General features: G+C 70.7%; 781 protein-coding genes, 9 tRNA genes, 3 rRNA genes, 30 pseudogenes and 4 riboswitches (2 of these 827 cut by a window edge). Of the genes and pseudogenes, 497 read left to right on the top strand and 326 right to left on the bottom strand.

The genetic code is table 11. The annotated features are described in order from the left end of the window. The 9 genes from ACQEV2_RS08815 to ACQEV2_RS08775 all read left to right on the top strand — a co-directional run. Nucleotides 1–894, top strand: partial view of a ParA family protein gene (locus tag ACQEV2_RS08815; protein WP_398827522.1) — the 3' portion only. 243 nt of this gene lie to the left of the window's left edge; the window shows 894 of its 1137 coding nt (coding positions 244–1137); the start codon falls outside the window, past its left edge; it ends in the stop codon at nucleotides 892–894. Next, nucleotides 879–1514, top strand: a complete 636-nt coding sequence (locus ACQEV2_RS08810; protein WP_433038324.1) for a hypothetical protein — start codon at nucleotides 879–881, stop codon at nucleotides 1512–1514. Before ACQEV2_RS08815 ends, ACQEV2_RS08810 begins: the two co-directional genes overlap by 16 nt. A gap of 18 nt (nucleotides 1515–1532) precedes the next feature. After that, nucleotides 1533–2672, top strand: a complete 1140-nt coding sequence (locus ACQEV2_RS08805; RefSeq protein WP_433038322.1) for a segregation and condensation protein A — start codon at nucleotides 1533–1535, stop codon at nucleotides 2670–2672. Continuing rightward, a complete protein-coding gene (gene scpB / locus ACQEV2_RS08800; RefSeq protein WP_433038320.1) occupies nucleotides 2669–3352 on the top strand; it encodes an SMC-Scp complex subunit ScpB in 684 nt (227 codons plus the stop codon). Before ACQEV2_RS08805 ends, scpB begins: the two co-directional genes overlap by 4 nt. Beyond that, on the top strand, nucleotides 3352–4440 hold the full coding sequence (locus tag ACQEV2_RS08795) for a pseudouridine synthase (protein WP_433038318.1): 1089 nt from the start codon (nucleotides 3352–3354) through the stop codon (nucleotides 4438–4440). The genes scpB and ACQEV2_RS08795 overlap by 1 nt, the downstream gene beginning before the upstream one ends. A gap of 177 nt (nucleotides 4441–4617) precedes the next feature. Beyond that, nucleotides 4618–5157 carry a TIGR03086 family metal-binding protein gene (locus tag ACQEV2_RS08790; RefSeq protein ID WP_433038316.1) on the top strand — a complete coding sequence of 180 codons (540 nt, stop codon included), beginning with the start codon at nucleotides 4618–4620 and terminating at the stop codon, nucleotides 5155–5157. Between the two features lie 69 nt (nucleotides 5158–5226). Further along, nucleotides 5227–5943, top strand: coding sequence for an NUDIX hydrolase (locus ACQEV2_RS08785; RefSeq protein ID WP_433038314.1), 717 nt, complete (start codon nucleotides 5227–5229; stop codon nucleotides 5941–5943). After that, entirely contained in the window at nucleotides 5940–6962 is a 1023-nt protein-coding gene (locus ACQEV2_RS08780; protein ID WP_433038312.1) for an ADP-ribosylglycohydrolase family protein, read from the top strand. Before ACQEV2_RS08785 ends, ACQEV2_RS08780 begins: the two co-directional genes overlap by 4 nt. Before the next feature lie 3 nt (nucleotides 6963–6965). Further along, nucleotides 6966–7715, top strand: coding sequence for a nucleotidyltransferase domain-containing protein (locus tag ACQEV2_RS08775; protein WP_433038310.1), 750 nt, complete (start codon nucleotides 6966–6968; stop codon nucleotides 7713–7715). On the opposite strand, the gene ACQEV2_RS08770 is transcribed toward ACQEV2_RS08775, so the two are convergent. The 4 genes and pseudogenes from ACQEV2_RS08770 to ACQEV2_RS08755 all read right to left on the bottom strand — a co-directional run bounded on the left by ACQEV2_RS08770 (nucleotide 7641) and on the right by ACQEV2_RS08755 (nucleotide 10064). Further along, a complete protein-coding gene (locus ACQEV2_RS08770; protein ID WP_433038308.1) occupies nucleotides 7641–8384 on the bottom strand; it encodes a nucleotidyltransferase domain-containing protein in 744 nt (247 codons plus the stop codon). The genes ACQEV2_RS08775 and ACQEV2_RS08770 overlap by 75 nt on opposite strands. Before the next feature lie 22 nt (nucleotides 8385–8406). Then, nucleotides 8407–8817, bottom strand: coding sequence for a Rieske (2Fe-2S) protein (locus ACQEV2_RS08765; RefSeq protein ID WP_433038306.1), 411 nt, complete (start codon nucleotides 8815–8817; stop codon nucleotides 8407–8409). Next, a complete protein-coding gene (locus ACQEV2_RS08760) occupies nucleotides 8814–9398 on the bottom strand; it encodes a DUF6529 family protein (protein WP_433038304.1) in 585 nt (194 codons plus the stop codon). The genes ACQEV2_RS08765 and ACQEV2_RS08760 overlap by 4 nt, the downstream gene beginning before the upstream one ends. A gap of 55 nt (nucleotides 9399–9453) precedes the next feature. Beyond that, nucleotides 9454–10064 (bottom strand): annotated as a pseudogene (locus tag ACQEV2_RS08755) (hypothetical protein). Between ACQEV2_RS08755 and ACQEV2_RS08750 the strand changes: the two are divergent. From ACQEV2_RS08750 to der, 6 genes are all read left to right on the top strand, one after another. Then, entirely contained in the window at nucleotides 10006–10212 is a 207-nt protein-coding gene (locus tag ACQEV2_RS08750; RefSeq protein WP_433055231.1) for a hypothetical protein, read from the top strand. The pseudogene ACQEV2_RS08755 and the gene ACQEV2_RS08750 sit on opposite strands and share 59 nt — an antisense overlap. 258 nt (nucleotides 10213–10470) lie before the next feature. Beyond that, on the top strand, nucleotides 10471–10839 hold the full coding sequence (gene aroH / locus ACQEV2_RS08745) for a chorismate mutase (RefSeq protein WP_433038302.1): 369 nt from the start codon (nucleotides 10471–10473) through the stop codon (nucleotides 10837–10839). Then, on the top strand, nucleotides 10836–11921 hold the full coding sequence (locus tag ACQEV2_RS08740) for a prephenate dehydrogenase (RefSeq protein WP_433038300.1): 1086 nt from the start codon (nucleotides 10836–10838) through the stop codon (nucleotides 11919–11921). The genes aroH and ACQEV2_RS08740 overlap by 4 nt, the downstream gene beginning before the upstream one ends. A 142-nt stretch (nucleotides 11922–12063) precedes the next feature. Beyond that, nucleotides 12064–12750, top strand: a complete 687-nt coding sequence (gene cmk, locus ACQEV2_RS08735) for a (d)CMP kinase (RefSeq protein WP_433038298.1) — start codon at nucleotides 12064–12066, stop codon at nucleotides 12748–12750. Further along, complete coding sequence (locus ACQEV2_RS08730; RefSeq protein WP_433038296.1) at nucleotides 12708–13400, top strand: lysophospholipid acyltransferase family protein; 693 nt, start codon at nucleotides 12708–12710, stop codon at nucleotides 13398–13400. Before cmk ends, ACQEV2_RS08730 begins: the two co-directional genes overlap by 43 nt. Nucleotides 13401–13477: 77 nt before the next feature. Continuing rightward, complete coding sequence (gene der, locus ACQEV2_RS08725) at nucleotides 13478–14956, top strand: ribosome biogenesis GTPase Der (protein ID WP_433038294.1); 1479 nt, start codon at nucleotides 13478–13480, stop codon at nucleotides 14954–14956. Between the two features lie 48 nt (nucleotides 14957–15004). On the opposite strand, the gene ACQEV2_RS08720 is transcribed toward der, so the two are convergent. Beyond that, nucleotides 15005–15355, bottom strand: a complete 351-nt coding sequence (locus tag ACQEV2_RS08720; protein ID WP_433038292.1) for a hypothetical protein — start codon at nucleotides 15353–15355, stop codon at nucleotides 15005–15007. Nucleotides 15356–15518: 163 nt separating this feature from the next. Beyond that, on the bottom strand, nucleotides 15519–16301 hold the full coding sequence (locus ACQEV2_RS08715) for a hypothetical protein (RefSeq protein WP_433038290.1): 783 nt from the start codon (nucleotides 16299–16301) through the stop codon (nucleotides 15519–15521). A gap of 543 nt (nucleotides 16302–16844) precedes the next feature. Here ACQEV2_RS08715 and ACQEV2_RS08710 point away from each other — a divergent pair. Together ACQEV2_RS08710 and ACQEV2_RS08705 are read left to right on the top strand one after the other, a co-directional pair. After that, nucleotides 16845–17507 (top strand): transglycosylase family protein, encoded by a 663-nt coding sequence (locus ACQEV2_RS08710; protein WP_433038288.1) that lies wholly within the window; start codon nucleotides 16845–16847, stop codon nucleotides 17505–17507. Nucleotides 17508–17623: 116 nt separating this feature from the next. Next, nucleotides 17624–18235, top strand: coding sequence for a transglycosylase family protein (locus ACQEV2_RS08705; RefSeq protein WP_433038286.1), 612 nt, complete (start codon nucleotides 17624–17626; stop codon nucleotides 18233–18235). Here ACQEV2_RS08705 and ACQEV2_RS08700 read toward each other — a convergent pair. The 3 genes from ACQEV2_RS08700 to ACQEV2_RS08690 are packed head-to-tail and all read right to left on the bottom strand — an operon-like array spanning nucleotide 18168 to nucleotide 22402. Beyond that, a complete protein-coding gene (locus ACQEV2_RS08700) occupies nucleotides 18168–18845 on the bottom strand; it encodes an ABC transporter ATP-binding protein (RefSeq protein WP_433038284.1) in 678 nt (225 codons plus the stop codon). The two genes, ACQEV2_RS08705 and ACQEV2_RS08700, sit on opposite strands and share 68 nt — an antisense overlap. Beyond that, nucleotides 18842–21913 carry an ABC transporter permease subunit gene (locus ACQEV2_RS08695; RefSeq protein WP_433038282.1) on the bottom strand — a complete coding sequence of 1024 codons (3072 nt, stop codon included), beginning with the start codon at nucleotides 21911–21913 and terminating at the stop codon, nucleotides 18842–18844. The genes ACQEV2_RS08700 and ACQEV2_RS08695 overlap by 4 nt, the downstream gene beginning before the upstream one ends. 12 nt (nucleotides 21914–21925) lie before the next feature. Continuing rightward, nucleotides 21926–22402 carry a hypothetical protein gene (locus tag ACQEV2_RS08690; protein WP_433038280.1) on the bottom strand — a complete coding sequence of 159 codons (477 nt, stop codon included), beginning with the start codon at nucleotides 22400–22402 and terminating at the stop codon, nucleotides 21926–21928. Between the two features lie 167 nt (nucleotides 22403–22569). Here ACQEV2_RS08690 and ACQEV2_RS08685 point away from each other — a divergent pair, with 167 nt between their 5' ends. From ACQEV2_RS08685 to ACQEV2_RS08670, 4 genes are all read left to right on the top strand, one after another. After that, nucleotides 22570–23142 carry a hypothetical protein gene (locus ACQEV2_RS08685; RefSeq protein ID WP_433038278.1) on the top strand — a complete coding sequence of 191 codons (573 nt, stop codon included), beginning with the start codon at nucleotides 22570–22572 and terminating at the stop codon, nucleotides 23140–23142. Then, the gene (locus ACQEV2_RS08680) at nucleotides 23117–24412 is read left to right on the top strand and encodes an ABC transporter substrate-binding protein (protein WP_433038276.1); all 1296 of its coding nucleotides are present in this window, start codon (nucleotides 23117–23119) and stop codon (nucleotides 24410–24412) included. Before ACQEV2_RS08685 ends, ACQEV2_RS08680 begins: the two co-directional genes overlap by 26 nt. A 70-nt stretch (nucleotides 24413–24482) precedes the next feature. Next, nucleotides 24483–24944, top strand: a complete 462-nt coding sequence (locus ACQEV2_RS08675; RefSeq protein ID WP_433038274.1) for a hypothetical protein — start codon at nucleotides 24483–24485, stop codon at nucleotides 24942–24944. A gap of 20 nt (nucleotides 24945–24964) precedes the next feature. Further along, nucleotides 24965–26005 carry a helix-turn-helix transcriptional regulator gene (locus ACQEV2_RS08670; protein ID WP_433038272.1) on the top strand — a complete coding sequence of 347 codons (1041 nt, stop codon included), beginning with the start codon at nucleotides 24965–24967 and terminating at the stop codon, nucleotides 26003–26005. Here ACQEV2_RS08670 and ctaD read toward each other — a convergent pair. Beyond that, nucleotides 26004–27542 (bottom strand): annotated as a pseudogene (gene ctaD / locus ACQEV2_RS08665) (aa3-type cytochrome oxidase subunit I); the annotation flags it as partial. The gene ACQEV2_RS08670 and the pseudogene ctaD overlap by 2 nt on opposite strands. A 499-nt stretch (nucleotides 27543–28041) precedes the next feature. Between ctaD and ACQEV2_RS08660 the strand changes: the two are divergent. Beyond that, entirely contained in the window at nucleotides 28042–28257 is a 216-nt protein-coding gene (locus tag ACQEV2_RS08660) for an I78 family peptidase inhibitor (RefSeq protein ID WP_433038270.1), read from the top strand. A 90-nt stretch (nucleotides 28258–28347) separates the two neighbouring features. On the opposite strand, the gene ACQEV2_RS08655 is transcribed toward ACQEV2_RS08660, so the two are convergent. Both ACQEV2_RS08655 and ACQEV2_RS08650 read right to left on the bottom strand, forming a co-directional pair. Beyond that, on the bottom strand, nucleotides 28348–29370 hold the full coding sequence (locus ACQEV2_RS08655; protein ID WP_433038268.1) for a phosphatase PAP2 family protein: 1023 nt from the start codon (nucleotides 29368–29370) through the stop codon (nucleotides 28348–28350). Nucleotides 29371–29609: 239 nt separating this feature from the next. Then, nucleotides 29610–30767 carry a mannosyltransferase family protein gene (locus ACQEV2_RS08650; RefSeq protein WP_433038266.1) on the bottom strand — a complete coding sequence of 386 codons (1158 nt, stop codon included), beginning with the start codon at nucleotides 30765–30767 and terminating at the stop codon, nucleotides 29610–29612. Nucleotides 30768–31028: 261 nt separating this feature from the next. On the opposite strand from ACQEV2_RS08650, the gene ACQEV2_RS08645 reads away from it, so the two are divergent. Both ACQEV2_RS08645 and ACQEV2_RS08640 read left to right on the top strand, forming a co-directional pair. Further along, nucleotides 31029–32636 (top strand): MFS transporter, encoded by a 1608-nt coding sequence (locus tag ACQEV2_RS08645; protein ID WP_433038264.1) that lies wholly within the window; start codon nucleotides 31029–31031, stop codon nucleotides 32634–32636. Nucleotides 32637–32771: 135 nt separating this feature from the next. Continuing rightward, the gene (locus tag ACQEV2_RS08640) at nucleotides 32772–33962 is read left to right on the top strand and encodes an acyl-CoA dehydrogenase family protein (RefSeq protein WP_433038262.1); all 1191 of its coding nucleotides are present in this window, start codon (nucleotides 32772–32774) and stop codon (nucleotides 33960–33962) included. A gap of 38 nt (nucleotides 33963–34000) precedes the next feature. Here ACQEV2_RS08640 and ACQEV2_RS08635 read toward each other — a convergent pair whose 3' ends face one another. Then, the gene (locus ACQEV2_RS08635) at nucleotides 34001–34438 is read right to left on the bottom strand and encodes a cell division protein SepF (protein ID WP_433038260.1); all 438 of its coding nucleotides are present in this window, start codon (nucleotides 34436–34438) and stop codon (nucleotides 34001–34003) included. Between the two features lie 334 nt (nucleotides 34439–34772). Between ACQEV2_RS08635 and ACQEV2_RS08630 the strand changes: the two genes are divergently transcribed. The 3 genes from ACQEV2_RS08630 (at nucleotide 34773) to ACQEV2_RS08620 (ending at nucleotide 37998) form a co-directional block, all read left to right on the top strand. After that, nucleotides 34773–36026, top strand: coding sequence for a DUF5685 family protein (locus ACQEV2_RS08630; protein ID WP_433038258.1), 1254 nt, complete (start codon nucleotides 34773–34775; stop codon nucleotides 36024–36026). A 266-nt stretch (nucleotides 36027–36292) separates the two neighbouring features. Then, nucleotides 36293–37198 (top strand): S1 family peptidase, encoded by a 906-nt coding sequence (locus ACQEV2_RS08625; protein WP_433038256.1) that lies wholly within the window; start codon nucleotides 36293–36295, stop codon nucleotides 37196–37198. A gap of 74 nt (nucleotides 37199–37272) precedes the next feature. Further along, a complete protein-coding gene (locus ACQEV2_RS08620; RefSeq protein WP_433038254.1) occupies nucleotides 37273–37998 on the top strand; it encodes a hypothetical protein in 726 nt (241 codons plus the stop codon). A 39-nt stretch (nucleotides 37999–38037) separates the two neighbouring features. Here ACQEV2_RS08620 and ACQEV2_RS08615 read toward each other — a convergent pair whose 3' ends face one another. Further along, nucleotides 38038–38904 carry an alpha/beta fold hydrolase gene (locus tag ACQEV2_RS08615; RefSeq protein ID WP_433038252.1) on the bottom strand — a complete coding sequence of 289 codons (867 nt, stop codon included), beginning with the start codon at nucleotides 38902–38904 and terminating at the stop codon, nucleotides 38038–38040. A 108-nt stretch (nucleotides 38905–39012) separates the two neighbouring features. On the opposite strand from ACQEV2_RS08615, the gene ACQEV2_RS08610 reads away from it, so the two are divergent. Together ACQEV2_RS08610 and ACQEV2_RS08605 are read left to right on the top strand one after the other, a co-directional pair. Beyond that, nucleotides 39013–39858 (top strand): slipin family protein, encoded by an 846-nt coding sequence (locus tag ACQEV2_RS08610; protein ID WP_433038250.1) that lies wholly within the window; start codon nucleotides 39013–39015, stop codon nucleotides 39856–39858. A 276-nt stretch (nucleotides 39859–40134) separates the two neighbouring features. Next, the gene (locus ACQEV2_RS08605; RefSeq protein ID WP_433038248.1) at nucleotides 40135–41217 is read left to right on the top strand and encodes a S1 family peptidase; all 1083 of its coding nucleotides are present in this window, start codon (nucleotides 40135–40137) and stop codon (nucleotides 41215–41217) included. A gap of 303 nt (nucleotides 41218–41520) precedes the next feature. Here ACQEV2_RS08605 and ACQEV2_RS08600 read toward each other — a convergent pair whose 3' ends face one another. Then, on the bottom strand, nucleotides 41521–42564 hold the full coding sequence (locus ACQEV2_RS08600; RefSeq protein WP_433038246.1) for a DUF3533 domain-containing protein: 1044 nt from the start codon (nucleotides 42562–42564) through the stop codon (nucleotides 41521–41523). Between the two features lie 180 nt (nucleotides 42565–42744). Between ACQEV2_RS08600 and ACQEV2_RS08595 the strand changes: the two are divergent. Beyond that, nucleotides 42745–46214 (top strand): annotated as a pseudogene (locus tag ACQEV2_RS08595) (DNA polymerase III subunit alpha). Then, nucleotides 46211–47215 (top strand): DNA polymerase Y family protein, encoded by a 1005-nt coding sequence (locus ACQEV2_RS08590; RefSeq protein WP_433038244.1) that lies wholly within the window; start codon nucleotides 46211–46213, stop codon nucleotides 47213–47215. Before ACQEV2_RS08595 ends, ACQEV2_RS08590 begins: the two are co-directional and overlap by 4 nt. Here the strand turns inward: ACQEV2_RS08590 and ACQEV2_RS08585 are convergent. Continuing rightward, nucleotides 47193–47558 carry a cupin domain-containing protein gene (locus ACQEV2_RS08585; RefSeq protein ID WP_433038242.1) on the bottom strand — a complete coding sequence of 122 codons (366 nt, stop codon included), beginning with the start codon at nucleotides 47556–47558 and terminating at the stop codon, nucleotides 47193–47195. The two genes, ACQEV2_RS08590 and ACQEV2_RS08585, sit on opposite strands and share 23 nt — an antisense overlap. 221 nt (nucleotides 47559–47779) lie before the next feature. Here ACQEV2_RS08585 and ACQEV2_RS08580 point away from each other — a divergent pair. Together ACQEV2_RS08580 and ACQEV2_RS08575 are read left to right on the top strand one after the other, a co-directional pair. Next, nucleotides 47780–48026: pseudogene (locus ACQEV2_RS08580) on the top strand (MarR family winged helix-turn-helix transcriptional regulator); the annotation flags it as partial. 174 nt (nucleotides 48027–48200) lie between these two features. Further along, entirely contained in the window at nucleotides 48201–49070 is an 870-nt protein-coding gene (locus ACQEV2_RS08575; RefSeq protein ID WP_433038240.1) for an esterase/lipase family protein, read from the top strand. 72 nt (nucleotides 49071–49142) lie between these two features. On the opposite strand, the gene ACQEV2_RS08570 is transcribed toward ACQEV2_RS08575, so the two are convergent. Then, nucleotides 49143–50150, bottom strand: coding sequence for a lytic polysaccharide monooxygenase (locus ACQEV2_RS08570; RefSeq protein WP_433038238.1), 1008 nt, complete (start codon nucleotides 50148–50150; stop codon nucleotides 49143–49145). A gap of 139 nt (nucleotides 50151–50289) precedes the next feature. Between ACQEV2_RS08570 and ACQEV2_RS08565 the strand changes: the two genes are divergently transcribed. After that, complete coding sequence (locus tag ACQEV2_RS08565; protein ID WP_433038236.1) at nucleotides 50290–50739, top strand: GNAT family N-acetyltransferase; 450 nt, start codon at nucleotides 50290–50292, stop codon at nucleotides 50737–50739. Nucleotides 50740–50803: 64 nt separating this feature from the next. Here ACQEV2_RS08565 and ACQEV2_RS08560 read toward each other — a convergent pair whose 3' ends face one another. Further along, a complete protein-coding gene (locus ACQEV2_RS08560; protein WP_433038234.1) occupies nucleotides 50804–50941 on the bottom strand; it encodes a hypothetical protein in 138 nt (45 codons plus the stop codon). Nucleotides 50942–51080: 139 nt separating this feature from the next. Between ACQEV2_RS08560 and ACQEV2_RS08555 the strand changes: the two genes are divergently transcribed. Further along, a complete protein-coding gene (locus ACQEV2_RS08555; protein ID WP_433038232.1) occupies nucleotides 51081–51695 on the top strand; it encodes a class I SAM-dependent methyltransferase in 615 nt (204 codons plus the stop codon). Nucleotides 51696–51716: 21 nt separating this feature from the next. Here ACQEV2_RS08555 and ACQEV2_RS08550 read toward each other — a convergent pair whose 3' ends face one another. Continuing rightward, on the bottom strand, nucleotides 51717–52220 hold the full coding sequence (locus ACQEV2_RS08550; protein WP_433038230.1) for a DUF402 domain-containing protein: 504 nt from the start codon (nucleotides 52218–52220) through the stop codon (nucleotides 51717–51719). Beyond that, complete coding sequence (locus ACQEV2_RS08545) at nucleotides 52201–53130, bottom strand: N-acetyltransferase family protein (RefSeq protein WP_433038228.1); 930 nt, start codon at nucleotides 53128–53130, stop codon at nucleotides 52201–52203. The genes ACQEV2_RS08550 and ACQEV2_RS08545 overlap by 20 nt, the downstream gene beginning before the upstream one ends. Before the next feature lie 70 nt (nucleotides 53131–53200). Between ACQEV2_RS08545 and ACQEV2_RS08540 the strand changes: the two genes are divergently transcribed. Next, entirely contained in the window at nucleotides 53201–53569 is a 369-nt protein-coding gene (locus ACQEV2_RS08540) for a GntR family transcriptional regulator (RefSeq protein ID WP_433038226.1), read from the top strand. Here ACQEV2_RS08540 and ACQEV2_RS08535 read toward each other — a convergent pair whose 3' ends face one another. Both ACQEV2_RS08535 and ACQEV2_RS08530 read right to left on the bottom strand, forming a co-directional pair. Further along, nucleotides 53570–54340, bottom strand: coding sequence for a DUF72 domain-containing protein (locus tag ACQEV2_RS08535; protein WP_433038224.1), 771 nt, complete (start codon nucleotides 54338–54340; stop codon nucleotides 53570–53572). Nucleotides 54341–54363: 23 nt separating this feature from the next. Continuing rightward, complete coding sequence (locus ACQEV2_RS08530; RefSeq protein ID WP_433038222.1) at nucleotides 54364–55458, bottom strand: DUF5925 domain-containing protein; 1095 nt, start codon at nucleotides 55456–55458, stop codon at nucleotides 54364–54366. A gap of 187 nt (nucleotides 55459–55645) precedes the next feature. Here ACQEV2_RS08530 and ACQEV2_RS08525 point away from each other — a divergent pair, with 187 nt between their 5' ends. Further along, nucleotides 55646–57067: a GH39 family glycosyl hydrolase gene (locus ACQEV2_RS08525; protein ID WP_433038220.1), complete on the top strand. Its 1422-nt coding sequence runs from the start codon at nucleotides 55646–55648 to the stop codon at nucleotides 57065–57067. A gap of 33 nt (nucleotides 57068–57100) precedes the next feature. On the opposite strand, the gene ACQEV2_RS08520 is transcribed toward ACQEV2_RS08525, so the two are convergent. The 7 genes from ACQEV2_RS08520 to ACQEV2_RS08490 all read right to left on the bottom strand — a co-directional run bounded on the left by ACQEV2_RS08520 (nucleotide 57101) and on the right by ACQEV2_RS08490 (nucleotide 66920). Continuing rightward, on the bottom strand, nucleotides 57101–60955 hold the full coding sequence (locus ACQEV2_RS08520) for a lipopolysaccharide biosynthesis protein (protein WP_433038218.1): 3855 nt from the start codon (nucleotides 60953–60955) through the stop codon (nucleotides 57101–57103). Continuing rightward, nucleotides 60948–61748: a polysaccharide deacetylase family protein gene (locus tag ACQEV2_RS08515; protein ID WP_433038216.1), complete on the bottom strand. Its 801-nt coding sequence runs from the start codon at nucleotides 61746–61748 to the stop codon at nucleotides 60948–60950. The genes ACQEV2_RS08520 and ACQEV2_RS08515 overlap by 8 nt, the downstream gene beginning before the upstream one ends. Continuing rightward, nucleotides 61745–62767, bottom strand: a complete 1023-nt coding sequence (locus ACQEV2_RS08510) for a glycosyltransferase family 2 protein (protein ID WP_433038214.1) — start codon at nucleotides 62765–62767, stop codon at nucleotides 61745–61747. The genes ACQEV2_RS08515 and ACQEV2_RS08510 overlap by 4 nt, the downstream gene beginning before the upstream one ends. Then, nucleotides 62764–63627 (bottom strand): glycosyltransferase family 2 protein, encoded by an 864-nt coding sequence (locus ACQEV2_RS08505; RefSeq protein WP_433038212.1) that lies wholly within the window; start codon nucleotides 63625–63627, stop codon nucleotides 62764–62766. Before ACQEV2_RS08505 ends, ACQEV2_RS08510 begins: the two co-directional genes overlap by 4 nt. A gap of 374 nt (nucleotides 63628–64001) precedes the next feature. Continuing rightward, nucleotides 64002–65099 (bottom strand): GNAT family N-acetyltransferase, encoded by a 1098-nt coding sequence (locus ACQEV2_RS08500; RefSeq protein WP_433038210.1) that lies wholly within the window; start codon nucleotides 65097–65099, stop codon nucleotides 64002–64004. Nucleotide 65100: 1 nt separating this feature from the next. Further along, complete coding sequence (locus ACQEV2_RS08495) at nucleotides 65101–65421, bottom strand: hypothetical protein (protein ID WP_433038208.1); 321 nt, start codon at nucleotides 65419–65421, stop codon at nucleotides 65101–65103. 293 nt (nucleotides 65422–65714) lie between these two features. Further along, on the bottom strand, nucleotides 65715–66920 hold the full coding sequence (locus ACQEV2_RS08490) for a S8 family peptidase (protein ID WP_433038206.1): 1206 nt from the start codon (nucleotides 66918–66920) through the stop codon (nucleotides 65715–65717). A gap of 318 nt (nucleotides 66921–67238) precedes the next feature. Between ACQEV2_RS08490 and ACQEV2_RS08485 the strand changes: the two genes are divergently transcribed. Then, on the top strand, nucleotides 67239–68048 hold the full coding sequence (locus ACQEV2_RS08485; RefSeq protein WP_433038204.1) for an SGNH/GDSL hydrolase family protein: 810 nt from the start codon (nucleotides 67239–67241) through the stop codon (nucleotides 68046–68048). Nucleotides 68049–68069: 21 nt separating this feature from the next. On the opposite strand, the gene ACQEV2_RS08480 is transcribed toward ACQEV2_RS08485, so the two are convergent. The 4 genes from ACQEV2_RS08480 to ACQEV2_RS08465 all read right to left on the bottom strand — a co-directional run bounded on the left by ACQEV2_RS08480 (nucleotide 68070) and on the right by ACQEV2_RS08465 (nucleotide 74809). After that, the gene (locus ACQEV2_RS08480) at nucleotides 68070–69686 is read right to left on the bottom strand and encodes a serine/threonine-protein kinase (RefSeq protein ID WP_433038202.1); all 1617 of its coding nucleotides are present in this window, start codon (nucleotides 69684–69686) and stop codon (nucleotides 68070–68072) included. A gap of 45 nt (nucleotides 69687–69731) precedes the next feature. Then, nucleotides 69732–71492 carry a nickel transporter gene (locus ACQEV2_RS08475; RefSeq protein ID WP_433038200.1) on the bottom strand — a complete coding sequence of 587 codons (1761 nt, stop codon included), beginning with the start codon at nucleotides 71490–71492 and terminating at the stop codon, nucleotides 69732–69734. After that, nucleotides 71489–73168 carry a tetratricopeptide repeat protein gene (locus ACQEV2_RS08470; protein WP_433038198.1) on the bottom strand — a complete coding sequence of 560 codons (1680 nt, stop codon included), beginning with the start codon at nucleotides 73166–73168 and terminating at the stop codon, nucleotides 71489–71491. The genes ACQEV2_RS08475 and ACQEV2_RS08470 overlap by 4 nt, the downstream gene beginning before the upstream one ends. A gap of 105 nt (nucleotides 73169–73273) precedes the next feature. Then, nucleotides 73274–74809, bottom strand: a complete 1536-nt coding sequence (locus tag ACQEV2_RS08465; protein WP_433038196.1) for a DUF4331 domain-containing protein — start codon at nucleotides 74807–74809, stop codon at nucleotides 73274–73276. Between the two features lie 231 nt (nucleotides 74810–75040). On the opposite strand from ACQEV2_RS08465, the gene ACQEV2_RS08460 reads away from it, so the two are divergent. The 3 genes from ACQEV2_RS08460 to ACQEV2_RS08450 all read left to right on the top strand — a co-directional run bounded on the left by ACQEV2_RS08460 (nucleotide 75041) and on the right by ACQEV2_RS08450 (nucleotide 76797). Next, on the top strand, nucleotides 75041–75583 hold the full coding sequence (locus ACQEV2_RS08460) for a sigma-70 family RNA polymerase sigma factor (RefSeq protein WP_433054279.1): 543 nt from the start codon (nucleotides 75041–75043) through the stop codon (nucleotides 75581–75583). After that, nucleotides 75580–76401 carry an anti-sigma factor gene (locus ACQEV2_RS08455; RefSeq protein ID WP_433038194.1) on the top strand — a complete coding sequence of 274 codons (822 nt, stop codon included), beginning with the start codon at nucleotides 75580–75582 and terminating at the stop codon, nucleotides 76399–76401. Before ACQEV2_RS08460 ends, ACQEV2_RS08455 begins: the two co-directional genes overlap by 4 nt. 126 nt (nucleotides 76402–76527) lie before the next feature. Further along, a complete protein-coding gene (locus ACQEV2_RS08450) occupies nucleotides 76528–76797 on the top strand; it encodes a hypothetical protein (protein ID WP_398827387.1) in 270 nt (89 codons plus the stop codon). A gap of 168 nt (nucleotides 76798–76965) precedes the next feature. On the opposite strand, the pseudogene ACQEV2_RS08445 reads toward ACQEV2_RS08450, so the two are convergent. Then, a pseudogene (locus ACQEV2_RS08445) lies at nucleotides 76966–77716 on the bottom strand (ABC transporter permease). Further along, the gene (locus tag ACQEV2_RS08440) at nucleotides 77713–78651 is read right to left on the bottom strand and encodes an ATP-binding cassette domain-containing protein (protein ID WP_433038191.1); all 939 of its coding nucleotides are present in this window, start codon (nucleotides 78649–78651) and stop codon (nucleotides 77713–77715) included. Before ACQEV2_RS08440 ends, ACQEV2_RS08445 begins: the two are co-directional and overlap by 4 nt. Before the next feature lie 63 nt (nucleotides 78652–78714). Between ACQEV2_RS08440 and ACQEV2_RS08435 the strand changes: the two genes are divergently transcribed. Continuing rightward, complete coding sequence (locus tag ACQEV2_RS08435) at nucleotides 78715–79431, top strand: TetR/AcrR family transcriptional regulator C-terminal domain-containing protein (RefSeq protein ID WP_433038189.1); 717 nt, start codon at nucleotides 78715–78717, stop codon at nucleotides 79429–79431. A 29-nt stretch (nucleotides 79432–79460) separates the two neighbouring features. Here ACQEV2_RS08435 and ACQEV2_RS08430 read toward each other — a convergent pair whose 3' ends face one another. From ACQEV2_RS08430 to hmgA, 3 genes are read right to left on the bottom strand one after another with little or no spacing between them, the layout of a single operon-like run. Next, nucleotides 79461–80603 carry a type ISP restriction/modification enzyme gene (locus ACQEV2_RS08430; RefSeq protein ID WP_433038187.1) on the bottom strand — a complete coding sequence of 381 codons (1143 nt, stop codon included), beginning with the start codon at nucleotides 80601–80603 and terminating at the stop codon, nucleotides 79461–79463. 26 nt (nucleotides 80604–80629) lie between these two features. Beyond that, a complete protein-coding gene (locus tag ACQEV2_RS08425) occupies nucleotides 80630–81379 on the bottom strand; it encodes a GntR family transcriptional regulator (protein WP_433038185.1) in 750 nt (249 codons plus the stop codon). A 28-nt stretch (nucleotides 81380–81407) separates the two neighbouring features. Continuing rightward, entirely contained in the window at nucleotides 81408–82760 is a 1353-nt protein-coding gene (hmgA, locus tag ACQEV2_RS08420) for a homogentisate 1,2-dioxygenase (protein WP_433038183.1), read from the bottom strand. 150 nt (nucleotides 82761–82910) lie between these two features. On the opposite strand from hmgA, the gene ACQEV2_RS08415 reads away from it, so the two are divergent. The 11 genes from ACQEV2_RS08415 (at nucleotide 82911) to ACQEV2_RS08365 (ending at nucleotide 96456) form a co-directional block, all read left to right on the top strand. Beyond that, entirely contained in the window at nucleotides 82911–83537 is a 627-nt protein-coding gene (locus tag ACQEV2_RS08415; RefSeq protein WP_433038181.1) for a hypothetical protein, read from the top strand. After that, a complete protein-coding gene (locus ACQEV2_RS08410) occupies nucleotides 83534–84148 on the top strand; it encodes a TetR family transcriptional regulator (RefSeq protein WP_433038179.1) in 615 nt (204 codons plus the stop codon). Before ACQEV2_RS08415 ends, ACQEV2_RS08410 begins: the two co-directional genes overlap by 4 nt. Nucleotides 84149–84286: 138 nt before the next feature. Then, entirely contained in the window at nucleotides 84287–86524 is a 2238-nt protein-coding gene (locus tag ACQEV2_RS08405) for a molybdopterin oxidoreductase family protein (RefSeq protein WP_433038177.1), read from the top strand. Between the two features lie 140 nt (nucleotides 86525–86664). After that, nucleotides 86665–88107, top strand: a complete 1443-nt coding sequence (locus tag ACQEV2_RS08400; RefSeq protein WP_433038175.1) for a CitMHS family transporter — start codon at nucleotides 86665–86667, stop codon at nucleotides 88105–88107. A gap of 21 nt (nucleotides 88108–88128) precedes the next feature. Beyond that, nucleotides 88129–89364 carry an MFS transporter gene (locus ACQEV2_RS08395; protein WP_433038173.1) on the top strand — a complete coding sequence of 412 codons (1236 nt, stop codon included), beginning with the start codon at nucleotides 88129–88131 and terminating at the stop codon, nucleotides 89362–89364. 100 nt (nucleotides 89365–89464) lie between these two features. Then, nucleotides 89465–90118: a hypothetical protein gene (locus ACQEV2_RS08390; protein WP_433038171.1), complete on the top strand. Its 654-nt coding sequence runs from the start codon at nucleotides 89465–89467 to the stop codon at nucleotides 90116–90118. Beyond that, nucleotides 90105–90773, top strand: coding sequence for a class F sortase (locus ACQEV2_RS08385; protein ID WP_433038169.1), 669 nt, complete (start codon nucleotides 90105–90107; stop codon nucleotides 90771–90773). The genes ACQEV2_RS08390 and ACQEV2_RS08385 overlap by 14 nt, the downstream gene beginning before the upstream one ends. Before the next feature lie 124 nt (nucleotides 90774–90897). Next, nucleotides 90898–92256, top strand: coding sequence for an ABC transporter ATP-binding protein (locus ACQEV2_RS08380; RefSeq protein ID WP_433038167.1), 1359 nt, complete (start codon nucleotides 90898–90900; stop codon nucleotides 92254–92256). Nucleotides 92257–92476: 220 nt separating this feature from the next. Next, complete coding sequence (locus ACQEV2_RS08375) at nucleotides 92477–93865, top strand: aldehyde dehydrogenase family protein (protein ID WP_433038165.1); 1389 nt, start codon at nucleotides 92477–92479, stop codon at nucleotides 93863–93865. A gap of 58 nt (nucleotides 93866–93923) precedes the next feature. Next, nucleotides 93924–95006, top strand: coding sequence for a Zn-dependent alcohol dehydrogenase (locus tag ACQEV2_RS08370; protein WP_433038163.1), 1083 nt, complete (start codon nucleotides 93924–93926; stop codon nucleotides 95004–95006). Nucleotides 95007–95130: 124 nt separating this feature from the next. After that, nucleotides 95131–96456, top strand: a complete 1326-nt coding sequence (locus tag ACQEV2_RS08365) for an MFS transporter (protein ID WP_433038161.1) — start codon at nucleotides 95131–95133, stop codon at nucleotides 96454–96456. Here ACQEV2_RS08365 and ACQEV2_RS08360 read toward each other — a convergent pair. The 3 genes from ACQEV2_RS08360 to ACQEV2_RS08350 form a co-directional block, all read right to left on the bottom strand. Continuing rightward, on the bottom strand, nucleotides 96448–97389 hold the full coding sequence (locus ACQEV2_RS08360) for a DMT family transporter (RefSeq protein WP_433038159.1): 942 nt from the start codon (nucleotides 97387–97389) through the stop codon (nucleotides 96448–96450). The genes ACQEV2_RS08365 and ACQEV2_RS08360 overlap by 9 nt on opposite strands. Before the next feature lie 178 nt (nucleotides 97390–97567). Further along, nucleotides 97568–98278, bottom strand: coding sequence for an ArsR/SmtB family transcription factor (locus tag ACQEV2_RS08355; RefSeq protein ID WP_433038157.1), 711 nt, complete (start codon nucleotides 98276–98278; stop codon nucleotides 97568–97570). A gap of 47 nt (nucleotides 98279–98325) precedes the next feature. After that, nucleotides 98326–98967: a TetR/AcrR family transcriptional regulator gene (locus ACQEV2_RS08350; RefSeq protein ID WP_433038155.1), complete on the bottom strand. Its 642-nt coding sequence runs from the start codon at nucleotides 98965–98967 to the stop codon at nucleotides 98326–98328. 104 nt (nucleotides 98968–99071) lie between these two features. Between ACQEV2_RS08350 and ACQEV2_RS08345 the strand changes: the two genes are divergently transcribed. The 3 genes from ACQEV2_RS08345 (at nucleotide 99072) to ACQEV2_RS08335 (ending at nucleotide 101309) form a co-directional block, all read left to right on the top strand. Next, nucleotides 99072–100223, top strand: a complete 1152-nt coding sequence (locus ACQEV2_RS08345) for an acyl-CoA dehydrogenase family protein (protein ID WP_433038152.1) — start codon at nucleotides 99072–99074, stop codon at nucleotides 100221–100223. 67 nt (nucleotides 100224–100290) lie between these two features. Continuing rightward, complete coding sequence (locus tag ACQEV2_RS08340; RefSeq protein ID WP_433038150.1) at nucleotides 100291–100578, top strand: YiaA/YiaB family inner membrane protein; 288 nt, start codon at nucleotides 100291–100293, stop codon at nucleotides 100576–100578. A 107-nt stretch (nucleotides 100579–100685) separates the two neighbouring features. After that, complete coding sequence (locus ACQEV2_RS08335) at nucleotides 100686–101309, top strand: TetR/AcrR family transcriptional regulator (RefSeq protein WP_433038148.1); 624 nt, start codon at nucleotides 100686–100688, stop codon at nucleotides 101307–101309. A gap of 29 nt (nucleotides 101310–101338) precedes the next feature. Here ACQEV2_RS08335 and ACQEV2_RS08330 read toward each other — a convergent pair whose 3' ends face one another. Beyond that, on the bottom strand, nucleotides 101339–101800 hold the full coding sequence (locus tag ACQEV2_RS08330) for a MaoC family dehydratase (RefSeq protein ID WP_433038146.1): 462 nt from the start codon (nucleotides 101798–101800) through the stop codon (nucleotides 101339–101341). A 115-nt stretch (nucleotides 101801–101915) separates the two neighbouring features. Between ACQEV2_RS08330 and soxR the strand changes: the two genes are divergently transcribed. Beyond that, nucleotides 101916–102452: a redox-sensitive transcriptional activator SoxR gene (gene soxR / locus ACQEV2_RS08325; RefSeq protein ID WP_433038144.1), complete on the top strand. Its 537-nt coding sequence runs from the start codon at nucleotides 101916–101918 to the stop codon at nucleotides 102450–102452. Nucleotides 102453–102728: 276 nt separating this feature from the next. Here the strand turns inward: soxR and ACQEV2_RS08320 are convergent, their stop codons facing one another. Continuing rightward, the gene (locus tag ACQEV2_RS08320) at nucleotides 102729–103796 is read right to left on the bottom strand and encodes an RNA ligase (ATP) (RefSeq protein ID WP_433038142.1); all 1068 of its coding nucleotides are present in this window, start codon (nucleotides 103794–103796) and stop codon (nucleotides 102729–102731) included. A 151-nt stretch (nucleotides 103797–103947) separates the two neighbouring features. Between ACQEV2_RS08320 and ACQEV2_RS08315 the strand changes: the two genes are divergently transcribed. Beyond that, complete coding sequence (locus ACQEV2_RS08315) at nucleotides 103948–104682, top strand: hypothetical protein (RefSeq protein WP_433038140.1); 735 nt, start codon at nucleotides 103948–103950, stop codon at nucleotides 104680–104682. Here the strand turns inward: ACQEV2_RS08315 and ACQEV2_RS08310 are convergent. Both ACQEV2_RS08310 and ACQEV2_RS08305 read right to left on the bottom strand, forming a co-directional pair. Next, nucleotides 104628–105365 carry a 3-keto-5-aminohexanoate cleavage protein gene (locus ACQEV2_RS08310; protein ID WP_433038138.1) on the bottom strand — a complete coding sequence of 246 codons (738 nt, stop codon included), beginning with the start codon at nucleotides 105363–105365 and terminating at the stop codon, nucleotides 104628–104630. The genes ACQEV2_RS08315 and ACQEV2_RS08310 overlap by 55 nt on opposite strands. Before the next feature lie 118 nt (nucleotides 105366–105483). Further along, a complete protein-coding gene (locus ACQEV2_RS08305) occupies nucleotides 105484–106089 on the bottom strand; it encodes a hypothetical protein (protein WP_433038136.1) in 606 nt (201 codons plus the stop codon). Between the two features lie 231 nt (nucleotides 106090–106320). On the opposite strand from ACQEV2_RS08305, the gene ACQEV2_RS08300 reads away from it, so the two are divergent. Beyond that, complete coding sequence (locus ACQEV2_RS08300; RefSeq protein ID WP_433038134.1) at nucleotides 106321–109119, top strand: penicillin acylase family protein; 2799 nt, start codon at nucleotides 106321–106323, stop codon at nucleotides 109117–109119. 18 nt (nucleotides 109120–109137) lie between these two features. Here the strand turns inward: ACQEV2_RS08300 and ACQEV2_RS08295 are convergent, their stop codons facing one another. Together ACQEV2_RS08295 and ACQEV2_RS08290 are read right to left on the bottom strand one after the other, a co-directional pair. Further along, nucleotides 109138–110466 (bottom strand): serine-threonine protein kinase, encoded by a 1329-nt coding sequence (locus ACQEV2_RS08295; RefSeq protein ID WP_433038132.1) that lies wholly within the window; start codon nucleotides 110464–110466, stop codon nucleotides 109138–109140. 107 nt (nucleotides 110467–110573) lie between these two features. Then, nucleotides 110574–111806 carry an exo-beta-N-acetylmuramidase NamZ family protein gene (locus ACQEV2_RS08290; RefSeq protein WP_433038130.1) on the bottom strand — a complete coding sequence of 411 codons (1233 nt, stop codon included), beginning with the start codon at nucleotides 111804–111806 and terminating at the stop codon, nucleotides 110574–110576. Nucleotides 111807–111968: 162 nt separating this feature from the next. Between ACQEV2_RS08290 and ACQEV2_RS08285 the strand changes: the two genes are divergently transcribed. The 3 genes from ACQEV2_RS08285 to ACQEV2_RS08275 are packed head-to-tail and all read left to right on the top strand — an operon-like array spanning nucleotide 111969 to nucleotide 115051. Further along, nucleotides 111969–112742 carry an SDR family oxidoreductase gene (locus ACQEV2_RS08285; protein WP_433038128.1) on the top strand — a complete coding sequence of 258 codons (774 nt, stop codon included), beginning with the start codon at nucleotides 111969–111971 and terminating at the stop codon, nucleotides 112740–112742. Beyond that, on the top strand, nucleotides 112739–114403 hold the full coding sequence (locus tag ACQEV2_RS08280; RefSeq protein WP_433038126.1) for a class I adenylate-forming enzyme family protein: 1665 nt from the start codon (nucleotides 112739–112741) through the stop codon (nucleotides 114401–114403). Before ACQEV2_RS08285 ends, ACQEV2_RS08280 begins: the two co-directional genes overlap by 4 nt. A gap of 54 nt (nucleotides 114404–114457) precedes the next feature. Then, nucleotides 114458–115051: a TetR/AcrR family transcriptional regulator gene (locus ACQEV2_RS08275; RefSeq protein WP_433038124.1), complete on the top strand. Its 594-nt coding sequence runs from the start codon at nucleotides 114458–114460 to the stop codon at nucleotides 115049–115051. Between the two features lie 82 nt (nucleotides 115052–115133). On the opposite strand, the gene ACQEV2_RS08270 is transcribed toward ACQEV2_RS08275, so the two are convergent. From ACQEV2_RS08270 to ACQEV2_RS08260, 3 genes are all read right to left on the bottom strand, one after another. After that, nucleotides 115134–116348 carry an acyl-CoA dehydrogenase gene (locus tag ACQEV2_RS08270; protein ID WP_433038122.1) on the bottom strand — a complete coding sequence of 405 codons (1215 nt, stop codon included), beginning with the start codon at nucleotides 116346–116348 and terminating at the stop codon, nucleotides 115134–115136. 6 nt (nucleotides 116349–116354) lie between these two features. After that, nucleotides 116355–117389: a phosphotransferase family protein gene (locus ACQEV2_RS08265; protein WP_433038120.1), complete on the bottom strand. Its 1035-nt coding sequence runs from the start codon at nucleotides 117387–117389 to the stop codon at nucleotides 116355–116357. Nucleotides 117390–117574: 185 nt separating this feature from the next. After that, entirely contained in the window at nucleotides 117575–117871 is a 297-nt protein-coding gene (locus ACQEV2_RS08260; protein ID WP_433038118.1) for a hypothetical protein, read from the bottom strand. A 111-nt stretch (nucleotides 117872–117982) separates the two neighbouring features. Between ACQEV2_RS08260 and ACQEV2_RS08255 the strand changes: the two genes are divergently transcribed. Further along, nucleotides 117983–118960, top strand: coding sequence for an NADP-dependent oxidoreductase (locus tag ACQEV2_RS08255; RefSeq protein WP_433038116.1), 978 nt, complete (start codon nucleotides 117983–117985; stop codon nucleotides 118958–118960). Between the two features lie 176 nt (nucleotides 118961–119136). Here the strand turns inward: ACQEV2_RS08255 and ACQEV2_RS08250 are convergent, their stop codons facing one another. The 4 genes from ACQEV2_RS08250 to ACQEV2_RS08235 all read right to left on the bottom strand — a co-directional run bounded on the left by ACQEV2_RS08250 (nucleotide 119137) and on the right by ACQEV2_RS08235 (nucleotide 121556). Further along, on the bottom strand, nucleotides 119137–119502 hold the full coding sequence (locus ACQEV2_RS08250) for a DUF202 domain-containing protein (RefSeq protein ID WP_433038114.1): 366 nt from the start codon (nucleotides 119500–119502) through the stop codon (nucleotides 119137–119139). After that, the gene (locus ACQEV2_RS08245) at nucleotides 119499–119891 is read right to left on the bottom strand and encodes a YidH family protein (protein ID WP_433038112.1); all 393 of its coding nucleotides are present in this window, start codon (nucleotides 119889–119891) and stop codon (nucleotides 119499–119501) included. The genes ACQEV2_RS08250 and ACQEV2_RS08245 overlap by 4 nt, the downstream gene beginning before the upstream one ends. 10 nt (nucleotides 119892–119901) lie before the next feature. Further along, a complete protein-coding gene (locus ACQEV2_RS08240; protein ID WP_433038110.1) occupies nucleotides 119902–120447 on the bottom strand; it encodes an NUDIX hydrolase in 546 nt (181 codons plus the stop codon). A 212-nt stretch (nucleotides 120448–120659) separates the two neighbouring features. After that, entirely contained in the window at nucleotides 120660–121556 is an 897-nt protein-coding gene (locus ACQEV2_RS08235; protein WP_433038108.1) for a DMT family transporter, read from the bottom strand. Between the two features lie 303 nt (nucleotides 121557–121859). Between ACQEV2_RS08235 and ACQEV2_RS08230 the strand changes: the two genes are divergently transcribed. The 4 genes from ACQEV2_RS08230 (at nucleotide 121860) to ACQEV2_RS08215 (ending at nucleotide 125933) form a co-directional block, all read left to right on the top strand. Then, nucleotides 121860–122810, top strand: a complete 951-nt coding sequence (locus tag ACQEV2_RS08230; RefSeq protein WP_433054276.1) for a hypothetical protein — start codon at nucleotides 121860–121862, stop codon at nucleotides 122808–122810. A 77-nt stretch (nucleotides 122811–122887) separates the two neighbouring features. Beyond that, complete coding sequence (locus ACQEV2_RS08225) at nucleotides 122888–124435, top strand: APC family permease (protein WP_433038106.1); 1548 nt, start codon at nucleotides 122888–122890, stop codon at nucleotides 124433–124435. Between the two features lie 144 nt (nucleotides 124436–124579). Then, nucleotides 124580–125326, top strand: a complete 747-nt coding sequence (locus ACQEV2_RS08220; RefSeq protein WP_433038104.1) for a molybdopterin-dependent oxidoreductase — start codon at nucleotides 124580–124582, stop codon at nucleotides 125324–125326. After that, nucleotides 125310–125933, top strand: a complete 624-nt coding sequence (locus tag ACQEV2_RS08215; protein ID WP_433038102.1) for a cytochrome b/b6 domain-containing protein — start codon at nucleotides 125310–125312, stop codon at nucleotides 125931–125933. The genes ACQEV2_RS08220 and ACQEV2_RS08215 overlap by 17 nt, the downstream gene beginning before the upstream one ends. Here ACQEV2_RS08215 and ACQEV2_RS08210 read toward each other — a convergent pair. The 5 genes from ACQEV2_RS08210 to ACQEV2_RS08190 form a co-directional block, all read right to left on the bottom strand. Continuing rightward, the gene (locus ACQEV2_RS08210) at nucleotides 125844–127049 is read right to left on the bottom strand and encodes a hypothetical protein (protein WP_433038100.1); all 1206 of its coding nucleotides are present in this window, start codon (nucleotides 127047–127049) and stop codon (nucleotides 125844–125846) included. The two genes, ACQEV2_RS08215 and ACQEV2_RS08210, sit on opposite strands and share 90 nt — an antisense overlap. A gap of 137 nt (nucleotides 127050–127186) precedes the next feature. Further along, on the bottom strand, nucleotides 127187–128212 hold the full coding sequence (locus tag ACQEV2_RS08205; protein ID WP_433038098.1) for an L-idonate 5-dehydrogenase: 1026 nt from the start codon (nucleotides 128210–128212) through the stop codon (nucleotides 127187–127189). 14 nt (nucleotides 128213–128226) lie between these two features. Beyond that, entirely contained in the window at nucleotides 128227–128991 is a 765-nt protein-coding gene (locus ACQEV2_RS08200) for an SDR family oxidoreductase (protein WP_433038096.1), read from the bottom strand. A gap of 19 nt (nucleotides 128992–129010) precedes the next feature. Next, nucleotides 129011–130423 carry a GntP family permease gene (locus ACQEV2_RS08195; RefSeq protein WP_433038094.1) on the bottom strand — a complete coding sequence of 471 codons (1413 nt, stop codon included), beginning with the start codon at nucleotides 130421–130423 and terminating at the stop codon, nucleotides 129011–129013. 94 nt (nucleotides 130424–130517) lie between these two features. Then, entirely contained in the window at nucleotides 130518–131036 is a 519-nt protein-coding gene (locus ACQEV2_RS08190) for a gluconokinase (RefSeq protein WP_433038092.1), read from the bottom strand. A 137-nt stretch (nucleotides 131037–131173) separates the two neighbouring features. Here ACQEV2_RS08190 and ACQEV2_RS08185 point away from each other — a divergent pair, with 137 nt between their 5' ends. Next, nucleotides 131174–131875: a FadR/GntR family transcriptional regulator gene (locus tag ACQEV2_RS08185; protein WP_433038090.1), complete on the top strand. Its 702-nt coding sequence runs from the start codon at nucleotides 131174–131176 to the stop codon at nucleotides 131873–131875. After that, entirely contained in the window at nucleotides 131872–132231 is a 360-nt protein-coding gene (locus tag ACQEV2_RS08180) for a hypothetical protein (RefSeq protein WP_433038088.1), read from the top strand. The genes ACQEV2_RS08185 and ACQEV2_RS08180 overlap by 4 nt, the downstream gene beginning before the upstream one ends. A gap of 16 nt (nucleotides 132232–132247) precedes the next feature. Here ACQEV2_RS08180 and ACQEV2_RS08175 read toward each other — a convergent pair whose 3' ends face one another. The 4 genes from ACQEV2_RS08175 to ACQEV2_RS08160 form a co-directional block, all read right to left on the bottom strand. Then, nucleotides 132248–132622: a YchJ family protein gene (locus ACQEV2_RS08175; RefSeq protein ID WP_433038086.1), complete on the bottom strand. Its 375-nt coding sequence runs from the start codon at nucleotides 132620–132622 to the stop codon at nucleotides 132248–132250. Nucleotides 132623–132635: 13 nt separating this feature from the next. Beyond that, nucleotides 132636–133979, bottom strand: coding sequence for a M1 family metallopeptidase (locus ACQEV2_RS08170; protein ID WP_433038084.1), 1344 nt, complete (start codon nucleotides 133977–133979; stop codon nucleotides 132636–132638). A gap of 78 nt (nucleotides 133980–134057) precedes the next feature. Then, nucleotides 134058–137924 carry a Pls/PosA family non-ribosomal peptide synthetase gene (locus tag ACQEV2_RS08165; RefSeq protein ID WP_433038082.1) on the bottom strand — a complete coding sequence of 1289 codons (3867 nt, stop codon included), beginning with the start codon at nucleotides 137922–137924 and terminating at the stop codon, nucleotides 134058–134060. Between the two features lie 270 nt (nucleotides 137925–138194). Next, nucleotides 138195–138280 (bottom strand) — tRNA-Leu (locus ACQEV2_RS08160). A gap of 188 nt (nucleotides 138281–138468) precedes the next feature. On the opposite strand from ACQEV2_RS08160, the gene ACQEV2_RS08155 reads away from it, so the two are divergent. From ACQEV2_RS08155 to ACQEV2_RS08145, 3 genes are all read left to right on the top strand, one after another. Next, entirely contained in the window at nucleotides 138469–139794 is a 1326-nt protein-coding gene (locus ACQEV2_RS08155; RefSeq protein ID WP_433038080.1) for a M20/M25/M40 family metallo-hydrolase, read from the top strand. A 157-nt stretch (nucleotides 139795–139951) separates the two neighbouring features. Then, nucleotides 139952–140185: a chaplin ChpH gene (gene chpH / locus ACQEV2_RS08150; protein WP_433038078.1), complete on the top strand. Its 234-nt coding sequence runs from the start codon at nucleotides 139952–139954 to the stop codon at nucleotides 140183–140185. A gap of 171 nt (nucleotides 140186–140356) precedes the next feature. Next, on the top strand, nucleotides 140357–141172 hold the full coding sequence (locus tag ACQEV2_RS08145) for a chaplin family protein (protein ID WP_433038076.1): 816 nt from the start codon (nucleotides 140357–140359) through the stop codon (nucleotides 141170–141172). Nucleotides 141173–141334: 162 nt separating this feature from the next. Here ACQEV2_RS08145 and ACQEV2_RS08140 read toward each other — a convergent pair whose 3' ends face one another. Further along, nucleotides 141335–141523, bottom strand: a complete 189-nt coding sequence (locus ACQEV2_RS08140) for a DUF5703 family protein (protein ID WP_005485166.1) — start codon at nucleotides 141521–141523, stop codon at nucleotides 141335–141337. 47 nt (nucleotides 141524–141570) lie between these two features. Between ACQEV2_RS08140 and ACQEV2_RS08135 the strand changes: the two genes are divergently transcribed. Then, nucleotides 141571–142275 (top strand): hypothetical protein, encoded by a 705-nt coding sequence (locus ACQEV2_RS08135; RefSeq protein WP_433038072.1) that lies wholly within the window; start codon nucleotides 141571–141573, stop codon nucleotides 142273–142275. Nucleotides 142276–142472: 197 nt separating this feature from the next. Here ACQEV2_RS08135 and ACQEV2_RS08130 read toward each other — a convergent pair whose 3' ends face one another. Then, a complete protein-coding gene (locus tag ACQEV2_RS08130; protein WP_433038070.1) occupies nucleotides 142473–144959 on the bottom strand; it encodes a helix-hairpin-helix domain-containing protein in 2487 nt (828 codons plus the stop codon). After that, nucleotides 144956–145939 carry an aldo/keto reductase gene (locus ACQEV2_RS08125; protein WP_433038068.1) on the bottom strand — a complete coding sequence of 328 codons (984 nt, stop codon included), beginning with the start codon at nucleotides 145937–145939 and terminating at the stop codon, nucleotides 144956–144958. Before ACQEV2_RS08125 ends, ACQEV2_RS08130 begins: the two co-directional genes overlap by 4 nt. A gap of 186 nt (nucleotides 145940–146125) precedes the next feature. Between ACQEV2_RS08125 and ACQEV2_RS08120 the strand changes: the two genes are divergently transcribed. Then, nucleotides 146126–147181, top strand: a complete 1056-nt coding sequence (locus ACQEV2_RS08120) for an LLM class F420-dependent oxidoreductase (RefSeq protein ID WP_433038066.1) — start codon at nucleotides 146126–146128, stop codon at nucleotides 147179–147181. 232 nt (nucleotides 147182–147413) lie between these two features. After that, nucleotides 147414–148202, top strand: coding sequence for a ferritin-like domain-containing protein (locus ACQEV2_RS08115; protein ID WP_433038064.1), 789 nt, complete (start codon nucleotides 147414–147416; stop codon nucleotides 148200–148202). A 25-nt stretch (nucleotides 148203–148227) separates the two neighbouring features. On the opposite strand, the gene corA is transcribed toward ACQEV2_RS08115, so the two are convergent. Beyond that, nucleotides 148228–149226, bottom strand: coding sequence for a magnesium/cobalt transporter CorA (corA, locus tag ACQEV2_RS08110; RefSeq protein ID WP_433038062.1), 999 nt, complete (start codon nucleotides 149224–149226; stop codon nucleotides 148228–148230). Nucleotides 149227–149288: 62 nt separating this feature from the next. Here corA and ACQEV2_RS08105 point away from each other — a divergent pair, with 62 nt between their 5' ends. The 4 genes from ACQEV2_RS08105 (at nucleotide 149289) to mshC (ending at nucleotide 152789) form a co-directional block, all read left to right on the top strand. After that, nucleotides 149289–149975: a histidine phosphatase family protein gene (locus ACQEV2_RS08105; protein WP_433038060.1), complete on the top strand. Its 687-nt coding sequence runs from the start codon at nucleotides 149289–149291 to the stop codon at nucleotides 149973–149975. Nucleotides 149976–150074: 99 nt separating this feature from the next. Then, a complete protein-coding gene (locus ACQEV2_RS08100) occupies nucleotides 150075–150665 on the top strand; it encodes a DUF3090 domain-containing protein (RefSeq protein ID WP_433038058.1) in 591 nt (196 codons plus the stop codon). Continuing rightward, entirely contained in the window at nucleotides 150629–151447 is an 819-nt protein-coding gene (locus ACQEV2_RS08095; RefSeq protein WP_433038056.1) for an SCO1664 family protein, read from the top strand. Before ACQEV2_RS08100 ends, ACQEV2_RS08095 begins: the two co-directional genes overlap by 37 nt. Before the next feature lie 112 nt (nucleotides 151448–151559). Continuing rightward, nucleotides 151560–152789 (top strand): cysteine--1-D-myo-inosityl 2-amino-2-deoxy-alpha-D-glucopyranoside ligase, encoded by a 1230-nt coding sequence (gene mshC, locus ACQEV2_RS08090; RefSeq protein ID WP_433038054.1) that lies wholly within the window; start codon nucleotides 151560–151562, stop codon nucleotides 152787–152789. 69 nt (nucleotides 152790–152858) lie between these two features. On the opposite strand, the gene ACQEV2_RS08085 is transcribed toward mshC, so the two are convergent. Both ACQEV2_RS08085 and ACQEV2_RS08080 read right to left on the bottom strand, forming a co-directional pair. Next, a complete protein-coding gene (locus ACQEV2_RS08085; protein WP_433038052.1) occupies nucleotides 152859–153461 on the bottom strand; it encodes a hypothetical protein in 603 nt (200 codons plus the stop codon). 35 nt (nucleotides 153462–153496) lie between these two features. Continuing rightward, nucleotides 153497–155218 (bottom strand): S8 family peptidase, encoded by a 1722-nt coding sequence (locus ACQEV2_RS08080; protein WP_433038050.1) that lies wholly within the window; start codon nucleotides 155216–155218, stop codon nucleotides 153497–153499. A 325-nt stretch (nucleotides 155219–155543) separates the two neighbouring features. Here ACQEV2_RS08080 and ACQEV2_RS08075 point away from each other — a divergent pair, with 325 nt between their 5' ends. Then, nucleotides 155544–156527, top strand: a complete 984-nt coding sequence (locus ACQEV2_RS08075; RefSeq protein ID WP_433038048.1) for an SMP-30/gluconolactonase/LRE family protein — start codon at nucleotides 155544–155546, stop codon at nucleotides 156525–156527. Nucleotides 156528–156626: 99 nt separating this feature from the next. Here ACQEV2_RS08075 and ACQEV2_RS08070 read toward each other — a convergent pair whose 3' ends face one another. Next, nucleotides 156627–157556, bottom strand: coding sequence for a PAC2 family protein (locus ACQEV2_RS08070; protein WP_433038046.1), 930 nt, complete (start codon nucleotides 157554–157556; stop codon nucleotides 156627–156629). A 294-nt stretch (nucleotides 157557–157850) separates the two neighbouring features. On the opposite strand from ACQEV2_RS08070, the gene ACQEV2_RS08065 reads away from it, so the two are divergent. Beyond that, nucleotides 157851–158255: a hypothetical protein gene (locus ACQEV2_RS08065; protein ID WP_433038044.1), complete on the top strand. Its 405-nt coding sequence runs from the start codon at nucleotides 157851–157853 to the stop codon at nucleotides 158253–158255. Continuing rightward, the gene (locus tag ACQEV2_RS08060) at nucleotides 158255–158872 is read left to right on the top strand and encodes a hypothetical protein (protein WP_433038042.1); all 618 of its coding nucleotides are present in this window, start codon (nucleotides 158255–158257) and stop codon (nucleotides 158870–158872) included. The genes ACQEV2_RS08065 and ACQEV2_RS08060 overlap by 1 nt, the downstream gene beginning before the upstream one ends. Nucleotides 158873–158896: 24 nt before the next feature. Here ACQEV2_RS08060 and ACQEV2_RS08055 read toward each other — a convergent pair whose 3' ends face one another. Next, nucleotides 158897–159568: a FadR/GntR family transcriptional regulator gene (locus tag ACQEV2_RS08055; RefSeq protein WP_433038040.1), complete on the bottom strand. Its 672-nt coding sequence runs from the start codon at nucleotides 159566–159568 to the stop codon at nucleotides 158897–158899. Nucleotides 159569–159910: 342 nt separating this feature from the next. On the opposite strand from ACQEV2_RS08055, the pseudogene ACQEV2_RS08050 reads away from it, so the two are divergent. After that, nucleotides 159911–160070 (top strand): annotated as a pseudogene (locus ACQEV2_RS08050) (S-methyl-5-thioribose-1-phosphate isomerase); the annotation flags it as partial. Between the two features lie 234 nt (nucleotides 160071–160304). Here ACQEV2_RS08050 and ACQEV2_RS08045 read toward each other — a convergent pair. From ACQEV2_RS08045 to ACQEV2_RS08030, 4 genes are all read right to left on the bottom strand, one after another. Beyond that, on the bottom strand, nucleotides 160305–161921 hold the full coding sequence (locus ACQEV2_RS08045; protein WP_433038038.1) for an FAD-dependent oxidoreductase: 1617 nt from the start codon (nucleotides 161919–161921) through the stop codon (nucleotides 160305–160307). A gap of 56 nt (nucleotides 161922–161977) precedes the next feature. Further along, nucleotides 161978–163519 carry a glycerol kinase GlpK gene (gene glpK, locus ACQEV2_RS08040; protein WP_433038036.1) on the bottom strand — a complete coding sequence of 514 codons (1542 nt, stop codon included), beginning with the start codon at nucleotides 163517–163519 and terminating at the stop codon, nucleotides 161978–161980. Between the two features lie 98 nt (nucleotides 163520–163617). Further along, the gene (locus ACQEV2_RS08035; RefSeq protein WP_433038034.1) at nucleotides 163618–164412 is read right to left on the bottom strand and encodes an MIP/aquaporin family protein; all 795 of its coding nucleotides are present in this window, start codon (nucleotides 164410–164412) and stop codon (nucleotides 163618–163620) included. Nucleotides 164413–164787: 375 nt separating this feature from the next. After that, nucleotides 164788–165552, bottom strand: coding sequence for an IclR family transcriptional regulator (locus ACQEV2_RS08030; protein ID WP_433038032.1), 765 nt, complete (start codon nucleotides 165550–165552; stop codon nucleotides 164788–164790). Nucleotides 165553–165848: 296 nt separating this feature from the next. Between ACQEV2_RS08030 and metH the strand changes: the two genes are divergently transcribed. The 4 genes from metH (at nucleotide 165849) to ACQEV2_RS08010 (ending at nucleotide 173937) form a co-directional block, all read left to right on the top strand. Next, nucleotides 165849–169370 (top strand): methionine synthase, encoded by a 3522-nt coding sequence (gene metH, locus ACQEV2_RS08025; RefSeq protein WP_433038030.1) that lies wholly within the window; start codon nucleotides 165849–165851, stop codon nucleotides 169368–169370. Nucleotides 169371–169530: 160 nt separating this feature from the next. Continuing rightward, a complete protein-coding gene (locus ACQEV2_RS08020; RefSeq protein WP_433038028.1) occupies nucleotides 169531–170226 on the top strand; it encodes an HAD family hydrolase in 696 nt (231 codons plus the stop codon). Nucleotides 170227–170650: 424 nt separating this feature from the next. After that, nucleotides 170651–172255: an ABC transporter substrate-binding protein gene (locus ACQEV2_RS08015; protein ID WP_433038026.1), complete on the top strand. Its 1605-nt coding sequence runs from the start codon at nucleotides 170651–170653 to the stop codon at nucleotides 172253–172255. A gap of 101 nt (nucleotides 172256–172356) precedes the next feature. Beyond that, nucleotides 172357–173937, top strand: a complete 1581-nt coding sequence (locus ACQEV2_RS08010; RefSeq protein WP_433038024.1) for an ABC transporter substrate-binding protein — start codon at nucleotides 172357–172359, stop codon at nucleotides 173935–173937. 87 nt (nucleotides 173938–174024) lie between these two features. Here the strand turns inward: ACQEV2_RS08010 and ACQEV2_RS08005 are convergent, their stop codons facing one another. Continuing rightward, nucleotides 174025–174696 carry a response regulator gene (locus ACQEV2_RS08005; RefSeq protein WP_058926326.1) on the bottom strand — a complete coding sequence of 224 codons (672 nt, stop codon included), beginning with the start codon at nucleotides 174694–174696 and terminating at the stop codon, nucleotides 174025–174027. 14 nt (nucleotides 174697–174710) lie between these two features. Beyond that, a complete protein-coding gene (locus tag ACQEV2_RS08000) occupies nucleotides 174711–175754 on the bottom strand; it encodes a RecB family exonuclease (protein WP_433038021.1) in 1044 nt (347 codons plus the stop codon). 175 nt (nucleotides 175755–175929) lie between these two features. Here ACQEV2_RS08000 and ACQEV2_RS07995 point away from each other — a divergent pair, with 175 nt between their 5' ends. The 3 genes from ACQEV2_RS07995 (at nucleotide 175930) to ACQEV2_RS07985 (ending at nucleotide 179548) form a co-directional block, all read left to right on the top strand. Further along, a complete protein-coding gene (locus tag ACQEV2_RS07995) occupies nucleotides 175930–177714 on the top strand; it encodes a site-2 protease family protein (RefSeq protein ID WP_433038019.1) in 1785 nt (594 codons plus the stop codon). Between the two features lie 89 nt (nucleotides 177715–177803). Beyond that, nucleotides 177804–178706, top strand: a complete 903-nt coding sequence (locus ACQEV2_RS07990; protein WP_433038017.1) for a tRNA (adenine-N1)-methyltransferase — start codon at nucleotides 177804–177806, stop codon at nucleotides 178704–178706. A 263-nt stretch (nucleotides 178707–178969) separates the two neighbouring features. Beyond that, on the top strand, nucleotides 178970–179548 hold the full coding sequence (locus ACQEV2_RS07985) for a hypothetical protein (protein ID WP_433038015.1): 579 nt from the start codon (nucleotides 178970–178972) through the stop codon (nucleotides 179546–179548). Between the two features lie 58 nt (nucleotides 179549–179606). Here ACQEV2_RS07985 and ACQEV2_RS07980 read toward each other — a convergent pair whose 3' ends face one another. Beyond that, entirely contained in the window at nucleotides 179607–179912 is a 306-nt protein-coding gene (locus tag ACQEV2_RS07980) for a ferredoxin (protein ID WP_433038013.1), read from the bottom strand. A gap of 245 nt (nucleotides 179913–180157) precedes the next feature. Between ACQEV2_RS07980 and arc the strand changes: the two genes are divergently transcribed. The 6 genes from arc (at nucleotide 180158) to prcA (ending at nucleotide 186353) form a co-directional block, all read left to right on the top strand. Then, nucleotides 180158–181924, top strand: coding sequence for a proteasome ATPase (gene arc, locus ACQEV2_RS07975; protein WP_433038011.1), 1767 nt, complete (start codon nucleotides 180158–180160; stop codon nucleotides 181922–181924). 245 nt (nucleotides 181925–182169) lie between these two features. Then, nucleotides 182170–183681, top strand: coding sequence for a depupylase/deamidase Dop (gene dop / locus ACQEV2_RS07970; RefSeq protein WP_433038009.1), 1512 nt, complete (start codon nucleotides 182170–182172; stop codon nucleotides 183679–183681). A 199-nt stretch (nucleotides 183682–183880) separates the two neighbouring features. Continuing rightward, nucleotides 183881–184099: a ubiquitin-like protein Pup gene (locus ACQEV2_RS07965; RefSeq protein ID WP_031486664.1), complete on the top strand. Its 219-nt coding sequence runs from the start codon at nucleotides 183881–183883 to the stop codon at nucleotides 184097–184099. A 33-nt stretch (nucleotides 184100–184132) separates the two neighbouring features. After that, nucleotides 184133–184726 (top strand): endonuclease VII domain-containing protein, encoded by a 594-nt coding sequence (locus ACQEV2_RS07960; protein ID WP_433038007.1) that lies wholly within the window; start codon nucleotides 184133–184135, stop codon nucleotides 184724–184726. Next, entirely contained in the window at nucleotides 184678–185523 is an 846-nt protein-coding gene (gene prcB / locus ACQEV2_RS07955) for a proteasome subunit beta (protein ID WP_433038005.1), read from the top strand. The genes ACQEV2_RS07960 and prcB overlap by 49 nt, the downstream gene beginning before the upstream one ends. A gap of 59 nt (nucleotides 185524–185582) precedes the next feature. Then, nucleotides 185583–186353 (top strand): proteasome subunit alpha, encoded by a 771-nt coding sequence (gene prcA, locus ACQEV2_RS07950; RefSeq protein ID WP_433038003.1) that lies wholly within the window; start codon nucleotides 185583–185585, stop codon nucleotides 186351–186353. Between the two features lie 76 nt (nucleotides 186354–186429). Here the strand turns inward: prcA and ACQEV2_RS07945 are convergent, their stop codons facing one another. Further along, a complete protein-coding gene (locus ACQEV2_RS07945) occupies nucleotides 186430–187446 on the bottom strand; it encodes a LacI family DNA-binding transcriptional regulator (protein WP_433038001.1) in 1017 nt (338 codons plus the stop codon). A gap of 163 nt (nucleotides 187447–187609) precedes the next feature. On the opposite strand from ACQEV2_RS07945, the gene ACQEV2_RS07940 reads away from it, so the two are divergent. The 6 genes and pseudogenes from ACQEV2_RS07940 (at nucleotide 187610) to ACQEV2_RS07915 (ending at nucleotide 193897) form a co-directional block, all read left to right on the top strand. After that, nucleotides 187610–188869, top strand: a complete 1260-nt coding sequence (locus ACQEV2_RS07940; protein WP_433037999.1) for an MFS transporter — start codon at nucleotides 187610–187612, stop codon at nucleotides 188867–188869. Between the two features lie 9 nt (nucleotides 188870–188878). After that, nucleotides 188879–190240 carry a Pup--protein ligase gene (pafA, locus tag ACQEV2_RS07935; RefSeq protein WP_433037997.1) on the top strand — a complete coding sequence of 454 codons (1362 nt, stop codon included), beginning with the start codon at nucleotides 188879–188881 and terminating at the stop codon, nucleotides 190238–190240. A gap of 112 nt (nucleotides 190241–190352) precedes the next feature. After that, a pseudogene (locus ACQEV2_RS07930) lies at nucleotides 190353–191296 on the top strand (FKBP-type peptidyl-prolyl cis-trans isomerase). A gap of 61 nt (nucleotides 191297–191357) precedes the next feature. Next, nucleotides 191358–191729, top strand: coding sequence for an FKBP-type peptidyl-prolyl cis-trans isomerase (locus ACQEV2_RS07925; protein ID WP_031486671.1), 372 nt, complete (start codon nucleotides 191358–191360; stop codon nucleotides 191727–191729). Nucleotides 191730–191895: 166 nt separating this feature from the next. Further along, complete coding sequence (locus tag ACQEV2_RS07920; protein ID WP_433037994.1) at nucleotides 191896–192849, top strand: helix-turn-helix transcriptional regulator; 954 nt, start codon at nucleotides 191896–191898, stop codon at nucleotides 192847–192849. Nucleotides 192850–192868: 19 nt separating this feature from the next. Then, complete coding sequence (locus ACQEV2_RS07915) at nucleotides 192869–193897, top strand: helix-turn-helix transcriptional regulator (protein WP_433037992.1); 1029 nt, start codon at nucleotides 192869–192871, stop codon at nucleotides 193895–193897. On the opposite strand, the gene ACQEV2_RS07910 is transcribed toward ACQEV2_RS07915, so the two are convergent. Beyond that, nucleotides 193882–194043 carry a hypothetical protein gene (locus ACQEV2_RS07910; protein ID WP_433055229.1) on the bottom strand — a complete coding sequence of 54 codons (162 nt, stop codon included), beginning with the start codon at nucleotides 194041–194043 and terminating at the stop codon, nucleotides 193882–193884. The genes ACQEV2_RS07915 and ACQEV2_RS07910 overlap by 16 nt on opposite strands. Between ACQEV2_RS07910 and ACQEV2_RS07905 the strand changes: the two genes are divergently transcribed. From ACQEV2_RS07905 to ACQEV2_RS07885, 5 genes are all read left to right on the top strand, one after another. Continuing rightward, the gene (locus tag ACQEV2_RS07905) at nucleotides 193988–194248 is read left to right on the top strand and encodes a hypothetical protein (RefSeq protein ID WP_433054273.1); all 261 of its coding nucleotides are present in this window, start codon (nucleotides 193988–193990) and stop codon (nucleotides 194246–194248) included. The two genes, ACQEV2_RS07910 and ACQEV2_RS07905, sit on opposite strands and share 56 nt — an antisense overlap. A gap of 19 nt (nucleotides 194249–194267) precedes the next feature. Beyond that, nucleotides 194268–194462 (top strand): hypothetical protein, encoded by a 195-nt coding sequence (locus ACQEV2_RS07900; RefSeq protein ID WP_433037990.1) that lies wholly within the window; start codon nucleotides 194268–194270, stop codon nucleotides 194460–194462. A gap of 257 nt (nucleotides 194463–194719) precedes the next feature. Next, complete coding sequence (gene tatA / locus ACQEV2_RS07895; RefSeq protein WP_433037988.1) at nucleotides 194720–195004, top strand: Sec-independent protein translocase subunit TatA; 285 nt, start codon at nucleotides 194720–194722, stop codon at nucleotides 195002–195004. Between the two features lie 47 nt (nucleotides 195005–195051). Then, nucleotides 195052–195978, top strand: a complete 927-nt coding sequence (gene tatC / locus ACQEV2_RS07890) for a twin-arginine translocase subunit TatC (protein WP_433037986.1) — start codon at nucleotides 195052–195054, stop codon at nucleotides 195976–195978. A gap of 114 nt (nucleotides 195979–196092) precedes the next feature. After that, the gene (locus ACQEV2_RS07885) at nucleotides 196093–198945 is read left to right on the top strand and encodes a DEAD/DEAH box helicase (RefSeq protein WP_433037984.1); all 2853 of its coding nucleotides are present in this window, start codon (nucleotides 196093–196095) and stop codon (nucleotides 198943–198945) included. Between the two features lie 69 nt (nucleotides 198946–199014). Here ACQEV2_RS07885 and helR read toward each other — a convergent pair whose 3' ends face one another. From helR to ACQEV2_RS07855, 6 genes are all read right to left on the bottom strand, one after another. Continuing rightward, nucleotides 199015–201201 carry an RNA polymerase recycling motor ATPase HelR gene (gene helR / locus ACQEV2_RS07880; protein ID WP_433037982.1) on the bottom strand — a complete coding sequence of 729 codons (2187 nt, stop codon included), beginning with the start codon at nucleotides 201199–201201 and terminating at the stop codon, nucleotides 199015–199017. A gap of 86 nt (nucleotides 201202–201287) precedes the next feature. Beyond that, a complete protein-coding gene (locus ACQEV2_RS07875; protein ID WP_433054270.1) occupies nucleotides 201288–202475 on the bottom strand; it encodes a glycosyltransferase in 1188 nt (395 codons plus the stop codon). Between the two features lie 221 nt (nucleotides 202476–202696). Beyond that, nucleotides 202697–204373 (bottom strand): allophanate hydrolase, encoded by a 1677-nt coding sequence (gene atzF / locus ACQEV2_RS07870; protein WP_433037980.1) that lies wholly within the window; start codon nucleotides 204371–204373, stop codon nucleotides 202697–202699. A gap of 19 nt (nucleotides 204374–204392) precedes the next feature. Further along, entirely contained in the window at nucleotides 204393–207917 is a 3525-nt protein-coding gene (locus tag ACQEV2_RS07865) for a 5-oxoprolinase/urea amidolyase family protein (protein ID WP_433037978.1), read from the bottom strand. Then, nucleotides 207914–208531: an urea amidolyase associated protein UAAP2 gene (locus tag ACQEV2_RS07860; protein ID WP_433037976.1), complete on the bottom strand. Its 618-nt coding sequence runs from the start codon at nucleotides 208529–208531 to the stop codon at nucleotides 207914–207916. The genes ACQEV2_RS07865 and ACQEV2_RS07860 overlap by 4 nt, the downstream gene beginning before the upstream one ends. Before the next feature lie 86 nt (nucleotides 208532–208617). Then, nucleotides 208618–209442, bottom strand: a complete 825-nt coding sequence (locus ACQEV2_RS07855; RefSeq protein ID WP_433037974.1) for an urea amidolyase associated protein UAAP1 — start codon at nucleotides 209440–209442, stop codon at nucleotides 208618–208620. Nucleotides 209443–210021: 579 nt separating this feature from the next. Between ACQEV2_RS07855 and ACQEV2_RS07850 the strand changes: the two genes are divergently transcribed. The 6 genes from ACQEV2_RS07850 (at nucleotide 210022) to ACQEV2_RS07825 (ending at nucleotide 215707) form a co-directional block, all read left to right on the top strand. After that, nucleotides 210022–210657 carry a TetR/AcrR family transcriptional regulator gene (locus ACQEV2_RS07850; protein ID WP_433037972.1) on the top strand — a complete coding sequence of 212 codons (636 nt, stop codon included), beginning with the start codon at nucleotides 210022–210024 and terminating at the stop codon, nucleotides 210655–210657. A gap of 414 nt (nucleotides 210658–211071) precedes the next feature. Continuing rightward, the gene (locus ACQEV2_RS07845; protein WP_433037970.1) at nucleotides 211072–212664 is read left to right on the top strand and encodes a sensor histidine kinase; all 1593 of its coding nucleotides are present in this window, start codon (nucleotides 211072–211074) and stop codon (nucleotides 212662–212664) included. Continuing rightward, complete coding sequence (locus tag ACQEV2_RS07840; protein ID WP_433037968.1) at nucleotides 212661–213068, top strand: roadblock/LC7 domain-containing protein; 408 nt, start codon at nucleotides 212661–212663, stop codon at nucleotides 213066–213068. The genes ACQEV2_RS07845 and ACQEV2_RS07840 overlap by 4 nt, the downstream gene beginning before the upstream one ends. After that, a complete protein-coding gene (locus ACQEV2_RS07835) occupies nucleotides 213065–213466 on the top strand; it encodes a DUF742 domain-containing protein (protein WP_433037966.1) in 402 nt (133 codons plus the stop codon). Before ACQEV2_RS07840 ends, ACQEV2_RS07835 begins: the two co-directional genes overlap by 4 nt. Beyond that, nucleotides 213447–214067 (top strand): GTP-binding protein, encoded by a 621-nt coding sequence (locus ACQEV2_RS07830; protein WP_433037964.1) that lies wholly within the window; start codon nucleotides 213447–213449, stop codon nucleotides 214065–214067. The genes ACQEV2_RS07835 and ACQEV2_RS07830 overlap by 20 nt, the downstream gene beginning before the upstream one ends. A gap of 161 nt (nucleotides 214068–214228) precedes the next feature. Then, nucleotides 214229–215707, top strand: a complete 1479-nt coding sequence (locus ACQEV2_RS07825; protein WP_433037962.1) for a cytochrome P450 — start codon at nucleotides 214229–214231, stop codon at nucleotides 215705–215707. A gap of 18 nt (nucleotides 215708–215725) precedes the next feature. Here the strand turns inward: ACQEV2_RS07825 and ACQEV2_RS07820 are convergent, their stop codons facing one another. Then, nucleotides 215726–216667, bottom strand: a complete 942-nt coding sequence (locus ACQEV2_RS07820; RefSeq protein ID WP_433037960.1) for an RluA family pseudouridine synthase — start codon at nucleotides 216665–216667, stop codon at nucleotides 215726–215728. Between the two features lie 367 nt (nucleotides 216668–217034). Here ACQEV2_RS07820 and ACQEV2_RS07815 point away from each other — a divergent pair, with 367 nt between their 5' ends. The 4 genes from ACQEV2_RS07815 to ACQEV2_RS07800 all read left to right on the top strand — a co-directional run bounded on the left by ACQEV2_RS07815 (nucleotide 217035) and on the right by ACQEV2_RS07800 (nucleotide 222642). Then, complete coding sequence (locus tag ACQEV2_RS07815; protein ID WP_433037958.1) at nucleotides 217035–217778, top strand: 1-deoxy-D-xylulose-5-phosphate synthase N-terminal domain-containing protein; 744 nt, start codon at nucleotides 217035–217037, stop codon at nucleotides 217776–217778. A gap of 580 nt (nucleotides 217779–218358) precedes the next feature. Beyond that, nucleotides 218359–220128 carry a hypothetical protein gene (locus ACQEV2_RS07810; RefSeq protein WP_433037956.1) on the top strand — a complete coding sequence of 590 codons (1770 nt, stop codon included), beginning with the start codon at nucleotides 218359–218361 and terminating at the stop codon, nucleotides 220126–220128. 111 nt (nucleotides 220129–220239) lie between these two features. Beyond that, the gene (locus ACQEV2_RS07805; protein WP_433037954.1) at nucleotides 220240–221619 is read left to right on the top strand and encodes a cytochrome P450; all 1380 of its coding nucleotides are present in this window, start codon (nucleotides 220240–220242) and stop codon (nucleotides 221617–221619) included. Nucleotides 221620–222450: 831 nt separating this feature from the next. Next, on the top strand, nucleotides 222451–222642 hold the full coding sequence (locus ACQEV2_RS07800) for a hypothetical protein (RefSeq protein WP_433037952.1): 192 nt from the start codon (nucleotides 222451–222453) through the stop codon (nucleotides 222640–222642). 765 nt (nucleotides 222643–223407) lie between these two features. On the opposite strand, the gene ACQEV2_RS07795 is transcribed toward ACQEV2_RS07800, so the two are convergent. Beyond that, nucleotides 223408–223674 carry a hypothetical protein gene (locus ACQEV2_RS07795; RefSeq protein WP_433037950.1) on the bottom strand — a complete coding sequence of 89 codons (267 nt, stop codon included), beginning with the start codon at nucleotides 223672–223674 and terminating at the stop codon, nucleotides 223408–223410. A 266-nt stretch (nucleotides 223675–223940) separates the two neighbouring features. On the opposite strand from ACQEV2_RS07795, the pseudogene ACQEV2_RS07790 reads away from it, so the two are divergent. Beyond that, nucleotides 223941–224161, top strand: a pseudogene (locus ACQEV2_RS07790) (XRE family transcriptional regulator); the annotation flags it as partial. A gap of 134 nt (nucleotides 224162–224295) precedes the next feature. Here the strand turns inward: ACQEV2_RS07790 and ACQEV2_RS07785 are convergent. Further along, nucleotides 224296–225855: an amino acid permease gene (locus ACQEV2_RS07785; RefSeq protein WP_433037948.1), complete on the bottom strand. Its 1560-nt coding sequence runs from the start codon at nucleotides 225853–225855 to the stop codon at nucleotides 224296–224298. Nucleotides 225856–226088: 233 nt separating this feature from the next. Here ACQEV2_RS07785 and ACQEV2_RS07780 point away from each other — a divergent pair, with 233 nt between their 5' ends. The 3 genes from ACQEV2_RS07780 (at nucleotide 226089) to ACQEV2_RS07770 (ending at nucleotide 228700) form a co-directional block, all read left to right on the top strand. Continuing rightward, a complete protein-coding gene (locus ACQEV2_RS07780; RefSeq protein WP_433037946.1) occupies nucleotides 226089–226712 on the top strand; it encodes a PadR family transcriptional regulator in 624 nt (207 codons plus the stop codon). A gap of 165 nt (nucleotides 226713–226877) precedes the next feature. Then, nucleotides 226878–227927 (top strand): ATP-binding cassette domain-containing protein, encoded by a 1050-nt coding sequence (locus ACQEV2_RS07775; protein WP_433037944.1) that lies wholly within the window; start codon nucleotides 226878–226880, stop codon nucleotides 227925–227927. Then, nucleotides 227924–228700, top strand: a complete 777-nt coding sequence (locus ACQEV2_RS07770; RefSeq protein ID WP_433037942.1) for an ABC transporter permease — start codon at nucleotides 227924–227926, stop codon at nucleotides 228698–228700. The genes ACQEV2_RS07775 and ACQEV2_RS07770 overlap by 4 nt, the downstream gene beginning before the upstream one ends. 129 nt (nucleotides 228701–228829) lie before the next feature. On the opposite strand, the gene ACQEV2_RS07765 is transcribed toward ACQEV2_RS07770, so the two are convergent. Together ACQEV2_RS07765 and ACQEV2_RS07760 are read right to left on the bottom strand one after the other, a co-directional pair. Then, on the bottom strand, nucleotides 228830–229675 hold the full coding sequence (locus ACQEV2_RS07765) for a siderophore-interacting protein (RefSeq protein ID WP_433037940.1): 846 nt from the start codon (nucleotides 229673–229675) through the stop codon (nucleotides 228830–228832). A gap of 150 nt (nucleotides 229676–229825) precedes the next feature. Next, nucleotides 229826–230755 carry a 5'-3' exonuclease gene (locus ACQEV2_RS07760; protein ID WP_433054267.1) on the bottom strand — a complete coding sequence of 310 codons (930 nt, stop codon included), beginning with the start codon at nucleotides 230753–230755 and terminating at the stop codon, nucleotides 229826–229828. 285 nt (nucleotides 230756–231040) lie between these two features. Here ACQEV2_RS07760 and ACQEV2_RS07755 point away from each other — a divergent pair, with 285 nt between their 5' ends. From ACQEV2_RS07755 to ACQEV2_RS07740, 4 genes are all read left to right on the top strand, one after another. Then, a complete protein-coding gene (locus ACQEV2_RS07755) occupies nucleotides 231041–232117 on the top strand; it encodes a quaternary amine ABC transporter ATP-binding protein (RefSeq protein ID WP_433037938.1) in 1077 nt (358 codons plus the stop codon). After that, a complete protein-coding gene (locus ACQEV2_RS07750; RefSeq protein ID WP_433037936.1) occupies nucleotides 232110–233936 on the top strand; it encodes an ABC transporter permease/substrate binding protein in 1827 nt (608 codons plus the stop codon). Before ACQEV2_RS07755 ends, ACQEV2_RS07750 begins: the two co-directional genes overlap by 8 nt. 528 nt (nucleotides 233937–234464) lie before the next feature. Continuing rightward, nucleotides 234465–235034 carry a helix-turn-helix domain-containing protein gene (locus ACQEV2_RS07745; RefSeq protein ID WP_433037934.1) on the top strand — a complete coding sequence of 190 codons (570 nt, stop codon included), beginning with the start codon at nucleotides 234465–234467 and terminating at the stop codon, nucleotides 235032–235034. Next, nucleotides 235034–235753 (top strand): helical backbone metal receptor, encoded by a 720-nt coding sequence (locus tag ACQEV2_RS07740; RefSeq protein ID WP_433037932.1) that lies wholly within the window; start codon nucleotides 235034–235036, stop codon nucleotides 235751–235753. The genes ACQEV2_RS07745 and ACQEV2_RS07740 overlap by 1 nt, the downstream gene beginning before the upstream one ends. On the opposite strand, the gene ACQEV2_RS07735 is transcribed toward ACQEV2_RS07740, so the two are convergent. Then, nucleotides 235665–236819: a TDT family transporter gene (locus ACQEV2_RS07735; protein ID WP_433037930.1), complete on the bottom strand. Its 1155-nt coding sequence runs from the start codon at nucleotides 236817–236819 to the stop codon at nucleotides 235665–235667. The genes ACQEV2_RS07740 and ACQEV2_RS07735 overlap by 89 nt on opposite strands. Nucleotides 236820–236889: 70 nt before the next feature. Between ACQEV2_RS07735 and ACQEV2_RS07730 the strand changes: the two genes are divergently transcribed. Further along, a complete protein-coding gene (locus ACQEV2_RS07730) occupies nucleotides 236890–237813 on the top strand; it encodes a LysR family transcriptional regulator (RefSeq protein WP_433037928.1) in 924 nt (307 codons plus the stop codon). 13 nt (nucleotides 237814–237826) lie between these two features. Here the strand turns inward: ACQEV2_RS07730 and ACQEV2_RS07725 are convergent. The 3 genes and pseudogenes from ACQEV2_RS07725 to ACQEV2_RS07715 all read right to left on the bottom strand — a co-directional run bounded on the left by ACQEV2_RS07725 (nucleotide 237827) and on the right by ACQEV2_RS07715 (nucleotide 240897). Next, nucleotides 237827–238512, bottom strand: a pseudogene (locus tag ACQEV2_RS07725) (gamma-glutamyl-gamma-aminobutyrate hydrolase family protein). A gap of 24 nt (nucleotides 238513–238536) precedes the next feature. Beyond that, nucleotides 238537–239979, bottom strand: a complete 1443-nt coding sequence (gene eat / locus ACQEV2_RS07720) for an ethanolamine permease (RefSeq protein ID WP_433037926.1) — start codon at nucleotides 239977–239979, stop codon at nucleotides 238537–238539. A gap of 171 nt (nucleotides 239980–240150) precedes the next feature. Next, nucleotides 240151–240897, bottom strand: a complete 747-nt coding sequence (locus ACQEV2_RS07715) for a FadR/GntR family transcriptional regulator (RefSeq protein ID WP_433037924.1) — start codon at nucleotides 240895–240897, stop codon at nucleotides 240151–240153. 85 nt (nucleotides 240898–240982) lie between these two features. On the opposite strand from ACQEV2_RS07715, the gene ACQEV2_RS07710 reads away from it, so the two are divergent. From ACQEV2_RS07710 to ACQEV2_RS07700, 3 genes are read left to right on the top strand one after another with little or no spacing between them, the layout of a single operon-like run. Further along, the gene (locus ACQEV2_RS07710; RefSeq protein ID WP_433037922.1) at nucleotides 240983–242347 is read left to right on the top strand and encodes a glutamine synthetase family protein; all 1365 of its coding nucleotides are present in this window, start codon (nucleotides 240983–240985) and stop codon (nucleotides 242345–242347) included. 8 nt (nucleotides 242348–242355) lie between these two features. Then, nucleotides 242356–243729, top strand: a complete 1374-nt coding sequence (locus ACQEV2_RS07705; RefSeq protein WP_433037920.1) for an aldehyde dehydrogenase family protein — start codon at nucleotides 242356–242358, stop codon at nucleotides 243727–243729. Beyond that, entirely contained in the window at nucleotides 243726–244535 is an 810-nt protein-coding gene (locus tag ACQEV2_RS07700) for a 3-oxoacyl-ACP reductase (protein ID WP_433037918.1), read from the top strand. The genes ACQEV2_RS07705 and ACQEV2_RS07700 overlap by 4 nt, the downstream gene beginning before the upstream one ends. A gap of 11 nt (nucleotides 244536–244546) precedes the next feature. Here the strand turns inward: ACQEV2_RS07700 and ACQEV2_RS07695 are convergent, their stop codons facing one another. Next, complete coding sequence (locus tag ACQEV2_RS07695; protein WP_433037916.1) at nucleotides 244547–245749, bottom strand: amino acid deaminase/aldolase; 1203 nt, start codon at nucleotides 245747–245749, stop codon at nucleotides 244547–244549. A gap of 861 nt (nucleotides 245750–246610) precedes the next feature. Between ACQEV2_RS07695 and ACQEV2_RS07690 the strand changes: the two genes are divergently transcribed. Both ACQEV2_RS07690 and mycP read left to right on the top strand, forming a co-directional pair. Next, entirely contained in the window at nucleotides 246611–248095 is a 1485-nt protein-coding gene (locus ACQEV2_RS07690) for a hypothetical protein (RefSeq protein ID WP_433037914.1), read from the top strand. Between the two features lie 208 nt (nucleotides 248096–248303). After that, entirely contained in the window at nucleotides 248304–249467 is a 1164-nt protein-coding gene (mycP, locus tag ACQEV2_RS07685) for a type VII secretion-associated serine protease mycosin (protein WP_433037912.1), read from the top strand. A gap of 53 nt (nucleotides 249468–249520) precedes the next feature. Here mycP and ACQEV2_RS07680 read toward each other — a convergent pair whose 3' ends face one another. Both ACQEV2_RS07680 and ACQEV2_RS07675 read right to left on the bottom strand, forming a co-directional pair. Then, on the bottom strand, nucleotides 249521–250117 hold the full coding sequence (locus ACQEV2_RS07680; protein WP_433037910.1) for an HD domain-containing protein: 597 nt from the start codon (nucleotides 250115–250117) through the stop codon (nucleotides 249521–249523). Nucleotides 250118–250126: 9 nt separating this feature from the next. After that, complete coding sequence (locus ACQEV2_RS07675; protein ID WP_433037908.1) at nucleotides 250127–251215, bottom strand: serine hydrolase; 1089 nt, start codon at nucleotides 251213–251215, stop codon at nucleotides 250127–250129. Between the two features lie 150 nt (nucleotides 251216–251365). On the opposite strand from ACQEV2_RS07675, the gene ACQEV2_RS07670 reads away from it, so the two are divergent. Further along, nucleotides 251366–252097: an SseB family protein gene (locus ACQEV2_RS07670; RefSeq protein ID WP_433037906.1), complete on the top strand. Its 732-nt coding sequence runs from the start codon at nucleotides 251366–251368 to the stop codon at nucleotides 252095–252097. 1 nt (nucleotide 252098) lies between these two features. On the opposite strand, the gene ACQEV2_RS07665 is transcribed toward ACQEV2_RS07670, so the two are convergent. Next, nucleotides 252099–252464 carry a DUF1844 domain-containing protein gene (locus tag ACQEV2_RS07665; RefSeq protein WP_433037904.1) on the bottom strand — a complete coding sequence of 122 codons (366 nt, stop codon included), beginning with the start codon at nucleotides 252462–252464 and terminating at the stop codon, nucleotides 252099–252101. Between the two features lie 349 nt (nucleotides 252465–252813). On the opposite strand from ACQEV2_RS07665, the pseudogene infC reads away from it, so the two are divergent. From infC to ACQEV2_RS07615, 10 genes and pseudogenes are all read left to right on the top strand, one after another. Continuing rightward, nucleotides 252814–253492, top strand: a pseudogene (gene infC / locus ACQEV2_RS07660) (translation initiation factor IF-3). Nucleotides 253493–253603: 111 nt separating this feature from the next. Then, nucleotides 253604–253798 (top strand): 50S ribosomal protein L35, encoded by a 195-nt coding sequence (gene rpmI, locus ACQEV2_RS07655; protein ID WP_004933563.1) that lies wholly within the window; start codon nucleotides 253604–253606, stop codon nucleotides 253796–253798. A 101-nt stretch (nucleotides 253799–253899) separates the two neighbouring features. Further along, nucleotides 253900–254283, top strand: a complete 384-nt coding sequence (gene rplT / locus ACQEV2_RS07650) for a 50S ribosomal protein L20 (RefSeq protein ID WP_006141703.1) — start codon at nucleotides 253900–253902, stop codon at nucleotides 254281–254283. A 155-nt stretch (nucleotides 254284–254438) separates the two neighbouring features. Further along, the gene (locus ACQEV2_RS07645; protein ID WP_433037900.1) at nucleotides 254439–255287 is read left to right on the top strand and encodes a TrmH family RNA methyltransferase; all 849 of its coding nucleotides are present in this window, start codon (nucleotides 254439–254441) and stop codon (nucleotides 255285–255287) included. 53 nt (nucleotides 255288–255340) lie between these two features. Next, a complete protein-coding gene (locus tag ACQEV2_RS07640) occupies nucleotides 255341–256480 on the top strand; it encodes an ATP-binding protein (protein ID WP_433037898.1) in 1140 nt (379 codons plus the stop codon). A gap of 146 nt (nucleotides 256481–256626) precedes the next feature. Next, nucleotides 256627–257748 (top strand): phenylalanine--tRNA ligase subunit alpha, encoded by a 1122-nt coding sequence (gene pheS, locus ACQEV2_RS07635; protein WP_433037896.1) that lies wholly within the window; start codon nucleotides 256627–256629, stop codon nucleotides 257746–257748. Further along, nucleotides 257748–260261: a phenylalanine--tRNA ligase subunit beta gene (pheT, locus tag ACQEV2_RS07630; RefSeq protein WP_433037894.1), complete on the top strand. Its 2514-nt coding sequence runs from the start codon at nucleotides 257748–257750 to the stop codon at nucleotides 260259–260261. The genes pheS and pheT overlap by 1 nt, the downstream gene beginning before the upstream one ends. A 241-nt stretch (nucleotides 260262–260502) precedes the next feature. Next, nucleotides 260503–261579, top strand: a complete 1077-nt coding sequence (locus tag ACQEV2_RS07625) for a PP2C family protein-serine/threonine phosphatase (RefSeq protein ID WP_433037892.1) — start codon at nucleotides 260503–260505, stop codon at nucleotides 261577–261579. 285 nt (nucleotides 261580–261864) lie between these two features. After that, a complete protein-coding gene (locus ACQEV2_RS07620) occupies nucleotides 261865–263205 on the top strand; it encodes a transcriptional regulator (RefSeq protein WP_433037890.1) in 1341 nt (446 codons plus the stop codon). A gap of 85 nt (nucleotides 263206–263290) precedes the next feature. Further along, a complete protein-coding gene (locus ACQEV2_RS07615; RefSeq protein ID WP_433037888.1) occupies nucleotides 263291–263821 on the top strand; it encodes an NUDIX hydrolase in 531 nt (176 codons plus the stop codon). Between the two features lie 16 nt (nucleotides 263822–263837). Here ACQEV2_RS07615 and ACQEV2_RS07610 read toward each other — a convergent pair whose 3' ends face one another. Together ACQEV2_RS07610 and ACQEV2_RS07605 are read right to left on the bottom strand one after the other, a co-directional pair. Further along, nucleotides 263838–264095 carry a hypothetical protein gene (locus ACQEV2_RS07610; protein WP_433037886.1) on the bottom strand — a complete coding sequence of 86 codons (258 nt, stop codon included), beginning with the start codon at nucleotides 264093–264095 and terminating at the stop codon, nucleotides 263838–263840. Nucleotides 264096–264288: 193 nt separating this feature from the next. Next, complete coding sequence (locus ACQEV2_RS07605; protein ID WP_433037885.1) at nucleotides 264289–265161, bottom strand: 3-hydroxybutyryl-CoA dehydrogenase; 873 nt, start codon at nucleotides 265159–265161, stop codon at nucleotides 264289–264291. A 199-nt stretch (nucleotides 265162–265360) separates the two neighbouring features. Here ACQEV2_RS07605 and ACQEV2_RS07600 point away from each other — a divergent pair, with 199 nt between their 5' ends. Further along, nucleotides 265361–266623: a glycoside hydrolase family 10 protein gene (locus ACQEV2_RS07600; RefSeq protein WP_433037884.1), complete on the top strand. Its 1263-nt coding sequence runs from the start codon at nucleotides 265361–265363 to the stop codon at nucleotides 266621–266623. Between the two features lie 12 nt (nucleotides 266624–266635). Here the strand turns inward: ACQEV2_RS07600 and ACQEV2_RS07595 are convergent, their stop codons facing one another. After that, a complete protein-coding gene (locus ACQEV2_RS07595) occupies nucleotides 266636–266839 on the bottom strand; it encodes a DUF1918 domain-containing protein (protein WP_433037882.1) in 204 nt (67 codons plus the stop codon). Nucleotides 266840–266933: 94 nt separating this feature from the next. Then, nucleotides 266934–267923 carry a DMT family transporter gene (locus ACQEV2_RS07590; RefSeq protein ID WP_433037881.1) on the bottom strand — a complete coding sequence of 330 codons (990 nt, stop codon included), beginning with the start codon at nucleotides 267921–267923 and terminating at the stop codon, nucleotides 266934–266936. Between ACQEV2_RS07590 and ACQEV2_RS07585 the strand changes: the two genes are divergently transcribed. Continuing rightward, the gene (locus ACQEV2_RS07585; protein ID WP_433037879.1) at nucleotides 267922–269364 is read left to right on the top strand and encodes a PLP-dependent aminotransferase family protein; all 1443 of its coding nucleotides are present in this window, start codon (nucleotides 267922–267924) and stop codon (nucleotides 269362–269364) included. The two genes, ACQEV2_RS07590 and ACQEV2_RS07585, sit on opposite strands and share 2 nt — an antisense overlap. 7 nt (nucleotides 269365–269371) lie before the next feature. On the opposite strand, the gene ACQEV2_RS07580 is transcribed toward ACQEV2_RS07585, so the two are convergent. Beyond that, nucleotides 269372–269992: a DUF6461 domain-containing protein gene (locus ACQEV2_RS07580; protein ID WP_433037877.1), complete on the bottom strand. Its 621-nt coding sequence runs from the start codon at nucleotides 269990–269992 to the stop codon at nucleotides 269372–269374. An 89-nt stretch (nucleotides 269993–270081) separates the two neighbouring features. Between ACQEV2_RS07580 and ACQEV2_RS07575 the strand changes: the two genes are divergently transcribed. Both ACQEV2_RS07575 and ACQEV2_RS07570 read left to right on the top strand, forming a co-directional pair. Beyond that, a complete protein-coding gene (locus ACQEV2_RS07575; RefSeq protein WP_433037875.1) occupies nucleotides 270082–270516 on the top strand; it encodes a GNAT family N-acetyltransferase in 435 nt (144 codons plus the stop codon). A gap of 157 nt (nucleotides 270517–270673) precedes the next feature. Then, complete coding sequence (locus ACQEV2_RS07570) at nucleotides 270674–271267, top strand: histidine phosphatase family protein (RefSeq protein ID WP_433037873.1); 594 nt, start codon at nucleotides 270674–270676, stop codon at nucleotides 271265–271267. On the opposite strand, the gene ACQEV2_RS07565 is transcribed toward ACQEV2_RS07570, so the two are convergent. Then, nucleotides 271249–271692 carry a DUF6314 family protein gene (locus tag ACQEV2_RS07565; protein WP_433037871.1) on the bottom strand — a complete coding sequence of 148 codons (444 nt, stop codon included), beginning with the start codon at nucleotides 271690–271692 and terminating at the stop codon, nucleotides 271249–271251. The two genes, ACQEV2_RS07570 and ACQEV2_RS07565, sit on opposite strands and share 19 nt — an antisense overlap. Nucleotides 271693–271819: 127 nt before the next feature. On the opposite strand from ACQEV2_RS07565, the gene ACQEV2_RS07560 reads away from it, so the two are divergent. After that, complete coding sequence (locus tag ACQEV2_RS07560; RefSeq protein ID WP_433037869.1) at nucleotides 271820–274303, top strand: alpha-L-arabinofuranosidase C-terminal domain-containing protein; 2484 nt, start codon at nucleotides 271820–271822, stop codon at nucleotides 274301–274303. Nucleotides 274304–274312: 9 nt separating this feature from the next. On the opposite strand, the gene ACQEV2_RS07555 is transcribed toward ACQEV2_RS07560, so the two are convergent. After that, complete coding sequence (locus ACQEV2_RS07555; RefSeq protein ID WP_433037867.1) at nucleotides 274313–274996, bottom strand: DUF6215 domain-containing protein; 684 nt, start codon at nucleotides 274994–274996, stop codon at nucleotides 274313–274315. Nucleotides 274997–275169: 173 nt separating this feature from the next. On the opposite strand from ACQEV2_RS07555, the gene argC reads away from it, so the two are divergent. The 5 genes from argC (at nucleotide 275170) to ACQEV2_RS07530 (ending at nucleotide 280220) form a co-directional block, all read left to right on the top strand. Then, nucleotides 275170–276198 carry an N-acetyl-gamma-glutamyl-phosphate reductase gene (gene argC, locus ACQEV2_RS07550; RefSeq protein WP_433037865.1) on the top strand — a complete coding sequence of 343 codons (1029 nt, stop codon included), beginning with the start codon at nucleotides 275170–275172 and terminating at the stop codon, nucleotides 276196–276198. After that, nucleotides 276195–277346 (top strand): bifunctional glutamate N-acetyltransferase/amino-acid acetyltransferase ArgJ, encoded by a 1152-nt coding sequence (argJ, locus tag ACQEV2_RS07545; RefSeq protein WP_433037863.1) that lies wholly within the window; start codon nucleotides 276195–276197, stop codon nucleotides 277344–277346. Before argC ends, argJ begins: the two co-directional genes overlap by 4 nt. Nucleotides 277347–277509: 163 nt before the next feature. After that, entirely contained in the window at nucleotides 277510–278445 is a 936-nt protein-coding gene (argB, locus tag ACQEV2_RS07540) for an acetylglutamate kinase (protein WP_433037861.1), read from the top strand. Further along, on the top strand, nucleotides 278442–279638 hold the full coding sequence (locus ACQEV2_RS07535; RefSeq protein WP_433037859.1) for an acetylornithine transaminase: 1197 nt from the start codon (nucleotides 278442–278444) through the stop codon (nucleotides 279636–279638). The genes argB and ACQEV2_RS07535 overlap by 4 nt, the downstream gene beginning before the upstream one ends. Before the next feature lie 18 nt (nucleotides 279639–279656). Beyond that, on the top strand, nucleotides 279657–280220 hold the full coding sequence (locus ACQEV2_RS07530) for an arginine repressor (protein ID WP_433037857.1): 564 nt from the start codon (nucleotides 279657–279659) through the stop codon (nucleotides 280218–280220). A 102-nt stretch (nucleotides 280221–280322) separates the two neighbouring features. Here the strand turns inward: ACQEV2_RS07530 and ACQEV2_RS07525 are convergent, their stop codons facing one another. The 6 genes and pseudogenes from ACQEV2_RS07525 to ACQEV2_RS07500 all read right to left on the bottom strand — a co-directional run bounded on the left by ACQEV2_RS07525 (nucleotide 280323) and on the right by ACQEV2_RS07500 (nucleotide 285712). Continuing rightward, nucleotides 280323–281063, bottom strand: a complete 741-nt coding sequence (locus ACQEV2_RS07525; RefSeq protein WP_433037855.1) for an FAD:protein FMN transferase — start codon at nucleotides 281061–281063, stop codon at nucleotides 280323–280325. A gap of 55 nt (nucleotides 281064–281118) precedes the next feature. Continuing rightward, entirely contained in the window at nucleotides 281119–281916 is a 798-nt protein-coding gene (locus ACQEV2_RS07520; RefSeq protein WP_433037853.1) for an FMN-binding protein, read from the bottom strand. Nucleotides 281917–281964: 48 nt separating this feature from the next. After that, nucleotides 281965–283347, bottom strand: a complete 1383-nt coding sequence (locus ACQEV2_RS07515; protein WP_433037851.1) for a ferredoxin reductase family protein — start codon at nucleotides 283345–283347, stop codon at nucleotides 281965–281967. Between the two features lie 98 nt (nucleotides 283348–283445). After that, nucleotides 283446–284146: pseudogene (locus ACQEV2_RS07510) on the bottom strand (L,D-transpeptidase family protein). A gap of 3 nt (nucleotides 284147–284149) precedes the next feature. Beyond that, nucleotides 284150–284737, bottom strand: coding sequence for a pyridoxamine 5'-phosphate oxidase family protein (locus tag ACQEV2_RS07505; RefSeq protein WP_433037849.1), 588 nt, complete (start codon nucleotides 284735–284737; stop codon nucleotides 284150–284152). 129 nt (nucleotides 284738–284866) lie between these two features. Continuing rightward, nucleotides 284867–285712: a hypothetical protein gene (locus ACQEV2_RS07500; protein ID WP_433037847.1), complete on the bottom strand. Its 846-nt coding sequence runs from the start codon at nucleotides 285710–285712 to the stop codon at nucleotides 284867–284869. A 261-nt stretch (nucleotides 285713–285973) separates the two neighbouring features. Here ACQEV2_RS07500 and argH point away from each other — a divergent pair, with 261 nt between their 5' ends. The 5 genes from argH to ACQEV2_RS07475 all read left to right on the top strand — a co-directional run bounded on the left by argH (nucleotide 285974) and on the right by ACQEV2_RS07475 (nucleotide 291712). Further along, a complete protein-coding gene (argH, locus tag ACQEV2_RS07495; protein WP_433037845.1) occupies nucleotides 285974–287404 on the top strand; it encodes an argininosuccinate lyase in 1431 nt (476 codons plus the stop codon). Between the two features lie 191 nt (nucleotides 287405–287595). Continuing rightward, nucleotides 287596–288423, top strand: coding sequence for an alpha/beta fold hydrolase (locus ACQEV2_RS07490; protein WP_433037843.1), 828 nt, complete (start codon nucleotides 287596–287598; stop codon nucleotides 288421–288423). 87 nt (nucleotides 288424–288510) lie between these two features. Beyond that, nucleotides 288511–289482: an aldo/keto reductase gene (locus ACQEV2_RS07485; protein ID WP_433037841.1), complete on the top strand. Its 972-nt coding sequence runs from the start codon at nucleotides 288511–288513 to the stop codon at nucleotides 289480–289482. 89 nt (nucleotides 289483–289571) lie between these two features. Beyond that, entirely contained in the window at nucleotides 289572–290138 is a 567-nt protein-coding gene (locus tag ACQEV2_RS07480) for a TetR/AcrR family transcriptional regulator (RefSeq protein WP_433037839.1), read from the top strand. After that, complete coding sequence (locus ACQEV2_RS07475; protein WP_433037837.1) at nucleotides 290135–291712, top strand: MFS transporter; 1578 nt, start codon at nucleotides 290135–290137, stop codon at nucleotides 291710–291712. The genes ACQEV2_RS07480 and ACQEV2_RS07475 overlap by 4 nt, the downstream gene beginning before the upstream one ends. Before the next feature lie 14 nt (nucleotides 291713–291726). On the opposite strand, the gene ACQEV2_RS07470 is transcribed toward ACQEV2_RS07475, so the two are convergent. Next, complete coding sequence (locus ACQEV2_RS07470; RefSeq protein ID WP_031486755.1) at nucleotides 291727–292401, bottom strand: lysophospholipid acyltransferase family protein; 675 nt, start codon at nucleotides 292399–292401, stop codon at nucleotides 291727–291729. Between the two features lie 378 nt (nucleotides 292402–292779). Between ACQEV2_RS07470 and ACQEV2_RS07465 the strand changes: the two genes are divergently transcribed. The 3 genes from ACQEV2_RS07465 (at nucleotide 292780) to ACQEV2_RS07455 (ending at nucleotide 295067) form a co-directional block, all read left to right on the top strand. After that, nucleotides 292780–293943, top strand: a complete 1164-nt coding sequence (locus ACQEV2_RS07465; protein ID WP_433037834.1) for a glycerophosphodiester phosphodiesterase — start codon at nucleotides 292780–292782, stop codon at nucleotides 293941–293943. A 74-nt stretch (nucleotides 293944–294017) separates the two neighbouring features. Further along, nucleotides 294018–294524 carry a sigma-70 family RNA polymerase sigma factor gene (locus ACQEV2_RS07460; RefSeq protein ID WP_433037832.1) on the top strand — a complete coding sequence of 169 codons (507 nt, stop codon included), beginning with the start codon at nucleotides 294018–294020 and terminating at the stop codon, nucleotides 294522–294524. 45 nt (nucleotides 294525–294569) lie between these two features. After that, a complete protein-coding gene (locus ACQEV2_RS07455) occupies nucleotides 294570–295067 on the top strand; it encodes a GNAT family N-acetyltransferase (RefSeq protein WP_433037830.1) in 498 nt (165 codons plus the stop codon). Here ACQEV2_RS07455 and ACQEV2_RS07450 read toward each other — a convergent pair. Continuing rightward, nucleotides 295057–295500 carry a hypothetical protein gene (locus tag ACQEV2_RS07450; RefSeq protein WP_433037828.1) on the bottom strand — a complete coding sequence of 148 codons (444 nt, stop codon included), beginning with the start codon at nucleotides 295498–295500 and terminating at the stop codon, nucleotides 295057–295059. The genes ACQEV2_RS07455 and ACQEV2_RS07450 overlap by 11 nt on opposite strands. Next, nucleotides 295481–295840 carry a hypothetical protein gene (locus ACQEV2_RS07445; protein WP_433037826.1) on the bottom strand — a complete coding sequence of 120 codons (360 nt, stop codon included), beginning with the start codon at nucleotides 295838–295840 and terminating at the stop codon, nucleotides 295481–295483. The genes ACQEV2_RS07450 and ACQEV2_RS07445 overlap by 20 nt, the downstream gene beginning before the upstream one ends. Nucleotides 295841–295909: 69 nt before the next feature. Here ACQEV2_RS07445 and ACQEV2_RS07440 point away from each other — a divergent pair, with 69 nt between their 5' ends. From ACQEV2_RS07440 to cbiE, 6 genes are all read left to right on the top strand, one after another. After that, nucleotides 295910–296557, top strand: a complete 648-nt coding sequence (locus ACQEV2_RS07440; RefSeq protein ID WP_433037824.1) for an HAD-IA family hydrolase — start codon at nucleotides 295910–295912, stop codon at nucleotides 296555–296557. Nucleotides 296558–296951: 394 nt separating this feature from the next. Then, a complete protein-coding gene (locus ACQEV2_RS07435) occupies nucleotides 296952–297989 on the top strand; it encodes a methionine ABC transporter ATP-binding protein (protein ID WP_433037822.1) in 1038 nt (345 codons plus the stop codon). Nucleotides 297990–298009: 20 nt separating this feature from the next. Then, a complete protein-coding gene (locus ACQEV2_RS07430) occupies nucleotides 298010–298720 on the top strand; it encodes a methionine ABC transporter permease (protein WP_433054264.1) in 711 nt (236 codons plus the stop codon). Nucleotides 298721–298794: 74 nt separating this feature from the next. After that, nucleotides 298795–299628 (top strand): MetQ/NlpA family ABC transporter substrate-binding protein, encoded by an 834-nt coding sequence (locus ACQEV2_RS07425; protein ID WP_433037820.1) that lies wholly within the window; start codon nucleotides 298795–298797, stop codon nucleotides 299626–299628. 175 nt (nucleotides 299629–299803) lie between these two features. After that, nucleotides 299804–300436 carry a GNAT family N-acetyltransferase gene (locus ACQEV2_RS07420; protein WP_433037818.1) on the top strand — a complete coding sequence of 211 codons (633 nt, stop codon included), beginning with the start codon at nucleotides 299804–299806 and terminating at the stop codon, nucleotides 300434–300436. Nucleotides 300437–300551: 115 nt separating this feature from the next. Continuing rightward, nucleotides 300552–301772 carry a precorrin-6y C5,15-methyltransferase (decarboxylating) subunit CbiE gene (gene cbiE, locus ACQEV2_RS07415; protein WP_433037816.1) on the top strand — a complete coding sequence of 407 codons (1221 nt, stop codon included), beginning with the start codon at nucleotides 300552–300554 and terminating at the stop codon, nucleotides 301770–301772. Nucleotides 301773–302117: 345 nt separating this feature from the next. Here cbiE and ACQEV2_RS07410 read toward each other — a convergent pair whose 3' ends face one another. Next, complete coding sequence (locus ACQEV2_RS07410; RefSeq protein WP_433037814.1) at nucleotides 302118–304178, bottom strand: hypothetical protein; 2061 nt, start codon at nucleotides 304176–304178, stop codon at nucleotides 302118–302120. On the opposite strand from ACQEV2_RS07410, the gene cobT reads away from it, so the two are divergent. From cobT to ACQEV2_RS07390, 4 genes are all read left to right on the top strand, one after another. Next, nucleotides 304098–306734: a nicotinate-nucleotide--dimethylbenzimidazole phosphoribosyltransferase gene (gene cobT, locus ACQEV2_RS07405; protein ID WP_433037812.1), complete on the top strand. Its 2637-nt coding sequence runs from the start codon at nucleotides 304098–304100 to the stop codon at nucleotides 306732–306734. The genes ACQEV2_RS07410 and cobT overlap by 81 nt on opposite strands. 259 nt (nucleotides 306735–306993) lie before the next feature. After that, a complete protein-coding gene (gene cobA / locus ACQEV2_RS07400) occupies nucleotides 306994–308226 on the top strand; it encodes a uroporphyrinogen-III C-methyltransferase (RefSeq protein WP_433037810.1) in 1233 nt (410 codons plus the stop codon). 64 nt (nucleotides 308227–308290) lie between these two features. After that, nucleotides 308291–309109: a TrmH family RNA methyltransferase gene (locus ACQEV2_RS07395; protein ID WP_433037808.1), complete on the top strand. Its 819-nt coding sequence runs from the start codon at nucleotides 308291–308293 to the stop codon at nucleotides 309107–309109. An 11-nt stretch (nucleotides 309110–309120) separates the two neighbouring features. After that, nucleotides 309121–309513, top strand: a complete 393-nt coding sequence (locus ACQEV2_RS07390) for an NUDIX domain-containing protein (protein ID WP_433037806.1) — start codon at nucleotides 309121–309123, stop codon at nucleotides 309511–309513. Between the two features lie 41 nt (nucleotides 309514–309554). Here the strand turns inward: ACQEV2_RS07390 and ACQEV2_RS07385 are convergent, their stop codons facing one another. Beyond that, on the bottom strand, nucleotides 309555–310976 hold the full coding sequence (locus tag ACQEV2_RS07385) for a protein kinase domain-containing protein (protein WP_433054261.1): 1422 nt from the start codon (nucleotides 310974–310976) through the stop codon (nucleotides 309555–309557). 196 nt (nucleotides 310977–311172) lie between these two features. Here ACQEV2_RS07385 and ACQEV2_RS07380 point away from each other — a divergent pair, with 196 nt between their 5' ends. From ACQEV2_RS07380 to ACQEV2_RS07365, 4 genes are all read left to right on the top strand, one after another. Next, on the top strand, nucleotides 311173–311418 hold the full coding sequence (locus tag ACQEV2_RS07380; RefSeq protein WP_433037804.1) for a hypothetical protein: 246 nt from the start codon (nucleotides 311173–311175) through the stop codon (nucleotides 311416–311418). Between the two features lie 240 nt (nucleotides 311419–311658). Continuing rightward, complete coding sequence (locus tag ACQEV2_RS07375; protein ID WP_433037802.1) at nucleotides 311659–311856, top strand: hypothetical protein; 198 nt, start codon at nucleotides 311659–311661, stop codon at nucleotides 311854–311856. A gap of 537 nt (nucleotides 311857–312393) precedes the next feature. Continuing rightward, nucleotides 312394–313341, top strand: coding sequence for a phosphotransferase family protein (locus tag ACQEV2_RS07370; RefSeq protein WP_433037800.1), 948 nt, complete (start codon nucleotides 312394–312396; stop codon nucleotides 313339–313341). A gap of 80 nt (nucleotides 313342–313421) precedes the next feature. After that, entirely contained in the window at nucleotides 313422–313712 is a 291-nt protein-coding gene (locus ACQEV2_RS07365; protein ID WP_433037798.1) for a zf-TFIIB domain-containing protein, read from the top strand. A gap of 53 nt (nucleotides 313713–313765) precedes the next feature. Here ACQEV2_RS07365 and ACQEV2_RS07360 read toward each other — a convergent pair. The 5 genes from ACQEV2_RS07360 to ACQEV2_RS07340 form a co-directional block, all read right to left on the bottom strand. Beyond that, nucleotides 313766–313837: transfer RNA gene (locus tag ACQEV2_RS07360), tRNA-Val, on the bottom strand. A gap of 48 nt (nucleotides 313838–313885) precedes the next feature. Then, nucleotides 313886–313957 (bottom strand) — tRNA-Val (locus ACQEV2_RS07355). Between the two features lie 19 nt (nucleotides 313958–313976). Next, nucleotides 313977–314048: transfer RNA gene (locus ACQEV2_RS07350), tRNA-Val, on the bottom strand. Between the two features lies 1 nt (nucleotide 314049). After that, a tRNA-Cys gene (locus tag ACQEV2_RS07345) sits at nucleotides 314050–314123 on the bottom strand. A gap of 38 nt (nucleotides 314124–314161) precedes the next feature. Beyond that, nucleotides 314162–314234: transfer RNA gene (locus ACQEV2_RS07340), tRNA-Gly, on the bottom strand. 178 nt (nucleotides 314235–314412) lie between these two features. Between ACQEV2_RS07340 and ACQEV2_RS07335 the strand changes: the two genes are divergently transcribed. The 3 genes from ACQEV2_RS07335 to ACQEV2_RS07325 are packed head-to-tail and all read left to right on the top strand — an operon-like array spanning nucleotide 314413 to nucleotide 317150. Beyond that, entirely contained in the window at nucleotides 314413–315456 is a 1044-nt protein-coding gene (locus tag ACQEV2_RS07335; protein WP_433037796.1) for a chorismate-binding protein, read from the top strand. Continuing rightward, nucleotides 315453–316274, top strand: a complete 822-nt coding sequence (locus tag ACQEV2_RS07330; RefSeq protein WP_433037794.1) for an aminotransferase class IV — start codon at nucleotides 315453–315455, stop codon at nucleotides 316272–316274. The genes ACQEV2_RS07335 and ACQEV2_RS07330 overlap by 4 nt, the downstream gene beginning before the upstream one ends. 51 nt (nucleotides 316275–316325) lie before the next feature. Next, complete coding sequence (locus ACQEV2_RS07325; RefSeq protein ID WP_433037792.1) at nucleotides 316326–317150, top strand: N-acetyltransferase family protein; 825 nt, start codon at nucleotides 316326–316328, stop codon at nucleotides 317148–317150. A 7-nt stretch (nucleotides 317151–317157) separates the two neighbouring features. Here ACQEV2_RS07325 and ACQEV2_RS07320 read toward each other — a convergent pair whose 3' ends face one another. Continuing rightward, complete coding sequence (locus ACQEV2_RS07320; protein WP_433037790.1) at nucleotides 317158–317685, bottom strand: DsbA family protein; 528 nt, start codon at nucleotides 317683–317685, stop codon at nucleotides 317158–317160. Nucleotides 317686–318020: 335 nt separating this feature from the next. On the opposite strand from ACQEV2_RS07320, the gene ACQEV2_RS07315 reads away from it, so the two are divergent. Further along, nucleotides 318021–318464, top strand: coding sequence for a hypothetical protein (locus ACQEV2_RS07315; protein ID WP_433037788.1), 444 nt, complete (start codon nucleotides 318021–318023; stop codon nucleotides 318462–318464). Between the two features lie 154 nt (nucleotides 318465–318618). Further along, complete coding sequence (locus ACQEV2_RS07310) at nucleotides 318619–318771, top strand: hypothetical protein (protein WP_004002639.1); 153 nt, start codon at nucleotides 318619–318621, stop codon at nucleotides 318769–318771. 79 nt (nucleotides 318772–318850) lie between these two features. On the opposite strand, the gene ACQEV2_RS07305 is transcribed toward ACQEV2_RS07310, so the two are convergent. Both ACQEV2_RS07305 and ACQEV2_RS07300 read right to left on the bottom strand, forming a co-directional pair. Further along, nucleotides 318851–319411 carry a CGNR zinc finger domain-containing protein gene (locus ACQEV2_RS07305; RefSeq protein WP_433037786.1) on the bottom strand — a complete coding sequence of 187 codons (561 nt, stop codon included), beginning with the start codon at nucleotides 319409–319411 and terminating at the stop codon, nucleotides 318851–318853. Nucleotides 319412–319703: 292 nt separating this feature from the next. Then, nucleotides 319704–320117, bottom strand: coding sequence for an SsgA family sporulation/cell division regulator (locus ACQEV2_RS07300; RefSeq protein WP_004002642.1), 414 nt, complete (start codon nucleotides 320115–320117; stop codon nucleotides 319704–319706). Between the two features lie 191 nt (nucleotides 320118–320308). Here ACQEV2_RS07300 and ACQEV2_RS07295 point away from each other — a divergent pair, with 191 nt between their 5' ends. From ACQEV2_RS07295 to ACQEV2_RS07265, 7 genes are all read left to right on the top strand, one after another. Further along, a complete protein-coding gene (locus tag ACQEV2_RS07295) occupies nucleotides 320309–320767 on the top strand; it encodes a TIGR02611 family protein (protein ID WP_433037784.1) in 459 nt (152 codons plus the stop codon). A gap of 88 nt (nucleotides 320768–320855) precedes the next feature. Then, nucleotides 320856–320927, top strand: a tRNA-Val gene (locus ACQEV2_RS07290). A 415-nt stretch (nucleotides 320928–321342) separates the two neighbouring features. Beyond that, on the top strand, nucleotides 321343–322632 hold the full coding sequence (locus tag ACQEV2_RS07285; RefSeq protein ID WP_433037782.1) for an extracellular solute-binding protein: 1290 nt from the start codon (nucleotides 321343–321345) through the stop codon (nucleotides 322630–322632). A gap of 14 nt (nucleotides 322633–322646) precedes the next feature. Continuing rightward, on the top strand, nucleotides 322647–323603 hold the full coding sequence (locus ACQEV2_RS07280) for a carbohydrate ABC transporter permease (protein WP_433037780.1): 957 nt from the start codon (nucleotides 322647–322649) through the stop codon (nucleotides 323601–323603). Further along, on the top strand, nucleotides 323600–324472 hold the full coding sequence (locus tag ACQEV2_RS07275) for a carbohydrate ABC transporter permease (protein ID WP_433037778.1): 873 nt from the start codon (nucleotides 323600–323602) through the stop codon (nucleotides 324470–324472). The genes ACQEV2_RS07280 and ACQEV2_RS07275 overlap by 4 nt, the downstream gene beginning before the upstream one ends. A 19-nt stretch (nucleotides 324473–324491) precedes the next feature. Next, nucleotides 324492–325094 carry a hypothetical protein gene (locus tag ACQEV2_RS07270; RefSeq protein WP_433037776.1) on the top strand — a complete coding sequence of 201 codons (603 nt, stop codon included), beginning with the start codon at nucleotides 324492–324494 and terminating at the stop codon, nucleotides 325092–325094. Between the two features lie 104 nt (nucleotides 325095–325198). Then, nucleotides 325199–327934 carry a Tat pathway signal sequence domain protein gene (locus ACQEV2_RS07265; RefSeq protein WP_433037774.1) on the top strand — a complete coding sequence of 912 codons (2736 nt, stop codon included), beginning with the start codon at nucleotides 325199–325201 and terminating at the stop codon, nucleotides 327932–327934. A 72-nt stretch (nucleotides 327935–328006) separates the two neighbouring features. Here ACQEV2_RS07265 and ACQEV2_RS07260 read toward each other — a convergent pair whose 3' ends face one another. Next, a complete protein-coding gene (locus ACQEV2_RS07260; RefSeq protein ID WP_433037772.1) occupies nucleotides 328007–330547 on the bottom strand; it encodes an SCO7613 C-terminal domain-containing membrane protein in 2541 nt (846 codons plus the stop codon). A gap of 100 nt (nucleotides 330548–330647) precedes the next feature. Between ACQEV2_RS07260 and ACQEV2_RS07255 the strand changes: the two genes are divergently transcribed. Together ACQEV2_RS07255 and ACQEV2_RS07250 are read left to right on the top strand one after the other, a co-directional pair. Then, complete coding sequence (locus ACQEV2_RS07255) at nucleotides 330648–331106, top strand: SRPBCC family protein (RefSeq protein ID WP_433037770.1); 459 nt, start codon at nucleotides 330648–330650, stop codon at nucleotides 331104–331106. Nucleotides 331107–331145: 39 nt separating this feature from the next. Then, nucleotides 331146–331217 (top strand) — tRNA-Val (locus ACQEV2_RS07250). 45 nt (nucleotides 331218–331262) lie between these two features. Here ACQEV2_RS07250 and ACQEV2_RS07245 read toward each other — a convergent pair. Next, complete coding sequence (locus tag ACQEV2_RS07245; RefSeq protein WP_433037768.1) at nucleotides 331263–331988, bottom strand: exonuclease domain-containing protein; 726 nt, start codon at nucleotides 331986–331988, stop codon at nucleotides 331263–331265. 167 nt (nucleotides 331989–332155) lie between these two features. Between ACQEV2_RS07245 and ACQEV2_RS07240 the strand changes: the two genes are divergently transcribed. The 3 genes from ACQEV2_RS07240 (at nucleotide 332156) to thrS (ending at nucleotide 336411) form a co-directional block, all read left to right on the top strand. Then, nucleotides 332156–332722: a DUF4365 domain-containing protein gene (locus ACQEV2_RS07240; RefSeq protein WP_433037766.1), complete on the top strand. Its 567-nt coding sequence runs from the start codon at nucleotides 332156–332158 to the stop codon at nucleotides 332720–332722. Further along, nucleotides 332719–333948 carry a hypothetical protein gene (locus ACQEV2_RS07235; RefSeq protein WP_433037764.1) on the top strand — a complete coding sequence of 410 codons (1230 nt, stop codon included), beginning with the start codon at nucleotides 332719–332721 and terminating at the stop codon, nucleotides 333946–333948. The genes ACQEV2_RS07240 and ACQEV2_RS07235 overlap by 4 nt, the downstream gene beginning before the upstream one ends. Before the next feature lie 486 nt (nucleotides 333949–334434). Then, a complete protein-coding gene (gene thrS / locus ACQEV2_RS07230) occupies nucleotides 334435–336411 on the top strand; it encodes a threonine--tRNA ligase (protein WP_433037762.1) in 1977 nt (658 codons plus the stop codon). 37 nt (nucleotides 336412–336448) lie between these two features. Here the strand turns inward: thrS and ACQEV2_RS07225 are convergent, their stop codons facing one another. Then, nucleotides 336449–336688 (bottom strand): hypothetical protein, encoded by a 240-nt coding sequence (locus ACQEV2_RS07225; protein ID WP_433037760.1) that lies wholly within the window; start codon nucleotides 336686–336688, stop codon nucleotides 336449–336451. Between ACQEV2_RS07225 and ACQEV2_RS07220 the strand changes: the two genes are divergently transcribed. After that, a complete protein-coding gene (locus ACQEV2_RS07220) occupies nucleotides 336687–337235 on the top strand; it encodes an HIT family protein (RefSeq protein WP_062722603.1) in 549 nt (182 codons plus the stop codon). The two genes, ACQEV2_RS07225 and ACQEV2_RS07220, sit on opposite strands and share 2 nt — an antisense overlap. Before the next feature lie 136 nt (nucleotides 337236–337371). Here the strand turns inward: ACQEV2_RS07220 and ACQEV2_RS07215 are convergent, their stop codons facing one another. Further along, on the bottom strand, nucleotides 337372–339033 hold the full coding sequence (locus ACQEV2_RS07215; protein WP_433037758.1) for a hypothetical protein: 1662 nt from the start codon (nucleotides 339031–339033) through the stop codon (nucleotides 337372–337374). Between the two features lie 204 nt (nucleotides 339034–339237). After that, on the bottom strand, nucleotides 339238–341436 hold the full coding sequence (locus ACQEV2_RS07210; protein WP_433037756.1) for an elongation factor G-like protein EF-G2: 2199 nt from the start codon (nucleotides 341434–341436) through the stop codon (nucleotides 339238–339240). A gap of 218 nt (nucleotides 341437–341654) precedes the next feature. On the opposite strand from ACQEV2_RS07210, the gene pgsA reads away from it, so the two are divergent. The 15 genes from pgsA (at nucleotide 341655) to relA (ending at nucleotide 357591) form a co-directional block, all read left to right on the top strand. Further along, nucleotides 341655–342404, top strand: a complete 750-nt coding sequence (pgsA, locus tag ACQEV2_RS07205) for a phosphatidylinositol phosphate synthase (protein WP_433054258.1) — start codon at nucleotides 341655–341657, stop codon at nucleotides 342402–342404. After that, complete coding sequence (locus tag ACQEV2_RS07200) at nucleotides 342401–343327, top strand: phosphatidylinositol mannoside acyltransferase (RefSeq protein WP_433037754.1); 927 nt, start codon at nucleotides 342401–342403, stop codon at nucleotides 343325–343327. Before pgsA ends, ACQEV2_RS07200 begins: the two co-directional genes overlap by 4 nt. Next, nucleotides 343324–344550, top strand: coding sequence for a glycosyltransferase family 4 protein (locus tag ACQEV2_RS07195; protein WP_433037752.1), 1227 nt, complete (start codon nucleotides 343324–343326; stop codon nucleotides 344548–344550). Before ACQEV2_RS07200 ends, ACQEV2_RS07195 begins: the two co-directional genes overlap by 4 nt. Before the next feature lie 218 nt (nucleotides 344551–344768). After that, entirely contained in the window at nucleotides 344769–345311 is a 543-nt protein-coding gene (locus ACQEV2_RS07190) for a hypothetical protein (RefSeq protein WP_433037750.1), read from the top strand. A 126-nt stretch (nucleotides 345312–345437) separates the two neighbouring features. Then, nucleotides 345438–346343 (top strand): pyridoxal 5'-phosphate synthase lyase subunit PdxS, encoded by a 906-nt coding sequence (gene pdxS / locus ACQEV2_RS07185; RefSeq protein WP_062154397.1) that lies wholly within the window; start codon nucleotides 345438–345440, stop codon nucleotides 346341–346343. Nucleotides 346344–346367: 24 nt separating this feature from the next. After that, nucleotides 346368–346976: a pyridoxal 5'-phosphate synthase glutaminase subunit PdxT gene (pdxT, locus tag ACQEV2_RS07180; RefSeq protein ID WP_433037747.1), complete on the top strand. Its 609-nt coding sequence runs from the start codon at nucleotides 346368–346370 to the stop codon at nucleotides 346974–346976. Between the two features lie 48 nt (nucleotides 346977–347024). After that, nucleotides 347025–347777, top strand: a complete 753-nt coding sequence (locus tag ACQEV2_RS07175) for a YebC/PmpR family DNA-binding transcriptional regulator (RefSeq protein ID WP_433037745.1) — start codon at nucleotides 347025–347027, stop codon at nucleotides 347775–347777. Nucleotides 347778–347923: 146 nt separating this feature from the next. Further along, the gene (ruvC, locus tag ACQEV2_RS07170) at nucleotides 347924–348466 is read left to right on the top strand and encodes a crossover junction endodeoxyribonuclease RuvC (RefSeq protein WP_433037744.1); all 543 of its coding nucleotides are present in this window, start codon (nucleotides 347924–347926) and stop codon (nucleotides 348464–348466) included. After that, nucleotides 348463–349068 (top strand): Holliday junction branch migration protein RuvA, encoded by a 606-nt coding sequence (gene ruvA, locus ACQEV2_RS07165; protein ID WP_433037742.1) that lies wholly within the window; start codon nucleotides 348463–348465, stop codon nucleotides 349066–349068. The genes ruvC and ruvA overlap by 4 nt, the downstream gene beginning before the upstream one ends. A gap of 134 nt (nucleotides 349069–349202) precedes the next feature. Further along, nucleotides 349203–350273 (top strand): Holliday junction branch migration DNA helicase RuvB, encoded by a 1071-nt coding sequence (gene ruvB, locus ACQEV2_RS07160; protein ID WP_433037740.1) that lies wholly within the window; start codon nucleotides 349203–349205, stop codon nucleotides 350271–350273. Between the two features lie 189 nt (nucleotides 350274–350462). Next, nucleotides 350463–350963 (top strand): preprotein translocase subunit YajC, encoded by a 501-nt coding sequence (gene yajC, locus ACQEV2_RS07155; protein WP_433037738.1) that lies wholly within the window; start codon nucleotides 350463–350465, stop codon nucleotides 350961–350963. Nucleotides 350964–351096: 133 nt separating this feature from the next. Beyond that, nucleotides 351097–352842, top strand: a complete 1746-nt coding sequence (gene secD / locus ACQEV2_RS07150; RefSeq protein ID WP_433037736.1) for a protein translocase subunit SecD — start codon at nucleotides 351097–351099, stop codon at nucleotides 352840–352842. 2 nt (nucleotides 352843–352844) lie between these two features. Continuing rightward, nucleotides 352845–353960, top strand: coding sequence for a protein translocase subunit SecF (gene secF / locus ACQEV2_RS07145; protein WP_433037734.1), 1116 nt, complete (start codon nucleotides 352845–352847; stop codon nucleotides 353958–353960). After that, complete coding sequence (locus ACQEV2_RS07140; RefSeq protein WP_433037732.1) at nucleotides 353957–354505, top strand: adenine phosphoribosyltransferase; 549 nt, start codon at nucleotides 353957–353959, stop codon at nucleotides 354503–354505. Before secF ends, ACQEV2_RS07140 begins: the two co-directional genes overlap by 4 nt. Nucleotides 354506–355053: 548 nt before the next feature. Next, nucleotides 355054–357591, top strand: a complete 2538-nt coding sequence (gene relA / locus ACQEV2_RS07135) for a GTP pyrophosphokinase (protein WP_433037730.1) — start codon at nucleotides 355054–355056, stop codon at nucleotides 357589–357591. A gap of 81 nt (nucleotides 357592–357672) precedes the next feature. On the opposite strand, the gene ACQEV2_RS07130 is transcribed toward relA, so the two are convergent. Further along, nucleotides 357673–358902, bottom strand: a complete 1230-nt coding sequence (locus tag ACQEV2_RS07130) for a DUF349 domain-containing protein (RefSeq protein ID WP_433037728.1) — start codon at nucleotides 358900–358902, stop codon at nucleotides 357673–357675. A gap of 135 nt (nucleotides 358903–359037) precedes the next feature. Further along, nucleotides 359038–359865 (bottom strand): peptidylprolyl isomerase, encoded by an 828-nt coding sequence (locus ACQEV2_RS07125; RefSeq protein WP_433037726.1) that lies wholly within the window; start codon nucleotides 359863–359865, stop codon nucleotides 359038–359040. A gap of 180 nt (nucleotides 359866–360045) precedes the next feature. Here ACQEV2_RS07125 and ACQEV2_RS07120 point away from each other — a divergent pair. The 10 genes and pseudogenes from ACQEV2_RS07120 to mltG (ACQEV2_RS07075) all read left to right on the top strand — a co-directional run bounded on the left by ACQEV2_RS07120 (nucleotide 360046) and on the right by mltG (ACQEV2_RS07075) (nucleotide 371241). Next, nucleotides 360046–360752, top strand: a pseudogene (locus tag ACQEV2_RS07120) (MBL fold metallo-hydrolase). Nucleotides 360753–360763: 11 nt separating this feature from the next. Then, nucleotides 360764–362025: pseudogene (hisS, locus tag ACQEV2_RS07115) on the top strand (histidine--tRNA ligase). 187 nt (nucleotides 362026–362212) lie between these two features. Then, nucleotides 362213–362869: a vitamin K epoxide reductase family protein gene (locus ACQEV2_RS07110; RefSeq protein WP_433037724.1), complete on the top strand. Its 657-nt coding sequence runs from the start codon at nucleotides 362213–362215 to the stop codon at nucleotides 362867–362869. 48 nt (nucleotides 362870–362917) lie between these two features. Further along, on the top strand, nucleotides 362918–364273 hold the full coding sequence (locus tag ACQEV2_RS07105) for a replication-associated recombination protein A (RefSeq protein ID WP_433037722.1): 1356 nt from the start codon (nucleotides 362918–362920) through the stop codon (nucleotides 364271–364273). Nucleotides 364274–364577: 304 nt separating this feature from the next. After that, on the top strand, nucleotides 364578–365192 hold the full coding sequence (rpsD, locus tag ACQEV2_RS07100) for a 30S ribosomal protein S4 (RefSeq protein ID WP_433037720.1): 615 nt from the start codon (nucleotides 364578–364580) through the stop codon (nucleotides 365190–365192). A 213-nt stretch (nucleotides 365193–365405) separates the two neighbouring features. Then, nucleotides 365406–365852, top strand: coding sequence for a DUF948 domain-containing protein (locus ACQEV2_RS07095; protein ID WP_433054255.1), 447 nt, complete (start codon nucleotides 365406–365408; stop codon nucleotides 365850–365852). A gap of 8 nt (nucleotides 365853–365860) precedes the next feature. Further along, entirely contained in the window at nucleotides 365861–366214 is a 354-nt protein-coding gene (locus tag ACQEV2_RS07090) for a hypothetical protein (protein WP_433037718.1), read from the top strand. After that, on the top strand, nucleotides 366214–368886 hold the full coding sequence (alaS, locus tag ACQEV2_RS07085) for an alanine--tRNA ligase (protein ID WP_433037716.1): 2673 nt from the start codon (nucleotides 366214–366216) through the stop codon (nucleotides 368884–368886). Before ACQEV2_RS07090 ends, alaS begins: the two co-directional genes overlap by 1 nt. A gap of 35 nt (nucleotides 368887–368921) precedes the next feature. Next, nucleotides 368922–369386 (top strand): Holliday junction resolvase RuvX, encoded by a 465-nt coding sequence (gene ruvX, locus ACQEV2_RS07080; protein ID WP_126399301.1) that lies wholly within the window; start codon nucleotides 368922–368924, stop codon nucleotides 369384–369386. Between the two features lie 124 nt (nucleotides 369387–369510). After that, a complete protein-coding gene (gene mltG / locus ACQEV2_RS07075) occupies nucleotides 369511–371241 on the top strand; it encodes an endolytic transglycosylase MltG (protein WP_433037714.1) in 1731 nt (576 codons plus the stop codon). A gap of 90 nt (nucleotides 371242–371331) precedes the next feature. Here the strand turns inward: mltG (ACQEV2_RS07075) and ACQEV2_RS07070 are convergent, their stop codons facing one another. Continuing rightward, complete coding sequence (locus ACQEV2_RS07070; RefSeq protein WP_433037712.1) at nucleotides 371332–371736, bottom strand: hypothetical protein; 405 nt, start codon at nucleotides 371734–371736, stop codon at nucleotides 371332–371334. A gap of 139 nt (nucleotides 371737–371875) precedes the next feature. Here ACQEV2_RS07070 and ACQEV2_RS07065 point away from each other — a divergent pair, with 139 nt between their 5' ends. The 9 genes from ACQEV2_RS07065 (at nucleotide 371876) to nusB (ending at nucleotide 379577) form a co-directional block, all read left to right on the top strand. Continuing rightward, nucleotides 371876–372724, top strand: coding sequence for a shikimate dehydrogenase (locus ACQEV2_RS07065; RefSeq protein ID WP_433037710.1), 849 nt, complete (start codon nucleotides 371876–371878; stop codon nucleotides 372722–372724). A 73-nt stretch (nucleotides 372725–372797) separates the two neighbouring features. Beyond that, nucleotides 372798–373196 (top strand): hypothetical protein, encoded by a 399-nt coding sequence (locus tag ACQEV2_RS07060; protein WP_433037708.1) that lies wholly within the window; start codon nucleotides 372798–372800, stop codon nucleotides 373194–373196. A gap of 184 nt (nucleotides 373197–373380) precedes the next feature. Further along, the gene (gene aroC / locus ACQEV2_RS07055; protein ID WP_433037706.1) at nucleotides 373381–374565 is read left to right on the top strand and encodes a chorismate synthase; all 1185 of its coding nucleotides are present in this window, start codon (nucleotides 373381–373383) and stop codon (nucleotides 374563–374565) included. Next, the gene (locus ACQEV2_RS07050) at nucleotides 374562–375080 is read left to right on the top strand and encodes a shikimate kinase (protein WP_433037704.1); all 519 of its coding nucleotides are present in this window, start codon (nucleotides 374562–374564) and stop codon (nucleotides 375078–375080) included. Before aroC ends, ACQEV2_RS07050 begins: the two co-directional genes overlap by 4 nt. Next, on the top strand, nucleotides 375077–376168 hold the full coding sequence (aroB, locus tag ACQEV2_RS07045) for a 3-dehydroquinate synthase (protein WP_433037702.1): 1092 nt from the start codon (nucleotides 375077–375079) through the stop codon (nucleotides 376166–376168). The genes ACQEV2_RS07050 and aroB overlap by 4 nt, the downstream gene beginning before the upstream one ends. Before the next feature lie 168 nt (nucleotides 376169–376336). Continuing rightward, nucleotides 376337–377224 carry a Pro-rich N-terminal domain-containing protein gene (locus ACQEV2_RS07040; protein WP_433037700.1) on the top strand — a complete coding sequence of 296 codons (888 nt, stop codon included), beginning with the start codon at nucleotides 376337–376339 and terminating at the stop codon, nucleotides 377222–377224. 191 nt (nucleotides 377225–377415) lie between these two features. Then, the gene (locus ACQEV2_RS07035; RefSeq protein ID WP_433037698.1) at nucleotides 377416–378522 is read left to right on the top strand and encodes a M24 family metallopeptidase; all 1107 of its coding nucleotides are present in this window, start codon (nucleotides 377416–377418) and stop codon (nucleotides 378520–378522) included. A 51-nt stretch (nucleotides 378523–378573) separates the two neighbouring features. After that, on the top strand, nucleotides 378574–379140 hold the full coding sequence (gene efp / locus ACQEV2_RS07030; RefSeq protein WP_381026932.1) for an elongation factor P: 567 nt from the start codon (nucleotides 378574–378576) through the stop codon (nucleotides 379138–379140). Nucleotides 379141–379142: 2 nt separating this feature from the next. Further along, entirely contained in the window at nucleotides 379143–379577 is a 435-nt protein-coding gene (gene nusB, locus ACQEV2_RS07025; RefSeq protein WP_433037696.1) for a transcription antitermination factor NusB, read from the top strand. 176 nt (nucleotides 379578–379753) lie between these two features. On the opposite strand, the gene bldD is transcribed toward nusB, so the two are convergent. Further along, nucleotides 379754–380257, bottom strand: a complete 504-nt coding sequence (gene bldD, locus ACQEV2_RS07020; protein WP_004002691.1) for a transcriptional regulator BldD — start codon at nucleotides 380255–380257, stop codon at nucleotides 379754–379756. A 252-nt stretch (nucleotides 380258–380509) separates the two neighbouring features. On the opposite strand from bldD, the gene pyrR reads away from it, so the two are divergent. The 14 genes from pyrR (at nucleotide 380510) to ACQEV2_RS06950 (ending at nucleotide 397268) form a co-directional block, all read left to right on the top strand. Then, nucleotides 380510–381079 carry a bifunctional pyr operon transcriptional regulator/uracil phosphoribosyltransferase PyrR gene (gene pyrR, locus ACQEV2_RS07015; protein ID WP_433037694.1) on the top strand — a complete coding sequence of 190 codons (570 nt, stop codon included), beginning with the start codon at nucleotides 380510–380512 and terminating at the stop codon, nucleotides 381077–381079. Between the two features lie 152 nt (nucleotides 381080–381231). Then, nucleotides 381232–382209: an aspartate carbamoyltransferase catalytic subunit gene (locus ACQEV2_RS07010; protein WP_433037692.1), complete on the top strand. Its 978-nt coding sequence runs from the start codon at nucleotides 381232–381234 to the stop codon at nucleotides 382207–382209. Nucleotides 382210–382214: 5 nt separating this feature from the next. Then, complete coding sequence (locus ACQEV2_RS07005) at nucleotides 382215–383501, top strand: dihydroorotase (protein WP_433037690.1); 1287 nt, start codon at nucleotides 382215–382217, stop codon at nucleotides 383499–383501. Further along, complete coding sequence (locus tag ACQEV2_RS07000; protein ID WP_433037688.1) at nucleotides 383498–384091, top strand: hypothetical protein; 594 nt, start codon at nucleotides 383498–383500, stop codon at nucleotides 384089–384091. Before ACQEV2_RS07005 ends, ACQEV2_RS07000 begins: the two co-directional genes overlap by 4 nt. Continuing rightward, nucleotides 384088–385245, top strand: a complete 1158-nt coding sequence (gene carA / locus ACQEV2_RS06995; RefSeq protein WP_433037686.1) for a glutamine-hydrolyzing carbamoyl-phosphate synthase small subunit — start codon at nucleotides 384088–384090, stop codon at nucleotides 385243–385245. The genes ACQEV2_RS07000 and carA overlap by 4 nt, the downstream gene beginning before the upstream one ends. After that, nucleotides 385238–388546 carry a carbamoyl-phosphate synthase large subunit gene (gene carB, locus ACQEV2_RS06990; RefSeq protein ID WP_433037684.1) on the top strand — a complete coding sequence of 1103 codons (3309 nt, stop codon included), beginning with the start codon at nucleotides 385238–385240 and terminating at the stop codon, nucleotides 388544–388546. Before carA ends, carB begins: the two co-directional genes overlap by 8 nt. Before the next feature lie 105 nt (nucleotides 388547–388651). Further along, the gene (locus ACQEV2_RS06985) at nucleotides 388652–389767 is read left to right on the top strand and encodes a quinone-dependent dihydroorotate dehydrogenase (protein WP_433037682.1); all 1116 of its coding nucleotides are present in this window, start codon (nucleotides 388652–388654) and stop codon (nucleotides 389765–389767) included. Next, nucleotides 389764–390609, top strand: coding sequence for an orotidine-5'-phosphate decarboxylase (gene pyrF / locus ACQEV2_RS06980; RefSeq protein ID WP_433037680.1), 846 nt, complete (start codon nucleotides 389764–389766; stop codon nucleotides 390607–390609). The genes ACQEV2_RS06985 and pyrF overlap by 4 nt, the downstream gene beginning before the upstream one ends. 289 nt (nucleotides 390610–390898) lie before the next feature. Further along, the gene (locus tag ACQEV2_RS06975; protein ID WP_003977346.1) at nucleotides 390899–391222 is read left to right on the top strand and encodes an integration host factor; all 324 of its coding nucleotides are present in this window, start codon (nucleotides 390899–390901) and stop codon (nucleotides 391220–391222) included. 59 nt (nucleotides 391223–391281) lie between these two features. Beyond that, the gene (gene gmk, locus ACQEV2_RS06970; RefSeq protein ID WP_433037678.1) at nucleotides 391282–391839 is read left to right on the top strand and encodes a guanylate kinase; all 558 of its coding nucleotides are present in this window, start codon (nucleotides 391282–391284) and stop codon (nucleotides 391837–391839) included. 80 nt (nucleotides 391840–391919) lie between these two features. Further along, nucleotides 391920–392192 (top strand): DNA-directed RNA polymerase subunit omega, encoded by a 273-nt coding sequence (gene rpoZ / locus ACQEV2_RS06965; RefSeq protein WP_003988945.1) that lies wholly within the window; start codon nucleotides 391920–391922, stop codon nucleotides 392190–392192. 105 nt (nucleotides 392193–392297) lie between these two features. Further along, nucleotides 392298–393500, top strand: a complete 1203-nt coding sequence (coaBC, locus tag ACQEV2_RS06960) for a bifunctional phosphopantothenoylcysteine decarboxylase/phosphopantothenate--cysteine ligase CoaBC (RefSeq protein WP_433037676.1) — start codon at nucleotides 392298–392300, stop codon at nucleotides 393498–393500. A 239-nt stretch (nucleotides 393501–393739) separates the two neighbouring features. Beyond that, nucleotides 393740–394948 (top strand): methionine adenosyltransferase, encoded by a 1209-nt coding sequence (gene metK / locus ACQEV2_RS06955; protein WP_433037674.1) that lies wholly within the window; start codon nucleotides 393740–393742, stop codon nucleotides 394946–394948. A gap of 142 nt (nucleotides 394949–395090) precedes the next feature. After that, nucleotides 395091–397268 carry a primosomal protein N' gene (locus tag ACQEV2_RS06950; RefSeq protein WP_433037672.1) on the top strand — a complete coding sequence of 726 codons (2178 nt, stop codon included), beginning with the start codon at nucleotides 395091–395093 and terminating at the stop codon, nucleotides 397266–397268. Between the two features lie 186 nt (nucleotides 397269–397454). On the opposite strand, the gene ACQEV2_RS06945 is transcribed toward ACQEV2_RS06950, so the two are convergent. Then, a complete protein-coding gene (locus ACQEV2_RS06945) occupies nucleotides 397455–397997 on the bottom strand; it encodes a hypothetical protein (protein ID WP_433037670.1) in 543 nt (180 codons plus the stop codon). A gap of 414 nt (nucleotides 397998–398411) precedes the next feature. On the opposite strand from ACQEV2_RS06945, the gene fmt reads away from it, so the two are divergent. Together fmt and ACQEV2_RS06935 are read left to right on the top strand one after the other, a co-directional pair. Beyond that, nucleotides 398412–399344 carry a methionyl-tRNA formyltransferase gene (gene fmt, locus ACQEV2_RS06940; protein WP_433037668.1) on the top strand — a complete coding sequence of 311 codons (933 nt, stop codon included), beginning with the start codon at nucleotides 398412–398414 and terminating at the stop codon, nucleotides 399342–399344. Between the two features lie 173 nt (nucleotides 399345–399517). Next, nucleotides 399518–400936 (top strand): RsmB/NOP family class I SAM-dependent RNA methyltransferase, encoded by a 1419-nt coding sequence (locus ACQEV2_RS06935; RefSeq protein ID WP_433037666.1) that lies wholly within the window; start codon nucleotides 399518–399520, stop codon nucleotides 400934–400936. A 285-nt stretch (nucleotides 400937–401221) separates the two neighbouring features. On the opposite strand, the gene ACQEV2_RS06930 is transcribed toward ACQEV2_RS06935, so the two are convergent. Beyond that, complete coding sequence (locus ACQEV2_RS06930) at nucleotides 401222–403387, bottom strand: MMPL family transporter (RefSeq protein ID WP_433037664.1); 2166 nt, start codon at nucleotides 403385–403387, stop codon at nucleotides 401222–401224. 146 nt (nucleotides 403388–403533) lie between these two features. Here ACQEV2_RS06930 and rpe point away from each other — a divergent pair, with 146 nt between their 5' ends. From rpe to ACQEV2_RS06910, 4 genes are all read left to right on the top strand, one after another. Beyond that, a complete protein-coding gene (gene rpe / locus ACQEV2_RS06925; RefSeq protein ID WP_433037662.1) occupies nucleotides 403534–404220 on the top strand; it encodes a ribulose-phosphate 3-epimerase in 687 nt (228 codons plus the stop codon). Nucleotides 404221–404298: 78 nt separating this feature from the next. Continuing rightward, entirely contained in the window at nucleotides 404299–405342 is a 1044-nt protein-coding gene (locus ACQEV2_RS06920; RefSeq protein WP_433037660.1) for a sugar-binding transcriptional regulator, read from the top strand. A 91-nt stretch (nucleotides 405343–405433) separates the two neighbouring features. Beyond that, complete coding sequence (locus ACQEV2_RS06915; RefSeq protein WP_433037658.1) at nucleotides 405434–405751, top strand: barstar family protein; 318 nt, start codon at nucleotides 405434–405436, stop codon at nucleotides 405749–405751. 387 nt (nucleotides 405752–406138) lie between these two features. Next, nucleotides 406139–407629 carry a BTAD domain-containing putative transcriptional regulator gene (locus ACQEV2_RS06910; protein WP_433037656.1) on the top strand — a complete coding sequence of 497 codons (1491 nt, stop codon included), beginning with the start codon at nucleotides 406139–406141 and terminating at the stop codon, nucleotides 407627–407629. A 133-nt stretch (nucleotides 407630–407762) separates the two neighbouring features. Here the strand turns inward: ACQEV2_RS06910 and ACQEV2_RS06905 are convergent, their stop codons facing one another. Continuing rightward, nucleotides 407763–408266: a GNAT family N-acetyltransferase gene (locus ACQEV2_RS06905; RefSeq protein ID WP_433037654.1), complete on the bottom strand. Its 504-nt coding sequence runs from the start codon at nucleotides 408264–408266 to the stop codon at nucleotides 407763–407765. A gap of 333 nt (nucleotides 408267–408599) precedes the next feature. Between ACQEV2_RS06905 and ACQEV2_RS06900 the strand changes: the two genes are divergently transcribed. The 3 genes from ACQEV2_RS06900 to ACQEV2_RS06890 all read left to right on the top strand — a co-directional run bounded on the left by ACQEV2_RS06900 (nucleotide 408600) and on the right by ACQEV2_RS06890 (nucleotide 412483). Next, nucleotides 408600–410042, top strand: coding sequence for a GuaB1 family IMP dehydrogenase-related protein (locus tag ACQEV2_RS06900; RefSeq protein ID WP_433037652.1), 1443 nt, complete (start codon nucleotides 408600–408602; stop codon nucleotides 410040–410042). A 508-nt stretch (nucleotides 410043–410550) separates the two neighbouring features. Then, nucleotides 410551–412020, top strand: a complete 1470-nt coding sequence (locus ACQEV2_RS06895; protein WP_433037650.1) for an amino acid permease — start codon at nucleotides 410551–410553, stop codon at nucleotides 412018–412020. Between the two features lie 10 nt (nucleotides 412021–412030). Beyond that, complete coding sequence (locus ACQEV2_RS06890; RefSeq protein WP_433037648.1) at nucleotides 412031–412483, top strand: Lrp/AsnC family transcriptional regulator; 453 nt, start codon at nucleotides 412031–412033, stop codon at nucleotides 412481–412483. 94 nt (nucleotides 412484–412577) lie between these two features. Here ACQEV2_RS06890 and ACQEV2_RS06885 read toward each other — a convergent pair whose 3' ends face one another. Beyond that, nucleotides 412578–413039: a hypothetical protein gene (locus tag ACQEV2_RS06885; RefSeq protein ID WP_433037646.1), complete on the bottom strand. Its 462-nt coding sequence runs from the start codon at nucleotides 413037–413039 to the stop codon at nucleotides 412578–412580. Nucleotides 413040–413339: 300 nt separating this feature from the next. On the opposite strand from ACQEV2_RS06885, the gene ACQEV2_RS06880 reads away from it, so the two are divergent. Then, nucleotides 413340–414545, top strand: a complete 1206-nt coding sequence (locus ACQEV2_RS06880; protein ID WP_433037644.1) for an MFS transporter — start codon at nucleotides 413340–413342, stop codon at nucleotides 414543–414545. On the opposite strand, the gene ACQEV2_RS06875 is transcribed toward ACQEV2_RS06880, so the two are convergent. Further along, nucleotides 414514–415056, bottom strand: coding sequence for a Repetin (locus ACQEV2_RS06875; protein WP_433037642.1), 543 nt, complete (start codon nucleotides 415054–415056; stop codon nucleotides 414514–414516). The genes ACQEV2_RS06880 and ACQEV2_RS06875 overlap by 32 nt on opposite strands. A 299-nt stretch (nucleotides 415057–415355) precedes the next feature. On the opposite strand from ACQEV2_RS06875, the gene ACQEV2_RS06870 reads away from it, so the two are divergent. Both ACQEV2_RS06870 and ACQEV2_RS06865 read left to right on the top strand, forming a co-directional pair. Further along, nucleotides 415356–416144 (top strand): carbon-nitrogen hydrolase family protein, encoded by a 789-nt coding sequence (locus ACQEV2_RS06870; RefSeq protein WP_433037640.1) that lies wholly within the window; start codon nucleotides 415356–415358, stop codon nucleotides 416142–416144. Between the two features lie 56 nt (nucleotides 416145–416200). Beyond that, nucleotides 416201–417901: a flavin monoamine oxidase family protein gene (locus ACQEV2_RS06865; protein WP_433037638.1), complete on the top strand. Its 1701-nt coding sequence runs from the start codon at nucleotides 416201–416203 to the stop codon at nucleotides 417899–417901. 48 nt (nucleotides 417902–417949) lie between these two features. Here the strand turns inward: ACQEV2_RS06865 and ACQEV2_RS06860 are convergent, their stop codons facing one another. Further along, nucleotides 417950–418879, bottom strand: a complete 930-nt coding sequence (locus ACQEV2_RS06860) for an LLM class F420-dependent oxidoreductase (RefSeq protein ID WP_433037636.1) — start codon at nucleotides 418877–418879, stop codon at nucleotides 417950–417952. A gap of 78 nt (nucleotides 418880–418957) precedes the next feature. Further along, nucleotides 418958–419644 (bottom strand): DUF5995 family protein, encoded by a 687-nt coding sequence (locus tag ACQEV2_RS06855; RefSeq protein ID WP_433037634.1) that lies wholly within the window; start codon nucleotides 419642–419644, stop codon nucleotides 418958–418960. Between the two features lie 190 nt (nucleotides 419645–419834). Between ACQEV2_RS06855 and ACQEV2_RS06850 the strand changes: the two genes are divergently transcribed. After that, nucleotides 419835–420962, top strand: a complete 1128-nt coding sequence (locus ACQEV2_RS06850; RefSeq protein WP_433054252.1) for a glycoside hydrolase family 6 protein — start codon at nucleotides 419835–419837, stop codon at nucleotides 420960–420962. On the opposite strand, the gene ACQEV2_RS06845 is transcribed toward ACQEV2_RS06850, so the two are convergent. After that, nucleotides 420944–422350, bottom strand: a complete 1407-nt coding sequence (locus ACQEV2_RS06845; RefSeq protein WP_433037632.1) for a uracil-xanthine permease family protein — start codon at nucleotides 422348–422350, stop codon at nucleotides 420944–420946. The two genes, ACQEV2_RS06850 and ACQEV2_RS06845, sit on opposite strands and share 19 nt — an antisense overlap. A 166-nt stretch (nucleotides 422351–422516) precedes the next feature. Between ACQEV2_RS06845 and ACQEV2_RS06840 the strand changes: the two genes are divergently transcribed. Continuing rightward, nucleotides 422517–422975 (top strand): acyl-CoA thioesterase, encoded by a 459-nt coding sequence (locus ACQEV2_RS06840; RefSeq protein ID WP_433037630.1) that lies wholly within the window; start codon nucleotides 422517–422519, stop codon nucleotides 422973–422975. Here ACQEV2_RS06840 and ACQEV2_RS06835 read toward each other — a convergent pair. Further along, nucleotides 422935–424146 carry an MFS transporter gene (locus ACQEV2_RS06835; RefSeq protein WP_433037628.1) on the bottom strand — a complete coding sequence of 404 codons (1212 nt, stop codon included), beginning with the start codon at nucleotides 424144–424146 and terminating at the stop codon, nucleotides 422935–422937. The genes ACQEV2_RS06840 and ACQEV2_RS06835 overlap by 41 nt on opposite strands. Before the next feature lie 121 nt (nucleotides 424147–424267). On the opposite strand from ACQEV2_RS06835, the gene ACQEV2_RS06830 reads away from it, so the two are divergent. Further along, nucleotides 424268–425587, top strand: coding sequence for an ROK family transcriptional regulator (locus tag ACQEV2_RS06830; RefSeq protein WP_433037626.1), 1320 nt, complete (start codon nucleotides 424268–424270; stop codon nucleotides 425585–425587). Nucleotides 425588–425889: 302 nt separating this feature from the next. On the opposite strand, the gene ACQEV2_RS06825 is transcribed toward ACQEV2_RS06830, so the two are convergent. Together ACQEV2_RS06825 and ACQEV2_RS06820 are read right to left on the bottom strand one after the other, a co-directional pair. Further along, entirely contained in the window at nucleotides 425890–426645 is a 756-nt protein-coding gene (locus ACQEV2_RS06825; protein WP_433037624.1) for an SDR family oxidoreductase, read from the bottom strand. A 103-nt stretch (nucleotides 426646–426748) separates the two neighbouring features. Then, nucleotides 426749–427636: an RNA polymerase sigma-70 factor gene (locus ACQEV2_RS06820; protein ID WP_433037622.1), complete on the bottom strand. Its 888-nt coding sequence runs from the start codon at nucleotides 427634–427636 to the stop codon at nucleotides 426749–426751. Between the two features lie 274 nt (nucleotides 427637–427910). Continuing rightward, a riboswitch (FMN riboswitch) is annotated at nucleotides 427911–428041 on the top strand. A gap of 146 nt (nucleotides 428042–428187) precedes the next feature. Here ACQEV2_RS06820 and ACQEV2_RS06815 point away from each other — a divergent pair. From ACQEV2_RS06815 to ACQEV2_RS06775, 9 genes are all read left to right on the top strand, one after another. Further along, complete coding sequence (locus ACQEV2_RS06815) at nucleotides 428188–428805, top strand: riboflavin synthase (RefSeq protein ID WP_433037620.1); 618 nt, start codon at nucleotides 428188–428190, stop codon at nucleotides 428803–428805. After that, nucleotides 428802–429443, top strand: coding sequence for a nicotinamide mononucleotide transporter family protein (locus ACQEV2_RS06810; protein WP_433037618.1), 642 nt, complete (start codon nucleotides 428802–428804; stop codon nucleotides 429441–429443). The genes ACQEV2_RS06815 and ACQEV2_RS06810 overlap by 4 nt, the downstream gene beginning before the upstream one ends. Continuing rightward, nucleotides 429440–430804, top strand: coding sequence for a bifunctional 3,4-dihydroxy-2-butanone-4-phosphate synthase/GTP cyclohydrolase II (locus ACQEV2_RS06805; RefSeq protein WP_433037616.1), 1365 nt, complete (start codon nucleotides 429440–429442; stop codon nucleotides 430802–430804). The genes ACQEV2_RS06810 and ACQEV2_RS06805 overlap by 4 nt, the downstream gene beginning before the upstream one ends. 26 nt (nucleotides 430805–430830) lie before the next feature. Continuing rightward, complete coding sequence (gene ribH / locus ACQEV2_RS06800) at nucleotides 430831–431316, top strand: 6,7-dimethyl-8-ribityllumazine synthase (protein ID WP_030946752.1); 486 nt, start codon at nucleotides 430831–430833, stop codon at nucleotides 431314–431316. A 34-nt stretch (nucleotides 431317–431350) separates the two neighbouring features. After that, entirely contained in the window at nucleotides 431351–431623 is a 273-nt protein-coding gene (locus tag ACQEV2_RS06795) for a phosphoribosyl-ATP diphosphatase (protein ID WP_007491392.1), read from the top strand. A gap of 59 nt (nucleotides 431624–431682) precedes the next feature. Then, complete coding sequence (gene hisG, locus ACQEV2_RS06790; protein ID WP_433037613.1) at nucleotides 431683–432534, top strand: ATP phosphoribosyltransferase; 852 nt, start codon at nucleotides 431683–431685, stop codon at nucleotides 432532–432534. 18 nt (nucleotides 432535–432552) lie between these two features. Continuing rightward, nucleotides 432553–433011: a PH domain-containing protein gene (locus ACQEV2_RS06785; RefSeq protein ID WP_433037611.1), complete on the top strand. Its 459-nt coding sequence runs from the start codon at nucleotides 432553–432555 to the stop codon at nucleotides 433009–433011. A gap of 200 nt (nucleotides 433012–433211) precedes the next feature. Next, a complete protein-coding gene (locus ACQEV2_RS06780; protein WP_433037609.1) occupies nucleotides 433212–434537 on the top strand; it encodes a hemolysin family protein in 1326 nt (441 codons plus the stop codon). Next, the gene (locus ACQEV2_RS06775; protein ID WP_433037607.1) at nucleotides 434534–435622 is read left to right on the top strand and encodes a hemolysin family protein; all 1089 of its coding nucleotides are present in this window, start codon (nucleotides 434534–434536) and stop codon (nucleotides 435620–435622) included. Before ACQEV2_RS06780 ends, ACQEV2_RS06775 begins: the two co-directional genes overlap by 4 nt. Before the next feature lie 25 nt (nucleotides 435623–435647). On the opposite strand, the gene ACQEV2_RS06770 is transcribed toward ACQEV2_RS06775, so the two are convergent. Together ACQEV2_RS06770 and ACQEV2_RS06765 are read right to left on the bottom strand one after the other, a co-directional pair. Then, a complete protein-coding gene (locus tag ACQEV2_RS06770; RefSeq protein ID WP_433037605.1) occupies nucleotides 435648–437513 on the bottom strand; it encodes an AAA family ATPase in 1866 nt (621 codons plus the stop codon). A 430-nt stretch (nucleotides 437514–437943) separates the two neighbouring features. After that, the gene (locus ACQEV2_RS06765; protein WP_433054249.1) at nucleotides 437944–438564 is read right to left on the bottom strand and encodes a uridine kinase family protein; all 621 of its coding nucleotides are present in this window, start codon (nucleotides 438562–438564) and stop codon (nucleotides 437944–437946) included. Between the two features lie 255 nt (nucleotides 438565–438819). Here ACQEV2_RS06765 and ACQEV2_RS06760 point away from each other — a divergent pair, with 255 nt between their 5' ends. The 5 genes from ACQEV2_RS06760 (at nucleotide 438820) to ACQEV2_RS06740 (ending at nucleotide 443966) form a co-directional block, all read left to right on the top strand. Then, entirely contained in the window at nucleotides 438820–439773 is a 954-nt protein-coding gene (locus ACQEV2_RS06760; protein WP_433037603.1) for a hypothetical protein, read from the top strand. A 36-nt stretch (nucleotides 439774–439809) separates the two neighbouring features. Next, nucleotides 439810–441351 (top strand): amino acid permease, encoded by a 1542-nt coding sequence (locus tag ACQEV2_RS06755; RefSeq protein ID WP_433037601.1) that lies wholly within the window; start codon nucleotides 439810–439812, stop codon nucleotides 441349–441351. Nucleotides 441352–441593: 242 nt separating this feature from the next. Then, complete coding sequence (locus ACQEV2_RS06750) at nucleotides 441594–442958, top strand: peptidase C39 family protein (RefSeq protein WP_433037599.1); 1365 nt, start codon at nucleotides 441594–441596, stop codon at nucleotides 442956–442958. A gap of 46 nt (nucleotides 442959–443004) precedes the next feature. Beyond that, nucleotides 443005–443148 carry an SCO1431 family membrane protein gene (locus ACQEV2_RS06745; RefSeq protein ID WP_433037597.1) on the top strand — a complete coding sequence of 48 codons (144 nt, stop codon included), beginning with the start codon at nucleotides 443005–443007 and terminating at the stop codon, nucleotides 443146–443148. A gap of 146 nt (nucleotides 443149–443294) precedes the next feature. After that, a complete protein-coding gene (locus ACQEV2_RS06740; protein WP_433037594.1) occupies nucleotides 443295–443966 on the top strand; it encodes a TetR/AcrR family transcriptional regulator in 672 nt (223 codons plus the stop codon). 55 nt (nucleotides 443967–444021) lie between these two features. Here the strand turns inward: ACQEV2_RS06740 and ACQEV2_RS06735 are convergent, their stop codons facing one another. After that, nucleotides 444022–445260 carry a glycoside hydrolase family 18 protein gene (locus ACQEV2_RS06735; RefSeq protein ID WP_433037591.1) on the bottom strand — a complete coding sequence of 413 codons (1239 nt, stop codon included), beginning with the start codon at nucleotides 445258–445260 and terminating at the stop codon, nucleotides 444022–444024. A 348-nt stretch (nucleotides 445261–445608) separates the two neighbouring features. On the opposite strand from ACQEV2_RS06735, the gene ACQEV2_RS06730 reads away from it, so the two are divergent. From ACQEV2_RS06730 to ACQEV2_RS06720, 3 genes are all read left to right on the top strand, one after another. Next, nucleotides 445609–446781, top strand: coding sequence for an acyl-CoA dehydrogenase family protein (locus tag ACQEV2_RS06730; protein ID WP_433037588.1), 1173 nt, complete (start codon nucleotides 445609–445611; stop codon nucleotides 446779–446781). Between the two features lie 413 nt (nucleotides 446782–447194). Next, nucleotides 447195–448241, top strand: a complete 1047-nt coding sequence (locus ACQEV2_RS06725) for a hypothetical protein (RefSeq protein WP_433054246.1) — start codon at nucleotides 447195–447197, stop codon at nucleotides 448239–448241. A gap of 42 nt (nucleotides 448242–448283) precedes the next feature. After that, nucleotides 448284–449378, top strand: coding sequence for a phosphotransferase family protein (locus tag ACQEV2_RS06720; RefSeq protein ID WP_433037586.1), 1095 nt, complete (start codon nucleotides 448284–448286; stop codon nucleotides 449376–449378). A 25-nt stretch (nucleotides 449379–449403) separates the two neighbouring features. Here the strand turns inward: ACQEV2_RS06720 and ACQEV2_RS06715 are convergent, their stop codons facing one another. After that, on the bottom strand, nucleotides 449404–449838 hold the full coding sequence (locus ACQEV2_RS06715) for a hypothetical protein (protein ID WP_433037583.1): 435 nt from the start codon (nucleotides 449836–449838) through the stop codon (nucleotides 449404–449406). 268 nt (nucleotides 449839–450106) lie between these two features. Here ACQEV2_RS06715 and ACQEV2_RS06710 point away from each other — a divergent pair, with 268 nt between their 5' ends. The 4 genes from ACQEV2_RS06710 (at nucleotide 450107) to fxsA (ending at nucleotide 454402) form a co-directional block, all read left to right on the top strand. After that, nucleotides 450107–450547 (top strand): Lrp/AsnC family transcriptional regulator, encoded by a 441-nt coding sequence (locus ACQEV2_RS06710; RefSeq protein ID WP_086703418.1) that lies wholly within the window; start codon nucleotides 450107–450109, stop codon nucleotides 450545–450547. Nucleotides 450548–450725: 178 nt separating this feature from the next. Next, nucleotides 450726–452339 (top strand): amidohydrolase, encoded by a 1614-nt coding sequence (locus tag ACQEV2_RS06705; RefSeq protein WP_433037581.1) that lies wholly within the window; start codon nucleotides 450726–450728, stop codon nucleotides 452337–452339. Between the two features lie 585 nt (nucleotides 452340–452924). Continuing rightward, complete coding sequence (locus ACQEV2_RS06700; RefSeq protein WP_433037578.1) at nucleotides 452925–453743, top strand: polyprenol monophosphomannose synthase; 819 nt, start codon at nucleotides 452925–452927, stop codon at nucleotides 453741–453743. Between the two features lie 104 nt (nucleotides 453744–453847). Beyond that, nucleotides 453848–454402, top strand: a complete 555-nt coding sequence (gene fxsA / locus ACQEV2_RS06695; protein ID WP_433037576.1) for an FxsA family membrane protein — start codon at nucleotides 453848–453850, stop codon at nucleotides 454400–454402. A gap of 164 nt (nucleotides 454403–454566) precedes the next feature. On the opposite strand, the gene ACQEV2_RS06690 is transcribed toward fxsA, so the two are convergent. The 4 genes from ACQEV2_RS06690 to ACQEV2_RS06675 form a co-directional block, all read right to left on the bottom strand. Beyond that, entirely contained in the window at nucleotides 454567–454941 is a 375-nt protein-coding gene (locus ACQEV2_RS06690; RefSeq protein ID WP_003977404.1) for an RNA polymerase-binding protein RbpA, read from the bottom strand. A gap of 278 nt (nucleotides 454942–455219) precedes the next feature. Beyond that, complete coding sequence (locus ACQEV2_RS06685) at nucleotides 455220–456593, bottom strand: MFS transporter (RefSeq protein ID WP_433037574.1); 1374 nt, start codon at nucleotides 456591–456593, stop codon at nucleotides 455220–455222. Between the two features lie 55 nt (nucleotides 456594–456648). Continuing rightward, nucleotides 456649–457419 (bottom strand): glycerophosphodiester phosphodiesterase, encoded by a 771-nt coding sequence (locus ACQEV2_RS06680; protein ID WP_433037571.1) that lies wholly within the window; start codon nucleotides 457417–457419, stop codon nucleotides 456649–456651. Beyond that, nucleotides 457416–458132, bottom strand: a complete 717-nt coding sequence (locus tag ACQEV2_RS06675; RefSeq protein WP_433037569.1) for a YczE/YyaS/YitT family protein — start codon at nucleotides 458130–458132, stop codon at nucleotides 457416–457418. Before ACQEV2_RS06675 ends, ACQEV2_RS06680 begins: the two co-directional genes overlap by 4 nt. A gap of 64 nt (nucleotides 458133–458196) precedes the next feature. Between ACQEV2_RS06675 and ACQEV2_RS06670 the strand changes: the two genes are divergently transcribed. Continuing rightward, nucleotides 458197–459696 (top strand): PLP-dependent aminotransferase family protein, encoded by a 1500-nt coding sequence (locus ACQEV2_RS06670; RefSeq protein WP_433037566.1) that lies wholly within the window; start codon nucleotides 458197–458199, stop codon nucleotides 459694–459696. Nucleotides 459697–459811: 115 nt separating this feature from the next. Here the strand turns inward: ACQEV2_RS06670 and ACQEV2_RS06665 are convergent, their stop codons facing one another. Further along, the gene (locus ACQEV2_RS06665) at nucleotides 459812–461446 is read right to left on the bottom strand and encodes an ATP-binding protein (protein WP_433037563.1); all 1635 of its coding nucleotides are present in this window, start codon (nucleotides 461444–461446) and stop codon (nucleotides 459812–459814) included. A gap of 41 nt (nucleotides 461447–461487) precedes the next feature. Next, a complete protein-coding gene (locus tag ACQEV2_RS06660; RefSeq protein WP_004002760.1) occupies nucleotides 461488–461682 on the bottom strand; it encodes a hypothetical protein in 195 nt (64 codons plus the stop codon). A gap of 319 nt (nucleotides 461683–462001) precedes the next feature. Here ACQEV2_RS06660 and ACQEV2_RS06655 point away from each other — a divergent pair, with 319 nt between their 5' ends. From ACQEV2_RS06655 to ACQEV2_RS06635, 5 genes and pseudogenes are all read left to right on the top strand, one after another. Then, nucleotides 462002–462394, top strand: coding sequence for an ankyrin repeat domain-containing protein (locus ACQEV2_RS06655; protein ID WP_433037559.1), 393 nt, complete (start codon nucleotides 462002–462004; stop codon nucleotides 462392–462394). 301 nt (nucleotides 462395–462695) lie between these two features. Continuing rightward, the gene (locus ACQEV2_RS06650) at nucleotides 462696–464114 is read left to right on the top strand and encodes a HEAT repeat domain-containing protein (protein ID WP_433037556.1); all 1419 of its coding nucleotides are present in this window, start codon (nucleotides 462696–462698) and stop codon (nucleotides 464112–464114) included. Nucleotides 464115–464455: 341 nt separating this feature from the next. After that, nucleotides 464456–465586, top strand: a complete 1131-nt coding sequence (locus tag ACQEV2_RS06645) for a glycosyltransferase family 4 protein (protein WP_433037554.1) — start codon at nucleotides 464456–464458, stop codon at nucleotides 465584–465586. Further along, the gene (locus ACQEV2_RS06640) at nucleotides 465583–466743 is read left to right on the top strand and encodes a glycosyltransferase (RefSeq protein WP_433037551.1); all 1161 of its coding nucleotides are present in this window, start codon (nucleotides 465583–465585) and stop codon (nucleotides 466741–466743) included. The genes ACQEV2_RS06645 and ACQEV2_RS06640 overlap by 4 nt, the downstream gene beginning before the upstream one ends. Continuing rightward, nucleotides 466740–467579 (top strand): annotated as a pseudogene (locus tag ACQEV2_RS06635) (SGNH/GDSL hydrolase family protein); the annotation flags it as partial. The gene ACQEV2_RS06640 and the pseudogene ACQEV2_RS06635, both read left to right, overlap by 4 nt. Before the next feature lie 291 nt (nucleotides 467580–467870). On the opposite strand, the gene ACQEV2_RS06630 reads toward ACQEV2_RS06635, so the two are convergent. From ACQEV2_RS06630 to ACQEV2_RS06610, 5 genes are all read right to left on the bottom strand, one after another. Next, entirely contained in the window at nucleotides 467871–468740 is an 870-nt protein-coding gene (locus tag ACQEV2_RS06630) for a biotin-dependent carboxyltransferase family protein (protein ID WP_433037549.1), read from the bottom strand. After that, nucleotides 468737–469354 (bottom strand): 5-oxoprolinase subunit B family protein, encoded by a 618-nt coding sequence (locus ACQEV2_RS06625; RefSeq protein ID WP_433037546.1) that lies wholly within the window; start codon nucleotides 469352–469354, stop codon nucleotides 468737–468739. Before ACQEV2_RS06625 ends, ACQEV2_RS06630 begins: the two co-directional genes overlap by 4 nt. After that, the gene (locus tag ACQEV2_RS06620; RefSeq protein ID WP_433037545.1) at nucleotides 469351–470109 is read right to left on the bottom strand and encodes a LamB/YcsF family protein; all 759 of its coding nucleotides are present in this window, start codon (nucleotides 470107–470109) and stop codon (nucleotides 469351–469353) included. The genes ACQEV2_RS06625 and ACQEV2_RS06620 overlap by 4 nt, the downstream gene beginning before the upstream one ends. 81 nt (nucleotides 470110–470190) lie before the next feature. Next, a complete protein-coding gene (locus tag ACQEV2_RS06615) occupies nucleotides 470191–471015 on the bottom strand; it encodes a putative hydro-lyase (protein ID WP_433054243.1) in 825 nt (274 codons plus the stop codon). A 56-nt stretch (nucleotides 471016–471071) separates the two neighbouring features. Further along, entirely contained in the window at nucleotides 471072–472370 is a 1299-nt protein-coding gene (locus tag ACQEV2_RS06610; RefSeq protein WP_433037542.1) for an MFS transporter, read from the bottom strand. Nucleotides 472371–472503: 133 nt separating this feature from the next. Here ACQEV2_RS06610 and ACQEV2_RS06605 point away from each other — a divergent pair, with 133 nt between their 5' ends. From ACQEV2_RS06605 to ACQEV2_RS06590, 4 genes are all read left to right on the top strand, one after another. After that, nucleotides 472504–473199, top strand: coding sequence for a GntR family transcriptional regulator (locus ACQEV2_RS06605; RefSeq protein WP_433037540.1), 696 nt, complete (start codon nucleotides 472504–472506; stop codon nucleotides 473197–473199). A 155-nt stretch (nucleotides 473200–473354) separates the two neighbouring features. After that, the gene (locus ACQEV2_RS06600; RefSeq protein WP_433037537.1) at nucleotides 473355–474881 is read left to right on the top strand and encodes a hypothetical protein; all 1527 of its coding nucleotides are present in this window, start codon (nucleotides 473355–473357) and stop codon (nucleotides 474879–474881) included. A 31-nt stretch (nucleotides 474882–474912) separates the two neighbouring features. Beyond that, on the top strand, nucleotides 474913–475794 hold the full coding sequence (locus tag ACQEV2_RS06595; RefSeq protein WP_433037534.1) for a hypothetical protein: 882 nt from the start codon (nucleotides 474913–474915) through the stop codon (nucleotides 475792–475794). A 63-nt stretch (nucleotides 475795–475857) separates the two neighbouring features. Beyond that, the gene (locus ACQEV2_RS06590) at nucleotides 475858–480534 is read left to right on the top strand and encodes a hypothetical protein (RefSeq protein WP_433037532.1); all 4677 of its coding nucleotides are present in this window, start codon (nucleotides 475858–475860) and stop codon (nucleotides 480532–480534) included. 47 nt (nucleotides 480535–480581) lie between these two features. On the opposite strand, the gene ACQEV2_RS06585 is transcribed toward ACQEV2_RS06590, so the two are convergent. After that, nucleotides 480582–481229 (bottom strand): hypothetical protein, encoded by a 648-nt coding sequence (locus ACQEV2_RS06585; RefSeq protein WP_433037529.1) that lies wholly within the window; start codon nucleotides 481227–481229, stop codon nucleotides 480582–480584. Between the two features lie 421 nt (nucleotides 481230–481650). On the opposite strand from ACQEV2_RS06585, the gene ACQEV2_RS06580 reads away from it, so the two are divergent. The 5 genes from ACQEV2_RS06580 to ACQEV2_RS06560 are packed head-to-tail and all read left to right on the top strand — an operon-like array spanning nucleotide 481651 to nucleotide 489600. Further along, entirely contained in the window at nucleotides 481651–484500 is a 2850-nt protein-coding gene (locus ACQEV2_RS06580; RefSeq protein ID WP_433037527.1) for a nitrate- and nitrite sensing domain-containing protein, read from the top strand. Then, a complete protein-coding gene (locus ACQEV2_RS06575) occupies nucleotides 484497–484934 on the top strand; it encodes a roadblock/LC7 domain-containing protein (protein ID WP_433037525.1) in 438 nt (145 codons plus the stop codon). Before ACQEV2_RS06580 ends, ACQEV2_RS06575 begins: the two co-directional genes overlap by 4 nt. Before the next feature lie 9 nt (nucleotides 484935–484943). Beyond that, nucleotides 484944–485339 (top strand): DUF742 domain-containing protein, encoded by a 396-nt coding sequence (locus ACQEV2_RS06570; RefSeq protein ID WP_433037523.1) that lies wholly within the window; start codon nucleotides 484944–484946, stop codon nucleotides 485337–485339. Nucleotides 485340–485363: 24 nt separating this feature from the next. Continuing rightward, nucleotides 485364–489014 (top strand): hydantoinase B/oxoprolinase family protein, encoded by a 3651-nt coding sequence (locus ACQEV2_RS06565; protein ID WP_433037521.1) that lies wholly within the window; start codon nucleotides 485364–485366, stop codon nucleotides 489012–489014. Further along, entirely contained in the window at nucleotides 488995–489600 is a 606-nt protein-coding gene (locus ACQEV2_RS06560) for a GTP-binding protein (protein ID WP_433037519.1), read from the top strand. The genes ACQEV2_RS06565 and ACQEV2_RS06560 overlap by 20 nt, the downstream gene beginning before the upstream one ends. 73 nt (nucleotides 489601–489673) lie before the next feature. Here the strand turns inward: ACQEV2_RS06560 and glpK (ACQEV2_RS06555) are convergent, their stop codons facing one another. The 5 genes from glpK (ACQEV2_RS06555) to ACQEV2_RS06535 all read right to left on the bottom strand — a co-directional run bounded on the left by glpK (ACQEV2_RS06555) (nucleotide 489674) and on the right by ACQEV2_RS06535 (nucleotide 495847). Further along, nucleotides 489674–491185, bottom strand: coding sequence for a glycerol kinase GlpK (gene glpK, locus ACQEV2_RS06555; RefSeq protein WP_433037517.1), 1512 nt, complete (start codon nucleotides 491183–491185; stop codon nucleotides 489674–489676). A gap of 22 nt (nucleotides 491186–491207) precedes the next feature. Beyond that, entirely contained in the window at nucleotides 491208–491933 is a 726-nt protein-coding gene (locus tag ACQEV2_RS06550; RefSeq protein WP_433037515.1) for an MIP/aquaporin family protein, read from the bottom strand. Between the two features lie 482 nt (nucleotides 491934–492415). After that, nucleotides 492416–494068, bottom strand: coding sequence for an EAL domain-containing protein (locus tag ACQEV2_RS06545; protein WP_433037513.1), 1653 nt, complete (start codon nucleotides 494066–494068; stop codon nucleotides 492416–492418). A 166-nt stretch (nucleotides 494069–494234) separates the two neighbouring features. Continuing rightward, nucleotides 494235–495425 carry a lipid-transfer protein gene (locus ACQEV2_RS06540; protein WP_433037511.1) on the bottom strand — a complete coding sequence of 397 codons (1191 nt, stop codon included), beginning with the start codon at nucleotides 495423–495425 and terminating at the stop codon, nucleotides 494235–494237. Beyond that, nucleotides 495422–495847 (bottom strand): Zn-ribbon domain-containing OB-fold protein, encoded by a 426-nt coding sequence (locus tag ACQEV2_RS06535; RefSeq protein ID WP_433054240.1) that lies wholly within the window; start codon nucleotides 495845–495847, stop codon nucleotides 495422–495424. The genes ACQEV2_RS06540 and ACQEV2_RS06535 overlap by 4 nt, the downstream gene beginning before the upstream one ends. 155 nt (nucleotides 495848–496002) lie before the next feature. Here ACQEV2_RS06535 and ACQEV2_RS06530 point away from each other — a divergent pair, with 155 nt between their 5' ends. Together ACQEV2_RS06530 and ACQEV2_RS06525 are read left to right on the top strand one after the other, a co-directional pair. After that, the gene (locus ACQEV2_RS06530; RefSeq protein WP_433037509.1) at nucleotides 496003–496809 is read left to right on the top strand and encodes a M15 family metallopeptidase; all 807 of its coding nucleotides are present in this window, start codon (nucleotides 496003–496005) and stop codon (nucleotides 496807–496809) included. A 50-nt stretch (nucleotides 496810–496859) separates the two neighbouring features. After that, on the top strand, nucleotides 496860–497396 hold the full coding sequence (locus ACQEV2_RS06525; RefSeq protein ID WP_433037507.1) for an NUDIX domain-containing protein: 537 nt from the start codon (nucleotides 496860–496862) through the stop codon (nucleotides 497394–497396). Between the two features lie 2 nt (nucleotides 497397–497398). Here ACQEV2_RS06525 and ACQEV2_RS06520 read toward each other — a convergent pair whose 3' ends face one another. Further along, nucleotides 497399–499765 (bottom strand): glycoside hydrolase family 31 protein, encoded by a 2367-nt coding sequence (locus ACQEV2_RS06520; protein WP_433037505.1) that lies wholly within the window; start codon nucleotides 499763–499765, stop codon nucleotides 497399–497401. A gap of 213 nt (nucleotides 499766–499978) precedes the next feature. On the opposite strand from ACQEV2_RS06520, the gene ACQEV2_RS06515 reads away from it, so the two are divergent. Together ACQEV2_RS06515 and ACQEV2_RS06510 are read left to right on the top strand one after the other, a co-directional pair. Further along, nucleotides 499979–501943 (top strand): acetoacetate--CoA ligase, encoded by a 1965-nt coding sequence (locus tag ACQEV2_RS06515; protein ID WP_433037503.1) that lies wholly within the window; start codon nucleotides 499979–499981, stop codon nucleotides 501941–501943. Nucleotides 501944–502125: 182 nt separating this feature from the next. Beyond that, a complete protein-coding gene (locus ACQEV2_RS06510) occupies nucleotides 502126–503019 on the top strand; it encodes a hypothetical protein (protein WP_433037501.1) in 894 nt (297 codons plus the stop codon). Between the two features lie 68 nt (nucleotides 503020–503087). Here the strand turns inward: ACQEV2_RS06510 and ptsP are convergent, their stop codons facing one another. Together ptsP and ACQEV2_RS06500 are read right to left on the bottom strand one after the other, a co-directional pair. Further along, complete coding sequence (gene ptsP, locus ACQEV2_RS06505) at nucleotides 503088–504758, bottom strand: phosphoenolpyruvate--protein phosphotransferase (protein WP_433037499.1); 1671 nt, start codon at nucleotides 504756–504758, stop codon at nucleotides 503088–503090. 82 nt (nucleotides 504759–504840) lie between these two features. Further along, nucleotides 504841–505289 (bottom strand): annotated as a pseudogene (locus ACQEV2_RS06500) (PTS sugar transporter subunit IIA). A 548-nt stretch (nucleotides 505290–505837) separates the two neighbouring features. On the opposite strand from ACQEV2_RS06500, the gene ACQEV2_RS06495 reads away from it, so the two are divergent. From ACQEV2_RS06495 to ACQEV2_RS06435, 13 genes are all read left to right on the top strand, one after another. After that, a 16S ribosomal RNA gene (locus ACQEV2_RS06495) occupies nucleotides 505838–507364 on the top strand. A gap of 304 nt (nucleotides 507365–507668) precedes the next feature. Beyond that, nucleotides 507669–510789, top strand: a 23S ribosomal RNA gene (locus ACQEV2_RS06490). Between the two features lie 69 nt (nucleotides 510790–510858). After that, a 5S ribosomal RNA gene (gene rrf / locus ACQEV2_RS06485) occupies nucleotides 510859–510974 on the top strand. Together the 16S, 23S and 5S rRNA genes form the textbook arrangement of a ribosomal RNA operon. A 109-nt stretch (nucleotides 510975–511083) precedes the next feature. Beyond that, nucleotides 511084–511716: a CDP-alcohol phosphatidyltransferase family protein gene (locus tag ACQEV2_RS06480; protein WP_433037497.1), complete on the top strand. Its 633-nt coding sequence runs from the start codon at nucleotides 511084–511086 to the stop codon at nucleotides 511714–511716. A 91-nt stretch (nucleotides 511717–511807) separates the two neighbouring features. Next, nucleotides 511808–514303: a sugar phosphate nucleotidyltransferase gene (locus ACQEV2_RS06475; protein ID WP_433037495.1), complete on the top strand. Its 2496-nt coding sequence runs from the start codon at nucleotides 511808–511810 to the stop codon at nucleotides 514301–514303. Nucleotides 514304–514401: 98 nt separating this feature from the next. After that, complete coding sequence (locus ACQEV2_RS06470) at nucleotides 514402–515313, top strand: DUF881 domain-containing protein (protein WP_433037493.1); 912 nt, start codon at nucleotides 514402–514404, stop codon at nucleotides 515311–515313. Then, the gene (locus ACQEV2_RS06465; protein ID WP_003988855.1) at nucleotides 515310–515642 is read left to right on the top strand and encodes a small basic family protein; all 333 of its coding nucleotides are present in this window, start codon (nucleotides 515310–515312) and stop codon (nucleotides 515640–515642) included. Before ACQEV2_RS06470 ends, ACQEV2_RS06465 begins: the two co-directional genes overlap by 4 nt. Nucleotides 515643–515647: 5 nt before the next feature. After that, nucleotides 515648–516490 (top strand): DUF881 domain-containing protein, encoded by an 843-nt coding sequence (locus ACQEV2_RS06460; protein WP_433037490.1) that lies wholly within the window; start codon nucleotides 515648–515650, stop codon nucleotides 516488–516490. Between the two features lie 430 nt (nucleotides 516491–516920). Continuing rightward, nucleotides 516921–517454, top strand: a complete 534-nt coding sequence (locus ACQEV2_RS06455; protein ID WP_433037487.1) for an FHA domain-containing protein — start codon at nucleotides 516921–516923, stop codon at nucleotides 517452–517454. 41 nt (nucleotides 517455–517495) lie between these two features. Beyond that, nucleotides 517496–518233, top strand: a complete 738-nt coding sequence (gene ftsR, locus ACQEV2_RS06450) for a transcriptional regulator FtsR (RefSeq protein ID WP_433037485.1) — start codon at nucleotides 517496–517498, stop codon at nucleotides 518231–518233. An 85-nt stretch (nucleotides 518234–518318) separates the two neighbouring features. Continuing rightward, nucleotides 518319–518792, top strand: coding sequence for a bifunctional nuclease family protein (locus tag ACQEV2_RS06445; protein ID WP_004002801.1), 474 nt, complete (start codon nucleotides 518319–518321; stop codon nucleotides 518790–518792). Between the two features lie 263 nt (nucleotides 518793–519055). Beyond that, the gene (locus tag ACQEV2_RS06440) at nucleotides 519056–519712 is read left to right on the top strand and encodes a MerR family transcriptional regulator (protein WP_433037482.1); all 657 of its coding nucleotides are present in this window, start codon (nucleotides 519056–519058) and stop codon (nucleotides 519710–519712) included. A gap of 119 nt (nucleotides 519713–519831) precedes the next feature. Beyond that, complete coding sequence (locus ACQEV2_RS06435) at nucleotides 519832–521298, top strand: DNA polymerase IV (protein WP_433037480.1); 1467 nt, start codon at nucleotides 519832–519834, stop codon at nucleotides 521296–521298. A gap of 615 nt (nucleotides 521299–521913) precedes the next feature. On the opposite strand, the gene ACQEV2_RS06430 is transcribed toward ACQEV2_RS06435, so the two are convergent. After that, nucleotides 521914–522321 carry a PRC-barrel domain-containing protein gene (locus ACQEV2_RS06430; protein WP_433037477.1) on the bottom strand — a complete coding sequence of 136 codons (408 nt, stop codon included), beginning with the start codon at nucleotides 522319–522321 and terminating at the stop codon, nucleotides 521914–521916. A gap of 114 nt (nucleotides 522322–522435) precedes the next feature. After that, a riboswitch (glycine riboswitch) is annotated at nucleotides 522436–522531 on the top strand. A 178-nt stretch (nucleotides 522532–522709) separates the two neighbouring features. Between ACQEV2_RS06430 and gcvP the strand changes: the two genes are divergently transcribed. Beyond that, entirely contained in the window at nucleotides 522710–525595 is a 2886-nt protein-coding gene (gcvP, locus tag ACQEV2_RS06425; RefSeq protein ID WP_433037475.1) for an aminomethyl-transferring glycine dehydrogenase, read from the top strand. 175 nt (nucleotides 525596–525770) lie between these two features. Here gcvP and ACQEV2_RS06420 read toward each other — a convergent pair whose 3' ends face one another. The 4 genes and pseudogenes from ACQEV2_RS06420 to ACQEV2_RS06405 all read right to left on the bottom strand — a co-directional run. Further along, nucleotides 525771–526190, bottom strand: a complete 420-nt coding sequence (locus tag ACQEV2_RS06420) for a TOBE domain-containing protein (RefSeq protein ID WP_433037472.1) — start codon at nucleotides 526188–526190, stop codon at nucleotides 525771–525773. Between the two features lie 104 nt (nucleotides 526191–526294). Continuing rightward, nucleotides 526295–526690 carry a TOBE domain-containing protein gene (locus tag ACQEV2_RS06415; protein ID WP_433037470.1) on the bottom strand — a complete coding sequence of 132 codons (396 nt, stop codon included), beginning with the start codon at nucleotides 526688–526690 and terminating at the stop codon, nucleotides 526295–526297. Between the two features lie 431 nt (nucleotides 526691–527121). Beyond that, on the bottom strand, nucleotides 527122–527643 hold the full coding sequence (locus tag ACQEV2_RS06410) for a hypothetical protein (RefSeq protein WP_433037467.1): 522 nt from the start codon (nucleotides 527641–527643) through the stop codon (nucleotides 527122–527124). Between the two features lie 102 nt (nucleotides 527644–527745). Next, nucleotides 527746–528036 (bottom strand): annotated as a pseudogene (locus tag ACQEV2_RS06405) (amino acid transporter); the annotation flags it as partial. An 828-nt stretch (nucleotides 528037–528864) separates the two neighbouring features. On the opposite strand from ACQEV2_RS06405, the gene ACQEV2_RS06400 reads away from it, so the two are divergent. The 5 genes from ACQEV2_RS06400 (at nucleotide 528865) to ACQEV2_RS06380 (ending at nucleotide 533672) form a co-directional block, all read left to right on the top strand. Next, a complete protein-coding gene (locus ACQEV2_RS06400; protein WP_433037464.1) occupies nucleotides 528865–529104 on the top strand; it encodes an SAV_915 family protein in 240 nt (79 codons plus the stop codon). A 329-nt stretch (nucleotides 529105–529433) separates the two neighbouring features. Continuing rightward, nucleotides 529434–530729, top strand: coding sequence for an extracellular solute-binding protein (locus ACQEV2_RS06395; protein ID WP_433054237.1), 1296 nt, complete (start codon nucleotides 529434–529436; stop codon nucleotides 530727–530729). A gap of 6 nt (nucleotides 530730–530735) precedes the next feature. Next, complete coding sequence (locus ACQEV2_RS06390) at nucleotides 530736–531740, top strand: carbohydrate ABC transporter permease (protein WP_433037461.1); 1005 nt, start codon at nucleotides 530736–530738, stop codon at nucleotides 531738–531740. A 62-nt stretch (nucleotides 531741–531802) separates the two neighbouring features. Further along, a complete protein-coding gene (locus tag ACQEV2_RS06385; RefSeq protein WP_433054234.1) occupies nucleotides 531803–532567 on the top strand; it encodes a carbohydrate ABC transporter permease in 765 nt (254 codons plus the stop codon). Nucleotides 532568–532622: 55 nt separating this feature from the next. After that, nucleotides 532623–533672 carry an endo-1,4-beta-xylanase gene (locus tag ACQEV2_RS06380; protein ID WP_433037459.1) on the top strand — a complete coding sequence of 350 codons (1050 nt, stop codon included), beginning with the start codon at nucleotides 532623–532625 and terminating at the stop codon, nucleotides 533670–533672. Between the two features lie 212 nt (nucleotides 533673–533884). Here the strand turns inward: ACQEV2_RS06380 and ACQEV2_RS06375 are convergent, their stop codons facing one another. After that, nucleotides 533885–534091, bottom strand: coding sequence for a DUF5999 family protein (locus ACQEV2_RS06375; protein WP_433037456.1), 207 nt, complete (start codon nucleotides 534089–534091; stop codon nucleotides 533885–533887). 521 nt (nucleotides 534092–534612) lie between these two features. Then, nucleotides 534613–535224 (bottom strand): hypothetical protein, encoded by a 612-nt coding sequence (locus tag ACQEV2_RS06370; protein ID WP_433037454.1) that lies wholly within the window; start codon nucleotides 535222–535224, stop codon nucleotides 534613–534615. Nucleotides 535225–535784: 560 nt separating this feature from the next. Here ACQEV2_RS06370 and ACQEV2_RS06365 point away from each other — a divergent pair. Together ACQEV2_RS06365 and ACQEV2_RS06360 are read left to right on the top strand one after the other, a co-directional pair. Beyond that, nucleotides 535785–537302, top strand: coding sequence for a glutamate--cysteine ligase (locus ACQEV2_RS06365; RefSeq protein WP_433037451.1), 1518 nt, complete (start codon nucleotides 535785–535787; stop codon nucleotides 537300–537302). A gap of 318 nt (nucleotides 537303–537620) precedes the next feature. Further along, nucleotides 537621–538421 (top strand): CPBP family intramembrane glutamic endopeptidase, encoded by an 801-nt coding sequence (locus ACQEV2_RS06360; RefSeq protein ID WP_433054231.1) that lies wholly within the window; start codon nucleotides 537621–537623, stop codon nucleotides 538419–538421. Nucleotides 538422–538504: 83 nt separating this feature from the next. Here ACQEV2_RS06360 and ACQEV2_RS06355 read toward each other — a convergent pair whose 3' ends face one another. Both ACQEV2_RS06355 and ACQEV2_RS06350 read right to left on the bottom strand, forming a co-directional pair. Then, the gene (locus ACQEV2_RS06355) at nucleotides 538505–539314 is read right to left on the bottom strand and encodes a PhzF family phenazine biosynthesis protein (protein WP_433037450.1); all 810 of its coding nucleotides are present in this window, start codon (nucleotides 539312–539314) and stop codon (nucleotides 538505–538507) included. Between the two features lie 265 nt (nucleotides 539315–539579). Further along, nucleotides 539580–539738: pseudogene (locus ACQEV2_RS06350) on the bottom strand (HAD hydrolase-like protein); the annotation flags it as partial. Nucleotides 539739–539845: 107 nt separating this feature from the next. On the opposite strand from ACQEV2_RS06350, the gene ACQEV2_RS06345 reads away from it, so the two are divergent. Continuing rightward, a complete protein-coding gene (locus tag ACQEV2_RS06345) occupies nucleotides 539846–540460 on the top strand; it encodes a PadR family transcriptional regulator (protein ID WP_433037447.1) in 615 nt (204 codons plus the stop codon). A gap of 185 nt (nucleotides 540461–540645) precedes the next feature. Here the strand turns inward: ACQEV2_RS06345 and ACQEV2_RS06340 are convergent, their stop codons facing one another. Both ACQEV2_RS06340 and ACQEV2_RS06335 read right to left on the bottom strand, forming a co-directional pair. After that, nucleotides 540646–541077, bottom strand: coding sequence for a type II toxin-antitoxin system Rv0910 family toxin (locus ACQEV2_RS06340; protein ID WP_433037444.1), 432 nt, complete (start codon nucleotides 541075–541077; stop codon nucleotides 540646–540648). Nucleotides 541078–541244: 167 nt separating this feature from the next. Continuing rightward, complete coding sequence (locus tag ACQEV2_RS06335; RefSeq protein WP_398824626.1) at nucleotides 541245–541433, bottom strand: hypothetical protein; 189 nt, start codon at nucleotides 541431–541433, stop codon at nucleotides 541245–541247. Between the two features lie 197 nt (nucleotides 541434–541630). Between ACQEV2_RS06335 and ACQEV2_RS06330 the strand changes: the two genes are divergently transcribed. The 3 genes from ACQEV2_RS06330 to ACQEV2_RS06320 all read left to right on the top strand — a co-directional run bounded on the left by ACQEV2_RS06330 (nucleotide 541631) and on the right by ACQEV2_RS06320 (nucleotide 544679). Then, entirely contained in the window at nucleotides 541631–542188 is a 558-nt protein-coding gene (locus ACQEV2_RS06330) for a Clp protease N-terminal domain-containing protein (protein ID WP_433037442.1), read from the top strand. Nucleotides 542189–542520: 332 nt separating this feature from the next. Continuing rightward, nucleotides 542521–543525 (top strand): EamA family transporter, encoded by a 1005-nt coding sequence (locus ACQEV2_RS06325; RefSeq protein ID WP_433037439.1) that lies wholly within the window; start codon nucleotides 542521–542523, stop codon nucleotides 543523–543525. Nucleotides 543526–543734: 209 nt separating this feature from the next. Beyond that, nucleotides 543735–544679, top strand: a complete 945-nt coding sequence (locus tag ACQEV2_RS06320) for a DMT family transporter (protein ID WP_433037436.1) — start codon at nucleotides 543735–543737, stop codon at nucleotides 544677–544679. A 43-nt stretch (nucleotides 544680–544722) separates the two neighbouring features. On the opposite strand, the gene ACQEV2_RS06315 is transcribed toward ACQEV2_RS06320, so the two are convergent. Next, nucleotides 544723–545355, bottom strand: coding sequence for an FMN-binding negative transcriptional regulator (locus ACQEV2_RS06315; protein WP_433037434.1), 633 nt, complete (start codon nucleotides 545353–545355; stop codon nucleotides 544723–544725). Beyond that, the gene (locus ACQEV2_RS06310; protein WP_433037431.1) at nucleotides 545355–546041 is read right to left on the bottom strand and encodes a pyridoxamine 5'-phosphate oxidase family protein; all 687 of its coding nucleotides are present in this window, start codon (nucleotides 546039–546041) and stop codon (nucleotides 545355–545357) included. The genes ACQEV2_RS06315 and ACQEV2_RS06310 overlap by 1 nt, the downstream gene beginning before the upstream one ends. Before the next feature lie 47 nt (nucleotides 546042–546088). On the opposite strand from ACQEV2_RS06310, the gene ACQEV2_RS06305 reads away from it, so the two are divergent. Further along, a complete protein-coding gene (locus ACQEV2_RS06305; protein WP_433037428.1) occupies nucleotides 546089–547420 on the top strand; it encodes an aminotransferase class I/II-fold pyridoxal phosphate-dependent enzyme in 1332 nt (443 codons plus the stop codon). 96 nt (nucleotides 547421–547516) lie between these two features. On the opposite strand, the gene ACQEV2_RS06300 is transcribed toward ACQEV2_RS06305, so the two are convergent. Continuing rightward, on the bottom strand, nucleotides 547517–548452 hold the full coding sequence (locus tag ACQEV2_RS06300) for a DMT family transporter (RefSeq protein WP_433037426.1): 936 nt from the start codon (nucleotides 548450–548452) through the stop codon (nucleotides 547517–547519). A gap of 74 nt (nucleotides 548453–548526) precedes the next feature. On the opposite strand from ACQEV2_RS06300, the gene ACQEV2_RS06295 reads away from it, so the two are divergent. Continuing rightward, nucleotides 548527–549429, top strand: coding sequence for a LysR family transcriptional regulator (locus ACQEV2_RS06295; RefSeq protein ID WP_433037424.1), 903 nt, complete (start codon nucleotides 548527–548529; stop codon nucleotides 549427–549429). 21 nt (nucleotides 549430–549450) lie between these two features. Here the strand turns inward: ACQEV2_RS06295 and ACQEV2_RS06290 are convergent, their stop codons facing one another. Then, nucleotides 549451–549918, bottom strand: a complete 468-nt coding sequence (locus tag ACQEV2_RS06290) for a pyridoxamine 5'-phosphate oxidase family protein (protein WP_433037422.1) — start codon at nucleotides 549916–549918, stop codon at nucleotides 549451–549453. Between the two features lie 182 nt (nucleotides 549919–550100). Here ACQEV2_RS06290 and ACQEV2_RS06285 point away from each other — a divergent pair, with 182 nt between their 5' ends. Continuing rightward, entirely contained in the window at nucleotides 550101–550751 is a 651-nt protein-coding gene (locus ACQEV2_RS06285; RefSeq protein WP_433037419.1) for a cysteine hydrolase, read from the top strand. On the opposite strand, the gene ACQEV2_RS06280 is transcribed toward ACQEV2_RS06285, so the two are convergent. After that, nucleotides 550738–551214 (bottom strand): Rieske (2Fe-2S) protein, encoded by a 477-nt coding sequence (locus ACQEV2_RS06280; protein WP_433037417.1) that lies wholly within the window; start codon nucleotides 551212–551214, stop codon nucleotides 550738–550740. The two genes, ACQEV2_RS06285 and ACQEV2_RS06280, sit on opposite strands and share 14 nt — an antisense overlap. Nucleotides 551215–551435: 221 nt before the next feature. Between ACQEV2_RS06280 and ACQEV2_RS06275 the strand changes: the two genes are divergently transcribed. From ACQEV2_RS06275 to ung, 6 genes are all read left to right on the top strand, one after another. Then, entirely contained in the window at nucleotides 551436–552200 is a 765-nt protein-coding gene (locus ACQEV2_RS06275) for a HipA family kinase (protein WP_433037414.1), read from the top strand. Next, nucleotides 552197–552646 carry a DUF3037 domain-containing protein gene (locus tag ACQEV2_RS06270; RefSeq protein WP_433037411.1) on the top strand — a complete coding sequence of 150 codons (450 nt, stop codon included), beginning with the start codon at nucleotides 552197–552199 and terminating at the stop codon, nucleotides 552644–552646. The genes ACQEV2_RS06275 and ACQEV2_RS06270 overlap by 4 nt, the downstream gene beginning before the upstream one ends. Nucleotides 552647–552760: 114 nt before the next feature. Beyond that, nucleotides 552761–553522 carry a 3-oxoacyl-ACP reductase FabG gene (gene fabG / locus ACQEV2_RS06265; RefSeq protein WP_433037409.1) on the top strand — a complete coding sequence of 254 codons (762 nt, stop codon included), beginning with the start codon at nucleotides 552761–552763 and terminating at the stop codon, nucleotides 553520–553522. 19 nt (nucleotides 553523–553541) lie between these two features. Next, nucleotides 553542–554303, top strand: a complete 762-nt coding sequence (locus ACQEV2_RS06260) for an SDR family oxidoreductase (protein WP_433037407.1) — start codon at nucleotides 553542–553544, stop codon at nucleotides 554301–554303. A gap of 207 nt (nucleotides 554304–554510) precedes the next feature. Next, nucleotides 554511–556091, top strand: a complete 1581-nt coding sequence (locus ACQEV2_RS06255) for an ABC transporter substrate-binding protein (protein WP_433037405.1) — start codon at nucleotides 554511–554513, stop codon at nucleotides 556089–556091. Between the two features lie 178 nt (nucleotides 556092–556269). After that, nucleotides 556270–556953, top strand: coding sequence for a uracil-DNA glycosylase (ung, locus tag ACQEV2_RS06250; protein WP_433037402.1), 684 nt, complete (start codon nucleotides 556270–556272; stop codon nucleotides 556951–556953). Nucleotides 556954–557051: 98 nt separating this feature from the next. Here ung and ACQEV2_RS06245 read toward each other — a convergent pair whose 3' ends face one another. Next, nucleotides 557052–558038 (bottom strand): helix-turn-helix domain-containing protein, encoded by a 987-nt coding sequence (locus tag ACQEV2_RS06245; RefSeq protein ID WP_433037400.1) that lies wholly within the window; start codon nucleotides 558036–558038, stop codon nucleotides 557052–557054. A gap of 133 nt (nucleotides 558039–558171) precedes the next feature. After that, nucleotides 558172–561975, bottom strand: coding sequence for a S8 family serine peptidase (locus tag ACQEV2_RS06240; RefSeq protein WP_433037397.1), 3804 nt, complete (start codon nucleotides 561973–561975; stop codon nucleotides 558172–558174). Between the two features lie 592 nt (nucleotides 561976–562567). Here ACQEV2_RS06240 and ACQEV2_RS06235 point away from each other — a divergent pair. The 6 genes from ACQEV2_RS06235 (at nucleotide 562568) to ACQEV2_RS06210 (ending at nucleotide 569969) form a co-directional block, all read left to right on the top strand. Beyond that, a complete protein-coding gene (locus ACQEV2_RS06235; protein ID WP_433037395.1) occupies nucleotides 562568–563170 on the top strand; it encodes a TetR/AcrR family transcriptional regulator in 603 nt (200 codons plus the stop codon). Nucleotides 563171–563349: 179 nt separating this feature from the next. Beyond that, a complete protein-coding gene (locus ACQEV2_RS06230) occupies nucleotides 563350–564273 on the top strand; it encodes a TauD/TfdA dioxygenase family protein (protein WP_433037392.1) in 924 nt (307 codons plus the stop codon). Nucleotides 564274–564363: 90 nt separating this feature from the next. Next, complete coding sequence (locus ACQEV2_RS06225) at nucleotides 564364–565689, top strand: MFS transporter (RefSeq protein ID WP_433037389.1); 1326 nt, start codon at nucleotides 564364–564366, stop codon at nucleotides 565687–565689. Between the two features lie 289 nt (nucleotides 565690–565978). Next, entirely contained in the window at nucleotides 565979–567715 is a 1737-nt protein-coding gene (locus tag ACQEV2_RS06220) for an aldehyde dehydrogenase family protein (protein WP_433037386.1), read from the top strand. 19 nt (nucleotides 567716–567734) lie between these two features. Further along, nucleotides 567735–569351: a long-chain-fatty-acid--CoA ligase gene (locus ACQEV2_RS06215; RefSeq protein ID WP_433037383.1), complete on the top strand. Its 1617-nt coding sequence runs from the start codon at nucleotides 567735–567737 to the stop codon at nucleotides 569349–569351. 162 nt (nucleotides 569352–569513) lie between these two features. Beyond that, on the top strand, nucleotides 569514–569969 hold the full coding sequence (locus tag ACQEV2_RS06210) for a hypothetical protein (protein ID WP_433037380.1): 456 nt from the start codon (nucleotides 569514–569516) through the stop codon (nucleotides 569967–569969). 135 nt (nucleotides 569970–570104) lie between these two features. Here the strand turns inward: ACQEV2_RS06210 and ACQEV2_RS06205 are convergent, their stop codons facing one another. From ACQEV2_RS06205 to ACQEV2_RS06195, 3 genes are all read right to left on the bottom strand, one after another. Next, nucleotides 570105–570605 carry a hypothetical protein gene (locus ACQEV2_RS06205; RefSeq protein ID WP_433037378.1) on the bottom strand — a complete coding sequence of 167 codons (501 nt, stop codon included), beginning with the start codon at nucleotides 570603–570605 and terminating at the stop codon, nucleotides 570105–570107. Between the two features lie 111 nt (nucleotides 570606–570716). Then, the gene (locus ACQEV2_RS06200) at nucleotides 570717–571235 is read right to left on the bottom strand and encodes a DinB family protein (RefSeq protein ID WP_433037375.1); all 519 of its coding nucleotides are present in this window, start codon (nucleotides 571233–571235) and stop codon (nucleotides 570717–570719) included. 56 nt (nucleotides 571236–571291) lie between these two features. After that, nucleotides 571292–571882, bottom strand: coding sequence for a TetR/AcrR family transcriptional regulator (locus ACQEV2_RS06195; protein WP_433037372.1), 591 nt, complete (start codon nucleotides 571880–571882; stop codon nucleotides 571292–571294). Nucleotides 571883–572010: 128 nt separating this feature from the next. Between ACQEV2_RS06195 and ACQEV2_RS06190 the strand changes: the two genes are divergently transcribed. Together ACQEV2_RS06190 and ACQEV2_RS06185 are read left to right on the top strand one after the other, a co-directional pair. Beyond that, nucleotides 572011–573294, top strand: a complete 1284-nt coding sequence (locus ACQEV2_RS06190; RefSeq protein ID WP_433037369.1) for an FAD-dependent monooxygenase — start codon at nucleotides 572011–572013, stop codon at nucleotides 573292–573294. Beyond that, nucleotides 573266–574171 (top strand): Gfo/Idh/MocA family protein, encoded by a 906-nt coding sequence (locus ACQEV2_RS06185; RefSeq protein ID WP_433037367.1) that lies wholly within the window; start codon nucleotides 573266–573268, stop codon nucleotides 574169–574171. Before ACQEV2_RS06190 ends, ACQEV2_RS06185 begins: the two co-directional genes overlap by 29 nt. Here ACQEV2_RS06185 and lnt read toward each other — a convergent pair. Together lnt and ACQEV2_RS06175 are read right to left on the bottom strand one after the other, a co-directional pair. Next, a complete protein-coding gene (gene lnt / locus ACQEV2_RS06180; RefSeq protein WP_433037364.1) occupies nucleotides 574095–575675 on the bottom strand; it encodes an apolipoprotein N-acyltransferase in 1581 nt (526 codons plus the stop codon). The two genes, ACQEV2_RS06185 and lnt, sit on opposite strands and share 77 nt — an antisense overlap. Before the next feature lie 95 nt (nucleotides 575676–575770). Next, nucleotides 575771–576256, bottom strand: a complete 486-nt coding sequence (locus ACQEV2_RS06175; protein ID WP_433037361.1) for a nuclear transport factor 2 family protein — start codon at nucleotides 576254–576256, stop codon at nucleotides 575771–575773. Nucleotides 576257–576316: 60 nt separating this feature from the next. On the opposite strand from ACQEV2_RS06175, the gene ACQEV2_RS06170 reads away from it, so the two are divergent. Next, nucleotides 576317–576970 carry a DUF4291 domain-containing protein gene (locus ACQEV2_RS06170; RefSeq protein WP_433037359.1) on the top strand — a complete coding sequence of 218 codons (654 nt, stop codon included), beginning with the start codon at nucleotides 576317–576319 and terminating at the stop codon, nucleotides 576968–576970. A 63-nt stretch (nucleotides 576971–577033) separates the two neighbouring features. Here the strand turns inward: ACQEV2_RS06170 and ACQEV2_RS06165 are convergent, their stop codons facing one another. The 3 genes from ACQEV2_RS06165 to ACQEV2_RS06155 form a co-directional block, all read right to left on the bottom strand. After that, nucleotides 577034–577213: a hypothetical protein gene (locus ACQEV2_RS06165; RefSeq protein WP_078504336.1), complete on the bottom strand. Its 180-nt coding sequence runs from the start codon at nucleotides 577211–577213 to the stop codon at nucleotides 577034–577036. Between the two features lie 134 nt (nucleotides 577214–577347). Then, nucleotides 577348–577866: a DUF1877 family protein gene (locus ACQEV2_RS06160; protein WP_433037356.1), complete on the bottom strand. Its 519-nt coding sequence runs from the start codon at nucleotides 577864–577866 to the stop codon at nucleotides 577348–577350. A gap of 16 nt (nucleotides 577867–577882) precedes the next feature. After that, nucleotides 577883–578758, bottom strand: a complete 876-nt coding sequence (locus ACQEV2_RS06155; RefSeq protein WP_433037353.1) for an undecaprenyl-diphosphate phosphatase — start codon at nucleotides 578756–578758, stop codon at nucleotides 577883–577885. 290 nt (nucleotides 578759–579048) lie between these two features. Here ACQEV2_RS06155 and ACQEV2_RS06150 point away from each other — a divergent pair, with 290 nt between their 5' ends. Then, nucleotides 579049–580278 (top strand): Gfo/Idh/MocA family protein, encoded by a 1230-nt coding sequence (locus ACQEV2_RS06150; protein ID WP_433037351.1) that lies wholly within the window; start codon nucleotides 579049–579051, stop codon nucleotides 580276–580278. Next, on the top strand, nucleotides 580275–581201 hold the full coding sequence (locus ACQEV2_RS06145; protein ID WP_433037349.1) for a PmoA family protein: 927 nt from the start codon (nucleotides 580275–580277) through the stop codon (nucleotides 581199–581201). Before ACQEV2_RS06150 ends, ACQEV2_RS06145 begins: the two co-directional genes overlap by 4 nt. Before the next feature lie 123 nt (nucleotides 581202–581324). On the opposite strand, the gene ACQEV2_RS06140 is transcribed toward ACQEV2_RS06145, so the two are convergent. After that, nucleotides 581325–581795, bottom strand: coding sequence for a winged helix-turn-helix transcriptional regulator (locus ACQEV2_RS06140; protein WP_433037346.1), 471 nt, complete (start codon nucleotides 581793–581795; stop codon nucleotides 581325–581327). Nucleotides 581796–581958: 163 nt separating this feature from the next. Here ACQEV2_RS06140 and ACQEV2_RS06135 point away from each other — a divergent pair, with 163 nt between their 5' ends. Next, entirely contained in the window at nucleotides 581959–583128 is a 1170-nt protein-coding gene (locus ACQEV2_RS06135; protein ID WP_433037344.1) for a thiolase family protein, read from the top strand. Nucleotides 583129–583153: 25 nt separating this feature from the next. On the opposite strand, the gene ACQEV2_RS06130 is transcribed toward ACQEV2_RS06135, so the two are convergent. Continuing rightward, nucleotides 583154–583927, bottom strand: coding sequence for a TVP38/TMEM64 family protein (locus ACQEV2_RS06130; RefSeq protein ID WP_433037342.1), 774 nt, complete (start codon nucleotides 583925–583927; stop codon nucleotides 583154–583156). 49 nt (nucleotides 583928–583976) lie between these two features. On the opposite strand from ACQEV2_RS06130, the gene ACQEV2_RS06125 reads away from it, so the two are divergent. From ACQEV2_RS06125 to ACQEV2_RS06110, 4 genes are all read left to right on the top strand, one after another. Beyond that, nucleotides 583977–584699, top strand: a complete 723-nt coding sequence (locus ACQEV2_RS06125) for a DNA alkylation repair protein (protein ID WP_433037340.1) — start codon at nucleotides 583977–583979, stop codon at nucleotides 584697–584699. Nucleotides 584700–584966: 267 nt separating this feature from the next. Further along, complete coding sequence (gene tuf / locus ACQEV2_RS06120) at nucleotides 584967–586136, top strand: elongation factor Tu (protein WP_433037337.1); 1170 nt, start codon at nucleotides 584967–584969, stop codon at nucleotides 586134–586136. Between the two features lie 117 nt (nucleotides 586137–586253). Beyond that, entirely contained in the window at nucleotides 586254–587099 is an 846-nt protein-coding gene (locus tag ACQEV2_RS06115) for a spermidine synthase (RefSeq protein WP_433037335.1), read from the top strand. A gap of 317 nt (nucleotides 587100–587416) precedes the next feature. Next, nucleotides 587417–587854: a DUF4442 domain-containing protein gene (locus tag ACQEV2_RS06110; protein ID WP_433054228.1), complete on the top strand. Its 438-nt coding sequence runs from the start codon at nucleotides 587417–587419 to the stop codon at nucleotides 587852–587854. Nucleotides 587855–587940: 86 nt separating this feature from the next. Here ACQEV2_RS06110 and ACQEV2_RS06105 read toward each other — a convergent pair. Next, nucleotides 587941–588648: pseudogene (locus ACQEV2_RS06105) on the bottom strand (UTP--glucose-1-phosphate uridylyltransferase). Nucleotides 588649–589010: 362 nt separating this feature from the next. Between ACQEV2_RS06105 and ACQEV2_RS06100 the strand changes: the two are divergent. From ACQEV2_RS06100 to ACQEV2_RS06090, 3 genes are all read left to right on the top strand, one after another. Next, nucleotides 589011–590843: a ricin-type beta-trefoil lectin domain protein gene (locus ACQEV2_RS06100; protein WP_433037332.1), complete on the top strand. Its 1833-nt coding sequence runs from the start codon at nucleotides 589011–589013 to the stop codon at nucleotides 590841–590843. Nucleotides 590844–591072: 229 nt separating this feature from the next. Continuing rightward, nucleotides 591073–592617 (top strand): carboxylesterase/lipase family protein, encoded by a 1545-nt coding sequence (locus ACQEV2_RS06095; RefSeq protein WP_433037330.1) that lies wholly within the window; start codon nucleotides 591073–591075, stop codon nucleotides 592615–592617. 72 nt (nucleotides 592618–592689) lie between these two features. Beyond that, complete coding sequence (locus tag ACQEV2_RS06090; RefSeq protein ID WP_433037327.1) at nucleotides 592690–593340, top strand: DedA family protein; 651 nt, start codon at nucleotides 592690–592692, stop codon at nucleotides 593338–593340. 86 nt (nucleotides 593341–593426) lie between these two features. On the opposite strand, the gene ACQEV2_RS06085 is transcribed toward ACQEV2_RS06090, so the two are convergent. Then, a complete protein-coding gene (locus tag ACQEV2_RS06085; RefSeq protein ID WP_433037324.1) occupies nucleotides 593427–593954 on the bottom strand; it encodes a gamma carbonic anhydrase family protein in 528 nt (175 codons plus the stop codon). A 109-nt stretch (nucleotides 593955–594063) separates the two neighbouring features. Here ACQEV2_RS06085 and ACQEV2_RS06080 point away from each other — a divergent pair, with 109 nt between their 5' ends. After that, nucleotides 594064–594861, top strand: a complete 798-nt coding sequence (locus tag ACQEV2_RS06080) for an acyltransferase (RefSeq protein ID WP_433037321.1) — start codon at nucleotides 594064–594066, stop codon at nucleotides 594859–594861. 1 nt (nucleotide 594862) lies between these two features. On the opposite strand, the gene ACQEV2_RS06075 is transcribed toward ACQEV2_RS06080, so the two are convergent. Next, a complete protein-coding gene (locus tag ACQEV2_RS06075; RefSeq protein ID WP_433037318.1) occupies nucleotides 594863–595720 on the bottom strand; it encodes an EamA family transporter in 858 nt (285 codons plus the stop codon). A 106-nt stretch (nucleotides 595721–595826) separates the two neighbouring features. Here ACQEV2_RS06075 and ACQEV2_RS06070 point away from each other — a divergent pair, with 106 nt between their 5' ends. Next, a complete protein-coding gene (locus ACQEV2_RS06070) occupies nucleotides 595827–596399 on the top strand; it encodes a helix-turn-helix domain-containing protein (protein WP_433037315.1) in 573 nt (190 codons plus the stop codon). 43 nt (nucleotides 596400–596442) lie between these two features. Beyond that, nucleotides 596443–597003 (top strand): YbaK/EbsC family protein, encoded by a 561-nt coding sequence (locus ACQEV2_RS06065; protein WP_433037312.1) that lies wholly within the window; start codon nucleotides 596443–596445, stop codon nucleotides 597001–597003. A gap of 3 nt (nucleotides 597004–597006) precedes the next feature. Here ACQEV2_RS06065 and ACQEV2_RS06060 read toward each other — a convergent pair whose 3' ends face one another. Further along, nucleotides 597007–598089 carry a cation diffusion facilitator family transporter gene (locus tag ACQEV2_RS06060; protein WP_433037310.1) on the bottom strand — a complete coding sequence of 361 codons (1083 nt, stop codon included), beginning with the start codon at nucleotides 598087–598089 and terminating at the stop codon, nucleotides 597007–597009. A gap of 61 nt (nucleotides 598090–598150) precedes the next feature. Between ACQEV2_RS06060 and ACQEV2_RS06055 the strand changes: the two genes are divergently transcribed. Further along, complete coding sequence (locus ACQEV2_RS06055) at nucleotides 598151–598510, top strand: ArsR/SmtB family transcription factor (protein ID WP_302002526.1); 360 nt, start codon at nucleotides 598151–598153, stop codon at nucleotides 598508–598510. Nucleotides 598511–598553: 43 nt separating this feature from the next. Here the strand turns inward: ACQEV2_RS06055 and ACQEV2_RS06050 are convergent, their stop codons facing one another. The 3 genes from ACQEV2_RS06050 to ACQEV2_RS06040 form a co-directional block, all read right to left on the bottom strand. Beyond that, complete coding sequence (locus ACQEV2_RS06050) at nucleotides 598554–599777, bottom strand: 4-hydroxybenzoate 3-monooxygenase (protein WP_433037306.1); 1224 nt, start codon at nucleotides 599775–599777, stop codon at nucleotides 598554–598556. 87 nt (nucleotides 599778–599864) lie between these two features. After that, complete coding sequence (locus ACQEV2_RS06045) at nucleotides 599865–600272, bottom strand: CoA-binding protein (RefSeq protein WP_433037304.1); 408 nt, start codon at nucleotides 600270–600272, stop codon at nucleotides 599865–599867. 148 nt (nucleotides 600273–600420) lie between these two features. Further along, nucleotides 600421–604083: a LamG-like jellyroll fold domain-containing protein gene (locus ACQEV2_RS06040; protein ID WP_433037301.1), complete on the bottom strand. Its 3663-nt coding sequence runs from the start codon at nucleotides 604081–604083 to the stop codon at nucleotides 600421–600423. A gap of 370 nt (nucleotides 604084–604453) precedes the next feature. On the opposite strand from ACQEV2_RS06040, the gene ACQEV2_RS06035 reads away from it, so the two are divergent. The 12 genes from ACQEV2_RS06035 to ACQEV2_RS05980 all read left to right on the top strand — a co-directional run bounded on the left by ACQEV2_RS06035 (nucleotide 604454) and on the right by ACQEV2_RS05980 (nucleotide 619888). Further along, the gene (locus ACQEV2_RS06035; RefSeq protein WP_433037298.1) at nucleotides 604454–605467 is read left to right on the top strand and encodes a LacI family DNA-binding transcriptional regulator; all 1014 of its coding nucleotides are present in this window, start codon (nucleotides 604454–604456) and stop codon (nucleotides 605465–605467) included. A 165-nt stretch (nucleotides 605468–605632) separates the two neighbouring features. Beyond that, the gene (locus ACQEV2_RS06030) at nucleotides 605633–606880 is read left to right on the top strand and encodes a sugar ABC transporter substrate-binding protein (protein ID WP_433037295.1); all 1248 of its coding nucleotides are present in this window, start codon (nucleotides 605633–605635) and stop codon (nucleotides 606878–606880) included. Beyond that, on the top strand, nucleotides 606877–607836 hold the full coding sequence (locus tag ACQEV2_RS06025; RefSeq protein WP_433037292.1) for a carbohydrate ABC transporter permease: 960 nt from the start codon (nucleotides 606877–606879) through the stop codon (nucleotides 607834–607836). The genes ACQEV2_RS06030 and ACQEV2_RS06025 overlap by 4 nt, the downstream gene beginning before the upstream one ends. Next, nucleotides 607833–608648, top strand: coding sequence for a carbohydrate ABC transporter permease (locus ACQEV2_RS06020; protein WP_433037289.1), 816 nt, complete (start codon nucleotides 607833–607835; stop codon nucleotides 608646–608648). The genes ACQEV2_RS06025 and ACQEV2_RS06020 overlap by 4 nt, the downstream gene beginning before the upstream one ends. Nucleotides 608649–608699: 51 nt before the next feature. Next, entirely contained in the window at nucleotides 608700–610442 is a 1743-nt protein-coding gene (locus ACQEV2_RS06015; protein WP_433037287.1) for an amylo-alpha-1,6-glucosidase, read from the top strand. Nucleotides 610443–610567: 125 nt separating this feature from the next. Then, nucleotides 610568–612871: an FdhF/YdeP family oxidoreductase gene (locus ACQEV2_RS06010; RefSeq protein ID WP_433037283.1), complete on the top strand. Its 2304-nt coding sequence runs from the start codon at nucleotides 610568–610570 to the stop codon at nucleotides 612869–612871. Nucleotides 612872–613129: 258 nt separating this feature from the next. Next, nucleotides 613130–614908: a BCCT family transporter gene (locus tag ACQEV2_RS06005; protein WP_433037281.1), complete on the top strand. Its 1779-nt coding sequence runs from the start codon at nucleotides 613130–613132 to the stop codon at nucleotides 614906–614908. A 230-nt stretch (nucleotides 614909–615138) separates the two neighbouring features. Next, on the top strand, nucleotides 615139–616224 hold the full coding sequence (locus ACQEV2_RS06000) for an S-(hydroxymethyl)mycothiol dehydrogenase (protein ID WP_433037278.1): 1086 nt from the start codon (nucleotides 615139–615141) through the stop codon (nucleotides 616222–616224). After that, nucleotides 616224–616853, top strand: coding sequence for an MBL fold metallo-hydrolase (locus tag ACQEV2_RS05995; protein WP_433037275.1), 630 nt, complete (start codon nucleotides 616224–616226; stop codon nucleotides 616851–616853). The genes ACQEV2_RS06000 and ACQEV2_RS05995 overlap by 1 nt, the downstream gene beginning before the upstream one ends. A 217-nt stretch (nucleotides 616854–617070) precedes the next feature. Continuing rightward, the gene (locus tag ACQEV2_RS05990; protein ID WP_433037272.1) at nucleotides 617071–617433 is read left to right on the top strand and encodes a bifunctional 3-phenylpropionate/cinnamic acid dioxygenase ferredoxin subunit; all 363 of its coding nucleotides are present in this window, start codon (nucleotides 617071–617073) and stop codon (nucleotides 617431–617433) included. Continuing rightward, nucleotides 617430–618593, top strand: a complete 1164-nt coding sequence (locus ACQEV2_RS05985; protein ID WP_433037270.1) for an NAD(P)/FAD-dependent oxidoreductase — start codon at nucleotides 617430–617432, stop codon at nucleotides 618591–618593. Before ACQEV2_RS05990 ends, ACQEV2_RS05985 begins: the two co-directional genes overlap by 4 nt. Nucleotides 618594–618757: 164 nt before the next feature. Then, a complete protein-coding gene (locus ACQEV2_RS05980) occupies nucleotides 618758–619888 on the top strand; it encodes an aromatic ring-hydroxylating oxygenase subunit alpha (protein ID WP_433037268.1) in 1131 nt (376 codons plus the stop codon). Nucleotide 619889: 1 nt separating this feature from the next. On the opposite strand, the gene ACQEV2_RS05975 is transcribed toward ACQEV2_RS05980, so the two are convergent. Next, nucleotides 619890–620636 carry an IclR family transcriptional regulator gene (locus ACQEV2_RS05975; protein WP_433054225.1) on the bottom strand — a complete coding sequence of 249 codons (747 nt, stop codon included), beginning with the start codon at nucleotides 620634–620636 and terminating at the stop codon, nucleotides 619890–619892. A gap of 201 nt (nucleotides 620637–620837) precedes the next feature. On the opposite strand from ACQEV2_RS05975, the gene betA reads away from it, so the two are divergent. The 3 genes from betA to ACQEV2_RS05960 are packed head-to-tail and all read left to right on the top strand — an operon-like array spanning nucleotide 620838 to nucleotide 624203. After that, nucleotides 620838–622508, top strand: coding sequence for a choline dehydrogenase (gene betA, locus ACQEV2_RS05970; protein ID WP_433037266.1), 1671 nt, complete (start codon nucleotides 620838–620840; stop codon nucleotides 622506–622508). 3 nt (nucleotides 622509–622511) lie between these two features. Continuing rightward, entirely contained in the window at nucleotides 622512–623348 is an 837-nt protein-coding gene (locus ACQEV2_RS05965) for a 5,10-methylenetetrahydrofolate reductase (protein WP_433037263.1), read from the top strand. A 12-nt stretch (nucleotides 623349–623360) separates the two neighbouring features. After that, entirely contained in the window at nucleotides 623361–624203 is an 843-nt protein-coding gene (locus tag ACQEV2_RS05960; RefSeq protein ID WP_433037261.1) for an alpha/beta fold hydrolase, read from the top strand. A gap of 113 nt (nucleotides 624204–624316) precedes the next feature. On the opposite strand, the gene purU is transcribed toward ACQEV2_RS05960, so the two are convergent. Continuing rightward, nucleotides 624317–625189 (bottom strand): formyltetrahydrofolate deformylase, encoded by an 873-nt coding sequence (gene purU / locus ACQEV2_RS05955; protein WP_433037259.1) that lies wholly within the window; start codon nucleotides 625187–625189, stop codon nucleotides 624317–624319. 218 nt (nucleotides 625190–625407) lie between these two features. On the opposite strand from purU, the gene ACQEV2_RS05950 reads away from it, so the two are divergent. From ACQEV2_RS05950 to ACQEV2_RS05910, 9 genes and pseudogenes are all read left to right on the top strand, one after another. Next, entirely contained in the window at nucleotides 625408–626877 is a 1470-nt protein-coding gene (locus ACQEV2_RS05950) for an aldehyde dehydrogenase family protein (protein WP_433037257.1), read from the top strand. A gap of 20 nt (nucleotides 626878–626897) precedes the next feature. Continuing rightward, nucleotides 626898–627983 (top strand): quaternary amine ABC transporter ATP-binding protein, encoded by a 1086-nt coding sequence (locus tag ACQEV2_RS05945; RefSeq protein ID WP_433037255.1) that lies wholly within the window; start codon nucleotides 626898–626900, stop codon nucleotides 627981–627983. Beyond that, entirely contained in the window at nucleotides 627983–629983 is a 2001-nt protein-coding gene (locus ACQEV2_RS05940; RefSeq protein WP_433037253.1) for an ABC transporter permease, read from the top strand. The genes ACQEV2_RS05945 and ACQEV2_RS05940 overlap by 1 nt, the downstream gene beginning before the upstream one ends. 13 nt (nucleotides 629984–629996) lie before the next feature. Continuing rightward, the gene (locus ACQEV2_RS05935; RefSeq protein ID WP_433037252.1) at nucleotides 629997–630983 is read left to right on the top strand and encodes an ABC transporter substrate-binding protein; all 987 of its coding nucleotides are present in this window, start codon (nucleotides 629997–629999) and stop codon (nucleotides 630981–630983) included. A gap of 193 nt (nucleotides 630984–631176) precedes the next feature. After that, nucleotides 631177–633615, top strand: a complete 2439-nt coding sequence (locus tag ACQEV2_RS05930; RefSeq protein WP_433037250.1) for a GcvT family protein — start codon at nucleotides 631177–631179, stop codon at nucleotides 633613–633615. A 36-nt stretch (nucleotides 633616–633651) separates the two neighbouring features. Further along, complete coding sequence (locus tag ACQEV2_RS05925) at nucleotides 633652–634512, top strand: bifunctional methylenetetrahydrofolate dehydrogenase/methenyltetrahydrofolate cyclohydrolase (RefSeq protein WP_433037248.1); 861 nt, start codon at nucleotides 633652–633654, stop codon at nucleotides 634510–634512. 70 nt (nucleotides 634513–634582) lie between these two features. Continuing rightward, on the top strand, nucleotides 634583–635815 hold the full coding sequence (locus ACQEV2_RS05920) for a sarcosine oxidase subunit beta family protein (RefSeq protein WP_433037246.1): 1233 nt from the start codon (nucleotides 634583–634585) through the stop codon (nucleotides 635813–635815). A gap of 26 nt (nucleotides 635816–635841) precedes the next feature. Beyond that, nucleotides 635842–639087, top strand: a complete 3246-nt coding sequence (locus ACQEV2_RS05915; protein ID WP_433037244.1) for a sarcosine oxidase subunit alpha family protein — start codon at nucleotides 635842–635844, stop codon at nucleotides 639085–639087. After that, a pseudogene (locus ACQEV2_RS05910) lies at nucleotides 639080–639681 on the top strand (sarcosine oxidase subunit gamma). Before ACQEV2_RS05915 ends, ACQEV2_RS05910 begins: the two are co-directional and overlap by 8 nt. 148 nt (nucleotides 639682–639829) lie before the next feature. Here the strand turns inward: ACQEV2_RS05910 and ACQEV2_RS05905 are convergent. Continuing rightward, the gene (locus tag ACQEV2_RS05905; protein ID WP_433037242.1) at nucleotides 639830–640627 is read right to left on the bottom strand and encodes an IclR family transcriptional regulator; all 798 of its coding nucleotides are present in this window, start codon (nucleotides 640625–640627) and stop codon (nucleotides 639830–639832) included. 553 nt (nucleotides 640628–641180) lie between these two features. Between ACQEV2_RS05905 and ACQEV2_RS05900 the strand changes: the two are divergent. From ACQEV2_RS05900 to ACQEV2_RS05840, 13 genes and pseudogenes are all read left to right on the top strand, one after another. Next, a pseudogene (locus ACQEV2_RS05900) lies at nucleotides 641181–642265 on the top strand (S-(hydroxymethyl)mycothiol dehydrogenase). Between the two features lie 133 nt (nucleotides 642266–642398). Beyond that, nucleotides 642399–643532 (top strand): aromatic ring-hydroxylating oxygenase subunit alpha, encoded by a 1134-nt coding sequence (locus ACQEV2_RS05895; RefSeq protein WP_433037240.1) that lies wholly within the window; start codon nucleotides 642399–642401, stop codon nucleotides 643530–643532. A 273-nt stretch (nucleotides 643533–643805) separates the two neighbouring features. After that, on the top strand, nucleotides 643806–644987 hold the full coding sequence (locus ACQEV2_RS05890) for an NAD(P)/FAD-dependent oxidoreductase (RefSeq protein WP_433037238.1): 1182 nt from the start codon (nucleotides 643806–643808) through the stop codon (nucleotides 644985–644987). After that, nucleotides 644984–645418, top strand: coding sequence for a glycine cleavage system protein GcvH (gene gcvH / locus ACQEV2_RS05885; protein ID WP_433037236.1), 435 nt, complete (start codon nucleotides 644984–644986; stop codon nucleotides 645416–645418). The genes ACQEV2_RS05890 and gcvH overlap by 4 nt, the downstream gene beginning before the upstream one ends. Continuing rightward, on the top strand, nucleotides 645415–646692 hold the full coding sequence (glyA, locus tag ACQEV2_RS05880; RefSeq protein ID WP_433037234.1) for a serine hydroxymethyltransferase: 1278 nt from the start codon (nucleotides 645415–645417) through the stop codon (nucleotides 646690–646692). The genes gcvH and glyA overlap by 4 nt, the downstream gene beginning before the upstream one ends. Before the next feature lie 66 nt (nucleotides 646693–646758). Then, nucleotides 646759–648141 (top strand): L-serine ammonia-lyase, encoded by a 1383-nt coding sequence (locus tag ACQEV2_RS05875; protein WP_433037232.1) that lies wholly within the window; start codon nucleotides 646759–646761, stop codon nucleotides 648139–648141. Between the two features lie 19 nt (nucleotides 648142–648160). Next, complete coding sequence (fdhD, locus tag ACQEV2_RS05870; RefSeq protein WP_433037230.1) at nucleotides 648161–649018, top strand: formate dehydrogenase accessory sulfurtransferase FdhD; 858 nt, start codon at nucleotides 648161–648163, stop codon at nucleotides 649016–649018. After that, on the top strand, nucleotides 649015–650400 hold the full coding sequence (mshA, locus tag ACQEV2_RS05865) for a D-inositol-3-phosphate glycosyltransferase (protein WP_433037228.1): 1386 nt from the start codon (nucleotides 649015–649017) through the stop codon (nucleotides 650398–650400). Before fdhD ends, mshA begins: the two co-directional genes overlap by 4 nt. 186 nt (nucleotides 650401–650586) lie before the next feature. Next, nucleotides 650587–651345 (top strand): hypothetical protein, encoded by a 759-nt coding sequence (locus ACQEV2_RS05860; RefSeq protein ID WP_433037226.1) that lies wholly within the window; start codon nucleotides 650587–650589, stop codon nucleotides 651343–651345. Beyond that, nucleotides 651342–651884 carry a SixA phosphatase family protein gene (locus ACQEV2_RS05855; RefSeq protein WP_433037224.1) on the top strand — a complete coding sequence of 181 codons (543 nt, stop codon included), beginning with the start codon at nucleotides 651342–651344 and terminating at the stop codon, nucleotides 651882–651884. Before ACQEV2_RS05860 ends, ACQEV2_RS05855 begins: the two co-directional genes overlap by 4 nt. 47 nt (nucleotides 651885–651931) lie before the next feature. Beyond that, nucleotides 651932–652558 carry a YigZ family protein gene (locus ACQEV2_RS05850; protein ID WP_433037222.1) on the top strand — a complete coding sequence of 209 codons (627 nt, stop codon included), beginning with the start codon at nucleotides 651932–651934 and terminating at the stop codon, nucleotides 652556–652558. A gap of 144 nt (nucleotides 652559–652702) precedes the next feature. Further along, a complete protein-coding gene (locus ACQEV2_RS05845) occupies nucleotides 652703–653866 on the top strand; it encodes an exonuclease SbcCD subunit D (protein ID WP_433037220.1) in 1164 nt (387 codons plus the stop codon). Beyond that, nucleotides 653863–656940 (top strand): AAA family ATPase, encoded by a 3078-nt coding sequence (locus ACQEV2_RS05840; RefSeq protein WP_433037218.1) that lies wholly within the window; start codon nucleotides 653863–653865, stop codon nucleotides 656938–656940. The genes ACQEV2_RS05845 and ACQEV2_RS05840 overlap by 4 nt, the downstream gene beginning before the upstream one ends. A gap of 277 nt (nucleotides 656941–657217) precedes the next feature. Here the strand turns inward: ACQEV2_RS05840 and ACQEV2_RS05835 are convergent, their stop codons facing one another. Together ACQEV2_RS05835 and ACQEV2_RS05830 are read right to left on the bottom strand one after the other, a co-directional pair. Further along, nucleotides 657218–657874 (bottom strand): contact-dependent growth inhibition system immunity protein, encoded by a 657-nt coding sequence (locus ACQEV2_RS05835; RefSeq protein WP_433037216.1) that lies wholly within the window; start codon nucleotides 657872–657874, stop codon nucleotides 657218–657220. A 21-nt stretch (nucleotides 657875–657895) separates the two neighbouring features. Further along, on the bottom strand, nucleotides 657896–660013 hold the full coding sequence (locus ACQEV2_RS05830) for an RNase A-like domain-containing protein (protein ID WP_433054222.1): 2118 nt from the start codon (nucleotides 660011–660013) through the stop codon (nucleotides 657896–657898). Nucleotides 660014–661350: 1337 nt separating this feature from the next. On the opposite strand from ACQEV2_RS05830, the gene ACQEV2_RS05825 reads away from it, so the two are divergent. Continuing rightward, entirely contained in the window at nucleotides 661351–664020 is a 2670-nt protein-coding gene (locus tag ACQEV2_RS05825) for an NACHT domain-containing protein (RefSeq protein ID WP_433037214.1), read from the top strand. Between the two features lie 740 nt (nucleotides 664021–664760). Here the strand turns inward: ACQEV2_RS05825 and ACQEV2_RS05820 are convergent. From ACQEV2_RS05820 to ACQEV2_RS05810, 3 genes are all read right to left on the bottom strand, one after another. Further along, nucleotides 664761–665705 (bottom strand): hypothetical protein, encoded by a 945-nt coding sequence (locus tag ACQEV2_RS05820; protein WP_433037212.1) that lies wholly within the window; start codon nucleotides 665703–665705, stop codon nucleotides 664761–664763. 22 nt (nucleotides 665706–665727) lie between these two features. Next, nucleotides 665728–666120, bottom strand: coding sequence for a hypothetical protein (locus ACQEV2_RS05815; RefSeq protein ID WP_433037210.1), 393 nt, complete (start codon nucleotides 666118–666120; stop codon nucleotides 665728–665730). 467 nt (nucleotides 666121–666587) lie between these two features. Next, nucleotides 666588–667034: an Lrp/AsnC family transcriptional regulator gene (locus ACQEV2_RS05810; protein ID WP_398824373.1), complete on the bottom strand. Its 447-nt coding sequence runs from the start codon at nucleotides 667032–667034 to the stop codon at nucleotides 666588–666590. Nucleotides 667035–667128: 94 nt separating this feature from the next. On the opposite strand from ACQEV2_RS05810, the gene ACQEV2_RS05805 reads away from it, so the two are divergent. Continuing rightward, the gene (locus ACQEV2_RS05805) at nucleotides 667129–667644 is read left to right on the top strand and encodes a rhodanese-like domain-containing protein (protein ID WP_433037208.1); all 516 of its coding nucleotides are present in this window, start codon (nucleotides 667129–667131) and stop codon (nucleotides 667642–667644) included. Nucleotides 667645–667701: 57 nt separating this feature from the next. Next, a complete protein-coding gene (locus tag ACQEV2_RS05800; RefSeq protein WP_433037206.1) occupies nucleotides 667702–668217 on the top strand; it encodes an immunity 21 family protein in 516 nt (171 codons plus the stop codon). Between the two features lie 62 nt (nucleotides 668218–668279). Here ACQEV2_RS05800 and ACQEV2_RS05795 read toward each other — a convergent pair whose 3' ends face one another. After that, nucleotides 668280–668417, bottom strand: a complete 138-nt coding sequence (locus ACQEV2_RS05795) for a hypothetical protein (protein WP_433055226.1) — start codon at nucleotides 668415–668417, stop codon at nucleotides 668280–668282. Nucleotides 668418–668519: 102 nt separating this feature from the next. Here ACQEV2_RS05795 and ACQEV2_RS05790 point away from each other — a divergent pair, with 102 nt between their 5' ends. Continuing rightward, on the top strand, nucleotides 668520–669353 hold the full coding sequence (locus tag ACQEV2_RS05790) for an SDR family oxidoreductase (protein ID WP_433037204.1): 834 nt from the start codon (nucleotides 668520–668522) through the stop codon (nucleotides 669351–669353). 47 nt (nucleotides 669354–669400) lie between these two features. On the opposite strand, the gene ACQEV2_RS05785 is transcribed toward ACQEV2_RS05790, so the two are convergent. After that, nucleotides 669401–671089 carry a DUF885 domain-containing protein gene (locus tag ACQEV2_RS05785; RefSeq protein WP_433037202.1) on the bottom strand — a complete coding sequence of 563 codons (1689 nt, stop codon included), beginning with the start codon at nucleotides 671087–671089 and terminating at the stop codon, nucleotides 669401–669403. Nucleotides 671090–671122: 33 nt separating this feature from the next. Next, nucleotides 671123–671614: an Lrp/AsnC family transcriptional regulator gene (locus tag ACQEV2_RS05780; RefSeq protein ID WP_433037200.1), complete on the bottom strand. Its 492-nt coding sequence runs from the start codon at nucleotides 671612–671614 to the stop codon at nucleotides 671123–671125. Nucleotides 671615–671673: 59 nt separating this feature from the next. On the opposite strand from ACQEV2_RS05780, the gene ACQEV2_RS05775 reads away from it, so the two are divergent. After that, entirely contained in the window at nucleotides 671674–672969 is a 1296-nt protein-coding gene (locus ACQEV2_RS05775; protein WP_433037198.1) for a trans-sulfuration enzyme family protein, read from the top strand. Here the strand turns inward: ACQEV2_RS05775 and ACQEV2_RS05770 are convergent. From ACQEV2_RS05770 to ACQEV2_RS05750, 5 genes and pseudogenes are all read right to left on the bottom strand, one after another. Further along, on the bottom strand, nucleotides 672917–674359 hold the full coding sequence (locus tag ACQEV2_RS05770) for a GNAT family N-acetyltransferase (protein WP_433037196.1): 1443 nt from the start codon (nucleotides 674357–674359) through the stop codon (nucleotides 672917–672919). The genes ACQEV2_RS05775 and ACQEV2_RS05770 overlap by 53 nt on opposite strands. 104 nt (nucleotides 674360–674463) lie before the next feature. After that, nucleotides 674464–677105: pseudogene (locus ACQEV2_RS05765) on the bottom strand (DUF6493 family protein). Beyond that, nucleotides 677102–678508 (bottom strand): SWIM zinc finger family protein, encoded by a 1407-nt coding sequence (locus tag ACQEV2_RS05760; RefSeq protein WP_433037194.1) that lies wholly within the window; start codon nucleotides 678506–678508, stop codon nucleotides 677102–677104. Before ACQEV2_RS05760 ends, ACQEV2_RS05765 begins: the two are co-directional and overlap by 4 nt. A gap of 153 nt (nucleotides 678509–678661) precedes the next feature. Next, nucleotides 678662–680236 carry an alkaline phosphatase D family protein gene (locus ACQEV2_RS05755; protein WP_433037192.1) on the bottom strand — a complete coding sequence of 525 codons (1575 nt, stop codon included), beginning with the start codon at nucleotides 680234–680236 and terminating at the stop codon, nucleotides 678662–678664. Nucleotides 680237–680471: 235 nt separating this feature from the next. After that, nucleotides 680472–681974, bottom strand: coding sequence for a PLP-dependent aminotransferase family protein (locus tag ACQEV2_RS05750; RefSeq protein WP_433037190.1), 1503 nt, complete (start codon nucleotides 681972–681974; stop codon nucleotides 680472–680474). A gap of 47 nt (nucleotides 681975–682021) precedes the next feature. Here ACQEV2_RS05750 and ACQEV2_RS05745 point away from each other — a divergent pair. After that, nucleotides 682022–682810 (top strand): annotated as a pseudogene (locus ACQEV2_RS05745) (EamA family transporter); the annotation flags it as partial. Nucleotides 682811–682903: 93 nt separating this feature from the next. Here the strand turns inward: ACQEV2_RS05745 and ACQEV2_RS05740 are convergent. Continuing rightward, complete coding sequence (locus ACQEV2_RS05740; RefSeq protein WP_433037188.1) at nucleotides 682904–683734, bottom strand: alpha/beta fold hydrolase; 831 nt, start codon at nucleotides 683732–683734, stop codon at nucleotides 682904–682906. Nucleotides 683735–683941: 207 nt separating this feature from the next. On the opposite strand from ACQEV2_RS05740, the gene ACQEV2_RS05735 reads away from it, so the two are divergent. After that, nucleotides 683942–684826 carry an RNA polymerase sigma-70 factor gene (locus tag ACQEV2_RS05735; protein ID WP_433037186.1) on the top strand — a complete coding sequence of 295 codons (885 nt, stop codon included), beginning with the start codon at nucleotides 683942–683944 and terminating at the stop codon, nucleotides 684824–684826. Nucleotides 684827–684995: 169 nt separating this feature from the next. Beyond that, complete coding sequence (locus tag ACQEV2_RS05730) at nucleotides 684996–685757, top strand: GntR family transcriptional regulator (protein ID WP_433037184.1); 762 nt, start codon at nucleotides 684996–684998, stop codon at nucleotides 685755–685757. Nucleotides 685758–686025: 268 nt separating this feature from the next. Here ACQEV2_RS05730 and ACQEV2_RS05725 read toward each other — a convergent pair whose 3' ends face one another. The 3 genes from ACQEV2_RS05725 to ACQEV2_RS05715 all read right to left on the bottom strand — a co-directional run bounded on the left by ACQEV2_RS05725 (nucleotide 686026) and on the right by ACQEV2_RS05715 (nucleotide 689152). After that, nucleotides 686026–687183 carry an ROK family protein gene (locus ACQEV2_RS05725; protein ID WP_433037182.1) on the bottom strand — a complete coding sequence of 386 codons (1158 nt, stop codon included), beginning with the start codon at nucleotides 687181–687183 and terminating at the stop codon, nucleotides 686026–686028. 122 nt (nucleotides 687184–687305) lie between these two features. Continuing rightward, complete coding sequence (locus tag ACQEV2_RS05720; protein ID WP_433037180.1) at nucleotides 687306–687971, bottom strand: response regulator transcription factor; 666 nt, start codon at nucleotides 687969–687971, stop codon at nucleotides 687306–687308. 14 nt (nucleotides 687972–687985) lie between these two features. Next, nucleotides 687986–689152 carry a sensor histidine kinase gene (locus ACQEV2_RS05715; protein ID WP_433037178.1) on the bottom strand — a complete coding sequence of 389 codons (1167 nt, stop codon included), beginning with the start codon at nucleotides 689150–689152 and terminating at the stop codon, nucleotides 687986–687988. 109 nt (nucleotides 689153–689261) lie between these two features. Between ACQEV2_RS05715 and ACQEV2_RS05710 the strand changes: the two genes are divergently transcribed. From ACQEV2_RS05710 to ACQEV2_RS05700, 3 genes are read left to right on the top strand one after another with little or no spacing between them, the layout of a single operon-like run. Next, nucleotides 689262–690182, top strand: coding sequence for an ATP-binding cassette domain-containing protein (locus tag ACQEV2_RS05710; protein ID WP_433037176.1), 921 nt, complete (start codon nucleotides 689262–689264; stop codon nucleotides 690180–690182). Nucleotides 690183–690185: 3 nt separating this feature from the next. Continuing rightward, entirely contained in the window at nucleotides 690186–690911 is a 726-nt protein-coding gene (locus ACQEV2_RS05705; RefSeq protein WP_433037174.1) for an ABC transporter permease, read from the top strand. A 41-nt stretch (nucleotides 690912–690952) separates the two neighbouring features. Beyond that, the gene (locus ACQEV2_RS05700; RefSeq protein ID WP_433037172.1) at nucleotides 690953–691381 is read left to right on the top strand and encodes a hypothetical protein; all 429 of its coding nucleotides are present in this window, start codon (nucleotides 690953–690955) and stop codon (nucleotides 691379–691381) included. Nucleotides 691382–691385: 4 nt separating this feature from the next. Here the strand turns inward: ACQEV2_RS05700 and mug are convergent, their stop codons facing one another. Both mug and purB read right to left on the bottom strand, forming a co-directional pair. Then, a complete protein-coding gene (mug, locus tag ACQEV2_RS05695) occupies nucleotides 691386–691931 on the bottom strand; it encodes a G/U mismatch-specific DNA glycosylase (RefSeq protein ID WP_433054219.1) in 546 nt (181 codons plus the stop codon). Further along, complete coding sequence (gene purB, locus ACQEV2_RS05690) at nucleotides 691928–693370, bottom strand: adenylosuccinate lyase (protein WP_433037170.1); 1443 nt, start codon at nucleotides 693368–693370, stop codon at nucleotides 691928–691930. Before purB ends, mug begins: the two co-directional genes overlap by 4 nt. Nucleotides 693371–693862: 492 nt before the next feature. Here purB and ACQEV2_RS05685 point away from each other — a divergent pair, with 492 nt between their 5' ends. Then, the gene (locus ACQEV2_RS05685) at nucleotides 693863–694492 is read left to right on the top strand and encodes a hypothetical protein (RefSeq protein WP_433037168.1); all 630 of its coding nucleotides are present in this window, start codon (nucleotides 693863–693865) and stop codon (nucleotides 694490–694492) included. Between the two features lie 71 nt (nucleotides 694493–694563). Here the strand turns inward: ACQEV2_RS05685 and ACQEV2_RS05680 are convergent, their stop codons facing one another. The 7 genes from ACQEV2_RS05680 to ACQEV2_RS05650 form a co-directional block, all read right to left on the bottom strand. Continuing rightward, complete coding sequence (locus tag ACQEV2_RS05680) at nucleotides 694564–695346, bottom strand: SGNH/GDSL hydrolase family protein (protein WP_433037166.1); 783 nt, start codon at nucleotides 695344–695346, stop codon at nucleotides 694564–694566. 469 nt (nucleotides 695347–695815) lie between these two features. Continuing rightward, nucleotides 695816–696829 (bottom strand): hemolysin family protein, encoded by a 1014-nt coding sequence (locus tag ACQEV2_RS05675; protein WP_433037164.1) that lies wholly within the window; start codon nucleotides 696827–696829, stop codon nucleotides 695816–695818. Then, entirely contained in the window at nucleotides 696826–698166 is a 1341-nt protein-coding gene (locus ACQEV2_RS05670; protein ID WP_433037162.1) for a hemolysin family protein, read from the bottom strand. Before ACQEV2_RS05670 ends, ACQEV2_RS05675 begins: the two co-directional genes overlap by 4 nt. Nucleotides 698167–698310: 144 nt before the next feature. After that, complete coding sequence (locus ACQEV2_RS05665) at nucleotides 698311–698736, bottom strand: GNAT family N-acetyltransferase (protein WP_433037160.1); 426 nt, start codon at nucleotides 698734–698736, stop codon at nucleotides 698311–698313. Between the two features lie 56 nt (nucleotides 698737–698792). Next, nucleotides 698793–699698: an LLM class F420-dependent oxidoreductase gene (locus tag ACQEV2_RS05660; protein ID WP_433037158.1), complete on the bottom strand. Its 906-nt coding sequence runs from the start codon at nucleotides 699696–699698 to the stop codon at nucleotides 698793–698795. A 46-nt stretch (nucleotides 699699–699744) separates the two neighbouring features. Further along, nucleotides 699745–702318 (bottom strand): ABC transporter permease, encoded by a 2574-nt coding sequence (locus ACQEV2_RS05655; protein ID WP_433037156.1) that lies wholly within the window; start codon nucleotides 702316–702318, stop codon nucleotides 699745–699747. Nucleotides 702319–702322: 4 nt separating this feature from the next. Beyond that, nucleotides 702323–703192 (bottom strand): ABC transporter ATP-binding protein, encoded by an 870-nt coding sequence (locus tag ACQEV2_RS05650; RefSeq protein WP_433037154.1) that lies wholly within the window; start codon nucleotides 703190–703192, stop codon nucleotides 702323–702325. Between the two features lie 215 nt (nucleotides 703193–703407). Here ACQEV2_RS05650 and ACQEV2_RS05645 point away from each other — a divergent pair, with 215 nt between their 5' ends. Together ACQEV2_RS05645 and ACQEV2_RS05640 are read left to right on the top strand one after the other, a co-directional pair. Continuing rightward, complete coding sequence (locus ACQEV2_RS05645) at nucleotides 703408–703647, top strand: toxin-antitoxin system HicB family antitoxin (protein ID WP_433037152.1); 240 nt, start codon at nucleotides 703408–703410, stop codon at nucleotides 703645–703647. A 4-nt stretch (nucleotides 703648–703651) separates the two neighbouring features. Continuing rightward, a complete protein-coding gene (locus ACQEV2_RS05640) occupies nucleotides 703652–704026 on the top strand; it encodes a fic family toxin-antitoxin system, toxin component (protein ID WP_433037150.1) in 375 nt (124 codons plus the stop codon). On the opposite strand, the gene ACQEV2_RS05635 is transcribed toward ACQEV2_RS05640, so the two are convergent. Continuing rightward, on the bottom strand, nucleotides 704027–704713 hold the full coding sequence (locus ACQEV2_RS05635; RefSeq protein ID WP_433037148.1) for a class I SAM-dependent methyltransferase: 687 nt from the start codon (nucleotides 704711–704713) through the stop codon (nucleotides 704027–704029). Nucleotides 704714–704808: 95 nt separating this feature from the next. Next, on the bottom strand, nucleotides 704809–705495 hold the full coding sequence (locus tag ACQEV2_RS05630; RefSeq protein ID WP_433037145.1) for an esterase/lipase family protein: 687 nt from the start codon (nucleotides 705493–705495) through the stop codon (nucleotides 704809–704811). 114 nt (nucleotides 705496–705609) lie between these two features. On the opposite strand from ACQEV2_RS05630, the gene ACQEV2_RS05625 reads away from it, so the two are divergent. Continuing rightward, entirely contained in the window at nucleotides 705610–707895 is a 2286-nt protein-coding gene (locus tag ACQEV2_RS05625; protein WP_433037143.1) for a LuxR C-terminal-related transcriptional regulator, read from the top strand. Here the strand turns inward: ACQEV2_RS05625 and ACQEV2_RS05620 are convergent. The 4 genes from ACQEV2_RS05620 to bioB are packed head-to-tail and all read right to left on the bottom strand — an operon-like array spanning nucleotide 707892 to nucleotide 711697. After that, nucleotides 707892–708413 (bottom strand): hypothetical protein, encoded by a 522-nt coding sequence (locus ACQEV2_RS05620; RefSeq protein ID WP_433037142.1) that lies wholly within the window; start codon nucleotides 708411–708413, stop codon nucleotides 707892–707894. The two genes, ACQEV2_RS05625 and ACQEV2_RS05620, sit on opposite strands and share 4 nt — an antisense overlap. Before the next feature lie 57 nt (nucleotides 708414–708470). Then, nucleotides 708471–709187, bottom strand: a complete 717-nt coding sequence (bioD, locus tag ACQEV2_RS05615; protein ID WP_433037140.1) for a dethiobiotin synthase — start codon at nucleotides 709185–709187, stop codon at nucleotides 708471–708473. 1 nt (nucleotide 709188) lies between these two features. Then, complete coding sequence (locus ACQEV2_RS05610) at nucleotides 709189–710469, bottom strand: adenosylmethionine--8-amino-7-oxononanoate transaminase (RefSeq protein WP_433037138.1); 1281 nt, start codon at nucleotides 710467–710469, stop codon at nucleotides 709189–709191. Between the two features lie 10 nt (nucleotides 710470–710479). Then, on the bottom strand, nucleotides 710480–711697 hold the full coding sequence (bioB, locus tag ACQEV2_RS05605; RefSeq protein ID WP_433037136.1) for a biotin synthase BioB: 1218 nt from the start codon (nucleotides 711695–711697) through the stop codon (nucleotides 710480–710482). Nucleotides 711698–711844: 147 nt separating this feature from the next. Between bioB and ACQEV2_RS05600 the strand changes: the two genes are divergently transcribed. Beyond that, the gene (locus tag ACQEV2_RS05600; protein WP_433037134.1) at nucleotides 711845–712972 is read left to right on the top strand and encodes an 8-amino-7-oxononanoate synthase; all 1128 of its coding nucleotides are present in this window, start codon (nucleotides 711845–711847) and stop codon (nucleotides 712970–712972) included. 64 nt (nucleotides 712973–713036) lie between these two features. Here the strand turns inward: ACQEV2_RS05600 and ACQEV2_RS05595 are convergent, their stop codons facing one another. Together ACQEV2_RS05595 and ACQEV2_RS05590 are read right to left on the bottom strand one after the other, a co-directional pair. Then, nucleotides 713037–713264 (bottom strand): DUF397 domain-containing protein, encoded by a 228-nt coding sequence (locus ACQEV2_RS05595; RefSeq protein WP_433037132.1) that lies wholly within the window; start codon nucleotides 713262–713264, stop codon nucleotides 713037–713039. Nucleotides 713265–713273: 9 nt separating this feature from the next. Continuing rightward, nucleotides 713274–714143, bottom strand: coding sequence for a helix-turn-helix domain-containing protein (locus tag ACQEV2_RS05590; RefSeq protein WP_433037130.1), 870 nt, complete (start codon nucleotides 714141–714143; stop codon nucleotides 713274–713276). Between the two features lie 214 nt (nucleotides 714144–714357). On the opposite strand from ACQEV2_RS05590, the gene ACQEV2_RS05585 reads away from it, so the two are divergent. Continuing rightward, a complete protein-coding gene (locus tag ACQEV2_RS05585) occupies nucleotides 714358–714816 on the top strand; it encodes an ATP-binding protein (protein WP_433037128.1) in 459 nt (152 codons plus the stop codon). A gap of 125 nt (nucleotides 714817–714941) precedes the next feature. Here ACQEV2_RS05585 and ACQEV2_RS05580 read toward each other — a convergent pair whose 3' ends face one another. Further along, on the bottom strand, nucleotides 714942–715856 hold the full coding sequence (locus ACQEV2_RS05580; protein ID WP_433037126.1) for a LysR family transcriptional regulator: 915 nt from the start codon (nucleotides 715854–715856) through the stop codon (nucleotides 714942–714944). 90 nt (nucleotides 715857–715946) lie between these two features. On the opposite strand from ACQEV2_RS05580, the gene ACQEV2_RS05575 reads away from it, so the two are divergent. Beyond that, the gene (locus ACQEV2_RS05575; RefSeq protein ID WP_433037124.1) at nucleotides 715947–716561 is read left to right on the top strand and encodes a LysE family translocator; all 615 of its coding nucleotides are present in this window, start codon (nucleotides 715947–715949) and stop codon (nucleotides 716559–716561) included. Nucleotides 716562–716614: 53 nt separating this feature from the next. Here ACQEV2_RS05575 and ACQEV2_RS05570 read toward each other — a convergent pair whose 3' ends face one another. From ACQEV2_RS05570 to ACQEV2_RS05560, 3 genes are all read right to left on the bottom strand, one after another. Further along, nucleotides 716615–717088 carry a C40 family peptidase gene (locus ACQEV2_RS05570; protein WP_433037122.1) on the bottom strand — a complete coding sequence of 158 codons (474 nt, stop codon included), beginning with the start codon at nucleotides 717086–717088 and terminating at the stop codon, nucleotides 716615–716617. Between the two features lie 3 nt (nucleotides 717089–717091). Beyond that, nucleotides 717092–717277, bottom strand: a riboswitch (cyclic di-AMP (ydaO/yuaA leader). 366 nt (nucleotides 717278–717643) lie between these two features. Continuing rightward, complete coding sequence (locus ACQEV2_RS05565; RefSeq protein WP_433037120.1) at nucleotides 717644–717952, bottom strand: hypothetical protein; 309 nt, start codon at nucleotides 717950–717952, stop codon at nucleotides 717644–717646. A 7-nt stretch (nucleotides 717953–717959) separates the two neighbouring features. After that, nucleotides 717960–718595, bottom strand: coding sequence for an ATP-dependent Clp protease proteolytic subunit (locus ACQEV2_RS05560; RefSeq protein ID WP_433037118.1), 636 nt, complete (start codon nucleotides 718593–718595; stop codon nucleotides 717960–717962). Nucleotides 718596–718664: 69 nt separating this feature from the next. Here ACQEV2_RS05560 and ACQEV2_RS05555 point away from each other — a divergent pair, with 69 nt between their 5' ends. After that, on the top strand, nucleotides 718665–718943 hold the full coding sequence (locus ACQEV2_RS05555) for a type II toxin-antitoxin system Phd/YefM family antitoxin (RefSeq protein WP_433037116.1): 279 nt from the start codon (nucleotides 718665–718667) through the stop codon (nucleotides 718941–718943). Nucleotides 718944–719041: 98 nt separating this feature from the next. Here ACQEV2_RS05555 and ACQEV2_RS05550 read toward each other — a convergent pair whose 3' ends face one another. Next, on the bottom strand, nucleotides 719042–720025 hold the full coding sequence (locus ACQEV2_RS05550; RefSeq protein WP_433037114.1) for an ABC transporter permease: 984 nt from the start codon (nucleotides 720023–720025) through the stop codon (nucleotides 719042–719044). 121 nt (nucleotides 720026–720146) lie between these two features. Between ACQEV2_RS05550 and ACQEV2_RS05545 the strand changes: the two genes are divergently transcribed. From ACQEV2_RS05545 to ACQEV2_RS05515, 7 genes are all read left to right on the top strand, one after another. Continuing rightward, nucleotides 720147–720776 carry a TetR/AcrR family transcriptional regulator gene (locus ACQEV2_RS05545; RefSeq protein ID WP_433037112.1) on the top strand — a complete coding sequence of 210 codons (630 nt, stop codon included), beginning with the start codon at nucleotides 720147–720149 and terminating at the stop codon, nucleotides 720774–720776. Between the two features lie 132 nt (nucleotides 720777–720908). After that, a complete protein-coding gene (locus ACQEV2_RS05540; protein WP_037890687.1) occupies nucleotides 720909–721211 on the top strand; it encodes an urease subunit gamma in 303 nt (100 codons plus the stop codon). A gap of 9 nt (nucleotides 721212–721220) precedes the next feature. Continuing rightward, a complete protein-coding gene (locus tag ACQEV2_RS05535) occupies nucleotides 721221–721532 on the top strand; it encodes an urease subunit beta (RefSeq protein ID WP_398824273.1) in 312 nt (103 codons plus the stop codon). Continuing rightward, nucleotides 721525–723246 carry an urease subunit alpha gene (locus tag ACQEV2_RS05530; protein WP_433037110.1) on the top strand — a complete coding sequence of 574 codons (1722 nt, stop codon included), beginning with the start codon at nucleotides 721525–721527 and terminating at the stop codon, nucleotides 723244–723246. The genes ACQEV2_RS05535 and ACQEV2_RS05530 overlap by 8 nt, the downstream gene beginning before the upstream one ends. A 56-nt stretch (nucleotides 723247–723302) precedes the next feature. Continuing rightward, nucleotides 723303–723977, top strand: coding sequence for an urease accessory protein UreF (locus tag ACQEV2_RS05525; RefSeq protein ID WP_433037108.1), 675 nt, complete (start codon nucleotides 723303–723305; stop codon nucleotides 723975–723977). 195 nt (nucleotides 723978–724172) lie between these two features. Further along, nucleotides 724173–724850: an urease accessory protein UreG gene (ureG, locus tag ACQEV2_RS05520; protein WP_433037106.1), complete on the top strand. Its 678-nt coding sequence runs from the start codon at nucleotides 724173–724175 to the stop codon at nucleotides 724848–724850. Next, entirely contained in the window at nucleotides 724847–725611 is a 765-nt protein-coding gene (locus tag ACQEV2_RS05515; protein WP_433054217.1) for an urease accessory protein UreD, read from the top strand. The genes ureG and ACQEV2_RS05515 overlap by 4 nt, the downstream gene beginning before the upstream one ends. 37 nt (nucleotides 725612–725648) lie before the next feature. Here ACQEV2_RS05515 and ACQEV2_RS05510 read toward each other — a convergent pair whose 3' ends face one another. From ACQEV2_RS05510 to ACQEV2_RS05485, 6 genes are all read right to left on the bottom strand, one after another. Further along, complete coding sequence (locus ACQEV2_RS05510; protein ID WP_433037104.1) at nucleotides 725649–726374, bottom strand: lysophospholipid acyltransferase family protein; 726 nt, start codon at nucleotides 726372–726374, stop codon at nucleotides 725649–725651. 321 nt (nucleotides 726375–726695) lie between these two features. Next, a complete protein-coding gene (locus ACQEV2_RS05505; protein ID WP_433037102.1) occupies nucleotides 726696–727934 on the bottom strand; it encodes a PP2C family protein-serine/threonine phosphatase in 1239 nt (412 codons plus the stop codon). Nucleotides 727935–728022: 88 nt separating this feature from the next. Beyond that, nucleotides 728023–730482, bottom strand: coding sequence for a SpoIIE family protein phosphatase (locus ACQEV2_RS05500; RefSeq protein ID WP_433037100.1), 2460 nt, complete (start codon nucleotides 730480–730482; stop codon nucleotides 728023–728025). A gap of 188 nt (nucleotides 730483–730670) precedes the next feature. Then, nucleotides 730671–731888: an ornithine--oxo-acid transaminase gene (gene rocD / locus ACQEV2_RS05495; RefSeq protein WP_433037098.1), complete on the bottom strand. Its 1218-nt coding sequence runs from the start codon at nucleotides 731886–731888 to the stop codon at nucleotides 730671–730673. Further along, nucleotides 731888–732697, bottom strand: coding sequence for a dimethylargininase (ddaH, locus tag ACQEV2_RS05490; RefSeq protein ID WP_433037096.1), 810 nt, complete (start codon nucleotides 732695–732697; stop codon nucleotides 731888–731890). Before ddaH ends, rocD begins: the two co-directional genes overlap by 1 nt. Nucleotides 732698–732852: 155 nt before the next feature. Beyond that, entirely contained in the window at nucleotides 732853–733338 is a 486-nt protein-coding gene (locus tag ACQEV2_RS05485) for an Lrp/AsnC family transcriptional regulator (RefSeq protein WP_433037094.1), read from the bottom strand. 78 nt (nucleotides 733339–733416) lie between these two features. On the opposite strand from ACQEV2_RS05485, the gene ACQEV2_RS05480 reads away from it, so the two are divergent. From ACQEV2_RS05480 to ACQEV2_RS05465, 4 genes are read left to right on the top strand one after another with little or no spacing between them, the layout of a single operon-like run. Then, nucleotides 733417–734169, top strand: a complete 753-nt coding sequence (locus ACQEV2_RS05480; protein WP_398824251.1) for a LytR/AlgR family response regulator transcription factor — start codon at nucleotides 733417–733419, stop codon at nucleotides 734167–734169. A gap of 2 nt (nucleotides 734170–734171) precedes the next feature. Further along, complete coding sequence (locus ACQEV2_RS05475) at nucleotides 734172–734531, top strand: hypothetical protein (RefSeq protein ID WP_433037092.1); 360 nt, start codon at nucleotides 734172–734174, stop codon at nucleotides 734529–734531. 48 nt (nucleotides 734532–734579) lie between these two features. After that, entirely contained in the window at nucleotides 734580–736292 is a 1713-nt protein-coding gene (locus ACQEV2_RS05470; RefSeq protein WP_433037090.1) for a cation acetate symporter, read from the top strand. A 58-nt stretch (nucleotides 736293–736350) separates the two neighbouring features. Continuing rightward, nucleotides 736351–737556: a sensor histidine kinase gene (locus ACQEV2_RS05465; RefSeq protein ID WP_433037088.1), complete on the top strand. Its 1206-nt coding sequence runs from the start codon at nucleotides 736351–736353 to the stop codon at nucleotides 737554–737556. 3 nt (nucleotides 737557–737559) lie between these two features. On the opposite strand, the gene ACQEV2_RS05460 is transcribed toward ACQEV2_RS05465, so the two are convergent. From ACQEV2_RS05460 to ACQEV2_RS05430, 7 genes are all read right to left on the bottom strand, one after another. After that, entirely contained in the window at nucleotides 737560–737736 is a 177-nt protein-coding gene (locus tag ACQEV2_RS05460) for a hypothetical protein (protein WP_433037086.1), read from the bottom strand. 13 nt (nucleotides 737737–737749) lie between these two features. Next, on the bottom strand, nucleotides 737750–739681 hold the full coding sequence (locus ACQEV2_RS05455) for a protein kinase domain-containing protein (RefSeq protein ID WP_433037084.1): 1932 nt from the start codon (nucleotides 739679–739681) through the stop codon (nucleotides 737750–737752). Continuing rightward, nucleotides 739618–741135, bottom strand: coding sequence for a DUF6777 domain-containing protein (locus tag ACQEV2_RS05450; protein WP_433037082.1), 1518 nt, complete (start codon nucleotides 741133–741135; stop codon nucleotides 739618–739620). The genes ACQEV2_RS05455 and ACQEV2_RS05450 overlap by 64 nt, the downstream gene beginning before the upstream one ends. Before the next feature lie 67 nt (nucleotides 741136–741202). After that, complete coding sequence (locus ACQEV2_RS05445) at nucleotides 741203–742153, bottom strand: cytochrome c oxidase assembly protein (RefSeq protein WP_433037080.1); 951 nt, start codon at nucleotides 742151–742153, stop codon at nucleotides 741203–741205. 178 nt (nucleotides 742154–742331) lie between these two features. Beyond that, complete coding sequence (locus ACQEV2_RS05440) at nucleotides 742332–743357, bottom strand: 6-phosphofructokinase (RefSeq protein ID WP_433037078.1); 1026 nt, start codon at nucleotides 743355–743357, stop codon at nucleotides 742332–742334. A 189-nt stretch (nucleotides 743358–743546) separates the two neighbouring features. Beyond that, on the bottom strand, nucleotides 743547–744275 hold the full coding sequence (locus ACQEV2_RS05435; RefSeq protein ID WP_433037076.1) for a type 1 glutamine amidotransferase: 729 nt from the start codon (nucleotides 744273–744275) through the stop codon (nucleotides 743547–743549). A gap of 60 nt (nucleotides 744276–744335) precedes the next feature. After that, nucleotides 744336–745574, bottom strand: coding sequence for a MurT ligase domain-containing protein (locus tag ACQEV2_RS05430; RefSeq protein WP_433037074.1), 1239 nt, complete (start codon nucleotides 745572–745574; stop codon nucleotides 744336–744338). Nucleotides 745575–745685: 111 nt separating this feature from the next. Here ACQEV2_RS05430 and def point away from each other — a divergent pair, with 111 nt between their 5' ends. Continuing rightward, nucleotides 745686–746225, top strand: a complete 540-nt coding sequence (gene def, locus ACQEV2_RS05425; protein ID WP_433037072.1) for a peptide deformylase — start codon at nucleotides 745686–745688, stop codon at nucleotides 746223–746225. Nucleotides 746226–746283: 58 nt separating this feature from the next. Here the strand turns inward: def and ACQEV2_RS05420 are convergent, their stop codons facing one another. After that, complete coding sequence (locus tag ACQEV2_RS05420; RefSeq protein ID WP_433037070.1) at nucleotides 746284–746928, bottom strand: TetR family transcriptional regulator; 645 nt, start codon at nucleotides 746926–746928, stop codon at nucleotides 746284–746286. Nucleotides 746929–747113: 185 nt separating this feature from the next. Between ACQEV2_RS05420 and ACQEV2_RS05415 the strand changes: the two genes are divergently transcribed. Next, a complete protein-coding gene (locus tag ACQEV2_RS05415) occupies nucleotides 747114–748340 on the top strand; it encodes an acyl-CoA dehydrogenase family protein (protein WP_433037068.1) in 1227 nt (408 codons plus the stop codon). A gap of 84 nt (nucleotides 748341–748424) precedes the next feature. Here the strand turns inward: ACQEV2_RS05415 and ACQEV2_RS05410 are convergent, their stop codons facing one another. The 5 genes and pseudogenes from ACQEV2_RS05410 to ACQEV2_RS05390 form a co-directional block, all read right to left on the bottom strand. Then, on the bottom strand, nucleotides 748425–748661 hold the full coding sequence (locus tag ACQEV2_RS05410; RefSeq protein WP_030041549.1) for a DUF6213 family protein: 237 nt from the start codon (nucleotides 748659–748661) through the stop codon (nucleotides 748425–748427). Nucleotides 748662–748686: 25 nt separating this feature from the next. Beyond that, a pseudogene (locus ACQEV2_RS05405) lies at nucleotides 748687–750080 on the bottom strand (NADP-dependent succinic semialdehyde dehydrogenase). A gap of 76 nt (nucleotides 750081–750156) precedes the next feature. Further along, nucleotides 750157–750633: an NUDIX domain-containing protein gene (locus tag ACQEV2_RS05400; protein WP_433037066.1), complete on the bottom strand. Its 477-nt coding sequence runs from the start codon at nucleotides 750631–750633 to the stop codon at nucleotides 750157–750159. Continuing rightward, the gene (locus tag ACQEV2_RS05395) at nucleotides 750630–752168 is read right to left on the bottom strand and encodes an ATP-dependent DNA ligase (protein ID WP_433037064.1); all 1539 of its coding nucleotides are present in this window, start codon (nucleotides 752166–752168) and stop codon (nucleotides 750630–750632) included. Before ACQEV2_RS05395 ends, ACQEV2_RS05400 begins: the two co-directional genes overlap by 4 nt. A gap of 51 nt (nucleotides 752169–752219) precedes the next feature. Then, nucleotides 752220–753161, bottom strand: a complete 942-nt coding sequence (locus ACQEV2_RS05390) for an NAD(P)/FAD-dependent oxidoreductase (RefSeq protein ID WP_433037062.1) — start codon at nucleotides 753159–753161, stop codon at nucleotides 752220–752222. Nucleotides 753162–753238: 77 nt separating this feature from the next. On the opposite strand from ACQEV2_RS05390, the gene ACQEV2_RS05385 reads away from it, so the two are divergent. From ACQEV2_RS05385 to ACQEV2_RS05360, 6 genes are all read left to right on the top strand, one after another. After that, nucleotides 753239–753811, top strand: a complete 573-nt coding sequence (locus ACQEV2_RS05385) for a helix-turn-helix domain-containing protein (protein WP_433037060.1) — start codon at nucleotides 753239–753241, stop codon at nucleotides 753809–753811. 160 nt (nucleotides 753812–753971) lie between these two features. Next, the gene (locus ACQEV2_RS05380; protein ID WP_433037058.1) at nucleotides 753972–754949 is read left to right on the top strand and encodes an NADPH:quinone oxidoreductase family protein; all 978 of its coding nucleotides are present in this window, start codon (nucleotides 753972–753974) and stop codon (nucleotides 754947–754949) included. Next, nucleotides 754946–756127, top strand: coding sequence for an acyl-CoA dehydrogenase family protein (locus ACQEV2_RS05375; protein ID WP_433037056.1), 1182 nt, complete (start codon nucleotides 754946–754948; stop codon nucleotides 756125–756127). The genes ACQEV2_RS05380 and ACQEV2_RS05375 overlap by 4 nt, the downstream gene beginning before the upstream one ends. Continuing rightward, nucleotides 756124–757200 carry an acyl-CoA dehydrogenase family protein gene (locus ACQEV2_RS05370; protein WP_433037055.1) on the top strand — a complete coding sequence of 359 codons (1077 nt, stop codon included), beginning with the start codon at nucleotides 756124–756126 and terminating at the stop codon, nucleotides 757198–757200. Before ACQEV2_RS05375 ends, ACQEV2_RS05370 begins: the two co-directional genes overlap by 4 nt. A 193-nt stretch (nucleotides 757201–757393) precedes the next feature. Further along, entirely contained in the window at nucleotides 757394–758257 is an 864-nt protein-coding gene (locus ACQEV2_RS05365; RefSeq protein ID WP_433037054.1) for a phosphatidylinositol-specific phospholipase C/glycerophosphodiester phosphodiesterase family protein, read from the top strand. A gap of 110 nt (nucleotides 758258–758367) precedes the next feature. Further along, nucleotides 758368–758562 (top strand): hypothetical protein, encoded by a 195-nt coding sequence (locus ACQEV2_RS05360; protein WP_217213809.1) that lies wholly within the window; start codon nucleotides 758368–758370, stop codon nucleotides 758560–758562. Between the two features lie 3 nt (nucleotides 758563–758565). On the opposite strand, the gene ACQEV2_RS05355 is transcribed toward ACQEV2_RS05360, so the two are convergent. Together ACQEV2_RS05355 and ACQEV2_RS05350 are read right to left on the bottom strand one after the other, a co-directional pair. Beyond that, nucleotides 758566–759804 carry a phosphodiester glycosidase family protein gene (locus ACQEV2_RS05355; RefSeq protein ID WP_433037052.1) on the bottom strand — a complete coding sequence of 413 codons (1239 nt, stop codon included), beginning with the start codon at nucleotides 759802–759804 and terminating at the stop codon, nucleotides 758566–758568. Between the two features lie 76 nt (nucleotides 759805–759880). After that, nucleotides 759881–760240, bottom strand: coding sequence for a DUF779 domain-containing protein (locus ACQEV2_RS05350; RefSeq protein ID WP_433037050.1), 360 nt, complete (start codon nucleotides 760238–760240; stop codon nucleotides 759881–759883). Between the two features lie 77 nt (nucleotides 760241–760317). Here ACQEV2_RS05350 and ACQEV2_RS05345 point away from each other — a divergent pair, with 77 nt between their 5' ends. Further along, nucleotides 760318–763464: an ATP-binding protein gene (locus ACQEV2_RS05345; protein WP_433037048.1), complete on the top strand. Its 3147-nt coding sequence runs from the start codon at nucleotides 760318–760320 to the stop codon at nucleotides 763462–763464. Here ACQEV2_RS05345 and ACQEV2_RS05340 read toward each other — a convergent pair. From ACQEV2_RS05340 to ACQEV2_RS05325, 4 genes are all read right to left on the bottom strand, one after another. Next, nucleotides 763454–764674, bottom strand: a complete 1221-nt coding sequence (locus ACQEV2_RS05340) for a cytochrome P450 (protein WP_433037046.1) — start codon at nucleotides 764672–764674, stop codon at nucleotides 763454–763456. The two genes, ACQEV2_RS05345 and ACQEV2_RS05340, sit on opposite strands and share 11 nt — an antisense overlap. Before the next feature lie 38 nt (nucleotides 764675–764712). Next, the gene (locus ACQEV2_RS05335; protein WP_433037044.1) at nucleotides 764713–765510 is read right to left on the bottom strand and encodes an ABC transporter permease; all 798 of its coding nucleotides are present in this window, start codon (nucleotides 765508–765510) and stop codon (nucleotides 764713–764715) included. Further along, nucleotides 765507–766481, bottom strand: coding sequence for an ATP-binding cassette domain-containing protein (locus ACQEV2_RS05330; protein WP_433037042.1), 975 nt, complete (start codon nucleotides 766479–766481; stop codon nucleotides 765507–765509). Before ACQEV2_RS05330 ends, ACQEV2_RS05335 begins: the two co-directional genes overlap by 4 nt. Before the next feature lie 155 nt (nucleotides 766482–766636). After that, complete coding sequence (locus ACQEV2_RS05325) at nucleotides 766637–771613, bottom strand: family 43 glycosylhydrolase (protein WP_433037040.1); 4977 nt, start codon at nucleotides 771611–771613, stop codon at nucleotides 766637–766639. Between the two features lie 305 nt (nucleotides 771614–771918). Between ACQEV2_RS05325 and ACQEV2_RS05320 the strand changes: the two genes are divergently transcribed. Beyond that, nucleotides 771919–772896: an ABC transporter substrate-binding protein gene (locus tag ACQEV2_RS05320; protein WP_433037038.1), complete on the top strand. Its 978-nt coding sequence runs from the start codon at nucleotides 771919–771921 to the stop codon at nucleotides 772894–772896. Between the two features lie 60 nt (nucleotides 772897–772956). Here the strand turns inward: ACQEV2_RS05320 and ACQEV2_RS05315 are convergent, their stop codons facing one another. Together ACQEV2_RS05315 and ACQEV2_RS05310 are read right to left on the bottom strand one after the other, a co-directional pair. Further along, complete coding sequence (locus tag ACQEV2_RS05315; protein ID WP_433037036.1) at nucleotides 772957–773589, bottom strand: DedA family protein; 633 nt, start codon at nucleotides 773587–773589, stop codon at nucleotides 772957–772959. A gap of 254 nt (nucleotides 773590–773843) precedes the next feature. Beyond that, complete coding sequence (locus tag ACQEV2_RS05310) at nucleotides 773844–774221, bottom strand: hypothetical protein (RefSeq protein WP_433037034.1); 378 nt, start codon at nucleotides 774219–774221, stop codon at nucleotides 773844–773846. Between the two features lie 302 nt (nucleotides 774222–774523). On the opposite strand from ACQEV2_RS05310, the gene ACQEV2_RS05305 reads away from it, so the two are divergent. Continuing rightward, entirely contained in the window at nucleotides 774524–775363 is an 840-nt protein-coding gene (locus tag ACQEV2_RS05305) for an endonuclease/exonuclease/phosphatase family protein (RefSeq protein WP_433054215.1), read from the top strand. Here the strand turns inward: ACQEV2_RS05305 and exaC are convergent. From exaC to xylB, 6 genes are all read right to left on the bottom strand, one after another. Then, nucleotides 775360–776883: an acetaldehyde dehydrogenase ExaC gene (exaC, locus tag ACQEV2_RS05300; RefSeq protein ID WP_433037032.1), complete on the bottom strand. Its 1524-nt coding sequence runs from the start codon at nucleotides 776881–776883 to the stop codon at nucleotides 775360–775362. The genes ACQEV2_RS05305 and exaC overlap by 4 nt on opposite strands. Nucleotides 776884–777108: 225 nt before the next feature. Continuing rightward, nucleotides 777109–778422, bottom strand: coding sequence for a GAF domain-containing protein (locus tag ACQEV2_RS05295; protein WP_433037030.1), 1314 nt, complete (start codon nucleotides 778420–778422; stop codon nucleotides 777109–777111). An 83-nt stretch (nucleotides 778423–778505) separates the two neighbouring features. Next, complete coding sequence (locus tag ACQEV2_RS05290; RefSeq protein ID WP_433037028.1) at nucleotides 778506–779105, bottom strand: N-acetylmuramoyl-L-alanine amidase; 600 nt, start codon at nucleotides 779103–779105, stop codon at nucleotides 778506–778508. Nucleotides 779106–779179: 74 nt separating this feature from the next. Continuing rightward, nucleotides 779180–780190: an acetamidase/formamidase family protein gene (locus ACQEV2_RS05285; protein WP_433037026.1), complete on the bottom strand. Its 1011-nt coding sequence runs from the start codon at nucleotides 780188–780190 to the stop codon at nucleotides 779180–779182. A gap of 257 nt (nucleotides 780191–780447) precedes the next feature. Beyond that, complete coding sequence (locus ACQEV2_RS05280) at nucleotides 780448–781656, bottom strand: ROK family protein (RefSeq protein WP_433037024.1); 1209 nt, start codon at nucleotides 781654–781656, stop codon at nucleotides 780448–780450. 15 nt (nucleotides 781657–781671) lie between these two features. Then, nucleotides 781672–783117, bottom strand: coding sequence for a xylulokinase (gene xylB / locus ACQEV2_RS05275; protein WP_433037022.1), 1446 nt, complete (start codon nucleotides 783115–783117; stop codon nucleotides 781672–781674). Nucleotides 783118–783311: 194 nt separating this feature from the next. Between xylB and xylA the strand changes: the two genes are divergently transcribed. Further along, nucleotides 783312–784478: a xylose isomerase gene (xylA, locus tag ACQEV2_RS05270; RefSeq protein ID WP_433037020.1), complete on the top strand. Its 1167-nt coding sequence runs from the start codon at nucleotides 783312–783314 to the stop codon at nucleotides 784476–784478. 464 nt (nucleotides 784479–784942) lie between these two features. Then, nucleotides 784943–785194, top strand: coding sequence for a hypothetical protein (locus ACQEV2_RS05265; RefSeq protein WP_433054212.1), 252 nt, complete (start codon nucleotides 784943–784945; stop codon nucleotides 785192–785194). A gap of 140 nt (nucleotides 785195–785334) precedes the next feature. On the opposite strand, the gene ACQEV2_RS05260 is transcribed toward ACQEV2_RS05265, so the two are convergent. From ACQEV2_RS05260 to ACQEV2_RS05250, 3 genes are all read right to left on the bottom strand, one after another. Beyond that, the gene (locus ACQEV2_RS05260; RefSeq protein WP_433037018.1) at nucleotides 785335–786684 is read right to left on the bottom strand and encodes an esterase-like activity of phytase family protein; all 1350 of its coding nucleotides are present in this window, start codon (nucleotides 786682–786684) and stop codon (nucleotides 785335–785337) included. A 229-nt stretch (nucleotides 786685–786913) separates the two neighbouring features. Continuing rightward, on the bottom strand, nucleotides 786914–788221 hold the full coding sequence (locus ACQEV2_RS05255) for an SWF or SNF family helicase (protein ID WP_433037016.1): 1308 nt from the start codon (nucleotides 788219–788221) through the stop codon (nucleotides 786914–786916). Continuing rightward, nucleotides 788218–791070 carry an SNF2-related protein gene (locus ACQEV2_RS05250; RefSeq protein WP_433037014.1) on the bottom strand — a complete coding sequence of 951 codons (2853 nt, stop codon included), beginning with the start codon at nucleotides 791068–791070 and terminating at the stop codon, nucleotides 788218–788220. Before ACQEV2_RS05250 ends, ACQEV2_RS05255 begins: the two co-directional genes overlap by 4 nt. Before the next feature lie 245 nt (nucleotides 791071–791315). Here ACQEV2_RS05250 and ACQEV2_RS05245 point away from each other — a divergent pair, with 245 nt between their 5' ends. Continuing rightward, nucleotides 791316–791504, top strand: a complete 189-nt coding sequence (locus tag ACQEV2_RS05245) for a hypothetical protein (protein WP_433037012.1) — start codon at nucleotides 791316–791318, stop codon at nucleotides 791502–791504. A gap of 3 nt (nucleotides 791505–791507) precedes the next feature. Here ACQEV2_RS05245 and ACQEV2_RS05240 read toward each other — a convergent pair whose 3' ends face one another. The 4 genes from ACQEV2_RS05240 to ACQEV2_RS05225 form a co-directional block, all read right to left on the bottom strand. After that, the gene (locus ACQEV2_RS05240; RefSeq protein ID WP_433037010.1) at nucleotides 791508–792902 is read right to left on the bottom strand and encodes a tannase/feruloyl esterase family alpha/beta hydrolase; all 1395 of its coding nucleotides are present in this window, start codon (nucleotides 792900–792902) and stop codon (nucleotides 791508–791510) included. A 291-nt stretch (nucleotides 792903–793193) separates the two neighbouring features. After that, complete coding sequence (locus ACQEV2_RS05235; RefSeq protein WP_433037008.1) at nucleotides 793194–794057, bottom strand: hypothetical protein; 864 nt, start codon at nucleotides 794055–794057, stop codon at nucleotides 793194–793196. Nucleotides 794058–794200: 143 nt separating this feature from the next. Next, nucleotides 794201–794497: a hypothetical protein gene (locus ACQEV2_RS05230; RefSeq protein ID WP_433037006.1), complete on the bottom strand. Its 297-nt coding sequence runs from the start codon at nucleotides 794495–794497 to the stop codon at nucleotides 794201–794203. A 180-nt stretch (nucleotides 794498–794677) separates the two neighbouring features. Beyond that, complete coding sequence (locus ACQEV2_RS05225; protein WP_433037004.1) at nucleotides 794678–795202, bottom strand: PadR family transcriptional regulator; 525 nt, start codon at nucleotides 795200–795202, stop codon at nucleotides 794678–794680. Nucleotides 795203–795317: 115 nt separating this feature from the next. On the opposite strand from ACQEV2_RS05225, the gene ACQEV2_RS05220 reads away from it, so the two are divergent. After that, nucleotides 795318–796073, top strand: a complete 756-nt coding sequence (locus ACQEV2_RS05220; protein ID WP_433037002.1) for an alpha/beta fold hydrolase — start codon at nucleotides 795318–795320, stop codon at nucleotides 796071–796073. A 4-nt stretch (nucleotides 796074–796077) separates the two neighbouring features. On the opposite strand, the gene ACQEV2_RS05215 is transcribed toward ACQEV2_RS05220, so the two are convergent. After that, entirely contained in the window at nucleotides 796078–796677 is a 600-nt protein-coding gene (locus tag ACQEV2_RS05215; protein WP_433037000.1) for a class I SAM-dependent methyltransferase, read from the bottom strand. A 152-nt stretch (nucleotides 796678–796829) separates the two neighbouring features. Between ACQEV2_RS05215 and ACQEV2_RS05210 the strand changes: the two genes are divergently transcribed. The 5 genes from ACQEV2_RS05210 (at nucleotide 796830) to ACQEV2_RS05190 (ending at nucleotide 801856) form a co-directional block, all read left to right on the top strand. After that, nucleotides 796830–797603: an MHYT domain-containing protein gene (locus tag ACQEV2_RS05210; protein WP_433036998.1), complete on the top strand. Its 774-nt coding sequence runs from the start codon at nucleotides 796830–796832 to the stop codon at nucleotides 797601–797603. 66 nt (nucleotides 797604–797669) lie between these two features. Next, complete coding sequence (locus ACQEV2_RS05205) at nucleotides 797670–800225, top strand: sensor histidine kinase (RefSeq protein WP_433036996.1); 2556 nt, start codon at nucleotides 797670–797672, stop codon at nucleotides 800223–800225. Continuing rightward, nucleotides 800222–800695 carry a roadblock/LC7 domain-containing protein gene (locus tag ACQEV2_RS05200; RefSeq protein ID WP_433036994.1) on the top strand — a complete coding sequence of 158 codons (474 nt, stop codon included), beginning with the start codon at nucleotides 800222–800224 and terminating at the stop codon, nucleotides 800693–800695. The genes ACQEV2_RS05205 and ACQEV2_RS05200 overlap by 4 nt, the downstream gene beginning before the upstream one ends. Before the next feature lie 22 nt (nucleotides 800696–800717). Then, nucleotides 800718–801131, top strand: coding sequence for a DUF742 domain-containing protein (locus tag ACQEV2_RS05195; protein WP_433036992.1), 414 nt, complete (start codon nucleotides 800718–800720; stop codon nucleotides 801129–801131). A 119-nt stretch (nucleotides 801132–801250) separates the two neighbouring features. Further along, the gene (locus ACQEV2_RS05190) at nucleotides 801251–801856 is read left to right on the top strand and encodes a GTP-binding protein (RefSeq protein ID WP_433036990.1); all 606 of its coding nucleotides are present in this window, start codon (nucleotides 801251–801253) and stop codon (nucleotides 801854–801856) included. A 50-nt stretch (nucleotides 801857–801906) separates the two neighbouring features. Here the strand turns inward: ACQEV2_RS05190 and ACQEV2_RS05185 are convergent, their stop codons facing one another. After that, nucleotides 801907–802335 carry a PPOX class F420-dependent oxidoreductase gene (locus ACQEV2_RS05185; RefSeq protein ID WP_433036988.1) on the bottom strand — a complete coding sequence of 143 codons (429 nt, stop codon included), beginning with the start codon at nucleotides 802333–802335 and terminating at the stop codon, nucleotides 801907–801909. A 97-nt stretch (nucleotides 802336–802432) separates the two neighbouring features. On the opposite strand from ACQEV2_RS05185, the gene ACQEV2_RS05180 reads away from it, so the two are divergent. Both ACQEV2_RS05180 and ACQEV2_RS05175 read left to right on the top strand, forming a co-directional pair. Then, a complete protein-coding gene (locus ACQEV2_RS05180; protein ID WP_433036986.1) occupies nucleotides 802433–802846 on the top strand; it encodes a roadblock/LC7 domain-containing protein in 414 nt (137 codons plus the stop codon). A gap of 126 nt (nucleotides 802847–802972) precedes the next feature. Next, a complete protein-coding gene (locus ACQEV2_RS05175) occupies nucleotides 802973–803884 on the top strand; it encodes a DUF6397 family protein (protein ID WP_433036984.1) in 912 nt (303 codons plus the stop codon). A gap of 9 nt (nucleotides 803885–803893) precedes the next feature. Here ACQEV2_RS05175 and ACQEV2_RS05170 read toward each other — a convergent pair whose 3' ends face one another. Both ACQEV2_RS05170 and ACQEV2_RS05165 read right to left on the bottom strand, forming a co-directional pair. After that, the gene (locus ACQEV2_RS05170; protein ID WP_433036982.1) at nucleotides 803894–804763 is read right to left on the bottom strand and encodes an acyl-CoA thioesterase; all 870 of its coding nucleotides are present in this window, start codon (nucleotides 804761–804763) and stop codon (nucleotides 803894–803896) included. Nucleotides 804764–804782: 19 nt separating this feature from the next. Further along, nucleotides 804783–807296 (bottom strand): DUF3516 domain-containing protein, encoded by a 2514-nt coding sequence (locus tag ACQEV2_RS05165; RefSeq protein ID WP_433036980.1) that lies wholly within the window; start codon nucleotides 807294–807296, stop codon nucleotides 804783–804785. A gap of 145 nt (nucleotides 807297–807441) precedes the next feature. Here ACQEV2_RS05165 and ACQEV2_RS05160 point away from each other — a divergent pair, with 145 nt between their 5' ends. After that, nucleotides 807442–808236 carry a metal-dependent hydrolase gene (locus tag ACQEV2_RS05160; RefSeq protein WP_433036978.1) on the top strand — a complete coding sequence of 265 codons (795 nt, stop codon included), beginning with the start codon at nucleotides 807442–807444 and terminating at the stop codon, nucleotides 808234–808236. Between the two features lie 131 nt (nucleotides 808237–808367). On the opposite strand, the gene ACQEV2_RS05155 is transcribed toward ACQEV2_RS05160, so the two are convergent. From ACQEV2_RS05155 to ACQEV2_RS05135, 5 genes are all read right to left on the bottom strand, one after another. Continuing rightward, entirely contained in the window at nucleotides 808368–808847 is a 480-nt protein-coding gene (locus tag ACQEV2_RS05155; protein ID WP_433036975.1) for a carboxymuconolactone decarboxylase family protein, read from the bottom strand. A gap of 124 nt (nucleotides 808848–808971) precedes the next feature. After that, the gene (locus tag ACQEV2_RS05150; RefSeq protein WP_433036973.1) at nucleotides 808972–809232 is read right to left on the bottom strand and encodes a type B 50S ribosomal protein L31; all 261 of its coding nucleotides are present in this window, start codon (nucleotides 809230–809232) and stop codon (nucleotides 808972–808974) included. Between the two features lie 62 nt (nucleotides 809233–809294). Further along, on the bottom strand, nucleotides 809295–809762 hold the full coding sequence (locus ACQEV2_RS05145) for a DUF5709 domain-containing protein (RefSeq protein WP_433036971.1): 468 nt from the start codon (nucleotides 809760–809762) through the stop codon (nucleotides 809295–809297). A 501-nt stretch (nucleotides 809763–810263) separates the two neighbouring features. Further along, a complete protein-coding gene (locus ACQEV2_RS05140) occupies nucleotides 810264–812051 on the bottom strand; it encodes an ABC transporter ATP-binding protein (RefSeq protein WP_433036969.1) in 1788 nt (595 codons plus the stop codon). Continuing rightward, nucleotides 812048–813916: an ABC transporter ATP-binding protein gene (locus tag ACQEV2_RS05135; protein ID WP_433036967.1), complete on the bottom strand. Its 1869-nt coding sequence runs from the start codon at nucleotides 813914–813916 to the stop codon at nucleotides 812048–812050. Before ACQEV2_RS05135 ends, ACQEV2_RS05140 begins: the two co-directional genes overlap by 4 nt. Before the next feature lie 226 nt (nucleotides 813917–814142). Here ACQEV2_RS05135 and ACQEV2_RS05130 point away from each other — a divergent pair, with 226 nt between their 5' ends. The 3 genes from ACQEV2_RS05130 (at nucleotide 814143) to ACQEV2_RS05120 (ending at nucleotide 818166) form a co-directional block, all read left to right on the top strand. Next, entirely contained in the window at nucleotides 814143–814895 is a 753-nt protein-coding gene (locus ACQEV2_RS05130) for a L,D-transpeptidase family protein (protein WP_433036965.1), read from the top strand. A 57-nt stretch (nucleotides 814896–814952) separates the two neighbouring features. Next, nucleotides 814953–816608 (top strand): peptide-N4-asparagine amidase, encoded by a 1656-nt coding sequence (locus tag ACQEV2_RS05125; RefSeq protein ID WP_433036963.1) that lies wholly within the window; start codon nucleotides 814953–814955, stop codon nucleotides 816606–816608. Between the two features lie 175 nt (nucleotides 816609–816783). Then, nucleotides 816784–818166, top strand: coding sequence for a cation:dicarboxylate symporter family transporter (locus ACQEV2_RS05120; protein ID WP_433036961.1), 1383 nt, complete (start codon nucleotides 816784–816786; stop codon nucleotides 818164–818166). A gap of 74 nt (nucleotides 818167–818240) precedes the next feature. Here ACQEV2_RS05120 and ACQEV2_RS05115 read toward each other — a convergent pair whose 3' ends face one another. Continuing rightward, the gene (locus ACQEV2_RS05115) at nucleotides 818241–818690 is read right to left on the bottom strand and encodes a MarR family winged helix-turn-helix transcriptional regulator (RefSeq protein ID WP_433036959.1); all 450 of its coding nucleotides are present in this window, start codon (nucleotides 818688–818690) and stop codon (nucleotides 818241–818243) included. Between the two features lie 94 nt (nucleotides 818691–818784). On the opposite strand from ACQEV2_RS05115, the gene ACQEV2_RS05110 reads away from it, so the two are divergent. Next, nucleotides 818785–820587, top strand: a complete 1803-nt coding sequence (locus ACQEV2_RS05110) for an ABC transporter ATP-binding protein (RefSeq protein WP_433036957.1) — start codon at nucleotides 818785–818787, stop codon at nucleotides 820585–820587. 43 nt (nucleotides 820588–820630) lie between these two features. Then, nucleotides 820631–821479, top strand: coding sequence for an endolytic transglycosylase MltG (mltG, locus tag ACQEV2_RS05105; RefSeq protein WP_433036955.1), 849 nt, complete (start codon nucleotides 820631–820633; stop codon nucleotides 821477–821479). Nucleotides 821480–821522: 43 nt separating this feature from the next. On the opposite strand, the gene ACQEV2_RS05100 is transcribed toward mltG (ACQEV2_RS05105), so the two are convergent. The 5 genes and pseudogenes from ACQEV2_RS05100 to ACQEV2_RS05080 form a co-directional block, all read right to left on the bottom strand. After that, a complete protein-coding gene (locus ACQEV2_RS05100; RefSeq protein ID WP_433036953.1) occupies nucleotides 821523–822608 on the bottom strand; it encodes an NAD(P)-binding domain-containing protein in 1086 nt (361 codons plus the stop codon). Between the two features lie 37 nt (nucleotides 822609–822645). Then, nucleotides 822646–823671: pseudogene (locus tag ACQEV2_RS05095) on the bottom strand (ABC transporter substrate-binding protein). A 62-nt stretch (nucleotides 823672–823733) separates the two neighbouring features. Continuing rightward, entirely contained in the window at nucleotides 823734–824507 is a 774-nt protein-coding gene (locus ACQEV2_RS05090) for an ABC transporter ATP-binding protein (RefSeq protein ID WP_433036951.1), read from the bottom strand. Next, complete coding sequence (locus ACQEV2_RS05085) at nucleotides 824480–825373, bottom strand: ABC transporter permease (protein ID WP_433036949.1); 894 nt, start codon at nucleotides 825371–825373, stop codon at nucleotides 824480–824482. Before ACQEV2_RS05085 ends, ACQEV2_RS05090 begins: the two co-directional genes overlap by 28 nt. Before the next feature lie 136 nt (nucleotides 825374–825509). Beyond that, nucleotides 825510–825593: a putative leader peptide gene (locus ACQEV2_RS05080; RefSeq protein ID WP_313884353.1), complete on the bottom strand. Its 84-nt coding sequence runs from the start codon at nucleotides 825591–825593 to the stop codon at nucleotides 825510–825512. Between the two features lie 135 nt (nucleotides 825594–825728). Between ACQEV2_RS05080 and ACQEV2_RS05075 the strand changes: the two genes are divergently transcribed. Both ACQEV2_RS05075 and ACQEV2_RS05070 read left to right on the top strand, forming a co-directional pair. After that, nucleotides 825729–826151, top strand: coding sequence for a secondary thiamine-phosphate synthase enzyme YjbQ (locus ACQEV2_RS05075; protein WP_433036947.1), 423 nt, complete (start codon nucleotides 825729–825731; stop codon nucleotides 826149–826151). Between the two features lie 165 nt (nucleotides 826152–826316). Further along, nucleotides 826317–826387 (top strand) — tRNA-Ile (locus ACQEV2_RS05070). Nucleotides 826388–827055: 668 nt separating this feature from the next. Here ACQEV2_RS05070 and ACQEV2_RS05065 read toward each other — a convergent pair. Continuing rightward, nucleotides 827056–827443: pseudogene (locus ACQEV2_RS05065) on the bottom strand (GOLPH3/VPS74 family protein); the annotation flags it as partial. Between the two features lie 601 nt (nucleotides 827444–828044). Here ACQEV2_RS05065 and ACQEV2_RS05060 point away from each other — a divergent pair. Beyond that, a complete protein-coding gene (locus tag ACQEV2_RS05060; RefSeq protein WP_433036945.1) occupies nucleotides 828045–828692 on the top strand; it encodes an RraA family protein in 648 nt (215 codons plus the stop codon). A gap of 224 nt (nucleotides 828693–828916) precedes the next feature. On the opposite strand, the gene ACQEV2_RS05055 is transcribed toward ACQEV2_RS05060, so the two are convergent. The 7 genes and pseudogenes from ACQEV2_RS05055 to ACQEV2_RS05025 form a co-directional block, all read right to left on the bottom strand. Next, the gene (locus ACQEV2_RS05055) at nucleotides 828917–829198 is read right to left on the bottom strand and encodes a DUF6510 family protein (RefSeq protein WP_433036943.1); all 282 of its coding nucleotides are present in this window, start codon (nucleotides 829196–829198) and stop codon (nucleotides 828917–828919) included. Between the two features lies 1 nt (nucleotide 829199). Then, nucleotides 829200–829964, bottom strand: a complete 765-nt coding sequence (locus tag ACQEV2_RS05050) for a ferredoxin reductase (protein WP_433036941.1) — start codon at nucleotides 829962–829964, stop codon at nucleotides 829200–829202. Continuing rightward, nucleotides 829934–830533 (bottom strand): sulfite oxidase-like oxidoreductase, encoded by a 600-nt coding sequence (locus ACQEV2_RS05045; protein ID WP_433036939.1) that lies wholly within the window; start codon nucleotides 830531–830533, stop codon nucleotides 829934–829936. The genes ACQEV2_RS05050 and ACQEV2_RS05045 overlap by 31 nt, the downstream gene beginning before the upstream one ends. Nucleotides 830534–831708: 1175 nt before the next feature. Then, on the bottom strand, nucleotides 831709–832395 hold the full coding sequence (locus tag ACQEV2_RS05040) for an MFS transporter (RefSeq protein WP_433036937.1): 687 nt from the start codon (nucleotides 832393–832395) through the stop codon (nucleotides 831709–831711). 20 nt (nucleotides 832396–832415) lie between these two features. Further along, the gene (locus ACQEV2_RS05035) at nucleotides 832416–832844 is read right to left on the bottom strand and encodes an MFS transporter (protein WP_433036935.1); all 429 of its coding nucleotides are present in this window, start codon (nucleotides 832842–832844) and stop codon (nucleotides 832416–832418) included. Between the two features lie 247 nt (nucleotides 832845–833091). Further along, nucleotides 833092–834482 (bottom strand): annotated as a pseudogene (locus tag ACQEV2_RS05030) (amidohydrolase family protein). 201 nt (nucleotides 834483–834683) lie between these two features. Beyond that, nucleotides 834684–835433, bottom strand: a complete 750-nt coding sequence (locus ACQEV2_RS05025) for an Atu4866 domain-containing protein (protein ID WP_433036933.1) — start codon at nucleotides 835431–835433, stop codon at nucleotides 834684–834686. Between the two features lie 331 nt (nucleotides 835434–835764). Between ACQEV2_RS05025 and ACQEV2_RS05020 the strand changes: the two are divergent. Continuing rightward, nucleotides 835765–835941 (top strand): annotated as a pseudogene (locus tag ACQEV2_RS05020) (Atu4866 domain-containing protein); the annotation flags it as partial. 279 nt (nucleotides 835942–836220) lie between these two features. Here the strand turns inward: ACQEV2_RS05020 and ACQEV2_RS05015 are convergent. From ACQEV2_RS05015 to ACQEV2_RS04995, 5 genes and pseudogenes are all read right to left on the bottom strand, one after another. Then, entirely contained in the window at nucleotides 836221–837096 is an 876-nt protein-coding gene (locus ACQEV2_RS05015; protein WP_433036931.1) for a helix-turn-helix transcriptional regulator, read from the bottom strand. Between the two features lie 186 nt (nucleotides 837097–837282). After that, on the bottom strand, nucleotides 837283–838026 hold the full coding sequence (locus ACQEV2_RS05010) for a transcriptional regulator (RefSeq protein ID WP_433036929.1): 744 nt from the start codon (nucleotides 838024–838026) through the stop codon (nucleotides 837283–837285). 209 nt (nucleotides 838027–838235) lie between these two features. After that, a pseudogene (locus ACQEV2_RS05005) lies at nucleotides 838236–838399 on the bottom strand (PIN domain nuclease); the annotation flags it as partial. 75 nt (nucleotides 838400–838474) lie between these two features. After that, the gene (locus ACQEV2_RS05000; RefSeq protein ID WP_433036928.1) at nucleotides 838475–841051 is read right to left on the bottom strand and encodes a SpoIIE family protein phosphatase; all 2577 of its coding nucleotides are present in this window, start codon (nucleotides 841049–841051) and stop codon (nucleotides 838475–838477) included. A 368-nt stretch (nucleotides 841052–841419) separates the two neighbouring features. After that, nucleotides 841420–842028, bottom strand: coding sequence for a hypothetical protein (locus ACQEV2_RS04995; RefSeq protein ID WP_433036926.1), 609 nt, complete (start codon nucleotides 842026–842028; stop codon nucleotides 841420–841422). Nucleotides 842029–842657: 629 nt separating this feature from the next. Here ACQEV2_RS04995 and ACQEV2_RS04990 point away from each other — a divergent pair. Then, the gene (locus tag ACQEV2_RS04990) at nucleotides 842658–843059 is read left to right on the top strand and encodes a hypothetical protein (RefSeq protein WP_433036924.1); all 402 of its coding nucleotides are present in this window, start codon (nucleotides 842658–842660) and stop codon (nucleotides 843057–843059) included. Here the strand turns inward: ACQEV2_RS04990 and ACQEV2_RS04985 are convergent. Beyond that, complete coding sequence (locus tag ACQEV2_RS04985; protein ID WP_433036922.1) at nucleotides 843028–843516, bottom strand: bifunctional DNA primase/polymerase; 489 nt, start codon at nucleotides 843514–843516, stop codon at nucleotides 843028–843030. The genes ACQEV2_RS04990 and ACQEV2_RS04985 overlap by 32 nt on opposite strands. Before the next feature lie 264 nt (nucleotides 843517–843780). Between ACQEV2_RS04985 and ACQEV2_RS04980 the strand changes: the two genes are divergently transcribed. The 14 genes from ACQEV2_RS04980 to ACQEV2_RS04915 all read left to right on the top strand — a co-directional run bounded on the left by ACQEV2_RS04980 (nucleotide 843781) and on the right by ACQEV2_RS04915 (nucleotide 857787). Further along, nucleotides 843781–844383 (top strand): DUF998 domain-containing protein, encoded by a 603-nt coding sequence (locus ACQEV2_RS04980; protein ID WP_433036920.1) that lies wholly within the window; start codon nucleotides 843781–843783, stop codon nucleotides 844381–844383. A 55-nt stretch (nucleotides 844384–844438) separates the two neighbouring features. Further along, a complete protein-coding gene (locus ACQEV2_RS04975; RefSeq protein WP_433036918.1) occupies nucleotides 844439–845176 on the top strand; it encodes a DUF1775 domain-containing protein in 738 nt (245 codons plus the stop codon). Between the two features lie 115 nt (nucleotides 845177–845291). After that, nucleotides 845292–845495 carry a hypothetical protein gene (locus ACQEV2_RS04970; RefSeq protein ID WP_433036916.1) on the top strand — a complete coding sequence of 68 codons (204 nt, stop codon included), beginning with the start codon at nucleotides 845292–845294 and terminating at the stop codon, nucleotides 845493–845495. Further along, the gene (locus ACQEV2_RS04965; RefSeq protein WP_433036914.1) at nucleotides 845495–847807 is read left to right on the top strand and encodes a heavy metal translocating P-type ATPase; all 2313 of its coding nucleotides are present in this window, start codon (nucleotides 845495–845497) and stop codon (nucleotides 847805–847807) included. The genes ACQEV2_RS04970 and ACQEV2_RS04965 overlap by 1 nt, the downstream gene beginning before the upstream one ends. Next, nucleotides 847804–848343, top strand: a complete 540-nt coding sequence (locus tag ACQEV2_RS04960) for a copper chaperone PCu(A)C (RefSeq protein ID WP_433036912.1) — start codon at nucleotides 847804–847806, stop codon at nucleotides 848341–848343. The genes ACQEV2_RS04965 and ACQEV2_RS04960 overlap by 4 nt, the downstream gene beginning before the upstream one ends. A gap of 158 nt (nucleotides 848344–848501) precedes the next feature. Further along, nucleotides 848502–849218, top strand: a complete 717-nt coding sequence (locus ACQEV2_RS04955) for a hypothetical protein (protein WP_433036910.1) — start codon at nucleotides 848502–848504, stop codon at nucleotides 849216–849218. Between the two features lie 265 nt (nucleotides 849219–849483). Further along, nucleotides 849484–850173: a sigma-70 family RNA polymerase sigma factor gene (locus ACQEV2_RS04950; RefSeq protein ID WP_433036908.1), complete on the top strand. Its 690-nt coding sequence runs from the start codon at nucleotides 849484–849486 to the stop codon at nucleotides 850171–850173. Nucleotides 850174–850287: 114 nt separating this feature from the next. Continuing rightward, on the top strand, nucleotides 850288–851352 hold the full coding sequence (locus ACQEV2_RS04945) for an ABC transporter substrate-binding protein (RefSeq protein ID WP_433036906.1): 1065 nt from the start codon (nucleotides 850288–850290) through the stop codon (nucleotides 851350–851352). 2 nt (nucleotides 851353–851354) lie between these two features. After that, entirely contained in the window at nucleotides 851355–852425 is a 1071-nt protein-coding gene (locus tag ACQEV2_RS04940) for a FecCD family ABC transporter permease (protein ID WP_433036904.1), read from the top strand. After that, complete coding sequence (locus ACQEV2_RS04935; protein WP_433036902.1) at nucleotides 852422–853246, top strand: ABC transporter ATP-binding protein; 825 nt, start codon at nucleotides 852422–852424, stop codon at nucleotides 853244–853246. The genes ACQEV2_RS04940 and ACQEV2_RS04935 overlap by 4 nt, the downstream gene beginning before the upstream one ends. Before the next feature lie 57 nt (nucleotides 853247–853303). Next, nucleotides 853304–853516, top strand: coding sequence for a hypothetical protein (locus ACQEV2_RS04930; protein WP_433054208.1), 213 nt, complete (start codon nucleotides 853304–853306; stop codon nucleotides 853514–853516). 25 nt (nucleotides 853517–853541) lie between these two features. Next, nucleotides 853542–855368, top strand: coding sequence for an asparagine synthase (glutamine-hydrolyzing) (gene asnB, locus ACQEV2_RS04925; protein ID WP_433036900.1), 1827 nt, complete (start codon nucleotides 853542–853544; stop codon nucleotides 855366–855368). Between the two features lie 11 nt (nucleotides 855369–855379). Next, the gene (locus ACQEV2_RS04920) at nucleotides 855380–856642 is read left to right on the top strand and encodes a cytochrome P450 family protein (protein ID WP_433036898.1); all 1263 of its coding nucleotides are present in this window, start codon (nucleotides 855380–855382) and stop codon (nucleotides 856640–856642) included. 173 nt (nucleotides 856643–856815) lie between these two features. Beyond that, on the top strand, nucleotides 856816–857787 hold the full coding sequence (locus ACQEV2_RS04915) for an L-tyrosine/L-tryptophan isonitrile synthase family protein (RefSeq protein WP_433036896.1): 972 nt from the start codon (nucleotides 856816–856818) through the stop codon (nucleotides 857785–857787). Here ACQEV2_RS04915 and ACQEV2_RS04910 read toward each other — a convergent pair. The 3 genes from ACQEV2_RS04910 to ACQEV2_RS04900 are packed head-to-tail and all read right to left on the bottom strand — an operon-like array spanning nucleotide 857757 to nucleotide 860552. Next, nucleotides 857757–858761 (bottom strand): ABC transporter substrate-binding protein, encoded by a 1005-nt coding sequence (locus ACQEV2_RS04910; protein ID WP_433036894.1) that lies wholly within the window; start codon nucleotides 858759–858761, stop codon nucleotides 857757–857759. The genes ACQEV2_RS04915 and ACQEV2_RS04910 overlap by 31 nt on opposite strands. Beyond that, nucleotides 858746–859528, bottom strand: a complete 783-nt coding sequence (locus tag ACQEV2_RS04905) for an ABC transporter ATP-binding protein (RefSeq protein ID WP_433036892.1) — start codon at nucleotides 859526–859528, stop codon at nucleotides 858746–858748. The genes ACQEV2_RS04910 and ACQEV2_RS04905 overlap by 16 nt, the downstream gene beginning before the upstream one ends. Nucleotide 859529: 1 nt before the next feature. Next, on the bottom strand, nucleotides 859530–860552 hold the full coding sequence (locus tag ACQEV2_RS04900) for a FecCD family ABC transporter permease (RefSeq protein WP_433054205.1): 1023 nt from the start codon (nucleotides 860550–860552) through the stop codon (nucleotides 859530–859532). A gap of 414 nt (nucleotides 860553–860966) precedes the next feature. Between ACQEV2_RS04900 and ACQEV2_RS04895 the strand changes: the two genes are divergently transcribed. From ACQEV2_RS04895 to tgmB, 5 genes are all read left to right on the top strand, one after another. Then, nucleotides 860967–862427, top strand: a complete 1461-nt coding sequence (locus ACQEV2_RS04895) for a cytochrome P450 (RefSeq protein ID WP_433036890.1) — start codon at nucleotides 860967–860969, stop codon at nucleotides 862425–862427. Nucleotides 862428–862721: 294 nt separating this feature from the next. Next, nucleotides 862722–864203 carry an MFS transporter gene (locus ACQEV2_RS04890; RefSeq protein ID WP_433054202.1) on the top strand — a complete coding sequence of 494 codons (1482 nt, stop codon included), beginning with the start codon at nucleotides 862722–862724 and terminating at the stop codon, nucleotides 864201–864203. 54 nt (nucleotides 864204–864257) lie between these two features. Beyond that, nucleotides 864258–865451, top strand: coding sequence for an esterase-like activity of phytase family protein (locus tag ACQEV2_RS04885; RefSeq protein WP_433036888.1), 1194 nt, complete (start codon nucleotides 864258–864260; stop codon nucleotides 865449–865451). 317 nt (nucleotides 865452–865768) lie between these two features. Further along, nucleotides 865769–865960: a putative ATP-grasp-modified RiPP gene (gene tgmA, locus ACQEV2_RS04880; protein WP_433036886.1), complete on the top strand. Its 192-nt coding sequence runs from the start codon at nucleotides 865769–865771 to the stop codon at nucleotides 865958–865960. Nucleotides 865961–865974: 14 nt separating this feature from the next. After that, nucleotides 865975–866928 (top strand): ATP-grasp ribosomal peptide maturase, encoded by a 954-nt coding sequence (gene tgmB / locus ACQEV2_RS04875; protein ID WP_433036884.1) that lies wholly within the window; start codon nucleotides 865975–865977, stop codon nucleotides 866926–866928. Nucleotides 866929–867014: 86 nt separating this feature from the next. On the opposite strand, the gene ACQEV2_RS04870 is transcribed toward tgmB, so the two are convergent. From ACQEV2_RS04870 to ACQEV2_RS04855, 4 genes and pseudogenes are all read right to left on the bottom strand, one after another. Then, nucleotides 867015–867884, bottom strand: a complete 870-nt coding sequence (locus tag ACQEV2_RS04870) for a sugar phosphate isomerase/epimerase family protein (protein ID WP_433036882.1) — start codon at nucleotides 867882–867884, stop codon at nucleotides 867015–867017. Beyond that, entirely contained in the window at nucleotides 867881–868897 is a 1017-nt protein-coding gene (locus ACQEV2_RS04865) for a Gfo/Idh/MocA family oxidoreductase (protein ID WP_433036880.1), read from the bottom strand. The genes ACQEV2_RS04870 and ACQEV2_RS04865 overlap by 4 nt, the downstream gene beginning before the upstream one ends. 31 nt (nucleotides 868898–868928) lie before the next feature. Continuing rightward, on the bottom strand, nucleotides 868929–870353 hold the full coding sequence (locus ACQEV2_RS04860) for a sugar porter family MFS transporter (protein ID WP_433036878.1): 1425 nt from the start codon (nucleotides 870351–870353) through the stop codon (nucleotides 868929–868931). An 11-nt stretch (nucleotides 870354–870364) separates the two neighbouring features. Further along, nucleotides 870365–871325: pseudogene (locus ACQEV2_RS04855) on the bottom strand (TIM barrel protein). 203 nt (nucleotides 871326–871528) lie between these two features. Here ACQEV2_RS04855 and ACQEV2_RS04850 point away from each other — a divergent pair. Continuing rightward, nucleotides 871529–872533 carry a LacI family DNA-binding transcriptional regulator gene (locus ACQEV2_RS04850; RefSeq protein WP_433054199.1) on the top strand — a complete coding sequence of 335 codons (1005 nt, stop codon included), beginning with the start codon at nucleotides 871529–871531 and terminating at the stop codon, nucleotides 872531–872533. 114 nt (nucleotides 872534–872647) lie between these two features. Here the strand turns inward: ACQEV2_RS04850 and ACQEV2_RS04845 are convergent. The 4 genes and pseudogenes from ACQEV2_RS04845 to ACQEV2_RS04830 form a co-directional block, all read right to left on the bottom strand. Next, nucleotides 872648–873648: pseudogene (locus tag ACQEV2_RS04845) on the bottom strand (substrate-binding domain-containing protein). Nucleotides 873649–873933: 285 nt separating this feature from the next. After that, nucleotides 873934–875610, bottom strand: a complete 1677-nt coding sequence (locus ACQEV2_RS04840; RefSeq protein WP_433036876.1) for a C40 family peptidase — start codon at nucleotides 875608–875610, stop codon at nucleotides 873934–873936. Between the two features lie 8 nt (nucleotides 875611–875618). Then, a riboswitch (cyclic di-AMP (ydaO/yuaA leader) is annotated at nucleotides 875619–875790 on the bottom strand. A 141-nt stretch (nucleotides 875791–875931) separates the two neighbouring features. Further along, complete coding sequence (locus ACQEV2_RS04835; protein ID WP_433036874.1) at nucleotides 875932–876990, bottom strand: NAD-dependent epimerase/dehydratase family protein; 1059 nt, start codon at nucleotides 876988–876990, stop codon at nucleotides 875932–875934. A gap of 153 nt (nucleotides 876991–877143) precedes the next feature. Beyond that, nucleotides 877144–881148, bottom strand: coding sequence for a choice-of-anchor D domain-containing protein (locus ACQEV2_RS04830; RefSeq protein WP_433036872.1), 4005 nt, complete (start codon nucleotides 881146–881148; stop codon nucleotides 877144–877146). Between the two features lie 623 nt (nucleotides 881149–881771). Between ACQEV2_RS04830 and ACQEV2_RS04825 the strand changes: the two genes are divergently transcribed. The 25 genes from ACQEV2_RS04825 to paaD all read left to right on the top strand — a co-directional run. Continuing rightward, nucleotides 881772–883637, top strand: a complete 1866-nt coding sequence (locus ACQEV2_RS04825) for a phage tail sheath subtilisin-like domain-containing protein (RefSeq protein ID WP_433036871.1) — start codon at nucleotides 881772–881774, stop codon at nucleotides 883635–883637. Between the two features lie 33 nt (nucleotides 883638–883670). After that, nucleotides 883671–884195, top strand: coding sequence for a phage tail protein (locus tag ACQEV2_RS04820; protein WP_004003113.1), 525 nt, complete (start codon nucleotides 883671–883673; stop codon nucleotides 884193–884195). 26 nt (nucleotides 884196–884221) lie between these two features. Further along, nucleotides 884222–885001 (top strand): hypothetical protein, encoded by a 780-nt coding sequence (locus ACQEV2_RS04815; protein WP_433036868.1) that lies wholly within the window; start codon nucleotides 884222–884224, stop codon nucleotides 884999–885001. Next, nucleotides 884994–885740, top strand: a complete 747-nt coding sequence (locus ACQEV2_RS04810) for a hypothetical protein (RefSeq protein ID WP_433036866.1) — start codon at nucleotides 884994–884996, stop codon at nucleotides 885738–885740. The genes ACQEV2_RS04815 and ACQEV2_RS04810 overlap by 8 nt, the downstream gene beginning before the upstream one ends. A gap of 33 nt (nucleotides 885741–885773) precedes the next feature. Then, the gene (locus ACQEV2_RS04805; RefSeq protein WP_433036864.1) at nucleotides 885774–886694 is read left to right on the top strand and encodes a DUF4255 domain-containing protein; all 921 of its coding nucleotides are present in this window, start codon (nucleotides 885774–885776) and stop codon (nucleotides 886692–886694) included. 33 nt (nucleotides 886695–886727) lie between these two features. After that, nucleotides 886728–888746, top strand: coding sequence for an ATP-binding protein (locus ACQEV2_RS04800; protein ID WP_433036862.1), 2019 nt, complete (start codon nucleotides 886728–886730; stop codon nucleotides 888744–888746). Then, on the top strand, nucleotides 888737–889057 hold the full coding sequence (locus ACQEV2_RS04795) for a hypothetical protein (protein ID WP_433036860.1): 321 nt from the start codon (nucleotides 888737–888739) through the stop codon (nucleotides 889055–889057). The genes ACQEV2_RS04800 and ACQEV2_RS04795 overlap by 10 nt, the downstream gene beginning before the upstream one ends. Then, a complete protein-coding gene (locus tag ACQEV2_RS04790; protein ID WP_433036858.1) occupies nucleotides 889054–890445 on the top strand; it encodes an eCIS core domain-containing protein in 1392 nt (463 codons plus the stop codon). Before ACQEV2_RS04795 ends, ACQEV2_RS04790 begins: the two co-directional genes overlap by 4 nt. Further along, nucleotides 890424–895841: an eCIS core domain-containing protein gene (locus ACQEV2_RS04785; RefSeq protein WP_433036856.1), complete on the top strand. Its 5418-nt coding sequence runs from the start codon at nucleotides 890424–890426 to the stop codon at nucleotides 895839–895841. Before ACQEV2_RS04790 ends, ACQEV2_RS04785 begins: the two co-directional genes overlap by 22 nt. 34 nt (nucleotides 895842–895875) lie before the next feature. Further along, nucleotides 895876–896583 (top strand): hypothetical protein, encoded by a 708-nt coding sequence (locus ACQEV2_RS04780; RefSeq protein WP_433036854.1) that lies wholly within the window; start codon nucleotides 895876–895878, stop codon nucleotides 896581–896583. Beyond that, complete coding sequence (locus ACQEV2_RS04775) at nucleotides 896580–897281, top strand: hypothetical protein (protein ID WP_433036852.1); 702 nt, start codon at nucleotides 896580–896582, stop codon at nucleotides 897279–897281. Before ACQEV2_RS04780 ends, ACQEV2_RS04775 begins: the two co-directional genes overlap by 4 nt. Nucleotides 897282–897291: 10 nt before the next feature. Next, entirely contained in the window at nucleotides 897292–897675 is a 384-nt protein-coding gene (locus ACQEV2_RS04770; RefSeq protein WP_433036851.1) for a hypothetical protein, read from the top strand. Further along, nucleotides 897668–898807 (top strand): hypothetical protein, encoded by a 1140-nt coding sequence (locus tag ACQEV2_RS04765; protein WP_398823867.1) that lies wholly within the window; start codon nucleotides 897668–897670, stop codon nucleotides 898805–898807. The genes ACQEV2_RS04770 and ACQEV2_RS04765 overlap by 8 nt, the downstream gene beginning before the upstream one ends. A 60-nt stretch (nucleotides 898808–898867) precedes the next feature. After that, on the top strand, nucleotides 898868–899404 hold the full coding sequence (locus tag ACQEV2_RS04760; protein ID WP_398823864.1) for a phage baseplate assembly protein V: 537 nt from the start codon (nucleotides 898868–898870) through the stop codon (nucleotides 899402–899404). A gap of 22 nt (nucleotides 899405–899426) precedes the next feature. Further along, nucleotides 899427–899762 carry a hypothetical protein gene (locus tag ACQEV2_RS04755; protein ID WP_433036848.1) on the top strand — a complete coding sequence of 112 codons (336 nt, stop codon included), beginning with the start codon at nucleotides 899427–899429 and terminating at the stop codon, nucleotides 899760–899762. Further along, nucleotides 899759–900151, top strand: coding sequence for a GPW/gp25 family protein (locus tag ACQEV2_RS04750; protein WP_433036846.1), 393 nt, complete (start codon nucleotides 899759–899761; stop codon nucleotides 900149–900151). Before ACQEV2_RS04755 ends, ACQEV2_RS04750 begins: the two co-directional genes overlap by 4 nt. Beyond that, complete coding sequence (locus ACQEV2_RS04745; protein WP_433036844.1) at nucleotides 900148–903267, top strand: putative baseplate assembly protein; 3120 nt, start codon at nucleotides 900148–900150, stop codon at nucleotides 903265–903267. Before ACQEV2_RS04750 ends, ACQEV2_RS04745 begins: the two co-directional genes overlap by 4 nt. Further along, nucleotides 903264–907094 carry a putative baseplate assembly protein gene (locus tag ACQEV2_RS04740; RefSeq protein ID WP_433036842.1) on the top strand — a complete coding sequence of 1277 codons (3831 nt, stop codon included), beginning with the start codon at nucleotides 903264–903266 and terminating at the stop codon, nucleotides 907092–907094. Before ACQEV2_RS04745 ends, ACQEV2_RS04740 begins: the two co-directional genes overlap by 4 nt. Continuing rightward, nucleotides 907094–909289, top strand: coding sequence for a hypothetical protein (locus tag ACQEV2_RS04735; protein ID WP_433036835.1), 2196 nt, complete (start codon nucleotides 907094–907096; stop codon nucleotides 909287–909289). Before ACQEV2_RS04740 ends, ACQEV2_RS04735 begins: the two co-directional genes overlap by 1 nt. Nucleotides 909290–909367: 78 nt before the next feature. Then, nucleotides 909368–910924 (top strand): DUF6519 domain-containing protein, encoded by a 1557-nt coding sequence (locus tag ACQEV2_RS04730; protein WP_433036833.1) that lies wholly within the window; start codon nucleotides 909368–909370, stop codon nucleotides 910922–910924. Then, nucleotides 910924–911814, top strand: a complete 891-nt coding sequence (locus ACQEV2_RS04725; protein WP_433036831.1) for a peptidoglycan-binding protein — start codon at nucleotides 910924–910926, stop codon at nucleotides 911812–911814. The genes ACQEV2_RS04730 and ACQEV2_RS04725 overlap by 1 nt, the downstream gene beginning before the upstream one ends. 145 nt (nucleotides 911815–911959) lie before the next feature. Continuing rightward, nucleotides 911960–912937, top strand: a complete 978-nt coding sequence (gene paaA, locus ACQEV2_RS04720; protein WP_433036829.1) for a 1,2-phenylacetyl-CoA epoxidase subunit PaaA — start codon at nucleotides 911960–911962, stop codon at nucleotides 912935–912937. Continuing rightward, entirely contained in the window at nucleotides 912934–913236 is a 303-nt protein-coding gene (paaB, locus tag ACQEV2_RS04715; RefSeq protein ID WP_433036827.1) for a 1,2-phenylacetyl-CoA epoxidase subunit PaaB, read from the top strand. The genes paaA and paaB overlap by 4 nt, the downstream gene beginning before the upstream one ends. Nucleotides 913237–913246: 10 nt before the next feature. Then, nucleotides 913247–914074, top strand: a complete 828-nt coding sequence (paaC, locus tag ACQEV2_RS04710; RefSeq protein WP_433036825.1) for a 1,2-phenylacetyl-CoA epoxidase subunit PaaC — start codon at nucleotides 913247–913249, stop codon at nucleotides 914072–914074. A gap of 2 nt (nucleotides 914075–914076) precedes the next feature. After that, a protein-coding gene (paaD, locus tag ACQEV2_RS04705) for a 1,2-phenylacetyl-CoA epoxidase subunit PaaD (protein WP_433036823.1) crosses the window boundary here: on the top strand, nucleotides 914077–914319 show its beginning. Its footprint extends 270 nt past the window's final position; the window shows 243 of its 513 coding nt (coding positions 1–243); the start codon lies at nucleotides 914077–914079; the stop codon falls past the right edge of the window.

Below are 914319 nucleotides of genomic sequence, written 5' to 3'. Positions count from 1 at the left end.
GACCCCGAGTACGCGGCCACGCTCGCGCCCGACGCTGCCCGCCAGCGCCGCGAGCGCATCGGCCCGACCGGGCGCCCGCTGCCGTACTTCCCGATCCCGGGTCCGCTGACCGACCACGGTCCCGCGAAGATCATCGCGATGTGCAACCAGAAGGGCGGCGTCGGCAAGACGACGTCGACCATCAACCTGGGTGCCGCGCTCGCGGAGTACGGACGCCGGGTCCTCCTCGTCGACTTCGACCCGCAGGGCGCGCTGTCGGTCGGCCTCGGCGTGAATCCGATGGAGCTCGACCTCACGGTCTACAACCTGCTCATGGAGCGGGGCATGTCGGCCGACGAGGTGCTCCTGAAGACGGCGGTCCCCAACATGGACCTCCTCCCGAGCAACATCGACCTGTCGGCCGCCGAGGTCCAGCTGGTGAGCGAGGTCGCGCGCGAGTCCACGCTGCAGCGCGCCCTGAAGCCGCTGCTGCCCGACTACGACTTCATCGTGATCGACTGTCAGCCCTCGCTCGGCCTGCTCACGGTGAACGCGCTGACGGCCGCGCACAAGGTGATCGTGCCTCTGGAGTGCGAGTTCTTCGCGCTTCGTGGTGTGGCGCTGCTGACCGAGACCATCGAGAAGGTCCAGGAGCGGCTCAACCCGGAGCTGGAGCTCGACGGGATCCTCGCGACGATGTACGACTCGCGCACCGTGCACAGCCGTGAGGTGCTCGCGCGTGTCGTCGAGGCGTTCGACGACCACGTCTACCACACGGTCATCGGGCGCACGGTCCGCTTCCCGGAGACCACGGTCGCCGGTGAGCCGATCACCACGTACGCCTCCAACTCCGTCGGCGCCGCCGCCTACCGCCAGCTCGCCAGGGAGGTGCTCGCCCGGTGTCACGCCGAGTGAGTCTGCCGGGGGCCGACGAACTGTTCCGTACGACAGGGGGAATGGCGCTCCAGCCGTCCACTCCCCGGCGCCCGGCCAACGGCGAGGCCCGGGTGCCGGCTCCCGCGGGGGAGAGCGACGCCGTGGCCGCTGAGGACGCGCCGCAGTCGGTGCCCGCGCAGGGCGGTGACGGTGACGGCGCTGAGCACGTGGCCGCCGACGCGGAGTCCGTCGACGCCGGTGAGTCGCGCAGCCGGGCCGCGGCCGCGGAGCGTTCCGCGCGGCGTCAGGGGGCGCAGGAAGGTTCTGCCGCGGGTGCCTCCGGCGGTGCCGCCGCGTCCGGTTCCGCTGGTTCTGCCTCTGCCTCTGCCTCTGCCGCTTCTGCTGCCGCGCCGCGTAAGCGGGGGCGGGCCGCGGCGCGTCGGCCCAGTGGGCGTGAGCGGCACGACGAGAAGATCACCGTGTACGTCTCCGCCGAGGAGCTCATGGATCTGGAGCATGCGCGTCTGGTGCTCCGTGGTGAGCACGGGCTGGCCGTCGACCGTGGGCGGATCGTCCGCGAGGCGGTGGCCGTGGTCCTCGCCGATCTGGAGACCCGTGGGGACGCCAGCATCCTCGTACGACGGCTTCGCGGGCGGTAGCGGTAGCCTGCGGGGGCTATGACCTCGAACGACGTTCCCGCCCGCGGTGCCGGTTCCTCCGGTGGCCGTCGGCGTGCGCTGGGGCGGGGGCCGGGAGCAGCGCCGGTGTCCGTACCGGCTCCGGTTCCCGTACCGGATGCGGTTCCCGCGGAGCCGGAACCCCAGGTTCCCGAGGTCGTGGTCCCGGAGCAGGAGCAGGAGCAGGAGCAGGAGCAGGAGCAGGAGCAGGAGCAGGAGCCTCAGGCCGTTGCCCCGGAGCCTGCACCAGAGCCGGTACCCCAGGCCTCCACTGCAGAGCCCGCCGCCGAGTCGCCCGACCGGCAGGACGAGACCGAGCCCGGCGACGACGGCGTCTTCAAGGTTCGGCTGTCCAACTTCGAGGGCCCCTTCGATCTGCTCCTCCAGTTGATCTCCAAGCACAAGCTCGACGTCACCGAGGTCGCGCTGTCCAAGGTGACCGACGAGTTCATGGCGCACATCCGGGCGATGGGGGCGGACTGGGATCTCGACGAGACGACCGAGTTTCTCGTGGTGGCGGCCACCCTGCTCGATCTGAAGGCGGCCCGGCTGCTGCCCTCCGCCGAGGTCGAGGACGAGGCCGACCTCGCGCTGCTGGAGGCGCGGGACCTGCTGTTCGCGCGGCTGCTGCAGTACCGGGCGTACAAGCAGATCGCCGACATCTTCAGCCGGCGGCTCGATGACGAGGCCCGGCGTTACCCCCGTACCGTCGGGCTCGAACCGCACCATGCCGAGCTGTTGCCCGAGGTCGTCATCAGTATCGGGGCGGAAGGATTCGCCAGGCTCGCGGTGAAGGCGATGCAGCCCAAGCCCAAGCCGCAGGTGTACGTCGACCACATCCACGCGCCGCTCGTGAGCGTGCAGGAGCAGGCCGGGATCGTCGTCGCGCGGCTCAGGGAGCTCGGCGAGGCCAGCTTCCGGGCCCTCGTCGAGGACACCGACGACACCCTCACCGTCGTAGCGCGATTCCTGGCGTTGCTGGAGCTGTACCGCGAGAAGGCCGTGGCCCTGGACCAGGAGACCGCGCTCGGGGAACTCGTCGTGCGGTGGACCGGCGGGGACGGCGAAGAGGCGCCCCTGGTGACCGACGAGTTCGACCGGCCGCCCGAGCCGCCGAAGCAGGAGGAGAAGAAGGCGTGAGTGAGGAGACCACCGAGCTTCCGGTCGGGCTGCGTACCGTCGCCGACCTCGACCTCAAGCCCGCCCTGGAGGCGATGCTCATGGTCGTGGACGAGCCCGCGACCGAGGAGCACCTCGCGAAGATCCTGGAGCGGCCCAGGCGGCAGATCGCCGACGCCCTCCGGGAGCTGGCCGACGAGTACGCCGTGCAGGGGCGAGGCTTCGAGCTGCGGTTCGTCGCGGGCGGCTGGCGCTTTTACACCCGCCCCGAGTACGCGGCCGCCGTCGAGCGGCTGGTGCTGGACGGGCAGACGGCCCGGCTGACGCAGGCCGCCCTGGAGACGCTCGCCGTGGTCGCGTACCGGCAGCCGGTCAGCCGCAGCCGCGTCTCGGCCGTGCGCGGAGTGAACTGCGACGGTGTCATGCGCACCCTCCTGCAGCGCGGTCTGGTCGAGGAGGCGGGCACGGAACCCGAAACAGGTGCGATCCTGTACAGGACGACGAACTACTTCCTGGAGCGGATGGGCCTGCGCGGTCTGGACGAGCTCCCGGAGCTCGCGCCCTTCCTCCCGGAGGCGGAGGCGATCGAGGCCGAGACCCAGGAGGGGGTGCCGTCGTTCGACCCGGACGCTCCCGATGACGGTCCGGGCGCCCCGGCACACCGGGGCACCGACGACGCAGACGACCAGACGGAACTTTGATGCGAAGCAGCGGCAGCGGCAAGAGTGGTGGGCGCGGTAACTACCGCGGTGCCGGCAACAACAGGGACCAGAAGCAGGGCGGTCAGGGCGGCCAGGGCGGCCGTCCGCGCAAGCCCCGTCCCGAGGAGCGCCGCTACGACGTGGGCCCTGGGGCGACCAAGGACGGGCCGAAGTCCGGGCGCGGCGCCTCCGCGCGCGGCGGTGCCAAGGGCGGCCCCAAGCAGGGCCAGCAGCGCGGCACCGGTCGGGGCCGTTCGGCCCCGGCGACGTCCCGCGAGTACGACGCCCGCGCCGAGGAGCGCAACCGCGAGCGGTACGCCGGCAAGAAGGACGTCAAGCTGCCCAAGACCTTCCCCGGCGCCGAGCAGGAGGGCGAGCGGCTGCAGAAGGTGCTCGCGCGCGCGGGCTACGGCTCCCGGCGCGCCTGCGAGGAGCTGATCGACGAGGCCCGGGTCGAGGTCAACGGCGAGATCGTCACCGAGCAGGGCCTGCGGGTCGACCCCGAGAAGGACGAGATCAAGGTGGACGGCCTGACGGTCGCCACGCAGTCGTACCAGTTCTTCTCGCTCAACAAGCCCGCCGGTGTCGTCTCGACGATGGAGGACCCCGAGGGCCGCCAGTGCCTCGGCGACTACGTCACCAACCGCGAGACCCGGCTCTTCCACGTCGGCCGGCTGGACACCGAGACCGAGGGCGTCATCCTGCTCACCAACCACGGCGAGCTGGCCCACCGCCTCACCCACCCCAAGTACGGCGTCAAGAAGACCTACCTCGCGGCCATCGTCGGCCCGATCCCGCGCGACCTGGGCAAGCGTCTGAAGGACGGCATCCAGCTGGAGGACGGCTACGCGCGCGCGGACCACTTCCGGGTCGTCGAGCAGACCGGCAAGAACTACCTGGTCGAGGTCACGCTGCACGAGGGCCGCAAGCACATCGTCCGGCGCATGCTGGCGGAGGCCGGCTTCCCCGTCGAGAAGCTGGTGCGCACCGCCTTCGGGCCGATCACCCTCGGCGACCAGAAGTCGGGCTGGCTGCGGCGGCTGTCGAACACCGAGGTCGGCATGCTGATGAAGGAAGTCGATCTGTAGGTCGCTGTACGTCGCTTGCCGTGTCGGCCGGTTCTGGATTCGTCCGGGACCGGCCGATTCGTTTTCGCCGCTCCGCCGGTCTGTATCCGTGACGGAAGGAGCGGGGATGAACACGACCGTCCAGGAGGCGCCTCAGAAGGCGCCTGAGGGGCCGCTGAGGGCCTTGCGGGGCCTGTCATGAGCTCGGGTGAGCTGCTGGAGCGTTCGCTCGCCTACGCGCTGGGGAGCGTCGCCGAGGTGGAGAGGGGGAGTCTCGGACGCCGGACGCCATGCGCCCAGTGGGATCTGGGGCAGTTGCTCGGGCATCTCGACGACTCACTGGACGCGCTCTACGAGGGGCTGACGGGCGGGCGGATCGGGCCGTTCCCGGGTGCCGACCGGGCCTGCGGCTTCCGTACGCGCGCGTGCGCCGTGCTCGGCGCCTGGGCGGCCGGGCCCACCGGGCGAGTGCTGATCGGCGAACGGCCGCTGGACGTGCGGGTGATGGGCGCTGTCGGTGCCGTCGAGATCGCCGTGCACGGCTGGGACGTCGCCCAGGCCTGCGGTCGGCCGAGGCCCATCCCGGGGTCGCTCGCGGCCGAGCTGCTGAGCGTCGCCCGCTGCGTGGTCACCGAGGAGGACCGGGGCGTGCGGTTCGGGCCGCCGGTCGAGGTGACGCCACGCGCGCGTGCCGACGTCCGGCTGCCGGCCTTCCTGGGGCGGCGGGGCGGCGCATGAGGTGACAGGGGTTGCGGTGACCTGCCCCTCTCTTTATAGTCGTACTGACTATTAAGGGGGTGGGTTCGCATGGAGTACGACAAGTACGCCCACGAGCCTTTCGCCGTCACCGCCGACCTCGCCGTCCTCACCATCCGCGAGGGCGCCCTCCACGTCCTGCTCGTCGAGCGCGGGCAGGAGCCGTACCAGGGGGACTGGGCACTGCCAGGCGGCTTCGTGCAGCCGGACGAGTCGGCCGAGACGGCGGCCCGGCGCGAACTCGCCGAGGAGACCGGCCTGTCGGACGTCTCCGGGCTGCATCTGGAGCAGCTGCGGACCTACAGCGAGCCCGACCGTGACCCCCGGATGCGGGTCGTGACGGTCGCCTTCACCGCGCTGCTGCCCCGCCCGCCCGAACCGCACGGCGGCAGCGACGCGGCGCAGGCGCGCTGGGTGCCGTACGACAAGGCGGGGCCGCTCGCCTTCGACCACGACCGCATCCTGGCCGACGCCCATGAACGCGTCGGCGCCAAGCTCGAGTACTCGAGCCTCGCCACTGCCTTCTGCCCGCCCGAGTTCACGCTCGGCGAGCTGCAGCACGTCTACGAGGTGGTGTGGGGCACCGCCCTCGACCGGCCCAACTTCCGCCGCAAGGTGCTCGCCACGCCGGGCTTCGTCGAACCCGTCCCCGGCGCCGCCCGGCTCACCGGCGGCCGCGGCAAACCGGCCGCGCTGTACCGCGCCGGCACCGCCACCACCCTCCACCCGCCGCTGCTCCGGCCGACCCCGGAAGGACGCCCCGCATGACCACGACCACCGTCCGCAAACGCGCCGCCACCGGGTCTTTGACCGGCCTCGCCCTCGGGGACGCGCTCGGCTTCCCGACCGAGTTCAACGACGTGCCGTCGATCCTGGCCAAGTGCGGGCCGTGGCGCGAGATGGAGCTGCCGACACCGGCGATCGTCTCGGACGACACGCAGATGACGCTGGCGTTGGGCAAGGGGCTGCGGACGGCCATGGACCGGGGGCTGCTCGGGCCCAGGCGGTTGGAGCGGCCGGTGCGGGAGGAGTTCGTCGACTGGTATCAGTCGCCGGAGAACAACCGCGCGCCGGGCCGAACCTGCCTCGTCGCCTGCAATCTGCTGAAGGACGAGCAGAGGCCCTGGCAGGACGCCAGCCAGATCGGCTCCAAGGGCTGCGGTGCCAACATGCGCGTGGCTCCGCTCGGGCTCGTCCCCGGTCTGAGCGACGAACAGCGCGCGGGCGCCGCCCAGTTGCAGTCCGCCCTCACCCACGGGCATCCGACGGCACTCGCCGCCTCCGACCTGACCGCCCACGCCGTACGCCTGCTCGCGCAGGGCGCCGAGCCGACCGGCCTGGTCGGCCTGCTGCGGTCGTACGCCTACGACAACCGCACCCGCTACCACGACCGATGGCTCGGCGAGCTGTGGACCCGCAGTCAGGACCCCTCGGCCGAGCACTTCATCGCGCGCGGCTGGGACGAGTGCCTGGCGGTCCTGGACCGCCTTCAGGAGGCGGTGCGCAGTGCTTCGCCCGAGACCGACCCGTGTCTCGCCACCGGCCAGGGCTGGATCGCTGAAGAGGCCCTGGCCACCGGGCTGTTGTGCTTCCTGTGGTTCGTCGACGAGCCGCTGACGGCCCTGCGGCGGGCCGCCTGCACCTCCGGCGACTCGGACTCGATCGCCTGCCTGACCGGAGCGTTCGCGGGCGCCTGGCTGGGGGCCGACGCCTGGCCGACCGAGTGGGCGGACCGGATCGAGTACCGGGGCGACCTGCTGACCCTCGGAGCGCTCTGGGACGCTTGACGGATGATCGACGCCCTCGCCCTCGACCTCACGCCCGTCGTCGCCGAACAGCCCGACCCGGTGCTGTTCGCGACCGTCTCCGGCGCCCACCTGTACGGCTTCCCGTCGCGCGACTCGGACGTGGACCTGCGGGGCGTGCACCTGCTGCCGGCCGCCGATCTCGTCGGGCTCCGGGAGCCGGACGAGACGCGGTCGCGCATGTGGATCCGGGACGGCGTCGAGATGGACCTGGTCACGCACGACCTGCGCAAGTTCGTACGGCTGATGCTGCGGCGCAACGGCTATGTGCTGGAGCAGCTGCTGTCGCCGCTCGTCGTGCACACCACCGACGCCCACCGGGAGCTGGCCGAGCTCGCGCCCGGCGTCCTCACCAGCCACCACGCCCATCACTACCGCGGGTTCGCCAACACCCAGTGGCGGCTGTTCGAGAAGACCGGGGAACTCAAGCCACTGCTCTACACCTTCCGGGTGCTGCTCACCGGCGTCCATCTGATGCGCAGCGGTGAAGTGCAGCCGCATCTACCGAGGCTGATCGGGGAGGTCGACGCACCCGCCTATCTGCCGGAGCTGATCGCGGCGAAGGCGGAGCAGGAGCACGGGGCCGCCGATGTCGACCACGCGCGCGTGGCGGCCGACATCGAGCAGCTGCACGGTGTGCTGGACGAGGCGCAGACGGCCTCAGCGCTGCCCGACGCCCCGAGCGCCTACGACGCCCTGCACGCCTTCGTCGTACGGACGCGGCTGGAGGGCTGAGGCGCGGCGGACGCGGGTCAGGAAATCCTCCACGCGGCGGCGGTCCGGCTCCGGCGGGAGCGGGCTGTGGTGGCAGGACTCCCCAGCCTCCCTCGCCAGGCGGGTCATCCAGGACTCGACCTCCGGCCAGGGGACCTCGCCGCGCTTGACCGCGAGCAGTGGCTCGCGCTGGTCGCCCACGTCGATCGTGAGCCGGCCGGTGCGGAGCAGGTCGCGGGCGCTGATCAGGAGGCGGAGCAGGTGCATCGCGTGCTTCCAGCGCGGGGCACCGTGTGCGCGGACGTCCGCCTCCAGCTTCTTGCGCTGGCCCAGCGCGTAGCGGGTGAACGTCTCGTACGCCTGGCGGGACAGGAACGCCTCGCGCAGGGCGAGGAGTTCGCGGCCCGTGGCGTCGGCGTACTCCACGAGCGGGGAGTGCAGGCACTCCAGGATGTTCGGGTTGGCGCGCAGGGCCAGTTCGCAGAAGCGCTCGAGTTCCCAGCTGAACTGCTCCTCCTGAGGGCCTTCGATATGCGTCGGCGGCTTGTCGAAGCGCCAGAAGAGGGCCGTGGGGGCGAGGAACACGCCCCGGCGGTCGGTGTCGCTGCCGTCCGTCGCCAGACCGAAGGCGCGCGAGCCCATCACACAGGCGTAGATCGTGTGGTCGCGTACCAGGGTCTCGGGGTGCATGCCCCGGAGCGTACGCGGGGGATCACACCAGGCGGATCGAATTTCCCTCCACGGTGATCTTCTTCTCGGGCAGCGGCCTCGTCGCCGGAGGGTTGGCCACCGAGCCGTCCGTGATGTCGAACTTGCTGCCGTGGCAGGGGCAGTTGATAGTGCCGCCCGAGACACTGCCGACCGTGCACTGCTGATGCGTGCAGATGGCGGAGAAGGCCTTGAACTCGCCCGCCTTCGGCTGGGTCACCACCACCTCCTCGTCCTTGAGGATCGTGCCGCCGCCCACCGGGACGTCGGCCGTAGTGGTCAGCTCCTGGCCGGGGGAGGCGTTGGAGGACGATTCGCCCTTGTCGTCGTACTCGCCGCAGCCCGCGACGAGCGCCGCCGCGCCCGTCGCACCGGTGGCGATGAGGATCGTGCGCCGCGTCGGACGGTTGCTCATGTCGTCACTCCGAAAGTGCGGAAGAACCAGAGGGCGGAGGTCAGCCAGATGATCGTGAGGGCGGTGAAGACCAGCCCGCCGACGATCGGCAGCAGCCAGCCGGGAAGGCGCTCCGAGCGGAGCAGCAGCATCTTTGCACTGAAAGCGCCGAAGAAGAAGCAACCCAGGAGGGAGTGCAAGAAAACGCGCATTTCGTATGTCTGGTAGCCCAGTGCGTACAGGCAATGCACCGCCACGGGGACGGACACCAGGAACGCCACCCGGCCCGACCAGCGGTGCAGGGCGGACGACCAGGCCGGCCCCGGCAGCTTGCCGTACACCATGAACGCGGAGACCAACTGGACCAGCGCGAAGAAGATCGCCGCCGTCGCCAGCCACGACTTGACCGCGCCGGTGCTGCTGAACCCGGCGAGGTTGAAGGCCGTCCCCGCCGGGTCGTGGACCTTGCCGTACGCCCCGAGGGCCACCGCGACCGCGCCGGCGACCAGCGCCGGGACCAGATAGCGGGCCGCGTGCGGGCGGCGGTGGCGGGACTGCGGGGACGGGAAGTCCTGGGTGACGGCGTTCGGGTCGACGGTCATGATCGACTCCCGTGAGGAGGGGAGGGGAGGGGGAGCGAGGACGGAGCGGGGTGGATCAGGGGGCGGCTGGGCGGGCCGTGAGCTGCTGTCCGTCGACCGCCACCGCACCCGTCTCCGGGTCGATCCGCGGGGCGGGCGAGGGCCGGCCGTCACGGGTGAGGACGCCGACCTGCCGGCCGCCCGGCAGCACGATCCAGCCGCCGTCGACCCGGGCGCCGCGCACGGTAGTGGTGGCCCGGTACAGGCCCGACGGCTTCTTCGTCCTGTCGGCGGTGAAGGCGTAGTGGCCGCCGTCGATGTCGACCGTGCCCCGGATCCGCGTGCCGTCCTCGAGGGTGCCCTTCAGGGCGGAACCGTCCTTGCCGGTGAGGCGCATGGTCCCGTCGTCGTTCACCTCGCCCTTGAGCCAGGACTCCTTGTCACGGCCGTCGCAGAAGTACGCGATCGCCCTGCCGTCGCGCAGGTTGACGGCTACGGCGGAGGAGTCGTCGGCGGTGCGGCCCGCGTAGCCGGCGTCGGGGACGGGTTTCCTGGTCGGTGAGGGGGACGGTGACGGGGCCGTCTTCGTGGGCGTCGGTGGCGCCGTCGCCGAGGGCGACGCTGTGCGGTGTCCGCGGACGAGGAGGAGGTGTTCTTCGTCCCCGTCGTCGCGTTGAGCGACAGCATGAACACGCCGACCAACAGTCCCGCGAGAAGGGTGAGCAAGGGTCCGGGACGCTTCATAGAGGCCTCCCCCGAGGCGAGCTTCCTGCCCATGAGAGCGGACCCGCGCAGCGCCGTCCAGGGGCGCGTGGATGCGTTCGCGGTCCGGTAGCGGAATCGGGATACCCGGGTGACAGTGGCTGAGTCCGGGCCGGTCCCCTCCCGTGCCCGGTCGTAAGTCGGTGACCGGCGACCAGCTCCAGCGGGCGAGGTGCCCTCGCAATCCGACCTGGAGGCGCTGATCGGGCAGCAGTCGCCGTGAGCGGGCCCGCAGCCGTCTCAGCGGGCGGGCGGCATACGTCTGGCGTGCGCGGGCTGACTAGGCTGGCAGGTCGAAGAGCCGATCCGTACAGCAGCGAGGAGCCGAGCAGTGGCGGTACGAGCGGTCCGGGGGGCCGTCCAACTGGAGCGGGACGACGCCGGCCACATGGACGAGCGGGTCGGGGCCCTGCTCACCGCGATCCTGGAGCGGAACGGCCTGAGCTCGGACGACCTGATCAGCATCTGGTTCACGGCCACGCCTGATCTGCACAGCGACTTCCCGGCGGCCGCCGCCCGCAAGCTCGGTCCCGGCCTCGCCGACGTACCGCTGATCTGCGCCCAGGAACTGGACATCGAGGGCGCCATGCCGCGGGTCGTCCGCGTGCTCGCGCACATCGAGTCCGAAAAGCCCCGCGCCGACATCGCGCACGTCTACCTCGGCGCCGCGGCCGCTCTGCGCAAGGACATCGCCCAGTGAGGACCGCACTCGTCATCGGCACCGGCCTCATCGGTACGTCCGCCGCGCTCGCCCTGTCCCAGCGCGGGGTCGTCGTCCACCTCGCCGACCACGACCCCGAGCAGGCCCGTACGGCGGCCGCGCTCGGCGCCGGCACGGACGAGGCGCCCGAGGGCCCCGTGGACCTCGCCATCGTCGCCGCCCCGCCCGCGCACGTGGCCGGGGTCCTCGCCGATGCCATGCGCCGGGGCGTGGCGCGCGGCTACCTCGACGTGGCCAGCGTCAAGGGCGGGCCGCGGCGGGAGCTGGAGGCACTGGGGCTGGATCTGTCCGCGTACATCGGTTCGCATCCCATGTCGGGGCGGGAGAAGTCCGGGCCGCTGGCCGCGTCCGGTGACCTCTTCGAGGGCCGGCCCTGGGTGCTGACGCCGACCCGGGACACCGACACCGAGGTGCTGAACCTCGCCCTGGAGCTGGTCTCGCACTGCCGTGCGGTGCCGGTGGTCATGGACGCCGACGCCCACGACCGTGCGGTTGCGCTGGTGTCCCACATGCCCCACCTGGTGTCCAGCATGGTCGCCGCGCGGCTGGAGAACGCCGAGGAGGCGGCCGTACGGCTGTGCGGGCAGGGCATTCGGGACGTGACCCGGATCGCCGCGTCCGATCCCCGGATGTGGCTCGACATCCTCGCCGCGAATCCCGGGCCCGTGGCCGACCTGCTCACGGATGTCGCCGCCGACCTGGAGGAGACGGTGCGGGCGCTGCGGGCGCTGCAGTCGTCCGACGAGGCGAAGCGGCTGGAGGGGACGTCCGGGATCGAGGACGTGCTGCGGCGTGGGAACGCCGGGCAGGTCCGCGTGCCGGGCAAGCACGGGGCGGCTCCTCGGGTGTACGAGGTCGTGGCCGTGCTGATCAATGACCAGCCGGGGCAGCTCGCGCGGATCTTCGCGGATGCGGAGCGGGCAGGGGTCAACATCGAGGACGTGCGGATCGAGCATGCGACGGGACAGCAGGCCGGTCTGGTCCAGCTGATGGTGGAGCCCAAGGCGGTGCCGGTGTTGTCCGCGGCGTTGCGGGAGCGGGGCTGGGCCATCCGTCAGTAGGGGGCGGCGTTGTCGTTGCCGTCTTCCGGGGGCCCGCGGCCGAGGTGCGCGGCCGGACGAGTGACGCGTACCCAGTAACCTTGTGCGGGGTGCGTTCGCGCCCCGCCACTCTCGCCGAACCGCACCAGGAAGGTGTCCCCCCGTGGAAAACGGTGCCGCCAAGCCCGTGATTGTCGCCATCGACGGCCCCTCCGGCACGGGCAAGTCGAGCACGTCGAAGGCCGTCGCCGCGCAGCTCGGGCTGAGTTACCTCGACACCGGCGCCCAGTACCGGGCGATCACCTGGTGGATGGTGACCAACGGCATCGACATCGAGGACCCGTCCGCGATCGCCGCCGTGGCCGGCAAGCCCGAGATCGTCTCCGGCACCGACCCGGGCAACCCGACGATCACCGTCGACGGTGTCGACGTGTCCGGTCCGATCCGCACCCAGGAGGTCACCTCCAAGGTCAGCGCGGTGAGCGCCGTGCCGGAGGTGCGCGCGCGGATCACGGAGCTGCAGCGCTCGCTCGCGACCTCCGCGGAGATCGGGATCGTCGTCGAGGGACGTGACATCGGGACGACCGTGCTGCCGGACGCCGACCTGAAGATCTTCCTCACCGCCTCCCCGGAGGCCCGCGCCGCCCGCCGCAGCGGCGAGCTGAAGGGCGCCGACGTCCACGCGACCCGCGAGGCGCTGATCAAGCGCGACGCGGCCGACTCCAGCCGTAAGACCTCGCCGCTCGCCAAGGCGGACGACGCGGTCGAGGTGGACACCACCGAGCTCACGCTGTCGCAGGTCATCGAGTGCGTCGTCACGCTCGTCGAGGAGAAGCGAGCCGGGAAGTGAGCGTTGCGTCCGTGCCCTCCGAGCGGGGCGCCGAGGTCGGGCGGCGCATCGGCGTCGGCCTGATGTACGGGCTGTGGCGGCCCCGGGTCCTGGGCTCCTGGAAGATGCCCGCGACCGGGCCGGTGATCCTCGCGGTCAACCACAGCCACAACATCGACGGGCCGATGGTGATGGGCGTGTCGCCCCGCCCCGTGCACTTCCTGATCAAGAAGGAGGCGTTCATCGGGCCGCTGGATCCGTTCCTGACCGGGATCGGCCAGCTGAAGGTGGACCGGCACTCCGCCGACCGGACAGCCATCACCCAGGCGCTCGACGTCCTGTCCCACGGCGGTGTCCTCGGCATCTTCCCCGAGGGCACCCGCGGCGAGGGCGACTTCGCCTCGCTGCGCGCCGGGCTCGCCTACTTCGCGGTACGCAGCGGGGCGCCGATCGTCCCGGTCGCGGTGCTGGGAAGTTCCGAGAAGCGGGGACGGTTGATAAAGGGACTGCCGCCGCTGCGCCACCGCGTCGACGTCGTCTACGGCGACCCCTTCGAGGCGGGCGACGGCAGCGGGCGGCGCACCCGCAGGGCGCTGGACGAGGCGACCGAACGCATCCAGAAGCAGCTCACCGCGCACCTGGAAAACGCCAGGCGACTGACCGGTCGCTAGGCGACACTGAGTAGTGGATCAGCTGGGAGACAGCCGGGCGGTCCACCGATCACCACGATGAACGAGGTACGGACTTCATGAACGACCACATCCACTCCGAGGGCTCGCTCGAAGAGCACGACCACGGAGAGCTTGGCGACGCCGAGTACGCGGAGTTCATGGAGCTCGCCGCGGAAGAGGGCTTCGACCTCGAGGACGTCGAGGGTGCCATCGAGGCCGCCGGGCACGGGCCGTTGCCCGTCCTCGCCGTCGTCGGGCGGCCGAACGTCGGCAAGTCGACGCTCGTCAACCGGATCATCGGCCGCCGTGAGGCCGTCGTCGAGGACAAGCCCGGCGTCACCCGGGACCGGGTGACCTACGAGGCCGAGTGGGCCGGGCGCCGCTTCAAGGTCGTCGACACCGGCGGCTGGGAGCAGGACGTCTTCGGCATCGACGCCTCCGTGGCCGCGCAGGCCGAGTTCGCCATCGAGGCCGCCGACGCCGTCGTGTTCGTCGTCGACGCCAAGGTGGGTGCCACCGACACCGACGAGGCCGTCGTACGACTGCTGCGCAAGGCCGGCAAGCCCGTGGTGCTGTGCGCCAACAAGGTCGACGGTCCCAGTGGCGAGGCGGACGCCGCGTACCTGTGGTCCCTCGGCCTCGGCGAGCCGCACCCCGTCTCGGCCCTGCACGGCCGTGGCACGGGCGACATGCTGGACGCCGTTCTCGAGGCGCTGCCCGAGGCCCCGCGCGAGTCCTTCGGCGGGGGCGGCATCGGCGGCCCGCGTCGTATCGCCCTGATCGGCCGCCCGAACGTCGGCAAGTCCTCCCTTCTGAACAAGGTGGCCGGCGAGGAGCGCGTCGTCGTCAACGAGCTGGCCGGCACCACCCGTGACCCGGTCGACGAGCTCATCGAACTGGGCGGCGTGACCTGGAAGTTCGTCGACACGGCCGGTATCCGCAAGCGCGTCCACCTCCAGCAGGGCGCCGACTACTACGCCTCGCTGCGCACCGCGGCCGCGGTGGAGAAGGCCGAGGTCGCCGTCGTCCTGATCGACGCCTCCGAGTCGATCTCCGTCCAGGACCAGCGCATCATCACCATGGCCGTCGAGGCGGGCCGCGCGATGGTCATCGCCTACAACAAGTGGGACAACCTCGACGAGGAGCGCCGCTACTACCTGGAGCGGGAGATCGAGACCGAGCTGAACCAGGTGTCGTGGGCGCCGCGCGTCAACGTTTCGGCGCGCACCGGCCGGCACATGGAGAAGCTGGTCCCGGCGATCGAGACCGCCCTCGCGGGCTGGGAGACCCGGGTTCCGACCGGCCGCCTGAACGCCTTCCTCGGCGAACTGGTCGCCGCCCACCCCCACCCGATCCGCGGCGGCAAGCAGCCCCGCATCCTCTTCGGCACCCAGGCCGGCACCAAGCCCCCGCGCTTCGTGCTCTTCGCCTCGGGCTTCATCGAGGCGGGCTACCGTCGCTTCATCGAGCGCCGGCTGCGCGAGGAGTTCGGCTTCGAGGGGACGCCGATCCATATCTCGGTGCGGGTGCGCGAGAAGCGCGGCAAGAAGAAGTAGCGGACACGGCGGAAGGGCGGCCCGGTCAAGGGCCGCCCTTCCGCGTGCTCAGCCTCTGCGCGCCGGCGGCAGCGCGGCCGGGACGTGGTGCATCCCCGACCCCTGCGGGCCGATGTGCCCGACACGCTGCCACTGCGGCTGCTGACCGCTGCCGTGCCGGGCGCTGTGGGCCCCCGCGCTGTAGGCGGTGTACGAGCTGCTGAACGACCCCGGGCGATGGGCGCCGTACGAGCCCGTGCTCCGCGGAATGTTCCCGAACGCGGTGAACCCCAGATCCTCCTCGCCGCTGCGGTCACCCGGCAGCGAGCGGAAGGACTTGACGTACTCGGCGTAGAGCGCGTCGTAGATCGGCGTGGCCGATGGGCCGCCCTGATGGCGGGGAACGTCGTATGCATGCACGTATGTCCAAACGACCCCGCGCTCGAAGAGATGCGGCCGCTGTGAAGGATCGCCTGCTCATTGGGGGCGCGGGCAACGCCCCAGCGGCGCGGGGAACTGCGCGACCGGCCACAGACGGCCCGCAGCCGCCGTACTACGTGTGGCCCCCTTTGAGCGGACGCACTCACGTCCCCGCAAGCGGCAGCGCCGCCGCAACCAACTTCCCGTTCGCCGCCGCCTTGTCCAGAGCCTCCCGCAGCAGATCCTCCCGAGGCTGACGCCCGATGGAACCCACCGGCGCCGCGAACATCAGCACCTGCTGATGCTTGTTCGCGGCGGCTCGCCACCCGTCGGTCACCTGCAGAGGCTGATGCGCCTGCCACCACGCGACCGGCTGCCCCCCATTCGGGCCCGGCTGCAGAACCGCATGCAGCTGACCCATGGCGAGCAGCACGGACCACCCGTGCAGCACCGGCGGCACCTCGGCCAGCTCCGTCGCCGGCATGAACCCCTGCTCGATGAGAAGCGGCAGGAAGTCGTCGCCGGCACCGACCGCCCCGGGCCGCACGATGGGTCCCGTCGGCTCGACGACGAGGGCGGGGTGCAACTCCCCGGCGATCAGCACCAGTCCGCTGGTCACGCCGAGCACGGCCTGCTCCGGCACGATCTTGTCCGGCTCCAGATCGACCGTGTCGCCGGTGATGGACTTCACCGCGCCCCGCAACTGCTCCTCGGTGACCTGGACGACCTGCGAGGGCAGGCAGGTGGCGTGGGCGAAGGCGAGGACGGCGGTCTCGTCCCCGATGAACAGGACGGTGCTGGTGCGCTCCTGTTCGGAGTCGCCCGGGGTGCGGCACGACGTGCAGTCGTAACTGCCGGGGGCGTTCTCTCCGGCGAGCAGCCGGTCGGCTTCTTCGTCGCCGATCTCGGCACGTACCTCGTCGCTGACGTCGAGCATGCGCGGCACGGGTGGCTCCCTCGGGATGTGATGCGTGGCGGGGCCGGGTGGCTCCCGGCCCGTGAACCGGGCGGGTCCCGGGCTCATGAAGGAGACAACGGACGATCTGTGGCGGGAGTCACGCACCACACCGAACGGAATCGAACCATCCACCGCGCACGGTCACCTCGAGTGCGGATTCGCCTACTCACCGTCAAGTCCTTGGAAATCCAAGGAAGTTGGTTGCGTGAGGTGAGTCACAGATCGGCGGGCTGCCTGGTCGACAAATCCTGAAATCAGCGAATGAAGTGGGTGGCCGGAAATCGCTGATACCGGAGGTAACGGCGAACTGGCCTGGAATGACAAGGAGTTGGTTGATACCGCCCTTCAGCCTCCCTACATTCCTCGGCCGTGTGCAACGAGCACCGCTCGGGTACGTCCGCCGCACTACACCAGTCAGCCAGCAAGCAGCACCAGCCTCAGGCGGACGGGGCGAGCGCGACTCACGCGCCCCATGGCGCGGGGAGTGGCGTACCGCCTTGGGGAACCCCGGGTCCTTCGAGAGGGAACTACATGTCCGAATGTGCCGATACCACTCACGACAACGCTCGTAAGACGCAGAAGGCTCCGAACGGGAGCCGGACTCGTACGACGGCGGTCCTCGCCGGGGCGGCACTGCTCGCTCCGCTCGGGCTGCTGGCCGCAACCGGCAACGCCGCAGCGGCGGACAGCGGAGTGTGGGACCGCATCGCCCAGTGCGAGAGCGGCGGCAACTGGCACATCAACACCGGCAACGGCTACTACGGCGGACTGCAGTTCGCCGCCTCCACCTGGCGCGCGTACGGCGGTACGGCCTACGCCCCGACGGCGGACCAGGCCACCAAGGCCCAGCAGATCGCCGTGGCCACCAAGGTCCAGCGGGCCCAGGGGTGGGGCGCGTGGCCGACCTGTTCGGCCCGGGCCGGAGCGTACGGGAGCGCACCCGCGGCTCCCGCCGCCGGCTCGTCGGCCTCCACCAGGGCAGCCCCGACGACTCCGTCGCAGACGCCGGAACGTTCGTCGGGCCACACGAACCGCGGCTCGTCCCGCGGGGACTACACCGTCCGTGAGGGCGACACGCTGAGCGGTATCGCCGCCCGGCACGGGACCACCTGGCAGCGGGTCTACGCCGCCAACAAGGCCGCCATCGGCGGTGATCCCCACCTGATCGTGCCCGGGCAGCGCCTCGAACTCTGAGCGTCGCTCCCCTGCCGGGGCACGGGGCCCCACCCGGTCCGCCGACCGGGTGGGGCCCCCGGGTCCCTCGGACGCGCCGCGGCGGTTGACCGCAACAAGCTGCCTAGCGTGCTCATATGAAATGCACACCGCTCACGATCGTTCTCGCCGGCTCGCTGCTCACCGCCGTTGCTCCGGCCACGGCGCACGCAGCGCACGCCCCGCACGCAACGCGCGCCGTGCAGGTGGCGCCACCACCACCGGAACTCGGACCGCCCCCCAAACGTGTGTCGTTCGGCTGTGCCGGGGACCAGTGGCCCTGGGGCTGCGTCGCCCAGTGTGAGAGCGGCGGCAATTGGCACATCAACACCGGCAACGGCCACTACGGAGGGCTGCAGTTCTCGCAGCGCACATGGGAGGGCTTCGGCGGGGGGAAGTACGCCCCGCGCGCGGATCTCGCCACCCGTCAGGAGCAGATCACGATCGCCAAGAAGGTGGTGGCCGTGCAGGGGTGGGGGGCGTGGCCGCACTGCTCCAGGAGGTACGGGCTCAAGGGCCGGGCGTACTTCGGTCTCAAGAACCGTGCGTACCAAGGCATCGAGAGCCGGGCGGACATCGAGAGCCGGGCGGGCATGGAGAAGCCCAGCATCGCGGATCGGCTGACCTCGAGCACATCGCTGCTCATCCGGAAGGGCTCGACCAGGTTCGGTGCGCTGCACGGCGCTCCCATTCGCCCGCCTCGCCGCTGAACACGACCGCCCCGCGCCGCAGTTCGTGGACGAGTGCCGCCCGGCCGTGCAGCACGGGCGGCAGTCGTTGTTCGGCGATGACCACGCATGCGTCGAGTTCGCTCAGCAGTTCGTACGTACGGGTGGCGACCGTCGGCGACATGCCCTGCGCGGGTTCGTCGACGAGCAGCACGCGCGCGCGTGCCAGCAGGGCGCGGGAGAGGGCGAGCATGCGCTGCTCGCCGCCGGAGAGGGTGCCGGCGCGGCGTGCGAGGAGGGGCTCGAGCGCGGGGTAGGCGTGGAGGGCGACGTCGTACGAGGCAGCCGCGAGTTCGAGGTTCTCGCGGACGGTGAGGGAGCCGAACACGGCTTGCCGTTCGGGGACCAGGCACAGTCCGCGGCGGGCCCTCTCATGGGCGGGCACGCGGGTCATGTCGATGCCGTCCCACACCACCGTGCCGCCGGACAGGGGCACGGTTCCGGCCAGCGCGCGCAGGGCTGTCGTACGGCCGGCCCCGTTCCGTCCCAGCAGAACGGTCAGGCCGGGGCCGGGGGCGGCGAGGGTCACGCCGTGCAGGGCCTCCAGGGGGCCGTAGCGCACGCGCGCGTGGCGCAGGGAGATGGCGGTCATGCGGGGGTCTCCCGGGGGCCTGCGGCGTCCAGTACGCGGTCGGATGGGCCGGAGGCGACGATGCGGCCCGCCGTCATGACGTGCACGGTGTCGGCGAGGTCGGCGACCAGGTCGAGGTCGTGCTCGACGACGAGCAGGGCGGTGCCGTCGGCGGCGAGGGCCTTCAGGATCCGGGCCAGTGCGGTGACCTCGGCGTTGTCGAGGCCTGCGGCGGGCTCGTCGAGCAGTAGGACGCGCGGGCTGCCGGCGAGGGCGCGGGCCAGCTCCACGCGCCTGAGTGTGCCGGTGGGCAGGTCGGCGGCGGGGCGGGAGCGCAGAGGGCCGTCCAGGGCGACGAGTCTGAGGGCTCGTTCCACGGCTGCGGGGTCTCGGACGCGTCCTTGCTCGGCGCCTACGCGGACGTTCTCGGCCACGGTCAAGGAGGGGAAGACGGCCAGTTGCTGGAAGGTGCGGGCGATGCCGAGGCGGGTGCGGGCGTGGGCGGGCAGACGGGTGATGTCGCGGGTGCCGAGGAGGACCTGGCCGTGGGTGGGGCGGTGGGTGCCGGCCAGGCAGTGGAACAGGGTGCTCTTTCCGGCGCCGTTGGGGCCGATGATTGCGGTGACCTGGCCGGGGGCGACGGTGAGGGTGACGTCGTCGAGGGCGGTGAAGCCGTCGTAGCGGGCCTGGAGGTGGTGGGTCGTCAGTGCCGGTGGGTGGGGGTGCCCGCGGCCTGCGGCCGCGTCTGGTTTCCCACCCGCACCACCCGTGCGACTTTCGCCGTCGGGTGCGGGTGGCCCCTGTGGGGGCTCAGCGCCATCGGCGGCTGCGGCGCTTCGGGCGCTTACGGGGTGGGCACCGGCTTCGCCAACCTTGCCTGCGGCGCGACCGGCCGCGCCCGCGTCGCCACCGCCCACGCTGCCCCCGCCCTTGCCCGCGCTGTCACGGTCTGCGCTGCCACCGCACGCGCCGCACTCGCCCGCACTGCCACCACCCGCGCTACCCCGGCCTGTGCCGCTCCGGCCCGCACCGCCCCCGCCCACACCGCCCGCATCGGTCTCTTCCCCTCGCCGTTCCCCGCCCTCCGCCGCGCCCTCCGCCCGTCGGCTCGCCACCGGGCGGTCCCGCCGCAGTGATGGGTCTCTGGCCCCGTGCTGCTCCTCCCGGCGCGTCGGGCCCGCGACGCCCGACGCGGTGAGGCCCGCCAAGGGCGGCTGGGGGGCTGGGCCTCGCTCCGCCGGGCGCAGGAGCGTCCGCACCCTCACCCCCAGCGCCGTCAGCGTCGCCCTACGCCGCAGCCGGAGCCTCTCCGCCGCCGCCCGCAGCGCCTCGTACGGCCCCCCGGGGAAGCGGCCCACCAGGACCGCCAGTACGCCGATGAGGGCCGCCGCCACCCCGCCCCGGGCGCCCGCGTCGAGGCCGACCAGGAGGGCGGCGGCTGCCAGGGCGCCCAGGGTGCTGTCGGCGCCGAGGACGACCACCGCGGCGAACCAGAGGAGGCCGCGGACGGGGTCGTAGGCGGCGGGGTCGAAGGCTCTGAGGCTCATGCCGAGCAGGCCTCCGCCCAGGGCCGCCAGGGCGGCGCCCGAGACGAAGGCCAGGAGCTTCAGGGAGGGCACCTGGACGCCCGCCGCCGACGCCCCCGACTCGTGGTCCCGCATCGCCGCCAGGGCCCGGCCGGTGCGGCCCCGGCGCAGCAGCCAGGTCGTCAGAAGGGCGGCTGCCAGGAGGGCCAGTTCCAGGACGTAGTACGCGCGGTCGCCCTCGAAGCCCGCCGGGCGGCCCAGGGACAGGCCCGAGATCGCGTACGGCTGGGCGAACACGAAGCGGCTCACCCCGACGCCGACCGCGAAGGTGGCCAGGGCGAGGGCCAGGCCTCGGCGGCTGATCGCCGGCCAGCCGGTGAGCAGACCCAGGGGGGCGACCAGGACGACCGCCAGCGCGAGGGCGGCGAGCTCCGGCAGGCGCGGCAGGCCCGGGAAGCGGCCCGCTGCCAGCAGAGCCGTGAAGAGGGCGCCCAGGCCCGCGTACGCAGCCTGCCCGAGCGATATCTGGCCGCCGCGGCCCGTGACGACGACCAGCGAGAGCAGCACCACGGCCAGCGCCGGCACCTGCACCGACGTATGCAGGTCCGAGCCCGCGAAGCCCAGGGGGAGCAGGAACAGCACCGTCGCCACGATCCAGGCCCCCGGAGGCGTCGGCACGCGCGCGGTGGCCGTGCGGGGGAGAGCGTCACGCGTACCTACGCTCGGAAGGGCCAGGGCCGCGATCAGCAGGGCCACGACGAAGAGGTTCGTGCCGACCGCTTGCAGGAGGGGAGCGCCCCAGCCCGACGGGTGCAGTCGGGTGAGCTGGCTCTGCGCCACCCCGATGGCCAGCGCCGCCACCACGGCGACCGGCAGGCTCCGCATGCGCGCGGCCACCGCGACCGCGACCACCTCCATGACCAGCAGCGGAAGACCGTACGGGTCCAGCCGGACGTACGGTGCCAGCAGCACGCCCGTCAGGCCCGCCGTGAACGAGCCGAACGCCCAGCCCGCCGCCGCCACCCGGTCCGCGTCGATGCCGCCCAGGACGGCCAGCTCACGGTCGTCCACCACGGCACGCAGTTCGCGGCCGAAGCGCGTCCAGCGGATGACCGCCCCGACGCCGGCCGCCAGCAGCAGGGCCACCGCCAGCTGCCCCCACGGATCCGCCGACACCAGCTCCGGCGCGTCGTCCCGCGCCCCCTGGCCCCACAGCAGCGCCGCCCCGCCCACCAACAGCACGAACACCCCGATGGACGCGACCAGGGTCTGCGCCGGGTCGCTGCCCAGGACCGACAGCGGCCGGAAGACGAACCGTTCCAGCACCATCCCGATGGCGGGTGCGAGGACCAGCAGCGTCACCGTCGCACCCGCCCACAGCGGCCAGCCCCACTCCACCACGCACTGCCGCAGCACATACGCGCACACCATCGCGATCGCCCCGTGAGCGAAGTTCAGCACGCCGGTCGCGCGGTACGTCACGATCAGACCGATCCCGGTGAGCGCGGCGGCGCTGCCGACCGACAGACCGGCCAAGGTGAGGTCGTACGTCAGCGAGGACATCAGTCGTCCGCTTCAGTCATCCGCTTCGACGGGCTCACAGATCGGGCACGGGCCCAGTTCGCCGCTCCTCACCAGCTTCGCATCGACGGGGACGGCCTCCACCTTCCCCGCGACCAGCGGACAGTCCGCGCGGTGCCAGAGGGTGCCGCCGGGCATCATCAGCAGGTCCCCGCTGACCGCGAGCGGCGCCGTGGCCGGCTGCCCCGACTCCTCGGCGTCGGCGGGCTCGGCGGCCACCAGAAGGCCGTACAGCTCCTCCACACGCGCGGCGGCGAGCGTGCCCCGGCCGTGGGTCAGCAGCACCGACCCGGCGATGATCAGCGCGGCGCCGGGAACCGTGCAGGACGCGAGATACGGCAGCTGCCGCTCGGCGAACCGCTCGCCGGAGATCCCGTACCAGCCGATGACGCACAGCACAGCGCCGGCCGCGAGCGCGGCCCAGCCGGCCCAGAGGACGGGGTGCACGGTCCGCAGTCGGGCTGTCCGCATCGCTGGCTCCCACACGTCGGTCTGTGCGCACGCACATCGGGTCATGCACACCGGTTCGGTGCATGTGCCTGTCCATGTCAGCCAATGGCTTGCACTATGCCTCCTGCAAGCTGACCCTGAAAGCACCGGGCGCACACGGCCCGGATCGACACCCGGTGGTGAGCCAGATGGTTCTCGGGAGCGACCTCAGGCGGAGCAACGCACACAGGGCGCGCGGCCCACGGGCGGCGGGACGGGGGACCGCGCTGGCGGCCGCCCTGCTTCTCTTCCTCGCCCCGGCCCTCGCGGCCTGCAGCGACGACGAGGGAGGCGGCGGCAACGAGACACCGCCGACACCGACCGTCGAGCAGACGGAGACGTCACCGGCCGCGACGGCGCCCGCGGACGCGGGGGCGGCCGAGACGGAGATCAAGCAGAACTGGGCGAAGTTCTTCGATCCGAAGACGTCCCTCAAGGACAAGCAGACCGTCCTGGAGAACGGCGACCGGATGGCGCCGGTCCTGCAGGCGTTCAGCGGTGACGAGCGTGGCGGGCAGGTCCAGGCGAAGGTCTCCAAGGTCGAGTTCACCTCGCCGACCGAGGCGAACGTCACGTACGACCTGACGCTGAAGGGCGCGACCGCCCTGCCGAACGCCGCCGGAACCGCGGTGGAACAGGACGGCACCTGGAAGGTGTCCGCCAAGACCCTGTGCGCGCTGGTCCAGATGAGCGGCAATGGGTCGCCGATCCCGGGGTGCTGAGGCGGCGATCGCCGTGATGGTGCTGGCTCTGAGTACGGCGTGCGGCAGCCGGCTGCCGGAGAGCGACTTCGAGCACCGCGACCGGAGCACTCCCTCGGCGCCCGCCGGTGACCGCACGCCCGTCCGCGTCGGCGTCATCACCAGTGCCACCAGCCCCGTCGGCGGCAACGCCTTCACCGGCCCCCGCGACGGCGCCAAGGCCTTCTTCGAGCGCCTCAACGCGCGCGGGGGCATCGACGGCCGCCCGGTCGAGGTGCGCGAGTGCGACGACGGCGGCAGCGGCGTCGGCAACAACGAGTGCGTGCACGAACTGATCGACGAGGACGGGGTCGTCGCCCTGGTCGCCACCACCGCCTTGGACTACGCGGGCGCCGAGCGCGTCTCACGCGCACGCGTGCCCGACATCGGCGGCCAGCCCATCGGGGCCGCCTACGACACCTATCCGCATCTGTACGGCATCTACGGCAGCCTCGCGCCCCGCGACGGCACGACCGGCTGGGACGGCAGGCAGTACGGCGGCACGGAGGTCTACCGCTACTTCAAGCGCGAGCACGGCGCCCGTACGGCCGCCGTCGTCTCGTACAACCAGCCTGCTTCGGCCGCCTACGCCCGGCTCGTCGAGCGGGGGCTCAAGGCCGAGGGCTACGAGGTGGTCACCGAGCAGGTCGACTTCGCGCTGCCCAACTTCCGCGCGGTGGCGGCCGATCTGAAGGAGCAGGGCGCCGACCTCGTCTTCGACGCCATCGACACCCACGGCAACGCCCGGCTGTGCAAGGCGATGGACGACGTGGGCGCCGAGGTCACCGCCAAGGTCACGAACGTACAGAACTGGACGTCCACCGTCGCCGAGGACTACAGGGACTCCCCGCGCTGCCGCAACGCCCTGTGGGCGACCGGATCGTCCCGCAACTTCGAGGACACGGAGCAGGACGCCGTACGGGAGTTCCGGGACGCCACGAAGGGCCTCAAGACGCACTCCCAGTGGCAGCTGGAGGGCTGGGCGGCGGCGATGTGGTTCACGGACGCGGCGAGGGCGTGCGCCGACGAGGGCGTCACGCGCGCGTGCGTCGACGACTTCATGAACCGCAGTCAGGGATACACCGCAGACGGTCTGCTGATCCCGGTCAGGTTCGAGCGGCTGGCCGAGCCGCCCAAGAGCCGCCGGACCTGTCTGTCGGTGGCCCGCTGGGAGGACGGCAAGGGCTGGGTCTCCCAAGGAGACATGAACTCCACGTGCTTCGAGGTCCCGCAGCTGTCGTATCGGCCGTGAGGGGCAAACCAAAAGGCCGCATCGCCGGTCCAACTGACGGAGCAGAACGCCGAGGGAGGAACCGCACCGCATGACGACGCCCCTGTCGCACACCGCACCACTGCGCGCCGACTGCATCGCGGATTCGGCCGGCGGGCTGACCTTCGACGTCAGCGCGACCGGGTCGAGCGAGCCCGCCCACCTCGTCCTGCGCCACCGCGAGGGCCAGGAGGAGGTCACCCTGCCCCTGACCCCGGCCACGAAGGGCCACCTGCGCGCCGCCCTGCCCAGCAGCGTCGCCCTGCCGGAGGGCCACTGGGACGCGTACGCGCGCGTGACGGAGGGAGAACCGCACCGTTTGGCACCGGGCGCCATGAAGGTGCACTCCCATGCTTCCCGGGTCCCGTACGAGACGCGACAAGGCAACCTGAGCGTCGAATGCCGTAGCGGGACAACGCCCTTCAGGGCGACGCGCTTAGGGGCGCGGGGAACTGCGCGATCAACCCCGACGAACCCGCACTCGCCCGCGATACCCGCATCCCCGAGCTATTAGGCGACTGGCAAACTCGGACCATGCTGGACACCTCCGCCAGACTCCTGCGGTTGCTCTCCCTCCTCCAGGCCCACCGCGAATGGTCCGGCGCCGCACTCGCCGAACGCCTGGGCGTGACCCCGCGCACGGTCCGCCGAGACGTCGACCGCCTGCGCGAGCTGGGCTACCCGGTCAACGCCACCCCCGGCACCGGCGGCGGCTACCGACTCGGCGCCGGCGCGGAGCTCCCCCCACTGCTCCTGGACGACGACGAGGCAGTCGCCGTGGCCGTAGGCCTCCGCACGGCCGCGGGCCACGGCATCGAGGGCATCGGCGAGACCTCCGTACGGGCCCTCGCCAAGCTGGAGCAGGTCCTGCCGAACCGGCTGCGCCGCCGCGTCGGCGCCCTGAACGCCTTCACCGTGCCGATGCTGCGCGGCCCCCAGCCCTCCGCCGTCGACCCGGCTGTCCTGACCGAGCTGGCCAACCTCTGCCGGGACGCGGAGCGGCTCCGCTTCGAGTACCGCGACCACGAGGGCGCCCCCACCCGCCGCAGCGTCGAACCGCACCGCCTGGTGTGCAGCGAGCGCCGCTGGTACCTGGTCGCCTGGGACCTGGACCGCGAGGACTGGCGTACGTTCCGCGTCGACCGCATCACGCCCAAGCCGCCGCACGGCCCGCGCTTCACGCCGCGCACCCCGCCCGCCGAGGACCTCGCCGCGTACGTCTCCCAGGGCGTCTCCACGCGCGCGTACGCCTCGCACGCCGTCATCCGGCTGCTGGTGCCCCTGGAGGAGGCGGCCGGGAGCATCTCGCCCTCAGCCGGGCAGCTGGAGGCGGAGGGGCCCGGCAGCTGCATCCTGCGCACCGGAGCCGGAAGCATCGACGTGATGGTGATCCATGTGATGCTGATGGGCTTCGAGTTCGAGGTCGTGGAGCCGGACGAGCTCGTCGAGGCGATCAGGACGGCTCACGGCCGGCTTGCTCGCTCTTTGGCTCGGGCTGCGGAGCCTCCAGCGCGTGCTCGGGGTGGTGCAGGTCGAACGCCGGGGACTCGGAGCGGATCCGCGGCAGCGTCATGAAGTTGTGCCGTGGGGGCGGGCAGGAGGTCGCCCACTCCAGAGAGCGGCCGTAGCCCCAGGGGTCGTCGACCTCGACCTTCTTGCCGTACTTGGCGGTCTTCCAGACGTTGTAGAGGAACGGCAGCGTCGACAGGCCCAGCAGGAACGCGCCGATCGTGGAGACCGTGTTCAGCGCCGTGAAGCCGTCGGCGGCGAGATAGTCGGCGTACCGGCGCGGCATGCCCTCCGCGCCCAGCCAGTGCTGCACCAGGAACGTGGTGTGGAAGCCGGTGAACAGCGTCCAGAACTGGATCTTGCCGAGCCGCTCGTCGAGCATCTTCCCGGTGAACTTCGGCCACCAGAAGTAGAAGCCGGCGAAGATCGCGAAGACGACCGTGCCGAAGACGACGTAGTGGAAGTGCGCGACCACGAAGTACGTGTCCGTGACGTGGAAGTCCATCGGCGGTGACGCCAGGATCACCCCGGTCAGCCCGCCGAACAGGAACGTCACCAGGAAGCCCACCGACCACAGCATCGGCGTCTCGAACGACAGCGAGCCCTTGATCATGGTGCCGGTCCAGTTGAAGAACTTCACGCCCGTCGGCACCGCGATCAGGAAGCTCATGAACGAGAAGAACGGCAGCAGCACCGCGCCCGTCGCGAACATGTGGTGCGCCCACACCACCACCGACAGACCGGTGATCGCCATCGTCGCCGCGACCAGCGTCAGATAGCCGAACATCGGCTTGCGGGAGAAGACCGGGATGATCTCGGTGATGATGCCGAAGAACGGCAGCGCGATGATGTAGACCTCGGGATGACCGAAGAACCAGAACAGGTGCTGCCACAGCAGCGCCCCGCCGTTGGCCGCGTCGAAGATGTGCGAGCCGAACCTCCGGTCCGCCTCCAGACACAGCAGCGCCGCCGCGAGCACCGGGAACGCCATCAGGATCAGGATCGACGTGAACAGCGTGTTCCAGACGAAGATCGGCATCCGGAACATCGTCATGCCGGGCGCGCGCATTCCGATGATCGTGGTGATGAAGTTGACCGCGCCGAGGATCGTGCCGAAGCCCGCCAGCGCCAGGCCCATGATCCACAGGTCGGGGCCGATGCCGGGGGAGCGCTCCAGGCTGTTGAGCGGTGCGTAGGCGAACCAGCCGAAGGAGGCCGGCCCGTTCGGCACGATCAGCGACCCCATGACGATCAGGCCGCCGAAGAGGAACAGCCAGTACGAGAACATGTTGAGCCGGGGGAAGGCCACGTCAGGGGCGCCGATCTGCAGTGGCATCAGCTCGTTGGCGAAGCCCGCGAAGGTCGGGGTCGCGAACAGCAGCAGCATGATCGTGCCGTGCATGGTGAACATCTGGTTGAACTGCTCGTTGGTCAGCAGCTGCAGCCCCGGCCGGGCGAGTTCGGCCCGCATCAGCAGTGCCATGACACCGCCGGCCAGGAAGAACACGAACGACGTGATCAGGTAGAGATGCCCGATCTTCTTGTGGTCGGTGGTGGTCAGCCAGTCGACGATCACACGGCCGCCGGGCTCTTTGATCCCCATGGGCCGTGCCGTCGCGGTCTGCGTCCCCATCGCTCGCTCGCCCCTTCGCTCGTCGCGCCCCGGGCCCGCTGAAGCCCGCGCCGCACGCACCGACGCGAGCTCACGCCATGATGCTCGCGTCGGCAGCGCTCCGACAGGGGGCGTACGGAGGTTCTGTGTCGGGCCCATGTATTTCCTGTGCGGAACCGGCTCCCGCGTTCCGTGCGCCCGCTGCGGCAGCAGCCGATGATGCGCGGAGGGAAAAGGAGTCCGGGGGCAGTTCTCCGGGCACTTTTCCGCCGGTCTATTGGCCTGGTCGGCGCGACACGCGGGAATTACGATCGAATGCCTGCAGAAGGCCTATGGAACCGCTCGTCCGTGTGACGAAGTGAGGCCGAAACTCGTGTCGTGGTTCTGTGACAAAAGCGTGACGCGAGAGGGATGTGTGACCTGGGTGGCCGCTACAAAGGTTCCCGGTCCGCTCTGGCCGGATCGTTCGCACAGGGCCTAGCGTGGCGACATGGCACCCATTCCCGAACCCCCTGCCGAACCCCAGGACAGCCCGGACACCTATGTCGGACTCGCCGCCGACCGGGCCGAGCGGCTCGCCCGTGATCGGGGGTGGTCGACGGTGCGTTCGCTGCCGCCCGGGGCGATCATCACCATGGAGTACCGCAGCGGCCGCCTGAACTTCGAGGTCGAGGACGGCCAGGTGAGGCGGGCCTGGAAAGGCTGACAACGGGTGAAGGCCCCGGTTCCCGCCGAGGAACCGGGGCCTTCGCCGTACGGAGGTGGTGTGCGTACCGAACCCCGCTGTCCGGGCAGGTCAGCCGCCTGTGAGCGGGCGGGCCGCCGGGGCCGTGCCGCGGGTGATGCGGTCCGTGTGCGGCGGACGTCGGCTGCCGGCCGGGGTGACCGGCGTGCGCTCCGCGCGGGCCGTGTGCGGGCCGGGTGCCAGATAGACGGGCGCCCGGGGCGCACGCGACGCGGGGGCCGCCTCGCGGGCGGCGACGTCCTCGTCGGCCGCCGTGGGGCGCGGCTTGAGCCGCACCGGGACCTCGACCGGGGTGGTCGGCGCAAAGGCGCCGGCCCGGCGCTCGCGCCAGCTGTCGCGCAGGTCGAAAATCCGGGTCTCGGCGCGGGCGATCAGCGGCTCGAACCACGGCAGGGCGAGCAGGATCAGCAGGCCGGCGGCCCAGCCGAGCAGCACGTCGCTCAACCAGTGCGTACCGAGGTAGACGGTGGACAGTCCCACGCCCAGTGAGGTCACCGCCGACAGGGCCGACAGCCAGCGGCGCGCTCTCGGGGTGGAGGCCAGATAGGCCAGGATTCCCCAGGTCACCACGGCGTTGGCGGTGTGGCCGCTGGGAAATATATCGCCGCCCAGCCACATCTCGTTCGAGCCGATGCTGGTCGCGTAGTGCGGTCCGAGGCGGCCCATGCCGATCTTGGCGGCACCGACGGTGATGTTCAGCAGGAGCAGCGAGACGCCGAGTGCGAGCAGCGGCCGCAGCGTGTGCTGCCGCCAGGAGCGCCAGCCCAGCCAGGCCGCGACCATCACGGCGGTCGGGCCGCGCTGGCCGAGCACCACGTAGTAGTCGACGAAGGCGTGGATCTCCGACCACTGCTGGTACGGCCGGAAGAACATGACCTGCCAGTCGAGGCGGACCAGCCACGAGGTGATGACGACGGCCCACACGATCGCCCCGTAGAAGGCCAGGGTCGCCGCGAGCAGCACGACCCTGTGCCGACTCATCTTCGGCACATCGATGTGGGCCGGTCGTTCCGGCTCACGGTCCAGCCTGGCGAACACCCGGTCCAGACGGGTGAGCTTCGGTTTGGTACGCACCCAATCGACGTTACAGCGAGTGAGCTCAGATCCCGGTCGATTCCACCGCTTTGTGATGACGATGTGATGTGGGATTCCTCTCAAAGGGCGGGCTATTTGCGGCGACTTCACAATCGGTGGCAGCCGCGCCCGGCAATTCCTTTGATCATTCCAGCGCATGGTTTTATGCGCTTTATAAATTCGTTCACCGAAAGCTGGTTCTGAATTCTCCCGGCGCTCATCGGATGTACGTCAGCCGGTCACGGGGGACCGGAGCCGTTCAGCCAGAACGCCCCGTAGAGCGCCGACGCCCCCGCGACGAGCGCCAGCACCGCGGCCGACCTGCGCGTGCGCAGCCGGGCCAGGGCAACGGCGAGCGGGAGCAGCAGCGGAAAGGCGGGCAGCAGCAGGCGCGGTTTCGAGCCGAAGTAGCTCGACGCGCACAGGGCGAGCGCCGTGACGACCCCCGCGTACACCAGCAGCGCGAGCGGCTGGCCCTGCCGGACACAGACCAGGTACAGCCACACCACGAGACCGACCCCGGCGATCAGCGCGAGGCCCGCGAGCGCCGACGGAAACGACGTGAACTTGTCGGCGACGAAACGGGCGAAGGCGTAACCGCCGTCGAAGCCGTTGCGCCAGCCGGCCTGGACGTCGAGATAGCCGAGCGGGCCCTTGCCGGTGCGATGGCCGACCCACAGCACATAACCGGCGGCGCCCAGGGGCGCCAGCAGCATGCCGAGGGCGCGCCGGGGGTCACGCGCGCGGTCGGCGGGCGCCGCCCTTCGATCCCGCACGAACGAGGCGATCCCGGCCGCCCACACCGCCGCGACGACGGCGAGACCGACCGGACGGGTCAGACCGGCCAGCAGGGCCAGGGTGCCCGCCGTCAGCCAGCGCCCGGTCAGGACCGCGTACAGCGACCAGGCCGCGAGCGCCGTGAACAGCGACTCGCTGTACGCCATCGACTGCACGACCGCGACCGGCAGCACCGCCCACAGCAGCGCGGCGCAGACCCCCGCCCGGCGGCCGTACACATGGTCGGCGACCGCGAAGATCCCCCAGGCCGCGGCGAGCGAGGCGAGCAGGGAGACCAGGAACCCCGCGTCGGCGTACGACAGAGGGGTCACCGCCGCGACCAGCCGCTCCAGCCAGGGCAGCAGTGGGAAGAAGGCGAGGTTGGAGTGCACGTCGCCGTTCGGCAGGCGCACCTCGTAGCCGTAACCCAGCTCGGCGACCCTCCTGTACCAGAGCGAGTCCCAGCGGGCGGTCAGCAGCGTGTACGCGCTTTTGCCGGAGGCCGCGCTCCACAGGGCCAGCGCGAGCAGCCCCAGGGCACGTACGGCCGCATACCCGAGGAGGGCCGGGGCCGCCCGGTTCAGGGCCGAAGGGGCCACGCGCGTAGAAAGGTCGGTCACGGGCCCGATTATCGACCTGGCGGGGAACCGGGTGGGCACGCTCGGGTGTGCTGCCCAGGGGGAGGGGAGTGGCGTACGCCACACCTGTTCCGCTGGGAGTGTGAGAGGTCCGCCACTCGGCACCGGCGCGGACTCGCGTACCCTGACGATTCACTCGCTTCGTTGCGCGGGCCGGAGACCACCGCTCCTCTCCGGCCGAGTCACGGGGAGTCCCCACCCCGTGAGCCCGCCGGGGCGAGGGAACATCTGGGAGGTACGTACATGTCCGGTCCGACCACGGCTGCCGCTGCGCTGCGCCGTCGGGCGGCCGGGGCCGGTGCCAACCGCTGGGTCGTCCTGGTCGTCCTGTGCGTCAGCCTGCTCCTCGTCGCCGTCGACGCGACCGTCCTGCACGTGGCGGTGCCCGCAGTCACCGAGGACCTCAGGCCCGGCGCGATAGAACTGCTCTGGATCGTCGACATCTACCCGCTGGTCTGCGCCTCGCTGCTGATCCTCTTCGGCACGCTCGGGGACCGCGTGGGCCGCAGACGGGTCCTGCTGCTCGGCTACGGCCTCTTCGGCCTCGCCTCCGGCCTCGCGGCCCTCGCGCACGACCCGCAGGTGCTGATCCTGGCCCGCGCCCTGCTCGGCGTCGGCGGCGCGATGATCATGCCCGCGACGCTGTCGATCCTGCGCCAGGTCTTCCCGGACCGACGCGAGCGCGCCCTCGCGATCGGTATCTGGAGCGCGGTGGCCGCGGTGGGCGCGGCGGTCGGGCCGCTGCTCGGCGGCTTCCTCCTGGAGCACTTCTGGTGGGGCTCGGTCTTCCTCGTCAACATCCCGCTGATGCTGGTCAGCCTCCCGGTGGGTCGCCTGCTGCTGCCCGAGTCCAAGGGCGACGGCCGTGGCCCCTGGGACGTGGTCGGCGCGCTGCTGGCGGCGGGCGGACTGTTCGGCGTCGTGCTGGGCGTGAAGCGGCTCGGCGGCGGGGAGCCGCTGGCCAGCCTGTTCACCCTGGTGCCGCTGGTGGTCGGCGCGGCCCTGCTGGTGCTCTTCGTACGACGGCAGCGGCGCCGGGCGCATCCGCTGGTGGACCTCAGGATGTTCGCGCGGCCGGCGTTCAGTACGTCCGTCGGGTGCATCGTCCTGGCGATGCTCGCCCTGGTGGGGCTCGAACTGATCGCGGCGCAGTATCTGCAGCTGGTGCTGGGACTGTCGCCGCTGGAGACCGGGCTACGGCTGCTGCCGCTGACCTTCGCCGCGATGGCGGCGGGGCTGGCGGGCGCGCGGCTGCTGCGGCGGTTCGGGCCGCGTCGGATGGTGTGCGCCGGGTTCTGTCTGACGGCCGTCGCGGTGCTGTTGCTGACGGCGATGGGCGGCGAGGACAACCCCGGGCTGCTGCTGTTCGGGTTCGTGCTGCTGGGCTTCGGACTGGAGACGACGCTCTTCGGGGCGTACGAGTCGATGCTGAGCGAGGCTCCGCAGGAACAGGCCGGCGGGGCGGCGGCGATCGGGGAGACGTCGTACCAGCTGGGCGCCGGGATCGGGATCGCGTTGCTGGGCAGCGTGATGAACGCGGCGTACGCGCCCGGGCTGGCGAGTGTGTCGGGGGTTCCGGCGTCGGCCTCCGCGGCGGCTTCGCACTCGTTGGGGGAGGCCTACGAGGTTGCCGCGCAGCTGGGCGGGTCGGCGGGGGTGGCCCTGCAGCGGGCGGCTCGGGACTGTTTTGTGCACGGGTTGCATGTGACGTTGCTGGTGAGCGCGGGGTTGTTGCTGCTGGGCGCGGTGATGGCGCTGCGGTTGCCGCGGGTCATGCAGTGTGAGGCGCCTGCCGTGGAGGCGGAGATTCCTGCGCCTCGGGAAGTCGTGGAGTCCCGCGTCTCCGCTTGACCAGGGGGCTTGTTCGCCGTCGGCGGCTTGCGGTCCGTGGGAGTTCTACTGGACGTGCGGGACACTGCGTCGTAGCGTCTGCCCCAGAGTCGTAACTAGCGCTGCTAGTTTTAGTCGTTGCCGGAGGGTGGTCCCATGTCCGCGTCCTCGAAGTTGCCCCCGTTCGACCCCGCCGACCCCCTCGGCATCGACGACCTCCTGGAGCCCGAGGACCTGGCGATCCGGGGCACCGTGCGGGAGTGGGCGGCGGATCGGGTCGTGCCGTATGTCGCCGAGTGGTACGAGAAGGGCGAGCTGCCGGGGATCCGTGAGCTCGCCCGCGAGCTGGGGGAGATCGGCGCCCTCGGGATGTCCCTCGACGGCTACGGGTGCGCCGGTGCCTCCGCTGTGCAGTACGGGCTCGCCTGTCTGGAGCTCGAGGCCGCCGACTCCGGGATCCGGTCCCTGGTCTCTGTGCAGGGGTCCCTCGCCATGTACGCCATTCACCGGTTCGGGAGCGAGGAGCAGAAGCAGCAGTGGCTGCCTCGTATGGCTTCCGGCGAGGTCATCGGGTGCTTCGGGCTGACCGAGCCCGATCACGGGTCCGACCCGGGCTCCATGCGGACGTATGCCAAGCGGGACGGCTCGGACTGGGTGCTCAACGGGCGGAAGATGTGGATCACCAACGGGTCCGTCGCCGGGGTCGCCGTGGTGTGGGCGCAGACGGAGGAGGGGATTCGCGGATTCGTCGTGCCGGCCGACAGTGCCGGGTTCTCCGCCCCGGAGATCAAGCACAAGCTGTCGCTGCGCGCCTCCGTCACCAGCGAGCTCGTCCTCGACGACGTACGGCTGCCCTCCGATGCCGTGCTGCCCGAGGTGGTCGGGCTCAAGGGGCCGCTCAGCTGTCTGTCGCACGCGCGGTACGGGATCGTGTGGGGTGCGATGGGGGCGGCGCGGTCCTGTTTCGAGGCCGCGCTCGACTACGCGAAGTCACGGGAGCAGTTCGGCCGGCCGATCGGGGGCTTCCAGCTCACCCAGGCCAAACTCGCCGACATGGCGCTGGAACTGCACAAGGGGATTCTGCTCGCCCACCACCTGGGGCGGCGCATGGACGCCGGCCGCCTGCGTCCCGAGCAGGTCAGCTTCGGCAAGCTCAACAACGTCCGCGAGGCCATCGACATCTGCCGTACGGCCCGGACGATTCTGGGTGCCAACGGGATCTCGCTCGAATATCCCGTGATGCGGCACGCCACCAACCTTGAATCGGTGCTCACCTATGAGGGCACCGTCGAGATGCACCAGCTCGTGCTGGGCAAGGCGCTCACCGGACTCGACGCGTTCCGGTAGACCCCGCGCGGGAGGCAGGGCCGGTGAGCGGCCCTGCCTCAGCTCTGGTTGTAGAAGCCGTCCGAGCGGTGAGCCGCCGGCTCCCCGCTGATGATCTCCGTGTCCGCCGGGGTCAGCAGGAACACGCGGTTGGACACGCGGTCGATCGAGCCGCGCAGCCCGAAGATGAGCCCTGCCGCGAAGTCGACGACGCGCTTGGCGTCGGCGGGCTCCATGGCCGTGAGGTTCATGATGACCGGGACCCCGTCCCGGAACAGCTCACCGATGGCGCGGGCGTCCCGGAAGCTGTCCGGGGTGACCGTGCCGATACGGCGGCCCTTCTCCTCTGCGACATCCGTGGCCACCTTGACCCGCGGGTCGGTGACCCAGGCATCCCCGGGCTCGGTCCCTTCGGAGTAGTCGTCGTCGTAGTAACGCTCGTCATCGTTGTCGTCAACGAGGCCCAGCCAGGCACTCGCCTTGCGCACCGATCCCATGGACGCCTCCTCTCACAGCGGTCTTTCTTCCCTTCCGCATCCCTATGGTCATCCATGATGCGGACGTCGTGCCAAGTGGATAGACGCCGCGCGGGGGGTTTGTGACGGTACTGGTGCACAGCGGATCCGTCGAGAGCCCGTGTCCCCCAAGGGGCATGCCACGTACGGCTGCTGACTGTGAGTGAAATATGATTCTTCGCGGCGTATGGGTGAGGCCGGGTGCGTACGGGTGAACGAGTCCGCCCTCGCGATCGGTACTCCGGTCGGTACGATGCGGCAGCTCAGCGTCGCAGGAAGCGGCGCGGGAATGCCGTAAGAACCTCGGGGGAGCGTCGTGTTCGGAATAGTCAGGCCCTGTCGTCATCGGCTCGGGGAAAAGCTCGCCGGCCAATGGATGGCGCATTTGTGCGGGTTGTGCCTCTCGTTGCGCGGGGACCACGGTCAGCTCGCGCGGATCGTGACGAACTACGACGGGCTCCTCATCTCCGTTCTGACGGAGGCTCAGGCCGAGCAGAACAGTGGACTGCGGCGTACGGCGGGACCGTGCCCGTTGCGCGGAATGCGCACCGCTTCCGTCGCGCAGGGTGAGGGTGCGCGGCTCGCCGCCGCCGTCTCGCTGGTGCTCGCCTCCGCAAAGGTGCGGGACCATGTGGCCGACGGGGACGGGCTGCTGGCCCGCAAGCCGGTGGCCCTTGCTGCGCGCCGGGTGGCCGCGGGCTGGGGCGCGGCGGGTGCCCGCACCGGCTCGGCCGTCGGGTTCGACACGGCCGTACTCGTCGACGCGGTGGACCGGCAGATCGGCGTCGAGGCGCTGGCCGGGCCCGGGACGCCGATCCTCGCCGTCACCGAACCGACCGAGACGGCGACCGCAGCCGCCTTCGCACACACCGCGATCCTGGCCGGACGGCCGCACAACGCCGAGCCGCTCGCCGAGGCCGGGCGCCTCTTCGGACGGCTGGCGCATCTCCTGGACGCCGTGGAGGACCAGGCCGCTGACGCCGCGTCGGGTGGGTGGAACCCGCTGACGGCCACGGGAACCTCGCTCGCCGAGGCGCGGCGGCTCGCCGACGACGCCGTGCACGGCGTGCGGTTGGCGTTGCGTGAGGTCGAGTTCACGGATGCCACACTCGCGCACCTGCTGCTGGTGCACGAGCTGCGGCGCTCGGTGGACCGGGCGTTCGGCACCGTGCCCACCTGCGCGTCCCACCAGCCCGGGCCCTATGGGCAGCCGCCGCAGCAGGGGCAGGGGGTGGGGCCGTACGGGATGCCGCAGAATCCGTATGGCGGCGGGAGTCCGTATGCCGGTGGGAACCCGTACGCGGGTGGTGGGGGAGCGCCCGGCGGTGGTGGCGGTGGCGGTGGCGGTGGTGACTTCGGGGGGTTCGGCGGTGGACCGGCCCCGCAGCCGCCGAAGGGGCGGCGTGGGTTCTGGGCCGGCTGTGGGATGTTCTGGCTGCTGTGCTGCACCTGCAAGCTGTGCTGTGCGAAGGAGTACGAGGGCCCGTGGTCCCGCAAGAAGCGCGAGGGCTGCTGCCGGGACTGCGACTGCAACGGCTGCGACTGCTGCTGCCCCTGCGACGGTTGCTAGGACTGTCCGGAGAGGCGACTTCCGGACAGCCCCGGTACGTGGGCGGCGATGGCTGACGGGGGGCAAAGGCGGCCAACTTTCATGGATCGTTCAAAGCTTGACGGCCGAAAGGCGCCCTTGCGGCTACCCGACGTTCGGCCGAATACTCCCCCTCAGCGCTTGTCAGGAGCACGGCGTGTTCGGAATCCGGACACACGGCCCGCTGACTGCGCCTCACGGGCCCCGACCCCACGCGGGCCCCCGACTTCCCTTGGAGGGAACGAAAAGTGAGGATCAAGCGCACCACCCCCCGCAGCGGCATTACGAGACGGACCCGGCTGATCGCCGTTTCCTCCGGACTCGTGGCCGCAGCCGCGATCGCGATCCCCAACGCGAACGCCGCGGACACGCCCACCACCTTCAGCGCCGCCCAGCTCAAGAGCGCCAGCGGCTCGGTGCTGAAGGCCGACATCCCGGGCACCGCCTGGGCGGTCGACAGCAAGACCAACCGCGTCATGGTGACCGTCGACAGCACGGTCTCCCAGGCGGAGATAGCGAAGATCAAGCAGCAGGCCGGGGACAACGCCGACGCGCTCACCATCAAGCGCACCCCCGGCAAGTTCAGCAAGTTCATCCAGGGCGGCGACGCCATCTATGCGAGTAGCTGGCGCTGCTCGCTCGGCTTCAACGTCCAGGACAGCAGCGGCAACCAGTACTTCCTCACCGCCGGCCACTGCACCGACGGCGCGGGCACCTGGTACTCCAACTCCGGCCGCACCCAGGTCATCGGCTCGACCGCCGGCTCCAGCTTCCCGGGCAACGACTACGGCATCGTGCGGTACTCCGGGTCCGTCAGCCGGCCCGGCACCGCGAACGGCGTGGACATCACCCGCGCGGCCACGCCGAGCGTGGGCACCACCGTCATCCGCGACGGCTCCACGACCGGCACGCACAGCGGCCGTGTCACCGCCCTCAACGCGACCGTCAACTACGGCGGCGGCGACGTCGTCGGCGGTCTGATCCAGACCACCGTCTGCGCCGAGCCCGGCGACTCCGGCGGTTCGCTGTACGGCAGCAACGGCACCGCGTACGGTCTCACCTCCGGCGGCAGCGGCAACTGCACCTCCGGTGGCACGACCTTCTTCCAGCCGGTCACGGAGGCCCTCAGCGCCTACGGTGTCAGCGTCTACTGACGTCCGCCTCGGACATCGGCACCTGATGGCCTGATCCGCAACCGGCAGCACGCAAGCCCCCGCACGCAACCGCCGTGCGGGGGCTCGCTACTGTCTACGCCGTCACGGGGGAGGGAGCGGAGTTGGAGTTCGACGACCGGCAACGGCGGGTCCGGCGCAGCCCCTTGCTGTTCGTGGCGCCGCTCGTGCTGCTCATCGTGCTGACGCTGGTGCTGCTGTGGGAGATCGTGCGGTCGAACGTGACCGGCACGGCGAGCCAGGAGTGGCCCTGGCGGCTGCGCTTGATGGACATGAATCCCCTGGGCAGCCTGCTGGCGGTCGCGCTCGCCGCCGTGTTCGGCCGGGCCCAGTACGGGCGGACGGTGCGGCCCGCGCTGGGCTGGAGCTCCAGCTGGACGGTCGGCGACCTCGGTCCGGACGAGTCGGCCTGGACCGTGGAGATACTGAACGGCGGCTCGCAGCACGCCGTTGTGGAGCGCGTGGACTACTGCTTCGTCCCGCGTGGCGGGGAGCCCACCGAGTGGACCGACCACGCCGGGCTGCGGGAGGTGCTCGCCGAGCGAGGGCTGGTCCAGGGCAAGAACTACTACCTCCGGCTGACCGGTGCGGGGTTCCCCCTGGGCAGCGGGGGGATGCGGGCGGGGGCCTACGGCCGGCGGTTCGTCGACGAGATCGACCAACTGCGCATGCGGCTGCGGGTCACCGACGCCGTGGGCGACAGCCATGAGCGGATCATGGACCTGATGCGAGGCGCCCGGCTGGACTGGCCCGGCAGCCGTCCGGGGCGCTCCGCTCGGTGAGGCGGCCGCGAGTCGGCACCGAGGGCGGGCCCGCCCTGGTCAGGGCGCAGGGTGCGGCGGCGTCGCGCAGAGCCAGTCGAGTACGGCGGGTACGGCATCCAGCGCCCCGAAGTGGCCCGTGTCCGGCTCCAGGACGGGACGGGCGCGGGGGATGCGGGCCGCGAGCCACTTGAAGTGGCCCACCGGCGAGAACGTGTCCAGGGCGCCGTGCCACAGCAGGACCGGCCGGGTGACGGCGGCCGGGTCGAAGCCCCAGTCGCTGAGCAGAGCGAGGTTGTCGTCGAGCCAGCCGTACGCCGAAGTGCGCAGCGCCTCACGGTAGTTGCGCAGCAGCATCTCGCCGACGGCCGGGGCGGAGACGATCCGCCGGTCGGCATCGGTGAGCCCGTCGCGGATGGACACCAGCAGCTGTGCGGGGTCCCTGCGGATGGCGGCGGCGCGGGTGGCGAGCCGCTCGGCGAAACCGAGCGGGTCGGTGAGCGCCCGGGTGTACTCCTCGACGTTGGACTCGGCCATCCCGTCGAACCAGCTCAGCCCCTGCGCGTCCGGCGGTGCGGGGGACACGAGCACCGCCGCCCGCCGTACCCGCGCCGGCAGCAGCGCGGCGCAGGCCAGCGCGTGCGGGGCGCCGCCCGAGCGGCCGAGGACGGCGAACCGGTCGAGCCCCAGGGCGTCCGCCAGCTCCGCCACGTCGCGGGCGGCGTCGGCCACCCTGCGGCCCGGCAGACGGTCCGAACCTCCGTATCCGGGGCGGTCGTAGGCGATGAACCGTATCCCCGGGTGCGCGGCCATGACGTCCTCCGGCACCACGCCGAGCCGGCAGCCGGGGGTGCCGTGCAGCAGTACCACCGGCGTGCCGTCCGGGTCGCCGCGCTCCTCGACCCTCAGCCATCGCCCGTCTTGCATCCGTACGCCGCCGACCACCTGTGTCCTCCGTCTCCCCAACGCGAACATCCCGGAGTTACCGTCGAAGTACACACCTGGTGCGCCTCATTCGGACCCTGGGGGGTCGTCATGGTCGGGGAGCTGGTGGCGGTGGGAGTGACGCTCGCGTCCGCCGGAGCGGTGTATGTGGCGGCGGCAGCGCGGGTCGTCAAGCAGTACGAGCGGGGGGTGGTCTTCCGGCTCGGGAAGCTTCGCTCCCAGGTGCGCGGGCCCGGGTTCACCATGATCGTTCCGGGCGTCGACAAGATGCGCAAGGTCAACATGCAGATCGTGACGATGCCCGTGCCCGCACAGGAGGGCATCACCCGGGACAACGTCACCGTGCGGGTCGACGCCGTCGTCTACTTCAAGGTGACCTCCCCGGCCGACGCGGTCGTACGGGTGGAGGACTACCGGTTCGCGGTCTCGCAGATGGCGCAGACGTCGCTGCGGTCCATCATCGGCAAGAGCGAGCTGGACGATCTGCTGTCCAACCGCGAAAAGCTCAACCAAGGGCTGGAGTTGATGATCGACAGCCCGGCTGTCGAGTGGGGCGTGACGATCGACCGGGTGGAGATCAAGGATGTGTCGCTGCCCGAGACCATGAAACGGTCCATGGCGCGGCAGGCGGAGGCCGATCGGGAGCGGCGAGCGCGGCTGATCAACGCCGACGCGGAACTTCAAGCCTCGAAGAAGCTGGCGGAGGCGGCTCATCAGATGGCCGACGCCCCTGCGGCTCTGCAGCTTCGGTTGCTGCAGACGGTGATGGCGGTCGCGGCTGAGAAGAACTCCACGCTGGTGCTGCCGATTCCGGTGGAATTGTTGCGGTTTTTGGAGAAGGGGGCGCAGGTCACGGCCCCCGGGCAGGGTGAACCCCCGCCCCTTGAGGTCCGCTTGGATTCGGATCCCGGAGGGTCGAATTCAAGACAGGAGTAGACCTCACGCGCTGCTTATGGTTCGCTCGCTTGCGGTGTTTGCTGTGCGAAGGGAGCGGGTGTGACTGTGCACGGTCAAGAGGGCGGGGGAGCGCAACCCTGTTCTACGCGCGTCCTGAAGTCGACCTTGTGCGCTCCCTGCGGGCACCGGAATAGTGAACGTTGTTCAACCGGCCCGGACGCGGCTTTTGTTGTGCGCCGCCTTCGTTGCCGTACGCCTTCCGGTTCGTGAGGTCCCCACAACCTCTCGGGCCGACCCCCCACAGGAGGACGTGAGTTGAAGCACCGACGCATACCCAAGCGGCGTGCAGCCGTGGCAGGTGCGGGTATCGCCGCACTGGTGGCCGCGGGAGTGACTTTCCAGACTGCGAACGCGAGTGAGACGCCTGAGGCATCCGCGCCGAAGACCCTGTCGGTCGGCGCGGCCGGAAAGCTCGCCTCGACGCTCGCGGAGGACCTCGGCGCCGATGCCGCGGGTACCTACTACGACGCGCAGACCAAGAACCTTGTTGTGAACGTCCTCGACGAGGCCGCCGCCGACGCCGTCGAGGCGGCCGGGGCCAAGGCGCGGGTCGTCGCGAACTCGCTCGCCGAGCTGAAGAGCGCGCGGACGACGCTCAAGCAGGACGCGACCATTCCGGGCACCTCCTGGGTGACGGACCCGACGACCAACAAGATCGTCGTGACCGCCGACCGTACGGTGTCCGATGCCGAGTGGGCCAAGCTCGGCAAGGTGGTCGACGGGCTGGGCGCCACGGCCGAACTCCAGCGGACGAAGGGGGAGTTCAAGCCCTTCATCGCGGGTGGTGATGCGATCACCGGTGGCAGTGGGCGCTGCTCGCTCGGCTTCAACGTCGTCAAGGGCGGCGAGCCGTTCTTCCTGACCGCCGGGCATTGCACCGAGGGTATCTCGACCTGGTCGGACTCCAGCGGCAAGGAGATCGGCAGCAACGAGACGTCCAGCTTCCCGGACAACGACTACGGGCTGGTCAAGTACACCGCTGAGGTCGACCACCCGAGCGAGGTCAACCTCTACAACGGCTCCACGCAGAAGATCACGGGGGCGGCCGAGGCCACCGTCGGCATGGCGGTCACTCGCAGTGGGTCGACCACGAAGGTGCACGACGGCAAGGTGACCGGGCTGGACGCCACCGTGAACTACGGCAACGGTGACATCGTCAACGGGCTGATCCAGACCGACGTCTGCGCCGAGCCGGGTGACAGTGGTGGGTCGCTGTTCTCCGGGGACAAGGCGATCGGGCTGACCTCCGGGGGTAGCGGTGACTGCACCTCCGGTGGGGAGACGTTCTTCCAGCCGGTGACCGAGGCGCTGTCGGCGACGGGGACCGAGATCGGCTGACGCCTTTCGTCGCTCGGTTCGTTCGTGAAGTCCCGCCCCTGTGTTGTTTGGGGGGCGGGACTTTGCGTGTTTGGTGCGGGTTGTGGCGCGTATGCCTGCGGCGGCCTGTGTTGCTTTGTGGGGGTTCGCGTAGCGCCTGCGGTGGGTTGGGGGTCGGGGCCGTGCCGGGGGGTGTCCGTCCTCGGTCGGGCGGTTGCCGTTCCTCAGAAGGGTGCCCTGTGTTGACGCCCGCCGCTGCGGGCGGACACCCCCCGGCACGTCCCCTTCCCGCCCTACGCGACTGCGGGTGCGTATCTCCGTGCGTTACGGCGTCTTGGGGCGGGCGCCTGTTCGCAGCCGGGCCGCCAGGAGTGTGATCGCGGTGCCCGCTGCCGCCCAGGCCGAGAGGACCAGGAGTGCGGCGGTCATGTCGTTGCCCTTGAAGTAGGCGATCGAGCGTGTTGCCCAGGTGCCTGCGCCCGGTGGCAGGGCTGGGCCGAGGTCTCTCCAGAACGGGGGGAGCAGTGGGGGTGGGAGGGCGCCGCCCGCGCTGGGGTTGCCCAGGATGACGATGATCAGGATGACCAGGCCGATGCCGGCCATGCCGAAGGTGGCCTGGAAGGCCAGGGTGGCCGCGCCCACCGCGAAGATGATCAGGGCGCCGAGGCCCCAGAGGGCGGCGATGCTGCCGGGCAGGGCGTCGAGGATCGGGCCGACGATCAGGGCGCCGCCGAGGCCGCCGATGATGGCGACCAGGGCCATGGCGATGAGGCGGATCGCCGAGCGTCTCGGGGTGGGGCGGCCGGCGCCCGAGCTGATCGTCATGATCGAGGCGCAGAGGTAGCCGCCCACGCACCAGCCCACGGTCACGTAGAAGGACGAGAGGCCGTTGGCGTCACGGCGGGCGGCCGGGGCCGCGTCGATGGTGCGGAGTGTGCGGGCCTCGGATTTTTCGAGGGTGGTGACGAGGGTCTCCAGGGTGGTGGCCAGCACCCTTCCGCCTCCGGTGGCCACCAGGAGGGTGTCGGTGGTGGCTGTCGGGTTGATCAGCAGGGCGCCGTCGATGTCGCGGTTCAGGATCTGCTTGCGGGCCGTTGCCTCGTCGGTCACGGCGCGGGGGTCGAGGGGGTCGCCGGGCAGGTTCTGCAGTCGGGTCACTGCTTGCTGGGCGGCTGCTCGGGGGGCTACGACGCCGAAGGGGACGTCCTTGGGTTTCGGGTCGTGCAGTGCTCCCACGTAGGAGGCGATGAAGAGCAGGGCCAGGGCCACCGTGCCGGTCACGAGCAGCGTGGCTCGTGGAGTGACGGCGTCCTTCACCTCGGCCAGGAAGGGGTTGCGTGGAGTGTCGGCGCCGGTGGTCTGCGTCATGCCCCCACGGTCCGGGTTGCGGCGTGTTTGTGCAGGTGGGAGGCGGCTGAACGGATGTCGTACGAGTGTTCGAGAAAGGGGCCGGACATGGTCTATGGTGGGGGTGGGAGAGTTGGGAACTGATGTTCGAGGATCGGTGTTCGAGAGCCGGTCCCGGGCTCATGAGTGCGGGAGGTGCGTGTGCCGGGGTTCACGCATCTGCACACCGCCTCCGGGTTCTCCTTGAGGTATGGGGCCTCGCATCCGGAGCGGCTGGCCGAGCGTGCCTCCGAGCAGGGCATGGATGCCCTGGCGCTCACCGATCGCGACACGCTCGGGGGTGCGGTCCGGTTTGCCAAGGCCTGTGCGGCGGCGGGGGTGCGGCCGTTGTTCGGCGTCGAGCTGGCCGTGGAGGAGTACGAGCTGTCGGGGTCGGGGGACTCTGTGCGGCGTCGTCGCGTGCCGGTGCGGGGTGGCGCCTTTGTCGATGAGTCGACGCCTCGGGTCACCTTTCTTGCTCGGGATGGGGCTCAGGGGTGGGCCGATCTGTGCCGAATCGTTTCGGCTGCGCATGCCGGGGAGGGGCCGCCGATGCTGCCCCGGGGGGACAACCGGGGGACGGGCTGATCGTCCTGCTCGGTCCCGGGTCCGATGTCGGGCGTGCGCTTGCCGCCGGGCGTCCCGATCGGGCGGCCAGGCTGCTCGGGCCCTGGCGGGAGATCTACGGCGACTCCCTGCGGCTGGAGGCCGTCTGGCACGGGCGCAAGGGCACCGGCCCGGGCTCGCTGCGGCTGGCCGCCCGTACCGTCGGATTCGCCGCCGAACAGCGTGTGCGGCCCGTGCTGAGCAATGCCGTCCGGTATGCGGAGCCCGGTCTGGGGCCGGTCGCCGATGTGCTGGACGCCGCGCGTCGGCTCGTGCCCATCGACTCCATCAAGGACCTGGACTCCGGTGAGGCCTGGCTCAAGGATGCGGAGGAGATGGGGCGGGTCGCCGAGCGGGTCGTCGAGGCCGCGGGTTTCCGGCGCGACACCGCGTACCGGCTGCTGGAGCAGACCGGGGCGGTGGCTGCCGAGTGTCTCGTCGATCCCGAGGACGACCTCGGTATCGGCAGCGTCCACTTCCCCGAGCCGTACCTCGTCGGTGCCGGACAGCGCACCGCCCAGCGGGCGCTCGCCTCGCGGGCCGTGGCGGGCATGGTGCTGCGCGGCTATGACGGGCGGCGGGCGTACTGGGAGCGGATGCATCAGGAGCTGGACATCATCGCCCACCACGGGTTCGCCTCGTACTTCCTGACGGTTGCTCAGGTGGTGGACGACGTGCGGAAGATGGGGATCCGGGTGGCCGCGCGGGGCTCCGGGGCGGGGTCGCTCGTCAATCATCTGCTCGGCATCGCGCACGCCGATCCCGTGGAGCACGGGCTGTTGATGGAGCGCTTCCTGTCCAAGCGGCGGCTGGTTCTGCCCGACATCGACATCGATGTGGAGTCCGCGCGGCGGCTCGAGGTCTATCGCGCGATCATCGACCGGTTCGGGACCGAGCGGGTCGCGACCGTCTCGATGCCGGAGACCTATCGGGTGCGGCATGCGATCCGGGACGTGGGTGCGGCCTTGTCCATGGACCCCGCCGACATCGACCGTATCGCCAAGTCCTTCCCGCACATCCGGGCGCGGGACGCCCGTGCGGCACTGGACGAGCTGCCCGAGCTCAGGCAGCTGGCGGGGGAGCGGGAGAAGTACGGCAAGCTGTGGGAGCTGGCCGAGGCGCTCGATGCCCTTCCGCGGGGCATCGCCATGCATCCGTGCGGGGTGCTCCTCTCCGATGCCTCCCTGCTCTCCCGTACGCCGGTCATGCCGACCAGCGGCGAGGGCTTCCCCATGTCGCAGTTCGACAAGGACGACGTCGAGGACCTCGGGCTGCTCAAGCTCGACGTGCTGGGCGTGCGGATGCAGTCGGCGATGGCGCACGCGGTCGCGGAGGTGGAGCGGGTCACGGGGGAGCGGATCGATCTGGACGCGCTCGACTTCGAGCGGGGGGACGGCGATCCGGCGACGTATCAGCTCATTCGTTCGACGGAGACGCTCGGGTGCTTCCAGATCGAGTCGCCCGGGCAGCGGGACCTGGTAGGGCGGCTTCAGCCGGCGACCTTCCATGACCTCGTCGTCGACATCTCGCTCTTCCGGCCCGGGCCGGTCGCCGCCGACATGGTGCGGCCGTTCATCGAGGCGCGGCACGGGCGGGCGCCGGTGCGCTATCCGCACAAGGACCTGGAGGAGCCGCTGCGGGAGACGTACGGGGTCGTCGTCTTCCACGAGCAGATCATCGACATCGTGCACATCATGACCGGCTGCGGTCGGGACGAGGCCGACCGGGTGCGGCGCGGGCTGTCGGATCCCGAGTCGCAGGGGCGGATCCGGGTGTGGTTCGCACAGCATGCGGCGGCCAAGGGGTATGACGCGGAGACCATCCGGCGGACCTGGGAGATCGTCGAGGCCTTCGGGTCGTACGGCTTCTGCAAGGCGCACGCGGTCGCCTTCGCCGTGCCGACCTATCAGTCGGCCTGGCTGAAGGCCCATCATCCGGCCGCCTTCTATGCCGGGTTGCTCACGCACGATCCCGGGATGTATCCGAAGCGGCTGCTGCTGGCGGACGCGCGGCGGCGTGGGGTGCCGATCCTGCCGTTGGACGTGAATGTGTCGGGGGTCGCACACCGGATCGAACTGGTGTCTGAATCTGGGCGGTCCGGGGGGACTTGGGGGCTGCGGCTCGCCCTCTCCGACGTGCACGGCATCAGTGAGGCCGAGGCGGCGCGGATCGCGGAGGGGCAGCCGTATGCCTCGCTCCTCGACTTCTGGGAGCGGGGCCGGCCCAGTCGTCCGCTCGCGGGGCGGCTCGCGCAGGTCGGCGCGCTCGACGCCTTCGGGGGCAACCGGCGTGATCTGCAACTGCACCTGACCGAACTGCACCGGGGCGCCCGGGGCGGCGGCGGGGGACAGCTTCCGCTGGCGGGCGGGCGGAAGACGGCCGCGGCCGGGCTGCCCGACCTCAGCTCGGCGGAGCGGCTCAGTGCCGAGCTGGGTGTGCTGTCCATGGATGCCTCACGCAATCTGATGGACGACCACCGGGCGTTCCTCGACGAGTTGGGCGTCGTCTCGGCGCGGCGGCTGCGGGAGGCGCGGCACGGCGAGGCCGTGCTGGTCGCCGGGGCCAAGGCGGCCACCCAGACGCCCCCGATCCGGTCCGGCAAGCGGGTCATCTTCAGCACGCTGGACGACGGGACGGGCCTGGTCGACCTCGCCTTCTTCGACGACTCGCACGACGCGTGCGCCCACACCGTCTTCCACTCCTGGCTGCTGCTCGTGCGTGGCGTGGTGCAACGGCGCGGGCCGCGCAGCCTGAGCGTGGTGGGTTCCGCCGCCTGGAATCTCGCCGAGCTGATCGAGCTGCGTGCCGAGGGCGGGCTGGACGAGGTGGCGGCGCGGCTGGCGGAGCCGGTACCGGTGCCGGGGGCGACGGGGGCCACAGGGGACGGCGGAGATCCGGCGCGCGGCCGGCGAATCCAAATGCCGACCGGATACGAACTGAACCCGTGGGCCGATCTGCGACCGGCGGGTCAAGAGCCTTCACAGATACGGAAGTTGTGGCACCAGAGTCCGGGGAGTGCGGGATGACCATCCTCTGCGTACGTTTCCAGCTGCCGCCGACGGACGAGGCGGCCCTGCCGGGGCTGCTCGGACTGCTGGAGGACTTCACGCCGGTCGTTCAGGCGCTGCCACCCGACGGGGCGCTGGCCGATCTGCGGGGCGCCGAGCGGTACTTCGGGCGGAACGCGGTCGAGCTGGCGTCGGTGATCCGGGTGCGCGCCCTCGCCCATCACGGGGTCGACTGCGTGATCGGCGCCGGTCCGGGGCCGATGCTGGCCCGCGTCGCCCTGCGGGACGCCCGGCCGGGGGTGACCTGTGCCGTCCCCGAGGAGCCGGACGCCATCGCGGAGTTCCTCGCCGAGAAGCCCGTCGCCGCGCTGCCCGGCGTCGGTGCCGCGACCGCCCGCACCCTGGGCGAGTACGGCCTCGACACCCTCGGCCTGGTCGCCGCCGCCCCCTTGTCCACGCTCCAGCGCCTGGTCGGCGCGAAGGCGGGCCGTGAGCTGCACGAGAAGGCGGGCGGAATCGACCGGGGCCGGGTGATGCCGAACGCCGTGTCGCGCTCGCTCGCCACCGAACGGCCCTTCACCCGCGACGAACTGGACCCCGACCGGCACCACCGCGCCCTGCTCTCCGCCGCCGAGGAACTGGGCGCCCGGCTGCGCGCCCTGGACAAGGTCTGCCGCACCCTGACCCTCACCGTCCGTTACGCCGACCGCTCCTCGACCACCCGCAGCCGTGCGCTGAAGGAGCCGACGGCCCACTCGCCGGCGCTCACCAGGGCGGCGTACGGCCTGTACGACGCCCTCGGCCTCCAGCGCGCCCGCGTCCGCGCCCTCGCCCTGCGTGCGGAGGGCCTCGACCCCGCCGAGCAGGCCTCCTACCAGCTCACCTTCGACCCGCTCGACGAGAAGGCCCGCCGCCTCGAGGAGGTCGCGGACCGCGCGCGAGCGAAGTTCGGGCCGCATGCGGTGATGCCGGGGTCGCTCGCTCGCCGTTTAGGGCTCAGTTGGCCCACGGCGGCGTGATGCGGGTGCCGTCGGCCAGCTCCGCCGTCAGGCCGATGGACGTGGTGACCCAGGTGATCGCCGTCCGGTCGGTCGGGTTCTCGACGGTCAGGGTCGCGCCGGGGTTGATGATCAGGGTGTCGCCGGGCGTGATCCGGTCGGTGCGGTCGTCGAGGGTGATCAGCAGTTCGCCGTCGAGGAGGTGGAGGATCTCCTCCCGGTTGACGGTGTGTGCGGGGGCCTTGGTCCCGGCCGGGATCTCGCCGCGCCAGGCGCAGAGTTCTTTGCTGCCGGTGCGGGGCGTGGCGTACGAGACGAAGCGTGCGCCGGGCCGCTCCGCTTGGGCTGCACGGGTAGGGGGCACGTTGTTCAACTGGCAGTCGATCCACGTGGTCGGGGGTCCAGGCCGACCGTGGGTGCCCCGGAAACAATGCGTTCCGGTGAGCCTGGGTGCCGCAGCGGGGGCGGTCGTCGGGCACCGCCGGAACGCGCTGTCTTGGTGTAGCGCCGCTGCGGCGGGAAGGGGGAGGGCGACCTCGTCCTGAACCCCGGGACGTCAACTCGGCTGAGCCGCGCAGCGCGGTCGCCGCCAGTCAGCTCGTGGACGAGCTCGTGCGCAAGGGGTACGTCGAGCGACGGCCGCATCCGCAGGATGCGCGTGCTCGGCTGGTCGTGCTGACCGAGCGCGGGTGGGCCTGTACGCGGGCCGCGGAAGAGGCGGCCGCGGACGTCGTGCGCGAATGGAGCGGTCTGGTGGGTGAGGCTGAAGTCCGCGCTGTATCGCCAGTTGCTGCGTCTCGCGCCCAGCGGCCCCCTGCGTCCTTCCTGGTGACGGCTTATCAGGAGACGTTCATCCGCCATTGACTATCACTGGAAGTTTTTACTGACGCGTAACTTCACACGTCTACTACTCGCCCGTAACTTGACGAGTGAACAGCATCCTCGTGATCCGGATCACAGGGCGTAAGGCAGTCGCACCTCCCTTGAGCCGCAAGGAGATCACCCGATGCTGCCCTGGAAACGAGTGCTCAGACCCCTGGCCGCGCTGCTGCTGACCACCGCGGTCGCCGTCGTCCCCGCCACCACCGCCCAGGCGGCCGAAGCGGCGGCGACCTCGAACAGTGGCTGGAACGACTACTCCTGCAAGCCGTCCGCCGCCCACCCCCGCCCCGTCGTCCTCGTGCACGGCACCTTCGCGAACTCCGTCGACAACTGGCTCGGACTCGCGCCCTACCTGAAGAACCGGGGCTACTGCGTCTTCTCCCTCGACTACGGCCAACTGCCGGGCGTGCCGTTCTTCCACGCCCTCGGCCCCATCGACAAGTCGGCGGAGCAACTGTCCGCCTACGTCGACAAGGTCCTCGCCGCGACCGGCGCCGCCGAGGCCGACCTCGTCGGTCACTCGCAGGGCGGCATGATGCCCCGCTACTACCTCAAGTTCCTCGGCGGTGCCGTGAAGGTGAACGCCCTCGTCGGCATCGCGCCCAACAACCACGGCACCACCCTGGCGGGGCTCACCAACCTGCTCCCGTACTTCTCGGGCGCCGAGGACCTGCTCACCACCGCCACGCCCGCCCTCGCCCAGCAGGTCGTCGGCTCCGACTTCATGACCAGGCTCAACGCGGGCGGCGACACCGTTCCCGGCGTCCGCTACACGGTCATCGCCACCAAGTACGACGAGGTGGTCACGCCGTATCGAAGCCAGTTCCTGAGCGGGCCCGGCGTGACGAACGTCCTGGTCCAGGACCTGTGCTCGGTCGACCTGTCCGAGCACGCCTTCGTGGGCCTGACCGACCGGATCGCCTTCCACGAGGTGGCCAACGCGCTCGACCCGGCCCACGCCACCCCCACCACCTGCGCCTCCGCGATCAGTTGAGCAGGTGAGCGCGGAACGCACCGCCGGGGCCTGACCGACCTGAGCCGCCGGTCAGGCCCCGGAGCTCTTGGCTCAGCGACCGTGACGAGCGCCGCCGGCCGCCCGTCGGCGCACCGACGCGAACAGGACCGCCGAACCGAGTGCCAGGGTGGCCGCGCCGCCCATCGCCAGATACGCCGTGCTGCTGTCGCCGCCGGTCTCGGCGAGGTTCTCGCCCGCGCCGGCCGCCTTCGGCCGGTTGGCCGGGGTGGAGGACTGCGCCTCCTCGGCCGCCGCGGCCGGGTCCGCCGACGTACTGGCGTCCTGGTCGCCGTGGCCGTGGTGCTCGATGGTCGACTTGTCGGCACCGTCCTCGATCTGCTCCTCGGAGGGCGCGGAGGCGCTCGGGGCCGGCGCGCCGCCGCCGCCGCTGCTGTCATCGGCGCTGCTGTCATCGGCGGTGCCGCCGCCGAAGGCGACGTCCGAGCAGGAGTAGAAGGCCTCCGGGCTGTCCGAGCGCTGCCAGACCGCGTACAGCAGCTGCTTGCCGGAGCGCTCGGGCAGGGTGCCGGAGAACGTGTAGAAGCCGCCCGAGGCCGCCGGGTCGGTGGCCGTCGCCACCGGGTTCGCCAGGTCCAGGTCGTCCCAGGCCAGCGGCTTTGTGGGGTCGTAACCCTGCTTGGTGAGATAGATCTTGAAGGTGCCCTTGTGCGGGGCGGTCACGCGGTACTTGAAGGTGTACGACCCGCTGCTCACGCTCGTCGCCGGCCAGTCGGCGCGGGCCAGGTCGAGGCCCTTGAACTCGTCGCTGTTCGCGCTGCACAGCTTGCCGTCCGGGATCAGCTCCTGGTGGCGGCCGGCCGCGTCGCCGATGCGGATGCCGTTCCAGTCGTAGAGGGCCTGCGTACCGCCCGCCGCGACAGCCGCCTTGCACGCGTCGGACTTCGGGCTCTCCGGGCCCTCCGCGTAGCACTGCGAGACCCGGCTGACCGGGTCGCCCATCGCACCGTGCGCCGCGGCGGGGGCGGTGGCGAGGGCGGTCAGGGCGAGCGGGGTCAGGCCGAGGGCGGCGACGGTGGCGGCCTTGCGGCGTGCGGGCATGGGGGATCTCCTCGGAACCGGAACGGGTGTGCCGGATCCAAGAAACCGTGAAATCGCCTGTCGCAGGGGGTTCGCGGCGATCTTTAGGGTCGCCTTAAGGGAGTGCTCAGACTGAGATCAGGTAGGTAGCGTGCACGCCATGACGAGCGAGGAGATCCGGCCCGCCACGGCCGCCGACGTCCCGGCCGTGAAGGACGTGACCGACGCGGCCTACACGCACTACATCGAGCGCATCGGGGTGGTCCCCGTGCCCATGGAGGCGGACCACGCGGCGAACGTCGCCGCGGGCAAGGTGTTCGTGACGGGCGATCCCGTGATCGGGCTCGTCGTGCTCGAGACGCACGAGGACCATCTGTTCCTCGACAGCATCGCCGTCCACCCCGACGCGCACGGCAAGGGCGTGGGGCGGCGGCTGCTGCACTTCGTGGACGCACGCGCTCGTGCGCTCGGCCTGCCCGAGGTCAGGCTCTACACGAACGCGCTGATGTGGGAGAACCAGAAGATCTACCCGAAGTACGGCTACGAGATCATCGAACGTCGGGTGGACGGGCCGTACGACCGCATCCACTACCGCAAGCGGCTGACCTGACGCGTTCCCGTATGACGTTTGTCCTTTTGCTTGCGTTTCCGTTTGATGCGGCCGGCAGCACGTCTCAGCCGTCCGGCCACCAGGTTTGCGCGATGTCCTTGCGGACCTCGGGTCGTCCCGAGGGGCGCTCGTCGGCCTCCTCAAGGACCCGGCGGGCGTCCGTCTTCCTCTTCAGGGGCTTCTGCACGGTCACACGGCGCATGGCTGCCTCCTTCAGGGGCCACCGAGTTCCTCGTTCTCAAGGAGGTAGACCCTTTCGGGGAGAGTTCCTCATCGCCGCTGGTCCTGTCAGTGGCGGCTGTCACCATTCGACTGTCAGTGGCGGGTGTCACTCTTGGCCCATGACGAACGGTGAAGACGCCCTCACAGGGACGGACATGGACTGGGACGCGGCAGCCGCCTCCTTCGACGACGAGCCGGACCACGGTCTGCGTGACCCCGAGGTGCGCCGAGCCTGGGCCTCCCGGCTGCGGTCCTGGCTCCCCGGGCGCGCGTCCGACGTCCTCGACCTCGGCTGCGGCACCGGCAGCCTGTCGCTCCTCGCGGCCGAGCAGGGACACCGGGTCACGGGCGTGGACCGGTCCCCGGCGATGGTCGACCTCGCCCGCGCCAAGCTCGCCGGGCGTGACGCGGCGTTCCTGGTCGGTGACGCGGCGGCGCCGCCGGTGGGGGAGGAGCGGTTCGACGTCGTACTCGTACGGCATGTCCTGTGGGCCTTGCCCGACCCCGCGCGCGTGCTGCGGCACTGGGTGGGGCTGCTGCGGCCCGGGGGACGGCTGGTGCTGGTCGAGGGCGTGTGGGGGACGGTCACCCCCGTCGGCATACCGGCGGACCGGCTCACCGGCCTGCTCGCCCCGCTCGCCGAGCACGTGCGCGTGGAGCACCTGTCGGACGACGAGCTGCTGTGGGGGAAGGCCGTGGCCGACGAGCGGTATGCCGTGGTGGCGACCGTCTAGGTCAGCAAGGATCCAGGCCCGCTAGACCAGCAAGGACTCCAGGCCGCCCTCGACGGTGGCGAACGCCTCCAGCTCGTCCAGGGCCGCCACCGCCGCGGCCGCGGCCTCGGGGTCCGTCTCCGCCAGGCCGCTCTCGGCGAACTCGTCCTCGTCGAGGCGGCGTACGTCCGTGCCGTCGGCGGATCGCCACAGGTCCAGGTCGAGGTCCTCGACGATCAGCTCGGTGCCGGACAGCGTGGCCGGGCGGGTGACATCGCAGTACCAGCCCTTGAGGGCGCCCGCGGCGTCGCGGACCTCCTTGACGGCGTACCAGCGGTCGCGCCAGTAGTACTCGGTGAAGACATCGCCCGGCTCGAAGCGGACGAAGCCGAAGTCGCGGACGCCGTCGCCGGACCAGGGGGCTCGGACGGCGATGCGGGTGCCGTCGTCCTGGAGCAGTTCGGCGGCATAACGGATCTTCGTCCGGCTTCCCTTGACGAGGACCACGTCCAACAGGGATGCCTGATCAGCCGAGTTCGCGGACATACCGCACCTCCGTCGCGCAGATCTCATAGCCGAGCCACTTGTTGATCGCGAGCATGGGGCCGTTGCCGGTGTCGTTGCCCGTGAACGCCTCCGTGCAGCCGGTGGCGCGGGCGCGGTGCAGCGAGTCGTTCTTGACGAGCTTGGCCAGGCCACGGCCGCGGTGGGCGCGGGCGGTACCGGTCATCGCCGTCGAGTAGCGGCCCTCGCCGTCGGTGTACGCCACGGTGAAGGCGGCTGGGCGGCCGTCGACCACCGCCACCGTGGTCAGCTCGTGGTTCAGCAGCGGGTGTTTCCAGGTCTCCTCGATCCAGGCCTCGTAGTCCGTGAACTCGGTGGTGACATCACTGGGTTCGTCCAGGACCGTCTCCGCGTCCAGCTCGAAAAGCGGGCGTGGATCGTCGGTGAAGTCGGCGGCCGTGCGCAGTTCGACGCCCGGTGGGACGTCCGGCAGCGGCGGGAGGGCGCCGTTCGCCAGGCCCAGCCGGAGGAAGTGGCCGGAGCGGCCCCTCGTGTATCCGCGCCGCTCGGCGAAGGCGCGGTTGGCGGGCTCGTCGAGGGCCCAGGCGAGCAGCTTGGTCGCGCCCTGTGCCGCCAGGTACTCCTCGCCGGCCTTCACCAGGAGCCGGCCGGCGCCGCGGTGGGTCCGGTCCGGGCGCACATAGACGTTCAGGCAGCCCTGGCCCGCATCCGGGCTGTCATGCACCAGGTGGACCTGCGCGGTGCCGATCACCTCCCCGTCCTCCTCCGCGATCAGCGGACGATAGCGGGCGTCGGGGTGCAGGTGGGTCGCGGTGTGCCGGACCGAGTCCGAGGTGAACAGGATGTATGGCAGGGCCAGGCGGCGGACCCGGGCGAAGCCCTCGGTGTCGGCCGGGACGTCGGGGCGGAGCTCGCGCACGATCACTGTCATGAAGAGGCACCGTACGTGGGGAGATGCCGGGGTGCCTCTCATTTTCCGGCGGCTGCGGGACAATCGGCATGTGAGCCTGAAGATCCACATCGATGACAGTGCGGCGCCGTACGAGCAGGTGCGGGCGCAGATCTCCGAGCAGGCGCGGTCGGGGGTGCTGCCGGTGGGGTACCGGCTGCCGACCGTGCGGGGGCTGGCGGAGTCGCTGGGGCTGGCGGCGAACACGGTCGCCAAGGCGTACCGGGCGCTGGAGAGTGACGGGGTGATCGAGACGCGGGGGCGCAACGGCACGTTCGTGGCTGCCGCCGGCTCGGCCGCGGAGCGTCAGCTGGCGTCGGCCGCGCAGGAGTACGTGGAGCGGGCCCGGCGGCTGGGGCTCACGGAGGCCGAGGCGTTGGCGGCTGTGCGGGATGCCCTGCGGGCGGCTTACGGGGAGTAGTCAGCGGCGTGCGGCGAGCTCCGGCGTGCGGGTTACCGTGCGGCCCGCTCGGGTGGCTGCCCTTGCGAAGACCACCGCGTCCTCCACCGCCGCCCCGCCGGGGTCGTTGTTGAAGTACGCGTACATGTCCTCGGTGTCGGACCAGGTGGTCGCGATGCGGTCGACCCAGGTCTCCAGGGAGCGTCGGCCGTAGCGGGGCCAGGGGTGGGCGCGGCCCTCGTGGAAGCGGACGTACCCCCAGTCGGTGGTGCGCCACAGGGGCGTCACCGGGCGGGCCTGGACGTCGGCCCAGCACAGGGCGGCTGCGCGGGACTCCAGGATCTCGCGGGTCTCGGATGCCCACCAGGACGCGTGGCGGGGCTCGACCGCGACCCTCGTCCCGGACGGGAAGCAGGCCAGGCAGGCATCGAGGAGCTCGGGGTCGGCGCGCAGAGTCGGCGGGAGTTGGAGGAGTACCGGCCCCAAGCGGTCACCCAGGCCCGCCGCGTGGGACATCAGACGGTGGACCGGCTCCTCGGGGTCCTTGAGGCGCTTGATGTGGGTGAGGTAGCGGCTGGCCTTCACCGCGACCACGAAGTCCCCCGGCACCCGGTCGTGCCAGGCCTCGAAGTTCTCCCGCGTCGGCAGCCGGTAGAACGCGTTGTTGAGCTCCACCGTGGCGAAGTGGCCCGTGTACTCCTCCAGCCACAGTCGCATGGGCACATCCGTGGGGTAGAGGGCACCCCGCCAGTCCCTGTACTGCCATCCCGACGTCCCGACGAGCAGGGTCATACCCCCATGAAAGCACTGGAGGGCTACAGATACAGCCCCGCGTCCGCCCCGTCCCGCGGCTCCGGCAGTGACGTCGGGGACGTGCCCCGCTTCAACGCGTACAGCTCCGCCAGGGTCGCCCCCTCCCGGCCGACCCCCTCGTCACTGCCCAGCCAGTTCACCGCCTCCCGGCGCGTCAGCGGCCCCACCTCGATACGGGCCAGACAGCGGCCGGGCCGGACGACGGCGGGGTGGAGGCGCTCCAGGTCCTCGTTGGTGGTGACGCCGACCAGGACGTTGCGGCCCTGGCCCAGCAGGCCGTCCGTCAGGTTCAGCAACCGCGACAACGCCTGGCCCGCCGTGTGCTTGGCCTCGCCGCGGATCAGCTCGTCGCAGTCCTCCAGGAGCAGCAGCCGCCAGCGGCCCTTGCCGGACGCGTCGTCCTCGCCGATCGCGATGTCCATCAGATAGCCGACGTCGGAGAAGAGGCGCTCAGGGTCCAGTACGCAGTCCACCTGGCACCAGTCCCGCCAGGAGCGGGCCAGCGTCCGCAGCGCCGACGTCTTGCCGGTGCCCGGCGGGCCGTGCAGCAGGAGCAGGCGGCCCGCGATGTCCTCCGGGGTTGTCTTCATCAGGCGGTCCATCGCGTCCGCGACCGGCGCCGTGTAGTTGGCCCGCACCTCGTCCCAGGTGCCCGCCGAGATCTGCCGGGTCGTGCGGTGCGGGCCGCGCCTGGGGGAGACGTACCAGAAGCCCATGGTCACGTTCTCCGGCTGCGGCTCCGGCTCGTCCGCCGCGCCGTCCGTCGCCTCGTCCAGCACCCGCGCCGCCAGTTCCTCGCTGGTCGCCGTCACCGTGACGTCGGCGCCCCGGTTCCAGCGGGAGATCAGCAGGGTCCAGCCGTCGCCCTCCGCCAGTGTGGCGCTGCGGTCGTCGTCGCGGGCGGCGCGCAGCACGCGGGCGCCCGGCGGCAGGAGCGTCGCTCCGGACCGTACGCGGTCGATGTTCACCGCGTGCGAGTACGGCTGCTCGCCCGTCGCGAAGCGGCCGAGGAACAGCGCGTCGACGACGTCGGACGGCGAGTCGCTGTCGTCGACGTTGAGCCGGATCGGCAGAGCGTCGTGTGGGTTCGCAGACATGCGGCCATGATCCGGCACGCGGCGCCCCCGTGCACCCGGTTTCCGTGCTACGTCCCGCCAACGGTTCATGTCGGCGCCGTGCCCGATGCGTCCGCGGTATGCCTGCTGTACCCCGTCCGTCCTGTTACAGGACCGTGTAGTGCAAAACCTGCCCGAGCGACTGTCACCCCCGTTACCGTTGTCCTTGATGGGACGTCATGGGTGGAATTCGGGGGCACGGCGGTGGCGGCTCACCGCGCTGCTCGGCGTGGGCGCGACGGCTCTGGCCCTGGTCGTGACCCTCCTCACCACGCTTCCGGGCAACGGCGTGAACACCGACGGCACCTCACGCGACGGCGACAAGGTCCACGGCACCCCGACCGCCACGCCGGACGCGACGAATCCGGAGGTCGGCTGGGGGTTCACCCACACCCAGCACAGCGCCGACGAGGGCCACTCGGCCGCCGTCGAGCGCGTCGAGGGACGGCTCGCGGACGCCGGGGGACTGCCGCAGATCCAGCACATCATGGGCTGGGGCGCGAACAACCCCGAGCCGGCCGAGGGGCGTTACGACTTCGAGGACATGGACCGGCGCATCGACTTCATCCGCGCCTCCGGCAGCACCCCGGTCGTCACCCTGTGCTGCGCCCCCGACTGGATGAAGGGCGGCAAGGCCGGCGTCGACAACACCGACTGGAGCCAGGCCGCCCTGGAGACGGCGCCCGAGCCCGAGCATTTCGACGACTTCGCCGCGCTAGCCGTGACCGTCGCCAAGCGCTATCCGGACGTACGGCACTTCATCGTGTGGAACGAGTTCAAGGGCTTCTGGAACGACGCCGAGGCCCGCTGGGACTACGAGGGCTACACCAAGCTCTACAACCTCGTCCGCAAGGCGTTGAAGAAGGTCAACCCGGACATCATGGTCGGCGGGCCCTACCTCGTGATGGACAGTGTCGACCCGCGCGCCCACGAGGCGTCGAAGGATCTCACCGGCCCCTGGGGCGCCCTGGACCAGCGCACCGTCGACGCCTTCGAGTACTGGAACCGGCACAAGACCGGCGCCGACTTCGTCGTCGTGGACGGCTCCAGCTACACCCGGGACGACGAGCTCCTGCCCGACGAGTTCACGGCCACCGACAAGTTCACGGCCGTCAGCCAGTGGGTACGGCGGCAGACCGACGACCTGCCCCTGTGGTGGGCCGAGTACTACGTCGAGCCCGCCGACGGCAACGACGAACGCAAGGGCTGGTCCGAGCCCCGCCGTGTCGCCGTCCAGGCCGCCGGCCTGATCGCGTTGGCCAAGGGCGGGGCCACCTCCGGCTTCTACTGGAACCCGGAGAAGGAGAAGGGCACCGAGTGCGCCGGCTGTCTGTGGACACCGACCGACACCGCCGGCGGCGGGGAGAAGCTGCCCATGTACGACCTGGTCTCCCGGTTCGGCAAGGAGTTCGGGCCGGGGACCGAGTACGAGAAGGTGTCCGTCGCCGCCGCCGACGTGCCCGACGTCCGGGTCCTGGCCACGGACGAGGTCGCGCTGGTCGTGAACACCCTCGACCGGCAGACCAGCGCGAAGATCGACGGCAAGAAGGTCGAGCTGCAGGCGTACGAGGTCAAGTGGCTCGAGCGCTGAGCCACTTGACCGCGACGCGATCGCTGCGATCGTCTACTTGATCGTCAGGAACCGCTGCACCAGCGAAGCCAGCAGCACCGCCAGCAGCGGCAGCGAGAACCAGAAGCTGCTCTGCAGCCACCGCAGCTGCCGCACGCTCGGCCGCACCGCCACCCGTACGACCTCACGGGCCATCAGCAGCCCGATCAGCGCGACCGCCGCGAGCCCGCCGACCACCGACCACGGCGTCCAGGTCACCTGCGGCCCGACCGGCCCGGGATCGGCCTTCGGGACCTCGCCCGTGGGCTGCTTCTTCAGCGCGTACATCGTCGCGTCGGCGTTGGCGAAGACCTTCTTCAGCTCCTGCCGTTGGTCCAGGTTCTGGATCAGGCGTGTCTCCCAGGTAGCCGAATAGCCCACGTCCAGCCGGAGATAGGTGACCTGACCACGGTTGATCATCAGATACGAGTTCGGCCCCGCGTCCTTGAGCGCCTTCACCAGGCCCGACACCAGCACCGGGTCGACCGGCGCCTGCGTCGGCACGTACTCGACCTTCTCCATGTCCCGCGAGCCCCACGGCATCGCCGGTGTCACGTCGTTGACGGGATCGCTGCTCAGCCACAGCAGCCGCAGGCTCGGATCGTCATGGGCGTACACGTACTCCATGGCGGCGACCTCGCCGGGCCGCACCCGCTCGAACGGCTCGTTGCCCCAACGCGCCACCAGGAAGCCGCCCATGAGCGCCAGGCCCGCCATCAGCGCGGCCAGCGGGGCGAGGCTCACCCGGTCCTTGTCCCGCTCCTTGGCGGTGACGCCGGTGCGCGGGAAGAGGGCGAGTCCGGTGAGCAGGGCCGCGCCGGGCAGGGCGAACATGAAGACCCGCAGGGCCATCTCACCGCCGTACGACTGCATGCCGAAGCCCAGGAACGGCACGAAGGTGAGGACGAGCAGCGAGCGCTCCCGGTAGTGGTGGAAGCGCCGGCGCCACCAGCCCCAGCAGGCCATCGCCATCACACTGCCGGCGAGCAGCACGCGCGTGTACAGCACCAGCTTGTGAGTGGAGCTGCCGCCCTCGATACGGCCGGAGACGGAGGACGACACATTGCTGCCGACGCCGCCGACACCGCCGAAGAGCTCGTCGAAGTGCCCGGACCAGTACGGCTCGGCCATGAAGCCGATCCACACGGTCACCATGACGCCGAACAGGATGGGCAGGCCGCGCAGTTCCGACTTGCCGATCAGGACGAGTGCCGTCAGCACGCCCAGCATCACGAACGGCGTGAGCTGGTGGGCCGGGACGCTCGCCGCGAACAGACCGGTCACCACCATCAGCAGGACCGCCCGCTGCCGCCGTTCGGCCGGCTCGACCTCCAGCTCGCCGGGCCGCCACTTCGTCCAGATCACGCGCGGGGCGCGGAACCAGACCAGCAGGATCGCCGCGAAGACGAGGTACAGCAGATAGGTGAAGCCCTGCGGTGAGAAGTAGTCCTGGCCCACCCAGCCGCTGAGCACGAAGACCCAGATGCCGGTCCACTTGGCCCGCCAGCTGGCCCGCATGGAGCGCACGAGCAGGAACATCGGGACCAGGTACAGGAGTTGCATGGCCAGCGGCCACCAGCGGATGACCTCGGTGAGATCGGTGACTCCGCAGGCCTTCGCCACGAACGCGGCCGCCGCGAAGAAGCCCGGCCAGCTCCAGCGCGCGTCCAGGTCGGGCACGGCCGACCCGGTGCGGTCGATGTAGTCGAGGAAGCCGAGGTGCTGCCAGGCCGTGGCGAACCGTGGCTCGGTCTCGATCAGCGCGGGCAGGGAGTGCAGGGAGACGACCGTGGCGAGCAGGGTGACCAGCAGCAGCGCCCTGTGCTCACGGCCCAGCCACAGCAGCGAGGCGAACACCACCGCCAGCAGCGCGGCCCCGACCAGCGTCGGCAGCGGCAGCACCGAGATCAGCCCGAGCCCGCCCATCCCGTCCAGGTCGGCCTCGCCGAGCCGCAGCGAGGGCACCCAGTACAGCAGCAGCGCGGCGATCAGCAGACAGCCGAGGACTACCCCGAGGCGGGTGGGCTGGAGCCGCTCGCGCCAGGTCGGCGCGGGCGCGTCGGGCTGTCGTACGGGCTCGTCGGGCATGGGCGGCTCTCCCCGTACGACGGCCTCCTGCCGTACGACGGCCTCCTCCCGTACGGCAGCCTCCTCGCGCTCTTCCGGTACGGCCTCCTCGCCCCTGCCCGCGTCGAAGTCCTCCTCGAACGGCGCGTCCACCTCGGCGGGCCCCAGCGAGGCGTCCGAGCCGGGCTCGCGCTTCTCGACCGGCAGCCCGAGATCCGCTGTGCGCGCCCAGGTAGGCCGGTGTTCGGGACGTACCGGTGGCGTGCCCGTGGGCGGTGTGCCCGGGCCCGGGCGGACGTCGGGCCGGCGTTCCAGGTGGTCGAAGTCGACGTGGATGCCGAGGGCGAGGGTGTCGGTGTCGAGCGCCCAGCCGGGCATGCGCCCCCGCGCTCCCTCGGGCGCCTCGCGCGCTCCCAGGTCGGCGAGGTCACCGTCGGGGGCCGCGTCCTCGGGCACCTCGGCCGATGTCGCCCGTGCGGTCCGGTACAGCTTGGGCGCGGCGATCGCGACGATCACCGCGAGGGACGCGATCTCGGCGACGCCGGCACCGGTCAGGCCCATGCGGGGCAGCAGCACCAGGGTGAGACCGAGCACCAGGGCGCACAGCAGGCCCTGCAGCCAGGCCAGTCCGGCGGTGCGGCTCTGTGCGCGCAGGACCGCGAAGTACGTCTCCATCACGACCCGCAGCAGCGCGCCGACGGCGAACCAGCGCAGCAGCGGGGTCGCCGCGTCCGCGTATCCCTGGCCGAAGACGCCCAGGATCCAGGGCGCCCCGAAGAACAGGACCGCGCAGACCGGCACCATGATCCGCGCCATGCGCTTCAGCGCGGCCCGGGTGTTGGCGGCCAGCCGTCCCGGCGCGTGCGAGCCCTCGACGGTGAGGGAGGCGCCCATGTTGATGGCGAGCAGATTGACGGTGCCGCCGATCGTCGCCGTGATGTAGAAGTACGCGTTGTCCTCGGCGGAGACCTGCGCGGCCACGATCACCGGGATGAGATAGACCACGGCGAGCGAGAACAGCGAGCCGGTGTAGTCGCCTGCCAGGAACTTCCCGATCTCCTTCAGGGACGGCGGGCGTGCGTGGTCCTCGGTCGCCTCCTCATGGCGCGGCACCAGGCGCCGGAACACCAGCCAGCCCAGCGGCAGCACCGACACCGCGATGGCCGCGACCCACGACACGAAGACACCGGCGGTGGGGATCGCCACCGCGAAGGCCACCAGCAGACCCAGCTTCACCGCGGAGAACACGGTGTTGCCGACCGGCACCCACACGGCGCTGCGCAGCCCGGTCAGCACGCCGTCCTGCAGCGTGAGCAGGTTCCAGGCGATGACGGCCACGACGAAGAAGAGCCCGCCCGCCGCCCCGTTCAGGAACCGGTACGACGGCCCCCACAGGTCCAGCGTCAGCAGGAAGACGCCCGCGGCCAGCGCCACGACCAGGCAACTGCCCGCGTACGTCCGGAAGATCAGGCGGCCGCTCGCACGTCCCGCCACCGGAATGAACCGGGCCAGCGCCCCCGTCAGCGTCACCGCCGTCAGGCCCGCCAGGAACTTCATCGCGGCGATCGCGGCGGAGCCCTGGCCGACCGCGGACTCGGAGTAGTAGCGGGCCGCGGCCAGCCAGAAACCGAGCCCCAGCACGGCGGAGATACCCGTGTTGATCATCAGGGCGTAGGCGTTGCGGAACAGCTGACTGCCCCCGGAGGACCTGCCCAGGCCGGGCAGGCGAAGCCGGCGCCCCGACCGCTCGGGCGCCTGGGTGTCGGGCGAGGCGGGCTCGGTCGTGGTCGTCGTGTCAGACACGGGAACGGATGGCCTTCCGGCGGACCTGTCGTGCTCTGCGGACCAGGGCGTACCCCTTGGTGAGGGCGCGGTCCCCGGCGAAGGTGCGGGCGATCGCACGGCCCTCGACCAGCCGCTGGAACTCCTCGATGCCGGTGCCGCGGCGCACGGTCAGGCGGGTGAGGGCGTACGGCCCCTGCCGGCGCCGCGCGAGGCCGTTGTTGACGGCGAGCGCCTGGGCGTACCCCGTCTCGCGCACAGCCTCGCGCACCCGGCGGCTGGAGTAGCCGTACGGGTAGGCGAACGAGGCCGGGACGGTGCCGAGCTGGTCCGAGATGATCTCCTTGCACAGGATCAGCTCGGAGCGCAGCCTGTCGTCCGGGAGCTGGTCGAGCTGCGGATGCGTGTGGCTGTGGCCGCCGATCTCGACGTCCGCCTCCGCGAGGTCGCGGACCTGGTCCCAGTCGAGCATGGAGTCCAGGCCGCCGCCCATGTCGTGCGGGCCCTTCAGCCAGCCCGTGGAGACGAACACCGTGGCCGGGAAGCCGTGCTTGGCCAGCACGGGCAGGGCGTGCCGGTGCACGCCCTCGTAGCCGTCGTCGAACGTGATCAGCACCGGCCGCTCGGGCAGCGGTTTGCCGGAGCGCCAGCGCGCCGCGAGATCGGCCGTGCGGACCGGAGTCAGGCCCAGATCGCCGATCAGCGCCATCTGCTCGGCGAACGCCTCCGGCGCCACCGACAGGGTGCGGGTGGCGTCGTTCGGCGAGGTGGAGACGGCGTGGTACATGAGAATCGGCACGCGCGTGTCGGTCATCTGCTTTCCCCCTTGATGCCCGCTTCCCCCTCGATTCCCGCTTCCCCCTCGATTCCCGCCACCGAGTACGCAGCGCCGCCCCGGCGCGCCCGGACACTCCCCACCACGTACCCACCGGCCGCCGTCAGCACCCCCGCGACGATCGCGCCCGCCCGCCCCGCACCGCCCGGCCGGGCCAGCAGGGCGTCCCGCAGCCCGCGCGCCACCCCGGCCGGCAGGACCCGGGTGGTGTACCGGCGTTCGGACTCAAGTCCCTTGTCGGCGCCGACACTTCGGGCCACCAGCGCCTTGGACAGCCCTTCGGCGTACGTCCGCGTGCGGAAGTACCCGAAGTGCTCGCGCGCCTCGGGTACCCGGTGGTGGATCACCGCACGGTCGTCGATGAGCAGCACCGCGTCGGGCCGGGCCCGCGTCAGCCGGATGCACAGTTCCGTCTCCTCGCAGCCCAGCGGCAGCCGGTCGCCGTCCCGTCCGATGCCGCTGGCGAAGCCGCCCGCGAAGTCGAACGCCGTACGCCGGAAGGAGGCGTTGCCGCCGAGGACGTTGCGCACCTTAACCCGGCCGCGCGGCAGGCCGCGGTAACTGCAGCCGACGACCCAGTCGAACTCCTCCGGGAACCACGCCGGCCGGCGCCCCGACGCCCAGATCGGCTCCGTGCGCCCGCCGACGGCCATGACGCGCGGGTCGGCGTACCCCGCGGCGAAGTGCCGCAGCCAGTCCCGCTCGGCCACGGCGTCGTCGTCGAGGAACGCGATCACCTCGCCGTACGAGGCGGCGATACCGGTGTTGCGGCCGGCGGACAGACCGCGGGGGCCCGCGTTGGCGAGCACCCGCACATCGGTCGCTTCCTTGTACTCCTTGGTCAGCCGGTCCAGGAGGGCCTCGTTGTGGTCGACGACCAGCAGCGTCTCCAGGGCCGGGTACGCCTGCGCCCGCACCGAGGAGACCGCCGCGAGGATGTCCTCCCAGCGGTCCTCGGTGTACACGCAGATCACGACGGAGATGTCGGGACCGCTCAAGACGCCTCTCCCCGGACCGAGTGACTCGAGCGACCCGAGTGAACCGGGCGAACCGAGTCGAGCGTCGGGGAGTGCGCCGCGGCGCTGCGGCGGCGCAGGGCGCGCCGGTTGGAGCGCTCCTTGAGGATCACCTTGAGCACCCTCAGCCCGTCCCGCACGGCCCGCAGATTGCTGGTGCCGTGGATGCGGAGGTACTCGTGGCTGGGTATCTCCTGCACCTTCAGCCCCGCCTTGACCACCCGGATGTTCATCAGGGTCTCCACCTCGAAGCCGGTGCAGTCGAGGTCGATCTTGTCCAGGCAGTGCCGCCAGAACGCGTTGTATCCATAGCAGAGATCGGTGTAGCGGGCGCCGAACTTGCGGTTGACGGCCGTGCACAGCGCCCAGTTGCCCAGCTTGCGGATGAAGGTCATGTCGTCGGTGCCGCCGCCGTTGGCGAAGCGGGACCCCTTGGCGAAGTCCGCGCCCGAGACCAGGGCGGAGACATACGACAGGATCTCGTTGCCGTCGGCCGAGCCGTCCGCGTCGACCATCACGATGATGTCGCCGGTGGCCGCCTCGAACCCGGTGATCAGGGCATCCCCCTTGCCCTTGCCGCGCTGCCGCACGACCTTCACGTCCGGCCACAGTTCACGGGCCACTTCGACGGTGTCGTCGGTGGAGTTGCCGTCCACCAGGACCACTTCGTGTATCCAGTCCGGCAGTGTCTTGAAGACGTACGGCAGATTCTCCGCCTCGTTCATGGCCGGGATCACCACGCTCACCGGCGGCGCGATGGCCAGGTGCGAGGAGACGGGCCGGTACTTGCCGGCCGGTGACGGATCGTGATCCGCGACCGCCGGGCGCAGTGCAGAACTCATGAGTCTGGTCCCTCTCGTCCGGTGGACCGCCCGCCCCTGGGCGGCCCGGTTATGTGTCCGGTTCGAAAGGGGGGTTCTTCTCACTCACGGCACGGAGGAACGGATCTCCGTACGCGTGTGGTGAGCTGGCATGTCTGGCCGGCCACCCGAAGATCGGCAGCCGGTCGCGCGGCACGACTCGGTCGCAAGTGCGGACACCTTCACCGAGCACCCCCCTACCGCGCCCCGCTCCGTGACCGCCGCGGTCCTTGAGCCCTCCCCTAGAGCCGCTTGCTGACAGTCCGATGCGGGTGAGATGTACGACGGTATTGATGATTGCGCCTGTATGGCAAGAGCTGGAACGAGCCCTCACGTTTTTGTTGGTTTGACCGGAGTTATCGCTCTCCCGAGCGGATCTTCCCCATCCGCTTGAGGAGCCGGTCCGCCGGTTCGAACAGTTCCGGCCGTGACTGCACCGTGTTGCGCAGCGCCCGGACCGGGGCACGGCGTGCCCGGTGCCCGAACGCGACCGGGTGACGCCGGGTCACCCACCCCTCCGACACCGTCAGCTCGCGTGTCTTCAGGGAGTCCTTGTACTCCTTCTGGCCCCGCCCGAGATCCAGATAGGCGATGCCGTCGGCGGCGGCCGCCTCGGCCATGCGCAGATGCAGCACCAGCCCGGGCGAGTACTTCGAGAACGCCGGGTCGTACGCCGGGAACCAGCACGCCAGCACCCGCTCGGTGCGCAGCCCGAAGTGCGCGGCGATCGGCTTGTCGTTCGCGTACAGCACCGAGAGGACGCCCGCGAACGGCTCGGAGCGGGTGTGGAACAGCTGCTCCACGAGCGCGGTGATCCACTCGTGCGCGAACCGGTCGCTGCGCCCGGTCCTGCGGTACTGCGCGGACTTCCAGTCCATCAGCGTGCGCAGGGCGGCGGGATCACGCTCGTCGTGCACATACCGCACACCGTCGTGGTCCCGGCCCAGCTTGCGCTCCTTGGCGAGCGTCGTCCGCGTGAACTTCGGTGACCGCTCGCGCAGTTGGGCCAGATACGCCTCGTACCCCTGGTCGACGTCCATGACCGGGGACGGATACGTGCCGGTCGCCTCCGTCGCGAACGCCGTCTGGCCCTCCACCAGGTGGTCGAACTCCCAGACGGCGAGCCCGCACGCCTTCAGCAGCTCCCGGGCGTCCCAGGTGAACCCGGGCCGGTGCACCAGGCCCTGGGCGTCCGAGACACCCAGGCCGACGGCCCGGCCGACACCGGCCGCCGTCCGCTGGAACGGGAAGAACGCCGCGGGCTCCCCGCCTTCCCGTACGACCGCGATCCGCGCCCCGCGCCGGCAGCGGCCGACCGCGAGGGCGAACTCGGGCGAGAGGAACGGGTTGCCCAGCTCGGGCGAACCCTGCAGATGGGCCTTGGACTGCATCGATGTCCACGCCGCCCGGTCGGCGGAGCTGAGCTCGCCCGGGCGGTACACGCTGATGTCCACGTCAGTCAGTCCGCCTTTGCGTCGTACGGCCGCGCAGCCGCCGTACCAGGACCAGCAGGAGAATGAGGGCGCTGATCGCGGTCACCGCCACGATCCCGCCGCGTACCGACCACCGGTGCACGGCCAGCATGCCCTGGGTCACCAGCATGTTGACGACGACCGCGCCCGCAACCGCGGCGACGGCACGGCCGAAGAGATCCAGCCCGCGCAGCGCGGCGGCGATCGCCGCGGCCGGCGCCGCGAGCAGGAAGAACAGAGTGAAGGGGCCGCGCAGCGGCGAGCCCGAGTCGACGAGCGCGAGGACTGCGCCGATTCCCCCCACAGCCGTCGCGGCACCCGCGAGCAGCGGTGTCAGGTCCCTCCCCGGCCCTGGTCGCGCCCGCTCGGTGTCCTCAGCCTCGGCTCTGGATGAAGCTGTCTTGATACGTAAGGTCTGCATTGGCGACTTTGCCCCCCGAAGCGCCGGATGCCGGGCTTCAATGTGGCTCAGTTCCGCGCCGGCCGTCAAGATGCGCATGGACTCTTGACATTTGCTGGTGTCCGGCTTCGCGCAAGTGTTCCCCGAAGGCCGGTGGGGCCTCCGGGGAACGGTTGTTCAGGTGGTGCGGGAGCGTCTTACGACACGAGCTTCAGCAGCCGGTTCGGCGAGCCGCTGCCGGGGCTGGTGACCACGTTCGTGGTGGCCCCGGCGGTCAGGGCCGAGGCGACCTGGGCCGGGGTGGACGAGGTGTGGCCCGCCAGGTAGACCGCGGCCGCGCCCGCGACGTGCGGTGTCGCCATCGACGTACCGGAGATGGTGTTCGTCGCGGTGTCGCTGGTGTACCAGCCCGCCGTGATGGAGGAGCCGGGCGCGAAGATGTCCAGCACCGAGCCGTAGTTCGAGTAGCTGGCCCGGGCGTCGGTGCTGGTGGTGGCGCCGACGGTGATCGCCTCGGTGACCCGGGCCGGGGAGTACGAGGAGGCGTTGGCGCTGCTGTTGCCGGCCGCGATCGCGTAGGTCACGCCGCTGGCGATGGAGTTGCGGACGGCCGTGTCCAGAGCGGTGGAAGCCCCGCCGCCGAGCGACATGTTGGCGACCGAGGGACCGGAGTGGTTGTTGGTCACCCAGTCGATGCCCGCGACCACGCCCGCGGTGGTGCCCGAGCCGCTGTTGTCCAGCACCCGGACCGCCACGATCTTCGCGCTCTTGGCGACACCGTAGGTCGAACCCGCGATCGTCGTGGCCACATGGGTGCCGTGGCCGTTGCCGTCGGAGGCGGTGGTGTCGCCGTCGACGGCGTCGTAGCCGTAGGAGGCACGGCCGCTGATCTGCTGGTGCGTGATGCGGACGCCGGTGTCGATGACGTACACCGTCACGCCGCTGCCCGCGCTGTCCGGGTAGGTGTAGGTGCCGGACAGCGGAAGCGAGGTCTGGTCGATGCGGTCCAGGCCCCACGGGGCGCTGGACTGCGTGGCGTCCATCCGGACCCGCTGGTTCTGCTCGACCGAGGCCACCGCCGGGTCGGCCGCGAGTCTCCTGGCCTCGGCCGCGGAGAGGGTGGCGGTGTAGCCGTTGAGCGCCTTGGTGAACGTCTTCTTCACCGTGCCGCCGTACTCCTCGACGAGGTCCTTGCCGGCGGCCGAGGAGGCCTTGAGGCCCGCGCTCTTCCTGAGCGTGACGATGTAGCTGTCCTTGACCGCCGTGGGGGAGTCGGCGGCCAGGACCGTGCCCTCGGCCGGGGCGGCCTGGGCGGGGAGGGAGGTGAGTCCGCCCACGAGGGCGGCGGTCGCCAGGCCGGTTATCGCGGCGAACCGGAGCTTCCTGCTACGCAGTTGTGCCATTACGAGGGAGTCCTCCTCTTGGCGGCGCGCGCCCGGGTGGGGCGCGAGCCTGTGGGGGGTGCGCGCGTGATCGCGGGCACGACCTCGGAACGTCGCGTTCCCGTTCCGAAGCCGAGGTAAAGGATCTGTGCTCCCGGCGTGACCGACAAGGGAGTTGATGACCTGTCAACAACTCTGTCATGAACACGCAATCGAACCCACAGTGAACCGACAGGGTGAGGGTGGTGATGAGCTGAAAAGTCTTGGCATGGACACTTCCGGTCAACACGCGTAGTTGGTACGACGGTTATTGCAGTGATCCTGCTATAGGGAGGTTCCATGAGACGTTCCCGATTTTCCGTATACGTCGCCTCACTCCTCCTCGCCGTCGGCACCGCCCTCACCGGGGCCGCCACCGCACAGGCCTCCGACACCGCCGCCACCGGCGGCTATGTGGCCCTCGGCGACTCGTACTCCTCCGGCCTCGGGGCGGGCAGCTACGACGCCTCCAGCGGCGACTGCTCGCGCAGCACCAAGGCGTACCCGTACCTGTGGGCCGCCGCGAACTCACCCTCGTCGTTCCACTTCACCGCCTGCGCGGGCGCCCGTACGAGTGATGTCACGGCCAGTCAGCTCGGCCCGCTCAACTCCTCCACCGCCCTCGTGTCCATCACGATCGGCGGCAACGACGCGGGATTCTCCGACATCATGACGACCTGTGTGCTGCAGTCCGACAGCGCCTGCGTCTCCCGGATCAACACCGCGAAGGCGTACGTCGACTCGACCCTGCCCGGCAGGCTCGACACCGTGTACTCCGCCATCCGCACCAAGGCCCCGTCCGCCCATGTGGTCGTGCTCGGCTACCCCCGCTTCTACAAGCTGGGCGTGACCGGGTGCCTCGGCCTGTCCGAGACCAAGCGCAGGGCGCTCAACGACGCGGCCGACTACATCGACGCCGCGATCGAGAAGCGCGCCGTGGACCACGGCTTCACCTTCGGTGACGTACGGCCCACCTTCACCGGACACGAGCTCTGCTCCGGCAGCTCGTGGATGCACTCCGTCAACTGGCTCAACATCCCGGAGTCGTACCACCCGACGGCCGCGGGCCAGTCGGGCGGTTACCTGCCGGTGCTGAACAGCGCGGCCTGAACCCCCGCGCAGCCGGCTCTCCTACGAGCTCGGCGACTCGCTGGGCGTTGGCGAGACCCCGCCCGTCGGGGTCTCCGTCACACAGGTCACCGAGAACGGCACCGAGTTGGACTTGGTCTCCACCGGATCGCGGACCTCGACGCTGATCTCGTTCTCGAACGTCCCGCTCTCGTCGTACGTCGTCACGAACGCCCTGTCCTGCTTGGTCCGCCCGCCGCCCTCCGGGAACGACAGGGTCTTCCAGCCGGAATCGATGACCTCGCCGTCCTTGGACACCCAGCGATAGTCGACCTCCGCCGGCAGCCGCCCCACCGTGAACGTCGCCGTGAAGGCGGGCGCCTGGCTCTGCGGCGGCGGACAGGCCCCGGAGTACTCCGTGTTCGCGCCCGCCAGGGTGACCCGCACGGACTGCGGCGCTGGAGCGGTCGTACGGCTGCTGCTCGGGCTCGGCGTCGGGCTGGTGGCCTCGCCGGTCTCCTCGTCGCTCGGCGTGGGTGACGTCTCCACGCCCGTCTGGCTGGTGGTGTCCCCGGAGCCCGCTTCCCGGCCGTTGTCCCCGCGGTTGAGCAGGGCGTACGTGAGCCCCGCCACGGCCAGTGCGACGGCGGCGACGCCCGCGACCAGGGCGACGGCCGCGCGGCGGTTGCGGTCGGGACGGACGGGAGCCGTGGTCGAGGCGGGGGCGCCGGTGACGGGCCGGGTCGGCGCGGGCGGGGGGACCGGGGCCGTCGGGGCGGTCTGCGACGGCGACGGGAACGCCGCGACGGTCGGGGTGTACGGGCCCGCCCGCACGGCGTCCGCGCGAGGCGTGCCTCCCGCGCCGATGATCCGCAGGTCCTGCTCGGCCCGGTCGGCCGGCAGCCGCTCGGCCGGGTCCTTGCGCAGCAGCCCCTCGATGACGGGGGTGAGCGGACCGGCCCGGTGCGGCGGGGGCAGCTCCTCGTCGACGATCGCGCGCAGGGTGCTCAGCGGGGTGTCCTGGCGGAACGGGGAGTTGCCCTCCACGGCCGCGTAGAGGAGCACGCCGAGGGACCACAGGTCGGACTCCGGGCCGGGTGTGCGGCCCAGCGCCCGCTCCGGGGCCAGGAACTCCGGCGAGCCGATCACCTCGCCGGTCATCGTCAGCGCGGAGCTGCCCTCGACCATGGCGATGCCGAAGTCCGTCAGGACGACCCGGCCGTCGTTCGACATCAGCACGTTGGCCGGCTTCACGTCCCGGTGCAGCACCCCGGCCTCGTGCGCGGCGCGCAGCGCGGCCAGCACTTCGGCGCCGATGTGCGCGGCGCGCTGCGGACTCAGCGGGCCCTCGGCGTCCAGCAGCTCGGCCAGCGAGATGCCGCGCACCAGCTCCATGACGATCCAGGGCCGGCCGTCCTGCGTGGCCACGTCGTACACCGTGACGACATTGCGGTTGGCGACCCGCGCCGCCGCCCACGCCTCGCGCTCCAGCCGGGCGTACATCCGCTCGACCTCCGGCAGTGGCAGCCCGTGCGGGGCGCGCACCTCCTTGACGGCGACCTCGCGGTGCAGCAGCTCGTCGCGGGCCCGCCACACGGTGCCCATTCCGCCCTCGCCGAGCGGGGACAGGAGGCGGTAGCGGCCCGCGATCAGACGTTCACTGCCCGATTCTTCGGACACGGGCGTCCCCCATTCGCATCCGTGCGCGTTCTCCCCAAAAGTAGCTCAGCCGAGTGCGGATGCCGCCCCCTGGAGAACCAATCCGGCCCCGATCAGGACGACGAGCACCGCGGATGCCAGTGGCGTCGTCCTGCGGACGAAGACCGTCACCGGGTGGGCCGTCCAGCGCGGACGCCGGTCAAGCACCCGGGTTACACCTGTACCCAGCCGCACCACGGCGAACCCGGCCGCGGTGAGCGTGAGGGCGAGCCCGACGCCGTACGCCACGACGAGCAGCAGCCCGAACCACGCCTTGCCGAGCGCCGCAGCGCCGACGAGCACGACGACCGCGGAGGGGCTGGGCACGAGGCCACCGGCGAAGCCGAGGAGGATCGTGCCGCGGAGAGTGGGGGCGGTGGCGTGGGTGTGGGTGAAGCCGCCGTGGGTGTGGGTGAGCGGGCCGTGGGTGTGACCGTGTGCCTGACTGTGGTCGTGGTCGTGCTGGTGGCCGCGGTCGTGGTCGTGGCTGTGGTCGTGGCCGTGGTGGTCTGCGGGCGCGTGTGCATGGACATGGCCCGGTGCGGCCGCGGGGGACTCCGTCGCGGTGCGGGTGTGCGCTGCGACCAGGGCCGGTTGGCGCTCGTGGGGGTGGTCGCTCTCGTGGGTGTGTTCGTGCGTGGGGGTGTGGTCGTCGTGCTCGTGAGAGTGCGGGTGGTCGTGCCCGTGCGAGTGTTCGGGCCCGTGCCCATGCCCATGCCCATGCCCATGCCCGTGCCCCTGCGAGTGGCCGTGCCCGCGGATGTGCCAGGCCCGGCGTACGAGCGTCACGCCCGCCGCGATCACCAGGGCGCCGCTCGCGATGCCCAGCCAGGTGATCACCGACGGCGCCGCCGCCGAGCCGGCCGTGACCAGGAGGCCCAGGGCGACCACGCCCAGGGTGTGGGTGACCGTCACCGAGGCGGCCAGGGGCATGACGTCCTTGAGGCGTGCCTGGCCGCCGCGAGCCGTCGCGACCGCGGCCATGATGGTCTTGCCGTGGCCCGGGGCCAGCGCGTGCATCGCGCCGAGGAAGACCGCGACGACCAGGGCGAGGGCGGCGAAGCCGAGGGTGAGGTCGTGGCGGGCGACCAGGCCGTCCAGGGCGCGTGTCCAGCGGTCGGCACCGCGCGGCAGCACGGAGGAGGCGGGGGCGTCCTGCTCCGCCTCGGCGAGGGCCGGTCCGCCGGGACGCACGCGCAGGGACGCGGTCTTGGTGTCGGCCGGGGAGGAGAGCAACTCCTCGGGATACTCGGTCAGTTCGCGGGAGACCGACTCCTTGGGCACGTCCGAGGCGGTGAGTGTCATACGGTCCCCGCGTGCCGTGATCTCCCGCCAGCCGGGGCCGGCTTCCGCGCCCGCGCCGCGGAAGCCGAGGGCGACCGTGGCGTCCTCGGGGAGCGGTGCCGTCAGCCGGCACTCCACGCGGAGGGTGTCCAGCCCCGCCTGACCGGGCCGCACGCGCGCGTGGCTGCTGTTCAGCGTCAGTTCGACCGTACGGCCGTCCACGGTGACCTCGCTGCCCTGCGCGGCCTTCGCGCAGCGCTGCCGGGCCCACTCCGTCATGCCCGCCTTCTCGATGTCCGGCTTCGCCTGCGTCGCCGGGATCTCGGCGAGGTCCTCGACATGGTGGACGCGCAGTTCGCCGGGGGCGGCGACGAGGCCGTCGTAGCGGTTGACGGTGAAGTTGCCGAGGGGGTGCGCGCTCGCGGAAGAGGAGGGGAGCAGTGCGAGCGCGCAGGCCGCCGTGAGGACGGCGGCGGACGAGGCGAACAGTCGACGGAGGGTCACTTGGCCGCCTCCAGGTCCTTGAGTGCCGTACGGGCTTCCCGGGCACCCAGCGGGGAGAAGCCGGGGTTCAGCTTCAGCGCGGCCTGCAGATGCTCGCGGGCGTCCTCGGCGTGGCCCGTGGCGCGCTCGATGATCCCGCGGTGGTAGAGGAACGCCGCGTTGCGGTAGCCGGTCGCCGTGGCCCTGCGGGCGTAGGGCAGGGCTTCCTCGTCCTCGCCGTTGGCGTGCAGCGCCCAGGCGAGCGCGTCCGCGGTGTGCACGGTGTGCCGGCGGTTCCACTCGGCGCGGGCGGCGCGCAGGGCGGAGGCCTTGTCGCCGTGGTCCGCGGCCGCGAGGGCGGTGTCGAGGTCGGCGTTGACGCCGTTGGCGCGGGCGAGGGCCGTCCAGGCGTCGACGAGCGCGTACTGGTCGTCGGCCCTGGCCCGGTCGCCGGCCGCCTCGTACAGCTCGCCGAGTTCGACGAGCGGGCCGGGCAGCGGGTAACGGGCGACGACGTCCGCCAGGCCCTTCGTCGCGGCGTCCTGTTCTCCGCTCGCGGCCTGTGCGCGGGCGCGGCCTTCGAGGGCGGGGACGTAGTTCTCGTCGGCGGCGAGAGCGCGGGCGTAGTGGGTGAGGGCCGACTCGTAGTCGCCCTGGTTCCAGGCGAGTTGGCCGAGCTGGGTGGCGACGTAGGCGATGTCGCCGGGCGTCACTGCGGAGGAGAGCGCCTGGTTCAGTACGCGTTGGGCGGTGCGTACGTCGCCGCGCAGCTCGCGTACGTACGCGTACCGCGTGAAGACCGGGATGCCGGGGCGGCGGTCGTCGGCGGTGTCGGCGGCCTTGCCGGCGTCGGCGTAGCGGCCGAGTTCGACGAGGGCGTCGATGCGGGTGCACAGGGCGCGTTCGCTGTAGGGGTTCACCTTCAGCGCCTGGTCGGCGTACTTCAGGGCGTCCTCGAAGTCGTGCCGGGCGGCGGCGAGGGCGGCGCGGCCGGCGAGGGCCTGGTCGTTGTCGGCCTTGAGTGCGAGCGATCGCTTGAAGGCCTGGTCGGCCTGGGGGTAGCGGGAGGGGTCGCCCTTGGTGCGGGCCTGCTCGACGTAGGCGAGGCCGAGGGTGGACCAGCCGGTGAAGTCCCTTGGCTGGGTGCGGAGATGGGACTGGAGGGAGATGATGCCCTCGTCCAGGTCGCCGCTTGCGAGGAGGCCGGGGGACACGGCGGCGGAGGCGGGGGCGACGTTTGCCGGGGCGTTGTCGTGTACGGCACCGATCGCTATGGATCCGGCGGTGAGCGCTACGGCCAGCAGGGCGGCGCAGCCGGCGAGGTGGAGCGCGCGGCGGCGTCCTGCCGCGGCGGTGCGTCGTACGGCGGCGATGCGCTGGTGGGCGGTTTCCTCGCCCCCGCCGCCCCTACCCGTCCCGTCCTCCAGGGGCTCAGCCCCTTCGTCCCCGCTGGGGGCTGCCGCCCCCAGACCCCCGATTCGGCCCCGAAGGGGCCTCGTCCTCAAACGCCGGACGGGCTGATCGATGCGGACCGGCGTCGAGTGGTCGTGCCCGGCCCCCGACGCCCGCCGCCTCGCGGCCCTCACCCGGCGCACGGCGGCAACGCGGTCATCGGTCCCCGCGGCAGCGGCATCCGCACCGGTGGCTGTGCTGTTCTCCTCGTTCTCCGGTGCGTTGTCGTTCGTATGCGGGGCCATGCCCTCTCCTCGATCGGCTTTCCGGCAACGGTGTTGTCACGTGCGGCGGCGCGGCCCGCGCCGTGGGGGATGAGTACTTCGCGGGCCGCGCCAGTAGGTGGGGGCCTAGTACGCCCGGTCCCGCATCCGGCGCCACCAGGCCAGGGCCGCGCCGATCAGCAGGACACCGATCGCCCCTGCGCCTGCCGAGCCGGCGATCAGGGTCGTGTTGTCGGTGCCGCCGGAGGCGCCGGCCGGCTGGAGGGCGTCGCCGAGCTGGCTGCGGACGTCGGTCTCACCGTTCGTGCCCTTGGCGAGCGGGCCGCGGGAACCCTCGGTCGGCAGGGCGACGTACGGGAAGGCCTTCTCGAAGTCCTTGTCGTTCTTGTCGACCGCGTCGCCCAAGTCGTTCTTGGCGCCGAGGAGTTCACCCTCGACGACCTGGAGCGAGGCGTCGATCACGTCGTCGGTGAGGCGACGGCCGTTCGGGAAGCCCGCGTTGTCGCCGTCGAGGACGCCGAGCCGCTTGGGTTCGGCGGCCGGCTTGATCGAGGTGTTCAGGCGCAGCATCTCCGACGGAGTCACGTGCGGCGGCTGGTTGAGGTCCTTCACGCCCTTGAGGAAGACGTCGACCAGGTCGTTGCGCGGCTCCTTGGGCGCCGGGATCTTGTAGATCGCCTCGATGAGCTTCGGCAGCTCGGGGTTGGTGACGTTCTTCAGGAACTGGGCGTCGTCCCAGGGCGCGGACGCGTTGAACTTGTCCTTGTCCTTGAGCGGGTTGACGACCTCGTTGATCAGCGGGTTGCCCAGGCGCGAGACCTGCTCGAAGTAACCCTTGGCGTTCTTGCGCTGGGTCGTCGACCAGATGCCGACGACCGGCTGGTCCGCCGACTCGGCGATCATGTGCGTCGGGACCTGCAGGGCGATGGAGTTGACGTTGTAGCCCTTGAGCGTGTCGTTGCCGACCTCGGAGAGGTTCCCGCCGTAGAGCAGGTCGAAGACCCTCAGGTCGAGGAAGAACGGGTCGTCGGCCTGTCCGGCGAACGACGTGGTACCGCCGTGGAGTTCGTGGACGGCCTGGTCGCGCAGCTTGGCGTAGTCCGGCATCGACGCCTTGCCGACGTTCGAGGGTGCCACCGGGACGTCGTTGGCGATCTTCGTCTTCGACACCAGGTGCTGCTTCTTGAGCTTGATCAGCTCGACGTCGTACGTCTGCGTGATGTTCAGGTCGGGGTCGTCCAGACTCTCGACCGGGCCCGTGTTGTACAGGAACGTCTTCTTGTTCTTGATGTGCGTGTCGAACGTGAAGCGGTAGAGCAACTCGCCCTGCGCGTCACCGTTGTTGTCGATGTGGATGTCGTACTGCGCGTCCTCGGCGAACGTGAAGAAGTTCGGTCCGCCGGCCGGCTCCTCGAACGGGATCCAGTTCGCGATGATCGTCGTCGTGTCCGGCTTGTCCGGGCTGACGAACGCGTACACGTCCGTGTTGTCGTACTGCGGCGTCCCCGAGATCAGCGGGGCCTCCCGGTGGCTGGAGGCGGAGGCCGCCCCCGGTGCCAGCGCGGCGACGCCGGCGGCTGCGAGCCCCCCGGCGGCCAGCGCACCACATACGAGGGTCGCGAGGCCCTTGCGTCCCGCACCGCTCCTGGAAATAGGTGTCATGCCGTCCGTCCTCAGTGCCAACTTGCCTGACGAACCCGATTCGGAGCCGTCGCCAGGGTGGATTGGTCGAATCCCAAGCGTTCTTACGGCGGAACTGAAAAGTTGTTTCATCCGAGGCCCGACCCGCGTTTTCGGCGCGCTGATCCGTAACCCCATCCGGAGGTGGGTTCGTTGCGAATGCCTCGTGGGACGAGACGGCCGCGCTGCGGTCTGACCGGAGGGGGAGACGAGTTGGAGGCGGACGAGCTGCTGGTGCTCGTGGCGGGCGGTGACCAGAAGGCGTTCGAGGAGCTGTACGGGCTGGTCTCCGGACCGGTGTACGGGCTGGTGCGACGCGTGGTGCGCGACCCCGCGCAGTCCGAGGAGGTGACCCAGGAAGTGCTGCTCGAACTGTGGCGGTCCGCCACGAGGTTCGACCCCGGCCGGGGCAGCGCCCTGTCCTGGGTCCTCACCCTCGCCCATCGCCGCGCCGTCGACCGGGTGCGCAGCGCCCGCGCGGCCGGCGAGCGTGAGCAGCGCGAGGCGCTCCGCGCGAACCACCCGGCCTTCGACCACGTCGCCGAGGAGGTCGAGGCGGGGCTCGAGCGTGAGTGGGTGCGCCGCTGCCTGGACCGCCTCACCGCGCTGCAGCGCCAGTCCGTCACCCTCGCCTACTACGAGGGCTACACCTACCGTGAAGTGGCCGAGCGGCTCTCCCTGCCGCTGGGCACGGTCAAGACCCGTATGCGCGACGGACTCACCCAGCTGCGCAAGTGCCTGGGAGGTGTGGCGTGAGCTTCGTCGACCGTCTGCTGCGGCGCGAGGACCTGCACTCCCTCGCCGCTCCCTATGCCCTCGACGCCCTGGAACCCGCCGAGCGGCTCCGCTTCGAGAAGCATCTGAAGACCTGCGACAGCTGTGCCGTCGAGGTGCGGGTCCTGTCCGAGGACGCCGTCCGCCTCGCCTGGTCGACGGCCGCCCCGGCGCCGGCCGCGATGCGCGACCGGGTCCTGGCCGCCGTACGGACGACTCCGCAGGAGCCCGCCGGGCGGGAGGCGGCACGCGCGCGTGCGACCCAGCTGCCGCCGCATGTGTGGGGAACGCAACCACCGCCGTCGCGCACCCGTGCGCGCAGGACGCGCCCCTTGCTCGTGCCGTTCGCCACCGCCACGGCCGCCGCGGCCCTCGTCGTCGCCTCCCTCTTCGCCGTCCAGGCCGACCGGACGCAGGATCAGCTGGACGCCCAGCGCGCCCAGGCAAGTGAGATCGCTAACGTTCTCGCCGCACCCGACGCCCGGGCGACCGCCGGCGAGGACGCCCGGGGCCGCACCATCGGAGTGGTCGCTTCCGTATCGGAGGGGCGCGCCGTCGTCACTCTGAGCGGATACGACGAGCTGCCGAGCGGCCGAGTGCACCAGCTCTGGCTGATGCGCCCCGACGTACAACCGCGCTCCCTCGGGCTTTTCGACGGCGACACGCCCTTGGTCGCATCCGATCTCGACAAGTCGGCGACGTCACTGGCTGTGACCGTCGAGCCGGACGGAGGCTCACCGCAACCCACCAGCCAGCCGGTTGTCCAACTCGCCCTGAAATCGGTTGGATTCGGAGAGTAATCACGGACGAGTCGTCAACACCCTTACGGGGAAGGTGAATCCTGTGACCGCGATACACGAGTGCCCCACCGGGGCGATAGGGTTAACCTGCCCGGGCCGGGTGGACTCGTACGGGTGGGGAGTGACATGGATCAGATAACAGTGCGCAGCAGGGCCAGGGTCCCTGCGATCACCTGCGGGAGCAGCGCGACCAGTTCGCGCCTCGACCGCCATCTCTCGGTACTGGCGGGCCCCGCCGTACCGCAGACGGAGGCGGCCGAAGCGACCTCGCTGATGCGTGAACTGACCACTCGTGACACCACGCACGAGCGCAGCGACCGCGGTGCCCGCGTTCGCCGCGTCTCGCTCTTCGCCCCACTGCGTCGGCTCCGCCGTTCGCTGTTCGGCGGGCGCTGACTCCTACCGGCGTTCCTCGAACGACTTGCAGTCCCGCGCCCGGCAGGTCACACCGTCTCCGGCGCCGTACCGCGTCGCCGCCGCCGTCATCCCCACGGCACGCGGCGCCGCCGCGGAGCGCTACCCGGGCGCGGGCACGTCCCTCCAACTCCCCTCAGTCTTCCGGCTTCACCGCTCGCCGCGCGCATACCGGCGTACGGCGAGCGGTGCGAACACCGCCAGCAGTACCGCGCACCACGCCAGCGACCCGGCGACCGGATGCGCGACCGGCCAGGCGGCCTCGTCCGGCACGGGTGCGTTGCCGAAGAGGTCCCGCAGAGCCGTGGTGACCGCGCTGATCGGATTCCACTCGGCGAGCGTGCGCAGCCAGCCCGGCAGACGGTCGGTCGGAATGTACGCGTTGGACAGCAGCGGCAGCATGAACGTCGCCCCGCCCAGCTGACCGGCGGCTTCCTCGTTGCGTGTGAGCAGCCCGAGGAAGAAGCAACAGGCCCAAGGCGCCCGCCGCTTCGAGCGCGGACCCCTCCATCCGCCAGCCCACCGCGAGCCCCACCAGCAGGAACGGCACCGTCCCGGCGGCCGTCACCACCAGGTCGGCGGCCGCCTGTCCCAGCGGTACGGCGGCCCGGCTCATCGGCAGCGTCCGGAAGCGGTCCATCACGCCCCGGTGTGTGTCCTGGGCGGCCTGGAACATGCCGGTCATGATCCCGTTCGCGGCGGTCGCCACCAGCAGCCCGGGAACGAGGAAGGAGCGGTACTCCTCGCCGGGCATCGCCAGCGCGCTGCCGAAGACGTAGCCGAAGAACAGCAGCATGGTGACCGGCATGGTCTGGGTCAGGATCAGCAGCCCCGGGTTGTTCCGGACCCGCCGAAGCTGCCGGCCCAGCATCGCCCCGCCGTCGTACGTCAGCGCGTTCATGCCGCACGCTCCTCGGTGAGTCGCAGGAACACATCGTCGAGAGACGGTGGTTCGAGGCGCACGTCGAGCAACGGCACGCCCGCCGCGTCGAGTTCGCGCACCAGGTGGGGCAGGGTGAGCGTCAGGTCGCGGGTGACCGCGCCCACGGCGTGCCGCTCGTGGTCGAACGACGGCTCGGCGCCGGTGAGTTGATCGAGCACGGCCGCCGCCTTCACCATGACGTCGGCATCGGTGACGACGACCTCGACGTGTGCGCCGATCAGCGCCTTGAACTGGCTGGGCGAACCCGTGTGCGCGACCCGCCCCCGGTCCACCAGGGCGATGCTGTCGGCGAGTTGGTCGGCCTCCTCCAGGTACTGCGTGGTCAGCAGCACGGTCGTGCCGTCGGCGGTCAGCTCCCTTACGGCGTCCCAGATCCGGTTGCGGCTGGCGGGGTCGAGGCCTGTCGTGGGCTCGTCCAGGAACAGCACGTCGGGGCGGCGGACGAGACTCGCCGCGAGGTCGAGGCGGCGCCGCATCCCGCCCGAGTACGTGGACGCCGGCCGGTCGGCCGCCTCGGTCAGTCCGAAGCGCTCCAGCAGCTCGGCGGCCCGCTCGGCCGGCCCGCGGACCCGGTGCAGCCGGGCGAACAGCCGGAGGTTCTCGCGGCCGGTGAGGTCACCGTCGACCGAGGCGTACTGCCCGGTGACACCGATCCGGCGCCGGACGGCCGCCGGCTCCCGGAGCAGGTCGTGCCCGGCGATCCGGGCCGAACCGGCGTCCGGACGCAGCAGCGTCGTCAGCAGGCGTACGGCCGTGGTCTTGCCCGCGCCATTGGGCCCCAGGAGGCCGCAGACGGTGCCCTGCGTGACGGCCAGATCCAGTCCACGCAGGGCGTGGACCTCGCTGAACCGCTTCTCCAGACCTTCACTAAGTACAGCGTACGTAGAAGTCATGGGTCGACCATAGCGCACTACGTACGCTGTACGTAACTAGGATGGTGGCCGAGGTGATGATCGATGGCGGGCAAGGCGGCCGAACCCCAAGTGATCTGGGCGCGTCCCGAGCGGACCGGGCGTGGTCCCAGGCCCGCGTTCACGCGCGCGGACATCGCGGCCGCGGCGGTCCGCATCGCCGACGCCGGTGGGCTGGATGCCGTCTCCATGCGGCATGTCGCGGCCGAGCTGGGCTGCGGGACGATGTCGCTGTACAACTACGTCCCCCGCAAGGAGGACCTGTACGAGCTGATGATCGACGCGGTGGGCGCCGAGCACGAGATCCGGGAGCCCTCGGGGGACTGGCGCGCCGACATGATCCGCAACGCGCTGGAGACCCGCGCCATCATGCACCGGCACACCTGGGTGCCGCGGCTGATGTCGGGGGTGTACGGCTTCAGCCCCAACACCCTGCGCTACCTGGAGCACTGCCTGGCCTGTCTCGAACCGCTCGACGTTCCGTACGGCGTGAAGATGGAGCTGGTGGCGCTGCTCAACGGCGTCGTGACGACGTACACCGCGAACGAGATCGCCACCGCCGAGCGCACCCGCTCCATGCCCTGGTCCGAGGAGGAGGAGAACGCGGTCCGCATCGCCTACCTCGGCAGCCAGGTCGCCACCGGCGCCTATCCGCGCCTTGCCGCGGCCTTCATGGAGGACAGCGGGCCGATCGATCTGGAGGCGGTATTCAGGCGGGCGCTGGAACGGGTGCTGGACGCCTTCGACCCCGATCGGCGATAGAGCCTGTCGTTACGCCAGGCTCTGGGCCGTCAGATCAGCGTGAGTTGCCCTTCAGGCCCCTCTTCGTGCCCGTCCAGGACCGATGCCGGACGGCGGGCCGGCTCCGGGACCGGCAGGACTCCGGCCTTGCGGAGGTCGGTTGCCGTGATGGTGTACCTCAACTCCTGGTCGAATGGCTTGAGTTCAGACAGCAAGGCCAGGACCGTGATCAGCTCCAGCAGTTCCGAGGTCCACGCCTGCGGCCAGGTCGCCGGGCGGATCGCCGCGAGGGTGCCCGGCTCGGGCTCCGTGACACGGGCTGCGAACCACTGCTGAAGGACCCTCACGCCGGCCACCTCGAAGTCCCAGGCCTCCGGTGGGACCGGCGAGATGCGGCCCTCGTCCAGCAGCAGGGCCTCCTCGTCGCGGTCGTACTCGAGGGTGAGCGGACGGGAGGGGAGCGGCGCGCGGACGTACGGGCGGCGGCCGCCGGGCAGCTTCGGCCGGTCGCCGTTGCGGCGCATCAGCCACAGGGCGCGGTGGCCCGACTCCACGCCGCGGGACCAGAGTTCCGGGTCACCTGTGAGGGGGACGGTGAGGTCCGGGCGTACGGCCGCCAGCGTCCAGGCGAGGACGTCCAGCGGCTCGACCGGTGCGTCCAGCCGGTCCCGGAGGTGCTCCAGCAGGCCCGGCGCCAGGTTGGGTTCCATGCCTCCCGGGCGGCGGTACAGCGGGCGGATGCGGCCCGGGCGGACCAGCGGGAGCAGGGAGGTCGCCAGCAGGGGGGACTCAGGCGTCTCCAGGACGAAGACCTGGTGCTCGTCCGCCACCCGCCACAGCTCGGGGCGGGCCGCGTCGATCAGGCGGTGGTCCGGGATCAGCCACTGTTCGTCGAACGGGGCGTACAGGACGCGTACCGGCTCGGGGCAGGGGCCCGAGGCGCGGGCCAGCTTCTCCGTGCCGGTCGACTGGCCGGGCAGCTGTCCGACCGCCGAGTGCAGCGTGCGGGAGCGCGTCGGCTCCAGCAGGGCCTCCCGGTCCGGGCCCTCGGCCTTCACGAAGGCGTCCCAGCGGGCCTTCAGGGACGCCCCGTCGGGGCCCGTCGGCCACCCCCGGCCGAGCCGCGGCGGTGCGACGGACCACGGCATGAGGTCCGCCAGCAGCGGAGCGTCGTCGTGCGTCACGCTGGGCATCGTACGACCTGCATACGACATGCGGGTCAGGTGGCGTCGAGCGTCACCGTGAAGGAGAAGCGGTCGCCCCGGTAGTGAATGACCGCCGCATCCAGCACCCGGCCGTCCGTGTCGTACGTGACGCCCGTGTAGTGCAGGATCGGGCTCAGCAGCGGGACTTGGAGCAGCCGTGCCGTCTCCGGGTCCGCCAGGCGCGCCTCCACCGTGTCCGTGATGCGGCTGATGTCCGCCCCGACGACATCCCGCAGCACCTTGGTCATCGGCCAGCGCACCAGGTCGTCCAGGTCGATACGGGCGGCCAGTTCGGGGCGGACGTAGTTGCGGGCGTGGTTGGTCGGCTCGCCGGTCTTCTCGTCGCTGCGCAGGCGGTGGTACGTCGCCACCTCCTCGACGTCCGGGAAGTACTCGGCGAGTTCGGCCGGGACCGGCGCCTTGCCGTGGTCCAGCAGCTCGGCCGCCATGCCGGACTGCTGGGCCACGATCGCGTCCACCGAGCCGAGCAGCCGCACGGGGGCGCCCCGGCGGGCGTCCGGCTCGATGAACGTGCCGCGTCTGCGGTGGCGCGTGATCAGGCCCTCGTCCTCCAGCTCCTTCAGCGCCTGCCGCATGGTCAGCACGCTCACGCCGTAGTGCCCGGCCAGCTGCTCCTCGGTGGGCAGGCGCAGCGGGTCCCGCGGCCGCCGGCCCAGTATCGAGGCGCGCAGCGACTGCGAGACCTGGTACCAGAGCGGCAGCTTGCGGTTCAGGACGATCGAGTCCGGGGCGAAGGAGGTCACAGGGCCATCCGTACCGGTAGTGAATTGATCAGTGCAAGGGGCGGAAGTTCCGCTCCAGGCCCTGCCAGACGTCGTCGTAGCCCTGTTGCAGGTGTTCGGCGCGGGCCGCGTGCGGTGTCAGCGTCACCGGCCAGCGCGTCTCGAACATGAACGCCAGGCCGTCGTCGATCTTCTGGGGCTTCAGCTCCGCGGCGCTCGCCTTGTCGAACGTCTCCCGGTCCGGGCCGTGCGCCGACATCATGTTGTGCAGCGAGCCGCCGCCCGGCACGAAGCCTTCCGCCTTGGCGTCGTAGGCGCCCTCGATGAGGCCCATGTACTCGCTCATCACGTTCCGGTGGAAGTACGGCGGCCGGAAGGTGTCCTCGCCCACCAGCCACCGTGGCGCGAAGACCACGAAGTCGACGCCTGCCAGGCCCGGGGTGTCCGACGGGGACGTCAGCACCGTGAAGATCGACGGGTCGGGGTGGTCGTAGGAGATGGTGCCGATCACATTGAAACGGCGCAGATCATAGATGTACGGCACATGGTTGCCGTGCCAGGCGACCACGTCGAGGGGGGAGTGGTCGTATGTGGCCGTCCAGAGGTTGCCGCAGAACTTGTTCACCACCTCCACCGGGCCCTCGACGTCCTCGTACGCGGCGACCGGCGCCATGAAGTCCCGGGCGTTCGCGAGGCCGTTGGCGCCGATGGGGCCCAGGTCGGGGAGGTGGAAGGGGGCGCCATAGTTCTCGCACACATAGCCCCGAGCAGAGTCATCCAGTAGCTCCACACGGAAGCGCACCCCACGAGGAATCAGCGCCACATGTGCCGGCTCCACATGCAGCAGCCCGAACTCCGTGTGCAGCAGCAGTCCGCCGCGCTCCGGCACGATCAGCAGCTCTCCGTCCGCGTCGCTGAAGACGCGGTCCATCGAGGCGTTGGCGTGGTAGAGGTGCACGGCCATCCCGGTGCGCTGGGTGGCGTCGCCGTTGCCGCCCAGGGTCCACAGGCCGGCGAGGAAGTCGGTCCCGGGTGCGGGCTCGGGCAGGGGGTTCCAGCGCAGGCGGTTCGGGTCCGGCACGGACTCCGTGAAGGGGGCCGTGCGGATCGCGCCGTTGCCCGTGCGCGTGAACGCCGGGTGGGCGGCCGACGGGCGGATGCGGTACAGCCACGAGCGGCGGTTGTGGGCCCGTGGCTCGGTGAACGCCGTACCGCTCAGCTGCTCCGCGTACAGGCCCAGCGGGGCGCGCTGGGGTGAGTTGCGGCCCTCGGGGAGGGCGCCGGGCACCGCCTCCGAGCTGTGCTCGTTGCCGAATCCGGAGAGGTAGGTCAGCCCTTCCGCAGTCTTCCGCGCTCTCCCACGCTCGAACGCGCTCGCGCGGGAGGTACCCCCATCACTCATGATCGCTCCCTCGATAATCTGATTCCTATGCTTCACCGTAGGATTGCGGTTGCCCGGGCGCAAGAGATCGGCCGGACCTCCTCTGGAGGGACGACGAGAACCAGACTTCAGGGGGATCCGGCTGTCGGACCGGTGTTCTAGTCTCCCGGCATGTCGTGGACGCGGAGCCTGCTCGCCGCGCTCGCGGTCTGTGTCCTGCTGCTGACCGGAACCGTGGGCTGCGGTTCCGGTGGTGCGCGGGAACAGGGGGAGAACGGGGTGTCGCCCTCCCCGGTGGGCAAGGTCCTCGACGACACCGACGACGAGGGGCGGCACTACCGCGAGGTGGACGAGGACGACGCCCCCGAGGTCGGCATCGAGGTGCAGCCGGACCCGGACGGCGACGGCAGCTGGGACGTACGGCTGACCCTGCGCGACTTCCGCTTCTCGCCCCCCGGTGCCAAGGCGCGGGCGCTGGCAGGCCGCGGGCTCGCGCACCTCTTCGTGGACGGCCGCCTCGTCACCAGGCTCCGCACCCCCGAGTGCCGCCTCGCTTCCGGTCTCGTCCCGCGCGGCACGCACCAGGTCACCGTCCGGCTGTATGCCGACGACGGCACGGTGTGGGCGGTGGACGGGGAACCCGTCGAGAGCACGGCCGCCATCACGGCATCGGAGGCGGAGACGGCCGCGACGCCGACGGCGACGTCGAAACCGTCCACCGCAGCACTGAGCGTGCAGGGCACCGGCTTCCGTACAGGGGGTCAAGGTTCACCGGACCGAGCCGGAAAGGCATCATGAAGACCGTGCCCCATCCCGCATCGCTCCGCCGGGCGCCCGTGCAGCGGCGCAGCGCCGAACGGCTCACCAGGATTCTCGACGCGTGCGCCGACCTCCTCGACGAGGTCGGCTACGACGACCTGAGCACCCGGGCCGTGGCCCAGCGTGCCGGCGTCCCCATAGGCTCGGTCTACCGCTTCTTCGGCAACAAGCGCCAGATGGCCGACGCCCTCGCCCAGCGCAACCTCGAGCGCTACACCGCCCGTATCGCCGAGCGCCTCAAGGGAGCCGAGGACGGAGGCTGGCGCGTGGCCATGGATGCCGTCCTCGACGAGTACCTCGCCATGAAGCGCACCGCGCCCGGCTTCTCCCTCGTCGACTTCGGCAACCAGATCCCCGTCGGCACCCGCGCCGAACCCAACCACCGCGTCGCCGACCGCCTCACCGAGCTGCTCTCCGGCTACCTCGACCGCGAGCCGGACGAAGACCTGCGCCGCGTCTTCCTCATCGCCGTCGAGACCGCCGACACCCTGGTCCACCTCGCCTTCCGGATGGCGCCGGAGGGGGACGAGCGGATCATCGAGGAGGCCCGGGAGATGCTGCGGGCGTATCTGGCGCGCGTTCTCGACTGACGGACTCGACTGGCGGACTCGACTGGCGGCTCGCAAATTTCCGACCTCTTCCCCGGCTGGGACTCCCCACCGTGCATACCGGTCGGTATGCTCGGCCTGAGTCCGTGCGTCAACGCCGCCGCCACCCCGGGAGGACCCGTGTCCCGCACCGCACTGCGCATCTGCCCCCTGTGCGAGGCCACCTGCGGCCTGACCCTCACCATCGAGGGGACCCAGGTCACCGGCGCCCGCGGCGACCGCGACGACGTGTTCAGCAAGGGGTTCATCTGCCCCAAGGGCGCCTCCTTCGGCGCCGTCGACGGCGACCCCGACCGGCTGCGCACGCCGCTCGTCCGCAAGGACGGCGAGCTGCGCGAGGCCACCTGGGAGGAGGCCTTCGACGCGGTCGCCGCCGGTATCCGCCCCGTCGTCGAGCGGTACGGGCCGAACGCGGTCGGCATCGTGCTCGGCAACCCCAACGTGCACACCATGGCCGGCGCCCTCTACCCGCCGGTCCTGCTCGCCGGCCTCGGCACCCGCAGCATCTTCACCGCGTCCACGGTCGACCAGATGCCCAAGCACGTCTCCAGCGGACTGCTCTACGGCGACGCCAACGCGATCCCCGTACCGGACCTCGACCACACGGACCACCTGCTGCTGATCGGCGCCAACCCGCTGGAGTCCAACGGCAGCCTCTGCACGGCGCCCGACTTCCCGGGCAAGCTGAAGGCGCTGAAGGCCCGCGGCGGCACCCTCACCGTCATCGACCCGCGCCGCACCCGCACCGCCAAGCTCGCCGACCGGCACCTCGCGATCCGCCCCGGCACCGACGCGCTGCTGCTCGCGGCGATGGCGTACGTCCTGTTCGAGGAAGACCTCGTGGACACGGGCGAGCTGACCCAGCACCTCCAGGGACTCACCGAACTCCCGGACGCCGTACGGGACTTCACCCCCGAAGCCGTTGCCGCCGCCTGTGACATCGACGCCGGCACCATCCGCACCCTCGCCCGCGAGCTCGCCGCCGCGCCGACCGCCGCCGTGTACGCCCGCATCGGCAGCTGCACCGTCCCGCACGGCACCCTCGCCAGCTGGCTGGTCGACGTACTGAACATGCTGACCGGTAATCTCGACCGCCCCGGCGGTGCCCTCTTCCCGCAGGCCGCCACCGACAAGACGCCGCGCCCCGCCGGCCCCGGCCACGGCTTCGCGCTGGGGCGCTGGCACTCCCGGGTCAGCCGGCACCCCGAGGCCAAGGGCGAGCTGCCGATCTCCGCGCTCGCCGAGGAGATCGACACCGCGACCGAGGAGGGCGAGCCGGTCCGGGCCGTCATCGCCGTCGCCGCCAACCCCGTGCTGTCGGTGCCCGACGGCGACCGGCTCGACAAGGCGCTCGGCTCGCTCGACTTCATGGTCAGCGTCGACCCGTACCTCAACGAGACCTCGCGCCACGCCCACGTCGTGCTGCCCCCGCCCCCGCCCTCGCAGAGCCCGCACCACGACTTCGCCTTCAACACCCTCGCCGTACGCAACCAGGTCCGCTACAGCCGACCCGCCGTCCCGCTGGAGCCCGGCCGCATGGCCGAGACCGAGATCCTGGCCCGGCTCGTCCTGGCGGCCACCGGCATGCACGGCGCGGACCCGGCCGCCGTCGACGCGATGGTCGTCGACCAGACCCTCGGCAAGGCGGTCAAGGAGCCGCACTCCCCGGTGCACGGCCGCGACCCGAAGGAACTCGCCGCACAGCTCACCGGTGACAGCGGGCCCGAGCGGCGGCTCGACATGATGCTGCGCCTCGGCCCGTACGGCGACGGCTTCGGCGTACGACCGGACGGACTGACCCTTCAGAAGCTGCTCGCGCATCCGCACGGCATCGACCTCGGCCCGCTCACGCCCCGGCTGCCGCAGCCGCTGAAGACGGCCAGCGGCAAGGTCGAGCTGCTGCCGCCGCCGATCGCGGACGATCTTCCGCGCCTGAGGCAGGCCCTGCACGAGCGTCCCGACGGGATCGTCCTCGTGGGCCGCCGGCATCTGCGCTCCAACAACAGCTGGATGCACAACGTGCCCGCCCTCACCGGCGGGACCAACCGCTGCACCCTGCACATCCACCCGGAGGACGCCGAACGGCTCGGCGTGCGGGACGGGGCGCCCGTGCGGGTCAAGGGCGCCGGGGGAGAGGTCACCGCCCCCGCGGAGGTCACCGACAGCGTGCGTCCGGGCGTCGTCAGCCTGCCGCACGGCTGGGGCCACGACCGGCCCGGCACCCGGCTGAGCCACGCCTCCGTCACCCCCGGCGTCAACGTCAACCAGCTCCTCGACGGCAGCCTGCTCGACCCGCTGTCGGGCAACGCGGTCCTCAACGGCGTACCCGTAGAACTGGCCATCGCGTCGGCCCCGTGAGCAGCGCAAAGCTGTGACCAGCAGTTTTGCGCTTATTGCTCGCACGTCAACGTCTTGTTAACGCTGCTTGAAGGGACCTAACGTCATCGCACCCCCGGCCCTCGTTGGGATGTTCAAGGGCGAACGTTAGGTATCCACTCATGCTGACCATTCTTGGCTTCGCCATGATCGCGACCTTCCTGGTCCTGATCATGATGAAGAAGATGTCGCCGATCGCGGCGCTCGTGCTGATCCCCGCACTCTTCTGTGTGTTCGTCGGAAAGGGAGCAAAGCTCGGCGACTACGTCATCGAGGGAGTGGGCAACCTCGCGCCCACCGCCGCGATGCTCATGTTCGCCATCGTCTACTTCGGCCTCATGATCGACGTCGGCCTGTTCGACCCGATCGTTCGCGGGATCCTGAAGTTCTGCAAGGCGGACCCGCTGCGCATCGTCATCGGCACGGCGGTCCTCGCCGCGATCGTGTCGCTCGACGGTGACGGCTCGACGACCTTCATGATCACCGTCTCGGCGATGTACCCGCTGTACAAGCGCCTGAAGATGAGCCTCGTGGTGATGACCGGCGTCGCCGCCACCGCCAACGGCGTGATGAACACCCTGCCGTGGGGCGGGCCGACCGCCCGTGCCGCCACCGCGCTCAAGCTCGACGCCGGTGACATCTTCGTGCCGATGATCCCGGCGCTCGCCGTCGGGCTGCTCTTCGTCTTCGTCCTCTCGTACTTCCTCGGTCTGCGGGAGCGCAAGCGCCTCGGCGTGCTGAGCCTGGACGAGGTCCTGGAGCGGGAGAAGATCGTCAAGGACGAGAAGGAGCAGGAGACCGAGACGGTGCTCGTCGGCGCCGGTGCCTCCGGGGGCTCCGACAAGGTGCGCCTGAACAAGACCACGGGTGGTGCCGGCTCCGGCACCGACGCGGACTCCTCGGACGACGACGGCGACGTCCGCCTCCAGGGCCTCGACCCCAACCGCCCCACCCTGCGCCCCAAGCTGTACTGGTTCAACGCGCTGCTCACGGTGGCCCTGCTCACCGCGATGATCATGGAGTGGCTGCCGATCCCGGTGCTCTTCATCCTCGGCGCCGCGCTCGCCCTGACCGTCAACTTCCCGCACATCCCCGACCAGAAGGCCCGCCTCGCGGCCCACGCCGACAACGTCCTGAACGTCTCCGGCATGGTCTTCGCCGCCGCCGTCTTCACCGGCGTCCTGCAGGGCACGGGCATGGTCGACTCCATGGCCAAGTGGATCGTCGACAGCATCCCGGGCGGCATGGGCCCGCACATGGCGCTCGTCACCGGCTTCCTGAGCCTGCCGCTGACGTACTTCATGTCGAACGACGGCTTCTACTTCGGCGTCCTGCCGGTCCTCGCGGAGGCCGGCGCCGCGCACGGCGTCTCGCCGCTGGAGATCGCCCGCGCCTCGCTGGTCGGCCAGCCGCTGCACATGTCGAGCCCGCTCGTGCCGGCCGTCTACGTCCTGGTGGGCATGGCGAAGGTCGAGTTCGGCGACCACACCAGGTTCGTGGTCAAGTGGGCCGCCCTCACATCCCTGGTGGTCCTCGGGGCAGGGATTCTGTTCGGCATCATCTGACCCTTGAGGGAGGTCACTCTCATGAGGCCCGGTGGGAACCGAGGCTGGCTGCTCCGCCTCGTCATCGCCTTCAGCTTCGCGCAGGGGGCGGTGTCGATGGCCCGGCCCGCCGTGTCCTACCGGGCCCTCGCGCTGGGGGCGGACGAGCGGGCGGTCGGCGTGATCGCGGGTGTGTACGCCCTGCTCCCGCTCTTCGTCGCCGTCCCGCTGGGCCGCCGCACCGACCACGGCCGGTGCGCTCCCCTCCTGCCGGTCGGAGTCGTGCTGATCTCCGGCGGCTGTGCGATGAGCGGCCTGGCGGACTCCCTGTGGGCGATGGCCGTCTGGAGCGGCGTGATGGGCCTCGGCCACCTCTGCTTCGTCATCGGCGCCCAGTCGCTCGTCGCCCGCCAGTCCGCCCCGCACGAACAGGACCGCAACTTCGGTCACTTCACCATCGGAGCCTCCCTCGGCCAGTTGATCGGCCCGATCGCCGCGGGCGCGCTGATCGGCGGCCGGGACATGGCGGGCACCAGCGCCCTCGCCCTGGTGGTGGCGGGCGCGGGCGGCGCGGTCGCGCTCACCTCGCTGTGGCGCATAGAGAGCCGTACGACGGCCAAGTCCCGTGGGGAACAAGGCGAGCGCGTCCCCGTACGGCACATCCTGCGGGCCCGCGGTGTGCCCGCCGGCATCCTCATCAGCCTCGCCGTGCTGTCCGCGACCGACATCCTCACCGCCTACCTCCCGGTGGTCGGCGAGCACCGGGGCATCGCGCCGTCCGTGATCGGCCTCCTGCTGAGTCTGCGCGCGGCGGCCACCATCGCGTGCCGCCTGGTCCTGACGCCCCTGCTGCGACTGCTCGGCCGCACCCTGCTGCTGACCGTGACGTGCCTTCTGGCGGCCCTGCTGTGCGCCGGGATCGCGCTGCCGGTGCCGGTGTGGGCGCTGGCCCTGATGCTGGCGGTGCTGGGGTTCTGCCTCGGTGTCGGCCAGCCGCTGTCCATGACGACCGTCGTCCAGGCGGCCCCCGAGGGCGCCCGCTCCACCGCCCTAGCCCTGCGGCTGACCGGCAACCGTCTCGGCCAGGTCGCCGCGCCGGCGTCGGCGGGTCTGGTCGCGGGCCTCGCGGGGGTGGCGGCGCCGTTCTTGATGCTGGGGGCGTTGCTGCTGCTGTCGGCGGGCATCGCCGTGCGGACGCCGAAGCGGCCGGAGGGGCCCGGACCGGCCGCGCGGGAGCGGCCGAAGCGCTCGCGATTCCGCCGGACGAGCGAACTTTGACGACGCGCCGGGCCTCGCTACGGCGAGTCGCTGTGCGCATGACTGAGAGTCAGGCGAAGGAGCGATTTGTATGAAAATCGTCTGAATCAGAGGAGCGCGCATGCCGACCCTGACACCCTCACGTACGTTCCGCGCCCGTGCGGGCGCCACAGTCGTCCTCACGGCCCTCGCCGCGGCGGGCGCGTCGTGGGTGGCGGCGCCGACCGCGTCGGCCCAGGCGAACGGCGACATCAGGATCCACAGCGAGGGCATGCCCTACGGCACTCCGGATGACGAAGCGGTGGTCTGCAGGTTCTACCTCGACGCCGTCAACTTCGACACTCTCCCCTCGGTCGAGTACACCATCACGCCGCAGCCCCCGCTGCCCAGCGCCGCCACCGTCACCGGCACCATCCAGCTGGCAGGGGGTGCCGGTCACACCGATTTGCTGGGGCTGGCGGACGGGCAGTACATGATCACCTGGACCGTGGACGTCACCAACACCAAGAGAAAGCTCTTCCGCGTCAAGTGCGGCGACAAGCGCGAGGGCAGGCACGGTCCGGACGGGCGCATCGAGGACCACGGGCACAACGACGAGGGATGGGGACGCGGCGACCACGGTCCGCGGGGAGGCGTGCACGCGGGCGGCGGCGGTCTCATCGACACCGCGGCCGCCTACGCACCGGTCGCGGGCGCGGCGGTGGTGGGCCTGACAGCCGTCGGCGGCGCCGTGTACGTCCGGAGGAACCGCCGGCAGCCCGATGGTGCCGCGTAGGCGCAGACGCAGGCCCTGGTACCGGACCCGCGCCTACCGCCTCACCAGGACGGCGGTGCTCACGGTCGTCCTGGTGACGGTGGTGGTCCGGTGCGAGGGACACGGCGATGCGATCGCACCGGCCGGACCCGACGGCCCGGACACCGTGGCCGCCGGCCGGGCCCACTCCGCCGAGCCCACACCCCCGCCCCGCCCCCTGCCGCGATCCCGGCCGACGTCGGTCCGCATCAAGTCGCTGGGCATCGACGCCCCGATCATCGGCATCGGGCTCACCAGGGAGGGGGAGCTGGAGACCCCGCCGGTCGACGACCCGAAGATCATCGGCTGGTACCGGGGCGGCCCCACGCCCGGAGAGCCGGGCGTCGCGATCGCCGTCGGCCACCGCGACACCAGGATCGGCCCCGCCGTTTTCGCCGGGCTCGCCTCGGTGAAGCGCGGCAAGCAGATCGAGGCACGGCGCGCGGACGGCCGTACCGCCGTCTACACCGTGGACCGGGTGAAGGTCTTCGACAAGGCGAACTTCCCCGACAAGGAGGTCTACGGTCCCACCCGGCGCCCGGAACTGCGCGTGATCACCTGCGGCGGCCTCTTCGACCGGCGGACGGGATACACCAGCAACGTGGTCGTCTTCGCCCACCTGACCGCGACAAAGTGACCGATGTCTTCCCCACCACGGGTACATTCCGTTAACTTCCGTGACGCACAGGCCCCGTACGACCCGCACGGGGTCTTCGACACACGGAGCAGCGGCGCTCCGGAGGCCCCCGGGGGCAGCAGCCATGACACGCGCCATCTCCCTGCACGACGTGAGCAAGTCCTACACGCGAGGCGTTCGCGTCGTGAACCGGCTCTCGCTGGACATCGAACCCGGCGAGTTCCTCGTCCTCCTCGGGCCCTCCGGCTGCGGCAAGTCCACGGTGCTCAGAATGATCGCCGGCCTGGAGGAGATCGACGAGGGCGAACTGCTGCTGGACGGGGAGCACGCCAACGACCTGCTGCCCGCCGCACGGCACATGGCCATGGTCTTCCAGAACTTCGCCCTCTACCCGAGCATGACCAGCCGCGACAACATCGGCTTCCCGCTGCGCATCGAGTCGCCCGGCGCGGACCCGGCCCCACGGGTGGACGCCACCGCCCGCATGCTCGGCATCGAGGACCTCCTCGACCGCTTCCCCGCCCAGCTGTCCGGCGGCGAACGCCAGCGCGTCGCCATGGGCCGGGCCATCGCCCGCCACCCCACCGCGTTCCTGATGGACGAGCCGCTGTCCAACCTCGACGCCAAGCTCCGCAACCACCTGCGCGCCGAAATCTCCGGGCTCACCCGGAAGTTGGGCGTCACCACGGTGTACGTCACCCACGACCAGGCCGAGGCGATGTCGCTCGGCGACCGGGTGGCCGTCCTGCGCGGCGGCGTCCTCCAGCAGGTCGGCACCCCGCGCTCGGTGTACGCGCTGCCCCGCAACGTCTTCGTCGCCGCCTTCATCGGCACCCCCCGCATCAACCTCCTGCGCGGCGTCGTCCGCGCCCCGCTCGACGGCGCGATGACCATCAGCCTCGGCAAGCAGTACCTCCGCCTGCCCGAACCCCTGTCCCTGGACCACCAGTTGCTGCGCGTACAGCAGGGCCGCGAGGTCATCGTGGGCCTGCGCTCGGAGGCGGTCCGCATCGCCGAGCGCTCCGCCGCCCGTCCCGGCGAGGTGCACATCACGGGTCTGGTCGAGCATGTGGAGTTCCAGGGGCACGAGATCCTCGTCCACTTCAACGCCGGCTCCCGCCCGGCCCTCGTGCCCGATCTGGAGGCCCCGCGCCCCGTCGCCCGGGCCCGGCGCCGCCGCCGTGACCCCGGGACGGTGCTGCACCGGCTCCGCAGCCGCGCGGGCGCCCTGCGTGCCGGGCCGGTCGTGACGCTGGAACATCCGGCCGACACCACACCCGACCCCGCCCCGCCCGAGGGCCGCCTCCCCGGCGACCTCATCGTCCGCACCACGCCCGACCTCGAACTCCGGCACGGCATGCAGGTCCCGCTCCTCGTCGACCTCGCCCACCTGTTCGTCTTCGACCAGCACGGCGAGCGTATTTGCCCGGCCCCGGCGAGGCTGCCGGACCTGGACGACGGCGCTCCGCTGGGAGGTCTGTGAGGGGGTGCCGCGACGGGTCGTGTTTCGGGTGCGGCGCCGTTGTGGTTGGTCGCGCCCGCGCGGCGGAGCCGCGTATCGACACCGCCCCCGCGCCTCTATAGGGCGCTGCCCAGCCGTACGTGCTTCTGGTCTCATGGGTGGCGTCTGGCGCGCAAAAACTAACGCCGCTAGTTTGTGAACCGGACGACGACAGCCGGACGCCCGCCCGGGAGGCAGCACCATGAAGGCACACGACGGCATGTACATCGACGGCGCTTGGCGCCCCGCCGCCGGCCAGGATGTGATCGAGGTGGTGAATCCGGCCGACGGACGGGTGATCGCCGAGGTCCCGGCCGGCACCGCCCTCGACATCGACACGGCCGTACGGGCCGCCCGCGCCGCCCTGCCGGGATGGGCCGCGACCCCGCCCGCCGAGCGGGCCGCTCGCCTGGCCGCCCTCCGGGACGCCCTGGAGGCCCGCAAGGACGAGATCGCCGAGACGGTCACCGCCGAACTCGGCTCGCCGCTGAAGTTCTCGCAGGCGGTCCACGCGGGCGTGCCCATCGCGGTCGCGGGCTCGTACGCCGAGCTGGCCGCGACGTACGCCTTCGAGGAGAAGGTCGGCAACTCGACCGTGTACCACGAGCCCATCGGCGTGGTCGGCGCCATCACGCCCTGGAACTACCCGCTCCACCAGATCGTCGCCAAGGTCGCCCCGGCGTTGGCCGCCGGCTGCACGGTCGTCCTGAAGCCGGCCGAGGACACCCCGCTCGTGGCCCAGCTCTTCGCCGGGGCGGTGCACGAAGCGGGCGTCCCGGCAGGCGTGTTCAACCTGGTCACCGGCCTCGGCCCGGTCGCCGGCCAGGCGCTCGCCGAGCATCCGGGCGTGGACCTGATCTCCTTCACCGGTTCCACGGCGGTCGGCCGCCGGATCGGCGCGGTGGCCGGCGCGGCCATCAAGAAGGTCGCCCTGGAGCTCGGCGGCAAGTCCGCCAACGTCATCCTGCCGAGCGCCGACCTGGCCAAGGCGGTCAACGTCGGCGTCGCCAACGTCATGTCCAACTCCGGGCAGACGTGCAGCGCCTGGACGCGGATGCTGGTGCCCCGGGACCAGTACGACGAGGCCGTGGAGCTGGCCGGGGCCGCCGCCGCGAAGTACGGCGAGCGCATCGGCCCGGTGGTGAGCGCCAGGCAGCAGGAACGGGTGCGCGGCTACATCGAGAAGGGCGTGGCCGAGGGGGCGCGACTCGTCGCGGGCGGCCCGGAAGCGCCGCGCGAGCAGGGCTACTTCGTCAGTCCGACCGTCTTCGCCGACGTGACGCCCGAGATGACCATCGCCCAGGAGGAGATCTTCGGCCCGGTCCTGGTGATGCTGCGGTACGAGGACGAAGAGGACGCCCTGCGGATCGCCAACGGCACGGTCTACGGCCTCGCGGGCGCCGTCTGGGCGGGGGACGAGGCCGAGGCGGTGGCCTTCGCCCGACGTATGGACACCGGGCAGGTCGACATCAACGGCGGCCGCTTCAACCCGCTCGCCCCCTTCGGCGGTTACAAGCAGTCGGGCGTCGGACGCGAACTCGGCGCGCACGGCCTGACCGAGTACCTCCAGACCAAGTCCCTCCAGTTCTGAGGCCCGTTCAGGGTTTCCCCGGTCCCCAGGTCCCCAGGTTCCAAGGGAGTCGCTCCTCATGGCCGTCCGTGCCGCTGTCCTGCCCGCCGTCGGTGCCCCGCTGGAGGTCACCGAGATCGACCTGCCCGACCCCGGCCCCGGCCAGGTCTGCGTCCGCCTCGCCGCCGCCGGCGTCTGCCACTCCGACCTGTCCCTGTCCAACGGCACCATGCGCGTCCCGGTCCCCGCGGTGCTGGGCCACGAGGGCGCGGGCACGGTGGTGGCCGTGGGGGAGGGCGTCACGCATGTCGCGCCGGGCGACGGCGTGGTCCTCAACTGGGCGCCGTCCTGCGGGAGTTGTCACGCCTGCGGCCTCGGCGAGGTCTGGCTGTGCGCCAACGCGCTGAACGGCGCCGCCGACGTGTACGCCCGTACCGTGGCAGGCGCCGACCTCCACCCCGGCCTGAACGTCGCCGCCTTCGCCGAGGAGACGGTCGTCCCGTCGGGCTGCCTGCTGCCGCTCCCGGACGGCGTCCCGCTCACCGACGCCGCTCTGCTGGGCTGCGCCGTCCTCACCGGTTACGGCGCCGTGCACCACTCCGCGCGGGTGCAGCCGGGGGAGACGGTCGCCGTGTTCGGCGTCGGCGGCGTGGGGCTGGCCGCCCTCCAGGCGGCCCGGATCGCGGGCGCGGCGAAGATCGTCGCGGTCGACGTCTCCCCGGAGAAGGAGGAGCTGGCCCGTGCGGCGGGAGCCACCGACTACGTGATCGCGTCCGAGAACACCGCCCGCGAGATCCGGGGCCGCACGGACAGGCAGGGCGTGGACGTGGCCGTTGAGTGCGTGGGCCGCGCGACCACGATCCGCACGGCCTGGGACTCCACCCGCCGCGGCGGCCGCACCACGGTCGTCGGCATCGGCGGCAAGGACCAGCAGGTCACCTTCAACGCCCTGGAGATCTTCCACTGGGGCCGGACCCTCTCCGGCTGCGTCTACGGCAACTCCGACCCGGCGCGGGATCTGCCGGTACTGGCCGAGCACGTGCGGGCGGGGCGTCTGGACCTGGGCGCGCTGGTGACGGAGCGGATCGGCCTGGAGGGGATTCCGGCGGCGTTCGAGAACATGCTGGCGGGCAAGGGCGGCAGGGCGCTGGTGGTGTTCTGAGGCCCGTGGTTGCCCGGAGTGCTCAGGTGCTCCGGGCAACCTTCGCGCACACCCGTTGACCGCATACCGTCCAGTCAGTATGTTCCCGGGAACGTCCCCACAGCACCCACCGGAGTGTGCACGCATGGACACGTCCCCTTCCGCTCCCCCCGCTCCCAGCTCGACTGCGACGCCCTCGGTCAACCGCCGCCGGGTCGCCACCGCCGCAGCCCTCGCCTCGGCCGTCGAGTGGTACGACTACTTCGTCTTCGGCATCGCCGCCGCCCTGGTCCTCGGCGACCTGTACTTCCCGGCCGGCAGCCCCACCGCCGGAGTCCTCGCCTCCTTCGCCACCTTCGCCGTCGGCTTCCTGGCCCGCCCGCTCGGCGGCATCGTCGCCGGGCAGCTCGGCGACAAGCGCGGCCGCAAGCCGATGCTCGTCCTCGCGCTCACCCTCATGGGCCTCGCCACCACCGGCATCGGCCTGCTCCCGACGTACGACACGATCGGCGTCGCCGCCCCGATCCTGCTGGTCGCCTTCCGCGTGATGCAGGGCATCGCCGTCGGCGCCCAGTGGGGCGGCGCGATGCTGATGGCCACCGAGTACGCCCCCGAGGGCAAGCGCGGCATCTACGGCAGCTTCGTCCAGCTCGGCGTCCCCATCGGCGTGGTGACCGCCAACACGGTCTTCCTGCTGGCCGGGGCGTCCATGTCCGACTCCGCGTTCGCGGCCTGGGGCTGGCGCGTGCCGTTCCTGGTCGGCCTGCTCGTCCTCGTGCTCGCCTGGTACATCCACACGCGCGTCGAGGAGACCCCCGAGTTCCGGGAGGCGGAGAAGAAGCTGGCGGAGCAGGAGAAGGCCGAGCAGTCCTCTCCGCTGCGCACGATCCTGAAGAGCCACCTCGGCACGGTGCTCCTCGCCGGCGGCTCCTTCGCCGTGAACACCGCGACCTTCTACATCATCATCACCGGCGTGCTCGACTACACGACCCGCGAACTCGGCATGAAGAAGAGCGCCGTCCTCATGGTCTCGCTCTGCATCAGCCTCACCCAGCTGGTGCTGATCCCGGCCGCCGCCGCGCTCTCCGACAAGATCGGCCGCATCCGCATCTACGCCATCGGCGCGGCCGGCATCGCCCTGTGGGCCGTCCCGCTGTTCCTGCTGATCGACACCGGCTCGCTGCTGTGGCTGGCGGTCGGCACGTTCGTCGCCAGTTGCTTCCTCAGCATCATGTACGGCCCCCAGGCGGCCCTGTTCGCCGAGCTGTTCACGCCGGAGATGCGCTACACGGGTGCCTCCCTCGGCTACCAGATCGCGGCCGTGCTCGGCGGCGGCCTCGCCCCGTTCGTCATGGTGCTGCTGCTGGAGGCCACCGGCACCTCGATGGCGGTGTCCGGCTACATCATCGGCCTCTCGGTGATCGCCCTGCTGTCCATCAAGGTCCTTGCGGACAGGGCGCGCTCACGCTGATTCCCGGGCCTGCTCGGGTCGTGGCGAGGCCGCCACGACCCGAGCGGACCGCGCCCGGGACCGCGACACGGCGACCCCCGCCAGACACAGCGCCCCGCCCGCCAGCGTGAGCAGCCCCGGCACCTCGCCCAGCGCCAGCCACGACATCAGCACGACCAGCGCGGGCACCGCGTAAGTGGTCGCGCCCATGCGGCTCGCGGTCGTACGGGCCAGGGCGTACGCCCACGTCGTGAAGGCGAGGGCCAGCGAGAAGACGCCCAGGTAGACCATGTTGAGCGTGGCGGAGAGGGGCGCTTCGGCCGCGTCATTGATCAGCTGCCCGGTGAAGGGCAGGCACAGGACCGCGCCGACCAGGCACCCGTACGTCGTCACCTGGAGCGCGCTCGCATGGCCGAGCGCCGGCTTCTGCGCCACGACCCCGCCCGCGTAACCGACCGCGGCGAGCAGGCACAGCACCACCCCGAGCACCGAGGAACCGCCCCCGCCCGACATCGACAGCCCCACGGTCACCGCACCGGCGAACGACACCGCCATCCCGGCCAGCAGCCGCGGCGGCATCGGGTCCCCGAGCAGCCGGGCACCCAGCAGCGCGATGAGGATGGGTCCGATGTTCACGACGAGAGCCGCCGTACCGGCGTCGACCTGCTGCTCGCCCCAGTTCAGGACGACGCTGTAGAAGCCGAACCACAGCAGCCCCGATATCGCGATCCCGGGCCAGGCCGCCCGCGGGGGCAGCCCCTCCCGCCGGACGAGGCAGATGCCGCCCAGCACCAGGGCGCCGACGAGCAGTCTCCCCAGCGCGAGCGCGCCGGGCGAGTACTCGGAGCCCGCGCTGCGGATCGAGACGAAGGCGGAGGCCCAGAGAACGACGGTGACGGTGGCGGCAGCGGTGGCGACCAGCTCGGTGCGGCGGGCGGGGGAGGCGTTCATCATGCTCCAGAGGCTAGGAGGGGAGTGGGGCCGAGGGCTCGCGGATTTCGGACCGGGTATTGCAGCGCCCTAAGGGGCGCGGGGCTGTGTCGATCTGCGGCTCCGCCGCGTGGGCGCGACCAGCCCCCACGCACCCGCACCCGGCACACACCAACAGGCCCCGCCCCCTTGGCCGCAGCGCTCACCGCAGTGCCCCGTGCTCGATGCCGAGCAGCTCCCGAAGTGCCCGCTCCCCCGACGCGGTCACCTTCACCGCTCGCTCCGAACCGATCCGCACGCACCACCCGGCCTCCAGCGCATGGCCGCACAGGGCCGCACCTGCGACCCCCGCCAGATGCGGTCGGCGTTCGGTCCAGTCGAGGCACGCGCGGGCGAGCGGGCGGCGGCCCGTGCGGTCGAGACGGATTCCGGCGGAGTCGAACCAGCCGAGACCGGCGTCGGTGAGTGCGCACCCGGTGTCCTGACGCAACAGCCCGCGCGCGGTCAGAGCATCCGTGATCGCGATGCCCAGCCGCCCCGCGAGATGGTCGTAGCAGGTGCGCCCCCGCGCCATGGCGGACCCGGCGCTGGACTCCCGCAGGTTCCGCGGCCGTACCGCCACATCCGGCGACACCTGCGCGGCCAGGTCCTCCACCAGCTGGGCGACCCGCGTGTCGGCCAGCCGTACGTACCGGTGCCGGCCCTGCCGCTCCTCGGCCAGCAGCCCGCCCGCGACCAGCTTGCTCAGATGCTCGCTGAGCGTCGACGCGGCGACCCCGGCGTGCCGTGCCAGCTCACCGGCGGTCCAGGCCCGTCCGCCGAGCAGCGCCAGCAGACAGGCGGCCCGGGTCTCGTCGGCTATCAGGCCAGCGAGCCGGGCCAGCCGGGGCGCCTGAGGATCCCTGGTGGTCATGGCTCCCAGCATGCGGCACGGACACTTCGGCGTACGCCGAAATATGGCTAGCCGGCTCGCCCGACCTGGTCGTACTGCCGGGCCAGCCCGTCCAGCAGCGCTGTGAGGCCCGTCTCGAAGGCCCGCTCGTCGATCTTCTCCTGCTGTTCGGCGAGGAGGTGCGCCTGTCCGAGGTGGGGATAGTCGGCGGGGTCGTAGGCGCTCGCGTCGTCCACGAAGCCCCCGGCGAACGAGCCGAGCGCCGAGCCCATGATGAAGTACCGCATCAGCGCGCCGATGGACGTGGCCTGCGCCGGCGGCCACCCGGCCTCGACCATCGCGCCGTAGACGGCGTCCGCGAGCCGCAGCGCGGCCGGGCGGCGGCCGGGGCCGCGGGCCAGGACGGGAACGATGTTGGGGTGGTCGCGCAGGGCGGCCCGGTAGGAGACGGCCCAGTCGTGCAGCGCGGTCCGCCAGTCCCGGCCGTCCTCGAACATCGACAGATCGACCTGGGCGCTCACCGAGTCGGCGACCGCCTCCAGGATCTCGTCCTTCGTGCGGAAGTGGTTGTAGAGGGAGGGCCCGCTCACGCCCAGCTCGGCGGCGAGCCGGCGCGTGGAGACGGCCGACAGGCCCTCCGCGTCCACGAGTTCACGTGCCGTCTCGACGATCCGGTCGTAGCTGAGGAGGGGCTTGCGCGGTCGGGCCATGGCGCACATAGTAGGGCTGCCAGCTGGAAACTAGCAGTGCTAATTTAAATGTACGGCTTTCAATGTACGGCCGTCGACGTTCGTTCTCTGTGGGGTGACTCGGCATGAACCTGGAGCTCAGCGAGGAGCAGACCGCCGTCCGGCAGCTCGCCCGGGACTTCGTGGACCGCGAGATCGCCCCGCATGTCGTCGCATGGGACCGGGCCGAGGAAGTGGACCGTTCCATCGTCAAGAAGCTCGGCGAGGTCGGCTTCCTGGGGCTGACGATCGACGAGGAGTACGGCGGCTCGGGCGGCGACCATCTGGCGTACTGCCTGGTCACGGAGGAGCTGGGGCGCGGGGACTCGTCCGTGCGCGGCATCGTCTCCGTCTCCCTCGGCCTGGTCGCCAAGACCGTCGCCGTCTGGGGGAGCGAGGAGCAGAGGCGCCGCTGGCTGCCGGGGCTCACCTCCGGCGAGTACGTCGGCTGCTTCGGCCTCACCGAACCGGGCACCGGCTCCGACGCGGGCAACCTCGCCACCCGGGCGGTCCGGGACGGCGACGACTATGTCATCAACGGCACGAAGATGTTCATCACGAACGGCACCTGGGCCGACGTCGTCCTGCTCTTCGCCCGCTCCACGGACGAGCCCGGCCACAAGGGCGTCTCGGCCTTCCTGGTCCCCCCCGACACCCCCGGTCTGACCCGCCGCACCATCCACGGCAAGCTCGGCCTGCGCGGCCAGGCCACCGCCGAGCTGGTGCTTCAGGACGTGCGGGTGCCCGCGACGGCCCTGCTCGGGGAGGAGGGCAAGGGCTTCTCGGTCGCGATGTCGGCCCTGGCGAAGGGCCGGATGTCGGTGGCCGCGGGCTGCGTGGGCATAGCGCAGGCCGCGCTGGACGCGGCCGTCCGCTACGCGGGGGAGCGCGAGCAGTTCGGCAAGTCCATCGCCCATCACCAGCTGGTCCAGGAGCTGATCAGCGACATCGCCGTCGACGTGGACGCGGCCCGGCTGCTGACCTGGCGGGTCGCCGACCTGATCGACCGCGGGCTGCCTTTCGCCGTCGAGTCCTCCAAGGCCAAGCTCTTCGCCTCCGAGGCCGCCGTCCGCGCCGCCAACAACGCCCTCCAGGTCTTCGGCGGTTACGGCTACATCGACGAGTACCCGGCGGGCAAGCTGCTGCGCGACGCCCGCGTGATGACCCTCTACGAGGGCACGAGCCAGATCCAGAAGCTGGTCATCGGGCGGGCGCTGACCGGGGTTTCGGCGTTCTGAGTTCTGAGTACCTGGCTGAGTACTTCAGCGGATGTGTCCGGCGCCACAACGGCCGACCCTGTTGCCCATGAGTGACACACCGGTCAAGCGGCAGAGTACGGCGGCGTTCTACGGGCAGGCCGTGGCCTCCTTCGCGGTCGCCATGGCCGCCACGGGCGTCGGTATCTACCAGCTGAACGCCGACGCCTGGGTGCGCGGCTTCCTGGCGATCGCGGTTCTGTACCTGGTGACCTCGGCGTTCACCCTCGCGAAGGTGATCCGGGACCGGCAGGAGGCCGGGCAGATCGTGAGCCGGGTGGACCAGGCGCGACTGGAGAAACTCCTCGCTGAGCACGACCCCTTCGAGAAGATCTGAGGCCGAAAAGCTCCGGCCCTTCGAAAAGCTCCGAACGGCCGCGCTAAGCGCCCGCTCACCTTCAGCGGTATGGTGGTTCCTCTGTCAGCGAGAGGGGCGAATCAGCGATGAGTACGGCGGAGGAGACGGCCGGCGGCGAGACGTCGGCGTGGGGTGAGGTCACGCCCGACGCGGCCCGGCGGCTGCTGATCGCCGCTGTGGAGGCCTTCGCCGAGCGCGGCTACCACGCCACCACGACCCGTGACATCGCGGGCCGCGCCGGCATGAGCCCGGCCGCGCTCTACATCCACTACAAGACCAAGGAAGAGCTGCTCCACCGCATCAGCAGGATCGGCCACGAAAAGGCGCTCGAGATCCTGCAGAGGGCGGCGCGCCGCGAGGGTACGGCGGCCGAGCGGCTCGCCGACGCCGTCAGCTCCTTCGTCCGCTGGCACGCCGGGGGGCGCACCACCGCGCGGGTCGTGCAGTACGAACTGGACTCGCTCGGCCCGGACGCCCGCGCCGAGATCCTCGCGCTGCGCCGGCAGTGCGACGCCGAGGTGCGCGGGATCATCGAGGACGGTGTGGCGGCCGGGGAATTCGACGTACTGGACGTGAAGGGCACGACCCTCGCCGTCCTCTCGCTCTGCATCGACGTGGCCCGCTGGTTCAGTGTCGACGGTCCCTGGACGCCCGACGAGGTCGGCGCGCTGTACGCCGACCTCGTGCTGCGGATGGTTGGGGTCAAGTAGCCGCCGGGGCCCTCAGGCTGAGCAGCGGGTCAGACGTAGAAGCGGGCCACCGACTCGGCCACGCAGACCGGCTTGTCCCCGCCGTCGCGCTCCACGGTGTAGGCGACGGTCAGCTGGGCGCCGCCCTGCACGTCCTCGACGTTGCTGATCTTCCCGGTTGCGCGCAACCGCGAGCCGACCGGCACGGGGGAGGGGAAGCGGACCTTGTTGGTGCCGTAGTTGACGCCCATCTTCACGCCCTCGACCTTGATCAGCTGGGGTCCGAAGAGGGGCAGCAGCGACAGGGTCAGGTACCCATGCGCGATGGTCGTCCCGAAGGGCCCGGCGGCCGCCTTCTCCGGGTCGACGTGGATCCACTGATGGTCGCCGGTGGCCTCGGCGAACAGGTCGATCCGCTTCTGGTCGATCTCCAGCCAGTCGGTGTACCCCAGCTGCTCGCCCACCGCCGCCTTCAGGTCGTCGACGGACGTGAAGATCCTCGGCTCTGCCATGTTCCCGGCCTCTCGCGTCGCGGTCCCGCAATGTCTAAGCGACTGCTTAGCATGGTCGGACGCGAGGCCTATGTCAACGGAACGGGCGTACGACGCGGTCGGTAGGCTCGGAGGAGTGCCCCAGATCCCCGAGAAGATCCACGAGCTGACCGTCGGCCAACTGTCGGCGCGCAGCGGCGCCGCCGTCTCCGCCCTGCACTTCTACGAGTCCAAGGGTCTGATCAGCAGCCGCCGCACCTCCGGCAACCAGCGCCGCTACACCCGTGACACCCTCCGCCGGGTCGCCTTCGTCCGGGCCGCCCAACGCGTCGGCATCCCGCTGGCCACGATCCGCGATGCCCTCGCCGAACTTCCCGAGGAACGCACCCCCACCCACGAGGACTGGGCGCGTCTGTCGGAGGCCTGGCGCTCGGAACTCGACGAACGCATCAAGCAACTCAACCGCCTCCGCGACCACTTGACCGACTGCATCGGCTGCGGCTGCCTGTCCCTGGACACGTGTGTCCTCTCCAACCCGGACGACGTGTTCGGTGAACGGCTTACGGGGTCGCGGCTGATGGTGGAGCAAGGGGGAGGGCGAGGGAAGGCGAACCTGGGGAGGAGCGGGACGCGGGAGCGGGGGCAGGAGCAGGAAACCGAGGAGTGCTGCTAGTGCGCTGCGCTGGCTTGGGCCGGGTTGGTCGCCTAGGAGCTCGGGGCCTCGGGTTCGGTGGCGGCTGCGGGTCGTGCGTGGCTGGTCGCGCAGTTCCCCGCGCCCCTTGAGGGCGTTTCAGCGCCGCCGGCTGGTCAGCTGAGCCACCCAGCTTGCGGGCAGTCGTGCCGCTGGCGCGGGACGGGTGGGCGCGGGCGGCACCCGGCCGGCGCCGGCGAGCGTCCCAACCCCCGCGCCGGCCCCCACACAGCGCACCCACCGACCCGCGGCCCCGAGTCACTCGTACTCGGTCCCGCCCTTTCGTGTCAGATACGCCGGACTGACCGCCTTCGCGATCGCCCGTCCACCGGTCACCGCGCTGTACCGCTCACCGGCCGGCCGTATCACCACACCCTCCCGCAGATGCAGCTCCCGACCCGAGACGGTCTCCCGCCCGGTGGCGACCTCCAGCACCCGCTCGATGTCGTACGGCCCCTCGAACAGCCGTGGCGCCAAAGGCAGTTCCCCTCGCAGCACCTCCGCCGCGTCCAGCCACTCGACACGACCGTCGATGTCCGCGGACACGTCGAACACGGCGTACCCCAGCGTGTCCCGCCGTCCGTCCGCCCCGTACGTCAGGTCCTGCACCCCCGCCCCGAACACCTCACCGAAGATCCCGACACGCCGAGCCCCCAACCTCTCGGCCACCCGAGCCGCAACCTCGGCGACGCCATGCCCCCGAACAGCCCGCCAGTACAGATTGCGCGGGTCCTCCTTCAGCGCCAGCGACTTCGCGCCGAAGCCCTTGGAGGAGACGTACACCCGCTCCTCATCGGCGACATACGTCAGCAGGCAGGCCGACCCGTGCAGCTTCTCGGTCAGCACCACCGGCTCACCCGGCGCGAAGATGTCCGGGTACCGCTGGATGTTCTCGATGTCGACCCAGGGCAGCAGATCCGGCGCCGACTCCACGTCGCCGGACATCGTCGGCGGGATGGGCGGCACCCACTTGGTGATCCCGAGCACCTCGGCGAAGTCGGTGCCCTCCGCCGCCGCCCGCGCCAGATCGACGCCGGCCAGCGCCGTCGGCCGGCACACGATCCCCTGCGACAGCTCACCCCTCAGCCGCACCGCCTTGACCCGGTCGGCCTTGCTCCCCGCCAGCCGTCCGGTCAGCCCCAGCTCCTCGATCAGCTCGACCGGCAGCACGGACTGCTCGGGGATGTACACGGCGGCCTCGCCGGTGCGGTACGCGCCCTTGGCGACGACGGCCCGGTACAGACCCACCTGGGCCAGCTCCAGCGCATCGGCGTTCGGATGCTCGTGGACGGTCAGCACTTCGGCGGTGACGCGCAGCGTCGACATCGGGGACTCCTCGGTCTTCCTCAGGTGTGTTTCATCGCCCCCAACTGTCCGGACGGGAAAGTGCTGGAGCGACCGGATTAGCGGCTGGTATCGTCGCGATCTTCGGCCGGCGGCACGCCGCCGCGCACGGAGTCCTGACGGGACCAGCCCCATGTCCTCAGCCGCTCTTGACGCAGCCCTCGCCGACATCGACACCGTCTTCAGCGGTTTCACCAGCCCCACCGAGACCGGCTGCAGCTACTGCCACGCACCCGAGGAGACCGCGTATCTGCGCACGCCGGACGCGCCGATGCCCGTGGACGTGGTGCAGTACCACCTCTTCGAGGTGCCCGACCACTTCGACGACCACGCGGCCGTGATGCGGCGCCTGCTGCCGCAGGGCGCACGGGCGATGACCGACGGTTCCCTGGGCTCGATCGGGACGCTGGCCCATGGGCTGTCCCGGGTGGACTGGCGCGCGTGGCCCGCCGAGCAGGCCGCCGCGATCGAGGAGTTCCTGCACGCGTGGTGGCAGGACGCCCTCGCGACGCCCGAGCCGCCGTACGGCATCGACGACATCTTCGACACCTGCGTCACGATCGCCAGGTCGGTGACCCCCTTTCTGGAGGGGTGGGTCCCCGGCCCGGTCGCCGACGCACACCTCGCCCACTGCGCCGACGTCTGGCTCTACGACCTGCAGGCCGACTCCTCACCCTTTTCCTGGTGGTACGACGACACCGTGGACGCCGGCGTCACGGACCTGCGCGCCTGGCTCTGCGGCACCGGCGCCCAACGCCTCCACGCCGCGGGCGAGTACGACCTCGCGACCCGCGCCGAACTCCTCGCCCTTCCTCACGACGAGCGCTGGGCCCACCCGTACTGGACCAGCCCCTCCGCCACCAACTGAGCGTTCGACACGGCCCGTTCCCCGTCCGGCAGGACCAGCGTGTCCTCCAGGCCGATGCGCGTCGCCAGCCCCAGCCGCCCCGCCAGCCGCAGCACCGGCCACGCGCCCCCGTCCTCGCCGTGCAGCAGCACCGGGCGGCCGAACGCGGGCCCGAGGTCGGCCAGCAGCGCACGCGCGGACTCCTCGGCCGTCTCCGCCGACGCGTCCGTCACCTCCGCGAGCACGCGCAGCACCCTCGGACCCAGCGGCGAGGCGGCGAACCGCGCCGCCCCGTCCGTGGCCGACCAGATGCCCGCTTCCACACCCACGCCGAGCTCGACCAACGCCGCCGCCACCTCCTCGGCCCCCGGCTCATGCCAGTTGACCGAGGCGTGATCGGGGAGTGACGGCAGCCCGGCCCAGCTCCGTATGCGCTCCACTCGCGCTCCCGGATCCGGTTCCGCCCAGACACCCGTGGTCACCCCGACCGGCACCGGCACCCGGGCCCGTATCGCCTCGAGCACCGGCGCGAGCACGCGCGGCGACAGACTGTCCTGTCCGCAGGGAGTCTTGGGGTGGACATGGATGTCCGTGGCACCAGCGGCGACCGCAGCCGCGGCGGACTCGGCCATGGCCTCCGGCGAGACAGGCACCACCGCACCGTCGCCCGCCCCTCGGGGCCCGTTCAGACACACCTGGATCATGTCTCGATGCTGCCAGCCACCACTGACAACGGCAGACGGGATGACAACGGCAGACGGGAAGACGCCGATCCATGCGTCGGCAAGGGGGGTGCGGCATCCCCGGCGCACCCCCGTCGTACTAGGCGGACACGAGCAGTCGCCGTTCACGCCGCGACGCCGCGAGCGCTTCAGGCGTGAGAACCGGACGCGGCACCACGATTCCGCAGCCCGTGCAGACCGGACCCGAGGACGGTTCATGGGCCAGGTCGTACTTCCAGATCAGCCGCTCCCCGCCGCACACCGGGCACTCCGAGCCCGGTTCGCGCTCCAGCGCGGAGATCAGCCGGCGCAGCACCTCGGCCAGCGGTTCATGCGGGTGGACCCGGGGGTCGTCGCACCAGGCGACACCGAAGCCGCCCCAGGTCAGCCGGTGCCAGTCGTCCACACTGCCCGGCCTGCGCAGTCCGTCGTGCTTCTCCTTCTTGCGTCGCTCGGCGAACTCGACCTCATAGGCCAGCCAGACCGAACGCGCCTCTTCCAACTCGTCCAACGCGGCCACGAGCCGCGCCGGATCGGGGGACCGGTCCTCCGGACCGAATCCCGCCCGGGAGCACAAGTGGTCCCAGGTCGCCCTGTGCCCGTAAGGAGCGAACCGCTCAAGGCACTTACGCAGCGAGTAGCGCCGCAGCGCGAGATCGCACCGCGGGTCGCGCACCTGTCTCGCCAGACTCCGGAAACCGGCCATCGCCCTGCACCTCCGTCACACCTGCACCTGTACTTCGGTCACTTCGGCGTCGCCGCACGGACTTCGCGCGACGTTGACGAATAGACGTATCGACAAGCGATTCGGCTCCATCCGATTTCCGATGACCTCCATCGCGGGTCTTGGTGACTCCAAAAAGTGACGCATGTTCATCTTCAATCCCGGGGATACCGCCGGTAACATCCGGCACCACCCTCGTCGGTAGGAGCGGCCATGCCACGGCGAATCCCCCTCAACGCCCTTGACAGTCTGAGAACTCCCGGCAGATTCCACGGGTTCCTGAAGACCGCATCCGTATGCGCTCTGATTGCCGGTCTTTTGTCGCCATTTTCCCAAGCGGTGGCCGCGCCCGCGGCAGCAGCGGCCGAGGCCACGGCCGCCAACGACCACTGCGGGAACCAGTGTTCCGACATCCTGCCGCCGGGTCAGAACGGCAACGCCACACTCGCCCAGATCCTGCTCAACCAGGCCTTCGGCAGCATGCCCGAGCACGCCTCGGACCAGCTGGGCCCCTATGCCAACCTGGCCAAGGGCTACTCCGGTCTCACCAACGCGACGATCAACAACTTCTTCAACGACGCCTCGTTCGGCGTTCCGTCCGATCAAGTCGCCTCCACCGTGAAACCCGCCGGCCGCAGCGACGTGACGATCGTCCGGGACAAGAAGACCGGTGTGCCGCACATCACCGGTACCACCAGATACGGCACGGAGTTCGGCGCCGGCTATGCGGCCGCCCAGGACCGGCTGTGGCTGATGGACGTCTTCCGGCACGTCGGACGCGGTCGGCTGACGTCGTTCGCCGGTGGCGCGCCCTCCAACCAGGGTCTGGAGCAGCAGTTCTGGCGCAACGCGCCGTACACGGAAGCCGATCTTCAGGCGCAGATCGACAACGCAGTCGCCACCAACGGCGAACGCGGACAGCTTGCTCTCGCCGACGCCAAGGCCTACCTCGACGGCATCAACGCCTACATAGACGCCTCCGACAGCGGCCGCTACTTCCCCGGCGAGTACGTCCTGACCGGCCACAAGGACTCCGTCACCAACGCCGGCACCATCGAGCACTTCAAGATCACCGACCTGGTAGCGCTGGGCTCCGTCATCGGCGCCCTGTTCGGCTCAGGAGGCGGCGGCGAGGTCAACAACGCGATCTCGCTGCTGGCCGCCCAGGAGAAGTACGGCGTGGCCGAGGGCACCAAGCTCTGGGAGTCGTTCCGCGAGCGCAACGACCCCGAGGCGGTCGTCACCGTCCACGACAAGAGCTTCCCGTACGCGACCAAGCCCGCCGACCCGCAGGGCGAGGCCCTGCCCGACGCCGGCTCGGTGGCCGAGGAACAGCTCGTGTACGACCGTACGGGCAGCGCGTCCGGCTCCGCCGCGACCGGCGCCTCCACCACGGCCGCCGAGACGGCCATGACCTCGGCCAAGCGGGGCATGTCCAACGCCCTGGTGGTGAGCGGCGAGCACACCGCCAGCGGCCACCCGGTCGCCGTCTTCGGCCCGCAGACGGGCTACTTCGCACCGCAGCTCCTCCTGCTCCAGGAGATCCAGGGCCCGGGCATCAGCGCCCGCGGCGCCTCCTTCGCCGGCCTGAGCATGTACGTCGAGCTCGGCCGCGGCCAGGACTACTCGTGGAGCGCCACCACCTCCGGCCAGGACATCATCGACACCTACGCCGTCGAGCTGTGCCAGGACGACCACCACTACCTGTACCGCGGCACCTGCACGGCCATGGAGAAGGTCGAGCAGAAGAACGCCTGGAAGCCGACGACCGCCGACAGCACCCCTGAGGGCTCGTACACGATGCGGGTCTGGCGCACGAAGTACGGTCCCGTGACGCACCGCGCGACCGTCGGCGGCAAGAAGGTCGCCTACACCACCCTGCGCTCGTCCTACCTGCACGAGGCCGACTCCATCATCGGCTTCCAGATGCTGAACGACCCGGACTACGTCAAGGGCCCGGAGGACTTCCAGAAGGCGGTCCAGCACATCAACTACACCTTCAACTGGTTCTACGCCGACTCCGAGCACACCGCCTACTACAACAGCGGCGACAACCCGGTCCGGGCGACCGGCGTGGACGCGGAGTTCCCGGTGTGGGCGCAGCCGGCGTACGAGTGGCGCGGCTGGGACCCGGCGACGAACACCGCGCAGTACACCCCGCCGTCGGCCCACCCCAACTCCGTCGACCAGGACTACTACATCTCCTGGAACAACAAGCAGGCCAAGGACTACACGACCGCGCCCTGGGGCAACGGCTCGGTCCACCGCGGCAACCTCCTGGAGAACCGGGTGAAGAAGCTGGTCGCTGCGGGCGGCGTGACCCGGGCCTCGCTGGTGAAGGCCATGGCGGATGCGGGGCTGGCCGACCTGCGGGCGGAGGACGTTCTGCCGGACCTGCTGAAGGTCGTCAACAGCTCGGCGGTCACCGACTCCGCGGCCAAGGCGGCTGTCGACAAGCTGCAGGCGTGGGTGGCGGCGGGCGCCAAACGCACGGAGACCTCCGCCGGTTCGAAGACGTACGCCAACGCCGACGCGATCCGCATCCTCGACGCGTGGTGGCCGCTGCTGGTGAAGGCGGAGTTCGAACCGGGCCTCGGCAGCGAGCTGTACGCCGCGATGGCGAACAACCTGCCCATCGACGAGTCCCCGTCGGCGGCGCACGGCCCGACCGGTTCGCATGCCGGGAGCTCCTTCCAGTACGGCTGGTGGAGCTATGTCGACAAGGACATCCGGGCGGTGCTCGGTGAGTCGGTGCAGGGCCCGCTCGACCGGAAGTACTGCGGCGCGGGCAGCCTCAGCGCCTGCCGGGACACCCTGATCAGCACCTTGAAGGAGGCGGCCGGCAAGACCGCGGCCCAGGTGTACCCGGGGGACGACCAGTGCTCGGCGGGCGACCAGTGGTGCGCCGACTCGATCGTCCAGCGCACCCTGGGCGGCATCAAGCACGGCAAGATCAGCTGGCAGAACCGCCCGACGTATCAGCAGGTCGTGGAGTTCACGTCACATCGGTGACGGACCAGCGGCGGCGGGTCACTTGATGCGTCCCGCCGCCAGCACCACCTGTGCCAGCTCCCGGTGCAGGATGTCGCTGTGTGCCCCCGCCGGCGGCCCGCCGCGCCGTACGACAGCCGCCGCGTCGATGTTCACGCAGCCCGATATCGGCAGGGGCGCCTCCAGCGCGTCGGCCAGCTTCAGTGACCGCGTCCCCGGAACCGCCTGCACCCCGTCGTGCCCCATCGCACCCCACTTGGCACCCAGCATCCGGCCGATGTCCAGGGCCGCGACCCCGCGCGCGTCCCCCGCCATGCGGGAGGCCAGCGGATACATCGTGGACAGCGCCGAGTCGTGCCGCGAGTAGCAGCACACCAGCGGTCCGTCGATACGGTTGTGCTGGCCCTCCAGCACACCGCCCGCACGGGCGTCGTGCGGCAGCCGCGAGGCGAACGCGTAGTGCGAGAAGGCGCCTTGGAGCAGCGTCACGGACTTCACCGCGCGCACGCCCTTCGGCAGTCCCCGCAACGCGAACGACACCAGCCGCGCACCGAAGCTGTGCCCGACCAGATGCACCCGCACCTCGGGCGCCCGCGCGGCCAGCTGCCCGATCACCCGGCCCAGCCCGCGCTCACCGACCGTGCCCGCGCGCCGCTTCATGGCGTAGTACGTCGCCTGCCGCAGCAGCTCGTGCGCGCCTTCCCACGGGTTCGGCAACGAGAACGAGGCCGCGCCGTCCGGCGCTCCCTCGGGTGCCTCCAGATGCGTCAGCGCCTGCGCGAACTCCTCGCACAGGGCAGCCGTCGGCACCGAGAACATGTCCGGCGAGTTCTGCGGCACCCCCTCCGCCAGCGTGTCCGCCGCGAACAGCATCTGCGGCCCCGGCGGTACGACGTCCACCAGCAGCCGTACCAGCCGCCCGAACTCCTCCAACTCGGCCTCCTCGCGCGGCTGCTGGTCCAGCATGCGCGCGATCTGGTCGATCACGGTGGCCCGCCCCGGGAACGTCTCCAGCAGCGCGTGCCGCGTGTCCTTGTCCAGCACCGGCCGACGCGGCATCTCGGCCGCCACGGCCCGCGGAAAGTCCGGAATCGGCTCGTCCGAGAACCGCATCGACGGCCAGACCACGCCCACGTACCCGATCTTCGCCGCCGGAGCGAGCTGCGGGACCGGCGCGAAGAAGCGGTCGTAGAGCCGGGTGGCGCCCGAGCGGTCGCTGTTCCAGCCGTGCGCGAAGACGATCAGGTCACGGACGTGGTGCTGTGTCACTCCGGCCAGCAGCCGGTCCCGTTTCCCGGCGTCCGGATCGCCGTCCGCGTCGAAGGTCAGCTCCCAGTAAGGAGTCACGCTCACTGCCGGATCCGCCATGACAGGCCCCCTCGTCCCCCGAAGTGGTGCGACACGGGCGCATCGTCCTGCTAACGGGCGTGATTGGCCATACGTCGTCACTCATCCGGGGTGGAGATTCGCGGCGGTCATTTGTACAGCAGGTACCCCCTGCGCATCCGCCGGAACGCCGCCAACTCCTGCTGCCAGCCCGCCACCACCTCGTCGGCGCTCGCGCCCGCGTCGATCATCGTGCGTACCCGGGTGGAGCCGGTGAGCTTGTCGATCCAGTTGTCGGAGCGCCAACCGAAGCCGCTCCAGACCTGCTTGGCGGTCACCAGCAGGGCGATCCCGGTGCGGACGGGGTCGTACGCGGCCCGGTCGTGCACATGGATCTGCACGCCGCCGATGGTCTTGCCCTGGAACTTGGAGAACGTGGGCGCGAAGTAGGCCTCCCTGAAGTGCACGCCGGGGAGGTGGAGTTCGTTGACGGCCGCCGCCCAGCGTCCGTCGATGCCTTCCGCGCCGAGCAGTTCGAAGGGGCGGGTGGTGCCGCGTCCCTCCGAGAGGTTCGTGCCCTCGAAGAGACAGGTGCCCGAGTACACGAGGGCGGTGTCCGGCGTCGGCATGTTCGGGCTCGGCGGCACCCAGGGCAGGCCGGAGGCGTCGTAGAAGTCGGACCGCCGCCAGCCCGTCATCCGCACGGTCTCCAGCGGCACCGGGGTGGTGAGGAACTCCCCGTTGAAGAGGTGGGCCAGTTCCGCGACCGTCATTCCGTGCGCCTGCGAGATCGGTTGCCGGCCGACGAAGGTCGCGAACTCCTTGTGCAGGACGGGGCCTTGCGCCGCTCGGCCGGTCACCGGGTTCGGGCGGTCCAGTACGACGAAGCGCTTGCCCGCCAGCTGGGCCGCCTCCATGCAGTCGTAGAGGGTCCAGATGTAGGTGTAGAAGCGTGCGCCCACGTCCTGGATGTCGAAGACGATCGTGTCGACGCCGGAGGCGGTGAAGATGTCGGCGAGGGGGCGGCCGCTCTTGAGGTACGTGTCGTAGACCGGGAGCCCGGTCGCCGGGTCGTCGTAGCGGCCCTCGGAGCCGCCTGCCTGGGCGGTGCCTCTGAAGCCGTGTTCGGGGCCGAAGACGGCGATGAGGTTCACGCGGTCGTCTGCGTACATGACGTCGACGATGTGGCGGACGTCGCGGGTCACGCCGGTGGGGTTGGTGACGATTCCGACGCGCCGGCCGTCGAGGAGCGCGTAGCCTTCGGCGGAGAGTCGCTCGAAGCCGGTTTGCCTGCGGCGCTGGGCGGCATAGGCCGGTGGTGCCGCTGACACGGATGCTGCTGCCGTTGTCGCTGCGAGGAAGGCTCGTCTGGATAGGCGCATGGGGGGCACGGTATTGCTCCCGCAGGTCGGGGGGAAGGTGCCGGTAAATCGTGGCTTGTCGCGCAGTTCCCCGCGCCCCTGGGGTTGGCCGCAGTCACTCTTCCCAGTCACATACCGACCGGTTAGTCTGGCCTTGCAGTGGAGCCGCGTCGAAGGAGACCCATGGTGGAAGCCTTGCAGGATGCCGGAGTGGTCGTCACCGGAGCGGGAGGCGGGATAGGCGCAGCCCTTGCGCGTCGGTTCGCCACTGAAGGGGCCCGCGTCGTCGTCAATGATCTGGACGCCGACAAAGCGAAGGTCGTCGCCGACGAGATCGGCGGGATCGCAGTCCCCGGTGACGCATCCGCCATTGTCGGCGACGCCCGGGACGCCCTCGGCGGCACCGTCGACGTCTACTGCGCCAACGCCGGTGTCGCCTTCGGCGGGCCGGACGCGGCCGATCTCGCCGACGAGAGGGCGTGGGCGCTGTCCTGGGACGTCAACGTCATGGCGCACGTGCGTGCCGCCAACGACCTGCTCCCGGACTGGCTGGAGCGTGGCAGCGGGAGGTTCGTCTCCACCGTCTCCGCCGCCGGACTGCTCACCATGATCGGCGCCGCGCCCTACGCCGTCACCAAGCACGGCGCCTATGCCTTCGCCGAGTATCTGTCGCTGACGTACCGGCACCGAGGGATCAAGGTGCACGCCATCTGCCCGCAGGGCGTGCGCACCGACATGCTGGACGCCACCGGCAGTGCGGGCGACCTCGTGCTGAAGCCCACCGCCATCGCGCCGGAGGACGTGGCGGACGCCCTGTTCAAGGGCATGGAGGAGGACCGCTTCCTGATCCTGCCGCATCCCGAGGTCGACGGTTACTACCAGGCGCGGGCCGCCGATCCGGACCGCTGGCTGGCCAATATGAACCACCTCCAGCAGAAGTGGGAGGAGGCCCGATGACCGACTCCCGGTACGCCGCCAAGCCCTGGCTGGCCCTGCTCAGCGACGCCCAGCGCGCCCCCATCGAGCCCGAGGACTCCCTCGTGCACGCCCTGCGCCGGGCCGCCGCCGAGGCGCCGGAGCGCAGCTTCCTCGCCTACTTCGACGGCCGCCTGAGCTACCGCGAGGCCGACGAGCTCAGTGACTCCGTCGCCGGGCACCTCGCCGCCCGTGGTCTCGAGCGCGGCGACCGGGTGGCGATCCTGCTGCAGAACTCCCCGCACTTCGTGCTTGCCCTGCTCGGCGCCTGGAAGGCCGGGGCGATCGTCGTGCCCGTCAACCCGATGTACAAGTCGGGGGAGGTCGCGCACGTCCTTCGGGACGGTGACGTGGCCGCGCTGATCTGCTCCGACCGGGCCTGGGAGTCGTATCTGCGCGAGACGGCGGCCGACTCGCCGGTGCGGATCGTGCTCACGGGTTGCGAGTTGGATTTCCAGACGCGCAACGACGCGCGCGTGCTGTCCTTCGAGCGGCTGCCGCAGGCCGATGACGCCGACGACCTGACGGCCGTCGCCCGTGCCGGGCACAAGGCGCCCGAAGGGCGCGACCCGGAGCCCTCCGGCATCGCCCTGATCAGCTACACCTCGGGCACCAGCGGCACGCCCAAGGGCGCCACCAACACGCACGGCAACATCATGTACAACGCCGAGCGGCAGCGGACCGGACTGGAGCTGCCCGACCCGCCCGTCTACTTCGCGCTGGCGCCCCTGTTCCACATCACCGGGATGGTCTGCCAGCTGGGTGCCTGTCTCGACAGCGCGGGGACGCTCGTGCTGGCGTACCGCTTCGAGGCCGGGGTCGTGCTCGACGCCTTCGCCGAGCACGGGCCGCACTACACCGTCGGCCCGTCGACCGCCTTCATGGCGCTGGCCGCGCACCCGGGCGTCACCCGCGACCACTTCGCCTCCTTCCGGATGATCTCCTCCGGCGGCGCGCCGCTGCCGCCCGCGCTGGTGGAGAAGTTCCGGGCCGGCTTCGGGCCGTACATCCGCAACGGCTACGGCCTCACCGAGTGCACCGCCCCCTGCGCCTCCGTCCCGCCCGGCCTGGAGGCCCCCGTCGACCCGGTCTCCGGGACGCTTGCCGTGGGTCTGCCCGGTCCCGAGACGGTCGTACGGATCGTCGACGACCAGGGCGCGGAGGTGCCGTTCGGCGAGCAGGGCGAGATCGTCGTACGGGGGCCGCAGGTCATCCCGGGCTACTGGCGGCGCCCCGACGCCACCGCCGAGACGTTCCCCGACGGTGAACTGCGCACCGGTGACATCGGCTTCATGGACGAGCAGGGCTGGTTGTACGTCGTCGACCGCAAGAAGGACATGATCAACGCGTCCGGCTTCAAGGTGTGGCCGCGCGAGGTCGAGGACGTGCTCTACACGCACCCGGCGGTGCGCGAGGCGGCCGTCGTCGGGGTGCCCGACGGGTATCGCGGGGAGACCGTCAAGGCGTACATCAGCCTCCGTCCGGGTGCGGAAACGGACCCCGAGGCACTCGCCGCGTACTGCAGGGAGAGACTGGCCGCCTACAAATATCCGCGGCAGGTGGAGATCCTGCCCGACTTGCCCAAGACGGCAAGTGGGAAGATCCTCCGTCGGGAACTTCGTTCCCGTACGAACGACGGCTAGACGAACGACTGCCGGACAGCAAGCAGACATCTCGGAAGGGCAGGTGGCGGCACAGTGGCCAGGACGACGGACGGAGACGGTACGCCCGTCCCGCAGCGGCTGCTCGCCGCCGCCACCCGGCTCTTCGCCGAGCAGGGCTACGACCGCACCTCGGTGCAGGAGATCGTCGAGGCGGCCGGCGTCACCAAGGGGGCGCTCTACCACTACTTCGGCTCCAAGGACGACCTCCTGCACGAGGTGTACGCGCGCGTGCTGCGCCTGCAGCAGGAGCGGCTGGACGCCTTCGCGCAGGCCGACGAGCCGGTCGAGAAGCGCCTGCGGGCCGCCGCGGCGGACGTCGTGGTGACGACCATCGACAACCTCGACGACGCGATGATCTTCTGGCGGTCCATGCACCACCTGAGCCCGGAGAAGAACAAGCAGGTGCGCGCCGAGCGTCGGCGCTACCACGAACGCTTCCGTGCGCTCATCGAGGAGGGCCAGGAGGCGGGCGTCTTCTCCAAGGCGACCCCGGCCGACCTGGTGGTTGACTACCACTTCGGTTCCGTCCACCATCTGTCGACCTGGTACCGCCCGGACGGCCCGATGGGCCCCCAGGAGGTCGCCGACCACCTGGCCGACCTGTTGCTGCGAGCGCTGCGTCCCTGAAGGCGCGCGCGGGCGTGTGTCACGCGTAAGGGCATGCGTAAGGGGCGGCCGCCATGGACGGCCGCCCCTCGTACGTCCTGCGCTACAGGTACTTCTTCAGCTCCCGCCGCGCCAGCGACCGCTGATGCACCTCGTCCGGCCCGTCGGCGATCATCAGCGTCCGCGCCGCCGCGTACAGCTCGGCCAGCGGGAAGTCCTGGCTGACGCCGCCCGCGCCGTGCAGCTGGATCGCCCGGTCGATGATGTCGACGACGGCGCGCGGAGTGGCGATCTTGATGGACTGGATCTCCGTGTGGGCGCCCTTGTTGCCGACGGTGTCCATCAGCCAGGCCGTCTTCAGCACCAGCAGCCGCAGCTGCTCGACGGTCACGCGCGCGTCGGCGATCCAGTTGTGCACCACGCCCTGCTGGGCCAGCGCCTTGCCGAAGGCGGTGCGGGACACGGCCCGCTTGCACATCAGCTCGATCGCCCGCTCGGCCATCCCGATCAGCCGCATGCAGTGGTGGATACGGCCCGGACCGAGGCGGGCCTGGGCGATCGCGAAACCGCCGCCCTCCTCGCCGATCAGGTGGGAGACCGGCACGCGCGCGTGGTCGAAGATCACCTCGGCGTGGCCGCCGTGGTAGTGGTCCTCGTAGCCGAAGACCTGCATCGCGCGCTCGACCGTGACGCCCGGGGTGTCGCGGGGGACGAGGACCATGGACTGCTGGCGGCGGATGTCCTCACCGTCCGGGTCCGTCTTGCCCATCACGATGAAGATCTTGCAGTCCGGGTTCATCGCCCCGGAGATGTACCACTTGCGGCCGGTGATGACGTACTCGTCGCCGTCCCGTTCGATGTGCGTGGTGATGTTGGTGGCGTCGGAGGAGGCCACCTCAGGCTCGGTCATCGCGAACGCCGAGCGGATCTCACCGGCCAGCAGCGGCTCCAGCCACTGCTTCTTCTGCTGCTCGTCACCGAACTGCGCCAGCACCTCCATGTTCCCGGTGTCGGGCGCCGCGCAGTTCAGCGCGGTGGGGGCCAGCTGCGGGGAACGGCCGGTGATCTCGGCGAGGGGCGCGTACTGGAGGTTGGTGAGCCCGGCGCCGTACTCGGCGTCCGGCAGGAAGAGGTTCCACAGGCCCTGCCTGCGTGCCTCCGCCTTCAGCTCCTCGACCACGGCCGGGGTGTCCCAGGGCGAGGCCAGCGCGGCCCGCTGCTCCTCCGCGACCGCCTCGGCCGGATAGACGTACTCGTCCATGAAGGCCAGCAGCTTGGCGCGCAGCTCTTCGGTGCGTGCGTCGAACGCGAAGTCCATGTCCCGTCAGCCTTCCTGGGTGCCGTCTCGAAGGGTGGTCAGGCCGTGCTCGATGAAGACCGGGACCAGGTCGCCGATGAGGTCGAAGCCGCGGCCGACCGTCTGGCCCAGCGTGTAGCGGTAGTGGATGCCCTCCAGGATCACGGCGAGCTTGAACCAGGCGAACGCCGTGTACCAGGAGACGGACGAGACGTCCCGTCCCGAGCGGGCCGCGTACCGCTCGATCAGCTCGGCCGGATCCGGGTGCCCGGGTGCCTCGGCCGTGGTGGAGACGGGGGAGTTCGGCATCCCCAGCGGCTTGCTGTACATCACCAGCAGGCCCAGGTCGGTGAGCGGGTCACCGAGCGTGGACATCTCCCAGTCGAGGATCGCCTTGATCCGGTCGTCCTGACCTATGAGCACGTTGTCGAGCCGGTAGTCGCCGTGGACGACCGCGGGGGCCGGGGAGGTGGGCAGCCGCCGTCCGAGCGTCGCGTGCAGCTCGTCGATGCCGGCCAGTTCGCGGTTGCGGGAGGCGTCCAGCTGCTTGCCCCAGCGGCGCAGCTGCCGGTCCAGGAAGCCCTCGGGGCGGCCGAAGTCCTCCAGCCCCACCGACGCCGGCTCCACCGCGTGCAGCTCGACGAGCGTGTCCACCAGGGACAGCACCGCGCCCCGGGTGCGCTCCGGGCCGAGCGGGGCCAGCTGGTCGGCGGTGCGGTACGGGGTGCCCTCGACGAACTCCATGACGTAGAACGGCGCCCCGAGCACCTCCTCGTCCTCGCAGAGCAGCACCGGCCGCGGCACCGGCACGTTCGTCGGGTGCAGGGCGTCGATGACCCGGTGCTCGCGCTTCATGTCGTGCGCGGTGGCGAGGACGTGGCCGAGCGGGGGCCGCCGTACGACCCACTTCGAGGTGCCGTCGGAGACGAAGTAGGTGAGGTTGGACCGTCCGCCCTCGATCAGCCGGCCGGTCAGCGGACCGTGCACCAGGCCGGGCCGCTCCCGCTCGAGCAGGCCGCGCAGCCGGTCGAGATCGAGTCCGGGCGGATGGTCGGGGCTCATATATCGCTCCTCAAGCAGGTGAACGGACCTGACTCATGATGCCGACCAGTCGGTATGTAGTCCAGTGGGGGAGACGAACGTGATCGGGGCCACGATAAGCCGACAGCTCCCCGCGTGGAGCGTCGGGGAGCTGTCGGGGACGGGTTCCGGCCGGTACGCCGACCGGGCGGGGCCTCGTAGGGGGCTCAGTGGTCGTCCCAGTGGCCTTCGTGGGCGGCGTGGCGGTGGCCGTCGTGGAGGTAGTCGACGTGGTCCCCGTGCAGGACGCTCTCGTGCCCGCAGTCGGCGCCGTGCTGATGGGCGTGGCCCTCGTGCGGGGCGTGCCCGTCCGCCTCGCACTCGTCCCAGTGTCCGCCGTGCTCGCGGTGGAGGTGACCGTCGTGCGCGTAGTCGGTGTGGTCGCCGTGCGGCACCGGGGTGTGACCGCAGTCGGGGCCGTGGGTGTGCGTGTGGGAGGGGTGTTCCACGTGCAGGGTGGTCATGGTGCTCACCTTCGAAGGTGTGGGTCGTGACGTCGACAGGCTGCCACGCGAACGGCGCATATCGGCTCATTCGGCTTGCGTGGCGCCCTGCCACGCCAGAGGGTCGGAGCCATGAAGGGCATCAGCTATTCAAGCTATGGCGGCCCCGAGGTGCTCGCATACGGGGACGTGCGCGACCCGCGGGTCGGCCCCGACTCGGTGCTGGTCAAGGTGCGGGCGGCGGCGGTCAACCCGGTCGACTGGAAGTGCCGTGAGGGCTACATGGACCGGATGCTGGAGCCGGTCTTCCCGGTGGTCCCCGGCTGGGACGTCTCCGGGGTCGTGGTCCAACCCGGTGTGTCCGTCACGGAGTTCGGCGTCGGCGACGAGGTCATCGGCTACGTACGCGAGGACCTCCTCTCCCACGGCACTTTCGCCGAGTACGTCGCGGCCCCCGTCCGCACCCTCGCGCGCAAGCCCCGCAACCTCACCTGGGAGGAGGCGGCCGGCCTGCCGCTGGTGGGGCTGACCGCCTATCAGGTGCTGTTGAAGGTGCTCCAGGTCAAGCCGGACGAGACCGTCCTCGTGCACGCCGCGGCCGGCGGCGTGGGCTCGATCGCCGTCCAGCTCGCCCGCCATCTGGGCGCCCGCGTCATCGGCACGGCGAGCGCGCACAACCACGACTACGTCCGCGGCCTCGGAGGCGAGCCCGTCGAGTACGGCGACGGCCTGACCGAGCGCGTGCGCGGACTGGCGCCCGAAGGCGTAGACGCGGCGTTCGACACGGTCGGCGGCGAGGCGCTGAAGGTCTCGACCAATCTCCTCGCCCCCGAGGGCCGTCTGGTGTCGATCGCCGACCCGGACGTCTTCGACTACGGCGGCCGCTACTACTTCGTCCGCCCCGACGCGGAGGACCTGCTCCGGCTGTCGGAGCTGGCGGAGGAGGGCGTGGTGTCCGTGCATGTATCGGAGACGTTCCCGCTGGAACGTGCGGCGGACGCCCACCGGCTCAACCAGGAGGGCCGCACCCGGGGCAAGATCGTGGTGACGGTGGACTGGGAGACGGAGGAGGCGGTGGCGCCCGAGGGGCTGTGGCAGGGGGCGGAGTAGCGCCGAACGGGGGCGCCGCCGCTGACGAGGGCCGGCTCCCAGGGATCCGTCGGCGAGTTGGCTCCCAGGGGGCCGTCGGCTAGGGCGGTCGTCGGGAATCTGCCGGTGAGGGCCGTAGTCAGGTACCTGGCGGTGAGGGCCGTACTCGTGTACCTGCCGGTGAGGGCCCACCGTCCTCAGAAGACGAGGGCGGCTGCGCACACCGCCAGGGCCACGGTGAACAGGACCGTGGCCGTCGCGTGCCGGGGAGCGAGGGCCGCGGGCTCCGTCGACGTGGCGAGGACGCGGATACGGTGGTGGGCCAGAGCCAGGAAGCCCAGCCACAGCCCGCAGCACAGGGCGCAGACGACCGTCCCGGCGACCGAGATCCCGCCGTGCAGTGCGGTCTTCATGGCGAGTACGGCGGCCACGGTGCCGGACAGTGTCGTACGGCGCCACGCCAGGCGCGTCCGCTCGGGCTGCAGTCCCGGATCCCGCTCCGGCTCCGGGGCCTCCCCCAGTCTCGAACATGCTCGACCGGGGGGACCCCCATCGACGCTCATCCCTCCCACCCGACGAGCACGACGACGACCATCGCCACGGCCACGACGGCGACCACGAGGCTCAGCATCGCCGGGAACCGCGACACGGGCAGATCCTCGCCCCGGCGCATCGCCCGCTCGCAGCGTACCCAGTGATTGACCGCGCGCAGCGAGCACAGCACGCCCGCCGCGAGCAACGCGAGCGCCAGCCCGACGCGCCAGCCCCAGCGCAGGTCCGGCAGGAACTGGTCCACCGCGAAGCCGCCGCCGATGAGCGCGAGCGCGGTACGCAGCCAGGCCAGGAAGGTGCGCTCGTTCGCCAGCGAGAACCGGTAGTCGGGGGTGCCGCCCTCCTGCCGGATCTGCCGCGGTTCGAACCACAGTCGGACGTTTCGTGCGAACTCGATCACATGAACGACCCTATCCGGGCCGTCGCCGGGGGGCGTTGTCAGTGCCCGCCGCCCGGTAGGTCCTGAGCCGCTCGTACGCCGCGAGTCCGTCCGGCACCCACGCCCACTCCGGCAGTCGTCGCTCGACCTCGGCCTCGGGGAGGAAGTCGTGCCAGGCGACCTCCTCCACCTGGGGGCTCACGGGCAGCTCGCAGCGCACCTCGTACACCGCCGACCACCAGGTCTGTCCGGCGCCGTCGTCGTACAGGAACTTGAAGAGGTACGACGGGCGGGGCAGGCCGCTCACGCCGAGTTCCTCCTCGGCCTCGCGCAGAGCGGCGTCGTCGTACGACTCACCCGCGCCGACCACGCCGCCGACGAACATGTCGTACCGCGAGGGGAACACCAGCTTGGTGGGTGTGCGGCGGTGCACGAAGAGGCGGCCCTGTGCGTCCCGGGCCTCGATGAAGACACAGCGGTGGCGCAGCCCCTTGGCGTAGGCCTCGCCGCGCGGGGACTGTCCGATGATCCGGTCCTGTTCGTCGACGATGTCGAGGATCTCGTCAGCAGAGCTCATGGGGCCATCCAAGCAGGTGGCTCCCGCCGGGTGGTGTCACCGTCCGGACCGGGCCGCTCGACACGCCGCGGGTCGTTCCCGGCCGTGGCTTGGGCAGGTGAAGGGTGGAAACCGCGGGGCGATCGGAATGCGCCGGGAGGTCCAGCGAAGCGGCAAGGGCACCCGGCCCCGTACGGACTTCCGCCCGCCTCAGCCGGTCCCCGCAACCACCGTCACCCGGCGGCCTGCAGCACCGTCGCCCGCTCCGGCTCCTTCGTCCCGCACGGCATCGCCGGATGCATCCCGAGCAGGATGATGCCCACCACGATCCCGGCGAGCCCGGCCGCCTCCCACGCCAGCGCGCCCGCGTCGGTGCGGAGGCGGTCGCCGAGGAAGCCCACGCCGCAGACGATGCCGGCCAGTGGCTGGGCCGCGGTCAGGGCGGGCAGGGACATGCGCAGCGACGCTGTCTCGAAGGCGCTCTGGACCAGGACCAGCCCGGTGAGGCCGAGCGCCACCACCGCGTACGGCTGCCAGCCGGTCAGCACCTCCGCGAGGCCGCCCTCGGCGAAACGCTCGCCCGTCACCCGGGTCAGCGCGTCCTGCACGCCGTACAGCAGACCGGCGGCCGTCGCCAGCAGCGCCGGACCCGAGCTGAGCCGTGAGCGCTTTGCGTACGCCGTGAGCAGCAGGGCCACTCCGATCATGACGCCGATGATCAGCCAGTGCCGCAGCGGGTCGTCGGTCGCCGTTCCGCCGCGTGGCTGTCCGGCGACGATGAACGCCGTGACGCCGCCCGCGAGCAGCGCGAGGCCCGTCCAGCCCTGGCGGCCCAGCGGCTGCTTGGTCTGGCGGCGGGAGAGCAGGAGCGCGAACAGCAGGTTCGTCGCCAGCAGCGGTTCCACCAGGGAGATCTCACCCTGCCCCAGCGCCATCGCGCCCAGCGCCATGCCCGCCACCATGAGCCCGATGCCGCCCAGCCAGCGCGGCACCTTCATCAGGTCGAGGAGGATGCGGGGCGAGAGAAAGTCGTTCAGCGGGGCCCGCCGGGCCGCGTTCTGCTGCAACACGAAGCCGAAGCCCAGGCAGCACGCAGCGGTGACGGCGAGTATCAGGATCTGAAGCGACACGCTGCGTACCTCGATCATCCTGCCGGGGACGGTGTGCGTAGGGGCCGACTGTAGCGGCCCTTGACCCGGCATGGGCGTCCCGCAATCGTGCGATGCCCGCGCCGACGACGCCATGACGTGCGCCACACGCTTGGATCAATTCCGACATCGCGGGCATGTTGAAAGCCTCAACTGCCTCACCGGTAACGGAAGTTGACGCGTGTAACGCGGCGGCGACCCTTGACGTGAACCGTTGGCTGCGGGTTTGCTGTGCGTGATCATTCGATGACAGTCCACATCCTTCCCCCGACAGAACCCACAACGGTGCCCCCACCTCCGCCCCCCTTCGGCCGCAGTCGCAAGCGTGCGGCGCACGCCTTCGACGCGGCCCTCGACGACGCCGAGCTCGCCGCGGCCCGCACCGCGCTCGCCCAGGGCAGGTGGCAGTCGGTCCGCTCGCTGCTCGCCCGGACCGGCGACGACTGGGACCGCCGAGGGCACCGCGTCACCGTCCTCGCCCGGGAGCCGTACTGCGCCCCCTGGGCCCGCGACTGGCTGCTCGCCGAACCCGACTCCGCCGACGCCGCCGTCCTGCTCGCCCTCGCACAGGTGCAGCGCGCCCTGCGCGGCAAGGAGAAACCGGTCCGCGCCCGCGAGTCCTGCCACAGCGCCGCCGCGCTCGCACCCGCCGACCCCACCCCCTGGCTCGGGCTGCTCATGCTGGAGTGCGCCCTCGGTGCCGAGGAGGAGGTGCGGCGCCTCTTCGCCGAGGTCCGGGCCCGGTACGCCGACCATCACCACGCCCACCATCTGATGGTCGCCAGGCTCGCCGAGCGCCACCCGGGTGCCGGCCCCGACCCGCTCCACGAGGTCTACGACTTCGCCAACCAGGCCGCCGAGCACGCCCCCGCCGACTCCCCGCTCGCCATCCTCCCGGTCATCGCCCATGCCGAGCGCTACCGCGTCCTCGCAGGCGCCGGACACGAGCCCCGCGACGCGGCCGCCTCCGGGCACTGGACCGGCCGCCGGGCCCGGCAGGTGATGCGGGCCGCCTTCGACTGGTGGCTGGAGTGGGAGCAGGAAGGCCACCCGCGCCGCCTGATCGACCTCAACTTCCTCGCCCACGCCAAGGTCTGCGAGGGCCGGGGCGCCGAGGCCGCCGCCCTGTTCCACCGCATCGGCGAGCACGCAACGCCGTCCCCGTGGTCGTACCCGGACCGCGACCCGTACCCCGCCTTCCGCGCCGCACGCGACACCGCGCTCGGCATGGCGTAACGACACCGACCCGACGCAACAACACCGACCCGACCCGCCCCCCCCCGCACCCCCAAACCCCGAAGGACGGTCACGCGATGACGACGGGCAGTTCCAGCACCAGCAGAGCCACCGCGGACGGTGGCGGCATCAGTACGTTCAAGGGGCAGGACCGTGCCCTGCGCGCCGACCGGCTGGGCACGACGGGCCTGCTGCTGTCCGTGCTCGCCGCCACGGCACCCCTGATGGTGGTCGCGGGTGTCATGCCCACGACCTTCGGGGTGATGGGCGTCGTCGGACAGCCGCTGCTCTTCGTGATCCTCGGCCTCGTGCTGGCGCTCTTCAGCGTCGGGTACGCCGAGATGAGCCGCCACGTCCACAACGCCGGCGCCTTCTACGCGTACATCTCCCGCGGCCTGGGTGGCACGGCCGGCGCCGGCGCCGCGATGGTCGCGCTCGTCGCCTACAACGCCCTCCAGGTCGGCATCTACGGCATCTTCGGCTTCGAGGTCTCCGGACTTTTCGCCACCTACCTCGAAACCGAGGTCGCCTGGTGGATACCGGCGCTCCTGGCCGTGCTCCTCGTCGGCGCGCTCGGCTGGCTGAAGATCGACCTCAACGCGCGCGTGCTCGGCGTTCTGCTGATCATCGAGGTCGCCCTGGTCGTCATCTTCGACGTCGCCGCGCTCGGCGATCCCGGCAAGGAGGGGCTCTCGCTGCACGCCTTCAACCCGGACACCCTCACCGGCGCGGGCATCGGCACCGCCCTGTGCTTCTGCGTCGCCGCCTTCCTCGGCTTCGAGCAGGCCCCCGTCTACGCCGAGGAGACCAGCCGCCCGCACGTCCTCGTGCCTCGCGTGATGTTCCTTGCCATCGGCGGCATCGCGGTGTTCTACACGATCAGCTGCTGGGCGTACACCGTCGCCACCGGGCCCTCGGCGATCGTCGGCACCGCTCAGGAGCAGAGCGCCGGGCTGCTGTTCTTCCTCACCGAGGACCTGCTCGGGACCGGCTTCACCGACGTCCTGCACGTGCTGTTCGTGACCGGCATGTTCGCGGCGATGCTGAGCTTCCACAACGTCGTCGCCCGCTACGCCTTCGCCATGGGCCGCGAGGGCCTGCTGCCCGCCGCCTTCGGCCGCACCAGCGGCGCGAGCGGCGCGCCCGGTACGGGTTCGCTGCTGCAGACCGGGGTCTCGCTCGTGGTCGTCGCCGTCTTCGCGCTCACCGACGACAAGCCGACCGGAGACCCGACCGCACCGGTCCTGCACCTGTTCACCTGGATGGGCAGCCTGGGCGCGCTGGGCGTCGCGGCTCTGATGGCCGCCGCCTCGGTCTCCGTCATCGTCTTCTTCGTCCGCCGCGGGGCGGTCGCCGCCCAGTTCTGGCGGCTGGCCGCCTCGGGGCTCGCCGTCCTCGCGCTGCTCTTCATCGTCGTCTACACCGTCAAGGACTTCGACGTGCTGATCGGGGCGGGCCCCGGCTCGTCCCTGAGCTGGGCCCTGCCCGCCGTCATCGCCGTCGCCCTGGCCGCCGGCCTGGCCCAGGGCCTGCTCCTGCGCTCCCGCGCCCCCGAGCGGCACGCCCGCATCGGGCTCGGCAACGAGGCGTTCCAGCTGGAGAAGGCGGCCACCGAGACGCCGTAGCGGAGGACCACTCCTGAGCGTCCCGTAAGAAGAGGTCCGTAAGAAGAGGCCCGCAAGAGGAGTCCCGTAAAAAGTGCTTACGGAACCCTGACGAGCACCCGCGATTCCTGGTCCCGCCCGGGTCGCGGGTGTTCGAATGGACTGGTGAACCCCGAACAGCCCGAAGCCTCCGCAGCGGAGGGCGAGGAGAAGGGCAAACCCATCGGCCGCCGCGTCTTCCTCGGCACCCTCGGCCTGGGCGCCCTCGGCGTGGTCACCGCGCCCACCCTGCAGCGTGGCCTGGAGTCCTTCCTCGCGAGCGCGTCCGACAAGGACCCCACCGGCCTGACCGACCTGCTGCCCAACGGCGGCGGATTCCGCTACTACTCGGTCGCCTCGTCCGTTCCCCGCAAGAACGCCACCACCTACCGCCTCACGGTCGACGGCCTCGTCGACCAGCCCCGGAGCTACACCCTGGCCGACCTGCGCGCCCTCCCGCAGACCCGGCTCGTGCGCGACGTGCAGTGCGTCACCGGCTGGCGGGTGCCCGACACACCGTTCGAGGGGGTACGCCTGTCCCGGCTCCTCGACGCCGCGGGAGTGCGCAAGGAAGCCGGGGCGGTGCGCTTCACCTGCTTCGACGGCACGTACACCGAGAGCCTCACCCTCGACCAGGCCCGCCGCTCCGACGTCCTCGTCGCCCTGCGCATGCAGGACAAGGACCTGGGCCACGCCCACGGCGGCCCGGTACGCCTCTATGTGGCGCCGATGTACTTCTACAAGTCCGCCAAGTGGCTCTCCGGCATCACCGTCACCGAGGACGTGAAGCCCGGCTACTGGGAGGAACGGGGCTACGACGTCGACGCCTGGGTCGGCCGCTCGAACGGACGCGACGATGAGCCTACGAGTTGACGCACCCGGCCGGGCCACGAGCGTGCGGCGCTTCAGCCGCGCCGAGCGCTGGGTGCACCGTACGACGGCCGCGCTGATGGGCGTGTGCGTGGTGACGGCCGCCTGCCTCTACATCCCGCAGCTCGCCGAACTCGTCGGCCGCCGCGAGCTGGTGGTCCGGATCCATGAGTGGGCCGGCCTCGCCCTGCCCGTGCCCGTCCTGGCCGGACTCGCCTCCCGCGCCTTCCGCGCCGACCTGGGTTTCCTCAACCGCTTCGGCCGGCCCGACCGCGTGTGGCTGCGCGCCGCGTTGCGCCGTGACAAGCGGGCCGCGTCCCGTCCGGCTGGCAAGTTCAACGCCGGACAGAAGATCTATGCGGCCTGGATCGCCGGGGCGACGCTGGTGATGCTCGGCACGGGGCTGTTGATGTGGTTCACCCACCTCACACCCCTGGTGTGGCGCACCAGCGCGACGTTCGTCCACGACTGGCTGGCCCTGACCATCGGCATCGTCCTCGCCGGGCACATCGGCATGGCACTAGGCGATCCGGAGGCCCGCAGGGGCATGCGGACCGGCAGGGTGAGCCGGGAGTGGGCCGAGCGGGAGCATCCCCTGTGGCGGCCCTGAGGCAGTGAGGGGCGGGGGCGATGCGGTCGGGAACTCCGCCGGATCGGCAGGGGACATCACCACCGCACCGAGCGGCGACACCGGACCGGCAGGCGTCTCAGCCCCCATGTCCGGCTCCGGGACCACCTCGGGAGCGGCGACCTTGAAGGCCGCCGGCAGGCGCACCTCCGTCCCGGCATACCGGACCGTCACCTCGACGGAGCCCGGCTCCAGCACCGGCACGACGACGGACAGCACCAGCCGATCGCCCGACTCGGACCTCAGCACGGGAGCCCCGGGCACCTGCTGCCCACCGACGCTCACGCCCACGTCCGGCAGCAGCTCGGCATGGTCGACGTACGTGTCCGCCAGCTCGATCCCGATCACCTCGCCGGGCCGCGCCTCGCGGTCGCTGCCCGCGTCGACCCCGGCGATCCGAAATCCGCAGGCTGCGGGCGTGCCGCTGGACGAGGGCTTCAGCCGGACGGTGGCAGCGGGATGCCGACGGTGGAAGTCGAGGAGACCGCCCAGCACGGTGTACGCGGCACGGCCCTTGCAGGTGTCGGCCTTGTCCGCCAGGGCGGCATGGTCCCGCGCCGCCTGCTCCCAGCTGCCGCCCTCGCCCTGCACGGCGAGGCAGGTCGTGGCCAGCCCGCGCAGCAGCGTCCACTCGGCGTCGGCCGACGTCCGGGGAACCACGTTCAGGGCGGTCCGGCACTCGGCGGGGGCGCGGAGCAGGTCGTACACGCTCGCCGGATCAGGGGTGCCGTCGGTGTTCGGCGAGTCGGGGCCGGGCGGGAGCCAGGTGGGGACTTCGAGGAGCTTCTGACTCATGGAGGGACTGGGGGAGGGGCTCGGAGTCTCGCTCGCCGCGCTGCTCCGGGGCCGGCTGGGCGTGGCCGTGGGCACGGGCACGGTCGCGTGCCCGTCGGGCTTCGGCCGTACCGGAGGAGCGGAGTTCGGCGAGCCGGTCTGCGGCTTCCGAGGCCCGGTCGAAGGCCCGGCGGTGACGATCGTGCCCCCGCCGCCCCTGCCGTCCGCCGTGCCGCCCCCGTCAGTGGTGAAGGCCGCGGCGGCCACCGCCACCGCCCCTACGACCAGCAGCCCCGAGATACGCATCCCGAGGGAAACCGCCATGACGCCCCCCGAAGTTCCCGCCCCCGAACACGGTGGCAGCCACCAGGGGTCACCTCATCATCGGGCCGAAAGTGCCCCTGCGGAAGCCGCTTCATGTGAACGTCGGTGTGAGTTGGGGCGCCGAGCAGCGCGGAAGTTCAGCCTCCGAAGTCCAGCAGCACCTTGCAGGAAGTGCTCCGGTCCGCGGCCAGCGCGAACGCCGACCCGGCCTCCCGCACCGGCACCACCGCGCTGACCAGCCCGTCGAACGACGGCTCGGCGGCGAGCAGTTCCAGCGCGTCGTCGAACTCCGCGTCGAACCGGAACGCCCCCCGCAGCTCGATCTCCCGGCTGACGACGAGGTTCCCCGCGAACGGACTCCGCCCCGGCGGCAGCATCCCGAGCTGCACCACTACACCCCCGCGCCGCACGAGCCGCAGACAGGTGTCCAGCCCCGCCGCCACCCCCGACGCCTCGATCGCCACGTCCACCTCGGAAGGCCACCCGGCATCGTCCGGATCGTCGGCCCGTACGAGGACGTCGGCGCCGGCGACGCGCGCGTACCGCAGGGCCGCGGGCAGCAGGTCCGTCACCGTCACGCGACTCGCACCGGCCGCCTTCGCCGCCGCGACCACCAGGCACCCGATGGGCCCGGCACCGGTGACGAGGACGTGCCTCCCGGCCACGTCCCCGGCCCGCCGCACGGCGTGCAGCGCGACGGACAGCGGCTCGGCGAGGGCCGCCCGCCGCAGCGGCAGCCCGGCGGGGAGCGGCCTCAACTGTGCTGCCGGTCCGGTCACTCGGGTCGCGAACCCGCCCTGAACGTGCGGGAATCGTGCCGCGCTGCCCAGATAGCGGGTGTCCCGGCAGACGTTCCGCCGCCCGTCCACGCACTCCGGGCACACCCCGCACGGAGTGGCCGGGTGCACCGCGACAGCCGTACCCGGAGCCGGGCCTGATGCTCCGGCACCGTACGAGACCACCGTCCCGACCACCTCGTGCCCGAGCACCATCGGCTCCTCGATGCGGAAGTCGCCGACTCCGCCGTGCCGCCAGTAGTGCAGGTCGGATCCGCAGACCCCGCCGTACCGAACGGCGACGAGGGCCTGCCCGGGGCCGGGCTCCGGCGACGGCAGCTCCTCGACCCGCAGGTCACCCTCACCATGGATCACACAACCGAGCATCCCCGAAGCCTCCTTCACAGCACGCTCGTCATGCCGCCGTCGACGTACAGGACCTGTCCGCTGACGAAGTCCGCGGCCGGAGAGGCGAGGAACAGCACCCCGCCCACCAGGTCCTCGGTACGCCCCCAGCGCCCGGCCGGGGTGCGCCGCCGTACCCAGGCACTGAACTCCTCGTCCGCGACGAGGGGTTGGGTGAGCTCGGTCTCGATGTAGCCGGGGCCGAGGCCGTTGACCTGGACGCCGTACCGCCCCCAGTCCGCGCACATGCCCTTGGTGAGCATCTTCAGCGCGCCCTTGGTGGCGGCGTAGGGCGCGATGCCGGGGCGGACGACCTCGCTCTGCAGCGAGCAGATGTTGATGATCTTTCCGTGGCCGCGTTCCGTCATGTGCCGGGCCGCTTCGCGGCCGACCAGGAACGCGCTGGTGAGGTTGATGTCCAGGATCCGGTGCCAGTCGGAGTCCGTGAACTCGAGCAAAGGCGCGCGCAGTTGTATGCCCGCGTTGTTGACCAGGATGTCGAGCGGGCCCACCCGCTCCTCGACCTCCGCGATGCCGGCGGCCACCGACGGACCGTCGGTCACGTCGAACACGGCCGTGTGGACCCGGTCCCCGGGCAGTTCGGCGGCAGCCTTGGTGAGGCGTTCGCCGTCCCGCCCGTTGAGGACCACGGTGCAGCCGGCCTCCGCCAGGCCGCGGGCGAGGGCGAGGCCGATGCCGCGGCTGGAGCCGGTGACCAGGGCCGTGCGGCCGCTGATGTCGAAGAGGGAGTGAGCCGTCATCGTCGTACTCCTCGTATCCCTAGATGATCAGCGAGAGCAGGAGGACCACACCGCCCGCGACCACCGAGATGATCGTCTCCATGACGGACCAGGTCTTGATGGTCTGGCCCACGTTCAGGCCGAAGTACTCCTTGACCAGCCAGAATCCGGCGTCGTTGACATGGCTGAAGAAGAGCGAGCCGGCTCCGATGGCGAGGACCAGCAGGGCCGCGTGCGTCGTCGACATGTCGGCGGCCAGCGGTGCCACGAGCCCGGCGGCCGAGACCGTAGCCACCGTCGCCGACCCCGTCGCCAGCCGGATCGCCACCGCGATCAGCCAGGCCAGCAGCAGCGCCGGGATCGACCAGTCCTCGGAGATGTCCAGGACCATCTGACCCACGCCGGTGTCGATCAGCGTCTGCTTGAAGCCGCCGCCCGCGCCGACGATGAGCAGGATGCCCGCGATGGGCGCGAGGCCCTTCTCGACGAGCGGCGACACCCGCTCCTTGCCGAACCCGGCGGGCCGCAGCAGGGTGAAGATGCCCAGGAGCACGGCGGCGAGGAGCGCGATCATCGGGGAGCCGATGACGTCGAAGACGCGCTGGACGGTGTTGGCCGGGTCGTCGATGACGATGTCGACCAGCGCCTTGGAGAGCATCAGGACGACGGGGAGGAGGATCGTGATCAGCGTGGGCCCGAAGCCGGGGAGCTTGCGCTTCCCCAATTCATCGGCTTCTTCGGACGCGCGCTGCGGAATCATGCGGTCCGGGGCCGGGACGTCCACCCAGCGGGCCGCGTACCGCGAGAACAGCGGGCCGGCGATGATCACCGTCGGTATGGCGACGAGGACGCCGAGCGCCAGCGTGACGCCCAGGTCGGCGCCGACCGCGTCGATCGCGACCAGCGGGCCGGGGTGCGGCGGGACCAGGCCGTGCATCACGGACAGGCCGGCGAGGGCGGGGATGCCGATGCGCATCAGCGAGTAGTTGCCGCGCTTGGCGACCATCAGCACGACCGGGATCAGCAGGACGACGCCGACCTCGAAGAACAACGGCAGACCGATCACGGAGGCGATCAGCACCATCGCCCACGGCATCGAACGGCCGCCTGCCTTGGCGAGGATCGTGTCGACGATCTGGTCGGCGCCGCCGGAGTCGGCCAGCATCTTGCCGAGGATCGCGCCGAGCGCGATCAGCACGCCCACGCCGGCGACCGTGGTGCCGAGGCCGGTGGTGAAGCTGGCGATGGCCTTGTCGAGCGGCGCCCCGGCGATCGCGCCGAGCACGAGCGTTCCGAGGGTCAGGGACAGGAACGCGTGGAGCTTGAACTTGGTGATGAGCAGGACGATGACGGCGATGCCCGCCAGGACGGCGATGCCCAGCTGAGCGTGGCCGGCCGAGGTGATGGGCTCGACGGTGTCCGCTGCCAGCATCTCGACGCTGAGTCTGGTCACGGGGGTTCCCTTGCAGGTACGGGGGTTGGGGAAGGGGGTACTGCCGTGGGGGGTGCGGTGGTGCGGTGGGGGTGTTGCGGTGTTGCGGGGGGTGTTACCGGGCTGAGCCGGGAAGGTCGCCCAGCGCCTTGGCGGCCCGCTCGGTGATCTCCTCCGGGCTGCCGGCGACATCCACGGCGACTCCTGCCTCGTCGGGCTGGAGCGGCTGGAGCGTGGCGAACTGTGAATCCAGCAGCGCGGTCGGCATGAAGTGCCCCTGCCGTTGCGTCATCCGGTCCTCGATGAGGGCCCGGTCACCCGTGAGGTGCACGAACACGACGCCGGGCGCGGCGGCCCGCAGCCGGTCGCGGTACGACCGCTTCAGCGCCGAGCAGCTGACCACCCCGCCGAGCCGGGCCCGCCCGTGCGCCCAGGAGCCGATGGCGTCGAGCCACGGCCACCTGTCCGCGTCGTCGAGCGGGGTGCCGGCCGACATCTTGGCGATGTTGGCCGGCGGGTGGAAGTCGTCGCCCTCGGCGTACGGGACGCCGAGCCGGGCGGCGAGCAGGGGACCGATGGTGGTCTTGCCGGTGCCCGCGACGCCCATGACCACGACGACATGGGGGGTACTCATCGCTGCCTCACTGTCTGCTGTCTTCGTCGACACGTGATGTCGACGCCACTGAAACCTATTAGGTACGACGAATTCAAGGCCCTGTGATGAATAAGTCTGACTTTTGGTTCCCGTGATCTGGCCCGTACGCTGAGTGCATGAGCACACCGGGCCGGGGGCTGCACGGCCATGTACTGGAAACCCTCGGCCCCGCGATCACCGCGGGCGAGTACCCGCCGGGCAGTGTCCTGCGCACGGACGAGCTGGCCCAGCGCTTCGACGTGTCACGCTCGGTGATGCGGGAGGCGGTCCGCGTCCTGGAGTCCATGCACCTGGTCGAGTCCCGCCGCCGCGTGGGCGTCACGGTGCGCCCCAAGTCCGAGTGGAACGTCTACGACCCCCAGGTCATCCGCTGGCGCCTCGCCGGCGCCGACCGCCCGCAGCAACTGCGCTCGCTCACGGTCCTGCGCTCGGCGATCGAGCCAGTGGCGGCGGGCCTGGCCGCGAAGCACGCCACCGCCGACCAGTGCGCCGAACTCACCGAGTGCGCCCTCGGCATGGTCGCCCACTCACGCGGCCACCAACTGGAGGGCTACCTCGTCCACGACGTCGCCTTCCACCGGGTGATCCTCAACGCCTCCGGCAACGAGATGTTCGCCCGCCTGGGCGACGTCGTCGCCGAGGTCCTCGCGGGCCGCACCCACCACGAGGTCATGTTCGAGGACCCCGACCCGGCCGCCGTGACGCTGCACGTCCAGGTCGCGGAGGCGGTCCGCGCGGGCGACGCGGGCCGCGCGGAACACCTGACCCGCGAGATCACGGTCGGCGCCCTCCAGGAACTGGACATCCTGGCGCCATGACAGAAGCGGGCCGACGCCTGGGCCTCGACCGGATCATGAAGCCGCTGAAGGTGAACATGCCCGACGCCGGGGATCTCGGCTTCGAGGCCATCAGGCGGCTGGGCAACCCGGTGCCGATGCTGGTGCAGAACAGCGGCGAAAGGCCGTTGCAGCTGTGGCTGGAGCCCTTCGGCCAGGACTACTGGCTCGAGCCCGGGGAGGCCGTGTACGTCACCTCGTACGGCACGTGGAACGACCACCCGTTCGAGACGGTCCACGAGCCCGACTGCCTGACCATCTGGGCGACATCCTTCTTCGCCACGGTCTCCGACCGCGACGGCAACGAGTTCCCGCCGGGACGCAGGACCCCCGCCTAGACCGCAGGGCAGCCCCTCAGTCCAGGAACTCCCCGTCGACGTACACCCACGCCCCACCGACCCGCTCGAACCGGCTCCGCTCATGCAGCGACCCGCCCCGGAACGAGGCCCGGAACGTCACGGTCCCGGTGGTATGGAACGCCGACCCGTCCGTCGTTCCCAGGATCTCCAGTCCGGTCCACCGCATCCCCGGATCGAGATCCAGCCGTGCGGGCCGTGTCCGCGGATGCCAGGTCCGCAGCAGGTACGCCACATCGCCCTTGACGAACGCGCTGTACCGCGACCGCATGAGCGCCTCGGCGGTGGGCGCGGCGGCGGTGCCGGAGTGGTAGCGGCCGCAGCACTTGTCGTAGGGCTCGAACAGCCCGCACGGGCAGGAACGCGTGGTCATGCCGGTCATTCTCCTAGACGGCCGCCCGCGTCTCGGCCCCGGGCAGCGGCGGCAAGGCCGCCCCGTACACCCACGCCTCGAACAGCTCCTCCACCGGCTCGGTCGCGAAGCGGGCCACGTGTGAGGTGAAGGCCTGGGTCGTCACCGTGCCGTTCCGGTGCAGTTGCCCCCACGCGCGCAGCATGCGGAAGAAGGCGATGTCGCCCATCGCGCAGCGCACCGCGTGCAGGACGAGGCCCCCGCGTTCGTACAACCGGTCGTCGAACATCGACTTCCGGCCCGGATCCGCCAGCCGCAGATCCTGCGGCAGTGACGACAGCAACCGGTGTGCGGCGGCGGCGAGTTGCTGGGCCGTACGGCCGCCCGAACGCTCCGACCACAGCCACTCCGCGTACTTGGCGAACCCCTCGTTCAGCCAGATGTGCCGCCAGTCCGCGATGGACACGCTGTTGCCGAACCACTGGTGCGCCAGCTCGTGCGCGACCAGCCGCTCTGAACCCCGCGCACCGTCCACGTGGTTGGCGCCGAACAGCGACAACCCCTGTGCCTCGACGGGAACGTCGAGCTCCTCCTCGGTCACCACGACCGCGTACTCGTCGAACGGGTACGGCCCGAACAGCTCCTGGAACAGGTCCATCATCTGCGGCTGGCGCGCGAAGTCCCGGGAGAACTCCGGCAGCAGATGCGCCGGGATGTGCCCGTGCTGCGGTACGCCGCCCAGGCCGGGGTCGCCCAGCAGCACCGTCTGGTACTTGCCGATCGACAGCCCGACCAGATAGCTGGACGTCGGCGCGGCCTGTTCGTACACCCAGGTGGTCGTGGACGCCTTCGTCGTCCGGGTCAGCAGGCGCCCGCCCGCCACCACCGCGTACGCCGACGGCGTGGTGACCGAGATCTGGTACGAGGCCTTGTCGGCGGGCCGGTCGTTGCACGGGTACCACGACGGCGCCCCGATCGGCTGGCTCGCCACCAGCGCCCCGTCCTCCAGCTCCTCCCAACCGAGCCCGCCCCAGGGACTGTTCACCGGCTTGGGGTTGCCCGACCAGTGCACCTCGACCGTGAAGGCCGCCCCGGCACGGACCGGCTTGGCCGGGCGGACGCGCAGCTTGCCGCCGCGGTGGGTGTAGTGCGGTTGCCGTCCGTCGACCCGGACCCGCCCGATCTTGAAGTCGGCCAGGTTCAGCACGAACTCCGTCAGCGGCGCCCGTCCCGCTATGGCGTTGATCCGGGCCGACCCCGACAGCCGGTTCGGTCCCGGGCGGTAGTCCAGCGCGAGCTCATACCGGTGCACCCGGTACCGGGGGTCGCCGTGCTCCGGGAAGTACGGGTCCGCGCCCGCCGTCTGCTGAACTGCCACTGCTGTCTGTGCTCCCTGCGCCGTACTGCTGCCACTGAAGTGCCGGCCCATGGCTCTCCGGCCCCGAGTGGGCCGCGCTCAGGGACGCCATGCCTCGATCGGATTGCCGAGCCAACGGGTGTCGTCGGGGACCGACTCCGCCGCCATGACCAGCGACGCGGGACCCAGCGTCGTACGGGCCCCGATCGCGCTGCCGGGCAGGACGATCCCGCCAGGACCCAGCGTCGCGCCCTCACGGAGGACCACAGTATCCGTCCGCAAGATCCGGTCGTGGAAGAGGTGCGTCTGGAGCACACAACCCCGGTTCACCGTGGACGCGTCCTCCAACGTCACCAGATCCGTCTCCGGCAGCCAGTAGCTCTCCACCCACACGCCCTTGCCGATCCGCGCGCCCAGCCCCCGCAGCCACGCCGTCATCACCGGCGTACCCGGCACCGAGCCCGCCAGCCACGGCACGGCGAGCACCTCGACGAAGGTGTCGGCCAGCTCGTTGCGCCACACGAAGGCGGACCAGAGCGGATGCTCACCGCTGTGATGCCGCCCCACCAGCAGCCACTTCGCCACGATCGACACGACACCGGCCACGGCCCCCGCCCCGAGCAGCACCAGCCCGGACAGCAGCGGCGCCCACACCCCCAGCGCACACAGCGCCGCCACCGTCAGCACCGCCAGCCCCGCCGAGCAGAACACCGGCACGATCCGGCACAGCTCCACCAGACCGCGCGCCCACAGCAAGCGCGAAGGCGGCTCGTACGTCCTGCTCTGGTCGCCGTCGGCCGCGGCGCGCGGCAGCCTGACCGGCGGCAGCCCCAGATACGACGTCCCCTTCTTGGCCTTCTTCGGTGTCGCCGACAGCACGCCGACCAGCCCGCCGTCCGGCACGGTCCGCCCCGGCGCCGTCATTCCCGAGTTACCGAGAAAAGCCCGCCGCCCGATCTCCGCCCGCCCGATCCGCATCCAGCCCCCGCCGAGCTCGTACGGCGCGGTCAGCGTGTCGTCGGCCAGGAACGCGCCCTCGCCGACCGTGGTCAGACTGGGCAGCGCCAGCACGGTCGACACCTCGGCACCCTTGCCGATCCGCATCCCGAGCAGCCGCAGCCAGACCGGCGTGACCAGCCCGGCGTACAGCGGGAACAGCGTCTCCCGCGAGCGGTCCATCAACTGCGTGACCGTCCAGGCCTGCCAGCCGACCCGGCCGTGCGTCGGATACGTCCCCTCGCGCAGCCCCAGGCTCAGCAGCCGTACGGCTATCAGGAGCAGCAGCGCGTACGTCACCCCGTAGGCGAGCGTCGCCGGTACGAGGGCCAGTGCGGCGCCCGTCAGGGGCGCGTCCGGCGTGAAGAACACCTGAGCCACGAGGAAGGCGGCCAGCCCTGCCAGCACGGGAAGCGCGGTCAGCGTGAAGCCGGTGACGCCGTACATCACACCCCAGTACGTGCCCCGCCGCGGCCGCTCCTTGGGCCAGTTGCGCTTGGCCTTGCCCAGCTTGACCGCGGGCGCTCCCGCCCACCGCTGACCGGTGGGGATCTGCCCCGTGACCGCCGAGCCCGGCGCCACCTCGGCCCGCTTGCCCACCCGGGCACCCGGGAAGAGCACGCTGCGCGTGCCGACGACGGCATGCGCGCCCACCTTCACCGCGCCGATCTCCAGCCGGTCCCCGTCCAGCCAGTACCCGGACAGGTCCACCTCGGACTCGACGGCCGCGCCCCGCCCCAGCTTGAGCAGCCCGGTGACCGGCGGCAGCGAGTGCAGGTCCACGTCCGGCCCCACCTTGACGCCCAACGCCCGCGCGTACCGCTCCAGCCACGCCCCGGTCAGCGAGGTCGCCCCACTGAACTCGGCGAGCCGCTCGGCGGTCCACAGCCTCAGATGCACGCCGCCACCCCGCGGATACCGGCCGGGCTTCACGCCCCTGAGCAGCAGCCGCGCGCCACCGGCGGCCAGCGCGAGCCGCCCCGGCGGACTGAACAGGGCGACGGCACCGACCGCGACGAGCCACCAAGGGGCCGTCGGCAGCCACCCGTAGGCGGGCAGCAGATTCCCGAGCGCGGCCAGCGCGACGGTCCAGCGCAGCCCGAGCAGGGTGAACAGTGGGACCAGAAGCAGGAGTTGGATCGCCTGAGCGCGCCGTGGCACGGGCGCGACGACCCGCTCCGCCCCATCCCCCTGCGCGGACTCCTCCAGCCGCCGGGCCAGCTTGCGCAGCACCGGCTGCTGGTAGATGTCCAGCACGGCCGCGCTCGGGTAGCGGGTCCGCAGCCGCGTCGTCAGCTGCGCGGCGGCCAGACTGCTGCCGCCGATCGCGAAGAACTCGTCGGAGGCACTGGTGACGGGGATGCCGAGCACCTCGGTCCACTGCTCGGCGAGCCAGGCCTCGGTGCCGTACAACTGCTCGGCGGGACCGCCCGCTTCGAGGCCCTCCAGGGGCCAGGGCAGCGCGTTCCGGTCGACCTTGCCGGAGGTCCGCGTGGGCAGCTCCTCGACCGGCGCGAGCAACGGCACCAGTGCGGCGGGCAGTTCGGCGCGCAGCTTCTCGACTGCGGCCGCCTGATGCCACCCGTCCTGGGTGACGACGTACCCGACGAGCAGCTGGTTGCCGCTGCGGGCGGTCCGCACGGCGGCGGCCGCACCGGCGACCCCGGGCAGCGCCTGCAGCGCGGCGTCCACCTCACCGAGCTCGATCCGCCGCCCGCCGAGCTTGATCTGCTCGTCGGCCCGCCCGAGGAAGATCAGCCCCTCGGGCTCCGCCTTGACGAGGTCACCACTGCGATACGCGCGGTCCCACCCCAAAGACTCCAGCGGTGCGTACTTCTCCGCGTCCTTCTCGGCATCCAGATACCGGGCCAGCCCGATCCCGCCGATCACCAACTGCCCGCTGCCGCCCATCGGCACCGGCTCCCCGGCCTCGTCGACGACCGCCAGTTCCCAGCCGTTCAGCGGCAGCCCGATCCGGATCGGCTCCGCACCGCTCATCAGCGAGGCGCAGGCCACCACGGTCGCCTCGGTCGGCCCGTACGTGTTCCAGACCTCGCGCCCCTCGGTCACCAGCCGCTGCGCCAGCTCGGGCGGGCAGGCCTCACCGCCGAAGATCAGCAGCCGTACGTCGCCCAGCGCCTCGGGCTCCCACAGCGCGGCCAGCGTGGGAACCGTGGACACCACGGTGATCTCCTGCTCGACCAGCCAGGGCCCCAGATCGGCCCCGCTCCTGACCTGCGCACGCGGCACCGGCACCAGACAGGCGCCGTACCGCCACGCCAGCCACATCTCCTCGCAGGACGCGTCGAACGCGACCGACAGCCCTGCCATGACCCGGTCCCCGGGCCCGATCGGCTCGTCGGTGAGGAACAGCGCCGCCTCGGCGTCCACGAACGCGGCGGCGCTGCGGTGAGAGACGGCGACGCCCTTCGGCTTCCCGGTGGAGCCGGAGGTGAAGATGATCCACGCGTCGTGCTCGACGCCGGGCCGGGCGGCGGGAACCTCGGAGACGCCATGCACGGCGATCTCGTGCCCGGCCCCGATGACGGCCCGGACATCAGCCTCCCCGAACACCAACTCGGCCCGCTCGTCCGGGTCCTCGGCGTCGACCGGCACATAAGCGGCGCCGGCCGCGAGCACGGCGAGAATCGCGACGTAGAGCTCATTGGTCCCGGACGGCACCCGCACCCCGACCCGATCCCCGAGCCCGACCCCCGCCCCGGCCAGCCCGCACCGCAGGCGCTCGACCTCGACGGCGAGTTCACGGTAGGTCAGGCACGTCGTGCCGTCGTCCAGGGCCGGCTCCTCCGGATGCGACCGCACGGACGCCTCGAAGACATCGACGAGCGTGCGCGGCGAGGCCGCCTGGCCCCCGGAAAAACGTGCCGTGTCCCCGAACTGCTGGTGGATCTCCGCCCCGAGCTCTTCGTCGAGCAGGCCGAGAGCGTCGCTCTCCTGAATGGCTGCCATCCGGTCCTCGCGTCTCGATCCCGGAAGCCTCCGGGGCGCTGGCGGGCCCGCAGGTCTGCCTGGGGTTGTCCGGCTCCAGCTCCGTAACAAGCCGGAAATTTTAGTACGAAGCTAGGTTCGGCCCCTTCGATACGCCACTCGGAGCACCCGATCGGGGTGGCGCGGGGCGGGGGAGGCAGGCGCTGACCTGGTGATCTTCGGCGGAACGAGACTTGCCCCACACAACGGCCGAGGGCCGCGACCTCATGGTCACGGCCCTCGCCATTTCGTGTGTCCGAGGGGGACTTGAACCCCCACGCCCGATAAAGGGCACTAGCACCTCAAGCTAGCGCGTCTGCCATTCCGCCACCCGGACAAGGTGTCTGTCGTGCGGGGTTTCCCTCGCGGCGACGAAGGAAACATTACCAGGCTTCGTGGGGTGCCCCGATCACCCCCCGTCGTGGCGTGAACGGCGTGTGACGGGGCGCCGCCGGTCTTGGGCGGGGCCGGGTGGAGGGGGAGGATGAGGGGGACCACCAGCAGGGACAGCGCGGGAGGAAGCAGCGTGAGCGACACGGACACGGCCAGGGGCGTCACCGGCGAGGACGAGGTCGTGGACCTCTGCCGCGAGCTGATCCAGATCGACACCAGCAACTACGGCGACCACTCGGGGCCCGGTGAGCGCAAGGCGGCCGAGTACGTCGCGGAGAAGCTCGCCGAGGTGGGGCTCGAGCCGAAGATCTTCGAGTCGCACCCGGGGCGCGCCTCCACCGTGGCCCGCATCGAGGGCGAGGACCCTTCCCGGCCGGCGCTGCTCATCCACGGGCACACCGACGTCGTACCGGCGAACGCCGACGACTGGACCCACCACCCCTTCTCCGGCGAGGTCACGGACGGGTGCGTGTGGGGGCGTGGAGCCGTCGACATGAAGGACATGGACGCGATGACCCTGGCGGTCGTCCGCGACCGGCTGCGCAGCGGGCGCAGGCCGCCGCGGGACATCGTCCTCGCGTTCCTCGCGGACGAGGAGGCCGGTGGCAAGTACGGCGCCCGGTTCCTCGTCGACAAGCACCCGGACCTCTTCGAGGGCGTCACCGAGGCGATCAGCGAGGTGGGCGGGTTCTCGTTCACCGTGAACGAGCAGCGCAGGCTCTATCTGATCCAGACGGCCGAGAAGGGCATGCACTGGATGAAGCTGACCGTGGCCGGCACGGCGGGCCACGGGTCGATGATCCACCGGGACAACGCGATCACCGAGCTGTCGGAGGCCGTCGCGCGGCTCGGGCGGCACCAGTTCCCCGTGCGGGTCACCAAGACGACCCGCGCCTTCCTCGACGAACTCGGTGACGCCCTCGGTGTCGAGCTCGACGCGGAGGACATGGAGGCGACGCTCGCCAAGCTCGGCGGTATCGCCAAGCTCATCGGCGCGACCTTGAGGAACACGGCCAACCCGACGCAGCTGGGCGCCGGCTACAAGGTGAACGTCATCCCCGGCGAGGCCACCGCGCACGTCGACGGGCGCTTCCTGCCCGGGCACGAGGAGGAGTTCCTAGCCGACCTCGACCGGATCCTCGGCCCGAAGGTGCGGCGCGAGGACGTGCACTCCGACAAGGCCCTGGAGACCTCCTTCGACGGCTCGCTGGTCGAGGCGATGCAGTCGGCGCTGCTCGCCGAGGACCCGACCGCCAAGGCGATCCCCTACATGCTCTCCGGCGGCACCGACGCCAAGTCCTTCGACGACCTCGGCATCCGCGGCTTCGGCTTCGCACCGCTGAAGCTGCCGCCGGAGCTGGACTTCGCGGGCATGTTCCACGGCGTCGACGAGCGGGTACCGGTGGACGGGCTGAAATTCGGGGTGCGGGTGCTGGACCGGTTCATCGATGCGTCCTGAATTGGGCCACTGAAACGACACTTCAGTAATCGTCCAGACGTGCTGGACGTGACCGGGGAGGGTGAACGCGCTCATAAGGTCGTAGCCCTATTAGTTCCTCCTCGTTACAGGTGATGCGATCAGCTACTTGTGATCGCATTGCCAACAAGGAGGAATAATGATCAAGAAGGTCGTCGCCGCTGCGGCTGCCACTGGTGGCCTGGTTCTCGCGGGCGCGGGCCTCGCCGTTGCCGACGCCGGTGCCCAGGGTGCCGCGGTGCACTCCCCGGGCATCGCGTCCGGCAATGTCATTCAGGCCCCGGTTCACGTCCCCGTGAACGTCTGCGGCAACACGATCTCGGTGATCGGGCTGCTGAACCCCGCCTTCGGCAACACCTGCATCAACAAGTGACGTTGTGCCTCGCCCCGTGAAAGGGGCTGAGCCCGTCGGCCCCGGAGCGCGTGCCATGCGCTCCGGGGCCGACCGGCCTTTTTCGGAACGCCGGAACGTCCTGACATCGACAATCCGGCGTCATTCCGGCGTCGTCTTTTCGGAACAAGGTCGAAGGCAGGTAAATCAGCAATGCGACAGGTCACCCGCAAGGGCCTGATGACCGTGGCGGCCGCCACCGGCGTCCTCGCCGCCGCGAGCGGCGCCGCCCACGCGACCGGCTCGGGGGCGAGCGGCTCCAGCTCGAACTCGCCCGGCGTGCTGTCGGGCAACACGGTGCAGGCGCCGGTGCACGCGCCGGTCAACGTCTGCGGCAACACGGTCAACGTCGTCGGGGTGCTCAACCCGGCGATCGGCAACAGCTGCGCCAACCAGGGCGGCGGCGCGTCGGCCGGCCACGACGACGCCGGCGGTGGCGGTGCGTCGGCCGGCGGGCACGCCAGTGACTCGCCCGGCGTCGGCTCCGGCAACCACGTGCAGGCGCCGATCCACGTGCCGGTCAACGTGTGCGGCAACAGCGTCGACATCATCGGCATCGGCAACTCCACCGAGGGCAACGACTGCGCCAACAACGGCGGCGGGGCCCACACCCCGCCGGGCGGCGGCCACGAGAACCCGCCCGGGTCGCCGGAGCAGCCGGGCAACCCCGGTAACCCCGGGCAGCCGGGCAACCCAGGGAACCCGGAGAACCCCGGAAGCCCGCAGAACCCGGACGAGCCGGGCCACCCCGGCACCCCGAGCACGCCGCCCGGCACGGGCGACGTGACGCCGGGCGGCGGCTCCTCGCACGGGAACCAGTCGGGCGCGCACTTCGTCACCCAGCCCGAGGGCGACGCACAGCTCGCCCAGACCGGCAGTGACCTGCCGATGGGCCTCGTCCTCCCGGTCGGCGCGGGGGCGCTGCTCGCGGGCGCGGTGCTCTACCGCAAGGCACGGGCGGCGCAGTAGGGCGTCGGAGCAGGGCGTAGCCATCCGGTACGAGGCGTAGCCATCCGGTACGAACGGAGCGGGCCCCACTGCTGCGGGGCCCGCTCCGTGTGGTGCTTCCTACCTCTGCTGTCCCCGACTCGTCCTGCTGTGCTCGTCTCGCTGTCTTCCTGTCGCCTCAGCTCACCACGTGGCCCGCACCTGGCGGATGATCCTGCGGCGCAGCCGCACCCGGCGGCTCCCGTCGCGCAGCAGGCTCAGGCGGTCCAACTCCCAGTGTCCGTACTCGGCATGGTCCGTCAGCAGGCGTGTGGCGTCCTTGCGGGAGACCCCGCGCGGTACGTACACGTCGACAAATTCGTATTCCGGCATCGCATCTATTGTGCGGGCTGGGGCCCCGTACGGATAGCGTCTGCACTATGTCTGATGCTGTGCAGCCCACCGCTGCCGAGGTACGCGCCGCCGCCGAGGCGGTCAAGACCGCGCTCGACCGCCACCTGGCCGCGGTCGAACGCCGGTCGGGTGAGGACGACCCGGCCGTCTACGAGGCGTTCAACCAGCTGGCCGCGGCCGCCGAGACCTACGACGAGCTGCTCTACGACCGCTACGACGAGGTCACCCCCTTCGAGATCCCCGGTGCGGAGGACGCCCTGCCGCCGTACACGGGCCCCGAGGAACCGAACGCGCTGAGCGTGCTGATCCGCCGCGACTACGCCGTGGTGGAGCCACAGCGGCTGCTGGCGCAGGCCGAGCGGATCGAGGCGGCGGACGACGAGGGCGCGGAGGCCGCCGGCACCGTGCACGGGGCGCTGGGCGTGCTGTTCGGCGAGTTCGAGCCGGACGAGATCGCCTCCCGGCACAAGGAGTTCGGCCTGGAGGAGGGCGACTCCACGCTCTGGGTGACCGCCGCGGACGAGTCGGCCGAGCCGGGGGAGTGGCTGGAGATGCCCTTCGAGGGGATCGATCCGCAGCGGGTGGTCTGCCGGTTCGACGTGAGTGCGGTGTTCGACGACGAGATCGGTGAAGTCGGTGACGAGACCGACGACGTTGACGATCTTGAGGACGACCTCGATACCGAGTTGGACGAGGACGAGGATCTGGAGCCGCTGGACGTGGACCGGTAGCGCGGGGCGCGTCGCGCCGGCGCGGTTGGTTTCGACGGCGGCGGTCACGGTGTTCGTCCGTGACCGTCGCCGTCGTGGTGTGTGCGGTCTCGCCGTGGTGTCTTCGGTGAATGCGCGGCTGCGGGTCGTGTGTGGTTGACGCGCAGTTCCCCGCGCCCCTTTGGGTTGGCTGATCCGCGCTTCTCGGAGCGGATCGGTCAGTCCAGCGACGGCACCTGGGGGCTGAGCAGGACCGGGAGGCGGGTCGTGCGTGGCTTCGCCGGGATCTCGGCGACGGCGCGGGGGAGGGCCTGTTCCGCGCCATGGACCACGGAGAGGTGGCGGTCGGCGCGGCTGAAGGCCGTGTAGACCCACGGGCGGCTGAGGGCCTGGGCCGCGTCGCCCGGCAGAACCACGACGGCCGCCGGCCATCGGCAGCCCACCGCCTGGTGTGCGGTCAGGGCCCAGCCGTGCCGTACGGACTGCTCCACCCGTTCCTTCGGTACGACGACGGCCTCGCCCGCGCAGGACAGGTGCAGTCCCTCGGCGTCGGCCTTCACCACATGGCCCGGCACCGTACGGCCCGGTGCGGGGGAGTAGGCGATGCGGTCACCGGGGTCGAAGCCGCCGAAACGGCCCGGTCCCGGGTTGAGCCGCTCCTTGAGCGCGGCGTTGAGGGCGCGCGTGCCGGCCGCGCCGCCGTGGCCCGGCGTGATCACCTGGGTCTCCTCGGCCGGGACGCCGATCGCGCGCGGCACCGAGTCCGCGACCAGCTGCACGGTACGGTGCACGGCCTCGCCCGCGTCCCGCACGGGCACGATCACGACCTCCTTGCCGGGCGCCTCGACCTGGTTCAGCTCGCCGATGCCGATGCCGGACACCAGCTCGCCCAGCGGGCCGGGGTCCGGCCGCCGTGAGGCGATCTGCGGACAGATCCGTGCCGCCAGCAGATCGGCGAACACCCGCCCGGGGCCCGCCGACCACAGCACCGCCGGATCCCCGGCCAGCACCAGCCGGGCCCCGTCCGGCAGCGACTCCGTGAGCAGCGCCGCCGTCTCGACGTCCAACTGCGGCGCGTCGAGCAGGACGAGCAGATCGAGATCCAGCGCCCCGTCCACGTCCCGGCCGGGCCCTTCGGCACCGGAGAGCAGACCGGCCACGGTGACGACACCGGGCAGTCCGGTCGGGGCGCCGGGATCGGCCGCGGAGGCCGAGGGAGCGGACTCCGCCGGGGCGGCGGCGTAGGACGTGGGTCCGGCGGGGGCGCGGTTGCCCGGGCCGGTGCCGGTGGGCGTGGAGGCATGCGGCGCGGTCTCCGGCGGTGTGTCGCCGTATGACGCGGCTCTGCTGAGCGTGCGGCCGTCCGGCTCCGTCCCCGTCGACGCCGTCCCGCCAGGCCGGTCGCCGCCGCTCAGCAGCGCCGAGAAGCGGTCCCGGCCGAGCGGGCTGTGCGTGGCGGCCCAGGCCCGCAGTCCGAGGCGCTGCGCCGCGTGCAGCAGTGCCGCCGGTTCCGTGAGGGACGCCTCTCCGCCGGTGTGGAGGACCAGGCCGTGTGCCGAGACCGCGCGGATCAGGTCGGCGGCGGGGCCCGCCGCGGCCGCGGCCCGCTCCCACTCCTCGGCCGAACCGTCCTGCTTCGGCACCGAGTTGATCAGGCGGGCCAGTCCGTCGGCGAGGCTCTCCTCCGCGAGGGCGTACTGCTCCAGGCCGACGAGGACACGGACCGGCCGCTCCTCGTCCTCCGCCGCCTCGTCGTCCCGCCGGGCCGGGGCACCGGGTTCGTCCAGGGCGTCCTGGAAGGCCAGGGCCTCGCCCTCGGCCAGGGTGTTCTGTACGGCCGTATCGGCGTCCGGCACACCCCGTTGAGCCAGCGCCGCGGTGAGCGTCGGCAGTTCCAGGGCCGTGTGCCCGGCCAGCGCCGCCTGCTCCAGGAGCCAGACGGTGACCGCCCGGCCGCGCCGTTCGTCGTCCGGTCCGCACTCCGCGCCGAGCAGCGCCCGCGCGAACCCGTCGGCCTGCTCCGGCCGTACGCCACCGACGCGCAGCAACTGCCAGGGGTCCGCCCGCAGCCGGTCGCCCGCGCCCTCGCCGAGCACCGCGGCGACCTGCGGGGCGAGAGCCTCCGGGGCACCGCCGTCGGCCAGTACGCGCCGCACCACTTCGAGGGTCTCCGGCGCGGGGGCCGCAGGCGTCTCGGCCGCCACAGGCTGCGGCCGGCGTACCGGCTCCGGGGCGGGGCGCCGTGGCGGCTCCGGCTCCCTGAAGACGTTGGCCACCGGCTTGGCGCCGCTCTCCACGGCACGTACGGCAGCGAGCAGATCAGCAGCCTTCCCGCTGAGCTTGGCCCCGCTCTCCACGGGCGCCTTCTTCTCCGCCTTCCGCCGCTCGATCCGCTCCCGCTCGATCCGCTGGGCGGCAATCTCGGCCTCGGCCTCCGACAACTGCGCCGCGGCATCGCCGTCGCTGCCGCCGGACTCGGCCGCAGGGACCACAGCCCCGCCGTCCCCGCCCTCGCCGCCGGACGCCGAAGCCGCAGCTTCCTCACCGCTGCCCTCGGTCCCTCCGGCTACCAAATCCGTACCGTCGCCGGATTCCTGCCCCCCAGAGGCAGTTGCACCCCCGGCCCCCGGCGCCCCGCCCTCCGTCGCGGCCCCCGGCGGCACCGGCTCGGTGTTCTCCGTGGTCTCGGGCGGCTCCGTGCTCACAGCGTGCTCCAGTCGTGATCGGGATAGCGGTGCACGGGCGCCGACACATCGTCGAGCGCCCGGCAGATCTCGTCAGGAAGACTAAGGGCCTCCACTGACAATGCCGCCGTGAGCTGCTGTGAGTTGCGCGCGCCTATGACGGGCGCCGCTACGCCGGGCCGGTCGCGGACCCAGGCGAGGGCGACCTGGAGCGGGGTCACGGCCAGCCCGTCGGCCGCCGTCTGCACCGCGTCCACGATGCGGGTCGCCGTGTCGTCGAGGTACGGCGCGACGAAGGGGGCGAGGTGCTCGGAGGCACCCCGTGAGTCCGGCGGCGTCGCGTTGCGGTACTTGCCGGTGAGCACACCCCGGCCGAGCGGGGACGAGGGCAGCAGTCCGATGCCCAGATCGAGCGCGGCCGGCAGCACCTCGCGCTCCACGCCGCGCTGGAGCAGTGAGTACTCCAGCTGCGTGCTCGCCAGCCGGGTCCGCATACCGGGGGCCGCGAGCTGCCACGTCGCCGCCTTGGCGAGTTGCCAGCCGCAGAAGTTGGAGACGCCGGCGTAGCGGGCGCGTCCGCTGCTGACCGCCAGGTCGAGGGCCTGGAGGGTCTCCTCCAGCGGTGTGTACGGGTCGTAGGCGTGGACGTGCCAGACGTCGACGTAGTCCGTGCCGAGCCGGGCCAGCGAGGCGTCCAGCGCGGAGAGCAGATGGCCGCGCGAGCCGTCGAAGCGGCGGTCCGGGTCGGGAACGCTGCCCGCCTTCGTCGAGATCACCAGGTCCCGGCGCGGGACCAGCCCTTCTATGAGCCGGCCGAGCAGGTACTCGGCCTCTCCGTCGCCGTACACGTCGGCCGTGTCGACGAGGGTGCCGCCCGCCTCCCAGAACGTCTTCAGGAGGTCCGCGGCGTCGTGCTCGTCGGTGTCCCTGCCCCAGGTGAGGGTGCCGAGCCCGATCCTGGACACGCGCAGGCCGGTGCGGCCGAGATGCCTCTGCTCCATGAACGCCGAGATTACTGGCCAGAACCTGCCATGTGGGGGCCTGTGGATGACCAGTTTCCAGGACGGTGACCGGGGATGCCGCGGGCCGGGTGGGCGACGCCCGCCACACCGGCCTCCCGGTGGCACGTCCCCCGCGCTATGGTCGGGCCCACAAGGGACGTTACTGATCGGTAAGGGGAATCCGCCATGCAGCTCGGGATCAACCTCGGCTACTGGGGTGCCGGAATGGACGCGGACAATCTCGCCGTCGCCCAGGAGGCCGACCGGCTGGGATACGCCGTGTGCTGGGCCGCCGAAGCGTACGGCTCGGACGCGGCCACCGTGCTCTCCTGGGTCGCCGCCCAGACCGAGCGCATCGACGTCGGCTCCGCCATCTTCCAGATCCCGGCCCGCCAGCCGGCGATGACCGCGATGACGGCCGCGACCCTCGACTCGCTCTCCGGCGGCCGCTTCCGCCTCGGCCTCGGCGTCTCCGGGCCGCAGGTCTCCGAGGGCTGGTACGGCGTCAAGTTCGACAAGCCGCTGGCACGCACGCGTGAGTACGTCGAGATCGTACGGAAGGCGATGACGCGTGAGCGCCTGACGTACGACGGTCAGCACTGGACGCTGCCCCTGCCCGGCGGCCCCGGCAAGCCGATCAAGCTGACCGTGCACCCGCAGCGCGAGCACATCCCGCTGTACATCGCTGCCATCGGCCCCAAGAACCTCGAACAGACCGGTGAGATCGCCGACGGCGCCCTCGTGATCTTCCCCTCCGCCGCGCACCTCGAGGAGACCACGATCCGCCACCTGCGCGCGGGGCGCGAGAAGGCCGGTAAGACCCTCGACGGGTTCGACGTCTGCCCGACGCTCCCGCTGGCCGTCGGCGAGGACAAGGACGTGACCACGCTCGCCGACACCTTCCGTCCCTACACCGCGCTGTACGTGGGCGGCATGGGCAGCGCCAAGCAGAACTTCTACAACCAGCTCGCGCAGCGGATGGGGTTCGAGGCCGCGGCCGCCGAGGTCCAGGAGAAGTACCTGTCCGGCGACAAGCAGGGCGCCGCCGCCGCGATCCCGCACGAGCTGATCGACCAGACGACGCTGCTCGGTTCCGTGGACCGCATCGCGGACCGGATGAAGGAGTACGCGGCGGCCGGAGTCACCACCCTCAGCCTCGCCCCCGCCGGCTTCACCCTCGACGAGCGGATCGCTTCGCTCCGAGCCGGCACCGAGGCCCTGGAGCGCGCCGGACTGGCGTGACACGGGGCGAAGTGCGCCAGAGCGGGGATTTTCTACGGCCGTGGTGGGGGCTCGGGGGTCTTCCCCGCCACGGCCGTCAAGCAGAACAACGCGCGCGTGGCCGTGCGGTTACGCCTCCGTCGTGACCCCGGTGGTCATTCTTTCGGCGGAGTTGTGCGACACAACTGTTGCAGCACCTCTCTCACCGCATTTGACTCGTTCTTTGCGGAATCCTGCAGAGAGGTGCCCAACGATGCTTTCGGCCAAGAGTCTGTTCCAGGAGATCCTCGACAACGACGAGTCCTTCCGCCTGTTCTGCTCCATTGCGGCCAGCGGCGAGTCGCAGGGCGGCTGGGAGAACGCCCGCATCGCCGCGCTCGTCCCGGAGAGCGAACGCTCTCTCGCGCCCAAGATCACCCGGCACGGCGCGGACGAGGACAAGCACGGGCGGATCTTCAACGCCCTGCTGAAGAAGCGGGGCCTCGAACCGGTCCCTGTCCCGCCCGAGACCGACTACACGATGCTGCTGGAGCAGCACGGCATCGGCCTGGCCCACGACAAGCTCAAGAGCGACGAACCCCTCACCGTCCAGGACATCGTCACCTACCTGTCGCACAGCCGCGTCACCGAACAGCGCGCCTCCGAGCAGATGGAGCTGCTGCGCAAACACTTCGCCGACCACCCCGACATCGGCCGCGCGGTCAAGCAGATCTCCAACGACGAGGACAACCACCTCGCTTACTGTCACGAGGAACTCCTGCGCTTCGCGGCCCAGGGGCACGGCCGGGCCATCCAGCGGACACTGCGCGAGTGCGCGCTCGCCGAGATCCGGATCTACCGGGACGTCAGCCTCGCGGTCATGGACCACATGGGCCGCATCCTCGGCTGGCCGCGGCCCAAGGCGGCGCTGCTCGCCGCCGGCATCCACGCCGTGTACGCCTGGGAGCGGTTCGCGGGCTGGCGGCGCATGGTCTCCCTGAAGATGCCGGAACGGCGCGACGCCCTCGGCGGACCCGCCACGTCGGCGCCCGAGTTCGCCTGACCCACATCCAGCCCCGGCTCCTGACCTACATCCAGCCCCGGCTCTTGAACAGCCGGTACAGCAGCACCTCGACGGCGGCCATGCCCGCGATCAGCGCCGGATACGACCAGGCCCAGGTCAGCTCCGGCATGTGCTCGAAGTTCATCCCGTAGATCCCCGCGATCATCGTGGGGATCGCGGCCATGGCCGCCCACGCGGAGATCTTCCGCACGTCGTCGTTCTGCCGGACGCTCATCTGCGCCAGATGCGCCGCGAGGACGTCGGAGACCAGCCGGTCCAGGCCCTCCACCGCCTCGTTCACGCGCGTGAGGTGGTCGCTCACGTCGCGGAAGAAGGGCTGCGCCTCCTCGTGCACGAACGGCACGCCCGCACCGAACAGTCCCGTGCCCGCGAGCCGGGACAGCGGCTGCGCCAGCGGGCCGGTGGCCCTGCGGAACTCGAGGATCTGCCGCTTGAAGGCGTAGATGCGGGACGCCGTGTGCCGGGAGCTGCCGCCGACCGGCGAGAACACCTCCGCCTCCAGCTCCTCCAGGTCGGTGCCCAACTCGTCGGCCACGTCCACATAGTGGTCGACCACGGCGTCGGCGATCGTGTACAGCACCGCCGTCGGACCGTGCCGGAGCATCTCCGGCTCGTGCTCCAGACGGCGCCGTACCGTCCCGAGCGGCGCCTCCTCGCCGTGCCGGACGGTCACCACGAACGAGTCGCCGATGAAGACCATGACCTCGCCGGAGGAGACGATGTCGCTCTTCGGCTCGTACCCGACCGGCTTGAGGACCATGAACAGCGAGTCGTCGTACACCTCCAGCTTGGGCCGCTGGTGCGCCTTGAGGGCGTCCTCCACGGCCAGCGGGTGCAGTCCGAACTCCTCGGTGACCTTGTCGAACTCCGTCTCCGTGGGCTCGTACAGGCCGATCCAGACGAACGCGTCGTCCTGCAGACGGCACAGATCCAGGGCGTCGGAGAGGTCCTCCGGCCCTTCCGTCCGGCGCCCGTCCCGGTAGATGGCGCAGTCGACGATCACGGAGCGTATTCTCCCGCCGTCCGCCCGCGGACGCACCCCCTGGTGCGCCTACGCTGGGCGGCATGCCCACGCTGATCCTGGTCCGGCACGGACGTTCCACCGCCAACACCGAGGGAGTGCTCGCCGGCTGGACGCCCGGCGTCGCCCTCGACGAGCGCGGGGCCGCGCAGGCCGCCGCACTGCCCGGCCGGCTCGCCGAGCTGCCGATCTCCGAGGTCGTCACGAGCCCCCTGCAGCGCTGCCAGGAGACGATCCGGCCGCTCCTCGACGCCCGGCCCGGACTCACCGCACACACTGACGAGCGGATTGGGGAGTGCCACTACGGCGACTGGTCCGGCCGCAAGCTCGCCGAACTCAAGGACGAGCCGCTGATGGAGGTCGTGCAGGCGCACCCCTCGGCGGCCGCGTTCCCCGGCGGCGAGTCGATGCGCGCGATGCAGACCCGGGCCGCCGAGGCCGTACGCGAGTGGAACGCGCGCGTGGAGCGCGATCACGGCGCAGACGCCGTGTATCTGATGTGCTCGCACGGCGACATCATCAAGTCCCTCGTCGCGGACGCACTCGGTCTTCATCTCGACCTCTTCCAGAGGATTTCCGTAGAACCGTGTTCCATCACCGCGATCCGTTACACCCGCCTGAGGCCGTTCCTCGTACGCCTCGGGGACACCGGTGATTTCGCGTCCCTCGCCCCGCGCGAGGAACCGCCGGCCACGGACGCGACGGTCGGAGGCGGCGCGGGCGCACCGTGATCGTCCGGCGCAGTAGGGTGAAGCGGTCGAAGCAGCGCCGTACTCACGATTTCGCCGTACTCAGATTCGCCGTACTCACGATTCCCATGGAGACAGGACGTGTCCCGTCAGGTGTTCCTCTACGACCCCCCGGACCGCTTCGTGGCCGGTACGGTCGGGCTGCCCGGACGCCGTACGTTCTTCCTCCAGGCCACCGCAGGCTCCCGGGTGACCAGCGTGGCCCTGGAGAAGACCCAGGTCGCCGCCCTCGCCGAGCGTATGGACGAACTGCTCGACGAGGTCGTACGGCGTAGTGGCGGCAGCGCCGCCGTCCCCGCCATGGCGCCCTCCGAGATCGCCGACACCGCCCCGCTGGAGACCCCCATCGAGGAGGAGTTCCGCGTCGGCACCATGGCCCTCGCCTGGGACGGCGAGGAGCAGCGCATGATCGTCGAGGCGCAGGCCCTCGTGGAGCTCGACGCCGACTCCGAGGAGGACCTCGCCGAGGCCGAGGAGCGACTGCTCCAGGACGAGGAGAACGGACCCCCGATGCTGCGGGTCCGGCTCACCGGCGCGCAGGCGAGGGCCTTCGCCAAGCGCGCCCTGGAAGTCGTCAACGCCGGGCGGCCGCCGTGCCCGCTGTGCAGCCTCCCGCTCGACCCGGAAGGACATGTATGTCCGCGCCAGAACGGATACCGCCGCGGAGCGTGACCTCGGTGGACCTGCTCGCCGAGGGCGAGCTGACCGTGCGCGGCCGCATCCGTGAGGCGTCGAACGCCGCTCTGTTCTGCACGGTCGCGTACGAGGGCCAGGAGGCGACCTGCGTCTACAAGCCGGTCGCCGGTGAGCGGCCGCTGTGGGACTTTCCCGACGGGACGCTCGCGCAGCGCGAGGTCGCCGCGTACGAGGTCTCCGAGGCGACCGGCTGGGGGCTCGTACCGCCCACCGTGCTGCGGAACGGGCCCTACGGCGAGGGCATGGTCCAGCTGTGGATCGACGTGACGCCCGAGGACGAGCTCCTCGCCCTCGTCGACGGCCAGGAGCCCGAGCCCGGCTGGAAGGCGATCGGCTTCGCCGAGGTCGGCGAGGGCAGGACCGCGCTGCTGGTGCACGCCGACGACGAGCGGCTGCGGCGGCTCGCCGTCCTGGACGCGGTGATCAACAACGCCGACCGCAAGGGCGGGCATCTGCTGCCCACCGAGGGCGGCCGGCTGTACGGCATCGACCACGGGGTCACCTTCAACGTCGAGAACAAACTGAGGACGCTGCTGTGGGGCTGGGCGGGGGAGCCCCTCACCGCCGAGGCCGTCGAGGTGCTCGGCACACTGGAGGAAGGGCTGAAGCAGGGCGGTGAGCTGGCCGTACGGCTGGCCGGGCTGATCACCGCCGCCGAAGTGGAGGCCACGCGCGCGCGTGTCGAGGCGCTGCTGGCCTCCGGCAAGCATCCGGAACCGAGCGGGGAGTGGCCGGCGATTCCCTGGCCGCCCGTCTAGCAGAGCCGTCCAGCCCGGAAGCACAATGGCCGGTATCGCACAAGAAGGCCTTACCGGCCATCCGGCCTGGTCCGGTTCGTATCCGGAACATCCGTCCGGTTAGGCTCATGACATGTATGCCTGGCCCGCTTCTGAGGTCCCCGCCCTGCCTGGTCAGGGCCGCGACCTGAGGATCCACGACACCGCGACCGGCGGTCTGGTCACCCTCGACCCCGGTCCCGTCGCCCGTATCTACGTCTGCGGCATCACGCCGTACGACGCGACCCACCTGGGTCACGCGGCGACCTACAACGCGTTCGACCTGGTTCAGCGCGTGTGGCTCGACACCAAGCGGCAGGTTCACTACGTCCAGAACGTCACCGACGTCGACGATCCGCTCCTGGAGCGGGCCGAGCGGGACAGCATCGACTGGGTCGCCCTGGCCGAGAAGGAGACCGCGCTCTTCCGCGAGGACATGACCGCCCTGCGCATGCTGCCCCCGCAGCACTACATCGGCGCGGTGGAGGCGATACCCGGGATCGTGCCGCTCGTCGAGCGGCTGCGGGACGCCGGCGCCGCGTACGAGCTCGAAGGGGACATCTACTTCTCCGTCGAGTCCGACCCGAACTTCGGCAAGGTCTCGAACCTCGACGCCGCCGCCATGCGGCTGCTGTCCGCGGAGCGCGGCGGCGACCCCGACCGGCCGGGCAAGAAGAACCCGCTCGACCCGATGCTGTGGATGGCCGCCCGCCCCGGCGAGCCCAGCTGGGACGGCGCCTCGCTCGGGCGCGGCCGGCCCGGCTGGCACATCGAGTGCGTCGCCATCGCCCTCGACCACCTCGGCATGACCTTCGACGTCCAGGGCGGCGGCTCCGACCTCGCCTTCCCGCACCACGAGATGGGCGCCTCGCACGCCCAGGTGCTGACCGGCGAGTTCCCCATGGCCAAGGCCTACGTCCACGCCGGCATGGTCGCCCTGCACGGCGAGAAGATGTCCAAGTCCAAGGGGAACCTGGTCTTCGTGTCGCAGCTGCGGCGCGAGGGCGTCGACCCGGCCGCCATCCGGCTCGCCCTCCTCGCCCACCACTACCGGGCCGACTGGGAGTGGACCGACCAGGTGCTCGAGGACGCCGTCGCCCGCCTCGGCCGCTGGCGCGCCGCGGTGTCCCGGCCGGACGGGCCGTCCGCCGAGGCGCTCGTCGAGGAGATCCGCGACGCCCTCGCGAACGACCTCGACGCCCCGGCCGCGCTCGCCGCGGTCGACCGCTGGGTGGCCGTACAGGAGGAGACGGGCGGTACGGACACGGGCGCCCCCGGTGTCGTGTCGCGGGCCGTGGACGCCCTGCTGGGTGTCGCCCTGTAGCGACCGGAGCATGTGAGAGGGGCGCTTCCTCCCCGCGGGTGGAAGCGCCCCTTTTGGTTCAGGTGCCGGTCAGATCCGCTGGATCCGTACGCTGCGCAGGACGCTCGGCGACTGGGTGTCCCAGATGCCGATCACCTGGTGGCCGAACGCGAAGGCCTGCTGGATCTGCTGGTGGATCTGCGGGTTCGGGTTGTTGAGAACCCGGAACTGGTTGTTGATGCGCAGGAAGATCTGGTGCGGCTGCCCCTGGAGCGGGTGGACGACGTCGACGAAGCCGTTCGCCACACCGGAGGCGAGGGCCTGGGCCTGCACGTGCTGGACGACCTGCTGAACCGCCGCCAGCGTGACCTGCTGGAGCTGCTGCTGCATCTGCTGCTCGGCCTGCTGCGCCTGCTGGTCCTGCTGGTCCTGCTGCTGGGTGCCGAAGGGCTGGCCCAGCTGCTGCAGCAACTGCTGGAACGGCTGCTGCTGGCCGAGCTGCTGAAGCTGCTCCAGCGAGCCGCTCATGCCCATGCCGTACGGCTGCTGCTGGCCGGGGCCCTGCTGCTGGCCGGGGCCCTGCTGGCCGTAGCCCTGCTGCTGACCGAACGGCTGCTGCTGGTACGGCGACGTGCTGGGGTACTGCTGGCCTTGCTGTTGTCCCATGTGACTCATCTGCGGGGTGGTGCTCATGCGGGTGTCACCTTCCCTGGATGTGATGGGCTGCGTCAGCCGGTGATCACCAGGCCGACGATCTCGTTGTCCGAGAACCACACTCGGACATCGGGCCGTCCCCCCGCGAAGGCGGTATGGACCGCCTGGCGGATCTCGGGGGACGGATGATTGAGGTTGCGCCACTCGCCGGCCACGAACAGCCGCAGCCGGGGCGGAAGTTCACGCGGATACGGCAGCAGCTCGTCCCAGTAGCGCTCGGCCTTGCCCGAGCCGACCGCCTGCGGCACCAGATACGTGACCGCCGCCTTGATGTCGGGCCGGTTGCCGATCCGCTGGGAGGCGGGCCGGCCCGCCGCGTCCTGCTGCGGGGAACCCGTCGCCCGTAGCACCGTGCGGGCGCGTTCCGGAGACATCGGCTCCTGGCCCGTCGCCTTGAGGATGCCCTGCAGCGCGGCCAGCGCGCCGACCACGATCGGGGAGGCGGACGACGTCCCCGAGAACGTGTCGGTGTACCAGGTGATCTCCTCCGGTCCGCCCTGAAGGTCGCCGGGCCGGTCCCAGAAGCCGCCGGTCGTCGTCACCTCGCGTCCCCAGCCCTGCGCGTCCACCCGGGCGCCGTAGTTGGAGAACGCGAGCCGTGAGCGGTCCGGACCGTGGTCGCGGCCGTGCGTGCCGGGCGGCGGGGCGCCCGCGCCGACCAGGATCGCGCCGGAGGACGGGTTGGACGGGTTGAACGGGTTGCGCCACCGCTCGGGGAATTCGTCGGGGCGGCGCTCGTAGACGGCGTCGTCGAGCGACTCGGCGCCATTGCCCGCTGCCGCCACCACGAGGATTCCCTTGGCGGTGGCGTGACGGACGGCGGCGAGGTCGTCCGGCCACCACTCGAGCGGGATGTAGCCGCGCTGGTCGTCGCGCTCGGCGTACTCGAACCGGGGCCCCGGGCGGTGCAGTTCGATCAGCACGATGTCGCCGGGGCTCAGCCGGTCGGCCGCCGCGTGGATCGCGGCCGCCGTGCCGATGCCCTGGAAGGACGCCGCCGCCGTCACCGTCTCCGGCACGATGCCGGTGACGCCGTACTCGTTGCGGTCGCCGCCGATCACCCCGATCACGGCGGTGCCGTGGTTGCGCCAGGCGAGGTCGGCCACCGGGGTGCCGACGACGACACCGGCCAGCTTGGCGGCCAGGTCCTCGTGCCCCAGTTGCCAGGAGCCCTCGACGTCGATCACGGTCACGCCCTGGCCGGTGCCGCCGGGCCGCTGCCAGGCCCAGTACGCGTCGACGCCCTCGGGCGCGGGCCGCAGATAGCCCTGCCGGCCGCTGTAGTCGGGCGTGACCGGCGCGCCCTCCTTCAGGCGCCCGTCCTCACCGATCGGCCCGATCGAGGCCGGCACCGCGCCCGGCTTCACATACGCGGTGTCGATCCCCGGCAGCGCGGCGATACGGGCCCGCAGTTGCTCGGCGCGGCTCTCCCCGCCGCGCACCCGGTAGAACAGCGCGAGGTCGGGCACGTCCTGGGCGACCGTGGCCTGCTGGAGTCGCTCCTCGCTGCCGAACAGCGGCTCCAGCGCGAGCTGTTCGTCACTGAGGAACATGTTGAGCGCCGACACATCGGCACCCGCCACCGACCGGACGCCCTCGGCCTGGGCCCGCAGCCGGGCCTCGGGACGGGCGACGACGATCAGTTCCTGCTCGGGTCCTCGATAGGTGAATCCCGCTCCGTCGGGCCCCGGACCGGACGCTCCCGGACCCTGCGCCGGCTGTGCCTGCTCGCTCATCGTCTGCCGCTCCCTTCGGTCCTGCGGGTACCAAGTGCGGGTGGTGCGGCGCGCCTTCGGTGGACCAACCAAGCACGCCCGGACCGGTCCGTCCAGACTTATTTCGCCAACTCGGTTTGAAACAAGTTGAATTGGGCAACGTGTGCATTCCGGCCTGAAAGAGATGTCACGCCACAATCGGGCCAGATGCTGTCCAGGCGCTGTCGAGAGGCTGTCTCCTGCTGCGGGGGCGGTTGGCGTGTGGTGGGGTGGACGAGTCAGTTGACCGTTGGACCAGCCGTCGGCCGGATCTGCCGGCCTGGTCCTGTCCGCGGAAGGACGCACCGTGGCCCCCGAACACCGCTCCTTCGCACCTCGCCTCACCCGCCGCAGACTCCTCACGGCCGGCGCCGCCACCGCGGGTGCCGTACTCGTCGGAGCCGCCGGCACCTCTGCCGCGACGGCCGCAGGGACGGAAAAGACCCGGCCCGCCGTGATCCGCCTCCCGAACGGCTTCCGCCCGGAGGGCATCACCATCGGCGGCGGACCGTACGCCTACCTCGGCTCGCTCGGCGACGGCTCGATCTACCGCGCCGACCTGCGCACCGGCGAGGGCGGCATCATCTCCGCCGGACCCGGCACACCCTCGGTCGGCCTCAAACTCGACCACCGGGGACGCCTGTTCGTCGCCGGACGCGGCCAGGGCGCCCGCGTCGTGGACGCCCGCACCGGCGAGATTCTCGCCTCGTACGTCCTCACCACGGCGACCCCGACCTTCGCCAACGACGTGTTCCTGACCCCGCGCACGGCCTGGTTCACCGACTCCTACCAGCCCGCGCTGTACGCCCTGCCCCTCGGCCGCCACGGCGAACTGCCGGACGCACAGGACGTCGTACGGATCACGCTGAGCGGCGACTGGAGCCAGGTCCCCGGCGAGGTCGTCAACGCCAACGGCATCACCCGCACCCCCGACGGCTCGGCCCTCCTCGTCGTGCAGTCCGGGGTCGGCGGCCTGCACCGCGTGCACCCGCGCACCGGCGTCACCCAGCGCGTCGACCTCGGCGATGCGGCCCCGCTCACCAACGGCGACGGCCTGCTGCTGATCGGCCGGACGCTGTACGTCGTCCAGAACCGGCAGAACGCGATCGACGTGTTCCGGCTCGCCGCCGACGGCCGCAGCGGCGTCTTCCGGCGCCGTATCACCGACCCGCTCTTCGACGTGCCGACCACGGTGGCCGCGTACCGGGGCCGGCTCTACCTGCCCAACGCGCGCTTCACCACGACGCCGACACCGGAGACCACGTACGACGTGATCTCGGTGCCCGCATGACGAACACGGCAGGCCCGGCGTCGACGCGAGGGTGACGCAGGGGACGGCGGAGGGCGGTGCGCAGCACAGCGCACCGCCCTCCGCCCGGCTCCGAGAGCCTCAGTCCTCCGACGAGTCCTCGTCGTCGTCCTTGCCGCCCGGCTTCGGGGGCATCGGCGGACGCGTACGGTCCTCGGCCGACGGCCCGCCGCCGTCGCGCCGGCGCAGATACCGCTCGAACTCGCGGGCGATCGCCTCGCCCGACGCCTCCGGCAGCTCCGCGGTGTCCCGGGCCTCCTCCAGCGTCTGCACGTACTCCGCGACTTCGCTGTCCTCGGCGGCCAGCTGATCCACGCCGACCTGCCAGGCGCGCGCGTCCTCGGGCAGCTCGCCCAGCGGGATACGCACGTCGATCAGGTCCTCGAGCCGGTTGAGCAGGGCCAGCGTCGCCTTCGGGTTGGGCGGCTGCGACACGTAGTGCGGTACGGCGGCCCACAGCGACACCGCCGGCACGCCCGCGTGCGTGCACGCCTCCTGCAGGACGCCGACGATGCCCGTCGGCCCCTCGTACTTGGTCTCCTCGAGATCCATCCTGCGGGCCAGGTCCGTGTCGGACGTGGTCCCGCTGATCGGGACCGGACGCGTGTGCGGGGTGTCGCCGAGCAGGGCGCCCAGGATGACCACCAGCTCCACGCCGAGTTCGTGCGCGAAGCCGAGGAGCTCGTTGCAGAACGAGCGCCACCGCATGGACGGTTCGATACCTCGGACGAGTACGAGATCACGCGGCTTCTCGCCGCCGACACGGACGACCGACAACCTTGTCGTCGGCCAAGTGATCTTCCTTACTCCGTCGTCCATCCACACCGTGGGGCGGTTCACCTGGAAGTCGTAGTAGTCCTCGGCGTCCAGCGCCGCGAACACCTCGCCCTTCCACTCCCTGTCCAGATGCGCGACCGCGGTGGAGGCGGCGTCGCCGGCATCGTTCCAGCCCTCGAACGCGGCCACCATGACCGGGTCGATCAGCTCGGGAACCCCCTCGAGCTCGATCACCCAGTGCCTCCTTCCGACGTGCCCTCGCTTGACCACCCAACCTTACGGCGTGCGGCGGGGGCGCCCGCAGCCCCCTTGCACGGGGGAGTGAACGATCACTGCCCCGTTCGCCACCCCGAAACACCCCGGTAGAGCTCCGATGTCCGACGAATGCCCACGCGTCGGGGCAGGTCGGGCGCTATCACCCTCTCGTGTGGAGGTCCGCGGATCGGCCGCCGGGCGCCGTGCCGGTGCGGAACTGTTCGTCGGGTGAGCGGAGTTGCCCCCAGGTCACGTGTGCGGCGGGTCGGGATCGTGTATCTGACGCTCCTCGGCGTGGGGATCCTGGGGGCGCTGCTGGTCGCCCCACGGGTCGAGGACCCGGCGGCCGTGGTGGCCGCGCTGCCGCCGACCCTGGCGGGTGCGTATCTGGCCTGGAGTGCCTTGGGTGTGCTGGCCCTGGTCGGTGTCATCGTCTCCGGGTTCGCCTTCGGATGCCGGCCGAGTTTCCTGCGGCCGGCCGACTGGGACGGACGGGTCGTCCTGACGGGAGTCACCGCCGCGGCCTTGTATGTGCCGGCCTTCCACAACGCTGCGGAACCGTCTGCGCCCTCTTCTACGGGGTGGTGGCCGGCGCCATCCGTGCGGACGGCATGGTCCCCGACCCCGCCCGCCCGGTCGCCCGGCTCCGATGGCGCTGGAGTCATCGGGGAGTCCTGATGGGGCTGTCGGGCGGGATGCTGCTGGGCAGCGGCATCCTCGCCGAGGGGCTGCTCGCGGACGTACTCTCGGGCGGCTCGCGGCGGGAGTACATCGCGCCGGCCGACCCGTTCGAAGCGCTCTGGGCCGCCGAGCAGGTGGCCGCGGTGGTCGCGGTGGCCTGCCTGCTCGTGCACGGCCTGCGGATGGTCCCCGTCGACCTCGGCACCTCGGTGGACGGCCGGGCCCTCCTGAGCAACGACCGGCGTGCCCTCGGCACCTGCGTACTCACCGCGGTGGTACTCGGCGCCGCGATGATCGGCGTTCAAGGCTCACTCGCCAAGCTCTGGGGTTCGACCCGCGCCTGGGGCGGGGACGCCGCCGGCGACTTCCTCTGGCTCTACGTCGTGGGACTGATCCCGGCACTGCTGACCGGGCTGGCACTGGGTATCCGGCAGGCCGCCTGGAGCGAGTACGCCGTCGCCTGCTGCTACCTGGCCCTGCGCGCCAAGCTGCCCCTCGACCTCATGGCTTTCCTCGCCGACGCCCACGACCGCGGCGTTCTGCGCCGCACCGGTGTCGTCTACCAGTTCCGTCACATCGAGCTGCAGCACAGACTGGCCGACTCCGAGCCGTAGGTCACGACCCACACCGGCCATAGGTCACAACGTCGACCGCAACCACTGCTCCACGCTCGCGATGTGCACCGTCGCCCACGACCGCGCCGCCTCCGCGTCCCGGTCCCGCAGGGCCGCCAGGATCGCCCGGTGCTCGTGCAGGGTCCGGCTGACCGCGTCCTCCTGGGTCAGGCCCCGCCAGATACGCGCCCGCGTCGTCGGTCCCGAGAGCCCGTCGAGGAGCGAGCACAGCACGGAGTTCCCGGAGCTCTGCACGATGCCCCGGTGGAACTCCAGGTCGCTGGCGACGAGCTCCTCCACCGACGGATCGTTGCCCAGCTTGTCCAACTGGTTCGCCAGCGCGTCCAGTTGCTGCTCGCTGATCCGTGCCGCGGCCATCGCCGTGGCGGCCGGTTCCAGGATGCGGCGCACGGCGAGGAACTCCAGCACCGTGTCGTCGCGGTGGAAGTCGACGACGAAGCTCAGCGCCTCCAGCAGCAACTGCGGGTCGAGGCTCGTGACGTAGGTGCCGTCGCCTTGCCGTACGTCCAGGATCCGGATCAGCGACAGGGCCCGCACCGCCTCCCGCAGGGAGTTGCGGGACAGCCCCAGCTCGGCGGCCAGTTCGCTCTCCTTGGGGAGCCGGTCGCCGGGGCGCAGCGCGCCGGAGACGATCATGCCCTTGATCTTCTCGATCGCCTCGTCGGTGACTGCCATGACCGGCCTCCCTGCCGTTCAGAGATCGGATGTCTCAGGCCACATTATGGGGGCTGTTCACAGGGGTGCCGCCAGATCGGCGATCACCGCCTTCTCGTCGAGCCCCGGGCGCACTCAGAGCCGCACGACTGTCTCGGGCTGTGGTTCGCCGAGCTCAGGTACGGTGCCCGGCACCCAAAGGAACGCAGGAGCGCCCCCGTCACGTCCCAGGAACTGCGTGCCGTCCACTGGACCGGATCCAGCCTCGCGCTGATCGGCCAGACCGTGGTCGACGCGATCCGGCGGCTCGTCGTGCGCGGCGCACCCGCGATCGGCGCGGCGGGAGCCTACGGCGTCGCCCTCGCGCTCCTGCTGGAGTGGGCCGGCGTACGAACGGCTCCGGCCGGGTCACGCGGTCACAACACGGCGTTCGACGTCACCCCGAAGGCGCCTGGTGACGGGGCTCGTCACCGAGCGCGGCGTGCTTGAGGTGTCCGCGGGCGAGCTGCCGGGGGAGCGGGTCGCTGACCTGGGCGCATGTGCCGTACGGCGCCGGGAACGTCGCCGGCCGACCGGCACTGGCAATCGCGCACACGAAAGGGGCGGCTCCAATCGGCGAGGAGCCGCCCCTTCCGGTAGTGGCCGGCCCCGGTGCGGAAGGGGCCGCCCTCGTGCGGTCCGGCCCGGTCAGGGGAGTGGCCGAACCTGGCGCCGCGAGAGGCTCATCCGGCGAAAACCTCCCTCGGCGCCTGCGAGGTCACTTCTTGTCGAGCAGGTCCTGGACCTTCGCCCGGACGTCGTCCGTGGCCAGACCCCGGATCGTCAGCGTCGTACGGCGACGCAGCACGTCGTCCTGCGTCTCGGCCCACTCGTTGTCACGGGCGTAGACGACCTGGGCCCAGATCTCCGGGGCGTCCGGGTGGACCCGCTCGCCCAGCTCCGGGTTCTCGTTGGCGAGGCGGGCGATGTCGAAGGCGAGGGAGCCGTAGTGCGTGGCCAGGTGCTTCGCCGTGTCCGCCGCCATGCGCGGGCCCGGCGCCGGGCGGTCGGTCAGCAGGCGGTGGGCGACCGCACGCGGGTTGGCGATACCCGGCAGCGGCAGCTTCTTCGGCAGCGAGGCGATCGGCTCGAAGTCGTCGCCCAGCGGGGCGCCCGGCAGCGCCTCCAGCTTCTTCATGATCGTGCGGCCGATGTGCCGGAAGGTGGTCCACTTGCCGCCAGCGACGGACAGCATGCCGCCCTTGCCCTCGGTCACGACCGTCTCGCGCTTGGCCTTGGCCGTGTCACCGGGGCCGCCCGGCAGCACCCGCAGACCCGCGAAGGCATACGTGATGAGGTCACGGCTGAGCTGCTGGTCCCGGATCGAGAACGCGGCCTCGTCCAGGATCTGGGCTATGTCCTTGTCGTTGACCGCGACATCCGCCGGGTCGCCCTCGAACTCCTCGTCCGTGGTGCCCAGCAGAAGCATGTCCTCCCAGGGCAGCGCGAAGGTGATGCGGTACTTGTCGATCGGGGTCGCGAGCGCCGCCTTCCAGGGCGAGGTCCGCTTCAGGACCAGATGCGCGCCCTTCGACAGACGGATCGACGGGGCGGCGTCCGGGTCCTCCATCTTGCGCAGGTGGTCGACCCAGGGTCCGGTCGCATTGAGCACGAGGCGGGCGTTCACGCCGAACTCGTCACCGGACAGGCGGTCCTTGAGGTCGGCGCCGGTCACCCGGCCCTTGGTGAAGCGCAGGCCGGTGACCTCGGCGTGGTTGAGCACGACCGCGCCGGACTCGACGGCCGCGCGGACCGTCATCAGCGCCATGCGCGCGTCGTTCATCTGGTCGTCGCCGTACACGGCCACGGCCTTGAGGTTCTCGGTGCGCAGCTCGGGCACGTCCTGCGCGGCCTTCGAGGGGCTGAGCAGGTGGCCGACGCCGTCACCGAACGCGGACAGTGCGGAGTAGGCGAAGACGCCCGCTCCGAGCTTCGCAGCGCCGTGCGGCCCGCCCTTGTACACGGGGAGGTAGAACGTGAGCGGGTTCGCCAGGTGGGGGGCCACCTGGCGGGAGACCGCACGGCGCTCGAAGTGGTTCTCCGCCACCAGCTTCACCGCGCCGGTCTGCAGATAGCGCAGACCGCCGTGGAGCAGCTTGGAGGAGGCGGAGGAGGTGGCGCCGGCGAAGTCGCCGGCGTCGACCAGAGCCACCCTGAGGCCGGACTGCGCGGCGTGCCAGGCGGTGGAGATGCCCAGGATGCCGCCGCCGATCACGAGAAGGTCGTACGACGCCTTGGCGAGCTGCTCCCGGGTCTCGGCGCGGCTCGGGTTGGAGCCGGAGGCCGGGCGCGTCCCCAGGGCAGGCACGGACTGCAGGGTGGACTGACTGGTCATTTCGGGTTCTTACTCCTCATCAGAGCTCGCGTCGGAGAGCTTGCGGTCGGCTCTCGTCAGCTCTCGTCGTCCTCGAGCCAGCCCATGGTCCGCTCGACGGCCTTGAGCCAGTTCTTGTACTCACGGTCGCGGGTCTCCGCGTCCATGCGGGGGGTCCACTCGGCGGCCCGGCGCCAGTTGGCACGCAGGTCGTCGGTGCTGTTCCAGAAGCCGACGGCGAGACCGGCGGCGTAGGCGGCGCCGAGGCAGGTGGTCTCGGCGACCATCGGGCGCACCACCGGTGCGTCCAGGACGTCCGAGAGGGTCTGCATCAGCAGGTTGTTGGCGGTCATGCCGCCGTCGACCTTGAGGGTCACCAGCTCGACCCCGGAGTCCTTGACCATGGCGTCGGCGATCTCCCGGGTCTGCCAGGCGGTGGCCTCCAGGACGGCACGCGCGAGGTGCGCCTTGGTGACGTACCGGGTCAGGCCGGCGATCACACCGCGGGCGTCGGAGCGCCAGTGCGGGGCGAACAGGCCGGAGAAGGCCGGCACGAAGTAGGCACCGCCGTTGTCCTCGACCGACAGCGCGAGCGTCTCGATCTCGGCGGCCGTGGAGATCAGGCCCATCTGGTCGCGCATCCACTGCACCAGCGAGCCGGTGACGGCGATCGAGCCCTCCAGGGCGTAGACCGTGTCCTGGTCGCCGATCTTGTAGCCGACGGTGGTGAGCAGACCGGCGTACGAGTTGATGATCTTGTCGCCGGTGTTCATCACCATGAAGGTGCCGGTGCCGTACGTCGACTTGGTCTCGCCCTCGGAGAAACAGGTCTGGCCGAACAGGGCCGCCTGCTGGTCACCGAGCGCGGAGGCGACCGGGATGCCGCCGAGCAGGTCGCCCAGCTTGCCGCCGGTGATCTCGCCGTAGACCTCGGCGGAGGAGCGGATCTCGGGGAGGATCTGCATCGGCACGCCGATGGACTCGCAGATCTTCTCGTCCCACTCCGTGTTGTGGAGGTTCATCAGCATGGTGCGGGAGGCGTTGGTGACGTCGGTGACGTGCTTGCCGCCGTCGACACCACCGGTCAGGTTCCAGATGACCCAGGTGTCCATGGTGCCGAAGAGGATGTCGCCGGCCTCGGCGCGCTCCTTGAGGCCCTCGACGTTGTCCAGCAGCCAGCGGGCCTTGGGACCGGCGAAGTAGGAGGCGAGGGGAAGGCCGGTCTCGCGGCGGAAGCGGTCCTGGCCGACATTGCGGCCGAGCTCCTTGCAGAGCGCGTCGGTACGGGTGTCCTGCCAGACGATGGCGTTGTGGACGGGCTCACCGGTGTTCTTGTCCCACAGCACGGTGGTCTCGCGCTGGTTGGTGATGCCGATGGCCTTGATGTCGTCGCGGGTGATGCCGGCCTTCTCGATGGCTCCGGCGACGACCTCCTGGACGTTGGTCCAGATCTCGGTGGCGTTGTGCTCGACCCAGCCCGGCTTCGGGAAGATCTGCTCGTGCTCCTTCTGGTCGACGGAGACGATACGTCCGTCGCGGTCGAAGACGATGCAGCGGGAGGAAGTCGTGCCCTGGTCGATGGCTGCGATGAAGGGGCCGGCGGTGTGCGCGTCGGTCACTGTGAGCTCCTGGAAAGTTCCGTGGTTATGGGGCTTTACGTACGGCGTGCGCTGAGAGTTTCGGTGCTTCTCACTCGAACGGGTGAAGCTCGGTTCTCTTAGGCGAATGCCACGTTGTAGATGCCTGCAGCGATCGCCGCGCCGATCAGCGGACCGACCACCGGAATCCAGGCGTAGCCCCAGTCGGAGCCGCCCTTGTTGGGCAGGGGCAGCAGGGCGTGCACGATGCGCGGGCCGAGGTCACGCGCCGGGTTGATCGCGTAGCCGGTCGGGCCGCCGAGGGACAGGCCGATCGAGACCACGACGAGCGCGACGATCAGCGCGCCGATCGGGCCGAGGCCGTCGCCGTTGTTGTTGAGGCCCTGCGTGAGGATGGCGAGCACCAGCACGACGGTGCCGATGATCTCCGTGAGCAGGTTCTGCACCACGTTCCGGATCTCGGGACCGGTGGAGAAGATGCCCAGCACGGGGCCGGCGCCCTTCTCCTGGGCCTCGACGGCCTTGGCCGCGGTGGCCTGCGCGCCCGGACCGCCGACGATCTCCTTGTCGGTGAGGTGGGCGTGGAACTGGCCGTAGTAGGCGACCCAGACCAGGGCCGCACCGATCGCGGCGCCGAGGAACTGTCCGGCGATGTACGTCGGAACGTTGCTCCAGTCGTTGTCCTTGATCGCGAGCGCGACCGTCACGGCCGGGTTCAGGTGGGCGCCGGACAGCGGCGCCGACGTGTAGACCGCCGTGAGCACTGCGAAGCCCCACCCGAAGGTGATGGCGAGCCAGCCGGCGTTACGGGCCTTGGAGGCCTTCAGCGTGACGGCCGCGCAAACGCCGCCGCCGAGCAGGATGAGTATGGCGGTACCGATGGTCTCGCCGATGAAGATGTCGGAGCTGGACACCCGCGACTCCTTTGTCCTTCGTCCAGGGGAAGCCGAACCCCGGGTCCCACCGGTGGTTCGCGTGCCCTCGGGGTGAGAGCGATGGCGGCCCTTGGCGTTGTCACACTCTAGCGCGTATTGCCGGTAGGTGTTCGACAATGCCGACCGATGGACGGGAGTCTTGCCCCGGCGTAAGGCGCCCGTCAAGAGGCCTGTTATCGAATGCTCGATCGTTATGGGTTGTGTTGATTTATCGACACGGGTCGGCTGGCGCGTACTGCCGCGTAGGGAACACGTTCTGTATCGCCGCGGCGTTTTATACGGCTATGTCAGGACACGGAGAAGTCCGGAACGCCGTATGGCGTCCCGGAATGTCACTGTTCCGGCGCGCGGGCCTCAGAAGCGCCCGGCGCCCAGATCCCGCGACACCGCGCGGGCACAGTCCCGCACCGCCGCGATGAGCTCGGGCTGCAGTTCACCGTCCCGGCACAGCCGCTCCACGGCGCCGGTGATGCCGACCGCACCGACCGGCATACGTCGCCGGTCGTGGATGGGGGCGGCGAGGGAGGCCACGCCCTCCCAGGTCTCCTCGACGTCGGCCGCGTAGCCACGCGCGCGTGTCACGTCGAGGATGCGCTCGAAGCCGTCCAGCTCGCACACGGTCCGGTCCGTGAAGGCCTTGCGGTCGGCCTCGATCGCCTCGCTGTGCGCGACCGGGTCGTACGCCGACAGGACCTTGCCCAGGGCCGTGGAGTGCAGCGGCTGCATGGCTCCTATTTCCAGCACTTGCCGGCTGTCGTCGGGCCGGAAGACGTGGTGGACGATCAGCACGCCCTGCTGGTGCAGGACACCCAGATAGACGCTCTCCCCGCTGGAACGGGCGAGGTCGTCCGTCCACACCAGGGCGCGCGCCCGCAGCTCGTGCACATCCAGGTAGGTCGTGCCGAGGCGCAGCAGCTCGGCGCCCAGCTGGTAGCGGCCCGAGGCGTCGTCCTGCTCGACGAAGCCCTCCTGCTGGAGGGTGCGCAGAATGCCGTGCGCGGTGCCTTTGGCGAGGCCCAGGGACGAGGCGATGTCCGACAGGCCGAGGCGTCGCTCGCCACCCGCGAGGAGCCGCAGCATCGCGGCCGCCCGTTCGAGCGACTGGATGTTCCGTGCCATCGCCGTACTGCCTCCGTCCCCTTCGACCGTCGACCCCGCGACGTCGCTGCCGCCGTTCGGCAATGTCGAACACTACTAGTCGATGCCGACCTCCCGCTAATGGTCCGTCGGTATCCGTCCGCTTCTGTTGTGTCACCCGTATACGGCAAGCGACCTGCCCGTCATCCCGTCCCGTCCCGTGGACGCCCTGACCATCCGGCGGCGGTCCCGGCTACCCTGGCGGCGTGCGCCCCCGTGTGGAAGGTTTCACGGAAGGGCGCAAAGCCGACAGCCGTCGCACTCCAGGGAGCCCCTTCATGGCCTCGTTGCCGCCGACCCCTTCCGCCGACAGCCGGACCCGTGTGTCCGCCCTCCGTGAGGCGCTCGCCACCCGTGTGGTGGTGGCCGACGGAGCGATGGGCACGATGTTGCAGGCTCAGGAGCCCACCCTCGACGACTTCCAGCAGCTCGAGGGCTGCAACGAAATCCTGAACCTGACCCGCCCGGACATCGTCCGCTCGGTGCACGAGGCGTACTTCGACGCGGGCGTGGACTGCGTCGAGACGAACACGTTCGGCGCGAACTACGCGGCGATGGCCGAGTACGACATCCCCGAGCGGGTCTTCGAGCTGTCGGAGGCGGGCGCCCGGATCGCTCGCGAGACGGCGGACGCGTTCGGCGCCCGCGATGGCCGTCAGCGCTGGGTCCTGGGCTCCATCGGCCCCGGCACCAAGCTGCCCACGCTCGGCCACATCGGCTACACCACCATCCGCGACGCCTTCCAGCAGAACGCCGAGGGCCTGATCGCGGGCGGCGCGGACGCGCTGATCGTGGAGACCACCCAGGACCTGCTCCAGACCAAGGCCGCCGTGATCGGCGCCCAGCGCGCCCGCGAGATCTCCGGCCTGGACGTCCCGATCATCGTCTCCGTCACCGTCGAGACGACCGGCACGATGCTGCTCGGTTCGGAGATCGGCGCCGCGCTGACCGCGCTGGAGCCGCTGGGCATCGACATGATCGGCATGAACTGCGCCACGGGCCCCGCCGAGATGAGCGAGCACCTCCGCTATCTCTCCCGGCACTCCCGTATCCCGCTGTCGTGCATGCCGAACGCGGGCCTGCCGGTCCTCGGCAAGGACGGCGCCACCTACCCGCTCACCCCGCCAGAGCTGGCCGACGCCCACGAGACCTTCGTACGGGACTACGGCCTGTCGCTGGTGGGCGGCTGTTGCGGTACGACGCCGGAGCATCTGCGCCAGTTGGTCGAGCGGGTCCGCGGCGTCACTCCGACCGAGCGGGAGCCGCGTCCGGAGCCGGGGGCGGCTTCCCTCTATCAGACGGTGCCGTTCCGGCAGGACACCTCCTACCTGGCCATCGGTGAGCGCACCAACGCCAACGGCTCGAAGAAGTTCCGTGAGGCGATGCTGGAGGGCCGCTGGGACGACTGTGTGGAGATGGCGCGCGAGCAGATCCGCGAGGGCGCGCACATGCTCGATCTGTGTGTGGACTACGTCGGCCGTGACGGGGTGGCCGACATGGAGGAACTGGCGGGCCGTTTCGCCACCGCCTCCACGCTGCCGATCGTGCTGGACTCCACCGAGGTCGACGTGATCCGGGCCGGTCTGGAGAAGCTCGGCGGGCGGGCGGTGATCAACTCGGTCAACTACGAGGACGGCGACGGTCCGGAGTCCCGCTTCGCGCGCGTCACCGAGCTCGCCCGGGAGCACGGCGCGGCGCTGATCGCGCTGACCATCGACGAGGAGGGCCAGGCCCGCACCCCGGAGAAGAAGGTGGAGATCGCCGAACGGCTGATCGCCGACCTCACCGGGAACTGGGGGATCCACGAGTGCGACATCCTCATCGACACCCTGACCTTCACCATCTGCACCGGCCAGGAGGAGTCCCGCAAGGACGGCATCGCCACCATCGAGGCGATCCGCGAACTCAAGCGCCGCCACCCGCAGGTGCAGACCACGCTGGGCCTGTCGAACATTTCCTTCGGTCTCAACCCGGCCGCCCGCATCCTGCTCAACTCCGTCTTCCTGGACGAGTGTGTCAAGGCGGGCCTGGACTCGGCGATCGTGCACGCCTCGAAGATCCTGCCGATCGCCCGGTTCAGCGAGGAGGAGGTGCAGACGGCCCTGGATCTGATCTACGACCGTCGTGCCGAGGGCTACGACCCGCTGCAGAAGCTCATGCAGCTCTTCGAAGGGGCCACCGCGAAGTCGCTGAAGGCGGGCAAGGCCGAGGAACTGGCCGCGCTGCCGCTGGAGGAGCGCTTGAAGCGGCGCATCATCGACGGTGAGCGCAACGGCCTGGAGGCCGATCTGGATGCGGCCCTGCAGGACCGGCCGGCCCTGGACATCGTCAATGAGACGCTGCTGGACGGCATGAAGGTGGTCGGTGAGCTGTTCGGCTCCGGTCAGATGCAGTTGCCGTTCGTGCTGCAGTCGGCGGAGGTGATGAAGGCCGCTGTCGCCTATCTCGAGCCGCACATGGAGAAGTCGGACTCTGAGGGCAAGGGCACCATCGTGCTGGCCACGGTGCGCGGTGATGTGCACGACATCGGCAAGAACCTGGTGGACATCATCTTGTCCAACAACGGCTACACGGTGGTGAATCTGGGCATCAAGCAGCCGGTCTCGGCGATCCTGGAGGCGGCCGAGGAGCACCGGGCGGATGTGATCGGTATGTCCGGGCTGCTGGTGAAGTCCACGGTGATCATGAAGGAGAACCTGGAGGAGCTCAACCAGCGCGGCCTGGCCGCGGATTACCCGGTCATTCTGGGCGGCGCCGCCCTCACCCGCGCCTACGTCGAGCAGGACCTGCACGAGATCTACCAGGGCGAAGTCCGCTACGCCCGCGACGCGTTCGAGGGCCTGCGCCTGATGGACGCCCTCATCGGCGTCAAGCGCGGCGTGCCCGGCGCCAAGCTCCCCGAGCTCAAGCAGCGCCGGGTCAGGACCACCGCCGCCGCCGCGGCCGTGGTGGAGGAGCGCCCCGAGGAAGGCCACGTCCGCTCCGACGTCGCCACCGACAACCCCCTCCCCACACCGCCGTTCTGGGGCACCCGCGTCGTCAAGGGCATCCAGCTCAAGGAGTACGCCTCCTGGCTCGACGAGGGCGCCCTCTTCAAGGGCCAGTGGGGCCTGAAGGAGGCCCGCACCGGAGACGGACCGTCGTACCAGGAACTCGTCGAGACCGAGGGCCGCCCCCGGCTGCGCGGTCTGCTCGACAAGCTCCAGACGGAGAACCTCCTCGAAGCGGCCGTGGTCTACGGCTACTTCCCGTGCGTCTCCAAGGACGACGACCTGATCCTCCTGGACGAGCACGGCAACGAAAGCACCCGCTTCACCTTCCCGCGCCAGCGCCGCGGCCGGCGCCTGTGCCTCGCGGACTTCTTCCGCCCGCAGGAGTCGGGTGAGACGGACGTCGTGGGCCTCCAAGTGGTCACCGTGGGCTCGCGGATCGGCGAGGAGACGGCTCGGCTGTTCGAGTCGAACTCCTACCGTGACTACCTCGAACTGCACGGCCTGTCCGTGCAACTGGCCGAGGCGCTCGCCGAGTACTGGCACGCGCGCGTGCGTTCCGAGCTGGGCTTCGCCGGTGAGGATCCGGCCGACATCGAGGACATGTTCGCGCTCAAGTACCGGGGCGCCCGCTTCTCCCTCGGCTACGGCGCCTGCCCGAACCTGGAGGACCGGTCGAAGATCGCCGGTCTGCTCCAGCCGGAGCGCATCGGCGTCCACCTGTCGGAGGAGTTCCAGCTGCACCCCGAGCAGTCCACGGACGCGATCGTCATCCACCACCCGGAGGCGAAGTACTTCAACGCACGATGAGGCGACCCCCGGAGGGTTCACGGGGGTGTAACCGGTGTGCCCCGACGCACACCGGTCAAACAAGGCGCTTCATCGCCGCACGTCGTACACTGGACGGTCCACCGCAGGCCGGTTCCCTCCGTGGGAACCGGCCTGATCGTCCCTTCAAGGAGGTACGTGGATGACCAGCACGGTCCCCGCGCCAGTAACGCGTACGGCCGATGGCTCGGCCCTGCAGGCAGTACTCCTCGACATGGACGGAACCCTGGTGGACACGGAGGGCTTCTGGTGGGACGTCGAGGTCGAGATCTTCGCCGGCCTCGGTCACACGCTCGACGACACCTGGCGCCATGTCGTGGTCGGCGGCCCCATGAGCCGCAGCGCGGGGTTCCTGATCGAGGCGACGGGCGCCGACATCACGCTCGCCGAGCTCACGGTGCTGCTGAACCAGGGCTTCGAGGACCGTATCGACCGCGCCCTGCCGCTGATGCCGGGAGCCGCCCGGCTGCTGGCCGAGCTGGCCGAGTACGAGATCCCGACGGCCCTGGTCTCCGCCTCGCACCGGCGCATCATCGACCGTGTCCTCACCTCCCTCGGCCCCCAGCACTTCGCGTTGACCGTCGCCGGTGACGAGGTGCCGCGCACCAAGCCGTACCCGGACCCGTACCTGTTCGCCGCCGCCGGACTCGGCGTCGACCCCGCCCGATGTGCGGTCGTCGAGGACACCGCGACCGGCGTCGCCGCGGCCGAGGCCGCCGGGTGCCATGTGGTGGCCGTGCCGTCGGTGGCACCCATCACCCCGGCCGCCCGGCGCACCGTGGTGACGTCGTTGGAAGAGGTCGATCTGGCATTTCTGCGCGGGCTGATGGTGGCGTGACAACGGAAATGCGCCTGCCCTTCACGCAGCGTGCAACATCGTTAAGCGCGGAAATTGCACAAGGAAATTCGAACCTGCCGCCTGGCTGAATTACAGCGCCCCCCAAGACTGTTCAGTTTGTGACGTTCAACACTTCGGCAGGGGTCGACAGTCCTGCCGAGTCGTGCCCCTCGCCTTCTGTAGAGCGCTTTCAGCGTGCCCTTGTGTCCCGATTGATGGAAGGGTGCACGAATCCTTCCGCTGTCAGGTTTTCGTTGTGTCCGCACCCGGTTCCGCTCCGTGAGGGAGCCTCAACTCCAGTGGCCGCGAACCCTCCTGCGCGCGCGGACTAACCTCGTCGCGAGAACATCGCACTTACCCCGTGATCCGCCGCGCCACCCCTGCATGCCGGGTACACGGAGTCGACAGCTGGAGAAACCCGAGCATGAACCGTAAGACTTTGGTGCTGCCGGCCGTCATCGGCCTGCTCGCGCCGGTTCTCGCCGCCTGCGGCGGAACCGACAGCGGCAGCGACAACGGCGACGCGATCGTCGTCGGCACCACGGACGTGTTCACTGCCTCGAAGGACGCTCCCGCACCGCTCGACCCGGCCTACGCCTACGACGTCGGCACCTGGAACGTCCTGCGCCAGACCGTGCAGACCCTGATGATCCAGCCGCGCGGCGAGGGCGAGCCGGTGCCCGAGGCTGCCCAGAGCTGCGCCTTCACCGACAGCGGCAACGAACGCTACGCCTGCACCCTGCGCGAGGGCCTGAAGTTCGCGAACGGCGACCCCGTCACCGCGGCCGACGTGAAGTACTCCATCGACCGCGCCCGCGCCCTCAAGGCCGACAGCGGCGTCTTCGCGCTGCTCTCCACCATCGACACCGTCGAGACCCAGGGCGACCGCGAGGTCATCTTCCACCTCAAGACCGCCGACGCCACCTTCCCGTTCAAGCTGTCCACCCCGGTCGCCGGCATCGTCGACCCGGACGCCTACGCCAAGGGCAAGCTGCGCGACGGCTTCGAGGTCGACGGCTCCGGCCCGTACACCCTCAAGGCCGAGGTGAAGAACGACCAGCTGGTCTCCGCCGTGTTCACCAAGAACCCCGAATACAAGGGGAGCCTGACGGTGAACAACGACAAGGTCGAGCTGCGCAACTTCACGGACGCCGACGAGATGGGCACCGCCCTCGCCAAGGGCGACATCGACCTGATGACCCGCACCATGTCGCCGGAACAGATCCAGAAGCTGTCGGCCGACTCCGACGACTCCATCGACCTCGTCGACATGTCCGGCCTGGAAATCCGCTACCTGGCCTTCAACACCGACGCCCCGGCCGTCCGCAGCAAGGCCGTCCGCCAGGCCATGGCCCAGGTCATCGACCGCGGCGAACTCGTCTCCAAGGTCTACGGCTCCCAGGCCGAACCGCTGTACTCGCTGGTCCCCGCCAGCATCACCGGCCATTCCAACGCGTTCTTCAACAAGTACGGCGAACCGAGCATCGGCAAGGCCAAGTCGATGCTCAACAAGGCGGGCATCACCACCCCGGTGAAGCTGACGCTGCACTACACCACCGACCACTACGGCGCGGCCACCAAGAAGGAGTTCGAGCTGCTGAAGAAGCAGCTCAACGACAGCGGCCTGTTCGACGTCGACATCCAGGGCACCCCCTGGGCCACGTTCCGCCCCGCCGAGCAGAAGGGCGAGTACGACGTCTACGGCATGGGCTGGTTCCCGGACTTCCCGGACGCCGACAACTACCTCGCGCCGTTCCTCGACAAGGACAACTTCCTCGGCTCGCCGTACGCCAACAGCACGATCCGCAACACCCTCATCCCGGAGTCCCGCCGCGCCGCCGACCGCCTGTCCGCCGCCGGCAGCCTGACCGACATCCAGGACATCGTCGCCAGTGACGTACCGGTGCTGCCGCTGTGGCAGGGCAAGCAGTACGTCGCAGCGGGCGACGACGTCACGGGTACGGCCTATGTGCTCAACTCCTCCTCGACCCTTCAGCTGTGGGAGCTCGGCCGTGGCGTGAGCGGCTGACGTCTCTCCGGACCCGGCGCCCACGACCAGGACGCCGGGTCCAGGCCCGGGATCCTGGACGAGGCCCGGGCTCCTCACAACCGACGACAAGGCACTCGTAAGTGAATATGCGCAACCAGTGGCCGGTCCTGCCCGTCGTGGCAGGGCTGGCCTCCGGCCTGCTGACCGGCTGCGGAACGGAGACGGGTGGTTCCGGGGGAACCGGCACCTCGGTGGTCATGGGGATGTCCGACGACGTCCTGGCCACCGATCCCGCCTCCGGCTACGACCCCGGATCCTGGCTGTTGTTCAACAACGTCTTCCAGTCGCTGCTCAGCTTCCCCAAGGGCGCCACCGAACCGCAGCCCGAGGCCGCCGAGCAGTGCGCCTTTTCCGACACCCAGGCCACGGTCTACAAATGCACCCTCAGAGACGGCCTGAAGTTCAGCAACGGTGACGAGCTCACCTCGTCCGACGTCAAGTTCTCCTTCGACCGCATGCTGAAGATCAACGATCCCGACGGCCCCGCGGTCATGTTCCCCACGCTCGAGAAGGTGGAGACCCCGGACGCCAAGACGGTCGTCTTCCGGCTCAACACCCCCGACGCCACCTTCCCGAGCAAGATAGCCTCCGGCGCCGGCTCCATCGTCGACGAGGACCAGTACGACGCGGACGGCCTGCGCAAGGACGGCGAGGCCGTCGGCTCCGGCCCGTACAAGCTGGACTCGTTCGGCGACGACGAGGCCGTCTTCTCCGTCAACGAGAACTACAAGGGCACCGCCAAGGTGAAGAACGACGGCGTGACGCTGAAGTTCTTCCACGGCGACCAGGACTCCCTCAAGAAGGCCCTGCTCGACAACCAGGTCGACATCGCCTACCGCGGCCTCACCGCGGGCGGCATCGCCGACGTCGAGCAGTCCGGCGACGACTCCGGTGTCGAGGTCGTCGAGGGCAGCAGCGCCGAGGTCCAGCACCTGGTCTTCAACATGGACGACCCGGTCGCCGGAAAGCTCGGCGTCCGCAAGGCCATGGCCTACCTGATCGACCGTGACGCCCTCATCAAGGACGTCTACCAGGGCACGGCGACCCCGCTGTACTCGATCATCCCGGCCGGTATCGGCGGCCACAACACGGCCTTCTTCGACACCTACGGAGCCCGCCCCTCCAAGGCGAAGGCCGCCGCCGCGCTGCGGGACGAGGGCATCACCGGCAAGGTCAAGCTGACCCTGTGGTCCACACCCTCGCGCTACGGCCCCGCCACGGACCAGGAGCTCAAGGCGATCGCCGGACAGCTCAACGACAGCGGCCTGTTCGACGCCGACGTGCAGTCCGTCGCGTTCGACCAGTACGAGAAGGACATCGCCGACGGCAAGTACGGCGTGTACGTGAAGGGCTGGATCCCGGACTACCCGGACGCCGACAACTTCACGGCCCCCTTCTTCGGCAAGGGCAACGTGCTCGGCAACAACTACGACAACAGCTCGATCACCGGCACGCTCATCCCGCGCACCGCCGCCGAGAGCGACCGCTCCGCGACGGACGACGAGTTCGGCCGGCTCCAGGACATCGTGGCCAAGGAGCTCCCCGTCCTCCCGGTCTGGCAGGCCAAGCAGTACGCGGTCGTCCACGACAACGTCTACGGCCTGGAGTACTGCCTCGACGCCTCCACCGTCTTCCGCTTCTGGGAGCTCAGCAAGGGCTGACGGACCGTCGTACCCGCTGGCACATACGCGCAGGGCGCCCCTTCTCGGGAAGGAGCGCCCTCTTCGTCGTACCGCAGGCTCCTGCTCCTACTGCGCGCCGGGGCGCACCAGCCCGCTCTCGTACGCGTACACCGCGGCCTGCACCCGGTCCCGCAACCCCAGCTTGGTCAGAACGTGACCCACGTGCGTCTTCACGGTCGTCTCGCTCACGAACAGATCCGCGGCGATCTCCGCGTTGGACAAGCCCCGCGCCACCAGCTTCAGCACCTCCACCTCACGCTCGGTCAGCGTGTGCAGGGTGTCCGGAACCGGCTCGTCACCGGAGGGCAGATGCGTGGCGTACTTGTCGAGCAACCGGCGCGTGATGCTCGGCGCGAGCATCGCCTCACCAGCGGCCACCACACGGATCGCCTGCACCAGCTCATTGGCCGGGGCATCCTTCAGCAGGAAGCCGCTCGCTCCCGCCCTCAGCGCCTCCACCACGTACTCGTCGAGATCGAACGTGGTCAGCACCAGCACCTTCGCCGGGCCGTCCCGCCCCGGCCCGGTGATCTGCCGCGTCGCCTCGACACCGTCCATCCGGGGCATACGGATGTCCATCAGAACCACGTCGGGCTGCAGGGCCCGCACCTGGTCGAGAGCCTGGAGGCCGTCACCGGCCTCGCCGACGACCGCGAGGTCCTGCTCTGCCTCCAGGATCATCCGGAAGCCGGTACGCAGCAGCGGCTGGTCGTCGACCAGTAGGACGCGGATGGCCACGTAAGTCTCCTTCGCTAGTCCGGCCCCATTCTGCCCTGCGGGCCGCCACCGGACTCGGCCACCCTCACCGGCAAGGGATACGGCGGGGGAGTGCCGCCGAATTCCGGGCAGTGGGCCTGGTGGTCGCACCAGCCGCACAGCTTGGTCGGCCTGGGGCGCCACTCGCCCGTCTCCGTCGCCAGCCGGATCGCGTCCCACAGCGCGTGCAGCTTCCGCTCGACCCGCTCCAGGTCCGCGAGGACGGGGTCGTACGTCAGCACATCCCCGCTGCCGAGGTAGACGAGCTGGAGCCGGCGCGGGATCACCTTCTTCAGCCGCCACACGACGAGCGCGTAGAACTTCATCTGGAACAGCGCCCCCTCGGCGTACTCGGGCCGGGGCGCCTTGCCGGTCTTGTAGTCGACGATCCGCACCTCACCCGTCGCCGCCACGTCCACCCGGTCGATGATGCCGCGCAGCCTGAGCCCCGAGTCCAGCTCGGCCTCGACGAACAGCTCGCGCTCGGCAGGCTCCAGCCGGGTCGGATCCTCCAGTCCGAACCACCGCTCGACGAGCTGCTCCGCCTCCCCGAGCCACGTCGCCAGCCGCTCGCCCTCGGGATCGTCCGCGAACAGCTCCACGACCTCCGGCCTGCTCTCCCGCAGCCGCTCCCACTGGCCGGGGATCAGGGACTTGGCGCGCGGAGGGGTCCGCTCGGCGGCCGGCGCGTCGAAGAGCCGCTCCAGCACCGCATGCACCAGCGTGCCCTTGGTCGCCGCCGCGCTCGGCTTCTCGGGCAGCCGGTCGATCACCCGGAACCGGTAGAGCAGCGGGCACTGCATGAAGTCACTGGCACGGGAGGGCGACAGCGAGGCCGGCGCTATGGCCGCAAAGGCGGCGCCGTCGGCCGCGGGGGCCGCGCCCGCACCGCCGTCGGCCGCGGGGTCCGAGCCTGTACCGCCCTCGACCGTCGCCACCGTACTGTCCGCCCCCACCGGGGCCGCGTCCGCCGCCGGCCCCGTCACCGGCGCGACTTCACTGCCGCAGTCCGCCGCGGCACCCTCCGTGCTCGTCTCCATGACCACAGACCTTACGGCCCGCCACTGACAGTGACCCAGCCGCGGCCGTCACGGCTGCGACGGCAGGGGAAACAGAGGGGGTGCCGGGGAGAAACGCGTCACCATGGCCGCATACCATCGACCCGAGACCCTTCCGCCCGGCAGGAGCGGAAGACGCTTCGAACGAGGGGACACCGTGGACGAGAGCGGCAGCGGGCAGCCGCGGTCCGGCAACGAGGAATCGGCCGAGCGCCACGCACCACCTGCGACCCCGGCCACCGGCCCCACACGCCCCGGCGCACCCCGGCACGCCACGGGCACCGACGAGCCCCCGACGCCTCCCGCCGACGAACCGACCATGGTTGTACGGCGGTTGGACCTTCCCCACGACGACACCACCGCGGATGCGGCGGAGAAGCCCGGGGAAGAAGGGCGCGCGGCGAGCGAGCAGCAAGCGAACGCGGAAAACGCGGCGGGGGAGGAAGCGAACGGAGAGCGGCCCCGGCGCTCCGATGCCGACGGCCGGGAGGCCGCGACGGCGGATGCGCCGGTCCATGACGTCGACGGCCACGCAACCGGGCAGGGGGACGCTCCCCGGCGCGCTGCCGACGGCCGTACGACGGCGTCTCCCGCGCCCGACGCCGACCACCCCGCACCGACGACCCCGAGCGCCTCGCACAACGCCGACGGACCTGCCGAACCCCACCCGCCGACGCCGCATGCCGCCCCGCAGCACACCGGCGACCCCACCCACACCCACGACCACACCGTCGAGACCCACCGCACCCTCGCGCACGCCGGAGCCAAGGGGCAGCCGCCCCGGCCCCCCGCGCCGCGCGGCGGGCTGCTCATGGGACGCCCCTTCGGAGTCCCCGTCTACGTGGCCCCCAGCTGGTTCCTCGTCGCCGCCCTCATCACCTGGGTGTTCGGCGGGCAGCTCGACCGCGTGCTGCCCGAACTCGGCGCAGCCCGCTACCTCGTCTCCCTCTTCTTCGCCGTCGCCTTCTACGCCTCCGTCCTCGTCCACGAGCTCGCCCACACCGTCGCCGCACTCCGCTTCAAGCTGCCCGTCCGCCGCATCCAGCTGCAGTTCTTCGGCGGCGTCTCCGAGATCGAGAAGGAGGCCGAGACACCCGGACGCGAGTTCTGGCTCGCCTTCGTCGGGCCGCTGCTCTCCCTCGTCCTCGCCGGCGTCTTCTACGCCGCCCTGCAGACCGTCGAACCCGGCACCGTCCCCGGCGTCCTGCTGGCCGGCCTGATGATCTCCAACCTCATCGTCGCCGCCTTCAACCTGCTGCCCGGCCTGCCCCTGGACGGCGGCCGCATGCTCCGCGCCGTCGTCTGGAAGATCACCGGCAAGCCGATGAACGGCACCATCGCCGCCGCCTGGGTCGGCCGCGCCCTCGCCGTCTCCGTCCTCGTCGGACTCCCCTGGCTCACCCAGTCCGGCGCCCTCGGCTCCGACGCCGTCGACAACGTCGGCATGGACACCGTCATGGACGCCCTGCTCGCCGCCATCCTCGCCGCGATCATCTGGACCGGCGCCGGCAACAGCCTGCGCATGGCCCGCCTGCGCGAACACCTCCCCGAACTGCGCGCCCGCACCCTCACCCGCCGCGCCGTCCCCGTCGAGACCGACACCCCCCTCTCCGAAGCCCTGCGCCGCGCCAACGCCGCCGGCGCCCGCGCCCTGGTCGTCGTCGACGCCGACGGCAACCCCCTCTCCCTCGTCCGCGAGGCCGCCATCGTCGGCGTACCCGAACACCGCCGTCCCTGGGTGGCCGTCAGCGGTCTCGCCCAGGACCTGACGGACGGCATGCGCGTCTCGGCGGAGCTGGCGGGGGAGGAGCTGCTGGACGCCCTGCGGGCGACCCCGGCCACCGAGTACCTCGTCGTCGAGGAGACCGGCGAGATCTACGGCGTCCTGTCGGCGGCGGACGTGGAGCGCGCCTTCGTCAAGGCCATGGCCCGCCCCAGCTGAGACACCGCTCTCCTAAAGCGGTTCTCCTGAAGCGGTGCTCGGCACTACGCGTGGTCGGTGGCCCCCGCAAACCCCGGTAGGCTGTTCACATGTCCGAACCGACCGGTGCCGCCCGCAGGCGCGGGCCCTTCAAGGTCGGGGACCAGGTTCAGCTGACCGACCCCAAGGGCCGCCACTACACGTTCACGCTCGAAGCCGGGAAGAACTTCCACACCCACAAGGGTTCCTTCCCGCACGACGAACTGATCGGCGCTCCCGAGGGCAGCGTTGTCCGCACCACCGGGAACGTCGCCTACCTCGCGCTGCGCCCCCTGCTCCCCGACTACGTCCTGTCCATGCCCCGCGGGGCAGCCGTCGTCTACCCGAAGGACGCGGGGCAGATCCTCGCCTTCGCCGACATCTTCCCCGGCGCGCGCGTCGTGGAGGCCGGCGTCGGCTCCGGCTCGCTCAGCAGCTTCCTGCTGCGCGCCATCGGCGACCAGGGCATGCTGCACTCCTACGAGCGCCGCGAGGACTTCGCCGAGATCGCCAAGCAGAACGTGGAGCGCTACTTCGGCGGCCCCCACCCCGCCTGGCAGCTCACCGTCGGCGACCTCCAGGACAACCTGAGCGACACCGACGTCGACCGCGTCATCCTCGACATGCTGGCCCCGTGGGAGTGCCTGGAAGCCGTCTCCAAGGCGCTCGTCCCCGGCGGCATCGTCTGCTGCTACGTCGCCACCACCACCCAGCTCGCCCGGACCGTCGAGTCCATCCGCGAGATCGGCTGCTTCAACGAGCCGACCGCCTGGGAGACGATGATCCGCAACTGGCACATCGAGGGCCTGGCCGTCCGCCCGGACCACCGGATGATCGGCCACACAGGCTTCCTCCTCACCGCCCGCCGCCTCGCCGACGGCGTCGAGCCGCCCATGCGCCGCCGCCGCCCCGCCAAGGGCGCCTACGGCGAGGACTACGAAGGCCCCAACGCCGACGGAGGCACCGGCCGCTGAGGCGGCCCCGTGCCCCATCCAACGTACAAGCGCTGTGGTCGAGTTCCCGGAACAGCTCCGGGAACTCGACCACAGCGCCTTTCTGTTGTCTGTTGACGCGAGGCATACAAGCGACACCCCCGAGCCCCGCACGCCCCCCTCCGCACCCCCAACCGCCAGACATCCGGCACCGGAACTCCACACCCCGCCGTTCCCCCGCACTGTGACGTATGGCACGATGCTGGCCACCCCCACCGGCACAGCCCTCGCAGGAGACGCTCCTAGTGCAGCAATCCGCCGTCCCGGAACTGGCACACACCCACACCCGCCCGATCCACTGGCTCGCCACCGCGACAGCGGTCGCCGGAGTCGTGGCCCTCTCCTCGGTCCTGCAGCCCAACTCGGCGACAGCGGCCCAGACAGCCGGCCCCGAGGCGGAGAAAGCGCATGCGGCCACCGCACCGCCCGACCCCTCGGGCGTCGACTTCCCGCTCGAATGCGGCCCGGTGAAGGCGATCGTGGTCAAGAAGGCCACCGGAGACCTGGACGGCGACGGAACCCCCGAGACCGTGGCCGTCGTCCACTGCGACTCCCCGATGGGGACCCCGCCCGACGGCGTCTACGTCCTCAACCGCGCCACCGAGACGGCCGCGCCCCGCATCGTCGCGACCCTCGTCAACCCCAAGGACGGCATCACCGTCAGTGACATCGCCGTACGCGACGGAGCCGTCGTCGCCGACCTGCTCGGCTACTCGACGCAGGACGTACCGCGCTGCTGCCCCGACGTGAAGAAGAGCGCGAAGTGGCAGTGGAAGAACGGCGCGTTCGTCCGCTCGACACCCGCCGGCGCCCGCAGCGTCTGATCCACGCCACCGGCACATGTGAGAAATCAGACAGTCGTAACAGCCCGTATGCGCAAGGTCACTCGGCGTCGGGCCCGTACACCTCGACCTTGTCCGAAACGCGACGCACATGGATGCACTCGCCCGGACACTCCTTCGCCGAGTCCACCACATCCGTGAGAAGCGGCAGCGGTACGGGCGTTGTGGCCCCCTTGGCCTGCAAAAGCTCGTCCTGCGCGCCCTTCACATAAGCCAGCCCGTCGATGTCCAGCTCGAACACCTCGGGCGCGTACTGGGCACAGATCCCGTCACCGGTGCAGAGATCCTGGTCGATCCAGACCTCCAGCGCCCCGTCCTCGACCCCGGCCGCCTGCTCCACGCTCATCTCTCCTGCCGTTTCCTACGCCGAGCCGTACGGGAATCCGGCCAGCTCTGACGGGTGTTGAACGCTTCGAGCCTACCTGTGGCGGCTTTCCAATCATGTTCGGTGGGTATTCCCCTGGCGTGAGGGAGAGCGCAAGGGTGAAGATCGGACACACCCCGACAGTCTTTGTGATCTAGGGGTTTCAATCGACACCCACCCAGGTAGGGTCTGGAAGCGTCCAGCTCCCCTTGGAGGAGGTGAGGACCGTGGCAGCCCACGACGACGACATGAACCGCGGCATCCGCCCGGGACGGGGGTCCGACGACCCGGCCGGGCAGATCGCCTACCTTGAGCAGGAGATCGCCGTCCTGCGACGCAAGCTCGCCGACTCTCCGCGACACACGAGGATTCTCGAAGAGCGGATCGTCGAGCTGCAGACCAACCTGGCCGGCGTGTCCGCCCAGAACGAGCGACTCGCGAACACGCTCCGTGAGGCCCGAGACCAGATCGTGGCCCTCAAGGAAGAAGTCGACCGGCTCGCACAGCCACCGGCCGGCTTCGGTGTCTTCCTGCAAGCCAACGAGGACGGCACCGCCGACATCTTCACCGGAGGACGCAAACTCCGCGTGAACGTCAGCCCCAGCGTCGACCTCGACGAGCTCCGGCGCGGCCAGGAACTGATGCTCAACGAAGCGCTCAACGTGGTCGAGGCCATGGAGTTCGAGCGCGTCGGGGACATCGTCACCCTCAAGGAGATCCTCGAGGACGGCGAGCGCGCCCTGGTGCTCGGGCACACCGACGAGGAACGGGTGGTACGGCTCGCCGAGCCGCTGCTGGACGTCACCATCCGTCCCGGCGACGCCCTTCTGCTCGAACCCCGCTCCGGCTATGTCTACGAGGTCGTTCCCAAGAGCGAGGTCGAAGAGCTCGTCCTCGAAGAAGTACCGGACATCGGCTACGAACAGATCGGCGGCCTGGGCAACCAGATCGAAATGATCCGCGACGCCGTCGAGCTCCCGTACCTCTACCCCGACCTGTTCAAGGAGCACGAACTGCGGCCGCCCAAGGGCGTCCTGCTGTACGGGCCCCCCGGATGCGGCAAGACCCTCATCGCCAAGGCCGTGGCCAACTCACTGGCCAAGAAGGTCGCCGAGGTGACCGGCCAGGCCGCCGGCAAGAGCTTCTTCCTCAACATCAAGGGCCCCGAGCTCCTGAACAAGTACGTCGGCGAAACCGAGCGGCAGATCCGCCTCGTCTTCCAGCGCGCTCGGGAGAAGGCCAGCGAGGGCACACCCGTCATCGTCTTCTTCGACGAGATGGAATCCCTCTTCCGCACCCGAGGCTCCGGCGTCAGCTCGGACGTGGAGAACACCATCGTCCCCCAGCTGCTCGCCGAGATCGACGGCGTGGAAGGCCTGCAGAACGTGGTCGTGATCGGCGCCTCCAACCGCGAGGACATGATCGACCCCGCCATCCTGCGCCCCGGCCGCCTCGACGTGAAGATCAAGATCGAGCGCCCGGACGCCGAAGCCGCCAAGGACATCTTCGGCAAGTACCTCACCGAGCGCCTCCCGCTCCACCCCGAGGACGTCGGCGAGCACAGCGGCGACAAGTCGATGACGGTCCAGAGCATGATCCAGACCGCCGTCGAGCAGATGTACGCCGAATCCGAGGAAAACCGCTTCCTGGAAGTCACCTACGCCAACGGCGACAAGGAAGTCCTCTACTTCAAGGACTTCAACTCCGGCGCCATGATCGAAAACATCGTGGGCCGCGCCAAGAAGATGGCCATCAAGGACTTCCTCGAACACAACCAGAAGGGCCTCCGCGTCTCCCACCTCCTCCAGGCCTGCGTGGACGAGTTCAAGGAGAACGAGGACCTGCCCAACACCACCAACCCGGACGACTGGGCCCGGATCTCCGGAAAGAAGGGCGAACGGATCGTCTACATCCGCACCCTCATCACCGGAAAGCAGGGCGCGGACACCGGACGCTCCATCGACACGGTGGCCAACACCGGTCAGTACCTGTAAAAGACAGGGCGGCTGCGGGTGCCCTCAACGGGTACCCGCAGCCCACTGTTTTTCCGGCCACGACCGGACCACAAGGCATGCAAGGCAATGACGCAAATGATCTCCCCACCAGCGCAAAGGCGTTCTAGGCTCTTCCGTACCGCCGAGTCGCGCAGTGCGGGGACGGGCACCGCACACGCAACCGAGCGCCAGCGGTATCTGTGCGGCGCCCATGACCGAGGGTGCCGCCGGGCAAGGAGGGCCGCATGACCGTACGGCGAGTAATGGGCATCGAGACGGAGTACGGGATCTCCGTCCCCGGCCACCCCAATGCCAATGCCATGCTCACCTCATCCCAGATCGTCAACGCCTACGCCGCGGCGATGCACCGGGCCCGCCGGGCCCGCTGGGACTTCGAGGAGGAGAACCCGCTGCGGGACGCGCGAGGCTTCGACCTCGCCCGCGAGGCCGCCGACGCCAGCCAGCTCACCGACGAGGACATCGGCCTGGCCAACGTCATCCTCACCAACGGCGCACGACTCTACGTCGACCACGCCCACCCCGAATACAGCGCGCCCGAGGTCACCAACCCCCGCGACGCCGTCCTCTGGGACAAGGCCGGCGAGCGGATCATGGCGGAAGCCGCCGAACGGGCCGCCCAGCTGCCCGGCGCCCAGCCCATCCACCTCTACAAGAACAACACCGACAACAAGGGCGCCTCCTACGGCACGCACGAGAACTACCTGATGAAGCGGGAAACCCCCTTCTCGGACATCGTGCGCCACCTCACGCCCTTCTTCGTCTCCCGCCAGGTCGTCACCGGAGCCGGCCGCGTCGGCATCGGCCAGGACGGCCACGAACACGGCTTCCAGCTCAGCCAGCGGGCGGACTACTTCGAGGTCGAGGTAGGCCTCGAGACGACTCTCAAGCGCCCCATCATCAACACCCGCGACGAGCCGCACGCGGACGCGGAGAAATACCGCCGCCTGCACGTGATCATCGGTGACGCGAACCTGTCGGAGATCTCGACATACCTGAAGCTGGGCACCACCGCCCTCGTCCTGTCGATGATCGAGGACAGCTTCATCGCGGTGGACCTCGCGGTCGACCAGCCGGTTCGTACGTTGCACCAGGTGTCGCACGACCCGTCCCTGAAGCGGCTGATCACGCTGCGTAGTGGCCGCACGCTGACCGCCGTGCAGCTCCAGATGGAGTACTACGAGCTGTCGCGCAAGTACGTGGAGGAGCGCTTCGGCGCGGACGCGGACGAACAGACCAAGGACGTCCTCTCCCGCTGGGAAGACACCCTGAACCGCCTGGAACGGGACCCGATGAGCCTGGCCGGCGAACTGGACTGGGTCGCCAAGCGCGAGCTCATGGAGGGCTACCGGCGCCGCGACAACCTCGACTGGGACGCCGCCAAGCTCCACCTCCTCGATCTCCAGTACGCCGACGTACGCCCCGAGAAGGGCCTCTACAACCGTCTGGCGGCCCGAGGGCGCATGAAGCGACTTCTGGACGAAGAATCGGTGGAACGGGCGAAGGCGAAGCCGCCGGAGGACACGCGCGCGTACTTCCGCGGACGCTGCCTGGAGCAGTACGCCGACGACGTCGCCGCCGCCTCCTGGGACTCGGTGATCTTCGACCTGCCCGGGCGCGACTCCCTCCAGCGCGTTCCAACCCTCGAACCGCTTCGCGGAACGCGAAATCACGTCAAGGAGCTCCTGGACCGCTGCCGCACCGCGGAAGACCTGGTCAGGGTCCTGTCAGGCGGCTGAGGGGTACCCGGGCGCTGCCAGCCGGACCTCGGCTGAGCAGGGTGGAAAACCCGGCGTCCGGGAATCATCGAGGTGGCCCCCGTACGTTGGAGAAACTGCGGGGCCGATGTCAGACCCGGCTTGTAGGGTCTGATCATCACCGATCGGCAGGAAAGCCGACCTGTCGACCATGTCGGGCGAACTGAGCGGGGTGAGGGATATGGCAACCAAGGACACCGGCGGCGGACAGCAGAAGGCCACGCGTTCCACTGAGGAGGTCGAGGAGCAGGCTGCGGAAGCGCAGGCTTCTGAGGACCTCAAGGAGCGGCACGAGAAGCTGAGCGATGACGTCGACTCGGTTCTGGACGAGATTGACGATGTCCTCGAGGAGAATGCCGAGGACTTCGTTCGTAGTTTCGTTCAGAAGGGTGGCGAGTAGCCTTCGAATCAAAGGCGTCGGGGGCTCATCGAGGTGGAGAGCGAAGAGGGCGTGAAGCGCTGCTCGCGGTGCAAGGAAGTCAAGCCGCGAGCAGCCTTCGCTAGCAACAAGGCGGCCCGTGACGGGTTCCAGGCCTACTGTCGAGAGTGCTGGGCGGCATATCACCAAGCGCGCCAGCTGGCCAGAGGAAAGAACGTGCGGCCCCGCGTGGAGACGCCCGAGGGCCACAGGTTCTGTCGGAGCTGTGGTGAGGTCAAGCCGCATAGTGAGTGGCATCGCAATGCAACAGCTAGCGACGGCCTCTCAACCAGTTGCAAAGACGGCGGGGCAGTCAAGGGGCGCGCGCGTCATCTGAAGCGCCACTATGGCCTCACCGAAGCCGAGCGTGACGAGATGGTCGCCTCTCAAATGGGGCTCTGTGTGATCTGTCTGAAGGCTCCGGCCGTACATGTGGATCACTGCCACAAGACGGGTAAGGTCCGTGGCGTACTGTGCTTCAACTGCAATTCGGCCATCGGCAAGTTGGGAGACTATCCCGACGCCGTCCGCCGGGCCGCCGCTTACTTGGAAGGAATCGCGTGGAAGCCAACACTCGTAGCACCGGGCGTCTACCAGCTGCCTTCCTGACGCCTGGGTCGTCCTCCTTCATGGACTTTCTCTCCGAGCACCAGCCCGAGCTGCTGCCCGGCAACCGCCAACTCCCGCCCATGCAGGGCGTGATCGAGGCGCCGCACGGCACGACCATCGTGGCTGCGACGTTCCCGGGGGGCGTCGTGCTGGCCGGTGACCGGCGGGCCACGATGGGTAACGTGATCGCCCAGCGCGACATCGAGAAGGTCTTCCCGGCGGACGAGTACTCGGCCGTCGGTATCGCCGGTACGGCCGGTCTGGCCGTCGAGATGGTCAAGCTGTTCCAGCTGGAGCTGGAGCACTTCGAGAAGGTCGAGGGTGCTCAGCTGTCGCTGGAGGGCAAGGCGAACCGGCTGTCGACCATGATCCGGTCCAATCTGGGGATGGCCATGCAGGGGCTGGCTGTCGTGCCGCTCTTCGCCGGGTATGACGTCGACCGGGAGAAGGGGCGGATCTTCTCCTACGACGTGACCGGCGGTCGTTCCGAGGAGACCGGCTTCGCGGCCACGGGCTCCGGTTCGATCTTCGCGCGCGGCGCCATGAAGAAGCTTTTCCGTGCTGACCTGAGCGAGGCCGAGGCCACGACGCTCGTGGTGCAGGCCCTGTATGACGCGGCTGACGACGACTCGGCGACCGGTGGTCCCGATGTCGCCCGCCGGATCTACCCGATCGTCACCGTGATCACCGAGGACGGTTTCCGCCGGCTCAGCGATGACGAGTCCTCCGAGATCGCGCGTTCCGTCCTGGAGCGGCGTCTGGAGCAGCCCGACGGCCCGCGGGCCGCGCTGCTGTAGCGGCGGTTCGGTCTTATCAAGGTGATCCTGTGACTTCGACAGAAAGGGACGGATAACCGGTGTCGACGCCGTTCTATGTCTCACCTCAGCAGGCCATGGCCGACCGGGCGGAGTACGCCCGCAAGGGCATCGCCCGTGGCCGCAGCCTGGTCGTGCTGCAGTACGCCGATGGCATCGTCTTCGTCGGCGAGAACCCGTCCCGTGCGCTGCACAAGTTCAGCGAGATCTATGACCGGATCGGTTTCGCGGCCGCCGGTAAGTACAACGAGTACGAGAACCTGCGGATCGGCGGTGTGCGGTATGCCGACCTGCGGGGTTACACATACGACCGTGATGATGTGACCGCCCGGGGCCTCGCCAACGTCTATGCCCAGACGCTGGGCACGATCTTCTCTTCCGCGGCCGAGAAGCCGTATGAGGTGGAGCTGGTCGTCGCCGAGGTCGGTGAGACGCCCGAGGGTGACCAGATCTACCGGCTGCCGCATGACGGTTCGATCGTGGACGAGCACGGTTCGGTCGCGGTCGGGGGTAATGCGGAGCTGATCAGTAATTACCTGGACCAGCGTCACCAGGACGGCATGAGTCTCGCGGAGGCGCTCAAGCTGGCCGTGCAGGCACTGTCCCGCGAGTCGAACGGCACGCAGCGGGAGATCCCGGCGGAGCGCCTGGAGGTCGCGGTGCTGGACCGTACGCGTCCGCAGTCGCGCAAGTTCAAGCGCATCGTCGGCCGTCAGCTGGCCCGGCTGCTGGAGGCCGGTGGCGCGACCACGGAGGCTGAGAGCGCCGACAATGCGGAGAATTCCGAGGAGTCTGGCAGCTCCGAGGAGTAGTCCTGTCACACCTCACCCGCCCGTACTGTGCCCCGGCCGATCCCCAGGCCGGGGCACAGGGCGTTCCGGGGGTCGTTCAGGGGGCGCTGGGCGGCGCTGTGGAGGCCCGTACGACTAGTTCGACCGGGATGTCGCCCTCCTCGGGTTCGCGGCCTTCCAGGACTGCCAGGAGGGCCTGCATGCCGCGTTCTCCGAAGAGCTCGGCGTCGAGGCGGACGGTGGTGAGTTCGGGGTCGATGGCGGTGGCGAGGGCGAGGTCGTCCAGGCCGGTGACGGAGATGTCGTCGGGGATGCGCAGGCCGAGGCGGCGTGCGGCTTTGTAGGCGCCGGCGGCGAGTTTGTCGTCGTCGCAGACGATGGCTGTGGGGCGGGGGCCTTTGGCGGAGAGGGCGGTCAGGGTGGCGGCGAGGGCGCCGTCGATGGAGATGGGGGCGCGGACGGTGAGCAGGGATGTGCCGGGTACCTCGCCGATTCGTGTGTCGAGCTCGCGGGCGCGTACGTCGAAGGTCCAGGACGCCACGTCGGCCGCGAGGTGGAGGAAGCGGCGGTGGCCGAGGCTCAGCAGATGCTCGGCGACTTGCCGGACACCGTCGGTGATGTCCAGGTTGACGGTCGCGGCGCCGAGGCTGCCTTTCGGGTCGCTGTCGAGCATGACGAGGGGGAGCTGGTCGCCGCGGATGGCGGTGAGGGCGTCGGCGGCCATGGAGGAGGCGATGACGCCGTCGAGGGCTGCTTGGGCGGAGGCGAAGGGGTCGCGGGCGGGGCCGATGCCTTCGGGGGAGGGGTAGAGGACGACGCCGAACCCGTGCTGGGCGGCGATGCGGGCGGCGCCGGTGTAGACGCCGGCGAAGAATTCGGTGGTCAGGGCCGGGACGACGAGGAGGACCGTGCGCGTGCGGCCGAGGCGGAGGTTGCGGGCGGCGAGGTTGGGCCGGTAGCCGAGTTCGCGGGCGGCTTCCCGTACGCGTTCGGCGGTGGCTTCGGAGACTCGGCCGCGCCATTTGTCGCCGAGGACGAGGGAGACCGCGGCCTGGGAGACGCCTGCGGCTTGGGCGACGTCCCGGCTGGTGGGGCGGGTGCTGTGGTGTGCCACCGTCCGCCTGCTCCTCTTCGTCTGGTTTTGTCTGGTCGTTCGCCTTGGGGCGCGCGCCGCGCCTTCCGGCTCACGTCCGCTTGTCTGGACTCGTGAACAGCGCACATGGTACGTATGACGGCGGACGTTATACGTAAAACTTCAGCGGAGGGCGGCGCGGCCGATGACCGGCGCATACGTGGAGATCCTCAGGGCGAGGCATGCCGCCCGGCTGCTCGTCGGCACGCTCGTGGGCCGGCTGCCGAACGCTGTCGCCTCGCTGGCGATCGTGCTGTTCGTGCGCGCGGAGGGCGGTTCCTACAGCCTGGCGGGGGCCCTGGCGGCCGTGTACGGGGTCGCCAACGCGGTGGGCCAGCCGGTGCTGGGGCGGCTGGTGGATCTGTACGGTCAGCCGCGGGTGCAGCTGCCCGCCGCGGTCGCGTCGGCCCTCGCGATGGGTGTGTTCGCCTTCGTGGGGACCGGCCCCCTTGCGCTCGCCTATGCGGCCGTGGCGGCCTCCGGCCTGTTCACGCCGCCGCTGGAGGGCGGTCTGCGGGCGCTGTGGTCGTCCGTCCTGCGCCGGGAGGACCAGGTGCACACGGCGTATGCCATGGACGCGGTGGCGCAGGAGGTGATGTTCACCGTCGGACCGTTGCTGCTGACGCTGTGTACGTCGCTGTGGTCAGCGCAGGTGGCGCTGTTGGTCCTGAATGTCGTGGGGGTGCTGGGCGCGCTCTCGGTGGTCGTGTCGGCGCCCTCGCGCGCGTGGCGTTCGGCGCCGCGTGAGGCGCACTGGCTGGGGGCGCTGCGTTCGGCGGGGCTGCTGGCGCTGCTGGGCGCGTTCCTGTTCGTCGGTGTGGCGATGGGGTCGATCGCGGTCGCGGCGGTGTCGTACGCGGATGACAACGGCGGGGATGCGGTGTACGGCTGGCTGATGGCGGGCCTGGGGCTGGGTGCGCTGGTGGGTGGCGCGGTGTACGGGGCGCGGCAGTGGGGCGGGGAGCCGGCGCGGCGACTGCGTGTGCTGGTGGCGCTTCTGGCGGTGTGTTATCTGCCGCTGATGCTGATGCCGGGTGTGGTCGCCATGACGTTGCTGAGTGTGCTGGCGGGGGTGTTCCTTGCGCCGTGCATCGCCTGTGCGTTCGTGTTGGTGGACCGGCATGCGCCGCGTGGGACGGTCACCGAGGCGTTCTCGTGGCTTGTGACGACGTTCACTGTGGGTGCGTCGGTGGGAACGGGTCTGGCGGGGCCGGTCGTCGAGGCGGGTGGGGCCGTGTGGGGGTTTGCCGTGCCGGGTGCCGCGGGAGCCGTGTCGTTGCTGGTCCTGCTGGGCACGGGGCGGGTCCTCGCAGCTCCCGCCAGGGGTGCGGTCGTTGCGGCTTCACCGGAAAATGATCCAAACCGTGCTGTCGAACCCCGTTTCAGCTCAGGGGATCGGGCGTAATGTTCAGTCATGGACCGCCGCATTTTCGGGCTGGAGAACGAGTACGGCGTCACGTGCACGTTCAGGGGACAGCGCCGCCTGTCGCCTGACGAGGTGGCGCGGTACCTCTTCCGCCGTGTCGTGTCATGGGGCCGCAGCAGCAATGTCTTTCTGCGAAACGGCGCCCGCCTCTATCTCGACGTGGGCTCACATCCGGAATACGCGACACCGGAATGTGACAACGTGACCGAACTGGTCACCCACGACAAAGCAGGCGAGCGCATTCTCGAAGGACTCCTGGTGGACGCCGAACGACGCCTGCACGAGGAAGGAATCGCGGGCGACGTCTACCTCTTCAAGAACAACACCGACTCGGCGGGCAACTCCTACGGCTGCCACGAGAACTATCTGGTGGCGCGGCACGGGGAGTTCTCCCGGCTCGCGGACATCCTCATCCCGTTCCTTGTCACGCGCCAGCTGCTGTGCGGTGCGGGCAAGGTCCTGCAGACCCCGCGCGGCGCCGTGTACTGCGTCAGCCAGCGGGCGGAGCACATCTGGGAGGGCGTCTCCTCGGCGACGACCCGTTCCCGGCCGATCATCAACACGCGCGACGAGCCGCACGCGGACGCGGAGCGCTACCGCCGCCTCCACGTCATCGTGGGCGACTCGAACATGTCCGAGACGACGATGCTGCTGAAGGTCGGCGCGACCGACCTGGTGCTCCGCATGATCGAGGCGGGCACGGTGATGCGGGACCTGACCCTGGAGAACCCGATCCGGGCGATCCGCGAGGTCAGCCACGACATCACGGGCCGGCGCAAGGTGCGCCTGGCCAGCGGCCGGGAGGCCTCGGCGCTGGAGGTGCAGCGCGAGTACTACGAGAAGGCGGTGGACTTCTGCGAGCGCCGTGGCATCCGCACCGGCACGGTCGAGCAGGTCCTGGAGCTGTGGGGTCGCGCGCTGGACGCGATCGAGGCCGAGGACCTCGACCGTATCGGCACCGAGATCGACTGGGTGATGAAGTACAAGCTCATCGAGCGGTACCGGGCCAAGCACAACATGACCATGTCGCATCCGCGGGTCGCGCAGATAGACCTCGCCTACCACGACATCCACCGCCGTCGTGGCCTGTACTACCTGCTGGAGAAGAAGGGTCAAGCCACGCGTATCTGCAACGACTTGAAGATCTTCGAAGGCAAGTCCGTTCCGCCGCAGACCACTCGGGCCCGGCTGCGCGGCGACTTCATCCGCAGGGCCCAGGAACAGCGCCGGGACTTCACCGTCGACTGGGTCCATCTCAAGCTCAACGACCAGGCTCAGCGCACCGTGTTGTGCAAGGACCCGTTCCGTTCGGTGGACGACCGCGTGGAGAAGCTGATCGCGGGAATGTGACCCCGGCGCATTGAGGAAAACGGGCCACGGGCCCCGTACGTTCTCGTACGGGGCCCTTCGCACGCCCTAGAGTGGCGGGCGACCACAGTGCCGTCTGAGATCTGAGGAACACGTGCGCCGAATTGCCGGCCTTCTCGTCGTGCCGCTGCTGCTGCTCTCCGCGGCGGCCTGCGGCAGCGACGACGACAAGGGCTCCGACTCCAGCTCCACCAAGAACGGAGTGCCCGCGATCACCAAGGGTGCCGAGTTCGGGCAGAAGCCGACTTTGGCCAAGGGGGAGGGCGATCCGCCCAAGGAGCTGAAGGTCGAGGTCATCAAGGAGGGGGACGGCGCGACGCTCAAGAAGGGCGACGCCGCCGAGGTGAACTACCTCGGCCAGGAGTACGACGAGTCGAAGCCGTTCGACAACAGCTTCGACCGCGGCCAGCCGTTCTCGCTCACCATCGGTGCGGGCGGCGTCATCAAGGGCTGGGATCAGGGCCTTGAGGGCCAGAAGGTCGGCAGCCGGGTCGAGCTGGTGATCCCCCGGACCTGGGGTACGGGGCGCAGGGGCAGGGTGACATCAAGGCCAACGCCACGCTGGTGTTCGTCGTGGACATCGTGAAGGGTACGACCATCCCCGCGTCGGCGAAGGGCACGGAGGTCGCGCAGGACAACATCGACCTGCCGAAGGTCGGCACGAACACCGACGGCAAGGCGCCGGAGGTGACGATGCCGAAGGACAGCGACCCGCCGAAGAAGCTCGTCTCCAACTATGTGCTGGAGAGCGACGGCGCCGTCGTGAAGGGCACGGACACCGTGGTCGTGAACTATGTCGCCCTGCTGTGGGAGGGCGGCAAGAAGTTCGACAGCACGTACGAGGCGGGGAAGACCGCGACGTTTCCGCTGGACCAGCTGGCGATCAAGGGTCTGAAGAACGGTCTCGTGGGCAAGAAGGCCGGGAGCCGGGTGCTGCTCGTCCTGCCGCCCGACCAGGCCTTCGGTGCCCAGGAGCAGCAGGGTGTCCCGAAGAACTCCACGCTGGTCTTCGCCGTCGACATCCTGGCCGTGATGTAAGACTGGGCAGGTTGCCCATCAGTCATCGCGCATGACGCACGTACCCATAGGAGTCACTGCAGTGAGCATCGACAAGCCCGAGATCGACTTCCCGGGCGGCGAGCCCCCGGCGGACCTCGAGATCAAGGACATCTGGGAGGGCGACGGCGCGGTGGCGCAGGCGGGCCAGACCGTCACCGTCCACTACGTGGGTGTCGCTTTCAGCACGGGTGAGGAGTTCGACGCCAGCTGGAACCGCGGTACGCCGTTCCGTTTCCCGCTGGGTGCCGGCCGTGTCATCAAGGGCTGGGACCAGGGCGTGCAGGGCATGAAGGTCGGCGGCCGCCGCCAGCTGACCATCCCGGCCCACCTCGCCTACGGCAACCAGAGCCCGACCCCGGCGATCAAGCCCGGCGAGACGCTGATCTTCGTGGTCGACCTGCTCGGCGTCTGACCGTCGCGTCGGATCGGCTCAGGACGTCGCGACTGATCGGCGTACGACCGGACCCGACTACCTGGGGCCCATGCCTGTCCGGGCATGGGCCCTCGGCTTTTGCCACGCCACTTTGGGGCGGTACGGTCATCGTCCGTAAGCACCATAGGGAAGGCGAAGGGCGTCGATGGCCATTGCCAAGGCCGAGCGGCTCATGAACCTGGCGCTGTGTCTGCTCGGGACGCGGCGGCCGCTGAGCAAGCGCGAGCTGCGTGAGTCCATCGAGGCCTACCTGGAAGCCGGCTCGGACGACTCCTTCAACCGGATGTTCGAGCGGGACAAGGACGATCTGCGCGAGCTCGGCCTGGTCATCGAGACCGTCGAGAACCTCGACGGCGAGGTCGGCTATCTCGCCCGCCGCGACAGCAACCGCCTCCCGCCCATCACGCTGGACGCCGAGGAGGCCGCCGCCCTGGGCCTGGCCGCCAAGGTGTGGCAGCAGGCCCGGCTCGCGGGCGCGGCCAGCGGCGCCCTGCAGAAGCTGCGGGCGGCCGGACTGCCGGAGGACGTCGACCCGTACGAGGCGCACAGCGCCCTGGAGCCCCGTATCCCGGTGCACGAGGCGGCGTTCGAGCCGCTGATGCTGGCGTGCCGTGACCGCCGCCCGGTGGTCTTCGACTACCGCAAGGCCACCGCCGCCCGCCCCGAAACCCGGCATGTCGAGCCGTGGGCCCTGGAGTGCTGGCGCGGCCACTGGTATCTGGCGGGCTGGGACCGGGACCGTGGCGCCGAGCGGGTCTTCCGGCTGTCCCGGATCACCGGCAAGGTGCGCTCGCGCGGCACCCGCTTCACGGCCCCGGTCCCCGATGTCGTCACCGTCCGGGAGACCGTCGCCGGCTGGGCCGGGGAGACGGCCGACCGGTCGGCGCTGATCCGGCTGCGTACGGGCGCCGGGTACCCCCTTCGGGCGAAGGCCACCTCGGTCAGGGAACTCGGGGACGGCTGGGACGAGTTGGAGATTCCGTACGGCCACGGGCTGGATGCCTGGCTGGTGGAGTTCGGGCCGGACGTGGTGGTCCTGGAGCCCGCGGAGCTGCGGGCCGACGTGGTGGACCGGCTGCGTGCCGTGGCCAAGGGCTGAGGGGGAGCGGAGCGACACAGTGGCAGGTAAACCGGTCAGGCCCGTCAACGCCATCGACCAGACCCGGCGGATGCTCTCCCTGGTGACGTATCTGAAGGAGCGCCCCGGAGCCCGGGTCGAGGATGTCGCGCGCGCTTTCGGCATCACCGAGGACGAGCTGGTCTCGGACCTGGATGTGCTGCCCATGTGCGGCACCAGCTTCCGAGGCGGCGACCTTCTCGACATCGACACCGACGGGGAGCGCATCTGGTGGCACAACCCCGCCGCCCTCGGTGAGGAAACCGCCGAGCCGCTGCGGCTGGCCGCCGACGAGGCGACCGCGCTGCTGGTGGCCGCCCGGGCCGTGGCCACGCTGCCCGGGCTGCGCGAGGGCGACCGGCAGGCCCTGCTGCGGGCGACCGCCAAGGTGGAGGCCGCGGCGGGGGAGGCGGCCGGCGCCAGTTCCCGGCTGTCGGTGACCTTCGAGTCCGAGGGCGGCGTCTTCGCGGACGTCGACCGTGCGATCTCCGAGCGGCGCCGCCTGTGGATCCGCTACTACTCGCCGGCCCGCGACGAGGTCACCGAACGCGAGATCGACCCGATCCGCCTGGTCAGCGTCGGCCACACCTACGTCGAGGCCTGGTGCCGCCGCTCCGAGGCGCGCCGCACCTTCCGGCTGGACCGGGTCGCCGAGATCAAGATCCTGGACGAGCCGTCGGCGCCGCCCGAGATCGAGCTGCGGGACCTGTCGGAAGGGCTCGTGCAGCCCGCCGCGGAGGACCCGGAGGTCGTCGTCGAGGTCGGCCCGGGCGGGCGCTGGGTCGCCGAGTACTACCCGCACGACAGCGCGGATGAGCTTGCGGACGGCGGGCTGCGTATCACCCTTCGCACCCCCGACCCGGCGTCGCTGCGCCGCCTGGCGCTGCGGCTCGGCCGCGACGGCCGCATCGTGTCCCCGCCCGAGCTGGCGGCCAGCGCCCGGCAGGCGGCCCGCGAGGCGCTGGCGGCGTACGACGGGATAGAGGCGCAGGACGCTCACGAGGCGCATCCGGTTCACGACGGACAGTAGGACAGGCAGTTCGGCCAGGGCAGTTGGACCAGCAGGACGACAGGCGGGAGCAGGGCTTTGAGCGAGTCGGCGACGTCCGGTGCGGTGGGAATGACGGTGGCGTCCGCGTTCGCCGGGATGAGAAGCGTGGCTCCGGTGATGTTCAAGGCCGGCTGCCCGGACTGCCGGGGCCGGTTCGAACTCGCCGCGAGCGCCCTGCGTCTCGCCATCGGCGCGACCAGCCGTACGACCTTCTACTCCTTCACCTGCCCCGAGTGCGGCGCATCCGTCCGCAAGCCGGCGGGGGAGCGGATCGTCGAGCTGCTGACGGGCGGCGGGGTCAGCACCCTGCGGCTGCACTCCACCCTCTAGGACGGTCTAGGCTCGCGTCATGTTCTGGCCGATGTTCGCGGTAGCTGTGGGTTTTGTGGGTCTCGCCGTCCTCGGCGTGCTCGCCGTGCGGGTCTTCCTGGAGGCACAGCGCCTCGGCCGGCAGGTCTCGGACTCGGCGCGGCGCATCAGCAGGGCAGCCGAGGATCTGGAGCGGGCGACGGTGAGCGCGGCCCGGGCTGTGGACTCGCTCTAGGGCGCTCAAGGATTCGGTGTGAGTCCTGCGTCGCGTACGTTTTGGGCCACTTCGCCCTGTCAACTTGCCGCTCCTGCCAGGTACGCTGCGAACTGCGGCCCCGAGAGCGAGGCGCGGGCCCGCGGACTGGGAGTATGCACAGGGATTGTCCTGCGTTCACCCCTGAGCGTTACGATCCCTGGCAGCACGGTGGTCGGACGAATGTCCGACCTGCCGGGTATTCGGACCATGTCGCCTCGGTGAAGAAGGTAAAAGCTATGGGTAGGCTCGGCCCCACCGAGATCATCCTGATCCTCGTCGTCATCATCCTGCTGTTCGGTGCCAAGAAGCTCCCGGACATGGCCCGCTCCCTCGGCAAGTCGGCGCGCATCCTCAAGAGCGAGGCCAAGGCGATGAAGGACGACGACAAGTCCGCTGCCCCTGCCGACCCGCCGAACAACAGCGACCAGCAGCCCCCGGCTCAGCGCATCATCCAGGCCGCCCCGGGCGACGTGACCAGCTCGCGCCCGGTCAACGAGCCGACGGACACGAGCAAGCGCTGACGCAGGGCCGGTGACCTCCGGCCCGCCGCACGAGATGGGAACGTGGGTTGCTGAAGTCTGCCCGCAAGAAGGAGAAGGATCCCGAGGGGCGGATGCCTCTCGGGGAGCACCTTCGTGAGCTCCGCAACCGGCTCGCGAAGGGCATGCTGGCGATCACGGTCGTCACCATCGTGGCCGCCTTCTACAACCAGGCACTGATGGAGTTCCTGTCCGATCCCGTGCCTCGCTGCACCAAGGGGCTGGGCGAGACCACGGGCGGTGCCTGCGCGGTCGTCGCGTACACCGACCTCCTTTCTCCCTTCACCACCACGGTGAAGGTCAGCCTCATGGCGGGCATCGTCCTCTCGAGCCCGATCTGGCTGTACCAGCTGTGGGCGTTCGTGGCGCCGGGACTGCACAAGCACGAGCGGAAGTACACGTACGCCTTCGTGGCGGCCGCGGTTCCGCTGTTCCTGGGCGGCGCCTGGCTCGCCTACACGATCATGCCGATCAGCATGAAGGTCCTGCTGGGCATCACGCCCGACGGGTCGGCGAACATCCTGCCGATGGACAAGATCCTCGACTTCAGCGTCCGGATGGTCCTGGTCTTCGGCGCGGCCTTCGAGCTCCCCCTGCTCCTGGTCATGCTGAACATGACCGGCGTGGTGACGGGGCGCCGGATGCTCGGCTGGTGGCGTGCCGTCGTGATGGGCGTCTTCATCTTCGGCGCCGTCGCGACCCCCACCACCGACCCCGTCGGCATGATGGCTCTGGCCGGGCCGATCGTGGTCCTGTACTTCTTCGCGGTCGGCTTCTCCCTGCTGAACGACCGCCGCCGCCGCAACAACCCCGACGCGGACCTGGACGACGACGAGGCCTCCGACCTCGACCTGACCCCCGAGGACATCGGCGAGGTCGAGACCGTCTCCGCGAGCCGGGCGCTGCCCGAGCAGGCGAGCCGCGAGCGGGTCAACGGCTACGACGACGTGACCTGACAGCGGCGGTTGCCGGAACTGTGCGGCCGGGCGCCTACGGGGCGTACCCGGCCGCTTCCGTCTCGCGGCCGTGAGCTGCGGGGATCCCGGGCCTGCGGAGGGCAGATCCGGATAATGATCGTCCTGTTGTCAGTGGGGCCCGGTACGCTCGAAAGCACGATGACAGAGGACCTCTCTCCGGCCGAGCGGTATGCGGCAGCGCGCAAGCGCGCTGTCGAGCAGGCCACCGCGCTCGCCTCCTTCCGCGAGATGTACGACTTCGGCCTCGACCCCTTCCAGATCGAGGCCTGCCAGGCGCTCGAGGCGGGAAAGGGCGTGCTGGTGGCCGCGCCCACCGGCTCCGGCAAGACGATCGTCGGCGAGTTCGCCGTCCACCTCGCCCTGATGCAGGGCAGGAAGTGCTTCTACACGACGCCCATCAAGGCGTTGTCGAACCAGAAGTACTCCGACCTGTGCCGCCGTTACGGGGACGGCATGGTCGGACTCCTCACCGGCGACAACAGCATCAACCCCGACGCCGCCGTGGTCGTGATGACCACCGAGGTGCTGCGGAACATGCTGTACGCGGGGTCGCAGACGCTCCTCGGCCTCGGCTACGTGGTCATGGACGAGGTGCACTACCTCTCCGACCGCTTCCGCGGGGCCGTATGGGAAGAGGTGATCATTCACCTTCCCGAGTCGGTCACGCTGGTGTCACTCTCGGCGACCGTGTCGAACGCCGAGGAGTTCGGCGACTGGCTCGACACCGTCCGCGGCGACACCGAGGTGATCGTCTCCGAGCACCGGCCCGTACCGCTGTTCCAGCATGTGCTCGCCGGGCGCCGGATGTACGACCTGTTCGAGGAGGGCGAGGGCCACAAGAAGGCCGTCAACCCCGACCTCACGCGGCTGGCCCGCATGGAGGCGACCCGGCCGTCGTACCAGGACCGCAGACGCGGCCGCGCCATGCGCGAGGCCGACCGGGAGCGGGAGCGCAGACAGCGCTCCCGCGTGTGGACGCCCGGGCGTCCCGAAGTCATCGAACGGCTCGACGCCGAAGGGCTGCTGCCCGCCATCACCTTCATCTTCAGCCGCGCCGCCTGCGAGGCCGCCGTCCAGCAGTGTCTGTACGCGGGCCTGCGGCTGAACGACGAGGAGGCGCGGGAAAAGGTGCGGGCCCTCGTCGAGGAGCGCACCGCCTCCATCCCGACCGAGGATCTCCATGTCCTCGGCTACTACGAGTGGTTGGAAGGCCTGGAGCGCGGCATAGCCGCCCACCACGCGGGCATGCTGCCGACCTTCAAGGAGGTCGTCGAGGAGCTGTTCGTCCGTGGCCTGGTGAAGGCCGTGTTCGCCACGGAGACGCTGGCGCTGGGCATCAACATGCCCGCCCGGTCCGTGGTGTTGGAGAAGCTCGTCAAGTGGAACGGCGAGCAGCACGCCGACATCACGCCGGGTGAGTACACGCAGCTGACCGGACGCGCGGGGCGGCGCGGCATCGACGTCGAGGGCCATGCGGTGGTGCTGTGGCAGCGCGGGATGAGCCCCGAGCACCTGGCCGGGCTCGCGGGCACGCGTACCTATCCGCTGCGGTCCAGCTTCAAGCCGTCGTACAACATGGCGGTCAACCTCGTCGAGCAGTTCGGCCGGCATCGCTCGCGCGAACTCCTCGAGACGTCGTTCGCGCAGTTCCAAGCTGACAAGTCGGTCGTCGGGATCTCCCGTCAGGTGCAGCGCAACGAGGAGGGACTCGCCGGTTACAAGGAGTCCATGACCTGCCACCTCGGCGACTTCGAGGAGTACGCGCGACTGCGCCGCGAACTCAAGGACCGCGAGAACGAGTTGGCCCGGCAGGGCGCGGCACAGCGGCGCGCGGAGGCCGCGGTCGCGCTGGAGAAGCTCAAGCCGGGCGACGTCATCCACGTGCCGACGGGCAAGTACGCCGGTCTCGCGCTGGTGCTGGACCCGGGGCTGCCGGCCGGACGGTCCAACGGCCACCGCGGCTTCGAGCACCACGACGGCCCGCGCCCGCTGGTCCTGACCGCCGAGCGGCAGGTCAAGCGGCTGGCGTCCATCGACTTCCCGGTGCCCGTCGAGGCATTGGAGCGGATGCGGATCCCGAAGTCCTTCAACCCGCGCTCCCCGCAGTCCCGCCGGGACCTCGCCTCCGCACTGCGCACCAAGGCCGGGCACATTCCGCCCGAGCGGCACCGCAAGCGGCGCTCCCAGGCGGCCGACGACCGCGAGATCGAACGGCTGCGCAAGGCGCTCCGCGCGCACCCCTGCCACGGGTGCAACGACCGTGAGGACCACGCCCGTTGGGCCGAGCGCTACCACCGGCTGCTGCGGGACACCTCGCAGCTGGAGCGCCGTATCGAGGGTCGTACGAACACGATCGCTCGTACGTTTGACCGCATTGTGGCGCTGCTGACCGAGCTGGACTATCTGCGCGCCGACGAGGTGACCGAGCACGGCAAGCGGCTGGCCCGCTTGTACGGCGAGCTGGATCTGCTGGCGAGTGAATGCCTCCGGGAGCGGGTCTGGGAGGGGCTCGGACCTGCTGAACTGGCCGCCTGCGTCTCTGCGTTGGTGTACGAGGCGCGGGTCGGCGACGACGCCATGGCGCCGAAGCTGCCGTCGGGCAAGGCCAAGGCCGCGCTGGGCGAGATGGTGCGGATCTGGGGGCGGCTGGACGCCCTGGAGGAGGAGTTCCGGATCACGCAGACCGAGGGGGTCGGGCAGCGTGAGCCGGATCTCGGGTTTGCCTGGGCTGCCTATATGTGGGCCAGCGGTAAGGGGCTCGACGAGGTACTGCGTGAGGCGGAGATGCCGGCGGGGGACTTCGTGCGGTGGTGCAAGCAGGTGATCGATGTGCTGGGGCAGATCGCTGCGGCTTCTCCTGCGGAGGGCTCGACCGTGGCGAAGAATGCGCGTAAGGCTGTGGACGGGTTGCTGCGGGGGGTTGTCGCCTACTCGTCGGTGGGGTGATTGTTCGCGGGCGGGTGCGGGTGAGTTGTGGCTGGTCGCGCAGTTCCCCGCGCCCCTAGGGGCATCCAGTCATCGGAGGATGATCAGTTGCTGGGTTGCTCGCGTCATCGCCACATAGCGGTCTACCGCTCCCTCGATGCCCTCGCCGAACCTCTCCGGGTCGATGAGGACCACCAGGTCGAACTCCAGTCCCTTCGACAGCTCCGGAGACAGTGACCTGACTCGGGGCGTCGGTGGACGGAACGTGGGGTCGCCGATGACGCAGGCGATGCCCTCGGCGTGCTCGGCGAGCCACGCATCGAGGATCGAGTCCAGCTCCGACACGGATCCGTGGACCACCGCGACCCCGCCGGTGCGAATGGACGTCGGGACGTTGGCGTCCGGCAGTGCCGCCCGGATGACCGGCTCCGCTTCCGTCATGATCTCTTCAGGCGTGCGGTAGTTGATGGTCAGGGAGGCCAGGCTGATGCGGTCGAGGCCGATCCGCTTCAGGCGTTCCTGCCAGGACTCCGTGAAGCCGTGCCTGGCCTGGGCGCGGTCGCCGACGATCGTGAAGCTCCGGGATGGGCAACGCAGCAGCAGCATCTGCCACTCGGCGTCGGTGAGTTCCTGGGCCTCGTCCACGACGATGTGCGCGAAGGGGCCGGCGAGGAGGTCGGGGTCGGCGGTGGTCAGTTCGGAGTCGTCGGTCAGGCTGACCTGGGCGTCCTGGCCCCGCAACATCCTCACCAGGCCTTCCCCGTCGTCACCGTCGGCGCCGGAGTCGGATGCGGCCGCGATCAGGTTGTCGACGACCTGCTCCATGCGCTCACGCTGGGCGGCGAGGATCCTCTCGTGCCGGCGCTTTCGCCGGGCCACCTCGGGATCGCCCAGCCGCTGCCGTGCCGCGTCCAGGAGCGGCAGGTCGGACACCGTCCAGGCCTGAGGGTCCGCCCGCTGGAGCTTCTGAACGTCGTCGCGGCCGAGCCAGGGCGCGCACATCCGCAGATACGCCGGTACCGACCACAGGTCACCGACGAGGTCGGCTGCTTCGAGCAGCGGCCAGGCGCGGTCGAAGGCCGTGAGCAGGTCCCTGTTCTGCCTCAGCGACCTGCGCAGCAGGTCGGGCGAGACGTCGCCGTCCTGCGCCGAGGTCTCGTCGTCGTGCTTGTCGACCAGGATCGTGAGCAGCTCCTCCCAGACCTGGTCGCGCGCCTCGTTGTGCGGCGTACCGGGCTCCGCCGCTTCGAACGCCGCGGCCCAGTCGTCGGCGTTCAGCCGGACGGCGGACCAGTGGGTCGTGACCGTCATCCCCTCCGTGGGCGGCTCCTCGTAGAACCTGACGGCCTTCTCGATCGCCTTCACCAGGTCCGCGGACGACTTCAGACGGGCCACTTCCGGGTCGGCCTCTGTCCCTGCCGAGGCTCCCTCGGCGACGAGGTCCCGCAGGATGCAGGTCTGCACGCCCTCCTCGCCCAGGCTGGGCAGGACGTCGGAGACGTAGGCCAGGTACGGCCGGTGCGGGCCGACGAAGAGCACGCCGCCCCGACGGTGACCGAGGCGCGGGTCGGAGTGGAGGAGGTAGGCGGAGCGGTGCAGGGCGACGACCGTCTTCCCCGTGCCCGGGCCGCCGTCGACGACGAGCGCGCCGCGGGATCCCGCGCGGATGATGGCGTCCTGGTCGGCCTGGATGGTGCCGAGCACGTCCCGCATCCGGGACGAACGGTCGCTGCCCAGGCTGGCGATGAAGGCGGACTGGTCGTCGAGTGCGGCGTGCCGTTCGAGCCCGTCCGAGGTGAACACCTCGTCCCAGTAGTCGCTGATCCGGCCGCTGGTCCAGCGGTACCTGCGGCGGCTCGCCAGACCCATCGGGTTGGCATGGGTGGCTCCGAAGAACGGCTCGGCCGCCGGGGAGCGCCAGTCGACCAGCAGCCGACGGCCCTCGCTGTCGGTGAGGCCGAGCCGTCCGACGTACAGGGGCTCGGGGTCGTCGGCGCTGACCATGTGGCCGAGGCACAGGTCCAGGCCGAAGCGGCGCAGAGTGCGCAGGCGAGCGGTGAGCCGGTGGATCTCCGCGTCCCGGTCCATGGCGTGCCGGCCCAGGCCGCCGGGCGCTTTGCGGGCGGCGTCGAGACTGTCGGAAACCTCGGCGATCGACTGCGCCAGGCACTCCGCGAGGGCCGCGAAGTGCCGCTCGTCGGCGGCGATCAGCTCCGGGTCGGCCTTGGCGGAGAGGCGGTAGGGAAGGTCGAACGCGCTGGTGGTCAGGGGGTTCACAGCGATGGGCTCCGATCTGCGGTCGCTTGCGACAGTTGCGCGCGGGGTCTTGTGTCCTGGGCCTTGGCCTTGACGGCCCGCGAGGCTCATGCGGACACCGGCGGCGCTTCTTGGCCGATCGCGTCGAACAGCAGCCGCGCGGCCACCGCCGCCCCGTCGGTGCGGATCGTGCGGGCCACGGCGGTGGCCCGGGCGCGGGTCTCGGGGGCCAGGGCTGTCGCCAGCGCGGCCGAGAGGGACTCGAAGGCCGGAGTCGGACCGTCGTGGGCCGCGCCGATGCCCATCTCGGCGACCCGGCCGGCCCAGTACGGCTGGTCCGCCAGCTGCGGTACGACCACCTGGGGTGCGCCGGCCCGGGTGGCCGTCGTGGTCGTACCCGCGCCGCCGTGGTGCACGACCGCGGCCACCCGGCCGAACAGGGCCTGGTGATTGACGTCGCCGACGGCGAAGCAGTCGCCCCGGTCGTCGATCAGGGACAGGTCGGCCCAGCCGCGCCCGACGAGTACGCGGTGGCCCTGGGCGCGGGCCGCCTCGATGGCCACCTGGGCGGCGTCCTCCGATCCGTGCAGGGGCATGCTGCCGAAGCCGACGTACACCGGTGGTTCGCCCGCATCCAGGAACGCCACCAGCCCGTCCGGGAGCGGGCGTTCGTCCGGCAGGAACCACGCGCCGGTCTGTACGACGTCGAGGTCCGGCGTCTCCTGCCACGGGTCCAGGGCCGGGTCCGTCGCCAGCCACGGCCGGTCGCCGATGACGTAGTCACGGACGTTGTCCACCGGGGGCAGGCCGATCGACGCCCGGTTGGTGTTGAGCGCCTCACCGAACAGGGCGTTGACGTTCTGGGCGTCCAGGTCCCACAGCGCCCGGTTGTCGGTCACCTCGGGCGGGAGCGGGCGGCCCGGATACGCCAGCGGCGGGCGGTCCGCAGACGGCAGGGTGAGCTGCTGGAAGGTCACGGACACGGAGGGGATGCCCAGCTGCTCGGCCACCGACAGCGCGCCGGCCGCGGCCGAGATCATGCCGGTCGCCACCAGCACATCGCATCCCTCGGCCGCCGGGGTGACCACGTCCAGCTGACTGGCGATCACCGCGGCCGCGCGCTGGGGCAGGGACGACGGCACCGGTCCCGCCTTCGTCAGCGCGCGCGCCGAGGGGCCGAAGGGCACCAGCTCCACGCCGACACCGGCCAGCAGCTTCGCGAACTCCTCGTCCGCCGGCGCACACACCCGTACCTCCGCGCCGAGCTCCCGCAACCGCGCCGCGAGCCCCGCCATCGGCTGGACGTCCCCGCGCGATCCGTACGTCGACAACAGCACACGCACTTTGTGACTCCCCGTTTCCGCAGGTACTGGCCTTAGGCCGGAGATTCTGCGGCACGACGGGGGCCTTGCCGCAAGCCCCCCAGTGCGCTATAAGTTGAGAGTGGCAAGGAGTGGGTGACCTCCTTGCCTTCGTTATTTCTCGGGCCCCGAGGTCTGTTTCCCGAGCTCCCAGGTCAGGAGCGACCGCTCCGAAGGTACGCCCGCCAGCCCCCGTACGGCGTGATGTCCTCGGCTTCCGTGAGGGCTCCCGGCTCGCACAGGAACCCGGGGACATGGCTGCCGTCCGCCAGTTCCACGCGCCCCAGGGCCATCGGGCGGGGCAGCTCGGCGAGGAGCCGGCCGAGCCCCTCGGCCGGGAGCCGCCACACCTCGGCCTCGATCGCGGCACCTCCCGCATTGGCGCCGACGTGGACCAGGCCCGGCTTGGGCGGCGTCGTGGACAGGGCATGCAGGCGATAGACGGGCGCCGTGGCGGTCGTACGGTCGAACCGGGCGCCCAGAGCCAGGAGTTGGGGGTTCAGGGGCTGGTCGGAGAGGTGGGCGCCGACCACGGCGAGGCGGACCTCCGGGCGGAGCAGACCGGCGATCCGGGCCAGCCGTTCGTCCGTGAAGGCGGGGCCGATCAGCATCACGCCGAACGGCAGGCCGTTCACTTCACCGGCCGGGACGGAGACCGCGGCCAGGTCGAAGAGGTTCGTGGAGTTGGTGAAGCGGCCCAGGCGGGCGTTGGTGCCGAGAGGGTCGACGGCCACCTCGGCGAGGGTCGGGTGGCCGGGCGTGGTGGGGAGCAACAGGGCGTCGGCGTCCGCCAGTTCGGCTTCGGCGCGAGCGCGCAGGGCCGCGAGCCGGTCCTGGTCGGCGAAGAGCCTGTGCGCGGGGATGTCGCGGGCGCGGGTGATGATGCCGGCGACCGTGGGGTCGAGGGTGTCGTCGCCCGCCGCCCTCGCCTTGTCGACAAAGCTCCCCACGGCGGTGTAGCGCTCGGCGACGAAGGCCCCCTCGTACAGCATGGCGGCGGCTTCGGTGAAGGGGGTGAGGTCGACGGTGCGGAGGTCGGCGCCGGCGGCGGCGAGTTGCCGTACGGCTGTCTCGTAGGCCTCGGCCCAGGCTTCGTCCAGCTCGCCGAGCTGCCGCAGGGGCGGGACCGCGATGCGCCACGGTCCCGGGGCCCGCTGGGGGAGCGGGGGCAGGGCGCGGCCGGGCGGGGACGCCATGAAGGACAGTGCCTGTTCGGCCTCCGGCAGGGTCCGCGCGAACACCGTCACGCAGTCGATCGACGCGCAGGCCGGGACGACGCCCGCCGTCGGGACGAGGCCCCGGGTGGGCTTGAGGCCGACGATGCCGTTGAAGGCGGCCGGGACCCGGCCCGAGCCCGCGGTGTCCGTGCCGAGCGCGAAGTCGACGATGCCGAGCGCCACCGCGACGGCCGAGCCGGAACTGGAGCCGCCGCTGATCCTCGCCGGGTCGTGGGCATTGCGGACGGCGCCGTAGGGGGAGCGGGTGCCGACGAGGCCGGTGGCGAACTGGTCGAGGTTCGTGGTGCCGAGGACGAGCGCGCCGGCGGCACGGAGACGGGCGACCACGGGTGCGTCGGCCTCGGGCTCGTAGGCGTACGAAGGACACCCGGCGGTCGTGGGCATGCCCTGGACGTCGATGTTGCCCTTGGCGGCGAAGAGGCGGCCCGCGAGCGGGAGTTGCTCTCCCGCGGCCACGCGTTCGTCGATGATCCGGGCCTCGTCCTCGACCGCCGTCCGCGGGCGCAGATCGATCCAGATCTCGGGGCGGTCCACGGCCTCGATCCGGGCGTAGGCGGCGCGGACACGGGACAGAGCGCTCGCAGTGCTCGGCATGTCTTGTTCTCCTCGCGATTCAGCTCGCGGCGGGCGCGAGGACGACCAGCGCCGTCCCCGCCTCCACCTGATCCCCGGGCCTGGCCAGGACCTCCACGACCACGCCGGCCATCGGCGCGGGCACCCTGGACTCCATCTTCATCGCCTCCAGGGCGAGCAGCGGCTGTCCGGCCGTCACCTCGTCACCCGGCCGGACGTTCACCTGCCAGACGGACGCCGTGAACTCGGCCTCGACCAGCCGACCGCCGGCCGGGACGGTCACCTCGACCGCGGGCGCGGCCGGCGCCGCCGCCTCGTCCGCCCGCGCGAACTCGCCGGCCGCCTTCCACGCGTCCCGCTCCGCGGCGAAGGCGGCCCGCTGCCGGGCCCGGAACTCCGCGATCGACTCGGCGTTGCCGTCGAGGAAGGCCCGGTACCCGGCGAGCGAGAACGTGCCCTCCTCGATGCGCGGCACGAACCGCCCGGACGTGATGTCCGCCCGCAGCTCCAGCAGCTCCTCGGCGCCCACCGGATACCAGCGGATCCGGTCGAAGAACCGCAACAGCCAGGGCGACCCCGGTTCGAACGCCCCGCGCTGCTGCCACGCCGACCACACCTGGGTCGTACGGCCCACGAACTGATAGCCGCCGGGCCCCTCCATGCCGTAGATGCACAGGTAGGCCCCGCCGATGCCGACCGAGTTCTCCGCGGTCCAGGTGCGCGCCGGGTTGTACTTGGTGGTCACCAGACGGTGCCGCGGATCCAGCGGGGTCGCCACCGGGGCGCCCAGGTACACGTCGCCCAGCCCCAGGACCAGGTACTCCGCGTCGAACACCGTGCGGTACACGTCCTCGACCGACTCCAGGCCGTTGACGCGGCGGATGAACTCGATGTTCCACGGGCACCAGGGGGCGTCGTCGCGCACGCCCGCCATATAGCGGGCGATGGCCTCGCGGGTGGCCGGGTCGTCCCAGGACAGGGGGAGGTGGACGGTGCGGGACGGGACGACGAGCTCGTCGGTGGGCGGCAGGGAGGCGATCATCTCCCGTACGGAGGCCAGGAGTTCGGGCTGCGTCAGTCGGCTGGGGTCCGTCTGGATCTGGAGGGAGCGGATGCCAGGGGTCAGGTCGGTGATCCCGTCCGGGCCGCCCTCGGCCACCGCCTCCATCAGCGCGTGGACCCGCATGCGCAGGGCCAGGTCGAGCTGCATGGGGCCGAACTCGACCAGCAGGTTGTCGTCGCCGCTGCGGCGGTACGTCACATCGCCGTCCCGGGCCAGCACGCCGCCGTCGACGATCTCGGGGCGTTCCCGACCCGTCACGTCCACCGGCACGAACCGCACCCTGTCGCCCGGCCGCAGCTGCCCCAGCTTCCAGCGCTCCCCGCTGATCACGGTCGCCGGGCACACGAACCCGCCCAGCGACGGGCCGTCCGGGCCGAGCAGCACCGGCATGTCGCCGGTGTAGTCGACGGCGCCCACGGAGTACGGCGTGTCGTGGATGTTGGACGGATGCAGGCCCGCCTCACCGCCGTCGGCGCGCGCCCAGCGCGGCCTCGGACCGACGAGCCGTACGCCGGTCCGCGCCGAGTTGAAGTGGACCTTCCAGTCGGCGGCGTAGAAGTCGCGGATGTCGTCCTCGGTGAAGAACTCGGGGGCGGCGTGCGGTCCTTCGACGGCTGCTATGTGCCATACGGCCCCGAAGTCCGGGCGGTCCTTCGACGGCACCGGTGATCCCTGGACGACTGCCCCGCCGTGCAGCACGTCGCCCGTTCGCAGCGCGCGTCCGCCGTGCCCGCCGAACCGGCCGAGCGTGAAGGTGCTCGCGCTGCCCAGGAAGGCGGGGACGTCGAGACCGCCACCCGCGACGAGGACGTACGTCCGCAGGCCGTGCCCGGCCGGCGCGCCGACCTCCAGGGCGCCCCCCGCCGGCACCGTCACCGGCTCCCACTGCGCCACCGGAGTGCCGTCGACGGTCACCGGGGCCGGGGCGCCCGTCACGCACACGGTGGTGGGGTGCGTGAACCTCAACGCCGGTCCCTGGAGCGTGCATTCGAGCCCCGGTGCGCCCTCGTGGTTGCCGAGCGCCCGGTTGCCGAGCCGGAAGGACAGGTCGTCCATCGGGCCGGACGGGGGAACCCCGACCTGCCAGTAGCCGGTGCGGCCAGGCCAGTCCTGCACGGTGGTGAGGGTGCCGCCGGAGACGACCTCGATGCGGGGCGTCGGGTCGGTCACGGTCGCGAGGGTCGACGTCGAGTGGGCGGCCTCGCGGAAGCGGCGGTCGGCGAGCGCCGCTCGCACCAGGCCGAGGTTCGTCTCGATGCCGTCGACGCGGGTGCGGGCCAGCGCCTCGTCCAGCCGCTCCAGCGCGTGCGCGCGGTCGGGGCCGTACGCGATGATCTTCGCGAGCATCGGGTCGTACGACGTCGTCACCTCGGTGCCCGTCTCGACCCAGCCGTCGACCCGCACCCCGCTCGGGAACTCCACCCTCGTCAGCAGGCCCGCGCTGGGCCGGTGGTCGCGCGAAGGGTCCTCGGCGTACAGGCGGGCCTCGACGGCGTGGCCGCGCGGTGCGCCCGGGTCACGGACGACGTCCCGATCGCCGCGGGCCAGGCGCAGCATCCAGGCGACCAGGTCGACGCCGTAGATCTCCTCGGTGACCGGGTGCTCGACCTGGAGGCGGGTGTTGACCTCCAGGAAGTACGCCTCCTCGCGGGCTGCGTCGTACACGAACTCGACGGTTCCGGCGGAGCGGTAGCCGACGGAGGCGCACAAGTCACGAGCGGACGTGGCGAGTTGCTCGCGCACATGGGCGGGGAGTCCTGGCGCCGGGGCCTCCTCCACGACCTTCTGGTGGCGTCGCTGGAGCGTGCAGTCCCGGTCGCCGAAGGTGACGACCTCGCCCTCACCGTCGCCGAAGACCTGGACCTCGACATGGCGGGCCCGCTCGACCAGCCGCTCCAGGAACACACCTGACGAGGACGCTGCGGAGAAGGAGGCGGCGGCGATACGCCGCACCCGCTCCCAGGCCTCGGTCAGTTCGTCGGCGGATCGACATACCGACATACCGATGCCGCCTCCGCCGCCGGTCGCCTTGAGCATCACGGGGTAGCCGATGACCTGGGCCTCTTCGAGTGCCTCGGCGAGCGAACCCAGCAGCCCGGTTCCCGGCGCCAGCGGTACGCCCGCCGCCTCGGCCGCCGCCCGGGCCGTGTGCTTGGCGCCGAACAGCTCCAGTTGCCCGGGCGTGGGGCCCACGAACACGATCCCGGCGTCCTCGCAACGGCGGGCGAACGCCGCATCCTCTGACAGGAAGCCGTAGCCGGGGTGGATCGCCCCCGCTCCCGCGTCCTTGGCGGCCTTCAGCACCAGGTCGGCATCGAGATACGACTCCTTCGCGGGCGCCGGGCCGAGCCGCACCGCCCGGTCGGCGAGGCGGACGTGGGGCGCGGCGCGGTCGGCGTCGGAGTACACCGCGACCGTCCTCAGGCCGAGTTCGCGGGCCGTACGGATGATCCGGACCGCTATCTCTCCGCGGTTGGCGACCAGCAGCGTGTCGAAGGTCATTCAGTGGCCCCGATCGTCATCCGGACGGCCGTCGGATCGAAACCGTTGCAAGGGTTGTTGATCTGGGGGCAGTTGGAGACCAGGACGAGGACGTCCCGCTCGGCGCGCAGGGTCAGGGACAGCCCCGGTGCCGAGATGCCGTCGACGATGCCGAGGGTGCCGTCCTTCTCGACCGGCACGTTCATGTACCAGTTGATGTTGGAGACGAGGTCGCGCTTGCCGAGGCCGTACTTGGCGCCCTCGGCGAGGAAGTTGTCCACGCAGGCGTGCTGGGACCAGGTGTGGTGGCCGTACCGCAGGGTGTTGGACTCCTTGGAGCAGGCGCCGCCGACGGTGTCGTGCCGGCCGACGTCGTCGGCGACGACGGTCATCAGCGGGGTGTGCTCGTTGGACATCAGCACGCATCCCGTGGTGAGGAAGATGCCCCCCTGCGCGTGGATCGTGTCGGGCGCGCTGTAACGGACCGACGTGTCGTGGGCGTCGTACACGAGGAAGTCGACGGCCTGGTTGCCGTGCAGGTCGGTGATGGTCAGCGTCTCGCCGGAGCGGACGACGGACGACCAGGGGGCGCGGGCGGGGACGACGGTTGTGGTCGGGTGCTCGGTCGTGCGCATGCTCGTGCCTGTGCCTGTGCCTGTGCCTGTGCCCATGCTCGTGCTCGTACTCGTGCCTGTGCCCGTGTCCCTACTCGTGCTCGCGCTCATGCGATCCCCCTCGCGGCAAGGAATTCGGCGGTGTTGAGGAAGGCGCGGCGGCCCTCGGGCGTGGCGTCCCAGAGGGGGTCGCCGGGGCCGGTCGGTGCCGCGCGCCAGGCGAGCACCTCCAGCGGGGTGCTGACGTACTCGGGGCGGGGATCGGCCGGATGCGGCGCGTTGGCGATCAGCACGGTCACGTCCTGCTCGGCGCGCAGGGTCACACTGGCGCCGGGCCCGGCCGAGCCGGTGAAGTCGAGGGTGCCGTCCTCGCGCACCTCGACGCCCTGGAAGAAGGACAGCGACGGGGGCAGGTCCCGGGGCTCCAGGCCGTTCTTCGCGGCCGCCAGCTTGAACAGTTCGCGGCCGGCGGGGGAGGGGGACTGCGGGGTGCCGTCGCCGTAGCGCTGGGTGTTCCGTACGAGGGTGGAGGTGCCGCACAGCGCGTCGTGCCGGCCGGAGGTGTCGGCGACGACGGAGGCGAGGACGCGGCCCTGGTCGGACAGGAGCAGGCGGCCCTCGCCGAGGTAGGCGTTCCACTGCACCTTCACCGTGTCGGCGACGTTCAGCCGTTCCCAGGGCCGGTCGGCCACGTACAGCAGCAGATGCGCGCAGGCGTCGCCGCGCAGATCGGTCAGCCGCAGCTCCGTGCCGCGGGCCAGCACCCTGTGCGTGTAGTTGCCGCCCGCCACCGTCTCGGCCCACACCAGATGCCCCGCCTCGCGGGGCGGCGCCGGCCAGTCCCGGGCCGGTACGACGGGCATCGCCTCGGCCTGGCTTCCCTCCTGGGCGCGGGCGTGGTCACGGGCTCCGTAAGTGGTCTCTGTCGCCATGCGCGGACCTCCGGTCGGGTGTGGGCCTCCGGGTGCATTTCTGTCGCCCGACAGAAATTAGGGGTGAGGTGGGTCGGGGGGATTGCCGGGGTGTTGCCGGGCGGTTACTGCGGGTTGTGGGGAGGGGGTGTGCGGGGTCGGGTCGCTGGGGCGGACGGGGCGTGCGGGGCGGATCGCTCGCGGGTGACTGCTCGGCGGCTTGAACTCCTGCGTGACAGTGCTGCTCGGCGGGCGTGAACTCCCGCGCGACTGTGCCGTTCCGTGGGTCTGGGCTCCCGTGCGCAGTGCCGCCGCGCGGGCTTGGGCTCCTGCGTGGCTGTGCCGTTCCGTCGGCCTGGGCTCCCGCGCGACAGTGTCCGTTCCGCACATCCCGCCCCCTGGTCAACGCCCCCCAGCCGGCCGCCCCGGGCTGGCCACCTCGCTGCCGGCGCCCGGCGCCCGGCGCCCCGGCGCGCGCCCGCAGCCCGGCCGACTCCCGCCACCATCACGCAACCGGCAGCGCCCGGCAAGGCGTCCGACCCTGGTCGTCGAAGCACTCGACGAGATCGTCATACGCCCCGATGTGCGAGGATCGAACCCATGGGTACGTCAGGTGAGCCGGGAAGTCGGCGGGTCGGCAGGCCGCGGGTCGCCCAGCGGCCGGACAGCGGACTGGAGCCGCGCGCCGAACTCCTCGCGGCCGCCGCCGAGTTGTTCACCACCCGGGGCTACGCCGCCACCACCACCCGCGCCGTCGCCGAACGCGCGGGCATGCGGCAGGCGTCGATGTACCACTACGTCTCCGGCAAAGAGGAACTCCTCGCCGAACTCCTGGAGTCCACGGTCACGCCCTCGCTGGCGTACGCCCGTCAACTCCTGGCCGACGACGCGACCCCGGCCGAGAGGCGGCTGTGGGAACTGTGCCGCGCGGACGTGGAGCTGTTGTGCGGCGGCCCGCACAACCTCGGCGGGCTGTACCTGCTGCCCGAGGTGCGCGCCGAGCGCTTCGCCGGCTTCCATGCCGTGCGCGCCGAACTCAAGGACGCCTACCGCCAGTTGATCGCCGCCACGGCCGCGGGCGGCACACTCGCCAAGAGCGAGCTGGATCTGCGTACGGATCTGGTCTTCGGTCTGATCGAGGGTGTCATCCTCGTCCACCGCTCCGATCGGGAGCGCCCGGTGTCGGTGTTCGCCGAGGCCACGGCGGACGCGGCGCTGCGTATCGCGGGGGTCTGAGCAGCAGGTCGCGGGGCCTGAGCAGTCGGTCGCGGGGGTCTGAGCAGCAGGCCGGGCGGCGATCTGGACAACCGGCGGAAGGAGCTCTGAGCTTCTGCCGGGACCCGCCGGAATCCGATCTTTCACCCGTCACGGTGAGTGTCTTCCGCACACCTGTACGCCGTGACCCACCGTGTGCGATTGCAAGCTGAGCGTATAAATGGAGCCGAGCGTACTCCTGCTGCAGACCCCATTTCAGGTGCTTGCTGAATATGACACAGCGATGATCCGGTCGGACTAAGCTCGCCCGCAGCGCACCGAGTTGAGGCGTATTCGTGCGCTTGTTCCCAAACATGCAGAAGATACCGACATACCCATGACGTACCCCGCTGCAAGCTCCCCCTACACCCACCCGATTCGTTTCAGAGGGCCCACATGGTGAGCGTTCAATCCCCACCCCGACGCCGTGAACTCCCGTACGCGCGCGTGCTGTTGCTGCCCGCCATAGTGATGGCCGCGGCGACCGGAGCCGCCGTCGCCCTGGTGGCGGAACCGGCCCGGACGGCCGTCGGCGTGTGCGGTGCCGTGGCCCTGCTGCTGGTGCTGGCATCAGCGGCCGAAGCGGCGCGCCGCGGCCGAGCCCTGCGGGACCTGCGGGCCGAGCACGCCCGTCACACCGCGTATCTGGAACGGCGTATCGCCGCCCACGACGAGGAGATGGCCCGCCTCGCCACGGAGATCACGCCCGCCGCGATCCACCGGCTGCGCTGCGGCGCTTCACCCTATGAGGTGATGCGCGACCTCGCCGAGATCGACCCGTCGTACGCCCATCTCTCCCCGGCGCAGCTCGCGTTGGTGCAGCAGATGGTCGACATCGTCGACCACGAGGAAGCCCTGCGCGACTCCGCCCAGCGCTCCTTCGTCGACATCGCCCGCCGCGTCCAGGCGATCGTCCACCAACAGGCCGTGGAACTCCGGGAGATGGAGGAGGACCACGGCCGCAACCCCGAGGTCTTCGACGACCTGCTGCGTATCGACCACGGCACCATGCTGATCGGCCGCCTCGCCGACTCCATCTCCGTGCTCGGCGGCGGCCGCCCCGGCCGCCAGTGGCCGGAACCCGTCCCGCTGTACAGCGTGCTGCGCGGTGCCATGTCCCGGATCCTGGAGTACCGGCGCATCAGCCTGGACTCCATCGCCAAGGTCAACATCGCCGGCATCTCCGTCGAGCCGATCATCCACGCCGCGGCCGAACTCCTCGACAACGCCACGCGCTACTCGCCGCCGCAGACCAAGGTGCACGTCACCGCCACCGAGGTGCAGACCGGTGTCGCGATCGAGATCGAGGACGCGGGTGTCAGCCTCAGCGAGGAGGCCCGCGCCCGGGTCGAGGGCATGCTCGAGCGCGCCAAGCAGGGCACCGACCTCCAGGACCTCGGCGAGTCCCCGCGCCTCGGCCTGGCCGTCGTCGGCCGCCTGTGCACGGCCTACAACATGCAGGTCTCACTGCGGTCCTCCGCGTACGGCGGCGTCCGCGCCGTCCTCGTGGTGCCGCGCGACATGATGACCACCGACCCCGCGCCCGGACTCGCCCACGGCATCGGCGCCGGGGCGGCGCCCAAGGCCGACCACCCCGAGGTGCTCGAAGGCCCCAAACGCGCCCCCAAGAAGCGGCGCCCCACCAGCCCCAAGATCCCTGCCGCGGTCTCCATGGACGACGACGTCCCCGTCGTCACCGAATGGACTGCCAACGGCCTGCCTCAGCGCCGTAGCCGGGTCAAGACCCCACTCAGCAAGCGGATCGCCGAGCAGGCGGCCATCGAGCAGGCCGAACGGGAAGGCCGGCCGACCATCTGGTCGACGCGCAAGCCCGAGCCCGAGCCGGAGCCGGCGGAGGACGAGCCCGCCCCGGGGGCCTGGGTCGAGGCGTTCTGGGAGGGACTCAAGGGCAAGCCAGACCCGCTCACACTCAAACCGCGAACCCAACCGGCCCGCCCCGAGGCCGACGACGAGGGGGACCTCAAGTGATCCAGCAGCGCGCCAACTTCGACTGGATGCTCAAGGAGCTTCACGACGGCGTACCGGGCATCCAGATGATCGTGGTGCTCTCCGCCGACGGACTGCGCATCGCCCGCTACGGAGGCGACCCGGACACCGCCGACCGCGTCGCCGCGGCCTGTGCCGGCCTGCAGAGCCTGGCGAGCGCCGTCGCCTCGGAGATCCCCAACAGCGACGGCACGATGAAGATGGTCCTCATCGAGATCAAGGGCGGCTACTTCTATCTGATGGCCGCCGGCGCCAACGCCTATCTCGCCGTGCTCTCCGACACGTTCGCCGAACCCGGCCGGATGAGCAACCGCATGTCCGACCTCGTCGCCCGCATCGGCGCCCATCTGACCAGTCCGCCCCGGCGCAACGGGCAGACCGTATGACTCCTCCGCAACGCCAGCGGCGACTACCCAAGGAACAACCGCCTCCACCGCTGCCCAAGCCCGGCAACGAGAAGAAGAACCCGGAACGGCTCTTCGTGGTCGGCCCGGACGGCGGCGAGCGCGACGGCGACCTCGACCTCGTCACCTTAATCGTGGCGCGCGCCGACCCCCCGCCTTCCGCCACGCCGGAACAGTCGGCGCTGCTCCGGCTCTGTACCACCCCTCTGTCCGTGGCCGAGCTCTCGGCCTATCTGAACCTGCCGTTCAGCATGGTGACGGTTCTGCTCACCGACATGCTGACGTCCGGACTGGTGACGGCGCGCGCCCCGATCGTGCGTCAGACCGTCGCCGACCGTTCAATTCTCGAAGCGGTGATGCATGGACTTCAAAGGCTCTGACATGCTCCCCGGTCCCCGGACCGAGGACCAGCTGCCGCACACGGCCGAGGCCGCGGTCAAGATCGTGATCGTGGGCGGCTTCGGCGTCGGCAAGACGACCATGGTCGGCTCGGTCAGCGAGATCAGGCCGCTGACCACCGAAGAGACCATGACGCAGGCCGGCATCGGGGTCGACGACAACTACGGCTCGGACACCAAGACCGCCACCACGGTCGCGATGGACTTCGGCCGTATCAGCATCACCGAGCAGCTGGTGCTGTACCTCTTCGGCACCCCTGGCCAGGAACGCTTCTGGTTTCTGTGGAACGGGCTGTTCGAAGGCGCGCTGGGCGCGGTCGTGCTGGTCGACACCCGCCGCCTCGAGGTCAGCTTCGACGTCATAGGGCGACTGGAGGAGTGCGGCGTGCCCTTCGTGGTGGCCGTCAACACCTTCCCGGATGCACCCCGTTACGCCGTGTCCGAACTCCGTACGGCACTCGATCTGCCCGAGGAGATTCCCATCATGGAGTGCGACGTACGGCGGCGGGCTTCCAGCCGGGACGTGCTGATGACCCTGATGCACTTCTTGCATCGCCTGGCTACGGCTAAAGCGCCCGCGTGAGCCAGGTACCGGCCGAGCGGTACGGCCGACCCACTCCGTCCCCCGGGCTGTACGGCCCGCTCACGTCCCATCCCCCGTTCCCGGCTTCGTTGTATCGCCCGAACCGGGGGATCCCATCACCTTTTGCACACCGGAACCACTTCAGCTTCGGAGCGACCATCGTGACGCCTGAATCTCTCTCCCCGACCGGTATGGACGAGTCCACGGTCACCCCGCCCCCCGGTTGTCCCGCGCGCGGCATCGGCCCCGGTGGGCTGCGCCGGTTGTACGGCCCCGAAGCGGAGGACCTGGGAGCCGTGTACGAGAAGCTCCGTGCCGAGCACGGCTCCGTGGCCCCCGCGCTGCTGCACGACGATGTGCCGATCTGGGTCGTGCTTGGTCACAGCGAGAACATGCACATGGTGCGCACGCCTTCGCAGTACTCCCGTGACACCCGGTTGTGGACCTCGATGCAGGACGGCACCGTCAAGCCCGATCACCCGCTCATGCCGCACCTCGCCTGGCAGCCCATCTGCTGCCACGCCGAAGGCGACGAGCATCTGCGGCTGCGAGGCGCGGTCACCGGCGCCATGTCGACCATCGACCACCGGGGCATCCGCCGCTACATCAACCGCGCGACGCAGGACCTCGTCAACAAGTTCTGTGAGGAGGGCAGGGCCGACCTGGTCAGCCAGTTCGCAGAGCGCCTGCCGGCGATGGTGATGTGCGAGATCCTCGGCATGCCCGAGGAGTACAACGACCGGATGGTGCAGGCCGCCCGCGACCTGCCCAAGGGCACCGAGACCGCCATCGCCAGCAACGCGTACATCATGGACGTCCTGATGCGTCTCACCGCTCGCCGCCGGGCCGAACCCAAGGACGACTTCACCAGCCACCTGATCAACCACCCGGCGCGCCTCAATGACGAGGAGGTCGGCCAGCACCTGCGCGTCGTCCTGATCGTGTCGTACGAGGCCACCGCCAACCTCCTCGCCAACGTGCTGCGGGTGGTGCTCACCGACCCGCGGTTCCGCGCCCGGCTCAGCGGCGGCGAGATGACGGTGCCCCAGGCGGTTGAGCAGTCTCTGTGGGACGAGCCGCCGTTCAGCACCATCCTGGGCTACTTCGCCAAGCAGGAGACCGAGCTGGGCGGCCAGCGCATCCGCAAGGGCGACGGCCTCATTCTGGGCATCGCGCCGGGCAACGTCGACCCGCGCGTCCGTCCCGACCTCAAGGCCAACATGAAGGGCAACCGCTCTCACCTCGCCTTCAGCGGTGGTCCCCACGAGTGCCCGGGCCAGGACATCGGCCGCGCCATCGCCGACGTCGGCGTCGACGCGCTGCTGACCCGTCTTCCCGACGTCGAGCTCGCCTGCGAGGAGCACGAGTTGCGTTGGCGGGGGTCCATCTCGAACCGGCACCTGGTGGAACTGCCGGTGAAGTTCGCGCCCCAGCCCCAGCAGGACGTCATGGCGCGACCGGCGCACCCGGTGGCGACACAGCGTCCCAACGACTGGCAGTTCACGCCACAGTTGCAGACAGCGGCTCCGGAGCCTGCCGCTCCGGCCACCGCTCCGGCCACCGCTCCGACGCCGACGCCCGAACCGGCCGGCCGACCAGGGGTGTTCCGGCGCCTCCTGCGCTGGTGGCGCGGTGACTGAGCCGACCGGGCACTGGGGCTACCCGGCCCACTCGTCGTACGACGACCAGGCCCGCAGCACACGCGGGCTGACGAACCGGTGCTCGGATCCCGTGATCGGATCGGTGAACTCCATTGCGCGCGCCAAAAGTTGGAGCGGGCGCCGGAAGTCACCGGCCGCCACGGGGCCGGTCACCACCGGATAGAGGGGATCGCCGAGGATCGGCACCCCCAAAGCGCTCATGTGCACTCTCAGTTGGTGCGTCTGCCCGGTACGTGGTGTCAACCGGTACCGGGCACGCCCGTTCCAGTGCCCCAGCAACTCGACCCGGCTGACGGCGTTGGGCTCGCCCTCGACCTCGCTGGCCGCCACCACCCCGCGCTTCTTGACGATCCGGCTGCGTACGGTGCGTGGCAGTTCCAGTGCGGGGTCGTACGGGGCCACCGCCTCGTACTCCTTCGCAATACGCCTGTCGCGAAACAGCGTCTGGTACGCGCCGCGCTCCTCCGGTCGCACGGTGAAAAGCACCAGCCCGGCCGTCAGGCGGTCCAGCCGGTGCGCCGCGCTCAACGTCGGGACGCCCAGCTCCCGCCGTAGCCGTGCCAGGGCCGTTTCGGCGACATGGCTGCCTCGCGGGGTGGTCGCCAGGAAATGTGGCTTGTCGGCAACCACCACGTGCTCGTCCCGGTAGAGGACGTCGACCGGGAACGGCACCCGTTCCTCGTCGGGCAGCTCTCGGTGGAACCACAAGAACATTCCCGGCACGTACGCCATGTCCCGGGGCACCGGACGCCCGGCGGCGTTCACGATCTGTCCCGCGTCCAGCATCCCGTCGATCACCTCGGCCCCAGCTGCCAGCCGGGCCACGAGATGGTCCCGCACTGTCGCCCACGCGTCCCCGGCCGGCAACCGCACTCGCACCGGATCCACCCCGTCGCGTTGCGGCAGCGGAGAGGGTGGGGGCGGAGTACGGCGTCTCATCACCATCGAGTCTACGAGGGTGGAACTGACAGGGAGGAGACGAGGCAGTACTCCCGGAGTGAGGCGGTCAGGAGCTCCGTCCGGAAAGGCTGGATCTTAAGGCGTTGTCAGACAACGAGGGGGGAGAACCCGTGCGCGCGGCGGCCGACAGCATGAACCCGCCCTGCCGACCATGCGGTGGCATAACGCCGCGGCGATCGGCGTAGCCCACGCGGAGGGCTGCCCCTGATGCCCCGGCCGTCAGAGCATGGGCGCAGTGTCGTTTCGGTCGGGGAGTGCAGAGGCGCGAGGTGCTGAGCTGCGCGCGTCCCGCGGGAGTATGTAGTGCGGTCTTCTCCGGGGGCGCACTTCGTAAATCAGTGTGTAGATGCATGCGCCTCCCTCCATGAGCTTGTGGCTGGCACAGTTGCAGAGCTCGTCCAGGTCATACAAGCGGCCTTGGAGTGGCGTGCTTGTCCTGTGGGCCGGGCGCGTGGGGGTGATGTCTGTGTACCAGAGATCGGCTGTGGGACAGGCGTTGTCAGCGTGGTGTGATCCAGCGGCGGTGAAGACCCTGTCTGCGGAGCGGCTCGTCGAACTGGCGGCCGGGAATCGCGAGTTTCGGCTGGGCATGGTCAGTGCCCTGCACATGCATCTTGGCCGGCACCTGGGCGTGGTCGAAACGACTCTCGCCCTGCACCAGGTCATCGACTGGACCAAGTATGCCCTTATCTTCGACTGGCGTAGGCGCACGACCTGGTGGCGAACTGCAACGCCTCGACCGCGCCGTCCCGCGCGGACGGGCTGGCCAAGGTCCGCCAGGTCTCCGGCGATCAGGATTGGGCGGAGGTCGCGGTCATCGGCCGCCTTGAGCACGGGCGTGCGTTCCCGACCCATGTGGCTACGCGTGCCCACACGGACTCGTCGGCTGGCTGATCGCCATGAGCGACGGCTGCCGCGGCCGCTTCCTGGGACGACCTCTTACGTGACTGTCGGCGGCATGGGAAGCGCGCTCCCATCCTCGCAGTCAGCGACGGGGTGCTCAGCTTCCAGAAGGCCAAGTCTTCCCCGAAACCCGGCATCAAAGCTGCTGGATTCACAAGGTTGCCAACATCCTCGACGCCCTTCCTGAGTCCGTTCTTTCCGGGGCGAGAAGGCGCCTCAGGGGATCTACGACGTCGAAGATCGTGATCACGCGGGCGCACGTGGTCTTGGAGAAGACGTACGGTGCGAAATGACCAAAAGATCTGCGACGATGTCGACGAACCGCTGGCCCTAGATCACTTCCCGCCCTGCACCGATCTGCGCACCAAGAGCACTATCGGGTCGATCTTCGCCACGGTCTGCCCGTGCACGAAGGTGACCAAAGCGCCAGCAGGGCGGCCGTCGTGCCCGCACCCTACCGCGTCGAACGCCTGAGACTTACACAGCCTGAACTCGCCTTTCCCTGACGTGACTTGACTGCGCATCCGGCGGCTGGGCCGGCAACTGGCCCACCGCTTTGGCCGAGACTCACCCCTACACAGCGGAGCGACCTCGGACTTACCGTCAACGCAGGTACATAGTTCAGCCCTTGACCAGCAAGGGTAATCCGGCTTTCGGAAACCGCTCTGAGGGTTCTCCTGGAGATGATGGTGAATACCGCACATGACCTGTGGGATGCGAGGGCCGCAGGCCTTGTAACCTCTGAAGCTGACGCTCTGCTGTCCAGCGTGCACACGGTCGTCAACGATGACCGCTCGGCTGGGGACGGAGCGGCAACCTATCTGGTTCGCAAGCCCGAGTACCGGCCGTACATTGACACGAAGGTGCCGTGTGACGACGAGGGGCTCCGAATGGCTGCATATGGCCTGCAGATAGCCCGCTCACCGCAGATGCGGGCTGCCCTTCAAGCCAGCCCGGCGGGCGTCACACTACGCCGGGTCACCGCGCGCCAGGCCACCCTCTGGGCCCCGGACGCCACACACGCCGCGCGGCAGATGGCGCGGCTGGGCGAAGCGTCTCCGCGCAAGGGCAATGAAGCGAAACGGCTGTGGGCGGAGTACCTCAGGCGCAATCCGGAGTCGGCCGATCTCGTCATGACCATGCGGGAGTACCTTGGCGCCGTCTTCTCCTGGACGTTCCCACGAGGTACTGGCATTCAGCTCCGGGACTTGTTCGGATCGATGCTCACCTTCACGCTGGCCGCCGACTTCGTGGGCGCAGCCGACGGGTCCGGCGTGGACAAGGAGCGTCCCTATCTCATGGCGGCCAGCGAAGGGTATGCCTGTCTCTCGGGAAAGGCTGCCAATCGCATGGCGCGGGAGATGGCTCTGGGAGCCGGTCTCACGTTCGTGAAGAATGCATTTCGATCCGCCGCCGAAGAAACCACAGGTACCAGCGATGACCAAGCCGTGGTTACCCCAGCTCAGTTTGCCGTGGCCCGCTGGTGGGAGGGATTCTTCCCGCCGCTGTTGCGCGTGACCTTCGGGACCAGCCCTTACCGGCACCTCACCGACGACGCCGGCACGTATGTCCCCGCCCTGGAATGCCAGGCCATCACCCGCGTACTGGGCAACGTCCTGCGCTACAACGATGTCATCGACGCCATACCGGACTGCGTCAACCACGAGACCGTCAACGAGTTCCTGCTTGCTCTCGCATACGGCTCCACCGAGAGCACACTCGGGTTCGCTGACGCCCTCGCCGAGGCGACTGACGCCGCGCTGGCCTGTGGCTGCGGACAGCCCGGCCACGAGGAAGCAGCCGAGCACACCATGGGCTTCACCTTGTTCTACCTCCTCGTCCCCCGCTACAACGCCCGCAGGCAACTCGTCGCACTCACCCGTGCCGGAGGCGACATCCTCCGCGCACTCGCCCCGCCTCTCCCCGGCGAACGGCTGCGCTCCACCCAGTGCAAGCTCGACCCCGGCATGGCCCTGCATACCTCTGACTGGCAGCCGAAATGGCAGCCTGGGACACGCAGCATTGACGAAACAGCCTTCAGGATCGCCCGGCGCGCCCTCATTGGACCCACAAGCAGCTCATGCATCAAGGCGGCCGCCGATGTCCTGTCCCGCTGTGACCGTGTCGACACCGCCGATTCGCTCAACTGCCTCGCCGAAGGCTGGCAACGCCTGTTCGACACCGCACTCGCCACCAACGGCATCGGTGACCTTACGTACGCGGCACCGCTGCGCGACCTCATCGGCCGCATCTGGCGGCACACCATCCTGGGTGCCCAAACCGACCAGGACGCGTTGTTATTCATCGATACCGACATCGCCATCCGCGACACATTCCGCCTCCCCGCCGATCACGGACTACGGTTGCGCCGCGCGTTCTTCGGTGTCACCACCAGCGCCGTGGAGCACTCCGGCTTCAACCCCTACCAGCGTCTGGCCAACGGCATCAGCGTTCTGTGCCGAGCAAATGAACAGAACAGGACATACGAACGGCCCAGCCCTCGACGCGTCATGAACTCGCCTTCCACGTGCCGGTAACGACTGTGCCACGACGGGCACGGCTCGTCGTCACACGCCGAACCGACTTTGGTGAGGCTCCTCGAACCTGACTCCAGCGTCCTGTCTCACATCAGCAGCTCGGGAGTGATCATGAAGGAATTGCGTTCGATCCCCGCAGCCCCTAACGCCCTTCCTGTAGCCGGTCATCTGGTGCCGCTGTTGCGTAACCCGCTGTCATTTCTCCTCTCACTACCCGTCTGCGGAGAACTGGTCCGCATCCGCGTGGGTCCCCTCACCGTGGTAGTGATCTGTGATCCGGAGCTCACCCGTCAGGCCTTGATTGACGACCGAATCTTCGACAAGGGTGGCCCGTTTTTCGATCGCGTAGCGGAAGTACTGGGGAACGCTCTGATCAGCTGCCCGTACAGCTCGCATCGTCGGCTGCGGCGACTGGCCCAGCCGGCCTTTCACTCTGGTCGGTTCCCGGGCTATGCACAGGCCATGACCTCATGCATTGACGAGGTGACTGGTTCCTGGCGTGCGGGGGAGGACATCGACGTGAATGCCGAGGCGATGACGATCACCTCCAAGATCACGACCACCGCGTTGTTCTCCGACACGCTGCCCCCGGCCGGGTTCGGTCAACTCCACGACGACATCACAACCGTCTTCGATGGGTTCTACCAGCGCATGCTTCTCCTCCCTCCGCTGGACCGGCTCCCCACCCCGGGTAACCGCGCCTACCTGCGCGCTCGCGCCCGCCTGCGCAGCACCTGCGACCAGATCATCGCCCAGCGCCGCGCCGACGGCGCCGACCATGGTGACCTGCTCTCGGCCCTGATCGCGGCGCGCGACCCTGAAGACGGCGGCCGCGGCATGACCGATGCAGAAATCAGCGACGCGATCCCTACCTTCTTCCTGGCCGGGACCGAATCCACAGCCAGCGTCCTGGCCTGGGCACTGGATCTGCTCGCCCGGCACCCCGAGATCGAGCAGCGGCTCCACACCGAGGTCGACAGCGTCCTGTGTGGCGCCCCCGCCACCCACGCCGACCTGCCACGTCTGACACTCACCGCACGCATCATCACCGAAACACTCCGGCTGTATCCACCGGGCTGGATACTCACGCGCACGGTCACCGCCGACACCCGTCTGGGCGGGCACCTGTTGCCTGCCGGGACCAGCCTCGCCTACAGCCCCTACCTCATACATCACAGGCCCGACCTCTACGATCAGCCCGAAACCTTCGACCCCGACCGGTGGGACCGAGACCGCCCCCAACCGCCCCGGCAGGCCCTTATCCCCTTCGGCACCGGCGCCCGCAAATGCATCGGCGACACCTTCGCCATGACCCAAGCCACCCTCGCCCTCGCAACCATCACTGCCCGATGGCGCCTGGAACACCTGCCCGGTCAGAAAGTCCGACCTGCCTTGGGCGCAGCATTGAGGCCCCGCGAACTACGTATGCGGGCGATGCCTCGTATCGCGACGCTCACGCCTGCCGCACACTCCTCCCAGCACAACCCGTAGAAGGGGACTTGGCACGCCACAAGATGTGCCGCTGCACATCCGGTCTCCTGAGAGGAACACCCCTGGCCAAGCAGGCCCAATTCATGGCGTGCGGCAAACCGGCGCGTCGGCCCGAGCAGCTGAAACAGGACACGGTGCTACCTGCCAGCTGGCGACGTCTTCCGGAGCGCCCGGCTGCGATGGTGTCGGAGACCTCGATGCTGATGACGCTCGCCAACAGGCACCGCTGAATGGTGTCGAATATGGCCCGTCTGGCGGGGCGGTTCGGCGGGATCCTGCTGCCACCGGACAAGAAGACGGTCATCAACGATCGTCGGCTGGCCCCGGTAAACACCGAACGCGAGGAGCTGGTCACACGGCTCCTCGCCGGACGGTGCAGGGCATGTGAGCAGACCGCACCCTGCCGACGGCCCATTGCCCCGTCCCGGTCACCGCCTTGGACGCGGTAAGCCGTCGATCATCCTGGACGAGTACATAGGCCTCTGGTCCATCACCGGGGACACCACGGCGTCCGCCATCGAGGGCGCACTGGGCGAGTCGACGGCCCCGGCCGATGAGGTGACCGCAGGGCCATCAAGTGGTTGTGGTGACCCCTTGTCCCCTCACAACCCGGCGCGACCGCCGATAGCAGCGTGGAAGTACCAGTGCGGGGGCAGCCTCGATGACCAGCGGAGATGGCCCGAAATACCCGGTTGACCTGCGGAAACTCCTCTCAGAGTTTCTCGCTGCATGGCGGCGATCCCCGCCACCATGTGCACTCGATGTGCACCTGTTCGTGTGGCGGGAATGGCGGCGCACACTAGAAGCAGAACCCCGAAGAAGCTGATCACGATGAAGATCCGCACGATCGCCCACCACCTCGGCCTGCCTGTCCGGCGCGAGCGGCAGGAGATAGCAAAGATCATCGAGGGACTCCGCCCCACCCCGGACGAGCTTCCTGACGACAAGCGGGAGCGGCTCGCCGCCGAGTGGACCAAGGTCCTCAGTGAACGCCACTGGCACCGGCCCTATCTCCGGGACTGAACGCCCTGTCGCCGCGCTCGCAGGGCAGCAGTACGACCAGCACTTATCTAGAGCCCTTCACTGCCTGCGACGATGCGCCCAAATGGAAGCTGACCTACTGGACGGGGTGACCTCAAAGCAGGCAGCAGCACGGTGATGGACAGGGCCTGTCGTTCATAGGAGCGTCGGTACCCAGTGGCAGCGCCACCTGACCGTGTGCTGTGGTCGGCCGTCAGACGGGATCAGCTTCGTTGGAGCCTGAAGGGATCGCAGGAGTCCCAGAAGTTCCGTTCGGGCCCGGCGTGGGTCCGATGGCTGGTGGCCCGAAAGGATCAATGTTTGCGGCAGGCAGGGGGTCCAAGCCCTTGTCGGCACGGAGATATTCGGCCTCAGCGCGGCGCGCCTCAGCCCGTGCCTTGATCACGGTGGCTTCCGCCTCCGCTCTGGCCTTAATTACCGTTGCGTGCGCATCGGCCTCCGCTTTGATGATCTGGGCTCTCCCTGTGTCTGCCGCCTGAGATCCCGCTCCTGAGTCCTTCGCTTTGGCACCCCATGCCCTGAAGAGCTGAGGAAGTCCCCTGTACACGGCGACAACCAGTGTCGGAACCGACACTGCTGAGAGAATCAGGCCAGGTGTGGCCTCTGGACCGAGAGAACCGCGCGAGTCGTAGGCATCAAGAACGTCCCGCAGTCCAAACCATGCCAAGCCGAACAACGTTAGAAGCACGTATGTCTCGACCACTGGCACAGCCCGAATCCTGGACACACGGCGCTTAGCCTCTAGTTCTACTTCCGCAACCTCTGCCTCATTCCCCCAGTCACGTCGTCGGAAGTGAAATTGATGGGCGGCTCGTAATACCGCATCATCACGCGTACGCCGACCCCTAGCCAGACAACAAGAATCGAGGTCAGGGCCAGTTTGGGCAGGTCCGGAGTGACGATTACCTCGTATGCTCCGAACGCCGCCGCCGCGAGCGTGATGGTGAGCAGCACTATGTCTTTCCGGTGCTGCGCCACGACCTGTGCTTCGAACTTCAGCGTCCTCGCCCCCATGCACCGAGTATGGCGGTGCCGGACCACGCGTCGGAGGGCATCAGGGGATTAACCCCCCCCATCGGGTCCCAACCAACTACACCGCCGAAGGCGGCGCCGGCCGGACCCGTGTCGAGCGATCGCCGCTCGATGTGCTCACTCATGATCGGTGCACCCCCGAGGCGTGATCGCGGATCTCGGTGGCATGACGCGCGGCCTTGCGATGTCCCCGTCGTCCATACCTGCGTTGAGCTGCTTCCAGTTCGCGGCGCACACCTTGCAGCCGGGCGCTGGAACGCAGTCCAGCAGCCATGCAGGGCGTCCACGCCTTGTGGCCGCCCTGCGGCAGGGGGGAGCGGCACGCGCTGTGAGTCCCGAACTGGTTGCACTGTACGGCCAGCGAGCGCACCTGCCGGTGGCGGTATTCGTCGATCTGATCGCCGCAGCACAGAGGTGCGTTGACGTCCTGGTCTATGCGGCCGTGTTCCTACACGAGGCCTACCCCCGTGGTATGCCTAGCAACTGGCGCAGCGGGAGCGGCTGTCAGACGGTTTCAGGTTCGACTCGGCCACTCGAAGCCGTCGATCACGCTCGACAAGTACGTCTGCTACTGGCCGACCGACGAGGACACGACCGCCGAGGCTATCGAGTCGGTTCTGGGGCGGCTGGGGCAGCGTCTCCAGCAGCGTGCACGCGTTGTGCACGCAGCAGCCGGTACAGGACTCCGGCCCCTAGCGTGACCAGCAAGAACAGCACAGTGAACCACTGGAAGTACCAGTGCCCACCCGCCGGGTCATACACCGCAGCCCGCGGCCACGCGAGGTTGACCGTCATGGCGAGCCCGTACAGCAGGGCAAGGGCGTTGACCGGGACGCCCCAGCGGCCGAGGGAGAACAGGGGGGTGCCCGTCTCGTCGGTGCCGTCGACGGTGAAGCGGCCGCGCAGGCGGGCCACCAGCAGGGGGCCGGTTACCATCGCGTACGCCAGGTACAGCATCACGATGCAGGTCGTGCCGATGGCGAGGAACGCCTCCGGTGAGGCGAAGTTGAGCAGCAGCAGGGACGCCGCGAGGACGCCGACGACCACCGCGGGCGCGGCGGGCATGCCGGTGCGCGGGTTGACCTTTGCGAGGCGGTGGGAGAAGGGGAGTTGGCCGTCGCGGGCCATCGAGAAGAGCATCCGGCAGGCGGCCGTCTGGATGGCGAGGGTCGCCACCGTGATCGCCACGACCACATCCGCCAGCAGTGCCCGGCCTACGCCGTCGCCCAGGCTGCTCGTCAGGACGTAGCTCAGGCCGTCGACCGCAAGGCGGCCGTCCGTGAGGCTGGGTGCGGCGAGCAGGCCGCCGAGGACCAGCAGGCCGCCGAGCAGGCCCGCGGCGCCCAGCGCGGTGAGGATCGTGCGGGGCGCGGTGCGGCGCGGGTGGTGCGTCTCCTCGCTCATCTCGCCCGCGCTGTCGAAGCCGATCATCACGTACGCCGCCGTGAACGAGCCGACCAGCAGCGCGCCCAACAGGCCCGACTCGGCGGCGCCTTCGGTGTGGAAGGTGATGCCGGGGGAGCGTTCGGAGTGGGTCAGCAGCAGCGCGATGATCAGGACCGCGCCGATGATCTCGGCGGTGACGCCGACGCGGTTGACCAGCGACAGCACCCGGTTGTCCAGGAGGTTCACGACCGTGGTGAGGGCCAGCAGGATCACGCCGAGCACGGCCGCGTTGGCCGCGCCGTCCGCCGAGGTCGGTGCGGGGTCGGTGCCGATCAGCTGGAAGCCGGACCAGAGCGCCGGCAGCACCATCTGCAGCGCCAGTGCGGCCGCCGCGACCACCACGATCTGCCCGATCACCATGATCCAGCCGGCGAACCAGCCGAAGGTGACGTTCGAGAGTCGTGACGACCATTGGTAGATCGCGCCCGAGATGGGGTAGCGCGCGGCCAGTTCCGCGAAGCACGCCGCCACCAGCAACTGCCCGACGAGCACCGCGGGCCAGGCCCAGAAGAAGACGGGGCCGCCGAACGCGTACCCGAAGGCGAAGAACTGGAAGACGGTCGTCAGGACGGAGATGAAGGAGAAACCCGCCGCGAACGACGCGTACCGGCCGAGGCTGCGGTGCAGTTCCTGGCGGTAGCCGAACGCGGCGAGGGCGCGTGCGTCGGGGTCGTGCGGCGGGTCGGGGCGGGTGTCGGCGGGGGCGGTGCTCGTCATGGCGGCAACCTGCTTTCGCACAGCGGCGCGAGAGTTCCTGTCGGGCGACAGAAATTAGGGACGGGCTGTTTCGTTCGCATGACGTGCTCATGTCTGGGGCGGGCCCAAGTTCTCACGGTGGACGCCGTGGGCCCCTTGTGGCAACCCTCAAACGCGATACATCGTGTCTCTTGACGCCCTCCGGCGACTCGCGATATGTTCGGCTACGGATATTCGGAAGCGAGGTGGTTGTCGTGGCGAGGAAGCGCCGCAAGCTCACCAATCCATTGGCGCTTGCCGTCATGACGACCCTCTGGCAGAAGCCGATGCATCCGTACGAGATCGCCCAGACCCTGCACAGCCAGGGCAAGGACGCCAGCACGAAGATCAACTACGGCTCGCTCTACACGGTTGTGCAGAACCTCGAGAAGCACGGCTTCGTCGAGGTGGCCGGTGTGGAGCGCCAGGGCAACCGGCCCGAGCGCACGGTCTACGGGCTCACCGACGCCGGGCGCGAGGAGATGGCCGAGTGGCTGTCCGACCTGCTCGCCGTCCCGGCGAAGGAGTACCCGATCTTCGAGACGGCGCTCTCGCTGATGGCCGCGCTGCCTCCCGACGAGGTGGTGCGGCTGCTGGAGATGCGGCTGAGCTCGCTGGAGGTGCAGGTGGCGAGCGGCCGGGGCGCGCTCGAGAAGCTCTACGAGACGCTGCCGAGGCTCTTCCTCATCGAGGTCGAGTACCAGCTGCACATGGTCGAGGCGCAGGCGCAGTGGGTCGGCGGTTTCCTCGAGGAGATCAAGAAGGGCTCGCTGCCCGGCGTCGACGAGTGGCGGCGCTTCCATGAAACGGGGGAGCTGCCGGCCGAGTTCACGACATGAGAAAGACCCCGGCAGGGCTGTTGCAGCAGCTCCGCCGGGGTCTCGAACCCCGAAACGGATCCGCCGTGCGGCAGAACCGGGTCATCGAGGTGCGGCACACCCAGGATAGCCCGGCACTCCTCACGCGGAACGATCACGAGTCCGCTCATCAGGAGAGCAGTCGTCATGAGTACTCCCAACAGGGCTACCCGTGCGCCCGCGGTCGAGGCGCGTCAACTGGCCAAGGCCTACGGCGATGTCACCGCCCTCAACGGCATGGACATCACCGTCGAGCCGGGCACCGTCTTCGGCCTCCTCGGCCCCAACGGCGCCGGTAAGTCCACCACCGTCAAGATCCTCACCACCCTGGCCCGCCCCGACTCGGGCTCGGCCACCGTCGCCGGCCACGACGTGCTGCGGCACCCGGACCGAGTACGCCGCGCGATCGGCGTGGTCGCCCAGAACTCCGGCGCCGACCCGGTCGCCACCGGCCGGGAGAACCTCCAACTCCAAGGCCGACTCTACGGCTTGAGGGGCGCACCCCTGAGCCGCCGCGTCGCGGAACTCCTCGAACGCTTCCAGCTCGCCGACGCCGCCGACCGCCCCGTCAAGGGCTACTCCGGCGGGATGCGGCGCCGACTCGACGTCGCCCTCGGTCTGGTGCACCGGCCCGAGGTGCTCTTCCTCGACGAGCCCACCACCGGCCTCGACCCCGAGACCCGCGCCGCGATGTGGGACGAGATCGGGCGGCTGGCCGGCGAGGACGGCATGACCGTCCTGCTCACCACGCACTACCTGGAAGAAGCGGACCGGCTCGCCGAGCGCATCGCGATCGTCGACCGCGGCCGGATCGTCGTGGCGGGCACCCCTGACTCCCTCAAGGGCGAACTGCGCGGCGACGCCGTCCATGTGGAGCTGCGGGCAGCGGTCGGGGACGCAGGCCGTGCGCTCCTCAAGGGTGCCCTCGGCAGGCTGCCGGGCGTGCACGAGGTGCTGGTCGACGGGCGCCGCGTCAGCGTCCGCGCCGACGAAGGAGCCGCCGCGATGCCCGCGCTCCTCGCCGCGCTCGAACGCGCCGGGGTCGGCGTCGCCACCGCGACCGTCGCCCGCCCGTCCCTCGACGACGTCTACCTTCGTTACGCCGGCCGCCGTTACTCGGAGGCCGAAGCCGAGGCCGACCGTAACGAGGGCGCCGTCCTCGCTGGAGCCGGAGCCGGAGCCGGAGGTGCGCGATGAGCACCGCCGTCGCCCAGACCTGGTACATGACGCAGCGTCAACTCATGGTGTTCGTACGGCAGCCCGCGTACGCGATCATCACCCTGATCCAGCCGGTGATCTGGCTGTTCCTGTTCGGCAGCCTCTTCAAGAAGGTCGTCGAACTCGGCGGCTTCGGCACCGGCACGTACCTCGACTACCTGGTGCCCGGCGTGGTCGTGATGAGTGCCCTCAGCTCCAACATGTGGGCGGGGATGGCCACGCTCGACGAGATCCAGCGGGGCACCCTCGACCGGTTCCTGACCACCCCGGTCAGCCGGGCCGCCCTGATGAACGGCAACGTCGTCAACAACGGCCTGGTCACCGCCCTGCAGTCGGTCGTCATCGTGCTGCTCGGCCTGCTGGGCGGCGCCGACTACCCGGGCGGCGTCGGTGGCATCGCCGTCCTGGTCCTCGCCTCGGTCCTGCTCGGGACGATCTTCGGGGCGCTGTCCAACGCGCTCGGCATGCTGGTGCAGGAGCGGGAGTCGATCATCGGCATCAACACCTTCCTGCTGCTGCCGCTGACCTTCCTGTCCTCCGCCTTCATGGCGCCGTCGCAGATGCCCGGCTGGATGCGGCACATCGCTGACTTCAACCCGCTCAACTGGGCGATGGTCGCGGGCCGTTCGGCGATGTCCGAGCACCCCGACTGGGGTGACGTCCTCCTCCGGGGCGGCGGACTGCTGGCACTTGCGGCCGCGGCGGTGTGGCTGTCGATCCGGACGTTCCGGTCCTACCAGCGATCCGTGTGAGCGCCGGGCACAGTGCCTGGGCGCAACGAAAGGGGCGGAGCCTTGGAAGGCTCCGCCCCTTTCGACATCCGCATGCCGTCGACAACCCGACCACCAGGAAGGGTTGGCAACCCGCCCCGCCCGCAAGAGCTACGCGGCCGACGCCGCCCCCTCCTGCTCCGCCTCGATCCGCGCGTTCCAGTCCCGCTTGGACGCCTGCCAGCCGTCCTCGTTGTGGCCGAGCCGCCAGTAACCGGAGATCGACAGGTCCTCACGGGGCACAGCGCGCTCGACCCGCAGCAGGTGGCGCAGCTCCTTCACGAAGTGCGCCTCGCCGTGCACGAACGCGTGCAACCGGCCGTCGGGGAACTCCAGCGCGCGCACGGCCTCGACCAGCGCCTCGCCGACGGGACGGGAGCCGCGGTGCAGCCAGACGACCTCCACATCGGAGTCGATCTTCTGCTCCTCCTCGGGGCCGGAGACCTCCACGAAGGCGTACGCCGTGGTGCCGTGGGGCAGCGACTCCAGGGAGCGGGCGATGGCGGGCAGCGCACTCTCGTCACCGACGAGCAGATGCCAGTCGGCGTCCGGAGCGGGGGCGTAGGCGCCGCCGGGGCCCATGAAGCGCACGGTCTCGCCCGGCTGTGCGCGCATCGCCCAGGGCCCGGCCAGGCCCTCGTCGCCGTGGAGCACGAAGTCCAACGTCAGTTCACGGTGCTCGGGGTCCCAGGCCCGCACCGTGTAGGTCCGCGTCACCGGCCACTGCTCGCGCGGCAGCTCCTCGCGGATGCGCTCCAGGTCGAAGGGCTCGGGGTAGCTCACGCCCTCGGGGGAGAACAGGATCTTCACATAGTGGTCCGTGCAGGTGTCCGCCGCGAAGTCGGCGAGCCCCTCACCGCCCAGCACCACACGCTGCATGTGCGGGGTCAGCCGTTCGGTACGGATGACCTGCGCGGAGTGGGGCTTCCGCGGCTTGCGGGCAGGGCGTAGTGCCATCACTGGCCTCCCTCGTTCCAAGCTTAGGTTTACCTAAGTTAGCACCTCCGCCCGGCGAATGCCGCTATGAACGTTCATGAAAGGGGTGCATGTCGTGCCCGCAGGACCGAATTCCCCGCCCCCGGAAACCCATTCACCCGATCGCGCCCTTCACGCCCCCAGCGTCACCAGCAGCCGCTGCAGCGAGCCGCCGAGCCCCCACCGCACCGCCAGTTCGTCCAGTCGCGCCGAGTCCCGGGGCGCACGCGGCAGCGTCGTGTCCACGTCCGGCAGCGGCACGTCGTCCGCGACGCGCACCACGGTCGGCGCGACGGCGACGTAGGGCCGCGCCTCGTCCAGCCGCTTGCGCTGCGACGGCGTGAGCTTCGCCTTCGGGTCGTCGACCGCCGCCATGATCCCGGCCAGGTCCCCGAACTCGGCCAGCAGCTTCGCGGCCGTCTTCTCCCCGATCCCGGGCACGCCCGGCAGCCCGTCGCTCGGGTCGCCGCGCAGCAGCGCCAGATCCGCGTACCCGCGGCCGTCGACGCCGTACTTCTCGCGCAGCCACGCCTCGTCGGTGAGCTGGAGCGTGCCGACGCCCTTGAGCGGATACAGCACCCGCACGCCGCGTGAGTCGTCCACCAGCTGGTACAGGTCGCGGTCGCCGGTGACGATGTCGACCGGGCCCTTGGCCCGCGCGGTGAACGTGCCGATCACGTCGTCCGCCTCGTACCCCTCGACCCCCACGCGCGCGATGCCGAGCGCGTCGAGGACGGCCTCGATGACCGGCACCTGCGGCGACAGGGTGTCGGGCACCTCCTCCTCGTCCGGCCCGGTCTCGTGTTCCTCGGCGACCCGGTGCGCTTTGTAGGAGGGGATCAGTTCGACCCGCCATTGCGGCCGCCAGTCGGCGTCCATGCAGGCCACCAGATGGTCCGGGTGGTGGTCCTTGACCAGGCGGTCGATGAAGTCGAGGAGCCCGCGCACGGCGTTCACCGGCGTGCCGTCCGGGGCCTTCACGGAGTCCGGGACGCCGAAGTAGGCGCGGAAGTAGAGCGAGGCGGTGTCGAGGAGCATCAGTCGTCCGGTCACGCCACGCATCATGCCGTACGGCACTGACAGCGGCCGTTCGGTGCGGGACTGACGGCGGCCGTGCGGTGCAGCACCGACAGCGGCGTCTGGTGCCGCACGGACAGGGCCCCTGCCGTGCCGTGCGCTTCTCCCGCGCAACGAGTTGCGCCCTCTGCCATTTCTGTGGCCTGGACCACTTGTGCGTTTGTGCCCGGAGAACCCGGGCAGGCGCGGCCTCGGAGTGACGCTGCTTGCGCATTCAACTGCTCTGGCGGTCGTCGCTCCGTTCATTTGCCGTCGAGACAAGAGGTACCCGTGTCATCCAGGCTTGAGGCCGAACATCTCTACAAGGTGTTCGGCAGACGACCGGACGAGGCCGTAGGTCGGCTCCGCCAGGGAGCCGACCGTGAGGAGCTGCGCGCCGACGGCACCACCGCCGCCGTGATCGACGCCTCCTTCACCGTGGACCCGGGCCAGATCTTCGTCGTCATGGGCCTGTCCGGATCCGGCAAGTCCACCCTGCTGCGCATGCTCAACGGGCTCCTGGAGCCGACCGCGGGCCACGTCCGCTTCGACGGCCAGGACCTGACCGCGATCGGCGACCGCGAGCTGCGCGAGGTCCGCGCCAAGAAGATCAGCATGGTGTTCCAGCACTTCGCGCTCTTCCCGCACCGCAGCGTCCTGGAGAACGCGGCCTACGGCCTCGCCGTCCAGGGCGTGCCCCGCGCCGAGCGCGAGGAGCGCGCCGCCGAGGCGCTGCGGCTGTGCGGCCTGGCCAGCTGGGAGAAGTCCTGGCCCGACGAGCTGTCCGGCGGTATGCAGCAGCGCGTGGGCCTCGCCCGCGCCCTCGCCACCGACGCCGACCTGCTGCTCATGGACGAGTCCTTCAGTGCGCTCGACCCGTTGATCCGCCGCGACATGCAGGACCAGCTGCTCGAACTGCAGCGCACCCTGAAGAAGACGATCGTCTTCATCACTCACGACCTGAACGAGGCCATGCGCCTGGGCGACCGCATCGCCGTCATGCGTGACGGCCGTATCGTCCAGACGGGCACGGCGGAGGACATCCTGCTGCGCCCGGCGAACGACTACGTCGCCTCCTTCATCCAGGACGTCGACCGCTCCCGCGTGCTGACCGCGGGCGCGCTCATGGACACCTCGGTCACCGCCGACGCCCCGTTGTGCGCCTGCGAGACCGCGACTGCCGAGACCCCGTTCACGGAGCTGTGCGCGATCAGCGCCCGGCTGTCCCACCGGGTCTCGGTCGTCGACGAGGACAACCGGGTCGTCGGCGTCGTGCCGCGGCAGCGGCTCGTCGGCTTCCTCGGCGACGAGGCGGCCGACCCCGCGCTCTGCGACAACCCGGACGGGAAGGTGATCGCCCATGCCTAGGCTGCATCTCGGCGACTGGGTCGACTCCGGTGTGGACTGGCTCGTCGACCACATGGGCTGGCTCTTCGACGCGATCAAGGCGGTCGTGGAGGGCATGTACGACGGCGTCAACGCCGTCCTCACCGCTCCCGAGCCCCTGCTCCTCACGGGCATCCTCGCCGTGCTGGCCTGGTGGCTGCGCGGCCTGGTCGGCGGCGTCCTCGCCTTCGCCGGGTTCGCGCTGATCGACTCGCTGGACCTGTGGGAACAGGCCATGTCGACGCTGGCCCTGGTACTCGTGGCGACCCTCATCGCACTGGTGATCTCGGTCCCGCTGGGCATCTGGGCGGCCCGCTCCAAGACGGTCTCCACGGCCCTGCGGCCCGTCCTGGACCTGCTGCAGACTATGCCGTCGATGGTCCTGCTCATCCCGGCCATGCTCTTCTTCGGCCTGGGCACCGCCGCGGGCGTCATCGCCACCCTGATCTTCGCGCTCGCGCCCGGCGTCCGTATGACCGAGCTCGGCATTCGCCAGGTCGACGCGGAGCTGGTCGAGGCCGCCGAGGCGTTCGGCACCAAGCCCCGGGACACCCTGCTGCGCGTCCAGCTGCCGCTCGCTCTGCCGACGATCATGGCGGGCATCAACCAGGTCATCATGCTGAGCCTGTCGATGGTGGTCATCGCCGGCATGGTCGGCACCGGCGGCCTCGGCGGCGCGGTCAACCAGGCCATCGGCCAGCTCGACATCGGCTTCGGCTTCGAGGCGGGCGTCGGCATCGTCGTCCTCGCCATCTACCTGGACCGCATCACCGGCGCGCTCGGCACGCAGATCTCCCCGCTCGGCCGCCGCGCCGCCGCCAAGGCCCGAGCCGCGGGCGGCACCAAGGTCTGGAGCTACCGCCCCCGCCCCGTCGTCGCGATCGCCGGCGTCGCCGTCCTGGCCCTCGTCGCGGGCGGCCTGGGCACCTTCGGCCCCTCCTCCGGCACCGCCGAGGCCTCCGCCACGAACGTCGGCAAGGGCAAGGAGATCAAGATCGGCTACATCCCGTGGGACGAGGGCATCGCCTCCACGTACCTCTGGAAGGAGCTGCTGGAGCGCCGCGGCTTCAAGGTCGCGACCACCCAGTACGCCGCGGGCCCCCTGTACACCGGCGTCGCCACTGGCCAGCTCGACTTCCAGACGGACGCCTGGCTGCCCACCACGCACGCCGAGTACTGGAAGAAGTACGGCCGGCAGCTGGACGACCTCGGCTCCTGGTACGGCCCCACCTCCCTGGAGCTCACCGTCCCCTCGTACATGAAGGACGTGAACTCCCTGGAGGACCTCAAGAGCAAGGCCTCCGAGTTCAAGGGCAGGATCATCGGCATCGAGCCGAGCGCCGGAATGATGGGCCTGCTCAAGGACAAGGTCCTCAAGGAGTACGGCCTTCAGGGCACGTACGACGTCGTGGACGGCTCGACGCCGGCGATGCTGGCCGAGCTCAAGCGGGCGTATGCCAAGAAGGAGCCGGTCGTCGTCACGCTCTGGTCGCCGCACTGGGCGTACAGCGACTACGACCTGAAGAAGCTCAAGGATCCGAAGGGCGCCTGGGGCAAGGGCGACGGCGTGCACACCCTCGCCCGCAAGGGCTTCGCCGACGACAACCCCCAGGTCGGCGAGTGGCTGAAGGACTTCTCCATGACCGAGAAGCAGCTCACCGACCTGGAGTCGAAGATCACGAAGGCCGGCAAGGGCAAGGAGCAGGACGCCGTCCGCACCTGGCTCAAGCAGAACCCGGGCCTGCTGGACAAGTGGGCCCCGGTCGCCGGATCGGGGCACAAGGACCAGGCGGCCGGGTGACCTGACGGACCCGGACCGCCGCCCGAGGGGTGGGTCGCGCCGTACGTTTTCCCCTCACGTACGGCCGGCCCACCCCTCGCGGTATCCCCGCCCAGTCACACGGCATGCCTACGAAAAGGATCCGGCCAACCACGCAGCGCTACCCCACCACCCGAGCCCGGTCGGGCCAACTCCCCACCCACGACCGGCATTTGACGGCCGGGCGTGCGGCCCTGGCCGGCCTTCTGGCCAGGCCGGCAGCCCGAGGGGGACAAGGAACACGGACGACCGCGGGAGCATTGAACAGAACAACAGCTCTCTTGTGCTGAGCGGGAGTCAGGGGTGGTATAGGGGTGCCCGGCGCTTAGGGCGCGCCCATCCGCTGGCGCGAACCCATGGGTCGTACTCCCCCCGATGTGCCGTCGATGTGACGGGCGCATGAAACGGTTTGCCGAAGATGCGTAGGGTGCAAGGAACCCAACAGAAGGTGTGCGCCCGGCGGCGGGCGTAACGACAGCGGACCGACGAGCGAAGGAGGGAGCCGGAGCGATGGGTGACCACAAGGATCAGCCTCTTCGAGTGGGCGCGGCCGTGCGGCGGCGGCGCCGTGCGCTGGACCTCACCCTCGCCGTCGTGGCCGAGCGCAGCGGCCTGTCGGTGCCCTTCCTGAGCCAGGTCGAGAACGACCGGGCACGCCCGAGCAGAAGCTCCCTCGAAAAGGTCGCCGACGCTTTGCGTACGACCGCCGTCGAGCTCCTCGCCGCCGCCGACCCGGCGTGCAGTGTCGACGTCGTACGGGCCGACACCACCGAACTGGCGCCGCAGCCACGGGCCCGGTCCCTGGTGCGCGGTCACCACCAGATGCACGCCTCGGAGTTCACCGGCGACCATGAAGCGGGCCGCGAATTCCAGTACCGTAACGACCAGTTGATGTACGTCGCGGACGGCGCCGTCGAGATCGAGGCGGAGGGCCGCGCCTACCGGCTCGGCCGCGGCGACACCCTGTACCTCACCGGCGGGGTGCGCCACCGGTGGCGGGCCACCGTGCCGGACACGCGTGTGATCGTCGTCGCGGTGGCGGAGCACATCGAGGCGGTCCGGGACCGGCCGGGGCGCTGATGCGCGTCGTCTCCCTGGTGCCGTCCCTCACGGAGGCCGTGGCCGTCTCGGCCCCCGGCGTCCTCGTCGGCGCCACCGACTGGTGCAGCCATCCCGCGGAGCTGGACGTCACCCGGGTGGGCGGCACCAAGAACCCGAAGGTCGAGGGGATCCTCGCCCTCGCCCCCGACCTGGTGATCGCCAACGAGGAGGAGAACCGCGCCCCCGACCTCGCCGCCCTCCGCGCGGCCGGCATCGAGGTCCTGGTGACCGAGGTCCGGGACGTCCCGCAGGCCTTCCGCGAGCTGGCCCGCGTGCTGGACGCCTGCGGGGCGACGGCACGCCCGAGGTGGCTGGACGAGGCGGAGCAGGCCTGGTCGTCCCGTCCGACCCCCGAGCGCCGTACGACAGCCGTGGTCCCGATCTGGCGGCGCCCCTGGATGGTGCTGGGCCGCGACACCTTCGCCGGCGACGTCCTGGCCCGCCTCGGCGTGGACCACCTGTACGCGACGCACGAGGACCGCTACCCCCGCATCCCCCTGGACGACCTGCGGGCAGCGGCCCCGGACGTGGTCGTCCTCCCGGACGAGCCGTACCGCTTCACGGCCGACGACGGCCCGGAGGCGTTCCCCGGACTGCCCTGCGCCCTGGTCAGCGGACGGCACCTGACGTGGTACGGCCCGTCACTGGCCGAGACGCCACGGGTGCTGGCCGAGGCCCTGCGAGCAGCGCACCGCTGAGGACACCACGCGCCGTGCAGGCGGCGACGACGGCCCACGCCGTGACGAGGACGACGTACAGCCCGACCGCGAGCCCGTCGAACACGATGAGTCCCGTGTGCCGGGCCAGTGCCTCGGCGCCGGTGACACAGGTGCCGACCGGGAAGGTGAACGCCCACCACGTCATCGCGAACCCCATGCCGAGCCGGCGGGCCCGCAGGACATGAGCGGTGGCGAGCCCGAACCACAGCAGCGCGAAGCCCATGACGGGAACGCCGTGAAGGACGGCGAGAATGCCGAAGCCCTCGCTGTACGGGGCCGGGACCACGCGCGGCGCGACGTCCGCGAAGCTGCCGACGGCGGTGGTGGACTGCCCGAGCGGACCCAGCACCAGGAACAGGGTCGGGGTGAGGGCGAGCGGCAGGGGACCGGCGGTGAGGAGCCGGGCGAAGACCAGCGGCAGCATCAGCAAGGTGGCGAGCAGACTGAGCCCGAACAGGGCGAAGCAGGCGAGGAGCAGCGTCTCCCGGGCCTGCCCGGACGGCAGATGCGGCACCAGCAGCGGACCGAGCGCGGCGGACACCATGGGCGCGACGAGCGGCAGCAGCCACACGGGCGTGGCCTGCGACGGCTCGATCCGATGGCGTACGGCCATGAGGTACGGGACGGCGACGGCGGCCGCCAGCCCGACGACCGTACCGGCGGTGAACAGCACGGCGTCGAGCGCGACCGCCGCCCGGGTCCCGATCCAGTCCCGGCCGACGGTCAGGGCACCGCCGCCGACGGCCGACAGGGCCATGGCCAGGCAGCCGTAGAAGGGCGCCGTGGCCGGGTCGAGGAGGTGGGCGCGGGCCTGGTCGCGGTGGTGGGTCCAGTGCAGGGCGCGGGCGGCGAGCAGGGTGACGAGCAGGACGAGGGAGAGCGCCCAGACGGCCGTGCAGGCGGTACGCAGGCCGGGGAGCCGGACGGGCAGCGCGGCTCCGGCGGTGGCGACGGCGGCGGTGCCCATGATGGTGGCGTACCAGTTGGGTCCGAGGTGACGGACGGCGTGCCAGGGGGGTCCGAGGTGACGGACGGCGGTGACCATGTGCACAGGGTCCTGGCGCCTGTCGTCTCCCACCAGGGAGTTTGCCTCTATGGCCACATAAACTGGGCTTATGACAGACGCGGCGGAGGGGCAGTTTCGCGCAGGATCGCTGGCACATCGCGTGCCGGATCTCGGCGCGCTCGAGCTGTTGCTGGCGGTGGCGCGGCTCGGCAGTCTCGGCGGGGCGGCGCGAGAAGTCGGCATCACACAGCCGGCGGCGAGCAGTCGGATCCGGTCGATGGAACGCCAGTTGGGCGTCGCGCTGGTGGACAGGTCACCCAGAGGCTCCCGGCTCACGGACGCCGGGGCCCTGGTGACGGACTGGGCGCGGCGCATCGTGGAGGCCGCGGAGGCGTTCGACGCGGGTGCGCAGGCGCTCAGGGACCGGCGTGACTCGCGCTTGCGGGTGGCGGCGAGCATGACGATCGCGGAGTATCTGCTGCCGGGCTGGCTGCTCGCCCTGCGGGCCCAGCGGCCGGACACGGCGGTGTCGCTGCTCGCCGGGAACTCGGCGGCCGTCGCGGAGCGGCTGCTGGCGGACGAGGCGGACCTGGGGTTCGTGGAGGGGCTGACGACCCCGGCGGGGCTGGACTCGGTGGTCATCGCCCACGACAACCTGATCGTGGTGACCGCGCCGGGGCACGCCTGGGCGCGTCGCCGGCGCTCGCTGGAGGCGTCGGAGCTCGCGGCGACGCCGCTGATCCTGCGCGAGAAGGGCTCGGGCACGCGGCAGGTCCTGGACGCGGCCCTGGGCGGGCTGGCCCGCCCCCTGATCGAGCTGTCCTCGACGACGGCGGTCAAGGCGGCCGCGGTGAGCGGGGCGGGGCCGGCGGTGCTGAGCGAGCTTGCCGTCGGCGAGGAACTGTCGATGCGGCGGCTGGTGAGTGTGCCGGTGGCGGACGTGTCCCTGGCGCGGGACCTGCGGGCGGTGTGGCCGACGGGGCATCGGCCGGTGGGCCCGGCGCGGGATCTGCTGTCGCTGACGCGGGGGTAGTTCCTCGCCCCCGTCAGCCACTTGCGGCCCGCACCAACCCCCGCATCACCCGCAGATCCTCCCCATCTCCGGATGCCACTGCACCCCCAACACCCAAGACGCGGAGGCAAGTTCGATCGCCTCCACCGTCCCGTCCTCCGCGTACGCCGACGGCACCAGGCCCGTACCCAGACGATCCACCGCCTGGTGGTGATACGTCGGCACCGATGTCTCCTCCGGCACCACACCGGCGTACAGACTGCCCGGCACCGGCTTGACGGTGTGGTTGCCGAAGACGCCCACGACCTCGGCATGCCCGTCGATGTGCTGCACGAGCGTGCCGCCGAGGGCGACGTTCAGCAGCTGCATGCCCCGGCAGATGCCCAGCACGGGGATGCCCGCGGCCAACGCCGCGTCGATCAGGGCCAGCTCCCACGCGTCCCGCTCCCGCGCCGGCGGCCCGGTGCGCGGCTCGCGCTCCGCGCCGTACCGGACCGGCTCGACGTCCGGACCGCCCGCGATGACCAGCCCGTCCAGCCGGGCCACGGCCGCGGCCGCGTGCGCCGGGTCGTCCGGCGGAAGCATCGCGGCCAGGCCGCCCGCCCGCTGCACCAGCCGCGGATAGCCGACGGGCAGCAGCGCCGCGTCCAGCTCCCACACGCCCCAGCGCGCACCGGACTCCAGATAGGTGCTGACACCGATCAACGGCCTGGCCACCACCAAGACTCCTTCACGCTCGAACCTTCAGTCCCGTGCCAACTCTGCCTCGGCAGCCGCCAGCGCGGCGAACTCCTCCTCAGGCGCCTTCGCCACCAGACGCCTTCGGCTGTACAGGCCGAAGTACCCGATGGCCACGACGTACACCGCGAGCGCGATCAACGCCGCCGTCACGTCCACCAGGAACGTGGCCACCAGCGCCGCACAGGCCAGCACGAGGGCGACTGAGGAGGTCAGCACCCCGCCCGGCGTACGGTACGGCCGCGGCAGCTCCGGCTCGCGGCGGCGCAGCACGATGTGCGACAGGGACATCAGCGCGTAGGAGATGGTCGCGCCGAAGACCGCGATGTTCAGCATCCGGGCGCCGTCGCCCGACACCGCCGCCAGCAGGAAGCCGATCGTGCCGGGCACCAGCAGGCCCAGGTACGGCGCCTTGCGGCGGCTGGTGAGGGAGAGGAAGCGGGGCAGGTAGCCCGCGCGGGAGAGCGCGAACAGCTGGCGTGAGCCCGCGTAGATCAGCGAGAAGAACGATGCCACCAGGCCTGCCAGGCCGGCGTAGTTCACGATCCGGCTCAGCGTCGTCGCCTCGCCGTCCGGCTGGAGTGCCTCCACCAGCGGGTTGCCCGCCTCCTGGATCGCCGCCGATCCGCGTGCCCCCGCCGCCGCGAAGAAGGTGACCACGGCCAGGACCACCAGAATGGCCATCGACCAGCGGATCGCCTTCGGCAGCGTACGGGCCGGCTCCTTCGTCTCCTCGGCCGCCAGCGGCACCCCTTCGACACCCAGGAAGAACCACATCCCGAAGGGGAACGCCGCCCAGATGCCGAGCAGGCCGAACGGCAGCCAGGAGCTCGACCCCGCGGCCGAGGAGTCGACCGGGATGTCGTCCAGCGAGGCGAAGGAGAAGTCGGGCAGCGCGGCCAAGGCGAACACCACCAGCGCCACCACCGCGATCCCGGTGACGACGAAGCTGAAGCGCAGCGCCTCGCCCACGCCCCAGAGGTGGATGCCGAGGAAGATCGCGAAGCAGACCAGGTACACCGGCCAGCCGGACTCCAGGCCGAACAGGCCCAGCGACTCGACGTAGTCGCCGATGAAGATGACGATGGCGGCGGGCGCGAGGACGTACTCGATGAGGATCGCCGTACCGGTCAGGAAGCCGCCCCACGGACCGAGCGCCCGGCGGGCGAAGCCGTAGCCGCCGCCCGCCGTGGGCAGGATCGAGGACAGCTCGGCGAGGGCGAAGACCATGCAGGCGTACATCGCGCCCATGAGCACCATGGCGATCGCGAGGCCGCCGAAGCCGCCCTCGGCCAGGCCGAAGTTCCAGCCCGAGTAGTCGCCGGAGACGACGTAGGCGACGCCGAGACCGGTCAGCAGCACCCAGCCGGCGCTGCCGCGGCGCAGTGTTCTGCGCTCCAGATAGTCGTCCGCCTCCTCGGCGGGTGTGCTTGTTGATTCCAGGGACATGGGCCAACTCCCCACGGGCGGTGGACACCGAGCAGTTCCGAGCACGGTGGGGTCGACCGAGCTCCGGCTCAATGGAATGGATCCATACCTTTGCGGGTCGGGTGGGGGATGGCAATACCCCTGCGTTAATCGCCCGTAAATCCTCGGCTCACCCGGAGGTGACGCCGTGCCTCAGCCCAGGAAGCCCCGCAGCAGTGCCGCCGTCCCCCCGCAGTGCTCGCGCATGATCTCCCGCGCGCACTCGGCGTTGCCCTCGATCACGGCCTCCACCAGGGCGGTGTGCTGGCGCTGGGAGTGCTCCAGATTGCGGACTAGGAGCGGGATGCAGTCGAGCAGGTCGTTGACGGTCGCGCGGACGGCCGCGTACTGGGCGGTGAGCGTGGGGGAGCCGGACAGCTCGGCGAGCGTCAGGTGCAGCAGGGTGTCCAGGCGGCGGTACTCGGCGAGCGGGGCGTCGTGCGTGCGCGCCAGGGCCTCGCGGAGCCGGTCGGCCTGTTCGTCGTCCAGCCCGTGCGCCGCGCACAGCCCGGCCGCGCCCACCTCCAGCACCTCGCGGAAGCGCAGCGTGTCCTCGACGTCGACGTCCTTCAGGCGGCGGCGCAGCTCCTCCTCGCCCGGGGTCTCGGGGCGTGGCAGCACGAAGGTGCCGCCGTAGCGGCCGCGCCGCGACTCGACCAGACCCTGGTCCTGGAGGACCTTCAGCACCTCGCGCAGCGTCACCCGGCTGATCCCCAGCCGGTCCGCCAGCTCACGCTCCGCCGGCAGCCGCTCGCCGCCCGGCACCAGGCCCAGCCGGACCACCTGGAGGATCTGCTCCAGCGCCTCCTCGAAGCCATTGCCGGCGCGCACCGGACGCAGGACCGAGGTCAGCCGGTCGTCGGCCCCGGGCGTCCCGTGCTCCGTGTCCGCCTGCGACATGTGGCGGGACCCCCTTCCCAATCAATGGTCCTGGGCAATACCTTATGGCTTCCGGCTGACCGAAGTGGCCCAAGGAGGCTCTCCCGTGGCAGACCGCACACCCCCGCTGAGCGTCGAGGAGCTGCACGCCCTCGTCGCCGGCGGTGAGATCGACACTGTCGTCCTGGCCTTCCCCGATATGCAAGGGCGACTCCAGGGCAAGCGGTTCGCCGCCCGCTTCTTCCTCGACGAGGTCCTCCACCACGGCACGGAGGGCTGCAACTACCTCCTCGCCGTCGACACCGAGATGAACACCGTCGACGGCTACGCGATGTCCTCCTGGGACCGCGGCTACGGCGACTTCGCCATGCACCCCGACCTGGCCACCCTCCGCCGCGTCCCCTGGAACGCCGGTACGGCCATGCTGATCGCCGACCTCGCCTGGAACGACGGCTCGCCCGTGGTCGCCGCGCCCCGCCAGATCCTGCGCCGCCAGCTGGAGCGCCTCGCCGAGCTCGGATACACGGCCAACGTCGGCACCGAGCTGGAGTTCATCGTCTTCAAGGACACCTACGAGCAGGCCTGGGACGCGAACTACCGGGGCCTCACCCCGGCCAACCAGTACAACATCGACTACTCCGTGCTCGGGACCGGGCGCATCGAGCCGCTGCTGCGCCGTATCCGCAACGACATGGCGGGCGCCGGGCTCACCGTCGAGTCCGCCAAGGGCGAGTGCAATCCCGGCCAGCACGAGATCGCCTTCAAGTACGACGACGCCCTGGTCACCTGCGACCAGCACGCCATCTATAAGACCGGCGCCAAGGAGATCGCCGCCCAGGAGGGCGTCTCGATCACCTTCATGGCCAAGTACAACGAGCGCGAGGGCAACTCCTGCCACATCCACCTGTCTCTCGCGGACGCGGCCGGCAACAACGTCATGGCCGGGGACGGCGAGGGCGGGATGTCGGAGGTCATGCGCCACTTCCTCGCCGGCCAGCTGGCCGCGCTGCGGGACTTCTCGCTCCTGTACGCCCCCAACATCAACTCGTACAAGCGGTTCCAGCCGGGCTCCTTCGCCCCCACCGCCGTCGCCTGGGGCTACGACAACCGCACCTGCGCCCTGCGCGTCGTCGGCCACGGCCGCTCGATGCGCTTCGAGAACCGGCTGCCCGGCGGCGACGTCAACCCGCACCTCGCCGTCGCCGGACTGGTCGCGGCCGGCCTCTACGGCATCGAGCAGAAGCTGGAGCTGCCCGAGCCCTGTCCCGGCAACGCCTACGCCGCCGACTTCGAGCACGTCCCCACGACGCTGCGCGAGGCCGCCGAACTCTGGGAGAACAGCCCGATCGCCAAGGCCGCCTTCGGCGACGAGGTCGTCGCCCACTACCGCAACATGGCGCGCGTCGAGCTGGACGCCTTCGACGCCGCGGTGACCGACTGGGAGCTGCGCCGCTCCTTCGAACGCATGTGAGGCCCTTCTTGTCCGACCAGCTCCAGGTACTCAATCCGGCCACCGAAGAGGTCGTCGCCACGGTTGCCGCCGCCACCGCGGCCGACGTGGACGCGGCGGTCGTACGCGCGACGGGGGCCCAGACCCGGTGGGCCGCCCTCGCGCCCGGCGAACGCGCCCGACTTTTGCGCCGGTTCGCCGTCGCAGTCGACGAACACCTCGAAGAACTCGCCCAGTTGGAGGTCCGCGAGGCCGGGCACACCATCGGCAACGCCCGCTGGGAGGCGGGCAACGTCCGCGACCTGCTCGACTACGCGGCCGGGGGAGTGGAGCGGCTGACCGGCCGACAGATCCCGGTCCCCGGCGGTCTGGACGTGACGATCCTCGAACCGCTCGGCGTCGTGGGCGTGATCGCCCCCTGGAACTTCCCGATGCCGATCGCCGCCTGGGGGACGGCCCCGGCGCTCGCGGCCGGCAACGCGGTCATCCTCAAGCCCGCCGAGACGACCCCGCTGACCGCCCTCCGCCTGGCCGAACTCGCCCTGGAGGCCGGGCTTCCGGAGGGGCTGTTCCAGGTCCTGCCCGGCCACGGGCCGGTCGCGGGCAACGCCCTCGTCGAGCATCCGGGTGTCGCGAAGATCGTCTTCACCGGCTCAACGGCCGTGGGCAAACAGGTGTTGGCGAAGGGCTCCGCGCTCGTCAAGCGCGTGACCCTCGAACTCGGCGGCAAGAGCCCCAACATCGTCTTCGCCGACGCCGACCTCGAAGCCGCCGCGGCCGCCGCCCCGATGTCCTTCCTGGACAACTCCGGCCAGGACTGCTGCGCCCGCACCCGGATCCTCGTCCAGCGCTCCGCCTACGACCGTTTCCTGGACCTCCTCGCCCCCGCGATCGAGGCGGTGACGGTCGGCGACCCGGCCGACGAGAAGACCGACATGGGCCCGCTGATCTCCAAGGTCCAGCTGGACCGGGTCCGTTCGTACGTCACCGACGACCTGGACGGCATCCGCGGCAAGGCCCCCGAGGGCCCCGGCTTCTGGTTCCCGCCCACCGTCCTCACCGGCGTCGACCCGCAGGCACGCGTGGCCGTCGAGGAGGTCTTCGGTCCCGTGGCCGTCGTCCTCCCCTTCGAGGACGAGACGGAGGCGATCCAGTTGGCCAACGCCACCGACTACGGCCTCTCCGGCTCCATCTGGACCCGTGACGTCGGCCGCGCCCTGCGCGTCTCCCAGGCGGTCCGGGCCGGCAACCTGTCCGTCAACTCCCACTCCAGCGTCCGCTACTGGACCCCCTTCGGCGGCTTCAAACAGTCCGGCATCGGCCGCGAGCTGGGCCCGGACGCCCTGACCGCCTTCACCGAAACCAAGAACGTCTTCATCAGCACGGAAGGCCCCGCACAGTGACCTCAGCGACCTCATCGAGCTCATCGGCCGAGGAAAACATCTGCCGCCGACTGGTCGGCCGCACGGCCGTCGTCACCGGAGCCGGCAGCGGCATCGGCCTCGCCACCGCCCGCCGCCTCGCCTCCGAGGGAGCCCACGTCGTCTGCGGCGACGTCGACGAGCAGCGCGGCAAGGCGGCCGCCGAGGAGGTCGGCGGGATCTTCGTGAAGGTCGACGTCACCGACCCCGAGCAGGTCGAGGCGCTGTTCAAGACGGCGTACGACACCTTCGGCAGCGTCGACATCGCCTTCAACAACGCCGGTATCTCGCCGCCCGACGACGACTCCATCCTGGAGACCGGCCTGGAGGCCTGGAAGCGCGTCCAGGAGGTCAACCTCACCTCCGTCTACCTGTGCTGCAAGGCCGCCATCCCCTACATGCGGCAGCAGGGCAAGGGCTCCATCATCAACACGGCGTCCTTCGTGGCGAGGATGGGCGCCGCCACGTCCCAGATCTCCTACACGGCCTCCAAGGGCGGCGTCCTCGCCATGTCCCGCGAACTGGGCGTGCAGTTCGCCCGCGACGGCATCCGGGTCAACGCCCTGTGCCCGGGACCGGTCAACACCCCGCTCCTCCAGGAGTTGTTCGCCAAGGACCCCGAGCGTGCCGCACGCCGCCTGGTCCACATCCCGGTCGGCCGTTTCGCCGAGGCGGAGGAGATCGCCGCCGCGGTGGCCTTCCTGGCCAGCGACGACTCCTCCTTCGTCAACGCCACCGACTTCCTGGTCGACGGCGGGATCTCGGGGGCGTACGTGACCCCGCTGTAGAGGGCGCGGGCCTAGAGGAAAGTCCGGCCCTCCCCGCGATAGGTGGGCACCGTCGCCGTGACGGTGTCCCCCTCGATGAGGTGCAGCACGTCGAACCGCTCGCACAACTCACCGGCCTTGGCGTGCCGGAACCACACCTTGTCGCCGACCAGCAGGTCGTCGGCGGGCGCGCCGAGGAGCGGCGTCTGCACCTCGCCGGGGCCCTCCTGGGGGTCGTACTTCAGCCCCTCCGGGAGATACGGCACCGGCAGCCGGTCGCGCCCGGCCGCACCGGAGGCCGGGTAGCCGCCGCCGAGGACGGTCACGACCCCGACACCGGGCCGCCGGACGACAGGCTGGGCGAAGAGGGCGGCCGGACGCCCACGGAAGGACGTGTAGTTGTCGAACAGCCGCGGCACGTACAGCCCCGACCCGGCCCCGATCTCGGTGACCGCGTCCTCCGCGGCGGTGTGCTGCACGCTGCCCGTCCCGCCGCCGTTGACGAACTCCAGCCCCGGCACCACGGCCCGGACCGCCCGCACCACCTCGGCCCGCCGCTCGACGAGCTCCCGGCGCGCGGCGGCCTGCATCAGCCGCACGGCACGCGACCGCAGCGGCCGCCCCGCCACCGCGTCCCCGACCCCGGCGATGTGCCCCTCGTACGCCATGATCCCGACGACCTCGAACCCCGGCCGCCGGGCGACGGCACGGGCCATGTCGGCGACCTCGGCGGGGGAGTGCAGCGGCGAACGCCGGGCGCCGACGCGCACCCGCCCGCCCAGCAGCTTCAGCGAGGTGTCCAACTCCAGGCAGACCCGTACCACTTCGCGGCCCCCGTCCCGGGCGTCGTCGATGAACCGGAGCTGCGCCGGGTCGTCGATCATCACGGTGACGGCGGAGGCGAGCTTCGGATCACCGGCCAGCTCGGCGAATCCGGCGCGGTCGGCGGACGGATAGGCGAGCAGGATGTCGTCGAACCCGGAGCGCGCCAGCCACAGGGACTCGGCCAGCGTGAAGGACATGATCCCCGCGAACCCGTCCTTCGCGAGCACCCGCTCCAGCAGGGCACGGCAGCGTACGGACTTGCTGGCGACGCGGATCGGCTTTCCGTCGGCGCGGCGGGCCAGGTCGTCCGCGTTGGCGTCGAAGGCGTCCAGGTCCACGATCGCGAGAGGGGCGTCGAGATGGGCGGTGGCCCGGTCGTAACGGGCCCGGTCGGCGGCGCGCGCAGTCATGAACGAAGCCTGCCATGCGGGATTACCGCAGGGTAGGGGGATGTTCCGGGCAGATGCACACGGGGTCGTGGACTGGTTCCCGTTCGCCCAGGGTCAACCCGTAGAGTGACGCGCACGCATGTGTGGAACGCCCACGGCCGGTTGGCCGTCCGGGATGGCGCGCCATCCGTGCGGGTATGCGTGCCTGGTCGGACGAGTCCGCGCCCGGCGGGCAAGACGGCACACGGAACGACGGCCCGCGTAGGAGATCGGGCCCGGACATGAGGAAACGGGGGGTGCATGAGCACGGAAGCGCGCCGCGCCCCCATTCCCCCGCGCCCCACCACACCCCCGCCGCCTGCCGTCCCGCCCCGCCCGACGACCCCGCCGAGACCCGCGGAGCCGCCGACGGCCGGCGACATGCAAGGTGAGCAGACGAACGGCCCGGGTGCGCAGCCCCCGCGGACGACCGGCGAGGGTTCGCGAACGGAGGGATCGGTGCCTGGCGGTATCGGCGGTGGGCCGGGCTCGGTGCCGGAAGGTTCGGGGCGCCGTGGGCCGGGTGCGGTGCCGGAGGGGTCCGTGCGTGGTGGGCTGGGTGCGGTGCCGGAGGGGTCCGCGAGTGGGGGGCCGGGTGCCATGCCGGAAGGGTCGGGGCGCCGTGGGCCGGGTGCCATGCCCGAGGGGTCCGTGCGCGGCGGGCCGGGCCCGATGCCGGAAGCGTCGGTGCGCGGTGGTGTCGGCGTGAGGCCGGAAGCCGTGGCGGGCTCCGATCGCCCCACGTCCGGTGCCTCTGGTACGTCCGGTACATCGCCCAGTACGTCCGGTACGTCGCCCCACATCCCCGACCGGCGCGTCCCGGCCCCTGGAGACGCCGCGTCCATGTCTCCGCCCCCGCCCCGAGCCTCGGCGCGCTTCCCGGACGCACCGCCGTCGGCCGGGCGTACGGAACCCGGCGGATCGTTGCGCCAGGAGGGCGCCGGGCAGGCCGCTCCCGGGGGCATACCGCCCCGCCCGGCCGAGCGGCCCTCGCCATCACGCCGTACGGGCGCCCCCGCCGAGACGGCCGCGGAGACCACCTTCCGGCTCCGGCCGATCGCCGCCGACCCGTCGCCCGAGCCCGACAACCGCCAGTCCTCCGCGCGAGGTGCCGCCGGTGTGCCTTCTCAGCAGGGCGGTGGGCCTGGGCGCGGCTCCAGGGACGCGTCTCCGCAGCCGGGCAGCGGGCCCGCAGCTTCCGGCGCCGTGCGGCCGCAGCCGAGCACCCCCGCGGGCTCCGCACCCGCCGAGTCCGCTCGCCGCGCCGGTCCCGTGCCGCCACCCGCGCGGCCCGGCGTATCGACGCCGCTCCCTCCCGCGCGGGAGCCGTCGGCCGGGCAGGGGTCGGCAGGCAGCGGGTATGCGGCCGCCGCCCCCGCCGGGCCTGCCCACGCCACGGGGCACACGGGCCACTCCCCGAACGGCCACGGCTCCGCCTCGTTCGCCCCGGACCCCTCCCTGTCCTGGAGCGCCCCCATGACCCCGGGCACGATGCCGGGAGCCGGTCGGCCCGTCGTGTCGTTCGGTGAGCCCGAGGGGTACGACGAGCAGGCGCGCCCGCGTCCCCTCGGGGTACGGATCCGGCCCCGGGTGGCGGTGGCCGCTGCCTGTGTCGTGCTCGGACTCGGCCTCATCGGTGGTGCCGTGACCGGGAGTTGGCTGGTCGGGGACCCCGGCGACGGCGGTGCGCAGGACACCTTCACCGCGGCCGGGACCCTGTGGCACAGCGTCCCCGTCGACCGGCTGTTCCCACCCACGGTGATCGGGAAGGGCGCCGGACCCGGCGGCGCCGACCGGATCTGGACGCGGGTCGCCGTCGCCCCGGACAGCGGCTGTGCCGAGGCCTTCGACCCGCTCCTGCGCAAGGCCCTCGCGCCCGTCGGCTGTGAGCGCCTGCTGCGTGCCACCTACATCGACGCCACCCAGAGCTACGTCACCACCGTCGGCCTGCTCTTCACCAAGGCCGACGCGGCCGCCATGCGCGCGCTCGACAGCCGGTTCGCCAAGGAGGGCCTGGACCGCCGCACCGACCTCATGCCCCGCCCCTACGCCGCCAAGGGCACCCTGGCCGCCGGGTTCGGCGACGAACAGCGTGCCTCCTGGACCGTCTCCGTCCTCACCGACGCGCCCGTCGTCGTCTACGCCGTCTCCGGCTGGGCCGACGACCGCACCGTCGACGAGCCCGAGCCCGCCGAGGAAGCCATGCAGTCCGGCACCACCACGGACATCGCCCAGGCCGGCCTCGGCCACGAGGCACAGGGCCTCGCCGACCGCGTCGAACGCGCCCTGCGCAAGAACGTCGGCCCGGCCACGGAGCAGTCGTCATGAACCCGGGCAGGAGCAGCGCGGTCACCGCGGCCCGGGTGAACGCCGTACGGACGGACTGGACCCGCGGACCGGGCAGGACCGTCTCGACCGGCAGGACCGTTTCGACCCGCAGGACCGTCTCGACCGGCAGGACTGTCCCGACCGGCAGGACCGTCTCGACCCGCAGGCCTTCTCGACCCGGAGGACCTTCATGACGCGGAGGACCTTCATGGCCCGACGAACCGGCCCCCTCGCCGTCCTCCTCGGTGCGAGCCTCGCCCTCCTGCCGCCCACCGTCGCGCACGCCGACTCGATACGCGCCCGCCAGTGGGCCCTGGCCGCCATGCACACCCAGGAGGCCTGGCAGACCACCAAGGGCAAGGGCATCACCGTCGCCGTCCTGGACACCGGCGTCGAGGCCGACCACCCCGACCTGGCCGGCAACGTCCTCGAGGGCAAGGACATGGTCGGCTTCGGCGCCGAGCGCGGCGACCGCGCCTGGGCCCGGCACGGCACCGCGATGGCCGGCATCATCGCCGGCCACGGACACGGCGCCGGCAACGGCGACGGGGTCATGGGCATCGCCCCCGAGGCCAAGATCCTCCCCGTCCGCGTCATCCTCGAGGACGGCGACCCCGCCCGCGCCAAGGCCCGCAGCACCCGCGGCAACGCCCTCGCCGAAGGCATCCGCTGGGCCGCCGACCACGGCGCCGACGTCATCAACCTCTCCCTCGGCGACGACTCCAAGTCCGCCCACCCCGAGGCCGGCGAGGACGAGGCCGTCCAGTACGCCCTGAAGAAGGGCGCCGTCGTCGTCGCCTCCGCCGGCAACGGCGGCGAGAAGGGCGACCACATCTCCTACCCGGCCGCTTACCCGGGCGTCATCGCCGCGACCGCCGTCGACCGCTACGGCACCCGCGCCTCCTTCTCCACCCGCCGCTGGTACGCCACGGTCAGCGCCCCGGGCGTCGACGTCGTCATCGCCGACCCCGACCACAAGTACTACGAGGGCTGGGGCACGAGCGCCGCCGCCGCCTTCGTCTCCGGTGCGGTGGCCCTGATCAAGGCCGCCCACCCCGGCCTGACCCCGGCCCAGATCAAGAAGCTCCTGGAGGACACGGCTCGCAACGCCCCCTCCGACGGCCGCGACGACTCCCGCGGCTACGGCTTCATCGACCCGGCCGCCGCCATCAAGAAGGCCGCGGCCATCAAGCCGAAGAACCTGCAGGCGGCGGCGTACGGCGAGAAATACTTCGGCCCGGGCCCCGACGCGGCCAAGTCGGAGGACGACGCGACGAGTTGGACGGCCTGGCTCGCGGGCGGCGTCGGCGGCGTCCTGCTGATCTCGGCGGTCGTCGTGTTGCGCGGCCGCCACGGACGTCACGATTTCTGAGACTCGTCACCTCCCACACCAGCGCGCCGCCGAAGCTGAAGGAGCAGCACGCCCTAGACGTGCACGGGGAAGGACGCCTGGAAGGCCAGTCGGTGGTCCGCGCCATCGCCGATGTGGCCGAGGAACTCGTCGAGGGCGAGGTACTCCTCCCAGCGCTGTCTGCCTGTTTCCTGCACCAGCCGCGCAATGACGAGGTCTTCGAGTTCTGGGACGCGCTTGTTCTTCCAGACCTTGTCAGCCGTGCTCACCAACAGGTCCTCGAATGTCGCCGCGGGATCCGCCCATGCACCGTGCGTGCCGGCGAAGCGGGCCAGCTCCGGCCCGAACCCGTGAGCCAGCAGCAGCTCCCTCCCCGCCTCTTCGTGAGCGGAGCCGGGCCCGGACAACTCGGCGATGTGCACCGTCTTGCCGATGTCATGCGTCGCCGCTCCGAACAGGACGGCCTCGCGGTCGACACCGAGCTCGGGACAGCGACGCTCCACCCAGTCGACCAGTTGAACCGCCACATCGTGGACGGCACGCACATGGGCGGCCAGCCGCGGCGGGGCGCAGAGGGAGCGAAGAAGCTCAGCCACCCGCGGTGGGAGCGGCCGCAGTGGTGGATCGACCGGGTCATGCAGAGCTCGGGACAGGAGGTCTGACGGTGGCATCGGGTCAGGTTACGACGATGCCGTGGCGGACACCGACGCGGAAGCGGAAGCGGAAGCGGAAGCGGAAGCAGAAGTGGATGCGGATGCGGTGGCGCCTTCTCCGGCGAACACGGAAACCGCCGCCACCGCGGCCGCCTCGACCAGCGAAATCCCCTTCGTCTGGGTCGCGTTGCCCTTCGACAGCGCGGCCAGCAGGTAGTCGTGGCCGTCGACCGTCACCCGCCCGATGCTGTTGATGTCCCACAGCCCGGTCGCCGTACGCGGCAGCCAGCCGTTCTTCAGCGCCCACGCGGTCCCGTCGGCCGCCGCCGACACACCCCACTGCTGACCCACGGCGATCTGCCCCATCAGCCCGCGCAGATACGTCCGCGACGCCTCGCTCAACTCCGAGTCCTCCCCGAACACCTGCCGCAGCAGCCTGAGTTGATCGGCCGCCGTGGTCTGCGTCAGGCCCCACAGCATCCCGTCGCCGCCCTCGGTCCGCGTCAGCCCGAAGCGCTCGTTCGCGGCATCGAGGCCCTCCGCCTTCCCGATCGCCCGCCACAGCTCCGACGCGGAGGCGTTGTCACTGTTCTCGATCATCGCGGTCGCGTACGACTTCTCCGCCGCCGTCAACTGCCGCCCCTCGTCCTGCGCCTGCAGCAGCAGCGCCGCCAGGATGTCGACCTTCACGATGCTCGCCGTGTCGAAGCTGCCGTCCCCGTACGAGGCGCTCTCCGCGGACTCCAGGTCCAGCACCGCCACCGACACCTCGACACCGTCCGGGACGTCCACCGACTCCATGGCCGCCGCCAGCAGCTTGTCGCGGTCCACCATCGGCTGCGCCACAGCGTCCACCGAAACCTCCTCACTCGCCGAGACCGAGACCGAGACCGAGTCCGATGCCGCGGCCGAGGACGAGGGCGAGGGTGAAGGTGAGGCCGTCGGCGACGCCGCCGACGATACGGCCCTTCCCCCGGAGTGCGCCTGCGCCTTCACGTACACGGTCCCCGCGGCCGTACCGCCGAGGACGGTGACGGTGGCGAGGGCGCCGTACAGCAGGGCGCGGCGTCCGGATGGACGAGCGCGGCGACTGCGACGGGCTCTGGAAGACTCCATGCCCGCGATCGTGGGGCCGGCGACTGTGCGTGCCGTTAGACGGACGTTAGATGTGCGTCAGGGAAATCTGAGATTCCTGTGAAGCGCGTCACGGGCAGGTTTCCGGGGCCGCACAAGCGCAGCAGCATCCCCCCGATAGGGTCGGTGACCGTGGCGAACAAGAACATTCCCGACTCTCCCTTCTCCGACGACGACGGCTCCGCCGACCCCCGGCTGAGCACCGCGCTCGCCGCCTGGGCCGAGGACCGCACCGCCGAGGCGCCCGTCCTGGAGGCGCTCAAGGGCGCCCGGCTGCTCGTGCCCGTCGTGGCCGTGCTCGGCGAGGTCGAGGAGGACGAGAACGGGCTGCGCCGCGAGAAGACCAGCGACATGGCCGTACCGACCCTGAAGGCCGGCGATCGGACCGCCCTGCCCGCCTTCACGTCCACCGAGTCGCTCGCCCGCTGGGACCCGGCGGCCCGTCCCGTCGCCGTACCCCTGCACCAGGCCCTGCAGGCCGCGGCGCACGAGAAGGCCGACACGCTCTTGCTGGACATGGCGGGGCCGGTGCCGTTCGAGTTGACGGGCCCGGCGCTGCTCGCCCTCGCCGAGGGGCGTACCAGCACCGACCCGCTGGCCGACCCGGCGGTCGTGGAGGCGGTGCGCGCCGCGGTCGCCGACGTCGGCGCGGTGCTGCGCGCCTATCTCGGCCCCGGCCGGGCGGACGGCACCCTCGCCCTGGTCTTCGAGCCCGCCGTGCCGCACGACGCCGGCGTCCACGCGGTCGCGCGGCGCCTCGCCGCCGACGAAACACTGAGGGCCCGCCTGGTGCGCGGCCTCGACCTGGCAGTGCTGCCGGCCGAGGCGACGCCACCGGGCGAGCCCCTGTACGTACGAGGGTGATCTAGCCGTAGATCGGGCCGGTGTACTTCTCGCCCGGCCCCTGGCCCGGCTCGTCCGGGACGATCGACGCCTCGCGGAAGGCCAGCTGCAGCGACTTCAGGCCGTCGCGCAGCGGCGCCGCGTGGAACGAGCTGATCTCGGTCGCGCTCGCGTCCAGCAGACCGGCGAGGGCGTGCACCAGCTTGCGGGCCTCGTCCAGGTCCTTGTACTTGTCGCCCTCCTCGGTCAGACCGAGCTTCACGGCGGCGGCGCTCATCAGGTTGACGGCGACCGTCACGATCACCTCGACGGCGGGGACCTCGGCGATGTCGCGGGTCATCTCGTCGAAGTCGGGAGCCTCGGAAGACTCAGCAGGGGTGTCACTCATGCCCCACACGATAGGCCCAGGTGTACGAGGATTCGCACCGCCCCCGGGTTGCTGCTAACCTTGTGTAACGACCGGCCGGACGCCCAGACATATGTCTCAGCGATCGGCCCACAAGTGGAGGCTCCGACTTCCCACCTGACCGTCCTCCGGGACGGCGGGTCACCCCGGTCAGGCGCCCCCATCGTTCCGTACGGACGATGGAGTCGCCCGAAATTGCGCCCCGCGATCATCGCGGCGGTGCTCCGGTAGTGTTCTGGAGCCCCGCCTGTGATCGTCCGGGGCATTTTTTGTGCTTCGGCGCGGTTAGGTCTTACGAAAGAAGACATACGCGGCTGTCCGCCAGACCGCCGTGTGGTGCTAACCGAGGAGGATCCATCAGCGCCGAGCCCCGCATCAACGACCGGATTCGCGTTCCCGAGGTGCGACTTGTCGGTCCCAGTGGCGAGCAGGTGGGCATTGTCCCGCTGGCCAAGGCACTGGAGCTTGCGCAGGAGTACGACCTGGACCTGGTCGAGGTCGCGGCGAACGCCCGTCCGCCCGTGTGCAAGCTCATGGACTACGGGAAGTTCAAGTACGAGTCGGCCATGAAGGCCCGTGAGGCGCGCAAGAACCAGGCGCACACGGTCATCAAGGAGATGAAGCTCCGGCCGAAGATCGACCCGCACGACTATGACACCAAGAAGGGTCACGTCGTCCGGTTCCTCAAGCAGGGCGACAAGGTCAAGATCACGATCATGTTCCGTGGTCGCGAGCAGTCCCGTCCCGAACTGGGATACCGACTGCTGCAGCGTCTCGCGGAGGACGTCCAGGACCTCGGTTTCGTCGAGTCGAACCCGAAGCAGGACGGCCGAAACATGATCATGGTTCTCGGTCCGCACAAGAAGAAGACCGAGGCGATGGCCGAGGCCCGCCAGGCGCAGGAGGCCCGCAAGGCCGAAGCGAAGGCCAACCCCGGCAAGTCGCAGAACGCCGCGGACGCCGACGCCGTGAATGCCGAGGCCCCTGCCGAGGCTTCCGCCGAGGCGTGATCCCGGGGGACGTAAGTCCCCAGGACGTAACCGATACAACAGCGACGCTCCACCGTGCCCGGTTTTCGTGACCGGGCACCGGAGCGCCACCGACGAGGAGAGAACGGCGCTATGCCGAAGAACAAGTCGCACAGCGGTGCCAGCAAGCGCTTCAAGGTCACCGGCTCCGGCAAGGTGCTCCGTGAGCGCGCCGGCAAGCGCCACCTGCTCGAGCACAAGTCGTCCCGCGTGACGCGTCGCCTGACCGGCAACGCCGAAATGGCCCCGGGCGACGCCGCGAAGATCAAGAAGCTTCTCGGCAAGTGACGTACGCGGCGCTTCCACTGAGCGCCGTACGTCTGGACCGGGACCCAATCGATTCCGGGCCGTGTGAGTCCAACCGCGGCCCCGCTACAAGGAGTTAAAAAGTGGCACGCGTCAAGCGGGCAGTGAACGCCCACAAGAAGCGCCGGGCGATCCTCGAGCAGGCCTCCGGCTACCGCGGTCAGCGTTCGCGCCTGTACCGCAAGGCCAAGGAGCAGGTCACCCACTCGCTGGTCTACAACTACAACGACCGCAAGAAGCGCAAGGGTGACTTCCGCCAGCTGTGGATCCAGCGCATCAACGCCGCTGCCCGCGCCAACGGCATCACGTACAACCGCTTCATCCAGGGTCTGAAGGCCGCGAACGTCGAGGTCGACCGTAAGATCCTGGCCGAGCTGGCCGTCAACGACGCCAACGCGTTCGCCGCGCTCGTCGAGGTGGCCCAGAAGGCGCTGCCGAGCGACGTCAACGCGCCGAAGGCTGCGTGACCGCTGCGCTTGGCTTGAGCCGACGTGACTGAACGGACCCGTGGGTTTTGCCTGCGGGTCCGTTGCATGTCGTGGTGCGGGCGGGTTCGGCACCGCCGGAGTCCGCCGTCGTGGTTGATCGCCGTTGCGGCGGAACAAAAAGTTAGGTGAACCGCATGCCTCCCGTTGCCCCCGAGCTGATTTCCCCCCGTTCCCCGCGGGTCTCCGCCGCCCGGCGGCTCGCCAAGCGGAACTTCCGGGGCAAGGAGCGGCTGTTTCTCGCCGAGGGGCCGCAGGCCGTGCGGGAGGCGGCGGCTTACGGGGACACGCTCGTGGAGTTGTTCACGACCGTCGAGGCCGCGGAGCGGTACGCCGACATCATCGGGGAGGCGCGCGACGCCGGGGCCCGGGTTCATCTCGCCGCCGAGCAGGTGATCGCCGATATCTCGACCACCGTCACGCCGCAGGGGCTCGTCGGGATCTGCCGGTTCATCGACACCCCCTTCGAGGAGATCCTCGCCGCCCGGCCCAAGCTTGTCGCCGTACTGGCGCATGTGCGGGACCCGGGGAACGCCGGGACCGTGCTGCGGTGCGCCGATGCCGCCGGTGCCGAGGCCGTCGTACTCACCGACGCGTCCGTCGATCTGTACAACCCCAAGGCCGTACGGGCCTCCGTCGGGTCGCTGTTCCACCTTCCCGTCGCCGTCGGAGTGCCCGTCGAGCGGGCCGTTGCCGGGTTGCAGGACGCCGGTGTGCGGATCCTCGCCGCCGACGGAGCCGGGGACCGGGATCTGGACGACGAGCTCGACAAGGGCACCATGGGCGGGCCGACCGCCTGGGTGTTCGGGAACGAGGCGTGGGGGCTCCCGGAGGAGACCCGTGCGCTGGCCGACGCCGTCGTGCGCGTGCCGATCCACGGGAAGGCCGAGAGCCTGAACCTCGCCACCGCCGCCGCCGTATGTCTCTATGCGTCGGCCCGTGCACAGCGCGCCTCCGGAGGGTGCCGTTCCGTCACCGAGAGCTAGTAGGGTGACCAGCTCGGGGGCCCCAAAGCCGTCGTGAGAGGTGGGGTACGGGGATGAGTGTCGGCACGAGCAGCGCACCGGGGGCACGGGAGGTGCGGCGGCCGTCCGCGTCCCGGTCGCCCGGTGAATCCGCGGAGCTCGGAATCAATCCCGACGACCTGCCCGACGGCCTCGTCGTCGCCGATGAGCACGGGCACGTCATCTGCTTCAACGCCGCCGCCGAGCGCATCACCGCCGTAGCCGCCGCCGACGCCCTCGGGCAGCGGCTGGAGAAGGCCCTGCCGTTAGAGGACCTGGAGGGGCGGCGCTGGTGGCAGCTGACCGACCCCTACGGCGGGCTGGCAATCAGGCGCAGGCAGCCCGAGCGCAATCTGCTGCTGCCCGGCGGGCGTGAGGTGCTCGTCTCCGTGCGGTACGTGCGCAGCGAGCCCACCGGGCCCGTGTGCCGGGTCGTCGTCTCGCTCCGCGACACCGAGGCCCGCCGCCGCACCGAGCGCTCTCACGCCGAGCTGATCGCGACCGTGGCCCATGAGCTGCGTTCGCCGCTCACCTCCGTCAAGGGCTTCACCGCCACCCTCCTCGCCAAGTGGGAACGCTTCACCGATGACCAGAAGCGGCTGATGCTGGAGACCGTCGACGCCGACGCCGACCGCGTCACCCGCCTCATCGCCGAGCTGCTCGACATCTCGCGGATCGACAGCGGGAGGCTGGAGGTGCGGCGCCAGCCCGTCGACATCGGCGCGGCCGTCGGGCGGCACATTCAGGCGTACGTCGCGGCCGGCCAGGTCGCCGACCGGTTCCTGCTGCGCATCGAGCAGCCGCTGCCCGCCCTGTGGGCCGACCCCGACAAGATCGACCAGGTGCTCAGCAACCTCATCGAAAATGCCGTGCGGCACGGCGACGGAACGGTCACCATTGACATCACGGCCACGGCGTCCCCGCGCGAAGGCGAGGAAACCGGCACGTCGGTCACGGTGAGCGACGAGGGGCCCGGCATCCCGGAGGAGTCCATGAACCGCGTCTTCACCCGCTTCTGGCGGGGCAGCAAGCGCGGCGGCACGGGCCTCGGGCTCTACATCGTCAAGGGCATCGTCGAGGCCCACGGCGGCACCATCACGGTCGGCCGCGCCCCCGGCGGCGGCGCACAGTTCCGATTTACGTTGCCCGTGGCGGCACCGGCGTATCTCACCTGAGAACCGGACCGAGCCCCACGGGCGCATTCGCTCACCTCAACCCCGTTAGACTCGGCCTTTGGCACCTTTGTGTCCCAATAACCGTGACGAGATGTCCACGAGTCGGTACGGGGCCATCCGCCAGCCAATCGGAAGCACGGGAAGAGATGTCGGCACCGAATAAGTCGTACGACCCTGTCGAGGTCGAGGCACTGAAACCAGAAGAGATCGAGCGCATGCGGGACGAGGCGCTCGCCGCCTTCGCCGCCGCGGACTCCCTCAACGCGCTCCAGGAGGCCAAGGTCGCCCACACCGGCGGCACCTCCCCGCTGGCCCTCGCCAACCGCGAGATCGGCGCCCTGCCCCCGCATGCCAAGGCCGAGGCCGGCAAGCGCGTCGGCCAGGCCCGTGGCGCCGTCAACAAGGCCCTCGCCGCCCGCCAGGCCGAGCTGGAGGCCGAGCGCGACCAGCGCGTGCTGGTCGAGGAGTCCGTGGACGTCACCCTGCCGTACGACCGCGTACCGGCCGGCGCCCGCCACCCGCTCACCACGCTCTCCGAGCGCATCGAGGACGTCTTCGTGGCCATGGGCTACGAGGTCGCCGAGGGCCCGCAGGTCGAGGCCGAGTGGTTCAACTTCGACGCCCTCAACATCGGCCCGGACCACCCCGCGCGCGGCGAGGCTGACACCTTCTTCGTGCAGGGCCCGGACGGCGGCTCCGAGTCCGGTGTCGTGCTGCGCACGCACACCTCGCCCGTGCAGATCCGCTCCCTGCTCGACCGCGAGCTGCCGGTCTACGTGATCTGTCCCGGCCGCGTGTACCGCACCGACGAGCTGGACGCCACGCACACCCCGGTCTTCCACCAGGTCGAGCTGCTCGCCGTGGACGAGGGCCTGACCATGGCGGACCTCAAGGGCACCCTGGACCACATGGTCCAGTCCCTGTTCGGCGAGGGCATGAAGACCCGGCTGCGGCCGAACTTCTTCCCGTTCACCGAGCCGTCCGCCGAGATGGACATGGTGTGCTACGTCTGCCGCGGCGAGTCCGTCGGCAACCCCGACCGCCCCTGCCGTACCTGCTCCTCCGAAGGCTGGATCGAGCTCGGCGGCTGCGGCATGGTCAACCCGCGGGTGCTCACCGCCTGCGGCGTCGACCCGGAGAAGTACAGCGGCTTCGCCTTCGGGTTCGGCATCGAGCGGATGCTGATGTTCCGCCACAACGTCGAAGACATGCGAGACATGGTCGAGGGTGACGTCCGGTTCACCCGGCCGTTCGGGATGGAGATCTGATGCGGGTCCCGCTTTCTTGGCTGCGGGAGTACGTCGACCTGCCGGCGACGGAGACCGGCCGTGACGTCCAGGCCAAGCTCATTTCCGCAGGTCTGGAGGTCGAGACCGTCGAGCAGCTCGGCGCCGACCTCAAGGGCCCGCTCGTGGTCGGCCAGGTGCTGACCATCGAGGAGCTGACGGAGTTCAAGAAGCCGATCCGCTTCTGCACCGTCGACGTCGGCACCGCCAACGGCACCGGCGAGCCCCAGGAGCTGATCTGCGGCGCCCGCAACTTCCAGGTCGGCGACAAGGTCGTGGTCGTGCTCCCGGGCGCGGTGCTGCCCGGCGGCTTCGAGATCGCCGCCCGCAAGACCTACGGCCGCGTCTCGCACGGCATGATCTGCTCCACCAGCGAGCTGGGCATGGGCGACGACGGCACGCACGGCATCATCGTGCTGCCGCCGGAGACCGAGGTCGGCAAGGACGCCATCGAGCTGCTCGAACTGGTCGACGAGGTCCTGGACATCGCCGTCACCGCCAACCGCGGCGACTGCCTGTCCATCCGCGGCGTCGCCCGCGAGACCGCCATCGCCTACGGCCTGCCGCTGCGCGACCCGGCCCTGCTCGACGTGCCCGGCCCGAACGCCTTCGGCTACCCGGTGCAGGTCTCCGACCCCATCGGCTGCGACCGCTTCACCGCCCGCACGGTGACCGGCCTGAGCCCCGAGGCGCGCTCCCCGATCTGGCTGCAGCGCCGCCTGCAGAAGGTCGGCATGCGTCCGATCTCGCTCGCCGTCGACATCACCAACTACGTGATGATGGAACTCGGCCAGCCCCTGCACGCCTACGACCGCAAGCTGGTCCAGGGCACCATCGGCGTGCGCCGGGCCGAGGAGGGCGAGAAGCTCGTCACCCTCGACGGCGTCGAGCGCAAGCTGCACGCCGAGGACCTCGTCATCACCGACGAGCGCGGCCCGATCGGCCTCGCGGGCGTCATGGGCGGCGCCAACACGGAGATCGCCGACCACGATGATGTGGAGAACGCGACCACCGACGTCGTGATCGAGGCCGCCCACTTCGACCAGGTCGCCATCGCCCGTACGGCCCGCCGCCACAAGCTGTCGTCGGAGGCGTCCCGCCGCTTCGAGCGCGGCGTCGACCCGGCGGCGGCCGCCGCGGCGGCCCAGCGGACGGTGGATCTGCTGGTGCTGCTGGCGGGTGGTACGGCGGAGGCCGGTGTCACCGAGGTCGTCACGCCGTCCGGCCCGCACACCATCACCACCCCGGCCGACCACCCGGACAAGGTCGCGGGCGTCGTGTACGGCCGCGAGACCGTCGTACGGCGGCTGCAGGAGATCGGCTGCGACGTGTACGGGCAGGACGAGCTGATCGTCACCGTGCCGTCCTGGCGGCCCGACCTGCTGGAGCCGAACGACCTGGCCGAAGAGGTCATCCGCCTGGAAGGCTACGAGAACCTGCCTTCCACGCTGCCCAAGCCGCCGTCCGGCCGTGGCCTGACCCACCGCCAGCGGCTGCACCGCCGGGTCGGCCGCGTGCTGGCCGGGGCCGGCTATGTCGAGGCGCCGAACTACCCCTTCGTCAGCGAGCAGGTCTTCGACCAGCTGGGACTGGCGGCCGACGACCCGGCCCGCCGCGTCGTCAAGCTGGTCAACCCGCTCAACGACGAGGAGCCCGCGCTGCGTACGTCGCTGCTGCCGGGTCTGCTCGGTGCGCTGCGGCGCAATGACGGGCGCGGTTCGCACGATCTGGCGCTGTTCGAGACGGGCCTGGTCTTCCAGCCGCGTGAGCAGCAGGGCACTGCCGGGCACCTGACCGTCGACCGGCGTCCGACCGACGAGGAGATCGCGGCACTGAACGCCGTGCTCCCCGAGCAGCCACGGCACGTCGCCGTCGTTCTCGCCGGGGCCCGGGAACAGGCCGGCTGGTGGGGCAAGGGCCGTCCGGCCGACTGGGCCGACGCGGTCGAGGCGGCGCGGCTCGTGGCCCGCGAGGCGGGGGCCGAGCTGAGCCTGCGGGCCGGGCAGTACGGGCCGTGGCACCCGGGCCGGTGCGCCGAGCTGGCGATCACCGTGGACGGCGCCGAGCGGGTCGTAGGGCACGCCGGTGAGCTGCACCCGAGGGTGCTCAAGGCGCTGGGTCTGCCCGCGCGCACCTGTGCGATGGAGCTGGACCTGGACGCGCTGGAGCAGGTCGGCGACGGTACGCCGCAGGCGCCGAGCATCTCCACGTTCCCCGTTGCCACGCAGGATGTCGCCCTCGTGGTGGACAAGCCGGTGCCGGCCGCGGAGGTCGAGGCCGCGCTGCGTGAGGGGGCGGGCGAACTCCTTGAGGCGATCCGGCTGTTCGACGTGTACGTCAACGACGAGCAGCTCGGTGACGGCAAGAAGTCGCTGGCGTATGCGTTGCGCTTCCGTGCGGGTGACCGGACGCTGACCGTGGACGAGGCTTCGGCGGCTCGGGACGCCGCGGTGGCCCTGGCGGGCGAGCGGACCGGGGCGGTGCTGAGGGGCTGATCGCCGCGGGGGACTGTGTTGTGTGCCGGCTGCGGGTTCGCTGTGGCTGGTCGCGCAGTTCCCCGCGCCCCTGTGGGGGCACGCCCCCACACCCCCTATCGCGGCGCGTTGTGGTCACCTCACTCAATAGGGTGACTTCTCTGGGTGATCTGGTACTTCCGGGTCATCTCTCGACAGAATCGGACCGGCCTTTCGAGGTCGGTCCGTCTGCGTTGTCAGGGCCTATTGGGGGGCCAACGGCATGTTCCGCATCAAGGCCCGGGTTCCCCGGAAGGTGCTGGCGATGGGGCTGCCCACCGCCTGGGGTGCGATGGCGATCACGTACAAGTTGACCTGCCCGCTGGCTCAGCAGGACAGCCTCGGCGCCCGGCTCGTCACCGGCGCCGTCTTCTTCGCCGTGGGTACCGGTCTGATTCTGCACGTCCGGCAGGCCCTGTTGCGTGAGCTCCGCCAGGTCCGCAAGGTCGCCGGTGCCGCGCAGAGTGCACTGCTGCGGCCGCTCCCCGCGCGCATCGACGGGCTGAACGTCGCCGCCGCCCAGCTCTCCGCGGATCGCAGCGCCTGTGTCGGCGGTGACCTGTACGAGGTCATCGCCACCGAGCACGGCGTGCGGGCGGTGATGGGCGACGTACGCGGCCATGGCATCGCCGCCATCGGCACCGTCGCCGCGGTCCTCGGCAGCTTCCGCGAGGCCGTCCACGACGAGCCCGACCTGGGCCGCGTGCTGCGCAGACTGGACCGCGCCCTGGCCCGGCACCTGCGCGAACGGGCACGCGACGAGCACCCCGCTTCCGGCCTGGAACCGGACACCCCGGTCGCCGAGGAGTTCGTCACCGTCCTGCTGCTGGAGATCGGCCCGGACGGCGAGATCACCGCCCTCAACTGCGGCCATCCTTGGCCGTACCTGCTGAGCGGCACCAGCGTCGAACCCTTGGCCCGAGCCGATCCCCTCCCACCCCTCGGCCCGTTCCCCCTTCCCACCGAACTGACCCCGCTGCCCTGCGGCTCCCTGCTCCCCGGCGACTCCCTGGTCCTGTACACGGACGGCGTCGAGGACGCGAGGGATGCAAGAGGCCGGTTCTTTCCCCTACAGGCGGCGCTGATCGGCGCCGTACGAAACGACCCGATCAATCCCCAGACGATCCTGCGCACCCTCTTCACGGCTCTCATCCGCCACACAAGAGGAAGGCAGGCAGACGACATAGCGCTACTGGTCCTACGGAACGACCGAACCAGGCTGCAGTGCAGCCAACCCTCAGGGGCGCGGGGAACTGCGCGACCAGCCACATACAACCCGCAACCGACAAACCACCGCTAGTCCTACGGCGTTTAGTCACCCGGCGTAGCTAGCGCGGCGCCGGCGTCGCCATCCGCCCAGCCACGGAGTGTCGGGCAGGCAGCTGGGCGGACGGCGCGGATGCGGGCCGCCGCACTGTACGAGGGGGAGCCGGCGGCCCGGCCGGCCTCTTGCGAGGCATTTCAGTCAACCGGCTCGGAACTCTCCGCAACAGCGCGCGCACGCTGCGGATTCGGGCACTCCGTTCACACCCCGTGTGAAGCGGTTCGCACTACTCTGTCGGCACCGAGCCACCGGGGGGCACATATGCAGCCCAACACTCTGCTCGACGCGATCCTGGACGAGGCCGGGATCTCGCACGCGGGGCTGGCCGCACACGTGAATCAGGCGGGGCGGGCGCGCGGGCTCGCACTGCGCTACGAACACACCGCCGTCGCACGGTGGTTGAAGGGCCAGCGGCCGCGCGGTCAGGTGCCCGACCTGATCTGTGAGGTGCTCGCCGCCCGCCTGCACCGTACCGTCACGCTCGACGACATCGGCCTCGGCGTGCCCGGCGAACCGTCCACCGCGCACGCCACCTCGCTGTCCGGCTTCGTGGAGCGGGCCACCGCCCTGTGGCGCTCCGACGAGCAGCAACGGCCGCACATCCTGGGCGCACCCGCGGTCACGGGCACGCCCGCCGTCATGCCGGTGTGGGAGTGGGAGAACCCGCCCGAGGACGTGGATGTCTCGCGCGGGGGCCGGCACCGGGTCACGCCCGCCGACATCGAGATGCTGCGGGCCGCGCGCACCCACTACGAGCAGATGTACCGGAAGGCGGGCGGCATAGCGACCCGCACCCGGATCGTCGGGTTCCTGAACGCCGAGGCCGCCCCGCTGCTGCGCGGCAGCTACACCGACGCCACGGGCCGTCAACTCCACCGCGCCACGGGCGGGTTGGTGGCCGTCGCCGGAATCTGCGCGTACGACTCCGACGCGCACGGCCTCGCCCAGCGCTACTTCCACCAGGCCCTGCGGCTCGCCAAGGCCAGCGGGGACCGGGGACTCGGCGCCTATGTGATCGCGCTGCTGGTCAACCAGTCGCTGTTCATGCGGGAGTTCCGGCAGGCCGTCGCCTTCGCGGAGGCCGCGCTGCGAGCCGCCGGCAAGCACATCACCCCGGCCCTCGCCTCCGACCTGTACGCGATGCAGGCGAAGGCGTACGCCCACCTCGGCGACGGCACGAGCGCCCTGTCCTGCATCCGGCGTGCCGAGCAGGCCGCCGAACGTATCCATCGCGGGTACGAACCCGACGAAACGGGCTATGTCCAGCCCGGACTCGTCAACGTCCAGGTGGCGGAGGCCCTGCTGAGTCTCGGGGAGCTGGCGGCCGCGGGGGAGCATGCCGCGGCCGCCGTCGACAATCCGGCCCACGACCGGGGCCGGGTGCACCGGCTGGCCATGCTCAGCACGATCGAGCTGCGCCAGGGCAACGCCGACAAGGCGGTGGCCACGGCGGTGCAGATGGCCGAGCAGGCGCGGGGCATGGAGTCCCAGCGCCTGCGCGACAGACTCCGGGCGGTCCGCGAGCACCTGGTGCGCAGCGGCTGCGCGGGCACGTCCGAGGCCGCCGAACTCATCGACGGAGCGCTGCGCGTACCGCTTTAGGCCGCTGCAGGCCGGTACTCGAACACCGACACCTCATAGTCCCTGCTGCGATATTGCCACTTACTCGACGGAAGGTGGCAGAACCGTGCAGTGGACGAAACAGAACGAACAAACTGTGTATGAAAACCGCTGGTTCACCGTCAACCTGGCAGACGTGGAGCTGCCCGACGGGCGGCACCTGGACCACTTCCTCATACGGCTGCGGCCGGTCGCCGTGGCCACGGTGGTCAACGAGGCCAATGAGGTCCTCCTCCTGTGGCGCCACCGTTTCATCACCGACAGCTGGGGGTGGGAACTCGCGGCGGGCGTCGTCGAGGACGGCGAGGACATCGCCCGCGCGGCCGCCAGGGAGCTCGAGGAGGAGACCGGCTGGCGGCCGGGACCCCTGCACCACCTCATGAGCGTGGAGCCCTCCAACGGGCTCACCGACGCCCGGCACCACATCTACTGGGCCGACGAGGGCGAGTACGTCGGGCATCCCGTGGACGACTTCGAGTCGGACCGCCGGGAATGGGTCCCTCTCAAGCTCGTCCCCGACATGGTCGCCCGTGGGGAGGTCCCGGCCGCCAACATGGCGGCCGCGTTACTGATGCTGCACCATCTCAGGCTCGGCTAGCGTCTCTCAGGCTCGGCTAGCGTCCGATCGCCTGCCAGATCGCCACGACGAGAGCACCCACGGCGGTGAGGGCGGCGACCGCGGGCAGCGGCCAGCGCGTGTGTTCCAGTGTGTGGATCCGGGTGTTCAACTCGTCGAGTTCCTTGGCGGTCTCCTCGCTGCGGTGCGTGAGCAGAGCCAGCCCGCCCTCCACGCGGGCGTAGGCGACGTCGAGGCGACGTCGTAACTCTGCGAGTTCTCCGGATACGACGGGATGCTCGGGATCGGCGGTCACGAGTCCGCTCCTTTCCGTAGTCATCTGTCATCCCTTGCATGCGCAGGGAAAGTGAACTCGCCTGGTGGGCGCATGGGGAGAGTGTGTGAGTGGCATATGCGAGCCCGGAGCGCACACGGTGTGTGAATGACACGGGCCCGGCACCTTCTCGGTGCCGAGCCCGTGTACTTGGCCGGAATCTGACGGTCTGTAATCAGCCGTACGTGTAGAAGCCCGAGCCGGTCTTACGGCCCAGCCGGCCCGCGTCGACCATGCGCTGCAGCAGCGGGGGAGCGGCGTACAGCGGCTCCTTGTACTCCTCGTACATGCTCTGCGCCACGGAGGCGACCGTGTCCAGCCCGATCAGGTCGGACAGCTTCAGCGGGCCCATCGGGTGGGCGCAGCCCATCTCCATGCCGTTGTCGATGTCCTCACGGCTGGCGATGCCGGTCTCGAACATCCGGATCGCGGAGAGCAGGTAGGGGATCAGCAGCGCGTTGACCACGAACCCGGAGCGGTCCTGGGCGCGGATGGCGTGCTTGCCGAGCAGCTTCTCGGTGAAGACCTGGGCCCGGCTGAGGGTGCCCTCGGAGGTGGTGAGCGCCGGGATCAGCTCGACGAGCTTCTGCACCGGGGCCGGGTTGAAGAAGTGGATGCCGATGACCTGGTCGGGGCGCGAGGTGGCGACCGCCAGCTTCACCAGCGGGATCGAGGAGGTGTTGGAGGCCAGGATCGCGTCCGGGCGGGTCACGACCTGGTCCAGCACCTGGAAGATCTCGGTCTTCACCTGCTCGTTCTCGACGACCGCCTCGATCACCAGGTCGCGGTCGGCGAACTCGCCCAGGTCGGTGGTGAAGGACAGCCGCGCCTGCGTGGCGTCCAGCTCCTCCTCGCTGATCTTGCCGCGCTCGGCGGCCTTGGCCAGGGAGTTGAACAGCCGGGTACGGCCGATCTCCAGGGCCTCGCCGGTGGTCTCGGCGACCTTCACGTCCAGGCCGGCGCGGGCGCACACCTCGGCGATGCCCGCTCCCATCTGGCCGCAGCCCACCACGCCGACGCGTGCAATATCTCCGGAGATGCCGGTCACATCGTCCCCTTCGCTGATCCACGACTGCGGCAGGTCCGCCGTTGTTCGACGCCTGCTCCAAACCTGCACGTTACCTTCGGCGAAGTTTGATCGATCGTTCGGGTGCCTCATGAAAAGCTGGCGCGGGGTGTGATCCGGACCATACGGATCTTCACCCCGGGGGTGGGCCCTTGACCACGGCACACGGAGGTACGAAGAGATGCTGCACCGGAAGTCACGGCTGTCACGGCGGGCCTTCGCGGTGACCGCCCTGTCGGCACTCGTGGCGGGAGGCGGCGCGATGGCGGCGGGTGCCGCCATGGCGGACGGGTCGGAACGGGACCGGCGACGGTGGACCCGGGAGATGCGCGGCGTGTGGATCGCGACCGTGGCGAACCGGGACTGGCCCTCCAAGCAGGGGCTGACCGCGAAAGAGCAGTGCGACGAGCTGATCAGCCATCTGGACAGGGCGGTGGAGCGCCGCCTGAACACGGTGATCCTCCAGGTCCGGCCGACGGCCGACGCCCTGTGGCCGTCGCCGTACGAGCCGTGGTCCCAGGTCCTCACCGGCACCCAGGGCAAGGACCCCGGCTGGGACCCGCTCGGCAGGGCCGTCGCCGAGGCCCACGCCCGTGGCCTGCAGCTGCACGCCTGGTTCAACCCGTACCGCATCGCCAACCACACGGACCCCGCCAAGCTGGCCGAGTCGCACCCCGCCCGCAAGCACCCCGAGTGGGTGGTGACCTACGGCGGCAAGCTCTACTACAACCCGGGGCTGCCCGACGTCCGGGCCTTCGTGCAGCGGGCGATGCTCGACGCAGTGGAGAGGTATCCGCTCGACGGGGTCCACTTCGACGACTACTTCTACCCCTATCCCGTGGCGGACCAGGCCTTCGACGACACCGAGGCCTACAACCGCTACGGCACCGGCTTCGCGAGCCGGGCCGACTGGCGGCGGGACAACATCGACAAGCTGGTCGACGAGATGGCGGCCGGCATCCGGCGGATCCGGCCCAGCACCCAGTTCGGTATCAGCCCGTTCGGGGTGTGGCGCAACGCCGCCACCGACCCGCTCGGCTCCGACTCACGGGCGGGCGTGGAGACGTACGACGACCTCTACGCGGACACCCGGAAGTGGGTCCGCGAGGGCTGGATCGACTACATCTGCCCGCAGCTGTACTGGAACATCGGCTTCGCCGCCGCCGACTACGCCAAGCTCCTGCCCTGGTGGGCGGAGGTGGCGCGGGGCAGCAGGACGCAGCTGTACGTCGGTGAGGCGCTGTACAAGGCCGGGGACCCCGCGCAGCCCGAGGCCTGGCAGGACCCGGCCGAGCTGTCGCGCCACCTCACCCTGGCGAAGCAGTACCCGGAGACACGCGGGCACGTCTTCTTCGCCGCGAAGGACTCGGCCGCGGACCGGATCGGGGCCATGGCACAGGTGGTAGCCGACCACTACGGCCGGCCGGCCATGACCCCACGCTGATCGACTTCCGGGTTACGCCCCGGTCCTGTGGATGTCCTTGTGACGGATCTCGGTGTCGGGGCCGGGTGAGCAGATACCCTCGTGCCCGTCCTCGAAGCGGACGCGGAACGGAGGGTTGCCCTCCTGGCCCAGGACTTCGACGATCTCGCCGACCTTGTCGTGTTGCCCGACCACCCTGCCGTGCTGGACAAGCTGGTCGCCCACGGTTGCACGCATCTGTCGGTCCTCCTCACCAGGTGCGGGAGCAGCGGTCCGTGGCCTTGAGTCTACGGCGTGGAGCGGTGGTTGGAAGTGGGTCGTCCGGGCCCGCTCAGCCACGCGCCCGCTGGGTCACGGCGATACACACGAGGACCGCCGTGGCCGTGAGCGGGGCGGCCACTGTCAGGTGCTCGCCCAGCAGCAGCACCGACCACACCAGTGTGAGCAGGGGCTGGGCCAACTGCAACTGGCTGGCCTTCGGGATGCCGATGGCCGCCATGCCCCGGTACCAGACCACCAGGCCGAGGAACTGCGAGCCCGCCGCGACCCACAGCAGTCCGGTCATGCCGTGCCAGGTCAGGTGGACGGGTTCGTACGACAGGGCGACCGCGGCGGCCGGGACGGTGAGCGGCAGGCACAGCGCCAGCGCCCAGCCGATCACCTGCCAGCCGGGCATCACCCGGGCCAGCCGGCCGCCCTCGGTGTAGCCGGCCGCGCACACCAGCAGCGCTCCGAAGAGGTAGAGGTCGGCCGGGGTCAGGGCGCCGCCGCTCTGCTGGACGGTGAAGGCGACCACGGCGGCCGCGCCCGCGAGCGCCGCTGTCCAGAAGGTCCGGGAGGGGCGGGTGCCGACGCGCAGGGCGGAGAACAGGGCGGTGGTCAGCGGCAGCAGGCCGACCACGACGGCGGCGTGCGCGGTGGTGGACGTCTGGAGCGCGAGGGTGGTGAGGAGAGGGAAGCCGAGGACCACTCCGGCGGCGACCACCGCGAGACCCGCCCAGTGACGGCGGGCGGGGAGCGGCACCCGCAGCGCGAGCAGACAGCCGCCCGCGATCAGCGCGGCCAGCACGCTGCGCACGGCGACCAGGGACCAGGGGCCGAAGCCCTCCAGGCCCCAGGCGGTGGCGGGGAAGGTGAGGGAGAAGGCCGCGACACCGAGGGCGGCTTGGAGCGTGCCGCGGAGGGTCGTCCCGGTTGCCGCGGTCGGACCGGACAGGCCGGACGAGGCGGACAGGGCGGGCGCGGTGGCCGGGGCTGCCGACGGGGCCGGGGTGGTGACCGCTATCGAGGGCCGTGCGGTAGCGCTATTATCTGCTCTCATGCAAGAGCGTAGCAGTGTCGGCGAACTGGCGAGTCAGCTGCGGCGAGAGCTGGACCGCTACTCTCCGGGTGGAAAGCTCCCGTCGAGCCGGGCCCTCGTAGAGCGCTTCCGGGTGAGCCCGGTGACCGTCTCCCGCGCCCTCGCACAGCTGGCCGCGGAGGGGCTGGTGGTCACCCGCCCCGGCGCCGGAGCGTTCCGTGCCGAACCCCGCGCGCAGGCCGCTCCCGTCGGGGACACCTCATGGCAGGAGCTGGCGCTCAGCGCGGACGCCGCCGCGGAGCTCGTACCGCGCTCCGTGGACGCCGCGGGAGTCCTCGTCTCGCTCCCGGCCCCGCCGCCCGGCGTGATCGAGTTCAGCGGCGGCTATCTGCACCAGTCGTTGCAGCCGGAGCGGGCGATGGCCGCCGCCCTGTCACGGGCCGGCCGCCGGCCCGGGGCGTGGGGGAGGCCGCCCATGGAGGGGCTGCCGGAGCTGCGGGAGTGGTTCGCGCGCAGTATCGGCGGACCCGACGGCGCCCTCACGGCCGCCGACGTGCTGATCGCCGCGGGCGGCCAGGCGGCGCTGACGACCGCGCTGCGGGCGCTCGCACCGCCGGGTGCGCCGGTGCTGGTCGAGTCGCCCACCTATCCGGGCATGCTGGCGATCGCCCGCGCGGCCGGTCTGCGCCCGGTCCCGGTCCCGGTCGACGCGGACGGTGTACGGCCGTCCCTGCTCGCCGACGCCTTCCGGGCGACCGGCGCCCGCGTGTTCGTCTGCCAGCCGCTGTTCCAGAACCCGACCGGAGCGATGCTCGCCCCCGAGCGGCGCGGCGAGGTGCTGCGCATCGCGCGCGAGGCCGGTGCCTTCGTGATCGAGGACGACTTCGTACGACGGCTGGTGCACGAGGACGCCGGGCCCCTGCCGCGTCCGCTGGCCGCCGACGATCCCGACGGTGTCGTCGTCCACGTCAACTCGCTGACCAAGGCGACCTCGCCGAGCCTCCGGCTGAGCGCGCTCGCCGCCCGTGGGCCGGTGCTGGAGCGGCTGCGCGCCATCCAGGTCGTCGACAGCTTCTTCGTGCCGCGGCCGCTGCAGGAGGCGGCGCTGGAACTGGTCGGCTCGCCCGCCTGGCCGCGCCATCTGCGGTCGATCTCCGCCGAGTTGAAGACCCGCCGCGACACGATGACGGCCGCCCTGCGCCTCGACCTCCCCGAACTCGCCCTCCCGCACATCCCGTCCGGCGGCTACCACCTGTGGCTCCGCCTGCCCGACGGCACCGACGAGCCGGCCCTGACCGCCGCGGCTCTGCGCGCGGGCGTCGCGATCACCCCCGGCCGCCCGTACTTCAGCGCGGAACCTCCGGCCGGACACGTGCGGTTGAGCTTTGCCGCGGTGGCGGGGGTGGGGGAGATCGGGGAGGGGGTACGGCGGTTGCGGGCCGCCTGCGACGAGGTGTTCTAGACAGGGCCTAGCCGTGGGGCACCGGGGCGACGCCGCAGGTGAACTCGGCGGACTCGAAGAGCTCCGGGGTCAGGCGTATGCCGGTGATGCGGTGGGCGAGAGCGAAGGAGGCGCCGGTGAGGCCTTCGTAGTCCCGCTCGTCGTCCTCGTCGTGCTCGATCAGGTCGAAGCCCGACTCCCGCATGTCCTCCAGGAGTTCGTCGGGACGGGTGCCATGGCGTTCGTAGGCGAAGAGCGGCTGGAAGTGCAGGCGCAGCTCGCCGTCCTCGTACCAGCAGAAGTCGTCCACCGCGTTGACGTTGAGGAAGTGGGAGACGACCGTGCGGCCCCGCGACAAGGGGATCATGGCCGCGTTCGTGACGCCCAGGTAGCCGTTGAACTCGACCATCAGCGACCAGTCGCCGACCTGCGTCGCCCCGACGAACAGCCGGTACGCCGCGTCCACTTCGTAGGACGGCTCGCACAGCCCGTCCACGCCGGTGATCCTTGGCCCGGGCTCGGCCTTCAGCTCCCGGAGCAGTTCCGTGGGAGTCAGCCCGCGGACCAGCGTGATGCAGTACGCCTGCATCAGGTTCTCGTACCGCTCCTCGAACCACCCGTAGTCCGCCGCGGTCGTCGTCCCAGTCATGTCCGCAGCATCGCACCCGCCACTGACAACGCCCTCCCACCCGCGAAAACCGGTCGACGCCGACGCCACGGCCCTGCGAATCTCGCCGCATGACCGACACCCCGCCCCTCGCCGAGGGCTACGAGATCTCGACCGACCCCCACCGCATCGACGCCGAGCGCGTGCACCGGTGGCTGTCCACCGATGCGTACTGGGCGATCGGGCGGGCGCGGGAGAAGCAGGACCGGGCGATCGGCGGTTCGCTGAACTTCGGGGTGTACGAGTCGGTTTCGGGGGAGCAGGTGGCGTATGCCCGGGTCGTCACCGACCGGGCGACCTTCGCGTGGCTGTGCGATGTGTACGTCGACCCGTCGGTGCGGGGCGAGGGCATCGGGACGGCGCTGGTGGGCGCCGTACGCGAGCACGTGCGGCCGTACGGGATCAAGCGGATGCTGCTCGCTACGCATGACGCGCACGGGGTTTACGAGAAGCTCGGCTTCGCGCCGCTGGAGAAGCCGGACCAATGGATGGCGCTCTACTTCTAGCGGCTGTACTTGAATGCACAACGCTTGAATATCCAAGAGCTCGATTTCCAGCGGCTTGTCCGCATGGTCCTGACCCCGAAGTAAGGTTTCGTCCACCCTCGGTAACTCCTGCACAACACCCCTTGACCTGCGCAGTTTCGCGGCACACCATCCACGCATGCCACTTCGGGTCACGTTCGTCGCCGCCGCGCGCAGCTCCCCGCTGCTCGCGGAGCGCTTCGAGGACGACCGGCCGCTGGACCAGGCCGGCTGGGACGAGGTGCAGAGCGTCGCGCGCGACCTGCTGCCGCTGGCGGCCGCCGAGCTGCGCTACTGCTCACCGACCCCGCGCAGCCGCGCCACCGGCGACGCCCTCGGCTATGCCCCGCTGGTGCAACTCGCCCTGCGCGACTGTGACATGGGCCGCTGGCGCGGGCTGACCCTCGGCGAGGCGATGGCCCGGGAGCCGGAGGCGGTGGACGCCTGGCTGGCGGACCCGCGTGCCACGCCGCACGGCGGTGAGTCGCTGCTGGCGTTCATCGGCCGGGTCGGCGGCTGGCTCGACACCCGGCCCGTGGAGGACGGCGGCCGTATCGTCGCCGTGGCCGAACCGTCCGTGATCCGGGCCGCCCTGGTGTACGCGCTGAAGGCGCCGCCCTCCACCTACTGGAACATCGACGTACGTCCCCTGTCGACGACCACCGTGACCGGCCGGGCCGGCCGCTGGAATCTCCGCTTCGACGGGGCGCAGGCTCAGCCCTCGCGCGCGTAGTCGGTGGTCAGGACGAGGTCCTTGGCCGGGCCGCGCACCCGCCACACCGTCCGCCAGTGGTCCGCGTCCCGGACGGTGAACTCGCCCCGGTAGAGGTCGGCCGAGCACGGATGGTCGGCGATGTGCCGCCCGGAGCTCAGGTCCAGGTCGTGGAAGGGCCGCCCGTCGGCGAAGCGCACGTCCGCCGCGCCCTGCGTCGCGCCCGGCAGGAAGCGCAGCGTCCGCTCGGCGGGCCGGGCGACGCCCTGCCAGGTGAAGGTGCCGGACTCCTGATGCAAGAGCCCGCCCTCGTCGATACGGCCGAAAACCGTCGTACCGGAGAACTCCCCGGCCTCCCCGCTCGCCAGATCCCGCACGAACCGCTCGACCCGCCAGCTCCCGGCCAGATACGTCAGTACATCCGGTACTGGCCAGAACCCGCCCATCCGTTCCTCGCTCCCGACACTTTCGATACCGCGCGACCCGTTGACGCTCCCAATTCCCCCTCCCTATCTTGCCGTTCGAAGTGCTGATCATTGTCTGATATTTCGAACATCGAGCCGCGGAGTATCCATGTCACGCACCACCCGCACCCGCTGGAGACTCGGTCTGACGACCACCGCCCTCCTGACGGCGACCGCCCTCCTCCCGGCACCCGCACACGCCGAGGACGTCACCGACTACGCGATCACCGTCGACCCCACCGCCAAGGGCGCGAAGATCGACGACACGATGTACGGCGTCTTCTTCGAGGACATCAACCGGGCCGCGGACGGCGGTCTGTACGCCGAGCTCGTGCAGAACCGGTCCTTCGAGTACTCGACGGACGACAACCGGTCGTACACGCCCCTCACCTCCTGGACGGTCGACGGCACCGCACAGGTCGTGAACGACTCCGGCCGGCTGAACGAGCGCAACCGCAACTACCTCTCCCTCGGGGCCGGTTCGTCCGTCACGAACGCCGGCTACAACACCGGCATCCGGGTCGAGGAAGGCAAGCGGTACGACTTCTCGGTCTGGGCCCGCGCCGAGGCCGGCACCACGCTCACCGTCGCCCTCAAGGACGCCGCGGGCACCCTGGCGACCGCCCGCCAGGTGGCCGTCAAGGGCGGCTGGGCCAAGTACAAGGCCACCTTCACCACGACCCGCACCAGCAACCGCGGCCGCCTGACCGTCGCCTCCTCGGGCGCGGCCGCCCTCGACATGGTGTCGCTGTTCCCGCGCGAGACGTACAAGAACCAGCCGAACGGTCTGCGCAAGGACCTCGCCGAGAAGATCGCCGCCCTGAAGCCGGGATTCGTGCGCTTCCCCGGCGGCTGTCTGGTCAACACCGGCTCCATGGAGGACTACAGCGAGGCCAGCGGCTGGCAGCGCAAGCGCAGCTTCCAGTGGAAGGACACCGTCGGCCCGGTCGAGCAGCGGGCGACGAACTCCAACTTCTGGGGCTACAACCAGAGTTACGGCCTCGGCTACTACGAGTACTTCCGCTTCTCCGAGGACATCGGCGCCATGCCCTTGCCCGTCGTCCCGGCCCTGGTGACCGGCTGTGGCCAGAACAAGGCCACCGACGACGAGGCGCTGCTCCAGCGGCACATCCAGGACACCCTCGACCTCATCGAGTTCGCCAACGGCCCGGCCACCTCCAAGTGGGGCAAGGTCCGCGCCGGGATGGGCCACCCCAAGCCCTTCCACCTCACCCACCTCGAGGTCGGCAACGAGGAGAACCTCCCGAACGAGTTCTTCGCCCGCTTCCAGAAGTTCCGCGCCGCCATCGAGGCCAAGTACCCGGATATCACGGTCATCTCCAACTCCGGCCCGGACGACGCCGGCACGACCTTCGACACCGCCTGGAAGCTCAACCGCGAGGGCAATGTCGACATGGTCGACGAGCACTACTACAACAGCCCGAACTGGTTCCTGCAGAACAACGACCGTTACGACTCCTACGACCGCAGCGGCCCGAAGGTCTTCCTCGGCGAGTACGCCTCCCAGGGCAACGCCTGGAAGAACGGCCTGGCCGAAGCGGCGTTCATGACCGGCCTGGAGCGCAACGCGGACGTCGTCAAGCTCGCCTCGTACGCCCCGCTGCTCGCCAACGAGGACTACGTCCAGTGGCGGCCGGACATGATCTGGTTCAACAACCGGGCCTCCTGGAACTCGGCCAACTACGAGGTCCAGAAGCTGTTCATGAACAACGTCGGTGACCGCGTCGTCCCGTCGAGGGCGACCACCACGCCGAACGTCAGCGGCCCGATCGCCGGTGCCGTCGGCCTGTCGACCTGGGCGACCAGTGCCGCGTACGACGACGTGAAGGTCACCGCGGCGGACGGCTCGACGCTCCTCAGCGACGACTTCTCCGGTGACGCGTCGAAGTGGACGCACATGGGCGGCGGCAGCTGGAGCATCCAGGACGGACAGTACGTCCAGACGGACGCCGCCGCCGAGAACACCATGGTCACGGCCGGCGACCCGGCCTGGCACGACTACGACCTGCATGTGAAGGCCACCAAGAAGTCCGGCAAGGAGGGCTTCCTCGTCGCCTTCGGCGTCAAGGACACCGGCAACTACTACTGGTGGAACCTGGGCGGCTGGAACAACACCCAGTCCGCGATCGAGCAGGCCGTCGACGGCGGCAAGGGCACGCTGCTCACCAAGGCCGGGTCGATCGAGACGGGCCGCGCCTACGACATCGACATCAAGGTGCGGGGCCGCCAGGTCACCCTCTACTTCGACGGCCAGGAATGGGGCAGCTTCACCGACGACAAGCCGGCCGAGCCGTTCCGCCAGGTCGTCACCAAGGACGCGCGGACCGGTGACCTGATCGTCAAGGTCGTCAACGCCCAGTCGGCCGAGGCCCGCACCGCGATCGACCTGGGCGGCGCCAAGGTCGCCCCCACGGCCGGGGTCACCACCCTGGCCGCCGACCAGGACGCGGTGAACACCGAGACGGACGCCCCGGTCGCACCGGCGACGTCGACCTTCTCGGGGGTCGCCGGCAAGTTCACGTACACCTTCCCGGCGAACTCCGTGACGTTCCTGAGGATCAAGCAGAGGTGACGGAGCGGGTCAGCTGCCGGCGGTCCATCCCGGGACCGTCGGCAGTACCTTCTCGGCGACGCGGACCAGTACGGCGTCGTCCGGCACCATGCCGTCCGCGCGCCACAGGGTCACGTCGAAGGATCCACCGCTGTCCTTCGCGTCCTGGGCCACCATGAGCGAGCGGAGGGGGACACCGGGACCGCTGTCGGCGTCGCCCCCGTCGAGGCGGAAGTTGATCCTGATGGTGCGGTCCGAGTACAGGACCGCCGGGCGGCCCAGAACCGTGCGCTGCTCCGCGTCGCCCAGCAGCTCGTGGGACCCGGCCACGGCGAGGCCGTCGTAGGTGGCCGAGAGCGTCACCGTGTAGGTGTCGAACTCGACCTCGGCGGAGGGCATCGGGATGTCCTTGCCGCCGGCGAGTCCGACGGAGCCGTCGCTGCCGTGAGCGGTCTTCGCGGTCTCCGTCGGCGTACCCAGCAGTTCGGCGAGGTCGGGGCGGTGCAGTGCCTCGCACAGCTGCCTGCCGGTCACCCGTCCGGTCGGCTTCCCGGGTGTCTCGTCGGAACAGGTGGCGGGCGGCGGACCGCTGTTCCCGGACGTCTCCCCGAACGCCCACACACCGCCCCCGAGAGCCGCCACCAGCGCCACGGCCGCGACGCCCTGCACCCACTCGTTCGGGCCTTTGGCGCGCGTGCCCGCTTCTTCGGTCATGTCCCCCCACCTGCCGTGATCCCCCTGATATGTGCCCGGGGACACTAGCTCATGAGCATGTCCCCGACAAAGCCGGTTTTGTGGGGCCTGTGCACGGCCGGGGGTCTGTGCATACCAGATTGCATAAACGTGCAGCGAAACGTATAGTCATGCTCTCGGAGGAGGAGGATTCCATGACGGTACGTGCGGCAGTGGCCGGAGCGAGCGGATACGCGGGCGGGGAACTGCTGCGGCTGCTCCTGGCGCACCCCGAGGTCGAGATCGGCGCCCTGACCGGCAACTCGAACGCGGGCCAGCGGCTCAGTGCGCTGCAGCCGCACCTGCTGCCCCTCGCCGACCGTGTGCTCCAGGAGACGACCCCCGAGGTCCTCGCCGGTCACGACGTCGTGTTCCTCGCACTGCCCCACGGGCAGTCCGCCGCCGTCGCCGAGCAGCTCGGCCCGGAGGTGCTGGTCGTCGACATGGGCGCCGACTTCCGGCTGAAGGACGCGGGCGACTGGGAGCAGTTCTACGGCTCCCCGCACGCCGGCACATGGCCGTACGGCCTTCCCGAACTTCCGGGTGGCCGCGCCGCGCTGGAGGGGTCCAAGCGCATCGCGGTGCCCGGTTGCTACCCGACCGCCGTCTCGCTCGCCCTGTTCCCGGCCTACGCCGCCGGTCTCGCCGAGCCCGAGGCCGTGATCGTCGCCGCGTCCGGCACGTCCGGCGCGGGCAAGGCGCCCAAGCCGCATCTGCTGGGCAGCGAGGTCATGGGCTCCATGTCGCCGTACGGCGTCGGCGGCGGTCACCGGCACACGCCCGAGATGATCCAGAACCTCAGCGCGGCGGCGGGGGAGCGGGTCTCCGTCTCCTTCACACCGACCCTCGCGCCGATGCCGCGCGGCATCCTCGCCACCTGCAGCGCTTCCGCGAAGCCCGGTGTCACGGCCGAGTCCGTCCGCGCCGCCTACGAGAAGGCCTTCGCCGACGAGCCCTTCGTCCACCTCCTCCCCGAGGGGCAGTGGCCCGCCACGGCGTCCGTCTACGGTTCCAACGCCGTTCAGGTGCAGGTCGCGTACGACGAGGCCGCGGGCCGCATCATCGCGATCAGCGCCATCGACAACCTGACCAAGGGCACCGCGGGCGGTGCCGTCCAGAGCATGAACCTCGCCCTCGGTCTCGACGAGACCACCGGCCTGACCACGATCGGAGTTGCGCCGTGAGCGTGACGGCAGCCAAGGGATTCACGGCGGCGGGCATCGCCGCCGGGATCAAGGAGAACGGCAACCCGGACCTGGCCCTCGTGGTCAACGACGGGCCGCGCCGCGCCGCCGCCGGCGTCTTCACCTCCAACCGCGTCAAGGCCGCTCCGGTGCTGTGGTCCGAGCAGGTCCTCAAGAGCGGCCAGGTGTCCGCCGTCGTCCTCAACTCCGGCGGCGCCAACGCCTGTACGGGGCCGAAGGGTTTCCAGGACACCCATGCCACGGCCGAGAAGGCCGCCGAGGTGCTCGGCCGGGGCGCGATCGAGGTCGCCGTCTGCTCGACCGGACTGATCGGCGTGCTGCTCCCCATGGACAAGCTGCTCCCGGGCGTCGAGACGGCCGCCGCCCAGCTCTCGGAGCACGGCGGCGAGAAGGCCGCCATCGCCATCAAGACCACCGACACCGTCCACAAGACGTCCGTCGTGACGAAGGACGGCTGGACCGTCGGCGGCATGGCGAAGGGCGCGGGCATGCTCGCCCCGGGCCTGGCGACCATGCTGGTCGTCCTCACCACGGATGCGGCCCTCGACAACGACGTACTGGACAAGGCCCTGCGCGCAGCCACCAAGGTCACCTTCGACCGGGTCGACTCCGACGGCTGCATGTCCACCAACGACACCGTGCTGCTGCTCGCCTCCGGCGCCTCCGAAGTCACCCCGGAGTACGAGGAGTTCGCCGAGGCCGTACGGGCCGTCTGCGACGACCTCGGCCAGCAGCTGATCCGGGACGCCGAGGGCGCCAGCAAGGACATCAAGGTCGAGGTGATCAACGCCGCGACCGAGGACGACGCCGTCGAGGTGGGCCGCTCCATCGCCCGCAACAACCTCCTCAAGTGCGCCATCCACGGCGAGGACCCCAACTGGGGCCGAGTCCTGTCCGCGATCGGCACCACCAAGGCCGCCTTCGAGCCGGACCGGCTCAACGTCGCCATCAACGGCGTCTGGGTGTGCAAGAACGGCGGCGTCGGCGAGGACCGCGAGAAGGTCGACATGCGCTACCGCGAGGTGCACATCGTGGCGGACCTCGCGGCAGGCAATGAGTCTGCGACGATCTGGACCAACGACCTGACGGCCGACTATGTCCACGAGAACAGCGCCTACTCCTCTTGACGCGCCCGCTTGGTTGTCGCGGGTCCTCGTCGTCGCCGACGAGGGTTCCTGTTTCACGGGCGACCGCTCGCCCTCGGACGAGTCCGGGGTGAGTCTTACGTCGCCTCCGCAGGCCAACACCGCCCGCCCGGCGGCTGATCCGAGATCCTTCCGAAAGTCGGTTATGACGGTCAATCACTCAGAAGAGGGAAAGTCCCCGACCCGCAAGCACACCGCCTTGCCTAAGGCCCAGATCCTCATCGAGGCGCTGCCCTGGCTGGTCCGGCACAACGGCAAGACCGTCGTCATCAAGTTCGGCGGCAACGCCATGATCGACGAGGAGCTGAAGGCCGCCTTCGCCCAGGACGTCGTCTTCCTGCACCACGCCGGTCTCAAGCCGGTCGTCGTGCACGGCGGCGGCCCGCAGATCAGCGCCGCCCTCGACCAGCACGGCATCGTCAGCGAGTTCAAGGCCGGCCTGCGCGTCACCACCGAGGACGCCATGGACGTCGTACGGATGGTGCTGGCCGGGCAGGTCCAGCGCGAGCTGGTCGGGCTGCTCAACCAGCACGGTCCGCTGGCCATAGGCCTCACCGGCGAGGACGCGCACACCATCACCGCCACCAAGCACCAGCCCGAGATCGACGGCGAGTTGGTCGACATCGGGCGGGTGGGCGAGATCACCGACATCGACACGGGCGCGATCGAGGCCCTGCTCGCCGACGGCCGGATCCCGGTCGTCTCGTCGATCGCCCGTAGCCAGGACGACGGACATGTCTACAACGTCAATGCTGATACGGCGGCTGCGGCACTCGCTGCTGCTCTGGGCGCCGAGACTCTCATGGTCCTCACGGACGTCGAAGGTCTCTATGAGGACTGGCCCAACAGCGACGAGGTGATCAGCCGCCTCACCGCTTCCCAACTGGAGAAGCTGCTGCCGGAGTTGAGCTCCGGCATGGTGCCGAAGATGGAGGGCTGCCTGCACGCCGTGCGCAACGGCGTGAACACCGCCCGCGTCATCGACGGCCGGGTCCAGCACTCGATCCTGCTGGAGATCTTCACCGACGAAGGCATCGGCACGATGGTCGTGCCGGACGCGCAAGAGGGGGATGCCGGATGACCGAGACGTCGACAAACGCAGAGCTCACCCAGCGGTGGCAGGGCTCGCTCATGAACAACTACGGCACCCCGCGACTCCCTCTCGTACGCGGTGAGGGGCTCAAGGTCTGGGACGCCGACGGCAAGCAGTACTTCGACTTCGTCGGTGGCATCGCGACCAACGCGCTGGGCCACGCCCACCCCGCCGTCGTCGAGGCCGTGAGCAAGCAGATCGCGTCCCTCGGTCACATCTCCAACTTCTTCATGGCCGAGCCGACCGTCGCCCTCGCCGAGCGGCTGCTCCAGCTCTTCGGCCGGGAGGGCAGGGTCTTCTTCTGCAACTCCGGCGCGGAGGCCAACGAGGCCGCGTTCAAGATCGGCCGGCTGACCGGGCGGACGCATGTGGTGGCCACCGAGGGCGGCTTCCACGGCCGGACCATGGGCGCCCTCGCGATGACCGGGCAGGCCGGCAAGCGGGAGCCGTTCCTGCCGCTGCCCGGTGACGTCACCCACGTGCCGTTCGGTGACGCGCAGGCGCTTGCCGCCGCGGTGACCGAGGAGACGGCTCTGGTGATCATCGAGCCGATCCAGGGCGAGCTCGGTGTCGTGGTGCCGCCCGCCGGCTATCTGAAGGCGGCGCGGGCGATCACGGCCTCGACGGGGTCCCTGCTGGTCCTGGACGAGGTGCAGACCGGCATCGGCCGTACCGGGCACTGGTTCGAGTACCAGGCCCACGAAGGCGTGCTGCCCGACGTCGTCACCCTCGCCAAGCAGCTCGGCGGCGGGCTGCCGCTGGGCGCGACGGTGGCCTTCGGGCGGGCGGCTGAGCTGCTGCAGCCCGGTCACCACGGGACGACCTTCGGCGGGAACCCGGTCGCGTGTGCCGCGGGACTCGCCGTGCTGGACACCATTGCGAACGAGGGGTTGCTGGAGAACGTCAAGCGGCAGAGCGAGGCGTTGCGGGACGGGATCGAGGCGCTCGGCCACCCGCTGATCGACTATGTCCGGGGCGCGGGCCTGCTCCTGGGTATCGTGCTCACCGAGCCGCTCGCCGCCAAGGTGCAGCAGGCGGCTCAGGACGCCGGTTTCCTGGTGAACGCGCCCGCCCCCGATGTCGTACGGCTGATGCCGCCGCTGAACCTCGGTGACGACGAAGTGGAGGCGCTTCTTCAGGCCCTTCCCGGCATCCTGGACGAGGCCAACGGGGACGGATGATCCGGAAATGAGACGACGATGAGTCAGGCGCAGGACCACGGGCAGAACGGGGCGAACGGGGCGAATGGCGCCGCCGGGCCTGCCGTGCCGCAGACCCGCACCGCACGTCACCGCCGGATCGTGGACATTCTCAACCGGCAACCCGTGCGGAGTCAGAGCCAGTTGGCCAAGCTTCTTGCGGATGACGGGCTGAGCGTCACTCAGGCGACGCTCTCCCGGGATCTGGACGAGCTCAACGCGGTGAAGATCCGGAACACCGACGGTGACCTGATTTATGCGGTGCCGAGTGAGGGGGGTTTCCGTACTCCTCGTGCGCCGCTGGGGGAGTCGGCCAAGGAAGAGCGGATGCGACGGTTGTCGCAGGAGTTGCTCATCTCTGCGGAGGCTTCGGCGAATCTCGTGGTTCTGCGTACCCCTCCGGGGGCCGCGCAGTTCTTGGCCTCGGCCATTGATCAGGCCGAGCTGCACGACATTCTGGGGACCATCGCGGGTGACGACACGTTGCTGTTGATCAGCCGGAATCCGACGGGTGGGCAGGCTTTGGCCGATCATCTGCTGCGGTTGGCTCAGAACGGCCACTGAGTGGGGTGGTGGCGGTCATTCGCCGACTGCGGGTGGTTCGTGGCTGGTCGCGCAGTTCCCCGCGCCCCTTAGTGCGTTGCGGGCGAGCGTCCCGACCCCCGCTCAACCGAGCCGCGCCGCCAGCCCCCCGGTGCACCGCACCTCGTCGCCCGCCGTGATCAGCAGCGCCTCCACGTCCGGCAGCGACTCCAGCCAGCGCAACCCCTGCCGCGACCCCATCGCGAACGCCGCCGTAGCCCAGCAGTCCGCCCAGGTCACCGAAGGGGCCACGACCGTCACCGCCACCAGGTCCGTCACCGCGGAGCGCCCCGTGCGGGGGTCGACGATATGGGCGCCGCGTTCTGCCGTGCCGGATGTGGCCACCGCCAGTTCGTCGAGACCTGCGGCGGAGATCACCGCCGCGAGCCCGCCCGGGCGCAGCGGGTCGGACACCCCCACCCGCCACGGGCGCTCCGGGCCCGGCACGCCCAGCAACTGCACGTCACCGCCGCCGTTGACACTCACGCCGGTCACACCGGGCACGGCCCGCAGCAGCCGGGCCGCACGTTCCACCGACCAGCCCTTCACGATGCCCGTAGGGTCCAGGCGGCCCTCGTACGACGTGCTGAACCAGCCGTCGCTGGTCCGCTCCGCCTCGGCGCCCAGTTCGAGCACCTCGGCGACCTCCGGATCGCACTCGTCGACGGTCAGCTCACCGCGCGCCAGCCGGGAGACCTGGCTGTCGTCGCGGTACGTGCTGAACACCTCGTCGACCCGGTGCAACCCGGCGACCGCCTCTGCCAGCGCCGACTGCACGGCACCGGGATCCCCGCCGCGGACGTCGAAGGAGAAGACCGTCCCCATGACCTCCTCCGCATGACGTACCGCGGCGGGAGCTTGTGCCGGTTCCGCCACCGTGTCAGCCACCGGCCTGGTCCAGGGCCGACTGGAGGGACTCGGTGTAGCCGGCGCTGGTGTACGTCGCCCCGGACACCGCGTCGATGTCGGCGTTGCCCGCTGCCACGGCGGCTTGGTTGAGCTTCGGTACGGCGTTGGCGGTGATGTTGGTGCTCTGGCCGCCACTGGGCGCCTGGACGGCCTCCGCCTTGGTGATCTTGCCGCCGCTGACGGTGATCCGGACCTGGACCGGGCCGTACTGGGTCTGGACGGCCTTGCCGGTGACGGTACTGGCCTGGGCGGCGCCCGAGCCCTGCGAACCGGAGTCCTGCCCCGAGCCCTGCGAACCGGAGCCCTGCGACGACCCCGCGCTCGCCTTCGCCTTGTCGATCGCCGACTGGAGGGACTCCTTGTAGCCGTTGCTCGTGTACGTCGCCCCCGACACCGCGTCGATGTCGGCGCTCTGCGCGGCGACCGCCGCCTGGTTGAGCTTGGGCACGGCGTTGGCGGTGATGTTGGTGCTCTGGCCGCCCTTGGGGGCCTGGACGGCCTCCGCCTGGGTGATCTTGCCGCCGCTGACGGTCAGGCGCACCTGCACGGCCCCGTACTGGGTCTGCGCGGCGTCACCAGTGACCGTGCCGGAGCCGGCCGCCTGGGCGCCGCCCTGGGGCGACTGCGCCGCCACGGGGGGTGCCGCGCCGCCCGCGGCCTGCGCGGACGCCGGGTCGGTCGCCGGCTTCAGCGACAGCAGCAGCACGATCCCGGACACGGTGGCGGCGCCGGCCAGCACGACACGCCGGATGGGGTGACTCTTCCTCATCGCTCCTACAGCTCCTGAAGTCCGAAGTCTTGTGTGACGTCCCGTCGCTCACATCTCGAACGACTCGTGATGGATGCGGCGGGCGGGCACCCCCGCGCCGCGCAGTGCTTCGTACACGGACTGTGCGAACCCGGCCGGCCCGCACATGAACACGTCGTGCTTGTCGATGTCCGGCAGCTTCTGCTTCAGCCGCTCGGCCGAGATGTCGGGCCGCTCGCCGTCCGGGCTGTTGACCGCGTACATCAGCCGGGCGCCGCGCTCGTCGGCGATGGCCGCGAGTTCGTCCCACAGCGCCAGGTCCTGGGTGCTGTTGGCCCGGTAGAGCAGGGTGATGTCGCCGGCCGCGCCGGGCAGCGTCTCGAACAGGGCCCGCATCGGCGTGATGCCGACCCCGCCCGCCACCAGCAGCACCTTGCCCCGGCTGCGGCGCTGGGCGGTCATGGCGCCGTACGGGCCCTCGGCCCACACCTTGGTGCCGGGCTGCAGGTCGCGCAGCCGGGACGTGTGGTCGCCGATCGCCTTGACCGTGATCCGCAGCATGTCGGGGCGGGGCGCCGCCGACAGCGAGTACGGGTGCGAACTGAACCGCATGCCCGGCGCCTTGAACCGCCAGCGGAAGAAGTGCCCGGCCTCCGCGCCCATACGGTGCAGCTTGCGCCCGCCGATCAGCACCGACACGACGCCCGGGGTCTCCTCGATGACCGCCTCGACGTACATCCGGTGGCGCAGGTTGAGGCGGATCGGGGTGAGGATCCGGTACCAGACCACCAGCGCGGTCACGGCCCCGTACAGCCCGTACCAGAAGGTCTTCGCGGACGGCTCGACGGCGAACTCGTTGCCGGTGGTGATCTGGTGCCAGAACGTCAGGTACACCGCGGCGTACGTCAGCAGGTGCACGTGGTACCAGGTGTCGTACGGGATCCGGCGGCGGATGCCCCCGACCGAGATGAACGCGATGAAGAACAGCAGCCCGGTGCCGATGGCCGCCTTGCCCATGTCCGGCAGCGTGTTGACCGAGTCGATCGTCTGCTGGACGACGTCGCCGAGCGTCTTGCCCGCCTGGAGCGCGTACCCCCACATGGTGAGGAAGACGTGCGCGATGACCAGGCAGACCGTGTAACGGCCGCTCATCGCGTGCCAGCGCGCCACCCGGTCCGAGCCCACCCGCCGCTCCAGCGCCGGCACCCGGGCCATCTGGAGCACCACGAGCGCCATGAGGTACCCGGCGAGCAGACCGGTGATCCGGCCCGCGGCGAGGATCTTCGCGGTGTTGTCCGCGAGGGACGGCGTGTTGTCCCACCACAGCCACAGCACCGCCGCCGCGCCCGCCCATAGGGCGACGACCAGCGGGACGGCCGGGGAGCGGCGCGGTCGGATGCGGCGCATCGTCTGGCGGCGGGCGGCACGGCCGCCTGCGAGCGTGGTGGTCACGGTTCCTCCGGGGACGGGAGCAAGGGGAGTGCGTGATGGGCGTGGTCCCTTGGCCCAGAGATACGTGCGGGGAGGTCCGTGTGTTCAGTGCCGCTTGCTCAGTACCGGGTGATCGCCGTGGGTCCGCTCGCCGTTCCGATCGCCATGTGCGGTTTCCGCCGCAGATCCGCCCACTTGAGGATCCGCCGCATCGCCTCCTCGGGCACCGACACACAACCGGCCGTCGCCCCGCGCCCCTTCACATGGAGGAAGATCCCGGCGCCTCGGCCCTTCACCGGACGCTCGTAGTTGAAGTCGATGACGAGCGCGTACGCGTACAGCGCCCCGTACGAGATCAGGTGCTCGGACTCGGCGGCCCGGCAGTCGCGCGCCAGCGGCTCGGTCCAGCGGTTGTAGGCGCGGGAGTCGTTGTCCTGGCACCACCAGGAGTCCTGGTGCACGCGGCGGTATTTGTACGTCGTGCCGCGCGGCGCCGCCTTGATGCCGAAGGCGTACGGCAGCCCGTACAGCCCCGTCGGCGTGGTGTTCGTGCCCTGCTTCCGCGAGGTCCCCTCGACGAGCCCCTTCGCGCCGAAGCGGGCCGGCGCCGAGCCGGCCTTCACCCACCGCCCGTCCACCCGGTCCCACCAGGTGACCGTCCCGGATGTCGAGCCGGACTTCGGTGCCACGGCGGTGATCAGCTGGGTACCGCCCCGGTGTCGGCCATGCGCGCGGGCAGGGGACGTGGCGTCCCGTCTCCCGCCGCGGCACCGAGGACGAGGAGGGACGCGGACGCGAGGGCGACGACACCGGGGCGCATGGCTCAGACGCTAGACGGAGGCAGCGGCAACGGCAGCCCGGGTAGGCCATCCAGGCTGGTCGCGATGTGCTCCTTCTTGGTGAAGTAGGCGCTCAGCGAGTCGTCGTCCTCACGAGCGAACCGCTTGCCGTGCAGGTCGCGGTCCTCGTCGTACGTCATGAGGGGCACCGCGTACCCGCAGGAGTCCCGAACGAGTTCGGCCCGCACGACGATGATCGCGCGCAGGCCGTGCAGGGACGGGTCGATGTCGGGGAAGTGGCCGAGCAGCTCCTTGAACCGCGGGTCGTCCCGGAAGACGGCCTCACCGCGGCCGTGCACGCGGACGATGTTGGGCGGGCCCTGGAAGGCGCACCACATGAGGGTGATCCGGCCGTTCTCCCGCAGATGGGCGATGGTCTCGGCGTTGGACCCGGCGAAGTCGAGGTAGGCCAGGGTGAGTTCGTCGAGGATCGCGAAGGAGCCCTTGAGGCCCTTGGGCGAGAGGTTGACCGTGCCGTCGGCGGAGAGGGGAGCGGTCGCGGTGAAGAAGAGGGGCTGCTCCTCGATGAACGTGCGGAGTCTGCCGTCTATGCGTTCGTAAGTTTTTCCCACGTCATCGAGTATGAGTGTGGGTCGTTCGGCCGTCTAAGGAATTGCCCTAAGGAATTGCGAGGTCCGCTTGTGGCCACCACGGCCGCCCCGGCCGGCGTGCCAACGGGGCGGCCATGGCTGCCTGTCACGTCACTTGACGAGCGTGCACGCGGCCAGGGAGTTCAGACCCTGCGGCTTCGCGGCGGTGCGGCCGATCGAGATGGCGATGCGGTCGATGGCGGCGGTGCGCTTGTCCTTCAGCGGGCCGAGGATGGCGTTCTGGACGAAGTTGGGTCCGCCCTGGCCGACGGTGTTGACCAGGCGCGTGTTGGCCTCCTGGATCTGCGTGTTGAGCAGGGCGAGGTTGCGGTCCACCTCGGCCTTGGCGGAGGCCGGGACCGCGGGCAGCTTCGACCGCACGTCGGGGCAGCTGATCGTGCCGACCGCGTTGGTGTTGCCCGTATTCCCCGTGTTCCCGCCGGCCTGCTGTGGGGGAGTGGTCGCCTTCGCGGTGGGCGTGGCCTTGGCGCCGCCACCCGCCTTGGTCCCGGCGGCGTTGAGGGTGCACGGGGCCAGCGCGTCCAGCCCCTGCGGCTTGGCCGCCGTGCGTCCGATCGCCGTCGCGATGCGGTTGACCGTCGCCACGCGCTTGTCCTTCAGCGGGCCGAGGATGGCGTTCTGGACGAAGTTGGGTCCGCCCTGGCCGACCGTGTCGACGAGTCGCTTGTTGGCCTCCTGGATCTGGGTGTTCAGGAGCGCGAGGTTGCGGTCGACCTCGGCCTTGGCGGAGGCCGGGACCGCGGGCAGCTTGGACCGGACGTCCGGGCACGTGATCGTGCCGGGGCTCGCCAGTGTGCGGGCGCTGGTCCCGCTGTTCTTGGACGTCTCCCCCGCGAGGGCGAAGCCGGCGATCACCGTGCCGGACAGTGCCACCGCGGCAGCGCCGCCGATGAACGTGACGCGACGCTTGTTGTACTTCGGAAGAGCCCTGGACATGCGGATGCCTCACTCGGGTCAGGGGGTCGTTGGTGGCAAACGCGGCGCCTGCGTTCGGCGAGAGATACGGGTAAGCGGTTTCTCGCGTTCAAAGACGACTCGGATTTCCCAGCGCCACGGACCAAGATTGACGAATCATGCAGAGCTCTGCATACTCATGCAGGTCACTGTGTGGTGAGTTCGCACTAGCCTGACGACCGCCTCCCCGTTCACGCCACGGGGAGGCGGTGCCACACCCAGACCCTCCCGAGGAGCACGCAAGTGAGCAGCAACAGCGGTGACGTACGGCTCTGGGGCGGCCGTTTCGCCGACGGTCCCGCCGAGGCCCTGGCCAAGCTGTCCGCGTCCGTCCACTTCGACTGGCGGCTGGCCCCGTACGACATCGCCGGTTCGCGCGCCCACGCGCGCGTGCTGCACAAGGCGGGGCTCCTCACCGAGGACGAGCTGCAGCGCATGATCGCCGGGCTCGACCAGCTCGAAGCCGATGTGGCCTCGGGTGACTTCGTCGGCACGATCGCCGACGAGGACGTCCACACCGCTCTGGAGCGCGGCCTGCTGGAGCGCCTCGGCCCCGACCTCGGCGGCAAGCTGCGCGCGGGACGGTCGAGGAACGACCAGGTCGCGACCCTTTTCCGCATGTACCTGCGCGACCACGCCCGCGTCATCGGCGGCCTGATCGCCGACCTCCAGGACGCGCTGATCGGCCTGGCCGAGGCTCACCCGGACGTCGCGATGCCCGGCCGCACCCACCTCCAGCACGCCCAGCCGGTCCTGTTCGCCCACCATGTCCTGGCGCACGTCCAGTCGCTGTCCCGGGACGCGGAACGCCTGCGCCAGTGGGACGAGCGGACGGCCGTGTCGCCGTACGGCTCGGGCGCCCTGGCGGGCTCCTCCCTCGGTCTGGACCCGGAGGCGGTGGCGAAGGACCTCGGCTTCGAGCACGGGTCCGCCGCCAACTCCATCGACGGCACGGCGTCCCGTGACTTCGTCGCCGAGTTCGCCTTCATCACCGCGATGATCGGTGTGAACCTCTCCCGGATCGCCGAGGAGGTCATCATCTGGAACACGAAGGAGTTCTCCTTCGTGACCCTGCACGACGCCTTCTCCACGGGCTCGTCGATCATGCCGCAGAAGAAGAACCCGGACATCGCGGAGCTGGCGCGCGGCAAGAGTGGCCGACTGATCGGCAACCTGACCGGCCTCATGGCGACCCTGAAGGCCCTGCCCCTCGCCTACAACCGCGACCTCCAGGAGGACAAGGAGCCGGTCTTCGACTCCATCGACCAGCTGGAGGTCCTCCTCCCCGCCTTCACCGGCATGATGGCCACCCTCACCGTCCACCGCGACCGCATGGAGGAACTGGCCCCGGCCGGCTTCTCCCTCGCCACCGACATCGCCGAGTGGCTGGTCAAGCAGGGCGTCCCGTTCCGGGTCGCGCACGAGGTCGCCGGCGAGTGCGTCAAGGTCGCCGAGGCCGAGGGCAAGGAACTGGACGACCTGACGGACGAGCAGTTCGCGAAGATCTCGACCCACCTCACCCCCGAGGTCCGCTCCGTCCTCAATGTCCCCGGCGCCCTGGCCTCCCGCAACGGCCGTGGCGGTACGGCGCCCAGCGCGGTCGCCGTCCAGCTGGCCGAGGTGAAGGCGGACGTGGCGGCGCAGCACGAGTGGGCCACGGCCAAGCGCGTCTAGCGTCCCGCAGTCGGACGAAGGGCCCGGACATCGCGTCCGGGCCCTTCGTGCTGTCCAGGCGCGCCCGGTAACGGTAAGGATTCGGCCACTGGCCGAAACCTTGACTTCTCCTTACCCGGAAGTAACCATTCCGATTCCCGGTCGACATTGCCGAACACCGGTCGATCATGGTCGAGCATGAAAGGGACATCATGCGCGCGAGACGCCCACGACGAACCGCCCGCCTCCTCGCCGCCGCCGCGACCGCCGCCCTGTGCGCTCTCGGTCTCACGGCCCCCGCGAGCGCGGCCGACACTCCGCCACCCGGCGCCAACAACTGGTCCTGCAAGACGGATTCGGCCCACCCGCAGCCCGTGGTCCTGGTGAACGGCACCTTCAAGACCTCGTACGAGAACTGGCTGACCCTCTCGCCCGCCCTCGCGAACGCCGGTTACTGCGTCTTCTCCTTCGAGTACGGCGGCCTGGAGACGGCCCCGATCCCGGACTCGGCGGCCGAACTGCGCGACTTCGTGGGCGCCGTCCTCGGCGCGACCGGCGCCAAGAAGGCCGACATCGTCGGCCACAGCCAGGGCGGCATGATGCCGCGCTACTACGTCAAGTTCCTGGGCGGCGCGACCAAGGTCGACGACCTCGTCGGCATCGTGCCCTCCAACCACGGCACCACCAACCCGCTCGCCCTCGTGGCCGGCGCCACCGCCTGCCCCTCCTGCGTCGACCAGACCGCCGGCTCGGACTTCCTCAAGAAGCTCAACTCCGCCCCCGAGACCCCGGTCGGCCCCGACTACACGGCGATCGCCACGAAGTACGACGAGGTCGTGCTGCCGTACACCAGCTCCTTCCTCAGCGGGCCCGCCTCCTATGTCACCAACGTCCTGCTCCAGGACCGCTGCCCGCTCGACCTCACCGAGCACGACCAGGCGCCCAAGTCCCCGCTGGTGCAGCAGTGGGTACTCAACGCCCTCAAGCGCAGCGGGCCCGCCGACCCGGCCTTCGGGCCGCGCTGCGTCGGCGCGGGCTGAGCCGCCGCGTCCGCCCGGGCCGAGGCGGACGGCCGTCGGTAGATTGGTGCGGGTTACCCGTCCGCCGACAGTGCACCCGGAGCCGTCATGCCGTTCAGCCGTCTGGCCGCCGCGACCACGCCCCCCGCGCATCTGGGACTCGGCCTGGCCGCCGTGGGGCGCCCGGGGTACATCAACCTCGGCCGGGAGGACGACCTCCCGGCCGAGCGCACCGTCGACGCCCTGCGCGAGCGCACCCACGAACTCCTCGACGCCGCCTACGCCCAGGGCGTCCGCTACTTCGACGTCGCCCGCTCCTACGGCCGCTCGGAGGAGTTCCTCGCGGACTGGCTGAACGCCCGCCCCGACATCGACGACATCGTCGTCGGCAGCAAGTGGGGCTACACCTACACCGCCGGCTGGACGACCGACGCCGAGAAGCACGAGGTCAAGGACCACAGCCTCCAGACCTACGAGCGTCAGCGCGCCGAGACCGACGCCCTGCTCGGCGACCGGCTCGACCTCTACCAGATCCACTCGGTGACCCCGGACAGCCCCGCCCTCACCGACAAGGACCTCCACGCAAGGCTCGCCGAAGCCGCGGCCCAGGGCCTCACCATCGGCTTCTCCACCAGCGGCCCCGCCCAGGCCGACGCGATCCGCGCCGCCCTCGCCGTGACCGTCGACGGCGAGCCCCTCTTCCGCACCGTCCAGTCGACGTACAACGCCCTGGAGACCTCGGCCGGCCCCGCTCTCGCCGAAGCCCACGACGCTGGGCTCACGGTGATCGTCAAGGAGGGCATGGCCAACGGACGCCTCGCGGACCCGTACGCGCCGGACGCGCTGAAGGCCGTAGCCGAAGAAACGTCTCTGGGATGCGACGCCGTCGCCCTCGCGCTGATCCTCCGGCAGCCCTGGGCCGGCGTGGTCCTCTCCGGCGCCGCGACGACGGTACAGCTCGCGTCCAACCTGCACGCCGCCGTCGTCGACCTCGACGAGGGGCAGCTGGAGCGGCTCGCCGCGCTGGTGGAGGAGCCGGGTGCGTACTGGGAGCGGCGCGGCCAGTTGCCCTGGCACTGACGTCAGCCACTTGATCACCCAGCAGGAGGGTGTGAGTCACGCATGCCCGCGGTGAGACATAAATGTCTCACCTGCGCTATGGTTGTCTCATGGCCGTCGATCGCGATCACGTACTCCGCAGTGCCGCAGCCCTGCTGACCCGCAAATCCACCGCGACCATGGACGAGGTCGCCAAGGCCGCCGGGATCAGCAGGGCCACGCTGCACCGCCACTTCGCCGGGCGCGACGCCCTCGTGCGGGCGCTGGAGGCGCTCGGCATCGAGGAGTGCGAGGCCGCGCTGGACGCGGCCGATCTGGACGCCGGCACCGCGACCGACGCCGTACGCCGCCTCGTCCGCGAGGTCGAGCCCGCCGCCGGGCTGCTCGCCTTCCTCTACACCGAGAACCAGCTGTTCGAAGGCGAGGAGCAGCACGCGGGCTGGACCCGGATCGACGACCGCATCGGCGCCCTGTTCCGGCGCGGTCAGCTGAGCGGCGAGTTCCGCATCGACCTCACGCCGGCGTGGCTCACCGAGGCGCTGTACGGCCTGCTGGCCTCCGGCGCCTGGCTGGTGCAGAGCGGCAAGGGCGCACCCAAGGACTTCCAGCACATGATCGTCGGGCTGTTGCTCGGCGGCGCACTACGACATCACGCACCACAGAGAGAGGAATCATGACCAGCACCCTGCAGCCGGCGACCACGACCGAGGCGGTGAAGCGCCCGGGCCGCTGGCTCGCGCTGTCCGTCCTGGTGCTCGCCGTGCTGCTGGTGGCCGTCGACGCGACCGTCCTCGGCCTGGCGACCCCCTACATCAGCGAGGACCTGAAGCCCTCCGGCACCCAGCTCCTGTGGATAGGCGACGTCTACTCCTTCGTGATCGCGGGTCTACTGGTGTCGATGGGCAGCCTGGGCGACCGCATCGGCCGTAAGCGGATCCTGCTCGTCGGCGCCACCGCGTTCGGCGCGATATCGGTCCTCAACGCCTACGCGACGACCCCCGAACTGATGATCCTGGCCCGGGCGCTGCTCGGCGTCGCGGGCGCCACCCTGATGCCGGCGACCCTCGCCCTGATCCGCAACCTCTTCCACGACCCGCGCGAACGCAGCCTCGCCGTCGGCATCTGGGGCGCGACCGCCTCCGCCGGTACGGCCGTCGGCCCGATCGCCGGCGGCTTCCTGCTGGAACACTTCTGGTGGGGCTCGGTCTTTCTGATCAATCTGCCGGTGATGGTGGTCCTCGTCCTCGTCGGCATCAAGCTGCTGCCCGAATCGCGGAACCCGAATCCCGGCCCTTGGGACCTGACCAGCGTCGTACTGTCGCTCGTCGGCATGGTCGGCCTCGTGTACGCCGTCAAGGAAGCCGCCGCGCACGGCTTCACCTGGACCACCGTCGCCGCGGGCCCGCTGGGCGCGGCCGCGCTGTACGGCTTCGTACGCCGCCAACTCACCCTGCCGACCCCGCTGCTGGACATGCGGCTGTTCCGCAACCGCGGCTTCAGCGGCGCGGTCCTGGCCGACCTGCTGACCATCCTCGGCCTGTCCGGCCTGGTGTTCTTCCTCTCCCAGTTCCTGCAACTCGTGCAGGGCAGGGGGCCGTTGGAGGCGGGCCTGGCCGAACTGCCCGCCGCGATCGGCGCGGTGGTGGCCGGCCTGATCGCCGGCCGCGCGGCCCGCCGCTTCTCGGTACGGACCGTCGTCTCCGGCGGCCTCGCGGCCATCGGCCTCGCCCTGGCCGTGCTCACGGTGATCGACCGCTCGACGGGCTACCCCCTGCTCGGGGCCGCCCTGCTGGTCGTCGGCGTAGGCGCGGGCTTCTCCTTCACGGTGACGTCCGACGTGATCCTCGGCTCCGTACCGAAGGAGCAGGCGGGCGCGGCGTCGGCGGTGTCGGAGACGGCGTACGAGCTGGGCGCGGCCCTGGGCATCGCGGTGCTCGGCTCGATCGTGACGGGCGTCTACCGGGGATTCACCGGCCCGGCGGGCACTCCGGCGGAGGCACACGAGTCGCTGGGCGGTGCGGTGGAGGCGGCGGCGGACTTGCCTTCACGCACGTCCGAGGCCCTGCTGGAAGCGGCCCGCCAGTCCTTCGTGGACGGTTTGGCGCTGGCGGCGGGGGCAGGTGCGGCGGTGCTGCTCGCGGCGGCGGTCGCGGCATGGTTCATGCTGCGAGACCAACGGCTGGACAGCTGGCCTCAGGGGCGCGGGGAACTGCGCGACCAGCCACAAGGGACCCGCAGCCGCCGTACCTGAGAACCCGAACGGCGCTACGCGGCCTCTTTCGCCTTGCTCGCGTACATGTCCACGTACTCCTGGCCGGACAGCCGCATGACCTCAGCCATCACGGAGTCGGTCACGGCACGCAGGACGTACCGGTCCCGGTCCATTCCTTCGTACCGGGAGAACTCCATGGCCTCACCGAACCGGACCGTCACCTTCCGAGGCCGGGGCATCCCCGCCCCACCCGGCTGGATCTTGTCCGTGCCGATCATGGCGAACGGAACGACAGGCGCACCGGTCATCAGCGTCAGCCGCGCGATACCGGTGCGCCCCCGGTACAGCCGCCCGTCGGGCGACCGCGTGCCCTCGGGGTAGATGCCGAAGACCTTGCCCTCCTCCAGCACCCGACGCCCGGTCATCAGCGCGGCGACTCCGCCCCGGCCGCCGTCCCGGTCGACCGGGATCATGCCGACGCCCGTGAAGAACCAGGCCATCGCGCGGCCCTTCAGGCCCTTGCCGGTGACGTACTCGTCCTTGCCGATGAAGAAGACCTGACGGTCGCAGACCAGCGGCAGGATCATCGAGTCGATGAACGTGAGGTGGTTGCCGGCCAGGATGACCGGACCGTCGCCCGGGATGTGCTCCGCGCCCTCCACCTGTGGGCGGAACATCAGGCGCATGATCGGTCCGAGCACTGCCTTGATGAGCGCGAAGCGGGACAACGGGCCCTCCGGGGTCAAGGGGATGGCGAGGGATCTGTATAAGTCTGTGCAGGTGAGGACGATACTCGCGGTTCCCGGAGTCCCGCACATCGGGTGGGCCGACTTCACCGACGCCTTACGCACTGTTGACGCAGGTTTACCTGCGGTGGCGTGCCGCGGGCGGTGCGTAACGCGCCCGCCATGATGTGACGGACATCGCCCCGGGATCCACCGGACGGGTTCCCCGCACTGTCGGACCGAATCCGACGGACCGTCACCACTCCGTTCACGTACGACATCCAGCGTCACCCGCGAGTTCCGCCGCAGGTCTCCCGTCCGTCATGTGCACGCACCTACGATCGGCCCGCACTGACGATTGAACGGGCAGAGAGGGTGCTCATGGGAACCCAGGAGAACGAGCAGACGGGCGTCACCGGACGGCGGATGCTTCTCGGCGCGGCCGTGCTCGGCGCGGGCGGAGCGGTCCTCGGGCTGTCCGGTACGGCGAAGGCCGCTGAGGCCCGGCATGGAGGTGGCGGCGTGAAGAGCCTGCCCAAGCCGACGATCATCGGCCACCGCGGCGCCAGCGGCTACCGGCCCGAGCACACCCTCGCCGCCTACCAGCTGGCCCTCGACATGGGCGCCGACATCGTCGAGGCGGGCGACCTGGTGCCCACCAAGGACGGCCACCTCGTCTGCCGGCACGAGCCGGAGATCGGCGGCACGACCGATGTCGCGGACCATCCCGAGTTCGCCGACCGCAAGAAGACGAAGGTGCTCGACGGCGTCTCCACCACCGGCTGGTTCACCGAGGACTTCACGCTCGCCGAGCTGAAGACCCTGCGCGCGATCGAGCGCATCCCGGCCAACCGCCCGCACAACACCCTCTACAACGGCCGCTGGGAGATCCCGACCTTCGAAGAGGTCCTGAAGTGGCAGGACGAGCAGACCCGCAAGCGGGGCAAGCAGGTCTGGATCTACCCCGAGCTCAAGCACCCCACCTACTTCCGCAAGCAGGGCCTCGCCCTGGAGGAGCGGATCGCCAAGGTGCTGCACAAGTACGGCAAGGACCGGCGCAACTCGCCGGTCATCATCCAGTCCTTCGAGCCGACCAGCATCCAGCGTCTGAACAAGCTCGTCGACAACCCGCTCGTGGTCCTGCTCTCCGGCCCGGCCACCCGCCCCTGGGACTTCGTCGAGACGGGTGACCCGCGCACCGTCGCCGACCTGGTCAAGCCGGCCGGCCTGCGCGAGATCGCCTCCTACGCCCAGGGCATCGGCCCCACCCTGGACCTGGTCATCCCGAAGGACGCGAACGGCAACCTCACCACGCCCACCACGCTGGTGAGCGACGCGCACAAGGTCGGCCTGATCCTGCACCCCTGGACCATGCGCAACGAGAACCCCTTCCTCCCCGCGAACTTCCGCAAGGGCACCGACGCGGACGCCTACGGCGATGTCTTCGGCGCCTACCGGACGTACTTCGCGACCGGCATCGACGGTGTCTTCACCGACAACCCCGACACGGGCGTGCTGGCCCGCGAGGACTTCGTCAACAGCTGAGCCCCGCGCCCCGTTCGGGGTGACTGTCGGCCGCCCGGGCAACCCTGTGCCCGGGCGGCCGCGTCGTGCCGCATATGACGGACGACCTGGTTGCCGCCCTGCGCCCCCTGCTCACCGCCGAGGCCTCCGCCGAGGCACACGCCTGCGGAGCGGAGGCGGGCGACCTGGAACAGGCGGTCTGGCTCCGCCTCCTGGAACGCCTCGACTCGGACGGCCCACCCGTGGACCCGCCGGGCTGGCTGCGCAGGGCCGTCCGCTCCGAGGCGCGCCGCAGCCGCCGTACGACGCGGCGCGAACGGCCGTACGAGAGCGAGCCGGCGGACGAAAGCGCCGGCGACCCCGAACACCTCGCCCTCGCGGCCGCCCGCCGCCGCGCCCTGCGCGAGGCCGTCCGCCGCCTGCCCGGCCGCTGCCCCCGCCTCGTGGAGGCTCTGCTCTCGCCGGAGGACCTGACATACCGGGAAATCGCGGGGGAGTTGGGTATCTCACAGGGCAGTCTCGGCCCGGAACGTTCCAGATGCCTGGGATGTCTGCGTCGATTGCTCACACCGGAGGTTGCGGCCCGCAGTGCACGGGGATAGGAGTGAGGAACGACAGGCGATCAGGTGAGCGGGAGGCGTGCGCACATGGGCATGAGCGTGACCATCTCTGCGGCGACCGAGCAGGACGCGGAGCAGATCTTCAGGCTGCAGTACCTGTGCTTCCAGAGCGAGGCGGCGCTGTACGGCAACTACCGCATCGACCCGCTCGTCCAAACCCTGGACTCGGTCCGCGCGGAGGTCGCCCAGGACTGTGTCTTCGTGGCGCGGCTCGGCGACGAGGTCGTCGGCTCGGTCCGCGGCAGCGTCACCGCGGACGGCGCCGCCGCCATCGGCAAGCTCTGCGTCCACCCCCGCCTGCAGGGCCACGGCATCGGCGCGAGGCTGCTGCGCGCGGCCGAGGCCGCCCTGGTGGAAGAGCGGGGCGCCACCAAGTTCCGCCTCTTCACGGGCCACCGCAGCGAGGGCAACCTGCGGCTGTACCGCAAGGTGGGCTATGAGGCGGTGGGCACGTCGAAGGGCGCGGACGGCGTACCGATGATCGTGCTGGAGAAGCAGGCGGGGACGTACGCCGCTACTGCTTGACCGTTCGGGCCTTGCGGAGCCAGTACAGCGCCGACAGCGGCAGCAGCACGGGGATGAAGAGGTACCCCATGCCGTAGTCGGACCAGACCGTTGCGTCGGGGAACGCCGATGGCTCCACCAAGGTCCAGGTGCCGACGATCAGAACGCCCGCGAGCTCGGCGGCGCAGCACACAAGCGCCGCCCTGCGCGCCCTCTCGCCGCCCCGCACCAACGTGTAGGTGATGAAGCCGTACACGAGCCCCGCCACCGCCGACAGCGAATAGGCCAGCGGCGCCCGGTCGAACTCCGTCGCGATCTGATACGCCGAGCGCGACACGGCCCCGACCACCATCACGCCGTACAGCCACACCAGCAGCATCCCGGGCCCGCTGATCAGCCGTGTCCTGGCCGGCTTCTCCTCGGTCACGGCCACCTCAGCCTCCCCAGATGTCATAGAGCCGCACCTCCAGCACGGCCAGCACCACACCGCCCGCGGCGACCGTCACCGAACCCCACTTGGACCGCTCGGCCAGCGACATGAACCCGGCGGCCGGAACGCATGCGAACGCGCCCAGCAGATACGCCACGAAGATCGTCGTGCCCTGCTCCGGCTTGTCGCCCCGCGCCAGCAGCACGATCCCGGCCACCAGCTGCACCAGGGCCAGCACCGTCACCACGGCCATCCCGATGAAGTGCCAGTCCTTCGTCGGCTGGTCACGGTACGCCGCCCAGCCGCACCACGCGGCGAGCAGCAGCGCGGCGACACCGGTCACCAGCGTCAGGGCATCAAACATGCGGCGAGCCTATTACGGGCCAAAAGGGCTGGTGCGGCCACCCCCGACGGGCACCTTAGGGTCGAGGGCATGAAGATCCGTGCACAAGCCCTCCTGTTCGACAACGACGGCACCCTCGTCTCCTCACTCGCCTCCGTGGACCGCTGCTGGGCGCGGTGGGCCGAGGAGTACGGCGTCACGGAGGAGTTCGGACGGGTCGAGCTGCACGGACGCCCGGCCGTCGAGATAGTCGCCGAGCTGCTGCCCGCCGACCTCGTGCCTGAGGCCCTCGCGAGGATCGAGACGCTGGAGGTGGAGGACGTGCCGAACGGGGGCGTGCACCTGCTCCCCGGCACGAAGGCGTTCCTCGGCGCGCTGCCCGCCGACCGCTGGGCCGTCGTCACCTCCGCCACCCGCCGGCTGGCCGAGGCCCGGCTCGACGCCGTCGGCATCCTCCCCAAGACGATGGTCACCGCCGACGACATCACCCGCGGCAAGCCCGACCCCGAGCCCTACCTCCTCGCCGCCCGCGAACTGGGCGTCGACCCGGCCCACTGCGTCGTCTTCGAGGACGCCCCCGCCGGTCTGGCAGCCGGTCGCGCGGCCGGGATGACCACCGTGGCGTTGACCACAACCCACCAGGTCCATGAACTCGACGCCGACCTCCTCGTGCAGGACCTGTCGGCCCTGTCCGCGCTGGTCACCGAAGGGGCCGTGGAGATCTCCGTCCGCGACTGAAGCCAGTCCGCCGGCTGTCCATCGCTGTCCACTATGCGGACGGCGGCGGCCGGTAAGGACCGTACGTCTGGTTTACTGATCGCATGACCACGACGAGCTGCCGCACTGCTGCGACCGAGGCGACCATGACGCCCGGTGCTCGTTGTATGTGTCGAATGTGCGCCTTCTAGAGGGCCCCTGCACCACCTGAGCCTCGCGCCCCGAAGCGAGAGCCCGCTCATGTCCGCGCCTACGCCCCGCGTAGGGGACTGAGCCCTGCCCCGCGCACACGATTCTCCTCTCCGGTTCCACCGCGCCTGCGAGAGCCGTGCTGCGTCCTGGCTGCCTTTCGACCATGAACGCCACGTGCCCGGCGCCCACGACGTGCCGCGCACTCGACAGTGACGGAAACCCAGTGATCACCACAACGGGCCTGACCAAGGTCTACCGCTCGCGCGGCCGCGAGGTCACCGCCCTCGACGGCGTCGACCTGCATGTCCGCGAAGGCGAGGTGTACGGCGTCATCGGCCAGTCCGGCGCCGGCAAGTCCTCGCTCATCCGCTGCATCAACCTGCTGGAGCGCCCCACCTCCGGGACGGTGACCGTCGCCGGGCAGGACCTCACCGCCCTCGCCGGCCGCGGACCCCGGGCCGGCAAGGAACTCCGGCGGGCACGCAGCCGTATCGGCATGGTCTTCCAGCACTTCAACCTGCTGTCCTCGCGGACGGTCCAGGACAACGTCGAGCTTCCGCTGGAGATCCTCGGCACGTCGGGCAAGGAACGCTCCCGCAAGGCGCTCGAACTGCTCGACCTGGTGGGCCTCGCGGACAAGGCCAAGGCGTACCCCGCCCAGCTCTCCGGCGGTCAGAAGCAGCGCGTCGGCATCGCCCGCGCGCTGGCCGGCGACCCCAAGGTGCTGCTCTCCGACGAGGCCACCAGCGCCCTCGACCCGGAGACCACCCGCTCCATCCTCCAGCTGCTGCGCGACCTCAACCGGCAGCTGGGCCTGACCATCCTGCTCATCACCCACGAGATGGACGTCGTGAAGTCGATCTGCGACTCGGCCGCGCTCATGGACCAGGGCCGCATCGTCGAGTCCGGCACGGTCAGCGAGCTGCTCGCGACCCCCGGCTCCGAACTGGCCTCTGCGCTCTTCCCGGTGGGCGGCGAGGCCTCCGCCGACGACCGCACCGTCGTCGACGTCACCTTCCAGGGCGAAGCCGCCACCCAGCCGGTCATCTCCCAGCTCTCGCGCACCTACAACATCGACATCTCGATCCTCGGCGCCGCCATCGACACCGTCGGCGGCCTCCAGGTCGGCCGGATGCGCATCGAACTGCCCGGCCGCTACGAGGACAACGTCGTGCCGATCGGCTTCCTGCGCGAGCAGGGCCTGCAGATCGACGTACTGGGCCAGGAGCCCGTTCTGCTGAAGGAAGGTGCCCAGCTGTGACCTGGACTGACTGGTCTGCGATGCGGCCCCTGCTGGAGCAGGCGTGTTGGGACACCCTGTACATGGTGGGCTGGTCCACCCTCATCGCCGTCGTCGGCGGCCTCCCGCTCGGCATCCTCCTCGTCCTCACCGACAAGGGCGGCCTCCTTCAGAACGTCCTCGCCAACAAGGTCATCGGGCAGATCGTGAACGTCGCCCGCTCGATGCCGTTCATCATTCTGATGGTCGCGCTGATGAGCTTCACGCGCTGGGTCACCGGGACGACGATCGGCCGCGAGGCCGCGATCGTGCCGCTCGCCATCGGTGCGATCCCCTTCTTCGCGCGCCTGGTCGAGACGGCTGTCCGCGAAGTGGACGGCGGGCTGGTCGAGGCCGTGCAGTCGATGGGCGGCAACACCTGGACGATCGTCCGCAAGGTGCTCGTACCCGAGTCCCTGCCCTCTCTCATCGCCAGCACCACCACCACGATCGTCGCCCTCATCGGCTACTCGGCCATGGCCGGCACGGTCGGTGCCGGCGGCCTCGGCGACATCGCCATCCGCTACGGCTACCAGCGCTTCGAGACCGAGCTGATGTGGCTCACCGTGGCGATCCTCGCCGTCGTCATCTCCCTCATCCAGTTCGCCGGCGACTACGCGGCGCGGTCCCTGCACCGCCGGGGCGGACGCTCCGGTCCGGCGCCGAAGCTGCGCCTGCTGAAGGCCTCCACGGCCACCAGCAAGACCGTCTGAACCATCCCGACGGACACCCAGAACTCCCCGCACACCCATGTCGGGGTCGCACCACCCAAGGAAAGGCACTTTTCGTGCGTAACACCGCCAAGATCACCACTGTCGTCCTCGCCGCCGGAGCCCTGACCCTCGGGCTCTCCGCCTGCGGCTCGGACAAGGACTCCGGTTCCGACGCGAGCGCCCCGCTGAAGGTCGCCGCCACGCCCACCCCGCAGGGCGAGATCCTCGCCTACATCAAGGACAACCTGGCGAAGAAGGCCGGCCTCGAGCTCGAGGTCAAGGAGTTCACCGACTACGTGACGCCGAACACGGCCGTCCAGCAGGGTGAGGTCGACGCCAACTACTTCCAGCACCAGCCGTACCTGGACGACTTCAACAAGAAGAGCGGCACCGACATCGTCGCCGTGCCGAACGCCACGGTGCACCTGGAGCCGCTCGGCGTGTACTCCCAGGGCGTCAAGAAGCTCTCGGACCTCAAGAAGGGCGCCACCGTCGCCCTGCCCAACGACACCACCAACGAGGCCCGCGCGCTGAAGCTGCTGGAAGCCAACGGCGTGATCAAGCTGAAGGCGGGCGTCGGCTACGAAGCGACCCCCAAGGACATCGCCTCCAACCCCAAGGACCTCCAGTTCAAGGAGCTCGAGGCGGCCCAGCTGCCGCGCTCCCTCGGTGATGTCGACGCCGCCGTCATCAACGGCAACTACGCCCTGGAGGCCGACCTGAGCCCGGCGAAGAACGCCATCGCCGCCGAGTCGCCCGAGGACAACCCCTACGGCAACTTCCTCGCCGTGAAGAAGGGCAACGAGGACGACCCGCGCGTGCGGAAGCTGGCGAAGCTGCTCACCTCGCCCGAGGTGAAGAAGTTCATCGAGGACAAGTACGACGGCGCCGTCGTCGCGGCGTTCTGACGGGGCACCCGCAGACGGATCACTTTCATCTGACGGGGCGTATACCGCGTATCGCCACGCACGGGGTCCACTCGCTCACTTGGAGTGGACCCCGTGGTGCAGTTCAGTGCTTTCATGCTGCATGCTGGGCAGTTCAGCAGGCCCTGAAGGTTTTCCGAAGGTTACGGAGCGGCGCATGACTAGCACCTTCCCCAACATCTCCATCAGCACGGAGCGGTTGGTGCTGCGTCCCTTCGAGGAACTGGACATCGAGGCGTTCGCCGAGATGATGAACGACGAGCTCGTCACGGCCTGGACCTCCGTGCCGCAGCCCTACACCGAGGCCGACGCCCGCGCCTGGATCACCGAACTCGCCCCCGCCGAACGCACCGAGGGACGCGGCATCGTCTTCGCCGTCGACGAGTTCCTCACCCAGCGTCTCGTCGGCATCGTGCACCTGCAGAACACCGACTGGCGCATCCGCTCCAGCGAGATCTCCTACGTCATCGCGCCCTGGGCCCGCGGCGAGGGCTATGCGTCCGAGGCGGCCCTCGCCACCGCGCAGTGGCTCTTCCACGACCAGAAGTTCGAACGGCTGGAGCTGCGCACCGCCGCCGACAACACCGCCTCCCAGCAGGTGGCACAGAAGATCGGCTGTATCAGCGAGGGCGTGCTGCGGGGAGCTTGGATAGCCCGGACGAGAACGGACAGCGGCGAGTGGACCGACGTCCGCACCGACCTGATCGTCTGGAGCCTGCTGCCCGAGGACCTGGAAGGCGTCGGCGACCAGCCGGCCGGCGGTTTCACCGGGTTCGGCGAGTGGAACTGACGGGAATCGAACCCACGGGCACCGATGGTGCCGCCGAGGCGACCAGGTACCCTCACGGAGCCCGGCCCTCGGGCTGCCCCACGACGACCTGCGTAATCCCTGGAGACTGACGACGATGGCCGACCGCGTCACGGTGATCGGCTGGGACGGCTCGCCGCTGACCGCCGCGGCACGCTCCGCCCTCGGTGCCGCCACGCTGGTGGCCGGCGCCGCCCACCACCTGGCGCTCCCCGAGGTGCCGCCCGCCGCCGAGCGCATCCGCCTCGGCAGCGTCGCCCTCGCCGCCCGCCGGATCGCCGCCCACCGCGGCACCGCCGTGGTGCTCGCCGACGGCGACCCCGGCTTCTTCGGAGTGGTACGGACCCTGCGCGCACCCGAGTTCGGCCTGGAGGTCGAGGTCGTCCCCGCCGTCTCCTCGGTCGCCGCAGCCTTCGCCCGCGCCGGTATGCCCTGGGACGACGCACAGGTGGTCGTCGCACACCCCCGAACCCTGCGACGCGCGGTCAATGTGTGCCGCGCCCACACCAAGGTCGCCGTCCTCACCTCACCGGGCGCCGGACCCGCCGAGCTCGGCCTCCTCCTCGAAGGCGTCCACCGCACCTTCGTCATCTGCGAGGAACTGGGCACCGAACGCGAACAGGTCACCGTCGTCACCTCCGACAAGGCCGCCGACCACACCTGGCGCGACCCGAACGTCGTCATCGTCATCGGCGGACACCCCGGAACAGGCGCCGCGGCGGACGGCGGCGGATGGATCGCCGGCCGCGACCCGGGGACCGGACCGCGCGGCTGGACGCTGCCCGCCGAGTCGTACGGCGGTCTCATGGGCGAAGGCGAGCTGGAACCCCTGCGCGCGGCCCAACTCGCCCGGCTCGGCCCGCGCGTCGGCGACCTCGTGTGGGACATCGGCTGCGGCAGCGGCGCGTTCGCCACCGAGGCCGCCCGGGCCGGCGCCGCCGTCATCGCCGTCGACCGCGACCCACGGGCCTGCGAGCGCACCGGGGCCAACGCGCGCGCATTCGGCGTCCAGCTGCAGATCGTCCACGGCACCGCCCCGCACGTCCTGGAGAACCTCCCCGAACCGGACGTCGTCCGCGTCGGCGGCGGGGGAGCGGCGGTCGTCTCCGCCGTCGCCGACCGGCGCCCGCAGCGCATCGTCACGCACGCCGCGACCCGCGACGCCGCCGAACTCATCGGCCGCGACCTCACCGAGCACGGGTACGACGTGGAGTGCGCCCTGATGCAGTCCGTCCAACTCGACACGCGGGCCTGGACGGAGCGCGAGCGGACTGTTTCGTTCCTGCTCAGCGGGGTGTTGCCCGACCGCGCGGTATGAGCCTGTGCCCGTCCCCGTGATCCGGTTGTCGTACCGCGCGCGGTAGGCTGGCCGATCGTTGTACCGCACTCGGTCGCCCGGCACTTCGTCGGTCAATGTCCGGAAAAACACGCCCCGTTTGGGGTGGGTGTGGTACGGCAGAACCGGAGGACGCGCAACGTGGCGCAGTCCACAGCGGCCTGTCGCGGATCAACCTGTCGCGACGGTCGAACGGCCACGACAATGCCACTCAATGGCTTTGTCGCCTTTTTTGGGCGGGTCGTTCGTGCCGCTGGGCACGCACGCTCGTTCTTCACTGCGGGGGCGGTCGGTGCGCCGTTCCCGGGTGAGCTGGTCGTAGAAGCACTAACCGATGGGCGAGGGGTACGCATGACCGACACCGGCCAGGTCCCGGGCGAGGGACTGCCGGAGAGCGCAGGCATGGTGGAGCAGCCGGGCGCCCCCGCGGCGCACGGTGCGTACACCTACCTCTCCGAGACCACCGCCGAGGACGAAGACCTGCTGCTGCCCGGCTCCCAGGGCGCCTGGGGCAACGAGGTCGCCCCGCCCGCGCCGGAGCCGGTCGTCGAGGCCGTGCACGAGCCGGGTCCGCACGAGCTCTCCGGCCGCGACAGCGGCTCGGTCGACCTCAGCGCCGTCCGCGTGCCGGGCCCCACGGCCCCTACGACGCCGATTCCGCCGATCACCCCGCGGCGACCGCTGCATCTCGGCCCGCCCATCCCCGATGCCTCCGCCAGCCCGGTCCGCTCCCTCGCCGACCGTGGCGCCGTCGGCGCACCAGTACGCCAGCCCGGTGCGGCCGGCCCCGAGTACCTCGACGCCCCGCAGCACCGCGAGGCGTCGGTTCCGCAAGCGGCGGCGCCCTGGGGTGCCCCCGCACAGGCCGCCCAGGCGCCGGCCCCCGCGCCGGTGAGCTCCGAGGTGGAGGCTGCCGAAACGGTTGTTCCGGCCGGGCAGCCGGTGGGCGCGGCGCAGGCGGTGGTGGCTCGGGTGGCCACGGAGGCCGGGGCCGCGAGTGGTGCTCCGCAGGGTGCGCCGGATGCCGCGCAGGCCGCTTCGGATGCTCCGCAGGGTGCCGTACCGGGTGCGCCCGTACCGCACGAGGGCGTGCCCGGCGGTCCGGTGTCGATGGCTGCTGACGGTCAGGCCGCGCCGGTCGCCGGTGGGGGCCCGGGCGCGGAGGCCGGTCATGCTTCGGGCACGGGGCATGCGGCTGGTGTTGGGGAGATGCCGGGTGCCGAGCAGGTGTCGGGTGCCGAGCAACTGCCGGGTGCTGAACAAGTGTCGGGGGCCGAGCAGATCCCGGGTGCCGAGGCAGCGCAGGGTCAGGAAGCCGGTCAGCTGCCGGGGGCCGTGCATGATCCGGCCGCCGGGGAGGCAGCGGCCGCTGCAGCCGTGGCAGGCGCTGAGGATGCCGTGGCTGGTACGGCCGACTCCGGAGCCGGAGTGGTCGAGGCGGGTCCCTCCGGTGCTGACGGCGGGGAGGTTCCCGCGAGCGGGGCCGAGGACGCCGGGCAGGTGCCTGGCGCTGCCGGTGTCCCGGATGCCGTACAGGGCCCGGGAGTTGGCGACGCGCCCGAGGACGGTCAGGGCATCGAGCCCGGGCAGGCCCCGGCCGGCGTGCCGGGTGCTGAGGGTGTCCCGGTCGCCGGGGATGCTGTGACCGAGGGTGCGCAGGCTGCCGAGGGCGCTGCAGGTGCGGGCGCCCAGGGGTCCGCCGTGCCAGTGGCCGAGGTTGCCGAGGTTGCCGAGGTTTCCGGCGGGGCCGTGCCTGGGGCTGCCGAGGTTTCCGATGGGGCCGTGCCTGTGGCCGCGCGGGACGGCGAGGTTGCTGCGACTGAGGTTGCGGACCTCTCCGTAGCGCCTGAGGCAGCGGACCTCTCCGAAGCGCCTGCCCCCGAGGCCGTGCAGGCCGCGGCAGCGCCCGCCCCTGATGCGGTCCACGCCGCGGCAGCGCCCGGCCCCGATGCGGTTCAGGGCGTTGCAGCGCCCGCCCCCGATGCGGTCCAGGCCGTCGCAGCGCCCGCCCCTGAAGCCGCGCAGCTGCCCGAGGCGCCCGCTGCAGATGCCGAGCAGGCGCCCGAGGTTCCGTCCTCCGAGGCCGGCCCCGCCGCCGATGCTGCCGCGCCTGAGGCCCTTGCCCAGGGCACCGCAGCCCAGGGCACCGAAGACCCCGTTTCCGAGCTTGCCCCGGCCCCCGAGGCCGCGCCCGCCGCCGAGGTTGCCCAGCCTGTGGCCGAGGGCGTCGACCCGGCTCACGTCCAGCCGGCCACTGAGGCCGTCGGCGACCCGACGGCACCCGAAGCGGCGCAGGTTCCCCAGCCCGTGGACGCCGAGCAGGTCGGCCAGGCCCCGCAGCCCCCCCAGGACGCCTCCGCCGTAGTAACGAGCGAATCGGTCCCGCACCCCTCGGACGCCGAGCAGGGCGCCCAGCCGGAGACCGAGACCTCCGCCCCGGTCGCGCAGCCCGCTCACGACCCGCAGCAGGCCCCCGATGCCGTGCCGGACCCGAACCTCGCGCAGGCCCAGCAGCCGGTGCAGGACGGCGTCCCCACGGACGCCGACGCAGCCGTCGCGGCACAGGTCGTGGCCGCCGGAGAGACGGCCTCCGAGGCGGAGGCCCACATCGCGGATCCCGCGTCCCAGACGCCGGCCGCACAGCAGAACCCGGACGTGACCCCCGAGTCGGCCGAGGCCCCCCAGCCGCTCGCCGCGGGCGCCGCGTCGGACCCCACCGCCGCCGATCAGTCCGCCCCGGACGCGGTCACGCCGGACTCTGCTGGTCCGACGGATGCCGCACCGGCCGAGGCGCCCGAGCTGTTCGTCGCCGATCCCGCAGGACCGCAGCTCCAGCCCGCGGCCCAGTCCGTGCAGGCCCCCCAGGGCCCGGTCCAACCGACCGTCGGACCCGCGGAGTCCGGTCAGGGCGAGGCCACGGCCGTCCTCCCGTCCGGCACCCCTCTGGAGCCCACGCCCGGCCAGCCCCTGGGCCAGTTCGTCCCGGTCGAGGGCTCGGTGCCGACCGCCCCGCACCTCGCGCCGACCCCGCCGCAGCCGATCGTCCTGCCCACCGAGGAGGCCCCGGCCTCCGTCGCCACGGTGCCCGCCCCCCGAGAGGGCGACCCCGACGTCGTCCAGCACGCGGAGGACCTGGACACCAGGGCCGCCGACCAGGAAGACCTCCAGGAAGAGAGCACGGCCCCAGTGGAAGAAGCACGTCAGTCCACCGGCCCCGCCGCGCCCGCCTATGACGACGCCGAGCGCGAGGCCGTCCTCAAGGTCATGCGCGAGCGCCGCGACATCCGCAACGGCTTCCGCAGCGACCCGATCCCGCATGAGGTGCTGCTCCGCGTCCTGGAGGCCGCCCACACCGCGCCCTCCGTGGGCCACTCGCAGCCCTGGGACTTCGTCGTCATCCGCTCGGCCGAGACCCGGCGCACCATGCACGAACTGGCCCAGCGCCAGCGCGAGGCGTACGCCAAGTCCCTCCCCAAGGGCCGGGCGAAGCAGTTCAAGGAACTGAAGATCGAGGCCATCCTCGACACCCCGGTGAACATCGTCGTCACCGCCGACCCGACCCGCGGCGGCCGCCACACCCTCGGCCGGCACACCCAGCCGCAGATGGCCCCGTACTCCGCCGCGCTGGCCGTCGAGAACCTCTGGCTCGCCGCCCGCGCCGAGGGCCTCGGCGTCGGCTGGGTCAGCTTCTTCGACGAGCGCGAGATGGTCCGCGCCCTCGGCCTGCCCGAGCACCTGGAGGTCATCGCCTACCTGTGCGTCGGGTACGTCGACGAGTTCCCGGACGAGCCCGAGCTGATGCAGGCAGGCTGGTCCAAGCGCCGCCCGCTGTCGTGGGTCGTGCACGAGGAGACGTACGGCCGCCGTGCCCTGCCCGGCGAGGAGCCGCACGACCTGCTCGCCGAGACCGTCGCCCAGATCCGCCCGCTGGACGCCAAGGCGCTCGGCGAGGCCTGGGAGCGGCAGAAGCGCATGACAAAGCCGGCCGGCGCGCTCGGCATGCTGGAGATCATCTCCGCCCAGCTGTCCGGCCTGTCCCGCCAGTGCCCGCCGCCGATCCCGGAGCCCGCGGCCGTCGCGATCTTCGCCGGTGACCACGGCGTGCACGCCCAGGGCGTCACGCCCTGGCCGCAGGAAGTCACCGCCCAGATGGTGGCCAACTTCCTCGGCGGGGGAGCGGTCTGCAACGCCTTCGCGGGCCAGGTGGGCGCGGAGGTGTGCGTGGTGGACGTCGGCGTGGCGGCGGACTTGCCCGCCACCCCGGGCCTCCTGCCCCGCAAGGTCCGCGCGGGCACCTCCGACATGACCACCGGCCCCGCGATGACCCGCGAGGAGGCCAAGCAGGCCATCGAGGTCGGCATCGAGACCGCCCGCGACCTGGTGGCGGCCGGCAACAAGGCACTGCTGACGGGCGAGATGGGCATCGCCAACACGACCGCGTCGGCGGCCCTGATCTCCGTCTTCACGGACACCGACCCGGCCGAGGTGACGGGCCGCGGCACCGGCATCAACGACGAGACCCTCGCCCGCAAGACGGAGGTCGTCCGCCGTGCGATCGAGGTCCACCAGCCCGACCCCGCCGACCCCATCGGCGTCCTGGCCGCGATCGGCGGCTTCGAACACGCCGCGATGGTCGGCCTCCTGCTGGGCGGCGCCTCCCTGCGCACCCCGGTGATCCTGGACGGCGTCAGCGCCGGCGCCGCCGCGCTGGTCGCCCGCGCGATCGCCCCCGAGGTCCTGGCCGCCTGCATCGCGGGCCACCGCAGCGCCGAGCCCGGCCACGTGGCCGCCCTGAACAAGCTCGGCCTGCGCCCCCTGGTCGACCTGGACCTGAGGCTGGGCGAGGGCACGGGCGCGCTGCTGGCGCTGCCGCTGGTCCAGAGCACGGCCAGAGCGATGCACGAGGTGGCGACGTTCGACTCCGCCGGGGTAACTGAGAAGTAGCGGATGCCGTGGTGTGGGCGAGGGACTCCGGTACGACAGTGCCGGGTCCCTCGTAGATGTGCCGCATGGCAGTAGTTCGTCCGTTGGTGTGTGGGCAGTCGTTCCGCAGGGCGGACGGGCAGGCACAGACCAACGCACCCGCACCCGGCCACGATGCCCAGCCACCGGACACCTGAGCCGCCCACCGCGCCCACCCCGTAAAATCCGCACGTCAGAGGCCTGCAAGCCACCGCACCGCCTGCCCGAGGAGCCGCACCTCATGGCCGAAAACCCCGCCTACCCCGTAGGCCTCCGCCTCACCGGCCGCAAAGTGGTCGTCCTCGGCGGCGGCCAGGTCGCCCAGCGCCGCCTCCCGGCACTGATCGCAGCAGGCGCGGACATCCTCCTCGTATCCCCCGAAGCGACCCCCTCGGTCGAGGCCATGGCGGACGCGGGCGAGATCACCTGGGAACGGCGCCCCTACGCGGACGGCGACCTCGCCGACGCCTGGTACGCCCTGATCGCCACCGGCGACAAGGAAGCCAACACCCGGGCCTCCGCCGAAGCGGAGCGCAACCGCGTCTGGTGCGTCCGCTCCGACGACGCCGACGCCGCCACCGCCTGGACCCCTGCCACCGGCCACAGCGAGGGCGTCACGGTCGCCGTCCTCACCACCAGCGCCCGCGGCCGCGACCCCCGCCACACCGCGGCCATCCGCGACGCTGTCGTCGAGGGCCTGCGCGACGGCACCCTCGTCGCCCCCCACCACCGCACCCGCACCGCGGGCGTCACCCTCGTCGGCGGCGGCCCCGGCGACCCCGATCTGATCACGGTCCGCGGCCGCCGCCTCCTCGCCGAGGCCGACGTCGTCATCGCCGACCGGCTCGGCCCGCGCGACCTGCTCGCCGAACTGCCGCCGCACGTCGAGGTGATCGACGCGGCGAAGATCCCGTACGGCCGCTTCATGGCCCAGGAGGCCATCAACAACGCCCTGATCGAGCACGCCAAGCAGGGCAAGTCGGTGGTACGGCTGAAGGGCGGCGACCCGTACGTCTTCGGCCGCGGTATGGAGGAGCTGCAGGCCCTCGCCGAAGCGGGCATCCCCTGCACGGTGGTCCCCGGTATCTCCAGCTCGATCTCGGTGCCGGGCGCGGCCGGCATCCCGGTCACCCACCGGGGCGTGGCCCACGAGTTCACCGTGGTCAGCGGCCATGTGGCCCCCGACGACGAACGTTCCCTCGTCGACTGGCCGTCGCTCGCCAGGCTGACCGGGACTCTGGTGATCCTCATGGGCGTCGACAAGATCGGCAAGATCGCCGAGACCCTCGTCGCGCACGGCAAGTCCGCCGACACGCCGGTCGCCCTGATCCAGGAGGGCACGACGGCCGCCCAGCGCCGCGTCGACGCGACCTTGGCAACGGTCGCGGAGACGGTACGGACCGAGGATGTGAAGCCCCCCGCGGTCATCGTCATCGGCGAGGTCGTGAACGTAGGACCGAACCCCTCCGCGTAACCGCGGGTAACCCAACCCGTCCCAAGCCGTTGGCACCGCACCCAGGACAAGGCAGTATCACCCTGTGGCCGATCTCATCACCGTCGAGGATCCCGACGACCCGCGCCTGCGCGACTACACGGGCCTGACCGACGTCGAACTGCGCCGCAAGCGCGAGCCGGCCGAGGGCCTGTTCATCGCCGAGGGCGAGAAGGTGATCAGACGGGCGAAGGAAGCCGGCTACGAGATGCGGTCGATGCTGCTCTCGGCCAAGTGGGTCGACGTCATGCGCGACGTCATCGACGAGCTCCCGGCCCCCGTGTACGCGGTCAGCCCGGAGCTCGCCGAGCGGGTCACCGGCTACCACGTGCACCGCGGCGCGCTCGCCTCCATGCAGCGCAAGCCGCTGCCGACCGCCACGGAACTGCTCCACTCCGCCCGCCGCGTGGTCGTCATGGAGTCGGTCAACGACCACACCAACATCGGCGCCATCTTCCGCTCGGCGGCCGCCCTAGGCATGGACGCGGTCCTGCTCTCCCCGGACTGTGCCGACCCTCTGTACCGCCGCAGCGTCAAGGTCTCCATGGGCGCGGTCTTCTCGGTGCCGTACGCCCGCCTGGAGACCTGGCCCAAGGGCCTGGAGTCGGTCCGTGAGGCCGGCTTCACCCTGCTCGCCCTCACCCCCGACGAGAAGGCCAAGACCCTCGACGAGGCCGCCCCGCACAAGATGGAGCGGGTGGCCCTCATGCTCGGCGCCGAGGGCGACGGCCTCTCCACCCAGGCCCTGGTCGCCGCCGACGAATGGGTCCGCATCCCGATGGCCCACGGCGTCGACTCCCTCAACGTCGGCGCGGCTGCCGCGGTCGCCTTCTACGCGGTGGCCACGGGCCGCCCACAGGTCTAGGGCCCAGGGCGATGGCGCAGCGCGAGGCGATCGTCGCGGTCCTGCTCCGCGCCGACCGCGTCCTCGCCATCCGCCGCGGCCCCGCCGTCGCACGCCCCGGCTACTGGCAGCCGCTCAGCGGGAAGATCGAGCCGGGGGAGACCCAGCGGGAAGCCGTCGTCCGGGAGGTCCAGGAGGAGGTCGGCCTCACCGTCGTACCCCTGGCGAAGGTCTGGGAGTCCGAGACCGACGACGGCGGCTTCCGCCTCCACTGGTGGACGGCACGGGCCGACGCCGGAGAGGTGGTCCCCGACCCGGACGAGGTCGGCGAGGCGCGCTGGGTCACGCCGGAGGAGTTCCTGTCCCTGGACCCGGTCTTCGACGGCGACCGGGAGTTCTTCGAACGGATCCTGCCCGGCCTGTGAGCCCGGCCTGAGGGCCCGCTCGTTCCGTACGGCGTACCGAGCTACTCGGAGATGTCGAACGTCGTCTCGTACTGATCGGACATCAAGTCCCCGTCGAGCGGCGAGTGGCCCGGCTCCAGCTGCTCCTGCCGCTGTCGTACGCCGTCCCCGTCGTCGCCGAGCCCACGGTCCGGGCCCTGGCAGCCCTGCGCCGCGGCGATGCCGAGCGCCACCAGCAGGGTCACCACGACGAACACGAACAGCCGCTGCCGCAGCAGCTGCGGGTTGGCTGGCCGCCGGCCCGTACCCGTGTTCCGCGGCGCCGGACGGCTCGTACCACTGCGCGGGGCGGGGGGCCGGTTGCCGTTGCCCGAACGCGGGGTGTTCCGGGAGGAGGGCGTCGGCCGAGTCCCGGACCGGGATGACGCCGTACCGCTGTGCGGGGCGCTGCCGCTTCTCGACGCGCCCCCGTCGCGCGCGGGTCCGGGCCCACGTGAGGCACCGCTTCCGCGGGGCATGCCGATGCCGCGTGGCGGGGGAGTGCCCTGCGGGCGACGCTGGGCGCGCTGCTGGTCGGCGTAGGTGTCGACGAGCCGCCCGGTCGGGCGGTCCGCCTCCGCGGAGCGCGGCGCGGGCGGGCGTACGTCGGACAGGCCCTGCGCCTCCCGGGCCGCGATCTCCTTGAGACGCAGCGACAGCTGCAGCGTGCTCGGCCGCTCCTCCGGGTCCTTCGCCAGACACGCCCGTACGAGCGGGGCCAGGGCGTCCGGTACGCCGTGCAGCTGCGGCTCCTCGTGGACGACGCGGTACAGCATCACTTCCGAACTGCCGTGCCCGAAGGGTGAGTCGGCCATCGACGCGTACGCGAGCGTGGCGCCGAGGGAGAAGACGTCCGTGGCCGGGGTGACGGCGGCGCCACGCACCTGCTCCGGGGCGAGGAAGCCGGGGGAGCCGACCGCCGTGCCGACGTGGGTGAGGGTCGAGGCGCCCGTCGCCCAGGCGATGCCGAAGTCGATGATCCGCGGGCCCTTGGGGGACAGCAGGATGTTGGAGGGCTTCAGATCCCGGTGCACGACCCCGGCCTCGTGCACGGCGACCAGTCCCTCGGACAGGGCGGCGCCGATGACGGCGACCTCGGCCGCGCCGAGCGGGCCCTCGTCGGCGACCTTGTCGTGCAGGGAGGGGCCGGGTACGTACTGGGTGGCGAACCAGGGGCGGTCCGCCTCGAGGTCGGCGGCCACGAGCCGTGCCGTACAGCCGCCGCGAATGCGCCGTGCCGCCGAGACCTCACGCGCGAACCGCGAGCGGAACTCCTGATCCTCCGCCAGGTCGGGCCGGATCACCTTCAGCGCGACCCGCTGCCCCTTCTTGTCGGAGCCCAGGTAGACGACGCCCATGCCGCCCGCGCCGAGCCGTCTGTGAAGCCTGAACGAGCCGACGACGCGCGGGTCCTCGCGCCTCAGGCGCATCATCGCCATGTTCATCCCCGCTGCCCGGTCCGTCTGACGAGCCACAGCTTACGTTTCCACGGGCCGCGGTGCGCAGAGGCCGCGCCCTCTCGGCGCGATGGATTGTCAGTGGGGGGTGGGAGACTTGAAGGGTGGTCAGGGGGCGGCTGAGCAGGGCGACTTCGGCAGGGCCCCGCCTCCAACCATCCGTCACAGAAGGGGGATTGAGCCCGTGAAGGGTGATCGCGTGGAGATAGTCGTGGACGCAGGGGACACGACGCGCACGTATGAGGTGGTGGCGAGCAGGGCGGGCCGCCGGGTGGAGACGGCGGTGCGTCGAGGTGTCGTGGAAGTGAGCGAAGTCACCCGGAACGGCTCCGTGGTGCGTACGGCCCGTTTCATGGCGAACCGGGTCCTGGCGCTGGTCGAGCAGCCGGTGCCGAGGGAGGACAGCTCGGAGAAAAGCGTGGACAAATAGGGGTACACCAGGCGTCCCCTCCGGGAAGACCCCGAGACCTAGGTCCCCGTCTCCACCCAGGGGAGTACTCCGCAGGTCATGGCTCATCCTCCGGGAGGCCCGGCAATCGGTACGAGGGCATGACGTGCCGGGGCGGCCGCGCGCCTAGATTTGAAGTCAAGCGGCGGGTGCAGCACTCGTCCCCCGAGGTCAGACACCCGCCGCTGCCAACGACAACTGACACAGGTCAGGAGAGGGACCATGGCCCAGACGGCACCGCGGACGCTGATCCGCATGCAGGAGCGCACGGTGCTGCGCCCCCGCCGTCAGGGCCGCCGCCACCCCCTGGTGGCGACGCTCATGGCCCTTCCCCTGGCGGCCCTTCTCCTCCTCGTCTTCGACGGCTGGGAGACGGTGGCCACACAGGCGTCGTCCGTGGGCGTGATGCTGGGGCGCTGAGCGGCGACCCCAGGCCCGGAAGAGCGGTCCGGGCGGGGACATCCACCCATGAAACCCCGTGGGGACGGGGGTGCGGCGGACGGCACAAATGCCGGCGCAGCTGGGGAGCTGCGCCGGCATTGCTTTTTCCTCCGGCGGTTGGGCCGGGTACCTCCGGCGGTGGGGCCGGGGAGGCCTGCGGCGGCCTGTGCGGGTGGGGTGGGGGGCGCGTAGCGCCTGCCCACCCCACCCAGCCGCAGGTCCGCGCGAGCTTGCGTAGCTTCGGGCAGTCGTGCCGCTGGGGCGGCACGGGTGGGCGCAGCGGCACCCCGTCGCGCCGGGCTGCGCACCCACCCCGGCCAGCCTCCACGTCGGGCGCGCCGCATGCAGGTGTCAGCTGGTGGCACGGTGCAGCCGACGCCGTCGCGCCGCGCGACCTACCCCCGCCCAGCCCAACGCCGAGCGCCCGGCAAACCGGCCGCCCCCGGTCGTACCGCCAAGCCGCCCCGCCCAGCCCACGTACCCTCGGCCCAAAGCATCCGCACCCAAGGGACCCCAGTGACCCCAAGCCCTCTCTTGCCCGACCTCACCGCACGAGCCAAGACCGCCGCCCACTCACGTACGTCCGCCTGTCCCTGCGGAGCAACAGTCACGCTCGCCGACCGCCCCGACGCCACCGTCGTCCGGCACGCGGACACGGTCGCCAAAGCCCACGCCCCGGACATCACCGGAGCCGACCTGACCCCCCGCCTCACCGCCGCCACGCACCTCCCCGGCCTCCTCCTGCCCCCGCTCAGCCCCACGCCCGCAGACCTGCACGGCCGACTGGTGACGTTCTGGCCCTACGGCACCCCGGTGGACCCGGAAGATCCCGACGCCGCCCCCTGGGAAGCCGCCGCAACCCTCCTCGCCCGCCTCCACCGCACCCCCGCACCCACCTCGCTGCCTCCGATGCGCGGCCCGGTCAAAGCCGCCCTCGCCGTATCCCGCCTCCGCGCCGTCTCGGACGTAGAAATGACCGCCGGGGCCACAGCCGTGCTCCGCGCCTGGGACACCCTTCCCGCCTGGGCCCGCGCCGAGGCCCCTCAGCCCGATACCGCCACCCTCTGCCACGGTGACCTCCACCTCGGCCAACTCGTCCGTCACCCGGCCTCACACGGCCCTTGGTTGCTCATCGACGTCGATGACCTCGGCGTGGGCGTCCCGGCCTGGGATCTCGGGCGGCCGGCCGCGTGGTACGCCTGTGGGCTGCTGCCGCCCGAGGAGTGGAGCCGCTTCCTGGTGGCCTACCGCGCTGCCGGCGGCACGGCCGTCCCCGCCCACGGTGACCCCTGGCCCGCGCTGGACGTCCCGGCCCGCGCCCTCACCGTGCAGACCGCCGCCCGGGCGATCACCAAGGCCCTGGCCGAGGGCCGCCTCCTGGACGAGGTCGAGCAGTCCCTCGTCGACGCGTGTGACCGAATGGCTTCGCTCCCCCCTGAGTTGACCCACGGATACGCAAAGTAGGGTGCAACCGACCGCAGCCGGACAGAGTCTGTCCTGGCGATACGCGAAGCAGGACCGACCGGCGAGGAGTTGAGCCGACCATGCAGTGTCCGAAGTGCCATGCGCCCATGCACACGTACAACCGCAACGGCGTCCAGATCGAGCAGTGCAGCGGCTGCCGTGGGATCTTTCTCGACTATGGCGAGCTGGAGGCGCTGACCCGCCTGGAGTCCCAGTGGTCCCAGCCGGCGCCGCCGCCTCCGGCCGCCCCCCAGGCCTACCCCGCCGCCCCGCAGGCGCCCGCCTGGGGCGCCCCGCACGGTGGTCACCACGGCGGTCACTACGGCCACAAGCGCCACAAGAGCTTCGGCCACATGCTGTTCTCCAGCTGAGCCGCACCAAGCCGCAAAGAAGCCCCCGGTCGTCGACCGGGGGCTTCAGCGTGTGGACGATACTGGGATTGAACCAGTGACCTCTTCCGTGTCAGGGAAGCGCTCTCCCGCTGAGCTAATCGTCCTCGGGACCGCGTGATCGACTGTCGAGCAGAAGATCACGGGGCACTGCGTGCGCGATACTGGGATTGAACCAGTGACCTCTTCCGTGTCAGGGAAGCGCTCTCCCGCTGAGCTAATCGCGCGGGGGATCCGAAGATCCAGTGGACGATACTGGGATTGAACCAGTGACCTCTTCCGTGTCAGGGAAGCGCTCTCCCGCTGAGCTAATCGTCCTTGGAGGTGGAGACGGGATTTGAACCCGTGTAGACGGCTTTGCAGGCCGTTGCCTCGCCTCTCGGCCACTCCACCAGGAGTGTAGGGGTTCGGGAAGATCCCCTGTTCCTTCGAGCGGACGACGAGGCTCGAACTCGCGACCTCAACCTTGGCAAGGTTGCGCTCTACCAACTGAGCTACGTCCGCTTGTCGTTTCGTTCCGCTCCCGCGGCCCGGCGACGTGTTGAACTCTAGCGGATTCCGGGGCCAGTACAAAAACGCGTTTGTGCAGCGTGCTGCGCTGCACCTGCTCAGGGACCCGACGAAGCGCCCCGAAGGGACATGGCCAGGTCACCCGCGGGACACCGGCCATAGACTCGACTGCGTGCTCGACCTCGCTCCTCTCGCCCGCTTCGGCGCCCGCGTCGCCACCGGCCTCCTCGATGTCACCAGCGACCCCGCGGCTCTGGACTCCAGCGGTTTCTGGGCCGTCTGCGCCGACTTCGAGGGCGGTCTGACCTGCGCCCGCTTCCGCGACGTACGAGTGGAGCCGGTGCCCGCCCCGGTGCCGGGGGAGTGGGCCGGCCCGGCGGCCGGTGACTGGACGTCCTCCCTCGACCGCGCCGCGTACACGGCGGGCGTACGGCGCATCCGCGAGCACATCGCGGCCGGGGAGGTCTACCAGGCGAACCTCTGCCGCGTCCTGAGCGCGCCGATCAGTCCGGACGCCGACGTGGACTCCCTCACCGCGCTGCTCGCCCGCGGCAACCCGGCACCGTACGCAGGAACGATCCGGCTGCCGGGGCACGGGGTGGAGATAGCCACCGCGTCTCCCGAGCTCTTCCTGCGGCGCGACGGGCTTGTCGTCGAGTCCGGGCCGATCAAGGGCACCGGGCGCACCGAGGCGGACCTGCTGGAGAAGGACTATGCCGAGAACGTGATGATCGTGGACCTGGTGCGGAACGACATCGGCCGCGTGTGTGCCACCGGGACGGTGACCGTCCCCGACCTGTGTGCCGTGGAGAAACACCCGGGGCTCGTCCACCTGGTGTCCACCGTGCGCGGCGAGCTGCGCGCCGGCGCCGGCTGGCCCGAGCTGCTCGACGCCGCCTTCCCGCCCGGCTCGGTCACCGGCGCGCCGAAGTCCAGTGCCCTGAGGATCATCGACGCGCTGGAGACGGCGCCGCGTGGGCCGTACTGCGGCGGCATCGGCTGGGTCGACGCCGACCGGGGCGTCGGGGAGCTGGCCGTGGGGATACGTACCTTCTGGATCGACCGGGGTGAGGGAATGCTGCGGTTCGGTACCGGCGCGGGGATCACCTGGGGGTCGGACCCCGAGGGGGAGTGGCGGGAGACCGAACTGAAGGCGGCCCGGCTGCTCGCGGTAGCGTCGGGGGCGTATGCGGTGAGTGGAGAGGGACTGACGTGAAGATCTGGCTCGACGGCGGGCTGCAGGACATCGAGTCCGCCCGCGTCTCCGTCTTCGACCACGGGCTGACCGTGGGCGACGGCATCTTCGAGACGGTGAAGACGGTGGACGGCCGCCCGTTCGCGCTGACCCGGCATCTCGACCGGCTGACGCGCTCGGCGCGGGGCCTCGGCCTTCCCGATCCCGACCACGACGAGATCCGCCGCGCCTGTGCCGCGGTCATCGAGGCCAACCCGATGCCGCTCGGGCGGCTGCGCATCACCTACACCGGCGGCCACGGCCCCCTCGGCTCCGACCGCGGCGAGCACGGCCCGACCCTTGTCGTCGCGCTCGGCGAGACCACCCGGCACGCCGACTCCACGGCCGTGATCACCGTTCCGTGGACCCGCAACGAACGCGGCGCGGTCACCGGCCTGAAGACGACCTCGTACGCCGAGAACGTCGTCGCTCTCGCTCGCGCCCACCAACACGGCGCCACCGAGGCCTTGTTCGGCAACACGGTCGGGCAACTCTGCGAGGGCACCGGGTCGAACGTCTTCGTCGTGCTTGACGGCGAGATCCACACGCCGCCGCTCGCCTCGGGCTGTCTCGCGGGCATCACCCGCGCGTTGACGATCGAGTGGACCGGCGCGAAGGAGACCGACCTTCCGCTGGACGTACTGGCGCGGGCCGAGGAGGTCTTCCTCACCTCCACCCTGCGGGACGTCCAGGCCGTGCACCGCATCGACGACCGCGAACTGCCGGGCGTACCGGGCCCGGTGACCGCCAAGGCCATGCGGATCTTCGACGAGCGGTCCGGGGAGGACCTGGACCCGTAGAGCGGGAAAAATGGGCTGCCGTCGGTCGGAAGGCTGGGTAGAACACCCCTGATGACCACGACCCTGCGGCCGACCGAGCCGCTTCAGCACCATGAGGACGGGACCCGTTCGCGCCGCTATCAGGTGTGCGTGAACGGCCGTCCCGTAGGCGACCTTCACCTGGGGACCCATCCCGTTTTCGGCGACGCGGTGGCCCGGATATCCCAGCTGCGGATCGAGGAACCGGACCGGCGGCGCGGCCGGGGCACCGTGGCCGCTCTCGCCGCGGAGGAGGTGGCGCGCGGCTGGGGCTGCCGGCGCATCGAGGTGACGGTCCCCGGTGACGCCGCCCCGGCGCTGCGTCTCGCCACGGCGCTCGGTTACGTAGTACGCAACCGCGGCATGGAGAAGGCCCTCGGCGACACCCCGCCGGATCTTCCCCCGGGCAGCCGGGCCCGGCCCATGACGGAGGCCGAATACGGATCGTGGCTGGACAAGAGCCACGTGGAATACATGCGCAGCTGGGTCGAGCGCGGGGTCCCGGAAGCCGAGGCCCGGGCCAAGTCCGAGCGGGACCACGCGGCGCTTCTGCCGGAGGGACCTCGCACGCCGGACACGTTCCTGAGCGTCCTCGAGCACGAGGGAACGCCCGTGGGCACCCTGTGGGTCGGCGCACGCGACGGCCAGGCCTTCGTCTACGACGTCGAGACCGACGCGGGCCACCGAGGCAAGGGACACGGCCGCACGCTGATGCTGCTGGCCGAGGTCCAGGCGATCGTCGCCGGACACCGGGGCATCGGCCTCAATGTCTTCGCCGGCAACACCCCGGCCGAGCGGCTCTACGAGTCGCTCGGCTACGAGACGACGTTGTACGCCCTCTACAAGGCGTTGCAGTAGCGGCCGGTCAGGCGCCCGCCTGCTCGGCCAGCAGCCGGTCCGCGATCTCCTCGACGCGCTCGCGCAGGCCCTCCTGGCTCTTGCCGCCGTCGAGGCGCTCGCCGCCGATCACGTACGTCGGGGTGCCGGTCACGCCGATCGCCTTGCCCTCGGCCTGGTCGGCGTCGACGATCAGGATGTGCCGGCCGTCGATCAGCGCGGTGTCGAACTCCTCGGCGTCCAGGCCGAGCTCCCGGGCCACCTCGACCAGGAAGGGTTCTCCCTTACGGTCCAGCTCCTCGACCCGGCCCAGCACGGCCTCGACGTACGCCCAGCCCTGCCCCTGCTCCAGCGCCTCCTCCGCGGCCTGCGCGGCGGCGAAGGAGTGCTTGTGCTTCTCCAGCGGGAAGTGCCGCAGCCGCAGCTCCAGCCGGTCGCCGTAACGGGCGCGCAGGGCACGGAGATCGTCCAGGGCGCTGCGGCAGTCGGGGCACTGCAGCTCGCACCAGACGTCGAGGACGGGGGCGGCGGGGCGGTCGGGGGAGGAGTCGCTCATGACCCCAGTCTCCCAGCCCGCTCGCGGACACCCCAATCCGACCTGGCGCTTCGCGCCGTCGGCCCCGGCCTGGGTGTCTGTCGGATCCCGGCCTCAGTGCCCGTCGGCCCCAGCCTCGGGGCCTGTAGGGCTGGCCTGGCCTCGGCCTCGGTGCCCGTCGGTCCTGGCGTCGAGCCTGTCGTCCTGGTCGTACGACTCGCACCGGCACCTGCGGAGGAGACGACCCGGAGATGTCCCTGATGTCCGGCCCAGGCATGGCCGGGTGGGGTTGCCGCGGTGCAGGATGGATAGGGACGAGGTGCCCTGACCTCGACCCAGCCTGCCTGGAGGACCGGATGATTGCCGAGACCGTCTGTTCCGCCGTCGCCGCGGCCGGCCTGGGCATCGCGGCGGTCACGGCGTACCGCAAGCGGTTCCTCGCGGCCGCGCGGATGGCTGCGTACTCGCTGGTGCCCCTCGGCCTGGTGATGACCGGTGTCGTCGACTGGCTGGCGGACACCGCGTTCAGCCCGACCGCCTGGGCGGGCTTCGGGGTCCTGGGCGTGTCCTGGCTGCTCTTCGCGAGCACGCGCGCGGTGGAGCGCCGACGCGGCGGCACCCGCAAGGAGCGCAAGGAAGCCCGCGCCGCCACCCAGCGCGACGCGGTGGCGCCGGAGGCCTCGGCGCCCTCACTGGGCCCGGGCCGGCGTCAGGCGAACCGGCCCGCGACCGCACCCCGGGCCGATGCCGGCGACGACTTCAGCGACATCGAGGCCATCCTGAAGAAGCACGGCATATGACGCCCGCGGCCAGGACTGAAACGACACAGTGGGTCGCCGCCCGTCCGTAAGTGATCACGACTCGAACCGGACATCGCGGAATTCGGCGAACTCCCGCTCATTCCGGGCGTGTTGATCGCGCGGGGCGGGGCAACTGCGCCATCATCGCCGCGAGATGCTGGACACGACTCAAAGCGAGGCCGCGCCACCTCAGGACGAGCCTCGCGGGTGCCTCTTCGCCCTTTCCCAGCCACCGCTGATGATCTTCCTTGCGGTGATCGGGTGTCTGCTGCTCATGGCTGCGCTGCACGACCTGCTGCTGCTGTGAGCCGTACCCGCGGCCTCCGGCGTCATCCGCCGGGGGCCGCGTCGACGCCCTGTCGGGTCGGCCTGTCGACGATCGCCGCTCAGCCGGCCGCTTCCTTGCGGCGCGCCCGGTAGGCGGCCACGTGCAGACGGTTTCCGCAGGTACGGCTGTCGCAGTAGCGCCGCGAACGGTTCCGGGAAAGATCCACGAAGGCGTGCCGGCAGTCCGGCGCCTCACAGCGCCGCAGCCGCTCCTGCTCTCCGGCCACCACGAAGAACGCCAGCGCCATGCCGCAGTCGGCGGCCAGGTGGTCGGCGACGGAGGCGCCGGGGGCGAAGTAGTGCACATGCCAGTCGTAGCCGTCATGGTCCGTGAGGCGGGGGGTGGTGCCCGCAGCGGCGACCAGCTCGTTGATGAGTGCGGCCGCACGCCGGGCGTCCGGCTCCGCGAAGATCGCGGCGAACCGCCCGCGTACCTTACGCACGGCCGACAGGTCGAACTCGGAGAGCACCCCGACATCGCTGATTTCGTGCTTTTGTACGAAATCCTCGAGAGCTGCGACGTCCGGCAGCCCGTCCGGTGTCCCGTCGTCCTCCGGTGCGGTGTTCACCAGATCCACCACGGCATCGAGCGCACACCGGGTGTCGTGGGTGATCAGCACGTTTCGCTCCCTGGCCTGGGGGGTCGGGCAGGCGCCCGCCGATGCTGGCCGATGGTAGTGGCATCCGCCGGCGCTGCACCGGCCCTGCCCCCGCTGGTGACGTCGATTACAACGCCGTGGCAACGCCGACGGTTCCCGTGGCGGACCGCCGGCCTGTTCCCCGGTCCGTGAACGCACACCAACGCCGCCCCCGGCGGTGCGGAGACGGCGCGGCTGTATGCCGTATGCGGTTGTCTTGGCCCGAGCCGTCTCCCCGAGTCGACGGCGCCGGGCGGCTTGCGGGAGCCTCTCCCTAGCTTTCCGCCAGGATGTGCGAGAGCTCCTGATCGAGATCGAAATGCCGATGCTCCGTGCCGGGAGGCACAGCGGCATCCGTTCGCTTCAAGAAGGACTCCAGAGCCCGTGCCGGGGCCTCGAGCAGCGCCTCGCCCTCCGGAGAGCTCAGGGCGATGCAGACGACGCCCTGGCCGTGGCTGCGCGACGGCCAGACACGGACGTCGCCGGTTCCGGTGGGCCGGTGGAGGCCCTCCGCGAGGAGGTCGCGGGCGAACACCCACTCGACGGTCTCCTCGGCTCCGGTGTGGAAGGTGGCGTGCACGGCGTAGGGGTCGGCCGTGTCGTACCGCAGGCCTGCGGGGACAGGCAGGGAGGACTCGCTCGACACAACGAGGCGCAGGTGCAGCTCGCAGCTGACCGTGGTGTTCATAAGCGCCAGGGCCTTTCGCTCAGTGTGCGCTCGGGGATTCGCACGTCGGCGAAATCGACATGCCACCTACGGTGCCGTTGTAAACCCCTCTGAGTGTTTTGCGTGCGTTTACGTAACTCTTCCGGCCGAGAACCCGTTCGCGAGGTACGACCATTCCGGTGACTGGTTTCCGTCCGGTAGGGTTTGGCCGTATGAATACGGGGAGTAACGAGCCGGGCGGGGTTGCCATGGCGACGGACGAGACCGAAGTGGACGGTGTGAAGGGCGACAGCGAGCAGGGCCTCGGCTCGAGAGCGCCGGAGTTCATCAAGGCCCGGCGCCTGCTGCACGTCAGCTGGCAGGTGGGCGTCTTCGTCATCGGCCTGGCGATAGTGGTCGCCGGCATCATCATGCTGCCGCTGCCCGGCCCCGGCTGGGTCGTGATCTTCGGCGGCATGGCGGTCTGGGCGACCGAGTTCGTCTGGGCCCAGCTCGTGCTGCGCTGGACCAAGCGCAAGGTCACCGAGGCGGCCCAGCGGGCCCTCGACCCGAAGGTGCGCCGCCGCAACATCATCCTGACGTCGATCGGCCTCGTGATCGTGGGTGTGCTCGTCGGGATCTACGTGTGGAAGTTCGGCATCGTCATGCCCTGGAAGATCAAGGACCAGTGATCCGTAACGGGGGTGCGGTCGTCGGCCGGTGCGGGTTCGCGCTGGTCACACGCACCCCCTGACATGGGGTAATGTTCTTCCTGCGCCCGGGCGATTAGCTCAGTGGGAGAGCGCTTCGTTCACACCGAAGAGGTCACTGGTTCGAACCCAGTATCGCCCACCCGGATCCGGCGGCCCGTCTGCGACAGTGCAGGCGGGCCGCCGTCGTTCGCGCCCGGAGTGGCGCGAGAGGGCACGCCGTCAGTGACGGTTCGTAAGGTCCCGTCGGCACACCGCACCGCGTGAGGTGCCGTTCCGTCAGCTTCCGGATCGCAGAGCAGTTTCAGCCGACCGGTTCGCGTCCGCGACGGCCGACTTCTCGTTCGATCCATCGACCATACGTCTCTCACCTGCGGCGACGCTCTGCCCGCCCGGCCCTTCCGGCCTCACGCCCCGTCAGACCGCCGAAGGAGCCCACAAGAAATTCCTGTCCGAATCATTGACGCACCCCCGGGCCCTCCGTAACTTGTGCCAGCAAGCGCTTACTTGAAACGATTCATGCAGGCGGCAACGCAGCGTTGCGGGGAGGCTCGACGGTGAGAACCAGCAGGAATGTTGAGAGGCGTACGATCCTGAAGGCGGCCGGCGCCACGGCGGCCACACTCGGGCTGGCCGCGACCACGGCATGCGGTGGCGGCGATGGCGCCTCCGCCGACGGGACGGTGACGCTCCGTTACGCGTGGTGGGGTGGCGAGCCGCGCACCATCGCCATCAAGAAGACGATCGCGCTCTTCGAGAAGAAGTATCCGAAGATCAAGATCAAGCCTGAATTCACCGACTACGAGGCCTTCTGGGAGAAGTTCCAGACGCAGGCCTCCGGTGGGAATCCCCCGGACGTTTTCCAGAATGCGGTCGCTTTCCTGCGCAAGTACGACAAGCGCGGTGTTCTGATGGATCTCAAGTCGCAGGCGGACGCGGGGAATCTGAGCCTGGAGAACTTCCGCAACGGCGTTCTGGCGAACGGTCAGGTCGACGGCAAGCAGATCGGCATACCCGTCGGAGCCAACACCATGGCGCTCGTCATCGACCTCAAGGCCTTCAAGAAGGCCGGCGTCGAGGCGAAGATGGGCTGGACCTGGGACGAGTACTTCGACGCGCTCCAGACGATCCAGGACAAGCTCAAGATCGCCGGCGACACCGGCTACTTCAGCATCATGTACCTCTATGACCTGTATCTGAGGCAGAACGGCAAGGCGTTCTTCACGGACTCCGATCTCGGCTTCACCGAGGACGATCTGACGCAGTGGTGGGCGGACGGCTACAAGCGCGTGAAGTCCGGGCTCGTCGCCGACCCGAAGAAGATCGAGCAGGTCAAGCCCAAGTCAGGTCTCTCGGCGGGGCTCGCCGCGTCCGAGTTCACCTGGGACAACTTCTCCATCCGCTACGAGGGCGAGGGCGAGTCGGACTACGGGCTCGCGCCGATCCCCACCATGGACGGCAAGGACACCGGCCAGTACCTCGGTTCGCTGATGCTCAGCGCCTTCTCCGGGACCAAGCACCCCAAGGAGGCGGCTCAGTTCATCGACTTCATGGTCCACGACCCCGAGGTCGGCAAGATCATGGGCTACGACCGCGGCATCCTCGCCACGACCGAGCAGTACGACGCGTTCACGCCCACCGACGCCAACAACAAGGGCGTCAAGGCGTACGAGGAGGAGGTCGCCGAGGCCGGCGTCCTGGGGAAGATCACCCCGCACCCGTCCGGTGCCGACGTCATCGAGGCAGCGTTCCTGCGCCTCGGCGGCGAGGTCGCCCAGGGCAGGACCAAGCCGGCCGACGCCGCCAAGGCGCTGTTCAGCGAGGCCAAGGCCGCGTTCGCGGGCTGAGGGGACGTACCACCATGACGCTCGTCAAGGAAGCGCCTGCGCGCCCGGCCGGGAAGCGGTCCGCCGCTCCCGCCGCCGGGCGGCGCGGGCGGCGCCGCGAGAACCTCGCCGGCTACCTCTTCATGTCGCCGTGGATCGCGGGGTTCCTGCTGCTCACGGCGGGACCGATGATCGCGTCGCTGTACTACGCGTTCACCAGCTACAACCTGTTCACGCCGCCGAAGTGGGTGGGGCTCGACAACTTCACGACGATGTTCCAGGACCCGCGCTGGCAGAAGTCGGTCGAGGTCACCCTGAAGTACGTCGTCGTGGCCACACCGCTGAAGCTGCTGCTCGCCCTCGGCGTCGCGCTGCTGCTCGCGCAGAAGCGTCGCGGGCAGGGCCTGTACCGGGCGGCGTTCTACATGCCCTCGCTCATCGGCGCCAGCGTCTCCGTCGGCTTCGTGTGGCGGGCGCTGTTCTCGGACGACGCGATCGTGGACCGTACGCAGAAGATCTTCGGCCTCGACGTGGGGGGCTGGATCGGCAACCCGGACTACGTCATCTACGCCCTGGTCGCCCTGAGCATCTGGCAGTTCGGCGCGCCGATGGTCATCTTCCTGGCCGGTCTCAAGCAGGTCCCGCGGGAGCTGTACGAGGCCGCCGAGGTGGACGGGGCCGGTCCGCTTCGCAGGTTCTGGAACATCACGCTGCCGATGATCTCCCCGGTGCTGTTCTTCAACGTGCTGCTGGAGTCCATCCACGCGTTCCAGGTGTTCGGCTCCGCGTATGTCGTCTCCGACACCCGGTGCGGGCCCGCAGACGCCACGCTCGTCTACACCTGTTACCTCTATCAGAAGGGCTTCAAGGAGGCCCAGATGGGCTTCGCCTCCGCGATGGCCTGGACGCTGGTGGTCGCGGTGGCGCTCGTCACGGCGGTCCTGTTCTGGTCGCAGAAGAAGTGGGTGCACTACGAGGAGGCCGCCAAGTGACCAGTGCCACCAGCCCTGCCCTGCACACCGCGAACGAGCGGCGGCGCACCGGATCGATCGCCTGGCACGTGGGCGCGCTCGCCGTCCTCGCGGTCGTCCTGTACCCCGTGATCTGGGTGGTCGGTGCCTCGTTCAAGCCGAGCAAGGACATCATCGCCAGCCTAGACCTGCTGCCCACCAAGCCGGTCTGGGCGAACTTCTCCGGGCTCGCCGACGGCATCTCCGGCATCTCCATCAGCAGCTTCTTCTGGAACTCGCTGATGTACGCGATCCTCGCCGTGATCGGCGTCGTGCTGTCGAGCTCGCTGACCGCGTACGCCTTCGCCAAGATCCGGTTCGCCGGGCGGAACCTGCTGTTCACGCTGATGATCGGCACGCTGCTGCTGCCGTACCACGTGCTGCTCATCCCGCAGTACGTGCTGTTCCGCAACCTCGAGCTCACCGACACCCTGGTGCCGCTCGTCGCGGGCAAGTTCCTGGCCACCGAGGCGTTCTTCGTCTTCCTCATGGTGCAGTTCATGCGCGGACTGCCGCGTGAGCTGGACGAGGCAGCCAAGCTCGACGGCTGCGGGCACTTCAGGACCTACTGGTCCATCGTGCTGCCGCTGAGCCGCCCCGCCCTCATCACCAGCGCCATCTTCACCTTCATCAACGCCTGGAACGACTTCATGGGGCCGTTGATCTACCTCAACACCCCCGACAAGTACACCGTCTCCCTCGGTCTGATGATGTTCCGCGACCAGGAGGGCATCTCCAACTACGGCAGCATGATCGCGATGTCGCTGGTGGCGCTGATCCCGGTCATCGCCTTCTTCATGGCCTTCCAGCGCTACCTCATCGACGGCATGGCGACGTCCGGACTGAAGTGAAAGGGCTGAGGCGGTCAGCATGGCGCAAGCACGCGTGAAGGCCCGCACCCCGCGCAGGGCGTCCGTCCTCGGCGGCGAGCGGTTCGCCGTCTTCGCCGAGTGCCTGCTCACCGGCGTGTGGATCGCCGTGGCGTGTCTCGGGATCGTCACGTATCCGGCTGCCCTCGCCGCCGGCGCGCGGCATCTGCGGCGTCGTACGGCCCACGAGGGCGGAGGCTGGCGGGAGTTCGTCGCGGACTTCCGGTCGGCCGTGCGTGGGGGGTGGGCCGTCGGGGCCGCCGGGTGGGCGGTGGCCGCCGCGGTCTGGGTCGACGTCCAGGCCGCGCGGGCCGGGATTCCCGGCGGGCCGATCGTCGGGGCCGTCGGCCTCTTCGCGCTGATCGGACTTGCCGTGGCCCTGCTGCGGGCGGCGGCCGTCTGGATGCCGGACGCCTCCTGGCGGGCGCTGCTCACGGGCGCCGGCCGCCGCACCGTGCTCGACCCCGCCGGGTCCTTCCTGGTCGTCGGCGGGCTGGGCGTCGTAGCCCTGTCCGCCGCGTTCGTCGCGCCGCTGGGGGTTCCCGTCCTGGGAGCCGTCGCGGCGGCGGCCGTCGCCGTGGAGGAGCGGTACCGGCGCCGCTGACGGGCGGCGCCCTGTTCATTCAAGGTCGGCGCCCTCCGCGCCGCACCTCCCTCTGTCATGCCCCTGACCCGCTGCACGGAAGACTTCCCGTGAAAGGAAAGGCCATGTCCCCCATCCCCCGCAGGTCCCTCCTCAAGGCGGCCGCCGTCGCCGGAGCCGCCGCGCAGTTCAGCTGGGCGCCAGGGACGAAGGACGCGCAGGCCGCGTCCAGAGCCGAGGCCGGCGACGCGGACCCCGTGACCCTGGACTGGCTGGAGGAGGGCGGTCTCGGCGCCGCCCCCGGCTCCACCGTCGGCGTCCCCTGGCCCAAGGGCGTCTACCAGGAGGACCAGACCTTCGCGCTGACCGACGCCGACGGCAAGGCCGTCCCCGTGCAGTCCTGGCCGATCGCGTACTGGCCGGACGGGTCGTTGAAGTGGACGGCGCACGCGGTGAGTTCGGGTTCCGGCAGGCTCACCCTCGCCGCCGGTGCGCCCGCCGCCCCCGACAAGAAGGTCACCGTCGACAAGAGCGGCGGCACCATCGACGTCTCGACCGGCGTCATCACCGCGAAGATCGGCAAGTCCGGCGCCACGATCATCAAGTCGGTCACCCGAGGATCCACGGAGATCGCCAAGAACGGCCGGCTGGTCCTCATCCGCCAGCCCGAGATCGAGGACGAGGACCAGGGCTCGGTGAAGACCGAGCGCTTCGACGGGGCCATCTCCGAGGTGAAGGTCGAGCAGGAGGGCCCGGTCCGCGCGGTCGTCCGCATCGACGGCAAGCACCGCAAGGGCACCCGGAGTTGGCTCCCCTTCTCCATCCGGCTCTACTTCTACGCGGGCGCCGACTCCTTCCGCATGGTCCAGACCATCACCTACGACGGCACGCAGGAGCCGGGCAAGGCGAGCGGCGACTTCGTCCGCGGCATCGGCGTGCGCTTCACCGTGCCGATGCGGGACGCGGCGTACGACCGCCACATCCGCATCGGCGGCGAGGGCACCGGCCTGCTGCGTGAGGCCGTCAAGGGCATCACCGGGCTGCGCCGCGACCCGGGCGCGGCGGTGCAGGCGGCCCAGTACGCGGGCCAGAAGCTGCCCGACCCCGCCACCTGGGACCAGCGCGTCACCACCCGCCTCCAGTACATCCCCGAGTGGGGCGACTACACCCTCTCCCAGCTCTCCGCCGACGGCTTCACCGTGCGCAAGCGCACCAAGCAGGGCCACGGCTGGATCGGCGCCGGCGGTGGCCGCCGCGCCTCCGGCTTCGGTTACGTCGGTGGCGTGAGCGGCGGGTTCTCCTTCGGGCTCAGGGATTTCTGGGAGAAGTTCCCGGCCCAGCTCGACATCCGTGACGCCCAGACCGACGAGGCCACCGTCACGGTCTGGCTCTGGTCGCCGGAGGCGCAGCCCATGGACCTGCGCTTCTACCACGACGGCATGGGCCAGGACACCTTCGCCGAACAGCTCGAGGGCCTCAACATCACCTACGAGGACTACGAGCCGGAATTCGGCACGCCGTACGGCATCGCTCGTACGTCGGAGCTGTTGTTCTGGGCCAACGAGTCCACGCCCGCACCGGAGGCACTGGCCCGACAGGTCGAGGCCGTACGCGTGCTGCCGCAGCTCGCCGCCCCGCCCAAGCAGCTCATCAAGGCCAAGGTCTTCGGCCCCGGCCTCTACTCCGAGCCCGACCGCTCCACGCCCGCCAAGGCGAAGATCGAGGACCACCTCGACTTCCTCTTCACCTACTACAAGGACCAGGTGGAGCAGCGCCGTTGGTACGGCTTCTGGGACTACGGCGACATCATGCACACCTATGACACCGTCAGGCACCAGTGGCGGTACGACATCGGCGGCTACGCCTGGGACAACTCCGAGCTCTCGCCCGACCTGTGGCTGTGGTTCGCGTACCTGCGGTCCGGGCGCGCGGACATCTTCCGGTTCGCCGAGGCGATGACCCGGCACACCGGCGAGGTCGACGTCTACCACCTCGGCAAGTGGGCCGGCCTCGGCACCCGGCACGGCGTCCAGCACTACGCCGACAGTGCCAAGCAGCAGCGCATCGCCAACACCACCTACCGCCGCTACTACTACTTCCTCACCGCCGACGAACGCGTCGGCGACCTCATGCACGCCAACGTCGACTCCGACGAGACGTTCCTCGTCCTCGACCCGCTGCGCAAGGTCCGCACCGAGCCCTATACACCCGACCGGCACGCCCTGTCGATCGGCTTCGGCACGGACTGGAGCGGTCTGGTGTCGGCCTGGCTGACGGAGTGGGAACGCAAGGGCCCCAAATGGGAGAAGGCCAAGGCGCGTGTGCTGTCCACGATGGAGGGCATCGCCGCCCAGCCCAACGGCTTCGTCCAGGGCAGCGGGCTGTACGACCTCGACACGGGCAGGTTCGCCGTCGCCGACAAGCCGGTCGTCGGCGTCTCGCACCTCTCCGCCGTCTTCGGCCTCAACGAGCTGTGCGCCGAGCTCATCGACCTCGTCGACATGCCGAAGTTCAACGAGGCGTACTTCGACTACTGCCGCTACTTCAACGCCACGAAGGCGGAACAGGCGGCACGCTACGGCTCCAACTTCGGCACCCTGCTGCTCTTCCAGGGCCACTCACGCCTCGACGCGTACGCCGCCGTGAAGACGGGGGACGAGAAGCTGGCCAAGCGGGCCTGGGAGAAGTTCTACAACTCCGACGGCTACAAGGAGTCGGCGCCCTGGAGGACGGAGAAGCTGAGCGGGCCGGTCGCGCTGGTGGCGGGCAGTGAGGCCGCTTGGGTGTCCACGAACGACACCGCTTTGTACGGGCTCGCCGCGATTGAGAATCTGGCGCTGCTCGGGGATCGAATGCCATAGGGATCGGTCTGTGGGGAACTGCGGGTCCAGTTGTGGCTGGTCGCGCAGTTCCCCGCGCCCCTTCTCGGCGTTTCAGTGCATGTTCGCCAGGAAGTCCCGCATCTTTCTGGCGTCCCTGAGGCGTTGCTCGTACGTCGCTCCGAGAGCGAGCAGCAACAGGCCGGCGAGGGCGGGCGGTACCCAGCGGGGGAGCGCGTCGGTCACCTGGGCGATGTACGGGGCGAGTTCGTGCAGTGCGTCCAGGGCGAGCACCGTGCCGCCGAGCAGTAGGGGCGCCTTGAGGTTGTGGCCCGCGCCCAGCAGGGTGACCGCCATGGCTCCGAGCCCCAGCAGCAGGGGGCGCGTCCAGTCCGGGTCGCCCCAGGCCGTGACCAGGCTCGGCACGAGAGTGGCGGCGAGTCCGGGGCCGTACGCCGTCCAGGACGAGACCTGCGGGTCGCGGCGCCTGCGCAGGCCACCGACCAGCAGGGCCGGGACGGTCACCGGCAGTGTGTATGCCTCGGGCGTGCCGACGTCCCATGCCGCCAGGCGCACCCACGTGGCGAGTATGAAGAGCGCGGCGGAGGCGTAGGCGACAGGGCGGCGGTCGGGGCGGATCGCCGTACCGGCGGTGATCACACCACACAGCGACAGGACCAGAGCGAGCATCGGCAGGTCGGTCGATGCAGCGGCCAGTGCGACGGCGAGCAGCCCGGCCGCCGCGCCCGCCACCTCGACCGGGACGGTCGCCCGCGAGCCACCGAGCCGTGCGGCGAGCAGGGCCGCCGCCACCGGGACGCCCAGGACCAGCAGGGCGGTGTACTGCGGCTGCCAGCCGGCTGCGGCACCCGTCGCGCAGGCCAGCGCGGCGGCGTACGCGAGTGCGGCCGGGGCCGTCACCGGGGCGAGGTGCGGCTTCCAGGAGGCCGCCGCGAAGAGTGCCGTCAGAGCGGAGAGCACCGCGAGGGTCGCGGGCTCGGTGGTCAGCGACAGGAAGGCGAGGGCGAGGGAGGTGAGGAGGGCGAGGACCGTGGCGGTCGGTCCAGGGGTCGCCAGGTCGACAGCGGCAACGGCAGCGGTGGTGGCCGGTTGACGGGGCGCGGAGGAGGTCGATGCAGGGGACTCACTCGGCTCAGGCTGCTTCGTGGCCGCCGCGGAGGGCGCTTCCTTGGATGCCGCCGACGGCTCCTCCGTGACGGTCTCTGCCTTCTGGCGCTCGGTCGGCCGGGTCCACGCGGCTACCGCCAGGGCTCCAGCCGTCGTGATACCGAACGCCACCAGGCCCACGGCGTAAGAGACTTCGAGTACCACCGGAAGGACCAGCGCCGTCGCCCAGGCCAGCACCAGCACCCCGGTCAGGGCCCGAGGCCGCCGGAACGCGTCACGCGGAGCGAGGAGTAGTACGGCGGCGATGACAGCCAGGACGACGGGCACCGTGTCCGCGTGCGGCGGCCACGGCGCGTTGACCAGCACCGCCTCCCGCACGTCTCCCGGCGCCCCGGACCACGCCTGCTCCGCCCATGTGACCGGGCCCAGCAGGACGATCCCGATCAGGGGCAGCGTCCACAGCAGGGCAAGCCCCTGCACGGCAGCGGAGGCGTGAGCCAGCCCGCGCCGTACCGTCTCCGGCAGCCGGTCCACCCGTACCGCCGCCAACAGGGCGACACCGCACGTGAGATACGCCGGAACCGTCCACTCGTCCGGCACCACGGAGCGGGCCGTGCCGCCGAGCGCGGCGACCGTGAGGAGGCCGGCGGCGACCGCGAGGCCGCCTGCCTGCTTCGCGGCGACCTGCTGCCACGCCGCCGTCACTACGACGCCCGTCGCGAAGAGGAGGAGCGCCGCCGCACGGGCGGCGGCGCTCGGGCCGGTGGCCGTCCAGGACAGCCAGCCGGCGGCCAATACACCCCAGGCGCCCATGCCGTACGCACCGATCACCGCGGTGATCCGTACGGACCTGGCGGGCACCCGGAGCGCCACACCCGTGTCGAACCCGGCCGTCACGAGCACGGCCCCCGTGACCGCGTACAGGTCCGCATCGGCCGCCACCGCCCAGAGGGTCAGGGGAAGCTGGGCCGCGACCAAAGCGGCGGGCAGGGGCAGACGCAGCTCGACGGTGCGCGGCAGCAGTCCGTACGCCGTCCACAGGGCCGCCAGTACCGCCGACGCGGCCGCGATGTAGCCCGTGGCGTCCACGTCGGCCAATGTGACCTGGTGCAGCGCGTACGCGTCGAGCACGGTCAGCGCGAGCCCGAGGCCCGCCACCGACTCGGCCGTCGACCGCAGCCCGCGCTTCAGCAGCGGCACCGGAGCGGCGAGCACCGCCACCGTGACCCCGCCGAGCACCAGAGCCCGCCCCGTGATCCCCATGTGTCCCCAGCTGACCAGCGTGAACGCCACCGCGGCGATGGTGAGCAGGACCCCGCCGAGCACCAGCAGGACGTTCTGGACCCGGGGCGCCGAGGTCTCGGGGCGGGGCGGTGCGAAGGGGGCCGGGGTGGGCGTGGCCGTCGCTTGCAGGGCGGTGACCAGCCAGGCGCGGCGATGCAGCAACTGGCCGCGGCGGGCGTCCAGTTGGCGCAGCTCGGCGTCGAGGAGCCGCAACTCCTCGGCCGGGGGCGGAAAGTGCGTCATGCCTGGAGTGTGGTCCGTGTCACGTCGTACGGCATGAGTGCACGTACTCAGAACATACTCAGATACGGCGGAAACCTCCTGCTGGGTGCAGACTCGGCCCATGGACTGGAGCCACTACCGCTTCCGCAGCCTGTGGGCCCTGCCCGCCCCTCCCACCACCGTCTACGACCTTCTCGAACAGGCCGAGGACTACCCCCGCTGGTGGCCCCAGGTGCGCGAGGTGAACCGGACCGACGACACCACCGGCGTGATCACGATCCGCTCCGTCCTCCCGTACGACATGACTTTCACCGCGCGCGAGGTGCGGCGGGACCGGGAGGCGGGAGCGCTGGAGATCGAGATGTGCGGCGACATCGACGGATGGGCGCGCTGGACCCTCACCGGGCACGACAGCGGGACCGTCGCCCGCTACGAGCAGGTCGTAGACGTGAACAAACCGCTGCTCAGGCGTCTCGCCGTGCCCGGCCGGCCCGTCTTCCGCGCCAACCACTGGCTGATGATGCGGGCCGGCCGGCGCGGACTGATCGCGTACCTGGCCGCCGGCCATCAAGCGGTTTGAAGGAAACGCGCCGGGACCTGTATTGTTCAGTGCGTTCCCGGGCGATTAGCTCAGTGGGAGAGCGCTTCGTTCACACCGAAGAGGTCACTGGTTCGAACCCAGTATCGCCCACCCGGAGAAAGCCGGTCCGTCTGTACGGACCGGCTTTTCTGCTGTTCACGCCGCCGCCGGCAGATCCGGTCGCAGGGGCCACGCCGGGTCCACCGCCTCCTCACTGCCACTGCGCGCGAACCACGCCTGCAGTCCGCGTGCCTGTGCCGCGTGCCACACCGCCTGGAGCGTGTGCAGCTCGGCCGGGGACAGGCGCTCGAGACGGGCGGCGAAACGGCGCCCCACCGCCCGTACGACCTCCAGCGAGGCCAGCGCGTCCGCCGCCGCGTCGTGGGCGCCGTCCAGCGTCACGCCGTAGTGCGCGCACAGGTCCGTCAGGGTGCGGCGGCCCTTGCGATAGCGGTCCAGATGCTTGTCCAGGACCCGTGGATCGAGCACCAGCAGGGGCGTCGCCTCGAACCAGTGGTCCAGGGACGAGGCCCGATGGCGGCGCAACTCGCGGTCCAGCAAGGTCAGATCGAATGGCGCGTTCATCACCACGATCGGCCGCGCCGCCGCCGCTTGTGCGGCCAGTTCCTCGGCTATCTCATGCATCACCGGCGCCGGCCAGCGGCCGTTGCGCTGCAGGTGTTCCTCCGTCAGTCCGTGCACCGCCGTCGCCGCCTCAGGCACCGGCACACCCGGGTTCACCAGCCACCGGCTCACCCGGGGCCGGGTGCCCGGGGCGTCCTGGACGACGACGGCCGCCGACACGATCCGGTCGGTCTCGACGTCCACGCCTGTCGTCTCCGTGTCGAATGCCGCCAGCGGGCCCTCATACCAGCACGCCATACCTACACAACCCCTCGTTCACCCACGGCAGCTGACGCACCGTCTTCTGCCCGTTTGGTGATACCCGGACCGTTTGCGCCGTACGCCGGAAGGACACAACAGGAGTGCGGGTCTTTGCAGTTCAGCGGCCCGGACGGGGATTCACTTGGCGTGGAAGGCTGTTCGTCATGGCGATAGCGCAGCCCGAGCGGGGCGGGCTGCTGCCCGAACGCACGGGCCCCCATCGCGGTTCACTCGCCACCACCGCCTGCATGGAGACACTGCAGGTGGGCTATCTGCACGCCGTCGCGGCGGCGGCCGGGTGCTCGCTCTCGCAGCCCTTTCCGGACAACGGCATCGACTGGCACGTCAGCCACAGCGCGCCCGGCCACACCGTAGACGACGAGGTCACCATCAAGGTGCAGCTCAAGGCCACCTACCAGCTCCCGCCCAACCCGCCCGGCCGCTTCTTCTCCTTCACGCTCGACAACGACCACCTGGCGAAGCTCGCCCGCACGCCGGTCTCGGTGCACAAGATCCTGGTCGTGATGATCGTGCCGCGCTCCCAGGAGCAGTGGCTGCGGGCCGGCCACGACCGGCTCGATCTGCGGCACTGCTGCTACTGGGTCAACCTGGCCGGCCACCCCATCACCGGGCGGCGGCGGACCAGCGTGCGGATACCGACCTCACGCATCTTCGACGACCGGGCGCTCTGCGAGATCATGACGCGGGTCGGGACGGGAGGCAGACCATGACGCACCGCCCCCTGGAGGAACCGGTACGAGCGGTACGACCGCACCCGGTCGACGCGTCCTGGGAGCGTCCCCCCGAGCCGGGCGACGTCGACCCCGCCGTGCTCAGCGCCCTGCTGCACCGGCACGGCTGGCAGCGGCGCGGGGGAGCGGCGGGCCGCTACGGCCGCTGGACCCCGCCCGGGCCCGGCGGCAGCGGCACGAGCCTGCTCGTCCCCGAGTCCCGTGCCTTCCCCGACAGCGACGACCTGCTCGGCGAGGCCCTCCTCGCCCTGTCCCGCAGCGGCACGCCCTCCGCGCGCGAGGTGCTGGTCGGACTCGCCGTGCCCAGCGACGAGATCCGCTGGTGGCGGGACGCGCCCGGCGGGCCGGTCGGGGCCGCGCCCTGGACGGTCGAGGAGGAACTGCGCACCGCCGCCCGCCAGACGCTCCTCGCCGCGGCACTCGCCACGCGCGCGCGTGCCGGCTACTACGGCGCCCGCCACCGCCGCTCGGCCGCCGCGATGTTGGAGAACGTCCTCGTCGGCCCCGCGACGGGCGGCCGCGGCCTCACCGCCTTCGTGCCCGTCGGCACCGGGCGCCCGCTCGCCGTACGCCTCCACCAGGCCCTGTACGCCGCGCGCGAGGCCATCGACTACCAGCGGGCCACCGGCGGCATGGACGCCTTCGACGGCGCCGTCGAAGCGGGTGTCAGCCGCGAGCTCACCGAAGCGCTGGTCGCGTTGGTGCGCGGCACCGAGGGCGCGCGCATCGCCGTCGAGTGGGCGCCCGCGGCCGGGGTGCCCGAGGACTGCGTGGCCGGTGTCGAGCCCGTCGAGTTCTCACCGGGCGACCTGCCCGTGCTGCGCGAGGCCGGGGCTCGCTATCAGCGCGAGGAGCCGTCCGTGCCGGTCAGGCTCACCGGGGCGGTCGTACGGATGCGCCGGTCGGGGCCGCGCGGGGAGGGCACCGTACGGCTGCGGGTCCTCGCGGGCGCCGAGGTGCCGCACGTCCGGCTGACGTTGGACGAGGAGGCGTACCGCATCGCCGGGCACGCGCACCTCGTCGGACTGCCGGTGCGGGTGCACGGGCGGCTGGAGAGCCGGGGTGGGTTCCGCAAGGTGACGGGGGCCTCCGGGGTGGTGCCGGTGCAGGTGGACGAGGCCGAGCGGGATCGGTTGATGAAGTCGCTGCAGGAGGATCTGGACTTTTTTGAGGAGGCTTGCGGGGGAGAGGACGGCGGGGACTGACGGGAGCGGGCTCGGCGAGGGCGTTGCGGGGCGCAGCCTTGCGGCTGGGGTGCCGAATGTTTGGCTCGGTCGCCTTCGGGGCGCCACATGCCGGTGTCGAGAGCACGACCGTGCTCGGCGCTGCGCGCCTCCGCGCGCTCGTGCTCTCGACACCGGCGCGCCCCTACGGCTCCCTCGCGGCCGGTGTCGTGGGGACAGTGGCGGTTGGTGGGCCGTTGCTCGGCGTGGGTGTGGCTTGGTTGGCAGGGGGAGCCCGGCTGCGGTTCCGACAGCGCCCCATAGGGGCCGGGGCTGTATCAATGTGCGGCTGCGCCGCGTGGGCGCGACCAGCCACGACGAAGCCGCAGACGTCCGCCGACCCACACGGCCCTCCCAGCGGAGCGCTTACGTGACCGTTTCGCGGTCAGCCGTCCGGGGTCGGTACGATCGCGTAATGCGCGCGCTCCTGGTATGGCGCCGTATTCCACCTTCAGTCAGGAGAGACCGGTGTCAGACGTCCGTGTGATCATCCAACGCGATTCCGAGCGGGAAGAGCGCGTGGTGACGACGGGCACTACGGCCGCCGACCTCTTCGCCGGCGAGCGCTCGATCATCGCCGCGCGCGTGGGCGGCGAGCTCAAGGACCTGTCGTACGTGCTCTCCGACGGCGAGGAGGTCGAGGGCGTCGAGATCTCCTCCGAGGACGGTCTCAACATCCTGCGCCACTCCACCGCGCATGTGATGGCGCAGGCAGTGCAGGAGCTCTTTCCCGAGGCCAAGCTGGGCATCGGCCCGCCCGTCAAGGACGGCTTCTACTACGACTTCGACGTCGAGAAGCCGTTCACGCCCGAGGATCTCAAGGCCATCGAGAAGAAGATGCAGGAGATCCAGAAGCGCGGGCAGCGCTTCTCCCGCCGTGTCGTGACCGACGAGGCGGCGCGTGAGGAGCTGGCCGGCGAGCCGTACAAGCTGGAGCTGATCGGCCTCAAGGGCTCCGCCTCGTCCGAGGACGGTGCGGACGTCGAGGTCGGCGCCGGTGAGCTGACGATCTACGACAACCTGGACGCCAAGACCGGCGAGCTGTGCTGGAAGGACCTCTGCCGCGGCCCCCACCTGCCCTCGACCCGCGCGATCCCGGCGTTCAAGCTGATGCGCAACGCGGCCGCCTACTGGCGCGGCAGCGAGAAGAACCCGATGCTCCAGCGCATCTACGGCACCGCCTGGCCGTCCAAGGACGAGCTCAAGGGCTACCTGGACTTCCTCGCCGAGGCCGAGAAGCGCGACCACCGCAAGCTGGGCAACGAGCTGGACCTGTTCTCCATCCCGGAGCAGATCGGTTCCGGCCTCGCCGTCTTCCACCCCAAGGGCGGCATCGTCCGCCGCGTCATGGAGGACTACTCGCGCCGCCGGCACGAGGAAGAGGGCTACGAGTTCGTCTACACCCCGCACGCGACGAAGGGGAAGCTCTTCGAGACGTCGGGGCACCTGGACTGGTACGCCGAGGGCATGTACCCGCCCATGCAGCTCGACGAGGGCGTGGACTACTACCTCAAGCCCATGAACTGCCCGATGCACAACCTGATCTTCGACGCGCGCGGGCGTTCCTACCGTGAACTGCCGCTGCGCTTCTTCGAGTTCGGGACCGTGTACCGGTACGAGAAGTCGGGCGTCGTGCACGGCCTCACGCGCGCGCGTGGCTTCACCCAGGACGACGCGCACATCTACTGCACGCGCGAGCAGATGTCCGACGAGCTGGACAAGACGCTCACCTTCGTCCTCAACCTGCTGCGCGACTACGGCCTGACCGACTTCTACCTCGAGCTGTCGACGAAGGACCCGGAGAAGTTCGTCGGCTCCGACGAGGTCTGGGAGGAGGCCACGGAGACGCTGCGCCAGGTCGCCGAGAAGCAGGGGCTGCCGCTCGTGCCCGACCCGGGTGGCGCCGCCTTCTACGGGCCGAAGATCTCCGTGCAGGCCAAGGACGCCATCGGCCGTACCTGGCAGATGTCGACCATCCAGCTCGACTTCAACCTGCCGGAGCGCTTCGACCTGGAGTACACGGCCGCGGACGGCACCAAGCAGCGTCCGGTCATGATCCACCGGGCTCTCTTCGGCTCGATCGAGCGCTTCTTCGCCGTGCTCCTGGAGCACTACGCGGGCGCCTTCCCGGCGTGGCTGGCTCCGGTCCAGGCCATCGGCATCCCGATCGGCGACGCGCACGTGGACTACCTGGAGAAGTTCGCCGCGGCCGCCAAGAAGAAGGGTCTGCGCGTCGAGGTCGACTCCTCTTCCGACCGGATGCAGAAGAAGATCCGCAACGCCCAGAAGCAGAAGGTGCCCTTCATGGTCATCGCGGGCGACGAGGACATGGCCAACAACGCCGTCTCCTTCCGCTACCGCGACGGCTCGCAGGAGAACGGCATCCCCTTCGACGAGGCCATCGCGAAGATCGCGAAGGTGGTCGAGGAGCGGGCGCAGGTCTGAGCCGACGGCACGTCCACGTGGAAGGCCCTCGGGGAGTTCAGTTTCCCGGGGGCCTTTCGCCGTCCTCCAGCACCACGGCGTCCAGCAGATGCCTCCGTACGAAGCCCAGCCGCTGCCCGCTGAGCCGCCAGGACACGGCGTAGTCGACGCCGCAGCCGGCCCTGGCTGTGAACGGCAGCGCGTGGCAGAGGTCGAGCACGGTCTCCGGCAGACGGCCCGACCGAGCGCGAGCCCCGGCGACACGCCGGCCACGGGCGAAGCCATATGCTGCACGCATGACGAGTGAGCCGGAGCAGCAGTGGGGAGTGGGGATCCAGGACGCGTTCCAGCGTCTGTGGACGCCTCATCGGATGGCCTACATCCAGGGTGAGAACAAGCCGACCGGCCCCGGAGCGGACGACGGCTGCCCCTTCTGCTCGATCCCGGCCAAGTCCGACGAGGACGGGCTGATCGTCAAGCGCGGCGAGCAGGTGTACGCGGTCCTCAACCTGTACCCGTACAACGGCGGCCACCTCATGGTCGTGCCCTACCGTCACGTCGCCGACTACACCGACCTCACCGAGCCGGAGACCGTGGAGCTCGCCGCCCTGACCAAGCAGGCGATGACGGCTCTGCGCACCGCCTCCGGCGCCCACGGCTTCAACATCGGCATGAACCAGGGCACGGTCGCCGGCGCCGGCATCGCGGCCCACCTCCACCAGCACATCGTCCCGCGCTGGGGCGGCGACACGAACTTCATGCCGGTGGTGGGGCATACGCGGGTGCTGCCGCAGTTGCTCGCCGATACGCGCAAGATGCTGGCGGAGGCTTGGCCGACGGCTTGATGTCGGGGCCGGCGCTGCCATTGATCAGCCCGTCCGGCGCTTGAGGACGAGACCGTTCAGGCTGAAGGGGGGCTGGGGGCGCAGCCCCCAGGGGCGGCCACCCAGACCCACCTCACGCGGTCCGACCGCCGGAGGCCTACGCGTCGTACACGTCCGCTTTCCGAGGCGTCGGATCCTGCACAGCCGTGCTGAGGAACGCCGACCGCGTACCGAACTTCTCGGTGTCCACCCCGTTCTCCTCCAGCACCTTGATCGCCGCCGCGTGCACCACCCGTAGCACCGGCGTAGCGGCCCGCAACGCATCGTCGGCCATGAACCGGTGCCGCCACGGCTGATCCGCCCAGGCGTGCCGGAGCCCGAACGGCTCGGGCAGGCCTATGGTCCCGCCGAGCCAGTTGAGCAGTGGCGGATACCAGGAGATCGGGGCGCGGACCGCGAGCCGTACCACCTCGTCGCTGTTCACCAGCGGAAGCTTGATCTTGCGGGTCTCCCACGGCTTCAGTGACTTGGCGACCTCCTTGGTCGGCGCCTCGGGCTTCTCCTGGAACAGCCCGTTCACCGGACCGAGGGCATGCCCGGTGACCTCGATGCGCAGCGTCTCGTGCAGCACGGTCACCGTGATCAGCATGGTGATGATCAACTGCCCGTCCCAGAGCGTCCACTGGACGCCCAGGTAGTGCCGGTCACCGCTGCCGAACTGCTGCTTGTTGCAGATGTCCTGTATCGCGTGCGGCTTGACCACGTACGCCTCGACGTCCGTGCCCTCCGGCCGGGACACCGCCTTCGCGCCCTCGGCGATCGGCGTGACGACCCAGTGCCGTATCGAAGGCTTGGGGAAACCGCCGGTGTTGAGCGGACCGCGCTCCAGCATGCGCAGCTGGTCGTGGATCGAGCGGATGACGTCCCAGCTGCGGAACGGGTGGATCTCCCGGGTCGGGTCGGCCGGCACCAGGTCCTCGGCCAGCTGCCAGCTGCCCCAGCGCGTGCCCATGCCGAGTATCCCCTTGGGCCCGGCGTAGAAGACGGAGTTGGACTGCTGCTCGGCGCTGAGCTTGGCGAGGGACTGGCGGAGCTGTTCGGCCTGGGTCTCGGTGGGGCTGGTCGGCACCGCCTCCGGAACCTTCGCGCCGACGCTGCTGCCGGCCAGCAGGCTGTCCCAGCGCTCCCGCAGGTCCTTCGCGGTGCGCTCGCAGACCTGCTTGGCCCAGAACCAGCCGACCACGGGCATGACGACCGAGGCCCGCGCATACCAGGCCCAGAAGCCGGTGAACGGCATCCGGATCAGAAAGATCACGGCGAGTGCACCCGCCGCGACGAGCAGTGCGGAGGCGAGCGCACCGCCCCGCTTCTCGTCCCGCTTGGTGATGGTGGTCCGCAGCTGGAAGATCAGGAGCCATACCAGCAGCCCGGGCAGGAACAGCACGCCGCAGATCACCGTGATGGCGCTCAGCATCCGGTCGCGGGCCTTGCGGATGTTGTTGGCGGCCAGACAGTGCTCGACGACGACCTGCGGCTCGGTGCCGAAGGACTGGATCAGGGGCTTGCGGCCGCTGCCGAGCATGCGGTCGACCACGGCCCGGGAGTAGGCCTCACCCAGGTTGGGGCGGAAGATCTTCGCCCACTTGCGGCCTTCCTTGACATCGGTCTGATGCCATTCGTTGTCGGCCTTCTTGATGTCCTGGTAAGGGTTGTCCCGGTAGGCCGCGGAGGCCAGCGCGAACGTCGCCGTCTGCCCCTCGCCGGCCGTGCGAGGCACCTGCGGACCGAAGATGTCCGCGTAACCGCTGTCAACGGTCATTCCCGCCCCCGATCGCCGCACTGTCGCTTCTGCGGCCTTCCCGACTTCCGTACTGCGCACACCTGTCGATCAATGATCAGCGTATCCCCCGCCACTGACAACCGTCGGCGGACGGCCAAAGCCGCCCGCCGACGCGGAGGGGAGCGTTCCGCACAGGCTGTTCGATGGCATCGGGAAATGCCACTTGATGGCGCCGGGCGCCAACTAGGAGGCGGCGCGCGCCTCTTCACGAATCCTTTCTGCGATCTGCGGTGGCATCGGTTCGTGCCGCGCGTAGGAGCGGTTGAAGCGTGCGGTGCCGTGGGACAGCGACCGCAGATCGACGGCGTACCGGCCGATCTCGATCTCGGGCACCTCGGCCTTGATGACGGTGCGGCCACCGCTGGTCTGCTCGGTGCCGAGGACGCGGCCCCGCCGCCCGGACAGGTCGCTCATCACGGCGCCGACGTACTCGTCGCCGACGAGGACGGACACCTCGGCCACCGGCTCCAGCAGATGGATCTTCACGTCGGCCGCCGCCTCCCGCAGCGCGAGCGCGCCGGCCGTCTGGAACGCGGCGTCGGAGGAGTCCACGGAGTGCGCCTTGCCGTCGAGCAGCGTGACCCGGATGTCGACGAGCGGGTAGCCGGCCGCGACTCCCTTGGCCGCCTGGGCCCTTACGCCCTTCTCCACCGACGGGATGAACTGCCGCGGGACCGCGCCGCCGACCACCTTGTCGACGAACTCGATGCCCGAGCCGCCCGGCAGCGGCTCCACCTCGATCTCGCAGATGGCGTACTGCCCGTGTCCGCCGGACTGCTTGACGTGCCGGCCGCGGCCCGCCGACTTGCTCGCGAACGTCTCCCGCAGGGAGACCTTGTGCGGGACGACGTCGACCTGCACGCCGTAGCGGCTGCGCAGCCGTTCGAGGGCCACGTCCGCGTGCGCCTCGCCCAGGCACCACAACACCACCTGGTGGGTGTCCTGGTTCTGTTCGAGCCGCATCGTCGGATCCTCGGCGACCAGCCGGGACAGCCCCTGCGACAGCTTGTCCTCGTCCGCCTTGCTGTGCGCCTGAATGGCGAGCGGCAGCAGCGGGTCGGGCATCTGCCAGGGCTCCATCAGCAGCGGGTCGTCCTTGGCCGACAGCGTGTCGCCGGTCTCCGCGCGGCTCAGCTTCGCCACACAGGCCAGGTCGCCCGCGATGGCGTGGCTGAGGGTGCGCTGCTGTTTGCCGAAGGGCGCGGACAGGGCGCCGATCCGCTCGTCGACGTCGTGGTCCTCGTGTCCCCGGTCGGTCAGCCCGTGCCCGGAGACGTGCACGGTCGCGTCGGGGCGCAGGGTGCCGGAGAAGACGCGCACCATCGACACCCGGCCGACGTACGGGTCGGACGCCGTCTTCACGACCTCCGCGACCAGCGGCCCGTTCGGATCGCACAGCTTCAGCTCGCGCGGCTTGCCGTCCACCGTGGTGACCCGGGGTGCCTCGCGTTCCAGCGGGGTCGGGAAGCCCCGCGTGATCAACTCGAGCACCTCGACCGTGCCGAGTCCCTGCCGGGCACCGTCGGCGGCCGGGGCGGCGGCCAGGACGGGGAAGAACGTGCCGCGCGCGACGGCTCGCTCCAGGTCCTCGATCAGCGTCTTGACGTCGACCTGCTCGCCGCCGAGATACCGGTCCATGAGGGTCTCGTCCTCGCTCTCCGCGATGATCCCCTCGATCAGCCGGTTACGGGCCTCCTCGATCTCCGGCAGCTGGTCCTCGCCAGGTTCGGACTCCTTGCGCTCTCCGGACGAGTAGTCGAACAGCTTCTGCGACAGCAGCCCGATCAGACCGGTCACGGGCGCGTGCCCGTCCGGGCCCTGCGGGCCGTGCAGCGGCAGATACAGCGGGAGCACGGCGTCGGGGTCGTCCCCGCCGAAGGCCTCCGCGCAGATCCGCGTCATTTCCTCGTAGTCGGCTCGCGCGGCCTCCAGGTGCGTGACGACGATCGCGCGCGGCATGCCGACGGCCGCGCACTCCTCCCACACCATGCGGGTCGAGCCGTCCACGCCGTCCGAGGCGGAGACGACGAAAAGGGCCGCGTCCGCCGCGCGCAGACCGGCCCTCAGCTCCCCGACGAAGTCGGCGTATCCGGGGGTGTCCAGAAGGTTGACCTTGATGCCGTCCCATTCGACCGGCACCAGGGAGAGCTGCACCGAGCGTTGCTGCCGGTGCTCGATCTCGTCGTAGTCGGAGACGGTGCCGCCGTCCTCCACACGGCCCGCCCGGTTCACTGCCCCCGCGGTGAGCGCGAGAGCCTCCACCAGAGTCGTCTTGCCGGATCCGCTGTGGCCGACCAGCACCACATTCCGTACGGACGCGGGGTGGTCGGCCGCTGTAGCCCTGCCGGCGGCTCCGGGGTGTGCGTTCGCCTTGTCGCCCATGATCCTGCCTCCCGTGCACGGTGAGGTCACTGTGGGCGCGGACATGCGGATCCGCGTGCGATGGCGGCTCCGGTGACGCCCGCGGTTCTTCGAGCTTTCCACTCCCTTCACGGTGCGTCCATACGAACGACGTGATCGCGCCGTCCGGCACCGGTGGACCCGGCCGCCCGGCCCGGGTACGAGTGCCCGGCGGTCGCACTCACGCGCGCGTGGCTACGATGGGCCAGCCGGTGGCCAGCAGGGGCCGCACGGCGCCGATACCGACCCTCGGGAAGGCCATGCTGAACAAGTACGCGCGTGCATTCTTCACGCGTGTCCTCACGCCGTTCGCCGCATTTCTGATCCGGCGGGGCGTCAGCCCCGACACCGTCACGCTCATCGGCACCGCCGGCGTGGTCGCGGGCGCGCTGGTCTTCTACCCCATGGGCGAGTTCTTCTGGGGCACGGTCGTGATCACGCTGTTCGTGTTCTCCGACCTCGTCGACGGCAACATGGCCCGCCAGCTCGGCCGCTCCAGCCGCTGGGGCGCCTTCCTGGACTCCACGCTCGACCGGGTCGCCGACGGCGCGATCTTCGGCGGGTTCATCCTCTGGTACGCCGGAGGCGGCGACGACCTCGTGCTGTGCGCTGTCTCGATCTTCTGTCTGGCCAGCGGCCAGGTGGTGTCGTACACCAAGGCCCGTGGTGAGTCGATCGGCCTGCCGGTCGCCGTCAACGGCCTGGTCGAACGGGCCGAGCGCCTGGTGATCTCGCTGGTCGCGGCCGGTCTCGCGGGGCTGCACAAGTTCGGGGTACCCGGCATCCAGTACCTGCTGCCCGTCGCCCTGTGGATCGTCGCCGTCGGCAGCCTTGTCACGCTGATCCAGCGGGTCGTCACGGTCCGCCGGGAGTCGGCGGAGGCGGAGGAGGCGGCGGCCGCGCAGGACAAGCCGCAGAACGCCTCTCAAGGGAGCGAGGCCGCCAAGTGAGTGCCCAGGAGCGCCTCACGGACGCGCTGTACGGCCTCGGCTGGGGCACGGTCAAGAAGCTCCCCGAGCCGGTCGCCGTCCGGCTCGGCCGCACCATCGCCGACCTCGCCTGGAAGCAGCGGGGCAAGGGCGTGCGGCGGCTGGAGAGCAACTACGCGCGCGTGGTGCCCGACGCGAGCCCGGAGCGCCTCGCCGAGCTCTCACGCGCGGGCATGCGGTCGTACCTGCGCTACTGGATGGAGTCCTTCCGGCTCCCCGCCTGGAGCGCCGAGCGCGTCAAGGGCGGCTTCGAAGCCAAGGACCTCCACTACCTGACCGACGGTCTGGCCGCGGGCAACGGCGTCATACTCGCCCTGCCGCACCTGGCCAACTGGGATCTCGCGGGCGCCTGGGTCACCACCAAGCTGGAGACGCCGTTCACGACGGTCGCCGAACGCCTCAAGCCCGAGACGCTGTACGACCGCTTCGTCGCCTACCGCGAGGGCCTCGGCATGGAGGTCCTGCCGCACAGCGGCGGCAGCGCCTTCGGCACGCTGGCCCGCAGGCTGCGCGACGGTGGCCTGGTCTGCCTGGTCGCCGACCGTGACCTGTCCGCCTCGGGCGTCGAGGTGGACTTCTTCGGCGCCACGGCCCGCATGCCCGCGGGCCCGGCTCTCCTCGCCCAGCAGACGGGGGCGCTCCTGCTCCCCGTCACGCTCTGGTACGACGACTCGCCCGTCATGAAGGGGCGCGTGCATCCCCCGATCGAGGTACCCGAGGCAGGTACCCGGGCCGAGAAGACGTCTGTCATGACACAGGCGCTGGCCGATGCCTTCGCCTCGGGGATCGCCGAACATCCGGAGGACTGGCACATGCTCCAGCGCTTGTGGATCGCCGACCTCGAACCAAGACCAGTTGACGGCCCGGCCGGGGAGCGCCCGTGAAGATCGGCATCGTCTGCCCGTACTCCTGGGACGTACCGGGCGGCGTGCAGTTCCACATTCGCGACCTCGCCGAGTACTTCATCCGGCTCGGCCACGAGGTGTCCGTCCTGGCCCCCGCCGACGACGACACTCCGCTCCCGCCCTACGTGGTCTCGGCGGGCCGCGCCGTTCCGGTCCCGTACAACGGCTCAGTGGCCCGCCTCAACTTCGGCTTCCTGTCGGCGGCACGCGTACGCCGCTGGCTGCACGACGGCGAGTTCGACGTCGTCCACATCCATGAGCCGACCTCGCCCTCGCTGGGCCTGCTGACCTGCTGGGCGGCGCAGGGCCCGATCGTCGCCACGTTCCACACCTCCAACCCGCGGTCCAAGGCGATGATCGCCGCGTACTCGATCCTTCAGGCGGCCCTGGAGAAGATCAGCGCCCGGATCGCGGTGAGCGAGTACGCCCGCCGCACGCTGGTGGAACACCTGGGCGGCGACGCGGTGGTCATCCCCAACGGTGTCGACGTCGACTTCTTCGCCAAGGCCGAGCCCAACCCCGAGTGGCAATCGGAAGAGGCGCGAAGCCCGGTTGAGGGCGGTGGTGGGGGACGGGCGGGCGGCACGCTCGGCTTCATCGGCCGCATCGACGAGCCCCGCAAGGGCCTGCCGGTCCTGATGAAGGCCCTCCCGAAGATCCTCGCCGCCCGACCGCAGGCCCGGCTCCTGGTCGCGGGCCGCGGCGACGAGGAGGAGGCGGTGGAGTCCCTGCCCCGCGAACTCCGCTCCCGCGTGCAGTTCCTCGGCATGATCAGCGACGAGGACAAGGCCCGCTTCCTGCGCAGCATCGACCTGTACGTCGCCCCCAACACCGGCGGCGAGAGCTTCGGCATCATCCTGGTCGAGGCCATGTCCGCCGGGGCACCGGTCCTGGCCTCCGACCTCGACGCCTTCGCCCAGGTCCTCGACCAGGGGGCGGCGGGCGAACTGTTCACCAGCGAGGACGCCGACGCGCTGGCCGAGGCGGCCGTACGGCTCCTGGAGGACCCGGCGCGTCGGGCGCAGCTGCGGGAGCGCGGCAGCGCGCACGTACGCCGCTTCGACTGGTCGACGGTCGGCGCGGACATCCTGTCGGTGTACGAGACGGTGACGGCGGGCGCCGCGGCGGTGGCGGCGGACGAGAGGGCCGGGGGCGGCGCGGGGAGCGGCCTGCGAGCACGACTGGGGTTGGCGCGGGATTGACGGGCGGGGAGCGCCGGTTGGGCTGCGTTGTCGTCGATGGCGGCTCATCTCGGCGCCGGTCGGCGAAAATCAGCTCGTCCGGCGTTTGAGGACGAGGCCCGTTCAGGGCCGAAGCGGGGGTCTGGGGGCGGCAGCCCCCACCGGACACGCAAGCAGCCCCACCCCCCCAGCAGCCCCGCACGCCACCCGGCTGACCCCGCGGAGCTAGTCTGCCGCCCGTGACCGCAACCCTGATCTGGATCCTCGTCGCCCTCGTCGCCATCGGCCTCTACCTGAGCTGGACCGCAGGCCGCCTCGACCGGCTCCACGCCAGGATCGACGCGGCGCGCGCCGCCCTCGACGCACAGCTGCTGCGCCGCGCCTCCGTGGCCCAGGAGGTGGCCACCTCCGGCGTGCTGGATCCGGCCGCCTCGATCGTCCTGTACGAGGCGGCCCACGCCGCACGCCAGGCCGAGGAGGAGCAGCGGGAGGTCGCCGAGAGCGAGCTGAGTCAGGCGCTGCGGGCCGTGTTCGCCGAGGCCCCGCAGGTGGAGGTGGTACGGGAGGCACCCGGGGGCGAGGAGGCGGCCCGCGAGCTGACCGAGGCGGTACGCCGCGTGCCGATGGCCCGCCGCTTCCACAACGACGCCGTGGGAGCGGCCCGCAGGCTGCGCGAGCACCGCAAGGTCCGCTGGTTCCGGCTGGCCGGCCACGCACCCTTCCCCCTGGCGTTCGAAATGGACGACGAGCCGCCCGCGGCACTGGCCGACAGAGCCGCCTGACCAGCGCATTCGTCGCACAGACCAGGAAAAGGATCCACAGGCTTCGCATTGGCCCTTGCTGTGGACTGGTCCACTCCCGTTTCCTCGGTGCTTGCAGTAACCCTTCTTCACCGTGTGAGGTCACCCGTGTCCATCTCCGAAAACCAGGCCCCCGAGACCGGCACCGCGCGCGTCAAGCGCGGCATGGCCGAGCAGCTCAAGGGCGGCGTGATCATGGACGTCGTCACGCCGGAGCAGGCGAAGATCGCCGAGGACGCGGGCGCGGTCGCCGTCATGGCCCTGGAGCGGGTCCCCGCCGACATCCGCAAGGACGGCGGCGTGGCCCGTATGTCCGACCCGGACATGATCGAGGGCATCATCGACGCCGTCTCCATCCCGGTCATGGCCAAGTCCCGCATCGGCCACTTCGTCGAGGCCCAGGTCCTGCAGTCCCTCGGCGTGGACTACATCGACGAGTCCGAGGTGCTCACCCCGGCCGACGAGGTCAACCACTCCGACAAGTGGGCCTTCACCACGCCGTTCGTCTGTGGCGCCACCAACCTGGGCGAGGCCCTGCGCCGCATCGCCGAGGGTGCCGCGATGATCCGCTCCAAGGGCGAGGCCGGCACCGGCAACGTCGTCGAGGCCGTCCGCCACCTGCGCCAGATCAAGAACGAGATCGCCAAGCTGCGCGGCTTCGACAACAACGAGCTGTACGCCGCCGCCAAGGAGCTGCGCGCCCCGTACGAGCTGGTCAAGGAAGTCTCCGAGCTCGGCAAGCTCCCGGTGGTGCTGTTCTCCGCCGGCGGCGTGGCCACCCCCGCCGACGCCGCGCTGATGCGCCAGCTCGGCGCCGAGGGCGTCTTCGTCGGCTCCGGCATCTTCAAGTCCGGCGACCCGGCCAAGCGTGCCGCCGCCATCGTCAAGGCGACCACCTTCTACGACGACCCGAAGATCATCGCGGACGCGTCCCGCAACCTCGGCGAGGCCATGGTCGGCATCAACTGCGACACTCTCCCCGAGGCCGAGCGCTACGCCAACCGCGGCTGGTAAGCACCCTCCAAGGACTGCACGTACATGACTGACGCACCCGTCATAGGCGTCCTGGCCCTCCAGGGCGACGTACGGGAGCACCTCATCGCCCTGGCCGCGGCCGACGCCGTGGCCAGGCCGGTGCGGCGCCCCGAAGAGCTCGCCGAGGTCGACGGCCTCGTCATCCCCGGCGGCGAGTCCACGACCATCTCCAAGCTGGCCATCCTCTTCGGCGTGATGGAGCCGCTACGCGCGCGCGTACACAGCGGCATGCCCGTCTACGGCACCTGCGCCGGCATGATCATGCTCGCCGACAAGATCCTCGACCCGCGCTCGGGCCAGGAGACCGTCGGCGGCATCGACATGATCGTGCGCCGCAACGCCTTCGGACGGCAGAACGAGTCCTTCGAGGCGGCGGTCGACATCAAGGGCGTGGACGGCGATCCTGTGGAAGGCGTGTTCATCCGCGCCCCCTGGGTCGAGTCCGTCGGCGCCGAGACCGAGGTCCTCGCCGAGCACGACGGTCACATCGTCGCGGTCCGCCAGGGCAACGCGCTGGCCACGTCGTTCCACCCGGAACTGACCGGCGACCACCGCGTGCACGGCCTGTTCGTCGACATGGTGCGCGCGAACCGGACAGCGGAGTCCTTGTAGGATCTCTGGCGTTCGTTCATAGATGGGTTACGCGAAGGAGACAGGCAGATGTCCGGCCACTCTAAATGGGCCACGACGAAGCACAAGAAGGCCGTCATCGATGCCAAGCGTGGCAAGCTCTTCGCGAAGCTGATCAAGAACATCGAGGTCGCGGCCCGCATGGGCGGCGCCGACCCGGACGGGAACCCGACCCTCTACGACGCCATCCAGAAGGCCAAGAAGAGCTCGGTCCCGAACAAGAACATCGACTCCGCGGTCAAGCGCGGCGCGGGCCTCGAGGCCGGTGGCGCCGACTACGAGACGATCATGTACGAGGGCTACGGCCCGAACGGCGTCGCGGTGCTCATCGAGTGCCTCACCGACAACCGCAACCGCGCCGCCTCGGACGTCCGTGTCGCCATGACCCGTAACGGCGGCTCCATGGCCGACCCGGGCTCCGTGTCGTACCTCTTCAACCGCAAGGGCGTCGTCATCGTCCCCAAGGGCGAGCTGACCGAGGACGACGTTCTCACCGCCGTCCTGGACGCGGGCGCAGAGGAGGTCAACGACCTCGGCGAGAACTTCGAGGTCATCAGCGAGGCCACCGACCTGGTCGCCGTCCGCACGGCCCTCCAGGACGCCGGCATCGACTACGAGTCCGCGGACGCCAACTTCGTCCCGACCATGCAGGTCGAGCTCGACGAAGAGGGCGCCAAGAAGATCTTCAAGCTGATCGACGCGCTCGAGGACAGCGATGACGTGCAGAACGTCTTCGCCAACTTCGACGTCAGCGACGAGATCATGGAGAAGGTCGACGCGTAACGCTGCCGCGACGCGGCGGAGTTCACTGGCTCAGCGGGCCGACGGGACATCCCCGTCGGCCCGTCGCTTTGCCGGGAGTTGCTGACCGGCGTTGTCGGTGGCACCCGATAGCCTGCACAAACAGGCGATCGAAGGGAGGGGCGCGGGTGCGTGTACTGGGGGTGGACCCGGGTCTGACGCGATGCGGTGTCGGCGTGGTCGAAGGAGTCGCCGGACGCCCGCTCACCATGCTCGGCGTCGGCGTCGTCCGTACGCCCGTGGACGCCGAGTTGGGCCACCGCCTCGTCGCCATCGAGCAGGGCATCGAGCAGTGGCTGGACGAACACCGGCCCGAATTCGTCGCCGTGGAGCGCGTGTTCAGCCAGCACAACGTCCGTACGGTGATGGGCACCGCCCAGGCGAGCGCCGTCGCCATGCTCTGCGCCGCCCGCCGCGGCATTCCCGTCGCGCTGCACACCCCCAGCGAGGTCAAGGCCGCCGTCACGGGCAGTGGCCGCGCCGACAAGGCCCAGGTGGGCGCCATGGTCACCCGCCTGCTGCGGCTCAGCGCCCCGCCCAAACCGGCCGACGCCGCCGACGCCCTCGCGCTCGCCATCTGCCACATCTGGCGCGCCCCCGCGCAGAACCGACTCCAGCAGGCCGTGGCCCTGCACACCGCCAAGGCTTCATCGAAAGGCCGTATCGCATGATCGCGTTCGTCAGCGGCCCGGTCGCCGCCCTCGCCCCCGACTCCGCGGTGGTGGAGGTGGGCGGGATCGGCATCGCCGTCCAGTGCACGCCGAACACCCTCTCGGGCCTGCGGATGGGCCAGCAGACCAAGCTGGCCACCTCCCTCGTCGTCCGCGAGGACTCGCTCACCCTGTACGGCTTCGCGGACGACGACGAGCGCCAGATCTTCGAGCTGCTGCAGACCGCGAGCGGCGTCGGCCACCGTCTGGCCCAGGCGATGCTGGCCGTCCACTCGCCGGACGCCCTGCGCAGGGCGGTGTCGACCGGCGACGAGAAGGCCCTCACCGCCGTCCCCGGCATCGGCAAGAAGGGCGCCCAGAAGCTGCTGCTCGAGCTGAAGGACCGATTGGGCGAGCCGATCGGCGCGCCCGCGGTCGGCAGGGCGGTCACCAGCGGCTGGCGCGACCAGCTGCACGCCGCCCTGATCGGCCTCGGCTACGCCACCCGCGAGGCCGACGAGGCCGTGGCCGCCGTAGCACCGCAGGCCGAGGCGACCGAGGGCACCCCCCAGGTCGGCCAGTTGCTGAAAGCCGCCCTGCAGACGCTCAACAGAGCTCGCTGAGCCCTGGACCACCGCGCCCGCCCGAAGCCACCACGAGACCCGAGGCACACGTCATGCTGTGCCTTCCCGGGCGACAACCCCCGGGCCCCCGGCCGACCGACCCTCCCCGGCACACCCCAGCTAGGAGAACCGCAGTGAACTGGGACGACACCACCGACACCCCCGCCACCGAGCGGCTCGTCGGTGCGTCCGCCGACCGTGAGGACCAGGCCGTCGAGGCCGCGCTGCGCCCGAAGGACCTGGGCGAGTTCATCGGCCAGGAGAAGGTCCGCGAACAGCTCGACCTCGTCCTGCGCGCCGCACGCGCGCGTGGCGCCACCGCCGACCATGTGCTGCTCTCCGGCGCCCCCGGCCTCGGCAAGACGACCCTCTCGATGATCATCGCGGCCGAGATGGGCGCTCCCATCCGCATCACGTCGGGCCCCGCCATCCAGCACGCCGGCGACCTCGCCGCCATCCTCTCCTCCCTCCAGGAGGGCGAGGTCCTCTTCCTCGACGAGATCCACCGCATGTCCCGGCCCGCCGAAGAGATGCTGTACATGGCGATGGAGGACTTCCGCGTCGACGTGATCGTCGGCAAGGGGCCGGGCGCCACCGCCATCCCGCTGGAGCTGCCCCCGTTCACCCTGGTCGGCGCCACCACGCGCGCGGGCCTGCTGCCACCCCCGCTGCGCGACCGCTTCGGCTTCACCGCGCACATGGAGTTCTACGAGCCCGTCGAGCTGGAGCGCGTCATCCACCGATCGGCCGGCCTCCTCGACGTCGAGATCGAGGCCGACGGCGCCGCCGAGATCGCCGGCCGCTCCCGCGGCACACCCCGTATCGCCAACCGCCTGCTGCGCCGCGTCCGCGACTACGCCCAGGTCAAGGCCGACGGGATCATCACGAAGGACATCGCCGCAGCCGCCCTCGCCGTCTACGAGGTCGACGCCCGTGGCCTCGACCGCCTCGACCGCGCCGTCCTGGAAGCCCTGCTCAAGCTGTTCGGCGGTGGCCCGGTCGGCCTGTCCACGCTCGCCGTCGCGGTGGGGGAGGAGCGCGAGACCGTCGAGGAGGTCGCCGAACCCTTCCTCGTCCGGGAGGGTCTGCTCGCCCGCACCCCGCGCGGCAGGGTCGCCACGCCCGCCGCATGGGCGCATCTCGGCCTCACCCCGCCCCGCTCGTCAGCTGCGGGAAACGGACAACAGGACCTGTTCGGGGCGTGACGGCACCGTGATGCCGCCATGACGGCGAGCTCAGTGGCCGGAGCAGGAACCCCGGTGCCATGCTGAGCGTTGTTCCCTGCGCGGAGACTCGCTTAGACTCCGCCGATGCCGCCCTTGTCGGCGGCGCACAAAATCCCCCAACCATCAAGGCCGCTCACCATCGCGGTCGTGTGAAGGAAGTTCCGACCCGTGAGTCTCGTGACCCTCCTCCCGTTCATCGTGCTCATCGGGGCCATGTTCCTGATGACCCGGTCGGCCAAGAAGAAGCAGCAGCAGGCCGCCGACATGCGGAACCAGATGCAGCCCGGATCCGGTGTCCGCACCATCGGAGGCATGTACGCCACCGTCAAGGAGGTCAGCGACGACACCGTCCTCCTTGACGCCGGCCCGGGCGTGGAGCTCCTCTTCGCCAAGAACGCGATCGGTGCCGTCCTCTCCGACGACGAGTACAACCGCATCGTGCACGGCATCGAGCACGACCTGAAGTCCGACGTCGTCCCCGACGACGCCTCCTCCCTCACCGAGGCCGACGAGCCCGCCGCTGCCGCCGCCTCCGACGACAAGCCCGTCGACTTCGGCAAGAAGGACGAGAAGGACGAGGCCGAGAAGCCGTCCGAGGAGGCCGTGGCCGCCGAGGCGAAGGCGGACGACGAGCCGAAGAAGACCGACGGCGACTCCGACGCGAAGTAGCCATGTGCCGGGGCGCGCAGGCGACGCCTGCGCGCCCCCGGGCATGCCGATCTCGCACGGGGATCCCGACACCATGTGATGGCCGCCCGCCCGCTGATCCGGAGCGAGGCGGCCCGAGAGGGAGTACGAGAAGGTGGCAGCACCTAAGAAGGGCCGGAACGCGAGCGCCCAGAGCAAGCCAGGGCGCTCGCTGGCCCTCATCCTGATCGCCATCGCGGCGCTCACCGGGGGGATGTTCGCCTCGGGGCACACCACTCCGCGTCTTGGCATCGACCTGGCCGGCGGCACGAGCATCACGCTGCGCGCGGAAGCCGAGCCCGGCCAGGAATCCGCGATCAACAAGACCAACATGGACACCGCGGTCGAGATCATGGAACGCCGTGTCAATGGTCTGGGCGTCTCGGAGTCCGAGGTACAGACCCAGGGCGATCGCAACATCATCGTCAACATCCCCAAGGGCACGAACTCCAAGGAAGCCCGGGCCCAGGTCGGCACCACCGCCAAGCTGTACTTCCGTCCGGTCCTGCAGCGGGAAGCTGCCACCGGCGCGTCCACCGCGACTCCGACCCCGAGCGCGAGCGGCTCCCCGAGCCCGTCCAGTACCGACAAGACCGGCGACAAGGACTCCGCGACCAGTCCGTCGGCCACCGCCACCACGCAGGGCCGTGCCGTCACCGACGCGCTGAAGGCGGACGCCACACCGTCCGCGAGCAACGACTCCAAGGCCTCCGGCAGCCCTTCGCCGTCCGCGTCCAGCAGTGCCGGTTCCACGTCCGGCGATCTGGAGAAGAAGTACGCGGCGCTCGACTGCACCGATCCGAAACAGCGTGCGGCCGCCGGTAAGGGAGCCAAGAGGGACGAGCCGACGGTCGCCTGTGGCCAGGACGGCAAGGTGTGGAGCAAGTTCCTGCTGGGCCCGGTCGATGTCGACGGCACCGACATCACCAAGGCCCAGGCGAGCTTCAACACCCAGAGCGCCGCAGGCTGGCAGGTCGACATGACCTTCGACTCCAGCGGTGCCAAGAAGTTCGCCGACGTCACCGCCGAGCTGGCGAAGCAGACCAGCCCACAGAACGAGTTCGCGATCGTGCTGGACGACGAGGTCGTCTCCCACCCCTTCGTTCAGGGCACCATCGCCGGCGGCAAGGCCCAGATCTCCGGCAGCTTCAGCCAGGAGGAGGCCAAGAGCCTCGCGAACATGCTGTCGTACGGCGCCCTGCCGCTGTCCTTCAGCGAGGACAGCGTCACCACGGTGACCGCCGCGCTCGGCACCGAGCAGCTGCAGGCCGGTCTGATCGCCGGTGCGATCGGTCTCGCCCTGGTCGTCATCTACCTGCTGGTCTACTACCGCGGCCTGTCGTTGATCGCCATCCTCTCGCTGCTGGTCTCCGCCGCGCTGACCTACACGCTCATGTCGCTGCTCGGCCCGACCATCGGCTTCGCGCTGAACCTGCCGGCCGTCTGCGGTGCCATCGTCGCCATCGGCATCACGGCGGACTCGTTCATCGTGTACTTCGAACGTGTCCGTGACGAGATCCGCGAGGGCCGCTCGCTGCGCCCCGCCGTCGAGCGGGCCTGGCCGCGCGCCCGGCGCACCATCCTGGTCTCCGACTTCGTGTCGTTCCTCGCCGCCGCGGTGCTGTTCATCGTCACCGTCGGCAAGGTCCAGGGCTTCGCGTTCACCCTCGGCCTGACCACCCTGCTCGACGTGGTCGTCGTGTTCCTGTTCACCAAGCCGCTGCTGACGATCATGGCCCGCAGCAAGTTCTTCGCGAGCGGACACAGCTGGTCCGGCCTCGATCCCAAGCGACTGGGTGCCCAGCCCCCGCTGCGCCGCACCCGCCGTCCCTCCGCCCCCGTCGAGACGAAGGAGGCGTGAGAATGTCGAAGCTCGGCAACCTCGGCGCCCGACTGCACCGTGGCGAGGTCGGCTACGACTTCGTCGGCAACCGCAAGATCTGGTACGGCATCTCGATCCTGATCACCATCACGGCCATCGTCGGCCTGGCGGTGCGCGGCCTGAACATGGGCATCGAGTTCCAGGGCGGAGCGGTCTTCACCACCCCGAAGACCAGCGTCTCGGTGAGCCAGGCGCAGGAGTACGCGGAAGAGGCGTCCGGTCACGACGCGATCGTGCAGCAGCTCGGCAAGGGCCAGCTGCGCATCCAGGTCGCGGGCATCGACACCAAGCAGGCCGACAAGGTCTCGGCGGAGCTGGCCAAGGACCTGGGCGTCGCGGAGAAGGACGTCACCGGCGAGCTGGTCGGCCCCAGCTGGGGTGAGCAGATCGCCAACAAGGCATGGCAGGGCCTGGGGATCTTCCTCATCCTCGTGGTGATCTATCTGGCGATCGCGTTCGAGTGGCGTATGGCGCTCGCCGCGTTCGTCGCCCTGATCCACGACATCACCATCACGGTGGGCATCTACGCCCTCGTCGGCTTCGAGGTCACACCGGGCACGGTGATCGGTCTGCTGACAATCCTCGGTTACTCGCTCTACGACACGGTCGTCGTCTTCGACAGCCTCAAGGAGCAGACAAAGGACATCACCAAGCAGACCCGCTGGACCTACAGCGATGTCGCCAACCGTTCGATCAACAGCACGCTGGTCCGCTCCGTCAACACCACGGTGGTCGCGCTGCTGCCGGTGGCCGGCCTGCTGTTCATCGGTGGCGGTTTCCTCGGCGCCGGCATGCTCAACGACATCTCGCTGTCGCTGTTCGTCGGCCTCGCGGCCGGTGCGTACTCCTCGATCTTCATCGCCACGCCGCTCGTCGCCGACCTCAAGGAGCGCGAGCCGCAGATGAAGGCCCTGAAGAAGCGGGTGCTCGCCAAGCGTGCCCAGGCTGCGGCGCAGGGTGAGTCGCCGGCCGCCCAGGTCGACGACGAGGCACACACCGACGAGCCGGAGGACGCAGCCCCCGCGGTCGTCGGCCCGCGCAACCAGCCCGCGTCCCGCGGCCGGGGCCGTGGCCGACCCTCGGGGAAGCGCCGATGACCGAGCTCGCAGACGTCACGACGCTCCTGCTCAGCCGTATCCGTGACGTGGCCGACTACCCGGAGCCGGGCGTGATGTTCAAGGACATCACCCCGCTCCTGGCGGACCCGGCGGCGTTCACGGCGCTCACCGACGCCCTGGCCGAGATCGCCGGGAACACCGGTGCCACGAAGATCGTCGGTCTGGAGGCCCGCGGCTTCATCCTCGGCGCCCCGGTCGCCGTCCGCGCGGGCGTCGGCTTCATCCCGGTGCGCAAGGCTGGCAAGCTCCCCGGTGCGACGCTCAGCCAGGCGTACGACCTGGAGTACGGCTCGGCGGAGATCGAGGTGCACGCCGAGGACCTGGCATCGGGTGACCGTGTCCTGGTCATCGACGACGTCCTGGCGACGGGCGGCACCGCCGAGGCCTCGATCCAGCTGATCCGCCGGGCCGGCGCCGAGGTGGCCGGCCTGGCCGTCCTGATGGAACTCGGCTTCCTCGGCGGCCGCGCCCGCCTGGAACCGGCCCTGGCCGGAGCCCCACTGAAGTCGCTGCTCACGGTCTGACCCGCGAAGCGCTCCGCACCACGCGGGGCCTGGGAACCGCAACCTATGCCGCGCGCCTGTACCCGAGGCGCGCGGCATACGCATACGGGGGCGCTCCTGTACGGGCAGGCGCCCCGCGATGGCCACATGGAGGGCGTGGCCGCGCGTGGGACGGCGCCCGCCCCGGGCGATGGCTCCGGTGCCGTACGGCGGCGCCTCGGCGGGAGTGACGCGGGCGGCGCCGGTGTTTGTCCGCCGTGGGGCGCGACTTGTCCAACGCCTCCAGCGCCTCGGCCGGCGTACGGCCTGGCTGGAAATACGCGCTGCGCGCCCCGCGCACGCCCCGTCCGACGGGCGTATGCAAGCCCCGTGACAACCGCAGGAAATGTTGTCGGCGCCACCCGTGGCACACCGCGCCGACGGCGCCGCAGGAATCCCGCGGCAGCCCCTCGCGTTTCACCGGTAGACGGCCCTCACATCAGGCTGAAGGCGATCCTGGGGCCCAGGATCGCTACCATGGGGTCTCCGGAGCCTGACCGGGGGACCCGGATCGCGCACGAGGAGCCCTCTTGCCAGACGAGGCCCAGCACCTGACCGCCGCCAAGCCCGAGTCCGCCTCGGCGCCCGCGGCGAAGCCCGCGCCGAACGCGTCGCACGCGAAGAACGACCCGCGTGGGGCGGTCGAGCATGCCCAGTCCGCACCGGTCGACAAGCCCGCCGAGCAGGCCCGCCCCAAGCCGGCCCCACCCGAGCGCCCCGCGACCGCACCGGTACGCCCGAACACCGGTCAGCCGGCCCGCACCGGCTCCTCCAACCGCGTCCGCGCCCGCCTCGCCCGCCTCGGCGTCCAGCGCTCCAACCCGTACAACCCGGTGCTGGAGCCGCTGCTGCGGATAGTGCGCAGCAACGACCCGAAGATCGAGACGGCCACGCTCCGGCAGATCGAGAAGGCCTACCAGGTCGCCGAGCGCTGGCACCGCGGCCAGAAGCGCAAGAGCGGCGACCCGTACATCACCCACCCGCTGGCGGTCACCACCATCCTCGCCGAGCTGGGCATGGATCCGGCCACCTTGATGGCGGGCCTGCTGCACGACACCGTCGAGGACACCGAGTACGGCCTCGACCAGCTCCGCCGCGACTTCGGCGACTCCGTCGCCCTGCTCGTCGACGGCGTCACCAAGCTGGACAAGGTCAAGTTCGGCGAGGCGGCGCAGGCCGAGACCGTGCGCAAGATGGTCGTAGCCATGGCCAAGGACCCGCGTGTCCTGGTCATCAAGCTCGCCGACCGCCTGCACAACATGCGCACCATGCGCTACCTCAAGCGCGAGAAGCAGGAGAAGAAGGCGCGCGAGACCCTCGAGATCTACGCGCCCCTCGCCCACCGCCTCGGCATGAACACCATCAAGTGGGAGCTGGAGGACCTCGCCTTCGCGATCCTCTACCCCAAGATGTACGACGAGATCGTACGGCTGGTGGCCGAGCGGGCACCGAAGCGTGACGAGTACCTGGCCATAGTGACCGACGAGGTCCAGCAGGACCTGCGCGCCGCCCGCATCAAGGCGACCGTCACCGGCCGCCCGAAGCACTACTACAGCGTCTACCAGAAGATGATCGTCCGCGGCCGTGACTTCGCGGAGATCTACGACCTCGTGGGTATTCGTGTACTTGTCGACACGGTCCGCGACTGTTACGCCGCCCTCGGCACCGTGCACGCGCGATGGAACCCGGTCCCCGGCCGGTTCAAGGACTACATCGCGATGCCCAAGTTCAACATGTACCAGTCGCTGCACACGACGGTCATCGGCCCCAACGGCAAACCGGTCGAACTCCAGATCCGTACGTTCGACATGCACCGCCGTGCCGAGTACGGCATCGCCGCGCACTGGAAGTACAAGCAGGAGGCCGTCGCCGGCGCCTCCAAGGTCCGCACCGACGCTCCCAAGTCGTCCGGCAAGGGCAAGGACGACCACCTCAACGACATGGCGTGGCTTCGCCAGCTGCTGGACTGGCAGAAGGAGACCGAGGACCCGGGCGAGTTCCTGGAGTCCCTGCGCTTCGACCTGTCCCGCAACGAGGTCTTCGTCTTCACCCCCAAGGGCGACGTCATAGCGCTCCCGGCAGGTGCCACTCCGGTCGACTTCGCCTACGCCGTCCACACCGAGGTCGGCCATCGCACGATAGGCGCGAGGGTCAACGGACGTCTGGTCCCGCTCGAATCCACCCTGGACAACGGCGACTTGGTCGAGGTCTTCACCTCGAAGGCGCCCGGCGCGGGCCCCTCCCGCGACTGGCTCGGCTTCGTGAAGTCGCCGCGCGCCCGCAACAAGATCCGGGCGTGGTTCTCCAAGGAGCGCCGCGACGAGGCGATCGAGCAGGGCAAGGACGCGATCGTCCGGGCGATGCGCAAGCAGAACCTGCCGATCCAGCGCATCCTGACCGGCGACTCGCTGGTCACGCTGGCGCACGAGATGCGCTACCCGGACATCTCCGCGCTGTACGCGGCGATCGGCGAGGGCCATGTCTCCGCCCAGAACGTCGTACAGAAGCTCGTGCAGGCGCTCGGCGGCGAGGAGGCCGCCACCGAGGAGATCGACGAGGCGGTCCCGCCGACCCGCGGTCGCAGCCGCAAACGGCGCTCCAGCGCCGACCCGGGCGTCGTCGTCAAGGGCGTCGAGGATGTGTGGGTCAAGCTGGCCCGTTGCTGTACACCCGTACCCGGCGACCCGATCATCGGCTTCGTCACGCGCGGTAGCGGAGTATCGGTTCACCGCAGCGACTGCGTGAACGTGGAGTCACTGTCCCGCGAGCCCGAGCGCATCCTCGAGGTCGAGTGGGCGCCCACCCAGTCCTCGGTCTTCCTGGTCGCCATCCAGGTCGAGGCCCTGGACCGCTCCCGGCTCCTGTCGGACGTCACCCGCGTCCTGTCCGACCAGCACGTCAACATCCTGTCCGCGGCCGTCCAGACCTCCCGCGACCGCGTCGCCACCTCCCGCTTCACCTTCGAGATGGGCGACCCGAAGCACCTCGGGCACGTCCTGAAGGCGGTCAGGGGAGTGGAGGGCGTGTACGACGTGTACCGGGTGACGTCGGCGCGCAGCCGGGCGTAGTCATACGACGAGAAGGGGCCCCGTACACGCGTACGGGGCCCCTTCTCGTCGTAAAGGCTTTCGCCAGCTTGCCGGCAGCCCTTAGCCGCCGAACTCCTGCAGGCCCTTCAGCGCCTGGTCCAGCAGCGCCTGGCGGCCCTCCAGCTCACGCTCCAGCTTGTCGGCCTTGGCGTTGTTGCCCTGGGCGCGCGCCTGCTCGATCTGGCCCTTCAGCTTGTCCACGGCGGCCTGGAGCTGACCGGTCAGACCCTCGGCACGCGCGCGTGCCTCCGGGTTGGTCCGGCGCCACTCGGTCTCCTCGGCCTCCTGGAGGGCCCGCTCCACGGCGTGCATCCGGCCCTCGACCTTCGGGCGGGCGTCGCGCGGCACATGGCCGATGGCCTCCCAGCGCTCGTTGATCGAGCGGAAGGCGGCCCGCGCTGCCTTCAGGTCGCCGATCGGCAGGAGCTTCTCGGCCTCCTCGGCCAGCTCCTCCTTCAGCTTCAGGTTCTCGGCCTGCTCGGCGTCGCGCTCGGCGAAGACCGAGCTGCGGGCGGCGAAGAAGATGTCCTGGGCGCCGCGGAAGCGGTTCCACAGGTCGTCCTCGTGCTCGCGCTGGGCGCGGCCGGCGGCCTTCCACTCCGACATCAGCTCGCGGTAGCGCGCCGCCGTCGGACCCCAGTCGGTCGAACCGGAGAGCGACTCGGCCTCGGCGACCAGCCGCTCCTTGGCCTTGCGGGCCTCCTCGCGCTGCGCGTCCAGCTGCGCGAAGTGCGCCTTGCGGCGCTTGGAGAACGCCGACCGGGCGTGCGAGAAGCGGTGCCACAGCTCGTCGTCCGACTTGCGGTCCAGGCGCGGCAGACCCTTCCAGGTGTCCACCAGGGACCGCAGCCGCTCACCGGCGGCCCGCCACTGGTCGGACTGCGCCAGCTCCTCGGCCTCGACGACCAGAGCCTCCTTGGCGTGGCGCGCCTCGTCCGACTGCTTCGCCCGCTGCGCCTTGCGCTCCTCGCGGCGCTTCTCGACGGTCTCGACCAGCTTGTCCAGACGGGTCCGCAGGGCGTCCAGGTCACCGACCGCGTGGTGGGCGTCGACCTGCTCACGGATGTGGTCGATCGCGGCCTGGGCGTCCTTCGCCGACAGGTCGGTGGTCTTCACTCGCTTCTCGAGGAGGCCGATCTCGACAACCAGGCCCTCGTACTTGCGCTCGAAGTAGGCCAACGCTTCCTCAGGGGAGCCGGCCTGCCAGGAACCGACGACCTGCTCGCCGTCGGCCGTACGCACGTACACGGTCCCCGTCTCGTCGACGCGGCCCCACGGGTCGCTGCTCACAGCGCCTCCTCCACATGATGCCTGCGAGGGGCTTGTGTTCCCCCGGGCATCGTCCACAGTTTCGTCACGGCCAACATAGGCGACCGGCGGGTTGCCTGTCCGCATCCCGCGCGACCGAAATTTCCCAGCTGGGGGTCAGGATTTGGTGACCGTCGCCTTGTTGATCACGACCGTCGCGTTGGGTGCGGTGTTCTGGGTCGTGGGGTCGGCAGGCTGGGCCCCGGCGTCCGCAATCTTCTTGAGTACCTTCATGCCGGATTCGGAAACGGTACCGAACGGTGTGTAGCTCGGGGGAAGCTGACTGTCCTGGTAGACCAGGAAGAACTGGCTGCCGCCGGTGTTCTTCTGCCCGGTGTTCGCCATCGCGACGGTGCCCGCGGGGTAGACGTTGCCCTTGAGGCTTTTGTCCTTCAGGTTCTCGTCGGGGATGGTGTACCCGGGACCGCCGGTGCCGGTGCCCGTCGGGTCGCCGCACTGCAGCACATAGATCTGGTTGTCGGTCAGCCGGTGGCACTTGGAGTGGTCGAAGTAGCCCTTCCCGGCGAGGAAGTTGAACGAGTTGACGGTGTGCGGCGCGGCCGACGTCTTGAGCGCGATGTCTATGTCACCGCATGTCGTCGCCAGCTTCATCGTGTATTTCGCCGACTTGTCGATGGTCATCTCCGGCTCCTTCTTCCAGGTAGCCGTCTTGACCTTGCCCGCGGCGGGTTTCTCGCACGGGTCGGGGGCCTTGCTGGTCGCGCTGGGCGTGACCTCCGCGTTCGCGTTCGTCTTGCTGTCGTCGTCGCCCTTGAGGACCCCGGTCGTGTACAGCGCGAGGCTGCCGATGATGACCACCGCGAGCGCCGACGCGATCGCCGCGTTGCGCGTGCGCGCCTTGCGCCGGGCGGCCGTGCGCCGCTGCTGCTGCCGCAAGAACTTCTCCCGGGCGAGCTGACGCCGCCGCTGTTCCTGGCTGACCACCGGGTTCTCTCCTCATGCGTCGTATGTGTCGACCGGTACGCGTGCGTCCAATGAGCCGATCGCCTGCGTGTGCCCCGTACCGTATATGGGTTCGCTGAGGAATCGGCAGCGCCGGTAGGCTCTGACGACAGGCGGAGCCCGCCGACAACCCACCTGTGTCGACACAAACGAAGGACGATCGTGCTCATTGCCGGGTTCCCCGCCGGGGCCTGGGGGACGAACTGTTATCTCGTCGCCCCCGCCGCCGGTGAGGAGTGCGTGATCATCGACCCGGGCCACGAGGCGGCCCCAGGAGTCGAGGAAGCGCTGAAGAAGCATCGGCTCAAGCCCGTCGCCGTCGTCCTCACCCACGGCCACCTCGATCACGTGGCCTCGGTCGTCCCGGTGTGCGGGGCGCACGACGTACCGGCCTGGATCCACCCGAGGACCGGTACATGATGAGCGACCCCGAGAAGGCGCTCGGCCGTTCCATCGGGATGCCGCTGATGGGCGAGCTGACCATCGGGGAGCCGGACGACGTCAAGGAGCTGACCGACGGCTCGAAGCTGGAGCTGGCCGGCCTGGAGCTGGCGGTCGCGCACGCGCCGGGCCATACCAAGGGGTCGGTGACCTTCGGCCTGCCCGAGGCGGCGGACATCCCGCCGATCCTGTTCTCGGGCGACCTGCTGTTCGCCGGCTCCATCGGACGCACCGACCTGCCCGGCGGTGACATGGCCGAGATCCTCGACTCGCTGGCTCGCGTGTGCCTGCCGCTCGACGACTCGACCGTGGTGCTGTCCGGCCACGGCCCCCAGACGACCATCGGCCAGGAGCGCGCCACCAACCCGTATCTGCGGCAGGTGGCCGCCGGCCTGGGAGCCCAGGAGGCTCCCCGACGAGGAATGTGACGAGACCTTCCGTGAGCACCTTCAAGGCCCCAAGGGCACGTACGACCTGATCCCGCCGGACTCCGCCAAGTACCTGGCCGTCCGTGAGGCGATCGCGGCTCCGCTGCGCAACTCCGGCTACGGCTACATCGAGACGCCCGGCTTCGAGAGCGTCGAACTCTTCGCGCGCGGCGTGGGCGAGTCGACCGACATCGTGACCAAGGAGATGTACGCCTTCGAGACCAAGGGCGGCGACAAGCTCGCCCTGCGCCCCGAGGGCACGGCCTCGGTCCTGCGCGCGGCGCTGGAGGCCAACCTCCACAAGGCGGGCAACCTCCCGGTCAAGCTCTGGTACTCCGGCTCCTACTACCGCTACGAGCGCCCGCAGAAGGGCCGCTACAGGCACTTCTCCCAGGTCGGCGCCGAGGCGATCGGCGCCGAGGACCCGGCGCTGGACGCCGAGTTGATCATCCTGGCCGACCAGGCCTACCGTTCGCTGGGCCTGAGCAACTTCCGGATCCTGCTGAACAGCCTGGGCGACAAGGAGTGCCGCCCGGTCTACCGGGCCGCGCTGCAGGACTTCCTGCGCGGCCTGGACATCGACGAGGACACGCGCCGTCGCGCCGAGATCAACCCGCTCCGCGTCCTGGACGACAAGCGCGAGTCGGTCCAGAAGCAGCTCGGAGACGCCCCGCTCCTGCGTGACTACCTCTGCGACGCCTGCAAGGCGTACCACGAGGAGGTCCGCGAGCTGATCACGGCGGCGGGCGTCTCCTTCGAGGACGACCCGAAGCTGGTGCGCGGCCTGGACTACTACACGCGCACGACCTTCGAGTTCGTCCACGACGGTCTGGGCTCCCAGTCCGCGGTGGGCGGCGGCGGCCGTTACGACGGCCTGTCCGAGATGATCGGCGGCCCCGCGCTGCCGTCCGTCGGCTGGGCCCTCGGCGTCGACCGCACCGTCCTGGCCCTGGAGGCGGAGGGCGTGGAGCTCGAACTCCTGGCGTCCACCAGCGTGTTCGCGGTGCCGCTCGGCGAGGAGGCCCGCCGGGTCCTGTTCGCCAAGGTCACCGAGCTGCGCAAGGTCGGCATCGCGGCGGACTTCTCCTACGGCGGCAAGGGCCTCAAGGGCGCCATGAAGAACGCCAACCGCAGCGGCGCCCGCTACACGATCGTCGCCGGCGAACGCGACCTCGCCGAAGGCGTCGTCCAGCTCAAGGACATGGAGTCCGGCGAGCAGGCGGCCGTCGGCGTCAACGAGATCGTGGCGGAGCTGGAAGCCCGATTGGGCTGAATTCCGGAAAGGAGGGGGACCCTGCCGGGTTCCCCTCCTTTGCTGTTCCGAGGGTGTCCTGAACCGAGCGCCTCCGCGTGATCGCGCGTATTTCCTTATGCCCAGTGAACGGCGGGCACGCGGGCGTGTACGGCACAATGTGCCGTGCCCGGAGAAGGTCCAACTCTCAAGTGACGGAATCGGCGTGATGAGCAAGACGACAGTCAAAGACGTCTCCACCGAACCCGAGCCGGAGCGTGCCGAGGCCGCGCCCGGTTCGGTGGGCGGCAGCCGTGCGTTCGCCCTGATGCTGGTGATCACCGGCGCGGCGGGGCTTCTTGCTGCGTGGGTCATCACGATCGACAAGTTCAAGATCCTCGAGGCCAAGGTCGAGGGCAAGACCTTCACGCCCGGCTGCAGTCTCAACCCGATCGTCTCCTGCGGCAGCATCATGGAGAGCAAGCAGGCGTCCGTCTTCGGGTTCCCCAACCCCATGCTGGGCCTCGTCTGCTACGGCATCGTCATCTGCGTCGGCATGAGCCTGCTCGCCCGCGCCCGCTTCCCGCGCTGGTACTGGCTGACCTTCAACGCCGGCACGCTCTTCGGTGTCGTCTTCTGCACGTGGCTGATGTTCCAGTCGCTGTACCGCATCAACGCGCTGTGCCTGTGGTGCTCGCTCGCCTGGGCCGCGACGATCACGATGTTCTGGTACCTGACCTCGTTCAACGTCCGTAACGGTTTCCTGCCCGCCCCGCGTCCGCTGAAGAACTTCCTCGCCGAGTTCACCTGGGTGCTTCCGGTGACGCACTGCGGCGTCATCGTCATGCTGATCCTCACCCGCTGGGGCAGCCAGCTCTGGGCCTGACGACCCGCTCCGACGTCGATGTCAGTGCGGTGATTTAGGGTTTCCAACGTGGAGCCCGACCTGTTCACCGCCGCCGCAGAAGAACGCCAGGAGAAGGACCCCGCGGGGAGCCCCCTGGCGGTGCGCATGCGCCCGCGCACCCTGGACGAGGTCGTGGGCCAGCAGCACCTGCTGAAGCCGGGCTCACCCCTGCGCCGACTGGTCGGCGAGGGAGCCAAGGGCCCGGCGGGGCCGTCGTCGGTGATCCTCTGGGGCCCGCCCGGCACCGGCAAGACCACCCTGGCGTACGTCGTCTCCAAGGCCACCAACAAGCGCTTCGTCGAGCTGTCCGCCATCACCGCCGGGGTGAAGGAGGTCCGCGCGGTCATCGACGGCGCCCGCCGCGCCACCGGCGGTTTCGGCAAGGAGACCGTCCTCTTCCTCGACGAGATCCACCGCTTCAGCAAGGCCCAGCAGGACTCCCTCCTCCCGGCAGTGGAGAACCGCTGGGTGACCCTGATCGCGGCGACCACCGAGAACCCGTACTTCTCGGTCATCTCCCCCCTGCTGTCCCGCTCCCTCCTCCTCACCCTCGAACCCCTCACCGACGACGACCTGCGCGGCCTCCTCAAGCGCGCCCTCACCGACGAGCGAGGTCTGGGCGGCTCCGTCACCCTCCCCGAGGACACCGAGGCCCACCTGCTGCGTATCGCCGGCGGCGACGCCCGCCGCGCACTGACCGCCCTGGAGGCCGCCGCCGGGGCCGCGCTCGACAAGGGCGAGTCGCAGATCGCTCTGCAGACGCTGGAGGAGACGGTCGACCGGGCCGCCGTGAAGTACGACCGCGACGGCGACCAGCACTACGACGTCGCCAGCGCCCTCATCAAGTCCATCCGGGGCTCCGACGTCGACGCCGCCCTGCACTACCTGGCCCGCATGATCGAGGCCGGCGAGGACCCCCGCTTCATCGCCCGCCGCCTGATGATCTCCGCCAGCGAGGACATCGGCCTCGCCGACCCCAACGCGCTGCCCATAGCCGTCGCCGCTGCCCAGGCGGTCGCCATGATCGGCTTCCCGGAGGCCGCCCTCACCCTCAGCCACGCCACCATCGCCCTCGCTCTTGCCCCCAAGTCGAACTCCGCCACGACCGCGATCGGCGCCGCCCTGGACGACGTACGCAAAGGGCTGGCCGGTCCGGTGCCGGCCCACTTGCGCGACAGCCACTACAAGGGCGCGACCAAACTCGGGCACGGGCAGGGATACACGTATCCGCACGACCTGCCGGAAGGCATCGCCGCCCAGCAGTACGCCCCGGACGCCCTCAAGGACCGCGAGTACTACACCCCGACCCGGCACGGCGCCGAGGCGCGGTACGCGGACGCCGTGGAATGGACCAGGAAACACCTGGGTCGCAGGCGGTCTTGAGCAGCCTGTAGACTCGCTCGAAGTGCTGAGTCCCGTGTCCGGCTCCGGTCGGCGCCTCAGGCGGGACAACCAGCCGGATCTTTTGATCCAGGAGCGTCGCGCACCGTCGTAGGTGTCGCGGGCAGCCCACCACCACCCGGGATCCCGGGACCGGTCGGTGGGCCGTTCGTGTGCTGCACGTATGTGCCCAGACCAGGGGAGCGGCTGCCTGACAAGTCCACTCGCGGACCTGTCGGGGATTCCCCGGCTGCGGATTGCGACCTCCCGTAACCCTGAGGCAGCCGATACAGGAAAAGGAAAAGAAGTGGCGAACCAGTCCCGCCCCAAGGTCAAGAAGTCGCGTGCCCTCGGTATCGCGCTGACCCCGAAGGCCGTCAAGTACTTCGAGGCCCGTCCCTACCCGCCGGGTGAGCACGGCCGTGGCCGCAAGCAGAACTCGGACTACAAGGTCCGTCTGCTGGAGAAGCAGCGTCTGCGCGCGCAGTACGACATCTCCGAGCGCCAGCTGGTCCGCGCCTACGAGCGCGCGTCCAAGGTTCAGGGCAAGACCGGTGAGGCCCTGATCGTGGAGCTCGAGCGCCGTCTCGACGCCCTGGTCCTGCGTTCGGGCATCGCCCGCACCATCTACCAGGCCCGTCAGATGGTCGTTCACGGCCACATCGAGGTCAACGGCCAGAAGGTCGACAAGCCGTCCTTCCGCGTCAAGCCGGACGACGTCGTGATGGTCCGCGAGCGCAGCCGCGAGAAGACCCTCTTCTCGATCGCCCGCGAGGGTGGCTTCGCCCCCGAGGGTGAGACCCCGCGCTACCTCCAGGTGAACCTCAAGGCCCTGGCGTTCCGCCTGGACCGTGAGCCGAACCGCAAGGAGATCCCGGTGATCTGCGACGAGCAGCTCGTCGTCGAGTACTACGCCCGTTGATCCTTCAGCGGTCGTAGGACTTCTGCGCCTGAAGCCCGTCGTCTCCCCGCCCTGCCGGGCGGAGAGGCGGCGGGCTTTCGCATGCCGGTGGAACTCCGCTCCGCGCAGGCGGTAATCCGGTGCGGAGCGGCGTCCCCGGCGCGATAGGCTCGGTGCACGACTTTTTCGATGTAGACCGATGTAGAGGCACGTTTCAGGGAGCGGGTGCACACAGTGTCCGGTGGAGAGGTTGCCGGGATCCTGGTGGCCGTCTTCTGGGCGATCCTGGTCTCCTTCCTCGCCGTCGCCCTGGCGAGGCTGGCCCAGACGCTCAAGGCGACCACCAAGCTCGTAGCGGACGTGACCGACCAGGCCGTCCCGCTCCTGGCAGAGGCCTCCACGGCGGTGCGCTCCGCCCAGACCCAGATCGACCGGGTCGACGCGATCGCCTCCGACGTCCAGGAGGTCACGTCGAACGCCTCCGCGCTGTCGACCACCGTCGCCTCCACCTTCGGCGGCCCCCTGGTCAAGGTCGCGGCCTTCGGCTACGGCGTGCGCCGGGCCCTCGGCGGCCGCAAGGACGACGTGCCCGCCAAGGCACCCCGGCGTACCGTGATCGTGGGCCGTACGGTTCCGGCCGCGCGACGGGGCAAGCGAAACCTCCGCGGAAAGAGGGACTGAGAGCCAGCATGTTCCGCCGTACGTTCTGGTTCAGCACTGGCGTCGCCGCCGGTGTGTGGGCCACCACCAAGGTCAACCGGAAGCTGAAGCAGCTGACCCCCGAGAGCCTCGCCGCGAGTGCGGCGAACAAGGCGATCGAGGCCGGTCACCGGCTGAAGGACCGCGCGGTGGGCTTCGCCCTCGACGTCCGCGACCACATGGCCCAGCGGGAGGAAGAGCTGGGGGAGGCGCTGGGCATCAACGCGGACCCCGAACTCCCCGCACCCCGGCGGTACGCCGCCATCGAGAACCGCAACAACCCGAAGTACGTCGAGGGCTCGACGTACCAGACGCACTCGTACAACCGGAATGAGGACCACTGATGGAGTCGGCCGAGATTCGCCGCCGCTGGCTGAGCTTCTTCGAGGAGCGCGGGCACACCGTCGTCCCTTCGGCGTCGCTCATCGCGGACGACCCGACTCTGCTCCTCGTCCCGGCCGGCATGGTGCCCTTCAAGCCGTACTTCCTGGGTGAGGTCAAGCCGCCCTACCCGCGCGCCACCAGCGTGCAGAAGTGCGTGCGCACGCCCGACATCGAAGAGGTCGGCAAGACCACGCGGCACGGCACGTTCTTCCAGATGTGCGGCAACTTCTCCTTCGGCGACTACTTCAAGGAAGGCGCCATCAAGCTGGCCTGGGAGCTGCTCACCAGCCCCCAGGACAAGGGCGGTTACGGCCTCGACCCCGAGCGTCTGTGGATCACCGTCTACAAGGACGACGACGAGGCCGAGCGCATCTGGCACGAGGTCGTCGGTGTGCCCATGGAGCGCATCCAGCGCCTGGGCATGAAGGACAACTTCTGGTCCATGGGCGTCCCGGGCCCGTGCGGCCCCTGTTCCGAGATCAACTACGACCGCGGTCCGGAGTTCGGCGTCGAGGGCGGCCCCGCCGTCAACGACGAGCGGTACGTGGAGATCTGGAACCTCGTCTTCATGCAGTACGAGCGTGGCCAGGGCACCGGTAAGGACAACTTCGAGATCCTCGGCGACCTCCCGAGCAAGAACATCGACACGGGCCTCGGCCTGGAGCGACTCGCCATGATTCTGCAGGGCGTGCAGAACATGTACGAGATCGACACATCCATGGCCGTCATCAAGAAGGCCACCGAGCTGACCGGTGTCGCCTACGGCGACGCCCACGCCTCGGACGTCTCCCTGCGCGTGGTCACCGACCACATGCGTACGGCCACCATGCTCATCGGCGACGGCGTCACCCCCGGCAACGAGGGCCGTGGCTATGTCCTGCGCCGCATCATGCGCCGCGCCATCCGCAACATGCGCCTGCTCGGCGCCACCGGTCCGGTCGTCAAGGACCTCATCGACGTCGTCATCGGCATGATGGGCCAGCAGTACCCCGAGCTCGTCACCGACCGCGAGCGCATCGAGAAGGTCGCCCTCGCCGAGGAGAACGCCTTCCTCAAGACGCTCAAGGCCGGCACCAACATCCTCGACACCGCCGTCAGCGACACCAAGGCCGCCGGCTCCACCGTGCTGCCGGGCGACAAGGCGTTCCTGCTCCACGACACCTGGGGCTTCCCCATCGACCTCACCCTCGAGATGGCCGCCGAGCAGGGGCTGTCCGTGGACGAGGACGGCTTCCGCCGCCTGATGAAGGAGCAGCGGGAGCGCGCCAAGGCCGACGCCCAGGCCAAGAAGACCGGCCATGCCGGCGCCGGTGCCTACCGTGAGATCGCCGACAAGGTCGGCGAGACCGACTTCATCGGCTACACCGACACCGAGGGCGAGTCGACCATCGTCGGCATCCTCGTCGACGGCGCGTCCTCCCCGGCCGCCACCGAGGGCGACGAGGTCGAGATCGTCCTCGACCGCACCCCGTTCTACGCCGAGGGCGGCGGCCAGATCGGCGACACCGGCCGCATCAAGGTCGACTCCGGTGCCGTCATCGAGATCCGCGACTGCCAGAAGCCGGTGCCGGGCGTGTACGTCCACAAGGGCGTCGTCCAGGTCGGCGAGGTGACGGTCGGCGCCAAGGCGCACGCCTCCATCGACGACCGCCGCCGCAAGGCCATCGCCCGCGCTCACTCGGCCACGCACCTCACCCACCAGGCGCTGCGCGACGCCCTCGGCCCGACGGCCGCCCAGGCCGGTTCCGAGAACCAGCCCGGCCGCTTCCGCTTCGACTTCGGCTCCCCCTCCGCCGTTCCCACGGCCGTGATGACCGACGTCGAGCAGAAGATCAACGAGGTCCTCGCCCGCGACCTCGACGTCCGCGCCGACGTCATGGGCATCGACGAGGCCAAGAAGCAGGGCGCCATCGCCGAGTTCGGCGAGAAGTACGGCGAGCGCGTGCGCGTCGTGACCATCGGCGACTTCTCCAAGGAGCTGTGCGGCGGCACCCACGTGCCCAACACCGCCCAGCTGGGCCTGGTCAAGCTGCTCGGCGAGTCGTCGATCGGCTCGGGCGTGCGCCGTATCGAGGCCCTCGTCGGTGTCGACGCCTACAACTTCCTCGCCCGCGAGCACACGGTCGTCAACCAGCTGACCGAGCTGCTCAAGGGCCGCCCGGAGGAGCTGCCGGAGAAGGTCTCCTCGATGCTCGGCAAGCTGAAGGACGCCGAGAAGGAGATCGAGAAGTTCCGCGCCGAGAAGGTGCTGCAGGCCGCGGCCGGGCTCGCCGAGTCCGCCAAGGACGTCCGTGGCATCGCCGTCGTCACCGGCCGGGTCCCGGACGGTACGACCCCCGACGACCTGCGCAAGCTCGTCCTCGACGTGCGCGGCCGCATTCAGGGCGGGCGCGCTGCCGTGGTCGCCCTCTTCACGGTCAACAACGGCAAGCCGCTCACGGTCATCGCCACCAACGAGGCCGCCCGCGAGCGCGGTCTCAAGGCCGGTGACCTGGTCCGTACGGCCGCCAAGACCCTCGGCGGCGGCGGTGGCGGCAAGCCGGACGTCGCCCAGGGCGGCGGACAGAACCCGGCCGCGATCGGCGAGGCCGTCGAGGCTGTCGAGCGGCTCGTGACGGAAACGGCCAAGTGAGCTCCGACACACAGGAAAGCGGCGACGGCCGGGGCATGCGCCGCGGCCGCCGCCTCGCGATCGACGTCGGCGACGCCCGTATCGGCGTCGCCTCGTGCGACCCCGACGGGATCCTCGCGACCCCGGTGGAGACGGTCCCGGGCCGCGACATCCCGGCAGCTCACCGCCGCCTCAAGCAACTCGTCGAGGAGTACGAGCCGATCGAGGTCGTCGTAGGTCTCCCTCGCTCCCTCAAGGGGGGCGAGGGCCCGGCCGCGGTCAAGGTCAGGGGCTTCGCCCAGGAACTGGCCCGCATGATCGCGCCCGTACCGGTCAGGCTCGTGGATGAGCGGATGACGACCGTGACGGCCAGTCAGGGACTGCGCGCCTCGGGCGTGAAGTCGAAGAAGGGCCGGTCGGTGATCGACCAGGCAGCCGCTGTGATCATCTTGCAGCAGGCGCTGGAATCCGAACGGGTGTCAGGTAAAGCTCCCGGCGAGAGCGTCGAAGTGGTTATCTGATCGCGATACGGTAACGTTCCGCGCGATGCGCCGGTATTCGAACAGCCGGGGCACAAAGAGAGGCGGGACGGTAGCCGGATCTTCAGCAGCCGCGTGACCGCCGCCTCGCGGCTCTAGGGGATCGATGACTGAGTATGGCCGGGGCCCAGGCTCCGAACCGTGGCATCCCGAGGACCCGTTGTTCGGGGACGGCGGATGGGAAGGGCAGCAGGCCGATGCCGGCCAACAGCCTGCCTACGGCGGCCAGCCGCAGCACTATCCGCAGCAGCCGCAGCAGCCACAGCACTACGGCGACTGGGGCAACGGCCAGCAGGCCGCATACGGTCAGGCGCAGCAGCAGTACCCGCAGCAGGGTCAGGGGCAGCAGCAGTACCCGCAGCAGGGGCAGCAGCAGTACCCGCAGCAGTACGACCAGCAGCAGTACGGGGGCCAAGGGCAGCAGTCGTACGACAACAACGGCTGGGGGACCGGCAACCACGCGCACGTTCAGTACCCGGACCCGGCGGACCCCTACGGGCAGCAGGCCGCGGCGTACGGCGGTGGGCAGCCCGACTACTACGGCACGCCCGACGCCTATCCGCCGCCGGAGCCGCCGAGCCGGCGGCAGGCCGAGCCGGAGCCACCTCAGACCGACTGGGATCCCGGGCCTGACCAGGGCGAACACGCATTCTTCGCCGGAGGTGGCGAGGATGACGACGACTCCGACGACGCGTCGGGGCAGGGCCGAGGGCGCGGCGACCGGCGGGGCCGGGGCGGCAAGCCCAAGAAGCGCCGCAGCGGATGCGCCTGTCTGGTGGTCGCGTTGGTGTTCGCCGGGGGCGTCGGCGGCGTCGGATATTTCGGATACCAGTTTTACCAGGATCGTTTCGGCGCGGCGCCGGACTTCGCCGGCGAAGGCACCAGCGAGACGGTGACCGTCGAGATCCCCAAGGGCGCGCTCGGTTCCGAGATCGGCCAGCGGCTGAAGGCGGCGGGCGTCGTCAAGAGCGTCGACGCCTTTGTCGCCGCTCAGCAGGACAATCCCAACGGCGGCAAGATCCAGGCGGGCGCTTACTTGCTGAAGAAGCAGATGTCCGCCGCGAGCGCCGTCGAGATGATGCTCGACCCCAAGAGTCAGAACAACGTGCTGGTCAAGCCCGGCGAGCGTAACTCGGCTGTCTACAAGGCCATCGACGAGAAGCTCGAATTGTCGTCCGGCACCACCAAGAAGATCGCCAAGGAAAAATACGAGAGCCTCGGACTTCCGAGCTGGGCGAACGACAACAGCGAGATCAAGGATCCGCTGGAGGGATTCCTCTACCCGGGCACCTATCCCGCCGCCAAGGGCATGAAGCCCGAGGCGGTCCTGAAGGAAATGGTGACCCAGGCAGCGAACAAATACGAGGCGCTCGACGTGGCGGCCAAGGCCAAGGCGTTCAATCTGGACAGCCCGCTGCAGGTCATCACGGTCGCCAGCCTCGTCCAGGCCGAGGGTAAGTACAAGCGGGACTTCGAAAAGATCGCAACTGTTGTATACAATCGCCTGAAGCCGAACAATACCGAGACCTACGGTCTGCTTGATTTCGATTCCACGGTCAACTACGCCAAGGATGAGAGTACTCTCGACACGGGCGCTGTCGATAATCTTCGGCAGTTCGATGACCCTTACAACACGTACAAGGTCAAGGGGCTGCCTCCCGGACCGATCGGCAACCCTGGAACCGAGGCGATCAACGCTACGCTCAAGCCGGCCAAGGGTAATTGGTACTACTTCGTCTCCGTGAACGCGGACAAGACCCTTTTCGCTGAGACGAACGAAGAGCACGAGAGGAATCGCAGTCTCTACGAGCAGGAGCAGAGAAAGAACTCGGGGTAATGAGTGGCCCGGGCTCGTCGGGCCAGCCCGCGCAAATCGATGCCTCCGACCAAGAACCTTGGTCGGAGGCATCGACTGCTAAGTTACTGCCTATGCGATCGTGGAGACCCACTCGCCATAAGCGTGATCGTTTCTGCCGGATCCATCAGAGGCCATAAACGTGCGAATATTGACCTCGCTGTTCTCGACGAAATCAAAGTTCCAGTCTTTGCTGGTGCCTGATCCCTGAGCGTTGCACCTGATGAAGAGATCCCTCTTTCCGGTGGAAACCGGTTTGGCGTAGAACTGCACGCAGACGGTTTCCCCGTCCTTCTTCTGGTCGTCTACGCCGATGTAATCACCGTAGGTAGAAAAATAAGCTCGCCCATTGTCGCTGTACGAGCCCGCCGGGTAAGCCCAGATTATGGTGTCGATTTCTTTCGCCTGGGCTGTTGAAGCAAAGCCGGCGGCTAGGGCAGCTGCAATAATGGGTGCGGTGATGCGACGCTTCAGCAATTTTTCCCCGTTTCTTTGTATAGCGCGCCAATCACTTTATGTTCTGCTGCAAGGTGAGTCAAGTGGTTTTGTGTCCGGGTGACGCTGCAGAATGGCGCCGATTTGACAAGTTTGTACACTTGTTAGGAAAGTCTTCTTGATGGTGAAAGGAAGGTGGCTGTTGAATAGTCAATGTCGGGCCGCAGTGATGGGCAAGCCCATCGCCCACTCCCTCTCCCCGGTGCTGCATCGCGCCGCCTACGAGGAACTGAAGCTCACGGGCTGGACGTACGACCGGTTCGAGGTCGACGAGGCCGCCTTGCCCGAGTTCCTGAAGGAACTCGGGCCCGAGTGGGCGGGGTTGTCGCTGACCATGCCGCTCAAGCGGGCCGTCATTCCGCTGCTCGACGAGATCAGCGAGACGGCGGCCTCGGTCGAGGCGGTCAATACGGTCGTCTTCACCGAGGACGGCCGCCGCGTCGGTGACAACACCGACATCCCCGGGATGGTCGCCGCGCTCCGGGAGCGCGGCATCGAACAGGTCGACTCGGCGGCCATCCTCGGCGCCGGCGCCACCGCGTCCTCCGCGCTGGCCGCGCTCGCACGCATCTGCACCGGCGAGGTCGTGGCGTACGTACGCAGCGAGGCGCGTGCCGCGGAGATGCGGCAATGGGGCGAGCGACTCGACGTCGAGGTGCGGACGGCTGACTGGGCCGACGCGGACCGGGCGCTGCACGCGCCGCTGGTGATCGCGACCACCCCGGCCGGTACGACCGACGCCCTCGCCACCGCCGTACCGGAGCGCCCCGCCACCCTGTTCGATGTGCTCTACGACCCTTGGCCGACCGCTCTCGCGGCCCGCTGGTCCATGTTCGGCGGAGCCGTCGTCAGCGGCCTCGACCTGCTGGTGCACCAGGCGGTGCTGCAGGTGGAGCAGATGACCGGCCGTGCCCCGGCGCCCCTGGACGCCATGCGAAAAGCGGGAGAGCGCGCTCTCGCGGCCCGCTAGGATCCGCTGAGTTCCGCAGGGGCGGAGCGAGGTTCCGCAGGGGGCGGAGAAAGACAGAGGGGGAGCACCAACCGTGTCCACTGGTGTGCCGATGGCGTCCGGCAAGAGCGAGATATTCGAGGTCATTCTGCAGTTCATGCCGGACTGGGTGCAGATCCCTGTGCTCGTGCTGATCGTGCTCCTCGTCGTCGGGTCGTGGGTCTTCAAGCTGAAGCGCAAGATCGCCCAGCGGCGCGCGCGGCGTCAGGGCCCGGCCGTCCAGGCGGCGGCACAGACCGGGCAGGGCCGGGGCGCCGACTACCTGGGGCCGTACGCTCCCCAGCAGCAGGCGCAGCAGCCGAGCGGTGCCGACTTCCTCGGTGCCTACGCCCCTGAGCAGGCGCAGGCTGCGCAGGCGGGCGCTCAGGGCAGCGGCGCCGACTACCTCGGCTCGTACGCCCCGCCACAGCGGCAGGGCAACGGCCCCGCGTGATCGCTTCCGGCGCCCGGCACCGTCCATCGGCTGTCCGCTTGGTGGACCGACGGCCGGGGAGCGTCGGCGGACGTGGGAGGATCGGAGATGGCGGGCCGGGGCCGCGCACTTGGTCACGCCGTCGCCGTACGCGAGGACGAGCGTACGCAGGGCAGTACCAGGGCGCGAGCATCGAGGAGCATCGTTGAGCAGGTTGCGCTGGCTGACCGCGGGGGAGTCCCATGGCCCCGCACTCGTCGCGACGCTGGAGGGCCTTCCCGCCGGCGTGCCGATCACCACGGAGATGGTGGCGGACCACCTGGCCCGGCGCCGCCTCGGTTATGGACGCGGTGCGCGCATGAAGTTCGAGCGTGACGAGGTCACGTTCATCGGCGGAGTGCGGCATGGCCTGACCCTGGGTTCCCCGGTCGCGATCATGGTGGGGAACACCGAGTGGCCCAAGTGGGAGCAGGTCATGGCGGCCGACCCGGTCGACCCGGAGATCCTCGCCGGCCTCGCCCGCAACGCTCCCTTGACCCGGCCGCGCCCCGGTCACGCCGACCTGGCCGGTATGCAGAAGTACGGCTTCGACGAGGCCCGTCCGATCCTGGAGCGCGCCTCCGCGCGTGAGACTGCGGCGCGGGTGGCGCTGGGTGCGGTGGCCCGGTCGTACCTGAAGGAGACGACCGGGATCGAGATCGTCAGCCACGTCGTGGAGCTGGCTGCGGCGAAGGCCCCGAAGGGCGTGTACCCAACGCCGGCCGACGTCGAGAAGCTGGACGCCGACCCCGTGCGCTGCCTGGATGCCGACGCGTCGAAGGCGATGGTCGCGGAGATCGACCAGGCCCACAAGGACGGCGACACCCTCGGTGGCGTCGTGGAGATCCTGGCGTACGGCGTACCGGTGGGCCTGGGCTCGCACGTGCACTGGGACCGCAAGCTGGACGCCCGCCTCGCCGGTGCGCTGATGGGCATCCAGGCGATCAAGGGCGTCGAGATCGGCGACGGCTTCGAGCTGGCCCGCGTGCCCGGGTCCAAGGCGCACGACGAGATCGTGAAGACCGACGAGGGCATCCGGCGTACGTCGGGCCGCTCGGGCGGCACCGAGGGCGGCCTGACCACCGGTGAGCTGCTGCGGGTGCGGGCGGCGATGAAGCCGATCGCGACCGTGCCGCGCGCCCTGCAGACCGTGGACGTGACCACGGGTGAGGCGACGCAGGCGCACCACCAGCGCTCGGACGTGTCCGCGGTGCCGGCGGCCGGCATCGTCGCCGAGGCCATGGTGGCGCTCGTCCTCGCGGATGCGGTGGCGGAGAAGTTCGGCGGCGACAGCGTGGCCGAGACCCGCCGCAACGTGACCTCGTACCTCGACAACCTCGCCATCCGATGAGCACAGCGCCTGTGGTTGTGCTGGTCGGGCCGATGGGCGTCGGCAAGTCCACCGTCGGGCGGCTGCTGGCCGAGCGGCTCGGGGTCGGTTACCGGGACACCGACGACGACATCGTCGCCGCCGAGGGCCGGACCATCGCGGAGATCTTCGTCGACGAGGGCGAGCCCGCCTTCCGGGCCATCGAGAAGCAGGCCGTCCACCGGGCGCTGGCCGAGCACGACGGCGTCCTGGCGCTGGGCGGCGGCTCGATCCTGGACGCGGACACGCGCGCGTTGCTCGCCGGAGAGCGGGTCGTCTACCTCTCGATGGACGTCGAGGAGGCCGTCAAGCGCACGGGCCTGAACGCCGCCCGCCCGCTGCTCGCGGTCAACCCGCGCAAGCAGTGGCGCGAGCTGATGGAGGCCCGCCGTCACCTGTACGAAGACGTCGCCACGGCCGTCGTGGCCACCGACGGCCGTACCCCCGAAGAAGTGACCCAAGCCGCCCTGGACGCACTGGAGTTGAAGGACGCATGACTGAGGCAGTGACGCGGATCCAGGTCGGCGGCACCGCGGGAACCGACCCGTACGAGGTCCTGGTGGGCCGTCAACTCCTCGGTGAGCTGGGCGGGTTGATCGGCACCAAGGCCAAGCGCGTCGCCGTGATCCATCCCGAGGCGCTGGCCGAGACGGGCGAGGCGCTCCGTGCCGACCTGGCCGGGCAGGACTACGAGGCGGTCGCCATCCAGGTGCCGAACGCCGAAGAGGCCAAGACCGCCGAGGTGGCCGCCTACTGCTGGAAGGCGCTGGGCCAGTCCGGGTTCACCCGCAGCGACGTCATCGTCGGCGTCGGCGGCGGAGCGACCACGGACCTGGCCGGGTTCGTGGCCGCCACCTGGCTGCGCGGGGTGCGCTGGATCGCGGTCCCGACCACCGTGCTGGCCATGGTGGACGCCGCGGTGGGCGGCAAGACCGGCATCAACACCGCCGAGGGCAAGAACCTCGTCGGCGCCTTCCACCCCCCGGCCGGCGTCCTGTGCGACCTGGCCGCGCTGGAGTCGCTGCCGGTCAACGACTACGTGTCCGGCCTCGCGGAGATCATCAAGGCCGGTTTCATCGCCGACCCGGCGATCCTGGAGCTGATCGAAGCCGACCCCGAGGCTGCCCGTACCCCGGCGGGTCCGCACACCGCCGAGCTGATCGAACGGTCCATCCGGGTCAAGGCCGAGGTCGTCTCGTCGGACCTGAAGGAGTCGGGTCTGCGGGAGATCCTCAACTACGGCCACACGCTCGGTCACGCCATCGAGAAGAACGAGCGCTACAAGTGGCGGCACGGTGCCGCGGTCTCGGTGGGCATGCACTTCGCCGCCGAACTCGGCCGTCTCGCCGGGCGGTTGGACGACGCGACGGCCGACCGCCACCGCACGATCCTCGAATCGGTCGGCCTACCGCTGCACTACCGCTACGACCAGTGGCCCAAGCTGCTGGAGACCATGAAGGTCGACAAGAAGTCCCGCGGCGACCTGCTCCGCTTCATCGTCCTGGACGGCCTGGCCAAGCCGACCGTCCTGGAGGGACCGGACCCGGCCGTGCTCCTCGCCGCCTACGGCGAGGTCGGCCAGTAAGTCCGCCGAACCACCCTTCCGTCCGATTCGCCTGTGGCGATGGGCACTTCAGACCGCCACCGGCCGTTCACCAAACGGCGGCCGGTGGCGGTACCGTTCGGTAGCGAGGCGGGTTCGTGCCCGCTGCCAGCGCCAATGGCCATGGAAGACGAGACGGAGTGGCACCGGATGCAGCACGCAGTGGGTTCTCCGCTGCCGCCGCCCCACCAGTCGGGGCACGGCTGGTCACCGGCCGCACACCACCCGGGCGCGCCCCAGGGCCCCGCACCGCATGCAGGCCCTGCCCCGCATCCGGGCCCCGCCCCGCACCAGGGATCCACCCCCGTGCCCCCTCCGCCCCCGGCGCCGGGCTTCACACCCCCCGGCCCGGTCCCGCACACGCCCCACCACGTCCCGGCCCCGCCGGCGCCCGAGACCACGGGCCACGTACAACTGCCACCCGGCGGCCCCGTCGCCATGCCGAGCACCCCGCCCGCCACGGCGGCCCCCGACCCGACGACCACGACCCTCGCGGTGCTGCTCATCGGACCGGCGGGCGCCGGCAAGACGAGCGTCGCCAAGTACTGGGCTGACCACCGCCGCGTCCCCACGGCCCACATCAGCCTCGACGACGTCCGCGAATGGGTCCGCTCGGGTTTCGCCGACCCCCAGTCCGGCTGGAACGACAACTCCGAGGCCCAGTACCGCCTCGCCCGCCGCACCTGCGGCTTCGCCGCCCGCAACTTCCTGGCCAACGGCATCTCGTGCATCCTCGACGACGCGGTCTTCCCCGACCGCCCGGTGGTCGGCCTCGGCGGCTGGAAGCGCCACGTGGGCCCCGGCCTGCTCCCGGTGGTCCTCCTCCCGGGCCTGGAGATAGTCCTGGAGCGCAACGCCGAACGCACGGGCAACCGCCGCCTCACCGACGAGGAGGTCGCCCGCATCCACGGCCGCATGGCGGGCTGGTACGGCTCGGGCCTCCCGATCATCGACAACTCCCAGCTCGACGTCCCCCAGACGGCCCAGGTCCTGGACGACGTACTGGCACGCTCGATCGCAAGCCCACCGAAGTGGTAGCCAAGGTGAGTGGACGTCCCTGAGGGGTGCGGGGAACTGCGCGACCAACCCCCACCGGCCCGCAGACGGCTGACAACATCCGGTGGCACCCCCTCCTCCGAACGGCACATCCACAAGCCGCGCAATCCGGACACCGCCCACTCAGACGCCCTCAACCGGCGCCAAACCGGCGGAGCTCCTACGCTCGTGTCATGTCAGAGGTACACGCCGCTCGCCGATCACGGCTACGGGAGCAGTGCAACGCGGCCGGCAACGCGGCAGCGGTCGTCTCCCGTCCCGCCAACGTCCGCTACCTCGCGGGCGCTGCTCCGCAGGGCGCCGTACTGCTCCTGGGCAAGAGCGAGGACCTGCTGGTCTGCTCCGGCCCGCTGGAGGACCGGCCGACCGAGGGCCGCCCCGACGAGGCGCTGCGGATCCACACCCTCTCCGGCGCCGGAGGCGATCCCGCCGTCGCCGCCGCCGGCCTCGCGGCAGCGCAGGGCGGGGACTCCCTGGCCGTGGAGGAGCACCACCTCACCGTGGCCCGCCACCGAGCCATCCGCTCGGTCGTCCCGCGACTGCGCCTCGCCGACCTCGGCGGAGCCGTGGAGCAGCTCAGAGTGGTCAAGGACGAGGAGGAGATCTCCTGCCTCAGGATCGGGGCCGAGATCGCCGATCAGGCACTCGGGGAGCTCCTCGAATCCATCCTCGTCGGCCGTACCGAGCGCCACCTCGCCCTTGAACTCGAACGCCGCCTGGTCGATCACGGCGCCGACGGCCCGGCCTTCCCCACCTCCGTCGCCACCGGCCCGAACGCCGGCCGGCGCGCCCACCGGCCCACGGACCGCCGGGTCGAGGAGGGCGACTTCCTCTCCGTCTGCCTGGGCGCGACGTACCGCGGCTACCGGTGCGAGATCGGCCGGACCTTCGTCATCGGCACGTCCCCCGCCGACTGGCAGATCGAGTTGTACGACCTCGTCTTCGCCGCTCAGCGGGCCGGACGGGAGTCCCTGGCACCCGGCGCCGCCTACCGCGACGTGGACCGCGCCGCACGTCAGGTGCTGGATTCCGCCGGGTACCACGAGGGCCTGCCGCCCCTCACCGGCCACGGTGTCGGGCTCGAAATCGACGAGGACCCGCAATTGGCTCCCGCGGCCATGGGTAAACTGGACGCTTGTGTGCCGGTCACCGTCGAACCGGGGGTCCACCTCCCGGGCCGGGGCGGCGTCCGGATCGATGACACGCTCGTCGTCCGCCCCGAGGCGGACGGCGGACCCGAGCTACTCACCATCACGACCAAGGAGCTGCTCGCCCTGTAGGCAGGTGCGTGCCCCGGGGTCGTCCACGTCAGTCCAGGAGATTCCGCAACCGTGGCTTCCACGAACGACCTCAAGAACGGCATGGTGCTCAAGCTCGAAGGCGGCCAGCTCTGGTCCGTCGTCGAGTTCCAGCACGTCAAGCCCGGCAAGGGCCCGGCCTTCGTGCGCACCAAGCTCAAGAACGTGCTCTCCGGGAAGGTCGTCGACAAGACCTTCAACGCCGGCGTCAAGGTCGAGACGGCCACCGTCGACAAGCGCGACATGCAGTTCTCCTACATGGACGGCGAGTACTTCGTCTTCATGGACATGGAGACCTACGACCAGCTCCACATCGACCGCAAGACGGTCGCCGACGCCGCCAACTTCCTCGTCGAGGGCTTCACGGCCACCGTGGCCCAGCACGAGGGCGAGGTGCTCTTCGTCGAGCTGCCCGCCGCCGTCGAGCTGACCATCGCCGAGACCGAGCCGGGCGTCCAGGGCGACCGCTCCACCGGTGGCACCAAGCCCGCCACTCTGGAGACCGGTCACCAGATCCAGGTCCCGCTCTTCATCACCACCGGTGAGAAGATCAAGGTCGACACCCGTACCAGCGACTACCTCGGCCGGGTGAACAGCTAACCGTGGCTGCCCGCAACACGGCCCGCAAGCGCGCCTTCCAGATCCTCTTCGAGGGCGACCAGCGCGGCGCCGACGTCCTGACGGTCCTCGCGGACTGGATCCGGCTCTCCCGGGACGACACCCGGCAGCCGCCGGTGAGCGAGTACACGATGCAGCTGGTCGAGGGCTATGCGCAGCGGGCGAAGCGCATCGACGAGCTGATCGCGCAGTACTCGGTCGGCTGGACGCTCGACCGGATGCCCGTCGTGGACCGCAACATCCTGCGCCTCGGCGCGTACGAACTGATCTGGGTCGACGAGACCCCGGACGCGGTCGTGCTCGACGAGATGGTGCAGCTGGCGAAGGAGTTCTCCACGGACGAATCGCCCTCGTTCGTGAACGGCCTCCTCGGCCGGCTCAAGGACCTGAAGCCCTCGCTGCGCCGAGAGGAAGCGTAAGGGCTTTCGAAGACGCCGGAGGGCCCGCAGCATCGCCGCTGCGGGCCCTCCGGCGTCTCTTTGTACGCCCGGGCCCCTCAAGGCCCGCAGAAAGCCGCCGGGGTGGCCGGAACCGCAAAGTTCCGGCCACCCCGGCGGCACGTTTCTGCTGACTGGGTCCAACCCGTGTGAAGTGCTCAGCTCTCCTCGGCGTGGGAGACCGCGCGACGCGCGTCCGCGTCCAGCACACCCCAGCTGATCAGCTGCTCGGTGAGGACCGACGGCGACTGGTCATAGATGACGGCGAGTGTGCGCAGGTCGTCCTGGCGGATCGAGAGCACCTTGCCGTTGTAGTCACCGCGCTGCGACTGGATCGTCGCGGCGTACCGCTGCAGCGGCCCCGCCTTCTCGGCCGGCACGTGGGCCAGCCGCTCCAGGTCCAGGACCAGCTTCGGCGGCGGCTCGGCGGCACCGCCCGGCGTGGTGCCCGGCAGCAGCTCCTGCACCGGAACGCCGTAGAAATCCGCCAGCTCGGCGAGGCGCTGCACGGTCACGGCGCGGTCGCCGCGCTCGTACGAACCGACCACGACGGCCTTCCAGCGTCCCTGGGACTTCTCCTCGACACCGTGAAGGGAAAGGCCCTGCTGGGTGCGGATGGCCCGGAGCTTGGCCCCGAGCTGTTTGGCGTATTCGCTGGACATATAGCTCCCCGGCACTGGGTCGACGGCCTGGTGTGGGTTCCATGCCGCGCGGTTGGTAACTCACTGTGAGGTTACGCAGCGTTACTCTGGCGCGTCAAGCCGAATGGTCCACACCGACGCTTCCGTGCCGGCGGTGGCTGATTGGGCCAAGGGGGTGAACGGTGCCGCGCCGCGGGCCTGCTACGGTGGATGGCGCAAACCAGACGTCCTTTAAGGTCCGTCCCGTGAGGCGGAGAAGGAGGTCCCTTTCGTATGGACAGGCAGCAGGACACGCAAGCGTCCGATGCCCGGCCCGTTCTCGAAGGCCCTGACATCGCGCGGGTATTGACCCGCATCGCCCACGAGATCGTCGAGCGCGCCAAGGGCGCCGACGACGTCGTGCTCCTCGGCATTCCCACCCGCGGCGTCTTCCTCGCCCAGCGGCTCGCCACCAAGCTCGAGCAGATCACCGAGCGCAAGATCCCGGTCGGCTCGCTCGACATCACCATGTACCGCGACGACCTGCGCATGCATCCGCCGCGTGCGCTGGCCCGCACCGACATCCCCGGTGACGGCATCGACGGCCGCCTCGTCGTCCTCGTCGACGACGTCCTCTTCTCCGGCCGCACCATCCGTGCCGCCCTCGACGCCCTGAACGACATCGGTCGTCCGCGCGCGGTCCAGCTCGCGGTCCTCGTCGACCGCGGCCACCGCGAACTGCCCATCCGCGCCGACTACGTCGGCAAGAACCTCCCCACGTCGCTGCGGGAGACGGTCAAGGTCCAGCTCGCCGAGGAGGACGGTCGCGACACCGTGCTGCTCGGTGCGAAGCAGCCCCAGTAGCACGCGGAAGGCGTACGGCGCTGCCGTACGCCCGCTCGGTGCGCCGCCGTGCGCGCGTGCCGGATGTGCCTTCCGGGGCCGTGACACAAGCGGCTACCGCCGCGGGCCCCAGACCCCGATCCCGACCTGAACTGCCTTACGGAGCCTGACAGATGCAGCGTCATCTCATCTCGGCCGCCGACCTCACCCGCGACGACGCCGTCCTGATCCTCGACACCGCCGAGGAGATGGCCCGGGTCGCCGACCGGCCGATCAAGAAGCTGCCGACCCTGCGCGGCCGCACCGTCGTGAACCTCTTCTTCGAGGACTCCACACGCACGCGTATCTCCTTCGAGGCCGCCGAGAAGCGGCTGTCCGCGGATGTGATCAACTTCTCCGCCAAGGGGTCGAGCGTGTCCAAGGGCGAGTCCCTGAAGGACACCGCCCAGACCCTGGAGGCCATGGGCGTCGACGCCGTGGTCATCCGGCACGGCGCCTCCGGAGCCCCGTACCGCCTGGCCAACTCCGGCTGGATCGACGCCGCCGTCATCAACGCGGGCGACGGCACCCACCAGCATCCCACCCAGGCCCTGCTGGACGCCTTCACGATGCGCCGTCGCCTGGTCGGCCGGGACGCCGGGATAGGGCAGGACCTGGCCGGCAAGCGCATCACGATCGTCGGCGACGTCCTGCACAGCCGCGTGGCCCGGTCCAACGTCGACCTGCTGCACACCCTCGGCGCCGAGGTCACCCTGGTCGCCCCGCCGACCCTGGTGCCGGTCGGCGTCGAGACCTGGCCCTGCGAGGTGTCGTACGACCTCGACAGCACCCTTCCGAAGTCCGACGCGGTGATGATGCTGCGCGTCCAGCGCGAGCGCATGAACGCCGCGTTCTTCCCCACCGAGCGCGAGTACTCGCGGCGCTACGGCCTCGACGGCGACCGCATGGCGCGCATGCCCGAGCACGCCATCGTCATGCACCCCGGTCCGATGGTCCGCGGCATGGAGATCACCGCCGAGGTCGCCGACTCGGAGCGCTGCACCGCCATCGAGCAGGTCGCAAACGGAGTCTCCATCCGGATGGCCGTTCTGTACCTGCTGCTCGGTGGAAACGAGCCCGCCGTCACCCACACCCGTACCGAGGAGAAGTAAGACCGATGAGCAAGATCCTGATCCGTGGTGCGAAGGTGCTCGGCGGCGAGCCGCAGGACGTCCTGATCAACGGTTCCGTCATCGAGGCCGTCGGCGCCGGGCTCTCCGACGAGGGCGCCGAGGTCGTCGAGGCCGCCGGCAAGGTGCTGCTGCCCGGGCTCGTCGACCTGCACACGCACCTGCGGGAGCCGGGCCGCGAGGACTCCGAGACCGTGCTGACCGGCACGCGCGCGGCGGCGAGCGGCGGCTACACGGCCGTGTTCGCCATGGCCAACACCTTCCCGGTCGCCGACACCGCCGGTGTGGTCGAGCAGGTGTGGCGGCTCGGCCAGGCGCACGGCTACTGCGACGTGCAGCCCATCGGCGCCGTCACCGTCGGCCTGGAGGGCAGCAAGCTCGCCGAGCTGGGCGCCATGCACGAGTCGGCCGCCGGCGTCACCGTCTTCTCCGACGACGGCAAGTGCGTCGACGACGCCGTGATCATGCGGCGCGCGCTGGAGTACGTGAAGGCCTTCGGCGGTGTCGTCGCCCAGCACGCGCAGGAGCCGCGGCTGACCGAGGGCGCCCAGATGAACGAGGGCGTCGTCTCCGCCGAGCTGGGGCTGGGCGGGTGGCCCGCGGTGGCCGAAGAGTCGATCATCGCCCGGGATGTCCTGCTCGCCGAGCACGTCGGCTCCCGCGTCCACATCTGCCACCTGTCGACCGCCGGGTCCGTCGAGATCGTCCGCTGGGCCAAGTCCCGCGGCATCGACGTCACCGCCGAGGTCACCCCGCACCACCTGCTCCTCACCGACGAGCTGGTGCGGACCTACAACCCGGTCTACAAGGTGAACCCGCCGCTGCGCACCGAGCGTGACGTGCTGGCGCTGCGTGAGGCCCTCGCCGACGGCACGATCGACATCGTCGCCACCGACCACGCCCCGCACCCGCACGAGGACAAGGACTGCGAGTGGGCCGCGGCCGCCATGGGGATGGTCGGCCTGGAGACCGCGTTGTCAGTGGTGCAGGAGACCATGGTGGACACCGGGCTCCTCACCTGGGCCGGGGTCGCCGAGCGCATGTCCTTCAAGCCCGCGCAGATCGGGCAGGCGAAGGGCCACGGCCGTCCCGTCTCGGCTGGTGAGCCCGCCAACCTCACGCTCGTCGACACGGAATACCGTGGGTCCGTGGACCCCGCGGGCTTCGCCTCGCGCAGCCGCAACACTCCGTACGAGGGGCGTGAGCTGCCGGGCCGTGTCACGCACACGTGGCTCCGGGGCAAGGCCACGCTCGTCGACGGGAAGCTCACGTGACACCTGCAACACTGCTCACGACCGGACTCGGTGCCCACCTCGCGGCCGAACAGAAGTCGGCCGAGGTGACCGACTGGGCCGCCCGCATCGGCTGGGTCGCCGGACTCCTCCTCTTCGTCGCGCTCGTCTACTGGCTGATGCGCGAGGGCTGGAAGTGGCGCGGCACGCTCCAGGGCGACCTGCCCGAGCTGCCCAGCGCGCCGGACGACCCCGGCCCGGCCAGACTGAGCATGAGCGGCCGCTACCACGGCTCGACCACGGCAGGTCAGTGGCTGGACCGCATCGTGGCGCACGGCCTGGGCACCCGCAGCCGGGTCGAGCTCACGCTGACGGACGCGGGACTGGACGTCGTACGCCCCGGCGCGACCGACTTCTTCGTACCCGCTGCCGCGCTGCGCGAGGCCCGGCTCGACAAGGGCATCGCCGGCAAGGTCCTGACCGAGGGCGGGCTGCTCGTCGTGACCTGGGCGCACGGCGACCGGCTGATCGACTCCGGGTTCCGCTCGGACCGCGCGGCGGAGCACAACGAGTGGGTCGACGTCATTAACTCCATGATCAACACCAACAGCACGGAAGGCGCCGAACGATGACGACCTCCATCCAGGGGACCGCCTCGCCGAGGCACAAGGCGGCTCCCGCCGTACTCGTCCTGGAGGACGGCCGGATCTTCCGCGGCCGCGCCTACGGGGCCGTGGGGGTGACCTTCGGCGAGGCCGTGTTCTCCACCGGCATGACCGGCTACCAGGAGACCCTCACCGACCCGTCGTACCACCGCCAGGTGGTCGTGATGACGGCCCCGCACGTCGGCAACACCGGCGTCAACGACGAGGACCCCGAGTCCAAGCAGATCTGGGTCGCCGGGTACGTGGTGCGCGACCCCGCGCGCCTGCCGTCCAACTGGCGTGCCAAGCGCTCGCTGGACGAGGAGCTGCGCCACCAGGGCGTCGTCGGGATCTCCGGCATCGACACGCGCGCGCTCACCCGCCATCTGCGCGAGCGCGGCGCCATGCGCGTCGGCATCTTCTCCGGCAACGCGCTGCCCGACGAGGGCACCATGCTCGCCGAGGTGCGCCAGGCCCCCGAGATGAAGGGCGCCGACCTCTCCGCCGAGGTCGCCACCAAGGAGCCGTACGTCGTCCCGGCGATCGGCGAGAAGAAGTTCACCGTCGCCGCCGTCGACCTGGGCATCAAGGGCATGACCCCGCACCGGATGGCCGAGCGCGGCATCGAGGTGCACGTGCTGCCCGCCACGGCGACCGCCGAGGACGTCTACGCCGTGAACCCGGACGGCGTGTTCTTCTCCAACGGCCCCGGCGACCCGGCCACCGCCGACCACCCGGTCTCCGTCATGCAGGCCGTCCTGGAGCGCGGCACCCCGCTCTTCGGCATCTGCTTCGGCAACCAGATCCTGGGCCGCGCCCTGGGCTTCGGCACCTACAAGCTGAAGTACGGCCACCGCGGCATCAACCAGCCCGTGCAGGACCGTACGACCGGCAAGGTCGAGGTCACCGCGCACAACCACGGCTTCGCCGTGGACGCCCCGACCGACAAGGTCTCCGACACCCCCTACGGCCGCGCCGAGGTCTCCCACGTCTGCCTCAACGACAACGTGGTGGAGGGCCTCCAGCTCCTCGACAAGCCGGCCTTCAGCGTCCAGTACCACCCCGAAGCGGCAGCCGGTCCGCACGACGCCGCCTACCTGTTCGACCGCTTCGTTTCCCTGATGGAGGGCCAGCGTGCCTAAGCGCACCGATATCCAGTCCGTCCTGGTCATCGGCTCCGGCCCGATCGTCATCGGCCAGGCCGCCGAGTTCGACTACTCCGGCACGCAGGCGTGCCGCGTCCTGAAGTCCGAGGGCCTGCGGGTCATCCTCGTGAACTCCAACCCGGCGACGATCATGACCGACCCGGAGATCGCCGACGCCACCTACGTCGAGCCGATCACCCCCGAGTTCGTCGAGAAGATCATCGCCAAGGAGCGCCCGGACGCCCTGCTGCCCACCCTGGGCGGTCAGACGGCCCTCAACACGGCGATCTCGCTGCACGAGAACGGCGTCCTGGACAAGTACGGCGTCGAGCTGATCGGCGCCAACGTCGAGGCGATCCACAAGGGCGAGGACCGCGACCAGTTCAAGCTGGTCGTCGAGGCGGTCAAAGCCAAGATCGGCCACGGCGAGTCCGCCCGCTCGGTCATCTGCCACTCCATGGAGGACGTCCTCGCGGGCGTCGAGACGCTCGGCGGCTACCCGGTCGTCGTCCGCCCGTCCTTCACCATGGGCGGCGCCGGCTCGGGCTTCGCGCACGACGAGGAGGAGTTGCGCCGCATCGCTGGCCAGGGCCTCACGCTCTCGCCGACCACCGAGGTGCTCCTGGAGGAGTCCATCCTCGGCTGGAAGGAGTACGAGCTGGAGCTGATGCGCGACAAGCACGACAACGTCGTGGTCGTCTGCTCCATCGAGAACTTCGACCCCATGGGCGTGCACACCGGTGACTCGATCACCGTCGCCCCGGCGATGACGCTCACCGACCGTGAGTACCAGATCCTGCGCGACATCGGTATCGCCGTCATCCGCGAGGTCGGCGTCGACACCGGCGGCTGCAACATCCAGTTCGCGGTGAACCCGGTCGACGGCCGCGTCATCGTCATCGAGATGAACCCGCGCGTGTCGCGCTCGTCGGCCCTCGCCTCCAAGGCGACCGGCTTCCCGATCGCCAAGATCGCGGCCAAGCTCGCCGTCGGCTACACGCTCGACGAGATCCCCAATGACATCACGCAGGAGACCCCGGCCTCCTTCGAGCCGACCCTCGACTACGTCGTCGTGAAGGCCCCGCGGTTCGCCTTCGAGAAGTTCCCGCAGGCCGACTCCACGCTGACCACCACCATGAAGTCGGTCGGCGAGGCCATGGCCATCGGCCGCAACTTCACCGAGGCATTCCAGAAGGCGCTGCGCTCGCTGGAGAAGAAGGGCAGCCAGTTCACCTTCGTCGGCGAGCCCGGCGACAAGGGGGAGCTGCTGCGCGAGGCCGTACGGCCCACCGACGGCCGGATCAACGCCGTCATGCAGGCCATCCGCGCGGGCGCCACGCAGGAGGAGGTCTTCGAGTACACGAAGATCGACCCCTGGTTCGTCGACCAGCTCTTCCTCATCAAGGAGATCGCCGACGAGCTCGCCGAGGCTCCCGAGCTGACCCGCGAGCTGCTCGCCGAGGCCAAGCGGCACGGTTTCTCCGACCAGCAGATCGCCGAGATCCGCGGCCTGCGCGAGGACGTCGTCCGCGAGGTCCGGCACGCGCTCGGCATCCGCCCGGTCTACAAGACGGTCGACACCTGCGCCGCCGAGTTCGCGGCCAGGACGCCGTACTTCTACTCCTCCTACGACGAGGAGACCGAGGTCGCGCCCCGCGAGAAGCCTGCGGTCATCATCCTGGGCTCCGGCCCCAACCGCATCGGCCAGGGCATCGAGTTCGACTACTCCTGCGTCCACGCCTCCTTCGCGCTGAGCGACGCCGGGTACGAAACCGTGATGGTCAACTGCAACCCGGAGACCGTCTCCACGGACTACGACACCTCCGACCGCCTGTACTTCGAGCCGCTCACGCTCGAGGACGTGCTGGAGATCGTCCATGCCGAGGCGCAGGCCGGCCCGATCGCCGGGGTCGTGGTCCAGCTCGGCGGCCAGACCCCGCTGGGTCTGGCGCAGGCGCTGAAGGACAACGGCGTGCCGATCGTCGGTACGTCCCCGGAGGCCATCCACGCCGCCGAGGACCGCGGCGCGTTCGGCCAGGTACTCAAGGAGGCCGGCCTCCCGGCCCCCAAGCACGGCACCGCCACCACCTTCGCCGAGGCCAAGGCCATCGCCGACGAGATCGGCTACCCGGTGCTCGTGCGGCCGTCGTACGTCCTCGGCGGGCGCGGCATGGAGATCGTGTACGACGAGGCCCGGCTGGAGTCGTACATCGCCGAGTCGACCGAGATCAGCCCCTCGCGGCCGGTCCTCGTCGACCGCTTCCTGGACGACGCGATCGAGATCGACGTCGACGCCCTGTACGACGGCGAGGAGCTCTACCTCGGCGGCGTCATGGAGCACATCGAGGAGGCCGGCATCCACTCCGGCGACTCGGCGTGCGCCCTGCCCCCGATCACGCTCGGCGGCTTCGACATCAAGCGCCTGCGCGCCTCCACGGAGGCCATCGCCAAGGGCGTCGGTGTGCGCGGCCTGATCAACATCCAGTTCGCGATGGCCGGCGACATCCTGTACGTCCTGGAGGCCAACCCGCGCGCGTCCCGTACGGTCCCCTTCACCTCGAAGGCGACCGCGGTGCCGCTCGCGAAGGCCGCCGCCCGCATCTCGCTCGGCGCCACCATCGCCGAACTGCGCGCGGAGGGCCTGCTTCCGGCGCACGGCGACGGCGGTGAGCTCCCGCTCGACGCGCCGATCTCCGTCAAGGAGGCCGTCATGCCGTGGTCGCGCTTCCGCGACATCCACGGCCGCGGCGTCGACACCGTCCTCGGCCCGGAGATGCGCTCCACGGGCGAGGTCATGGGCATCGACTCGGTCTTCGGCACGGCGTACGCCAAGTCGCAGGCCGGAGCCTACGGCCCGCTGCCCACCAAGGGCCGCGCCTTCATCTCGGTCGCCAACCGCGACAAGCGCTCGATGATCTTCCCCGCGCGCGAACTGGTCGCCCACGGCTTCGAGTTGCTCGCCACCTCCGGCACGGCCGAGGTCCTCAAGCGCAACGGCATCAACGCCACGGTCGTGCGCAAGCAGTCCGAAGGCACCGGCCCCAACGGCGAGAAGACCATCGTCCAGCTCATCCACGACGGCGAGGTCGACCTCATCGTCAACACCCCGTACGGCACCGGCGGCCGCCTCGACGGCTACGACATCCGTACGGCGGCCGTGGCGCGGTCCGTGCCCTGCCTGACGACGGTCCAGGCGCTCGCCGCCGCCGTCCAGGGCATCGACGCCCTCAACCACGGTGACGTGGGCGTCCGTTCGCTCCAGGAACACGCGGAACACCTGACCGCGGCCCGCGACTAGCAGCCCTGAGGGGGACACCGGAAACGGTGTCCCCCTTCGGGGGTCTGGGGGTGTCCCCAGAAAACACAGCATGAGGCTCATGAAGCTTCAAGAGGACACTGACTGATGTACAAGCTTTTCTTCCGTCTGGTTTTCCAACGGATGGACCCGGAGCAGGCCCACTACCTGGCGTTCCGTTGGATCCGACTCGCCGTCAGGATTCCCGTGCTGCGCACCTTCATCGCGGCCGCGCTCGCGCCCCGCTACAAGGAACTGCGCACCGAGGCCTTCGGACTGCGGATGCACGGGCCGTTCGGACTCGCCGCCGGCTTCGACAAGAACGCCGTCGCCATCGACGGGATGTCGATGCTCGGCTTCGACCATGTCGAGATCGGCACGGTCACGGGGGAGGCGCAGCCGGGTAACCCGAAGAAACGGCTGTTCCGCCTCGTGAAGGACCGGGCGCTGATCAACCGCATGGGCTTCAACAACGAGGGCTCGCTGGCCGTAGCGGCCCGCCTGGCGTCCCGTACGCCCGTCTTCAAGACCGTCGTGGGCGTCAACATCGGCAAGACCAAGGTCGTCCCGGAGGCCGAGGCCGCGGTGGACTATGTGAAGTCGACGGAGCGGCTGGCACCGTACGCCGACTACCTGGTCGTGAACGTGTCGTCCCCGAACACACCGGGGCTGCGCAACCTCCAGGCCACCGAATCGCTGCGTCCCCTGCTGACCGCCGTCCGCGAGGCCGCCGACCGCACGGTCACGGACCGCCGAGTCCCGCTCCTGGTGAAGATCGCACCCGATCTCGCCGACGAGGACGTGGACGCGGTCGCCGACCTGGCCGTGGAACTCGGCCTGGACGGGATCATCGCCACGAACACCACCATCGCGCGCGAGGGGCTCGGTCTGGAATCCGACGCCTCTTTGGTCGAGGAGACCGGAGGACTCTCCGGAGCGCCCCTCAAGGCGCGCTCCCTGGAGGTGCTGCGGCGCCTGTACGCGCGCGTGGGCGACCGGATCACCCTCGTGGGCGTCGGTGGCATCGAGAACGCCGAGGACGCCTGGCAGCGCATCCTGGCGGGCGCCACGCTGGTCCAGGGGTACAGCGCCTTCATCTACGAGGGGCCCTTCTGGGGCCGCGCCATCCACAAGGGCCTCGCGGCCCGCCTCCGCACCAGCCCGTACGCCACCCTCGCCGACGCGGTCGGCGCCGACGTCAGGAAGGCAAGGAAGACCGCATGAGCCCTCTGGAACCCTTTGGCGCACGACTTCGCCGGGCCATGGACGAGCGTGGCCCGCTGTGCGTCGGCATCGACCCGCACGCGTCCCTGCTCGCCGAGTGGGGCCTGAACGACGACGTGACCGGCCTGGAGCGGTTCAGCCGCACCGTCGTCGAGGCGATGGCCGACCGGGTCGCCGTGCTCAAGCCGCAGAGCGCGTTCTTCGAGCGCTTCGGGTCGCGCGGCGTCGCCGTCCTGGAGAAGTCGGTCGAGGAGGCACGGGCGGCCGGGGCACTGGTCGTGATGGACGCCAAACGCGGCGACATCGGATCGACCATGGCCGCGTACGCCGAGTCCTTCCTCCGGAAGGACTCCCCGCTCTTCTCGGACGCGCTGACCGTCTCGCCGTACCTCGGCTACGGCTCGCTCTCACCGGCCGTCGCGCTGGCCCGCGAGAGCGGCACCGGCCTGTTCGTGCTCGCGCTGACCTCGAACCCGGAGGGCGGCGAGGTCCAGCATGCGATCCGCGCGGACGGCCGCACCGTCGGTGCGACGATGCTGGCGCACCTGGCGGCCGAAAACGTGGGGGAGGAGCCGCTGGGCTCCTTCGGGGCGGTCGTCGGCGCCACCCTCGGTGCCCTGTCGACGTACGACCTCGACATCAACGGTCCGCTCCTCGCGCCCGGCATCGGGGCGCAGGGGGCCACGCCGGCCGATCTTCCCCGGGTCTTCGGCGCCGCGGTGCGCAATGTCGTCCCGAACGTCAGCCGGGGCGTGCTGCGGCACGGACCCGATGTCGTCGCGCTGCGTGAGGCCGCGTCACGCTTCGCTGACGAGGTCCGGGTCGCCGTGTCGGGCAGCTGACCGCCGTCAGGGGTGTTCGAGGTGCTCGCGCGAGACCTCCGATGAGTGACTCCGGGCCGACTTGAGTCTGAATACATCCTCAAATCCGGGGCATTATGTCCTAAATGTCCGGCCTGACGGAGGCTGACCAGGACTTTTCCGCTGTTCTCGCTGACTCTGGCGGACTTGGCCGCTAGTCTCCGACGCAGAGTGAACGGGCAAGCGTGTTGCTCGTGGCTCCCCAGGTGTGGGGCGACTAGGTTCCTCACCGGTCCGTATCCGACAGTTCGACATCCGAGGTGACGTAGGCGTGGCTCTTCCGCCCCTTACCCCTGAACAGCGCGCAGCCGCGCTCGAAAAGGCCGCCGCGGCTCGCCGGGAGCGGGCCGAGGTCAAGAATCGACTCAAGCACTCCGGCGCCTCCCTGCACGAGGTCATCAAGCAGGGCCAGGAGAACGACGTCATCGGCAAGATGAAGGTCTCCGCCCTGCTCGAGTCCCTGCCGGGCGTGGGCAAGGTCCGCGCCAAGCAGATCATGGAGCGACTCGGCATCTCCGAGAGCCGCCGCGTGCGCGGTCTCGGGTCCAACCAGATCGCTTCCCTGGAGCGTGAGTTCGGCAGCACCGGCTCCTGAGTCCGGGGCTTCCGGACCGGGAGTCCCGGGCACTCCGGGATTGCTGGAATAATCGCTGCATGAGTGAACGTCCGCGGCTGACCGTGCTCTCCGGCCCCTCCGGGGTCGGCAAGAGCACGGTCGTCGCCCATATGCGCAAGGAACACCCCGAGGTCTGGCTCTCGGTGTCGGCGACGACCCGGGGGCCCCGCCCCGGCGAGCGGCACGGAGTCCACTACTTCTTCGTCACCGACGAGGAGATGGACAAGCTGATCGCCAACGGCGAGCTGCTGGAGTGGGCCGAGTTCGCCGGCAATCGCTACGGCACACCGCGTGCGGCCGTGCTGGAGCGGCTGGAGGCGGGCGAGCCCGTGCTCCTGGAGATCGACCTCCAGGGGGCCCGGCAGGTCCGCGAGTCCATGGCGGACGCCCAGCTGGTGTTCCTGGCTCCTCCCTCCTGGGAGGAGCTCGTGCGCAGACTCACCGGACGTGGCACCGAGCCGCCCGAGGTGATCGAGCGCCGCCTGGACGCGGCGAAGGTCGAGCTGGCGGCCGAGCCCGAGTTCGATGTGACCTTGGTCAACACCTCCGTCGAGGACGTGGCGCGCGAGCTGCTAGCCTTGATGGACGTTGTGTGATCGTGACTGTGTGATCGTTACTGATTCATTCAGGCCTGATCATTCGCACTGATTCTTTCCCATCCATCGGAAGGTAGAGCGTGTCCTCTTCCATCTCCGCGCCCGAGGGCATCATCAACCCGCCGATCGACGAGCTTCTCGAGGCCACCGACTCGAAGTACAGCCTCGTGATCTACGCGGCCAAGCGGGCCCGCCAGATCAACGCGTACTACTCGCAGCTCGGCGAGGGTCTCCTCGAGTACGTCGGTCCGCTCGTGGACACCCACGTTCACGAGAAGCCGCTCTCGATCGCCCTGCGCGAGATCAACGCGGGTCTGCTGACGTCCGAGGCCGTCGAAGGCCCGGCGCAGTAAGTACGATTTACAGCTTGCAGCTGACTTTTCCACAGGCCCGGCAGCGCGACTGTCGGGCCTGTGGTGTGTAGTGGAGTCGTACGTTGCCGAGTCCGGGGAGAGACGGTGGACAAGCCGAAGGTCGTTCTGGGGGTCAGTGGTGGCATCGCCGCCTACAAGGCCTGCGAGCTGCTGCGACGGCTGACCGAGTCGGGCCATGACGTCCGCGTCGTCCCGACGGCCTCCGCGCTGCACTTCGTGGGCGCCGCCACCTGGTCCGCCCTCTCCGGCAACCCCGTCTCGACGGAGGTCTGGGACGACGTCCACGAGGTCCCGCACGTCCGTATCGGCCAGCAGGCCGACCTGGTGGTCGTCGCCCCGGCCACCGCGGACACCCTCGCCAAGGCGGCGCACGGCCTCGCTGACGACCTGCTGACCAACACCCTGCTCACCGCCCGATGTCCGGTGGTCTTCGCCCCCGCCATGCACACCGAGATGTGGGAGCACCCGGCCACGCAGGAGAACGTGGCGACGCTGCGGCGGCGCGGCGCGGTCGTCATCGAGCCCGCCGTCGGCCGTCTCACCGGCGTCGACACCGGCAAGGGCCGGCTGCCCGACCCGGGCGAGATCTTCGAGGTCTGTCGCCGGGTCCTCGCCCGCGGCGTCACCGAGCCGGACCTCAAGGGCCGGCACATCGTCGTCAGCGCCGGCGGCACCCGCGAGCCCCTCGACCCGGTCCGCTTCCTCGGCAACCGCTCCTCCGGCAAGCAGGGATACGCCCTCGCCCGCACCGCCGCCGCACGGGGCGCCCGCGTCACGCTGATCGCGGCGAACACCGGGCTGCCCGACCCGGCAGGCGTGGACGTCGTGCAGGTCGGCACGGCCGTGCAGCTGCGGGAGGCGGTCCTCAAGGCGGCCGCGGAGGCCGACGCGGTGGTGATGGCGGCGGCGGTAGCGGACTTCCGCCCGGCGGCGTACGCCGCCGGAAAGATCAAGAAGAAGGACGACCAGGACCCGGAGCCCATCGTCCTGGTGCGTAATCCGGACATCCTCGCGGAGATCTCGACCGACCGCGCCCGCACCGGCCAGGTGATCGTCGGCTTCGCCGCCGAGACGGACGACGTCCTGGCCAACGGCCGCAGGAAGCTGGAGCGCAAGGGGTGCGACCTCCTCGTGGTGAACGAGGTGGGCGAGCGCAAGACGTTCGGCTCGGAGGAGAACGAGGCGGTCGTCCTGGGCGCCGACGGCAGTGAGACACCCGTACCGCACGGGCCCAAGGAGGCACTGGCCGAAATCGTGTGGGACCTGGTGACGCGGCGACTGGTGTGAATGTTTGATGCGCTGCGGCTCTCTCCCGAGCCTCACTCGATTCGGGCGTGGCGCCCCTGGCCAAGGGCGCGTGGCATTGGGCAGAATGCCCGTGCCGCAGGTCACAGCGCTCCCGAGAGGCGAGACAGGGGGTCCGTGACCGAGCACGACAGATAAACTGTCCTCGGACGACGCCGGGCGCAGCCCCCGTCCCGTCCACCAATGATCAGCCAGCAGCCGCTGCAACCACAGGGAGCGTTGTGTCCCGTCGCCTGTTCACCTCGGAGTCCGTGACCGAAGGTCACCCCGACAAGATCGCTGACCAGATCAGCGACACCATCCTCGACGCGCTTCTGCGTGAGGACCCGACCTCCCGGGTCGCCGTCGAGACCCTGATCACGACCGGTCTGGTGCACGTGGCCGGCGAGGTCACGACCAAGACGTACGCGGACATCGCGACGCTGGTCCGCAACAAGATCCTCGAGATCGGCTACGACTCCTCGAAGAAGGGCTTCGACGGCGCCTCCTGTGGTGTCTCGGTCTCGATCGGCGCGCAGTCGCCGGACATCGCGCAGGGCGTGGACACGGCGTACGAGACCCGGGTCGAGGGCGACGAGGACGAGCTGGACCGGCAGGGCGCCGGTGACCAGGGCCTGATGTTCGGCTACGCCTCGGACGAGACGCCGACGCTGATGCCGCTGCCGATCTTCCTGGCGCACCGCCTGTCGAAGCGCCTGTCCGAGGTCCGCAAGAACGGCACGATCCCCTACCTGCGCCCGGACGGCAAGACGCAGGTCACCATCGAGTACGACGGCGACAAGGCCGTACGCCTGGACACGGTCGTCGTCTCCTCGCAGCACGCGTCCGACATCGACCTGGACTCCCTCCTGGCGCCCGACATCCGGGAGTTCGTGGTCGAGCCGGAGCTGAAGGCGCTCCTCGACGACGGCATCAAGCTGGACACCGAGGGCTACCGTCTGCTGGTCAATCCGACCGGCCGTTTCGAGATCGGCGGCCCGATGGGTGACGCGGGTCTGACCGGCCGCAAGATCATCATCGACACGTACGGCGGCATGGCCCGCCACGGTGGCGGTGCGTTCTCCGGCAAGGACCCGTCCAAGGTGGACCGTTCGGCGGCGTACGCGATGCGCTGGGTCGCCAAGAACGTCGTCGCGGCCGGCCTGGCCTCCCGCTGCGAGGTGCAGGTGGCCTACGCGATCGGCAAGGCCGAGCCGGTGGGCCTGTTCATCGAGACCTTCGGCACGGCCAAGGTCGACGCCGAGAAGATCGAGAAGGCCATCGACGAGGTCTTCGACCTCCGACCGGCCGCGATCATCCGCGACCTGGACCTGCTCCGCCCGATCTACGCCCAGACCGCGGCGTACGGCCACTTCGGCCGCGAGCTGCCGGACTTCACCTGGGAGCGGACGGACCGAGTGGAGGCGCTGCGGAAGGCTGTGGGGCTGTAAGCCCCGGCCGTACGGCTTCTGCGAGGCCCGGTTCCCCTCGGGGGCCGGGCCTCGTCGTTTGCCGGTCACAGCAGGGTGCGTCCGCTCGCCGTGGGGACTCGGGCGGCGTCGGTTGTCAGTGCTGTTTGGTAAGAATGCAAGCGTGAGCAGCGAGAACGGGCAGACGGGTGGTGGGGCCGAGGGGCCGCCGCCCGAGCAGCTTGCGCTCATTCGGGAGAGCGTGCGCAAGGCCAAGGTGCCCAAGGCCAAGCCGCGGACGTGGCGGGGGGCCGCGCTGGCCAAGGAGCTGCCCGTGGCCCGGGTGCTGGTCGACAAGGGTGTGCTGCATCTTGACCGGTACTTCGACTACGCCGTACCCGAGGAACTCGACGCCGACGCGCAGCCCGGGGTGCGGGTGCGGGTGCGGTTCGGGGCCGGGCGGCATCGCGTGCGGGAGGGGCGGCGCGAGGGTGGGGGGCTCATCGACGGGTTCCTTGTCGAGCGGGTTGCGGAGTCGGACTACTCCGGGCCCCTGGCGGCTCTCGCGCAGGTCGTGTCGCCCGAGCCGGTCTTGAGCGAGGAGCTGTTGGGGCTCGCGCGGGCCGTTGCCGACCGGTACGCCGGAGGGCTCGCCGATGTCTTGCAGCTGGCCGTGCCGCCGCGGAGTGCCCGGGCAGAGCAGCGGCCTTCGCCGGAGCCGTTGCCGAGGCCTGGTGCGCCTGAGGCGGGGTCCTGGGGGCGGTATGAGCAGGGGCCCGCTTTTCTGACGGCACTGGCTTCCGGGAGTGCGCCGCGGGCCGTGTGGAATGCGCTGCCCGGGCCCGAGTGGAGTGAGGAGTTGGCCCGGGCCGTCGTGGCGACGCTGGCTTCCGGGCGCGGGGCGCTCGTCGTGCTGCCGGACGGGAGAGCTGTTGCGCGGGTCGACGCCGCCCTGACCTCGCTCATGGGGGAGGGCCGGCATGCGGTGCTGACCGCCGATGCCGGGCCCGAGAAGCGGTATCGGGAATGGCTCGCGGTGCGGCGGGGAGCCGTGCGGGCGGTCGTGGGGACTCGGGCCGCCATGTTCGCGCCCGTACAGGATCTCGGGCTGGTCGCCCTCTGGGACGACGGCGACGACAGCCACAGTGAGCAGCATGCCCCGCAGCCCCATGCGCGCGAAGTGCTCCTGCTGCGCGCCGCGCAGGACAAGTGCGGCTTCCTGCTGGGGAGTTGGAGCTGCACCGTCGAGGCCGCCCAGCTCGTGGAGAGCGGATGGGCCCGGCCCCTGGTCGCCGGGCGGGAGCAGGTGCGGGGCGCGGCTCCGCTCGTACGGACCGTGGGGGACGGGGATCTCGCGCGGGACGAGGCCGCTCGGGCCGCTCGGTTGCCCACGCTGGCCTGGCAGGCGGTGCGCGAGGGGCTGCGGCACGGGCCGGTGCTCGTGCAGGTGCCTCGGCGTGGGTACGTGCCGCGGATGGCCTGTGCCGGCTGCCGGGCGCCCGCTCGGTGCCGGCACTGCGCCGGGCCGCTGGAGGCGCAGGGCTCGGGGGCCGATCTGCGGTGCGGGTGGTGCGGGCGCGAGGAGGGTGCGTGGCACTGTCCGGAGTGCGGTGGGTTCCGGCTGCGGGCTCAGGTCGTGGGGGCGCGGCGGACCGCCGAGGAGTTGGGGCGGGCGTTCCCCTCGGTTCCGGTGCGGACCTCCGGGCGCGAGCATGTGCTGGACACCGTGCCGGGGACGCCCTCGCTGGTCGTGAGCACGCCGGGGGCCGAGCCCGTAGCCGAGGGAGGGTATGCCGCGGCCCTGCTGCTGGACGGCTGGGCCATGCTGGGGCGGCCCGATCTGCGGGCGGGTGAGGACGCGCTGCGGCGGTGGATCGCGGCGGCCTCGCTGGTACGGCCGCAGAGTGCCGGGGGGACGGTGGTCGTCGTCGCCGAGCCCACGCTGCGGCCCGTGCAGGCGCTCGTGCGGTGGGATCCCGTCGGGCACGCGGTGCGCGAGCTCGCCGAGCGGGCCGAGCTCGGATTTCCGCCGGTGTCCCGGATGGCCTCCGTGGCCGGGCCGGGGGAGGCGGTCGCCGAGTTCCTCCGAACCGTCGAACTGCCGCCGGAGGCCGAGGTGTTGGGGCCCGTGCCCGTGCCTGTCACGCCGGCGGGGCGGCCGCGGCGGACGGGGGCGCCGCCGCCGGGGGAGCACTGGGACCGGGCGTTGATCCGGGTGCCGCCGGGGCGCGGGGCCGCGCTGGCGTCCGCGTTGAAGGCCGCGCAGGCGGCGCGGATGGCTCGTGGGGGTGGGGCCGGGGGCGGGAGTGGAGCCGGGGAGTCCGTGGTGCGGGTTCGGATTGATCCGCCTGATATTGGGTGACCTGGGTGCTGGGTGCTGGGTGCTGGGTGCTGGGTGCTGGGTGCTGGGTGCTGGGTCTCGGGTGAGTGGTGCGTGTGCGTGGCGTGCAGGGCCAAGCCGGTCCGCTGCCTGTGAGGCCGGCTCTTCTGGATCCCGGCATGGCTCTGCCCTCCCGGGTGCGCTCCGGGAGGGCAGAGTGATGGGGTGTCAGCCGTTGCGAGGGCCGGGGAAGGCCGTGGGCCTGGCCTCGTCGCGGAGGCCGGGGCTGCCTGCCGTCGGCTGTGTCGGCATGGAGCGGGCCGCGGGGACCGTCGGAACGGTGGGGATGGCGGTGGTGACGTTGACCGCACGGCTTCCCGAGGGCTCGGTCGTACGCTCGGTCTCGGCTGCCGCCTGGGTGGCGGCGCGGCGTGCGCCGTAGCGGCGGTGAACCGCCTGCTTGGTGACGCCGAGGGCGGAACCGACCGCGTCCCAGGAGAAGCCGAGTGAGCGGTCGAAGTCCACGGCTGCCGTGACCAGGGTCTCGACACTGTCCCGCAGCTCCTGGGCGAGACGGACCGTCGGGGCGGGGGCGCGTCCGTAGACGACGAAGCCCGTGGAGGGACCGGAGCGGCGCGGGCGGTAGACGTTGCCCAGTTGCGCGGTGAGCGTGCGCAGTGCGTCCACCTGCCGGCGGACCCGCTCGATGTCCCGCACCAGCAAGTGCAGGCTGGCCCGAGCCTGGGCGTCGTGGGTTGCGTGGTCGGCCATGAACAAGCCTCTCGAACCGGCGTTGAAAAGGAGAGGGCCGCGATTACGGCGGGTGCGGCCCGTTGTGGTCAACTCTTTCTTGACCAACGCGGGATCGCTCCGCGGGTCACGCATTGGGGGCGTGTGGGCATATGCCTACGCTCCCTGTGTGGGGGTGTGCGCCTCGGCCTTCGGCCTCGGAGTGTCTGCCTACCCGCGCACCACCCGTTCCCAGTCGGCCAAGAGGCTGGGCTCTCCTGTGGGGGTTGCCCGCCGTCGGCGGCTCTCCGTTCGTGGGCATGGCTTGCTGTCGTTCGTCGCTTCGGCGACGTGTGCCCCGCCCGTGCACGCACAGACCGCGCATCCCTGGACCGCGGCCACATAAACTTGTGCGTTGCCCGCAACAACCCCCGCCCGAGAGGCCCGAACCCACCCATGAAGCTTGTCTTCGCCGGTACCCCCGAGGTCGCCGTTCCCGCTCTGGACGCTCTGATCGCCTCCGGGCGGCACGAGGTGGCCGCCGTCGTCACGCGGCCCGACGCGCCGGCCGGGCGTGGGCGCAGGCTGGTGGCGAGTCCGGTGGCCGAGCGGGCCGAGGAGGCCGGGATCGAGGTGCTCAAGCCCGCCAAACCGCGGGACCCCGAGTTCCTCGAGCGGCTCAGGGAGATCGCGCCCGACTGCTGCCCCGTCGTCGCCTACGGCGCCCTGCTGCCGCGCGTCGCCCTCGACATTCCGGCCCACGGCTGGGTCAACCTGCACTTCTCGCTGCTGCCCGCCTGGCGCGGGGCCGCGCCCGTGCAGCACGCCATCATGGCCGGTGACGAGATCACCGGGGCCTCCACCTTCCTCATCGAGGAAGGGCTCGACTCCGGGCCCGTCTACGGCACGGTCACCGAGCAGATCCGGCCCACCGACACCAGCGGCGACCTGCTGACCCGGCTCGCCTTCGCGGGCGCCGGGCTGCTGGCCGCGACCATGGACGGGATCGAGGACGGCACGCTGAAGGCCGTTCCGCAGCCGTCCGAAGGGGTCACCCTCGCCCCCAAGGTCAACGTCGAGGACGCCCGCATCGACTGGAACGCGCCTTCCCTGCGCGTCGACCGTGTCGTGCGTGGGTGCACCCCTGCCCCGGGCGCCTGGACGTCCTTCCGCGGTGAGCGGCTCAAGCTCATCCAGGTGCAGCCGGTCCCCGGGCGGGACGATCTCGCGCCCGGTGCGCTCTCCGTCGGGAAGAACAATGTGTACGTCGGGACCGGGTCGTACGCCGTCGAGTTGCTGTGGGTGCAGGCTCAGGGCAAGAAGCCGATGCGGGCGGCCGATTGGGCGCGGGGTGTGAGGATCGCCGACGGTGAGGTTCTCGGCGTCTGATCGGCCGGCTGTCGCTGTCGCTCGCTGACTGCCCGAGTGCAGGGTGCGTGGCGGCCGACTGCCGGGTGTGCGGCCGTCCCGTCCGTTGATCGCCGGACCGCCCTGCGCGGCGGGTGCACTGTGCGACGTACGCTGTGTGCATACCTCATCCAGCAATCCGGAGCACCTTTTTCGTGAGCGACACCTCCCGTCGGCCCCGTAGACCCGGCAAGCCCTACCGACGGCCCCAGAAGGACCCCGTCCGCATCCTCGCCTTCGAGGCGTTGCGTGCCGTGGACGAGCGGGACGCGTACGCCAACCTCGTTCTGCCGCCGCTGCTCAGGAAGGCGCGGGAGAAGGGCGACTTCGACGGGCGGGACGCCGCGCTCGCGACCGAGCTGGTGTACGGGACGCTGCGGCGGCAGGGGACGTACGACGCCGTCATCGCCGCCTGTGTGGATCGGCCGCTGCGTGAGGTCGATCCGCCGGTGCTCGATGTGCTGAGCCTCGGTGTGCATCAGCTGCTCGGGACACGGATTCCCGCGCATGCCGCGGTGTCCGCGTCCGTCGAGCTCGCTCGTGTCGTGCTCGGTGATGGGCGGGCCAAGTTCGTCAACGCCGTGCTGCGCAAGGTCGCGCAGGACGATCTCGACGGGTGGATCCAGCGGGTCGCGCCGCCGTACGACGAGGATCCCGAGGAGCATCTCGCCGTGGTGCACTCGCATCCGCGGTGGGTCGTGTCGGCGCTGTGGGACTCGCTCGGTGGCGGGCGGGCCGGGATCGAGCGGTTGCTGGAGGCCGACAACGAGCGGCCCGAGGTGACGCTGGTCGCGCGGCCGGGGCGGGCCACGACCGAGGAACTGCTCGGCGAGGAGGCCGCCGTGCCGGGGCGCTGGTCGCCCTATGCCGTGCGGCTTGCCGAAGGCGGGGAGCCGGGGGCGATCGAGGCCGTGCGGGAAGGGCGTGCGGGGGTGCAGGACGAGGGGAGTCAGCTGGTTGCCCTTGCCCTCGCGAATGCTCCGCTGGACGGGCCCGATGCGCGGTGGCTCGACGGCTGTGCCGGGCCCGGGGGCAAGGCGGCGCTGCTCGGGGCGCTGGCCGCCGGGCGGGGGGCCGTGTTGCTCGCCTCCGAGAAGCAGCCGCATCGGGCGGGGCTTGTGGCCAAGGCGCTGGAGGGCAATCCGGGGCCGTATCAGGTCATCGCTGCCGATGGGACGCGGCCGGCTTGGCGGGCCGGGAGCTTCGACCGGGTGCTGGTGGATGTTCCGTGTACCGGGTTGGGGGCGTTGCGGCGGCGGCCTGAGGCGCGGTGGCGGCGGAGGCCGGAGGATCTGGAGGGGTTTGCGCCTCTGCAGCGGGGGTTGTTGCGGGCGGCTCTTGATTCTGTGCGGGTGGGTGGGGTCGTGGGGTACGCCACCTGTTCGCCGCATCTTGCTGAGACGCGGGTGGTTGTTGAGGACGTGTTGAAGCAGCGGGGTGGTGGGGAACTGGTGGATGCTCGGCCCCTGTTGCCTGGGGTGCCGGAGCTGGGGGAGGGGCCTGATGTGCAGTTGTGGCCTCATCTGCATGGGACGGATGCGATGTATTTGGCGCTGATTCGGCGGGTGGGCTGACGGGGGCGGCTGCGACCGGGTCGCCGGGCGTCGGTCGTCTGCCGGCGGGTGGTGGTGTCGTCCTTGTGGTTCTCGCCCCCGCCGCCCCTACCCGTCCCATCCTGAAGGGGCTCCGCCCCTTCGACCCCGCTGGGGGCTGCCGCCCCCAGGCCCCCGCTTCGGCCCTGAAGGGGCCTTGTCCTCAAACGCCGGACGGGCTGATTAATGCTGGCCGGCGTCGAGATGCTGTGGGGTTGTTCTCGGATGCCGGACGGGCTGAGTGATGCCGGCCGGCGTCGAGGTCCGTCAGGGGTGGGAGGTGACGGCGTCTATGGGGGCGTGGGGGGTGTCTTCGCGTGCCAGTCTGTGGGGCCACCACACCTTCGGTCCCACGTCCAGGAACAGTGCCGTCACCAGTACCGAGCGCACGATGAACGTGTCCAGCAGGATGCCCAGGGCGACCGCGAAGCCGATTTCTGCGAAGGCGACCATGGGGAGGGTGCCGAGGGCGGCGAAGGTGCCGGCGAGGACCAGGCCTGCCGAGGTGATCACGGCGCCGGTTGCCGCGAGGCCCGTCACCACGCCCGGTCGGGTGCCTTGGTGGGCTGCCTCCTCGCGGATGCGGGTCGTGAGGAAGATGTTGTAGTCGATGCCCAGGGCGACGAGGAAGACGAAGACGAACAGGGGGAAGTCGGTCGACTCGCCCGCGTAGTCGAAGAGGTGGCGGAACGCCAGGGCGCTGATGCCCAGAGCAGCCGTGAAGGACAGGATCACCGTGCCGATCAGCAGGAGCGGGGCGATCAGTGCGCGGAGCAACGCGCACAGGACCAGCAGGACCACCAGCAGGACCAGCGGGATGATCAGTACGTTGTCGTGCGTCGTCGCCCGGTCCATGTCCAGCAGGGCCGCCGTACCGCCGCCCACCTGCGCGTCGGCGTCCGGCACCGCGTGCACGGCGTCGCGGACCCGTTCGACGGTCTGCTTCGCCGCCTCGCTGTCGGCGGGAGCGGTCATCGTCGCCTCGAACAGCACCTTGCCGTCGTACGACGGTTTCGTGCCCGGTGGCAGGCCCAGGGAGTCGGCGACCACGCCTCGTGTCTCGGCGACCGCGCGGCCCACCTGCTGCGCCTGGGCCTGGTTGCTGACGATGACCAGCGGATCGCCGCTGCCGGCCGGGAAGTAGCGCGCGGAGATCTCCTGGCCGGTGATCGAGTCGGGTTTGTCCGTGAACGCGTCCGCGTTGCTCAAGCCCTCGGCGCGCAGCTGGATCAGGCCCAGGGAGCAGACCGCGAGGGCGATCGCCGTCACGGCCCAGACCATGCGCGGGCGATGGGCGATACGGCGACCCATGCGCGCCCAGATGCCTCGCTTGTCCGGGTTCTCCGTGCCCAGGTGCGGGATCACCGGCCAGAAGATCCAGCGGCCGCAGATGACGAGGAGGGCGGGGAACAGGGTCAGCATCGCCAGGAGGCCGACCGCCACGCCGATCGCGGCCACCGGGCCGAGGCCGCGCGTCGAGTTCATCTCCGCCGCCAGCAGCACCAGCATGCTCAGGACGACGGTCGCGCCGGAGGCGATCACCGCCGGGCCCGCGCGGTGCAGGGCCAGGGCCATCGCCTCATGGCGGTCCTCGTGACGCCGTAGTTCCTCCCGGTAGCGGGCGACCAGCAAGAGGGCGTAGTCCGTGCCCGCACCGAAGACCAGGACCGTGAGGATGCCCGCGCTCTGGCCGTTGACCGTCAGGCCGGCGTGCTCCGCCAGGAGGTAGATGAAGGCCTGCGCGGTGAACAGGGCCGCGATCACGGAGAGGAGAGGGATCAGGAGGAGGGTCGGGCTGCGGTAGGTGAGCAGGAGCATGACGATGACCACCGTCATCGCCGAGAACAGCAGCGTGGAGTCGATGCCCTCGAAGGCCTCGGAGAAGTCGGCGGACGTGCCGCCCGGGCCCGTGATGTGCACGGCGAGTCCGCCACCGCCCTCACCCACGACGTCCCGGATGGAGTCGACGGCGGGCGCGATGCGCTCCCAGCCCTTCTCGTCCATCGTGATCGGGACCTGGACCTGGGCCGCGCGCGGATCCACCTCGCGGTCGAGGACCGGGCCCCGCGTCTCGGCGCCCCGGATGCCGTGGTCGGTCAGCTGCTTGAGCCGGCTCACGTCCTCGGTGATCGCCGCCCGGTCCTGTGCCGTCAGGCCGCCGTCACGGGCGTAGATGACGACCGCGGGGATCTGCTCCGGCCTGAAGTTCTCGGAGATCTCCAGGACTTGAGTGGATTCCGCGGACCCCGGCAGCCAGGAGGCCGCGTCGTTGTCCTGCGCGTCGGTCAGCTTCTGGGCGAACGGCGCCGTCACGAACAGCACCACCAGCCACAGGACGAGCACCACCCACTTGGCGCGTCGCGCGCAGACCAGATGCGCGACGCCCCGCTGTCCCGGCTGCGTCAGCCGCTTCTTCTCCTGGATCTCCGTCATGGCCACCCCCTTGGCCGCACAATGATCCGGTCAACCATCCGGTGGGCCGCCCAGCATGGCACGCACGAACCGGACACAACATCCGATGAACGTCTTAGGTCTGTACCGGCGCGAACATTCGTGCCCGGACATGGCAGTCTTGGGTCATGGCCGTGCAGATCAACCCCAGCATCCTGTCCGCCGACTTCGCCCGCCTCGCGGACGAGGCGAAGGCGGTCGAAGGAGCCGACTGGCTCCACGTCGACGTCATGGACAACCATTTCGTCCCGAACCTCACGCTCGGCGTGCCGGTCGTAGAGTCTCTGGCCCGTGCGACGGACACCCCGCTGGACTGCCATCTGATGATCGAGGCCCCCGATCGGTGGGCGCCCCAGTACGTGGAAGCGGGGGCCTCCTCCGTCACCTTCCATGTCGAGGCCGCCGCGGCACCCGTGCGGCTGGCCCGGGAGATCCGGGCCAAGGGCGCGCGTGCCTCCATGGCGCTCAAGCCCGCGACGCCCATCGAGCCGTACGAGGATCTGCTCCCCGAACTCGACATGCTGCTGATCATGACGGTCGAGCCGGGCTTCGGTGGTCAGGCGTTCCTCGACATCATGCTTCCGAAGATCCGCCGCACCCGCGAGTTGATCAGCAAGCACGGTCTTGAGTTGTGGCTGCAGGTGGACGGTGGCGTCGCCGCCTCGACCATCGAGCAGTGTGCCGAAGCCGGTGCCGATGTCTTCGTCGCCGGTTCGGCGGTGTACGGGGCCGAGGACCCGGCCGAAGCGGTCCGAGCACTGCGTGCTCAGGCGGAGGCGGTCACGAAGACCGCAGCCTGGGCATGCGACCACTGAGCCAAGGGAACGTGAACGGCGCCCATCAGGGCGGATCAAGAGCGCCGAATCTGCAAGGATGAACGGCGAATCCAGAGTGTGAACAGCAGTGAGGAGATCGCCGTGTCGGGTATGTCGGCGGGCCGGTCAGCCATGCGGATGGGACCCGCTGAGCTGGTGCAGGCGGCGGCCATGGCCCGCCGCTTCTACCTCGAGGGCAAATCCAAGATCCAGATCGCCGAGGAGTTCGGCGTCAGCCGCTTCAAGGTGGCCCGGGTCCTGGAGACCGCTCTCGAACGGGATCTGGTGCGCATCGAGATCCGTGTGCCGGCCGAGCTGGACGCGGAGCGCTCGGACGCGCTGCGCGCCCGGTACGGCCTCAGGCATGCCGTCGTGGTCGAGTCGCCGGCCGAGGCCGAGGAGACGCCCGACCCCGAGAACCTGGGGGAAGTGGCCGCCGACCTGCTCGGCGAGCTGGTCAACGAGGGGGATGTCCTGGGCCTGGCGTGGGGCCGGTCCACCATCCACATGGCGGCCGCCCTCGACCGGCTGCCGCCCTGCACCGTGGTGCAGCTGACGGGCGTGTACGACGCCGGGACCGCCGAGCGCGGTTCGGTGGAGGCGGTGCGCCGTGCCGCCCAGGTCTCCGGCGGCGACGCCCACCCCATCTATGCGCCGATGCTGCTGCCGGACGCGGCCACCGCGGCGGCGCTGCGCCACCAGACCGGGATCGCCCGGGCCTTCGAGTACTTCGACAAGGTCACGGTCGCCTGCGTCTCCATCGGCTCCTGGGAGCCGGGCATCTCCACCGTGCACGACATGCTCAGCGACGAGGAGCGCGCGCACTACGCCTCGCTCGGCGTCGCCGCCGAGATGTCCGCGCACCTCTTCGACGCCGAGGGACGCCGGGTCGGCCGGGACCTGGGGGAGCGGTGCATCACGGTCAAGGCCGACCAGCTCCGCCGTATCCCCGAGGTCGTCGCGATCGCGGGCGGGGCGCGCAAGGCGTCCGCGATCGACGCGGTGCTGCGCTCGGGGCTCGTCACCAGCCTGGTGACGGACACCTCGGCGGCGGACGTGCTGATGACGGCAGGGCCGACCCCGAAGCCCGCGCTCAACAGGGCAGACCCTGACGGACACTGACGGATACTGACGGGATGTCAGGAGGGGGCGGCCGCGGTGCCGTCCCCTCTTTTCTTTCATCGACGATCACTACGACCTGGGCGGTACCGAGATGACGGAACTCGTGGTCACGCTGGACCTGGACGGGGTCAAGGACAAGGCGGGCCTGATGGACCGCTGTGTCCAGAGCCTGGAGCTGCCCGACTGGTTCGGCCGCAATTGGGACGCCCTCGTCGACAGCCTCTCCGACCCCTCCGTGTGGCCCGCCGAGGCCGCGGACGGGCTGCTGGTCGTCGTACGGAACTGGCAGCCGTACGCGAAAGCGCGGCCGGAGGAGTGGGAGATCGCCCAGGAGGTGCTCTCCGCGGCTGTGGACCGGGCGCCGTCGCTCACCGTGATGCTCGCTCTCGGAGGACCGCGGAAGCGATGAATGCCCTGATTCACCGGGACGGTGAATCGTGTATTTCTCCCTCGGTCGTAGGGGCGCTCGATGCCTGATGGATCGGTCAGTCGGGAGGAGTGCAGGTCTGCCTGCCGGAAATGGATCTGGAATGTCTCCGACGGGTGGTCAAACTCCTGAAATTCCTGGTGGGAGTGGTATAGGGGCAGGGTCGCCGCTGGGCGAGCGGCAACTTTGACCGGCAATACGGAATTGACCTTTCCAGCAATCCGGAATGGGCCCTTCGTGACGGTCCTGTCACTCGCCATGTAATCGGCAGATCTGGGATCCGCATCCGTATAGCCTCGGCAGGGGATTGAGGCATGCGCCGCTGTTCGTGCGGCGGTGACGGCGCCGTGGGCGCGGGAAGGCGGGGGAATGGCTGACGGCCGCTGGGGGGATGTGCTGCGTACCGCGCGGATCCAGGCGGGGCTGACTCAGGACGAGGTCGCCCGTCGGGCGGAGATCAGCGTGAGAACCGTGCGCCACATCGAACACGGCCGGGTCACCCCGCGTCCCGCCACGCTGGCCCGCATGTCCCAGGTGTTCGGCTATGACCTCGCCGCCACCGGATCCGAGCCGGGCCGCTCACAACTCCCTTGCGAGATCCGTGTGCTGGGTCCGCTGACGGTGTTGTGTGCGGGGTTCCCGGTGGCCATGCCGCTGAAGCAGCGCGCCTTGATCGGCCTGCTGGCCGTTCAGCCCGACCAGATCGTCGGACACGAAGAGATCGCCGATGTCCTGTGGAGCGGCGCGGCCCCGCCCCGGTACCGGCATCTGCTGTACACGTACGTCGCGCGGCTGCGTCGGCTCATCGAGCCGCGGAGCGGTCGGCAGGGCGCCGCGGCCGGCCGTCGCATCAGCACGGTCCGCGGTGGATACGTCCTGCACAGCCGCGGGATGGGCCTCGACCTGTGCAGGTTCGAGGAGGGGGCGACCCGAGCGGCCCGCACCGCCCCCTCCGACCCGGTGGGCGCGTTCGAGTTGTACGGGCAGGCGCTGGGCGGTTGGCAGGGGCGGCTGCTGCAGGATCTGCCGCAGCTGTGGCAGCACCCCGCGGTGGTGCGGATGGCACAGCGGCACATCGACGTGGCCATCGAGTTCGCTGACCTGGCGCTACGCCTCGGCCGTCCCGACGACGCGGTGGAGCAGCTCGGCATCGCCGCGCGCGAAGAGCCGCTGCACGAGGCGCTGCAGGCGCGGATCGTCCTGACGCTCGCCGGGGCGGGGCGCCGGGCCGCCGCGCTGCGGCTCTTCACCGACCTGCGGCAGCGGCTGCGGACGGAACTCGGTGTCGAGCCGGGTGATGAGCTGTGGCGCGCGCGCCGCACCATCCTGAAGCAGGACGGCCCCGGCCGGAGCGCCGGAACTGAGGACCGGCAGCCGCCCGCCGCCGCGTCGGGAGCGTCCGATCAGGAGTCCTCGGATGATGCCGCGGACGCCCCTGGGCAGGGACTGTTCCCGCCCGCAAGACCCGTCGGCCCGTCCGTCCGACTGCCTCCTATGACCGTGCCGTTCACCAAGCGCCGGCAGCCCGCTGGCTCGACGGGCCGCCGGCGCGGCAGCGCACGGAGCGTGCTTCGGCCGGCACCACCCCCCTGGGCCGTCGGCCGGCCCATGCCCCGACGGGCGGTCACGGCGCCGCGATGCGCCGGATTCGCCGCGGGGCACACCCGCCGAGCGCGCGAGGCCCTGTCGTCACACTGCCGGGCGGGCGGAAATGGGCCGTCGCCGCCGCTCACGTCCCGCCGAGTGGGGAGGCGGCCAGCCTGCACGGCTTCGCAGGTCGCAGCGATGATCGGAGCCTGGCACCGGGCGCCGCGCGGCCATGCCGCCCTTACCGGCTCACAGCGGACCATGCCGCTCTGACCGGCTCGCCCAGCGGCGCGGGTCGTTCGGCCGCGCCTGCCGTCAACGGCCAAGCGGACCGGCGTGGTCCGTATGGCTGCACTACTCGGCGGACGCGACCCGGGAAGGTGACGACAGGCCGGGGTACGGCTGCTCAGAGTTCCTTGCGCATGCAGGCCCGCGGCCACCTGTCCAGCCCGTGCGCGGCTTCCGCGGCCCGGATCTCGCGGAGTCCCGGAGTCCACTCCGACTCGGGCAGCAGCCGGAATCCGAGCTTCTCGTAATACGGCCCGTTCCAGACCACCTCGGTGAACGTGGTGAGGGTGAGTGCCGGGGCACCCTGCGCTCTGGCCCATTCCGCGGCGTGGTCGATGAGCGCCTTCCCGATCCGCTTCCGGGCGTGGTCGGGGCGTACGGACACCTGCTCGACGTGGCCGTTGCCGTCCACCAGTTCCGCGATCAGGTAAGCGACGGGGAGATCGTCGTCGGCCGCCCACACCCATGCCCGGCCGTCCCGCTCGTACTCGCCGAGGACCTTCAGCGACGCCGGTTCGTCCTCCGCGACCGCGATCATGCCGACGTCGGCGAAGACCTTTCCGGCTGCGCGCTCGATGTCCTGCAGAATCGGCAGTTCCGCGGCTCTGGCCAACCGGATCATGACTCTCCCTCGTCCGTGTGGTCGTGGACCGCAGCGTAGCCACCCGTCACAGCGCGCCTGACCTTGGTTGGACAACGTCTAAGTGCCTGCGTCGGAGTGCTCAGCCGGTGGGTTCCAGGGGGATTGTCGGCGGCGCACAGCCGCGCGAGCGGGGACAGCCTGGGCCACCTCCATGGCGGCCCCGCTTGGAGGATCCTCCTAAGGCCCCTCTGACCTGCTCGTATGAAGCGACCGTGCATCGCATTCCGGTCAGCATGGGACAATGAAGTACGTGCTCTTCCCCCTGGCTGACCTGTCCGGGGGCCACCTCTGATCGACTGGGATGTGCAGCACGTGCGTTTCCTCAATGACATCCAGCCCGCATACGACCTGACGTACGACGACGTCTTCATGGTCCCGAGCCGCAGTGCGGTGGGCTCGCGGCAGGGCGTGGACCTCAGCTCCCCGGACGGCACGGGCACCACGATCCCGCTGGTCGTCGCCAACATGACCGCCATCGCCGGCCGCCGTATGGCCGAGACCATGGCCCGGCGCGGCGGCCTCGTGGTCATCCCGCAGGACATCCCGATCGAGGTCGTCACGGACGTCATCTCCTGGGTGAAGAGCCGCCACCTCGTCCTCGACACCCCGATCGTGCTGGCCCCGCACCAGACCGTCGCCGACGCGCTGGCCCTGCTGCCCAAGCGCGCGCACAACGCCGGTGTGGTCGTCGACGAGGACTTCAAGCCGATCGGCGTGGTCACCGACTCCGACCTGTCCGGCGTGGACCGCTTCACCCAGCTCGAAGTGGTCATGTCCCGGGACCTGCTGCTCCTCGACGCGGACCAGGACCCGCGCGAGGCCTTCAACACCCTCGACCACCACAACCGGCGCTACGCCCCCGCCGTCGACAAGGACGGCCGCCTCGCGGGCATCCTCACCCGCAAGGGCGCCCTGCGCGCCACGCTGTACACGCCCGCCGTCGACGCCGACGGCAAGCTGCGCATAGCGGCCGCCGTCGGCATCAACGGCGATGTCGCGGGCAAGGCCAAGCAGCTGCTCGACGCGGGCGTCGACACGCTCGTCATCGACACGGCGCACGGCCACCAGGAGTCGATGATCACCGCGATCAAGACCGTGCGGGCGCTCGACCCGCAGGTGCCGATCGTCGCCGGCAACATCGTCGCCGCCGAGGGCGTCCGGGACCTCGTCGAGGCCGGTGCCGACATCATCAAGGTCGGTGTGGGCCCGGGTGCCATGTGCACGACCCGCATGATGACCGGCGTCGGCCGGCCGCAGTTCTCGGCGGTCCTGGAGTGCGCGGCCGAGGCGAAGAAGTACGGCAAGCACGTGTGGGCCGACGGCGGCGTCCGGCACCCGCGCGATGTCGCCATGGCGCTGGCCGCCGGCGCGTCCAACGTGATGATCGGGTCCTGGTTCGCGGGCACGTACGAGTCGCCGGGCGACCTTCAGCACGACGCCCAGGGGCGCGCGTACAAGGAGTCCTTCGGCATGGCCTCCGCACGGGCCGTGCGCAACCGCACGTCCGAGGAGTCGGCCTACGATCGCGCCCGCAAGGCGCTGTTCGAGGAGGGCATCTCCACCTCCCGCATGTTCCTCGACCCGGCCCGCCCGGGCGTGGAGGACCTGATCGACTCCATCATCGCGGGTGTGCGGTCGTCCTGCACGTACGCGGGTGCGGGCTCTCTCGAGGAGTTCGCCGAGAAGGCCGTCGTCGGCATCCAGAGCGCGGCCGGATACGCCGAGGGCAAGCCGCTGCACGCCAGCTGGAGCTGACGTCTCAACGCCCTTTCGTACGGCCCCCGTTGACCCGCCCGCCGGGAAAATCGGGGGCCGTTTCGCATGCGCGGGCTCTACCGTCGGCGCATGGAGATCGCCGCCGGCAGGGCCGAGGGGCCTCGGCGACGACAACCCGCGCGCGGCGGCGCTCTACGCACAGCTCGGATACCTGCCCACGGTGCCGTACCTCGACCGCTGGGCCTACCTGGGCGCCGACGGCGTACGCCATGAGCAGGCCGATCCCTGCGTGTTCCTCGTCAAGGCCCTCTGACAGCCCCCTGTGCAACGGTCGAAAGCCGCCCTGCAACGAACACCCACCCAGCCCCGATGAACGCAATGATCTTGCGGGCACACGCAAGGTTGCTGCATTACAACGGCAACGCCGCTCCTCATAGGCTGTCGCCTCGTACGTAGCGTGGCGGGGACCCCGCTCGGTGGGTTCCTGCTGTCGCAGGGTGCCGCCGGTCCCCGCCGCCCTGAGAGGCAGCGACGAAGGAGTCAGCGCGTGCTCGACCAAGGCGCACCCCCGCAGAACAGAGACCGGACAGCCGCACCGTCCCCGGGTGCCGGTGCCCGCCTGATGCGTCGCAAGCCCGTGGAACACCTGGTCGCAGAGGGTGGCCAGGGCGAGGGAGGGTCCCTGCGGCGCTCCCTGGGCCTGTGGCAGCTCACCATGATCAGCATCGGTGCCACCCTCGGCACCGGCATCTTCGTCGTCCTCGGCGACGCCGTCCCGGAGGCCGGCCCCGCGGTCACCCTGGCCTTCGTGATCGCCGGTCTCACCGCGCTGTTCTCGGCCCTGTCGTACGCCGAGCTGGCGGGCAGCATCCCGGTCGCCGGCTCCTCCTACTCGTATGCGTACGCAACGATGGGCGAGCTGGTCGCCTGGGTCTGCGGCTGGTGTCTGGTGCTGGAGTACGGCGTGTCGGTGGCCGCCGTCGCCGTCGGCTGGGGCGAGTACCTCAACGAACTGCTCGACGGGACCATAGGCGTCACCATCCCCGCCGCCCTGTCCTCCGCGCCCGGCGAGGGCGGCATCATCAACCTGCCCGCCCTGATCGTCGTCCTGCTGGCGATGGTGTTCCTGCTCGGCGGCGTCCGCGAGTCCGCCCGCGCCAACACGATCATGGTCGCCGTCAAGATCGCCGCGCTCGTGCTGTTCTGCGCGGTCGGCTTCATGGGCTTCAAGTCCGGCAACTACGCCGACTTCATGCCGCTCGGCATGGCGGGCGTCAGCGCCGCGGGCGCGACGCTCTTCTTCTCCTACATCGGCTTCGACGCCGCCTCCACCGCCGGTGAGGAGGCGAAGGACCCCAAGCGGGACCTGCCGCGGGCGATCATGCTGTCGCTGATCATCGTGACCGCGCTGTACGTGCTCGTCGCGGGTGTCGCCGTCGGTGCCTGGCACTGGACCAAGTTCGAGGGCTCTGAGGCCTCCCTCGCCGCGATCATGAACGACGTCAGCGGCCAGTCCTTCTGGGGCACCCTGCTCGCCCTCGGCGCGGTCATCTCCATCGCGAGCGTCGTCCTCACCGTGCTCTACGGCCAGACCCGCATCCTCTTCGCGATGTCCCGCGACGGCCTGGTGCCGAAGGCGCTCGGCAAGGTCAACGCGAAGACCGGCGCGCCCCGCCTCAACACGGTGATCGTGTCCCTGTTCTGCGGTGTGCTCGCCGCCCTCATTCCGCTGGGCAAGCTCGTCGACGCCACCAGCATCGGCACGCTGTTCGCCTTCGCCCTGGTCAACATCGCCGTCATCGTGCTGCGTTACAAGCGGCCGGAGCTCGAGCGCACGTTCAGGGTGCCGTTCGGGCCGGTGCTGCCGGTGCTGGGCTTCCTGTTCTGCGCGTACAACATGTTCAGCCTCGACACCGTCACCTGGGTCGTCTTCGGGTGCTGGATGGCCGCCGGTCTCGTGTTCTACTTCCTGTACGGCTATCGCCGGTCCCGTCTTGCCCTGTCAGAAGTGAAGTGAACCACCCGCAGTGCTGAACGATCTCGACGAACGCATCGTGCACGCCCTCGCCGAGGACGCCCGCCGCTCCTACGCGGACATCGGGCAGCTCGTCGGTCTGTCCGCGCCCGCCGTGAAGCGGCGCGTGGACCGGCTGCGCGCCACCGGGGCCATCACCGGCTTCACCGTACGGGTGGACCCGTCGGCCCTCGGCTGGGAGACCGAGGGGTTCGTCGAGATCTACTGCCGGCACAACACCTCGCCCGACACCATTCGGCGGGGGCTGGAGAGGTACCAGGAGGTCGTGGCCGCGTCGACCGTCACCGGGGACGCGGATGCGATCGTGCAGGTCTTCGCCTCTGACATGCGTCACTTCGAGCGGGTGCTGGAGCGGATCGCGGGGGAGCCGTTCGTGGAGCGGACCAAGTCGGTGCTGGTTTTGTCGCCGTTGTTGCGGAGGTTTTCTTCGGGGTCGCCCACGTAGCGCTCCGCAGGGAGGGCCGCGATGGGTGGTGCCGCGTGGTGCCGTCGCGCGGCTGCGGCGCCGTGGTGGCCGGTCGCGCAGTTCCCCGCGCCCCTTACGGGGCGCTGTCCAACCGCAGCTGATTCAGCATGCGCCGTACGAGAACGGCGTGCCCGCCCGTGCCGATGACGAGCCGGCGGTACACGGCCCCCGCCGGGCCGGGAAAGCTTGCCCGGGTCTCGGCCCGAACCCGGGTGTGTCCCGGGCCTGTCTCGTCCAGGTGGAAGACCAGCGCGTACGACGAGAAGCGGTGACCGCCGACCAGGGCCAGCTCCCGGGCCGGGTCCGCCACGGCCACCCGGAAGCCGCGCAGAGTCGAGCCCTCGGCCAGGGGGCGGGGCCCGGACGGCGTGCGGTCGGCGCAGCCGAGCAGGCGCGCGACGCCGAGTGTTCGTCGGTGCGCGAAGGAGCGGTCCAACATCTGGCCCAATTCGAGCCAGACGGCGTCGGGCCGCGCAGCGACGACCGTCGTCTGCTCGTCGACGAACGGCAGGGCGGGGATGTCGGTGGCGTCCATGAGGGCCCCTTCGGCAGGCGGGTGGTCCGGGTTCCGCCCGTCAGTCTTGCGCGCCGGCGCGGGCGGCGGCCTCCCTCTCCGGGCCGATGTCCATAGCCGCTCGGCGGAGCCACGGGGGGGGTCTCCTCCTGGCGGAGGGCGCCAGGGCGGGGACGCCCCGGAATATCCCTGCACAGCCGAGCCCGATCCGCCTACCATCGGTGTCATGACCTGGCGACATTGATCCACCAGCCGTGCCTCCCGAGGGCCGCCTCGGACGCCGTACCTCCGGCATCCGAACAGTCCCTGCGGGAAGGCCTCATGACACTCCCACCTGCACGTGTGCCCGCCACCGGTGTCCGGCGGCTGACGGCCACGCTCTACGGCTACTCGTTCCTCGACGACTTCGTCCTGCTCTACCCGGTGTACGCGCTGCTGTTCGCCGACACCGGCATGTCGCTCTGGCAGATCTCGTCCCTGTTCGCCCTGTGGTCGATCACGGCCGTCGTGCTGGAGGTCCCCTCCGGCGCCCTGGCCGACGCCGTCTCGCGACGGCTGCTGCTGTGGGTCGGTCCGCTGCTCAACGCCGCCGGCTTCGCCCTGTGGGTGATCGTCCCTTCGTACTGGGCCTTCGCACTCGGGTTCATCCTGTGGGGCGTCGGCGGAGCGCTCTGTTCCGGTTCTTTCGAGGCGCTGGCGTACGACGAGCTGGACCGGCTCGGAGCCGCCGACCGGTACGCGCGCGTGATGGGACGGGTACGGGCGGCGCGGCTGGCGGCCACCATGGCGTCGATCGGTCTGGCCGGACCGGTGGTCGCGCTGGGCGGCTACCCGGCCGTGGGCGCGGGCAGCGTCCTGGCCTGTCTGCTGGCGGCCGCGGTGGCGAGCCGCCTACCGGAGCACCGGACGCGGCCGGAGAACGGGGGCGACGGCTGGGCGACGACTCTGCGCACCGGACTCGCCGAAGCCCGCGGCAGCCGGGCCGTCCGCGGCGCCCTCCTGCTGGTCCCCGCCGTCGCCGCGGTGTGGGGCGCGCTCGACGAGTACACGCCCCTGCTGGTTCGTGACACCGGCGTGGCGGAGGCGACGGTGCCCTACCTGATCCTGCTCGTCTGGACGCTCGTCACGGCCGCGAGCCTGCTGACCGGACCGGCCGAGCGCCTCGGCACGACCGGGATGGCATGGCTGATCGCGGCCGCGGCACTCGCCCTCGCGGTGGGCGCCGCGGCCCGGACACCGGCCGGCATCGCCCTGGTGGGCCTTGCCTTCGGCGGCTTCCAGCTGGCGGAGGTGCTCGCCGACGTCCGTCTCCAGCACCGGATCGACGAGGCCCGCCGGGCCACCCTCACTTCGGTGGCGAGCCTCGGCACCGAGCTGGTCACGGTCGGCACGTTCGGCGCGTACGCGCTGCTCGGCACGAGGCTGGCCCACAGCACCGTCTTCGCGGTCCTCGCGGTGCCGTACCTGATGACGGCGCTGCTGCTGACCAGGGCGGCTAGAGCTGGGGCTGCCACGGCACGACCGTGAAGTCACCCGTCCCCTTCTTGACCTTCTCGAAGGGGGCGGAGCTCACGCACTTGGGCGGCTCCTGCCCCGCGCCGGGTCGGCCCGTCGCGGCCCAGCTGTAGCCGAGCCGGTCATGGCGGCCGGTGTCGTGGACGGTGACCCCGACCCGCTTGCCCTCGGCGCCCGGCAGGTCCGAGTCGGTGATGACTCCGGAGACGACGGCCACCTTCCCGCCGGTGACCAGGCAGTCGACCTTGACCTTGGCCCGGGCGCCCCAGTCGTTCAGATAGTGGCTGAACTCGAAGGTGCCGGTGGCCTTCATCGGGTCGGCGGCGTCCTTCGCGGCCAGATGCGCGTCGAACGAGAACGTGATGTCGTCGCCGGCCGAGCGGTACAGCTTGGCGGTGCCGGTGAGCGCGGCGGCCTCCCGCTGCTGCGGCACGTCCGTGGCGGTGGCGGCGGGACCGACCGTTCCGGCGGTGAGCAGCAGCAGCGCACAGCAGAGCACGACGGTCCTCGTACGGCGGTTCATGGCGGTCCTTTCCGCAGGTCAACCGGACAGTCACCACTGTCCCGCCGGCGCGCCACGGCCACATCGCACCGAGGACGGGACGCCGCCTCCGCCGTGCGGCGGGGACACCGTTGCGCCCCTCCGCTCCCAGGAGGAGGGGACCTCCGTCCGAGGGCGTGCAACGAATCGCCGTCGGTCCCGGGACCGACGCAACAAACCGCTCACCGGCGCGCAACGGCTCCTTCTTGTCCGCCCTGGTCAGCCGCCCGTACCTTCTAGATGGCCCCTCCAACCACCCTTCCGTCCGGTGAGGATCACGCATGCGCACCGCCCTGCTCCAGAGCTCCGGCCGCCCCGGCTCGACCGTCGAGAACCTCAAGGTCCTCGACGAGGCCGCGGGCCGCGCCGCCGCCGCGGGTGCCGGGCTGCTGGTGGCGCCGGAGATGTTCCTGACCGGGTACGCGATCGGCGACGGCATCGCCCGCCTCGCCGAGCCCGCCGACGGGGACTCCGCGGACGCGATCGCCGACATCGCCTCCCGGCACGGCCTCGCGATCGCGTACGGCTACCCCGAGCGGGCCGGCGACACGGTCTTCAACTCGGCTCAGCTGATCTCCGCCGACGGCACCCGTCTCGCCAACTACCGCAAGACCCACCTCTTCGGCTGCTTCGAGCGGGACCACTTCACGCCGGGGGACCAGCAGGTCGTCCAGGCCGAGCTCGACGGCCTCCGCGTCGGCATCCTGATCTGCTACGACGTCGAGTTCCCGGAGAACGTCCGCGCCCACGCCCTCGCCGGCACCGACCTGCTGGTCGTCCCGACCGCGCAGATGCACCCGTTCCAGTTCGTCGCCGAGTCGATGATCCCGGTGCGGGCCTTCGAGAACCAGATGTACGTCGCGTACGTCAACCGGCTCGGCCAGGAAGGGGAGTTCGAGTTCGTCGGCCTCTCCACCCTCGCCGGCCCCGACGGGGTCGCCCGCACCCGCGCCGGCCGCGGTGAGGAGCTCCTCCTCGCCGACGTCGACCCCGCCTTCCTCGCCGCCTCCCGCGAGGAGAACCCGTATCTGAAGGACCGCCGCCCCGGTCTCTACGGGTCCCTGGTCTGAAACCCCCTGAGCCTCCCCCCGCCTTCTTTGTCGCAGTCGCAAGGAGTCCGTACCTCATGACGTCCACGGTGCCCAACGCCGTCCAGCACGCCGACGAGCAGCAGCCGCCGATCACCATGTTCGGCCCGGACTTCCCGTACGCGTACGACGACTTCCTCGCCCACCCGGCGGGGCTCGGCCAGATACCCGCGACCGAGCACGGCACCGAGGTCGCGGTCATCGGCGGCGGGCTCTCCGGCATCGTGGCCGCGTACGAGCTGATGAAGATGGGCCTCAAGCCGGTCGTGTACGAGGCCGACCAGATCGGCGGGCGCCTGCGGACCGTCGGCTTCGACGGCCAGGGCACCGAGGGCCTGACCGCCGAGATGGGCGCGATGCGCTTCCCGCCCTCCTCCACGGCCCTCCAGCACTACATCGACCTGGTGGGCCTGGAGACCAGGCCCTTCCCCAACCCCCTTGCCGAGGCGACGCCTTCGACCGTCGTCGACCTCAAGGGCGAGTCGCACTACGCCGAGACGATCGACGACCTCCCGCAGGTCTACCGGGACGTCGCCGAGGCCTGGAACAAGTGCCTCGAAGAGGGCGCCGACTTCTCGGACATGAACCGGGCCATGCGCGAGCGCGACGTGCCGCGCATCCGCGAGATCTGGGCGAAGCTCGTCGAGAAGCTCGACAACCAGACCTTCTACGGCTTCCTCTGCGACTCCGAGGCCTTCAAGTCCTTCCGGCACCGTGAGATCTTCGGCCAGGTCGGCTTCGGCACCGGCGGCTGGGACACCGACTTCCCGAACTCCATCCTGGAGATCCTGCGCGTCGTCTACACCGAGGCCGACGACCACCACCGCGGCATCGTCGGCGGCTCCCAGCAGCTGCCGCTGCGCCTGTGGGAGCGCGAGCCGGAGAAGATCGTCCACTGGGCCCACGGCACCTCGCTCGCGAAGCTGCACGAGAACGGCGCGCCCCGCCCGGCCGTGACCCGGCTGCACCGCACCGCCGGCCACCAGATCACGGTGACGGACGCGAACGGCGACATCCGCACCTACAAGGCGGCCATCTTCACCGCCCAGTCCTGGATGCTGCTGTCGAAGATCGCCTGCGACGACTCGCTCTTCCCGATCGACCACTGGACCGCGATCGAGCGCACCCACTACATGGAGAGCTCGAAGCTGTTCGTGCCCGTCGACCGGCCCTTCTGGCTGGACAAGGACGAGGAGACCGGCCGGGACGTCATGTCGATGACCCTCACCGACCGCATGACGCGCGGGACGTATCTCCTCGACGACGGTCCGGACAAGCCCGCGGTGATCTGTCTGTCGTACACCTGGTGCGACGACAGCCTGAAGTGGCTGCCGCTGTCCGCGAACGAGCGGATGGAGGTCATGCTGAAGTCGCTCGGCGAGATCTACCCGAAGGTCGACATCAGGAAGCACATCATCGGCAACCCGGTGACCGTGTCCTGGGAGAACGAGCCCTACTTCATGGGCGCGTTCAAGGCCAACCTGCCCGGCCACTACCGCTACCAGCGGCGCCTGTTCACGCACTTCATGCAGGACCGGCTGCCCGAGGACAAGCGGGGCATCTTCCTCGCCGGCGACGACATCTCCTGGACGGCCGGCTGGGCCGAGGGCGCCGTCCAGACCGCGCTGAACGCGGTCTGGGGCGTGATGCACCACTTCGGCGGGGCGACCGACGCGACCAACCCGGGCCCGGGTGACGTCTACGACGAGATCGCGCCGGTCGAGCTGCCGGAGGACTGAGCCCTCGACGGCGGACCTCGACGGCTGCCCACAAGGGTCAAGGTCCCGTCACAGCCCGGCGGCCAGTGCCTTCTCGTACACCTCCGCGGCGACGTCCTTGAACTCCTGGGCGTCGCGCGGAGTGGTCTGCAGGTCGAGCAGGACCTCGTCCATGCCGACCTCGGCGAGGGCCGCGAGGTCCTCCACGATCTGCTCGGCGTTGCCCTGGTAAGGCTGGCGGTCGGCTCCGTCGTGCGCCTTGGCCGAGTACAGGGCGTTCACCCGCGGCACCCGCTCGATCGGCTGGGAGCGGCCGCGCTCGGCGGCGATGTCCTGGAGCCGCTGCCACCCGTCGGCGTACGCCTGCGCGCCCATGGCGACCGGAATCCAGCCGTCGCCGTGGTCCACGACCCGCGTCATGGCCTTCTTGCCGGCCGCGGCCACCAGGATCGGGATCGGCCGCACCGGCTTGGGGCCGACCACGGCAGCGTCGATCTTCGTGATCCGGCCGTCGTACGACACCGGGTCCGGGCCCCACACCGCCCGGCAGACGTCGATCACCTCGTCCAGCGTCTCACCCCGCTCCTCGAAGGGCCGTACGCCCGCGGCGGCGAACTCGTCGGTCGACCAGCCGGGGCCCAGCCCCGCGATCACCCGCCCACCGCTGGCCGCGTCCAGCGTCGCCAGGGCTTTGGCGAGCTGGGCGGGCCCGTGCAGCGGTGCGACCACGATGCCGGTGCCCAGCCGGACCCGCTCGGTGACCGCCGCGGCCAGGGTCAGCGTGACCAGTGAATGGGCCATGCCGCGGTACCAGTCCGGCCAGGGCAGGCCCGGGATGCCGTACAGGCCCTGGGCCGGGGACTCCGGGACCAGCAACCGCTCGTACACCCACAGGCTGTCGTAGCCGATCTGCTCGGCGGTACGGGCCACGTCCGTCACGTCCTTGGCGAGGTCGTACTGCCGGAGCTGGGGAAGACCGAGTCCGAGACGGATGGCCATGACTGCGCTCCTTCGCGATCGGTGTGCCCCCACCGGCCAACGTACTGCGAGCACGGGGAAGTGCCAGTCGGACCGGGCTCAGTCCGGCAGCGGCGTGAGCAACATGCGTCCCGCGAACCCCACCGCCGTGTCCAGCCGCTCGCTGAACTCCTCGGCGACGTCCGGCAGTCCGCGCAGCGCCCACAGCGCCCGCGCCGCCGACCAGGTCGCGTCGCGGGCCCGCTCCAGGCTCCAGGAACCGAGCAGATGGGTGAGCGGGTCGGCGATCTGGAGCAGGTCGGGACCCGGCATCAGATCTTCGCGGATGCGCTCCTCCAGCGAGACGAGGAGATCACCCACCCGATCGAACTCGTCCTCCAGCTCGGCGGGTTCGCAGCCGAGGCTACGACAGGCGTCCACCACGGCGAGCGCCAGATCGTGCCCGATGTGCGCATTGATGCCCGCGAGCGCGAACTGCAGCGGTCGTACGCCGGGATGCCGGCGCATCTGGAACAGGGGCCGCCAGCAGGCGGGCGGGCGCCCCTCGTCCTCGGCCGTCTCCACCGCCGTGAGATACCGCTCCGCGAACCGCACGTCCAGGGTGATCGCCGCACCCGCGTCCGGGAACCGTCCGCCGTCGATGTGCCGGTCGACCGCCTCCGTGACGGTGAGGTAGACGCGGTTGAAGACCGCGACTCCGTCGCGTTCGGGCAGGGCCGCGTCGAGGGCGCGCATACGGGAGACGACCGCGTCCACGGCTGTGGTGAATTGTTCGCATTGCGCCATGGGGGCAGAGTCCCAGCTTTAGGCTGGCGGGAGTGTCGGCGGGCCCGGCGCTTCCCCAGAACGGGGGACGCGCACGCTGTGGGGGACGGGCTCGCGGTGGGGGAGGGGGAGCAGGACCGTGGCAGGCTTACGTGCCCAGCGGCTGGCCGCACGCAGGTCCGCGCGCAGGAAGGCGGCCCGGCGCCATGCCATGGTCGTGGCGGCCTCGGTCGTGGTCGCCGTGGGCAGCGCGACCGGCATGATATCCGCGCTCGACGACGGACGGGGCTCCGACGAGGCCAGGCCGCCCGAGGTGACCCGCTCGCCGAGCCTGGAGACCCTGCCGCTCGTGCCCTCGCCCTCCCCGTCGGCCACGAGGCCGCCCTCCCCCACGCCTTCCCCCACGCCGAAGAAGAAGGCGAGTCCCAGGCCCTCGCCGACGAAGACCGAGAGGAAGCAGCAGCCGGCCGTGGTGTCCGCCCGCCTCTACCGCCACCCCGACTCCCAGGTGCTCGACTGGGTCCGCGACAACGCCGGCGATCCGCGCCACGCCGTCATAGAGTCCCGGATCGCCGCCCAGCCGGCCGCGGTGTGGTTCGCCGACTTCACGCCGGACACCATCACCGCGCGGGTCCGCGCGGTGACTTCGGGCGGGTCGGCACTCGGCCGGGTACCGGTCGTCGTGCCGTATGCCGTCCCGGACCGCGACTGCGGCGGGCCCTCCCAGGGCGGGGCGCCCGACCTCGACGCCTACGACGCCTGGATCGACAAGTTCGCCGCCGGGCTGGGCTCCGGTGACGTCATCGTCGTCCTGGAGCCCGACTCCATCGCCCAGTCCGAGTGCCTCTCCGCCCGTGAACGCGCCGACCGCTTCGCCTCGCTGGCCCGCGCGGGCCGCGCCTTCAAGGCCGCGAACCCCAAGGCGCGCGTCTACTACGACGCCGGGCACTCCGGCTGGCACGACCCCGGAAAACAGGCGCAGTGGCTGCGGCAGGCCGGCGCCGCCTCCACCGCGTCCTCCGATGGCATCTTCAGCAACGTCTCCAACTTCCACACCACGACCGACGAGATCGCCTACGACCGCCAGGTCCTGGACGCCCTCGGCGGCCCCGCGAGCCTGGGCGCCGTCATCGACACCAGCCGCAACGGCGCCGGGGCCCCGGCCGACGGGGAGTGGTGCGATCCGGTCGGCCGCAAGCTGGGCCGGGCGCCGACGCTCAGCACCGGGGAGGGGCGGATCGACGCCTACCTGTGGGTGAAGCTGCCGGGGGAGTCGGACGGGTGCAAGGGCAAGCCCGGCACCTTCACGGCGTCGTACGCCTACGACTTGGCGCGCTGACCCTCGCTGTAGGGGGAGGGCTCGTCGTAGGAGGACGTGCCCTCGTCCAGCAGCGGCTCCTGCGTCTTGAGGTGGGCCGGGGCGAACGCCCGCAGTGCGTGGTAGCCGGTGATGACGACCAGCGTGCCCAGCGCGATGCCGCTCAGTTCGAAGGTGTCGGTGAACTCCATGGTGACGTTGCCGACGCCGATGATGATGCCCGCCGCGGCCGGCACCAGGTTGAGCGGATTGCGCAGGTCCACCTTGGCGTTGATCCAGATCTGCGCGCCCAGCAGGCCGATCATGCCGTACAGGATGACGGTGATGCCGCCGAGGACGCCGCCCGGGATCGCGGCCACGACCGCCCCGAACTTGGGGCAGATACCGAAGAGCAGCGCGAAGCCTGCGGCGGCCCAGTAGGCGGCGGTCGAGTAGACGCGGGTCGCGGCCATCACGCCGATGTTCTCGGAGTACGTGGTGTTGGGCGGGCCGCCCACCGCCGTGGAGAGCATCGAGGCCACGCCGTCCGCGGAGATCGCGGTGCCCAGCTTGCCGTCCAGGTCGTCGCCGGTCATCTCGCCGACCGCCTTGACGTGCCCGGCGTTCTCGGCGACCAGGGCGATGACGACAGGGAGGGCGACGAGGATCGCCGACCACTGGAAGGACGGGGCGTGCAGATCGGGCAGCCCGATCCAGTCGGCCTTCGAGACGCCGGAGAGGTCGAGCCGCCAGTGGTCGGTGAGCTTGCCGCTCGCGTCGACCGAGTGGATCCTGCCGAAGATCCGGTCGAAGGCCCAGGAGACGCCGTACCCGAAGACCAGGCCCAGGAAGATCGCGATCCGGGACCAGAAGCCGCGCAGACAGACGACCGCCAGGCCGGTGAACAGCATCACCAGCAGGGCCGTCCACTGGTCCTGCGGCCAGTACGTCGAGGCCGTCACCGGGGCGAGGTTGAAGCCGATCAGCAGCACCACCGCGCCGGTGACGATCGGGGGCATCGCGGCGTGGATGATCCGCGCCCCGAAGCGCTGGACCGCGAGACCGACGAGGAACAGCGCCACGCCGACGACGAAGACCGCGCCGGTGACGGTCGCGCTGCTGCCGCCCTGCGCGCGGATGACGGCCGCCACGCCGACGAAGGAGAGGGAGCAGCCGAGGTAACTGGGCACCCGGCCACGGGTGGCGAGCAGGAAGACGACCGTCGCGACGCCCGACATCATGATCGCCAGGTTGGGGTCGAGTCCCATCAGCACCGGGGCCACGAAGGACGCGCCGAACATCGCCACCACATGCTGGGCACCGAGTCCGGCGGTGCGGGGCCAGGAGAGCCGTTCGTCGGGCCGGACCACCGCTCCGGGTGCCGGGGTGCGTCCGTCGCCGTGCAGTTTCCAGCGGACGCCGAGATCCATGGTGCGGTTTCGCTTTCGTCGGGGTGCGGATGTGCCGGATGTGCCGGTCCATTGTCAGGGACGTGCCGGGCCGCGCCGGAACCGGGCTGGACGGCACCTGATCAGCAGGGCTGAGCGTCCGCTTAGGATGGTCGTACGCAGATCAACCAACTCAGGAGCCCCACGCGTGACCGCCGAAGCCCCCCTCGCCCCCGCCGTGTCGTACGGCCGGCTGATCCCCGTCACCGTCCACTTCGACGACCTGGACGCGCTCGGCCTGCTCCACAACGCCCGCTACCCGCTCATGGTCGAGCGGGCCTGGGCCGAGTTCTGGCAGGAGCACGGCTTCCGCTTCGCCGGGGACTGGGTCGCCGCGGGCGACGCCTGCAACGCGGTCAAGGAACTGCGCATCAGCTACGAGGCGCCGGTCACCGCACCGGGCACCTACGCCGTCCACCTCTGGCTGGAACGGCTCGGCAACACCGGGCTCACCTACGGCTTCCGGTTCTGCTCGGCGGACGGGGCGGTGACGTACGCCCACGGCAGCCGGGTGCTGGTCCGGCTGGACGCCGGGACGCTGCGGCCGGCGCCGTGGAGCGACGGCTTCAGGGCCGTGGGTCGGGAACTGCTGCGTCCGGCCGGCTGATCTTCGGGCGGTCGCGGTCGGCGGTGCGCAGGACGCCCGCGAACACGGCGAGCCCCGAGGCCAGCACGGTGACCAGGCAGAAGGACACGGTCAGGCTCGTGGCCTGGGCGAGCCCGCCGATCGCGCTCGGGGCGATCAGTCCCGAGGTGTACGTGATCGTCGCGACGCCCGCGATGGCCAGCGAGGGGTTGGAGCCGCTGCGGCCCGCCGCCGCGAAGCACAGCGGGACGACCACCGCGATGCCCAGGCCCAGCAGGGCGAAGCCCGTCATCGCCACGGCCGGATGTCCCGCGAGGACGATCAGCAGGCCGCCGAGTGCGGCCAGGACGCCGCCGAGCCGGACGGTCCGCACGGTGCCGTACCGGTCCACCACCTTGTCGCCGACGAGCCGGGCGAGGGCCATCGTGAGCGTGAAGCCGGTCGTGCACGCGGCCGCGAGGCCGGCGGAGGTGTCCAGCTGGTCGCGGAGATAGACCGCCGACCAGTCCAAGCTGGCGCCCTCGGCGAACACCGCGCAGAACCCGACCGCGCCGATGAGCAGCGCCGACCGGGGCGGCAGGGCGAACCGGGGCGGCGGCTCCTCGTCCTCGGCCGGCTGGAGGTCGAGCACCCAGGAGCATGCGGCCACGCCCAGGACGGTCAGGACGGCGGCGGCCAGTACGTGGTGCAGGCGGGCGTCCGCGCCAAGATGCGCGGCGAGCGTGCCGCCGAGCGAGCCGGTCACGGTGCCCACGCTCCACATCCCGTGCAGGCCGGACATGATCGACCGGCCCAGGCGGTTCTCGACCTCGACGCCGAGCGCGTTCATCGCCACGTCCGCCATGCCGGCCGTGGCGCCGAAGGTGAACAGGGCCAGACACAGCGTCAGCAGGTTCGGGGCGAGGGAGGGCAGCGTGAGGGCGATCGTCCACAGGGCGATCAGTCCGCGCAGTGCGTTCCGGGCGCCGAACCGGTGGCTGATACGGCCCGCGAGCGGCATGGCGACGGAGGCGCCGAGCGCGGGAAAGGCGAGCGCCAGCCCCAACTGACCGGCGCTGACGCCGGCGTGGTCCTGGATCCACGGCACGCGCGTCGCGAACGAGCCGGTGACGGCGCCGTGTACGGCGAAGACGGCGGCCACGGCGTACCGGGCCCGCCTCACCTCGCGCTGTTCGTAGACCACTGCGCTCATTCTGCGGCCCCTCCCTGCTTCCCGGTCCCCTGTCGGTTCCCCCAGCTGCTGTCGCCGCCGTAAACTATCAGGAACCCTGCCTGATAGATAGCGGATAAAACAGCCGTGGGAGGATCCCGGCATGCCCGCATCCCCGAGCACCGCCCGGGCCATCAACGACCGGCTCGCCCTGCGCCTGCTGCAGCGGGAAGGCCCGTTGACGGCAGGGCAGTTGAAGCAGCTGACCGGCCTGTCCCGCCCGACCGTCGCCGACCTCGTCGAACGCCTCACCGTCGCCGGCCTGATCGCGGTGGTCGGCGAGGCGGGGGAGCAGCGGCGCGGGCCGAACGCCAAGCTGTACGGCATCGTCGCCGACCGCGCCCATCTGGCGGCGCTGGACGTCCGCACCGAGGGCGTCTCCGTGGTGGTGTCCGACCTTGTCGGGGCCGTGCTCGCCAAGGCGTCCGTGCCGATCGGCGGCGACACGGGGACGGGGCCCGCCGTGGAGCAGGCGGTGGCGCTGGTGGAACGGGTCGCGAAGGAGGCGGGCGCCGACCGGCTCCACACGGTGGGCATCGGCGCCCCCGGTCTGATCGACCCGGCGACCGGTGAACTGCGCGACTCCACGGGCCTGCCCGCATGGCACCGCCGCCTGGTGGCGGCCCTGCAGGAACGGCTCCCGGAGGCCCGCGTCAGCGTCGAGAACGAGACCAACCTCGCCGCCCTCGCGGAACAGCGCGACGGGGTGGCCCGGGACCGGGACACCTTCGTACTGCTGTGGCTCGGCCACGGCACGGGGGCGGCCGTCGTCCTCGACGGGGCGCTGCGCCGCGGGGCGTCCGGCGGCACCGGTGAGATCGGGTTCCTGCCGGTGCCGGGGACGACGGGGCTGCCGTCGGCGGTGGACTGCGAGGGCGGATTCCACTCGCTGGCGGGGTCGGCGGCGATCGTGGAACTGGCGGGGGCGTACGGGCTGAGCGTCGAGGGCGGCGCTGCGCACGAGCCGCCGGCTGCCGGGGTCGTCAGGGACGCGGTGGCGCTGGTGGCGGGCGACGACAAGGAGGCGCGGCACGCGGGCGGGTGCGCGGTGCGCGCAGGGACGCCTGACGCCTCCGACGGCCGGGCTTCTGCCGGCCCCTCCCATGACGCTGCCTGTGCCGGCCCGTCCCATGACCCCTCGTCCGCCTCCCGCTTCCTCGACGCCCTCGCCGATCGCCTCGCCATAGGCGTCGCCTCCGTCGTCGCCGTCCTCGACCCCGGCTGTGTCGTCCTCGGCGGCGAGGTCGGGCAGGCCGGCGGGGAGGTGCTCGCCGGGCGGGTGGAGGAGCGGGTCCGGCGGATGTCGCCGTTGGCGACCGTGGTGCGGCCCAGCAGCCTGGGTGGCGATGCCGTCCTGCGCGGGGCGCTGCTGACCGCGCGGGACGGCGCCCAGGACGAGCTGTTCGCACCGCCGGAGCGCTGAACCGAGCCGTCGCTTGGAGCGGTCCGGAATTGACCCGGGCCATCTGCGCCACCTGCGCCGCCGCCTTCGTCACACGCCGCCGGGGACGCCCGTGTCGCCGGGGAGGATGCCCGCGCCGCCAGGGGCGTCCGCGCTGCCTTCGCCATGCGCCGCCAGGGACACCCGCGCCGCCCCTCCGAGGTCACCCAGGACCCGAGCGTCGGCGGCGCGTCAGAGGCTGGGCTTCCGAAGCCGGCGCGTCACAGGCTGCGCCGGCTTCGGGAAGCGTCGGCCGGGCATCCCGTCCACCGCAGAGCACCTGGTCAGACGCCCCGCCCGCCGCCGAACCCCCGCCGCAGGTACTCCTCGAACGTCCCCTTGCCCACCGCATGCCCCGGCGTCAGATGGCCGCCCGAGCGGAAACCCGCGTACGCCTTCCCCCACAGCGGCACGCTCACCACGAGCCGCCTGCGACCCGTCGCCTTCAGATAGGCGCGGGCCAGCGAATCCAAGGTCCGCACCTCGGGACCGCCCATGTCCTCGACCCGTCCGGCCGGGGCGCCCGGCGCCAGCTCGGCGAGCCGTTCCGCGACCTCGGCCACCTCGACCGGCTGGTCCTTCACACGGGCAGGCAGCAGCACGACCGGCGACTTGGACAGGACCCCGAACACCCGCACGAGCAGGTCGTGGAACTGCGTCGCACGCAGCACGGTCCAGCCCAGCCCCGACTCCTCGACCAGCTTCTCCACGGCGAGCTTGGTCTTGTAGTAGCCGAACGGCACCCGGTCGATGCCGACGATCGAGATGTACACCAGGTGCCGTACGCCCGCCGTCCGCGCCGCCGCGATCAGATGCCCCGCCGCCTCCTCGTCGCCGCCGCCCGTCGACGTCGCGCAGTGCACGATCGTGTCCACGCCCTCCATCGCCTCGTCCAGACCCGGGCCGCCCTTGCGCAGGTCGACGGCGTACGGCTGGGCGTGCCGGCTGAGCACCCGCACCTCGTGCCCGTCCGCGCGCAGCCGCTCGGTGACGAGCCGGCCGAGCGTTCCGGTGCCGCCGGTCACCAGGATCGTGGTCATGTCGTTGAGTCCCTTCGGACGCCGGGCGCTCCCGGGTGGAGCGCCCCTCGTCAGCTGGGACCGAATACCCGGTGCGGAATGTGACAGACAGCCTTGGGGACTTTTACGCCCCAGCCAGCTGACGGCCCGCGAACGCCAGTTTGTCCGGGTTCACCACCGCTCGGGCGTGCACGACGAGACCGTCGCTCAGTTCGAGCGCGACCACGCCGAGGAGCGTGTCGCCCGCCCAGGCGGCCACCGCCGGCTCGCCGTTGATTTCGGCTGTCGTGAAGTGCACGCCCTCCATGAACCGCTCGAACAGGCCCACCAGAAAACGGGACACCTTCTCCCGACCCTCGACCGGCCGCCCGGCCGCCGAGACCTTGCCGCCACCGTCGCTCGACCAGACCACGTCGGCCGCCAGCAACTTCTCCAGCCGGGCCAGATCACCGTCCCGTGCCGCGGCGACGAAGGACGCGACGAGCTCCTCCTGCCGCTCGGGAACCGGCTCGAACCGCGACCGCGGCTCACCCACGTGCCGAACCGCCCGCCGGTACAGCTGCCGGCAGTTGGCCTCGGTCAGATCCAGCACCTCGGCGATCTCCCGGTGGCCGTACGCGAACGCCTCCCGCAGCACGTAGACGGCCCGCTCGGTCGGTGTGAGCCGCTCCAGCAGCACCAGCATCGCCATGGACACGGCGTCCCGCTGCTCGGCGGACTCCAGGGGGCCGAGGGCGCCGTCCGAGGTGACCACGGGCTCCGGCAGCCAGGGGCCGACGTACCGCTCGCGACGGGACCTGGCCGAGGTCAGCCGGGTCAGGCAGAGGTTGGTGACGACCTTGGCGAGCCAGGCCGCCGGATGCTCGATCGCGCCGCGGTCGGCGCCGCTGAAGCGCAGATACGCGTCCTGGACGGTGTCCTCGGCCTCCTCGGCGGAGCCAAGCATGCGGTAGGCCAGGCCGAACAGTCGCGAGCGGTGCGTCTCGAACTCGTCGGCGGTCGCGGTCGTCATGCCCTTCACCCTGCCAGAACCGCGGCCGGCGCCGACTGGGAGACCCGGCGGCGGGCAAGGGCCGTCGTCACCGCCGCCGGGCCGTCTGCGGTGCTGCAAGGTCGTTCCCGTCCAGGGAAGTTGGGCCGACCCTAGGGAGGACTAGACCAGTGCGTCAATAGGTATGGACCAATCTCGAATCGGAGAAATCCAGCCACGCGCCCTGTGAGGCACCCCACAGCATTCGCCCGCATGGACGCCGATCAGGCGTGGCACACTGGCCCTGTACCAGAAGCAGCGCACTCCGGGGTCGGTGAAAGTCCGAACCGGCGGTTACAGTCCGCGACCCGGTCGCCTCCAGCGGCCGGTTGACCAGGTGAAATTCCTGGACCGACGGTTAAAGTCCGGATGGGAGGCAGTGCGCGGCGGGCGGGCATTCGTGCGCGCTGCCGTACCGGTTCGTCGTAGCGGCGAACCCTGTCCGGCGTCGCCCCCGGTGTCCCTGCTCGTACATTCTGTCGTCATCGACAGCCCCGGAGTCCGTGCCCGAATGAGGCAGGAGGACCCGGGAAGTGTTCACCGGAATCGTCGAAGAGCTGGGCGAGATCACCGCTGTCGAGACCCTCGACGACGCCTGTCGCTTCCGAGTGCGCGGCCCCGTCGTCACCGACGGCGCGAAGCACGGAGACTCCATCGCCGTCAACGGCGTCTGCCTCACGGTCGTCGACCACGAGGGCGGCGAGTTCACCGCGGACGTCATGGCCGAGACCCTCAACCGCTCCAGCCTCGGCGTCCTCACCGTCGGCTCCCGCGTCAACCTCGAACGCCCCATGGCCGTGGGCGAGCGCCTCGGCGGGCACATCGTGCAGGGGCACGTCGACGGCACCGGCCAGGTGCTGGAGCGCAAGCCGTCCGAGAACTGGGAGATCGTGAAGATCTCGCTCCCCGCGGACCTCTCCCGGTACGTCGTCGAGAAGGGCTCCATCACCGTCGACGGCATCAGCCTCACCGTCGTCGACGCCGGGCCCGACTACTTCACCGTCAGCCTCATCCCGACCACCCTCGACCTGACCACGCTCGGCCACAAGCAGCCCGGCGACCCGGTCAACCTCGAGGTCGACGTCATCGCCAAGTACGTCGAGCGGATGCTGGGCGACCGCGCCACCTCCGAAGGGGCGGTGGGCCGGTGAACTCGCTGAACTCCGAGGCCTTCACCCTCTTCGGCCAGCACATCCTCTGGTCGGACATGATCGGCAACCTCTTCGGCCTGGCCGCTCTCGCTCTCGGCTGGCGGCGCTCCATCTGGACCTGGCCCGTGCAGTTCCTGGCCGGCCTGATCCTCTTCGGCGCCTTCTTCGGCCATCTGACCGGCAGCGCCGGCAAGCAGGCGGTCGTCATGCTCGTCGCCCTCTACGGTTGGTGGCAGTGGCAGCGCGGCAAGGGCCGGGCGGAGGACGGCCACATCACCGTACGGTTCGCCACCTGGCGCGAGCGCGCCGCCATGGTCGCGGCGGCCGCCGCCGGCACCGTCGCGGTGGCACTGCTCTTCAAGGCGTACCCGACCCTGTCCTGGGACCCCTGGCCGGACGCCTACATCTTCGTCGGCACCATCGTCGCCATGTACGCCCAGGCGCGCGGCATGGTCGAGTTCTGGTTCGCCTGGCTGCTCGTCGACCTGGTCGGCGTGCCCCTCAACTTCGCCAACGGCTACGCCTTCTCCGGCTTCGTCTACGTCATCTACGGCGCACTCGTCCTGTGGGGCATGCGCGACTGGTGGCTGCGCTCCCGCAAGGACGCGCGGCCCGTCCTGGAAGGAGCGCCGGCATGACCGCGGCACCCATTCTGTACAGCACCGACGGCGTCGAGGACCTCACGCTCGACCCGATCGAGCAGGCCGTCGCCGACATCGCGGCGGGCCGCCCGATCGTGGTCGTCGACGACGAGGACCGCGAGAACGAGGGCGACCTCGTCATCGCCGCCGAGAAGGTCACCCCCGAGATCGTCGCCTTCATGATGAGCGAGTGCCGCGGCCTGATCTGCGCCCCCATGGAGGGCGAGGAACTGGACCGGCTGGAGCTTCCGCAGATGGTCGGCGACAACACCGAGTCGATGAAGACCGCGTTCACGGTCTCCGTCGACGCCTCCGCCGCACACGGCGTGACCACGGGCATCTCGGCCTCCGACCGGGCCACCACGCTCCAGCTCCTCGCGAGCGGCAAGGCGGAACCGTCGGACCTCGTCCGGCCCGGCCACATCTTCCCGCTGCGCGCCAGGCCCGGCGGCGTCCTCGTCCGCAACGGCCACACCGAGGCCGCCGTGGACCTCGCCCGGCTCGCGGGGCTGCGACCGGCCGGCGCGATCGTCGAGATCGCCGGTGAGGACGGCGAGATGCTGCGGCTGCCCGAGCTGATCCCGTTCGCCCGCAAGCACGGCCTGACGATCATCTCCATCGAGGACCTGATCGCCTACCGCCGCAGCACCGAGCTGAGGCAGCCGGCCGAGCAGGCGTCGGCCGAGCAGGCACCGGCCCCGTCCGAGGCCACCGTCGAGCCGACCGTCCGCCGCGAGGCCGAGGTCCACCTGCCCACCGTCCACGGCACCTTCACGGCGTACGGCTACCGCTCCACCCTCGACGGCGTCGAGCACGTCGCCCTCGTCCACGGCGAGATCGGCGACGGCGAGGACGTGCTGGTCCGCGTCCACTCCGAATGCCTCACCGGCGACGTCTTCCACTCCCAGCGCTGCGACTGCGGCCCCCAATTGGAGGCGTCCCTGGAGCGCATCCAGGCCGAGGGCATGGGAGTGGTGGTCTACCTGCGCGGACACGAGGGCCGGGGCATCGGCCTGATGTCCAAGCTGCGCGCCTACGAACTCCAGGAGCGCGGCCGCGACACCCTCGACGCCAACCTCGAGCTCGGCCTGCCCGCCGACGCCCGCGACTACGGCGCCGGCGCGCAGATACTCGCCGACCTCGGCGTGCGCAGCGTGCGCCTGCTGACCAACAACCCCGACAAGTCCGACGCGCTGCTCGCCCACGGCATCAAGGTCACCGAGCGCGAGCCGATGCCGGTACAGGCGGGCGAGCACAACCTCCGGTACCTGCGCACCAAGCGCGACCGGATGGGACACGACCTGCCCTGGCTGGACGCGGCCCCCGTGGCCTCCCTGGCCACCTGCACCAACCAGTAAGAGACACACCGAGGAGACCTGAGAACGTGAGCGGCAAGGGCGCACCGGAGCTGTCCGTACGCAATGTGGGCGACCTGCGGGTCGCCGTCATCGCGGCGCAGTGGCACGAGAAGGTGATGGACGGTCTGGTGGACGGCGCCCTGCGCGCCCTGCACGACCTGGGGATCGACGAGCCGACCCTCCTCCGGGTCCCCGGCAGCTGGGAACTCCCGGTGGTCGCCAAGGTCCTCGCGGGCCGCGGCTACGACGCGATCGTGGCCCTCGGCGTCGTCATCCGCGGCGGCACTCCCCATTTCGAGTACGTCTGCCAGGGCGTCACCCAGGGCCTGACCCAGGTCTCGGTCGAGACCGGCGTCCCCGTCGGCTTCGGTGTGCTGACCTGCGACACCGAGGAGCAGGCCCTGGACCGGGCGGGTATCGAGGGCTCCAACGAGGACAAGGGGCACGAGGCGGTGACGGCCGCCGTGGCCACGGCGGCGACGCTCCGCTCAGTATCTGAACCCTGGCACTGACGAAACCGGTATGTGGCATAGGCTGAGCGTCACCATGTCCAAGAAGACGTTCGAGGAGCTCTTCACCGAGCTCCAGCACAAGGCCGCCCACGGCGACCCCGCCACATCCCGCACCGCCGAACTCGTCGGCAAGGGTGTCCACGCCATCGGCAAGAAGGTCGTCGAAGAGGCCGCCGAGGTCTGGATGGCCGCCGAGTACGAGGGCAAGGAGGCGGCCGCCGAGGAGATCTCGCAGCTGCTGTACCACGTCCAGGTGATGATGGTCGCCCGCGGGATCTCCCTGGACGACGTCTACGCCCACCTCTGAGCACCCAGAGCCTCAAGAAGACCCGCACACCGTAAGAGCGAACGAAGGAAGCCGACCTCATGCTGCGCATCGCCGTCCCCAACAAGGGTTCACTGTCCGGCCCTGCGGCGGAGATGCTGCATGAGGCCGGCTACCAGCAGCGCCGCGAGTCCAAGGAACTGCGGATCGTCGACCCCGAGAACGACGTCGAGTTCTTCTACCTGCGCCCCCGCGACATCGCCATCTACGTCGCCTCCGGCCAGCTCGACATCGGCATCACCGGCCGCGACCTGCTGATCGACTCCGGCGCCAACGCCGAGGAGATCCTGCCGCTCGGCTTCGCCCGCTCCACCTTCCGCTTCGCCACCAGGCCGGGCATCGTCGGCGACGACCTGGCGGACCTGAACGGCAAGACGGTCGCCACCTCCTACGAGGGAATCGTCGCCAAGCACCTCGCCGACCACGGCATCGACGCCTCCGTCGTCCACCTCGACGGCGCCGTCGAGACCGCCATCCAGCTCGGTGTCGCCCAGGTCATCGCGGACGTCGTCGAGACCGGGACCTCGCTGCGCAACGCAGGCCTCGAAGTCGTCGGCGAGCCGATCATGAAGTCCGAGGCCGTCGTCATCCGCCAGACCGGCGCGGACGGCGAGGAGCCCAAGGTGCAGCAGTTCCTGCGCCGCCTCCAGGGCGTCCTGGTCGCGCGGACGTACGTGATGATGGACTACGACTGCCGCGTCGAGCAGCTGGAGAAGGCCGTCGCCCTCACCCCGGGCCTCGAATCCCCGACCGTCTCGCCGCTGCACAACGAGGGCTGGGTCGCCGTCCGCGCGATGGTCCCGGCCAAGGAAGCCCAGCGGATCATGGACGACCTGTACGACATCGGCGCCCGGGCCATCCTGACCACGGCCATCCACGCCTGCCGCCTCTGAGCCGGAGGCCGTACACCGATGTCCTCCGAACTGCCCACCCTGCCCGTCACGTTCCGGCCGGGCCGCACCCGGGCCGTCCTGCTCACCGCCGGCGTCGCCATCTTCGTCGTCATCACGGCGATCGCGCTGCTGCTGGAGAAGCTGGGCCCGGGCGAGCGCCTCAGCTTCGTCCTCACCGGCGCGCTGATGTTCGGCGTGCTGGCCATGCTGGCCCGCGTCAAGGTCGTCGCCGACGAGTCCGGTGTCACCGTGGTGAACATCGCCAGCAGGCGCCGCCTCGACTGGGCCGAAATCCTTCAGGTGACCCTCCGCCCGGGTGATCCCTGGGTGTTCCTCAACCTCAGCGACGGCACCAGCCTGCCCGCGCTCGGCATCCAGCCGGGCATCGCCAAGCAGCGCGCCATCGCCGACGCGCGTGCCCTGCGGGCGCTCGTCGAGGCCCGTTCCCTCAAGGAATCCGAGGGCCATCAAGGCTGACTCAGAGGCGTTCACCCTGCCGTAAGTCCCCATGTCTTGATTAATCTGTTGGCGGAGGCGTTTTTGACGCGTCTCCGCCACTGATGTCCCTCCGGTCCTCAGAGGCCCCTGCTACCCGAGGAGTGATTCCCTCCAGCGATGGACGGATCGTCCTGTAGTACCTGCGCCGCCCCCTCCCGACATACCGGGGCGGCGGCATCATGAGCATCCCCTTGCTGCTTCTGGCAGCCGCGTTCCTGCTGATCCTCGCCAACGGCTTCTTCGTGGCCGCCGAGTTCGGCCTGGTCACCGTCGAGGCGACGGACGCCGAGAAGGCCGCCGCCGAGGGCGACCGAAGGGCCCACCGGGTCGTCGAGTCGCTCAAGGAGCTGTCCTTCCAGCTCTCCGGCACCCAGCTCGGCATCACCATCACCTCCCTCGTCGTCGGCATGCTCGCCGAACCGGCGCTCGCCGAGCTGCTGGGCGGTCCCTTCACGGCGATCGGCGTCCCCGAGGGCGCGGTGCCCGGCGTGGCCGTGGCCGTCGGCATGCTGCTGGCCTCGGCCGTGCAGATGGTGATCGGCGAGCTCGTACCCAAGAACTGGGCGGTGTCCCGGCCGATGCAGGTCGCGCGCTTCGTCGCCGGCCCGCAGCATGTCTTCGCACGCCTGTTCCGCCCGGTGATCGCCGCGCTGAACTCCGTCGCCAACCGCCTCGTCCGCGCCCTGGGCATCGAGCCCACCGAGGAACTGGCCTCCGCCCGCACCCCCGACGAACTCGTCTCCCTGGCCCGGCACTCCGCACAGGCCGGCGCCCTGGAGCAGGACACCGCGGACCTCTTCGTACGGACGCTGTCGCTCGCCGAACTGACCGCGCAGCACGTGATGACCCCGCGCGTGAAGGTCAGCGCGCTGCAGTCGTCGGCGACGGCCGAGGACGTGGTCAACCTGACCCGCGCCACCGGCCTGTCCCGCTTCCCGGTCTACCGGGACAAGATCGACGAGATCGTCGGCATGGTCCATCTGAAGGACGCGCTGGCGATCCGTTCGAGTGACCGGCTACGCACCCCGGTAGGCCGTATCGCCCGCCCGGCGCTGCTCGTCCCCGAGACCCTGCCGGTCCAGCCCCTCCTCGCCCAGCTGCGCAGCGAGCAGCCCATCGCGGTCGTCGTCGACGAGTACGGCGGCACGGCCGGAGTGGTCACATTGGAGGACATCGTCGAGGAGATCGTCGGCGAGGTCCGCGACGAGCACGACGGCCAGGACGTGCCCGAACTCGCCGCCGCCCCGCCGGAGGACGGCCGCCCCGCCTGGGACGCCGACGGCAGCTGCCGGGTCGACATCCTCCAGCGCATAGGGCTCGACGTGCCCGAGGGGCCGTACGAGACCGTCGCCGGACTCGTCGCCGACCTGCTCGGGCGCATCCCGGCCGTCGGTGACAAGGCGGAACTGCCGGGCTGGCGGCTGTCGGTGCGCCGGGTCGGCCACTACCGGGCCGAGCGGGTCCGGCTGGTCAGGACCGGGTCCGTGGTGGAGGTCGCCCGATGAGCGTGCTCCAACTCCTCTTCGCCGCGCTGCTCGTGCTCGCCAACGGCTTCTTCGTCGGCGCCGAGTTCGCCCTCGTCTCGGTCCGCCGCAGCCAGATCGAACCGCTGGGGACGGCCCGGGCCCGGCAGGTGCTGTACGGCCTGGAGCGGTTGCCGCAGATGATGGCGGCGGCCCAGTTCGGCATCACCGTCTGCTCACTGACGCTCGGCGCGGTCGCCGAACCGACGGTGGCGCATCTGCTGGAGCCGCTGTTCGAGTGGATCCATCTCCCGGAAGGCGTGATCCACCCGCTCACCTACGTCATCGCGCTCGCCGCGGTGGTCTTCTTCCATCTGGTCATCGGCGAGATGGTGCCGAAGAACCTGGCGATGGCGGCGCCCGAGAAGGCCGCGCTGTGGCTCAGCCCCGGCCTGGTGTGGTTCGCCCGTTTCTGCAAGCCGATCACCGTGGCCCTGGGCGCGGTCGCGCAGGCCATCCTGCGGCTGTTCCGCGTCGAGCCGAAGGACGAGATCGAGGCGGTGTTCACCAGCGAGCAGCTCAACCGGCTCGTCGAGGACTCCGGCCAGGCGGGCCTGCTCGATCCCGAGGAGCAGGAACGTTTGGAGGACGCGCTGGAACTGGGCTCGCGCCCGGTGACGGACGTACTCCTCAAGCGCGAGTCCCTGGTCACGGTCAGCCCGTCGGTCACTCCCGGCCAGATCGTCGCGCTCACCGCCCGCACCGGGTACTCCCGCTTCCCGGTGGCGGCGGAGAACGGCGCCTTCATGGGCTACCTGCACGTGAAGGACGTACTCGACCTGGAGGAGTCGGAACGCGCGGTGCCGCAACACGTATGGCACCCCATGACGACCCTCCGCTCCGAACTCCCCTTGGACGACGCCCTGACGGTGATGCGCCGCGCCGCGACGCATCTGGCCCAGGTGGCCGACGCGTCCGGCAAGGTCCTCGGCCTCGTCGCCCTGGAGGACGTACTGGAACTCCTGGTCGGCGAGGTCCGGGACCCGGCGCACCGGGAACTGCCGGAGGTACGGGTGACGGGGCCGCGGGTGAGCAGTGGGGAGCCGGAGGAGGCGATGGCCGGCTGACATCGGCGCCGAGCCGCAGGGTCCGTCACATCGCCGACGGATCCTGCGGCCCCCGCCCCGACAGCACTTCCCCATACGCCTGCATCAGATCCGGCAGCCGAAGTGTCGACAAGTCGTCCCTCGTCAATGCCCCGGGATAGGTCGACAACCGCAGATCCCGATAAGCACAGCTCTTCTCGTACAGCGTCCGCAGGAACCGCCCGTTGCCCAGCTCGTCGATCCAGCCCTGATCGACGACGTGCCCGGCGATCGACCGCAGCTCGTCCAGCGCCTCCTCGTCCCACACGTCCCCGTTCTCCGCGGCGAGCACCTCGCCGATCGAGGTGAGCTCAAGAGGCCGGTACGACGGGAAGTCCACCCGAGTGGTGAAGCGGGACGAGAGCCCGGGATTCGCGGCCAGCAGCCGGTCCATGCCCTCCGGATAGCCGGCGAGGATCACCACCAGGTGGTCACGGTTGTCCTCGGCCCGCTTCAGCAGCACCTGCAGGGCCTCGTCGCCGTACGCGTCGCCCTTGCCGTAGCCGGAGTTGGAGAGGGAGTACGCCTCGTCCACGAACAGCACCCCGCCGAGCGCGGAGTCGATGAGCTCGTTGGCCTTCACGGCCGTCTGCCCCAGGTACTCGCCGACCAGGTCGGCCCGCTGGGCCTCCACGAGATGGTCGCCGCCGAGGAGCCCGAGGGCGTAGAACACGCGCCCGAGGATGCGCGCGACCGTGGTCTTGCCGGTGCCGGAGGGTCCGGAGAAGACGAAGTGCCGTTTGGGCGGCTGGACCGGCAGACCCTGCCCGGCCCGCAGCCGGGCCATGTTCAACTGGGCGGACAGCGCCTTGACCTGCCGCTTGACGGGTTCGAGCCCCACCATGCGCTCCAGTTCGGCGAGCGCCTCCTCGAGCAACTCGGGGTCGGTGGGCCCCGCGGGAAGCTGCTGCGACGGCACGACCGTCTTCTCGCGCACCGCCGGATCGAGCACCGACGGCAGCGGACCGGTCGGCGGCAGGTCGGCATCCGGAAGCCTCAGGTCCCGGCCCTCGGTGCCGAAGAGCGGGTCGAGCCCGTCGGGGCCGTCGCCGGCATCCTGCCCGACCCCGGTCAGGGTGATCGCCGCGAGGTCGTCGGAGTCTTCGTACCCGTCGCCCTCGGCGATCGCCGCGAGCCGGGCCGAGGTGTCCATGAAGGCGGGGTCGACGCGGTGGACGGCACGGTAGAGCGGTAAGGCGGCCGCGGACCGGCCCGTGCCCTCGTGCGCCCGGGCCAGCCAGTACCGCAGCTCCTTGCGCTGGGGCTGCTCGCTACGGCACCGCATCAGCGCGGCCGACAGCAGCGGCTCGGCCTGTCCGTACATTTCCAGCCGTACCCGTGCCATACCGCCGAACAGGCCCGCCTCGATACCGAGCATCGGGTCGTCGATCAGTGGATCGGTGTGCCGGACCAGCTGCTCCCAGTCCTTGACCAGATAGGCGCGGCAGGCGTGCAGGAAGCGGACCTGATGATCGGTGTCCACGGGCGGAAGCCCGGCCAGCGCCCGGTCCAGCTCCGGGACGTGTCGGCCGTCCAGCCAGTGCGAGGCGTGGGCCAGCAGCAGATCCCGCGGGCTCTCCAGGACCGGCTGCACCCACCAGCCCAGCCAGTACCAGGAGTTGAGCGTCCGCCGGTGCCGGGTCCGCTGTTCCCCGAAGCGGTCCCGGTGCCGGAACATCCGCAGCAGCGCGGTCGTCGTGTCGATGCGCAGCGCGTGCAGGCCGAGCCAGCCGTCGGCCATCCCGGGATCGATCCGCACCGCGGTGCGGAACTCCTCCTCCGCCTGCGGATAGGCCCCCATCGTGTAGGCGTCCACACCTCGCAGCCAGGCGAGGTCGGCCGGGGCCTCGGGGCCCTGCATGCCGAAGTCCATCACGTCCCCCACAAACCGTGCCCCCGTCGGTTGACCGCCGGGCCGTCGCCCGGGGCCGCCTTGTTCGAACCGCCGTACCGCGGACCGGAGTTGCAACGGTGCGCAGAGCAGCCGTCCGTAGGTCGCACCGAGGGCATCGTACCTGCGAGGGCATGGCCCGCCCCAGGGTGCCGCACCGGCCGTTTGACGAGGTGGGAGCGGATCGGGCGCACGCGCTCGGTGACCGAGGGTGAGCAAACAGCGCCTCTCGGCGCCCGGAGAGAGAGTGTGAGGGCAGAACGAAGCCCCCGATCACGGGGGAACAACCGGGGGCTTCGCGTAAGGGGCGACCTCGATGGGCCGCACATTCAGAACGTAAGTCCTGTACGGCCCCCGGGTCAAGCCGAGTTGAAGCACTCCGGGAACTTCTCCCGCAAGGCTCTTCACAAGTTCAGCACATTGCCGCTGGGCCGTCACCCTGTGTGAGGGACTGGTCCGGTCCAACCGTCCCGGCAGGCCCAGTAAGCACCTCATATCCCGTGGCGCACTGCCGAATCAGAAGGTCGGCGAACGGCCGGGACGGGTCGTCGGCGAAGTGTTTTCGTTCCGCCCTGACCCACCTGTCCCAGAACTCCCGCTGCTCCTCCCCGTCCCGGGAACGGCCGCGCGTCCAGGACTCCTCGTGCGGCAACTCCATCCACAGCAACTGGGCGAGATACGGGCGCAGCGCACGGCGGCCGGCCCCGACGCCCTCCATGACGATCACGGGGGCGGGCAGTACGGGGAGGGGTGGTCCGAAGCGGCGGGCCCGCCAGTCGTAGGGGGTGTAGTGGGCGGTCCTGCCCCGGGCGAGAGGTTCGATCACCTGGGCCAGCAGGCGATCGGTCCACTCGAACAGCTCCTCGTGGCTCGCGATGTCGTCAAGATGGAGCACCGGGGCGTCGCCCAGGGACCGGGCCAACTGCCCGGCGAACGTGGACTTTCCGGAGCCGGCGTGCCCGTCGACGCCGATCAGGCGGACCGGGCCGCAGGACGGGGGGAGGCGGCGGAGCCGGGTGGCGAGGTCGTGAATCGTTTTTCCCGGAGTAGAGCGGCGATGGGCATATTTCGTTGGAACATTCTAGTAGAGGGTTAAAGCGGGTGCCGGGACGGGAGGGGCGGGGTGAGATGAGAAAAGGTGTCGCTTTGAACTAGCCGGGGGTTGTCCGCAATCCCACCGAAAAACTCCGGCCGTCACCACGAAATGTGCGTTCCGGTTGAGTCCTGCGGTGAGTAAGGTGCTTGGTGTGCAACTGTGAGGTGCCGCAACGGGGATGGGCTGGGACAGATGGCCGCGGGGTTATTCGAAGGGCAGTATGTGTGGCATCCGGCGGCCGACGACCGCTTGCTGGCGAGCGTATGCGTCGATGTCCGGGCCGGCCGATATCTGAGCGCCCGCGACGCCCTGGCCGACACCAGCGGCGACTTCGGCCTGCGCGCCCATCGCTCCCTCGTCCTCGCCTCGGAGGCCGCCGACTCCGACCTCGTCGAGCGCTGGCTGGCCGAGGAGCCCGGCCCCGAGGCGGCGCTGCTGTGGGCGCGGGTCGCCGTACTGCGGGCGCTGCGCGCGGCCGACGCCCACGACCCGCGGACCGAGGCGCTGGAGCGGATAGCGCTGGCCGCCTGCGACCGGGCCGCGACGACCGACCCCGCCGACCCCACGCCCTGGGTGGCCAAGCTGGCGATGGCCCGGCTGCACCGGCTGGGCGACCAGGCGCCGCGCGGCCTGCTCACGGCACCGCCCGGGCCGTGGCGCCTGTTCGCGCACATCCTCTCCCTCGACCCCTGGCACCGCGAGGCCCACCACCGCTTCCTGGCCTGCTTCTTCCCCCGGCACGGCGGCTCCGTGACCGCCGCCTGGGACGTCGCCGCCTTCCTCGGCCAGCGCGCGCCCGCCGACTCACCGCTGCGCCTGCTGCCGCTGGTCGCCCTGGTCGAGTGCTACGACCCGACCCAGCTGCTTGCCGACCGGGTCTGGGAGCAGCCGCAGTGGCGCTCGACCGCCCTGGCGATCCACGAGAACTGGCTGCCCGAGGTGGCCGAATACCGGTTCACCCCCGTCCTCGACCTGGCCTACCTCGCCCACGCCCTGGTCATGGCCCGGCGCGAGGAGGAGGCCCGCGCCGTCTTCGCGGCGATGGGGCCCTACGCCTCCCGTATGCCCTGGTGCGTCTTCGGTGACCCGGCCGAGCAGCTGTCGCGGGCGCGCCGCGCCTGCGGCCTGCCCGTGCCGGCCGCCTGACGCACCGCAACCCCCCACCAAGAGAGAGGTCCGACCGTGTCAGAACGGATATCGGCTCCCCGTGCCAGAGCGCGCGCAGGAGCGGTTCCGATCGAGCTCGACGACGACGCGACCCTGCATGCGATGGGTTATCCGAGAAAACTCACGCGTCGTTTTCAGGCGTTCGACAATTTCGCCATCTCATTCACCATCATCAACATCATCTCGGGCATCTTCTCGGGATTCGGGTTCGGTCTGAACGCGGGCGGCCCGAGCATTCTCGTCTTCGGCTGGATCGGCGTCTCCGTCATGGTGCTCTTCGTGGGAGCAGCGATGGCGGAAGTCGCCTCGGCCTATCCGACGAGCGGCGCGCTGTATTTCTCCGCCGGAAAGCTCGCCAAACGGCACAAGGGTGCCTGGTCCTGGTACACCGGCTGGCTGAACTTCGTGGGCCAGGTCGGCGGTACGGCCGCCACCGGGTACGCCGCCGCCACCTTCGTCCAGGCCTTCATGGCGCTGCAGTGGCCCTCGTACGAGCCGACCCCGCACCGGACAGTGCTGATCACAGCCCTGATCATCGTGGTGCAGGGGCTCGCCAACACCTTCACCGTGCAGCTGGTCGCCGTACTGAACCGGATCTCCGTGTGGTGGCTGCTGAGCGGACTCGTGGTGATCGTGAGCGCGCTGATCGTCATGCCCGAGCATCATCAGTCGGCTTCCTTTGTCACGCATTTCGCGAACAACACCGGTTTCACGAGCGGCCTTTACGGCGGGATGCTCGGCCTGCTGGTCACGAGCTGGACCTTCACCGGCTTCGACGGCAGCTTCCACATGTCCGAGGAAACGGTCCGGGCGACGGTCAACGCGCCGAAGGGGATCACGCGGGCGATCGGTTACTCGGCGATCGCGGGGCTGCTGCTGATGCTCGCATTGGTCTACAGCATTCGTGACTACGACCGGGTGGCGAGCGCCGACGCACCTCCCGTGCAGATCCTGATCGACGGGCTCGGAGTCGGCACCGCGAAGGTGCTGCTGTTGATCGTGATCGGCGCCATGCTCTTCTGCGGCCTGGCCAATCTCACCAGCAACACCCGGCAGATCTTCGCTTTCTCCCGGGACGGCGCGATGCCCGGCTCCCGCTGGTGGCACTCGGTCTCGCCCCGCACGCGCACCCCCGTCAAGGCGGTGTGGCTGGCGGTCGCCTGCTCGCTGGCGCTCGTGGTGCCCGGCTGGTGGTCGCACACGGCGTTCACCGCCATCGTCAGCGTCAACGTCGTCGGGCTCTTCCTCGCCTACGCCGTCCCGATCCTGCTCAGGCTGCGGCTGGGCGACGAGTTCGAGCCAGGGCCCTGGCACCTGGGCCGCTGGGGGCGGCCGGTCGGGGTCGTCGCGGTGACCTGGATCCTGCTCAGCAGCGTCCTGTTCATGCTGCCGCAGGCCTCGCCGATCACCGCCGACTCCTTCAACTACGCGCCGGTCGCCCTGGCCGTCGTCCTGGCCGTGGCCACGGTCTGGTGGTTCACCACCGCCCGCCGCCGCTTCCACGGCCCGGTCAGCTACGGCCGCCCCGACGAGGTCGCGGCCATGGACCTCGTCTGACGAGCCGTCACCCGTCTCGGCGTACGTCGTGGCAGTGGCGTACGCCGGGACCCGCTCGCTCGTCACCCCCCTCGTAGGGGGTTGGGGTGGACGGTCGCCCCAGGTCATGCCAGTGGTCGACACCAATATTCGTGGACGCGCCAGGCTCCGAAGTGCTGGCAGACGCTCCCGCCTGCGGCCATAGTTGGCGGACAGCCGTGCATTGGACCTGCCCGACTCGGACACCTGGGGGTCTTCCGCCCATGAGCAGAGCCGAACAGCCGTCCCGGAGAACCGTCCTGGCCGCCGTGGTCGCCGCAGCCGTCGCCGGCAACGCGGGCCCCGCCGTCGCCGCCGGCAAGACCACCGACGCCGCGGCCCCCGCCCCGACCCCGGCCCGCGCCGTCGACAACCGCGCCTGGACCACGTACACCGACTGGCGCTGTGGCGCCGCCGCGGGAACGCGTGCCGTCGCGGGCGCCCGCCCCGGCATCGTGATCGCCGCGCCCGCAGGCATCACCGACTACACCGACCGGCACACCGGCAGGACCGCCCGCTGGGAGTACGCGACCTGGACGTCCCCGGTCCACCGGCTCTCCGTCCCCGCGACCGAGGCCATCGCGTCCTGGAACGCGCACACCCCGGCCGGCACCTGGCTCCAGATCGAGCTGACGGGCACCTACTCCGACGGCACCGCCACCCCCTGGTACGTGATGGGCCGCTGGGCGGCCGGCGACCAGGACATCAGGCGGACCTCGGTCGACGACCAGAGCGACGGCAAGAGCAGCATCTGGACGGACACCTTCGCCATCGACGACCCCACCACCGGGCTGCGCCTCACCTCCTATCAGCTGCGGCTGACCCTCTACCGCACGCCCGGCACGCGGCTCACCCCCAAGGTCTGGCGGGCCGGCGCGATGGGCTCCGACGTCCCCGACCGCTTCACCGTCCCGGCCTCCACCCCCGGCCTGGCCCAGGAGCTGATCGTCCCGCGCTACTCGCAGGAGATCCACGCGGGCCAGTACCCGGAGTACGACAACGGCGGCGAGGCCTGGTGCAGCCCCACCTCCTCGCAGATGATCATCGAGTACTGGGGCGGCCGGCTCACCCCGGAGCAGCTGGCCTGGGTCGATCCGTCGTACGCCGACCCGCAGGTCTGCCACGCGGCCCGGTTCACGTACGACTACCAGTACGAGGGCTGCGGCAACTGGCCGTTCAACGCGGCCTACGCGGCCACCTTCGAGGACCTGAGGGGCGTGGTCACCCGGCTCGGCTCGCTCACCGATCTGGAGACGCTGATCGCGGCCGGGATCCCGGCCATAACGTCCCAGTCCTTCCTCAAGGAGGAGCTGACCGGGGCCGGGTACGGCACCGCCGGGCACCTGATGACGGTCATAGGGTTCACTTCCGACGGCGACGTGATCGCCAACGACCCGGCGTCGCCGAGCAACGAGGCGGTGCGGCGCGTCTACAAGCGGCGCGAATGGGAGAACATCTGGCTGCGGACCAAGCGGTACAACGCCAGTGGCAAGGTCGTCTCCGGCACCGGCGGCGTCTGTTACCTCTACTTCCCGGCCTGTCCCACCCCGCGCCAGCGGGCGGCACTCGCCGCGGTGGGGGTGCTGTGAGCAACGTCTCCGCCGTGCATGCCGCTCGCGGTGGCAAGGTGGGGTTATGACCACGCACTCAGCCACGGTCGCCCGTGTCCGCACCGGCGGCCCCCACGACGACGACGGCCCGAAGATCGTCGAGCACGTCATGGGCTGGACCCTCGTAGTGGTCGTCGCGATGCTCGTCACCCAGCTCGGTCTGCTGTGACCTGACACACATCGGACCCCTTGTCGGACATATGCCGACCCTGTTGTCCGGCGGCCCCACCAGAGTCGATCAGACTCGAACGAGCAGCTGGTGGAGGTCTGCCATACTGCGGATGTCCCGCCGCCCGTTGGATAACAGGGTCGAAATTGAATATCAGTCAACAGCGCGACGCGGCCCGTCCCCGGGCCCGCGGCACCGATCGTTCGGTGGCGCGTCGTGCCGAACTCATCACCATCGGGCGGAAGTTGTTCGCCGACACGTCGTACGACGCGCTCTCCATGGACGACATCGCCCGGCAGGCCCATGTCGCCAAGGGGCTCATCTACTACTACTTCCAGTCCAAGCGCGGTTACTACCTGGCGATCATCCAGGACTCCGTCGCCGACCTGGTCACCTACGCGGCGAGCGGCATCGAACTGCAGCCGGTGGACCGGGTCCACCGCACCATCGACAGCTATCTGCGCTACGCCGAGCACAACCAGGCCGCGTACCGCACCATCGTCAGCGGCGGTGTCGGCTTCGACACCGAGGTGCACGCCATCCGGGACGGCGTGCGGGAGGCGATCGTGGCGACCATCGCGGAGGGGGCGTACGGCCGCACCGACATCGCCCCGCTGGCCCGCATGGGCCTGCTCGCCTGGGTGTGCAGTGTCGAGGGCGCCGCCCTGGACTGGATCGACCGTCCCCAGCTCTCCCGCGACCAGATGCGCGAGCTGCTGGTGAAGACGCTGGGCGGCGCCATGCGCGCCATCGAGGAGATGGACCCCGCCTACCCGGCCCCGGAGCCCGCCCGCCGCGACGGCTGCCCCGACGCCTGACGCGACAAGGGGCGGAGGCTCGTGGTCCTCCGCCCCAAGTCCCCTGTGAACCGGGCTAGTTGATCGCCTTGATCAGCTCCCCGCCCGCGGTGTCACCGCTCAGCTCCCAGAAGAAGGTGCCGCCCAGGCCCTGCTGGTTCTTGTACGTCATCTTCGTTGCGATGGTCGCCGGGGTGTCGTAGCTCCACCAGTTGTTTCCGCACTTGGCGTACGCGGTGCCGCCCACCGTGCCGGTGGCCGGGCACTTCGACTTGAGCACCTTGTAGTCCTCGATGCCCTGCTCGTACGTCCCCGCCGCCGGGCCGGTCGCCGTGCCGCCGGGCGCCGACTGGGTGACGCCGGTCCAGCCGCGGCCGTAGAAGCCGATGCCGAGCAGCAGCTTGGACGACGGGATGCCGAGGCCTTTGAGCTTGGCGATGGTGGCCGAGGTGTGGAAGCCCGCCTTCGGGATGCCGGTGTAGGAGTTCAGCGCCGAGTGCGGGGCCGTCGGGCCGGTCGCGTCCCAGGCGCCGAAGAAGTCGTACGTCATCGGGTTGTACCAGTTGACGTACTGGGCCGCGCCCGCGTAGTTCGCCGCGTCGATCTTGCCGCCGCTCGTCGCGTCGGCCGTGATCGCCGCGGTGACCAGGTTGCCGGAGCCGAACTTGGCCCGCACCGCCGCCATCAGGTTCTTGAAGGCCTCCCTGCCGCTGGTGTCACAGGTGGCGCCGCAGGCGTTCGGGTACTCCCAGTCGATGTCGATGCCGTCGAAGACGTCGGCCCACTTGGAGTTCTCGACCAGGTCGTAACAGGACTGGGCGAAGGCGGCCGGGTTCCGCGCGGCCTCACCGAAGCCGCTCGACCAGGTCCAGCCGCCGAAGGACCACAGGACCTTCAGGCCCGGGTGCTTCTTCTTCAGCTCGCGCAGCTGGTTGAAGGTGCCGCGCAGGGGCTGGTCCCAGGTGTCGGCGACACCGTCCACGGACTCGGCCGCGGTGTAGGTCCGCTCGGTCGCCGCGTAGGAGTCGCCCATCGCGCACTTGCCGCCGGTGACGTTGCCGAAGGCGTAGTTGATGTGCGTGAGCCTGGCGGCCGAGCCCGAGGTCTCGATGTTCTTGACGTAGTACTTGCGGTCGTAGGTGCCCCATTCGGTGAAGTAGCCGACGACCTTGGAGCCGGCGGCGAGCTTGGGCGCGGTGGCGGGTTCGGCGGTGGCGGTGCCCGCGCCGGCGAGCAGTCCGGCACCGAGGACGGCCGCGCAGGCGGCGGACACGAGAGTCCGGAACCGGGTGCGTGGGCGGTGCGAAGTGTGCATCGGGGTTTCTCCTCCGTGGGGGAGAGGGGAACGTGTGCCGATTGGCATGAACGCGATGACGAGAATCGCTCCGCCAAGGTAGGAGGACTAGACCAGTACGTCAATGGTTCGGACCAATTTCGCCGAGCGGTCGCGCGTCCGTGTGTGTCGCTCGATACTTCTTGAAGTAAGCGGTCGTTAACTGGTGACTCGATGTCCCCGATCGGGCATACTCACCGCAGAGCCGCTGGTCAGCAGCTTCCGAGACCCGGGAGCGGAGCACCTGCCGGCACCCCGAGAGACCCGGCGGAGCCGCCCCACCCAAGGCGTGCGACCGCCGACGTTCCCGAAAGGGAGGAGAGCGTCGCCATGCCCGACCGCGCCCCGCAGCCGGTGGACCGTCAACTGCCCACGGACGAGGCCCGGGATCTGATCTCGCTCGTCCGCGACATCGCGCAGCGCGAGATCGCCCCGAAGGCGGCCGAGGAGGAGGACGCCGGACGCTTCCCGCGCGAGGTCTTCACCCTGCTCTCCGAATCCGGGCTGCTCGGCCTGCCGTACGACTCCGAGTACGGCGGCGGCGATCAGCCGTACGAGGTCTACCTCCAGGTCCTCGAGGAGCTCGCCGCGGCCCGCCTCACCGTCGGCCTCGGTGTCAGCGTGCACACCCTCGCCTCCTACGCGCTCGCCACCTACGGCACCAAGGAACAGCAGGTCGAGCACCTGCCCGCGATGCTCGGCGGCGGGCTGCTCGGCGCGTACTGCCTCTCCGAGCCGTCATCCGGATCGGACGCGGCCTCCCTGCGCACCAAGGCGGTGCGGGAGGGTGACGACTGGGTGATCACCGGCACCAAGGCCTGGATCACGCACGGCGGCATCGCCGACTTCTACACGGTCATGGCGCGTACCGGCGAGGAAGGGCCGCGCGGGATCACCGCGTTCCTGGTGCCCGGTGACGCGGAGGGGCTGAGCGCCGCGGCGCCCGAGAAGAAGATGGGCATGAAGGGCTCGCCCACCGCGCAAGTCCACTTCGACGGGGTCCGCGTCTCCGACGCCCGGCGCATCGGTGAGGAAGGTCAGGGATTCGCGATCGCCCTGGCCGCGCTCGACTCCGGGCGGCTGGGTATCGCGGCCTGCGCGATCGGCGTGGCCCAGGCGGCGCTGGACGAGGCGGTGGCGTACGCGACCGAGCGCCGGCAGTTCGGCAAGCCGATCGCCGACTTCCAGGGCCTGCGCTTCATGCTCGCCGACATGGCGACCCAGATCGAGGCGGGCCGCGCGCTGTACCTGGCGGCCGCGCGGCTGCGCGACGCGGGCCGGCCCTTCGCCAAGCAGGCGGCCATGGCCAAGCTGCACTGCACCGATACCGCGATGAGGGTCACCACCGACGCGGTCCAGGTCCTCGGCGGGTACGGCTACACCGCGGACTTCCCGGCCGAGCGGTACATGCGCGAGGCCAAGGTCCTGCAGATCGTCGAGGGCACCAACCAGATTCAGCGGATGGTCATCGCCCGTCACCTGGCAGGTCCCGAAGGACGCTGAACTGGCCACGCCTGACCTGCGGCGCCGTGAGCTCGATCCACTCCGGGTCATGGCGCCCGGGCAGGGTGCGGCCGCGGTCGGCCCACATACGCATCAGATCGCGGTAGATCGGCGGGTCCGGCTGCTGCGGAGGCGCAGGCGGAACCGTCCCTGCCGGCCGCGGAACGAAGATGCGGCGCTGCGACCCGGTCGCTGAATAGGTGGTGGGCATACCAGGGCAACGCGGAGGCAGGGGGACAAGTCACCGCCTACGGGAATCGGGCGTGAGTTCACGGACGTCCGGCTCCCTCTCTGGTCACCCGACGCTGTCTGACGTACCGTCAGCCCAGCCGCTTCCAGGGAGGTTTGCCGTGGCCGACGACGACCGCCCCGTACCGCTGGACGAGTACCCGGTGCACCAGGTGCCGCTCTCCATGAAGTACGTCGCGACCAGCGACCGGAACGCCTACGACCGCTGCATCTTCCATGTCCTCGACCACCAGGGGCGTGCCCTGCTGATCCTGGGCCTTGGGATCTACCCCAACGTCGGGGTGATCGACGCGTACGCGACCCTCAGGACCAGGGACACGCTGTACGCCGTGCGGGCGTCGGACGCGCTCGGCGAGGACCGGATGCGCCTGGCCGTGGGGCCGCTGCGGATCGAGGTGGGGGAGCCGCTGCGGCGGCTGCGGCTGATCTGCGACGACGACACCTTGTCGTACGACATCACCTGGACCGCCGGTTTCCCCGCCCTCTGGGAACCACATCACCTCCAGCGCCGCGGCGACCGCCTCAGCCTCGAAGGGCGCCGCTTCGTCCAGGCTGGCGGGGTGGAAGGCGTCGTACGCGCGAGTGGCCGGGAGTTCCGGGTCACCCCGGGTGAGTGGACCGGCACGCGCGACCGCAGCTGGGGTGTGCGCCCGATCCCGGGGGAGGAGGGCGGGCGGTTCGCCGAGGAGCGGCCGACCGAGGGCTTCCACTGGATCTGGTGTCCGGTGCGCTTCGAGGACCGGTTCCTGATGGTGATCGTCCAGGAGGACGCGGACGGGTACCGCTCGCTGAGCGAGGCGACGATGGTCCGCCCAGGCCACCGTGACCGCCAACTCGGCTGGCCCCGGACCGAGATCACCTACCGCTCGGGCACCCGCCACCCCGAACGCGCCCTCATCCTCCTCGGCGACGTACGCAAGCCCCAGGAACTCGAGGTGGAGTTCCTCACGTCGTCGCCGCTCGCCGTCGGCGCCGGCTACCCACCCGCCGACGACTGGCAGCACGGCACCTGGCGGGGGCGCGGCTGGACCGACCGCCGCACCTACGACCTCTCCGACCCCACCGCCCATCCCCTCGCCGCGTACGGAGTCACCGACCATGCCGCACGCTTCCGGCTGGACGGCCGGGTCGGTCACGGCATCTTCGAGCACGGCTCGTTCGGGCGGCACGACCCGAGCGGGTTCACGGACTTCGGCTCCGTCGCGCCATGAGGTCATGACCCCGCTCGGCGACAGACGAAGGGAGTTGGCCCCATGACCACGGCACCTCGCCCCCGTACGACGACGCGCGACCCGGACGAACTCGCCCGCCGCCTCACCGCCTGGCTCGACACCCGGCTGCCCGGCGCCAAGGCGGCCGGCGTCACCGTCCCCACCTCCAACGGCATGTCCAGCGAAACCCTGCTCTTCGACATCGAGCACCCTCAACCGCCCCTGCGCGCCTGCGCGTTGCGGCTCGCGGCGGATCCGGCGGCGTACACGGTGTTCCCGACGTACGACATGCCCCGGCAGTACCGCACGATGCGCCTGGTCGCCGACCGCTCCGACCTCCCCGTACCGAGAGTGCTGTGGTTGGAGGAGGACCCCGGCCCGCTGGGGGCGCCCTTCTTCGTCATGGAGCGCGTCGACGGGCGGGTGCCGCCGGACGTCATGCCGTACACCTACGAGGGCAACTGGCTGTATGCGGCGAGCGACGCCGAGCGCGAGCACCTGGAGGCGGCCACGATCGGGCTGCTGGCCCGGCTGCACGACCAAGTCCCGCCACAGGAGGCCGAGTTCCTCACCCTGCCGGGCGAGGGGGACGCGCTGCGGCGGCACGTGACCGCCCAACGCGCGTACTACGAATGGGTGGTTGACGGACTAGCCCGCTCACCGCTCATCGAGGACGCGTTCGACCGCCTGGAGGAGCTCTGGCCCCGCGATCCGGGCACGCCGGTGCTCAACTGGGGCGACGCGCGCATCGGGAATGTCGTCTACGACGGTTTCGAACCCGCGGCCGTCCTCGACTGGGAGATGGCGGCACTGGCTCCGCGCGAGGTCGACCTCGGCTGGACCGTCTATCTGCACCGCTTCTTCCACGACCTGACGGTCACCTTCGGACAGCGCGGGCTGCCGGACTTCCTGCGCCGCGACCGGGTCGAGGCCCGTTATGCCGACCTCACCGGCCACACTCCACGTGACATGGACTTCTACACGCTGTACGCCGCCCTGCGGCACGCCGTCGTCATGCTGCGGATCGCCTACCGCCGGGCGTACTTCGGCGAAGTCGCCGTCCCGGCGGACCCGGACACACTGATCCTGCACCACGGCAGCCTGCGAGCCATGGTGCAGGGCAGCTACTGGGATTGAGCGACGCGGCTGAGGTCGGGTGCGCTCAGGCGGCGTGGCGGCGCATCACGGGGACCCTGATGGGGCGCGAGCCCGGGCCGCCGACGTGCGAGAAGGGCTGCGTCCGCCAGTCGAGCCCCTGAGGGAGCGTCAGCAGCAGGGCGGTGTCCTGCTCCTGGGGCTCCGCCGACTCGTCGGCGGAAGGGGCGTCGGAGGCCTTGCGGCCCGTACCGGCGCAGACCGTGAGACCGAACGGGTTCCACGGTGAGGCGCACAGCGCGTGCTCCGGCAGGACCTCCTCGTCCGCCAGCAGGGCGATGGGCTGCGCGCAGTCCGGGCAGATGACCCGGTACATCTCGAAAGTGTCGTACGCGTCGAGCTCGTCGTCGAAGTCGTCGGGTTCGACGCCCTCCGGAGCGGGCTCGACGACCGGCTGAAGGCGCTTGGGCGCGGTACGACCAGGGCGCTTAAGACTCTGCATGGATTTCTCCCCCTCGGGCTGGGCCGTGAAGGCGCTGCGGCCTCGACCACAGCAAGCACTTCCCGCCCGGTCTCGGCGGTAATCACGAGACCATCACGGAGCCTGTTCGAGGCCTGTGGCGTTCGTCACATGCCGCCCGCAGGTGCCCGAGGCGGCCGGTTTGTCCCTCGGTCGGCTCACAGCCCTCCGACCGCCACATCACGAACCGGGCATGACCTGGGCTGCTCAGGTATCCGAGGAGATCAGCCGCACTGTAGGTTCTTGCGCCATGGAGGAGCTGGACCGGCAGATCGTGCAGCTGCTCGTCAAGGACGGGCGGATGAGTTACACCGACCTGGGCAAGGCCACGGGCCTGTCCACATCGGCCGTGCACCAGCGGGTGCGCCGGCTGGAGCAGCGTGGCGTCATCCGTGGGTATGCCGCGGTCGTGGATCCCGAGGCCGTGGGGCTGCCGATGACCGCGTTCATCTCTGTGAAGCCGTTCGATCCCAGTGCGCCCGATGACATCGCCGACCGGTTGGCGGGGGTGCCGGAGATCGAGGCGTGCCACAGCGTCGCGGGCGACGAGAACTACATCCTCAAGGTTCGGGTGGCCACGCCGCACGAGCTGGAGGAGCTGCTGGCTCGGGTGCGGTCGCTGGCGGGGGTTTCGACCCGGACGACGGTGGTTTTGTCCACGCCGTATGAGGCTCGGCCGCCGCGGGTGTGAGGCCGTACGGCCCAGCTCCTCGCCGTCGGGCTGCTTGTTGTGTGCCGGCTGCCGGCGGTTCGCGGCCGGTCGCGCCCACGCGGCGGAGCCGCATATCGATACAGCCCCGCGCCCCTTTGGCGGCGTTGCAGTGGCCCCCTGTCCATAGCTGCCGGAGTCAGGCGCGAAACTGTTGCCCATGAGTGAGCGCAGCGCCGAGCCGAAGACCGTCCTCCTCCGTCGCGGAGAGGTCCACAGCCCCGCCGACCCCTTCGCCACCGCGATGGTCGTCGAGCGCGGGCAGGTTGCCTGGGTCGGGTCCGAGGGGGCCGCCGACGCCTTTGCGGACGGGGTGGACGAGGTCGTCGATCTGGACGGTGCCCTGGTCACCCCGGCGTTCACCGACGCCCATGTGCACACCACCGCCACGGGGCTCGCGCTGACCGGGCTCGATCTGTCCGGTGCGCCCTCGCTGGAGGCCGCTCTCGCGCTCGTGCGGGACTTCGCCGCAGCCCGTCCGCACGACCGCGTCCTGCTCGGGCACGGCTGGGACGCCTCCCGCTGGCCCGGTGGCCGCCCCCCGACGCGTGCCGAGCTCGACGAGGCCACCGGCGGTCGGCCCCTCTACCTGACCCGCATCGACGTCCACTCGGCGGTCGTCACGACGGCCCTGCTGGACATGACGCCGGGCGACCTCGGCGCGGTCGACGCGCCGCTCGTCGCCGATGCCCATCACGCCGTACGCGCCACCGCGCTGGGCGCGATCACGCCCGCCCAGCGCACCGAGGCCCAGCGCGCCGCCCTCGCTCACGCCGCCTCCCTCGGCATCGGCACCGTCCACGAGTGCGGCGGGCCGGACATCTCCTCCGAGGACGACTTCACCGGACTGCTGCGGCTGGCCGCCGGGGAACCCGGCCCGCGGGTCGTCGGCTACTGGGCCGAGCAGGCCGAGGAGGGGATCGCCAAGGCGCGGGAGCTGGGCGCGATCGGCGCGGCCGGCGACCTCTTCGCCGACGGCGCCCTCGGCTCGCACACCGCGTGCCTGCACCAGCCGTACGCCGACGCCGCCCACACCGGCACCGCCTACCTGGACGCGGCCGCCGTCGCCGCCCACGTCATCGCCTGCACCGAGGCGGGCCTCCAGGCGGGCTTCCACGCGATCGGCGACGCCGCCGTGACCGCCGTGGTGGAGGGCGTGCGCGCCGCGGCCGAGAAGCTCGGCCTGGCCCGCGTCCGCGCCGCCCGCCACCGCGTGGAGCACGCCGAGATGCTCACCCCGGAGACCGTCGCGGCCTTCGCCGAGCTGGGCCTGACCGCCTCCGTCCAGCCTGCGTTCGACGCGCTGTGGGGCGGCGAGGACGGCATGTACGCCCAGCGCCTGGGCGCCGAGCGGGCCCGCACCCTCAACCCCTTCGCGGCCCTGCTGCGGGCCGGGGTCCCGCTCGCCTTCGGCTCCGACAGCCCGGTCACACCGCTCGATCCCTGGGGCACGGTCCGCGCGGCGGCCTTCCATCACACGCCCGAGCACCGTGTCTCCGTGCGCGCCGCGTTCACGGCACACACGCGTGGCGGCTGGCGGGCGATCGGGCGCGACGACGCGGGCGTCCTGGTGCCGGGCGCGCCCGCCGACTACGCCGTGTGGCGCGCCGACGAACTGGTGGTCCAGGCGCCCGACGACAGGGTCGCGCGCTGGTCCACCGACCCCCGCTCGGGCACCCCCGGCCTGCCCGATCTGACCCCGGGCCGCGACCTCCCGCTCTGCCTGCGCACGGTGGTGGGCGGACGAACGGTCTTCGTACGGCCGGGCGAGTGATCTACCGGGGTGGCGCGCATGCGATCGCTTCGCGCGACCCCGGCGCGCGACCTGCGCATCCTCTGCGCTGACCAGCGCATTGGGTGAAGACCCGCAGGTCAAACGGCTGTTGACAGGCCAAGGCCCGGGGCCGGTAGGTTCGGCCGAGTCCACCACCGGACGCCCGACCGGGCAACCGCGGAACTTCCGGGAACCCGTCGCAACGCCGCTGGGTCAGGGACGGTGTGCCGCACCGGGGCACCGCCACTGGGAGCCAGGCTCAGCGCCCGCGCGGCGACGACGGAACGTCGCGGCCGATCGGGGAGGTGTGACCCGGGTGGGGCCCGGGCGCTCAGTAGACAACGGCTTTCGGTCGACCCGCAGCCAGCGGGTCCCAGGTCGGCCCGAAGGGCGCCGGGCCCCCATCCGCAGAAACGTGAACAGCCGCGACATCCGCAGAGGGTGCGAAGCCGACGTACCGGCCCCGGAAAACTCAGCCTTACCCCGCTCTTGTGGAATCGACACCACCATACGAACGTGCTGTCACGTCAGCGCAGGCCGCGCCCACTATGGTGGACGTCTGCGTACGGATGTGAAGGGGCAGCAGTGAACGACGGCGACGGGACCCTCGGGGCACAGGACCGCGGGAAGCGGTTCGGGCCGCTCGGCACGGCGTTGGTGATCATTCCGACCTACAACGAGGCGGAGAACATCAAGGGCATCGTCGGCCGGGTCCGCAAGGCGGTGCCCGAGGCGCACGTGCTCGTGGCCGACGACAACAGCCCCGACGGCACCGGCAAGCTCGCCGACGAACTGGCCGCCGAGGACGACCACGTCCAGGTCCTGCACCGCAAGGGCAAGGAGGGCCTCGGCGCCGCGTACCTCGCGGGGTTCCGCTGGGGCATGGAGAACGGCTACGGCGTCCTGATCGAGATGGACGCCGACGGTTCCCACCAGCCCGAGGAACTGCCCCGCCTGCTGACCGCCCTCAAGGGCGCCGACCTGGTCCTCGGCTCCCGCTGGGTGCCCGGCGGCCGGGTCGTGAACTGGCCGAAGTCCCGCGAGTTCATCTCCCGCGGCGGCAGCCTCTACTCCCGCCTGGCCCTGGACCTTCCCCTGCGCGACATCACCGGCGGCTACCGCGCCTTCCGCCGCGAGACCCTCGAGGGCCTCGGCCTCGACGACGTCGCCTCCCAGGGCTACTGCTTCCAGGTCGACCTCGCCCGCCGCGCGGTCAAGGCCGGCTTCCATGTCGTCGAGGTGCCGATCACCTTCGTCGAGCGCGAACTCGGTGACTCGAAGATGAGCCGCGACATCCTGGTCGAGGCGCTGTGGCGGGTCACGTCGTGGGGGGCGCAGGAGCGGGTGGGCAAGCTGCTGGGCCGTGCCAAGCCGTCGTCGCCGTCGCGGCCGTCACAGTCGTAGAGTTCGTCGCCGTCGTAACCCGCGCCCGCGCAGCGCGCGTCGGTCGTCGGGGCGTCGGCCGTCCGCTTATCCCGCTCTGAGCCGGGCCCAGGCACACTGGACGCATGACGACTGGCGCACCGACCCCCACCTATCCCGCCCGGCCCCGGCGCTCCCGGCTGCGTACCTTCCTGCCGCTGGGTCTCGCCGCGTGGCTGGTGCTGGAGATCTGGCTGCTGACCGTGGTCGCGGACGTGGCGGGCGGGCTCACGGTCTTCCTGCTGCTGGTCGCCGGCCTGGTGCTCGGCTCGGTGGTCATCAAGCGGGCGGGGCGACGCGCCTTCCAGGCCCTGAACGAGGCGCTGCAGCGCGGCGGCGCGCCGACGAGCGGCGGCGGCAACGGCCTGATGATGCTGGGCGGCCTGCTGATCATGCTGCCGGGGCTGATCTCGGACGCCTTGGGCCTGCTCCTGCTGATCCCGCCGCTCCAGAAGGCCCTCAGCGCTCACGCGGAGCGCACATTCGAACGAAAGCTGCGCGAGGCGGCGCCCGGTTCGTTCGGCGGCGCCTTCCAGCAGGCTCGCATGCACCGCCCCGACGGGAAGATCGTGCAGGGTGAGGTCATCAGGGACGAGCCGGGGGACACTCCGCAGGAGCCGAGGCCGCCGCTGATGGGCTGACGACGCACGGACATCGTAAGAGGCCCGGCGCTCCCTGAGCGCCGGGCCTCTTTTTGGGCACAGCAAACCGCGGGCGCCGTACGTCACCTTCACGTACGGCGCCCGCGGTTGCACGCATTGTTGCCGGGTCAAACCCGCCCAAGCCCCGTAGGGACTCGCAGGGACTACGCCGACTTACGGCTGTCCCGGGGATGAACCGCGATGTTCATCGCCCCGGAGCGGAGAACGGCAAGACGCTCCTCGAGGACCTCTTCGAGTTCCTCGCGGGTACGCCGCTCCATCAGCATGTCCCAATGTGTACGCGCGGGCTTGGCCTTCTTCTCCTCAGGGCCGTCGCCATCCACGAGGAGTGCCTGGGCCCCGCAGACCTTGCACTCCCACTCCGGCGGGATCTCCGCCTCGACCGAGAAGGGCATCTCGAATCGGTGCCCCTTCTCGCATGCGTACTCCACGGCCTGGCGCGGGGCCAGGTCGATGCCGCGGTCCGTCTCGTAGCTGGTCACCACGAGGCGCGTGCCGCGAAGAGCTCGCTCACTCATGAATCGTGCCTCCCGGGCTTGTCGCCCACAGGACAGGTGTCGCTGTCGTCGTCATCCGGTCAACGTCCGGTCGGCGGTAAAGATTCCCGTTCCGTGTCCCGTTCCGGGTGATGCGTCGCCGTCGTAGCCGCAGCCTTGCTGACCAATGTCGTACCCACCGGCGCCCGGTTTGTCACATCTGCTAGCAGATGTGACCCAGCGTTTCGGCATCTTTGACGCGCAGTAACGGTACGCCTGGCAGGCCAAACGCGTACACTACCGCCCTTTCGCTCCGAACGCTAAATCGTCGGCGGGACCGGATTGCCCGCGTCGCTGATCGCCCGCCGCACCGGAACCCTCGCGAGCAGGGCGAATCCGAGGACGAAGAAGGCCACGAGGGAGATGATTGCGTCCCGATAACTTCCGGTCAGCTGGTAGGTGATCCCGAAGAGCAGGGGCCCCAGCCAGCTCATGCCGCGGTCGCTCATCTCGTACGCCGAGAAGTATTCGGCCTCCTTCCCCGGCGGCACGAGATGCGAGAACAGGGACCGGGACAGGGCCTGACTGCCGCCCAGGACCAGCCCGATGCCGGCCGCCAGCACGAAGAACCACACCGGCGCCCCGGCCGGCAGGAAGTACCCGGCGGCCAGCGTCACCGTCCATGCGATCAGCGAGCCGAGGATCGTGCGCTTGGCGCCGTAGGTCCGGGCGAGGCGCCCCATCGCGAGCGCCCCCGCCACCGCCAGCACCTGGACGAGCAGCACGGCGCCGATGAGGGTGGACTGTCCGAGGTCCAGTTCCTCGGAGCCGTAGACCGACGCCTGGGAGATCACCGTCTGGATGCCGTCGTTGTAGATCAGGTAGGCCAGCAGGAACGCGAGCGTCAGCGGGTGGCGGCGCATGTCGCGGACGGTCGCCGCGAGCTGCCGGAAGCCCATCGCGCCGGGTGCCTTTGTGCTGGGCTCCTTGTCGCCTGCGTCGCTCGTGGTCCGGCGGTCGCGCAGGCGGCGCAGCGGGATGATCGCGAAGGCGGCCCACCACAGGCCGGCCGACGCCAGGCAGATGCGGACGGCCATGCTCTCCGAGACGCCGAAGGAGTCGTGCGCCAGATACAGGACCAGGTTCACGATCAGCATCAGCGAGCCGGACGCGTAGCCGAAGGCCCAGCCCCGGGAGGAGACCGCGTCGCGCTCCTCGGGCGGGGCGATCTGCGGGAGGTAGGAGTTGTAGAGCATCATCGCGACCGACTGCGCCGCGTTCGCGACGATCAGCAGGACGCCGCCGAGCAGATAGCGGTCGCCGTCGAGGAAGAACATGGCCGTGGTGGCCGTCGCCCCCAGGTAGGCGGCGACCGCGAGGAGGGGCTTCTTGCGGCCGGTGCGGTCGGCGGCGGCGCCGACCAGGGGCATCACCAGGACGGCGACGATCACCGACAGGGACACCGAGTACGCGAAGAACGATCCCGCGCGCACCGGGATGCCCAAGGGATGGACGAACCCGTCCGCGTCCGCCGCCTCCTTGGCGACCGACGTCAGATAGGGGCCCAGGAACACGGTGAGCACGCTCGTCGAGTAGACGGAGCACGCCCAGTCGTAGAAGTACCAGCCGCGCTGCTCGCGCCGTCGCCCGGCGGCCTCGTCGGCCGCCTCCGTCCGCACGGTACCGGTGCCCACCCGTGCCCTCGCTTCCCCGTGGTGATCCCGCGCGAGGGCGGAGACGCGGACGGGGTCAGACCCAGACGCCCCGGTCCTCCATGACCTTGCGCAACGTGTCGATGTGATCGGTCATGATGCCATCGACTCCCAGGTCCAGGAGCCGGTGCATCGCATCGGGATCGTTGATGGTCCACACGTGCACCTGCAGCCCGCGCGCATGGGCGGCGCGTACGAAGCGGTGGTCCACCACCTGGATCCCGGACTGCGTCTCGGGAACCTGGGCGGCGACCGCCGAGCGGCGTAGCGCGGCCGGCACGCCCCAGGAGCGCAGCCGCAGATTGAGGACGCCCCGGGTGCCGTACGACGTCGCCAGGCGGGGTCCGGCCAAGCGCTGGGCGCGGATGACACGTGCCTCGGAGAAGGAGCCGACGCAGATGCGGTCCCAGGCGTTGGTGCGCTCGATCAGCTCCAGGAAAGGGTGGAGCGCCGGCTCCGCCTTGAGGTCGACGTTCCAGCGCACGTCGGGGAAGGTCTCCAGGAGCTCTTCGAAGAGGGGGACCGGTTCCTTGCCCGCCACGCGCGCGTGCCGTACGTCGTCCCAGGGCAGGTCCGCGATCCGGCCCGCCCCGTCCGTCACCCGGTCCAGGGTCGAGTCGTGGAAGGCGACCAGCTTGCCGTCGCGTGTGGCGTGGACGTCGGTCTCGATGTACCGGTAGCCCAGTTCGACCGCGCGCCGGAACTGCAGCACGGTATTCTCCAGGCCGTCCGCCGCCCCGCCCCGATGGGCGAAGGGGATCGGGCCGGGGTGGTCGAGGTAGGGGTGGCGTATCCGCGTGGTGCTCACGGACGCAGTATCGCCCCCCGGGGTTGCCCGGTGGCAACGACCGTGCTGCCGTCCGATGCCGAGGGGACGGCGAACACCCGCAGGAAGAGCTGGGCGAGCGGGCCGATGGACAGCGCGTAGAGGACGGTGCCGACGCCGACCGTGCCGCCCAGCACGAAGCCCGTCACGACGACCGCGATCTCGACGGCCGTGCGCATCAGGCGGATCGAGCGGCCGGTGCGCCGGTGCAGGCCGGTCATCAGGCCGTCCCGGGGCCCCGGTCCGAAGCGGGCGGCGATGTAGAGGCCGGTGGCGACTCCGTTGAGCAGGATTCCGGCCAGGAGAAGGGGAATCCGTACGGCCAGGGTGTGCGCCTCGGGGATCAGGGCGAGCGTGCCGTCCATGGCGAGGCCGACGACGAAGACGTTGGAGACCGTGCCGAGGCCCGGGCGCTGGCGCAGCGGGATCCACAGGAGGAGCACCGCCGCGCCGACGACGATCGACACGACGCCGATGGTCAGGCCGGTGCGTTCGGCGAGGCCCTGGTGCAGCACGCCCCAGGGCTCCAGGCCCAGGCCCGCCTCGACGAAGAGCGCCGCGCTCGCGCCGTAGAGCGCGAGCCCGATGTAGAGCTGAGACAGCCGCCGTATGAGATGCCCCTGCGGCAGACGTCGGACGGGATGCCCGTGCGTGGACAAGACGTGCCCCCCTGTGGTGGTAGTGGCCTGACGCATGACACCCTGTGGCTTGGGAAGCATCGCCCTCCATGGCCAATTCGGGGAAGGTGGACTGGAAATCATGGCGCAGTGGACTTCTGCGGTGGGTGCCGCACAGCTCGCCCGGCTCCTCACCTCCCAGCAGGACCGCCCTGCCGGCCCCGGGTCGAAGCGCCCGCCCGCGTATCGGGCGCTGGCCGACGGCATCCGGCTGCTCGTGCTGGAAGGCCGCGTTCCGGTCGGTGCCCGCCTGCCCGCCGAACGTGAACTTGCCCTCGCGCTGTCCGTGAGCCGTACGACCGTGGCCGCCGCGTACGAGGCGCTGCGCAGCGAGGGGTTCCTGGAGTCCCGGCGCGGGGCCGGGAGCTGGACCGCCGTACCGGCCGGGAATCCGCTGCCCGCGCGCGGGCTGGAGCCGCTGCCGCCCGAGGCGCTCGGCTCGATGATCGACCTGGGCTGCGCCGCGCTGCCCGCGCCCGAGCCGTGGCTGACCCGTGCCTTCCAGGGCGCTCTGGAGGAGTTGCCTCCGTATGCCCACACGCACGGTGACTATCCGGCCGGGCTGCCCGCTCTGCGCTCGATGATCGCCGACCAGTACACGGCGCGTGGGATTCCGACCATGCCCGAGCAGATCATGGTGACGACCGGCGCGATGGGCGCGATCGACGCGATCTGCCATCTGTTCGCGGGCCGCGGAGAGCGGATCGCGGTCGAGTCGCCGTCGTACGCCAACATCCTCCAGCTGATGCGGGCGGCGGGCGCCCGGCTCGTGCCCGTCGCCATGGCCGAGGGGCTGGCGGGCTGGGACATGGACCGGTGGCGGCAGGTGCTGCGGGAGGCCGCGCCCCGGCTCGCCTATGTGGTCGCCGACTTCCACAACCCGACCGGGGCACTGGCCGACGAGGATCAGCGGCGGCGGCTGGTGGACGCGGCCCGGTCGGCGGGGACGGTGCTCGTCGCCGACGAGACGATGAGCGAGCTGTGGCTCGACGAGGATCTCCAGATGCCGCGACCGGTGTGCGCCTTCGACCCCGCCGGGTCGACCGTCATCACCGTCGGGTCGGCCAGCAAGGCCTTCTGGGCCGGGATGCGGATCGGCTGGGTGCGGGCGGCTCCGGATGTGATCCGCAGTCTTGTGGCCGCGCGCGCGTACGCCGATCTGGGGACGCCTGTGCTGGAGCAGCTGGCCGTGAACTGGCTCTTCGGCACGGGAGGTTGGGCGCAGGCGGTGGACGTGCGGCGGGAGCAGGCCCGGGAGAACCGGGACGCCCTCGTCGCGGCCGTGCGGCGGGAGCTGCCCGAGTGGGAGTTCGAGGTGCCGCAGGGCGGGCTCACGCTGTGGGTGCGGACCGGGGGCTTGTCGGGGTCGCGGCTCGCGGAAGCGGGGGAGCGGGTCGGGGTTCGGGTGCCGTCCGGGCCTCGGTTCGGGGTGGACGGGGCTTTCGAGGGGTATGTGCGGTTGCCGTTCACCGTGGGGGGTGCGGTGGCGGAGGAGGCCGCGGTGCGGTTGGCCGCGGCGGCGCGGTTGGTGGAGAGCGGGGTTTCCGGGGGGAGCGATGCGGTGAGGCCGTTCGTCGCGTGACACGGGCGCAGCCTGTGGGCAGTCGTGCCGCTGGGGCGGCACGGGGTGGGCGCAGGCGGCACCCGGGCCGGCGCCGGCCGAGCGACCCGCCCCGGCAGCATCCCCCCGCCGGCGACTACGAAGTCTCGGCCACAACGGCGTCCGCAGGCACCGGCTCCGGCTCCGGCTCGATCTTCTCCAGCTTGGCCGGCGGCTCCGCCTCCACCGGCGTCGTCCGCTCCGGCAGCAGGTCCAGTACCGCCTGCCGGTGCGCGTCGCTCGTTGCGTCGTCGTACGGGTCCGGGGTCGCCGGGACCTGGAGGCGGTGGACGGGACCCGTGCCCAGGCGGGCGTAACCGCGGCCGGGTGGGACGTCGGCGACCAGAGTGGTGTGCGGGGGAGCGCCGAGGACCGTCTTCAGCTGCTCGGCCGTCGCGGGGCCGAGCACGACACGCGCGCGCGTGTGCTGTCGTACGGCATCGCTCAGTGCGTCCATGCCGTCCCACTGGTCGGCCACGACCACCGTGACGTTGACCGCGCGGCCGTGTCGCAGCGGGACCTGGAGCAGGGACTGGGGGTCCTTGCGGTTGTCCGCCGCGGCGAGGTGGGTGAACGCGGTCGGGCGGTCCACGAGGATCCACAGCGGGCGCTTGGTGTCGTCCGGTGGGGGATTGCCGGCCTGACGGGCCCGGTTCGTGGCGATCAGGCGGCGCTCCGTCTCCGTCGTCGCCCACTCCAGGCTCGCCAGCGCCCCGGACAAGCCGCACTCGACGGCCAGGACGCCGTCTCGCCCGATCAGGCAGGCGTACTCGCCGGTGCTGCCGCCCTCGACGATGACGACGTCGCCGTGCTGCAGGGCCTGCAGGGCGATGGAGCGCAGCAGGGTCGAGGTGCCGCTGCCGGGTTGGCCCATGACGAGCAGGTGGGGTTCGGTCGAGCGGATGCCGGTGCGCCAGACGACCGGCGGTACGTCGCGCTGTTCCTGGCCGTGGGTGAGGGGGAGCGTGCGCTGGACCAGGGTGTGGTCGGTGAAACCGAGGACCGTCTCGCCGGGGGTCGTGACGAAGCGCTGGGCGGCGATGCCGGTGGGCAGTGGCGCGAGGGCCGTGACGGTGAGCTCGTTGCCCATCTCGTCCCAGATGAAGTAGTACTCCCGGCCACGGCCGGACTTCGCGGCCAGCAGGTGCTCGATCCGCGCGCGGGCCTCCGCCTCGCCGTCGGTGAAGTAGGCCGGGTAGCGGACCAGCAGGGTGCTGACCCGTCCCGTGCCGTCGAACTCGTACTCGGGGAAGGCCTTCTCCCACTCGCCGCCGTGGGTGTACAGCGGTGCCGGGTCCTCGGCGGCGGAGAAGTAGGGGACCAGTGCCTCGTACAACGACCTCAGCCGTTCCGTCTGCGACTCGTCGGGGCCCTCGGGTGCCGACGGCCCCCGGTCCCGGCCCTGCCAGGCCGCCGCCGCCATCAGTGTGATGACGGCGAGCAGCGGGCCGTACGGAACGAGCGCCACGACCAGGATCACCGAGGCCACCAGGAACAGCAGCATGCTGCGCCGGTCCTTGGGCGTGTCGGCCCACTTGCGCCGCCCGGCCGAGGCCAGCCGGCGCAGCCCGCGAGTGATCGTGATCAGCGGGTGGAGGACGTCAGAGGCGCTGTCGGACGCCGTCCGGGCCAGCTCCCGGCTTCGGGCGAACTGTGCCCGGGCCAGATCCCGGCTCCGGGCGATCTGCGCGCTGCCTGTGCTCAGGATGCGGGGGAGGGGGCGGCGGGCCACTGCTGTCTCCTGGAGGTGCGTACGGGCGGGAGGGGGCGGCGTCAGAACTGGATGCCGCCCAGGAGGCTCGCCAGGCTCTCGCCGCCGGCCTTGATGCTCGGGGCGATGGCCGTGCTCGCCAGATAGAAGCCGAACAGGGCCGAGATCAGGGCGTGCGACGCCTTCAGTCCGTCCTTGCGGAAGAAGATGAAGACGACGATGCCGAGCAGGACGACGCCTGAGATGGAGAGGATCATGTGAGTGCTCCTGGTTGGGTGGGGACAGTCACCATGAGTACTTCCAGGCTCACAGGATGTATCCATACGATAAAAGGTGCAACTGGGTGAAATTCGGCAGATTTCCCTCGGGTGGCGGAGTGTCCTTGGCCGGATGAGCTTGGGTGGTGCGTCCGACCGTGTCTGCGATGATCTTTGCCGCGGGCGCATCGGGTCATGTGCCGCGCGAGCCAGTACCCTGGCGAATCACTCGTACGGCCGAGCACCGCTCGCCGGCCGTACCCTTGCTCCCCGCAGTTCCCTGTAGTCCCCGTGTGCGTAGTGAGAGGCGGTCCGGCCGATGACTGAAGCCCCCGACCCCGAGGTCGTGGAGCTGGCGACCAAGATCTTCGATCTGGCCCGGCAAGGGCAGACGGAGGCGCTCGTGGCGTACGTCGACGCGGGTGTTCCGGCCAACCTCACCAACGACCGCGGCGACTCGCTCGTGATGCTCGCCGCCTACCACGGGCACGCCGACGCGGTGCGTGCCCTGCTCGCCCGGGGTGCCGAGGCCGACCGTGTCAACGACCGAGGCCAGACGCCCCTCGCCGGTGCCGTCTTCAAGGGTGAGACGGAAGTGATCAAGGCTCTGCTGCACGCCGGCGCCGATCCGGCCGCGGGTACTCCCTCGGCCGTCGACACGGCCCGGATGTTCGGTAAGACGGAACTGCTCGAACTGTTCGGCGCACACTGAGCCGAGCGCTCTGACCAGCGAAAACCAAGAAAACGGGGGAGGCGGTACGGGGCCGCCGAAATTTCGGTCGCGGCAGATGGAAGTGCCGAGTCATCATGACGTCGTGATTCACGGACGCGATGGCTGGGCAGGTGTTGCCGCACCGCGCGGGCCGTGATGCGGTCCGCGAGGGCCACTGACGAGAGGCAGAGGAAAATGGTCTACAGCAAGCAGGAAACGGCGGGCGCCCCGACGTGTTGTCACGCGGCCAGGTGAAGCAAGAACCCCGGTTGCGTCGACGCTTGATGTGAGGCTGTTTCCCATGTTCGAACCGGTCATAGCGCCCAGCGGTACGCTGCTCGGCCTGCTTCAGCGGGGCCGCGGCGACGGCACACTGCACGCGCTCACCGCCCCGCGCGCCGAGGCGCTCGCGGCCCTGAACCACTGCGTGCTGCGGGATCCCCGCCACGACTGGCAGGTGGAGAACCGCTCCCTCTACTACGCCCGTCTCTTCCTCGACCTGAACGGCGAGCTGGACGAGATCGAGGCCCACCTCTTCGACGTCGAGGACGCCCTCGACACCGACGAGTCACGCACCGGGCTGGCCCTGGCCGTCCTCGGCCACCTCGCCTCCTACGGCAGGCGGGACGCCCTCGAACTGCTGCGCAGGTATGCCGCCACGGGCTCCAACTGGGCCTGGGCACTGGACGAACTGGCGCTCAGGGACGACGACGCGGGGCTGCGTGCCCTGGCGGCGCCCGTCCTGGCGCGCTTCCCGGCCGACCCCGAGGGCGAGGCCGAGCTGGCCGTCGCCGTACGCGATGCTTTTGAGCCACGGCCGTGGCGGCTGTGGGCCGAGGATCCGCGCGAATCGATCGCCACGCGCGTGCGTGCCGCTCAGGAGGCCGGCTGTTTCGACCGCTGGCAGCGGCAGATGCGACCGACCGGGCCCCGTCCGGGGTGGAGCGTGCAGGCGGTCTTCGAGTGGGCCCAGCAAGGCATGGACCGCGGTGCCGCGCTCCATGTGCCCGCCGCGCGGTGCCTCACGGCCGTCGCGGGGCCCGAGGACCGGCCCGAGATCGTCGCCGCCGCCAAGGACGGCACCGACGGAGCCCGCTGCACCGCCCTGCGCTACCTCGCCGACAGCAATGATCCGGACGCCCTCGACCTGATCGAGGCGGCCGTGGTCACCGGCTCACCGGTCGTCGTGGAGGCCGCCGTCGACGCATTCGAACGGATGCGCAGTGTGGCCGCCGTCGACCGCGCGCGCGGCTGGGCCCGACGGCCCGACGCGCTGGGTGCCGCCGCCGGACGCATGCTCGCCTGCCGCGGCGGGGCCGAGGACAAGGATCTCGTCCTCGCGGCGCTACGGGAGGCCGTACGCGGCGAAGGCCCCGACGCGCCGACCCTGTGGACCCTCGTCGACGGCACCGGACGGCTCGGAATCGCCTGCGCCGCCCCCGTCCTGCGCCATATCTACCGCGAGACGGCCTCCTCCCAGCTGCGCTGCCGCACCGCCCGCGCCCTCGCCGCCACCGACCCGTCCTTCGCCTCCGGCTTCGCCGTCGAGTGCCTCTGGGACTGCGAGGAGTCCACCCGGGAGATCGCCGCCCGGCACGCCGAGACCGGTGACACGCGTGTCGTCGAGCGGCTGCGCCGGCTCGCCGCCGACCCGGCCGAGGAGGACGAGGTGCAGACGGCCGTACGCAGCCGGATCGGGCCGGACACGGCGGCCGGCTGATATGGGGCCGGACATGGCGACCGGCTGATGTGGGATCGGACACGACGAGCGGCTGATCATCGCGCTGACACGACGAGTGGCTGATCATCGGCTGGACAGGACGAGCGGCTGATCATCGGGCCGGACAGGACCGTCGGCTGATCACCGGAGGCGGGACATGTGCTCACGCCGTGAAGGTCGGGGAGATCCGCCCGCCGGGTGAACACGGGATGACCTGCGGGTCAGGCACGCATGGACGTGATCTGACCCGCTCGGGGGCGCAGCGGAACGCTCATGGGACGTTTGTCGTTCGGAAAGATCCACTTTGACGCGGCCACGTCCAGCACGGCGACAACACCGGTATGCGTGTCGTCATCGTGACCGAATCCTTTCCCCCCGATGTGAACGGCGTGGCCCACTGCGCGCTCCAGACCGCCCGACACCTCGTCGATCGCGGTCACGCTCCCCTCGTCGTCGCACCGGCTCCCGCTCCCGGGAACAAGGCAGCCGCCTCTCTGGCGCCCTGCCCCGTCGTCCATGTCCCCTCCCTTCCGCTCCCCGGCTATCCCCAGGTCAGGGTCGCGCTCCCCAGCCGCCGCCTCGCCGCCGCGCTGATCCAGCACCAGCCCGACGTCGTGCACCTGGCCAGCCCCTTCGTCCTCGGCGTCCGCGGCATGGCCGCCGCCGCCCGGCTCGGCATCCCCGCCGTCGCCGTCTACCAGACCGACCTGGCCGGCTACGCCCGCACCTATATGGGCGCCGGCGAGGCCGCGGCCTGGCGGCGTATACGGTCCGTCCACTCCGCCGCCGACCTCACCCTCGTCCCGTCCAGCGCGTCCATGCGGGATCTCGAGGCCCACGCGGTGCCCCGGCTCAAGCTGTGGGCACGCGGCGTGGACACCGCCCGCTTCCGCCCCGAACTCCGCGACGAGGCGCTGCGCCGCGAACTCGCCCCGAACGGCGAGGTCATCGTCGGCTACGTGGGGCGGCTCGCCCCGGAGAAGCACATCGAGCTGCTGTCCGGTGTGTGCGGCCTGCCGGGCGTAAAGGTCGTGATCGTCGGCGACGGGCCGAGCCAGCCCGCGCTCGCCGAGGTGTTGCCCGGCGCGGTCTTCCTGGGCCGCCGCGGCGGGGACGACCTCGCCCGGATCTTCGCCTCGTTCGACATCTTCGCGCACACCGGCCCCTTCGAGACCTTCTGCCAGACCGTGCAGGAGGCCATGGCCAGCGGCGTGCCCGTCGTCGCGCCCGCCGCGGGCGGCCCGCTCGACCTGGTCGACCACGGACGCACCGGCCTGCTGGTGCCGCCGCGCGACGCCTCGGCCGTACGGGACGCCGTCCAGTCACTGGTCGCCGACCCGGCGCTGCGGGCCGCGTACGGGGGCGCCGGACGCGCCACGGTCGACGGCCGCACCTGGGCGGCCATCGGGGACCAGCTGATCGGGCACTACGCGGACGTGCTCGCCGCGCGCCGGGCGGTGGTGGCGGCATGACCGGCCTGCGCATCGTCCGACTCGCGAACTTCGTCGCCCCGGCCTCCGGGGGCCTGCGCACCGCGCTGCGCGAGCTGGGCAAGGGCTTCAAGCTGGCGGGCCATGATCCGGTCCTCATCGTGCCGAGCGAGAAGTACAGCGACTGCGACACCGAGCAGGGCCGGGTGATCACCCTGCCCGGCCCGATGCTGCCCGGCACCGGCGGTTACCGCGTGCTCCTCGACAAGCGCCGGGTCGCGTCCCTTCTGGAGGAGCTCGCCCCCGACCGCCTGGAGGTCTCCGACCGTACGACGCTGCGGTGGACAGGCAAGTGGGCCCGCCGCGCACGGGTGCCCGCCGTGATGGTCTCCCACGAGACCGCCGACGGCGTGCTGCGCACCTGGGGCCTGTCGGAGAACCTGTCCCGCCGCGCCGCCGACGCCCTCAACGTCCGTACGGCCCACACGTACTCGAAGGTCGTGTGCACCACCGAGTTCGCCGAGCGGGAGTTCGTGCGGATCGGCGCCCGCAACGTCGTACGGGCTCCGCTGGGCGTCGACCTGATGAACCGGCGTCCCACCCTGCGTGACGCGGCGCTGCGCGCCACCCACGCGCGTGCGGACGAGACGCTGCTGGTGATGTGCTCCCGGCTCTCCGTGGAGAAGCGGCCCGGCACCGCGCTGGACGCCCTGGAGTCGCTGCGCGGACGCGGCGTGCGGGCGGTGCTCGTGGTGGCCGGGAACGGGCCGCTGCGCGCGCGACTCGAACAGCGGGCACAGGAGCGCGACCTGCCGGTGACCTTCCTCGGGCATGTCGCCGACCGCAGCCTGCTCGGCGCCCTCCAGGCCTCCGCCGACGTGGCCCTGGCCCCGGGGCCCGCCGAGACGTTCGGGCTCGCCGCGCTGGAGGCCATGGCCTGCGGCACGCCCGTCGTGGCGAGCGCGTCCTCCGCGCTGCCGGAGGTGATCGGATCCGCCGGGGCCACCGCGGCGGACCACGGGGACGCCTTCGCGGACGCCGTGGAGATGCTGCTCGACCGTCCCGAGCGCGAGCGCCGGGAGGCGGCACGCGCGCGTGCGGAGTGCTTCGGCTGGGGCACGGCGGTGGACGCCTTCCTCACCGCGCACGACGCGGCGGTGCCGACGCGTCCCTTCGTGCGTGCGGAGGGCGCGGCATGAGACCGCTCCGTTACGTCGCCCTCGGGGACTCGCTGACCGAGGGGGTGGGGGATCCCGTGGGGAACAGGTGGCGCGGCTGGGCCGCGCTGCTCGCCGGCGGGCTGTCCGAACCGGCCGCCGAGTTCACCAACCTCGCGGTCAGCGGGGCCCAGACGCGGGACGTGCTGGAGAGTCAGCTGCCCGCCGCGCTGGCCCTGCGGCCCGACGTCGCGTCCGTCCTTGTGGGCGTCAACGACACGCTGCGCAGCACCTTCGACATCGAGAAGATCGCCGAACGCCTGGACAAGGTCTACGCGTCGTTCACCCGACAGGGCGCTGCCGTGCTCACGGCCTGCCTGCCCGACCCGGGCACGATGCTGGGCCTGCCAGGAGTCCTGGGCAACCCGCTGGCCCGGCGGCAGCGGGCCGTCAACACGGTGGTCCACACGCTGTCCGAGCGGTACGGGGCGGTGCATCTGCACGCGGTCGACGACGCCTGGATCATGGACCGCTCGATGTGGAGCTCGGACCGGCTGCATCCCGGGGAGCGCGGGCACCGGCAGATCGCCCTGCGCTTCCACGCGATGCTGGCGCACAGGGGCGTCGCGACGGAGACGGCGCCCTCGCCCGAGCCCGAGTTCCCGCCGCCCACCAAGTCGGCGAGCCTGCTGTGGCTGGCCACCGCGGGCACCGCCTGGGTGATCCGGCGGTGCAACGACCTGCTGCCCCAACTGCTGCGCCTCGCCGTCGACGAGATGCGGCACCGCGCCCAGGGCACCACCGCTCTGCTCGACCTGCGCGCGGCGCAGGCGGCCTCCATGGCGCTGACCTCGCTGTCGGCGGCGGCGTCGATGCCGTTGGCCGAGCATCGGGTGGGGCCCGTCGAGGATTGGGCGGTGCCCGTCGAGGATCGGGTGGTGCCCGAGCATGAGGTGGTGCCTGAGCGGCGGTCCGTGCCTGAGTATCGGGCCGTGTCGGGGCAGCTGCCCCTGCCGGAGGGGCCGGCGGTGCCCAGCCGGATGACCCTGCCGGAGGGCCTGTCGCTGCCCGGGCAGCGCTCGGTCTCGGGGCAGCAGCCCGCACCGGAGGCGGCGTAGCGGGCGTGTGCGTGGCTCACGCGTGTGTGGCTCATGCGTGCGTGGCGGGAGTCAGCGACGGCGTACGGCCACGAAGCGCAGCGGGGTGCCCGGTACCGCTTGGGCGGCGGCCGGGAGGTCGGCCGCTCGGACGGCGGCGATCACCGGGTAGCCGCCCGTGGTCGGATGGTCGGCCAGGAACACGACCGGCCGGCCGTCGGGCGGGACCTGGACCGCGCCCAGGACCATGCCCTCGCTGGGGAGTTCACGGGTGAGGGCCCGTTCCAGGGCGGGGCCTTCCGTGCGCAGCCCGATGCGATTGCTGGCGGAGGACACGCTGTAGGCATGGGAGGTGAAGGCGCGCACTGCCTCCGGCGTGAACCAGTCGTCGCGCGGGCCCAGCGTCACGCGCAGGACGAGTTCGGCGGGGGGAGCCGGGTGCGGGGCGACGTCCACGCGCGCGTGGAGCCCCGTAGGGCGGCCCAGAGGCAGCACCGCGCCGTCCGTGAGCGGCGGTGGGCCGAGACCCGACAGGAGGTCCGTGGAGCGGCTGCCGAGGACCGGCTCTACGGCGATGCCGCCGGAGACGGCCACATAGCTGCGTACGCCGGAGACGGCCGCGCCGACGTCCACAAGCGCGCCGGCGGGCACCCGCACCGGAGCGCCCCAGGCGACCGGGCGCCCGTTCACCGTGACCCGGCAGGGCGCGCCGCCGACCGCCGCGGTGACCGTCGAACGAGGCCGCACCGCACAGCCGTTGAGCGTCGTCTCCAGTACTGCCGCCTCGGGGCTGTTGCCGACCAGACGGTTGACCAGCGCCGCCGCCGGCCCGTCCAGCGCACCCGAGCGCGGCACGCCGAGGTGGGCGTGCCCGGGGCGGCCGAGGTCCTGCACGGTGGTGAGCGCCCCGGCGCGGACGACGGAGAGCGCGCGGTCGGTCATGAGCTCCCCACCGGAACGAAGCGCACGCGCGTGCCCGGCGACAGGAGCGCGGCCGGCACGCGCGTGTGGTCCCACAGGACGGTGTCCGTGGTCCCGATCAGCTGCCAGCCACCCGGCGACGAGCGCGGGTACACGCCCGTGTACGGGCCGGCCAGAGCCACCGCACCGGCGGGTACGGCCGTGCGCGGAGTGGCCCGCCGCGGGACGTCGTAGCGCGGGGGCAGGCCGGTGAGGTAGCCGAACCCGGGGGCGAAACCGCAGAAGGCAACGCTGAATTCGGTGCCCGCGTGGATGCGGGCCACCTCGTGCGGGGAGACGCCCCAGTGCGCGGCGACCTCGGCCAGGTCCGGTCCGTCGTAACGCACCGGGAGTTCGACGACGTCACGCGCGCGTGGGGGAGCAGGGGGCACGTCGGACGTGGACAGTTCGGAGGCCAGGCGGGCCGGGTCGGCGAGGCCGTCGAGCAGGACCGTGCGGGCCGCCGGGACGATTTCGCGGACCGACAGCCAGCCCTCGGCGCGGCGCCGCAGCAGCTCGGCGTGCAGCGCCTGGGCCTCCTCGCTCGAGGACACCTCGACGAGCAGGGCGTCGTCGCCGACGGGCAGCGCCCTCATACGAAGGCCTCCACCCGCACACCCGACTCCTCCAGCCGCGCCCGCACCCGCCGGGCCAGCTCGACGGCGCCGGGAGTGTCGCCGTGCAGGCACAGGGAACGCGCGCGTACCTCGATCCGGGCCCCGGAGCGGGAGGTGACCACGCCGGAGCGGGCCAGGCCGACCGAGCGCTCCACGACGGCCTCCGGGTCGGTGACCACGGCGCCGTCCTGGCCGCGCGGCACCAGCGTGCCCTGCTCGGTGTACGCGCGGTCCGCGAACGCCTCCGTGACGGCCGGGAGGCCGGCCTTGGCGGCCAGCTCCAGCAGTCGCGAGCCGGGCAGGCCGAGCACGGGCAGGGCGGCATCCGCGAGGAGCACACCGTCGACGACCGAGCCGGCCTGCTCCTCGTCGTGCACGACGCGGTTGTAGAGCGCGCCGTGCGGTTTGACGTACGACACGCGCGTGCCCGCCGCCCGCGCGAAGACCTCCAGGGCGCCGATCTGGTAGGCGACTTCGGCCGCCAGCTCGGCGGACGGCACGTCCATCGCGCGCCGCCCGAACCCCGCCAGGTCCCGGTAGGAGACCTGTGCGCCGATCCGCACCCCCCGCTCGGCCGCCTGCTCGCACACCCGCCGCATGGTGGCCGCGTCCCCGGCGTGGAAGCCGCAGGCCACGTTGGCGCTGGTGACGACGGACAACAGCCGTTCGTCGTCGGTGAGCTGCCAGCGGCCGAAGCCCTCGCCGAGGTCGGCGTTGAGGTCGATCGAGGTCATGGGTCCTTCAGGGGCTCGGGTCGGGAATTTCTCGGGGCGGGGGCTGGTCAGGGGACCGCATGCCGGGGATTTTGTCCCGCGTCAGGTGACCGCGCCGATGCGGAACTGTTCGTCTCGGGCGTCGGTCAGGAACATCTGGCCCGGCGCGTGGGTGATGGCGAACGGCGGGCGCGAGGCCATCACCGCGGCCTGCGGGGTCACTCCGCAGGCCCAGAACACCGGGATGTCGTCCGGCTCGGCGTCCACCGGATCGCCGAAGTCGGGACGGCCGAGGTCGGCGATGCCCAGTGCCCAGGGGTCGCCGCAGTGCACGGGGTCGCCGTGCACCGCCGGAAGCAGGCTGGTCTCCCGGAGTGCCGCCGCCAGATGCTCCGGCGGCACCGGGCGCATGGACACCACCATCGGGCCGCGCAACCGCCCTGCCGGACGGCACTGGCGGTTGGTCACGTACATCGGCACATTGCGGCCCTGCTCGATGTGGCGGATCGGGACGCCCGCCGCGGCCAGCGTCCACTCGAAGGTGAAGCTGCAGCCGATCAGGAACGACACCAGGTCGCCCCGCCAGTGCGCGCGCACGTCCGTCGGCTCGTCCACCAACTCGCCGTCTCGCCACACCCGGTAGCGGGGCAGATCGGTGCGCAGATCCGCGCCGTCGGCGAGGACGGTCGTCCAGGAACCGGCGTCCGTGACGTCCAGGACCGGGCAGGGCTTGGGGTTGCGCTGGCAGAACAACAGCATGTCGTACGCCCAGTCGGCGGGCACCGAGATCAGGTTGACCTGGGTGTGGCCGGCCGCGACCCCGGACGTGGGGCCTGTGAGGCCTTGCCGGAAGCGGGCGCGTGCCGTTTTCGGGCTCCACGCGTGCGCGTGCTCGTCGACAAGGGTGAGCGGGCGGTCTTCGGCCACGACAGGGAGCGGGCGGTCGTCGGCCACGACGGGGAGCGGACGGTCCTCCGTACGGTTCACACCAGCTCCTTCCCGCGCGTCTCCGGCAGTCCGAGCAGGGCCAGTGCCGCGATGCCGTAGCCGATCGCGCCGAACACCAGCGCGCCGCCCACGCCCCAGCTGTCGGCCAGGAAGCCGACCGTGGTGGGGAAGACGGCGCCCACCGCGCGGCCGGTGTTGTACGTGAAGCCCTGGCCTGTGCCGCGCACCGCCGTCGGGTACAGCTCGCTCAGGTAGGACCCGAAGCCGCTGAAGATCGCCGACATGCAGAACCCGAGCGGGAAACCGAGCACCAGGAGCAGGGTGTTGGCGCCGCTCGGGATGTTCGCGTACGCCAGGATGCAGACCGCCGACAGCAGGGCGAACAGCCAGATGTTGCGCCGGCGGCCCAGCCGGTCGGTGAGGTAACCGCCGGTCAGATAGCCGATGAAGGCGCCCGAGATCAGGAACGTCAGATAGCCGCCGGTGCCGACGACCGACAGCTCGCGCTCGGTCTTCAAATAGGTCGGCACCCAGGTGGCGAGGGTGTAGTAGCCGCCCTGGACGCCGGTGGAGAGCAGCCCGGCGAAGATCGTCGTACGCAGCAGGCCGGGCTTGAAGATCGCCGCGAACGAACCCTTCTGCGTGCTCTGTTCACGCACGGACACTGCCTCGGGGGCGTCGTGCACCCGCCGGCGCATCCAGATGACGAGCAGTGCCGGCAGTGCGCCGGTCCAGAACATCACGCGCCAGGCCAGGTCGTCGTCGACGAGCGAGAAGACGACGGTGTACATGATCGCGGCGAGCGCCCAGCCGACGGCCCACGAGCTCTGGATCGCGCCGAGCGTGCGCCCCCGGTGCTTGGCGCTCGCGTACTCGGCGACGAGGATCGCGCCGACCGCCCATTCGCCGCCGAAGCCGAGGCCCTGGAGGGCGCGGAAGACCAGCAGCGTCTCGTAGTTGGGCGCGAAGCCGCAGGCGACGGTGAAGACCGCATAGGTGATCACCGTGATCATCAGCGCCCTGACCCGGCCGATCCGGTCGGCCAGCACGCCCGCGAGGGCGCCGCCGATCGCGGAGACCACGAGCGTGACGGTGGTGAACAGGCCGGTCTGGCCGCTGTCCAGACCGAAGTACGCGGCCAGCGCCACCATGCTCAGCGGCAGCGTGAAGTAGTCGTACGAATCCAGGGCATAGCCACCGAAAGCGCCCGCGAAGGCGCGGCGGCCGCGCGGACCCAGGGCGCGCAGCCAGCCGAACGCGCCGTCATCGGCGGCGCGTTCGTCAGTGGTGGGGTGGGTGTTCGTCATGGCCTGCGGTGGAGGGGTCGTGCTCATGGGCACCTCGCAGAGAGGGGACGGAGGGTGCTGTGGACTGAGCCGTGCCGGTTCGACGTACCGTAGAGGATTGTTCAACGATCCCTCAATACCCATGTTGGTTCGTTCTTGCCATCTGCGATTGAATTCCGGCATGGCAGAGCAGCTGACCTCACTCGCCGAGGACCGCGCCCTCCTGGGCCGCACCAGCACCGCGGAGCGCGTTTCGGACATCCTGCGCAGCCGCATCGCCGAGGGGTTCTTCCCGCCCGGCACCCGGCTGTCGGAGGACAGCATCGGCGGCGCGCTCGGCGTCTCCCGCAACACACTGCGCGAGGCGTTCCGGCTGCTCACACACGAACGCCTGCTCGTGCACGAGCTGAACCGGGGCGTGTTCGTGCGGGTGCTGACGGTCGAGGACGTGGAGGACATCTACCGGACGCGCGGGCTCGTCGAGTGCGCCGTAGTACGGGGGCTCGGCGAGCCCCCCTACGGTCTGGAGGGCCTCGCAGCGGCCGTCGAGGAGGGCCGCCGGGCGTCGGCCGAGGATGACTGGAAAGGTGTGGGTACGGCCAACATCCACTTCCACCGGGAACTGGTCGCCCTGGCGGGAAGCGCGCGTACGGACGAGCTGATGCGCAGTGTCTTCGCCGAGCTGCGGCTCGCCTTCCACGTGGTGGACGACCCGAAGCGGCTGCACGAGCCGTATCTCGCCCGCAACCGCCAGATCCTGCAGGCCCTGGAGGCGGGCGACAAGGCCGAGGCCGAGAAGCTGCTCGCTGTGTATCTCGAGAATTCGCTGGAGCGGGTCGTGGAGGTCTATCGGCGCCGGGTGACGAGCACCCCCTGAGGGGGGCGGGGCTGTAGCGATGTGCGGCTCCGCCGCGTGGGCGCGACCAGCGGCAGACGGCCCGCAGTCAGGAACACAGTTCTCAGTTCCCCGGCTCAACCAGTGGAGCGCCGTCGTTTGGGTCGATGTCAGACCCAGGACCTAGTCTGTGCACCGTGACTTCGCCTGCATCGACGGACCGTGTTCCGCCCCAGCTCAGCGCGGGGCCGCGCCCAGCTCCGGGCCCGGCCGCCGACGAGGGACTGGCGCGGCGGCTGCGCGCGCTCGCCTGCACCGCGCCGCTGCACGACCTCGACACACGCAAGGCCAACCTCGCGGGCGAGTACTCGGTGTACGGCATGGCGGAGGTGGCGCTCGCCGCCATCGACCTGGTCACGCTCAACATGGACTTCGACACGGGCGCCGACCACGACCAGATCGTCGCCCGGCTCATCCCGCGCATCGCCGCCCAGGCCCCACAGCGCCCCGTCGCCGAGCACGAGCGCGTTGCCCGCTGGGTCCTGGAGAACCTGATCAACGTCGGCAGTGTGGACCGCGGCTTCCGGGCGGTGTACGGCACGTTCGCGCCGGACGGCAGCTATGTCCGCCGTGACTACGACTTCAAGCTGATCGAGGAGGTGCCGGGACCGGGCGGTACGGTGTACCTGCGGACGACCGACGAGGCGGTCAACGTCCTCGTCGGCGCCCTCGACACCGATGTCACCAGCGCCCAGATCGCCGCCGAGGTCAAGCTGGAGGTCCTGATCAACCGCGGCCGCCTCGCCGATGCGCAGCTGGCCGCCGAGCAGGCCCGGTACCGGACCGTGCAGTACTCGGAGACGCTCCGAAGGGCACTGGACGCGACCCGGCGGAACGTCCGGGCGGTGGACTGGCTGAACGCCGTACCGGACATGATCGCCGAGGCGCTCGACCACGTCGCCGACCGGTACCGGCACGAGAACGCGATCCTCACGAACATCCGCAAGGCGCGGGACGAGACCGAGGACCCGGAGCACAAGCGCCGTGCGGCCGAGCTCGTCGACATCGTCAAGGACTGCATCCGACGCCACACCCAGCTGCAGTCCCGGCTGCTGGAGGCCGGGCCGTTGTTCCGCGCCGAGCAGGACCGGCAGGCCTTCGCGACGCCCATGACGACATCGGGGATAGACCTGTACGGCCATCTCGTCGCGCCCGTGTTGCCGTTGCCGCTGGAGCAGGCGGTCCGGGTCACGGATGCCTTCTTCGCGCGCGGGACCGGGTTGCGCACACCGGTGTCGGTCCGGGTGGGGGACCTTGTCGACCTCCTGCTGACGCCGCCGGTGGAGCGGGAACATCTGGGGGCCGAGATGCCCGAGCCGGATCTCATCGCCACGCCGGACGACAGCCGGTTCAGCGAGGAGCAGTTGGCCGCCGCGATGAACCTGCTGGACCTGCCGGCCGACGCGCCGCGCCGACTGTCGGGTCTGCTGGCGGAGGCGCGTCGCCAGGACCCCGAACTGCCGTACCTGGTGGCCCTGCTGGCGGTGCACGCGGCCAGTCCACCGGTCGGCACCGCCTATCGGCAGGGGGAGGAGAAGCTGCTGTTCGCCGTGGACGACGGGACGGAGCTGGACGATCCCGAGTTCGGCGGGGCCGACCTGATCGTCGGGACGGCCCTGCTGGACGCGGCCGGAATGGCCGCCGACAGGACGGAAGCAGCATGAGTGAGCAACAGCGGAGCGAGGAGCACCAACCGTGAGCGAGCACGTCGAGTGGAGTGACGCGGAGGCCCCGGCCCCGTCGGCGAGCGCTGCCGTCACCCCCGCGGACGCCGCCGACGCGGCCCGGCTCGTTGCTTTCGGCCTGCAGCCCAAGCTGCAGCCCGCTCGGGACCAGGAGTACACCGAGCTGCTGCGGCGCTATCGCGAGGACCCGCCGTTCGCGCGGCTCGCTGACGCCGTGGCCGCGGGACTGGGACTGGTCGTGCTGGAGGTGTCCCCGCGCGCGGGGATGGCGGTGACCGCCGCCGAGGACTCGGTGTTCGCCGTGCGGATGGGCGACTACGCGCGCCGTACATCGGCCGACGGCAGCGACCGGTTCCTGCACGGGCTGGCCCATCTCGCCGTCGCCGCCATGGCCTTCCCGCGGCCCGAGGACCTCGCCGACGACGGTTACATCGGGCGCGTCACCGTCAACGGCGTGGACGCCTTCGTACGGCAGGCCTGCCGTCGGTTGGAGGAGCGGGCGGCCGAGCAGGGGGAGAACACCGACCCGGCCACGGACGCGCCCGGCCTGGAGGCCGCGTGGCGGATCTGGGTCAGACGAAGCGCCACCGGCGCCACCAAGGACGCCCGCCGGCTCGCGGGCTCCACGACCGGCATCGTCGGCAAGGCGGTGGCCTTCCTCACCGACTCCGGGTTCCTCCAGCGGACCGGGGACGACAACGGCGGCACCTACCGGACGACCGCCCGCTACCAGCTCCAGGTGCGTGACATGGCGGGCAGCGCCGCCATGGCCGAGCTGCTGGAGCTGGGCGTGGTCCCGGTCACCGACGGCACGCCGACCCTGCTGCCCGCCGAGGACACGGACGACCTGGAGCTGGTGGCCGACGCCGGGCTGCCGTTCCACTCCGCTTAAGCCCCCGAACGTCCCTGATCTTCCGAACTTCCCTGACCTGACGAAGACTTACGAGAGTCCGCCATGTACGAGCTGTCCCGGGTCCGCCTCTACTCCATCGGACCGGCCGGTGCGCGCTACGCCGACACCGTGCTTGATCTGCGCGGTGTGGGCGAGCCCGTGCCCGACCCCGCGCCGACGCAGGCGGAGTTCTTCGAGGAGGAGCCCGTCGGTCCGCCGCGCCGGCCGGCGCCCGCCGGGGTGCTCTTCCTGGAGAACGGCGGCGGTAAGTCGGTCCTGCTCAAGCTGATCTTCTCCGTGATGCTGCCGGGCCACCGCAACACGCTCGGCGGCGCCAGCTCCGGTGTGCTGCGGAAGTTCCTGCTCGCCGACGACTGCGGACACGTCGCCCTGGAGTGGCAGCACACGCTCACCGGCGAGTGCGTCGTGGTCGGCAAGGTGAGTGAATGGCGCGGACGTCAGGTCTCCAACGACCCGCGGAAGTTCGCCGAGGCCTGGTACTCCTTCCGGCCGGGGCCCGGGCTGAGCCTGGACAACCTGCCTGTCGCCGAGTCCACTGCCGTACGGCCGCCCGTCGAGGGCCAGTCGGGCGCGCAGGGGCGTCGGCGCACCATGAAGGGCTTCCGGGACGCCATCACGGAGGCGGGCAAGGCGTATCCGCATCTGGAGGTGCACTGGGAGGAGATCCACGACCGGTGGATCGAGCACCTCGGCGATCTCGGCCTCGACCCCGAACTCTTCCGCTACCAACGAGAGATGAACGCCGACGAGGGTGAGGCAGCCGGCCTCTTCGCGGTCAAGAAGGACTCCGACTTCACCGACCTGCTGCTGCGGGCCGTGACGGACACGCGCGACACCGACGGCCTCGCCGACCTGGTCAGCGGCTTCGGCAACAAGCTGGGCCGACGCGCCGAGCTGATCGCCGAACGGGACTTCACCGCCGGGTCCGTGGACCTGCTCGGGCGGATCGTCGAGGCCGCCGAGGCACGCTCACGCGCGCGTGACATCCACGCCGGTGCCGAGCGGCGGACCCGGACCCTGGCCCGGCGGCTGTCCGCGCGGGGCGCCCAGGAGCGCGTGCGCGCCGCCGACCTCGCCCAGCGGGTCACCGCCGCCGCGTACGCCGTCACGCACGCCGAGGCGGCGCGCGAGCGCAGCGCGCTGATCGCCGCCGAACTCGCCTACCGGCACGCCTCGCTGGCACTCGCGGCCGCCGAGAAGTCCGCGGCCGCGCAGAAGCGCGAGCTCGCCGACGCGCGCACCCTGCACTCCGCCTGGCAGGCCGCCGAGGCCGTGCTGCGGCACCGTGCCGCCGCCGACCGCGTCGCGCGCGTGGCCGCCGCGATCCAGGAGGCCGAGCGGGACGCGGCCCCCGCGCTGGCCGCCCGCGCCAAGGCCGCCGTCGATCTCGTACGGGCCCTGCACTCGGCCGCCGAGAGCGCCGAGACCCTCGCCAACGAGGAGGAGGAGCGGTCCGCCGCCCTCCAGGAGGTCAGCGAGTCCGCCTACCGCGACTCCACCGCCGCCGCCACCGAGGCGCAGCGCGCCCGCAGTGAGATCGGGCATCTGCGGCAGCGGCTGTCCGAGGTCGAGCAGGAGACCGCCGAGGCCGTCCGCGCGGGCTGGCTCGACGACAGTGCGCCCGATGCCGACCCGGCCCGCGCGGCCCTCGCTGCCAGCGACGCCGAGAAGACGGCGGTTGCCGCCTGGGACACCGCCCGCGAGGCCTCCCGGCGCGCCTCGGAGCACGCGCGCGAAGCGGCCTCGGCCGAGTCCCGTGCGGAGCTGACCGCGGCCCGCGCGGCGGACGCCGCCTCGGCGGCGGAGCGGTCGTACGAGGCGGAGCGCCGTCTCGCCGAGAGCTTGGCGGCGGAGGAGCGGCTCGCGGAACTGCTCGGCCTGTCCGGCGAGTCCGGCGCGAAGCGCGGGGCCGTTCCTGCTCCGCGCACGGGTGACGACGGCAAGGGAGGCACGACCGCGCGCGACGGCGCTCAGGCGCTCACCCCGAGCGCCCTCCAGGAAGGAGCCCTCACGCCGGAGGACCTGGACCGGTTCGCCGACGAGCTGCGCGAACTGCTCGACGACGCCGTCTCCGGCGCCGAGCGTCATCTCTTCGAGCTGCGTACGGCAGCTGCCGACGACTCCCGGATCCTCGGCGCACTCGGTGACGGCGGGCTGCTGCCGCCCGGCCCGGACGTGCTGGCCACCGTGGAGTTCCTCGGCGAGCAGGGCATCCCCGCGCTGCCTGGCTGGCGCTATCTCGCCCAGGCCGTCGACCCCGCCGATCACGCGCGCGTGCTGGCCGCCCGGCCCGAACTGGTCGACGGCGTGATCATCACCGACCCGGACACACACGCCCGTGCCCGCGAGGTGCTGAGTGACGCAGCTCTGCTGCCCCGGTCGGCCGTTGCGGTGGGTACGGCCGCCGCACTGCTGGCACCGACACCGGCACCCGATTCCCGGAGCGGTGACGTCTTCCTCGTACCGCCGAACCCCGCCATGCACGACGAGCACGCCGCCGACGAGGAGCGGCAGGCGTTGCGCGCGCGGGCGACCGAGCGGGACGAGGAGATCCGCACGCTGGCCGCGCGGCTCGGCAAGGACCGGGAGCTGGCGGCGCGGCTCGCCTCGTGGCGGACCGGCTGCCCGGCCGGACGGCTGGTCGAGCTGGCGCAGGCGGCCCGGGACACGCGCGCGTTCGCCGAGGAGTCCGAGGCCGAGCTGGCCGAGGCACGGACCGTGCGGGCCGAGGCAGACGAAGCCGCCGCCGAGGCCGCCCAGGTCCGCGACGAGCGGCAGGAGGCCGCGCAGAAGGCCCGGCGCGCCGCCGACGCCCTCGCCGGACTCGCCTTCCGGCTGCGTGAGCGGGCCGGCTGGCAGGTCAAGCTGCGCGAACTCGCCGACGAGGCCACCGAGTCCGAGGCCCGCGCCCAGGCCTGCCTGGAGCGCGCCCGCGCGGCCGACGAGGACCGCCGTGCCGCCCAGCGCGCTGCCGACGACGCGCGCCGCACGGCGCGTGCCCTGCGCGCCGAGCGCTCGGAGATCGCGGGCGCCCCTGACGACGTACCGGACACCGACGCGGATGCCCCGAAGGCGTCCCTGCCCGCGCTGCGCGAGGCGTACCGGGCCGCCTCCCAGGTGTACGAGAAGGTCGGCGTGGGCGCCGATCTGCGCGCCGAACAGGCCCGTGCGGAGAGCGACGAGAGCGCGGCGCGCGCGGAACTGGACCGGCTGAGCAACAAGGTCCGCACGCGGGCCGAGCAGCTCCTGGAGTCGCCCGACGGCTCGGACGGGCCTTCCCGCCAAGCGGCCGCCGCGCGCGCGGAGGAGCTGGTCCAGCTCCTGGAGACCCGTATGTCCAGCGCCAGTGAGCAGCTCGGCCGACTGCGCGGCGAGGCCGAGCGGCTCGCGCCCGAGGACGGCGAGGCGCACACCGAGCTGTCCGAGGAGCTGCAACCGCGCGACGCCGAGCACGCGCAGGCACTGCTGCGCACGGCGACCGCCGAACTCGCCTCCCGCACCGAGGCGTTGACACAGGCCCGCGAGGCCCACGCGGAACTCCTCGAAGCCCACCGCGCCGCCGAGGACGCGGCGGGCGGCTTCGACGAGATCGCCGCGATGCTGCGCGACCTGCTGCGGGAACACGCCACGGACGAAGACCAGGAGGCACCGGAGCCGTACCCCGGCAGCCTGGACGAGGCCCGGCAGTCCGCCGCCGAGGCCCGCCGGTCGTTGCGCGGCTGTGCCGCCGACCTGTCCGCCGCCGAGGCAGCCGTGCGCGAGGCGAGCGACGTGCTCGTACGGCACGCCAACTCCACGCGCTACGAACAGGTCCGCACCCCAGCTCGCCAGCAGATCCGCGAACTACCCGCCTCCGCGCTGCCCGAGCACGCCCAGAAGTGGGCCGACGCCTTCGCGCCCCGACTGCGTGTGCTCACCGACGAGTTGGCGCAATTGGAGCGCAACCGCGACTCGATCGTCGACCGGCTCCGCGGGCTGGTCGAGTCGGCGTTGGCGACCCTTCGATCCGCTCAGCGGCTCTCCCGGCTGCCCGAGGGGCTCGGCGAGTGGTCCGGGCAGGAGTTCCTGCGCATCCGCTTCGAGGAACCGGACCAGGCCACCCTCACCGAACGGCTGGGCGAGGTCATCGACGAGGCGACACGGGCGGCCGTGAAGAAGAACTCCGACCTGCGGCGGGACGGCATGTCCCTGCTGCTGCGCGGTGTTGCCGCCGCCCTTCAGCCGAAGGGCGTCGCCGTCGAGATCCTCAAGCCGGATGCCGTACTGCGCGCGGAGCGCGTGCCTGTCGGGCAGATGGGCGACGTGTTCTCCGGTGGACAGCTGCTCACGGCGGCCATTGCCCTGTACTGCACGATGGCCGCCCTCCGGTCGAACGACCGGGGCCGGGACAAGCACCGGCATGCCGGCACGCTGTTCCTGGACAACCCGATCGGGCGCGCCAACGCGACCTATCTGCTGGAACTCCAGCGTGCCGTGTCGGATGCGCTGGGTGTCCAGCTCCTCTACACCACCGGCCTGTTCGACACCACCGCACTGGCGGAGTTCCCGCTGGTCATCCGCCTGCGCAACGATGCCGACCTCCGCGCCGGACTGAAGTACATCAGCGTCGAGGAGCACCTGCGGCCGGGACTGCCTCAACAGGCTTCGGCCGGGGAGGCGGTGCACAGCGAGATCACGGCAACACGGATGTTCAAACGACCGGCCCCGACGACGAGTTGATCAGGTACCCCTGTTCGGGCTGTGCCGCGCCTCGAGTTCCAGCGCGCTCAGGAGTGCGACAACTGTCCGGCCCCGCCCCGGCGGCGTATTCGCTCCTGCGTGCGCTCGGCCTGACGCGCCTGCCGTCGTGCTCGGCGCCGCTCGCGTCGCAGGGCGCGCGCCGTGCTGCTGGGCGTCGAGACCACGCCATGGCGCTGGTTCCACACCTGGCGGGTCACCCAGACGTCGAGAGCACCCCAGGTGGCCAGCACTGTGCTGACCACACTGCTGATCACCATCGGGAACGCCAGCCACGACCCGGCCAGAGTGCACAGGAAGGCCACCATCGCCTGGATCAGGGTCACCGCGATGATCAGTACCGCTCGCACTGCCGCCGTGCGCACGGGATCCGGCATGCGGCGCCGTCGGGCGGGCTCCTCCACCCACAACGGCCGGTACGACGATGGCTCTTGGGCCGCACTGCGGCTGCCGGCACGGGCTGCGCCCTCGCCCCTGGATGCCTTGCCGCCGGAACCGGCCGAAACGTCGCGCTCGTCCGCCGTCACCGCACTCACGCCCACCGAAACAGCGTGGCCGCTCGTCGCCCCGCGTCCGTCCGCGGGAATGTCGCGATCCAGCGCTTCGGGAGCGCGCCGCGCCGTCCCATGCGCCGTCGCGCCTTCCTCAAGCGTCTTGCACCGCTCCGCCGTGCCCATCACCGTGTCACTCCCCACCGCCGGCAGACCGCCCGCACCGTGTCCGAAGACTCCGCTCCCCATTGGCTGCCCGGCTTGCGCTGTTTTACGCCGCCCGGGGACGGGATGCGGCTCCTGTGGCTCATTCCGCCCCCATTTCCCGTACAGAAGCACGATCGACGCGTCCCGAAGATTCCCGAGAAAGACAAAGTTCCGGCCAACTGGCCCGGGGGCCCGGCCGGATCCGCCCTCCGCAGTGCCGAGGGTTTGCGGGAGGCAATCTCCCGCAATGGCCGGACAACTCCCCATGTCTCGTCACCGGCGCGGAAGTTCAGATTCCGGATGTCTCTTCGAGTTACTTGTGCGTCGGTAGTAGGCTCGCGCCAATTGTTGACGCACATGTGTGCCCCCTGACCGGTGGGGGTTTGAGCTGGGGGAGGCCATGCACTTTCGCGGGAAGTCGATCCGCCGGAAGATGGTGGCGCTGCTTCTCGTGCCGCTGGTGTCCCTGACCGCGATCTGGGGCTTCGCCACGGTACTCACGGGGCGAGGTGTGGCCCAGCTGTTCACGGTGTCGTCCCTCGTCGAGAAGATCGGCTACTCCACCGAGGACGCGGTCCGCGTCCTGCAGCAGGAACGCCGCCAGGCGCTGGTCTATCTCTCCGACCGTAGGGCCTCGGACGCGCTGTCCGCCCTGCGGGTCACCCGGAAGGCCACCGACGCCGCCGTCGCCGAGATCCGCAAGAACGCCAAGGACCCCGACGTCCGCGACGGGTTGGACCAGGGCGACAGCGAGCGCCTCACCGCCGTACTGGACGCCTTCGACGGGATCAACCCCCTTCGTCGCAGCGTCGAGGACGGAACGGTGACCCGTGCCGGGGCCCTCAACCAGTACAACCTTCTCGTGGACCCCTGCTACGCCCTCCTGGCCTCCCTCGACGGCGTCGACAACGTGGCGATGGACAAGCAGGCCCGTGCCCTCCTCAACGTCACCCGCGCCCGGGAACTCCTCTCCCGCGAGGACGCGTTGCTCAGTTCCGCCCTCGTGGTCGGGAAGCTGTCCCGGCACGAGATACGCGACGTCTCCGATCTCATCGCCCAGCGCACGCTCATGTACGAGATCAGCCTGACGGACCTGCCCTCGTCCGAGCGCGAACGCTACGAGCGCTTCTGGAGGAACGCGTCCACCGCTCCGCTGCGCGACGCAGAACAGGCCGTCATCGCCTCCCAGCCCGGCAAGCACACTACGGTCGACGCCAAGCGCTGGGACACGGCCGCGGGCAGCGTCCTCGACGAGCTCAGCAAACTCAACGACGAGGCGGGCGCGCGCTACCAGGACCGCGTCAGCCCCGTCGCGATGAGCGTCATCATGAAGGCGGCCATCGCCGGCGTCCTCGGTCTGCTCGCCCTGCTGTTCTCGCTCTTCCTGTCCGTGCGCATCGGCCGCGGTCTCATCCGCGACCTGAGGCAGTTGCGACTGGAGGCCCACGAGGCATCCGGCGTACGACTGCCCAGCGTGATGCGCCGCCTCTCGGCCGGCGAACAGGTCGACGTGGAGACCGAAGTGCCCCGCCTGGAGTACGACAAGAACGAGATCGGCGAGGTCGGGCAGGCCCTCAACACCCTGCAGCGCGCCGCCGTCGAGGCCGCCGTCAAGCAGGCCGAACTGCGCGCCGGAGTCTCCGAGGTCTTCGTCAACCTCGCCCGCCGCAGCCAGGTCCTCCTGCACAAGCAGCTCACCCTCCTCGACACCATGGAACGCCGGACCGAGGACACCGACGAACTCGCCGACCTGTTCCGCCTCGACCACCTCACCACCCGCATGCGCCGGCACGCCGAGGGCCTGGTGATCCTCTCCGGCGCCGCCCCCTCCCGGCAGTGGCGCAAGCCCGTCCAGCTCATGGACGTCGTGCGCGCCGCCGTCGCCGAGGTCGAGGACTACGAGCGCATCGAGGTCCGCCGCCTGCCCCGTGTGGCCGTCACCGGACCGGCGGTCGCGGACATCACCCACCTCGTGGCCGAACTCCTGGAGAACGCCACGGTGTTCTCCCCGCCGCACACCGCCGTCCAGGTCCTGGGCGAACGGGTCGCCAACGGCTTCACCCTGGAGATCCACGACCGCGGCCTCGGCATGGCGGCCGACGCCCTGCTGGACGCCAACCTCCGACTCGCCGAGACGCCCGAGTTCGAACTGTCCGACACCGACCGGCTCGGGCTGTTCGTGGTCAGCCGGCTCGCCCAGCGGCAGAACGTCCGCGTCTCGCTGCAACCGTCGCCGTACGGCGGCACCACGGCCGTCGTCTTCATCCCCGACACACTGCTCACCGACGACGTGCCGGACACCAACGGCATCGGGTTCCGTCTCGACCGGCCCACGCCTTCGAAGGAGGCCGAGCTGGAGGAGGCGCGCCGCGCCGCCCTCGCCCAGGTGCCGGCCCGCGTGCCCGGCCTCCCCGCCTCGCTCCTGGACGGCCCGGTCGAGCTGGAGGCACCCGTCGATCTCGATGCCCTCAGCGACTTCCCGGACGCCCTCGACGAAGAGGACGGCGAACGCGGCGGCCTCTTCCGCCCGCGTCGCAGGCTCGCCGAAGTGGAGAACGAGGCGAAAGGCCCGCTCGGCGCCCACCCGGTCTCCGGCATCCATGGCGGACCGGACCAGGCCGACCCGGACGACGATCTGAGCGCCCCCGTCCCCTTGCCCCGCCGCAGGACACCCAAGCTGGTCAGCTCGCACGGACGCCCGGTGACGGAGCAGCGCTCCCGGCGAGAGGAGGCGGACACGGCGCCTCCCGCGGGCCCGAACCGCCCTGAGCCCAACGGCCTCGCTCCGCTGCCGACCCGTCGGCGCGGTCCCGGATCCCACGGTGACCTGCCCGGCGTTCCGAACCGGACAGGTGATCGCACCGAGAACCCGCCCTCCGCCGGGCACGACCGCGCTGAGCGGCCGGAGCCCGCAGCCCTCCCGAGGCGCACCCGACGGCCCGCGATCGCATCGAGCGGCCCCGACGACTCCGTCCCGAGGACGCCTGCCGCGCAGCAGGACACCGGCTCCGGCACGGCGCCGCTGCCCCGGCGCGTACGGCAGGCCAATCTGGCTCCGCAGCTCAAGCAGGGCCCCGCTCGGCGCACCGAGGAGGGGACGGAGCTCGCCGAGCGGGACGCGGACGAGGTACGCAGCCGCATGGCCTCGCTCCAGCGCGGCTGGCAGCGCGGCCGCAAGGAGAACGCCGCGGGCGATGGCGCCCACAGCGGCACAGCACCACAAGGAACGACTAAGGGGGACGGTCGATGACCGCACCGAAGGCGACCGGCCACACCACGACCAACCAGTCCGGCGAGCTCAACTGGCTCCTCGACGACCTCGTGGACCGCGTCGCCAGCATCCGCAAGGCCGTCGTCCTCTCCGGCGACGGCCTGCCGACGGGGGTGTCCAAGGACCTGACCCGCGAGGACAGCGAGCACCTGGCTGCCGTCGCGTCCGGGTTCCACAGCCTCGCCAAGGGTGTGGGCCGCCATTTCGAGGCAGGCAACGTCCGGCAGACGGTCGTCGAGCTCGACGACGCCTTCCTGTTCGTGACGGCCGCCGGCGACGGCAGCTGCCTCGCGGTGCTCTCGGACGCCGACTCGGACGTCGGCCAGGTCGCGTACGAGATGACGCTCCTGGTCAAACGGGTCGGCGTGCATCTGGGCACCGCTCCACGCACCGATCTGCCCTCGGGCGGGTAGTGGGATGGCATGAGCGCTGAGGGTCAGGGAAGAAGCCACTGGTTCGACGACGAGGCCGGACCGGTCGTCCGCCCGTACGCCATGACGCGCGGCCGCACCACCAGTGCGGCCCAGCACCGCCTGGACCTGATCGCGGTGGTCGTCGCCGAGCCGCACGCGGACGATCCGGAAGCGGACTCGACACTGTCCCCGGAACACGTGGACATCGTCGATCTGTGCCGTGACGCCCCGCAGTCCGTCGCCGAACTCTCCGCCGAGCTCGACCTGCCCATCGGAGTCGTCCGGGTCCTCATCGGAGACCTCGTGGACGGGGAATTCGTCCATGTGAACCGGCCGGTACCGCCTGCCGAGCTGGTGGACGAGAGTATCCTGCGCGACGTGATCAACGGCCTGCGGGCGCTGTGAGCGGCGCGGAAGCGGGGTAGTGACGTGACAGGCTGGCAGTTCTGGGTCGACCGAGGCGGCACCTTCACGGACATCGTCGCGCGACGCCCGGACGGCCGGCTGCTGACACACAAGCTCCTGTCGGAGAATCCGGCGCGATACTCCGACGCGGCCGTCGCGGGCGTACGCGAGCTCCTGGGCGGCTCCCAGGACTTCATCGAGGCTGTCCGTATGGGCACGACGGTCGCCACGAACGCCCTCCTCGAGCGCAAGGGCGAGCGGACCCTGCTGGTTATCACCCGCGGCTTCCGCGACGCCTTGCGCATCGCCTACCAGAACCGACCCCGCATCTTCGCCCGCCGTATCGAACTCCCCGAGCTGTTGTACGAACGCGTCGTCGAGGTCGACGAACGCATCGCCGCCGACGGCACCGTCCTGCACGAGCCCGGCCTGGACGCCCTCGCCGGCCCGCTCCAGGACGCGTACGACGCCGGGATCCGTGCCGTCGCGGTGGTCTGCATGCACAGCCACCTCCACCCCGCCCACGAACAAGCCGTCGGGAGGCTCGCCGCCGGCATCGGCTTCCCGCAGATCTCGCTGTCCAGCGAGGTCAGCCCCCTGATGAAACTCGTCCCGCGCGGGGACACCGCGGTTGTCGACGCCTACCTCTCGCCCGTGCTGCGCCGCTACGTCCGGCATGTCGCCGACGAACTCGAAGGCGTACGGCTGATGTTCATGCAGTCCAACGGCGGTCTCGCCGAAGCCGGGCAGTTCCGCGGCAAGGACGCCATCCTCTCCGGCCCCGCCGGCGGCATCGTCGGCATGGCCCGCATGTCGCAGCTCGCCGGCTTCGACCGCGTCATCGGCTTCGACATGGGCGGCACCTCCACCGATGTCTCCCACTTCGCCGGCGAGTACGAACGTGTCTTCACCACACAGATCGCGGGCGTCCGGCTGCGCGCGCCCATGCTGGACATCCACACCGTCGCGGCCGGAGGCGGCTCCGTCCTCCACTTCGACGGCTCCCGCTACCGCGTAGGGCCGGACTCGGCGGGCGCGGACCCCGGGCCCGCCTGCTACCGGGGCGGCGGCCCCCTCGCCGTCACCGACGCCAACGTCATGCTCGGTCGCATCCAACCCGCCCACTTTCCCAAGGTGTTCGGTCCCGACGGCGACCAGCCCCTCGACGACGCCCTCGTCCGTGACCGCTTCGCCGCGCTCGCGCGCGAGATCCGCGAGCGGACCGGCGACGACCGCACCCCCGAACAGGTCGCCGAGGGCTACCTGCAGATCGCGGTCGCCAACATCGCCAACGCCGTGAAGCGGATCTCCGTCCAGAAGGGCCACGACGTCACCCGCTACGCCCTCACCACCTTCGGTGGCGCCGGCGGTCAGCACGCGTGCATGGTCGCCGACTCGCTCGGCATCCGCACCGTCCTCGTGCCGCCCATGGCCGGTGTCCTCTCCGCGCTCGGCATCGGCCTCGCCGACACCACGGCCATGCGTGAACAGTCCGTCGAGGCCCCCCTGCAGGCCGCCTCGATGCCCGGCGTCCTCAAGACGGCGGACGACCTGGAAGCAGCTGCCCGGACCGAACTCCTCGACGAGGACGTCCCCGAGGACCGCATCAAGGTCACCCGCCGCGCCCAACTCCGTTACGACGGCACCGACACCACCCTCACCGTCGAGCTCACCGAGCCCGACACCATGAGGCGCGCCTTCGAAGAACGTCATCGCGCCACGTACTCCTTCACCCTCGACCGCCCGATCGTCGTCGAAGCCCTCTCCGTCGAAGCCACCGGCATCACCGAACCCCCCGATCTCTCCGCTCTCGCCCTCTACGAAGCCACCCCTGAACACCGCCCCGCCGCCCCGGAGACCGTCCGCCTCCACACGGGCGGCACCTGGCGCGACGTACCCCTCCACCGCCGCGAGGACCTGCCTCCCGGCGAAACCGTCACCGGCCCGGCGATCATCACCGAGGCCAGTGCGACGACCGTCGTCGACGACGGCTGGCGAGCGGCGGCGACCGACGACGGGCATCTGGTCATGGAACGCGTGGCGGTTACGCAGAGTTCCGATCTCGGCACGGAAGCCGACCCGGTTCTCCTCGAGGTCTTCAACAACTTGTTCATGTCCATCGCCGAGCAGATGGGCGCCCGCCTCGAATCCACCGCCCAGTCCGTCAACATCAAGGAACGCCTGGACTTCTCCTGCGCGCTCTTCGACCCGGACGGAAACCTGGTGGCCAACGCCCCACACATCCCCGTCCACCTGGGCTCGATGGGCACGAGCGTCAAGGAGGTCATCCGGCGTCGCGGCTCCCGGATGCGCCCCGGCGACACCTACGCCGTCAACGACCCGTATCACGGCGGCACTCACCTGCCCGACGTCACCGTGATCACTCCGGTCTTCGACACGGGAGCCACGGCGACCACGGAGGGTGATCCGGAGATCCTCTTCTACGTCGCCTCACGAGGCCACCACGCAGAGATCGGCGGCATCGCGCCCGGCTCCATGCCGGCCGACAGCCGCACCATCGAGGAGGAAGGAATCCTCTTCGACAACTGGCTGCTCGCCGAGAACGGCCGCTTCCGCGAGGAGGAGACCCTCCGCCTGCTCACCGAGGCGCCCTACCCCTCCCGTAATCCGAAGACCAACCTCGCCGATCTGCGCGCCCAGATCGCGGCCAACCAGAAGGGCGTCGACGAAGTCGCCCGCATGATCGAGAACTTCGGCCTCGACGTCGTCCAGGCGTACATGAAGCACGTCCAGGACAACGCCGAGGAAGCGGTGCGTCGGGTCATCGACGCCCTGGACGACGGCGAGTACGCCTACGAGACCGACTCCGGCGCCGCCATCCGGGTACGCGTGCGCGTGGACCGCGAGAACCGCTGCGCCACCGTCGACTTCACCGGCACGTCCCCGCAGCTGGCCACGAACTTCAACGCCCCCTTCTCGGTCGTCAACGCCGCAGTGCTCTACGTCTTCCGCACCCTTGTCGCCGACGACATCCCGCTCAACGACGGCTGTCTGCGGCCCCTGCAGATCATCGTGCCGCCCGGTTCCATGCTGGCACCCGAACCCCCGGCAGCGGTCGTCGCGGGCAACGTGGAGACCTCCCAGGCGATCACCGGCGCGCTCTACGCCGCACTGGGCGTCCAGGCCGAGGGCTCCGGCACCATGAACAACGTCACCTTCGGCAATGAACGCCACCAGTACTACGAGACCGTCGCCTCCGGATCCGGCGCGGGCGACGGGTTCCCCGGTGCGCCCGTCGTCCAGACCCACATGACCAACTCGCGGCTGACCGATCCCGAAGTGCTGGAGTGGCGACTGCCCGTGCGGCTCGACGAGTTCGCCGTACGGCGCGGCAGCGGCGGCGCCGGGCGGTGGCGCGGCGGGGACGGCGCCGTGCGCCGCATCCGGTTCCACGAGCCCATGACCGTCTCCACGCTGTCACAGCACCGCAGGGTCCCGCCGTACGGCATGGCGGGCGGTGAACCCGGCGCGCTGGGAGCAAACCGGGTGGAACGTGCCGACGGCACGGTCACCGCACTCGGCGGCAGCGACTCGGCGGACGTCGGACCCGGCGACGTACTCGTCATCGAAACCCCCGGCGGCGGAGGCTACGGCCCACCGTCGCGCGACCCCCATCAAGCAGGAGAAGAGATCGATGATCTTCGGGCGTTCTGAGCGCGGGAAGCCACCGGTCGAGCCCGTCACGCTCAAGATCCTGGTGGCCGGCGGCTTCGGCGTGGGCAAGACCACCCTCGTCGGCGCTGTCAGCGAGATCAGGCCGCTGCGCACCGAGGAACTGCTCACCGAGGCCGGACGCCCGATCGACGACACGAGCGGTGTCGAGGGCAAGTGCACCACCACCGTGGCCATGGACTTCGGCCGCATCACCCTGCGCGAGGACCTGGTGCTGTACCTCTTCGGCACGCCCGGCCAGGAGCGGTTCTGGTTCATGTGGGATGAGCTCTCCGAGGGTGCGCTCGGGGCCGTGGTCCTCGCCGACACCCGCCGCCTCGAGGACTGCTTCGCGGCCGTCGACTACTTCGAGCGCCGCTCCATACCCTTCCTCGTCGGCGTCAACTGCTTCGAGGGAGCTGCCCGTTACCCGGCGGAGGACGTCCGGCAGGCCCTCGATCTCGACGACGACGTGCCGCTGCTGCTGTGCGACGCCCGCGACCGTGAGTCCGTCAAGGAGGTCCTGATCGGCGTCGTCCAGCACGCGATGGCCTATCAGGCGGACCGCCGCCAGACCGTGCCCACGTGACACAGGTACGCGGCCCGTACCCCCGCCGACCGGGGTACGGGCCGCAGCCGAGGGTTCACGCACGCGCGTGTGCCTAGCTGTCGCCTTCCTCCTCCCAGCCGAAGCTCCTCTCCACGGCCTTGCGCCAGTTGTGGTACTGGCGGTCACGCACGGACGCCTCCATGGCAGGCGTCCATTCGACGTCCTTCTGCCAGTGGGACTTCAGCTCGTCGAGGTCGTTCCACACGCCGGTGGCGAGCCCGGCCGCGTACGCGGCGCCCAGGCAGGTGGTCTCGGAGACCTTCGGACGGACCACCGGAACGTCGAGCACATCCGCCTGGTGCTGCATGAGCAGGTTGTTCTTGGTCATGCCGCCGTCCACCTTCAGGGTGGTGATGTGCACTCCGGAGTCCTGGTACATGGCGTCTACGACCTCGCGCGTCTGCCAGCTCGTCGCCTCCAGTACCGCGCGGGCGAGGTGTCCCTTGGTGACGTAGCGCGTCAGGCCCGTGATGACACCGCGCGCGTCGGAGCGCCAGTAGGGCGCGAACAGGCCGGAGAAGGCGGGCACGATGTAGGCGCCGCCGTTGTCCTCGACGCTCGCCGCCAAAGGCTCGATCTCGTCGGCGGTACGGATGATGCCGAGCTGGTCGCGGAACCACTGCACCAGCGCGCCCGTTATGGCTATCGACCCCTCCAGGCAGTAGACCGGCGCCTCACTGCCGATCTTGTAGCCCATCGTCGTCAGCAGCCCGCTCTTGGACGCCACCGGCCGGTTGCCCGTGTTGAGCAGCAGGAAGCTGCCCGTGCCGTAGGTGTTCTTCGCCGTGCCCACGTCGTAGCAGGCCTGCCCGAACACGGCCGCCTGCTGGTCGCCGAGGGCCGATGCGACCGGTACGCCGGCCAGCTGGCCGACCGCGGTGCCGTATGTCTCGGCGGAGGACCTGATCTCGGGGAGGACGGCTTCGGGGATGTTCATGGCGGAGAGGATCGACGAGTCCCACTGGAGGGATTCCAGGTTCATCAGCATCGTGCGGCCGGCGTTGGTCACGTCGGTGACGTGCTGCCCGCCGTCGGTACCGCCCGTCAGGTTCCAGATGAGCCAGGAGTCGATCGTGCCGAAGGCGATCTCGCCCCGCTCGGCGCGATCGCGCAGGCCGGGCACATTGTCGAGCAGCCAGGCCGCCTTCGGCCCGGAGAAGTAGGTGGCCAGCGGCAGTCCGGTCTGCTCACGGAAACGATCCTGCCCGTCCGAGCCACCGAGTTGGTTGCACAGCGCCGCGGTACGTGTGTCCTGCCACACGATCGCGTTGTGCACCGGTTTGCCCGTGGCCCGGTCCCACAGGACCGTCGTCTCGCGCTGATTGGTGATGCCGAGGGCACTGAGCTGGTCGGCGCGCAGCCCGGCCTTGGCGATCGCGCCGGCGACCACCGCCTGCACCTTCGACCAGATCTCGGTGGCGTCGTGCTCCACCCAGCCGGGCTTGGGGAAGATCTGGCGGTGCTCACGCTGGTCGACGGCCACGATGGCGCCGTCCTGGTTGAAGATGATGCAGCGGCTGGAGGTGGTGCCCTGGTCGATAGCGGCGACGAACTTGTCCGTCATGACGTCCCCTTCGTCGGTTCCTTCAGAAGGCTGCGTTGAAGATGAGTCCGGACAGCGCCCCGCCGATCAGCGGTCCCACCACCGGGATCCACGCGTAGCCCCAGTCCGATGTGCCCTTGTTGGGGATCGGGAGCAAGGCGTGGGTGATGCGCGGGCCCAGGTCGCGGGCCGGGTTGATGGCGTATCCCGTGGGACCGCCAAGCGACAGACCGATGCCGACCACCAGGAACGAGACGATCAGAATCGCGGTGCCTGACTCGCCGAGCCCTTTGGTCAGGCCGAACGCCAGGATCGGCAACACCAGCGCGATGGTCGCGATGATCTCGGTGATGAGGTTCGCCACGGGATTGCGGATCGCGGGCGCCGTGGAGAAGATCCCGAGGGTCGGCTGAGCGATGTCCTCGTCGGCGTTGGCCTGGAACTGGGCGAGATAGACCAGCCAGCACAGGACCGCGCCGAGGATCGCGCCGACCATCTGTCCGGCGATGTAGACCGGGACCTGGTCCCAGTCCTCGGTGTCGATGGCGATCCCGAGCGTCACGGCCGGGTTGAGGTGCCCGCCGGACAGCGGTGCGGCGGTGTACGCGCCGGCCATCACGCCGAATCCCCAGCCGAACGCGATGACGATCCAGCCCGCGTCCTTCGCCTTCGAGAAGTTGAGTACGACGGCGGCGACCACTCCGGCCCCGAAGAGGATCAGGATCGCGGTCCCGATGACCTCACCGAGGAATACGTCTCCGTTGCTCATGTCGGCTCCTAGGGCCGTGGCCGGGACGATCGGCCCCGGTTCTCCGTGCGGGGTGCGTTTCCCATGGCGACTTCAGCCGAGGGCAGGGAGGTCCCGTGCCCCGCCCGGCGTCCGTGACGAGCGTGCCGTCGCGGCCGACTCGCCCGTGGGGGAAGGCGCCTTGGTGCAGGCGGAACCGCGCGGCGCAGTGCGTGGATACGCCGAGAATGTACGGCGATGTCGACCGACACCGGGAAGTGTTCACCGGTGTCCAGGGGGCGTCAAGGTCGCTGACGCCAATGGTTGGGGGCGCACCGACGGGTCACGAACCGTCGCCGACGCGGCTCGTGGCACGCCCGTTCGGGTAGGGGACGGACACTGAGGCCCTGCTGAGGCCGGCAGGGAGGCCAGCTCCTGCTGGACCCGGCAGGGGTCGAAGGCCATGGCAGTGCTGAGGCCGTACGGGCGCCTTTCGGCCCCGCCGACCTGGTAGGAAAAGCGTCTCACCCCTTACCCGGGTCCGCCACCGCCCACTCGGCACGAGCCGGCTCCGCCGCCGCACCGCGAAGGATCTCGTGCCCGGACAGCCCCGCGCGGCCCAGCACCCAGCTCGCCCCGCTGAGCGACTTCGCGGCCTTCTTCAGGGGCGCCAGACAGGCGGCCGCCTGCCGGTGGTCCGTCACGCTCCCGGGCTCGCACAGGACCGTGGCCAGGGACAGCGTGACGGGCCGCCCGCCCGCCGACCAGGGCGCGTCCAGCACGGAGGCGGCCAGCGGGCTCAGCCCTTCCGGATCCGCGAGCACCAGGAAGTCGTCCCCTCCGATGTGGCCCACTCGGGTGCTGCCGGACGCCGCGTGTTGCAGCGCCCGTCCGACCGACCGGATCAGCTCGTCGCCCGCCGCGAAGCCGGCACCGTCGTTGACCTGCTTGAAGTGGTCCACGTCCAGCCAGCTCAGCGCGAACGTCCGCCCGTCCGCGATCCGTCGGTCCACCTCACCGGTGATCGCGTCAGAGCCGGGCAGCCGGGTCAGCGGATTGAGCCCCGCGGCCTCCTCCACCCGGGTCTCGGCGAGAGCACGTACGAGGTCGGCGAGCCTCACGACGCCCACACACCGGCCGTACCGGTCGACCACGGCCACATCGTCCGACGTGCGGTCGCGGCCGCCGACCGCGACCACGTCCAGCACCTCCCACGCGGTGGCGTCGACGCCCACCGTGCGCGGGGGGTCTCCGAGCTTGGCCGCGGGCCGGTCGGCGTACAGGGCATGGCCGTAGCGGCCCGACATCGACAGCAGGAAGCGGGAGCGATGCACCGACCGCACCGGGACGCCGTCCGGGTCCACCAGCAGCACCCCGGACACGTCCGGCGACCCGGTCAGCAGCGCCCGCACCTGCCCTGCGGACGCGGTGGCGGGCAGCAGCGCGGCCGGCCGCACGAACTCCAGCACCGACGGCCCCGAGCGTGGCGTGACCGCCGGTCCGGGGGAGCGCGGCGGAACGTATACCTCCGCCGCGGGCAGCCGAGCCGGTGGAGCGAACAACTCCCCCTGAGCCAGCTGTGCACCGGCGGACTGCGCGGATGCGCACTGCAGCTCCGTCTCCACGCCCTCGATGCACAGCAGGGACGCCAACTCGTCGCACAGCGTCCGCATCGCTCGCACCGCAGCCGGGCGCGTCAGCATGGACGCGTCGAGTTTAAGCAGGTCAGGCGCCATATCGGTGAGCAACCGCAGCGGCACGTCCCCGTCGCCGACGCCATCCGCGCTGATCCGGAATCCCTGCTCCCGCAGCGAGCCGATCGCCTCCAGCAACGCATGCTGAGGCACATGCGTGTACGGCGGACCGACGTCTATCGTCACCTCCCACGGCAGCCGCCCCGCGGCACGCACGGCGTCGTGCAGCGGTGTCAGCCCGCCGAGGTCGGCGAGGGTCCCGGCGAACACGTTGACGTACAGAGGCAGCAACGTCTCCTTGCGCGCCGCCGCGCGGAACGCCGACACGGCGAGCCGCCCGTCGAGCTCGGGATCGCGGCGGGCCTCGGCCAGGACGTCGCCGGTCTCCGGGCGGGCGAGTATCTCCAGCCCCGCGACTCCGCCGGTCGTCAGATTGACCACCGGTTGGAAAGCGAAGCGGAGAGTATCCGTCCAGGAGTCCACGGGATCATGATGGCGACCCCTGGAGGACGCCCGAGCCCAGTTCATGAGACGTTCACGCAGGATTCCGGGTTGGTCACACAGCGTAGGCACGCCTGGCCGTCCTTGGTCGTACGACGGTGGTGTCACGCTCGCAGAACCGCACGCGCGTGCCCGTCGAGCCGCCGCCTCACCGCACCGCGATCACCGCCGATCCGTGCCCGAACAGCCCCTGGTTCGCCGCGATCCCCACGCGAGCCCCGGCGACCTGCCGGTTGCCCGAAGCTCCCCTCAACTGCCAGGTGAGTTCGCAGACTTGGGCGATCGCCTGGGCGGGTACCGCCTCACCGAAGGAGGCCAGCCCGCCGCTCACGTTCACGGGTATGCGTCCGCCCAGCGTCGTCACGCCCTCCCGCAGCAGCTTCGCGGCCTCTCCCTCTCCGCACAGCCCCAGATCCTCGTACCACTGCAACTCCAGAGCGGTGGACAGGTCGTAGACCTCTGCGAGCGAGAGTTCCTCCGGGCCGATACCCGCTTCCTCGTAGGCCGCCCGCGCGATCGACTCCCGGAACGTCTCGGCCGGCGGTCGCACCGCCACCGCGGAGTCCGTCGCCATGTCGGGCAGATCCAGGACGGTGTTGGGATAACGGGGCGTCACCGTGGACACCGCCCGGATCCGCACCGGATCCCTGGCGCCGTGCCGACGTGCGAACTCCATGCCGGCCAGCACGAGCGCCGCTCCTCCGTCCGAGGTCGCGCAGATGTCGAGCAGCCGCAGGGGATCGGCGACCACGGCGGACGCGGCGACCTCCTCGGCGGTGACCCGTTTGCGGTAGCGCGCGTAGGGATTCAGTGCGCCGAGCCCCGCGTTCTTCACCTTGACCTGTGCGAAGTCCTCCGGGGTGTCCCCGTGCACGGCCATCCGCCGGCGCGCGTACAGCCCGAAGTACGCCGGATTGGTCGCACCGAGGACGCGGAAACGCAGCCAGTCCGGGTCGTCCGGCCGGTCGCCGCCCGCAGGCCGGAAGAACCCCTTGGGAGCCGCGTCCGCACCCACCACCAGCACCGCATCCGCCAGCCCCGCAAGTATCTGAGCCCGCGCGGTGTTGAGGGCCTGCGCGCCGGACGCGCACGCCGCGTACACGCTCGTGACCCGGGCGCCCTGCCAGCCGAGCGCCTTCGCGAACGTAGCCCCGGCGACATACCCCGGATAGCCGCCCCGCACGGTGTCCGCGCCGACGATCGATCCGATGTCCCGCCACTCCAGGCCCGCATCGGCGAGTGCCGCGCGGGCCGCCACTGCCCCGTACTCGACGAAGCTGCGCCCCCATTTGCCCCAGGGATGCATCCCCGCGCCGAGCACCGCAACCTCTTCCGTCATGCCGTCACCCCCGTCGGCCGCCACTGCCACGTCGTGCAGACCGTCTCCGCGCCCTCATGCAGTACGCCCGGAACGACCTCCACCTCCATGCCCACCGTCAGATCGGCGACGGTGACCCCTGGAACCGCCTGTCCCAGCACCACCAGGCGCTCGGCTGCCAGCTCCACAGCGATCAACGTGTACGGTTCCCACGGAAGTTCCGGATCGGTCACATAGGGTGACGGAGGCCGGTACCGGCTGTCCGTGTACGACCAGACGCGCCCGCGCCGCGAGAGCGGCACCTCCTCCAGATCGCCGCCAGGACAGTCCGGGTTGCGGCAGTGAGTGTCCTCGCGCGGAAAGAAGACCGAGGTGCAGATTGAGCAACGGGTGCCGAGGAGCCGGAAGTCGTCCTCGTCACCGGCGAACCACCCGGCGACCACAGGTGTGCGCGTGCGTGGCATAGCCCCTCCTGGCAAGGATCTGACGGGACGTCAGAAGTGTGCCACGGGCGATCGGAAAGCGGCAGGCGGCCTGACCGCTGGACTGCATCCGATCGCTTCCCCGACGGCACACATTCCTGATAGACGCAGGAGACATGACACGACTCTCGACCGCGGTACGGGGACTGGTCACCACGCTCGCCACCTTGCTGGCCGTGACCGTCGCCCCCGCCCCTGCCCAGGCGAAGACCGAGCCAAAAGCGCCGAAGGACTTCGTGGCGCTGAGAACCGTGGATCCCACCATCCTTCAGGAGATGCGGTATGTCACCTCGCACAACTTCGTGGGCGAGCGCATCGACGGCTACCGGCAGCCCCTCTGCATCCTCACCCGGCCCGCCGCCGAAGCGCTCCACAAGGCCCAGAAGCAGCTACTGCGCCAGGGTTACACGCTGAAGGTGTACGACTGCTACCGGCCGCAGCGCGCCGTCGACCACTTCGTGCGCTGGGCCGAGGACCTCGACGACCAAGCCATGAAGGACGAGTTCTACCCGAACGTCGACAAGACCCGTCTGTTCGCGGACGGTTACATCGCGGAGAAATCCGGCCACAGTCGCGGCTCGACCATGGACCTGACCATCGTCCGGCTGCCGGCGAAGCCCACCAGGCCGTACCTACCGGGAGAGCCCCTCGTGCCCTGCTACGCACCCCAGGGCGAGCGCTTCCCCGACAACTCCGTCGACATGGGCACCGGCTTCGACTGCTTCGACACCCTTTCGCACACCCTCGACCCGCGCATACAGGGCGAACAGCGGGCCAACCGGCTGCTGCTCAAGGACACCCTCGAAGCCCTCGGATTCGTGAACCTCGCCGAAGAGTGGTGGCACTACACGTACAAGCCGGAGCCCTACCCGGACACCTACTTCGACTTCCCCGTGTCCAGGAACTCCCTCACCAGGCAGTAGTGACCGGCCCCCGGAGGACGCCCTTCCCCTGATCGGATACAGTCCGCCGCGTGTCCGAAACTCAGCACTCCGCCCCCAACTCCGCAGCAGACTCCCACTGTTCGAGCTGCGGCGCGCCCTACGGAGAGGGCGTCTCCGGCTGGCCCCGCACCTGCCCGTCGTGCGGCACCGTGGCCTACCGCAACCCGCTGCCGGTAGCGATCGCACTCCAGCCCGTGTACGACACGAAGGGCACCGCCCTGGTCGTCATCACCCGCACCGTCGCCCCCGCGCGCGGAGGCATCGCCCTGCCCGGCGGCTACATCGACGACCGCGAGGACTGGCGGCAGGCCGTCGTCCGCGAGCTCAAGGAAGAGACCGGCATCGACGCGGCCGGCCGCGACGTACGCCTCGTCGACGCCATGAGCTCTCCCGACGGGCACCTGCTGCTGTTCGGCCTCCTTCCGGAACGGCCCGCCGACCGCCTGCCGACGTCGGCCGCCACGGACGAGACCGAAGGCTGGCACCTGCTGCGCAGGCCGGAGGAGCTCGCCTTCCCGCTGCACACACTGGCCGCGCGGGCGTTCTTCGAGGGCCGTTACGTCTGAGCTCAACGCTCGCCGAGCCCTCTTATGCGCACCGGACGAGGTGACGTGATCACACCGTCCTCATGCTCCCGCTCGACGACCAGCTTTCCGCCCTCCCAACGGATGACGTAGCGCTCGATCTCCGGCTCGTCCCAGCCGTCACCCGCATCCGGCACGACCAACCCGCCCCCGGTACATCCCGGGGCGGGCGCCCACACCTCCAGTTCCAGCCCGCCGTCGTCCCCACGTACGGGGACGACGGCACCCGAGCGCGCGAGCACCGGGATCCGGGACAGGGGCGTCTCGACGAGGACCTGCCCCGGCCCCTCATACGCCCGCTCCGTCACCGTGTCGTACCAGCGCCCCCGCGGCAGCTGCACCGCACGCCGCTCAGCACCCGGATCCAGCACCGGCGCCACCAGCAGACAGTCGCCCAGCAGAAACGCATCCTCGCAATCGCGCAGGGCGCGCTCCTCGGGCGCCGACCACCACAGCGGACGCACATACGGCGCACCTGTCCGCCGGGCCAGGTGCGCCAGTGTCACGAAGTACGGCAGCAGCCTCCGGCGCTCGATGAGCGCCACGCGCGCGTGCTCCAGCACCTCGGGACCGAACTCCCAAGGTTCCCTGCGGCCCGCCCGCAGACTCGCGTGCGTACGGAACAGCGGCAGATACGCGGCCAACTGGAACCACCGCAGATACAGCTCCGGCGAAGGACTCCCGTCGAACCCGCCCACGTCCGGTCCCGAGTAGGGCACCCCGCACAGCCCGAGGCCCATGACCAGCGACAGCGCCGCCCGCAGTCCGGGCCAGCCCGTGGCCACATCACCGGACCAGGTCCCCCCGTAGCGCTGCAGGCCGGCCCATCCCGAGCGGGAGAACACGAAGGGGCGCTCCTCGGGCACCAGTGCGCGCAACCCTTCGTATCCCGCCCTGGCCATGCACAGGCCGTAGACGTTGTGCGCCTCCTGATGATCCCCGCCCCGGCCCTCCAAGGAGTGCCGGGCGGAACGCGGCAGAGTCGACTCCCCGAAGGCGGCGAACGAGGTCGGCTCGTTCATGTCATGCCAGAAACCCGAGAAACCCTGCCCCAGCCGCTCCTCGTACAGACCACCCCACCACTGCCGCACGCGCGCGTGCGTGAAGTCGGGGAACACGGCCTCCCCGGGCCAGACCACTCCCCGTACAAGTCGCCCCGAGGCGTCCCGCACGAACACGTCCTCGGCGGCCCCGCTGTCATACACGGAATTGCCCGGCGCGGCCTTGACCGCCGGGTCGACGATCGACACCAGGCGGATCCCGCCCCGCCGCAAGTCCTCGGCGAGCTGCGGCAGTTTGGGGAAGCGCTCCTGATCGACCGTGAACACCTGATGCTCGTCGTAGTGGTCGATGTCCAGATGGACCGCGTCCAGCGGCAGGTCCCGCTCCTGGTAACCCGAAACGATCCGCCGCACCTCCTGCTCGCTGCCGAAGCCCCACCGCGCGTGATGGTGACCCAACGCCCACGCGGGCGGCAGCGCGGCAGCGCCGGTGAGGGAGGCCCAGACGAGCAGCACGCGCGCGGGAGTACCCACCATCACCCAGCAGCGCAGCGGACCCCCGTCCATCCGCAGTTCGCTGGTCCCCGCGCGGTCATGCCCGGAACCGGCGCCTTCCTCGCCCTCCCGAAGCGTCACCGTGCCGTCCCACGAGGTGTCGTGGAACACCAGGTGTGTGGCCGCGTCGGCCACCACCAGCTGCACCGGCATGGTGATGTACAGCGGGTCGTCGTCAGGGCCGAACGCATGGCCCGGGTCGGTGTTCCACAGCCTGTACGTCCCGTCCTTCAGCCGGGGCCCCGACGCCCGGCCGCCCAACCCGAAGAACCGCGCGTCCGCGGCCACCTCCGACCGCTGCATCCAGCGCGCCGACCCACCGCCGACCGGCTCCCACCAACGCGGCGGCAGATCGCGGCGCAGCGTCACACCACCCGGAGTCTGCACCTCCACGGCGCCGTGCCGTGACACCACGACCGTCACCCGCTCGGCCACAACCCGCCAGCCACCGTCCTTGTCGGGCTCGAGCACGGCCCGGGGATCCGGTTCGGGACAGCGGCCCGCGAGCGCGTACGACGGCTCGGGAGCGGCCCCGTCCCAGCCCCAAAAGACGGCCCCGTTCACGGTGACGACGACGCGCAACTCGGACCGGCCGAACCGGATGACGCCCCCGCCCGGACCGGGCTGCACCTCCTGCACGGTGCCGGGCACCCGAGCGCGCTCGGCCCCCCGGGGCGGCAGCCCCACCGCGTCGGCGCGCTTCCTGCGCCACGCCGCTTGCACGGTACGCAACCCCTGGGCCGCTCCCACAGAACCGACCGCCATTATCGAACGCACCAGGTCACGACCGTCCATGCTGCTCAGCCTGCCATTGACCGCCCCACGCGCGCGTGCCGTTCAACTTCCGTTCACTCGTGTCGGGACCACATCTTCACGACACGGACTATGTGGGGCGCACCCTGGTGCAGAAGTCGATCACATGGCATCGTCCGTGTCATCCGCGTCACGCGCACACCCCAGCCGTGCGCGGAAGACGCACACGACGCGCACAGTCCGGGAGCCGCCCCCATGTCGACCAATCCCCAGCCGCTCTGGCAGCCAGATCCGCAGCGCATCGCACAGGCACAAGTCACCAGGTTCCAGGCCTGGGCCGCCGAAAACCACGGTGCCCCCGCCGAGGGCGGCTATACGGCCCTGCACCGCTGGTCGGTCGACGAACTGGACACCTTCTGGAAGGCCGTCGCCGAGTGGTTCGACGTACGCTTCTCCACCCCCTACGCGCGCGTGCTCGGCGACCGCACGATGCCCGGCGCCCAATGGTTCCCCGGCGCCACCCTGAACTACGCCGAGCACGCCCTGCGCGCCGCAGCGACCCGCGCCGACGAGCCCGCACTCCTGTACGTCGACGAATCCCACGAGCCCCGCCCCGTGACCTGGGCCGAGCTACGCCGCCAGGTCGGCTCCCTCGCCGCCGAACTGCGCGCCCTCGGCGTACGCCCCGGAGACCGCGTCAGCGGCTACCTCCCGAACATCCCGCAGGCCGTCGTCGCCCTCCTCGCCACGGCCGCCGTCGGCGGTGTCTGGACCTCCTGCGCCCCCGACTTCGGCGCCCGCAGCGTCCTCGACCGTTTCCAGCAGGTCGAACCGGTCGTCCTCTTCACCGTCGACGGCTACCGCTACGGCGGCAAGGAGCACGACCGCCGCGACATCGTCGCCGAACTCCGGGACGAACTGCCCACCCTGCGTGCCGTCGTGCACATTCCCCTCCTGGGCACCGAGGCCTCCGAGGGCGCACTGGAGTGGTCGGCCCTCACGGCAGCCGACGTCGAACCCGTCTTCGAGCAGGTGCCCTTCGACCACCCCCTCTGGGTGCTGTACTCCTCCGGCACCACCGGCCTGCCCAAGGCCATCGTCCAGTCCCAGGGCGGCATCCTCGTCGAGCACCTCAAACAACTCGGCCTGCACTGCGACCTCGGCCCCGAGGACCGTTTCTTCTGGTACACCTCGACGGGCTGGATGATGTGGAACTTCCTCGTCTCCGGCCTCCTCACCGGCACCACGATCGTCCTCTACGACGGCAGCCCTGGCTATCCCGACACCGGCGCCCAGTGGCGAGTCGCCGAACGCACGGGGGCCACCCTCTACGGAACCTCGGCCGCGTACGTGATGGCCTGCCGCAAGGCCGAAGTGCGCCCCGCCCGAGACTTCGACCTCTCCAAGGTGCAGTGCGTCGCCACCACCGGGTCACCGCTGCCGCCCGACGGCTTCCGCTGGCTGCACGACGAGGTCCGCGACGACCTCTGGATCGCCTCCGTCAGCGGCGGCACCGACGTGTGCTCCTGCTTCGCGGGAGCCGTGCCCACGCTGCCCGTGTACATCGGCGAACTCCAGGCCCCCAGCCTCGGCACCGACCTGCAGTCCTGGGACCCCAGCGGAAAACCCCTCATCGACGAGGTCGGCGAGCTCGTGGTCACCAACCCCATGCCGTCCATGCCGATCTACTTCTGGAACGACCCCGACGGCAGCCGGTACCACGACAGCTACTTCGACACGTATCCCGGCGTATGGCGCCACGGCGACTGGATCACCGTCACCTCACGCGGCTCCGTCGTCATCCATGGCCGCTCCGACTCGACACTCAACCGCCAGGGCGTCCGCATGGGGTCGGCCGACATCTACGAAGCCGTGGAGCGACTCCCCGAGATCAAGGAATCCCTCGTCATCGGCATCGAACAGCCCGACGGCGGCTACTGGATGCCCTTGTTCGTGCACTTGGTCCCCGGAGCCGTTCTCGACGAGACCCTCTTGAACCGCATCAAACAGACCATCCGCGAACAGCTCTCACCACGCCACGTCCCCGACGAGATCATCGAGGTCCCCGGCGTCCCACACACCCTCACCGGAAAGCGCATCGAGGTCCCGGTCAAGCGCCTCCTGCAGGGCACACCGCTTGAGAAGGCCGTCAATCCGGGCTCCATCGACAACCTCGACCTCCTGCACTTCTACGAGGAACTCGCCCGCAAGCGCGCCTGAACCGACGGGCGCCGGCCCCGGACTCCCGAACGACGGCGAACTCCGGGGCCCGGCCGGTGGCCAGCACCATCCGACCTGCACGAATACCGACCTCTGGGGCCGCAGACAGCTCACCCCGACGCCATTGTCAGTGCCCCCGGTTACTGTGAGTGAGCATTGATCGACTGCGTACAGGGGGAAAGATGGCGCACACCGACCACCAGACGATGCGACGCGTCCTGCGCCGCGAAATCGCCGGCACGATCGGCTTGCTGACCGACGAGCACGACTTCCGTGCCATGCGGCGCTACCGCAGCTTCACCTTCGACGACCACAAGAACTATCTGCAACAAGTGGAAGCCCTCCTCAGGACACGGGCCTCCCTGGGGAGCCATACGACGATCGCCCTCTTCGATCCCCAGGAATACGCCGAGTTCTGCGCGGAAACGGGCCTCGACCCCGACAGCCCGTCGAGCCGCACCCGTTTCACCGCCGAACTCGCGAGCACCGGACCCACGGTCCTCTACGAGGGCCAGCCCGTGGCAGACCTGGTCCCGGCCCTCGTCGACGAAGCCGTCCGGCAAGCCACCTGGGAGTACGCCTCCACACTCCTGGCACGACTCGGCGCCTGCGCCACCTGCGGTGAGGACATCGGACGCGCGGCCTTCGTCCGTGCCTCGAACCTCCTCGTCCGGATCCTGGACACGGCCTACCCGGGCAGCCGACACCTCGTGTGCAGCGTCACGGGAACGCCGGAAGCACTCGTCGCCGTCCTGCACGCCGACGAGGACGCCCAGGGAGCCACGCACCTCGACGAGGCGGAAGTCCTGGAGTTCACCACGGTTCTCGCCCTCGGCCTGGCCACCCGGAGCCCCGGCGGACTCGTGATGCGCACCAGCGCCCCCGGCACATCCGACCGCATCTATGGGTGGCGCCTGCGCGGAGACGGTCTGGAGCCCCTCACGGCAGGCGAGGTCTTTGACGCCTACTGCACCGATATCGAATCCGGAGACCTCATCTCCCCGGAATCGGGCGTCGACTATTGCGTGCCGCCGCATCTCGGCGATGAGCAGGCGACGCCGGGCCACGGCCACTGAGCGCAACGGGGCGCCCCACCCGGAGGTGGAGCGCCCCACATGAACGTCATGCAGCCCGCTGGCTCCCGCTACTCGCCGGACAGCACCGCCTGAGCCGCGTTGCGCGCCTCCTCGGCGCTGTCCGCCGCGCGCGCCGCCGCAGCGGCACGCTCACACTGAGCCAGCGTGAACTTCGCCAGCGCTGCCCGCACGTAAGGAATCGACGCCGACCCCATGGACAGGGAGGTGACCCCCAGACCGGTCAGGACACACGCCAGCAGCGGGTCGGACGCCGCTTCACCACAGACACCGCAGCTCTTGCCCTCGGCCTTCGCCGCCTCGGCGGACAGCGCGACCAGGTCGAGCAGCGCGGGCTGCCACGGATCCTGCAGACGGGACACCGCACCCACCTGACGGTCCGCGGCGAAGGTGTACTGCGCGAGATCGTTCGTCCCCAGCGACAGGAACTCGACCTCCTGCAGGATCGAACGCGCCCGCAGCGCGGCCGACGGAATCTCCACCATCGCGCCGAACTTCGCCTGCAGCCCGGCTGCACGGCACGCGTCCGCGAACGCCTTCGCATCGGTGCGGTCCGCCACCATCGGGGCCATGACCTCGAGGTAGACGGGCAGCCCCTCCGCAGCCTTCGCGAGCGCCGTCAGCTGGGTGCGCAGCACCTCGGGGTGGTCCAACAGCGTCCGCAGACCGCGCACACCCAGGGCCGGGTTCGGCTCGTCGGCCGGCGTCAGGAAGTCGAGCGGCTTGTCCGCACCCGCGTCCAGGACACGTACGACGACCCGGCCCTCGGGGAAGGCCTCGAGAACCTGCCGGTAAGCCTCGACCTGCTTCTCCTCCGACGGAGCCTTCTTGCTGTCGTCGAGGAAGAGGAACTCGGTACGGAACAGACCGACACCCTCAGCACCCGCCTCGACAGCGGCCGCAACGTCGGACGGCCCGCCCACGTTGGCCAGCAGCGGCACCTTGTGGCCGTCGGCGGTGGCACCCGGACCCGTCGACGCCGCGAGCGCGGCCTTGCGCGCGGCGGCAGCTGCTTCGAGTTCAGCCTTCTTCTCTTCGCTCGGGTTCACGAAGATGTCACCGGTGCTGCCGTCCACGGCGATGACCGTGCCCTCGGCGAGCTCACCGGCACCCGGCAGCGCGACCACGGCCGGCACACCGAGCGCCCTCGCCAGAATCGCGCTGTGGCTGGTAGGCCCACCCTCTTCGGTGACAAAGCCGAGAACCAGGGCCGGGTCCAGCAGCGCCGTGTCGGCCGGGGCGAGGTCGCGCGCGACCAGGACGTAGGGCTCGTCGCTGTCCGGGACACCCGGCATCGGAACCCCGAGCAAACGAGCGACGATACGATTCCGCACGTCATCGAGGTCGGCCACTCGGCCGGCGAGGTACTCACCGGCACCCGCCAGCAACTCGCGGTACGCGGCGAAAGCGTCGTACACGGCACGCTCTGCCGTGCTGCCGACGGCGACACGGCGGTCCACGTCCGCCATCAGCTCGGGGTCCTGGGCCATCATGGCCTGGGCCTCGAGCACCGCCTGGGCTTCGCCCCCCGCCAGATTGCCGCGGGCCATCAGGTCTGCTGCCACAGCCTCCACGGCCTTGCGAGCGCGCCCCTGTTCACGCTCCGCCTCCTCGGCCGGAATCTGCTTGGCAGGCGGCTCGAGGACCGCCGTTCCCATGTGCCGAACCTCGCCGATCGCCACACCGTGGCTCACGCCGACGCCTCGCAGCGTTGTCTCCATCTCACCCGTCTCCGATAGTGCGGCGGGTCCCGCCGCCGCGGTGGTTGTCGTCCCTACTTGCCGTCACGGGACGGCGCCGGTGTCACTTCCAGACGAAGAGACTGTCGCCGGCCTTCACATCGCCGCCATCACGCAGATCGGAGAGGGCCTCGGCCGTGGCCTCCAGCGCCACGATCGGGCACACCGGGGACTTACCGGCTTCTTCGACCGCCACCGGATTCCAGCGCACGATGCCCTGGCCGCGCGTCACGGTGTCGCCCTTGTTCACAAGCAGCTCGAAGCCCTCGCCGTTGAGCTGCACCGTGTCGATGCCGAGATGGGTGAGCACACCGTGACCCTGCTCGTCGACGACGACGAAGGCGTGCGGATGGAGAGAGACGATGACTCCGTCCACGGGCGACACAGCCTCGGAGGGCTCACGCACGGGGTCGATCGCGGTGCCCGGGCCGACCATGGCCCGGAGAAGACAGGATCCGGTACGGATGCCAGTCCGACGGCGCGTCCTGCCAGCGGGGACGTCACGGTGGTCATGGGAAGCCTCCCAGGGGTGGAGATCAATAGGGGCCGTCGCTGCCTGTGCCGGACGGCACACTTTCAGCAGGGTATGTCACGTCAAGTGCCGGTTCCGCTCCGACGTTGCGGAGTGGTCTAGACCATACCCCACATCGATTTGCACCCGCTCCGCGGCCGCGTGTACAGTCGTACTCCTGCGTGGGGCTGAGTGATGCGACCAAGTGTCCTCGCCCGGCAGCATCCAACTTGTCAGATCCTATCTCGGGGTCACTTTCTGCATGCCTGCAGGACGGTGGTCGGAGAGCCGGAAAAACACTGGTACAGTTGGAAACAGCGAAGGGAAGCGCCCGGAGGAAAGCCCGAGAGGGTGAGTACGAAGGAAGCGACCGTTCCTTGAGAACTCAACAGCGTGCCAAAAGTCAACGCCAGATATGTTGATACCCCGTCTCCAGCATCTGCTGGGGCGAGGTTCCTTTGAAAAAACACAGCGAGGACGCTGTGAACGGTCGGGCCTATTCCGCTCGACTGTTCCGCTCTCGTGGTGTCACCCCGATTACGGGGAAGCATTCACGGAGAGTTTGATCCTGGCTCAGGACGAACGCTGGCGGCGTGCTTAACACATGCAAGTCGAACGATGAACCACTTCGGTGGGGATTAGTGGCGAACGGGTGAGTAACACGTGGGCAATCTGCCCTGCACTCTGGGACAAGCCCTGGAAACGGGGTCTAATACCGGATATGACCATCTTGGGCATCCTTGATGGTGTAAAGCTCCGGCGGTGCAGGATGAGCCCGCGGCCTATCAGCTTGTTGGTGAGGTAACGGCTCACCAAGGCGACGACGGGTAGCCGGCCTGAGAGGGCGACCGGCCACACTGGGACTGAGACACGGCCCAGACTCCTACGGGAGGCAGCAGTGGGGAATATTGCACAATGGGCGCAAGCCTGATGCAGCGACGCCGCGTGAGGGATGACGGCCTTCGGGTTGTAAACCTCTTTCAGCAGGGAAGAAGCGAAAGTGACGGTACCTGCAGAAGAAGCGCCGGCTAACTACGTGCCAGCAGCCGCGGTAATACGTAGGGCGCAAGCGTTGTCCGGAATTATTGGGCGTAAAGAGCTCGTAGGCGGCTTGTCACGTCGGTTGTGAAAGCCCGGGGCTTAACCCCGGGTCTGCAGTCGATACGGGCAGGCTAGAGTTCGGTAGGGGAGATCGGAATTCCTGGTGTAGCGGTGAAATGCGCAGATATCAGGAGGAACACCGGTGGCGAAGGCGGATCTCTGGGCCGATACTGACGCTGAGGAGCGAAAGCGTGGGGAGCGAACAGGATTAGATACCCTGGTAGTCCACGCCGTAAACGGTGGGCACTAGGTGTGGGCAACATTCCACGTTGTCCGTGCCGCAGCTAACGCATTAAGTGCCCCGCCTGGGGAGTACGGCCGCAAGGCTAAAACTCAAAGGAATTGACGGGGGCCCGCACAAGCGGCGGAGCATGTGGCTTAATTCGACGCAACGCGAAGAACCTTACCAAGGCTTGACATACACCGGAAAGCATCAGAGATGGTGCCCCCCTTGTGGTCGGTGTACAGGTGGTGCATGGCTGTCGTCAGCTCGTGTCGTGAGATGTTGGGTTAAGTCCCGCAACGAGCGCAACCCTTGTCCCGTGTTGCCAGCAGGCCCTTGTGGTGCTGGGGACTCACGGGAGACCGCCGGGGTCAACTCGGAGGAAGGTGGGGACGACGTCAAGTCATCATGCCCCTTATGTCTTGGGCTGCACACGTGCTACAATGGCCGGTACAATGAGCTGCGATACCGCGAGGTGGAGCGAATCTCAAAAAGCCGGTCTCAGTTCGGATTGGGGTCTGCAACTCGACCCCATGAAGTCGGAGTCGCTAGTAATCGCAGATCAGCATTGCTGCGGTGAATACGTTCCCGGGCCTTGTACACACCGCCCGTCACGTCACGAAAGTCGGTAACACCCGAAGCCGGTGGCCCAACCCCCTTGTGGGGAGGGAGCTGTCGAAGGTGGGACTGGCGATTGGGACGAAGTCGTAACAAGGTAGCCGTACCGGAAGGTGCGGCTGGATCACCTCCTTTCTAAGGAGCATCTAGGCCGCCAGGCTTGCTTGGTGGTCCAGAGCCACTACGTCGGCGAACGATCGACGGTGGTTAGCTCATGGGTGGAACGTTGACTACTCGGCACACTTGACCAGCTTTTCTTCCTAGTACTGCTTCGGCGTGGAACGGAATGGGGAGTGGCGAGGGTGTCGGGCACGCTGTTGGGTGTCTGAGGGAATGGATTTTTCCTCAGTTGCCGGCCCCAGTGCACTCGGATCGATGATCCGGGGTGATGGGTGGTTGGTCGTTGTTTGAGAACTGCACAGTGGACGCGAGCATCTGTGGCCAAGTTTTTAAGGGCGCACGGTGGATGCCTTGGCACCAGGAACCGATGAAGGACGTGGGAGGCCACGATAGGCCCCGGGGAGTCGTCAACCAGGCTTTGATCCGGGGGTGTCCGAATGGGGAAACCCGGCAGTCGTCATGGGCTGTCACCCATACCTGAACACATAGGGTATGTGGAGGGAACGCGGGGAAGTGAAACATCTCAGTACCCGCAGGAAGAGAAAACAACCGTGATTCCGGGAGTAGTGGCGAGCGAAACTGGATGAGGCTAAACCGTATACGTGTGAGACCCGGCAGGGGTTGCGTATGCGGGGTTGTGGGATCTCTCTTTCACGGTCTGCCGGCTGTGAGACGAGTCAGAAACCGTTGATGTAGGCGAAGGACATGCGAAAGGTCCGGCGTAGAGGGTAAGACCCCCGTAGTCGAAACGTCAGCGGCTCGTTTGAGAGACACCCAAGTAGCACGGGGCCCGAGAAATCCCGTGTGAATCTGGCGGGACCACCCGCTAAGCCTAAATATTCCCTGGTGACCGATAGCGGATAGTACCGTGAGGGAATGGTGAAAAGTACCCCGGGAGGGGAGTGAAATAGTACCTGAAACCGTGTGCCTACAAGCCGTGGGAGCGTCGGAGTGGAGCTTGCTTCACTCTCGTGACTGCGTGCCTTTTGAAGAATGAGCCTGCGAGTTTGCGGTGTGTTGCGAGGTTAACCCGTGTGGGGAAGCCGTAGCGAAAGCGAGTCCGAATAGGGCGATTCAGTAGCGCGCTCAAGACCCGAAGCGGAGTGATCTAGCCATGGGCAGGTTGAAGCGGAGGTAAGACTTCGTGGAGGACCGAACCCACCAGGGTTGAAAACCTGGGGGATGACCTGTGGTTAGGGGTGAAAGGCCAATCAAACTCCGTGATAGCTGGTTCTCCCCGAAATGCATTTAGGTGCAGCGTCGTGTGTTTCTTGCCGGAGGTAGAGCACTGGATAGGCGATGGGCCCTACCGGGTTACTGACCTTAGCCAAACTCCGAATGCCGGTAAGTGAGAGCGCGGCAGTGAGACTGTGGGGGATAAGCTCCATGGTCGAGAGGGAAACAGCCCAGAGCATCGACTAAGGCCCCTAAGCGTACGCTAAGTGGGAAAGGATGTGGAGTCGCACAGACAACCAGGAGGTTGGCTTAGAAGCAGCCACCCTTGAAAGAGTGCGTAATAGCTCACTGGTCTAGTGATTCCGCGCCGACAATGTAGCGGGGCTCAAGCGTACCGCCGAAGTCGTGTCATTGCGATATATACCCCCAACGGGGATCGTGATGGGTAGGGGAGCGTCGTGTGCCGGGTGAAGCAGCACCGGAAGGTAGTTGTGGACGGTTCACGAGTGAGAATGCAGGCATGAGTAGCGATTCACACGTGAGAAACGTGTGCGCCGATTGACTAAGGGTTCCTGGGTCAAGCTGATCTGCCCAGGGTAAGTCGGGACCTAAGGCGAGGCCGACAGGCGTAGTCGATGGATAACCGGTTGATATTCCGGTACCCGCTGTGAAGCGTCAAACATCGAACCAGGCGATGCTAAGTCCGTGAAGCCGCCCCGGAGCCTTCGGGCAAAGGGGAGTGGTGGAGCCGACGAACCAGACCTGTAGTAGGTGAGTGATGGGGTGACGCAGGAAGGTAGTCCATCCCGGGCGGTGGTTGTCCCGGGGTAAGGGTGTAGGCCGTGCGATAGGTAAATCCGTCGCACTTGTGGCTGAGACCTGATGCCGAGCCGATTGTGGTGAAGTGGATGATCCTATGCTGTCGAGAAAAGCCTCTAGCGAGTTTCATGGCGGCCCGTACCCTAAACCGACTCAGGTGGTCAGGTAGAGAATACCGAGGCGTTCGGGTGAACTATGGTTAAGGAACTCGGCAAAATGCCCCCGTAACTTCGGGAGAAGGGGGGCCAGCTCTGGTGAGAGGACTTGCTCCTCGAGCTGGGGGTGGCCGCAGAGACCAGCGAGAAGCGACTGTTTACTAAAAACACAGGTCCGTGCGAAGCCGTAAGGCGATGTATACGGACTGACGCCTGCCCGGTGCTGGAACGTTAAGGGGACCGGTTAGCTCCATTTCGGTGGGGCGAAGCTGAGAACTTAAGCGCCAGTAAACGGCGGTGGTAACTATAACCATCCTAAGGTAGCGAAATTCCTTGTCGGGTAAGTTCCGACCTGCACGAATGGCGTAACGACTTCTCGACTGTCTCAACCATAGGCCCGGTGAAATTGCACTACGAGTAAAGATGCTCGTTTCGCGCAGCAGGACGGAAAGACCCCGGGACCTTTACTACAGTTTGATATTGGTGTTCGGTTCGGCTTGTGTAGGATAGCTGGGAGACTGTGAAGCTTGGACGCCAGTTCAGGTGGAGTCGTCGTTGAAATACCAGTCTGGTCGTGCTGGATGTCTAACCTGGGTCCGTGATCCGGATCAGGGACAGTGTCTGATGGGTAGTTTAACTGGGGCGGTTGCCTCCTAAAGGGTAACGGAGGCGCCCAAAGGTTCCCTCAGCCTGGTTGGCAATCAGGTGTTGAGTGTAAGTGCACAAGGGAGCTTGACTGTGAGACCGACGGGTCGAGCAGGGACGAAAGTCGGGACTAGTGATCCGGCGGTGGCTTGTGGAAGCGCCGTCGCTCAACGGATAAAAGGTACCCCGGGGATAACAGGCTGATCTTCCCCAAGAGTCCATATCGACGGGATGGTTTGGCACCTCGATGTCGGCTCGTCGCATCCTGGGGCTGGAGTCGGTCCCAAGGGTTGGGCTGTTCGCCCATTAAAGCGGTACGCGAGCTGGGTTTAGAACGTCGTGAGACAGTTCGGTCCCTATCCGCTGTGCGCGTAGGAGTCTTGAGAAGGGCTGTCCCTAGTACGAGAGGACCGGGACGGACGAACCTCTGGTGTGCCAGTTGTTCTGCCAAGGGCATGGCTGGTTGGCTACGTTCGGGAGGGATAACCGCTGAAAGCATCTAAGCGGGAAGCCTGCTTCGAGATGAGGACTCCCACCCACTTGATGGGGTAAGGCTCCCAGTAGACGACTGGGTTGATAGGCCGGATCTGGAAGCACGGTAACGTGTGGAGGTGACCGGTACTAATAGGCCGAGGGCTTGTCCATAGAGGCTCGCGTCCACTGTGTCAGTTCTGAGGCAACGACCGTGTTTTTTCCGGTCTAACTTCATAGTGTTTCGGTGGTCATAGCGTGAGGGAAACGCCCGGTTACATTCCGAACCCGGAAGCTAAGCCTTACAGCGCCGATGGTACTGCAGGGGGACCCTGTGGGAGAGTAGGACACCGCCGAACTCCTTTTAGAGCTCTGGCTCTTGGGCATGCAGCCCGAGGGCCAGAGCTTTTTTGCGTTGAGGTAGGGTCAGGGGGCATCGTAGGTACGTTTCCCACTGGAGGCCCCCGGGTGGAGGTCCAGGAGACCCGCGTCCAAACGGACCGAGTCCTCACCATCCCCAACATCCTCAGCATGTTGCGGCTCGTTGGCGTGCCGCTGTTCCTGTGGCTGATTCTCAGGCCCGAGTTCGGCGGCCCGAAGAGTGACGGCTGGGCGCTTCTGGTGCTGGCTCTGAGCGGCGTCAGCGACTACCTGGACGGCAAGCTCGCGCGGCGTTGGAACCAGATCAGCAGCCTTGGCCGGCTGCTCGATCCCGCCGCCGACCGGCTCTACATTCTCTCGACTTTGGTCGGTCTCACGTGGCGCGAGATTCTACCCATCTGGTTGACCGCTGTACTTTTGGCGCGAGAGCTGGTTCTGCTGGTGATGGTGGGCATCCTCAGACGTCATGGCTATCCGCCGCCGCAGGTGAACTTCCTCGGGAAGGCCGCCACGTTCAACTTGATGTATGCCTTCCCGCTGTTGCTGCTCAGTGACGGAAGTGGATGGATCCCGTCACTCGCTGCTATTTTCGGATGGGCGTTCGCCGGATGGGGTACGACGCTGTACTGGTGGGCAGGAGTCCTCTACGTGGTACAGGTCCGCCGCCTTGTCCGTGCGGACGCCATGGCCGATGGAACTCGCCGATTGAAGCGGGCGTAGCGGCTCGATGGCCCGCAGGGGAAAAGTGCGGGACAATCTGGACGGGTGAAGTCGGCTAGACCGTCGTCTCTTAGAGGAGGACGCTTCCGACATGAAGGCCGTCGTGATGGCCGGGGGCGAAGGCACGCGCCTGCGCCCCATGACCTCAAGCATGCCCAAGCCGCTCCTGCCGGTGGCCAACCGGCCGATCATGGAGCACGTTCTGCGGCTGCTCAAAAGGCATGGGCTGAATGAGACCGTCGTGACAGTTCAGTTCCTGGCCTCCCTGGTCAAGAACTACTTCGGTGACGGTGAAGAGCTCGGAATGGAGCTCAGCTATGCCAATGAGGAGAAGCCACTCGGTACCGCCGGAAGCGTCAAGAACGCCGAAGAGGCGTTGAAGGACGATGCCTTCCTGGTCATCTCCGGTGATGCCCTGACCGACTTCGACCTCACGGAGTTGATCAATTTCCACAAGGAAAAGGGTGCGCTCGTCACCGTCTGTCTGACACGTGTGCCCAATCCGCTGGAGTTCGGCATCACGATTGTCGACGAGGAGGGACGGGTCGAGCGCTTCCTCGAGAAGCCGACCTGGGGGCAGGTCTTCTCGGACACCGTGAACACCGGCATCTATGTCATGGAGCCCGAGGTCTTCGACTATGTCGATCCCGACGTTCCCGTGGACTGGTCCGGCGATGTCTTCCCGCAGTTGATGAAGGAGGGCAAGCCGATCTATGGGTATGTTGCGGAGGGGTATTGGGAGGACGTCGGCACTCACGAGAGCTATGTGAAGGCGCAGGCCGACGTCCTGGAGGGCAAGGTCGACGTCGAGATCGACGGCTTTGAGATCTCCCCGGGTGTATGGGTGGCGGAAGGCGCCGAGGTGCATCCCGACGCCGTTCTTCGTGGCCCCCTGTACATCGGTGACTACGCCAAGGTCGAGGCGGGGGCGGAAATCCGCGAGCACACCGTGGTCGGCTCGAACGTCGTAGTGAAGAGCGGGGCTTTCCTGCACAAGGCTGTTGTCCACGACAACGTGTACGTCGGACAGCACAGCAATCTGCGCGGTTGCGTCGTCGGAAAGAACACCGACATCATGCGTGCGGCCCGGATCGAGGACGGCGCGGTCATCGGTGACGAGTGCCTGATCGGTGAAGAATCGATCGTGCAGGGCAACGTGCGTGTCTATCCGTTCAAGACGATCGAGGCCGGCGCCTTCGTCAACACCTCGGTGATCTGGGAGTCGAGGGGCCAGGCGCATCTCTTCGGTGCGCGTGGCGTCTCCGGAATCCTGAACGTGGAGATCACGCCCGAGCTCGCTGTACGCCTCGCAGGCGCCTATGCGACGACCCTGAAGAAGGGGTCCACCGTCACCACGGCCCGCGACCACTCCCGTGGTGCCCGGGCACTGAAGCGAGCGGTCATCTCCGCGCTGCAGGCCAGCGCCATCGACGTACGAGACCTGGAGAACGTACCGCTGCCTGTGGCGCGACAGCAGACAGCGCGGGGTAGTGCCGGCGGGATCATGATCCGGACGACTCCCGGGGTGCCGGATTCCGTGGACATCATGTTCTTCGACGGGCAGGGGGCCGACCTGTCGCAGGCCAGCCAGCGGAAGCTGGACCGGGTCTTTGCGAGGCAGGAGTACCGGCGTGCGTTCCCAGGAGAGATCGGGGACCTGCACTTCCCGGCCAGCGTCTTCGACTCGTACACCGGGTCGTTGCTGCGGAACGTCGATACGACAGGGATCTCCGAGTCCGGGCTCAAGGTCGTTGTCGATGCGTCGAACGGCAGTGCGGGGCTCGTACTCCCCAGTCTGCTCGGCAAACTCGGGGTGGACTCGCTGACCATCAACCCCGGTCTCGACGAGTCCAGGCCCACGGAGTCGGCGGATACGCGGCGGTCCGGGCTGGTGCGGCTGGGAGAGATCGTGGCCTCCGCGCGAGCCGCGTTCGGAGTGAGGTTCGATCCGGTCGGTGAGCGGCTGTCGCTGGTCGACGAGAAGGGACGGATCGTCGAGGACGACCGGGCCCTGCTCGTCATGCTCGACCTGGTGGCCGCCGAGCGGCGCAGTGGGCGGGTCGCGCTGCCGGTGACCACCACGCGGATCGCCGAGCAGGTGGCGGCGTATCACGGGACACAGGTGGAGTGGACGACGACCTCGCCCGACGACCTGACGCGAGTCGGTCGTGACGACACGACGATCTTCGGTGGTGACGGTAAGGGCGGGTTCATCGTCCCCGAGTTCAGCAGTGTCTTTGACGGTACGGCGGCCTTCGTGCGGCTGATCGGGCTGGTGGCGCGGACACAGCTCACGCTCAGCCAGATCGACGCGCGGATTCCGCGGGCGCATGTCATCAAGCGGGACCTTGCGACTCCCTGGGCCGTGAAGGGGCTTGTGATGCGGCGAGTCGTCGAGGCGGCCGGAGATCGTTTTGTCGACACCACCGACGGCGTGCGGGTCGTGGAGACCGACGGCCGCTGGGTGATGGTGCTGCCGGATCCGGCCGAGGCGGTCACCCATCTGTGGGCCGAAGGGCCCGACGACGCGTCCGCGCAGGCACTCCTCGACGAGTGGTCGGCGGTCGTGGACAGCGCCGGCCGCTGAGGCAGGCACCACGCGCGCGTGCCGGACAGGAGTCCCCCAGGGGGCCTGTCCGGCACGCCGGTGGGGCCATTCGGAGGTGGCGGTCGCGACATGCGACGATGTGCGGCATGCCGCAGCCCCCCGTTCGGAGCACACCTACGCCCCCCTCGCGCCCGGACGCGTCCATGTCGCTGCTCACCAACGTCATGGATCACAGCCTCGACGACGGGTACGCCGAGGCCGCCGCCCGGAAGAAGGCCGCAGGCGACGGGGGCCTGCCCAAGACCCTCAGGGCGAAGCTTGGGCTCGCCGCCGGGCTGGTGCTCGCAGCGCTCGTGGTGACCGTGGGAGCCGCGCAGGCGCGGGTCGCGGCCCCCGTCATGGCCAAGGAGCGCGAGGAACTGGTCGACCGCATCGACCGGGAGACCGCGGCGGCGGACGATCTGGAGGAGACCGTCGACAAGCTGCGCGAGGACGTGAGCGCGCGGCAGCGTGAGGCGCTGAAGACGACCGGTGACAGTGATCAGGCGGAGTTGGTGGGCATCCTGGCGGGCGCCGTCGAGGTGCACGGGCCAGGCGTGAAGCTGGTCGTGAACGACGCGAAGGAAGCCTCCACGGGGGGTGACGGTGACCCGCGCGGAACGTCCGGGTTCTCGGACACCGGCCGCGTGCGCGACCGCGACATGCAGCGCGTGGTCAACGGGCTGTGGGAGTCGGGCGCCGAGGCCGTCTCCATCAACGGGCAGCGGCTGACGGCCCTGTCGGCGATCAGGGCCGCGGGTGACGCGATACTGGTCGACAACAAGCCGCTTGTGCCGCCGTACACGGTGCTCGCGGTGGGGGACGGGGAGCGGCTGAGCACCAGGTTCCAGGACAGCGCCGATGGGCTGTATCTGCACGCCCTGCAGGAGAACTTCGGGATCAGGACCAACATCTCCGTGCAGGAGGACCTCCGATTGCCCGCCGCACCGAGCGTGATCGTACGTACAGCACAGCCGAACACCGAGAAAACCGAGAAGGGCACATCGTGATCGCCGTACTGGGCCTCGTCGTAGGAGTCGTGGCCGGCCTTTTGGTCCGGCCTGAGGTTCCGGCGGTCGTCGAGCCTTACCTGCCGATCGCCGTCGTGGCGGCTCTCGACGCCGTCTTCGGAGGTCTGCGGGCCATGCTCGACGGCATCTTCGACGACAAGGTCTTCGTCGTGTCGTTTCTGTCCAATGTGGTCGTCGCCGCGCTGATCGTGTTCCTGGGCGACAAGTTGGGTGTGGGCGCCCAGCTGTCCACCGGTGTCGTCGTGGTCCTCGGCATCCGCATCTTCTCGAACGCCGCGGCGATTCGCCGGCACGTGTTCCGGGCGTGAGGGCGATGAGCAATCACGACGAGACGGCCGAGAACAGGCTGCGCAAGGAGCTGCCCGAAGAGGTCCCCGCCGGCGCGGACGGGGCCGTGGCGCCTTCGGGGGAGCAGGAGGCCGAGCGGACCGAGCTGACCGGGCGGCAGCGGCTGGTGAAGGGGCTGTGGCCGCCGAGGGTCACCCGGGCCCAACTCATCGTCGCGGTGCTGCTGTTCGGCCTCGGCTTCGGCCTCGCCGTCCAGGTCGCGTCGAACAGCGACGGGGACAGCGCGCTGCGGGGCGCACGTCAGGAAGATCTCGTTCGCATCCTCGATGAACTGGATGACCGTACTCAGCGTCTTGAGGACGAGAAGCAAGGTCTCGAGAAACAGCGCGACGAGCTGGAGAACAGCTCGAACCAGGCCGAGGAGGCCCGCAAGCAGACGGTCGAGAAGGAGAGACAACTCGGCATTCTGGCGGGCACGGTGGCCGCGCAGGGACCTGGCATCACGATGACCATCGACGACACGAAGGGGACGGTCGAGGCGGACATGCTGCTCGACGCGATCCAGGAGCTGCGCGCGGCCGGCGCGGAGGCGATCCAGGTGAACGGCGTACGCGTCGTCGCCGGCACCTATCTGACGGATTCCGGCAACAGCGTGAGCGTCGACGGGAACAAGATCAACGCCCCCTATCGTTTCAAGGTCATCGGCAAGCCGCAGGACCTCGAACCGGCGCTCAACATCCCTGGAGGCGTGGTGCAGACTCTCGAGAAGGAGCAGGCCACCGTGACCATCGAGCGGTCGGACAAGATCGTCGTGGACGCCTTGCGAGCGGCGAAGCGGCCTGACTACGCTCGGTCGTCCTCCCAGTGAACCGGCGGTGCATGGGGGACGTCCGGCGAGGGCATGAGGTTGCGGGGGGTCGGCGCACCGAATGGGTGGTGCGTGGTGGAAACTGTCTGGTGGAGACGGACGTTGTGAGGATGTCCGGGTCGGCCAGTAGGTTCAGTCAGGGTTCGTCCTGCCCCACGGGCGGGTCTGTTTCGGTCAAGGGGAATCGCCCGTGAAGTTGTTTGCGAAGTTGTTCGGCAAGAGCGCGCGAGAGGGCAGCGACAACGCGACCGCTCGTCACCGCGCGCAGGGGGACGACGAAGGTCAGCGCCCGCTGTTCAGGGACCAGGTGCCTGGGCCGGGCGGTGACATTTCCGGAGGTCAGGGCGCGCCGTCGGTTGACCCTGGCCAGTCCGGCGGCATAGGTTTCGGGCAACCGTCAACCTCAAGTACGGGTGGAGGGTTTTCCCCGATGTCGGCCCTGGTGTGTACGAGGTGCGGTAACCGCAACGCGGAGAACAGCCGCTTCTGTTCCAACTGCGGCGCTCCGCTGCGGGGCGGTGCGCCCGAGCGTCCGTCCGAGACCACCTCCACGATCTCCATCTCCGGCCTTGAGGCCTACGACTCCGAGGCCACGGGCCAGACGCCGATTCCGGCCCTGTCTCCCGAGGCGCAGGCGGCCGTCGACGCGCTGCCGCTGGGCTCCGCGCTGCTGGTGGTGCGCCGCGGTCCGAACTCGGGCAGCCGCTTCCTCCTGGACAGTGACCTGACCACGGCCGGGCGGCACCCGCAGAGTGACATCTTCCTGGACGACGTGACGGTCTCGCGTCGGCACGTGGAGTTCCGCCGCAGCCCGGACGGTTCGTTCACGGTGGCCGACGTCGGCAGCCTGAACGGCACGTACGTCAACCGCGAGCGGATCGACCAGGTCGCTCTGCACAACGGCGACGAGGTGCAGATCGGCAAGTACCGGCTGGTCTTCTACGCGAGCCAGCGGGGCTACTGACCCTCCCCCGGATGCCGTCCGGGGAGACCCAGGGAAGGTCCATGCTGAAAACACCGAGTGGCGGTGCCGGGCACGGCGCCGCCGCCACGGACAGTCGGCTGATGAGCATCGGCACGGTCCTGAACGTGCTGCGCGAGGAATTCCCTGACATCACCATCTCCAAGATCCGTTTCCTGGAGTCGGAGGGCCTCGTCGAGCCGCGGCGGACCCCGTCGGGGTACCGCAAGTTCAGCGCGCAGGACGTCGAGCGGCTCGGGCACGTACTGCGGATGCAGCGGGACCACTATCTGCCGCTCAAGGTCATCCGTGAGCACCTGGACGCCATGGAGCGCGGCGAGGCCGCGGCTCTGCCGACTCTGTGCCGCCAGCGTGCCGGCGAAACCGTCCTGGAGTCCGTTGAGGGGTCTCCGGCGGCCCGGATAGGCCGAGCCGAGCTGCTTGCCGCCGCCGGGGTCGGTGAGCGGGAACTCGAGGAATGGGAGTCGTACGGCCTGATCGGTCCGTTGCCGGACGGGGTGTACGACGCGGAGGCGGTCACCGTGGCCGCTCTCATCGCAGAGCTGGGGCGATTCGGGATCGAGCCAAGGCATCTGCGGGTGATGAAGGCCGCCGCCGACCGTGAGGCCGGGCTCGTGGACCAGGTCGTGGCGCCGCTCAGGCGGCACCGCAATCCGCAGACCAGGGCACACGCGGAGGCTCGTGCGAAGGAACTGGCGGGGCTCACGGTGAAGCTGCACGCCGCGCTCGTGCAGACCGCTCTCGGGGTGCGGCTGCCCTGAGCCGGGATGCCCGGGGGAGGCCGTATCAGCCGCCCGTTCTCTGCTCGACTACCCAAACGTCCCGAGCACGGCCTAGGGTTGCTGTGTGAACGAGCTCGATGTCGTAGGTGTCCGGGTCGAAATGCCCTCCAACCAACCGATCGTGCTCCTGCGTGAAGTGGGAGGCGACCGCTACCTCCCCATCTGGATCGGGCCGGGGGAGGCGACGGCGATCGCCTTCGCCCAGCAGGGCATGGCCCCCGCGCGACCGCTGACCCACGACCTGTTCAAGGACGTGCTGGAGGCCGTCGGCCAGGAGCTCACCGAAGTACGCATCACGGACCTGCGTGAGGGCGTCTTCTATGCCGAGCTGGTCTTCGCCAGCGGGGTCGAGGTGAGTGCCCGCCCGTCCGATGCCATAGCGCTGGCGCTGCGCACCGGAACGCCGATCTACGGCAGCGACGGAGTGCTCGACGACGCGGGCATCGCGATTCCGGACGAGCAGGAGGACGAGGTGGAGAAGTTCCGCGAGTTCCTCGACCAGATCTCGCCCGAGGACTTCGGCACCAGCAGTCAGTGAGGCGGCGTGGGCGGCTCGGCGGACTCGCGGTCCGTGACGGCACGGCCCACAGCCGGTTACGGCTCAAATGCCGGCATTTGCCAGCGGCGAGTAAGTGCGTCCCGAGGCCTGCTCCGAGGGCATTCGGCTAGCCTTTCCCCGCGGTGGGGTGCGGGAAACCACTCCTAGGGTGATTATCACTCGGCGTGCCGAGTGTGGCGATCGTTGACGCACCCCTGGTGACTGCCTACCGTCGAGAAGGCAGGTCAAGGACGGAGGTCGGCGTGAGCAGCAGCGGCGACGGTATGGCTGGGGGTGCCCCCGGACGCAGTCTTGGGGCGAGCAGTCCGTGCCCTCCCCCGAGCTCTCAGCTGCGTTCGGCCGATCACGCTGTGCAGCGACCGACGGCCGTGCCGAGCAGCGGCGGAGGGGCGGCGTCCATGGCATCCGAGCAGATCGGTTACCGCGGTCCGACGGCATGTGCGGCCGCCGGCATCACCTACCGGCAACTCGACTACTGGGCGCGTACCGGCCTCGTAGAGCCGAGCGTGCGGCCGGCGTACGGGTCGGGGACGCAGCGGTTGTACAGCTTCCGGGACGTCGTCGTCCTGAAGATCGTCAAGCGGTTCCTCGACACCGGTGTGTCGCTGCAGAACATTCGCACCGCCGTGCAGCATCTGCGGGAGCGGGGCTTTCGTGATCTGGAGCGCATGACGCTGATGAGCGACGGTGCGACGGTGTACGAGTGCACGTCGCCGGACGAGGTGCACGCGCTCCTCCAGGGTGGGCAGGGGATCTTCGGGATCGCCGTGGGTGTGGTGTGGCGGGACGTCGAGAGTGCGTTGTCGCAGCTGCACGGGGAGCGGATCGACACCGGCGAGACGCTGATCGGGCACAATCCGGCGGACGAGCTGGCTCGGCGGCGTAACCGGGCGGGCTGAGCCGCCTTCACAACCTGCGCCGAGGCGCCCCGCGGTGGCCGTCGGTGGCGAGGCTCGGCGGTCGGCGGATCAGTGGTCGTAGCAGGGCATTGTCAGTGGCGTGAGGCAGCATCGGAGATGTGAGGAACGCGCCTACGATCCTGCATCTCGACATGGATGCCTTCTACGCCTCGGTGGAGCAGGCATCCAAGCCGAGCCTGCGCGGGAAGGCCGTGATCGTGGGCGGGCTCGGGCCGCGGGGAGTCGTCGCCACCGCGTCCTACGAGGCCAGGGTGTTCGGGGTGCACTCGGCGATGCCCATGGCCCAGGCGCGTCGGCTGGCGCCGAACGCCGCGTATCTCGTGCCGCGCTTCGGGATCTACCGTGACATCAGCGAGCAGGTGATGGGGCTGCTGCGGGAGCTGTCGCCGTTGGTGGAGCCGCTGAGCCTGGACGAGGCCTTCGTGGATCTGGAGGCCGGGGGAGTGGCCTGGGACGCGGAGTCGGCGCGGCTGGTGGGGACGCAGCTGCGCGCCGACATACGGGCGGTCACCGGGCTTGCGGGGTCGGTGGGGCTGGCCGCGTCCAAGATGCTGGCGAAGATCGCCTCGGAGCAGGCCAAGCCGGACGGGCTGGTGCTGATCGAGCCGGGGACCGAGAGGGCGTTGCTCGGGCCGATGTCGGTGCGGACGTTGCCGGGGGTGGGGCCGGCGACGGGGGACCATCTGCGGCGGGCCGGGATCCACACGGTCGACGAGATCGCCGAGGCGGGTGAGGACGAGCTCGTTCGGCTGCTCGGCAAGGCGCATGGGCACGCCCTGTATGCCATGGCGCTGGCGCAGGACGAGCGGCCTGTGGTGGCCGAGCGGGAGGCCAAGTCGGTGTCGGTCGAGGACACGTATGACGTGGACATTCACGACCGGGTTCGGGTGGGCCTGGAGGTGCAGCGGCTCGCCGATCGCTGTGTGCGGCGGCTGCGGGGGGCGGGGTTGTCCGGGCGGACCATCGTGCTGAAGGTGCGGCGGTACGACTTCTCCACGCTGACGCGTTCCGAGACGCTGCGGGGGCCGACGGATGATCCGGCCGTGGTGCGGGAGGCGGCGGCGCGGCTGCTGGATGCCGTGGACACGACGGGGGGTGTGCGGCTGCTGGGGGTCGGGGTCAGTGGTCTGGCCGACTACACGCAGGAGGATCTGTTCGCGCAGGCGGCGGGGGAGCGGGTCGAGTACGCCGAGGAGGAGGGCGGACACGAGGAGGCTGCGGAGGAGCAGCGGGATGTGCCTGTCGAGCGGCGGTGGGTTGCGGGGCATGACGTGCGGCACGTCGAGTACGGGCACGGGTGGGTGCAGGGGAGCGGGCTGGGGCGGGTGACTGTGCGGTTCGAGACGCCCGGGTCGGGGCCGGGGCGGGTGCGGACGTTTCGGGTGGACGATCCGGGGTTGGAGGGGGCGGATCCGCTGCCGTTGGTGTCGAGGAGGCCTGGAGGGGCTGGGAGAGCTGGGGCTGGTGGGGGTGGTCGGGCTGGTGATGGGGCTTCGGATGCGGAAGTCGGGCCGGGGGAGGCGAAGAGTGGGGGATTGGGGGAGGCGCCTGCGGTGCCTGGGTAGGGCGGGGGTGTGCCGGGTTTGTTGCTCGCCCGGCGATGGGGTTGGCCCAGGTGGGTTCGCTCGAGTGTGCCAGCGGGGTGCCGCTGCGCCCCCCGGTGCCGCCCCAGCGGCACGACTGCCCGCAGCTATGTGGGAGAGGGGGTTCCGGGTGTGCTGGACTCCGGTGGTGTGACTGGCTGCTGCTGCGTGGGATGAGAAGCGCCGTGTGCCAGCTGGCGGCGCCTTGTGCCGCATCGGCCGCCGGGGTCGGGCGGGTGTCGGGGTCGGGCAGGTGGCAGAGTCGGGCGGGTGTCGGCTCGGGATGACGTCTGTCAGGTGGGTGGCGGCTTGGTGGCACGGCTGGCTGTAGCTGTTTGGGGTCGGCGGCGGGACGGGCGCAGCTCCGTGGGGGTGAAGTGGCTGGGTGTCGGCTTGGTGAAGCTGCGGCGTACGGCGGCGTTCCCTGCTGGGCGGGCGTTTGTCGTCGGGGTGGCAGGCCGCGGGGGCGTTGGCGTGGGACGTCGTCTGGTGGGTGAGTGTCTCGATCGTGCGGCTGGCCAGCGCCGGGGGGGGGTGGCTGGGAGTGGGAGTGGGAGTCCTGTGGGTTGGGGGAAGGACAGGCGGCGTTGATCGTGGTCAGCTGTGTGGATGCGGGGTCTTGGGGCCCTTGTCGTTCGGGGGCTCCGTGCCTGCCAGTTTGCCGAAGTCCCGGTCCGGGATTGGGGGTGGAGCGGCCACGTCCAGGCCGTAGTGGTGGTAGAGCTGGAGCTCCTGTTCGGGGGAGAGGTGGCGGCCGACGCCGAAGTCGGGTGCGTCCTTGATCAGGGCGCGGTCGAAGGGGACGCGGAGGCTGCCCTCCACCAGTTCGCTGGGCTCCAGGGGGACGAAGGCGTCCCGGGAGAAGAGACCGGTGCGTATCGCGGCCCATTCCGGCACTCCGGTCGCGTCGTCGAGGTAGACCTCGTCGATGGTGCCGATCTTGGTGCCGTTGCGGTCGAAGGCCTTGCGGCCGATCAGGTTGCGCGGATCGATGTCGGTCTGCACGGGCCCTCCACTTGGTCGCAACTCATCCGTTAGCACTACGAAAAGGCACATCCGGGTGGGCGGCCACTCGAAGAAGCGTGCGTTGACCCCGCTGGTAGGCTTGCTAGCGGCTGCTGACCCTGTGCGGGAGAGTCCTCCAGACACCATCGGAGGCGCCGAAGGAGCAAATCCTCCCCGGAATCTCTCAGGCCCACGTACCGCACGGACGAGGTCACTCTGGAAAGCAGGGCGGGTGTCGACGGCTTCCGCTCTCACCGACGGTGAAAGCCGGGAACCCTCATGGGTGACCCGGTGAAGCTCTCAGGTTGAGATGACAGAGGGGGAGGCCGTCCGGGTACCCGCGCCGTGGTGCCCCTCGAAGGTCGCGTCAGACCAGGAGGCCTCCGCAATGACCGCCCATCGCATTCCGCTCTCCGAGCTCGAACAGGGAATCCCTTTCGAGCAGCGTCATATTGGTCCCGATCTTGAGGCTCGGGCCAAGATGCTCGCCCAGGTCGGATACGGCTCGCTCGACGAGCTCACCGCCGCCGCGGTTCCGGATGTGATCAAGAACGCCGACTCGCTGGATCTGCCCGGGGCGCGTACCGAGGCCGAGGTGCTCGCTGAGCTGCGGTCGCTCGCCGACCGCAATCAGGTGCTGGACTCGATGATCGGGCTCGGGTACTACGGGACCTTCACGCCGCCGGTGATCCTGCGGAATGTCATGGAGAACCCTGCCTGGTACACCGCATACACGCCCTACCAGCCCGAGATCTCCCAGGGGCGGCTCGAGGCCCTGCTGAACTTCCAGACCATGGTCGCCGAGCTCACCGGGCTGCCGACCTCCGGTGCCTCGCTGCTCGACGAGGGGACGGCCGCGGCCGAGGCCATGGCCCTGTCCCGGCGCATGGGCCGGAACAAGAAGGGGCTGTTCCTGGTCGACGCGGATGTGCTGCCGCAGACCATCGCCGTGATCGAGACCCGGTCCGAGCCCACCGGTGTGGAGGTCGTGGTCGCCGACCTCAGTGACGGCATCCCGGCCGAGATCGCCGGGCGTGAGATCAACGGCGTGCTCCTCCAGTACCCGGGCGCCTCCGGTGTCGTACGGGACATCAAGCCCGTGATCGAGCAGGCGCACGAACTCGGTGCTCTCGTCACCGTCGCCGCCGATCTGCTCGCGCTCACGCTGCTGAAGTCGCCCGGGGAGCTCGGGGCGGACATCGCGGCCGGGACGACGCAGCGGTTCGGTGTGCCGATGGGCTTCGGCGGGCCGCACGCCGGCTACATGGCCGTACACGAGAAGTTCGCGCGCAGCCTGCCCGGGCGGCTTGTCGGGGTGTCCGTCGATGCCGACGGGAACAAGGCCTACCGGCTCGCCCTGCAGACGCGTGAGCAGCACATCCGGCGCGAGAAGGCGACCAGCAACATCTGCACCGCTCAGGTGCTGCTCGCCGTGATGGCGGGGATGTACGCCGTCTACCACGGGCCCGAGGGACTGAAGGGCATCGCCCGGCGGACCCATCGGTACGCCACGGTCCTGGCCGCGGGGCTCACGGCCGGCGGGGTCGAGGTCGTGCACGGTTCCTACTTCGACACGCTGACCGTACGAGTGCCGTCGAAGGCCGCCGAGGTCGTCGCCGCGGCCCGGCAGAACGGTGTCAACCTGCGGCTCGTCGACGCCGACCACGTGTCCGTCGCCTGCGACGAGACCACCACGCGGACCCAGCTGGGCGCTGTATGGACGGCCTTCGGGGTCGAGGGTGACATCGAGGCGCTGGACGCGCAGACCGAGGACACGCTCCCGGACGCGCTGCAGCGCACCGACGAGTACCTCACGCACCCCGTCTTCCACGAGTACCGCTCCGAGACGGCGATGCTGCGCTACCTGCGCAAGCTCGCGGACCGGGACTACGCGCTGGACCGCGGCATGATCCCGCTGGGCTCCTGCACGATGAAGCTCAACGCGACCACCGAGATGGAGCCGGTCACCTGGCCGGAGTTCGGGCAGTTGCACCCCTTCGCGCCCGCCGAGCAGGCGCAGGGCTATCTGACGCTCATCCGTGAGCTGGAGGAACGTCTCGCCGAGGTCACCGGCTACGACAAGGTGTCGCTGCAGCCCAACGCCGGGTCGCAGGGGGAGCTGGCCGGGCTGCTCGCCGTACGCGGGTACCACCGGGCCAATGGTGACGAGCAGCGGACCGTGTGCCTGATTCCGTCGTCCGCGCACGGGACCAACGCCGCCAGCGCCGTGATGGCCGGCATGAAGGTCGTCGTCGTGAAGACCGCCGAGGACGGCGAGATCGACGTCGAGGACCTGCGGGCGAAGATCGAGCAGTACCGGGACGAGCTGTCGGTGCTGATGATCACGTACCCGTCGACGCACGGCGTGTTCGAGGAGCACGTCGGCGACGTCTGTGCCCAGGTGCACGAGGCCGGTGGTCAGGTGTACATCGACGGGGCCAACCTCAACGCCCTGGTGGGGCTTGCCAAGCCGGGGCACTTCGGCGGCGACGTCTCCCACCTGAATCTGCACAAGACCTTCTGCATCCCGCACGGCGGTGGCGGTCCGGGCGTCGGGCCCGTGGGTGTGCGCGCTCACCTGGCGCCGTATCTGCCGAACCACCCGCTGCAGCCCGCCGCGGGGCCGGAGACGGGCGTGGGGCCGATCTCGGCCGCGCCCTGGGGCTCCGCGGGGATCCTGCCGATCTCGTGGGCGTACGTCCGGCTTATGGGCGGCGAGGGGCTCAAGCGGGCCACGCAGGTGGCGGTGCTGTCCGCCAACTACGTCGCCAAGCGGCTGGAGCCGCACTACCCGGTGCTGTACACCGGGCCGGGCGGGCTCGTCGCGCACGAGTGCATCATCGATCTGCGGCCGCTGACCAAGGCGACCGGTGTGAGCGTCGACGATGTGGCCAAGCGGCTCATCGACTACGGCTTCCACGCGCCGACGATGTCGTTCCCGGTGGCCGGGACGCTGATGATCGAGCCGACCGAGTCCGAGGACCTGGCCGAACTCGACCGGTTCTGCGAGGCGATGATCGCCATCCGTGCGGAGATCGAGAAGGTCGGGTCGGGCGAGTGGCCCGCCGACGACAATCCGCTGCGGAACGCTCCGCACACCGCCGGCGCGCTGGGCGGGGAGTGGGAGCATGCATACAGCCGTGAGGAGGCCGTGTTCCCGGCCGGTGTGTCGGCCGCCGACAAGTACTGGCCGCCGGTGCGCCGGATCGACCAGGCTTTCGGTGACCGGAACCTGGTGTGCTCCTGCCCGCCGCTGGATGCGTACGAGGACTGACGTTCACGGGCCGACGCCTCGACGTAGGTGGGGTAAGGGCCGACGAAGGTGAGTAAGGGCTCCGCCTTGGCCGTAGTTGGCCGGGCGGAGCCCTTGTGCGTTCTCGTGCTTGCGTGTGCTGGGAGGTCCTTGCGTGTGCTCGCGCGTCCTCGCGTGTGCTGCGCGTCCTGGTGCGTCACGCCGTGGTCAGGGCCACCTCCGTCGCCTTGACCAGGGCCACCACGGGGACTCCGGGGGACAGGGCGAGGTCGGTGGTGGCGTCGCTGGTGATCGCCGCGGTCAGGGCGCCGCCCTCCACGGCGATCCTGACCGACGCCATGGCGGCGCCCGTGGCGAGGCCGGTGATCGTTCCCGGGATCTGGTTGCGGATGGACAGACCCTCCACCGGGGCGGTGGCCAGGGAGATCTCCGTCGCCTTGACCAGGGCGTTCACGGCTGTGCCCGGGGTCAGGCCGAGGTCCTCGACGGCCTCCAGGGTGATCGCGGCGGTGAGGTCTTGGCCACCGGTGAGGCGGACTTTGACCGTGGCCATGACCTCGCCCGGCGTGATGGCGGTGACCGTGCCGGGGAGCTGATTGCGGATGCTCAGGCTCATGGGGGCGCCTCGCAGACGGTGGGGGTTTGTGAGGTTTTGGTTTTGGGCCGGATTTGTGGTGGTTTGAGATCCCGATCCCTACCGTAGTGCGCCGTGCTGTCAGCTCACGTGCGGTCGATGTGGACGTTCGTCGACTTCACGCGGGCGGTGGCCTCCATGCCCACCTCCAGGCCAAGTTCCTCGACCGCCTCCCGGGTGAGCAGGGAGACCAGCCGGTGCGGGCCGGCCTGGATCTCGACCTGGGCCGCCACGTCGCCGAGTTTGATCGCGGTGACGATGCCGGGGAAGGCGTTGCGGACCGAGGTGTACGAGGTCTCCTCCTCGCCGGTGCCGGACTTGGCGAGTTCGACGGAGAACGCGGCGAGGTCCCTGCCGTCGATGAGGCGCCGTCCGGTCTCGTCGCGGTGGGTCGCCACACGGCCCGCGTCCGCCCAGCGGCGGGCGGTGTCGGGGCTGACGCCGAGCAGCCGCGCCGCCTGGCCGATCGTGTAGGAGTGCATGCCGGTCACGATAGGGGCACCGACCGGGAACTGCGGGCGGGGGGTTGGCCGTTGGATATAACGCGATAGAGCGTCAGTGTGGTGGGTGTCATGCGATCGGGGTGAGGGTATGTCGGCTGAGCTCTCGCGTACGGGGCCGCGGGCCTCCGACGCGGACCCGGACCGCGTCGTGGATGTGCTGAACACCGCGGCGAGGGACGGTCGGCTGAAGAAAGCGGACGAGTGGTGGCGTCATCGGCGTCACCGGCCGGACGCGCTCGCCTGCTCCACCCCTCGCCCACCCAAGGTGCGGGCAGTGAAGTCGAGGGTCACCGAACCGCCCTGCATGCTCGATCCGCACGACCTCCTTGGCCTCGGCCGTCCTGCGCGTCGAGATCGCCGGGCGGATCACCTACGAGGGGCCCTGGTACGTCCTGCGCGGCGCACGCCGTTCAGAAGATGCCCGACGCCCTGAGCACCGCGCGCGTCGTCACGTCGTCGATCTGGTGCCCCAACTGCTCCAGTACGTCCGTCCCTTCGACCAGCGTTCCGTGTTCGCGTGAGCGGCGTACCCCGGTGTCCAGCTCGTGCCACAGCAGCGGGTTGGCGACCAGGGTCCGGGGGTCCAGCTCCAGGCGGTGGCCGTCCGTGTCCCGCAGGATCAAGTGCGCGGAGATGTCGCCGTACTGCCGCACGGCCACCAGCGCGTCCGTACGCACCCACTGCCGTCGCACGAGCCCCTGGACCTCCAGCCATCCAGGACCCGCTGTCACCCGCTGAGGGAGCAGGACCGTGAAGATCACGGCGGTCATGACGAGCCACAGCAGGGCCCGGGGCGGGGTCAGTGTCTCCGCGTCCAGGTCGACCAGGAGGGTCATGCCGAGGAAGGCCACAGCGCAGCCCGTGGCGAACCGGGCGCTGCCACGCCAGTGGCGGTCGTCGGTCAGAGCGGCACGCGGTCTGCTTCCTGCCACAGTGCAGACGGTACGGCGCCCCGCCGCCGAAGTGACCGCCGTCGACGGTGCTCTGACGCCTTACGGTTCATCCTTGACGCGATCCTGATGCCCGAGGCGGCGTCAGCCGGTGTGGACGCGTGGCCTGCGCTCGCGGTCCGGTTCTGCCTCGCGGAGTACCTCGCGGGTGACCGGGGCGACCTCGCCCTGGCCGAAGAGGAAGAAGCGCAGGAAGTTGGCGAAGGGGTTGCCCTCGGTCCACTCGAAGTAGATGTGCGGGATGCAGCCGGTCGTGTCGCGGACGTGCAGGAGGAGGGCCGCCAGGGCGTTGGGGATGGAGGAGGACTCCAGGGTCAGGACGCGGTAGCGGTTGTGCATGACCTCGCCGCGGACCGTCAGACCGGCCTCGAACTCGTGCCGAAGGCGCCACCGAGGTACTCGTGGGCGAGGAAGGCGAGCGCGCGGCCGTTGGTCACGCTGGCCGGCGCCCTGCCCGTGTACCGGCGTGTGGGTACCAGGGTCGGCCCTCGTCCACGGGCTCCGGCTCGGCATGCGGCCCTTGGGGACCGTGGCCCTTGCCCATGTCGGACAAGCCCTCCAGCATCCGGGCGCGCAGGCGACTGGGCGGCGGGTGTTCAGTTGTGGCCATCGGCGTGCTCCTGAGGTGCGGGACGGCGTGCGATGCCGGCCCTCACGTGGACGGCGGGACCAGCATAAGCAGAGAGTGATGTGCTGGCCCACGGATCGGGGGCTGGGGGGCGTCAAGCTTCCGTTAAGACTGTCCGGGGCGGCGTCGGCTGCACAGCAACCACCGAGCTCCAGGGCTGTTCGCGCCCCGGTGGGCTCTGTGGGATGAGGCGTGGCCGCCTCGCGGCGATGGACACGCAGCGTCATGGGCGCATGCGGCTCTCTGCCGGCCCTGCGGTGCTTCTCGGCGTACCCACGACTGCCGTTTCGCCGGTCGCCGGGCGGCGTGCGTCATCAGCATTCCGCCAGGGTCCGGCCGATCGCCGTCAGCATCGCGTCATGAGCAGGCCGCACCTCCCGGCGCCGGGCCTAGCGTCACGGGCAGGCCCCGGCCCGCCTCCCCGCGTCCGGGGCCGATCTCCTCGCCCGATCCATCTCGGATCCTCCCGGAGGCATCCCATGTCAGACATCCTGTCCGGTGACGACCCGGAGCCCACTGATCGATGCCCGGCCGGCCCGTTGTATGTTCCGGTCCGGCCGGGACCGTCGGGGTGCGTGACGTGCCTCTTCCGCACGCCTCTCGGCGACCGTACGGCCGTCGGCTTCACCTCCGAGCAGCGGCTGACCGCCACCCTCGGCCCGGGGCAGCCGTGGATCGTGCTTGCCGAGCCCGCGCTGCGTGCACTGGCGGCACCGCTCGGCGTCACCACCCTCACGCTGGATCCACAGTTCGCGGCACCGGCTCCCACGCCGACCGAGCCCATCGCTTCCCTTCCCGCGCTGCGAATCGGCTGAGGGAGACCCGACGGTCGAGCACCTCGCGCAACTCCGCTCCGTAATGTTCGCTGATTGAGTCGAATGTTTCGATCTCCATGGCGGAATGAGGTCCGGTCTGAGATGCGAGACCACCATAGACCGGACCGCTCGCGGTCGCCGGGTTCCTGACCCTTCAAGGGCACCTTCGCCTCAGCCGGTTGGCGGCAGATTCACCACGTACAAGGGGTTGCCACCGTTCATCAGCTGTCTCTAGGGTGCGGCAACAACGCAGCTTTCTGGACCAGGTCCGAAAGTTTCGGTCCAGTGGACGGCCGTGGACGTGCCGTCCCGTACTCAAGGAGCGCATGATGGGCGACCCGGGACTGTCCCGCCGCGGCTTCCTCGCGGCCTCCGCCGCGGCCGGTCTGGGCATGACGGCACTGAGCGGTTGCGGCGGCGACTCGGACGGAGGGTCGTCGGACGGGACGACCACCGTGGAGTGGTGGAACATCTCCACCACCGAGCCGACGAAGGGCGTCTGGGCGGCGCTGGCCAAGAAGTTCGAGGCCCAGAACCCCAAGGTGAAGATAAAGATCGTCCAGCTGGAGAACGACGCCTACAAGTCCAAGATGACGGCGCTGACCGCCTCCGGGAAGCTGCCTGACATCTTCCACACCTGGGGCGGTGGGGTCCTGAAGCAGCAGGTCGACGCCGGGCTCGTCGAGGACCTGACGGACCGCACGAAAGATTTCGCCGACGGCCTGCTGCCGGTCGCGAAGGAGCCGTACCTGCTCGACGAGAAGGTGTACGGCATTCCGTTCGACATGGGCATGATCGGCTTCTGGTACAACAAGGCGCTCTTCAAGGACGCGGGCATCACCGAGCCGCCGACCACCTGGAGCGGCTTCCTCGACGCCGTGCGCGAGTTGAAGGGCAAGGGCACCACCCCGCTCGCCCTGGCGGGCAAGGAGAAGTGGCCCGGCATGTACTACTGGGCCTACCTGGCGATGCGCACCGCCGGTGCCTCGGCCCTGCAGAAGGCCTACGACGACAAGGACTTCACCGGCGACGCCTTCGTCGAGGCCGGACAGCACCTCCAGGAGCTCGTCGACCTCCAGCCGTTCCAGAAGGGCTTCCTCGGCGCCGCCTACTCCACGCCCACGGGCCAGGCCGCGGCCGTCGGCAACGGCAAGGCGGCGATGGAGCTCATGGGCCAGTGGGCGCCCGTCGTCCAGGCGGACGCCGGCAAGGGCCTCGGTGACGACCTCGGCTTCTTCCCGTTCCCCGCGGTCGAGGGCGGCAAGGGCGCGATCACCGAGGTGTTCGGCGGGGGCGGCGGACACGCCCTGCGCAGTGGCGCCCCGCAGGCCGCCGTCGACTTCCTCAAGTTCTTCGCCTCGGAGGCCACCGACCGGGAACTGGTCGCGAAGACCGGCGTCCTCCCGGTCGTGCCGGCGGCCGAGAGCGCCATCAAGGACCCCAACATCAAGGCCGTACAGGCCCAGTTGAAGGCCGCCACCGGCTTCCAGCTCTATCTCGACCAGGCCTACGCGCCCGCCGTCGGCCAGGAGGTCAACGACAGCGTGGCCGCGCTCATCGCCGGGTCCAAGTCTCCCCAGCAGGTCAGCGAGTCGATCACGAAGACCGCCAAGGAAGAGCAGTAGCCGGCGATGACCTCCACGTTCCTGCCGTACGCCGACAAGCAGCCCGGCCCCGGCGTCGACCTCCCGCCCCCGTCCGCCGGCGCCTCCCGGGGGCGGGCCCGGCGGCGCGCGCTGCACTGGCTCACCGCGGTCGGATTCCAGGTGCCCGCCCTCCTGCTCTTCCTCGTCCTGGTCCTGCTGCCGATCCTGTTCGCGCTGTACGCCGCCTTCTTCCGCTGGGGCGGTTTCGGCATGCCGTCCGACTACATCGGCACCGACAACTTCACCCGGCTCTTCCAGGACCCCGTCTTCCTCGGTGCCATGTGGCGGTGCTTGGTGCTGGTCGTGCTGTCGCTCGCCGTCCAGCTGCCGTTCGCGCTCGCCATGGCCGTACTGCTCAACCAGAAGGTGCGCGGCCGGGCGGTGTACCGGATGCTGTTCTTCGCGCCGTACGTGCTGTCCGAGGCCATCACGGGCGTGCTGTTCAGCATGATCTTCGCGCCCTGCGACGGCCTCGCCGACCAGCTCCTGGGCTCCGTCGGACTGGAGGGGCTGGGCGGCGAGTGGTTCGCCGACCCGTCGATGGTCATGGCGACACTGTTCCTGGTCATGACGTGGAAGTACTTCGGCTTCCACATGATGCTGTACCTCGCCGGACTCCAGGCCGTGCCCCGGGAGTTGACCGAGGCCGCGCTGATCGACGGCGCCGGGCCCTGGCAGCGCTTCCGCAGCGTCACCTTGCCGCTGCTCGCGCCGACCCTGCGGATCAGCGTGTTCCTGTCCGTCATCGGGGCGATCCAGCTCTTCGACCTGGTCTGGGTGACTACTGCGGGAGGCCCGGACCACCACTCCGAGACCATGGCCGTGACCATGTTCCAGTACGGCTTCAAGCGCTACCAGGTCGGCTACGCCAGCGCGATCAGCGTGGTCATGTTCGGCATCAGCCTCGTCTTCGCCCTCGCCTACCAGCGGTTCGTGCTCCGCCGCGACCTGGAAGGGGCCACCACGACGATGAGGGGAGACGGCAAGTGAGCGCCAAGTCCCGCAGGAACACCCTGCCCCTGCACGTGATCCTTGTCGCCGTCGGCGCCGTCATGGTCGTACCGCTGCTTTACGCCGTCCTCTCCGGCTTCAAGTCCACCGACGAGCTCTCCCGCAACCCGGTCGGGCTGCCCGAATCATGGGTGACCTCCAACTACACCGGGATCCTGGGCTCGACGGACTTCTGGCGGCTGGTCGGCAACAGCACGCTGATCGCGGTGGGCACGACCGTCCTGGTCGTCGCGGTCTCCGCGCTGTCGGCCTTCTCCTTCGCCCGGTTCGCCTTCCGCGGCCGGGAGGCGCTGTTCACGCTCTTCACGATGGGGCTGATGTTCCCCTTCGCGGTCGCCGCCCTGCCGTTGTTCCTGCTGCTGCGCTCCCTCGGCCTCCTGGACAACCCGCTCGGCGTGATCCTCCCGCAGGCGGCCTTCGGACTGCCGATGACGATCATCATCCTGCGGGGCTTCTTCCGTCAGATCCCCGGCGAGCTGGAGGAGGCGGCCACGCTCGACGGGTGCAGCTCGTTCGGGTTCTTCTGGCGGGTGCTGCTGCCGATGGCGCGGCCCGCGCTCGGCACCGTCTCCGTCCTCGCGGTCGTCACCAGCTGGAACAACTTCTTCCTGCCGCTGCTGGTGTTCACCGAGGACACCTGGTGGACCATCCCGATCGGCGTGCAGCAGTTCCAGGGCCAGTACTCCGCGGAGTACGCCCGGGTCTTCGCCTACCTGGTGCTGGCCATGGTCCCCGCCCTCGCCTTCTACTCGGTCGCCGAGCGCCAGCTCGTCGGCGGCCTCACCGCCGGCGCCACCAAGGGATGACGCGCGCAGGCGGACGTACGGCTCACCCCACATCCGAAACGTGAGGAGTCGCACCATGCGCAAGACGACCGTCCGGCTCAGACTCTGCGGGGCCCTCGCGACCGTACTGGTCGCGGCCGGGATCGCCACCGGCCCGGCCGCCCAGGCGGGCGAAGAGCCCCCGACCCTCGCCGAACTCGCCCAGCGGCACGGCCGCTACTACGGCAGCGCCACCGACAACCCCGAACTCACCGACGAGCCCTACAAGGCGATCCTCGGCAGCGAGTTCGACATGATCACCCCCGGCAACGGCATGAAGTGGTACGCCACCGAACCCCAGCAGGGCGTCTTCGACTTCTCCCAGGGCGACGAGATCGTGAACCTCGCCCGCACCCACCACCAGCGGGTGCGCGGCCACACCCTGGTCTGGCACAGCCAGTTGCCCGGCTGGCTCACCGACCGCGAGTGGACGGCGAGCGAGCTGAGGGCCGTACTGAAGAAGCACATCCAGACCGAGGTGCGGCACTACCGCGGCAAGGTCTACGCCTGGGACGTCGTCAACGAGGCGTTCAACGAGGACGGCACCTACCGCGAGACGATCTTCTACAAGACGCTCGGCCCCGGCTACATCGCCGACGCCCTGCGCTGGGCCCACCAGGCCGACCCGAAGGCCAAGCTCTACCTCAACGACTACAACGTCGAGGCGATCGGCCCGAAGAGCGACGCCTACTACAAGCTGGCCAAGGAGCTCAAGGCCCAAGGCGTCCCGCTGCACGGCTTCGGCCTCCAGGCCCATCTGGCGCTCCAGTACGGCTATCCGGCCACGCTGGAGGACAACCTCCGCCGCTTCTCCCGCCTCGGCCTCGACACGGCGCTCACCGAGGTCGACGTACGGATGCTGCTGCCCGCCACCGAGGAGAAGCTGGCCCAGCAGGCCGACTGGTACCGGGACATGACCGAGGCGTGCCTGGCGGTGCGCCGGTGCGTGGGCATCACCGTCTGGGACTACACGGACAAGTACTCCTGGATCCCGGCGTTCTTCCCCGGCGAGGGCGCCGCGCTGCCGTGGGACGAGGAACTGCGGCCGAAGCCGGCGTACTACGCGATACGGGAGGCGCTGATGTAGGCCGGGAGGCAGGCCGCCACTGTCCCGGGCGTCGGTACGAGGGTCGCCCGGGGCAGTCGGCCGGACACACGGACGGCTACGCTGAGTGATCGCCCCCGGACGCACGTCGGGGCCGGCTCGCAGTCAGGTCTGCGACCGGCCCCCTGGAAGTACGCCGGGCGTGGCGTCGATCCGCCCGGTGGTGCCTCTCCGGCGTGATCCGCCGGCAGGCGTTATGCGGCGGTTACCACCTTGCCGGTGCCCAGCGGTCGGTGCGGGGCGATGATCTGGCCGTCCGGCAGGAGCTCACCGGTGTCCTCGAAGAGCAGAACACCGTTGCACAGCAGGCTCCATCCCTGCTCCGGGTGGTGCGCCATGAGACGGGCGGATTCCCGGTCGGCGGAGTCGGCTGAGGGGCACGGTGGCTGGTGCTGGCACATGGATGGGATCTTTCGCTCTGTCGTGATGTGTGAGATGGCTGTCGTGTCTGTTTCGCGGCGTGAAGCCTCATGTGAAGCCTCGTTCATGGCCGCCCCCCGTTGATAGGTCGGTCGGAACCCAGTGTTGCCCCACGGGCGTCAATCCGCAGGGATTTCGCAGCACCGCTTTCTCACAGGTTGATGACGCATCCCGCACACGGACGGTTCATCCCAACTGCACGGTCACTTCGGGTGGTTCGCCGTGGTCGGATGGGGCTAGTCCGGGCGGACCGGGGGCTTTGAGGGGCTCGTTCGAGCGCATTGTCGCTCGCGCGAGCGAAACCTTCCTCGCAGGCGCGCCTTTTCGCGCTCAGGCGAGTGCTTTCCTGCTCGTACGAGTAATGCACCGTGTGCTTTACGGCTCGTACGCGCCTGTTTCCTGTTGTCCGATACGAGCCTAATCCCGCCGCCGGACAGTCGCGTACCCCGCCGCCCGGACGGGGGCGGCGGGGTACGGGGGTGCTCGCGCCGTGCGCTGTTTTTCAGGCGGGTGAGCCGAGCAGTGGAGGCAGGGGCGGCAGCGGGGGCAGCGGAGCCGGGGTCGCCCGATGGGTGAGCACCGGGAGCAGTTCGCCGACCCGGTGCGGCCGATGGGACGCGATGCCGGGCGGGGCCGGGGCCAGGGGGACGAGGAGGTCCGCGGCGTCGGGGTGGCCCACGGCGCCGTCCGCGGTGCAGTCGCCGTGCAGCCAGAGGGTGAGCATGTAGAGGCCGGGGAACGACAGCAGGCGCGGCTGGTAGGGCTGCTGGAACGTGTCCGCCTGGCGCAGCGCGCGCTCCGTGGACGCGATGTAGGGGCCCTCGAAGAAGTGCGAGAAGGCCCAGCCGTCGGGGGTCAGCCGGGTTTCGGCGGCGGCCACCGCGCGGTCGCCGCAGCGGATCAGGAAGCGCCAGCCGGCCAGCCGGGTCGCGGCCACGCCTGCCGGGGTGATCTCGTCCACGACGTGGACGGGCAGCGGGAGTTCGGGTGTGGCGGGGCCCTGGGCGGCACGCAGGGACGGAGTTCGGGCCTCGCGGACCGCGGTGGGCGAACCGAGCGCGGTGAGGACGGAGCGAAGGGCGGGCGCGGGAGCCGGGGGAACATGCAGCGGCATGGTGGGTCGCCTCTCATTCGACAGGCACGGTGGCGCGAGGGCGGGGCGGGGGCGGACGGCGCTGTCTGCTCACGGAGGTCAGAGAGGCGAGGGCCGGGGTCAGGGAGCGCGAGGGGGATGGGTGAGGCCTGCCGTACGTCACCTGGACGGCAGGTCCTGGGACCGCGGGCGCCAACTCTCTGCCTTGATTGCGGAGTTTATACGACGAGTGTTCAGACGGTGTTTCATCTAACCGTTTTCGGTGTACTCGACAAGGGTACATTCGGCCGGTGATATGCGGGAATCATCCCGATTCCCGGCCGGTCATACAGCGGTGACCTCGATAAATGCCCCAGTTGCGGTCGGCCAATTCTCGTCGGCGTTTTTCACGAGTTCGTGAGCCACCCGAAACTGCACCGTGCCGCATGCCCGGTGAATGTGCCGCCGGTCATGCGCGACAGCCTAGCGGGCGCCGGACCCGCGCGGGACGTTATCGATCGCTTCGGCTGGGCATCATCCCACCTGACCCGGGAGACCGGCGGCCGGCTCTTCGGCCCGCCCATCCGAGGAGGGAAGCTTCGATGGGGGAGAAGGTCGTGGCAGGTCGGTTCGATCTGTCCGATCGCCAGCGCTACCGCGAGAAGCTGCGGCAGTGCCTGACGGGCCTGGAGCGGCTGCTGGCGGAGAAGCGGTTCGACCGCCCCAAGAACCTCATGGGGCTGGAGATCGAATTGAACATCGCCGGCGCCGACGGCTTGCCGAAAATGCTGAATGCTCAGGTGCTGGAGCGGATCGCGAGCCGGGATTTCCAAACAGAACTCGCCATGTTCAATCTGGAAGTAAACATAGCCCCACATCGATTGCAGGGGCGGGTATTCGACCGGCTCGCCGAGGAACTCCGTACCTCGCTGGCATATGCCGACCGAAAAGCGGGTGAGCTCGACGCGGGAATCGTGATGATCGGCATTCTGCCGACCCTCGACCGGGACGACCTGGTCTCCTCGAACCTCTCCGACGTCGACCGCTACGCCCTGCTCAACGACCAGATCGTGGCCGCCCGCGGCGAGGACTTCACGCTCGACATCGACGGCGTCGAACACCTGAGGTGCTCGTCGAAGTCCATCGCCCCCGAGGCCGCCTGCACCTCCGTGCAGCTGCACCTCCAGGTCACCCCGGCCCGTTTCGCCGACGTGTGGAACGCGGCCCAGGCGGTCGCCGCCGCCCAGGTCGCCGTGGGCGCCAACTCGCCGTTCCTCTTCGGACGCGAGCTGTGGCGCGAGTCCCGACCGCCCCTGTTCCAGCAGTCCACCGACACCCGCCCGCCCGAGCTCCAGGCCCAGGGGGTACGGCCGCGCACCTGGTTCGGGGAGCGCTGGGTCTCCTCGGCGTACGAGCTCTTCGAGGAGAACCTGCGCTACTTCCCGGCCCTGCTGCCGATCTGCGACGACGAGGAACCGCTCGAGGTCCTCGACGCCGGCGGCGTACCGACGCTCGCCGAGCTCGTCCTGCACAACGGCACCGTGTACCGCTGGAACCGCCCGGTCTACGGCATCGCCGACGGCGTCCCGCACCTGCGCGTGGAGAACCGCGTGCTGCCCGCCGGGCCCACCATCACGGACGTCATCGCCAACGCGGCCTTCTACTACGGCATGGTCCGCGCCCTCGCCGAGGAGTCGCGGCCCGTGTGGACCCGGATGCCCTTCGACGTGGCGGCCGCCAACTTCGACGCGGCGTGCAAGCACGGCATCGACGCGCGGCTGCGCTGGCCCCGGCGGGGGCGGTACGGCGGCACGACCGAGGTCGACGCGGTGAGCCTCGTACGCGACGAACTGCTGCCGCTCGCCGAGGCCGGCCTGGACGCGTGGGGGGTCGAGCCGGCCGACCGGGACCTCTACCTGGGCGTCATCGAGGAGCGGTGCCGGCGCCGGATGAACGGGGCGTCCTGGCAGGCGGCCACCTTCCACCGGGCACTGGAGGCGGGCATGAGCCGGGAGGCGGCGCTGGCGGCCACGACCCGGCGGTACCGCGAGCTGATGCATCGCGGGGATCCGGTGCACACGTGGCCCGTGGGGTTACTGGAGCCGGTGCTGCTGGGATGACGGCGGGAGGCCGATTCGGGGGCTGAGGCCGTGACGGACCGCCGGGCCGCGTCGTGGTGGTTGGTCGCCGTGGCGGACCGCCGGACCGCGCCGTGGTGGTTGGTCGCCGTGGCGGCGGATGCCAGACAACCGGGCGATGGGGAAGCGTGTCACCGGGGTGCGCGGAAGACGGGGGCGCTGCTGCCCGCTCCATACTGATCGGGCAAGCTGTGACGTCCCATGACGGTGGGGCCCATCCCCGGTGCCCTGCTGAACCTCGCGCCGGAACCGGCCGTATGGCAGGCAAGGGTAAGGGGGTTTACGCAACTGGAGGCAGGTGTGCAGGGCGAGGCAGGCCCCGTGGCCGGTTCTTTTCCGTACGAGCGGCCCTCGCGACGGATCTTCCGTGACGAGACGCTGCTCGTCTTGGCGCTTTCGCTCGGTGCGAGTGGTGTGTCCGCCCTGATCAGTTTTGTTGGATCGGTCACCAAACCGGGGGGCCTCAAGGACCAGGCCGCCACCCTCAACGCCTCGGCCGCACCGGGCCGCCCCTGGCTGGATCTCGCCTGGCAGCTCTTCGGGATCACCACCGCGCTGGTGCCCGTCGCGCTCGTCGCACACTTCCTGCTGCGGGAGGGAGCGAGTCTGCGCATGCTCGGGTTCGACCGCACCCGGCCCTGGCCCGACCTCGGCCGTGGCGCGGCGATCGCGGCCGTGATCGGCAGCACCGGGATCGCCTTCTACCTGGCCGCCCGGGGGCTCGGCTTCAACCTCACCGTCGTGCCCGAGGCGCTGCCCGCGGTGTGGTGGAAGTACCCGGTACTGATCCTGTCGGCCCTGCAGAACGCGATCCTCGAAGAGGTCATCGTCGTCGGCTATCTGCTGCGCCGCCTGGGCCAGTTGGGCTGGACGCCCGGCACCGCGCTGGTGGCCAGCTCCGTACTGCGCGGCTCGTACCACCTCTACCAGGGCATCGGCGGGTTCATCGGCAACATGGCGATGGGCGTGGTGTTCGTGTACCTCTACCGTCGCTGGGGCCGCGTGGGCCCGCTGGTCGTCGCGCATTCCCTGCTCGACATAGGGGCGTTCGTCGGGTACGCGCTGCTGGCCGGGAAGGTGGGGTGGCTGCCGACGGCGTGAGCAGGCCGGGCGCGTGAGCCTGATCGAGGGGGCGTACGACGGTCTCGTGCGCCCCCTTTGGTATCCCGTCGGCCGGACAAGGCCTAGGCGATCAGCTCCCCTTCGATGACGGTCACCGCGCGGCCGCTCAGCAGGGTGCGGTCGCCGCGGAGTTCCGTGCGGACGCGGCCGGAGCGCGGGGAGGCCTGCAGGCCGGTGAGCTCGGCCCTGCCGAGGCGCTCGGACCAGAACGGGGCGAGGGCGGTGTGGGCGCTGCCGGTGACCGGGTCCTCGTCGATGCCGACGTTCGGGAAGAAGCACCGGGAGACGAAGTCGTAGCCCAGGGCGGGGTTCTCGGCGCGGGCGGTGGCGATGATGCCGCGCGCGGAGTAGGCGGCGAGCGCCTTGTGGTCGGGCCTGAGGGCATGGATCGTCTTCTCGTCGGCGAGTTCGAGGATCAGGTCGCCGACGTTCGGGCCGGTGTCGAAGGCCGCACGCGGCTCGGTGCCGAGGGCCTGCGCGACCCCGTCCGGGACGTCGACCGGGGTGAGCGGGGCCGTGGGGAAGTCCAGGGTGATCGAGCCGTCCTGCTGCGGCGTGGCGATGAGGACGCCGCTGCGGGTGGCGAACCGCACCGGGCCCTCGTGCGCGCCCGTGCCGTGCAGGACGTGGGCGGTGGCGAGCGTGGCGTGGCCGCACATCGCGACCTCGGTGGCCGGTGTGAACCAGCGCAGCGCCCAGTCGGCCTCGCCGCCCTCGGGCAGGCGGTGGGCGAAGGCCGTCTCGGCGTGGTTGACCTCCAGGGCCACGTTCTGCAGCCAGTTGTCGTCGGGGAAGGCGTCGAGGAGAACGACCCCGGCCGGGTTCCCGGCGAAGGGGCGGTCCGTGAAGGCGTCGACGATTCGGATACGCATGGCCCGACGCTAGAGGTTCCGCCCAGGCCCCTGCCAAGGCCAATTCGCCGCTGCTGGACCTACTTGGGGGAGGGAGGGCGGGGGTGGGTGGTCCCCTCGATGCCGCGTCATGGAGGGCGGGGGTGGGTGGTCCCCTCAATGCCGCGTCATGGAGGGCGTCGGTGGCAGTCCCACAACGCCGCGCATCGGCAGCGTGGTCGATCGCGGCGGCGACCTCGTGAGCGGTGTGGGTGGGCCGGTAGGAGTCCTCTGTCCAGGACCGTCCGTCCGACACCCGCACATTGCGAAGCCCGCGCGCACAGGCGCCGGCGATGTCGGCGTGCGGTGAATCGCCGATGACCCACGCGCCCCGCAGGGGGACTTCGACGTGCGGAAGATCTCCGGCTCGGGCTTCTTGTGGCCGATGGCCTCGGAGACGACCCAATCCTGGACGAGCCGGTCGAGCCCGGTCCGTCGGCCCTTGCCGAGCGAACTGTTCCGATATATCGTTGAAGCATCGCGACAGATCAACGATGGAATGGAGTGTTTGCGATGCGTTCCCATGGATTCGAGCGTGGACACGGTGGGCACGGTCACCACGGCCGAGGTGGCTTCGAGGGACTTCGGGCCGCTTTCGGACCCTTCGGGCCGGGCGGCCCCGGCTTCGGTGGGCCCGGATTCGGGCCCGGCCCCTGGGGGCCGAGGGGGCGGGGTGGACCGCGAGGGAGGGCGCGGCGAGGTGACGTACGCGCCTCGATCCTCGCCCTGCTGAAGGACCGCCCCATGCACGGCTACGAGATGATCCAGGAGATCGCCGAGCGCAGCGGCGGGGCGTGGAAGCCCAGCCCCGGCTCGGTGTACCCCACCCTCCAGTTGCTGGAGGACGAGGGTCTGATCGCCAGCGAGACCGAGGGCGGCAAGAAGCTGTTCTCGCTCACCGAATCGGGCCGCGAGGCGGCCGACGTCGGGCCCGAGGCGCCCTGGGAGGAAGCCTCCCGCGGTGTCGACTGGGAGGCCCTGGGTGAGATCCGCCAGGCCGGCTTCGGTCTGATGGAGGCGTTCGGGCAGGTCTGGAAGACGGGCAGCAAGGAGCAGCGCGAGAAGGCGCTCGCCGTCATCAACGACGCCCGAAAGAAGCTGTATCTGATCCTCGCTGACGAAGGCTGACGCCGACGAGGGCTGAGCAGTGTCGGCGGCCTCCCCGCCGTGAGTGAAGGCGCCCCGTGGAGTGATTCGCGGGGCGCCTTCACTGTGCGTGGTACGGGTGCCGGTGTGCGGCGGGGAAGGTGTCGCTGTGCGGCGGGGAGGATGTCGGTGCGCGGTGGTGAGGTGCTGGTGTGTGCCGCGGGTGCTCAGGTCACCAACCCGGCCAGCTTGCGCAGCGACTCGTTCAGTGCCGCCGTCGCCGAGTCCTTGAGCCTGCCCGCCATCAACGACACCGCCGCGCCCGTGAACTCGCCGTCGATGCGCACGCCCGTGGCGCCGTCGCCGTCCGGCGTGAGGGTGTAGCGCGTGGCCACATTCACTGCCATCGGCCCCTTGCCGCGAATGGCCAGCACCCGCGCCGGCTCCAGTTCCTCGATGGTCCACTCGACCTCGGCCGGGAACCCCATGAGCTTCATGTTCTCCTGGAAGGTCCCGCCCACTTCGAGAACCGCGGGGCCGCCGCTCGGGAAGCTGGTGTGGGTGGCGTTCCACTGTCCGTACGCCGACCAGTCCGTCAGTTGAGTCCAGACCTTCTCGGCCGGGGCCTCGATGCGTGCCTCCGCGCTGACTTCGGCCATGCGACCACCCCTTCGTCTCGGGCTACGGTGTCGCGGAACGTAGCCGGGGAGCCTGGAACATTCAATACTGATGAACTGTCAGAAAGTGTGGAGACGTTCGGGTCGGTCGACCGCCTGGTCCCACCGCCTCGTCCCACCGCCTCGTCCCACCGGCCTCTCCCGGTCGCTCAGCCCACCAGCCGTATCACCGCCGCGTCGAACAGATCCCACGCGCGCGGGAGCGCGCTCTCCTCGTGGCAGTGCCACGCCTCCCAGAACAGGTCGGCGAGCAGGGCGTCCTCCGGGGCGTACACCCGGTAGACGTACTGTCTGCCGTCGACGGCCGGCAGCGCCACCAGCCAGCACCTGCTCTCCATGTCCCTGTGGGACGTGCGACGGAGCGCCATGGTTGCGTACGAGGCGCATGGCAAGGGGGCGCGCGCCCCTCCGGGGCTTTCGGCGTGATCTCATCCGTAAGGAGGAGATCGCGGCCTCCCGAGTCCACTCTGTGTGGGACGCGAAAATGCTTCCTCCCGGGGATGACCTGGCGCGACGTGGCTGATGGGGTAGGGATGTGCAACCCCGTATTTCCCGGCAGTCCGACCAGGAACAGGACTGCCGGCGCCCGGACGCCGCGGCGGACGATGCCAGGCTCAGTGACGAGCTGGCAGCGGTGATCGCCGGTGCCCGCCGCCGGGCGGTCAGGGACGGGGACCGGCAGATCGACACGGCCCATCTGCTGCACTCGCTGCTGGAACACGACCCGGACGTGTACGCCGCCTTCGGTGAAGGACCGCAGATCGCCCGCCTGCTCGGCTATCTCGTCCAGCGCACCATCGGCTACGGCCTGCGCTGGCAGGGCGCCGTCGAGGACTCCGGAGCCGTACCCGTGGTGATGGACGGTGAGGGCTTCTCCCCGCTGGCCGCGAGTGCCATGGAGCACACCCGCCGACGCGCCGCCCTGCGCGGCGACGCCCAGGCCCGCGGCATCGACCTCCTCGCGGCGATCGTGACGGACCCACAGGCGCGCGCCGTCGAGGTGCTCGCCCGCGCCGGCATCGACGCGAACGCGCTGCGCACCCGGATCGACGAGCGGAGGGACGAGTACGTCAGCGGCGACGCCGCCCGTTAGCCGGCGAACCGGCGCCGGCCCTTCCCTGCACCATCGCCGAACCGGCGCGCCAGCCATTCCGCGCGCCATTGCCGTACCGGCGCGTCGGCTATTCCCCAAGCCACTGCCGTACCGGCGCGTGGCTATTCCCCACGCCACTGCCGTACCGGCGCGTGGCTATTCCCCACGCCACTGCCGACCCCCAACATCGCCGAACCCGCGCGCAAGCCGTACCCCCACCACCGCCGAACCCGCACGCGAGCCGCTCCCCCCACCCCCGAGCGCCCCCACCTCGTCCACTCGGTGAGACAGGTGTCATCGGGGATGACGCTCCTGTCAACGCCTGTCATCATGTGCGGGTGCGTATCTCTGGGAGCAGTCAGGCCGGCCGTGGCAAGGGCGTCGGGCTCGGTCTGGCGATCGGGTCCGCGGTCGCCTTCGGAGGTTCCGGCGTCGCGGCCAAGCCGTTGATCGAGGCGGGGCTCGACCCGCTCCATGTGGTGTGGCTGCGCGTGGCCGGTGCCGCCCTGGTGATGCTGCCGCTCGCCGTGCGCCACCGTGCCCTGCTGCGCAGCCGACCCGCGCTGCTCGCCGGGTTCGGCCTGCTCGGCGTGGCCGGCGTGCAGGCCTGCTACTTCGCGGCGATATCCCGGATCCCGGTCGGGGTCGCGCTGCTCGTCGAGTACTTCGCGCCCGCGCTCGTCCTCGGATGGGTGCGGTTCGTGCAGCGGCGGCCGGTGACGCGCGCCGCCGCGCTCGGCGTGGTCCTCGCGGTCGGCGGTCTCGCCTGCGTCGTCGAGGTCTGGTCGGGCCTGAGCTTCGACGCCCTCGGACTGCTCCTCGCGCTCGGCGCGGCCTGCTGCCAGGTCGGCTACTTCGTCCTGTCCGACCAGGGCAGCGACTCCGGCGCGGCGGCACCCGACCCGCTCGGCGTCATCGCGTACGGCCTGCTCGTCGGTGCCGCCGTCCTGACCGTCGTGGCCCGCCCCTGGAGCATGGACTGGTCGGTCCTCGCGGACACCGCGGACATGAACGGCACCCCGGTCGCGGCAGCAGTGCTGCTGGCCTGGATCGTGCTCGTCGCGACGGTCGTCGCCTACGCCACCGGCGTGCTCTCCGTGCGCCGGCTCTCGCCCCAGGTCGCCGGAGTCGTGGCCTGCCTCGAAGCGGTCATCGCCACCGTCCTCGCCTGGTTCCTGCTCGGCGAGCACCTCTCGGCGCCGCAGATCATCGGCGGCGCGGTCGTCCTGGTGGGCGCCTTCATCGCGCAGTCGTCGGCGCCGGCCAAGAGCCCGGCCGAGCCGGTGGCGAGCGGCGGGCCGGAAAGGGAGTTGTCCGCCCGGGGAAACGTCGCCTAGGGTCGGTGATCATGCCTTCGACACTCGTTCTTCCGCCTCCGGCCGCCTGAGGCGGGCCCTCCGGAAGCCAAGCCCCGGTGCCTGACGGGAACTGAACCCCGCGCACCGCCGGGCGCAACGGTGCTGCCCGCAGAAGAAGTCCACGGACCCCGCTCATCCGGGGCTCCTCCAGAACTTCCGCGCACTCGCGCATCTGCGGAGAACAACTCGTGTCGAACACTGTCTCCGGCCTGCCCATCGGGCGAGGCCTCCTCTATCTGATCGTCGCCGGTGCCGCCTGGGGCACCGCGGGCGCGGCCGCCTCCCTGGTCTACCGGACCAGTGACATGGGGCCGGTCGCCCTCTCCTTCTGGCGCTGCGCCGTCGGCTTCGTGCTGCTGCTCGCCGTCCACCTCCTGCGTCCGCGTGCGCGGACCGCTTCCGTATTCGAGCCCCTCGGTCGCAAGGCGCTGCGGGCCGTCGCCACGGGCATCGGGCTCGCGGTGTTCCAGACGGCCTACTTCGCGTCCGTGGACGCCACCGGACTCGCCGTGGGCACCGTCGTCACCCTCGGCGCCGGTCCCGTGTTCATCGCGGTCGGCGCCCGGCTCACCTTGGGGGAGCGGCTCGGCCGCGGCGGCGTCGCGGCCGTGGCCGGTGCGCTCACCGGCCTCGCCGTGCTCGCGCTCGGCGGCGGGGGCGCGACCGTACGGCCGTGGGGCGTGCTGCTCGCCCTGGTGTCCGCGGCCGCGTACTCCGTCATGACCCTGCTGACCCGCAAGTGGGGCCGCGACGGCGGGGCCGACGCCGCCGGCACGTCCCTGTGGGCCTTCGCCGTCACCAGCCTGTGCCTGCTGCCGTTCGCCCTCGCCGAGGGACTCGTGCCGCACACCGCCGACCCGGTCCGACTCGGCTGGCTGCTGGCGTACATCGCGGCCGTGCCCACGGCCCTCGCGTACGCCCTCTACTTCGCGGGCGCGGCCGCCGTACGGTCGGCCACCGTGTCCGTGATCATGCTGCTGGAGCCGGTCGGCGCGGCGGTGCTCGCCGTCGTCCTGCTCGGCGAACACCTGACGGCGCCGACCCTCGCCGGGACCCTGCTCATGCTCGGGTCGGTCGCGGGTCTCGCGGTGGCGGAGACACGCGGGGCGAGGCGGGAGCCGCTGCCGGCGTGATGCCGAGGGGGCCCTGCACCGCACGGGTGGAGGGCCCCGTCGCTCACCCTCCGCGTCGGCGCAGCAGGTGCTCGCGGGCCGCCGCGTCGCGTGGACCGCTCCGCGCCACCAGATGGGCCGCGATCCTGTCCTTGACCTCCTCGGTCCGGTGATTCGCGTACTTGAACTTGGCGCGTACGCCGGTCACTTCGAGCCGCACCCCACGCAGCCCGGACAACATGCGGCCGTACGGCACCTCACCCACGGCGACCCGTGCCGAGCCGCCCTCCGGCTGGAAGTGGCCGACCTGGCGGTTGAGCAGTTCGGCCTTCTCGGCGGGGTCGTCCACGACATGGGCCCGGCACCGGAGTTGGACCGCGGCGTAGAAGCTGGTCGGTGTGCCGTGCTCGGGCGGGTCCTCCGGTGCCGCCTGCCAGGGGCCGGGCACGTACACGTAGTCGTCGACCACGCTCAGGACGACCTCGGGGTTCGCGAGCAGCGCGGGCCACATCGGGTTGGGACGGGCCAGGTGCGTGAGGACCTCGCCGCGCTCGGCGTCGTACACGAAGTGCAGCGGCTGGGCGTACGGCGGCTCGCCGTCCAGGCCGTTGACGACGAGCTGCCCGAAGTCGTGGGCGGCCAGCCACTGCTGCCACTCCGGGTCCGCATGGGGCGCGTCCCAGGGGTGGATCAGCATCACAGGGCTCCCAGGTAGCCGGGGAGCTCGGTGCCGGGGGCCAGGTCCGGGTCGCCGACCGGTGCCTCATAGCCCTTGCGCAGCGGGACCACGCCGGCCCAGTGGGGCAGGGCGAGGTCCTCGGGCTCGTCGTTGACGCCGCCGGTGCGGAGCTTGGCGGAGACCTCGTTCAGGTCGAGGCGGATCACGGCGGTGGCGGCGAGCTCCTTCTTGTTGGCGGGGCGGGAGTCGGCCGACCGGCCGGGCACCACATGGTCGACCAGGGCGTCGAGGGCGACCCGCTTCTCCTCGGGGTCCGTCACGTCGTACGCGATTCCGTGCACGACCACCGACCGGTAGTTGATCGAGTGGTGGAAGGCCGAGCGCGCCAGGATCAGCGCGTCGACATGCGTGACCGTCAGGCACACCGGCAGCCCCGGGTCGGCCTGGCCGGTCATCCGCAGAGGCCGTGAGCCCGTCGAGCCGTGGACGTAGAGCGTCTCGCCGACCCGGCAGAACAGCGTGGGCAGCACGACCGGCGCGCCGTCGCGCACGAAGCCGAGATGGCAGACGTAGGCCTCGTCGAGTATCGCGTGCACCAGTTCCTTGTCGTACGACGCGCGGCCCGCGGAGCGGGTGGGGACGGTGCGGTCGGTCGGCGTGTAGGTGGTGGCGGGCGGCGACGACGGCTGCTGGGTCCCCTGCATTGCGCTCTCCCTTGCGAAATATATTGCACTAGTGCATAATCGTGTTTGTGCTAGGAGGATATCGGATCGAAGGGCGACGCGCAGCCGAGATTGCGTCGAGCGTCGAGCGCGCGGTGGGCACCGGGGAGCTGGAACCGGGGCAACTGCTGCCGCCCATGCGGGAGTTGGCGGTCGAGCTCGGCGTGAACCCCAATACGGTCGCCGCCGCGTACCGCACCCTGCGTGAGCGCGGGGTGATCGAGACCGCGGGCCGCCGGGGCAGCCGGGTGCGGCCCAGGCCGGCCACGACCGGGCGCGAGTACGTCCGGGTCAACGTGCCCGAGGGCGTGACCGACGTGGCGAGCGGCAACCCCGACCCGGCGCTGCTGCCTTCCCTGGCGAAGGCCTTCGCCGCCGCGGCCGAGCAGGCGGACCGGGAACCGGTGCTGTACGGGGAGGATCCCGTGGAGCCGGAGCTCGCGCGGATCGCGCGGGCCGAACTGGACGCGGACGGGGTGCCGCTGGGCCCCCTGGCCGTCGCCTCAGGCTCCCTCGACGCCATCGAGCGCGTCCTGGCGGCCCACCTCAAGCCGGGCGACACCGTCGCCGTCGAGGACCCCGGCTGGGGCAGTCTCCTCGACCTGATCCCGGCCCTCGGGCTGCGCACGGCTCCAGTCGCCGTCGACGACGAGGGCCCACTGCCGGACGATGTACGGCGGGCCCTCGACGCCGGGGCCCGCGCCCTGATCGTCACCGACCGGGCCCAGAACCCCACCGGCGCCGCGGTGACGGCCACGCGTGCACGTGCCCTGCGTTCCGTGCTCCGCGAGCACCCCGACATCCTCCTGATCGAGGACGACCACGGCCACGGCATCGTCGACCTGCCCCTGCACCCCCTGTCCGGCACCACCCGCACCTGGGCCTTCGTCCGCTCGGTCGCCAAGGCCTACGGCCCGGACCTGCGGCTCGCCGTGCTCACCGGGGACGACGTCACGGTGGACCGGGTGCGCGGGCGGCAGCGGCTCGGGGCCGGGTGGGTCAGCCGGTTGGTGCAGCGGGCCGTGGTGCGGCTGTGGAGCGACGGCGGGCACGACCCGAGGGCGGTGGGGGCGGCGTACGGCAGACGCCGTGACTTGCTGATCGACGCGCTTGCCGAGCGGGGGATCGAGGCGCACGGGCGTAGCGGCCTGAACGTCTGGATCCCCGTACCCGACGAAACGGGAGCCGTGGCCCGACTCCTCCACGCCGGCTGGGCGGTGGCCCCCGGGGCCCGCTTCCGGTCGAGCGCGCCGCCCGGGATCAGGATCACCATCTCGACACTCACCGAGGAGCAGGCCGTCCCGCTGGCAGACGCGGTGGCAACGGCGCTGGGCCCAGCACCGACGAGGAGTTACGTATAGCCACGGGTGCCCGCAGTTGCCCTAAGGGGGCGCGGGGAACTGCGCGACCAGCCACATCGGTCCCGCAGTCGCCGACAATCCCCGCGCCCCTCCCCGTCAGGCGACCCGCTTCACCTGAGTAAGCGCAGCCCCCGCAAGAACGATCACCGCCCCCACCGGCGTCGACCAGCTCAACGACTCACCCAGCAGCGCGACCCCCGCGGCCGTCGCGATGACCGGAATGAAGTACGTGACCATCTGGGCCGTAGTCGGCCCGACTTCAGCGACCAGACCGTACTGAAGCAGCACGGCCAGCCCCGTCCCGAGCGCACCCAACGCCACGACCGCCAGCAACGGCAGCACCGGGAAGCGATCCGGAACCGAGGTGAACAGCGGCGTCACGACAGCCAGTTGCGCCGTGGCCAACAGCAACTGCGCCCCGGTCAGCGACAGATGCGACTCACTCGACCCGGCAAGCGTCCGCCGGACGTATATCCACCCGATGGGATAGCTCAAGGAGGCCAGCAGCGCCATCGCCGTACCGGTGGCGTCCAGGCCCGCGAACCCCTGCCACGCACCCAGCACCGTCAGCACCCCGAGGAACCCGATCCCGAGCCCGGCGACCCTGACCCGCGTCGGCCGGTCCTCCGACAGTGCGACCAGGGACAGGGTCATCCCCCACAGCGGCGAGGTCGCGTTGCAGATCCCCGCGAGCGTGGACGGGATCGTCAGCTCGGAGTACGCGAACAACGAGAACGGCAGCGCGTTCAGCAGAAACGCGGCGACAGCCAGATGCCCCCACGTCCGAGCCCCGCGGGGAAGCCGCTCCCCCTTCGCCACCATCGCCACCGCCAGTACGGCCGTACCGAACACCAGTCGCCCGAGCGTGACCTGGAACGGGGCGTACCCATCCGTGCCCACCTTGATGAGCAGGAAGCTGAAGCCCCAGATCAGGGAGAGCGCGGCGAAGCGCAGGCGCCAGTCGAAACGGGTGCGAGGACGTGGACGAGGCGCGGCTTCGGTCGGGACACGAGAGGCGGTGACGGTGGTCATGGCAGCAACGATGACGCAGACGATCTCGTAGCACAATCGAGATTTCGCGCACGATATCTCGTAGCATTGCTTACATGTTGAACCTGGAGCGCCTGCGCACCCTCGACGCCCTCGCCCGCCACGGCTCGGTCAGCGGCGCCGCCGAAGGGCTGCACATCACGACGTCCGCCGTCTCGCAGCAGATGTCCAAGCTGGAGCGCGAGGTCGGCCAGCAGCTCCTCGCCAAGAACGGCCGCGGTGTGCGGCTCACCGACGCGGGCCGGCTGCTCGCCGACCATGCCGCGCGCATCCTGTCGCAGGTCGAGCTGGCCCAGTCCGACCTGGAGGCGCAGCGCGGGCAAGTGGTCGGTGAGCTGCGGCTGGCCGCGTTCCCGACGGCCATGCGAGGCCTGTTCCCCTCCGCGCTCGCCGCGCTGCGGGCAGGCCATCCGGGGTTGCGCCTGCGGTCGCGAGAGCTGGAGCCCGAGCAGGGAGTGGACGCCGTGATCCGCGGCGACGCCGACCTGGCCGTCGTCCTGGACTGGTACAACAAGCCGCTGCCCATGCCGGAAGGGCTGGCCAAGGCGCCGATCCTCGACGATCGCGTGGAGATCGCGATGCCCGAGGGACACCCGCTCGCCGACCGGCGCGAGGTCGACCTGGAGGACTTCGCGTGCGACGAGTGGGTCGCCTGGCCCGAGGGCGCGTTCTGTCACGAATGGCTGCTCTACACGTTGCGCACCAAGGGCATCGAGCCCCGCATCGCCCATTGCGCCGAGGAGCACCACACCCAACTCGCGCTGGTCGCGGCCGGGTTGGGCGTCTGTGTGGCGCCCCGGCTGGGCCGCGACCCGATGCCGCTCGGGGTGCGGGCCGTGCCCGTGCGGCACCGGGTCCACCGGTACGTCTACGCGGTGTGGCGCGCGGACGCCGACCGCCGCCCGTCGATCCGGGCGGCGGTGGAGGCTCTGCAGGCGGCGGCCGCGAAGGCCGGTTGACGTTCCCCCGCAGCGCTCCCGCTACAGCGACCCCAGCTTCCGGAAGTCCCAGGACACGACCTTCTCCGGCGTCAGCCGCACCCACGCGTGCCGGCCGTCGTGCGGCATCTCGTCGATGCCGAAGTTCTTGCGGGCGAACAGCGTCTCGGGTACGTCGAGTTCGGCCCGCAGCTCGCCGACGCGCGGTATCTCGCCCACGAACTCGACGGTGCCGGACAGCTCGACGCCGCGCAGCTGCTCGTACTCCTCACCCGTGTCGATCACGATCGCGACCCGCGGGTCGCGGCGCAGATCGGTCCACCGCTTGCTGCGGACGACCGAGTACAGCCACAGCGAGGTGCCGTCCCAGGCGAACCACAGGGCGCTGACATGCGGGAACCCATCGGCGGACACCGTGGCGACCCGGCAGGTGCGCTGCGTGGTGAGGAACTCGTCCAGCTCACCGGGCGTCATCATGATCTTCCGGCCCCGGCGCTGAGTGACGGTCATGCGGCCCCCTCTTCTCTCACGTCGTGCCAGAGGAGAGATCCTCTGACATCACGTCAGAAAAGGATGGGTCGTCTTCCGTCACCGCGCAATGGTGGTTCCGTCCACACGTCATGGCGGTTCCGTCCTCACGTGATGATGGCTACGCTCGCCCGCCCATGCCGCCGTCGGTCACAGGGGGAACCGTGCCGTCGTACGCAGAGCTCAGCGAACTCCTCGACCCCGCGACCACCGTCCTGCTCACCGTCGAGTGTCAGCGGGGCGTCGTCGGACCGGACAGCGCGCTGCCCGAACTCGCCAAGGAGGCACGGGAGTCGGGCGCCCTCGCCAACGTGGCACGGCTGGTCGCCGCGGCTCACGAGAGCGGGGTCCAGGTGATCCACGCGATCGCCGAACGCCGCCCCGACGGTCGCGGCGCCAATCGCAACGCCCGCCTCTTCCGCGCCGCCGAGCGGCTCCCCGTCCAGCAGCTGTCCGGCACCGAGGCGGTGTGCGTGGCGGCGCCGATCGAGGTCGCCGAGGAGGATCTGGTCGTACGGCGACTGCACGGCTTGTCGCCCGTCCAGGGCACCGATGTCGACGCGCTGCTGCGCAACCTGGGCTGCCGCACGCTCGTGATCGCCGGTGTCTCGGCCAACGTGGCCGTCCCCAACGCGGTGTTCGACGCCGTCAACCGCGGTTACACGGCTGTCGTGCCCTCGGACGCCATCGCGGGGGTGCCGTCCGACTACACTCCCGCGATGATCCGCAACACCCTCGCATTGGTCGCCACGGTCGCGACCACGGACGAGGTGCTGGACGGCTTCGGGCGTGAGCGCAGCGTCAGGCGAGCGTGATCGAGTCGCCCGACACGCTGATCTGCTTGGCCTCCAGCGGCTCGGTGGCAGGCCCCTTCTTCACGCTGCCGTCCAGGACGGAGAACTGGCTGTTGTGGCAGGCGCAGGTGATGGTGTCACCCGCCAGGTCGGTCATCGGGCATTTCCGATGGGTGCAGATCGTCGAGAAGGCCTTGTACTCGCCCGCCGTCGGCTGCGACACCACCACCTTCTCGTCGCTGAAGACCTTGCCGCTGCCCTCCGGGATGTCGCTGGTCTTCGCGAGCGCCGCCCCGCCGGCACCGGACGAGCCGCCCGCTTCGGTGGTCGCGCCGGCGCCGGCGCCCTGTTCGGTGGAGGAGCCGGACGCGTCGTCGTCCGACCCGCATGCGGTCAGCGCAACGGCGAGCCCCGCCGCGCCGACCGCCGCCACGACGGTACGGCGACTGGGATTCGACATCGGCTGAACTGATTCGCTGGTCATGCTGACGTTCCTTCCCGTCATTCGTGATCTGTCGAGAGGTACGGTCCGTGAGGACCTGCTGTTCAGACGTTGTCGAAATCCTGACCCGGTCCGGCGCAGACGCGGGTAAAGCGGAGCTGTCGGTTCCCTGTCCGTAGCTGTCGGTCTGCTGTCGGCGCAAACGCATCGCCGCCCGCCCGGGCCGTCCCGGCCCCCCGCCCCTGCGCCAGTAACCTGGGGCGATGCTCAAGGAAGTCATCGCGACCCGCTACATCACGCCCCTGCGTGAGGGCGGCTCGCTGCCGGGGCTCGTCGAGGCCGACGACTTCGGGACGTACGTCATGAAGTTCACCGGCGCCGGACAGGGCCGCAAGACGCTGGTCGCCGAGGTCGTCTGCGGTGAACTCGCCCGCAGGCTGGGGCTCAGGGTGCCCCGGCTGGTGACGGTGGAGCTCGACCCGGTGCTGGGCCTCGGCGAACCCGACCAGCAGGTGCAGGAGCTGCTCAGGTCCAGCGGCGGCACTAACCTCGGCATGGACTTCCTCTCCGGCGCCCTCGGTTTCGACCCCCTCGCCTTCCGGGTGAGCGCCGAAGAGGCCGGCCGTATTGTCTGGTTCGACGCGCTGGTGAACAACGTCGACCGGTCCTGGCGCAACCCCAACCTGCTGATGTGGCAGGGCGAGCTGTGGCTCATCGACCACGGCGCGACCATGATCTGGCACCACAACTGGCCCGGCGCGCAAGGATCGGCGGCCCGCCCCTACGACGCCTCCGACCACGCCCTCGCCTCCTTCACGCCGGATGTGCGGGCCGCCGCTGCCGAGTTGGCGCCGCTGGTCACCGAGGAACTGCTGGCCGAGGTGACCGCCGAGATCCCCGACGCCTGGCTGGCCGGCGAGCCCGGCTTCGACACCGCGGACGACCTCAGGCGGGCGTACACGACGCCGCTGCTGGCACGGGCGGCCACCGTCCATGAGCGCGTCACCGGAATCGAGGGAAGCAAGTGAGCGAGCGCCACATTCACATGGCCGGCCATGTGGTCGAACGCCACATCATCCGGGGCGGCGAGTCGAGCGACCGGGACGTCTTCGAGTACGCCCTCCTGCGCGTCGTGCCCCGCGTCGAACGCGGCGAGTGCATCAACGCGGGCGTACTGGTGTACTGCCGGGCCCGGGGCTACGTGGGTGCCCGCACCCACCTGGACGAGGCGCGGCTGCTCGCCCTCGACCCGGACGCGGACGTGGTCGGCATCCGGGCCGCCCTCGGGGCCGTCGAGCGCGTCTGCGGCGGCAGCGAGGCGGCGGGGCAGGCTTCCGGCGACGACGCCGGGCGGCGCTTCCGCTGGCTGATCGCGCCCCGTTCGACGGTCGTCCAGCCGGGGCCCGTGCACACCGGGCTCACCTCCGATCCGGCGGCCGAGACGGAACGGCTGCTCGATCGGTTGGTGAAGTGACGGATCAGGTAATGGATCACATGCGTGCGGTGGCCGTTGACACCGCGTGCCAGGACTTCTAGCGTCACGTCCATCGAAGGTACTAAGCGGTCGCTCACCCGAGGAGAGTCACTGATGTCCACCACTGAGCAGCGGGTCGCCGTAGTCACCGGCGGAGCGCGCGGCATCGGCGCCGCCACCGCCGTACGGCTGGCGGCCGAGGGCCGCGCGGTCGCCGTGATCGACCTTGACGAGGGCGCCTGCAAGGACACCGTGGAGAAGATCACCGCGGCGGGCGGCAAGGCGATCGCGGTCGGCTGCGACGTCTCCGACGAGGCGCAGGTCGAGGCGGCCGTCGCGCGGATCGCCGAGGAGCTCGGCGCCCCGACGATCCTGGTCAACAACGCGGGCGTGCTGCGCGACAACCTGCTGTTCAAGATGAGCGTCGCCGACTGGGACACTGTCATGAACGTGCACCTGCGCGGCGCCTTCCTGATGTCCAAGGCGTGTCAGAAGCACATGGTCGACGCGGGCTTCGGCCGTATCGTCAACCTCTCCTCGTCCTCCGCGCTCGGCAACCGCGGCCAGGTCAACTACTCCGCCGCCAAGGCGGGTCTGCAGGGCTTCACCAAGACCCTCGCCAAGGAGCTCGGCAAGTTCGGCATCACCGCCAACGCCGTCGCCCCCGGCTTCATCGCCACCGAGATGACCAAGGCCACCGCCGAGCGCGTCGGCATGGGCTTCGAGGACTTCAAGGCCGCGGCCGCCACCCAGATCCCGGTGGCCCGGGTCGGCGAGCCGGAGGACATCGCCAACGCGATCGCCTTCTTCACGAACGAGGCGGCCGGCTTCGTCTCCGGCCAGGTGCTGTACGTCGCCGGCGGACCGCTCGACTAGGGACCGGGGAGACACGGACATGACTGCACTGCCTGAACTCTCCGGCAAGGTCGCGCTCGTCACGGGCGCCAGCCGCGGCATCGGCTACGGCGTCGCCGAGGCGCTCGTCGCGCGCGGCGACCGCGTCGTCATCACCGGCCGGGGCGAGGACGCCCTCAAGGAGGCCGTCGAGCAGCTCGGCGCCGAGCGCGCCGTCTACGTGGCCGGCAAGGCGCACGACGAGGCCCACCAGACCCTCGCCGTGGAGCGTGCCATGGAGGCCTTCGGCCGGGTCGACTACCTGGTCAACAACGCCGGCACGAACCCGGTCTTCGGCCCGATCGCCGACCTCGACCTGAACGTGGCCCGCAAGGTCTTCGAGACCAACGTGATCTCGGCGCTCGGCTTCGCGCAGAAGACCTGGCACGCCTGGCAGAAGGACAACGGCGGCGCGATCGTCAACATCGCCTCCGTCGCGGGCATCGCGCCCTCGCCGTTCATCGCCGCCTACGGCGTCAGCAAGGCGGCGATGATCAACCTCACCCAGCAGATGGCGCACGAGTTCGCGCCCAAGGTGCGGGTCAACGCCATCGCCCCGGCCGTGGTGAAGACCAAGTTCGCGCAGGCCCTGTACGAGGGCCGGGAGGCGGAGGCCGCCGCGGCGTACCCGCTGGGCCGGCTCGGCGTGCCCTCCGACATCGGCGGCGCCGCCGCGTTCCTCACGTCGGACCAGTCCGACTGGGTCACCGGGCAGACGCTCGTCGTCGACGGCGGCATCTTCCTCAACGCCGGCGTCGGCTGACGCGCGGGACGGGACGCAGGACGACTCAAGGCACGGGCGCCGCTGGACACGAGCGGCGCCCGTGTCGACGTTTCGGGAGATCACCGGCCGTTGACAACGTAGTCACCGCAAGATCGGACAAGCGCTACCTGAGACGGGAGGTCCACCGGCCGGAACACTGCGGTATCGTCTGCCGACCCTTGGTATGGCAGATCGAGGAGCGTGCGCGTGTTCAACCGGATCCGACGCCTGCGGCAGGTGGCGGCCATCGCGTCCATATCGGCCCTGGTGGCAGGGTGCGGCGTCCTCTCGTCCGATGCGACGGAGGAGGAAGGCCCGATCGTCGTGGGGACGACCGCTGCCCCCAGCACCCTTGATCCCGCCGCCTCCTGGGACAGCTCCTGGGAACTGTTCCGCAACATTTACCAAACGCTGCTCAGCTATCCCTCCGGCGCGGCCGCGCCCGAGCCCGACGCCGCCGAGAACTGTCAGTTCACCGATGGCTCGAACATGAAGTACCGGTGCGAGCTGCGCGAGGGCCTGAAGTTCTCCGACGGGCACGCGCTCGACGCGCAGGCGGTCAAGTACTCGATCGACCGGATCCGGACGATCAACGTCAACGGTGGTCCCGCCGGTCTGCTCGGCAGTCTCGAACGGGTCCAGGTGCTGAACGAGCGCGAGCTCGTCTTCCACCTCAACAAGGCCGACGCGACCTTCCCCTTCGTGCTCGCCACGCCCGCGATGTCGATCGTCGACCCGCAGGAGTACCCGGCCGACAAGCTGCGCGAGGACGACAGTGTCGTCGGGTCCGGCCCGTACAGCCTCGCGTCCTACGACGAGGGCGAGAAGGCCGAGCTCGTCAAGAACGACACGTATCAGGGGTACGCGGAGCGCAAGAACGACGCGGTCACCATCCGCTACTTCCAGGACTCGCCGACCATGGTCGGCGCCCTGCGCGACAAGGAGCTCGACGTCGCCTTCCGTGGCCTCGCCGCCGAGGACATCGTCGACCTCCAGGCCGACGACGATGACGAGCTCCAACTGATCGAGGGCTCCGGCACCGAGATCAACTACCTGGTCTTCAACCCCAAGGACCCCATGGCCGGCAAGGAGGCCGTCCGCAAGGCCATCGCCCAGGTCGTGGACCGCCCGGCGATCGCCCACAAGGTCTACAAGGACACCGTCGAGCCGCTGTACTCCATGGTCCCCAAGGGCCTGACCGGACACACCACGGGCTTCTTCGACGACTACGGCGACCCCAGCAAGACCAAGGCCCGCAAGATCCTCACCGACGCGGGCATCACGACCCCCGTCCCGCTCACCCTCTGGTACACCAGCGACCGGTACGGCTCCGCGACCAAGGCGGAGTTCGAGGAGCTGAAGAGCCAGCTGGAAGGGTCCGGCCTCTTCGAGATCACCCTCAAGAGCCGTCCGTGGAAGACCTACGTCACCGGATACCAGAACGGCGAGTACCCGGTGTTCGGCCGTGGCTGGTTCCCGGACTTCCCGGACGCGGACAACTTCATCGCGCCGTTCGTCGGCAAGCAGAACGCGCTCGGTACGCCTTATGTCGTGCCCAAGATCACCGAGACCCTGCTGCCCAACTCCCGGGCCCAGAGCGACCGTGCCAACGTGGTCAAGGACTTCGAGGACGCCCAGCGGATCCTCGTCGACGACGCGCGGCTGCTGCCGCTGTGGCAGGGCCGGCAGTACGTGGCCGCCAGCGCGGAGATCTCGGGTGCGGAGCGAGCGCTGGACCCGTCGACGATCATGATGGTGGGCGAGCTGTACCGCAAGACCAGCTGGTAGCGGTCCCACCGGCTGCGGCACCGGCTGCGGCTGCCGCCGCCGGTCGGGATGCGCGGTGGTTGTCGGGATGTGCGGTCCGCGGGGCGATTGTCAGTGGTCGCCTGTAGGTTCGGAGAACCGGAAGCGACCCCTGGTCGTGGACCGCACATCGTCTGCCGCACATCGTAAGGAAGTTGACGTGACCGACATCGCCATGCTGCCCGAGTCCTGGCGCGGGGTTCTGGGTGACGAGCTGCAGCAGCCCTACTTCAAGGAGCTGACGGAGTTCGTCGAGGAGGAGCGGGCGAAGGGTCCCGTCTACCCGCCGCGCGAGGAGGTCTTCGCGGCGCTCGACGCGACGCCGTACGACAAGGTGAAGGTCCTGATCCTCGGCCAGGACCCGTATCACGGCGAGGGCCAGGGCCACGGCCTGTGCTTCTCGGTCCGCCCCGGTGTGAAGACGCCGCCCTCGCTGCGCAACATCTACAAGGAGATGAAGGAGGAGCTCGGCCTCCCCGTCCCGGACAACGGCTATCTGATGCCCTGGGCCCAGCAGGGCGTCCTGCTGCTCAACGCGGTGCTGACGGTCCGCGGCGGCGAGGCGAACTCGCACAAGGGCAAGGGCTGGGAGAAGTTCACCGACGCCGTGATCCGGGCCGTGGCCGACCGACCCGACCCCGCGGTGTTCGTGCTCTGGGGCAACTACGCCCAGAAGAAGCTCCCGCTCATCGACGAGACGCGGCACGTGGTGGTCAAGGGGGCGCACCCCTCGCCGCTGTCGGCGAAGAAGTTCTTCGGGTCCCGGCCGTTCACGCAGATCAACGAGGCGGTGGCCCGGCAGGGGCACGAGCCGATCGACTGGCGGATCCCGGACCTGGGCTGAGCCATGAGCGGGCCGGTCCATTCACGGGACCGGCCTGGTGCCGTACGGAGGCGCCTGACGGGATTGTGGGTGGGGGCGTGTGCGTCATCGTCCGATGCTCATGCCCAGCCTTTGCGGACCGCCAGCCAGCCGAGCTGGATCCGGCTCTCCGCGCCGGCCCTGGCCATGAGTTCGCCGAGCCGGCGCTGCAGGGTGCGCCGGGAGATGCCCAGCTGACCGGCGGCCGCCTGGTCGGTGAGGCCCGACAGGAGCAGCCCCAGGATGCGGGCGTCGAGTTCGTCGATCCGGTCGTCCCGGGTCTCCTCGATGTCGTCGCCCGCGGTGTTCATCGACAGCGGGTAGGCACTCTCCCACGCCAGCTCGAAGTACGCGACGAGGGCCTCCAGCAGGCCGCCGGCATGCACCAGCACCGACGCCGCGGCGGTGTTGCGGCCGGGCAGCAACGGCAGCATGGCCAGCTCCCTGTCGGCGATCATCAGTTTCACCGGTACCTCGTCGGCCACGGCGACCTGTTGGCCGTCGGCCAGGGCCGCCAGCGCCTGACCCACCATCCCCGGCTCGTTCAGCGCCGCACGCTGGACGATCGTCCGGTAGCGCACTCCGCGCCGTACACCGGCCTTCTCGGCCGGGTTGCGGTGCGGTGGCACCACGGCCAGCGCCGGGACCATCATCGACCGCACCTCGTGGCGGGCGGACTCCTGGAGCTGGAGGAACCGGTGCCGTACCGCGTCGACGTCCGTGATCACCTCGACGAGGCTCCCGGCCGCCGCTGCCGTGCGGTGCTGCTCACTCAGCGCGAGCACGGCCAGCTCTGCGGTGCGCAACTCGTCCCGCCGTCGGCGCAGTTCCCCGCCGAGCGCCACGGCCGGCGGTGCCGCGGTGAACCGGGTGGCCGTCCGGGCCGCGGAGTCACTTCGGGCGGCCACCGCGAGGCCGCGCTCCGCCAGCGCGGTGAGCAGCCGGAGCACCTCGGCCGGGGGACGGCCGCACTCCGCGGCCAGCTCCAGTGCGCTGGACCCGCACCGGCCGACGAGCAGACAGTAGATCTCCTCCTCGGCAGGGCCGAGTCCGAGCGCAGCGAGCAACGGGCACCTTGCCTTCGAACGAAAATTTCCAGGAGGATACCGGGCCTGCCGGGGCCCTCACGCCGGGGTGCTCAGCAGACGCCGAGGCCGCCGCCCGAGGAGTGGTCACCTTCCCTCGGGCAGCGACCCGCGGTCACTTCAGTCCGTAGGCGCGCGTCACCTCCTGCGTGATGCTGTTGCCCCTGTCGTCCCAGGTCTTCGCCCTGAGCGAGACATGGCCGCGGCGCGGGGCGTCGAAGTGCGCGGTCCAGCCGCCGGAGGCCGCCCGCTCGAGCGGTACCGCATGCCACGTACGGCCGTCGTCGAACGAGACCGAGAGGGTGGCGTCCTTGACCCGGCCCGCTCCTGCCGCGCCGGGCAGATGGGTTCCGGTCAGCCGCAGGGTCTGCCGGCCTCCCGGCGTGTTGCCCGCCAGGTCGGTGGCGATGCCGTAGTCGAGCTGCATCAGTGCCATCCGGTCGATCCGCAGCGGGTCGTTCACCGGGTCTGACTTGACCTGCCACACCGTGTGGGTGCGGGGCGAGAGCCGGTACACGGACGCGTCGCGCTCGGCGCGCAGGTCGAGGGTGTAGGTCGACGGCTCGGTCGGAACCGGCCAGAGCGTCGCGGACGCCCAGGCGGAGGTTTTGACCAACTCACCGTCCTGGTAGACCTTGAAGTCGATCGTGTTGCCCCAGTCCTGCATGTAGCCGCCGTGACCGGTGCCGCCGTCCGTCCAGGGCTGGACGTTGAGGGACAGGAAGTCGCGCTGCCGCTCCGACCACCAGAAGCCGCCGCCGTTGCGCGGGCGCGCGATCGGCGAGAACCAGTCGCTGGTCACCCGGGTGCCCGCCCGGTAAGTGACGATCGGGCCGTTGGACTCCAGCGCCAGGTCGGGGCCGGTGATCGCGTCCTCGGCCCAGGAGGTGCCGGGCTGCGCCGAGAGGTAGTCGGTGCGCGTGCCGGGCATGTCCATCCGCAGTGGGAAGCCCAGGGAGTAGCTGCGGTAGGGCCGGTAGTCCCAGCGGTACTCACCGCTGGGCGTCGCGCGGTCGCCGTGGAAGCGCGTCTCGACCGTGGCCAGCTCGGACGCGCGGGGACGATAGGTTAGGCCGGTGGCCGGGATGCGGTCCGGGTGCGGGTCGACCAAGTCGTAGACATACGGCGAGTTGGGCACACCCACGGCGTTGAGCCGCAGTGTGCCGCGCCTTGCCCGCTCGATCAGGGGAGCGCCGTCGCGTGCGGTCACCGAGACCACGGGTACCGCGCTGTAGCCCTGGTCGGGGGCGACCCACTCGATGAGCTTGCCCGGCCGGTCGTTGACGACGATCAGCAGGGCTGCTCCGGCGTCGGCGGCGGCCTTGGCCCGCTGGGATCCCGTGAGCGCGTCGGAGCGGGTGACCAGCACGGCCTTGCCCTTGACGTCCCTCCCCGCGTAGTCGGCTGCGGCGCCCGTCCCGGCGTACCGCGTGTCCAGGCGCTCGCGGCCGTCGTAGAAGGCGGAGCCGGACTGGCCCAGTACCGGCACCGGTCTGCCGTCGTGGGTGAGGGTCAGCAACGGATGGGCCTTGCGCCACCGGGTCTGGTACTCGAACGAGCCGGTGGTCACCTTGCGGGTGGGCAGTACGAACATGCTGTCGTGCGTGGGAGGGAGCAGGTACTGGATGTCCACGGTGCTGAGGTCGCCGTCGGAGCGGTGCCAGTTCATGTAGAGCATCCGGTCCTCGGTGCGGCGCGGTACCTCCGCGGTGACCTCACGGGCCCTGCTCGCGTCGAGGACCAGTTCGCGGTCGCGGTCCAGGACCAGCTCCGGGTCACCGAGCAGCGCCGTGGCGAGCGAGTCCGGGCCATGGCTGCCGGGGACCTCGAGGAGGCTCAGCGCGCTGTACGTCCCTGCTCGCAGCCGCACCGATGCCGTGCCCGACTCGTCCAGGAAGACCACCTGCGGATCCTCGACGACGCCGAAGCGCTGGAACTGCACGAAGCCCCGGGCTGGCTCGCCCGCACGGTCCTTGAGGACGATGTCCAGGGTGTGCCGCGCGTCCTCCCGGTACAGCCCGATCTGGGTACGGGCCAGGACGGCACCGCTTGGGTCGGCCGCGCTGATCTGCCCGAGGTAGCGGCGGCCCTCGGCGCCGAGGCGCGGGCGGGCGACAGCGGTGACCGTCGTGGCGCCGTGCGCGGGCACCGTGACGGTGTCGGCGTTCAGCGAGAACATGCCCTCGGGGGCGGGGGAGCCCGAGCCCGCGCCGGGATCCGTGTCGTACGGGCCGCCGGCGACGGCCGCGCTCAGCGAGAGCTTCAACTCCACCGGCCGGTCACCGCTGTTGCGGTACGTCACCGCTCGCTCCACCGGCGCCTCGTCGCCGTGCGGCCAGCCGTCGAAGCCGAAGTACGCCGACCCGGTGGCCGTCACCGTGGCCGCGACCGAGGCGGCCACATCGGCCCGGCCCGCGCCGACCTGATAGGCCGTCAGGTCGGTGAGCGGCTTGGAGCTGCTCATCAGCGCGTCCTTGAGCTGCCCGGCGCGCCAGTCGGGGTGCACCTGGGCGAGGATCGCGGCGGCCCCGGCGACGTGCGGCGTCGCCATCGACGTACCGCTCATGCCCTGGTACCAGCCGGAGTCGGCGCTGCCGCCGGCCCTGGCCGCGAGGACGTCGACACCGGGGGCGGCGATGTCCGGCTTCAGGGCGTAGTCACCGAAGCGGGGTCCCCGGGTGGAGAAGTCCGCGAGACGGTCCTCGCCGTCGACGGCCGCCACCGTCAGCGCGGAGTCGGCCGCACCGGGAGCGCTCAGCATCGCCTCGGAACCGGTGTTGCCCGCCGCGACCACGAACAGCGCACCGCTCTGTGCGCTCAGCCGGTCCAGTGCCTGGCTCATCGGGTCGCTGCCGTCGGTCGGTTCGGAGCCGCCGAGGCTCATGCTGACCACGTCGGCGCCCTGCGCGACGGCCCACTCCATGCCGGCGATCACCCACGAGTCCTCGCCGTACCCCTGGTCGGAGAGGACCTTGCCGACCAGCAGGTCGGCGCCGGGGGCGACACCCTTCTCCGCTCCGTCGGAGGCGGTGCCGCTGCCGCCGACCGTGGAGGCGGTGTGGGTGCCGTGGCCGTTGCGGTCCTCGACGGTCTCACCCGGCACGAAGCTGACGGACCCGGTCACCCGGCCCGCCAGGTCGGGGTGCCGGGTGTCGTAGCCGGTGTCCAGGACCGCGACCTCGACTCCCTTGCCGTCCCAGCCGCCCGCCCAGGCGGCCGGGGCGCCGATCTGGGTCGTGGTGTCCTTGAGCCGTGTCTCGACCCGGCCGTCCAGCCAGATCTTCGCCAGGCCGTCGTCCAGTCGAGGCTTCGCGCTCGCGTTCGCGGTGGCGGGGACGGCGTCGGGAGTCACCGACTCCCACAGTCGCCGGATCCCCTTCTTGGCCGCCTTGACGGCGGTCGCGTCGATGCTGGGCAGCGACCGCACCCGGCTGGTGCCCTCGGGCAGGTCCCGGGACGACGGCACCCTGGAGGCGTGCTCACGGTGGCCGAGGATCAGCGGGAGGCCCTTGCTGTTCCGGTCGTCGTAGCCCTGCTCGATCAGGCCGGTCACGTTGAACAGCCGCCGGTCGATCCGGTCCGCGGCAAGGTAGGGGAGGGCCTCGTCGGGATAGACGTACAGGTCGCCGCCGACCGACTCGCTGCGGACACCGCCGACGGCTCCGTGCGGCCGCCGGACGTCGACGGTGTGCTTTCCGCCGCCGAGGTCCACGACCCGGACGACATCGCCGGTGATCAGAGTGACGGTGTGCTGCGCACCGGTGCGGGAGGCACTCGCGGGCCGTCCGGCGGTGCCCGGCGTGCTGTCCGCGACCGCCGGGACCGCCGGGCCGGTCATCGAGGTCGCACATGCGACGGCCGCGACGAGTGCGGCGAGAGTGCGCCGCGGGCGTCGTCGGCGGGGTATGAGGGTGATCATGCCTGGGTCCTATCGGACCTGTCGGCTCCGGGGAACGTCTCCCGGCTGGCACAAGTGCGTCAGTCGCACATGCGCCAAGGGGCTGTCGCGCCGCCGGGCAGGGTCGTAGGGGCTCGTGCCCACGAGACGCTGGTGGCCGCCCGCCCGTCCCCGTCGGGGTGGCGGGGCCGGGCTGGTGCCGCGTTGGCTGCTCGGGTCGGGGCGCCCGTCGGCAACGCGGCACGCGGCGGACGGGAGACGGACGGGAGACGGACGGGAGACGGACGGGAGACGGACGGGAGACGGACGGGAAAACGGCCACCGGGCGGCGGGGGCCGCGCCCCGTGCCGGAGGCGCGCGCCGGGGGCTGGTGCTGGGGCTTCGGCCTGTGGTGTGCGTGTCGCGGGCCGGGTCCTGGGCTCCCGGCGTGCGGCGGTGTGCCCGCGCTTCTGGTCTTGGGGCTACGGCGTGTGGGGGTGGGCCCCTGCGCTTCTGGTCCTGGGCCCCGGGGCCGCGTGCTGTGCCCTGGCTCCTGACGCCGGCGCCCCCGCCTGCGGAGTGTGTCCGCCCCCCTGGTCCGGAGCGGCTCCTGCCGGCTCGTAGGCTCTGGCGTATGGCGGGTACACAGGCACGTGGGGCGGAGCGGGGACCGGGGCGGCCGCGGGAGGAGCGGGTCACCGGCGCGGTGCTGAACGCGGTCGTCGAGCTGGTCACGGAGCAGGGCATGGGGGCGGTCACCATGGACGCCGTCGCGGCCCGGGCCGGGGTGAGCAAGCCGGCCATCTACCGGCGCTGGCCCACGAAGCAGGATCTGGTCATGGCCGCCGCCGAGAGTCGCATCGGGGTGCTGTCGGTGCCCGATCTCGGGGATTTCCGGGCCGAGTTGCGTGTCGTGCTGATGGCCAGGCTGGAGGCGTACCGGATGCCCGGCTCCGACCGGCTGCTGGCGGGCCTCATCGGTACGGCGGCCGAGGCGGGTGCCGACCGCGGCCAGTACACCCGGTACACCGAGCGGATCACGAGCGAGACCCGGCGCATCCTGGAGCGCGGTATCGCCCGCGGTGATGTGCGTGCGGACATCGACGTACGGGCCGCGGCCACCCTGGTGGCCGCGCCGCTGCTGTTCCGCCTGATCGGCGAGCAGGAACTGCCTGACTCCCGGCTCGTGGACATCCTCGTGGACCTCGTCGCGCGCGCTGTCGCCTCGGCTTCCTGACCCCGGCCGGCGCCCTGCGGCTCCGCCGGGGCGGGCGGCCGGTGCACGCGCGAGCAGCCGGAAGGTGGGCCCGGCTGCCCTCGCCTGGTGATTCCTGACTTGTCTCGGACCCTTGCCACGCCCTCGGCTAATAACGATACTGCCAGGAACGAAATTAGCTCCTCGTTCCCGGAGGGTTCATGGACAGCGTCGTCACCGCCTCTTCCCCCGTTCTCGGCAAGCCCTTGGTGCACTTCGGCAAGCGCGTGCTCGAGCGCACCGGGCCGGGTCTGCCGTCGGCGGACTACCAGCGCCTCGGCATCCACCCGCTCACCCCGCACATCGGGGCCGAGATCGACGGCGTCGACCTCTCCGCCCCGCTCGACGAGGAACTCGCCGAGGAACTCAAGCGGGCCCTGCTGGAGTGGAAGGTGATCTTCTTCAGGGACCAGCATGCCTTCGACGCCGAGTCCCAGCTGGCGCTCGCCCGCGTGTGGGGGGACCCGGAGCCGAACCCGTTCTTCCCGAAGACCGCGACCGTCGGCGTGTCCCGGCTGGCCAAGGACGCCAACGCAGCGGGGAACAAGAACATCTGGCACAGCGACCACTCATTCATGGCCGCTCCCGCCCTGGGCTCGGTGCTGCGCGCCGTCGACATCCCGCCCGCCGGCGGAGACACCATGTGGGCCGACATGGCAGCCGCCTACGACAACCTGTCCGGCGAGATGAAGGAGCGCATCGACCCGCTGACCGCCGAGCACGACTGGGTGCACAGCTGGGGCGCGATGATGTCGGCCGACCAGATCGCCACGCACCGGCAGACGCTGCCGCCCGTCGAGCACCCGGTCGTCGTGCGCCACCCCCGCACCGGCCGCAAATTGCTCTACGTCAACGAGCCCTTCACCATCCGGATCCTCGGGCTGCCCGAGGACGAGAGCCGGGAGCTGCTCCACGAACTCGTGCTGCAGGCGCGCATCCCCGAGTACCAGGTGCGTTTCCGCTGGCAGCCGGGCTCCGTGGCGATCTGGGACAACATCGCCACGCAGCACTACGCGATCAACGACTACTACCCGCAGCGACGGGTCATGGAGCGCATCGCGATCACGGGCGTCCCCCTCTCCTGACCCGCACCACACCCGCCCAAGGGGCCGGACACGAGCCGGCCCCGCCCCTTCCCGCCCCACCCCCGCCCGCCCGTCCTCCGCGGAGACCCTGTGACCGACACCGACGTCGTACCCGCTGCATCCGCCCGCCCCCGAAGAACCATGAGCGGGCCGCGACAGCGCGCCTGGACCGTCACCGCACTGCTCGTCGTCTTCATGATGGTCAACTTCGCGGACAAGTCCGTGCTGGGCCTGGCCGCCGAACCGATACGCGCGGACCTCGGCCTGTCCGCCTCCGCCTTCGGACTCGCGAACAGCGCCTTCTTCCTGCTGTTCTCGGTCTGCGGCGCCGCCGTGGGCCTGCTCGCCGACCGCATCCGCCCCAAGTGGCTGCTGCTGGCGATGGCCCTGCTGTGGTCGGTCTCCCAGGCCCCGCTGGCCATCGGGGGAGGACTGGCCCTGCTCGTCGCCTCACGGGTTCTCCTCGGCGCGGCCGAGGGTCCCGCCTTCCCCGTGGCACAGCAGACCGCCATGTCGTGGTTCCCCGACCGAAGCCGCAATCTGCCGGGCGCGCTGGTGGTCCTCGGCACCACCCTGGGCGTGCTCATCGCCGCGCCCGGCCTGACCTGGGTGATGAACGAGTACGGCTGGCGCCGCGCGTTTGCCGTGGTCGCGGCGGCAGGCCTGGTCTGGGCGCTGCTGTGGATTCCCCTCGGCGGTGAGGGCCGCTCCAGGAGCGCGCCGGACGCCTCCTCTGCCCATGCCGGCGCCCGGACCGCCGACGGGACCGGAGCGACGAGGCGCCGGACACCGTACCGGCGGATTCTCGCGACAAGGACCTGGATCGGTGCCACGACGGCCTACTTCGGCGCGTACTGGATCACCGCGTTCGGACTCGTCTGGCTCCCCTCCTATCTGCACGAGGGGCTGGGCTACTCGACAGCCGCGTCCGCCCGGGTGCTGATGCTCGTCTACGGCCTGAACGCCGTCGTGGTGCTCGGCCAGGCCGGCTTGACCGGATGGCTGCTGCGCCGCGGCACCCCTAGCCGGTGGGCCCGTGGCCGGGTCGGCGGCACCTTGCTGCTCCTGAGCGCCGCGGCCTGCCTGACACTGCCGTCCGCGCCGGCCGGTGCCGCGACCGTCGTGCTCCTGGTCGTCGGCTTCGGGGCCGCCGGAGCGATGACCAGCATCGCCGTCACCACCGTCGCCCAGCTGACGCCCGCGGACCGGCGGGGCGGAGCCCTGGGCATCATGAACGCCGTCGTGACCACCGCCGGCCTGATCGCACCCACGCTGATCGGGCACCTCGTGGACACGCACGGGACGGGCGGCTACCGCTACGCCGTCCTGCTCACCGGCGCGCTCCTCGTGCTCGGCGGAGTCGCCGCCGCGACGCTCATCGACCCCGACCGCGACGCGCCCGCGTTGTCCGCGTGACACCTGCGCCCGCCGTCCAGGGCCCGGAGGAACGGTCGGGACGCCCAGGCCCGTGGTGCAGGCCCCGGGCGGAGCGCCCCCGTATCGCCGCCAGTCGGAGCGCCCCTAACACCCCGGACACAGCCTCCTCGTAACACCCCGGACAGAGCTCCCCCGTAACGCCCTTGGACAGAGCGCCCCCGTAACGCCCCTGCACGGAGCGCCTGCCGTTGACACACCGGATGCAGCGCACCCTCCCCCCGATCCGGTCAACCACCCTCCCTTACGCCTGACTTCCGCAAGGAGCGACGTGACCTCCAGCGCCCCCGACGCAACCGTCCCCGACGCAACCGCCCTCGACACCCCCGCCCTGGACCGGGCCGTCGCCGCCCTCCGGCGCGGTGCCGGGGCCTGGTCCGCCACCCCGCTCTCCCGGCGTATCGCTCTGCTGGAACGGCTGCTGCCGCGGGTGGTCGCCACCTCCGCCGACATGGCCGCGGCCGGCGCGAGCGCCAAGGGCTACGGCGCAGCCTCCCCGTGGGCCGCCGAGGACTGGATGGGCGGGCCGTGGGCCCTGGCGCAGAACACCAGGGCCCATCTGCACGTCCTGCGGCGCATGGCCGCCGGCCGCGACCCCCTGGACGCCCGGTCCGTGCACGCCCGGGACGGCCGCACGGTGGTCGACGTCTTTCCGGCCACCGGATGGGACAGGCTGCTGCTCAACGGTTACACCGCCGAGGTGTGGATCGGTCCGGGCATCGGCCCCGAGCAGGTACGCGAGCGTGCGGCGGGGGAGTACCGGGGACGCCCCGGACGCCCGGGTGTGGGGCTGGTGCTCGGAGCGGGCAACGTCGCCGCCATCACGGCGCTCGACATCCTGCACAAGCTCTACGTCGAGGGCGAGGTCGTCATCGCCAAGATGAACCCCGTCAACGCCTACCTGCGCCCCCACTTCGAGCAGGTCTTCGCCGACTTCATCGAGCGCGACTGGGTCCGCTTCGTCGACGGCGGCGCCGCCGAGGGCGCCTATCTCACGCGCCACGAGGGCGTCGACAGCATCCACGTCACCGGCAGCGAGCGCACCCACGACGCCATCGTCTGGGGCACCGGCGACGACGCCGTCCGACGGCGGCGGGCGGACCGGCCCCTGGTCGCCAAGCCCTTCAGCAGCGAACTGGGCGGTGTCAGCCCGTGCATCGTGACGCCCGGACCCTGGAGCGACGCCGACTTCCGGTTCCAGGCCGAGCACATCGTCAGCAGCAAGATGAACAACTCCGGGCACAACTGCATCGCCAGCCAGGTCCTGGTCGTACCCCGCGACTGGGACGGCACGGAGCGGCTCCTGGACGAGATACGGCGCGTGCTGCGGGCACTGCCCCCGCGCACCGACTACTACCCCGGCGCCGACCGCCGGCTCGCCGCCGTCCGCGCGGCACACCCGGCAGCGGAGACCTACGGCGACGGCTGCCGGTTCCTCGTACCCGACATCGCCGACCACGACGACGTCCTGATCACCACCGAGGTCTTCGCCAGCGCCCTGGGCGTCGTACGGCTTCCCGGCTCGACCACCGGTGAATTTCTGCACCGCGCCGTCGACTTCGCCAACGACGTGCTCCCCGGCAGCCTCGGCGCCACCCTGCTCGTCCACCCCCGGACCGCGCGCACCGAACGGACGACGCTCGACTCGGCCGTCGCCGCCCTGCGCTACGGCACCGTGGGCGTCAACTGCTGGTCGGCCGTCGGCTTCCTGCTCGGCTACACCCCCTGGGGCGCCTTCCCCGGCAACACCCGTCACGCCATCGGCAGCGGCATCGGGTTCGTGCACAACGCGTTCATGCTCGAGGACGTCGAGAAGACCGTGCTGCGCGCTCCCTTCGCACCGGCGCCGCGCGGCCTGGCGGCAGGGCAGACGTCACTGTCCCCCCGGCCGCCGTACTTCGTCACCAACCGCACGGCCCTGACCACCGTCGAACGGCTCGTCCGCTTCACCGCCGAGCCGAGCGTGCGGAAACTGCCGGCCCTCTTCGCGTCCGCCCTGCGCGGCTGATCCACCAGAACTCGGGGCCATGAGCGCCCCACCCACCCTCTTCCGGGAGACTCCCTTGCTGAACCTCGCCGTCATGCTCGAAAGCAGCGCCCGCGCCGTGCCCGACCGCACCGCGATCATCCTCGGCGACCAGCGGCTGACCTACGCCGAACTGGACACCGCCGCACGCCGCGTGGCCGGCCTGCTGCACTCCCGGGGCATCCGGCCCGGCGACAAGGTGGCGCTGTCCTGCCCGAACCTGCCCTGGTTCCCGATCGTCTACTACGGGATCCTGAAGGCCGGCGCCGTCGTCGTCCCGCTCAACGTCCTGCTCAAGAGCCGGGAGGTCGCCTACCACCTGACCGACTCCGGTGCCAAGGCCTACTTCTGCTTCGAAGGCACCCCCGAACTGCCGACGGGTCAGGAGGGCTGGGACGGTTTCGGTACCAGCGACGGCTGCGAGCACTTCTTCCTGCTGACCGCCGCTGCCACTACCGACTCGCCGCTCGCGGGCGCGGAGACGCTGACCGCGGCCCTGGTTGGGCACAGCTCGGACTTCGAGACGGTCCTCACCGACGCGGGCGACACCGCGGTCATCCTCTACACCTCCGGCACCACCGGCCGGCCCAAGGGCGCCGAGCTCACCCACGGCAACATGACGCTCAACGCCCTGACCTGCCAACAGCTCTTCGGTGCGGCCGGGCAGGCGGAGCACGATGTGCACCTGGTCACCCTGCCGCTGTTCCACTCCTTCGGCCAGAGCGTCCAGATGAACGCCGGCCTGGCGGCGCGGGCGACGCTGGTGCTGCTCCCGCGGTTCGACGCGCACTCGGCGCTCACCCTGATGGAGCGGCACTCGGTCACGATCTTCGCCGGTGTGCCGACCATGTACTGGGCCCTGCTCCGGGACGAGGCGCCCGGCGTGCACCTGCCGCGGATCGCGGAGAACCTGCGCTTCGCCGTCTCGGCGGGGGCGGCGCTGCCGGTCGAGATCCACCGCCGCTTCGACGAGCGCTTCGGCATCACCGTCCTGGAAGGCTACGGCCTGTCGGAGACCAGCCCCGTGGCCACGTTTTCCCCGCACGGCGAGAAGCCACGCCCGGGCTCCATCGGCCGCCCGGTGTGGGGCGTGGAAGTGGACCTGATCGACGACGACGGATCCCCGGTCGAGGGCCCGGACGCGATCGGCGAGATCGTCATCCGCGGGCACAACGTGATGAAGGGCTACCTCAACCGGCCGGAGGCGACCGCGGAGGTCCTGCGCGACGGCTGGTTCCGCACGGGAGATCTGGCCCGCCGCGACAGCGACGGCTGGTACTACATCGTCGACCGCGCGAAGGACCTGATCATCCGCGGTGGCTTCAACGTGTACCCGAGGGAGGTCGAGGAGGTGCTGCTGACCCATCCCGCCGTGAGCATGGCGGCCGTGATCGGCGTGCCCCACGACAGCCACGGCGAGGAGATCAAGGCGTGTGTGGTGCTCGTTCCGGACGCGGAGATCTCGGAGGAGGAGCTCGTCGCCTGGTGCCGGGCGACGATGGCGAGCTACAAGTACCCGCGCCTGGTGGAGTTCTGCGCCGCCCTGCCCACCAACGCCACCGGCAAGATCCTCAAGCGGGAACTGCGCACCGCGGGCGCGCCGGCTGTCGGCCACTGAGCCGAAAGGGCACCGGGGAGGCACTTCCGCGCGGCGGTGTACGCCCCACCGGGCCGGTCCTTCGCCGGACCGGCCCGGTGCCGTACGGAGCCGCCTGCCCCGGATCGCCGCGGGAGGCCGTTAGCGTCGAAGGGATCATCCGACGAGGGTCCGGAGGACGCGGTGGCGGAGCAACAGGAGCAGGCGGCGCCCGATGCGGTGCTGACGCGGATCGGGCAGGTCGTGATCCTCCATCATGCGGGTGACCGGGAGGAGGCCCGGCGCCGGTTGCTGGACCTGTGGACGGAGCTCGGCGAGGACGGCGACCCACTGCACCGGTGCACCCTCGCGCACTACCTCGCGGACACGCAGGACGACCCCTCGGACGAGCTGGCGTGGGATCTGCGGGCCCTGACGGAGGCCGAGAGTGCCAGTGGGGCGGTTGCCGTGCGGGCGCTGTATCCCTCGCTGCATCTGAATCTGGCCGCCGACTATGTGAAGCTCGACCGCGCGGAGGCCGCGCGTGTGCATCTGCGGCGGGCGCGCGGGGCGGCGGGGGTGCTGGGGGACGACCGGTACGGGGACGGGGTGCGGGCGGAGATTCGGCGGTTGGAGGCGTGGCTGGGGGAGGGGGTGTAGGGGCAGCGGGTTGTTTTTCGATTGCCCGGTGTGGGGGCTGGTCGGCTCGCAGGGATACACATGGACCCAGCTCCCCGGCCCACCCCCGCCCTACGCCTCAGCCCCCGCCCTACGCCTCAGCCCCCGCCCTACGCCTCAGCGCCCGTACGCCTGATCGCAGATCTTCGACTCCGGGCTGTCCGCCTTCCAGCCGCCGTACTGCCTGCCCAGCGCGCAGACGTCCGCGTTCTTCGGGGAGTCGGGGCGGATCGGCCGCGGCACGTCGGGGACCTTCACCGGCGGCTGCTTCGGGACGCCGGCGGCCGGACGGCGGGCTTCGTGGTGCCCGGGACGGGAGTGCGGGTGGGCGCGCCGCGCCGGGGGCTCGGGTGCCGGTGGCAGGGTGGGGCGGGGCGTGGAGTGTGCGGTGGACGGCGTGGGGTTCGGGCGGCGGGACGGGGCGATGAGGGTCAGGGCCTCCTGGGCCGGTGCCTGCACGACCGGCCGTTCCGCCGGCCCGCTCGGTGGGGGCGGCGCCGGCGGCTGGGACGGCGGCGGTGGGCCGGGCGGCGGTGCCTGCTGGACCGTCACACAGCCGGAGAGGGCCGAGACGGCCACGGTGACCAGGAGCGTTGCGGTGGTCGTCGTTCGATGCACGCGCGCAACTCTGCTGGTTCCGGCGGCCGTTGGGACAGCGGACCAGCAGAGGTTGATCCACACGGGTGATCTCTGACCTCGTACGGGCGGCGCCGCCCGCCGCGGCTGACGTCAGTCGCCGGTGGCGCCGTCGACGCGCTCGCGGATCAGGTCGGCGTGGCCGTTGTGACGGGCGTACTCCTCGATCATGTGGGTGTAGATCCAGCGCAGGTTGAACTGCTCGCCGGTCCGCCGGTGTTTCCCCTCGGAGAGGTCGTCGAGGCCGAAGCGGGCCGCGTTGCGCCGGGCGACCTCGATCTCGGACTGCCAGGTGGCGTACGCCTCCTCCCAGGTGTCCGACTCGGAGAGGTGGAACTCGCCGTCCGGGTCCTCGTCGGTGTAGTAGATCGGGCCGGCGTCCTCGGCCGCGAGCACCTTGCGGAACCAGCCCCGCTCCACCTCCGCCATGTGCCGAACCAACCCCATCAGGGACAGCTCGGACGGCTCCACGGAAGCGGTCCTGAGCTGGGCGTCGGTCAGGCCCTCGCACTTCCAGGCGAGGGTCTGCCGGTGGTAGTCCAGCCAGCCCTCCAGCATCGTGCGCTCGTCGGCGGTGGTGGCGGGCTCATGGCGTTCGGTGTCGGTCGTCATGCCCGCATCCTTGCTCAACTCGGGCCCGATCACGAGGAGTTTTCCCGGTCGCCGGCTCACTGGCCGGACATCCCGACGAGCAGTTCGCGCAGCCCCGCCCGGACCTCCTCCAGGCTCGGCACCTCCGCGCTGTAGGACCCCGCCACGCAGCTGAACATCAGCCCGTCAGCCCAGGCGACCAGGGACAGCACATGCCTGGCCGGGTCGGTCGAGCCCATCGCCGTGACAAGGGCGGTGAGCTGGTCGCGGAAGCGGGCGCCCGTGGCGTCGAAGTAGGCGCGCAGCTCGGGGCGGCGCGTGGCCTCCAAGGCCAGCTCGTAGCGGGCGAGGGTCAGTTCGCGGCCGCGGGTCAGGGCGCGGTGCGTCGCCAGGGCCAGGCCGTGCACGAGTGAGTCGAGGCCGTCGCGCGGGTCCGGCATCTCGTCCAGCGCCAGGACGCGCGCCTCGCGGTCGGCGAGCCGCCGCACCGCCAGCTCCAGCAGCGCCTGGCGGGTGCGGGCGACGTTCGACGTGGAGCCCTGGGGGAGCCCGGCCGCCTCGTCGACCGCCCGGTGCGTGAGCCCGCGCATGCCGCGCTCCGCGAGCAGGGCGAGGGCGGTGTCGGCGACGAGATCGGCGCGGGAGCCGACGGCGGTGCGTTCGGACATGGAGATCAACCTACCCGCGACACTACGTCTGTAGTACGGTCGAGGCACTGCTTCACTACATCTGTAGTTAGATCCAGTCGCCTGCAGGGGGATCCGACCTGCAGGGGGATCCGATAGGAGGAGGAGCCATGGCACAGTCCAGGCGGGCCGTCGTGATCGGCGGCGGCATCGGCGGCCTCACCGCGGCGGCCGCACTGCACCGAGACGGCTGGGACGTCACCGTGCTGGAGCGGGCCCCGTCCCTGGAGCCGGTCGGCGCGGCGATCTCCCTCGCGCCCAACTCCCTGCGCGCACTGGACGTCCTCGGGCTCGGCGACGAGATCCGCGACCTTGCGGCCTGGCAGGGCGACGGGGGACTGCGCACCCCGTCCGGGCGCTGGCTCTCCCGCACGGACGCCGACGCCGTGGCCGCACGCTTCGGCGGGCCTCTCGTCCTGCTGCACCGGGCCACCCTCATCAACAGCCTCGCCGCACAACTCCCGCCGCAGGCCCTCCGCACGGGCATCGACGCGGCGATGGCCGACCCGGGTGACACCGACCGACCCGCGCGCGTGAGCACCCCGGACGGCGAACTGGAGGCCGACCTCGTGGTGGCCGCCGACGGCATCCAGTCCGCCGTACGGCGTGTCCTGTTCCCGGAGCACCCGGGGACCGTCTACTCCGGTTTCACCACCTGGCGGGTCGTCATCCCGGTGCCCGGCGTGGAGTTCGCCTCGCACGAGAGCTGGGGCCGGGGCCGCATCTGGGGTTCGCACCCGCTCAAGGACGGCAGGGTCTACGCGTACGCCGCCGCGCTCACGCCCGCCGGACAGCGCGCGCCCGACGACGAGAAGGCCGAGTTGCTGCGCCGCTACGGCGACTGGCACGACCCGATCCCCGCGATCCTCGCCGCCGCCCGCCCCGAGGACGTCCTGCGGCACGACGTCCACCACATCGCCGACCCGCTGCCCGCCTACCACCGGGGCCGGGTCGCCCTGGTCGGAGATGCGGCGCACGCCATGCCGCCGACGCTGGGGCAGGGCGGCAACCAGGCCATCGAGGACGCGATCGTCCTCGCCCTCACCCAAGCTCCCGGCTCGGCGCGTGCGGACGGGAACCCCGTCTGCGACGGCCTCGCCGCCTACACGGCGGCCCGCCTTCCGCGTACGACCACCATCGCCCGCCAGGCCGTCAGGATCGGCCGCCTCAACATGATGACCAGCCGCGCCGGGATCGCCGTACGGAACACGGCGCTGGCCGCGCTGTCCAAGGCGGCGCCCCTGCTGTTCCTGCGGAGCTTCGAGGGCATCGCCGACTGGCGGCCGCCGCAGGCGCCGTATGCTGCCGGGAAGACCCCGGCCGGCAGCCCTTGGACCGGCGGGCAACCCTTGGAGGAGAACAACCGTGAAGGTCGGCTGCATCGGACTCGGTGACATCGCGCAGAAGGCCTACCTTCCGGTGCTCGCCTTCCAGCCCGGCGTAGCACTGCATCTGCAGACCCGTACGCCCGCGACGCTCGGCCGGGTCGCCGACAGCCTCCACCTTGCGCCGCAGCAGCGGCACGAGGACCTCGACTCGCTCCTCGCCCAGGGCCTCGACGCCGCTTTCGTGCACGCGCCCACCGTGGCGCACCCGGAGATCGTGACCCGGCTGCTGGAGGCGGGCGTGCCGACCTATGTCGACAAGCCGCTCGCCTATCGCCTCACCGAATCCGAGCGGCTGGTGGCACTCGCCGAGCGGCGCGACGTGAGCCTCGTTGTCGGCTTCAACCGGCGGTACGCCCCCGGCTATGTGCAGTGCGCCGACCATCCGCGCGAGCTGATCCTGATGCAGAAGAACCGGATCGGGCTGCCGGAGGAGCCGCGCTCGATGATCCTGGACGACTTCATCCACGTCGTGGACACGCTGCGCTTCCTGGTGCCGGGCCCCGTCGACGACGTGACCGTGCGCGCCCGTGTAGAGGGCGGCCTGCTGCACCACGTCGTGCTGCAGCTCGCCGGGGACGGCTTCACCGCGCTCGGCGTGATGAACCGGCTCAGCGGCTCGGCCGAGGAGATCCTCGAGGTGTCCGGGCAGGACACCAAGCGTCAGGTCCTCAACCTCGCCGAGGTCGTCGACCACAAGGGCCAGCCGACCGTCCGGCGGCGCGGGGACTGGGTGCCGGTGGCCCGGCAGCGCGGCATCGAGCAGGCGGTGCTGGCCTTCCTCGACGCCGTGCGCGCGGGCAAGGTGCTCAGCGCCCGGGACGCGCTGGCGACTCATGAGTTGTGCGAGCGGGTCGTACGCGCGGTTCAGGATCGCGTCGCCTGAGCCGCGGCCGCAGGGTCCGGATGCCCTCGCTCGCGCACCATGCCGCCATGATCAGCAGTGCCGTGTACACCGGCCACTCGCCGAAGCGGACGTACGGCGTGGTGCCGTCGGCCAGCGGCACCTCATAGACGGCGCTCGTGCGCGCGCTCGTGGCCAGCCAGGAACCGATGCGCTCCCCGCTCGGGCCGTACACGGCCGAGACGCCGGTCAGCGTCGCGTGCACCATGGGCCGGCCGGTCTCGGCGGCACGCAGCGCGGCCAAGGAGGCGTGCTGCTCGGGCGCCCAGCTCTGCTGGAACGTCGAGGTCGCCGACTGGGCGATCAGCACCTCGGCGCCGTCGTCGACCAGGTTGCGGCTCATGTCGGAGAACGCCGACTCGAAGCAGACCATCGGGCCGATGCGCAGCCCGTGACCGGCGTCCATCACGACCTGCTGCGTGCCCTGCCTGCGGTCCTCGGCCGCCGCCTCGCCGACGGAGGTCGCCCAGCCGAGCAGCGAGCGGGCCGGTATGTACTCACCGAAGGGGACCAGCCGCATCTTGTCGTAGCGGGCGCCGGTCGGGCCGTCCGGGCCGGCCAGGATCGAGCTCTTGTAGATGCCGGGTTTGTCGGAGCGCCGCGCGTCCACGTTGACCAGGATGTTCGCCCCCGTCTCGCGCGACAGTGCGGCGAGCCGCCGCGCGAAGTCGGGCCGGTCGCGCAGGTCGAAGCCGACGCTGCTCTCGCCCCAGACGATGAGGTCGACGTCCTGGCCGGCCAGCTCGCGGGTGAGCTGCTCCTCCCGGTCGAAACGCCGGTCGGCGCTGCCGGCGCCGTGGATCACGCCGGGCTGGACGACGGCGATCCGGACCCGGTCGTCGACATCGGGACGCGGGGACCACATCCATGTGGCCGAGGTAGCGACGGCCGTGGCGAGCAGACCGGCCACGGCGGGTGTCCGGGACGTCCGCACGGCCACCAGCACGGCGACCGCGACATTGACGGCCACGACCAGGAAGCTGATCAGCCAGACGCCGCCCACCGACGCGAGCCGCAGCGCGGGCTCCACCTCCCACTGACTGGAACCCAGCACGCCCCACGGCCCGCCGAGCCCCTGCCAGGAGCGGACGAGTTCGATCAGCAGCCAGCCCGCCGGCAGGACGACAAGGGCCCCCGCGACCCGGCCCGTGGAGGGGGTCCCGGTCAGGAAGCGGCGCACCAGCCAGCCCCACGGGGCCCACAGCGCGCCGAGCAGGGCGGCGAGGACGAACGTGAACACATGCAGGTTCGGCAGCAGCCAGTGGTGCATCGCCAGCATGAAGCCGAAGCCGCCCCACCAGCCGTCGTACAGCGCCCGTTTCCCGGTCGGCGCGGTGCGGAGCAGCGCGATCCACGGGACCAGCGCGACGTACGCGAACCACCACCACGACGGCTCGGGGAACGCGAGCACGGGCAGCGCACCGGCCAGCGCGGCGGCGGTCGAGCGCCGCCACGGCGAGGCGAGCCAGTGGCTGTTCGTCTTCATGCGGTATCTCCCTACCCCGTGGTCTCTCCAGTGTGCTCGCCGGCACTGACAGTGGGACAGTGGGCGTCCGCTCACTCGATCATGTCCGGGGCGGTTCAGTCGACCATGGCCGGGGCGGTCGGTTCGGGCAGGCGGCGCCACTTCTCCGCCACGACCACCTCGCGCAGCCGCCAGCCGTCGTACGTCCGCAGCAGCCCGAAGGAGTACCGGCCGCCGCACACGAAGTCGGGGGCGGAGGATTGCTCGCCGTTCTCGGCGAACCGCATCGGATTGACGTAGTCGGCCTGGACCCGGGCCGTGTCGCCGGTGTCCTGCTCCAGGATCCCGAAGCGAACCCGGCGGTTGACGATGAGATGCTGCCGCATCGAGAACAGGCGCATGCTCTCCGCGAGCCACGCGGCGACCCTTCCGGCGTCCCCCTCGATGCCGCCGGCCGAGCGGTAGTCCGCACGACCGCCCGGTGTGAACAGACTCCGGTACGCCGCCCAGTCGCCGTCGTCCACGGCCACCGCATAGTCGGTGACGATCTCGTCGACCGCGAGGCGGTCCCTCAGGGTGGCGAGTTCCACACGCTGCGTCATCGGCTCAGTGTTGAGCATGAGGTGGGCCGAGCCAAGAGGGCGTGCAGCGATATTCGGTGGATGTCGGGTGGAGCCGACAGCGAGGCTGTCCCCGTGAACGAACAGAACGACCAGTCCGTCCAGCAGGAACCCCGGTTCCGCGTACGTGCACACCACACCGAGTCCACGGTCACCGTCTACCAGGCCTACCGGCCCGGGATAGGCCGGGCCGCGGCCCGCGACGGCTGCTTCCCGTCCTCCTGGAGCCGCGAGCGCATGACGTGGATCAAGCCGTCGTTCCTCTGGATGATGTACCGCTGCGGCTGGGCGACGAAGGAAGGTCAGGAGACCGTCCTCGCCGTCGAGATCAGCCGCGACGGTTTCCTGTGGGCGCTGCGCAATGCGTGCCTGTCGCACTACGTCCCCGTCCTGCACGGCGACCAGGGGTCCTGGAAGCGGCAGTTGAAGGCGGCGCCAGCGCGCGTGCAGTGGGATCCGGAGCGCGATCTGCACCTCAACCCCTTGCCGTACCGGTCCCTGCAGTTGGGGCTCGCCGGCGAGGCGGCCGTCCGGTACGCGGACGAGTGGATCGTCGGCATCGAGGACGTGACGCCGCTCGCCAGGGAGATCCACGCGTGCGTGCGGGCGGGTCAACTGGAGCGTGCCGCCCGGCTGTTGCCTCAGGAGCGGCCGTATCCACTGGAGGAGGATGCCGTCGCTCACCTACGGGGCTAGAGACGGCGAAGCGTCAAACGGGGACGGCGCAGCGCGAAACGGGGACCACATCGGTGTGCGGCCTCACGCCGCCTCGATGACCTCACCACGGATGGCGGCCGCCCACTCGACCACCAACAGCTCGTACTCCGCGCGCTCCTGAGCCGACAGCGAGCCGCCCGCGCGCAGCCACAGGGCGCGTATCTCCTCGTTCACCTCGGCAGCAGACCGCACGGAACCAGGGCCTAAGGAATGGGGGGACATGCGGACAAGCCTAGGGGCAAAGACTGACGGTGCGCTACCGAACGGCTACGCACAACGTATGTGATTGGTCACGGGTTTCGCTGGGGGCGTGTCGCGGGCGCTCGTACTGACTGGCCGGTCAGCAACCCGGACGCTCAGTCGGTCCAGACGACGACGCATTGCCCTCGCCGTGCTGCCCCGCCGTAGAACTCCCGCATGGCGGTGAAATGCCCCACGAGATAACCCCGTACGTCACCGCGGAACCCGCCGTCGAACCCGCAGGCGGCGGCCGCGTCCGCGGTGGCGGTCGGCAAGTCCGCCAGGACGATGTCGAGGTCGACGGCGTCGAGGTCGCGGGCAAGCTCTGCCACGGCGGCGGGGGTGAGGAGTCGGGGCGGGTCGTCGAAGCCGTCGTACACCTCGTCGTGGTCCAGGAAACCGATGTCCCCGCCGGGGTCTCCAGAGACCGCCCGGTCGAGCAACGCGATCAGGTCCACGTCCGCACCCGTGGAGCGGCAGTACCAGATCAGGCCCCACACCGCCCAGTCCGTGTCGAGAAGATCGCCGGGTGGCGGATCCCAACCGGGCGACGCCCCCGGCGAGTCGAGGGCCGAGGAGCGGCAGTGCTCCAGGTACTCCGGAGTCACACGGGCGAACTGCTGGGTGAGGGCCATGCGGGGTTCGGTGCGGTCAGCCCGCCGACTCCGCCGCATGCGGGCTGAGGGCGCCGACCGCCACCAGGACGATGATGACGATGCCGAGGGCGATGCGGTACCAGACGAACGGCATGAAGCTCTTGGTGGAGATGAACTTCATGAACCAGGCGATGACCGCGTAACCGGACGCGAAGGCGATCACCGTGGCGAAGATCGTCGGCCCCCAGGAGACGTGGTCGCTCTCCATCGCGTCCTTGAGCTCGAAGAGGCCGGAGGCGAGGACGGCCGGGATCGCGAGGAGGAAGGAGTAGCGGGCCGCGGCCTCGCGCTGGTAGCCCATGAAGAGGCCGCCGCTGATGGTGGCGCCGGAGCGGGAGACGCCGGGGATGAGCGCCGCGGACTGGCACAGGCCGAAGATCAGGCCGTCCTTCACGTTCAGGCTCTCGAGCCCCTTGCGCTGCTTGGCGGCGCGGTGCCGCCCGCCCGTCTCGTCGCGGGCCGCCAGCCGGTCGGCGACGCCGATGATGATGCCCACGACGATCAGCATCGTCGCCGTGATCCGCAGGTCGCGGAAGGGGCCCTCGATCTGGTCCTTGAGCGTCAGGCCCAGCACGCCGATCGGGATCGAGCCGACGATCACCAGCCAGCCCATCTGCGCGTCGTGGTCCCGCCGCATCTCCTTGCTGGTCAGCGACCGCAGCCACGCCGAGATGATCCGCCCGATGTCCTTGCGGAAGTAGATCAGCACCGCGGTCTCCGTGCCGATCTGGGTGATCGCCGTGAAGGCCGCACCCGGGTCCTCCCAGCCCGAGAACGCCGCGGTCAGCCGCAGATGCGCGCTGGAGGAGACGGGGAGGAACTCGGTCAGCCCCTGGACGAGTCCGAGGATGAGCGATTCAAACCAAGACATGAAGTTACGGAGTCCAAGTGCTGATCGTGGTAAGGGATGAGGGGGACAACCGCGTCGGCGGCGCAGTGATCGCGAGTGTCGAGGGGCAGCGTAGCGTCCCGCGCCGACAGCTCCGGCACAGGGGTTCGGTGGGGGCCCGCCGACGGGGCCCGCCGATCCCGGCCATACCGGTGTTGACCTGCACAGGGGCCGCCGCTTACGTTGCTGCGGGCTGAAAGCGCTTGCTGTCTTCGTTCCGCTTGCGCCCGCGCCTGCTCGTGCCCGCGTCCCGGAGGAGTCCGATCACATCCATGACCGCATCCGAGACCGCTCCCGAGCCGAACCGCTCCCGGCCCGCCCCGCTCACCGGCCGCCGCATCAGGGTCGCCGTGATCGGCACCGGCGCCATCGCACGCGACTCCCATCTGCCCGCGCTGGCCAGGCTCGCCGAGGAGGGCGAGACGGAGCTCGTGGCCGCCGTCGACGTCGGCGCGGAGTCCGCCGCGGGCTTCTGCGCGCTCGTGGACGAGGCCGGGGCCGGGACACCCCGCGCCGGTACCGACCTGGACCGGATGCTCCAGGAGCAGCGGCCCGACCTGGTCACCATCTGCACCCCGCCCACCCTGCACCGCGACCAGACCGTCGCCGCGCTGCGCGCCGGTGCCTGGGTGTGGTGCGAGAAGCCGCCGGTGCCGAGCCTCGCGGACTTCGACGCGGTCGAGGCGGAGGAGGGCGGGGACGGCGGGCCCTACGCCTCGATCGTCTTCCAGCACCGTTTCGGCTCGGGCACCCGGCACGTACGGCGCCTGCTCGCCGAGCAGGCCATGGGCCGCCCGCTCGTCGCCCACTGCCAGACCACCTGGTACCGCGACACCGCCTACTACGCCGTGCCCTGGCGCGGTCGCTGGCGGACCGAAGGCGGCGGTCCCGCGATGGGGCACGGCATCCATCAGATGGATCTGCTGCTCGACCTTCTCGGACCGTGGAGCGAGGTGCGCGCGATGGCCGGCCGTCTGGTGCACGACGTGGAGACGGAGGACGTCTCGACCGCCCTCGTGCGTTTCGCGAACGGTGCGATGGCGACCGTCGTGAACAGCGTACTGAGCCCCGACGAGGTCAGCCGCATCCGCATCGACTGCGAGCGGGCCACCGTCGAACTCACCCACCTCTACGGCCACGGCAACGACGACTGGCACATCACCCCGGCCCGCGACGTGCCGGCCGCCGAGGCCGCGGCTTGGCAGGACTTCGGCGCGGACGTGCCCAGTTCGCACCTGGAGCAGCTGCGGGAACTGGTCGCGAGCATGCGCGCGGGGGTGCGGCCGCGCAGCAGCGGCGCGGACGGTCGGACGAGTCTGGAGCTGATCGCCGCGCTGTACAAGTCGGCGTTCACGGACGCAACCGTGAAGGCGGGCGAGATCGGCCCTGGCGATCCGTTCTACACGGCGATGCACGGGAATGCGCCCGGCTGGGCGCCCCTCGCGGGTGAGCGGGCCGCCGACGGCGAGCGGGCCCTCGCGGGCGAGGAGGCTGCCGCGTGACCGGGCTGCGGGTCGTGCACCAGCACGGCGACCGCATCACGGTGACCGAGCCGGCCGCCGGCGTCGAACTGCTCACGTATGTCTACCGGCCGGAGGCCGCATGGGAGGCCCCGAAGCCGTACGTCCACCCACTGCGGACCCTCGCCGGTGATGTCGTCACCGACTACCGCCCCAACGACCACCGCTGGCACAAAGGCCTGTCGCTGACGGCCTCTCATTTGTCGGGTGCGAATCTGTGGGGCGGTAATTCCTACGTCCATGGGCAGGGGTATCTCGAACTCCCCGAGCGCGTCGGGTCGATGGCCCACGTCGCGTTCGACGAGGTCTCTTCGGACGGTGACCGTGTCGTCATCGCCGAGCGGCTGACCTGGCACCCCGGCAGCGGTGAGTTGTGGGCCGACGAGCGGCGCCGGATCGAGGTGCACGACATCGAGCCGGAGTCCGGTTCATGGGCCCTGACCTGGACGAGCGCCGTGACGAACCGGCGCGACGAGTCGCTGCGGTTCGGCAGCCCCACCACCGCGGGGCGTGCGATGGCCGGCTACACCGGCCTGTTCTGGCGCGGCCCTCGCGCCTTCCGGGGCGGCCGGATCATCGCCCCCGACGCCGAGGGCCCCGCCCTGATGGGCGAACAGGCACCCTGGCTGGCCTACTCCGGCGAGCACGACGGCACCGACGGCCACGCGACCCTCGTCTTCGCCCACGCCCCGGAGAACGACCACGCCGGCGACCTGGGCGCCCACCCCGCCCACTGGTTCGTACGCAACGAGCCCTTCGCGGGTGTGGCTCCGTCCTGGGCCTTCCACGACGAACTGGAGCTGGCGCCCGGCGACGCCCTCACCCGCCGCTACCGGGTCGTCGTGGCCGACGGGGTGTGGGAGCGGGAGGAGATCGCCAAGTACCTGGAGACGCACCCCTGGTGAGAGCCGGGGAGCTCATTGACGCCCTGGCGCCCAGAGACGTCCTGGCGCCCAGAGACGTCCTGGCGCCCAGAGACGCTCAGGCGCCCATAGACGCCCCGGCGCTCACGGACGCCAGGGCGTGACTCACGCGGCCGACGGCCCCGTCACCGTCCATCCGGGCGCCTGGGGGTGGGCCTTCAGGTCCTCGTGGTGCACCGCGTTGCCGCAGGCCTGGCAGGTGACGACCGGGACGAGTTCGTTGCCGCAGATGTGCTCGATCACCATGGGGCGGTCGTCGTCCGTGCGGAGATGGCGGTCGCCCCACGCCATGAGGGTCATCAGGACCGGCTCCAGCTCCAGCCCCGCCTGTGTGGGCCGGTACTCGAAGCGCTGCGGGCGCTCGCTGTAGGTGCGCTTGGTCAGGATGCCGGCGTCGACGAGGCGCCGCAGCCGCGTGGCCAGGATGTCGCGCGGGGCGCCGATGTTGCGCACGAGCTGGTCGAAGCGGCCGTTGCCGAGGCACACCTCGCGCAGGACGAGCAGGGAGTACTTCTCGCCGACGAGCGCCAGGGCGTCGGCGATGGAACAGGGGCGCGGGTCTTTGGTGGCGGCCATGGCGCTCAGTCTAGGTGAGGGTTCGACTTTCCAACCCAATGGGTTTGATTCTCCAACTCAGCAGGCTATGGTGAGTTCAGATTTCCTACTCACCGGTAATCGCGCCGGTCGCCGCACCGGCCGACGCGCCGGTGATCGCCCGGCGGCCAAGGAGGCCCGCACCATGCGAGACGCAGTCATCGTCGAAGCCGTACGCACCCCGATAGGCAAGGGCAAGCCGAACGGCGCCCTGGCACACGTTCACCCCGTCGAGCTCCTCGCCCACACCCTGCGCACTCTCGTCGAGCGCTCCGGCGTCGACCCGGCGCTGATCGACGACGTCATCGGCGGCACCGTCGACCAGGTCGGCGAGCAGGCCATGAACACCACCCGCTACGCCGCCCTGTCGGCGGGCTTCCCGGAGACGGTCCCGGCGACCACCGTGGACCGCCAGTGCGGTTCCTCCCAGCAGGCCGTGCACTTCGCCGCCCAGGGCGTCATCGCCGGCGCGTACGACCTGGTCGTCGCCTGCGGGGTCGAGTCGATGAGCCGGGTGCCGATGTGGTCGAACGTGCCGCCCGGCAAGGACCCCTTCGGCCCCGGCATCGCCGAGCGCTACCCGGAGGGCCTCGTCCCGCAGGGCATCAGCGCCGAGCTGATCGCCGCCAAGTGGTCGATCACGCGCGAGCAGATGGACGCGTTCGCCGTCTCCTCGCACCGCAAGACGGCCGAGGCCTGGGACAAGGGCCTCTTCGACGCCGAGGTCGCGCCCCTGGAGGGCGTCTCGCGCGACGAGTGCGTACGACCGGGCAGCACCCCGGAGATCCTCGCCGGCCTCAAGCCCGCCTACTACGACCCGGCCTTCGCCGAGCGCTTCCCGCAGATCGAGTGGAACGTCACGCCGGGCAACGCCAGCCCCATCAACGACGGCGCCTCCGCCGTGCTCATCACCTCCAGCGAGACCGCGGCCCGCCTGGGCCTGCGCCCCCTCGCGAGGCTGCACAGCTTCGCCGTCACCGGCTCCGACCCGCTGCTGATGCTCACCGGAGTCATCCCCGCGACCGAGAAGGTGCTGCGCAGGGCGCAGCTCAGCCTCGACGACATCGACCTCTTCGAGGTCAACGAGGCCTTCTCCAGCGTCGTCCTGGCGTGGCAGCAGGAGACCGGCGCCGACCTCGCCAAGGTCAACGTGCACGGCGGCGCGATCGCGATCGGCCATCCGCTCGGGGCCAGCGGAACCCGTCTGACGACGACCCTGGTCCACGCGATGCGCGAGCGCGGCGCCCGCTATGCCCTGCAGACGATGTGCGAGGCGGGCGGCCTGGCCAACGCGATGGTGCTGGAAGCGGCCTGAAAGGTCTTCTACGGGGTCCCAGAGGTCACTTGAGGCGCAGGTGGTGGCGCTTGCGCCAGGCCACCACCACGCCCGCGAGCGCCGGTACGGCGATGCAGGCCAGCGCGATCAGGAAGGCGGGCGACGTCGGCGCGGAGGCACGGGCGCCGGCGACGACGTACGCGGCGGTGTTCGGGATCGACCCGAGCGCCGTCGCGAGCAGGAACGGCACGTAGCCCATGCGGGAGACGGCGGCGCAGTAGTTCGCCGCCCAGAAGGGCACCCCGGGGAACAGCCGCACCGCCAGCATCGAGCGGAAACCGTGCTCGCTGAACTGGCCGTCCGCCGCCTTCAGCCACCGGCCGCGCAGCAGCGGGCGCAGCGCCTCCTGCCCGAGCAGCCGCCCCAGCCCGAAGGCGATCCCGGCCCCCAGCACGGTGCCCGCGAGGGCCGCGCCGATGCCCCACTCGGAGCCGAAGAGCGCGCCCGCCGCGAGGTTCAGCAGCGGCCGCGGCACGAACGCCACCGTGACCAGCCCGTACGCCACCGCGAACAACACCACCGCGGCCGGGCCCGCGACCTGTGGCGGCCAGCCGTGCGCCAGGAGCTTGTGCGGCTCGAAGAGCAGCACGGAGGACGCGGCCGCCGCGAGCAGGACCACGAGCAGGGACAGCCGCGACCACGGCGACAGGAGCACTCTCGTGCAGCGCACTGCGAAGCCCGCGGGGGCGGGCGGCGGCGCGGGGACGGTGAGCTCCGTGGCGGCGGCCCGGGGAGAGGCCGTTGCGGTGCCCCCAGAGCGGGTGGTGGCATCGGGCATTCGGCGACAGTAACCGACAAAGATGTGTGATCGCCGTATGGTTCGTCTCATGCGCGTCACAGGTGAGGGAACCCTGGAAGTTCCGTCCAGTGCCCTGGCCGACACGGTCATGGAGCGGCTCACCACCACGTACGCCGCCGCGGCGGACCCCGAGCGGGCCGTCGCCGCCCAGGCGTACATGAAGGACGTTGCCCCCTTCCTCGGCATCCCCACACCCGCGCGCCGCGTCCTCTCCCGCACCGTCGTCCAGGGCACACCCCGCCCCGACGAGGCCGCCTGCACCGCCGTCGCCCTGCGCTGCTGGCAGCTGCCCGAGCGCGAGTACCACTACTTCGCCGTCGACTATCTGCGCCGGCACGTGGGGCGCCTCTCCTCCCGCTTCCTTCCGGTGGCCCGGCACCTCGTGACCACCGTCTCCTGGTGGGACACCGTCGACGCGCTCGCCGCGCACGTGGTCGGCGGGCTCGTCGCGGCCGATCCGAAGCTCAAGGCCGACATGGACGCCTGGATCGCGGACGACGATCTGTGGGTCGCCCGCACCGCCCTCCTCCACCAGCTGCGCCACAAGGAACGCACCGACACCGCACGCCTCTTCGCCTACTGCCTGCGCCAGTCCGGGCACCCCGACTTCTTCATCCGCAAGGCGATCGGCTGGTGCCTGCGCGAGTACGCCAAGACCGACCCGGACGCCGTACGGGACTTTCTGGAGCGGGAGCGGGGGCGGTTCGCGCCGCTGTCGGTGCGGGAGGCGTTGAAGAACATCGGGGCCTGAAGTCCCGTACCGCGAAAAACCATTCGACGTCGGGCAAAGCGTCGGCAATGATCGACGCCATGTTCCGGTACGCCTTCGTCGTTGCAGCATCCGCAGTCGCGGATGCTCCGAAGGCTGCCGTCGCGATCTTCCCGGCCGCAGTCGACGGCGCCCGAAGCTGACCCTCTCCGGACAGTCCGGCGGACCCCGCAGGGGGAGGGTCGGCGAGTCCTTGGGGTCCCCATCTCCTACGTGAGATCTCCTACGCAGAGACTTCGAGGTACAGCCATGTCCAAGACGGCATACGTGCGCACCAAACCGCATCTGAACATCGGCACGATGGGTCATGTCGACCACGGCAAGACCACGTTGACCGCCGCCATCACCAAGGTCCTCGCCGAGCGCGGATCCGGCACGTTCGTGCCCTTCGACCGCATCGACCGGGCGCCGGAGGAGGCCGCGCGCGGCATCACCATCAACATCGCGCACGTCGAGTACGAGACCGACACCCGCCACTACGCGCATGTCGACATGCCGGGTCACGCCGACTACGTCAAGAACATGGTCACCGGCGCCGCGCAGCTCGACGGGGCGATCCTCGTCGTCTCCGCGCTCGACGGGATCATGCCGCAGACCGCCGAACACGTCCTGCTCGCCCGGCAGGTGGGCGTCGACCACATCGTCGTCGCCCTCAACAAGGCCGACGCGGGCGACGAGGAGCTCATCGACCTCGTCGAGCTGGAGGTCCGCGACCTGCTCACCGAGCACGGTTACGGGGGCGACGCGGCGCCCGTCGTACGGGTGTCGGGGCTGAAGGCGCTGGAAGGGGACCCGAAGTGGACGGCGTCGATCGAGGCGCTGCTCGACGCGGTGGACACGTACGTTCCGATGCCGGAGCGGTATGTGGACGCGCCGTTCCTGTTGCCGGTCGAGAACGTCCTCACCATCACCGGGCGGGGGACCGTGGTGACCGGGGCGGTCGAGCGGGGCACCGTGCGGGTGGGCGACCGGATCGAAGTGCTCGGGGCCGGGCTGGAGACGGTCGTCACCGGCCTGGAGACCTTCGGCAAGCCGATGGACGAGGCGCAGGCCGGGGACAACGTGGCGTTGCTGCTGCGTGGGGTTCCGCGGGACGCCGTCCGGCGGGGGCACGTCGTCGCCGCGCCGGGCAGCGTGGTGCCGCGGCGGCGGTTCTCGGCGCAGGTGTATGTGCTGTCCGCGCGGGAGGGCGGTCGTACGACGGCGGTTTCCAGTGGGTACAGGCCGCAGTTCTACATCCGTACGGCGGATGTGGTGGGGGACATCGACCTCGGTGAGGTGGGTGTCGCGCGGCCCGGGGAGACGGTCACGATGACCGTTGAGCTGGGGCGCGAGGTGCCTTTGGAGCCTGGGCTCGGATTTGCCATCCGTGAGGGTGGCAGGACCGTCGGGGCGGGGACCGTGACAGCCGTCGTGTGAGGGTGGTGCGGTTGGTGGGGGGACTGCGGGGCCAACGTGGCTGGTCGCGCAGTTCCCCGCGCACCTGAAGGTGTGCTGCCGTGCCCCTCGTACAGAGTTCCCCGGCACAATGAGAAGGTGAATGACCCCATACCCGTCACCCGGCCCGTCGACTACGGCACCGCCAAGCTGATGCCCGACGTCGATCGAAAGCGGGCCTGGTTGCTCACCGTCGACGGGGCCCCGCAGTCATACGTCGATCTCGACGAGCCCGCGCACCTTGAGTTCGAGTACGCACGGCGGCTCGGGCATGTGCTGGACACCGTCGCCGAGGCGGGGCGGCCGCTGGACGTGCTGCATCTCGGGGGCGGAGCGCTCACGCTGCCGCGGTATCTGGCGGCGACCCGGCCCGGTTCGCGGCAGGACGTCGTCGAGGCCGATCGGGGGCTCATGGAGCTGGTCGTCGAGCATCTGCCGGTTGCGGACGGGGACGGCATCCGGCTGCACGCCGGGGACGCCCGGGCCTGGGTGGAGCAGGCCCCGGACGACTCGGTCGACGTGCTCGTCGCCGATGTCTTCGGCGGGTCACGGGTGCCGGCGCATCTGACGTCGGTCGCGTATGTGCGTCAGGCCGAGCGGGTGCTGCGGCGCGGCGGGGTCTATCTGGCCAACCTGGCCGATGCGGCGCCGTTCGCCTTTCTGCGCTCCCAACTCGCCACCTGCGCCACGCTGTTCGAGGAGCTCGTGCTGATCGCTGAACCGGGCGTGCTGCGTGGGCGGCGCTTCGGCAACGCGGTGCTCGTCGCCGCACACCACCCGGTCGACACGGCCGCCCTGACCCGGCTCACCGCCTCCGACGTCTTCCCGGCCCGCGTCGAACACGGGCCCGCCCTGCGGGAGTTCATCGGCGGCGCGCGGCCGGTCCGGGGCGAGGATGCCGTGCCATCACCCGAGCCTCCCGAAGGGGCTTTCGGCATCGGCTGAGCCGGCAAATCGGCGGCCGCCGCCGTTGGGCTTCCCGCGGGCACCTGCTTCGTGCGGCGGCGGAGGTTCGGCACGTCCGGTCCGCACAGGACCGCCGCCGTGACGCCCACGACCGGCGTGGCGCGGCCCCACAGCGCCGGCAGACCATCGCCGCCCGCACCCCCGTTTGCTGCCGGACGGTTTTCAGATCCCGGGCGGGACGGTCAGCTGGACGCCCCTGCCGCCCGTTGGGGCGCCCCACTGGTACGACGCTCGTCACATCCACCTGTCCGTACACCCTACTCATGGGTAACATGACCGCCATGAGCGCAGACCAGATGTCCATCGGCGAGATGCTCGCCGCCACCGTGCCCATGGCCCGGACCCTGAACCTCGAGTTCCTGGAGACCACGCCGGAGAAGGCCGTGGTGGCTCTGCCGGACCAGAGCGAGTACCACAACCACGTGGGCGGGCCGCATGCCGGTGCGATGTTCACGCTCGGGGAGTCCGCCAGCGGGGCGATCGTGCTCGCCGCGTTCGGCGAGCAGCTCTCGCGTGCCGTGCCGCTCGCCGTGCGCGCCGACATCGCCTACAAGAAGCTCGCCATGGGCCCGGTCACCGCCACCGCGACCCTGGGCCGCCCGGCCGCCGAGGTCGTCGCGGAGCTGGACGCGGGGGAGCGGCCCGAGTTCCCGGTCGCCATCGAGCTCCGGCGCGGGGACGGGGCCGTGACGGGGGAGATGACGGTGGTCTGGACGCTGCGGCCGAACGGCTGAGCCGGTCGTACGGAAGCAGGCAGGGGCCCCGTGGGGCCCCTGTTCCTTTTTCCTTGTCCCGGCCGCCAGGCCCTGTCGTCCAGCGGTCAGGCCGCCAGCCGGTTCCGCTCCCGCCCGCCGGGCTCCAGCCCCGCCACGAACTCCTTCAGCCACGCCACGAACTCCGGCCCCAGGTCGGCCCGGCCGCACGCCAGCCGTACCACCGTGCGCAGGTAGTCCCGCCTTGTCGCCGGTGTCGTACCGCAACCCGTCGAACACGACTCCGTGGACGGTCCCGCCGGTCGCCAGCGCCTGCAACGCGTCGGTCAGCTGGATCTCCCCGCCGCGGCCGGCGGGGTGCGCTCCAGGGCGCCGAAGAGGTCGTCGCCCAGGAGGACGGCGAACGGCTGGTCGCCGACGTGATGGCGGGCGCACAGCACCGCGTGGCCGAGGCCGAGCGGGTCGCCCTGGCGGATGTGATGGATGTCGGCGAGCCGGGCTGGGTCGCGCACCGCGTCCAGCCGTACGGTGTCGCCCTTCGCGGCGAGCGCCTGCTCCAGCTCGAAGGCGTGGTCGAAGTAATCCTCGATGGCCCGCTTCTGCCGGCCGGTGATCATGAGGACGTCGTCGAGCCCGGCCGCCGCGGCTTCCTCGACGACGTACTGGATGCCTGGCTTGTCGACGACCGGCAGCATCTCCTTCGGGGTCGCCTTCGTCGCCGGCAGGAACCGTGTGCCGAGTCCCGCGGCCGGGACGACCGCCTTGCGGACCGTTCGGGGAGCATCGGGGGTGGGTGTCGTGTGGGGGACGATCATGCGGCTCCTGCTGGCGCACGGGAATGAGAGCACACCGGGAGAAACCTCGGAGCTTGCTGTGCGGCATGCGGAATTGAAGGTTCCGTGGACCAATCGCCTTTGGCTCCACACAACTTGGCGCCCGGTACGACCGCGATGTCGAATGCGCGTACGCATACCGTCGGTAACTTTTCTGAATTCTCCGCTCTTTGAACATCAGTCACTCGAACTTCTTGTTTCCTGTGCGTCGCTTGTGCGAAAGTGAGCGGCCCCGATAGCCGGTCCACAGGCGACACGGCCTAGGTATGCACCAATCACCCGCCTGCTTTCCGACGGACGCGCATTCCCCCCGTGCGTCCGGCGGCTGGGAAGGAAATGGTTCAGTGCAATCCGCTCACCCCCCACGCCCGCCGTATCCGCCACGCCCCGGGGCGAGCCCCGGCACATCCGATCGCGATCTCCTCGCCGGCCTGGGCAAGGCCGCTGCGGACGGCCATGCCGTCGCGCTGCTGATGGCGCGGCACTGGCGCGCCACCCACGACTACGCGGCCATCTGCCTGGCGTCCACGGCGAGTTCGGCCTCCATGGTGGCGGCCGCGGCGTTCCATCGCGTGCTCGGCCGCCCGGGCCACGGCGCCCTGCGTCCCCAACTCCTCACCGCCGTACGGGACCTGGTGAAGGAGTGGGCGGCCGACGGGCGCATTTCCGCTCTGATGCCGGAACTCGACAAACCGACCGGAGGGCGCGGGCTGCGAGCCGCGCGGTCCGTGACACCCGAAAGACGCCACATCGCCGAACGCGCATTCCGGGCTCTCCCCGGGGCCTCGCAATGCCTGCTGTGGCACACCGAGGTCGAGGCGGAACCGATAACCATACCCGCTGGTCTGCTGGGGGTGGACACGGGCACCGCGTCGGCGGCGATGGAGGGAGTGCGTGAGCAATTCCGGGCGGGTTGTGTGCGCGCCCACCGCGAACTCGCGCCCACCCGGGAATGCCGCTTCTACAACCGTCTCCTCGACGTTCCCATTCGCCGCGGCGGCGCCCTGCTGCCCGATGTCCAGCAGCATCTGACGGAGTGCCGCTACTGCCGTCACGCCGCCGAGCAGCTGAGCCATTTCGAGGGCGGCCTCGAAGTGCTGCTCGCCGAAACCGTGCTCGGCTGGGGCGCCCGGCGCTATCTCGACTCCCGGCCCGGGCGAGGCGGTTCAGGGGCGGCGCCGAGTACCCGCTCGGGACGCGGCGGCCGGCACCGCCCGGTGCATCCCACCGTGCCGAGCGGACGCGCGAAGGCCGTCGCCTTGGGCGTCGGCGTGACCGCTCTCGCCCTGCTCGTGACCGTGCTCACCGCCAAGGGCTGGTCCGAGGAGAACGGCATTCCTGACGCGCGGGCCACCTGGGGCGCGCCCAGCGGCACGTCCGTCAGCCCGGGCGCGGTGACCCGGCCCTCGTCCGGCGGATCGCCGTCGGCGGCCTCGGCCGAGGAGCCCGTCGAGATCGCCCAGGGCAGACTCCGCAACCTCGACCGCGGCCTGTGCCTGGACCTCCGCGACCGTGAGCTCCGCAGCGGTGCCCGAGCCGAGCTGGCGGAGTGCTCGTCCGCCGCGTCCCAGCAGTGGTCGTACCAGGGCAGTGGCCTGCTGCGCAGCGCCGCCGACCCGACCCTCTGCCTCGACTCCGACGCCGACAAGGGCACGGTGGTCCTGGCGAACTGTCTCGCGCACGCCGGCGAGGTGCGCTACGACCTCACCGTCCACGGGGAGCTTCTGCCGCGCGGGTCCGGCGGGCTGACGGTCGCCTGCGGTGACGGTGAGAGCGTGGTGCTCGCCGAGCGGGACGGGTCCCAGGCGCAGCGCTGGCTGCTCGACGGCGGGTTCACGGGCGAGGGCGAGGCGAAGCCCAAGCAGAAAGAAGGCGAGCGGCGGGACGAGAAGGGGGAGGGCGGCACGACCGCGGACCCCGACCCCGCGCCGGACCACAAGGCGCCGGACGCCGTCCCCGAGCCGACCGAGGGGAACTCCCCGAGGGACGAGCCGAACCGGCCGTCGGACCCTGCGGAGCCGCAGTACGAGACGCGCTACGTCCAGGACGACTCCGGCGCCGAAACCGAGCCCGCCACCCCTGTCGATGCCGCTGTCGCCCTCCCGGCCGGGGTGCCGGCCACCGTGTCCACGGTCGTCGGCGCCGCCACGACGACACTCGACTCCGCCCTGCACTAGTCCGGGGCCGCGAGGGGTTGGTCAAGGACCACGTGGGGCCACCTGCCGGGTGGTCCCACCTCGCTTCCGAACTCCCTCTGCTGCGAAGCCATTCGGACGTTTTTCCGTTCCCTCGGTTCACGTGATTGACACGAGTCACTGAGGTTCATAGTTTTCCCGCCGCGCCCACGATGTCCCGCCCATGGTGTCCCTTGCGGACCCGACTGGAGGTGGACCGGTGATCCGTCGTATGTCCGTCGCACTGATGGCCCTCGCGGCCGCGCTCGTCACCCCCTTACCCGCGCAGGCCGCCGATCCCCCTGTCGTCCGCACGGACGCGGGCTGGGTACGGGGTGAAACCACCGCGGAGGGACGGCAGTTCCTCAGCATCCCCTACGCCGAGCCGCCCGTCGGCAGACTCCGCTGGACCGAGCCACGGCCGGTCCGTCCCTGGCAAGGGGTGCGTACGGCTCGGGACTTCGGCAACAAGTGTGTGCAAGGGGCGAGTTGGGACCCCGGCTACGAGCAGCCGAGCCACACCGAGGACTGTCTCGACCTCAATGTGTACGTCCCCGAAGGCGCCGCCCGCCGGGCGGTGCTGGTCTGGTTCCACGGCGGCGGGCTCACCGCCGGGGCCGGTCAGGACGTCGTCCCGGACACCTTCGCGAGGCGGACCGGCACAGTCGTCGTGACCGTCAACTACCGCCTCGGGGCGATGGGCTTCCTCGCCACGGCCGGCCTCGACGGCGAGGTGCGCGACGGGGTCTCCGGCAACTTCGGAATGCTGGACCAGCAGGCCGCGCTGCGCTGGGTGCGCGCCAACATCGGCCGCTTCGGCGGCGACCCGGGCCGGGTGACCATAGCGGGCGAGTCGGCGGGCGGCCGCTCGGTCTGCACCCAGCTGGCCTCGCCGACGGCCAAGGGCCTGTTCCGGGCGGGGATCATCCAGAGCGGGGCGTACGCCGACTGCGGCGCGCGTCCGCACGAAACGGCCCTGACCGAGGGCGCCGCCTTCGCGCGGAAGCTGGGCTGCGCCGACCTCGCCTGTCTGCGCGCCAAGCCGGCCGCCGAGATCCTGGCCGCGCAGAGCGGGTTCGACTGGGCGCCGGTGGTCGGCGGCGACTTCCTGCCGAGGCAGCCGAAGGAGGCCTTCGCGCGGGGTGCCGCCGCGGGCGTGCCGGTCATGAACGGCGCCAACCAGGACGAGGGCCGGCTCTTCGCCTTCGCCCGCTTCGACCTGGACGGCACCCCGCTCACCGCCGAGCAGTACCCGGACGTCATGCGGGCGGACTACGGCGAGGAGGCGCTCGCACGCTACCCGCTGGCGTCCTACCCCTCACCGACCATCGCGTACGCCACCGCCCAGGGCGACCAGCTCTTCGCCTGCCCGGCGCTCCGCCTCGACGGCACGCTCGCCGGACGCGGCCCGGTCCACGCGTACGAGTTCGCCGACCGCACCTCCCCGCCCTTCGCCTCCCTGCGCAACCTCGGCACGGACTTCGACTTCGGCGCGACCCACGTCAACGAGGTGCAGTACCTCTTCAAGCACTTCGGCCTGGAATCACCGCTGAACGCCGAGCAGCGGAGGCTGGCACGCCAGATGGTCCAGTACTGGGGTTCCTTCGTCCGGGACGGCGTCCCGCGCGCCACGGGACAGCCCGCGATGCCCGCCCGCCCCGGGACGGTACTGACCCTCCGCACCACATCCGCCGGAGGGAATGCGCTGAGCACCACCGTGCACCGTGAGCACCAGTGCAACCTCTGGGACTCCGAGACCGTCACACAGAGCAGGTAGGCTGCCCCGGCGCACGCTCACAGCCGAGCGTGCGCCGGGAACGCACGGTGCAGGACATGGGAGGAAGCGGCGTTGCACGTCCAGGAATGGCTCGAAACGGTGCCCCCGCTCGCCATCTATCTGCTGGTCGGCGTGGTCATCGGCCTGGAGAGCCTGGGCATCCCGCTGCCCGGCGAGATCATCCTGGTCTCCTCCGCGCTGCTCGCCTCACAGCACGGTGAGATCGACCCCTTCGTGCTCGGCGCCTGCGCGAGCGCGGGCGCGATCATCGGCGACTCCATCGGCTATGCCATCGGCCGCAAGGGGGGCCGCCCCCTGCTGGCCTGGCTTGGCAAGAAGTTCCCCAAACACTTCAGCGAGGGCCACATCGCCACGGCCGAGCGGTCCTTCCAGAAGTGGGGCATGTGGGCCGTCTTCTTCGGCCGCTTCGTCGCCCTCCTGCGCATCTTCGCCGGCCCCCTCGCGGGCGTGCTGCACATGCCGTACTGGAAGTTCCTGATCGCCAACGTCTTCGGCGGCATCGTCTGGGCGGGCGGCACGACGGCCGTCATCTACTACGTCGGAGTGGTCGCCGAGTCCTGGCTGAAGCGCTTCTCGTGGCTGGGCCTGGTGGCGGCGGTCCTGATCGGCCTCACCTCGATGCTGATCATCAAGCGCAAGGCGAAGAAGGCGCAGGGCGCCGTGCGGGAGGCCGAGGCAGAGGCAATGGTCGCTGCCGAGTAGTTGCGGCTGCAGGCCGGTGGGGGCTGGTCGCGCCCGCGCGGCGGAGCCGCATATCGATACGGCCCCGCGCCCCTTGGGACGCTGTACTACCGGTGGGCTTCTCCGTGCGCCTTCGCCAACTTCGCATACATGGTCCCGTTGAGCGTGACGCCCTGACGCTCTTCCTCGGTCAGCTGCCGCTTCACCTTCGCGGGCACCCCCGCGACAAGCGACCCGGGCGGCACCTGCATCCCCTGCGGCACCAGAGCCTGCGCCGCGACCAAGGACCCCGCCCCGATCACCGCACCGTTCAGCACAGTCGCCCCCATCCCGATCAGACAGTCGTCCTCGACGGTGGCCCCATGCACCACGGCGTTGTGCCCCACGGAGACCCGCGCCCCGATGCTCACCGGGAAACCGGGATCAGCATGCAGCGTGCAGTTGTCCTGGATATTGGACTGGGCCCCCACGGAGATCCGCTCCACGTCCCCCCGCACCACCGCGCCGTACCAAACGCTCGCCCCGGCCCCCAGCGTCACGTCCCCGATCACCGAGGACGTCGGCGCCACGAACGCCCCCGCGTCGATCTTCGGTTCCCGGCCCCCGATACCCATGACCAGCGCCCTCTGCGTCATCGCCCTCTCCTCCCACCGACGTCGTAGACGAACCGTACGCCACCCGGTGGGGCGAAGATCACAGGCCCTCGACCTCATGAGGGCGCCGCACGCTCAGTACGGTTAGCGGGTGCCCAAGCGCAAGAACACGTTCTCGTCCCGGCGGCGCAGCCTCACGCAACGCGCCGTCCACGCAGGCTGGGCCTGGCTGCAGCGCACGGGTTCGGTGACGGCCGAGAACCCCGGCCGCTTCCACTTCGGCTCGATCGGCGAAGCCACCCGCCTCGCCTTCCCGCTCGGCACGGTCTTCGGCGAACCCTGGATCCACCTCGGCTCCCACTGCATCGTCGGCGAGCAGGTGACACTGACCGCAGGTCTGATGCCCGACCTCGACCTCGGTCCGGAGCCGATCCTGCGCATAGGCGACGGCGTCGTGCTGGGCCGCGGCAGCCATGTCATCGCGGACACGACGGTCACCATCGGCAGCGACTGCTACTTCGGGCCGTACGTCTACGTCACGTCCACCAACCACTCGTACGACGATCCGCACGAGCCGATCGGCAAGCAGTGGCCGCGCATGGAGCCGGTCGAGATCGGCCCGGGCTGCTGGATCGGCACCGGGGCCGTGATCCTGCCGGGGGCGCGGATCGGGCGGAACGTGGTGGTGGCGGCCGGTGCGGTGGTGCGGGGCACGGTGCCCGACCATGCCGTGGTGGCGGGGGCGCCCGCCCGTGTCGTACGGCGCTGGACGCCCGACGACGGCTGGCAGCCGCCGCTGCGGACGCCGGCGCCGGTGCCGATCCCCGACGGGATCACGCCCGAGCAGCTCCAGGCGCTGGCCGAGCTGGACGAGGAGACGGTGGCGAAGCTGGCGGAGCTGGACGAGAAGGCGGCCGTCGAACTCGCCGAGCCGGCCGCGGAGTCCTGAGTCAGCCGGCCGCCAGCAGCACCGTGCCCACCAGTGCGAGGCCCGCACCCGCCGCCTGCACCGCCCGCAACCGCTCCCTGAGCAAGCCGCGCGCGGCCAGGGCGGTCACCACGGGGTAGAGCGAGGCCAGGACGGCGGCCACGGTGACCGGGCCGTGGTGGGCGGCGACCACATACGTGCCGTTCGCCGCGACATCGGCGAGGCCGACGAAGGCGAGCGCCGGCAGCGAGCGCCAGGGGAAACCGTCCTCGGGGAGGGCCGCGCGGCCCCGCCGCACGGAGGCGTACAGCGCGAGGCCGCCCGCCGCGACATTGACCACGCGCTGGACGAAGAGCGCGAGGAAGAGGCCCGTGACGGTGGTCGACGCCTCCGCGATCAGCGCGAACACCGTGCCGAAGCCGAAGGCCGCGACCAGTGTGAGCAGGATGGCCTGCCGCTGGACGGGGGCACCCCGCAGCTGCGGTCCGCCCGCGAGCACGACGCCGAACACGGCGACCGCGATCCCCGCGACCTGCACCAGACCGGGCCGTTCACCGAGGAGGAGGCCGATGCCGACCGGGACGGCCACCCCCACGGTGCCGAGCGGGGAGACCACGCCCATCGGGCCCAGCGCGAGCGCCTTGTAGAAGCAGAGCAGGGCGACCGGGCCCACCACACCGGCTGCGACCGCGAACCACAGTTGGGAACCGGCCTCGCTCCAGCCGCCGGTGGCCACCACGATCACGCCGAGCACGGCGGCCGCGATCGCCTGCGAGACGACGACCACCGTGAGCGCCGGGGTGCGCCGGGTCAGCAGTCCGCCGCCGAAGTCGGCCAGCCCCCACAGCAGGCTGGTGGCCAGGGCGAAGAGTGCTGTCACGGGGCGCCTCGCAGTACAGTTCGGTGCACGATCAGGTGCACCTCACCGTAGTGCAGTGAGTTGAACTCTGTCATCCAGAATATTGGCCTCACCTTGTGGACGGAATGTGTCGGACCTCGAACTGCTGACCCAGTCCCTGGCGCGCAACGTCAAGCGCTGGCGCACCGAGCGCGGCTTCACCCTGGACACGCTGGCCGCGCGGGCCGGGGTCAGCCGCGGCATGCTCATCCAGATCGAGCAGGCCCGCACGAACCCGAGTCTCGGCACGGTCGTCAAGATCGGCGACGCTCTCGGGGTCAGCATCACGACCCTCCTCGACTACGAGCAGGGCCCGAAGGTGCGCGTCGTCCCGCCCGAGCAGGTGGTCCGGCTGTGGCACACCGAGGCCGGCAGCTACAGCAGGCTCCTCGCCGGCACGGAGGCGCCCGGCCCGCTGGAGATGTGGGACTGGAAGCTGATGCCGGGGGAGGGCAGCGGATCAGATCCGCATCCCGCTGGCACCGTCGAGATCGCCCATGTCACGGCGGGGGAGCTGACCCTGACCGTCGAGGGCGTGGAGTACCGCGTCCCGGCCGGCTCCAGCGTCACCTTCGACGCCAACGCTCCGCACACGTACGCCAATCAGGGCGAGGTCCCCATGGAGATGACGCTGACGGTCTCGGTCCCGCTCGTGCACTGAGACACCCGGCCCACGGCCCCGATCACCCTGTTAGCGTGCGCTCATGGACGCACCCATCGGACACTTCGACCACGCCACCCCCGCACCCGACTGCCTCGACGAGCTCATCCGCCCGGTCGCCGACGCCGTACGCCACTGGAGCGGCAGCGTCCCCGCCGACCAGATCGTCTACGTCGAGACCGACCCGCAGTGGGCCGACACCGCCGTCTTCGTCGAGCACTACGGGCAGGAACTCCTCGAACGGTCCGCGAACTGCGTCGTCGTCGCGGGCAAGCGCGGCGGCGAGACGACGCTGGCCGCGTGCGTCGTGCTCTCCACCACCCGGGTCGACGTCAACGGCGTCGTACGCCGTCAACTCGGCGCCCGCAAGGCGTCGTTCGCCTCCATGGACACGGCGACCGGCGAGACCGGCATGGAGTACGGCGGCATCACCCCGATCGGACTGCCGGGCGACTGGCCGGTGCTGGTGGACTCGGCCGTCGTCGACCTGCCGTACGTCCTGGTCGGCAGCGGACGCCGGCGCGGCAAGCTGCTGGTGCCGGGGAAGGCGTTCGCGGAGCTGCCCGGGGCGGTCGTCCTGGAGGGGCTCGGCGTCGCGGTCTGACGCTCAGGCCGCCGTGTGGTGCGCGAGGGCCAGATGCGGGTCCGCCTCGCCCGGCACCGGTGCCGGGTCGGCGTGGACCAGGGCCGCGGTGAGCCGGGGGACGGCGTGCAGCAGGGCGTGCTCGGCGTCGACGGCGATGGCGTGCGCCTGACGTACCGTCGCCTCGCCGTCCACGACGACCGCCACCTCGGCGCGCAGCCGGTGCCCGATCCAGCGCAGCCGCAACTCGCCCACCTCACGCACGCCCGCGACCTCCCGCAGCGCCCGTTCGGCCCGGTCCACCAGGGCCGGGTCCACGGCGTCCATCACCCGCCGGAACACCTCGCGGGCCGCGTCCCGCAGCACCAGCGTGATCGCGGCCGTGATCGCCAACCCCACGATCGGGTCCGCGAGTTGCCAGCCCAGCGCCGCACCGCCCGCGCTCAACAGGACGGCCAGTGAGGTGAATCCGTCCGTACGGGCGTGCAGGCCGTCGGCGACCAGCGCGGCCGAGCCGATCGCACGACCGACCCGGATCCGGTACCGGGCCACCCACTCGTTGCCCGCGAAGCCCACGAGCGCTGCCACAGCCACGGCGGGTATCTGCTCCACCGGGCGCGGGTCGAGGAGACGGTCGACCGCCGTCCACGCCGCGAAGGCCGCGGACGCGGCGATGGTCAGCACGATGACGATGCCCGCGAGGTCCTCGGCCCGCCCGTAGCCGTAGGTGAAGCGGCGCGTCGCCGCGCGGCGGCCCAGCACGAACGCGATCCCGAGCGGTACGGCCGTCAGCGCGTCCGCGGTGTTGTGCACCGTGTCCCCGAGCAGCGCCACCGACCCGGACGCGACCACCACGACCGCCTGAGCGAGCGCCGTCACACCGAGCACGGCCAGCGAGACCCACAGTGCGCGCATGCCGCGGGCCGAGGACTCCAGGGCGGAGTCGAGTTTGTCGGCGGTCTCGTGGGAGTGGGGTTTGAGGAGGTGGGCGAGGCGGTGGCGGAGGGAGGCAGGGGCGCGGTGATGAGCGTGGTCGTGATGGTCATGGTGCTCGTGCGCGTGTCCGTGATGGTGGTTCCCGTGCCCGTGCTCGTGCCCGTCGCTCACAGCGCTCCCCTTCCGTACGTGGGAGTGGACGAGTGCCCGCCCACGACGCCATTATGTGCGTATGAGCGCACGCATGCACCTGTCACCTGCGCACGATGCGCATCCGCGCACCCCGGGCGAGGAGCAGTTCGCGCTCGCCGCCGAACTCCTGGCCCTGCTGGGCGACCGCACTCGCCTCACGCTGCTGCACGCCCTGACAGCGGGGGAGGCCGATGTCACGACGCTGACCGAGGCCTGCGGCGCGGCCCGGCCCGCCGTCAGCCAGCATCTGGCCCGGCTGCGGCTCGCGGGGCTGGTGAACACGCGCAAGGAGGGCCGACGGGTGATCTACTCCCTCCGCGACGGCCATCTGCGCCGCCTCGTCGACGAGGCGCTGAACGTGGCGGACCACCGGCTCAGCGACCGGCCGCTGCACGACTGACAGGGCACCCGCTGATCGGCGGGCCCAGTAGTCGTCGGCGGCTTCAGTAGTCGCTGTTCAGGCCCAGGTACTGCTCCGCGAACGCCATCGCCGCCTTGGGGGAGCCGAAGATGCGGCGGAGGCGGGCGAGGGTGGTGCCCGCGCGGTACGGGTCGCCCGACGACGCGCCGTGGTAGACCTCGGACAGCCAGTGGGAGAACTCCTGGTAGTCCCACACCCGGCCGAGGCAGGCCGCCGAGTAGCCGTCCAGGCCGGTGCCGTCGCCCTTCGTGACGTACGCGACGATCGCGTCGCCGAGCAGGAAGGCGTCGTGCAGGGCGAGGTTCATGCCCTTGGCGGCGATCGGGGCGGTCAGGTGGGCGGCGTCGCCGGCCAGGAAGAGGCGGCCGAACACCATGGGTTCGACCACGTAGTTGTGCATGTCGAGGACGCGCTTCTCGATCAGCCGCCCCTCCGTCAGCGGGGGCGCGCCGTTCGCGCCGAGCCGCTGCTGCAGCTCCGCCCAGACCCGGTCGTGCGACCAGTTCTCGGGGTCGTCGCCGGGCGGGCACTCGAGGTAGTAGCGGGTCACCTCGGGGCTGCGCTGCATGTGCCCGGCGAAGCCGTCGGGATGCACGCCGAACACGACACAGTCGGCGGACGGCGGTGCCTCGGCGAGCAGCGCCAGCCAGCCGATGCCGTAGTCGCTGCGGGAGATGTGGGCCCGGTCCGCGGGTACCGCGGCGCGCGTCACCCCGCGCGCCCCGTCGCAGCCGACGATGAAGTCGCAGCGCACGACCTCGCGTCGACCCGTGTCCGGGCAGAGGTACGACACCGAGGGGTGGTCGGTGTCGATGTCGTGCAGTTCCACGTCCCGCACGCCGAAGCGTATGGCTCCGCCGCGCACGTCGGCGTACTCGCGCACCAGGTCCGTCACCAGGAACTGCTGTGGATACACCCAGTGGTGACGTCCCGTCAGTTCGAAGTAGTCGAACCGGTAGCGCTCCCCGGCGAACCGGAACTCGCACTCGGTGTGCCGCTGCGCCCGCTGCAGCAGAGTGTCCGCGAGCCCCCGCTGCTGGAGTCCGCGTACGGCCCACTCCTCGATGACCCCGGCCCGCGGCCGCTGCTCGATGAACGGACGTGTCTCGGTCTCCAGGACCAGACAGTCGACGGACGCCGCCCGCAGGATGTTGCCGACGGTGAGGCCGGCCGGTCCGGCGCCCACGATGACGACCGGAAAGTGCTGCGGGGCACCGGAGTTGAGGTGGGGGGAGGTCGAAGTCACCCGAGCATTATGGGGGCGGCCGACTCGGGGAGGGGAGCGTTCCGGGGCCGGCTCAGCGCCTCGGCGACGGCGACGGACCGGTCCCGGCTATCCGAGGCGCGGGATCTCGATCGCCGGGCAGCGATCCATGACCATGTCGAGGCCGGCGGCCCGGGTGCGGTCGTACGCGGCCTCGTCGATGACGCCGAGCTGGAACCAGACGGCCTTGGCGCCGATGGCGGTGGCCTCGTCGGCGACGCCGCCGGCGAGGTCGCTGTTGACGAACACATCGACGACGTCGACTTCGAAGGGGATCGCGTCCAGGGACGGGTATCCCTGCTGCCCGTGGACCGTCTCCGCCTTCGGATGCACGGGCACGATGCGTTTGCCGAAGCGCTGGAGCACGTCGGCGACGCCGTATGCCGCGCGCCGCTGGTTCGTCGACAGGCCCACGATGGCCCAGGTGTCGCCGAGCTCGGTGAGGATCTTGCGGACTGTTGCCGGGTCGCCGTACACGCTCGGCCTCCTTGGTATTCGTGCGAGGGCTGCTGTTGCGGACAACAGCAGCCGGGGTGCGGTGATTCCAGGAGACGGACCGGACGAGGCGGTTCCCTTTCGACTGGCGTGCCCCACCGGCGGCGCGAAGCCGCCGGTGGGGTTCATCTCATCGCACCTCGCGCGCGTAGGGCGCGACCGTGATCCGGTCGATCCGCGGCGCGTAGCGGGAGCGGAGCAGCACGCCGGGGAAGGTGTCCGAGGCGTAGGTGGTGCCGTCGAAGTTCGGCAGCTCCTCGGAGCGGAAGCTGATCGTGTTCTGTCCCTTCTTGAGGTGGACGGGCACGGTGAGCTCCCAGAAGTTGTTCGCGTGGAAGCTGTGCGGGAAGCCGACGCGCCGCATGTCGCCGCCGTTGACGGTGATGTCGGCGTGGCGGGCGAGCGGGTCCGGGTTGTAGTGGGTGGCCTCGGACTGCTCGGGATTGGAGTAGCGGATGCGCAGCGCGTACCGGCCGGCCCGGTCGGCGTTCACGGTGAACGTCGCCGTGTTGCCGTTGCCGGGCTCGCCGCCGATGCCGGTGATCGCCGTGCCGTCGGTGGCCAGGGAGAGCGGGGTGAGCGTGGCCGAGCCGGCGAGCTCGGCATCGCCCGCCTCGTACGTGCGGGCAGGGAGCGTCCCCTCGGTCGGCGTGACCCGGAGGCGGTCGACGAGAGTCGTGGCCGAACCTCCCGTCACCGTCACCTTGTTGACGCCGCCCGAGAGGGAGACGGCCACGCTGCTCTTGCCGTTGCCCAGGCGCAGGACGTCGTGGCCGTTGACCGAGAGCCGGGCGCCCGAGCCGCCGAGGGTGTCGACCTCGAGGGTGGCCTCGCGGTCGGCGGGGGAGTAGACCCAGAACGTCGCGGTCTGGCCCTTCGCCAGCCGGGCCGCTCCCGAGCCGGTGGCCGGCTGCGTCGGCAGGTCGTAAGCGGGCCGTGCCCCGCCGCTCAGCCAGGCCAGCTCGGCCTCGTACACGTGGGTGCCGGCCGAGGCCTCCGGCAAGGACAGGGTGAGGCGGTCGACGATGGCGTCACCCTTGGTGGCGCGCTTGCCGTCGAGGCTCTTCGCGGCGAGCGTGAGGGTGTGCCTGCCCTTGGTGAGCCGGACCTCGGTGTCGGTGTGGTCCCACACCACCCACTTGTAGCCGAGCGGCAGGTACAGCTCCTGCTCGCTGTCCGCCTTGCCGTCCACCCGTAGGAAGACGTTGGTGGGGCCCTGCTCCTTCACCTTGTCGAACGTGTTGAGGGAGTTGGCGAAGACGCTCAGGTCGTAGGTGCCGTCCTCGGGCACGTCCACGGTGAAGTCGAGCGTGACGTCCGAGCCGGTGCGCAGGCCGCCCACGTCGTAGCCGCCGGAGGTGTAGAACTTCGACACGTCACGCGGCGAGCCCTCCGGGCCGTTCCTGGAGTAGCCGGACCCGGTGTGGGCGGCGCCCTCCGCCTCGTACGAACCCTGCCAGCGCACGGGCGGGGACTGCGTGCCCTTCGCCCTTCCGGCCCGGCTCAGGACGATCTCGTACGCCGAGGACTCCTTCAGCGTCGGCAGTGCGCCGCCGCCGAAGTCGACGACCACCGTGCCGTCGTCACTGACCTTCAGGTTCTGCTCGGCGAGCAGCTTCGGGCCGGAGTGGTCGCCCACCTGCCCGCTCCACTCGATCTCCCTCACCCAGGCGTGCACGCGGTCCCCGAAGACCTTCTTCGGGACGTCCGCGAAAGTGATGTGGCCCTTGCCGGTGGAGCCGCCGAAGATCAGCCGGGACTGCTTCTTCTTCTCGTCGAGCGTGGCCACGCCCTGCATGGTGTAGTTCTCGCCGGGGAACGGCGGGGTCACCTTCACCGTGTGCCCGCTCATCGAGGCGTACGAGTTCAGCAGCCACCACTGGCCGTTGCCGCGGCCCGACTGCACCGCCGAGTCGGACAGGTTGCCGTCGATGTTCCAGTACGCGATGTCCGCGTCGACCTTGGACTCCTCGATCGCGGACACCCACTGGATCATCTGGCCGGGGACGGAGGTGTGGTAGTTGAAGGCGTACTCGTTGATGTTGACGGGGAGCTCGGTGCCCTCGCGGTCTGTGCCCTTGAAGAGCTCCTTCTCCCACGCCCGGTACTGGGCGACGCTCTGCCGCACCGCCTCCGGGTGGCTGAGCTCGTGCCAGGTGATGACGTCCGGGAGGGTGCCGGCGGCCAGCGCGTGGGTGAGGAAGCCCTTCACCTGGTCGTACAGGACGCTGGTGTTGGGGCCGGCGATGCGGGCACCGGGCATCCTGCCCTTGATGAGCTTGTAGGCGTCGTCCCAGGCGGCGAAATAGTCGTCGGGGTCGCTCAGCCAGCTGACCTTGTTGTAGCTCCACTCGCCGGTGCCGAACATGTTGCCCTCGGGCTCGTTGAACGGCACGAAGACGATGTTGTCCTGGTACTCCTCGGGCAGTTGGAGGACCTGGTCGACCTGCGTCGCGATCTTCTCCTTGTAGAGCTTGAGCTTCTCCTCGGGGGTGTCACCCGGCCACTGGTACGGGAAGCCGCGGTGGATGTCGGTCATGTAGATGTACACGTCACCGTCGGTGGAGTCGGCCAGCGGCTTGACCACCTCCAGCGCGTCGGCACCGGGGTGCTGCGGACCGTCCTGCGCCTTCGTGGAGACCGTGCGCAGGCCCATGCCCTCCATGAGGTTGTTGGTGGGGACGTCCGGCCCGTACACGCCGTAGAGGGTGCCGGAGGCCCCGCCGTGGAAGGGGCCGGTGTCCGAGCCGAGGTCGACGGTGAGCTCTCCCTCGCGGACCACGGTGACATTCGCCTTCACCGCGCGCCCGGCTGCCGTGCCCGCCACCGTGAAGGTCCCCGGCCGGGCGTACTTCTCGGGCGGTACGGCGTCCCAGGTGACCGGCGTGTCGCGGTCGTAGCCGTCGGAGAACGAGGAGCGGACGGCGGGCGGGAGGGACGGAGCGGTCCCAGCGGTCGTACGGACGTCGAAGGACGTCTTCGAGAGTTCCTGGACGGTGGGCACGGTCCCGACCGTACCGGCCACCTGCTCGGCGCTCAGCGCCGCGTGCCACACGGTGAAGTCGTCGATCGCGCCCTTGAGCAGCGGGTCCGGCCAAAAGGACTTGCCGATGTAGCCGGCGGCCGTGGCCGAACCGTCCAGCAGCTCCTTGGCCTTGATGCCGGTCGCGGCGGAGGAGACCGCCACGCCGTCGAGGTAGGTGGTGAGCCGGCCGGCGGTGCTGTCGAGGGTGACGGTGACCGTCCGCCACTCGTTCGCGGGCAGCATCGCGTAGCCGCGGACCTGCGTCTCCGCGCCGCCTCCGCCGGTGGTCACGGAGGTCTGGAACAGCCCGCTGCTGTTGTACGGGGTGCTGAAGAGGTACTTCGTGGTGTCGGTGCCCAGATCGAAGATCCGCTGCCAGGACGACTTGTCGCCGCTCCACTTCACACGGGCGGAGACCGTCAGGTCGGTGGCGTCGCCGAGGACTTCGCGGGGCAGACGGACGTACGCGCCGTCGGAGGCGGGCGCCCCGCCGGGCAGGGCCAGGGCCTTGCCTCCGTCCGTGCCGGCCACGGACTGGGCGGTGGAGCCGTTCACCAGGGTCGCCGTCAGGCCGTTGCCGGAGCTGTCGGTGATCCTGCCGGAGGTGAGGTCGTCCTGGTCGAAGGTGTAGCGGGCGGCGGGCCGGGGCGCGTCGGCCGCCTCCGCGTGGACTGCGGGTGCGGTCAGCAGGCCCGCGCCGAGAGCGACGGCCACGGCGGCCGGGGCGCGGTGCCGGGCGGATCTGTCAGGGGAAGGCGGGGATGGCATGGATTGCGTCCTCAATCCTTGGGTCCGAGACGGCGGCACACGTCGAACCGGTTCGACCATGCGCCACGAGGGCGATGCGCTCTTGCGGGTGTCGGTGCAAAGACAGCCCCACGCTCCTTGGAAGAGCGCGCTGTCGGCGTCAGGTCGTCGGAAGGATCACTTCATCGAACCGGTTCGCGAAGCTAGCACCGGGGGAGATGGGGCATCAATCCCTCCGGCACGAGGTTTTTCCGGCTCCTGCGGGAAATCCGCAAGTGTCGTCGAGGGTGTTGACAGGCGTGCGGCCAGTTCCTAACTTCGCTTCACGCGAACCGGTTCGACAGCCGGTCCGCGGTGTCGAACCGGTTCGATCTTCGAGCAAGGAGTTGCCGTGAACATCGGTGAGATCGCCCGGCGGGCCGGTGTCTCGCGCAGCACCGTGTCCTACGCACTGAGCGGCAAGCGGGCGGTCTCCGACGACACCCGCCGGAAGATCCAGCGGGTCATCGACGAACTGGGCTACCGCCCGAACGCCAGCGCCCGCGCCCTGGCCAACGGCCGGACCAGCACGATCGGCCTGGTCTTCCCGCCGGCCGGCAACCACTACACCGGGATGCAGCTGGACTTCATCGGCAGCGTCGTGGAGGCCGCAGCGGCCTACGACTACGACGTGCTGGTGGCGCCGAGCGGCGTGGACAGCGACCGCTCGTTCCAGCGGCTGCTGGGGGAGCGGCGGGTCGACGGCGCGATCCTGATGGAGATCAGGCTGGAGGACGACAGGGCGGAGCACCTGACCGCCGTGGACTTCCCCTTCGTCGCCATCGGCCGTACCGCGCATCCGGAGGGCAGCTGGTGGGTCGGCCTGGATCACACCGCGCTGGCGGCGGCGTGCGTCCACCACCTGGCGGACCTCGGCCACAGCCGGGTCGCCTTCGTCAACCGGCCCGAGCAGCTGCTGCGGGCCGGGTACGAGTCCGCGCACCGCGGCCTGGACGGCTTCACCAAGGCCGCGGCCGAACGCGGGCTGACGGTGCGGACGTACTGCTGCGGGGACGACGCCGCCTCGGGCCAGGCCTGTGTGGAACGGATCCTGCACGACGAGCCGGCCACCACCGCCCTGGTCACGCTGAACGAGGCCGCTCTGGGCGGCCTGTACCGGGGGCTCGCCCAGGCGGGCCGACATGTGCCGCGCGACGTCTCCGTGACCGGGGTCGTGGCGAGCCGCTGGGCGGAAACCGTGACCCCGCAGCTGACCGCGGCCGACGTGCCGGCCGAGGAGATGGGCCGACGCGCCGTCGAACTGCTGGTGGAGCGGCTCGACCATCCCGACGGTCCGCCCCGGCACCACCTTCTCGCCCCGCCGATCTCGTTGCGGGCCAGCACCGGGCCCAGTACGGCGTCCTGACCGTACCTCTCGGGCAACGCCCGCGTACCTACTTCACCCGCTGATCGCCCGATCGCCTGATCGCTCGGCGGTGCTGTTCGGCGTGCCCTTTCCTCCTCGCCGCCCCGTGGCCTCGCCACCCCGTGCCCTCGCCACCCGCATGCCCAGAACAAAGGAACCCTCGCCATGAACAGTTCCTCCGGACAGCGCCGTCTGACCGCCGCAGCCGTGACCGCGCTCGCCGTGGCCGTCACCGCCACCGCCTGCTCCTCCGGCTCCGGCAGCACCGACACCAAGGGCGCCGACAGCGGCACGTACACCATCTGGGACCCGTACCCGCAGTTCGACAAGAGCTCCGCCTGGGCGAAGCTGCTGGACGCCTGCGGCACCAAGGCCGGCGTGAAGATCAAGCGGACCGCGTTCGACACCAGCGACCTGGCCAACAAGGCGCTGCTGGCCGCGCAGCAGGACAACTCCGCGGACGTCCTCATCGTCGACAACCCGGTCGTCTCGACGCTGGCCGAGGCGGGCGTGCTCACCACGACCGACGACAACAAGCTGGACACCTCGAAGGTCGACCCCAACCTGCTCGCCGCCGGCCAGTCGGGCGGGAAGACCTACGGCACGCCGATCGGAGCCAACACCCTCGCCCTCTACTACAACAAGGAGGTGCTGAAGGAAGCCGGCGTGGACACGGCCTCGATCAAGGACTGGACGTCGCTGACGGCGGCGCTGGAGAAGGTGAAGAAGGCGGGCAAGAAGGGCATCACCTTCTCCGCGATCGGCACCGAGGAGGGCAGCTTCCAGTTCCTGCCGTGGCTCTGGGGCTCGGGCGCCGAGCTGACCGAACTGGGCTCCCCCCAGGCCGTCTCCGCACTGTCCCTGTGGAAGGGCTGGCTGGACAAGGGGTACGCGCCCAACTCCGTCATCAACAACACCCAGACCACCAGCTGGCAGGAGTTCGCGAGCGGCGACTACGCCTTCGCCGAGAACGGCACCTGGCAGCTGGCCAACGCCGAGAAGGCCGGCTTCGACTACGGCGTCCTGCCCGTCCCCGGCGCCGACGGAGGCGACGCCGCGGCACCGACCGGCGGCGAGTTCGTCACCGTCCCCGTCCAGGGCGACACCGGCCGCTACGCCACCGCCCAGAAGCTGGTCACCTGCCTGACCAGCACCGAGAACCTCTACGCCACCGACACCACCCTGTCCTACGTGGCCCCCACCGGCGAGGTCCAGGACAAGCAGGTGGCGGCGAACGCCGAGTTGAAGCCGTGGGTCGACGCCGTCAAGGCGGCCAAGGGACGCACCAGCGACGACCTGGGCACCAAGTACCCGAAGATATCGGAGCAGTTGTGGAAGGCCGTACAGTCCGCCCTCAGCGGTTCGAAGTCCCCGAAGGACGCGCTGACCGCCGCTCAGGCCGCCGTCAAATGACCATCGTCCGAGGCTCGTTGACGGGTCCGGTGAACGTGCCCCGAAGCCCGGTGGCCGGTCCGGTGACCCGAAAGTCCGGCTCCCAGCAGTGGGCCGCCTGGGCCTTCCTCGCCCCCGTGACCCTCTACCTCGCCCTCTTCTACGCCTATCCGCTCTACCGCAACCTCGACCTGAGCCTGCGCGACTACACCGTCCGCTCCTTCGTCCAGGGCGACGCACCGTTCACGGGCCTGGAGAACTACCGGACCGTCCTCGACGACCCGACCTTCGCCCCCGCCCTGCTCCACACCGTGGTGTTCACCGCCGTGTGCCTGGTCTTCCAGTACTGCATCGGCCTCGCCCTCGCGGTCTTCTTCAACCGGCACTTCCCGCTGTCGGCGACCCTGCGCGCCCTGTTCCTGGTGCCCTGGCTGCTGCCGCTCATCGTGTCGGCCTCCACCTGGTCGTGGATGTTCAACAGCGAGTCCGGTGTCGTCAACGCCCTGCTCAGCACCGTCGGCATCGACCAGGTGAACTGGCTGACCTCGCCGTCCTGGTCACTGACCTCGGTGATCATCGCGAACATCTGGATCGGCGTCCCGTTCAACCTGGTCGTGCTCTACAGCGGCCTGCAGTCCATCCCGGCCGGCCTGTACGAGGCCGCCGCCCTCGACGGGGCGGGTCCCTGGCGGCGGTTCTGGAGCATCACCTTCCCGCTGCTGCGCCCGGTGTCCGCGATCACCCTGCTGCTGGGCCTCGTCTACACGCTCAAGGTCTTCGACATCATCTGGATCATGACCAAGGGCGGCCCGGCGGATGCGTCCACGACCTTCGCCACCTGGTCCTACCAGCTGGGCTTCGGCAACCTCGTGCCCGCCTTCGGCCCGGGTGCGGCCGTCGGCAACCTGCTGGTGGTGGCCGCGCTGGTCTTCGGCCTGGTCTATGTGCGGGCCCAGCGGAAGCAGGCGTTCTCATGAGCCGCCGCACCTGGGGAAAGACGACCGTGGGCGTCCTGCTGACCGCCCTCATGCTCTTCCCGGTCTACTGGATGCTGAACGTGTCCTTCACCCGCGACCAGGACATGCGCAAGAGCCCGCCCGACCTGTTCCCCGTCCACGGCACCCTCGCCGGCTACCGCACCGTCCTCGCCGAGCAGTTGCCCTACCTCGGCACCAGCCTCGTCATCGGCCTGGGCACGGTCGTGCTGACCGTCGCCCTGTCCGCCCCCGCCGGTTACGCCCTGGCCAAGCTGCGACCCCGCGGCGGCGGTGTGCTGAGCTTCCTCCTGCTGGCCGCCCAGATGATCCCCGGCATCATCATGGCGATGGGCTTCTACGCCATCTACCTCCAGCTCGGCCTGCTCCAGTCCGTCCCCGGCCTGATCGTCGCCGACTCCACGCTCGCCGTCCCCTTCGCGGTGCTGATCTTCACCGCGTTCATGTCCGGCATCCCCGGCGAGCTGCTCCAGGCCGCGAAGACGGACGGCGCCGGACCGTTGCGCACCTTCTGGTCGATCGTCCTGCCGATGAGCCGCAACGCCGTCGTCACGGTGTCCCTGTTCGCGTTCCTGTGGTCCTGGTCCGACTTCGTCTTCGCGGGCACGCTCGTCAACGGCGGCGCCCACGAGCCGATCACCCTCGGCATCTACCACTACATCGGCAACAACAACCAGGAGTGGAACGCCATCATGGCCACCGCCGTCGTGGCCTCGCTGCCCGCCGCGGTCATCCTCGTCCTCGCCCAGCGCTACGTCGCCGCCGGCGTGACGGCCGGCGCCGTCAAGGACTGAGTTCCCTTCCCTCTGTTCGAGTCCCCGTGCTCGAGAAACGAGTCGCACTCCATGACCGCCGCCCTTCCCGGACCGGCCTTCTCCGTCCAGGACATCCCGTTCAGCACGTACGGATCCTGGTTCGACATCTCGCCCGTGGTGGCGGAGAAGACGTACGCCGAGGATCTCCACCTCGTCTCGCACCAGAACGGCATGCATGCCGTCCTGCGTCTGTTCCCCGTGGACCCGGTGACGGGCAATCGCGCCGAGACCCGCGTCGAGGCGACGCCGGGACTGCTCAGCTGGACCGCCGAGCGTGGCCGTGTCGACCTCGCCTACGAGTCGCCGGACACCGTACGGCTGCGGGGCAGCGGCCTGGGCATCGGAGTGTTCGCCGCGGCGCGGGTCCTGACGCCGTTCAGCGGCACGTACTTCTTCCGCGAGCCGGCGGGGGACGCGTACGTGTTCACGTCGTACGAGACCGGACGCCGCTACCGCGTCACCGTGCTCTCCGGCACAGTGACCGACACGTTCGGCGGCCAGGCGCTGGGCGGTGCCGACCGAGGTCTGACCGTCGCCGCCGGCCCGGACGCGGAGGACCTCTGGGAGATCGCGGTGGAGGAACTCGACACCGCGCGCCCGCCGTACGCGCCGACGGCGACCTTCGGCAAGATCGTCGAGGCCGGGCGGAACGCCTTCGCGGACTTCGTCGACACGGTGGCCCCCTGGCGCTCGTCCGCGACGCCGGCCGCCGAACTCGCCGCCTACGTCCTGTGGTCCGCGACCGTACGCCCGGCGGGTCTCGTCACCCGGCCCGCCGTCCTCATGTCCAAGCACTGGATGGACAAGGTCTGGAGCTGGGACCACTGCTTCAACGCCCTGGCCCTGGCCCCCGGCCGTCCCGAGCTGGCCTGGGACCAGTACCACCTGCCCTTCGACCACCAGGACGAGACCGGGGCGCTGCCCGACTCGGTCACCCACTCCGAGGTCCTCCACAACTTCGTCAAACCGCCCATCCACGGCTGGGCGTTCGGCCACCTGCGCCGTCGCCTGCCCAAGCCGCCCGGCCGGGCGGAACTGGCCGAGACGTACGACAGGCTGGAACGCTGGACGGACTTCTGGCTCACCGCACGGCGCGCCCCCGGCGCCGCACTGCCCCACTACCAGCACGGCAACGACAGCGGCTGGGACAACGCCACCACCTTCGACCCCGAACGCGTCGTCGTCACCGCGGACCTGGCAGCCTTCCTCGTCCTCCAGCTCCGGGAACTCGCCGACCTGGCAGGGCTCTTGGACCGGCCGGACGATGCCAGCCGGTGGACGCGGGCCGCCGAGGCGACGCAGGCGGCGATGCTCGACCAGCTCTGGACCGGTGACCGGTTCGTCGCCCGGGGAGTCGACAGCGGCGACACCTGGCACAGTTCCAGCCTTCTCGACCTGATGCCCGTCGTGCTGGGCGAGCATCTGCCGGAGGAGATCAGCGGCGTACTGGCCGCCCGCATCGAGGCCCACCTGACCCCGTACGGACTGGCCACCGAGCTGCCGAGTTCGCCGCACTATCTCTCCGACGGCTACTGGCGCGGCCCCATCTGGGCCCCTGCCACGGTCCTCGTCGAGGACGGGCTGCGCCGCGCCGGCCACCACCGGCCGGCGGACGAGATCAGCGCCCGCTTCCGCACCCTGTGCGAGACCCACGGCTTCGCCGAGAACTTCGACGCTCTCACCGGATCCGGCCTGCGCGACCGCGCCTACACCTGGACGGCAGCGAGCTACCTGCTCCTCGCCGAGGCCCACGCGAGGCGCTGCGGGTCTTGACAGGGGGTCGTCGGCCGGGCTTCCCTTAAGCGTGTTGCGTATCACGGTACAGTTGAATAATGCGCAACCAGCGACGGTGCCATGGCACGGCCCCGGTTCCCCTACACCGCGGAGTAGCGCTACAGATGACTCGCAAGCCACCTGCTGAGGACCCCGGCGACGCCCGACTGCGGGTCGGCCCCCCGAAGGAGTACGCCGCCGGCATCCCCGCCGTCACCTCCTCGCTGCGGCACGCCGGCGAACAGATGGGGGCCCGCCGCAGCCTGCTCACTCTGCTTCGGGTCAATCAGAAGGAGGGCTTCGACTGTCCCGGCTGCGCCTGGCCCGAACCCGGCCACCGGCACAAGGCGGAGTTCTGCGAGAACGGCGCCAAGGCCGTGGCCGAGGAGGCCACGGCACGGCGGGTCACCCCGGACTTCTTCGCCGAGCACACGCTGGAGGATCTGCTCCCGCGCAGCGACTACTGGCTCGGGCAGCAGGGGCGCCTCACCCACCCGATGTACCGCCCGGCCGGTGCCGACCGCTACGAGCCGATCTCCTGGGACGACGCGTTCGCCGTGATCGCCCGCGAACTCGACGCGCTCGACCACCCGGACCAGGCCGCCTTCTACACCTCCGGACGGGCAAGCAACGAGGCCGCGTTCCTCTACCAGCTCTTCGTCCGCGGCTTCGGCACCAACAACCTGCCGGACTGCTCCAACATGTGCCACGAGTCCAGCGGCTCGGCCCTGGTGGAGACCATCGGCATCGGCAAGGGCAGCGTCAGCCTGGAGGATCTCTACGAGGCCGATCTCATCCTCGTGGTCGGGCAGAACCCGGGCACCAACCACCCCCGGATGCTCTCCGCGCTGGAGAAGGCCAAGCAGCAAGGTGCACGCGTCATCGCGGTCAACCCCCTGCCAGAGGCGGGACTGCTCCGGTTCAAGAACCCCCAGAAGCCCTCCGGCCTCATCGGCGGCGGCACCCGGCTGGCGGACCAGTTCCTGCAGATCAGGCTGGGCGGCGACCAGGCGCTCTTCCAGGCTTTCAACCGCATGCTGCTGGAGGCCGAGGACGAGGCGCCGGGTACCTGCCTGGACACGTCTTTCATCGAGCGGTACACGCACGGCTTCGAGGAGTTCGCCGAGCACGCCCGCAAGGCGTCGTGGGACGAGATCCTCCAGGCCACCGGCCTGCCCGAGGAGGACATCCGGACCGCGTTCGGCCAGGTGCTGGCCGCCGAGAAGATCGTCGTCTGCTGGGCGATGGGGCTCACCCAGCACAAGCACTCCGTGCCCACCATCCGGGACGTCGTCAACTTCCTTCTGCTGCGCGGCAACATCGGCCGCCCGGGCGCCGGCCTCTGCCCGGTGCGCGGCCACTCCAATGTGCAGGGCGACCGCACGATGGGCATCTACGAGAAGCCGGACGCCGCGTTCCTGGACCGGCTCGGCGCCGAGTTCGCCTTCACGCCCCCGCGACACCACGGCCATGACGCGGTCGACAGCATCCGCGCCATGCGCGACGGGCACGTGAAGGTCTTCGTCGCCCTGGGCGGCAACTTCGTCGCCGCGGCCCCCGACACCGACCTGACCGAGCAGGCGCTGCGCAGGTGCCGACTCACCGTCCAGATCTCCACCAAGCTGAATCGCTCGCATGTCATCGCCGGGGAGCAGGCCCTCATCCTGCCGTGCCTCGGCCGGACCGAGGCCGACCTGCGGCCGGGCGGACCCCAACTGGTCACGGTGGAGGACTCCATGGGCATGGTGCACCTCTCGCGAGGGCGGCTCACGCCCGCGTCCGAGCACCTGCTGAGCGAGGTCGCCATCATCTGCCGGATGGCACGCGCCGCCCTCGGGGACACGGACCCGCAGGTGCCGTGGGAGGACTTCGAGGCGGACTACGACCGCATCCGTGACCGCATCGAACGCGTGATCCCGGGCTTCGAGGACTTCAACGCCCGGGTACGGCGGCCGGGCGGCTTCGCCCTGCCCCATCCACCCCGCGACGAGCGCCGGTTCACGACCGCCACCGGACTGGCCAACTTCACCGTCAACCCGCTGGAGAGCCCCAAGGTCCCGCCGGGCCGGCTGCTGCTCCAGACGCTGCGCTCCCACGACCAGTACAACACCACCATCTACGGCTTGGACGACCGCTACCGCGGCATCCACCAGGGCCGCCGGGTCCTCTTCCTGCACCCCGACGACCTCACCGAGCGCGGCCTGTCCGACGGGGACCTCGTCGACATCGTCAGTGAGTACGGGGACGGGGTGGAGCGCCGAGCGCACGCCTTCCGGGCGGTGCCGTACCCGACCCCCCGAGGCTGCTGCGCCGCCTACTTTCCCGAGACCAACGTCCTCGTACCCCTGGACTCCACGGCGGCCGTCAGCAACACGCCCACGTCGAAGTCCATCGTCGTACGGCTGGAACCGGTGACCGCCGACGCGTAGCCCCGTAGCCGAACATCGGGCAACCTGGCACGTCCGACCCCCTTGACAGCCCTCTCCGCCCCCCGGATGGTTGTTGCTCATAGTGAATAACCATGCATTATCCGCAACGACGCACGTTGGCGGCAGCTCCGCCTCCCCTTCTCTCGTCGTTCTCCCATCCGCTCCGGCGTCCCGGTCGGTCAGGCGGAATCACCGACGAGTTCCCTTGCCGTCGTCCGCGACAAAGACACCACTGCCGTCTGTGGAAAGGACGAGCTGATGAACGATATCCGCGAAAGGGACGGGAGTCGTGACCATCCCGTCGCAGCGGATCTGCCGGGAAGCCCGGCGGCATCCGCCGGGCCCCGGACCGACCTGATCGTCTTCGGTGTCGCCGCGGCCCTCACCCTCGCCTTCGTCGTGTGGGGCGCCATCGCGACCGACACGCTGGAGAGCGTGTCCGGGAAGCTGCTGGACGGGACGATCCGAAACGGCGGCTGGGCCTTCGTCCTCGCCGCCTCGGGCTTCGTGGTCTTCGCCCTCTGGCTGGCGATCAGCCGTTACGGGCGGATCACCCTGGGCAAGGAGGGTGAGCAGCCCGAGTTCCGCACGGTCTCGTGGATCGCCATGATGTTCAGCGCGGGCATGGGCATCGGCTTGATGTTCTACGGCGTGAGCGAGCCGCTGTCCCATTTCGTCACGCCGCCGCCGGGCACCGACCCGGCCGACGCCAACGAGGCCATGGAGACCGCCATGGCCACCACCCTCTTCCACTGGACGCTGCACCCGTGGGCGATGTACGCGGTGGTCGGTCTGGGCATCGCCTACAGCACCTTCCGGCGCGGACGCCGACAGCTGATCAGCGCCGTGTTCACCCCGCTGATCGGCGAGCGGCGGGCGAACGGGTGGGGTGGCCGGGTCATCGACATCCTCGCCATCTTCGCCACCCTCTTCGGCTCCGCGGCCTCCCTGGGGCTCGGCGCCCTCCAGATCGGCAGCGGCTTCACCGGACTGGGCTGGCTGGGATCCGTCGGCACCGGCCTGCTGGTCGGCGTGATCGCGGTGCTGACCGTGGCCTTCGTCGCCTCGGCCGTGTCCGGCATCGCCAAGGGCATCCAGTGGCTGTCCAACATCAACATGGTGCTGGCGGTGACCCTGGCGGCCTTCGTCTTCCTCGTCGGGCCGACCATCTTCATCCTCGACCTGCTGCCCACCTCCATCGGCGCCTTCCTCGGCGACCTGACCCAGATGGCAGGGCGTACCGAGGCGTCGAGCGGCGAGGGTGTCGCCGACTGGCTGGCCGGCTGGACGGTCTTCTACTGGGCCTGGTGGATCTCCTGGACGCCGTTCGTCGGTATGTTCATCGCGCGCATCAGCCGTGGCCGGACCATCCGGCAATTCGTGGGCGGGGTCATCCTGGTGCCCAGCACCGTCAGTCTGCTGTGGTTCGCCGTCTTCGGCGGCTCGGCGATGCACCTCCAGGACGAGAAGCGCCTCAGCGACGCCTCGACGGCCCAGGGACAGCTCTTCGACGTGCTCCAGCAGTACCCGGTCGCCACGGTGACGAGCGTGGTCGTGATGATCCTCGTCGGGATCTTCTTCGTCTCCGGCGCGGACGCCGCCTCGATCGTGATGGGCACGCTCTCGCAGCGCGGATCCCTGGAACCGACCCGCGGTGTCGTCATCTTCTGGGGTGTGCTGACCGGAGCGGTCGCCGCGATCATGCTGCTCATCGGCGGCGGCAAGGGGGACGCGCTCACCGGACTGCAGAACCTGACCATTCTCGCGGCGGCGCCCTTCACCCTGGTGATGGTCGGCCTGTGCATCGCGCTCACCCGCGATCTGCGCCACGATCCGCTCATCATCCGGGGGCGCATCGGCAAGGAGGCCATCGAAACGGCCGTCATCGCCGGCCACGAGAAGTACGACGGCGACTTCGAGCTGCGCATCGGCCCCGTGGCGTGCAACGACGACGCGGAGTCCCAGCAGTCCCAGCAGCCCACAGAGTCCCAGCAGTCCACGGAGTCCACGGAAACGACATCCGCCTCTCCCCGCTGACATCGGCTGGGCCCGCGCCCGGCGGGGTCGTGAACCGGCATGTGCGGTCACGACCCCGCCGGGCGTTCGCGCTGTTCCGACGGGATCACCACAGCTGAGAGAACCCCGTCGAGCTGCTTGACCCCCGGTCGGCGCTCCACGATGCTGTGTTGCGGCACATGAGATGTGTGCCGTAATGAGCAACATCCGCATGACCTCTGATTCAAGTCTCGACCAGCCGAGGAGTGGCCATGACGCACCAGGTCCGTGCTGTCGTCGCGCGGGGCAAGGGCGCCCCCGTCAGCCTGGAAACGATCATCGTGCCCGACCCGGGTCCGGGTGAGGCGCTGGTGAAGATCGAGGCCTGCGGGGTCTGCCACACCGATCTGCACTACCGCGAGGGCGGCATCAACGACGATTTCCCCTTCCTGCTGGGGCACGAAGCCGCGGGAATCGTGGAGTCGGTGGGGGAGGGGGTCACCGATGTCGCCCCCGGCGACTTCGTCATCCTCAACTGGCGTGCGGTGTGCGGCCAGTGCCGTGCCTGTCTGCGGGGGCGGCCGTGGTACTGCTTCGACACCCATAACGCGAAGCAGAAAATGACCTTGCTGGACGGCACCGAGCTGTCTCCCGCCCTGGGCATCGGCGCGTTCGCGGAGAAGACGCTGGTCGCGGCCGGGCAGTGCACCAAGGTCGACCCGACCGCGTCGGCGGCCGCCGCCGGTCTGCTGGGGTGCGGCGTGATGGCGGGCATCGGCGCGGCCATCAACACCGGGAACGTGGGCCGGGGTGACTCGGTCGCCGTCATCGGCTGCGGCGGTGTCGGGGCCGCGGCGATCGCCGGGGCGAACCTGGCGGGCGCGGCGAAGGTCATCGCGGTCGACATCGACGACCGCAAGCTGGACACGGCCAGGAAGCTGGGCGCGACGCACACCGTCAACTCCAAGGACGCCGACGCGGTCGAGGCGATCCGCGAGCTGACCGGCGGCTTCGGCGCCGACGTCGTCGTCGAGGCGGTCGGCCGCCCGGAGACCTACAAGCAGGCGTTCTACGCCCGCGACCTCGCCGGCACGGTCGTCCTGGTCGGCGTGCCCACCCCGGAGATGAAGCTGGAACTGCCGCTGCTGGACGTCTTCGGCCGCGGCGGCGCGCTGAAGTCCTCCTGGTACGGCGACTGCCTGCCGAGCAGGGACTTCCCTATGCTCATCGACCTCTATCTCCAGGGCCGGCTCGACCTGGACGCCTTCGTCACCGAGACCATCGCGCTGGACGAGGTCGAGAAGGCCTTCGAGCGGATGCACCACGGCGACGTGCTGCGCTCGGTGGTGGTCCTCTGATGACCGCCCGCATCGAACACCTCGTCACCTCGGGGACGTTCTCGCTGGACGGCGGCACCTGGGACGTCGACAACAACGTGTGGCTCGTCGGAGACGACCACGAGGTGATCGTCATCGACGCCGCCCACGACGCCGACGCCATCGCCGAGGCCGTCGGCGACCGGCGCCTCACCGCGATCGTGTGCACCCACGCCCACAACGACCACATCGACGCCGCACCCGAACTCGCCGACCGCACCGGCGCCCCGGTCCTCCTCCACCCGGACGACCTGCCGCTGTGGAAGCAGATCCACCCCGACCGGGCGCCGGACGCCGAACTGACCGACGGCCAGGGCCTCACGGTGGCCGGCATCGAGCTGACCGTGCTGCACACGCCCGGCCACGCCCCTGGGGCGGTCTGCCTGTACGCACCGGCCCTGGGGGCCCTGTTCAGCGGCGACACCCTGTTCGCGGGCGGGCCGGGGGCCACTGGGCGGTCGTACAGCCATTTTCCGACCATCATCGACTCCATCCGGGACCGGCTGCTGACGCTGCCGGGAGACACCGTCGTGCACACCGGACACGGCGATACGACCACCATCGCCGCGGAGTCCCCGCACCTCCAGGAGTGGGTCGACCGCGGTTTCTGACGCCCACCGGCGACCCTTGAGTGCCCGCCGTATCGGCTCGCGGGTCATCGCGAGCCGATACGGCGGGCTGTTGTTGTTCTATGTGAGTCGAGTTTTGTGTGACGCAACTAAATCGGTGGCCGTGAGCGCCCTCTGAATGCCTTGACAAGGGTTCTGGGCGACCTCAGACTGATGTTGCGCTTACCGCAATCCGTTTCGTTATACGCACCGAGGTGTCATGATGATTCCCGCGTGCCGTCTCGAGGACCTCCCCCGAGGCGAGGCCCACCGGCTCGACATCGATCCGCCGGTTTCGGTGTTCCACACCGACGACGGCGAACTCTTCGCCATCGACGACACCTGCACCCACCAGGACGCGTCGCTCGCCGACGGCTGGCTGGAGGGCTGCGAGGTGGAATGCCCGCTGCATGCTTCCAAGTTCGACCTGAGGACAGGCGCGGTCGACGCCCCGCCGGCCAAGCTCCCGGTGCGGACGCACGAGGTCGTCGTCGAGGACGGCCTGATCCACGTCCGGCTGTCCACCGACGCGCCCAACCTGCCGCCCTGCATCTCGGCCCGGCTCGCCGGGGGTCCCGCGTGAGGACCGTCGCCGTGGTCGGCGCCTCACTGGCCGGCCTGTCGGCGGCGCGCTCACTGCGCAAGCAGGGGTACGACGGGCGGCTCGTCCTCATCGGGGACGAGCTCCACCGCCCGTACGACAGGCCCCCGCTGTCCAAGGAGTTCCTGTCCGGCACGCTCGGCGAGGCCGAACTCGCCCTGGAGACGGACGACGAGGACCTCGGGGCGGAGTGGCTGCTCGGCGTCCGCGCCACCGGACTCGACCACACGCGGCGTGCGGTCGTGCTCGGTGACGGACAGACGGTGCAGGCCGACGGAGTCGTCATCGCGACCGGCGCAGCGGCGCGCACCCTGGCCGGCTCCGAAGGCCTGGCCGGAGTGCACACCCTGCGCACCCTGGACGACGCCCGCGCCCTGCGGGACGAACTGGCCCGCGGCGGACGCCTGGTGGTGATCGGCGGCGGCTTCATCGGCGCCGAGGTCGCCTCCACCGCGTATGCCCTCGGACTCGACGTGACCGTCGTGGAGGCGGCCCCGACACCGCTCGCCGGACCGCTCGGCGAGACCATGGGCGCCATCGTCTCCGCCCTCCACGCCGACCACGGTGTACGGCTGGAGTGCGGCGTGGGCGTCAAGGGGCTGAGCGGGGAGACCCGTGTCGACGCCGTCCTGCTGGAGGACGGCCGCAGCATCCCCGCCGACATCGTGGTGGTAGGAGTGGGTGCACGCCCGAACGTCGAGTGGCTGGAAGGTTCCGGCATCGCGCTCGACAACGGCGTCAAGTGCGGCGCCGACGGCCGCACCAGCCTGGCCGGCGTGGTCGCGGTCGGCGACTGCGCCAACTGGTACGACCCGCGCGCGGGTCTCCATCGCCGCGTCGAGCACTGGACCGGCGCGCGCGAGCGGCCCGACGCCGCGATAGCCGCGCTGCTGGCCGGCGGCGCGGTGGAACCGGGTGTGCCCCGGCCGCCGTACTTCTGGTCCGACCAGTACGGCGTGAAGATCCAGTTCGCCGGTCACGCGGCCGGCGCGGACAGTGTGACCATCGAGGCGGGCGCCGCGGACGACCGCGACGTCCTGGCCGTCTACCGGCGGGCCGGGGACCCGGTCGCCGTGCTCGGGATGAACCAGCCCCGGCTGTTCATGCGCTGGCGCAAGCAACTCGCCGCCACCGCCTCCTGACTCCGCCCGCATCCCGACCGGCCCGCATCTTGACACCGCCCCAGCGGCATCCCATGCTGCGGTTGCATATAGCACGCAGCGTTGCTCCATACACAACGCCGTCCGGAGTCGCTCTTCCCGGCGCGTGAATGACCCCTCCACGACGTTCTCCCGAGGAGTGCACCGTGACCTCGACCAGCCTGCCGGACAGCCTGATCGCCACCCTCCCCGGCTCCTCCTACACGGACCCGGGGATCTTCGCCCAGGAGCAGGAGCGCATATTCGAGACCATGTGGTTCTGTGTGGCGCGCGCCTCCGAGCTGGCGAAGCCCGGTGCCTTCCGCACCGTCGACGTGGGCCGCGAGAGCATCCTCGTCACCCGGGCGCGTGACAACTCCATCCGTGCGTACTTCAACGTGTGCCGGCACCGCGGTGCCAAGCTCTGCACCGAGGAGACCGGCGAGGTCAAGCGGGCCTTCCAGTGCCCCTACCACGCCTGGACGTACGACCTGAACGGCAAGCTCGTCGCGGCGCCCAACCTCACCAAGATGCCCGACGTGGGCCGTACCGAATACGGCCTGGTGAGCGTGGCCGTACGCGAATGGCTCGGCTATGTCTGGGTCTGCCTCGCCGAGAACCCGCCCTCCTTCGAGGAGGACGTCATCGGTGAGGTCGTCGCCCGCCTCGGCGACGTCGAGTCGATCGAGCGCTACGGCATCGAGAACCTCTCCGTCGGCAAGCGGATCACCTACGACGTGAAGGCGAACTGGAAGCTCATCATCGAGAACTTCATGGAGTGCTACCACTGCGCGACCATCCACCCCGAACTGACCGAGGTGCTCCCCGAGTTCGCGGACGGTTATGCCGCCCAGTACTACGTCGGCCACGGGGCGGAGTTCGGTGAGGACGTCCAGGGCTTCACCGTCGACGGCTCCGAGGGGCTCGACCGCATTCCGGGCGTCGCCGAGGACCAGGACCGCCGCTACTACGCGATCACCGTCAAGCCCCAGGTGTTCATCAATCTCGTGCCCGACCACGTGATCTTCCACCGGATGTACCCGGTGTCCGTGGACCGCACGATCGTCGAATGCGACTGGCTGTATCTGCCGCACGTCGTCGAGAGCGGCAAGGACGTCAGCCGGTCCGTGGAACTCTTCCACCGCGTCAACCAACAGGACTTCGACGCCTGCGAGCGCACGCAGCCCGGAATGAGCTCCCGGATGTACGCCAAGGGTGGCGTGCTGGTGCCCAGTGAGCACCACATCGGCGCCTTCCACGACTGGGTGAACGAGCGCCTGGGCACCTCTCAGGGCTGACTCAGCCGAGGTAGCCCATCCGGTGGCTGATCTCCTCGGCGCCCTTGAGCAGCACCGGGGCGAGCTCGTGCAGGCGCTCCTCGGTGAATCGGTAGGAGGGCCCGGACGCACTGAGGGCCGCGATGACCTCGCCGTCCCGGTTGCGGACCGGCGCGGCCATGGCGTGCAGACCGATCTCCAGCTCCTCCAGGGTGAAGGCGTAGCCCCGCTCCCGCGCCTCGGCGAGGTTCTTCTCGAGCTTCGTCTTCGCGGTGATGGTGCGCGGGGTGACCTTCTTCAGGCCGGCGGCGGACAGCAGCGCGGCGCGCTCCTTCGCGGGCATATGGGCCAGCAGGATCTTGCCGCTCGACGTGGCGTGCAGCGGTGTCAGCTGGCCGACCCAGTTGTGCGCGGTGACCGCGCCCGGGCCGCGCACCTGATACAGGTTGATCGCGTAGTGCTCCTGCATGACGGCGATGTTCACCGTCTCGCCGATCTCCTCGGCGAGGCGCTCGCAGACCGGGCGGCCCTGCTGGGTGATGTCGATACGGCCGGTGACCGCGCCGGCCAGGCGGACGATGCCGAAGCCGAGCCGGTACTTGCCGCGCTCGCCGGCCTGCTCCACCAGACCGCGCGCCTCCAGGGCGCCGAGCAGGCGGAAGGCGGTGGACTTGTGGACGTCGATCTCGCCCGCCACCTCGCTGACGCCCGCCTCGCCACGCTGGGCGAGGATCTCCAGGACGCTGATGGCGCGGTCCACCGACTGCACGCCGCCGGCTTGCGAATTCGACGTTTCTGTGTCAGGGCTGTAGTTGCTCACAGTGAAACTATACGCGTAGTAAACAACACACTTGCAAGTAACGCCGTCGAAACGAAGCCCGGTAAGTTGCGTTGTTCGCAACCTGGTGCGCATAGCGGTACTGGGTTTAGCATGCCTCGCATATCTACGGCGCGAGCGAGACGAGGCACCATGGCTCCTCTGCAGTACGACTTCGTCATCGTCGGTGGCGGTTCGGCCGGCAGTGCACTGGCCAACAGACTCTCCGCCGACCCGGCCAACCGGGTGCTGGTCCTGGAGGCCGGCCGGTCGGACTACCCGTGGGATGTCTTCATCCACATGCCCGCGGCGCTGACCTACCCGATCGGCAGCCGGTTCTACGACTGGAAGTACGAGTCCGAGCCCGAGCCCCACATGGGCGGCCGGCGCATCTACCACGCCCGCGGCAAGGTGCTCGGCGGCTCCAGCAGCATCAACGGCATGATCTTCCAGCGCGGCAACCCCATGGACTACGAGCGCTGGGCGGCCGACCCGGGCATGGAGACCTGGGACTACGCCCACTGTCTGCCGTACTTCCGGCGGATGGAGAACTGTCTGGCGGCCGACCCGGACGACGAGTTCCGCGGCCACGACGGCCCGCTCGTCCTCGAACGCGGTCCGGCGACCAACCCGCTCTTCGGTGCCTTCCTCAAGGCGACCGAGGAGGCGGGCTATGCGCCCACGGACGACGTCAACGGCTATCGCCAGGAAGGTTTCGCCAAGTTCGACCGGAATGTCCACCGTGGACGCCGGCTCTCCGCCTCGAAGGCGTACCTCAAGCCCGCGATGAAGCGGCCGAACCTCACCGTCAAGACCCGCGCCCTCGTCACCCGCGTCCTCTTCGAGGGCAAGCGCGCCGTCGGTGTCGAGTTCCAGCGCGGCCGGGGAGCGCTCCAGCAGGTCCGCGCCAGGGAAGTCATCCTCTGCGGCGGCGCCATCAACTCCCCGCAGCTGCTGCAGCTCTCCGGCGTCGGCAACGCCGAGGAACTGCGCGCCCTCGGCATCGACGTCGTCCACGACCTCCCGGGCGTCGGCGAGAACATGCAGGACCACCTGGAGGTCTACGTCCAGTACGCCTGCAAGCAGCCCGTCTCCATGCAGCCGTACATGGCGAAGTGGCGCGCCCCCTTCATCGGCCTGCAGTGGCTGTTCAGGAAGGGACCGGCGGCGACCAACCACTTCGAGGCCGGCGGCTTCGCCCGCAGCAACGACGACGTGGACTACCCCAACCTGATGTTCCACTTCCTGCCCGTCGCGGTCCGCTACGACGGCTCCTCGCCCGCCGGTGACCACGGCTACCAGGTGCACGTCGGACCCATGTACTCCGACGCCATCGGCTCGGTGAAGATCAAGAGCAAGGACCCGCGCGAGCACCCGGCCCTGCGCTTCAACTACCTCTCCACCGAGCAGGACCGCCGCGAGTGGGTCGAGGCGATCCGGGTTGCCCGCAAGCTCCTCAACCAGCCCGCGCTCGCCCCGTACAACGGCGGGGAGGTCTCACCGGGACCGTCGGTGGAGACGGACGAGGAGATCCTCGACTGGGTCGCGAAGGAGGGCGAGACCGCCTTGCACCCGTCCTGCACCTGCAAGATGGGCACCGACGAGATGTCCGTCGTCGACCCGACCAGCATGCGGGTGCACGGCGTGGAGGGCCTGCGCGTGGTGGACGCGTCGGTGATGCCCTACGTCACCAACGGCAACATCTACGCCCCGGTGATGATGATCGCCGAGAAGGCCGCCGACCTGATCCTCGGCAAGCAGCCGCTGGAGCCGTCGAAAGCCGCCTACTACCGCCACCGCGACGCCCAGAAGCAGGCGGGGTAGGCGTTGGGCACCGCAGGGCTCAGGGCGCTGCTGCACAGCGTCCGCTACGAGGTACTGCCCGCGAAGGCGACCGAGGACAAGGTCCTCGCCCATGTCCCGCGCGACGTCGTCGTCACCGTGACGGCGTCGCCGGTCAAGGGCCTGGAACCGACCCTCGACCTCGCCGGCCGGCTCGCGGGCCACGGCTACCGGGTCGTCCCGCACGTGCCGGCGCGGCTGCTGCGGGACGACACGCACCTGAAGGAGGTCGTGGACCAGCTCCGTGCGGCGGGCGTGGACGACGTTTTCGTCCCTGCGGGCGACGCCGACCCGCCCGCAGGGGTCTACGACGGGGCGCTTCCGGTGCTGCGCAGGCTCAGCGAGCTGGGCAGCCCCTTCGCGCACGTCGGCGTCACCGGCTACCCCGAGAGCCATCCCCTCATCCACGACGACGTCACCATCCAGGCGATGTGGGACAAGCGCGAGCACGCCACGTACCTCGTGAGCAACCTCTGCTTCGACCCGCGGGTGCTGGGGGAGTGGATCGTGCGCATACGGCGCCGGGACGTCTCCCTGCCCCTGTATGTCGGTGTCGCCGGGCCGGTGCAGCGGGCGAAGCTGCTGGCGATGGCCACGAAGATCGGGGTGGGGGAGTCGACTCGCTTCCTGGCGAAGCACGCCTCCTGGTTCGTGCGTTTCGCGGCACCCGGAGGGTATGCCCCCGAGAGGCTGCTGACCCGCACGGAGGAGGCCCTCACCGCCCCCTCCGCGGGGGTCGCCGGTCTGCACCTGTTCACGTTCAACCAGATCGCCGAGACGGAGCGGTGGCGCCGCGCGCTGCTGGACCGGCTGGGCGGCTGAACCGGGAGAAGGATGGCAACGGACACCGACTGGAAGCTGACCCGAACCTTCACCAGCACATCCGGCGACGTCCGGTGGGACCGGCTGGGCCCTCCCGGCGGACCGCCGGTCGTCCTTCTGCACGGCACGCCCTTCTCCTCGTACGTCTGGCGTGCCGTCGCCCGCTCGCTCGCCCGCGACCATCAGGTGTTCGTCTGGGACATGCCCGGCTACGGAACCTCGCGGATGGCCGCGGGTCAGGACGTCTCCCTCGCCGCCCAGAGCCGGGTCTTCACCGAGCTCCTGAACCACTGGGGCCTGGAGGAACCAGACGTCGTCGCCCACGACTTCGGAGGTGCCGTCGCCCTGCGGGAACACCTCCTGCACGGCGCCCGGTACCGGGTCCTCGCGCTGGTCGATCCGGTCGCGGTGGCGCCCTGGGGCTCCCCGTTCTTCCGGCTGGTCGGCGAGCACTCCGAGGTCTTCGAACAGTTGCCGCCGGCGCTGCACGCCGCCCTGGTGCGTGAGTACGTCGGTTCCGCCAGCAGTCCCGGCCTGCATCCCGGGGTGCTCGACCGGCTCGTCGAGCCCTGGCTGGACGGCCCCGGCCAAGCGGCCTTCTACCGGCAGATCGCCCAGGCCGACCAGCGGTACACCGACGAGATCCAGGGCCGGTACGGCGAGATCGGCATCCCCACGCTCGTCTGCTGGGGCGAGGACGACACCTGGATCCCGGTGGCGAAGGGGCGCGAGCTCGCCGCTCTCATCCCCGGCGCGCGGTTCGAGCCGATCGCCGGCGCGGGCCACCTCGTCCAGGAGGACGCCCCCGCGGAGCTCACGGCCGCGCTCTTCGCTTTCCTCCAGCAGCCGCTGTGAGCGAGGGGCGGTGCGCCCGGGGCCGTATACGACGAGGGAGGGACATACGACGGGGGATGGGCATACGACGGGGGCGGGACCGGAATTCGGTCCCGCCCCCGTGTGCGTGCGGCTCAGCGGAAGACCACCGTGCGGTTGCCGTCCACCATCACGCGGCTCTCGCTGTGCCACTTCACCGCGTGCGCGAGTACCTGTGCCTCCACGTCCCGCCCGACCGTGACCAGGTCGCCGGGGTCGAGGGAGTGGTCCACCCGGACCACGTCCTGCTCGATGATCTGGCCCTCGTCCAGGTCCGGCGTCACATAGTGGGCCGTCGCGCCGACGAGCTTCACTCCGCGCCGGTAGGCCTGCTCGTAGGGGCGTGCGCCCTTGAAACTGGGCAGGAAGGAGTGGTGGATGTTGATGGCGCGGCCCTCCAGCTCCTTGCACAGGTCGTCGGAGAGGACCTGCATGTAGCGGGCCAGTACCACCAGGTCGATGTCCAGCTCCCGCACGAGCTCCAGCAGCCGTGCCTCGGCCTCGGGCTTGGTCTCCTTGGTCACCGGGATGTGGTGGAAGGGGATGCCGTACGTCTCCGCGAGGCCCTCGAAGTCCCGGTGGTTGGAGACGATCGCGGGGATCTCGATGTTGAGGGCGCCGGTGCGCCGGCGGAAGAGCAGGTCGTTCAGACAGTGGCCGAACTTGGACACCATGATCAGCGTCCGGGTCGGCGTGGCCGCCTCGCGCAGGCTCCAGGAGATGCCGTAGGCCTGGGCGACGGGGCCGAACCGGTAACGCAGTTGTTCCAGACCGGCGTCCGGATCGGAAACGTCGAAGTGGACCCTCATGAAGAAACGGCCCTGGAGTCGATCATCGAACTGCTGGCTCTCCAGGATGTTGCCGGAGTTCCTGACGAGATAGCCGCTCACGGCGTGGACCAGTCCGGCGCTGTCGGGACAGGAGAGGGTGAGGACGTACTCACGGCCAGGTTGCGGTCGAGGGGACATAAGCGGCCTCCGTCGGTGCGTAATGCACAACATGGTGAGCGATACGCAACATGGTCCGCGCGGCGACGCTTGTGGTCAAGGGTGGCCGGGTAAGTGATCGCATGGCCAAATCGTCATCGGCGAACCTCTTGACGTCTGTCTGGACATTCGCCAGGGTGTTCCACCACAAGCAATCGGGTGCACGATGCGCAACGAATTTCAGTTGAAAGGCTCGGCGCGTGGCAGACCTGTACGTGGATGGCGAATGGCGGGACCCCGTGGCCGGCGGGCACCGGGAGATCCGATGTCCCGCTGACGGCACGCTCGCGGCGACCGTCTCGGAGGCGACACGCCCCGACACCGAGGCGGCGATCGCCGCGGCCCGCCGCGCCTTCGACGAGGGGCCCTGGCCGAACACCTCCGAACGGGAGCGTGGCGCGCTGCTGCTGCGCACGGCCGACCTCATCGAGCGCGATGCCAAGGAATTCGCCCGCGCCGAATCCCTGGACACCGGCAAGCGGCTGGTGGAGAGCGAGTACGACATCGCCGACGTCGTCTCCTGCTTCCGCTACTACGGCGGGCTCGGCGGCACGGACGCCGGCCGGGTGATCGACACCGGCCGGGACGACGCCGTCAGCCGCGTCGTGTACGAGCCGGTCGGGGTGTGCGGACTGATCACTCCGTGGAACTACCCGCTGCTGCAGGCGAGTTGGAAGGTCGCCCCGGCGCTGCTGGCCGGCAACACGATCGTCCTCAAGCCCAGCGAGCTCACCCCCTCCACCTCGATCCTGCTGATGCGGGCACTGGAGGAGGCCGGGCTTCCGGCCGGCGCCGCCAATCTCGTCCTGGGCACGGGACCCGAGGTGGGCGCACCGCTCTCCGAGGACCCCGCCGTCGACATGGTCTCCTTCACCGGCGGCCTGGAGACCGGCAAGCGCATCATGGCCACCGCCGCCGCGACCGTGAAGAAGGTCGCGCTGGAGCTCGGCGGCAAGAATCCCAATGTCGTCTTCGCCGACGCCGACTTCGAGACGGCCGTGGACTTCGCCCTCACGGCCGTCTTCCTGCACTCGGGCCAGGTCTGCTCGGCCGGGGCGCGGCTGATCGTCGAGGACTCCCTGCACGACCGCTTCGTCGACGAGGTCGTCCGCCGCGCCCGCCAGATCCGCCTCGGCGGGCCCTTCGACCCCGACGCCGAGACCGGGGCGCTGATCTCCGCACAGCACCTGGCGAAGGTCGAGGCGTACGTCGCGGCCGGCCTCGCCGAGGGCGCCGTACTGCGCTGCGGCGGCGCACGGCCCGACGATCCCGCGCTGGCGAACGGCCACTACTACCCGCCGACCGTGCTCGACGAGTGCCGGCAGGACATGCGCGTCGTGCACGAGGAGTCGTTCGGGCCCGTCCTCACGGTGGAGCGCTTCACCGGCGAGGACGACGCCGTACGCATCGCCAACGACACCGAGTACGGGCTCGCCGGAGCCGTGTGGACGCAGGACGCCGGCAAGGCCCAGCGGGTGGCCCGGCGGCTGCGCCACGGCACGGTGTGGATCAACGACTACCACCCCTATGTGCCGCAAGCGGAATGGGGTGGCTTCGGGCACTCCGGCGTGGGCCGGGAGCTGGGACCGACTGGCCTGAACGAGTACCGAGAGCCCAAACACATCTGGCAGAACATCCAACCCCGGCCGCAGCACTGGTTCCGCGGCTGAACGCCGAAAGAAGGTCGAACGTGACCACACAGACCGAGGTGCCGCAGCGGCGCGGCACGCCCCAGGACTCGGGCTCCACCCCGGTCATATCCGTGCGCAGGCTGTGGAAGGTGTTCGGGCCGAAGGCCGACCAGGTGCCGGACTCCGAGGAGCTGCGCGGGCTCACCCGCCGCGAGCTCATGGACCGCACCGGATGCACCGCCGCCGTACGCGACGTCCACTTCGACGTCTCGCCCGGCGAGGTCTTCGTCGTGATGGGCCTGTCCGGTTCGGGCAAGTCGACGTTGGTGCGATGTCTGACCCGGCTGATCGAACCCACCGCCGGTGAGGTCGTCTTCGAGGGCGAGGACATCCGTCAGGCGGACGACAAGCGCCTGCGCGATCTGCGGCGCCGCAAGTTCTCCATGGTCTTCCAGCACTTCGGTCTGCTGCCCCACCGCCGCGTCGTGGACAACGTGGCGTTCGGTCTGGAGATCCGGGGCATGGGCAGGGCCGAGCGCACCAGGCGGGCCCAGGAGGTCGTCGAGCTGGTCGGCCTCGCGGGCTACGAGAACTCCTACCCCGACCAGCTCTCCGGCGGCATGCAGCAGCGCGTGGGCCTGGCCCGGGCGCTGGCCGGTGATCCGGACGTGCTCTTCTTCGACGAGCCGTTCTCGGCGCTCGACCCGCTGATCCGGCGTGACATGCAGAACGAGGTCATCCGGCTGCACCACGAGGTCGGCAAGACGATGGTGTTCATCACCCACGACCTCTCCGAGGCCCTCAAGCTGGGCGACCGCATCCTCATCATGCGCGACGGCAAGATGGTCCAGTGCGGCACCGGCGACGAACTGGTGGGCGCCCCGGCCGACGACTACGTACGCGAGTTCGTGAAGGACGTGCCGCGCGGCGATGTGCTCACCCTGCGCTGGATCATGCGGCCCGTGGAGGACGGCGACGCCCTGGACGGTCCCGAGCTGGGCCCGGACGTCGTGGTGAAGGAGGCCACCCGGGCGGTGCTTGCGGCCGACAAGCCGGTCAAGGTCGTCGAGAACGGCAAGCTGCTCGGCATCGTCGGCGACGAGGAGATCCTCGCGGTGGTCGCCGGGCAGGAAGGCGGCGCGTGATGACCGTCGCCGTCGAGAAACCCGAGAAGACACAGGCACCCGAGCCGGCCGCTCCCGTCAAAGAGACACGCAAGGTCAGCCGGTCCATGGTGGTCGGCGCCACCCTGGTCGTCTGGCTGGTGCTGTTCCTTCTGCTGCGCGGCAAGCAGACCCTCGCCCTGGCGGCGGCCGACCTCACCGATCTGCACCGGTGGTTCAACGACGTCAACGACTCCATCGGCGCCAACCGCAACTCCAACCCCGTTTTCCTGTACTTCTTCAACGAGATCCGCCTGGTCATCGACACCCTGGTGACCTTCATCCAGGAGCTGATCTCGCAGGCGCCCGCCGGACGCCCCGTCCCGCAGATCGGCTGGCTCGGTGTCGTCGGCATCGCGGGCTATGTCTCCTGGGCCGTGGGCAACTGGAGGGTCGCGCTGCTGGCGGTGGCCGGCTTCACCTTCCTGGGCCTGCAGGGCCTGTGGCAGGAGAGCATGGACACCCTGGCGCTCACCGTCTCCGCCGTCTTCGTGGCGCTGGTGATCGCGATCCCGCTGGGTGTGTGGGCGGGGCTGTCCGACCGGTTCAACCGGTTCGTGACGCCCTTCCTGGACCTCATGCAGACCATGCCGACCTTCGTCTACCTGGCCCCGCTGACCCTGTTCTTCCAGATCGGGCCGGCCTCCGCCACGATCGCCACGCTGATCTACGCGGCGCCGCCGACGATCCGCATCACCGCGCACGCCATCCGCTCCGTACCGGAGACGACGGTCGAGGCGGCCGACTCGCTGGGTGCCACGCGACGGCAGTCCCTCATGAAGGTCCTGCTGCCGATGTCCAAGCGGACCGTGGTGATGGGCGTCAACCAGACCATCATGGCTGCCCTGGCCATGGTGACCATCGCCGCCCTGATCGACGCGCCCGGCCTCGGCAAGACCGTCGTCCAGGCACTCCAGACGCTCGACGTCGGCACGGCCTTCAACGCGGGTCTGGCCATCGTCGTCATGGCCATTGTGCTGGACCGCGTCACCACCGCGGCGAGCGCACGCGCGGAGGCCGCCCGCCGTTCGAAGAACCGCTTCCTGACCTGGCGACGCCCGCTGCTGGCGGCAGGTGCGGCGGTCACGGCGGTCCTGGCCTATCTGTCCCACACCTATCTGTGGGCGGCGGAGTTCCCCGGCGAGGGGAGCACCGGCAGCACCATCAGGAGCACGGCGGACAGCGTGACCACCTGGGTGCAGGACAACCTCTCGGGCATCACCAACGCCTTCCGGGACGCCATCACCAACAGTCTGCTCAACCCGTTCCAGGCGCTGCTCACCGACTCCCCGTGGTGGCTCGTCGGCGCGGCCCTGATCGCGCTCGCCGTCGTCCTCGGCGGCTGGCGCGCCGGGGTCACCACGGCGGTGTGCGTGGGCCTGCTGGTCGGCACCGGAGTGTGGTCGGACGGCATGACGACGCTGGCGTCCACCCTCGTCGCCACGGTGCTCGTGATGCTGCTCGGCGTCGTCTTCGGCGTCTGGATGGGACGCAGCGCGCTGGTGGACCGGCTGATCCGGCCCACACTGGACGCGGCACAGGTCATGCCGCCGTTCGTCTATCTCGTGCCGTTCCTCGCGCTGTTCGGCGCGACCCGCTTCACGGCGATCGTCGCCGCGGTCGTCTACGCGGCTCCCGTCGCCATGAAGATCATCGCGGACGGCGTACGGAACGTGCCCGCGACGACCGTGGAGGCGGCCACCTCCGCCGGGTGCAACACCTGGCAGATCATCACCAAGGTTCAACTGCCGATGGCACGCGGCGCCCTGACTCTCGCTACCAACCAGGGCCTGATCTATGTGCTGTCGATGGTTGTGGTGGGCGGCCTGGTGGGGGCAGGCGCCCTCGGCTACGACGTCGTGGCCGGCTTCTCGCAGGGGCAGTTGTTCGGGAAGGGGCTCGCCGCAGGGCTCGCCATCGTCCTTCTCGGAGTCATGTTCGACCGGATCACTCAGGCAGCGGCGCGGCGTACCAGCGCGTAAGGAGCAACTGACCATGGCAAGGCAAGCAAGACAGTGGAGAGTCGGCACGGCCGGCATAGCGGGCGCGGCTGTTCTCGGGCTCACCCTCACCGCCTGCGGCGGTGCGAAGGTCGGTGACAGCTCCTCGGACGCCGGCGGCTCGGGCAGCTCCGGCAAGTGCGGCACCTTCAACCTCGCGGTCAACCCGTGGGTGGGCTACGAGGCCAACGCGGCGGTCATCGCGTACGTCGCCGAGCAGGACCTCGGCTGCAAGGTCACCAAGAAGGACCTCAAGGAAGAGATCGCCTGGCAGGGCTTCGGGACCGGCGAGGTCGACGCCGTCGTCGAGAACTGGGGTCACGACGACCTGAAGAAGAAGTACATCACCGACCAGAAGACCGCCGTCGACGCCGGCCCGACCGGCAACGAAGGCCTCATCGGCTGGTACGTGCCGCCGTGGCTGGCCAAGGAGCACCCGGACATCCTCGACTGGAACAACCTCAACAAGTACGCGGCCGAGTTCAAGACGTCCGAGTCCGGCGGCAAGGGCCAGCTCCTCGACGGCGACCCGTCGTTCGTCACCAACGACGAGGCGCTGGTGAAGAACCTGAAGCTGGACTTCAAGGTCGTGTACGCGGGCAGCGAGACCGCGCTCATCCAGGCCTTCCGCAAGGCGGAGAAGAACAAGGAATGGGTGATCGGCTACTTCTACGAGCCGCAGTGGTTCATGTCCGAGGTGCCGCTGGAGAAGGTCAAGCTGCCCGAGTACAAGGAGGGCTGCGACGCCGACGCCGAGAAGGTCGACTGCGACTACCCCGTGTACAAGCTGGACAAGATCGTCAGCGCGAAGTTCGCCAAGTCGGGCAGCCCGGCCTATGACCTGGTCAAGAACTTCACCTGGACCAACGAGGACCAGAACATCGTGGCCAAGTACATCGCGGTGGACAAGATGACACCCGAGGCGGCGGCGAAGAAGTGGGTCGAGGCCAACCGGGACAAGGTGGAGGCCTGGATCAAGTAGGTCCTTCACGGATGCCCGGTGGGTGGTGCGCTCGGACGCGCGCCGCCCACCGGGCATTCCCGTTTTCCAGGCTGTTTTCCAGTGCGTTGTCCGACGTCACCGGACCTCTTGACACCCACCTGCACGGCAGGCACATTGAGTTGCGCAACCTGAATCACGTTGCGCAGAAAGCAACTCAACCGGAGGTGCGGCGATGGCGGGACCGCGTGTGGTCATCATCGGAGCGGGAGTCGTCGGCGCGGCGCTCGCGGACGAGATCTCGGCGCGGGGCTGGACCGAGGTGACCGTGGTCGACCAGGGGCCGCTCCCGGCCACCGGGGGCTCGACCTCGCACGCCCCCGGCCTGGTCTTCCAGACGAACTCCTCGAAGACCATGACGGAGCTGGCCCGCTACACCGTCGAGAAGTTCTGCTCCCTCGACGTCGGCGGCAAGCCCTGCTTCCTGCAGGTCGGCGGTCTGGAAGTGGCGACCACGCCCGAGCGCCTCGCGGAACTGCACCGCCGGCACGGCTGGATCACCGCCTGGGGCATCGAGTCCCGGATCCTCACCGCCGACGAGTGCGTCGAGCAGCACCCGCTGGTCAACCGCGACAGGGTCCTCGGCGGCCTCCTCGTCCCGACCGACGGCCTCGCCAAGGCCGTACTCGCCGTCGAGGCGCAGATCCGCCGCGCCACCGAGCGCGGCGTGCGCTTCCTCGCCCGCCACGAGGTCCTCGACATCCTCACGGCCGACGGCGAGGTGACCGGCGTCCGCACCGACCAGGGCGACCTGGAAGCCGACATCGTCGTGTGCTGCGCCGGCATCTGGGGCCCGAAGATCGCCCGCATGGTCGGTATGAACCTGCCGCTGACCCCGCTGGCCCACCAGCTCGCCTGGACCGGCCCCGTCCCGGCCCTCGCCGGCCAGACCGAGGAGGCGGTCCGCCCGATCCTGCGCCACCAGGACGCCGACCTCTACTACCGCGACCGCTTCGACGGCCTGGGCATCGGCTACTACGGCCACCGTCCGATGCCGATCTCCGCCGACGACATCCTCTCCGTGGACGAGGCCGACGAGATGCCCTCGGTCCTGAAGTTCACCGAGGAGGACTTCGAGGATGCCTGGACCGAGACCCAGTCCCTGCTCCCCTCGACGCGCGAGGCGAAGATCGAGGAGGGCATCAACGGACTGTTCTCCTTCACCACCGACAACTTCCCGCTGCTCGGCGAGTCCCCGGACGTCAAGGGCTTCTGGGTCGCCGAGGCCGTCTGGGTCACCCACTCCGCGGGCGTCGGCCGGGCCATGGCCGAGTGGCTGGTCGACGGCCACTGCTCGTCCTTCGACCTCCACGAGTGCGACGTCAACCGCTTCGAGCCGCACCAGCTGTCCCCGGAGTACGTCCTGGCCCGCGACTGCCAGAACTTCGTCGAGGTGTACGACATCCTCCACCCCCTCCAGCCCTCCGGGAAGCCGCGCCCGATCCGCACGAGCCCCTTCCACGCCCGCCAGCAGGAGCTGGGCGCCTTCTTCCTGGAGGCGAACGGCTGGGAGCGCCCGCAGTGGTACGAGGCCAACGCGAAGCTGGTCGAGGGCCGTTCCATCCCCACCCCGAACGACTGGGCCGCCCAGTTCTGGTCGCCCATCGTCGGCGCCGAGGCGCAGGCCACCCGCGAGACCGTCGCGATGTACGACATGACGGCCCTCAAGCGCCTGGAGGTGAGCGGCCCCGGCTCCGCCGAGTTCCTGGAGCGCCTGTGCACCGGCAAGGTCGCCAAGTCGGTCGGCTCGGTCACGTACACCCTGCTCCTCGATCACGACGGCGGCATCCGCAGCGACATCACCGTCGCCCGCCTCGCCCGCGACCTCTTCCAGGTCGGCGCCAACGGCAACCTCGACCTCGACTGGTTCACCCGCCACCTCCCCGCGGACGGCACGGTCCAGGTCCGCGACATCACGCCGGGCACCTGCTGCATCGGCCTGTGGGGCCCGCTGGCCCGCAAGGTCCTCCAGCCGCTGACGGACGAGGACTTCACCAACGACGGCCTCAAGTACTTCCGTGTCAAGCGCGCCTACATCGGCAGCGTTCCGGTGACGGCGATGCGCCTGAGTTACGTCGGTGAACTCGGCTGGGAGCTGTACACCACCGCCGACCAGGGCCTGAAGCTGTGGGACACCCTGTGGGAGGCGGCGAGGCCCCTCGGCGGCGTCATCGCCGGCCGCGGCGCCTTCAACAGCCTCCGCCTGGAGAAGGGCTACCGCTCCTTCGGCACCGACATGACCTACGAGCACGACCCCTACGAGGCCGGCGTCGGCTTCGCCGTCAAGCTCGACAAGGGCGACTTCATCGGCAAGGCGGCGCTGGAGCGCCGTAAGTCCGACGTCCGGCGCAGGCTGACCTGCCTCACCATCGACGACCCGCATGCGGTGGTCCTGGGCAAGGAGCCCGTGTACGACGGCGACCGAGCGGTCGGCTACGTCACCAGCGCCGCCTACGGCTACACCATCGACCAGGGCATCGCCTATGCCTGGCTCCCGGCCGAGCTGGCCACCCCCGGCACGCCCCTGCAGATCGGCTACTTCGACCAGCGCGTGGAGGCGGTCGTCGCCGAGGAGCCCCTGTTCGACCCCACGATGTCCCGTCTCCGCGGCTGACACCCCGCGTCGACTCCGAGGGAAGGAACACCGCCGGTGAACGCACAGCTGCTCGACGGCAAGGCGACCGCCGCCGACATCCGCCGCGAACTCGCGGAGCGCGTGGCCAAGTTGACGGCCACGAGCGGCCGCCCGCCGGGCCTGGGCACGGTCCTGGTCGGCGACGACCCCGGCAGCCGTGCCTACGTCGCCGGCAAGCACCGCGACTGCGCGCAGGTCGGCATCGCCTCCATCCGCCGGGACCTGCCCGCCGACGCCTCACAGGAGCAGGTCGAGAAGACGATCGACGAGCTCAACGCCGACCCGGCCTGCACCGGCTACATCGTCCAGCTCCCGCTGCCGCGCCACCTGGACGCCAACGCCGTACTGGAACGCACGGACCCGGCCAAGGACGCCGACGGCCTGCACCCCGTCAACCTCGGCCGGCTCACCCTGGGCGTCGAGGCACCGCTGCCGTGCACCCCGCGCGGCATCGTCGAACTGCTCCGCCGCCACGAGGTGCCGCTCGCCGGCGCGAGGGTGTGCGTGATCGGCCGCGGCATCACCGTCGGACGCCCGATCGGCCTCCTCCTCACCCGCCGCTCCGAGAACGCCACCGTCACCCTGTGCCACACCGGCACCAAGGGACTGGCCTGGCACGTACGCGAGGCGGACATCGTCATCGCCGCCGCCGGTTCGCCCGGACTCGTCACCAAGGACATGCTGCGCCCCGGCGCCGCGGTCCTGGACGTCGGCATCACCCGCACCGACCAGGGCCTGGTCGGCGACATCCACCCGGACGCCGCCCAGGTCGCCGGATGGATCGCGCCCATGCCCGGCGGCGTGGGCCCCATGACCCGGGCGATGTTGCTCGCCAACGTCGTCGAGGCCGCCGAGAGGAACGCCACCGCCGTATGAACGCGAACGTCCCCAAGCACCCGCAGCATCCGCACCTCGCAGACGCCCTTTCAGAAGACGGAGACGTCCGATGAGCTCCCGTATCCCCGGCGCCGACCTCCCCGACCACCCCGACTTCCTGTGGCGTAATCCCGAGCCCAAGAAGTCGTACGACGTGGTGATCGTCGGCGGCGGCGGCCACGGCCTCGCCACCGCGCACTACCTCGCCAGGAACCACGGCATCACCAATGTCGCGGTGCTGGAGAAGGGCTGGCTCGCGGGCGGCAACATGGCCCGCAACACCACGATCATCCGCTCCAACTACCTGTGGGACGAGAGCGCCGGAATCTACGAGCACGCACTCAAGCTGTGGGAAGGCCTGGCGGAGGAGCTCGACTACCCGATCCTCTTCTCCCAGCGCGGCGTGCTGAACCTCGCCCACAGCCTCCAGGACGTCCGCGACAGCGTGCGCCGCGTCGAGGCGAACCGCCTCAACGGCGTGGACGCGGAGTGGCTCGACGCGGACGGCGTCAAGGAAGTCTGCCCGATCGTCAACATCTCGCAGGACGTGCGCTACCCGGTCCTGGGCGCCACGTACCAGCCGCGTGCAGGCATCGCCAAGCACGACTACGTGGCCTGGGGCCTGGCCCGCTCGGCGGATGCGGCGGGCATCGACATCATCCAGAACTGCGAGGTCACGGGCCTCGACGTGGTCGGTGGTCGAGTGGTCGGAGTCCAGACCAGCCTCGGCCCCATCGCCGCCGGCAAGGTCGCGCTCTGCTCGGCGGGCCACACCTCGGTCCTCGCCGCCATGGCGGGCATCGAACTCCCCGTCCAGAGCCACCCGTTGCAGGCGCTGGTGTCGGAGCTCCTGGAGCCCGTGCACCCGACCGTCGTCATGTCCAACGCGGTCCACGTGTACGTCAGCCAGGCCCACAAGGGCGAGCTGGTCATGGGCGCGGGCATCGACGCGTACAACTCGTACACCCAGCGCGGCGCCTTCCACATCATCGAAGAGCAGATGTCGGCGGCCCTGGAGCTCTTCCCGGTCTTCGCCCGCGCCCACGTCCTGCGCACCTGGGGCGGCATCGTCGACGTCAGCCCCGACGCCTCCCCGATCATCGGGCTCAGCCCCGTCGACAACCTCTACCTCAACTGCGGCTGGGGAACGGGCGGTTTCAAAGCCACCCCGGGCGTCGGCTGGGTCTACGCCCACACCATCGCCAACGACACCCCGCACGCCCTCAACGCCCCCTTCTCGCTCGACCGTTTCACCACCGGCGCGCTCGTCGACGAGCACGGCGCGGCCGCGGTGGCCCACTAGGACCACTGGAATCTGGGAGCCGATCCATGCTGCTCATCCCCTGCCCGTGGTGCGGGCCCCGCGACGAGGCCGAGTTCCACTACGGCGGCCAGGCCCACGTGCCGTACCCGGAGGACCCGGCGTCCCTCTCCGACGAGGAGTGGGCCCGCTATCTGTTCTTCCGCGACAACCCGAAGGGCCCCTTCGCCGAGCGCTGGAGCCACGCGGCGGGCTGCCGCCGCTGGTTCAACGCGGTGCGGGACACGTCGACGAACGAGGTTCTGGCGGTGTACCGGTCGGGCGAGGAACGCCCGGCAACTGTTCAGCCGAGGCAGGTTGTATCAGCCCGTCCGGCGTTTGAGGACAAGGCCCCTTCAGGGCCGACGGGGGTCCAGGGGGCGGAGCCCCCTGGCGGGGTCGAAGGGGCGGAGCCCCTTCAGGATGGGACGGGTAGGGGCGGCGGGGGCGAGACAACCCAGCCCTTCCGCCACGCGACCCGCGGCCGAATCGACCGCGACACCCCCCTCACCTTCACCTTCGACGGCACTGAATACCGAGGCTTCCGAGGCGACACCCTCGCCTCCGCCCTCCTCGCCAACGGCGTCATCCAGACCGGCACCAGCATCAAGCTCGGCCGCCCCCGAGGCATCTTCTCCGCCGGCGTCGAAGAGCCCAACGCGGTCATCCAGATCGAGGAGCCCTTCCCGGAGCCGATGCTCCCCGCCACGACCGTCGAGCTCTACGACGGCCTGGTCGCGACCAGCCTCCCCGGCCAGGGCCGCCTCGCCACCGACCCGGACCCGGCCCGCTACGACGCCGTGCACGCCCACTGCGACCTGCTGATCGTCGGCGCCGGCCCGGCCGGCCTCGCGGCAGCCGCGGCGGCAGCGAACAGCGGCGCCCGCGTCATCCTCGCCGACGATCAGCCGGAATTCGGCGGCAGCCTCCTCGGTACGGCCGAACACCTCGACTGGGTGCGGGAAGTGACGGAGCAGCTCGACGCCGCCCCCGAGGTCCGCGTCCTGCCCCGCACCACCGTCTTCGGCTACTACGACGACAACCACCTCCTCGCCGTCGAGCGCCGCACCAACCACCTCGGCGCCGACGCCCCCGAGAACGTCTCCCGCGAACGCGTCTGGCGCATCCGCGCCCGACGGGTCGTCCTCGCCACCGGCGCCCACGAGCGCTCGCTGGCCTTCGCGAACAACGACCGCCCCGGCGTGATGCTGGCCTCCTCGGCCCGCACCCACGTCAACCGCCAAGGCGTCCTGCCCGGCCGCCACGCGGTCGTCTTCACGACCAACGACAGCGCGTACGAGGCGGCGCTGGACCTCGCCTCGGCAGGCCTGGCCGTCGCGGCGATCGTCGACACCCGCCCCGAACCGGGGGAGTGGGCCGAGCGCGCGAGGGCGGCCGGTATCGAAGTCCTGCCCGGCCACGCCGTCACCGGCACGGAAGGCGACGCGCGCCTCACCGCCGTGACCGTCGCCCCGTACGGAGAGTCCGCGGGGCAGCGGGAGTTCGCCGCCGATCTGCTGTTGGTCTCCGGCGGCTGGAACCCGGTGGCGCACCTGTTCAGCCAGTCGGGCGGCAAGCTGCGCTACGACGACACGCTGGGTTCCTTCGTCCCCGACACCACCCGTCAGGCGGTCGAGGTCGTCGGCAGCGCGAGCGGTGTCCTCGACCCGGCCACCGTCCTGGCACAGGGCGCGGCCGCCGGGGCCCGCGCCGTCGAGGCCGAGGGCTACCCGCCCGAGGCACCGCGCCTGCCGGAAGTGCCCGCGCAGCCGCGGCAGACGCCGCCGATGCACGTGTACGTCGTCCCGGGTGACACAGACGCCCCCCGGTTCGTCGACCTCCAGCGCGACGTCACCGTCGACGACCTGACCCGCGCGACCGGCGCCGGCCTGCGCTCGGTCGAGCACACCAAGCGCTACACCACCGCCGGCACCGCCAACGACCAGGGCAAGACCTCCGGCGTCCTGGCCAGCGGTGTCGTCGCGGAACTCCTCGGCGTGGACATCTCGGCGCTCGGCACGACCACGTTCCGCCCGCCGTACACCCCGGTCTCCTTCGCCGCCCTCGCGGGCCGCGACCGGGGCGCGCTGAGCGATCCGGTTCGCACGACGGCCATCCACGAGTGGCATGTCGCGCACGGCGCCCTGTTCGAGAACGTCGGCCAGTGGAAGCGCCCTTGGTACTACCCGCAGAACGGCGAGGACATGGAGGCCGCCGTACTGCGTGAATGCGCCGCGACCCGCGAGAGCGTGGGCTTCATGGACGCCTCCACCCTCGGCAAGATCGACGTGCAGGGCCCGGACGCCGGCGTCTTCCTCGACCGGCTCTACACCAACATGATGAGCACCCTGAAGGTCGGCATGATCCGCTACGGCGTCATGTGCCGCCCGGACGGCATGGTCTTCGACGACGGCACGGTCATCCGCGTCGCCCAGGACCGCTTCCTGGTCACCACCACGACGGGCAACGCCGCCGCCGTACTCGACTGGATGGAGGAGTGGCTCCAGACCGAGTGGCCCGAGCTGAAGGTCCACTGCACCTCCGTGACCGAGCAGTGGGCCACGGTGGCCCTGGTCGGCCCGAAGTCGCGTGCGGTCCTCGCCGCACTCGCGCCGCAACTCGCCGTGGCCAACGAGGACTTCCCCTTCATGGCCTGGCGTGAGACGACCGTCGCGGGCATCGAGGCCCGGGTCTGCCGGATCAGCTTCTCCGGCGAACTCGCCTTCGAGATCAACGTGTCACCGTGGCAGGCCCTCGCCCTGTGGGAGGCGGTGTACGAGGCCGGGGCCCCGTACGGCATCACCCCGTACGGCACGGAGACCATGCACGTCCTGCGCGCCGAGAAGGGCTACCCCATCATCGGCCAGGACACCGACGGCACCGTCACCCCCCAGGACCTCGGCATGAGCTGGGTGGTGTCGAAGAAGAAGCCGGACTTCATCGGCAAGCGGTCCCACGCCCGCGCCGACACGTCCCGCCCCGACCGCAAGCACCTGGTCGGCCTCCTCCCCGAGGACCCGGGGACCTTCCTCCCGGAGGGCACCCACCTGGTCGCCGAGGGTGTGCTGCCGACCCCGCCCGTCCCCATGCTCGGCCATGTCACCTCCAGCTACCGCAGCGCCGCCCTGGGCCGGACGTTCGCGCTCGCCCTGATCAAGGGCGGCCGGGACCGCATCGGCGAGCGGCTGTACGCCCCCGTCGGCGACCAACTGGTGCCGGTGACCGTGGCCGGCCCTGTCCTCTACGACCCCGAGGGAGCACGCCGCGATGGCTGAGACCGCCCTTACCGCCCCGCTCCGCAGCCCGCTGTCGGGCGTCGCCGACCGGCTGGCCGCCGCGACCCACGGGTCCGGGGGTGCGATCCGGCTGGCCGAACTCCCCTTCCTGGCCCAGCTCAACGTGCGCCTGGACGCCAAGGGAGCGGCGGCGGAAGCCGTCGGGCTCGCCCTGGACCTGCAACTGCCGCTCCAGCCGAACACCGTCGTCCGCGCGGGGAGTTGACCGCGCTGTGGCTCGGCCCTGACGAATGGCTGCTGGTGGGTCCCCCGGGCAGCGAGCGGGATCTGGAGAGCCGCATCCGGGAGGCAGCGGAGGACCAGCCCGTCTCGGTCACCGATGTCTCCGCGCAGCGCACCACGCTCCTCGTCTCGGGCCCTCGCGCCCATGACCTGCTGGCCCACGGCTGTCCGCTGGATCTGCATCCGCGGGTCTTCGGCGCCGGACGCTGCGCCCAGACGACCCTGGGCCGCACGCAGGTCGTCCTGGTCGCCCGGGACGAACGGAGGGCCGGATTCTGGATCCTGGTGCGCTCGACGTTCGCCGGCTATCTGGCGGACTGGCTGCTCGACGCGGCGACGGAATACGTCTGAGCAGCAGGGACGGGACTGCCCCGTCACCCCTGTGGGAGCTCCGTAGGGGGGCTCCCACAGGGCTTTGCGCATTGATTTTCGCCCCGCTGATCGAAGGCGGCGGCGGCCTCGACACGGTCGCCCCATCGCTGGGTGTCCCTGTGGAGGCTCAGCCCAGATAACCCATCCGGCGGCTGATGTCTTCCGCGCCCTTGATCAGAACGGGTGCGAGCTCGTGCACGCGTTCCTCGGTGAAGCGGTATGTGGGTCCCGAGGCGCTGAGGGCGGCGATCACCTCGCCGTCACGGGAGCGGATCGGGGCGGCCATGGCGTGCAACCCGATCTCGAGCTCCTCCAGCGCGACCGCGTACCCCCGCTCCCGCGCCTCGGCGAGATTCTTCTCCAGCTTCGCCCTGGAGGTCAGGGTGTGCGCCGTCAGCTTCCGCGTCCCCGAGGCCGCGAGCACGTCGGCGCGCTCCTTCTCCGAGAGGTGGGCCAGAAGGATCTTGCCGCTGGACGTGGCGTGCACCGGGGTCAGCTGCCCGACCCAGTTGTGCGTGCCGACCGCGCCCGGGCCGCGCACCTGGTAGAGGTTGACGGCGTAGTGCTCCTGCAGGACCGCGATGTTGACCGTCTCGCCGACCTCCTCGCTGAGCCGCTCGCACACCGGCCGGCCCTGCTGCGTGATGTCGAGGCGCCCCGTGACCGCGCCGGCCAGGCGCACGATCCCGAAGCCCAGCCGGTACTTGCCCCGCTCGGCCGTCTGCTCGACCAGGCCGCGCGCCTCCAGGGCCCCGAGCAGCCGGAACGCGGTCGACTTGTGCACGTCGATCTCGGCGGCCACCTCGCTGACGCCCGCCTCGCCGCGCTGGGCGAGGATCTCCAGGACGCTGACGGCGCGGTCGACGGACTGCACGCCGTTCACCGCGGGAGCTGCTGTTTCGCTATCTGCGGTGTAGTTGCTCATAGCGCAACTATACGCATTCGTCGGTGTGTCACGAGGGGCCGCGGAGGCCGGACAGGGGGCCGGCCGGGCCCTTGACGCCGACTGCCTCCGCGCACTCTAGGGCTGCCCGTTCGTCAGCGGAAGGCGATCGTGCAGTTCCTGTTGGCCGGCGCGCGGCTCTCGCTCACTGGCCGATGGTGACCGGCTCGTCGGGGCCGCGCGAGAAGGGTCGCGGCGGAGACCTCTGGCAGCTGGTCCTCGGCCAGTCGGTGGGACGGCCGCCCCGTCGTCGTGTGACCGCTCGCCCTCATGCTGGTGCCGCTGTCTGTGGAGTCCGTTTTCCGACGGGATGGCAAGTTCGCGCGACCAACCTCTTGACAGTGAGTGTCCGCAGGGAGACAGTTCGATCGTTGCTTATGACGAAGAGAGTTGTGTAGTACGCAACTCTGCGGGCGTGGCGCCCCCTGGACCCACCCGGCCTCGGGTGAAGTTCTCTCTCCCCCCGCCATCCAGAACATCAGGCCGAAGATCCCGAAGATCGCATTCGGCCGTCCCCTCGACGAGGAGATCGACCGTGACACACGAGGTACGCGCCGTCGTCGCCCGGAAGAAGGGCGCACCGGTCTCGGTGGAGACCGTCCTGGTGCCGGACCCCGGCTCCGGTGAGGCGCTGGTGCGGGTGCAGGCCTGCGGCGTCTGTCACACCGACCTGCACTACCGCGAGGGCGGGATCAACGACCAGTTCCCGTTCCTGCTCGGCCACGAGGCAGCGGGTGTCGTAGAGGCGGTCGGCGAGGGCGTCACCGATGTCGCGCCCGGCGACTTCGTCATCCTCAACTGGCGTGCCGTCTGCGGCACATGTCGGTCCTGCGGCAAGGGCAAGCCGTGGTACTGCTTCGCCACCCACAACGCCACGCAGCCGATGACCCTGGCCGACGGCACCCCGCTGTCCCCGGCCCTCGGCATCGGTGCCTTCGCCGAGAAGACCCTGGTCGCCGCCGGACAGTGCACCAAGGTGGACCCGACCGCCTCGCCCGCCGCGGCCGGCCTGCTCGGCTGCGGGGTCATGGCCGGGTTCGGTGCCGCCGTCAACACCGGCGGCGTAGGGCGCGGCGATTCGATCGCGGTGATCGGCTGCGGCGGCGTGGTATGGCCGCGATCGCGGGCGCCAAGGTGGCAGGCGCCTCCCGCATCATCGCCGTGGACGTCGACGAGCGGAAGCTGAAGTGGGCCGAGCAGTTCGGCGCCACCGACACCGTCGACTCCTCACGGACCGACGCCGTCGCGGCGATCCGCGAGCTGACCGGAGGCTTCGGCGCCGACGTCGTCGTGGACGCGGTCGGCCGCCCCGAGACCTTCAAGCAGGCCTTCTATGCCCGCGACCTGGCCGGCACCGCCGTCCTGGTCGGCGTCCCCACCCAGGAACCGACCCTCGACCTGCCCCTCCTCGACGTCTTCGGCCGCGGCGGGGCGCTGAAGTCCTCCTGGTACGGCGACTGCCTGCCCTCCCGGGACTTCCCCGCCCTGATCGACCTCTACCTCCGGGGCCGCTTCGATCTGGGCGAGTTCGTCACCGAGACGATCACCCTGGACGACGTGGAGGCCGCGTTCGCCGAGATGCACCACGGCGACGTCCTGCGCTCGGTGGTGGTCCTGTGACCACGCGCATCGAACAACATCCCCAGCGGCGGCCTGGCCACCGAAGGCACCACCGACGACCCCATCGCCCTGTTCGACCCGCGCCGCGTACGCGTCTGAATCTTCCGAACCCGGATCTTCCGAAGGTGACACGATGACCATCACGAACCTGCCGCCCAGCCTGATCCCCACGCTGTCCGGTGAGTACTACACCGACGCCGAGGTCTTCGCCCAGGAGCAGGAGCGGGTCTTCGAGGCCATGTGGTTCTGCGTGGCCCGCGCCGCCGACTTGGACAAGCCAGGCGCCTTCCGCACCTACCAGGTGGGTCGCGAGAGCGTGCTGATCTCCCGCTCGCGGGACGGCTCGATCAAAGGGTTCCTCAACATCTGCCGGCACCGCGGCGCCAAGCTCTGCACCGAGGAGTCCGGCGAGGTCAAGCGCGCCTTCCAGTGTCCGTACCACGCCTGGACCTACGGCCTGGACGGCAAGCTGGTCGCGGCCCCGAACCTGACGTCGATGCCGGACCTCGACCGGACCGAGTACGGCCTGATCAACGTCCATGTGCGGGAGTGGCTCGGCTATGTGTGGGTGTGCCTCGCCGACAGCCCGCCGTCCTTCGAGGCGGCCGTGGAGCGCGCGGTCGTCGAGCGCCTCGGCGACCTCGAGTCGATCGAGCGCTACGGCATCGAGAACCTCCTGGTGGGCCGCCGTATCACCTACGACGTGAAGGCGAACTGGAAGCTCATCATCGAGAACTTCATGGAGTGCTACCACTGCGCCACCATCCACCCCGAACTCACCGAAGTGCTCCCGGAGTTCGCGGACGGTTATGCCGCCCAGTACTACGTCGGCCACGGGGCGGAGTTCGGTGAGGACGTCCAGGGCTTCACCGTCGACGGCTCCGAGGGCCTCGACCGCATTCCGGGCGTCGCCGAGGACCAGGACCGCCGCTATTACGCCATCACCGTCCGGCCGCAGGTCTTCATCAACCTGGTGCCCGACCACGTGATCTTCCACCGGATGTACCCGATGGCACCCGACCGCACGGTCGTCGAGTGCGACTGGCTGTACCTGCCGCACGTCGTGGAGAGCGGCAAGGACGTGGACCGTTCGGTGGAGCTGTTCCACCGGGTCAATCAGCAGGACTTCGACGCCTGCGAGCGCACCCAGCCGGCGATGAGCTCGAAGGCGTACGCCAAGGGCGGCGTGCTGGTGCCCAGCGAGCACCACATCGGCGAGTTCCACACCTGGCTGCAGAACAGGCTCGACGTACGGCCCAAGCACTGACCCCGGGCCACCCACTGCCCCCCCAGGCCGCGCCCTGCCCCTCCGGGCCACGCCCTGCCTCCCAGTACCGCCCGCCCACCTGCTGTTGCGGCCCCTCCGGCAGGTGGGCGGGCCATTGTGCTCCCCCCAACCGCGTTGCGCGATCTGCAACATCGAGCGCCATTGCGAACTGGCTGCTGCACTTCCCTTGACAACGGGCGAGGGCACCGGAAAGCATGTTGCGTATAGCGAATATCGTTGTGTTATGTGAGACATCCTCTCTCTGGAGCCGGCATGAGGAGCATCACCGTCGTCGGAGCGTCGCTGGCAGGCCTGAGCACGGTCCGCGCGCTGCGCGCAGAGGGCTACGACGGCGAGATCGTCGTCGTGGGGGAGGAGCGCCACACTCCCTACGACCGCCCCCCGCTGTCCAAGGACTTCCTCAAGGGCGACATCGACGCAGACGCCCTCGCGCTCGGCGACGCGGACGAGTACGAGAACCTGGACGTGCAGTGGCTGCTCGGCGAGCGGGCGATCCGGCTCGACCCCGCCGCCCGGACCGTCACCCTGACCGGAGGACGGCATGTGCGCACCGACGGCGTCGTCGTCGCGACCGGCGCCGGTCCCCGTACGCTTCCCGGCACGGACGGGCTGGCCGGAGTCCACACCCTGCGCACCCTGGACGATGCCCAGGCCCTCCGTGCCGAACTGCTGGACGGTCTGCCCAGGGTCGTCGTCATCGGCGCCGGCTTCATCGGCGCCGAGGTGGCGTCCACCGCCCACCGGCTCGGGCTGCACGTCACCGTCGTGGAGGCACTCGACGTACCGCTGGAACGTCAACTCGGCCGCGAGATGGGGATGGTCTGCTCCTCGCTCCACACCGATCACGGGGTTCGTCTGCTGTGCGGAACCGCAGTGGCGGGACTCGTCGGCGACGGCCGGGTCACGGGCGTACGACTGGCGGACGGGCGGGTGCTGCCCGCCGACATCGTCGTGGTCGGGGTGGGGGTCAGGCCCGCCACCGACTGGCTCGCCGGTTCGGGGGTGCAGGTGGACGACGGCGTGGTGTGCGACACCGGCTGCTCGACGAGCGTCCCGGGCGTGGTCGCCGTCGGCGACGTCGCCCGCTGCCCCCACCCGTTCACCGGACGGCACACCCGCATCGAGCACTGGAGCAACGCCACCGAGCAGGCGAAGACCGCCACCCGCACACTGCTGAACGGTGTGTCGGCCCCCGCCCCGCTCACCGCGCCGTACTTCTGGTCCGACCAGTACCAGGTGCGCATCCAGCTCGCCGGACACGTCGTCCCCGGCGCCGAGCCGGAAGTCGTCGAAGGTGACGTCGACAGCCGCTCCTTCACGGCCGTCTACCGGCAGGAAGGCACCCCCGTCGCCGTGCTCTCCCTCAACCGGCCGAAGTTCTTCAACCGGCTCCGCCGCACCCTCGTCCCCGCCGCCGCGGCCGTCGTGTCATGAGCTCACCGTCCCAACTCCCCATGGAACCAAGGGAGACAGCCCTCAGCGTTCCGCGGCACCTGCGGTACACCTGGGATCACGAATGGCTGGTCGTGGACGAGGGCAACGCCACCGTCGGCATCACCGCGTTCGCGGCGAACGCCCTCGGTGACGTCGTCCACCTCCGGCTGCCCGAGGTTGGCACCTGGGTCGAGGCGGGGGAGAGCTGCGGACAGATCGAGTCACTGACGGCCGTCAGCGGCTTGTACGCCCCCGCCTCGGGCCGGGTTCTGGAAGTCAACACCGCGCTGGCCGACGACCCCGGCCCCGTCAACACCGCCCCCTACACCGGCGGCTGGCTGTTCAGGCTACGGGTCGAGAACATCGCCGGCGCGCTGTCCGCCGATGCCTACGCCGCCCACTGCGCCCACACCCGAGGAGACCGCCGATGACCCTGTTCAACCAGCCCCTGCACGAGCTCGACCCGGCCATCGCCGCCGCGCTCGACGCCGAGCTGGAGCGTCAGCAGTCCACCCTGGAGATGATCGCCTCCGAGAACTTCGCGCCGCTCGCGGTGATGGAGGCGCAGGGGTCGGTGCTGACCAACAAGTACGCCGAGGGCTACCCGGGACGGCGCTACTACGGCGGCTGCGAGCACGTCGACGTCGCCGAGCAGATCGCCATCGACCGGATCAAGGAGCTGTTCGGCGCCGAGTACGCCAACGTCCAGCCCCACTCGGGTGCTTCCGCCAACCAGGCCGCTCTGTTCGCCCTGGCCCAGCCCGGCGACACGATCCTGGGGCTGGACCTCGCCCACGGCGGTCACCTCACCCACGGCATGAAGATCAATTTCTCCGGCAAGCAGTTCAACGTGGTCGCGTACCACGTGGACACCGAGACCGGCCTGGTCGACATGGCCGAGCTGGAGCGCCTGGCGAAGGAGCACCGGCCGAAGGTGATCATCGCGGGCTGGTCGGCGTACCCCCGCCAGCTCGACTTCGCCGAGTTCCGCCGGATCGCCGACGAGGTCGAGGCGTACCTGTGGGTCGACATGGCGCACTTCGCCGGTCTGGTCGCGGCCGGGCTGCACGAGAACCCGGTGCCGTACGCCGATGTGGTCACCTCCACTACGCACAAGACGCTGGGCGGGCCGCGCGGCGGCATCATCCTCGCTCGCAGCACGGACTTCGCGAAGAAGCTGAACTCGTCGGTCTTCCCGGGCTTCCAGGGCGGTCCGCTGGAGCATGTGATCGCGGCGAAGGCGGTCTCCTTCAAGGTGGCCGCGAGCGAGGAGTTCAAGGAGCGCCAGCGCCGCACGGTCGAGGGCGCGAAGATCCTCGCCGAGCGGCTCACCGCGGCGGACGCCCGCGAGGCCGGCGTGAACGTGCTGTCCGGCGGCACCGACGTGCACCTGATCCTGGTCGACCTGCGCGAGTCCGAGCTGGACGGCCAGCAGGCCGAGGACCGCCTCCACGAGGTCGGCATCACGGTCAACCGCAACGCCGTCCCCAACGACCCGCGCCCGCCGATGGTGACGTCCGGTCTGCGGATCGGCACGCCGGCCCTGGCCACCCGCGGCTTCACGGCCGAGGACTTCGCCGAGGTCGCGGACGTCATCGCCGAGGCGCTCAAGGCGCCTTCTCCCTTCGGGGAGGCCGACGCGGAGGCACTGAAGACCCGGGTCAAGGCCCTGGCCGACAAGCACCCGCTGTACCCCGGCCTGTAACCGACAACCTCCCGCAGGGGCGTGCCGTGACTGTTCGTCACGCCCCTCCAATCCCCGGAGTATGGCGTGGCAATCAGCGTCTTCGACCTGTTCTCCATAGGCATCGGCCCGTCCAGCTCGCACACCGTCGGCCCGATGCGCGCCGCCGGGATGTTCGTGGCCAGACTGAAGCAGGACGGCGTGCTCGCCCAGACCGCCGCGGTACGGGCGGAGCTGTTCGGCTCCCTCGGTGCGACCGGCCACGGCCACGGCACCCCCAACGCGGTGCTGCTCGGCCTGGAGGGCAACGAGCCGCACACGGTCGACGTCGCACAGGCCGACCTCGACGTCGAGCGGATCCGCGGCACCGGGCGCATCCGCCTCCTCGGTGCCGAGATCGGCCCGGCCCACGAGATCGACTTCGACGTCCCGACGCAGTTGGTCCTGCACCGCCGGCGCTCGCTGCCGTACCACGCCAACGGCATGATCCTCTTCGCGTACGACGCCGACGGCGCGCCGCTGCTGGAGAAGACGTACTACTCGGTGGGCGGCGGCTTCGTCGTGGACGAGGACGCGGTCGGCGCGGACCGCATCAAGCCCGACGGCACGGTGCTGACCCATCCGTTCCGCACGGGCGACGAGTTGCTGCGGCTCTCCCGGGAGACCGGCCTGTCGATCTCCGCGCTGATGCTGGAGAACGAGAAGGCGTGGCGCACCGAGGAGGAGATCCGCGCGGGGCTGCTGGAGATCTGGCGGGTCATGGAGGCCTGCGTCTCCCGAGGCCTGGGCCGCGAGGGCATCCTTCCCGGTGGCTTGAAGGTCCGTCGTCGGGCCGCGGCGGCGGCTCGGGCCCTGCGCAGCGAGGGGGACCGGGCGAGCCGCGCGATGGAGTGGGTGACCCTCTACGCCATGGCGGTGAACGAGGAGAACGCCGCGGGCGGCCGGGTCGTCACCGCTCCGACGAACGGCGCGGCAGGCATCATCCCCGCCGTCCTGCGCTACTACCTCGACTTCGTGCCGGGCGCCGACGAGGAGGGCATCGTCCGCTTCCTGCTGGCCGCCGGGGCGATCGGCATGCTCTTCAAGGAGAACGCGTCCATCTCCGGTGCCGAGGTCGGCTGCCAGGGCGAGGTCGGCTCCGCCTGCTCCATGGCGGCCGGAGGCCTCGCCGAGGTCCTCGGCGGCAGCCCCGAACAGGTCGAGAACGCCGCCGAGATCGGCATGGAACACAACCTCGGTCTCACCTGCGACCCGGTCGGCGGACTCGTCCAGATCCCGTGCATCGAACGCAACGGCATGGCCGCGGTCAAGGCCGTCACCGCCGCCCGGATGGCCCTGCGCGGCGACGGCCGCCACCACGTCTCCCTCGACAAGGTCATCAAGACCATGAAGGAGACAGGCGCCGACATGAAGGTCAAGTACAAGGAGACCGCGCGCGGCGGCCTAGCCGTCAACGTCATCGAGTGCTGAGCAGGGGAAGCGACACGGCATGGGACGAGTCACCGAGCGTCGGCGCGTGCTGCGGATCCGGGACGGTGCGGTGAGCACGCGCCCGGACACGCTGGTCGCGGAGGAACCACTGGAGATCCGGCTGAGCGGCAAGCCGCTGGCCATCACCATGCGCACGCCGGGGGACGACTTCGCGCTCGCCGCCGGATTCCTGGTGAGCGAGGGCGTCGTGGGCCAGGCCGAGGAAGTGGCGAACATCGTGTACTGCGCGGGCGCCACAGAGGACGGCTCGAACACGTACAACGTCGTCGATGTGCAGCTCGCTCCCGGCGTGCCGATCCCCGACATCACGCTCGAGCGGAACGTGTACACGACGTCGTCGTGCGGCCTGTGCGGGAAGGCGAGCCTCGACGCCGTACGCACCACCGCGCGGTGGCCGATCGCCGACGCGCCCCCGGTCCGGGTCGCCCCCGAACTGCTGGCGGTCCTGCCCGACCGGCTGCGGGCCGCACAGCGGGTGTTCGACCGCACGGGCGGACTGCACGCCGCCGGGCTGTTCTCACCCGAGGGCGAACTGCTGGACCTGCAGGAGGACGTCGGCCGGCACAATGCCGTCGACAAGCTGATCGGCCGCGCGCTGCAGTCCGGCCGACTGCCGCTGTCCCGCAGCATTCTGCTGGTGTCCGGGCGGGCCTCCTTCGAACTGGCGCAGAAGGCGGTCATGGCGGGCATCCCGGTCCTGGCAGCGGTCTCGGCACCGTCCTCCCTCGCCGTGGACCTGGCGGCGGAGACCGGGCTCACGCTCGTCGGCTTCCTGCGTGGCGGCTCGATGAACGTGTACGCGGGCGATCAGCGCCTCGACCTGCGGGCCATCGCCACCGCGGGAGTCCGTACATGACCCGGCTCGAAGAGCTCCGGCACAGCGGCACCCACGCAGGTACCCTCGTCGGCCCGCCCCGTCCGCGGCCACCCGACGCCCACCACCGCCCCCGCCGCGTCGCGATGCTCAGCGTGCACACCTCCCCGCTGCACCAGCCCGGTACCGGCGACGCCGGCGGGATGAACGTCTACGTCGTCGAGCTCGCCAAGCGCCTCGCCACCCTCGGTATCGAGGTGGAGATCTTCACCCGGGCCACCTCCGCCGCGCTCCCGCCCAGCGTCGAACTCGCGCCCGGCGTCCTGGTGCGGCACGTGACCGCCGGACCCTACGAGGGCATCGCCAAGGAGGACCTGCCCGCCCAGCTGTGCGCCTTCGCGCACGGCGTGACGCAGGCCTGGGCCGGCCGGCAGCCCGGCCACTACGACCTGGTCCACTCCCACTACTGGCTCTCCGGCCACGTCGGCCGCCTCGCCGCGGAACGCTGGGGCGTCCCCCTCGTCCACGCCATGCACACCCTGGCGAAGGTCAAGAACGCCTCCCTCGCCGAGGGCGACACCTCCGAGCCCGCGGCTCGCGTGGTCGGCGAGAGCCAAGTCGTACGGGCCGCCGACCGGTTGATAGCGAACACCCAGAAGGAGGCGGAGGAACTCCTCCGCCACTACGACGCCGACACCGGCCGGGTCGCCGTCGTCCACCCCGGTGTCAACCTGGAGCGCTTCCGCCCCGGTGCCCGTGGTGTCCAGGCCGGCCGGGCCGTGGCCCGCTCCCGCCTCGGGCTGCCGCAGGACGCGCTGATCCCCCTGTTCGTGGGCCGCGTACAGCCGTTGAAGGCGCCGGACGTCCTGCTGCGTGCGGTGGCCAGGCTGCTTCAGGAGCGGCCGCGGCTGCGTGAGCGGATCGTGGTGCCGGTCGTGGGCGGGCCCAGCGGCAGCGGCCTGGCCGAGCCGGAAGGGCTGCGGAAACTGGCGGCCCGCCTCGGCATCTCCGACGTCGTGCTGTTCCGGCCGCCGGTCGGCCAGGACCGGCTCGCCGACTGGTACCGGGCGGCGTCCGTCCTGGTCATGCCGTCCCACAGCGAGTCCTTCGGCCTGGTGGCCGTCGAGGCACAGGCCTGCGGTACGCCGGTGATCGCCGCCGAGGTCGGAGGCCTGCCGGTGGCCGTACGGGACGGGGTGAGCGGCGTCCTCGTACCCGGACACGATCCGGCGGACTACGCGCGCGTGCTGGCCGGCTTCGCCGACGACCCGGCCCGCTCCGCCCGGATGAGCGAGGCCGCGGTCCGGCACGCCCGGTCCTTCGGCTGGGCGAGGGCGGCAGCGGCGACGGCGGACGTGTACACGGCGGCCCTGCTGCGTCGGGGCCGCGGTTCCCGCGCGGTCGGCGAAGGCCAACTCCACTAGTCCACGCCCGAACTCCTGTCCGGGCGGGCCGCCGCGCAGTACCGTTCGGGCAGTCCGCACGGCAGGGGGTGGCGATGCCCGGGTACGACAGACGCCTCGCGCGTGTGAGTGGGCCGTACGACCATGGATGACCAGCGAACTCCCGGTAGACCCGAGGACCGCCACGGTGTCCGGAAAGCGGGCCGGATGGCTGCGCGGGGCGGCCCGTCCGCCTACGCTCGCTCCGTGCTGCGCATCATCGACGCCCGAACCGGCAAGCCCGTCGACGCCGCCCCCGCCCGCCGTGGCCTGACCCGGATCGAGGCGCATACGGAGGGCTTCGACGTCACCGCCCTGCGGATACTGCTGGTCGCCGATCTCCTCGTCCGCGCCCTGGAACTCGGGGGTACGCCGGTCTGGGCGCTGCTCGACGAGGAGCGGCAGCAGGCGGAGCTGCGGGCCGGCGCGGCGGCGCTGGGCATCCGGCCCTTCGAGGACGGCCAGGACGCCGCGTCGGGACTGGGCGAGGCACAGGTCCTCCATGTCGTACGCGAGGGCGGCGCGGAACCCGACGGCGTGCGGGTCGCCGTCGCGCCCGTGCACGCGGAGGCGCCTCCCGAGGAGGCCGACCCCGCCGCCCTGCGCCTCGTGCTGCTCTCCCGCCCCAGAAGCGAGCCCGTACGACTCGACAGGGCCGCCCTGGCCGACGCCCACGACACCCTCGTACGCTGGCGCGGCGCCGTCGCCTCCTGGGCGCAGCGGCCGTCGCGGCCCATCCCCGACGAGGTCCGGGCAGAACTGCGCACCGCCTGGGAGGACGACCTCGACGTGCCCGGCGTCCTGCGAGTGCTGCGCTGGGTGGAGACCGCGCCGGACCTGCCGGACGGCGCCCGCTTCGAGACGTACGCCTACGCCGACCGACTCCTCGGCCTCGACCTCACCCGCGACCTGGGAACCCTCGCATGACGGCCCGCATGGGTGCCGGTCCGCTGCGCCGGCTGGTCGTCCTCAGGCATGCCAAGTCGGCCTGGCCGGACGGCGTCGCCGACCACGACCGCCCGCTCGCCCCGCGCGGACGCCGGGACGCCCCCGTCGCGGGCCGGATGCTCGCCGACGCCGACTGTCTGCCGGACCTCGCGCTGTGCTCGACCGCGGCACGCGCGCGTGAGACCTGGGACCTGGCGTCCGCCCAGTGGGGCACTCCGCCGCCGGTGCGCCACGAGCCACGGCTGTACGGGGCGGACGTGCCGGACCTGCTGGCGGTCGTGCACGAGGTCCCCCCCGAGGTCGGAACGCTGCTCCTGGTCGGGCACAACCCCGGCCTGGAGGAACTCGTCCTCGAACTCGCCGGGGAAGGCCTCGACAACACGCTGGACGAGGTCCGTACGAAGTTCCCGACGTCGGCCATCGCCGTCCTGGCCTGGTACGGCACCACCTGGCAGGCTCTCGCGCCCGGCACGGCGCTGCTGACGGGTGTGATGGTGGCGCGGGGCAAGAAGAAGTGAGCGACTCCCGCGCGGGCGGCCGCGGGCGCTGCGCATAGGCTGGCCCGATGCAGGACGAGTACCGCACAGTCGCCCACGCGGGCGTGCACGAGACCGAGGTCAACCGCTCACGCTTCATCTGTGCGCTCGCCCCGGCCGCCACCGAGCAGGAGGCCCAGGACTTCGTCGCCGCCGTCCGCAAGGAGCACGCGGACGCCACGCACAACTGCTGGGCCTACGTCATCGGCGCCGACGCCGGGATCCAGAAGGCCGGCGACGACGGCGAACCGGGCGGCACCGCAGGCGTCCCGATGCTCCAGATGCTGCTGCGCCGCGACATGCGCTACGTCGTCGCCGTCGTCACCCGCTACTTCGGCGGCGTCAAGCTCGGCGCGGGCGGCCTCATCCGGGCGTACGGCGGCGCCGTGGGCGAGGCGCTGGACGCGCTCGGTACGCTCACGCGGCGCCGCTTCCGGCTGGTGACGGTGACCGTCGACCACCAGCGCGCCGGCAAGGTGCAGAACGACCTCAGGTCGACCGGGCGCGAGGTGCGGGACGTACGGTACGGGGAAGCGGTCACCATCGAGGTCGGCCTGCCGGACGCCGACGTGGAGGCGTTCCGGGCGTGGCTCGCGGACGTGACGGCGGGGACGGCCGGGTTCGAGCTCGGGGGAGAGGCGTACGGGGACGCGTGACGGCTGGAGGCATGGGTGAAGTGCCGCCGCGGGCTGACTGCGTGGGTGAAATGTCCGTAACGCACGTATGGCGCGCCTGTCATGACGGGGCGATACGGGAGTAACCGCCCGTGCTGTCAGACCCGGCCGTTAGTCTCGGGGATCATGAGGCTTCTGCACACTTCCGACTGGCATCTCGGCCGGGCGTTCCACCGGGTGACCATGCTCGGCGCCCAGGCCGAGTTCATCGGCCACCTCGTCACGACCGTGCGTGAGCGCGGTGTGGACGCGGTGGTCGTGTCGGGAGACGTGTACGACCGGGCGGTGCCGCCGCTCGCCGCGGTCGAGCTGTTCGACGACGCCCTGCACCGGCTCGCCGACCTCGGTGTGCCGACCGTCATGATCTCCGGGAACCACGACTCGGCCCGGCGGCTGGGCGTGGGTGCCGGGCTGATCGGGCGTGCGGGCATCCATCTGCGGACCGATCCCTCGGCGTGCGGGACTCCGGTGGTGCTGGAGGACGCCTTCGGCGACGTGGCCTTCTACGGCCTGCCCTATCTCGAACCCGCCCTGGTGAAGGACGAGTTCGGGGTCGACAAGCCCGGGCACCAGGCCGTGCTCGCCGCCGCCATGGACCGGGTGCGCGGCGACCTCGCCACACGCGCGCGTGGCACGCGGTCGGTCGTCCTCGCGCACGCCTTCGTCACCGGGGGAGAGGCCAGCGACAGCGAGCGGGACATCACCGTCGGAGGGGTGGCCGCGGTGCCCGCCGGAGTCTTCGACGGCGTCGACTACGCGGCGCTGGGTCATCTGCACGGCTGCCAGACCATCACCGAGCGCGTCCGGTACTCGGGCTCGCCCCTGCCGTACTCCTTCTCGGAGGCCGACCACCGCAAGAGCATGTGGCTCGTCGACCTGGACGCCGACGGCGCGGTCACCGCCGAGCGCGTCGACTGCCCGGTGCCGCGCGCGCTGGCCCGGATCCGGGGGACGCTGGAGGAACTGCTCGCTGATCCCGGGCTCGCGCGGCACGAGGAGGCGTGGGTCGAGGCGACGCTCACGGACGCGGTGCGCCCGGCGGATCCCATGGCCCGGCTCGCCGAACGCTTCCCGCACACGCTCAGCCTCGTCTTCGACCCCGAGCGGGCGCCGGACGACCCCGACGTGTCGTATGCGAAGCGGCTCGCGGGGCGCAGCGACCAGGAGATCGCGCAGGACTTCGTGGCACACGTGCGGGGGGCCGGGCCCGATGAGCACGAGCAGGGCGTGCTGCGGGACGCCTTCGACGCGGTCCGGGCCGACGAGGCTGTGCGGGAGGTGGCGCGGTGAGGCTCCATCGCCTGGACATCACGGCCTTCGGGCCGTTCGGCGGGTCACAGACCGTCGACTTCGACGGGCTGTCGGTCGCCGGTCTGTTCCTGCTGCACGGACCGACGGGCGCGGGCAAGACGTCCGTCCTGGACGCCGTGTGCTACGCGCTGTACGGCTCCGTGCCGGGCGCCCGGCAGAGCGGACAGGGCATGACGCTGCGCAGCGACCATGCCGCGACCGGCACGCGCACCGAGGTCCGGCTCGAACTCACCGTCGCGGGACGGCGGTTGGAGGTCACCCGGCAGCCGCCGTGGGAGCGCCCCAAGAAGCGTGGCTCGGGCACGACCCTCGACAAGGCGCAGAGCTGGCTGCGCGAGTACGACGCGGCGGCCGGGACGTGGAAGGACCTCAGCCGCTCGCACCAGGAGATCGGCGAGGAGATCACGCAGCTGCTCGGCATGAGCCGCGAGCAGTTCTGCCAGGTCGTGCTGTTGCCGCAGGGCGACTTCGCCCGCTTCCTGCGCGCCGACGCCGAGGCTCGGGGCAAGCTGCTGGGCCGCCTCTTCGACACCCACCGCTTCGCCGAGGTCGAGAAGCGGCTCGCCGAGCGCCGCCGGGCGACCGAGGCCCAGGTGCGGGACGGGGACGCCGCGCTGCTGGCGGACGCGCACCGGATGCAGCAGGCGGCGGGCGACGCCATGGAGTTGCCCGAGCTCGCGCCGGGCGAGCCGGGACTGGCCGAGGCCATCCTGGGCGCCGCCGCCGTGGCCCGCAGCACCGCCCGCGAACAGCTGACCGTCGCCCACTGCCGCCTCACCGCCGCCGAGTCCGCCCAGGCCGCCGCCGACCGCGCCCTGGACGACGTACGCGAACTGGCGCGGCTGCAACGGCGGTTCGCCGAGGCGCGGGAGCGGGCGAGGCTGCTGGAGTCGCGCGCGGACGCCTACCGCGAGGCCGAGGCCCGCATGGAGAGGGCCCGCAAGGCCGAGACGGTCGCACCGGCCCTGGACCTGCGAGAGGCCGCCGACGCCGAACACCGGCGGGCAGCAGCGGCAGAGGCACGCGCGCGTGCCCAACTGCGGGCAGCCTTCGTAACCGGGGGTGTGGCAGCGCCCCATAGGGGCGTGGGGAACGGCGCGACCAGCCACGACGGCGCGGCAGACGACCGACGGCATTTCGCGGCACTTCCCGCGGAGCGCCTCGCGGCCGCCGCGCGCCGGGCCGCCGAGGAACTGGGCGGACTGGAGTCCGCCCGCCGCGCCGAGCAGCGGCTGGCCACCCTCGTCGACGAGCGTGACGAACTGGACCGTCAAGAGCGGGCCGACGAGGACCTGTTGCAGGAAGCCGAGGACTGGCTCGCCGGGTGGGAGCAGAGCCGAGCCGCGCTCCAGAGCCGTATCGACACCGCGCAGGAGGCCGCGACCCGCGCCGAGCAACTCGCCGTACAGCGCGAGCCCGCCCAGCAGCGGCTCGATGCCGCCCGGATGCGCGACCAGCTGGCCGGTGACACGGAATCCGCCGCCGAACAGGCCCGTCGCGCACAGGAGCAGGTGCTCCAGGCCAAGGCGCACTGGCTCGACGTCAAGGAACAGCGCCTGAACGGCATCGCCGCCGAGCTGGCCGCCCAGCTGAAGGACGGCGAACCCTGCGCGGTCTGCGGCGCCGTTGAACACCCCGCCCCTGCCCGCAAGGACGCCGGGCATGTGGACCGGGAGGCGGAGGAGCGCGCGCTGGCCGCCTACCAGCAGGCGGAGGAACGCCACACCGAGATGGAACAGCGTCTCGGGCTCGTACGAGAGGCGCTGGCCGCCGCCACAGCCGAGGCCGGCGACTCACCGACACAGCAACTTGCCGCGCACCGCGAGGAGTTGGAGCGCCTGTACACGCAGGCCCGCCGGGACGCGTCCCTCCTGCACGCGGCGCAGGAGGAACTGCGCCGCGCCGAGGCGGAGTACGAGCGGAGGTCCGCCGACCGGCAGCAGGCGGCCGTCAGATCCGCCTCCCGGGTCGGCCACCGCGAGCGGATGGACCGCGAGAAGAGCACCCTGGAAGCGGAGCTTGCCCAGGCCCGCGGCACCGCCGACAGCGTCGCCGCGCGGGCTGCTCAGCTGGAGCGGCAGGCCGCCCTGCTCACCGAGGCCGCCGACACCGCGCGCACCGCCGAGGACACCGCCCAGCGGCTCAAGGACGCCGATGCCCGCCTGGCCGACGCCGCGTTCCGCGCCGGCTTCGACACCCCGCAGGCCGCTGCCGCCGCCCTCCTCGACGACGCCGCCCACCGCGAGCTCCAACGACGGCTCGACGCCTGGCAGTCCGAGGAGGCCGCCGTACGCGCCGTCCTCGCCGAGGCCGACACCGCGGCCGCGGCCCAGCAGCCGCCGGCCGACGTGCCGTCCGCGGAACGGACGGCGGCCACGGCGGCCCAGCGGGCCCGCGACGCCGCCTCCGCGCGCGACGCGGCCGCCCGGCGCTGCACCGAACTCGACCGGCTGTCCGCCCGAGCGGCCACCGCCGTACGCCGACTCGCCCCGCTGCGCGAGGAGTACGACCGCGTGGCCCGCCTCGCCGCGCTCACCGCCGGCACCTCCGCGGACAACGAACGCAGGATGCGCCTGGAGTCGTACGTGCTGGCGGCCCGCCTCGAACAGGTCGCCGCCGCCGCGACCGTACGGCTGCAGCGCATGTCGTCCGGCCGCTACACCCTGGTCCACTCCGACGACCGGGCCGGGCGCGGCCGCAGCGGGCTCGGGCTGCACGTGGTCGACGCCTGGACCGGGCGGGAACGGGACACGGCGACGCTGTCCGGCGGCGAGACGTTCTTCGCCTCGCTCGCCCTCGCCCTCGGCCTCGCGGACGTCGTCACCGACGAGGCCGGCGGCGTCCGCCTCGACACCCTCTTCATCGACGAGGGCTTCGGCAGCCTCGACGACCAGACCCTGGACGAGGTGCTCGACGTCCTCGACTCCCTGCGCGAGCGTGACCGCAGCGTCGGGATCGTGAGCCATGTCCCCGATCTGCGGCGGCGGATCCATGCGCAGCTGGAGGTGGTGAAGGGGAGGTCGGGGTCGGTGCTGCGGCAGCGGGGGCACTGAGCGAGGGTCGCTGAGGACTCGTGATCCTTCGTATGCCCGCCGGTACGGTTGAGGCCAGTCAGGAGGGATTTGCTCCCTGTCCTTCCTTTCCTTGATCTTCCTTGCCCTTCTGCCCCCCGCCTGTCGCCGGATAGCCCCCGGACCAACCGTCCCGGCGCATAGAGACCGGCAAGGACTGCGCCGATCAAGGTTAGGGCGGTCATAGACATAGATGTAGATCGCCCAGCCGAGTACGGCTGCACCTGTCAGAGGCGTCGGTCCAGCTGGGCGCCCACTGCTATGCCGCAGCGATCCTGTTTCGGATCAGCTCCAGCCACTGCCGGAGTGACATCCCTTGCGGCGGCAGAAGATCGAGCCCCAACGCCGTGGCAGCAGTGTCGAGTTCCTGATCCGAGGACACCATGGTCAGGAGTTCCCCGATCTCCTGTGCTGCCTGTGCACGGTCTTCCGGAACGGCTTCGCTGACATACTCATCGAGAGCCTCATCGCGAGATTCATAGATGGATGAGAAATCCTGGTGGAAGTAGGCTCCGAGCAACTGGCTCAGGGCGGGGAATCGCTCGTTCCATTCCCACGAGTTCTGCGGGTTCACGTGGGCAACTCGTGACGGATCCTGCAGAAGCCGGTAGAGGTGCTCCCTGACGATACGCAGGCAGTCCTCCACGCTTGCCCCCACGGGAGGACGGATGTGTGGCAGGTCTTCCACCTCGTCTGCGATCTCTTCGGAGAAGAGTCCGATGGAGAGCAGGTCGTCAATTTGCTGGACGGCCGTTGCGGCGCGTGCAGGGTTCCGGGCAGCGATTCTGAGATAGGAAGCCAGACCAGGGCTCGGGCTCTCTTCTGTGTCGGAGAACGTGAAGCCGGTGTATGCATAGGCCTCTAGCAGGTCGCTGAGTTCATGGAATCGCTGGCCTGGTGGAATCGCCTGACTCATGAGTTGCTCCAAGCGTGCGCATTAGGGCTGAGGGAATGAGGTGAGGACACGGTATCCGGACGTCGCCGACGGGTCAGCCTTGAGAATGACGCGAACCCCTCTCACCCACTGCGGCGGTTGCCCATGGGTGAAGTCGTAACGAGTGAGGTGAAGTCCCGTGTTTTCGTCAAACCTTGCCTCCAGACGCAGCGGTCCTTTCGCGCCCTTGGCCAGCCAGTCAGATATCTTCCGCTGGTTCCTTGCGACGGCGAGAGTCCTGTCGGTGAAGCGTTGTGCCGCATCGACGTCAACGTAGCGTGAGTCCGAGCCAAGGCTAGGGTCTTCACGCAGGCGCCTGCGCATGCCGGCAGTGGTCTTGTCGACATGCTTGTCGATGGTATGAGCCTTGCTCTTGCCTCCAAGGCTCTTGCCCTCATCACCGCGGACATCCGCACGGTGCTCGGGCTTGGTGCGCCCCTTGCGTTTGCTCCTGGGCCACGCGTTGTAGTCCCCACCGGAGCCATTGGACGAACCCAGCCCCATGAGGACGATCCCGGCCGTGCCGAGGAGGGCGGAGTTGAGGGCGGCTTCGGCTGTGAGGGCGCTCACCGCTCCGCCTCCGGCGAGGGCGAGGCCTCCTGGAGGGAAGAGGGCGAGCAGGGAGAGCAGGAGGAGCGCGAAGCCGAGGTAGACCAGGAAGGTGTTCAGGGCGTCCAGCAGATGGAGCGTGCGGATGGCACTGCCGTCGGGACCCGCCTCCCCGAAGCCGCGCCACAGCAGGAGTACGCCGGTGGTCGCCGCGCCCAGCGCGGTTCCGAGACGGAATCGGTGGGCCGCCAGCAGTTCCCCGATCGGCTGCGCCGACACCTGCCGCCAGCTGCGCAGCAGGACCGTGAGCTGGTAGGCGATCCAGGCCAGTGCGGCTATGCCGAAGCCCATGAGAATCTTCGGCCCCGCACCGGTGCTGAAGAACTCCTGGAGGCCGTCGGTGGAGGTGAACGAGCCGACGCCCAGGAAGAGGAGTGACGGGAGCATGAGCACGCACGGGATCAGCAGCAGCCATCGCTCCCGGGAACGACGGGCCCTTCGAGCCGCCTTCAGCCAGGCGCGGATGTTCAGGGTCTGCCAGGCGCGTTGGTTGTCGGACGCGTCCATCCGGGCCGTTATCCCCGCGACCACCCGTCGCAGTTCCCCTGTGTCGTCGGGTGGCACCGTCGCGGCGGCGTACAGCAAGGAGCGCCGCAGCCTGACGTAGCGCAATACGATCAGCAGGCTCCATGGCGGACGCCAGGCCGCGTACCGCAGCAGAGCTCCCGGGCTGTCGCCGTCGACGCGTTCGGACGCGAGCAGTACGCCGGGCACGGTGCGCTTTCCGCGGTGGAGCCGGCGCACGTCGACGACCATGGCGAGGGCCAGGCACACCAACGGCGCCGCCCACGCCATCCCGTCCAGGGACTCCAGCCACCGCGTGGCCCGGCTGGCGTGTTCCTCTACCGCGTAGTTGTTCACCGTGTGGTGCACGGCGGCGGCCACGATCGGGAGCACCGACAACAGCCGCACCACCCAACCGCGTGCCCGCCAGAACAGTCCAACCCCGAAACCAGCCAGGGCCGTCCACACCAGGTGCGTGAACGTTTCCGTGACCGGAGGGCCGCCCAGGTCGAGTTGGCTGAACGGCGCCGGGAGCCAAGCCGTCAACGCCTGCCCCAGGCCCGGCACATAGGGCGGGGACAAGCTGTCGGGGATGATCCAGCCCTCACCCCGGACGATCGCCCGGTCCGCGTCCAGACCGAACCGGAGAACCGCCTCCAGAAGCCCGAACCCGGCCCCCAATGCCGCGCCCACCACCACGAAGTCGGTCAGCCCCCACTGGCGGCGAATCCTCGTACTCAACCCCACCAGCAGCAGCGGAGAGACCTTGATCAGCTCCTCCACCCAGGGAGCCACCGTGTAGCTGGTGGTGTTCACCACCGTCAGCAGCGACTGCCCCGACTGGTCCGCGTAGATGCGGGTGTAGGCGAGCTGCACCAACGCTGTCGCCACACCGCACCCGTACACTCCCACCGCAAGCGCCAGCAGCACGGTCGACAAGCGCACCGAACGCGTCGGCCAGGAAACGGCGAACAGTTGGAGCACACCCCAGAGGGCCGCCACCGCCATCATCAACGTCACACCAGGCCCCCCGACGCACCGGAACAACAATCGATTCGCGATAGTGAACGCGATGCTATGCAGTCAACTGCAAGCACAGCAAGCGACTTGTGAGACTCGTCGAGATGACCACGAGAAGCAGGCAAAGAGCGCCATCGCGGCGATCCCCACCGCCCGCGGCCCCGGAAGCGCGAATCATCGATACACCCCGCGCCCACGCCGTCTGGGATGTCACCGGCTCTCCCACTTGCGTCACATGCCTCCGGCCCATCGCTTCGAACGGCGAAATCCGCGAGTGCCTCACGCCGCTGGCGTACTGCCGCACGATGACGTACCTCTACGACTGGCACGTCAAGGCGCTGGACGCCATCGCCGAGGCGCGGGGGCCCGGCTCGGGCCGTAGCTCGACGGGGAGAGGGCAGTCGTGAATGAAGTAGCCGTACAGGGGCAGCTCTGGTCTGCGCCCTATACCACCATTTCCAAATCGTGGACACGCAGGGCACTGTCCAGTGATCTCGACAGCACTTTTTTAACGGGCTGGTATCCGCCTCAGGCGGAGTCGTCGAGGTGAAGACCGGGATCCACACCGGCAGCGTCCAGGTCACCTCGCGGCGACTACTCTTGATCCACCACCGCAAGCCCTCGGGTGCGGCAACTGCGTCCTGCATCCGCCCCCACCGAGGCGAGCCCCTTGTACTGGGGGCCTACGGGTGAGTTGACGCAGGCACGGGATGCAGGCGCGTCGCCCTCCCCGTTCACCGCGACTGCCTCCGGGCTCGTTGCGGCCAGCGCAACGTCGCCCTGACCCGCCACCCCAGCTTTCGCCGGCGAGGGGTTTCGGTGGAGTACGTGACCGGCAGCCATGCGTCGTCCGGCACCCGACCGAGCGGCCGGCCTTCGGGCGGATACCGATCGGGGGGTCCCTGGGCCACTGGCCCTCCTACGGTCGATAGGTTCCGCAGTCGTTGCGCAGCTCGTTGCCCGCGCGTGTCACCGGGCTTGAACCGAAGCTGGCGACGCCCTGCATCACAGGGTGGTAGGTGTATGTTCCGCCACCGTCGTTGCAGTCAGCGGACCAGCCATAGTCGAGGAAGAACCTGGTGGTCCTGGGAGGACCCGTACGCTCGCCCGCCGTTGAAGGAGCGGGCCTGACCGGCAGTCACGACGGTGTGCACCTGGTTTGGACATCCCGCGCCTGCATCGCGCTTCCGCGCGCGGGTTGTGGAACACCCCGCGCTCCGCGTGGCATGACCGCCAAGCGGAAGAGCGGGAACGGGATACGGGCAATGTGGTGGGTCGGGGAAGCGCAGCGTGTGCGCAGGTTGTGGTGGGCAGGCGCATTGGCGGTGACCGGCCTGATCCAAGTAGCCGTGGTCGTCCTCGTCGATGGCAAGGCCGTGGCTGAGCGGTGGACGCCTGCTCTCGGAATCGTGGTCTCGGTGATGGGACTGCTGTCCACCCTGGTACAGGGCCAGCCCGGTACCGGGGAGGGCTCCGGCGCGGATTGGCTGACGGGCCGCGCGGACGCCCTGGCCGGGGCGGTGGAGGAGATGTGGGCGGCCGAGGCACGGCTGCGCCGACTGCAAGATCCTGAACCCCTGCCCGTCCGATGGCGCGCGGTTGAGGCTCCGCTCGCCGATCACGACGCGAACGTGCGGCAGGGCGCAGAGCTGCACCCTGTTTTGCGCGCGGGACAGTTGAGCGAGATCCGTGCAGCCTTCCTTGCTGCGCAGTCCCGCCGTGTGGTCGTTCTGGGGCCGCCCGGATCCGGAAAGACGGTCCTGGCGTTGAAGCTTGTCCTGGACTTGCTGGCGACTCGGGAACCGGGGCACGCCGTGCCAGTCATGCTGCCTGCCGGCACCTGGGACGCTGCTCGTGAACCTTTGCGTACTTGGATGGCTGCCCGGCTTGCAACCGACTTCCCGGCTCTGGCCGCCGGGCTGCCAGGTGGCGGCACCTTGGCCGATGCCTTGGTTGCCGCGCGTTTGGTGCTGCCGGTCCTCGACGGTTTCGATGAACTGCCTGCGGCACAGCGTGTGCCGGCGATGCGTCGCCTCAACGCCGAACTGGATGCCAACTCGGCACTACTGCTTACGAGCAGAACTGATGCTTACGCCGCCACCGTGGAAGCCTGCGACGTCCTCACGGCCGCGGCAGTCGTCGAACTCTCCCCGTTGCTCCTGACGGATGCCGCCCAGTATCTGACCCGGACGTCGCGCCCGGTGCGCGGGGCGGACGGAGGGATCGGCACGGCCTGGAGCGCGACGCTCGAGCGCCTGGTCGCACCTGGCGGGCCGCCGGAGCAGGCCCTGCGGATGGTGCTGAGCAGACCTCTCATGGTTGCCATGGCGCGTGCCGTCTACAACGACGGCCGTCGCGACCCCGGGGAACTGCTGGGCGGCCGGTTCACTACGGCAGCCCAGATCGAGGAGCATCTGCTCAAGGCCTTCGTACCGGCCGTGTTCGACGACATGAACGAGCCGCTTCCCAACTCCTCGGAGCCTCAAGGGTGGCTCGGATTCCTGGCCCGCCACCTGCGCCGACGGGACACCGGGCAGCTGGCCTGGTGGGAGTTGCAGAGTGCGATTCCCTGGGTGGTGCAGTTGTTGGCACCGGGCGCTCTTGCGGCATGCCTGTCCGCTGTCGTGACGGGAGCGGTCATGATGCTCGTGGCGCCTGAGAAGTTGCGCGACCTGTGGGTCAGCGGTGAGCTGATCGCATTGGCCGGCAATGGCGGAGGAGTCGTCGCCGGATGCATGGTGGGGCTTGCTGTGTTCTCGAACCGCGCCGGCGCCACCCCGCTGCGCGGCTTGGTCATGAGGGCTGCACTGGCGGCCGCAGTGTTCGGCATCCTGATCGGTGTGACGGCCCAGCCGCTTTACGGAGCCTCCATCCACAATCTTGGAGACGCATGGCTCTTCCGCTTCCTGTCCGGTGTTCTCTTCGGCACGGCGGTGTCGGCTGTGTTCGCGATGGCAGGAGTCACGACGAATCCCGCCCCGCTGGGCCTGCCCTGGGCCGGTCCGAGGGCCGCCCGCCACATCGGAGGGGCCGCCGTCATCGTCCTGTTCGGCGCGGCGATCCTGGTCATGGCCCCTTTCTCCCCGGCCGGCACGGTATGGCGGGCGAGCGCGCTGGGCGTCGTCATGGGGGCGGCAGGGCTGGCCGTCTTCCGCGCTCGCCGAGGGGGAGTGCGCAGGGCCCCGTACCGTGGGCCGGGCCGACGGCAGATCCTGCATTTCTGTCAGGGCCTCGTCCGTGGGACGGCCACGTGCCTGCTGATCGGATTGGCACTCGGACCTGCCATCGGCGCCGTGATGGGCACCATCATCGAATGGCGGGCCACTCGATCGGGGACCGTACCCTCTGATGCCGACGATGCGGAAAGCCAGCCCACCGGCGTCCGCCGCGCGACAACCCGCACATGGACCTTTGCCGCGTACCCCGACGGCACAAAGACGGCCGAACCCGCCAAGCCGGTCGCGTTGATCCTGATGGAGAACACCAGCAATCAGTCGGAGGCATGGGTCTACGCGCCACCCGGCCCCGGCGCGGGCTGTCACGAACGCTATCGGCGGTGCACTGCGCACGTCGGCCGGGTGCGGTTCAGAACCCAGAACGGGGTCTGGCACGTCCAAGTCGCCGGCCGTGACGCGCGGGACCTCACTCTGCTGTCTTCCCTGCATCCACCGGCCGCCTGGTGGTTCTGGCAGATCGGCCGCTGGGGCTTGGTGAAGAACTGCATCAAGGGCGGTATTGCCTCCGGCCTCGTACTGGGCCTCATCGGGGGCTGCGTCTGCGGTGTTTACCGATGGCTGGACACACCTGCCGACCCGACCCGTGCTGCGAGCCCGTCCGCAAGCTTGCGGGGGGACCGGCTTGCTGTGGTGACCCGGGGTGCCGCCGTGACCATCGCAGGGTCCGCCGCCAGCGCGCTTCTGTTTCTGACCACGCAGGACTGGTTCGGCATGCATGGCATGGCATTACAAATGGCCCTCGTCATGGGCTGGCGTTGATCCTCAGCGCATATGGGCGACTGATTGTCGCGCAGCTCTGGCTCGGGGCCACCGGCCGACTGCCCTGGCGGCTCATGACCTTCCTTGAAGAGGCTCACACACGAGGTGTGCTACGACAGGCCGGCGCGCGATACGAATTCCGGCACCTCCGGCTCCAGGAATGCCTTGAAGCGAGCAGCCCGTCCGACGAGCCGGAGACGACAGCCGCCCCCGCTGTGCGCTGATCGCTCTACGGCTCTCAGCGGAGCGCGGGTCTCGGCAACGACCGCACCAGCACCACGTGCGTCTACCTGCGGAAGACATACGCGACCTCGAAGGCGGCGCTGCGCGCGGACAGCTCGGCCGTCGGATTCACCGCCACCGCCCACGGGCGGCTGGAGCCCCGAGCCCGGTGACTTCACGCGGGCGACCGTCGGTGTACGACGTGAACGGCGCCGTGGTGCGTGAGCTCACCGACGCCAACCGCGAACTGACCCTGTCCATCTCCGGGGGATGGGCTGGACCGGCTTGCCGCCCTGGGCATCGACGGCCTGGCGCCTGGATTGCCACTACGCCGACACCAACGGAATCACGTACAGGATCTCGAAGGGCACCACGCACAAGCCTCGGCCTGTCCAAGCCAACACCCGGTCCGACTCACTGACGCTCCCTTCGGCGGCGTCGTCGGTCAGCGCTCCGGGGCGCCGCATCGTACGGCGCCCCAGAACTCGTGGCCCTCGCCCAGGCCCGTGCAACGGTGCTCAGGACGTCAGGACGGCGCTGGTCTTCGCGCGGATCGCTGAGTTGAGGGCCTTGCGCTTGGCGAGTTCCGGACCGTGCTCGCTGATCAGCGTGCGCTGGATCGCGGCCTCGGCGTCGTGCCACACGGACACGAGGTCGGTGCTGTTCTTGCAGGCGGTGTCCGCGACCGCGACCTTCTTCTCCGCGGCGCCGGCGGTGTCTCCGGTGAAGGAAGGGTCGTTGTTCGCATCGATCGGGGACTTGTACGTGAAGCCCTTCGCGGCCATGCACGCCGACCAGCGGGCGAACACCGTTGTGACCTTCTGGTCCTTGAGAGACTGCTCGTAGGACTGGCCGTTCAGTTCCTCGGCCAGCGTGTCGTCGAGATAGAGGTCGCTCTGCCCGCCGGTGAGCTTGTCGAGAGCCTGTCCGTAGCAGCCGCCCTCCGGAATCGCTTCGCCGCTCTTGGTGGTGCGGACCTTCTTCGGCTCCTCGGCGGTTCGCTGAGGAGAGACACCGTCGAGTGCGGCTTCCTCCTCCGCGGTGAACTTCGGCTCTTCGCCCCCGATCACGGCACCACGGGCGCCCTTCCCGAAGTCGGGCCGGTAGCCGTTGCGTTCGGCGTCCTGCTGGTTGTAGGTGCCGTAGCGGACGTCCTCGTGGGCTTCGATCTGGTCCGCGGTGCCCGTGGAGGGTAGGAATTCGAAGGAGGTGAAGCCGATGTCCTTCATGCAGGACGTGGTGAGCTTCCACAGGGCCTGCTGGCTTCTTTCGTAGTCAGCAGGAGTGAGCTGATAGGCCTCGAGAGGGAGGGTCATCTCGGCGACCATCCGAGCGGGCGCTCCCTGAACGCGTTCGCCGGCCTTGTTCGCCGGAGAGGAATTCGTGTCCTGGCCGGAACACGCGGAGAGCGTCAGCGCTCCCACGGCAAGGGCGACTATCGGCACTGTCTTGATCACACGCATGGGCGGGGGTTCCTTCCCGGGTTCAGTGGCCGCCGCCGCCCTCGTGGCGGGGATACCAGTTGGTCGAGGAATTCTTGTTCTTCAGCGCGGAGCTGAGGTTCTTGCGGCCCTGCGGCTTGAGCGAGTTGAAGGGGCCCTTCCACCAGCGGTCGCGGTGGACGCAGAACGCGCTGTTGCGGGTGCGCGAGTCCCAGGACGCCGCGTTGTCCTCGAGCTTCTGCCCTGAGCCGGGGCCGGTGCCGGGCTTGAAGACCTGCGCGTCGAGGTTCGTGCCGCCGTGGTAGATCGGGGCGACGGCTCCCTGCTGGTTGGAGTTGTAGTAGAAGCACGCCTGCCGGTCGTTGCAGCGCCTCGTGGGGGCAGCATCGGCCGGAGAGGTCACGGCGATGGACGCGGCGATGACCCCGACAGCCATCAGGGGAATGGACACACGTCTGGACACAAAGGCTCCTGTGTGCTCGGAGGAAAGGGGAAAACGTCACCCGTCGATTACATGGGGGCACCGAAAAGGGCAGCGAGGACTATGCCGGCAATACTCGGCAGCAGTAGATCGTCGCGCACGACGCAATTCCCCCCTCGAACGACGCGTTCGGGAGGAGGTCAGCAGAAAGCCGCGCCCCCTGACGCGTAAGACAAGCCGTAGGGCGGATGGTTGGTCAGTCCCATTCGCCTACCGCGCAGTCACTCTAGTCACAGCGTGAACACGCGGGTCAAGGGAATACTGGGCAGCCATATCAGGCCTGTCTTGAAAGCGAGTTACCGCATCGGCGGATCCGGAATGCCAAGGTCAGCCCTCCGGCCCAGGAGTTACCTGTGGGGTGCCTGCGATCCGGAGCGCGAGGCTGGGCAGGGGATGTCGGCGCGCGTGGCTCGTTTCCGACGTCACCGGCCCAGCGGGCGCCGGGGCAGAGGCGACGAGTAGACGACACTCGTCGTCACCGATCCCAGCGCGCCGATCTTGCCGGACACCTCCTCCAGGTGCCGCATCGAGCGGGCCGCGACTTTGATGACGAAGCAGTCGTCGCCGGTGACGTGATGGGCCTCCAGGATCTCGGGCGTGGCGGCGACGAGGTCGTGGAAGGGTTTGTAGTTGCCGTTGGGGTACCGAAGGCGCACAAAGGCCAGGATCGGCAGCCCCAGCCGCTCGGGGTCGACGACCGCCGCGTATCCCTGGATGACGCCCGCCTCCTCCAGCCGCCGCACCCGTTCCGTGACCGCGCTCGCGGACATGGAGACGGCACGGGCCAGCTCGGCGAAGCTGGCGCGGCCCTCGCGCTGGAGGACATCGAGGATGCGCCAGTCGGTGGCGTCCGGGGAAAACGCGGTCATGGGCGAGGAGTACCAGGGGAATGCCCGGCGGATCAAGAGGAGCGCCGGGGATCTCCCCTTCACGAAGTGGATCACCGACCATAGATTTCTGGTCATGACGACTACCGCAGCCACCACCGCCCACCCCGTCCGCCGCGTCGCCACCACCGCCAACCCCGTCCTCCGCGTCGCCCCCGCTGCCCCGGCCGAGGCCGCCGCCTACTTCCGGGCGAGCCTCGCCTTCCACGCGGACGTCTCCGACGTCGCCGCGGCGCTGGCATCCGGCGGCGACCCCGGGTTCGTCGTCGTGGACTCCCGTTCCACCGAGTCCTGGGACCAGGGCCACATCCCGGGCGCGATCCACCTCCCCACCGCCCTCATCCCGGAGCAGGCCGAGCAGCTCCTCGACAAGTCCGTGCCCGTCGTGACGTACTGCTGGGGCCCCGGCTGCAACGGCGCGACCCGTGCCGCCCTCGCCCTCGCCGAACTCGGCTACCGGGTCAAGGAGATGCTCGGCGGCTTCGAGTACTGGGCCCGCGAGGGCTTCGAGTTCGAGACCTGGCAGGGCCGGGAGAACCGCCCCGCCGACCCGCTGACCGCGCCGGTGGACGCGGAGAACTGCGGTTGCTGAGGTGGGAGTCGGCCACGGTGACTGTGTGAGGCCTGTGGGCGTGTAGGTTCTGCTGCCATGGTGCGATACGCGGAACCGGGCGCTGTGGACTGGGTGGAGTCGGGCGGCGGCCCGCTGATAGCGGTACCGGAGACGGTGCTGCCGTTCTGGGCGGGCGCCGACGGCGACGAGACGGCGTCCGACTACGACCGGGCCTGCGAGGTCGACGGATCCGTCGGGCTCCTGCCCGTGGGGGACAGCGCGGCCCTGGTCTTCGGCGACGACCCCGCGTCCACCTCGTACCTGCCCGACCACGGTGTCTTCGTACGGTGGTGCGCGGCCGACTCCGAGGAGGAACTGCTGGCCCGGGTTCCGGCGGCCCTCGCCTCGGCGGACTGGGGCCACGAGGTGCGCTGGAAGGTGCCCGGAACGGTCGTCCTGTTCGACTCGGCCTGGCCGGGCCGGGAGACGGAACGGACCGAGCATCTGCGGGTCGCCCTGGAGCCTGGGGCGTACGCGGTACGCGCCGCCCAGGTGCAGCCCGGCCCGGAAACCTGGCTGGGGCTGGTCGAGCTCCGACGGCTGCCGCACTGAACCCGGGTGCCTGCGCGCACAACCGACCGACCTCACGGGGGCGGGCACACGGCCAACCGACCTCACGGCGTCGCGCGCACAACCACCCGTCCGCGCGCGCTCGCCACCAGGGCCGGCAGCTCGTCGAGAGTGAGCGGCGGAGCGGCGAGGTCACGGCCGAGGATCTGGTAGAGCTCGCCGGACCAACTGGCCAGGGACAAGCCGACCGACCTCACGGACGTGGGCGAACGACCAACTGCCCCCGGGGCGCCTGCGCAATAACCGGATGCGCCGCACCCCGTTGCTCCTCATCATGATCTGTCATGCCCCGACTGCCGCACCCCGCCCCCGAAGACCTGCGCCGCGACCCCCTGCCCCTGCGCGGCCGGACCGCCCTGGTCACCGGAGCGAGCAGACGCGCCGGCATCGGCCATGCGGTGGCGCGGCGACTCGCCGCGTACGGGGCGAGCGTCTATCTGCAGCACCATGTGCCGCACGATGCCGCCATGCCCTGGGGAGCCGACCGTCCCGAGGACGTCGTCGCCTCCGTGCGTGAGGCACTCGCTGATCCCGACGCCGAGGTGCTCTCAGGCCCCGGCGACCTCTCCGACCCGGCCGCGCCCGCCGAACTGATCGCGACGGCCGCCTCGGCACTCGGCGGACGGCTCGACATCCTGATCGCCAACCATGCGCTGAGCGGCTCCGACGGCGCCCTCGACGACGTCGACGCCGCGATGCTCGACGCGCACTGGGCGGTCGACACCCGCTCGGTCCTGCTGCTCGTCCAGGCCCATGCCCGGCTGAGGCCGGCCGGTCCCGGCGGGCGCGTGGTGATGATGACCTCCGGCCAGGACATGGCGGGCGGCATGCCCGGCGAGATCGCCTACGCCCTCCAGAAGGGCGCCCTCGCCTCGATCACCCGCTCCCTGTCCACCACGCTCGCCGAGCAGGGGATCACGGTGAACACCGTCAACCCCGGACCCGTCGACACGGACTACCTGACCGGCGAGGCGTACGAGGCCGTGGCGGCCCGCTTCCCCGCCGGCCGGTGGGGCATGCCCGACGACCCGGCCCGTCTCATCGCCTGGCTTGCGACGGACGAGGCGGGCTGGATCACCGGTGAGGTCATCAACTCGGAAGGCGGCTTCCGGCGTTGAGGTGACCGTGTCCGAGGACGGATTCAGGCGTTGACGTGACCGCCGCGTCAGAGCCGGGCCAGCTCGTCCACCAGGTCGTCCAGGCCGAGGGAACCCTGGGACAGGGCCGCCATGTGCCAGGCCTTGAGGTCGAAGGCGTCGCCGTGCCGCTCGCGCGCCTTGTCGCGGCCCAGCAGCCAGGCCCGCTCGCCGAGCTTGTAGCCGATGGCCTGGCCCGGGATCGTCAGATACCGGGTCAGCTCGCTCTCCACGAAGTCCGCCGGACGGCTGCTGTGCGCGCCGAAGAACTCCTGGGCCAGCTCGGGAGTCCAGCGCTCGCCCGGGTGGAAGGGGGAGTCGGCCGGGATCTCCAGTTCCAGATGCATGCCGATGTCGACGATGACCCGGGCGGCCCGCATCATCTGCGCGTCGAGGTAACCGAGCCGCTGCTCCGGATCCGTGAGGAAGCCGAGCTCGTCCATCAGCCGCTCCGCGTACAGCGCCCAGCCCTCGGCGTTCGCGCTGACCCCGCCGACCGTGGCCTGGTAGCGGGAGAGGTTCCCGGCGACGTACGTCCACTGCGCGAGCTGGAGGTGATGGCCCGGCACACCCTCGTGGTACCAGGTCGAGACGAGGTCGTAGACGGGGAAGCGGGTCTGGCCCATCGTCGGCAGCCAGGTGCGGCCCGGACGCGAGAAGTCCTCCGACGGGGGCGTGTAGTACGGCGCCGCCGCACCGCCGGGCGGCGCGATGCACGACTCCACCTTCCGCACCGGCTCTGCGAGTTCGAAGTGCGTGCCGTCCAGCTTCTCGATCGCCTCGTCCATCAGGCCCTGGAGCCAGTCGCGGACCTCGTCGACGCCCTCGATGTGCCGGCCGTGCTCGTCGAGGTGCGCCAGCGCGACCCACGGGGTCGCGGCGCCGGGAAGGATCTTCTCGGCCTCCTTCTTCATCTCGCCGAGCAGCCGGTGGTACTCGGACCAGCCGTACGCGTACGCCTCGTCGAGGTCGAGGTCCGTGCCGTTGAAGTACCGTGCCCAGCGGGCGTAGCGTTCGCGGCCCACCGTGTTCGGCGCGTCCTCGAGCGCCGGCGCGTACACGTCGCGCATCCAGTCGCGCAGTTCCACCACGGCGGCCGTCGCGCCGCGGGCGGCCTCGTCCAGCTCGGCGCGCAGCGACTCGGGGCCGGCCGACGCGAAGTCCTCGAACCAGCCGCGGCCTTCGCCCGTGTCGGACCACTCGGTGAGCTGGTCGATGAAGGTGGCGGTCGGACGCGGAGCCGCGTACAGCTTGCGTTCCAGCCCCAGGGCGAGGGACGCGCGGTAGCCCGCCAGCGTGGCCGGCACCGCGCGCAGCCGCTCGGCGATCGCCGCCCAGTCCTCGTCGGTCTGGTTGGGCGTGACGGTGAAGACCTCGCGGACCGAGTGTGCGGGCGTGCCCAGGTTGCCGACCCTGCGCAGGCCCTCGTCGGCCTCGTGCACGGCGAGCTCCGCCGTCAGCCGCTCGCGCAGCAGGCGCGCGCACCGGCGCTCGATGTCACTGTCCGCGCCCGGTCGGCGCTCCGCCTCGTCGAGCCGGGCGAGCGTGGCGCGCTGCAGTTCCGCGAGCGCCTCCTGGCCCGCGGGCGAGAGGTCGGGGAGCTTGCTCGAACTTTCCTTCACGCCGAGATACGTACCGGTGACCGGGTCGAGGGCGATGAGCTCGTCGACATACGCGTCGGCGACCTCACGGGGCAGCGGGCTCTTGGTCTCAGACATGCGGTCCATCCTCATACGAGGGGCCGCGGTACGTCACTCCGATTGAGCTGAGGGCGAAGGCGGCAGCAGGGGGCCGCACTCCCACTGCTGGAAGATCAACCGAGTCTCCACCCGGGCGACTTCCCGGCGGGCGGTGAACTCGTCCAGGACCAGGCGCTGCAGATCCGCCATGTCCGCCACCGCGACATGGACGAGGTAGTCGTCCGGGCCGGTGAGGTGGAAGACGGTCAGCGCCTCCGGCAGGGCCCGGATCCGCTCCACGAACGGCCCCACCAGCTCCCTTCGGTGTGGTCTGACCTGCACGGACAGCAGCGCTTGCAGGCCCCGCCCGAGCTTCGCCGGATCCAGCTGAAGCCGGTGACCGAGGATCACGCCCGAGCGGCGCAGCCGGGTCACCCGGTCCAGGCACGTCGACGGCGCGACCCCGACCTGCGCGGCGAGATCGCGGTAGGTGGTCCGGGCGTCGTTCTGCAGAAGTCTCAGCAGCTGGAGATCCACCGGGTCCAGTACGACAGATTCAGCCATTGGCCGAACGTAGCACGGAGCCTCGCCACCGTGGCCCGGTCACTGTTCACCCTTCGGTCATGGACACGCCCTTGGACACGCCCGCGTACGACGGCGTACGCCGCACAGCACCCAGAGCCCTCGCCACCGAGGCCGTGCATGCCGGCCGCGACGACCTGGCACGGCAGGGCCTGCACGCCCCGCCGATCGACCTGTCCACGACCTACCCCTCGTACGACAGCCGCGCCGAGGCCGCCCGCATCGACGCGTTCGCCACGACCGGCGCGGAACCGGACGGCCCGCCCGTCTACGGGCGCCTCGGCAACCCGACCGTCGCCCGCTTCGAGACCGCCCTGGCCCGCCTGGAGGGCACCGACGCGGCGGTCGCCTTCGCCAGCGGCATGGCGGCGCTGACCGCGGTTCTCCTCGTGCGGGCCTCGATGGGCCTGCGCCATGTCGTCGCCGTACGCCCCCTCTACGGCTGCAGTGACCACCTGCTGACCGCCGGCCTGCTGGGCTCGGAGGTGACCTGGACCGATCCGGCCGGTATCGCGGAGGCCCTGCGGCCCGACACGGGCCTGGTGATGGTCGAGTCCCCGGCGAATCCCACCCTCGCCGAGGTGGACCTGAGGGCGGTCGCCCACGCCTGCGGCTCCGTCCCGCTGCTCGCGGACAACACCTTCGCCACGCCGGTGCTGCAGCGCCCCGCCGAACACGGCGCACGGCTGGTGCTGCACAGCGCGACCAAGTACCTCGGCGGGCACGGGGACGTGATGGCGGGCGTGGTGGCCTGCGACGAGGAGTTCGCCGGACGGCTGCGGCAGATACGGTTCGCCACCGGCGGGGTCCTGCATCCGCTGGCCGGGTATCTGCTGCTGCGCGGCCTGTCCACCCTGCCGGTGCGGGTGCGGGCCGCCTCCGCGACCGCCGCCGAACTCGCCCGCCGTCTCGCCGCCGACCCGCGGGTCGCCCGCGTCCACTACCCGCGCATCGGCGGCGCCATGATCGCCTTCGAGGTCCACGGCGACCCGCACGAGGTCATCGCCGGTGTCCGCCTGATCACCCCCGCCGTGAGCCTGGGCAGCGTCGACACCCTCATCCAGCACCCGGCGTCCATCAGCCACCGCATCGTGGACGCGGACGACCGCCGGGATTCCGGGGTGAGTGACCGGCTGCTGCGGATGTCGGTGGGCTTGGAGGATGTCGACGACCTGTGGGCAGACCTGGATGAGGCACTGGGGGCACGGCAGCGCCCCTCCAGGGGCTCGGGGAACTGCGCGACCAGCCTCAACGCACCTTCACTGGCCGGTCGCGACGCAACCCCTACGGCGCTTCGGCACTCCTCCATTCACCCGCACTCGACAGTCGCTCCGTAACCCCCACGGCGCCCTCCGGCTCAACCGGCGGAGCCAACCGCGCCGTGATGACGAGGGTCCCCTCCTCGATCTGGTAATCGAGGGGGACCCCCAGCCCGCGCATGGCAGCGACCATCCCGGTGTTGGACGACTGCGTCACGGCGTACACACTCTCGCAGTCCGCCTCGATCGCCATCCCCACCAGCCTGCGCAGCAACTCGCTGCCGACGCCCCGCCGCTGCCACGCGTCCTCCACCAGCAGCGCAACCTCCGTCTCGTCACCGTCCCACAGCAGATGACCGAGCCCGACGATGCGCCCCGACGCGGTCTGCACGGCGAGAGTCCGCCCGAACCGCGGACTGAGCAGATGGTTGAGATAGCGGTCGGCATCGCCGACCGGCCCGTGGTACCGCATCCTGAGCGTCCCCGCCGAGCACCGCTCGTGCATCTCCTTCGCGGCCGCCAGGTCACCGGTGTCCACCCGCCGCACGGTGATGTCGTTGCCCTCGGGCAGTGTCAGCACGTCCTGGCTGCGCGGCACGCGCGAGCCCAGCCGGGCGTCCAGCTCCACCAGCGCCCGCGCCCGCGCGAACTCGGTCGGTGTGAACGGCAGATACGGCCGCTCCACCGTGATCACTCCGCCTTCCGGCGCCCGCAGCCGCATCACGGTGTCCTCGAGAGCCCCTTCCACCGGGACCGGCTCCGGCCCCCGGCCGCCTCCGGCCGGCACGGCGGGCAGCGAACGGATCGTGCACCGGCCCAGCAACTGCCGCAGCGCCAGCGGCAGTTCCGCCGCGTCCAGGGCGGTACGGGTGGCCAGGCCGAGCACCCGGGTCGGCGCGTCCACCAGGTCATGGGCGTCGGCCCGCTCGATCCAGGTGCCGGTACCGCCGGCCACCGACACCGCACGGGTGATCTCGGCCGCGGCGAGCCCTCCGGGCGAACGCAGCAGGAACTCGTCCACCGTGCCCTCGGCCAGTGGATGCGTCTGGAGGCTCAGGATGTCCACCCGCAGCTCGGCGAGCGCCGTGCACAGCGCGGCCAGCGACCCCGGTTCGTCCTTCACCGTGGTCCGCATCCGCCACAGCGCGCCCTCCTCGGCCACGGGCGCGGCCGCGTCCCGCGACTGGTCCGGCGGCCCGGCCTGCTTCTCGGAGCGCGGCCGGGCACCGGTATCGCCCTTCGGCGGTGCGTGACCGTGGCGGCGTGCCCACCATGTGTGGAAACCCGCCGTGGCGACCAGCACGGCCGCCGAGACCAGCAGCAGCTCCGGTCCGTCGGGCCCGTGCCCGACCAGGTTCGCCACGGCGTCGGCCACCGCCACCGCCGTGAACAGCGCGGCGAGCTCGATGATGTCGCGCCGCCAGTGATGTACAGGACGGCCGTGCTTCGCGCGCGTCACATCAGACATGTCTCGACTCATGCAGCCACTGTGAAGGAAGGGTGTTGCGTGATCACGAACGCTTTGTGACCGGGCGGTAAAGAGCACTTATGTCTGGTTTGCTCCGCTAGCTGTCATGCGGCCACCCCCTCTGTCAGTGCGCTGCGCAGGCGTCGAGCCTGGGCCACGAGCCGGGACGCGCCAGGGCGGTCCGCCGTTCGTGCCAGGTGCGGCAGTTCCTCGCGCGTTCCCGTTCGCTCGGCGCACTCCGCGGCGACGGCCAGGAGATCGGCCATTCCCCGTGCCGGTGCGGCTGCCCCGCCGGTGGCGAGGTCGGCGAGCAGGACGGGCAGGGTGTGCCGGAGTACGACCCAGACGGTGCCGTTCGCCCCCGTCGCCGCCGCCGTCCGCACCGACTCCACGAGCCGTGACGCCTTCAGGGCCCCGCGCCGCACCAGCTGCCCGAGATCCGCACCCAGCCGGGCCGCGTCGAGCTGTCCGCGCGCCGCCAGCACCAGCAGGGCGTCCACGGCGGCGAGCCGGTCCTCCGGATGCCGTGCGCCGAGCCCGTACGCCACGGCCAGGTGTACGGCCTCGCCGGGCTCGCCGCCGGATTCGGCGAGGAGCGGGAGTATCGCGGCGGCACCCCGGACGTCGTCCACGGCGGCCGTGGACAGGTCGTGCAGCAGTCTGAGCGCGACCAGTTCACGCCGCTCGGGGAGGAGAGCGAGCCAGTGCGGGCGTATGCCGTCGTCCCAGTGGTAGCAGTGCCGGCGGTCGCCGTAGACGCTCACCGGTCGGCCGAGGGGACGGAACTCCCGCGGAAAGCCGTCCTGCAGCTCCAGGAGTTCACCGCACTCCAGCAGGATGCGCGGGCCGGCGGTCCGCCGCCTCGCGACAGGCAGCGTCGGGCTGTCCGCGGTGAGCCACCTCGCCAGCCGTGTCCCTTCCGCCGTGCCGAGCTCGGCCGCCCGGAGTGCGGCGGCCCTGGCCGCCGTACGGTCGTCGCGCCGCACCCGCAGCAGCGCCTGCGCGAAGTCGGCCGGCGAGACCCGGGCACCCAGACGCCGGTACGTGTCGAGGCGCGTCACGAGCTCGTCCGGCTCCAACAGGCCGGTGCTCCAAGTGGGAGTGGACAGCAGGAAGGGCAGCGGCTCCGTGCGGATCCGGTGTGCGACGTCCCAGATGCGGGTGGTGAAGGCACGGGTCAGGGCACCGTGTACGCACTCGGACCCCGACGTCCCATGCTGGACCGTGGCGTGGAGAGTGTCCGTGGGTATCTTGCCGAGCAACGTCGCGAGGACGAGTTCGAGGCGGTGCGGTTGGCCGCTGAAGTGGTCGTTCAACCGGTACTGCGAGCACTCGGCGCTCACCCACCAGAGGCGTGCGACCACAGGGGCGAGCGCCTCCACCAGCGCGTCCCTGTCCTGGTGGGCATGGCGCACCAACCCGTCCAGCGTGCGCTCGAACGTCGCCACGTCCGCGCCGGACGCCAGCAACGCGCCGACCTCCTCGGCGAGTTCGGCCACCGACTCCGGAGCGGGTGCCAGCCGCACCGGCTCGGGTGCGGGCGGCAGCACCTCCTCGTACGTCACCGGTTCCGCGGACGCGGGAGCCGCTCCCAGGCTGCGGGCCGCCCGCGCGCGCAGGACGGGGGTCAACTGCACGGCAGCCGACGCGAGTTCGTCCCGCACCTGAGCGCCTTGAACCTTGCCGACCTGCCGTTCCACCAGCTTCAGCGCCCGATCCTGCACGTCCGAGTCCTCGTGCCCGAAGGCCTGAGCGGCGGCGGGCAGCAGGGCCTCGGCGGCGGACGCGTCGCGGGCGATCACCTTCCCCAGCAGGACCAGCTGGGCGCGCACGAGCTTCTTCTCGGCGCGGAACAGGACGGCGCCCGACATCTCGACCAGTTGCTGGGTGTCGTCAGTTCGCCGTCCAGGGCCAGCGAAGACAGCACCGACTGGGCGTGACCGGCCACGGCGGACGGAGCGTCGGAAGCCAGTGCCAGCCAGTCGGCCGTGTGCTCCCGCTGCTCCTCCCGCGTCAGCTCCAGCGCCTTCAACATCCCCAGGAACACCCGGAGATCGGGGGCCCGGCCACCCCGCAGGAGGCGGGCCACGCACGCGTCGACCATCGACGTCCGGTCGAGCACGCCCTCGGCGGTGAGCAGGGCGAGCGCCTCGGCCCAACTGCCCGGTCCCTCACCCCTGATCCAGCCCACCATGGCACCGATGTCGTCCGTCTCGAAGAGGGCGGCCACCAGACGTGTCAGCTGGGGCTCCTGGCGGAGACGGCCGAGCACAGTGCCCGCACGCTGCCAACTGCCGCCGATGTGCTCCAGCCAGCCCCGCAGATACGCGTCCGCTGTGGGCGCCGGGCAGCCGGAGAGCCGTACCAGACCGGCCATCAGCTCATAGGGAACCCGTGCGCTGATCGGGCGCCGTGCCAGCCGATGGGCCACATCGCCCAGCCAGTCGGTCTCCCGGTCGCTGAGAACATCGATGAGCACCGCCGGTGACGCCCGCCACCAGCGCATCTCGGAGGCCGCGAGCCAGCTTGCCGCACCTGCCGCACCGGTCTGGCACGCGGCCCCGGCCACGTGCAGGGCGGGGTAGGCACGACGGGACTCGTCGCTCCACTGGTCCGCCCGCAGCTCCTTGCGCAGCGCCTTCAGATCGGGGAAGTGCGCCCGTCGTTCGGCGTCCGTCATCCCGTCGAGCAGACTCACCACGTCGGCCGTGCGTCCGGCCCGTACCGCGTCCAGCAGCGCACTCATCCCACACCCCCGTCGACCCGCACCGTCTCCCGCTCCGCCACGGCGCCCCGCCGCACCATCCGCACCGCCAGCGCGTGCTTGCACGGTCCGCGCCCGCCCCGGTACTTCGCCCACCACAGACAGCTGCAGGTGAGCACACCCGCCTCGTCCCGCACCCGGTGCACATGGCCGTCCTCGGCCGTCACCGTCCCGAGACTGCCGTCCAGCGCGACCGCGCCCGCAGCCACCAGCGCCAGGGCCGAGCGCAACCGCGGATTATGACGCTCGGCACGCTCGGCGTCGTACGGCAGCTCCCGGTGGAAGTAGGCCGCCTCCGCCGTGTCGTACCCGACCCGCCCCGACGTGCCCAGGCGGATCAGCGCCGCCCGGACGCGCTCGGGCGTGAGGCCCGAGGCGGCGGCCAGATCGGCGACGTCGATGCGGGGCTCCCACGCGAGGAGCACCGAGATCAGTTCCGCGTCCTCGGCGGCCTCGTCCGTGGCGAGCGCGTCGAGGACGCCGCCCTCGCCGGAGAAGCCGCGTGAGGCGTCCGGCGACAGCGTCAGCGTCAGCCGCATGCCCGGCAGGACGGCCTCCCAGGCGCCGGCCGTGGCCGCCGCACCCCCGGTGACCGCGGGGCCGTACACCCGCAGGGCCGTGGCATACCGCAGCACCCGCTGGAGCGCGACCAGCCGCTCCGGGCCGGGCAGGCACACCGCGCCGGGCACCGCGCGCGTGGTCGGCCGCAACGTGCTTCCCGAGGGCACCACCCACCTGGGCCCGCCCGAGGCACCGCGCGTCCCACCGCGCGGCAGCGAACGCAGGAACCGCACCGCCTCCGCGGCCGGCAGCTCGGCCCGCAGATCGAAGCCGGCCGCTATCACCTGCGCCTCCGCGAAGCCCCGCAGCCAGCGGTCCGGGAGGGGCACCTTCTTCTCCACGACCGGGCCGTCCAGTGTGGTCACGGCCAACTCCTCGGGGCCCACCCGCAGATGGAGCGGATCGTCCGCGCCGATCCTGGCCAGGGCCTCGCGCAGGGGGTTGTTGACGTCGACGTTCGTCGTGCCGTGCCCCACCTCGCCGCCGTCCAGGCCGGACTCCAGTACGTCCAGACGGGCGTACACCCCGCCGCAGCCGGAGAAGGACTCGAAGCGCAGCCGGTCGCCGTTGCCCGTCACCACCGGGTCGAGGGAGGCGCGCAGCTGCCGCTGGTAGTACCGCGCGGCCGCCACGTCGGCCACCGCGAGCAGCCCGGCGGAGGCCACCTGGGGAGACGTCAGGAAGCCCGCGAAGAACCGCGGATGGTCCTCGACACCCGAAGGCGTCGCACCCCGGGAGGTCTCGAGTCCCAGGCGCTGTCCGTCCGCCGCCGACTCCAGCACGGAGGGTCGGCAATAGGCCACGGCCTGCAAAGATCGCGTCATGGAAAAACCGTAGAGGCGACCACTGACAATCGGCTCCGACCTGCGAAAAGGCGCTCCAGCGAGGGGCGTTCGCCGGGTTCGCCGGGGCCGGAACGAACCGTGCCGCGCACCCGGGGATGACACGGGTGCGCGGCAGGTTTCAGGCTACGCGCATCACTGACCGACCCGGCCCGGCTGCAGCACCTGCGTGAACAGCACGGTGCCGTCCGACTCGCGCAGGCGCACCGTCAGCTCGCCGCTGTCGCCGTCGATGTCGACCTCGCCGAAGAACTGGTAGCCGCCGGCCGGCGAGACGTTGGCGGTCGTCGGCGCCTTGATGAACACCCGCTCCGGGCCGAAGGTGTTGTCCAGCGTGTTGGCCGGGAACGCGCCCGCGTTGAGCGGGCCGGAGACGAACTCCCAGAACGGCTCGAAGTCGGTGAAGGCCGCCCGCGACGGCTGGTAGTGCTGGGCCGAGGTGTAGTGCACGTCGGCGGTCAGCCACACCGTGCCGGTGATCCTGCGGTGCTTGATGAACCGCAGCAGCTCGGCGATCTGCAGCTCCCGCCCCAGCGGAGCGCCCGGGTCGCCCTGCGCGACGGCCTCGATGTTCGGCTTGCCGTCGCCGGTGTCCGGTACCACCAGGCCGAGCGGCATGTCGGAGGCGATCACCTTCCACACCGCCCGGGAGCGGGACAACTCGCGCTTGAGCCATTCCAGCTGCTCGGCGCCGAGGATGCCCTGCGCGTCGGTGGCCTGGTCGTCCGTCGAGTTGGCGTTGCGGTAGGTGCGCATGTCCAGCACGAACACGTCGAGAAGCGGCCCGTGGTGGACTACCCGGTACACCCGGCCGTCGGGGCGGCGCAGCGTCGAGATCGGGAAGTACTCCGAGAACGCCTGCCGGGCACGCGCGGCCAGGACGTCGACATTCTTCTCGGTGTAGCGGGAGTCGCCGAGGATCTCGCCGGGGAACCAGTTGTTGGTCACCTCGTGGTCGTCCCACTGGATGATGGAGGGGACCTGGGCGTTGAACCGCTTGAGGTTGTCGTCGAGCAGGTTGTAGCGGAAGTTGCCGCGGAACTCGGTCAGCGTCTCGGCGACCTTGGACTTCTCCTCGGTGGTGATGTTCCGCCAGGTACTGCCGTCGGGCAGGGTGACGGAGGCCGAGATCGGACCGTCGGCGTAGACGTTGTCGCCGCTGCAGAGGAAGAAGTCCGGGTCCAGCGCGGCCATCGCGCTGTAGATCCGGTAGCCGCCGAAGTCCGGGTTGATGCCCCAGCCCTGCCCGGCCAGGTCGCCCGACCACACGAAGCGCACGCCGTCGCGCCGCCGCGCGGACGCCGTACGGAACGTGCCGGTGACCGGCTCGCCGGTGCGGCGCGGGTCGTCCGGGTCGGCCAGCAGTACGCGGTAGTGGATCTGCTCGCCGGACGGCAGGCCGCGCAGCCGGGTCGTGCCGGTGAAGTCCGTGTCCGTGCCGAGCAACGGGCCGTGCCATCTGCGCGCGCCCCGGAACGACTCGGTCGCGGACGTCTCGACGATCATCCGCGCCGGACGGTCGGACCGCACCCACACCAGCCCCGAGTCGGAGGTCACGTCTCCCGTCTGCACGCCCCACCCCGCCTTGGGACGCCCGGACAGGGCGAAGGCCGGTGCCGAGCCGAGGGCGGTGGGCAGGGTCAGGGCCGCCGACGCGGCGAGCGAGCCGCGCAGGACGCTGCGGCGGCCCGGGAACGGACGGTGTGACATGGAGGCCTCCAGGGGCGGGATCCGGCCAGTGTGCAGTGCCACAACTACTGGTGCGCCGCAGCGCACACGGAAACCACAAGTGAACAACTGACCGCATCCGCAGGGGAACCGGCGAGTCACGCGGGAGACAGGCGGACGTACGGTTCCGGTCACTTGCCGCTCCTGCCGGTGGCCAGCGGCAGGAGCGGCGCGTGGTGCTGCGAGCCCCCGTCAGCCCTGACGTGCGGCGATGCCATCAGCCCTGACGTGTGGCGACCGCCTCGGCCATCAGCCGTACGCCCGCCCGGATCCGTGTGGGTGACAGATGCGCGTACCCCAGGACCAGCCGCACGCCTGGCTGCCCACTGTCCGCGGCACGCGCGTGTGTGTAGTCCGTCAGGGGGCGCACCGCCACCCCGACCGCGCTCACGCGCGTGAGGAACCGCTCCTGGGGCCCGTACCGTTCCGGCAGCGCGGCGATGACATGCAGCCCCGCGGCGATCCCGGTCACCTCAGCGCCCGGGAAATGCTCCTCCAGGGCGGCGACCAGGGAGTCGCGCCGTTCCCGGTACGCACGCTGGCAGCGGCGCAGTTGCCGGTCGTAGTCGCCGCGCTCCAGGAACCGGGCGAACAGCGCCTGATCCAGGGTGGGATGACCGAGATCCATGGTCCGCTTGCGCTCGACGACCTCCTCGGCCAGTGCTTCTGGTACGAGCAGCCAGCCGAGCCGCAGCCCCGGAGCGAGCGACTTGCTGACCGACCCCGCGTAGGCTACGCACTCCGGGTCGAGCCCCTGGAGCGCACCCACGGGAGCGCGGTCGTACCGGAAGTCGCCGTCGTAGTCGTCCTCCAGGACGAACCCGTCGACGGACCGCGCCCAGTCGAGCAGTTCGGTACGACGTCGGGCGGAGTAGGCGAGGCCGGTGGGGAACTGGTGGGCGGGCGTCGTGACGACGGACCGTACGGCAGACTCCCGCAGCGGGCCCATGGCGAGCCCCTCGTCGTCCAGGGGCAGCGGCACGGTGGAGACGCCGGCAGCGGCGTAGAGGGCGTCGTGCTGAGGGCTTCCGGGGTTTTCGACACCGACTTCGCGCATCCCGCGCGCGTGCAGCACGAAGCCGAGCACCGTCGTCGCCTGCGACACCCCGGAGACGACCACGATGCGCTCGGGATCCGCGACCACGCCCCGGCGGCGAGCGAGCAGCTCCGCGAGCGCCGTACGCAGCCGGGGCAGCCCGCGCGGATCGGGATAGCCGAGCTCGTGGTGCGGCAGCTCGGCCAGCACCCCGCGTTGTGCCGCCGCCCATGCGGCACGCGGGAACAGCGACACATCCGGCGTCCCGGGCACGAAGTCGGCCCGGGCGTCGGCGGAGCGCGGAGCGAGGTCACGCGCGCGTGGCCGGGCGGCCCGTACGGCACCGCCCACCCAGGTCCCGGCACCCCGGCCGCTGCGCAGATAGCCCTCCGCGGTCAACTGCTCGTACGCCTCGGTGATCAACCCGCGCGAGACGCCGAGGTCGGCGGCGAGATCCCGGCTCGACGGCAGCCGCGTACCCGGCGCGAGCCGCCCCGACCGCACCGCCTCACGCAGCGCCGCCTGGAGCGAACGCCCACGCGCGCGTGCAGGCGCCGACGCGGCCGGCAGAAGCAACTCCCAGGCGGGGCTGCCGCCATGGGGCTCGGAGCTGCCCGGATCGCTGGGGAAAGGCGTCGCAGAGGGCTCCACGCTCCCGGCGGGATTGGTCTCCGATGGCGTCATGAAAGTGGACCTTAATCCGGACCGCATCAGTTCCTAGCGTCGCTGTCATGAATGCCACCACCATGCGCGGTGCCCTCCTCGCCGGGCTCGCCTGCGTCCTCGTCGGAGGGTCCTTCACCGCCAACAGCCTCCTCGGCGACTACCCGTACGCCGGCGGCCAGTTCCTGCGCTACGGCCTCGCCTGTCTGCTGCTCGTCCCCCTGGCTGGGCGGGGCGCCACCGCCCGGCTGCGCGCGCTCGCCGCCCGTCAGTGGGCCCGTCTCGCGGTGCTCGCGGCCGTGGGCATGGTCGGCTTCAACCTGGCCGTCATCGCCGCCGAGCGCACCGCCGAACCGGCGGTTCCCGGGGTCTTCGTCGGCTGCGCACCCGTGGTCGTGGCCGTCGCCGTGCCCCTGCTGGACGGGCGTCGGCCTCAACGCGCCGTCCTGTACGGGGCGTTGCTCGTGGCCGTCGGCGCGTTCACGGTCCAGGGCTGGGGCCGTACGGACGGAGCCGGCATAGCCTTCTCCGCGTGCGCACTGGTCGGCGAGGTCGGCTTCGCGGTCCTCGCCGTGCCCGTGCTGCGGCCGCTGGGCCCGCGGCTGCTGTCCGCCACGGTGTGCGGGATCGCCGCCGTCGAGTCCGCGGCGGCCGGGCTGCTCATGGACGGCGCCGGGTGGCTGCGGCGGCCGGACGCCACGGAGACCGGGGCCCTCCTGTGGCAGGCGGTGGTCGTGACGGTCGTCGGCTTCGTGTGCTGGTACATGGGCATGCAGCGGATCGGCGCCGAGCGCGCCACGCTCTTCTCCGGCCTGATCCCGGTCGCCGCCGCCTGTACCGCTCCGCTCGTCGGGACCGGCTCCTACGGCGCCGTCCAGGCCCTGGGCAGTGCCCTGGTCGGCGCCGGAGTGGCCCTGGGCTCCGGAGCCTTGACCCGGGCTCCGCGCGGATCAGCGGCCGGCGTCGAGGATGACGCGGGCCACCAGGGCCGGGTCGTCGTTCATCGGGCAGTGGCCGCAGCCGGGCAGCCTGACGAGGCGCGCCCGGGGAATGACCTGCTTGGCGCGCACCCCTTGGCGGCGCACGAGCAGCCGGTCCCGGGTGCCCCACGCCACGGTGACCGGGATCCCGGGAATGTCGTCGGCGAATCGGACGTTCCGCCCGGCCCGGAGGGTCTGGTCGAAGCCCGTGGCCCCCGCCAGCGCGAGCGTCTCGGCGACCACGGCCTCGGGTGACCGTCGGCCCGGGCGGGCGTAGATCGTGCTCGTCAGGACCGTGCGCCCGGCCGCCGACCGGGACAGCTGCTCCACCAGCGGCAGCGGCAGCCGCCGGGAGATGTGCCGCATCGCCAGCAGCACACCGAAGGCGTAGCGCCGCTCGGCCTCGGACCAGAAGCCGGCCGGGGAGAGGGCGGTGACGGACCGCACGAGCTGCTCGCGGCCCAGCTCCAGGGCGATGAGACCGCCCAGCGAGTTGCCCACGACATGCGGCCGGTCGAGCTCCATGGCCGCACAGAACGCACCGAACACGGCCGTCGTCGTGGCCAGGTCGTAGGCGAGGTCGTCCGGCAGTCCCGGAGACGCCCCGAAGCCGGGCAGATCCACGGAGATCACATCGCGCTCGGTCGCGAGGATGTCCACGACCGGGTCCCAGACCTGCCGGTGGTGACCGATGCCGTGCAGCAGGAGCAGCGGTTCGCCGCGCCCCACGCGCGCGTAGTCGACGGTCACGCTCCGCGGGCCGCGGGGAGAGGGGACCTTGAAGGAGACGGAGGCGGACATGGGGTGCTCCTCGGATGGGACAGGCTGACGGACGGCCGTAGACAGCTTGTCAGCAATTGCTACTCGCGGGTAGACCCTGACGGCCGCCGACCTTGGAGACGGCGTGACCCTCAACCCGCCCTGGACACCACCGGGTTGAGACGACACCTGCCCGACGACGCCGATTTCGCCTGGACACGGGTCGGACACGTCGGCTGGGATGGAGCGGTGACCACCGAAACCGAGACCGACGTCTTCGAAGAGCACCGCCCCGTCCTCCTGGGAGTCGCCTACCGCATGCTCGGCCGCGTCGCCGACGCGGAGGACGTGGTGCAGGAGGCCTGGCTGCGCTGGTCCGGCGCCGACCGGTCCGAGGTGCGCGAACCGCACGCCTACCTGGTGCGCATCACCACCCGCCTCGCCATCGACCGGCTGCGCGAGGTCAAGGCGCGGGGCGAGACCTACGTCGGCCCCTGGCTGCCCGAACCGTACGTCACCGACTTCGGGGACAGCGTCCCGGACACCGCGGAGCGGGCCGTCCTCGCCGATTCCGTCTCCCTCGCCGTCCTCGTCGTCCTGGAGTCGCTGTCGCCCCTGGAGCGCGCGGTGTTCGTCCTCAGGGAGGCCTTCGGCTACCCGTATGCGGAGATCGCCGCGATGCTCGACCGCGGCGAGGCGGCGGTGCGCCAGCTCGCCGGACGGGCCCGCAAGCACGTCGACGAGCGGCGGCCCCGCTACGAGGTCGACCCCACCCAGCGCCGCGACCTCACCGAGCGGTTCCTGGCCGCGGCCGCGGAGGGCGACCTCGAGGGGCTCATGTCGCTGCTGGCCCCGGACGTCCGCCTCGTCGGCGACAGCGGCGGCAAAGCGAAGGCGCCGGTGCGGATCCTGGAGACGGCCGACAAGGTGGGTCGCTTCGTCATCGGTGCCGCCCGCAAGGGCGTCGGCGACGTGTCCTTCCGGTTCCTGGAGATCAACGGCGGCCCGGCGCTGCTGGTGCTGTCCGGCGACAAGCCCGACTCCGTCTTCCAGCTGGACGTCCTGGACGGCCGCATCCAGTCGGTCTACATCATCCGCAACCCCGACAAACTGAGGTCGCTGGCAACGGCGTAGATCCCGCCGCGCGTGACGGGGTGACCGTACGTGCCTGTCCCGTGAACGTTCCCGGCGATTGGTATTGACCAAGGGTGAGGGCCGCCCTATGGTCGCAGATAAGTGCAACAACCTTTAATAAACAAGGGCGCTAAAACGCCGCTGGGCCACGGCGATTGCGGAGGACAGGGTGGGGACCACGCAGCTGGAAACGGTGCCGGAACCGAAGTACTGGCATCTCAGGACCGTGCTCAGTGAGGCACTGGACTCCGAGTTCACCGTCGGTGAGATCCTGCCCAACGAGCGCGACCTGGCGGCCCGCTTCGGCGTCGCCCGGGCCACGCTCCGCCAGGCGCTGGAGCAGCTCGAACTGGAGGGCAGGCTGCAGCGCCGCCGGGGTGTCGGTACGACCGTCGCGCCGCCGCGCGTGGGCGTGGCCGTCGGCACCGAGCATCACGCCTGGCCGGGCGCGGCCGACGACGTCTGGCAGCCCACTGACTGCACGCAGGCGGTCCCGCCCGCGTCCGTCGCCGACGCACTGGACATCGGCCGGGACGAGCCCGTGCACATCGTGCGCCGCTCCCGCGTGACGCACGGTCAGCCCGTCGCCGCCGAGTTGCTCTACATCCCGCAGTCGTCGGTGCCCGACCTCTCCGCGATCGACGCCCCGTCCGGAGCGGCACGCGCGCGTGCCGTGCTGCGCGAGCTGCAGCGCCTGGAACTCGAGGGCCAGGAGAACGCCGTCGAGCTGGGCTCGGCCCGCGCGGACGACGCAAAGGAGCTGGACCGGCTCCCGGGTGCGCCCGTCCTCGTCGTGACCACCCGCTACCTCGCCGAGGGCCGCACGGCCGCCCTCTCCGTCGCCACGTACCGCGCCGACACGTGCCGGCTGACCTTCGGCGACTCCGGCGGCGTGGAGATCCACCAGGACCCGGAGCGCCGGGCGTCCTGACCGCCGTACCGCCGCATGTCCTCGCGCCCTGGAGCCCCGAACCGGTCCGGGGCGCGAAGCGTTCGTGGGCACAGCCCCGCTGCAACGCAGGTACTTGGGCACCGGCTCCCGTCTTCGGCTTACTGGCTGTCGCCTACTGGTGCGCGGCTGACGGGTGAACGGCAGGACAGCCGGCGGGTGACCGGTCGCGTCATGGGCGCGTGACAGGCCCGCGAAACCCGGCGCGTGACCGGCCCCGTCGGCTCGCAGGCCGATCGACCAGCGACCCTCAGCGCCGCCCCGTCACCGTCCCCTCCACCGCGAACAGCTGCTCCTCCACGTGGTCGAGGGCGAGCCGCAGAGCGCCCGTCGCCACCGCCGCCTCGCCGAGCAGGGACAGGGCGACCTTCGGCGGGCGCAGGCAGTAGCGGGCCAGTTCGCGACGCAGCGGTTCCAGGACGCCGTCCAGGCCCGACGCCCAGCCACCGATGACGACCAGCTCGGGGTCGAGGGCCAGGACGAGGGCGGCCACGTCGTGGACGAGGCGCTGGATGAAGCGGTCGACGGCCGCGCGGGCCCGGTCGTCGCCCTCGCGGGCCTGTGTGAAGACCTTGGCCACGGCGTGCTCGTCGAGCGGGCGCAGCGGCTCGTCGGTGGTGGACAGCAGGGTCTCCGGCGTCGCCTCGCGGCCCAGCAGATGCAGCGCGCCGATCTCGCCGGCCGCACCGCCGAATCCCCGGTGCAGCTGCCCGCCGATCAACGAACCGGCGCCCGGACTCAGTCCGGCCAGCACAAACACGACGTCGTCGGACTCGGTCGCCGAGCCCTTCCAGTGCTCGGCGACCGCCGCCGCGTTGGCGTCGTTCTCGACGAGAACCGGGCACTTGAAGGACCGGCTCAGCCGCTCGCCCAGCCGCAGCCCCGTCCACTCGGGCAGCGCGGCGCCGAGGCGCACGGTCCCGTCCGCCTCGACGATGCCCGGCGTGGCGACGCCCACGGCCCGCAGGGAGTTGCGTGCGACACCGGCCCGGCGCAGCAGCTCGGCGACCGCCGTACGCACCCGTTCGAGCCGTTCGTCGGCCGGAGCCGTCTCGTCGACGTCCTTGACGATGGAGCCGAGCCCCCGTCCGTCCAGGTCGGCGAGGAGTGCGGCGACCCGGTGCGCCCCGATGTCCACGCCCAGCAGATGACCTGCCTCGGCCCGGAACCGGAACCGCCGCGCGGGCCGCCCCTGACGCCGGACGACGCTCTCGTCGGCCGCCTTCTCGACGACGTAACCCGCCTCGATGAGCCCCTCGACCACGCCCTCGACGGTGGGCCGGGACAGTCCGGTCACCCGGGTGATCTCCGTCAGGGTCGCGGCGTCCGTGGCACGCAGCGCGTGCAGCACCACCGCGGAGTTGATCCTTCGCAGCAGCGAGGGATCCCCGCCGGTCAGCCGCGCCAACGTCCGTCCTCCCAGCTCGTGCGGATGTTGGGCGGATGGTACTCGCCGGGGCGGACACCGGCGAGTATGGGGCCCGCCCCGGGTTCGAGTGAGGGGCACGCACCGAGGGGCAGGGGGGCGGTTCATCCCGGCGCCACGAACCCCGACTCGTATGCCGTGATCACCGCCTGCGTACGGTCCCGTGCCCCCAGCTTCGCCAGGACGGCACTCACATGCGACTTCACCGTCTCGGTCCCGACCACGAGCCGGGCGGCGATCTCCGCGTTCGACAGGCCGCGCGCCATCAGCCGCAGCACCTCGGCCTCCCGCTCGGTCAGCCGGGCCCGCTCCAGGACCGCGCGCGCCGCCCGGTTCCCGCCGTCGCCGTCGCCGTACCGCGTGGCGAGCTGCCGCACCGACGCGGGGAACAGCAGTGACTCGCCCTCGGCGACCAGCCGCACCGCGTGCACGATCTCGGCCGGCCGCGCCCGCTTCAGCAGGAAGCCGTCGGCGCCGGCGCGCAGCGCCTCGTACACGTACTCGTCGTTCTCGAAGGTCGTGACGACGAGGATCTTCGGCGGCTCGTCGACCGTGCGCAGCACCGCGCGCGTGGCCTCGATCCCGTCCAGCAGCGGCATCCGTACGTCCATGGCGACCACGTCGGGCCGCAGCTGCCGCACCAGCGGAATCACCGCGGCCCCGTCCGCCGCCTCCCCGACGACCTCGATGTCGGGCTGTGCCTCCAGCACGGCCCGCAGACCCGCGCGTACGAGGGGTTCGTCGTCGACGAGGAGAACGGTGACCGGCATCCGGCCAGCCTAGATCAACTCACCGGCAGCTCGACGTGCACCTGCCAGTCGCCTCGGTCGGGACCGGTCCGCGCGTGTCCGCCCAGCAGGGCGGCGCGCTCGCGGATGCCGCGCAGCCCGCTGCCTCTGCCGGGCTCGGGTATCTCGGCGGTGAGCGGATTGCGGATCTCCAGGGTGAGCGTGCCGTCCTCGACGGCGATGCGGACCCGGGCCGGGACCGAGTCGCCGTGGCGCAGCACATTGGTCAGGGACTCCTGGAGGATGCGGTAGCCCTCCCGGGAGACCGGCCCCGGCACGGTGTCCAGCGGTCCCGTCATCTCGACGTCGACCTTCGCGCCCGACGCCCGCGCGGACTCCAGCAGCCGGCCGGCGTCCGTGAGCGTCGGCCGGCTGCTGACCGGCCGATCGGACTCGCGCAGGACGCCGAGGACACGCTCCAGGTCCTCCAGGGCGGCCCGGCCGGTCTCCTCGATGGCGCCCAGCGCCCGGTCGGTGAAGGCGGGATCGCCGGCCGCGCGGGCAGCGCCCGCCTGTACGACGGCCACGGTCAGGGCATGGCCGATGGAGTCGTGGAGCTCGCGGGCGATGCGGGTGCGTTCCAGCAGCTGCTCGGTGCGCTCCTCCATGGCGGCGAGGCGCTCGGCGGGGGAGGGGCCCAGGAGGCGGTGGGCGAGCCCGGTGATGAGGTGGCCGGAGGCGACCACGGTCACGGCCAGCGTGACCAGGGCCAGGGGCGCGAGCAGAACGTGCCACCAGGGGTGGCCGTCGAGGAACGGCTTGCCCTCCGCGAAGTCACGGCCGAACGCCGCGGACACCAAGTCCACGGTGGCGAAGAGCAGTTGTGCGACGAGCGTCGAGGTCGCGTAACCGAGCACCAGCCGCGCCTCCAGCCACACGACGAGCCGCCCTCGGTCGCCCCAGGTGGCGGAGGGTGCGACCACGACGCCGGTGCTGTCACTGTCGTGCCGGTGCCCGGTCAGCAGCAGCCTGGCCTGCAGTCCCTCCACGGTGCGCATCGCGGGCACCAGCCCGGCGGGGGCGAGCGCCACGGCCGCCACCACCCAGATCCACCACGCTTCCTCGATGAACAGCCACATGCTCGGCCACACGACCGCGATGAACAGATGCAGCAGTCGTGTGTACGTCACCGCCCGGCCGAACGGGCGCAGCAAGCGGACCATTCCGTCATCGTGCCAGCCACCACTGACAACGAGCCTCCCCCGCACGGGGGAGACGATCGCCACCGCCGGGGGAGGAGCCCACCCCCTCCGGGAGACCAGGCTGACTGCCATGACCAGCATCGAAGTGCAAGCCCTCACCAAGGAGTACGGCACCCGGCGAGCCGTGGACGACCTCACCTTCACCGTCCTCCCCGGCCGCGTCACCGGCTTCCTCGGCCCCAACGGCGCCGGAAAGTCCACCACCATGCGGCTCGTCCTCGGCCTCGACCGGCCGACTTCCGGAACCGCCACGATCGGCGGCCGCCCCTACGCGAGCCTGCGCGAACCGCTGCGCCACGTGGGCGCGTTGCTCGACGCCCAGGCCGCGCACGGCGCCCGCACCGGCCTCGACCATCTGCGCGTCCTGGCGGCGAGCAACCGCATCCCGAGCGTGCGGGCCGACGAGGTGCTGGAGGAGACAGGGCTCGCGTCGGTGGCACGGCGCCGGGTGAAGACGTACTCCCTGGGCATGCGCCAGCGGCTCGGCATCGCCGCCGCCCTCCTCGGCGACCCCGAGGTCGTCATGCTCGACGAGCCCTCCAACGGCCTCGACCCCGAAGGGATCGTCTGGATCCGCGGGTTGCTGCGCCGGCTCGCGGGGGAGGGGCGTACGGTCCTGGTCTCCAGCCACCTCATGAATGAGACCGCGTCCTTCGCCGACCACCTCGTGGTCCTGGGGCGGGGACGCCTGCTGGCCGACACCCCGATGCGGGAGTTCATCCACGCGCGCGTGGAACCCCGCGTCCGCATCCGCACCGCGGACGACACCGCGCTCAAGACCGCCCTCGCCCGGCACGGTCACGATGCCGTCCAGCACGAGGACGGGCACTGGACCGTGCACCACGCGCGCGTAGACGACATCGGCCGTCTCGCCTCGGAAGCGGGCGTCCCCATCCTGGAACTCGCCGCCGAAGAAGGAACGTTGGAGCAGGCCTATCTCGATCTGACCGCGACCGAGGCCGAGTTCACCGCACAGCACCAGGAGGCCTGAACCATGACATTCGCGCCCGTACTCCACTCGGAATGGCTCAAGATCCGTACGCTCCGCTCGCTGCCGGGAGCGCTGCTGGCGCTGTTCGCCGTGACCACGGCGTTCTCCGCCCTGGCCGGAGCCGACAGCAGCTCCGACCCGGAGTTCGACCCGCTCTTCACGGCGCTGTCGGGCGTCCTGCCGGGGCAGATCGCGGCCATCTCGTTCGGGGCGATGGCCGTGTCGTCGGAGTACCACAGGGGTGCGCTCCGGCTGACGCTCGCCGCGGTCCCGCAGCGCGGACGGTGGTTCGCCGCCAAGGTGACGGCCATCGCCGCCCCGGCCCTGTTCGCCGGACTGATCACCGCCGTCACGGCGCTCTTCGTGGCACGCGCGGGACTCGGCTCCGCGGCCAACGGGCTCACGGTGGCCGAGCAGGCGCGTGCGGTGCTGGGCTGCGGGATCTATCTCATGCTGATCGCCCTGTTCGCGGCGGGCCTCACCGCCCTGCTGCGCAGCGGTGTGGCCACGCTCTCCCTGCTGATCCCGTTCATCCTCGTGGTGTCGTTCGTCATCGGTGACGCCGCGGGCACCGTCGCCGACTTCCTGCCGGACAAGGCCGGCCAGATCGTCCTGCACCAGACGTACGACGGCACCCTCGGGCCGTGGTCGGGACTGGCCGTGACCGCTCTGTGGACGGCGGGCGCGTTGCTGGCGGGGGCGTGGAGCGTGCGGCGACGGGGCGCCTGACGGCACGCCAATTGTCAGTGGGGCCGGGTTTACTGGACTGCATGAACATCGCACGGCACCTCGCTCTCATCGACGAGCTGTGCTTCCGCCCCTTTCCGGCGGAGCACGGCCCGTCGGACGTCGGTGACGGCGGACCCGGCCATCACGTCGTGGTGTTAGAGAGAAGCCAGGGCGACTGTGGGGCGCGGGCCGCGACGGTGGAGCAGTACGAGAAGTACCGGGACGCCCTCTACGAACTGCTCGCGCTCCGCTGGGGAGAGACGGACCCGTACAACCTGCAGAGCGTTCTGCTGCGCACCGCGCGAGAGGAGATACCCGAGCCCTGGGCTTCGCTCAGCGCACGGGCGCGTGTCGCCCACCTCTGGGAAGCGCAGGGGACGGGCCGTTGGGTCGCGGTGGCCGTCGCCGACCAGGACGAGGCCGACGACGTCCAGCTCCTCGCCGTAGTCACGGAAATCGACCCACCGTGACCTGTCAGGCCTCGGCCGCCACCCGCAACCGCGCGAACTCGTCCGCCATCGTCTGTACCGTCCAGTGCGCGTTGAGCCCGCTCGGATTCGGCAGCACCCACACGCGCGTGTCCCCGATCACCCGCTCCTGCGGACCCACCTGAGCCTTGCGATCGTCGAACGCCGCCCGGTAGGCGGTGACCCCTACGACGGCCAGCCACCGCGGCCGCAGCCGCGCCACCTTCGTCGCCAGGAGCCGGCCGCCCTCGCGGTACTCCTCCGCGCTCAGTTCGTCGGCCCGCGCGGTCGCCCGCGCCACGACGTTCGTGATGCCGAGCCCGTACGACAGCAACTCCTCCTGCTCGGACGGCTTCATGAGCCGCGGCGTGAACCCCGACCGATGCAACACCGGCCAGAAGCGGTTGCCGGGGCGGGCGAAGTGGTTGCCCGTCGCCGCCGTCATCAGACCGGGGTTGATGCCGCAGAACAAGACATGGAGACCGTCCGCGATCACGTCCGGCACCAGGCGGTCGCGAGCGGCCTCCAACTCCTCGGCGGTGAAGCGGGTCAGAGGATCGCCCCGGGCGTGTACCCGGCCGCCTCCGGACGCTGCTTCACGATCTCCTCGATCCGGCTCACGACGACGCCCACCTGGTCGGCCGCGGCGCCCGTGAACGACAGCTTGTCGGCCATCAGGGCGTCCAACCGGTCGCGGTCGAGCGGGATGCGCTCGTCGGCGGCCAGCTTGTCGAGCAGCTCGTTGCGCTCGGCGCCCTGCTCACGCATCGCCAGCGCGGAGGCGACGGCGTTCTCCTTGATCGCCTCGTGCGCGACCTCACGGCCCACACCCGCGCGCACCGCGCCCATCAGCACCTTGGTGGTGGCGAGGAACGGCAGGTAACGGTCCAGCTCACGCGCCACGACCGCCGGGAAGGCACCGAACTCGTCGAGCACCGTCAGGAACGTCTCCAGCAGCCCGTCCAGGGCGAAGAACGCGTCCGGCAGCGCGACCCGGCGCACCACCGAGCAGGACACGTCGCCCTCGTTCCACTGGTCGCCCGCCAGCTCGCCGGTCATCGAGGCGTAGCCGCGCAGGATCACCATGAGGCCGTTGACGCGCTCGCAGGAGCGGGTGTTCATCTTGTGCGGCATCGCGGAGGAGCCGACCTGACCCGGCTTGAAGCCCTCGGTCACCAGCTCGTGCCCGGCCATCAGCCTGATCGTCTTCGCCAGCGAGGACGGCGCCGCCGCCAGCTGCACCAGCGCGGTCACCACCTCGTAGTCCAGCGAGCGCGGGTAGACCTGGCCGACCGACGTGAACGCCTGCGAGAAGCCCAGGTGCTGGGCGATACGGCCCTCCAGCTCCGACAGCCTCGCCGCGTCCCCGCCGAGCAGGTCCAGCATGTCCTGCGCCGTACCGACCGGGCCCTTGATGCCGCGCAGCGGGTAGCGGCCCAGCAGCTCCTCGACGCGGCCGTACGCGACGAGGAGCTCGTCGGCGGCGGTCGCGAAGCGCTTGCCCAGCGTCGTGGCCTGTGCGGCGACGTTGTGCGAGCGGCCGGCCATGACCAGCTCGCCGTACTCACCGGCCAGCCTGCCCAGGCGGGCGAGCACGGCCACCGTGCGGTCGCGCATCAGCTCCAGCGACAGCCGGATCTGCAGCTGCTCGACGTTCTCGGTGAGGTCGCGGGACGTCATGCCCTTGTGCACGTGCTCGTGCCCGGCGAGGTCGTTGAACTCCTCGATCCGCGCCTTCACGTCGTGCCGCGTGACCTTCTCGCGCTCGGCGATCGAGGCCAGGTCCACGGTGTCGAGGACGCGCTCGTAGTCGGCGATCGCCTCGTCCGGCACCTCGATGCCGAGGTCCTTCTGGGCCCGCAGCACGGCGAGCCAGAGCTGCCGCTCCAGCTTCACCTTCTGCTCGGGGGACCAGAGCGTGGCGAGCTCGGTGGAGGCGTAGCGTCCGGCGAGGACGTTCGGGATGCGGGGCTTGGCGGGCGCAGAAGTCACGTGTACGGAGTTTACCCGGCGGCCGGAGGGGCCCAGTGCCCGGCCGTCGGAGTGAGACCGCGGGCCGAATGCGGGCGATCGAGTGAATTCCCTGGCCATAGACGCGTCCTGGGTCCCTGTGGCCTCCATTTCTCGTTCATAGTCACCAGGTCGTGGTGAGTGTGAACGTGCGACATCACGACTCCTGCGATGACCTGCGAATCCCGGCAATCGACAAGACCGCGTCAAGGAAACGACGCCGGCTTCCCCATTCCGCCTGAGAGAAAGACGACGAGAATGCGACAGGCCCTGACCAAGGGATTGATTGTGGCCGCTGCCGCGACAAGCGCCCTGTCTCTATGCGGCACTTGGGCGTCCGCTGCCCCACGCATGCAGGGGGCCGTGGTGAACTCCGCCGCCGTAATGTCGGGCCGTACGGACCTTTGGGAGCCGGACGGGCTGGACGAGCAGCTGGATGACACATTCGGCAGGATGGATGAAAAACTCGGCGAGATGCGCGAAAGATTCCAAGAGCTGGATGACCGGCTCAACGGAATGAATCCCGGGCCCACGTCCGAAAATGTCACCTCTACATTCGGCAGCTCCGGCTACGGCTCCGAGAAGCCGAGCCACCACGGTTACGGCAGCGAGAAGCCGAAGGACGACGGCTACGGCAGCCACAAGCCCAAGGACAACGGCTACGGTTCCGAGAGGCCGAGCCACGACGGTTACGGCACGGAGAAGCCGAAGGACAACGGCTACGGCTCGGAGGAGTCGGAGGGCTACGGCTACGGCTCCGAGGAGCATGACGACTACGGCTACGGCAAAGAAGAGTCGGATGGCTACGGCTATGGCTCCGAGGAGTCGGACGGCTACGGCTACGGCGACGACTACAGCAACGGCTACGGTCACGAGCGCCCGCAGAAGCCGCACAAGCCGCGGCCTCCGCACAAGCACCGGCCTCCCCACGAGCACCGGCCTCCGCACAAGCACACGCCCCCGCCCGCGAAGCCGCATCACCCCCACATGCCCGAGACCGGCGCCGACCCCGCGACCGTCATCGGAGGCATCGCCGGCAGTGCGGCGCTGCTGGTCGCCGGAACCTTCCTGTACCGGCGAAGCCGGGCCGCGGCCCGGCAGTAGCGCACAGCTGTGACAGCGTGACGGCGCCCGGTGCCCGATCAGGCACCGGGCGCCGTCACGCTCAGTCGGTCCTACGCCGCAGGGCCCTCGTACGGCAGCAGCTCCGGCCGCTTCGGCGGCAGCCCGTCTCCCGACGACCGCCCCGTCAGCCGCCGCCCGATCCACGGCAGCAGATGCTGCCGGGCGAACCGCACGTCCGCGACCCGCCGCGTGACCCACCCCGGCGGCAGCGTCGCCGGCATCGGCGTGCGCCACTCGGTGTCCTCGGGGTCGTAGCCGAGCGCCTGCCATACGGCCTCCGCGACCCGGCGATGCCCCTCGGCCGTCAGATGCAGCCGGTCCACGTCCCACAGACGTGGGTCGGCGAGCGACGGAGCACCGTACAGGTCGACGACGACCGCGCCGTGCCGCTCGGCCAGCTCGTCGACGCAGGCGAACAGCTCCTCCATCCGCGGCCGGAACCGCTCCAGGACCGGCCCCTGTCGCCCCGGGCTGCGCATCAGCACCAGCTGCTTGCACGCGGGGGCGAGCTTCCCGACGGCCTCCTCCAGGAGCCCGCGCACCCGTCCCATGTCGCACTTCGGCCGGAGCGTGTCGTTGAGCCCGCCGACGAGCGTGATCACGTCGGCGCCCATCCCGGCCGCCACGTCGACCTGTTCCTCGACGATCTGCCCGATCAGCTTCCCGCGCACGGCGAGGTTGGCATACCGGAAGCCGGGCGTGCGGGCGGCCATCCGGCCGGCGAGAAGGTCGGCCCAGCCCCGGTAGGAGCCGTCCGGGAGCAGGTCCGACATGCCCTCGGTGAAGGAGTCGCCGACCGCGACCAGGCTGGTGTGAGTGGGGTTCGTCTGCATGGCGACAGAGATGGTATCCCGGCTACATACCCATCGGTCGGTCGGCCCGGGTACCACTCATCCCCGGCGGTCAGGCCCCCTGCCGGTGAGCCCCGGCCACTGTCCGGATCCGCTGCTCAGGCCGCTGCCTGTGAGCCCCGGCCGCGGCCCGCATCCGGCGGCCATGCCCGGATGCCCATGCGCCCCGGCCCCCGCCGGATCCGATGTTCGCGACCGCCGACTGCACGCGGGTCCCGGCCACTTCCCGTGTCCGGTGCTCACGCTCAGCGGTTGGTGTGCCGCGGCTACCTCTCGTGTCCGGCGGTGAGGCCTACTGTCTGTGAGCCTCGGCCGCCACCCTCGGGCCCTGGCCCTGGTGTGCCCCAGCCGCCGCCCCCATTCGGCGGTCATGCCCGGACGCCCGTTCGCCCCGGCGCCGCCCGTCGGACCCGCCGCCCGTGTACGCCCGGCCACCACGGCCGTCCGCCGGTCAAGCCCGCTGCCCGAACAGCTCCCGCAGTACGTCCTCCATGGTCACCAGCCCGGCCAGTCGGCCGTCGCCGCCCAGTGCGGCGGCCAGGTGGGTGCGGCTGCCCCGCATTGCCGTGAGGACGTCGTCCAGTGGTGTGCTCTCGCGGACGCGTGCGATGGGGCGCATGTCGCGGACCTGGAACGGCACGTCCCGGGGGGAGGCGTCCAGGGCGTCCTTCACGTGCAGGTAGCCGACGATGCGGCGGCCCGCGTCGACGACCGGGAAGCGGGAGAAACCCGACTCGGCCGACAGACGTTCCAGCTCCTCCGGCGTGACGCCCACGCGCGCGTAGACGACGTGTTCCAGGGGGAGGACGACGTCGCGCACCGGGCGGCGGCCCAGTTCGAGGGCGTCGTGCAGCCGCTCCCGGGCGCGCTCGTCGATGAGGCCGGCCTCGCCGGCGTCCCGGACGATCTGGGCCAGCTCGGCGTCCGAGAAGGTCGCGGTGACCTCGTTCTTCGTCTGGACGCGCAGCAGCTTCAGCAACCCGTTCGCGAAGGCGTTGATCGTGAAGATCACCGGCCGCACCGCGCGGGACATCGCGACCAGCGGCGGACCGAGCAGCAGCGCGCTGCGCACCGGCTCGGCCAGCGCGATGTTCTTCGGCACCATCTCGCCGAGCAGCATGTGCAGATACGTCGCCAGCGTCAGGGCGATGACGAAGGAGATCGCGTGCCCGGCGCTCTCCGGCACGCCCACCGCGTGGAACACCGGCTCCAGCAGGTGCTCGATGGCGGGCTCCGCGACCACACCGAGCACCAGCGTGCACAGCGTGATGCCGAGCTGAGCGGCCGCCATCAGCGCGGACACGTGCTGCAGACCCCACAGCACGCTCTTGGCGCGCCGGTCGCCCTGGTCGGCGTACGGCTCGATCTGTGAGCGGCGTACGGAGATCAGCGCGAACTCGGCGCCCACGAAGAAGGCGTTGACGACCAGCGTCAGGAAACCGATGAACAGCTGTACGGCGGTCATCGCCCGTCCTCCTCCTCGCCGGCCGTCGAGTCCTCGAACGGCGCGTGCATCAGCACCCGCGCCGCCCTGCGCCCCGCGGCGTCCACCACGTCCAGCCGCCAGCCGGCGACTTCGACGCGGTCACCGACGGCGGGGATGCGGCCCAGTTCGCTCGCGACGAGACCGGCCAGCGTCTCGTACGGTCCTTCGGGCGCTCTCAGGCCGATGCGCGCAAGCTGGTCCACCCGCGCCGAACCGTCGGCCGAGAACAGCGCCCGGCCCTCGTCGTCGCTCCCCGCATGCGCGAGGTCGGGCGTCTCGTGCGGGTCGTGCTCGTCCCGCACCTCGCCGACGACCTCCTCGACGATGTCCTCCAGCGTGGCCACGCCCGCCGTTCCGCCGTACTCGTCGATGACCACGGCCATCGTGCGCTTGCCGGACAGCCGGTCGAGGAGCCGGTCGACGGTGAGCGTCTCGGGGACGAGGAGCGGCTCGCGCATCAGCTCGGCGACGGAGACCCGGGGCCGGCGCTCGGCGGGCACCGCCAGGACGTCCTTGACGTGCGCGGTGCCGACGACCGAGTCGAGGGTGCCGCGGTAGACGGGGAACCGGGACAGTCCGGTCGCCCGCGTCGCATTCGCGACGTCCTCGCAGGTCGCCTGGGCGTCGAGGGCGACGACCTGGACGCGCGGCGTCATGACGTTCTCCGCGGTCAGGTCGGCCAGGTTCAGGGTTCGCACGAAGAGCTCGGCGGTGTCCGCCTCCAGGGCGCCCTCCCGGGCGGAGTGCCGGGCGAGGGCGGCCAGTTCCTGGGGTCCGCGTGCGGCCGCCAGCTCCTCGGTGGGTTCTATGCCGAAGCGGCGCACCACGCGGTTCGCCGTGTTGTTGAGGTGGGTGATGAAGGGGCGGAAGATCGCGCTGAACCAGCGCTGCCCGTTCCCGACCGTCTTGGCCACGGCCAGCGGCGAGGAGATCGCCCAGTTCTTGGGCACCAGCTCACCGACGACCATCAGCACGACGGTCGACAGCGCCGTACCGATCACCAGCGCGATCGAGCTCGCCGTCGAGCGGGAGACGCCGAGCGACTCCAGCGGGCCCGCGAGCAGCGCGGCGATCGACGGCTCGGCGAGCATGCCGACGACCAGGTTGGTGACCGTGATGCCGAGCTGCGCACCGGAGAGCTGGAAGGTCAGATTCCGTACGGCCTTCAGGGCACCGGAAGCGCCCCGCTCGCCGCGCTCCGCGGCGCGTTCCAGCTCGCCGCGCCCGACCGTGGTCAGCGAGAACTCGGCCGCGACGAAGGCACCACAGGCGAGCGACAGCAGGATCGCCACCAGAAGGAGGAGCACTTCGGTCATCGGGTCACCTCCGTCCCATGGTCGGACAGGGTGAGGAGGATCGCGCGATGTCGGGTACTGGGAGGCTCGCCCATGGGCGGACGCTCACACCTTTCATTGGAGGACCGAAGTGGTCTCCCAATAGTAAAGGATGGGCAAAGTGTCTTAGTCGGTGAGGTGTTTCACCCATCGACGCCAGTGTTCCTCGGGCGAGTACCCGGCCGAGCGCCAGGCATGATGCGCGGTCTCGTTGCGCTGCAGCACCATCGCGTCACCCCGGCGCCCGCCGAGTCGTACGAACCTGTCCTCCGCGGCGGCCAGCAGGGCCGAGCCGATGCCCCGGCGACGACGCTCCGGGTGCACCGCCAGCCGGTACAGATGGCAGCGCCAGCCGTCGAAGCCCGCGATCACCGTGCCGACCAGCTCGCCGTCCAGCTCCGCCAGGATCAGCGCCTCGGGGTCGCGGTCGACCAGCCGCTCCACGCCGTCCCGGTCGTCGCTGATGCTCGTGCCCTCGGCGGCCGCCTTCCAGAAGGCCAGCACGGTGTCGAGGTCCTCGGGCGTCGCGGCCCGTATCCGCAGATCAGTCATGCCGTGATCACATCACGGCGGGTGAAACCGGAGGCGGAATTCCATTATCCGGACAGCTACTTGGCGCGCAGCCGCGCCATCACCGGAGCGAACGCCTCCATGCTCGGTTCGAGCACGGTCAGATAGGTGAACCCGTACCGCTCGCGCTGCGCCAGCACCTGGGCCGTCATCTCCTCCACGGTGCCGACGAGCCCGATGGGCAGTTCCAGGACCTGGTCCGCGGTGAGGTACGGGACGCGCTCCATCAAGGGCTGCACGGCGGCCTCGCGGTCGTCGGTCTCCAGCACGAACTGGATGAGAAGGTTCAGCTCCGCCGGCTCCTTGCGGCCCGCCGCCAGTTCCCGGTACAGCCCGACACGCTCCTCGAGCTCCCCGGCGAGCATGACCTCCAGCTTCCCGGTCGAGCTGCCCCGCACCGACCGTGCGCCGGTGAAGGCCGCGATGTCGGCGTGCTCGGCGGTCAGGCGCAGCACGCGGTCGCCGTTGCCGCCGACGAGCAACGGGACACGGGGTTTCTGCACCGGCTGCGGCTGGTGGTCCTCGGAGCCGAGCAAACGGTACGACTCCTCGATCGTGCGCCGCAGATGGTCCACGCGCTCGCGAGGGGACACCCAAGGCAGACCCGCAGTGTCGTGCTCCGCCTTCACGTAGCCGGTGCCGAGCCCGAGTTCGAGTCGCCCGCCCGTGAGCGCGTCGGTCGTCGCCACGTCCCGGGCGAGCAGGGCGGGGTTCCAGAAGCCCGCGTTGAGCACGAACGTGCCCAGTCGCGGTCGCTCGGTCGCCTCCGCCGCCGCGACCAGGGCCGGGAACGGCGCGGGCATCCCCAGATGATCGGGGACCAGGATCACGTCGTAGCCGAGCTGCTCGGCCCGGCGGCACTTGGCCCGCCACTCGTCGGCCGGCGCGGGGGTCATCTGGTTGACACCGAAGCGGAACGGGCGCGGGCTCTCCGACTGCGACACGAACTCTCCTCACCTTCAAGGGACTTGAGTGCCTGCCGCGATTCCATCACTCGTGCGCGATGGCCGCCAGCACATTCATGCGCGATGCCCGCAACGCGGGCAGCAGCGCCGCCACCACGCCCACCACCGCAGACCCGATCATCACCGCGACGATGGTTCCCCAGGGAATCGCCAGCGCCGTCATGCCCTGCAACGCCAGCACCTGCTGGGTGCACACACCCCAGACCAGCCCCAGCACGAGCCCCAGGACCGCGCCGAACACGGCGATCACCACCGACTCCAGCCGGATCATCCGGCGCAGTTGCCGCCGGGCGAGCCCGATGGCCCTGAGCAGCCCGATCTCCCGGGTGCGCTCGACCACCGACAGGGCGAGGGTGTTGACCACGCCGAGCACCGCGATGATGATCGCGAGCCCGAGCAGGGCGTACACGAGGTAGAGCAGGACGGCGATCTGGTCGTGCACGAGCTCCTTGTAGTCGGCGATGTCCCGGACCTGGACCTGCGGATACGGGTCGAGGGTCTTCTCCAGGTTGCCGCGCAGGTCGTCGTCGCCCGTGCCGGAGGCGGCGTTGACGTACACGGCCGCGTCCTGCCCGCCCGGTGCGTACCTCTCCAGCGTGGCCAGCGAGAAGTAGATCCCGCCCTGGGTGCCGAACCCCTCGGCGGACTCCTGGTCGGTGAGGGCGCCGACGGTCAGCTCGGCCCGGCGCTCGCCCTGGAACTCGACGGGGAGCGTGTCGCCGACGCGCACGCCGTGGTCCTCGGCGAAGTCCTTGTCCATGGCGAGGTGCCCGGCCGCCAGCGCGGCCGCGGTGTCGCCCTGCGCGTACGTGATGTTGGCGACCTTGTCGAGCTGAGGTTCGTAGCCCGCCGCGGTCGTCTTCACGCGGTCGCCGTCCGGAAGGCCGACGCGGATCGTCGCGAGCTGCTGTCGCACGACCAGCCCCACGCCCTCGGTGTCGCGGATCTTCTCGGTGACCTCCCGCGGGAACGGCACGAAGTTGCCGTTCTGCACCACGAAGTCGGCGCCCAGCGTCTTGTCGATCTGCTGGTCGAACGACCTGGTCATCGAGGCGCTCGCCACCGACATCCCGCCGACCAGCGCGAGTCCCACCATCAGGGCCGCGGCCGTGGCTCCGGTGCGGCGCGGATTGCGCAGGGCGTTGCGCTGGCTCATCCGGCCGATCGAGCCGAACAGCGCGGGGAAGGCCCCGCCCAGGATCCGGATCACGGGGCGTACGAGCAACGGTCCCGCGATCACGGTCGCGATCAGGGTCAGGACGACGCCCAGACCGAGCAGGGACGCCGCCGACGATGTCTTCGACGACACGGCACAGCCCACGAGCGCCACCGCACCGGCCGCCCCGACCAGCGAGCCCACCACCGCGCGCAGCCGCAGCGGCCGCCCGATGTCGGCGATCTCGGCGTCCGCGAGGGCCGCCATCGGCGAGACGCCCGCCGCCCTGCGGGCCGGGAGATAGGCCGCCACGAAGGTGACGCCGAGGCCGACGACGTATGCGGTCACCGGTGTCCCCCAGCCGATGACCATCTCGGTCGTCCTGATGTTCATGCCCATCAGACCCATCAGCTCGATGAGCCCGACGGCCAGCCCGATCCCGGCCGCGAGGCCCAGCGTCGAGCCCACCAGCCCGAGCAGCAGCGCCTCGGTGAGCACCGAGCGCCGCACCTGGCGCCGGTCCGCGCCGAGCGCCCGCAGCAGGCCCAGCTCGCGGGTGCGCTGGGCGATCAGCATCGCGAAGGTGTTGACGATCAGGAACACGCCGACGAGTACGGCGACCCCGGCGAAGCCGAGCATGACGTACTTGATGATGTCGAGGAACCCGCCCAGCTGCTCGACGTCCGACTCGGCCTGCTCATCGGCGGTGCGCAGCTCGTAGGTGCCGGCGTCGCCGCCGAGCGCGTCGGCCACGCGCCGCTTGAGCTCGGCGTCGCTGACGCCGTCGGCCGCGTCGACCGAGATGCTGGTGGCCGCCTCGGGGTCGCCGAGGAGCTTCGTCTGTGCGGCCGCGGGGTCGAAGAAGACCAGCGCGGCACCGGGGTTGGTGGTGGTGAAGGTGACGATGCCGGCGACCTCGACCGGGAAGGAGCCCTCCTGCCCGATGACCGTGAGCCGGTCGCCGATCCGGACGTCCTTGCTGTCGGCGGTGTCCGCGTCGATCAGCACCTGCGCGTCCCCCTTCGGGGCGTGCCCGGAGGTGAGCTCCACGGGGCTGCGCTCGGTCGGGTTCCAGGCGGTGCCGATCGTGGGGGCGCCGGTGGTCGGGCCCACCGACTCGCGGTCCTTGTCCACGACGGTGATGCCGTCCACGTCCACTTCCGCCCGGGCCGCCGCGACGCCGTTCACCCGGGCCACGCGGTCGGCGAGGGAGGCCGGCAGGGTCAGGGTCTGTCCCGAGGGGACCGTCTCGTCGAGGGTCTCCCTCGGGGTGACGGTGACATCGGCGGCGGTCGAGGCGAACAGCCGGTCGAAGGTGCGGCTGACGGTGTCCGAGAAGATCAGGCTGCCCGCGACGAACGCCACGGAAAGGATCACCGCCAGGGCGGAGAGCAGCAGCCGCCCCTTGTGGGCGAGGAAGCTGCGGAGCGTCGCCTTGAGCACGAGGTCAGCTCTCCTCGGACGCGGGCGACTCGGGCGACGCCGCCGAGGGGCCGTCGGCCGGTATCGCCCCCGGCGCGGGCCCGCCGTCGTCGTACTGGCTGCGGATCACGTCGAACCGCTTCATCCGTTCCAGTACGGCCTCCGCCGTGGGCCGCTCCATCCTGTCGACGATCCGCCCGTCGCCCAGGAAGAGCACCAGGTCGGAGTGGGCGGCGGCGCCCGGGTCGTGGGTGACCATGACGACGGTCTGCCCCAGCTGGTCGACGGCCTCCCGCAGGAAGCCGAGCACCTCGAGGCCGGCCCGCGAGTCGAGGTTGCCGGTCGGCTCGTCCGCGAAGATCAGCTCCGGCCGGGAGGCCAGCGCGCGGGCGCAGGCGACGCGCTGCTGCTGACCGCCGGAGAGCTGGGAGGGCCGGTGCTTGAGGCGGTCCCGCAGGCCCAGCGTGTCGATGACCTGGTCCAGCCACTTCTCGTCGGGCTTCTTGCCCGCGATATCCATGGGCAGGGTGATGTTCTCGGCCGCGTTCAGGGTCGGGATGAGGTTGAAGGACTGGAACATGAACCCGATCCGGTCCCGCCGCAGCCGGGTCAGCTCCCGCTCCTTCAGCCCGGTGATCTCGGTGTCACCCAGCCACACCTGCCCTGCCGAGACGTTGTCGAGGCCCGCCAGGCAGTGCATCAGCGTGGACTTCCCGGAGCCCGACGGCCCCATGACCGCCGTGAAGCGGCCACGCGCGATGTCCACGTCCACCGAGTCGAGGGCGAGCACGGTCGTCTCGCCCGAGCCGTACGCCTTGGTCAGGCCGCGGGCGCGGGCGGCGATCCCGTCGGCCGACGCGGGGCCCGGGGCGTACTGCGCAGCTGCTGTGGACAAGACCGCCTCCTCGCGGAACGGACATCACGGACTTCCTCCTCGCCGAGCGTAATGTGATCCACCGCACACTCGGAATCCTCCGAAGGTCCCGGTCGGTCTCCGCCCCAGGTCGGGCCCCCGATATCGATGTAAGGGGCACCCTCCGTCCCTGTCGCCCCCCTCCGTCCCTGCGATGCCCCTTGCCGGTGCTAGCACCACAGCGCTAGCTTCGAGGTATGGCGAAGACCCAGTTGAACGTGAGAGTGGACGAGGGCACCGCCCGCGCGGCCCGCGAACGCGCCCTGGCCCGGGGCATGAGCGTCAACCGCTACATCGAGGAGCTGGTCAGGCAGGACACCGGCGAGGCCGGGCATACGTTCGTGGAGGCCGCCGCCGATTTCATGAAGCAGTACGAGTCGGTGTTCGCCGAGGAGTTCGGCGCCGACCGCGAAGGCACACGCGAAGGTCGCCACTGATCCCTTGAGCAATCTGAACATCGACCTTGCCTGGCTGCTGATGCTCGCCGAGAAGAGGACGCCGGGGGACCCCCAGGTCACCGACTGGGGAGCCCTCGTCGCCGCCGTGGCGCGCCATCAGGCCGAGATCTTCGACGTCCCCGTCTACGACAGCCCGCACACCCGGGCCGCCGCCCTGCTCCAACTGCTCGTCCACGTCCCCGCGTTGGAGCGCTCGAACGCCCTGTTCGCCTCCGCCGTCGCCTACGCCTACCTCGTGGCCAGCGGCCTCAAGGTAGTCACCTCGCCCGAGCAGGTGCGCGACCTGGCCCGCATGGTGAAGAGCGGTGAGGCCTCGGTGCACGACATCGCGCGGGAACTGCAGCAGTGGAGCCTGTGACTACTCGCTGAGCTGCGGCCGCCACGCCGTCCCCAGCACGCAGTACGACGAGGGGAGCACCGGCCCCTGCTCCGGCATCATCACCTGCCGGTAGGGGCCGATCTCGAACCCGGCCGCCCGCAGCGCGGCGACCGGCTCGCGGGAGAGATGGCAGCCGCCGCTCACCAGCGGCCACACCGTCCGGTCCAGCGCGCGCTGCGTGAAGTGCATCGCGGGTCCGCCGCCCAGGCCGTGCTCGAAGAACCGCACGACCCCGCCGGGCCGCAGCACCCGCCGTACCTCACCGAGCGCCCGCGGCACGTCCCGCACACTGCACAGCACGAGCGAGAGCACGACCGCGTCGAAGGCCTCGCTCTTGACCGGCAGCGCCTCCGCCGCGCCCGGCACCACATCCACCGGCACCCCGGCCCGCAGCGCGGACTCCACCGCCAACTTCCGCAGCAGGCGCTCCGGTTCGATGGCGACGACCTCCGAGACCGCACTCGGATAGTGGGCGAAGTTCAGACCGTTGCCGGCGCCGATCTCGATCACCCGGCCGGACAGCCCGGCCAGCAGCCGGTCGCGGAGACCGCCCATACCCATCCGTGTCTCGGCGTTGACGCTGATCCGGGCGTAGAAACGGGCGAACAGCGGGTGATGCACGGCATCCCGCGACACCTTGCCGGAGCCGGCGGACCTTAGGGCCATGGGGACCTCCCGGGCAGGACGGGCCTACCCCGATTCTCCCCCGCACGGGCCCGCCGCACCCCCGCTGGCGCCCTTGCTCTTGCTCGGCCGATCGCTCAGCCGATGAAGTCCCGCACCTGCTCGTACACGCCGTGATCGTTGTTCATGTCGGTGTGCGAGACGCAGCCGACCTCGACGTTCGTCGCGCCGCTGAGGATCGCGGTGGTGTCGGGCGTCAGCGCGTCGTCGCAGTTCGACCAGTAGCTGGCGTACGACACGCTGCCCGGGGTCTCGTCGCCGGAGTTCAGGGTGGTCAGGAACGAACTGCCGGTGTTCATCTCCGCGCAGGAGGTGTACAGCCACGCGCACCACGAGGCCGTGCTCGTGCCGTGGTTCGTGCCGGCGGTGGAGACGAAGTCGTCGACGTACGCCGTTCCGCCGAGGTTCTTGAGGTAGTAGCGGGAGCTGAGCGCCCCCATGGAGTGGACGACCAGGTCGACCTTGGACGCGCCGGTGCGGGAGAGCACGTTTCTGATCTCGGTCTGGAGTTGCCGGGCGGTGGTGGCGTTGGACTGGGCCCAGTCGTAGGACCAGGCGTCCAGCTCGGCGGAGGTGTAGCCGTCGGCCTTGAAGTAACCGATCCAGTCGTCCCAGCTGCTCGCCGAGCTGCTCAGGCCGTGCACGAAGACGACGGGATCGTGGGTCGCGGCGTGCGCGGGTGTGGGGGAGAGGGACAGTGACAGAAGGAGCGATGAGGCCAGGGCCGCGAGGGCCGTGGCGATGCGACGCTTGTGGCGCTGCATGATGCCTCCTGAAACGTGTGGGGTTGTCAGGAGTGTCGAGCCGGTCTACGCGCGCCGCATCGGCGAAATCGCCGGTCTTTACGGTTCAATTAACTCGCCAGTAACGTCACTTGTGTGGTGACTCCGGTGAACCCCCCGCCTCTTGACCGCACTTCGCCACAACAAATCACGGACCTGTGGCGACAGGCGGCCGCCGACCTTCCCGACGGCGTCCGCGTACGGGTGCTGCGTGCCGTGTACGGCGATCCGCGTGCCGCCGCCGAACTCGTCCCGCGCCTGACCGAACGCCAGGCGGCCGGCATCGACCCGCTCCCCACGGAACCGGCCGAACTGGCCCCATCCCTGCTGCGCGAACGCCGAGCGGAAATACGGCAGTTGCCGGACGACACACGCCTGCTCCTGCTCCTCGCCGCCGCCGACCAGTACCCGGTTCCCACCGACGCCTTCCTGCGCGCCGTCATGGCCGCCCGCCTCGACACCCGGTCCCTGGACGCCGCCGAGGCGGCAGGTATCGCACACGCGGGAGCGGGCGGGGTGGTGTTCCGCGACGCGTGGACACGGATCGCGGCCTACGAGACCGCATCCCCGGCCGACCGCCGCGACGTCCACCGCCTTCTGGCCGGCGTGCTGCGCGACAAGGGCGAGACACCGTGGCGCTCATGGCACCGGGGTGCGGGGGCGCTCGGCCCCAGCGGACGGCTGGCGGCGGAACTCGGCGCCGCGGCGGGCTCGGCGGGGGACGCGGGCCGGCTCGACTTGGCACGGGCGCTGGCCGAGCGGGCCGCCGCACTGTGCCCCGACCCGTCCGAGCGGGCCCGCCTGGTGGCCTGGGCCGCCACGTACGCCTGGCGCTCGGGAGACGGGGACCGGGCTCGCAGGCTGCCGGCCGCCGTCGCCGACGACGCGCTGATCGGGGTGCTCGCCCTGCGTGCGGGGAACGCCTCGGAGGCGTTCGACGCGCTGCTCACGGCGGTGGCCGCCCAGCCCCCGGCCCCCACCGAGCCCGAGCCCGCAACGACCCTCGTCGGCCAGGTCCTTGTACCGTCGGCCGCCACCGCTGCGTCAGCCGCCCTCGGCACCGCCACCCCCACCGTCCACCTCCTCGCCCGCGCCACCGAAGCCGCCATCTACACCGGAGACCTACGCCGCCTGCGCGAGGCCGCCAGGGTCGCCGATCGGCTCGGTGCCGTGTCGCCCGGCACCCTGACCGGTCTCGTGGCCGCCTTCGACGGACGGTACGCGGACGCCCGTGACCTGCTGAAGGCGGCGGCCGGGCGGTGTGGGCCGGGTGGTGACCCCACCGTCCTCATCCACGCCGGGATCGCCGCCCTGCTCCTCGGCGACCACACCCGCGCGGCCACGGCGACCGTCCGCGCGGCCGCCTCCGCCCGGGCGCGGGGCACGCCGGTGACCGTGGCACAGGCGATGGAGTTCCGCGCGTACGCCGACTTCTGGACGGGACGTCCGAGAGCCGGTGAGGCCGCCGCGACCGACGCGCTGTGGCAGGCCCACGCCACCGGTCAGGACAACGGCGCCTGCCATCTCCAGGCCGCCCTCGCCATGTTCGCGGCGCTCACCGCAGACACCGACGTCTGCCGTGAACGCGCCGCGACCGCACGCTCGTACGCCCTGGCCCACGGGCTGGGTCTGCCCGCCGCCCTCGCCCAGTGGGCGCTCGCCTTCCTCGACCTGAGCAGCGGCCGGTACGCCGCCGCGGCCACCCGACTGCGTGCGCTCGCCGCATTCGGCCCCGGACACGGCCACCGGGCCATCCGCCACCTGGCCACCCCGCACTACGTCGAGGCTGCCGTCCGCACCGGCGACACCCGGGTCGCCCGCGTCGCGCACGCCGACTACCACCACTGGGCGAGCACCGTGCGCAGCCCCGACGACCTGGCCCTCAGTGCCCGCTGCCGCGCCCTGCTCGCGCCCGGCGCGGAAGCGATCGACCACTACCGCACGGCACTCGACCTGCACTCCCACGGCACCCGCGACTTCGAACGCGCCCGCACGGAGCTGCTGTTCGGCAGCGCCCTGCGTCGACTGCGCCGCCGCACCGAGGCACGCGACCGCCTGCACAGCGCCCTGGAGGCGTTCGACTCCTTCGGCGCCCCGCACTGCGCGGCCCAGGCCCGCACCGAGCTGCGGGCACTGGGCACTCCGGCCGCCCCGGCGCGCAGCGGCGCCGACACTCCCGTCTCTCGCCTCACGGCCCAGCAACTCCTGGTCGCCCGCATGGCCGCCGAGGGCGCCACCAACCGCGAGATCGCCGCCCGCCTCGCCCTCAGCCCGCGCACCATCGACCACCACCTGCGGGGCGTCTTCACCCGCCTGGGCATCCGCTCCCGCGTCGAACTGGTGCGGCTCGTCGCGGAGAGCGACGAGAGTGACGCCGTCTAGGCGCCGGAGAAGGCACGGGCGAACCCGGCGAGGTTCTGCGGGCAGGCCCAGATCTCCCGCGTCATCCGGCCTTCGAACCAGTTGTCCGACTCCTCGTCGGGCCAGAGCTCGTCATCGGTCAGGGTCGCTGCACCGGCGGCATCCCGCTCCGGGCGGGCCAGCATCTCCAGGACATACCGAAAGTTGTCCAGCTCGTCATCGTCCTGGAGATCGTCACAGGGATGCTCGTCATGGTCACAGGGCGTCTGCCCGAGAGCCTGCTCGACGGCGCCCATCGCCTTCAGCACATGGGCCTCGGCTTCTGCGTCCGGGTAGGCGTAGATCACGTACGGGCCTATGAGCACCAGCCCGAGGGTCCACAGCGCCGTGTCCGGACCGCCGACCGCCACGCTCGCCTGCAGGTTCCTCGCGCACTCCAGTACTTTCGTCGGCGCATCGCCCAGGTGGTAGCCGTGCCGGATCTCGTCCCACTCGCCGATCAGGACGTCCCACTCGGCGACCGCATCTGCATTGACCATGATCAGAGGATGGCACGAGGGTCTGACACCCTGGGGGGCGTCACCCGCGGACACTTCTCAGGGCGCCACCCGCCCCCGGAACCCCTCCGCATCCCACGTCCCGAACAGCCGCGGCGCCAGCCACCCCGGCGCTCCGGCACGGAAGTCGGCAGGCGCCAGCACCCCGGCCCCCGCCGGGACCGCCCCCAGCAGCGGCGCCCCCGCCACCTCCGGCAGATCCGCGACATTGCAACGCGACGCAAGATCCGGTGACTCGGGCCAGCTGCCGATCACCACACCCAGCAAGTCCACCCGCCGACCCCGCAGTTCGCGTGCCGTCAGCTCCGTCGTGTTCAGCGTGCCCAGACCCGCCGACGCCACCACCAGAACCGGCACCGCCATCAGCTCGGCCGCGTCCGCCAGCGTGCCGCCCGCCTCGTCGAAGCGGACGAGCAGCCCGCCCGCCCCCTCCACCAGCACCAGGTCGTGCTCGGCGGCCAACTTGGCGGCGGCGTCGGCGATCTCGTGCGGGTGGACCGGCGTACGGCCGGCCCGTCGTGCGGCGGTCGCCGGGGCCAACGGGTCGGGGTAGCGGGCGAGTTCGGCGGTCGTCACGGTGCCCGCGAGCCGCGCGACCTCGTCGGCGTCCCCGCGCTCGTCCGGCCCTACGCCCGTCTGCGCCGCCTTCAGCACCGCCACCGACCGGCCCGTCGCGACCGCCGCTGCGGCGACCGCGGCGGTCGTGACCGTCTTGCCGACCTCCGTGCCCGTGCCCGTGATCACCAGTACCGGCATGTCAGCCCTCCCGTGCCGCCGCGCACACCGCGCGGGCGATCCGCGCCACGTCCGCGTCGCCGGTGACGTACGGCGGCATCGTGTAGATCAGGTCGCGGAACGGCCGCAGCCACACGCCCTCGCGTACGGCCGCAGCGGTCGCCGCCTTCATGTCCACGGCGTGGTCCAGCTGGACGACCCCGATGGCGCCGAGGACTCGGACATCCTTCACGCCCGGAATGTCCGACGCGGCAGCCAGCCCTTCCCGCAGCCCCGCCTCGATCCGCTTGACCTCGGCCAGCCAGTCCTGGCCGAGCAGCAGCTCGATCGAGGCGCAGGCGACCGCGGCCGCCAGCGGATTGCCCATGAAGGTCGGCCCGTGAGCCAGCACCGGCACCTCGCCCCGCGAGATGCCGTCGGCCACGCGGGGCGTGCACAGCGTCGCGGCCATCGTCATGTAGCCGCCGGTCAGCGCCTTGCCGACGCACATCACGTCCGGCGACACCGCCGCGTGCCCGGCCGCGAACAGCGTGCCGGTGCGCCCGAACCCGGTCGCGATCTCGTCGAAGACCAGCAGGACGTCGTGCGCGTCGCACGCCTCGCGCAGCACCCGCAGATACGCCGGGGAGTGGAACCGCATCCCGCCCGCGCCCTGCACGACCGGCTCGACGATCACGGCCGCCAGTTCGTGCGCGTGCCGCTCGATCAGCGACCGCAGATGCTCGGCGTACGACTCCTCGTACCCCGCCGGCGGCGGGTCCGCGAACACCTGGCGCTGGAGCACCCCGGTCCACAGCTCGTGCATCCCGCCCTCGGGGTCGCACACCGACATCGGCTGCCAGGTGTCGCCGTGGTAGCCGCCGCGCCAGGTCAGCAGCCGCTGCTTGCCGGGACGGCCCAGCGAACGCCAGTACTGCAGGCACATCTTGACCGCCACCTCGACCGACACCGACCCGGAGTCGGCGAGGAAGACATGCTCCAGGCCGTCGGGCGACATGTCGACAAGGAGCTTCGCCAGGCGGACGGCGGGCTCGTGCGTGAGCCCGCCGAACATCACATGGCTCATCCGCGACAGCTGCTCGCGCGCGGCCTCGTTGAGCACCGGGTTGTTGTAGCCGTGGATGGCCGACCACCAGGACGACATGCCGTCGACCAGCTCGCCGGAGCCGTCAGCCAGTCTCAGCCGCACCCCGTTCGCCGACTCCACGACGAGCGGCTCGATACGGCCGGGCATGGGGCCGTACGGATGCCAGACGTGCCGCCGGTCGAGCTCCAGCAGCTCGGGCACGCTCAGGTCAGGCATGTGGTGCAGGTCAGGCATTGGGCGCAAGGTCCGTTCCGGCGCCCCGGCGGCGTACGGCGACCAGGTCGGTGCGTGGCTCGCCGGCCGGCGCGGCAGCGGCCGTACCGCACACACCGCCACCCTCGTGCGACCCGCACCCGGCACTGTCGTGCGACCCGCACCCCGCGCTCTCGTGGGACCCACAGCCCGCGCTCTCGTGCGAGCCGCACCCGCCCCCGGCCGCAGCCCGGTGCTCCGGCAGCGTCACCTGGTCGGCGCCCTCCACCTCGAACCCGGCGTCCGCGATCATCTCCAGGTCGGCCTTGCCGGCCTGGCCCTCACTGGTGAGGTAGTCGCCGAGGAAGATCGAGTTGGCCAGGTGCAGGGCGAGGGGCTGCATCGTGCGCAGATGCACCTCGCGGCCGCCCGCGATGCGCACCTCGACGTCCGGGCACACGAACCGGACCATCGCCAGGATCCGCAGGCAGCGCTGCGGGGTGAGGTTCCACTCCTTGGCGAGCGGGGTGCCCTCGAACGGGATCAGGAAGTTGACCGGCACCGAGTCCGGGTCCAGCTCACGCAGCGAGTAGACGACGTCGACCAGGTCCTCGTCGCTCTCGCCCATGCCCGCGATGAGGCCGGAGCAGGCGGACAGGCCGGCCGAGTGCGCCTTCTGCACGGTGTCGACCCGGTCGGCGTACGTGTGCGTGGTCGTGATGTCCCCGTATGTGGACTCCGAGGTGTTGAGGTTGTGGTTGTACGCGTCCGCGCCCGCCTCGCGCAGCCGCTCCGCCTGGCCGTCGGAGAGAAGGCCGAGGCAGGCGCACACCTCGACGCCCTCGTTCTGGTCCTTGATCGTCTTGATGGTCTCGGAGACCCGGTCCACGTCACGGTCCGTCGGGCCGCGCCCGGACGCCACCAGACACACCCGCTTGGCGCCACCCGCCAATCCGGCGGCCGCCGCCTTGGAGGCCTCGTCCGGCTTGAGCCAGGTGTACTTCAGGATGCCGGCGGTGGAGCCGAGCCGCTGGGAACAGTAGGAGCAGTCCTCCGGGCACAGGCCCGACTTGAGGTTGACGAGATAGTTGAGTTTCACCCGTCGGCCGAACCAGTGGCGGCGCACCTTTCCGGCCGCGGCCACCACATCGAGCAGGTCGTCGTCGGAAGTGGCGAGGACGGCCAGCGCCTCCTCGCGGGTCGGCAGCTCGCGCCGAAGCCCCTTGTCCACCAGCGTGTTCAGCAGGTCCATGGGAGCAGATCCTGTCCTACGGAGCCACCTCGGGCCAAGGAGAGTTCGTACAACAGAGGCGTTTCGACGTGTGGGTATTGCCACATCCTGTGCTGCGGGTGTTCCGACTAGTGTCTGTTCACTGCCTACAAAAGCATCGGAGGACCCATGGCGTTCGGCTGGATCGACGAGCAGGCCGAGCGGCGCCGCCGCGTCGGACTCGTGCGGACCCTGCGCCCCCGCCCCGCCGATTCGCCGCTCCTCGATCTCGCCGGCAACGACTACCTGGGCCTGGCCCAGCACCCCGAGGTCGTCGAGGGCGCCGCCGCGGCCGCCCGCACCTGGGGCGGCGGCGCGACCGGCTCCCGGCTGGTCACCGGCACCACCGAACTGCACGGCGAGCTGGAGCGCGAGCTGGCCGACTTCTGTGGCTTCGAGGCCGCGCTGGTCTTCTCCTCCGGGTACGCGGCGAACCTGGCCGCTGTCACCGCGCTGACCCCGCGGGGCTCCCTGATCGTCGCCGACGCCGGCAACCACGCCTCGCTCATCGACGGCTGCCGGCTGGCGCGCGCCACCACCGAGGTGGTGGAGCACGCCGACCCGGACGCGGTGCGCAAGGCGCTGCAGACGCATGACGGGCCCGCCGTCGTCGTCTCCGACACGGTGTTCTCCGTCGACGGCGACCAGGCCCCGCTCGCCGGGCTCGCCGACGCCTGCCGGGAGTACGGCGCCGGACTGATCGTCGACGACGCCCACGGGCTGGGCGTGCTCGGCACCGGCGGCCGCGGTGCCCCGTACGCGGCGGGCCTCGCGGGCGCCGACGACGTGGTCGCCACCGTCACCCTGTCCAAGTCGCTCGGCAGCCAGGGCGGAGCCGTGCTCGGCCCGGCCCGGGTGATCGACCATCTGGTGAACACGGCACGGACGTTCATCTTCGACACGGGCCTCGCCCCCGCCGCGGCGGGGGCGGCCCTGGCCGCCCTCCGGCTGCTGCGCCGAGAGCCGGAGCGGGCGGGACGGGCGCGCGCGGTGGCGGGCGAGTTGTACACCCGCCTGACGGCCGCGGGCCTGACGGCGGTCCGTCCGGACGCCGCGGTCGTCTCCGTGCGCGCGCCCTCCCGGCAGGAGGCTGTTCAGTGGGCGGCCGACTGCCGGGTGGCAGGCCTCGCCGTCGGCTGCTTCCGTCCTCCCTCCGTTCCCGACGGCATCTCCCGGCTGAGGCTGACCGCCCGCGCGGACCTCACCGAGGCACAGATCGAACGCGCTGTACAGGTGATCGGGGAGACACGACCATGAGTCGGCGTGACACGGCCGTGCGCCGCCCCTGACGAAAATCGATCAGGAACTGATCAGGAAGTGATCAGGACTGGAACGCGGCCGTGAAGCCCGCCCAGCTCTCGGGGGAGAAGAGCAGCGCGGGTCCGGCCGGGTCCTTGGAGTCACGCACGGCGAGCAGCCCGATCCAGGGACCGGAGTGCGCCCGTGCCGTCTCGACGCAGTTGTTGGCGCCGGTGCTGTAGCTGCTGCGCAGCCATCGGACACCGAGCAGATCGGTACTTGAAGTTACGTTCCGAGGCATTGCGGTCATGGTGCCTCCTTACGCGCCGCCACCCAGCGCGGCGATGTAATCCATCGATTCCTCGGGCGAAAGGGCGTGGATCCGAAGGGCGTTGAAGGCCTCCGTGTAGGCCTGGAGGTCTTCTTTCCGTTCGAGATAGAGGCTACTCGTCAAGTGGTCGAGAACAACCACATCCAGATCAGAAGTGCTCGAAAATGAGAAGATAACGAAAGGCCCGGTGATGCCGATATGCTCCCCGGCCGCGAACGGCAGTACCTGCAAGCGGACATGCGGCAGCCGCGCCGCCTCCAACAGTCGCCCCAGCTGCCGCTTCATCACCTCGGGCCCGCCGATCTCCCTGCGCAGCACGGCCTCGTCGAGCACCGCGCTCAACCGCAACGGCGGATCGGCGTGCAGCACGTCCTGCCTGGCCAGACGGACCGCGACCAGCGCGTCGAGCCGTTCGTCGGTGGCGTCGTCGAGCCCGCTCACCGCGGCCCGGGTCACCGCCCGGGCGTACTCCGGTGTCTGCAGCAGCCCGGGCACCACGGAGGTCTCCAGCGTGCGCATCGCGCTCGCCTGGGACTCCAGGCTGATGAAGTCCCGGTAGGTCGGCGGCAGCACGCCCCGGTACGCGTGCCACCAGTGGTGCCGCCCACCACCGTCGTCCGACCCCGCCAACATCAGCAGCATCTCGCGCAGTTGGGAATCCCGGACACCGTAGGCGTCGAGCAGTAACCGCACATCGGCCGGTTTCACCCCGCTGGCGCCGGTCTCGATCCGGCTCACCTTGGACTGGTGCCAGCCCACCAACCGGGCCGCCTCACCACTGGTGAGCCCGGCTCCGGTGCGCAACGCACGCAGTTCCGCGCCCAGTTTCCGGCGGCGCACCGCGGGACCGTGCTGCATGGGTAACCCCTTACTCCAACCGAGCCGCCCAAATACGGTCTGCCGTCGCAGAGTTCACCGCTTCGAGCGACAGATATATGCATATCTTGGTGGATCGGCACCCTGACGGCCCTGGTAATGGCAGTCTGGCGAACGAAGCACCAGTCCGGGACCGTACTCGAACCATCCGCTCCGTGTCGGACTGCGGTCCCGTTGGGAAAGGGACGACATCGCCATGGCAGATCACTTGGAAGCATCCGTCACTCTGCCGAGCGATCCCGCCTCGGTCTCCGCGGCCCGGGCGTATGTGGTCACCACCCTCGCGGAGTGGGGACTGCCATCGGACACGGAAACGGCCGACACCATCCGGTTGATCGTCTCCGAACTCACCACCAACGCCGTACAGCACACCCTCGGTCAGTCACCCACCTTCACGGTGGACCTCGAGCTCGACCGTGACGAACACCTGCGCATCGGCGTCACCGACAGCCATCCGCGGTTCCCCAAGCGGCTGCCGGCCGCGGTCCAGCAGGACAACGGGCGCGGCATGGTCATCATCCGCTGGCTGACCGCGGAGTGCGGCGGCAAGCTGAGAGTGCGGCCGACGCGCGAGGGCGGCAAGACCGTCTCCATCGAGCTGCCGTGGGTCGTACCGGCGGAGGCCGTGCGGAGCGCTCCGCGAGAAGGGCCGTGACGCTCCGCCGGAGGTGCCACGACGGGTAGTGCCGCGATGGGTCGTCTGTCGTCCTGTGGCCCGTTGTGGCTGGTCGCGCCCACGCGGCGGAGCCGCATATCGATACAGCCCCACGCCCCTTGAGGTCAGGACTGCTGAGCTCGGCTGAAAGTTCCGCGCAGTAGCGCTCGGAAGGCGTCCGCTGTGGGGGACATCTCGTCGGTGCGGTAGGCGACCGAGATCGTGCGGCGGAGCTCCGCGCCCTCCAGCGCGCGTACCCCCACCGGAGTGACCGACGTGTGCGCCACCATCTCCGGTACCACCGCCACCCCGAGCCCCGCACTGGCCAGCGCGCAGACCAGGAGGTACCCGGGTGTCGGGACCAGCACCGAGGGCATGGCCCCGGCCCGGGCCAGCATCGCCTCGACGCCCCGGCGGGCCGGAGCGTCCGGCGCCATGCTGATCAGGGGCTGCCCGGCGAGCTCGGCCAGCGGCAGGCGTGCGGTCCCGCTGGTGAGGACGTGGCCCGGAGCGGACACCAGGACCAGCTCCTCGACGAGGATCGGCTCGATGTCGACGGAGGAGGGGAGCGGGATGGGGTCACCCGGCTGATAGGCGTGCGTCAGGGCCAGGTCGACCCCGCCGGCCGCGACGGCGGTGACACCGGCCGACGGTTCGTAGTCGCTGACGGTCAACTCCACGTCCGGGTGGGCCCGGCGGAAGGCGCTGAGGGCCGGCGGCAGCAGATGGATGCCGGCCGTCTGGAAGGTGCCCAGGCGGAGCGTGCCGCCCGAAAGGCCGGTCAGCCGGGCCAGTTCGTGCCGGGCCCGCTCCAGCTCGTCCAGCACCCGCCGCGCCCGGACCACCAGCAGCTCGCCCGCACCTGTGAGCCGCGCCCCGCGGTGGTGCCGTACCAGAAGGGCGGTGCCCGCCTCGCGTTCCAGCTTGGCCAGCTGCTGGGAGAGCGCCGGCGTGGTGTAGCCGAGCCGCTCGGCCGCTCGGGTGATCGAACCCGCCTCCGCGACCGCCACCAGGGCGGCGAGGCGGGTCGGGTCGTACATGTGGTCTCCCAGGCGCCTAAACCGATGCTTTAGGGCTTCCCAGAATATTCGAAATACCTGCTGAAGGCTCAGTCGCGGCACGCTGGTCCCATGGACGCTCAGCTCATCGCCTTCACCGGGGTCTCCGCCGGCCTGGTCGCCATGCCCGGGGCGGACTTCACCGTCGTCGTACGCAACGCCCTCGTCTCCCGCCGGGCGGGCATCGCCTGCGCGCTCGGGATCGGGGCCGGGCTGCTGGTCCATGTGACGCTGGCGGTGGTGGGAGTCGCCGCGGTGCTGGCCGCCGTACCGGCGCTGTTCCGGGCGCTCCAGGTGGTGGGCGGCGTCTATGTGCTGTACCTGGGGGTTCAGACGCTGCGGCAGCGGCACACCGACGTGGCCGACACGCGCGAGGATTCCACCGCGCGGCCGCTGCGGCAGGGCTTCGTCACCAACGCCCTCAACCCGAAGGCATCCCTCACCTTCCTCAGCGTGCTGCCGCAGTTCGTGCCCGCGGGTGCTCCGGCGCTGCCCAGGACGCTGCTGCTGGCCCTGATCGTGCTCGCGATCGCGCTGGTGTGGTTCCAGGTCGTCGCGCTGCTGGTGGACCGGCTCGGCAGGTGGCTGCGCAGACCGCGCGCCGCCCGGGCGGTCACGGTCGGCACGGGCGCCGCGCTGACGGCCTTCGGCCTGGCGCTCCTCGCGGGGCCGCTGTCGGCCCTGTGAGGCCCCGGGGGCGGTGACGGCACATCAGACCGCCGTCACCGCCCCCGGGAAGGTCACTTGACCCGGCCGTACCAGACGCTCCTGGTCCAGATCTTCTGCAGCTTCACGACGTCCCCGCTCTTCGGGGAGTGCCAGATCTTTCCCTTCCCGGCGTAGATGCCGACGTGGTAGACGTTCGACCCCGAGTGGAAGAACACCAGGTCCCCGGCCTTGCGGTTGGCGGCGGAGATGTGACGCGTCTTGTTGTACTGCTGGGCCGCCGTACGGGGCAGCTTCTTGCCCGCCTTCTTGTACGAGTACAGCGTGAGCCCGGAGCAGTCGAACCTGTACGGCCCGGTGGCGCCCCACTTGTACGGGGAGCCCTTCTTCGAGGCCGCCACTTGAAGCGCCTTGGACGCCGGCGTCGCCGCTTCGGCCTCGGCGGTGAGGCCGGGGGCGACAACGGTGCCGCCCACTGCGGCGAGGGTGAGAGCCGAGGCGGTGCCGGCCCGGGCCATCAGCGACGGGACACGATTGAGCGCAGTCATGCGCAACCCTTCGTCAGCCGCCTGTGAAGGATGACCTGTCGGATTCGGGCTGGCGAAGTTGCCCGGCCGCGTTGCCGCGGCTTCACCCCAAGGGTTGCTCGGATCGAACGAACGTCCGCTCCGGCGACCCGTCTTGCTTGGGTCCTCCACTCCTGCCGATCCACTCCTGAAGACCGGTCATCCGGGCGGCGGCAGGACTCGGCGTCCGCCCGGACCGCCCCGCCGCTGCGGCGGGGGCTTGTCGTCAGACAGGGATCTTGACGCACGAGTGAGCGAAATACCCAACGGAATCGGGGATTTGTGTTGTTACTCACCACTCACCCGTTCGGGTGGGTAGCCACGTCTTCGTGGGGGTGTCCAGGCACCCGAGGAGTCCCGGACCAGGGACGGAACGCTCGATTCCGTCTTCGGGTCATGTCTGCTGCGCAACCCCGACAGGCATACAAAAGGAGAAGTGGCTACGCCGAAAGGGGGTACGCCATTTGGTCCGTTTCAGCCCCGCTCCGGACGCCTCGTCAGAGGGCCGAGGCGTCCGGTATCACTTTGTACGCGTCGTCAACTGTCGGAGCGCGGCGGCACCGTGACGCGAGCCGTGCGGCGCTCTCCGTCCAGCACGCGCAACGCACGCGCCAGCGTGGGGGCGTGCAGCTCCGTCTCACCGCGCTGGTGCATCAGCGCCAGCGCGTCCCGGAGCTCGGCCGCCTTGGCGACGAGCGCCTGAGCGGCGCGCAGTCCGCGGTAGGTGTCGCCGTGCTGCGCCGGGTTGATCCGGCCCAGCAGGTCGACCACATCGAGGTAACGGTCGATCAACTCCCCCTCCGCACGCGTCAGCGCGGGCAGGGGCGGCAACTCGGGTGGGAGCACCGGCCGGTCACCGCCCCGTGGGCGGGGCGAGGGTGGCCTTGCGGCTGGGGATGATCCGGTCCACCAGGCCGTACTCCACGGCGCCCTGCGCGTCCAGGATCTTGTCCCGCTCGATGTCGGCGCCGACCTGCTCGCGGCTGCGCCCGGTGTGCCGGACGAGCAGCTCCTCGAGGCGGGCCCGAATGCGCGTCAGCTCGTCGGCCTGGATGGCGAGATCGCTCGCCTGTCCCTCGATCGGCTCAGGCAGCCCCGGCTGGTGGATCACCATGCGCGCACCCGGCAGCGCGAACCGCTTCCCCGGCGTGCCCCCGGCCAGCAGCACTGCGGCGGCCGAACCGGCCTGGCCCAGGCAGATCGTCTCCACGTCGCAGGTGACGTACTGCATCGTGTCGTAGATCGCCGTCATGGCGCTGAACGAGCCGCCGGGCGAGTTGATGTACAGCGAGATGTCCCGGTCGGGTTCCTTGTGCTCCAGGTACATGAACTGCGCCATCACATCGTTGGCCGAGGTCTCGTCGACCTGGGTGCCGAGGAAGACGATCCGCTCCTCCAGCAGCTTCGAGTACGGGTCCTGCGTCTTGGTGCCGAAACTCGTGCGCTCGGTGAACTCGGGCAGGACATAGCGGGCGGACGGTCGGGTCATGGCTCACGCCTCCCTTGGCGGGGTGCCTGTAAAAAATGTACAGGACGTACATGACGTAATGTAGGGAGCATGGCCTACGAGATTCCGGTGACGCAAGCCAGGGCTGAGCTCGCCGACCTCATCAACCGCGTCGTGTACGGCGGTGAACGCGTCGTCGTGACGCGGCACGGAAAGCCCCTCGTCGCCCTTGTCTCCGCTGCTGACCTGGAACGACTCGACGCCCTCGACGGCCCCGCCGACGAGCAGGTGATCAGCGCGGTCTCCCGCGTCCGCGAGGCCGGTTCCGCCCCCCGCGAACGACACCGCTTCGGCATCGCGGCGGAGCACCGGGGGACCGCCCCCTCGTAGCCGCTCCGCCGCGGAGCATCCGCCTGAACGACGAGACCGTGCACCCCCGTCCGCTACAGCGGGGGTGCACGGTCGGTTCCGTGTGACGGCGGGCTTGGTCAGCCGACGGGGGCGAGTTCCCTCTCGATCGCGGGCTCGGCGGCCTTCGTACGGGACTTGAGCGCGCTGCCGAGCAGTACGGCGCCCAGGCCCAGCGCCGCCCACCAGGTGAGCGTCAGGGCGGGACCGGTCGCTGCCGCGCCGTCGAAGAAGGACACCGAGCGCAGCAGGGTCGTGCCCGCGCCCGGCGGCAGCCACTGCCCGATCGCGCCGGCCGGCTCGGGCAGCATCTGCGGTGCCGAGGGCGCCCCGGAGAAGGGGTTGCCCAGCAGCATCACGACCGCCGCCATGATCCCGACGCCGGCTGTGCCGATGAGGGCGGCGAGCCCCGCCACGGCAGCGCTCACGGCCAGCGTCGACAGGGCGAAGACCCCGGCCTCGGCCCACCAGTTGCCGGTGAGGACCTCCAGCCAGCTGTGGGCGAGCGCGGCCGCGGTCATGCCGATCAGTGCGGCGGCGCCGACCAGTGCGCCCACGGCGCGCAGGCCACGCAGCCCGAGCAGGGTCACGGCCGCGCCGGCCGCGATGCCGGCCAGGGCGAGCGGCAGGACGCTCGCGTTGAGGGCCGCCCCGCGCGGGTCCGTCTCGGGTGCGGACACCACGTCGACCGTCCTGATCGCGGTGCCCTGGGCGGCGGCCTGCTGGGCCACCGCCTGCTGCAGCAGCTGGGCCACCACCGGGCTCGCCGCCGACGCGGTCAGCAGCTTTGGGCCCTGCGGGGTGACGACGACCGCGCCGTATACGGTCCGGTCCTCGATGGCGTCCCGGGCGGCGGCCTCGTCGGCGTAGCGGTGGATCTCGAAGGCGCCCTGGTGCGCGGCCAGTTGCTGCTCCACCTGGGCGGTGGCGGCCGTCGGTCCGGCCACGCCGAGCGGCAGGTCCCGGGGGGCCGTGCGGGCGGCCGGCCAGGCGAAGGCCCACAGGGCGAGGGCAGCCAGGGCGGGGACGAGGACGACGACCGCGATCAGGCGGCGGGTGGACATGGGGACTCCCTGAGGTGCGAGCTCGGGTAAAAAGAAGGATCGTTCGTTTTTGCTTGTGCCCTCACCGTCCTGCGGATGCGCTTCCTTGTCAAGAAGGAATGTTCGTTTTACTTTGGGGGCCATGGCCCGCGTATCCCAGGAACACCTCGACGCCCGCCGCCGGCAGATCCTCGACGGCGCCGCGATCTGCTTCGCCCGCAACGGCTTCCACGCCACGTCCATGCAGGACGTGCTGAAGGAGGTCGACCTCTCGGCGGGGGCGGTGTACCGCTACTTCAAGGGCAAGGAGGAGCTCATCGGCGCGATCGTCACCGAGGTGCTCGGCTCGGTCCGCGCGGCCTTCGAGGAGGCGGCGCGGCAGAGCCCGCCCCCGCCCCCGGACGAACTCGTCGCCGCCGTTCTCGGCAAGACGCTCGCCGCACGTGAGTCCCTGGTCGTCGACGGGCGGCCCGCGTTTCCGCGGCTCATCGTCCAGGTATGGGGGGAGACGCTGCGCAACGAAGAGCTGGCGGCACTTCTGCGGGAGGGCTACGGCTCGGTCCGCGCGGCCTGGGCGAAGATCGTCGAGGGTTACCAGAATGCCGGGATGATGCGGACGGATGTGGAGCCGGACCATGTGGCCCGCACGATGATCTCCGCCGTGCTGGGCTTCCTCGCGCAGCAGTCCCTCTTCGGGCCGGCTCCGGTCGAGATCCTCCGGGACGGTCTGCGGGCCTTGATGAGCATGCGGGACGAGCCCGCCGCGAGCTGATGGATCACAGCTCGGTTAACTTGCTCGAAACTCCGTCCAACTAGCCTGCCGACCAACGCCACCAGGGACTTTGCCCCGTGGCCGCGGCAACCGGACCCCGCACGGTCCGGAGCGAGGACTGTGAGGTGGGACGTGCAACTGACCCCGCACGAGCAAGAGAGGCTGCTCATCCACGTGGCGGCCGACGTGGCCGAGAAGCGCCGGGCCCGCGGGCTCAAGCTGAACCACCCGGAGGCGGTCGCCCTCATCACGTCGCACATCCTCGAGGGCGCCCGGGACGGCCGTACGGTCGCCGAGCTCATGTCCTCCGGGCGCAAGCTGCTCACCCGGGACGACGTCATGGAGGGCGTCCCGGAGATGATCCACGACGTCCAGGTCGAGGCGACCTTCCCGGACGGCACCAAGCTCGTCACCGTCCACGACCCGATCGTCTGAGGAGCCTCGATGATCCCCGGAGAGATCCTCTTCGCCGACGGCCCGATCGCCTACAACGAAGGCCGTGAGGTCACCCGGCTGACCGTCCTCAACGCCGCCGACCGGCCCGTCCAGGTCGGCTCCCACTACCACTTCGCCGAGGCCAACCCCGGTCTGGACTTCGACCGCGCCGCCGCCCGCGGCAAGCGACTCAACATCGCCGCCGGCACCGCCGTGCGCTTCGAGCCTGGGATCCCCGTCGACGTCGAACTCGTCCCCCTCACCGGCGCCCGCATCGTGCCCGGGCTGCGCGGGGAGACCGGAGGTGCCCTCGATGCCTGAGATCTCCCGCGCCGCGTATGCCGACCTGTTCGGCCCGACGACCGGCGACCGTATCCGGCTCGCCGACACCGATCTGCTGGTCGAGATCGAGGAGGACCGTTCCGGCGGTCCCGGACTCGCCGGTGACGAAGCCGTGTTCGGTGGCGGCAAGGTCATCCGCGAGTCCATGGGCCAGTCGCGTGCTACGCGCGCAGACGGCACGCCGGACACCGTCATCACGGGCGTCGTGATCATCGACCACTGGGGCATCGTCAAGGCCGACGTCGGCATCCGCGACGGCCGCATCACCGGCATCGGCAAGGCGGGCAACCCGGACACCATGGACGGGGTGCACCCCGATCTGGTCATCGGCCCCGAGACCGAGGTCATCGCGGGCAACGGACGCATCCTGACCGCCGGTGCCATCGACGCGCACGTCCACTTCATCTGCCCGCAGATCGCCGACGAGGCGCTGTCGTCGGGGATCACGACGCTGATCGGCGGCGGCACCGGACCCGCCGAGGGCTCGAAGGCGACCACGGTCACGCCGGGTCCCTGGCATCTGGCCCGCATGCTGGAGGCGATGGAGCAGTACCCCGTCAACTTCGGCCTGCTGGGCAAGGGCAACACCGTCTCCCACGAGGCGATGCTCTCCCAGATCCGCGGCGGCGCGCTCGGCCTCAAGCTGCACGAGGACTGGGGCTCCACCCCGGCCGTCATCGACGCCTCGCTGACCGTCGCCGACCAGACCGGCATCCAGATCGCCATCCACACCGACACACTGAACGAGGCCGGCTTCGTCGGTGACACGCTGGCCGCGATCGCGGGCCGGGGGATCCACGCCTACCACACCGAAGGTGCCGGTGGCGGGCACGCGCCGGACATCATGACCGTCGTCTCCGAGCCGCACGTGCTGCCCAGCTCCACCAACCCGACACGGCCGTTCACCGTCAACACAGCCGAGGAACACCTCGACATGCTGATGGTGTGCCACCACCTCAACGCGGCGGTGCCCGAGGACCTCGCCTTCGCCGAGTCGCGGATCCGGCCGTCGACCATCGGGGCGGAGGACATCCTGCACGACCTGGGCGCGATCTCGATCATCTCGTCGGACTCGCAGGCCATGGGCCGGGTGGGCGAGGTCATCATGCGCACCTGGCAGACCGCCCATGTGATGAAGGGGCGGCGCGGTGCGCTGCCGGGCGACGGGCGCGCCGACAACCTCCGCGTACGGCGGTACGTGGCCAAGTACACGATCAACCCCGCGCTCGCGCAGGGGCTCGCCCGCGAGATCGGTTCGGTGGAGACGGGGAAGCTCGCCGACCTCGTGCTGTGGGAACCCGCGTTCTTCGGCGTCAAGCCGCACGTCGTCATCAAGGGCGGGCAGATCGCCTACGCGCAGATGGGCGACGCCAACGCGTCCATCCCGACGCCGCAGCCGATCCTGCCCCGGCCGATGTTCGGCGCGATCGGGCGGGCGCCCGCCTCGAACTCCGTCAACTTCGTGGCGCCGCTCGCCATCGAGGACGGGCTGCCGGAGCGGCTCCAGCTCGGGAAGCGGTTCGTGGCGATCGAGTCGACGCGTGGGGTCACCAAGGCCGACATGCGGGAGAACGACGCGCGGCCCGAGGTGCGGGTCGATCCCGACAGCTTCGCCGTGCACATCGACGGGGAGCTGGTGGAGGCCACGCCTGCCGCCGAACTGCCCATGGCCCAGCGGTACTTCCTGTTCTGAGGGGCGAGTCGTGATGTTCATGGGTGAGGTGTCGTGATGTCCAGGGGTGGGTCGTGATGTCCCGGGCAGCACTCCTCGTCCTGGCCGACGGCCGCTTTCCCGCCGGGGGGCATGCGCACTCCGGCGGGGCGGAGGCGGCCGTCAAGGCCGGGCGGATCACCGGGGCCGGGAGCCTGGAGGACTTCTGCCGGGGGCGGCTGCACACGGCGGGGCTCGTCGCGGCCTCGCTTGCGGCGGCCGCCGCGCTCGGGGTCGACGTCGGTGCCCTGGATCGGGCAGCCGACGCCCGTACTCCGTCGCCCGCGTTGCGCACGGCTGCGCGCAAGCTCGGGCGTCAGCTGATGAGGGCGGCTCGGGCGACCTGGCCGTCCGGGGAGCTCGACGCGGTGGCGCGGGAGTTTCCCAAGGGGGCGCATCAGCCGGTGGTGCTCGGGCTGGCGGCTCGGGCGGCCGGGCTGGGGGCGGTGGATGCCGCGTACTGTGCGGCGTACGAGAGTGTGAGCGGGGCGGCGAGTGCGACGGTGCGGTTGCTGAGCCTTGATCCCTTTGACGCCACGGGGGTGCTGGCGCGGTTGGCGCCGGAGGTGGACCGGGTTGCGGATCGGGCGGTGGAGGCGGCTCGGCGGGTGGTCGACGACGGGGTCGATGCGTTGCCGGCGGCTTCGGGGGTGTTGCTGGAGATCGGAGCGGAGTCGCATGCCGCTTGGCCTGTTCGGTTGTTCGCGTCGTAGGAGGTTGCCCCCGCCGCCCTTACCCGTCCCGTCCTGAAGGGGCTCCGCCCCTTCCACCCCGCCAGGGGGCTCCGTCCCCTGGATCCCCGTCGGCCCCGAAAGGGCCTCGTCCTCAAACGCCGGACGGGCTGAAATGCCGAGCGGCGTCGAGAGTCCGAGCCGCCGAACGCCGGCCCGTATGAAAGGAGCCGCCCCATGCACCTCGACCACTCCCACGACGGTCCCTCCGCCGTCAGCGCCGACGCGCACCGGCCCGACGGATCGCGTCGGGCCCTGCGTATCGGGCTCGGAGGGCCCGTCGGGTCCGGTAAGACGGCCACCGTTGCCGCGCTCTGCCGGGCGCTGCGTGACGAACTGTCGCTTGCCGTCGTCACGAACGACATCTACACGCGGGAGGACGCCGAGTTCCTGCTGCGGGAGGCCGTGCTGCCGCCCGAGCGGATCACGGCCGTGGAGACAGGGGCGTGTCCGCACACCGCGATCCGGGACGACATCTCCGCGAACCTCGAAGCCGTCGAGGACCTGGAGGACGAGGTGGGCCCGCTCGATCTCATCCTCGTCGAGTCCGGTGGGGACAACCTCACCGCCACCTTCTCCAAGGGGCTCGTCGACGCGCAGATCTTCGTGATCGACGTGGCCGGGGGTGACGACATCCCGCGCAAGGGCGGCCCCGGGGTGACCACCGCCGATCTGCTGGTCGTCAACAAGACCGACCTCGCGCCGTACGTCGGCTCCGACCTGGCGCGGATGGCGGCGGACGCCAAGGCGCAGCGGGCCGAACTACCGGTCGTCTTCCAGTCGTTGAGGAGCGAGGCCGGTGTGAGGGACGTCGCCGACTGGGTGCGGGCGCAGCTCGCGGCGTGGACGGCATGACCGTGGCCGGTGGGGTGCGTGCCGTTGCGCGGATCGTCGCCCGGGACGACGGGCGGGGCGGTACGTCGCTGCCGGTGCTGGACAGTGACGGGCCGCTGGCCCTCAGGCGGACCCGGGGGAGCGGCGCCGAGGCGCGGGTCGTGCTCGTCGGCGCGATGAGCGGGCCGCTCGGTGGTGATCGCTTCCGTGTCGAGGCCGAGGTGGAGGCCGGCGCCCGGCTGCGGGTGGGGTCGGCCGCCGCCACCATCGCGCTGCCGGGGCAGAGCAAGGGAGAGGCCCGTTACGACGTACGGCTCTCCGTCGCCGACGGCGGCGAACTGCACTGGCTGCCCGAGCAGTTGATCTCCGCCCGGGGGAGTGATCTGTACGTCACGACCCGCGTCGACGTCGGCACGACGGGGCGGCTCGTGCTGCGCGAGGAGCAGGTGCTCGGGCGGGTGGGAGAGGAGCCCGGGCGGCTGAGCAGCCGGATCCGGGTGGGTGTCGCGGGCCGGGTGGTCCTCGATCAGGAGCTTTGCTGCGGGCCCGGTGCGCCGGGAGGCTGGGACGGGCCGGCCGGGCTCGGCGGGTGTCGAGCCGTCGGTCAACTCGTCGTCGTACGGCCGGAGTTCGCGAACGCTGCGGTGGCGGCCCGGGTGCTGGGGGAGAACGCGGCCGTCATGCCTCTGGCCGGGCCCGCCGCCCTGGTGAGTGCCGTGGCGGCGGACGCGCTGCGGCTGCGCAGGGTGCTCGACGAGGCGCTCGACTCCCTCGGCGGCTGAGAGCCGCCGCCGTCCCCGTCGGCCGCCCTTCACTGCGTCAACTGATGGGCATGCGTGGGAACTTGCGCTCCTTCTCCACCTTGGCCGCGGCCTCCTCGGCCTTGGCGACGGCCGCGTACTGGTCGACGTACTCCTGCTCGGACAGTGACAGGATCGCGTACATGATCTCGTCGGTGATGGCGCGCAGGATGGCCTTCTCGTTCTCCATGCCGGCGTAGCGGGAGAAGTCGAGGGGCTCGCCGAAGCGGATCGTCACCGGGTGGATGTTCGGGATGATCTTGCCGGGCGGCTGTGCCTCGAACGTGCCGATCATCGCGCAGGGGATGACCGGGACCTGGGCCTTGAGCGCCATCACCGCGACGCCGACCTTGCCCTTGTAGAGGCGGCCGTCGTGCGAGCGGGTGCCCTCCGGGTAGATGCCGAGGAGTTCGCCCTTGCTCAGGACGCCGAGTCCCTCACGGATCGCGGCCTGGCCCGCCTCCTTTCCGGTGCGGTCGACCGGGATCTGCCCGGCGCTGCGGAAGAAGGCCGCGGTCAGGCGGCCCTTGAGGCCGGGGCCCGTGAAGTACTCCTTCTTCGCCAGGAAGGTGATGCGCCGCTTGAGCATCGCCGGCATCAGGAAGTGGTCCGAGAACGACAGGTGGTTGCCGGCGACGATGGCCGCGCCCGTGGTCGGTATGTGCTCGAGGCCTTCTATGCGAGGGCGGAAGAACAGTCTCAGGAGAGGTCCCAACAACACGTACTTCAGGAGGTAGTAGAACAAAGGGGCGCTCCTCACTCGGGCGATCAGCTCGGGCCGCCGTGTTCTGGCAGGTCAACCAGCGTGCCGTGGGGCTGCCAGTGTAGGCGCAGGGGTGACGGGCCGGAACCGGGGCGGGACGGACGGGTGCCGACCTATCACGATGTGCCTGACTGGATGTCAGGAACTCGGTGGGCGGCTTCGTTTGCGGGTGGGGAGGACCGCCGGACCAGCCTGGTGTCCGGGGTCGGTGTGCGGCAACCCGAGGGCGTGGTTTGGCGTGATCGCGGTTGCTGGGTGGCAGGTGGCCTGCCCTTGCGGGGAGCCGTCGCGTCTGCTCGTCCATCACAGCCGCACGATGATCAGCGCCGTGTCGTCGGTCGCGCCTCCCGGCGGCAGCAGCTCCAGCAGGACGGCGTCGGCGAGGGTCTCGGGGTCGGCTCCGCGATGGCGGACGAGGGCGTCCGCGAGCCGGGTCAGGCCGGTGTCGATGTCCTCCCGGCGGCGTTCGATCAGGCCGTCCGTGTACAGCACGAGTGTGGCGCCCTCGGTGTACGTGGTGACGGCCTGCGGTCTCGGGATCGGATCGGGGCGGGCGTCCAGCGGTGTGTCGGTGGCCCGGTCGAGGAACTCCACGCGGCCGTCGGCGTGCACCAGCACCGGCGGCGGATGGCCCGCGCTGCTGTAGGTGACGGTGCGGGCCTCGAAGTCGACGAACGTGGTGACCGCGGTGGCCGATTCGGCGCCGTCGACCACATGGGCGTACCGCCCCAGCACGTCGAGCGCCTGCGCCGGGCCGGCGGCGACCCGGGAGGTGGCGGTGAGCGCGCTGCGCAGCTGGCCCATGACGCCGGCCGCCGCGAGGCCGTGGCCGACCACGTCGCCCACGGACACGGCGATGCGGTTGCCGCCCACCAGGTCGACCAGGTCGTACCAGTCACCGCACACGTTCAGCGCGCCGACCGCGGGCCGGTAGCGCACCGCCGCCCGGTGGTTGCCCACCTGCCGCCGGGCGGGCAGCATCGCCTCCTGCAGCGCCAGGGCCACCTCGCGCTCACGGGCGTGGGCCTGCCGCAGCCGGTCGTTGACCTCCTGCAGCTCACGGGCGCGGGTGTACAGCTCGGCCTCCAGCACCCGCGCCCGGCTGTCACCGCCGCCGCCGCGCAGGCCGCGCAGATGGAGGAGTTCGGTGACCTCCTCCACCCGGTGCAGGACGAACTGCACCTTCCCGTCCGGGCCGCGGACGGGCGCGTTGATCGGGCTCCAGTAGCGCTCCTCCCAGTGGCCGGGACGCGACGGGTCCTCGACGTCGTAGCGCTGCAGCGCCATCGCGTCGCGCTCACCGTCGGCCACCACGCGCAGCATCGACGCCTGGACGTCGCGCATGCCGGCCGCCGCCGGGTCGTTGGGATTCTCGGGGAAGATGTCGAAGATGTACCGGCCCACCAGCTGTTCGCGGGTGCGCCCGGTCAGCCGCTGGAAGTCCTCGTTGGCGTCGGCGTAGACCAGCTCCGGGGTCAGCAGTGCCACCATTCCGGGCAGGGCCTGGAACACCGCCTCGTAGTCGATCGCCGTCTCTTTCATGGCTCCCGCCTCACCACCGGGACCTGTCCGGTGTCCCACGCCGTATGACGTATGTATCGGTGTACTGCATTCGCGCCGATCCGGCAGGTCAGGGCGACGGATCCGTCAGGGACTGCTCGGCCCAGATGATCTTCCCCTCGGGGACGAAGCGGGTGCCCCACTGCTGGGTGAACTGCGAGACCAGCAGCAGCCCGCGCCCGCCCTCGTCGGTGGTGCGCGGATGGCGCAGGTGGGGGGCGGTGGCGCCGCCGTCGTAGACCTCGCAGAACAGCGCGCGCTCCCTGATCAGGCGCAGTCGGATGGGGCCGGCCGCGTACCGGATGGCGTTGGTGACCAGCTCGCTGACGACCAGTTCCGTCGTGAACACCAGCTCCTCGAGCCCCCACTCCGCCAGCTGCCGGGCAGCCGTCTTGCGGGCGTCGGCGACGGCGGCCGGGTCGGCGGGCAGGTCCCAGTCGGCGACCTGTTCCGCGCCGAGGAGCCGGGTGCGGGCCATCAGCAGGGCCACGTCGTCGTGCGGGCGGTCCGGGACCAGGGCGTCCACGACGGTCCGGCAGCGCAGGTCGAGCGAGGCCGCGCGCTGCTCCAGGGCGCGCCGCAGCCGACCGCGGTCGGCGTCCACGGCCCAGTCGTCCCCGCCCGCCAGCAGCCCGTCGGTGTGCAGCGCCAGCGTGCTGCCCGCGGCCAGGGCCAGCTCAACCGACTCGAAGGGGGGACCGCCCACGCCGAGCGGCGGGCCCTGCGGGAGGTCGACGAAGGCGACGTGGCCGTCGGGCATGATGACGGCCGGCGCCGGATGGCCCGCGGCCGCCATGGTGCACGCCCCGTCGACCGGGTCGTAGACGACGTACACGCACCCGGACCCCACGCCCTGCGCGCTGTCGGACTCCTCCTCGCCGGGCTCCACACCCTCCTCGCGGGCCGACCGCGCGACCAGGTCGTCGAGATGGGCCAGCACCTCCTCGGGTGGCAGGTCCAGCGCGGCGAGCGTCCGTACGGCGGTCCGCAGCCGCCCCATCGCGGCCGCGGCGTCGATGCCGTGCCCGGGCACCTCGCCCACCACGAGGGCGACGCGGGCGCCCGACAGCGGGATGACGTCGTACCAGTCGCCGCCGAGGCCGGTCAGCTCGTCGGCCGGCCGGTAGCAGGCGGACACCTCCACCGCGTCCTGCTCCGGCAGCCGGTGCGGCAGCAGGCTGCGCTGCAGGACCAGCGCCGCGTCGCGCTCGCGGGTGTAGCGCCGGGCGTTGTCGACACAGACGGCGGCGCGTGAGACGAGGTCCTCGGCCAGGTTGAGGTCGTCTTCCTCGAAGGCCTCCTGGCGGTGGGTGCGGAAGAAGGTGGTGACGCCCAGGGTGACGCCCCGAGCGCGGATCGGCACGATCATCACGCTGTGCAGGCCCAGTTCGAGGAAGATGGCGGCTTGGCCGCCGCGCGCATGCTGGGCCCATGCCTCGCCGAGCGGATCGAGCTTCTCCTCACGCCAGGACTTGCCCGTCCTCAGGCAGCGGATCGGAGGCGACTGCGCCGGATAGGTGACCACCGCGCCGATGTCGACGACGGTCACCGGCACGCTTCCGTTGACCGACCCGTATCCCGCCCGGCGCAGCGGCACCGGATCCGTGTCGCTCAGCGGCCCCGCCACGGGCTCGCCGCCCCGCAGCACCGACTCGAGCAGGTCCACGGTGACGAGGTCGGCGAGTCCTGGTACGGCCACGTCCGCCAGCTCCTGGGCGGTGCGCGTGATGTCGAGCGTGCGGCCGATGCGCTCGCCGGCGCGGTCGAGCAGGGCCAGGCGCTGCCGGGCGCGGTGCCGGTCGGAGATGTCCTCCACCGTGTAGTACACGCCGGTGGGGTGGCCGTGGCCGTCGTCGAGCCGGGTGAACGACATCATGTGCGCGGTCTCGCGCAGCGGGGCGGAGCGTGCGTGGCCCACGTGCTCGTAACCGACGATCGGTTCGCCGGTCGCCAGGACGCGGCGCATCTGGGCCTCGATGGACTCGGCGTCCAGGCCGGGCTGGATGTCCGCGAGGCGCATACCGAGCCGGTGGGGCGGGGGCCCGCCGCCGAACTGGGCGAGGGCCGCGTTCGACCAGACGTAGCGCAGGTTCGTGTCGACGATGGCTATGCCGACGGGGGAGCGGGCGACCATCTGCTCCAGGGTGTGGCGACTCATGTCCCAGCCGTGTGCGTCACCGAGCTCCGACAGGAGCACGAGCCAGTGCGAGGGGCCCTGGCCGTCGTGCGTGGGCGTGATCCGCACCATGAGCCTGACGGGCGCTCCGTCCCGGTGCCGGGCCGTGAGCAGCCCTGCCCAGCCGCCCTCCGCACGGCACCGTTCGATCAGCTCCGGGACCCGACCGGCGTCCTCCGCGCTCAACAGCTCGGCGATGGGCCTGCCCACCGCCTCGGAGGCGACGTACGCCAGCAGCCGCTGCGCGTCCCTGGTCCACCCCGTCACCAGACCCCGCGCGTCGAGCAGCAGAGGCGCGGCGTCCGCCACGTCGAACCCCTGCCTGGCTACGCCCTGCTCCTCGTGTGTGCCCACGGCCGACCTCTCTGTCGCTGAGAGCGGTCTACCACCTCTTGTCCCCATCTTCACCCTTCCGGGCAACGCCGCCTCTCTGCGGGGGCCGGGTGGGCGGGTGGCGGGCATGCCCTCGGCCGGAACGCCGGCAGCCCGACCCCCATGGTCAGGGAGTCGGGCTGCCGGGCTGCTACGTGCGGCGGGGTGGGTCAGCCCAGGACCTTCTCCAGTGCCCCCAGCGCCCCCTGCAACTCGTCCACGGTGATCGTCAGCGGCGGAGCCAGGCGGATCGTGGAGCCGTGGGTGTCCTTGACCAGGACGCCCTCGCGCAGGAGCCGTTCGCCGATCTCGCGCCCCGTGCCGAACGCCGGGTCGATGTCGACGCCCGCCCACAGGCCCCGCGCGCGGAAACCGACGACGCCCTTGCCGACCAGGGCCGCCAGACCGCCCCGCAGGACCACTCCCAGCTCGGCGGCCCGGCGCTGGAACTCACCCGTCTCCAGGAGCTCGACCACCGCCGTGCCGACCGCGGCGGCCAGCGGATTGCCGCCGAACGTCGAGCCGTGCTCGCCCGGCCGCAGCACCCCGAGCACGTCCCGTCGGGCCACCACGGCCGACACCGGCACGATGCCGCCGCCCAGCGCCTTGCCGAGGAGAAGGACATCCGGGACGACGCCCTCATGCTCGACCGCGAGCGTACGGCCCGTACGGCCGAGGCCCGACTGGATCTCGTCGGCGATGAACAGGCAGCCCTCGCGGCGGGTCAGCTCACGCACCCCGGCCAGGTAGCCGTCGTCGGGGATGACCACGCCCGCCTCGCCCTGGACCGGCTCCAGCAGCACCGCCGCCGTCGTCTCGTCGACCGCCGCCTCCAGGGCCGCCAGGTCGTTGTACGGCACGATCCGGAAGCCCGGCGTGAAGGGGCCGAAGCCCTGCCGCGCCGTCTCGTCCGTGGAGAACGACACGATCGTCGTCGTACGGCCGTGGAAGTTCTCCGCGGCGACCACGATCGTCGCCCGGTCGGCCGGGACGCCCTTCACCTCGTACGCCCACTTGCGGGCCACCTTGATGCCGCTCTCCACCGCCTCGGCGCCCGTGTTCATCGGCAGCACCATGTCGAGGCCCGTCAGCTCCGCCAGCCGCTCGGCGAACTCGGCGAGGCGGTCGTTGTGGAACGCGCGGGAGGTCAGGGTCAGGCGGTCCAGCTGGCGGTGCGCCGCCTCGATCAGCGCCGGGTGGCGGTGGCCGAAGTTCAGCGCCGAGTAACCGGCCAGCATGTCCAGGTAGCGGCGGCCCTCCACGTCCTCCACCCAGGTGCCCTCGGCGCGGGCGACGACCACGGGCAGCGGGTGGTAGTTGTGCGCCAGGACCGGCTCCTCGGCGCGGATCAGGTCGGCGGACGAGCGGGTGGTGACGGGAGCGGTCATCAGCGGATCTCCTGGGTGCAGCACTTGATGCCGCCGCCGGCCTTGCGGAACTCCGACAGGTCGACGGGGACGGGGACATAGCCGCGGTCGGCGAGGGCGGCGGAGAGGGCCTCGGCCTGGGGCGCGATGAAGACGTTGCGGCCGTCGGACACGGAGTTGAGACCGAACGCCATCGCGTCCTCACGGGTGGCGAGCACCGCGTCCGGGTAGAGCCGCGCGAGGACCTCACGGCTGCCCGGCGAGAACGCCTCCGGGTAGTAGGCGATGTTGTCGTCGTCGAGGACGAACAGCGCCGTGTCCAGGTGGTAGAAGCGCGGGTCCACCAGCGTCAGACTGATCACCGGATGCCCGAAGAACTCCTGCACCTCGCGATGCGCCTCGCGGGTCGTACGGAATCCGGTGCCGGCCAGGACGTACCGGCCCGTCCAGACCAGGTCGCCCTCGCCCTCGCACACGGACTCGGGGCGGTACACGTCGTAGCCCGCCGCCTTGAACCAGGTGTCGTAGTGCGTGGACTCCGGGCGCCGCTCCGGCGCGTGGAAGAGGGAGCCGAAGACACGGCCGTCGACGACGACCGCCGAGTTCGCCGCGAAGACCATGTCCGGCAGGCCGGGGGCGGGTTCCACCGCGTCGACGGTGTGCCCGTGGGCCCGGTATGCGCTGATCAGCGCCTGCCACTGCGCCTGGGCCAGGTCGACGTCGACGGGGGCGTCGGGATGCATCCAGGGGTTGATCGCGTACTGCACGGCGAAGTGTCTGGGTTCGCAGACGAGATACCGCCGCCGGCGCGGCACACGGGTTTCGGTCACAGAGGGTTTCCTCCGCTTCCTGGGAGTGTCGACTGAGGGTTGACACCAAGGTAGAAAGCGCCGAATACGAGCGACAAGGAAGAAATATTGCGTGTCCGCGCAGGAATGCTGCGAGATTTTCCGGAGAGACGCAGCATTGATGCGCGCCGCGATGTTTACTCCGGTGCCGGCTGGCTCGCGCCTGCCTCCGGGCTCTCCGGGAGCAGATGGGACAGCACCATCACGCTGATCGTCTTGCGGATGAAGGGCTCGACGCGGATGCGCTCCAGCACCTCCTCGAAGTGGTCGACGTCCCGCGCCCGCACATGCAGCAGCGCGTCCGCGCCCCCGGTCACCGTCATCGCCGCGGTGATCTCCGGGTGGTTGCGGACCACCTCCGCGAGCCGCCGCGGCGGGGCCGCGCCCTCGCAGTACACCTCGACGTAGGCCTCCGTGCGCCAGCCCAGTGCCGACGGCTTGACCGTGGCCGTGAACCCGGTGATCACGCCCGTGTCCCGCAGCCGGTCCACGCGCCGCTTGACCGCCGTCGAGGACAGCCCGACGACCGCGCCGATCTCGGCGAAGCTCGTCCGGGCGTTCGCCATCAGCGCGGTGATGATCTTCCGGTCGAGTTCGTCGAACGGCGGGGGCGTGCTGTGCATGGCGGCACTGTATCCAGCGGGAACGTCCCCGCGTAGGCACGTGTGCAGGCGTACGAATTGCTCCTACACTCCGGGTTCATGCTGCGTGCCCTGGCTGTCGACGACGAACGCCCCTCGCTGGAGGAGCTCCTCTACCTCCTGAACGCCGATCCGCGCATCGGCACCGCGGAGGGCGCCGGCGACGCGACCGAGGCGCTGCGCCGGATCAACCGCGCTCTGGAGTCGGGGCCGGGCGGGCCCGAGGCGATCGACGTCGTCTTCCTCGACATCAACATGCCCGGCCTCGACGGCCTCGACCTGGCCCGGCTGCTCACCGGCTTCGCCAACCCGCCGCTCGTCGTGTTCGTCACCGCCCACGAGGACTTCGCCGTCCAGGCCTTCGACCTCAAGGCTGTCGACTACGTCCTCAAGCCCGTCCGCAAGGAACGCCTGGCGGAGGCCGTCCGCCGCGCCGCCGAGCTCCGGGACACCGCCGCCCCGCGCATACCCGTGAGCGAACCCGACCCGGACCACATACCCGTCGAGCTCGGCGGCGTGACCCGCTTCGTCGCCGTCGACGACATCACCCACGTCGAGGCCCAGGGCGACTACGCCCGCCTGCACACCGACAAGGGCAGCCACCTCGTCCGCATCCCCCTGTCCACTCTGGAGGAGCGCTGGCGCTCCCGCGGCTTCGTCCGCATCCACCGCCGCCATCTCGTCGCCCTGCGCCACATCGGCGAACTCCGCCTGGACGCGGGCACCGTCAGCGTCATGGTCGGCTCCGAGGAACTCCAGGTCAGCCGCCGGCACGCCCGCGAGCTGCGGGACCTGCTCATGAGGAGGCCGTGACGATGCCCCAGAACCCGACCGAACGCCGCGTCGTCGTCACCGGCCCGCCCCGGCGCACCCGCCGCGTCTCCGGCTACTACCGACCGCGCACCGAGATCGACGAGCAGACCACCCTCGGCCACACCTACGTCCGCTCCCTGATGCGCACCCAGCTCCGCACCGCCCTCGCCGTCTTCGCCGTCCTCGGCCTGCTCGTCGGCCCGCTGCCCCTGCTCTTCGCCGCGATGCCGGACGCCGGCCACCTCGAATGGGCGGTCCTCGGCTTCGGCCTCTACGCCCCGCTGGTCCTGCTGGCCCGCTGGTTCGTGCGCCGCGCCGAGCGCAACGAACGGGATTTCGTACGGCTCGTCGAAGACCGCTGAGCCCGAGGAACCGATGAAGACCGCTCAGCCCGAGGAAACGATGCGGCCGTGAACTCCAGTTACGCCGTCCCCGCCGTCGCCCTCGTCGTCCTGGCGACCATCCTCGTCGGCGCCTTCGGCCTGCGCATCTCCCGCACCACCTCCGACTTCTACGTCGCCTCCCGCACCGTCGGCCCCCGCCTCAACGCGGCCGCGATCAGCGGCGAGTACCTCTCCGCCGCTTCCTTCCTCGGCATCGCGGGCCTGGTTCTCGTCCAGGGCCCCGACATGCTCTGGTACCCGGTCGGCTACACCGCCGGCTACCTGGTCCTGCTGCTCTTCGTCGCGGCCCCGCTGCGCCGCTCCGGCGCCTACACCCTCCCCGACTTCGCCGAGGCCCGCCTCTCCTCGCAGGCCGTACGGCGGCTCGCGGGCGCCTTCGTCGTCGGCACCGGCTGGCTGTATCTGCTGCCCCAACTCCAGGGCGCCGGGCTGACGTTGACCGTGCTGACGGGCGCGCCCGACTCGCTCGGCGGGCTGATCGTCGCGGTCGTCGTGGTCGCCATCGTCGCCGCCGGCGGCATGCGCAGCATCACCTTCGTGCAGGCCTTCCAGTACTGGCTCAAACTCACCGCCCTGCTGGTCCCCGCGCTCTTCCTGGTCCTCGCCTGGCAGGGCGACGGCTCCCCCCGCCACGCCTTCGACGAGCCGGCGACCTTCCGCGAGCACAGCGTCGTCCGCGTCGACGACACCCTCGACGTGAAGCTCGACCGCCCGCTGACCGTCACCGTTAACGGCACGATCGACGGCCGCACCCACGACGAGAAGCAGCTCCGGCTCCCCGCCGGCACCCACCGCATCGAGAGCGGCACCCGCCTCACCTTCGCGCAGGGCGCCGAGGTTCCCGAGCCCGACCACCGGGCGGGCGGCGGCCTGTCGCCCTCGCAGGCGGAGAACCGCGGCGAACGCCCGCTGTACGCCACGTACGGACTGATCCTCGCCACCTTCCTCGGCACCATGGGCCTGCCGCACGTCGTCGTCCGCTTCTACACCAGCCCGCACGGCGTCGCCGCCCGCCGCACCACCGTCGCCGTGCTCGGCCTGATCGGCGCCTTCTACCTCCTGCCGCCGGTCTACGGCGCCCTCGGCCGCCTCTACGCCCCCGAACTCACCCTCACCGGCGACGCGGACGCGGCCATCCTCCTCCTGCCCGACCGCATGATCGGCGGGCTGGGCGGCGACCTGCTGGGCGCGCTGGTCGCGGGCGGCGCCTTCGCCGCGTTCCTGTCCACCGCGTCCGGCCTGACCATGGCCGTCGCGGGCGTGCTCACCCAGGACGTCCTCCCGTCCCGGGGCGTACGGCACTTCCGGCTCGGCACCGTCCTCGCCATGGCCGTCCCGCTCGCCGCGAGCGTCCTGGTCGGCGGGCTGCCGGTGGCCGACGCGGTGGGCCTCGCCTTCGCCGTGTCGGCGTCGTCCTTCTGCCCACTGCTCGTCCTCGGCATCTGGTGGCGGCGGCTGACCCCACCCGGCGCGGCGGCCGGGATGCTGGTGGGCGGCGGCTCGGCGCTGCTCGCCGTCGCGGCGACCATGGCCGGTTTCCCGGGCTCCGGGGCACTGCACGCGCTGCTCGCCTGGCCCGCCCTCTGGTCGGTGCCGCTGGGCTTCCTCACGATGATGCTGGTGTCCCTGGCCACCCCGGGCCGGGTCCCGCCCGGAACGGCCGCGATCCTGGCGCGGTTCCATCTGCCGGAGGAGCTGCGGGCGGAGGTGAAGGCATGAGGCATCTCATCGTCGGCATGAGGCATCTCATCGCCGGACGGCATGAGGCGGTGAGGGTATGAGCGGATTCATCGCCGGCCTGTGCGTGGCGATCCTCCCGCTGCTCGCCGCCGGGTTCTGGCTCGGTCGGCGCACGGCTCGCCCCGAGAACCGCGGCGGCCTCGGCACGCCGGTCGAGCACGCCACCTTCGAGACCCTGCACACCGCGTCCCTCGCCGCACCCCCGCTGCGCGCCGGCCTGACCGAGGAGACAGCCCGCAAGTCGGCCCGCAGACTGCGCTCACTCCTCGGCACCGACGCGCTGGGCCTGACCGATCAGAAACAGGTCCTCGTCTGGGACGGCGTCGGCGGCCATCACCGTACGGAGATCATGGAACTGCTCGCCGGACCGCTGGAGTCGGGCCGCGGCGAGGCCTTCCCGCTCACCTGCGACACCCCCGACTGCCCGGTGCGCTGGGCGGTCGTCGCCCCGCTCACCGTCGACGACCGGGTCCACGGCGCGCTCGTCGCCTGCGCGCCCCGCGAGTCGGCGGTGCTGGTGCGGGCGGCGGGCGAGGTGGCCCGTTGGGTGTCCGTGCAGCTGGAGCTGGCCGACCTCGACCAGTCCCGCACCCGTCTGATCGAGGCCGAGATCAAGGCACTGCGGGCCCAGATCTCGCCGCACTTCATCTTCAACTCGCTCGCGGTCATCGCCAGCTTCGTCCGCACGGACCCCGAGCGCGCCCGCGAACTGCTCCTGGAGTTCGCCGACTTCACCCGCTACTCCTTCCGCAGGCACGGCGACTTCACCACCCTTGCCGACGAACTCCACGCCATCGACCACTACTTGGCGCTCGTGCGGGCACGCTTCGGCGACCGCCTCTCCGTCACCCTCCAGATCGCCCCGGAGGTGCTGCCGGTCGCCCTGCCCTTCCTGTGCCTGCAGCCGCTCGTCGAGAACGCCGTCAAGCACGGTCTGGAGGGCAAGGCCGACAAATGCCACATCCAGATCACCGCCCAGGACACCGGCGCCGAGGCCCTCGTCGTCATCGAGGACGACGGCGCCGGAATGGACCCCGTCCTGCTGCGCCGCATCCTCGCCGGTGAGGTCAGCCCGTCGGGCGGTATCGGGCTGTCGAACGTCGACGACCGGCTCCGGCAGGTATACGGCGACGACTACGGCCTCGTGATCGAGACCGCCGTAGGGGCAGGCATGAAGATCACCGCCCGGCTGCCGAAGTACCAGCCGGGGGTGCATTCCGCGGGGCGGCTCACCCGGGGGTGAGGCTCAGCTGCGGCTGACGACCATCCCCAGCGTGATCAGCCCCAGCACCACCCACCCGAACCACAGCCAGCCATTGCTCCCGAGCGCCACCGTGTAGGCCGTCACCACGACGAGCCCGCCGACGGTGACCACCCCCATCGCCTTCGTAGAACCGTCCGTAGAACCGCTAGAACCGGGCATCGCAACACCCTCCTCATGGTTCGTCCCCCTCCATGGTGCCCCCGTTCTGCTTCCGTACGGTGCACACGACAAAATGAGTGCCGTTCTTCCAGGACCCCTCGCTCGTCCAGGAACCGGCCGTATAGACGGAAGGGTCGAAGCCGTAGTCACGCGGCGGCACGCTCCGGGCACACGCCGTGTCCGACTCGGTGCGCGCCTCGGCCGGCGTGACATCGGCGCCCAGCCGGGTGAACCCGAGCACCTGCTCGTCATGCGGGTCGGCGCAGGGCACCAGGCGGGCGTCCCTGGGGGAGCGGACGTCCAGACAGTCCCGTCGCTGCATGGTCGCCGTGTCGGCGAAGGCCACCCCCATCTCGCGGTGCTCGCCCAGCGGGCCGTACACCGGCCCGTGCGCGCCCAGCACCAGACAGGCGGTGCGCCGCCCGGCCGCGTCGAACCCCGCCTCGGTCGGTACGACGGCGAAGCCGCGGACGTCCGCGAGCCTCCCGCGGATCTCCTCGGTCCGCTCCTCGCACGCCGCCGGCCCCTCCTCGCGCGCCTCGGCGGCGGACGCGGCGGCGACGAAGGCCATGACCTGCCCGTCGGGCGCCTTCTCGCCGCAGCTCGGATCGAGACTCAGCCGGGGCGTGCCCCGGAACGGGGCGCCGGGCCAGTCGGCGAGCACGCAGTCACCGTCCTTCAGCGGTGTGCCGAGACCGACGCTGTCGCCGTACGGCCGCTCCGTCCCCTGGGTGGCCGGCTGCTCGGCCATGGCGTACCAGACGCCGGCCCCCGCGAGCGCCAGCCCGAGGAGGCCGGCGAGGACCGCGTGGAGGATGCGGGGGCGGGTATGGGGCTGCCTGCCGGGAACGAGGCCGAAGGCCTGCGGCCCGCCGGGCTGCCCCGGCGGGGAGTATCCGGAATGCGAACCGAAGCCCTGTGCGGCGCCGCCGGGCCGAGCGGCTGCGTCTGACAGCCGTTGCGCGGCGGGGGGCAGGGAGCCGAACCCCGCCGCGTCGGACGCGGGTCCCGGGGGCGGCGCCCCGCCCCAGTGCGGCTGCGAACCGAGGTCGGTCTGGGTCCGGGCATACGCGTCGACCTCCGGCGTGACGATCCGCGACAGCGCCGCCTCCGCCTGAGCCGCGGACATCCGCCGTGCCGGGTCCTTCTCCAGCAACGCCGGCAGGACGGGCCCCAGCGCACCGGCCCGCGCGGCCGGGTGGGGCTCCTCCATGACCACCGCGGTGAGCTCCGCCAGATGCGACTCGCGGTCGAAGGGACCCCGGCCCTCGATGCCGTAGTACAGGGTGCAGCCCAGCGAGAACAGATCGGTGGCGGGCGTGGGCGCCCCGCCCGTGACGCGCTCCGGCGCCAGATAGCCGGACGTGCCCACGAGCACCGACGCCAGCGTGTACCGCGTCTCCCCGGCGTCCGGCTGCACCGAGATGCCGTAGTCGGTGAGCAGCACCCGGCCGTACGGCGCCCCGGTGCGGTCCGGCGCCAGCAGGATGTTCGCCGGTTTCACGTCCCGGTGCATGATGCCCCGCTCGTGGCCGGCGGTGAGCGCGTCGAGCACGGCGAGCCCGATGCGGGCGCACTCCGCGGGCGCCAGCGGGCCGCGCCGATCGACCAGGTCACGGAGGTTGACGGCGCCCGCCACGTACTCCATGACGATCCACGGCAGGCCCTCGTGTTCCAGCACGTCGTGCACGGTCACCACATGCGGATGCCCGCGCAGCCCCGCCGCGTGCCGGGCCTCGGCGCGGGCGCGGGCCACCCGGGCCTCACGCTCGTCGGCCTCGGCCGGGTCCCGGAACACGATCTCCTTCAGCGCGACCTCGCAGGCGAGTCTCTGGTCGTGGGCGAGCCAGACATGGCCCATGCCGCCGCTGCCGAGCCGGTTCAGCAGCAGATAACGGCCGGCGATGATCCGGCCCACTCCCGACGTCGGTGATCCTGAAGGCATCCGGTGACTCCCGGGTTCTGCGGGGGCGATGCGTGGCTGCTAGGTGGTCGTGCTCGCGGTGGGCACGTCGGTGGAGGGCGCGCCGGTCGCCGGGGCGTCGTGGCGGGCGGGCTCGTCCTGGGCGGCGGGGCGCTGCTGGTGGCGGGAGCGCTGGTCGGCGGCGGGCTCGTGGTCTGCGGGGGTGCGCTGGTCGTGGGCGGGGGAGGCGAACCGGTCGTGGGCGGGGGCGGCGAGCTGGTCGTGGGGTCCTTGGTCGACGGGGGCGGCGTGGAGCTCGGCGGCGGGGCGGAGGAGGGCGGCGCCGACGAGGACGGGGGGCTGCTCGTGGGCCCGGGGGTGGCAGGCCCGGAACTGCCGGGTGCGGAGCTGCCGGGACCGGACGACGAGGTCGGCGGAGTCGAGGACGTGCCGGAGGCCGGGGGAGTGGACCCCACACCGGAGGACCCACTGGAGGACCCCTTGGAGGAGCCACCGGAAGACCCCTCGGACGCCGTCTCCCCGGCCACGCTCACCGTCACGTACTCCCCGAACCGCAGCTTGCTCCCGGCCGGCGGATCCGACGCCGTGACCCGGGCGTCGTCCGGCGGCAGCCCTCCGCCCTCGAAGACGACGGCCAGCCCCGTGTCGGCCAGCTTCCGGCTCGCCTGCCCGAACGTCGTCCCGGCGAGGTGGGGCACCGCACGCCGCTCACGCGTGTCGAACGCGGTGTCGTCCTCACCCGTGGTGCCGACGGGACGGTCGATGCCCCGGTCGGGTTCCTCGACGTCGACGAGAGCGAGCCGCTGCACCGTCCGCGTGGCGGGGCGCACGGCCACCACGGACGACTTCTCGTAGCCCTTCCACTCCTCGTTGCGGTCGTCGAACTCGACCTTTATCCGATTCGTGTCACCCTCGAAGGGTCGTAGTGGATTTCCGCACGAGCACTTCACTGCGGGAAGGCCTTCCGCATCGACGAGAATCGCGATTCCCGACTGAAGCAGTGCGTTGAAGGGGACGGCCTTTTCCTTCTTGTAGTCGTGATTCTTCACGAGCGTGTCGTGGCGCAGGAGAACGGGCGTGAGGCGATCGAGATATTCCGGAATCTCGGCCGTGGTGATCGAGAGCGCGGCTGCCCACGCCTGTGCCTTCCGCTCATGGGCGGGATCGGTGAGGAAATTCTCGAGCCGTACGACGTCACAGATCGTCGGCTGCCTCGAACCCCCGTACAGACCGGGAGTATCGCCCTGCTGCAGACCCCCGTGCGCCGTCTGCGCCCGGACCTGCTGGTCCCGCCCCAGCCCTTGGTCCTCGTCGAAGAAGGGCGCGAGCGACGGAACTCCCGCGGCCACGGCTTTCACCACGAACAACGGAACGTCCCGATCGCATCCGCTGAGCGCCAGAACGAGGACCAACAGGACGGCGATCCTCCGAATCGCCCCATTCCCGGACCTGTGTACGAAAACGCGAAGCGTCATTACCGCTCCCCCCGGCGGTTCCCCCGACGCGCTTCATGCTACTGAAAGGCGAAGCCTTTCGGTTTCCTCAGTTTCCGCGTGCGTTCAATGAGGCCAAATAGGCGTTGTACGCCTCGAGTTCCTTGTCGCCGTCCCGGTCGGCGGCCCGGTCCGTTCGCCGGGCCTGCCGCTGCTCCGAGCGGTACCACTGGAACAGCAGCGCGATCAGCACCAGCACGGACGGAATCTCACTGAACGCCCAGGCGATACCGCCGGCCGCGTTCTGGTCGGCGAGGGCCTCGATACCGAGCGAGGCGGGCGGGTTCTTGAACGTCTCGACCATCGGCGCCGACGCCATCATCAACGCGATACCGAAGAACGCGTGGAACGGCATCCCCGCGAACAGCTCCAGCATCCGCATCAGATACCCCGGCCGGTGCGGACCGGGATCCACGCCGATGATCGGCCAGAAGAACACCACACCCACGGCGAGGAAGTGCACCATCATCGCGATGTGCCCGGTCTTGGAGCCCATCAGGAAGTCGAAGAGCGGTGTGAAGTACAGCGCGTACAGACTGGCGATGAACAGCGGAATGGTGAACGCCGGATGCGTGATGATCCGCATGTACCGGCTGTGCAGCAGGGCCAGCAGCCACTCCCGCGGCCCCTTGCGCCCACGTCCCGCCGGCGGCAGCGCCCGCAGCGCCAGCGTGACGGGTGCGCCGAGCAGGATGAAGATCGGCGACAGCATGCTGATCACCATGTGCTGCACCATGTGCACACTGAACATGACCATGCCGTAGTCGTTCAGCCCGGTGCACATGACGAGCATCACGGACAGCACCCCGACGACGTACGAGACGGTCCGCCCCACGGGCCACGAGTCCCCACGCCGCCGCAGCCGCACGACGCCCCACGCGTACAGCGCGAGCCCCACCAGACAGGCGACGAGAAAGAACGGGTCCGCCGACCACGCGAGCCCTCTTCCCAGCGTGAACGGCGGCAAATCCGTGATCATGCCGTGCCCGCTGTGATCCATTCGCCGGCTCCTGATTCGTGGGGGGTTGTGCGATGTGTCCGCCCCAAGAGTAGAACTGCCCCCGGTCGAGCTTTCGACCGGGGGCAATTGCAGCGCGCCCCAAAGGGGCGCGGGGAACTGCGCGACAAGCCACGGTCCACCCGCAGACTGCGAACAACCCGCAGTCCTACGGCGAGTGTCAGAGCACGCACTCCGCCTCGTCGTACCGCTCCTCCGGAACGGTCTTCAGCGTCTCCACGGCCTCCGCCAGCGACACCATCACGATGTCCGTCCCCCGAAGCGCCGTCATCTTCCCGAACTCACCCCGGTGCACGGCCTCCACCGCATGCCACCCGAACCGCGTGGCCAGCACCCGGTCGTACGCGGTAGGCGTACCACCCCGCTGCACATGCCCCAGAATCACCGGCCGCGCCTCCTTGCCGAGCCGCTCCTCCAGCTCGATCGACAGCTGACGGGCGATCCCGGCGAACCGCTCATGCCCGTAGATGTCCTTGCCGCCCTCGTCGAACTCCATGGAGCCGGGCCGCGGCTTGGCACCCTCCGCCGCCACGACGATCGCGAAGCGCTTACCCGCCTCGAACCGCTCGCCGACCCGCTTGGCCAACTCCTCGATGTCGAAGGGGCGTTCCGGTACGACGATGGCGTGCGCGCCGGCCGCCATGCCGGAGTGCAGCGCGATCCAGCCGGTGTGCCGCCCCATGACCTCGACCACGAGGACCCGCTGGTGGGACTCGGCAGTGGTCTTGAGCCGGTCGAGGGCCTCGGTCGCCACACCCACGGCCGTGTCGAAACCGAAGGTGACGTCCGTCACGGCGATGTCGTTGTCGATGGTCTTCGGCACACCCACGACGGGCAGGCCGCTGTCCGACATCAGCCGGGCCGCCTTCAGCGTGCCCTCGCCGCCGATCGGGATGATCGCGTCGAGGCCGAGCTCCTCGAGGTGGCCCTTGGCCCGCTCCACGCCGTCCCGCAGATGGGAGGGCTGGACCCGGGAGGAGCCGAGGATCGTGCCGCCGCGAGCCAGGATGCCGCTGACCGCGTCGAGGTCGAGCTTGAGGTAGTCGCACTCCAGGAGGCCCTTCCAGCCGTCCCGGAAGCCGATGACCTCGTCGCCGTGGTCGACGACGGCGCGGTGCACGACGGACCGGATGACGGCGTTCAGGCCGGGGCAGTCGCCGCCGGACGTGAGGACACCAATGCGCATAGCCCGAAAAACCTTCTCAACGTGGGCCGGGACCGGACCACGTTGTCCGGCTCGAATCCCCGCCACCCTAGCGGCATCAGGGGGCGGGGCCGAAGCGTGCGTCCGCCTGCTGGACGACCCCGCTCACCTGTGCGGACAGGCCGTCAGACGGGCTGGTCACAGCAGGCCGGCAGCCGGCCGCACGAGCCGTCAGGCAGGCTGCTGAGCAGCTGCGATGCGCTCGTTGCGCAGAGCCTCGTACCAGCGGTCGTCGGTCGGCGGCAGTGCGTTCACGTCGAGCGCCAGCTTCAGCAGCAGGTCCGCGATCTGCGGGTTCCGCGCCAGCACCGGGCCGTGCATGTACGTACCGAAGACGGTGTCGTTGTACGCCCCCTCCGTGCCGTCGCCCGTGCCGTTGCCGTTGCCGAAGCGGACCTGGGCGAAGGGGCGGGCGGTGGGGCCGAGGTGGGTGACGCCCTGGTGGTTCTCGAAGCCGGTCAGCGGGGGCAGGCCGAGCCGCGGGTCGATGTCGGCGAGCACGTCACCGACGCACCGGGCACCCTCACCCCGCACGGACACCACGTCGATCAGCCCGAGGCCGGGCTCGCGCTGACCGAGGTCGTTGATGAACTCGTGGCCGAGGATCTGATAGCCGGCGCACACCGAGAACACGATCGCGCCGTTCTCGACGGCCCGGTGCAGACCGCCGTCCCGGCGCAGCCGCTCGGCCGCCAGCCGCTGCGGACGGTCCTCACCGCCGCCGATCAGGTAGATGTCGCCGGAGGTCGGGATCGGCTGGTCGCTGCGCACGTCGAGGCGGGCCACGTCCAGGCCGCGCTGCCGGGCCCGGCGCTCGACGACGAGGACGTTGCCCTGGTCGCCGTAGGTGCTGAGCAGGTCCGGGTAGACCCAGACGACCCGCAGACTGTTGTCGCTCATGAAGTCACTGTCCTTGTGAGTACGTCATGCGTACGTACGTCGTGAGTACGTCTGAGGCCGTCAGTTGCCGACGCGGCGGCGCAGGTCCTGGAACGCGGTGTAGTTGGCGATGACCTCGATCCGGCCCGGCGGGCACAGCTGCACGGCCTGGTCGAGGTTGTCGCACACCTGGAACTGCTGGTTCGCGACCTCCAGCCGCACCGCGAGGTCGAGCTTGCGGTCGCCGATGACGCAGATCGGATGCCCGGTCAGCCGCGTGTAGTCGACGTCCCACAGCCAGGAGGTGTCGGTGCCGTCGGCGCCGCGCGCGTTCACGGAGAGGATCACCGGGGTCGGCGGCGGATCGATCAGGGAGAACGTCTCGAGCCAGCCGGCCGGGTTCTTGGCGAGCAGCAGGCGCAGATCCCGCTCCTGGAACTGCACGACGTCGTACCGCCCGGCGACGGCCTGCACCTGGTACATGCGCTCCAGGGCGACCTGCGGCGGCACCCCGAACACAGCGGCCACGGCGGCCGAGGAGGCGGCGTTGGCCTTGTTGGCGCGCCCCGGCAGCTGCAGATGAATCGGCCAGGCGGACCCGTGCGGGTCGAGCACATGATCTCCGGACAGCGCCCAGCTCGGCGTGGGACGGCGGAAGCCGCACTCACCGCAGAACCAGTCGTCGCCCGGCCGCTGCATCACACCACCGCACGACGGGCAGGACCAGGCATCGTCCTTCCACATCTGACCCGCTGCGACCCAGATCACATTGGGGGAGGAGGAGGCGGCCCACACGACCAGCGGGTCGTCGGCGTTGGCGACGATCACGGCCTTCGACCCCGCGAGCCCCTCGCGCCAGTTCTCGGCGAGCATCCGGGTCTCTGCGGCACGGTCCAGCTGGTCGCGGGAGAGGTTGAGCAGGGCGATGCACTTCGGTTCGGTGTCCCGGGCGACGCCGGCGAGGTACTTCTCGTCGACCTCGATCACGCCGTACCGGGCGTCGGACCCCCCGGCCAGCGCCGAGGTGATACCGGCAGGCATGTTGGCGCCGAGCGCGTTGGACACAACCGGTCCCGCGGCCCGCAGGGCCTCCGCGATCAGCCGGGTCGTCGTGGTCTTGCCGTTGGTCGCCGAGACCAGGACGACGTCCAGGTTCTGGGCGAGCTTGGCGAGAAGGTCGGGGTCGAGTTTGAGGGCCACCCGGCCACCGATCACCGAACCGCTGCCGCGCCCCGCGGCGCGCGATGCCGCCGCGACCGCCTTGCCCGCGGTCACGGCCAGCTTGGCCCGCGGCGTGAGCGGGTCCGAGTTGCCTGCCATCAGTTCTCGATCCTCCTTGCGTACGCGCCGCGCCTCTGCCTGACGGCAACGTGGTGGTGGTCAGCCTATCGAGATCCATTCGCACTCCCGAATCGCCGTACCCTTGCGGCCATGCGGAACGGCCCCATTCCGGGCGCGCACGGGCGCATCCGACCCCTCACCCTGCTCGGCGACCCGGTGCTTGAGGCACCCTGCAAGGAGGTCACCGACTTCGGCCCCGAATTGGCGACGCTGGTGGAGGACTTGTTCGCGACGATGTACGCGGCGCAGGGGGTGGGCCTCGCGGCGAACCAGGTGGGGGATTCCTTGCGGGTGTTCGTCTACGACTGCCCGGACGACGAGGACGTGCGTCACCTCGGGCATGTGGTGAATCCCCGGTTGGTGGAGACGGACGGGGTGGTGATCCGCGGACCGGAGGGCTGCCTGTCGCTGCCGGGCCTGGAGGCGGGGACGGAGCGCTACGACCACGCGGTGGTGGAGGGCTTCACGATGACGGGCGAGCCGATCACGGTGCATGGGACCGGCTTCTTCGCCCGCTGCCTCCAGCACGAGTGCGACCACTTGGAGGGCCGGGTGTACGCGGACCGCGTGCGAGGCTGGCGCCACCGCCGCCTGATGCGACAGGTGTCCCGAGCCTCTTGGCACCGGTGAGCGCATGCCGTCAGGGGCGCGGGGAACTGCGCGACCAGCCCCACCCGAAATGCGACCGTCAGAACCCCGGACCGCCCATCTTGTCCCCGGCGGCAGCCAACCGTCCCCACAAAAGATCGGCCAGACTACGTACCAACTCGGCCCGGGAACAAGGCCGTTCACCAAGCCACCAGTCCCCGGCCGCGTGCATCATCCCGACGATCCCGTGCCCCCACACCCGAGCCAGCTGCTGACTCCCGGGCCCGAGATCCAACCGTTCCTCGATGACGGTGGCCAGTTCCTCACCCATCCTGCGAAGCAACGGCGCCGAGTGCTTACCGACATCGAACCCCTGGTCCCCGGGCTGGCCCCCCTCCGCCGGATGCATCAGAAACCGGTACACCTGAGGCCGTGCCTCGATCGCCGCGAGGTAGGTGTCCAACGTGGCCTCGACTCGCTCCCGCCGATCAGCAGGCGCATCCAACGCCGCCCTCAGCGAATCCAGCAGAGCGTCCGTGTGCCTCTTGGCCAACGCCGCGTAAAGCCCACCCTTGTCGCCGAAGTGCCGGTACAGAATCGGCTTGGTGATCCCCGCCTCCGCCGCGATCGCGTTCATCGAGGCCTGTGGGCCGTCGCGCAGCACCACTCTGTCGGCGGCCTCCAGCAGCTCGCGCCGACGGCGGTCGGCGGACCGCTGCTGATCGGTCCGCTGTGTGGTGTCCATGAGCTCTCCCCACCCGTGCTGAATCGATGACGCCTGCGCAAACTAACACTCAACCAGGCCCCATCATCGAACGGGCTACCGACGAGTCATCGCCGGTTGACTTTACCTACCGACGGGTAACAAACTAGGGTTACCGCTAGTAACAAGCATGCACGTAGCCATGCACGTACGCCGCTGGAGGGGACATGGCCGAGTTCACCATGGAGCTCAACGACGAACAGAAGGAGGTCCGCGACTGGCTCCACGGCTTCGCCGCCGATGTGATCCGTCCCGCGGCCGCCGAATGGGACGAGCGTGAGGAGACTCCCTGGCCGGTCATCCAGGAGGCCGCGAAGGTCGGTATCTACTCGCTCGACTTCTATGCCCAGCAGTACTTCGACCCGACCGGTCTCGGCATCCCCATGGCGATGGAGGAGCTGTTCTGGGGCGACGCGGGCATCGCCCTGTCGATCGTCGGCACCGGCCTCGCCGCCGTCGGCGTCCTGGCCAACGGCACCGAGGAGCAGATCGGCACCTGGGTGCCCCAGATGTACGGCGACGCAGGCGACGTCAAGCTCGCCGCGTTCTGCTCCTCCGAGCCCGACGCCGGCTCCGATGTGGCCTCGATGCGGACGCGTGCCGTGTACGACGAGGCCAAGGACGAGTGGGTGATCAACGGCACGAAGACCTGGGCGACCAACGGCGGCATCGCCAACGTCCACGTGGTCGTCGCGGTCGTCGACCCGGAGCTCGGCTCCAAGGGCCACGCGTCCTTCATCGTCCCGCCGAACACGCCGGGGCTGTCCCAGGGCCAGAAGTTCAAGAAGCACGGCATCCGTGCCTCGCACACCGCCGAGGTCATCCTGGACAACGTGCGGGTGCCGGGCTCCTGCCTGCTGGGCGGCAAGGAGAAGCTGGACGAGAGGCTGGCGCGGGCCCGTGAGCGGGCCAAGGCGGGCGGCGAGCGGGTGAAGAACGCGGCGATGGCCACGTTCGAGGCTTCGCGGCCGGCCGTCGGTGCGATGGCCGTCGGTACGGCCCGTGCCGCGTATGAGGTCGCCCTCGACTACGCCACGACGCGTGAGCAGTTCGGGCGGCCGATCATCGACAACCAGGGTGTGGCCTTCCAGCTGGCCGACATGCGGACGCAGATCGATGCGGCGCGGCTTCTGGTGTGGCGCGCTTCCTGGATGGCGATCAGCGGGAAGCCGTTCACGGCGGCCGAGGGGTCGATGTCGAAGCTGTTCGCGAGCGAGACGGCGAAGAAGGTCACGGCTCAGGCGATACAGATCCTCGGGGGCAACGGCTATACGCGGGAGTACCCCGTGGAGCGGATGCACCGGGACAGCGCCATCTACACGATCTTCGAGGGGACGAGCGAGATTCAGCGGCTGGTGATCGCCCGTACGTTGTCTGGGATGCCGATTCGGTAGCGCCGTGGGGGCTTCTGCGCGATGCGGTCTGCGGCGGCGTCGTGGCTGGTCGCGCAGTTCCCCGCGCCCCTGGGTTGGCTGCTCTTACGGCGTACTTCCGCTGCTGTGCGCGATGCACGCCACATCAATGCGATCGGCAAGTTTCGCGAGCTCAATGGTCAACGCGGCCACCGTGTCCTCATCGAGGCCGTCCTCCCCGGCCTCGACCAGGTGCAGCCACCGACCACCCACGGTGCGCAGCAGCTTGCTCACATCGGCGGCAGCCACCTGCAAGGTCCCGCGGTCATCGACGATCAGCGGCAGAGTAACTTCGCGGTTCACACCCGGGATCGTAGTCGCGCAGCGCTCACGCACCGTGCCAAACGGTGGTGATGTTGCAGAACTCGCGGATTCCGTGCCCGGACAGCTCACGCCCGTACCCGGACCGCTTCACGCCGCCGAACGGGAACGCCGGATGGGAGGCCGTCATCCCGTTGACGTACACGCTGCCGGCCTCCAGATCCCGCACGAACCGGTCGACCTCGGCCTCGTCCCGCGTCCACACGTTGGAACTCAGCCCGAACGGCGAGTCGTTGGCGATCAGCACCGCCTCGTCCAGGTCACCGGCCCGGTACAGCGTGGCGACCGGCCCGAAGGCCTCCTCCCGGTGGATCCGCATCTCACGGGTGATGCCGGCGAGGACGGTCGGCGGGTAGTACCAGCCGGGCAGTTCGGGCCGGCGGAGCCGGTGGCCGCCGCACAGCACCTCCGCTCCACTGCGCCGGGCGTCGTCGACGAGCTCCTCCAGATCGTCCCGCCCCTTCTCGCTCGACAGCGGGCCGACCTCCGTCTCCTCCTGCATCGGGTCGCCGACCACCAGCGCCTTCATGCCCTCGACGAACCGCTCGGCGAAGGCGTCGTAGACGTCCGTGTGCACGATGAACCGCTTGGCGGCGATGCACGACTGCCCGGTGTTCTGCACCCGCGCGGTCACCGCGACCTGAGCGGCCCGGTCGAGGTCGGCCGACGGCATGACGACGTACGGGTCGCTGCCGCCCAGCTCCAGCACCGTCTTCTTGACCATCTCCCCGGCGGTGGAGGCGACCGCCCGGCCTGCGGGCTCGCTCCCGGTGAGGGTCGCCGCCCTGACACGCTCGTCGCGCAGGACGTCGTCGACCTGTCCGGAGCCGATGAGCAGGGTCTGGAAGCAGCCCTCGGGTAGCCCGCGCGGTGGAACAGGTCCTCGAGGTAGAGGGCGGTCTGGGGGACGTTCGAGGCGTGCTTGAGCAGGCCCACGTTGCCCGCCATCAGCGCGGGCGCCGCGAACCGGACCACCTGCCAGAGGGGGAAGTTCCACGGCATCACGGCGAGGATCGGGCCCAGCGGGCGATAGCGCACCCGCACCCGCGAGGCGCCCGAGTCCTTCACGTCGAACTCGGCCGGCTCCTCGTCGGCGAGCAGCTCCTCGGCGCGGTCGGCGTACCAGCGCATCGCCTTGGCGCACTTGGCGACCTCCGCCCGGGCCTGCTTGATGGGCTTGCCCATCTCGGTGGTCATCACCCGGGCGATGTCCTGCTGGTCCTCTTCCAGGAGCGTCGCGGCCTGGAGCAGCAGACGACCGCGGTCGACGAAGCTGGTCGCCCGGTACGTGCGGAACGTGGCCTCGGCGAGCTGGAGCCTGCGCTCGATCTCCTCGGCGCCCATGGCCTCGTACGTCTTGAGCGTCTCGCCGTTCGCCGGGTTCACCGTTGCGATGGGCATGACCGACCTCCTGGGAGCGGACTGATGCTTCGACCTTCCCGCGCGGCGGTGGGTACCGCAACGCGTGTGCGTCTGCTCAGGCCGAGTGCTCCGCCAGCCGGTCGAGAAACGCGGCCTGGGCCTTGACGATCACCTCCCGCGCCCGGTCGAGGCCGAGCCACTCCACGCGGTCCAGTTCCGGGAACTCCTGCGTCCGGCCCGAGCGCGGCGGCCACTCCATCAGGAACGTGCCGGGGACCACCGTCGCCGGGTCGAGGTCGGCCTCGACCGCCCAGACCGTGACGGTCTTGCCGCCCGACTGCTTGACCTCGCCGAGCGGCAGGGCCTCCCCGTCGGGTGGCGGTAGCCCCAGCTCCTCCTGGAACTCGCGGCGGGCCGCTTCCCAGGCGGGCTCGTCGGGTTCGTACTCGCCCTTCGGGACGGTCCACGCCCCGGCGTCCCGCTTGGCGAAGAACGGGCCGCCCATATGGCCGAGCAACACCTCCAGGCCGCCATCGGTGTGCCGGAAGAGCAGCAGGCCCGCGCTGCGCCTCGCGCCGGACGACGTCGTCACGGCTTCACCTCCGGGTGGGCGGCGAGCAGGGTCTCGACCGTGTCGGCCTCCTCGGGCCGTTTGTCCTCGCGGTAGCGGACCACGCGCGCGAAGCGGAGGGTGACGCCGGCCGGGTAGCGGGTGGACCGCTGCAGGCCGTCGTAGGCGATCTCGACGACGAGTTCGGGGCGTACGGTCACCACCCAGCCCTTGTCCTCGACGGCCAGCTCCTGGAGCCGCTCGGTCTGCCAGGTCAGCATCGCGTCGGTCATGCCCTTGAAGGTCTTGCCGAGCATCGCGAAGCCGCCGTCCGCCGTGCGGGCGCCCAGGTGCAGGTTGGACAGCTTGCCCGTCCGGCGGCCGTGGCCCCATTCGGCGGCCAGTACCACCAGGTCGAGGGTGTGGACGGGCTTGACCTTCAGCCAGGAGGCACCGCGCCGGCCCGCGCTGTAGGGGGCGTCGAGGGCCTTCACGACGACGCCCTCGTGGCCGCGTTTCAGGGTCTCGGCGAGGAACTCCTCGGCCTGCGGGAGGTCCTCGGGGCCGGGCACGAGCGTACGGCGCACCCGCATCGGCTCGGGGACCAGCCGGGCGAGCTCCGCGTGCCGCTCGGCGAACGGCAGGTCGAGCAGGTCGCGGTCGTCGACGGACAGGGCGTCGAAGAAGACGGGGGAGACGGGGACCTCCTCGGCCGCCGTCGCCACGTCCACGCGGGAGCCGACGCGGCCGGCGGTCTCCTGGAAGGAGCGCGGGCGGCCCTCGGCGTCGAAGGCGATGACCTCGCCGTCGAGGATGAACCGTTCGCCTCTCAACTGCAGGGCGGTTGAGGTCAGTTCGGGGAGGCGGTCGGTGATGTCGTCCAGGGTGCGGGTGTAGATCCGTACGGTGTCGCCGTCGCGGTGCACCTGGACGCGGATGCCGTCCAGCTTCTCCTCGACCGCGCACATGCCGAGCTTGTCGACCGCCTCGGCCACCGAGGAGGCGGTGTGCGCCAGCATCGGCAGGACCGGGCGGCCGACGGTGAGCCGGAAGCGGGCGAGAGCGGCGGGTCCGTCCGCGAGCAGGGCCTCGGCCACCGTCTGGAGCGACCCGGCGAGCATCACCGCCCGGCGTACGTCCGCCGGCGGCGCCCCGGTCGCCTGGGCCAGGCCCTCCACCGCCACGGCGTCCAGCGCGCCCTGCCGCACCTCGCCGGTGATCAGCGCGATCAGGAAGCGCTGCTCGTCCTGTGTGGCGGCGCCCATCAACTCGCCGACCAGGCGGGCACGTTCGGCCTGGGAGCCGGTGCCGGAGACCTTGCCGAGCTCCGTGAGGCGGGCGTCCACCTCGCGCACGGTGAGCGACGGTTCGGCGGCCGGGGCGACCGGGCGGCTCAGCACCTTCCAGCCGATGCCGAGCCGCCCCTGCGGGAGGCGTCCCGCCAGATAGGGGATGACGATCGGCACGTCGTCCGCCTCGGCGTCCCGGAAGAGTTCCGCCAGCAGAGCGATCTTCCGGGAGCGGGCCGAGGTCGCGGCGACTTCCTGGGACACCTGGGCCAGCCGGGTCAGCAGCATGCAGCCATGGTCCAACGGAGGCGGGTCCTCCACACCCCCACGGCGGTGGTTCTATGCCTGTACGGCCGCGTCGAGGTCGCTCATCAGCAGTTCCCCGTTGATGAAGGCCCCCGCCCGGTAGCCGCCCGCCGCCGCGTTCACGACCTGCTCGGCGAAGCCCATCGCGTTGCCGACCGCCCAGACGCCCGGTACGGAGGTGAGCCCCGTCGGGTCGACCACCGGGTACGCGCCCAGGGGGGTCTCCTGGAGCTCGGCGCCGAGGCGCTCCAGCAGATCGGTCTGCGGCACCGCGCGCGGCGCGACGAACAGCACCTCACGCGCGTGCACCGTGCCGTCCCCGAGCCGCACGCCGGTGAGCCGGTCGTCCTCGATGACCAGCTCGGCCACCTCACCGGGCACCACCTTCACCCCGGCCGCCGCGAGCCTGCGCAGATCGTCGTCCGACAACTCCTCGTCGGCGACCTCGTGCAGGAAGAACGTCACATCCTTCGACCACTGCGACACCATCAGCGCCTGGTGCACGCTCATCGGCGTGGTCGCCAGCACGCCGAAGGCCTGGTCGCGGACCTCCCAGCCGTGGCAGTACGGGCAGTGCAGCACGTCCTTGCCGAAGCGCTCGGCGACGCCGGGGACGTCCGGCAGCTCGTCCTTGAGGCCGGTGGCGATGACGAGCCGTCGGGCGTGCACGTGTCGGCCGCCGGCCAGTGCGACCGCGAAGCCCTCGCCGCGCTCGACGTCCACCACCCGGTCCCGGACCAGCTCGACGCCGTACCGCGCGATCTCCTCGCGCCCGGCGGCCAGGAACTCGGCGGGCGGCATGCCGTCCCGGGACAGATAGCCCTGCATATGGGCGGCGGGCGCGTTGCGTGGCTCACCCGCGTCGACGACCAGGGTGCGGCGCCGCGCGCGGCCCAGGACGAGCGCGGCGGAAAGGCCGGCCGCGCCGCCTCCGACGACTACGACCTCGTACTGCTCGGTGTGCTTCTCGGTCATGGTGACCACCTCCACGACGACGGTCGCTCCGGAGGCGCGGGATTGACAAACGTCTTTGCCGATTCTGCAATATGGGCATGAGTACCGACGATGTTCTCGCCGAAGTGGGACCGCGGCTCAGGAGGCTGCGCAAGGACCGGGAGGTGACCCTCGCGGCGCTGTCCGAGACGACCGGCATCTCCGTGAGCACCCTGTCCCGGCTGGAGTCCGGTCTGCGCAAGCCCAGCCTGGAGCTGCTGCTGCCGATCGCGCAGGCCCACCAGGTGCCGCTGGACGAGCTGGTCGGGACGCCGCCGGTGGGGGATCCTCGGGTGCGGGCCAAGCCTCTCGAGCGGCACGGACGCACCTACTGGCCGCTCACCCGGCAGCCCGGCGGCCTCCAGGCCTTCAAGGTGCTGGTACCGCAGCGCAGGGAGGAGCCGGAGCCGCGCACCCATGAGGGCTACGAGTGGCTGTACGTGCTGTCCGGGCGGCTGCGGGTCGTGCTGGGCGAGCACGACGTGGTGCTCACCGCAGGGGAGGCGGCGGAGTTCGACACGCGGGTGCCGCACTGGTTCGGGTCGACGGGGGAGGGGCCGGCGGAGTTCCTGAGCCTGTTCGGGCCGCAGGGGGAGCGGATGCACGTACGGGCGAAGCCCCGGCGGGCGTGAGCCGCGGCGGCGGTGAGCCCCGGCGGTCGTGAGTCGCGGTGGTCGTGACGCCCGCTACTGTTCCGCGGCTACCTGTTCCCTGATTGGCAAGCGACCGCTTAGTATGCGACTCGACCCCGGTCAGACTCCGGCAAGACGACGCAGTCCGTGGAGGCCCCGCATGCAGGCATGGCAAGTGCACCAGAACGGCGAGCCGAGCGAGGTGATGCGCCTCGAGGACGTCGAGACGCCCACCCCCGGCGACGGCCAGGTCCTGCTGAAGGTGCGTGCCGCGAACATCAACTTCCCGGACGCGCTGCTGTGCCGGGGGCAGTACCAGGTCAGGCCGCCGCTGCCGTTCACGCCGGGCGTGGAGATCTGCGGCGAGACCGAGGACGGGCGCCGCGTCCTCGCCAACCCCGCGCTGCCGTACGGCGGTTTCGCCGAGTACGCCGTCGCGGACGCCGCCGCCCTGCTGCCCGCGCCCGAGGCGCTGGACGACGCCGAAGCCGCCGCCCTGCACATCGGATACCAGACCGGCTGGTTCGGGCTGCACCGCCGGGCCGGTCTGGAGGCCGGGGAGACCCTGCTCGTCCACGCTGCCGCAGGAGGGGTCGGCAGCGCGGCCGTGCAGCTCGGCAAGGCCGCCGGCGCCACCGTCATCGGTGTCGTCGGCGGCGCCGAGAAGGCGGCCGTGGCCCGGGAGCTGGGCTGTGACGTCGTCATCGACCGGCGCGGCGAGGACGTCATCGCCGCCGTCAAGGAGGCCACCGGCGGTCGTGGCGCCGACGTCATCTACGACCCCGTCGGCGGCGAGGCCTACGCCCAGTCCGCCAAGGTCGTCGCCTTCGAGGGCCGGATCGTGGTCGTCGGCTTCGCCAGCGGCACGATCCCCAGCCCGGCGCTCAACCACGCCCTGGTGAAGAACTACTCGATCCTCGGCCTGCACTGGGGCCTGTACAACACCAAGAACCCGAAGCTGATCCAGCACTGCCACGAGCAGCTCACCGAACTGGCGGGCCGGGGCGCCATCAAGCCGCTGGTGAGCGAGCGCGTCCCGCTGGGCGGGGCCGCGGCCGCCGTACAGCGGGTCGCCGACGGCGTCACCACGGGCCGCGTCGCCGTGATCCCGGGACTCACCGAAGGAGGAGCGGCATGATCGACGCCGCCGAACTGCGCCGCCGTACGGCGGAGCTGCTGGCCGCCCACCCGCCGGCCACCACCGACCGCCTGGACTTCCTGCGCGCCCGCTTCGACGCGGGTCTGGCCTGGGTGCACTACCCGGAGGGCCTCGGCGGCCTCGGTGCGCCCCGTTCCCTCCAGGCCGTCGTGGACGCCGAGCTGGAGGCGGCCGGCGCGCCCGACAACGACTCGCGTCGCAACGGCATCGGGCTCGGCATGGCCGCGCCGACGATCCTCAAGTACGGCACCGAGGAGCAGAAGCAGCGCTTTCTGCGGCCCCTGTGGACCGGTGAGGAGGTCTGGTGCCAGCTGTTCAGCGAGCCCGGCGCCGGCTCCGACCTCGCCGCGCTCGGCACGCGGGCCGTCCGTGAGGGCGACGACTGGGTGGTCAACGGGCAGAAGGTGTGGACGTCCGGCGCGCACAACTCCCGCTGGGCCATCCTCATCGCCCGCACCGACCCGACCGTGCCCAAGCACGCGGGCATCACGTACTTCCTCTGCGACATGACCGACCCCGGCGTCGAGGTCCGGCCGCTGCGCCAGATCACCGGCGAGGCCGAGTTCAACGAGGTCTTCCTGACCGACGTCCGCATCCCGGATTCATGTCGCCTCGGCGAGATCGGCGACGGCTGGAGGGTCGCGCAGACCACGCTGAACAACGAGCGCGTCGCCATCGGCGGCATGCGGCTGCCCCGCGAGGGCGGCATGATCGGCCCGGTCTCCAAGACCTGGCGCGAACGCCCGGAGCTGCGCACCCACGACCTGCACCAGCGGCTGCTCAAGCTGTGGGTGGAGGCCGAGGTCTCCCGCCTCACCGCCGAGCGCCTGCGCCAGCAGCTCGTCGCCGGACAGCCCGGCCCCGAGGGCGCCGGCATGAAGCTCGCCTTCGCCCGCCTCAACCAGGAGATCAGCGGCCTGGAGGTGGAACTGCGCGGCGAGGAGGGCCTGTTGTACGACGACTGGACCATGCGCCGCCCCGAGCTGGTGGACTTCACCGGCCGCGACGCCGGCTACCGCTACCTCCGCTCCAAGGGCAACAGCATCGAGGGCGGGACCACCGAGGTCCTGCTGAACATCGTCGCCGAGCGCGTCCTGGGCCTGCCGTCCGAGCCGCGCACCGACAAGGACGTCGCGTGGAAGGACCTGGCCCGATGACCGATCTGCTCTACTCCGAGGAGGAAGAGGCCCTCCGTGCCGCCGTCCGCGATCTGCTCGCGGACCACTGTGACGCGCCGGGCGTGATCGCCCGCGCCGAGTCGGACGCCCCGCACGACCGCGCGGCCTGGAAGGCGCTGACCGACGGCATGGGCCTCGCCGGCCTTCTGGTGCCCGAGGCCCAGGGCGGCCAGGGCGCCACGCACCGCGAGGCCGCTGTGGTGCTGGAGGAACTGGGCCGCGCGGTGGCGCCGGTGCCGTACCTGACGAGCGCCGTCGTCGCCACCGAGGCGCTGCTGGACTGCGAGGCGGACGACCTGCTCGCCGAGCTGGCGTCCGGGCGGACCATCGGCGCCCTCGCCGTCGGGCTGCACACCGCCCCGGGCGCCGCCTTCCCGTCCGTACGACTCGAAAACGGCGCCCTGCACGGTGAACTGACCGGCATCGCGGACGCGGCGGTTGCGGACGTCCTGCTGGTTCCGGCGGACGACGGCGGGCTGTACGCCGTGGACAGGGATGCGGTGACCATCACCCCGCAGACGTCCTTCGACCTGACCCGACCGCTGGCGACGGTGGCCCTCGACGGCGCTCCGGGCCGTCGGCTGGGCGACGCCGAGCCCGCCGTACGACGGGCGCTGCGCACCGGGGCCGGCTTGCTCGCCTCCGAGCAACTCGGCGTGGCCGACTGGGCGTTGACCGAGACGGTGCGCTATCTGAAGGAGCGCAAGCAGTTCAACCGGCCCGTCGGCGGCTTCCAGGCGCTCAAGCACCGGCTCGCCCAGCTCTGGCTCGAGGTCGTCAACCTCCGTGCCGCCGCCCGCAACGCCGCGGACGCGCTGGCGAACGACGACGAGGACCTCGACGTGGCCGTGGCCGTCGCCCAGGCCTACGCGGCGCCCGTCGCCGTGCACGCCGCTGAGGAGGCGCTGCAACTGCACGCCGGTATCGGGATGACCTGGGAGCACCCGATCCATCTGTACCTGAAGCGGGCCAAGGCCGACTCGATCGCCTACGGCACGGCAGGCGCCCACCGAGAGGCACTGGCCGAACTCGTCGACCTGCGCGCCCCCTGACGTACACCTGAGCGAAGCACACGGAAAGCCCGCCCGACCTGGGGCGGGCTTTTTCGTGTGCCCTGCACCGACGAAGTGAACACAGGACGGCAGTCCGGCCAACTCGCCGCTCAGCTCTGCTGTTTCGGTCCTTCGGAATCGCATACTCGCAGCGGTTCCCTACGCCCGAACGCCCCTGTCAGGGAGGCAGAGCATGGCCCTCACCACCCGTCGCAGAGCCCTCACCACCCTCGGCGCCGCCCTCGCGGGCACCGTCGCCCTGCCCGGCACCCGCGCGCTGGCGGGTGAACGGAAGCACGGCCCGCGCCCGTTGTGGCAGGCGCACGCCCACAACGACTACGAACATCGGCGTCCCCTCTTCGACGCCCTCGACCACCGCTTCGGCAGCGTCGAGGCCGACATCTTCCTTGTTGGCGGCCAACTGCTCGTCGCCCACGAGGCGTCCGAACTCGACCCGACCCGTACCCTCGAGTCCCTCTACCTCGACCCGCTCGCCGCCCGCGTCAAGGCCAACCACGGTTCCGTGTACCGGGGATACCGCAAGCCGATCCAGCTGCTCATCGACATCAAGACCGAGGGCTCGTCGACGTACCTCGAACTCGACCGCCACCTGCGGCGCTACAAGCACCTGTTCACGACCTACGCCCACGGCCGCGTCGTCCCGGGCCCCGTCACCGCCGTCATCTCCGGCGACCGCGCCGCACGCACGCCCATGGAGGCGCAGAGCGTGCGCCGCGCCTTCTACGACGGCCGGCTCGCCGACCTCGGCAGCGCGGCGCCCGCCTCGTTCATCTCGCTCATCAGCGACAACTGGACGCTGAACTTCACCTGGCTCGGCGACGGCCCCTTCCCCGACGCGGAGCGGCAGAAGCTGCACGGCATCGTCCGGGCGGCCCACGCGCGCGGTCAACAGGTGCGCTTCTGGGCCACCCCGGACGTGGCGGGCCCCGCGCGGGACGCGCTGTGGACGGAACTGCTCGCCGCCGGCGTGGACTACCTGAACACCGACGACCTGGCGGGCCTGGAGGCATTCCTGGACGCCCACCGGCCGGCGTAGAACCACACGTTCGGCGGACAGGTCAGCCGCCCGGACGAACCCTCCGCTACGCCACACTTGCGGCCGAACGCCGTGAACCGGGCAAGGCGGCGTGGCGGAGGAGGTTGACGATGGCCATTTCCATCTCTGTGGTGCTGCTGCTGTTCATCCTGGCGGTGATCTTCGTACGCAACGGCGGGCTGAAGGTCACCCACGCGCTGGTGTGCCTGCTGCTCGGCTTCTACCTGGCCAGCACCAGCATGGCGCCCACCATCAACAGCGGTCTGACGGCCACGGCGGACATCGTCAGCAGCCTCAGGCCGTGACCGTCAGGGCGTCGAGAAGACCCCGATGCCGTTGGGGACGGGGCGCTCCCGCCCGTCGGACGGGTGGTTCAGTACGGAGACCGCCGACGCTCCCGGCGCGCGGGCGACCAGGGTCGACGAACCGCCGCCGTCCAGGCTGAAGGCGTCCACCGAGCCCAACTCGCGCATGACCGAGGCCACTTCCGCGATGGTGAGTCCCGAGCGGTACTCGCGCGCGCCGTCCAGGGCGAACAGCAGCAGGCGCCGGCCGCCGTCCGCGATGCCGACAGCGGTGCGCACGGCCGAGGTTCTGTCGTCCAGGCCGGGCAGCGGCCGTCCGTCGTCGAGCACCGGATAACCGCCGAGGGCGAACCGGTACGGGATCCGGGAGGCCGACGCCACCAGCCGGTGCCGTACCGACACCCCCTCGCCCGCGAAGAACTTCCGCAGCTGCTGCGCGCCCGCCTCCCGGCCCACGAGCACGGTCGTGTCCGGGGCGATCGGCCCGCTCCCGGGAACGTCGGCGGTCGACACCACCCGGCCGCGGCGGACCGTCACCTCGTAGGTGTCGGTGCTGCACGGAGCCGCCCGGTCCGTGTCGGTGCCGCACGTGGCGCGCACCCGGGAGGCGCTGCCCCAGGCGGCGGTGAACGCCCCGATGGAGCCCACCGGCAGGGCGTACTGGTTGAGCCCGCGCAGCGGCAGCCGGCCCTCGGGCGTACGGATCGAGCCGGCAAGGCTGAGGTCGTCCATCCGGGCGCGGCGGTCGACGCCCACGCCGATCACGTCCTCGGTACTCGTGCCCGGCGGCAGCGCCGGTCCGAAACGCTGGCCGTCGGGCACCGCCGCCTTCAGCGCCCGGCCGCTCGCGACGGCCGGTCCCACGCTCGCACCGGTGGCCTCGACGCCCGGGTGCTGCGTCTCACTGATGTTGAAGAAGTCGCCGTTCACACCCGCCACGGCACCCTGCGTGGTGGCCAGCTGCGAGACGGTCGCCCGCTGCGCCACCGCCCCCGGATACAGCAGGTCGAGACGGACGTGGGGATTGCGCAGGTCCACGGTGAGCACGTGGGCGTGCGCAGGGCCCTTCGCCGCCGCGATGTCGAACTCCCGGTACCGGACGCCCGGCGCGATCCGGGTGTCCCCCTGCGCGGCGCCGGCCGGTGCCGCCCCCACCAGGGCCGCACCGGCCAGCGCGCCGAGTGCCGTGAGCAGCGTGAGTGCCGCTCTGCCTGCTCCGAACCGTTTCTGACGACACGTCACAGTTTCCCCCTGAGGTCTCGTCAAATGTCCCAGGACTCGGGGGAAGTGCACCAGACGGCGATGACCTGCAGGGTTGCTAGGCGCCGACGACCCGCGAACGAGTGAGGAAACGCACTCCCTCGGGCGCCTCCAGCGAGAAGCCGCTGCCCCGGCCCTCGACGACGTCGACGATCAGCCGGGTGTGGCTCCACACCTCGTACTGACTGCGCGACATCCAGAAGGTCACGGGCTCCGCCACCCCCTCCACGTCCAGCTCCGCGAGCAGCACGTCCGCGTCACCCGTGCGGAACTCGCCCTCCGGGTAGCACATCGGCGCGCTGCCGTCGCAGCAGCCGCCGGACTGGTGGAACATCAGCGGGCCGTGCGTCGCGCGCAGGCGGCGCAGCAGGTCGGCGGCGGCGGGGGTGAGTTCGACGCGCGGGGTCTCCTCATACATGGGAGCAAGGACAGCACGGGCAACGTTGCGAGAGCGTTGCACCCGATCCGACCACCCGTTCTGACTAACCTGCAGGGGTGACCATCGAGTTGACGCTGCTGACGTCCGTCTCCCACCGGGGCGAGGAGATCACCGCCCCCAGGCTGCGCGCCCTGCTCGCGCTGCTGGCCGGGGAGTTGCGGTCCGGATGCGGTGCCGGGCGGCTGGTCGACGGGCTGTGGCCCGACGAGCAGCCCGAGAAACCCGCCAAGGCCCTGCAGATCCTGGTGGCGCGGGCCCGTAAGCAGCTCGGCGCCGAGGTCATCGCCAGCACCCCGGCCGGCTACCGGCTCGCCCTGCGCGAGGACCAGGTCGACGCCGGTGCCGTCCTGCTGTTCGCCGCCGCGAGCGCCGAGAAGTCACGGGCGGGGGATCACGCGGGCGCCCTCGCCGAGGCGGAGGAGGGGCTCGCGCTGTGGGACGGCGCCCCGGCCGGGGAAGCGGCCCCGCTCGGGGACCCCGTCGGCGAGCTGCGCGCCGAGCGGGCCGTGACGTACCGCGTGCTGGTCCGCTCCCGTGCGCTCGCGCTGGCCCGCCTCGGTCGCCGCGCGGAGGCCATCGACCCGCTCACCGAACTGGCCGCCCTGCATCCCCGCGACGAGGAACTGCTCCTGGAGCTGATGCGCTGCCAGACGGCCACCGCAGGTCCGGCCGCCGCCCTCGCCACGTACGACACCCACCGGCGCCGGCTGCGCGACGAACTCGGCACCGACCCCGGGCCCGCCCTCCAGGAGCTGCACCAGGAACTGCTGCGCGGCGAGGCACCCGTGGTGCGGCGCGGGGTGCCGCACGAGCCCAACCCGCTGCTCGGCCGGGACGCCGACGTCGCCGCCGTGACACGGCTGCTGCACAGCGCCCGCGTGACCTCGGTCGTGGGACCCGGCGGGCTCGGCAAGACCCGGCTCGCGAGCGCGGTCGCCCGGGACGCCGAGCAGCGCGTCGTGCATCTGGTGCCGCTCGCCGGCGTGCGTCACGACGCCGACGTCACCGCGGAGGTCGCCTCCGCGCTGGGCGTCGGCGACGGTCCGCGCCTCGGCGCCGGAGGTGACGTGATCACCGGCATCGTGGGCGCGCTGGGCTCCGGACCCGCGCTGCTCGTCCTGGACAACTGCGAGCAGGTCGTCCAAGGCGTCGCCGACCTCGTGCAGGCACTCGTCTCGCGGACGAAAGACCTGCGCGTCCTCACCACCAGCCGCGCCCCGCTCGGCCTGTCCTCCGAGACCGTCTACCCCTTGCCCGAGCTGGACCTCACCACCACCGTCGAGCTGTTCGAGCAGCGCGCCCGCGCCGCCCGCCCCGACGTCGACCTGCCCGCCGACGCCGTGACCGCCCTGTGCCGCCGCCTCGACGGACTGCCCCTCGCCACCGAACTCGCCGCCGCCCGGGTACGGGTGATGTCGGTGCCGGAGATCGCCGGCCGTCTCGAGGACAGGTTCGCACTGCTGAGAGGCGGCCCCCGGGACGCGCCGCAGCGCCACCGCACCCTGCACGCCGTCGTCGACTGGAGCTGGAATCTCCTCGACGAGCAGGGGCAGTCCGCCCTGCGCGCCCTGTCCGTCCTCCCCGCGGGCTTCACCACGGAGGCCGCGGAACACCTCGTAGGCGGCTACGACGTGCTGGGGATTCTGGAGGACCTCGTCGACCAGTCCCTGCTCAAGGTGACCGACACGCCGTACGGCACCCGCTTCCGGATGCTGGAGACGGTACGGGAGTTCGCCGCCGCCCACCGGGACCGGGCCGGTGAGGACGCGGCCGTCACGGAGCGGTTCCTGCGCTGGGCGCGGGAGTTCGGCGTCGCCCACCACGACGCCCCGTTCGGCGCCGACGCCTTCACCTCCTGGCACCTGGTCCGCGCCGAGCAGGACAACCTCGTCCAGGCGCTGCGGCTCGCACTCGCCCGCGAGGACCCGGACACCGTCGCCCCGGTCACCGCCGTGCTGGGAAGCCTGTGGAGCACCGAGGCCGGCGCCCACTACGCCCGGCTGGCAGCACTGGCCGAGGACACCGCGGTACCGCTCTCGCGCTACCGGCCCGGCCCCGAGTACGTCGAACCGGCCCGCACCGCCACCGCGCTGCTGACCGCCAACGCCCTCCTCGGCATCGGCCCCGGCGCCGCGCGCACCCTCGTGGCGCTGCGCCGGCTGCCGCCCGCCCCGCCGGACACCCTGCTCCGCGCCATGGCGACGGTGCTGAGCGCCCTGCCGGAGGCGCTCGCGCCCAGCGGCCGTGGCGTCCTCGACGCGCTGTGCGCCAGCGACGCACCGCTCGTCGCATGCATCGCCAACGGCGTCGCCAGCTATGTGTGGGAGTACGACCGGAAACCGGACCTCGCCTACGCCGCCGCCCGCCGGATGCTCGACACGGCCGGTGACGACAACGGCCCGCTGCTGCGGATCTGGCCGGGGGCGCGGTTCGCCGAACTCTGCCTCCAGCTGGAGCGCGGCGCGGAGGCGATCGGCCCGATGAAGGAGGCGCTCGCGGCCCTGGAGGAGTCGGGCGAGTGGACCGATTCGATCGGCCTGCGCTGGGGGGTCATGCTGGCCCACCTCCAGGCCGGCGACCTCGACGCGGCGGAACACTGGCTGGAGCAGGCGCTGCGTCACCAGCCGGAGGGCGCCGCGTCCGACCCGCTCACCCCCGACCTCGGCGCCCGCGCGGAGATGGCGCTCGCGCGCGGCGACGTCGAGACGGGCCTGGGGCTGTGGCGCAGGGCCCTGGACCGGATGGAACACGGCGCGAGCGTGACCCCCGGCGGCGAGGACCTGATGGCGACCTGGCTGCCGGAGCTCCAGGCGGCCGCCGTCATCGCGCACGCCCGGCACGGCCGCACGGACGTCGTCGACCGTCACCTCGCCGCCTTCCCCGGCCGCCTCAAGTCCCTGCTGGCCCGCTCCTCGGCCGTCCCGCCGACGGAGTTCCCGCTGTGCGGCGCGCTGCTGCTGGCGCTCGGCACGGCCGATCTGGCGAAGGGGGACCCGGGCGGCGTACGGCTGATCGCGCTCGCCGAGCGGCTGCGATACCTGCGGACCTTCCAGCCGACGATGTCCTCCGCCCGCGCCCGGGAGGCCGCCGAGCACGCCGACAGGGCGGCCTACGAGGACGCGGTGTCCACGTATGCCGCCCTGGACGTGGAGGGGCTGCGCGAGACGGCCCTCGCCGTGGCGCGGGACAGACTCACAGCCTGACCGGCAGGCCCAGCAGATGGAAACCGTCGCCGGGCCAGTGCCCGAACCGCACATCGGCGCGGTCCACGGCCAACTCCGGTGCCGTGGGCCGTCGTACGAGAAGCTCCTCGAACACCACGCCCGTCACCAGGCGGCCGAGGGCCGCGCCGATGCAGTAGTGCGGGCCGTGCCCGAAGGCCAGATGACCGTCGCCGCGGCCGAACTCCCGGGTCACGTCAAGGCGTTCGGGGGCTTCGTACGCCGCCGGGTCGTGGTCGGCGCCGAACAGGGCGACCGTCACCGCCTCGCCCTTGCGCAGCCGTGTACCGGCGAACACGAAGTCCTCGGTGGCGTACAGCGTCGCGCCCACGCGCACCAGCGTGACGTACCGCAGGAGTTCGGGGACCGCCCGGCCGAGCAGCTCCGGCTGGGCGCGCAGCCGCTGGAGTTGGTCCGGGTGGTCCAGCAGGGCGAGCACGGCGTGGGCCAGGAACAGGGCGGGCGGGGTGATGCCGGTGTTGATGAGCAGGAAGAAGACGGTGACGATCTCGTCGTCGGTCATGCCGCCGTCCGCGAGGAGCGCCGACACCAGGTCGTCGGCCGGTGCGGTACGGCGCCGGGCCACGAGGTCCTTCGTGTACTCGACGATTCCGCCGAGTCCTTCGAGGACGCGGCCGCCGTCGCCGTACGCGAACTCGCGGATCCACCCGCAGACCTTGTCCTGGTCGGCCGCGTCGACGCCGACCAGTGCGCAGATGACGGCCGTGCTCAGCGGATAGGCGAACTCGCCCAGCAGGTCGGCCTGTTCGCGCACGGCGAGAGTCTCGACCAGTTCCCGTGCCGTCTTCTCCACGAAGGGGCGCAGGGCGGCCACCCGGCGGGCGGTGAAGGCGCGGGTGAGGGGACTGCGGCGGCGGGTGTGCTCGTCGCCGTCGAAGAGGGCCAGGTGCCCGGAGAGGTACCGGGCGTACTCGGGTGGGAGGCCGTCGGCGCCCTGCGCCAGCAACTCCGTCTGCGGGTCGGGCATGTCGGAGCCGTCGATGGAGGACCGGTCCCGGACCAGGCGCGGCTCGCTCAGCGCGGCTTTCACGTCCTCGTACCGGGTGACCAGCCGTACCGGGGTGTTCAGGCCGGGCAGGACGGCATGGCCGAGGCCGGGACGGGAGCGGAGGCCGGCGTAGGCGCCTACGGGGTTCTCGACGAGATCGGGGGTGAAGTGCACGGCTGCCATGGCTGCTGTCCTTCTCCAGTGGTGATGTTCAGTGGCGGTCAGTGGATGTCGCGGTCGAACAGGCGCAGCGACCACACGAAGCCGAGGACAGCGATCCCCACACACCACGCCACGGCCATCCAGCCGTTGTGGCCGACGCCCGTGCCGGTCAGCAGTCCGCGCACGGTCTCGATGACCGTGGTGAACGGCTGGTACTCCGCGAACCAGCGGATCCAGGACGGCATCGAGTCGACCGGTACGAAGGTGCTGCTGACGAAGGGCAGCAGGAACGAGATCGGCAGGGGGGCGTTGCTGGCACCCTCCGGCGTCTTGCTGATCAGGCCCAGGGCGACCGAGAACCAGGTCAGCGCGAGGACGAAGAGGACGAGCAGTCCGCAGGCCGCCAGCCACTCCACAGGGCCCGCGCCGGGACGGAAACCGATGGCGAAGGCGACGGAGAGCACCAGGGTCAGGGTGATCAGCGTCTGGATGACGCTGCCGACCACATGGCCGACCAGGATCGACGCCCGGGAGATCGCCATCGTGCGGAAGCGGGCGACGATGCCCTCGGTCATGTCCGTGCACACGGCGACCGCCGTCGGCACGGCCCCGACGCCGGCGGTCATCAGCAGGATGCCGGGGACGAGGTAGGTGAGGTAGGCGGTGCGGTCGCCGCCCTGGCCGATTCCCGCGCCCAGCGCGGAGCCGAAGACGTACACGAACAGGAGCAGCAGGAAGACGGGGATGAGCGCGACCTGGAGCGTCATCGAGGGGTAGCGGCGGGCGTGCAGAAGGTTGCGCCGCAGCATGGTGAGCGAGTCACGGACGTGCGGGGCGGGCTGGACGGCGGTGGTCATCGGCTCTGCACCTTTTCCTGCTCGGGGCGGCCGGTGACCGCGAAGAAGACGTCGTCGAGGTCGGGGGTGTGGACGGTGAGGGAGTCCACGGCGACGGAGGCGGCGTCGAGGGTGTCCAGCAGGGCGCGCAGGGTGTGGACGCTGCCGTCGCCCGGGACCTGGAGGGTGAGCGCCTCGTCGTCCCGCGGGCCGACGCCCAGCACCTCGGCGGCGCGGGCGAGTTCGGCCGGGTCGAGGAACCGGAGCCGGACATGGCCGCCGGGCACGAGCCGCTTGAGCTCGTCCGGTGTGCCCTCGGCGACGATCCGGCCGCCGTTCAGCATCGCGATGCGGTCGGCGAGCTGGTCGGCCTCCTCCAGGTACTGGGTGGTCAGGAAGACCGTGACCCCGCCGGCGACGAGATCGCGCACGATCTGCCACACGGCGTGCCGGGAGCGCGGGTCGAGCCCCGTCGTCGGCTCGTCGAGGAAGATCACCTCGGGGGAGCCGACCAGCGTCATCGCGATGTCGAGGCGCCGCCGTATGCCGCCGGAGTAGGTGGAGGCGGGCTTCTTCGCGGCGTCCACCAGGTCGAAGCGCTCCAATAGCTCGGCGGTGACGCGCCTGCCCTCGCGGCGGTCCAGATGGTGCAGGTCCGCCATCAGCGCCATGTTCTCCTCGCCGGTGATCAGGTTGTCGACGGCGGAGAACTGGCCGGTGACGCCGATCGCGGCCCGCACGGACTGCGGCTCGGCGGCCAGCTTGTGTCCCGCGACGCGGGCGGTGCCTCCGTCGGCGCGGATCAGGGTGGAGAGGATCTGGACGGTGGTGGTCTTGCCGGCCCCGTTCGGACCCAGCAGCGAGAAGATCGTGCCGCGCGGCACCCGCAGGTCGATGCCGTCGAGGACGACCTTCTCGCCGTACGCCTTCCGCAGCCCGGCCGCCTCGATGGCCGGGAGTGTCCGATCGGTGTGCTGCCGTGGTGAGTTCATGCCCAAGAGCGTGCGGGGGGCCGGCTTTGGCGCGGCTTCAGAGCGGTTTCAGGAGCGGCACGCGGCCGATACCGGTGGGGGCGAGAGGTGGTGCGGACATGCGCGTGCCCTGGGCCGGTCCGAGGTCGTAGCACCGGCCCAGGGCACGCGGGTGTTCATCGCCGGTCGGTGCCGATCTTGACGACGCCCGTCGTCTTCGCGCCGGTGACGTTGTCATAGACGACGTCACCGGTGGACTTCTTCCAGATCCGGATACGGAAGGTGTCCGGGCCGTCGGTGGCGGTGATGCGGAAACCGTAGCCACCGCTGCCGTTGACCGTGCCGGAGCCCTGGTAGAGGGCGCGGGATCCGGTGACCACGAGCCAGTCGGAGCCGGTGGAACGGAACTTCAGCTTTGCCGCGCCGAAGTCGAAGGTCGCCTTTCCGCTGGGGACGCCGGCTCCCTTCGGGTAGGCCGCGGCGAAGGAGAAGACCGCGTTGCCGTTCAGGCCCGGCTTCGCCGGATAGGCGCCGGCCGGTGACGTGATCAGGCCGGTGCCAAGCGCGGAGCCCGCGGCACGGTCGTAGACGATCAGCTCGGGGAGCGTCGTGCTGTCCGAACCGCCGTCGTTGTCCGTGACGGTGATGACCGGGCGGTGGATGCCGGGCTCGGCGTAGTTGTGCTCGGCTCGGCAGCTGGTGCCGTCGACCGTGGCCGCTGTCGGCTCGGTGCCGTCCTTCCAGTCGACCCGGCAGCTGTGGGTGTCACCGACGTCGGCGTCCCGGAACTCGGCCGTGACGGCGGTGCCGCGGCCGGCCGGCACGGGGGACGTCGGGCCGGTGGCGGAGACGATCGACGGGTTCCTGTTGACGATCGGGTCGATGCTCGTCAGGGTCGGGGCGACCTTCTTGATCAGGCCGTCGGAGTCGAACTCCAGCTTGTCCACCGTCGTTTCACGGTGGGTGCCGTCACCGCCGGGGATGGCGAACCGGTGGTAGGCGATGTACCACTCGTCGGTCTTCGGGACGTGGACCACCGAGTGGTGGCCGGGGCCCTTGATGCCGAGGGAGAGGTCCTTCGCCAGGATCACTCCGTGCTTGGTCCACGGGCCGGTGGGGGAGGGGCCGGTGGCATAGGCGACGCGGTAGTTCTCGTCCCGGGTGTCGTTCTCCGACCACATGAAGTAGTAGGTGCCCTTGCGCTTGATGACGAAGGTGCCCTCGTTGTAGCCGCTCGGGGTGATGTCCCCGACCTTCGAGGTGTCGATGGAGGTCATGTCGTCGTTCAGCGGGGCGACATACGCGTGGCCGTTGCCCCAGTAGAGATACGACTGGCCGTCGTCGTGCGTGAACACCGCCGGGTCGATCATCTGGCCGCTGAACTGGGCCGCCTTGAGCAGCGGCTTGCCCAGCGCGTCCTTGAAGGGCCCGGTCGGCGAGTCGGACACCGCGACCCCGATGTTGGCGTCGGCGCAGAAGTAGAAGTAGTACTTCCCGTCCTTCTCGGCGATCGTCGGCGCCCACGCCCTGCTGTCCGCCCAGGACACGTCCGGTCCGAGGTCGAGGATGACACCGTGGTCCTTCCAGTGAACCAGGTCCTTGGAGGAGTACGCCTTGAACTGCGTACCGCTCCAGCCCTCGAAGCCGTCGGTGGTCGGGTAGAGGTAGAAGGTGTCGCCGAAGCGGACGATGTTCGGGTCGGCGTTGAGCCCCGGCAGGACCGGACTCCTCATGACGAACGCCGAGACCGTCCAGGTGCGCTTCTTGCCGTCGGACCCGGTCACCTCGTACGTCACCGGCTTGCTGAAGTCCTGCACGCTGCCGGAGGCGGGGCTGATCGCCGCGCCGTGGGCGAGGGTGAACTCCGGGGCGAGGGCGGTGAGATCGGTGCCCTCCTTCATCGGCAGGGTGATCCTGCTGTCGGCGTTGTCGACGATCGCGTCGACCTTCAGCGCGGGGTGGCTGGCCTTCGCGATGCCCGCGGTGTTGCCGCTGAGCTCCATGACCTCCGCGGCTGTGAGGGCCCGGTCGTAGACGCGGAAGTCGTCGACCTCGCCACCGAAGTACGGGTCAGCCGCGTACAGGGAGCGGCCGATGTAGCCGCTGTAGTCCTTGTTCGCGTCGTACAGCTCGGACGGCTTGATGGTCGTCGTCGTGCGCGCCGCCTCGATGCCGTCGGCGTAGAGGACCATCGTGCCGGTCGAGCCGTCGAGGGTCACGGTTACGTGCTGCCACTCGCCCGGCGTGAGCGGGGAGCCCGCCGTCAGCTTCGACTCCGCCGACCAACTGGCCTTCGTGATCGCCGAGTAGAGGCTGGAGCCGCCGTTGGAGGGAGTGGCGAACAGGTACTTGTTGCTGTCGGGCCCGAGGCCGAACAGCCACTGGAAGCTGTCGCCGCCCTTCCACTTGGCGTACGTCGAGACGGTGACACTGTCGGCGTCCTTCAGCACACCGTTCGGGATCTTCACATACGGCGAGCTGGAGTCGCCGGACATCTTGAACGAGCCGCCGTCGACACCGGTGCCGAAGTCGGGCGTACGGACGTAGGTGCCGTGGTAGCCGTGGCCACTGGAGTCGCGGGCGATGCTGCCCCCGGTCTCGTCGAAGTCGTACTGCAGGAGCAGGTCGGCCGGGACGTCCGCGCCTTCCTCCGAGACGGTGACCTCGGCCCGCACCGGGATCGCGGCGCCGTCGGGCAGGCTGCCGGTCACGGTGAAGGTGCCGGCCTGCGCGTACTTCGACGCCGGGACGTCCTCCCAGGTCACGGAGACGGGACGCTTGACGCCGTCCGCGTACTCGGCGATCACGGTCGCCGGGAGGATCGGGGCCTCGCCGATCCCCGTCTTCACCGTCACGTCCTCGACGCCCGCCACCAACTGGTCCGGCTGGTAGGCGCGCAGCAGCCGGTCGTACTCGGCCTGGGTGACCGGGAGCACCGTCCCGTGACGGGGCTTGGCCGGCAGGTCGTAACCGGCGGACGGGGTCCAGGTGCCGGAGGCGAGGTCCGTCGTCTCGAAGGGGATGTAGCCGCGGCCGCCGAACTCGTCGAGGAACGCGTACCACTTGTCCTCGGCGTTCGACTTGAACACCAGCGGCCCCTCGGCCGCGCTCATCGCGCCCTTGCCGATGCCCTCGGCGACCGGGGTCCAGGATCCCAGGATCGAGTCGCTCTTCTCCTCGAAGATGAACTTGCTGTTGGGCGTGGAGGAGGTGTTGTTCCGCTCGTCCTTGGAGAGGCGGAAGTACGTCCCGTCGTGCCGGATCATCGTGGAGTCGATGACCGAGTAGCCACGGTCGATCCAGACCTTGGGCTCGCTGAAGGTGTAGAAGTCCCGGGTGGTCGCGTACATCATGCGGTTGTACGTGTCGCCCGAGTGCGCCTCGTTGTCGTACAGCTTCGACGCCCAGAAGACCACGTACTCACCGCGCTGTGCGTCGTAGAACGCCTCCGGGGCCCAGGTGTTGCCCGCGCTGTCCGGGGAGACCTTGACCAGCCGCTGGTTCGTCCAGTGCACCAGGTCGGTGGACTCCCAGACCATGACGGACTTGCTGCCGGTGCGCTGGGCGGCGTCCCAGTCGCCGTTGCCGTAGATCCTGAGGTCGGTGGCGATCTGGTAGAACTTGTCGCCCTCGGGGGAGCGGATGATGAACGGGTCGCGCAGGCCCTTCTCGCCGAGCGTGGAGGTCAGGACGGGCTTGCCGTCGTTCAACTCCCGCCAGTGCAAGGGGTCGTCGCCCTTGCTGAGGGCGGCGTAGAGCTGTTCGCCGTCTGCCGTGCCCTCGCCGGTGAAGTAGCTGAACATGTAGCCCTTGAGGGCCTGCTCGGCGGGGAGTTCGGGCACCTTCGCGGTGAAGGTGCGGGTCGCCTTCGCCTCACCCTTGGAGACGGTCGCGGTCAGGTCGACGGTGGTGGCGCCGGCGCCGTGTGCGGGCCGGCGGACGATGCCGTCGGCGGAGATGACGCCGGGATCGGCGGAGGACCAGGTGACGTCCGTGCCGTAGTCACCCTGGGTGGGCAGGGTGAGGTTGCCGCGCACGTCGTCGAGGTTGTGGACGGTGAGGGCCTCGGCGGCTTGCTCGGTGGCGGTCTTGTCGTCGAAGTCGGGCAGGACCGTGACGTCGAAGCTCTTGGTGTCGGTCACGGTGCCCTTCTTCAGGGTCGCCGTGAGCGTGGCGTGGGCGTCCGGTTCGCCGGCGGCGGGGCGGGTCACCCTGCCGCTGTCGGACACCACGGACGGGGTGTCGCTGACCCAGCTGATCGTGGAGCCGCCGGCCGTGCCGGTCTTCGGCAGGTCCAGGTCGGCCGTGACGGCGCTGGTGTCACCGAGGCTCAGCGCTGCCTTGTCGTCGGCGACGCCCTGCGTGGCGACGGGGAGGGAGAGCTGCTCGACCTCGGAGCCGGCGAGGGCGCGGTCGTATACCCGGAAGTCGCGGATACGGCCCTTGAAGAGCTTGTCGCCGGAGTAGACGGACTTGCCGATGTAGTTGGCGGTGGTGGCGCCGGAGCCGATCGCGCCGGGGGTGATGGTGACCGAGGTGTTGCGGCCGACCTCCACGCCGTCCTCGTACAGCACACCGGTGCCCGCGGCCTGCGTGTAGGTGAGGTGCTTCCAGACGGCGCGCGTCAGGTTGTGGGAGTCGGCGGGCTTGGTGGTCTGCTCCGTCGACCAGTTGCCGGTGGCGATGGAGGTGCGGAAGGAGTTGCCGGTGGTGAACAGGTAGCCGTTGCCGTTGCTGCCGCTGGAGTTGCCGAAGCCGTAGATGAAGTACGGCGTGGTCTGCGCGGAGTCGATCAGCACGTCCATCGAGACGGTGATCGCGTCCATGCCCTTCATGACGTCGTTCGGCACCTTGACGTAGGTGTCCGAGCCGTTGAAGGCGAGCCCCTGACCGGTACCCGACCAGTCGGCGCCGCCGTTGACCGTGCCGTCCCGGCCGTGGCCGGAAGCGTCGGCCGCCGTGCTGCCGGAGGTGGCGTCGAGCTTGTACCAGAGGGCCAGGCCGTCGGTGATCTCCGCGGAGTCGGCCGTCTCCGCCGCCTGCACGGGGACGATGGGTGCGGCGAGGCCCAGGAAGAGCGACGCGGTGGCCAGCCAGGCGAGGCGGCCCGCCCGACGTCTCGCGCGGCTGCGGACGCGTGCGATGTACGGCATGTGAGGTTCCCTGCTGAGGCATGGCGGGGCCTCGGCCGTGGGCACCCTGCCGTTTCGGCTGTGTGACGTCGTCGTGTTGCGTGAGTGTCAGCCGGGGTGTGGGGCAGCGTCAAGAGGTTTCGAACAATGTCCGACGAGTCGAACGAGGTCATTCTCGGGCCTGTTGGAACTTCCTTCGGTTCGAGGGACTGACAGGCGGAAGCTGGGTGTGTACGTTTCAGGCGTCAACAATCTGCACAACGTCCGCCAGGTCTTTCGGCTCGCACACCTCGTTTCTCACCAGCGTTTCTCAGCAGGAGGAGCCCATGCAAAGGCGCGTGTTCGGGCTTGTCGCAGCGGCGGTGGTCGTCGTGGGCCTCGCGGGGTGTGGCTCGTCGGACTCCGGCGGCGGTGCCGGGTCATCCTCCGGAGAGAGCGGAAAGACGCAGGTCACGATCGGCGTCGTACCCATCGTGGACGTGGCGCCGCTCTATCTGGGGCAGAAGAAGGGCTTCTTCGGCAGTCGCGGCCTCGATCTGAAGATGGTCGGTGCCCAGGGTGGCGCGGCGATCATTCCCGGTGTGGTGAGCGGGCAGTTCCAGTTCGGCTTCAGCAACACGACCTCCCTGATGCTGGCCCAGACGAAGGGCGTTCCCGTGAAGTCCGTGGCGAACGGGGCGGCCTCCAACGGCAAGGTCGGCGGCGACGTCACCGGCGTGGCCGTCAAGAAGGACAGCCCGGTCAAGTCGGCGAAGGACCTCGCCGGCCGGACGGTGGCGGTCAACACCCTCCAGAACATCGGCGACACGACCGTTCGCGAATCCGTACGCAAGGCCGGCGGCGACCCCTCGAAGGTCGAGTTCGTGGAGATACCGTTCGACCAGATGCCGGCCGCGCTGGACGACGGGCGCGTGGACGCCGCCTGGATGGGCGAGCCGGCGATGACGATCGCCAAGGCGCAGGGTGCCCGCGTGGTGGCGTCGCCGTTCGCCGAGACCGACCCGAAGCTCACCGTGGCGACGTACTTCACCTCCGCGAAGTTGGCGCAGGAGAACCCCTCGCTGGTGAAGAAGTTCGCCGAGGCGATGACCGAATCGCTGCGGTACGCCTCCGAGCACCCCGACGAGGCGCGCCGGATCCTCACCACCTACACCAAGATCAGCGATGACGTCATCGACGACCTCACCCTCCCCAGCTGGCCGGCCGAGGTCGACATGGCGTCGCTGGAGAAGCTGGCCTCGCTGGGGGAGGAGGACGGGATCTTCGGGGAGAAGAGGCCGGATGTGGGCGCGCTGTTCTCCTGACGTGCTTGAAGGGCCGCCGAGGCGAGGTGCTGAGGAGACGGGGCGCGGAGGCGATGCGCGTCAGCGATCGCGCCGCGCGCGTCGTGCCTCGGTCAGCAGCGGCAGCAGGGGCAGCAGCGAGATCACGACGACTGCGGCGACCAGCGGCAGCAGGAAGTCGTCGATGTCGGGGACGGAGGTCCCGAGCGTGTAACCGGCCAGGACGAGGCCCTGCGACCAGAGCAGGCCGCCGACGATCTGCCAGACGGTGAAGCTCCGGGTGGGCACGCCGAGGGCTCCGGCCGCCGGGTGCAGGACCGTCCGCACCATCGGGACGAAACGGCCGATCACCAGGGCTTTGCCGTAGCCGTAGCGGGCCAGGAGCTTCTCGGCCCGCGCCGCCGTCTCCCGTACGCGCCGTCTCTCGGTGCGGGCCAGCAGGGCCCGCCCGCCGTGCCGCCCGATCAGGAACCCGACCTGGGCACCCGCCACGGCGCCGACGGCCGCGCACAGCAGCACCTGCCACAGCACCAGCCGTGGCGCCTGCTCGGCAGATCCCGCGCACAGCACGCCGGCCGGGAACAGCAGCGTGTCACCGGGCAGGAAGAAGCCCACGACCAGCAGACCCGACTCCGCGAAGATCACCACGAGGACACCGAGGGCACCGAAGGTCGCCAGCACCGAGGCGCCGTCCATCGGGTTGACGGCGATCATCGCCCTCACCTCCCGGCCGTCCTCGTCGGGTCCCCCCTCATAAGCATCCCGTGCACGTGAGGTCGGCGCCTGTCCCGGCCGCGCCGGCCGTGGGGATGGGGTGGGAGCAGCCTGTCCGGGCTGCGCCGGGTGGGGGCGGGGTGAAAGCGGGGCCGGGGCTGGGCCAGACGGTCAGGGTCGGCGCATGGGAAAAGCCCCGCCCCACACCGTGAGCATCACGGTGCGGGGCAGGGAATGAAGGCGCGGCCCAGTCGTCAGCGGCCGGTGGGCTGGTCGAAAATGGACCCGGCCTGGTTGAAATCAGCGGCACTCTGGTCGGAACCAGACGCGCTCTGGTCGAGACCAGAGGCGCCCTGATCGGAGCCGGCTGCACCTTGGTCGAAGCCAGAGGTGGCCTGATCGGAGTCGGCCGCACCTTGGTCGAAGCCAGAGGCACCCTGGTCGGAATCCGATGCGCTCTGGTCGAAACCAGGGGCACCCTTGCCGAAATCGGACGCAGCGGGAGCCTTGCTCCCGAAATCAACTCCAAAACCACTCAAATCGTCGTTGTCGTAGGCAAGGGCCTGGCCCGCGCCTCCGAGCAGAACAGTCCCGGCGAGAGCGATGGCGGCCAGCACGGCAGGTGCACGCATGAGCGTCTCCTTCGGTTGGTGTGTGGTCGCCAGAGGTATGCCGCCGGCCCCCGTGCGAGAAGCGCTGACGTGCACACAAGCACCCGAATAGGCGGCGCGCATGCCGCTACTCGCACCGCTCCCGGTCGGCCGGAAGAGGCGCCGGACCCGACCCAGGTCGCCCGATTGCCGCATCGGGCATGACAGGCCCAGGGATGGTGCGGGAGTTGGACCGGCCGGTGCCCATTCCATGGACTGAGCCCCGTCCCATAACCTCGTGCTTGGAGACGTCGGATGCCCTACGTATCCACTTCGAGGAGGCGATAGTGCTCGGAAGGGGCACGCGGTTGTTCGCGGGCGCCATGACCGTGGTCTGGATGGTGCTCGTCGGCCCCAGTGCACCGAGCGGTGTCCTCCACGCCGGGTCCCAGTCCGCCGAAGCCGTCAGGGATGTCGTACCGAACCGGGTCCTGACGTGGAACATCTGCAACCCCTGCGAGACGAGCAGCGTCGACCGGGCGGCGGAGATCGCCACGTTTGCGCCCGAGGTCATCGGCCTGCAAGAAGCGTGCGTGCGTGATGTCGAAAGGACCCGGGACTATCTGGAGAGCCGATACGGGCTCGTGTACCACGTCGAATACGGGACGGTTCTTCGGAGTTGGGGCCGCTGCGGGGGAGTGCCGTGGAGTCCCGGGGCCTACGGCCAGGCGGTCCTCTCGGCGGCACCGATGACCGATCCCGTCAGCGTGGACTACCCCGACGGCGGATCCGAGGACCGTGGGTACATGGCAGTCACCACCACTGTGGGCGGCCGGCTCGTCCGGGTCTTCAACACACATCTCGCCCACCGACGTCAAGAGGCAGTCCGAGCAGACCAGGTCGCCGTACTCGCCGCAGACGTCGCCCGGCACGAGCGCGCCATCGTTCTCGGCGACTTCAACGCCGTGCCGGACGCCTCCGAACTCAGCGGGATCTGGGCGCTGGCCGAGGACACAGACCCCCAGTGCCGTCCCTCGGCCACCGCCGGCTGCGAGCCGACCACCGACTGGCAGACCAAGTTCGACTACATCTTCCTGCGTGGGTTCGTCCCGCTCGAGCACCATGTGCAGCCGACCCCGTACTCGGACCACCACATACTGCACACCGACGTGGAAGCCTCTTAGAAGAAGCCCAGCTTCTTCGGCGAGTACGACACCAGCAGGTTCTTGGTCTGCTGATAGTGCTCCAGCATCATCTTGTGCGTCTCACGGCCGATCCCCGAGCCCTTGTAGCCGCCGAACGCCGCATGCGCCGGGTAGGCGTGGTAGCAGTTCGTCCACACGCGGCCCGCCTGGATCGCGCGGCCCGCGCGGTACGCGGTGTTGATGTCCCGCGTCCACACGCCGGCGCCGAGGCCGTACAGCGTGTCGTTGGCGATCTTGACGGCGTCGTCGAAGTCGTCGAAGGACGTCACGGAGACGACCGGCCCGAAGATCTCCTCCTGGAAGATCCGCATGCGGTTGTCGCCCTCGAAGATGGTTGGCTGGACGTAGTAGCCGCCCTTCAACTCGCCCTCGTGCTCGATACGTTCGCCGCCCGTGAGGACCCTCGCGCCTTCCTGCCGGCCGATGTCCAGGTAGGAGAGGATCTTCTCCAGCTGGTCGTTGGAGGCCTGTGCACCGATCATGGTGTCCGTGTCCAGCGGGTGACCGGTCTTGATCTGTTCGGTACGGGCGATCGCCGCCTCCATGAACTCGGCGTAGTTGCCCCGCTGCACCAGCGCCCGGGACGGGCAGGTGCACACCTCGCCCTGGTTGAGCGCGAACATCGTGAAGCCCTCGAGTGCCTTGTCCCGGAAGTCGTCGTTCGCCGCCCAGACGTCGTCGAAGAAGATGTTCGGGGACTTGCCGCCGAGTTCGAGGGTGACCGGGGTGATGTTCTCCGAGGCGTACTGCATGATCAGCCGGCCGGTCGTGGTCTCCCCGGTGAACGCCACTTTGGCCACCCTCGGGCTGGACGCCAGCGGCTTGCCCGCCTCCACGCCGAAGCCGTTGACGATGTTGACGACGCCGGGCGGAAGCAGATCGGCGACCAGGCCGATCCAGTAGTGGATGGACGCCGGGGTCTGCTCGGCCGGCTTGAGCACGACCGCGTTGCCCGCGGCCAGTGCCGGGGCGAGCTTCCACGTCGCCATGAGGATCGGGAAGTTCCACGGGATGATCTGCGCGACCACGCCGAGCGGCTCGTGGAAGTGGTACGCCACCGTGTCGTCGTCGACCTCGCCGAGCGAGCCCTCCTGGGCGCGGATCGCTCCCGCGAAGTAGCGGAAGTGGTCGATGGCCAGCGGAATGTCGGCGGCCAGCGTCTCCCGCACCGGCTTTCCGTTCTCCCAGCTCTCGGCGACCGCCAGCCGCTCCAGGTTCGCCTCCATCCGGTCGGCGATCTTGAGCAGGATGCCGGCGCGCTCGGTCACCGAGGTCCGGCCCCACGCGGGGGCGGCCGCGTGCGCCGCGTCCAGCGCCCGCTCCACGTCCTCCGTCGTGCCCCGCGCGATCTCGGTGAACGGCTGCCCGTTCACCGGTGACGGGTTCTCGAAGTACTGCCCCCGGATCGGCGGCACGTACTCCCCGCCGATGAAGTGGTCGTAGCGCGCCTGGTAGGAGACGATCGCACCCTCGGTGCCGGGCGCCGCGTAACGGGTCATACTCCTGTGCCTCCCGAAGAAGCGCTGCCCGCCGTTGGGCAGCTCTCGGCGCGAGGCTAGGGACGGCGACGTTGCAAGTACGTTGCGCGGGCCGGGGGCCATCAGGGCTCCGAGGGCCCTGGTCGTCAGTGCCCTGCGGGTCCTGTCAGTGCCCCCAGGGTCCGGTCAGCGCCCCGAGGGTCCTGTCAGCGCGCCGAGCGTCCTGTCACTGCCCCTGGGGCCCGGTCAGCGCGCCGGGCGGTGTTCCCACGTGGGCGGCGCCGACAGCTCGGACTCCAGCGCGGCCAGCCGTGACCGCACCGCCGCCGTCGGGCGCACCGCAGCGAGTGCCCGCCATACGTCGAGGTCGTCCTCGCCCCACGGCGCGTGCGCCCAGTCGGCCAGCAGGTCGGGGTCGCGGCGGGCGATGAGCGCCGTCCGCAGGCCGTCGGCCAGGCGCCGCCTGAGCCGCACCACCGCCGGTGCCCGGGAACCGGGCAGCAACGGACCGGAGTACGCCGTGGCCGCGGCCGTGACCGCCCCCGTCTCCAGGCGGCGTTCGACGGCCGCCACGTCCGACTCGACGGGCACCGTGAGCCGGTACGGCCGCGAGGCGAGCAGTCCGGGGCCGAGTGTCCGGCGCAGGCGGGCCAGCTCGGCGCGCAGCGTCACCGGCGTCACCGACTCGTCCTCGTACAACGCGCACAGCAACTCGTCCCCGGTCAGCCCCTCCGGGTGGCGGGCCAGCAGCACCAGGATCTCGCTGTGCCGGCGACTGAGCCTGACCCGGCGGCCGCCCATGAGCAACTGCGCATCGTCACGGCCCAGCGCGATCAGCTCGGGCGTGCCGGCAGCGGGCACCGGCGGGGCGAGCAGCGCCAGGTGGGACTCCGCGGCACGCGCCACCGCCTGCACGAAGCCCAGGCTGTGCGGATGCGCGAGCCCGTCCCCGCCGGTGATGTCCACCGCCCCGAGTACCCGCCCGGTCCGCGGATCGTGCACCGGCGCCGCCGCACAGGTCCACGGCTGCACCTGGCGGATGAAGTGCTCGGCGGCGAACACCTGCACCGGCCGGTCCACGGCGACCGCCGTGCCCGGTGCGTTGGTCCCGACCGCGGTCTCCGCCCACCGCGCACCCGGCACGAAGTTCATCAGCCCCGCCCGGCGCCGAGTCGTGGCATGACCTTCCACCCACAGCAGTCTGCCGTGCGCGTCGCACACCGCGAGCAGGTGCTCCCCGTCGGCGGCGAACGTGCCGAGCAGCTCCCGGAACAACGGCATCACCGGCGCCAGCGGATGCTCCGCGCGATAGGCGCCGAGCTCTCCGTCCGCCAACTCCACACTCGCGACGCCGTCCGGACCGACGCCGGCCCGCGCGGAACGCCGCCACGAGTCGGCCACCACGGCACGCACCGGCTTCGGCACGGTCCCCACCTCGGTGAACGTCTCATGCGCACGACGCAGCACCCGTACACGCTCGGCAGGGTCGGCCCCCGGTTCCAGGGCCACCCACGGATCCGTCAACTCGGCCTCCCCGGACGGCGATGCGTCTGGGGACATCGTCACTCCGGGTACGTGCGCGGACAACCTTTTCGACGGTCGACACCCGAACGGTGGGCACACCGGCGCAGACGTGCGAGCCCTCAGGCGAGATTGACCAGTCGTATGTAGCGGGTCCAGTCCCAGTGCGGGCCAGGATCGGTGTGGTCCGTGCCCGGCACCTCGTAGTGCCCGATGATGTGCGCACGGTCCTTCGGTATGCCGTGTCTGGCGCAGATCGCCGCCGTGAGTCGGGCGGACTTCTCGTACAGGACGTCGGTGAAGTAGCCGGGACTGTCCACCCAGCCCTCGTGCTCGATGCCGACGCTGCGCGTGTTGTGGTCCCAGTCTCCGGCGTGCCAGGCGATGTCGGCCTCGCGCACGCACTGGGACACGTGTCCGTCGGCCGACCGGACGACGTAGTGGGCGGACACCTTCTTCTCGGGGTTCTGGAAGACCAGCAGGGTCTTGCGGTAGGAGGTCTGGGTCACGTGGATGATCACCTGGTCCACGGGGTGGGTCGTGGGGCGGTCGGCCGCGGTGTAGTTGCCGGCGCTCGCCGGCAGCCACTCGGCGAGCGGGTAGTCGGGGCCCGGCGTGTGCGCTCCGGCCCGCCGTGCGGGGAGGAGGCCGTACGGGACGGCGGCGAGGGCGGTTCCTTGGAGGATCCGGCGTCGGCTGAGACGCGGTCTTGCGGATTCCAAAAGGGGATTGCCTTTCAGTAGGGGTTTGCTTGCGGCGAGGAGGTTGCCTTTCGGCTCGTGGTCGGCCGGGACGCTCAGCGCAGAGTCGCCGCCACCTCCCGCAGCCGCGCATGCACTCCGCGGTGCGTCTCGTGTGGGGGCAGCCACTGCTTGCGGATCTTGGCCACGCACGTGTAGTTGGTGTCGCACACATTGGCCAGCGGCGACTCGACTGCCTGGGTCGCGAACTGGTAGGCGTCCAGCTCACTGAACCCGTAGTCGCGTACCAGCCACTGCACCAGGTCCAGCTGGGATATCCGGAACGCGTCCTCCAGCGGCCGGGCCGAACCCGTCGAGATGAGGTGCGTGTCCGACTCGATGCGCGGCCAGGGTGTGGCGAGACCCTTGAGCAGCTCGACGATCACCACGGTGTTCATCGCGCACTCGACCGCGACTCCACAGGTCTCGCCCTCGCCCTGCCGGGCGTGTCCGTCGCCGAGGCTGAGCAGCGCGCCCTCGACGTTCACCCCGAGATAGCAGGTGACGCCGGCCCGCATCTCCGGCGTGTCCATGTTCCCGCCGTGCGCGTCGGGCACCAGGGCCGAGCGCACCTCCAGATTGGCCGGTGCCACCCCGACGGTGCCGTGCATCGGGTCCATGGGCAGTTCGGCCTCGATGTCGCTGTCGTGCGCCCGGAACAGCGCCGTACGCCGCGTCCGGTCGAGCTGCCAGATCCACACCGTCTCCGGCAGGGGTGGTTGCAGCGTGGCCGTGGTGTGCGTCGAGGTGAGCGCGCCGAACAGCGGGACGGTGGTCGACGCGGCCCAGTCCCGAGCCGGTTCGATCGACACGAAGTGCACGGCGACCGTGTCACCCGGTTCGGCGCCCTCGATGTGGAAGGGGCCGGTCTGCGGGTTGAGGTAGGGGAATTCGCACACCTCGGACACCAGGTCCTTCTCCGACCGCACCCGTCCCGCGAAGCAGTCCTCCGTGTACAGGTCGAGGACCGTGCCGGGTGCGATGCGCGCCACGGGCGGCGCGCCGCCGAACGTCCAGGCGTACTCGCCGGGCTCGGGCCGCACGGTCAGGATCCGGGGGTCGCTCATCGCCGCACCCCTGCTGCAGTTTCCCTCGACATGTGAATCCCCCTCTTCTTCACGGTGGTGAGCTGCCTCGACGTCCCTGGCACGATGGCCGTGCCTCGCGTGAATCACGGTACGGGGCAGGCAGGTCGGTCAGAAGGGCATGCCGTTTTTCCGTGGACAGCGGCGGGATTGTGGATAACTCGCTCACTCGAACGGGTGGGGTGGCCCGGCTCGGAGCAGCGGGGAAACCCCGAACGATCGCCGAACTCGGCCTGGAATCAGGCCCGTTCCGCCACTGCTGCCGGATCGTCGAGGACGGCTCGCACCACCGAGTGCGCGGCCCCCAGCAACGGACCCTCGGGACCCAGCCGCGACACGGACACCGGACAGGCGGGCCCCGCGGTGCGTCGGTCCAACTCGGCCTCCAGCGACGGCAGCAGCCAGGGCGCCAGCCCTGCCAGGGCTCCGCCCAGCACCACGCTCTCGGGGTCGAGCAGATTGACCGCGCCGGTCAGTGCGATACCGAGCGCTGTTCCCGCGTCGCGCAAGGCCCGCCGTACGTCCTCGTCGCCCCCGGCGGCCCGCTCGGCGAGCAGCCCGACGCGGTCCTCGCCCGGCTCCAGTCCGGCCGCACGCAGCACCGCCTCCTCACCGGCGTACTGCTCCAGGCATCCGCGCCCCCCGCACGGGCAGTCGGGCCCGTCCGGCCGGACGGGCACGTGCCCCAACTCGCCGGCGAAACCGCGTGTTCCGTGCAGCAGCCCTCCGTCCACCACGACCGCCGCGCCGATGCCGATCTCCGCCGACACATGCAGGAAGTCACGCGGGGTGCCGTCGCCCAGCCAGAGTTCGGCGAGCGCGCCGAAGTTGGCCTCGTTGCCCACGGTCAGTGGGAAGTCCACGGGCAGCAGACCGCCGAGATCCGTGTCGCGCCAGTCGAGGTTCGGTGCGCGGACGACCGTACGGGCGTCCCGGGCCACCAGACCCGGCACGGCGACCGCCAGACCGGCGGCCCACAGTCCCTCGCGCTCGGCCTCGGCGAGCACCCGGCGCACCAGCTCGGTGAGTTCCTCGATCACCGGCTCCGGTGCACGGCCCCGGTTCGCGCCGTACCGCACCGCTCTGGACCGCACCTCGCCGCGCAGATCCACGGCGCAGACGGCGAGATGGTCGACGCCGACCTCGGCGCCGATTCCGGCGGGACCGTGCCCGCTGACGGCCAGCGCCGACCCGGGACGGCCCACCCGGCCGGGCCGCTCGGGGCCGAGCTCCTCCAGCAGCCCCGAGCGGATCAGCTCGTCGACGAGCGTGGACACCGCCGCACGGGTCAGCCCGATGCGGGAGGCCACGGCGGCACGGGAGAGCGTTCCCTCGGCGCTGACGGTGTGCATCACCCGGGCGAGGTTGCGGCGGCGCATGCCCTGCTGGGTGTTGGGCAGCGCGCGCCCGGCGCCGGCCGGGTGGGCCTCGTGCAGCGGTGCGGTCATGCCTGAAGTCAGTCCTCAGTGAGCTTCCGGGCGCCGCTCCAGCAGCGGGGCCGCGTCGGAGAGTACCCCGCTGATCCTGGCGAGCGTCTCCTCGTCCCGCTCCACGGCGTCGAGCACCGGACCCCGTGTGGTGTTCCAGCGCCGGGCGACCGCGGCCGGATCCTCGCCGGTCAGCAGGCCGGCCGCCTGGGCCGCCGCGCCGAGCGCGACCAGCTCCTTGGCCTCGGGCACCTGCACCGGCCGCCCCGACAGCCGTCGTACGGTCTGCTGCCAGGCCGTACCCCGGGCGCCGCCGCCGATCAGCAGCAGCGGGGCCGAGCGGTCCGCGTCGTCGTCCAGGACCAGGTCCAGGGCGCCCAGCAGCGCGTGGACGGCGCCGTCGTAGGCGGCCTGCAGGAGCTGACCGGCGGTCGTGTCGTGGCGCAGGCCGTGCAGGAGGCCGGAGGCGTTCGGCAGGTTCGGGGTGCGTTCGCCGTCCAGGTAGGGCAGGAGGGTGAGACCGGTGGTGGGTTCCACGGCCTCGCGGTCGAGGCCCAGCAGGGTCGCCAGGCGGTCGACGGCGAGCGTGCAGTTCAGAGTGCAGGCCAGCGGCAACCAGTCGCCGTGCGCGTCGGCGAAGCCCGCCACAGTGCCGGTCGGGTCGGCCGGGCGCCGCTTCGAGACCGCGTACACCGTGCCCGACGTGCCGAGGCTCAGCACCGGCGCGCCGGGACGCAGGCCGAGGCCCAGCGCGGCGGCCGCGTTGTCGCCGGTGCCGGGAGCGACCAGGGTGCCCTTGGAGAACGGCAGGTCGTGGCTGTCGCGCACGGTGCCCGCGACCTCACCGGGCCGGACCACACGGGGCAGCAGCGCCGGGTCGAGGCCGACGTGCGCCAGGATCTCCTCGTCGTACGACTCCGTGCCCGATGCCCACCAGCCCGTACCGGAGGCGTCGCCGCGGTCGGTGGTGCCCTGCCCCGTGAGGCGTTCGGTGAGGTAGTCGTGGGGGAGCCGTACGGCCTTGGTGGCCCGGACCGCCTCCGGCTCGTTCTCGCCCAGCCAGGCCCACTTCGTGACCGTGAAGGAGGCGGCCGGGACGGAGCCCGTGCGCTCGGCCCAGAACTTGGCGCCGCCCAGCTCCTCCGTCAGGCGGCGTGCCTGCGGCGCCGAGCGCACGTCGTTCCACAACAGGGCCGGACGGACCGGCTCACCCCCGCCGTCCAGCGTGACCAGGCCGTGCTGCTGTCCGCCGACGGACACGGCGGCGGCCTCGTGCGCGGCGTCGCCGCACTGACGCAGCGCCTCGCACAGGGCGTCCCACCACTGGCGCGGGTCGCTCTCGCGGCCGGCCCCGGAGGACACCGTGTGCGGTGCCTGGCCGCTCGCGACGACCTGCCCGGTCGACGCGTCGACGACCAGCGCCTTGGTGGACTGGGTCGACGTGTCCACGCCGACGACGAGCGGACCCTCGGCTGCTGACATCGGGCTCTCCCTTTTCCGCGGCTCTGCGGGATTCTGACCTGCTGTTTCCAGGGTGCCCGAGGCGCCAGGACCCGGACCTCACCCCTTCGGTGGACATCTTGTCCCTTCCCAGGGACGCGTCGGCATACTAATTTGTAAACCGCCATGACGAAATAGTCGAAGCAAGCAGTCGTCAGCAAGCAAGGAGCCGCGGCATGAGCTACCAGCCCACCCCCGAGGACAGGTTCACCTTCGGCCTGTGGACCGTCGGCTGGCAGGGACGGGACCCCTTCGGCGATGCCACCCGCCGTGCCCTCGACCCGGTCGAGACGGTGCAGCGCCTGGCCGAGCTCGGCGCCTACGGCGTCACCTTCCACGACGACGACCTGATCCCCTTCGGGTCCTCCGACACCGAGCGCGAGGCGCACATCAAGCGCTTCCGTGAGGCTCTCGACGCGACCGGCATGACCGTGCCGATGGCCACCACCAACCTCTTCACGCACCCCGTCTTCAAGGACGGCGCGTTCACCGCCAACGACCGCGACGTGCGCCGCTACGCCCTGCGCAAGACGGTCCGCAACATCGACCTCGCGGTCGAGCTGGGCGCAAAGACGTACGTCGCCTGGGGTGGCCGCGAGGGCGCCGAGTCCGGCGCCGCCAAGGACGTACGTGTCGCCCTGGACCGCATGAAGGAGGCCTTCGACCTCCTCGGCGAGTACGTCACCTCCCAGGGCTACGACCTGAAGTTCGCGATCGAGCCCAAGCCGAACGAGCCGCGCGGCGACATCCTGCTGCCCACCGTCGGCCACGCGCTGGCGTTCATCGAGCGCCTGGAGCGCCCGGAGCTGTACGGCGTCAACCCCGAGGTCGGCCACGAGCAGATGGCCGGGCTCAACTTCCCGCACGGCATCGCGCAGGCCCTGTGGGCGGGCAAGCTCTTCCACATCGACCTCAACGGCCAGTCCGGCATCAAGTACGACCAGGACCTGCGCTTCGGCGCCGGCGACCTGCGTGCCGCCTTCTGGCTGGTCGACCTCCTGGAGAGCGCCGGCTACACGGGGCCCCGCCACTTCGACTTCAAGCCTCCGCGCACCGAGGACCTCGACGGCGTGTGGGCGTCGGCCGCGGGCTGCATGCGCAACTACCTCATCCTGAAGGAGCGTTCGGCCGCCTTCCGGGCCGACCCGGAGGTCCAGGAGGCCCTGCGCGTCTCCCGCCTGGACGAGCTGGCGCAGCCCACGGCGGCGGACGGTCTCAAGGCCCTGCTCGCGGACCGTTCGGCCTTCGAGGAGTTCGACGTCGAGGCGGTCGCCGCGCGCGGGATGGCGTTCGAGCGCCTCGACCAGCTGGCGATGGACCACCTGCTGGGCGCCCGCGGCTGAGGCCACGCGCGCGTGGTGAATCCGCTCTGCCGCGTGTGACTCGCCTGTCGAGAGACCCGGTCACATGCGGCACGGGGTACTGAGCGATCTCCGCGCGGAATGTTCCGGAATCATGCGATCCATGGCAGGAGCTCGTATCAACTCCCTTGTAGGGGTCGCATCCTGACGGATATGAGGCGACTCTGGATGGTATGGCCATGCCGCCCGTACCGCCTCAGCCGCCCGGACCGCCGGGTGACACGCCGCCTCCGGGCGGCGGATTCGGACCGCCTCCTGAAGACCATGGGCCCGGACAGGGGTCAGGGACACCGGGGGGCTACGGCCCCCCTCCGGGAGGCTACGGGCCCCCGGAGGGAGACAGCGGCCCGCCGTCGTACGGTGGTTGGCCGCCACCCGAACCACACTACGGGGGCGGGGGACCGAGGCGGCGGCGGAATCCGCTGTTCATCCTGCTCGCCTTGATCGTGGCCGTCGGAGCCGTCGTGGTCGTGGTTCTGATGGCCTCGGGGAGCGACGACTCGCCCGACGAGAATCCACCGGCCGAGAGCAGCAGCGGCTCGCCCAAGCCGTCCTTCAGCATCCCGACGGAGCTCCCCAGCATGCTGCCGAGTGACTTGCCGACATCACTGCCGTCGGGGTTCCCCACCGAGCTGCCCAGCGGCTTCCCGAGCGGTCTGGAGTCGCTGATTCCGTCACTGGAGGGCGAGCTGCCGTAGTCGCACCGGGCTGGGTATGGACGCGCGGCACGCACGCGTGGCGTTCCGTACCGGCCACGCGTGCGTGCCGCGGACGAGCCAGGCGTCGTGAGCGGCGAGCCAGGCGTCGTGAGCGGCGAACCAGGCGTCGTGAGCGGCTGTCAGATCCCGCGGGGCAGCCGCACATAGATCACCGACGTCTCCACACCGCTGTCGACCAGCCGGCCCTGGGCGTCGAAGGCGCCCGCGCCGTCCGTCATCCCGAAGTCGTTGTCGTTGATGAGCGCCAGCGTGTCGCGGTCCACGCGCGCCACGCCCTCGATCTTCCCGGGCACACCGTCGACCGTGCCCAGGTCGACGACCAGCCTCTTGGAGAGCACCGGCACACCCGCGGCCGCCGGGTCGTCGAGCTGCTCGAGCGACGGCGACGTGGTGTCGTCGTCCCAGGGGCCACCAAGGATGTTCGCCGCGGGCTCCAGCCGCACCAACTGCAGCCGCGCCACCTTGTCCGTGCGCTCCTCGACCAACAGGCGGTTCCCGCCCACGGCCACGACCGACGAGATCTTCAGCTCGGAGGTGTCGTCCTCGCTCGGGTCCACCACGTTCACCGGGTCGAAGCGGTACGCGTACTCCGCGGTGACCGTCTCCTTCTTCGGCGAGAACCGCAGCAGCCGCGTGGTGCGCGATGCCTCCCCGGCGTCCGTGTCCGGCAGGGACAGCGGGCTCTGCACTGCCATTACCAGGTCGCCGCCGGGCAGTTGGGCCAGTCCCTCGAAGCCGCGGTTGACCTTCCGGTGCAGCAGGACGGACGGCAGGGCCTCCACCACCGGGTAGTCCGTGCCAGAGAGGCCGAGCCCCTCGGGCACGTAGCGCGTGAGGACCTTCCCGCGCGCGGAGACGTGCACGAGCGAGGGCCCGTACTCGTCGACGAGCCAGAAACTCCCGTCGGCGGCCCGCACGATGCCCTCCGTGTCCAGCCCGTTCGGGTTGTACGTCAGAGCAGTCCGCGCGTCGTACGAGTACGGCGCCTCGTCGCGCCCCTGCTGGTTCGGCAGCCCGGTGACCGGCTTTCCGGACGCGGTCGTGATCGGGATCGCGTCCAGGACCCTGACGGTGCCTTCCGATACCCGGATCTTCACGATCGCCGGATCGAAGCCCGGCACGGGGAACGTGCGGCGCTTCGTACCGTCCACCTTGATCTGGCCGTTGGGGCCACGGTCGGTGACCGTCCAGAACTCGCCCTTACGGCCTGTCGGATAGATGTCGCTGCCGATGCCGCCGAGGTCCACGCCTCGATCGTCGTCCACGGAGCCGGGCAGCAGCGCGTTGCTGAACGCGCCTAGGGGGATGTCGCCGAGCGTCGCCGTGCGCACGACACGCGGGTTGCCGTCCGCGTCCCCGGCACCGGCGGCGGGCCCGGCGGCGGTCACCAGCGCCGCGATCACGGCGAGGGGTACGCCCCCGGCGACGAAACGGTGGGCGCGGCTCCGGCCGGTGGCATACGGGGACATCGGGCCTCCTGAGGACCAAGTTCACTGACAGCGGTCAGAGTTGGAGCCCGCGCGGAACGCCGTACGACTAAGAGGTGAACGCAGGACGACGGGCGCTCGTCGAGCCGACTTCCGAGTGCTGAGGGAGCGCCTGGGAGAATCGTGCGCATGACACGAGACGGCGGGGCAGGCGCGGCCCGGGCACTCGGCGAAGAGAAGCCGCTGGCCGTGGTGGCAACGCAGGGTCGTCCTACGGCGCCCCGTCCTCGGACGCGAGCTGAGCCGAGGCCAGCGCCGTCGCCGGATCCTGTGCGGGGCCTCCGGCGGGAACCCAGCGGCCGCGTTCCTTGCGGTACGGCCACCAGCGGCCGTCGCGCCCCAGGCGCAGCTGGCTCGGCGCACCGACGACCGTCCAGCGGTTGCCCTTCGCCCGCAGCGACGGCCGGTCGTCCTCGTCCCAGGCCGACTCCAGGGCGGCACGCGCGCGTGCGAGCGTTTCGCCCTCGACGGTCCACTCGTCGTCGAGCACGGACACCGCGGCGATGCCCCCCATGTGCCAGGCGCGTACGGCCGTCGCCAGCCCCTCCCGGCCACGCCCCGACCCGTCGGCCAGCCGCTCCGCCACGCCCTCGGCGGGGGAGCCGGCGGCGAGACGCACCGCGTCCTGGGCGAATGTCAACTCCGCCTCCGCGACTCGCTGTTCCGGACCGGTGCGCAGAGCCTCCGCGAGCATGCGGTGCGCTTCCGCTGCTGTCCGGGCGGCCAGGAACTCCAGGGCGGCCGGGTCGACGCCGGGCGCGGGAGCCGTCTCGGTGTCGAGGGACGGCGGCACTCCCGGCTCGGCGGGCAGCTCGGGCAGCGCAGGCAGCGGCGGCAGAATGTCGCCGGTCGCGTACGCCTCGGCGGCATCCACGCCCTCCGGCTCGCACGGAGCGGACGGTCCGGAGGAAGGCGTGTCGGCGGGTGCGGCGCTGCGGGCCTGGAGGTCGTCCAGGAGTTCGCGTTCGGCCCGTCCGCGCATCAGGAGCAGGACGAAGGGGTCCTGGTCCAGGAGTCGTGCCACCTGGTAGCAGAGGGCTGCTGTGTGCCCGCAGTGGTCCCAGGCACCGCAGCCGCACTCCGGTTCCAGATCCCCCATGCCCGGCAGCAGTTCGATGCCCGTGGCGGCCGCGTCCTCCACCAGATGCGGCGGCATGTCGCGGTCCAGCAACGCCGCGACATGCCCCGACCGCTCGACGGCCATGTCCAGGAAGCGGTCCCACTGCTCCGCGGGCAGCTCCTCCAACAGCACGTCCGCCCGGTGCGCCGTACGGTCGCGGCCCTGCACGACAGCCGTGATGCGCCCCGGACGCACCGACACCGCACCGACCGCTCCCGCGCGAGCGAGCCTGCGGCCGGCCTTGAGCTGGGCCGAGTCCAGCGCCGTCTCCTCCAGCGCCTTCAGCCAGGCCTGGCCCCACCATGTCTGCGCGAAACCCCGCCCGAGCGCGGGCGGCAGTGCGGCGAACGTGCGCTCCATGTCACCGTCGTGGTCCACGTCATCGTCGTGTCGAGTCATCGCGCGCCCCCTCGCAGCTGCACCAGCTCGGCCAGTTCCGCGTCCGTCAGCTCGGTCAGTGCCGCCTCGCCGGCGCCGAGAACCGCATCGGCCAGCTCCCGCTTGCGGCTCAGCATGTCGGCGATGCGGTCCTCGATGGTTCCCTCGGCGATCAGCCGGTGCACCTGCACGGGCCGGGTCTGGCCGATGCGGTAGGCGCGGTCGGTGGCCTGCGCCTCGACGGCGGGGTTCCACCAGCGGTCGTAATGCACGACGTGTTCGGCGCGGGTGAGGTTCAGGCCGGTGCCCGCGGCCTTCAACGACAGCAGGAAGACGGGCACTTCACCGTCCTGGAAACGCCGCACCAAAGCCTCGCGCTCGGCCACGGGTGTTCCGCCGTGCAGGAACTGCGAAGGCACGCCGCGGGCCGCCAGATGCTCTTCGATGAGGCGTCCCATGCGCACGTACTGCGTGAAGACCAACACGCTCGCCCCCTCGGAGAGGATCGTGTCGAGCAGCTCGTCCAGCAGCTCCAGCTTTCCCGAGCGCCCGGCGATCCTCGGCCGCTCCTCCTTGAGGAACTGGGCGGGGTGGTTGCAGATCTGCTTCAGTCCCGTGAGGAGCTTCACGATGAGGCCGCGTCGCGCCATGGCGTCGGCGCCGGAGATCTCCGCGAGCGTCTCGCGGACCACGGCCTCGTACAGTCCCGCCTGTTCCGTGGTGAGAGACACGGCGCGATCGGTCTCCGTCTTGGGCGGCAGTTCCGGCGCGATCCCCGGGTCCGACTTGCGGCGGCGCAGCAGGAACGGTCGCACGAGCCGGGCGAGGCGCTCGGCGGCGGCCGGGTCCTGACCGCCCTCGACGGCCTGCGCGTAGCGCGTGCGGAAGGTGCCGAGCCTGCCCAGCAGGCCCGGCGTCGTCCAGTCGAGGATCGCCCACAGTTCCGACAGGTTGTTCTCGACGGGGGTGCCGGTGAGCGCCACGCGCGCGCGTGCCCCGATGGAGCGCAGCTCCCGCGCGGTCGCCGAGTATGGGTTCTTCACGTGCTGGGCCTCGTCCGCCACGACTATGCCCCACGGCACCTCGGCGAGCCGGCGGGCGTCCAGGCGCATCGTGCCGTACGTGGTCAGCACGAACTCCCCGTCCGCCAGTCCGTCCAGGTCGCGCCGCGACCCGTGAAAGCGACGCACGCGCGTGCCGGGCGCGAACTTCTCGATCTCGCGCTGCCAGTTGCCCATCAGGGACGTCGGACACACCACCAGCGTCGGGCCGGCGGACGAGGCGTCGGACTGCCGGTGCAGATGCAGCGCGATGAGGGTGATCGTCTTACCGAGGCCCATGTCGTCCGCCAGACAGCAGCCCAGGCCCAGGGACGTCATCCCGGCCAGCCAACTCAGGCCCCGCCGCTGATAGTCCCGCAGGGTGGCCGCGAGCGCGGCGGGCTGGTCCACCGGCTCCTGCCCCTCGGGGTCCGCGAGCCGCTCGCGCAGCGCCGCCAGCCACCCCGTGGGCCGTACTTCGACCTGGCGGCCGTCGACCTCGGTGGAGCCCGTCAGGGCGGCGCCGAGCGCGTCGATGGGCGTCACCTTGTGGTCCTGCTGCGCGCGGGCGCGTCGCACCTCCTGAGGATCGACGAGCACCCACTGGTCGCGCAGCCGCACCACAGGGCGGTGCGATTCGGCGAGACGGTCCAGCTCCTCGCGGGTGAGCCGCCGGTCGCCCAGGGCGAACCACCAGTCGAAGGCGAGCAGCGCGTCGGCGGACAGGGGCGACGGCACGTCCGAGGACGCCTTGCCGAGCGCAGCGTCGTCGTCCGGCGGACCGATCACCGCGCGGGCAGTCAGTGTGCGGGCCAGCCCCTTGGGCCAGTGCACGTCGACCCCCGCCCCGGCGAGTGCCCGAGCGCCCTCCCCCAGGAGGTCCGTCACCTCCTCGTCGGCGAGTTCCACGGCATCCGGCACGGCTGCCGAGAGCAACGGCGTGAGCGGACTCCAGGCACGCGCGGCCCGGCGAAGCGCCAGCAGGGCGTCCATCCGCGCGCGTGGGCCGAAGGCGCCGGATCCCGCCCACACATCGCCGGCATCCGCGACCAACGCCGGATCACTCACGCTGTGCACCTGCAGCACGGCCCGGAACGACAGCGCCGCGTCATCCTGCTGTGCCGCGGCGAGGTCGGGGACCTCGAGCCGCAGGGAGAGCCGTACGCCCGCGTCGTGGCCGGCGGCGACATCGGCGGCCCACGCGCGCTGTTCGGGCAGGTGCTGTGGCTCCTGTGCAGCATAGGCGGGGCCGCCCGTCACGAGCGCCGCCGCGGGGGAGCGGGGCAGCGTATCGGCGACCGCGTCCAGGAAGGCCCGCAGCAGCCGCTCCGGGTCCGGCAGCCTCAGCGGCTCGACGTCGTCCAGCGGTACGGCGTGCGCTTCCGGCGGCATGGCGGCGGCAAGGGCGCGGATGTGTTCGACATCCTCGGGTCGCAGGGGACCGGCCCGCCAGGCGTCGTGGTCGTTCGCGGAGAGGCCGGGCAACAGCAGACCGTGTGCCACGAGTTGCAGGGCCAGCATCGAGGCGGCGCCCCAAAAAGTGGCTGCCCGGTGCCCCTGCGCTCCGGCACGCGCACGCGTGAGCACGGGCAGGGCGGCGCGCACCGGCAGCACGACGGCCGGCACGGTCACCAGCTCGACAGCGTCCTCGCCGGGCAGGGCGACGGTCAGGTCCTCGGCGGAACCGGATGCGACGAGCGGAGCCGCGTCGCCCTCGGCCCGCCAGAAGGCGACCCGGCCGGTGCGGACCGGATCACCGGGTAGGAAAACGGCACAGCAGGATGCCAGTTCAGAGAGCTCGGACGGTGTTGCCTCGGAAAGCCTCGGCACAGCTCTGCGACACTCCTCAAATTTGACTACTCAGGTCGGAGTGGCCGAGGGTACAGCACTCGGGTGACCGATTCGGCATGCCGCCGCCGTGACCTAGATCACTCTTGTGCTGGGCTGGGTATCTCCCTTGTGACCAGTAAGGGCCACACCTCAGGGTCGTCTCAGGGTCGCGGTTCGGAACCGCTGGGAGCGCAGGCCCGTTTTCAGGACAGAGAGCGGCGGTGGCCGCGAAGGAGGCGACGGAGATGTCGAAGAACACGAAGATCGCCGCAGGGGTTACGGCGGTCGGGATCATCCTGCTGATCCTGCTGCCCTTTCCGTTCTGGGCGAACCTTCTGATAGTGCTGGGGGTCCCGACGGCTGTGTATCTCACACTGGACCCCTCGCAACGGCGTCGGCTGCGCCGCGTCACCCGCAAGGAACTCGGCCGCTGACCGTCACCCGGCAGCCGGTGCGACCGGGGAGGACAGCGCGCAGGAGTTGACCACGTCGCCGTTCGCGGGCCTGCCGACGGTACGGTCCGCGGGCGGTCGAGTGCCGCGCTCCACCCATGACACCAGCGCGTCGAATGCCGAGCGGTAGCAGGGCAGGATCGGCCGCAACCGGTCCGGATAGGTGTCGTACAGCCCGTCGACGTGGGTGCCGCCCGCGATCGTGAAATAGCGGTGCAGACGGCCCCGTCCGCTCGCGTCGACCATGCGCGCATACACGTCCGAGTCGGCGGCCTTCGGCAGCAGCGCGTCCAGATCGCCGTGGAGGGTGATCAGCGGTCTGCCGATGCGCCCGGTCAGTGCGACGCGGGCCACCGCGCGCCGGACGGACGCCGGACGCGACGCGTAGTCGTACGCGGCATCGGACGCGCACGGTGCCAGGATCTGTGCCGGCGTGCTCCCCGCGGACGGGCCGGGACAGCCGGCGTCGTATGCCGGATCGAACTCGGCGCGGTAGATCTTCTGCGTGACTCCCCAGTAGGCCTGCTCGTGATACGGCCACAGAAACTCGGAGCCATGTGCGAAGCCGACCGTGTACAGGTCCTCGTCCCGCGCGGAGCCGAGCGCGCGTGCCACCGCAGTGGGCAAGGAAGTGAGCAGATTCGGACCCTCCGCGGTCCACAGAGCACCCTCCCAGTCCACACCGCCGTCGTACAGCTCGGGATGGTTCTCCAGCTGCCAACGGGTCAGGTAGCCGCCGTTGGAGATCCCGGTCATATAGGTGCGGCGGGGAGCGTGCCCATAGCGCTGGGCCACCGCCTTGCGGGCGGCCCGGGTCAGCTCGGTGGTCCGCTTGTTCCACTCGGCGACCGCGTCGCCGGGGCGCTTGCCGTCACGGTAGAAGTCGGCGCCGTTGTTGCCCTTGTCGGTCGCGGCGTAGGCGTAACCCAGCGCGAGCACCTGGTCGGAGATCGCTCTGTCCGTCGCGTACTGCTTACGCGTACCAGGAGCACCGGTGACGACCAGTCCGCCGTTCCAGCGGTCCGGCAGCCGGATCACGAACTGGGCGTCGTGGTGCCGGCCGTGCGTGGCGTTGAAGCGGGAGGAGTCCGGGAAGTAGCCGTCGATCTGCACGCCGGGGACCCCGGCCGGTGTCCGGGTCCCCCGTGCTGTCAGCCCGGCCTGATCGGCCATGTCGGTATAGGGCGTGCCGGCGAGTCCCGCCGTGGTCAGATCCGGGAGACAGGCGCTCTGCTGGAAGGCCGCACCCGGTACCCGGACACGCTCCTGACGGGCGCAGTGCTGCTCACCAGCGGCCGTGGCCGCTACGGGAGCCGGCCAGCTCAGGGCACCGGCCAGCAGCGTGGCGGCGACGAACGGGACACCTCGGGACAGGCGCATGAAGGCCTCCTGGAAGGCGGGAGACGGGCACAGGAGAGGTCGGAGCCGTGAAGGCTGCCTCATCGTGCGGGTCTCCTACCGCGCCTTCCATGGGTTGGGGCCACATCGAATGCCGTCGCCACATGGGGCCTCACGACAGGGGCATCGCCTGAGTGTTTGCCGGCCCCCCGATCCTTCCCTGCACAGGGGAGTGTCGGCCCGTTCAGCGCACGGCAGCCGTGCCGGACGCGGCAGTGGTGTGCGACGTCGACGGCTGCCTCCGGGCCGTCGTCGTGCCGCCCGGCTTGCGGCTCAGCTCGGCCGTACGGCCATTTTGTCGAGCGCTTCCAGCAGCCCGGGCAGCTCCGGTCCGCGGCCCACCGGCAGGACCTCGCCGGGTTCGTCGTCGAGGAGCACGAACGCGATGTCGTCCGTTCTGGCGACGAGCGACCAGCCGGGGCCGTCCGCGCGCAGGGTCCGCGCGTCACCCGAGGCGAAGGACGACCGGACGCGGCCGAGCGGCGGCGGGGATTCCACGTATGCGCGTGCCTCGGCGAGGACCCGCCGGATACCGCCGTGGCCTCCCGGGTCCCCGGCCTTCTCCGCCTCCTCGCCCTTGCCTTCGCCCTCGTCCGCGCCTCCGGCAGCGTCCGACCCGCCGCCCGGGGGTGCGAAGTCGGTGTCGTCGATCTGCTCCCGCCACGTCGCCCACTGCAGGGCGATCTCGTCGGCGCCCAGGCGGCGCTGAGCCGGGCCCCAGACGCTCGTGTCCGGCGGCGCCAGCGGTGGACCGTCCGCGACCTCGGGGCCGGGATCGTGCGGCGCGGGGACATTGGGCGCGGCGACGGCCACCGCGAGGGGCCACCCGGGCAGCGCGGCCACGACCGTACGTTCGTCGGGTGACAGGTCGTACTCCATGCCGCAGTCCCAGGACGCGATGGCGACGGCTACCAGGGAGACGTCGTCGATGACGACCGTCCACCGGGCGCCCTCGCTGTCCTGGCCGAGAACCAGGCCGTAGCCGTCGGCGAGCGGCGCGAGGCCGAGCGCCGCGCAGGCCTCCGGATAGTCGTCGCCCAGCACGCTCGGGAATTTCGCCGGCGTCAGCAGCACCGCCGTCAGCACATAGAGCGCATCGTCCGCGGCGGCGACGGCCTCCTCGTCCGTCCCGGCCATCCCAGCCTCCCCATCGGTTCGTCCATCGGCGGGCACCCTAGTGCGACCGGAAGCCGCTTGTCACGACTCCCAGACACACTCGGAGCTGCAGTTTTCCGACTGGACGACTGGACGGGGCGAATCGACCGCGATTGTCCGCGGTGTCAGGCTGCCGGGAGCCCGAGAAGGGACCGGGCGACGGTCTGCGGCGACTCGTCGCGCTCCCGGGCGAGCGCGATGACGGCCCGGCACGCCAGCTCGCTCACCCCGAACGAGAGCGCCTCCGGGGAGACCCAGCCGGCAGCCTCGTCGATCTGGTCCTGGTCGTCCTCCGCGCAAGCCGACACATACACGGCGGCAGCCTCGAACAGGTTGTGCGTGCGCCTGTCCTTGCCGGTGTCCGCCTCCGCGCGCAAGGAACGGAGGAATCGCGCACCCGACTTGCGCACCCTGCCCCACATGCTGACCACCTTCCCCCTGCGTGGCACCTGACTGATCGTCCGTCTTTCCCTACTCAACCTAGAGTTGGAGCCTCGGATGCAGAAGAGGGACGGCGCGGTGAAGCGCTGCGAGCCGGCGGATCCCCACGCGGCAGATGGCCTCCCGGGTCCGTGCTCCCATGCACCCCTCCGGCGCCCCGCTCAGCCGCCGAGTGCGGCGATCGTCTCGCGCAGCCAGCTGAGTTCGGCCCGGGACGTCGCCCGCGCGATGGTCAGGATGCCGCGCCGGAAGGGATCGTCCAGCTCCTCCGCGCGCAGCGGCCGGTCTCCGTCGTAGAAGAAGCTCGCGGGCTCTTCGAGGAAGGCCAGCCGACGCCGCAGTACGGCGCGCTGGGCGGCCGCGTCGTCCAGGTGGCGCAGGAAGGCGAGCACCGTGAACCAGCGGTTCTCGTCGCTGATGTCGCGCGCATCGGGCCCGGCCAGTCGGCGGCGCAGTTCCCGTCGTCCCGCTTCGGTGAGCGTCAGGACGTGACGCGGAGCGGCCACGGATCCGGGCTCGGTGGTGCGGGCCAGCATGCCCGCCTTCTCCAGCCGCTTGATCGCGGGGTACAGCGTGCTCTCCGCGACCGGCTTCACGTGCCCTGTCAGGGCCGCGATGCGTTTGCGCAGCTCATAGCCGTGGAGCGGGGTGTCGTAGAGGAATCCGAGGATGGTGAGCTCCAGCATGCCCACATTCTCCCTCAGGTCCGCTGTACATCTTGGCCGTCATATATCGCCGCTTCTATACCTCGGTATCGAGGTATAGAGTGTGGCGCTGACCGAGCACTCAGGGGAGGACGCGATGAGGCAGGCCGAATTCGACGGCAAGGGCAACTGCATTCGCTGGACGGAGGCGCCGGGGGAGGGGCCCGCGCGCGTGTACGTGCACGGACTGGGGTCGGTCTCCTCCGTGTACCACGCCCACATCGCGGCCCGGCCCGAACTCGCAGGCCGTCGCAGCCTGTTCGTCGACCTGCCGGGGCACGGCATCAGCGACCGGCCCGAGGACTTCGGCTACCGGCTGGAGGACCACGCCGACGCTCTCGCGGCGGTCATGGACGCGGCAGGGCTGACCGGGGCGGAGTTGATCGCACACAGCATGGGCGGTTCCGTCGCCCTCGTGCTCGCCCACCGTCGGCCCGACCTCGTCTCCCGCCTGGTCCTCACCGAGGCCAACCTCGACGCCTCGCCTCTGCCCGCCGAGGGGAGCGCGTGGATCACGGCGTACGACGAGGAGGAGTTCGTAGGAGGCGCGCACGCGCGCGTGCTGGAAGAAGTCGGCCCCCTGTGGGCGGCGACCATGCGGCTGGCCGACCCGCGCGCCCTGCACCGCAGCGCAACGTGGCTGCGGCGCGGTTCCGAGCCGATCATGCGGGACATCCTCGAAGACCTGTCGGTCGACCGCGTGTTCCTTCAGGGCGAGCTCAGTGGTGAACTCCCGGGCAGGAGGGCTCTGGAGGCCGCCGGCGTGCGTGTGGTGACCGTGCCCGGCGCCGGCCACAACGTCATGTTCGACAACCCCGACGCCTTCGTGGTGGCCGTCGCCGGGCAGGGCTGAGGCCTCAGGATTCCCGTACGGCCAGCGCCAGGAACCGGTCGTCCTCGTCGGCGTACGACGTCATGCGCCACCCGGAATCGGCCAGCAGCGGCCGGAGATTCGGTTCGGCCCGCAGGTCGTCCGGGGTGATGTGGCGGCCCTGTCGTGCCGCGAGCGCCGCCCGGCCGATCGGGTGGAACAGCGCGAGCGTGCCGCCCGGGCGCACCGCCCGGGCCAACTCCCGCAGGTTCGCCTCCGGATGGGGCAGGTGCGCGATGAGGCCGGCCGCGAACACGGCGTCGAGCGACTCCGACCGCAACGGCAGCGCGGCCACGTCGGCCAGCAGCAACTGCCCGTCCCGGTCGCGTCCGGCCCGTACGGCGGCCTCCAGCATCGCCGGGGTCAGATCGGCGCCGACGACCACTCCCGAGGGCCCCACGGCGGCACGCAGCGCCGGCAGGGCGCGTCCCGTGCCGCAGCCCGCGTCCAGTACGCGATCCCCCTCGCGCAGCCCGAGCTCGGCGACCGCGGCCGCGTAGGCGGGACCGTCGTCGGGGAACCGGCTGTCCCAGTCGGCGGCGCGGGCCGTGAAGAACTCCTGCACATGTGTGTGGTCGTCGCTCATGTTCCGCATGATCCCTCACCGGCACGGATGACGCCGCTGTGCACACGTTCGAGCGTGACGCGATCGTTCCGGTGCATCTGTGCGTCATATTCCAACAGCTTTCGAAATGCGCCCCCTTCGTGCGCCCGTGCCCCGGCTAGCGTCCCGGGGTCATGGGACACCTGGACCACGCCGCTCTCGGCTGGCTGACCCCCGTGCTGTCGTACGTGATGGCGTGCATAGGCGCCGCGCTGGGGCTGCGCTGCACCGTCCGCGCGCTCGGCGCCACCGGGCGCTCGCGCCGCAACTGGCTCGTCACCGCGGCCTCGGCGATCGGCACCGGCATCTGGACCATGCACTTCGTGGCCATGCTGGGCTTCAGCGTCAGCGGCACCGACATCCGCTACGACGTGCCGCTCACCATCGTGAGCCTCCTCGTCGCCATGACCGTCGTCTGCGCCGGCGTCTTCGCCGTCGGATACAGCCGTGACCGTAACCGCGCGCTCCTCCTCGGCGGGCTCACCACCGGGCTCGGCGTCGCGAGCATGCACTACCTGGGCATGGCCGCCGTACGACTCCACGGCGACGTCACCTACGACCCCGCCCTCGTCGGACTCTCCGTCCTGATCGCCGTCGTCGCGGCGACCGCGGCCCTGTGGGCGGCGCTCAACATCAAGTCGCCCGTCGCCGTGACCATCGCCTCCCTGATCATGGGCGCGGCGGTCAGCAGCATGCACTACACCGGGATGTTCGCGGTCGGCGTGGACGTCACGCCCTCCGGTGAGGTCCTGCCCGGGGCCACGGCGATGCAGTTCATCTTCCCCCTCGCCGTCGGCCTCGGGTCCTACCTCTTCCTGACCTCGGCCTTCGTCGCCCTGTCGCCCACCGCGGGGGAACGCGAGGCATCCGCGTCGGCCCAGCGGCCGGTCGGGGGCGCCGCAGGCTAGCGGCGGGTCCCGACCGGGGACGGCCCGGGAGGGCACGCCCTCGAACCACTTCCGAGCGAGGAGGCCATGCGTACATCCCGTAGGACCACCGCAGCCGGCGGCGAGACGCCGTCACCGCCCCCCGTGCGCGGCCGCCGCGCCCACGCCGGACCGCCGGCCGACGAAGGCCCCGAAGAGCCCACGGGCGGGACGCCGGACGACCTGCCCACGCGCGCGGAGCGCTGGCGCCTACGGCCGCGCACCGTCCGCGCCAAGATCGTCTGCCTGCTGATGGTGCCGGTCGTCTCCCTGCTGGCCCTGTGGGCCTACGCCACCGTCACCACCGCGCAGGACGTCTCCAGATTGCGCCAGTTGCAGCGCGTCGACTCCGATATCAGGGCGCCTGTCGCGACCGCCGTCGCCGCGCTCCAGGCCGAACGCGCCGCCGCGGTGCGCTATGCGGGCGATCCGTCCGCCGGGCAGAGCGGCGCCTACAAGAAGCTCGCGCAGGACACGGACAAGGCGGTGGCACGGCTGCGGCTCGACAGCCGCAGCACGGTCGCCGACGGCGAGGAGCTCCCCTCCGGAGTGGCCCGGCGGCTCGAGGCCTTCGTCACCGGCGCCGAGCAGCTGAGCACTGTACGAAGTGCCGTCCTCGACCGCCGCGCGGGCTGGGACGAGGCGTACGGGCGGTACACGAAGACCATCGCCGGCGCGTTCTCGGTGGGCGGTGCGCTCACCGGAATCCAGGACGCCGAGCTCGGTTCCGACGCGCGCGTACTGCTCGAATTCGCCCGTGCGGGCGAGGCGTTGGCCCAGGAGGACGTCGTCCTGGACAGCGCACGCCTCGCCGGGCGCCTCGAAGGACAGCGGCTGCGGCTGTTCACCGGCGCCGTCGACACCCGCCGTACCCTCACGGAGTCCGCCGTCGCCGACCTGAGCGGCCCGGAACACACGGCCTGGCAGAACCTCGCCGACGGCAGCGCCTACGCGACGGTGGCCGCCGCCGAGGACAAGGTCCTCGCCGCCGCACCGGGCGTACGGGCGATCGACGCGGCGGCCGAGTCCACCTGGAGCAAGGCACACGCACGCGTGCAGGCCGGAATGCGGACGATCGAGCAGGACGCCGGGCGCGGCGTCGCGGATCGCGCCGACCCCTTCACCCGCGGTCTGCTCACCCCCGCCGGTGCCGCCGTCCTTCTCGGCCTCGCCGCCGTCGCCGCCTCTCTCGTGATCTCCGTACGCATCGGCCGCGGCCTCGTCGTCGAGCTGGTGAGCCTGCGCAACAGCGCCCTGGAGATCGCCCGGCGCAAGCTCCCCGAGGCGATGCGGAAACTGCGGGCCGGTGAGGAGATCGACGTCCAGGCCGAGGCACCGCCCGGGCCGTCCGCCGAGGACGAGACCGGTCAGGTGGCCGAGGCTCTGGGCACCGTCCACCGCGCCGCGCTCCGGGCCGCCGTGGAGCGCGCCGAGCTCGCCAGCGGCATCTCCGGGGTCTTCGTCAACCTCGCCCGCCGCAGCCAGGTCCTCGTGCACCGCCAACTGAGCCTGCTGGACAGCATGGAGCGGCGCTCCGACGACCCCAACGAACTGAGCGACCTCTTCCGGCTCGACCACCTCACCACGCGGATGCGACGCCACGCCGAGAGCCTGATCATCCTCTCGGGCGCGGCGCCTGGGCGGGCCTGGCGGATGCCGGTCTCCCTGACCAACGTGGTCCGTGCGGCCGTCTCCGAAGTCGAGGACTACGCGCGCGTGGACGTACGACAGCTCCCCGAGGCGTCCGTCATCGGCGCGGCCGTCGCCGACCTCACCCACCTCCTGGCCGAACTCGTGGAGAACGCCGCCCAGTTCTCGCCGCCCCACACGCGCGTGCGCGTAACCGGGGAGCCCGTCGGCAACGGCTACGCCGTCGAGGTCGAGGACCGCGGCCTGGGCATGGGCAAGGAGACCCTCGCCGAGGCCAACCGGCGCATCGCACAGTCCGAGGCGCTCGACCTGTTCGACAGCGACCGACTCGGCCTCTTCGTGGTGAGCAGGCTCGCGTCCCGGCACGGCATCAAGGTGCACCTGCGCACCTCGCCCTACGGCGGCACCACCGCGGTCGTCCTGCTGCCCACGTCTCTGCTGCACAACGCCACGGCGGAACGTTCCCCCGGCAAGTCGGCGGGCACCGAGCGAATGGCCGAAGGCGAGTACGCGCGCGTGCCGGTCGCCGACCGGCACCAGGGTTCCGTCCACGCGGTCGCCGACCGGCACCAGGGATCCGTCCACGCTGCCGCCGACCGGCCCGCCCTGGTGGCCCCAGCCCCGCCCTCGGCCGAGCCCACCACCGACACCCCACCCCCCGGAGTCACCACCTTGCGACTGCACCGCCCTCCGGACGACTCCGAAGCCTCCGACGACCTTCCGCGCCGCGTACGGCAGGCGAGCCTCGCGCCCCAGCTGCGGGAGGGACGCCCCGAGGAACCGCCGGGGACGGCCCCCTCCCATGACGACGACCAGCGCACCCCCGAACTCGTCAGGGACCGCATGGCGGCCTACCGCGACGGCTGGGCACGCGGCGGCGGCAGGCGGCCCGGCCGCGCCGCCACTCCCGATTCCACAGCGCGCAGCGACAGCAGCGAAGGAGACCTCGCATGATCCAGGATCCGAGCATGAGGGACGCCGTGGAGGTCCCCCCGCGCGAGCGAGGCCGGGAGCGGGGAAGGTCCGGTGAACTCGACTGGCTGCTGGACGACTTGGTGCTGCGGGTGCGCGAGGTGCGGCACGCCGTGGTGCTGTCCACCGACGGACTCGCCGTGGGTGCGTCGACCGACCTCCGCCGCGAGGACGCCGAGCACCTCGCCGCGGTCGCCTCCGGCTTCCACAGCCTGGCCAAGGGCGCGGGCCGGCACTTCGGCGCCGGCGGGGTGCGGCAGACCATGGTCGAGATGGACGACGCCTTCCTGTTCGTGGCGGCCGCGGGCGACGGCTCCTGCCTCGCCGTCCTCACCGCCGTGACCGCCGACATCGGGCTGGTGGCGTACGAGATGGCACGGCTGGTCAAACGCGTCGGCGAGCACCTCTACACGCCGCCGCGCGCCGCCGCGCGGCCACCCGCCGCGGGATGAGCGGAAGGGCGGTCCGCGCACGATGACCGAGGACACGACGGACACCCCGCGCGAGCAGGGCAGTCAGTGGTACGACAACGAGGCCGGGCCCCTGGTGCGCCCGTACGCCATGACGGGCGGACGCACCAGACCCGGTCCCACCGGAGTGCGTTTTGACCTGATCGCCCTCGTCACGCTGGACGCCGCCGCGCCCGGAGCCGACGACGACACCGCGCTCGGGCCGGAACACCGGGCCCTCATCGAACTGTGCCGTACCGAAACGCAGTCGGTCGCGGAACTCGCCGCGGGCGCCGACCTGCCCGTGGGGGTCGTCCGGGTGCTCCTCGGCGATCTCCTGGAACTGGGCTGCGTCACCGTCAGCCGTCCGGTACCGCCCGCACAGCTGCCGGACGAGCGGATCCTGCGCGAGGTGATCGAAGGATTGCGGGCGCTGTAGATGACATGTCAGAACCGGCCAAATGCGGTCCGATCCCACGAAGGGCCACCGCAGTTGTCATGATGCTGACTTCGCACACCGACGTCGACCGATGCCGGCACTCCCGAGAGAAGTGATCGATGGTCTCTGAGCACTCCGACGCCTCCGGTGGCGAGAGCACCGCGCTGGCGTTGAAGATACTTGTCGCCGGCGGGTTCGGCGTGGGCAAGACCACGCTGGTGGGCGCGGTCAGTGAGATCAGGCCGCTGCGCACCGAGGAACTCCTCAGCGAGGCAGGGCAGTCGGTGGACGACACCGGCGGCGTGGACCAGAAGGTCACCACGACCGTCGCCATGGACTTCGGGCGCATCACCATCCGGTCCGGCCTGTCCCTCTACCTCTTCGGCACCCCGGGTCAGGACCGCTTCTGGTTCCTGTGGGACGAGTTGTCGCAGGGAGCCCTGGGTGCGGTGGTCCTCGCGGACACGCGGCGCCTGGAGGACTGCTTCCCCGCGGTGGACTACTTCGAGCACCGGCACATCCCGTTCGTCGTGGCCGTCAACTGCTTCGCGGGAGCCCGTACGTACGGCGCCGCCGACGTCTCACGCGCCCTCGACCTGGACCAGGGGACGCCGGTGGTGCTGTGCGACGCGCGGGACCGTGACTCGGGCAAGGAGGTGCTGATCCGGCTCGTCGAGTACGCCGGGCGGATGCACACCGCCCGGCTGCTCGACTCGGTGGGGTGACTGGCTTCAGCCGCGTCGGCCTCTGGTACGGACCGGAGTTCGGAGCGCCGTCAGTCCGAGACGCCCTTCTCCGCCAGTACCCTGTCGATCTTGACGCGGACGAGGAGTTCACCCGGGACACCGTTGCGGGCCCCGAACTCCTCCGCGCGGTCTTCGCCCATGTACCGCGCCCCGATGCGGCCGGCCCAGTGCCGCAGTTCGTCGAGATCCTCCGAAATCCGGGCCTGGCCCTGCAGTACCACGAAGGCGTACGGGGGCCGGTCGTCGTCCACGCACAGAGCCACCCGGCCGTCACGGGCCACATTGCGCCCCTTCACACTCGACTTGCCGGTGTTGAACACCACCTCGTCCCCGTCGAGCACGAACCAGATCGGCGTCACATGCGGACTGCCGTCGGCTCGCACGGTCGACAGCTTTCCGGTGCGTGTGCCGTACGAGACGAACGCACGCCATTCCTCATCGGTCATCTTCTGCGCCATGCCCCCATCCTCCTTGCCCGTGGGCCGGATTGTCGGGAAGGGTGGCGAAGAGATCCTCCGGTGACAGGGGGAGACATCTACACGGGGAGACCGGATCATGGCGCAGAACCAGGGACTTGGCTGGCTCCTGGACGACCTGACCGAACGCGTCGATCATGTGCGGCACGCGTTGGTGCTGTCCAACGACGGCCTGGTGACCGGTGCGAGCACGGGACTGCGACGCGAGGACGCCGAGCACCTCGCCGCCGTCTCGTCCGGACTGCACAGTCTGGCCAAGGGCTCAGGACGGCACTTCGGCGCGGGCAGAGTGCGCCAGACGATGGTCGAGTTCGACGACGCCGTGCTGTTCGTCACCGCGGCGGGCACCGGCAGCTGTCTGTGCGTGCTCAGCGGCGCCGAGGCCGACATCGGCCAGATCGCCTACGAGATGACCCTGCTCGTCAACCGGGTCGGCGAGCACCTCGACGTGGACGCCCGACAGCCCGACCGGGCTCCGACCACAGAGCTCTGACCTGCTGATTCGTCGTCCCCCGCGGAGTTATCCACAGGCCCGCCACGAGATTCGGCGGACCGGCTACGGTTTTTGTCACGGCGAGCGCACACAGCGTGACCCACTGACTCCACGGGGGAGACGGCCATGTCAGGCGACACCATCACGAAACCGCACCACCTCTCCTTTGCCCCGGGTCGCGCGGCCCGGGAACTGGGACTGAAGCGAGGCGACTTGGACCTCGCCGTCCACCTCGGACTCGTCCGGACCGTGCCCGACGAGGGAGGCGGGGGCCGGCGCGTCCTCCGCTCCGAGATCGAACGGCTGAGGGCGGGGGCGAGGTTCCCCGAATCGCTGCTGGAGCGCGTGACGGTCACCGGGACGACAGAGGGCGCGGCGATGATGCACGTGCCCGCCGGCAGGTTCACGCGTCTCGCACGCCTGGGCCTGGTCGTGCCGGTGAAGTGGTACCTCAACCGCTACCGGGCCGTGGTCTGGCTGTATCTCGCCGAGGAGTTGGAGCAGTTCGCCGCCGACGAGACGAACGCCCCGTTGCTGAAGGACCGTCGCATGCCCGAGGGGCTGCGCGCCATGCTGGACGCGGGTGTCGATCTACGTCCGCGCAACTGGCGCGGCCGGCACCGGGGTTTCCTGCTGCGACAGGCCGACGACCCATGGGAGAGGGCCGGCGCGCTGGCCGCCTTCCTCGATCCCGTCCAGATCGCGGAAATCGTCCCCGACCCCTATGAGCGCTCCCATGTCAACCGCTTCCGGCCAGGGCCACCGGCATCCGGAGCACCCGGATCGCCCGCCGCACACATCGCCGAGAAGCTCATGACGGCGGCCGACCCGGACGAGATCAGCCTGCTGCGGGCCGACCTGACAGCAGTCCTGGACGAAGCACGCGAGAAGAGGCCCGCCCCGCGCCCCACACGGAGTCGGGCCCCGGCGCCGACGCATCCCGGGCACATTGGCGCGCCCCCGCCCGAGGAGCCGGAGCCGTCACGCGGTCTGCTGAGCTGGCTGTGCCGCCGAACCGTCCGGACTGCAGCGCCCTGAGCCTTCCGGCTACAGCGCCCTGAACAGACCTTCCTGGACGACGGACACCAGCAGGCGTCCCTCCACGTCGTAGATCCGCCCGCGGGCGAGACCCCGTCCTCCAGTGGCGATCGGCGACTCCTGGTCGTACAGGAACCACTCGTCCGCGCGGAACGGCCGGTGGAACCACATGGCGTGGTCCAGCGACGCGATGTCGAAGCTCCGCGGCCCCCACAGGGGTTCGACCGGGATGCGGACGGCGTCCAGAAGGGTCATGTCACTGGCGTAGGTCAGCGCGCAGGTGTGCACGACCGGGTCGTCGCCCAGCGGCCCGACCGCGCGCATCCACACCGCGCTGCGCGGTTCGGCGTCCTTGACCTCCTCGGCGGTCCAGCGCAGCCGGTCCACATAGCGGATGTCGAAGGGTTGACGGCGCGCCATCCGCTCCAACTGCTCGGGCAGCGTGCCCAGATGTTCCCGGATCTCGTCGGTGACCGTCGGCAGCGACTCCGGGTCCGGGACCTTGCGGGCCGGCGGCAGCTGGTGCTCGAAGCTCCCTTGCTCAGGCTGATGAAAGGAGGCGGTGAGATTGAAGATCGTGCGGCCCTGCTGCACGGCGGTGACCCGGCGGGTCGTGAAGGACCGTCCGTCCCGCACCCGTTCGACCTGGTACACGATCGGCACGCCCGGCCGGCCCGGGCGCAGGAAGTACGCGTGCAGCGAGTGCACGGGCCGGTCGCCGTCCGTGGTGCGCGCGGCGGCGACCAGCGCCTGGCCGGCCACCTGGCCGCCGAAGACCCGCTGCAGGGACTCCTGCGGGCTGCGCCCGCGGAAGATGTTGACCTCGATCTGCTCCAGGTCGAGCAGGTCGACGAGCCTCTCGGCCGGGTTCGTCGTCATGGGTGGGATTCTCCTGTGCTCACAGCTGGCCTACGTCGGTGACGCGGACCACCGCGCGGCCCTCCGCGTCGGAGGCGTCGAGGTCGATCTCCGCGCTGATGCCCCAGTCGTGGTCGCCGTTCGGGTCGTCGAAGATCTGGCGGACCCGCCACAGGCGGCTCGCCGGTTCCTCCTCGATCACCAGGAGCTTGGGGCCACGGGCGTTGGGTCCGGTGCCGAGGTCGTCGTACTCGTCCCAGTACTTGTCCATCGCCTCGCCCCAGGCGTCGGCGTCCCAGCCGGACTCGGCGTCCATCTCGCCCAGTTCCTCGACCTGGTCCAGCGCGGCGAGCTCGACGCGGCGGAACATGGCGTTACGGACGAGGACGCGGAAGGCACGCGCGTTGGTGGTGACCGGCTTGACCTCGTCGGCCTTCTCCTGGGCCTCCTCGGCGGTCATCTCCTCCGGGTTGGCGAGCTGCTCCCACTCGTCGAGCAGGCTGGAGTCGACCTGGCGCACCATCTCGCCGAGCCACTCGATCAGATCCTGGAGATCCTCGGACTTGAGGTCGTCCGGGATGTTGTGGTCGAGGGTCTTGTAGGCACTGGCGAGGTAGCGCAGGACGATGCCCTCGGTGCGGGCCAGCTCGTAGTAGGACACCAACTCCGTGAAGGACAGCGCCCGTTCGTACATGTCGCGGATGACGGACTTCGGCGACAGCGGGTGGTCACCCACCCACGGGTGGCTCTTGCGGTACGTGTTGTACGCGTGGAAGAGGAGCTCCTCCAGAGGCTTCGGGTAGCTGATGTCCTGGAGCCGCTCCATGCGCTCCTCGTACTCGACGCCGTCCGCCTTCATCGCGGCCACGGCCTCGCCCTTGGCCTTGTTCTGCTGGGCGACGAGGATCTGCCGCGGATCGTCCAGGGTCGATTCGACGACGGAGACCATGTCCAGGGCGTAGGACGGCGACTCCGGGTCCAGCAGCTCGAACGCGGCCAGGGCGAAGGTGGACAGCGGCTGGTTGAGCGCAAAGTCCTGCTGGAGGTCGACCGTGAGGCGGACGATGCGGCCGGCGGCGTCCGGCTCGTCGAGTTTCTCGACGATGCCGCCGTCCAGCAGCGAGCGGTAGATCGCGATCGCCCGCCGGATGTGCCGCAGCTGCTGCTTGCGCGGCTCGTGGTTGTCCTCCAGCAGATGCCGCATCGCCTCGAAGGCGTTGCCGGGGCGGGCGATCACCGACAGCAGCATGGTGTGCGTCACCCGGAAGCGGGAGGTCAGGGGCTCCGGCTCGGAGGCGATGAGCTTCTCGAACGTGTTCTCCGTCCAGCCGACGAAGCCCTCGGGTGCCTTCTTGCGAACGACCTTGCGGCGCTTCTTCGGGTCGTCTCCGGCCTTGGCGAGCGCCTTCTCGTTCTCGATGACGTGCTCGGGGGCCTGGGCGACGACGAAGCCCGCCGTGTCGAAGCCCGCTCGGCCGGCGCGCCCCGCGATCTGGTGGAACTCACGGGCCCGCAGCGTGCGGACACGGTTGCCGTCGTACTTGGTGAGGGCCGTGAACAGCACCGTGCGGATGGGGACGTTGACGCCGACGCCCAGCGTGTCCGTGCCGCAGATCACCTTCAGCAGACCGGCCTGCGCGAGCTTCTCCACCAGGCGGCGGTACTTGGGCAGCATGCCGGCGTGGTGGACACCGATGCCGTGCCGCACGTAACGGGAGAGGTTGCGGCCGAACTTGGTGGTGAAGCGGAAGTTGCCGATCAGCTCGGCGATCTGGTCCTTCTCCTCGCGCGAGCACATGTTGATGCTCATCAGCGCCTGTGCCCGCTCCACGGCCTGCGCCTGCGTGAAGTGCACGATGTAGACGGGCGCCTGCTTGGTCTCCAGCAGTTCGGTCAGCGTCTCGGTCAGCGGGGTGAGCTTGTACTCGTAGGACAGCGGCACGGGACGGGTCGCCGAGCGGACCACCGCCGTCGGCCGGCCGGTGCGCCGGGTGAGGTCCTTCTCGAACATCGAGACGTCGCCGAGCGTCGCCGACATCAGGATGAACTGCGCCTGAGGAAGCTCCAGGATGGGGATCTGCCAGGCCCAGCCGCGGTCCGCCTCCGCGTAGAAGTGGAACTCGTCCATCACGACCTGGCCCACATCCGCCTGCCTGCCGTCGCGCAGCGCGATCGACGCGAGCACCTCCGCGGTGCAGCAGATGACGGGGGCATCGGCGTTGACGGAGGCATCGCCGGTCAGCATGCCGACGTTCTCCGTGCCGAACAACTTGCACAGCTCGAAGAACTTCTCCGAGACGAGCGCCTTGATCGGAGCGGTGTAGAAGGTGACCTCGTCCCGGGCCAGCGCGGCGAAGTGGGCACCCGCGGCGATCATGCTCTTCCCGGAGCCGGTGGGCGTCGACACGATCACGTTCGCGCCGGAGACCACCTCGATCAGCGCCTCCTCCTGGTGGGGGTAGAGCGTGAGACCACGCTCCTCGGCCCACGACTCGAAGGCTTCGTAGAGGGCGTCGGGGTCGGCGGTCGGCGGCAGCTGATCGATGAGGGTCACCCACCCATCTTGCCTGGCCCGGTCGCCCATAGGGGAATCGGCTGCAGGTACGAAGATCGCGAACGCTACGCTGTGTCGCCGACTACACGTCAGCGAACCCGGTCAACTGGACAGCGGCACACGAGGAATGGGGCGGGCAACACCGATGATGGGACCAGCACACTCACTGTCGGGCGCCGCCGCCTGGCTCGGCGTCGGAGCGGCCGCGGCCGCTGCCGGGCACGGAATGCCCTGGCCCGTCCTGCTGTCGGGCGCGCTGATCTGCGCCGGCGCAGCCCTCGCCCCGGACCTCGATCACAAGGCCGCCACCATCTCGCGGGCCTTCGGACCGCTCTCGCGCTGGCTGTGCGAGATCGTCGACAAGCTCTCGTACGCCGTCTACAAGGCGACGAGGAAGCAGGGCGACCCGCGTCGCTCCGGCGGGCACCGCACGCTCACCCACACCTGGCTGTGGGCGGTCCTGATCGGCGCGGGCGCCTCGGTCCTGACGATCACCGGCGGCCGCTGGGCCGTGCTGGCGATCCTCTTCGCGCACCTGGTGCTGGCGATCGAGGGCCTGCTGTGGCGCGCGACCCGTGGCGCCAGCGCCGATGTCCTGGTGTGGCTGCTGGCCGCGACCAGCTCCTGGATCCTCGCCGGCGTCCTGGACAAGCCGGGCAACGGTTCGGACTGGCTGTTCACCGCGCCGGGCCAGGAGTACCTGTGGCTGGGGCTGCCGATCGTGCTGGGCGCGCTGGTCCACGACATCGGGGACGCGCTGACGGTGTCGGGCTGCCCGATCCTGTGGCCGATACCGGTCGGCCGCAAGCGCTGGTACCCCGTCGGCCCGCCCAAGGCCATGCGGTTCCGGGCGGGCAGCTGGGTCGAGCTCAAGGTGCTGATGCCGGCGTTCATGGTGCTCGGCGGGGTGGGCTGCGCGGCGGCGCTGAACGTCATCTGAGGGGACGGCCCCTCAAGGCCGACGCACGGCTCAAGGCCGGCGCACGGCTCAAGGGCGGGGTACCGCTGAAGGGCGGCGCATGGCTCAAGGCCGGGGCACGGTCGCCGTCCCCCACCCTCGGGCCGTGGCCGTCAGTCCTTCCACTGGTCCTCGGGCGCCACGCCCGGCAGCGGCCGGCCGATGAGGGCGAACGGGACGAAGAAGCAGACCTGGCCGATCGCGATCGTCAGTGTCGTGAGGGCCTTCTCGTCGTAGTTTCGGGACGCCTCGGCGAACAGGTCCTCCGGGACGCGCTCGCCCCGCGGGTTCGCGGTGAGGACGGCTTCGACCAGGGCCAGCGCGACCCGCTCGCTGTCGGTGTAGTAGGGCGCGTCCTGCCAGGTCGCCACGCCCGTGATCCGCTCCTCGGACTCGCCGGCCCGGCGGAGGTTGCCGGTGTGCAGCACAGTCAGATAGGTGTTGCCGACCAGCTGGCCGGCGCGCAGTTGCACGAGGCTGATGGTGGTCTGCGCGACCGAACCGTTGCCGACGGCCTTGAAGAGGGCTGCGGGGACCGCTGCGAACTCGGGGACGACGGTCACGGGGTTGGGGATGCGGGGCTGCGTGATCATGACGTTTCCTTCCGGATGCTTCGAGCCGGTTCCGTGTGCTTCCACCGCACTGACGGATCTCGAAGGGCGGATGTGACCGCCGAACGTCATGGATTCATGAACTCAGGGATCAGCAACTCAGGGATCAGCCGCCCTGACCGGCCCCGCCGCCGTAGCGCCGCTCGAAGGCGGCGACGCGGCCCTCGGAGTCCACCGTGCGTGCCTTGCCGGTGTAGAAGGGGTGGCTCTCCGAGGAGATCTCCACCTCCACGACCGGGTAGGTCTCGCCGTCGTCCCACTCGATGGTCTGGTCGCTGGTCGCGGTGGACCGGGTCAGGAAGGCGTAACCGGCGGCCCGGTCGCGGAAGACCACAGGGTGGTAGTCGGGGTGCTTGTCCTGCTGCATGCCTGCTCCTCTTGCGGAGTCGGTGTACGGCGTGGTGGGCGTGGCCGGGCCAGTCGGCGGGGTCAGCTGGACAGGGCGTCCTCGTCGACGATGTGCATGGCGGCTTCCTCGGCCGAGGCCGCCGCACCGTCGATCCCCACGTCCGTGGCGACCAGGGCGCTCTCCTCGTCCTCGTGGGCGCCTTCGTCGGGTGCCACGAGCCGGCCGGAGCGCGCGGCGCCGACTTCGTTGTCGAGCAGCTCGCCGTCGGTGTCGTGGTCGCCGATGCCGTCGCCGTCCGGCACGGCGAGGTCCGGCTGCTCCTCGGCGAGCCGCTGGTCCAGCGTCTCGCCCGCGTGGCGCTCGGCCGCCGTCACACCGACGCGTTCCACTGCCCATGGTCTCTCCGGAGGGGACCAGCCCCGGTCCAGGGGGTCGTCCACACCGTCGTTCTCCAGGGTGTCCTCCGCGTCGAGCAGCCCCGTGTCCTCCCGCTGATCGGATGCGTCGGGCTGATAGACGTCGTCTCCCCATCCGTCGGCGCTGTTCACGGGTACCTCCAGGTGATGGGGACGGGCCCGGTCTCACCGCGGTCGGTGGCCGGGCCGCCGCGGTATGGGGGCACAGGCTGCATCCGGGCGAACCGCGTGGTTCCCGGGCGCTCCCCGAACCGGTGCCGCTATCCAGCCTTCCACCCCTTTTCGCCCCCGCGCAACGGCACGGAGGCATGGAGACATCCCGGTCACGGGGCCGCCCGCAGCCCGTCGCGCCAAGCCCCTGGTCCGGGGGGACAGGGCATACCCTGTGCCCCCGGACCGGTACGACCAGGCACGGGGCCGGATGACGTCAGCACGGAAGATCGGCCGACGAGCGGACGCGGCGGTCGTCCGACGGCAGCAGGACCCGTCGACGGTGTCGACCGCCCCGTAGGCGATCCAGGTGGCCCGACCCGAGGACGGCATCCGCCCCCCATGCGGCGGCAGCCGGCTCCCTGAGCAGAAGGAGTGGCGAATGTGGGCATCTGCCCAACGCCTGTCCGGTCGACCAGCCGCTCACCCGTGCCACGACCGCCACAGCGCGGCATACGCCCCGTTCGCGGCGACCAGCTCGTCGTGGCTGCCCAGCTCGCTGATCCGGCCGTTCTCGACGACGGCGATGACGTCGGCGTCGTGAGCGGTGTGGAGGCGGTGGGCGATGGCGACCACGGTGCGGCCGTCGAGGACGCGGGCCAGGGAGCGCTCCAGGTGGCGGGCCGCGCGGGGGTCGAGGAGCGAGGTCGCCTCGTCCAGGACCAGCGTGTGCGGGTCCGCCAGCACCAGGCGGGCCAGCGCGATCTGCTGGGCCTGGGCCGGGGTGAGCGAGAACCCGCCCGAGCCGACCTCCGTGTCCAGGCCGTCGTCGAGCGCCCGGGCCCAGGCGTCCGCGTCGACCGCTCCCAGCGCCGCCCACAGCTCGGTGTCGGTCGCGTCCGTGCGGGCGAGCAGCAGGTTGTCGCGCAGGGAGCCGACGAAGACATGGTGCTCCTGGTTCACCAGGGCCACATGGGAGCGGACCCGTTCGGCGGTCATCCGGGACAGGTCCGCACCGCCCAGGGTGATCCGGCCGTCCCGGGGCGCGTAGATGCCGGCGAGCAGCCTGCCCAGGGTCGACTTGCCGGCGCCCGAGGGGCCGACCAGCGCCAGCCTGGTGCCGGGTGCGACCTCCAGCGAGACCTTGCGGAGCACGTCCACGCCCTCCAGGTAGCCGAAGTGGACCCGGTCGGCGTGCACGTCGCGGCCGTCGGGCGCCAGCAGGGCGTCCCCGGCCTCCGGCTCGATGTCCCGCACCCCGACCAGCCGGGCCAGCGACACCTGCGCCACCTGCAGCTCGTCGTACCAGCGCAGGATGAGCCCGACGGGATCCACCAGCATCTGGGCGATCAACGCACCCGTCGTCAGCTGACCGACCCCGATCCAGCCCTGCAGGACGAACACGCCGCCGACCATGAGCACCGAGGCGAGGATCATCACGTGGGTGACGTTGATGAACGGGAAGAGCACCGACCGCAGCCAGAGCGTGTAGCGCTCCCAGGCAGTCCACTCCTTGATCCGCCGCTCCGACAGCTCGACGCGGCGCTCACCGAGGCGGTGGGCTTCGATGGTGCGCCCGGCGTCCACGGTCTCGGCGAGCGCGGCGGCCACGGCGGCGTACCCGGCGGCCTCCGAGCGGTACGCGGACGGCGCCCGCTTGAAGTACCAGCGGCAGCCGATCACCAGCAGCGGCACGGCGAGCAGCACGGCGGCGGCCAGCGGCGGCGCGGTGACGACGAGCCCGCCGAGCAGCAGGACCACCCACACCACACCGATGGCCAGCTGGGGCACCGCCTCACGCATCGCGTTGGCCAGCCGGTCGATGTCCGTAGTGATCCGGGACAGCAGATCACCCGTCCCGGCCCGCTCCAGGACACCCGGCGGCAGACCCACCGACCGGACGAGGAAGTCCTCACGCAGATCGGCCAGCATCCGCTCGCCGAGCATCGCACCGCGCAGCCGCACCTGTCGTACGAACACGGCCTGGACGACGAGCGCGGCCACGAACAGCCCGACGGTGAGCTCCAGATGGAGCTCGCGCTCGCCGACCCCGTCCGACACGCGCTCCACCAGCCCGCCCAGCAGCCAGGGCCCCGCCATCGACGCCACCACGGCGACCGTGTTGACGCCGATGAGCAGCAGGAAGGCACGGCGGTGCCGACGGAACAACTCGACCACATAGGTGCGTACGGTCGCGGGGGCGCCGACCGGCAGGGTGTTCGCCGTCGTCGGGGCCGCCGGGTCGTACGCCGGTGGCGCCACCCCGATCATGCCGATTCCTCGATTTCTTCCAGTTCCTTCAGTACGTCGTCGAGGGCGGACCTTTTGCCCATGGAAGCGTCCATGGAAGCGCCCATCGAAGCGCCCGAGGCAGCGCCCAAGTCCTTGCTCAGAGCGGCCTCTTCGTCCGTCTCCCGGGTCACCACCCCCCGGTACCGCGGTTCTCCGCGCACCAGCTCCCGGTGCACGCCGACCGCGGCCACCTCGCCCTCGTGGACGAGCACGACCCGGTCGGCGCGGTCAAGGAGCAGGGGCGACGAGGTGAACACCACCGTCGTGCGCCCCGCCCGCAGGTTCTGCACGCCCTCCGCGATCCGCGCCTCCGTGTGGGAGTCGACGGCCGAGGTCGGCTCGTCCAGGACGAGCACCTCCGGGTCCGTGATCAGCGACCGGGCGAGCGCGAGGCGCTGGCGCTGGCCGCCGGACAGGGACCGGCCGCGTTCGGTGATACGGGCGTCCATCGGGTCGTCGGCGTCCAGCGACCCCTGCACCAGGGCGGCCAGGACGTCGGCGCACTGCGCGGCCTCCAGCGCCTCCTCGGCCCCGACCTCGCCCGACCTGGGAACGTCGAGCAGTTCGCGGAGCGTGCCGGAGAGCAGCACCGGATCCTTGTCCTGCACGAGGACGGCCGTACGGGCGCAGTCGAGCGGCAACTCGTCGAGCGGGACGCCGCCGAGGAGCACCGCGGTGCCCTCCTCCGAGGCATGGCCGCCGAGCCGTTCGGCCAGCCGCCCCGCCGCGTCCGGGTCGCCGCACACCACGGCGGTGAGCCGGCCCGCGGGGGCGAGCAGCCCGGTGGCCGGGTCGTACAGGTCCCCGGAGGGCAGCTCGGACCCGTCGCGGGACCCGTCGGTGTCGGTGGCCCGCTCCAGCGACAGCACACGCGCGGCCCGCCGGGCCGACGGCCGGGAGAAGGAGTAGGCCATCGCGATCTCTTCGAAGTGCCTGAGCGGATAGGTGAGGATCATGATCGAGCTGTAGACGGTGACCAGTTCGCCGACGGTGACCCGGCCCTGGCGGGCCAGATGGACGCCGTACCAGACCACCGTGATCAGCAGCAGTCCCGGCAGCAGCACCTGGATCGCCGAGATCAGGGACCACATCCGGGCGCTGCGCACGGCAGCGTGGCGCACCTCCTGGGAGGCGCGGCGGTAGCGGTCGAGGAAGAGTTCCTCGCCGCCGATCCCGCGCAGGACGCGCAGGCCGGCGACGGTGTCCGAGGCCAGTTCGGTGGCGCGGCCCGCCTTCTCGCGCTGGAAGTCGGCCCGCTTGGTGGCCCGGGGCAGCAGCGGCAGCACGGCGACCGCCAGCACGGGCAGGCCCACGGCGACGACCACACCGAGCGCCGGCTGGTAGACGAGCAGGCCGACGCAGACCACCACGATGGTGACCGCAGCCGCGGTGAACCGGGACCAGGCCTCGACGAACCAGCCGATCTTCTCGACGTCACCCGTGGAGACGGCCACGACCTCACCGGCCGCGACGCGCCGGGTCAGCGCCGAGCCCAGCTGCGCGGCCTTGCGGGCCAGCACCTGCTGGACGCGGGCGGCCGCCGTGATCCAGTTGGTGACGGCGGTGCGGTGCAGGAAGGTGTCGCCGATGGCGTTTCCGGCGCAGCACAGCACCAACAGGCCGCCCGCGAGGGCTAGTTGCGCTCCGGAGCGGTCGACGACGGCCTGCACGGCGACACCGACGCAGAACGGCAGCGCGGAGACGGACAGGAAGTGCAGCAACCCCCAGGCCAGGGACTTCAGCTGTCCGCCCGCCTGGTTCCTGAAGAGCCACCACAGGAATCGGGGACCCGAGCGTGCGTCCGGCACGCCGGGATCGGGATACGGAAGGTCTTGAATCTGCATGACGTCCCAGTGGCTCGTGTCAGTGAGGGGAGGGATGGGGAGTTGTTGACCGGATGCCGGTGCGTGGAGCGGGCAGCGCACGGCGGCAGCAAACCGTGAAAGGTTCGCGTCGCAGCGTGGTCGGACGCAAACGGTTTTCCGCGACGCCGCACAGATCCGGCTGCGGCCGAATCCGGCTTGCGGCCCAATCCGGCTGCCGCCCGGAACGCGGTGCCACCATGGAGCGATGCGGAACGGCGGACTACGGCGTGCCATGGCCGCGACGGCGGCCCTCGGATCCCTCTTGACGGCCCTGACGACCCTGACCGCGTGCGGCGGCTCGGCGCACGGCGGCGGCGCGGACGTCGGAAAGGGCGCCCGTACGAGCCCGGTTGCCCCCACGGATCCCACGCGGGATCCGACACGCATCCCCGGCGTCGCCGACCGCTGGCAGCGACGCATTCCCGCCGACTCCCGCCAGGTCGTGGCGGTCTACGGCAACGGCAAGGACTCCCCGGACTCGACGGTCGTGCTCTACACCAAGCGCGGCTCCGCCTGGGACCGCGTCCGCAGCTGGCCCGCGCACAACGGCAAGAAGGGCTGGACGACCGACCACCGCGAGGGCGACAACCGCAGTCCCGTCGGCGTGTTCACGCTGAGCGACGCGGGCGGCGTACGGAAGAACCCCGGGGCCAGGCTGCCGTACACGAGGTCCGCGGGTTTCGCGGCGCCGCGCTGGTGGGCGAAGTCGTACTGGCACGACTTCGACTACGTCATCGCCATCGACTACAACCGGATCAAAGGCACGCCCCCCAACGACCCCACCCGCCCCGAGGGTCAGGCCAAGGGCGGTGGGATCTGGCTGCACATGGACCACGGGAGCGGCACGTCGGCCTGCGTCAGTCTGTCCGAATCCGCGATGGAGTACCTGCTGCGCACGCTCGATCCGGACCGGCATCCTGTGGTGGTGATGGGGGACAGGGCCGACCTGGCGGGCTAGCCATCGCGGAGGAGGCGTCATTGCGGTGGGTGCCCGACTCGCCGTAGAACACGGGCCATGAAGAGACGGATGGTCATGTCCATGTTCGCAGGAGCGACCCTCCTGGCGAACACCCTCCTCGGGGCCACCCCCGCCCAATCCGCCCAATCCGCCCCGCCTGCCCAATCCGCCGAAGTGCCCGCCGAGTTCGGCACCGACTGGCACGACCCCATCACCGCCGCCCCGCCCGTCCCCAAGCCCTCCGGCAAGTCCTGCCAAGTCACCGTCGCCGAAGCACAGTTCCGCGACTTCACCCCCTACAAGGGCAGCTACACACCGCCCGAAGGCTGCGGTGACCGCTGGAGCAAGGTCGTGCTGCGGATGGACGGCAAGGTCAAGGGACGCCAGTACGACCGGCTGGGCCATCTGCAGGTCGGCGGCGTCGAGATCTTCCGTACGTCGACTCCCGAGCCGTCACCGGACGGCATCGAGTGGTCCGTGGAGAAGGACGTCACGCGCTACAGCGACACTCTCCGCCGCAGCCAGGACGTCGAGATGCTCATCGGGAACGTCGTCGACGACACGTACACCGGCGTCATCGACGTCAAGGTCACGCTGACGTTCTACGCCGGCCGCCCCGCCGCGACCGACTGGTCCACCGGCACTCCCGACCACCCCGCCACCACCCCCGACCGCGTCCTCACCCTCCAGAACGGCACGCTCACCACCCCGCGCAACAGCGAACGCATCGTCGCCGAGGTGTACGCCACCGGCTCGGGCGGTGGCTGCGAGGAGTACTGGTACCTGTCGGTGCCCGACCCGGCGCCCTACTCCTGCAAGGCCGACGGCGGCCCTTACCGCGAGGTGCAGATCAAGGTCGACGGCCGGCTCGCCGGAATCGCCGCGCCGTTCCCGCACGTGTGGACGGGCGGCTGGTCCAACCCCTTCCTCTGGTACGTCATCCCGGGGCCGCGCGCCTTCGACATCAAGCCGATCGAATACGACCTGACGCCGTTCGCGGGCATCCTCAACGACGGTCGCCCGCACCGCGTCGAGGCCTCCGTCGTCGGCGTCCCCGAGGGGCAGAGCGGCTGGAGTGCGCCGGTGAACGTCCTCGCCTGGCAGGACGCGAAGAGCGCACGCGTCACCGGGAAGCTCACCGTGCACAAGGCCGACGGCCTCGCCCACTCCTCGACGTACACGCCCGGTTCGGAGCACCGGGTGGACACGGAGGGTGGTCACCGGCTGACCGTCGCCGGATACGTCGACACCTCGCACGGCCGGGTGACGACGACCGTCCGCCGCACGCTGACCAACACCTCCGTGCACCGCTGGACCGACGGCGAGAACCTCGACGCGCTCGACGCCACCTGGACGGACTACGAGTCCCTCACTGTCGACGGACCCGGATCGGCCCGCACGACGCGCACGCAGCGGACGTACACGATGGACGGCACGACCACGCTCGGCGCGGACGACCGGCTGCGCACCGTGCTGACCCTCGGTGACCGTGCCGCGGCCGTCACGGCGTACGGCGGCCGGCGCACGGCCTGGTCACGGCTCGACGACACTTACACGGGCGACGCCACCTGGACGGTGAACGTACCGCGCGACCAGCGCCACGCGGTCGGCACGACGAGCGAGCGCTATCGCCTGTACGGCTCGGGCGGTTGCTACGACCGTTCCCTCACCAGCGTCCAAGGCGTGCTCACCGAGGATCGCAGCGGCTGCTGAGGGAAGTTGTGTGCGATGCGTCACGCAGGGCGTGATTTACATGATCGCAACACGGCGGTCTTGTGCGGGATCAACAGCACATCCAAAGTGATCGGCACGGAATGCGCTTTCCGTATCGCAGAAGTCCCCCCGTCGCCCCTGGACTTCTGTGTGCCGCCGTCCCCAAGGAGTGCCCGTGCCGCCGTCCGTACCGTCCCTGCCGCGACGCGTCGCACGCATGCTGCGTACCTCTCTCTTCGCGCAGGTCGCCTGCGCGCTCGTGCTCGGAATCGTCGTCGGGAAGCTGTGGCCCGGGTTCGCCGCGGATCTCCAGCCGCTCGGCGACGGTTTCATCCGGCTCATCAAGACGATCATCTCGCCGCTCGTGTTCTGCGTGGTCGTCGTGGGCATCGCCAAGGCCGGTGACCTGAAGGCGTTCGGCCGGATCGGGCTGAAGGCCCTGATCTGGTTCGAGGTGGCGAGCACGCTCGCCCTGCTGATCGGGCTCCTCGCCGCCAACGTGGTCCAGCCCGGGTCCGGGATGAACGTCGACCCGTCCACACTCGACGCCTCGGCGGTCGACGCGAAGACGGACGGCGGTTCGCTGCCATCGACGACCGAGTTCGTGCTGAACGCGATCCCCACCTCTTTCATCGGCGCCTTCGCCGAGAACTCCCTGCTCCAAGTGCTCATCCTGGCCTGCCTGGTCGGTGCCGCGCTGCTGCACCTCGGGCACACCAAGGTGCCGCAGGTGCTGCCCGCCATCGAGCAGGCCCAGGAGATCATCTTCGCGATCGTCGGCTTCGTCATGCGGCTCGCCCCGATCGCGGTGTTCGGTGCCATGGCCGTCCTGATCGGCAACTACGGGCTCGGCGTGATCGAGACGTACGGCAAGCTGATCGTCCTGTGCTACGCGGCGGCGGCGCTCTTCATCGCGCTGCTCGCCATTGCCTTGAAGGTGGTCACCGGGCTCAGCCTCTGGAAGTTCCTGCACTACATCCGTGAGGAGATGCTGCTCGCGCTCGGCACCGCGTCCACCGAGTCGGTCCTGCCGCGGGTGATGCAGAAGCTGCGCAAGGCCGGCGCCCGCGACGACGCCGTGGGTCTCGTGCTGCCCACGGGCTACTCCTTCAACCTCGACGGCGCCTCGCTCTATCTGTCCATCGGCACGCTGTTCATCGCCCAGGCCGTGGGCGTGGACCTCAGCTTCAGCCAGCAGATCACCGTGGTGCTGGTGCTCATGCTGACCAGCAAGGGCATGGCGGGCATCCCCGGCTCGGCCTTCCTCGCCCTGTCCGCGACCGCGTCCTCCCTCGGCGCCATCCCCGCCGGAGCCGTGGCTCTCCTGCTCGGCGTGGACCGCATCATGGACTCGATGCGCGTCGTCACCAACCTGCTCGGCAACTGCGTCGCCGTCTTCGCGGTCTCCCGCTGGGAGGGCGCCCTGGACAGGGAGCGGGCGAAGAAGGTCCTGGACGGCGAGATCGTGGTCGAGGCGCAGGACACGGAATCATCCGAGGTGCCGGCCGTCGCTGTCCCCACCCAGCCGGCCAAGGAGACCGCCACCGAGGCGAGTTGACGCCGAACGCCGCCGACACGGTCGCGGCCACCGCTCCAGTGCTACGGAGTGGTGGCCGCGACCGTTTCACGTGCTCAGCACTGCCGGGCGCCGGTCCCGTCCATCAGCGTGTCCAGCAATCCGCCCAGCACCTCGCGCTGTTCGTCCGTCAACGGCGCCAGGATCTCCTCCGCCGCCGACCGTCGCGCACCGTGCAGTTCCCGCAGGGCCCCCCGCCCGTCGTCGGTGAGCTCGATCCGGATCACCCGCCGGTTCGTCGGATCCGGCACCCGCCGTACCTTCCCGCTCGCCTCCAGTCCGTCGACCAGCGACGTCACCGCACGCGGGACCACCTCCAGGCGCTCGGCGAGATCGGCCATCCGGGGCGGCGAGCCGTAGTGCGCGAGCGTGCGCAGCAGGCGGGACTGGGCCGGGGTGATGCCCAGGCCGCACTGCTGCAGGTGCTGCTTCTGGATGCGGTGGACCCGGCGGGTGAAGCGCAGGAGCTGCTCGGCGAGCGGGCCGTCGGGATCGGGGGTGGTCATGCGGGAACAATATCAGGACGACATTCATTGTGAGCATAGGTAACAATGAGCTAAGGTCCGACAGTCCGCCTCACCACACCTCCCGTAGGAGCCCATGCACCCCGACCACGAACCCGCCTGGACGCCACCCGCCGCACAGCAGGACCAACCCCGGCAGGTGCGCCGCATTCTGCGACTCTTCCGCCCCTACCGCGGCCGCCTGGCCGTCGTAGGCCTGCTCGTCGGCGCCTCGTCGCTGGTCGGCGTCGCCACGCCCTTCCTGCTGAAGGCGATCCTCGACGTCGCGATCCCCGAGGGCCGCACCGGCCTGCTCAGCCTGCTCGCGCTCGGCATGATCCTCAGCGCCGTCCTCACCAGCGTCTTCGGCGTGCTGCAGACCCTGATCTCCACGACGGTCGGCCAGCGCGTCATGCACGACCTGCGCACCGCCGTCTACGGCCGCCTCCAGCGCATGTCGCTCGCCTTCTTCACCCGCACCCGCACCGGCGAGGTCCAGTCCCGCATCGCCAACGACATCGGCGGCATGCAGGCCACCGTCACCTCCACCGCGACCTCCCTGGTCTCCAACGTGACCAGCGTGGTCGCCACGATCGTCGCGATGATCGCCCTCGACTGGCGCCTGACCGTCGTCTCGCTGCTCCTGCTGCCGGTCTTCGTCTGGATCAGCCGCCGCGTCGGCAACGAACGCAAGAAGATCACCACCCAGCGCCAGAAGCAGATGGCCGCGATGGCCGCCACGGTCACCGAGTCGCTCTCGGTCAGCGGCATCCTGCTCGGCCGCACGATGGGCCGCTCCGACTCGCTGACCAAGGCCTTCGCCGAGGAGTCCGAGCAACTGGTCGACCTCGAAGTGAGGTCGAACATGGCCGGTCGCTGGCGCATGGCCGTCATCACCATCGTCATGGCCGCCATGCCCGCGGTCATCTACTGGACCGCGGGAATCGCCCTCCAACTCGGGGGCCCGCAGGTCTCCATCGGCACGATCGTCGCCTTCGTCTCGCTCCAGCAGGGCCTGTTCCGCCCGGCCGTCAGCCTGTTGTCCACCGGCGTCCAGATCCAGGCCTCGCTCGCGCTCTTCCAGCGCATCTTCGAGTACCTCGACCTGCCCATCGACATCACCGAGCGGGAGAACCCCGTCCACCTCGACCACATCAAGGGCGAGCTCCGCTTCGAGAACGTCGAGTTCCGCTACGACGGCAAGGGCAGCCCGATCCTCAACGGCATCGACCTCACCGTCCCGGCCGGCGGCAGCCTCGCGGTCGTCGGCCCGACCGGCGCCGGAAAGTCGACGCTCGGCCATCTCGTGCCGCGGCTGTACGACGTGACGGGCGGCCGCGTCACCCTCGACGGCGTCGACGTGCGCGACCTCGACTTCGACACCCTCGCCCGCGCGGTCGGCGTCGTCTCGCAGGAGACCTACCTCTTCCACGCCTCCGTCGCCGACAACCTGCGCTTCGCCAAGCCGGACGCCACCGACGAGGAACTGCACGCGGCGGCGGAGGCGGCCCAGATACACGACCACATCGCCGCCCTGCCCGACGGCTACGACACCGTCGTCGGCGAACGCGGCCACCGCTTCTCCGGCGGTGAGAAGCAGCGCTTGGCCATCGCCCGTACGATCCTGCGCGATCCGCCCGTCCTCATCCTCGACGAGGCGACGAGCGCCCTGGACACCCGTACCGAACACGCCGTCCAGCAGGCCATCGACGCCCTGTCCGCCACCCGCACGACGGTCACCATCGCGCACCGTCTGTCCACGGTTCGGGGCGCCGACCAGATCGTCGTGCTCGACGCGGGGCGGGTTGCCGAACGGGGTACGCACGAGGAGCTGCTGGAGCGGGAGGGGCGGTATGCCGGGCTGGTCCGCCGGGACGCCCAACTGGAGCCGACGGGGTGATGTTATGCCGGATTTGTGAGCATGTGCGGGTTACCGTTCCCGCATGTACTTCAACACTCCGTCACGGAGCACGATTCGACTGACGCGCCGGGGCCGTATCGCTCTCATCGCCGCCGGCGCCGTCGTGGCCGGCACCGCCGTGGCGGTGCCGCTGCTGAGCATGGGCGAGGAGGAGGCGAAGCCCACCTCGCTGGTGATCCCGGAGGGCTGGCGCGCGAGCCAGGTCTACGACGCCGTCGACAAGGCCCTCGCCCTGCCGCCCGGCAGCACCAAGAAGTCCCTCCACAAGCTCGACCTCAAGCTGCCGAACGAGGCCGAGGGCAACCCCGAGGGCTACCTCTTCCCGGCGACGTATCCGCTGGAGCGGGACGGCAAGAAGGCGACGCCGGAATCGCTGCTGTCGGCCATGGTCGACACCGCCAACAAGAAGTTCAGCGCCGCCCCGATCGCCGCCGGTGCGCAGCGCAACGCGCTGAACGTCTATCAGGCGGTCACCATCGCGAGCATCGTCCAGGCCGAGGCCGGCGGCAAGGCCGACATGGGCAAGGTGGCGCGGGTCGTCTTCAACCGGCTCGAACGCGGGATGCCGTTGCAGATGGACTCGACCATCAACTACGCGCTCGGCCGCTCCACGATCAGGACCACCGAGGCCGACACGCGGATCGAGAGCCCCTACAACTCGTACCAGCGCATGGGCCTGCCGCCCACCCCGATCGCCAACCCGGGCGTGGAGGCGATGCGCGCCGCGATCAGCCCGCCCGCGGGGGACTGGCTGTACTTCGTCACGGTCAAGCCGGGTGACACCCGCTTCACGGCCGACTACGCGGAACACCAGCGCAATGTGGCCGAGTTCAACGCCCAGCAGAAGGCGAGCCCCCGGCCCACGAAATGAGCCGACGGGATGTCATACGGTTCCTGACCCGGAGCTCGGCGCGTCACGCGGCCACCCGCTCCTCGGACAGCAGCCGCCTGATGTCCCGTACGGCCGCGCGCCCGGCCCGGTTGGCGCCGATCGTGCTGGCGGACGGGCCGTAGCCGACGAGGTGGACGCGGGGATCGGCGACCGCGCGCGTCCCCTCCACCCGGATTCCCCCGCCCGGTTCGCGCAGGCGCAGCGGGGCCAAGTGGTCGATGGCGGCTCGGAAACCGGTCGCCCACAGGATGACGTCGGCGGTCACCTGCCGCCCGTCCCGCCACTCCACTCCGTCCGGCGTGATCCGGTCGAACATGGGCTGCCGGTCCAGGACCCCGTCCGCAAGGCCCTGCCGGACGGCGTCGTTCAGGGGCAGCCCCGTGACCGAGACCACGCTCTTCGGAGGCAGGCCCTGCCGGACCCGCTCCTCGACGAGCGCGACGGCCGCCCGGCCCGCGCCTTCGTCGAAGGGCCCCTCGCGGAAGACGGGCGGTCGCCGCGTGACCCACGTCGTGGAGGCGGCGTACCGGGCGATCTCCAGCAGATGCTGGACGCCGGAGATGCCACCGCCCACCACGACGACCCGCTGCCCGGCGAACTCCTGCGGCCCGGGGTACTGGGCGGTGTGCAACTGGCGCCCCCGGAACGTCTCCTGGCCGGGGTAGCGCGGCCAGAACGGCCGGTTCCAGGTGCCGGTGGCGTTGATCAGCGCCCGGGTCGACCAGGTGCCGGCCGAGGTCTCGACGAGCAGCCGCCCGCCCGGGCCCTCGCGTACGGCGCGCACGTCGACGGGGCGCCGGACGCGCAGGTCGAAGGTCCGCTCGTAGCGGTCGAAGTACTCGGTGATGACCTCGGACGACGGCCGCTGCGGATCGGCGCCGGTCAGCTCCATACCGGGCAGCGAGTGCATCCCGTTCACCTTGCCGTACGTCAACGACGGCCATCGGAACCGCCATGCGCCGCCCGGGCCGGGGGAGTGGTCGAGCACGATGAAGTCGCGGTCCGGCTCCAAACCGGTGCGCCGCAGGTGAAAGGCGCTGGACAGGCCGGCCTGACCAGCGCCTATGACGACGACGGCGACGTCCGCGACTGCCTCGATATCGTTCACGCTTCTACTAACCGTGCCGAGGCCACGGATCTTCCCCTTACGAACCCTCCGAGGCGGGACCCTCGGTGGTCGACGGCGGCAGATCGCCGTTGTACCGCGTGTCCACGAACTCGCCGAAGTCCACCTTCTTCGGGATGAGCTTCAGCTCGGTGAAGGTGTCGGTGATCTCCTGCTCGGACGCGATGAGCGGCTTGTCGACCGCGACCGAGATCCGGGTGGCGTTGGTGCGCTTCACCGAGGCCAGCGCGACCTCGTAGGGCAGCCCGGTGTCCTTCGCCTAGACCTTGGCCCACTCCTCCTTGTGGTCGTGCACCCACGCCGTGGCGCGCCGCAGCCGCTCCAGGTAGTCCTTGATGGCGGCGGCCTTCTTCTTGTCCTGCAGGGCGGAGGGCGCCGCCACCTGGAAGGTGAGCCCGTTGGTGATCCCGTCGCCGGTCGTCAGGATCCGGCCCTGCTTGGACAGGAGCACCTGGGAGGTGTAGGGATCCCACACGGCCCACGCGTCGACCTTGCCGGAGGTGAACGCGGCCAGCGCGTCGGCCGGCTGCAGGTACTTCACGTCGACGTCGCTCAGGCTGAGCCCGGCCGCCTTGAGGGACGCGACGAGCTGGTAGTTGGCGGAGGATCCCTGCGCGACGGCGATGGACTTGCCCTTGAGCTGTTCGGGCTTCGCCAGCTCGGAGTCGTTCGGCACGAGGATCGCGTCGCCCTTGGAGGTGCCGTGGAAGGCGGCGACCACCGTGATCTTCGAGCCCGCCCCCGCCGCGAAGACCGGTGGCGTGTTGCCGACGCCGCCGACGTCGACGGCCCTCGCGTTGACGGCCTCGAGGAGTGGGGGGCCCGAGGTGAAGGTGGACCACTTGATCTTGTAGTCGAGGTTCTTGAGCTCTCCGGCGGCGCGCAGGATGGCCTCCGAACCGCCCTTCTGGTCACCGACGTTGAGCGTCAGGGAGCCTTGCCCGTCGGTGTCCGTCGAGGTCTCGGCGGCCGAGTTCCCGCCGCAGGCGGTGAGCAGGAGCGCGCAGGGGAGGAGGAGAGCGGCGGTTACGAGGCGTAGTCGCATGGGGATCCGTTCGGTGGTTGTTGCTCAGGTGGTCGTTGCTCGGGGGTTTTGCAGGGGAGGCTTCAGGCGGCTTCGGCGGCGGTGTCGACGCCGAGGCGCTCCAGGAGGCGGGCGCGCAGTTCCGCGAACCGCGGGTCGGTGATGTCGCGGGGACGGTCGAGGTCGATGCGCTGCTCGTGCGCGATGACCCCGTCGTCCATGACGAGGACGCGGTCGGCGAGGAGCACGGCCTCCTCCACGTCGTGCGTGACCAGCAGGACCGCGCAGCCGCGCCGCTGCCACAATTCGCCCACCAGGCGCTGGGCCTTGATCCGGGTGAGCGCGTCGAGCGCCCCGAACGGCTCGTCGAGCAGCAGCAGATCGGGCTCACGGACCAACGCCCGGGCGAGGGAGGCGCGTTGGGCCTCGCCGCCGGAGAGCGTCTTGGGCCAGGCGTTCGTACGGTGGTCCAGGCCGACCTCCTTGAGCGCCTGCTCGGCGACGGCACGACCGGGCTTGCCCGGCAGGCCGAGCAGCACGTTGCGCCACACCTTCTTCCATGGCATCAGCCGCGGCGCCTGGAAGGCGACGGCCTTGCGGCGCGGGACCAGGACGGTGCCCTCGATGTCGCGGTCGAGGCCGGCGAGGATGCGCAGCAGGGTGGACTTGCCGCAGCCGCTGCGGCCGAGGAGGGCCACGAACTCGCCGGGCTGGACGGCCAGTTGGAGCCGGTCGATGACGGCACGTCCGTCGAAGGAGCGGGTCAGCCCCGCCACGTGGACGGCCTGGGTGGCCTGTGCGGCCGGGGAAGCCGGTACGGCTTCGGGGCTCACCGGCCGGTGAACGTCGGTCGCCATTGCAGCAGCAGCCTTTCGAGGGAGCGGACGATGAAGTCGGCGAGCAGGCCGAGGAAGGCGTAGACGATCAGGCAGACCACGATCACGTCGGTCCGTAGGAAGTCCCGCGCCTGCACCATGAGGAACCCGATGCCGGAGTCGGCGTTGACCTGCTCGGCGAAGACGAGGGCCAGCCAGGCGATGCCGAGCGAGTAACGCAGTCCGGTCAGGGCGCCCGGCAGCGCACCGGGCAGCACGACATGCCGCACGAGGCCCCACCTGGACAGCCCGAGCGACTCCCCGGCCTCGATCAACTGGGCGTCCACGCCGCGGATACCGGCGTAGACGTTGAGGTAGAGCGGGAAGGTCACGCCGAGCGTGATGATGGCGACCTTGGGGGCCTCGCCGATGCCGAACCAGATGATGAACAGCGGGATGAGCCCGACGAACGGCACGGTCCGCAGCATCTGCACGGGCGCGTCCACCAGATCCTCACCGATCCGGAACAGCCCCGACAGGAGCGCGAGTCCGGTCCCGACGACCGTGCCCAGCGCCAGCCCGGCGGCGACGCGCTGCAGGGACGTACCCATCGCCGAGGGCAGCGAGCCGTCGGCGATCAGATCGCCCGCGACCTGGGCGATGCGGCCGGGAGAGGCGAGGACGTCGGACGTCAACACACCTGTACTGCTGAGCAGTTGCCACAGGGCGAGGAGCAGGACGGGGCCGGTGGTGCGGCGCAGCCAGCGGGGGACGCGGGTGCGGCGGGAGGAGGCGGGGACGAGGCGTTCGAGGTCGGATCGGGGCTGGTCGCCCGCAGTGGGCTGGAGGGCTGATATAGACGAAATATCGGGTTCGGAGGACTCGGGTGGGGCATGGCTGATGCTCATGGGTGCTCCACGGGAAGGAGAGCGGCCGGTGAAAGGGGACGGCTGCACGCCGCCACGTCGATCACGCGTGGATCACACGAGGATCAGACGTGCGGGTACGGCGGAGCGCAGGCGAAGGAGAGGAGAGAGAAGGGCGTCAGCGGCCGCGGCGACACGCGGCGGAGGCCACCCGCAGCAGGTCGATGTGACCGCGCGTGGTGAGCAGGGCTGAACGCAACATACGGCTGAAAGTAGCCAGATGGCGTGGCGACGGTCAACGGCGTCTCGCGAAGTGGACCTTGCGTATCACCGCTCGACCGTCACCCGGCCGTGCCCTCGCAGGTGAACTCCGGGCGCATGGGCGAGGATGGAGGGCATGTCAGACGCCTTCACCACCCGAGTCCTGAACATCTCCTCCGGCTCCGCGGAGCGGGTCGTGGACCTCACCCGCGAATGCGAGGCCTTCCTGCGGGAGGCGGCCGGAGACCGCGACGGCCTCCTGAACGTGTTCGTGCCGCACGCCACGGCCGGTATCGCGATCATCGAAACGGGCGCCGGCAGCGACGACGACCTCCTGGCCGCCCTGCACACCCTCCTCCCCGCCGACGACCGCTGGCAGCACCGCCACGGAAGCCCCGGCCACGGCCGCGACCACGTCCTCCCGGCCTTCGTCCCGCCTCACGCCACGCTGCCGGTGCTGGGCGGGCGGCTGGAGCTCGGGACGTGGCAGTCGGTGTGCCTCGTCGACACGAACAAGGACAATCCTCGTCGCCAGGTGCGGTTGTCGTTCCTTGCGTGACGAGGGTGCCGACTACACGTCTGAAGTCCGGCCGTACCCAACGAGTCCGGCTCGCCCTTGCAGTCCACCCGCAGCTGACATCGAGCGATGCGGTGAGACGACACAGGCTGTGCCGACGCCTGCTGGCTCTCGACTGATGAGGCGGGATTTGAACCTACGACCGTTTGTCGCGAACGAAAATTGGTGGCGGCGGACTCATAATCCGTCGGCCGTGGGTTCGAGTCCCACCCGCCCCACCTATGCAGGTCTCTGACCTGCGGAAACGTTCATTTTGTCCTGTCGGATCGTCAACTTTGTCTGAACGGACTGAATCCGCTGCGCGTGAGTTCGGCTCCGTTGCGGTCGGCGTTAGCCCACACCGCTCTGGCCTGCACAGATGTCGTGCACCGGCGATGGGGCAGGTTGCCGCGGGTGGCGTGTGCGAGGCATTGGGCGCCGGATTCTGGACGCTGGCTGGTATCGGAGAGCGGGCAGGTGCCCGTGCTGTCCGGGGCCGCGGACGAGGACACCGCACGGCATCGATCGGGGAGACAAGCGGATGGCGTCAGCATCCGGGCGGCTGTGCGCAGGGCGCTGATACGGGTCTCGACACCCACGGGGGTCGGCGCGCCGTCCCAGCCGAACAACAGCCGCGGGAAGAGTGGGTAGTGCCGTCATCAGCCCCTCCGGCTCCTGTTCGATGGCCGGCCCGACGGCGCTCCGGGACGGACGGCACCGGTTCACCCCGTCCCGGCACCGCAACGCGGCTCGTTGCCCCGCTCCTGGATCCGCATCCACCCCACCTCAACAGCCACGTCAACGCAGGTGCCACTCCCAGTCCGCGGGGACTTGCCCCGCGGGCCAGGGTGGGCAACTGGCGGAATGGGTCTACCTGCGGCTTTGTGGCTCCGGTCATGGGGCGATCCCGTGCTGATGCCGTCGGATTTCCGGGCGAATCCACCAGCACCAGGCGAGCGGACTGGAAGATCATCCAGCTGCGGCGTTGCCGAGTGAGCTGCCCTTCCGCTTCGAGGGCTGCCAGATAGGCCGCGGCCTCTGCGCCACAGCCAGTCGCCGACTGACTCGTACGGCAATTGTCGCGCAAGTGACGACGCGGCCTCATCCAACCCCCGATCAGCTATGGCTCGCCGGTCGCTCGGCACGATGCGATCACCGTCCAGCGTGATGGCCTGAGCGCCCAGGAGGTCGATCAGCTCGGCTCCCGCGAGCGCAAGGGACAGATCGCCTTGTTCCAGAGGACGACTGGCCGTCAAGTCCATCGCGATGATCAACAGGTCCCGCGGTGTGGTCATGGATGACTCCACCTCACCTTCAGGAGCTGAAGGCGAGTGACACTGTGCGCCGGGTGGACCTCGGCAGGCGTCACTCCTGCTTACGAGCCTACGGAGCGAGGACGGCAGCCGCCTCCCAGGTGAGCAGACCCCGGGCATTCCGTCACTCCCTCGCCTCACATTTCGTCGATTCCACAGGGTCGGCTGGGAGGCTCGGTGTGAGGTACGCCCACCTGTCAGAGGGGGACTCTGTGCTGCGAGCACTGCTCGCAGGGCGCGGCCAAGCGCCGCGAGGAGAGCGGGTGGGAGAACGGCTGTGGTCCGGCGGGGCGCCCGCCTCCGGCCGAGCGGGTACGAGCCCGGATGCAGCTACCGACACTTCGTGCTCCGCCGGAGAAGCCTGGACGATGGTGCGCACCGTCCCGGAGCCGTCACCATCGCGGACCGGCCGCGGCCCTTTCGGCATGACCACCCGCGAAGGGAATCACCCAGGCCGAGGACGGCAAGGTCGGTGCCGCCACGCACCACTGAGGTGCCCTACCGCTCCTACACCGGCTTAAATGGCACACAGCGCGAGAAGCGGGCACCGCGGGCTCACGAGGTGAACGGTGAGGAGGTCCCTGTGAATGACGATCTCCGCCGGTCGGTGGACAGAGTCAGCTGCGCTTCGCTGGTCGACGCCATGGGGCGGGTCCACGAGCACCGCGCGCACATCCTCGACCTGGTCAGCCCTGCCCCGAACCGGGTCTTGTTCGGGCCGGTGGCCACCATCGCGTTCCTTCCCTACCGTGACGACTTGCCGCAGACCGGCCTCGGTTTTGCCGCCTTCTTCTATCGGGCGGTCGCCGACACTCCGAAGGGCAAGGTCATAGTGTTGTCCAGCGGGGGTTGTCCGGATGCCTCCCACGGTGGTGGCACCAAGTTGTCCCGGCTGCGCAACCATGGCCTTGCCGGGGTACTGGCCGACGGCCGACTCCGCGATTTCGCTCAGCTCGCCGGTTACGGGTTCGCCACCTGGTGCCGGGGCGAGGCCACTCGCTGGGGTGGCGACACCGTCATGCCGTTCGCTGCCAACATCGCCGTCGAGTTCGGCGGAGTGTGCATTGTGCCGGGTGACTACGCCTATGCCGATTCCAGCGGCGCCGTTGTCATCCCTGCCGACAGCGTGCGCCGGGTTGTAGAGGAGGCCGCCCGCATCGAAAGTGATGACGCCCGGTCTGCCGAGCAGATTCGGCGCGAGGACCCCGCGCAAGTACGGCGGGGCGACTAGTGTCCGCCGGATCATCGGCGAAACCCCGCATGCCGGATCTGGTGGACATGGCCCGGCGTACCGACGACGCGCACGGCCACGCGGTCAAGCTCGTGGCCGACGTGGTCGTCGCCGCTCGGCCAAGAGATGGCCTATTCCTGCCCGGCGAGGCCGCCGGGGAGGTCCCGCTAACGCCCGACCCGGGCAGCCTGTAGGAGCAACCGGCGCTGCCGCGGGCGGTGGCTTCATGTGGGTGACATCGGGACGCGCATGCAGACCGTGCCGCGCAGGTCCAGCCATGCGGCGTCGGGGGTCCGTACGAGTCGCAGGAGTACCGCGTCACAGCTCGGGCAGCGGGCCACCATGCCCGGGGCGTGCGCGTACACGCGCAGCTCGGCGACGAGAGCGGTGTGCCCACAGCCGGTGCAGCGTCCGGAGGCCACGGTGACGTCCGCGGTGAACAGTTCGCCCAGAGGGCCGGCGAGCGCGTTGCCGTCCTCGTAGTCCGTGGTCTCGGGTCGGTTCATGTCAGCCTCCCGTGGGGCCGAAGCGTTCGGTTCTGATCCGGCGCGGGTCGTGGCCCAGGGCTACCAACTGGGCTGCGGCCGTCTCGACGAAGCCGGTCGGTCCGCAGACGAAGCAGATCGGCTCGAACTCCGGTGGCCAGCCGTGGGTCTGCAGGTCCGCGAGGTGCAGGCGCTGAGCTGGTCTCGGCCAGCCCTCAGGCGTGTGCCGGGTGTAAAGGTGGGTCACGTCCAGGCCGCCGTCACCGGGCTGCGCGATGCGCAGTTCGGAGGCGTAGTACCGGTCCTCCGGGGTGCGGACCGAGTAGATCAGCCGGAAGGGGGTACGGCTGCCGAGGCTGCGGCGCGTGCGGATCATGGCCATTAGCGGGGCGATCCCCGATCCGCCGCCCACCAGCAGCACCGGCCGGGTGTCGGCCGGGCGCCAGACGAACCAGCCGCCTACCGGGCCCCGGAGCTCCACCAGGTCACCGATCTCCAGCACATCGGCCAGGTACGGCGAGACCTCCCCGTCGGGCACGCGCTGCACCGTCAGCTCGATCCGGTCGCCGTCGGGTGCCGAGGTCAGCGAATAACTGCGCTGGGTGCTGTAGCCGTCCTCGGCCGTCAGGCGCACATCTACGTGCTGGCCGGCCAGGTGCCCGGACCAGCCGGGCACGTCGAAGGCCAGCGTGCGGGCCGTGGGCGTCTCGTCGCGCAGACCGGCCAGCCGGGCGACCTGCCAGGTCAGGGGCGCCTTCAGTCGCCCTGGTACCGCTGCTCGCGCCATGGGTCACCGTAGTCGTGGTAGCCGGCGCTCTCCCAGAACCCCGGCTCGTCCTCGGTCAGCAGCTGCATGCCGCGCACCCACTTGGCCGACTTCCACAGGTAGAGATGCGGCACCAGCAGCCGGGCCGGGCCGCCGTGCACGGGAGCGAGGTCCTCCCCCTCGTACTGGTAGGCGATCCATGCCTTGCCGCCCAGCAGGTCCTCCAGCGGGATGTTCGTCGTGTAGTCACCGTAGGAGTGGACCAGCACGAACTCGGCAACCGTCTCCACATCGGCAAACAGCGTGTCCAGCGACACCCCTTGCCAGCCGGTGCCCAGCTTCGACCACTTGGTCACGCAGTGCAGGTCCACCGTCGGCCGCTCGCTCGGCAGCGCCAGCAGTTCCTGCCACGACCAGCTACGGCGCGTCCCGCTCTCGGTCGTGATGGTGAACTCCCACTGCTCCCGTGCGATGTTCGGCGTGGGGCCGGCCGACAGCACCGGAAAGTCCTCGGTCAGATATTGCCCGGGAGGCAGCTTCACATCCGTTGGGCGCGCCCGGCCGTGAAAGCCCCTCGAAATAATCCCCATGAATCTGCCCCATTCCGTCAGGGGGACACCACGCCGCCCGGGGACGACATCTCCATTCTGGGAGACGCGAGCGGAAAGCACACGTCGTGGCGCCGCGCCCCGAGGACAACGCCCGTAACCTCTGACTGGACCCGTACTTCGCAGGTCACCCGATCGTGAAGATCAAACGGTCGTAGCTGATCGCTCGCCGATCGGAACCGCAACAGGGCTACCTGTCTCGGTCCGGCCCGGTCGAGATCGGACGCTACGAGGCTGCCGCGGAGAACCTTGTCGACGACCTGCGAAGTACGGGACCAGAAGGTTGTGGTCGTCGGACACCTCGATGGTCGCGCGGTGATGCAGCGGACCTCTTCGCAGCGCAGCATGGCAATCACCATGCCGATAGCCGCCTGACCACGGGGTGGATGAACGGCGGAGAACTCTGTGTGAAGCACAAGGCGCGGCGGCTGTTGGGTCGAACGAACGGTGCAGCAGCACCCCTGAGTTGAGCCTGGAATGAAGAGGCTCGGCCCGACACCAGAGGCGTGAGCCTCTTCGTATGGGACTGGAAAACCGCTGCGGACGGGTCCGGGAGCCCTCTCCGAGCTGGAGCAACCGTCCAGGAGTCTGATGTCCTTTGTCCCTCCAAGACGCATTCGGGACGCGTTCGGGACACAAGGAGAGGAACAGACTGACAAGACCCGGGAAGCCCCGGCACCGCTCACCCGCTCCGACTTGCAAAAACGTCAAGAGTGAGTGTAGATCGGCAAGGCCCGCCAAGATCCTCAAAGGACTCATAATCCGTCGGCCGTGGGTTGGAGTCCCACCCGCCCCACCAGTGCAGGGCTATGACCTGCGGAATCGTCTCATCAGGAGTGCGGATTCAGAGCTCTGACTCAACGGACTGAATCCGCTCCTCGTGAGTCCAACCTCGTTGTGATCGGCGTTGGTTGGAAACGTTCTGACCTGCATAGACGTATCAGTTCGTTACCGGCGTAAGCCGCCGCGGGTGGGCTGTGTGAGCGGGTGGACGCCTGATTTGGGACGCTGATGGGACGCCGGTGATCGGAGGTGGCTGCTTGGGGGCCTTCGGCGGTCGGCCAACGGGTTGCTGTGCCCGTCTGGATCGCTGGTCCGCTGCCGCGGCCCCAGCTGAGCGCCGGGGAACGGTCCGTAGGAACGGCCCAGCTTCAGCGTTACCTGCGAGCTGCGGTGCCGCTCGTCGTCGGCTCGGGTTGTGGCGTGGTGCGCTGGTGACGGAGGGACAGCAGGGCGAGGAGGAGGCCCAGGGCGAGCACCCCGGCGACGGCGAGCAGAATGCCGCTGAAGCCGACCCCGGTCAGAGCACCGGTGAGCTGCGGGCCCAGGCTGGCGCCGATGAGCATGCTGCATCCGTAGAGGGCGACGGCCGCGCCGCGTGCGTGTGGGGCGTTGGCGTTGACGGTCCCGACGATGGCGGGTGCCGCTGCCGCTACGGCGGCCACGAACAGCAGTAGGGCGATGGCCAGCGGAACGGTGTGGCCCCCGAGGAAGGCGCCGGCGGCGACGGCGAGGGCAGCCAGGGCGGCCAGGGCGAAGGCGAGGACTGCGCGAAGGGGCGCGAGGAGCCGCTGGAGCACGGGGGCGAGCAGGGGGACGGCGATCAGGGCGGGCAGGGCACTGGCCCGCAGGGCGAGGATCGCGGAGGAGTGACCGGCGATATTCGGCGGTCCGGCGATGGCCACCGCCGTGTAGAGGGCGACGAAGGCGGACATCAGGGCGACGGTGGACAGGTACAGGGCGCCCAGTCGAGGCCGACGCAGCAGCCGTGGCATCGCCGCGAAGGCCTGAAGCAGCCCGCCGCCGGTGCCGTGGCGCCAGGTGGGCCGCAGCACTCGGCGCACCGGAGTCAGGCTAAGGCCCATCAGGGCGGAACCGAGCCAGAAGACCGCGCGCCAGCCGAACTCGGACGCGACGGCCTGGGATCTGCATGATGACGGCGGCGAGCATGCCGCTGGTGATGCAGGTGAGGGCAGAGCCGCGGCCCGATGTGGTGGACGACGTAGGTGAGCGCGGAGGGTGCGAAGGTCGCGGCAGTCAGTCCCTGCAGGCTGCGCAGGGCGATGGCCGTGGGGAGGTTGGGGGCGGCGCTGACCGCGGCGGTGGATGCCGCAGCGGCCACGAGTGCTGCGGTGATCACGGCGCGTGGTCCGTAGCGGTCGGAGAGGCTACCGGAGAGGAGGAATCCGGCGGCGTACGCGAAGCCGAACGCGGTCGCCGTCCAGGTGGCCTGTCCCGGTGTGGTGCCGAGCGCGCTGGCCATGGGGTGCAGCAGCGCCAGGACGGTGTACATCTGGCCGACCATCAGGACGCCGAGCGCGGTAAGCAGGAGGATGGTCGGGGCGGCTGGGGCCCAGCCCGGCGGTTTGTCGGGTGTCCTGCTCGTGGCCGTGTGCCTGGGGGTTGTGGTGGGGTGGGACAAGGGAACTGCCAAAGGGGCGTCTGGTGGCGGCCCCGTGTGTTTGTGCGCGACGCGATCGGCCGATGGCACCGCCGGGGGCGATGGGTTCCCCCGGCCGGGGGACGATGAAGGAGGATGGTCAGGCGGTCGGGGTGTTCAGCACGTACTCGCGCGAGGCGTGGACCTCGGCGCGCAGGGCGGCCAGGTCGACGTCGAGGACGTGGCCGTTCCACTTGCGGGGCGCGCCGTTGATGAGCACGGCGCTGATGTTGCGGGCGTCGGAGCCCAGCACGACGGTGCCGATCGGGTCGTTGAGCGGCATGTTGTTGAGTCCTCGGCCTGGATGACCAGGAGGTCGGCCTTCTTGCCCGGGGTGAGTGAGCCGGTGACGGCGGCCAGGCCGTTGGTGTGGGCGCCCTGGAGGGTGGCGAGGTCGAGGACGTCGTTGGTGGTGATGCGGGAGGGTTGCTGGTTGGTGCCGTAGGCGGCGTTCACGGCGCGCATCCGCTGGATGGCGTGCAGGGCCCGCATCTGCGTGAACATGTCGCTGGCCAGGGCGACTTCGACGTCGATGCTCAGTCCGGGGCGGATGCCGACGGACAGGGCCTCGTCGACGGCGGGGATCGCGGTCTCCAGGCCGATCTGGGCGTCGGAGGTGGGGGCCAGCGCCACGGTGGTGCCGGTCGCGCCCATCGCCTTCCACGCCTCGGGGGTCAGTCCGGTGCAGTGGATGAGGGTGACGTCGGGGCTGAGGATGCCGTCCTTGGCCCAGCGCAGGATTGCCTCGGAGGAGGACGTGCCGAAAACGGCGTCCACGCTTACTCCAATGCCCAGGTCCTTGGCGACGCGGGCAAGCTCGGGACCGTAGGCGAGCGCCGGTCCGGCGATCTCGTCGGTGGCGAGCGTCGCCAGGCGCAGGGTCAGCAGCTGGTCGTCGCTGCTGAAGTACTGTTCCTTGACGCGGGCCAGGTCGCCGGGCCACTGGCGGTCCCACTCGCCGAAGTGCGGGCCCATGGAGGCGTGCACGCCGCGGACGCCGGTGTCGACGAGGGCCTCGATGGCGGCGTCGGAGTGCTCGCGGGTGCGGGAGTTGTGGGAGAAGTCCAGCATGGTCGTGATGCCGCTGTCGATCGCGGTGAGGGCGGCCAGCTTGGTGCCGATGTACATGTCCTCGGGCCGGTAGACCGTGGTGTAGCCGGCCAGGGTGGACATGACGTAGCCGCCGAGGTCGTCGACGTCCGGCATGATCCGGCGCAGCTGGGCCTCCCAGGCGTGCCGGTGGGTGTCGACGAAGCCGGGGCTGAGGAGGGTGCCGGTGGCGTCGACGACCACGGCATCGTCCGCGGCGAGGCCACGGCCGACGGCGGTGATGGTGTCGCCCTCGACGAGGAGGTCGCCGCCCTCGATGATGCCGAGGTCGGGGTCCATGGTGACGATGGTCGCGCCGGTGAACAGGATGCGTCGCTGACCGACGGGGCGGCGCCGGAGCTCTTCGAGTACGGCGGCGCTGGTGGTGTCGTTGACGTTCATGAGAGGTCTTCTTTGCGTACGGCGGACAGGGCTGAAAGAAGGGCCCGTCCGCGGGAGGGGGCTGGGGGGTGGGTCGCCGGGGGCGGCCGAGGCTGCTCGAATACCAGCCTCGGTCCCGCCCGCTCCGGCAACCAGGTCGCGGTTTCCCCAGGTGTCGTGCACCCAGGATCGGGACTGTGGGGGCGCCGATGGGCGCAGAGGTCAGCCCAGCTTCATGACGTAGCCCGCGTGGTGGAGTTCGTCGCCCTGGAACTCTTCGTAGGCCCAGAAGCCGAGGTCGTCGAGGTAGTCGATGCGGTCACCGTCGATCCAGAAACGGCCTTGGTAGGCGTGCGGGCGACCGCCCCGGGCCTCGTCGTAGCGGCCGTCGACGGTGAGTTCCTGGTGCAGGAAGTCGTTCCTGTCGATCCAGACGCCGACCCGTGGGCTGCCGGTCAGGTCCGGTGCGGCCGGGGTGCCCGCCTCGGGGGCGGTGGCCCGGCCGGGGACGTCGGTGCCGGCCCACAGGACGGGCCGGCCGGCCGCGACCAGCGCACGGACCTGCTCCGGCCGGGTCATGAGGGTGGCCACCGCGCTCGGTACGTCGGCGGCGAGTTCGTCGGAAACCACCAGGAAGTCGGTGGTGTTGCGCGGGGTCAGTGTCTTGACGTACTCGGAGCGGTGGCCGCGTCCGCCGACCAGCGCGACGGTGTCCACGACGGCGGGGACGATGGTCGTGCCCGTGCAGTCGACGACGATGGCGTTGTCGTCGCCCGCCGCGGTGATGATGCCCGGGCCGACGCCCACGAGCAGAGAGCCGACGAACAGGAGGTCGGCGCCGGTCATGGTCCCGATCAGCGGGTCCATCGTCACGATCCGGGCGTTGGTGAACAGGACGGGACGGCCACCGTCGTTCGAGACGATCTCGTCGAGGGCCTTCGGGTTCCAGCTCACGTTGTCGGGGATGGTCATGGTGTTCCTCAGGGAGTTCGGCTCATCGGTCTGCCCGACGCACGAAGCGGGCGCCGGTGCAGGTGGGAGGCAGATGCTCGGCAGCCACAGCAGCTGCGTGAGCATCACGTTCGTCGCGCTGCGGAATCGGAACCAGGCCGCCGTATCCCCAGGTGAGCGGCACCCATGGTCGACCCCGCTGCTCGTGACAGGGCTCGGGAGACTCGCCTGTGTCGGCATCCTGATGTCGCCGCGCCGTTCCACTCGCCATCGTGGGTGCGCCGCCCCCAGGAAACCCGCACCTGGGGAGACGGCGGCCTGGTTGCCATCGGCTGCCGGGCCAACCATGGGGCAGAGTGCCTACACCGGCCGTTACACCGTCACGGGCAACCACATCGACTACGCCGACGACACCGGCTTCACCGCCACCGGCGACATCCGCGACGGCGTTCTCTTCCACGAGCACCTGGTGCTCTACCGCGAGGGCGACAAGCGCGCCAAGGCAGGAGGCAGTTGGTCGCACGGCTGAGGGGTCACGCCTAATTCTTGTCGGGGCCGTTCGTTCCAGGACCGGCTATGGCTCGATGCGATGTGCCCTGTGCTCGCGCCGTCAACCTGCTCACAAGCCTAGATTTCCGCTCAGAACGGCCAAGAAGGGTCCGTCAGCTTGCTGACGGACCCTCTCGCGCAAGATCGAGCCACCAAAGGGGCGCGCCGGCGATGGGCGGTGTCATCAGCTCGCGCAGGTAGCGCAGCCGATTCTCCGTGGTGGTCGTGGGCCCGTGTCGCATGCGCGTCACACAGGATGTCAGGTGTCGCTGAGAACCCGGCCGGATTCGCCCTGCACCACCTGTGCGGATTCCCCTCGGCCGGCGCGGGACCGGAGTTCGGCGAAGGCAGCAGCGGTGGCACTGGCCGGCTCGGCCTGGTAGACGACCAGCTGCTGGTGCGGGGCACCGTTGACGGTGAAGGCCGAGAACTGGATCTCCAGAGCGCCGACCTCGGGGTGTGCGAGGTTCTTCGCCTGCTGCGACTTGCCCCTCACCTCGTGCCGCGCCCACAGCTCTGCGAATTCGGGGCTTTTCGCGCAGAGCGTGTCGACGACTTCGGTGATCCGCGGGGAATCGGGGTCGTATCCGTAGGCCGCGCGCAGCTCGGCCACGCACGAGTTCGCGGCCTTGTCCCAGTCCTGGTAGAAGGAACGCCCGGCCGGGTCCAGGAAGACCATGCGGGCCTGGTTGTCGAACCGCTGGAATCCGCTGTGCAGGGCCGCGGCGAGCGTGTTGTGCGCCAGGATGTCCAGGGCCGGTCCCAGGATGAAGGCGGGGGTGTCGGGCCAGCTGTCGATCAGCTGCAGAAGCTGGGCGCTGATCCTCTCGTGACCAGCGGGAACGCCGCGGCGCTCCTGGGGCGCACGGGTGAGTCTGCGCAGGTGGTCGTGTGCCTCGTCGTCGAGGCGGAGTGCGGCGGCGATCGCGTCGATCATCTGGTGCGACGGGCTGGTCTCCCGGCCCTGTTCCAGGCGCATGTAGTAGTCGGAGCTCACACCCGCGAGCATGGCGACCTCCTCGCGGCGCAGCCCCGGCACCCGCCTGCGCCCGTGCGCCGGCAGGCCGACGTCCTGCGGCTTGAGGGCTTCGCGCCGTGCTCTGAGGAAGTCTCCCAAAGGAGTGCCGTCACTCATGACCCCAACCTAGTCGAGGGGAATGCAGGCCGCCGGTGGACGGGACGTCCAGGCGTCCGGCCATGCCGCATCCGCGGGGTCGGCTGTGTGCAGGATCCAGGCCGCAGGAGCCGGTCCGAGGTGCGCGGCATGATTGTGGGCCCGGCCCTGGCATACCCAGGAAGCGCGGGGCCGGGGCTGGGCCTCTCACCACCGTGAGCGTGCATCAGTCGGAGACGGCGCCTGTCGCCGTGTCCTGTGCGGGTACGGGGCCGGCACTGAGCGAGCCGAGCAGGGCGAGGGCGTCGGCGGAGCTGCTGCCCGGTTCGGCTTGGTAGACGACGAACTGCTGGGTGGGGGCACTGTTGACGGTGAAGGACTGTAGTGCAGTTCGAGGTCGCCGACCTGGGCGTGGTGGAAGAGCTTGGCCTCACGGATCTTGCCGCGCACGTCGTGGCGCGCCCACAAGACGCGGAAGTCGGCGCTTTTCATGGACAGTTCGCCTACGAGCTGGTTCAGCCGCGGGTCCTCGGGGTCGATACCGGCCGTCCACCGCAGTGCGGCCACGGTCGACTCGGCGGCTCGGTCCCAGTCGCGGTAGAAGTGCCGCGCGGCCGGGTCCAGGAACGTCATGCGCAGCAGATTGTCGGCTTGGATGAAGCCGGCGTAGAGGGCGCTTGCGAGCCGGTTGCAGGCCAGGATGTCCAGTGCGGGGCCCATAACGAAGGCGGGCGTGTCGCTCCACGTGTCAAGGAGTCGCCGCAGGTGCGGGGCGACGCGTTCGACGCGGGGCGCCCGGCGCGTACGGCGGGTGGTCGGGCCGGCCATGCGATACAGGTGGGCCACCGCTTCGTCGTCCAGTTGCAGAGCTCGTGCGACGGCCTTGAATATCTGCTGCGACGGGTGTCCTTCGCGGCCCTGTTCCAGGCGCATGTAGTAGTCGGTGCTCACCCCGAGTGCTCCGCGACGTCTGGATCACCCGGCTGCCGCGGCGGCTCAGGTTGAGCGTCTGGGAGACGGTCCGTACCGGACGATCCAGCGCGTTGGTCAGGGTGGGGGCGGACGCGACGAGGGCGCGGTACGGCAGGGACCGGCGTGGACGCGGGCAGCGCCGTCATCCCGGTGAGAGGCCTGGTCTCCGTCCGTGCTTCTGTGGAGTGCTACTGCCTGAGGTGGATCATGCGGACCGACTGCCCTGTCGTGCGGGCGATGGTTTCGAAGTCGTGGTCGAAGTGGAGCAGGGTGAGTCCTGCTTCTTCCGCCGCGGCGGAAGAAGCAGGAGATCGACGGGACCCGCGCTGCGGTGCTCCCCTTTGGGGGTCAGCCAACAGGGACAGTGCCAGGACCCGGGTACCGGAAGATCCGGGGCAGGGACGGCGGCGTCGGAGAGCCTGCTGCCTCACGGCGGCGGGCCGGAGCCGGCGTGTGCGGACGCCGGCTGTGTCGCCGTCTGCGGTGGCGGGGCGTACTCGGTGAGCAGGAGGGCGATGTCGTCCGCCCTGTCGGCGGACCGGCGGGCGTCCCGCAGCAGCCCGTCGGCCAGATCCTCCAGGCGGCCCCCGCCCATGCGGGCCAGTGACGCCCGGAGCCGGTCGACGTCGGAATCGATGTCCGAGTCACGCCTCTCGATCAGTCCGTCCGTGTACAGGGCCAGGACCGACCCGGGTACGAGGCGCAGCTCCGACTCCGGAAATTGTGCCGCTGTGTCGATGCCGAGCAAAGGGCCGCCGGGCACATCCAGGACTTCGGCCTGCCCGTCGGGCAGGCGCAGCAAGGGCGGGGCGTGGCCGGCACGGACGATGCGCAAGACCCCCGAGCGAGGATGGAGCCGGGCGTAGCAGCAGCTTGCGAGTAGCGCCGGGTCGAGGTCCATGTGGAGCCGGTTGGTGTTGGCGACGACGTCGCTCGGCCGGTGGCCGGCGGTGGCGAAGGCCCGCACCGCGCTGCGCAGCTGGCCCATGGCGGCCGCGGCGGCGACGTTGTGCCCCTCGACGTCCCCGACGATCAGCGCGACCTCGTCGCCGGTGGGGATGACGTCGTACCAGTCGCCGCCGATCTCCATCCCTCTGGTGCCCGGAAGATAGCGCCCGGTGACATCAAGGCCCGGCAGTGTGGGCAGCCGGTGCGGCAGCAGCGCGTTCTGCAGGCCGCGGGCGAGGGCGAATTCGGCGTCGTAGAGCCTGGCGCGTTCCAGGGCCTGGGCGATCAGGCCGCCCAGCGCGGTGAGGACTCCGCGCTCCTCGTCGGGAAATCGGTGGACGTCGTCGAAGCCGAGCAGGCAGACGCCGACCGGGCGGTTCGAGGCGATCAAGGGCAGGAACGCCCAGGAGTTGGATGGACTGACCGTGATCCCGGGGTAGGTCTCGAGAAGCTCCTCACGGGACTCGACGAACAGCGGGGTCCCGGAGGTCAGCGCGTCCGTCACGGGGAGACGGGCATGCAGCGGAGTGCCTTCGAACCGGGTGAGAAAGCGCTTCGAGTAGCCGCGCTGATCGAGCAGGCGCAGGCGCTGCTCCTCCACCACGGCGATCGCCAGCTTCTGACCGCCGAAAGCGGGCAGCAGTTGCTCGGCGACGGCCTCGAACACCTCGTGCGCGGTGACCGCCTCGGTGAGCGCGCTGCCCAGCGTGAGCACCCGGTAGAGAGAACCCACGCGCGGGGCCGCGGGCGGAGGCGACCAGGATGCAGGCGGCCCCCCTTCCGCGAGGGGTGCACCGGGGCCGGTGTCGGCCGGTACGGGCTGTCGCACGGGTGCCACCCACCCCGTCATGCCCTGAGCGCCCGGGTGGAGGGAGAAGACCAGCCATGTGGCCGGTGGGCGGCGGACCAGGAAGGAGACCGGTTGCTGGGAGACCAGGGCGGCCCGGTAGCGGTCCTCGTACACGGGATCGGCCAGCCAGGGCAGGACGTCCCAGGGGCGTCGGCCGAGCAGTTCGTCCTGGCTCACCCGCAGCAGATTCTCCAGGCTGTGGTTGGCGTAGGCGAGGCGTCCGTCGGGCGAGAGCGCGAAGAAGCCGTCCGTGAGCTGCTCGATCGCCGCCACAGCGGCCATGCGGCTCCCGGAGTCGAGTACGGCGCCGACCAGATGGGCCGAAGCCTCCAGGTCGTCAGGGCTCTCGGGCACCCGGCCCCACAGCTCGACGGTGTGGTGGCCTCCGCGGCCGTCCCGGATGCGCAGGCAGTGTGCCAGTACGTGGCGTTCCTGGACCGCGGTACGGGCGGCGGACCGGAAGCCGGGCAGATCCGCGGGCTCGATCATGGCCGCCAGGGTGGCCGCCCGTCCGTCGAACTCGCGGGGCGGCATTCCGAAGATCGCACACAGCTCGTCGTCCGCCGTGAGGGCTCCGGTGTCGAGATTCCAGTCGAACAGACCCACCCGGATCACCGGAGCGGATGGCAGCGGGACCACTACCGGAGCCGTCCGCTCGTCGTACTCACCGAGCGCGCCGCGGGCCCGCAGTCCGGCGAGGGTGGTGCCCAGCCGGTCGGCGGCGGAGCGCAGCTGCCTGCGCTGCGCCCTCGACAGCCCTGTCCCGTCCGGCCTGGCCGTCCACACCACGGCCATGGTGCCGAAGGTCTGCTCGCCCGCCCGTACGGGGACCGATGCGGAGCCGAACGGGTAGGGCAGGGCGACCGAGAGCTGCGGGAAGCGCCGCATCGTCTCCTCCGCGCCGGCCAGATGGATCATGCGCCCGGAGCGGTACGCCTCCGCCACTGGCAGACCGCTGTTCACCGGGATCCGACGCCACCCGCTGAGCAGGGAGGGCGGCGACCCGCACGACGCGGCCACTACGAGCGAGCGGTGGTCGCCGGAGAGCAGAAACACGCTTCCGGCATGCGCTCCGGCCAGCTCCACGGCACCGACGATGGCACTGACCAGCGCGTCGTCACGCTCGGGCGCTTCGCCGACACTTGCGGCGCCGAACGGGTACAAGTTCGATGCCACACCGTTGGCCGACACGTTGCCCTCGATCATCGATGGATAATTTGTTCCATTTTAGGACGGTCCACGACTCTCCGTTGGCACGTGCCGGGCCGGGAAGGCCGTCCAGCATCCACGGACCGAGCGGCGGCAAGTTCCTACGTTTCCGCTTGGCCGGCCAGAGCAGGGGCCCACCCGACCGGGAGCGACCTGTCGGAGAAGCGGCTCGCCACGGCTCGCACGATGTGGGCGGATACTGAGGGCCCGGCAGGCGCCCGAAAAACCGCGAAATGTATCCGGTGGAGATTCCGCGCTCGGGTACCTTGACGGTTGTCTTAACGGAGTTTGGCGGACACGGGACAATCCGAACCGGGTGCGGCTGAGCTTCCTGGGCTGAGCGGGACCGAAGGCCGGACGGCCGGTCAGGGCCGCCCGTATCCCGGTACGGCGCACTGGCGCACCACCTGCGGACCGTCGACCTGCCCGCCGACGTGCCCGTCGAACTGCCCACCGACGTGCCCGCCGACCTGCCCGTCGTCCGGTGCCGTCCGGCTGTGCGCGGCGGGTGCCGGGTGGCCCTGGAGGCGGGACAGTTCGCTCGCGCAGCGCTGCAGGGCCACTTCCAGGACCTCGGGCATGGTCAGGGTGCCGCTGCCGTCCGGCGGGACCAGCCAGCGCAGCGCGCCCCAGCGGCAGTGCGGGGCGGGCGCGGTGATCCACGTTCCCGCGCCGAGCAGGCGTACACCGGTGCCGATCCAGACGGTCTGCGGCTCCGGGGGCAGTAAGAAGCCCACGTGGCGGCGCCGGGCATCCAGCAGACAGGGGCCCGGCTCCAGCAGCGGCAGCTCGTCCAACAGGTCGGCGACGCGCAGCCCGAGCTGTTCCGGCACGATCAGCACGTCCCAGAACCGTCCGGCCGCCAGGAGCGCGACCCCGGTGATGCCGTTCTGCCATTCCTCCTTGCAGGCGCCGGGGTCCTCCGACGCCGCCGCCAGCCACTCCATGGACTTCGTCCACTCCATGAGCGCCATGAAAAGCCTCCCGATGACCGGTGGAGCCTTGGTGCATTGACCGGTGGAGCCTTAGTGCACCGGGTGCCGGGTGATGCGGCCATACGTCGGGAGCCCAATTCCCCGTATGGGGCGAGCGCCCGCGCACCAAACAGGCAGAGAGCGGGGCGTGCGCCCCTGAGTCGGCGGAGCACGCCGGGGCGCCCTCCCCGTACTGGGCAACCCCGGTGGCGGCTGTGAAGGCTTGTACCGGATTCAGGGTGTTTGTTGTGGTGCGCTGGTTTCAGTCGTTGCATAGGCCGGTGACGGTGGACCCCGCCGCGTCGGCCTCACCAGTCGTCGTACTCGGCGCCTGAGACGTACGGGTCATGCCGGCGCCCCGGTGACGCGGACGGCCGTGCGGCCGGCGGGAGGGTCGCCTCGCGCAATGCGGCGCACCACGGGCAGTCGGGGGTGTCGTCGGCGTCGTCGCGGACGCCGGAGAAGAAGGGAACGTGCTGTGGTCCGTCGATGGAAGCAACTCCTGTCTCGATCGTGGGCGGACGATGTGGCGTAACTCCACGGCTCCATCCGGGGGATGTGCTCACCCGGCTGGGTGGTAGCAGCGGCGGCCGGCGTACCACCGGCGCACACCTCCGCGTTGCCCGGGCATGGACAGCTCTGAGACTGCGCGGCGCGTCCTCGGAGGCGATGCCGCACCCGTGACGTACGTCGTACCGGTCACCGGTGTGAGGGGCCAGCCGTCGATCTATGCGGCGCTGGTCGCGGAGTGGCAGGCCCACGGGCGTGCCGTGCCACGGCGCCGCGACACATGGTGGGACTCCGTCACCCCGGCCGACGGCCCCGGTCGGGCCGTCACGTCCTGGGCCGTCGGCCGCTGGACGGGCCTGGCCAGGGCTCTGGAGGCCGCCCCGGCGGACGAGGGGCACGAGGCCACCGAGCGCGTACCGGCCGTCGTCGTCCCCCGGGGCCTTCCCGGGCCGATGAGTCTGTGGGAGTGGAGCGGCAGCCGCGGGCGCGTCAGCGTCTCCGCTCCGCCGACGACCGACTGACGCGCGCCGGGGCGGCAGCGGTGCCGCCGGCCTCGCGCAGCGCCAGCTCCACGACGTCCGGGTTGTACAGCGCGCCGGTACCGTCGGGCGGCAGCAGCCACTCCAGGCGCCATCCGGTGGACCGGTGCGGTGGCGGTACGGCAACCCAGGACCCCCTGCCGACATGGCGTACGCCCGGCCCGACCCACTCGGTGGCCGGATCGGGCGGCAGGAAGAAGCCGACTCTGCGCGCCCCGCAGTTCACCAGGACGGGGCCGGTCGCCCGCAGCTGGGCACGTCTCAGGAGATCCAGGGCGCTCACACCGAGGTGCTCGGGAACACTGAGCACGTCCCAGAGCCGTCCGGCCTCCAGGAGCACCGCGTCCGCGCCCTGGTCCCACTGCTGTTTGCACGTCCGAGGATCCGTGGCGGCCGCGGCGAGCCACTCGACGGCCTGCTTCCCCATGGTGCGCTGCATGTCCTACCCCCAGCACTGTCGGCCCTGCCGTCCCGTTCGCGGCCATTCATGCTGGTGGATATTTCTATGTCCCGGAAGGGGTGGCGCAGTCTGGCGCGGGCTGGCGCTTTCGGTCGGGATGTTCGAAGATCGCATGGCCGTTCCCGGTTGCCGCACACTCCCATCTCCCTGACGGTGAACGGCCGTTGTGGCGCCGCGGACACCGTGCCGACGGCGCGGCGTGTGCGCGGCGAGCGGACTGCGTGGTCGCTTTACGGTGGTCTGATGCGACCTGTCCCAAGATGGGCCTTGTTTTCGTCGGGTTGTGCGCCTGTCGTGCTGATCGGCGGCTGGATGGTCGCGGCGCTCCTCGAAGGGCCCGCCTACGACCCCGCCACGCAGACGATCAGCACGCTGGCGGCCAGCGGCGCCGCGGGATCCTGGGTGATGACCGCGGCGCTGGCCGTCCTCGGTGTCTGCCACATGGTCACCGCCCTGGGGCTGCGCCCGGCCGCGTTCCCTGGACGTGTCGCGCTGGGGGCGGGGGGAGCGGCCGCGGTGGTGGTGGCTCTGGTCCCGCCGCCGAGCAGCGGAGGTTCGCTGCGCCATGGTTCGGCGGCCGCGGTCGGTTTCGCCCTGCTGGCGGTGTGGCCGGTGCTGGCCGCCGACCGTCGAGGCACCGCACCCTGGGGGCTGAGGCCCGGGCCCTCCCTCGCCGCGACCACCCTGATGGTCGTCGGCGCGGTCTGGTTCGTGCTCGAAATGCAGTACGACGGTGCCGACGGAGCCGCCGAGCGTCTTGTGACGGCCCTTCAGTCCCTGTGGCCCTTCGTTGTCGTGGCCTCCTGCCTCCGTCACCCCGGCCGGCCCGAGGGCCCCTCGCCCTGAGGACGCCGCTGCGCTTGAATGCAGCGACCACATCACCGGTACGAGGGAGTCGCACGTGCCCCGCCCCATCCTGACCCGCAGCCTGCGCCGCACCGGCGCCCTCACCGCGGTCGCGTTCGCGGCCACCGTAGCCTTCGCGGGACCGGCCGCGGCACACACCGAGGTCGAGGCGGAGGGCGCCCGGGCGCTCGACCGGAACGTCCCCCTGACCTTCACCGCGGAGTCGGAGTCCGGCTCCGCCGGGATCAGCAAGCTGGAGGTGATCCTGCCCGACGGCATCACCCCGGACGACATCACCTACACGGAAGGCCCCGAGGGCTGGAAGCTCGCCCGCACCGGCCGTGGCTACACCGTCTCCGGGTCGAAGCTCGCGGTCGGTGAGGACGCCGAGTACGTCGTCACCGTACGGCAGTTGCCCGACGCGAAGACGCTCGTCTTCAAGACGCTGCAGACGTACAGCGACGGGACGGTCGACCGCTGGATCGAACTGGACGAGGAGAGCGAGGGCGACGGCCACGGGCACGGCCACCCCGCGCCGCGGCTGGAGCTGAAGGCCGCCGCACCCGGCGCGAAGGCCGTGAGCCCCACACCCACCGAGGAGCCGACGACGGCGTCGCCCTCGGACGGGCCGACGACCGGCGCACCGTCGACCCCGTCGGCGCAGGCCGCGGCGGACGACACGGAAGGGGACGACGGCATGCCGGTGGCCGTGCCGCTCGGCATCGGCGCGACCGTCGTCGTGCTCGGCGCCGGGGCGTGGTGGTTCAGGAGCCGTCGCGGCGCAGCTTCCTGAGACGGTGTTTCCTGAGGCGGCTCTTCCCGAGGCGGCGCTTCCTGAGACGGCCGCCGGGAACTTCCCGCCCTCCGCGCCCGACTCCTGAAGCGGTACGTGCGTCAGGAGGCCGTCGATGAAAAAACCCCAACCTGTGCCGCCCGCCCTCTGCGGGTTTCTGGTGCTGCTCGCCCTGATCTTCACGGTGTCGTACGCCGTCGGAGCCGCCACCGGCCCCGTCGCGCCCGGCATGCACCGCTCCGGAACGGGCGGTGACGGGGGCGGCATGGACCCAGGCGACACGGCGGACATGCCGATGCGGCACGGGAGCGGCGGCTGATGGCCACCGAACCGGCACCCCCGGTGACCGTCACCGACCTGACCGTCGGCGGGATGACCTGCGCGGCCTGTGTGCGGCGGGTGGAGAAGAAGCTCGCCAAGCTGGAGGGCGTGACCGCGACGGTCAATCTGGCCACCGGACGCGCCCGGGTGAGCCATCCGCCCGACGTCCGCCCCGACCAACTGGTGGCGACCGTCGAACAGGCCGGATACCCCGCCGCGTTGCCCGAGCCACCGAAGAAACGGGGGCAGCCTGGCGAGCGGGAACGCCGGGACGAAGGGGCGTCCGAGGACGTCCGCCAGGAGCGCGTCCGGCTGCTCGTCACCGCGCTGCTCGCGCTGCCGGTGCTCGCGCTGTCGATGGTGCCCGCCTGGCAGTTCCGCAACTGGCAGTGGCTGTGCTTCGTGCTGGCCGCGCCGGTCGCCGTCTGGAGTGCCTGGCCGTTCCACGTACGGGCCCTGCGCGGACTGCGCCACGCGACGGCGACCATGGACACGCTGGTCTCCCTGGGCGTGGTGGCGTCCTTCTCCTGGTCGGCGTACGCCCTGTTCCTCGGCGGTGCGGGCACCCCCGGCATGCGGATGCCGTTCAGCCTGCTGACCTCCGCCTCCGAAGGCGTCGCGCACCTGTACCTCGAAGCGGCCGTCGGCGTGCCGCTGTTCGTGCTGGCCGGCCGCTCCCTGGAGGCACGGGCGCGCAACGGCACCGGTGCGGCCCTGCGCTCACTCGCCCGACTCGCCGCCAAGGAGGTCTCGGTACGCGACGAAGACGGCACCGAACGCCTCGTCCCGATCGAGGAGTTGACGGTCGGGCAGGTCTTCGCCGTACGGCCCGGCGAGCGCGTGGCCACCGACGGCGCGGTGGTGGAGGGCAACTCGGCCGTGGACCTGTCGCTCGTCACCGGGGAGAGCGAACCGGTCGAGGTCGGGCCCGGATCGGCGGTCGTGGGCGGCGCCGTCAACGCGGGCGGGCTGCTGCTCGTGCGGGCCACGGCCGTGGGCGCGGAGACCCAACTCGCCCGGATCACCCGGCTCGTGACCGAGGCCCAGGCGGGCAAGGCGCGGGCGCAGCGGCTGGCCGACGCCGTGGCCGGGGTGTTCGTGCCCGTGGTGCTGGCGCTGGCCGTCACCGTGCTCGGGTTCTGGCTCGGGGCCGGGGCCGATCCACAGGCGGCGATCACCGCGTGCGTGGCCGTCCTGGTCGTGGCGTGCCCCTGCGCGCTGGGCCTGGCGACGCCGACCGCACTGATGGCCGCCACCGGACGCGGCGCCCAGCTCGGCGTCCTGGTCCGCGGCCCGCGGGCCCTGGAGGGGCTCCAGCACATCGACACCGTCGTCCTCGACAAGACCGGCACCCTCACCTCCGGGCACATGAGCGTCACCCGGGTCACGGCCGTGCCCGGCGGGCTCGGCGAGGAAGCCGTGCTGCGGCTGGCCGGGGCGGTCGAGCAGGGCTCCGAACACCCGCTGGGCCGCGCGGTCGTCGCGTACGCCCGCCGCGTTCCGTCCGGGCAGGGGCCGTTGCCCGAGGTGCGTGACTTCCGGGCCGAAGCGGGCCGGGGTGTGCGCGGCCGGGTCGAGGGCCGACTGGTCGAAGTCCTCGCGCCGGACGGTGAGTTGCCCACGGCGTTTGCGGACGCGCTGCCGGCGGCCGAGGCGGCTGCTAATACGCCGGTCCTCGTCCGCGTGGACGGGGTGACGGAGGCGCTGATCGAGATCGGGGACGTCGTACGCCCCGGCGCCTACCGCGCCGTGGACCGGCTGCGGCGCCTCGGTGTGCACCCCGTGCTCGCCACCGGCGACCATGAGGCACCGGGCCGGGCGGTCGCCTCCGCCCTCGGCATCGAGGAGGTCCACGCGCGCTGCACACCGCAGGACAAGGCCGCTCTGGTGCGGGAGTTGAGGGAGCGGGGCCGTCGGGTCGCGGTCGTCGGCGACGGCGTCAACGACGCGGCGGCGCTGGCCGGAGCCGACCTCGGCATCGCCATGGGCACGGGGACGGACGTCGCGATCGGGGCCGCCGATGTGACCCTGGTGCGTGGCGACATCGAGGCGCTCGGGGACGCGGTACGGCTCGCCCGCCGCACCCTGGGCACGATCCGCGCCAACCTGCTGTGGGCCTTCGGCTACAACGCGGTGACCGTGCCGCTCGCCATGGTCGGCCTGCTCAACCCGATGGTCGCCGCCGTGGCCATGTCGGTGAGCTCACTGCTCGTGGTGGGCAACAGCCTGCGGCTGCGGGCCTGGCAGCCGGCGCCCGCTCGGGGTCGTGCGCGCCTTGTTCAGGGGGACCAGGGGGGCCGTACGCGATGACCGCACCCATGGCCGAGCGGACGGCCGATCACCGAGCCCGGCGCCCGACCCGCCGCCGGATCGCCGACGGCCTGCTCGCCGCGCTCGCCCCGGTCGCCGCGTGCAGCGTCGCCCTGGGCGGCCTGACCACCTGGGTGAACTCCGGGGCGGCGGGCAGCCCGGCGCGGACGGCGGTCACCGGCGGCCGGGTCTTCCTGCCGTACGGCGACGCCCGCGACACCGCTGCCTTCTTCCGGATCACCAACACCGGGGGCGCGGACGACCGGCTCCTGAAGGTGACGTCCTCTGCCATCGGCGACGCGACGCTCAGCCGGCATCGCATGACGAGTGGCCGCATGGCGTACGCGCAGACGGTCGACTCGGCCCGGATCCCGGCCGGCGGCAGCCTCGCGATGTCCCCGTACGGCCTGGACGTGACGCTGCGGGCGAAACCGGGGTGGCGCGCGGGCGACCTCGTGCCGTTCACGCTGCACTTCGAGCACGGCGGACGGATCGAGGCGTCGGCGGTGGTCGTCCGGCCCGGCGAGGGTGAGTGACGCGAGTCCTCTCACCTCTACTTGTCGGTCGGGCCGCGTGCCCGGTTCCCTCGTGTCGGTGTGTCCTGTATCACTCTTCTGGGCTTGAGTGCGGGACGGGGGTGTAGTGCGTACCCACCGGTGACGAGCGGGCCCAGGATGCGAGGATGAGGGCCGTCATGACTGCTGGGTGGTGTGTGCGCACGATACGGGCCGCGGTGTTCGCCGCTGTCTGTGTGCTGCTCGCCGCCCTCGGCCACGTGCTGATGTCGGGCGCGACGGTCCCGTGGTGGACGTTGGCGGCCGGTGCCGTCCTCACGGGCGGCGCGGGCTGGTGCCTGGCCGGCCGGGAGCGTGGGCTCCCGCTGGTCGTGTCCGTCGTGGTCGTCGCCCAGGGCGCGCTGCACGCGGCCTTCGAGTTCGCGCAGTCCTCAGCCGGTGCCGGGCAGGGCATGGGTTCCGTGCCCACGGACACGGGCTCCATGGATGTCATGGGCTCTGTGGGGTCGATGGGCTCCATGGACATGGGGCAGAACATGGCCGCGAGCCACATGGGCACGGGCCACATGGGCATGGCCCACATGGGTGTGGGCCACATGGGCACGGCCCACGACATGGCCGGCACGTCCTCCCTCGGTATGTTCGCCGCCCACACCCTCGCCGCTCTGCTGTGCGGCCTGTGGCTGGGCCACGGTGAGCGTGCCGCGTTCCGCATCCTGCGGGCCGTCGCCGGATGGCTGGCCGCCCCGCTGCGGCTGTCGCTCGTCCTGCCCGCACCGCCGCACCGCCCGCGTCTGCGTCCGCGGCGCGGCCGTTCCGACCGGGCGCCGCGGCTGCTGCCGCTCGTTCACACCATCACCTCTCGGGGGCCTCCGGCGGGGATCGCTGTCGTCTGAGACAGCCGGTTCCCCGAGGCAGCACGCACACGGGCGTCGAGTCGTCGACGGCCGCACGGGCGTCGAGTCGTGAGTCGTCGACGCCGACCGTGCCTCGGGCCCCGGCCGTACCTGCCGTACGGCCGTATCCCCGCAACCCCGGACCCCTCCGGTACGGCGCACCGTACGTCTCGCGTGCCCTGGTGCCCGGCGGCGGCGACGCCGTCGTGCCGACCGCACCGTGTCTCCCGCCGCGCCGGAGTCCGGACTACCCGAGAAGGACTCAGTGATCACTTCTGCCCTGCCCTCCTCACGCCCGACAAGCGTGAGAGACACGAAGGCGGACAAGACCCCCCGCACCCCCCGTACGGCCTCCTGCGACGAGTCGACGACCGCGTGGGCGCTCGCCGCCCGCGGCGGTGACCCGGACGCAGCCGACCGTTTCGTGCGCTCCCTGCACCGCGACGTCGTGCGCTACGTGGCGCATCTCTCCGCCGATCCACAGGCCGCCGACGACCTGGCGCAGGACACGTTCCTGCGGGCGCTCGGCAGCCTGCACCGGTTCGAGGGCCGCTCCTCGGCACGCGCCTGGCTGCTGTCCATCGCGCGCCGCGCGGTGATCGACAGCCACCGGTACGCCGCCGCCCGGCCACGGCTGTGCGACACCGACGACTGGACGCTGCTGGCGGAACGCGCCCAGCCGACCGGGCTGCCCGGCTTCGACGACGGCATCGCCCTCCTCGATCTGCTGGACGCGCTGCCCGACGAGCGCCGCGAGGCGTTCGTTCTGACCCAGTTGGTGGGCCTGCCCTACGCGGAGGCGGCCGAGATGAGCGACTGCCCCGTCGGCACGGTCCGCTCGCGCGTCGCCCGCGCCCGGGCGAGCCTCGTCGAGTTGCTGACAGAGGCCGATGCCGCGGCCGGTGGCGTGACCGACGCCACGGCCGTGGCGGAACCGGTCGCTGTGGCGGCCTGACCGGGAACCCGGTGTCGGTTCACCCCCGCGGGGAACTGACACCGGGTCCGCCCCGACTACTGGATCGGGCGGCGGCGATCCGCCCGTCCATCCAGTGGATCCAGGGGAGTTCTGATGCGTTCTCGTGTGTGGCGGGCTACGACGGCCGTGGCGCTCGGCGGCCTGTGTGCGGCGGGCTGCGGCAGCGGGAGCAGCGACACGACGAGCCCCGCCGCCGGCAAGGGCGACTCCGCCGGCTACCCCGTCACCGTCACCGATTGCACGGGCGCGAAGACCACCTTCACCTCGGCCCCGAAGCGCATCGTCACCAGCAACGCCTCCAGCCTGGAACTCCTGCTGCGGCTGGGCGCCGGGGACAGCGTGATCGGCACCGGCTTCCCGCCCGGCAAGGGCACCCTGCCGGGCGAACTCGACGCGCGGGCGCGGCAGGTGAAGGTACTCGGCGACACCGTCATCCCCAAGGAGAAGCTCCTCGGCTCCGGCGCCGACCTGTACATCGACACCTTCGCCTCGATGAACATGGGTGGCGGGATGGGCGACACCCCCACACAGGAGGAGTTCGAGGCGGCCGGCATCAAACACACCTACCTGAAGTCGACGGCCTGCGCCGCCGAGAGCAAGAGCCCGGTCACCGACCTGTCCGCCGTCGAGGACGACATCCTCTCGCTCGGCGCCGTCACGGGCACGCGTGCGAAGGCGAAGGAACTCGTCGCCGGGATGAGGGAGAAGGTCGACGCGGTCCAGCAGGTCGTGGGCGGCACGCCCGAGGACGAGCGGCCCACGTACTTCTTCTTCGACTATGACGCCGGCACCAAGCAACCCACGGCCGTCTGCAACCGGCAGATCGCCAACGCGGTCATCACCCTCGCCGGGGCCCGCAACGTCTTCGCCGACTGCGACGGCGACTTCAAGCAGGTCGGCTGGGAGGACGTGATCGCGAAGAACCCGGACTGGATCCAGCTCGGCGTGCGTGACCGGGGCAGCGAAGCCGCGAACCGGAAGGCGTTCGACGAGGCGGAGAAGTGGCTGAGGTCCAACTCGGCGACCAAGGACCTGAAGGCGGTCGAGCAGGGACACCTCCTGCGCATCGGCTCCGAGCAGACGACCATCGCCGGTGTCGAGAACGCCGACACGGTCGAGCAGATCGCCAAGACCCTGCACCCCGGCAAGGTCCGCTGACCGTGACCTCCTTCTTGCTGTCGCGGCGCGAGACGGCTCCGGAGGCACGCACGCTGCCCGCCGGACCGCTGGCGTCGGTACTGGCCGTCGTCCTCCTGGCCGCGCTGACGGCCGCCGTGGCCTGGGGCTCGACGTCCGTGCCACCCGGCGACGTGTGGAGCGTGGTGTGGCGGCGGCTGTCCGGCGAGGCGCCGCGTCCCGGCACGAACGACCTGATCGTGTGGCAACTGCGCGTCCCACGCGCCTTGTTGGCCGCACTCGTCGGGGCCGGGCTCGGTCTCGTCGGTACGGCGGTGCAGGCACTGGTGCGCAACCCGCTGGCCGACCCATACCTCCTGGGCATCTCCAACGGCGCCTCCCTGGGCGCCGTCGCCGCGATCGTGCTCGGGCTCGGGGCCGGCGGGGCGCTGGGACTCGGGCTGTCCGGGGCGGCCTTCTCCGGCGCCCTGGCCACCTTCGCGCTCGTGTGGGCCGTGGCCCGGCGGGGTGGCGGATTCGCGCCGCTGCGGCTGGTGCTGGCCGGGGTGGCGATCGGGCAGTTCCTGTCCGGGTTCACCAGCTACCTCGTCCTCCAGGCCGGCGACGAGCAGCAGACCCACAGCGTGCTGTTCTGGCTCATGGGCAGCCTCAGCGGCGCGAACTGGGACCTGCTGGCCGTACCGGCGGTCGCGGTACCGGCCGGGTGGCTGTGCCTCCAGGCACGCGCCCGGGGTCTGAACGCCCTGCTGATGGGCGACGAGTCCGCGGCCGGGCTCGGCATCGACGTCACCCGGCTGCAGCGGGAGCTGTTCACGGTGACCAGCGTGCTGACCGGTGTCCTGGTGGCCGTTTCGGGCGCGATCGCCTTCGTCGCGCTGATGGTGCCGCACGTCTGCCGACTGGTCGTCGGCGGCGACCACCGGCGTCTGCTGCCGGTCTCCGCGCTGTTCGGGGCGCTGCTGCTGGTGGTCGTCGACATCGTCTGCCGTACCGCGATGGACACCCAGGAACTGCCGGTCGGCGTGGTCACCTCGCTCATCGGGGCTCCGGCGCTGCTGTACCTGCTGGACCGGCGGCTGGGGAGCGGGCGTTGAGGATCGACATCGAGGACCTGCACGTCGCGTACGCCGGCCGTACCGTCGTCGCAGACGCCCGGCTGATCGCGGCCGAGGGCGAGATCACCGGCCTCGTCGGCCCGAACGGCAGCGGCAAGTCCACGCTCCTGCGCACCGTCTACCGGCATCTGAAGCCGACCGCCGGCCGGGTCCTGCTGTCCGGCACCGATCTGCGCCGGCTGAGCCCCGCCGAGGCGGCCCGGCATGTCGCGGCCCTCCCTCAGGAGCGGGGCGGCGACTTCGAACTCACCGTCCGCGAGGTCGTCGCCATGGGCCGTACGCCCTACAAGCGGGCCTTCGCCGGGGAGGACGCCACCGACCGGGACGTCGTCGCCCGTGCCCTCGCGGACGTCGGCATGGAGCAGCACGTCGGGCGCCGCTTCACGGAACTGTCCGGCGGCGAACGCCAACGCGTCCTGCTGGCCCGGGCCTTCGCCCAGCAGCCGGACGTCCTGGTGCTGGACGAGCCCACCAACCACCTCGACATCCGCCATCAGGTCGAACTGCTCGCCCTGCTCCGGACCCGGCGCCGCACGACCCTGGTGTCGCTGCACGACCTCAACGCCGCCGCCTCCGTCTGCGACCGGCTGCACGTCCTGCACGACGGCCATGTGGTCGCCTCCGGCCCGCCTCGCGAGGTGCTGCAACCGGCCCTGCTGGCCCAGGTGTTCGGCGTACGGGCGACCGTCGTGGACCATCCGCTGACCGGCGATCCGCTGATCGCCTTCGACCACCGCGCCCCTGCGGAGGAGCACCGGGCGATCACACCGGTGAACGCCCATGATCACGAAAGGTTCTGAACCATGAGCGACTACACACGCGACCACACAGCCGACCACACAGCCGACCACCGAGCCATGGACGACCTGGGCCTGGACCCGGTGGCCACCTTCTGCGGCAACTGCGACTGCGGCTGTCCGCAACTGTTCGTGGACCCCGCAGCCCCGGCCGAGCGCCGCGTGATCCTCACGGACGACTTCGGGCAGCGGGTGCAGATGAGCGCCGATCAGTTCTCGTCGCTGGTCGCGGACGCCAAGTCCGGCAAGTTGGACGGCATCGTCACGGCCTGACCACGGATCGAGGAGTCGTTCCCGCATGTGCGGAATCACCGGCTGGGTGTCCTTCCACGACGACGCCCGTACCCAGGCCTCCGTCATCGAGGCCATGACCGCCACCCTCGCCCCCCGTGGCCCCGACGCGGGTGGTGTGTGGCTCGGCGAGCGCGCCGCGGTCGGCCACCGTCGCCTGGCCGTCATCGACCTCGCGGGCGGCGCCCAGCCGATGACCGACCGGCCCGACACTCCGGCGGTGGTGCTCAGCTACAGCGGGGAGGTCTACAACCACCATGAGCTGCGTGCCGAACTCCGGGGCCGTGGGCACGTGTTCCGCACCCGCAGCGACACCGAGGTCGTGCTGCGTGCCTACGTCGAGTGGGGCGAGGCGATGGCCGACCGCCTGGACGGGATGTTCGCGTTCGCGGTCTGGGACGAGCGCGCCCAGCGGCTGCTCCTCGTCCGCGACCGGCTCGGCGTGAAACCGCTGTTCTGGGCGGCCGTCGACGGAGGCATCGCCTTCGCCTCCGAGCCCAAGGCACTCTTCGAGCACCCGGAGATACGGCCCCGGGTGGACGCGGACGGCCTCCGGGAGGCGTACAGCCTGCTGTTCAACACCGGGCCGACGGTCTGGTCCGGCGTACGTGAGGTCGAGCCGGGCGGCCTGCTCGTCCTGGACCGGGACGGCGTCCGCGAGCGCCGCTACTGGCAGCTGGAGGCGGGTGCGCACACGGACGACCGGGAGGCGACCGTGGACCGGATCCACAGCCTGGTCGGTGCGGCGGCGCGCAGTCAGCTGGAGGCCGACGTCCCGCTGTGCAGCCTGCTGTCCGGCGGCATCGACTCCACCGTCCTGACCGCCCTGCTCGCCGGCGAACTCCGCCTGCGCGAGGGCCCGGACGCCCGGATCCGTTCGTACGCCGTCGACTACAGCGACCAGGCCCGGCAGTTCACCGGGGACGTCCTGCGCACCGGCCACGACACCCCGTACGCCACCGAGGCCGGCGCCTTCATCGGCACCGACCACAGCACCGTCGTACTGGACCCGCGAGCCCTGCTCGACCCCGAGCACCGCAAGGCCGTCGTCGTGGCCCGCGACTCGCCGATCGGCGTCGGCGACATGGACACCTCGCTGTACCTGCTGTTCGGGGAGATACGGCGGCACTCCACGGTCGCCCTGTCGGGGGAGGCCGCCGACGAGGTCTTCGGCGGCTACCCCTGGTTCCACGACCCCAAGGCGCTCGCCGCCGACACCTTCCCCTGGCTGCTGGTCACCGGCGACGAGGCCGCCATGCCCCTCAACCCCGAACTCGATCTGCGCATCGGCGAGTTCCGAGCCGACACCTACCGCAGCGCCCTGGCCGCCGTACCCCACCTCGACGGTGAGACCCCCACCGAGCACCGGCAACGCGAGATGCAGCACCTGTCGCTGACCCGCTGGCTGCGTCAACTCCTGCACCGCAAGGACCGGTTGAGCATGGCCCAGAGCCTGGAGGTCCGCGTCCCCTACTGCGACCACCGGCTCGTCCAGTACGCCTTCGACACGCCCTGGGCACTGAAGAGCTTCGACGGCCGGGAGAAGAGCCTCCTGCGCGCCGCCGGAACGGGGCTGGCTCCCGCCTCGGTGCTGCACCGCCCCAAGAACCACTACCCGGCCACCCACCACCCCGACTACAACCGCGGCCTGCAGGACCTGGCCCGTGACGCGCTGTCCGTCGAGCAGGTCCGGGCGCTGGCCGACGAGACGCGGATCAAGCCCTGCCTCGACACCCCGCCCGAGCAGCTGGAGTGGGGCCATCGGCTGCGACTCGAGCGTGTCGTCGACCTCGCCCTGTGGCTGGACCACCACCGCCCCGAACTCGCGCTGTAGGAGATCCCCGCATGACCCTCCAGGAACCCCTCCCGGCAGTGGACCGGGAGACGCTCCCCGACCCGGTGCCGCTGATGGGCTGCCCGTACAAGGCTGATCCGTATCCGCTGTACGAGCGGATGCGGGAGGCCGGCCCGGTGCACCGTGTCCTCTTCCCCAGCGGCGTGCGGGCCTGGCTCGTCACCGGCTACGAGGCCGCGCACTCCGCCCTGAACGACGACCGGCTCGGCAAGCACCACGACCGGGGCAACGACCGCTGGCGGGCCCGTGCCTCGATCATGCCCGAGCCGCAGCACTCCCAGCTCCAGGTCCATCTCCTCCACCAGGACCCGCCGCGGCACACCAGCATGCGGCGCCTCGTGACGGATTCCTTCAGCCCTCGTCGAATCGAGCAACTGCGGCCCCGATTCCAGGAGTTGGCCGACTCGCTCGTCGACGCCCTTCCGGTGAGCGGACCCGCCGACCTCGTCGACGGCTTCGCCGCCCGCTTTCCCCTCCAGGTCCTCGCCGAAGTCATCGGGCTGCCGGGGGACTTGGCCGCGCGCTTCGACCGGGACTGGGGCAAAGTCGTCCAGCCGGTCGGGCCGACGGATCCGGGGCGGCCGCTGTACGAAGCCCGGCTGCACGGGCTGCAGAGCTATATCGCCCAGGTCGTCGCCCACAAGCGGGAGCACGGGGACGACGACCTGCTCAGCCGTCTCGTCGAGGCCCGGGACCGGCGCGAACTGTCCCAGGAGGAGCTGGACTCCATGATCTTCCAGCTGCTGGTCGCGGGCCAGGAACCGGTCACGAACCAGATCACGACGGCCCTGATCGCCCTGCTCCGCCACCCCGGCCAGCTCGCCCGGCTGCGCGACGACCCCGGTCTGCTGCCCCGCGCGGTCGAGGAACTCCTGCGTTACGACAGCGCCTTCGAGCTGACCACCTGGCGCTTCTTCGACCAGGACAGCGACCTGCACGGCACCGAGGTCCCGGCCGGCGACTCCGTGATCGTCTCCCTGTGCGCGGCCAACCGGGACCCGCGCCGCTTCCCCGACCCCGACACCCTCGACCTCGACCGCAGCCCCAACCCCCATCTCGCCTTCGGCCACGGCATCCACTTCTGCCCCGGCGCCGCCCTCGCCCGCGCCGAACTCCGGATCGCCCTCCACACTCTGCTCACACGCCTACCGGGCCTGCACCTCGCCGTCAGGGACGAGGACATCGAGTGGATCCCGGCCGTCCTGGGCCGCGGCACGCACCACCTGCCCGTCGGTTACGACCGACGGCTGTGAGGCCGGCCGCCGACTGATCCCGGCTCCGGCGCCGACTGATCCCGGACCCGGCCGATCCCCGCCCCGGCTGACCCCGGACCCGGCCGCCCAATTGATTCCGCCCACCTGACCGACCCCACCCGGCCCACCAAGGCGCCACGCCGCCATGCCCGCACGCCCCCGGAGAAACCGACATGCTGCTGACCACCGCACCGGACACCCTCCCCGAGACCGCCGGCGCGGAGATCCTGAACCTGCTCCTGCCGCACCACCGCACGACCGACCAGTCCCGCGCCTCCGCCGAGGCGTTCCCGCATCAGCTGCGCCGGATCAGCGACTTCGTCCGCGAGGGCGCCCCTATCGCCTTCACCCTGCCCGGTTTCCCCTGCAAGTCGCCCAACCCGGCCAAGACCCTGGGCCACCTCCCCGACATGGGCGAACGCCTCTCCCTCGCCTTCCTGGACACCCTGTGCACGCAGATCGAGCGGATCCACCCGCCCGGCGCCCGCGTCGTCATCTGCTCCGACGGCCATGTCTTCGGCGACCTGATCCGCGTCCCCGACGACCACATCGACGCCTACGCGGACGAACTGCGCGCGCTCATAGCGGAGTCGGGCAGCGACCGGCTCTCCGTCTTCGACCTGCGTGACGTCCTCGGCGACCTTCCCCACGGCGCCAAACGCGCCCAGGTCCACGACCGCTATGCCCCCACCCTGGACGCCCTGCGCGCCGAGGTCCGCGCCGACGCCCGCGCCCTCGCGCTGTACCGGGGCATCACCCGCTTCCTCGTCGAGGACACCGCGGACTTCCGCGGCACCCGCTCGGCCCTGCAACGCGAGTGCCGCAGACGGGCGTACGGCGTCATCCAGCGCAGCCGGGCCTGGGGCGCCCTGATCGCCGATCACCATCCGCGCGCCGTACGCCTGTCGATCCATCCCCAGCCAGTCGGTGCCCCCAAGTTCGGCATCCGGCTCCTCGACGCTCCGGACGTCTGGACCACTCCCTGGCACTCCGCCGCCCTGCGCGAGCCCGACGGCACCTGGACCCTCATGCCGCGCGCCAGGGCGCAGCGGTTCGGCCGCCTGGTCCACCGCGACGGCCGGCCGAGCCACTTCGAGCGCTCACGCGCCGACGGTCACCGCTCCTCGGCCACCGTCCGCAGATAGGCGCCGAGCCGGGCGATCGCGGACGGGTTGCGGGGGCTCTCGACCAGGTCGACGTAGTCGAGGACGAAGATCCGCTTGTGCTTGACGGCGGAGACGTTCCGCAGGGGCGCGTAGGAGAGCAGGAACTTCTTCTTCTGCTCGGCGCTGACATCGCCGTAGTCGCAGATCACGATGACCTCCGGATCGCGCTGTACGACGCTCTCCCAGCCCACGGTGGTCCAGGAGTCCTGGACATCGTGCATGACGTTGACGCCGCCGGCCTCGCTGATGATCTGCTCCGGGGCGGCGTAGCGGCCGGAGGTGAACGGCTGGTCCTGGCCGCTGTCGTACAGGAACACCTTGGGCCGGTCGGCGTTCGCCGGGGCCTTCGCCCGCACGTCGGCGATCTCCTTCTTGAAGCCGGCGATCAGCTTGGCGGCACGCTGCTCGACCCCGAACAGCTTTCCGAGGTTGGTGAGGTCGGCGTACAAGGCGTCCAGGGGCGGCATGATGCCGCGCGAGGACCCGGTACGGCCGTTGCGGCAGGACTCGGTGAGGACGTACGAGGGGATGCCGAGCTTCTTCAGGGCGTCGGGGGTGAAGCCGCTGTCCTCGCGGAAGCCGTAGTTCCAGCCGGCGAGGACGAGGTCGGCGCGGGCGTCGAGGACGTTCTCCTTGGTGAGCTGGTCCTTCGACAGCCACTTCACCCTGTCGTAGCCGTCCTTCCACGGCACTCCGGTCAGATCGCCCTTGTCGTCGGGCATCGCGAACCCGGCCATGCGGTCCTCCAGGCCGAGGGCGAACATCAGCTCGGTGATACCGACGTCGTTGGTGACGACGCGCCCGGGGACCTTGTCGTAGGTGACCTTGCGGCCGCAGTTGGTGAGGGTGACCGAGGAGGACTCGGTGTCCGCCGACTTCTCCACCGTGGCACCGCAGCCGGTCGCGGTGACGGTCGCGGCGAGGCAGAGGGCTGCGGCTATGAGCTTGCGCATAGGGGTCCTTGGGGCAGAAGGTCGAACAGGAGCTGGAGCGCGCCGGTCTCCGGGTGCCGTACCGGATGGGCACGGACCCCGAACACGTCGGCGAGCAGGGCGGGTTGAAGGACGTCGTGCGGCGCACCCGAGGCGACGACCCGGCCGCCGGCGATGACGTACAGGACGTCGCAGTGCGCGGCGGCCAGGTTGAGGTCGTGCAGGGCGGCCAGCACGGTCAGGCCGCTGGCCCGCACCAGGGACAGCACGTCCAACTGGTGGGCGATGTCGAGGTGGTTGGTGGGCTCGTCCAGGACGAGGACCTTCGGTTGCTGGGCGAGCGCGCGGGCGATCAGCACGCGCTGCTTCTCGCCGCCGGACAGCGCGAGGAACCCGCGGTCGGCGAGATGGGCGACGCCGGTGCGGTCCATGGCCGCGGCGCAGATCTCCCGGTCGGAGGCGGCCGTACGGTCCCGGTGTGGCAGCCGCCCCATGGCCACGACCTCGGCGACCGTGAAGTCGAACTCGGCCGACGACTCCTGCGGCAGCGCGGCCAGCACCCGGGCGGCGGCCCGCGGCGCCATGGCGTGCACGTCGTCCCCGTCGAGGCGCACCACGCCACCGGACGGACGCAGCGCACGGTACACGCAGCGCAGCAGCGTGGACTTGCCGCTGCCGTTCGGGCCGACGAGCCCGACGAACTGCCCGCTGTCCACGGTGAGCCGGATGTCCTCGACGAGCCGCGCCCCGGCGGCCTCGACCGCGACGCCTTCGATGTCGAGCCGCATGTCACCGACCTCCGAACGCATAGCCGCCGCGCCGCATCAGCAGCAGGAACGCGGGCACCCCGACGACGGCGGTGATGACTCCGACGGGGAGTTCGGCGGGGGAGAGGAGGAGCCGGGAGAGCAGGTCCGCCCACACCAGCAGCACGGCCCCGGCGAGCGGCGCCACGGCCAGCACCCGCCGGTGATCGGCGCCGACCAGCATCCGTACGACATGCGGCACCATCAGCCCGACGAACCCGATGGCCCCGCTGACCGCGACCACGGCCCCGGTCACGGCGGCGGTGACAAGGAACAACTCCCGGCGCAGCCGGGCGGGTTGGACCCCGAGCGCGGCGGACGTCTCGTCCCCCATGGCGAGGGCGTTCAGCGCCTCCGCCCGCCACCGCAGCCAGACCCACCCCGCCGCCACGGTCACCGCGGCGAGCGGCACCTGGGCCCAGGTCGCGCCGCCCAGACTGCCCAGCAGCCACATCATCGCCGACCGGGCCGCCTCGCCGCGGGCCGCGCCGAACACCATGACGGTGGTGACGGCCTCGAAGCCGTACGCCAGTGCCGTCCCGGTGAGGATCAGCCGCAGCGGGGTCAGCCCGTGCGGCGACCGCGCCACGGCGTACACCAGGGCCATGGCGGCGAGCGCCGACCCGAAGGCCGACAGGGACAGCGCCCAGACGCCCAGTCCCGCGAACGCGCCCAGCAGGATCACGGCGTTGGCGCCCACCGCGGCGCCCGAGGAGATGCCCAGCACGAACGGATCGGCGAGCGCGTTGCGCACCATCGCCTGCACGGCCACCCCGACGCTCGCGAGCCCGGCCCCGACGACCGCGCCGAGCGCGACGCGCGGCAGCCGGATCTCCCAGACGATGGCGTACGCGGCGACGTCCCGCGCGTCGATGGTCCCGCCGGTCACCCCCGCCCCGAGCAGCCGGAAAACCTCGCCCCACCCGATCCCGGCGGCACCGAGTCCGACGCCGCACACGAGAGAGACGAGCAGAAGCAGTCCCAGTCCAAGGGCCAGTGGCACCACGGACGAGCTGGATCGAGGTATCCGGGTCGGGCTTCGGTGCACGGACGGGCGGTCCTTCGCCTGGGGCTCCCTGTGAACGTCGAGCAGGGAGACAGCCCGTACGACCGTGCCGGCCGCGCGGTCCCCTCTCGCAGTCCACGGCGAGCAGTCAACGGGTCGCACCCACCACGGGCAATCGGGCTCACGCGACGGACGATCACGTCCGCACGCACACCGTTGCGGGTCAGCGCCGGACTCTCACCGGACTTCCCCCGCGGGAGGCCAGGGGAGCGTAACAGACGAGGCCGGAATCTCGGATCGCCTTCGCCGCACCCGTCGTTCACCTGTCAAGCATCTCTGGGGTAGGGTCACCGGCGTTGTCGGCTACTGACGGGTAGTGCGCCGGTGCGGGGAGTGGCGGAGGGCGGCAGGCAGATGGAGTCCCAGGTGGGTGCGAGTGGATCCCTGGACGTCGACGGCACGAGGCTGGAGGAGCTGGCTCCGCAGCCGCTGCTGACCCGCGACTACGAGACGCGTCCCTCGCTCGTCTACGAGCGGCTGCGGCAGCAGCACGGACCCGTCGCACCGGTCGACCTGCTGGGGGTGCCCGCCTGGCTGGTCCTCGGCTACCGCGAGGCGCTGCAGGTGCTCCAGGACGACGACGGCTGGCCGAAGGGGCTGGAGAACTGGCGGGCCCGCACGGACGGCGAAGTGCCCGCCGACTGGCCGCTCGGGCCGTCCCTCGAGGTCAACCACGTACTGATCCAGGGCGGCCCCGGATACGGGCAGCTGCGGACGGCGTGGGACGCGGCGCTCAAGCCGTTCCAGGACCCCGCCCACCCCCAGGCGAAGCGGCTGAAGGCCGCCGTCACCGCCTACGCCGACGAACTGATCACATTGGTGGGGCAGGGCGGCGGCACCGGCGTGGCGGACCTGTCCGCGCAGTTCTCCCGCCCGCTGCCGCTGATGGTGGCCAGTCATCTGCTCGGCTTCCCCGGCTCCCAGGGCGATGACGCCCTGATGGACATGTGGCGGGTGCTGGACGCGGGTCCGGACGCCGAGCCCGCCCTGGAGCGGCTGCTGGCGACCCTGGCGGAACTGGCGGCCGTCAAGCTCAAGGAGCCGGGCGACGACTTCCCCTCCTATCTGCTGGCCGCGCATCCCGGACTTTCGCTCGACGAGCTGGCCCGCGAGCTGTTCATGCTGCTCGGCATGACCTCCGACCACGTCGGCATCCTCATGTCCAACACCGTGGTCGAGGTCATCTCCGGTGACGGCGACGGCAGCGTGCGCGCCAGCCTGTCCGCCGGGATGATCAGGGAGACCATGAACCGGGTGGTCATGCGCAAGCCGCCGCTGGTCAACTTCGTACCGCGCTTCGCCGCCGAGGACACCCCGCTCGGCAACTACACGATCCGGGCGGGCGACCCGGTGTGGGTCTCCTCCGCCGCCGCGCACGCCGACCCGCTCTTCGCCGACCACGTGGCGGCGGGCAGCACGATCAGCACCCGGGCGCACCTGTCCTGGGGTGCCGGCCGCCGCCAGTGCCCGGCGCGTGAGCTCGCGTCCACGGTCGCGGCGGTCGGCGTGGGCCGGCTCTTCGAGCGGTTCTCCCATCTGGACCTCGCGCTGCCGGCCGACCAACTGCCCTGGCGCTCCTCACCATTCATGCGCGGCCTGCGCTCACTGCCCGTACGGTACGAACTCGCCCCCGTGCCCGCGCGGCCCCCGGCGCCCGCGGGCTCACCGGCAGCGCAGCGGGCGTCGGCGCCCCGGACGGCCCCGGACCCATCGGCGGAGACGACCGAGCCCGTGCTGCCGGACCAGGCCGCCCGGCAGCGCTCCTCACTGTGGCGCTATCTCACGGGCTTGATCCGCTCCGGCGCACGGGCCTGATCGGCTCCGGCCGCTGACCAGGGGCGCCGCAGCCAAGGCCTGTCGTATGGATCTTCCCGGCGTCGCGGCCCGGTTGAAAGGCGCCGCGCCTCTCAGCCGGCCTGATCCGAACGACAGGGTCTGGGCTCCGTGATCGACTGGAGGGCCGTCCGGTTGCGGCGTACGGTCGAGTGGTGGCGGGAACCAGCACCGACCCCCCGCCGACGGCGCGATGCCATGAGCAATCCGGAGCCGACACCCGAAGCACGGACCACCCCGCAGGAGACGGAGCGGGGCGATGGCCGTGGCAGCGGTATGGCGCTGTTCGTCATCGCGTCCTGTCAGCTGATGGTGGTGCTCGACATCACCATCGTGAACATCGCCCTGCCGGACATCCAGCGCTCACTCGAGTTCTCCACGACGAGCCTGTCCTGGGTGGTCAACGCCTACACGCTCACCTTCGGCGGACTGCTGCTGCTCGGCGGCAGGATGGGCGACATCCTCGGCAGACGGCGCGTCTTCGTCTTCGGCGTCCTGCTCTTCGTCCTCGCCTCGCTGCTCGGCGGACTGGCCCAGAACTCCTGGCAACTCCTCGCCGCGCGTGCCCTGCAGGGCGTCGGTGGCGCCATCGCGTCCCCGACCGCCCTCTCCCTGATCAGTACGACGTTCCGTGAAGGGCCCGAGCGCAACAGGGCGTTCGGCGTCTTCGCCGCGGTCTCGGCGGGCGGCGGCGCCATCGGGCTGCTGGCGGGCGGAGTGCTGGTCGAGTGGCTGAACTGGAGGTGGGTGCTGTTCGTCAACGTGCCCATCGGGCTGCTCATCGCGCTCGCCACCCCGCGCTGGATCCGGGAGTCCGAGCGCCACCCCGGGCACTTCGACCTGACCGGCGCGCTGACGTCCACCATCGGCATGGTGCTGCTGGTGTACGGGTTCATCCGGGCCGCGCAGGACGGCTGGCGTGACGGGCTCACGCTGGCCGCGTTCGGGGCGGCCGTCGTCGTCCTGTCGGTGTTCGTCCTGGTCGAGCAGCGCTCCCGGCAGCCGATCACACCCCTCCACATGTTCGCCGACCGCAACCGGGCGGGCACCTACGGCATGATGCTGAGCCTCGCCGCCGCGATCTTCGGCATGTTCTTCTTCCTCACCCTCTTCGTCCAGAACGTGCTGGACTTCAGCCCGCTCCAGGCCGGGCTGGCCTTCCTGCCGGTGAGCGCCGTCATCGCGGTGGGAGCGGGGCTCGCCTCCCAGCTCCTGCCGAAGTTCGGGCCCAAACCCTTCATGGTGACAGGCGCCATCCTGGCCGCCGCGGGCCTTGCCTGGCTCACCCTGACCGATGTCCACTCCACCTACGCCGGCAGCATTCTCGGCCCGCTCCTCGTCTTCAGCCTCGGCATGGGCATGGAGTTCGTGTCCCTGACCCTGATGGCGCTGTCCAACGTGGCCACCCATGAGACGGGCGCCGCCTCCGGCCTGCTCAACGCCACCCAGCAGGTGGGCGGTTCCCTCGGCTTGTCCATCCTGGTGACGATGTTCGGCACGGCCAGCAACAACGAGGCGGAGAAACAGATCCCCGCCTTCATGGCCCAGGCGACCCCCGCGGAGCGGCTGCGCTTCGAACGCACCGGCCGGCTCCCGCCGCCCTACGCCGACGAGATCCTCACCGCGGGAGTCTCCTCCGCCTTCGTCGTCGCCGCGATCTTCACCGCCATCGCCGCGGTGATCGCCCTCCTCGTCATCCAGGTCCGTCCCTCCGACCTGGAACGGCTCCAGGGCGGCGGTGGGATGCCGACGCCGTGAGGTGTTCGGGCCTTGTTGGCGCACCCGTCACCCCGCGCTCTTACGGTGCGCGCCATGAGAAGAATTTCGATCATGGTCAGCGCCGCGGTGCTGACCGTCTCTCTCGCGTCCCCTGCCGTGGCCGACCGGGGCGGACAGGAACTCGGCCGTGCCACGCTGACCGGCTTCGCGTCGCTGCCGGCCGAGACGTTCGTGCCGGGCAGTGAGCCGTCCGGCTCGGCGATCGGGACGGGCCCCTTCAACGGGATCGTGGCGCCCTTCGCCCACCAGCCCGTCCAGGGCTTCAGCGGTGTCGTGAACCGGCGCGACGGCACCTTCGACGTGCTGTCGGACAACGGGTACGGGAACAAGGCCAACAGCGCCGACTTCCTGCTCCGCGTCCACCGCATCGAGCCGGACATGCGGACCGGGGAGATCACCGTGCTGGGCGGGTTCAACCTGAGCGACCCCGACCGCCACGTGCCGTTCCCGCTCACGCGGGCCGACCGGGTGCTCACCGGCGCCGACTTCGACGTCGAGTCCGTCGTGCGGATGCCGGACGGGACGTACTGGACGGGCGACGAGTTCGGCCCCTGGCTGCTGCACTTCTCCGCCACCGGCCGCCTCCTCCAGGCTCCCGTCCCGCTCGACGGGGTGAAGGCGCCGGAGAACCCGTACCTGAACGGCGCCCAGCCGAACATCGGCAGCAGCAAGGGCTTCGAGGGCCTGGTCCGCTCCGTGGACGGCCGTCACCTGTACCCCCTCCTCGAGGGCACGGTCATCGGTGACACCCCCGGCGACCTGCGGTTCAGCGAGTTCGACCTGTGCACGGGCAGGTACACCGCGAAGCGCTTCGGCTACCGGCTGGAGGCGGCCTCGCATGCTATCGGCGACGCCATCGCCGTCGACCGGCACCGCTTCCTGGTCATCGAGCGCGACGGAGGGCAGGGGGACACCGCCAAGTTCAAGCGCGTCTACCTGGCCGACACCCGTGACCGCGACGGCGACGGGCTGATGGACAAGACCCTGGTCGCCGACCTGCTGGACATCGCCAACCCCAAGGGGCTCGGCGGCTTCGGGGAGACGTTCCGCTTCCCGTTCCAGACGATCGAGGACGTGAACCTCGTCGACGACCGGACGCTGGCGGTCCTGAACGACAACAACTTCCCGTTCTCGTCCGGCCGTACGTCCGGCAAGGCGGACAACAACGAGTTCATCACCATCCGCCTCGCCTCCGCACTGCACGCGGACAAGCGCGCGTTCCGCTGACCGCCCACGCGGCTGGACCGGTCACCACGGCGACCGGTCCAGCACGTAGCACTCCGCGCCGTCCCCGGCGGGCCGCACGCGCCGGGGAGCCGCCCGCCCAGCATGTGCGGGACGGCCGTGCGTGAGGTTGCAGTCACTTCCTGTGGCTTCTGTGACAGATGTGACTGCCCATCCGATGCATGTCCCATGGGGAAGGTGCATGCAACTCGTGCAGTTGATGTGACGACCTTCACCCCGATGTGGCTGAAAGTGATGAATTCCTTACGCAAGAAGCGCGTAAGGGACGGTAATGCAGACAACGTCCGTGGAGGTTTCGCGTGCGACCGTTCACCCTCAACTACGCCTTTGCTCAAGGGCTTCCGAACGCGGTGACGCCGTATCACTTCGATCCGGCCCGGCAGCTGAACGTGCTGCCCGACGGCCGCCCGGCGGTCAGTGACCCGGAACTCCTCCTCGCCGTCGGAACGACGACGTCCACCGCCGGTTCCGCGACCCACTTCGACGACTGACGAACCGTGAGCGAATGACCGTACTGATCCTCACGTCCGAGGAGGACGTGACCGCCGACATGGTGGTGGCCCGCCTTCACGAGACAGGGACTCCCGTGATGCGGCTCGACCCCGCCGATCTGCCGGGCAAGGCCGTGCTGTCCGCCGACTACGCCCACGGCGACTTCGACGGCCACCTGTCGGTCAACGGGCATGTGCTCAGCATGGGAGGCCTGCGTTCCGTATGGGTGCGCAGGCCCGGTGAGCCGGCCGCGCACGCGGCACACCCCTCGCCCTGGCTGACCGCCGAGACCCGTCAGGCGTTGTACGGGATGCTCTACTCCGCCGCCACCCGGTGGATGAACCATCCGCGCAACGCCGACCAGGCCCGCCTGAAGCCGTGGCAGCTGCGGGTCGCCCACCTGAGCGGATTCGCCGTACCGCCGACGGTCTTCACCACCGCGCCCCGCCTGGCGCAGCAGTTCGCCGAGGAGCACGGGGACGTGGTGGTGAAGTCCGCCTCGGGGCCGCCGCCCGGAGAATCCGGACTGGCCCTGCCCACCACCCTGATCGGGCCCGACACGGACTTCTCCGCCGTCGCGGCCGGGCCCGCCCTGTTGCAGCGGTACATACCCAAGCGGGCGGACATCCGGCTGACCTGCGTCGGCACCCGGTTGTTCGCCGCGCGCAAGACCGCCGAGCCCGGTCAGGTCGACGGACGCTACGGCGAGACCGGGCACACCTGGGAGCCGATCGAGGTCCCCGACCGCATCGGCAAGTCGGTGCACGAGTACGTCACTCTGGCCGGACTGGCGTACGCCGCCTTCGACTTCGCCGAGGACGAGGACGGCATCTGGTGGTTCCTGGAATGCAACCAGGGCGGCCAGTTCGGCTTCGTCGAACTGGAGACCGGGCTGCGGATCTCGGAGGCGGTCGCCCTGTGGCTGGCACAGTCGCCGCGCAGGGCGGACCGCCGTCGGCCCGGGTGAAGTTCCGCTGCTTCACCTGTCTCAGCGGCCTGAGCGCGCTGCCGTACGCGCTGCAGGCCGCCTGAACCTCCGTGTCCTGAATCTCCTTATACGGCCAGCTCCTTGCGGATGCGGTCCAGCATGAACGCGGAGGACTCCTTCGCCCGCTCCTCCCAGGCGAAGACACAGGCCGTGGCGACGCCGTCGAAGTTCAGCTCCCGCAGGGTGCCGAAGAAGGCGTCCCAGTCGACCTCGCCCTGCCCGATGTCCAGGTGCTGGTGGATACGGGCCGGGGTGCCGGGCGGGTTGAGGATGTAGCGCAGGCCGGACGAACCCTTGTGGTTGAAGGAGTCCGCGATGTGCACGTGCTGGAGCTTGTCGCCGGCGTAGCGCATCATCGCCGCGATGTCCGCGCCGACCTGCGCGGGCCCGGAGAGGTGGAAGGAGTGCGGGGCGCAGTAGAGGTAGTTCACCCACGGCTTGTTGATGGCGCGGACCAGGTCGACGGCGGGGGTGTTCTCCTCGCAGAAGTCGTCCGGGTGCGCCTCCAGGTTCAAAGCGATGCCTTCGCGCTCGAACACCGGGAGCAGTTCCTCCATCGACCGCCAGAAGGCCGCCTCGCTCTCGGCGGCACGCTCGGGGCGGCCGTTGAACTCCGAGTTCATCAGCGGACATTCCAGGTCGGCGGTGATCTCGATCATCCGCTTCCAGTAGTGGACGGCCGCCTGCCGCTCCGTCTCGTCCGGCGACGACCACTTGTACAGCGGCAGCACGGAGGACAGCTGGACGCCGTGGGTGCGCAGGGCGTTCTTCAGCCGCGCGATCCGCTCGTCGTCGGCGCGCGGATGCAGGAAGAACGGCATGAAGTCGTCGCGGGGCGACAACTCGATGTACTCGTAGCCGAGTTCGGCGACCGTGCGCACCATCTCGTCGAGGGACAGCGCGCGCAGCATGTACGGGTCGAGGGCGATCTTCATGCGGTGCCTCCGTAGAGAGCGGGTCGGGGCTTGAGGTCGGTGGCGACGACACGGCCCGACTCCAGAGCCTCGACGGTCGCGCTGGTGATGACGGTGGCGGCGTAGCCGTCCCACGCCGAGGGGCCGGTGGGCCCGGCGCCGGCGGCGACACCCGCGATCCACTCGCGGAACTCGGTGTCGAAGGCGTCCATGAAGCGGCCCACCCAGTCCGTGAGCACCTCCGTGCTGTGCTGTCCGGCGCTGCGCACGCCCACCGCGGCGGGGTCGGGCAGCCGGACGAGGCCCTCCTCGCCGACCGCCTCGCACTGGATGTCGTAGCCGTACTGGCAGTTGACGAAGACCTCCAGATCGATCCGGACGCCCTTGGCGGTCTCGAAGAGCATGATCTGCGGGTCCTTCAGGTGCGCGAACCGCTTGCTCGTGGCGCGCGGCGTGACCACCTGAGTGGAGACGATCTCGTCGTCGAGCAGCCAGCGCAGTACGTCCACCTCGTGCACCGCCGTGTCCAGGGCGGCCATGCCGGAGGTGTACGACTCCGGGACGGTCGGGTTGCGGTGGGCGCAGTGCACGATCAGCGGCTCGCCGATCCTGCCGGAGTCGATGACCTGCTTCATCTGCCGGTACCCGGCGTCGTAGCGGCGCATGAAGCCGACCTGCACCAGGCGGCGGCCGAGCGCCGTCTCCGCCTCGACGATCGTCAGGCAGTCCTCCGCGGTCGTGGCCAGCGGCTTCTCGCAGAACACCGGTTTGCCGGCCGCTATCGCGTTGAGCACGTGCTCGGCGTGGGTCGGGCCCCAGGACGTCACGAGGACGGCGTCGACGTCGTCCGCCGCGATCAGGGTCGCCCCGTCGGGCAGCACCCGTGCCCCGACCGGCGCCGCCGCCTCCTCGGCGCGGGCGGCGTCGATGTCGGTCACCGCGGTGACGCGGGCGCCCGTCACGGTCTGGGTGAGGCGCCGGATGTGCTCCTTGCCGATCCAGCCGGCGCCGATGACGCCTACACGTACGGTCATTCTCTTTCCTTCGAACAGGGGGAACAGAGGGTCAGGAGAAGCGCGCCCGGAGTTCGGCTTCGAGGGTTTCGAGCGAGCGGCCCTTCGTCTCGGGGACGTAGCGCTTCACGAAGGTGAGCGAGAAGACTCCCGCCACCACGAAGAGGAAGAAGGTGTTGGAGATGCCGATGCCGGAGACCAGCGACGGGAAGACCAGCCCGATCACGAAGTTGGTCAGCCACAGCACCACGGCCGCGATGCCCATGCCGAAGCCGCGCATCCGCATCGGGAAGATCTCCGACAGCATCAGCCAGGTCACCGGCGAGATCGCGCCCTGCTGGAAGGCGAGGAAGGTGACGGTCATGGCGAGCACCGCGTAGGCACGGCCGTCACCGGAGGGCAGGACCAGGGAGAAGATCCCGATCAGCAACAGGCCCGTGGTGGTGCCGATCTGTCCGGTCATCAGCATCGGGCGGCGGTTGACACGGCCCAGCAGCCAGATGCCGACGAAGGTGGCCAGCACGGAGATCACGCCATTGGCGATGTTGGCCGTGAGAGCGCTGTCGGAGGCGAAGCCGGCGTCGGTGAGGATCTCGGTGCCGTAGTACATGATCGTGTTGACGCCGGTGATCTGCTGCACGATGGCGATGCCGAATCCGACGAACATCAGCTTGCGGATCCAGGGCGTGGCCTTCATGTCCTGCCAGCCGCCGAGCTTCTCCTGCTCCTCCTTGACGGCGAGCGCGGACACCTCCGCGAGCTCGGCTTCGGCCCGCTGCCGGGACCTGACCTGCTTCAGCACCTCCAGGGCCTCGTTGAAACGGGTCCGGGAGGCGAGCCAGCGCGGGCTCTCCGGCATCACCAGCATGCCGAACCAGAGCACGACGGCCGGGATGGTGGCGATCACCAGCATCCAGCGCCACACCCCGCCGGACTCGCCGCCCACCTGGGCGATGACCGCGTTGGAGGTGAAGGCGAGCAACTGGCCGCTGACGATCATGAGTTCGTTACGGGTGACCAGCGCGCCGCGCCGCTCGGCGGGCGACACCTCCGCGAGGTAGACCGGCACGGTCACCGAGGCGCCGCCCACTGCGAGGCCGAGCACGAAACGGGCGACGACCATGACGGCGGTCGTCGGCGCGAGCGTGCAGCCGAGCGCGCCGAGGAAGAACAGCACCGCGAGGGCGAGGATCGTACGGCGCCGCCCGCGCGCGTCCGACAGTCGGCCGCAGGTCACCGCGCCCAGTGCGGCACCGAGGAGGAGCGAGCTGGTGACCATGCCCTCGGTGACCGGGGTGAGACCCAGGTCGTCGGTCATGTAGGGCAGGGCGCCGTTGATGACGCCGGTGTCGTAGCCGAAGAGCAGTCCGCCGAAGGTGGCGATGACCGTGATCAGCCGCAGCCTGCGGTACACCGCCGGCGGGGCGTCGTCCGTGACGGTGGCGGAGGACTGGGTCGCGTCGTCCCTGACGTCCATGGGCCGCCTCCTTACCGGTGGTCGGTGGTGTGGGTGGGCCGTCGGGTGCCGGTGAGGCCACAGCCGGCCAGGTGTTCGCGGGTGCTGACCGCGATGGGCAGCGGGACCTCGGGTGCGCACGGGTACAGGTCCTGCTCGACGATCACGAACAACTCGGCGTCCAGCTCGGCCAGTTCGGCGACGACATCGGCGGGCTTGGGCACGCCGGCGGGCGGGGACACGCACACGCCGCGCTTGACGGCCTCGCCGAAGGAGAGGTTCTCCGCGGCGACCTGGGCGAGGATCCCGGGGTCCATCTGCTTGATGTGGACGTACCCGACGCGCTCGCCGAAGCGGCGGATCAGATCGAGGTTGTCACCGCCGCCGTAGGCCACGTGACCGGTGTCCAGGCACAGGTTGGTGTAACGGGAGTCGGACTCGTTGAGGAGCCGTTCGATCTCCGGCTGGGTCTGGATGTGGCTGTCGGCATGCGGGTGGACGACCAGGCGTACGTCGTACTCGTCGAGCAGCAGCTTGCCGAGCCGGTCGGCGGCCTTGCCGAAGCCCGCCCACTGCTCGGCGGTGAGCTCGGGGGACTCGGTGAAGGCACCGGTCTTCTCGTCCCGGTATATGGGCGGGATGAAACACGAGGTGGTGGGCGCCCGCGGCGGCGGTCAGCGCGGCCACCTGACGGACGTGGGCGAGCATGTCGTCCCATGCCTCGGGGCGGTGCAGGGCGCCGAAGGCGGTGCCGCCGGAGACCTTGAGGCCGCGTACGGCGAGTTCCTCGGCGAGGACGGCGGGGTCCGTGGGGAGGTAGCCGTACGGGCCGAGCTCCAGCCACTCGTATCCCGCCCGGGCCAGCTCGTCGAGGAAGCGGGTGTACGGGACCTGCCGGTCGTCCTCGGGGAACCAGACGCCCCAGGAGTCGGGGGCCGAGCCCAGGCAGAGGTTGCCCACGGTGGTGCGGAGAGGGGTTGGCGCCGTTGCCATGGCATGTCCTTCGGGGAGGGGACGGGCGTCAGTGAACGTCTCTTCTGTCGCGCTCTACTAGCGCGCTCTAGTGCGAGTACGATGGCCCTGGTCCAAATGTCATGTCAATAGCTTGTTGCTGGGAGATTTCGCGACCTCGCTAAGGTGAACGGCGTCGAAGGGTGGGTTCACAGGTGGATGCATCAGGCCGTCAGCGGCCGACGATGGCGGACGTCGCCGAGAAGGCCGGCGTCTCCCGGGCGCTCGTCTCGATCGTCTTCCGTGACCTGCCGGGCGCGGGCCGGGAGACCCGTGAGCGGGTGCTGCGCGTCGCCGACGAGCTGGGCTACCGTCCGGACAACGCGGCCCGGCTGCTGGCCCGCGGCCGCAGCCGCACCCTCGGTGTGATGTTCACCGTCCACCAGACCTTCCAGGCCGACCTGGTCGAAGGCATCTACCCCGAGGCCGAGCGGCTCGGCTACGAGGTCCTGCTGTCCGCCACCGGCCAGGGCCGCACCGAGGCCAAGGCCGTCGAGGCGCTGCTCAGCCACCGCTGCGAAGCGGTGATCCTGCTCGGCCCGGACGCGGCGGCCGCGGACCTCGACGCCCTCGGGCACCGCACGGTCGCCGTCTCGGTCGGCCGCCGGGTGCCCCAGGCCCGCGTCGACAGCGTGCACACCGCCGAGGGCAAGGGCGTACGGCAGGCCATGGACCACCTCGTCGAACTGGGCCACCGCCGGATCGTGCACATCGACGGCGGCCGTGGTCCCGGCTCGGCCGAGCGGCGGCGGGCCTATCGGGCCGCGATGCGCCGCCACGGCCTGGAGGCCGAGCTGCGGGTCATCCCCGGCGAGCACACCGAGCAGTCGGGCATCGAGACCGGCCGCCTGCTGCTGGCCGAGCGCGACAGCGGGCGTCCCCTGCCGACGGCGGTCCTCGCGGGCAACGACCGCTGCGCGATGGGCCTGTTGATGGCCCTGACGCGAGCGGGCGTCGATGTCCCGCGCGACCTGTCCGTGGTCGGTTACGACGACAGCCATCTCTCCCACCTGATGCCGATCGGCCTGACCACCGTCCGTCAGGACGCGGTCCTCATGGCCGAGCACGCGGTCCGCTTCGCCGTGGACCGGCTGGAGGACCAGGACCTGGAGCCGCGCGAGGCCGTTCTGGATCCCAAGCTCGTCGTACGAGGCACGAGTGGCCCGGCCCCCGCGCAGGAAACCGCCTGAGAGTCGTACGACGCGTGCGAGGGCCGGCCCCGCAGGGCCGGCCCAGGAATTCAGCGGCGGGGTCGGCCGCGCCCCGTCGCGGTCACGGCCGACCCCGCCTGTCCATGTGTGCGCTCAGCGCGTTCCCTTCGCGGCGAATTCGGCGACGGCGTCGACGTTGTCCTTGGTGATGAAGGCGGGGCCGGTGAGGACGGGGGCGGTGCCGCCGCCGCTGAAGTTGCCGTTGGTCTTGTACAGCCACAGGGAGTCGACGGCGAGGTAGCCCTGGAGGTAGGGCTGTTGGTCGACGGCGAACTCGACCTTGCCGTCCTGGACGGCGGTGACGAGTTCCTTGTTGAGGTCGAAGGTGGCGACCTTGGCCTTGCTGCTTGCGTCGGTGACGGACTGGACGGCGGTCAGGGCGAAGGGGGCGCCGAGGGTGACGACCTGGTCGATGGAGTGGTCCTGCTGGAGTTTGGCGGTGATGGTGGACTTCACCGAGGGCATGTCGGTGCCGTTGACGTAGAGGGTGGCGGTGGTTCCCTTGAAGCCCTTCTTCAGGCCGGCGCAGCGGGCTTCGAGGGCGACGTGGCCTTGTTCCTGGATGACGCACAGGGCGTGCTGGGCGCCGGTGGCGTTGAGTTTTTCGCCGAAGGCCTGGCCGGCGATGTTCTCGTCCTGGCCGAAGTATTGGAGCATGCCGAGGCTTTTCCATCGTCGAGACCGGAGTTGAAGCCGACGACGGGGATGCCGGCGGTCTTGGCCTTGGCGATGACGGCCTTCATGGCGCTGGGCTTGGCGGCGGTCAGGGCGATGCCGTCGACTTTCTGGTCGATGGCGTTCTGGACGAGGTTGGCCTGGTTGCCGGCGCTGGGGTCGGCGGAGTAGACGAGTTTGATGTTGTCCTTGGCGGCGGCTTCGGCGCCCTTGCGGATCAGGTCCCAGAAGGTGTCGCCCGGGGCGGCGTGGGTGATCATGGCCACGGTCATGCGGGGGGTGGTGGCCTTGCCGGCCGCGGCGCCGGCGGTGTCTTCCTCGGACTTCTTGCCGCCGGAGCTGCTCGAGCAGCCGGTGGCGAACAGGGCGCCGGCCAGCACCGTGGCGGTCAGAGCGGCGGCTCGGTGGTGTCTGCGCATGTCCCATGCACCTCACTGTGCTGATCAGGGCGGATTCTCAGGTGGGGGGAGGTTCACGGGGTACCGCCCGCTGGATACGACTGGAGCGCTTTACTAGCGCGCTCTAGTGGCAGGTACTATGCGGGCGTCGGCAGGTGATGTCAATGGGCTTGTCAGGACGTACCGACAAAGCCGAGGTGGAGGGGCGTCACCGAGGGGAGGCCGAGGGACCGGGAGACGGGAAACCCGGGGAAGCGAAAGCCACCCCGCCTCGCGGAGGCGGGGTGGCGGTGGTCGGTCGGCGGATCAGGCGGGGCGTATCACGCTGTGGATCGCCGCCTCACCGGCGTAGTGGATCGACTCCTCGCGGATGGACGCTCCCGGGCCGGGGGCGTGGATCATCATGCCGTTCCCGGAGTAGATGCCGACGTGGCCGACGTGGAAGAGGACCAGGTCGCCGGGTTCGACGTAGGTGAGGGCGATTCCGCGGCCGGCGGTCGCCTGCTCCTGCGGGGTGCGCGGGAGCGTGATGCCGGCGGCCTTCCAGGCGGCCTGGGTGAGGCCTGCCCCGTCGTACGCGTCCGGGCCCGTGGTACCCCAGACGCAGGGCTTGCCGAGCTGGGCGCGGGCGAACTCCAGGGCCCGCAGGGCTCGGGTGTCCTGGGGTGCGGTGGACGTGGCGACGCTCGTGCCCGGAGCCGGGCTTGTGTCCAGGGCCGGGCTTGTGTCCGGGGCCTGGCTCGTGGCGAGGGCCTGGCTCGTGTCCAGAGCATGGCTCGGGGCGAGGACCGGACTCGTGTCCAGAGCGCGGCTCATATCGAGGGCCGGACTCGTGTCGAGGGCCCGGGGGTGGAGTGTCTGACCCGCGCCGAGGGTTTGGCTTGTGGTGGCGACCGTGGGAGTGTCGGCAGACCAGCCTGCGGTGCCTGCCCAGGCCGTCGTGTCGGCCGGGACCGGCGTCAGGTCGGCCGCCCCCAGCTCCTGCAGCGCCTGCCACTGCGTCTCGGCCGCGGCCTGGACCGGAGCCGGTGTGGAGCTCCAGGTGTCGGTGGGCTCGAGCGCGGTCGGCGTGGCGCTCCAGGTGTCGGCGGCCGGTGCCTCGCTCGGCGCGGTCTCGATCGGCGCGAGCGTGGTGCCCTGCTTCGCGGTGTACGCGGACAGCAACTGGCGGGCCCGGTCGAGCTTGCGCCGGCTCTGCTCCTTGGTCGTCCGCAGTGAGGACCGCTGCTGCGGATCGGCCGTCGACTCGGTCGCGGGCGCGGTGGTCGGGGCGGGCAGGGCGAGGGCGGTCTGGATGCTCTGGGTGCTCTGCGTGTCCTGCGTGTGCTGGGTGGCCCAGGTGGTCTCCTGCGGGGCCTCCGGAGCGGCCGGCAGGGCGGCGACGGGGCCGGCGGTCAGCTCTGCCACGGGAGTTGTGCCGGTGGCCGGAGCGGACGTCAGTTCGGCGACCGGGGCGGCGGGGAGCTCCAGGGCGGCGCGGCCGGATGTCTCGCGACCCCGGTCGATGAGGCCATCGACCGCACGCTCCGCAGGACGCGCGGGCCGTGTCCCGCTGGGACGGTCCGGCACCCTGTCGCTCGGCAGCCTCGCCGGGACGGTCGGACCCAGCTTCGAGCGGGCCACGTCGAACCACTGGCGGGCGACGCTGTCGAGGGCGGCGTCGCTGCGCCTGTTCTCGTCCCGCCGGACCGCCGAGGCGGACCCGCGTCCGGCGCCCGTCGGCCGGTCGGCGCGCCCCCGCGGTCCCGTCGCCGCCGCGCGGGTGGCGTTGAAGGTCCCCGTGTCGGACTCGGCCCGGTCGTAGAGGGAGCTGACCCGTCGGCTGACCTCCTCGCGGCTCGGCGTCTCGTCCCCGACGGAGGGGGCGGCGTTGGCCGTCTGTGCGAGCAGGGCCACAGAGGTGAGGGCCGCCGACGCGAGTGCGGAATTGCGCATGCCGGGCAGGCTCAAAGCCCCCGGACGCGCGGTGCGTTCCGGCGTCATGGGCGACGTACTCCTTCCGTATTCCGCCTACCGAGTTAGCTGACGGGTTCGGGCGGTCGGTCCGGAAGGTGTGCCCTACGGTCCTTGCCCCGAAGGGCAGTTGGCCGATTCACCCCAAGTTCGGTTGGGTCCCCGGCTCCAGTGGCCCTGCGGGCGCACCGGACTCGGCGGAGGCCGCGCGTCCCGGCGGGTTCGCCGGAGGTCGTCGCGCGGCCTGACGGGTAACTTAACCAACTTGTGTGTCTCACGTGAAGATTGACGTGTGAAATGTCCGATACGTTTTTGTGACCTTCGACGCTCGGAGCGGATCGAGGGCCGAATTCACTTCGCGGCGCGCTGGCTCCGCCACGCCGCGTAATGATCGAGGATCGTCTCCTCGATCGGGCGGTAGGTGATGCCCAGTTCGCTCACGCTCCGGCTGTTGTCCACCTCGAAGCGGATGCCGAGGTGCTTGCGGATGTAGTCCTGGGTCAGCCCGAAGGCCGGGCCGAGGACGCGTACGGGCCAGTGGGGGAGTGCGGTGCGCGGGAGGCGGAGGTCGCGGGGGTACCGGGTCCGCAGGATGCGGGCCATCTCGTGGAAGGACGTCATGGTCCGGGCGGCGAGGATGTAACGGCCCTTCGCGTCCGGGTTCTCCGCCGCCGCGATGTGCGCGTCGGCGACCTCGCGGACGTCCACCGTGGTGAAGCTGAAGTCCGGTGCGCCGTAGAAGAAGTAGCCCTTGAACAGCTCCTCCAGCAGGAACAGGCTGCCGGACTCCGAGGCGGGCGTGAGAGAGGGGCCCAGGATCAGGCCGGGGTTGACCGACACCATCCGCCAGCGGTCCTGGGCGGCCTCCGCGTCCCACGCCGCGCGCTCCGCGACCGTCTTGGCGTAGTGGTAGGGGTTGTTCTCCACCGTGCTGGTGGTGTTGAAGTACCGCTCCGACAGCACCGCGCCGTCCATGTCCAGGACGTCCGCGTAGTCGCCGAAGATCGCGCCCACGGTGGAGGTGAGGACGAGCCTGTCGACCGTCGGCGTCCGCTCGATGGCCGCCAGCACATTGCGCGTGCCGAGCAGGGCCGGGTCGACCATGTCCCGGCGGCCGTCCTTGATCTTCTCCGGCATGCGGAACGGCGACGCCACATGGCACACCACCCGGCACCCGCTCATCGCCTCGTCGAAGGCGCCCTCCGTCAGCAAGTCCGCCTCGAACAGCGAGAGTCGGCCCGGATGCGCGTCCTGCAACTCCCGCAGCGGCCGTACCTTCGCCGTGTCGGCCGTGCTGCGCACGGTGGCGTGGACCTCGTAGCCGCGCTCCAGAAGCCGCCTGACCAGATGACTGCCGACGAACCCGCTGCCACCGGTGACCAACACGGCCCCCGACCCGTTGCCGCCCACCCTCACTCCTTCTCCCGACTGCTTCTCCCGCGCGGAAGCCGGTCGATCACGGTAGCGGCGATCCCTGTGCACGGCCATGAGTTCGAGGGCGCCGGGGACGGGTTCCCCGAGGTGCAGCCGGGTACCGAACAGCCGTCTGCAGACCGGGTCCGGTCATACTCCGTTGCCGCGGAGGCGGATGACGTGGGGGCTGTCCTGGGCGTTGGTGCTGATCCTGAGGCTGCCGAGGAGTTCCCCTCGAGCGGGCGGGGTGAACGTGACGTCGACCGAGCGGGAGTCGCCGCCCCGCAGGACGGCACCGGTACACGTGTCCGCCGTCTTGGCGAAGCCGGCCGCACCGTCGGCGAAGTCGACATGTTGGACGGTCAGCGCTCCGGAGCCGGTGTTGGTCAGCTGCACCGTCCGGGGAGCGGAGGCGGAGGCGACCGCCTGGTCGCCGAAGTCGAGGGCGGCGGTGCTCAGTGCCACATGAGGAGCCACCCCGGTTCCGAGCAGGGCAGCGGTGTGGGTCCGGCCGAGGCCGTCGGTGACGCGTACTTCGCCGGCGCGGGGGCCCTCCGCCGTCGGGAGGAAGATCACCCTGATCCGGCAGTAACCGTTCGGCCGCAGCACACTGCAGGAGTGGTCGTGGCGGAAGTCGCCGCTGACCGCGAGGCTCTGGATCGTCAGCTCGGCGTTCCCGGTGTTGGTCAGCAGCAGGTCCTGCCGTGCGCTGAACGAGCCGACCGGCTGCGCATCGAAGGTCAGCCCCGGCGGATCGAACGTCACCACCGTGCCCAGACCGGTGCCGGTCAGCGGCACCGAGAGGCCGGGCACGGGAGCCGCGCACCGCGCGACGAGCTCGGCGTCCCGTACGCCGATCGCCGTCGGCCGGAAGGTCACCTCGACCGCACAGGAGCCTCCGGGGGCCAACGGGCCGCCGGTGCAGCCCTGTTGGACCGCGTAGTCGCCCGCCGCGGCTCCCGTGACCGTCACCGAGGTCACGGTGATCGGATCGGTTCCGTTGTTGGTCAGGGTCACATGGTGCGGTGTGGCCGCACTGCCCACACGCTGCGGCGGGAAGCCGACCGCGGTCGGGTCGGCGCCGCACAGGGGCGCGGGGACACCCGTGCCGGTGAGCGCGACGGTGCGGGGGCTGCCGGGAGCGTTGTCGGTGATCCGCAGTTCGGCCCTGCGGGGTCCGAGTGCGCTCGGGGTGAACAGGACGGCGACCGTGCACGACCGCTCGGGCGGGATGGTCTCCCGTCGGCAGCGGTCCTCGGCGAGTTGAAAGTCACCCGCGTCAGGTCCCACGAGATCGACGGCGCCGATCTCCAGATCGAGCACCCCTTCGTTGCTCACCGTCACCGCCCTGGGCAGCCCGTGGGTGGTGAGCGGCTGGTCACCGAAGGCGAGTGCGGCGGGATTCAGCAGCGCGATCGGGGCGGCCACCCCGGTGCCTTCCAGCGCGACGGCGACGGGTCCGTCCAGCGTGTCGCCGTCGAGCGTGAGCGTGCCGGCCAGCGGGCCGGCGTGTCCGGGGGTGAAGACCACGTCCAGAGCGAGGCTCCCGCCGGGTGGCAGGGCGGTGTCCGGCAGCGGCGTGAGGACACGCCACTCCCGGCTGACCGCGAGGCGAATCCGGGCAGCCGGGCGGGACCCGGTGTTGGTGACCGTGATCTGCTGCGCCGTACTGGCCGTCCGGATCTCCTGCGGGCCGAAGACCAGCCGGGCGGGCGCCGCTTCGAGGCGTGGGCCCACCCCCACCGCGCTGACCCTGAGGGTGCGGCGGTCGGTGAACCTGGCCGGGGCGGACGTATCACTCGTCTCCAGGACCAGCTCCGCCTCCACCCGGCCGACGGTGCGCGGAGAGAACCACACGGGGAAGGAGCGCGACGCACCTGCCGGCACGCGGCGGTCCGACAGCACCACAGGCGCGCTGAAGCCTTTCGCGGCACCGTCGCCGTCGATGAACAGCTCGTCGATGACGGCGTCGATCGACCCCTCGTTGCGCACGATCACGGTCCGGGGCACCGTGGCTCCCGCCTCGACCTCCCCGAACGGTACGTCCGGCCCGGCCACCGCCGGTACGAGCGCCACGGAGAAACCGCGCACGTTCGCGCTCAGCTTCACATGGAAGCCGCCCAGGTCCGGGGCGTTCGTGTGGACCAGCAGCGTCCCGGCGTGGGGGCCCGTTTCGGTGGGGGTGAACTTCACCTCCAGCACCGCGAGATCGCCCCGGGGAGCGGGTGACCCGGTGAGCGTCACGTCCAGGTTCTTCTTCCTGCCACGCGTGCCCCACAGCGGCGAGTCGGGCTCGTCCTCGGTGCGGAAGTCCCCGGAGAAGCCCTGCGGGGAGATGCGCAGCCCTCCGGTCCCGACGTTCTTGCAGAAGATCCGGGCCGTCCTGGTCCTGCCGATGTCGACGGTCCCGAGGTCCCAGACGGGTTGCGGCACGTCCAGGACCTTGGTGCCCACCGGCAGGTCGGGCAGGTCGGGGGCGGTCACGGGGCGCCCGACGTAGATCTCGGCGAGGGGGTACTCGTCCTGCAGCCGCACGAACCGGCCCACGGACGGGGTGCCCGCCAGGTCGACGAGGAACAGCAGGTAGTAACCGGGCGGCGCCACCCGGCCGTTCGGCGGCATCAGGACGGTGATCGCGTCGTCCTCCCGTCGCGTGATGTGCAGGGCGACGAGCCGCTGGTCGGGATTGAAGGCGTGGGTGGCCGAGCCGCAGCGGATCAGGTGCACCCGCCGGATCCCGCGTGCCTCGGGCGTCGGGACCCGGAACTCCTGGCCGTGTCCGGCCCCGATCAGCAGCCTGCCGACAGCGGGGCGCTCGGCGGGCACGATCGCCCCCGCCTCGTCGCGAGTGAAGAGGTACGGCGGCGAGTAGACCTCGATCCTCAGCTCCCGCGCATCTCCTTTCGACGGGTCGTCCTTGCGGACTCCGCCCTGGTTGCGGTCGCTGTCGTGGTTGGAGCCCGCGATCCAGACCCGGCCGTCGGGCAGGAGCAGCGCCACCGAGTGATAGACCCGCGCGATCCGGTTCGGCGACTCGGCCAGCTTCTCCCAGGTGTCGGAGTCGGGGGTGTAGCGCTCCGCCCAGTGCACCGCGTTCCCGTCCCTGCCGCCGCCGAGGACGGGAAGGCGTTCCGAGGTCGCTCCGCCGACCACGAGGACCGACGCGTCGGGCAGCAGGACGGCGTTTGCGTACGCCCGGTACGGATCGGGCCGTCGCTCCCCTGTGGGGCGCCAGCCGAGATGGGCGTTGTGGGGTTCGAAGAACTGGGGCCGGCGCTGGCCGCAGATGAGGATCCGGGCACCGTAGTGCGGCGGGATCAGAGGGAGCAGTACGGAGGGGAACGCGGCCCGGGCGTAGATGTTGAACGGCCAGAACGGGTCACCGGCCTCCCCCGGGGACTGTCCTGCCGGAGGCGGCGGGCCGAGGTCGGCGGTCGTCAGGCGCGCCGGGTCGATGTTCCTGGTCCGGCGGCGACCGCCGACGCGCAGGGCCGTGGACGAGAAGATCCGCCCGTCGGGCAGCTGGTGCAGCCGTGGGTAGTACACCATGGGGCGGATCTCCTTCCCGAAGTAGTGGGTGACGCCGCCCGTCTCCTCCAGAGGCGGATCAGTGAGCACGGGGGCCGACCAGGTGCGGTCCGCCGGGTCGAAGATCTCGATGCGCGTGTTCTCGTGCGGCCCCCGGTCGTCGCCGTGGCCGCCGAGGACGAGGGCACGGCCGTCCGCGAGGGTGAGGCACGTCGGGTACCAGCGGCCTCCTGCCATGGAGTCGACCGAGCGCCAGAGCTCGCTGCGCCAGTCGAAGACGAGGGCCGTATCGGTCCCGGTGAAGTGGTCGACCTTCGCATGCTCCGGGTCGGCCTTGTCCTCGTAGTGCTCGGTTCCGCCCACGACGAGCACGTTGCCGTTGGGCAGCAGGCAGTGACCGGCGCAGAAGAGGTCGTCCGTCAGGGGCCCGCCGGTCAGGCGCACCTCGTTGGTCACCGGATCCCACAGCCTGGTCGCGTTGATGACGCTCGCCGGGTCCGGTGGAGCCTCGTCGTGCTCGGACCCGCTGAAGTAGAGCACTTTGCCCGATGGCAGCAATGCGGCATGCACGGCGAGGATCTGCGAATTCGCCGTGACCAGTTCCCAACTTCCCTGTCCGGCAGGCATCTCGGCGCCTCACCCCGTCCCCCTGGCGGCCCTTGCCGACACGCTAGCCGTGGCCTCGGCGCGCCAACCAGGTCCGGCCGAGCGTAAAGCCCCTACGCGCAGGGGGAGTTCTGGTATCGGCCGCGCGTACGGGTGCGTTCGCGTCACCCATGGAAAACCAGCCATGGCACGTTGTGTACGACTCGGGGAGGCCGTACGGACGTGCGACCAGCCGAACGGCGTGGATCATGGATCTCCGGCGGGATTTGAGGGCCGCACGGGGCCGGAGGACGGCACCCCCCGTGCAGAATCTGTGAACCAGCCGGCCGGGGCGCGCCGGTGGGATGTGTGGATGTCGCGAGAGGGCCTTCACCAAATCCCCTCCCCGGGTGGCCTGAAGGCGCCTTGCTCGGTCAACTTCGAACACAGCAAGGTGGGTTGAGCACTTGAGCATCAGGAGTCACAAGCGCGCTGCTTGAGCCGTGCGGCCGATCGCCCACGGTGATGACGGGGGAAACTGTTGCGGTGCACGTGAGTGGCGTCGCCCGTGTGGGTGGCGTTTTCGTGCCCCGAGTCGGGAATGCCTCCCTCTGCCATCTCTTGGTGCCTTTGTCCGGTGCCCGAGACAGGGAGTAGGAGGGGGAATGCCGATGAGCGCGCTGAGCGCCGCCAAGCCGACGTATCCCGGCGTCTACGTGGAAGAACTTCCCAGCAGCACCCGCACGATCTCGACCCTGACCACGTCCGTGACGGCCTTCGTGGGCCACACCCGGCGGGGTCCGCTCAACGAGCCGGTACGCGTCACCAGCTTCACGGAGTTCGAGCGCCGCTTCGGCGGCCTGAGCGCGCAGAGCGCCGTCGGCTACGCGGTCCACCAGTTCTTCGGCAACGGCGGCACCGTCGCGGTGATCGTCCGCGTCGCCAAGGCCGGCAGCGGCAAGGCCGCCTGCGTCACCCTCAAGTCCACCGAGGGCCACAGCGAGGGCCCGGTCCTCGAAGTGCACGCCAAGGAGCCCGGCGTCTGGGGCAACGGCCTGCGGGTCGCCGTGGACCACGACACCCCGTGCCCTGACGAAACCTTCAACCTGCGCGTCTACGACGCCAAGGGCGACGCCCGCGAGAGCTTCACCGGCCTGTCCATGGACCCCTCGCACGGCCGCTACGCGCAGACCGTGATCAACGCGGGCTCCAAGCTGATCCGCGTCGAGGTCGTCGGCGAGGGCCGCCCCGACCCGTCCGGCACCGTCTCCAAGCCCTTCGGTGACGAACTGCCCAACCTGGAAGTCGACCTGACCGTCAAGATCGGCGAGGTGGAGCGCGAGTTCAAGCTCTACGACCCCGACTGCGACGGCGAAGCCCCGTGCTCCGTGGCCGAGTTGGCGCTGCTCCTTGAGCGCAAGCTGCGCGCCCTGCCCGACGCGCCCGGCAAGCACGCCTTCGCGGGCGCCGAGGTCACCGCCTTCGGCCGCCGCATCCAGGTCGTCGCCGGCTCCACCGACCCCGAGGACGTCGTCCGCTTCCTCGGCGAGTGCGCCAACGACCTCGGCCTGGAGGCCTCCGTCAACCCGCCGGTGTTCCCGCTGGAGGGCGGCGAGGACGGCGCGGCGCCCGGTCCGCGCGACCTCATCGGCTCCGAGGGCGACAAGACCGGCATCCAGGCGCTGCGCGGCGTCGCCGACGTCAACCTGCTGGCGCTGCCGGAGCTCGCGGCGTACGAGAAGACCGATGACGCGCTCACGGTGATCTCGGCCGCCCAGCGGCTGTGCCAGGAGCGGCGGATCTTCCTGCTGGTCGACGCGCCGAGCACCTGGGTCAGCGTCGACACCGCCCGCGCCGGGCTCGCCGCCTTCGACGCCGTGCGCGGCAACCACGCCGGCCTGTACTTCCCGCACCTCCAGCTCACCGACCCGCTCACCGGGCGGCTGCGCTCCTTCCCGCCGTCGGGCGCGGTCGCGGGCGTCATCGCCCGCACCGACTCCGAGCGCGGCGTGTGGAAGGCCCCGGCCGGCACCGAGGCGCGGCTCGCGGGCGTGCACTCGCTCACCGTGAACCTGACCGATCGCGAGACCGGCCTGCTCAACCCGCTCGGCGTCAACTGCCTGCGCACCTTCCCGGTGACGGGCCCGGTCGTCTGGGGCGCGCGCACGCTGGAGGGCTCGGACGCGCTCGACAGCGAGTGGAAGTACGTGCCGGTGCGGCGCCTCGCACTGCACGTGGAGGAGAGCCTCCAGCGCGGTCTGCAGTGGGTGGTCTTCGAGCCCAACGACGAGAACCTGTGGCAGCAGATCCGGCTCGCCGCCTCCTCGTACCTGCACACCCTCTTCCGCCAGGGCGCCTTCAAGGGCGGCACCCCGCGCGAGGCGTACTTCGTCAAGTGCGACAGCGACACGACGACCGCCGAGGACATCGAGAACGGCATCGTCAACGTCCTCGTCGGCATCGCACCGGTGCGGCCGGCGGAGTTCGTGATCGTCAAGATCCAGCAGACGTCCGGGCAGTTCGCGCTCTAGGCGCGGGGAATCGTGGAGAACTGAAGGAATCCGATGGCTGAGTTCACGGTCAACGCGCATCGCTTCGACCCGTACAAGAACTTCAAGTTCCTGGTCCTGTGGGACGGTCGTACGGTCGCCGGCATCAGCAAGATCAGTCCGCTGAAGCGGACGACGGAGGTCGTCAAGCACCGGCACGGCGGCGATCCGTCGTCGCCCCGCAAGTCGCCCGGCCGCTCCGAGTTCGAGGGCATCACCCTGGAGCGCGGCGTCACCCACGACCCCGAGTTCGACCGCTGGGCCAACAAGGTCTGGCAGGTCGGCGCGGGCCTCGGCTCCGAGGTGTCCCTCGCCGACTTCCGCAAGGACATAGTGATCCAGGTCCTCAACGAGGCCGGGCAGGTCGCCGTCTCGCACAAGCTCTACCGGACCTGGCCCAGCGAGTACCAGGTCCTCGGCGAGCTGGACGCCAACGCCAACGCGGTGGCCATCCAGTCGCTGAAGCTCGAGTGCGAGGGCTGGGAGCGGGACTACGAGGTGCCCGAGCCGGAGGAGCCCTCTTTCCTCAACCCAGCTTGAGCAAGGGGTAGTTGAGGGGGGACGAGATGGCGATCACGGGGGCGGCCGAGCTGCTGGCCACCTGGGAGGCGTGCCTCGCCGAGGCACCGACGGGGCGTGCCCTGCTGCTGCACCGCACGGCGCGCCCGGACGTCGACGCCGCGAGCCTGCCGGTGCTGCCGGTGGGGGAGCGCGAGGCCGACCTGTTCGCGCTGCGCCGGGCCCTGTTCGGCGAGCGGATGCAGGTGCGGCTGGCGTGTGCGGCGTGCGGGGAGGACATGGAGTTCGACCTGGACGCCGGGCAGTTCGCCCGGTCGCTGGGCGGGAGGGGTGGTTCAGCGGCCGGGCGGCGCGGTCCGGTGGACGGGGGCGACCCGTCCGCCGGCGCCGTCGTGCGGGTCCAGCAGGACGGCTGGGACGTCGAGTTCCGGCTGCCCGGGGTCGCCGACCTGACGGCGGCGGCCCGGGCGGCGGACCCGCGTGCGGCCCTGCTCGCCCGGTGCCTCGTCTCGGCGGTGCGCGACGGCGCGGCCGTGGACGCCGGCGACCTGCCCGTCCCGGTCCAGCGCCGGATCGCGGAGGCCGTCGAGGCCGCCGACCCGGCAGCCGACGTGACGCTCAACGTCGGCTGCCCCGACTGCGGTGCGACCACCCGGGCCGAGCTCGACATCGCCTCCTACCTCTGGACCGAACTGGACGCCTGGGCACGGGACCTGCTGCTCGACGTCCATCTGCTCGCCACCTCCTACGGCTGGAGCGAGCCGGAGATCCTGGCGCTCAGCCCGCTGCGGCGCCGTTACTACCTGGAGCTGTGTGCGGATGTCTGACGCCGAAGGGGCGCCGGTTCCCGACTTCCTCGACCGGCTGATCGCCCGGCACGCCCCGGCCGCCGCCGGGCCGCGCCCGGGTGTGGTGCGGGTACGTCCCCGGCTGCCCGGCCCGTTCGAACGGGTGGAGGCTGTACGGGCCACCGCACCCGAACCGGACGACGGGAGCGACCTGCTGTGGCCGTCCAGCACGCCGTCGGACGGACGGCAGGAGACGGCGCCGCGTCCGGCGACGCCCGCCGCCCGGCTGCCCACCGAACGCGAGCGGACGGTCGTACGCACCGAACACGCCCCGGCGGACCCGGCACCGCAGCCCACCCCGAGGGCGCTGCCCGAGGCGCCGCTGCTGCGCCCCGTTGCGCCGGTCGCCACGGGCCCGCGCCCGACGCCCGACGCCGCACACCGGGCGGCGGGCAGGGGCCGTGCGGAACACGGCTCCTCCCAGAACGTGGTGTCCGTGCCCATCCCCCCGGGCACGGACGCCACACCCCACGCCGCCGTGTCCACCCCACCACGGCCGAGCGCCGCGGACACGGCGGCGGCCCGGGACGCCGTACGGCAGGCCGCGGCCCGGCGGCCCGGGAAGGCGCCCGAGCAGGTGGTTCAGGTGCAGATCGGGCGGCTGGAGGTGACGGCCGGACCGGCGCCGTCCGGCGGCGGCCGGCAGCGGACGCCCGAAAGGGGCCGTACGGGGGCGACCTTGAGCCTGGCGGAGTACCTGGCGCGAGGGCGGGAGTGACATGACGGACCGAGGAACCGAGGAACTGACTTCATGAGCAACGCACTCGCCATCGCCCATGTCACCCAGGCCCTCGCCCTGCTGCTCGAGTCCAACCTGGGCCCGGAGTTCGACGAGGCCGTCAAGGTCGAACCGCGCAAGCCGCCGGCGGAACCGCCGGACCAGCCCACCATCAACGTGTTCCTGTACCAGGTCACACCCAACACGTCGATGCGGGGCAACGACCTGCCGACCCGGACGTCCGACGGCACACTGATCAAGCGGCCGGCCGCCGCGCTCGACCTGCACTATCTGATCAGCGCGTACGGCGACGAGACCGAACTGGTCGGGCAGCGGCTGATCGGCGCCGTGGTGCGCACCCTGCACGAGATCCCGATCCTGCCGAAGGACGTCATCGAGCAGGCCGGCGAACGGCCGTACCTGTCGGGCAGCGACCTCGCTGAGGCGGCGCAGCGCGTGCGGTTCTCGCCGACGGTGATGGACATCGACGAGACGTCGAAGCTGTGGGGGATGCTCTACCAGACGCCGTACTCGCTGTCGGTGGTCTACCAGGCGTCCCTGATCTTCATCGACGGGCGCGAGACACCGGTACCGGCGAAGCCCGTGGAGCGGCCCGAGGTACGGGTGCTGCCGTTCGGGGCGCCGGGGGCTCCGGTGCCGCCGGTGATCGGTGACGGTGCCTCAACCGACAGGTCCGGCGGCGATGTCGAGGCCGTGAACGGCGTCGAGAAGGCCGAGACACCTGAGAAGCCTGCCGCCAGGACACCGGCGAAGGCCCCTGCCAAGGCGCCGGTGAAGGCGGCCGCCAAGACGGCCGCGAAATCGCCGGCCAAGGTGCCCGCCAAGGCTCCGGCACGAGGCCGCAAGGCGGCACAGCCGAGCAAGTCGGCACGGCAGGGCGGGACCGCACGCGGTACGGGGACGGACAGCGGGACCGAAGGCACCGAGAACTGAGACGGCATGGGAACGACGGGGGCAGGTGAGGACATGGGGACGAACGAGCCGGGCACACCGGGCACTTCGGCGACGACGGCGGACGGACACGGCGTCGGCGCGACGCTGACCGCGGAGATCCGCCGTGTCCTGTCCCGCATCGATGCCCACGCGGCAGGCGCCGGGCAGGCCACCGCGCCCCAGCCCGACACCGAGCCCGGCACCCCGAACGCCACCGGCTCCACGAGTCCGGCTCCCCTGGCCACCCCGGGCACCGCCCCCCTCGACGCCCTCGTCGCCTGCTTCGGGCTCACGCCCTTCGAACGCGACCTGATCCTCCTCACCGCCGCCGACGAACTCGACCCCACCACCGCAGCCCGCTGCGCCGCGGCCAGCGGTGATCCGCAGCGGGCGTACCCGACCTTCTCGCTTGCCCTGGCCGCCCTCGCCGAACCGCACTGGAGCGCGCTCACCCCCGTTGCGCCGCTACGGCGCTGGCGGATCGTCGAGCTCGACGACGAGTCCCGGCTGACGACCTCCCGGCTGCGCCTGGACGAGCGGATCCTGCACTTCCTGCTGGGCTCGCCCTACCTGGACGCCCGTCTGCACGGCCGCCTGCGCCGCGCCCCGGTGCCGGAGCAGCTGCCGCCGTCGTACGACCTGGCCGCGAGCCGTGCCGCCGAGGGCTGGACGACGGGGGCGAGCCCGGACGCGCCGCTGCTCGTCGAGGTGACCGGCGGCGACCTGCGCAGCCGCGCCGACATCGCCGCCGGGGCGGCCGCGCGGTCCGGGCTGGCGCTGTACGCCATGGGCGCCGAGGACATCCCCACCGACCCCGCCGAACGCGACCGGCTCGCCCGGCTGTGGCAGCGCGAGGCGATCCTGCTGCCCGCCGCGCTGCTCGTCGAGGTCGGCGAGCTGGACCGCGACCAGCGGGCGGCGACCGAGGCATTCCTGGCCGGGGCCGCCGTACCCGTCGTCGTGTCCAGCGAGGACCCGCTGCGCACGGACCGCCCGCACGGCGCGAGGGTGGCAGTGCCGCGCCTCGACGACGAGGAGCAGGTCGAGCTGTGGGCGCAGGCCTTCCACCCCGTCGCCGACCTGGATGACGGTGAACTGCGCTCCCTGGTCGCGCAGTTCCAGCTGCCCCCGCATGTCGTACGGTCCGCCGCCGCAACCGTACGCCGCCGGCTGCCGTACGAGGACGAGCTGGACGCCGCCCAGCTCGCCTGGCGAGCCGGTCTTGAGGAGGCCCGTGTCGGCATGGACGAGCTGGGCCGCCGGATCGAGCCGGAGGCGGGCTGGGACGATCTGGTGCTGCACGAGCGGCAGTTGAGCGTGCTGCGCGAGATCGTCGCGCACGTGCGGCAGCGGGCCACCGTCCACCAGGAGTGGGGCTTCGCCGGCACCCTGCGCCGCGGCCTCGGCGTCACCGCGATGTTCGCCGGCGGCTCCGGCACCGGCAAGACGCTGGCCGCCGAGGTGATGGCGAAGGAGCTCGGCCTCGACCTGTTCGTCATCGACCTCTCCCAGGTGGTGAGCAAGTACATCGGCGAGACGGAGAAGAACCTCCGCAGGGTCTTCGACGCGGCCGAACGAGGCGGCGCGCTCCTGCTCTTCGACGAGGCCGACGCGCTGTTCGGCAAGCGCAGCGAGGTCAAGGACAGCCACGACCGGTACGCCAACCTGGAGGTCAGCTACCTGCTGATGCGGATGGAGGCCTACCGCGGCCTCGCCATCCTCACCACCAACATGAAGAAGGCCCTCGACACCGCCTTCATGCGCCGCATCCGCTTCGTCGTCGACTTCCCCTTCCCCGCCGAGCACGAGCGCGCCGAGATCTGGCGCCGGGTGCTGCCCTCGCGGGCCCCGCTGAAGGACATCGACCCGGACCTCCTCGCCCAGCTCACCGTCGCGGGCGGCTCGATCCGCAACATCGCCCTGTCCGGGGCCTTCCTCGCCGCCGAGGAGGGCGACCGGCTGCAGATGCGGCACATGCTGGCGGCGGCGCGTACGGAGTACCTGAAGCTGGAGCGCTCCTTGACGCCGACGGAGGTCCGCGGATGGGTGTGAACAGGGAACCGACCCGGACGGCCGTGAGCCGGGGGGCCGAGGAGCCCCGCGAGATCCGGGTGGAGATCGGTGAACTCGCCCTTGAGGGTTTCCGCGTGGACCCCGAGCGGGTCTCCGCCGCCTTCGAACAGGAGCTGACCCGCCTGGTCCGCGTGCACGGCGTCCCGCTGGCCGCCGACGGCGCCCTGACCCTCGACGCGCTCAAGGGCCTCCCGCCGCTGCCCGCCGGCCTGTCCGCCCGCCGCCTCGGCCAGGAACTGGCCCGAGTCGTGCACGAGGGGCTCAGCGGCCACGGGGAGGTGACGCGGTGAGCAACTCCCAGGCGCAGGACGCCCGTTCGGAGCAGTCGGCCGAGCAGCGCCGCCGCAAGCGCAAGGAACGCGCCGCCAAGTCCCGTACGCCGGAGCCCAAGGACATCGTCAGCGGCGCCGGTCAGCCCCTCGACCCCGGCGTACGACGGGAGCTGGAGGAGCAGCTCGGGCACGACCTCAGCCGCGTACGCCTGCACACCGACCGCGACGCCGGGCAGCTGACCGAGCTGCTCGGCGCCGACGCGGTCGCCGTCGGCCAGGACATCTTCTTCCGCGAGGGCGCCTTCAAGCCGGGCACCGACGAGGGCCGCCGCCTGCTCGCCCACGAGCTTCTGCACACCGTGCAGAACCCGCACGGCCTCGGCACTCTGCGCGCCGGGCGTGAGCTGGGCGCGGTGAGCCTGCCGCAGCAGGCGATCGAGCGGGAGGCGGAGTCGGCGGCCCGGGACCTCGTACGTCCCGAGGCGGCGCGCACGGAGGAGTCCGCGCCGGACGTCGAGGAGGGGCAGGCCACCCCCGGCTGGCTGCGGTACGCCACCGTCGACGCCGACCGCAACCGCGCCGAGGCCATGGACCCGGCGACCCTCGTCGACCGGATCGCCAACTCCGTCGTACGTTCCCTGCGCGGCGACCCCGAGGACCTGTCCCAGCGCACCCGCAAGCAACTCGCCCGGCTCCCGGAGGAGTTGCTCGACGGTGTCCTCGTCCGCCTGGAGAACCGGCTGCTCGCCCCGGAGCACGACCGGGTGCTCGACCTCGTCGACGAGGTCGACGCCTACGAGGACCACGCGCCGGGTCTGGAACGCAATGCGCACGACGCACCCGAGATCGAGCCGGACACGGCCGAGGATGTGCGCACCGAGCGCGAGAACGCGCTGCGGGCGGTGGAGGAAGGGCGCGCGGAGGAGGAGCGGCCGGGCCTGGCGCCCGGCCCGGAGAAGGAGCGGGACACCGAGGAAGGCGCGGCCGGCAGCACCCCGCAGAACGGCGGTACGCCGGAGCGCGGGACCACTCCGCAGGGCGGAGGCGCGCCGCGGGGGTCGGGCGCCTCCGGGGAGGGAGTCACCGGTTCCTCCGGGGCCGCCCAGCCCTCTGCCGCCGGGGCCGCGCAGTCCCAGGGCCAGGGCTCGGGCTCGGGCGCCCCGGCATCGCAGAAGGAGCAGTCCTCGTCGTCGGCGTCGTCCGCCGCCTCCTCGTCGTCCGGGGGAAGTCGGAGGGCGGACAGCAGGGCGGGGCGAAGAAGTCCCAGGACGGTGCGGCCGGCAAGAAGGAGAAGGCGGGCAAGGAGGCCACCGAGCAGGAGGAGACGCCCACCGCGACCAAGGAGGAGTCCGCGGCGAAGAACCGCCCGGGCGCGGCCGAGGCGATGGTGGCGGGCCGGCAGCTGAAGCAGCAGGACAAGCAGGGGCAGGAGAAGCCCAAGGGCTCGCCGACCACTTCCGGCAAGGACACCCAGCTGGTCGGCAAGTTCAGCACGCTCGAGGGCAAGCGCAACCAGGACGTCGAGGGTCTCGAGGAGGAGACCGAGGACGACCCGTTCGGCTCCGGCAGCGAGTCGGAGGTGGAAGCCGGCGGCGAGGAGCCGAGCGCCTGGGACATCAAGCTCCGGCCCGAGGACTTCCTGCCACAGCAGGATCTCGACGTGTCCGGGGTTCCGACCGCGGACGCGCTGGACCCGGACGCCACCCCCGCTCTCCCGTCCTTCCCGGCCCCGCCGCCGACCAGGGCCGACGAAGTGCAGGCACAGCGGGATGCCGAGGACGCGGAGGACGCGGCGGCGGAAGCCGAGCCCGAGGAGCAGGACCTCGGCACCGCCGAGGCGGAGTCGGCGGCACCGGAGACCGAGGGCGGGCCGGACGGCGACGGCGGCTTCGGCGGTCTCGAACTGGAACGCGCTGCGGCGCCGCCCCCGTCGAGCGCGGCATCCCGGGACCCGAAGGCCGGTGACGACCCGAAGCTGGGTGCGGTCGCGGCCCAGAGGACCGTGCAGGAGGCCCCTGGCAAGTCGGACGGGAAGTCCGAGGGCGGCAGCGCGGCCAAGGAGCCGGCCGCCAAGGAGGAGAAGGGCACTGCCGCCGGTGGCGACAAGGCGTCGGCCGCGCCGGAGAAGGAGTCCCCGCAGGCGACGGGTGGCCGGGCCGCGCAGACCGACGCCGCGGCCGGAGCGAAGGAGTCGGCGGGCGGGGCCGGTTCGGAGGCTTCGGGGGCGCAGGGCGCGGGGGCCGCGCAGGAGGCGGCCGCAGGTGCGGGCGCGCAGGGTGCTTCGGGAGGTCCGGGTGCTCCCGGTACTCCCGGTGCGTCCGGGGGCTCTGATTCCGCTTCCGCTGAGACGTCCGGAGCCGCGGGGACGGGTGCCGGGGGCTCGTCGGACACGCCTGCGACGGGCGGCGCGGTGCAGGAGAGCGGGCCCCAGCCCAGCGCTCGTACGGAGACCTCGGCGGCTCGTACGCAGACTTCGGCGGCGCCCAAGTCCGCACCCGCCCCCGCTCCCAAGGCCGCTCGCGAGGAGAGGGGCGCACCGGAGACCGCGCCGTCGCCCAAGGCGTCGGCATCGTCCAGCCGCCCCACGGGCGGTGGCGGTGGCGGCGGTGGAGGAGCGTCCGCACCGGCCCGCGGGAAGGGCAAGAAGGACTCCGCCCCGGCACCGAACCTCTCGGGCGTCGCCCCGGAGGCAGGCCTGGCCACCGCCTCGAAGCTCAAGCCGCACAAGGCACTTCAGGCGATGGGCGGCGTGGGCGGCGCGGTGGACCGTACGGTCGGCGACGAGCACAAGACGCTGGCCTCCGCACCGCCCTCCATGCAGCGTCCGGCGGGCGCGCCGCAGACCCTCGAGGGCAAGCCGAAGACGGATGCTCCGGCCGAGTACTCGCAGGCTCCGGCCGAGCAGGCCAAGGAGCCGGACCAGGAGAACGCCGAGGTCACCGGCGCGAAGGAGCCCGACGGCCAGATCGAGGCGGAGAAGGCCGAGGAGCCGGGCGGCTGGGACACCTTCAAGATGGCCCTGGGCTTCATCGGCGGCAAGATCGTGAATGCCGTCGGCAGCCTCTTCGGTGCCGACGAACCCCTGGTGGACCCACAGGAGCTGGCTGCCAAGTTCGCCGGCCTGCCGACGAAGGACGAGGCGCTCAAGCAGGCGCAGGCGGGCAATGCGCCGGGCGTCGAAATGCAGGGTGGTGCCGAGCAGGCGTCCACTGAACAGGGCGGCAATGTCGATGCCAAGGGCCAGGAGACCATCGGGACGGCCCAGGACGACGCCGGTCGTGGGATGGGCGAGGACCAGGTCTACCCCAATGCCCCCAAGGAGCAGCTGACGGCGAAGGTCCCCGGGCAGGGCGGTGGCGGCCAGGGAGCCGGCGTCGAGGGCGGAGGCGCGACCGGTGCCGTACCTCCGGAGGCGGCTTCCGAGGTGGCGGAGCACGAGCGCGGCCCGCAGTTCCAGGCCGCGTTCAGCGAGGGCCAGAAGGGCATGTCCGAGGGCCGTCAGGCCAAGGACCGTGACTTCCGTGACTCGCAGGCGAAGCACAAGCAGCAGGTCGACGCCGAGATCGCGGCCAACACCGAGACGCAGGCGGGCGAGCGCGAGAAGGCGATGGCCGAGGTCACCGCCCAGCGCGAGGACTGGCGTACGGAGCAGGACAAGGAGCTCAAGAACCTCGGCGACAAGAAGTCCGACCGGCAGGAGAAGGTCCGCCAGGACGTCAAGACCGAGGAGAAGAAGACAGACGACAGGGTCGAGACGGAGAAGGAGGGCAGCGACAGGAAGATCAAGGAACAGGCCGACAACGCGGAGAGGGACGCGGACAAGAAGAAGAACGATGCTGCCCAGGAGTCGGGCAACTGGCTCTCGAAGGCCTTCGAGTGGATCAAACAGAAGGTCATCGACATCAAGAACGCGATCGTCAAGGTCATCCGTGACGCGCGCAATGCAGTCATCAACTTCATCCGGGACTTCAAGAAGAACGTCGAGGGCTGGATCAACGCCGCCCGCAAGGCCATTGTCGACGCCATCAAGAGCCTGATCACGGATCTGATCGAGTTCGCGAAGGCGATGGTGCGGGCGATCATCGACCTGGCCAAGCGCATCCGGAACCTGATCACGTCCCTGATCAATGCGGCGATCGCTCTCGTCAACAGGCTCGCCGCCGCGCTGAAGCAGGCCATCAGCGACCTGCTGGACGCCATCGGCAAGCTGCTCAGCAGCATTCTGGAGATCCTGAAGAAGGCCCTCCTGGACGTCGTCAAGGCCGTCGTGGCCGCGGTGAAGGCGGTCCTGGACTTCGCCGCCGGACTGCTGAGCGCCCTCGGCGACTTCATGCTCGTCGCGGTCGACTTCCTCTCCGACCCGGGCGGCTGGCTGAGCGGCGCCAAGAACTCCGCCGTGGACGGCGCGAAGAACCATCTGTTCCGAGAGGTCAAGGCGGCCGTCAAGGAATGGTTCCAGTCCAAGATCGAGGAGATCATCGGTGTCCCGAAGGCCATCCTGGACAAGCTGATCAAGGGCGGCATCACCCTCGAACAGATCGTCAAGGAGACCTGGGACGCCATCGTCCCCCAACTCCCCTTCATCATCGGCGAGATCGTCATCACCAAGGTCATCGCCAAGCTGATCCCGGGCGCCGGCTGGGTGATGGCCGTCATCGACGCCATTCGCGTGGCCATCGGCGCCCTCGGCGAGATCCTGCGCGCGATGGGCGCGGTCCTCGACTGGCTGAAGGCAGTCCGCAGCGGCGGCGCGGGCATCTTGTTCGCGAAGGCGGTGGCGGCGGGCATCGTGGCGTTGCTGGAGCTTGCGTACGAGGCGCTGCTGAGCGGCATCGGCAAGTACGTCGCGAAGGTGGGCAGGCGCTTCAAGAACATCGCCGCGCGGCTGGGGCAGGGCGGCAAGGGTGACGGCAAGAGGCCCGCCGCAGGCGGCGCCGACGACAAGGGCGGCAGGAACGCCGACCCCGAAGGAGAGAAGGGCGCGCCGGCGCCCGGCCTGCCCACCGCCGGCACCCCGAAGCCGGGCAAGAGCACGGGCACGAAGTCGAACGCAAAGTCCGACCCGAAGGCGGGCCCGACCAAACCGGCAACGAGGACTCCGGACAAGGACACGACTCCGGGTCCCGCCAAGCCCAAGACCGACAAAGACGCCCCGGGCAGGCCCACGGGCACGGACACGCCGGGCCGGCCGAAGAAGGACAGCCAGGGCGACAAGCCCGACACCCGTCCGACCGCCTCCCCGAAGCCCAAACCGCAACCGAAGCCGGAGCCCAAGCCGGACGCGAAGCCGAAGGGCGCTGACGCCAAGTCCCCGGACAAGCCCAGGGACGACAACGAGGCACCCGCGACCACCAGGCCGAAGGACGGCGACGGCAAGAGCCCCGACAAGCCCAAGGACCAGGACCCCAAGGACCAGGACCCCAAGCGGCCCACGGGTGACGGCAAGGACACCCCCGGAAAGCCCAAGGACGACAAGGACGCACCGGGCAGGCCCAAGTCCGACACGACACCGGACGGCAAGAAGCCCGGGCCGAAGGATGACAAGGACGCGCCCGCCAAACCGAAGCAGAAGCCGGACAAGGACGGCCCGGGCAAACCCAAGGGGAAGCCGGATCGCCCGGGCCCCGGCAAGACCAAGCCCAGGCCCGACAAGAGCGGTCCAGGCAGGCCCAAGTCACGGCCGGACAAGGACAGGCAGAAGAAGGACGAGAACTCGGACAACGCCAAGGAACGGCGTCTCGACCTCATCGTCGCCCGCATCCGGCGGATTCTGAGCGACCGACTCGACGACGGTCTCTCGAAGCAGAACCATCGCGGGATACTCAACGCGCTCAGGGCCCATTTCAAGCTGACCAGCCTGATTCGAGTCGGGGATCCGGACTTCACCGTTATTGCGACACTCAACCCCACGCGACCGGTCCTGCGCGGGAAGAACAATCTCCAGGGTGACGTGAAGGACTACCTGTACGTACTCAGCGACCCGGAGCTGCCTGCCACCAAGGTGCCCAATTTCTCCAACAACAACGAAGTGGCCCATGACTTCGAAGCCCAGTACATAACCAAGCAGTACGCAAACTCCCACGGCTCGACCGCGGACGCCGCCCCACGCAACCAGCCCGTAGGGTTCCGCCACCTCAACCTGTACGGCCTCAACAACGATCCCTCGAACTGGTGGGTCCGGATGCACCTGCTGTCCGAGCAACTCGGTGGCCCGGCCGCGGGCACCAACTTGGTGCCGGCCAGGGGCCCCTCGGTCAACACGAAGTTCAAGGACGAGATCGAGAAGCACGCGTACGGCTACCTGGGCGTCGCCGACCAGGCCCCCAACAAGAAGGCCATCTGGTATCGCATCCGGGTCAACTACCATCCCGGGCCGTACGAAGGGTTTCCCAGTTACCTGCAAGCCAGGTGGGGACGACACGAACTGCAACGGCACAAGAACACCAGCAAGTGGGTCACCATGGACAAGAGCAAGGGCGGTGTCCATGAACAACACGTGACTCCGGAGAAGCCGCCGAATCCGGGCAGCACGGCAAAGGTCACGATCAACAGTGCCACCAAGGGACAGCTCAAGCACCTGCTCGACGCCACCCCGGAGTTCGCACAGCTTGCCTACGAGGCCATCGAGCAATTCCAGCGCGACAAGTTGCGTGAGATCACCACGGTGGGTGAACTCGTCCAAGCCATCCTCGATTACGAGAACGCGCGGATGGCCAGGACCGGCCGGAAGACCTCCTACTTCCCCAAGTTCAAAGAAAGGCTCAGAGAGCTTCGCAACAACAGCAGCTCACTACCGTTCTAGAGACAGAAGAAGCCGAAGCCAAAATGGAGTTGCCGTGCGCGACCTCTCACACAGCGAGCAGAGTCACGTGGACTCGCTGAACGCGATCCTGGAATGCGATGAACTCGAAGTCGAATTCTCCAAGAACGGGCCCGTCCTGGACAGGCTGGACGAGAACCCCACAGCGATCGAGTTCTTCGACGAGTTCGACAACGTGGCCCTGGGGAGCTACTTGCGAGAGTGCAACATCTGGTTCACGGAACTGTCCTGCCGTTGGCGCGCCAAGACCGGAAGTCCTGAGCTCGGTGGGGAGTTCAGACTGCGTGACCTGTACGACTCCATTCTGTTGCCGCCCCCGCAGTTCACTCTGGAGACCGCCGGCGCGAGCGACTTGGCAATCTATGAACAGCTACGGGTGGTTGACTTTCCGCAACATGCAGGAACGGGCCACTTCGCCGCCATTCGGATCCAGCAGCACGTGGATCCGCTGGAGATGTGGTATTACGACATGAGATTGAGCACGGCCCCGGGTATCGATTCCGACCTGGTGAAACTCGATCTCACGTACTGCCAGTACCTCGAAGCCCTGCTCCTCACCAAAGGTGTCTTCGGGTGGCAGTACCTCTTCGCTGACATCACGCTTCGCGGAATCGTCTTCAGGGACACAGTCGAGCGCTTGAAACGCATGCTCGAAGTGTTTCCCGAGCTGTTCCCCGATCATGACTATGGAGATTTGGCTGCCCGGTTGGAGGCCCGCCTGTGACCCGCTACGCCGACATCCCCAAACCCATCCGCTCCGGAATAGTCGTAGCCAACCCCGACACCGGCACTCCCCAGCGGATCATCGTCCTGCAGTTCAACCCGGACACCCTGGAACGCAGCGTCGCCCCCCAGTCGGCCGGCGACAGCGGCGACGCCGGAGGCGGCGGCACCGGCAGTGGGGACCGGAACGAGGCCCTCCGCCTGAAGGGCCCCGCTCAGGAGACCTGGAAGTTCACCGCCGAGATCGACGCCACCGACCAGTTCGAGATCGCCGCCCCCGACGGCATCCACCCGCAGCTCGCGACCCTCGAGATGCTGGTGCAGCCGACCGTCGCCCAGCTCCGAGCCGCGAGCAAGTTGTCGCAGAAGGGCGCCATCGAGATCAGCCCGATCGAGATGCCGCTCACCCTCTTCACCTGGGGCAGCAAGCGCGTCATGCCCGTCCGGCTCACCGAGCTCTCCGTCAACGAGTCCGCCTTCGACGTGAACCTCAATCCCATCCGCGCCTCCCTCAGCATCGGCATGAAGATCCTCACCGTCAGCGACCTCCCCGCCGGCCACCGTGGCGCCGACCTCTACATGGCCCACCTCGCCCAGAAGGAGCGCCTCGCCGCAGCCGCGCGCGGCGGCAGCCTCGGCTCGCTCGGGCTCCGCGGAGGCATGGGCACCGGAACCAACGCCGTGATCGGAAGGGGCTGAGCAGCACACCATGGCCGACATCGAGCCTTACGAGAACGCCCTGGACGCCATCCCGGGCGCCCACCCCTACCCGCGCACCAGCCGCTACCACGACGCCGAGATCGGGATTCACCGCCGAGCCGACGGCACCGAAGTCCGGTACACCAAGCGCCGGTTGCTGCCCCCGCTCGACCGGACCCCCGACGGCGACGACACCCAGCCGCACACCGTCGGTGCCGGCGAGCGCCCCGATCTCCTCGCCCAGCGCTACTTCGGCGACCCCGGCCAGTGGTGGCAGATCGCCGACGCCAACCCCGTACTCGATCCACGCGAGTTGACCGACGAGGCAGGGCGCGTCATCGACATCCCGCTCGCCGGCGGGTTCCCCGGCGGCAGGGGAGACCGGCGTGTTTGATCTGCCCGTGGGGCAGGGCCCCGTCCACATCACGCTCCTCATGGGGCCCAAGCTCGCCCGGCCCGTCCCGGCAGAGGTGACCGAGGCCCTGCTGTCCGCCCAGATCACCGCGACCGCGGGGGAGCGCAGCGGCTTCCAGCTGGCCTTCGACCTCACCAAGAACGGGATCATCAGCCGACGGCTCCTGCCCGAGGGGTTCTTCGACCCCAAGACCCGGATCATCGTCACGGTGACCGTGCGGGGCACCTCCGACGTGCTCTTCGACGGGCTGATCGTCCGTCACGAGGTCGGTGCGAGCAACCAGCCCGGCCACTCCACCCTCACCGTCACCGGGGAGGACCTGACGCTCCTCATGGATCTGGAGGAGCGCACCGCCCGGTATCCCAACCTGCCACCGTCCGAACGGGTGCTCGCCATCCTGCGCCGGTACTCCGACTACGGCATCCGGCCCGACGTCTACACCGAGAAGGTCGCCCAGCCCCCGCACCAGGATCTGCGGGTGCACTACCAGACGCAGACCGACCTGCAGTACGTCACCGAGCTCGCCCGCGCGAACGGCTACACCTTCTATCTGGAACCCGGCCCCAACCCCGGGCAGTCCTCGGCCCGTTGGGGGCCAGAGGTCCGTCTCGGCATCCGCCAGCACGCCCTCAACGTCAACATGGACGCCAACTCGACCGTGGATCAACTGACGTTCGCGTACGACGGAACCGCCCGCGAAGAGCCGCAGGCCCGTTGGCAGAACCCCGAGACCCGGCAGTCCGCCCTTCTCCCGCAGCCGTCGATCAGCCCCCTGCGCCCGCCCCTCGGCAAGCGGCCCACTCCGGCCCTCAAGCGCAGGACCCTCTCCGGCACGGCCAAGCAGCAACGCGAGCAGGCCGAGGCGGAGTTGCTCGCGCGTGCCGCCGTCTCCGCCGACGTCGTCTCCGGCTCCGGCTCGCTCGACGTCATCCGGCACGGCTACATCCTGCAGCCGCGCCAGCTCGTCGGCGTACGCGGCTCGGGACGGGCGTACGACGGCGACTACTTCGTCAAGTCCGTCACGCACAACCTGCGCCCGGGCTCGTACCAGCAGAACTTCACCCTCTCCCGAGAGGGACTGGAAGCCCGCAGCGACTACGTCCGGCCGTAACCCGCACCAGCACACCCGCACACCCACGACCCAGACCCACCAACCAGGAGCACCTCCACCATGGCGGCACCCAGCAATCGCTACCTCGGCAAGTTCCGCGGCCGGGTCGTCAGCAACGACGACCCGCTGCGCATCGGCCGTATCACCGTCGAGGTCCCGGACGTCCTCGGCGACGAGCCGTCCACCTGGGCGCTGCCCTGCCTGCCGTTCACCGGGCCCGAGTCGGGCCAGTTCGTGGTGCCGCCGCCCGGCGCGGGCGTGTGGGTGGAGTTCGAGCAGGGGGACCCGAGCTTTCCCGTGTGGACCGGGTGCTGGTACGGCGCCGCCGAGGAACTGCCGCCCGACGCGCGGCGCGAGCTGGCGGCCGACGCGCCGAACAAGCCGGTCGTCGTGCAGACGCCGCAGGCGCACAAGCTCGTCATGAACGACACGCCCGGTGCCGAGCAGGGGATCCTCCTGCAGGCCCAGGGCGGCGCGTACATCCGTATCACCAAGGAAGCCGTGGTCATCGCGACCGGCGCGGGAGCGGAGGTCATTCTGCGCGGCCGTGAAGTGACCATCAACGAGGGCCAGTTGACCGTGCTCTCGAAGCGATAAGGAAGACGGGGGATCCAGGAACATGCCCGGGAGTCTGCTTGATGCCGACGCCGTGATCGGCTGCCCGCACGGCGGTCGCGTCATCGCCGCCGGCACACCCTCCGGCGGCGTACGAGCCGGTGGCGCCGCCGTGGCGACGGCCGCGCACAGCTACGTCGTCACCGGCTGCCCGCACACCGTTGACCGCGTGCCCGCGCCGTGCGTCACGGTCCGCTGGACCGCCGACGGCACCGGCATCACCGTCGACGGCGTGCCCGTGCTGCTGGACACCTCCGCGGCCGAGTGCTTCACCGCGGCCTTCGTGCCGCAGGGACCGCCTGTCGTCCAGGCCGCGCAGCGAAAGGTCACCGTCCGATGAGCCGCCACGTCAGCCGGCGTCCGCGCAGCGACATCGCGTTCCCGTTCCGCGCCGACCGCCGGGGCCGCACGGCGCACGCCACCCACGGCGAGCACGTCCACGACCTCATCGAGCAGCTGCTGTTCACCAGCCCGGGCGAGCGTGTGATGCGCCCCGACTTCGGCTGCGGACTGCTCGACCTGGTCTTCGCCCCGACCAGCCCCGAGCTCATCAGCACCCTCGAACTCTCCGTGCAGGCCTCGCTGCAGCGCTGGCTCGGCGATCTGATCGACGTGGAGGCCCTCGACGTGGTCAGCGAGGACAACGTCGTCCGTGTGTACCTGTCGTACGTCGTACGCGCCGACGGCGCCCGGCGCGACGACGTCTTCGAAGGGAGGGCCACGGCATGACCGGTACGACCACCACCTCCCGCCGGGCCAAGGTCCGCGCCGCCCAGCTGGGCGGCATCGACGCCGTCGAGGTGAGCGACGACGGGCTGCTGCTCACCGTGACCTTCCTCGGCAAGGCCCCGCACGGCCTCGTCCCCGAGAACGTCCGCATCGACGGCGGCCGCCGCGTCACCGGCATCACCGCCGTCGACGTCAGCGTGGAGCGCGAGGAGGACCCCGAGCTCGACGACCGGCTCTACGTCACCCTCGACAAGGCCGGCGACACCTCCCGCTACCGGCTCTCCCTCGTCGAGACCGACCCGTACGGACGGCCCGGGACAGAGCCGTACCGCGGCTTCGACCAGCGCTACCACAGCGCGACCTTCGCCTTCCGGCCGGACTGCCCGACCCCCTTCGACTGCACGGAGGGCGAACAGGAGCCCGAAGGCTTCCCGTCCGCGCCGGTCATCGACTACACGGCCCGCGACTACGACACCATCCGCAAGCTGCTCCTCGACCGGCTCGCGCTCACCACACCCGACTGGGTCGAGCGCAACCCCGCCGACCTGGGCATGACCCTCGTCGAGCTGCTCGCGTACACCGGCGACCAGATCAGCTACCAGCAGGACGCGGTAGCCACCGAGGCGTATCTCGACACCGCCCGCCGCCGCGTGTCCGTACGGCGTCATGTCCGGCTCATCGACTACGCGATGCATGACGGCTGCACCGCCCGCGCCTACGTCGCCGTCGAGACCGCCGGGGACCACACCCTCGCGCCGGGCACCTACCGCTTCGCCTCCGTCGACGTCCGCACCCTCGACCCGCACGACCGGCCCGAACCCGGCACCGTCATCGACGAGGCCGACCTCGGCGACCTGGACGAGCGCGGCTCGGTGGAGGTCTTCGAACCCGTCGTCACCGCCGACCCGCTGCAGCTGCGCGTCGCGCACAACGCGATCCGCCTGTGGACGTGGGGTGGCGAGGTCTGCACCCTGCCGAAGGGCGCCACCTCCGCCACCCTGCGCGACGAGTGGGTCGACCCGGAGACCTGCCGCGAGCGGCGACTCGACCTCAGGGCGGGGGACGTGCTCGTCCTGGAGGAGGTCAAGGGCCCGCGCACCGGCACCCCGGGCGACGCCGACCCGAGCCACCGGCAGGCCGTACGCCTGACCTCCGTCACCCCCGCCGTCGACCGCATCGAGGACCAGCCGGTCCTGGAGGTCACCTGGGCCACCGAGGACGCCCTGCGCTTCCCGCTCTGCCTCACCACCCGTGGCGGCCGCGACTGCCTGCCCGTCGAGCACGTGTCCCTCGCCCGCGGCAACGTCGTCCTCGTCGACCACGGCCGCACGCTCCACGGGCTCCCCGAGACGTTCACCGTCCCGCAGGTCCCCGCCGTAGTCGCCCCCTGCGACCCGCCGGCCTTCGGCTGCCCCGACCGCGACGAGGGCAACGCGCCCGCCCGGCTCATCAACTCCCTGACGGACAAGGCGGAATCCGGCGAGGCGCTCACGCCGGACGATGCCCGTGAGCTGTTCCAGGTGGTCGGCGAGGGAACGACCGTAAGGGCCGGCATCGGCCTGGAGCGCGCCGGCCAGCGCCACGAGCGCGTCGTCCCCGGCACCGCGTACGCCCAGGCCGCCGCCCTGCGCACGCTGCTCGCCCAGTCGGTCTACCCCGGCATCCGGCCCCGCTTCCGTCCCGTTCTCGGCCGCGCGCCCGTGGTGCAGGCGGTGCCGTTCCCGGACGCCGGTACGGTCGCCGCCGGGCAGGCCGAGCGGATCGCCGCGATTCCGGGGCGGGTCCGGCAGCGGCTCGTCGAGCTGTGGCGCAGCGCCCGCGACCGGGACGGCCTCGCGGATGCCGAGATCGCGGAACTCACCGTGATCTACGGCCTGAAGATCCTGGAGCGGATCGAGCTGCGCCGCCACCCCGTCCGCGCCCTGCGTGAACTCCTGCACCGCAGCGACCAGTTGCTCGACGCGAAGCTGCGCCGCATCGAGGTCCTCACGGCACGCGCCCGCGCGGGTACCGTCCTCGACGGCGACATCGCCTGGGAGATCGCCCACAGCTGGGGCCCGGCGTACGCGGCAGGTCTGCACCCCGAGGAGCCGGTGCTGCGCGGCTCCGCCACCGCCGCGCTCGACCAGGATCCCCGCCGCGCCCTGCCCGCCGTACGCCTGCACGAGGGGGACGGCGACCTGGTCTGGGAGCCGCGCCGGGACCTGCTCGACAGCGGGCCTCGCGACCGGCACTTCGTCGGCGAGCTCGAGGACGACGGCCGCCTCGCCCTGCGCTTCGGCGACGGGCGCCATGGCGCCAAGCCGACGCCCGGGTACCTGCTCGCCCTGCACTACCGGCTCGGAGGTGGCACCGCGGGCAACGTCGGCGCCGAAGCCATCAACCACCTCGTCGTCCAGTCCGACTGCGAGAACCCGCCCGCCGCCGTCGTGCGCAACCCGCTGCCCGCCACCGGCGGCACCGAGCCCGAACCCGTCGAGCAGGTACGTCAGTTGGCCCCGCTCGACCTGCGCCGCACCCGCCTGCGCGCCGTGACGGCCGAGGACTACGCGGCCCTCGCCACCGCCCTGCCCGGCGTGCAGCGGGCGGCGGCGGAGCTCCGCTGGACCGGCAGCGTCCAGGAGGCGCACCTCGCGATCGACGCGTACGGCACCGGCGCCCCGTCGGCCGAGCTGCTGGCGTCGGTCGCCCAGTCCCTGGAGCCGTACCGGCGCATCGGCCACGACCTCGTGGTCGGCGCCGCGCGTCTCGTCCCGCTGGACATCGCGCTCACCGTGTGCGCCAAGCCCGGCCACCAGCACGGGCAGATCCTGGCCGAGCTCTACCGCGTCCTGGGCAACGGCCGCCTCGCCGACGGACGCCTCGGCTTCTTCCACCCGGACGCGCTGACCTTCGGCGAACCGGTACGGCTGAGCCGTGTGGTCGCCGTCGCGGCCGCGGTGCCCGGTGTGGAAAGCGTCCAAGTCACCCGGCTGCAGCGGCTGTTCGAGCCGGACCGAGGAGAGAGGGAGGACGGCGTGCTGCGGCTCGGACCGCTGGAGATCGCCACCTGCGACAACGACCCGGACCGGCCGGAGAACGGCCGGCTGGCGATTTCCCTGGGAGGTGCCCGATGACCGGGGGAGCGATGACCGAGGGCACGATCACCGACGACTGCAGCTGCGGCGGCGCCTGCCGCGGCGGCCACGACGAGCGCCTCGCGCCGGCCCCCGTGCACAACCCGCCCGGGCGCACGGCCCTCGACTACCGCGTCGGCGAGTACGGCTCCTTCCGGGCCGCCCTGCTCGACCGGCTCGCCTCACCGGCGTACCCGGCGCTGAACGGCCTGACCGTGCGCACCCCGGACGACCCGGCGATCGGCCTGCTCGACGCCACCGCCGTCCTCGGTGACCTGCTCACCTTCCACTCCGAGCGCATCGCCGACGAGGCCTACATCCGTACGGCCAACGAGCACCGCTCCCTGGTCCTGCTCGGCCGCCTCGTCGGCCACCGCCCGCGCCCCGGCGTCGCCGCCGCCACGCACCTGGCGTACACGCTGGAACGCGACCCGCGCGCCGAGGCCCTGCCGGTCACCATCCCGCGCGGCGCCCGCAGCCACAGCGTGCCCGCCTCCGCCGACGAGCAGTCCCTCACCTTCGAGACGAGCCGCGACCTGACGGCCCGCTGGGACTGGAACGAGCTGAAGGTCCGCCGCCGGCGCCCCTCCCTCGTCACGCCCGAGGACCTGGAGCGGCGCTCGGAGATCTTCGTCGAGGGCACGGCGAACTCCCTCCAGACCGGCGACCAGCTGCTCTTCGTCTTCGGTGAACAGGCAGGCGGCGAGCGCAAGTTGCTGCCCGTCGCCAAGGCGCGTATCGACCGGGACGACGAGATCACGGCGATCTCCCTGCCGAAGTCGGCCCCGCCGACGCTGAAGGAGCTCGTCGACGAGGTGCGGCGCTGGACCGCCGCGCCCGCGGCCCCGGGCGAGCCGGGCGACGAGCCCCCCACGCCCGAGGTCCCCAACCCGCGGCCGGTCAGCCGGCTGATCGAGGACTTCGAGGACCAGGTGCTCGCGCCTCTGCGGGACGACCTGGACGGCATCAAGACTCCTGAGCGGCTTGCCGCCCGGCTCGCGGAGCCCGTGGCGCGGCTCGGGGAGGCACAGGTGCCGGCCGAGCCGTACGAGGAGGTTGCCGCTTGGTTTGAACAGTTGGAGGCCGTACTGGCGGAACTCGGTGAACGGGCACTGGAGTTGGCGCCTGCCCAGACAGAGAGTGCCGCGACCGGTGGTCGATCGTCTGCCGCGCCGTCTGGGCTGGTCGCGCAGTTCCCCGCGCCCCTTCAGGGCGATCCGCGCACCGCCGCTTCTCAAGCCCTGGGCGCTGTCCTCCCCGCCCTGCGCGCGTCAACCCCCGCCCCGCATGGCGGCACCGGCCACCAGCGCCCCGGCAGCGACACCGCCCGCCTGCTCTCCGCCCTGAACCCCGGCCTCGGCAGCCTCTACCCGGCCTGGCGCAAGGCGGCGTCCGCCGTCCCCGGCACCCCGCAGCTCCTGCGCGAACTGCTCGCCATGCGCGTCACGGCCGCCCCCTTCGGCGCCACGGCCCCGCTCAAGCCGGTCCAGGACGATCGCGGCCGGGTCATCCGCACCGCCGACTGGCCGCTCACGGGCGCGGTGCTGGCGAGCATGCGGGTCGTGTACGACACGTCGGGCCGCACGCCCGTCCGAGCCGAGTTCCAGTACGTCGAGGGCAGCAGCTCCGACCAGCGCGCCGAGAACCTGCCGGTCACCCAGCCGGTCAGGTTCCCGCTCGGCACGGGTCAGGTCGAGCTGTCCGTACGCTCCGGCCAGGACCGCGACCTCAGCTGGCTCAACCGCCGCCCCGCCGACTCCCAGGAGCCCGGTGTCACGGCCCGCTTCCAGTCGGGTCTGCCCGAGCGCACGCTGTTCGTGTCCCGCCCGGACGACGAGGGCCTGGTCCACGTCGGCGTCCACAACGGCACGTCCGAGCAGATCGCGCTGCGGCCGAACGCCAGCGAGCAGTTCACTCACGGCGAGTACGAGGTCAGCCTCAAGTACACGGTGGGCACCACCGAGCCCAACGTCGAGGTCGTGATCGCCAGCAAGCCCGAGCCCCTGAACCGCCGCGTGCTCCAGCTGGACTCGGTGCACACCGGCATCACGGTCGGCAGCTGGGTCGCGATCCAGCGCCCCGCCAAGGGCGCCCAGGGCGGCGTCCCCGGCGACGCCAGGCTCGCGTTCGTCACCACCCAGGTCGTCGCGGCGCGTACGGCGGCGTACACCAACTACGGCATCACCGGCCGCGGCACCGAACTCACCCTGGCCGACCCGTGGCTGGACGAGTTCGACGTCCTGCTCTCGCACATCCGCGACACCACCGTCCACGCGGCCGGCGAGCCGCTCCGCCTCGCCGACGAACCGCTCGGCGAGGACGTCCACGGCAACGAGATCGAACTCGCGCAGCTGTACGACGGGTTGCGGCCCGGGCGGACGCTCATCGTGAGCGGCGAGCGCAGTGACATCCCGGGCACCGCGGGCGTGCAGGCCACCGAGGTCGTCACGATCGCCGCGGCGGACCCGGCCGTCGACCCGCAACTGCCCGGCGACCATGTACACACCCGCCTGACCCTGACCGCCGATCTCGCCCACCGCTACCGCCGCGAGACCGTCAGGATCCTCGGCAACGTCGTCGAGGCCACCCACGGCGAGAGCCGCGAGGAGGCCATCGGCAGCGGTGACTCGGACCGCGTGAACCAGACGTTCGCGCTATGGCAGTCCCCGCTCACCTGGCTCGCCGACGACAACCCACTCGGCGCCACACCGGTGCTGGAGATCCGGGTGGACGGCGTCCTCTGGCACGAGGTCGACAGCCTCGCCGGACGCGGCCCGGTCGAGCGGGTCTACATCACCGGCTCCACCGCCGACGGCCGTACGACGGTGACCTTCGGCGACGGCATCAACGGCGCCCGGCTGCCGTCCGGCCACGAGAACGTCCGCGCCCGCTACCGCTTCGGCACCGGCAAGGCCGCCAACGTCGCCGCCGACCGCGTCACCCAGCCCCTCACCCGGCCGCTCGGCGTCACGCAGGTCACCAACCCGCGTGCGGCCAAGGGCGGCGCGGACGCGGACGGCCCCGGCCTGACCCGCCGTACGATCCCGCTCGCCGTGTCGGCGCTGGACCGCTTGGTCTCCGCGTCCGACTACGAGGACTTCGCCCGCTCCCGCGCCGGCATCGGCCGGGCCGCCGCGCGCGAGCTCTTCGACGGGCGGCGGCGCGTGCTGCACGTGACGGTCGCCGGCACGGACGACGTGCCGATCGACGGCGACTCGGACACGCTCAAGGCTCTGCGCGGCGCGCTGACCGAGTACGGGGACATGAACCTCCCCGTCCGCGTGGACGTACGCGAGCTGGTCCTGTTGCTCGTGGCCGCCAAGGTGAAGGTCGCTCCCGACCATGCCTGGGAGATGGTGGCGCCCCGCCTGCGCCTGGCCCTGCTCCGCCGACTCGGCTACGAGGGGCGGGAGTTGGGACAGCCCGTCCGCCTGTCGGACGTCCTGGCCACGGCCCACTCCGTGCCCGGCGTCGACTACGTGGACGTGGACGTCTTCACCGGCGTCCCCGCGTCCGCCACGCCCGAGGAGCTCACCGGGATCCTCACCGACCCCGGCCCGCCCAAGGCATCGGTCCCGGCGCACCCCGCGACGTACGCCGAGAAGATCCACACGGTCCGCGCCGCGAACGGCGAGACACTGTCGGAGATCTGCGCCAAGTACGGCGTCCCGCTCGCCGAACTCCTGCGCCTCAACCCCGACATCACCGACACCCGGCGCCTGGCGAAGGGCCGTTCGGTGTTCGTCTTCCGCGGCATCCGCCCGGCCCAGCTCGCACTGCTGTCGCCGAAGGCCGCGGACACCCTGATTCTGACGGAGGTCAAGTGATGGCCGCGCACTCGGCGGATGTCCAGTTCGAGACGCAGTCCCCTGCGACGACGTCCAGGGAACCCGACGGGCTCGCCGCGCTGCTGCCCCGCTGGCACCTGCTCCGCGACGCCGAGGAGGGCGAGCCGCTGCGCGCCCTGCTCGCGGTGATCGCCGAGCAGCTCGACCGGGTCCGCGACGGCGTCCAGCAGGGCTACGAGGACCTGTTCGTGGAGACGGCGGCGCCCTGGGTGCTGCCGTACCTCGGCGACCTGGTCGGCTACCGCACCCTGCCCGGCTACGAGCGCGTCCTCACCACCGGCCTGCACGAGGGTGGCCGTGCCGCCCTCGCCGAGGCAGTCGCCCCGCGCGCCGACGTGGCCGCCACGGTCGCGGGCCGCCGCCGCAAGGGCACCCTCCACCTCCTGGAGGAACTCTCCGACCGGGTCACCGGCTGGCCCGCCCGCGCCGTCGAGCTGTCCCGGCAGGTCTCCCACACCCAGCCGGTGAAGCTGTACGGCGACACAGGCGTCCACCGCGGCGAACGCGGCCGTCTCGTCGACCTGCGCGACGACTCCGCCCTCGACCTCGCGGGCGGTCCCTTCGGAGCGACGTCCCGTACGGTCGACGTACGTCGCGCCAACTCCAGTCGCAGGCAAGGGGGTTTGACGCCCGCCGGTGTCGCGCTGCTCGTCTGGCGGCTGAAGGCGCACTCGCTGACGCAGTCCCCGGCGTACTGCATCGACCGCGCCCGCAACCTCTACACGTTCTCGATCCTGGGCAACGACACCCCGCTGGTCACCAAGCCGTTCCCGGAGCCGTCGCCCACGCACATCGCGACCATCGACAACGTCCCGGCGTTCATCACCCGCCGCCGGCTCCACGACCGGCTCGCCGACTACTACGGCCCCGGCAAGAGCCTCGTCATCCGGCGCGACGGCGAGGACCAGCCCGTACCGCCGTCGGACATCGTGGTCGCCGACTTGTCCGACTGGCGTTACCGGCCCAAGCGCGGCCAGGTCGCTGTCGACCCCGAGCTGGGGCGGATCGCGTTCGGGTCACGGTCGGCGCCCCGGCAGGGCGTGTGGGTGGACTACCACTACGCGTTCGCCGCCGACATGGGCGGCGGCGAGTACGACCGCCTCGACCGCGAGCCCCGTCCCGACGCCGAGGTCTACCGCGTCGGGCCCGGACAGCCGTACCGCCAGATCATGGACGCCTACCGGGCCTGGCAGCACGACCGCCGAGCCGACCGGACCGGTCCCGCCGGCATCATCGAGATCACGCACAGCGGCGCCTACCAGGAGCAGCTGGACTTCGACCTCGACCCCGGCGACCGCCTCGAAGTCCGCGCCGCCGAAGGCACGCGGCCGGTGATACGCCTGCTCGACTGGTACAGCAACCGCCCCGACGCCCTCAACATCCGCGCGGTGTCGGAGGACTGCGCCCCGCACGAGCGCCCGCGCATCGTCCTCGACGGCCTGCTGGTCGCCGGACGCGGCATCAACGTCACCGGTCCCGTGGGCGCGGTCGTCGTACGGCACTCCACGCTCGTCCCGGGCTGGTCCCTGGAACCCGAGTGCGAGCCGCACTCGCCCGAGGAGCCCAGCATCGTCCTGGAGCGCACTACCGCATGCCTCCAGGTCGAGCACAGCATCCTCGGCACCATCGAGGTCATCGGCGACGAGGTGAGCGAGGAACCGCTCGACATCCACCTCCGCGACAGCATCCTCGACGCGACGGGCAGCGACCGCGAGGCCCTGTCCGCACCGGACTGCCGGCACGCGCATGCCGTACTGCATCTGCACCGCACGACCGTGATCGGCGAGATCCACACGCACGCCGTGAAGATCGCCGAGAACTCGGTCTTCACCGGCAGGCTGCACGTGGCCCGGCGCGGCATCGGGTGCATGCGGTACTCGTATGTGCCGCCCGGCTCGCGCACCCCGCGCCGCTACCGCTGCCAGCCCGACCTGGCCGGTCCCGACCAGGCCGGTCGCGTACGGCCGTTGTTCACCTCCGAGCGCTACGGCACGCCCTGGTACGGGCTGCTCGCCGACCGGTGTGCCGAGGAGATCCGGCGCGGCTCGGACGACGGCGCCGAGATGGGCGCCTTCCACGACCTGTACCGGCCGCAGCGCGAGGACGGCCTCAGGGCACGGCTCGCGGAGTACACCCCGGCGGGCACGGACGCCGGGATCTTCTTCGTGACGTGAGGTGAGCCATGAGCCATCGCATGCGCGCCGCCGCCGTAAGCCCTACCCGCACTTTCCTGAACCAGGGGGACCCCCTTCATGCACGCTGACCTCTCCCGCCTCACGTTCCGCCCGCAGCGGCGCTACTCGGCGGTGATCGCCCAGCAGGGCCGCGTCCAGCTCGACGCGGACATCAACGAGCAGACCGCGATCCAGCTCCACCAGGCCCGCACCCTCGCCGCCGACCTGATCGGCCGGTACGGCGGTCCGGTGCGGGATGCGGGCTTCAAGATCGACTACGTGGGCGGCAAGCACGACATCGACACGCTCTTCATCCACGGCGGCCGCTACTACGTCGACGGCATCCTGTGCGACGCGACCCGCCCGGCGCCCGGCGTGCCGGTCCCGGACGAGGACGCCGAGGATTCCGCGGAGCAGGACACCGCCGCCCCGCCCGCGCACTGGACCTACTGGGACCAGCCCGACGGCTTCCGCGACCCGGAGAAGCCCGGCGACCGGCTGCCCTCGCCCGCCCAGTCGCCGTTCGTGGTCTACCTGCAGGTCTGGGAGCGTGCCGTCTCCGCCGCCGAGGACCCGGCGCTGCGCGAGGTCGCGCTCGGCGCGGCGATGCCGGACACCGCCGCCCGCGTGAAGGTCGTGTGGCAGGTGCTGCCGCTCTCGCTCGCCGCTCTGGAGATCGAGGAGAGCGACCCCTCCAAGGAGGTCGTCCGGGCCGCCTTCGACAAGTGGGCGCAGAAGCAGGCCACGCCCACCGCCCGCCTCGCCGCCCGCAGCGAACGGCCCGACCACGCCGACGAGGACCCCTGCCTGGTCAAGCCGGACGCCCGCTACCGGGGGCAGGAGAACCAGCTGTACCGGGTCGAGGTGCACGCGGGTGGCGAGGCGAAGGACGCCACCTTCAAGTGGTCGCGGGAGAACGGCTCGGTGGTGTTCCCCGTCGACGAACTCGACGGCACCTGGGTGCAGTTGGCGTCGCTCGGCCACGACGACAAGCTGGACCTCGACGTCGGCGACCACGTGGAGTTCGTCGACACCGCGTACGCCTCCCGCCTCGAACCCCTGCCCCTGCTGCGGGTCGAGGAACTGGACCTGCCGGGCCGCCGGGTCCGCCTGAGCGCCGAGCCCGACCCGTCCGTCGGCCGGCTGCCCCACCTCAACCCGTACCTGCGCCGCTGGGACCACCACGAGGGACCGAAGCGCAAGGGCCGTACGACCGCACTCAAGGGTGGCGCGATCCCGGTCGCCGAGGGGGAGTGGCTGCCGCTGGAGGACGGCGTCGAGGTGTACTTCGCCAAGGGCGCCGCCTACCGCACCGGCGACCACTGGATCATTCCGGCCCGCACCGCCACCGGCAGTGTCGAGTGGCCCACGGACGCGGCACGCCGCCCGCTGCTGCAGGGCCCCTTCGGCATCGTCCGCAGTTTCGCGCCGCTGGCCCTGGTCAAGGGCGAGGGCGGCACCGTCGACCTGCGCCTCGCCTTCAACCCGCTGGCCAGCAGCATTCCGGCCGCGGACGAGGCGACGCTCGCGGCGGAGGAACAGGCCCGCCGCGAGGAGCAGTTGGCGGAGGACCCGTCGGGCGGGAGGTCGCAGACCACCGCGGAGGCGGAGGCGGCGGCGGAGGGAGACGAGTAATGGCCAAGCCCCTGAGCGCGTCCAAGATGCTGGAGATCCTGCGCGCGGAGGGCCTGACGGTCCACGAGGTCCGCAGCTGGCGCACCCACAACCGCAACAGCAAGGGCCCCTGGGGCCCGGTGAACGGCGTGATGATCCACCACACCGTCACCAAGGGCACCGAGGCCTCCGTCAACATCTGCTACAACGGCTACTCCGGCCTGCCGGGCCCGCTGTGCCACGGCGTCATCGACAAAAAGGGCCACGTCCACCTCGTCGGCAACGGCCGGGCCAACCACGCCGGCCTCGGCGACAGCGACGTCCTGCGCGCCGTGATCAACGAGTCGAAGCTGCCGCCCGACAACGAGGCCGACACCGACGGCAACGCGCACTTCTACGGCTTCGAGTGCATCAACCTCGGCGACGGCAAGGACCCCTGGCCCGAGGCGCAGAAGGAGGCCATCGAGAAGGTCTCGGCCGCGATCTGCCGCCACCACGGCTGGAGCGAGCGCTCGGTCATCGGCCACAAGGAGTGGCAGCCGGGCAAGCAGGACCCGCGCGGCTTCACCATGGACGGTATGCGCAAGCGCATAGCCCAGCGGCTGAAGGGCGGCGGCGATGGCGGCGAGCCGGCCCCGGACCCGAAGCCCGCGCCCAAGCCGACGTACGAGCCCTTCCCGGGCAGCGGCTTCTTCCATGTCGGGCAGAGGTCGCCGATCATCACCGCCATGGGCCGCCGCCTGGTGGCCGAGGGGTGCGGCCGCTACGAGGAGGGTCCGAGCCCCGAGTGGACGGAGGCCGACCGCCGCTCCTACGCCGCCTGGCAGCAGAAGCTGGGCTTCAAGGGCAAGGACGCGGACGGCATCCCCGGCAAGGTCAGCTGGGACAAGCTGAAGGTGCCGAACGTGTGACGCCTTCCGCGAGGCCATGAGGACGGCCCAGGTACCCCAAGGGGGTGTCCTGGGCCGTTTTCGCGTAGGGGAAGGGTCTTGCTCCACCCCGGGAAGCACGTCACACTGGTACCGAACGAATGGTCGGTTGGGGAAGCTGGTATCGATGACGACATCACACGCCGCCGAGGCGCCCCCCGAGGGGCAGCTCCAGGAGCACTTCGATGCGACGATCTCGCGCGACCAGCGCATCGAGCCGCGCGACTGGATGCCGGACGGCTACCGCAGGACGCTGATCCGGCAGATCGCGCAGCACGCCCACTCGGAGATCATCGGCATGCAGCCCGAGGGGGAGTGGATCACCAAGGCGCCGTCCCTGCGCCGCAAGGCGATCCTCTTCGCCAAGGTGCAGGACGAGGCCGGACACGGTCTCTACCTGTACTCGGCGGCGGAGACCCTGGGCGCCGACCGCGCGGACCTGACCGACCGGCTGATCGAGGGCCGCCAGAAGTACTCGTCGATCTTCAACTACCCGACCCTGAGCTTCGCCGACGTCGGTGTGATCGGCTGGTTCGTGGACGGCGCGGCGATCTGCAACCAGGTGCCGCTGTGCCGCAGCTCGTACGGGCCGTACGCGCGCGCGATGGTGCGGATCTGCAAGGAGGAGTCCTTCCACCAGCGGCAGGGCTACGAGCTGCTGATGACGATGATGCGCGGCACCGAGGCCCAGCGCGAGATGGTGCAGGACGCCGTGAACCGCTGGTGGTGGCCGTCGCTGATGATGTTCGGCCCGCCCGACGACGCCTCGCCCAACTCCGCGCAGTCGATGGCCTGGAAGATCAAGCGGCACAGCAACGACGAGCTGCGCCAGCGCTTCGTCGACATGACCGTCCCACAGGCCGAAAAGCTCGGCGTCACCCTGCCCGACCCCGAACTGCGCTGGAACGCCGAGCGCGGCCACCACGACTTCGGCACTCCCGACTGGGACGAGCTGATGCGGGTGATCAAGGGCGACGGCCCGTGCAACGCCCAGCGGATGGAGCGGCGCAGGAGCGCCCACGAGGAAGGCGCCTGGGTGCGGGAGGCGGCCACCGCCCACGCGGCCAAGCAGGCGGCACGCGCGCGTGAAGGAGCGGCGGCATGAGCGACCACGGGATCACCAAGGCCGAGTGGCCGCTGTACGAGGTGTTCGTGCGCGGCAAGCGCGGGCTCAACCACGTCCACGTGGGCTCGCTGCACGCCGCCGACGACCGGATGGCGCTCACCCACGCCCGCGACCTGTACACCCGGCGCAACGAGGGCGTGTCGATCTGGGTGGTGCGGTCCGAGCACATCGCCGCCTCGACCCGCGACGAGAAGGACCCGTTCTTCGAGCCCAGCGCCGACAAGGTCTACCGCCACCCGACCTTCTACGACATCCCCGACGACGTCCCGCACATCTGAAGGAGAGGGCATGAGTGACGACCACGTCTACATGACCCTCGCCGAGGGACACGAGGACGACACCCGCTGGGCCTACGGCACCGGCTTCGAGGACCCCTTGCACGGCGTCGACACCACCGTGCCCGAGGGCATCGACACCGGCGAACTGGCGGCCCTTTGCGTCGCGTTGGCCGACGACGCCCTGATCTCGGCGCAGCGCCTGGCCGAGTGGATCACCCGCGCCCCCGAGCTGGAGGAGGAGGTGGCGCTGGCCAACATCGGCCTCGACCTCCTCGGCCAGGCCCGCCTGCTGTACTCCCGCGCCGGCCAGGTCGACGGCACCGGCCGCGACGAGGACGCCTACGCCTACTTCCGGGACGCCGGCGACTTCCGCAACGTACGCCTGGCCGAACTGCCCAACGGGGACTTCGCGTTCTCGATCGTGCGGCTGCTGGTGCTCTCCAGCTGGCGCCTCGCGCACTTCGCACAGCTGACGTCGCACCGGGACCCCGTGCTGGCGGCGATCGCCGCCAAGGGCGTCAAGGAGCTGGCCTACCACCGGCAGTACGCGGCGGAGTGGGCGGTGCGCCTGGGCGACGGCACGGACGAGTCGCACCGCCGGATGCGCCGGGCCCAGGAGCAAGTGGCCCCCTACCTGGGCGAGTTGTTCACGGCGTACGACGTACGGGACGAGGTCGTCGCGGTGCTGAAGCAGGTCACCGAGGCGGCCGGCCTGCCCATGCCGGTCTACCGGCCGCTGCCCGGCACCGGCCGTGCGGGTGAGCACACCGAGCATCTCGCGCCCCTGCTGGCCGAGTTGCAAGGCATCGCCCGCGCCCACCCGGAAGCCGCGTGGTGATCATGCCGACCACCCTGCTCGACGCACGACGCGCCCGGCACATCGCCGAACAGGTGCCGGACCCCGAGCTGCCCATGCTCACCCTGGCCGACCTGGGCGTCCTGCGGGGCGTCGAGCTGGCCGAGGACGGCACCGTCGTCGCGAGCCTGACGCCGACCTACTCGGGCTGCCCGGCCATGGCCGAGATGCGGGCGGACGTCGCGGCGCGGCTGCGTGCGGCGGGGTACGCGCGTGTGGAGATCCGC

The organism is Streptomyces sp. CA-251387 (assembly GCF_050936625.1).
GTDB lineage: Bacteria > Actinomycetota > Actinomycetes > Streptomycetales > Streptomycetaceae > Streptomyces.
The sequence above is the reverse complement of the archived record's forward strand: the minus strand, read 5'-3'. Positions and strand labels throughout refer to the sequence as shown.

What these genes read in the sequence shown, in the direction of transcription:
- ACQEV2_RS08805 (WP_433038322.1), top strand. Translation starts at nt 1,533, where the DNA reads ATGACCTCGAACGACGTTCCCGCCCGCGGTGCCGGTTCCTCCGGTGGC.
- ACQEV2_RS08795 (WP_433038318.1), top strand. Translation starts at nt 3,352, where the DNA reads ATGCGAAGCAGCGGCAGCGGCAAGAGTGGTGGGCGCGGTAACTACCGC.
- ACQEV2_RS08790 (WP_433038316.1), top strand. Translation starts at nt 4,618, where the DNA reads ATGAGCTCGGGTGAGCTGCTGGAGCGTTCGCTCGCCTACGCGCTGGGG.
- ACQEV2_RS08785 (WP_433038314.1), top strand. Translation starts at nt 5,227, where the DNA reads ATGGAGTACGACAAGTACGCCCACGAGCCTTTCGCCGTCACCGCCGAC.
- ACQEV2_RS08780 (WP_433038312.1), top strand. Translation starts at nt 5,940, where the DNA reads ATGACCACGACCACCGTCCGCAAACGCGCCGCCACCGGGTCTTTGACC.
- ACQEV2_RS08775 (WP_433038310.1), top strand. Translation starts at nt 6,966, where the DNA reads ATGATCGACGCCCTCGCCCTCGACCTCACGCCCGTCGTCGCCGAACAG.
- ACQEV2_RS08770 (WP_433038308.1), bottom strand. Translation starts at nt 8,384, where the DNA reads ATGCACCCCGAGACCCTGGTACGCGACCACACGATCTACGCCTGTGTG.
- ACQEV2_RS08765 (WP_433038306.1), bottom strand. Translation starts at nt 8,817, where the DNA reads ATGAGCAACCGTCCGACGCGGCGCACGATCCTCATCGCCACCGGTGCG.
- ACQEV2_RS08760 (WP_433038304.1), bottom strand. Translation starts at nt 9,398, where the DNA reads ATGACCGTCGACCCGAACGCCGTCACCCAGGACTTCCCGTCCCCGCAG.
- der (WP_433038294.1), top strand. Translation starts at nt 13,478, where the DNA reads ATGAACGACCACATCCACTCCGAGGGCTCGCTCGAAGAGCACGACCAC.
- ACQEV2_RS08710 (WP_433038288.1), top strand. Translation starts at nt 16,845, where the DNA reads ATGTCCGAATGTGCCGATACCACTCACGACAACGCTCGTAAGACGCAG.
- ACQEV2_RS08705 (WP_433038286.1), top strand. Translation starts at nt 17,624, where the DNA reads ATGAAATGCACACCGCTCACGATCGTTCTCGCCGGCTCGCTGCTCACC.
- ACQEV2_RS08700 (WP_433038284.1), bottom strand. Translation starts at nt 18,845, where the DNA reads ATGACCGCCATCTCCCTGCGCCACGCGCGCGTGCGCTACGGCCCCCTG.
- ACQEV2_RS08695 (WP_433038282.1), bottom strand. Translation starts at nt 21,913, where the DNA reads ATGTCCTCGCTGACGTACGACCTCACCTTGGCCGGTCTGTCGGTCGGC.
- ACQEV2_RS08690 (WP_433038280.1), bottom strand. Translation starts at nt 22,402, where the DNA reads ATGCGGACAGCCCGACTGCGGACCGTGCACCCCGTCCTCTGGGCCGGC.
- ACQEV2_RS08685 (WP_433038278.1), top strand. Translation starts at nt 22,570, where the DNA reads ATGGTTCTCGGGAGCGACCTCAGGCGGAGCAACGCACACAGGGCGCGC.
- ACQEV2_RS08680 (WP_433038276.1), top strand. Translation starts at nt 23,117, where the DNA reads ATGGGTCGCCGATCCCGGGGTGCTGAGGCGGCGATCGCCGTGATGGTG.
- ACQEV2_RS08675 (WP_433038274.1), top strand. Translation starts at nt 24,483, where the DNA reads ATGACGACGCCCCTGTCGCACACCGCACCACTGCGCGCCGACTGCATC.
- ACQEV2_RS08670 (WP_433038272.1), top strand. Translation starts at nt 24,965, where the DNA reads ATGCTGGACACCTCCGCCAGACTCCTGCGGTTGCTCTCCCTCCTCCAG.
- ACQEV2_RS08660 (WP_433038270.1), top strand. Translation starts at nt 28,042, where the DNA reads ATGGCACCCATTCCCGAACCCCCTGCCGAACCCCAGGACAGCCCGGAC.
- ACQEV2_RS08645 (WP_433038264.1), top strand. Translation starts at nt 31,029, where the DNA reads ATGTCCGGTCCGACCACGGCTGCCGCTGCGCTGCGCCGTCGGGCGGCC.
- ACQEV2_RS08640 (WP_433038262.1), top strand. Translation starts at nt 32,772, where the DNA reads ATGTCCGCGTCCTCGAAGTTGCCCCCGTTCGACCCCGCCGACCCCCTC.
- ACQEV2_RS08635 (WP_433038260.1), bottom strand. Translation starts at nt 34,438, where the DNA reads ATGGGATCGGTGCGCAAGGCGAGTGCCTGGCTGGGCCTCGTTGACGAC.
- ACQEV2_RS08615 (WP_433038252.1), bottom strand. Translation starts at nt 38,904, where the DNA reads ATGCAAGACGGGCGATGGCTGAGGGTCGAGGAGCGCGGCGACCCGGAC.
- ACQEV2_RS08610 (WP_433038250.1), top strand. Translation starts at nt 39,013, where the DNA reads ATGGTCGGGGAGCTGGTGGCGGTGGGAGTGACGCTCGCGTCCGCCGGA.
- ACQEV2_RS08600 (WP_433038246.1), bottom strand. Translation starts at nt 42,564, where the DNA reads ATGACGCAGACCACCGGCGCCGACACTCCACGCAACCCCTTCCTGGCC.
- ACQEV2_RS08590 (WP_433038244.1), top strand. Translation starts at nt 46,211, where the DNA reads ATGACCATCCTCTGCGTACGTTTCCAGCTGCCGCCGACGGACGAGGCG.
- ACQEV2_RS08575 (WP_433038240.1), top strand. Translation starts at nt 48,201, where the DNA reads ATGCTGCCCTGGAAACGAGTGCTCAGACCCCTGGCCGCGCTGCTGCTG.
- ACQEV2_RS08570 (WP_433038238.1), bottom strand. Translation starts at nt 50,150, where the DNA reads ATGCCCGCACGCCGCAAGGCCGCCACCGTCGCCGCCCTCGGCCTGACC.
- ACQEV2_RS08565 (WP_433038236.1), top strand. Translation starts at nt 50,290, where the DNA reads ATGACGAGCGAGGAGATCCGGCCCGCCACGGCCGCCGACGTCCCGGCC.
- ACQEV2_RS08560 (WP_433038234.1), bottom strand. Translation starts at nt 50,941, where the DNA reads ATGCGCCGTGTGACCGTGCAGAAGCCCCTGAAGAGGAAGACGGACGCC.
- ACQEV2_RS08555 (WP_433038232.1), top strand. Translation starts at nt 51,081, where the DNA reads ATGACGAACGGTGAAGACGCCCTCACAGGGACGGACATGGACTGGGAC.
- ACQEV2_RS08550 (WP_433038230.1), bottom strand. Translation starts at nt 52,220, where the DNA reads ATGTCCGCGAACTCGGCTGATCAGGCATCCCTGTTGGACGTGGTCCTC.
- ACQEV2_RS08545 (WP_433038228.1), bottom strand. Translation starts at nt 53,130, where the DNA reads ATGACAGTGATCGTGCGCGAGCTCCGCCCCGACGTCCCGGCCGACACC.
- ACQEV2_RS08535 (WP_433038224.1), bottom strand. Translation starts at nt 54,340, where the DNA reads ATGACCCTGCTCGTCGGGACGTCGGGATGGCAGTACAGGGACTGGCGG.
- ACQEV2_RS08530 (WP_433038222.1), bottom strand. Translation starts at nt 55,458, where the DNA reads ATGTCTGCGAACCCACACGACGCTCTGCCGATCCGGCTCAACGTCGAC.
- ACQEV2_RS08525 (WP_433038220.1), top strand. Translation starts at nt 55,646, where the DNA reads ATGGGACGTCATGGGTGGAATTCGGGGGCACGGCGGTGGCGGCTCACC.
- ACQEV2_RS08515 (WP_433038216.1), bottom strand. Translation starts at nt 61,748, where the DNA reads ATGACCGACACGCGCGTGCCGATTCTCATGTACCACGCCGTCTCCACC.
- ACQEV2_RS08505 (WP_433038212.1), bottom strand. Translation starts at nt 63,627, where the DNA reads ATGAGTTCTGCACTGCGCCCGGCGGTCGCGGATCACGATCCGTCACCG.
- ACQEV2_RS08490 (WP_433038206.1), bottom strand. Translation starts at nt 66,920, where the DNA reads ATGGCACAACTGCGTAGCAGGAAGCTCCGGTTCGCCGCGATAACCGGC.
- ACQEV2_RS08485 (WP_433038204.1), top strand. Translation starts at nt 67,239, where the DNA reads ATGAGACGTTCCCGATTTTCCGTATACGTCGCCTCACTCCTCCTCGCC.
- ACQEV2_RS08470 (WP_433038198.1), bottom strand. Translation starts at nt 73,168, where the DNA reads ATGGCCCCGCATACGAACGACAACGCACCGGAGAACGAGGAGAACAGC.
- ACQEV2_RS08465 (WP_433038196.1), bottom strand. Translation starts at nt 74,809, where the DNA reads ATGACACCTATTTCCAGGAGCGGTGCGGGACGCAAGGGCCTCGCGACC.
- ACQEV2_RS08450 (WP_398827387.1), top strand. Translation starts at nt 76,528, where the DNA reads ATGGATCAGATAACAGTGCGCAGCAGGGCCAGGGTCCCTGCGATCACC.
- ACQEV2_RS08440 (WP_433038191.1), bottom strand. Translation starts at nt 78,651, where the DNA reads ATGACTTCTACGTACGCTGTACTTAGTGAAGGTCTGGAGAAGCGGTTC.
- ACQEV2_RS08435 (WP_433038189.1), top strand. Translation starts at nt 78,715, where the DNA reads ATGGCGGGCAAGGCGGCCGAACCCCAAGTGATCTGGGCGCGTCCCGAG.
- ACQEV2_RS08430 (WP_433038187.1), bottom strand. Translation starts at nt 80,603, where the DNA reads ATGCCCAGCGTGACGCACGACGACGCTCCGCTGCTGGCGGACCTCATG.
- hmgA (WP_433038183.1), bottom strand. Translation starts at nt 82,760, where the DNA reads ATGAGTGATGGGGGTACCTCCCGCGCGAGCGCGTTCGAGCGTGGGAGA.
- ACQEV2_RS08415 (WP_433038181.1), top strand. Translation starts at nt 82,911, where the DNA reads ATGTCGTGGACGCGGAGCCTGCTCGCCGCGCTCGCGGTCTGTGTCCTG.
- ACQEV2_RS08410 (WP_433038179.1), top strand. Translation starts at nt 83,534, where the DNA reads ATGAAGACCGTGCCCCATCCCGCATCGCTCCGCCGGGCGCCCGTGCAG.
- ACQEV2_RS08400 (WP_433038175.1), top strand. Translation starts at nt 86,665, where the DNA reads ATGCTGACCATTCTTGGCTTCGCCATGATCGCGACCTTCCTGGTCCTG.
- ACQEV2_RS08395 (WP_433038173.1), top strand. Translation starts at nt 88,129, where the DNA reads ATGAGGCCCGGTGGGAACCGAGGCTGGCTGCTCCGCCTCGTCATCGCC.
- ACQEV2_RS08390 (WP_433038171.1), top strand. Translation starts at nt 89,465, where the DNA reads ATGCCGACCCTGACACCCTCACGTACGTTCCGCGCCCGTGCGGGCGCC.
- ACQEV2_RS08385 (WP_433038169.1), top strand. Translation starts at nt 90,105, where the DNA reads ATGGTGCCGCGTAGGCGCAGACGCAGGCCCTGGTACCGGACCCGCGCC.
- ACQEV2_RS08380 (WP_433038167.1), top strand. Translation starts at nt 90,898, where the DNA reads ATGACACGCGCCATCTCCCTGCACGACGTGAGCAAGTCCTACACGCGA.
- ACQEV2_RS08375 (WP_433038165.1), top strand. Translation starts at nt 92,477, where the DNA reads ATGAAGGCACACGACGGCATGTACATCGACGGCGCTTGGCGCCCCGCC.
- ACQEV2_RS08370 (WP_433038163.1), top strand. Translation starts at nt 93,924, where the DNA reads ATGGCCGTCCGTGCCGCTGTCCTGCCCGCCGTCGGTGCCCCGCTGGAG.
- ACQEV2_RS08365 (WP_433038161.1), top strand. Translation starts at nt 95,131, where the DNA reads ATGGACACGTCCCCTTCCGCTCCCCCCGCTCCCAGCTCGACTGCGACG.
- ACQEV2_RS08360 (WP_433038159.1), bottom strand. Translation starts at nt 97,389, where the DNA reads ATGATGAACGCCTCCCCCGCCCGCCGCACCGAGCTGGTCGCCACCGCT.
- ACQEV2_RS08355 (WP_433038157.1), bottom strand. Translation starts at nt 98,278, where the DNA reads ATGACCACCAGGGATCCTCAGGCGCCCCGGCTGGCCCGGCTCGCTGGC.
- ACQEV2_RS08350 (WP_433038155.1), bottom strand. Translation starts at nt 98,967, where the DNA reads ATGGCCCGACCGCGCAAGCCCCTCCTCAGCTACGACCGGATCGTCGAG.
- ACQEV2_RS08345 (WP_433038152.1), top strand. Translation starts at nt 99,072, where the DNA reads ATGAACCTGGAGCTCAGCGAGGAGCAGACCGCCGTCCGGCAGCTCGCC.
- ACQEV2_RS08340 (WP_433038150.1), top strand. Translation starts at nt 100,291, where the DNA reads ATGAGTGACACACCGGTCAAGCGGCAGAGTACGGCGGCGTTCTACGGG.
- ACQEV2_RS08335 (WP_433038148.1), top strand. Translation starts at nt 100,686, where the DNA reads ATGAGTACGGCGGAGGAGACGGCCGGCGGCGAGACGTCGGCGTGGGGT.
- ACQEV2_RS08330 (WP_433038146.1), bottom strand. Translation starts at nt 101,800, where the DNA reads ATGGCAGAGCCGAGGATCTTCACGTCCGTCGACGACCTGAAGGCGGCG.
- ACQEV2_RS08320 (WP_433038142.1), bottom strand. Translation starts at nt 103,796, where the DNA reads ATGTCGACGCTGCGCGTCACCGCCGAAGTGCTGACCGTCCACGAGCAT.
- ACQEV2_RS08315 (WP_433038140.1), top strand. Translation starts at nt 103,948, where the DNA reads ATGTCCTCAGCCGCTCTTGACGCAGCCCTCGCCGACATCGACACCGTC.
- ACQEV2_RS08310 (WP_433038138.1), bottom strand. Translation starts at nt 105,365, where the DNA reads ATGATCCAGGTGTGTCTGAACGGGCCCCGAGGGGCGGGCGACGGTGCG.
- ACQEV2_RS08305 (WP_433038136.1), bottom strand. Translation starts at nt 106,089, where the DNA reads ATGGCCGGTTTCCGGAGTCTGGCGAGACAGGTGCGCGACCCGCGGTGC.
- ACQEV2_RS08300 (WP_433038134.1), top strand. Translation starts at nt 106,321, where the DNA reads ATGCCACGGCGAATCCCCCTCAACGCCCTTGACAGTCTGAGAACTCCC.
- ACQEV2_RS08295 (WP_433038132.1), bottom strand. Translation starts at nt 110,466, where the DNA reads ATGGCGGATCCGGCAGTGAGCGTGACTCCTTACTGGGAGCTGACCTTC.
- ACQEV2_RS08290 (WP_433038130.1), bottom strand. Translation starts at nt 111,806, where the DNA reads ATGCGCCTATCCAGACGAGCCTTCCTCGCAGCGACAACGGCAGCAGCA.
- ACQEV2_RS08285 (WP_433038128.1), top strand. Translation starts at nt 111,969, where the DNA reads ATGGTGGAAGCCTTGCAGGATGCCGGAGTGGTCGTCACCGGAGCGGGA.
- ACQEV2_RS08280 (WP_433038126.1), top strand. Translation starts at nt 112,739, where the DNA reads ATGACCGACTCCCGGTACGCCGCCAAGCCCTGGCTGGCCCTGCTCAGC.
- ACQEV2_RS08270 (WP_433038122.1), bottom strand. Translation starts at nt 116,348, where the DNA reads ATGGACTTCGCGTTCGACGCACGCACCGAAGAGCTGCGCGCCAAGCTG.
- ACQEV2_RS08265 (WP_433038120.1), bottom strand. Translation starts at nt 117,389, where the DNA reads ATGAGCCCCGACCATCCGCCCGGACTCGATCTCGACCGGCTGCGCGGC.
- ACQEV2_RS08260 (WP_433038118.1), bottom strand. Translation starts at nt 117,871, where the DNA reads ATGACCACCCTGCACGTGGAACACCCCTCCCACACGCACACCCACGGC.
- ACQEV2_RS08255 (WP_433038116.1), top strand. Translation starts at nt 117,983, where the DNA reads ATGAAGGGCATCAGCTATTCAAGCTATGGCGGCCCCGAGGTGCTCGCA.
- ACQEV2_RS08250 (WP_433038114.1), bottom strand. Translation starts at nt 119,502, where the DNA reads ATGAGCGTCGATGGGGGTCCCCCCGGTCGAGCATGTTCGAGACTGGGG.
- ACQEV2_RS08240 (WP_433038110.1), bottom strand. Translation starts at nt 120,447, where the DNA reads ATGAGCTCTGCTGACGAGATCCTCGACATCGTCGACGAACAGGACCGG.
- ACQEV2_RS08225 (WP_433038106.1), top strand. Translation starts at nt 122,888, where the DNA reads ATGACGACGGGCAGTTCCAGCACCAGCAGAGCCACCGCGGACGGTGGC.
- ACQEV2_RS08215 (WP_433038102.1), top strand. Translation starts at nt 125,310, where the DNA reads ATGAGCCTACGAGTTGACGCACCCGGCCGGGCCACGAGCGTGCGGCGC.
- ACQEV2_RS08210 (WP_433038100.1), bottom strand. Translation starts at nt 127,049, where the DNA reads ATGGCGGTTTCCCTCGGGATGCGTATCTCGGGGCTGCTGGTCGTAGGG.
- ACQEV2_RS08205 (WP_433038098.1), bottom strand. Translation starts at nt 128,212, where the DNA reads ATGCTCGGTTGTGTGATCCATGGTGAGGGTGACCTGCGGGTCGAGGAG.
- ACQEV2_RS08200 (WP_433038096.1), bottom strand. Translation starts at nt 128,991, where the DNA reads ATGACGGCTCACTCCCTCTTCGACATCAGCGGCCGCACGGCCCTGGTC.
- ACQEV2_RS08190 (WP_433038092.1), bottom strand. Translation starts at nt 131,036, where the DNA reads ATGAGTACCCCCCATGTCGTCGTGGTCATGGGCGTCGCGGGCACCGGC.
- ACQEV2_RS08185 (WP_433038090.1), top strand. Translation starts at nt 131,174, where the DNA reads ATGAGCACACCGGGCCGGGGGCTGCACGGCCATGTACTGGAAACCCTC.
- ACQEV2_RS08180 (WP_433038088.1), top strand. Translation starts at nt 131,872, where the DNA reads ATGACAGAAGCGGGCCGACGCCTGGGCCTCGACCGGATCATGAAGCCG.
- ACQEV2_RS08175 (WP_433038086.1), bottom strand. Translation starts at nt 132,622, where the DNA reads ATGACCACGCGTTCCTGCCCGTGCGGGCTGTTCGAGCCCTACGACAAG.
- ACQEV2_RS08165 (WP_433038082.1), bottom strand. Translation starts at nt 137,924, where the DNA reads ATGGCAGCCATTCAGGAGAGCGACGCTCTCGGCCTGCTCGACGAAGAG.
- chpH (WP_433038078.1), top strand. Translation starts at nt 139,952, where the DNA reads ATGATCAAGAAGGTCGTCGCCGCTGCGGCTGCCACTGGTGGCCTGGTT.
- ACQEV2_RS08145 (WP_433038076.1), top strand. Translation starts at nt 140,357, where the DNA reads ATGCGACAGGTCACCCGCAAGGGCCTGATGACCGTGGCGGCCGCCACC.
- ACQEV2_RS08140 (WP_005485166.1), bottom strand. Translation starts at nt 141,523, where the DNA reads ATGCCGGAATACGAATTTGTCGACGTGTACGTACCGCGCGGGGTCTCC.
- ACQEV2_RS08135 (WP_433038072.1), top strand. Translation starts at nt 141,571, where the DNA reads ATGTCTGATGCTGTGCAGCCCACCGCTGCCGAGGTACGCGCCGCCGCC.
- ACQEV2_RS08125 (WP_433038068.1), bottom strand. Translation starts at nt 145,939, where the DNA reads ATGGAGCAGAGGCATCTCGGCCGCACCGGCCTGCGCGTGTCCAGGATC.
- ACQEV2_RS08120 (WP_433038066.1), top strand. Translation starts at nt 146,126, where the DNA reads ATGCAGCTCGGGATCAACCTCGGCTACTGGGGTGCCGGAATGGACGCG.
- ACQEV2_RS08115 (WP_433038064.1), top strand. Translation starts at nt 147,414, where the DNA reads ATGCTTTCGGCCAAGAGTCTGTTCCAGGAGATCCTCGACAACGACGAG.
- ACQEV2_RS08105 (WP_433038060.1), top strand. Translation starts at nt 149,289, where the DNA reads ATGCCCACGCTGATCCTGGTCCGGCACGGACGTTCCACCGCCAACACC.
- ACQEV2_RS08095 (WP_433038056.1), top strand. Translation starts at nt 150,629, where the DNA reads ATGTCCGCGCCAGAACGGATACCGCCGCGGAGCGTGACCTCGGTGGAC.
- mshC (WP_433038054.1), top strand. Translation starts at nt 151,560, where the DNA reads ATGTATGCCTGGCCCGCTTCTGAGGTCCCCGCCCTGCCTGGTCAGGGC.
- ACQEV2_RS08085 (WP_433038052.1), bottom strand. Translation starts at nt 153,461, where the DNA reads ATGAGCACCACCCCGCAGATGAGTCACATGGGACAACAGCAAGGCCAG.
- ACQEV2_RS08080 (WP_433038050.1), bottom strand. Translation starts at nt 155,218, where the DNA reads ATGAGCGAGCAGGCACAGCCGGCGCAGGGTCCGGGAGCGTCCGGTCCG.
- ACQEV2_RS08060 (WP_433038042.1), top strand. Translation starts at nt 158,255, where the DNA reads ATGGGGCTGTCGGGCGGGATGCTGCTGGGCAGCGGCATCCTCGCCGAG.
- ACQEV2_RS08055 (WP_433038040.1), bottom strand. Translation starts at nt 159,568, where the DNA reads ATGGCAGTCACCGACGAGGCGATCGAGAAGATCAAGGGCATGATCGTC.
- ACQEV2_RS08045 (WP_433038038.1), bottom strand. Translation starts at nt 161,921, where the DNA reads ATGACCAGTCAGTCCACCCTGCAGTCCGTGCCTGCCCTGGGGACGCGC.
- ACQEV2_RS08030 (WP_433038032.1), bottom strand. Translation starts at nt 165,552, where the DNA reads ATGGCACGGAACATCCAGTCGCTCGAACGGGCGGCCGCGATGCTGCGG.
- metH (WP_433038030.1), top strand. Translation starts at nt 165,849, where the DNA reads ATGGCCTCGTTGCCGCCGACCCCTTCCGCCGACAGCCGGACCCGTGTG.
- ACQEV2_RS08020 (WP_433038028.1), top strand. Translation starts at nt 169,531, where the DNA reads ATGACCAGCACGGTCCCCGCGCCAGTAACGCGTACGGCCGATGGCTCG.
- ACQEV2_RS08015 (WP_433038026.1), top strand. Translation starts at nt 170,651, where the DNA reads ATGAACCGTAAGACTTTGGTGCTGCCGGCCGTCATCGGCCTGCTCGCG.
- ACQEV2_RS08000 (WP_433038021.1), bottom strand. Translation starts at nt 175,754, where the DNA reads ATGGAGACGAGCACGGAGGGTGCCGCGGCGGACTGCGGCAGTGAAGTC.
- ACQEV2_RS07990 (WP_433038017.1), top strand. Translation starts at nt 177,804, where the DNA reads ATGTCCGAACCGACCGGTGCCGCCCGCAGGCGCGGGCCCTTCAAGGTC.
- ACQEV2_RS07980 (WP_433038013.1), bottom strand. Translation starts at nt 179,912, where the DNA reads ATGAGCGTGGAGCAGGCGGCCGGGGTCGAGGACGGGGCGCTGGAGGTC.
- dop (WP_433038009.1), top strand. Translation starts at nt 182,170, where the DNA reads ATGACCGTACGGCGAGTAATGGGCATCGAGACGGAGTACGGGATCTCC.
- ACQEV2_RS07965 (WP_031486664.1), top strand. Translation starts at nt 183,881, where the DNA reads ATGGCAACCAAGGACACCGGCGGCGGACAGCAGAAGGCCACGCGTTCC.
- ACQEV2_RS07940 (WP_433037999.1), top strand. Translation starts at nt 187,610, where the DNA reads ATGACCGGCGCATACGTGGAGATCCTCAGGGCGAGGCATGCCGCCCGG.
- pafA (WP_433037997.1), top strand. Translation starts at nt 188,879, where the DNA reads ATGGACCGCCGCATTTTCGGGCTGGAGAACGAGTACGGCGTCACGTGC.
- ACQEV2_RS07920 (WP_433037994.1), top strand. Translation starts at nt 191,896, where the DNA reads ATGGCCATTGCCAAGGCCGAGCGGCTCATGAACCTGGCGCTGTGTCTG.
- ACQEV2_RS07905 (WP_433054273.1), top strand. Translation starts at nt 193,988, where the DNA reads ATGACGGTGGCGTCCGCGTTCGCCGGGATGAGAAGCGTGGCTCCGGTG.
- ACQEV2_RS07900 (WP_433037990.1), top strand. Translation starts at nt 194,268, where the DNA reads ATGTTCTGGCCGATGTTCGCGGTAGCTGTGGGTTTTGTGGGTCTCGCC.
- tatA (WP_433037988.1), top strand. Translation starts at nt 194,720, where the DNA reads ATGGGTAGGCTCGGCCCCACCGAGATCATCCTGATCCTCGTCGTCATC.
- ACQEV2_RS07885 (WP_433037984.1), top strand. Translation starts at nt 196,093, where the DNA reads ATGATCGTCCTGTTGTCAGTGGGGCCCGGTACGCTCGAAAGCACGATG.
- ACQEV2_RS07875 (WP_433054270.1), bottom strand. Translation starts at nt 202,475, where the DNA reads ATGGCGGGGCTCGCGGCGCGGTTGCGGGAGCTCGGCGCGGAGGTACGG.
- atzF (WP_433037980.1), bottom strand. Translation starts at nt 204,373, where the DNA reads ATGCCGAGCACTGCGAGCGCTCTGTCCCGTGTCCGCGCCGCCTACGCC.
- ACQEV2_RS07865 (WP_433037978.1), bottom strand. Translation starts at nt 207,917, where the DNA reads ATGACCTTCGACACGCTGCTGGTCGCCAACCGCGGAGAGATAGCGGTC.
- ACQEV2_RS07860 (WP_433037976.1), bottom strand. Translation starts at nt 208,531, where the DNA reads ATGCGCACGACCGAGCACCCGACCACAACCGTCGTCCCCGCCCGCGCC.
- ACQEV2_RS07855 (WP_433037974.1), bottom strand. Translation starts at nt 209,442, where the DNA reads ATGGCGACAGAGACCACTTACGGAGCCCGTGACCACGCCCGCGCCCAG.
- ACQEV2_RS07850 (WP_433037972.1), top strand. Translation starts at nt 210,022, where the DNA reads ATGGGTACGTCAGGTGAGCCGGGAAGTCGGCGGGTCGGCAGGCCGCGG.
- ACQEV2_RS07845 (WP_433037970.1), top strand. Translation starts at nt 211,072, where the DNA reads ATGGTGAGCGTTCAATCCCCACCCCGACGCCGTGAACTCCCGTACGCG.
- ACQEV2_RS07835 (WP_433037966.1), top strand. Translation starts at nt 213,065, where the DNA reads ATGACTCCTCCGCAACGCCAGCGGCGACTACCCAAGGAACAACCGCCT.
- ACQEV2_RS07830 (WP_433037964.1), top strand. Translation starts at nt 213,447, where the DNA reads ATGGACTTCAAAGGCTCTGACATGCTCCCCGGTCCCCGGACCGAGGAC.
- ACQEV2_RS07820 (WP_433037960.1), bottom strand. Translation starts at nt 216,667, where the DNA reads ATGAGACGCCGTACTCCGCCCCCACCCTCTCCGCTGCCGCAACGCGAC.
- ACQEV2_RS07815 (WP_433037958.1), top strand. Translation starts at nt 217,035, where the DNA reads ATGCATGCGCCTCCCTCCATGAGCTTGTGGCTGGCACAGTTGCAGAGC.
- ACQEV2_RS07805 (WP_433037954.1), top strand. Translation starts at nt 220,240, where the DNA reads ATGAAGGAATTGCGTTCGATCCCCGCAGCCCCTAACGCCCTTCCTGTA.
- ACQEV2_RS07800 (WP_433037952.1), top strand. Translation starts at nt 222,451, where the DNA reads ATGAAGATCCGCACGATCGCCCACCACCTCGGCCTGCCTGTCCGGCGC.
- ACQEV2_RS07795 (WP_433037950.1), bottom strand. Translation starts at nt 223,674, where the DNA reads ATGGGGGCGAGGACGCTGAAGTTCGAAGCACAGGTCGTGGCGCAGCAC.
- ACQEV2_RS07785 (WP_433037948.1), bottom strand. Translation starts at nt 225,855, where the DNA reads ATGACGAGCACCGCCCCCGCCGACACCCGCCCCGACCCGCCGCACGAC.
- ACQEV2_RS07775 (WP_433037944.1), top strand. Translation starts at nt 226,878, where the DNA reads ATGAGTACTCCCAACAGGGCTACCCGTGCGCCCGCGGTCGAGGCGCGT.
- ACQEV2_RS07770 (WP_433037942.1), top strand. Translation starts at nt 227,924, where the DNA reads ATGAGCACCGCCGTCGCCCAGACCTGGTACATGACGCAGCGTCAACTC.
- ACQEV2_RS07765 (WP_433037940.1), bottom strand. Translation starts at nt 229,675, where the DNA reads ATGGCACTACGCCCTGCCCGCAAGCCGCGGAAGCCCCACTCCGCGCAG.
- ACQEV2_RS07760 (WP_433054267.1), bottom strand. Translation starts at nt 230,755, where the DNA reads ATGCGTGGCGTGACCGGACGACTGATGCTCCTCGACACCGCCTCGCTC.
- ACQEV2_RS07750 (WP_433037936.1), top strand. Translation starts at nt 232,110, where the DNA reads ATGCCTAGGCTGCATCTCGGCGACTGGGTCGACTCCGGTGTGGACTGG.
- ACQEV2_RS07745 (WP_433037934.1), top strand. Translation starts at nt 234,465, where the DNA reads ATGGGTGACCACAAGGATCAGCCTCTTCGAGTGGGCGCGGCCGTGCGG.
- ACQEV2_RS07740 (WP_433037932.1), top strand. Translation starts at nt 235,034, where the DNA reads ATGCGCGTCGTCTCCCTGGTGCCGTCCCTCACGGAGGCCGTGGCCGTC.
- ACQEV2_RS07735 (WP_433037930.1), bottom strand. Translation starts at nt 236,819, where the DNA reads ATGGTCACCGCCGTCCGTCACCTCGGACCCCCCTGGCACGCCGTCCGT.
- ACQEV2_RS07730 (WP_433037928.1), top strand. Translation starts at nt 236,890, where the DNA reads ATGACAGACGCGGCGGAGGGGCAGTTTCGCGCAGGATCGCTGGCACAT.
- eat (WP_433037926.1), bottom strand. Translation starts at nt 239,979, where the DNA reads ATGTCCCTGGAATCAACAAGCACACCCGCCGAGGAGGCGGACGACTAT.
- ACQEV2_RS07715 (WP_433037924.1), bottom strand. Translation starts at nt 240,897, where the DNA reads ATGTCGCAGGCGGACACGGAGCACGGGACGCCCGGGGCCGACGACCGG.
- ACQEV2_RS07695 (WP_433037916.1), bottom strand. Translation starts at nt 245,749, where the DNA reads ATGACTGCGCGCGCCGCCGACCGGGCCCGTTACGACCGGGCCACCGCC.
- ACQEV2_RS07690 (WP_433037914.1), top strand. Translation starts at nt 246,611, where the DNA reads ATGTCTCCGCCCCCGCCCCGAGCCTCGGCGCGCTTCCCGGACGCACCG.
- mycP (WP_433037912.1), top strand. Translation starts at nt 248,304, where the DNA reads ATGGCCCGACGAACCGGCCCCCTCGCCGTCCTCCTCGGTGCGAGCCTC.
- ACQEV2_RS07680 (WP_433037910.1), bottom strand. Translation starts at nt 250,117, where the DNA reads ATGCCACCGTCAGACCTCCTGTCCCGAGCTCTGCATGACCCGGTCGAT.
- ACQEV2_RS07675 (WP_433037908.1), bottom strand. Translation starts at nt 251,215, where the DNA reads ATGGAGTCTTCCAGAGCCCGTCGCAGTCGCCGCGCTCGTCCATCCGGA.
- ACQEV2_RS07665 (WP_433037904.1), bottom strand. Translation starts at nt 252,464, where the DNA reads ATGAGTGACACCCCTGCTGAGTCTTCCGAGGCTCCCGACTTCGACGAG.
- rpmI (WP_004933563.1), top strand. Translation starts at nt 253,604, where the DNA reads ATGCCGAAGAACAAGTCGCACAGCGGTGCCAGCAAGCGCTTCAAGGTC.
- ACQEV2_RS07645 (WP_433037900.1), top strand. Translation starts at nt 254,439, where the DNA reads ATGCCTCCCGTTGCCCCCGAGCTGATTTCCCCCCGTTCCCCGCGGGTC.
- ACQEV2_RS07640 (WP_433037898.1), top strand. Translation starts at nt 255,341, where the DNA reads ATGAGTGTCGGCACGAGCAGCGCACCGGGGGCACGGGAGGTGCGGCGG.
- pheS (WP_433037896.1), top strand. Translation starts at nt 256,627, where the DNA reads ATGTCGGCACCGAATAAGTCGTACGACCCTGTCGAGGTCGAGGCACTG.
- pheT (WP_433037894.1), top strand. Translation starts at nt 257,748, where the DNA reads ATGCGGGTCCCGCTTTCTTGGCTGCGGGAGTACGTCGACCTGCCGGCG.
- ACQEV2_RS07625 (WP_433037892.1), top strand. Translation starts at nt 260,503, where the DNA reads ATGTTCCGCATCAAGGCCCGGGTTCCCCGGAAGGTGCTGGCGATGGGG.
- ACQEV2_RS07620 (WP_433037890.1), top strand. Translation starts at nt 261,865, where the DNA reads ATGCAGCCCAACACTCTGCTCGACGCGATCCTGGACGAGGCCGGGATC.
- ACQEV2_RS07600 (WP_433037884.1), top strand. Translation starts at nt 265,361, where the DNA reads ATGCTGCACCGGAAGTCACGGCTGTCACGGCGGGCCTTCGCGGTGACC.
- ACQEV2_RS07595 (WP_433037882.1), bottom strand. Translation starts at nt 266,839, where the DNA reads ATGCGTGCAACCGTGGGCGACCAGCTTGTCCAGCACGGCAGGGTGGTC.
- ACQEV2_RS07585 (WP_433037879.1), top strand. Translation starts at nt 267,922, where the DNA reads ATGCAAGAGCGTAGCAGTGTCGGCGAACTGGCGAGTCAGCTGCGGCGA.
- ACQEV2_RS07590 (WP_433037881.1), bottom strand. Translation starts at nt 267,923, where the DNA reads ATGAGAGCAGATAATAGCGCTACCGCACGGCCCTCGATAGCGGTCACC.
- ACQEV2_RS07580 (WP_433037877.1), bottom strand. Translation starts at nt 269,992, where the DNA reads ATGACTGGGACGACGACCGCGGCGGACTACGGGTGGTTCGAGGAGCGG.
- ACQEV2_RS07575 (WP_433037875.1), top strand. Translation starts at nt 270,082, where the DNA reads ATGACCGACACCCCGCCCCTCGCCGAGGGCTACGAGATCTCGACCGAC.
- ACQEV2_RS07570 (WP_433037873.1), top strand. Translation starts at nt 270,674, where the DNA reads ATGCCACTTCGGGTCACGTTCGTCGCCGCCGCGCGCAGCTCCCCGCTG.
- ACQEV2_RS07565 (WP_433037871.1), bottom strand. Translation starts at nt 271,692, where the DNA reads ATGGGCGGGTTCTGGCCAGTACCGGATGTACTGACGTATCTGGCCGGG.
- ACQEV2_RS07560 (WP_433037869.1), top strand. Translation starts at nt 271,820, where the DNA reads ATGTCACGCACCACCCGCACCCGCTGGAGACTCGGTCTGACGACCACC.
- ACQEV2_RS07555 (WP_433037867.1), bottom strand. Translation starts at nt 274,996, where the DNA reads ATGACCGAAGAAGCGGGCACGCGCGCCAAAGGCCCGAACGAGTGGGTG.
- argC (WP_433037865.1), top strand. Translation starts at nt 275,170, where the DNA reads ATGACGGTACGTGCGGCAGTGGCCGGAGCGAGCGGATACGCGGGCGGG.
- argB (WP_433037861.1), top strand. Translation starts at nt 277,510, where the DNA reads ATGACGGTCAATCACTCAGAAGAGGGAAAGTCCCCGACCCGCAAGCAC.
- ACQEV2_RS07535 (WP_433037859.1), top strand. Translation starts at nt 278,442, where the DNA reads ATGACCGAGACGTCGACAAACGCAGAGCTCACCCAGCGGTGGCAGGGC.
- ACQEV2_RS07530 (WP_433037857.1), top strand. Translation starts at nt 279,657, where the DNA reads ATGAGTCAGGCGCAGGACCACGGGCAGAACGGGGCGAACGGGGCGAAT.
- ACQEV2_RS07525 (WP_433037855.1), bottom strand. Translation starts at nt 281,063, where the DNA reads ATGGGGACGGTCTTCTCCTTCGACGTCCGCGGCGGGGATCCCGGTGCC.
- ACQEV2_RS07520 (WP_433037853.1), bottom strand. Translation starts at nt 281,916, where the DNA reads ATGAGGAAGAGTCACCCCATCCGGCGTGTCGTGCTGGCCGGCGCCGCC.
- ACQEV2_RS07500 (WP_433037847.1), bottom strand. Translation starts at nt 285,712, where the DNA reads ATGTCCAGGGCTCTTCCGAAGTACAACAAGCGTCGCGTCACGTTCATC.
- ACQEV2_RS07490 (WP_433037843.1), top strand. Translation starts at nt 287,596, where the DNA reads ATGCGCGCGAGACGCCCACGACGAACCGCCCGCCTCCTCGCCGCCGCC.
- ACQEV2_RS07485 (WP_433037841.1), top strand. Translation starts at nt 288,511, where the DNA reads ATGCCGTTCAGCCGTCTGGCCGCCGCGACCACGCCCCCCGCGCATCTG.
- ACQEV2_RS07480 (WP_433037839.1), top strand. Translation starts at nt 289,572, where the DNA reads ATGGCCGTCGATCGCGATCACGTACTCCGCAGTGCCGCAGCCCTGCTG.
- ACQEV2_RS07475 (WP_433037837.1), top strand. Translation starts at nt 290,135, where the DNA reads ATGACCAGCACCCTGCAGCCGGCGACCACGACCGAGGCGGTGAAGCGC.
- ACQEV2_RS07465 (WP_433037834.1), top strand. Translation starts at nt 292,780, where the DNA reads ATGGGAACCCAGGAGAACGAGCAGACGGGCGTCACCGGACGGCGGATG.
- ACQEV2_RS07460 (WP_433037832.1), top strand. Translation starts at nt 294,018, where the DNA reads ATGACGGACGACCTGGTTGCCGCCCTGCGCCCCCTGCTCACCGCCGAG.
- ACQEV2_RS07455 (WP_433037830.1), top strand. Translation starts at nt 294,570, where the DNA reads ATGGGCATGAGCGTGACCATCTCTGCGGCGACCGAGCAGGACGCGGAG.
- ACQEV2_RS07450 (WP_433037828.1), bottom strand. Translation starts at nt 295,500, where the DNA reads ATGACATCTGGGGAGGCTGAGGTGGCCGTGACCGAGGAGAAGCCGGCC.
- ACQEV2_RS07445 (WP_433037826.1), bottom strand. Translation starts at nt 295,840, where the DNA reads ATGTTTGATGCCCTGACGCTGGTGACCGGTGTCGCCGCGCTGCTGCTC.
- ACQEV2_RS07440 (WP_433037824.1), top strand. Translation starts at nt 295,910, where the DNA reads ATGAAGATCCGTGCACAAGCCCTCCTGTTCGACAACGACGGCACCCTC.
- ACQEV2_RS07430 (WP_433054264.1), top strand. Translation starts at nt 298,010, where the DNA reads ATGCGGCCCCTGCTGGAGCAGGCGTGTTGGGACACCCTGTACATGGTG.
- ACQEV2_RS07420 (WP_433037818.1), top strand. Translation starts at nt 299,804, where the DNA reads ATGACTAGCACCTTCCCCAACATCTCCATCAGCACGGAGCGGTTGGTG.
- cbiE (WP_433037816.1), top strand. Translation starts at nt 300,552, where the DNA reads ATGGCCGACCGCGTCACGGTGATCGGCTGGGACGGCTCGCCGCTGACC.
- cobA (WP_433037810.1), top strand. Translation starts at nt 306,994, where the DNA reads ATGGCCGAAAACCCCGCCTACCCCGTAGGCCTCCGCCTCACCGGCCGC.
- ACQEV2_RS07390 (WP_433037806.1), top strand. Translation starts at nt 309,121, where the DNA reads ATGGCGCAGCGCGAGGCGATCGTCGCGGTCCTGCTCCGCGCCGACCGC.
- ACQEV2_RS07385 (WP_433054261.1), bottom strand. Translation starts at nt 310,976, where the DNA reads ATGAACATGGCGATGATGCGCCTGAGGCGCGAGGACCCGCGCGTCGTC.
- ACQEV2_RS07375 (WP_433037802.1), top strand. Translation starts at nt 311,659, where the DNA reads ATGGCCCAGACGGCACCGCGGACGCTGATCCGCATGCAGGAGCGCACG.
- ACQEV2_RS07365 (WP_433037798.1), top strand. Translation starts at nt 313,422, where the DNA reads ATGCAGTGTCCGAAGTGCCATGCGCCCATGCACACGTACAACCGCAAC.
- ACQEV2_RS07325 (WP_433037792.1), top strand. Translation starts at nt 316,326, where the DNA reads ATGACCACGACCCTGCGGCCGACCGAGCCGCTTCAGCACCATGAGGAC.
- ACQEV2_RS07320 (WP_433037790.1), bottom strand. Translation starts at nt 317,685, where the DNA reads ATGAGCGACTCCTCCCCCGACCGCCCCGCCGCCCCCGTCCTCGACGTC.
- ACQEV2_RS07315 (WP_433037788.1), top strand. Translation starts at nt 318,021, where the DNA reads ATGATTGCCGAGACCGTCTGTTCCGCCGTCGCCGCGGCCGGCCTGGGC.
- ACQEV2_RS07310 (WP_004002639.1), top strand. Translation starts at nt 318,619, where the DNA reads ATGCTGGACACGACTCAAAGCGAGGCCGCGCCACCTCAGGACGAGCCT.
- ACQEV2_RS07300 (WP_004002642.1), bottom strand. Translation starts at nt 320,117, where the DNA reads ATGAACACCACGGTCAGCTGCGAGCTGCACCTGCGCCTCGTTGTGTCG.
- ACQEV2_RS07295 (WP_433037784.1), top strand. Translation starts at nt 320,309, where the DNA reads ATGAATACGGGGAGTAACGAGCCGGGCGGGGTTGCCATGGCGACGGAC.
- ACQEV2_RS07280 (WP_433037780.1), top strand. Translation starts at nt 322,647, where the DNA reads ATGACGCTCGTCAAGGAAGCGCCTGCGCGCCCGGCCGGGAAGCGGTCC.
- ACQEV2_RS07270 (WP_433037776.1), top strand. Translation starts at nt 324,492, where the DNA reads ATGGCGCAAGCACGCGTGAAGGCCCGCACCCCGCGCAGGGCGTCCGTC.
- ACQEV2_RS07265 (WP_433037774.1), top strand. Translation starts at nt 325,199, where the DNA reads ATGTCCCCCATCCCCCGCAGGTCCCTCCTCAAGGCGGCCGCCGTCGCC.
- ACQEV2_RS07260 (WP_433037772.1), bottom strand. Translation starts at nt 330,547, where the DNA reads ATGACGCACTTTCCGCCCCCGGCCGAGGAGTTGCGGCTCCTCGACGCC.
- ACQEV2_RS07255 (WP_433037770.1), top strand. Translation starts at nt 330,648, where the DNA reads ATGGACTGGAGCCACTACCGCTTCCGCAGCCTGTGGGCCCTGCCCGCC.
- ACQEV2_RS07245 (WP_433037768.1), bottom strand. Translation starts at nt 331,988, where the DNA reads ATGGCGTGCTGGTATGAGGGCCCGCTGGCGGCATTCGACACGGAGACG.
- ACQEV2_RS07240 (WP_433037766.1), top strand. Translation starts at nt 332,156, where the DNA reads ATGGCGATAGCGCAGCCCGAGCGGGGCGGGCTGCTGCCCGAACGCACG.
- ACQEV2_RS07235 (WP_433037764.1), top strand. Translation starts at nt 332,719, where the DNA reads ATGACGCACCGCCCCCTGGAGGAACCGGTACGAGCGGTACGACCGCAC.
- ACQEV2_RS07220 (WP_062722603.1), top strand. Translation starts at nt 336,687, where the DNA reads ATGACGAGTGAGCCGGAGCAGCAGTGGGGAGTGGGGATCCAGGACGCG.
- ACQEV2_RS07225 (WP_433037760.1), bottom strand. Translation starts at nt 336,688, where the DNA reads ATGCGTGCAGCATATGGCTTCGCCCGTGGCCGGCGTGTCGCCGGGGCT.
- ACQEV2_RS07215 (WP_433037758.1), bottom strand. Translation starts at nt 339,033, where the DNA reads ATGACCGTTGACAGCGGTTACGCGGACATCTTCGGTCCGCAGGTGCCT.
- ACQEV2_RS07210 (WP_433037756.1), bottom strand. Translation starts at nt 341,436, where the DNA reads ATGGGCGACAAGGCGAACGCACACCCCGGAGCCGCCGGCAGGGCTACA.
- pgsA (WP_433054258.1), top strand. Translation starts at nt 341,655, where the DNA reads ATGGGCCAGCCGGTGGCCAGCAGGGGCCGCACGGCGCCGATACCGACC.
- pdxT (WP_433037747.1), top strand. Translation starts at nt 346,368, where the DNA reads ATGACTGACGCACCCGTCATAGGCGTCCTGGCCCTCCAGGGCGACGTA.
- ACQEV2_RS07175 (WP_433037745.1), top strand. Translation starts at nt 347,025, where the DNA reads ATGTCCGGCCACTCTAAATGGGCCACGACGAAGCACAAGAAGGCCGTC.
- ruvA (WP_433037742.1), top strand. Translation starts at nt 348,463, where the DNA reads ATGATCGCGTTCGTCAGCGGCCCGGTCGCCGCCCTCGCCCCCGACTCC.
- secF (WP_433037734.1), top strand. Translation starts at nt 352,845, where the DNA reads ATGTCGAAGCTCGGCAACCTCGGCGCCCGACTGCACCGTGGCGAGGTC.
- ACQEV2_RS07140 (WP_433037732.1), top strand. Translation starts at nt 353,957, where the DNA reads ATGACCGAGCTCGCAGACGTCACGACGCTCCTGCTCAGCCGTATCCGT.
- ACQEV2_RS07110 (WP_433037724.1), top strand. Translation starts at nt 362,213, where the DNA reads ATGAGCAAGACGACAGTCAAAGACGTCTCCACCGAACCCGAGCCGGAG.
- ACQEV2_RS07090 (WP_433037718.1), top strand. Translation starts at nt 365,861, where the DNA reads ATGTTCCGCCGTACGTTCTGGTTCAGCACTGGCGTCGCCGCCGGTGTG.
- alaS (WP_433037716.1), top strand. Translation starts at nt 366,214, where the DNA reads ATGGAGTCGGCCGAGATTCGCCGCCGCTGGCTGAGCTTCTTCGAGGAG.
- ruvX (WP_126399301.1), top strand. Translation starts at nt 368,922, where the DNA reads ATGCGCCGCGGCCGCCGCCTCGCGATCGACGTCGGCGACGCCCGTATC.
- mltG (WP_433037714.1), top strand. Translation starts at nt 369,511, where the DNA reads ATGACTGAGTATGGCCGGGGCCCAGGCTCCGAACCGTGGCATCCCGAG.
- ACQEV2_RS07065 (WP_433037710.1), top strand. Translation starts at nt 371,876, where the DNA reads ATGGTGAAAGGAAGGTGGCTGTTGAATAGTCAATGTCGGGCCGCAGTG.
- ACQEV2_RS07050 (WP_433037704.1), top strand. Translation starts at nt 374,562, where the DNA reads ATGAGCACAGCGCCTGTGGTTGTGCTGGTCGGGCCGATGGGCGTCGGC.
- aroB (WP_433037702.1), top strand. Translation starts at nt 375,077, where the DNA reads ATGACTGAGGCAGTGACGCGGATCCAGGTCGGCGGCACCGCGGGAACC.
- ACQEV2_RS07040 (WP_433037700.1), top strand. Translation starts at nt 376,337, where the DNA reads ATGCAGCACGCAGTGGGTTCTCCGCTGCCGCCGCCCCACCAGTCGGGG.
- ACQEV2_RS07035 (WP_433037698.1), top strand. Translation starts at nt 377,416, where the DNA reads ATGTCAGAGGTACACGCCGCTCGCCGATCACGGCTACGGGAGCAGTGC.
- bldD (WP_004002691.1), bottom strand. Translation starts at nt 380,257, where the DNA reads ATGTCCAGCGAATACGCCAAACAGCTCGGGGCCAAGCTCCGGGCCATC.
- pyrR (WP_433037694.1), top strand. Translation starts at nt 380,510, where the DNA reads ATGGACAGGCAGCAGGACACGCAAGCGTCCGATGCCCGGCCCGTTCTC.
- ACQEV2_RS07010 (WP_433037692.1), top strand. Translation starts at nt 381,232, where the DNA reads ATGCAGCGTCATCTCATCTCGGCCGCCGACCTCACCCGCGACGACGCC.
- ACQEV2_RS07005 (WP_433037690.1), top strand. Translation starts at nt 382,215, where the DNA reads ATGAGCAAGATCCTGATCCGTGGTGCGAAGGTGCTCGGCGGCGAGCCG.
- carA (WP_433037686.1), top strand. Translation starts at nt 384,088, where the DNA reads ATGACGACCTCCATCCAGGGGACCGCCTCGCCGAGGCACAAGGCGGCT.
- ACQEV2_RS06985 (WP_433037682.1), top strand. Translation starts at nt 388,652, where the DNA reads ATGTACAAGCTTTTCTTCCGTCTGGTTTTCCAACGGATGGACCCGGAG.
- pyrF (WP_433037680.1), top strand. Translation starts at nt 389,764, where the DNA reads ATGAGCCCTCTGGAACCCTTTGGCGCACGACTTCGCCGGGCCATGGAC.
- gmk (WP_433037678.1), top strand. Translation starts at nt 391,282, where the DNA reads ATGAGTGAACGTCCGCGGCTGACCGTGCTCTCCGGCCCCTCCGGGGTC.
- ACQEV2_RS06945 (WP_433037670.1), bottom strand. Translation starts at nt 397,997, where the DNA reads ATGGCCGACCACGCAACCCACGACGCCCAGGCTCGGGCCAGCCTGCAC.
- fmt (WP_433037668.1), top strand. Translation starts at nt 398,412, where the DNA reads ATGAAGCTTGTCTTCGCCGGTACCCCCGAGGTCGCCGTTCCCGCTCTG.
- ACQEV2_RS06930 (WP_433037664.1), bottom strand. Translation starts at nt 403,387, where the DNA reads ATGACGGAGATCCAGGAGAAGAAGCGGCTGACGCAGCCGGGACAGCGG.
- rpe (WP_433037662.1), top strand. Translation starts at nt 403,534, where the DNA reads ATGGCCGTGCAGATCAACCCCAGCATCCTGTCCGCCGACTTCGCCCGC.
- ACQEV2_RS06915 (WP_433037658.1), top strand. Translation starts at nt 405,434, where the DNA reads ATGACGGAACTCGTGGTCACGCTGGACCTGGACGGGGTCAAGGACAAG.
- ACQEV2_RS06910 (WP_433037656.1), top strand. Translation starts at nt 406,139, where the DNA reads ATGGCTGACGGCCGCTGGGGGGATGTGCTGCGTACCGCGCGGATCCAG.
- ACQEV2_RS06905 (WP_433037654.1), bottom strand. Translation starts at nt 408,266, where the DNA reads ATGATCCGGTTGGCCAGAGCCGCGGAACTGCCGATTCTGCAGGACATC.
- ACQEV2_RS06885 (WP_433037646.1), bottom strand. Translation starts at nt 413,039, where the DNA reads ATGGACGCCACCGACATCCCCGCCCTGCCGTTCGTCGACGAGCAGACG.
- ACQEV2_RS06880 (WP_433037644.1), top strand. Translation starts at nt 413,340, where the DNA reads ATGACACTCCCACCTGCACGTGTGCCCGCCACCGGTGTCCGGCGGCTG.
- ACQEV2_RS06875 (WP_433037642.1), bottom strand. Translation starts at nt 415,056, where the DNA reads ATGAACCGCCGTACGAGGACCGTCGTGCTCTGCTGTGCGCTGCTGCTG.
- ACQEV2_RS06870 (WP_433037640.1), top strand. Translation starts at nt 415,356, where the DNA reads ATGCGCACCGCCCTGCTCCAGAGCTCCGGCCGCCCCGGCTCGACCGTC.
- ACQEV2_RS06865 (WP_433037638.1), top strand. Translation starts at nt 416,201, where the DNA reads ATGACGTCCACGGTGCCCAACGCCGTCCAGCACGCCGACGAGCAGCAG.
- ACQEV2_RS06860 (WP_433037636.1), bottom strand. Translation starts at nt 418,879, where the DNA reads ATGGCCATCCGTCTCGGACTCGGTCTTCCCCAGCTCCGGCAGTACGAC.
- ACQEV2_RS06855 (WP_433037634.1), bottom strand. Translation starts at nt 419,644, where the DNA reads ATGGCGCAATGCGAACAATTCACCACAGCCGTGGACGCGGTCGTCTCC.
- ACQEV2_RS06850 (WP_433054252.1), top strand. Translation starts at nt 419,835, where the DNA reads ATGGTCGTGGCGGCCTCGGTCGTGGTCGCCGTGGGCAGCGCGACCGGC.
- ACQEV2_RS06845 (WP_433037632.1), bottom strand. Translation starts at nt 422,350, where the DNA reads ATGGATCTCGGCGTCCGCTGGAAACTGCACGGCGACGGACGCACCCCG.
- ACQEV2_RS06835 (WP_433037628.1), bottom strand. Translation starts at nt 424,146, where the DNA reads ATGAGCGCAGTGGTCTACGAACAGCGCGAGGTGAGGCGGGCCCGGTAC.
- ACQEV2_RS06830 (WP_433037626.1), top strand. Translation starts at nt 424,268, where the DNA reads ATGCCCGCATCCCCGAGCACCGCCCGGGCCATCAACGACCGGCTCGCC.
- ACQEV2_RS06825 (WP_433037624.1), bottom strand. Translation starts at nt 426,645, where the DNA reads ATGACCACGATCCTGGTGACCGGCGGCACCGGAACGCTCGGCCGGCTC.
- ACQEV2_RS06820 (WP_433037622.1), bottom strand. Translation starts at nt 427,636, where the DNA reads ATGACGACCGCGACCGCCGACGAGTTCGAGACGCACCGCTCGCGACTG.
- ACQEV2_RS06805 (WP_433037616.1), top strand. Translation starts at nt 429,440, where the DNA reads ATGACCGCGGCACCCATTCTGTACAGCACCGACGGCGTCGAGGACCTC.
- ACQEV2_RS06795 (WP_007491392.1), top strand. Translation starts at nt 431,351, where the DNA reads ATGTCCAAGAAGACGTTCGAGGAGCTCTTCACCGAGCTCCAGCACAAG.
- hisG (WP_433037613.1), top strand. Translation starts at nt 431,683, where the DNA reads ATGCTGCGCATCGCCGTCCCCAACAAGGGTTCACTGTCCGGCCCTGCG.
- ACQEV2_RS06785 (WP_433037611.1), top strand. Translation starts at nt 432,553, where the DNA reads ATGTCCTCCGAACTGCCCACCCTGCCCGTCACGTTCCGGCCGGGCCGC.
- ACQEV2_RS06780 (WP_433037609.1), top strand. Translation starts at nt 433,212, where the DNA reads ATGAGCATCCCCTTGCTGCTTCTGGCAGCCGCGTTCCTGCTGATCCTC.
- ACQEV2_RS06775 (WP_433037607.1), top strand. Translation starts at nt 434,534, where the DNA reads ATGAGCGTGCTCCAACTCCTCTTCGCCGCGCTGCTCGTGCTCGCCAAC.
- ACQEV2_RS06770 (WP_433037605.1), bottom strand. Translation starts at nt 437,513, where the DNA reads ATGGACTTCGGCATGCAGGGCCCCGAGGCCCCGGCCGACCTCGCCTGG.
- ACQEV2_RS06760 (WP_433037603.1), top strand. Translation starts at nt 438,820, where the DNA reads ATGGCCGCGGGGTTATTCGAAGGGCAGTATGTGTGGCATCCGGCGGCC.
- ACQEV2_RS06750 (WP_433037599.1), top strand. Translation starts at nt 441,594, where the DNA reads ATGAGCAGAGCCGAACAGCCGTCCCGGAGAACCGTCCTGGCCGCCGTG.
- ACQEV2_RS06745 (WP_433037597.1), top strand. Translation starts at nt 443,005, where the DNA reads ATGACCACGCACTCAGCCACGGTCGCCCGTGTCCGCACCGGCGGCCCC.
- ACQEV2_RS06735 (WP_433037591.1), bottom strand. Translation starts at nt 445,260, where the DNA reads ATGCACACTTCGCACCGCCCACGCACCCGGTTCCGGACTCTCGTGTCC.
- ACQEV2_RS06730 (WP_433037588.1), top strand. Translation starts at nt 445,609, where the DNA reads ATGCCCGACCGCGCCCCGCAGCCGGTGGACCGTCAACTGCCCACGGAC.
- ACQEV2_RS06725 (WP_433054246.1), top strand. Translation starts at nt 447,195, where the DNA reads ATGAAGTACGTCGCGACCAGCGACCGGAACGCCTACGACCGCTGCATC.
- ACQEV2_RS06720 (WP_433037586.1), top strand. Translation starts at nt 448,284, where the DNA reads ATGACCACGGCACCTCGCCCCCGTACGACGACGCGCGACCCGGACGAA.
- ACQEV2_RS06715 (WP_433037583.1), bottom strand. Translation starts at nt 449,838, where the DNA reads ATGCAGAGTCTTAAGCGCCCTGGTCGTACCGCGCCCAAGCGCCTTCAG.
- ACQEV2_RS06710 (WP_086703418.1), top strand. Translation starts at nt 450,107, where the DNA reads ATGGAGGAGCTGGACCGGCAGATCGTGCAGCTGCTCGTCAAGGACGGG.
- ACQEV2_RS06705 (WP_433037581.1), top strand. Translation starts at nt 450,726, where the DNA reads ATGAGTGAGCGCAGCGCCGAGCCGAAGACCGTCCTCCTCCGTCGCGGA.
- fxsA (WP_433037576.1), top strand. Translation starts at nt 453,848, where the DNA reads ATGACGACTGGCGCACCGACCCCCACCTATCCCGCCCGGCCCCGGCGC.
- ACQEV2_RS06690 (WP_003977404.1), bottom strand. Translation starts at nt 454,941, where the DNA reads ATGAGTGAGCGAGCTCTTCGCGGCACGCGCCTCGTGGTGACCAGCTAC.
- ACQEV2_RS06675 (WP_433037569.1), bottom strand. Translation starts at nt 458,132, where the DNA reads ATGCGTCAGGCCACTACCACCACAGGGGGGCACGTCTTGTCCACGCAC.
- ACQEV2_RS06670 (WP_433037566.1), top strand. Translation starts at nt 458,197, where the DNA reads ATGGCGCAGTGGACTTCTGCGGTGGGTGCCGCACAGCTCGCCCGGCTC.
- ACQEV2_RS06660 (WP_004002760.1), bottom strand. Translation starts at nt 461,682, where the DNA reads ATGATCCTCTCCATCTCAGGCGTCGTCCTGCTCGGCATCGTCGTCTTC.
- ACQEV2_RS06655 (WP_433037559.1), top strand. Translation starts at nt 462,002, where the DNA reads ATGACTGAAGCCCCCGACCCCGAGGTCGTGGAGCTGGCGACCAAGATC.
- ACQEV2_RS06650 (WP_433037556.1), top strand. Translation starts at nt 462,696, where the DNA reads ATGTTCGAACCGGTCATAGCGCCCAGCGGTACGCTGCTCGGCCTGCTT.
- ACQEV2_RS06645 (WP_433037554.1), top strand. Translation starts at nt 464,456, where the DNA reads ATGCGTGTCGTCATCGTGACCGAATCCTTTCCCCCCGATGTGAACGGC.
- ACQEV2_RS06640 (WP_433037551.1), top strand. Translation starts at nt 465,583, where the DNA reads ATGACCGGCCTGCGCATCGTCCGACTCGCGAACTTCGTCGCCCCGGCC.
- ACQEV2_RS06630 (WP_433037549.1), bottom strand. Translation starts at nt 468,740, where the DNA reads ATGACCGACCGCGCGCTCTCCGTCGTCCGCGCCGGGGCGCTCACCACC.
- ACQEV2_RS06625 (WP_433037546.1), bottom strand. Translation starts at nt 469,354, where the DNA reads ATGAGGGCGCTGCCCGTCGGCGACGACGCCCTGCTCGTCGAGGTGTCC.
- ACQEV2_RS06620 (WP_433037545.1), bottom strand. Translation starts at nt 470,109, where the DNA reads ATGACCTCGATCGACCTCAACGCCGACCTCGGCGAGGGCTTCGGCCGC.
- ACQEV2_RS06610 (WP_433037542.1), bottom strand. Translation starts at nt 472,370, where the DNA reads ATGAGCACGACCCCTCCACCGCAGGCCATGACGAACACCCACCCCACC.
- ACQEV2_RS06605 (WP_433037540.1), top strand. Translation starts at nt 472,504, where the DNA reads ATGGCAGAGCAGCTGACCTCACTCGCCGAGGACCGCGCCCTCCTGGGC.
- ACQEV2_RS06590 (WP_433037532.1), top strand. Translation starts at nt 475,858, where the DNA reads ATGTACGAGCTGTCCCGGGTCCGCCTCTACTCCATCGGACCGGCCGGT.
- ACQEV2_RS06585 (WP_433037529.1), bottom strand. Translation starts at nt 481,229, where the DNA reads ATGGGCACGGCGGAGCGGTGCAAGACGCTTGAGGAAGGCGCGACGGCG.
- ACQEV2_RS06580 (WP_433037527.1), top strand. Translation starts at nt 481,651, where the DNA reads ATGCACTTTCGCGGGAAGTCGATCCGCCGGAAGATGGTGGCGCTGCTT.
- ACQEV2_RS06575 (WP_433037525.1), top strand. Translation starts at nt 484,497, where the DNA reads ATGACCGCACCGAAGGCGACCGGCCACACCACGACCAACCAGTCCGGC.
- ACQEV2_RS06570 (WP_433037523.1), top strand. Translation starts at nt 484,944, where the DNA reads ATGAGCGCTGAGGGTCAGGGAAGAAGCCACTGGTTCGACGACGAGGCC.
- ACQEV2_RS06560 (WP_433037519.1), top strand. Translation starts at nt 488,995, where the DNA reads ATGATCTTCGGGCGTTCTGAGCGCGGGAAGCCACCGGTCGAGCCCGTC.
- glpK (WP_433037517.1), bottom strand. Translation starts at nt 491,185, where the DNA reads ATGACGGACAAGTTCGTCGCCGCTATCGACCAGGGCACCACCTCCAGC.
- ACQEV2_RS06550 (WP_433037515.1), bottom strand. Translation starts at nt 491,933, where the DNA reads ATGAGCAACGGAGACGTATTCCTCGGTGAGGTCATCGGGACCGCGATC.
- ACQEV2_RS06540 (WP_433037511.1), bottom strand. Translation starts at nt 495,425, where the DNA reads ATGACGGAAGAGGTTGCGGTGCTCGGCGCGGGGATGCATCCCTGGGGC.
- ACQEV2_RS06530 (WP_433037509.1), top strand. Translation starts at nt 496,003, where the DNA reads ATGACACGACTCTCGACCGCGGTACGGGGACTGGTCACCACGCTCGCC.
- ACQEV2_RS06520 (WP_433037505.1), bottom strand. Translation starts at nt 499,765, where the DNA reads ATGGACGGTCGTGACCTGGTGCGTTCGATAATGGCGGTCGGTTCTGTG.
- ACQEV2_RS06515 (WP_433037503.1), top strand. Translation starts at nt 499,979, where the DNA reads ATGTCGACCAATCCCCAGCCGCTCTGGCAGCCAGATCCGCAGCGCATC.
- ACQEV2_RS06510 (WP_433037501.1), top strand. Translation starts at nt 502,126, where the DNA reads ATGGCGCACACCGACCACCAGACGATGCGACGCGTCCTGCGCCGCGAA.
- ptsP (WP_433037499.1), bottom strand. Translation starts at nt 504,758, where the DNA reads ATGGAGACAACGCTGCGAGGCGTCGGCGTGAGCCACGGTGTGGCGATC.
- ACQEV2_RS06475 (WP_433037495.1), top strand. Translation starts at nt 511,808, where the DNA reads ATGAAGGCCGTCGTGATGGCCGGGGGCGAAGGCACGCGCCTGCGCCCC.
- ACQEV2_RS06470 (WP_433037493.1), top strand. Translation starts at nt 514,402, where the DNA reads ATGTGCGGCATGCCGCAGCCCCCCGTTCGGAGCACACCTACGCCCCCC.
- ACQEV2_RS06460 (WP_433037490.1), top strand. Translation starts at nt 515,648, where the DNA reads ATGAGCAATCACGACGAGACGGCCGAGAACAGGCTGCGCAAGGAGCTG.
- ACQEV2_RS06455 (WP_433037487.1), top strand. Translation starts at nt 516,921, where the DNA reads ATGTCGGCCCTGGTGTGTACGAGGTGCGGTAACCGCAACGCGGAGAAC.
- ftsR (WP_433037485.1), top strand. Translation starts at nt 517,496, where the DNA reads ATGCTGAAAACACCGAGTGGCGGTGCCGGGCACGGCGCCGCCGCCACG.
- gcvP (WP_433037475.1), top strand. Translation starts at nt 522,710, where the DNA reads ATGACCGCCCATCGCATTCCGCTCTCCGAGCTCGAACAGGGAATCCCT.
- ACQEV2_RS06420 (WP_433037472.1), bottom strand. Translation starts at nt 526,190, where the DNA reads ATGAGCCTGAGCATCCGCAATCAGCTCCCCGGCACGGTCACCGCCATC.
- ACQEV2_RS06415 (WP_433037470.1), bottom strand. Translation starts at nt 526,690, where the DNA reads ATGCACTCCTACACGATCGGCCAGGCGGCGCGGCTGCTCGGCGTCAGC.
- ACQEV2_RS06395 (WP_433054237.1), top strand. Translation starts at nt 529,434, where the DNA reads ATGGGCGACCCGGGACTGTCCCGCCGCGGCTTCCTCGCGGCCTCCGCC.
- ACQEV2_RS06390 (WP_433037461.1), top strand. Translation starts at nt 530,736, where the DNA reads ATGACCTCCACGTTCCTGCCGTACGCCGACAAGCAGCCCGGCCCCGGC.
- ACQEV2_RS06385 (WP_433054234.1), top strand. Translation starts at nt 531,803, where the DNA reads ATGGTCGTACCGCTGCTTTACGCCGTCCTCTCCGGCTTCAAGTCCACC.
- ACQEV2_RS06380 (WP_433037459.1), top strand. Translation starts at nt 532,623, where the DNA reads ATGCGCAAGACGACCGTCCGGCTCAGACTCTGCGGGGCCCTCGCGACC.
- ACQEV2_RS06375 (WP_433037456.1), bottom strand. Translation starts at nt 534,091, where the DNA reads ATGTGCCAGCACCAGCCACCGTGCCCCTCAGCCGACTCCGCCGACCGG.
- ACQEV2_RS06370 (WP_433037454.1), bottom strand. Translation starts at nt 535,224, where the DNA reads ATGCCGCTGCATGTTCCCCCGGCTCCCGCGCCCGCCCTTCGCTCCGTC.
- ACQEV2_RS06365 (WP_433037451.1), top strand. Translation starts at nt 535,785, where the DNA reads ATGGGGGAGAAGGTCGTGGCAGGTCGGTTCGATCTGTCCGATCGCCAG.
- ACQEV2_RS06355 (WP_433037450.1), bottom strand. Translation starts at nt 539,314, where the DNA reads ATGCGTATCCGAATCGTCGACGCCTTCACGGACCGCCCCTTCGCCGGG.
- ACQEV2_RS06345 (WP_433037447.1), top strand. Translation starts at nt 539,846, where the DNA reads ATGCGTTCCCATGGATTCGAGCGTGGACACGGTGGGCACGGTCACCAC.
- ACQEV2_RS06340 (WP_433037444.1), bottom strand. Translation starts at nt 541,077, where the DNA reads ATGGCCGAAGTCAGCGCGGAGGCACGCATCGAGGCCCCGGCCGAGAAG.
- ACQEV2_RS06335 (WP_398824626.1), bottom strand. Translation starts at nt 541,433, where the DNA reads ATGGAGAGCAGGTGCTGGCTGGTGGCGCTGCCGGCCGTCGACGGCAGA.
- ACQEV2_RS06315 (WP_433037434.1), bottom strand. Translation starts at nt 545,355, where the DNA reads ATGCTGATCCACCCCTGGGACGCGCCCCATGCGGACCCGGAGTGGCAG.
- ACQEV2_RS06310 (WP_433037431.1), bottom strand. Translation starts at nt 546,041, where the DNA reads ATGCAGGGGACCCAGCAGCCGTCGTCGCCGCCCGCCACCACCTACACG.
- ACQEV2_RS06300 (WP_433037426.1), bottom strand. Translation starts at nt 548,452, where the DNA reads ATGACCACCGTCACCGCCTCTCGTGTCCCGACCGAAGCCGCGCCTCGT.
- ACQEV2_RS06295 (WP_433037424.1), top strand. Translation starts at nt 548,527, where the DNA reads ATGTTGAACCTGGAGCGCCTGCGCACCCTCGACGCCCTCGCCCGCCAC.
- ACQEV2_RS06290 (WP_433037422.1), bottom strand. Translation starts at nt 549,918, where the DNA reads ATGACCGTCACTCAGCGCCGGGGCCGGAAGATCATGATGACGCCCGGT.
- ACQEV2_RS06280 (WP_433037417.1), bottom strand. Translation starts at nt 551,214, where the DNA reads ATGACCAGCGAATCAGTTCAGCCGATGTCGAATCCCAGTCGCCGTACC.
- ACQEV2_RS06275 (WP_433037414.1), top strand. Translation starts at nt 551,436, where the DNA reads ATGCTCAAGGAAGTCATCGCGACCCGCTACATCACGCCCCTGCGTGAG.
- fabG (WP_433037409.1), top strand. Translation starts at nt 552,761, where the DNA reads ATGTCCACCACTGAGCAGCGGGTCGCCGTAGTCACCGGCGGAGCGCGC.
- ACQEV2_RS06260 (WP_433037407.1), top strand. Translation starts at nt 553,542, where the DNA reads ATGACTGCACTGCCTGAACTCTCCGGCAAGGTCGCGCTCGTCACGGGC.
- ACQEV2_RS06240 (WP_433037397.1), bottom strand. Translation starts at nt 561,975, where the DNA reads ATGATCACCCTCATACCCCGCCGACGACGCCCGCGGCGCACTCTCGCC.
- ACQEV2_RS06235 (WP_433037395.1), top strand. Translation starts at nt 562,568, where the DNA reads ATGGCGGGTACACAGGCACGTGGGGCGGAGCGGGGACCGGGGCGGCCG.
- ACQEV2_RS06230 (WP_433037392.1), top strand. Translation starts at nt 563,350, where the DNA reads ATGGACAGCGTCGTCACCGCCTCTTCCCCCGTTCTCGGCAAGCCCTTG.
- ACQEV2_RS06215 (WP_433037383.1), top strand. Translation starts at nt 567,735, where the DNA reads ATGAGCGCCCCACCCACCCTCTTCCGGGAGACTCCCTTGCTGAACCTC.
- ACQEV2_RS06200 (WP_433037375.1), bottom strand. Translation starts at nt 571,235, where the DNA reads ATGACGACCGACACCGAACGCCATGAGCCCGCCACCACCGCCGACGAG.
- ACQEV2_RS06195 (WP_433037372.1), bottom strand. Translation starts at nt 571,882, where the DNA reads ATGTCCGAACGCACCGCCGTCGGCTCCCGCGCCGATCTCGTCGCCGAC.
- ACQEV2_RS06190 (WP_433037369.1), top strand. Translation starts at nt 572,011, where the DNA reads ATGGCACAGTCCAGGCGGGCCGTCGTGATCGGCGGCGGCATCGGCGGC.
- lnt (WP_433037364.1), bottom strand. Translation starts at nt 575,675, where the DNA reads ATGAAGACGAACAGCCACTGGCTCGCCTCGCCGTGGCGGCGCTCGACC.
- ACQEV2_RS06175 (WP_433037361.1), bottom strand. Translation starts at nt 576,256, where the DNA reads ATGACGCAGCGTGTGGAACTCGCCACCCTGAGGGACCGCCTCGCGGTC.
- ACQEV2_RS06170 (WP_433037359.1), top strand. Translation starts at nt 576,317, where the DNA reads ATGTCGGGTGGAGCCGACAGCGAGGCTGTCCCCGTGAACGAACAGAAC.
- ACQEV2_RS06165 (WP_078504336.1), bottom strand. Translation starts at nt 577,213, where the DNA reads ATGTCCCCCCATTCCTTAGGCCCTGGTTCCGTGCGGTCTGCTGCCGAG.
- ACQEV2_RS06160 (WP_433037356.1), bottom strand. Translation starts at nt 577,866, where the DNA reads ATGGCCCTCACCCAGCAGTTCGCCCGTGTGACTCCGGAGTACCTGGAG.
- ACQEV2_RS06155 (WP_433037353.1), bottom strand. Translation starts at nt 578,758, where the DNA reads ATGTCTTGGTTTGAATCGCTCATCCTCGGACTCGTCCAGGGGCTGACC.
- ACQEV2_RS06150 (WP_433037351.1), top strand. Translation starts at nt 579,049, where the DNA reads ATGACCGCATCCGAGACCGCTCCCGAGCCGAACCGCTCCCGGCCCGCC.
- ACQEV2_RS06140 (WP_433037346.1), bottom strand. Translation starts at nt 581,795, where the DNA reads ATGGCCGCCACCAAAGACCCGCGCCCCTGTTCCATCGCCGACGCCCTG.
- ACQEV2_RS06135 (WP_433037344.1), top strand. Translation starts at nt 581,959, where the DNA reads ATGCGAGACGCAGTCATCGTCGAAGCCGTACGCACCCCGATAGGCAAG.
- ACQEV2_RS06130 (WP_433037342.1), bottom strand. Translation starts at nt 583,927, where the DNA reads ATGCCCGATGCCACCACCCGCTCTGGGGGCACCGCAACGGCCTCTCCC.
- ACQEV2_RS06125 (WP_433037340.1), top strand. Translation starts at nt 583,977, where the DNA reads ATGCGCGTCACAGGTGAGGGAACCCTGGAAGTTCCGTCCAGTGCCCTG.
- tuf (WP_433037337.1), top strand. Translation starts at nt 584,967, where the DNA reads ATGTCCAAGACGGCATACGTGCGCACCAAACCGCATCTGAACATCGGC.
- ACQEV2_RS06110 (WP_433054228.1), top strand. Translation starts at nt 587,417, where the DNA reads ATGTCCATCGGCGAGATGCTCGCCGCCACCGTGCCCATGGCCCGGACC.
- ACQEV2_RS06095 (WP_433037330.1), top strand. Translation starts at nt 591,073, where the DNA reads ATGTCCGTCGCACTGATGGCCCTCGCGGCCGCGCTCGTCACCCCCTTA.
- ACQEV2_RS06085 (WP_433037324.1), bottom strand. Translation starts at nt 593,954, where the DNA reads ATGACGCAGAGGGCGCTGGTCATGGGTATCGGGGGCCGGGAACCGAAG.
- ACQEV2_RS06065 (WP_433037312.1), top strand. Translation starts at nt 596,443, where the DNA reads ATGGACGCACCCATCGGACACTTCGACCACGCCACCCCCGCACCCGAC.
- ACQEV2_RS06055 (WP_302002526.1), top strand. Translation starts at nt 598,151, where the DNA reads ATGAGCGCACGCATGCACCTGTCACCTGCGCACGATGCGCATCCGCGC.
- ACQEV2_RS06040 (WP_433037301.1), bottom strand. Translation starts at nt 604,083, where the DNA reads ATGCCATCCCCGCCTTCCCCTGACAGATCCGCCCGGCACCGCGCCCCG.
- ACQEV2_RS06030 (WP_433037295.1), top strand. Translation starts at nt 605,633, where the DNA reads ATGAACAGTTCCTCCGGACAGCGCCGTCTGACCGCCGCAGCCGTGACC.
- ACQEV2_RS06025 (WP_433037292.1), top strand. Translation starts at nt 606,877, where the DNA reads ATGACCATCGTCCGAGGCTCGTTGACGGGTCCGGTGAACGTGCCCCGA.
- ACQEV2_RS06020 (WP_433037289.1), top strand. Translation starts at nt 607,833, where the DNA reads ATGAGCCGCCGCACCTGGGGAAAGACGACCGTGGGCGTCCTGCTGACC.
- ACQEV2_RS06015 (WP_433037287.1), top strand. Translation starts at nt 608,700, where the DNA reads ATGACCGCCGCCCTTCCCGGACCGGCCTTCTCCGTCCAGGACATCCCG.
- ACQEV2_RS06010 (WP_433037283.1), top strand. Translation starts at nt 610,568, where the DNA reads ATGACTCGCAAGCCACCTGCTGAGGACCCCGGCGACGCCCGACTGCGG.
- ACQEV2_RS06005 (WP_433037281.1), top strand. Translation starts at nt 613,130, where the DNA reads ATGAACGATATCCGCGAAAGGGACGGGAGTCGTGACCATCCCGTCGCA.
- ACQEV2_RS06000 (WP_433037278.1), top strand. Translation starts at nt 615,139, where the DNA reads ATGACGCACCAGGTCCGTGCTGTCGTCGCGCGGGGCAAGGGCGCCCCC.
- ACQEV2_RS05995 (WP_433037275.1), top strand. Translation starts at nt 616,224, where the DNA reads ATGACCGCCCGCATCGAACACCTCGTCACCTCGGGGACGTTCTCGCTG.
- ACQEV2_RS05990 (WP_433037272.1), top strand. Translation starts at nt 617,071, where the DNA reads ATGATGATTCCCGCGTGCCGTCTCGAGGACCTCCCCCGAGGCGAGGCC.
- betA (WP_433037266.1), top strand. Translation starts at nt 620,838, where the DNA reads ATGGCTCCTCTGCAGTACGACTTCGTCATCGTCGGTGGCGGTTCGGCC.
- ACQEV2_RS05960 (WP_433037261.1), top strand. Translation starts at nt 623,361, where the DNA reads ATGGCAACGGACACCGACTGGAAGCTGACCCGAACCTTCACCAGCACA.
- purU (WP_433037259.1), bottom strand. Translation starts at nt 625,189, where the DNA reads ATGTCCCCTCGACCGCAACCTGGCCGTGAGTACGTCCTCACCCTCTCC.
- ACQEV2_RS05940 (WP_433037253.1), top strand. Translation starts at nt 627,983, where the DNA reads ATGACCGTCGCCGTCGAGAAACCCGAGAAGACACAGGCACCCGAGCCG.
- ACQEV2_RS05935 (WP_433037252.1), top strand. Translation starts at nt 629,997, where the DNA reads ATGGCAAGGCAAGCAAGACAGTGGAGAGTCGGCACGGCCGGCATAGCG.
- ACQEV2_RS05930 (WP_433037250.1), top strand. Translation starts at nt 631,177, where the DNA reads ATGGCGGGACCGCGTGTGGTCATCATCGGAGCGGGAGTCGTCGGCGCG.
- ACQEV2_RS05920 (WP_433037246.1), top strand. Translation starts at nt 634,583, where the DNA reads ATGAGCTCCCGTATCCCCGGCGCCGACCTCCCCGACCACCCCGACTTC.
- ACQEV2_RS05915 (WP_433037244.1), top strand. Translation starts at nt 635,842, where the DNA reads ATGCTGCTCATCCCCTGCCCGTGGTGCGGGCCCCGCGACGAGGCCGAG.
- ACQEV2_RS05905 (WP_433037242.1), bottom strand. Translation starts at nt 640,627, where the DNA reads ATGAGCAACTACACCGCAGATAGCGAAACAGCAGCTCCCGCGGTGAAC.
- ACQEV2_RS05895 (WP_433037240.1), top strand. Translation starts at nt 642,399, where the DNA reads ATGACCATCACGAACCTGCCGCCCAGCCTGATCCCCACGCTGTCCGGT.
- ACQEV2_RS05890 (WP_433037238.1), top strand. Translation starts at nt 643,806, where the DNA reads ATGAGGAGCATCACCGTCGTCGGAGCGTCGCTGGCAGGCCTGAGCACG.
- gcvH (WP_433037236.1), top strand. Translation starts at nt 644,984, where the DNA reads ATGAGCTCACCGTCCCAACTCCCCATGGAACCAAGGGAGACAGCCCTC.
- glyA (WP_433037234.1), top strand. Translation starts at nt 645,415, where the DNA reads ATGACCCTGTTCAACCAGCCCCTGCACGAGCTCGACCCGGCCATCGCC.
- fdhD (WP_433037230.1), top strand. Translation starts at nt 648,161, where the DNA reads ATGGGACGAGTCACCGAGCGTCGGCGCGTGCTGCGGATCCGGGACGGT.
- mshA (WP_433037228.1), top strand. Translation starts at nt 649,015, where the DNA reads ATGACCCGGCTCGAAGAGCTCCGGCACAGCGGCACCCACGCAGGTACC.
- ACQEV2_RS05860 (WP_433037226.1), top strand. Translation starts at nt 650,587, where the DNA reads ATGGCTGCGCGGGGCGGCCCGTCCGCCTACGCTCGCTCCGTGCTGCGC.
- ACQEV2_RS05855 (WP_433037224.1), top strand. Translation starts at nt 651,342, where the DNA reads ATGACGGCCCGCATGGGTGCCGGTCCGCTGCGCCGGCTGGTCGTCCTC.
- ACQEV2_RS05850 (WP_433037222.1), top strand. Translation starts at nt 651,932, where the DNA reads ATGCAGGACGAGTACCGCACAGTCGCCCACGCGGGCGTGCACGAGACC.
- ACQEV2_RS05845 (WP_433037220.1), top strand. Translation starts at nt 652,703, where the DNA reads ATGAGGCTTCTGCACACTTCCGACTGGCATCTCGGCCGGGCGTTCCAC.
- ACQEV2_RS05835 (WP_433037216.1), bottom strand. Translation starts at nt 657,874, where the DNA reads ATGAGTCAGGCGATTCCACCAGGCCAGCGATTCCATGAACTCAGCGAC.
- ACQEV2_RS05830 (WP_433054222.1), bottom strand. Translation starts at nt 660,013, where the DNA reads ATGGCGGTGGCGGCCCTCTGGGGTGTGCTCCAACTGTTCGCCGTTTCC.
- ACQEV2_RS05820 (WP_433037212.1), bottom strand. Translation starts at nt 665,705, where the DNA reads ATGCGTGTGATCAAGACAGTGCCGATAGTCGCCCTTGCCGTGGGAGCG.
- ACQEV2_RS05815 (WP_433037210.1), bottom strand. Translation starts at nt 666,120, where the DNA reads ATGGCTGTCGGGGTCATCGCCGCGTCCATCGCCGTGACCTCTCCGGCC.
- ACQEV2_RS05810 (WP_398824373.1), bottom strand. Translation starts at nt 667,034, where the DNA reads ATGACCGCGTTTTCCCCGGACGCCACCGACTGGCGCATCCTCGATGTC.
- ACQEV2_RS05805 (WP_433037208.1), top strand. Translation starts at nt 667,129, where the DNA reads ATGACGACTACCGCAGCCACCACCGCCCACCCCGTCCGCCGCGTCGCC.
- ACQEV2_RS05800 (WP_433037206.1), top strand. Translation starts at nt 667,702, where the DNA reads ATGGTGCGATACGCGGAACCGGGCGCTGTGGACTGGGTGGAGTCGGGC.
- ACQEV2_RS05790 (WP_433037204.1), top strand. Translation starts at nt 668,520, where the DNA reads ATGCCCCGACTGCCGCACCCCGCCCCCGAAGACCTGCGCCGCGACCCC.
- ACQEV2_RS05785 (WP_433037202.1), bottom strand. Translation starts at nt 671,089, where the DNA reads ATGTCTGAGACCAAGAGCCCGCTGCCCCGTGAGGTCGCCGACGCGTAT.
- ACQEV2_RS05780 (WP_433037200.1), bottom strand. Translation starts at nt 671,614, where the DNA reads ATGGCTGAATCTGTCGTACTGGACCCGGTGGATCTCCAGCTGCTGAGA.
- ACQEV2_RS05775 (WP_433037198.1), top strand. Translation starts at nt 671,674, where the DNA reads ATGGACACGCCCTTGGACACGCCCGCGTACGACGGCGTACGCCGCACA.
- ACQEV2_RS05770 (WP_433037196.1), bottom strand. Translation starts at nt 674,359, where the DNA reads ATGTCTGATGTGACGCGCGCGAAGCACGGCCGTCCTGTACATCACTGG.
- ACQEV2_RS05760 (WP_433037194.1), bottom strand. Translation starts at nt 678,508, where the DNA reads ATGACGCGATCTTTGCAGGCCGTGGCCTATTGCCGACCCTCCGTGCTG.
- ACQEV2_RS05755 (WP_433037192.1), bottom strand. Translation starts at nt 680,236, where the DNA reads ATGTCACACCGTCCGTTCCCGGGCCGCCGCAGCGTCCTGCGCGGCTCG.
- ACQEV2_RS05750 (WP_433037190.1), bottom strand. Translation starts at nt 681,974, where the DNA reads ATGACGCCATCGGAGACCAATCCCGCCGGGAGCGTGGAGCCCTCTGCG.
- ACQEV2_RS05740 (WP_433037188.1), bottom strand. Translation starts at nt 683,734, where the DNA reads ATGTCCGCCTCCGTCTCCTTCAAGGTCCCCTCTCCCCGCGGCCCGCGG.
- ACQEV2_RS05720 (WP_433037180.1), bottom strand. Translation starts at nt 687,971, where the DNA reads ATGCCGGTCACCGTTCTCCTCGTCGACGACGAACCCCTCGTACGCGCG.
- ACQEV2_RS05715 (WP_433037178.1), bottom strand. Translation starts at nt 689,152, where the DNA reads ATGGTCCGCTTGCTGCGCCCGTTCGGCCGGGCGGTGACGTACACACGA.
- ACQEV2_RS05710 (WP_433037176.1), top strand. Translation starts at nt 689,262, where the DNA reads ATGACCAGCATCGAAGTGCAAGCCCTCACCAAGGAGTACGGCACCCGG.
- ACQEV2_RS05705 (WP_433037174.1), top strand. Translation starts at nt 690,186, where the DNA reads ATGACATTCGCGCCCGTACTCCACTCGGAATGGCTCAAGATCCGTACG.
- ACQEV2_RS05700 (WP_433037172.1), top strand. Translation starts at nt 690,953, where the DNA reads ATGAACATCGCACGGCACCTCGCTCTCATCGACGAGCTGTGCTTCCGC.
- ACQEV2_RS05685 (WP_433037168.1), top strand. Translation starts at nt 693,863, where the DNA reads ATGCGCGAAAGATTCCAAGAGCTGGATGACCGGCTCAACGGAATGAAT.
- ACQEV2_RS05680 (WP_433037166.1), bottom strand. Translation starts at nt 695,346, where the DNA reads ATGCAGACGAACCCCACTCACACCAGCCTGGTCGCGGTCGGCGACTCC.
- ACQEV2_RS05675 (WP_433037164.1), bottom strand. Translation starts at nt 696,829, where the DNA reads ATGACCGCCGTACAGCTGTTCATCGGTTTCCTGACGCTGGTCGTCAAC.
- ACQEV2_RS05670 (WP_433037162.1), bottom strand. Translation starts at nt 698,166, where the DNA reads ATGACCGAAGTGCTCCTCCTTCTGGTGGCGATCCTGCTGTCGCTCGCC.
- ACQEV2_RS05665 (WP_433037160.1), bottom strand. Translation starts at nt 698,736, where the DNA reads ATGACTGATCTGCGGATACGGGCCGCGACGCCCGAGGACCTCGACACC.
- ACQEV2_RS05645 (WP_433037152.1), top strand. Translation starts at nt 703,408, where the DNA reads ATGGCGAAGACCCAGTTGAACGTGAGAGTGGACGAGGGCACCGCCCGC.
- ACQEV2_RS05635 (WP_433037148.1), bottom strand. Translation starts at nt 704,713, where the DNA reads ATGGCCCTAAGGTCCGCCGGCTCCGGCAAGGTGTCGCGGGATGCCGTG.
- ACQEV2_RS05630 (WP_433037145.1), bottom strand. Translation starts at nt 705,495, where the DNA reads ATGCAGCGCCACAAGCGTCGCATCGCCACGGCCCTCGCGGCCCTGGCC.
- ACQEV2_RS05620 (WP_433037142.1), bottom strand. Translation starts at nt 708,413, where the DNA reads ATGGTCAATGCAGATGCGGTCGCCGAGTGGGACGTCCTGATCGGCGAG.
- bioD (WP_433037140.1), bottom strand. Translation starts at nt 709,187, where the DNA reads ATGCCGGTACTGGTGATCACGGGCACGGGCACGGAGGTCGGCAAGACG.
- ACQEV2_RS05610 (WP_433037138.1), bottom strand. Translation starts at nt 710,469, where the DNA reads ATGCCTGACCTGAGCGTGCCCGAGCTGCTGGAGCTCGACCGGCGGCAC.
- bioB (WP_433037136.1), bottom strand. Translation starts at nt 711,697, where the DNA reads ATGGACCTGCTGAACACGCTGGTGGACAAGGGGCTTCGGCGCGAGCTG.
- ACQEV2_RS05600 (WP_433037134.1), top strand. Translation starts at nt 711,845, where the DNA reads ATGGCGTTCGGCTGGATCGACGAGCAGGCCGAGCGGCGCCGCCGCGTC.
- ACQEV2_RS05595 (WP_433037132.1), bottom strand. Translation starts at nt 713,264, where the DNA reads ATGACCGCAATGCCTCGGAACGTAACTTCAAGTACCGATCTGCTCGGT.
- ACQEV2_RS05590 (WP_433037130.1), bottom strand. Translation starts at nt 714,143, where the DNA reads ATGCAGCACGGTCCCGCGGTGCGCCGCCGGAAACTGGGCGCGGAACTG.
- ACQEV2_RS05585 (WP_433037128.1), top strand. Translation starts at nt 714,358, where the DNA reads ATGGCAGATCACTTGGAAGCATCCGTCACTCTGCCGAGCGATCCCGCC.
- ACQEV2_RS05580 (WP_433037126.1), bottom strand. Translation starts at nt 715,856, where the DNA reads ATGTACGACCCGACCCGCCTCGCCGCCCTGGTGGCGGTCGCGGAGGCG.
- ACQEV2_RS05575 (WP_433037124.1), top strand. Translation starts at nt 715,947, where the DNA reads ATGGACGCTCAGCTCATCGCCTTCACCGGGGTCTCCGCCGGCCTGGTC.
- ACQEV2_RS05570 (WP_433037122.1), bottom strand. Translation starts at nt 717,088, where the DNA reads ATGACTGCGCTCAATCGTGTCCCGTCGCTGATGGCCCGGGCCGGCACC.
- ACQEV2_RS05560 (WP_433037118.1), bottom strand. Translation starts at nt 718,595, where the DNA reads ATGACCCGACCGTCCGCCCGCTATGTCCTGCCCGAGTTCACCGAGCGC.
- ACQEV2_RS05555 (WP_433037116.1), top strand. Translation starts at nt 718,665, where the DNA reads ATGGCCTACGAGATTCCGGTGACGCAAGCCAGGGCTGAGCTCGCCGAC.
- ACQEV2_RS05550 (WP_433037114.1), bottom strand. Translation starts at nt 720,025, where the DNA reads ATGTCCACCCGCCGCCTGATCGCGGTCGTCGTCCTCGTCCCCGCCCTG.
- ACQEV2_RS05545 (WP_433037112.1), top strand. Translation starts at nt 720,147, where the DNA reads ATGGCCCGCGTATCCCAGGAACACCTCGACGCCCGCCGCCGGCAGATC.
- ACQEV2_RS05535 (WP_398824273.1), top strand. Translation starts at nt 721,221, where the DNA reads ATGATCCCCGGAGAGATCCTCTTCGCCGACGGCCCGATCGCCTACAAC.
- ACQEV2_RS05530 (WP_433037110.1), top strand. Translation starts at nt 721,525, where the DNA reads ATGCCTGAGATCTCCCGCGCCGCGTATGCCGACCTGTTCGGCCCGACG.
- ACQEV2_RS05525 (WP_433037108.1), top strand. Translation starts at nt 723,303, where the DNA reads ATGTCCCGGGCAGCACTCCTCGTCCTGGCCGACGGCCGCTTTCCCGCC.
- ureG (WP_433037106.1), top strand. Translation starts at nt 724,173, where the DNA reads ATGCACCTCGACCACTCCCACGACGGTCCCTCCGCCGTCAGCGCCGAC.
- ACQEV2_RS05515 (WP_433054217.1), top strand. Translation starts at nt 724,847, where the DNA reads ATGACCGTGGCCGGTGGGGTGCGTGCCGTTGCGCGGATCGTCGCCCGG.
- ACQEV2_RS05505 (WP_433037102.1), bottom strand. Translation starts at nt 727,934, where the DNA reads ATGAAAGAGACGGCGATCGACTACGAGGCGGTGTTCCAGGCCCTGCCC.
- rocD (WP_433037098.1), bottom strand. Translation starts at nt 731,888, where the DNA reads ATGACCGCTCCCGTCACCACCCGCTCGTCCGCCGACCTGATCCGCGCC.
- ACQEV2_RS05485 (WP_433037094.1), bottom strand. Translation starts at nt 733,338, where the DNA reads ATGCACAGCACGCCCCCGCCGTTCGACGAACTCGACCGGAAGATCATC.
- ACQEV2_RS05480 (WP_398824251.1), top strand. Translation starts at nt 733,417, where the DNA reads ATGCTGCGTGCCCTGGCTGTCGACGACGAACGCCCCTCGCTGGAGGAG.
- ACQEV2_RS05475 (WP_433037092.1), top strand. Translation starts at nt 734,172, where the DNA reads ATGCCCCAGAACCCGACCGAACGCCGCGTCGTCGTCACCGGCCCGCCC.
- ACQEV2_RS05465 (WP_433037088.1), top strand. Translation starts at nt 736,351, where the DNA reads ATGAGCGGATTCATCGCCGGCCTGTGCGTGGCGATCCTCCCGCTGCTC.
- ACQEV2_RS05460 (WP_433037086.1), bottom strand. Translation starts at nt 737,736, where the DNA reads ATGCCCGGTTCTAGCGGTTCTACGGACGGTTCTACGAAGGCGATGGGG.
- ACQEV2_RS05455 (WP_433037084.1), bottom strand. Translation starts at nt 739,681, where the DNA reads ATGCCTTCAGGATCACCGACGTCGGGAGTGGGCCGGATCATCGCCGGC.
- ACQEV2_RS05450 (WP_433037082.1), bottom strand. Translation starts at nt 741,135, where the DNA reads ATGACGCTTCGCGTTTTCGTACACAGGTCCGGGAATGGGGCGATTCGG.
- ACQEV2_RS05445 (WP_433037080.1), bottom strand. Translation starts at nt 742,153, where the DNA reads ATGGATCACAGCGGGCACGGCATGATCACGGATTTGCCGCCGTTCACG.
- ACQEV2_RS05440 (WP_433037078.1), bottom strand. Translation starts at nt 743,357, where the DNA reads ATGCGCATTGGTGTCCTCACGTCCGGCGGCGACTGCCCCGGCCTGAAC.
- ACQEV2_RS05435 (WP_433037076.1), bottom strand. Translation starts at nt 744,275, where the DNA reads ATGAGCGACAACAGTCTGCGGGTCGTCTGGGTCTACCCGGACCTGCTC.
- ACQEV2_RS05430 (WP_433037074.1), bottom strand. Translation starts at nt 745,574, where the DNA reads ATGGCAGGCAACTCGGACCCGCTCACGCCGCGGGCCAAGCTGGCCGTG.
- def (WP_433037072.1), top strand. Translation starts at nt 745,686, where the DNA reads ATGCGGAACGGCCCCATTCCGGGCGCGCACGGGCGCATCCGACCCCTC.
- ACQEV2_RS05420 (WP_433037070.1), bottom strand. Translation starts at nt 746,928, where the DNA reads ATGGACACCACACAGCGGACCGATCAGCAGCGGTCCGCCGACCGCCGT.
- ACQEV2_RS05415 (WP_433037068.1), top strand. Translation starts at nt 747,114, where the DNA reads ATGGCCGAGTTCACCATGGAGCTCAACGACGAACAGAAGGAGGTCCGC.
- ACQEV2_RS05395 (WP_433037064.1), bottom strand. Translation starts at nt 752,168, where the DNA reads ATGCTGCTGACCCGGCTGGCCCAGGTGTCCCAGGAAGTCGCCGCGACC.
- ACQEV2_RS05390 (WP_433037062.1), bottom strand. Translation starts at nt 753,161, where the DNA reads ATGACCGAGAAGCACACCGAGCAGTACGAGGTCGTAGTCGTCGGAGGC.
- ACQEV2_RS05385 (WP_433037060.1), top strand. Translation starts at nt 753,239, where the DNA reads ATGAGTACCGACGATGTTCTCGCCGAAGTGGGACCGCGGCTCAGGAGG.
- ACQEV2_RS05380 (WP_433037058.1), top strand. Translation starts at nt 753,972, where the DNA reads ATGCAGGCATGGCAAGTGCACCAGAACGGCGAGCCGAGCGAGGTGATG.
- ACQEV2_RS05375 (WP_433037056.1), top strand. Translation starts at nt 754,946, where the DNA reads ATGATCGACGCCGCCGAACTGCGCCGCCGTACGGCGGAGCTGCTGGCC.
- ACQEV2_RS05370 (WP_433037055.1), top strand. Translation starts at nt 756,124, where the DNA reads ATGACCGATCTGCTCTACTCCGAGGAGGAAGAGGCCCTCCGTGCCGCC.
- ACQEV2_RS05365 (WP_433037054.1), top strand. Translation starts at nt 757,394, where the DNA reads ATGGCCCTCACCACCCGTCGCAGAGCCCTCACCACCCTCGGCGCCGCC.
- ACQEV2_RS05360 (WP_217213809.1), top strand. Translation starts at nt 758,368, where the DNA reads ATGGCCATTTCCATCTCTGTGGTGCTGCTGCTGTTCATCCTGGCGGTG.
- ACQEV2_RS05350 (WP_433037050.1), bottom strand. Translation starts at nt 760,240, where the DNA reads ATGTATGAGGAGACCCCGCGCGTCGAACTCACCCCCGCCGCCGCCGAC.
- ACQEV2_RS05340 (WP_433037046.1), bottom strand. Translation starts at nt 764,674, where the DNA reads ATGGCAGCCGTGCACTTCACCCCCGATCTCGTCGAGAACCCCGTAGGC.
- ACQEV2_RS05335 (WP_433037044.1), bottom strand. Translation starts at nt 765,510, where the DNA reads ATGACCACCGCCGTCCAGCCCGCCCCGCACGTCCGTGACTCGCTCACC.
- ACQEV2_RS05330 (WP_433037042.1), bottom strand. Translation starts at nt 766,481, where the DNA reads ATGAACTCACCACGGCAGCACACCGATCGGACACTCCCGGCCATCGAG.
- ACQEV2_RS05325 (WP_433037040.1), bottom strand. Translation starts at nt 771,613, where the DNA reads ATGCCGTACATCGCACGCGTCCGCAGCCGCGCGAGACGTCGGGCGGGC.
- ACQEV2_RS05320 (WP_433037038.1), top strand. Translation starts at nt 771,919, where the DNA reads ATGCAAAGGCGCGTGTTCGGGCTTGTCGCAGCGGCGGTGGTCGTCGTG.
- ACQEV2_RS05315 (WP_433037036.1), bottom strand. Translation starts at nt 773,589, where the DNA reads ATGATCGCCGTCAACCCGATGGACGGCGCCTCGGTGCTGGCGACCTTC.
- ACQEV2_RS05310 (WP_433037034.1), bottom strand. Translation starts at nt 774,221, where the DNA reads ATGCGTGCACCTGCCGTGCTGGCCGCCATCGCTCTCGCCGGGACTGTT.
- exaC (WP_433037032.1), bottom strand. Translation starts at nt 776,883, where the DNA reads ATGACCCGTTACGCGGCGCCCGGCACCGAGGGTGCGATCGTCTCCTAC.
- ACQEV2_RS05295 (WP_433037030.1), bottom strand. Translation starts at nt 778,422, where the DNA reads ATGTCCCCAGACGCATCGCCGTCCGGGGAGGCCGAGTTGACGGATCCG.
- ACQEV2_RS05285 (WP_433037026.1), bottom strand. Translation starts at nt 780,190, where the DNA reads ATGAGCGACCCCCGGATCCTGACCGTGCGGCCCGAGCCCGGCGAGTAC.
- ACQEV2_RS05280 (WP_433037024.1), bottom strand. Translation starts at nt 781,656, where the DNA reads ATGACCGCACCGCTGCACGAGGCCCACCCGGCCGGCGCCGGGCGCGCG.
- xylB (WP_433037022.1), bottom strand. Translation starts at nt 783,117, where the DNA reads ATGTCAGCAGCCGAGGGTCCGCTCGTCGTCGGCGTGGACACGTCGACC.
- xylA (WP_433037020.1), top strand. Translation starts at nt 783,312, where the DNA reads ATGAGCTACCAGCCCACCCCCGAGGACAGGTTCACCTTCGGCCTGTGG.
- ACQEV2_RS05260 (WP_433037018.1), bottom strand. Translation starts at nt 786,684, where the DNA reads ATGTCCCCGTATGCCACCGGCCGGAGCCGCGCCCACCGTTTCGTCGCC.
- ACQEV2_RS05255 (WP_433037016.1), bottom strand. Translation starts at nt 788,221, where the DNA reads ATGACTCGACACGACGATGACGTGGACCACGACGGTGACATGGAGCGC.
- ACQEV2_RS05245 (WP_433037012.1), top strand. Translation starts at nt 791,316, where the DNA reads ATGTCGAAGAACACGAAGATCGCCGCAGGGGTTACGGCGGTCGGGATC.
- ACQEV2_RS05240 (WP_433037010.1), bottom strand. Translation starts at nt 792,902, where the DNA reads ATGCGCCTGTCCCGAGGTGTCCCGTTCGTCGCCGCCACGCTGCTGGCC.
- ACQEV2_RS05235 (WP_433037008.1), bottom strand. Translation starts at nt 794,057, where the DNA reads ATGGCCGGGACGGACGAGGAGGCCGTCGCCGCCGCGGACGATGCGCTC.
- ACQEV2_RS05230 (WP_433037006.1), bottom strand. Translation starts at nt 794,497, where the DNA reads ATGTGGGGCAGGGTGCGCAAGTCGGGTGCGCGATTCCTCCGTTCCTTG.
- ACQEV2_RS05225 (WP_433037004.1), bottom strand. Translation starts at nt 795,202, where the DNA reads ATGCTGGAGCTCACCATCCTCGGATTCCTCTACGACACCCCGCTCCAC.
- ACQEV2_RS05220 (WP_433037002.1), top strand. Translation starts at nt 795,318, where the DNA reads ATGAGGCAGGCCGAATTCGACGGCAAGGGCAACTGCATTCGCTGGACG.
- ACQEV2_RS05215 (WP_433037000.1), bottom strand. Translation starts at nt 796,677, where the DNA reads ATGAGCGACGACCACACACATGTGCAGGAGTTCTTCACGGCCCGCGCC.
- ACQEV2_RS05210 (WP_433036998.1), top strand. Translation starts at nt 796,830, where the DNA reads ATGGGACACCTGGACCACGCCGCTCTCGGCTGGCTGACCCCCGTGCTG.
- ACQEV2_RS05205 (WP_433036996.1), top strand. Translation starts at nt 797,670, where the DNA reads ATGCGTACATCCCGTAGGACCACCGCAGCCGGCGGCGAGACGCCGTCA.
- ACQEV2_RS05200 (WP_433036994.1), top strand. Translation starts at nt 800,222, where the DNA reads ATGATCCAGGATCCGAGCATGAGGGACGCCGTGGAGGTCCCCCCGCGC.
- ACQEV2_RS05195 (WP_433036992.1), top strand. Translation starts at nt 800,718, where the DNA reads ATGACCGAGGACACGACGGACACCCCGCGCGAGCAGGGCAGTCAGTGG.
- ACQEV2_RS05190 (WP_433036990.1), top strand. Translation starts at nt 801,251, where the DNA reads ATGGTCTCTGAGCACTCCGACGCCTCCGGTGGCGAGAGCACCGCGCTG.
- ACQEV2_RS05185 (WP_433036988.1), bottom strand. Translation starts at nt 802,335, where the DNA reads ATGGCGCAGAAGATGACCGATGAGGAATGGCGTGCGTTCGTCTCGTAC.
- ACQEV2_RS05180 (WP_433036986.1), top strand. Translation starts at nt 802,433, where the DNA reads ATGGCGCAGAACCAGGGACTTGGCTGGCTCCTGGACGACCTGACCGAA.
- ACQEV2_RS05175 (WP_433036984.1), top strand. Translation starts at nt 802,973, where the DNA reads ATGTCAGGCGACACCATCACGAAACCGCACCACCTCTCCTTTGCCCCG.
- ACQEV2_RS05170 (WP_433036982.1), bottom strand. Translation starts at nt 804,763, where the DNA reads ATGACGACGAACCCGGCCGAGAGGCTCGTCGACCTGCTCGACCTGGAG.
- ACQEV2_RS05160 (WP_433036978.1), top strand. Translation starts at nt 807,442, where the DNA reads ATGATGGGACCAGCACACTCACTGTCGGGCGCCGCCGCCTGGCTCGGC.
- ACQEV2_RS05155 (WP_433036975.1), bottom strand. Translation starts at nt 808,847, where the DNA reads ATGATCACGCAGCCCCGCATCCCCAACCCCGTGACCGTCGTCCCCGAG.
- ACQEV2_RS05150 (WP_433036973.1), bottom strand. Translation starts at nt 809,232, where the DNA reads ATGCAGCAGGACAAGCACCCCGACTACCACCCTGTGGTCTTCCGCGAC.
- ACQEV2_RS05140 (WP_433036969.1), bottom strand. Translation starts at nt 812,051, where the DNA reads ATGATCGGGGTGGCGCCACCGGCGTACGACCCGGCGGCCCCGACGACG.
- ACQEV2_RS05135 (WP_433036967.1), bottom strand. Translation starts at nt 813,916, where the DNA reads ATGCAGATTCAAGACCTTCCGTATCCCGATCCCGGCGTGCCGGACGCA.
- ACQEV2_RS05130 (WP_433036965.1), top strand. Translation starts at nt 814,143, where the DNA reads ATGCGGAACGGCGGACTACGGCGTGCCATGGCCGCGACGGCGGCCCTC.
- ACQEV2_RS05125 (WP_433036963.1), top strand. Translation starts at nt 814,953, where the DNA reads ATGAAGAGACGGATGGTCATGTCCATGTTCGCAGGAGCGACCCTCCTG.
- ACQEV2_RS05115 (WP_433036959.1), bottom strand. Translation starts at nt 818,690, where the DNA reads ATGACCACCCCCGATCCCGACGGCCCGCTCGCCGAGCAGCTCCTGCGC.
- ACQEV2_RS05110 (WP_433036957.1), top strand. Translation starts at nt 818,785, where the DNA reads ATGCACCCCGACCACGAACCCGCCTGGACGCCACCCGCCGCACAGCAG.
- mltG (WP_433036955.1), top strand. Translation starts at nt 820,631, where the DNA reads ATGTACTTCAACACTCCGTCACGGAGCACGATTCGACTGACGCGCCGG.
- ACQEV2_RS05090 (WP_433036951.1), bottom strand. Translation starts at nt 824,507, where the DNA reads ATGGCGACCGACGTTCACCGGCCGGTGAGCCCCGAAGCCGTACCGGCT.
- ACQEV2_RS05085 (WP_433036949.1), bottom strand. Translation starts at nt 825,373, where the DNA reads ATGAGCATCAGCCATGCCCCACCCGAGTCCTCCGAACCCGATATTTCG.
- ACQEV2_RS05080 (WP_313884353.1), bottom strand. Translation starts at nt 825,593, where the DNA reads ATGTTGCGTTCAGCCCTGCTCACCACGCGCGGTCACATCGACCTGCTG.
- ACQEV2_RS05075 (WP_433036947.1), top strand. Translation starts at nt 825,729, where the DNA reads ATGTCAGACGCCTTCACCACCCGAGTCCTGAACATCTCCTCCGGCTCC.
- ACQEV2_RS05055 (WP_433036943.1), bottom strand. Translation starts at nt 829,198, where the DNA reads ATGAACCGACCCGAGACCACGGACTACGAGGACGGCAACGCGCTCGCC.
- ACQEV2_RS05050 (WP_433036941.1), bottom strand. Translation starts at nt 829,964, where the DNA reads ATGGCGCGAGCAGCGGTACCAGGGCGACTGAAGGCGCCCCTGACCTGG.
- ACQEV2_RS05045 (WP_433036939.1), bottom strand. Translation starts at nt 830,533, where the DNA reads ATGGGGATTATTTCGAGGGGCTTTCACGGCCGGGCGCGCCCAACGGAT.
- ACQEV2_RS05035 (WP_433036935.1), bottom strand. Translation starts at nt 832,844, where the DNA reads ATGTACACCGTCCTGGCGCTGCTGCACCCCATGGCCAGCGCGCTCGGC.
- ACQEV2_RS05025 (WP_433036933.1), bottom strand. Translation starts at nt 835,433, where the DNA reads ATGACCATCCCCGACAACGTGAGCTGGAACCCGAAGGCCCTCGACGAG.
- ACQEV2_RS05015 (WP_433036931.1), bottom strand. Translation starts at nt 837,096, where the DNA reads ATGAGTGACGGCACTCCTTTGGGAGACTTCCTCAGAGCACGGCGCGAA.
- ACQEV2_RS05000 (WP_433036928.1), bottom strand. Translation starts at nt 841,051, where the DNA reads ATGATCGAGGGCAACGTGTCGGCCAACGGTGTGGCATCGAACTTGTAC.
- ACQEV2_RS04995 (WP_433036926.1), bottom strand. Translation starts at nt 842,028, where the DNA reads ATGGCGCTCATGGAGTGGACGAAGTCCATGGAGTGGCTGGCGGCGGCG.
- ACQEV2_RS04990 (WP_433036924.1), top strand. Translation starts at nt 842,658, where the DNA reads ATGGACAGCTCTGAGACTGCGCGGCGCGTCCTCGGAGGCGATGCCGCA.
- ACQEV2_RS04985 (WP_433036922.1), bottom strand. Translation starts at nt 843,516, where the DNA reads ATGCAGCGCACCATGGGGAAGCAGGCCGTCGAGTGGCTCGCCGCGGCC.
- ACQEV2_RS04980 (WP_433036920.1), top strand. Translation starts at nt 843,781, where the DNA reads ATGCGACCTGTCCCAAGATGGGCCTTGTTTTCGTCGGGTTGTGCGCCT.
- ACQEV2_RS04970 (WP_433036916.1), top strand. Translation starts at nt 845,292, where the DNA reads ATGAAAAAACCCCAACCTGTGCCGCCCGCCCTCTGCGGGTTTCTGGTG.
- ACQEV2_RS04965 (WP_433036914.1), top strand. Translation starts at nt 845,495, where the DNA reads ATGGCCACCGAACCGGCACCCCCGGTGACCGTCACCGACCTGACCGTC.
- ACQEV2_RS04960 (WP_433036912.1), top strand. Translation starts at nt 847,804, where the DNA reads ATGACCGCACCCATGGCCGAGCGGACGGCCGATCACCGAGCCCGGCGC.
- ACQEV2_RS04955 (WP_433036910.1), top strand. Translation starts at nt 848,502, where the DNA reads ATGACTGCTGGGTGGTGTGTGCGCACGATACGGGCCGCGGTGTTCGCC.
- ACQEV2_RS04945 (WP_433036906.1), top strand. Translation starts at nt 850,288, where the DNA reads ATGCGTTCTCGTGTGTGGCGGGCTACGACGGCCGTGGCGCTCGGCGGC.
- ACQEV2_RS04930 (WP_433054208.1), top strand. Translation starts at nt 853,304, where the DNA reads ATGGACGACCTGGGCCTGGACCCGGTGGCCACCTTCTGCGGCAACTGC.
- asnB (WP_433036900.1), top strand. Translation starts at nt 853,542, where the DNA reads ATGTGCGGAATCACCGGCTGGGTGTCCTTCCACGACGACGCCCGTACC.
- ACQEV2_RS04920 (WP_433036898.1), top strand. Translation starts at nt 855,380, where the DNA reads ATGACCCTCCAGGAACCCCTCCCGGCAGTGGACCGGGAGACGCTCCCC.
- ACQEV2_RS04915 (WP_433036896.1), top strand. Translation starts at nt 856,816, where the DNA reads ATGCTGCTGACCACCGCACCGGACACCCTCCCCGAGACCGCCGGCGCG.
- ACQEV2_RS04910 (WP_433036894.1), bottom strand. Translation starts at nt 858,761, where the DNA reads ATGCGCAAGCTCATAGCCGCAGCCCTCTGCCTCGCCGCGACCGTCACC.
- ACQEV2_RS04905 (WP_433036892.1), bottom strand. Translation starts at nt 859,528, where the DNA reads ATGCGGCTCGACATCGAAGGCGTCGCGGTCGAGGCCGCCGGGGCGCGG.
- ACQEV2_RS04895 (WP_433036890.1), top strand. Translation starts at nt 860,967, where the DNA reads ATGGAGTCCCAGGTGGGTGCGAGTGGATCCCTGGACGTCGACGGCACG.
- ACQEV2_RS04890 (WP_433054202.1), top strand. Translation starts at nt 862,722, where the DNA reads ATGGCGCTGTTCGTCATCGCGTCCTGTCAGCTGATGGTGGTGCTCGAC.
- ACQEV2_RS04885 (WP_433036888.1), top strand. Translation starts at nt 864,258, where the DNA reads ATGAGAAGAATTTCGATCATGGTCAGCGCCGCGGTGCTGACCGTCTCT.
- tgmB (WP_433036884.1), top strand. Translation starts at nt 865,975, where the DNA reads ATGACCGTACTGATCCTCACGTCCGAGGAGGACGTGACCGCCGACATG.
- ACQEV2_RS04870 (WP_433036882.1), bottom strand. Translation starts at nt 867,884, where the DNA reads ATGAAGATCGCCCTCGACCCGTACATGCTGCGCGCGCTGTCCCTCGAC.
- ACQEV2_RS04865 (WP_433036880.1), bottom strand. Translation starts at nt 868,897, where the DNA reads ATGACCGTACGTGTAGGCGTCATCGGCGCCGGCTGGATCGGCAAGGAG.
- ACQEV2_RS04860 (WP_433036878.1), bottom strand. Translation starts at nt 870,353, where the DNA reads ATGGACGTCAGGGACGACGCGACCCAGTCCTCCGCCACCGTCACGGAC.
- ACQEV2_RS04850 (WP_433054199.1), top strand. Translation starts at nt 871,529, where the DNA reads ATGGCGGACGTCGCCGAGAAGGCCGGCGTCTCCCGGGCGCTCGTCTCG.
- ACQEV2_RS04840 (WP_433036876.1), bottom strand. Translation starts at nt 875,610, where the DNA reads ATGACGCCGGAACGCACCGCGCGTCCGGGGGCTTTGAGCCTGCCCGGC.
- ACQEV2_RS04830 (WP_433036872.1), bottom strand. Translation starts at nt 881,148, where the DNA reads ATGCCTGCCGGACAGGGAAGTTGGGAACTGGTCACGGCGAATTCGCAG.
- ACQEV2_RS04825 (WP_433036871.1), top strand. Translation starts at nt 881,772, where the DNA reads ATGCCGATGAGCGCGCTGAGCGCCGCCAAGCCGACGTATCCCGGCGTC.
- ACQEV2_RS04820 (WP_004003113.1), top strand. Translation starts at nt 883,671, where the DNA reads ATGGCTGAGTTCACGGTCAACGCGCATCGCTTCGACCCGTACAAGAAC.
- ACQEV2_RS04815 (WP_433036868.1), top strand. Translation starts at nt 884,222, where the DNA reads ATGGCGATCACGGGGGCGGCCGAGCTGCTGGCCACCTGGGAGGCGTGC.
- ACQEV2_RS04810 (WP_433036866.1), top strand. Translation starts at nt 884,994, where the DNA reads ATGTCTGACGCCGAAGGGGCGCCGGTTCCCGACTTCCTCGACCGGCTG.
- ACQEV2_RS04805 (WP_433036864.1), top strand. Translation starts at nt 885,774, where the DNA reads ATGAGCAACGCACTCGCCATCGCCCATGTCACCCAGGCCCTCGCCCTG.
- ACQEV2_RS04800 (WP_433036862.1), top strand. Translation starts at nt 886,728, where the DNA reads ATGGGGACGAACGAGCCGGGCACACCGGGCACTTCGGCGACGACGGCG.
- ACQEV2_RS04795 (WP_433036860.1), top strand. Translation starts at nt 888,737, where the DNA reads ATGGGTGTGAACAGGGAACCGACCCGGACGGCCGTGAGCCGGGGGGCC.
- ACQEV2_RS04785 (WP_433036856.1), top strand. Translation starts at nt 890,424, where the DNA reads ATGGTGGCGGGCCGGCAGCTGAAGCAGCAGGACAAGCAGGGGCAGGAG.
- ACQEV2_RS04770 (WP_433036851.1), top strand. Translation starts at nt 897,292, where the DNA reads ATGGCCGACATCGAGCCTTACGAGAACGCCCTGGACGCCATCCCGGGC.
- ACQEV2_RS04760 (WP_398823864.1), top strand. Translation starts at nt 898,868, where the DNA reads ATGGCGGCACCCAGCAATCGCTACCTCGGCAAGTTCCGCGGCCGGGTC.
- ACQEV2_RS04755 (WP_433036848.1), top strand. Translation starts at nt 899,427, where the DNA reads ATGCCCGGGAGTCTGCTTGATGCCGACGCCGTGATCGGCTGCCCGCAC.
- ACQEV2_RS04750 (WP_433036846.1), top strand. Translation starts at nt 899,759, where the DNA reads ATGAGCCGCCACGTCAGCCGGCGTCCGCGCAGCGACATCGCGTTCCCG.
- ACQEV2_RS04745 (WP_433036844.1), top strand. Translation starts at nt 900,148, where the DNA reads ATGACCGGTACGACCACCACCTCCCGCCGGGCCAAGGTCCGCGCCGCC.
- ACQEV2_RS04740 (WP_433036842.1), top strand. Translation starts at nt 903,264, where the DNA reads ATGACCGGGGGAGCGATGACCGAGGGCACGATCACCGACGACTGCAGC.
- ACQEV2_RS04735 (WP_433036835.1), top strand. Translation starts at nt 907,094, where the DNA reads ATGGCCGCGCACTCGGCGGATGTCCAGTTCGAGACGCAGTCCCCTGCG.
- ACQEV2_RS04730 (WP_433036833.1), top strand. Translation starts at nt 909,368, where the DNA reads ATGCACGCTGACCTCTCCCGCCTCACGTTCCGCCCGCAGCGGCGCTAC.
- ACQEV2_RS04725 (WP_433036831.1), top strand. Translation starts at nt 910,924, where the DNA reads ATGGCCAAGCCCCTGAGCGCGTCCAAGATGCTGGAGATCCTGCGCGCG.
- paaA (WP_433036829.1), top strand. Translation starts at nt 911,960, where the DNA reads ATGACGACATCACACGCCGCCGAGGCGCCCCCCGAGGGGCAGCTCCAG.
- paaB (WP_433036827.1), top strand. Translation starts at nt 912,934, where the DNA reads ATGAGCGACCACGGGATCACCAAGGCCGAGTGGCCGCTGTACGAGGTG.
- paaC (WP_433036825.1), top strand. Translation starts at nt 913,247, where the DNA reads ATGAGTGACGACCACGTCTACATGACCCTCGCCGAGGGACACGAGGAC.